The sequence below is a fragment of the Pseudomonas sp. URIL14HWK12:I12 genome, assembly GCF_003097135.1.
Taxonomy (GTDB): Bacteria; Pseudomonadota; Gammaproteobacteria; order Pseudomonadales; family Pseudomonadaceae; genus Aquipseudomonas.
In genome coordinates, this window is the sequence record NZ_QEQL01000001.1 from 514,637 (window position 1) to 1,418,606 (window position 903,970).

The window sequence follows — 903,970 nt, forward strand, 5'->3', positions numbered from 1 at the left end:
GTTTCGCGCTCGGCGAAAGCACAGCGCGCGCCGGCCAACTGGCGGTGCTCGACATCCTGCGCAATGCCTGCGAACTCTATCCTGCCCTGGCCGGGGCACAGGCGATCCGCACCTGGAGCGGTACGGAGGGCTACCTGCCTGACCGGGAGCCGGTGCTTGGGCCCAGCTCCACCACCCCTGGCCTGCTGCACGGCTTCGGCTTCGCAGGCGCGGGGTTTCAGATCGGGCCGGCGGCGGGCGAAGCGCTGGCCGAGTGCATCCTGCTGGGCGAGCCGCGCCACAGCCTGCAGGCTTTTTCCATCGAACGTTTTCAACACTCGACAAGGAGCAATGCCCCATGCGCATGACACTCAAGCTGCTGGCAGCCGCCCTGTGCCTGCCCTGCACCGCCGCCCTGGCTGAACCTACGCTGTACCTGGGCATGAACGGCGGGACCATGGAACGGCTGTATGCCGACAACATCCTGCCGGCCTTCGAAAAGGCACACCAGGTGAAGGTGGTGATCGTGCCGGGCACGTCAGCCGACATTCTCGCCAAGGTGCAGGCCAGCCCGGAGAAACCGCCGATACACGTGATGTTCCTGGACGACGGCGTGATGTACCGGGCCATCAGCATGGGGCTTTGCAGCCCCCTGGCCAAAAGCGCAACACTCGCCCAACTGCCCGCTAACGCAGTCATAAAGGGCCAGGCTGCGGCAGTCAGCCTGGGCGTAACGGGCCTGGCCTACAACAGCCGGCTGTTCAAGGAAAAAGGCTGGGCAGCGCCCACCTCTTGGGCAGACCTTGCAGACCCCCGCTTCAAAGACAAAGTGGTGTTCCAGTCGCTATCCTCGTCCACCTTCGGCCTGCATGGTTTCTTGATGTTCAACCGCTTGCAGGGCGGTGACGAGCAGAACGTCGATCCCGGTTTCAAAGCCTGGCCCCAAACGGTGGGGCGCAACGTGCTGGAATACATTCCAAGCTCGGCGAAACTTTCGGAGATGGTGCAGACCGACGAGGCCGCCCTGTTCCCGCTCACCCCTACCCAGGTCACCGCGCTCAAGCTCAAGGGCATTCCGGTGGAATACGCCCAGCCCAAGGAAGGTGCAGTGGTATTGAACGTGGCCGAATGTGCCGTGGCCAACAACGATCAGCCTGAGCTGGCGCAGCAACTGGCCGAGTTCCTGCTCAGCCCTGAGGCCCAGGCGCCGGCGTTGGAACTGGGCGACCAGATCCCTTCGAACCCTACCACGCCCACGACCGACAAGACCCGCGACCAGGTACAGGCCATGCAGGCCTACCTGAAGACAGCAGTGACCATCGACTGGGACCAGGTAAACAAGGTGCGCCCGCAATGGAATGCCCGCTGGAACCGCCAGATCGAGCGGTGAGCGGCCAGCCCAGGCTTGCCTGAGCGCGACGGGCTGTATATAGTCGCAGCCCTCAGCCGCGATAGTGCTTGATGTTCAAGGGCTTACGCGGCTCAGCGCTTTCAGCTGCCCGAATGGTGAAATGGTAGACACAAGGGACTTAAAATCCCTCGCGGGCAACCGCGTGCCGGTTCGAGTCCGGCTTCGGGCACCAGTTATCATGCGGGCTGTAGCTCATACGACCGTATGATTTCTAGGACTGCCGGTCCGCAAAAAACCTTCTGGTTCGCAATTCTCAGATATCCGCTGCATTCCCCCTCCTCACCCGACGCCAAGTGCGGCGTCACGCTCCCCGAAATCAGGAAATCGTCTTCGTCCCGGATGTACCGCTTCGGACACCGCGGGTTTTCCGAAAGCAGTATCCGGTTTCGTCATAGTGGATGCCGGCACTGATCATCCTGCCTCCCTCTACCCGCATCAGGTAGGTGGCTAGGCCCAAAGGCCAAAGAGCTCGTCGAGAAAGATGCCTTCGGTCGGGATATTCATGCTGGCTGACTTCATGGGCTGGCTTGTGGCGGATGAAACGAAGGCGCTCTGTGGGAAGCGATGGCCCTGCCATGAGTGGGTAAAGGTGAGCGCGCGAAGACGCATGGCATGCGCTGCTCTGGAGCCGTGCGCACCCCGACCTCGAAGGCTGGCGGCTGAGGCTGGGCTGGGTTCATGCCAGCGCCCGCCGCACACCCTCGGTGACGACCGAATCAGGGTATGGGTTGTACCCGTTCTCATGAACGATAATGCCCTCGACCAGGGTCCGCAGCGTTGCGGGCTGGCGCACATCGATCGCTGCCTTGGGGGGCACGCCCAAGCGCTTTGCAACATCGGCAACATAGGCGCCTGTGTCGTTCTCACCAGGTGGTGCCCAGCGGTGGATGGTTTCCCGTACCGTGTCGATGCCAGGCCCGCCTGCGCCGGGCTCGCCGTCCTTACTGCGATAGGCAAGCAGCAGCTTGCCCAAGGCACGGATGCCGTTTTCCGGGCTGTCGAACCGCGCAAAGCGAGGCTTGGGCACGCCCTCCTCCCGGCCCAGCTGGCCCTGCCACTGGTTACGGGTATTGAAGTCGATGTTGCCAGGGTTATTGTTGCGGATGCCGCGAGTGAGAATGCCCATGGTTTTCTCCAGGCAAAAAAAGCCCGCATAAGAGGGCTCAGCTTCAAACTTGTTCCAAGCATAGATAGCGCGTTGGGGCCTTACATTCCTGAAAGAAAGTTTTCAGCTGCAATGTTCTGTACGCGCGGGCCGCAGTTGTGCAAAGTTCTTAATAAGCCTGCCACAAGGCTACGATGAAATAATAACTGGCAGCCGCTATGACAGTGAGCGCCGCAAGCCCCAACAGAATTGGATTTTTCAGCAAAAGCAAAAATCCAACAACTTGATCATTGCGATAGCAAGGTCAGCGCACTAATGTGTTCGCGCAGAAGTTCAGGTACGAACCTCTGTCACCTCATCTTGGCCCGCAGACTGAGTCATTCTGGCGGATTGATATTCGGGACCGTTGTGAACGCAAGCTCGGACTTGTTCAGCGCTCGCTTACCCGTGCTTCCCGCCAGCGCTTTCTTGGTCATCGGCCTGGGTTTTCGACCACGGCCGGCGACCGTGGCAGCGCTTCCGATAGCGCGGCTCCTAAACTTTTAATTGCGGGGGTGCAAAAAACGAAGGGCGGGCGGTGCCCGCAGGCATAGGCCCAAGGGTTGGGCCCACCGCCAAACCACGGCGGTGCAGCAATGCTCGAGGCCTCTGAATATCACTTGCTTCGGGTACCATCTAGCCGCTCCCTGATGTCCGTAGAGAGTAAGCCGTACTGATGAAGACTTAAAAATGCCCCGTCTTTGAATTCAACATCGCGAAGAGTGCCCTCCCGTTGAAATCCAAACTTCCTAAGAAGAGCGCAACTGGACTCATTCTCCGGCTCAACCTCTGCATGGATGGGGTGCAAGCGCAGGGTGCTGAACCCGTAGTCAATCATTGACGGCAAAGCTTCGGACAAGAGACCTTGACGCCAGTACTCGGGCATCAGCCAATAGCCTATCTGTGCCTTCCGGTGCTCGTGGCACACATCGTTGAAGCCACAGGCCCCTATCAATGATTCGTGGTTGATGAATGATATCCCCCACCAGATACCTGACTTCTCGGCGACGATTCGTTCAAACCACCGCATTTGTTCTTCCGTCTCGGTGAGGCTCGAATATGAAACGCCATAGTGGGCGATTACCTTCGGGTTGGAAAGCGCCCTATACACATCAACCAGGTGGCTAGGAAGTATCTTTCTTAGTGTGATTCTTTTTAACAGAAACTCGGGATGGGCCGTAAGCATTGTGATAGGTCCCTACCTAAATATGCACCTAAATTAACACAGGCACTTCCGCCTTTTTACCATTTCACCCATGCCGCATCCGACCACAGAGGGCGGGGCAGGCAGGGAGAAAACTATGATCGGCACCACCTGCGAGTACGTTCAGAAGCATTATGGGGTCCCGGCATGTATAGGCCGCCGCGTCTTGGATTGCTGCGATTCAACTTTTTACCGCAATTACGCTACCCTTACGTCTTTGATCAGCCGAAAGTTAACGATTATCTGCCGCACCCTCCGCAGCGTCCTACCAATCGATCTACCGCCCTGGCCGATACCGTCCATCCTGCACTGCTCGACGTCGCCGCCCGAAATAAAATACTGTTCACCCATACAGCATTTCGGAGCTTTCCATGTCTTCCCGCCACATGCGCCGCCGCCCCTACTCCCCAGCTGGCAGGTATGAATTGTTTTGCCCCAGCCAAGCTGAGCCTGCGGTCACATCCTCAGCAACGTGTTCACCATAAATCCCCGTCTGACGCTGGGCGCGCTGTATGGCCTGGTGAGGGTTGACGACGAAGGCGCCTGGATACCGTGTTCGACTGCCGAGGCTCTACCCGAACCCATTGAGTGCCTGCGCCGGACCAGAGCCAATGAAGTGCTCAAGCTGCGGCCGAACCCTCTGGAAGGTCAAAGCCCCTACCTACGCCCGCACCTGGCCGATGCGCTGCGCATCGACGACTGCGCGCTGTGCCGTAGCGCCGGTTTCGTGTGGGAAGGCGTAATTCTGCCATGAGTGAGTATGGGTCAGAGCGCAAGGCCGCTTGGCAGGGGCTACTCGAAAGCGCGCAGGATTGCCCTGATCTGGAAGCCTGGCGCTTGCGCCTTCATGGCATTGCTGCCGGCATGCAAGCAGCCGGAGAGATCGATGCACTTGAGGCGTTCGACCTGCGCCAACTGGCTGATGCGGCCTTCAGCTTCTTTATGGAGCAGCGGCTTGATGCAAGGCGCTGAACAAGGCGGCGGTTTAGCGCGTCGCTGGTGGTGTGGGCCAGGCAAAAACAGTTTGAGCAAATCCCAATTGGGCAAAGGCGATGAAGACTGATCAAACGATCTCACTGGCTGGCGTTGGCGACACGGCCCGGCGGGAGAAAAATGGAGATCGTGGAAATAGGCCCAGCAACCGAATGATGGGCCAAAGGGTGAGTTAAAGCAGTGCAGTGGACAGCATACCCAAGGCGCCCAAAACGAAGCCGATGAGCGCGCCCCGTCTCGGTGTTTCGTGGAACAGCGACCACACAACTACAGGCTCAAGAAGCAACAAAGAGGTGACTGATACCACGGTGACGATCCAGATATCACCGACTGCAACGTATCCGAGCCAGTATGCCGCCAGTAGACAAACGCCCGCAAAACACATCAGTGCCAGGGGGAAGCTGAACGACCCCCACGATACGCTGCCTGTCTGGGCGAGTTTGGCGACGACCACCTCACTGTAGATTGCACAGAACTCACCGACCACCATCAAGCCTAGAGCAGAAACTCCGAGTAATTCTTTGGACATATCAAAAACTCCTTCGTATTCAGCGCAATGTTTTTCCGCTCCCAGCTGGCGATGCCGCTGACCAGAAGCGCGTTGCAGGAATACGAAGCTGCCTTGAATAGGCCTGAATGATCGAAATACTGTCCCATGCTCATGTCCTTCGAAAGAGGTGAGTCTTGGCGCCAACCCAAGACACCGTTCAGATAATACGGCCCTTGAGCCGCTCTGAACAACCAACGCCGCATCAGCCTGGCGTTAACTGCCCGGTGTCTTTCGCTGCATAGGTTCTGGTCACAAGCACGAAGGAAATACGTGGCCGGCGTCCGGGTCACTCGGTATCGCGGCACGTATGGCGGGCAGGCCGCCGGCGATCACTTCGCCATTGGGTGAGTGCTGGAAGTGCGGAGCAAGTTATACAAGCTTGCATCATAGGCGGGGGAGAGTCGATGCTCGAAATCACCGGCATGCTCGCTGGGGCGAAAGTTCAGCTCTACGCAGGAGCCACGAACAACAGATGCAGATCGGCAACGCCTGACGCTACCACCCGAAAGACCGCGCAGCCTCCTCTACCAGCACCGCACCCTGGCTATCGACAGAACGGGCAATACAGATTGTCCATGAAGTCATCACATGCAATGTCGCCATCGAGCACCTGCACCACAACCTCACCGTGTGTATCACACAGCAGTGATTGCCCGGCCCCCTGGTGGACAGGGGGATGATCGCCGAACTCGTCACAGCCGCACCATGGGCATTTCTGCACCACGGCGCCGCCCGGCCCAAGGATTGCCAAGGTCCAGTTGCAGCCATTGCAGCGAAAACGGGTGAGCGGACGTGCGCAGGTGAGGTTGGGCATGAGCCATTCCTTAGTTCAATTGAGCGCTGCCAGGGTATATGGACGGTTACAGGGTGGGTTAGGAAATAATTCGACGCCCCGGGCCGGCGCTGGGCCTGTTCGATGGCATCGTGAGGGTTGACGAAACGGTACCTTCCCATACCCTCCCACGCGGAACCCAATGGCCGCAACCAGGTAAAACGTGCGACTCAACGTTGGTGGCAAAGCGCCGGATGTTTTCTGGCTGCGTAGCCCCGAAACCGCCGTTACCCCCACCGCCAACCGCGAGCACCGGAAGTGTCAGCTTAGTTGATGCCAACTTCTCGTTTTGAGCAATCGATTGTGGCAGCGCGCGATAGTATTCAAACGCATGGTGGAAGACCTGGGGCTTAGCGTATGACCGCACGTAACGGTCTAAGCGTTCATCAGTGAACACCACTTCGTTGCTGGCATGGTGGCGAATGACTGGGCGATCAGCGATGCCCTTGAGCGCGACCACCCGGGGGGAAGGCATAGCGACGTGCTGCCAGGGCTATCACAAAGGCGAGCGATGCCAAGATGGCTACGGTGGGCGGTAGCATGGAAGTACCACCCTGGGTCAGTAGTGCTCCACCTATTGCGCCGCCGCCTGCAATGGCCAGATTCCAAGCGGTGGTCACCATTGCCTGGGCGAGGTCCACGCCATCGCCGGCGGCATCGGCTGACGCGGTTTGCATCATGGCGCCGGCTCCGCCAAAGCCAAGCCCCCAGACCACGGCGCCAAGATAGACCGCCACGCTTTGGTCTGCGGCAATACTCAGAACTATGGCCGTCAAAGCGAACGACCCGATTGCAATGAGCACCATCAACCGCAACAGTCGATCGACAAAGCGGCCAACCAACCAGATGCCAACCAGGGAACTGATCCCGAATGCCAGCAGGACGAGATCGACCCGCGATTGTGAGGTGGTCGAGAACGGCGCAATGTAGGTGTAAAGAATGTTGTGGGCAGTCATCCAGGCCAGGATCACGAGAAGGATCGGTACGATGCCTTTGGTTCGGAGTACACGAAGAAGGGAGAGTCGGCTTTCACCATTGCGGCCGGGAGCATCAGGCACTTTCACCACGATCCATCCGATCAACATCAGTGCAAGTGCCGACAGGATCAGAAATGATCCGCGCCACCCCACCAAGCTTCCTAAAAACGTCCCCATTGGAACGCCCAACGACAGCGCCAGGGGGACCCCCACCATCGCGACCGCCATTGCAGCCCCTGTCTGTTCGGGACGTACGATGCTCCGTGCGTAGCCTGCGAGTATTCCCCACGCCAACCCTGCTGCACAGCCTGCGATGAAGCGTGCGACCAGCACCACGCTTAGGGATTCAGCCATTGCCGTCAGTGTGTTTCCGATTACGAAACAAATGACGGTGCCAAGTAGCACGGGCCGTCGGCGCAAGCCTTGGGTCCAGCTTGTAAGCGGAATTGCCGCCAACAGTGACCCTAATGCATAGAGCGCCACCAGTTGGCCGGCCATAGCCTCCGAGATCTGCAGGCCAGCAGCGATGCTTGGCAACAAGCCAGCGGGCAATGTTTCAGTAACGATGCATAAAAAGCCGGCGGCTGCGAGGCCAGCCAGTGCTGCAATGGGCAGTCGGTTGCTGGGAGCAGAAGCCTCAGCTGCCAGGCTTGATGAGGGTGAGGGCTGCATGATCTTCCTTTCGATTGGCCTGAAGGCTGCCGTAAGAGGCCCTGCCTGGCGGCGTGGATATTTACGTTAATATCCACTATGTTATTCGCATGCCCCAAAGTAAACGGTTTCTGTAATGACCATTAACGTAAATAAGCGAGCCCGCGGGCGACCGCGTCAATTCATCCTTGAGGACGCCATTCAACTCGGGCAGCATCTGTTCCACGAGCATGGCTATGAGAACGTCAGCGTGGCCTCGCTGACAGAAGCGATTGGGATCACCGCCCCAAGCTTCTATACCGCCTTCGGCAGCAAGAATGCGTTTTTCAACGATGCCCTGAAGCGTTACTCCGCGACTGTCGTGCCCCTGGACACCTTCTTGATCCCGGGCCGATCACCGCTGGCAGCACTGCGGGACATGCTCAGGGCTGCGGCCCATGCCTACACCGCTCACCCGCACCGCCGCGGGTGTTTTATCCTGGAGCACGCGAAGGCTAGCAGCACCGAGGCTGGGCAAGCTGCCAAGCAAATCGCAGAGGAGAACCGTGCCAAGGTGATGGCGTTCCTCGAGGCATCAGGCGTCCGCACAGCCAGCCATGTCGTCGACTATGTTTCCATGACCATGCTCGGCCTGTCGGCTGCGGCGAAAGAGGGATGGGAGCTGGATAGGCTCATTGCCGTTGTAGAGACAGCCGCGGTAGGCCTAGGCAGTATCCTCGGCAAGGCCGGGGATATGCCCGAAGCATCTTCCTGAGACTCTTGAGCTCGATGTTGCAACGCCCAACCCAGCGAGGTGCAGCGATGTCACTCGCATCTGCATCCACGAGAAATGGCGTTGCCCAGCTGCCGCGCTCACGCTCTGCAAGCGCCAGGTGTTGAGCTGGGCGTTATCGCGCCGGCCAGTGCTGCCCTGCGGGTTAGAAGATGCATGGAACAAAGCGGGAGTGTCAAATGCGGGCTGTGCAGACCGAAGCCAGCAGGGGCCGAACATGGATTCACGTTCGGCTTCGGGCACCGGATGCCTATGAACCTGGCTGGCTCAGACCGTGAACTCACCCACCACCCGGCTCAAGCCTACCGCGAGGCGAGACACTTCAGCGCTCGCCGTTGCTGTCTGGCTGGCACCGGCCGCACTCTGGGTAGACAAATCGCGAATGCTGGTCAGGTTCCGATCGATCTCCCGGGCGACCTGCGCCTGTTCTTCGGACGCGGTGGCGATCAGCAGGTTGCGTTCGTTGATCACCGTAATAGCCTGAGCGATTTGCTCCAGCGAACTGTTGGCCTTCTGTGCCACGGCATTGGAATCATCGGCCATCTGCCGGCTGTCCTGCATGGCTCGGGCAGCGTGCACCGAATCATTCTGAATCGCACCGATCATCTGTTCGATTTCCTGAGTCGACTGCTGGGTGCGGTGCGCCAGTGCACGCACCTCGTCGGCTACCACCGCAAAACCCCGGCCCTGCTCCCCTGCCCTTGCCGCTTCGATCGCAGCATTAAGAGCCAACAGGTTGGTTTGCTCAGCGATCGCGCGGATCACCTCGACCACCTTGGTAATGTCCTGGGTGCGGGTGGACAAGGTCTGGACCTGGGTGGCGGTGCTGCCCACATTGGCCGAGAGCTTCTCGATCGCGACCAGCGTTTGCGCAACATTGTCGATGCCCATCCGCGCGAGGCCTTCGGTTTCCCGCGAGGCCTCGGCGGCGCCCGCAGCATTGCGCGCCACTTCGTCTACGGCAGCGCTCATTTCGGTCACCGCCGTAGCGGCCTGGTTGACCTCGTCGTTCTGCCGCACCATGCCACGGCTGGCTTCGTCGGTGACGGCCGACATCTCCTCCGAAGCAGAGGCCAGTTGCGCCGAGCTGTCGGAAAGGTGGCTTACCGTCTGCCGCAAATTACCCTGCATCTGCCCCAGCGCCACCAGCATGCGTGAAGCTTCGTCCTTGCCCTCTACCACGATGGTTTCAGTGAGGTCCTTCTTGGCGATGCGCTGAGCGATACTCAGCGCTGCACTGATAGGCGCCGTGATGCTGCGGATCAAAAGTGCCGCCAGGACGGCGGTTACGAGCAGTGTCGCAGCGATCAGCCCTCCAATCATCCACAGGCTGCTCATGTAGGTCGCTTGTGCGCTGATTCCCGCCTGGTTGGCACCCTCATCGTTGAAGTCGCGCAACGCGAGGATTTGAGCCTGCAGCTGATTAGTGAGCGGTCGTACGGTGCCATTGATGAACACAGCGGCTTGCTCGAGGGCGCCCGTGCGCAACATATTCTCAAGCTGATCAAGCTGCTTGGTGTAAGCCTCAGCGGTGGTAACGATCGCCTGATAATAACTGCGTTCCTGCTCATCGTTGATCAGTGCACCGTAATGCGCGACCGCATCGAGAAATTCCTTGCGGTAACCTGGCAGGTTCTGCAGCGTATCATCGCGCAATGCCTTGTCACTTGCCGTGCTCGCCCGCAGGCTTTCCAGCCGCAGCCTTAACGCTGTTGAGTTCATCGAACCAGACCACCGAACCCCCGCCATCCAGTTCGTTTCCACGTCCTGTTCAGCGGCGCGTAAATTCGACAGTTGCCCCACCGCCATCGCCCCTAACAGGGCGACGATCACCAGGATCACTGCAAAGAAAAGCGTGGCGCGTGGGCCGACATTCATATTGCGCAGTGCCATGGGTGTTCTCCGGTAGGGCTGCGAGTTTGCCTAATACCGCATATCGGCGCGGTTTTGGGAAACTTCAGCGCCTGATCGGTGGTTTTTGCAACCTCCGGCGACTGCGCGAACCCACACGGGGAAGTGCGGTGGCCGAGCGGTGAGACCTCGCCAAGTGGGCGAGGTCGCGTCACCGTCGAACGACTCAGCGGCCCAACATCACCGCCTGCACCTTCGCCTGAGCCTGTTGCGCCCCCTGAGCCTGGGCGGCCAGCTCTTGCAACAGCGTGTTGAGCTCCTTGAGAACTGCTGGGTCCTGGACTTTCGGCTGAGGGCCCTGCGTATCGATCTGTGCTTTGTGGGCTTGGACGTAGTCAGCCACTTTCAGGCTACTGGTAAGCGTCCCGTTGATCTGCGGCAGCACCTCCAGAAAGGTGTCGGCCGGCAAGGTGACGGTGCGCTCATAAGCTTTGTCATAGATCACCTTGAGATCATCGGGTTGCTTGACCTTAGCGTGCGCGCTGTCAGCAGTGGCCCGTTGGGTCTTGATCTGAGACGCCATGTCGTTAACCCCGGCCTGCACAGCCTTTAGGTCGTCGCGGCGGGCGACGACATCGCCGAGCGAACGTACGGCTCCTTTTTGCAGCAGGGTACCGAGCGGTTTTACGCTCTGGTCCATCGCGGTATTGAAATCGGTGATGATCGCGTAATCCGTCACGTAGGGGCCGAAGGCCTGGGACTCATCAGGGCTGGGTTTGGGTACGTGCACGCCTGGCTTGTCGATAATGCGGGTTTGCAGGAAGTGGATGAAGGCTGTGCGCTGTTCGGGCTCTTTATCGCCGCACGCGCTGAGCACCACCGGCAACGCCAAGGCAAGCAACCACTGGGTTTTAAAGCGGACATTCATGTCGTTGAAGCTCCAGAAGTAAATAGGCAATCTCGTCGCGCATCAAACGCTCCGGGACGCAAGTGTACTACTCAAACCTGCCGGCCCCTTCAGGGAACACCGAGCGATCACCGCTACTGCGCCGGACCGCTGTATTGACGAGGCGTTGCAGCTGCGGTATCGACCAGGGTTTGACCAGGTAGGTCGCGGTGTCTGGGTAGCGTTTGGCGGGGTTGCGTGGATAGCCGCTAAGCACGATGATTTTGAGCTCAGGCCGCGCCTGCGCCACCGCCCAGGCCAAGTCGTGGCCATTGCGCCTGCCCGGGGTCATGACATCGGTGACCACCAGATCCCAAGCACCGGGATCTTTTTCGAATTCGGCCAAGCCTTCGTCGGCGCTTTTGGTAATGACCGTTTCCACGCCCAGGTCCTCAAGAACCAGCGCCACCAGCTCGCGAACGATGTCTTCGTCTTCAACAACCAGCGCGCGTGGCAAGGTGCTTGGCGCATTAGTGGGTTGATCCATGGGGTAAACAACCTAGCTTCGGGGTCCGCTTTAGTAGTCCACCTACGGCAAGGAAGGTTCCTTCGGTCCTCCGACGGGCGGCCTGATATGGCCCTACCGCGACAGCCGGCGTTCAAGTACGGAGCAGGTAAGCCCGATAAACTGTGATCAGGTAGCAGAGGATCGCAAGTGCCCCTTCCCGCCAGGCTTACTCAGTATTTCGAGGTTCACTACGTTCTGCACGGAGTCAAGAAGGTCATTGTGGTGGAGAAGACCACTATGTCCGAGCTTGACGCCTGGATCTGCGCGATGCTCTTTGCCATAGGTGAACAGCCGCAAGACCTGGTTCGGGATAGCCGGGTCGAGCAAGTACGCGAAATAGCCAGCGCCCACGGCCTTCAGAAAGTGCGCTGGAACCGTGTTCAGAAGATGGGCAAGGCGCGGCCTAGCCTCTTTTTTTATGGTGACGTAATGGCCCAGGGCATATTCATGAAGGCCAAAGACAGCCAGACGTGATCCCGGCAAGGCCAAGCTACCGGGCCAAACGCCCGCTGCCTTCGCCTTTACGCTGCCATTTCGCAGCGGTTCCATAGCCGAGGCCCGCCTATGCGATATGAGCAAACAGCACCCCTTCTGCCTGAAGGATTGGCCTGGCGGCGTCCAGCGCATCGTCTACCAGGCGGTCGAGCGCCGCGTGGATCTTCCTGCGCCACTCTCGGCGAGTGGACTCTGGCCGAGGGGCCTGATCCCAGGTGCTAATGTCGTAAAAATCGGTAGGTAGCACGATCATGTCGGTGGAGCGCCGCCCCTGAGCCCCTTTGAGCTGGGGTATGGCCCAGGCGGTCACAGCTTTGTAACGAAACAGGCTGGGCGCTGGTGACGGGACCAAAGCAACCAGCTTGCCGATGGCGTGTACTTTCTTAGCCCTGTGCGTACTGTAGCGTGCCACCAATGCCTGCCAATGCACTGAGCTCAACTGGCTATACAAACGGGCATGCAACCAGCAGTTGGTCTCAACCCTCGCCACACCTGGGCGGGTGCCACCCAATAGGCACAGGTCGCCTCCCTGGTCGTGATCGGGGGTGTATAGCCTTTGCCAGGCCTGTTTGCTGGTGTTGTCGACCGTCTCGGCGGTCAGTGCGCCCACAACGGTGGCCAGTACGCTGGAATACATCATTGCCCTGCCCTTTAACGGTTGGTCGAATTTCAGATTAGCAAATGCTAAATATCGGCACAATAGCAATTTGTAATTTACTGATTGCTAATCCAGGGCGATGATTGCTGGATGGACATGACCAAACTGCGAGTCGAAGCGCTCAAAGCCTTGATGGCGGGTGCTTCGCAAAAAGATTTTGCCAATCGGCATGGGCTGGATGCGTCGTACCTGTCACAGCTGCTGACAGGCCATCGCAACCTGGGCGAAAAAGCTGCTGCCACATTGGAGCAGAAGATCGGCTTGGCGCCCGGCACGTTGGTCAACCCCTCCCCTGCGTTGGAGGCAGCTGAGGGTTCGTCGGCCGCTGAGCAACTCATGCACGCCTTGACGAAGGTCAAAGGCTTTTCGTCAGCGGCGCGTGAGCGCATCGCTGCCGCTGCCCGTGAAACCGCAGAGGGCGATGGCGCCGCGGTGCTGCCTGCGAACCTCTCGAGCCTGCGCCCGCGCAATGAAGAGATCCTGATCCCGCAGTACGACATTCGCGGTGCCATGGGGCATGGCCAGGTACCTGCTGATTACAACGAAGCGGTACGCAACATCGTGGTGCGCGAACAGACGCTGCGGGAAAAGGGTGTGAGTTATACCGCGGCCACCGCCCTGGCGATGATCACCGGATGGGGGCAGAGCATGGAGGGCACCATCAATGACCAAGACCTGGTGGTGGTCGATCGTGGCGTCAACGACTTCGTCGGCGAAGGGATCTACGTGGTCACCTGGCATCAGGAGCTGTACATAAAGCGCATCATGCGCCTGGACGAGGATCATTACCGGCTCATTTCCGACAACCCCCACTACGAGAATCAGACCGCTCGCATCGATGACGTCGCCTTTCATGCCAAGGTACTGTTGGTATGGAATGCCAGAAAGGTCTGACGGCGCTCGCTAGAACGGCGGCTCATCGATCAACTGCATTTCATCCATGTGCTCGGGCCGCCAGTCATGGTCCGATATCGCCTCCCAACTGATCGTGAATGAGTCCTCATCATGGACCGTCACAGCCACACCTTCGGATTGCGCAATCAGCTCTCGAATGGCGACCCAAGCCTGGCCCTCGTCCGTGTCGAGGCGGTGCACCGTCAGCCGCCGGTCGAGCTGCGCCTGGGGCGCCGTCAACATCGTGGAGATTCTGAGCCCCAGGCGATCCACTGCACCCAGCACCTGATGCTTGTCCTTTTGTACCACCATTTCACACTCCAATTACTGTATGTGCATCCAGTATCAGTGAAGCATAGCGTTACTCTGAAACAAAAGTAACCCCTGATTGCAGGTGGTAACAGGGTTTCCAAGACCACTTGACGCCAGCGGTAGCTTGGGGGCTGAAGATTCTCCGAACAAGGCCGATATCCGCTACAGACTGCTCACCTCAATTCCCTGCGGACACACAGCATGCGCCTGAGAAATATCAATCTAGCTCCACGAGCCGCTCTCTTTTTTGCCCTCATCATCGCGCTGGTATTCATTCTAGGTACATCCGCCGTGCTCCAGATGGGCAAGCTCAGGGATTCAGAAAAGGACGTCGAGCAAAACTGGATGGCGAGTATTCGGCAAACCGCGTCGATGAACGCCCTGGCACTTCGCTTGAGGCTGGAAACCCAACGAGGCTTAGCAGACCCTGCCTCTATCGAAAAAAACCTCGATAAATTCGCCGGCTATCGTAAAGCGTTCCTTGAAGCGGTAGCGGGTTACGAACCGCTCATCAGCAGTGAAGAAGAACGCGCGCTTTACATCACCGTGAGAAAGAGCGCTGAAGGATACTCCCAGCAAATCGATACCCTCCTGCCGCTGATGAAAACAGGAGACGTCGCGGCCGCGAAGACGCTGGTGAATGGCAGCATCCGCCCACTGACGGACGCCATGGAGCGACAAGTCAATGCCCTGACCGATTACAACAATCATGGCGCGATTCAAGCTGGGCAGAAGGCAACGGATGTCTACGACAATGGCATATGGATGGTGGTCGCGCTGATCAGCGCCGTTGTGGTCCTGACCGTCGTATTGGCCTTGTTGCTCACCCGAAGCATCACATTCCCCATCAAAGATGCGCTCTCTGTCGCTGAGCGCATTGCAGCCAGCGACCTTTCGAAAGAGGTGGTGGCAAGCGGTACAGATGAAGCGGGAAGGCTGCTCAGGGCGCTGGCACAAATGCAGGCCAACCTGCGCGCCACGATCATGGAGATTTCCGACTCTTCTACCCAGCTCGCCTCTGCCTCCGAAGAAATGACGGTGGTGACTGAAGAATCCAGCCGCGGCCTTGTCGCTCAGAACGACGAGGTCAATCAGGCGGCGACTGCCGTAACGCAGATGAGCGCTGCTGTGGATGAAGTAGCACGCAACGCTGAACTGGCTTCCAAAGAGTCGAGCCTGACCCAGGGCTATACAGACGAAGGGTTGGCCCGCGTGGCGCAGACCCTGCAATCTATTCAAAAACTCAATGGCAACGTCGAGAACACCAGCGAACAGATTCAAGGCCTATCGAACCGGGCCCAAAGCATTACCAAGGTCGTGGAAGTCATCAGGGCGATTGCAGAGCAGACCAACCTACTTGCGCTGAACGCCGCCATTGAGGCAGCCCGCGCCGGGGAACAAGGTCGAGGATTCGCGGTGGTAGCCGATGAGGTCAGGGCGCTGGCCCATCGCACACAGCTGTCGACTCAGGAGATCGAGCAAATGATTGCTGCTATCCAGGCTGATTCGGAGATGGCAGTGAAGGCCATGAGCCTTAGCAAAGACCTGGCCACTGAATCGCTGGGTGTGGCTCGAGAGGCCAGCAGCTCACTGGATCAGATCTCGACGGCGATCGTGCAGATCAACGAACGTAACCTGTTGATCGCCACGGCTTCCGAAGAACAATCTCAGGTAGCCAGGGAGGTCGATCAAAACCTGGTCAGTATCCGGGAGCTGGCGACCCAAAGCGCGGCCGGGGCTGCGCAGACCGCCAGCGCCTGCGGTGAAATGTCCAAACTGGCCGTGAACCTTAATCAACTGGTGAAAAGATTCAACGTTTGACGAGCCTGTTTACCGAGGAGAAAAATGGGGCCGTGCCCTAGGGCGATAACACAGCGCCCTGGAGCGGCCTCAGGCCTTGTGCAGTTCCGTAGCGAAATTCTCCACTGCCTTGAGCACTTTCTGCGCTCCATCCTGAATGTCCATGATGACGCTGCCGGCCTCTCGCGCCAGCTCAAGGCCTTCTTCTGCCTGGCTTCTACCGCTTTCGACCACCTGAACAGCCTTGGATGCCAACGTCTGGTTTTCCTGTACGACGCCGGCGATCTCTGCGGTCGCCTGCGTCGTCCTCGAGGCCAGTTGCCGAACCTCATCGGCGACCACCGCAAAGCCTCGGCCCTGCTCGCCTGCCCGAGCGGCTTCGATAGCGGCATTTAGCGCCAGTAGATTGGTTTGTTCAGCGATGCCGGTAATGGTTTTGATGATGGTGCTTATCACTTGGCTCTGCTGGTCCAATGCGGCGATCCCGGTGGTCGCTTCGTGCATTCTGTTGGCTATGCCGTCCATCACCCCGACTGTTCGCTGAACAACCCGAGCGCCCTGCTGGGCGGTCTGATCGGTTTGGATGGAGGTGCTGTAGGCAATGTTGGCGGCCTCGGAGATCGCCTGCTCGCGCTCGACTTGCTCGGTGATGACAGTCGCGAATTTCACCACCTTTGCCAACTTTCCGTAAGAGTCGATAACAGGATTATACGAGGCTTCCAACCAGACCGACCTACGACCGCTGTCTATGCGGTTGAACCGGCCCGCGACAAACTCCCCCTTTCGCAGCCTTTCCCAGAAAGCATGGTATGCCGGGGAGCCAGCCTCTTCTGCGGTACAGAACATTTTGTGGTGCTTACCGCGGATGTCCTCCAGCCGATAGCCCATGGCCGAAAGGAACCTATCGTTTGCCGTCAGCACTTTCCCATCCAGGGAAAACTCGATAACTGCACTCGAACGCAATAATGCCTGAATGAAGCTGTCTTGCTCGGAGGCCCGTTCGACGTGCTTGGTAACGTCTTGGAAGTATTGAATGAAGCCTTCCAACTTGCCCTCGTGATCACGCACAGGAATGGAAACGGTGTCCAGCCATGCTTCATACCCCGCTTTGGTTTTCAACCGCACCATACCCTCGAAGCGTTTGCCAGCCGCTAACGCTTCCCGAATTGGCTTATGGAAATCCTGCCCGACATGGTCCGGTACAAATTCACGCAGGTGATGCCCTATCAGCGCCTCTCGCTCATAACCCATACTCACAAGAAACCGCTCATTGACCTGAAGAACGTTTCCCGAAGGGTCGACGTTCACAACCATTCTGATGTCATCCAGGCCATCTAGCACTTGCTCGAGTGCACTGACTTTGGCCTTGAGCGTCATCAGTTCCTGCCGCATGGCGTTATGGAACATCGGCATTCTCCTATCGGGTGATGGGATCCAGAATAGATGACCAGGAAGAATGTGCAACGCCGACGCAACGGGCTCAAAATCAAGGTTCGAAGCCTTGGCTGAGCCCCCTCCGCTTGGGCCTTGGGCACCAGAATAAGACACCTAAAATGACCCTAACCTCCACTGATGGGGCGTCTCGCTGGTAAACTCTGCAGCTGCATTCAGCGCCGCCTAAAGCACGCCAACCGGCTGGGGGACCAGCGTCAGAGCGATGGCCAGCAGCATCGGGAGCGCCTGCCTGCCAAGTTTGCCCCCCATAAGGGTTCGGTGACACCACCTTGACGAGCCAAAATCGGACGGCAGCCACAAGGGCGTGACATTGGCCAAACCTTCGACCAGCCTTTCCAATTTCACCGTTGAACTGCGTCAGCAACTCCACTGGTAGGCATTCGATCTGCGGAAAACGAGGACTGTTTTGTCTCTAGCCCTATGCGAGATAACCCAGCAACAATCGCCGCACATTCTCCACTAACGCCGACTCCCCCTTACGGGGAGGCAGTAGCGAAAAGGTGGCTTGCGCCAATTCTGGCAGGCCAGCCTTATAGGGCGCCACGCCATGGGGTATTGCACTGGCGTTAAGGCACGCAATGCCAAGCCCAGCCCTTAATGCAGACTGCAACCCCGCTACCCCTGAAGTCGAATAAACGATCTCATATCCTACCTGGTTGCGTTCCAACACCTGGCGGCTGTATTCCGACAACCCACACCCGCTGATGGCAAGCAGGGGTAGTGGCTGGCCGAGCTCTGGCGTCCAGCCAGCCGCGGCGACCCATTGCAAGGGCTCCCGCCTCACCTCATAGGTATTGGAGGTGGCTACGCGCTCGTTGAAACGCATGGCCAAGCCTATGTCCAGATAGTCACCGGCCTGATCGATTTCCAGACTCTTTTTCATCGCCACGTGAAGTCGAAGCCGTGGATGCCATTCACGTAGTTTCTTCAGTAGCCCAGCAATGTCGTCGGGGCGGAAGTAATCGGTTATCGCAAGGCCGATCTCACCTTCGAATTGTTCGCCTCGAACATCGGACAGCGCCCGCTCGCCCAAGGTGAGGATCTGCCTTGCATGGTGCAAGAGTCGTTCACCCGCAGGAGTGGGGCGCACGCCCTGCTTGCCCCGTACAAGCAACTCGACGCCGACGGCATCCTCCAGTTTGCGCACCTGCTCGCTAATGGCGGAGGTTGATCGGCACAAGGCCGGGGCGGCTGCGGAGATACTGCCTGCCTCGCAGACCGCCAAATAGACATGCAGCTGGGCAAGGTCGAAGTGGTACATGCAGGTTCCGGCTAAACAGGAAGATGAGCGTTGATTTTCCCGCTTTTTAGGATGATGTACAAAGGCTAAATTGCAGGCACACCACCTCCGAGGAGTAATTCAATGCCTGGTATCACGCTGACCCTATCTGGCGCGCCAAATCCTGCCCTGGCGTCCCGACTCAGTAATGAGCTGACTCAACTCACTGCACGTGTTTTAGACAAACAACCCTCTCAAACCATGGTGATCGTTCAGTTCGTTGACCCTGGTTTGTGGTACATCGACAGCGAATCGCTTGAAAGCCTGGGGCTGAACAGCTTTCGACTGGAAGTTACAGTCACCGACGAGACGACCACATTGGCGCAAAAAAAGCGCTATCAGCGCGAGTCGTATGATCTGCTGTCTGAAAGCATTGGCAATATGCACCCTCACTCGAACGTCCACATCATAGACGTGCGCGCTGCGGCTTATGGCTATGGCGGTGTGCCGCAAGCAGAGCGGCTATGGGGGTAGAAGGTAAGCCAGTGCCCATGTCACGTAAGTAATCCACGCTGGCATCCATTGATGCGAGTAGGGCTTTGCGGCGCCCAGCACGACAACCCTGTGAGCCCAAGCCGGATGGGTGCCGGCACGCAAGCCCCGGTGGTGGGCCAAAAGGGGCGATGCACGTCATTACGCAAGGCTGCAGATAAATTTCGCCGCGGCCTTCTGGTCTCGAACAGGCCATTTGACAGTGATGATCCGATCATCCAGCGGCAACGTGACTGCTACAACTTCGCTACAAGGATGGACGGCGCGACGTTCGACCTCGCCTGCGTGGCCGGAATTACTTATGGCTGAGCGTCGCGATAGAGACGCCCGACCCAACGAAGGTCAGCCCGGCACCCACGTTCAAACCATTGACTAGCCGCGGCCGAGAACGCAAGAAATTCGACAGCGCGCCGGCGAACGTACCCATCAATGCGAACCCTACTGCGGTCAGCAGCGCGAACCATACCCCATACACCACCATTTGCATGGTCACCGACCCACGCTCCGGGTCAACGAACTGCGGAATGAAAGCCAGTACAAAAAAGCCAGGCTTAGGATTCAGCGCCGCCGATAGGAACCCCGTTATAAAGATGCTTCGCATTGACTGCCGGGTTGCTCTTTTGAAGCTGATCAGGCTGCGCGAACGCAACACCTTGATACCCAGCCATAACAAGTAGCCGGCGCCGATTAATTTTATGACCCAAAACGCTACCTCGGAGGTTTGCATCAGCAGCGTCAGCCCGAGAGAAGCAGCCGCAACGTGAAACAGAATACCTGCACCAGATGCTGTGCCTGACATGACAGCAGCCAGTTTGCCTTGGCTCAGGCCACGGCCAATAGCCAATAAGTTATCGGGGCCGGGTGCTAGCACCAGCAGCACGCATGCAGCGGAGTAGGCGAACCACACACTGACCGGGAACATATCAACTCCATGAAAATTGTAGGTCTGCGCAGAGATGGCGGTCTCAATCAATCACATTACTACCGTAATGCACAAGCGCGGCAGGCCGCCATGGCCATCCACCCCAGCATCGGCATAACCTGCATCGGCAAGCATGTGCGCCGCGCTTGCATCTTCCTACCCTTCAAAACCACGCCGACAATCAGCCAGCATGAGGGTCGCATGATCATGCGCCGCAGCGACTTCCAGGCGCCTAACCCCTTCCTCCTCTACAGCCTGTGGTGCCAGCAAACGAGGTCTTGCGACGTACAGGGAATCTCCCTGCACGCAATACGACCCCGGCGCCCACGGCTAGCCAGGCCATGGGACGCTTCGAAATTACCGATATCGCGAACTCAAGCTTGCTGCTGGGCCACTCGAAGGAGGAGATCACCAAGCGCGTTTATCGTCGGGTCGGGGCTGTCGCCACGCCTTCGAAGTGAAATAGTTTCGGAAGTCCGCCCGAAGCGCTGCTTTATCAGCGCCCAAAGAAAAACCCCGCAAGCGCTAGCCTGCGGGGTTCTATGGGGTGGAGGCCGAGGTCGGAATCGAACCGGCGTAGACGGATTTGCAATCCGATTACTGCCCCAGCAATTACTGGGTAAAAACTCTGAAAGCCCCGCGCTTCCTGGCCAAAAGCCTATAGTGCTGTATATCCATTCATGTCTGTTTGGGACATCTGGTGTCCCAGGAATGTCCCACGGCCTCACCTGGACCTCAACAGCGCTAGGCCGTCCATCTCCCATCGCTCGACTCTCGCTTGCTAAATAAAATACTGTTCGTACATACAGTACTTTTCGAGCTGATCCCATGCCTTCCACTTACATGCGCCGCTGCCCCTACTCGCCCGCAGGACGATACCAACTGTTCCGCCCCGGCCAAGCCGAACCCGCCGGCCACATTGGCAGCAACATGCTCACGATGAATCCCCGCATGGTACTTGGCTCGTACGATGGGGTGGTGAGAGTCGATGACGAAGGAGCCTGGATACTGCTTTCGATCGCCAAGGCTGTACCCGAGCGCATTGAGTGTCTGCGCTGGATCAGGGCCGATGAAGTGCTTGAACTGCGGCCGAACCCTGTAGGAGATCAAAGCCCCTACCTGCGCCCGCGACTGTCCGACGCCGATAGCTACGCGGCCGCGCTGGCGCTGCTGGACTACTGGGCCGAGGTCGGCGAGCAAGGCGAAAAGGTAGATGACCTGGCGCTACTGGTGGGCCTGGCGCCGTTCTACCAGTGCCCTGCCTGTGAGGCAAACCCGCTGCGCATTGATGATTGCACCCTCTGCGCCGGGGCCGGATTTGTGTGGGAAGGTGTTGCACCGCCATGAGTGGAGAACGGTCGGAGCGACAGGCAGCATGGCATGCGCTGCTTGAGAACCCGCGAAATTGCCCGGACCTCGAGGCCTGGCGCCTGCGGCTGCACGGCATGACCGCAGGTATGCAGGCAGCGGGCGAAATAGATGCCTTGGAAGCCTTCGATCTGCGCGAGCTCGCCGACGCGGCATACGGGTTCTTTCTGGAGCAGCGGATCGATGAGGAACTCCGCTACCCGGGACGGGCACGGATATGAAAAGTGATTTTCACCCCAATCGTGCATCGCTGCCCTACCCTTCATGTTTGGGCGCAGCGGGCAGGAATGATGATAGTTGGATTGAAAAGCTGGCGGGAATGCTGGGATATCAGCGAGGGATCGGTCGTCTGCCGGTGCTGTGAAGCAACGCAACGAGCCGCAGAGGCGCGGCGCCCTTTCGAGCACCGGGAGGGATGTGAGGCGGCCAGAGAAGTTGTTGAACTGCCATGGCTTGAGCTGACCGCGTTGCTTCGAGGGCATATAAAAACTTCCGTACGCCGTACTGCGCAACCGTGACCTGACGGTCAAACGCGATATTTATAGCCTAGCGGGCGCCAGAAGTTCGCCCGCCGTTATTAAAGCGTTTTTATGTCTGTTTTACCCGTTGCCGTACAGCGTCGGCTCAAACAGCTATTAGGCGTCACCAGGCCTGTACATTCTTGGTCTAGCCATGATGTAGGAATGGAACAACGAATCCTTAAATCGGTAAAATCGCTCACGAATTTTTTCTATTTCAGCACCATACTCGTCAGTCACCAACTGACCCACGTATTGGCTAGCATTGTCTACCCCCATGTCTAGCGCTGCTTTGTACGCATTTGTGGTGAAAATTTCGTTTGCTTCGTCTCTAGCCCCGGCCATTGCTTTGAGTACTGTTTCTCGCTGGGACGACGAGCCAACAGCACGCCGATATTTGCCTTCAAGAACAGGATCTACTTTTTTTTCAGCAATACCCGCAAGTGTAGCATTAATATCTTCGAGGGAAATCAGATATCTCTGGGCTTTATAGCTCTCTCTTAAAGCGAATTTACCGATCAAATGCACCATATAGGGATGACCTTGAGCCAAACCAATTATACGCTTGCGAGCTCCGAAATCGAACGCAATGTGATTTTGAATTGAAGCCTCTGCATTATCAATAATTTCCTGCAGTTCTTTTTCGTTCATTGGATCCAGACTAACTATACTGCCTGCAAACAACCTATCTGTCGATTCGTGCTCTCTCATTAGGGATTGAATGTCTTTGGCAACACCAACTATACAGAACTTGACCTGCGGACAGTTAGTTGCAAGGGCTTTTATAAAGGAGGCGAATCCATCTGGATTTGCAATCTGATCGAATTCATCGATCAGAATCAGGATACCATTCTTGGCCACACCGGCCTCTACAATGGCCCCGACCACATTCGAAAAAACGACGTCAACGCTATGGTTAGTGAGGGCCGGAGAGCTAGTATTTTCGTTTGCCTTGACTCCACCTAACTCACCACCGACCCCCAGGATTTTAGCACTAAACTTAGGAGAGTAGGATTCCATTACTTTCGAGGCCTGAGGGATGTCATAAATCCAACGACCTAGACAGCTCGCAGAAGTGAGCAAAGTCTCAAGCAGTTGATCGGTGCTTTTTATACTATTTCCACACGCAAAGTATATAGTTAAAAAATCCAACTTTTGATCATGTTTAACGCCTACCTTTTCAAGTATGGAATTATCCCCACTTCCGATAGCAACCACCTGACGGGCCAACGATGTCTTACCGATCCCGCGATTACCGACAATAGCTATATTAGAACCTTCAGCAAGCAACGCGTAGAACACGTCCTCTATCGCAGATTCTCGCCCGGCAAATTTAGCCGAATCACTGATTTCCTTTGCAGGAATAAACGCGTTTTCAATATCGGAAATACTTGGAGTAGGCATTTTTGAGTCCATTCGATTAGACGTTACGCTGAGGACGCGATAACGAAACACGAAATGTACAGACATTCATCGACTCAGCCAAGGGCATTTCCAGCGGCTCAGGCGCATCTTTGGGCGGTAGGAATATCGGTTAGCAGCTCCCACACACTGGACGGTGCGCCGTTCCGGCTTGGAGCTATACCTTCCTCACCCCGTACTGCCCGACCTTGACCTGAGAATCCAGAGCGATGCCCGTTGCCAGGTACAGCCCCATGCGGCTGGTGATGACAGTTTCGGTGCCGTCGTAGGTATAGCGCTGGGTTTCCAGGGCGCCCTTCCAGTTCGCGGGCATGGTGAACGGCTCTTGGTATTTGTCCATAGACCGGTAGTAGATGCTGGTCGACGTGCCGCTGACCGGCTTGATGATAATCAGCTCGGCCTCCCAGCCCAGAATACCGCGGCTGTTGCCGACGATCTCCGGCGCCGAAACCATCTCAATCACATCGCCGGCGGCCAGGTTGCCCAGCGTCAGGTTGGCCGCCTGCTGGACGTAAAGATACCCACCGGCCGCCGCCATGGTGCCGCCCAACTCAACGCACTGGTTTTCGCCCGCGGCTGTCTGCTCCTTGTACCAGCGCGTGCTGACACCGGTTAGGCCAGAGCCTGTGGCCTTGTAGCCGTCAGCGAGCACTGAACCGGCTACCGGGTTGACGCTAGCCGCAATGCTGCCACCGGTACCGGCCATAAGCGGATTGGCGTTCAGGCACCCGAACGGCCGAATGGCCGAGTAGAGGTCGGCGGCATCGGTAGGAAGTGGCACCCCGAAGAATTCGAAATTGGCCGTTACAATCGGGGCCAGTCGACCAGAGATGAAGTCGGCGCCCAGTATGTTGGGGTGCAGCCCCTCTACCGTCATGTCCTCGGTGAAGCCGTCCCAGATGTTCACCACCGGCACGTACTGGCTCACATAGCTCAGCACCCAGTCTTTGTAGGCGATCGCGTCAGCCAGAGCAGCGCCAGTCAGTGCTTTGCTGCCGAAGCGGGGCGTGCCGGTGCCAACGATCAGGTATTTGCCTGGCGTCAGCATGAATGACTGCACGATCTTCATCACATTGGCCTTGGAGTCGGCCAGGGTCATGCCCGCAGTGGTGCTGTCATTGGTGCGCGACAGCAACATCCAGAGATCGGCTGTAGCGGAAGCAAGGCAGTTTGGTAGCCGGACCATGAACTGGCCTGTGTTGTCGCCTACCTTGCCTTGATTGTCCTGCCAAGCCGGGAACAGGCCAGTCTTGGCCGCCAGCGCGCCGGCGTAACCGTAGTTTTCGGTACCGAAGGCAGTGGCCGCAATGGTGTGACAGTTGCCGCTGAAGCTGTCGCCCAGCAGGCCAAGGCCACGGCGGATACGACGGCGCGTGGGCTTCGCGCCCACTACAAGGCTCACTGCAGCACCTCGAAAGCCGCACCGGCATACGGCGTGATCCGCGTAGTGCTCTGGCCGAAATCCATCTGCCACGCGCCATCGGCTGCGAAGGTGTCAACCACCACCCAGCCACCCTCCACCATTTTTTCGACCGTCACGCTTCCACCATTCGCCTTCACCACAAGCGTTGCGCGCCCGATGTAGCTCTTCGTTACCTGCGCTGTTGCCATTCCAACCCCCGGCTCTTAGCCATGTTCATTGGCAGGCGCCGACGGCGGCCTGCAGTTCCTTCTCGTAGCCGATCCGCTGCCGGCGTTCGGCCAGCAGCGCCCGCACCTTCACTTCCAGGCTGTCACCCTTTTGCAGGCCGGCCGCTGCCCAGGCCGGTGCCGGCACGGCCGGCGCGCGACATGGCACTTGCACGGGCACCTCGACGCGCACGACGCGCGGTTCGGGCGCCGGAGCCTGCTGGCCCGCGCAGCCAACCAGCAACACGGCGAGCGCCGTGATCGGCCACTTCATAGCCCGAGCTCCTGATCGATGACGGCGGCCGCCGTTGCAGCAGGATCGCCACCGGTGCGCTCGCGCTGAATGCGGTTTGCTGCCTGGTAGTCGACTTCGGCGTCCTGGCGCGCCCGGGCGCCGGCTGCCTTGGCACTGGCCTCACGGTTCTGTGCCTCTGCTACAAGGCTCTGGATGGTGAGGTTCTGTTCGCCCACCTGCCCTTCCAGCGAGCCTGCAGTGATCTTGCAGCCGGCCAGGGCCTCGCCGGCCTGATTGGCCTGTTTCTGCGCCTCGGCTACCACCGGCCGGTAATGCCGCGCGGTCAGCCAGTAACCGGCAGAACCGCCCAAACCCAGAGCGATAAAGAACAGCGCCACCGCTGCGGCGGCCAGCAGCTTCAGCTGGGCCGGGTTCATGCCAGCGCCCGCCGCACACCCTCGGCGAGGACCGAATCCGGGTATGGGTTGTACCCGTTCTCATGAATGATGATGCCCTCGACCAGGGTGCGCAGCGTTGCGGGCTGGCGCACATCGATCGCTGCCTGGCCGGTCACGCCCAAGCGCTGGGCAATTGCCGCAACATAGGCGCCCGTGTCGTTCTCCCCAGGTGGTGCCCAGCGGTGGATGGTTTCCTGCACCGTGTCGATGCCTGGCCCGCCCACGCCGGGCTCACCGTCCTTACCGCGATAGGCAAGCAACAGCTTGCCCAGGGCGCGGATGCCGTTCTCGGGGCTGTCGAACCGGGCAAAGCGAGGCTTAGGAACCCCTTCCTCCAACCCTAGTTGGCCTTGCCATTGGTTGCGGGTGTTGAAGTCGATGTTGCCGGGGTTGTTGTTGCGGATGCCGCGAGTGGTGGTGCCCATGGTTTTCTCCAGGCAAAAAGAAACCCGCTCAAGGCGGGTGCAGGTGCAGCGGAAAAGTGCAGTTGGTGCAGGTCAGACAGCGCCGTAGTGCGGCGCTCCGCCCAGGCGCACGCCCAGCCAGAAAATCACCGCCCGCCAGTCGGCGGTGCCGTCGCCTCGGGTGAGCGCTCGGTAGAACAGCGCATCGCACTGCCGGCGCGGCAGCTGGCCCTGGCTGTAGAGCCAGTCGTGCAGGATGGCCGCGCGCATGCCATAACCGACCACTAGGCCATACAGCGCCAGGGCGCCCACGGAAATCAGCCACAGCAGCGGTGCCAGCCATGACCAGAACGTCAGCGCTATGCCGGCGAAGAGCGCGGTCAGGCCAGCCCAGCGGCAGACCTCTCGGAGGATGCGCACCGATGCCAGATCGCTGGTGAAGCCCGCAGGCACAACCTGCTGCCCGAGCTGTGGATCATTGAACATCAGCGGCTCCAGCAGCTGGAATTCCCAGCGACTGAGCTGGCGCGTGGCCGCTCCGGCGGCGAACTTGCCAATCGGTATCAGCATGGCCACCTCACTGAATGCCGGCGGCGGCGATGAATAGATCGTCGACTTGCTGATCGGTGAGGCCAACGGTCGATTGCAGGTGCAGCACCAGCGGCCAATCGCGGCGAACCTCCTGCGCGAACTGCCACTGGATCTGCGCGGCCTGGCCTTCGGTACCGGACATTGCGCCGATGGCGGCCTGCACCTGGTCGAGGATGCCAGCGTTCAGCATGGCCATGCGGGCCTGCATCATCGTGACGGACTCGGGCACCTTCACAGGCTCTGTCCATGCACGCACTTCCTCCCACGTGGGCTTAGGGCGTGGGTCCTGCCAGTCCAAGGCGTCATAAGCCTCTTCATCATCTGCGTCTAAAGTGCCGTAGTAGACGGCGCCAGGAACAAGCCCGTCCAAGGCAATAGCAGCGCTCGCCATGTCGTTACCTCAGTTGCGTGATTAAAACGTCAGTGTAAATTTCGTCAACTCCAAGCCCAGACGCTACACCCCCACCGTTGCCCGCTCGCGTGGTATTGACATACATGCGAACTTCCAGCGCAGAGGTGGCTGTCAATACGAAGCGCCCCCTTAGAGTGGAAGTGGTCTGAGCGTTGCCATTGGCGTTGTATTCGCTACTCCCAGTGATAAGAGTAAGTTGATCAGAAACACGGGTAAGAATTGCCTTGAACTGGTTAACGTAGTAGGCCGGAACGAACCCGAGTATCTCGTAAGTCCCAGCAGGCAGCGTGATCTGGTTGTTCGCCAGGCTAGCCCCCGATATATCGTTGGTCACGAGCACGTTGATAGTCCGGGTGCGCCAAGCGCCAGCTGTCAGATCTCCGCCCGCCACGGTAGAGTTCACACGGTGTTGGGCATGGAGTTTAGGTAGTCCAGCGTTAACGCTGGACTCCAGAGAAGACACCCTCGTAGACAGCGAGGCTACGTCCTGTCCTGCATTTGCGTTAGTTCGCGCGGTAGTCATGATTTTTCCTTATGCCCAGGCCCGGACGCGGACAGCCCATTGCGCCGTATTGAGTGTGGTCCAGGTGCCGCTATTCACGAGCACCAAGAGATTGGCGGCGGCGTACATGATCACGACGTTGGCCGTGCTCCATTTGAGCTGATAGCCGAAGTTGGCGCTGGTGCCCTGAGCATTCGGGAGCGGGATTACGTCCCCCACCGAGTATTCAGCGTTGGCGACCAGACAGATGAGCTCCAGCGAGGACATCTTCGGCACCACGTTCATCCCATGCGCAAGGGTGATGCGGCCATTGCTGGATATGGCTTGATTGGCGCTTGTCCACTCCTTGCTGAAAATGGACCCTGGTGGAAGGCTGGCGGTGTAGTCCAGCATTTCCCAATTGCCGCCGCCCAAGGAGCGAAACACTGCCATGTCCCCAGCATTGGTTTGGATGTTCACCCCACCCAGCAGCGCCAGCTTCGTCGCGTCATGATTGAGAAGGCGCGAGCCGGAGAACTTCACCCAACGGATAGCGCCGGCGGCTGTAACATCGAAAGCGGTGATTGTGGTGGTGCCCGCCAGAACCACGTTGTTTGAGCCAGACGCACCAATAGCAGGGGTGGCCGAGTCAGCGATGGTGATGGGAGCCTGGAAGTCCAGCGCACCCTGCATCTGACCACCCGACAGCGGCAGTTTGGTTGGGTCGCTTACCAGCGTGCCGGCCACATTGAACAGGGTCATGATCTCGCCGACAGACTTTGCCCCGACCTGTAGGACCACGTTGTTGCCATCGGTCGCCGTATAGTCCTGGCTATCGAGCAAAGTGCCCTGATACCAAATAGGCGAGCCCACCGTGTATCCGGTCGGGAAATTGAACGTAGTCTGACCCACAGCGGTGGAGGTGGCCTTGAGAATCTGTGCGTTCCCATCGCTAGACCCCTTGAGGGCTTTACCGTCCTTGCGCTGGTAGAAGGCCATGCGCCAACCATTGCTGCCGCGGGCTTCAAAGAGCGCGGTATCCCCGGCAGCGGTCATGAGGTCAGCGCCCCCCACTAGGTCCAGCTTGCCTGCTTCGTGCCTCAGCGTCCGAGAAGCATTGAACCGCACCAGTCTGACGCCGCTGGCGAGAGCATCGAAGCCCGTGACCGTGGTGGTGCCGATGAGGTTGACCGAGTTGGACGCCGCCGCGCCGATGGCCGGCGTTGCGGAATCCGCCACGTCGACCCTTGGCGCCCAGTTGAGAGGGCCGGCGATGGTATCCCCGGCCTTGTTCACCAGCTTGGAGGTATCAATGGAGGCCGCCGACTGCGCCGCCTGATCTCGGTATCCCTTGGCATCGCTCGCAGACTTACCTGCATTGGTTGCAGCGCTGTCAGCCGCCTGGCGATCGCCGGCCGCTGCCTGGGCCTGCTGGGTCGCCGTGCTGGCGGCCGAAGTTGCGACCTGGGCCTTCTCGGTAGCCGTGTCAGCAGCCCCAGCCGCCGCCCCCTGCGACTCTAGGGCCGCAGCGGCGGATTGCTCTGCCTTCGCTGCATTCTCGCTGGCGCTGGAGGTCCCTTCCGTGAACTCCTTGGTCGCCAGCCGCAGCGCGTCGGCCGAAGCCTTGTTGTAGCCCTGTATCGGAACGATGGCGTAGGTGCCGGCCGCAACAGTCGTGCCCTGGTACACCGGCTGAATGGCCAGTACGCCGTCGCTCGCAATGTTGGTCACTTCGTACCAGCGGCCGTCTGGGCCGAGAAAGGCATCGCCCACTCGGGAATTGCTGACGAAGGCGGTGCCGGCGCCGGTGACTGTCGGCGAATTTTGCGTGCACGAAACCGTGCCCTGTCGTTGCCAGGCCATGGGGTGTCCTTGGTGTGGTCAGATCTGGAAGGGAAACTGCAAGCCAGCTGTGCTGATGAACGTGGCTGCGGGGAGAATCCCCGGCACATTGGAAAACTGGGTGTAAACGACGTTGGACGCCACTTGGTTGTTTACGTAAGCGCCGGCAACACTGCGAAAAGCAAACCGCACGTTATTACCGTTGCCGTAGGCGAACTCACTCACAGAATGGGCATTGCGTGGGTCTACATCGGTCCCACCCCATACCTGTGCGGCGCGGGTGAACGCGATATTGGCTGCGACTTCACCTGTAAGGCCCGTAGGCATATCGATCCAAGTGATGGCATGAAATATCGGCGACTCCCACGTCACCATAGTTGAGCCACCAATGTAGGCCGCCAAAGCGCCCCTCGGATGCCCTTCGGGCGCCAGCCCTGGAACACCCGGCGCGGTGACGCTGCCTCTCACGTTGAGAGGCGCCTGCCGAGAATTGAAGGTCACTACGTTATCGGTATTGCGGAAGATCAGCGCCGGGCCAGTGCCCGCCTCTCGCATTTGATCAAACACGAATATCTTGACCCCAGAACCCGCGCCAGAAAACAGCCAGGTGAATCGTGAACCGCTGCGCTCGGTGCCTTCCAGGAACGCCTGGCCTACCACATAGATAATCGGTGCAATGCATTTCTCGGCGCTGAACTCATAGATGGCGTCGGCGTAGTAGGTAGTCGACTGCCAGCTGGATTCAAGATTGGGATCGGAGTTGATGTAGGGCTTGGTCTTCCCATACCAGGTCTCGCGATAAACGAGGTTTCCTGACGCGATAAGGCCATAGTTGATGTAATCGGTGTCGATGATGGTTTCATCGTCCTCAGTTTTGACCAGTAGACGAGCCATCAGCGCACCCCATAATAAATTCGGGCAGAAACGGGGTATTCGCCAAACCCGCTGCGGTAGCTGAACGCCCAGCTGATGGTGTCGCCGCTGAGTGACACTGCCGGCCCTTTGCCTTTGAGCCCCGTGGAGCCCAGCGGCACCCGGACAAACCAACGCGTGCCCGGCGGCCAGGAAAGTGTCCGGCTCCCCCCGCCGGTGCCCGTTTCAAAATTGCCGACTGAGCGTGATATCCGCGAGGTCATGTCCAGGGTCACCAGTGCCTCGGAGCTCTTAATGATCAGACCTGCCATATCAAAGCCCCAGATAGATGGCTTCCACCCCATTGGGATGGAAAACGCGCAACGCGGTGTTGGTAAGCTGTAGCCTCCCGCCGCCGGCCACGTTCCCGTTGATCTCGTACAGGCCATCCTTGGTCATGCGCCAGCCCGTCTGCCCGGCCACGAAGTTGGTGGACTGCAAGGCTTCGGCGATCTTGGCCATGGTCAGCGTGCCGTCGGCAATGAAGGCCTGGCTGATGAACACCTGGCCGTTCTGCACCACGAAAGGCGTGAAGCTGGTCCCGCCCTCCAGGGTGCTCACGACTGCGAAGCGGTCGGCCGACACCAGAAACTGGCTCTGCAATCCAGTCTCGGTGTTCTCGATGCCCAAGCCTATGCCGGCGGCGACATAACGCCCGTCCTGCGTCAGCTGCATCTTTACCGACCACATCGTCTGCAGCTTGCCGTCGGTACCGGCCTGAGCCTCACTGACCTGCTTGATCACCGCCTCGTTGTCGCCGGCGCGTGCTTCCAGCTGCTCGAAGTGCCGCGCGGTGGCGCCTTCGTTGGTGGCGATCGTCTCCTGAATGTCGGTGATCCGGGCATTCAGGTTGTCACCCACCTCAGCCTCGAGCTGCACCATGCGTTGCGCCAGCGCTTCGTCGGCGGTCGCGCGGGTCTTCGACTCCTCAGTGATCTTGGCCTGCGCTTGCCAGCCCTGCACGGCATCATCCATGTCGCCGTTGCCGTCGTCGTCCCGGTAGGCCGCTTGCAGGCCGCGTACCTGGGATGCGGTGGCGGTGATTTGCCCGTCGAGCTCCTCAATATCGGTACTGTTGCGATCGACCTGCTGCGCCAGGCCGTTGGCCGTTTCCAAAACCTCGCCCACGTCGCGCCAGTAGGCAGCGTTCGGCGGAGGGGTCTCCACCGGCACCGCCTGTGCAGCCTGGTAGATCCGGCCGCCGTCGATGACGATCTCGCCCTTGCCGTAGGTCTTTTCCGGGTTGTACGCCGACAGGCTGTCGAAGGCGTCGATCTGGTCCTGCAAGCCTTCGAGCATGTTGGCCAGGTCCTTGCCCAGCTCGGTTTCACCGATCTGGCCGGCTAGGTAGTCAAGGATAGGGCCAGCATCGGCGCCGGACATCCCCATCACTCCACCCCCAGTTGGGTACCAAGGGCCGACGTTGCCAGTGCGGTCGATCAAGCGCGCCCAGAAGAAGAAGCGCACGCCTGCCGACAGCCCTTGGAGCAGGTACTCGGCCTGAGGGTAAGCCAGGTCGCTGAGCTTTGTCGCGTCGTCCCGGCTGGTGGTGGTGCTGTACCAGATCTCGGTCCGCTGTGTGTCCTCTGCACCAGGCGGGAAAGTCCACTTCAGCTGGATACCGAAGACTTGGCCGAGCGCAGTCAGGCTGGCAACCGCCGGAGGCAGCCCCTCCTTTCCGTTCAGGCGGGTCAGTACCGACTCGCGCCACGTGGACGACACGTCGAAGGCGCTCACCGCGCGCACGCGCGCCAAGTAGGACCCGGCGTAAATGCCTGCGATATCGACGTTGGTAGTGCCGGTGCGCTGCACCTTGATCCAGTTGCCGCTGTCCTTGCGCCACTCCACGTCATAGCCCACTGCGCCATCCACTGCCGGCCAGGCGATCGTCATGGTGCTGACAGCCAGGCCTTGGTCGATAGCGTAGGTCGACGACAGCGTGATGCTGGCCGGCGCCGGCACCGTGGTGACGGGAATGGCGCTGATCGGCCGCTGCTCGAGCCTGGCACCGCTGTCGATGTGGTCGAATTTGCTGGGCTCATACTGCAGGGCGGTGATATCGACTTTGCCGTCGGCGTTGCGCTTTACGGTGAGCACCCGGTAGAGCGGGATTGCCAGGTCGTCGGCATCCAGCGCCCAGGCCAACTGCGCCGCCGGCGCCTCGCTGTAGGCAGTAGTTACTGTAATGACCCGCCCCGCCACGCTGCGCACAGTGCGCGCCTGCGCTTGGCCGCTAGGCAGGTTGATGATCAGCCGATCGCCGGCCTTGGCCAGGGTGCCGCGATCAAGTGTCACCGTGGTGGCTGTGGCCGCTGAGATCCGCCCGCCTACCTGCCGCCCCGCCAGCAGCGAGTCAGCAACTGGAATGATGAAGCCTGGCAGCGGAATGCTGCCCTCCATTCCGGTCGAGAACGCGACGGTACGGTCCTGGTTGTTGCTCATCACCACCCAATTACCGCGGCGCTGTGCCTCGGAAGCACGCGTGCACCCGATGGCGCTCAGCTCGGTGGGCTTGTCGCCGTAGCGGCGCTGCAATTCGGTGTCAGCGTAGACGGTTACGTCGGTGTCGTAATTGTTCTGGGGGTTGTCGTAGCTCACCAGCGCCCGGGTATAGCGGGTTTTCACCGAAGCGCTGCCGTAGCTGAACTTGCCGTCGACGACGTTGGCGCGGGTGAACACGTAGTCGATGTCTTGAGCGCGCGGCATGTCGGCCTGCATCACCAGCTGGCCCTGAGCCCAATACGTCATGCCACGGTAGATCGCCGAGATGTCACGCAGCAGCGACCAGGCATCAGCCTTGCCCTGCAGGTTCATGTCGCATAGAAAGCGCGGCTCCTGGCCGCCCAGGCCATCGGAAACCAACTGGTCGCAGTATTGCGCGATCCGGTACAGCTCCCACTTATCGACCATCCAGGCCTTGATGCGTTTGCCCAAGCCGAAACGGTCCTGAGTGCATATGCCAAAAGTGATCCAGGCCGGGTTGTTGGTCCAGGCCTCCTTCAAAGAACCATCCCAGATGCCGGTATAGGTGCGGCTGTCCGGGTCGTAGTTGCTCGGCACCTGCCACCGGCGGCCGCGGGCCCTCACCGTCACTGCGGGGATATTGGTGAACTGCTCCGCGTCGAACTCAATGTAGAGCAGCGCCGTATTGGGGTAACGCAGCTTGGCGTCGATCACTTCGGTGTAACCCGCCAGCAGCATGGTATCGGCGATGCGGTTGCTGTTCTGGTTGGCGGTGAGCCGGCGCACACGGATCTGCCAGCCGCTGGTGGCCTTAGGCAGGTCGATGCGGCGCGATCGCTCGTACCGAGTGGTGGTCTTGCCGTCTACCGCCTCGCTCAGCACCTGCTGGAATGCGCCACCGTCAGTGGCTACGTCGATGGCGTAGGCTATGCGGTAACCGCCCACGTTACCCTCGTTGTCCTGCTGCTGGAGCGCTGGCCAGGCCAAACGAACACGAACAGCGGAAAGCTGGCTGTTGGTCAGCGAGCGCACCCAGGCGCTTTCGCTGCGCAACTCGACGTTCACCGTAGTCTCGTTCTCAACCGAGGGGATACCCGGGATGTAGCTCTGCTCGACGCTGCCCGGGCGCCACTCCCACTTCACACCGGGGAAGTTCACGTTGCCACCGGCATCAGCGATCGGCGTGTTGTCCAGATAGATGTCCTGATTCGTCGGCGTGCCGTCGAATTCGCCCTCGCCCACAGCGATCAGGATCTTGGCCAGGTTGGTGGAGCGCAGGCTGTCGGAGGCCTCGTAGGGCTCCTTGGCCTTGCTGCTGCCGCCTTTGGCGCCGTGGATTTCAATGCGTTCGGCCGCGCCCATGCTTTTCTCCAGGCATAAAAAAACCGCCCGGAGGCGGTTGTGTGCGGATGTTCAGATCAGGTCTTGTCTTCGGCGTAAATCGACGCCGAGATAATCGCCCCACCCCACCGGCGCTCACCGATGCAGATGGGTACCGGGTTGCCGCTTGCGGTGGTGTTCTTGGCGCTGCCGAAGGCGTAGCTGGGCAGGTTTTCCGGTGAGGCGCTTTGTCTTAGCCCAGAGGCCTGGGGGCTGAGCATTTGGATCACGCCGCCGACCGCCAGCCCCGCTCCCAGCTGTACAGCCCAGGCCTGTCCGAAGTACGTGCCAGCCACGATCAGGACTGCGCCGATCACCGTTTGTAGGATGCCTGCGCGCTTGCTGCCAGCCAGAACTGGCACGATGCGCAGTTCTCGAGTACCTCCCAGGGCGAACGCATCATCGTTGACGTTGGCTCGGTTGCGGAAAATAGCAAACCGCATGCCGAGGCGGTCAAGGCGCCTGATTTCCGCCTCGAAGCCTGCAAGCGTTGCGTTAAGCGCCTTGAAGACTTCCCAAGATTGCCCTGAGTCCAGGTGCCGCTCATGGGTCCGGCCGAACTTTCGCGCCAGCGGGCCGGATAGCTTGATGCTGACAGTGCAAGACACGGTTGACTCCTGTTAAACGGAAGATATTTGCCGTAGCACTAGGCGCGTACGGTCGAACCAAGGCCCACCGTAGATAATGATCTCGCTGGGCCGCCCGTACAGGTGATGCAGCAGGAACGGACCAGCGCCGTGCACGGCAGAATCCTCGCCGGGAAGGCCAGGATCACTGCCTAGGTAGATTCCGGCATGGTTCGGGTGCACGGTGCGCCCGATCGTCATGACCACCAGGTCCCCGCGCTTAGGCTGATCAACCCGCACGAACCCGGCGTCTGCATAGCGATCTTCGTAGTGGCTCGGACCGTCCGCCCTTTCCCACCATCCATCCTCGCGATCGTAGGCGGGAAACTCCACGCCCATCTCGCGCTGATACCAGTCGGCACACACTTGCCAGCAGTCCCAGGCGCCGTGCACGAACGGGCGCCCCAGCAGCGGCGTGCTGCCGGCGGGCACAATCGTGCGCAAGTCACCCTCTGGCCAGGACAGAATGTGCCAGGGCAGGCCTGAGGCCTCGCACATCGCCAGGTCGCGCGGCGAAGGCCGGCTCGTAGCGTCGGGGTGGCTGTGCACCACCGCGATGATCTCGCCCTGGTCCTCGGCTGCCGCATAGGCCCCGGGCGCGATGCAGAACTCCTCGGTCGCCTGGGCGGCAGTGTTCTCGCACGGCAAGTACCGCTGTTTGCGTCCGATCTTCAGCACCAGGCCGCAGCACTCGCGCGGATACACCTCCGCTGCGTGGGCCTGGATGGCCTCCAGGAGTTGTTTCTGCATGGTCAGCTCCTGGCGATCAGGGATACGGCGGGAAAGCCGCCAAACGGCAGCTCGTTGCCCTCACCGAAGCGGGGGATACATCCTCGACCGAGCGTGGCATCGCACTGATCCTTCTCGGGGTCGTCGGTCAGCGCGCCATCCCTGTCGCGGTAGGGTCCGGTGTAGCCGCAGTTCGGGCCCCGGTAACCACCAGTCAGGCACCAGTGGCAGAGCGTCGTCATCTGTCTGCCGACTATCTCGTTGCCCACGTCGCCCGGGCTGGCCAGCTCCCAGGTGACCGATTCGCCGTCCTCGTTGGTCTTCTGGTCGATGTACCAGACCTCGATCGATTCCTGGGTCGGGTCTGCCTCCGGGTTGCCGTCCGGGAAATTCTCAGCGTCGAGGTAGGTGCCGAGCGTGTGCCGCATCGTTAGCTTGAACTCGAGCAGGTCCGAAAACGCCAGGCACAGGGCCGTGATGCGGCCATTGACGTTGCCGGCGGAGAAGGTCGGCCGCACGGCCGTGCCATTCCCGTTCGCCTCAACGCCATCCAGCTGCACCGGCCAGGCGGCGTACTCGTTGCCCTGCCACAAGACCGGCTTGGCCGGTAACTGATCGGCATCGGCGCCGGCGGCGAGCAGCTCCTCCGGCGTGTGCGGGATCGCATGGCCGTGGAAGCGCAGAACATCGGCGCCGTAGTCGCTACCGTCGAGCTCGAACAACAATACCTCGCTGCCAGGCTCAAGCGTCTGGATTTCTCGAATTAGTGTCATGGCTGCTCTAGGGGTGGAAGGCTTGCTTGAAGGTGGCGGTAAGCTTGAATACGCCGCCCCCCATGGGCGTGGGCTTGGGGTCCGTGCACCTGTACAGTCCCAATTCCCCCAAAGGGTTCGTCCAAAGGAAGGCTCTGGCGCCACCGTGCCGGTCAAGGAAATTCAGGATTTCCAGCATCTTGGCCTTCGGCGCAGTGTGGGTGATGGGAAAGGATTGCTCCTTGTTGTTCGGCCCATCCCCCGCCGTCTGGGTGTATCCATCGCCGAACTGGATAATGCGCACACGGTAGGTGATTTCTCCTGCGTCACCGGTTTGCACCGGCCAGGTGAACGTTTCAATCGCCATATCAGGCATTCCTCGTTTGGCGATAGCTGGTGCCGCCCGCGCGCCAGGAATCAGCGACTGCCTTCTCAGCTACGGCTTGCATCTGCTGTTGAAGGCTCTTCTGCAACTGCGCTTGGTCAATCTGGCCAACACCCTGTCCTTGATCGCCGACCGTCACCGGAGCGTAGACCGAGACGCTTAGGCCTCCCGACGCCTGCCTAGCGACCATAGGCGCCGTTGCCGAACCTACATACCCGCCATCGGCATAGCCTCGGGCGTTGATGCCCAGCAGGTAATCCTTCATGCCTGGCTGGCTCACCACCTCCTTGCGGATCACCACTTCGCCGCCGTGAACGATGCCCTTGGCCTCGTACTTGCCGCCGTCACCGGTGTAGCCGCCGGCGGAGTAAGCGGAACCCGCCCAGTTGGCATATGCGCTGCCGGTGTAGCCCGCAGCCGTACTGCCGGCCGACGCAGTCGCTCCGCCGCTAAATACGGAACCCAGCGCGCTACCGCCTATGGCGCTGAATACGCTTGATGCAGCTGCTTGGACTGCCATCTTTGCCAGCATCTTCGCGAAGCTGACAGCAACATCCCCAAAGCTCTCATCGGCCCCAAAAGCCCAATCGACCGTGGCATCCGTCAGCCCATCGAACAGGCTGGTGAACGCGGTTCTCATCTGTCCAGTGACGTTGAGCGCAGTGTCCCGGTAGTTCTGCCATGCCGCATTCGCACCTGTTAGCCACTCACTTTGCGCCGCAGTGATATCGCTGTAGTTTTTCTTGATCTGGGCGGTGGCCGCCTCGTTTTCCTCGGCCAACGCTTTCTCACGCGGACCGACCTCCTGGTCGATATCCGCCTGAGATTTGCCGCGCAACGCCGCATCGCTGCGCTGGTTTGCCAACTCGCGAGCCTGCTGAGCGTACCTGTCAGCCTGGGCATTGAGCTCCCTGGCCAGCGCGTTCTGCCGATCGCCCATGCCAAGGCCGATCACTGCGCGCTCGCCGGCCTTTCTCAGCGCTTCAGTTTGCAGGTTGAGAGCTGAAACATACGAGTTGAGGCTTGCGGCCTGGGTGGCAACCCGCGTCCGCTCGTTCTCCGCCAGCACCTGCATCTGCGAGTCGTAGGCCTTCGCCGCCTTGATCTGCTCAGCGCGCGCATCGTCGATCTTCTGGCCGATCTGGATACGCTGGGTTGCGGTGGTGCTGCTCTTGTCCTTGACGGCCTCGAGCGCCTTGATCTCGGCATCGTAAGCGTCGTTGACCTGCTCCTTCTCCGCACGCAAGAGAGTCGTGCGCTGGGCGTAGTAGTCCTGGGCGCTGACGATGCCAGCTTTCTGCTGCGCCTCCAGCTCGCGCTGGCTATTGGCGTAATCGGAAACTAGTGCCTTGAGGGCGTTCTGTGCCGAGTTGTAACCGGTTAGGTCCACGGCGCTCGCGGCCGTTTTAGGGTCCTTGAACTTGTCTGCCGCTTGCTTGCGCAGGTATTCAACGTCCTGATCGCTGACGTCGTAGCCCTGTGCCCGGGCTTTCGCCACCTTGCGACTTACCTCCTCGAGTGCAGTGGCAAGCTGCTGAGCCTTGGGCACCGCCGTTTTCAGCTCGGTCGTGATCCAGTCGAAAGCCGACGCACCCGCTTTGCTGTTCTGGGTGGCGAACATCTCCCGCCGCGCCTTCTCAGCGCGATCTACTTCCGCCTGAAGCCCTGCGGCCCACTCGGGGTCGCCGGCTGCTCTACCGCCGCCGAACTGGGCCAGGATGGGGTTTGTGTTGTTGATCCTGTTGGCCAACTTCTGCATTTTCTGCTCGAAGCTGTCCTCCCGGCCGATATCGAGGAAGGCATCCCAGGCACCCTTGGCCATATCGCCGGCGCCCTTCCAAGCCGTTTCGATGAGGCCAATATCTTCCTCGGCTTTATCGGCGCGTGTAGTCAGTGCTTCGGCATAGGCTTGCTCAGCAACGTTCGCCGCTCCGACCGTATCACCACGGTGCTGGAGAGCCTCGATCTGCTGGAATACCGATGCGGTGAGATACCCCATCGAATCGTTGAGCTGCAGGGAGGCTTTGACGGGGTCGTCTGCCAGCTTGGCGAACTCAGCAACCGTCTCGCTCACTGCCTTCCCGGTCGCCGACTGCATTTTGAGTGCCGCCTTAGCGATCAGCTCGAAGTTGTCAGCGGTGAGTTTTCCTGTGCTCGCCAGCTGCGTCAGCACGTCTGCTGCGGCGCCCACGGTACCCACAGACCGGGATACGGCCTGCGCCATGCCTGCCAACTGCGTGGAATTGGTACCGGCAGCGTTGCCGGTGAGCACAAGAGCCTTGCGAAACTCGTCTGCCTCGGCCGAGCCCTTGTAATAGGCCACGGCCAGAACGCCCACAGCGGCCGCCGCAACAGTGAACGGATTGACCAAGCCGGCGACATACCCGCCCAGGGCTTTGGCCGCCGGCCCGATGCCGCCGAACATGTCTTTGATCTGGCCGCCCTGCTGGAGCAGCACGGTCAGCGGTGCCTGGCCACCCTGGAGCGACACCACGATGTCAGTGAACTGCGCAGGCAGGCCGCGCAGCGCCGCTGCCGTCTGCTTGGCGCTGACGCCGGTCTTCTGCATTGTATCGCCGAGGCGGCCAGTAGATTCCCGGGCCTGGTCCAGCTTGGTTTTGTAGTCGGTGAACGTGTCGGCGTCGATCAGCCCCTTCGCTCGGTAGCTCTGAAGCTTGCGCTCCATCTCGTCCAGTCGGCCCAGTGCCGCGACCGTAGGGTCGATCTGGCCAAGCAGCTTGGCCAGCTCGTCCTTTTCGGTCTTGATGCCAGTGGCAGCCTTGGTGGACGACGCGGCGAGCTGCTGGTTCTGGGCCATGAAGCCCTGGAGCGATGCGGTGGCCGCCTGGAAGGCGTTGGCCGAGCTCAGCACTGCAGAACGCAGCCCTTCCATTTGCTGCGTGCTGGCGGCCTGCTGGCTGGTGAGCTGACGGAGCTCTGTCACAGCCTGGCCCGACGATGTGACCAAGTCATTCAGCGCCTGGGCGGAATAGGACTGCTTCAGGTTGAGGCTTTGCAGCTCTTGGGCAGCCTTCGCGGCGCTCTGCGCCATTTCGGTCATCGAGCGCGCTGCGTGCTGCTGCTTCAGGTTGAGCGCAGCCAGTTCCTGGTTGGTGCGGCTGCCGGATTGCACCAGCCGATCAAGCTGGTCGGAGGCGGTGCGCGCGCTGTCCGAGTTGATCTCGATCCCAAGCTGGGCGATGGAGCCAATAGTCATGGGGCTATTCCGGTTTGCTTTCTGCCATGCACGCCAACGCCTCGGCCTCCATCACACGGAGGTCTGAAAATACGCTGGGGCGATCTTTTTTGCGCACCTGGTGGAGCTTGAAGACCACGGGCAGCGCGGCGTAGTCCAGCCCGACAGCGCCGCCCATGCCTACCCGCCACTGGGTGGACATGGCATCGAGCACGCAGAAGGCTGGCCAGACATCCGGCCATATCTCTACCTCGTCGTCGAAGTCACCAGAGGTCAGGCCGAATTTAGCGAGCTGATCGGCAGTAGCCTTCGGCCCGTACAGCGCCCGCGCCGCCTCGCTCAGTTTCCCAGGCGAGCCTCGCGGTAAGCCTGGAAGTAGGCGCTCATCACCGCCTCGGGCGCGCCGGCGAAGGTGGTGGCCAGGGCGCGAAGCGAATCCTCACCCAGCGCGTCCTCGAAGTCCCACTGATCCACTACAGTGAGCATGTTTTTCACCTGCACATCGATCTCGGCCTGGGCCTGCTCGACGACGGTGCGCTTATCGACGCCCTCGACCAGAACCTGCGCGTCGGCCTGCTGCTGGTCGATGAAGGCGGCCAGGGCTAAGCGGTCGAGATACTTGAAGGTGAAGCCCACGGCGAGGGACTCGCCGCCCACCCGGGGGATCTGGACGGTAGCGCCGAAGGTTGGCGCAGGTGCAATCTTGATCTTGGCCATGGGTTACGCGCTCGCCGGAGTGTAACGGGTGGGTTCGGATTGGAGCGCGAGGCTCACGGTGCGCGCCAGCAGGTTGTTGCGCGAGACCGTGGGCTGCTTGGAAAAGGACGTATAGGCCCCGTAGAGCAGCTGATCATTGCCTGGGAGCACCAGCCGGCAAGCTTGGATAGACTTGGCGGCATCGGCCTTGCTCAGGACAGCGTTGAATGGCTTGGTCGGGTCATCCGCGATGGTTAGCGTCATGGTGCTGGCGGACTTATCGGTGGGAATCTGCTTGCCCTGGTCGTCCTCTAGGAACGCCACGTCCAGGTAGTTCTGATCGCCGCCGGAGAACGCTACATCGGTTACCTGAGGGACCTGTACCCAAGTCAACACCTTCTTCATGCTGCCGGTACCGGTACCTGCCGGAAAGACTACGGTGTCGCTGGTGTCGATGCCTTCCAGGGTGATAGCGGTCGCCGTGGCGGCTTTCACGCGCACCACCTTGTTGTCCAGCTTGCTCCAGCCGGAGCTGAGCAGGACGATATCGCCAGCGGAGAGCGTGCCGCCGCTGACGGTGGCCACTGCCTCGCTGGCATTGGAGATGGCGGTGAACGCCAGCACGGCATCATAGGTAGCAGCGTGCTGGAAGTAGCCGCCGTTGGGAATTTTGTAGCCCATGTCGAGTTTCCTCTGGTCGAAAAAAAAGCCCGCGCGAGGCGGGCAGAAGGTGCCCAACGGGCGTTATTCGGTATCGGCGCGGTAGCTGAAGCTGGCTGACACGGCCTGGGTGGTGTCGTTTGGCACGACGGGACCTTGGCTCACCGGCGTTAGCACCAACACCTCCAAGGCGCCACGGGCTAGGCGCAAAGTTACCGGAAAGAGGTCTGCCAGCTCGACGACAATGCTCTCGGCTGGACCTTCCCCGCTGCTAGTCGGCGTAATTACGTTCACCTGAAACGTGCCGGTGTACAGACGATGATCACCGCCCAGCGTGTTGCTGGCCGTAAGCGATGGAAGCAGATAGGCCTGCAGGTAGGTTTCACCATCGGCCGGCGAGAAGTCGACATTCTGATACGCGACCCGGAGCGCGGGGCTGCGAGCAGCCGCCCAGGCCGCCAGGCGGCTTTCCAGCAGCGAGCGGATAATCTTGTGGCTCATACCTGTCGCGCCCTTACCACGTCGTCCACGATCTGCTGGAAGCGGTCTAGGGTGACGCGCACCATGCCGGAGGGCGCCTTCTGGCTATGACCGTACTCCAGCGGGATCGCATAGATCAGTGTGTTCACGATGTACACCGACTCCCCGAGCGTCAGCGCCCCAGCGCCCGCGATGAGCTTGGCCAGGGCCTCCGTGCCTTCGGGGTCGGTGGTGATAAGGCTGTGATCCGCCGGCCCGCCTTGAGTCAGCTGCCAGTTACCCTTGAAGCGTCCGGTATCAACGGGGCTCAGGCTGATCAGGGACTGACCAATCTGGATCACCACGTCCTGCAGGGCCTGCTCGATCGCTTCCAATGCGTCCAGCTTGAACTGCTCCAGCGTTGCCGCGAAGGCTCCATTCTGCCCGCCGTAACGAGTGGTCATGTGGTTTGCCATCACGCCCTCGCCTGCACGTCAAAGCCGATGTCCACACCGGCATAGTTCCAGGGATCGACGGCCACCACCGTGTAGGTGGTCCCGTCGAAGTTGATTCGGTCCTGTTGCTGGGGCGCCGGCAGGTCCATGCCAGTTAGTTGCACAGGCGAGACGATCAGGCGCACGTCGCTCTGCCTGATCAGGGTGCCGTCCACCTCGCCCTTGGCGTATGCCTGGCGCAGCGCTGATCCCTGATAGGTCGTCTCGCTGGGCGAAACGGTTCCTTGCTCAGGGTCGTATTGGCCTGTACCGCGGTGCAACAAGGTCATTTCAAGGCCTTTGCCGCCTTTGGATCTTGGCGCGAGCATGCGGATCGCCAGTGCGCGGCCGCGATCGTAGATGTCGTTCATTTCCACCTCACCTTGTATTTCACCGTGCACCGGCAGTTGGCCAGGTCAGCCCAGCTGGCGCCGTGGGCGTCATCGCCTGGGAAATCCAGCTGCGCGCCGGTCGGGGACTGGAACGGCTGCTGAATTGGAACCTCGACGCCGCCGAGCTCAACGTGGGCGTGACGTACCCGCTTGTCGCCCTTGTTGTTCCAGCCCTTGGTGATGCTCACCGGCTTCACGTGCTGCTCCATGAGCTGGCGATGCAACCGGTTGAAGCCTGCGTTGTAGGCCTTGTGCGCCTGGCTGCGGGCGACCAGCTCAGCGTGGGCTTTCAGCTTGCGGTCGGCGTAGACGGTCTTGATGCGCTCGGCGTCCACCTTGGCAACAGGCTTCTCTGCCTCAATGGCGCGCTTCACGATGCCATCCAGGCGCTTGTCGCGATCTGCCCGCTTCAGGTACTGGCCCATCTGGTCGAGTTGGCCGCTTGTGAGCCAGCGTCCCGTATTGGCCACTGCCTCAGCCTCGGCGCCGGACAGGCCCAGCACGCCCCCTACCCGTTTGCCTGTCTGTGGACTGACTCGCCCGACGATGTCGAGCGCGATCTCGCGCGCGGTGCGGTCAGACTGGCGCCCAGCAGCCAGCATGACCTGGATCGCCTGCGCCTGCTCCTGAGCAATGGCCTGGGTCAGCTTCTGCGCGTTGCTGGTGACCCAGTCCTGAGCCGGCGCGCTGTGCTGATCGAACTGCACAGGCACGCCGCCCGGGCGCTTGATCACGATGGCGGTGCCGCCCTTGATGAAGGCTGCACGGACCCCCTCCAGCAGCGCAGCGAATGCTCCCGCCGCCAGCATCTGGACTACACCGGAATCGTCGCGCTCGGCGATCAGCCGTTCAACATCGGCTATCACCGCCGCGTCGACCATCGCCCGTACCTGGTCCAGGTAGGCGCGCTGCAGGGCGGGCGTGAGGCCGTCGATCGCCGCAAGTATTTCGGCCTCGGTCATAGCACAAACACCGCAGGTAGCGCGGCGCGCGAGACCAGCACCGGGGCGATCAACTCATCGATGACGGTGATGACCGGCCGTGTGGGCGCTTCACCGGCGCCGGCGTCTGGTACGGCGTAGGTAGTCTCCAGCGGCCCGACCTTCTCGCTTTTCACCAGCGTTGTAGCGACGAAGTCCGGGCTGAGGCTGCCGGGCGATACCAGCTCGCGCAGGGCAGCTTCGTACGTCGCCTGCTCGACCTCGAGGGGAACCAGGTCTTCGGGCAGCAGGTTGTCCTCGTAGTCGGCTGCGCCAGTTCGTGGCCACTCGCGGACCTGGGCCCGGCCTGTGGCCTTCTGGCCTGGAAACAGTGATTCCCAGCGGCCAGTCGGGAAACGCCTCCGGTACCGGCCGTCAATGTAGTCCGATGCACGCAGCAGGGCCGCCTGCTTCGCCGAATCATCCCCAGTCCAGGCGGCATTTCCCCGCGCAGCATGGTAGGCATCGGCGCCGGCGGCGGTCCCATAGTAGTCAGGCATCGGTCTATCTCGAATAGGTGGGCGGCGTACCGCCCGGGGTATTACTCGGCCGCTGGCAGCTTGGCCTTCAGCTCATCGGTGCTTTCGGTAGGCTCGAATGCAACGCCCTTCTCATTGAGCTGGGCGATTACCTCCTCGCGCTCCTTGGCGGTCGCCTGAGCCTCGACCAGCTTGGCCTGGAGGGTCGCGACCTTGCTGTTGCCGTTTGCATTGATGCCGAGTGCCTTCAGTTGCTCGAGCAAGTCTTGCTTGTCGAGCTCTTCAGGGGCGGTCTCATCTTCGCCGACCGACAAGATGCCCTGGTCGACGTAAAACGCCAGTGGCTTACGATCCTGGAAGGATGCCCACTCAGGGCAGCTGACCGTTTCGCCTGGGCCGATGACGGTCCCATTCGGCAGGCCGATAGGAGTGACACGGCCGTTATTCGTGACTTCTGGCATGGCGGTCTCCTTACAGGCCGTCGGTGTAGGACATTTCCTTGGGGCGGCGCACGTCGACGCCGCCCAAGCGGAAGATGCCCGGCACTTCCCAGCGGGTTGGGCCGGCCTGGTACACCGGCAGGAAGCGGTGAGGCATCGGGATGTGCATCTTCACCACGTTGGGGTCGCGACGATAGGCGACCATCCGAGCGGTGCTGCCTGCACCGGCCTTGTCCAAGCCGCGCATGGCGCGAATGGTCAGCGGGCGACCGGTCTGTGCGGTGTACACGTTCTTGGTCTGCAGCCACGACAGGATGGTGTCGGTCCCGTTATCGTTCAGCGGGGTGGTGCTGATCTTGAGGAACTTGCTGTAGGGCAGCAGCAGGGTGTCGGCTAGGCCGGTGTACAGGGTGCCCGCGTACTGGCCGGCCAGCGCAGCGTTCACGTCAGCCAGGATCTGAGCCGGGCTGGCAGTATCCCAGCTACCGGTCAAAGCCGACGCAGCAACAACGGCTGGTGCGTTGGTAAGGCCGTAGAAGTTCTTGGTGGTGTCACCATACAGCGCAACTCGCTCAACCATCTCTTCGTATGCACGGCGCGCGGCGGCGGCGTCAGCTGCGTCGAGGTTGATGCCCAGCATGGCGGCCTGGCTGATCTCCTCCAGACCGTAGCCATAGCCGATACCGGCCATATGCACGGAGGTTTCCTGTCTCGACAGCTCAGTGCCGGCCAGCGGGATATCGTCGGCGTTGCCGTTAATCCAGTCCGCACGGCCAAACTTGTCGGCGGTGAAGTAGGTGACGGTCTTGGCCCACGGGTTGGCGGAAGTGTCGACCGGCACCAGGGTGGGGTACTGGATGTCGGGATACACGGTTTCGTTGACCTGCGTTTCGATGTGCGCGGTCTGCGAGATCACGAAGCCCAGGGCGGCCTGGGCGTCGAGCATGAAGTTCGGACGCATTACTTCTCCTTAGCCCAGGCGGACTTGAGCGACTTGGTTTGCGGCGGTGGTGCTGGTGTCGAACACGGCGTTCGTGACCTGCACGTTGTTGGTGGCGACGTTGGTCCATACGCCAGTGGCCGGCACGAAATACACCGGATCGCCGGCGGCAACGGTGACCGAGGCTTGGACCCAGACGGCGCCTTTGGTCATGACCCGCGCCGAGTCGTACTGCTTGAAGCCATCGGCCTCAGCTTGCAGCGAGCGCTCGCGCACGGTGATGCCGATGACCTTGGCCGAGGTGTCGCCGGCGGCGGCTGGACGGCAGCCCTTGTCGTTGGCACCGCGAATAACGGGGACGCCGAAGCCCAGGCCGGCGGCCGCTTCAACGGTGCGCGACAGCAGGGTTTTCGGGATGGTGTCGACGATCTGACCCGGAACCGCGCGGCGCATGTTCTCGGTGTAGGTGGTTTGGACGGCTGGCATTATTTGGCCTCCCCTTTCCAGGCGTTGGACAGGCGCTGCTCGTAGGCCGACTGGCCGTGATCAGCGGTTTGCTGGCGTGGGTTGCTGTCCGTGGTGGACAGGTGGCGGCGCACCGGATCCTTGTGGGCCTCATCGCGCAGAATGTCGAAGCGCGCATCAATGTAGGCTTCGGTCTTGCCGGCGATTGCGGCGTCGCCCAGCTTGGCCACCACCACAGCCTTGCGGATCTCGGCATCACTCTTGCCGGAGTAGTCGGCATCGACGATGGCCTTGGCATCGGCGATCAGATCGCCGCGAGCCTTCACGCGGGCGTCCAGCTGGGCGTCGGTGAGCTGTTTGCCTTTGAGGTCATCGAGCGCAGCGTCTTTCTTCGCCAGCTCGGCGTCCTTGGCTGCGATGGCAGTGGCGTGGCCGGCTTCGGCGGCGGTGAGCTTCTGCCCGGCATCGGCCAGGCGCTGCTGCAGGGTCGCGATGACGATGGCGCCCTGGTCGGTTACTTCAACCGGGATGCCGTCGACGGTAACCGTCTTCAGGGTCATGGGTTTTTCCTCCGGGGTTTGTGAATCGGTGGGCCAGGCATCGCCGATACAGGCCCGGCTGCCGGCGCGGCCACGCTGGACGATGGCCACATGGTCGGCAGTGATGTTCGTTTGGCGGGCCTGGTATGGCGTGCCGTCCGGAGCGATACCATCGGCCCATTGCAGCTCGCAGCTGTAGCCCACGCTGAGCTCGCGCTTGCCGGCCTGGACTGCCTTCACCGCAGCCCCGTCGGTGATCTTCAGGCCGATCTTCAGGTACTCGCCGTCCCGCAGCACCTCATCGCCAGTGGTGCCCACCGCCACGTCCTTCCAATTGGCGGCAGTTACCGGCTTCGCCGGATGGTCGTTGGTGATCGGAATCTTCGAGAACGTGCTGAGCGAGGACTTGGCGAACACCTCGGCCTCATCGCGATAGACGTTCACGACCCGCAGGTCTGGGCGCCCTACTTCGCTGCCCAGGTACAGCTGGACACCAGTGCGGGCGGTCCTGGCCACGGTTTCGAGGTAGCCGGCATCGCTCAGCGCAATGTCGCCGAGGAGAACGGTGTCTGTGATTCGCATGGTTGCCTCAGGTGGCGGGCTTGTTGCCCTGCGGGTCATTCGGGTCGGGGTCGTCGTCCGGCAGCTCGCTACCGTACTTGTTGATGGCCGCCTCAAGGCCTGGCAGCACGCCGTTCTCCACCAAGGTGGTCACCGCCGCATGCGACAGCGCCTCTTCTGGGAACAAGGCTGTGTCCTTCAGCACCTTGATGGTGTCGGCCACGGTTTTGCCGTTGGCTGCCTGCTCGGTGGCTGTGAGCTGCCACAGCGGCTTCCACAGGTAGTGCACCTCGGCTGGCCGCGAGCCAAGCGCCGAGCGCACCAGGCACTCGTCCATCACGCTCATGGCCGGGCGCATGTCCAGCTCCTGGCCGGATTGGATGCGGTCGTAGTAATTGCGCAGGTCCGAATCGCCTGTGGCGTTCATACCGGCCGGCGACTGGCTGAGCAGGCGCGTGGCGGGGATATCGGCGGCGCCGGATACCACCTGTAGGAAGCGGTCGCTGATCTCGGGCAGGTTGCCGAATGAAGCCGACTTGGTTTCGTACTCCTCCTCCTTGTCCAGCATCAGTGAGCCGTTGATGCCCTTGGCCGTGGCTGCGAGCTGCAGGCGCTCCAGCAGCCTCCGCCGGTACTGCGGATCCTCCATGTTCTGCATCAGGTCCGGGATGCGGATCACGTCGACCTTCGCCTCGAACACCAGGCTGGCGATGTTCGCCATCGTGCCGTCGGCCTGCTTGATGGCCTCCATGACCGCTTCCAGCACCGAGTCGCCCCAGCCGAATTCCTTGCCCAGCGCCAGATCGGGGTCGGGCAGTTCGGCACCGGCGAAGATCACCAGCCGCGACGGGTGCACCTCGATTGCCGAGTCGGCCAGGCGGTAGGCCTTGGGCTTGCCGAACAGCTCGGACTGTGGGTCGCGCTCGATCTCGGTGGGCGTGAGCTGCCGACGACTCAACACGGTCAGGTACTTGGTGCCGCCCAGCCCCACGCTTTGTGGGTCAAGGGGCATCGCGGTATCCAGATCGCCGGTACCAATGAAGATGGCAGCCCCGCCGAACAGGCGAGCCCGGATCATGGCCGTCTTGACCTTGGCCTGCACACCCAGGCGCTTTTCCTCGGCCTCGATCTTCTCAATCTGCTCGTTGCTGGCCTGCCAGCCCCGCCAGCGCCGGCAGGAGTCGAGCGCCGGGATATCCACGATCTTGCGTGGCAGCCAGGCACCGCGGTAGGCCGCTAGCAGCTCTTGCTCGGTGCGCGGGATGAAGAGGTAACCGGTGGCTGCCGCCTTGTCGCGCTCCGTGCCCAGGCCGGCCACGAAGTTGACCAGCTTATCGCTGATGTAGTTGAGCATGCCCATTAGGAGACGCCTGCGAGGGAATACTTGGTGATCGGGTATTCCTTGTGAATGAAGTAGCCGCCGGCGTCTGGCCGGTGGTCGTTGCCCTGTTTCTTGTCAGGCTCGCCGTTCTCGCCCCATACCTGCTGCTCGAGGTCGTCGGCGTACGTCGGGCACTTGTCGGCGTTCACCCGATACCGGCGCTCGCCCGCTGCGTTGCAGAACATGGCGTTCATCGAGTTGATGCGGTCCTTGACCGGGGGGTTAGCTGCTGGAGCCACCACCATGAAGCCGGCCTGCTTGAGCAGGGAGATATCGGTGTCGCTGGCGCGCACGGACTTGCGCGAATCGCCGCTGGCGTCCGGGTAGATGCGAATTTGCCGGGTGTTGCGGTATTCGGTGCCGGTGTACAGCCAGTATCGCTCTTTGATCTGGCGGATCATGTCGGGCGTGTCGTAGCCGTTGATGATCTCGTCGACCGCATGCGGCGCACCCAGACGCTTCACATGGACGATGGCCGACATCTTCCCGACGTTGAAGTCCATGCCTATGAACAGCGGCTCGGCAGGCTGAATGGTTTCCTTACTGCCGTTGAGCTTCCGGTCGTAGGCGGTGTAGATCGTGCCGGCGGTCAGGTTCACGAACTGGCCATTGAGATAGGCCATGATCAACTGCTCGGGATACGACTCCTTCAGCGAAGGAATGTAATCGGGCGGTAGGTTCAGCTCGTTGTCGAACGTGCTGGCCTGCACCAGGCCGTACATGGCACGCAGGGCTGGCTTCTCGCGCAGCTGCTTCACAAACTGCTGGTAGACGAACTTGAACCCCTCGGGGGTGGTCGTCACGTCCACACCGTTCTTCAGGCCCGGCACGTTGTAGCGCATCCGGGCGATGATCTTGCGCCAGGCCTGCTGAGCCTTGGGCGCGGCCAGCACGTCGAGCTCATCGACTAGGGCGTGACCGATCTTGAAGCCCACGATGGTCTGGGGCTTCTCCATCGAGCGGCAGATGATCGTGCTGCGGTACTGGCCGCCGCTGTAGAACTCGACCTCCTTGTCGCTCTCCTTGGTGCGGACCTTCAGGCCCCAGTCGAAAGCCACCTCATCGATGGTCGGAAAGAAGATGTCGCGGATCTGCGGATAGGTTGGCGCGAAATAGCCTGCGTTGATCCTGGGCCACTCCCAGACGTGCTTACACAGCGCCGCGCAGCCTACCCAGGTCTTGCCAGAGCCAAACCCAGCGACGAAGCCTCGGAACTTGTGCTCAAGCCGCAGGAAGTTGGCCTGGGGGACGTTAAGCGTCGGCATCGGGCTTCCTCGCGTCCACCACGTCGACCTGCACCCTGGTAGGAGCTACGTCGCTGGGATTCGCCTCGGGCTTAGGCCGGTGATTCACGAATGCATCGCCGCATTCCTTGGCTGCCTGTTCGAGCGCCTGCATGGCCAACGCAATATTGCGCATGCCCTCGGCCTTCTCGACGAATCGTCCCAGCGCACGCAGTCGATACGCACGGTTGGCAATCGGGATCTCTGCTGTTTCGGTGCGGAAACGCTCGCGGGTGTCGTTGAACAGCACCACCCAGCGCTTGGCCAAGTCTCGCCCGGCGCGCTTGGTAGGGTCGTGGGCCTCGCACTTCTGCCGCGTCACCTCGATGCCGAACTCATCCCGGACGGCAGCAGCCACCTGAGACGGCGTATCGAAGCAAGCCAAGGCCTGAACGATGAAGGCTTTCACCTCGTTGCTCAGGGTCGCCATAGGCTCAAATCCGTCTCGGGTACGTCAGGGGTTCAGGCAGACTTGAGCAGACAGGTTCCGCAGGCCCTCGCGATGTTGATCTTCGCCACTTCGGGCGGGTTACTTGCAGCGTCGATGAGCTGCTGTACGTCTTCACTGGCACCGTAGCGCCGTACCACACCCACAAACTCCTCCACGTCATGGCCGCGAAGGGTAAGGCTGGGTGTGCCGTCCTGCTTGAATTTGGGCGCGCCGTACTGATCGAGCTTCTGAGCGATGTGGTACAGCTCATGCTCGACCAGGGCGCAGAACTCGGCGTCGGTGCACTGGGCACAGTAGTCGGCGGCCAGAGTGATGAGGAAGTCCGGCACTTCGCCGAACCAATCCCGCATCTGTTGCTCCTGCCGAGCCTTCTGCCAGCCCCCGGCGCGGAACATGACCGATTCGGCCTGGCCCAGCACAGTACGGCCGGCCTTCTCGAAACAGGAGGATGCCCAAAGCACGCGCACAGGTGCATCGATCAGGTGGGCATGCTCAGGGTTGTGCAAGTCACCCTCGGCGCTGAGGATCGTGGCCTGTATCCAGTCCCAAACCATTGGGCAAGGCTCGAGCCGAATGCCTGACATGGTCAGTTCGCTCAGTTCGAGCAGCGAGGCAGGCGGTATTGGCCTATCCATCATGGGAACCAAATCCAGTAGTGGGGCGCCCGACAGGCACTGGCCACAACGCGTCCAAGGCCGGAAAGCGCAGTCGACTGCCTTCCTGTCGAGAGCTTGATCATCAATCAGCGGATGGCGCCGTTGTATTTTAATGAACGCTCAGTAGTAATGTGCGTGAGGACTCAAACTTAAAAGGATTGGTTATGCGACGAATTTTAGAAGTTCGGAAAGTTCCGAAAGTTATTATCCAGGCCGCCCGATTCGGCGAGAAAATCCAACCTACCCCAGCCGCTGCGGAGTGGTACATGGTTTACGATGCCGAAACTGGCGAGCAACACGAAGGCTATGATGATGAGCAAGAGGCAATCGCCTATTGCGAGAAGTATTCGTCACCGGACTAACGCTATGGATACCCTTCAAGCGGTTCTCTATAGCCGCCCCACTGCTCAGGCAGCGTGCACCTGGTGACATCAAGGCCGTAGAGCTTGGAGGGAATCTCCTCGCCCTTGGCCTCATAGCCGGGGGCGGCAACGTAGATTCGGACACGATCACTGCGGCATTCGTAGGTTCGGCCAATGTACCCCAGGCCATTGCCGACTAGGAATATCACCGCACCACCCACAGCCCAGCGAGCTAGCAATTTGGCTCGGTTCATGGAGAAGATCTCCGAACGCGGCGATCGGCCGACTCATCCTCGGCACGCCGTTCTGTCTTGCGCCGCTCGCGTCCATCGATCAACGCTCCAATACGCCGGAAGAAGTACGCGGCGTTGAAGATGGTGAAGCCCACCAACATGGTGCTGGCCGGGCTGTTGGCGGTCAGCTTCCAGGGCTCGCAGAGCCATATGCTGACGAAGGCCATTACATAGCCCAGCGCGCCGGCCATGATGAAGCCAACCTCACAGTTATCTGCCTGGCGCCGATGCGTGGTCATCAACGCGAAGCGTATGCCGTTCACGAATACAGCCAGGAATGCAATCAGCGCCAGTATCGAGACAATGGCCATCAGGGCGGACCTCGAGGGTTATAATTCTCAACCCAGCCCTTCACCTTTACCTCAAGTACTGCCAGGACCGGATATGCGAAAAAGCCCAGCAGCATGATGTAGCCGGACTTGTAGGTGTCTGTGCTGGGGATGAACTCGCTAGAGACTTTTCCCACGAAGAAGGCCAGGACCAGCTTGGAAACGAACATGCGGACATCGAAGCGTGGCTCGGTGGACTTGCTGTAGAAGTAGCTGGCGACCCCGCCCACCACACCAAGCCAGCCATACTGGCTCCACCCCAGCCCCACCCATACCCAGTTTGGAATGTCAGGCATGGCGGATACCGTGGGCTGTGGTGCTCCAGAGTCGAGGAGACTATTGAGGCCCTCATGGACCGAATAAAAGGCCCTTGCGGGCAAGGCGAAGGAGCGAACGCCAGAAACGCAAAAGCCCGACTCAGTGGCCGGGCTTCATGCGGTCATTCCTCAACGTGCGCAGGAATGACAGGATGAGGAAATAATGTTGCTTTGTTGCACCGGTGTCAAGCAACTTCTGCTATCAAAACGCCCTCAGCCATCAGAATATGTTCAGAGGCCTTGAGCGCCTCGTCCACCATCTCTTCCAGCACCTCCTCAATGGCCTTTTTCCAGCGCCAGTAGGTGGTCCTGTTCAGGCCCTGGGCATCCCAGGTGTTGATGTCATAGAACTCCGCCGGCAGCACGATCATATCGGTGGAACGCTTGCCGTCCTTGTTGCCTTTGAGCGGTGGAATCGCCCAGGCAGTAACCGCCTTGTAGCGAAACAGACGCGGCGCCGCGCTCGCGATCAGCGGCACTAGCCGGCCAATGGATTCGACCTTTCGGCCTTTATGCGTGGTGTACTTGGCCATCAACACATCCCAGTGCCGAGGAATGAGCTGGCTGTGCAGCCGCGCGTGCACCCAGCAGTCGGCATCGGCGCGCGACAGATCTCCCGACCGCCTTCCGCCCAGCGCGCTGATATCTACCTTGCCTTCGTTGTGAGGGCTGTACAGCTTCTGCCAGGCCTGCTTGCTGGTGTTGTCGATCGCCTCGGCCGCTAGGGCGGAAACTACCGCGGCCAATACGCTGGTGTAAATCATGCTGCCCCCTTAAGGTCACGGGCCAGTGCCCGGTAATGCGCCTTGATGGCCTTCAGTTCTTCGATGGTGTAGCGCCGGGGCTCATGAGGCCCTTCGATCCATTCCACCCGGTCGGCGCCGATGCGCTTCACCAGGTGGATGCGGTAATTCACGATGTCGCCGGATTTGTGGTTGTTGCAGGGTGCGCACTGCTTGTGGACATTGAGCGGCTCGAAACGCAGCTCCGGCGCGGCAGCCGTGGTGCGGTAGTGCCCGGCGTGGTACTGCCCCTGGTGATGCCGGCCGCAGCTGATGCACGGCTGATCTGCGTCCCGCAGGCGCACCCAGGCGTTGAAGGCGGCCTGGGCCTCGCGGGTGTAGTCGCCCTTGGTCTTGATCCGCTCCCGGGCTGCGCGCAGTTCGGTGCGCTCGAACTGGTCAATGGCCTTCCGGGCCCTGGCCTGGTTCTCAGGCAGCTTGGCACTGGCGAGCATGCAGGCCATGGCAAAGCACACCTTCTGGCCCATGCGTGCCTGCTGGAACTGGGTGCCACAGTGGGCGCAGGCCTTGAGCTTGGGGGTGCGGGGCTTGATGCTGCTGGCCCTCCGCTGGATGGGGGTTCGCTTCACGCCGCCTCCCCGAACTCGATCCGCATCTTCATGTACTCGCTGTCCTCGGGGTGCGGCAGGTAGATGCCGTGTTCGTTGGCCCACATGTCCACGCAGGTCATGAAGGCGTGCATCTCGCCGCGGTCGAGCTCGCTGGTGTGCTTCAGCTCGTAGCGCTCGGTCACCTCACCGGTGCGCAGGTTGATGTCGCGGATCAACTCCTCGCCCAGGAAGGTCTGCTTCAGGTTGCGCTTCACATGCTCGGCATTCATTGCGGCGCCGGTGGCGAACGTCACCTTGCCCATGCGCACGAAGAACTGAGCGATCTCCTCGCACCACTTGTGGAACAGGGCATTTTGCGGAAGGCTGCGGCCGGCGCCGGTGATCGATACGTTGCAGGGGAAGCCCTTCTTGCGGATGGCGGCTTGCAGCGCGGCCAGGTCGTTGATCTGGGTCAGGCGGATCTTCTCGGCCATCACGCAGCCCTCCGGCGCTCATCGCCCTTCACGAACCACAGCCAAGCGGCACGGATGGCCGAGTCGCGGTACCCGCCCGTGGCGGCGCGCTCGAACCTCACCTGAAGCACATCGATGCCAGCGTGCTGGGCATAGGCGGCTTCGAATTCCTCGCGAAGGTCTTCACGCATCGCGCACCTCCGGTTTCAGCCCGCTACCGCCACACGCATGGCACTTGCCATCGTCGAAGCCGTCAGGTGTAAGCCAGCCCACCCGCCCTTCACCGTCGCATGACTCGCAAATGAGCGCAGTCCTGTCGTCGATAACCGCGATCCAAGCGGGCGATATGAAATCCGTGGTGAGGCAGTCGCAGTCTTTGTAAAAGGTTTTCAACGCCTGCGAAATATTGCGCATAGCGACGATCTGTCTGGTGGTAAGCGGCATCACACACCCTCCTTGCCGCGCTGGCTTTCCCACTCGAACGGGACCACGAAGCCGCCGTTCTCGCGCAGACGATCCATGCAGCGGTCGCCGATCGCCTTCGGTAGGTCGCTGGCGCCCAGATTGGAAATCACCACGGTGGGACGCATCTGCTCGTACCGACCGTTGATGATCGCGAACAGGGTGGTCATCTCGAAGTCGCTGGGCTGCTCCTTACTCACGCCCAGTTCATCCAGCACCAACAGGTCGGGGCTGATCAGGCTCCGCAGAATGTCGACCTCGGTCTGCTCCGCACCCTGACCGTAGCTCGAGCGGATAGCCTGGAGCACGGAGCCGAAGGTGCGGTAGACGGCGGTCTTCGAGGTGGTGTGCATCAGCTCATTGGCGATTCCAGCGCCCAGGTGGGTTTTCCCAGTGCCAGGCTTACCCAGCAGCAGCAGACAGCGGCCGGTGCGCTCGATCTCGTCGAAGGCAGCCACGTACCGAATGCAGGCTTGGTGTGCGAACGCCTGGGGCTTGGTGGTGGCGCGGTAGCTGGCCAACGTCTTGTCCGCAAATCGCTTGGGGATCAACGCCTCTCCCAACTTGCGCTCCATTGCCTCGCGCTCCCCCCGAGCCTTGGCGGCCTGCTCCCTTGCCTCGCCTTTGGCTTTCTCGGCGGCCGCACACTGCGGGCAGGCACCAGAGAATTCCTTGCCGAACATCATGGTTACCCGTTGCTCGAAATCCCCGTGGGTTTCACAGGTAGCCGGCTGGATGCGGTAACCCGCGGCGGCTTTCACATCGCCCATGGCAATCACCTTCTCAGAACGCATAAGTGCCATCCCCCTTCGGAGTGAGGCCCGCGGTGTAGCTGCGGTCCGCAAAGCCGTGGTGGCGGCTGTTGGCGGTACTGGGGGCAGCCTGGGCCTGCTCCGCGAGGCGCTTGGCGATCCAAGCGACCTTGAATCCCTGCCAGCCAGCGGATAGCGCTTCAGTCAAAGCGACGTCAGGAGCTATGCCTTGCTCTTGGCACTTGACCAGCTCGGCATTCAGCGAAGCCCAGACGGTGGCCGTCACCGCAGCACGCTTCTCCTTCCGCAGCGCCAGCCAGTCTTTGAGCAGCGTGTCGGTCAGACCATGGGGGTTGTCTGCCTGGAGCTGCTTCAGGCCAAACGGGGCTTTCCGCTGAGGCTTGGCCGGCTCATCTTCGGCAAGGGGGGAAGTAATCTCTTCCGAAGGAAGAGTTACTTGGGTTTCTTTCTTAGAATAAAGAAGGCAGTCAGCTGTTTTGGTCTGTTTCGCAGCAGAGCCGATTCGGACCACCTCAGCCGGATCAGACGGTTTGGTCTGTTTCGGCTCTACAACGAAAACCCACTCTTTCGGGTCGCACAAGCCAATATCACCTCGCGCACCGCCTTCACGGAATAGCACGCGGCGACGAAGCAGCCCTGAGATTGCCTTCGACACGGTGTCGGGGTGAATGTGGGTTGCCTTGGCGATATCAGTGGCAGGGATGCGCTGCGCACCCGCGCCGAAATTCAAAGTGGCTTTGGCCACGTACAGCACAATCTTCATCTCTCGCGCCGAGAGCTCGATGGCCATGAGGCCATCCATAAGCTGGTTGTCCATTCGGGTAAACCCCCTGGACTTGTCAATTGGGACGATGTTTGTCATGATTACTTCCACACATTGCGTCAACGAATGAACCGCCCGGCCAGGCGGTTTTTTTGTGCCCGCGATTCGGGCTTATCAGGGCCTATTCAGGCCTTGCGGCGAAACGCTGTTACTGGGCCCCGAGACGTTCGGGGCTTGGTGCGCTCTGCCAGGTCCTTTCGCATCAACTCGGCGGCGAGCTCTTCAGGGGTGATGCCCCGTCGCTCTGCTTCCCGCTCCAGCTGATCCATCAGTCGCTGGCCCAGCGCTACCTTTTCGATAGGCATGGGGCCTCCTCCGGGCCTTCAGGCCGCGTTGTGTTCGGCGCTATCCTCTGCGGCCAATGCAGCCAGTTGCGCTTCCAGCAGCTCCCGGCACAGCACAGCACGCTGAGTGCGGTGGAACTTTGCCAGCGCCTGGATTAGGTCGAATGTGTCTTCGTCCAGGCGGACCTTGATCTCTCGGTCGTGGAGGTGTTTGGGGTTGGCGTACATGTGAGCGATGCTCCTTATCGGGGGATTCAGTTAGGCGGCGTTCTTGCGCTTGGCGCGCTTACCGGCGGTTTTCAGTTCATCGTGCATCTCGTCGATAGCCTTCCCGGCGATGTAGCTCGGATTGGTTATCTGCCCAGAGCGAATTCGGAAGATCGTCGAGATGTCGCATTTGGCGCGCTCGGCGACGGCCTTGTAGGTCAGGCCAGAGCCAAGCAGGTCATCCAGCTTTTGGGGAAGATTGGTAGTGGCCATGGCCTGCTCCTTTGAGAATATGCACATTCTCTTGCACTGGTGCATAGCTGTCAATGCACCGCCCTATTGAGCTATGCACCAGGCCCGGACAACATTGCACATATGCATAAATCTATTGATAAGGTGCTTGAGTCGCTGATGGCGGATCAGGGCATCACCCAGGCGGATCTGGCTCGCAAAACAGGCGTGGGGCAACCCACCATTTCGCGCATCCTGAAACCGACGGGGCCGAAAGGGATCAAGCAGCCCGCCGATAAACAGGTACGCCCGATCGCTGATTTCTTTGGCATCACCACAGACCAGTTGCGGGGCTATGAGCCCCTGCCCAAAGCTCCCGCCGTCTCGGTTCCGCAACCATCCGCGCCTTCAGCCGCAGATGTGGTAATGAAAATGCTGGCCGAGCACGGCCGGGGTCTTACAGACGATGCGCGCAACAAAATTGCTGAGGCGGCAGCGGTGACTGCTGACATTGAGCGCGCGAACAATGTCATTACCGTCGATTTTTCACGGCCGGGTCAAATGGGCGATGAAGTACGGATCGCGCATTACGACGTCCGTGCTGCTATGGGCGCCGGGCAGATACCGCACGACTACCCGGAAATGCTCCAGGACGTACGGGTCAGCCCGAAACACCTTCGCGAAATGGGCATTACATTCGAACAGCACTATCACCTGAAGGTCATCACAGGCTGGGGCGAGTCAATGACCCCCACCATCAGGGACCGTGACCCGCTGTTGGTCGATATCACGATCCGCGAGTTCACTGGGGACGGAATCTATCTGTTCTCCCATGATGAGATGCTGTACGTGAAGCGGCTTCAGAAGAAAGGCAAGGATCGGTTCAGGATGATTTCAGACAACAAGCACCATGAGCCTGAGGATATCCGCGTGGACGACACCCACATCCTGGCGCGTGTGCTGTATGTGTGGAATGGGCATAAGGTCTGATGAGCAGCAGCTCGTCATCATCGGGAAGGTTTTCTGGTACTTGGTGCTGGTGACAGGCAAGACCAGATGTGCGGCAAGGCACGGACCTTGGGCAATCTGAAAAAATGTAGGGGCTTAGCTTCTAACGGGTTCCGGACAGGACGGCATACCCCAATCAAGGACGTGTATCTATACTCTAGCCATGAAAGATTTAACGCTCTACCTCGACGGAACCACCCCTGACAAGCTGTCAATGAAGCGCTTGGCGGAATACTTGCGCGAGCTTTCGTCATTCTACGGCTCGGAGGCTGCTGTTCACTTTGACTCCGTTCAGGAGGGTTCGGCCAAGCTCGTCTGCCGCGTAGAGGATGCCAGCTACCCGGTGGTGCTTAATCAAGTAAGGGAAGTGGCTGGCGGAGTTGGTGCAAAACGCCCGACCCGATCTTACAAAAAGCTCTCCGACCTAATGCTTGATGATCGAGTGGATGGATACCTGAAAGCGGATGGCGCCCAAATTATTCAGTTCCCCAAGGGGAAATTGGCTGAGCCCCCGTTGCGGATCGTGAAAAGCTCGACGGTCCAAGGACGCTTGTACAGCGTGGGCGGCAAGGACTCGACTGTTCCCGTTCGCTTGGAAGGGGCAGACGGCGAAACTCTGCATTGCGAGACGAATATGCAGATTGCCGAGCGGTTGGCGCAGCTGCTGTTCAAGCCGGTTCGTCTGTCTGGGGATGGCGAATGGGAGCGTCGACCTGACGGAAGCTGGAGGCTTCTGAAACTGGTTATCTCATCGCACCAAAAACTTGAAGATGTTGGATTTAAGGCTGCAATAGCCAAGCTTAAAGCAGCCGGGGGCGTCAAATGGGATGACTTGCCTAGCCCCCATTCGGAAATTTTGGAATCTAGGGGCTAGGGTGAAAATCGTAATTGACACCAATGTTCTCGTGCAGATCATGCAAAATGAGAGCTCTACTGACCTTCACCATCCTGAAACTGGCGAGGTAGTAGACCGCCTTTTTGAAAGGGCGGCTGCTCTGGTTGAGCATGTAGACACAGTTGGGGGCTTGGTTGTGCTTCCCGCGCCCGTACTGTCCGAATATCTTTTCGGAGTAGCAAGACAATCTTTTCAAAGTCACATTGACGTTATCAATTCGGTGAAATCCATCGAGGTAGCACCTTTCGATCAGCTCGCCGCGATTGAGTGCGCAATGCTTGTGTCGGATGCTGAACAAAAGGAAATGGATCCTGACGCGACGAAAGCCAAGCTTCGTGTAGACCGCCAAATTCTCGCGATTGCGGTAGCTGCTGGCGTGTCCGAAATCTGGACGCATGACAAGGGGTTGATGAAGAAAGCTAAATCAGTCGGTCTTTCGGTGAAGTGTTTGGCAGATATTGGACCTCCCCCGCTGCAATATCGGCTTGACCCCAAGATTTAGCCGCATTGGCTATATGACCTTGTTCTATGGCTTTTTGAGAACCCGCCCCGGCGGGTTTTCTTTTGCCTGCCGGATGGCTGGGATCCGGGATGGTAGAATGGTGGATAAACAACACGGAGGTAGAAGATGAAGCGATTTGCCCTGACAGCGGGTGTGTTCGCTGTCGCTGTACTGGGTGGCTGCGTGAGCCCTCCCCCACCTCAACCGCGGATTGCGTTCCCAGTTGCTGAGTACCAGTCGCTACCGAAGGCAGGCACAGGCATTGTCGAGGGACAGGTCTTCATGCGAACCATCGGGGGCGACGTGAAATATGGTGCTGGTTCTGAGGTTACCCTCAATCCGATGACCAGCTATTCACAGCAATGGTATCGCTACACCTATGAGCTTCGGCAGCCTCTACAGCCAGGCGACCCGCGCCAGGAAGCCTATGTCATCCGCACTCAAGCAGACGGCAACGGGAATTTTCGATTTACCGACGTTCCGCCTGGGCAGTACTACCTGACCTCCCGAGTAACCTGGCAGGCCCCAACCCAGTATGGACTTACCCCTCAAGGTGGATGGCTAACTAATCGGATAACAGTGAAGGATGGGCAATCAATCAGATCCATGCTCACCCAGTGAGAACCTAGCCATCCCAAGAGCCCGCCATTTGCGGGCTTCTTTCCGCCAGGTCAACCGACCCGCTCGATTTTATAGCCGTCCTCAGACGGGCTCAGGTCCGACCAATCCGGCACTTGCTCATCTTCCGGGGGCTCCCATTCGAGCGTAACCGTTCCGTCGTCATTGTGCGTTAGCCCTAGGCCATCCACCTCCCCTATCCCCTCTAGCATTGCCTGCCATACGTCGTCCGGGTCGTCGTGAAGCTGGTGGATCACCACCATACGCCGAGCCTGTGAAGCAGGGTGCCCCACCATATTCGATACCCGAATGCTGAGCCGCTCCGCTGGACTCAACACCCCGGCCTTTTGCTCCTCTGCCATCTCGCGCTCCTTCCACGCTAATACTGTATGGATAGACAGTATACAAATGGCCAGCTTCACGACAAGCGCTTCACGCGCAAAAATATATGCACTGGTGCATTGACACTTAAATTGCACTGGTGCATATTTTGCCCATGCCGCAGCAATACCACGGCCGGCCCTCAAAAGGCCCCGCTCTTTCACAACCTAGAACCCTCGCGGATCGATCCCGGAAACGGCACAGCGCGAGTAACAAGCTTCGATCCCCATGCAGGCTCTGGAACCTGCCGTGCTTCCACATGTAAGCACGCGAAGCTGCACAGCCACCCGATGCGACGCCAGTTGCGGCAGCGGGCAGAGAGAGGACTCCGGCGGACGTGCAGCTAGACAAACGATTTCACTGGCTGGCCTTGGCAACAGGGCCAGACGGGAAATTAACAGCCCTGGAGGACAAGACGATGCAGATCGAAATCGATCTTGAGGGTCGCACTACCCCTCACCCTGCAATCGCCCAATGGCTGAAAGTAGCCGAAGAAGCCGAGCGCGCGGGTGTTTCTGGCAACGCAGCCCGCAGAGCCGCTCGATCTATCGAGATCGAGCAGGAAACCGGCGTTGCAGTCTGCGCCTGCTGCTTCAAGCCCTTTGGCCGGGGCGCGCTGCATCACTGAACAACCAGCGCCACGTCAGCCTGACGTTAACTGCCCGATACCTGGCTCCGGCCAGGCTGCATCGGGGTGTGATCTGGTGTTTGGCTCGTTTGGTACAGGGCCGCCACACAAGGCTGGTGCAGTTGATGAAAGCGGCGCCGCTGGATTCAGCGTAAGTCTTTCGGGTTCGAATCCTGGCCAGATCACACCCCGATGCAGATGAATGCGCAGGCTGATGCGCTAAGGACCAGGCGGAATTCGGCAACTGCCGCCAATGCCGGAGATCAGCACCGGCCATCTGCATCACCCCTTCCCTTTTCGACCGCATCGGCAGGCGCCAGGCCAGCTATTCACGCTGGGTTTGGTCGCCCGCGCCTGGCGTCTGGCCAATGCGGTCTCTCAGCGCACACGGAGGCGCTCCATGATCTACGAAGTGATTCTCGACGAGTTCGATATTCGCTGCGAGGCGGAGATTATCGACCTAGACCCGCGCCCATCCACTTGGGGTAGCGACTGGGATTTCCACGGCTCGCAGGAGCTTGAGTTCCAGGTGGTCAGCGGTCGCCGCTGCTCGCTCGACGGCAAGTTCACCAACCTTTCCACTGAGTACCTGGAAGCGGTCGGCCTTCTCTATGAGGAGAAAATTGAGGCCGAAATCTGGCGACAGTACCGCGAGCAGCCGCAAGAGCTAGCAGCATGAGACGGCGTACCGACACCGCACGCCGCATGATCGAAAAGGCTCTTGCGGACTGCGTTACCCCAATTCTCCCGGCCTACGTCCACGGCTGGGCCGAGGCCTGTATCGAAATGGCCTACGCCCAAGGCGACGTGGATGAGTGGCATTACGACCACTACACCCGGCGCTTGAACGCAATGCGCCAAGGAGTTGCGGCATGACCACCAGCCCAGTGAAAACGCTCGCTGATGAGCAGCTCGAAGAAGTCGAGTTCGCCGGCAAGACCAAGGAAGCAGCACAGCGCCTGGCTCAGCGCCTTGGCTTTGAGGGCCAGCCATCCCGCTATGGCTGGGTAGCCCCCGGCATCTGGCTCCTGCGCTACCCAGCGCCCTCCCCGCTGCAACCCCAGTAATCCCAAACTTTGAATGAGGCGCCCGACACGGAGCGTCGAGGATTCGCTATGTCCGCACAAACTGAGCTGGCGGTCGTACCGCCGAAGGAAAGCGCCCTGCAGGTGTTCCAGGCCCCGAACGGCCTGGACCCCTACCTGAAGGTGGTCCGGGACAAGATCGACGCTTTCGTGCCCGACGTGTCCACTCGTAAAGGCCGTGATGCCATCGCATCCATTGCCTACCAGGTGGCGCGCTCCAAGACCGCGCTGGACAACCGGGGCAAAGAGCTGGTGGCCGAGCTGAAGGAAATCCCAAAGCTGATCGACGCCGAGCGCAAACGGGTTCGCGACACGCTGGATGCCTGGCAGGAGGAAGTTCGCCGCCCGCTCACCGAGTGGCAGAAGGCCGAGGATGCGCGGATCGACGGGCACACCGACCGCCTCGACCGGCTGAAGAACCTGGACGACAGCCTGGCAGAGCTCAACTCAGCCGATATCAGGGAGCGGATCGCCGAAGCGGAAAGCGTAGAGCTCGGGAAGCATTGGGACGAATTCGAAGCCGAAGCAGGCAGCGTGAAGGACAAGATGTTGACGACTCTGCGCGCCGGTCTGGCGAAGCGTGAGCAGTACGAAGCAGAGCAGGCTGAACTGGCCCGGCTGCGTGCTGAGGAAGAAGCACGTGAGCAGCGGGAGCGCGAGGAGCGTATCGCTCGGGAAGCAACGGAGCGGGCGCAGCGCGAGGCCGAGCAGAAGGCCCAGGCCGAACGTGAGGCCGGAGAGCGCCGCGAACGTGAGGCACGGGAAGCTGCGGAACGCCGGGAGCTGGAACTGAAGCTGCAGGCCGAGCAAGCCGAACGCTCCGCCGCTCAGGCTGAGGCAAACCGCGTTGCCGCCGAGCAGCGTGCCGAGCAGGAGCGCCAGAACGCAAACCGCCGCGCTGAGGAAGCCGCCGAGCAAGCAAGGATGGCCGAGCAACGCCGCCAGCAAGAGGCAGCCGACGCCATCCTCCGCGCACAGGAAGCCCGAGAGGCCGATGCGGCTCATCGCCGCAGCATCAACCGAGCGGCGCTGGATGCCTTCATTGCCGGTGGCATGCCGGAAGCCTGCGCAAAGCAAGCGGTCACCCTGATCGCCCAACGCAAGATCCCCAACATCGAAATTAAATACTGAGGTGCCCCATGGGTGAAATCATTATGCCGCCGGAACAGCGCCGGGGCACCGTGGCTGTATTGCCGCAAGACAACAGCATCATGGCTGTCATCAGCCGGGCAGCCGCCGATCCAAGCTGCGATATCGACAAGCTCGAGCGCCTGATGGCGATGCACGAGCGCATGCAGGCCCGCGACGCGGAGGCTGAGTTCAATGCGGCCATGGCTGCAATGCAGAGCGATATTCCAAGCATCGCCGAACGTGGTGCCATTGTGGTGAACGGCCAGAAGCGCAGCGAATATGCGACCTTCGAAGACATCAACGATGTGATCAAGCCAATCATGCAGGAGCACGGGTTTGCAATCACCTTCAAGGTCGAGAACGTCGCAGCAGGCCTGAGCGTTACCGGCATCCTGATGCATCGAGCGGGCCACCGTGAAAGCACCACAATGCTTCTACCCCTGGACACCAGCGGTACCAAGAACGCCGTCCAGGCAGTCGGCTCGTCGACCAGCTACGGCAAGCGCTATGTCATGAGCGCCCTGCTCAACCTGACCACGCGCGGCGAGGACGATGACGGGCATGCAGCTGTGCCAGTAGCCACGGTCACTGCCGCCCAGGCGCGGCAGCTCCAGGGCCTGCTCGATAAGTGCAGCGACCGCGCGAAGACAGCGTTCGCCAACATGCACGGTACGCCGGCTGAGGTTCAGAAAGCCGCCTTCGACCAGGTACTGGGGATGCTCGGGAAGTCTGCGAAACAGAACGAGGTAGCCACACAAGGGGGTCAAGATGCAGATCATCACTGATATCCAGCAGGGCACGCCTGAGTGGCTGAAGCTGCGCTTGGGCATCATCACCTGCTCCGAACTGGATTGCCTGCTGGTCAGCGGCAAGGGCGAGGCCGGCTTCGGCGTCGCCGCCTTCACTTACATGGACCAGCTCATCGGCGAGCGCATCACCGAGGAAGCGGCAGAAATTCCTTTCCAGACCAAGGCGACAACGCGCGGCCATGAGCTGGAAGGCGTAGCCAAGGGCCTATATGAGGCGCGCGAGGGCATCGGCACAGATTCCGTTGGCATCATCCTGAACCATGGCATTGGCTACTCCCCTGACGCTCTGGTCGCTGCCGATGGCCTGATCGAGATCAAGACCAAGCTGCCCAAGTTCCAGGTAGGCGTGCTGCTGGCCGGCGAGGTTCCTAAGGAACACGTCGCCCAGTGCCAGGGCGGTCTTTGGGTATCAGAGCGCGAGTGGATCGACTTCATCAGCTACTGGCCAGGCCTGCCCCTGTTCGTGAAGCGGGTGTACCGCGATGAGGCGATGATCCGCAAGTTGGTCGAGCGGGTGAAGACGTTCTACGAGATCCTGGACGACCGCATGGATCGCGTGATGGGAGCTGCAGCATGATCAGCAACGAGCTCAGCACTATCCGAGAGAAGGATGCCGATCGCGCCTGGCTGGCCAAGCTGGAGCAAGACTTTCACGCCAGGGGCAGGCGCATTGAGGTGGTTGATAGGGCGCCGAGCACTACGGCCTTTTGCCCCTACACCGCGACCAAGGCCCAAACCAAAGCGCGCGCGGTGAAGGCGATGCAGGTGCAGGCAGACGAGTTGGCCCTGGCAGCGCGAGTGCGGGAGCTGGCCAAGACGATGGCCGTCCGTGCGGTGTGCCTGGAGATGGGCCTGACTCGCACCACAGTGCGTGGTATCGCCGAGCGCCACCGGATCAGCTTCAAGTCAGGGAAGGAGGATGCGCGCAAGGCGAACCAGCAGCGCTACGCGAGCATTCAGGAAGATGCTCGGGACGCTGCCCGGCTCAGGGCCTATTCAGACCTGGGCGCTAGCTTCAACCACGCGGCCAACCATTCCGGAATTGGCCGCACACGCGCTGAGCGCTTGGCTCGGGAATTTGCGATCCCCTTCAAGAAGCGTGGAAAGACTGCGTGAAACCCAAACAGCGCGCGCAGCAGCGCCTGCGCCAGATACAGATCCACTTGCCGCCTAGCGGCCTGACCTTCCAAGGAATGGGCATAGAACCGGAGGCACAGAGTGGCAAACAGCAATTCTGCATTCTACGGCGTTGGCATAAACGACGTTAAGCACAGACCGAACATCTACACGATCAATCCCTCGGGGGAGAGAGTCGCATCACGCTGCCCCATTTACGAAGCATGGCTGGGTATGATCCGTCGATGCTACAGCGAAGCATTCCATGAGATGTACCCAGCTTACCGTGGCTGCTCCGTTGCTCAGGAGTGGTTCCTATTCTCCAATTTCAAAAATTGGATGTTGACGCAGGACTATGCTGGCAACGACTTGGACAAGGATCTTCTGCAGCCAGGTAACCAGCTTTATGGCCCGGATCGATGCGTCTTCATCTCACATGATCTGAACCAGTTCTTGAGCAGGGGCAAGTCGCGGACAAACGCTTTGCCCATTGGCGTCAGCAAGCGAAAGGACAGCCGCAAATTTACGGCGCAGTGCAAGAACCCATTCACCAGCAAGCACACCTGGCTTGGAAATTTTGAAACCCCCGAGCTGGCACACCAGGCGTGGCGAACTGAAAAGCATCGACTTGCACTGATCTATTCGGAACAGCAAAAAGACCCGCGAGTAGCGGCGGCGTTGAGGCTGCGCTACGCGCCAAACACAAAGGATCAAGGCTATGGCCATGACACAGGCCGAGAGGTCGGCAAAGGCCGCAGGGAAGCGCCAGGCGGCGCAGGAGGAGGAATTACGGCTGAGGGTTCGCCCTGGCACCAAGCAGGCCCTGGCCGACCTGATGGCCTGGGCAGAGCTCGAGGAACAGGGCGAGGCGCTGACGCTGATGATTCACCACCTGCAGGCACTGGGCCCGGCGGTGGCGGTTCGGTTCCTGACTCCGCCGCGCCACGAAATCACAGTGTCGGAAAACGTGGCGCAAAAGCTTGAAGCTGCCTGTCGCCGGCAGGGTACAAGGATAGGCTCGGATCTCATTCGAGACTTCGGAGATTCGCAAAACGCTTGAAAACTTCAGCGACGTCATACGCTAACTGGGTAGAAATATCGATTGGAAACCCATCCACGTATCCAACGAGGCCGGTTCCGGAAGCCGCATATCGATGGCCGCGGTACGAGTTCATCAGATCCTGAATTTCCTGAGTTATTTCAGAAGCATGCTTCCGGAAAAACTCGTCATTCACTTCAGGAAGACGGTAGTAATCCCACTCTACACGGACCTTTCCACGTCTCTCCTGCACAGTAACTGTTGACGTTTCGTAGCCACTGCTCCAGCGCCCTTTTGAGTAAAAGCCGACGGACATAGATTCTCCTTTCCCACCCGGCTCCATGCCGGCGTGTCAATCAAACACCATTCCCCACCCATTTACCACCACGCCCCTCCAGGCACAGGAGGATGGAGCGTGGATGGAGGAAAGCATGAAGCCCCGGATCGAAAAGAAGCTCAGCCATCGACTGGTGAGGATTTTCGAAGGCACCCGCGTGTTCGACTCCGTTTGGATCGACGACGAATACTACCGGCACCCACTTTTTAGCTGGGGCGAAGCGCTGACACCAAGCCAGATCCGCTTCAACAAAGAGTGCAATGTAAAGGTGAACCACGTGCCAAGCGTCGGCGGCGAGCCGGACTATTGGGGCGAAGGCACCGACCATTTCACGGTACTGAGCGCCTACCGTGACAGGGTTTGGTCTGAGATTCTCTACACGGATCGGCTCTGCAAGCTTGACTGCAAATGGCCCCGCCCCGAAGAAGGTACTGCCGAGTTTGAGGAGTGGCAGGCCGAGAAAAACGCTCTGCTTGACCAGGCCCGCCGTGCATATCGCCGGCAACGGCCAGGCAATCGCCTCATGGCTCACGCCCGAGGCGAAGCGGCATCTGTACGTGCCAGCGAAGCTGAAGAGGCGCGCAAACGTGCTGAACGGCGTGCCTCACGCTGAGATACCCATCACCCCTCACCCATCGCCACCACGCCCAGGCAGGCGGGCGGCTGTCTGGAGCACCACATGAACATTGAAGCGCCGGTGATCCGTTATCACGGCTCGAAATTCCGGCTGGCGCCTTGGGTCATCCAACACCTGCCGGCCCACACCTGCTACGTCGAGCCATTCGGCGGCGCCGCCGGCGTCCTGATGCAGAAGGCCAGGTCCTATGCCGAGGTCTACAACGACCTGGATGGCGATATCGTGAACCTGTTTCGAGTGCTGCAGGATCAGGTGGCCCGAGCTGCCCTGTTCGAGGCGGTGGTGCTCACGCCATATGCCCGGGCGGAATTCGAACGCGCATGGGAACCTGCCCAGTCCCCGATCGAGCGCGCGCGGCGGACGATCATCCGGGCTCAAATGGGATTCGGTTCCGCAGGTGCTACCAAAGGCGCCACGGGATTTCGTATCGACACGAAGCGCGACTACGGCACTGCTCAGTCGCTGTGGGCCCAATACCCAGCCTCGATCGCGGCCGTGGGGGAACGCCTCGCTGGCGTGCTCATTGAGAACCGGCCGGCGATCGAGGTGATGCGAGCGCACGATGCCCCGACAACGCTGCACTACGTCGACCCACCCTACGTGCACGACACGCGGTACCGCGGCGCCTCGAACGGCCGTTACTACCGCCATGAAATGGATGACGGCCAACACGCCGAGCTGCTGAATGCTTTGCTCGAGCTAGACGGAATGGTCGTGCTGTCCGGTTACCCATGCGAGCTGTACGACCAGGCCCTGGCAGGCTGGACGCGACACAGCACAAGCGCCCGCATCTCAGCCGGGCGCGGCACCACCACTCGCACTGAGTGCCTTTGGCTCAACCCCGCTTGTCATCGTCAGTCGACGCAGCTCGGCCTTTTCGGTTCCTGACCCCTCCCCCTTACACCACATCGCCAGCCCGGCAGGCCCAGGGCTGTCTGGAGCAGCTCATGTTCAAAAAAGTGTTTACCGGAATCCCGACCTTCGCTGCCTACCACCAAGCCCAAGCCTGGCTGAAGAGCCACGGTTACAGCTACGGGCCTTCATCGCATGATGGGCCGTGCGCAATCTTCAAGGGCGACTGCGTCATCAGCAAATGGCGGAATCTCAGCGCTAAAGAGCGAAAGGCAGTTGACGGCATTCTCGACGGCGATATCCGCAATGGCCCGGTCACGGTGCATCTGAAGGTAGCTCCGCAATCGGAGGCAGCATGATCCCCATCACCACGAACGAAGCCCGGGCCCTGGCCCAGGCAGAGCTGCGACGCATCGCCGAACTAGAAGCGGCCGGCCTGCTGAACCGCATCCACAACTACGGCGCGCTGGGCCCGGTCCGGCGTCTGGCCATTGCTCGAGGTACCGCACCATGCAAGTGAAGGAACGACCGATCCTGTTCAGCGCGCCGATGGTGCGCGCCATTCTGGAGGGGCGGAAGACGGTGACGCGGCGCCCGTGCAAGCCGCAGCCAAGCCCCCATGCGCACACGAAATCTGCGGACGGCAACGCAATGGGCTCGTGGTGGGAAACCGCGAAGCAGATCCAGCGATGCCCCTACGGCCAGCCTGGCGACCGGCTGTGGGTGCGCGAGAGCTTCTGGCAGGCCGGAGATTGGATATCGACTTACCCCGAAGACGACGAAGGTCATTGGTCTGGCTCTCGCCGTGTCCATTACCGGGTGGATGGCGAGCCGCCGAACGAGCCGAACCATCATTACCCTAACGGGCTGCGCAATGGCTCCTTCTCTGCTGCCGATCCGCACAAAATCTGGCGCGCGCGTCCCAGCATCCACATGCCCCGCTGGGCCAGCCGCATCCTGCTGGAGATCACCGAGGTGCGCGTCGAGCGCCTGCAGGATATCAGCGAGGAGCAAGCCGAAGCAGAGGGCGTTGACTTCCTAAGGTCTATTCCCGACTGCGATGAAACGCTCACAGCCAGGCAGTTGTTCGAGTGCCTGTGGGATTCCATCAACGGCGCCAGCGCCTGGGACGCCAACCCCTGGGTGTGGGCAGTTTCGTTTCGGAGAGTGGAGGCTTAACACATCGCAAATTGTCGGGAAACCGACACTCATTCTCGAAAACACTGGTGCCTCAACAAGATTGAGGCAAAACCCATGCTGCACACTTTCGCAAGAGCTATCGTCGATACCGCTCCCATCCATAGCCGTAAATCGCTGAATAGATTCCTCCGTCGAGTTGACCGCTGGAGCAATCGGCTTTATCGCAAGGGTCTGATCGACTTGGCAGCGCGCCAAGACATCCGCCGGCATATTGCTGGTGCGATCATGCATCCAACTACCTAACCCCTTCCCCACCTATTGAGCCTGCCGGCGCCCGGCGGGCGGAGCTATGTCATGGCTTTACCCTATGAAAACGCCACCAGTGGCGATAAGGCGTTCGCAGAAATCCAGAAGATCCTCGGCAAGTTCGGATGTGACAACTACGGGATCATGCACAAGGCACGCGAGCAGATCACGCTGGTGCAGTTCGAGCATCGCGGTCGCGTCGTCCAACTGCCCGGGCACTGGGGAGGCTATGCCACGGCATGGCTTCGCGAACACCCGCACACAAGCCGTATGCGCTCAACGCCGGCCGAGCACAAGCAAAAAGCTGCCGATGTCGCCCAAGTCGCGGTGTGCTCGCTGTTGCGCGATTGGGTGAAGGCCCAGGTCATCGCGGTCGAGTGCGAGCTGATGACCTTCGAAGAAGTGTTCATGCCCCACATGCTGCTACCGGACGGCAGACGCATGGTCGAGGCTGCTCAGAAATTGCTACCAACCCCCGAATAACCCCGACCGCCGCCCCGGGCGGCCTGGAGAAGAACATGGAACCCGAAATCATCCACATCCCTGAGCTGGCCAAGCTGCTTGGCCGTAGCGAATCTTCCATCCGAAGCGCGCGCCAGGCCGGCGCCGCTTGGCTGCCGCCCTACTTCAAACAAGGGGCGCGCATCTGCTGGCGGCTCGACACCGTGCGGCGCTTTCTAAAGGAATGCGAGGAAGGGAAGCACGTCCCGGCGCGGCCTGGCCGCAAACGCCAGGCGCCGCCCACGCTGTCCAGGGTGGGCTAGCCCAGCTTGTCGGCCAAGTTATCCGGGCATAGATGCGTGTAGCGCTTGAGCATCGAAAGCGTCTTGTGCCCGGTGATACTCCCCACCTCCATGATGGATAGACCCTTCTCAAACAGGCGCGACGTGCCCTCATGGCGCAGGTCGTGAAAGTGCAGGTCGGTGACCTTGGCGTCGCGGCAGGCACGCAGGAAATACTGGCTAACCGAATGCGGGGCCAGCGAGAACACATTCCCATCGATGCGCGCAGGCAGCGCATCCAGCAAGGCCCTGGCTCTGGTGGACAGAGGCACCGAGCGGCGCGTGCCGTTCTTAGTCTCCTCGAGCACGGCATACTTGCCCTTCACATTCTCCCGGCGAAGCGTCAGGAGCTCCCCCCGGCGCATAGCCGTTTCGACCGCTATCTCAATGATGGCCGGCATCTCAGCGTGGATATCTCCCGCTGCTTTCAAAACAGCCTTCAACTCAGCAGCGCTCGGGCGCCGATCGCGCTCTTTGCTGTTCTTGGGCATCCGTAGCTTCATGACCGGATTGCTCAGCCCTTCTATGCCCCAATCCTTGATGGCCACCGTATAAAGGTGGCTGATCAAGGCCAGCGCCAGTCGGACGGTATTGCTCGACGCACCCTCCTTCAGCCGGGCATCCCGGTATTCGGCCAGGTCGGAGGATTTAAGCTCAGCCAGTGACTTCGAACCATACTTGCTGGCCGACCAAGTCTTGATTCTCGCATGCTCCTGACGCGCGCCCTTCTTCGCAGCGGACACTTCACGCTCATACCGTTCGAACGCTTGCGCTACTGTGGTGGACTCAGCCTCGCGGGTATCCACGAATCGCTTGCGCGACATGTCGCCCTCGATCTCTGCAGACCAGCGCTGAGCTTCTGCCTTGGTATCGAAGGACGCAGATAGGGAGGGGTAACCTTTCTTGCGGATTTTCGCCCGCCATGTGCCATTGGCACGCTGTTCAATAGTCGCCATGCTGCGGATTTTGACGACGGGCTGCGGGACAGGCAAGAAAACTCAGTGTCCCAAAATTGTCCCAAATGATCGGGCTGGGACAATCCGCAAGCACAAAGAAAAACCCCGCAAGCGCTAGCCTGCGGGGTTCTATGGGGTGGAGGCCGAGGTCGGAATCGAACCGGCGTAGACGGATTTGCAATCCGCTGCATAACCACTTTGCTACTCGGCCCCAAATTGAAAACCAGGCTAATGCACCTGACATTCAAGAAAAGTACCTGAGACTGGCTCCAACCTTCACTCTAACTTCTTGATAAACAAGGGTTTTGTTGGCCTGCCTCAGCAATGGACGCAATTCTGGACTGCTTACCGTGTGTTGTCAACCGCTTGGGGAAGAAATATTGCCATGCACCGCGATCTGCAGTGCGTGCATTGCGCTCCCTCCTCCGCCCGGCTCCGTTCCAGTGGTAATGGCATTGAAGATAAACGTTTTACCACTCGTCAGCACGTCACAAATAAACAGGAATCCTTGATCCCGTCGCTCCCTCTCATTCAATGCATCGCCTAGCGGCAAGGCTCACCGATGATAGAGACGAGGAATCGACCATGAATCACTCGAATCGAAGCAGTTTTCTCAAGGCGCTTGAAAAAGCCTGCGCCGCAGATCGCAAAAGCTGGCGCAACTGAGACAAGCCAAGCCGCCGATCGAAGCGGCATCGCACGGCCCATCGCCAACCTTCTTTATCCCGCTTACATGCGAAACCGCGAACGCTCGGGGCGGCAACCCACCGCCGCGCCTGGTGTTACACCGGTTATCAAAGCTCAGGATGTCACGACAATGAAAGAATATCCCCGCCCCCCGTTCAAGGTTCAGCCGCAACGCACACCCGGTGACCAGTACAAGATGAACCCAGTACCCGACTGCGGTGAAGAAAGTTACCGCGGGCATGGTCGGCTCGATGGAAAAGTCGCCTTGATTACCGGTGCCGACAGCGGTATCGGCAGGGCCGTGGCAATCGCCTTTGCCCGGGAAGGCGCTGACATTGCCCTGGCGTATCTGGACGAACACGAGGACGCCCGCGACACCGCCGCCTGGGTCGAACGCGCGGGCCGCCAATGCCTGCTGCTGCCCGGTGACCTGCAGCAACTCGATCAGTGCAAAAGCGTTGTCGACCTCACCGTCCAGCGCTTCGGCCGAATCGACGTGCTGGTCAACAACGCCGCCTTCCAGATGACCCACCCCACGCTGGAGAGCATTCCGGACGAGGAATGGACCCGCACCTTCGATATCAACATCACCGCCATGTTTCGCATCTGCCAGGCTGCAGTGCCCCACATGCCAAGCGGCGGGTCGATCATCAATACCAGCTCTGTGAATTCGGACATGCCACGCCCTGATCTGCTGCCCTATGCAAGCACCAAAGGCGCAATTGCGAACTTCAGTGCAGGGCTGGCCCAGTTGCTCGGCAAACGCGGCATCCGCGTGAACAGCGTTGCCCCAGGCCCGATCTGGACCCCCCTGATCATCGCCACCATGCCCGCTGAATCGGTGGAGTCTTTCGGTGCCGAGACGCCGCTGGGCCGGCCAGGCCAGCCGGTCGAGCTGGCGCCGGTCTACGTGCTGCTCGCCTCTGACGAGGGCAGTTACCTCTCCGGTGAACGCTTCGGCGTCACAGGCGGCAGGCCGATTCTCTGATCTTGCTATTTCCCTCACATTTCAATGGAGCACCGCCATGAAAGCCATCGTCTATAACGGCCCAAAAGACGTCAGCGTACAGAATGTACCGGATGCCCGGATCGAAAAACCGACCGACGTGCTGGTCCGCATCACCACCACCAATATCTGCGGCTCTGACCTGCACATGTATGAGGGCCGCACCTCGTTCGAAACCGGCCGGGTATTCGGCCACGAGAACCTCGGTGAGGTGATCGAAGTGGGCAGCGCAGTGGACCGGGTCAAGGTTGGCGACCGGGTGTGCCTGCCCTTCAACATCGGCTGCGGCTTCTGCGAGAACTGCGAGCGCGGCCTTACTGGCTTCTGCCTTACGGCCAACCCCGGTAGCGCAGGCGCCGCCTATGGCTTCGCAGAGATGGGCCCCTACCAAGGCGGCCAGGCCGAGCTGCTGCGCGTGCCTTATGCCGACTTCAATTGCCTGGTGTTACCGGAAGACGCACAGGAGCGTGAAGACGATTACGTCATGCTCTCTGACATTTTCCCTACCGGTTGGCATGCCACCGAGCTCGCCGGCCTTTTACCGGGTGAAAGTATCGCCATCTACGGGGCCGGCCCGGTTGGCCTGATGGCAGCACACTCGGCAATGATCAAGGGCGCATCACAGGTATTTGTTGTGGACAGCCACCCTGACCGGCTGGCCTTGGCTGCGCGCATGGGCGCGACACCGATCAATGCAATGGAGCAGGAAGCGGTCGAGCAAATCATGAACCACACCAACGGCCGGGGCACCGATCGGGGCTGCGAATGCGTGGGCTATCAATGTTGCGACCGCCACGGCCATGAAGCCAATCACCTGACCATGAACAACCTGGTCGCCTCGACCAAGGCAACCGGTGGCATCGGTGTGGTCGGTGTGTTCGTGCCGCAAGACCCTGGTGCCAGTGACCCGTTGGCCAAAGAGGGCAAGATGGCCTTCGATTTCGGCTCGTTCTGGTTCAAAGGCCAGCAGATCAGAACCGGCCAGGCCAATGTGAAGGTCTATAATCGCAGGCTGGCTGAGTTGATTCACCACGGCCGCGCTCAACCGTCTCAGATCATCTCCCATCGCCTGAAACTCGACGAGGGCCCCGCGGCCTATCGCCATTTCGATGAGCGTGACCAAGGCTGGACCAAGGTAGTGCTCAAGCCAGCTGCCTGAGCACCTTACCGAGGTCGCCAGGGGCCTCAGGCCGGCTGATCGGCCTTGACCAGCACGACTTTGCCGATCATGTCGCCGGCCTCTACCAACGCATGCGCTGCGATGAGGTTGGCGGCATCGATACCGTCGATGCGGTGGGTAAGTGTATGGCGGATATCCCCTTTATCCACCAGCCCCGCCACGCGCCGCAACAGCGCATGCTGGCGGCTGATGGTCGCTGTGGTGTAGATGGGGCGGGTGTACATCAGCTCCCAATGAATCGAGATGGACTTGCCCTTGAACGGGGAGATGTCCAGCCCGACCGGGTCATCGATCAGTGCAAACTGGCCCTCCGGCCGCAGCACCTCAGCGATCTGTTTCACATAGCTGGCGCTGTTGTTCAGCCCCACCACATGTGTCGCGTAATCGAGCCCCAGCGCGGCAAGCTGCGGCATCCATGGCTGTGAATGGTCGATCACGTGATGAGCGCCGTGGTCCAGCACCCACTCCCTGCTTCGCTCACGCGAGGCTGTACCTACGATCGTAACGCCGGTCAGCCGGCGCGCCAGTTGAGTCAGGATCGAGCCCACCCCGCCTGCCGCGCCGATCACCAGCAGAACCTGATGCTCGGTGGGGTCGGCTTCGTGGATGCGCAGGCGGTCGAACAACAGCTCCCACGCGGTGATAGTGGTCAGCGGCAAAGAGGCCGCTTCGGCAAAGCCCAGTGAATCGGGCATCGGGCCAACGATGCGCTCGTCTACCGCATGCAGGTCGCTGTTGCACCCTGGGCGGGTGATATCACCGGCGTACCACACCCGGTCGCCCACCTTGAAGCGGCTTGCTGCCGAACCTGTGGCAACCACTACACCTGCTGCGTCCCAGCCCAGGATTCGAGGTGCGCCATCGGTGGGAACGTCGCCGCCCTTGCGGACCTTGGTGTCGACCGGGTTGACCGAAACCGCCCTGACCTCCACCAGCAGGTCGTGGTCACGCAATTCGGGCTCCGGCAACGTCACGGTTTGCAGGGCATCAGGATGATCGATGGGCAGGTTCTGGAAGAAGCCGAACGCTTTCATAAGGAATGTCCTTTGCGGATCAGTGGGTGCAGGCCCGCACGATAGCCGCTGCCAGGCTTCGTAAAAACCGCAGAATCAGCAAATACTTTCTGCGTTTTCCAGAAGATGACTATCGATCACTGGCCATGGCGGCCACCCTCTGCCTTCACGAACCCTAGCGCCAGTTGCTGGTACAGCTCCGGCCCCATGCGTGCGCTGATGGCGCTGGCGACCAGGGCGGTGGCCAACAGGCTGATGACCATGCCGTGGCTGTCGATCATTTCCATCACGATGATCGCCGAGGTGATCGGCGATTGCGTGACCGCTGCGAGAAAACCCACCATGCACAGCGCGACCACGGGCAGCGCGTCACTGCCCAGGTGCGCCCAGTGAGCGATGTCGGCCCCGACCGCAGCCCCGACCGCCAGCGCAGGCGCGAAGATGCCACCTGGGATGCCAGAGAAATAGGTCAGCACCGTGGCCAAGAATCGGGTGATAGCAGCGTGCCAGGGCAGGTCGACGCCGCTGTTGATGATTTGCGTGGTAATGCCATAGCCGCTGCCGAAAGACATTCCGCCGCTGAGCAGCCCCAGCAGCGCTACCAGCAGCCCGCACCCCCCTGCGAACCACACCGGGTGCGCCGCCCGCCACTGCCACAGCCGCCAATGGGCATGGCGCTGCGGCCACAGTAGTAGCCGGCTGAACAACCCGCCCAACAGCCCACAAGCGACGCCCGCGACCAGCACCGCCAGCGCAGTGCCCCACCCCGACTCCTGCGCGCTGAGCTTGCCGAAATAGTTGTAATTGCCCTGCACGCCGATGGCGACCATACCGGCAAGAATGATGGTCGACAGCAGCACACCACTGGTGCGCGTCTCCAGCTTGCGGCCCAGCTCCTCAACGGCGAAGGCGATGCCCGCAAGCGGTGTATTGAACGCGGCGGCAATACCGGCCGCGCCTCCTGCCAGGATCAGGTCTGGCATACGAATGACGCGTGCATGAGGCAGCCACCGGTGAAACAGGTGCATCACCGAGGCGGCGACCTGCACCGACGGCCCCTCCCGGCCCGCGGAGAAGCCGCCCAGCAAAGCGAGGCAGCCCAGGCCCACCTTGCCCACCGCGATGCGCAGGGACACCAGCCTCGTGACGGGTTTGTGCTGGCTGGCCAGGCGTGTTGCAGCGATCACCTGAGGAATGCCACTGCCCTGCGCGCCAGGAAAGAAACGGACCGTCAGCGCCACCACGAGCATGCCGATGACCGGGGTGATCAGTAACGAGAGCCACAAGCGCCCAGCCGTGAGCCAGGCAAAACCGATCAGGGCGCGCTCGGCTAGCCATGCAAAGCCGACCACCAGCAAGCCGGCGCTGATGGCTGCAGCCCACAGCGTCAAACGAGTGCGCCACCGTACCGAAGACAATCTGCGCCGCGTGACGAGGAAGGGATTCAAAGCCCATTTACCTGTAACAAGAAATGAAAGGTGACTGTAAGTGCGGCGCGGCCCGGGCGCAAACCCCTGCGACACCTAAGAGCGCTTCGGAGGGATTTTCTGAACCGGGGATGGTGTTTGATTGCCCATCCTGAATCTACCGAGTGTTTTCCAACCCAGAGGGCTGAAGCATGACCCATTCATTCAAGGCAGGCGATCACGTACGTTGGAACTCGGAGGCGGGCGAAATAGAAGGAAAGGTTGTCAAAGTTCACACCCAGGATCTGACGTTCATGGGCAAACACCGGCCTGCCTCGAAAGAAACGCCGCAATACGAAGTGAAAAGCGAAAAGACCGGCAAGCACGCACTGCACCATGGCGACGCGCTCAAGCACCTCAAGGGGTAAATGGAGTTTGCGCGAGCCCCCATCCTTTCAGCTGCCCGATGGGGCCTGCAGCCCGAAGAAATCGCAGGCCGCCACGGGCGCATCCAAAGCAGCCGTCTGCAGCCCCAGCCCCCGAGGCCCGCGGCCGTTGGGCCGAGGCAAGGCGTGCCCACCCCCACGAACTTCATACAGCTCCACCCGAGGCCCTGCTGAAACTGACCAGCGATGCCGTATGACTTGAGTGCTGTCCCCCTTGCCACTCATCGGCAGCGGCTCGCTGTCGTGGTTGGGGGCTTGGGCCAACGCCGCGAAATGTTCAGCCGTCGCCCTCGCGCTCAGCAATTCACCCCTGGGTGAAAAACCGAACAGGCTCTGGCTACCCCCGTTGAATGCCGTCAAGGGGTCGACCGTGCCGTTTACCATCAGCACCGGCACCATGCGCCGGCGATGGGTAGCCACATCGTTGCCCGGTGCGGGCAGGCAGGCGGCGGTCACCGCGACGCCCTGAACGGCGTCCGGGCGCTCCACCGCCAGGCGCAAGGCCATCTGCCCCCCCGAAGAGTGACCGAACACGAACACCCGCCGGGTATCCAGCCCATGCTCTGCCACCAGTGCCTGGGCAAGGCTGGCCAGATACGCCGAGTCATCGACGCCTTGCTGGCGTGCTGCAACCGGAAGCAATTTGCGGCTGTCGTTCCAGGCGCCTTCGAAAGGTTGCGGATAGGCCACGACGAAGCCACGCTCATCGGCCAGTTGCTCGAAGCGATAGCCGGTGCCGCGGCGTGCCTGTTCAGCGCGTGCGCCGCCGTGCAACACCAGTACGACCCCTGCGCCTGGCGCAAGTGTGGGCGGCACGTAGGCCAGGTAGCGACGCCCCTGGTGCTCCCGCTCGCTGAGCTGCCCGACCGTCTTCACTGCTGCCGGTGCGCGGCCCAGCATGAACCACCCCGCCGCCGCTGCGCACAACAGGCACAACGCCAGGATCACAAACAAAGGTATCAGCAAGAACATGAGCGAGCCCCGTGCCGCAAAAGGCGCGACTTTAACGGTGCTGGCCGGCGCCGTCAAAGAAGCGGCTCAAGCTTTGCCCGGCACGGGCGATAGGCTCTTATAGGCCCTGGCGCCTGCGGCCACGGCTCATTGCTCCAGACTTCTTCGACTACCGACGGTTTGGCCCAGCATGGCGCAAGCGCTTCCACTACAAACTGCCGCTCAACGTCGCACCCGCCTCCTGGCCCTGGTTCTGGTCAGCGTACTGGTATGTGCACTGTTGGGGCTGGACCTTTGGCACAGCTGGACAGCGCGCCGCCAGGCACTGGGCAACGCCCAGGACAATGCCCTCAACCTGGCTCGCTCACTGGCCGAGCATGCCGGCTCAAGTGTCGAGCAGGCCGATACAGTGCTTGCCGACCTGGTGGAGCGAGTACAGGCCGACGGCGCAGAGGGCCCCCAACGTGATCGCCTGCGCCGGCTTATGCAGGCGGCCACCGCAACGCATGCGGCGATCCACGGCTTGTTCATCTATGGCCCCGATGGCAGCTGGCGGGTGAGCTCCAACGATGTAGACCCACCTGCCGCCAATAACGCCGACCGCGAGTACTTCCTCTACCACCAGAGCCATACCGGTGTTGCTGCTCGATTGGGCAAGGTCATTGCCAGCCGCAGCGACGGCACATTGGTCATTCCCCTGTCGCGCCGCTTGAACGGGCCCAATGGCGAGTTCGCCGGTGTGGCGCTGGCGACACTTGAGGTTGCGTACTTCAACGATTTCTACAAGCGCTTCGATCTCGACCCCCTGGGCGTGATCAGCCTGACGCTGGACGACGGTACCCTGCTCGTGCGTAGGCCTTTCGAGCCAAGGCTGGTCAACACCAGCATTGGCAAAGGCCCAATCTTCACCAGCCTGCTGCCGGAAAGCGATAGCGGGGCCCAGATGTTTCCGTCGGTGGTCGATGGCGTTACCCGCATGTATGGCTATGAAAAGGTAAAGGCCTACCCGCTGGTCGTGATCTGTGGCCAATCCGAGCAGTCGGTACTGGCCGCCTGGTACGCCAACCTGTGGCGCACGGCTGGGTTCGTGGGCTTGTTGCTGATGGTCACGCTGCTCTTCGGAACACTGTTGCTACGGCAGTTGCGCCAGACGGCCCAGACCGAGGCGGACCTGCGAAATGCCCACGCAGCGCTGGAAAAACTCGCCATGCAGGACGGCCTCACCGGGCTTGGCAACCGCCGCCAGCTGGAGCTGGCACTGCCTCACGAAATGGGGCGAGCAAGGCGCAGCCAGCGACCGCTGGGGCTGATCATGCTCGATATCGACCACTTCAAGCGCTACAACGACCGTTATGGCCATCCAGCGGGCGACCAGTGCATTCGCAGCGTCGGCCAGGCAGTGCTGGGCTGCGTGAATCGTCCAGGCGATTTGGTAGTGCGCTATGGCGGCGAAGAGCTGCTGGTGCTGCTGCCAGAATCGGACCTTGCCGGCACTCGCCGGGTCGCCGAGCAGATCGTCGAGGGCGTGCGCGGGCTGGCTATCCCCCATCTAGACAACGAGCCGGTGGCCGTGGTGACGGTCAGCGCAGGCGTCGCCGTCTGGCTGGGTAGCGACACCGGGCGCCCGCAGGCAGTGGTGGAAGCTGCCGACAGCGCGTTGTACGAAGCCAAACGCGGTGGGCGCAATCGGATTGCGATTGCCCCCACCAGCGACGTCACGCCGCCACGAACCGCATCGTCGACAGCTCCACCAGCGTGAAATACCCCTCGCTCCAGCCAGCGGTGTCGATATGCCAGACGTTGCCCAGCCGCCTCGGCCGGCGCAGCGGCGTGTGGCCGACGATGACCGCCCGCACATCCCGTACGCCGGCTTCATTCTTGAGCTTGAGCCGTTCGCGCGACCACTGGAACACGTCTTCGATGGCAGGGTCCGGCGGCAGGCGGCCCTGCAGATAGGCCCGTAATGTGGCCCAACTGTCGAACGGGCAATTGGCATGCACCAGCCCGACCAGGCCGCGGCGGGTTTCCACCTCCAGCGCCACCGGCAACTTGCCGAGCCGTTCAGCGAACAACCGTTGGCGCTCCGGCGGGCTGTCGAGAAACCAACCACCACCGGTGATGCGGTAGTCGCGCACATTGAGCTGCGGGTCTTGCTCGACGAACTGGCGGGTCAGCACCTCATGGTTGCCTTGCACTGCGTGAAACCAAGGCTGGTCGAGCCAGGCCAGCGCCTGGTCGCTCTGCGGCCCGCGGTCTACCAGGTCTCCGACGCTGAACAGCCGGTCTTGGCGCGGATCAAAGCCGGCGCGGTCCAGGCTCTGGCTGAGCCGCTCGAAGTGCCCATGTATATCGCCGACGGCAAAATCACGACCCCGGCTGTTGAAACGATAATGTTTGAAACGTGCCACAGCATGCCTCCTTGCGGCGCTCAGGGCGGTGTGCCCAGTACCAGGCTGTTGCGAATGCCGTCGACCTCGGCCTGATGGGCAGCGTACCCGGCCACGGTGCCGGCATAGGACAACGACCACGCGGTGTCTTCACCGCTGGCCGCCACCAGTGTCTGGGTCATGACATGGCCCCCGTTGAGCACGATTTCGCAGGTGGTTTGCGCCGACGCCTGCCGGCCCAGTGTCCCAGCCTTCACCGGCGTGCATGCGCTTTGGTAGCCCTGGCGTTGCAAGTTGACCTGCGTAACCTTGCGCATCTGTAGCACGACCGCCTCCAGGTTGACTGCGTGCCCGGCCTCAAGGGGCGTTTGCGTCAGCTCCACGATCATCTCAGGGTCGCCGTTGGCGTCGGCGCGCACCGCGCGCTCCCGTGTGACGCCGGTGCCTTCGGGGCTAGGGAGGGCCTGCACGTCCCAGCCAGGCGGCCACGCCACTTGCATCTGGCCGGCAAAAGCGGGCAAGGCGCCAAGCAACAACAGCAACGAGGTGGCACGGGTGCGTTTCACAGAAGTGATAACCAGATGACATTGATTGTAACAGTCTGGCAGACGCGCGACCCTGGCAGCAACGCTGGGGGCACTCAATAGGGTCCGAGAGAAATATTCCATTGAGCGGCGATTTTGCAGAACAAATGCCCCAAACCTCGGCGGCGCGGCCCCAACAAAAGACAACTTCACCGCAAACGGCGGCCTAAACTCCAATTCAGATGCACCCTCCCAATAATCACAATACAGGGATGCCACCCGATGACACCTCATCAACCCCTGCGGCTGCATGTGCCCGAGCCTACCGGCCGGCCGGGTTGCAAGACCGATTTCAGCTACTTGCGGGCCACCCCTGCCGGCAGCGCCCCCAGGCCTTCAATAGACGTCGAACCCAAAGACACCGCCGACCTTGCCGTCGGCATGATCCGCGTGCTCGATGAGCATGGGCACGCCCAGGGCCCCTGGGCCGATCACGCCCCGCCGTTGGAAGCCCTGCTGCAGGGCCTGCGCGCCATGCTAAAGACACGCCTGTTCGATGCGCGCATGCTGATGGCCCAGCGGCAGAAGAAGATGTCGTTCTACATCCAGTGCCTGGGTGAGGAAGCGGTGGCGTGCGCTCACACGTTGGCGCTGGACGACAGCGACATGTGCTTCCCCACCTACCGCCAGCAAGGGATCCTCATCACCCGCCAGGTGCCCCTGTTCGAAATGATTTGCCAGCTGTTTTCCAATGAGTGCGACCCGCTCAAGGGGCGCCAGCTGCCGGTGATGTACTCAAACAAGGCCAAAGGCTTTTTCAGTATTTCAGGCAACTTGGGAACCCAATTCGTACAAGGGGTGGGCTGGGCCATGGCCTCGGCCATCCGCGGTGACACACGCATCGCCTCGGCGTGGATCGGTGACGGCGCCACGGCCGAGTCGGACTTCCATACCGCGCTGACCTTCGCCCACGTCTACCGGGCGCCGGTGATTCTCAACGTGGTGAACAACCAGTGGGCGATCTCCAGCTTCCAGCACATTGCAGGCGGCGAGGCAACTACCTTTGCAGGGCGTGGCGTAGGCAACGGCATCGCGTCGTTGCGGGTCGACGGCAACGACTTCCTTGCCGTCTATGCCGCTTCCCGGTGGGCAGCCGAACGAGCTCGAAACAACCACGGCCCCGCATTGATCGAATGGGTCACCTACCGTGCCGGCCCCCACTCCACCTCAGACGACCCCAGCCGCTACCGCCCGGCCGATGATTACGCACACTTCCCGCTGGGCGACCCGATCGAGCGGCTCAAGCAGCACCTGATCGCACGCGGCGCCTGGGACGAAGAACGCCATCAAGCACTGGCCAAGGAACTGGAGCAGGAAGTGATCGCCGCGACCAAGGCCGCCGAGCAGCACGGCACCCTGGGTGATGCCTACATCGCCAGCGCCGCGACCATTTTCGAAGACGTGTACAAAGACATGCCCGCGCATCTGCGCCGGCAACGCCAGCAGATGGGAGTATGAGGCCATGAACATGCCCCATGACATCGACCCGGCGCGGGCCGGCGAAGCGGCCGAACAGGCCACCCAGGTAATGACCATGGTCCAGGCGATTCGCAGCGCCATGGACGTGATGATGGAACGCGACGAGCGTGTCATCGCCTTCGGCGAGGACGTAGGTTATTTCGGCGGCGTGTTTCGCTGCACCGAAGGGTTGCAGGCCAAGTACGGCAAACAGCGCTGCTTCGACGCGCCGATCTCCGAAAGCGGAATCGTCGGCACCGCCATCGGCATGGGGGCCTACGGCCTGCACCCGGTGGTGGAGATCCAGTTCGCCGACTATGTATACCCTGCCTACGACCAGCTCGCCTCGGAGGCCGCGCGCCTGCGTCATCGTTCGGCGGGCGACTTCAGCTGCCCTATTACCGTACGCATGCCTTGCGGGGGCGGCATCTACGGCGGCCAGACCCACAGCCAAAGCCCCGAAGCGATTTTCACCCAGGTCTGTGGGCTGCGCACGGTAATGCCGTCCAACCCCTATGACGCCAAAGGCCTGCTCATCGCCAGCATCGAGTGCGAAGACCCCGTGATCTTCCTGGAGCCCAAGCGCCTCTACAACGGCCCCTTCGACGGCCACCACGACCGCCCGGTGACGCCCTGGGCACAGCATGCCCAGGCTGTGGTACCGCAGGGCTATTACCAGGTGCCGCTGGATAAGGCCGCGATCGCCAGGCCCGGCAACGACCTGACGGTGATCACCTACGGCACAACAGTGCATGTGGCGCTGTGCGCCGCGGCCGAAACCGGCATCGACGCCGAAGTGATCGACCTGCGCAGCCTCTGGCCCCTTGACCTCGACACCCTCGTGGAGTCGGTACGCAAGACCGGCCGCTGCGTGATCGTGCATGAGGCCACCCTCACCTGCGGGCTGGGCGCCGAGCTGCTCTCGTTGGTACAGGAGCACTGTTTCTATAGCCTCGAAGCACCCATCGAGCGGGTCGCCGGCTGGGACACGCCCTACCCTCACGCCCAGGAATGGGCCTATTTCCCCGGCCCGGCCCGGGTAAGCGCCGCGCTCAAGCGCGTGATGGAGGCCTGAATGGGAACCCATGTGATCAAGATGCCCGACATCGGGGAAGGTATCGCTCAGGTCGAGCTGGTGGAATGGCTGGTGGCTGTGGGCGAGACTGTCACTGAGGACCAGGCGCTGGCAGACGTGATGACCGACAAGGCCACGGTGCAGATCCCCAGCCCGGTCAGCGGCAAGGTGCTGGCCCTGGGTGCTGAGCCAGGAGCGGTAATGGCTGTGGGCAGCGAGCTGATCCGCCTGGAGGTAGAGGGCCGCGGCAACGCGGCCGAGCGGCCCGCCGCCCCAGCCTCGGCCTCGGCCTCGGCCGGGCAAGCGCCGGAGGCTATTCCGAGCTCAAGGCCTGAACCGGAGCCAGCACCCCTACAGGCCCCGACACCGCCTTCGAAAGTGCACGCCCAGCCGAGCAGCACCTCACGCCCGCTGGCCTCGCCCGCAGTGCGGCAGCGGGCCATGGAAGCCGGTATCGACCTGGCCAAGGTTCCCGGCACCGGCCCCGCAGGGCGCATCGAGCATGCCGACCTGGACGCAGCACTGGCCTCGAACCGGCCCAAAGCGGCACCTGCCGATGCGATCGAGCTGGTGCCGGTTATCGGCCTGCGGCGCAAGATTGCTGAGCGGATGCAACAGGCTACCCGCAATGCTGCACATTTTTCCTACGTCGAAGAGATCGATGTCACCGCGCTGGAAGCGACCCGAGCCCAGCTCAACACCCGTTATGGGGAAACCCGCGGCCATTTGACGGTGCTGCCGCTGCTTGCCCGCGCGCTGGTGATTGCACTGCGCGATTTCCCGCAGCTCAACGCGCGCTACGACGATCAAGCCCAGGTCGTGGAGCGCTACCGCGCCGTGCACCTGGGCATTGCGACCCAGGGCGATCAAGGCTTACTGGTGCCGGTGCTGCGCCACGCCGAGGCCGGTAGCTTGTGGGACAACGCCCGAGCAATCGCTGCCCTGGCAGACAGCGCACGCCACGGCCGGGCGCCCCGCGAGGCGCTGGGCGGCTCCACCATCACCCTGACCAGCCTGGGCGCTCTGGGCGGCATCGTATCGACCCCGGTGTTGAACCTGCCTGAGGTTGCCATCGTGGGCGTCAATCGAATCGTCGAGCGGCCTGTGGTGGTCGCCGGCCAAATCGTGGTGCGGCGGATGATGAACCTGTCCAGCTCGTTCGATCATCGCGTGGTGGACGGGATGGATGCGGCGCGCTTCATCCAGGCTGTTCGCCTGTTGCTGGAACAACCCGCCCTCTTGCTGGCTGAGTGAAGGAGCATTCCCATGCAAAGAATCGAAACCCAATTGCTGGTGCTCGGCGGTGGGCCGGGCGGCTACGTGGCAGCCATTCGCGCTGGCCAGCTGGGCATCGCCACCACATTGATAGAAAGCACCGCGCTGGGCGGCACTTGCCTGAATATCGGTTGCATACCGTCCAAAGCGCTGATTCATGTCGCCGAGCAGTTCCACCTGTTGCAAGGCGCGGCTGAATTGGGCATCGATACGCCCGGCGCACAGTTGGACATCGAACGGAGCGTGCAGTGGAAGAACGCATTGGTCGACCGCCTCACCAGCGGCGTGGCGGCGTTATTGAAGAAACACAAAGTGCAGGTGCTGCACGGCCACGGCGATATCATCGATGGCAAAACGGTTCAGGTGGGCCAGCTGCTAGTGCAGTGCGAGCACCTGCTGCTGGCCACCGGTTCACAGGCCCAGGCCCTGCCCGCCTTGCCCTTGGGCGGCCCGGTGATCAGCAGTAGCCAGGCCCTGTCTCCCCGTGCGATACCCCGGCACCTGTGTGTGGTGGGTGCCGGCTACATAGGCCTTGAGCTCGGCATTGCCTATCGCAAGCTGGGTGCCCAGGTCACGCTGATAGAGGCCCAGGGCCAGGTGCTACCGACCTACGACGCGCACCTCGTGCAGCCTGTGGTGCAGCGCCTGGAAGCCCTGGGTGTGGCGGTAAGGCTCGATGCGCGCGTCACAGGCTTTCACGATGGCCACCTGCAGCTCGAGCAAGGCCCGCCGCTGGCCTGCGACCAAGTGCTGGTGGCCGCCGGCCGAGTACCGTGCACGTCAGGCTTCGGGCTGGAAAGGCTGGATCTACGCATGGCAGGTCGGGCCGTGGCCATCGATGCACATTGCCGCACCAGCATGCGCAACGTGTGGGCAATCGGCGACCTGACAGGCGAACCCATGCTCGCGCATCGCGCGATGGCCCAGGGCGAAACGGTGGCCGAACAGATTGCCGGGCACAACCGCTGCTTCGAGCCACGGTGCATCGCTGCGGTGTGCTACACCGACCCGGAAATCGTAGTGGCCGGGCTCACGCCCGACGAGGCCGGGCCGGGGCACCGCCAGGCAAGCTTCCCTTTCGCAGCCAATGGTCGGGCGCTGACGCTGCAAGCCGCAAGCGGGTTCGTGCGCGTGGTGGCACGGGATGACGACCACTTGATCGTAGGCTGGCAGGCGGTGGGCACAGGGGTCTCGGAGCTCGCGAGCACCTTTGCCCAGAGCCTCGAAATGGGCGCCCGGCTTGAGGATGTGGCGGGCACCATTCATGCCCACCCTACCCTGGGCGAAGCGATACAGGAGGCGGCAGCGCGGGCCCTTGGCAAAGCGATCCATGCCTAGCCAGGCTCGTTGGAGTGAAGGGAACGTTAAAGCGCGCTATCGAAAAAAGTGATTGCCAACAGCATCGGCATCGATTTCACCTGCAACGGGGTGGCGAGGTTCAATAAGCCCATCGCACCAAACATCCCGTTACAGATGAAGGAGAAACCCATGAAAACCTCGATCGCTCTTGCCGCCCTGACTGCGCTGTTCGCCAGCGGTGCCTATGCTCAGGATGGCGCGGACCGTTCGCTGGCCAGCAACCTGCCTGTGGAGCAGTACCACTACGGCATGAATCTCGATGTTCAGAAGATCATCTCCAAAACCGACATCAGCGGCAAAACCGGTACCGTGCCTGTGACCATGGTTTATCAGGACAGCCAGGGCCAACTGCACAAGTTGCGCTACCTCGAAGTCGGCGGCCGCAACGACGACGCCAACGGTTGATCGACCGCAGCGGTATTCAAGCCAACCAGCGCAGAGCCCGCAGCTCTGCGCTGGTTTTTTGCGTTTAACTTGAAAACTGCGCCGTTCAGCGTAAAGCTTCCCCGCCTAGAGCCCCTCCCGAGCCTTTCTTTGCCTATGTCGCACTCCGCTATCGCAGCGCCCATGACCCGTGCCCGCATCGTGCTGTTCGCCTTTTGCTGCGGGGCCATCGTCGGCAACCTGTATTACGCACAACCAATCATCGACCTGATCGCCCCGGACGTAGGCTTGTCCAGTCGCGGCGCCAGCCTGGTGGTATCGCTCAGCCAGATCGGTTATGCCTTGGGTTTGTTCTTTCTGGTCCCGCTGGCTGACCTGCTGGAAAACCGCAAGTTGATGATAGCGACCGTCGTGTTGGCAGCCATCAGCCTGTTCGCGGCAGCCAGCGCCAATGAGCCAGGCCTCTTTCTGGCGTTGTCGCTGCTGATCGGCTTCAGCTCGGTGGCGGTACAGATCCTCATTCCGCTGGCCGCGCACATGGCACCGGAGGCCACCCGTGGGCGGGTGGTAGGAAGCGTGATGAGCGGCCTGGTTCTGGGCATCCTGCTGGCGCGGCCGCTGTCGAGCTTGGTGGCTGACCATTTCGGTTGGCGAGCCATGTATTTGGCGGCGGCCGCCGCGATGCTGGCGATCATCGGCCTGCTCGCACTTACCGTGCCGGCCTACAGGCCCGCCCACCGTGCCAGCTACGGGCAATTGCTCGCCTCGCTCTGGCATCTGTTTCGCCGCCATGCGCCATTACGCCAGCGGGCGTTGTATCAAGCCGCGATGTTCGGTTGCTTCAGCCTGTTCTGGACCGCCGCCCCCCTGGAGCTGGCCCAGGTATACGGCCTGAGCCAGACCCACATCGCGCTTTTCGCTCTGGTCGGCGCGGCCGGCGCGATTTCCGCTCCCCTGGCCGGGCGCTGGGCGGATGCAGGCCTGACTCGCCCGGCGACCACCGTTGCGCTGGCCCTGGCCGGCCTGTCATTCCTGATCGATGCCCTACCCGGGGCTGGGGTCATCGGCTTGGCGCTCACTGGCGTGGTGCTGGATTTCGCCGTGCAAATGAACATGGTCCTCGGCCAGCGGGTGATTTACAGCCTTGACCCCGCCAGCCGTGCCCGCCTTAACGGTTTATATGTCACCAGCCTGTTTCTGGGGGGCGCCGTAGGTTCGGCGGTCGCCAGCCCGCTGTACGCAAGCTATGGCTGGAACGGCGTTATGATCGTGGCCATCGGGGTGTCTGCCGCCGGCTCGGTCACCCACCAACTGCTGCAGTGTCGCTGACCGCTGCCTCGATTGCCCTCACCCCCCCACCGCATGGGAAGCCCACTTCGAAGCAATCCCGTACAAGCGAGGGTGGCAGGTAGCTGCCCGGATAGAGACGATTGAATCGGCGTTGGGCCTGAGACACTCGCCGGGCGATTGCTTCGACCGCTTCACCGGTAGCATCCATGACCGGGACAGCGCCCGTATCGCCCCAGCGAGGCAGCCCATCGTCAACTGCTTTTGCAGAAAAGAACACCGTTGCGTCGGTTTGGAAGCAAGCTCGCTGGAGATCCCAGATCAGCCGGCTGTGGGCGATGGGTGCGCAGCGGCCATCATCCAGCGGATAGCGCCAGGGCATCGCCACCACCGCTCCCGGTCGGATCCGCTCAATCAGCGCGCAAAGCCACTGAGCACTCCAAGGCACCTGGCAAGGGTCTAGCGAGCAGTAGGCAACGTCGGCACGTTGCTCCAGCGCCATGGCGAGCTCGATCAGTCTTTCCGAGGTGCAATCGCCCTCCAGCCGTAACAGGCCCCTGAATCGGCGCAGCGCAGTCCCGTGCTGACCGCTACCGGGCAGGTGCTTATCATCGAAGACCCGAACGAAGTGCTCCCCCCTGCGCAATTGCGGGAACCGCGGGTGTTGCTGAAGGCGGTCGGGGCGCAGCATCAGGTGCAATTGGCGACGCAGCGGCCCCGCCGCTTCAGGGCGGGTGCTGGCCTGCACTTCGATGAAAGCCGGGCAACCGCCGGCCGCCCATTGCCGGGCGTCAGGCAGCTCCACATCGATAGGCTGCAATGGCCCCGTTTCGCTGGAGAACCCGTAGAGCCGATAACCGCCACCTGGCTCCAAGTCACAAGCACTGACCATACAGCCGCGCACGAAGGTGTCATGTACCAGCGTCTCACGGCCGTGAGAGCGCAACTTGAACAGCTTCAGGTTCAAGGGGGCGCAGGGCCCAGGCGCCACGTAGAGGATATGAACTCGCCCGACCGCAGTTCGGCACCACCAGATACGCGTGTGATTCCGCACGATCGTTAACCTAATTACCTTGATTGAGCGATGGTATCTCCATCGAAAAAAAGGCATAACTGTCATATGTGACAGCACAACCGTCATTCTTAGCCGCAGCCTAATGCCTGTTGTAGATAGGTCACCAAGGCCTGCACCGCGATAGCACTTTGGCGATGGCGCGGGTACAGCGCAGATAGCCGCAACGGCGAAGGCCGCCAATCGTCCAGCACCCTGACCAGGCGACCATCGCTCAAGGCCGATGCAACGATGAACAAGGGCAGATGCGCGATACCCAGCCCGGCTGCGGCCGCTTCACGCAGAACTTCCCCATTATTGGCACGTAACCGGCCGGTAACTCGATGGTTCAGCACTTTGCCGCCACGCTCGAAGTGCCAGGTCTCGTCGCCCCCGTGCCCATAAGGCAGGCACCGATGGCGCTCAAGCTCAGCCGGGGTAGCCGGCAGCCCGTACTCGGCCAGATAGATTGGGCTGGCACACCAGACCCGCTCGATGTCGGCGATCCCCCTTGCCACCAGGCTGGAATCTTCCAGCGCGCCGATGCGCAGCGCTAAATCGAAACCTTCGGCCAGCAGATCGACGTTGCGGTCGCTCAATTCCAGCTCCACCGAAACCTGTGGGTACGCCTGCAGAAAGGCCGGCAACAGGGGGCTCAGGTGCTCGACGGCGAAAGATAACGGCGCACTGACCCGCAAGGTGCCCTGAACGGCACCCGCGGCCCCGGTGATGCTCTGCTCCACCTGCTCCAGATCTGCCAGCAGCCGCAGGGCCGCATCGTAATAAGCCTGGCCCAGCGGCGTCACCGCGAGCCGGCGCGTGGAGCGGTTGAGCAAGCGCACGCCAAGCCGGGCTTCCAGCGCCATGACCCGGCGGCTGACCCACTGCTTAGAGGCGCCCAACTGGTGCGCCGCGGCAGTGAAGCTCCCCGCGTCGAGCACTTGGGTGAACAAGCGCATGTCTTCATAAGGGTTCATGACCATCTCATTGTCCACTGGATAGCGACAGTATTACGCCGATCGGCAACTTAATGAATAGCGCTCACCACAGTAGACTAGGGTCATTCATTACTCGAAGGAGGTTCACATGTTGACCCTGCGCAAAAACACCGACCGTGGCCGTGCCGATCATGGGTGGCTCAAGTCCTGGCACACGTTTTCCTTCGCCGGCTACCGTGACCCCCGCCAGCAAGGTTTTTCCGACCTGCTGGTGATCAACGATGATCAGGTCGCTGCGGGCCAGGGGTTTGGTGAGCACCCGCACCGAGACATGGAGATTTTCTCCTACGTACTCGAAGGTGCGCTTGAGCACCGCGACAGCCTGGGTACCGGCTCGGTCATCCAGCCCGGCGACGTGCAGCTGATGAGCGCCGGCACCGGGGTTCGCCACAGCGAATACAACCCCAGCGCCGAACAGGGCGTTCACTTCCTGCAGATCTGGATCGTGCCCGCCGAGCAGGGCGCGCAGCCGCGCTATCAACAGAAGCATTTCAGCCCGGAGCAAAAGCGCGGGCAGCTGTGCCTGATCATCTCGCCAGACGCCGATCAAGGCGCCTTGCACGTTCGCCAGGATGCCCGTGTTTATGCCGGGCTTTTCGATGGGCAGGAGCAGGCACACCTGGCGCTGGGGCCCAATCGCTACGCCTACGTTCATTTGGCGCGTGGCGCGCTGAGCGTCAACGGCCAGACGTTGCAGGCCGGCGATGGGCTGCGGGTACGCGACGAGACCGTCTTGCACCTCAGCCAGGGCAACGATGCCGAGGTGCTGGTGTTCGACTTGCGCCCCAACGAATTGCCTGGCGGGTAAGCACGACGTCAACTGATACGCTTTTTTGATGAACATCTGCCGCTGTTACTCATTTCATCCCAGGGGCATGATGAGCCCATTCCAAACCCATACCTTTCTGGAGGTGCACCTTGGACGGTCTCATCATGGCAATCATCATTGCCGGCACACTCGGCTCCTTCGCGTACACCATGTACCTGATTCACAAGTCCAGCCAAGACGGCAAATAAGCTCGCTTCGAGGGTTTCCCAGCGACGGGGAACCCCCGCCCTTCCCGCACCCTGCTCCCCTCGCGGCTCCCTCGGTAGCCCTCGCCGATCGATCGCGCAGCCAGCACTCAACGCCTACGGCATCCTCATCAGGCAGTTGCGCTGCTACAGTAACCGCCAAGATGGCTGGGCCTGAAACCGGCCTTTATCCCGTCCTTTTCAAGCGGTGAAACTCGGAGCACTCAATGAACCGAACCCCTCTCATGGCAAGCCTGGCCCTGCTTGGCTGCCTTGCAAGCGCCCCGGCGCCGGCACAGCCCGTACTCATCGAGCGCAGCCCTCCGGTTCAGGTAGGCGACCAGGCCCCAGACAAATTCCTCAAGCCTGAAATGGCCGTGCGCGATTGGCAGCAGCGCAGTCTTCCTAACCCTGGTTTTGGTACGCAATGGGTACAGATCGACGACCAAGTCGTGCGTGTCGATCGCACCAGCGGGACCGTCGTAGAGGTGCGGGCGCAGGTCAACTGAGCCTTTCAGCGCTGTGCAAAAAAGTATCAGCGCTGGTGCGGCACCGGCGTTGTTCCCCGGCCCAAGCGGGGCTGTAATGGAAGGCAGGCGCTTGCCATGCACCCGGCAGGCGCGAACAACAATAATTCGGGAGAGCACGATGCGCATTCGAGCACACGCATGGTTGGCTGCGGCCTGCCTTGGCCTTGCCGGGCATGCCCAGGCGGACACCACACTGACCATCGCCACGGTCAACAACTCCGACATGATCCGCATGCAGAAGCTGTCGAAGGCTTTCGAGGATCAACACCCTGATATCAAACTGAACTGGGTGGTGCTGGAGGAAAACGTCCTCCGCCAACGCCTGACCACTGACATCGCCACCCAAGGTGGCCAGTTCGATGTGCTGACCATCGGCATGTACGAAGCTTCGCTCTGGGGTCAGAAGAACTGGCTGGTGCCGATGACCGACCTGCCGAAGGCGTACAACCTCGACGATGTCTTCCCCTCTGTACGCGAAGGGTTGTCAGTTGGCGGCAAGTTGTATGCGCTGCCCTTCTACGCCGAAAGCTCCATCACCTATTACCGCACCGATCTGTTCAAGCAAGCCGGCTTGACGATGCCGGAAAAACCCACCTGGGAGCAGATTGGCGAGTATGCCGAAAAGCTGACCGACAAGAGCAAGGACCAGTACGGCCTGTGCCTTCGCGGCAAGCCAGGATGGGGCGAGAATATGGCGTTGATCACCACGCTGGCCAACGGCTACGGCGGCAGCTGGTTCGATAAGAGCTGGAAGCCGCAATTTTCCACCGACTCGTGGAAAAAAGCGCTCACGTTCTACGTCGACAACATGAAGAAATCCGGCCCGCCCGGGGCCTCGAGCAACGGCTTCAACGAAAACCTGGCGCTGTTCAATAGCGGCAAGTGTGCCATCTGGGTCGATGCCTCGGTCGCAGGCTCCTTCGTGACCGACAAATCTCAAAGCAAGGTGGCCGACAGCGTAGGTTTCACCTTCGCCCCCCACCAAAGCACCGAAAACGGCACTTCTTGGCTGTACTCGTGGGCCCTTGCCATCCCCACCAGCTCCAAGAAACAGGAGGCCGCGAAAACCTTCGCTGCCTGGGCCACCTCCGAGGACTACGCCAAGCTGGTCGCGGATAAAGACGGCATCGCCAACGTTCCGCCAGGAACCCGTGCCTCAACCTACAGCGAGGCCTACATGAAGGCCGCGCCGTTCGCCAAGGTCACCCTCGAATCGCTCAAGGTCGCCAACCCGGCTGCCACCGACAGCAAGCCGTACGTGGGCATCCAGCTGGTCACCATTCCCGAGTTCCAGGCCATCGGCACCGCCGTAGGCAAGATCTTCTCGGGGGCGCTGACCGGGCAGATGGGCGTCGATCAAGCCCTGGCCGCCGCGCAGTCCAGCACCGAACGCGAAATGAAGCGCGCCGGCTATCCCAAATAAGCGACTGCTCCGTAGCCCCGCCGCCCCTCCCGGGGCGGCCTTCCCTTCGGCCCCGCACAGGTGCGCATGCCATGACTACCCCCATCGCCAAGGCGCCAGCGGCTCACGCTGTCGGCGCCGCGCGGCGCCGCACGAGCAACCCGGGCTGGTTCCTGGTCAGCCCGTCGGTCGCCCTGCTGCTGCTCTGGATGATCGTCCCGCTCGGGATGACGCTCTATTTCTCGCTGATTCGGTTCAATCTGCTCTACCCCGGCGAGAACGATTTCGTCGGCCTTGAAAACTTCAGCTTCTTTCTGACCGACTCAGGCTTTCTGCCAGGCGCGTGGAACACCGTGCTGCTGGTGGCCAGTGTATTGCTGATCAGCGTGATCGGCGGGGTGCTGATCGCCGCCTTGCTGGAAGCCAGCGAATTCTTTGGCCGCGGCATTGTGCGGGTGATGTTGATTTCCCCGTTCTTCATCATGCCGACCGTAGGCGCGCTGGTATTCAAGAACCTGATCTTCCATCCGGTATCCGGGATCCTTGCCGCCGTGTGGCGGTTGTTCGGCGCCCAACCGGTCGACTGGCTCGCCACCTACCCGCTGCTGTCGATCATCCTGATCGTCGCCTGGCAATGGCTGCCCTTTGCCATCCTGCTGTTGATGACGGCCATGCAGTCTCAGGACCTGGAGCAGAAGGAGGCGGCCCGCCTGGATGGCGCTGGCCCCCTGGCCATCTTCTGGCACTTGACCCTGCCGCATCTGGCACGCCCGATCGCCGTGGTGGTGATGATCGAAACGATCTTCCTGCTGTCGGTGTTCGCCGAGATCTTCACCACCACCAACGGCGGGCCGGGCTTTGCCTCGACCAACCTGGCCTACCTGATCTACAACCAGGCGTTGGTGCAGTTCGATGTGGGCATGGCCTCGGCCGGTGGCCTGATCGCCGTGGTGATTGCCAATATCGCTGCCATCGTGCTGGTTCGCATGATCGGCAAGAACCTGACCGACCAGGGCTGAGGGCGCTGCCATGATGACCTTGAAAACTTCCCGCCGCCTGCAGGCCATTGGCCTGGGTGGCCTGTCGTGGCTGATCGCGCTGCTGATCTTCTTCCCTATCCTGTGGATGGTGATGACCAGCTTCAAAACCGAGATCGATGCCTTCGCCACACCGCCGCTGTTTTTCTTCCATCCAACCCTGGAAAACTACATCCACATCCAGGAGCGCAGCGATTACCTGCATTTCGCCTGGAACTCGGTGGCCATTTCCTTCAGCGCTACGCTGTTGAGCCTGCTGATCGCCGTACCTGCGGCTTATTCGATGGCGTTCTACGAAACCAAACGCACCAAGCAGACGCTCCTCTGGATGCTGTCGACCAAGATGCTGCCACCGGTGGGCGTGCTGATGCCGATCTACCTGCTGGCCAAGGGTGCTGGCCTGCTGGACAGCAAGCTGGGGCTGATCATCATCTACACCCTGGTGAACCTGCCGATCGTGGTCTGGATGGTGTACACCTACTTCAAGGACATTCCCCGCGACATCCTGGAAGCGGCACGCCTGGACGGTGCCACGCTGCTACAGGAAATGCTTCGGGTACTGCTGCCGATCAGTAAAGGCGGCCTGGCCTCGACCGTGCTGCTGTCGCTGATCCTGTGCTGGAACGAGGCGTTCTGGTCCTTGAACCTGACCAGCTCGCAAGCCGCTCCGCTGACTGCATTGATCGCTTCCTACTCAAGCCCCGAAGGCCTGTTCTGGGCCAAGCTTTCCGCCGTTTCGACCCTGGCCTGCGCACCGATTCTGATCTTCGGCTGGATCAGCCAGAAGCAGCTGGTGCGCGGCCTGTCGTTCGGCGCGGTGAAGTGACCCCTACCCTTTGCGAGGAACGCTGCGATGGCAACGTTGAAACTGAAAAATTTGAAAAAAGGCTTCGAAGAGCTGCAGATCATCAAGGGCGTCGACCTGGAAGTACGCGACCGGGAATTCGTCGTGTTCGTCGGGCCTTCCGGGTGCGGCAAGTCCACTCTGCTGCGGTTGATCGCCGGCCTTGAAGAAGTCAGCAGTGGCCACATCGAACTCGATGGCCGCGACATCACCCAGACGCCACCGGCCAAACGCGACCTGGCCATGGTGTTCCAGACCTACGCCCTGTACCCGCACATGACCGTGCGCAAGAACATGAGCTTCGCGCTTGACCTGGCCGGGGTGCCCAAGGCCGAAGTGCAGCGCAAGGTCGATGACGCTGCCCGCATTCTGGAGCTGACCCACCTGCTCGAGCGCAAGCCCAAGCAGCTGTCAGGCGGCCAGCGCCAGCGGGTGGCCATTGGCCGGGCGATCGTGCGCCAGCCCAAGATATTCCTGTTCGATGAGCCGCTGTCGAACCTGGATGCCGCCTTGCGCGTGCAGATGCGCCTGGAACTTGCGCGCCTGCATCAAGAGTTGCAGGCGACCATGATCTACGTGACCCACGACCAAGTCGAAGCGATGACCCTGGCCGACAAGGTGGTGGTGCTCAATGGCGGCCGGATCGAGCAGGTCGGCTCGCCGCTGGAGCTCTATCACCACCCGGCAAACCTCTTCGTGGCGGGCTTTCTCGGCACACCCAAAATGGGCTTTCTCAAAGGCCATGTTCGCCACACCGGGGCCGAGGGCTGCGAGGTCGAACTCGATGCGGGGTTGATCCTCACCCTGCCGCGCACCGGTGCCACACTCCAGCCCGGCGACCCCATCACCCTGGGCATTCGCCCTGAGCATCTGGAGCTGGCGGCCCCTGGCCAGCCGGGGCTGGCCGTGACTGCAGACGTCAGCGAACGCCTGGGCAGCGACACCTTCTGCCACGTGCGCACCGACACCGGCGAGCCGCTGACTGTGCGGCTGCGCGGCGACCTCGACAACCCCTACGGCGGGCGCCTGGCCCTGCACCTGGCCCCCGAACACTGCCACCTGTTCGACGCAGAGGGCGTAGCGCTACCCAGCGCCTTGCGCGCCGCCGCCTGAATACAGCCCTGGAGTTCCCATGAGCGCACAACCTGTGAAACTGAATTTTGCCAATCTTGATGACCTCGCCCCCGAGGTGAAGCTGCCTGCCTACCAGAGCGACAAGATCAGCGACGGCATCCTGCACTTTGGCGTGGGCGGCTTTCACCGCGCCCACCAAGCGTTCTATACCGATGCATTGATGAATCAGGGCAAGGCACTGGATTGGGCCATCTGCGGCGCCGGCGTGCGGGCCGAAGATCGCAAGGCCCGCGACGACCTTGCGGCTCAGGACTACCTGTTCACCCTCTATGAGCTGGGCGACACGCCCGACACCGAGGTACGGGTGATCGGCGCAATGACCGGCATGTTGCTTGCGCAGGACAGCGCCGAGGCGTTGATCGCCAAGATGGCCGAGCCGAACATCCGCATCGTTTCGCTGACCATCACTGAGGGGGGTTACTGCATTGACGACAGCACCGGGCAGTTCATGGCACATCTGCCGCAGGTGCAGCAAGACCTCGCCACCCCTGGCGCGCCTACCACCGTCTTCGGTTTTATCTGCGCGGCATTGCAACGCCGGCGCGAGGCGGGCAGCGGGCCGTTCACGGTGATGAGTTGCGATAACCTGCCGCACAACGGCCAGGTCGCACGCAAGGCGCTGCTGGCCTTCGCCCGGCTGGCCGAGCACGCCTATGGCCAGGGCCTGGCCGAGTGGATAGAACAACACGTGAGTTTCCCCAACGCCATGGTCGACCGGATCACCCCCATGACCAGCGCAGCGCACCGCCAACAGTTGCTCGACAAACATGGCGTGGACGACCAGTGGCCGGTGGTGTGTGAACCCTTCGTGCAATGGGTTCTGGAAGACGACTTCTGCGCAGGCCGCCCGGCCTGGGAGGATGTCGGCGTGCAGTTCACCGCCGATGTAACACCCTATGAGGAAATGAAAATCAAGCTGCTCAACGGCAGCCACCTGGCCCTTACCTACCTGGGCACGCTCAAAGGCTACCGCTTCGTGCACGAGGCCATGAACGACCCCTTGATCGTCGAATACATCACCGCCTACATGGACCGCGACGTGACCCCGCAACTGGCACCGGTGCCCGGCATCGACCTGGCGGCCTATAAAGCCACGCTGATCGCACGGTTTTCCAACCAGGCCATCGCCGATCAGCTGGAGCGCGTGTGCTCCGACGGCTCGTCGAAGTTCCCCAAGTTCACTGTGCCCACGCTCAATCGCTTGGTGCAAGACGGCGCCGAACTCGACCGCGGAGCCTTGGTGGTGGCGGCCTGGGCGCTCTACCTCAAGGGCCAGGGCGATTACCGCATCGTCGACCCGCGTGCGGACTTTTGCCGCGACTTGGTGTCACAAGACGCGGGATTGACCGCGCGCCTGCTGGGGGTCGACGAAATATTCGGGCAAACGCTGCCTGAATCCCCGGCCTTCATCGCGGCCTTCGAGCGGCAATTGCACAACCTGCGCACCCTTGGTGTAGACGGGACACTCAACGCCCTGCTGGGCAAAGGCTGATCAGGAGCTGCCAGCATGTATCTGGGGATCGACTGCGGTACCCAAGGCACCAAGGCCCTGCTGCTTGATGCAGCAGGGGGCCGCGTGCTGGGTGTGGGCAGCGCCGCTCACGACATGATCAGCGGCCCGCACGGGCGCCGCGAACAAGACCCGGCGCAGTGGCGGCACGCGCTGGCAGAGGCGGTAGCGCAGGCGCTTAAGGCCGCCGGGGTCGACGGCCAGCATGTGCTGGGGCTAGGGGTTTCCGGCCAGCAGCATGGGCTGGTGATGCTCGATGCCCAGGGCCAGGTGCTGCGCCCGGCAAAACTATGGTGTGACACCGAGAGCGCGCCACAGAACGCAAGCCTTCTGGAGTGGCTTGGCGGCCCCCAAGGCTCGCTGGAGCGGCTTGGGCTGGTGATTGCCCCCGGCTATACCGTTTCCAAACTGCTGTGGAGCCGCGAGCATTTCCCGGAATTGTTCGCTCGCGCGCAGCACATTATGCTGCCCCACGACTACCTCAACTTCTGGCTGACCGGCGAACATTGCGCCGAATACGGCGATGCGTCCGGCACTGGCTATTTCAACATCCGCACCCGTCGCTGGGACCTGGACCTGCTGCGTCACATCAGCCCAGACGGGCGATTGGAGATGGCCCTGCCCCGGCTGGTAGAAGCAGACCAGGCCGTGGGCCGTTTGCGCCCACACGTTGCCCGCGAACTGGGCCTGAACCCGGCAGCCTGGGTCGCCAGCGGCGGTGGCGACAACATGATGGGCGCCATTGGCACCGGTAACATCCAACCTGGCCACATCACCATGAGCCTTGGATCGTCAGGCACGGTCTACGCCTACGCCGACCACCCGTTGGTCAGCGAGGAAGGTGCGGTTGCTGCGTTCTGCTCTTCGAGCGGCGGCTGGCTGCCGCTGATCTGCACCATGAACTTGACCAACGCCACAGGCCTGGTGCGTGAGCTGTTGCAACTGGACCAGCCCACCTTCGACCAACACCTGCGCAGCACGCCCATCGGTGCCGAAGGCGTGCTGATGTTGCCCTTTTTCAACGGCGAGCGCGTGCCAGCCCTGCCCGACGCCACCGCCAGCCTGCACGGCCTTACAAGCACCAACTTCACTGCCGCCAACCTCTGCCGCGCAGCGGTCGAAGGTACCACCTTCGGCCTGCGTTACGGCCTTGACCTGCTTCGTGCCAGCGGGTTGCCCAGCCACAGCATCCGCCTGACCGGTGGCGGCTCGAAAAACCCGCTGTGGCGCCAGATGGTTGCCGATATCATGGCCACCCCTGTGGTATGCACCGAAGAGCCTGAAGCGGCCGCGCTCGGCGCGGCCATACAGGCCGCCTGGTGTGCCGAGGGCGGTGGCCAGCAGCTGCTGGCGGCGCTGTGTGAGCGCTGCGTGCGGCTCGCCCCTTCCAGCCATCACCAACCTCAACCGGAAACCGTGGCCGCCTACGCCCCGGTGTATGACGCTTATCGCCAGCAGGTGCTGGCGTTGTAATTTCAAGGAGCAAGCATGTTCGTCGTGTGTGGAGAAGCCCTTTTCGACCTGTTCTGCGATGCCGATACCGGCAGCACCGCGAAGGTCGGCTACACCGCCGTCGCCGGCGGCTCACCTTTCAATGTGGCCATTGGGCTGGCACGTCTGGGCGGCCGCTCGGCGCTGCTGGGTGGGGTTTCGAATGATTTTCTCGGCCGGCGGCTGGCGCAACTGTTGGCCGAGGAGGGTGTAAGCGACCGTTACCTGCAGCGCTTCGATGCTCCGACCACGCTGGCGATGGTAGCGCTGAACGCTGACGGCAGCCCGCAGTACAGCTTCCGTGGCGAGGGGTGTGCCGACCGCCTGTTGGAGCCGGGTCATTTGCCGGCATTGGCCGACGACGTGCGCGCCTTGCACTTTGGGTCCTATTCGCTGGTTGTCGAGCCCATCGCCAGCACCCTGGCTGCACTGGCGGCACGTGAAAGCGAGCGCCGGCTGATCAGCCTGGACCCCAATGTACGGCTTAACCCGGCTCCGGACATCGAGCGCTGGCGCCAACGTGTAGAGGCCATGGCCGCCCACGCCCACCTGATCAAGGTCAGCGACGAAGACCTGGGCTTGCTCTACCCCGGCCAGGCGCATGAGGCCATTGCCCGCCGCTGGCTGGGCCAGCGCTGCGAGCTGGTGTTCGTGACCCAGGGTGGCGAAGGCGCCAAAGTGTTCAGCCGCCAGCACGCCATGGCCAGCGAACCGGCGCGGTCAATCCAGGTCGCCGACACCGTTGGGGCAGGCGATACGTTCCAGGCAGCGCTGCTGACTTGGCTGGCCGAACATGAGTTGGACACCCCTGCAGGGCTGGCACAACTGCAACCGGCGCAACTTCAGGCTTTGCTGCATTTTGCCGTGGGCGCCGCCGCCTTGACCTGTAAGCGGACGGGGCCTGATCTTCCGCGTCGTAACGAACTTTGACCAACTTTCACTGAAGGTTGGAAGCGAGGAAGTTGCCTGAGGGCAACTTCCTATATTGTCGCTGTGAAAAAAAACATCTATTCTACCGGCACATTCACTCTTTGCCGGAGCCCCCGCACATGTCCAGACTCGCCGAATTTCGCGCCGCCGAAAAAGCCCTTCAGGAAGAACTAGCCCGCCTCGAAAGCCTGAAGAACGACGCCGGCCTGAAAAAAGAAATCGAGTTTGAAGACAAACTCAAGCAACTGATGGCCGAATATGGCAAGAGCCTGCGCGATGTGATCGCTATTCTCGAGCCGTCGCGCCTGAATAGCAGCCGCGCTACCGCAGCCGCCCCGCAAAAGGCGGCCCGCCGCCCGCGCGTGGTCAAGGTCTATGAAAACCCGCACACCGGCGAGCTGATCGAAACCAAGGGCGGCAATCACCGCGGCCTTAAAGCCTGGAAAGCCGAATACGGCAGCGACACTGTCGAAAGCTGGGTGCGCGGCTGAGGCTGTGAAGGCCGGGCCAGGCAATAGCCCGAGGGCAGTTGCTACCTTTCACGGTATTTTCACGGCTGGGGGCGCAGGATGAAACCTGCTGATGGACCAGCGCCCCATATGCCCGCTTCGGCGGGCTTCTATTTTCTTCCCTTCTCGTTATTCCGACTGGAGTTCACATGAGCCTTCATGAACTGAACAGCCTGCCGGGCGTGACCGCTACTCCGGATTCCGCCACGCAACATTTTGTATTTAACCACACGATGCTCAGGGTCAAGGACATTACCCGGTCATTGGATTTCTATACTCGTGTACTGGGTTTCAGCCTGGTTGAAAAGCGCGACTTCCAAGAAGCCGAATTCAGCCTGTATTTTCTGGCGCTGGTGGATCGCGCGCAGATTCCTGCCGATGACGCGAAACGCACAGAATGGATGAAGTCGATTCCGGGCATCCTGGAACTGACCCATAACCACGGCACCGAGAAAGATGCCGAGTTCGCTTATCACAACGGAAACAGCGACCCGCGCGGTTTCGGGCACATTTGTGTATCGGTGCCTGACATTCATGCCGCCTGTGAACGTTTTGAAACGCTGGGCGTTGAATTCCAGAAGCGTTTGACCGATGGTCGTATGAAAAGCATTGCCTTCATCAAAGACCCTGACGGCTACTGGGTCGAGATCATCCAGCCAACCCCCGTCGCCTGACTGCTCACCCCGCAAGCCGCCCTCACTGGGTAACCCCAGCCGGAACCAAGACCTGGGGGCCGGCTTGCCGGGCATCACTACCGCGCGTGCAACGCGCCCATCAATACCTCAAACACCCGATCGTCTTCCATCTGCGCCACATTGAACCGCATGAAGCCTTGCTGCCTCTGCGACTGGCTGAAGACATTCCCCGGCGCCAATACCACTCCCTGCTTCAGGCACACCTGCGCCAGCTCGGCTGCATCGATGCCGCCCGGCAGCTTGCACCAGAGAAAGATGCCCGCCTGCGGCACGATCCAAGGCGTGATGCCCATGGGCGCCAGGCGGGCGGCAACGCGCAGGCGCTGGTCGGCCAGGCTCGACCTTACAGCCTCCATGTGCCGGCGATAGCCGCTGTCGGTCAGCACCCTTAGAATCAACTCCGCAGCCAACCGACCGCCACCGAAATTGGTGGCAATCTTCAAGTCGACCAGGCTGTCGATCCAATCCCCACGCGCGGCCACATAGCCACACCGCACCGAGGCCGAGACGGTCTTGGAGAAGCTGCCTATGTGAATCACCCTGGCCAGGCCGTCGAACGCGCAGAGCCGCGGCGCGGCGGTGACTTCGAAATCGGCGAAGATATCGTCTTCGACGATCACCAGTTCATGCGCTTCGGCCAACTTGAGCAAGCGATGAGCAATGACCGGCGAGAGCGCCGCGCCGGTTGGGTTGTGCACACCAGAATTGGTGATATAGAGCCGGGGCGCGTGGTCTCGCAGTGCGCTGGCAAACGCTTCGAGGTCAGGGCCTGAGGGTGTGTACGGCACTCCGATCACCGTCACTCGATGGGCTTTGAGCAGGGCATGGAAGTTGAAATAGCACGGGTCGTCCACCACTACCGTATCGCCTGGCTGCAGCAAAAAGCGGCAGATCAAGTCGATGGCCTGGGTGCCTGATTCGGCAAGCATGATCTGCTCCGGTGGCGCTTCCACACCAGCACCACTGAGGCGGCGGGAAAGAAACTGACGCAAGCCTGGGTGTCCCATAGGCGTCGCGTATTCAGCCAGCTCCAACGTATCGCTGCGGGCCACTGCCCGCAGTGCGCGGCGCACACCCGCTTCGTAAAGCCAACCCGGAGGCAGCCACCCGCAGCCCGGCTTCAGCAGGCCTGCGTCGGCTTCCAGAGCCTGCCGCGACACCCATAAGGGGTCGATCGCACGGTCAACCTTCGGCGCTACCGCGGCCAACGCCAACGGTGCGGCGGGCCCTGCCACGTAAAACCCCGAGCCAGGTCGCGAGATCAATACCCCCTCGGCACACAGCCGCTCATAGGCTTCCACCACCGTGGATACCGATACCTTCAGGCTACGCGCCTGGCTACGCACGGAGGGTAACCGCGCACCGGCGGGCCAGGTACGAGCCGCGATGCCGGTGTTCACATGCCTCATGACTGCCTCGATGCGCGTGCCGCTGCCGTTCATGCTTGGGCCCCAATGTGTACTGGTTTGTATGCCATAACAGTTATGGATAACTGTATTGGAGTGTAACTGGTTTACCCAGGAGGCCGCTGATCTACTAGCCCTATTGAACAGGAGCGCAGCATGCACATCACCACACGAGGCTGGATCAACGGTTTTATCGGCGTCGCCATCTTCGCAGGGTCGCTGCCCGCGACACGGCTGGCAGTGGCGGAATTCCCGGCGGCCTTCCTGACAGGCGCACGGGCCACGCTCGCTGCGCTGCTAGCCGGCCTGCTGCTGTGGTTGGCGCGCCAGCCGTGGCCGGCGCGGCGCACCTGGCTGCCGCTGGCGGTGACAGCGCTAGGCGTGGTGGTAGGGTTTCCCTTGCTTACCGCGCTGGCCTTGCAGCACGTCACCTCGGCGCACTCAATCGTTTTCGTCGGCCTTCTACCCTTGTGCACTGCGGCGTTCGCCGTGCTACGCGGCGGCGAGCGGCCCCGCTTGGGCTTCTGGCTGTTTTCGCTGGCAGGCGCCGCCTGCGTGGCCGGTTATTCGGCGTCGGCCAGCACGGGTGCATCGCTGCAAGGTGATGCCTTGATGGTCGCTGCCGTGATCCTCTGCGGGCTGGGTTACGCCGAAGGTGGGCGCCTTGCCCGGCAGCTGGGCGGTTGGCAGGTCATCAGTTGGGCACTGCTACTGGCGTTTCCGGTCATGCTGCCTATCGCTCTGCTCACTCAACCTGCGCATTTTGCTTCGGTTGGCCCTCAAGCCTGGGCGGGCCTGGCGTATGTTTCGCTGTTCAGCATGCTGATCGGGTTCGTGTTTTGGTACCGCGGGCTGGCCCAAGGTGGAATCGCTGCTGTAGGCCAGCTACAGCTGTTGCAACCGTTCATGGGGTTGGGGCTGGCGGCACTGCTGCTGCATGAGCCGGTCAGTGAAGGCATGCTAGGCGTAACACTGCTGGCGGTCGCCTGCGTTGCCGGTGCTCGACGCTGCGCACGCTGAAACATCTTGAATCAGCTGATTCAAGACAGGGCAGCGGCTTTTACCTTCTGTTCACACACTGTTGACTGCGTCGGCACCGCCGCGCGGCCAAGCTGTGCGCACCGTTGCAGAAGGACTAACGTGCATGAACAGCCCTATCGAGCTTCCTTTTTCCAATAAGTACGGCCCCGAGCACGCGCGTGAATATTTTCACAAGCATCAGGATGGCCTGGCTCGCCGCCTCTCCCATCAACGCGATGTTCAGATGGCTCGCAAGGCGCTGGCCCTGGCGGGTGACCCCGAGCTGGTCTTGGACCTGCCGTGTGGCGCAGGGCGTTTCTGGCCCATGCTGGCCGAGCGCCCAGGGCGCCGGATCATCGGGGCAGACAATTCCGCCGATATGATCGCAACCGCTCGTGCCTGCCAACCGCCGGAGGTTGTGAGCAAAGTGCGCACCCTCCAGACCAGCGCGTTCGCCATCGACTTGCCCGACCAGTCCGTGGACAGCGTTTTCTGCATGCGCCTGCTCCACCATATCGGCGAAAGCGAGCACCGCGCGGCGCTGCTCAAAGAGTTCCATAGGGTCAGCCGCGACTCGGTGATCGTATCGCTGTGGGTCGATGGCAACCTCAAAGCAGCCCGCCGCCGTCGCCAGGAAGCCCGCCGTGTGGCGCAGGGCAAAACCGGCGACTACCAGAACCGTTTCGTGCTGCCGCGCCAGGTGGTCGAGCAAGAGTTCAAGGACGCAGGTTTCATCGTTCAAAGGTCGCTCGACTTCATCCCCCTTTACGCCATGTGGCGGGTCTACGTATTGCGCAAGCGCTGAGACTTGCCGGGCAGCGCCCAGGCCGTGAATACTCGCCCTTCACGACTGCGGAGCTGCCCATGCCCACACCTCTCGATGCGCTGTACCGCAAGGTCACCTGGCGCCTGATCCCTTTCCTCTGCCTGTGCTACCTGGCTGCCTATCTGGACCGCATCAACGTCGGCTTCGCCAAATTGCAGATGCTCGGCCAGTTGCACCTGAGCGAGGCCGCCTACGGGCTGGGTGCCGGGTTGTTCTTCGTGGGCTATATCCTGTTCGAGGTGCCTAGCAACCTGGTGCTGGCCAAAGTCGGGGCGCGCCGTTGGATCGCCCGCATCATGATCAGTTGGGGCCTACTTTCGGGCCTGACGCTGCTGGTGCGCAGCGCAGAGAGTTTCTATCTGCTGAGGTTTCTGCTCGGGGTTGCCGAGGCAGGCTTTCTTCCAGGAGTGCTCTATTACCTGACCCAATGGTTCCCCTCTTGGCGTCGGGGCCGGATCATCGCGTTGTTCATGCTTGGCCTGCCGCTTTCCAACCTCTTTGGTGCGCCGCTATCTGGCTGGATCATGGCGCATTTCGACGGCCAGGCCGGGCTGGCCGGCTGGCAGTGGCTGTTTCTGCTCGAGGCAGTGCCCTCGGTGCTGCTGGGCGTGCTTTGCCTCAGGCTCCTGCCCGATGGCATTGCCCAGGCGCCATGGCTTTCGACAGCGGAAAAAGCGCAATTGGCGCAGGCCCTGGCCGCAGACGAGGCCGCCAACCCGGGCGGCAGCCGCTTCAGCGACGGCTTTTTTGATCGCAAGGTGTGGATGCTTGGCGGCATCGATTTTTCGATTCTCCTTTGCGCCTACGCCATGGGCTTCTGGCTTCCGACTTTCATCCGTGATGCCGGGGTCGCCGACCCTGCACATATCGGGTGGTTAGTGGCAATCCCAAGCCTGGCCGGGGTTATCGGCATGCTGGTGCTGGGCGCCAGCTCAGACCGCCGGCGTGAGCGCCGGTGGCACATCATTGGGCCGTTCATAGCAGGCGCTGCCAGCCTGTTCGCCAGCACCTTCGTTGGCGGCAATCTGGTCGCGATCATCGCGTTGTTCTCGCTGGCCACAGCAGCCATTCTCGGCGCCCTACCCGCCTTCTTCAGCCTCCCGGCGACCTTTCTCAAGGGCACCGCGTCGGCCACTGGCTTTGCGCTGGCCTGCTCGCTGGCCAACATCGCCGGGCTGGTGGGCAACACCTTGATGGGCGCAGTGATGCAACGCTTTCACAGCCCGCAGATCGCCCTGTGGCTGTTTGCCGCCAGCCTGCTGGCGAGCTGCGTGCTCGCCTGGGCGCTGCCGGCGCGGGTGGTCAACCGTTGAGTGCATGACGCCCTCGCAACGCTCTGCGACAATGCCACCTTCACAGCCCTACCGGAGCCTGCCCCATGCAGATCACCGCCGCCCTGCTCATGGGCAACCCTTGCGACGAAGAAGAAGACAACCTGGCGTTGCTGGCCTGCCAGGCCGCCGACGGGCGCATGTTCCTGATGTCGCGTTACCCCGGCGAAGACGAGGTGGATATCGCCTTCGACGAAGACGAGCCGGCAGGCGTCAAGGGGCTATCAGTAAGCTTGAGCGCGACATCGCTGGACATCGAAGTGCAGCCCGAAGACGCTGACCTGTTCGGGGGCGACCGGCACCTGCAGATCGCCCACACCAGCGATGCTGCGGACCTCGACGAACTCACCCAGGCGCTGGAGGTGATTTTGAAAGGTGTCGGCCAGCTCACCCGCCACTGAGCCGCCTACCCCATCGCCTCACGCAAGAACGCTGGGGCGATGTAGCGCTCGTAATGGGCTTCGGACAGCAAAAAGAATTCGCGGTCGATGGCATCGCGCAAGTCTGGCAGTGACCAATCGCGAAATTCAGGCAACAGCACGAAGCCGTAGAGCTCCACCTGGTTGATCATCCGCGCGCCACGGGCGATTAGCTGGTACGCCCAGGTATATTCAGACTGGCTGGCCACGAAACGGATCTGCCGCTGGGTCAACTGCTGGCGCAGCAGCCCTGGGTCGAACACTTCAAGCTTGGCCTGCATCACTTGCACCAGCAACCGCTCAAGGCGCAACCACACCGCGCGCTTCTGCGCCTCGTCATAGCCATTCCAGTTCACCACCTCGTGGTGAAAACGCTTGCAGCCCCGGCATACGGCGTCCCCATAGACGGTGGAGCACAGGCCCACGCAGGGCGTCTTGATCGACTGGTTGGGCATTGCGAACGCACTTGAGGAAACCGGACACAGGCGCATGTTAGCCCTATGTCTAACGAGTTTCACCCTCGGGCTTGTAGGGCCAAACTTACTTTCGGCGCAAAATTGCCGTAGAATCCTACCGCCCCAGGCATGCGGCATAGCGCCGCATCCTCGGGCGACTATATCCGTTGGAAGCTGTTTTCAAAGCGTCACGAGCACAGTCGATCCTCGCAACGGTGTGGCACCGGGGCCTTCCCCTAGTGCCAGCCCTCATCAGCTCAACCGTTGCGCGGCGTAAAACTTTGAAAGCAGCTTCTGTATGGAGTGCCGGAACCCTGGCCAAGCGGCTCATGAAGCCGTGGCGCGCACGGGAGCGGTATTTCACTGGATGAGCGTCCCGTGCCGGGACCACTGATGAGGGTATTACTGTGCTTGAAGCCTACCGCAAACACGTCGAAGAGCGGGCCGCGCAGGGGATCGTTCCCCAGCCGTTGAACGCCGAACAAACCGCAGGCCTGGTCGAGCTGCTGAAAAACCCGCCCGCTGGCGAAGAAGCCTTCCTCGTTGACCTGATCACGAACCGCGTACCCCCAGGGGTCGACGAAGCCGCCTACGTCAAGGCAGGCTTTCTCTCCGCGCTCGCCAAGGGCGAAGCCAAATCCCCGCTGATCGACGCCAAGCGCGCTACCGAACTGCTGGGCACCATGCAGGGCGGCTACAACATCGCGACCCTGGTCGAGCTGCTGGACGATGCCCAGCTGGCCAACGTTGCAGCCGAACAGCTCAAGCACACTCTGCTGATGTTCGATGCCTTCCACGACGTCGCTGAAAAAGCCAAGGCCGGCAATGCCGCCGCCAAGGCCGTGATCGAATCCTGGGCGGCCGGCGAGTGGTTCACCAAGCGCGCACCGATTGCCGAAAAGTACAGCCTGACCGTGTTCAAGGTCACCGGTGAGACCAACACCGACGATCTTTCCCCAGCACCCGACGCCTGGTCGCGCCCAGACATCCCGCTGCACGCCCTGGCCATGCTGAAAATGGCCCGCGACGGCATCGAGCCCGAGCAACAAGGCGCCATCGGCCCGCTGAAACAATACGAAGCGCTGCGCGCCAAGGGCTTCCCGGTAGCCTATGTAGGCGACGTGGTCGGCACTGGATCCTCGCGCAAGTCGGCCACCAACTCCGTGCTGTGGTTCTTCGGCGACGACATCCCGTATGTGCCTAACAAGCGCGCCGGTGGTTTCTGCTTCGGCAGCAAGATCGCTCCGATTTTCTACAACACCATGGAAGACGCCGGCGCCCTGCCGATCGAGTTCGACGTGTCGAACATCGAAATGGGCGACGTGATCGACGTTTATCCTTACGCCGGCAAAGTGTGCAAGCACGGCACCGACGAAGTGATCACCACCTTCGAACTCAAAACCAACGTGCTGCTGGACGAGGTGCGCGCCGGTGGCCGTATCCCGCTGATCGTCGGCCGTGGCCTGACCGAAAAAGCCCGTGCCGAACTCGGCCTGGGCGCTTCGGACCTGTTCAAGAAACCCGAGCAGCCCGTAGACACCGGCAAGGGCTACACCCTCGCCCAGAAAATGGTCGGCAAGGCCTGTGGCGTGGCAGGCGTGCGCCCTGGCACCTACTGCGAACCGAAGATGACCACCGTCGGTTCCCAGGACACCACCGGCCCAATGACCCGCGACGAGCTCAAAGACCTCGCCTGCCTGGGCTTTTCTGCCGACCTCGTGATGCAGTCTTTCTGCCACACCGCAGCCTATCCCAAGCCGATCGACGTCAAGACCCATCACACCCTGCCGGATTTCATCCGCACCCGTGGTGGCGTGTCGCTGCGTCCAGGCGACGGCATCATCCACAGCTGGCTGAACCGCATGCTGCTGCCTGATACCGTTGGTACCGGCGGCGACTCGCACACCCGCTTCCCGATCGGTATCTCCTTCCCCGCCGGCTCCGGCCTGGTTGCCTTTGCCGCAGCCACCGGCGTAATGCCGCTGGACATGCCCGAGTCGGTACTGGTGCGCTTCAAAGGCAAGCTGCAACCGGGCATCACCCTGCGTGACCTGGTCCATGCCATCCCCTACTTCGCCATCCAGAAGGGCCTGCTCACCGTCGAGAAGAAAGGCAAGAAGAACATCTTCTCCGGCCGCATCCTCGAGATCGAAGGCCTGGACGAGCTGACCGTCGAGCAAGCGTTCGAGCTTTCCGACGCCTCCGCAGAGCGCTCTGCCGCCGGCTGCACCATCAAGCTGCCCGAGAAGCCGATCGCCGAATACCTGCAGTCGAACATCACCCTGCTGCGCTGGATGATCAGCGAAGGCTATGGCGACGCCCGCACCCTGGAGCGCCGCGCCAAGGCCATGGAAGAGTGGATCGCCAACCCGCAGCTGATGAGCGCCGACCCCGACGCCGAATACGCCGAGATCATCGAGATCGATCTGGCCACGGTGACCGAGCCGGTACTGTGTGCACCGAACGACCCGGACGACGCACGCCTGCTCTCGAGCGTTCAGGGTGAGAAGATCGACGAAGTGTTCATCGGTTCGTGCATGACCAACATCGGCCACTTCCGCGCCGCCGGCAAGCTGCTGGAGAAGGTCAAAGGTTCGATTCCGACGCGCCTGTGGCTGTCGCCGCCAACCAAGATGGACCAGCACCAGCTGACCGAGGAAGGCTACTACGGCATCTACGGCAAGGCCGGTGCGCGCATGGAAATGCCGGGCTGCTCGCTGTGCATGGGTAACCAGGCACGGGTGGCCTCCAACTCCACGGTGGTGTCTACCTCCACTCGTAACTTCCCCAACCGCTTGGGCGACGGGGCCAACGTGTACCTCGCTTCGGCGGAGTTGGCGGCAGTCGCGTCGATCCTCGGCAAATTGCCGACGGTCGAGGAGTACATGACCTACGCGCAAAACATCGACTCCATGGCGGCCGATGTCTATCGCTACCTGTCGTTCGATCAGATGGCCAGCTTCCGCGAAGCAGCGGCCAACGCGAAGATCCCAGTGGTCGAAGCGTAAAAAAAAGAAACCCCGCCTCTGGCGGGGTTTCTTTTGTCTACACGCTACAAGCTTTTGCCTTCAAGCCCTGATGAGGTGGTCGAACGCGGCCAGCGATGCTTTGGCGCCCTCGCCCATGGCGATGATGATCTGCTTGTACGGCGCAGTGGTCACATCACCTGCAGCGAAGATGCCCGGCAGGTCGGTTTCACCGCGTGCATCGACCATCACTTCACCCCGCTGCGACAGCTCGATGGTGCCTTTGAGCCAATCACTGTTGGGCAGCAGCCCGATCTGCACGAAAATCCCTTCCAGCTCGACGTGACGGCTCTCGCCCGTCTGGCGATCCTTGTAGGTAAGGCCGTTGACCTTCTGACCATCGCCGGTCACTTCGGTGGTGAGGGCCTCGGTAATCACAGTCACGTTCGGCAGGCTGTTCAGCTTGCGCTGCAGCACCGCATCGGCTCTGAGTTTGCTGTCAAATTCGAGCAGGGTCACATGGCTGACGATACCGGCCAGGTCGATTGCAGCTTCGACCCCGGAGTTACCGCCACCCACTACCGCCACGCGCTTGCCTTTGAACAACGGGCCGTCGCAATGCGGGCAGTAGGCCACGCCACGATTGCGGTACTGCTGCTCACCGGGCACGTTCATTTCGCGCCAACGAGCACCCGTGGCGATGATCAGGGCCTTGGCCTTGAGCGACGCGCCGCCGGCGAAACGTACTTCGTGAGGCGCCCCGTCGCGACCCGGTATCAACTGCTCGGCACGCTGCAGGTTCATGATATCCACGTCGTATTGCTTGACGTGCTCTTCCAAGGCCATGGCGAGCTTCGGCCCTTCGGTTTCCTTGACCGAGATGAAGTTCTCGATGGCCAGGGTGTCGAGCACCTGCCCACCGAAGCGCTCGGCGGCGACCCCGGTGCGGATACCTTTACGTGCGGCATAAACGGCGGCAGCCGCACCGGCAGGGCCACCACCGATCACCAGAACGTCGAAAGCGGCCTTGGCGTTGAGCTTCTGCGCTTCACGAGCCGCCGCACCGGTATCGAGCTTGGCGACGATTTCCTCAAGCCCCATGCGGCCCTGGCCGAACGGCTCACCATTGAGGTACACACTGGGCACCGCCATCACCTGGCGCTGATCGACTTCGGCCTGGAACAACGCACCGTCAATGGCCACGTGGCGAACGCGCGGGTTGATCACCGCCATCAGGTTGAGCGCTTGCACTACGTCCGGGCAATTCTGGCAGGACAGCGAGAAATAGGTTTCAAACCGGTAGTCACCGTCCAGCGCGGCAACCTGTTCCAGCACATCCTGGCTGGCCTTGGACGGGTGGCCGCCGACTTGCAGCAGCGCCAGAACCAGCGAGGTGAATTCATGGCCCATCGGGATGCCGGCGAAACGCAGGCTAATGTCGCCCCCGGGGCGATTGATCGAAAAAGAGGGCTTGCGTGCATCCTGGCCGTCGTCGCGCACTGTGATCAGCTGCGAGAGCGCTTGGATATCATGCAGAAGCCCGAGCAGTTCCCGGGACTTGGCGCCGTCGTCGAGGCTGGCGACGATCTCGATCGGCTGGGTAACTCGCTCAAGGTAGGTCTTCAGTTGGGTTTTAAGCGTAGCGTCGAGCATGGCGGTGAGCCTTTCAGGAATGCGGAAACGAAAACGCCCAGGCGCAAGCGCCCGGGCGTCCAGATGGGCGAGGTACCGCTATAGCAGAAGGTCGATCTTCGCCCGGTATTGCATGGTCAGATCTTGCCGACCAGGTCCAGCGATGGGGCCAGGGTGGCCTCGCCTTCTTTCCACTTGGCCGGGCACACTTCGCCTGGGTGGGCGGCGACGTACTGGGCAGCCTTGACCTTGCGCAGCAGTTCAGAGGCGTCACGGCCAACGCCGCCGTCATTGATCTCGACGATCTTGATCTGGCCTTCGGGGTTGATCACGAAGGTGCCGCGGTCAGCCAGGCCTGCTTCTTCGATCAATACATCGAAATTGCGCGAAATCACCTGAGTGGGGTCGCCGATCAGGGGGTACTGAATCTTGGCGATGGTCTCGGAGGTGTCATGCCAGGCCTTGTGGGTGAAGTGGGTGTCAGTCGACACACCGTAGATTTCTACGCCCAGCGCTTGGAATTCTTCGTAACGATCGGCCAGATCACCCAGTTCAGTCGGGCAAACAAAGGTGAAATCGGCAGGGTAGAAGAACACGACCGACCATTTGCCTTTGAGGTCCGCATCGCTCACATCGACGAACTTGCCGTTGTGGTAGGCGGTCGCTTTGAAGGGTTTGACTTGGCTGTTGATCAGAGGCATCGGTGAGGCTCCTTTGAGGTTTGCAGTGTGATCTGCGATTCGATGGAAAGTATGCTAGCTATTGATTCGGCCTAAAGCTCATTGCCAATGCATATCCAACTAATTGGTTTTGGCTATCGGCCATTCCAGGGGCGTGTATGAACATTTTCAGGCCCGCAAGGCGCGCCAATCCCACATCGGCAAGCGCTACCCAGCTGATTTTTCTTACGTTTTATTCAGAGACCTCCTACCCCGCCGCGTCACTCAACACGATACGCTGCCTAGCCTGTCAGCTTTGACAGGTTCCCCTGCCAATAGCAGTCGCTATAACCGACGCACACGCTTAACCGATGCGAAGGGAAGACCATGGGACGCGCGAAGCCTGACAACATTCAGAACGCCGCTGGTGTGTTCGACGCACTCACCCCAAAGGAGCAGGAAGTACTGAACTGGTGTTGCCAAGGGAAAACCGCTGCCGATATCGCCATGCTCATGCACTGTTCGGTATCGACGATCAATTTCCACACACATAACCTGCACGTCAAGTTCGGGCTCAACTCCACGACCCATATCGCGGTGATTGTTGCCAGCCTGGGACTGGTGACTATCACGATACCGGCGCACCTGCGGTCGGTGACAGAGAGCTTCGACCATGACAATCCACATCCTTCTTGCCGACGACCACCCTGCTTCACTCGCTGGGGCCTCGGTAATTCTCAATAACGCTGCCAGGGGGCGCTTGCAGGTGGCGGCCTATGCCGACAGCACCGACGCAATGTTTCTGGCCCTGATGCAGCGCTCGTTCGACCTGCTGGTGACAGACTTCTTCATGCCGGGCGGCCACCAGCCCGACGGCCTACCAATGCTGGCCACTCTTCGAGAGCACTGGCCATCCCTACCGATCGTAGTCCTTACCTCGTTACGCGAGCCTTGCGCCCTGGGAAGCATTCTTGGGCTTGGGGTCAAGGGGCTGGTTAGCAAGCGGGCCGAGCCCGGCGAGCTCGCACGGGCAGCCAGCCAGGCAGCAGCAGGCCGCACCTGCCTGTGCAGCGACGTACAGCGCATCATGGAGCAGCGCTACACCCACAAAGGCGCATGGGCCCGTGAAGCAACCACGGCGCTAACCGAGCGGGAGCAACAGGTGCTGGAGGCTTCCCGAGGGGGGCTGAGCGCGCGCAAGATCGCCGAACAGATGCAGCGCAGCGAACGCAGTGTGCAACGTCAGCGCCGCCGGGCAATGGAAAAGCTCGGCTTGCAGGCTGATGCCGAGCTCTGCCACCGCCCCTGACCCCTCAGTCTCGTGTCTGGCTGCGCAACGTCACGAACTCTTCCGCGGAGCTGGGGTGCACGCCAATCGTTTCATCGAAGACCTGCTTGGTGGCCCCAGCCTTGATCGCCACGGCCAACCCCTGAATGATCTCGCCAGCTTCGGGGCCTACCATATGGCAACCGAGTACGCGATCGGTCTGCGCATCGACGACCAATTTCATCAAGATACGCTCGGGGTCATTGGTCAGCGTCAGCTTCATGGGCCGGAAGGTGGTTTCGAAGATCCTGAGCGAATGCCCCTGCTCACGCGCCTGCTCTTCGGTCAAGCCAACAGTGCCGATGGGTGGCTGGCTGAATACCGCGGTAGGGATATGCCGGTAATCCACGGGGCGGTATTCGTCGGGCTTGTACAACCGGCGAGCAACGGCCATGCCTTCGGCGGTGGCCACCGGTGTCAACTGCACGCGGCCGATCACATCGCCCAGGGCCAGGATCGACGGCTCACGCGTCTGGTAATCCTCGTTGACTTCGATATAGCCGCGTTCATCCAGGCTCACCTGGGTGTTTTCCAGCCCCAGCCCGTCTAGGCAGGGCTTGCGCCCGGTGGCGTAGAGCACGCAGTCGGCCACCAGCGTCTGCCCCCCCTTGCACGTCAGCAACAAGCTGCCATCAGCCTGCTTGTCGATGCGCTCCACGTCGGTATTGAAGCGCAAGCCCATACCCTTGTGCTTGAGCTGGTCACGCAGGTGCTCACGGACAGTGCCATCGAAGCCGCGTAGAAACAGATCCCCCCGGTAAATGAGTGTGGTTTCAGCGCCCATCCCCTGAAAGATCCCGGCGAACTCGACAGCGATATAGCCGCCGCCAACTACCACCACACGCTGGGGCAAGCGCTCCAGAAAAAACGCCTCATTGGAGGAGATTGCATGCTCACGCCCCGGGATATCCGGAATATGCGGCCAGCCCCCGGTTGCGATCAGGATGCGCTCGGCGCTGATCCGCTGGCCAGCGACCTCGACCTGATGGGCGTCGACCAGCCGTGCGTGGCCATGGTGGAGGGCCACGCCTGCCCCGGTCAGCAGCTTCTCGTAGATCCCGTTGAGGCGCTCGATTTCCCGGTTTTTGTTGGCAATCAGCGTTGCCCATTCGAACGACGGCTCGCCCACCGACCAGCCATAGGCACCTGCATGGGCCAGGTCTTCACCATAATGCGCGCCATACACCAGCAACTTCTTGGGCACGCAGCCCACATTCACGCACGTACCGCCAAGGTAGCGGCTTTCGGCAATCGCCACCCGCGCGCCGAACCCTGCAGCAAAACGCGCCGCTCGCACGCCGCCCGAGCCAGCACCTATCACAAACAGATCGACATCGTATGCCATGCATATTCCCCAAATGAAAACGCCGCTATCGGGTCACGATAGCGGCGTGGTCAGAAGGCAGCCCGGTGATCAGAGCTGGCCTTGCTTGTAAAAGTTTTCGAAGCAGTAGTTGGTCGCGTCGATATAGCCTTCAGCGCTACCGCAATCGAAACGCTGGCCTTTGAATTTGTAGGCAAGTACGCAACCGTCCTTGGCCTGTTTCATCAGCGCGTCGGTGATCTGGATTTCGCCGCCCTTACCTGGCTCGGTCTCTTCGATCAACTTGAAGATGTCCGGGGTAAGGATGTACCGGCCGATGATCGCCAAATTCGACGGCGCGTCTTCAGCCTTGGGCTTTTCGACCATGTTGTTCACACGGAAGATATCATCGCGAATGGTCTCACCGGCGATCACGCCGTACTTGTGAATTTCTTCCCGTGGTACTTCCTGAACCGCAACGATGGAGCACCGGAACTGGTTGTAGAGCTTGACCATCTGCTGCAACACGCTGTCGCCTTCGGGGTTGACGCACAGGTCATCAGCGAGGACTACAGCGAAGGGCTCGTCACCGATCAGGGGGCGGCCGCTCAGAATGGCATGCCCCAAGCCTTTCATTTCCACCTGGCGGGTGTAGGAGAAGGTGCACTCATCGATCAGCTTGCGAATCCCGACCAGGTACTTTTCCTTGTCGGTGTTACGGATCTGGGTTTCCAGCTCATAGCTGATGTCGAAGTGGTCTTCCAGGGCACGTTTACCGCGGCCGGTGACGATGGCGATGCCATTGAGGCCTGCTTGCAGAGCTTCCTCGACGCCGTACTGGATCAGCGGCTTGTTGACCACCGGCAGCATTTCCTTGGGCATGGCCTTGGTCGCTGGCAAAAAGCGGGTGCCGTAACCGGCTGCCGGGAACAAGCATTTCTTGATCATGAAGTGTCCTTAATTCAAGGGCGGGCCTACGTATTCGGCGCAGTCTAATCAGGCCCGATAAACGTTACAATGGGGCACGCGTGGCGCGCGCACTGCGACAATAGAAAAACCCTGCAACCATTTAGTTCCGCAGCAGCAAACCTTAACCGGAAATGCAGGCCGTGGCAGCGTTGCGAACGTCGTGAAAACGAACCGGCAGGTTCGAAAGCCGTTCATGCACTTTGATCGAACTGCCCCCGGAGCGGTCCTCGACCAGCACGACCGCCGCCGGGCCCGAGCCGAACTTCTGCGGCACGATCACACGGTAACCGCTCTTGTGCGGTTCGATGGTCAGCGGAGCGCGACTGCTCGAAAGCCGCTGCGCGAGGCAGGCCGAATAGTCCTTGGGGGTCTTGCCGGAGATCACGTCCATGGTCTCGTGGGTCTGCTCAAGGTCCGAAACACTGGCACAACCACCTAACATCAACGCCGCCAGGGCGAGCCATACAGCCTTCATCGACACCATGCCTCCACTCGGTCAAAAAGGCTTCGACCGGGCGGCCGGTCATTTGTTCAGGTTCTGTGGGGCAGCGCAGGGCTGGTAACGCTGTGATACAGTGCTTGCCTTGGCAATACTCCCGCCTTTTCGGAGCCTTCATGAAATTCGTACACCAGCGCGAGCACCTCAACGAAGACGACCTCGTCGTGATCGAATGCTCACAGCGCTGCAATATTCGCCTGATGAACGACGCCAACTTCCGCGCCTTTCGCAATGGCGGCCGCCACACCTACCACGGCGGCGCCTTCGACAAATTCCCCGCACGCATCACTGTGCCTAGCAGCGGCTTCTGGAACATCACCCTTGATACCTCGGGCCCGCGCGTCAAAGATCGCCCACTCAAGAACACGGCGTTCAAGCACAGCATCAAGATCGTGCGCCGCTCTCATTCCTCCTATAGCTGACAGGGCCATCTTGTGACCAAATACGTCATCCACTACACCCTGAAGGGTGAGCGCCGCTGGGATTTCGCCCACTTGCAAAGCGGGAGCCTGGGCGAGGCAGAGGCCGCGTTGATTGCCCTGCACGGAAAGGAAGAGCGCGCCAACATCGCCGATATCCGCGTGACCCGCGCCCTCTGAAGCGTCAAGCCCAAGGTCTACTGTCGTTGACCCGCATCAATAGGCCTCCCCTGAACAGGGGGGGGCTGAACGAAATAACACGTTTTTGCCCCCCGCAGCTGCTACCTTTTAAAGCCTGACGCAGGCTTTCCCCGCGAGGTGGCCACAATGAACAAAATGACCTTCCCCAATGCCTGCCAGGTCATGCGCTGGCATTTCCACCCGGTGGGCCTGGAGGCGACCATGGACGCCCCGGGAAGCTTGGTCGCCCGGCTGTTCGACCGCCAAACTGGGCAAACGCTATTGGCGATTGCCGGCATTCCCTGCGCTACGGTCATGAATGCCAGCGATGTGGAGCTGATCATAGAGGCCATCGAGGCTGAACTCGATGCCTTCGTGCCGCCGGAACGCCTACGCGCCTGTGGCTGAAGACTCCAGCCCCCGCGAATCAACGAACAGGCCTTTGCTTCCAGCTACTCGCGACGAAGCCTTGGCCAGCACCGCCTGCCCACCCGGCTCGATGAACCAATAGCAGTGCTGCCGAGCACGAGTAATCGCCACATACGCCAACCGGTAGGCCTCTTCGGCCTGGGCAGCGTCGTAGGGTTGCTCGGCGCCAGCCGGGCCGAAGCCCGCCAACCGATACACCGCATTGCGCCACTGCCCCCCGCCCTGATAGGTGCAATCGCCCATCAGGCATACTGCGTCGGCTTCCAGCCCCTTGGCGGCGTGGTAGGTCATCAATCGCAATCGCTCCGGTTTACCGCTGGCTTTGCACCGCTCCAGCACCGGCTTGAGCAGCTTTTCGAGTTCGGGTTTATCCATGGCTCGCCGGTATAACACCAGCACCGTTTCATCCGCCTCGATATGCGCCTGAACCTTGGCCAGCAGCGACGCATCGTCGCGAGCCAGCACCTGTACCGGCGCCACCGGCCGCTCACCCACGGCCCTGGCCTTCTTGCCTTTGAGGCTGGGCGTGGCCTTGACCACCCATTCTGCGGCATCGATCACGCCCTGCTGGCAACGATAGTTGTCGCGTAGCATCACTCGCGCGTGCGCACTGGCCTGAAACACCTGCTCGAAGTCCAGAAAAAAGCTCGGGCTGCTCCCACGCCAGCCATAGATCGATTGCCAGTCATCCCCTACGCATAGCAGTGAGCCGCGGGCCAGCCCACGCCGCTCACGCTCCGCCAGCACCGCTTTAAGCCAGGCCACGAGCAACGCGGAGACGTCCTGGAACTCATCCACCAGCAGGTGCCGGAACACGTCGATCGCCGGGTCCTCGATACCGTCGAAGCCCTGGGAAATGAAATGGCTGAAGATGTGGTTGTAAGGCATCACCGGGGGTGAAGCCTGCCGCCAGCGTGCGGTGCAAGCCGGCCAGAAACGCGCCAGTGCCTGAAAGAACGCTGCGTCTGCGCCCTGCTCTGCAAGCCCCGCCCGAGCGATTGCATCTGCCACGTCCAGGCCCAGGCTCTCGATGAAGCTGGCCACCTGATAGAACAGCTCGAGCAGTGGCTGGGCTCGGTGCTCGCCCACCAGCCGATATTCAAGCCCCGGCCCTCGCCCGGCATCGCCGGCCATGCGCTTGGCCAGGGCCTGGCCCTCACTGTAGCTACCGAGCCAGATCACCGGCTGGTCGCAAAACGCCTGAAACAAGGTGCGCTTGACCGCGACTTCCGCAGCCAGCGGCAACTCGCCCTGCGCCCGGCGAAGGTCGCGGCTTTCTCGAGGGTCTACGCCGAGCACCACCCAGGCTTGGGCGCCGGCGTGCCAGCCGTGCACATGAAAGGCATGGCCGCGCAGCTGCAGCGCCGAAGTGGCCGCCTCTACACCTGGCAATGGCCAGGCACCAGCAGCCTGCCACAGCGCCCGCACTTGTTCGGTCAACGCGCTGTCGCGCTGCGCGGCCAGGCCCATCACCGTCGCCCGGGTACGCACGTCCGGATGGTCGCGCCCAAGACGCTCCAGTTGCAGTGCCTGCCGCCGCAGCGTATCGATGCTTTCAGCAAAGTGCGCATCACCCTGGAGCAACGCGCTGTAGGCCTGCCCAAGCAGGTCTCGCTGCTGGTTGTTCAACGCGAGTGCGAACGGCGGTTGGTCAGGGTCGCCGGCGCCGCCCTGCCCCAGCGCCTCGAACGCCTTGAGGCCGGCCAGAGCCGGCTGGGCCTGCGCCCAACCCAAGGCCCGGGAGTGAAAGGTGCGAACTCGGTCACGCGCTTGGCGCTCGCTCAGGGTGCGGCCCCACAGTGCAAAGGTTTCTATCAGGCGAGCGATGAAATCCTTGCGCGATTCCCGGGTGAAGGTCACTACGCTGACCTGCTCCAGTGGCACGGCAAGGTACTCCACCAGCAACACCACGCGCAGCACCAGCGATGCCGACTTGCCTGCACCGGCACCTGCCACCACGCACGTAGCTGGGGCGTCGCTGAAAATCATCTTCCATTGCGCCGCATTAGGCTGGCGATGCTCACCCAACAAGCGCTGCACATCGGCCTTCATGCGCCGGCGCAAGGCAGCGTCAATGGGTAGAGCGCCTTCGGGTTGGTCCGTGGGAGCGGCCGCAGGTGAAGCCTTGCGTGGCTTGGCGGGCACAGGGGCCGGCCGGGCCGCCTTGGCGGTAGGCCGGGCCTGCTGTTTGATATTCGACGTTGGCGCAGCGGGCGCACCATCGTAAACGGACGTAAGCTCGCGCAGCTCGCGCACATAAGCCTTCAGGCGTTTAAGCCACGGCTGGCGCGCAGGCTCCTTGGAACGGGTTGGCACGCTACCTCCTGCCTCGGGGCGATGGGCAGGCATCTTCGCGTGATTTGTCGAGAAGGTCCAGCAAGCCCTTGATGCGCCGCGCGATGCGCGGCGCATCTCCAAGCTTAGGCGATAGCGCTGTTGACCAGTGCCTGGGCTTCCTGCACCAGGCGCTTGAGATGGTCCTCACCTTTGAAGCTTTCAGCGTAGATCTTGTAGATATCCTCGGTGCCCGATGGGCGGGCGGCGAACCAGCCATTGGCCGTGGTTACCTTCAGCCCACCAATGGCCTGATCGTTGCCCGGCGCGCGGCTCAGGACCGCCTCGATCGGCTCACCCGCCAGCTCCTTGGAACTGACCTGCTCCGGCGACAGCTTGGCGAGCGCGGCCTTCTGCTTCGCATCGGCCTTGGCATCGACCCGTGTGGCGAACGGCTCGCCCAGCTCGGCGGCCAGGCCTTGGTAGCGCTCGTAGGGGTTCTTGCCAGTCACTGCAGTCATCTCCGCGGCCAGCAACGACGGGATCAGCCCGTCCTTGTCGGTGCACCAGACGCTGCCGTCGCGGCGCAGGAAGGAAGCGCCCGCGCTCTCCTCGCCACCGAAGCCCAAGCTGCCGTCGTAAAGCCCTTGGGCAAAGTATTTAAAGCCCACCGGCACCTCGAACAGCGTGCGCCCCAGGCGCGCGGTGACGCGATCGATCAGCCCGCTGCTGACCACCGTCTTGCCTACCGCCGCGTTCGCGCGCCACTGCGGGCGATGGGTGTAGAGGTAGTCGATCATCACGGCCAGGTAATTGTTCGGCGCAAGCAAGCCCCCCGCGGCCGTCACGATGCCATGGCGGTCGTGGTCAGGGTCACAGGCAAAGGCCACGTCGAAGCGATCCTTGAGCGCCAACAGCCCTTGCATGGCATCGCGCGAGGAGGGGTCCATGCGAATTTGCCCGTCCCAGTCCAGGGTCATGAAACGGAAGGTGGGGTCGACGCTGCGGTTGACCACTTCAAGGTCAAGCTTGTAGTGCTCGGCAATGGCGGCCCAGTAGCGCACACCCGCGCCCCCGAGCGGGTCGACGCCCAGGCGCAGGCCGGCACTGCGGATGGCATCGATATCGACCACGTTGGCCAGGTCACGCACATAGTGGTTGAGGTAGTCGTGCCTGTGCGTGGTTTCGGCCTTCAGAGCCTGTTCCCACGGCATGCGTTTGACAGCCTTCAGCCCCCCTTCGAACAGCTCGTTGGCCTTGTTCTCTATCCATTTGGTGACGTCGCTGTCTGCAGGGCCGCCGTTGGTGGGGTTGTACTTGAAGCCGCCACTTTGAGGCGGGTTGTGCGACGGCGTGATCACTACGCCATCAGCCAGGTGCGCCTGGCGCCCGCGGTTGTAGCACAGGATCGCGTGGGACAACGCCGGGGTGGGCGTGTACTCGTCGTGCCCGGCGAGCATTACCTGCACGCCATTGGCGGCGAAGACCTCCAGCGCAGTGATGCCGGCGGGCGTAGACAGCGCGTGAGTATCGATGCCCAAAAACAGCGGGCCGTCGATGCCTTGGGCCTGGCGGTACAGGCAAATGGCCTGGCTGATCGCAAGCACCTGGGCTTCGTTGAAGCTGTTGTCGAACGAACTGCCACGGTGCCCGGAGGTGCCGAATGCCACACGATGGGCCGGGTTGGCCGGGTCGGGCCGGCCGCTGTAGTAGGCACTGACCAAACGGGGAATATCGACCAGCAGCTCGGCAGGGGCCGGCTGGCCGGCCAGGGAATTATGCGTCATGCAAACCTCGGGAGGCGGTGGGGCTGTGAAAGGGGCGCAGTGTAATGGCCCTTTGACCGGCTGACGATGCCCGTGGTTCAGCCCAGCAGCGGTAAGGTCTGCCCGTACTCCCCCGGTAGCGCCGGCGGGCAGGGCTCGGCCCGGGGCCACCAGCGTGGCAATAGCGCCTGCACCTGAGGTTGGGCGAAGCGATCGTCGATCAGCACCACCACGCCCTGATCGCCCTCGTCGCGGATCACTCGGCCAGCGGCCTGCACCACCTTGTGTAGGCCCGGGTACAGGTAGGCGTAGTCATAACCGGCCCCGTAGCGTTGTTGGAGGTGCTGGCGAAGCTGCTCGTTGACCGGGTTCAGCTGTGCAAGCCCCAGGGTCGCGATGAACGCGCCGATCAGGCGCCCACCGGGTAAATCGATACCTTCGCCGAAAGCACCGCCGAGCACGGCGAAACCTATGCCCTGCCCGCCTTCGACAAAGCGCCCGACAAACGCCTCCCGCTCAGGCTCGCCCATGCGAGGTGCCTGCGCCCACACCGGCACGCCAGGCGCTTCGGCACGCAACGCAACCAGTGCCTGCTCCAGGTACTGATAGCTGCTGAAAAACGCCAGGTAATTACCGGGCTGGCGCCGATACTGCCCGGCAAGCACCTGCGCCAGGGCCGCCATCGAGCCTTCCCGGTGCTGGTAGCGAGTGGACACGTGCCCGGCCAGGCGCACCTGCAGCTGGTGCGCGGCGAACGGGGATGGCACATCCAGCCAGGCGCAGTCGGCGGGCAGCCCCAGCAGGTCTAGAAAATAGCGCGCAGGGCTCAGGGTGGCGGAAAACAACACCGCGCTGTGCGCGGCCTGCAGGCGGGGGGCCAGTGCCTGCGCGGGTATCAGGTTACGCAGGCACAGCCGCGAGCGACGCTGGCGGCCGAGGCTGTAAAGGTGACTGTCGAAAATGTGGCCCTGGCCAAAGCGCTCGGCGATGCGCTGCACCTGTAGCGCATCGAAATAGAACTCGAGCCACGGCCCTTGCAACCCTTGGGGGTTTTCGTTGAGGCACGTATTGAGCGCGCCAATGCAGCCCTGCAGCGCAGCGAGCCACGCCGCGGGCGGTGTAGGCGAGGCCTGGTAAGGCGCGCTTTGCTCGGCGTTCAGTGCATTCCAGGCCCGCCACAGCCGCTGCAACGGGCCAGCCAGGCCCGGCAGGGGCGCCTTGCGCAGTGGCGCAAGGCGTTGCTGGTCGAGCTCAGCGCTATACATGCCGCGGGCGCGGTCCACCAAGTTGTGCGCCTCGTCCACCAGCAGCGTGGCACGCCAGCCCAATTGCAGGGCCAAACCGTGTAACCAGGCGCTGACGTCGAACCAGTAGTTGTAGTCGCCGACCAAGGCATCGGCCCAGCGGGCCATTTCTTGCGACAGGTAATAGGGGCACACCTGATGGCGCAGGGCAATTTCACGCAACGCCGGGCGATCGAGCCAGCCGGCCTCGGCAGCTTGGGCACGGGCCGCCGGCAAGCGGTCGTAGAAACCACGGGCCAGCGGGCAGGCCTCGCCATGGCAGGCAGTGCCCGGGTACTCGCAGGCCTTGTCGCGCGCTACCAGCTCCAGCACCCGCAGAGGGGCGGCCGGTGTGCGCAGGCGCGCCAGGGCATCGAGGGCCAGGCGCCGCCCTGGGGTCTTGGCCGTCAGAAACAGCAGCACATCCAACTGCTGCGCCGCCATGGCCTTGAGCGCCGGGAACACAGTGCCCAGGGTTTTGCCGATCCCAGTCGGCGCTTGCGCCAGCAGGCAACGGCCGGTGCTGGCGGCCTTGTACACCGTTTCGGCAAGCTCCCGTTGGCCGGGGCGCCACTTCGCGAGCGGAAACGCCAGGTGCTTCAACCCCCTGTCGCGTGCCTCGCGCCAGGCCTGCTCTTGCTCGGCCCATTGGATGTAACGCTGGCACAACTGCTCAAAGACCTGCTGCAGCGCAGGTGCCAGGTGGCGCTCCTCGAAACGCGTTTGCTTGCCGCTGTCGACGTCCAGATACACCAGCGCCACGGTCAGCTCGCTGAAGCCTCGCTGCTGACAGATCAGCCAGCCATAAACCTTCGCCTGGGCCCAATGCAATGCCCGCACGTTCGCCGCCTGGCGCGTGAGGTCGCCGCGATGGGTTTTGACTTCTTCCAGGCAATGGCGGGCGGCATCGAAACCATCGGCGCGGCCACGCACCAGCAGCTCGCCGTACTGCCCCTCCAGTGCCACTTCGCTTTCGTACTGCGCCCCCCTGCCCGCCGCCACCTGCTGATGCCCAACGATGCCCTCGAGCGCACTGGGCGCGGGGGTGAAGCGCAGGTCCAGGTCGCCGGCTCGCGCGCCAAACTCGCACAAGCCGCGCACCGCGACCCGGTAGCTCATGCTGCAGCCTCAGCCTGCCAGGTGACGTGGCACACCTGAAGCGGCATCCCTTGTTCGGCGCAAAACGCAGCCCAGCGCAGCTGGTTATCTTGCAAGCGATCACCCGGGCCCTTGACTTCCACCATCCGGTAGCGACGCTCGGCTGGCCAGAACTGAATCAGGTCTGGCATGCCGGTGCGGTTGGCGGCGATGTCCTGAAGCAGGCGCTCGAAACAGCAGCGCAAGTGCTGGGCCGGGATGCAAGCCAGGGCCAGCTCCAGCAGTGCCGGGCTCAACGCGCCCCAATACACGAACGGCGTCGACAGCCCGTATTTTTCCTCGAAGCGCGCCAGGATGGTTGCGCGATAACGGCCGTCATCGAGCTCAGCGAGGCAGGCATCGAACAGTGCCTGGCGACGGGCGTAGAAATCGGGCTGGTTCAGGTCGGCCGGGCCGTGCTGGAACCGATGGAAAAAAGCACCCGGTAATGGGGCGAAGATCGCCGGCCAGCACAACAGCCCGAACAAAGAATTGAACAGGGCGTTTTCCAGGTAGAGCACCGGGGCGTCGTCGGTCTCCAGGGCCTGGCCGACGGCCCTTTCGACACTGGCCGAGGGCGGCAAGGCCAAATGCAGTAATTCTGGCTTGGCCGGTGGCTTGCGGCGGGGGCCGGGCCGGCCCAAACCCCGCAGCAGCCGGGGCAGCATGCGTGGCAAGGCTTGGGCTTCGGCAGCGTTGCGCGGCGCTGCGTGCGCCTGTTCCCAGAGCGCCAGCGCTTCAACGAAGCGCCCTGCCACCTCCAAGACCCGCAACAGCCGCCAACGCGCCTGGGGCCAGTGGCACTGGCGGTATAGCCGCTCAGCCTGCTCGCTCAACCCCTGCCGCTCGGCCGCCTGGCCCATCAGGAACAGCAACTTCTGGCGGCGGCCATCGAGCCAGGCATTGCAGGTGCTCACCGCAGCCACCTCGGCCTCCAATGCATCAAGCGGCTCGCCGGCATCGAGCTGCTCACGCAGCGCATGCAACGCCAGGGCTACCTCGATATCTTCTCGGCACGCAAGCGCGCGCGATTCCGGCGCCAGCGCCACGGTTTCGAAGCGGTGCAGGCCCAGGTCTACCAGCACGAACTGCGACCAGTCCTGATGCAAGTTGCCAAAAAACATCAACCGCAGCCGCTCGCACAGGGCCTTCACGCGCAAGCTGTACAAGGGCCCGAGCGCCTGGCACCACTGCTCGAAGGGTTGCGCTTGCGGGTAGCGCGCTTGTAGCCAGGCCAGTTGCTCAGGCTTGCGCCAGGCTGCCTTGAGCCCCTCGGCCTGGAAGCGCTGGGCAAGCTCCGGCTTGGTCAGTTGCGTGCAGAGCTCGGCGGCGCTCAGTGGCTGGCGTGTGCACAGCCAGCCAAGCGCCAGTAGAGGCTGGGCGGCGCTCGCCGGGCAGCCGATTTCCGGGTAGGCCAGCCGGCTGTGGCGAAAATGCTCGCCCTTGCGCATCACCAGGCGTACCAGCAGCGCCTGAGAGGGCTGGGGCAGCGCGCCGAAAACCTCGATAAAGGCCTGTTCAGGGGCATCGAGCAGGTCGGCGTAGCGCTCGGCCAACCAGGCCAGCGCTGTACGGAAGTTGACCAGGTAATAGAAAGGGTCGTCGAGCGGGTTCACGTTGGGCATCCGGTTCACGCCGCTGTTTATACATACAGCTCATGCCTCGGGCAAGGCCGGGCTGACCGGTGGGCGGTTTGAGTGCGTGCCGCCTGGCTGCTACTCTCGGCGCCCTCTTTTGCCCCTTTTGGACCGCTGACCATGCTCGACGCGTTGCTGTTCGACCTTGATGGCACCCTTACCGACACCGACCATCTGCACTTGGTGGCCATCCAGCAATTATTGATGGAAGAGGACAACCGGCCCTTCAGCGAGCAAGAGTTCATGGCAAAGTGCAGCGGCAGGGCCAATGCGCAGCTGTGTGAACTGCTGTTTCCCGAGCGCAGCGTGGAGGAGCATCGGGCATTCGCCGATCGCAAAGAGGCCCGCTTTCGGGCATTGTCGACCCGGCTGGAGCCCATCCCCGGGTTATTGCGCCTGCTGGCATGGAGCGATGAGCGCCGCATCGGCCGGGCGGTGGTGACTAACGCTCCGCGCGCCAACGCCGATCACATGCTGGCGGCCATGGGCCTGGCCGAGCGTTTTGCCCATGTGGTGGTGGCCGAAGACCTTGCGCGAGCCAAGCCCGACCCACTGCCCTACCAGACCGGCTTGTTGAAGTTGAATGCGACTGCAGACCAGGGCATGGCGTTCGAGGACTCGATCCCGGGGTTGGCCGCAGCCAAGGGGGCAGGCCTTTACACCGTGGGCCTGGCCACCAGCCAGAGCGCGGAGTGCCTACTGGGCGCTGGCGCAGACCTGGCCATCGAGACGTTCGACGACCCGCGCCTGTGGGCCGAGCTGGAGCGCCGCGTTCAGGCCTGAGCGCTGCTCCAATCGACCCAGCCGAACACCCAAGTGGCCAGAATCAACGCGCCGAAGGCGATGCGGTACCAGGCGAACACCGCATAGCTGTGATTGGCGATGAACCGCAGCAGGCCACGCACGGCGATCATCGCAAAGATGAATGACACCACGAAACCCAGGGCGAAAACCGGCACGTCCGAGGCCTGGAACAGATGGCGGTATTTGAAACCGGAATAGAACGCGGCGCCGACCATGGTGGGCATGGCGAGGAAGAACGAGAACTCGGTGGCCGCTTGGCGCGAGAGCCCGAACAGCAGGCCACCGATGATGGTAGAGCCGGAGCGTGACGTGCCCGGGATCATCGCCAAACACTGGCAGCAGCCGATCTTCAGCGCGTCGGACCAGCGCATGGCGTCTACGTGCTCTACCCGCACCACGTGTTCGCGCTGCTCGGCCCAGAGCATGATCACGCCACCGATCACCAGCGCCAGCGCCACAGTGATCGGGTTGAACAGGTACTCTTGGATCTGGTCGGAAAACGCAACGCCCAGCACGACGGCGGGGAAGAACGCCAACATCAGGTTGAGGGTGAAGCGGCGCGCGCGCGGCTGGCTGGACAGCCCGCCGACAACGTCGAGGATCTTGCGGCGAAACTCCCAGACCACCGCCAGGATCGCGCCAAGCTGAATGATGATGTTGAACGCCTTGAAGCGTTCACCGCCGAAACTCAGCAGGTCGGCCACCACGATCTGGTGGCCGGTGCTGGAGATAGGCAGAAATTCGGTAAGCCCTTCGACGATGCCGAGAATGATCGATTGTGCTGCGGTCCAAACGTCCATCTTTCCCCCTGGTCAGCTTGCGCAGGCGCAAGCCTTGAATGGCGCACAATCTAAAGATGGCTGCCTGAAAAAAACGTGAAACTTTTCAACAGCTTCGTGGCGCAACCGATCACAGTGCTCGAACATTGCCGCGCGAGCATACCTGCCGTTGCGCAGTGTGTGGCGAAAATCATGTATCACGCCGGCATTGGCCATGCGCAGCTTCGGATATAGCGCACATGGGATTACAATTGCCCCTTTTCACTGCACGGAGTTGGCCCTGATGTCTGCCCTCGAATGGCTTGCGGTTGCGATCAGCGCGCTCTCGGTGTGGCTCACTGTGATCCGCACGCCTTGGTGCTGGCCTATTGGGCTGGTGGGGGTAGTGCTGTACGGGTGGCTGTTCTTTGGGGTGCGCCTGTATTCCGATGCCCTGCTCCAAGGCGTGTTCGCAGTACTGCAGCTCTATGGTTGGTGGCAGTGGACCCGTGGCGGGCAGCGCCACGACGGTCGGCAGGTCAGTTCATTGGGCCGGCATGGCCTACTGCTGGGGCTTGCTTGCGGCGCAGCAGGCGCGTTGGCCCTGGGCATGGTGATGGCCTCTTTCACCGATGCTGAGCAGCCCTGGCTCGATGCGGCTCTGGCAGCCTTCAGCCTGGTGGCTCAAGCCTGGATGGCACGCAAGTACCTGCAATGCTGGCCGCTCTGGCTTGCCATCGATGTGGTGTACGTCGGCCTGTATCTGGTCAAGGACCTGAACCTGACCGCCCTGCTCTACGCCGGTTTTGTCGTGCTGGCAGCCATGGGTTGGCGACAGTGGCGGGCCGACCCGGCGCTGGCACGATGAAAGTGGTTGTGCTCGCCGGGCCGGAATCGGCAGGCAAGAGCCGCCTGGCCGAAGCCCTGCACCGGCGCTTCGGCGGGGTGCGGGTGGACGAATACGTGCGCCGGTACTATGCACAGCTGGGCCGTGAAACGACCCTCGCCGACATCACGCCGATCGCCCAAGGCCAGTTGGCCGAGGAAGATGCAGCCCGAGCGCTGCACCCGCGCCTGTTGATCCTCGACACCCACCTGCTGAGCAACCGGCTATGGAGCCTGGTGTTGTTCGATCAGTGCCCGGCATGGATCGAACCTGCATTGCTGGCGCGCCATTACGACCTCACCTTGCTGCTGTCCCCCGAAGGCATGCCCTGGGTCGATGATGGCCAGCGCTGCCAGCCCGCGTTGGCAGACCGTGCAGCGTTCCACGCGGCAAGCCGACAATGGCTGGCCGAGCATCGGCAATGCTTTATCGAACTTGGCGGAAGCTGGCCGGAGCGCGAGGCTGCAGCGTTTGAATACGTGAGCAAGTCGCTGGGCGCCTGAAAGTTGCCGCTCATCTGCCCATTTGAATCTTTCCGTCATTCGGCCGTCACACCCGCCAAGCAGCCCAGCAAAAAACTTCATTATTTTTTGTTTGCACTGTGACTTGAGCGGGTAGTCCCGGCATCAACACCTTTAACAACCCGCCGGGTTGAAGACTAAAAACGCCACGGCCGCTGTTGCGGCGGCCAACAGAGAGCTGAACTCCATGAACGCTACGCTCCGTGTCAACGAAGCATTGCTGATCGCCAACCATGCTTTCCAACCCTTCCAGTGCGTCGCCTGGGCACCTGATACCAATGGCGAGCTGAGCCTTTCGGTCGTCGACCGCACCAGCACCCGCATTGGCCACGCCCGCATTCCCAACAGCACCTATACCAATCGCCGGGAATGGATGACCCTGATCGAGGAAGTGCGCGCCGAACTGTCTCACAGTGGCCATGCGCTGCAACCCTGGCAGAGGCCGCGCTGAACTAAACACGGGCCCATGCTGCCAATAAGAACGTGTTGTTCATTGAACTAACGGTGGTTCATGAGTGCGTTCGATTGGCATAGGCTATTGCTCGAAAAGACCACCCTCAACTTCTTGTGGGAAGTTGCAGCGCGTACGGCGCTGGCCTATGGGGTGGTCTTTGCATTTCTGAAGATTGCCGGGCGCCGAGGCGTGCGCCAGCTGTCGCTTTTCGAACTGGTGGTGATCCTCACGCTGGGTTCGGCAGCGGGGGACGTGACCTTCTACGAAGATGTACCCATTTTGCCAGTGGTGATGGTGTTCGTGACCATGACCCTGCTCTACCGCCTGACCACCTGGGCCACCGAGCGCAGCAGCCGCTTCGGCCAGTGGCTGCAGGGCAAGCCCATTCTGATCGTGCGTGACGGCCACTTCGATGCCGATTCCCTGGCGACGGGCAATGTGAGCCATGATGAGTTCCTCATGGAGCTACGCCTGCACGGCGCAGAGCACCTTGGCCAGATACGCCTGGCGTTTCTGGAGGTCAATGGCGACGTAAGCCTGTACTTCTATGAGCCTGAGCAGGTTCGCCCCGGGCTGTCCATTCTCCCCGCCGAGCACCGATCAATCGTCAGCCAGGCGCGTGAAACGGGCGTCTATGCCTGTGAGTGGTGCGGCGCGGTGCGACAGCTGCAGGCCTTGCAGCGGCACACCTGCGACGAATGTGGCCACAATCGCTGGAGTCAGGCGCTAGATCACCGCAAAGCCTAAAGCTGATCAATGTGCCAGCAAGTGGCGTCGAGCAGGCGAGCCAGCTGCTGCGCCCGGCCCAACCTGATGGATGTGCGCTCCAGATCGACCAACGCGGTATCGCAGCCCAAGGGGGCAACCCTGTCGAAATGCAAGCGGCCGTCGGTGAGCACCAGGCAATGCTGGCGCTCATGGGGGCGTTGCCGACGGCGCCTCGCCAGCCACGCCCGAGCGCTGGCCAGCGCTTCGACCAGCGGGCTGCCACCACCGGCGCCCAACTGGGCCAACCATGGCTGCAGCGCGAAGCTGGCCTTGAGCCCTTGCCTGGCCCACTGCGGGGCACGCCCGGCGGCTGTCATCACGGCAAGGTTCGCGCGCTGGCGGTACGCTTGGTCGAACACGGTCTGTAGCAAGCCCTTTGCGGCGCTCAAGGCGCCCTGCCGGCGTGTGGAGGCTGAGCTGTCGACAATGATCAGCCATAAGGCCGGGGGCGGCGCCAGCCGCTGCCGCCACTGCACCTGGTCAAGCTCCCTCGGCCGCCCCACGGCCAGGGTGGCCGGCCAATCGATGCGCTCGCCGCCGCCACGCGCCCCGGCCTGGCCGCGCGGGCCGGGGCTCAGGGCTTTTTTGGCCACCCCGGCAGGCTGCGACGCGGGCCGTTGGCTTCCGGCGTGGGCGGCAACTCCCCCCAGTCTCCGGACCGGCCCTGCGTCGATTCACTCCCTTGCGACTGTGGCGCCGGTGCAGGTGGCTGCTCTGCCGAGTTACGCCGATGCCGCAATGCAAACTCTGCGGTCGCGTCGATCGCGTGCTGGTCGATGGCCGGTTGGCTGCGCCAGGCGGCATGGGCACGCGCTGCACGCAGCCAGACCAGGTCAGCGCGCAAGCCATCGACCCCAGCGGCGTGGCAGCGCTCGTTGATCTGCGCCAGCGACGCATCATCCAGCGCGATGCCGGCCAGGCTCTGTCGAGCCCGAGCGCAGCGTTCACTCAACACCCGCTGCTCACTCGCCCAGTGTTCGATGAACGCTTGCGGGTGCTCGTCGAAGGCCAGGCGCCGACGCACGATCTCGCCCCGCTCAGCCGGCGCGGGTGAAACGTTCAACGCCACGCTCAAGCCGAAGCGGTCCAGCAACTGAGGGCGCAGCTCACCCTCCTCCGGGTTCATGGTGCCGATTAGCACGAACCGCGCCGGGTGCTGATGGGAGATGCCATCGCGCTCCACCCGGTTGACCCCGCTGGCGGCCACATCCAGCAGCAGGTCCACCAAGTGATCGGGCAGCAGGTTCACCTCGTCGACATAGAGCACACCGCCGTCGGCAGCCGCCAGCACCCCTGGCGAGAACCGGACCTGGCCCTCCCCGAGCGCCGCCTCCAGGTCGAGGCTGCCCAGCAGCCGCTCCTCCGTGGCGCCCAACGGCAGAGTGATGAACGCCCCCCCTTCGAGCAGGTCGGCCAGGCCGCGCGCCAGCGTGCTTTTGGCCATGCCTCGTGGCCCTTCGATCAGCACCCCGCCCAGCCGGGGATCGATCGCGGCCAGGCACAGTGCAAGTTTCAGGTCGTCGGCACCGACCACGGCGGCCAAGGGGTAATGCTGGGTCATGAGTCTTCTTCGCTGTCGATGAGCAGGTTTTCAAGCGCTGCCTGGTAGTCGCCGGGCGCTTGCCACAGGCCGCGTTGCTGAGCTTCGAGCAAGCGCTCGGTGATGTCGCGCAAGGCGGCGGGGTTGTTCGCCTGCAGGAAGCCACGAGTGTCGGGGTCGAGCAGATAGGCATCGGCCAGCTGAGCATACTGGTGATCGTCTACCAGCTCACTGGTGGCATCGAAGGCGAACAGGTTGTCGACCGTGGCCGCCAGCTCGAACGCCCCTTTATAACCGTGGCGCTTGGCGCCTTCGATCCATTTGGGGTTGGTAGCACGGCCGCGCACCACCCGCCCCAGCTCTTCTTTGAGTGTTCGAATGCGCGGCACATCGGCAACGCTGTGGTCACCGTGATAGCTGGCCGCCTCGCGCCCGCTCAAATGGCTTACCGCCGCCAGCATGCCGCCCTGGAACTGGTAGTAATCGTTGGAGTCGAGCAGGTCGTGTTCTCGGTTGTCCTGGTTGTGCAGCACCGCTTGCACCTGGCCCAGGCGTTCGGCGAAGGCTTCACGGGCCTCAGTGCCGTCCTCGCCGGTGGCGTAGGCATACCCCCCGTGGTTGAGATAGACCTCGGCCAGGTCTGCACGCTGCGCCCACTGCTGGCCTTCGATAGCGTTCTGCACGCCTGCGCCATAAGCACCCGGCTTGGCACCGAAGACCCGCCAGCTCGCCCGCCGCAGCGCCTGTTCGGGCGCCTGCCCCTCGGCCTGCAAGCGTGCCTGTTCCTGCCGCACGCGTGCTGCGAGCGGGTTCATGTCGCCCGGCTCATCCAGCGCAGCAACGGCCTGCACGGCGGCGTCAAACAGCCGAATCAGGTTGCCGAAGGCATCGCGGAAAAACCCGGATACGCGCAAGGTCACATCCACGCGCGGCCTGTCCAGCAGGCTCAGTGGCAGGATTTCGAAATCATCGACCCGCTGGCTGCCGGTCGCCCACACCGGGCGCACGCCCATCAGGGCCATCGCCTGAGCGATGTCGTCTCCACCGGTACGCATGGTCGCGGTGCCCCATACCGACAGGCCCAACTGCCGCAGGTAGTCGCCGTGGTCTTGCAGGTGCCGCTCAAGCAGCAGGTTGGCCGAGGCGAAGCCGATGCGCCAGGCGGTCACCGTTGGCAGGTTGCGCACATCCACCGAATAGAAATTGCGCCCCGTGGGCAGCACATCGAGCCGGCCGCGGCTGGGTGCGCCACTGGGGCCCGCCGGCACGAAACGCCCGGCCAGCGCAGCCAGCAACCCACCCATCTCGGCCTCGCCACAGCGGTCCAGGCAAGGAGCGACCTGCTCGTGCAGCCCGTTCAGCACCGAGCGCACCGGGGCGAAAGCGTCGTCGGCAGGCAGCGGCGCGCCGTCGATCAGCGCCAGCGCAAGGGCCTCCAGGCGCTCGCGCGTGTCGCCCTGAGTGCGCCACGGATCGCTGCTCAGCTGTTCAAGTATCGGGGGGCGGGGGCCGGCCCAAGGCTCGCCGAACAGGCAATCGAGCGGGTCGAAACCCAGGCCCAGCGCCTCGGCCAAGGCCCGCAGCAAGCTGGCATTGGCGCCCTTGCCGTCAGCGCGCGGTACCCGCAGCAACGCCGCCAGGGTATCGCTGCGCAGGCGCCCTGCCGGGGCTTGGCCGAACACGTGCAACCCATCGCGGATCTGCGATTCCTTGAGGTCGCACAGGTAGGTGTCCAGGGCCGGCAGCCAGGTGTCGGCAGCCTGGGCGGTATCCAATTGCAGCTCGCGGTCCAGCGCGGTTTCCCGCACCAAGGCCAGAATGTCCTTCTGCAGTTCCAGGGCACGGCGCGGGTCGAGCAACTGAGCCTCGTAGTATTCGTCGGCCAGCCGCTCCAGGTCGCGTAGCGGGCCGTAGGTTTCGGCGCGGGTCAACGGCGGCATCAGATGGTCGATGATCACCGCCTGGGTGCGGCGCTTGGCCTGCGCCCCTTCCCCGGGGTCGTTGACGATAAAGGGGTAAACGTTCGGCAATGGGCCGAGCACAGCGTCCGGCCAGCACTGGGCTGAAAGGCCCACACCTTTGCCCGGCAGCCACTCAAGGTTGCCGTGCTTGCCCACATGGACCACCGCATCGGCCTGCCAGGCATGGCGCAGCCAGAAGTAGAACGCCAGGTAGCCGTGAGGAGGCACCAGGTCTGGATCGTGATAGATGGCGCTGGGGTCTAGCTGGTAACCACGGGCAGGCTGGATGCCAACGAATACCTGGCCATAGCGCAGCCCCGCGACCATCATCCGGCCCTGGCGAAACATTGGGTCGCTGGCCGGGTGGCCCCAGCGTTCATTGACCGCTGCTTGCAAGCTCGGTGGCATGGCCTCGAACGCGGCGCGGTAGTCAGCCAGCGCCAGGCTTTGGGCACAGGGGCGCAGGTCGAGCTGCTCCAGATCATTGGTGACGCCGCCGAGCAGGGCGTGGATCAGCGCGGTACCGGATGCCGGCAGGTCGTCGACGCCATAGCCTTGCTCGCCCAGCGCACGCAGGATGTTCAGGGCCGCCGCGGGGGTGTCCAGGCCCACGCCATTACCAATGCGCCCGTCGCGGGTGGGGTAATTGGCCAGAATCAGTGCAACCCGTTTCTGGCCATTGGGGCGCGTGGCCAGCGCTGCCCAGCGTTTCGCCAACTGGGCAACGAACGCCATCCGCTCAGGGTGGGCCTGATAGCACACCACGTCGCTCTGGCTGCGGTCGCTGCGCCAGGCCAGGCTCTTGAAGCTGATTGGCCGGGCGATGATGCGGCCATCGAGCTCCGGCAGGGCGATATGCATGGCCAGGTCGCGCGGGCCCAACCCTTGGGTATTGGCCTCCCAGCCAGGCTGGTTGTCCTGCGCGCAGATCGCCTGGATCACCGGGATGTCGCGGCGCAGCGGGCGCAGGTTCGGCGACTCGGGGTTCGACAGCGCAAAGCCGGTGGTATTGAGCACCACCGCCGCGCCCGCTTCGTCCATCCAGGCCTGGGCCTGGGCGAGGCACGCCGGCTCCTTGAGGCTGGCCACCGCGATGGGCAGTGGGTTCAAGCCCTGCTCGACCAAGACGTGGCAGAACGTGTCGAGAAAACCGGTGTTTGCCGCCTGCAAGTGCGAACGATAGAACAGGATCGGCGCCACCGGCGCACCGGCCTTCCAATCACGCTGCCAGTCGGCCAGCGTCGGGGTTGCGACCTGCGGATGGTAGATCGCGCAGCGCGGCAACGCCTGCGCAGGCACCCAGGGCATAGGCCTGCCCAGATAACGGTCGGCGAGAAAGCCGAACAAAGACTGCGCATTACTCAGCCCGCCTTGGCGCAGGTACTGCCAGGCGTGCTCGGCATCAGCGGCCGGCACCGTGCACAGCTCTGCGAGCTGCGGGTCAGGCCGATCGTCACCGGGCACCATCAGCAGCTGCACCCCAGGCAAGGCGCGAAGCTGCTCTACGCCGTAGCGCCAGTAGCCCACCCCGCCGTGCAGCGACAGCAGGATCACTCGAGCGTGGCGCAGGACCTGATCGACGTAGAGGTCGACCGAAGCATGATTCTGCACCTGCATGGGGTTGGCCAGGCGCAGGCTGGGGTAGTCCTGCGGAAGGAGGCGTGCGGCCTCGGCCAGCAGCGCAAGGTGCGAATCACCGCTGCACAGGATCACCAGCTCCGCCGGGGTCTGGCCCAGGTCGGCAATGCTGTCGTCCGGCACGAAGCCACCGGGCTGTGTACGCAACAGATGCATGGGTCAGCCTTGCAGCGCGGCCAGCAGTTCGCCCTGCAGCGCCGCTGCGTCCAGTTCCTGGCCAATCAACACCATGCGCGTGACGCGCGCCTCGCCTGCCTTCCAGGGGCGGTCGAAGTGCTTGTCGAAGCGGCACCCTACCCCTTGTATGAGCAGCCGCAGGGGCTTGCCTGGCACGGCAGCGAAGCCCTTGACCCGCAGGATGCCGTGGCGCATTACCAGAGCGGTGAGTGCTGCCAGCAGTTTTTCTTCGTCAGCCTCGGGCAGGTCGAGGGAGATGGAATCGAATGCATCATGATCGTGGTCGTCCTCGCCGTCACCGTGGTGGCTGTCGTGGTGGCTGGGGCGGGTATCGATATGCGCTTCGGACTCACTGCCCAGCCCCAGCAGCACCTCCAGCGGCAGTTGGCCGTTGCTGGCCTCGATCACCTTCACCGCTGCGGGCAATTCTTCGCTGACCAGCTCGCGCACAGCCTTCAGGCCTTCGGCGCTGATCAGGTCGGCCTTGTTCAGCACCACCAGGTCGGCGCTGGCCAGCTGGTCTTCGAACAGCTCGTGCAGGGGCGACTCGTGATCGAGGTTGGGGTCGAGCTTGCGCTGCGCATCGACCTGCTCTGGGTAGGCGGCGAAGGTACCGGCGGCCACCGCCGGGGTGTCGACCACCGTGACCACCGCATCCACCGTGCAGGCGCTGCGGATTTCCGGCCACTGAAAGGCCTGCACCAACGGCTTGGGCAGGGCCAGGCCGCTGGTTTCGATCAGGATGTGGTCCAGCTCGCCTCGGCGTTGCACCAGCTCGCGCATCACCGGGAAGAACTCTTCCTGCACGGTGCAGCACAGGCAGCCATTGGCGAGCTCGTAAACCCGGCCGCTGGCCTCTTCCTCGGTACAGCCGATGCTGCATTGCTTGAGCAGGTCGCCGTCGATGCCCAGCTCGCCGAACTCATTGACGATCACGGCAATGCGCCGCCCCTGGGCGTTGTCGAGCAGGTGCCGCAACAACGTGGTTTTACCCGAGCCGAGGAAGCCGGTAACGATAGTGACGGGGGTTTTGGCCAGCGTCTTCATGCAAGTGCCCTATGGCTGCGGCGGGCACGGCGCCATGGCGTACGCAGGGCCAGGCCCGAACGCAGGCATTCGCCACCGGATCACCCCGCCCGGTTGAAATTGGAATTACGCTCGAGGCAGGTCTCCTGGCTCGGGCCGGGGCCGGCGCCTTCCCAGGCGGCGCGGCGTGCGGCCCAGTGGCGTTGCCGGCCCCCTGGGCCACTTACAGTTGCGGGGGCAGCCGCGGTGTCGCACCGCGTTCCCTATTAGCCTGCAAACGGTTGCAGGCACCTCGAACGCGCAAGGCTACGCGCTGCGCCAGCCCAGGGCAAGCGGGGGCGCCCGGCGGGTCAGGTTTGCTGCATGCCCGGCAGGTTACGTGCGTACCAGGGGCGCAATTTGGCCTGGTCGAGGTTGTCGCCCAGTTCACCACGCTCAAGCACCGTGACCCGCAGCGCCAGTTTCATGACGTCCAGGTCCTTCTCCACCGACTTGTCGATCCACATGCCGGGCCCTTCAGCGCAATCATGGCTCACCGGCCCCAGCCAGGGGTCGTCGATCTCCACCCACTTGCCCTTGGCGAACCAATGAACGCCGTTGAGCTCTGCGCGCTGCACCTCGCCGGGGTGGGCCATCTGGTGGGCGTCATACCAGTCGTCGATGCGCTCGTCGATCCAGCCGTGGAACCCCCAGAACACCGGGTTGACGTGGGAAGAGAATGGGTCGCCAAGGAAATCGTTCACCTGTGCGAACCAGCGCTCGGAAAAATCAGAGGGCGGCCGTGCCCAGGGTTGCGGCATCCCGTTGGCGGGGTCGCGCGGCACGCCGGCCCAACAGATGTGCAGCCAGTCATGCAAGGTCATTTCGATTGCCGAGCCGAACTGGCCCAAGGTCATGCTGGCCAGGTACTGCGGGTCGCGAAAGCGCGACTCCCACACCTGAAAGTTGCCGAAAAACGTATCGCGGCTTTTGATCCGCGCCACGCCAAGGCTATAGGCCTCGTCTTCGGGGGCCAGCCAGGTGGGCGGCGCACTGGTGCCATGGGCGTTTTCGAAATAGCGGATGAAGCCGACCCGGTCAGTTTCGGCCATCGGCACAGGCAGCGGAAAATGCTGCCAGGGCGGCGGGGCGTTCTTGGTACGGGCGATCCCCAGCATGTGCCGGTGCATGTACAGAAAGTCGATGCCTGAGCCGTTTTGGTCCTTGTACTTGCCGCGAGCGCCGCGTTCGTCGCCTTTGGGGCCTGGCTGCCAGCCCAGGGTGCGCAGGGCCACACGGCGGTCTTCACCGAGCAGGTGCCATTTGTCGCGCACGGTGTGCCATAGCTGATGCGCCACCCGGTGCTGCGGGGCGATCACCCAGGCGGCCAGCGCCGGGTCAAGCGGGGTGCGATCACGGGCCTCGACGAAGTCCTGCTTGCGCGCAATGAAGCGCTGTTCGAGCGGCTCGGCGGAGTCAGCCAGGTCGAGCCTGCGCAGGGTGCCGGAAAGCGTGTCTTGCTTGTCGACCCCGAAGCGCGCCCAGTCGTCGCTCAATTGCGCGACAAACTCATAAGCCGCCATTCGCCGCGGGCGTGTCAGGTCAAGCAGGCGCCAGCGCACCTCCCCCTCGCTGGCGCCGACCAAGTCGCCCAGTACCTGGTAATGGGGCGTGGTCTGGCTGTCGACCAGCTTGGCATAGTCATCCAGGTAACCGCGCAGGCCACGGCCGCGCTCACCGACGTCCAGCAGCAAGGTTGCCCCCTGCAAGGGGCTGCCCAACCCGGCAGGTGTGGCCAGCTCGATTGCCCACACCCCGCGCAGCAAGTTACCCAGCCGCTGCATAGGCACGTCGGCCACTTCCTGGCTGGCCTCATTGGGGGTGCCGCCTTCGGCCCACCACTTCTTGGCCGCGAAGGCACCTTTATAGGCCACTGGAGCCAAGGCACCCGCTGCTACCGCGCCCGCCATCAATGCGCGTCGTGAAAGTCTCATTCGATTACCCATCCCTTGGGCCTACCAGGCCAGACGTTCTTAAAACGAAAAACCGTTGTAGATCAGCATCTTGCAAACCGTAGGCAGGCATTCACGAGCACTTGACGGGTTGTTGACACAAAATGTAGCAGATTAGTGGCCCGGTTGGGAACTCGGGCCAGCGCGGTGAAACATGAAATTCACCCAGCCAGTTGTTGTACCAGCCAAGGCAAGGCTTGTTCACAAGGCTCGGCCGACTTCACCGCCCACAGCGGGTCGGCACGAGTACGCCCCAGGTTGATCGCCAGCAACGGTTTGCCTTGGCGCGACATCTCCTGGCAGAGGCGGAAGCTGGAATACGCCATCAACGAGCTGCCTACCACCAGTAGGCCGTCGGCCTCCTCCACGGCGGCCCAAGCCGCTTGGGCTGTCGCCTGGGCCACCCCATCACCGAAAAACACCACATCCGGCTTCAGGGCGTCGCTGCCACAGGCCGCACACAGGGGCATCTGGAAACGCTCAAGGAAGTGATTGGCCAGGTGCGCATCGCCGTCGGGTGCCAGCACCGCATGCACATCCTGAAGGCCAGGATTGAGCGCCTCGAGGTCCGCTTGCACTGACAAGCGCGAATGCACCTGCCCGCAGGTCAGGCAGCGAACCCGGTGCAGGTTGCCGTGCAACTCGATCACCGCCTCGCTGCCTGCTGCCTGATGCAGGCCATCGACGTTCTGCGTTACCAGCTCGCCCACCCAGCCGCCCGCCTGCAGGCGAGCCAGGGCCAGATGCGCAGCGTTCGGCCGGGCCTTGCCAACACCCTGCCAGCCGAACATAGCCCGAGCCCAGTAGCGCTTGCGCGCCTGCGCCGAGCTGACGAACTCCTGATGCATCATCGGCGCGTTGCCACGGCGCACGCCGTCGCTGTCCCGGTAGTCAGGAATGCCCGACGCAGTGCTGATGCCAGCGCCGGTCAGCACCATGAAGCGTCCGCGCGCCAAGTAGTGAGCCAAGGCGTGCAAGGTGTTGTAAGTGCGCACTTCGAGCATGTGAAAGCCTCCGGATGGTTTGCCAGATCCACGCCACAGCGTAATCCATAGCGCTTCGGCACAACGGCCCCTCTATCGGAAATCGGAGCTCTTGCCCACCCCCCTAGAGGGCAAGTTTCCTAGCCGGGTTTTTTGAGAGACACTGGCACCACGACATTAATCTATGGCGGATAGTGAAATCCCCAGATCGAGAGGCCCGATGACTGCACAGCCCACCGACTTGATGTACAAAGTGTTGGTGCAAGGCGTAGTGGACTACGCCATCTACTTGCTGACGCCCGAAGGCATCGTCGCCAACTGGAACGCTGGCGCCCAACGTGCCAAGGGCTACACCGCTGAAGAAATCGTCGGCCAGCATTTTTCGGTGTTCTACAGCGCAGCCGATCGCGCCGCGCGCCTGCCCGAAAAGGGGCTGGAAATCGCCCGTGAGCGCGGCCACTTCCAAGCCGAGGGTTGGCGCTACCGAAAAGATGGCTCGGCATTCTGGTCGATGGTGGTGATCGATGCCCTGCACGGCGACGACGGCACGTTGCTGGGTTTTGCCAAGGTGACCCGCGACATCACCGAGCGGCGCAAGGCCCAGGAACTCGTCGAGCAGCAGAAGGACGAGCTGGCTAGGCTGTCCTCGTTCCTGGAGGTAATCGTCGCCAATATTCCCTCCAGCGTGATCGTGGAGGATGCCGTCAGCCGATCGGTGCTGCTGGTCAATCGCCAGGCCGAACGCCTGTTCGGCATCGCCCCCCAACAGTGGCGAGGCCAGCAACTGCATCAGCACCTCGAGGCCCGTGTGGCCGACTACCTGGACCATGTGGTCGACGAAGCCATGCGCAGCGGCGCCCCCTTTCGCGACGAAGGGGTATTACCGACCGCGCTGGGGCCGCGCAGCTTGCGAACCACCGGGCAGGTCATCCTCGGCGCCGACCCGCGCAGCCGCTACGTGCTGCTGATCAACGACGACGTCACCGATGAACGCGCTGCCACTGCACAGATCCATCACATGGCGCACCATGACATCCTGACCGGGCTACCTAACCGCGCACTGTTTCGCCAGCGCCTGGACACGGCCCTCGCCAGCCCAGCGCCCAGCCGGCCGGTGACGGCAGTGCTGTGCCTTGACATGGACAACTTCAAACGGGTGAACGATGCCTTGGGGCACGGGGTCGGTGACGCGCTGCTGCGAGCACTGGCCAGCCGTCTGCGTCAGGAGCTGCGCGAGCATGACCTGCTGGCCCGCCTGGGCGGCGATGAATTCGCCGTGGTGTTGCCGGGCCTTGCCGGTGCCCCGGGCGCTGCAGTGAGCGCCCAGCGGTTGATAGACGCCGTTCGCGCACCGTTTCTGATCGACGGCCACACCGTCAGCGTGGGCCTGTCGATCGGCATTGCGCTGGCACCCGGGGATCATGACACCGGCGACCAACTGCTGCGCTGCGCCGACATGGCGCTGTATGAGGCCAAGCGCAACGGGCGCAACCGCTTCGAGTACTTTCGACTGGAGATGGACGAAGCCGCGCGCCGCCGCCGCGCTATCGAAATGGACCTTCGTGAGGCCATCGCCAAGCAGCAGCTAGAGCTGTATTACCAGCCCATCATCGATATGGGCCACAACACAGTGACTGGCTACGAGGCCTTGATCCGCTGGCCCCATCCGCAGCGCGGCTTGGTGATGCCGCTGGATTTCATTCCCATCGCCGAAGAAACCGGTTTGATCCACGACGTCGGAGCCCTGGCACTGCACTTGGCCTGCCGGGAGGCCGCCAGTTGGCAGAGCGACCAGACCGTGGCGGTGAACCTCTCGCCGATACAGTTCAAGAGCGGCCGGCTGCAGGCGCTGGTTGTCTCGGCGCTGGCAGAATCAGGGCTGGCGCCGCAACGTCTGGAGCTGGAAATAACCGAGTCGGTGCTGCTGGACGACAGCGAAGGCAATATCCAGACGCTGAAGGCACTCAAGGCCCTGGGCGTGCGCATTGCGCTGGATGACTTCGGCACCGGCTACTCGTCGTTGAGTTACCTGCGCTCGTTCCCGTTCGACAAGATCAAGATCGACAAGTCCTTCGTACATGACATGCACAACAGCCGTGAATCCCTGGCGATCATCCGCGCGATTACCGGGATGAGCCGCAGCCTGGAGATCCAGATCACCGCCGAGGGCGTGGAAACCCGTGAGCAATACGACCGGCTACGCGGCGAAGGCTGCTCTCACTTTCAAGGGTACCTGTTTGGTAGGCCGGTGCCGGCTGCGCAGCGGGTCAAGCAGCTCTGAGCGTCACGCTTCGAGTTCCAGACGCTGATGCCATTGAGCGATGGACTCCTGCGGGTATGCATCGAAACGCAGGTCTTGAGCACCACCCTGCACCTCCACCCACGGTGCTTTGGAGCCCAGCATCAAATGGGTGTGCTCCGGCGGCACCGGCAGCTCGGTATCGATGGCGCTGGCAAAAGGGTGCACCAGCTCTGGCCACTCCGGGCTGAACAACCACAACCCGCTGCCACACTGGCCACAGAAGTGCCGCTGGGCACTGCTCTGGCCGCCACCTTCCAGGCGTGCATGGTAGATGCGCACATGCCGCGTACCGTGAACCTTGAGGGTCTTGGCATCGCCGCTGAGGTTGATCGCGTAGCCGCCGCCTCCCTGGGTCTTGCGGCAGATCGAGCAGTAGCAGCGCTGGTAGGGATAGGGATGCGGGCTTTCAAGGCAGAAGCGCACGGCGCGGCAGTGACAGGATCCTTCGAGGTGCATGGTCAAGCTCCATGGGGAGGTAGCGGTCCTGCATGGACCACTACATGACCGTTGTGTTGCGCCAGGCCGTTAAAAAACTCAGCGGCCGGTCAAGGCCCTTAGAAATCGCGCGCTCGCTGCCACGAACGCCATCAGCAGTACCAGCGCTGCAAGCGCCCAGGAAAGGCCCACCAGGTGTGCCGCGAAACCGATCAACGCCGGGCCCAGCAGAATCCCGGCATAGCCCAGTGAAATCAGAGCAGGCACCGCCGTGCGCTGGGGCATGCTGGTCTGCTGGCCGACAGCGGTGAACAGCACTGGCACGACATTGGAGCAGCCCGCCCCGACCAACGCGTAGCCAACCAATGCTGCCGGCCAGCCAGGCAACAGAAGCGACAACGTCAGGCCTGCCGCCGCCAGCAGCCCACCGAACAGCACCACCTGCACGCCACCCAGGCGCGCCACGATGGCATCGCCGGTCAAGCGGCCGAGGGTCATGGTGGCGGCGAAGGCTGCATAGCCCAGCCCTGCCCAAGAGGGCTCCATGCCGCGCTCGCCGATCAAAAACAGGCCGCTCCAGTCCAGCATCGCTCCTTCGGTGAGAAAGACGATGAAGCACAGCAGGCCCAGAAACAGTACCGCCCCGCGGGGAACGGCGAAGGGTGGGCCCTCCCGTTCGCTGCCATAGGGCAGCAGGTGCGGCGCGGCGCGCCAGAGCAGCAGCAGGGTGAGGGCTATTACACACAAGACCGCCGGCAAGGCAGCCAGCCCCAGGCTTAGCAAGGCGGTCATGCCCGCTGCACCGGCGATACCCCCCACACTGAACAAGCCATGAAAGCCAGACATCAGCGGCCGTTCGCTCGCCTTGTCGACGATGACCGCCTGCACGTTCATCGCGCAGTCGAGCAAGCCCATGGCAGCGCCAAACGCCACGATGGCCAGGCCCAGCAGCCACGGTTGGCTGAAGGTGGCCAGGCCCGGCAAGGTCAGGCAGACCAGCAGCGCACCCAAAACCGTCACGAATCGGCAACCGCGCAGGCTGCACAAATGGCCCGCCAGGGGCATGGCTACGATCGAGCCTGCTCCCAGGCCAAGCAACATCAAGCCCAAGGTGCCGTCGCCCAGCTGCGCGCGGGCCTTGGCCAGCGGCACCAGCGGCGCCCAGGCCGACATGCACAATCCGGCGATGAAAAACGCGACACGGGTGGAAAACCGCTCGCCGGGGCCGGCAGCGTGGGAGGTCAAAGCAGAGTCGCCAGTCATGGAGCGTCCGTTCAGGCATGCAAAAGCCCCCACACTGGCCGCAGCCGGCGCCAATTGCAAGCTTGCACCGGGGCCGGCGCTGCCCTACCCTGCCCGCGCCTGAGTCGGGAAGCCGGTTCGAATCCGGCGCGGTCGCGCCACTGTATTCGGCCTTGCCGAAAGCCAGACCCCGCACAGGCCTATCTTTTTTTCGAGCATCGGGGCGCGAAACCCCCAGCGGAGCTATCGAACATGCGTACCGTCCTGCCGGCGCTGGCCTGCACCCTGGCCCTGAGCGGCCCGGCGCTTGCCGCCCAAGCCTATCCGATTACCCTGAGCAACTGTGGCCATACCCTCACCTTTGCGGCCGCGCCTGCGCGGGTGGTGAGCATCGGCCAGGCCAGCACCGAGATCCTGCTGAGCCTGGGGCTTGCGCCTAGAATAGTGGGTACCGCGCTGTGGTTCGGCCCGCTGCCGCCGCCCATCGAAGACGCCGCAAAGGGCATCCCGCGCCTGGCCGACAATGCCCCCAGCTTCGAGTCGGTGGTAGGCAAGGCACCTGAGCTGGTGACCGCCCAGTACACCTACAACATCGGCCCCAGCGGGGATGTTGCCACCTTCGAGCAGTTCCAGGGCCTTGGCATCCCCGCGTATGTGTCGCCCAGCGACTGCGACGGTAAAGCGGTGACCAGCACCTCCAATGGCGACGGCGCCCGCCAGGTTCCGTTCGACATGGCCTTGATCGACCGAGAAGTCACCGAGCTTGCACGCATCTTCAACGTGCCCGCCCAAGGCCAGGCTGTGCTCGACGCCCAACACCAGCGCCTCGCTCAGGCCGTGGCCCGCGCCCAGGCAGGCACCCAGCAGGCGTCGGTGGCGTTCTGGTTTTCCAGTGCACGCCTGGAAGGTGACGCCTGGGTCGCCGGCAACAGCGGTGTGCCGGGTTACATCGCCCGCACCCTGGGCCTGCGCAACGTGATCGACAGCGCCGATGAATGGCCCAATGTGAGCTGGGAGCAACTGGCCAAGCAAGACCCGGACTACCTGGTGATCACGCGCATGGACCGCCGCCGCTACCCGGCCGACGATGTCGAAAAGAAGCTCGCTTTCCTGCGCAGCGACCCGGTGGCCTCGCAGCTCAAAGCCGTGCGCAACCAGCACGTCATCGTGGTCGACGCTCAGTCGCTGAACCCCTCGCTGCGAGTGACGGCTGCCTTGGAGGCGGTAGCCCAGGGCGTGGGCACCCCATGAGGGTACCCGGCGTCGCCCTGATGCTGCTGGGCCTGGCAGCGCTACCGCTGAGCATGCTGCTGGCCGCCTCCATCGGCGAGCTGCCCGTGCCGCTGGTCACCACCGCCCAGGCGGTGCTCAACGGCCTGGGGCTGGGCCACTACGCGGTCACGCCTATCCAACAGGGAATCGTCTGGGACTACCGCGCCAGCCGCGCCGTGGTCGCCGCCTGCTGCGGGGCGGGCCTGGCGCTGTGCGGCACGTTGTTGCAGGCATTGCTGCGCAACGCGCTGGCCGAGCCCTACGTGCTGGGCATCAGCGCCGGCGCCTCCACGGGTGCCGTGCTGGTGATGCTGTTGGGCATCGGCGGTGGCGCACTGGGCTTGCCGCTGGGCGCCTTTCTCGGCGCCACCCTGGCGTTCGTGCTGGTACTGGCCCTGGCCGCGCGGCAGGGCAGCGGGCCCACTCGGATGATTCTCTCCGGGGTGGCCGGCGCACAATTGTTCAACGCGCTGACTGCCTACATCGTCTCCACCTCCGCCAACGCCGAACAGGCGCGCAGCGTGATGTTCTGGCTGCTCGGCAGCCTGAGCGGCGTGCGCTGGGGCGACGCCGGGCTGGCGTTGGCGGTGGTGGGCGTAGGCCTTGCGGTCAGCCTGCTGGCAGCGCGAGCCCTGGACGCCTTCACCTTCGGCGAAACCGCCGCAGCCAGCCTCGGCGTGCCGGTGCCGGCGGTGCGGCTGGTGCTGCTGGCGTGCACTGCACTGATTACCGCTGCCTTGGTGAGCATCGTCGGCGCGGTGGGCTTTGTCGGGCTGGTGATTCCACACGCTGCACGCTTGCTGGTAGGGCCGGGCCACACCCGGCTGGTACCGGCAGCGGCGCTGATCGGCGCGCATTTCGTGGTGCTGGCCGACATCGTCTCACGGGTGCTGATCCCTCAGCAGGTCCTGCCCATCGGCGTGGTCACTGCCCTGGTGGGGGCGCCGGCTTTCGCCTGGCTGCTGCAGCGCGAAGGGCGAAGCCGGTGAGCCTGCGCGCCGAAGCGCTGCATTGGCGCCTGGGCGGGCATGCCCTGCTGGCTGGCGTAAGCCTGCAGGTGCCCATCGGCGGTGTGCTGGGCCTGATCGGGCCCAATGGGTCGGGCAAGTCTTCCTTGCTGCGCCTGCTCGCTGGCCTGGCCAGGCCCGACGCGGGGCAAGTCTGGCTGGACGAGCGCAGCCTGGGGCAATGGCGCCGCCGGCCGCTGGCTCGGCGAATCGCCCTGGTCGAGCAGCACGCCAGCACCGAGGCGGATATCCGGGTGGAGGATGTTGTGCGCTTGGGCCGTACGCCCCATCGGGCACTGCTGGCCGGCGCATCGGCCGAAGACGAACAGGCCGTTTCGGCAGCGTTGGAACGGGTGGGGATGCAAAGCCGCCGCCTGCAAGCGTGGCACAGTTTGTCCGGTGGTGAACGCCAGCGGGTGCAGATCGCCCGGGCGCTGGCGCAACAGCCCAGTGAGCTGCTGTTGGACGAGCCCACCAACCACCTGGACATCCAGCACCAGCTCGAATTGCTGACGCTGGTGCGCCAGTTGCCATTGACGTGCGTGGTCGCGCTGCACGACCTGAACCTGGCAGCGCGCTTCTGCGACCAACTGGCACTGCTGCACCAGGGCACGCTGGTCGCTCAGGGCAGCCCGGCCGATGTGCTGACCCCCGAGCGGCTAAGGCGGGTGTATGGAGTACGGGCGCATGTCGAGACCTCAGCCGCCACAGGCCACCTGCGCATTGAATACCTGAGCGCCGATCAGAATCCCTGACTCACGCTCACCCCGTGGTTAAGCGAAAAACGCGGGTCGATCAGGCGCAGGCCTTTCTCGCCTTTGATCGTGGCAACCGTCACGTGATAGGTGTGGACTTTCTGCGTGAAGACGTCAGGGTCGCGGCTCAGCTGTTTGACCGAAGGGGCCTTGGCCCAGTCCGCTACCGGCTTCTGGCGAATGTCCAGGGTCACGTCCCAGGCTTGGTCCACCGCCGGCCCCTGCTGGCCCTTGGCCTCAGAAATATCCTTGATTTCAGCGATCTCGAAGCCGTCTGCGTAACAGAAGCCCTGCACCCCCACCTGATGGGCAGCGCGGCCAGCGTCGGTGAGGTCGTAGCTGGCGCCCGACTTCGTCAGCAGGCCTGCCGACACCAGGGCATCGAAGGCGGGGGCATTGCCGCTGGCAGGACCTGGGCCGGAGAAGCTTTCGCTGAGGGTCACCGGGAAGGTCTTGAACATCGGCGCGGTCACACAGGCAGCCCCATCGAGTTGAGAGGCCAACGCCGCTTGAATGTCGGCGTCGGAGGGTTTGTCGGTGCAGCCGGCGAGCGTGATGAGCGCGCCGCCCAGCACGGCCAGGCGGGCGAATACGGTAAAGCGCATGGGGTCTCCCTGAACAATGAAGTGAGCGGGCCTTGCGACCGCCCAGGCCACTGCAAAGTTCCCGGCCAACGCAGCGGGCCTGCGCTGGCCGGGCACGCTTCACCGGTGGGCTTGCTGGCTGTCGCCAGGGGCTTGTTGGCGATCGTTTCTGCCATAGGTGCGCAGCGCTTGGGCAATACAAAGCTGATAGTCGGCCAGCACCCGCCCACGGCCTGCCGATTGCGCGGCCCGATGTGCCTCCAGGTTGCGCCACTGCGCAACGGCTTCTTCATCTTCCCAGAAGGATAAAGACAGCACCTTGCCCGGGTCGGCCAGGCTCTGAAAACGCTCGATGGAGATGAACCCTTCGATGCCCGCCAGCAAAGGCCTGAGCTCAGCTGCCAGGTCGAGGTAACGGTCGTATTGGCCCTCAGCCGGCCACGCCTGGAAGATGACAGCGATCATGCCCGATCCCCCACGGCCTGCTGAAACCGCGGAATGCGGGCATTCAACGATGGCCAATAGTCCCAACCCAGTGACGGGGTCGTCGGCCCGCCCTGGTGCAGCCAGAGCGATACCGCCTGGGCCGAGATGAGCAAGGCCAGTGCCTGGCCGGGGCATTGGTGCCTCCCCCCACCGAAACTGAAGCTGCGCCGTTGCAGCCGGTGAAGCATGAATCGATCAGGGCTGATGTTCACGTTGGCATCCCGGTTGGCCGAGGCGAGCAGCAACACGATTGCATCGCCAGCCTCGAGCACCTGCCCGTGCACCGTGCAGCGCCTGGCGACGAACCGGCGGGTGTTCTGTACCGGCGCATCGTGGCGGGCGACCTCAGCCACCCAGTCGGCGATCAAGGCAGGGCTGCTGCGCAGCGAGTCGACGAGTTGCGGCGCCCGATGCAGCGCCACCAGCGCGTTGCCGATGAGCGCCGCGGTCGCCTCGCACGTTTGCGACATCAGGCCGATGAGGTTGGCGACCAAGGCCTGCTGGCCCTGGCGGCCCGCTTCATCGCAACCCTGGCGCACCAGATTCACCAATTCGCTGGCATAGCCCGCCTGGCCCCACAAGGCCCCCACTCTCTCGTTGAGCTCAGCTGCGGCCTGGTCAGCCAGGCACAGCGCGGTGGCATCGCTAAGCGGCGACAGGCAGGCGACGAACGCTCGCACCCGCCCCGCGATGTCTTGCAGCTCGTTATCGGGGAAGCCGATCAGCGCCGCCACTGTGCTCACTGGCAATGTGAACATCAGCGCATCCAGGTTCTGTGAAAGGTCGCCCAGCCCTTTCGCAGCCCGGGCCACCGCCTGGCTGACCGCTTCGGCAGGTATTGCCGCGAGCGCTGGCGCAATCGCCGCCCTGGGGCACGAGTGTGGCGGGCCTTCGTTCATGCGCATCAGGTGCCGGAAGATCTCGCCCGCCGGCCCCTGCCCCAGGGCGGCCGGCACCGGCTCGCCCAGCGGCCGCACCACGCACGCCGGGTGCTCCAGCACAGCCTGGATCGTTCGAGCATCGCTGGCGATCCAGGCGTTCACGTGGGCATCGAAATACAACCCAGGCCGAGCGCGCAGTTGGGCATAGAACGGATAAGGGTCCGCCTGGGTAACAGCTTGCAAAGGTGTCATGGCACGCGTCCTTTTGATCGAGAACGGCTACTATGGAACACCTGCCTTGCGCACGATTCGCTCTGGAACGAACCATGGATGCGTCACACCACGAAACCGCCCTGGCCCGCGTGGCCGGTGCCATCGCAGAACCCGCCAGAACCCGAATGCTGTGCTCGTTGATGGATGGCCATGCGCGAACCAGTACGGAATTGGCCGTTATCGCCGACGTGAGCGCCTCCACCGCCAGTGCGCATTTGGCCAGGTTGCACGAAGATCGGCTGGTCAAACGCCACACCCAAGGCCGCCACCGGTATTTCAGCCTTCAGAACCAGGAAGTGGCCCAGGCACTCGAAGCGCTCATGGTAGTGAGCGAGAGCACCCCGTTCGTATCGGCAACCCCGGCCCGGCTGCGCCTGGCCCGGACGTGCTACGACCACATGGCAGGTACCCTGGCCGTCGCGCTGCATGATCATTTTGTGGCGGCAGGCTGGTTGCAGCTATCAGCTGACGACGCTCGCATTTACCAATTAACTAGCGCTGGCGAGCTGGGCATGAAACGCCTGGGCGTTGATCTTGCGTGGGCGCATTCGCAGCGCCGAAGTTTCGCCTGCGCCTGCCTGGACTGGAGCATGCGCCGCCCCCACCTTGCCGGCGCATTGGGTGCGGCCCTGCTGCGGGCAGCGTTGGCTCAGCAGTGGGTCAGTCAAGACCTGGACAGCCGCGCGTTGGCACTGACACCCAAGGGGCGCAGCGCCCTGGAACTGCGATTAGGGTTGAAACTGCAGGAACCAACCGCCCCGCCTAGCTCGCCACGCCCAACTGCTGATCGAACCATGCCCGCATGAATCGCCGCGTGGCCACCCCCTGGCCACAGGCGCACGCCAAGTGATCGTCGGCCGTGCGCAAATGCGCCTGAAGGCGCTGGCGCACACCTTCGACCCCCAGCAGGGCCACCAGGGTCGACTTGCCCAGGTCTTGATGGGCGTCCTTGCCGTGGTCGGCGCTGCCGTCGGCCAGGTCATCGAGCAGTTGAAACGCATGGCCCAGTTCCGTGGCGAACCCTGCCAGTGACTGGCGCGTTGCAGCGCACGCATCGGACGCGATCGCTGCCAGCTGCAGCGTCGCGCTGAACAGCACACCGGTTTTCAATTCATTGGTGCGCGCGATGGCGTCTTCCCCGCGCGCCGCCGCCCCGCCGCGCAGGTCCTGGAACTGGCCCTGCACCAAGCCCTGCAAACCCACCGTGGCCGACAGCTGAGCTACAGCTTCGACCCGAGCACTGTCACTGAGCCCGGGCGCTGCTGCAATTACGCCAAATGCACGGCTCAACAAACCGATGGCGGCAAGGATGGCAACATCCTCCCCGAACTGCCGATGCAGGGTTGGGCGCCCGCGGCGCAGGCTGGCGTTATCCATGCACGGCAGGTCGTCCAGTGCCAGCGAGGCGGCGTGGACCATCTCGACGGCACAGGCCAGGTCCAGCACCGCAGGGTTGTCACACCCCAAGTCGCGTGCAATAAGCATCAGCAGTACAGGGCGGATCCGCTTGCCGGGCGCCAGTGCGCCTTCACGGCTGGCGGCAGTTACCAAGTCTCGCTCGCCACCTGCCGGGAGCAGTTGATCCAGGCGCGTTTGCACCGCCTCGCGTATCGCCAGCAGCTCGCTGGCCTGGCCCATTGCATTCATCGATCTTTCCCTGCTCGGTGGTGGCGGCTCTGCACGCATGAAAAAACACGCGAAGCGGCGGAACGCCTGCGTCGCGCGGTTGCCATAGGCTCATGCGCCTTATACGAAGCTTTAGTTCAAGCCTCGCGTTGTACAACTGACCACTGCTAAGCACGGAATACTCCCCGGAGCCTCGATGAAGGATGTCGACCTGGTTCACCGCAAGAACGATCACCTGGATGTGGTGCTAGACACCGCCAGTGCGAAGGCCCCGATTGGCAATGGTTTCGCACGCTGGCGCTTTGAGCACTGCGCATTGCCGGAGCTCGACCTCGACGCCATCGACCTTGACACCGCCTGGCTGGGCTACCGCCTGCGCGCGCCGCTATTGATCAGCTCCATGACGGGCGGGGCCAGCCGGGCCCGTGACATCAACCGCCACTTGGCAGAGGCGGCCGAGCATCTAGGCCTTGCCATGGGTGTGGGCTCGCAACGCGTGGCGCTGGAAGCCGGTATGGACTGGGGCCTGACCCGGGAGCTGCGCCAGCGCGCGCCGAGTGTGCCACTGCTGGCCAACCTGGGAGGCGCGCAGGTGCGGGGCGAGAAAGGGCTCGATTACGCCCGGCGGGCGGTGGACATGATCGCCGCCGACGCCTTGATCGTGCACCTCAATCCACTGCAAGAGGCGGTACAGACCGGTGGCGATCGTGACTGGCGTGGGGTGCTCGGCAGCATCGAACAGTTGGTCAAGGCCTTGCCAGTGCCCGTCGTGATCAAGGAGGTGGGCGCTGGCATCAGTGCCGCGGTGGCCCTGCGCCTGGCACAAGTGGGGGTGCAGATGATCGACGTGGCCGGGGCGGGAGGCACTTCCTGGGCGGCGGTGGAAGGCGCGCGTACGCCGCAGCGCCGGGCCCGCCAGTTGGCTCAGGCCTTCGCCGGCTGGGGCATCCCGACGGCCGAGGCGTTGGTACAGGTGCGCCAGGCTCTGCCGAACATGCCGCTGGTGGCGTCAGGTGGCATTCGCGACGGGCTGGAGGTGGCCAAAGCCTTGCGCCTGGGCGCCGACCTGGTCGGCCAGGCGGCCGCGGTGCTGGCCAGTGCGACGCAGTCCAGCGAGGCTGTGGTAGAACACTTCGAAGATGTGATCGCGCAGCTGAAGGTAGCCTGTTTCTGCACAGGTAGCGCCAACCTCGCCGACCTCAAGCGCGCCACCCTTCATTACGGCGAGCAGCCGGCATGAGCCACTTTGCCGTGATCGCACCGCCCTTGTTCAGCCATTTCCGGGCGCTGCAGGCATTGGCCGGCGCGCTGATCGATCGTGGCCACCGCGTCACCTTCGTGCATCAGTTCGAAGCGGCCAGCCTGCTCAATGATTCGCGCGTAGGCTTCCAGCCCGTCGGTATCCACACCCACCCGGCCGGCACCCTGGCGCGCAGCCTGCGCCATGCCGCCAACCCCGCAGGGCTGGCAATCCGCCGGGTCATCGCAGACCTGGCCCGCACTACCGACATGCTGTGCCGCGAACTGCCAGAAGCCCTTGATGCCCTCCAGGTCGACGCGCTGATCTGCGATCAGATGGAGGCCGCCGGCGGGCTGGTAGCCGAAGCGCTGGGCCTGCCGTTCGTGTCGGTCGCCTGTGCCTTGCCGGTGAACCGTGAGCCGGGCCTGCCACTGCCGGTGATGCCCTTCGCTTATGAGCACAACGACAGGGCTCGGCACATGTACGCCACCAGTGAGCGCGTCTACGACTGGCTGATGCGAGACCATGGCCGGGTGATCGCCAAACACGCCCGGGCCTTTGGCCTGCCGGGTCGAGACAGCCTGCACCAGTGCTTGTCGCCGCTGGCACAGATCAGCCAAACGCTGCCAGCATTGGATTTTCCACGCACCGCCCTGCCCGCCTGGTTCCACGCGGTCGGGCCGCTGCGCCCGCCGGCGGTCGCCCGGCCCAGCAGTGTGGCATGGCCGGTGGACCCCGCACGGCCCTTCGTGTTTGCCTCGCTGGGTACCTTGCAGGGGCAGCGCTATGGGTTGTTCCGCACCTTGGCCAAGGCCTGCAAAGCAGTGGATGCGCAACTGCTCGTGGCCCACTGCGGCGGCCTGGACCCTGCACAGTCGCAAGCGTTGCAGCGCCACGGGGCTACCTGGGTCACCGACTTCGCCGACCAGCCCCAGGCCCTTGCGCAGGCTCAGGCCGTGATCACTCACGGCGGCCTGAACACCGTGATGGACGCCATCGTGGCTGCCACCCCGATCCTGGCCGTGCCCATTGCATTCGACCAGCCGGGCGTGGCGGCAAGGGTGGCCTGGGCAGGCGTTGGCCGGCGTGCATCCCGGCACAGCCGCAGCGCGGTGATTGCCGGGCACCTGCGCGCCTTGCTCGAGTCGCCAGACTATGCCCAACGCCAGCGGGCCCTGGCCCCGGCGCTGCTGGCCGCCGGAGGCACGCAGCGCGCGGTGCATATCGTCGAGCAGGCGGTTCAAGCCAAACGCCCGGTGCTGGCGGCATGAGGCGCGACTGGGATCTGATACTGGTCGGTGCAGGCCTGGCCAATGGCCTGATCGCCTGGCACCTGCGCCATAGCCGGCCGGAGCTGGCCGTGCTGCTGATCGACCGCGACCGGCACTGCGGCGGCAACCACACCTGGTCATTCCACGCCAGTGACTTAAGCCCTGCGCAGCAGCAATGGCTCGCGCCGCTGATCGACCACCGCTGGCCCGGGTATCAGGTGCGGTTCCCTGCATTCAACCGCCGCCTTCAGGGCGAGTACTGCAGCATCACTTCGGCCAGCTTTGCAGTGCATCTGGCCCGGGCCCTGGGCGAGACGATACTGACCGGCACCGCCGTGTCGCGAATCACACCCGACACCGTGCAACTGCCCGATGGGCAGACATTGCACGCGCGCGCAGTGATCGACGGCCGCGGCGTGCAGCCCAGCCCGCACCTTGAGCTGGGCTATCAGGCGTTCATCGGCCAGGAGCTGCAGTTGCCCCGCCCCCATGGCCTGAGCGAGCCCATACTGATGGACGCCACGGTGGCGCAGGGTGAAGGCTACCGGTTCGTCTACACCCTGCCGCTCACAGCCGACCGGTTGCTGATAGAGGACACCCACTACATCGACCAGCAGCGCCTGGACCCCGACCACCTGCGCCAGGCCATTGGCCAATACGCGGCTGCACAAGGCTGGGCAGGTGGCGAACTGGTGCGGGAGGAAAGCGGTAGCCTGCCGATCATTCTGGACGGCAACTTCGAAGCCTTCTGGGCCCAGGCCAAAGGCATGCCCTGCAGCGGCCTGCGTGCCGGCCTGTTCCACCCCACCACCGGCTATTCGCTGCCCTGCGCGGCAAGTGTTGCCGAGCTGATCGCCGCGGCGCCAACGCTGGACCACCCCGCCTTGTTCAACAGCCTACGCGAACACGCCAGGCGTCAATGGGCCGAGCAACGCTTCTTCAGGCTGCTCAACCGCATGCTGTTTCTGGCGGGCAACCCTTCAGACCGCTGGCGCGTGATGCAGCGCTTCTACGGTCTGGGCGATGGCCTGATCCAGCGCTTCTACGCAGGCCGGATCACCCTGGCCGACAAGGCAAGGCTGGTCAGCGGTAAGCCGCCGGTGCCCCTGGGCGCGGCGCTGCGGGCAATGGCTTTTCCTGTTTTTCCTTCCCGAGAGCTGCCATGAATCGAACCGTCGTCATCGGTGCCGGCCTGGGCGGGCTGGCCCTGGCCATCCGCCTGCAAGCCTCCGGCGTGCCTACCCTGCTGCTCGAAGCCCGCGACAAGCCCGGCGGGCGCGCCTACGTTTACCACGACGAGGGTTTTACCTTCGACGCAGGCCCCACCGTCATCACCGACCCCACCGCCATCGAGGCGCTGTTCGCCCTGGCCGGCAAGCCGATGGCCGATTACCTGGAGCTGCTGCCGGTCAAGCCGTTCTATCGGTTGTGTTGGGAAGATGGCCGGGTGCTGGACTACGACAATGACCAGGAGGCCCTGGAACGTCAGATCCATGCGTTCAACCCGGCCGATGTGGAAGGTTACCGGCGCTTCCTGGCCTATTCGCAGGCGGTGTTCGAAGAGGGTTACCTGAAACTGGGCAGCGTGCCTTTTTTGAGTTTTCGCGACATGCTGCGCGCAGGCCCGCAACTGGCGCGCCTCAAGGCTTGGCGTACGGTGTATGGCACGGTCGCGCGCTTCGTCGAGAGCGACCACCTGCGCCAGGCGTTCTCCTTCCATTCGCTGCTGGTGGGAGGCAACCCGTTCGCCACCTCCTCGATCTACACGCTGATCCACGCGCTGGAGCGCCAATGGGGCGTGTGGTTCGCCAAGGGCGGCACCGGTGCCTTGGTACAAGCGCTGGTGAAATTGTTTCAGGATCTGGGCGGCCAGGTCGAGCTCAACGCCAAGGTCGAGCGCCTGGAGCTCGACGGCAACCGTATCAGCGCAGTGCGGCTGGCTGATGGGCGCTGCTTCGACACCCCGGCAGTGGCGTCCAATGCCGATGTGGTGCACACCTATGAAAAATTGCTCGGGCATTCACCACAAGGCCAGGCACGGGCCAAGGCCCTCAAAAGCAAGCGCTCGAGCAATTCGCTGTTTGTGCTGCACTTCGGCCTGAACAAGGTGCAGCCTCAACTGGCGCACCACACCGTATGCTTTGGCCCGCGCTACCGCGAGCTGATCGATGACATTTTCAACGGCCACGCCCTGACCGACGACTTCTCGTTGTACCTGCATGCGCCCTGCGTCACCGACCCGTCGCTGGCACCGCCCGGCTGTGGCACACATTATGTGCTGGCACCCGTGCCGCACCTGGGCCAGGCCCCGGTGGACTGGTCAGTGGAAGGCCCGCGCCTGCGCGAGCGCATCTTCGACTATCTGGAGCAGCGCTACATGCCGGGCCTGCGCGAGCAATTGGTGACGCACCGGATGTTCACCCCGGCTGATTTTCGCGATCAGCTGGGCGCCCATCTGGGCTCGGCCTTCTCCCTTGAGCCGATTCTCACCCAGAGTGCGTGGTTCCGCCCGCATAACCGCGACAGCCAGATCGGCAACCTCTACCTGGTGGGCGCCGGTACCCACCCCGGCGCTGGCGTGCCGGGGGTGATTGGCTCTGCCAAGGCGACGGCCGGGCTGATGCTGGAGGACCTTGCCCGATGAGCCAGGCTGCCTCCCGCCCCTTGTTTGAGCATGCACAACAGACCATCGCGGCAGGCTCCAAAAGTTTTGCCACCGCGGCCAGGCTGTTCGACCCGGCGACACGCCGCGATGCGCTGATGCTCTACACTTGGTGCCGCCATTGCGACGACGTGGTCGACGGCCAGGTGCTGGGCTTTGCTGCGCCGTCGCCGGCCAGCGACAGCCCGCAGGTGCGCCTGGTACAGCTGCGCGAGTACACCCGCCGGGCCCTGGCCGGCGAGCCGATGCAGGACCCGGCTTTCGCGGCGTTCCAGGAAGTTGCCCTGGCGCGGCAAATCCCCGAGGAGCAAGCGCTGGCGCACCTGGACGGCTTTGCCATGGACGTGGAACACCGCCATTACGAGCAGCTCGATGACACCCTGCAGTACTGCTACCACGTAGCTGGCGTGGTCGGGCTGATGATGGCGCGCGTGATGGGGGTGCAGGACGAAGCGGTGCTCGACCGCGCCTGTGATCTGGGCCTGGCCTTCCAGCTCACCAACATTGCTCGAGACATCGTCGAGGACGCAGCCCTGGGCCGCTGCTACGTGCCTGCCCAGTGGTTACACGAGGCAGGCATCGACCCCGAGCGCATTGCCGACCCTGCCAATCGCCCGGCGCTGGCTACGCTGGCTACGCGGCTGGTCGACACGGCGGAGCCTTACTATGAATCCGCACAGGCCGGCCTGCCCGCCCTGCCCTGGCGTTGCGCCTGGGCCATCGCCACGGCGCGGGGGGTTTACCGGGAGATCGGCATGAAGGTCAAGCAGGCCGGCCCGCGTGCCTGGGACCGACGCCAGGGGACCTCCAAACTTGAGAAGCTCGGCCTGCTTTGCCAGGGGCTGGGCCAGGCACTCAGCGCTCGTGTGGCCCGCCAGGCGGCGCCTCGCCCGCCGCAGCTTTGGCAGCGCCCGCATTGAGCGGCCCACCGTGCAAGGCGCGCAATCTCGCGCGCAGCCGGGGCAAGGGCGGTGCATAGAGGAAGCCGAAGGACACGCAATCCTCGCGCCCTTTTACGGCGTGGTGCAGGCGATGTGCCTGGTAGAGGCGCTTGAGGTAGCCGTTGCGCGGTACGTGGCGAAACGGCCAGCGCTGGTGAACCAGCCCGTCATGGGCTACGAAGTACAGCGCCCCGTAGGCGGTCATGCCTGCACCTATCCACTGCAGCGGCCAGGCGCCTGATGTACCCCAGGCGATCAGCACGATGGCGAGCGCGGCGAACACCACCGCGTACAGGTCATTTTTTTCGAACCAGCCCTGGCGGGGTTCATGGTGCGAACGATGCCAGCCCCAACCAGGGCCGTGCATCAGGTACTTGTGTGCCAGCACCGCGACCACTTCCATCGCAGCAATGGTCAACAGCACGATCAATGTATTGAACAGCACTAGCATGGCGATCTCCCCGGGGCGCTGTGTTGGAGTGCAAGCCGTGCCAACGGTTCCGGCTCGCCCGTTGATGGCAATTTGAGTTGAACCGGGTATAAGCGTTAGCATGCCGGTTTGATTCGGCAGCGAGCACTTCCATGTACAGCTCATTATTTGCAGTCATCATCGGCGGCTCGGCAGGTTGCGTGCTGCGGTGGGTCATGGGGCTGCGCTTCAATAGCCTGTTTCCGTACATGCCAATGGGCACTTTATTCGTGAACCTGATCGGTGGTTTCGTGATCGGGGGGGCGATGGCGTTCTTCAGCCGCTACCCCAATCTAGACCCCGCCTGGCGGGTGCTGATCACCACGGGTTTCTGCGGCGGGCTGACGACCTTTTCGACCTTTTCGGCCGAAGTGGTGACCATGCTGCAGCAAGGGCGCTACGGTTGGGCGCTTGCCACCGCGCTGGTGCATGTCATCGGTTCGCTGCTCATGACGATACTGGGCTTTGCGCTGGTGCAGCGGCTGGGCTAAGCCACCCTGCGCAGCCCACACCTTCACATCGATTGAACCCTTCACGCCTGCCACCTCTCCACAGCTAACCCTACTGATGGAGAAACACCGCAATGAGCAACCGACTGCAAGGTAAACGTGTACTGGTCATCACCACCAACACCGGTATCGAGCGTGACGAACTGGTCAAGCCGGTACAGGCGTTGCAGGCAATGGGGGCCGAAGTCGTACATGCCTCCAGCGAAGGGGGCACCACCCAGACCTTCGTTGGCGATACAGAAAAAGACATCACGGTGAAGTCAGCACAGACCCTTGGCGCAGCCAAGGCTGATGACTTTCACCTGCTGGTGATTCCAGGCGGCACCGTCAATGCCGACACGCTGCGCCAGGACAAGGATGCCCAGCGGCTGGTCAAGGCGTTTGCCGATGCCGGCAAAACTGTCGCTGCCATTTGCCATGGCCCCTGGTTGCTGATCGATGCCGGCGTGATCGAAGGCAAGACCCTGACGTCATACCCCAGCGTTAGCACCGACCTGAAGAATGCCGGGGCGGCCGGCTGGGTGGATCAAGAGGTCAAGGAATGTGGCGCCAACGGCTGGACGCTGATCACCTCACGTACCCCTGACGACCTGCCGGCTTTCAACGAAGCGATTGCCAAGGCTCTTGAAAACGCCTGATCAACGGGTTCGCCGGGCGGGCCTGGCCCGCTCGCCTGGCGCGCTCACGCGATCCTGAATCTCCTGCCGGTTCACCGTCACCTCTTTAGGCGCCACGATTCCTAGCCTTACCTGGTTGCCATTGAGCGCCACGACCGTAATGGTAGCGGTATCGTCACCGACCACGATCTGCTCTCCCACGAGCCGAGTCAAAATCAACATCCTGCACCTCCACTGAATGATCGCCGCATTGGGCGCGAGCTCAGGGTGATGAAAAGCACGATGCAGATTCAACTACAGCTGGGATAAAGGGAATTTTCCTGTACGAACGGGCGTATGGGCACCCTACCCGCCATTGAACCGTGGGCCCCAGAGAATGACGCTGGCACCTACGATGCACAGCACCGCGCCGGCCCAATCGGTGGCCAGCGGCCGGGATTTCTCGACCAACGCCAGCCAGGCCAGCGAACTGGCGATGTAGATACCCCCATAGGCCGCATAGGCACGGCCCGCGTAGGCTGCTTCCACCCGTGTCAGCACCAGGGCGAAACAGGCAAGGCTCAGCACCCCGAGCACCGCCCACCCAAGGCCCTTGCCTAACCGCAGCCAGGTATAGAAACCGTAACAACCCGCGATTTCGAAGCCCGCTGCAAGTAAGAACCACAGGTAATTCAACATTGGAGATGGCCTCTGGCGTAAAGCTGCCCAGCATAACCAGCGCGGTGAAAAAACCACATGCGCACTAATAAGTTTTTCAAACTTTTTCAGCGCGCCTTAGGTCGGAGTTTTTAAGCACGGTTGCATAACGTGCTAAAACACAGCCCTACAAGGAAAGCAACCATGGTCACAATCCTGGTCATTATCTTGATTCTCATGCTGATCGGCGGCCTGCCAGTGTTCCCGCACTCTCGCAGCTGGGGTTATGGCCCGTCCGGTATCGTCGGCGTGATTCTCGTCGTGCTGCTGGTGTTGCTGTTGCTGGGCAGGATTTAAGCCCTCGACTCATAAAAACGCCGGGCAGTTGCCCGGCGTTTTTTATTGCCTGACGTTTATCAATGTGACACTGCGCCACTGGCGCCCAAGCCGGTTTGCGAACGTACGAACTGTGACATGAACCGTGCACGCTCTTCGTCAGCTGCAGCCGACTTGTCGGTGATCGAGAAGAACCAGATCCCAACGAACGCCACCACCATCGAGAACAGCGCCGGGTACTCGTAAGGGTAGATCGGCTTTTCGTGGCCCATGATCTGCACCCAGATAGTCGGGCCGAGAATCATCAGCACCACCGCGGTGATCAGGCCCATCCAGCCCCCGATCATCGCGCCGCGAGTGGTCAGGCGCTTCCAGTACATCGAAAGCAGCAGCACCGGGAAGTTGCAGCTCGCTGCGATGGAGAACGCCAGGCCCACCATGAAGGCGATGTTCTGCTTCTCGAACAGAATGCCGAGCACGATGGCGACGACGCCCAGCGCGACGGTGGTCATCTTCGATACGCGGATCTCGTCCTTCTCGTTAGCCTTGCCCTTCTTGATCACGCTGGCGTAGAGGTCATGGGACACGGCCGAGGCACCGGCCAGCGTCAGGCCCGCCACCACTGCCAGGATGGTGGCGAACGCCACTGCCGAGATAAAGCCCAGGAACACGCTGCCACCCACCGCATTGGCCAGATGGATCGCCGCCATGTTGTTACCACCGACCAACGCGCCGGCTGCGTCCTTGAACGCTGGGTTGGTGCTGACCAACAGAATCGCGCCGAAGCCGATGATGAAGGTCAGGATGTAGAAGTAGCCGATGAAGCCTGTGGCGTAGAGCACGCTCTTGCGCGCTTCCTTGGCGTCGCTCACGGTGAAGAAGCGCATCAGGATGTGCGGCAGGCCTGCGGTGCCGAACATCAGCGCCAGGCCAAGGGAAAAGGCCGAGATCGGGTCTTTCACCAGCCCGCCCGGGCTCATGATTGCTTCACCTTTGGGGTGCACCTTGATGGCTTCGGAGAACAGCTGGTTGAAATCGAAGTTGACCGATTTCATCACCATCAGCGCCATGAACGAAGCGCCCGAGAGCAACAGCACCGCCTTGATGATCTGTACCCAGGTGGTGGCAAGCATGCCGCCGAACAGTACATACAGGCACATCAGGATACCCACCAGCACCACGGCCACGGCGTAGTCGAGGCCGAACAGCAGTTGGATCAGCTTGCCGGCACCGACCATCTGGGCAATCAGGTAGAAAGCCACCACCACCAGCGAGCCGCAGGCCGAAAGGGTACGGATTTCCTTCTGCTTGAGCCGGTAGGAAGCTACGTCGGCGAAGGTGTACTTGCCCAGGTTGCGCAGGCGCTCGGCAATCAGGAACAGGATGATCGGCCAACCCACCAGAAAGCCGATGGAGTAGATCAGCCCGTCGTAGCCGGAAGCGTATACCAGCGCGGAGATGCCGAGGAACGAGGCCGCCGACATGTAGTCACCGGCGATCGCCAGGCCGTTCTGGAAACCGGTGATACGCCCGCCAGCGGCGTAATAGTCCGATGCCGACCGGTTACGTTTGGAGGCCCAGTAGGTGATGCCGAGGGTAAACAGCACGAAGGCCACGAACATCATGATGGCGGCGACGTTCAAGGGCTGCTTCTGCACGTTGCCGGTTAGGGCATCGGCCGCCATTGCCAGGGGTGACGCGGCCGCCAGGGTGGCAGCGATGAGCAGGCGGCGCATCATGGTTGCACCTCCTTGAGGATGGCTTGGTTGAGCGCATCGAACTCACCGTTGGCACGCCGCACGTAGATGGCGGTGAGCACGAAGGCCGAGACGATCAACCCCACACCCAACGGTATCCCCCAGGTGATGGACGAGCCTGGGCTGAGCTTGGCGCCCAACACCTGCGGCCCATAGGCGATCAAAAGGATGAAGGCTGAATACAGCCCGAGCATGACCAGCGACAGAACCCAGGCAAAGCGCTCGCGCTTGGCCACCAGTTCCTTGAAGCGAGGGTTATCCTGGATGGCCAGGTAGATGCTGTCGTTCATTGTTTTTGTCTCCGCAGCACGGTTTGGTTGGACCTTGCTCCACTTTAGGCCCCGTACGGCGAAGCGACAGACGACCTTAGTCGAATACCGGCGGCACCCTCACCCAACCTTCCATCAGCACCCGCGCGCTGCGGCTCATGCTGGCCTCCAGCACTTGCCACTGGCCGCTTTCACAACGCGCCCGCGCGCCCACGCGCAGGGTGCCCGAAGGGTGGCCAAAACACACGGACGAGCGCTCGCCGCCGCCTGCAGCCAGGTTCACCAGCGTGCCGGGAATGGCCGCGGCCGTGCCGATGGCCACCGCGGCCGTCCCCATCATCGCGTGGTGCAGCTTGCCCATGGACATCGCCCGTACCACCAGGTCGATCCCTTCGGCGGGCACGGTTTTGCCGCTGCTCGCCACGTAAGTGGCCGGCGGCGCAACGAACGCGACCTTAGGCGTATGTTGGCGTTTGGCCGCATCTTCCAGACGCTCGATCAGCCCCATGCGCAACGCGCCGTGGGCGCGGATGCGCTCGAACAGCGCGAGTGCCTCGGGGTTATCGTTGATCGCGCCCTGCAACTCGGTGCCTTGGTAGCCCAGGGCCTGGGCTTCGATGAAAATGGTCGCAATGCCGGCATTGATCAGCGTGGCACGCAACGTGCCCAGGCCCGGGACTTCAAGGTCGTCAACGAGCTGCCCGGTCGGGAACATCGCCCCTGCCCCGCCCTGCTCCTCAGCCGCCGGGTCGACGAAAGTGAGTGGCACCTCGGCCGCTGGAAAGGTCACGCCGTCGAGCTCGAAATCCCCGGTTTCCTGAACCTGCCCGCCGCACATGGGCACCTGGGCCAGGATGGTCTTGCCGATGTTGGCTTGCCAGATGCGTACGGTGGCCACGCCATCGGTAGGTACGTTGCGCACCAGCCCCTGGGCGATGGCGAATGGGCCGACTGCAGCGGAGAGGTTGCCGCAGTTGCCCGACCAGTCGACGAACGCACTGTCGATGGCGACCTGGCCGAACAGGTAGTCCACATCGTGGCCTTCTTTGCTGCTGGGGCTGACGATCACCACCTTGCTGGTACTGGAAGTGGCCCCGCCCATGCCATCGGTGTGCTTGCCATAAGGGTCGGGGCTGCCGATCACCCGCAGCAGCAATGCGTCGCGCGCCGCGCCGGGGACCTGCGCAGCGCTGGGCAGGTGCTCATTGACGAAAAACACCCCCTTGCTGGTGCCGCCCCGCATGTAGGTGGCAGGGATCCGTATCTGTGGTGCGAATACCATGGCGATGCTCCTGTGGCTCAGGCCGGGGTGGCTTCGAGAAAATCTTGGGCGAAGCGCTGCAACACCCCGCCCGCTTCGTAGATCGACACCTCTTCGGCAGTGTCCAGCCGGCAGGTGACTGGCACCTCCAGCCGCTCGCCACTGCGCCGGTGAATCACCAACGTCAGGGTAGCGCGCGGGGTACGCTGGCCAACCACGTCGTACAGCTCGGTGCCGTCGATGCCCAGGGTGTGACGATCGGTTCCCGGCTGGAACTCAAGCGGCAACACGCCCATGCCAATCAGGTTGGTGCGGTGGATGCGCTCGAAACCCTCCGCGGCGATGGCCTGCACACCGGCCAGGCGCACGCCCTTGGCCGCCCAGTCGCGGGACGAGCCCTGGCCGTAGTCGGCCCCGGCGATGATGATCAATGGCTGTTGGCGCTGCATGTAGGTTTCGATGGCTTCCCACATGCGCATCACCTGCCCTTCAGGCTCTACACGCGCCAGCGAGCCTTGCTTGACCTTGCCATCCACCACCGCCATTTCGTTCACCAGCTTGGGGTTGGCGAATGTCGCGCGCTGGGCGGTCAGGTGGTCGCCGCGATGAGTGGCGTAGGAGTTGAAGTCTTCCTCGGGCAGGCCCATTTTCGCCAGGTATTCGCCGGCGGCGCTGCTGGCCAGGATGGCGTTGGACGGCGACAGGTGGTCGGTGGTGATGTTGTCGGGCAGCACGGCCAGTGGGCGCATGCCGGTCAAGGTGCGCTCGCCGGCCAGCGCGCCTTCCCAATAAGGTGGGCGGCGGATGTACGTGCTCTGGGGGCGCCACTGATACAGCGGCGGCACGGCCGGGCCGCGGTTTTCTTTCACCTCGAACATTGGGATGTACACCTGGCGAAACTGCTCGGGGCGCACCGCCGCTTGCACTACTGCATCGATCTCCTCATCGCTGGGCCACAGGTCGCGCAGGCGTATCTCACGGCCATCGGCCACGCCCAACACGTCCTTTTCGATGTCGAAACGGATGGTGCCGGCGATGGCGTAGGCCACGACCAATGGCGGTGAAGCCAGAAACGCCTGGCGCGCATAGGGGTGAATGCGCCCGTCGAAATTGCGGTTGCCAGAGAGCACCGCCGTGGCATAGAGATCCCGTTCGATGATCTCACGCTCGATGGCAGGCTCCAGCGCGCCGGACATCCCGTTGCAGGTAGTGCAGGCGAAGGCCACCACACCGAAACCGAGCTGCTCCAGTTCCGCCGTGAGGCCGGCTTCGTCCAAGTACAGCGCTACGGTCTTGGAACCGGGCGCCAGTGAGCTCTTGACCCACGGCTTGCGCGCCAGCCCCAGGCGATTGGCATTGCGCGCCAGCAGGCCAGCGGCGATCACGTTGCGCGGGTTGCTGGTGTTGGTGCAGCTGGTGATCGCAGCGATGATCACCGCCCCGTCGGGCAATTGCCCCGGCACCTGCTCCCAGGGCGCGGCGATACCCCGGGCCGCCAGGTCGCGGGTCGCCAGCCGCGCATGGGGGTTGGAGGGGCCGGCCATGTTGCGCTCCACGCTTGAGAGGTCGAAGGCCAGCACCCGCTCGTACTCCACCTGAGCCAGGTCATCGGCCCACAGCCCAGCCTGGCGAGCGTAGGTTTCCACCAGTTTCACCTGCTGTTCCTCGCGGCCGGTCAGCCTCAGGTAGGCCAGGGTCTGCTCGTCGATGGCGAACATTGCGGCGGTAGCGCCGTATTCCGGCGCCATGTTGGAAATGGTCGCACGGTCGCCCAGGGTGAGGCTGCGCGCGCCTTCACCGTAAAATTCCAGATAAGCCCCCACCACCTTCTGCTGGCGAAGGAACTCAGTCAGTGCCAGCACGATGTCGGTGGCCGTGATGCCCGGCTGGCGACGGCCGCTGAGGCATACCCCAACGATATCGGGCAGGCGCATCCATGAGGCGCGGCCCAGCATCACGTTTTCGGCCTCAAGCCCCCCGACGCCTACGGCCACTACCCCCAAGGCATCGACATGCGGGGTGTGGCTGTCAGTGCCCACGAGCGTGTCGGGGAAGGCCACACCTTGCTGCACCTGCACCACCGGCGACATCTTCTCGAGGTTGATCTGGTGCATGATGCCGTTGCCCGGCGGGATCACTTCAACGTTCTCGAAAGCCAGCTTGGTCCAGTCGATGAAGTGAAAACGGTCTTCGTTGCGGCGGTCTTCGATGGCGCGGTTCTTGGCGAAGGCGTCAGGGTCGTAGCCGCCGCACTCTACTGCCAGCGAGTGATCGACGATCAGTTGCACCGGCACCACCGGGTTGACCTTGGCCGGGTCGCCCCCTCGCTCGGCGATGGCGTCCCGTAGCCCGGCCAGGTCGACCAGCGCCGTCTGGCCAAGAATGTCGTGGCAGACGACCCGCGCCGGGTACCAGGGGAAATCCAGGTCGCGCTTACGCTCGATCAATTGCGAGAGCGAGGCCGCCAGGTGTTCTGGAGCACAGCGGCGGGCAAGGTTTTCGGCCAGCACGCGCGAGGTATAGGGCAGCCCAGCCCAGGCGCCGGGGGCGATCGCCTCGACCGCACTGCGGGCATCGAAGTAGTCCAGGTGGGTGCCTGGTAGGGGTTTGCGGTGGTCGGTGTTCATCGGCGGGGCTCACGGTGTGTTCGGGTTATGTGCGTCGCCCCGCCAGCCGGCCTTCCCCCTGGGCCAGGCCGTGAGCCTGCTGTTGTGGGAGGCCTGCTTGCCGGGCGACGGGACAGTCAACGCTGCTCGATCGGCCTGAACGGCCGCTCGGCTACGCCCACGTACTCGGCGCTGGGGCGGATGATCCGGTTGTTCGCCCGCTGCTCGAACACGTGGGCCGCCCAGCCAGTCAGGCGAGAGCAGACAAAGATCGGCGTGAACAGCTCGGTCGGGATGCCCATGAAGTGGTAAGCCGAGGCATGGTAGAAATCGGCATTGGGGAACAGTTTCTTCTGCTCCCACATCACTTTGTCGATGGCCTCTGATACGGCATAGAGCCGGGTATCGCCCACATCATCGGCCAAGGTCTTGGCCCAGCCTTTGATCACTTCGTTGCGGGGGTCGGAGTCTCGGTAGATCGCATGGCCGAAGCCCATGATCTTTTCCTTGCGCTCGAGCATACCCAGCGTGCCCCGCGTGGCCTCTTCGGCCGTGGCGAAACGCTCGATCATCGCCATCGCAGCTTCGTTGGCACCGCCATGCAATGGGCCGCGCAGCGACCCAATGGCCCCGGTGATGCAGGAGTACAGGTCCGACAAGGTGGAGGCGCACACCCGAGCGGTGAAGGTGGAGGCATTGAATTCGTGCTCGGCGTACAGAATCAGCGACACATCCATGACCTTGCGGTGCAGCTCGCTCGGGGCCTTGCCATGCAGAAGGTGCAGGAAGTGCCCCGCCACGCCGGGCTCGTCGCTCTGGGTGTCGATGCGCACGCCATGGTGGGCGAAACGATACCAGTAGCAAACGATGCCGGGGAAAAGCGCCAGCAGCCGGTCGGTGACATCCTGCTGACGATCGAAACTTCCTTCGGGCTCCAGCACCCCGAGGAACGAAGCGCCGGTGCGCATCACATCCATCGGATGAGCGTTGGCCGGGATCCGCTCGAGCACTTCTTTAAGCGGCTGCGGCACGCTGCGCAGTGCCTTGAGCTTGCCTTGGTATTCGGCCAACTGCGCCACACTGGGCAACTCGCCGTAGAGCAGCAGGTACGCCACCTCTTCGAACACCGCGTCAGCGGCCAGGGCGCGCACGTCATAGCCGCGGTAAGTGAGCCCTGCGCCGGCCAGACCCACAGTGGAAAGGGCCGTTTGCCCCGCGACCTGGCCACGCAGGCCGGCGCCGCTCAATGTTTTGGCATCTGCCATGAGACTTCTCCCGTTATTGGATTTGTAAGGGAAACGGCCTTCAGCTTTTGTCGCGCGCGAACAGCGCGTCCAGCTTCTGCTCGAAGGCGTGGTAACCGATGGCCTCGTACAGCTCCATGCGGGTTTGCATCGTATCGACCACTTGCTGTTGCGTGCCGTCGCGGCGGATGGCGGTGTAGACGTTTTCGGCCGCCTTGTTCATGGCGCGGAAGGCCGACAAGGGGTAAAGCACCATGGCCACGCCTGCGCCTGCCAGCTGCTCTGTGGTGAACAGGGGCGTGGCCCCGAATTCGGTGATATTGGCCAGGATCGGCACCTTGACCCGTTCGGCGAACAGGCGATACATGCCAAGCTCTGTGATCGCTTCGGGAAAGATCATGTCGGCGCCGGCTTCGATGCAGGCGGCCGCGCGGTCCAGGGCCGATTCGAGGCCCTCCACGGCAAGCGCATCGGTTCGCGCCATGATCACGAAGCTGTCGTCCAGCCGGGCATCGGCGGCCGCTTTGATGCGATCGACCATCTCCTGCTGGGTGACGATTTCTTTGCCGGGCCGGTGCCCGCAGCGCTTGGCGCCGACCTGGTCCTCGATATGAATGGCGGCAGCGCCGAACTTGCTCATCGCCCGAACGGTGCGCGCCACGTTGAAGGCCGAGGCACCGAAGCCTGTGTCCACGTCCACCAACAGGGGCAGGTCGCACACGTCGGTAATGCGGCGCACGTCGGTGAGTACGTCATCCAGGTTGCTGATGCCCAGATCCGGCAACCCCAACGAGCCGGCAGCTACCCCGCCGCCGGAGAGATAGATCGCCTTGAACCCGGCGCGTTGCGCCAGCAACGCATGATTGGCGTTGATGGCGCCGACGATCTGCAGCGGGTGTTCGCTGGCGACGGCGGCGCGGAAACGCTCGCCAGGGCGTTGGGCTTGGGTCATTGAAGCTCTCCTGTTTCGGAAGGGGCACCGGGCAACTGGCGCTCGATGTTGCGCCGCGAGGCGGCGATGTGCCGGCGCATCAACAGCTCGGCCAGCTCACCGTCACGCTCGGCGAGCGCGTCGAGAATACGGTGGTGTTCAGCGAAGGCTTGGCGAGGCCGGTTCGGGGTGGCGGAAAACTGGATGCGGTACATGCGCACACGCTGGTAAAGCTCGTTACACAAGAGGTGGGCAAGGGTCTGATTGCCGCTACCCTGGATGATCCGATAGTGAAAGTCGTGATCCCCTTCCTGCTGGTAATAACCGATGCCGGCCTGGAAGGCGGCATCGCGCTCGTGGGTGTCGAGCAGCTGGCGCAGCTCCTGGATTTGCGCCGTGCTCATGTGCTCAGCCGCGAGCCGGCAAGCCATGCCTTCGAGTGACTCGCGGATCTGGTAAAGCTCAATCAGCTCGGTGTGGCTCAGCGACACCACCCGTGCCCCCACGTGAGGTACTCGCAGTATCAGGCGCTGGCCTTCCAGGCGGTGGATTGCCTCGCGCAGCGGCCCCCGGCTCACGCCCCAGGTGCGAGCCAGTTCGGGTTCGGAGATCTTGCTGCCGGGGGCAATGTCGCCACGCACGATGGCCGCTTGCAGGCGGCGGAACAGCTGCTCGGCGAGGGTTTCGCTGTCGGCGGTGGGAAGCAGGCTCAGATCGCTCATGTGTCGACAATCTTATTGGTTTGAGCCGTAAACTTAGCGTCGAGACCAAATAAGGTCAACAGATTGTCGACAACAAAAGGTTTGCCCTCGCATTTTCATCATGGCCACGGGTGCCAGCATTGGCCCGGGCTTCACCTAGCCCCCCTGCCCTGTACCGCTAGCGCTGGCTGCCTGCAACGCCGAGCATTGATGCGCAATGCCCGACGCTTGCGGCTACGGCAATACGTTCGGCTTGCCGATTCATTCCAAGGTATACGCCACCACGTAATCACCGGTGGCAGTACCCAACCCCCCGTGTCCCCCGGCCGCAATCACTACGTACTGCTTGCCATCGACCGCATAGGACACAGGCGTCGCCTGCCCGCCCGCCGGTAGGCGGGCCTGCCACACCACCTCGCCGTTGCGCTCGTCGATGGCACGCAGGTAGTTATCGGCAGTAGCGCCCATGAAAATCAGGCCGCCACGGGTCACGATGTTGCCGCCGATATTGAAGATCCCGGTATTGAACGGCAGGTTGGTATGGGTACCGAACGGCCCGGTATCGCGAGTGGTGCCTATCGGGTGTTGCCAGGCGATGGTGCGCGTTTTCAGGTCAATGGCGGTCAAGGTGCCCCAGGGCGGCGAGTTGCACGGCACACCCAGTGGGTTCAGCCATGGGTGCACAGTGGCCACATAGGGCGTGCCGTATTGCGGGGTATAGGCTGAAGTGTTCGCCGGCTGGTCGCCCTTGCCGTCCCAGGCTGGCAGCTTGCCGCTCTGCTCGATGGGCCCTCGAGGGATCATCTGCACGATGAATGGAATGTAGTTGGCGTTGGCGATCACCAGCTTGTTGGCGGGGTCGATCGAGGCGCCCATCCAGTCGATCACCCCGTCGAAGGCAGGGTAGACGATGGTGGTTTTCAACCCCGGTGGGGTGAATTGACCTCGGTAGTTGAAGGATTTGAATTGAATGCGGCACGCCAACTGGTCGAACGGCGTCGCGCCCCAAAGGTGCGCCTCGCTCAGGTCCGCAGGGGTCACCGACGGCAGGCCGGTGGAAAATGGCTGGGTCGGTGAGGTGTAGTCCCCGGCGACCGCGCCCTGAGGTACGGGCTTCTCATCCACCTGGGCAATGGGCTGGCCGGTGCGGCGGTCGAGCATGAAGAACTCGCCGCGCTTGTTGGTCTGGATCAGCGCCGGCAGGTTCTGCCCAGGGTTCGCCGGGTCGGGCACGTCCACCAGCGAGGGGCCGATGGGCAGGTCCATGTCCCAGAGGTCGTGGTGGGTGGTCTGGAAATGCCAGCGCTCTTCACCGGTGGTGATGTCCAGTGCCACCACTGCACTGGAATACTCATCGTCGAACGGCCGGCGGTGGCCGCCAAAGTAGTCCGGCGTGGCATTACCCATGGGTAGGTAGACAAGGTTCAGAGCCGGGTCGGCCGTGTATACCCCCCACGCATTGGGGGTGCCGCGAGTGAGCTGATCACCGGGCCCTGGCTTGTAGTTGTGCGGGGTATGGCCCACATCCCAGGCCCATTCGATGGCACCGGTGAGGGGGTTGAAGGCGCGCACTGCCCCCGAAGGCTCATGCTCGGCCTGGTTATCCCAGACCCAACCGCCCAGGATCACCCGGTCATGCACCACCAGCGGCGGTGAGGTGACGAAATGAAAGCCCTTCTGCACATGGCCCAGGTACTGGGTCAGCGAGATGAAGCCGTGCTCACCGAAGTCTTCGCAGGGTTTGCCGGTGTCGGCGTTGATGGCCATGATCCGCGCATCCAGCACCGGGGCGATGATGCGTTTGGGACAGTCGGTGGCAGTGCCGGCCGGTGCTTCGTAATACGCCACACCGCGGCAGGCCAGGTACACGTCGGCATCGGTGTCGGCCTTGGGGTCGAACGTCCATTTCTTCTGCCCCGTCTTGGCATCGAACGCCACCACCCAACTGTGGCCGGTGCACACGTAGAGGGTGTTACCCACCTTGGTAGGGGTGTCTTCGAAATTGAATTCGTGCCCTGCGTCGGTACCGCCCTGATCCTCACCGGGGCGCATGGTGTCGCCGGTGCGAGCTTGCCAGGCGAGCTTGAGTTTTGAAACATTCTGCGGCGTGATCTGTGCCAACGGCGAATAACGCTCGCCCTGCGGGGTGCGGCCATAGTAGGTCCAGTCTTGCTCGGAGACCACCTCGTTAGGCGCGGCCGCAGGCGCAGCCAATGACGCGGTGCCTTGTACGCCTGGGCTATGCAGCAACGAAGCGCCACCGGTAGCGACTGCCAGCAGCACGGCGGCCAGCAGCGGTAACTGCGCACGCCCATAACCGGCAGGCTGCGGCCCAACGTTGCGCACCACCCACGGTAATAAGAGGTAAACCCCCAGGCAGGTCGGAATCAACAACCGCGGCTCCAATTCCCAACCGCTAAGGCCCACCTCGTAAAGTGCCCAGACCACGGTACCCGCCAGCACCAACGCATAGAGATGAAGCGCCCAGCGCAGGCCGCGGGCCAGCGCAACCCCCGCCACCAGCACTCCCGCCCCGGCCATTGCGTAGTAGGGGCTGCCCCCTAGGGCGAGCAACCAGATGCCACCAGCGGCCAGGCCGAGACCTGCCAGGGCAATGAGCGCGCCAGCCAGCAGAGGTGGTGAGGATGAGCGTGTCATGGATTTTCGCTCCTTAAGCGCGAAATCAACTGTTTTAATGTGACAAATTGTCACAATGCGAATCTGCCAGTTAGGGGTGCCCCCGGAACGTTTGGTTCGAAAAGTTTCCATGAAACCTGCGCCCCATCCGGCAGGCAGTGCTCTGGGCGTGATTCATCGCTAGAATGTGCCCCCTCCGTGATTTGCCTAGAACATAACGACCATGCCCTTGCCCAAGCACCACCTCGAACTGCTCAGCCCTGCCCGCGACGTGGCCATCGCTCGCGAAGCGATCCTGCATGGCGCCGACGCCGTGTACATCGGCGGCCCCAGCTTCGGCGCTCGCCACAATGCTTGCAACGAGGTGAGCGATATTGCAGGCCTGGTCGAGTTCGCCCATCGCTACCACGCCAGGGTGTTCACCACCATCAATACCATCCTGCACGACAACGAGCTGGAGCCGGCCCGCGCGCTGATCCACCAGTTGTACGACGCAGGCGTTGACGCGCTGATCATCCAGGACTTGGGCGTCATGGAGCTGGACATCCCGCCGATCGAGCTGCACGCCAGCACGCAGACCGACATCCGCACCCTGAGCCGGGCCAAGTTCCTCGACCAGGCCGGGTTCTCCCAACTGGTGCTGGCCCGTGAGCTGAACCTGCAAGAGATCCGCGCCATCGCCGATGAAACCGACGCGGCCATCGAGTTTTTCATCCACGGCGCGCTGTGCGTGGCGTTTTCCGGCCAGTGCAACATCTCCCACGCGCAGACCGGGCGCAGCGCCAACCGTGGCGACTGCTCCCAAGCCTGCCGCCTGCCCTACACCCTGAAGGATGATCAAGGCCGGGTCGTGGCGTTCGAAAAGCACCTGCTGTCGATGAAGGACAACAACCAGAGCGCCAACCTGAGCGATCTGGTCGATGCCGGCGTGCGTTCTTTCAAGATCGAGGGGCGCTACAAGGACATGGGCTATGTGAAGAACATCACTGCCTACTACCGCCAACAGCTAGATGCCATCCTCGAAGGCCGCCCCGACCTGGCACGGGCCTCCAGCGGCCGTACCGCACACTTCTTCGTACCCGACCCGGACAAGACCTTCCATCGCGGCAGCACTGATTACTTCGTCAGCGAGCGCAAGATCGACATCGGCGCATTCGATTCGCCGACCTTCACTGGCCTCGCGGTGGGCGTGGTGGAAAGGGTCAACAAGCACGACCTGCTGGTGGTCACTCACGAACCGCTGTCCAACGGCGACGGCCTCAATGTGCTGGTCAAGCGTGAAGTGGTGGGCTTTCGCGCCAACATCGCCGAGCCTCGCGGCGAATTCGAACAAGACGGCGAGAAACGCTACCGCTACCGCGTCGAGCCCAACGAGATGCCGGCCGGCCTGCACCGCCTGCGCCCCGAGCACCCGCTGAACCGCAACCTCGATCACAACTGGCAACAGGCCTTGCAGAAAACCAGCGCTGAGCGGCGCGTCGGCCTGGCCTGGCACGCAGTGCTGCTGGAAAGCGGCCTGACCCTCACCGCCACCAGCGAAGAAGGTGTGAGCGTGACCGTGGCGCTGGAGGGCCCGCTGGGCCTTGCCAACAAGCCCGAGCAGGCCTTGGAGCAACTGCGCGATGTACTTGGCCAGTTGGGGACCACCGAATACCACGCCACCGGCGTAGAGTTGGTCGCCGAGCAGGCTTGGTTCGTGCCCAACTCACAACTCAAGGCGCTGCGCCGGGAAGCGATCGACCGCCTGACCGAGGCCCGGGTGGAAGCTCACCCACGCGGGGCGCGCAAGCCGGAAACCAGCCCGCCACCGGTGTATCCGGAGGCGCATCTGTCTTTCCTGGCCAACGTGTATAACGAAAAAGCCCGCAGTTTCTATCATCGCCATGGCGTCAAGCTGATCGACGCGGCCTTCGAGGCCCACGAGGAAACCGGCGAAGTACCGGTGATGATCACCAAACACTGCCTGCGCTTCTCCTTCAACCTCTGCCCCAAGCAGGCCAAGGGCGTGACCGGCGTGCGCACCAAGGTGGCGCCGATGCAACTGGTGCATGGCGATGAGGTGCTGACACTGAAGTTCGACTGCAAACCGTGCGAGATGCACGTGATGGGCAAGATGAAACCGCACATTCTCGGCCTGCCGACGCCCGGCAGCGATGCCGTCAAGCAGGTGGTGGGGTTCATCTCGCCGGAAGACCTGCTCAAGACCATTCCACGGGCGGCGCAGGGCAAGGCCTGAGTTGCTCCGCAACGGCGCAGCCCGGTTAAGCTCGCCTCACAGCGGGCTGAACGCGCTGTCGGCTGAACAATAGCGGGCCTTCATTCGCTCGCTCCACGGTTGGCCGTCATCGCTGGCCCTGCTCGCCCAACTTCGGCACTGCTCGCGAAAGAACACTTTCGCGCCCTTGCGGCACTCGCGGTATTCAATGGAGCCTCGGCGATGGTTATCACACACCGAGGTGCCGTCGATCGAGTTGTCGCTGATCGACCAGTGCGCCAGGTAGCGCTGCCGATGGTCCCAGCTGTCGATCCATTGGCTGTCCTGTTCCTCGAAGGTATTGGCTTGCGCGCGCGGGCGCGCCCGTTCGGCACGAAAGCGTTCCAGGTAAGCCTGGGACACCAGGCCCTGAGGCGCAGGTTTCGGAGTTTGAACGTGCGGCGGGGGCGAAACCCGAGGCGCAGGGATGGTGCCTGCGACAGGCGCAGGCGCGAGCGAACGGGGAAGCGGTTCGGGCGGTGCAGGATCGTGCGCCGTCACGCTGGCCGCTGCTGGCGGCTTGTAATACCAACCCCGCCAGATGCAGCACCCCGCAACGGCTACCAGCAGCAAGATCAGGCAAGGGTAAGCCAAGTGACTGCTACGTGCAGCCCTAGCCCTCGCTCGAGCCCGCCCAGCTTGGAAACGCTCTTCACGCTCCCGTCGCATCCATTCGCGGTCGTCCATTGACATGTTACCGGCCCTGAGAAAACAGATGTCACAATGCCACTTTTCGATGCCACTGTGAACCGTGTGAACAGGCCGCTGCCTGTCAAAACACCCGCACCAGCAACTCTACGTCTTCAGCGAACGGCACAGACAGGCAGCCATTAGCTGGTTCCCTGATGTAAGCCAGCTAATCGGGGCTGTACTCGGTGTTGTCGGCCCCGACGAACGCGCCGGGGCGCGGACAGGCTTGATCGCCATCGCCCTGAGCGCGGCAGGCAAGCGGGTTTCCGGCGCACCGATGAGCGACAGCGAGCGCCAGGCCTGGGTGGCGGGCCTGCCCCCGGATGCTCTGGGCGGCCGCGGTAGGCGGCTAGTCGGGCTGAACCGGGGCGCAGGCGCTGTGCGGTTTGAGCGTGCGCTCGGTGGCCGGTGGAAAACGCTCGAGCTTGGCGGCAGGCCGCGTGGGCCGCAGCACCAGGTCGCCGCCACAATTAGGGCAGGCGCCGCCCAGTGGGCCTTGGGCGCAGTCGGCGCAGAAGGTGCACTCGAAGGTACAGATGCGCGCAGTCGGGTCGCCGTTGGGCAAGTCGCGGTTGCAGCATTCGCAGTTGGGTCGCAGCTCCAGCATCGCCTGACATTCCGTGTTCGCAAGGGCGGCCCAGCATAGCAGGGCTCAGTCACGATGGCTGATCCGCGTAGCAAATGCCGTTAAGCTGTTTGCCTGCCTTTAGCACTGCGAGCAACCGATGGCGAATCCGCTGCTGTATACGCTGCACATCCAGCTCGAGCCACTGCAGATCAACCCTCCGATCTGGCGCCGCCTTCGGGTGGCCGGGGATTGTTCCTTGCGCAAGCTGCACCATTACATTCAGGCCGCGTTCGGCTGGCACAGCGAGCACCTGCACGAGTTCGAACAGGACAACGCGCTCTATACCCGCCCCGAGTCGGAGCTTGCTCCTGTACCTTCCGGCACCCATGACGACCGTAAGGTCAAGCTGCGCCAGGTGCTGGCCGACACCGACCAGCGCCTGCGCTACCTCTATGATTTCGGTGACAGCTGGCAGCATGTGATCGCGGTGGAGCGCATCGAGCCGTTCGCATCCCGTGGCAGTTGGTGTGAAGTGATTGGCGGCGCGCGTGCCTGCCCGCCGGAGAATGTCGGCGGGGTGAAGGGGTATGCCGAGTTTTTGCAGGGGCTGGCCCTATCGGGCGCCGATAACGGTGACCTCGCCGGGCAATGGCCGGGCAACGGCTTCGACCCCGACCTGTTCGACCTGCGAGCCGCCCATGCGGCCGTACAGCGGCTCAGTAACAACTTTTGGGGCTAGAACCGAAGTTACCCCCCGAACATTGCCGTCCAGTAGATCCCCGCATCGCTTTTCGGGTCAGTTGCGTAGCCTGCGCCCAGCTCGCGGTATTGTGGGTTCATCAGGTTGGCGCAGTGCCCTGGGCTGGCGAGCCAGCCGGCCAGTACCTTGCCGGTGCTGTCTTGCCCGGCGGCAATGTTCTCACCGACACGCTGGCCGGTGTAGCCGCCGATTTCCGCGCGGTCACCGGGAGTGGCACCGCCCTTGTCCTGATGGTCGAAATAATTGTTGTTGGCCATGTCGCGGCTATGGCTTTCGGCAACGCTGCCCAGTACCTCGCTCCATGCCAGAGGCTGCGCCGCCGCATAAGGGGTGCCACCGCACTGGCGGGGCTGGGCGCGGGCGCTGTTGATCGCGGCAAGCAACGCCTGCCCCTCTTTCTGCCAAGGGCCCAGCTGGGCGCTGAGCAACGGCCGGCCCAGGACGATGCGCCAGTCGCGGCCGGCCTGGGTGACGCCAACGTCGACGAATTGGGGGTCAAGCACCACTTTGCAGTAACTGCCCTGCACCACCTGCAATGCCGCCCGCGCATCGCGCGGCCCAGAGAGGGTGATCGCCTGCACATTGGCCATCGGGTAGCCCTTGCCAGCGAGTGCCTGTTGCAGGTCGCCGGCGCCGTTGACCGGTAGCACTAAGCGTGGGTCGGCAGCCAAGGGCGGCAGTTGCTGGGACACCTGCTCCCCGCACTGCTGATACTGCCCGCGGTAAGCATTGAGGGCGTCGACCAGAGCGCCGGCTTCATCGGCATATGCCGTGCCAGCGGCCTGCCAGCACAGGAGTAAGCCGAACGCCGGGCGAAGCAATGAACGCATCGAAGTGGCTCCGTGGAAAAGGGAGCTCATCATGCCAGCGGGCACTGCAAGCCATCAAACCCCAGCGTCACGCTCACGCACCAGGCCCTCCAGCGCTGCGCGAACGTGCGCCAGCAATACCGCCCGCACCCTCGCCAGGCGGTCGGCGTCCACGCCATCCCAGCCCAGCGAGTCGAGCAAGCTCGGGCGCTGTACGCGAAACGCCACAACCTGGGCGAACAACGCAAAACTGTGCAGCACTGTGCGCTCGTCATCCTCGGCGTAGCCGGTGAGGCTCGATACCAAGCCACGGATGACCCGACTCATGCGCATTTTGAACCTTTCTTTCATCAGGGCATGGGCACTGGGCGGGCACTGGCCGGCTTGCTGGCGGGACATGAATTCGCGCCACTGCGGTGAATCCGGGCCGTCCAGGATCAGGCCGAGCATGCCCGAGAAGATTCCCAGCAGCGCTTCGATTCGCTCGGCGTCGCTGCCGGGCCTGACTTCCAGTACCGCCTCGGCCACGGCCACGGCGGGCCCAACCTGCTCCCAGAGCCGTTCGATCATGTGTTCGACACAGGCCAGGTACACCCCTTCCTTGTTGTCGAAGTAGTACTGCAGCGCCGGGGCGTTCAGCCCTGCGACGCTTGCGATCTCCCGCGTGGAGGCCGCGTCGTAGCCTTTTTCGCCGAACACCCGCACAGCTGCGTCGATCAACCGGGCGCGGGTCTCTTCGCCGCGTGGGTAGCCACCTTCGGCGGTGGGTTTGTGTCGTGCCATGGCCTCTTACCTGATGGGGATCCGGCCAGCGTATAGCTGTTGACAAAATATGTCTCGAAGAAGATTTTATTCCGACTGGAATAATTCTGGAGTACACCTGTGGCCACTGCCCCATCTTCTGATACACCCGACCCGCAGCGCGGCAATGCACGCCGTGCGCTGACCGGGCTTGCCTTGGTAGCGGCCTTGGCCGGCGGGGCGTGGGGCGGCTGGTGGTGGCTTCGCGGGCAGTATCTACAAAGCACCGACGACGCCTACCTGCAGGCAGACAGCCTGGCAGTAGCGCCAAAGATCAGCGGTTATGTGGCGCAGGTACTGGTGGGAGACAACCAGGCAGTGCACCAGGGCGACCTGCTGGTACGGCTGGATGCGCGAAAGTATCGCGCCGCGGCTGACGAAACCCGTGCCACCATCGCCGCCCGCGAGGCAGACCTTGCCCGCGCACGTGCCGAGCTCGCCCAGCAACAGGCAAGCATCGCCGAAGCCAGCGCGCAGGCGCAGGGGGCACAGGCCGACCTGGCCCACGCCCACGCTCAATACCAGCGTTATGCGCCGTTGGCGCGTTCAGGGGCCGAAACCCAGGAGCGCCTGGCCGAGCTTGCCAACCAGCAGGCCCAGGCCCGAAGCACGCTGGCCGCGCGCCAGGCGGCGCTGCGCTCGGCCCAGGCGCGGCTGGCGACACAGCAGGCGCAGGTGCAGCAGGCCCAGGCGCAACTGGGCGTGGCCCAAGCCAGTGATACCCAGGCCGCACTTGACTACGATGACGCGGAGATTCGTGCCCCTCTCGACGGCCGCGTGGGTGACCGTGGCGTGCGCTTGGGCCAGTTCGTGCAACCCGGCACGCGCCTGCTGACCGTGGTGCCGGTCCAGGGCCTTTACTTGACCGCCAACTTCAAGGAAACCCAGATCGGCGCCATGCGCACCGGCCAGCGGGTGAGCGTGAAGGTCGATGCCCTGCCCGGCCGAGAGTTGACCGGATGGATCGACAGCTTCGCCCCGGGTACGGGCGCGCAGTTCGCATTGTTGCCGCCGGCCAATGCCACCGGCAACTTCACCAAGATCGTTCAACGGGTACCGGTGCGTATCCGCCTGGACGTGCCGGGCGACCTGCAGGGCATACTGCTGCCAGGGCTGTCTGCCACGGTGGAGGTAGACACCCGTGGCGACCAGGCCCATGGCTGAGCCCTCCCCGCCCAACGCAAGCATCACCGACTGGATCGCCGTGATCGCCGGCGCCCTTGGCGCGCTGCTGGCAACCCTGGACATCTCCATCACCAATTCGGCCCTGCCGCAGATCCAGGGCCAGATCGGCGCCACCGGCACCGAAGGCACCTGGATCGCCACCGGGTACCTGATGTCGGAGATTGTGATGATTCCCTTGGCGGCCTGGTGCACACGGGTGATGGGGCTCAGGCGCTTTCTGATCGTCATGACGATCCTGTTCAGCCTGTTTTCCGTAGGGTGCGGGCTGTCTTCGAGCCTCACGGCGATGATCCTCTGCCGCATCGGCCAGGGCTTCACCGGTGGGGCGATGATCCCGACCGCGCAGACCATCGTGCGCACTCGCCTGCCGCCGCACCAGTTGCCGGTGGGCATCACCTTGTTCGGCATGACGGTGATCCTCGGCCCTTTGCTCGGCCCGGTGATCGGCGGGTGGCTCACGGAAAACTTCAGCTGGCGCTGGTGCTTTTTCCTTAACCTGCCAGTGACCGCCGCGCTGGTGACGCTGCTCTACACCGGCCTGCCACGGGAAAAAGCCAACCTGCAAGCGCTGTTCAATGCCGACTGGCTGGGCATCGTCGGCCTGGCGCTGGGGCTTTCGACACTGACCGTGGTGCTGGAGGAAGGCCAGCGTGAGCAGTGGTTCGATTCCAGCCTGATCTGCTGGCTGGCCTTGGCCTGCGCAGTGGGCTTCACCCTACTGGCCGCCGGCCAGGTCAGTGCGCGACAACCGATCTTGCGCCTGAGCCTGCTGGCCAACCCGCGCTTTGCAAGCGTGCTGCTGATTGGCACTTGTGTTGGCGCCGGGCTTTATGGCACCGCTTATTTGGTACCGCAGTTCGTGGGCACCCTCAGCGGCTACAACGCCGAACAGGCCGGTGCAGTGATGCTGCTCACCGGCCTGCCGGCATTTTTGATGATGCCGGTGCTGCCGCGCTTGCTGGGGCGGGTGGATTTGCGCCTTCTAGTGCTGCTCGGCCTGGTGTTGTATTGGGCCAGCTGTTTCGTTGACACCACCCTCACCGCCCAAAGTGTAGGCCACGACTTCACCGCCTCGCAGCTGTTGCGTGGGGTGGGCCAGATCCTGGTGATGATGCCGCTGAGCCAGTTGTCGATGCGCTCGGTCAGTACCCAGGACGCCGGCGACGCCGCCGGGCTGTACAACATGGCGCGCAATCTGGGTGGCACACTGGGCCTGGCCTTGCTGGGCGTGCTGATCGACCGGCGCCAGCATTTTCACGATGCAGCCCTGCGCGAAGGCATCAGCGCCAACTCGGCGCAGGCCCAAAGCCAGATGGCCGAGCGTAGCGCCAGTTTCTTCGCCCAACAGGGCGACCCGTCGACGGCCCCAATACAAGGTATCGCACAGTTGGCCAACGAGATTGCCCAGCAAGCGCTGGTGATGACCTACAACGACGCGTTCTTTGCCCTGGGGCTGGCCATGCTTGCCTGCCTGCCCTTGGCCTTTCTACTACGCCAAGCGAAGGCACCCTCACGATGAAACGCACCGTTGCCAGCCTGGCCCTGTTGACCCTCGCAGGCTGCACCATTGGCCCCGACTATCAAGGCGCGCCAGTGGTAGCACCCGCCACCTTGCAGGCTGCGCGCCTACCCCATGCGCCTGAGCAAGGCAGCCGTGCCCCGGCCGCAACACCTTGGTGGCAGGCGCTGGGTGATGCCCAACTGAACCAGCTGGTGGCCCAAGCCCTGGCGCACAGCCCTGACCTGGCCCAGGCCCGCGCGCGCTTGCGCCAGGCGCGGGCCAATCTAGCAGGCCAACAGGCAGGGCAAATGCCCACGCTGTCGGCCGACGCAATGATGCTGCGCACCCGTTCGCCTGACACCTCCGCCTTCGGCCTGGGCGGCGGCGGCCGTGGCCCGCTGAGCCTGTACCTGGCCGGTTTCGATGCGAGCTGGGAGGCAGACCTGTTCGGCGGCACCCGCCGCGCCGTGCAGGCCGCCGACGCCAATGCGCAGGCCAGCGCCGCGCAACTGGCAGACGCTCAGGTCCAGCTGGCCGCCGAGGTGGTGCAAGCCTATGTCGGGTTGCGGGATGAGCAAGCCCGGCTGGCGCTGGTGGATGCCACCGCGCAGGTACAGAACCAGGTGCTGGCGCTGACCCGCGAGCGCCTCGCCGGGGGCGTGGCCTCGCAGGTACAGCTTGAGCAAGTGTTGACGCAGGCACGTACCACTCAAGCGCAGCGCCTGCCGTTGCAGTCGCAGCTGGTGGACTCGCTCGACGAGTTGGCAGTGCTTTGCGGCCAGGAACCCGGCCAGCTCGATGCAACCCTGCAGCCCCCCGCGCCGCTGCCCCAGGTTCCGGCCAGGGTGCCGCTGGGTGACCCGGCCCAGTTACTCAAGGCCCGCCCTGACATCCGCGCCGCAGAACGCGGCCTTGCCATGCGCAGCGCCCAGATCGGCCAGCAGCAGGCGCAGTGGTTTCCCACGCTGAGCCTGACCGGCGATCTGTCGTTCAGCGCGGGCGACCCCGGCCACCTGCTGCGCAACAGCAACGGCACCTGGCTGGCATTGCCGCGGCTGAAATGGAGCCTGCTGGATTTCGGCCGCGTGCGCGCCCAGGTGGAGCAGGCCCAAGGGCAGCACGACGAGGCCCTGGCCAACTATCAAAGCGTGGTGCTCGCCGCACTAAAGGATGCTGACAGTGCACTGGCCCGCTACGGCCATCAGCGCCAGAACGTGGTGCTGTTGCAGGAGGTCGAGGCCAGCGCCGAGCGCGCCGCCGACCTCACTGGCCAGCGCTACCATGCGGGCACCGCCAGCACACTGGACTGGCTCGATGCCCAGCGCACCCTGTTCGATGCGCGGCAAAACCGCATTGCCGGCGATGCGCAACTGCTCAAAGACTTCACCGCCCTGCACAAGGCACTCGGCCTGGGCTGGGCGGAACCGATCAGCTCCAGTTGACGGCATTGCGCCGGGCGCAGCGCTCTTCGCGGCGATAGCCAAGCCAGAAGTACAGCGGTGCGGTCACCAGCAGCCCAACCACCCAGGAAAGGTCCGCCCCCGGCACCAGGTTGGCATAGGGGCCGGTGAACAAGGAGGTGTTGGCGAACGGCAGCTGCGCCACTACCCCGACGAACCAGGCCCCGATGGCGTGCCAGTCGAAGCGCCCGTAGCGGCCGCCATCGGCCTCGAACAGCGAAGGAATGTGGTAGTCGCCGCGCTTGATCAGGTAGAAATCCACCAGGTTGATCGACGCCCAGGGCACCAGTACCAACAACAACGCCAGGATCAGGCCGATGAAGCGGCTGATGAAATCGGCCGAGGCCCCCAGGGCCACCAGGCAGCAGCCGCACAGCACCAAACTCGACAGCACCACCTTCAGGCGCACCGACGGCACCCAGCGCGCCATGAAGGTTTGCAGCACGGTGATCAGCGAAAGCACTGCGCCGTAGAGGTTCAGCGCGTTGTGGCTGATGATGTTGAACAGAAACAACAGCATCAACACCGGCCCAAGCACACCGGTGCTCTGCTCGACAGCCGCCATGGCATCGGCATCGGGTGCCGAGGCCAGCGCCACCACGGCCCCGAAAGCGAACGACAGCACCGTGCCGCACACCGCACCCAGGTAGGTCGCCCAGAACGGCTTGCCGATGCCGACTTCACGGGGCAGGTAGCGCGAGTAGTCTGAGGTGTAAGGTGAGAAGCTGACCTGCCACACCACCCCCAGCGACACCGTTGCGATGAAACCGGCCAGGTTGAAACCGCCACGGCTAAAGAAATCGGCCGGCAGCGGCCCGCTGAGCACCATCGCGAAGCCTGCGAACAGCCCTGCGCCCATGACCCAGGTGCCGATGCGGTTGAGGATGTGAATGAAGCGATAGCCGATCACTCCGATAGCAGTGGCCGCCAGCGCCCCGAGCACGATGCCCGCCGACAATGGCACCGCCGGCACCAGATTGTGCACCGACTTGCCGGCCAGCACGCTGTTGGAAATGAAGAAGCCCAGATAGATCAAGGCCGTGATCAAGACGATGCCCAGCGCGCCGTAGCGGCCGAACTGGCCGCGGCCTTGCACCATCTGCGGTATGCCCAACCGCGGCCCCTGGGCCGATGAGAGCGCCAGTACCGTGCCGCCGAGCAAGTGGCCGAGCGCAATAGCCAGCAGGCCCGACCCGAGCCCGAGGCCGAAGGTCTGCACAACCATGGCCCCGCTGACGATAGGCAGGGGCGCGATGTTGGTACTGAACCAGAGGGTGAAGAGGTCGCGCGAACGGCCGTGGCGTTCGCGGTCCGGCACGTGATCGACCGTGTGGTTTTCGATCGCCAGGGCGTGGGAATGCTGTTCAGACATGCGCAGGGGGTCTCGTGTTTGTCTGTTCTTGTCGTTGTTTGAAGCCAAACCGATGGGCACGCCTGCCGGCTGTTGAAGGCTGGCAGACCCCACCGTCGAGGCCCACCATATTATGGTATGCCAAACAACTCAACGACTTTCCACGTCACTTTTGCGCATGGGCCCGGTAGGAAAATACTCGGGCCCAACTCCTCTTAGGTGCGGAAACGCTTCACCAAACCATTGAGCTCTTCGGACAAACGGGTCATGTGCCCCGCTTCGCCCTGAGTGCGCTCAGCCAGCTCTGCCACCTGTTGGGCATCGCCGTGGATCTGCCCAATGTTGCGATTGATGTCTTCGGCAACCTGGTGCTGTTCTTCAGCGGCAGTGGCGATCTGTACGTTCATGTCGCGGATCACGTCCACCGAATCGCGAATGCGTTCGAAGCTGCCCCGTGCGTCATTGATGGAGGTAACCGTGGCGCGCGACACCTCAAGGCTTGCGTCCATGCGCCCGCTCATCTGCTCGGTGCGCTTGGCCAGCGTGCTGAGCAGGCTGTCGATCTCGCCGGTGGAATCGGCCGTGCGACGGGCAAGCGCCCGCACTTCGTCAGCCACCACGGCAAAGCCTCGGCCCTGTTCACCCGCCCGGGCGGCTTCGATAGCAGCATTGAGGGCCAGCAGGTTGGTCTGCTCGGCAATGGCGTTGATGGTGCCCAGAATCGACTGGATATCGCTGCTGTCCTGCTGCAACTGGCGCATGGCCCCGGCCGCTTCCTCGATCTCCGCACTCAAGCGCCCGACCCGGTCAACGGCGGTCTGCACCTGCTGCTGGCCGTCGCGCACCTGACGCTGGCCGTCATCGGCCGACGCCGCAGCCTGGCTGCAGGAGCGCGCGACTTCGTTGGCGGTTGCGACCATTTCATGGAACGCCGTGGACACGGCGTCGACCGCGCTGCGCTGGCGCTCCGCGGTTTCGGCCAAGGCCTGGGCGGCCTGGGTCGAGTCGCTGGAGGAGCCTTGGATTTGCCCGGCCGCAGCGCCGATACGCTGGATGATCGCAGCGATGGCGCCGAGAAACTGGTTGAACCAGCCGGCCAGTTGCGCGGTTTCATCACGCCCCTTCACGGCCAGCCGCGCCGTGAGGTCGCCCTCGCCCTGGGCGATCCCTTCCAAGCCATTGGCCACAGCGTGAATCGGCCGAACCAGCACGCCTGCGAACACGCCACCGAGCACCGCAAAGCCCAACGCGAACACTGCCGCGATGGCGACGATGAGCCAGGTCAGCGATACGGTAGTGCTCATGACTTCAGCCTTGGGCACCAGGCCGATGAAGCGCCAGCCCAATGCGTCGGAGCGCCAGACGTTGGCCAGGTATTGCTGCTCGCCCAGTTTCACCGGTACCAGGCCTTTTTGCGCCTGCCCCAGCTCGGCATAGGCCGGGCCAAGGTCGGTCAGGCGCTTGAAGTTGTGCTCAGGCTGCGAGGGGTCGACCAGCACAGTGCCGTCGTCGGTGGCCAGCAGCACGTAGCCGCTGTCGCCCAGGCGAATCTGCTTGATCAGGTCGGTCAGCTGGCCGAGGGATACGTCGATGTTCACCACCGCCCCCGGCTGGCCGTTGGCGCCGGCCAGCGCGCGCACCGTACTGACCAGCGTGACTTTGTCGGCCGCCCAGTAGTAGGGCGCCGTGCGCACGGTCTTGCCCGGTTGCGCCATGGCCGCCTGGTACCAGGGCCGGGTGCGCGGGTCATAGTCACTGAGCGCCGAGCCTGGCCAGAACACATAGCCGCCATCGGCAGTGCCCATCGACACATAGGCATAGTTGGCGTGGCTTTTGGCAAGCTGCTCGAACAACGCAAACACCTGCGGGTCGAGGTCGCCGGCCACATTGCCGCCTTTGGGGTAGCGGGTCAGGTGGCCGTCTGCACCGGCCAGCAACGGCTGCGCGGCCAGAAACGCTACGTTCTGGTCGATGCCGTCGAAAAACAGCCGCATGGCGTTATCGACCTGGCGAATTTCCCGGCCGCTGGCGCTTTCGAAATTATCCAGCGCCTGCGTACGCAAGTTCCAGATCACCACCACCGCCACCAGCACCACAGGCACCGCAGCAATGCTGGCAAACGCCGCGATCAATTTTGTTTTTATCTTCATGCGTTCATCCATTCCCCGTCTGTGGCAAGGCCATCCGGCCTTGCAATACACCGTAATATGGTATACCAATAGTGCACGCGCTCTGAGCCCCAGTGCCGCGCAACCAGAACATCCGCCATGTTGCCGCTCAGTTAATCGGCCGCATCGCAAAAAACAAAAGGCAGGTTGTCATGAAATTTTCGCTTTTCGTTCACATGGAACGCTGGGACGACCAGGTCAGCCATCGGCAGTTGTTCGAAGACCTCACCGAACTCACCCTGATGGCTGAAGCCGGTGGGTTCAGCACCGTGTGGATCGGCGAACATCACGCGATGGAATACACCATCTCTCCCAGCCCCATGCCGCTGCTGGCGTACCTGGCAGCGCGCACTACGACCATTCGCCTGGGCGCTGGCACCATCATCGCGCCGTTCTGGCACCCCCTGCGCGTGGCAGGTGAATGCGCCCTGCTCGATGTGATCAGCAACGGCCGTATGGAAGTGGGCCTGGCCCGTGGCGCCTACCAGGTCGAGTTCGACCGCCTTGCCAACGGCATGCCAGCCACCGAAGGCGGCAAGGCCTTGCGTGAGATGGTGCCTGTGGTGCGCAAGCTGTGGGAAGGCGACTACGCCCACGACGGCGAGCTGTGGAAATTCCCTACCTCCACCAGCGTCCCCAAGCCCATCGCCACCCCGCCGATCTGGATCGCCGCACGTGACCCCGACTCGCACAACTTCGCCGTTGCCAACGGCTGCAACGTGATGGTTACCCCGTTGATGAAGGGCGACGAAGAAGTCGTCGATCTGCGTAACAAGTTCCAGAACGCCCTGGCCAACAACCCCGGCGTCCCCCGCCCGCAACTGATGGTGCTGCGCCACACCCACGTGCATGCCGACGATGACCCCGAAGGCTGGAAGGTCGGGGCTACGGCGATCAATCGCTTCTACCGCACCTTCGATGCCTGGTTCGGCAACAAGCAGGCCCCGGTCAACGGCTTCCTGGCGCCCAGCCCGGAGGAGAAATTCGCCGAGCGCCCGGAATTCGAGCTCGAGAACATCCGCAAGAACACTATGATCGGCACACCTGAGCAAATCATTGCGCGCATCCGCCACTATCAGGAACTGGGCGTGGATGAGTTCAGCTTCTGGTGTGACAACGGCCTGAGCCATGAAGAAAAACGCAAGTCGTTGAAGTTGTTCATTGACCAGGTGATCCCTGCCTTCCGGTGAAGTCACCGCTTCACGCTTCTGGCCGCACGAAAGAGCAAAGCGCGGTGGGGCAGGTTTGTCCGAATGCCTGCCCTACCACGCTTGCTTGCAGCTGATAGCTCACACGTTGCTACGGCGTTCAGTGGTTGTAGGCCCGCTCGTTGTGCTCGCCGAGGTCAAGCCCCATCTCTTCGACAGCCTCATGAGCCCGCAACCCGGTGATGAACTTCACCGCTTTCAAAATCACCCAACTGGCCACGAAGCAATAGCCGAAGGTGAACGCCACGCCCTTGACTTGGGCGAGCACCTGGCTCGCCATGCTCACACCGTCTACCAGGCCGCCCAGCTCGGGCACGCAAAACACCCCTGTCAGCACCGCGCCGATGATCCCGCCCACCCCGTGCAGGCCAAACACATCAAGGGTGTCGTCATACCCCAGCCGCTGCTTGAGCACGGTAACGGCCAGGTAGCAACCCACGCCGCACAGCCCACCGATGGCCAAGGCCCCGCCCACGCCAACGTAGGCGCAGGCCGGCGTAATACCCACCAGCCCCGCCAGGGCACCGCTGGCAAGGCCCAAGGCGCTCACGCGGCCGGCCTTGAACCATTCAGTGAACATCCAGCCCACGATGCCAGCGCATGCGCCCACCTGGGTATTGATCATCACCATGCCTGAGGCGCCCGATAGCCCACCGCCGGAGCCGATGTTGAAACCGAACCAGCCAACCCACAGCATCGCCGCGCCAACCATCGCCAGGCACAGGTTATGAGGCGGCATAGCGGTGTGCGGGTAGCCTTTGCGCTTGCCCAGCATCAGCGCTGCCACCAGGGCCGCGACGCCTGCGTTGATGTGCACCGCAGTGCCGCCGGCATAGTCGAGCACCCCCCAGTTGTGCATCAACGCCCCCGCCCCGCCCCAGACCATGTGGGCGATGGGGGCATACACCAGGGTGAACCACAACGCCATGAACAACAGTGCCGCCGAGAATTTCATGCGCTCGGCGAAGGCGCCTGCGATCAATGCCGGTGTAATGATCGCGAAGGTCATCTGAAAGGTGACGAACACGCCTTCCGGGATCGTGCCCACCAGGCTCTCCGGGGTCATGCCCACCAGAAATGCCCGGCTGAGCGACCCGATGAAACTGTTGAGCGTGACCTGCCCTTCGACCATGCCGGTGGTGTCGACCACCAGGCTGTAGCCGTAAAGCACCCAGAGCACGCCGATCAGGCCGGCGATACCGAAACATTGAGTGAACAGCGACAACAGGTTCTTTGCCCGTACCAGCCCGCCATAGAACAGCGCCAAGCCTGGCACACACATGAACAGCACCAGTGCCGTGGCGGTGATCATCCAGGCGCTGGAGCCGGTATCCAAGGCCGGGGTAGGGTCGGCGGCCTGGGCGAGGCGGGTTGACAACATCAGGGCGAGGCCGCCCGAGAGGGGTTTGATCATGGGTGTGCTCCTGCTGGGTCGTGGGTTGTCAGGCACCTATGGGAGGCCGGCCCGCCGGGCGACACGCTGCGTTAGCGCTAGGCACCTCGCCCAGCACCGCCGCCCTCCCACTCAGTGACCAGGTAGCGTTACTGCCCCGGGATCCACTGGGTACCGGCCAGCGGCACGCGGGCCATCGCGGCAGACTCCACCGTGAGTGCCACCAGGTCTTCCGGGTCAAGGTTGTGCAGGTGGCTTTTGCCACAGGCGCGGGCCATGGTCTGAGCTTCGAGCACCAGCACGCGCAGGTAATTGGCAAGGCGCCGGCCACCCTCGACCGGGTCCAGGCGCTTGGCCAGCTCCGGGTCCTGGGTGGTGATGCCCGCCGGGTCCCGGCCGTTCTGCCAGTCGTCATAAAACCCTGCAGCCGAGCCGATCTTGCGCAGCTCCTCATCCAGGCGTGGGTGGTTGTCGCCCAGCGCGATCAACGCGGCCGTGCCGATGGCCACCGCGTCGGCCCCCAGCGCCATGGCCTTGGCCACGTCTGCACCGTTGCGGATCCCTCCGGAAACGATCAGTTGCACCTTACGATGCATCCCCATTTCCTGAAGGGCCTGCACTGCCTGGGGAATGGCCGGCAGGATCGGGATGCCGACGTGCTCGATGAACACTTCCTGGGTGGCAGCGGTGCCGCCCTGCATGCCGTCCAGCACGATCACGTCGGCACCGGCCTTCACCGCCAGCTTCACATCGTAATAGGGCCGGCTGGCGCCGATCTTTACGTAAATGGGCTTTTCCCAATCGGTGATTTCACGCAACTCGGCGATCTTGATCGCCAGGTCATCCGGCCCCGTCCAGTCAGGGTGCCGGCAGGCTGAGCGTTGATCGACGCCGATCGGCAGCGTCCGCATACCTGCCACACGCTCGGTCACCTTCATCCCCAGCAGCATGCCGCCGCCCCCAGGCTTGGCGCCCTGGCCAAGCACCACTTCGATGGCGTCGGCCTTGCGCAGGTCATCAGGGTTCATGCCATAGCGCGACGGCAGGTACTGATACACCAGGTGCTGGGACTGGCCGCGTTCTTCCGGGGTCATGCCGCCGTCGCCGGTGGTGGTGCTGGTGCCGGCGATGGTGGCACCACGGCCCAGGGCCTCCTTGGCATTGGCCGACAGCGCGCCAAAGCTCATGCCGGCGATGGTCACCGGGATCTTCAGATGGATGGGTTTCTTGGCGAAGCGCGTACCGAGCACCACGTCAGTGCCGCATTTCTCACGGTAGCCCTCCAGCGGGTAGCGCGACACGCTGGCCCCCAGCAGCAGCAGGTCGTCGAAATGCGGCAGTTTGCGCTTGGTGCCACCGCCGCGAATGTCGTAGATGCCGGTTTCGGCAGCGCGCTGGATTTCCTGTATCGCCAGCCGGTCGAAGGTGGCCGATTCGCGCAACACCGAAGGTTGTTTGTCAGTCATGGGAAAGGCTCCTGATCAGTACGCGCTGGCGTTGTCGACTTTGAAGTTGTAAAGCTGGCGGGCCGAGCCGTAGCGCTTGAAATCGCTGGCCTTCTCGTTGAAACCGGCCTGATTGAGCAGCGCTTGCAGCTCTTCGATGTGCTCGGCGCGCATCTCTTTTTCGATGCAGTCCGAGCCCAGCGATGCGACCGTGCCTTTCACGAAGATCCGTGTCTCGTAGAGCGAATCGCCCAAGGCATCGCCGGCATCGCCGCACACCACCAACCGCCCGGCCTGGCCCATGAAGCAGCTCATGTGCCCGATGCTGCCGCCCACCACGATGTCCACGCCCTTCATGGAAATGCCGCAGCGGGCACCGGCATCACCTTCGATCACCAGCAGCCCGCCATGGGCGGTGGCACCGGCAGCCTGTGAAGCGCTGCCCTTGACGCGCACATAGCCACTCATCATGTTTTCGGCACAGCCTACGCCCACGTTGCCGTGCACCGTGATCGAGGCGTGCTGGTTCATCCCTGCGCAGTAGTAGCCGGCGTGGCCCTGGATATCCACCGACACGGCCTGGTTCACTCCCACGGCCAGGTTGTGCGCGCCATTGGGATGAGCGACCACGAACTCGCGGTCGTCGGCCGGCTGGTGCAGCGCCTGGTTGAGCTCGCGCACGCTGGCGCGGGTAAGGTCGTATGTATTCATGCGTGGTTCCTCAGGCGCGTTCCCAGATGTACATCGTGGCGGGGGCAGGTTCCCAGACCTTGGCGTTCTCGATACCGGGCAGGCTGGAAAGCGCCTGATATTCCGACGCCATGGCCACGTAGTCGTCAGTCTCGGCAAGGATTGCCGGCTTGCAGGCGATCGGGTCGCGGATCACGGCGAAGCCATTGCGGGTGCCGATGGCAAAGGTGAAGAAGCCATCGAGGTCTTCGAGCGATTTGTCCAGGGCCTGCTTGAGGGTATCGCCCTGCCGCAACCGCCAGGTCAGGTAACCGGCAGCCACCTCGGTGTCGTTCTCGGTTTCGAACACGATCCCCTCGCGGCGCAGGTTCTGCCGCAGGCGCGAGTGGTTCGAGAGCGAGCCGTTGTGCACCAGGCACAGGTCGGCGCCCGTGGAGAACGGATGGCTACCCTCGAGGGTGACTGCACTTTCGGTGGCCATGCGGGTATGGCCGATGATGTGACTGCCCTGCATCCCGGCCAGGCCGAAGCGCTCGGATATCGCCTTGGGCAAGCCCATGCCCTTGAGTATCTCGATACTCTGCCCTGCACTCATGATGCGCACGCTCGGCGCCAGCTCAGCGAGCGCAGCACGCACGCAGGCTTGCTCGGCACGCGCTTTCAGTACTACAGCACTGGCGTTCTGAAACCAGTCAAGCTCTGCGCCCAGCGCCTGCTTGAGCTGTTCGATCAGGCCTGCGAAATCGTAGCCCTCGCCCGTCGCTTGCAAGGTCAGCTTCACCCAGCCGTCACCGACTTCATCGCCATAGATGGCAAAGCCCGCGCTGTCTGGCCCGCGGTCGGTCATGGCCTCGAGCATCGGCTCGAACAATGCCCCCAACTGGCTCTCCAGCGCGGGGTTCTTCAGATACAGCCCCACAATTCCACACATAAGCGCCTCACTTCGGTTGGCAAGCCTCAAGCTCAAAGCTGCAAGCTGGCCCTGGATGGTTTGAAATTCGCTGTCTGCCACAACGGCAGCGTGAAGCCTCCAGCGGCTTCAGAAGAATTCGGTGTAACGCTGCACTTCCCAGTCGCTCACGTGCCGGCTGTATTCCACCCACTCCATGCGCTTGAGGCGGATGAACTCGCCAACGATCTGCGGCCCCATCACCTCGGCGAACAGGGGGTCGGCTTCCAGGGCGTCGCAGGCTTCCTTGAGCGACTGCGGCAGCGTCTTGATGCCACGCGCGGCAATCGCTTCCAGGCTCAACGAATAAAGGTTGTCGTTGCACACCTCAGGCACATCGAGCTGGCGGTCGATGCCATCGAGGCCGGCGGCGATGATCGCGGCGCTGACCAGGTAAGGGTTGCAACCGGCGTCAGGCAGGCGGAACTCGAGCCGCCCGTATGGCACGCGAACCATCGCCGAGCGGTTGTTGGCGCCGAATGCGATGAAGGCCGGCGCCCAGGTGGCCCCAGAAAGCGAGTTGCCTACCACAAGGCGTTTGTAGGAGTTGACGGTGGGAGCCGCAAAGGCGCACAGCGCCGGGCCATGAGCCAGTAAGCCGGCCGCGAAGTGATAAGCCAGTTTCGACAGCCCCATACCGCTGGGGTCGCTGGCGTCGTGGAACAGGTTTTTGCTGCTGGCGCTGCCGATCGAGAGGTGAAAGTGCATGCCATTGCCGGCGCGCTTGGGGTCGGGCTTGGGCATGAACGAGCAGATCATGCCCATCTCGTTGGCGATCTCGCCGGCCGCCATGCGGAAGAAGGTAAAGCGGTCGGCCGACTCCATCGCCTCCGAGAAGGTGTAATTGATCTCGAACTGGCCGTTGGCATCTTCATGGTCGATCTGATAGATGTCGAAGCCGACCGGCTGCAGGGCTTCGGTGAGGCGTTCCAGAAACTGGCGCGAGCGCGAAAGCCCTTTGTAGTCGTAGCAGGGTTTGTCGAGATTATCGGAGGCGTCCACCAGTTGCAGCTTGCCCCCCTCCCCGCGCTGAAACAGGTTGAATTCCGGCTCCAGCCCAGTGTTGAGGTACCAGCCGCGCTCGCTCAGGCGCGCAGTTTGCTGCTGCAATACGTAGCGGCTGTCGTAGGGCCAAGGCTCGCCGTCGACATGGCCGATGCACACCACCCGCCCATACCCGGGCTGCCAGGGCACCGGAATCAGCGAGCAAAGGTCGCCCTTGGCCATGAAATCAGGGCCATTGGGCTGCATGCCCATGCCGCTGATGGCGAACCCAGCGAACCCGGCACCGGCTTCGCTGACCGCTTCCAACCCGCTAACAGGTACCGATTTGGTCTTGGCCGAGCCATGGATATCGACGAACTGGGCCAGCACGTACTTGATGCCGTGCTGTTCGATGAGGCGTTGGGTCTCTGCGGGCAACATCGGATGCTCCTGGCGTTAAGCGAGCAGATACGCTCGCACTGGTTATATTCCAAATAGGAAATTTAATTTCCTTTTAGGAATGCACCTGTCGTGCCAATTTGCCCGGTTTAGGCTGCAGAGCGAGCCAATCAACGGGTTGTGTGAGAAACTCCGTTTCCTGGGAAGAAAAAACTACCAGCTCTCGCACATTCTTAGTGCGAAATAATTATTAACGAACAGAAACCGTGCGTATTTTATGACCACACCTCCCCCTCGCCTGAAACTGGAGCAGTACCTGGGCATGCAGGTGCGCCGCCAGCGCCAGGCCCAGGAATTGAAGCTTGCCGATGTCGCGCGCATTGCCGGCATCAGCCAAGGCATGCTCAGCAAGATTGAAAACGCCCAGGTGTCCACCAGCCTCGATGTGCTGAGCCGCTTGTGCGATGTACTCGGGATGCCCATGTCCAAGCTGTTCGCCCAGTACGATCAACAAGGCGGTAGCGCGCTGCTGGTGAAAAAAGACGAAGGGCTCGAGGTGGTACGCCGCGGTACCGAGAAAGGCCATACCTACCATCTGCTCAACCATACCCGCGGCCCCAAGAAGCCGTTCGAGGCCTACCTGGTGAGCATGGATGACGCCAGCGAGGAGTTCCCGACCTTCTCCCACCCCGGCACTGAGTTTCTGCACCTGCTGGAGGGCGAGCTGGTTTATCGCCACGGCGACCAGCTCTATCGAATGCAGGCAGGCGACAGCCTGACGTTCGAAGGGGATGTGCCGCATGGGCCAGAAGAGTTGGTGCAGGTGCCGATCAGGCTGCTGTCGGTGATGAACTACGGCGAAGAGGGCCACTGAGGCAGTGGCCTTGTTCGCCGGTCTGGGTTCAGGCCTTGCGCAACACCACGCAACCAATCGAATAGCCCGCCCCAAACGAGCTGAGCACGCCCAGCGCGCCGGCGGGTAGGTCTTCGTGGTTCAGGTGCAACGCAATGACCGAACCTGCGGAGCTGGTATTGGCGTAGCGGTCGAGGATCACCGGGGCCTCTTGCGGCTCGGCGTCTCGGCCCAGGAGTTTCTTGGCGATCAACTGGTTCATCGACAGGTTCGCCTGGTGCAACCAGAAGCGCTGTACCTGCTCTACCGGTACCTGGAGCTCGGCAAGGTGCTGAGCGATCAGGTCGGCTACCATTGGGCACACTTCGCGGAACACCTTGCGCCCTTCCTGCACGAAAAGCTTGTCTGGCTGGCCCTCGCCTTCCTCGGCTGCGCGGTTGAGGAAGCCGAAGTTGTTGCGGATGTTGTTGGAGAACTGGGTCAACAGCTTGGTGCCGAGAATCTCCAAACGGTGCTCACCGTGGGCAAGGCTGTCGCGCTCTACCAGCACGGCGGTGGCTGCATCGCCGAAGATGAAATGGCTGTCGCGGTCACGGAAGTTCAGGTGCCCGGTGCAGATTTCAGGGCTCACCACCAGCACCGCACGGGCCTGGCCGAGCTGCACGGCATTGGCTGCTGCCTGGATGCCAAAGGTGGCTGAAGAGCAGGCGACGTTCATGTCGAAGGCAAATCCCTGGATGCCAAGGGCCTGCTGCACTTCGATGGCAATGGCGGGGTACGGACGTTGCAGGTTGGAGCACGCCACGATCACCGCATCGACGTCACCGGGCTCGCGGCCAGCCCGTTGCAGCGCCTGGCGGGCGGCGTTCACGGCCATTTCGCAGAGGATCGACGGCTCGTCGTTGCTGCGCTCAGGCAAGCGCGGTTTCATGCGCGCAGGATCGAGGATGCCAGTTTTGTCCATCACATAGCGGCTCTGGATGCCGCTGGCCTTTTCGATGAACGCAGCGCTGGATTCGGCCAATGCCTGCATCTGGCCGGCCTCGATGGCGGCGGCGTGCTCGGCATTGTATTGGCCCACGTAGGCGTTGAAGGCAGCGACCAGTTCGTCGTTGCTGATGCTGTGGGGCGGTGTGTACAAACCGGTGCCACTGATAACAGCGTTATGCACGATCCATCCTCGAAGTTGTAGGGCGTGTTGCGGGCCGGCAATTTTGCCACAAGTGGCACCCGCGTTCCGTTTTTATCAGGGCTCCACTTGCGCCCATTGTTTGCCCAAGCGTTTGTCCGACACCGGCACCCGAGTACCCAACTGTTGTGCGAACAACGAAACCCGATACTCTTCCAGCCACCAGCGGTAGGTGAGCAGCGCTTCATCGCGCTTGCCTTCCTGCCCATGCTTGGCCAGGCGTGCCTGATATTGCGCCCAGTAGCCTGCCAGCTCGCCGCTCCAGACCCGGTCACGCTGCACCTGGCCGGGCAGTTTCTCCAGGCGCTGCTCGATAGCCTTCAAATAGCGCGGCAGCTCCTTGAGCCACTGCGCCGGGGTTTCGCGCACAAACCCAGCATAGATCAGCGCGCCAAGCTGCTGCTTGATATCGTTGAGTGCCACCGCTTGGGCCAGGTCGATCTTGCCCTTGAAGCGTTTTTGCAGGCCATGCCACAGCTTGAGCACCTCCAGCACCCGCCGGGCCAGCTGCTCGGCGTGCTCGGCCCAGCCCCCTCGCTTGCGTTCGGCCAGGCTTGCGAGCGCAGCGCCGTCACGCGGCAACGTAGCCTCGCCTTCGAGCACGCACGCATCCAGGCTGGCGAGCAAAATATCTTCGACCAGGGCCTCGACCCTGCCCAGCTCGCGATACAGCAGCCCCAGCTCGGTAAGCCCCGGCAGCTTGCCGCGCAAGAACTTGGCGGGCTCGGCCAACTGCTGCAACAGCAGGCGCTGCAAAGCGCGGCGGTGCTGCCAGGCCGCTTCGGCAGCGGTGGAAAAGCGCGCCTCGTGCACCTGCCCGCCCTCCTCGGCCAGGGCTGGGTACACGGTCATCTCAAGGCCGGCAAACTGCTGGCGCGCGGTTTCGGCTACATTGGCGAAAACCTTTGCCTGCACCGGCGCTGCCGCCTCGGCTTGGCGCGGCACACTCAGCGCGGCCTGGCTGGCCTCGGCAAAGCGCGCAGTGACCTCGGCCAAATCGCGACCTTCGCCAAGCAGGCGGCCTTTGCCGTCGACCACTTCGATGTTCATCTTCAGGTGCGGCTCGACCAGGCTCGCAGCCTCTGCCCACGCCTCATCGCTCACCCGCGCCCCGGTCATGCGCAGCAGTTGCGCGCCCAGCGCCTGGGGCAAGGCGCCCTCGGCGAATGTGATGCGCTCCAGCGACGCCTTGACGAAGTCCGGCACGGGCACGAAATTCTTGCGCAGTGCCTTGGGCAGGTTGCGCACCAGCGCCACGCACTTGGCCTCCAGCAGGCCCGGCACCAACCACTCCAGGCGCTCGCCAGGCAAGGCCGGCAGCAGCGGCGCCGGCACCCGCACGGTCACGCCATCGCGTGGGTGATTGGGCTCGAAGTGGTAGCTCAATGGCAGGCTGAGCTCGCCCAGTTGCAGCACATCGGGGTACTGCGCTGCAGTCACTTCATTGGCATCACGCGCCAGCACGTCCTCGGGGCGCATGATCAGCAGCTGCGGATCCTTCTGGCTTTGACCGCGGTACCAGGCATCGAAGGTCGCGGCCTGGTGGATGTCGGCCGGCAGGCGCGCTTCGTAGTAGGCGTAGAGGGTCTCTTCGTCGGCCAGGATATCGCGCCGGCGCGCCTTGGCTTCCAGCTCGTCGAGCTGCTCCAGCAGGGCGCGGTTGGCCGCCAGGCAACGCGCACGGGACTGGATGTCACCGCGCACCAGGCCTTCGCGGATGAAAAGCTCACGGGAGACGACCGGGTGGATCGGGCCGTAATGCACCGGGCGACGGCCGACGATGATCAGGCCATACAGCGTCACCTGCTCGAAGGCGACCACTTGGCCACGCTTTTTCTCCCAGTGCGGTTCGAAGTGGTTGGTCTTGACCAGGTGCGCAGCCAGCGGCTCCAACCACTGAGAGTCGATCTTGGCGACCATGCGCGCATAGAGCTTGGTGGTTTCTACCAGCTCGGCTGCCATGATCCACTGCGGGCGCTTGCGGCCGATGCCCGATGACGGATGCACCCAGAAGCGCCGCTGGCGCGCGCCGAGATAGTCGCCGTCTTCGGTCTTCTGGCCGATCTGGCTGAGCAGGCCCGCCAACACCGCCTTGTGCAGGCGCGGGTAATCGGCGGGTTCGGGGTTCACCTTCAATTGCAACTCGCGGCTGATCAATGCCAGCTGGCGATGCGCATCGCGCCATTCGCGCATGCGCAGGTAATTGAGAAAGTGCTTGCGGCACCAATTGCGCAGGGCATTGGAGCCCAGCGCCTGGCGCTGTTCCTCGAAACCATTCCAGAGGTTGACCAGCGCGGCGAAGTCCGAATCCTGATCCTTCCACTGCGCGTGGGCCTGGTCGGCGGCCTGCTGGCGCTCGGCCGGGCGCTCACGAGGGTCTTGCACCGACAGCGCACTGGCTACGATCAGCACCTCGGCCAGGCTGCCTTGCTTGGAGCCCTCCAGCAGCATTCGGCCCAGCCGTGGGTCGATGGGCAAGCGCGCCAGCTGGCGACCCAGCGGCGTGAGCTGCTGCTCGCGATTGACTGCGCACAGCTCTTGCAGCAGGTTGAAACCGTCATTGATGGCCTTGCCATCCGGCGGCTCGATGAATGGGAAAGCGTCGATCGCACCCAGGCGCAAATGCAGCATCTGCAGGATCACTGCCGCCAGGTTGGTGCGCAGTATCTCCGGGTCTGTAAAGGTTGGCCGGGCGTTGAAATCCTCTTCGCTGTACAGGCGGATGCAGACCCCGGGCTCTACCCGCCCACAACGGCCCTTGCGCTGGTTCGCACTGGCCTGGGAAACCGCCTCGATCGGCAGGCGCTGCACCTTGGCGCGGTAGCTGTAACGGCTGATGCGGGCGGTGCCGCTGTCGATGACGTAGCGAATGCCGGGCACGGTCAGCGAGGTTTCGGCCACGTTGGTCGCCAGTACCACCCGCCGCCCCGGGTGGCTTTGGAAGATGCGCTGTTGCTCGGCCGGTGACAGCCGCGCATACAACGGCAGAATTTCGGTATGGCGTAGCTGCGCCTTGCGCAGCATTTCGGCAGCGTCGCGGATCTCGCGCTCTCCCGGAAGGAATACCAGCACATCACCCGGCCCTTTACGCTCGGCCCGCTCATGTGCGGCAATTTCGTCGAGCGCAGCCAGAATGCCCTGATCCACCGAAAGGTCGTCTTCGACGGCGTTGCCGTCCTCGTCCTGTTCGCGTACCAGCGGGCGGTACCAGGTATCGACCGGGAAGGTACGGCCCGAAACCTCGATGATCGGCGCATCCCCGAAATGTTTGGAGAAACGCTCCAGGTCGATGGTGGCAGACGTGATGATGAGCTTGAGGTCAGGCCGGCGCGGCAGCAGGGTTTTGAGATAACCAAGGAGAAAGTCGATGTTCAGGCTGCGTTCGTGCGCCTCGTCGACGATGATGGTGTCGTAACGCTCCAGAAAACGGTCGTGCTGTGTCTCTGCCAGCAGGATACCGTCGGTCATCAGCTTGACCAGGCTCTGTGGGCCGGTCTGGTCCTCGAACCGCACCTGGTAGCCCACCAGTTGGCCCAAGGGCGAGCCTAGCTCCTCGGCCACTCGGGCTGCCACGCTGCGCGCCGCGATGCGCCGGGGCTGGGTATGGGCGATCAAACCAAACTGGCCGCGGCCCAGCTCAAGGCAGATCTTGGGCAACTGAGTGGTCTTGCCCGAGCCGGTTTCGCCGGCAATCACCACCACCTGATGCTCAGCCAGCACCTTTTTGATCTCGTCTCGCTTGGCGGCGATAGGGAGCTGATCATCGTAGCGAATGGCAGGCACGCTGGCGCGGCGTTGTTCGACCAGCGCGCAGGATGCCTGGAAGCGCTCCAGCCACTGAGCCAGGCGCTGTGGGTCGGGGCTCTTGCGCAGCTCATGCAGTTGCCGGCGCAAACGATGCCGATCAGCGTTCTGGGCCTGATCGAGGTTTTTTAGCAGGGTGTCGAGAGACGGGGCTTGGTCGGTCATCAGGGCGCGCAATGGCTTCACTACAAGACAAGCCGGCAATTGTCGCAGATTTGGCACGCCACGGCAGCACGGGGCTGCCATGGCATACCCCATCAGGCGGTTTTCTTGACGCCTAGCTTGCGCAGTTCGTCATCACGAAGCTCGCGACGAAGGATCTTTCCGACGTTGGTGGTAGGCAGCGACTCACGGAACTCGACCGCCTTGGGTACCTTGTACCCGGTGAGGTTGGCGCGCATATGGTCGATAACCTGCTCCTTGGTGAGCGAGGCCCCTGGGCGAATCACCACGAACACCTTGATCACTTCACCGCTTTTTTCATCAGGGATGCCGATCGCTGCGCATTGCATGACGCCAGGCAGCGTCACCAGCACCTCTTCGAGCTCGTTGGGGTACACGTTGAAGCCGCTGACCAGGATCATGTCTTTTTTGCGGTCGACAATGCGGATATAACCGTCGGGCTGGATGACGGCGATGTCGCCGGTCTTGAGCCAGCCTTCACTGTCGAGCATTTCCGCGGTCGCCTCTGCGCGCTGCCAGTAGCCCTTCATCACCTGGGGCCCCTTCACGCAAAGCTCCCCGGCTTCGTTGAAACCCAGCTCCTGGCCCTGCTCGCCGATCACCTTGCACTGGGTAGAAGGCACGGGAATGCCAATCGTGCCGATCTGGATATGCTCGCGCGGGTTCACGGTAGCCACCGGGCTGGTCTCGGTCATGCCGTAGCCTTCGCAGATGGCGCACCCCGTCACTTCGCGCCAGCGCTCGGCCACCGATTGCTGCAGGGCCATGCCACCAGAAAGGGTAACTTTCAGGCTTGAAAAGTCGAGCTTGCGGAAGTCGGCATTGTTGCACAGCGCGACGAACAGGGTATTGAGCCCTACGAAAGCGTTGAACTTCCAGCGTGCCAGCTCCTTGGTGGTCGCCGACAGGTCGCGCGGGTTGCTGATCAGCACGTTGTGGTTGCCCATCAGCATCATCGCCATGCAATGAAAGGTGAAGGCGTAAATGTGGTAAAGCGGAAGCGGCGTGATGATCACCTCGCTGCCTTCTTCGAGGTTGGCGCCCATCAGTGCCTTGCATTGCAGCATGTTGGCGACCAGATTGCGATGGGTGAGCATCGCCCCTTTGGCCACCCCTGTCGTACCGCCGGTATATTGCAATACGGCCACGTCGGAGCCTGCCGGCGCCGCTTCGTTGACGGAGCGGCCAGCGCCCTGGGCAAGCACGTCGTTGAGCCGCACTGCTCGAGGCAAGTGATACGCCGGCACCATCTTCTTCACGTAACGCACGACGGCGTTGACCAGCACGCGCTTGAACGGCGGCAGCAGGTCGCCCACTTCGGTGATGATCACGTGCCGGACCTGGGTTTTCGGTACCACGGCCTGCGCCAGGTGCGCCATGTTCGCCAGGCATACCAACGCTTTTGCGCCGGAATCGGTGAATTGGTGTTCCATCTCGCGAGCGGTGTAGAGCGGGTTGGTGTTGACGACGATCAACCCGGCGCGGATGGCGCCAAACACCACTACCGGATACTGCAGCAAATTGGGCAACTGCACGGCGATTCGATCACCGGGCTTGAGGTCGGTGTGCTGCTGGAGCCATGCGGCGAAAGCACCGGACAGCCGGTAGAGATCGGCGTAGGTCAGGGTTTTGCCCATGCTGCTGAAGGCCGGCTGCTGAGCGAATCGCTCGCAAGAAGCCCTGAGCACTGCCTGGACGTTGGGGTACTGGTCGGGGTCGATATGCGTGGGGACGCCGGCCGGGTACTTGTCCATCCAGAAATCTTCAACCATGGAAAACCTGCTCCTGTCCGCGCTTGCGCTGATATACCGCACTGGCTGCGGTTTTATTGATCTGGGAAAAGCGCGCCGAGATTAGCAGTTTTGCCTACCCCCGCCTAGATCCTAAAGCCTACATATCAGTCACGAGTGAAACCAGATGTTCTTGTTCAGTCACAATTAGTGTCTAGGCTCCAATTACGGAATAACCGCTCTGGGCCGGGCATATGCCTGGATGGCATCGACATAAACACCATCCGGTTTGACCTGCCAGTGTTTTCACCCGGCTTTGGCAATGAATCGGTACAATTACCCCTTCGATAACCAAGGATCAGCCCCGCGATGACCGAAGTCACCAACACGCCCTACGATGCGCTGGAAGTTGGCCAGACCGCTACCTACAGCAAAACCGTCGAGGAGCGTGACATTCAACTGTTTGCAGCCATGAGCGGCGACCACAACCCGGTGCACCTCGACGCCGAGTTTGCCGCCCGGACTCCTTTCCGCGAGCGCATCGCCCACGGCATGTTCAGTGGCGCGCTGATCAGCGCGGCGGTTGCATGCGAGCTGCCTGGCCCCGGCACCATCTATCTAGGGCAGCAGATGAGCTTCGAAAAACCGGTCAAGCTGGGGGACACTCTCACCGTGCGCCTGGAGATTCTGGAAAAGCTGCCCAAATTCAAGGTCCGCATCGCGACCCAGGTATACAACCAGCACAACGAGCGCGTCGTGGATGGGGTGGCCGAGATCCTGGCACCTCGTAAGCAGCAGACCGTACAGCTCGCCGAACTGCCAGAAGTCACCTTTGGTTGAAAAGCGCTTTTTATAACGAAACAATCTGAAATACATTGGCACCGTCACGTTTAAGGGCAGTGATCTCGGTAAATGGGAAACATCCTATATTCCGAAAAAGAATATAGTTTTTGTTTCCCCTTTCTCGCCGTGCCGTTAGGGTATGCCTCTTTTGCCCTCGCCCCAATGGAGGCCTCGCCGTGGCCCTACGCCATTCACTCTCACGTTTCTTTCAGATGGAAGCCGCCAGCGGCCTGATGCTTATCGCTGCCGCGGCCCTGGCACTGTGCATCAACAACTCGCCACTGGCAGGGTTCTATCAGAGTTTTCTTGAGGCGCCTGTGCAGTTACGCCTCGGTCCGCTGAACATCGACAAGCCCGCGCTGCTGTGGATCAACGACTTGCTGATGGCGTTGTTTTTTCTGCTGATCGGCCTTGAGATCAAGCGTGAGGTGCTGCAAGGCCAGTTGTCGAACGTGTCGCAAGTCGCATTGCCTGGCACCGCTGCCGTCGGTGGCATGTTGGTGCCGGCTTTGATCTACGTGGCATTGAATCGCGAAGACCCCGCTGCCCTGGCGGGCTGGGCCATTCCTACCGCAACTGACATCGCTTTCGCCCTTGGGGTGCTGGCATTGTTGGGCAAACGGGTGCCTGCATCGCTGAAACTGTTTCTAATGACGCTTGCGATCATCGATGACCTGGGTGCCATCGTGATCATCGCGTTGTTCTACACCAGCGAGCTGGCTGGCAGCGCCCTGGCGATGGCCGGCGGCTGCCTGGCACTGCTGTATGCAATGAACCGCCTGGGTGTAACGCGCCTTGCACCTTATCTGCTCGTGGGCGCAGTGCTTTGGGTATGTGTGCTCAAAAGCGGCGTGCATGCGACGCTAGCTGGCGTGGCACTGGCGTTTTTCATTCCTTTGCGAACACCTAATCAACCCCTGCTACATCTGGAGCATGCGCTTCACCCTTGGGTAGCGTATGGCATTTTGCCGCTCTTCGCCTTCGCCAACGCCGGCATCTCTCTCACTGGGATGAGTGCCGAAAGCTTTACCCATAGTGTGCCGTTCGGCATCGCGCTCGGCTTATTACTGGGCAAGACAGCAGGCGTTTTTGGCCTGACGTGGGCAGCGATCCGCCTGGGCCTGGCAAAACTGCCAGAGGGGGCAAATTGGGGGCAGTTACTGGGTGTCGCCATCCTGTGCGGCATCGGCTTCACCATGAGCATCTTCGTAGGCTCACTGGCGTTTGACCCGGCGACAAGCCCTTATGCCGGGGAAGACCGCATGGGTATCCTCACAGGGTCATGCCTGGCGGCAGTGCTTGGTTACGCGGTCTTCAGGCTGGCATCGCGCCGGGCCTGAGCAAGTAGCGGGCGCCGGCCTACGGCGCCCGCGGCGGTAATCAATGGCTGACGCGGCTGGTGCCGTCGACGGTCATGATGCGAACTCGCTCCCCGACACGGAAAATCTCATTAGGCTGCACCTGCTGAACGTAGGCACGCATGCTGCCGTCATCCTCACGCACAGTAATTTCAACGCCTTGGGTACGGGTGATCCCTTCTTCAGCCGCCGAACCTGCGAAGCCGCCCGCTACTGCGCCGATAACGGCAGCGACGATACTGCCACGCCCACCGCCCACCGCCGAGCCCGCTACCCCGCCGACGATAGCGCCAGCGCCAGTCCCGATCGGGCTCTTGGTGCCCTCGATACGAACGGGGCGCAGGGATTCAATGGTGCCCATGCGTACGGTCTGTACACGGCGAGCCTCATCTCGGGAATAGACATCACCTGACAGGTCGGAGGCGCAGCCACCGAGCAACAGTGAAAAGGCAGTGAAACTGGCGAGTAATACTGATTTACGCATGAAGCACTCTCCGTAGGACTGACAGCCATTAGACGCAATCAACTCAGGGGTGTCACGCAGCAATGTGTATTAATAATGATTTATTCAGGTTACAGACAGCTGGTTCAGGGCGCCAGCCGCTCACGGTGCCAGTGGCCATCGGCCAGGCGATAGTTCAGGCGATCATGCAGGCGGCTAGGCCGGCCTTGCCAGAATTCCATGCGGTCCGGCACGAGCCGGTAGCCACCCCAATGTTCGGGGCAATGCGGTGCGCTGTCTGAAAACCGTTCTTGTGTAGCCTTGAGCAGTTGTTCAAGGGTTTCACGGCCTTCGATCACCTGGCTCTGGGGAGACGCCCAGGCGCCCAGCCGGCTGCCGAGTGGCCGAACCTGGTAGTAGGCATCGGATTCAGCAGGCGTGACTTTGGCTGCCCTACCCTCGATGCGCACTTGGCGCTCCAGCGCAGGCCAGAAAAACGTCATCGCTGCGTAGCCGTTGGCCAGCAAATGCTGGCCTTTGGCGCTTTGGTAGTTGGTGAAAAACGTGAAGCCCTGGTCGTCCAACGCCTTGAGCAGCAGCACTCGGCAGTGCGGCCGCCCCTCAGCGTCGACGGTGGCCAAAGTCATCGCATTGGCCTCCACTGGTGGCTGCTCGGTCTTTACCGCGTCCTCGAACCACTGCCTGAACAGTGCGAAGGGCTCGGCAGGTGCCTGAGCTTCGCTCAAGCCATCACGGGTGTAATCACGGCGCATATCCGCGAGCGGCTGGCTCATGCTCAGGCTTCCCTACCTCAGTTGGACGCTTGCTGGTTAGCTGCTGGCTTTTTAGCCGCAGGCTTCTTGGCCGCGGAGCTGGCAGTCGATTTCTTGGCTGCTGCAACCTTGGCCGGCGCTTTCTTGGCTGGCGCCTTCTTGGCAGCAACGGCCGGCTTGGCCGGTGCTTCAGGCTCGGCCTTGACGTCTTGCATGGCGACCATCTGCGGCAATGAGGTCGGTGGCAGGTCGTAGCGAGCCATCAAGGCCAGCATAGTGTTCTGGGGGGTGACGATCATTTCGACACGGCGGTTCAGCGCACGGCCGGCCACGCTGTCATTGGCAGCGCGCGGCATCACCGAGCCCATGCCGCGCAGGCTCAGCCGGGTACGCTCCAGACCGCTCAAGCGGAAGATCGCCGCAACCGACTGGGCACGTTCCAGGCTCAGTTTCTTGTTGACATCGGCAGCGCCGGTGCTGTCGGCGTGGCCGAGAATCAGTACCGCGCCCTGTGGGTCAGGCTCGAGCAACTTGGCGACGTTGGTAATCGGGCCGAGGACGACCGGCATCAGCATCGATGGGCGATCGGGGTTGAAGGAGCTGTCGACCGGGGCGGTGACCACCAGCAGGTCGTCCCGGCGCTCGACCTGGAACTTGGTACCTTTGACCGCATCACGCACCTTGGGCTCGTACTTGTCGAGAAACGCCTTGGTGGCGGCTGGGTCGACCTTCGGTACTGCGGCGACCGCCGCTGGCTTGGCCTCTTCGGCCTTGGCGCTGTCACCAAACGGCCACCACCAGTGGCTTTCGCTGGTGGTCGCTGCTGGTGCGGCGGCCTTTACATCGGCCTTGGCCACGCGATCGTTCACGGCGGCCTGGACGTCCTTGCCAGCACCCTTGTCAGCAGCGGCGGTGCTTTCATTGCCACCGAAAGGCCACCAGCTGTGGCCAGCGCTTGCACTGCCGTTCTTGGCATCCGGGGTGTTGGCACAGCCGGTGATGGCCAGGCACAGGGCCAGGGCGAGAGATTTCTTGACGTGCATTGGGCAATCCAGGCGTTGATTGATAAAGCGGGTTAAGAAACCCGTATAACTAATTGATTGTGATGGTAGATCAATTTTTGTTCAATTGGTGACCGCTTGTCGAGAGTTTTACTTCAGACAATCGTTCAAAGCGCGCACCAGTGACTGCGCCCTCGGGTCCATGAGGATGTACGGGCCCAAGGTGTTGGTCACGAAACCGAACGCCACCCCCGAATCAGGGTCTGCGAAGCCGATGGAACCGCCCGCGCCTGGATGGCCGAAGGCACGCCGGCCCATGCCGAAGGTGGCGTTGGGCTGCTCGGGCTGGTCGAGCATCATGCCCAGGCCAAAACGCGTCGGCGTAAGCAAGGTGAGGTCGTCTCCCTGGCTGTGTGGTTCGAGCATTGCCTCCAGCGACTCGCTATCGAGCAATTGGCCGGTCAACAGGGCGCTGTAGAAACCCGCCAGGCTTCGCGCATTGCCATGGCCATTGGCTGCCGGTTGCTGCATACGCCGCCACTCGGGCTTGTTGGTGCTGGTCAGCACCGAGGGTGGGTTGGTGAAAGCACGGGTGCTCAGGGCCTCAGGTTCGCGCAGAGTGACCTGTAGCAGCCGCTGAGCCGCGGCGTCGCCGGCATTGCCTTTGGCGCGCGAGATGTGTGCTACGCGGTCGAATTCGCTATCAGCCAGGCCGATATGGAAATCCAGGCTCAGTGGCCGTGCAACGCGATCGACAATCACATCGCCCGGCTCACGGCCGGTGACTCGGCGAATCAATTCACCTGCCAGCCAGCCAAAGGTGATCGCCGCATAACCATGCGCCGCGCCTGGCTGCCACCAAGGGGCTTGCGCCTCCAGCGCATTGAGCATGGTTTGCCAGTCGTATAACGCCTCGGCAGGTAATGGCGCCGCAATCGCCGGCACCCCTGCCTGATGGCAAAGCACCTGCCGCACTGTGATATGTGCTTTGCCAGCAGCAGCGAACTCCGGCCAGTAGCGGGCCACGGGGGCATCCAGCGACAACTTGCCTTCGCTCGCCAGTTGCAACAACGTGACTGCAGTGAACGCCTTGGTGCAGGAGAACAGGTTCAGAATCGTGTCGCTGTGCCAAACGGCCTGGCCATCCTTATCGGCCGTTCCCGCCCACAGGTCGACGACGGTTTCGCCATCGACCTGAATGCACAAGGCCCCTCCGCGCTCCTGAGGGTCTTCGAACAGCGCGGCGAATGCATCACGCACTGCTTCGAACTCAAGCTGAAAATAGCCCTGAATCTGCACCCGCCCTTCCTCTTTGATCAGGCCTGAAATGGCACGCATTGTTTCAGCCCCGCATCGCTTTGGGAACGGGGGGTGCAAGATATATATTCAGCCGATTTCCTGACGAAACGGCGGCAGCGCGGCGAGGATCGCCTTGCCGTAGCGTTGGGTGACCACCCGGCGGTCGAGCAAGGTGATGGTCCCGCGGTCCTGCTCTGTGCGCAGCAGACGGCCGCATGCCTGAATCAGACGCAGCGAGGCGTCTGGCACGGCGATTTCCATGAACGGGTTGCCACCCCTGGCCTCGATCCATTCGGCCAGGGCCGCCTCGACGGGATCGTCCGGCACTGCGAACGGTATTTTGGCGATCACCACATGCTCGCAGTAGGCGCCCGGCAGGTCGACGCCCTCGGCGAAGCTCGCCAGGCCAAACAGAACGCTACTGTCGCCACCGTCCACCCGTGCCTTATGCTTGTTGAGGGTTTCCTGCTTGGAGAGGTTGCCCTGAATGAATACCTGCCGGCGAAACTCCCGATCCAGCCCGTCGAAGACGTCCTGCATCTGCTTGCGCGAGCTGAACAGCACCAGCGAACCACGAGAGCCCTCCACCAGCGCGGGCAGCTCGCGCACAATGGCGGCAGTGTGCTCAGCGGCATTGCGCGGGTCGGCGCGCAGGTCAGGCACCCGGAGCACGCCGGCATCGGCATGATGGAACGGGCTGGGCACGACGGTGGTGACCGCATCGCGGGGAATGCCCGAGCGCATGCGAAAGCGATCGAAACGGTTGAGTGCGGTCAACGTTGCCGAAGTGACCAGCACGCCGTAGGCCACGTTCCACAGGGTGCGGCGCAGCATGTCTGCGGCCAGTATCGGGCTGGCGTTGACCTCGATGTCGTGGCCGGCACCGGCCTCGACCAGGGTCATCCAGCGCGCCATGGGCGGGGTGTTTTCCGGGTCCTCGCCCGTGAAGGCCGCCCATAACTCCCAATTGCCCTGGGACCGCGCCAGCAGGCTGCCGAACAGCGGGTACCACTCTTCAGCCTGGTGGCTGGCGATGCCGATGTTCTTCTCGCCGTCCATGCCCTCTTTGAGCAGTTCGGCCAGGCGGGTGTAGAGGTCGGTGAGGCGGCCAAACCCTTTTTTCAGTTCCAGGCCCATCTCGCGCAAGTGCTCGGGAACCACGCCACCCTCGAAGCGGTGACGGGGGCGGTCACGGCCCTCCATGTCTTCACCGCCATGAAAGTCGGCGACCTGTTCACAGGCTCCGAACATGAACTGCTGTTGGCTCTTGAGCTCACGGGCCAGCTCCGGCACCTGCTCCACCAACCGGCCCAGGTCGCCCGGCAGCGGGTGTTGGGCAAGCAGCTTGGTGAGGTTGCGAGCTGTTTGCTCGAGCCAGTCTGCGGTAGAGCGCAGCCGAGTGTAATGCGCAAAATGGCCAATGGCCTTGTCTGGCAGGTGATGACCCTCGTCGAACACGTAAAGGGTGTCACGCGGGTCGGGCAGCACCGCCCCTCCGCCCAGGGCGAGGTCGGCCAGCACCATGTCGTGATTGGTCACGATCACATCGACCTTGCCCATACCTTCACGCGCCTTGAAGAAAACGCATTGCTGGAAGTTTGGGCAGTGGCGGTTGGTGCACTGGCTGTGATCGGTGGTCAAGCGCGACCAGTGTTTGTCGTCGAGCTCTTCAGGCCAGCTGTCGCGGTCGCCATCCCAACGGTTGCCGGCAAGCTTTTCGATCATGCTGTTGAACAGCTTCAAGCTGCTTTCATCGACATCGATGGCAAAGCCTTCGTCTTCGAACAGCTGTGCCGTGGCCGACTGGGCCTGCCCTTCTTGCAGCAGGGCGTCGAGCTTTGAGAGGCATAGATAACGGCCACGCCCCTTGGCCAGCGCATAGGTGAACCCGAGCCCGGCATTGCGTGCGATGTCGGGAAGGTCCTTGTGGACGATCTGCTCCTGCAACGCGACGGTGGCAGTGGCGATTACCAGCCGCTTGCCCGCTGCCTTGGCCGCAGGAATGGCTGCGAGGCTGTAGGCAACGGTTTTACCGGTACCCGTGCCGGCCTCGACCGCCACGACAGCTGGCTCGCCAAGGCGATGGCCTTCGTCGTCCTGCGGGATGGCACCCAGGACCTTCGCGACTTCGGCGATCATCAGGCGCTGGCCATAACGTGGCTTGAGCTGCTTGGCTTCGAGAAAACGCGAGTAAGCGCCCTGGATGGTGGACTTGAGTTCGTTGCTGAGCATGGGATCCGGGCCAGCGCTGGGGCTGGATAAATCTTCAGTGGTGCATGTGGCGGCTATCATACCCGCTTATGCCCACTGGGGCGCTCGGCATTGCAAACAAAGATTTACCGCCCCGGCAGCGGTGGCGGCAAGCTCTGAACGTGGAAGACGCCCAGCAGCAGGATCTGCATGCGATCTAGCCCGGGGTGGCTTCGGCTGCAAAGGCTCCGATTGAACGCCAACATTTCGACGAGATGCAGCCCAAGCATCGTGGCCCCTGCCAAGTTAACCCAGGCATGGAACGGCCAGACCAAAGGCATCAAGAGATTGGCCACCACCAGCCATCAGAAGAGCAGCATCAACAGTTTGAAAAAAACCAACATGCCGAGTGCTCTCCTGGTAGTGCGGTCAGCGGGTAATGTGCAACTCCACTCGGCGATTTTTCGCTCTGCCGGCGTCGGTGCTGTTATCTGCCACCGGGCGGCTTTCGCCAAAGCCTTCACTGCTCAACCGCGCCTGCGGCACGCCATGGCTCACCAGGTACGTAACCACGCTGGCAGCACGGCGCTCGGAGAGCCCCTGGTTGTAGGCGTCGGAGCCTTTGCTGTCGGTATGCCCTTCGACCTTGACGCTCACGACATCGGCTGCCTTGAGCTTATCAAGCTGAGCATCCAGCGCGGCGCGGGCCTGTGCGGTGAGGTCGGCCTTGTCAAACTCGAACAGCACATCCCCAGCGTCGCTCAGCGTGACCACTTCCTGCGCTGGCGCCACTGGCGGCTGCGGCGCAGGCGCTGGCGGAACAGGGGCTGGATAGGGCGGCAGCGGGCAGCCGTTGTGGCTCACCGGGGTGCCTTTTGGAGTGCCAGGGCAACGATCACGGCGGTCGAAAATACCGTCGCCGTCTTCATCCCCATCCTGGGCATAGCATACAAGGCCTGCCCCGACAGCGCCCAGCAGGCCACCCCCGGCGGCCCAGGCGCTGCTTTCCAACGCCCCCAACCCTGCACCGGCGGCACCGCCGAGCAGGCTGCAAATTGGCCAGTTCCTTTGGTTCAATGGCGCACTTCCATCACTGCGAGTGGCACATCCCGAGAGAACACTGCTGACCAGAAGTACGGGTAATAAAGCCTTCGTGTAGCGGCTCATCATCGAAGCTCCTGTGTCTCCGGCTGCTGCCGGTATTGGTAGTAAAGCCTAGCGGCACATCCCTGTAACCCACGGGTTGCCTGCTTTAGGACCACAGCGCTTCGCCAATGACTCCCAACCCGGTTAATCTTTGTTATCCAACGAGGATCAACAATGACCGATGCTGCTTCACCACGCACCCCGCAGCAGGCCCTGGCCGCCCTGCTCGCCCACCACGCCCCGCGTTCGCTGCTGGTGATAAGCGCCAGCCAGTTTCCAGCGCTAGAGGCCTTCACCCATGCGCACCCTGCCTGCGAAGTGGCGATCTCTGCGCCCGGTGCGCTGCCACCGGCGTTGGCAGCACGGCGTTTCGACCTGGCGGTGCTGATCGACTGCCTTGAGCACCTGCCCAAGCGCCAAGGGCTGGAATTGCTGGGTGGCATTCGCAACCTCAATGCCAGCCGCCTGGCATTGCTGGTCGACCTGCCGGCGGCTGGCTGGGCGGCCACTGACCTGTTTTCACTGGCACTGCAGGCCAGCGAACGTTTCGAGCGCGACGGGCAAGTGCTGTCGTTGTTCACCTATGATCTGAAGGACTACAAGCAGGTGCCTGACTGGTTGAATGCCAAGTTCTGGGCGAACCCGGAGAATTTCGGAAAGTATTGGTGGTGACCCTTATGACAGCATGCCCCTGCGGCAGCGGTAACTCCCTGGAAAACTGCTGCGACCGATTCCACCAGGGTCTTCCGGCCCCGGACGCCCAGGCGTTGATGCGCTCGCGCTACAGTGCCTATGTGCTGGGCCAGGTCGATTATCTGGTGGCTACTACGTTGCCAGCCCAGCAAGCCAGCATCGATCGCAGCGCGATTGCGCAATGGAGCGCCTCAGCCACCTGGCTGGGGCTCGATGTGCAAGGGTGCGAAACTCATGGCGGCCAGCCCGAGCATGCCTTCGTGACCTTCACCGCGCGATGGCACGATGAAGCCGGCGAACATGCCCACCGCGAGCGTTCAGCCTTCGTGCAACACGCCGGTCGCTGGTATTTCATCGACCCCTCTGCCTCGCTCAAAGCCGGGCGTAACGACCCTTGCCCCTGTAATAGCGGGCAGAAATTCAAGAAGTGCTGTGCGGGCTATCTCATTGGCTGAGCGTAAGGTGAGAGGTGTCCGGCGCCGCCGGAGCGGTGCTGGTCTTAGCTTGGCCCATGTCACTGCCCGCCGGCGCCAGGCTCAAAGCCGAGAGGTCAAGCGCCGGTGCCGTTCGCGGCGGCTGCGGTGGGGCCAGCGCAGCCCCCACTTCGGCAATGCCGTAATCAGGGGCATCGACCGCTGCGAAAGCAGCCATGTATTCATCACGGGGAGCTACCTCAAGCCGGCCCAGTGCCGGCTCGCGCTGAGCAGCCGCATCGGCCGGGGCCTGCGCTGCCAGCGCATTGACCTGAACCCTCGCGCCAGCGCGCTCCAGCACCTGACGGTATTTTTCGGCAGCCGAGGCATCCAGCCCGGTCTTGAGCACCAGCCGACGGCCGGAGAACAATTTGTCGAGCCGCGCCGTATCGGCCTGGAATACGCGCGCCAGGTTCTGGCGTACGGTCTCGGGGGCATGCCCCGGCAATACCTGGCCTTCGAATACGATTTCGTGCAGGCTCATTGCTGTTCTCCTGTGCCCATGACTGAGGCCCGGCCATGACAAGGTCACCCAGGCTGTTGCTGCTTATCTTAGCGCTGTGCCTGCCAGGCTGCTCGCTCTTGGGCTGGCAGCGCCCACTCGACGCACCCGATGTGCGCCTGATGAGCATTGAAAAGGTCAAAACACGCTGGCTTTCTCAACATTTCATCCTGCACATGCGCCTGGCCAACCCTAACGACCGAACCCTGCCGGTGCGCCAGGTGCGCTACAGCCTGCGCCTTGAGGACATCACCTTGGCCGAAGGAAGCGAGCGCACCTGGTTCAGCGTGCCGCCCCATGGCAGCCGCACCTATCAGGTAGAGGTACGCACCAGCCTGTGGCAGCACTTAAAGCCGCTGGCGCGGCTGCTGAAACAGCGCGGGGGGGCGCCGCTTGATTACACATTGACCGTGCATCTACGGACCGGATTTATCTTCGGCCAGCACCTTACAGCTCACCGAACTGATGCGATAATCGGCCGTCAGCTCAACCCGGAGTAAATTTGATGTCGCAGCAACCTCACGTGCATGGCCCCGACTGCAACCACGGCCACGATCACGATCACGGCCATGCCGGCCATGTACACGGCCCCCACTGTAACCATGGCCACCAAGAGCCGGTACGCAATGCGCTCAAGGATGTCGGCCGCAACGACCCCTGCCCTTGTGGCAGCGAGAAGAAGTTCAAGAAATGCCACGGTGCCTGAGCCGGTGACATTTCCAATGACGCCTGGGCCCGCAAGCATGCATCTCGTGTAGAGCCCAGGTGGCAGCCCCTGCGCCAAGGCAGAGGTTCGTTAAAACAAAAACGCCGGGCACTGCCCGGCGTTTTCGTATGCGCTGTATCACTCGCGCTTGCTGGGAACCGCACCTGCGGTATCGTCGAGCAAGGCACGGGTGGCCACTTGCAGGAAGCTTTCAAGCTGCTCGCGCCAGGCTGCCATGTCTGCATCCTGAATGCGCTCGCCTTGCGGGTTGCGCCCGAGGCTGAAGCGGTACATGCGGGGGTCCATGTCACGGTTTTCGATCAGCAGGCGGTCGCCGCGAATGATGCCCACAGTCTGCTCGCTGCCCGAAGGCTTGATGACGCCGAAGCCCGGATCGCCAGCCGGAAGATTGAGCAGGTCACGGCCCCAGCACTGATGCTGGGTAGTACCTCCCAGGCGGCCCATGATAGTCGGTACGATGTCGATCTGGGTGCCGACGGTGTGATCGACGGTGCCGAACTTCTCCTGGATGCCAGGGCCGATGATCAGCAAAGGCACATTGAAGCGGCCCAGGTCGAACTCGGTGATCTGCTGCTCGTTGCCGAAACCGTGGTCACCCACAACGATGAACAGGGTGTCTTTGTAGTAAGGCGACTTCTTGGCCTTCTCGAAGAACTGGCCCAACGCCCAGTCGGAGTAGCGCATCGCGGTCAGGTGCTCATCCAGGCTGCCCCGGCCGGTCACGCGTTCGACGGGCAATTGCGGCGGCAAGGCATAGGGCACGTGATTGGAAAGTGTCTGCAGCAAGGCATAGAAAGGCTTGCCGCTGGCGGCGAGCTTGTCGAGCTCTTCGTTGCCCCGGTTGAACATGTCCTGGTCCGATACGCCCCAGGTGGGGTCGGAGAACACCGGGTTGACGAAATCGTTGCGCCCGATAAATGTGGTCATGCCCTGATTGCTGAAGAAACCGGATTGGTTATCCCAGGCAAAATCCCCGTTATAGACGTAGACGTCCTTGAACTGGCGAGCGCTGAGAAGCTCCGGCAGGCCTGACAGTTTGTGGCTGCCCTCTGGGGTCTGCATCAGGTATTCGAAGCCCGGCAGGTTCGGAAAGCAACCCATGGTGGCGAACATGCCTTGGTGGGTATGGGTGCCGTTGGAGAAGAAGCGGTCGAACAGCAGCCCTTCCTTCGCCAGCTTGTCGAAATACGGGGTGATGTTGGCATCGCTACCCAGCGCACCTACCGAGTGCCCAGCGAAGCTTTCCATGAGGATCACTACGACGTTCTTCACCCCGGGCAAGGTGTTCTCAACCGGTGGGGTGAACAAGCGACGCACCGGTGCCGAATCGGCATCGACCAACTGGTCGTTGGCGGTCATCAGTAGCTTGCGCACAGTGGCTACGGCCTGATCCTGAGGCAAGGTAGCCTTCCAGATATTGTCGCGGTCGTCGGAAAGCTGGCTCTTGAAAGCCGTGATCAACGTTAAGGTGCCGTTGAGGCCCAGTTGGTTCGCGAAGTTGGAATCTGTGGTGTAGGCATCCCCCCAGCGCAGAGGCGGGCCCTGACGCAGGGTGCCGCGTGCAGCCACTACTGCCACGCAGAGCAGCACGAAGAACACCAGCACCCGCCCATACCAAGGTGCGACGCGCCGGGTCGAAGTGGCCTCGGCGGCCAGCGCGCCGCGAGGGCGGCTCAAACGATCAGCGGCTTTGAACAGCAGGCTGATCAGCCAAGTCACCAGCGCCCAGGCGAGCAGGTAGCGCACCACCGGGTAACCGTACCACAGCATGCTGAGCACGGTTTTCGGGTCTTCCTTCACGTACTGGAACACCAACCCATTAAGGCGCTGGTGGAACTCCTTGTAGAAGTCCAGTTCCATCACCCCCAGCAACACCATGACGCTGCTGGCCAGCGTGAGCCACAGGCGGAACAGCCCGCGCCAACGCATGGTCACGGCGAACAACGTGGCGAGGATCAAAGGCACCAGCAGGTACACCGCCAGGCGAATGTCGAACCGCAGGCCGTTGCCGAACGCTTCGATGAAGGCGTCGGCGCCGGTGGTGCCGATCTGCTCCCGGTTGTAGATCAGCAGTGCCAGGCGCAGGCCGCTTTGCAGCAGCATCAGGGCCAGGGTACAGAGCAGAAGATAAACGAGGTGTGACTTGACGGTGGGCTGGCGCCGCCGCGGCGGCTGGCGCTCCGGTTTCAGGGCATCCTGGATGGCCATGTCGTGTGCGTGTTCCGTAGGTTGATGACAGGCAACGCCCGCACGCGTAGCAGGGCGAAGCAAACGGCGAATTGTGGGTGAGTGAGGGTGAAAATTTTGTTGGACAGCAGCGGCTCGCACCACCCGCCGCGCAGTATACGGAGGTGGTGCGGCTGAGGGGGAAGGGTTTTACAAGCGAACGTTACCGCGAGGCCCGGCGATCGCCCAGATAATGAGCCCCAGCACCGGCAAAAGCGCAATGAGCAGAACCCACAGCACTTTCATGCCTACCTCGGCCTGGCTCCTGAGCACATGCAGGATGGCCCAGATATCCAAGGCCAGGATCACCAGGCCTAACAGGCTATTGAAAGTCGCCCCCATGCAAGTCTCCCTATGCGTTGGGGCGGCGCCCCGGATGCGGGTTTAGGCCACAGCCTCAGCCCGCGGTTCCCTCCCGCAGCCCTTGCAACGTGGGAACAGCATGAAAGCCGGCCTGAGCGCACAGCTCCAGCACTCGCGGCAAGTCCTGGCCATAGACCAGCACTGCCTGGAAGTCGAAATCCAGCCGCTTGCAGAAATCGAGGAGTACATAGCCGCCCTTGTCCTTGCTCAATGCTGCGAGCTGAGTCTGGATCCGGTTGACAGCAACCTCAGGTTCAGTGCGGGCCAGCTGCTTGGGCTTGATGTGAAACTCCACCGCCGGCCCGAAGGAGGCCATGATCTGTTCCAGCAATGCTACCCCGGTGTCTGCCTGAAACAGCACCGTTTCTGGCAGGCTGCCGAGCACCACCCATTGCCATAGAGGAATGGGAAAGCTGTCGTCGTAGTTGACGTCCGGATTGGCAGCCAGAAAGTCGGCCGGGGCGGCGTGAGCTTGCGCGGCTTCGCCTGCAACCGTATCGATGGCCTCATCGCTCATGCAGCCGGAGCTGATCAGTGTGACGAGTTCGGTGAGCAAGGCTTTCATGGGGCAGCTTCCAGAATCAAAAGGCCGCGCAGCATAGCAGAGCAGGTGTCAGCCGAGCAGTGCCTGCAGATGCTGGCGTGCCCGCTGGGCCCCCATGGCCGAAGCCGCACCGAGCGCATCGATGCCTTGGGCATCGCAGGTGTGCAAATTGGCACCCTGCTCCAGGAGGTAGTCGATCAACTCCACCCGGTCGAACATCGCGGCCATCATCAATGCAGTGCGGCCGTCGGCGCCGGTACCATCAACCGGCGCCCCACCTTCGACTAACGCACGCATCACAGCCAGGTCACCTTTGAATGCCGCGCCAGCGATGGGCAGTTGCCCCCGGTCGTTGGCCATCATCGGGTCTGCACCATAGCGCATGAGCACTTCGGTGGCCCGGGCGTGGCCGTGGTAGCTCGCGAGCATCAATAGCGAGTCACCCTTGTGATCTTTGAGGTTGGCCGGCAGGCCCTTATCAAGAAGCCTTTCAAGCATCTGGGCATCGCCGTGGCGGGCCACTTCCAATACTTGCTGGGCAAAGGCCACGGATTCATCTTCGGTCATCACGGTGGGCTGGTCGGTCATCAGGTGCGCTCCATGTCAGGGTTCGGTCGGTTCGAGTGTGCGCCGCTGCACACGATCAATACCAAGCAGGTATTTCTATGACCTCACCTAAAGGAATTAATCGCTGAGCAAACACTCTATGTTTCACCTACCTGCCGCGCTCCTCCCTCCCCTGTGCAAATTGCATCATGCAAAACACCCCGTCTTGCAATTTGCACGAAGACATTTACCACGCAAGCAAGCTAAGTGTCTGTTTTTAAAGGTTTTAATGAAATCACGAAAGCTGGCACACAGCCTGCAACCTCCTATGCAACCGAATACCGTGCATCGAGGAGCCACCATGCATTTCCTACAAGAGAAATTTGCCAGCCTGTTCAGCGAGTACGACGTAGTAGCTCAACCACGCCCCGATGGCGCCGTGTTGCTAACCCTGCGCGATAACGACGGTAAAACAACCCGCCGCTCGATTTCGTATGCACAGCTCAATACCCCTGAGCAACTGTCTTGGGTCATCAGCGCCATTCGTCGCGACCTGGCAGACGAGGCCAGCAAGCTGCCCGACATCCACCTGCTGCAAAGCCAGAACCGCTTCGCGCTGCCGACCTACCATTCGGTGTGAAGGTCAGAAGTACCGGGGCCTGATTTCGGAAAAACTGCCAACGCTCTCATGCCCCGGCATCTCACCGCCTTCCCTCGCCAAACCGCAAGTGGCCATGCCTGCCGACTTCGCAGCGTCGAGTTCCTGCGCCACATCCGACAGAAACAGCACCTGCGCCGGGGCCACGTTCATGGCCTGTGCAATGGCGGCATATGAGCGCGCTTCACGCTTAACGCCCACTGCGGTATCAAAATAGGCACTGAACAGCGAGGTCAAGTCGCCCTCTTGGCTGTGGCCGAACAGTAGCTTCTGTGCTTGTACCGACCCGGATGAATACACCGCCAACACCAGCCCCTGAGCATGCCATTGGCGAAGAGCATCCACAGCGTCGGGATAAACATGGCCGTGTAGCTGCCCTGCTTCGTAGCCTTGCTTCCACACCTGCCCTTGAATCGATTTGAGAGGTGTCGCCTTGCGATCCTCTGCCATCCAACCCCGCAAAATTTCGATCACACGCTCAGTGCCCGCCAGTGTTTCCTGGCTCAGCGAACGGACGGCTGCCAGTTCCGGCGCGTCTGGGTGCGCACGCACCCAGGCAGGCAAGTGGGCGGCGGCATAAGGAAACAGCACGTCATAAACGAAACTCACCGAGCTGGTGGTGCCCTCGATGTCGGTCAGCACGTGGGTGACAGCCACGGTTCAATCCTCCAGCAGCGGGAAGCGCCGCGCGATCGATTCGCCGGTCATCTGCGCCGACCAGCCTTCAGGGTCAGTGAAAAGGCGGATGGCGACGAAATGCGGATTTTCACCCATGTCGAACCAGTGCGGCGTGCCGGCCGGCACCGAAATCAGATCACCCTTCTCGCACAGCACCGCATAAACGTGATCCCCCAGGTGCAAGTTGAATAAACCACGCCCTGCAACGAAAAAGCGGACCTCGTCTTCGCTATGGCAATGCTCATCGAGAAACTTCTGGCGCAGCTCGGCCTTGTCGGGGTGGTCGCGGCTGACGCTAATGACATCCACTGCCTGATAGCCACATTCGCGCTTGAGCCGTTCAATAGGCTCCCGGTAAGCCTCGATCACTGCTTGCGGGCTAGCCCCTGGCACGATGGGGGCACTGGCCTGCCAGCGCTCGAAGCGCACACCATGCTCGCTGAGAGTGGCAGCGATGTCTTCCAGGTAGGTCAGGACTTTATTCGGCAGCTCGGGGCTGCTCTGGTGGTAAACGCTCAGGCAACTCATCGGGGACCTCTGCAAGCTCAGCGGCCAAGGGCACGCAGTTTCAGTTCGCATTCAAAGAGAAATTCGAAGGCCTCCACCTGGCGCAACGCATCGCCCAGGGTGGCGCCCCAGGTGTATAAGCCATGGCCACGGATCAGGTAGCCCACGCAGTCGGGATGGTCATCGAGCCAAGGTTGCACATGGCCTGCTAGCCGAGCGATGTCCTGATCATTATCGAAGATCGGCACCACTACCTGAGATTGGTGGGTGTGGATGCCGGAAAATGCTTTTTGCAGCTCATAATCCTCCAATACCAGGCGGTCGCCGGCAGTCACCCGCGAGAGCACAGTGGCATTGACCGAATGGGTGTGCAGCACCGCCTCAATGCGGGGGTCGAAGCGGTACAACTGGGTGTGCAGCAAGGTTTCGGCTGATGGCCGCTTGCCCGGTTCAAGGCTCAAGCCGGCCATATCGGTAGCCAATACGTCGCCCTCACCCAGCTCGCCTTTGTGTTTGCCCGAGGCCGTGAGCAGCACCTGCTCCGACGACAGCCGGGCGGAGTAATTGCTGCTGGTGGCCGGTGACCAACCGCGGGCGTGGAGCAAGCGCCCAGCATCGATGATTTGCCGGGTCAGGGTATCGCGGTCGAGGCTCATGCGCGCTCCTTGGGCATAAAGAGGTAGATCATAACCGCCGCCAACGCTGCCGCTACACTGGCGATGGTGAAGCTGGCCATCGCGCCAAGGCTGGCCCACGCGTAGCCGGAATACAACGCACCCAGCGCCCCGCCCACGCCAGAAAGCGCAGAATACAGCGCCTGCCCCTGCCCTTGATGGCGACCTCCGAAGCGTTGCTGTACGAACTGAATCGCGCTGGCGTGGTAGGCGCCGAACGTCACGGCGTGCATCAGTTGCACCAGGCACAGCAGCACCCAGCCGCCTTCGAGGTTGCCCAGCAACAGCCAGCGCAGGGCCGCTGTCGCCAGGCTCGCGCCCAGCACCTGGCGCACCGACCAACGGGCCAGAACGCGCGACATGGCCATGAACATCAGTACTTCGGCGACCACGCCCAGCGCCCAGAGCAGGCCGATGGCCACGCGGCTGTAGCCCAAGTGCTCCAGATGGATGGTGAAGAAGGTGTAATAAGGGCCGTAGCTCAGTTGCAGCAATGCCACTGCGCCGTAGAACGCCAGCACCGCCGGCGCACGCACCTTCGACCAGAAGCCCGCCGCCCCTTGCCCGCGCTCCGCAACCGGTTCCACAGGCGGCGCCGGCACCACAAGGCTGGCCAGCAAGATGCCCAACATTACAGCAATCACCGTCCAGGGATAGGCATCCAGGCCGGCCCATTCGAAGGCCCGGCCCAGCGCTACCACCGCCACGATGAAGCCGATTGAACCCCAAAGGCGCACCATGCCATAGCGGCCCGGCTGCTCGCGCAAGTGAGCCAGAGTAATGGCCTCGAACTGTGGCAGCACGGCATGCCAGAAGAAGGCATGCAACGCCATGACCGCCGCCAGCCAGGCATAGCTGTGGTCGATGAAAATCAGGCTGAAAGCAACCAGGGTGCAGGCGGCACCCAGGCGCACGATGGCCAGGCGTCGGCCGGTGCGATCAGCCAGCCAGCCCCACAGGTGGGGCGCCATGCAGCGCATGAGCATGGGAATGGCGACCAGCTCGCCGATGCGCGCGCTGGCAAAGCCCAGGTGCGCAAGCCACGCCGAGAGAAACGGCGCAGTCGCCCCCAGCAGGGCGAAATAGAAGAAGTAGAACCCCGACAGCCGCCAATAAGGCACGGCCGCAGAAGATGCGGCCGGTGTTAACGGTGCAGTCAAAGTTGGCCCAGGGCAGGTGTGGTGACGCGCACCTCGGCGTTCTGGCCGCGATGGCGCAAAAGGTGGTCCATCAACACAATGGCCATCATCGCCTCGGCAATGGGCGTTGCGCGGATCCCGACACAGGGGTCGTGGCGGCCTTTGGTGATCATCTCCACGGGGTTGCCGTGCACATCGATGCTCTTGCCGGGCACGGTAATGCTGGAGGTGGGTTTGAGCGCCAGGTGCGCCACGATAGGCTGGCCGGAGGAAATGCCGCCAAGCACGCCACCTGCATGGTTGCTGGTGAAACCTTCAGGGGTCATCTCGTCGCGCAGCTCGCTGCCACGCCGCGCGACACAGCCGAAGCCTGCACCGATCTCAACGCCCTTGACGGCGTTGATGCTCATCAGCGCATGGGCCAGCTCGGCGTCCAGGCGGTCGAAGATCGGCTCGCCCAGCCCGGGCATCACGCCTTCGGCCACCACGGTGATTTTCGCGCCAACCGAATCCTGATCGCGACGCAGCTGGTCCATATAAGCTTCCAGCTCCGCGACCTTGTCGGGGTCTGGGCTGAAGAACGCATTCTGCTCAACCGACTCCCAGCTTTTGAAAGGGATTTCGATCGGGCCGAGCTGGCTCATGTAACCGCGCACGCTGATGCCTTGGCTGGCAAGGTATTTCTTGGCAATGGCGCCAGCAGCCACGCGCATCGCGGTTTCCCGCGCCGAGCTGCGGCCACCGCCACGGTAGTCGCGCAGGCCGTACTTGTGATGATAGGCGTAGTCGGCATGCGCCGGGCGGAAGACGTCCTTGATCGCCGAGTAGTCTTTGGAGCGCTGGTCGGTATTGCGGATCAGCAAGCCGATGGAGGTGCCGGTGGTGCGGCCTTCGAATACGCCCGAAAGAATCTCCACCTCATCGCTTTCCTGGCGCTGTGTGGTGTGGCGGCTGGTGCCAGGCTTGCGCCGGTCCAGATCGCGCTGCAGGTCTTCGAGGGCCAGCTCCAGGCCCGGCGGGCAGCCGTCGACGATGGCGACCAGCGCCGGGCCATGGCTTTCGCCGGCGGTGGTGACAGTGAACAGCTTGCCAAAGGTATTGCCGGACATGCGAACGCTCCGCGAAAATCAGTCAGCCAGGTCGAACGGGCCGCCAGTATACAGATTGTTTCGCAACGGCGAACCTTCGCCACCGGCCACCAGTCCAACCGCCACCGCCTCGGATACCCCCAGATGCTACGCCTGCTCGCCTCGCTATTGCTGTGCCTGGCCTGCGCCGCCCACGCCGCGCCCGTTCCTGTGTTGCAGACCCCCATCGACCTCGCTCGCCCCGGCGGCGTGCTGCACGGCAGCCTGCTGTTGCCGCAGCCGGGGCACCCGGTGCCGGTGGTGCTGATCCTGGCAGGCTCCGGCCCCACCGATCGCGACGGCAACAACCCCGAAGGCGGGCGCAACGACAGCCTGAAAAAGCTGGCCTGGGGCCTGGCCAGAGCCGGTATTGCCAGCGTGCGCTACGACAAGCGCGGCGTGGCTGCCGGCCTTTCCCTGGCGCCGGATGAGCGCCAACTCAGCGTCCAGGCCTATGTCGAGGACGCCCTGGCATGGAGCCGCCAGCTGCATGCCGACCCCCGATTTGGCCCGCTGATTCTGCTCGGCCACAGTGAAGGGGCATTGATCGCTACCCTCGCCGCCCCGCAAAGCCCAGCCAAGGGCCTGATCTCTATCGGCGGCAGCGGCCGCCCGGTGGGCCAGTTGCTCGAAGAACAACTCAAGGCACGCCTGCCTGCAGAACTGGCGCAGCAGAGCCAGGTGCTGATCGAACATCTAGCCGCAGGCCAGCTGGACGACCAGGTACCGCCGCAGCTGAACGTGGTGTTTCGCCCCAGTGTGCAGCCCTACCTGATATCGCTGTTCCGCCAAGACCCGGCCAAGGCCATCGCAGCGGTGAAGGTGCCGGTGTTGATCGTCCAGGGCCGCCACGACATCCAGGTCAGCGAAGCCGATGCTCGTGCGCTGAAAGCCGCCCAGCCCAATGCGAAGCTGGCCTTGATCGACGGCATGAACCACGTGCTGCGCATCGTACCGATGGACATGAAGGCACAGCTGGGCTCCTACGCCAACCCGAACCTGCCTTTGGCCTGGAACCTGACCCCTGAGCTGGTGAAATTCATCGACAGCTTGCACTGACTTCAGCTTTTTTGGGCCTGGCCGATACAGGCTCCAGAGATTTCAGGAGCGCCACGATGACCGACACCCCCACCGAAGCCCCTGCTGCGCCCGACGCAGCCGAGGGCCAGGCCCCTTCCGTGGCGCAGAACCTGCCGTGGAGCGATGTGCAGCCTGAGTACTTCCAGTTGCTGCGTTTGCTGCCATTGCCCACCGACCGCAGCGTCGGCCCGCGGCCCTTGCGCTTTGTGCAATGGGGCAACGCGGAGCGGCACAACCGCCATCACAGCCTCTTACGCATGGACATCCAGCTCAACGGCCAGCGCGTGCGCAGCGATCAGAACCGCCTGGATGTGTGGGTCGATCACGAAAAGCACATTGCATGGTGCGAGCCACCGGTGCTGAACATGGAGCCGATCAACCGCGGCCTGGGGCGTTTCATGCTGGCCCAGGCCGCCGGCTGGTTACAAAAGCACTGGCCGAACTATCGCCTTCAGGGCCAAGCGCTACCGGTGCGCGACGGTTTGGTCGAAGACACCCGCAAACGCCGCGATCACGTGCTGCGCAGCCACGGCCTGGAGGTGGCCTACGCCGACCCGCAGTTCATGAAAGCCAGTTACCCCGAGGTGTCGGCCAGTGAGTTGGTGGCGCAGTGGAACCCTGAGAAAGTGCAAATGGTAAGCGTGCTCGATGCTGCCAACATGCTGCAATTGGCCGACCAGCAGATGCAGGAGCAGGAAGCCAAACTGCGCAACAGCCAGGAGCAGATTTCACAGTACCGGCGTGAAGATGGCAGTTTGCGCTTCACCATCGTTTGCCTGATCGCTTTCGCAGTATTCCAGGCCGGGTTGTTGATCTGGATTGCCACGCGGCACTGAAACATCGCCTCAGCGAAAATCCCGGCTCTGGGTGGCAAGGCCACCGAGCAACTTGCTCAGGTCCTGCAAGTTGCGGGCGATCACATGCAGCACCTCGCCGTTGCGCTCCACCCGGCCCTGGACCAGCATCAGCTGAGCCCCCACCAATACGCGCCGCTGGCGCTGTGCCAGGCTCAGCCATACCACCACGTTCACCATGCCGAACTCGTCTTCGAGGGTGACGAAGGTTACACCGCTGGCGGTGCCGGGGCGCTGGCGGCCGGTGACCAGCCCGCACAGGTTCACACTCTGCCCGTGCGCCAGTTGTGCAAGCTCGCGTGATGACCGGCAACGCCACGGCGCCAACGCCGGGCGCAGCAAGGCCAGGGGGTGAGGCCCCAGGGTGGTGCCGATGCTGGCGTAGTCAGCCAGCAGGTTCTCGCCAACCGTCGGCAATGGCAGCGCCACGTCAGTCTCGGCCTGGGCGGGTAGCTCGGCAAACAGCGGCAGTTGCGGCTCGGCCCGCGCCACTTCCCAATGGGCGCGAAAGCGGTGGCCGGCCAGGCCCTTGAGCGCGCCTGCGTCGGCCAGCTGCTCGCGAGCGCGTGCATCGAGCTGGGTGCGTTGCACCAGGTCGGCCACGTTTGCAAATGGCCGCTGCTGGCAAGCCTTGGCCACGGCTTGGCCGGCAGATTCAGCCAGGCCGCGCACCTGTCGCAGCCCGAGACGAATGGCAGGCTGCGCCTTGCCCATGGGCTCGAGCGAGCAATCCCAGCCACTGAAGCGTACATCCACCGGCAGCACCTGGATGCCATGGCGCCGCGCGTCCTGCAACACCTGGTCGGGGCTGTAGAAGCCCATCGGCCAGCTGTTGATCAATGCCACAGCGAACAGCGCCGGGTGATGGCATTTGAGCCAGGAGCTGGCATAGCACAGCAGGGCAAAGCTGGCCGCGTGCGACTCAGGGAAACCATAGCTGCCAAAACCCTTGATCTGCTCGAAGATACGCGCGGCAAAGGCTTCGCTGTAGCCATTGCGTTGCATGCCTTCTCGCAAGCGGATCTCGTGGGGCTCAAGCCCCCCCTTGCGCTTCCAGGCCGCCATACAGCGGCGCAACTGGTCAGCTTCGCCGGGGGTGTAGCCGGCGGCCACAATGGCCAGTTGCATCACTTGCTCCTGAAACAGCGGCACGCCCAGGGTGCGTTTGAACACCGCCTCGAGTGCTTCGCTGGGGTACACCACTTCCTCCTCGTTATGCCGGCGGCGCAGATAGGGGTGCACCATATCGCCCTGGATCGGCCCCGGCCGCACGATGGCCACCTGAATGACCAGGTCATAGAACTCCTTGGGCCGCAGCCGAGGGAGCATGGCCATCTGCGCCCGCGATTCGATCTGGAACACCCCCACAGTGTCGGCGCGGCACAACATGGCGTAGGTGGCCGGGCAATCCTGGGGAATGTCGGCCAGCCCCCAGCGCCGGCCATCGGAATCGGGGGGCAGCAGGTCGAAGCAGCGGCGCAGGCAACTGAGCATGCCGAGCGCGAGCACATCCACCTTGAGCAGGCCGACTTTGTCCAGGTCGTCTTTGTCCCACTGGATCACGGTGCGATCGGCCATTGCGGCGTTCTCCACCGGCACCAAGGTTTGCAGAGGCTGCTCGCTAATCACGAAACCTCCCGGGTGCTGCGACAGATGCCTTGGAAAACCCACCAGTTCACCGGCCAGCACCAGGATACGATGCAATTGCGGGCTGGTTGGGTCGAAACCGGCTTCGCGCAGGCGCTCGTGAGAAGGCAAGCCTTCATCGTGGCGGCTCACGCAACCCGCCAGCGCATTGACTTCGTCAGGCCCCATACCCAAGGCCTTGGCCACATCACGCACCGCGCCGGTGCCACGGTAACGGCTGGCCACGGCAGTGAGGGCGGCGCGGTGGCGGCCGTAACGCTGGAAGATGTACTGAATTACCTCTTCGCGGCGCTCATGCTCGAAATCCACGTCGATATCAGGGGGCTCGTTGCGCTCGCGGCTGATGAAACGCTCGAACAGCAGTGAGGTTTTGCTCGGGTCGATGGCTGTGATGCCCAACGCGTAGCACACGGCCGAATTGGCGGCCGAGCCACGGCCCTGGCAAAGAATATGGCGCTCGCGGGCGAAGCGCACGATGTCATGCACGGTGAGAAAGTAGGACTCGTAGGCCATCTCAGTGATGATGTCCAGCTCTTTGCCGAGCTGAAGCTGGGTGTCCGGCGGGGCGCCCTCGGGCCAGCGCCAGGCTGCCCCTTCGGCGGTGAGCTTGCGCAGCCAGCTCGCAGGGGTGTGCCCGGCCGGCACCAGCTCGTGAGGGTACTGGTACTTGAGCTCGGCCAAACTGAAGCGGCAGCGCGCGGCGATAACCAGGGTCTCGGCCATCAGCTCGGCACCATAAAGGCCAGCCAGCTCATCGCGGCGGCGCAGGTGGCGCTCCCCATTGGCGAACAGGCGTTGGCCGGCCTGGGCGACCGTGGTGTGGTGAGCGATGGCGGTGAGGGTGTCCTGCAGTGCGCGTCGGCCACGGCTGTGCATGTGCGCATCGCCACTGGCCACGCAGCGCAGGCCCAGCGTGGCCGCCGCTTGATGCCAGGCGGCAAGGTGCTGGGCATCGTCTGCGCCACGGTGCAGCTCCACGGCCAGCCACAAGCGCTCCCCGAACAGGCCCTTGAGCCAGTGACCATGGGCCAGGTTCGGCTCCCCGCCCGGCAGCCAGAGGGCGATCAGGCCCTCCACGCTGGTGAAGTCTTCACGCAGCAGCCGGTATTCGCCCTTGGCTGCCCGCCGCCGGGCCAGGGTGATCATCTGGCACAGGGCCTGGTAACCGGCCAGGTTCTCCACCAGCAATACACAGCGTGGCCCCTGATGCACTGCCATTTCACTGCCGATGATCAGCGCGACCTCGGCCTCTTCCGACGCTTCCCAGGCCCGTACGATGCCAGCCAGGGTGCATTCATCGGTGATCGCCAGCGCCTGGTAACCGCAGTGGGCCGCGCGCTGGAACAACTCCTGGGCACTGGAGGCACCCCGCTGAAAGCTGAACGCTGACAGGCAGTGCAGCTCGGCGTAGGCCGGGCTCACCCGAACAGCCCCTGCAGCCACCATGGGCTCGTTGTGCCCACCTCACGGTAGGCCCAACCTTCGCGACCATCGGGCAGCACCACCCGGTAGTAATCCCGGCGCACGTCAGCGCCATCCCACCAACCGCTCTCCAGCCGCTCCGGGCCGCTAGATGGCGATGCCTCGGGCAACTCGCAGGGCGCCGGCAGCAACCAGCCTGGCCGCAGGCCGCCTGGCAGGGCCAACACGCCGGGGCCGGGCTGCCAGGCGCGCTCAGGGCGGTGGTCGGCCACATACCCAAGGCCTTGAACGGCATCGTCGCCCAGCCTTGCGCGCAGCCGTTCGCGCAAGGGCCCCCAAGGCTCCAGCTGCTGGGCGCGGGGGCCGAACAGCTCGCTGTGAGCCGGCACGAAGGCTGGGAGCTCATCGGCATACAAGGCCAGGGCCTTCACCGGCCGAGCCACCTGCACCGGCTCAAGGCGGCCACGGGCCAGCTCTAGAAGGCGCAGCGGGGCGCGCTCAGGAGCCAGCAACCCAACCGGCACCTTGGTGGGGGCCCCCTCGGCGTGTTCGAGGCGCAGCACGAAGCGTTGCACGCCGCCGTCACGAGCGACCAGAAAGGCGCCCAGGTCATCGATCAGCCGGCGCAGCGGAAACACCAGGGATGCTGTGTTTTCAACGTCGAAATTGAACTCGATACGCCCCCGGAACCGCTCCGGTGGCTGATAGAACGCCAGCGGCAAGGGTGCAAGGCCCCGCAAACGGTCGAGTTGCAGCAGCAAGTCGCGAGGAAAGCGCCGCGCCAGGGCATCGCGTGGCAAGGCCAGCACCTGGCCCAGGCGGCGAAGGCCCATGCGCTGGCACAATTGGGCCTGCTCAGGGGCCAGGCCCACGCGATCCACCGCGAGAGGTTCGAGGTGATCGAGCAGCGCTGGTGCGCAGTGCACCGCTGCGCCGTCGCATGCTCCGGCCAGCACGCGGGCTGCCACCGGGTTGGGTGCCAGCGCAATCCGATGGCTGAACCCCAGCTCGTTCAGCCCTTCGCGCAACCGTGCCTCGAACACCGGCCAGGGCCCGAACAGGCCCAGGCTCGAGCCCACTTCCAGCAACAAGGCCCGTGGATAGTGCAAGCTGACTTGCCCGCTGTAACCATAGGCCCAGGCGGCCAGCAACTGCTCCCATTCGGCCAAGCGGGCGCTGGGGTAGTCAGCCGTCTCGAACCCCTGGGCCAGCGCCTGGGCGGTGCTCAGCGGCTGCCCGGCACGCAGGCCCAGGCCACGCGCTGCCCGGTTGGCCGCCTTGAGCACGCGCCGCTGGCTCGGCCCGCCTAGCAGCACCAGGGGTTGATCGGGTTCGGCATGGCCGCGCAGCACGCCATCGAGGGCGAGCTGCGGCAGCAAGATACAGGCCCAGAGCACGCCCTACCCTCGCCAGGCGATGGGTTGAGCCGGCACCTGGCCGCCTCGGCACTTGAGCACCCGCCAGCGCGGCGGCCGCAACTCGATGGCCAGGCGCAAGGCCGCCGGTGAAGGGTTATGTGCCGCCGACAACCCACGCAGGGCGAAGGCCAGGGCCTGGCCTGCCTCGGCAGCCACTTGCAGGCGGCGCAAGGTGCGATCATCGGCCTGGGTTGGCCAGCACAAGACGGCGCCGCAACTGCCCGAGCGCAAGCACTGCTCGGCCGCCCACAGCACTTGCGACGCCGGCGCCCGCACCCAGGCCAGCTGCTCCAGCACCACCCCTGCCGCCTGCCAGGCCTGTGGGTACGGCACCCAGGGCGGGGCTACCAACACTACCTTTTCGCCAGCCTGGGTAAGGCGCGCCAGGCTCGGCCAGAGCAGCTGCAGCTCGCCACAGCCAGGGGCTGGCAGTAGAATTTCCGACAGTGCCCCTGGTGGCCAGCCGCCGCTGGGCAGGCAGCTATCGAGCGCCACATGGCCAGTAGGCTGGCCTCCCTCCCGTGGCCCTGATGCCTGGCCGGCGCGCCATACGCGACGTTGGTCGAGCAGCCCGTCGAGGCTGACCACATTCAAGCTCATGCCAGCCCCCGGGCAGTGAAAGGATCGAAGCCGCCTTTTTAACCGATAGCTGTATGAATGACCAGTACTATTCGGCAAGCGGCATCGCCATTGCGTTTTGCGCCATCGGCCTGGCCGCCTATGGCTGCGCCCCATGCCCCGCCCCTAGAATGCCGCCAACTCCAGCCCTTCTTCGAGGCGCAGATTGGTCGAACGCAGGCAATTCAGCACCGGGATGCAAGGCAAGAACCTGCGCTACCTGGGCGAACAACAAAAACAGCCACCCAGCCAGGCCCGCGCGGGGTTCATTCTGCTTGAGCACTTTTCCTTGCCAGCCTTCACCCAGGCACTGGACACCCTGGTCACTGCCAACCTGCTCAAGGCCAAGGCTTTCAGCACCTGCACCTTCAGCCTCAGCGGCGAGGAAGTGGCCAGCGACCTGGGGCTGGTGATCCGCCCGGATGCAGCCTTGGCGGCGATGGACCTGGAGCAGCTCGACCTGTTGGTGGTGTGCGGGGGCCTGCGTACGCCGCTGCGCCCCAGCCAGGAGCTGGCGCACCTGCTGCAGGCCGCTGCTCGCCACGGGCTTGACCTGGCCGGCCTGTGGAACGGCGCCTGGTTCCTGGGCCAGGCCGGCTTGCTTGGCGGCTACCGCTGCACCGTACACCCCGAGCATCGCGCTGCCCTGGCGGAAATCGCCAAGGCCAGCAACGTAACCAGCGAAAGCTACGTGATCGACCGCGACCGCCTCACCGCCGCCAGCCCCAGCGGCGCGTTCTACCTCACCCTGGAATGGATCGGCCTGCTGCATGGGCGGGCCCTGGTCGAAGGCATCGAGGACATCCTGGCCTTCGAAGCTTCACGCTACCGGCGAGTCAACCCCACGCTCAACGTGAAAATGACCGCGCCGCTGCGCGAAGTGGTCAACCTGATGGACGCCAACCTCGAAGAGCCGCTGGAGCTGGACCAACTGGCCGACTATGTGGGCCGCTCACGCCGCCAGATCGAGCGCCTGTTCAAGGAGCAACTGGGCACTACACCCCAGCGGCACTACCTGGAGTTGCGAATCACCGAGGGTCGGCGACTGCTTCAGCATTCGGAGTTGTCGATTCTCGATGTGGCCATTGCCTGCGGGTTCGTCTCGGCGAGCCATTTCAGCAAGCGCTACACGGCCTATTTTGGCTATCCGCCGTCGAAAGAGGCGCGATTGGGCACTTGATGATCGCCCCAATGCCGCTGGGCAATGCGCAGGGTAGCTTTGGCCTGCCCAGTCATACAACGTCGATGGCGCTGTGCGTCCTTGAGCCACGCCATTCTTCGAAAGGATAGGGAATGGAGTTCCACAATACCGACACGGCATTGCGCCCTGCCAATCGAACCGTCTCCACGGGATGTCTGATTGCATTGGCAATCGTACCTGCGTGTTGATACATCATCAACGCACCCCGTATCGCTACTGATATCTTCATCAGGGCCGGCCCCACAGGGTGCCCGTAGGTATGCATCGCCCCCCCTACCGTCCCCGTCAGGGTGCTGAAATTGCCCAGGCGGTCCGTGAAGTGCCTGGGTTTCTTCAGAAGCTTGATGAACGTTGAAACGACGCGGAGCAGATGGGTTAACGAAAAGGTTCCATCAGGGTCGACACGGTTGATCGGATCCCCCAGGCACCAGGCATACGCATTGAGCCCTCCCCGTGCGAAAGGGCTGAGGGCATCAGACATCGCGAATCGTTGCAACATCCAGGAGCAATAAGCCCGACGCCCATTGCCTGGAAGGTAAAGGCCGGGGCTTTGCTCGCTGATCAATGACCCCCACACGCTGCGATATCGGGCCAGTGCCGGCGAGTAGCCGAAGCTGGCGTACGAAATCCGCTCCACTGTGTGGCGCTCAAGCCTTGCGCAACAGGACATCTGGCTGTCGGTTCCCAGTAGCACACTCATCGTGACCACCTGCGGCATTGCCGCCCGGATAATGAAGGTAGTGCTTAACCTAGGCTAGGCTAACGGCCGGCGGGGCTCTACTGGTAGCTTTGTCAGGTACCACCCTGCCCTGCCGGCCGGTACACCCCCTCCCCGAATCGCACCGCCATCGCAACGCATACCCCCAGCCCGGCGAACGCCAGCAGGCCGCCCACCAGGCCGATACTGGCCACGCCGACTTGCAGGCTGACCACGCTACCCAGCAGCGCCCCGCCGCCTATGCCCACGTTGTAGATCCCCGAATGCAGCGCCATGGCGACGTCCGTGGCATCGGGCGCCAAGGCCAGCACGCGGGCTTGCATCACCAGGCCAAAGCACATGATCGCCATACCCCACAGCACACACAGCGCACCCAGCCATCGTGCGCTGCCGGCCAGCGGCAACAGCAGCGCCAGGCACAGTGCCAGGGTGCCGATGGCGGCGATCAGCAGGCCCTGTGGGTATCGATCGTTGTAGCGGCTGAACACCAGCGACCCGATCAGCCCAGCGCCGCCGAACAACAACAGCAGTACGGTGGTAGTGCTGCCATCGAGGTGCGCGACGTTGGCAACGAACGGTTCTATATAGCTGTAGGCGGTGAACTGTGCAGTCACAACCAGCGCGGTAAGCCCATAGCTGATGGCCAGCGCCGGGCGCTTGAGAATCAACGGCAGGCTGCGCAGCGAACCGGAGTTCTGGCTGGGCAAGCGCGGCAGGCCCCAGCCCAGCCAGGCCATTACCAGCGCGGCAGCCACGGCGATGCTGAGAAATGTCATGCGCCACCCTAGCGCCTGGCCCACGATACGCCCCAGTGGGATGCCCAACACCATGGCCAGGGCCGTGCCGGTCGCCAGCAGGCCCAGTGCCTGCACCGATTTGCCTGGCGGGGCCATGCGCACGGCAAGCGACGCGGTGATCGACCAGAACACAGCATGCGCCAGTGCGATGCCCAGCCGGCTGAACAGCAGCACCGAAAAGCTCCAGGCAAGGGTCGAAAGCACATGGCTTACGATGAACAAAGCAAACACCCCCAGCAGCAAGCCGCGGCGCTCGATGTTGCGCGTCATCAGCATCAACGGCAGCGAGGCCAAGGTAACGATCCAGGCATACACCGTGAGCATCAAGCCCACTTGGGCCGGAGTCATGGCAAAGCTTGCGCCGATGCTGCTGAGCAGCCCGACCGGGACGAATTCGGTGGTGTTGAAGATGAACGCCGCCAGCGCAAGTGCGACGACACATAGCCAGCTGCCCGCAGGCGCTTGGGTGGAGGGTGTTTGCATGCAGGAGGGCTTCCTTCCAGACGGTGGCACGGCGCCCGAAAAGCCCCCAGCCGCCGCGCCCCAGGCCTGAGCCTGCGGTGAACGGCACGCGGGTTTTTATGGATGTTTTAAGTAAGGCTACGGCGTGAAGGAGCAATTTTACGCCCCTGCCACGCCCCTCACAAGCCGTGCACTCCCGCGCCTGGCACGCGGCTGACCGATGGCGGCTTAGCGCCCGCGCACCATTGAGCGCAGCACGCCATCACGGCGGATCAGCCCGTGGTAGAGCGCTGCGGCCAAGTGCACCAGCACCGTCAGAAACAGCAGATACGCCAAGTAGCCATGGGCAGTGCGCAACAGGGCAAAGGTTGGCGCATCGGCACCCAGAAGCGGCGGCAGTTGCACGCCCGGGGCGAGGGTGACTGGGTCGCCAGCGGCGCTGATCATCGCCCAGCCAATCAGCGGCAAGGCCACCATCAAGCCATAGAGCAGCAGGTGGGAGGCCTTGGCGGCCAGCGCCTGGGGCTTGGGCAGGTCAGCCGGCAATGGCGGTTGGCGCGTCCCCAGCCGTACCGCCACGCGCAGCACTGCCAAAGCCAGCAGTGCGATACCCAACGGCTTGTGCAAATGAATCAGCCACTGGTGGCGCTCGGAAACACTGGTCACCATGCCGGCGCCGATGAACAGCATCGCCAGCAACAATACGGCCATTACCCAGTGCAGCCAGCGCGCCAGGGGGGCGAAATGCTCGGGGGCCTGTTTCATGGCTGTTTCTCCTGCAGGGCAGCGGTTTCACCGGCGCGGCGGCGGTACGAAGCGGCATAGGCAGCCGAGCGAGCCGCCAGCAGCGGGTCGGCGGAGGCTTCGATGCCTTCGGGCAAGACAGTGGGGTCGTAGTTCACATCACGGCAGGGGCCGTCGTTCTGGTCCAGCGCACGGTCAAGCACAAGGGTGCCAGCGTCTACCGTGGGCCGATCTGCCGGCCATGGCTTGCTGGCATCGTCGATCACATCACCGGGGCCGGCGAAACTCATCTGCAAGGTCCAGCGCAGCGGGCCCTGGGCCAAGCGCTGTTTCAGGTCCGCGGCCAGGTAATCGGCGCCCTGCCCGGCTGGCTGGCCGGCATCGCTTGCCTGCGGCAGCACCCGCCAACGTACAGCCTGGCGCGTGCCTTGGGCATCGATCAGGTAGAAGGCATTCAAGCCCTCGTAGCGCTCGCTGGCATAGCTGGGGGAAGGCTTGGCGGTCTTGACCCAGGCCCGGAACGGCGCAGTCTCCGGGTGGTTGGCAAAAAAAGCCTGCAGCTTGGCGGGGTCGGGCTTGCCTGTATCGGGCAGCGGCGCACTGGCTTGCAGCATCTGCAAGAACGCCTCGGGCGTACCCACGGCGAACACCGGCATGCTGTTCATGCCGGTGCGCCATTGCTGGCCGTCAGGTTGAGTGAAGCGCAACGCCAGGCTACGGATCGGCACACTGCTGTCGGGGGCGTAAGGGTTGGGGCCGGGCAGCGCAAAACGGCCCACCACCGGCGTGCGCCCCGGTGCGAACAGTGCGGCGCGCGAGGCCTGCTGCAACTGCCCGTTGCTTTCGAACCAGCCGGTCACGCACACGCCTTTGGCATGATTGCGCCGGTAACCTGGGTGTGCTTTGCCACCTTCGAGGGTATCGACGAGGCGCGCAGGCGTCAGGCGGGTAGGATCGAACAGGTCACGGGCCCAGGCAAGGCCTGCGCCCAGCGCGATCACCGGCAAAGCGATCAGGCCCAGCCTGAAGGCTTTGGCCAGCGGGCTCAGGGCTACGGGTTCATCGGTCACGGCGTATTCCTCATCGATTGGCTGCGCATTTCTGGGAGGACGCACGGGCGCCGAGGTTTATTCCGCAGTGCAAATCAAATACCGGCCAAGGGAATAATCCCTCGGCTTGAACGTCTACCGCATCTGGACACCCAACAGGCCCCGGCCATGAACGATTTCGATGAGCAACTGCGTGACCTGTTGCCACGGCTGCGACGCTTTGCGCTGTCGCTGACCCGCGACCCCAGTGCCGCTGACGACCTGGTACAGGCGAGCCTGGAGCGCGCGCTCACTCATCTGGCCGGCAAGCGTGCCGATGGCGACCTGCGCGCCTGGCTGTTTTCCATCCTCTACCGTCGATTCGTCGACAACCACCGTAGCGCCCGGCGTTACGCACGCCTGCTGGAGCTGTTTGGCCGTGGCAGCGATGAAGAACGGGCGCCCTCCACCGAGCGCAGCGTGCTGGCCCAGCACAGCCTGGGTGCTTTCGAACAATTGCCAGCCGAACAGCGAGCTTTGCTGCTGGCGGTTTCGGTCGAGGGGCTGAGTTACAAAGAGGTCGCAGAAATGCTTCAAGTGCCCATGGGCACGGTGATGTCACGTTTATCAAGGGCCCGCCAGGCCCTGCGCCAGTTGAGTGAGGGCGAAATCAACGGGCCACGCCTGCGGAGGTTGAAATGATTACCCTGCCCCCTTCCGAACAAGCCCTGCATGCCTGGGTCGATGGCCGCTTGAGCGACGCCGACCGCCAGGCAATGGATGCCTGGTTGGCGCAGCATCCTGAGGTAGCCCGCCGCGTGCAGGCCTGGAGAGACGACGCCCAACATCTGCGGGCCAGCCTGGGTGGGGCTTTGGCGCTGCCGGCCAACCCGGCGCTGGACCCAGCCACACTGCGCCAGCGCATACGCCAACGCCGCCATCGCCACCTGGCGCGTGCGGCCAGCCTGGTACTGGCCTTGGGGATCGGCGCACTGGCAGGTTGGCATGGCCGGGCAATGCAAACGCCTACGCCCGCCCCCATGGGGGATGCGTTGGAAGCTTACCGGCTGTTTGCCCAGCAAGGCATGATGCCTGCCGACATGACGGCTGAAGACCGGCAAACCCTGCAGCAGTGGCTCGACCAGCGTTTCGCCCGTGCCCAGCGCCTGCCGAACCTGGACACCGCCGGCCTGCGCCCTGTCGCGGCGCGCCTGCTCAACACTGAACAAGGCGCCGCCGCGATGGTGCTGTATGAGGGCGCGGACGGCGAAAAAGTGAGTTTCTACATTCGCCCGCCCGGGCCCAAACACAAGATGCTCGGGCGTGGCAGCCGCCAGGACGGCGAGTTGCAGGCCGACTACTGGTCAGGGGCGGGTTTCAACTATGCCGTGGTCAGCCGGGCCGGCAGCATGGCCCCAGCCACCCTGGCGCGGCTGCAGGCAGACTGACCAGGCGGCTCAGGCATCCGGCCACGGCGTGAGCACTTCGAAGCCGTGGGCGGTGACCGCGACCATGTGTTCCCACTGCGCCGACAGCGAACGGTCCTGGGTGACCACGGTCCAGCCGTCGTCAAGGGTACGGGTGCCATGCTTGCCGGCATTGAGCATGGGCTCGATGGTGAAGATCATGCCTTCCTTCAGGCGCATGCCGAACCCGGCTTTGCCGAAATGCAGCACCTGGGGGTCGCCATGGTAGACCTGGCCAATGCCATGCCCGCAGTACTCACGCACAATGCTGAAACCGTCGCGCTGGGCCACGCTCTGGATGGCATGGCCAATGTCGCCGAGGGTGGCGCCGGGGCGTACCGCTTCGATGCCGGCCCACATCGCTTCGAAGGTGGTATCCACCAATTTACGCGCCTTCGCCGACGGGTTGCCCACCAGGTACATGCGGCTGGTGTCGCCGTACCAACCGTTGTGAATCAGCGCGACGTCGAGGTTGAGGATGTCGCCGTCTTCAAGCAGGCGCGGGCTCGGAATACCATGGCACACCACTTCGTTGACCGAAGCGCAGACGGTTTTCGGAAAGCCGTGGTAACCCACGTTGGCCGGTATGCACTTGAGTTTTTTGACGATGTATTCATTGCAGCGCTGGTCGAGCTCATCAAGGCTCACGCCCGGCTGCACGTGCTCCTGGATCATGGCCAATACCTCGGCCGTGCGCATGCCCGCTTCCTTGGCCGAAGCGATTTCTGCGGCCGAACGCAAGGGAATGTTTTTCATCGGGCCACCGCCTGGCGCGGCGACTGCCACTGGCCGACCAACTCGCTCAGCGCCAGCTCGCCTTTGGCTTCCAGGCTGATCAACAGGCGGCAGATGTCCTGGTGATTAAGGTCGGGGTATAGCTCCGAGAGCATCCCCACCCGTAGCCAGTGCTCGGTTTGGGCATTGATGGAGCGCGACAGCGCCGTGCTGGCGATGCGCAGGTTTTCGTGCAACGAATCAGAGATCTTGACGATGCCCATGGGCAGCCTCACCTTTTATACGAAACATATATGAAACGCATAATAGTAAGCCTGCCTTCGGCTGTCCAGTGCGATCGCTGTGTCGAAAATCCTACAGATCCGCTAAAGTGCGCCGCCCCCGGAATGGACCCGGGGCTTCACATGGAGTAGCAGTATCGTGACCCGTACCCTCAAAGCCGCCGCCGCAGCAGCACTGTTGGCCCTCGCAGGCTGCACCAGCACCCCGATGCAATCCCCTCACTACGACAGCAGCCAGTACACCGTGGTTGGCCACAGCGAAGCCAAGGCCACCGGCCTGCTGTTGTTCGGGGTGATCCCGATTCAACAGAACACCCGTTTCGTGCGTGCGCAGAGCGCGGCCATCCAGGCACGCGGCGGCGATGCCTTGATCAACACCCAGGTTCAGGAAAAATGGTTCTGGGCCTGGGTGCTGACCGGCTACACCACCACCGTTTCCGGTGACGTGATCAAACTCAAGCGCTAAGCGCGCTTTATTGCACAGTCTGGGTGGGCCGGATGACGATCTCGTTCAGGTCCACCCCCTCAGGCTGTTCGATAGCAAAACGCACTGCTCGGCCGATCGCGTCGGGTTGCAAGGCTACGGCACGGTAGCTTTGCATCGCTTCACGTGCGCTCGCATCGGTAATGCTGTCGGCCAGCTCGCTTTGCACCACACCCGGGTGCACGCAAGTTACACGTATGTCACGGTGTTCCTGGCGCAGGCCATCGGAGATCGCCCGCACTGCGTACTTGGTAGCGCAGTACACTGCAGCCGTGGGCACCACGCTGAGCGCACCTACCGAAGCGATGTTGATCACCTGGCCACTGCCCTGTTCGATGAAGCCTGGCAACGTGGCGGCGATGCCGTTGAGCACACCCTTGATGTTCACATCGATCATGCGCTCCCACTCGTCCGTCTTGAGCGAAGCCAGGGGCGAGAGCGGCATCACACCTGCATTGTTGACGATCACGTCCACACGCCCTGATTCCTGCCGAGCCTGCGCGGCGAACGCTTTTACAGCTTCGGCGTCGGTCACGTCCAGCTCCCGCCAGTGCACTTGCGCGCCCTCTCCCCTGAGCCGTTCAGCCAGGGCGCTGAGCCGGTCAGCACGGCGTGCACCTAGCCAGAGCGTAGCGCCGGCTGCGGCCAGCTCGCACGCAATACCCTCGCCGATACCGCTGGATGCGCCTGTAATCAAAACAACCTTTTTCATGGACTTGCTCCGGTTGGACAGGATTGGCGCCAGCCTAAGCCCGGAACATTGTCCAGATAAGCCCCTCAATACTTAACACCGCCGTTAGCCAGAGTTACCAATGCCTGCTGATTTCAATCTGTTGAGCGTATTCGAACGCGTGGCCCAACTTGGTAGCTTTCGAGCGGCTGCCGATCAACTGGGCGTCACCCGCTCGGCTGTAAGCCAGAGCGTGCGGCGGCTTGAAGACTCTCTGGGTGTGGCGCTACTGCTGCGCTCCACGCGCAACGTGCGGCCCAGCGAAGCGGGCGAGCGCCTGCTGCGTCAAATCCGCGAACCCCTGGCGGCCCTGGCCGGCGCCTTGGACGATGCTGCCGACCATGGCCCCCCGCAAGGCCTGCTGCGCCTGGCGGTCACTTCGATTGCCGAAGACTTCCTGGAGGGCCAACTTGTTGCCAGCTTCGCCGAGGCGTATCCGCGCATCACCTTGGACGTGACCGTGACCGATGAGGTATTCGACATCGTCGAGCGCGGCTTCGATGCCGGGGTGCGCCTGGGAGAGGTCATCGAACAGGACATGGTTGCGGTGCCGTTGACCGGGCCGCAGCGCGAGGCGGCGGTGGCGACGCCTGCCTATCTGGCCCGCCATGGGCGGCCCGGGCACCCACGCGAGCTGGTGAACCACCGCTGCATCGGTTGGCGCCCAAGCCCAGACACCGCCCCATGGCGATGGGAATTCAGCGAGCAAGGCCAGGCGTTCGCTGTCGCGGTAGAGCCGCAGATCACTACCAACGACATGTGGCTGATGCTGCGTACGGCGCTGGCTGGCGGCGGGATCACCTTTGGCATCGAGGCCACCTTCGCGCCCTGGCTGCGCAGCGGGGAGCTGGAGGCGGTATTGCAGGAGTATCTACCGCCGTTTCCCGGGTTTTACCTGTACTACCCCAGCCGCCACAATATGCCGGCCAAGCTGCGTGCGCTGATCGAACACGTGCGCAGGTTTCGAGAAACCCGAGATCTCGCCGGGCCAAGCCGTTCAAGGCTGTAACCTGCCGGCGCGCCACCTCAGTGATCGGCGGTATTCACACTCACCACCACCGACATCCCCGGGCGCAGGCGCTCAACCAGGCGCTGGTCAGGGTCGATGCTGATCCGCACCGGGATGCGCTGAGCGATCTTGACGAAATTGCCGGTGGCATTGTCAGACTGCAGCAATGCGAATTCAGAACCGGTGGCAGGTGAAACCTGCTCGACCTTGCCAGTCAGTGCCGCGTGGTCAAGGGCATCGACCGTGAAGCGCACCGGTTGGCCAATTCGCAGGTCGGCCATTTGGGTTTCCTTCATGTTGGCGATCACCCACAGAGTATTGGGTACCAGCGCCATCAACTGTGCGCCGGAATTGACCCATGCACCCAGCTTCACGCCGATCTGCCCCAGTTGCCCATCACGCGGCGCGGTGATGCGAGTGTTGGCCAGATCGATACGTGCCAGTTGCACTGCCGCCTCTGCATTGGCCACGGCCGCCTTCAATGACTGGCGGTTGACTACAACGCTGCGCAAATCCTGGCGTGCGATTTCCAACGCGGCCTTTGCCTGCTCTACCGCGGCCCGGGCTTGGGCATTGGCGGCCCGGGTCACGTCCAGGTCGCGCTGGGCGATAGAACCATCGGTGATCAGCGCCTGATTGCGGCGCAGGTCCGCAGCCGCCTTCTGCGCTTGCGCCTGGCTGTCGCCGATGCCGGCCTGGCGTTGGGCGATAGTGGCCTGGGCGCTGCGCTCCTGCTGCTGATTGTTCGCCAGCGCTGCCTGTTGGGTCGCCAGTTGAGCAAGGGCCTGCTCCAGCCGTTGCTGATAGATGCGGTCGTCCAGGCGCACCAGCAGCTCCCCCTGCCTGACGAACTGGAAATCATGCACCGCCACCTCGAACACGTAGCCCGATAGCTGCGGGCTTATCACCGTGACCTGGCCTTTGACCTGAGCGTTCTCGGTGCTTTCGATGGCACTGGTGAACGGCGGCAGTTGCCAGGCATAGAGCACGATCAACACGCCAGCCAACGCCACAGCACCGAACAGCACCGCCGACCACAGCCGCGCACGGCGAGACCGGGGCTGGGCAGCGGGTTGCTGCGGCGGGGTTTGCCCATCGGGAGTGGCCGCCACTGCTGTGGTGGTGGTGTTCTGCGGTTGGTCTGTCATGAGGGCGTGGAACCTGCGGCAGGCGTGCGGGTGGTGCTGCGCAGCCAGAGCACGCGTAGCGAGATCCAGATCAGGGTCAGCACGGCGATGATGGCAATCAGCATGAAGGTGTCGTTGTAGGCCAGGATGTTGGCTTCGCGGGTGGTAGCACTGGCCAGCGCGCGCAGGCCCTGAGCGTTGCGTTCGGCGCTGCCCGGCAGGGCACTGGCGTAGCTCGCCGCCCCGCTCTGCACCCGAGCGGCGACCAGCGGGTCATACAATGGCAGCCGATCGGTGAGCAGGCTGGAGTGATACTTTTCGCGCACGATCTGCCAGGTGCCCAGCAACGCCGCCCCCACCAGCCCGCCCAGGTTCTGGGCGATGCCGAACAACACCGAAAAACTGACCAGGTTACGCGGGTTGCTGATCACATTGCGCACCCCCAGCACCATGGTAGGCCCCAGGAAAAACGTAGAGCCGAACGCCAACAGGAATTGCGACAGGTACATCTGCGCCGGGCGCGTAAGGTTGCTGGAGAATGTGTCCATGGCCGCACCACAGGCCATCATCGCCAGGGAAATCAGCAGCGGCTTGAACAGGTGCTCAGGGTGAATCGTCAATGCGCTCAAAGCCAGCCCTGCCAGGCTGCCCACGAGCATCACCGCATACAGGCTGAACAGCTGTTCGCTGCCCAGGTTCAGGTATTGCAGAAAGCCCACGGCCCCGGTGGACTGCTCAGAGGTCACGATACGGATCAACACCACACACAGTCCCAGGCGCAGGATAGGCCCACTGCCCAGCCAGCGCGTCATCAACAGCGGGTTCATGCGGTTGTGCTCGATGCACAAGCCAGCCAGTATCAAGATGCAGCTGCCGGCCAGGGCGTAGCCGATCCACGGCGCCTCAAGCCACCAGTCGATGCGCCCCAGCGACAGCACCGCCACCAGCAGGCCGACCCCTGGGGCTAACAAGGCGAAGGTGAGGAAGTCCAGCGGCTCGAATGTATGGAAGCGGTCCCCCGGCGGGAGCTTGAGCCACAGTACCGCACCAAGCGCCACCAGGCACAGGCCAAGTTCGAACAGGTACAGCCCCCGCCACTCACCCATCTGCAACAGGTCTTCGGAAAACAGCCGAGCCAGCGGCAGCGCCAACTGCGCCGTGCCCAGCCCCAGCACCAGCGCCTTGAGCCGCCATTTGGTAGGGAACGCCTGGATCATGTAGTACAGGCCTAGCGAGCTGAGCGCCGCCCCCACCATGCCGTGGGCGGCACGCACCGCGATGGCCGAGCCCAGGTCGTTAACGAACAAATGAGCGAAAGTGACCAGGGCATACAACCCCAGGAACACTTCAGTGAATGCACGCAGGCCAAACTGCTGGCGAAACTTCACCAGCAGCAGGTTCATGGTCACGTTGGTCATCACATAGGCCGCCGGCAGCCAGGCCATCTCAGCGGTGGTGGCGCCCAATGCACCCTGCAGGTAAACAAGGTTTGCCGTGACCAGCGCATTGCCCAGCCCGCCCGTGATGCCCACCAGCAAACCGACGAGGCCAAAGGCCAGGCGCCTGCGTGGACGATGCAGCGGCGTTGAGGGCGAGCCGGGCAGTGTCGGCCGCTCGTGGGGTTCCCATTCGCGGGTGTGGTAACGGTCCATGGGGCGGCTTGGCGGCTGAAAATGATGTCAATTTAGTCGCAATCGCGAACCAAAAGTTTTCTTCATTATCGGAGAACTGTAAAGGGAGAGTAAATTCATACCAAAATCAGCCCGTTACTCTATAACGTTCAGAACATTCATGAGCAATCATTGCAGGAACCTACCATGCACAGACGTCAGATCCTGACCCTGCTCCTGGCAGGCATGACGCTACCGCTACCCGCCATCGCGCGCGCCGCCGGCCAGACAGTGCTGGCTGCCCGTGCCTGGGGCCACGGCGACACTTCGCGCCTGGTGCTGGACCTTTCCGGCCCGGTGAAATACCAGACCTTCGAGCTCGATGCCCCACCCCGGCTGATTCTCGACCTGCGCGGCACCCGGCTAGCGCCCGGCGCGACGCCCGCCAGCCTAAGCCAGGGCCCGATCAAGGCAGTGCGCAGCAGCCTGCGCCCCAATGGCGACACACGCCTGGTGTTCGAATTCGATCAGCCGGTGAAAACCACCGCGTTCACCCTGGGCCCCGGTGAAGGCAAGGGCGACCGCCTGGTGCTCGACCTGCAACGTGGCGGGCCGATCCTGGCCAGCAATAAGCCGGCCAAGGCCTTGGAGCCTGAACCCGCGCCAGCCCAGGCCATACAGGCCAAGGCCGCGCCAGCGCCACGCCCAGGCGGTGTACACCGTGACATCGTGGTGGTGGTGGATGCCGGCCACGGCGGCAAGGACCCGGGCGCCATCGGTGCGGGTGGGCAAAAGGAAAAACACGTTGCCCTGGCCATCGCCCAGATGCTTGCCAAAAAGATCAACCAGACCAAAGGCTATCAGGCGCGGCTGGTGCGTAACGACGATTTCTTCGTGCCTTTGCGCAAACGTGTGGAAGTCGCCCGCAAGTACAACGCCGACATGTTCGTCTCGGTGCACGCCGACGCCGCGCCCAATCGCACCGCCAAGGGCGCTTCGGTGTTTGCCCTCTCGGAGCATGGCGCCACCTCGACCCTGGCCCGCTGGATGGCCGATCAGGAAAACGCCTCCGACCTGTTGGGCGCTCGGCAGCTGCTCAACATCAGTGACAAAGACCCAATGCTGGCCAACGTGATTCTCGACATGTCGATGAATGCGACGATCTCCAGCAGCCTCAGCCTGGGCGGCAATGTGCTGGAAAACGTGGGTAACGTCAGTGGCGTGCACGGGGCCGGGCGTGTCGAGCAGGCGGCCTTCGCCGTGCTGAAGTCCCCCGACATCCCGTCGATCCTGGTCGAAACCGGGTTCATCTCCAATAGCCGCGACTGCATGCGGTTGATGGATACCCGGCACCGGCAGAAGGTGGCCACGGCGATCTTTGGCGGGATCAATGGGTACTTCAGCAACAACCCGCCGATGGGGACGTATCTGGCAGCGGTGAAGCAAGGCAGCCTTGCATAAGGCTGCCTGAAGGCTCAGCGGCGCACCAGCATCAACCGCACTCCCAAGCCGACGAACGCCGTGCCGATCAAGCCATCGATCCACTGCCGCACCCGCGGCCGGGCACTCACCGCACCGCGCGCCTGCGCCGCCAGCAAGGCCACCAGGGCATCGACCATCAGCCCACTGCTGACAAACACCAGCCCCAGCAGCAGGAAGGCGGACGTCTTGTGCAGGCTGGTGGCATCGACGAACTGAGGGAAAAACGCCACGTAAAACAGCAGCACCTTCGGGTTGGTCACGTTGGTGATGAAGCCGCGCAACAGCAGGGTTCGATGACTGAGCCGGGGCACCTCCACCCTGCCCTCGACCTGCGGCTTGCGCGCGGCCAGCAAGGTGCGCACGCCCAGGTAAACCAGGTAGAGCCCGCCCAGGGTCTTGATGATCATGAAGGCCGAGGGCGAGGCCGCCAGCAGCGCGGTCAGGCCCAGGGCACAGAACACTGTGTGGGTGCAACCGCCCAGCGACACGCCCAGCGCCGACATCAACCCGGCGCGGCGGCCGTGCATCACGCTCTGGCCAGCGACGTAGGCGATGTCGGGGCCGGGCGTCACGTTCAGAATGAACACAGCGAGCAGGAAGATCGGGAAATCGATGATGCCGAACATGGAACACGAGCCTTGTGGCAAGGGGCGGGAGTTCGCAGTTTCGAGCTTTACGCAAGAAGCTTCAAGGGGCTTGGCGGCGCGCGCACAATATCAGAGCCAAGCCCCCCAATACGGCCGTGGCACACAGCACCAATCGCAGGCTCAGGGCCTCCCCCAGAAACAGCACACCCGCCAGCGATGCCAGCACTGGCACGCTCAACTGCACGCTGGCGGCCTTGAAGGCCGGCAACCGCGGCAGCACGCTGTACCACAGCGCATAGCCCACGCCGGAAGCGAGCGCGCCGGAGAGTACGGCATACACGGCACCCCGGCCATCCCAGCGCAACGTCGCCAGCCATGGCAGGCACACCAGCAGCCCCATGGGCAAGGCGCGTAGAAAGTTGCCGGTGGTGGCTGCCAGCGGGTCCTGGGTGCCCTTGCCCAACAGGCTGTACACACCCCAGGCGACACCGGCCAGTGCCATCAGCGCACAGGCCAGCAGAGGGGGGGGCATCCGTTCCGGGCAGCAGCAAGGCAAGCAGGCCGGCGGTCGCCAACAGCAACCCGGCGCTGCTTTTCCCGCTCAAGCGCTCCCCTTTCGCCAGGCCGAACAGCAGCATCGTCAACTGCACCGCACCGAACAGTAGCAACGCGCCCGCGCCTGCTTCGACCTGCACATACGCCAGGGAAAAGCACAGCGCATACAGGAACAAGGCAACCGCCCCAGCCAGGCTCCCCGCCACCGGGGTTCGAGGCGCCCGCAAGCGCAACAGCAACACGAGCATGGCGGCGCCGCTCACCAAACGCAGGGCCGTAAAGCTCAACGGGTCAAGTGCGGTGGCCTTCAGGGCGAGCCGGCAGAGCAAGGAATTACCGGCGAACGCCAGCAAGGCCAACGAGGTCAAGGCCAACAGCCGGGCTTGCCGGGCCGCGGCCGTGGGTGCGGCGAAAGGGGAAGCGTCCAATGCCATGGCGAGGCTCTCGGATCAGTCGTTCTTATGTGACCCCATGTAAACCTGAGGCAGGCAGGGCGTCAATGCGACTTGTGGCCCCCCGGCACTCGCCCCATAGCTTCCGGTGACCTGTAGACCTTATCAGTTACTTTGCCAGACCAAACCCCTCATATTCGAATCACTACCCTCTATAGCTACCGGGTCAAACTGGGCTGGAGTCATCTATGAACTTGCCAACAAGCTCTACACTTTGCGCATGCGACGCTTTAAAGACTCGCCTCTTGGAAAACCCACCTGCCAGGTTCAACTACATGCCATTCGGCAATCTTGGTTGCACCCGGCCTAAAACCCTAGCTTTCGCCGAGATGGCACTTGAACGAGGGTTCGAAGGATACTTGGCAGGTAACGGCTACCGGGCGTACCTGCCCGGGCTGATGCGATGGGCAAACTCCGACGATCACAGCCCATTTGGCCCGGGTGGCGCAAACAGCTACGTATATTGTATGGCTGACCCGGTCAACCGCGCCGACATCGGGGGAGCCACCAGTCATTCCGTAGTCATGGCCATGGTGCGCAAGCTGGCACTGCATTGGAGAAAAAAAGCGCAAGCGCAAACATTGCGTAAAAGTAAGCTGCAAGTGAACAGAGTCGAGCCACACGTTCGCCAGAGGCCACCGGGCACTCCACCTACAGCTGCCCCCGCCGCCGCCGCCGCCGCCGCCCCCGCTCCCGCTCCCGCTCCCGCCCGTAGAGCCTCGACCAGCTCAACGGCCTCCTACGACTCAGACGACGCGCTATCCCCCCTAATGGAGGTACGTCATGATCTTATCCCCCCTCACGTACGCAGCACCTTGTATGGGAATTCATCATCAATCGCTGCCCCATTGAATGCGCAACACAGTTCCTTGAACCACCGGCGCCCTACGGGACCGGCTTTCTTAGCCCATGGGGTAAGTGAGGCCAACAATCCCAGTAGGTTTCAATGAAACGCCTCGGCAATCAGCACTGCCCCGATAAACGTACCAAGGTTGGCCAGAAACGATACCAGCACGATCCGCCAGCCCAACCGCCGGAACGCCGGCAGGTCCTTGGCCACCGAGAGCCCGGCGAAGGTCAGCATTGGGGTGATCACCGCCAGCAGGTTCACGCTGTTGGTCAAGGCTGTGACCTGCGCGGCCCAGGGGCTCAGTGGCGAGGTCATGAACATCGCTACTACCGACACGGTGCATACCGCAGGGATCTTCCGGCGTAGCGCGACGCACAGCAGCTCGCCGATGAACACGGCCAGGACCATGATCGCCATGCCCTCGAAGGCCGCAGCCGAGAGCGTCTTGTAGCCCACCCAGTTGGCCAGCAACGCCAGGACGCCAGCCGCCGCCCACGCGCAGGCCTTGCCGCCCCAGCCCAGCTCGCGGGTTTCCAGATCGACCTCATTGGCGCTCACGCTGGCAGAAGCCTGCGAAGCACGGGTGGTGCGGCCGATCAGCGGTTCCAGTACCCGATAGCCCCATACCGCCAACGGCAACGAGATGAACAGCGTGAAGTAGGTACCCAACGTGGTGGTGATCAGGTTCGACGCCGCAGCCAGAGCCATGACCTCCTTGGCCACCTCGGCGCTCTGCTGCGCAGCGATGGCGCCGGCTGCAGCTGCCATCATGCTCCCTGAGCCGATACCCGAGCCCATGGCCAGCGAGCGCGGATCGAAGATGCCCAGGCTGGTCACAAAGCCCGCCACGATCGCGATGAACAGCGCACCGAACAGTGTTCCGGTCAGGTATTCGGCCAGCACGCCGCGGCCTTCGGGGGAGTCCATGCCGTAGCGCTCGCCAATGATTGCAAGGCTGGGTTCGCGGCCTACCGAGAAGGTCGCGCCCACGGCTTCACGTTTGATGCCCAGCAGCAACGCAACCGGCAGCCCCAGCAACACCGTGCCGACAAAATGGCCGAACTCCTGAAATGCCAGTGCCCAGCCCGAAGCGAACACCAGAGGCAACGAGCCCCCCACCACCAGGCCGAGCTTGGCGACGAACACCAGCAGCGCCGGTTGCAGGATGGATGCCGAGCGCGCCTGCAGGGCTGGCGTTACCGCCAGGCTGCGTGGCAGGCGTGTGCTGGCCAGGCCGATCACGGCACCGAACAGCAACGCCCAGACCATCGGCAACAGCACCACTTTGCCCGGCCCCAGAGGCAGGCTGATAGCACCGATCCATTCGGCGAGGATAAGCACCAAGCCCGCCCAGAGGTACAGGCGGGCGGTGGCGGACACGGCTGGCTGGCCGCTCAGTGAAGCGCTGTGCGCGTGATGCATGACGATCCCCTCACCTGCTGGCCAGGCATAGCTGGCCAGAGATTGTTGTGGTTGTTCAGGGGGCGCGCGAGGCGCCCGGGGCAGTGTTCAAAGCAGTAGCGGTGCCGGCTTTATTGTCGAAGGGCCGGTCACTTCAATAGCGGCATTATGCCTTTGGGCTGCCAGCGCGCCGATATCAACGGCTTCACTTAACGTTGCGCTGGCCGCAACACCCCTCAGCCGTTCGGTAGCGCTTGCTCCACCAATGCGGTCCAGACTTTCACCCCGGCTTCGATCACTTGGTCGTTGAAGTCATACCAAGGGTTGTGCAGGGCCCGTGACGGTGTCTCGCCATCCACGCCGAGCCAGAAATAGGCGCCCGGGCACGCTTGAAGCATGAAGGCGAAGTCCTCGGAGGCCATCGACGGCGGGCAGCCCCAGCGTACATTGGCCTCACCCAAGGCAGCGACCGCCGCTCGAAACAGCCCCGCAGCCGCGTCAGGGTGATTTTCGGTGACCGGGTAGCCTACCTGGTAGGCCAGCTCCCCGCGCACGCCGAACGGCGCCGGCACCTGCTGGGCCAGTTCGCCGATCAGGTGCTGAACCCGCTCGCGCACGGGGGTTTGCAAACAGCGCACGGTGCCGCGCAACGTGGCTTTTTCCGGGATGACGTTGATCGCCTCGCCGGCGCTGAGCTGGGTGATGCTCACCACGGCCGAGTCCAGCGGTGACAGGCGCCTGGAAACGATACTCTGCAGCGCCGTGATCAACTGGGCGCCGGCCAGGATGGGGTCGGCACCACGCTCGGGCATGGCTGCATGGCAACCCTGGCCGGTCAGGGTGATCTCGAAGGTGTCCAGCGAAGCCATCATTGCACCGGGGTTGACGGCCACCTGCCCGGCCGGCAGCCCTGGCCAGTTGTGCAGGCCATACACTGCGTCCATCGGGAAGCGCTGGAACAAGCCGTCCTCGATCATCTTGCGCGCACCGCCGAGGTTCTCCTCCGCCGGCTGAAAGATGAAGTGCACGGTGCCGCGAAAGGTGTTCAGGCCACTTAGGTGCCGCGCCGCCGCCAGCAACATCGCCGTATGGCCATCGTGGCCGCAGGCATGCATTCGGCCCTCGTGGCGGGAGCGGTGGGCGCATTGGCCCAGCTCCTGGATCGGCAGCGCGTCCATGTCGGCGCGCAGGCCGATCACAGGGCCCGCGCCCCGCTTCAGCGTGCCCACCACCCCGGTGCCACCCAGGCCGCAGTGCACCTCCAGGCCGAAGCCCTGGAGCAGCTCAGCGACTCGGGCGCTAGTATTGTGCTCGGCGAAGCCAAGCTCGGGCTGGGCGTGAAAGCTCTGCCGCCACGCGCTGGCCTCGGCCAGCAAGTCAGGATCGATACGCATCAGGTTCACTCCAGGCTGGCGCCGTAGCCGAAGCTGGCGGCGGGGATGGCGGCGGTTTCGACCCAGACACTCTTGACCTCGCTGTATTCACGCAGCGCATCAAGGCCCGAGGAGCGGCCGTAACCGCTCTCGCCATAGCCGCCGAACGGGGAGCTGACATGAATGGTCTTGTAGCCGTTGACCCAGAAGGTGCCCGCTTTGACCTGGCGCGCCACACGATGGGCACGGCCGACGTCACGCGTCCACACCGCCCCGGCGAGGCCGAAACGGCTGTCGTTGGCAATGCGCACCGCATCGGCTTCGGTTTCGAAGGGGATTGCCACCACCACTGGGCCGAAGATCTCCTCCTGGGCACAGGCCATGGCGTTGTCGCCCGCCAGTACCGTGGGGTTTACGTAATAGCCGCTGCCTTCCGGCACCGGCACGGCGCCCTCGCCCACCAGCCGGGCACCGTCGTGCAGCGCGGCTTGCACCATGCCTTTGACATGGGCGAATTGCTTGGGGTTGTTGATCGGGCCGATCTGGGTGTGCTCGCTCAGTGGGTCGCCTACGCTGAACTGCTGCGCGGCCTGCGCCAGGGCCCGGGTGAAACGCTCGAAAATCGAAGCCTGCACCAGCAGGCGAGAGCCTGAAACGCAGCTTTGCCCTGCACCGGAGAAAATCGCCGCCTGAGCGCCACGCAGGGCCACATCGAGGTCAGCGTCTTCGAACACTATGTTGGCCGACTTGCCGCCCAGCTCCAGCACCGCCGGGATGCAGCGCTGAGCGGCCGCCGTAGCGATGTGGCGGCCGGTAGCTGGGGAGCCGACGAACACCACTTTGCGAATGTCGGCCTGGGCGATCAACGCCTGGCCGATGCTGTGGCCAAAGCCGGCGATCACGTTGACCAGGCCCTTGGGCGCGCCGGCCCGCTCCACCAGCACGCCGATCACCAGGGAGGTCAACGGAGTCAGCTCCGATGGTTTGAGAATCACCGCGTTGCCGGCAGCCAGGGCCGGGGCTACCTGCCAGCCAGCAGTGAAGATCGGTGCGTTCCACGGAGTGATCTGCAATACCGTCCCCAAGGGCTCATAGGTGACGTAGTTCAGGTGTGTAGTGGGCACGGGGATCACTTCGCCGTGCAGCTTGTCAGCCCAGCCGGCGTAGTACTCGAACATCTCCGCGACCTTCGCGACCTCCACCCGAGCATCGCGGATCGGCTTGTTCGCACCGATCGCTTCGATCTGCGACAAGGTGCCTGCGTGTGCGCGCAACTGAGCCCCGACCTGGTACAGGATCCGGCCCCGGGCCTGGCCGGTGAGCGCCCACCACTGGGCCTGCGCGGCACGCGCTGCAGCGTCGATACGGCTGACCTGCGCGGCGCTGGCGTCGGCATACTGCATCAGCAGGCTGCCGTCGTGAGCATTGCGCACTTGCACCGGCTCACCGTCGCCCTCTACCCATTCACCACCGATCAGGCTGGCTACTTGCGTACGTTCGCCCCAGAAGGGCTGCATCAGTTCGTTAAGGGTGTTCCAGCTCATGTCATTGGTCTCCAAACAGGGCGGCATCGGTGCGTTGGGCGATGCAGCAGAAGTCTTTGCCATCGGGCAGAGTCTGGGCGCTATCGCGCCACAGCTCGCCGACCAGGCGCGCCAGCGGCAGGTCGGCACCTAGCTCTTCGGCCAGCGCCTGGGCAAGGCCTACGTCCTTGCGCATCAGCGCCATGCTGAAACCGGAGTCGTAGGCCTTGTTGAGCACCCAGGTCGGAAACATCACCTGGCTCGCGGCACTGCGCCCGGAACCTGCATTGATACCTTCGAGCAGCCGCTCAGGCGGCACCCCAGCCTTGGCGGCCAGGCTCAAGGCTTCGGCAGTGGAGATCAGGTGTGCGGCGGCCAGTAGGTTGTTGGCGATCTTGGCGACGTTGCCGGCACCGGTATCCCCCACATGCACGCGCGTACCGCTCATGGCCTCGAGCACCGGTTGCGCCGTGGCCAGGTGCTCGGCGGTACCGCCGAGCACCATGCTCATGGTCCCGCTGGCCGCGCCCTTGGGCCCTCCAGACACCGGTGCGTCAAGAAAACCGATGCCGCGCCCGGCCAGCGCCTGGGCTACCTCACGGCTCATCGCTGCAGTGGAGGTGGTGGTGTCGACCACCACCAGGCCGGGCTGGCCAACGCTGAGCACGCCCTGCTCGCCAAGGCACACGGCCTGAACGTGCTCGGCCTTGGGAAGCGAGAGGATCAGCACCTGTGCCGCGCCGATCACCTGCGCACGGTCGGCACTGGTCTTCACGCCCTTGCTCGCTGCGGCCTCACGGGCGGCCGGCGCCGGGTCGAAGCCACGTACGTCAAACCCTTTGCTCGCAAGGGTGGCCGCCATGCCACCGCCCATGTTGCCCAACCCGATGATGCCTACCGTGATCGCCATGAACCGCCTGCCTGTGTGCTGTGGAATGCTGAAAGGAGTATGGACAGCACGCAGCCGTGCCAGCAATAATCACAAAATTCCAATTTTGTTGCTTTGAACGCAACACAGGTGGGTTATGAGCTTGGTTCAGGATCGCCATATTCATTATTTTTTCGAAGCAGTGCGGCTGGGCAGTGTACGCGCCGCTGCCGACGCCCTGGACGTCGCGCCTTCGGCCGTCAGCCGGCATATCGCTCAGTTGGAGCACGAGCTCAGTGCTGCGTTGCTTGAGCGCCACCGTCGGGGGGTAAAACCCACCGAAGCGGGAGAGCGCGTGCTCGACTACTACCGGCAACGCATGGCCCAGCAGGAGGTGCTGCTCGATTCGCTGCAGGCCCTGCGCGGTCTGCAGAGCGGCACCCTGGTGCTGGCGTCTGGTGAAGGTTTCATGGATGCTCTGGCTGGCACGCTGGCGCGCTTTTCCGAGCGCTACCCACGTATCGAGCTGCGCGTAAACATCGCCGGCAGCAATGAGGTGATCCGCCAGGTGGTCGAAGACGAAGCGCACCTGGGCCTGGTATTCAACCCTGCGAACGACCCGAAGATCCGTGCCCACGTGCGCCGCGCTCAGCCAGTGCGAGTGATCGTCGCCCCTGATCACCCGCTGGCGCGCGAGCCCGGCGCGATCAGCCTGCAGGGCCTGGACCGCCATAGCCTGGCATTGCCCGGGGCCGCCTACGGCATCCGCCAGATCCTCACTCACGCCGAGCATCAGCTGGGTGTGGCGCTTACTCCGACGCTCACCTGCAATACCTTGGCGATGCTCAAGCGCTATGCGGTCGAAGGCGGCGTGACATTGTTGCCGGCCTTCGTGGCCGAACAGGAGCTGGCGGCCGGCAGCCTGGTGGCGCTGCCGCTGCTGCACGAAGTGTTCGCCAGGCCTGAGGCGCAATTGATCACCCGCCTGGGCCGGCAGCTGAGCGTCGGAGCAAGCCGGCTGCTGGGCATGCTGGCGCAGGAAGTGGGCGCGTTCGGCGCTACGGCGCGCTGAGCCGTCCTACTTTGGTACGAGTTTTCCGCGTCGAAGGTGGGAGCGGGCCTATCATGAGCGCGCGTCCGCCAAGAACAATAAGGTGACCCACCGTGTACAACATCCTGATCGCCGACGACCATCCGCTGTTTCGTGATGCTATCCACAGCGTGCTGGCCTCGAGCTTCGAGCATTGCCAGGTCAGCCAGACCTGCGACCTGCCCGAAACCCTCACCCGTGCCCGCAGCGATGAAACCCTCGACCTGATTCTGCTCGACCTCAACATGCCCGGCATGCATGGCCTGGGCGGCCTGGTGAGCCTGCGCAACGAGGCGCCGACCGTACCGGTGGTGATCGTTTCGGCCGAGCAGGACAAGCACGTAGTGCTGCAGGCAATCACCTGCGGCGCGGTCGGGTTCATCAGTAAGTCGGCGCCCCGCCAGCAAATCACAGACGCGCTCGGCCAGGTACTGGGCGGCAACGTCTATCTGCCGCCTGAAATCATCCGCAGCAGCACCAGCACGCCCCCCAGCCATACCGTGGGCGCCAGCGCCAATGGCGTACCTGCCGAATTGCTGCGTGCCCTGACCCGCAAGCAGTTGCAGGTGCTCGAGCGCATGGCTCGGGGTGAGTCGAACAAGATGATCGCCTACAACCTGGCCATCGCCGAAACCACGGTCAAGGCGCACGTCTCGGCGATTTTGCGCAAGCTGAGGGTGCACAACCGTGTGCAGGCCATCCTCAGCGCCCGTGAAGTCGATTTCGCAACTTGGCTGCCTTCGTAAGCAGGCTCAGCTCCGCCTAGCCTGCCACTTGTGGGGTGAAACTTGTGGCTGCGCACAGGGGTCGTTAATCACTGACCCTGAAGTTTTGCGTGGTAGCCATGAATGAGTTGATTCCAGAGCGCTGGCTGGATGCGGTGCCCTTACCCTGGCTCAGCACCCTGATCGCGGCAGCGATCGCAGTGCTGGTGGTGCTGGTAGTGCGCTGGGCTGGCCTAATCGTGCTGCGCCGGGTGGCGCACAGTTTTTTGTTCGCCCAGCAACTGATCAAGTATTCCGAGAAACCCAGCCTGTGGCTGTTGCCGCTACTGGCGCTGCAGTCGGTTTGGACAGGCGCGCCGGATGACATCTACTTGATCAACAGTGTGCGGCACACCAATGGGTTGTTGGTGGTGGCGGCTTTCATCTGGCTGGCACTGCGCTGCGTGCGCGCAGTGGCCGAAACCGTGGCCCTGCGCAACCCGCTGGAGGTGGAGGACAACCTGGCCGCGCGGCGTATCCAGACCCAGGTGCGGGTGCTGGTGCGCTGCCTGAACGTGGTCGTCATCTTGTTCGGCACCGGGCTGATGCTGATGAGTTTTCCGGCGGTCAAACAGGTTGGCACCAGCCTGCTGGCCTCTGCGGGCCTTGCGGGGCTTGCGGCCGGCTTTGCGGCCAAGCCTGTGCTGGGCAACTTGATCGCTGGCCTGCAGATCGCGATTTCGCAACCTATTCGCCTGGACGATGTGGTGATCGTCGAAGGCGAATGGGGGCGAATCGAGGAAATCACCGGCAGCTACGTCGTGGTCAAGATCTGGGACGAGCGGCGCCTGGTGGTGCCGCTGACCTATTTCATCGAAAAGCCGTTCCAGAACTGGACCCGAAGCGCATCGATGCTGATCGGCTCGGTGTTTCTCTGGGTCGACTATTCCCTGCCCCTGGAGGCGCTGCGCGAAGAGGTCAAGCGCGTGTGCGACGAGATCCCTCACCTGTGGGACGGCCGAGTGAGCGTGCTGCAGGTCACCGACACCGGCGAAAAATCGATGCAGGTGCGCATTCTGCTCAGCTCGGCCGATTCGTCCAGGAATTGGGACGCACGCTGCCATATGCGCGAACGCCTGATCACCTGGATCAACCGGGAATACCCGCAGTGCCTGCCGCTGCTGCGCGCCGAAATGTCGACACGCAGCGACCGCCCAGACCTTCACGAACCCGTGAAACCCAAGGATGTAGAACGACAACCACCGGTATGAATCTTGTTTTTGGAGTGCCCGCTTGCAGCAAGCGGAAATGCAGCAGAGGTCTTGCGTCAGAGCATCTGGTCGTTGGTCATCATGGCCTGAACGACGATTGCTTTTTGTTGCTCGGTCAGTACGTCCCAGAGATGGGCCTTGGCGTAGTAGCCCAGGCCACCTGCGATGTAGAGCGACAGACCTACGATCATCAGCACGGACGCAAGCGACGTGCGTTGCGTTTCGTGCGCGTCATCCCGCGCCTGCGGGGTAAAACCTTCAACGATGCGTTTAACAGCGTGAGACAGGTACATCAGTACTTGGCGCCCCATGGCAACTCTTCGAACCTCGAGTGGAAGTGGACAGTGCGGCGCGCTGGCGCCGAATTGGCCCTCGAACAAAGCTCGGTGCCCGGCCGGCTTCTCGAACTCGAGCCGGTGCGATCACGAATGCCGGGCACGGAGGGGAGCCTTGCCCGTGGCGGTTGTATGATAACGCAGGTGATGGACGTGAAATAATTAGTTTGCTAAATATTTCCGACAAAAGGGCGCTCCGAGCGATCTTTCTCTCCCGCCGCCTCCACGTAACGCCAGGCTGATGCCTGCGCCACTAGCCACAAGGAAAACCAATGGAATACCGCGAACTGGGCCGCACAGGCCTGAAAGTCAGCGCCATCACCCTGGGCACCATGACCTGGGGCGAGCAGAACACTGAGGCTGAGGCCTTCGAGCAGATCCGCATGGCCAAAGATGCCCAGGTGAACGTGCTCGACACTGCCGAGATGTACCCAGTCCCCCCGGGCGGCGAAACCTACGCCACCACCGAGCGCATCATCGGTAACTACTTCAAGCGATACGGCGACCGCGCCGATTGGGTTTTGGCGAGTAAAGTGGTCGGCCCAGGCCGCATGGACCACATCCGGGACGGCAACCTTCGGCTGGACCGCAAGAACATTACCCAAGCGCTGGAGGCCAGCCTCAAGCGCCTGAACACCGATTACCTTGACCTCTACCAACTGCACTGGCCCGACCGCAAGGCCAATTACTTCGGCCAGCTGGGCTACACCCACGACCCTGCCGACCACTCCACGCCCATCGAAGAAACCCTGGAAGTGCTCGACGAGCTGGTCAAGGCCGGCAAGGTGCGCCACATCGGCCTGTCCAACGAAACCCCGTGGGGCACGATGCGCTTTGCGCACCTGGCCGAAAGCCGCGGATGGCCGCGCGTGGTGTCGATCCAGAACCCCTATAACCTGCTCAACCGCACCTTCGAGGTGGGCTTGGCGGAAATCGCCCTGCGCGAGCAGATCGGGCTGCTGGCCTATTCACCCTTGGCGTTCGGCGTGCTGGCAGGCAAGTACCTCAACGGCGCACGGCCGGCCAAGGCACGCCTGACATTGTTCGAGCGCTTCCAGCGTTACAACAACCCGCAAGCGGTTGCAGCGACACAAGCTTACGTGGAGCTGGCGAATCAGCACGGCCTGGATCCTGCGCAGATGGCATTGGCATTCGTGACGCAACAGCCGTTCGTGACCAGCAACATCATCGGCGCCACCTCGCTCGAACAACTGGCGAGCAACCTTGAAAGTGCAACGCTGGTGCTGCCGCCGCAGGTGCTGGAAGGGATCGAAGCCATTCACCAGCGCCACCCGAATCCTGCGCCCTGACGCGGGTTAACGCCTAGAAGCGCCAGGGCGGTTTGCCGGGCCACGTGCTCTATTGAGCGCCGTAGCGCCCGGCAAACGCCCTGCCAACGCTCCATCCCGGGCCGCGGCAACCACTGGAACCTGAACATCTTTTAATGTAATAGTATTACATCTCATTTGTTCAGATAGCCTACCCATGCCGCTCACCTATTCCCGCCTCCAGGCCATTGACGCACTGCGCGGCCTGGTCATCGTGCTGATGCTGCTCGACCATGTTCGCGAAACCTTTTTTCTGCATCGCCAGGTCGGCGACCCGATGGATGTGGCCAGCACAGAGCCTGCGCTGTTCCTCAGCCGGACTCTGGCGCACCTGTGTGCGCCAGTCTTCGTGTTTCTCACCGGCCTCTCAGCGTGGCTTTACGCCGAAAAGAATCCCTCGCCCGGCGCCGCAAGCCGATTTCTGCTCAAGCGGGGGCTGGTGCTGATACTGCTTGAGCTGACGTTGGTGAACTTCGCCTGGACCTTCAGCTTCCCGCCTCAGGTGATCTACCTGCAGGTGATCTGGGCCATCGGCCTTTGCATGCTCACTCTGGCGGCATTGCTGTGGCTGCCGCGCCCACTGCTGGCGCTGCTGGGGCTGGTATTGATCTGCGGCCATAACCTGCTCGACAGCACTCACTTCGCGGCCAGCCACTTCGCCCATGTGCCTTGGGCGATCCTGCATGACCGCGGCTGGCTTGAAGTGGCCGACAGCCTGCGTGTGCGCACCTCCTACCCGTTGTTGCCCTGGATCGGTGTGATCACCCTGGGCTACGCCACCGGGCCTTGGTTCAGCATCAAGGCCTCTGCCAGCCAGCGGCCGCGGCGGCTGTGGCTCGCAGGGCTGGGCGCACTGACGCTGTTCGCTGCGCTACGCGCAATCAACGGCTACGGCGAAAAGCCATGGCACGCCGGGGCCGACTTTACCCATACCCTGATGAGCCTGTTCAACGTCACCAAGTACCCGCCTTCGCTGGTGTTTCTGGCGCTGACGCTGGGCATTGGCCTGTGCCTGCTGGCCACGCTGGACCGCTGGCAAGGGGCGCGCCTGTGCCGATGGTTGGCGACCTTCGGCGCGGCACCGATGTTTTTTTACCTGCTTCACCTGTACGTGCTCAAGTTGCTGTACCTGGCCTGCCAGGCACAATGGGGCAACAACCAGGGCAGTTATTTCGGCTTTAGCCAGGTGTGGATGCTCTGGGTGGCAACACTGATGCTTGCGCTGCTGCTGTACCGGCCCGTTCAGGCCTTCGCCCAGCTCAAGGCGCGGCGGCGGGATATCACCTGGCTCAAATACTTCTGATAGAAAACGCCGCCGGTGCTGGCCGGGTTGAACGCCATGCTCGGGGGCATGCTTCTGGCTGCGTTATTTCTGAACCGCGCACGTTGCAATGCTTGGAGCCGGCCGCGCAAAGCTCTACCCTGTGGCCTTCTCTCGCCAAGGAGCGCCCATGCCCGCGCCTACCGATGGTTTGCCCCGTGACCGCTTGATCCCCGCAGTGATCGCCGTGTGCCTGGCCGTGGGTATGGCTACCCTCGACACCGCGATCGTCAACACCGCCCTGCCCACCCTGGCTCGCTCGCTCGATACCGATTCGGCGGCAGTGATCTGGGTGGTCAACGCTTATCAACTGGTGATGTTGGCAACGCTGTTGCCCTTTGCCTCGTTGGGCGAAGTGCTGGGGCACCGCCGGGTGTACCTTGGGGGCCTTGCCGTGTTCGTCACCGCCTCGCTGGTGTGCGGTTTGGCCTGGTCGCTGCCGTCGCTGGCTATCGCGCGGGTGTTTCAAGGGCTGGGGGCGGCTGCGCTGATGAGCGTGAATGCGGCGTTGCTGCGGTTTATCTACCCATCGAAGATGCTCGGCAAGGGCATGGGCATCAACTCGCTGGTGGTGGGCCTCTCGTTCACCTTGGGCCCGACCGTAGCCTCTGCGATTTTGAGCGTCGCTTCCTGGCATTGGCTGTTTCTGATCAACGTGCCCCTGGGCCTGGCGGCGGCGGTAATGGCGTTTCGAAACCTTCCGCGCACCGAGCCTTCGCCTCATCCCTACGACCGCACTGCCGCGATACTCTGCGCCGGCCTGTTCGCCAGCCTGACTTTGGCACTCACCAGCAGCGCTCAAGGCGGCGCGGGCAGCTGGGCCCTGCTGGAACTGGCGGTGGCAATAGCCTGCGGCATCACCCTGCTGCGCCGCCAGGCCCAGCACCCGGCACCGATCCTGGCACAGGACCTGTATCGCCGGCCGTTGTTCGCGCTGTCGTCGCTTACAGCGGTGTGTTCTTTCAGCACCCAGGGCCTGGCGTTCGTGGCGTTGCCATTTTTGCTGCAACACCAGCTTGGCCACAGCCAGGTAGCCACCGGCTACCTGATCACGCCTTGGCCAGCGGTGGTGGCGTTGATGGCGCTGGTGGCGGGCAGGTTGTCTGATCGCTACCCACCGGGAGCGTTGTGTGGCTTGGGGCTTTTGATGTTGAGTGCCGGCATGCTGGCGCTGGCCTTGCTCGGGCCAGGTGCGGCGCAATGGGACATCGCCTGGCGCATGGCGCTATGCGGCGCAGGGTTTGGTTTTTTCCAGTCGCCAAACCTCAAGGCCTTGATGACCAGTGCCCCTGCACATCGCAGCGGCGGCGCCAGTGGCGTGGTGGCCACCTCGAGGCTGTTAGGCCAAACCCTGGGGGCGGCGTTGGTGGCGCTGTGTTTTCACCTGAGCAGTGCGCAAGGCGCTTATGTCGCGCTGTGGCTGGGCTGTGCTTTCGCGTTGGTGGGTGCGCTTGCCAGTTTCATGCGCCTCACCCCGCTCGGCCGGGGCGCTCAAGGTTAAGGCGCGGGCCGGCTCAGAGCCTGACCAGGCCCTGGCGGGCGATACGTACCAGATGGCTGATGACCGCTTGGGCCTGGGCCGCGCTGGGTGACTCGACCACAGCCAGGTCGAAGTGATCGTCGGCAATGGTCGACAGGTCATGGCCGCGCTCGACGAAACGAATAGCCAACGCCGTGGCCTTCCCATTGCGCCGGGGCCAGCCGTCGAGGCATCTGAGCAGCGTGGGCTGGTGCTGGCCGCACAGCAAGATACGGGGGGAATGGCGAGCCGCAGGCAGCGGGGCCAGGCAGACGATGGGGCGTGGGCAACTCATTGGGGCTTTCTCCGCCTCGCAAACTTCGCCGGGCGGGGTGGGAGGCATCACCGAGCCAGCGTTTTAGCGGTATTTTGCCGGCCCATATCGCCTGGCTGCGCCCCGCAAGTAGCTGTCTAAATCGGCGCATGAGGCAGCGATCCTATGAAACGCTGCCGGGGATTGTCAAGGCGCGCTCAACGGCTGGCCACGCCGCGGTCACGCGGCTCCAGGCTTTCGCGCTCACGCGCAAAGGCAAGGTAGTACTTGTTCACCGCATTCACGAAACTCACCGGGGCCATGCCCGCCTGCTCCTGGGCGATACGCTCGACCTGGAAGAACCATTGGTTGGGGTTCAGCCCACGACGGCGCGCTTCGGCGCGCATCGCCTGCACCCGCTCAGGGCCCAGGTTCCAGGCTGCCAGGGTGAAGGCCATGCGCTCGCGCTCAGCCAGTTGCCGGCTGGCGAAAAAGCGCTGGCGAATCATCGACAGGTAACGCGCACCCGCCTTGACGTTGTTGTCCACCTCGCCAATGCCTTGCACGCCGACGCGTTGAGCGGCCTGCGGGGTGATCTGCAGCAGCCCGGTCGCGCCCTTGCCGCCGCGTGCGGCTGGGTCGAAAGCTGACTCTTTGAACGCCAGCGCGGCGAGGTCCAGCCAATCGAGGCCCGCTTGCGCAGCATTGTGCTGCAGCACAGGCCGCAGGGTTTCCAGGCGCTGGCGGTCTGCCCGCGCAAGAGGGTTGTGGATCTTGTAGAGCGGTGAGTAAGCCTTCGCCAGCGCCTGGTCCTGCTGGCTAGAGGCCTTGTACCCCTTGAGAAAGGCGTCGACCTGCTCGCGCAGCTGGGGCGCCTGGGCCCGTGTATACCAACGCATGCCAGCGGGCGCGGCCAACGCCACCTGGTGCTGCGGCGCGAGGCCAGGCATCACACGGGCCCACCGGGTGGCGATCGGCTGCTCGACGATCGTTAGCGGGTACACCTTCGCCTCGACCATCTCCAGCACGTCTTCCACTGCCAGGCTCGGGTCGGCCCATTCCACCTTCACCGGCGCGCGCTTGCGTGCCTGCAAGCGGGCATTGAGGGCCGCCAGGGGCTCGCCGGCGGCGCTGCCGCTGGGCAACACCAGGGTTTTGCCGGAGAGCTGGTCCAGTTGGGCGTAGCGCCGGCCGCCCTTGGGGCCCACCAACACCAACGACGACCCCGCAACGGTCGGCTGGCTGCCGGTCACGTTCTGCGCGTTGGCCAGGTCCATTGCCTCGCCCGGCGCGACCAAGTCCCCTTCCCCACGCGCCAGCGCCGCCAGCAGCTGCTCCTTGGCCCGGGGGATCAACTTGAAGGTCACTTTCTGGCCGCCGCCAGAGGCGCTTGCAAGAAATCGCTCGAACGCGTGCAGGCGCTGGTCTTCGATACCCACCACCTGCCCGCCGACACTACCCGAGCTGTTGCGGCTCTGGTTGACCAGCACACGCAATACGTGTGCCCGGCGAATCTCGGGCAGGTCACGCACCGCAGCAGCATGCGGCACTGCATCAGGCCCATGGCCCTTGGCCAAGGCACAGGCCGGCAACAGCAGGCTGGTGGCCAGCAGCAAAAAAGAACGTTTCAATGGCAATCCCCCGTCCACCCTCCGCGGGCGTTGCCCTCGGACTGCGCCAAGTCACTGAAGTTCTTGGCTTTTCTTGGTTTTATCCGGCTCTGGTATGCTGTTGCGTCTTGCCTGAAGGTAGCCACCATGCAATTGATCGACATCGGCGTCAACCTGACCGCCTCCCAGTTCGATGGCCAGCACCAGGCCCTGATCGAGCGCGCCGAAGCGGCGAACGTGGTGCAGATGGTACTCACCGGCACCAGCCTTGCCGGGAGCGAAGCGGCTCTGGAACTGGCACGTCGGCTCGACCCGGGGGGCCAGCGGCTGTTCTGCACGGCGGGGGTTCACCCTCATGATGCCAGCCACTGGAGCCCGGCGAGCGAGCGACCGCTGGCGGCCCTGCTCGACGAACGGCAGGTGGTGGCAGTGGGTGAATGCGGGCTGGATTTCAACCGCGACTTCTCACCTCGCCCGGCCCAGGAAGCCGCCTTTGAAGCGCAGCTGGCCATAGCTGCGCAAAAACGGTTACCGGTGTTCGTGCACGAGCGAGACGCCCACCCCCGCCTGCTGGCCATCCTCAAGGCATATCGCGATCATCTGCCGGCGGCCGTGGTGCATTGTTTCACCGGCGACCGCCAGGCGCTTTTCGCCTATCTGGATCTGGACCTGCATATCGGCATCACCGGCTGGATTTGCGACGAACGCCGCGGCAGCCACCTTCACCCTCTGGTGGCAAGCATCCCGTGCGGCCGGCTGATGCTGGAGACCGATGCGCCATGGCTGTTGCCTCGCACGCTGCGGCCCAAACCCAAAAGCGGCCGCAACGAGCCCGCCTACCTGCCCGAGGTGCTGCGCGAAGTGGCACGCCATCGAAGCGAGACCGAGGTAGAGCTGGCCGCGCACACCACCGCCTGTGCTCGTACCTTCTTCAACCTCCCGGATGTGGATTGATCTGGATCAACAAAAGCGTCATCTTGGCACGTGACAATACTGGCCCCGCGCCATTCATCGCCTGTCAGAGGACGCCTCATGCATTGGCTTCGCAACCTTTCGCTGAAATACAAGTTCTGGGCTGTGAACGCCGTAGCCTTCGTTACCACGGGCATGCTGGTGCTTTACGCCGTGGCGCTGGAGCAACAGTCGTTGGCCAAGATTGCTCAGCCTGCGCCCAGCTACTCGGACGTCTTCCTCAGCCACCTGGGCCAATACGCCGGGGCGGTGCTGGTGTTGATGCTGGTATTGCTGGCTGCCTCGCAGCTGCTCATCCGTTTTATCCTGAGCCAGCTCAACGCATTGCGCGATGTGATGGTGCACGTCGAGCGCAGCGGCGACCTCAGCGCCCGTGCCCAGGTGCAGGGCGAGGACGAGGTCGGGCAGATGGGCAACGCGTTCAACGCGCTGCAGGCTGGGTACGCACGGGTGGTGGGTACCGTTGCCCAGAGCGCCGGGCAACTGGACAGTGGCGCGGCCCACCTGGCTGAGCGGATGGCCAAGGTGCGCCAGGGCATGATCGGGCAACAGAGCGAGACCGATCAGGCCGCCACCGCCATCACTGAAATGACGGCAACCGTGCACCATATCGCTGAACATGCCAAAGCTACCCGCACGCTTTCCGAGCAGGCCGACCAGCTCACAGGCAACGGCCAACAAGCAGTGCGCCGAGTGAGTGAGTCGATCGCCGGGCTCAGCGGCGGCGTGCAGCAAACCGCCGAAATGATCCAGCAGTTGGCTCAGGACAGCGAGAAGATCACCGGTATGGTGAACGTGATTCACAGCATCGCAGAACAGACCAACCTGCTGGCGCTCAATGCCGCCATCGAGGCCGCCCGCGCCGGCGACATGGGCCGTGGCTTCGCGGTGGTGGCCGATGAGGTGCGCAACCTGGCCAAGCGGGTGCAGGGCAGCACCGACGAGATCACCACCATGATCAACGCCCTGCAGGCCGGCACACGCGACGCTGTGGACTTCATGCGCGACAGCTCGATCAAGGCAGATGCCTGTGTCGAACAGGCGGCCCAGGCCGCCGGCTCACTGAAGGAAATCACCGACGCCGTACGGCAGATGCGCGAGAGCAATACCCAGATTGCGGTCGCCGCCGAGCAGCAGAGCCAGGTGGCCGAAGACATGAGCCGGTCGGTAGTGAGCATTCGGGAAGTGACTGAGCATACGGTGCGCCAGACCACCGATTCAGCGGCCACCAGCGATGAGCTGGCGGTGCTGGCGACCGGCCTGACCAAGGCGATTGGCCAGTTGCGGCTATAACGCCCATAGCCAAGGTTGATTATCCCAAGCCCTGCGGCAGGGCTACTCTGTAATCAAGAATGATTTCGCAAACCTTCGTTTGCAGGAGTAGCCCCATGATCCGCCGCCTCGTTACCTCCGTTGGCCATTTCCCTGAAACCACTGCACGCTCACCGTTGGCCGTTCCCCTGCTGGTGGTCGGCGGCCTGCTGGTAGCGGCGGGCCTGGCGTGCTCGAGCCCAGTCGAGATGTTGATCGGCGCACTGTGCCTGGCCGCATCGATGGCCAAGCCCCAGGCTTAACCGAATACCGTCACCGTCTGCCGGCTGAGCGCCACCAACTCGCCGGTTTCCGTCCAGAGGGCGGCGGCTGCGTGGCCATAGCCGTCAGCGGCATGCTCAACCACTGCTTCGTACTGCAGCCACTGCCCTGCGCCGATCGCAGGCAGTGGCTGCCGGCACTCCAACGTCCAACTCAGCGTGCTGGCGGGCGCCGGCCCGTTCAGGTGCGGGAGCACGGCTGGCGGCCAGGCATCGGCGAGCACTATCAGCCGGGCCACATCCAGTGGCTGGTCGCTCTCCGTCTCGGGTAGCCTCATCCAGCCGCCAATGGCGGGGGAAGGCGTGCCACTGAACGGCATGCCGCCCAGCCCCCAGTACATTTCCAAATGTTCCAGATAGGCCGGCCATCCGCCCTGGGCGCGCACCTGTGCGCAGCGATCACGGGCAGGCAGGCCTGGCGCCGGGCGAGCAGTGACGGCGATAGCAGAGGCCCGTGGTGCCCCAAAGCAGGCCTGGGCCGTGGTCACAATTTCACCGTTCTGGCGCGCTATGCACAGCAGGCTGGTGACCGATTTGCCGCGCCGCAGCACCTGCGGCTCGAAATGAATCGGCGCGCCCACCTGCGCAGGGCCTACGAAGGTGACGGTGAGGCTGCGCAGCGGCGCATCGACCGGCGCATGGCAACCCATCGCCTCATACAGCAGGGCCGCCATCAACCCTCCGTAGGCCGCCCTGCCCTGGCTCCAGTGGCTGGGCACGCTGAGGGTGTGAGGCGGCTGGCGGGCAGCGTCGAAGAGCTCGTGAAGGGTCATGGTTGGGCGTCCTGGCGAGAGGGGCCCTACTTTTTCATGTAACGGGCCAGTTGTGACAGCGCCTTGTCCGATCTGCCCTCGGCTTCGTCCTGAGCGGCTTGCCATTGCGCTGCGAGCGGGGCGAGCTCGGGCTCTTCTTCGGCACGGCGCAGCCATTGCACATGGTCGTGCCAGTCGCCCAGCGCCTCTTGGGCCTTCTTCAACGCTTTGGCCATACCCTTGGGCAAGGGCTCGCGTTCGGGGTAGGCCTCGGCCGCATAGCGCACCCGCTTGATCAGCAGGCGCAGCCGATGCCGATCGTGGGCCGGGTCAGCCAGCGCCTTGCGCAACTGCCGGTGCTGCTTGGCCAGGCGTTTATCGACCATCCGGCCCAAGTGCTCGATCACTCCATTGCGCTGCGCGGTGCGCAGCAGCGGCACGATGGCACTGAGCAGATTGAGCAGCTGAGACAGTTGGCTGCAGCGAGCCACTTGGGTGAAGGCCGCTGCGGCGGCCTGCTGGCGAGGATAGGCCAGCTCAGGATAACCCTGCTCCAGTAGATGGGCAGCCAGCACCTCGCGGTCGCGCATCGGGGTGGTAAGCTGCCCAAGCGCACGAGCACCATCCTCCAGGCGGTCGATGCCAGGCAGCCCGCGCAAAGGCCTCAGCAGGCTGCGCAGGCGACGCACGGTCGTGCGTAAATCGTGCAGCGCCTCGCTGTCGGTATGTGCCGCCAGCCGTTCTCGGCAGGTGATCAGGCGAAGCTCAATGGCGATCAGGTGAGCGATCAGCGGATCCAGCGTCGAAGCCATCTTGCGGGTTCCTTCTTCAGGTGTGCTTGAGTTCACGACGAAGCGTTTTCAGTGCCATGGCCAACGCCTGCGGGGTCGCTGGCTGGCCTGCATAACGCTGGGCCAGCCAGGCGTTCATGAAGGCCTGTATCGCCCAACGGGCCGCCGGCAACGCCGCGCTGGCCCGGGTGGCGTAGTCACGCGGGCCCTCCCCCGGCAGGCGCAGCAAACCATGCGGTGCGAGCAGCCGTTCGAACCGCGCGAAACTCACCAGCAGCGGGTCCGGCCGCTGCCGCCAAGGCTGGAGCACGGCCAATGCGAGCCCCAGCAGAATCAACCCGCCGCCCACGGGCAGCACCCAAGGTGCCCAACCGCGAAACCAGCGCCAAAGCAGAGCGCCCTGCTCGGCCTGCTGATAGCCCAGCACCCATCGTTCCCAGCCGTAGTTGAGGTTATCCCAGCCAAGGCGCAGCGTGTTGAGCCAGGCCAGGTTGCGAAAGCGCAAAGCGTTGCTCTGAAGAAACGGCTCATCCTGGGCCAACGCTTCGGCCAAGCCCTGCTCGACCCGCTGCGGCGCGACCGCAAAAGTCGGGTCGACAGCCTGCCAACCTTGCCCGGCCTGCCAGTACTCAACCCAGGCGTGGGCGTCGTATTGGCGCACGCTGAGGTAATTACCACCGGGGTTGAGCTCGCCACCCTGATAGCCGACCACCATACGGGCGGGAATGCCAGCAGCGCGAAGCACAAAGGTCATGGCACCGGCATAGTGCCCACAGAAACCACGGCGGGTGTCGAACAAAAACTCATCGATGCTGTTCTGCCCGAGCGTGTCCGGGCGCAGGGTGTAGTGGTAGTCCTGATCGTGGAAACGCGCTAGCAGTGCCGCCACCAGCGCTGGCGGCTCGGGGTACTGCCGCGCCAACTCGGCCGCCCAGGCCCGGCTGCGCGGATCGCCCTGGGCCGGGAGTTGCAGGCTCTGCCGGCGCATGGGTTCGCTGAGGCTGGGGTCTCTGACAACCTGGGGCCAGGACTTCACGTCATAGCCGAAGGTTTGGTCAACCGGGCGGTTGCGTTGCAGGCGGTAATCCAATCGCTGGCTCACAGCGGCCAGCACCGTGCGGCCGGTATCGAGGGCAAACAGCCAGGGCCGGTCGTTGGGTTCCTGGATGATGCGGTAGCTCACCACCGGCCCTTGCTCCGGCCAGGGCTGGGCCTGGCTCGTACGTGAAAGCCCCTGCAGCCAGCGCCGGCCATCGAAACGCTCCAGCGTGAAAGCGCGCCAATACAGCAGTGTGCGTGGCGGCATGGCACCTTCGAAACTGGCGCGAAACACCAGCTCGGGCGACTGCGCCAGTTGCGCGATATCGGCCGGGCTAGCGTTGTCATCCAGGCCCGTGCGGCCTTGGTGATCGTTCAGCGGCAACGACCACAGCGGCGCCATGCGTGGAAAGCATAGAAACAACAACAGCGCCAAGGGTACGGCCTGCAGCAGAAGGCTACAGGCCAGGCGTGGCGCTTGCCGAGCGCCCTCGCCGCCCTGCAAACCGATCATCGCCGCCACCAGTGCGGCCAGCGGCAGCAGGCTGTACAGCGCCCACGGCAGGCTGGCGTCGAACAAAAACGCCACCACCTGGCAGAACAGCCCTAGCAGGATCAGCACCCAGGCATCGCGCGGGCCGTCGAGCTCGAGCAGCTTGAGGACGAAAGCAGCCACCAGCAGCGCCGCCATGATCTCCAGCCCAAACCCGCCGCCACCGCTTACGTAAACCGCTACGGCGGCCAGCACGGTGATGAGCCCGCGCAGCCCCCGGCTCGGGGGGCGCAAGCGTGAGCGGTACATCTGCACCCGCCACCCTGTACACAACAGCCACAACAACAACAGCCAGGGCGGTAGCTCGAACCACAGCGGCAGCAGCACCAGCGCCTGGCCCGCCAATAGCCAGGCAAGCCCCGCCCGGGGGATCGGCCGGCGGCTCACGCCCGCACTCCGAACAGCGCCAGTGCACGCAAGCAGACGCTGCGATGAGCCTCATCGCACGCCGGGCCCCAGTGCTGGCCAGGCAAGCGCAGGGTGAAGGGCCGCTGCTGTTCGCACAGGGCCAGCACCCAGAAACACAACAGGCCCAGGCGGCCCTCCTGTTCGCCGTCCAATGCGTCGAAATCCAGGGTCAGGTCCTGGCCGCTGGCCTGTCCAAAGGTTTTGACCAACAACGGGCCGCCCCGGGACCAGGCCTTCCAGTGAACCCGGCGCCAGAGGTCGCCCGGCTGGTATTCATTAAGCCCCTGAAAGTCATCAGCACCCGGGCCTGCGGTCATCAGGCCTTCAGCCTCCTGGGGCGAGGCTGCACCGAGCTGGCGTGGCAGCTCACCGGGCAATGGCTGGGGATACACCAGCGCCCGCTGCCCGCCGCGTACCCAGCTCCAGCAATGCAACAGGCCCAGCGGAAAGTCAGTGTGCAAGCGAACCCGGGGGGCATCGAGCCAACCTCGGCGCGCACTGGCCAGTGGCAACTGGAGCCGAGCCGCCTGGCCTTGGGCAACCGAAACCCGCTGGGCCGGTTGGCCGGCAAAGCCCACCCAGATCGCCTGGTGCGCCTTGCCTGTGCTTTCCAACAACACGCCAAACAACGCTTGCTCACAGGCGAACACAGGCGAAGGCGTCGCACTGGTGATCTCCAACCCACTGAGGTTGCGGAAGGTGTGCAACATCGCGGCCATGAAGAGCGAGCCCAATACGAACACCAGCGCATAGGCCAAACTGTTTTGGTAGTTGATGGCCGCCAGCAGAATAAACGACAGCGTGGCGCCATAGGCGCAGCCGACCCGGCTGGGCAGGATATACACCCGCTTGTGGTCTAGCCGCACCCGCGCCGATGCAGGGGCGCGGCGGTCTTGCCAACGCCGCAGGCGCAGCGCCAGCGCCGCCTTCACAATGCCGGGACCTCACGCAACAGCCATTGCACCAGCGCCCCGCCGCCCTGGCCGGTGGGGTCGGCGCGCTCGCGTAGGCGATGCCCTGCCACCGCGGGCAACACGGCCTGCACATCTTCGGGTATCACATAGTCGCGGCCACACAGCAGCGCCCAGGCCCGCGCCGCCGCCACCAGTGCCAGGCTGCCTCGCGGCGAAAGGCCCGAGGCGAATGGTGGTTGGGTCCGGGTCGCCTCAACCAGGCGCAATACGTAATCCACCAGGGGCTCACTGACCCTCACCTGCCGCGCGTCGGCCTGCAACCGCTGCAACTCTCCCTCGCCCAGCAGCGCTGGCAACTGCGGGAGCATCTCCCGCCGAGCCTGGCCGGTGAGCAAGGCGCGCTCGGCCGCTTGTGCCGGATAGCCCAGCGACAGCCGCATCAGAAAACGATCCAACTGCGACTCGGGCAAGGCAAAGGTGCCGCCCTGGTGGCTAGGGTTCTGCGTGGCGATCACGAAAAAGGGTGAAGGCAATGGGCGAGTGGCACCTTCGATGGTCACCTGGCCCTCCTCCATCGCCTCCAACAGGGCGCTCTGGCTTTTTGGCGTGGCGCGGTTGATCTCGTCCGCCAGGATAAGCCCGGCGAAGATCGGGCCTGGGTGGAACTGGAACTGGCCACTGCCCTTATCGAAGACAGAAGTGCCGAGAATATCGCTGGGCAACAGGTCGGAGGTGAACTGGATGCGTTGAAAGTCCAGGCCAAGCACTCTGGCCAGCGCCTGGCTTAGGGTAGTCTTGCCCATGCCGGGCAGGTCTTCGATCAGTAGATGCCCGCCGGCGAGCAGGCAGGCGAGCGCCAGGCGGACCTGATGATCCTTGCCCAGCACGATGGCGTTGATCGAATCGAGGCAAGCGGACAGCGAGGGGCGCATACCGGGGTGGCCTCCGATGGCAGGCGGCCAAGGCGATCGCCCTGGCCGGTCAGCACGGCTCAGCGGCCGGCGCGGGATTCACGGATGTAGAAGCGGGCTTTCTGTGCCTTCTCGAAACAGCCGTCGTATTTCTCGAACTGCTGTTGGGTCTTGGCAGCTGTTACCAGCGAGAGCGCCTTCGAATAGCTCACAGTGCCGGCGAAGCCTTCAGCCTTGGCAAGGTCCAGCTCATGCCAGGCGGCGTCCAGCTGAGTAGCGCAGCTTTCACGATGCTCGGTGCGAGCGGCACAACCTGACAGTACGGCGACGATCAAGGGCAGGCAGAACCAGGCTTTCATGGGAGGGTTACCTCAAGGGGGGTGGGACGTCGATTGTGCAGTATCTGACGGCCTGGCTGGAAAAAAGTGCCGCCTTGCCGATTGCCCCAGGCCACAGCCTTGAGGCATGGTAAGGGTGTTTTTTGTCAGGACATGTTTCCTATGCGCAAGCGCGTCGCACTGGTGCTGGGTTCCGGCGGGGCCCGCGGTTACGCCCATATCGGCGTGATCGATGAAATCGAACGCCGGGGCTATGAAATCGCCTGTGTCGCTGGCTGCTCTATGGGCGCGGTGGTGGGCGGTATCTACGCTGCAGGGCGCCTGGGCGAATACCGGCGCTGGATCGAGCAGCTGGACTACCTCGATGTGCTGCGCCTTCTGGATGTGAGTTTTCGCCTGGGCGCGATCCGCGGCGAAAAGGTCTTCGGGCAGATCCGCCGGCTAGTGGGCGAAATCAATATCGAGGACTTGCCCATTCCCTACACTGCCGTGGCTACCGACCTGACCAACCAGCAAGAGATCTGGTTTCAGGAAGGCTGCTTGCACCAGGCCATGCGCGCCTCGGCGGCCATCCCGAGCCTGTTCACGCCGGTTCAGCAGGGCCACCGCGTGCTGGTCGATGGCGGCCTGCTCAACCCGTTGCCGATCGTGCCGGTGGTCTCGAGCCACTGCGACCTGATCGTTGCAGTGAACCTGAACGCCACCAACCATCATCAATACCAGTTGCCCGTGATCGAACGGCCACCCACATTCAAGCATCGTTTCGATCGCCTGATCGGCGCGCTGGGCAACCGAATGCCCCTGCGCCGGCGCCCTGCTGAAGCGGTCCTGGCCATGGAGCACGATGCCATTACCCAACCGGCAGGTTGGGAAGGCGAAGCTCCGGCACTGCTGCTGGGCAGTGCTCCCCCGCCACGCCAGGATGAAGGCGCCCCCGCCTCGGCCAACCACTCCGTCATTCTCGACAACGTCGGGCCCGCTTCGCTGCTTGACTTGGTGAATCAGAGCTTTGAAGTCATGCAGACCTCGCTGTCGCAGTACAAGATTGCAGGCTATCCGCCCGATGTGCTGGTCAATGTGCCCAAACGGGTATGCCGATTCTTCGAGTTCTACCGAGCGCCGGAGCTGATCAAGTTGGGTGGCCAAATCGCCAAGGACGCCTTTGACGTTTACGAACGCGGGCGGCACTAGGTTACATGGCTGCGGCTGCAGGCCAGCCATCGGGTAAGCCCGCTTGGCGCCCGCGCTGGTCCAAGAACTAGGAACTATTGCGCTGCTACCAGGCGCCACACGCTACGGCCTTCGATCTGTACCTGGGGCAACTGCGCACCTTGCGCCAAGTCTATGGATACACGCTACTCGACGCGCGATGTAGAAACTCACTTCTCACAAGAGCTCATCAACAGGCGCCCATTGCCAACGGTCATTACCCGCCCGTGATCCAAAGATCGAGGCTGCCGCACTGGATCATGTTGCGAACATCATCGAAGCATGCACCGCTCCACCCGTGCGCGCTCCATCGCCCACTGCGATGGCAACATTCCCCGCCGCGATGGCCGCATCGCCGCAGGCAAATACGCCCGGCACCGAGGTCGCGCGCTGAGCGTCCACTTTGATGAACGGCCCCATCGGGCCTTCTTCGAACACACAACCCAGGCGCTCAGCCAGCGGACTGGCCATGCGGATGCGGGGTTGGGTAAACAAACCCTTGAGTTCCACCACCCGCCCGCTGGCCAGGGTAACGTCGGCGCCTTGGCCGCCGACCGCTGTGACACGCTCGCGCTCTAGCCGTACGCCGCGCGCCTTCAAGCTGGCCAGCTGATTGGCATCAGGCTCGAAAGCTGCGTTGAGAAACAGGATGGTAGCGCCCCAGTCGGGAAGCATCAGCGCGTGGTGCATGGCCAGCTCCGAGGTCGCCAGCACACCGATGGGGCCGCCGCCCAGCTCATAGCCATGGCAATACGGGCAATGGAATACGTTCACACCCCATTGTTGGGCCAGGCCATCGATGGCAGGAAGCTGGTCGACCACACCGGTCGCCAGTATCAACCGCTTGCCCAGGTATTGGCGGGCATCGCTGAGGGTGACCGCGAAGCCGTCCGCGCACGGGCTGGCATCAGTGGCTTCACCGTTTAACCAATCAACCGTGGGGTATCGGCGCAACTGCGTTTGAGCATCGTGCGCGATATCAGCCGGGTCGCGGCCATCCTGGCCCAGAAAACCGTGGGAGTGCCGAGCAAACCGATTGCGGCGCAGCCCTGCATCCACCACCAGCACCTTGCGCCGGGCACGCGCCAATTGCAGGCCTGCCGACACGCCGGCATAGCTGCCGCCCACGATCACTACGTCATAAAGCATGATCACCTCCATCCCAGCGCTGAATATTCAGGTAACACCGTAGGTTACTTGAGTGATCCGGTCAATGCTCTCGTAACTTCTGCCGTGTCGGGACATACTGGCCTGCCCTGTCTCGCTACGGCCCTAAGATGCGCAACGACACACGCCTTTCCCGAATGCTCCACGTGCTGATCCACATGGGCCGGCAGGAGGGGCCAACGACATCCGAGCGCCTGGCGCAAATGCTGCAAACCAACGCGGTGGTGGTGCGGCGGACGATGGCGCTGCTCAAAAAGCAGGGTTATGTGTGTTCGGAAAAAGGCCACCACGGCGGCTGGAAATTGGCCAAGCCGCTAGCGTCGATCTCATTGCTCAACATCCATGAAGCACTGGGCGCCAAGTCGATCTTCTCCATCGGGCTGGCGACAGAGCACCCGCAATGCCTGGTCGAGCAGGCGGTCAATACAGCGCTGGAGGGGGCTTTCGAGGCGGCACAGGCTATGCTGCTGGAGCGCTTGGCCGCCGTCACGCTTGGGGACCTGGCGGGGGAATTCGAACGCAGGTTCGAGGGTTGCGCTGGCCAGTAAGCGCCTGCAGCGCCCTCAACGGACGGCAAGGTCACGATTCGCCCTGCGCTGCCGTCATTTCAGTGCTCAATGCCTCTGTACAGGGCGCCGGTCACCGCCAGTGGCGAACCCCGACACTTTAGCTGCGCCTCAACGCCAAAGGAACTCTGCCACCTGCCTCGCCCTCCACTGCAAAATCCAACGAGGCTTGGTTCGATGCTCCCTCACAGCCAACAGGGCCATGGCCCGATCACCTTCGTTCTGATGCATTTCCTGGGCGGCTCGCACCGCACCTGGGGGCCGACGATCCCCTTCCTGGACCGCGAGCACCGATGCGTTGCCCTTAATACACCCGGCTTTGGCGATGCCCATTCAGTGCAAGGCTACTCGGTGGCTGAAATGGCCGATCAGGTCCACGCCACGGTGCTGGGCCTGAACCTGCAGCGTTGTGTGCTCGTGGGCCACTCGATGACCGGCAAGGTCGCCGTGGCGCTGGCAGCGAGGCGCCCCGAATACTTGGCGGGGCTGGTGCTGGTCGCGCCTTCGCCGCCCGGCCCCCAACCGATGAGCGAAGAGGACCGCGACCGCCAGCGTGCCTATGGCGCGACGCGCAGCGAAGCCGAGCAGTTCGTGGATGAGGCCAGCGGCCATCGGCTCCCCGATGCCCTGCGCGAGGTGGCCATCGCCGATGCCCAGGCGGTAAACCTCGAGGCCTGGCGCGCCTGGGTTGACCACGGCAGCCGTGAAGACTGGAGTGAGCGCATCGGCAGCCTGCCTTACCCGACCTTGTTGATTTGCGGCGCTGACGACGCGCAGGTGCCCGGGGCCGATGAGCAACGGCGCACGACGCTGTCGCACTTCCCCGACAGCCTCCTGCTAACGCTACCTGGCGCCGGGCACCTGATGCCGTTGCAAACACCCCTGGCGCTGGCCGACCCGATGCTGGCACTGGCGCACCGAATCGCCAATGCCTGAGCGGGCGGGGTCAGGCTTCTCCCTGGCCCCCTTGATGAACACCCACTACCTCGACCTCTGCGGGCTTGGCCGCGCTGGCAAAGATCACCCGGTCGTTGAGGTTACCCCCATCCCAGTTTTCAGTGAGGCTGATCTCGAAACGACGGCCCTGGTCATCGGTTTCGTAGCTCTTGAGGTACGACCGGCCGGTTTCCCTACTGTAGCCCTCTACCAGCGTGGTGCCGGTGCCATCACCGAACCCGGTAAAGCCCAGCGCCGAGACGTCGATCATGTCGTACCGGCCATCCATGTCGACGATCAGGTCTGAGAAGCTCTGGGTGTCGGTGCGGTAGCTGTCGGTCAATTGGGTATAGAGAAAGACATTATTGCCCTCCCCGCCGTGGAGAGTATCCCGCCCCGCGCCGCCCTCAAGGATGTCATTGCCGGCACCGCCGTAGAGCACATCGTTGCCCGCCTGGCCCTTGATCCACTCGTCGATGGCGGTTCCTTGAATTACGTCGGCATTGGCCGTGCCCTCTATCACCACAGGGCCGAACACGACGTTGGACGTAGTGAGTTGGCCTTGCCAATTGCCGTCGATGGCGAGCTCGAAACGATGGCCGTCGGCATCTGGCTCGAAGCTCTTGAGGTAGGTACGTGTGCCCTCGGCGTTCACCTGCACCGCCAGGGTGCCGCCCAACCCATTACCCAGCCCGGTGAAGCCCAGGCCGATCAGGTCAATGCGGTCCTCATCGGGGTTGAAGTCCTGGATGCGATCGCTGTGGCTGCTGTCGGGGGTGCGGTAGCTGTCGTCGATGGCCGTGAAACGAAAGATGTCGGCGCCCTCTCCACCGAACAACACATCCCGGCCCCCGCCACCCTGCAAGACGTCATCACCCGCCCCGCCTCGCATCACCTCGTCAGCTGCAACGCCGATCAGCGTGTCCGGGCCATTGTAGCCATCGACATGGTATTGGCCGTCCTGGCTGCCGAAGGTGGTATCGACACTGCCATCGGCATTGAGCCGCACTACGCCAAAATCGCCGCCTGCAATGGCGCCCGTTCCGGTCACCAGGATTTTGCCATCCTCCAGAACCGTGACCGCATTGACGCTGTGGCCGTAGTAGCCGGGCTGGCCAGGGCCAAGCAACGCGTAGCCGCCGTCACCGAAGGCTGTGTCCAGGGAGCCGTCGCTGTTCAAGCGCATCAGCGGGTAATCCCCGCTCCCGGTCACGAGTATCTTGCCGTCGGGCTGCGCAGTGAAGGTCGAATAGGCATTGAGGCCAAGGGCCTTGTCGAACACCAGCTTGCCGCCGTCTCCAAACCCTGTGTCGAGCGAGCCATCCGCCTTTACGTGGACCAGGCTGTACGCGTAACGGTCTTCTTCAGACCAGTCGCCGCCAAACAACACGCTGCCATCGGGCATCACCAGGCTGGTCGCATAGAGGCCCTCGAAATGGGTGGCACTGAATGCCCGCGTTCCCTGGTCGCCGTAGCGGGTATCCACTGAGCCATCCGGGTTGAGCTTGGTGACGGTGAGCGTGTCTGAGCCGGTCAGCGTGGTGACGTAAAGGCTGCCTTGCTCGCCGACCCTGATGGCCGCCGCGCCGTAGAACGACCCCGATTGATCGAGCATGATCTTGCCGGTTCCACCTCCGAAGCTGGTATCGAGGCTGCCGTCGGCATTCAAGCGCTGCACAAGGCCCGTGTCCAGGCTCGTGATGATCTTGCCGTCGGGCTGGACGGTGATGAAGTTGCCCGCATCATCATCCACCCGGGCACCGATCACCGCCACGCCGCCCTGGGCAAAGCTGCTATCGAGCGTGCCATCGGCGTTCAAGCGCATGAGCGCGTAATTGCTGAGGCTGTAGTTATCGTCCTGAGGCGAACCGATGTAGCCTCCGGCGACGTATTGGGCGTATCCGGCGACGAGAATCTTGCCGTCCTCCTGGACCGCAATGGTATGGGGCCGGTCAGTTCCGCCGGAAACGTCGATCAACGTGGCACCTGGCGAGGTACGGGCGATGTGAGTGCTGGGGGTCGCCATCTGGCTCGATCCTTTATCCGTGATGGGTGGTAGAACATCGACACCGCTTTAGGACAGCACAGCCCTGAAACTAGGCAACAGGAGCCGACCGGCGGCGTCGTGCCCTCGGCGACCGGTTTGCAACCACATGGCCTGTGCGACGGTCCATCCACCAATCGCCCTGGGATGAGCCGCGCCATGTTGACCCGCAAAACCGTTGGTGACACCGAACCGGAACTGGCCGCCATGCGCCGTTTGAACAAAGTGCTAGCCCGGCTGCCTCGCTTTCGCATCCGCCACCAGGCCACCCGCTTCGCTCTGCAGGGGCTGCTCAAACTCGGCCAGTTACGGGGTGACGCCATCCTCGCCCGGCATGGCCTGAAGGCTGAAGACAAAACCGTGACTGTCGAAGGGGCATCGGTGGCGCTGCGCATCATCCATGCCCGGCGCCCACCCAAGGCGGTGGTGCTCGACATCCATGGCGGCGCCTGGGTGATCGGCAATGCGCAGATGAACGATGCCCTGAACCTCGGGCTGATCCAGGCCTGTGATGTGACGGTGGTGTCGGTTGACTACCGACTCGCCCCCGCAACGACCGTCCAGGGGCAGATACGCGACTGCCTGGCAGCCGCGCGCTGGGTGCTGGGCCCCGCCAACCCAGCCTTTGCTGGCCTGCCGGTGGTCGTGGTAGGCGAATCTGCCGGTGCCCACTTGGCCACCGCCTGCCTGCTGGAGCTCAAGGCCCAGCCCGAGCTGCTGCAGAGAGTCTGTGGCGCCCTGCTCTACTACGGTGTGTACGACCTGACCGGCACCCCCAGCGTGCGCAATGCAGGCCCGGATACACTCGTGCTGGACGGGCCGGGGATCGTCGCTGCCCTGCGCCAGCTCACCCCTGGGCTGACCGACGATCAGCGCCGTGCACCGCCGCTCTCGCCGCTTCACGGCGACCTCCAGGGCTTGCCACCGGCGCTGTTCGTGGTCGGCGAGCGCGATGCGTTGATCGACGATACGCTGCTGATGGCGCAGCTCTGGGGCGAAGTGACGCAAGCCGAGGTGTGGGTGGTACGTGAGGCTGTGCACGGTTTCATTCACTTCGGGGTCGGCCAGCAGGTCGTCCAGAGCGCCTGGGCGTGGATCCGCCAGGCCACCCGGTAGCGCGGGCTCACACCGCCGGGAACGACAAGGTCGCCGCCAAGCCCCCACTCGCCCGGTTGCTCAGCCGCACCTGGCCGCCAAGCCGCTCGATGATGGTTGCCACGATCGAAAGCCCGAGCCCGGCGCCGTTGGGGTTGTTGCGGCTGTAGAAGCGTTCGAATACCCGGCTCAGCCGTGCCTCGTCGATGCCTGGGCCCTCGTCCTCGACCACCAGCTCGAAGCGCTCCCCCACCCGTTTGAGCGAGATCGTGATACGGCCCGCCGGTGGGGAATGCTCCACGGCATTGGAGACCAGATTCTGCAGGGCAATGCCCAATGCGCCCGCATCGATCGCCAGGTGATGGTCACCTTCGTCGATATCCAGCGATGGCTCCATGCCCCGGTCGAGTATCCACGGCGCCAGCTCGGCCAGGGTTTCGGTCACTACTTCGGCCAAGTCGACACGGGGGCTGGTGCGCTGCCCAAGCCGAGGTTCAACCCGGGCTAGCGTCAGCAGCTGGTGCACCACCCGAGTCAGCCGATCGACCCCGCCCATGAGAAAGCCCAGCGCCTTTTGCCGCTCCGCCTCGTTGCTGGCGGCCATGGCGTTCTGCGCATGCAGGCGAAGCACTGCCAGAGGCGTGCGCATCTCGTGCGCCGCGTCGGCGATGAACCGGTGCTCACGCCGCAGCAAGTCCTGGATCTGCGCCAGCAAACGGTTGATCGCTGCCTGCATCGGCTCCAGTTCCGAGGGCAGCGGCACCAACTGCAGCGGCTCGAGGGACTCGGCATGCCGGGCACGGATGACGTTAGCCATGTTCTGCAATGGCCTGAGCCCCCAGCCGATCACCGCCCAGATCACTGCCGCGAGGGCCAGGCTGCCAAGCAGAAAGGGAAACAAGGTGTGCCGCATGATGCGGTCGATCAGGTCGTAGCGCACGTCCTTGCGCTCGCCCACCCAGATCACGCCATGCCGCTCCGGCACGGGTAATACGAAGCCGCGCCACTGATCACCTTCATGGGTGAAATCATAGAACCCGGGCACGCTCGGGGGTGCACTCAGCGCCGGCGCACTGGGGGTGTAGACCAGCGGCGCGGCGGCGCCCTGCCCCCAGACCTGAAACGCCAGTTTGCGCTCGTAGGGGTGCCCAACCTGATGTGATCCTGCCTTGCTCAACGCCTCATTGAACGCCTGGTAAAGCGCACCGCGCGAGCCGTCGTCGACAGGCATGCTCATGATGCCTTGCAACAGACGGGCGTTCTGAGCCAGGTGCGCGTCATACACCTCATCGATCTCGTGGCGGCTGTCATGGAAGTTGTACAACGCCAACAGGGTGTTGCCGGCAAGCAGCAACAGCATCACCCGCCACAGCGTGCGTTGGCGCAGCGAGCTCATGCCTTGGCCTCCACCAGGTAGCCTATGCCCCGTACCGTGCGAATCAGGCCATTGAAGAGTTTCTTGCGCAGCTGATAGATGTTCACCTCCAGCGTATTGCTCTCGGGCTCTTCGTCCCAGCCATAGAGCAACTGAGTGAGGCGCTCGCGGGTAAAGACCTTGCCCGGCTGCGCCAGCAGCTCGTGCAGCAGCACGTACTCCTTGGGCGTAAGCACCACTTCGGCACCGGCGTAGCGTACTTGCTGGGTGGCAGGGTCCAGGCTCACTCCGGCATGCTCGATCAACACCTTGGCACGCCCTGCACTGCGCCTTAGCAGCGCGCGCAGGCGGGCCTTGAGTTCGTTGAGGTCGAACGGCTTGATCAGGTAATCGTCCGCACCTGCGTCCAGCCCGGCAATGCGGTCGTCCAAGGCATCGCGTGCGGTAAGGATCAGCACTGGCAGGGTGTCGCCTCCAGCCCGCACGCGCCGTAGCAGCTCGATGCCGCCCAGGCGCGGCAAGCCCAGATCGAGGATCACCAGGTCGAAGCTTTCATGCTGCAGTGCGTGCAGGCCGCTGGCGCCATCGCGTAACCAGTCAAGCGTGTAGCCCTCCTGGCGCAAGCCATCGCAAATGCCCTCGCCCAGTGCGACGTCGTCCTCGATCAGCAGCAGCCGCATAGTCAGTCCTGTTTGGCTTTTATTGTCTTGAGTAAAGCATCGATGTCGGCGCGCCGGCCTTGGTCGGCCAGCTCGCGGCCTGGCCGGGGCGGTGCCTGCAGGGCTTTGTTGAGGGCAGCGATCGCTTCAGGGTAGCGTTTTTGCCGGTACAGATGATCGGCCCAGAAATAGTTGCTGTCGATACCCGTGGGGTTGATCTCCAGCGCCTTGCGCAGCAGGGCATCGGCCTTGTCGGCGTCGCCGAAGCCGATCGGCCAGCCGGGGACCTGGTCGTAGAGCGTGCCCAGGCTGGTGTAGGCCGAGCCTTGCAGGGCATTGGGGTCCAGCTGCATTGCCTGCTCCAGGCTGGCCTTGGCCGCCTTCACCTTGCCCAGCGCCCCCAGGCCACCGGTAGCGCCAGCCCAGCTGCTTTCGATGATCCCCTCCCAGATCAGCGGCTCAGGCGAGCCAGGGTACTGGTGGGAAAACTCGGTAGCGTCGGCTGCCAGTTTTTCCAGGGCGTCGGCGCGTTGCGCCTTGGGCAGCTGGTACTGGATGGCGGCCCAGCGTTGTTGCAGGTCGCTCAGGCGCTGGGTGCCAGCTTGGTCCAGTGCCCAGGTCAGGGGCGAAACGGTGAGCAGGGTTGCGAGTAATAGGCGCTTCATTTGATCGATTCCCGAGTGTTGCTGATATGGCGGCGGATGACAGGCAGTTGTTTGCGCAGTGCGCGGTCGACGATCCCCGGCAGCATGCCGTTCAGGCGTACCAGAAGTTTTTCCGGCCAGCCCAGGTACAGTTCGCTGCGCTCTGCCTGCACGGCCTGCAGCACGGCGCGGGCGACATCGGCGGGGTCGTCCATGCCGACCTTCAGCGCCTGGTTAAGCGCGGTGGCTGCCTGGCCGTTCATACTGGTGCGGGTGGCTCGCGGTGCGGCATAGAGCACATTCACCGACGTGTCGGCGAGCTCGCGGCGCAGCGCTTCGGAGAACCCGCGCAAGGCGAATTTGCTCGCACAATACGTGGCGTAGCCGGGGTAACCGATCGAGCCAAAGGTCGAGCCTACATTGACCACCAGTGCCCTGGGCTGGGCCCGCAACAGCGGCAGGCAGGCGCGAGTCAGTTGCACCGGGGCCTTGAGGTTGATGTCCAGCAACTCATCCAGGGCCTGCTCGTCCAACTGGTCCAGCAGCGCGAAGCGGTTCACCCCAGCGGCATTGATCAGCACGTTGACGTTGCCCATTTCGCGGGCGCGTGCCACGACCTGCTCCCGCCCCTGCCGGGCCAGCAGGTCAGCGGCCTGCCAGTGCAAGCGCTGCGGGTATCGGTTCATCAACCCGGCCAGCTTGCCCATCTGCCGGCTGACCGCCAGCACCTGAGCACCGGCAGCGCACAGCTGCTCGGCCAGTTCCAGGCCAATGCCGCCACTGGCACCGGTCAGCACCACCACCGATTCAGACAACCGCATGGCGAGCCTCCTGCGTGGCAGCAAGCGGCAGGCCCTGGAACATTTCGGTGTAGAGCCGGTAGACCATCTGCGAAGCCCGAATCACGGCCTGCTGGTCTTCGGGATCATCCAGGCGGTCCATCAATTGCTTGTAGGTGACCATATGATCCTGGTCGAGCGCACCGTGCGAGCTCAGGTAGCTGAAGGCCGTGCCAGGCAGCGCCAGGCTGCTTTGCAGCGTACCTGCTGCCTGGGTGGCCAAGGCGATGCTGGTGCCTTCAAGCACATTGACCATGCCGAACAAGCCCACCGGGTTGCCGCGGGCGATCAGGTCGTAGAGGTAAGCCACCATCAGCTCGATCGATGGCGACGGCCGGCCATCGCGTACGCCCTCCCAGTCGCCGCCGCAGGCTTTGATGTCGTTGAGGATCCACTGCTCGTGGCCATATTCCTCCTCGATGTATTCGCATACCGCGCCCCGCAGCCATTCCAGGCGAGAGGGCAAACGTGCGCCACAAGCCATCATCAGCGGCACTGTATGGCGCACATGGTGGTAGGCCTGGGTGAGAAAGGCCACGTAGCTGGCCAGGCTGGCCTTACCGGAAAGCGCCTCGCGGATCACCGGCACGGCGAACAGCGCCTGGCGCTGCGAGGCGGTTTGTGTTTGCAACGTATCGAAAAAAGACATGGTGAGCCTCACAGGGGAATGTCGGACAAAAGGGTCTGGTAACGCTCAAGGATGGCCTCGCGGCGCGGGCGCCCGTTGGCCGTAAGGGTGCCCTCCGAGGTGTTCAGGGGTGCGGGCAACCGGCGCCAGGCATGCACCCGGGCGTAATCAGGAAGGTGCGCGTTGCACTGCTGCACAGCCTGCTCGATAGCCTCATCGTTGGTGTCAGGGCTCAAGGGCCAGAGCAAGGCGAGGTTGCCCGGCAAGCCTTCGCCGTGCACGAAGGCTTGCCCGATCGTGCCTCGCTGGGTGAGCTCGGCTTCAACCCAGTCCGGGTTCACGTTACGCCCGAAGCTGGTGATGAATTGGTGCTTCTTGCGCCCGTTCAGGTAGAGATAGCCGTCTTGGTCCAGGTAGCCCAGATCACCGGTTGCCCACCAGCGCTGGGTCATCGGCGCCTCTTCCAGGTAACCCAGCAAAGCGCTGCCCGCCACCAACACCTCGCCATCGTCGGCGATACGCACTTCGACATGGGGCAAGGGCTTGCCGACACTACCTGGGCGCGTTGCCCCGGGCCGGTTGAGGGCCACCACCGAGGCACATTCGGACAGCCCGTAACCCTCGAACACAGGAAGGCCTACCGCATCGGCCCGTGCCAGTAACGCCGGTGAAACCCGCGCGCCGCCCACCGCCACGAAACGCAGCGCACCTACGGGCATCAAACCCCGTTCGATGGCCGTTACCAGCCCCATCAGCAACTGCGGCACCAGGATCAAGCTCTGCGCGCCACTGAGGGCAATCGCCCCCAGCAAGCGCTTGAAGTCCACCTGGCTGGCACCGCCCATGCCCAGTTGCTGCTGAGGGTAGAGTTGCACGCAGGCGCCCGCCATCAGCGCGGCGTAAACCCCGAGGTTCTCCAACAGCACGCCCAGTGGCAGCACCGCCAGGTAGCGCTGTGGCGCGACCGGCCTGCTCGCCGCTTCCAACTCATGGGCCACACGCAACATGGCTTGCGCGCTCAAGCACACCCCTTTAGGGGCGGCGGTGCTGCCGGAGGTGTAGGTGACCTTGGCGGTGCCCGCCGGGAGCGCCGAAGCGGCCGTGGCTGCGGTTTCACGCCGCCAAAAGCCGTCGGCTGCCGGCGGCGTGAAACCCAGCTCAGCCAGCGGCCCGGCCCACTGCGCCTCACTCAGCACCACTGTCACGCCGCTCTGCCTCAGGCAATGCTGGAACTGCGTGGTGCTGAAAAACGGCGGCACGATTACACAGGGCCGCTCGGCCAGCAGCGCTGCCAGGTCCCAGAACAGCGCCTGCGGGCCGTTGTCCAGCGCCAGGGCAACGGTGCCCGCGGGCAAGGCGTGCAGATGGGCTACGCGGCTTTCGACCTCCTCGAGCAACTGCCCGTAGGTAAAACGCTGCGTGGCTCCCTGAACGGCCAGCGCCTCAGGCCGGGCCTGAGCATGCAGGCGCAGCAACGTATAAAAGGTGTTGGCCTCATGCGGCATGGCCTACCTCCTCAACCGTGTCGAGAAACCCCAGGCGTTGGAACACCCCCGCACGGGTCAGCGCATCGAAGCCATGGCCGATGTTGCCGGCGAACACCTGCGGGCGATGCTGGTAGTAGGTCCCCCACTGATCGACCTGGCCTTGAAGGCGATCTGGGTCGGCCACTGCAAGCACCGTAGGCATGAGCCCAAGGCGTTGAAAGCTGTTGATCAGCGTTGCTGCGCCGGTGAACGCCACCCATTTGAAACCTCGGTTGGCCAGCAACCAGGTTACGGCGATGATCATCAGCCGAGCGCTGCCGGCGCTGTGCGAGGCCAGGTTGCCCACCTCCACCATGGTCGACCGGTTCAACTCAATGCCTGCCACCTGCGAAACGGCAGCCTCCAGCGGGGCGTCCAGGTAACGCTCCAGAAACAGCGGGCCATCACTGGCGGGCCGCATGCCGGCAGCCGCGGTGAGGCGGCCACCGCTGTCATGAAGAGCCAGCAGCTCGGGCAGGTAGTGCTGCACGTCGGCCTGGTGGGCGCTGGCAAAACAGTGGTGGATGAAACGCTCCACCGCCTCTCGGCCCTCATCCCCTTCCAACTGCAGGGTCAATTGGGCGTGATGGCCGGCGTGAGAGCCGATGCGGATCGGCAACAATGTGCTCCAGAGGCGTTGAGTCATAGGTTAGGCCCGCGGTTAGGTTCGACGGGGGTGATGATGGGGCGCGAATCTGAAGGGAATCTGAAGTGGTACAGCGGCGCGGGTCAGCACCCAGGAAGGCCGAGCGCGAGACGGGACTGTCGCGTGCAGGCACACGCGGCAACCTGAGGGAAACAGCTTTTATGCAAAAGGGCATGCTGCCCTGGCCCCTCAGCAGCCAGGGCGCTGCGCCATCACACCGAGGCTAGGCCAGCATGGCTTTGCCCTAATACCTCCACCGCGACCTCATGATGCGGTTGGGCAAAGATGAAGCGCTGCTCGCTCAAGGCCGTTACCTGATCGCCGGCCAGCGTGACCTGGAACGAACGCCCTTGATCGTCGACAGTGAAGTCGCGCAGGTAAGTACGGTCCAGCGATGCGTTGTAGCTCACGTTCAAGGTGCCGCCGGTGCCGTCTCCCAGGCCGGTGTAACCCAAGCCTTTTACATCCAGAGTGTCCCAGGCCGCACTGAAGTCGGTGATCAGGTCAGCATGGCTGGCGGTGGCGGTGCGGTAGCTGTCCTCGAGGCGTTCGAAGATGAAAATGTCATCGCCGCTGCCACCTGTCAGGCGATCAGCGCCCAGGCCGCCGATTATCCGATCGGTATTGGCCCCGCCGTCAATGCGGTCGCTACCGGCCCCGCCGTAGAGAAAATCGCGGTTATGGGTGCCCACCAGCACATCGTTGCCCGTGGTGCCCTGCTGGGTCAGGGTATAGGGCGGCAGGCTGGTCACCACCTGGGCCGGTTCGCCCAGCACGAAATCGATGCCGCCTCGTTGCAGGCCGGCGAGGTGGTTTCCGGCCAGGGCAACTTCGAAATGGCTACCCTGGCCATCCTGCTCAGTGGAGTACAACCGCGTGAGGTCGGTGGTGCTGTCGTAACTGAGTTTCAGGGTAGTGCCGCGGCCATCGCCCAGCCCGGTGAAACCCAAAGCACTTACGTCGATACGATCAAAGGCGTTCTGGTCGAAATCGGTGATCAGTTCGCGGCCCTGGGCGCTGCCATTGGCGGTGACCACGCTGTCGCCCAGCGCACTGAAGATGAAGGTATCGGCACCTGAGCCACCGCTCAACCGGTCACCGCCGGCGCCCCCGTCGAGGCGGTCATCGCTGCCTAGCCCCGCCAGGCTATCGCGCCCCGCGCCGCCGATGAGTGTTTCTTCCCCGTGGGTGGTGCCCTTGAGTGAGTCCGCACTGTCAGTGCCTCGGACCAAGGCCTGGAAATTGGCCGCTGTGAGCAGGCCTCGGTAATCCCCCTGCAGGGCAATCTCGAACCGATGGCCTTGCGCGTCAGCATCGTAGCTTTTGAGGTACGTGACGCCTGTGGCGGCGTTGTATGCCAGGGCCAGGGTGCCGTCATGGCCGTCGCCCAGGCCGCTGAAACCGAGGCTCGCCACGTCGAACTTGTCTTTGGAAACATTGAAATCGACGATGCGGTCGGCGTGGCTGGTGGTAGCGTCACGGTAGCTGTCATCGACAGAGGTGTACCTGAACACCGTGCTCGAATGCTGGAAAAAGGGGCTGGTAGAGGTGCCTCCCAGGGTATCTACACCAGTGCCACCCACTACAACCGAATTGCCTACACCCGGATAGATCCTGTCGTTACCCTCACCGCCGTAGATCACCCGATCATTGAATTCCAGGCCGTAGCCAATGTAGTCATCGCCCGGGGTGCCCGTGGTGAAAATGGTTGATTCATTGGCCAGCAGCACACTGTCAGGGCCGTTCAGCAACGGCGGCGGCAGGCTGGCGCCGATGACGTTCGACTCCACCCGAGTGCCATTACTCGCACCGGTTTCGATCACCGTAGGGCCCAGCTCGCGGTTGTCACCCAGGCGCTGATCGTAAAAATGGTTGCCGCGGATCACGCTGTCGGTGCTGCCATGCAGCTCGATACTGGGCGTTCCGCCATCGTAGCCGGTTGCTTGGAAGGAGCTGTCGACCAATTCCGTACCTTGCGCGCCATCGGCTTTGAAGGCAGCTCCGCCGGCGTGATTGGAGAACGCGAATTGCTCCAGGTAAGCGTGGTCGGTGCCCTGCACCAGCACGCCGTTCTGGCGGTTCGAACTGACCTGGCCCGAAATGAGGCTGGCCGAGTGCCCGGCGGCGTCGCCCATGAGGACGATGCCATTGCCCAGGTTCGACGAGCTCACCATGTCCTGCACGGTCAGAGGCCCGATAACGGTCAAGCCGTTACCGCCATTGCCGTCGGTGAAAAAGTCGGCCATCCGGCTGTCCACCAGCCCCGAGGCGATGATTCCATCAAGGCCGTTATCGCTGATGAACGCACCACGCAAGCTCAGCTGGCTGCTGTCACCGCGCAGGTCGAGCCCATAGCCTGAGGCATTGCTGACGTTCACATGGTCCAGCACCACACCCGTGCTGTCGCCCAACACCCAGCCGCTGGTCTGCCCGGTGGTGTGGCTGCGGTTGCCATCGAGGTTGAGTGACCGAACGCCGGTGTTGTCGCCCACGCTGCGGATGAGCGCGTCGGTATCGGCTGAGCCGTTGGCCAGCTTGAGTGTGGCGGGCGAGTCGTAGCCTCCGGGCCCCTCAAGCACCACATTCGCCTTGAGCGATAGCGCCGCACCCCCGGCTTGGGCGGCGATAGTGTAGGTCCCGCCTTCCAGAGCGACGATCCCGCCCCCTGCCGCCGAAGCCGCGTCGATAGCCGCCTGGATCGCCTGGGTGTCATCGGTGGCCCCATCGCCGACCGCGCCATAGTCTTTCACATTGAAGGTGGTTGCCATCGAGGGGTCCTTTATCGAGGTGAGGTCAGGTACGTATCGATTGAATCGATCCAGAGACCGGCAATAGGTTCTGCCAGGGTTGCCGGCCCGCCGCCCAAACGCCTTTCACAAGCGATGGTCAGCATCTGAAAGTGATGAGGTGCCGCTCAAGCCATGCTTGCCCTCGCCGATAACCCCTTCCGTTCTACCCCGACTTCGCGCACGATTGCCCCCCGATTCAAGGAAGATGCCCATGCCCTGCCCCCTGCACCACGCCGCCGCTCAAATCCGCCTGGCCGTGCGCGCCGCCACCGAGGGCCTGGTAGGCCGCGAGCAACTGGCCGAACTGATCATGCTGGCGGCAGTTGCCCAGGAGCACATCCTGGTGGTTGGCCCGCCCGGCACAGCCAAAAGTGCCGTGGTGCGCCGAGTGGCGCAGTGCATGGGCGGGCGTTATTTCGAATACCTGCTGGGGCGGTTCACCGAGCCTTCTGAACTGTTCGGCACGGTCGACTTGAATAAACTCCGCGAGGGTACGGTGGAAACCGACACGCGCGGCATGTTGCCCGAAGCCGATATCGTGTTCCTCGACGAGGTGTTCCTCGGGTCCACGGCCATCCTCAATACGCTGCTGGGTGTGCTCAACGAACGGCGTTTTCGCCGCGGCCATACGCAGGTGCACTGCCCGCTGCGAGTGTGCGTAGGTGCAGCCAATGGCCTGCCAGAGGATGAATCGCTCGCCGCGTTTGGCGATCGTTTTCTGCTGCATCTTTTCGTCGACGCAGTGCCCGACAACCAGCTCGAAGCGATGCTCGCCGGCGGTTGGCAGTCCGAGCAGCGGCCGGTGCCACACCTGCTGGGCATGGCTGAGCTCGATACCCTCGGGCGAGCGCTCAAGGACGTCGACCTGGCGGGCGTACGCCCCGCCCTGGTCCAGGCGATCCGGCGTTTGCGCGAGGCCGGCATTCAGCTGTCGGACCGGCGCATCGTCAAGTCGCAGCGCCTGATCGCTGCCGCGGCGCTGCTGCGTGGGCAATTGCAGGCCAGCGAAGCTGATTTGTGGCCGCTGCTGTATGTGCTGCCCACGCGCGAGATCCAGCAGAACGGGCGCGAGCTGCTGCAGGCCCAGCTTGGCCAGTGCACCAACAGCCACCTGTTCAGCGCCGTCGAAGAGGCAACGCAGCAGCCGATGGCCCGCCTGCACCGCTTGCTCGAAACCGCCCAGGATTACCTCGACCGCAGCGAGCCGCCAGCCAGCGCCCAGCTGGAGGCATTGCTGCGCGAGATAGATGCCAACTTCAACAGCCAGACCCTACCCGCCCCGCTGCATGAAGTACGCGGGCGCGTCGCACAACTGCTGACGAGCCAGGCATGAATGCAGGGTTGGTGCAATGGCAGTGGCGCGCCCGGCAGGCCGCCAGTGCGCCGCAAGCCGCCGTCGCTTGGGGTGACGCTGCGAGGCGCCTGCATGCGCGGCTCAAGCGCATGGCCGAAGGTGAGCTGGCAGGGTTGGAGGCGACGGCCAATGGCGAGGTGCTGGTGATCACTGGCCGGCCTGATACCTTGCCTTGGGTGGAAGGCGTGCAATACGCCTGTGCCGAACCGGCCGCTCCGGGCCTGTGGCTGCCAACCAGCTGGGAACCGGACGCCCCCCTGGACCTGCTCGGGCAAGCATTGCTGGCACGCTTCCCCCGGGCGCCGTTGCTGCTTTGGCACGCACCGGCAGCGGTCGTGCCGCTGGACCGCTGCCTGCCGGTGACGGCTCAGCACCTGCAACGCATCGAGCACGAATGGGCGGCGCACTGATGCAATTACCGAAATCACTGCAACCTTGGCGCGAGTGGCTGCACGGGTTCAGGCCCGCCCAATTACCGTTGCTGGCCGACCTGCTCGGCCGCATCCACCCGATACTGGGCCCGTTGCGCGGCCTGCACCAGGGTGGCGTGCCGGAGCCGGATGGCCTGGGCGACCTGCAGCGCCGTGGCCCCTATGAGCGGCTGCTGGCCAGCGAATGGCTGCTGGCCGACGCGCTGCCAGAGGAGTTCATGCGCCGCGCCGTGACCGGCGAGCACCTGTTCCTCGCGCCTCACTATCGAGCACACCAGGCAAGCCGCTGGATCGTTGTGCTGTTCGATGCAGGCCCGCTGCAATGGGGTGCCCCCCGGCTGGTACAGGTGGCGCTGCTGATCCTGCTCGCCCGCCGGGCCCGGGAAGCCGGGGCCCAACTGCGCTGGGGCATCTTGCAAAGCGCACCGCACTTGCACGAGCTGCAAAGTGCATCCGAGCTCAAGCTGCTACTGGAGGCTCGGACCTACCAGCCGGTGAGCGAGGCGCACTGGCAGTGCTGGCACACCTGGTTGAGCGAGAAGGCTTATGACAGCGGCGAGCGCTGGGTGGTCGGCCAGCGGCTCCCAGCGTTGGGCCCCCGGGCCTGCACGCATCGGGTGCTTGTGCAGCCCAGCATCGATAGCCGGCGGCTGATCTTCGCACTGGAAGGTGCTACGCCGCGGCATTTGGAGCTGCCCGCTCCCAATGAGCGCCAGGCCTTGGAATTGATCAGAGGCGAGTTCGAGCAGGCAGCCCCCGCCAGGGTCAGTACACCCCGGGGCCAGATACCTCGGGTCGCGCTGACCCTGGCACCGATCATCGCCCCTAGCGGTTTGCACATCGCCCTGAAATTGCTCGACGAGCCCGGCCTGCTGGTGATCAAACTGCCGGCGCCTCGGCAGAAAAAGCCTCTGGACATCCGCCGGGTGCACTGGAGCGAACGAGGCACGCCCCTGGCCATCACCTTTCCTGGCCGCAGCCCCGGCGCGGTCATGAGCCTGGACGGGCTGCTCACCTTCTGGAACATGCCTCACCTCAAAGCCCTGCCCTTACCCGGCCGTGAGCAGCTGCAGATGCCGCCCGGCACCGCGGCGCTGCTGCCGGTGGTGTGGCTGCACAATGGCACCTATGGCCGGGTGTTCCTGCACGATACCCAGGGGCGCCTGGCGTTCTGGGTGATCGATAACGGTAAGTTACCCAACCCGCAGCGCGCCGGCGTCACCCACATGATGGCAGCCGACGTGGTGGGCATGGCGCAGGTGGAGCTGCATACCCTGGCCTATCTTCGCCACCATGGCGGCCGCTTGTACCTGTACCGGGTCACCCCATGGATCACCACCGCTGAGGGTGAAATGATCGGCACAGCGAAGTCCGTCGAGCAGGTGTTGTTCGCGGCCAGCGCGGGCTGGAACAAGGCCTTGCGCGGCTGTGCATGGATGCACAGCGTCGACGGCGCCCAGCACTGGCAGCTAATCGCGCCCAATCTGAAGGCCGAGCAGGTCGAGCTGGCGCCCCGCTGGCGCGCCATCGGTTTGCTGATCGATGAACAAGAATGCTTCACCCTGGTGTTGGTGAGCCCCGACCAGCAGACCGTGGCCCGCTACGATCACGGCGCGCAAGAGGTGCTCTTCACCACGCTGTCGCCCATCGCGCGCATCAGCTTCTGCCCGCTGAACGGGCTGATCTGTGCCCTGACCAAGACGCGGGAACTGATCGTGTACTCGATCAAGAATGATCGCCAGGTGCTGCAGGTGCTGTGCAACCACGTTCCACCGGCTTTGGAGGGCCCTGCCGATGCAACACGCTGACGCCTTGAAAGTCCGCCAGCCTACGCTCAGCGGTTCGCAGCCGGTCGAGGCGCTGTGGTTCCCGGCCGAGCGTTTCAGCGAACCTGAGCGGGCCGGGCTGATCCTGGCGCACTGGCAGGCCGGCGCCAGCGCCTGGCGCTTTGCCGAGGGCGACCTGTTGCGCTTGCCCACAGCACGCACGCAGCTGTGCGAGAGCCTGGCCGGCTGGCCGCTGGTGCGCCAGGGCCGTACCCTTTGCTCAGCCCCGCTGACGGCCGAAGAACGCAAGCGCGTGGAAGCGGCAGACATCTGCCTGGTGCGAGGCGGCAGGGCCGATGCCCTGTACCTGCGCGACGCCACGGCCCTGGCACCGAGCCAATGGATCGACATCGGCCAGTACGCGCTGCTCGACACCTACGATTGCCGCGACGTATTGCCCGAGGCGTTGATCGAGCCTGAAGCGGTGAAGGTCGATATCCGTGAGATCCTCGGCGATGCCATCGCCCCGGCCAACCCCGAGCGCGAACAGGTGATGCGCGCCTTGCTCGAGCGGCAGGCTATCGCTGATAAAGCCGAGGCGGCTGGCAGCGCTTCGCGCAATGGTTCATCTGCGCAAGGCGACGGCGCGTCGCGGTATAGCCTGCCGAACCTGATAGCGATTGGCCTGGCCATCGCATTCTATGCGCTGCACGAGTACCGCGCCGGCAGGCGGGCACCGGCCTCCTCCAGTGCCGCACCGTTATCGCCCTTGCACCCGGCATCGGCGGCGCCTACCCCGCTGGATGCGAGCAGCATGCTGGTATCGGCGTTGATCAGCGTGGTGGTGCTGACCGTGCTGTTGATGGGGCTGCGGGCCCTGCTGAACCGCCGGCCTGCAGCCAAGGGGGCCAAGCCGGGTGCCGGCCCCGCAGGCCGGGCTGCGCCCCATGTGCCCCCCCGCGCCAGTGACAGCCCTGCACCTTCGAGCCGGTGGCGGCGGTGGTTCGCCCGCTTGGCGGAGCGAACCCGCCTGTCGAGGCTTTACGGCAAGCGCCAGGCTGCGTACCTGCAGCACATGTTGAGGCTGTTCGAATCCGGCGACCTGCACGAGGCGCTGCGCCATGCCCTGCCGCTGGGCGATGATCAGCCGCCTCAGGGGCAAGCGTTCGGCACTCCCGGCCGGCGCGACGACCTGGCGCTGAGCCTCAGGCCAAGTTCAGGCCTGGGCATGGCGTTGGGGCCAGACCTGCAGGAGCACCTGAAGAAGGTGTACCGGCAGTCGTTCGAACGTCTCGACCGCGAAGGCCGCGTCGAGGAAGCGGTGTTCGTGCTCGCCGAGCTGCTCAAAGCCCGCCAGGAGGCGCTGGATTACCTTGAGAAGCACCAGCGCTTTCGGCAGGCCGCTGAACTCTCACTGGCCTGGGACATGCCGGCCGCAATGATCGTGCGGCTGCTGTGCCTGGCCGAAGATTGGCAGCGCGCGCTGCAAGTGGCCCGGCGTGACAACGCTTTTGCCGATGCCGTGCTGTTGCTCGAAAGCAAACAGCCTGATGCGGCCAGCCGGCTGCGGCTGGAGTGGGCGCAGGCGCTGACGGACAAAGGCCGGTGGTTGCAGGCGGTGGAAGTGATCTGGGCCCTGCCCGAGCAACGTGAGCGTGCCGTGCAATGGTTGCTGGCTGCCGAAGCCACGGGCGGGAGCCTGGCCATCGGCGCCCTGGTCAAGCGGGCGGCGCTGCTGCCCGACACCCTGAGCCGTTACGAGGCCTGGATCGACAAGCTGCGCAACGACCCTGAGCGCCACGCCGAACGTGCCACTCTCGCTCAGGAATTGCTCGCGCACAAAGCCAACCATAGCCCTGAGCTTGCATCGCTGGCCGCAGCGACCGTGCGGGCGATCGTCTGCGACCAGGTAAGCGCGCCCTCGCCCTTGTCGCTGAATCAGCTGCAGGCGCTGGTGAAGATGAGCCGCGACAAACTTCTGCAGGCCGACTTGCCCAGCAGCGCGCTGCCCCGCCATACGCCCAACTCAGCCCTGGAACACCGCCGCGATCCGCTGCCGCTAACGCCACCTGAGGCCGGCCACCGGCCGATCTTCGACGCAGTGCCGCTGGCCGATGGCCGCTATCTGCTGGCGCTGGGTGAAGCCGGTGCCGTGGTGATCGAAAGCACTGGCCAATCGGCGTTTCATTTCCCGGTGCCCACGCAGCGGATTGTGATCGGGCACAGCCGCCAGGTGGCACTGGCATTGGCCAACCGGGGTGAGGTGTGGCGCATTTGCAAACTCGACCTGGTCAACCGAAGCGCCAGCGACCTGGGCGTGCTCAGGCTCGACGCGTTCGCCAGCCTGTTCGATGGCAGCGCCTGGACCATCGCTCGGGGCCGAACGGTGCGCAGGGTGGACGTCGACCGGCGCTTCGAGACGCTCTGGCACGTCGACGACTTGCCGGGGCACGTCGCGCACCTCCACGACGACCTGCACAACGAAACCCTGGTGCTGCGCACCGGGCAGGAGACAGAACTCTGGCATTACCGCCTGCCCCAGCGCCGTTTGCTTGGCCGTGAACCAGCACCTGCCCGTGCGTTCCCGGACGGCTGGCAGGTGTTCAACGCCATCGGGCAAACCGTGGAGCTACGGCTCAGGCGAAGCGAGGGTGCCGAAACCCTGCTGGAGGTGGGCAAGGCGGGCGCGAGCAATGGCTATCGGTTGCCCGGCCTGGTTGAGGAGGGAGCCGGCCTGCCTAAGGTCCATTGCGACGGCGCCTGGCTGATAGCCAGTTACGCGGCCGGGAGCTCAACGGCTGGCTGGCAGTTCATTCACCGCGGCCGAAATCAGCTGTGCGCTACGTTGAGCTGGCCCTTTGAACAGGCTCAATTTCGCTGCGTGGATGACCAGTGGCTGGTATTCGACCATCAAGGCCGCTTGCTGCACATCAACCCGGCCACCTCCGAAGCCCATTCGGTGTCGGTTCGGTGATACCTGCATTGGCCCCGGAGCGCCGCCAATCCGGGGTTACCCAATACAGTACGGCTGCCCATTTGCACCTCAAATGCCCGCCCGCAAAAAGCCCAGCATCAAGCTGGGCTTTTTGCGGGCGCTTGCGCAGTCGTCAATCGGCACCGGGCCTTGCGGTGCCATTGTTCCTGTCCTCTAGGGCGTCCTGATCAGAGCCGGGGTTACCAGGAGGAGGTGTCCAATTCGCCGGGCGCTCATGGCCCTGCTGTGGCTCCGAGGGGGTTTGTTCCAACCCCGAGCCGTGGTCGGCGCCAGTGTCGATTTGCGCATCATGTTCGATCGTCATGAACGTCTCCAGATAACTCAGTGCTGGGTAGGCCGTTTGAGGTCGGGGTCTTCGCCACCCGCCGGCTCATCCGAGCCTGCAGGCCAATGGTCTTGAGAATCATCGCGGGGCGTGCCCGGGGCGGGGGTCAGGTCCGGCTCGATCTGCTCGACAGGCCGGCCCACGGGGGATGCAGGGTCAGTGGGCTTGATGTCCATGTTCACCTCGTTGGCAATGGTAAACAGTGGAGCACGGGGTACAGCGAAAAGTGCTATTGGATTGCGCTTAGAATTGATAGGCCGCACGTAGTGATAACGCATCCGATCGCGACTGCTCGCCCAACGCACGGGTGCCCTGATAGCCGATGCCCGTGCTGATGCCCGAGGCCCACAACAGGTCTGCACCCAGCGCGGCGGCCAGCGTGTCATCACCAAACCCGCGGGTGGTGACTGAATAGCTCGAATCATCGATATCGACATACCCCAATCGCGCCGTGGAATCAGCATTGAGGGTGTGGCTTAGCTCCAGCCGAGAGCGCAGTGTCAGGTGGGCCCAGCCCAACGGAATGCCATATTGCCCTCGCACGCCTGCGGTGCCTGACACCAGAGCCACCCGTTGCTGGGCGTAGGCGAGGTTGTATCCGTCTGCATTTGCTTCTTTATAGGCGTGTAGCCAGGTCGTCGAGGTGCTCAGGCGGCCGTAGGGGGATATCAACCAGCTCATCCCCTTGATCTCGTAGCCTGCGCTCAGGGCGCCGAACAACTGGTCGCCATCGCGCGTACCCTTGGCATCGGCATTGGCAGCAGGCACGTAACGCCGGGTGTCGAATTGCAAACGGCTGTAACCAAACAGTGCATCCAGAAATACCGCGCCGGGGTGGAAGCTACCGTACGCCGCGAGGCTGTACGCCTTGCCGCGGCTATAGCTGCCTGAGGAGCCGATGTCGCTATGGTCGTTGCCAAAGCCAATACCGGCGCCCAGCGTGAGTGCCGGGCTGAGGCTGAAGTCGATACCACTGCTCACGCCGAGCGTGCTGTTGCTGACTTTGCTACCGCCGCGCTGGGTGCTGCCAAAATCGACATAGCCGCCACTCCAGACCGATACCTCGCCGCCGGCGGGCGGTTGCCCAGTTGGGCGTTCGGCAGTGGCCTGCAAGGCGGGGCCTGGGTCGGTTGCCAGCAGCTGCGTGGTGCCGAATACACGGGGCTCGTACAGGCCGGGCCCTGCCTCGCCCTGCCCCTTCACGGCTTGAGCCTGCATCGGAGCAAATCGCAGGTTGAAGGCGCTGCGGTGGCCCTCGGGGCTGTGAAGCTGCTCCAGGCGGTCAGTGAAGTTGCTGACCTGTGCCCGCGCGAACTGCTGGGCACTCTGGGCCTGGGCGCTGAGCACCCCGATAACCTCGGGGTCACGGCTCGGGTCAGGCCGCGTGTTTATCTGTAGCGTCAAGGTTGCCGGCGCCGACGTACCTGCCGCATTGGCCAACGTGAAACGCAAGGTCGCCGTGCCACTGGCCTTCGGCGCTGCAGTAATGCTCAACACAGTGCCATTGAGGTGGGCAGTGCCCACCGAGCTGGCTAGCGTATCGAGCAGGCTTGCAGCGATGAAAGGCCCCCCGCTTGCGCCGGCACTCAGGTCAAGGCTCGCACTTTGGCCGCCCATGAGCGCCAGTGAGGCGTTGGCCGCTATCGCCGTAGCGGCGTTGATGTCCAGCGTGTAGTGGGCTGTAACCTGGGCTGAATGAGCGTCGCTTGCAGTGACGGAAAAAGAGCTGCTGCCGGCAAGCGTGGGTGTACCCGATAGGTTGCCGGAGGTTGGGTCCAGCGCCAGGCCCGCGGGTAGGGCCGCCGCAGTGAAAGTGTAAGGCCCGGTGCCACCGCTGGCGCTGAACGTTCCATGATAGGGGCTCCCCAGGGTTGCAGCCGGGAGCGGGCCGGCACCTGGTGATAGCGCGAGCGTGGCTGGGGTTACTGAAACAGTGACCGTAGCCGGCGAAGAAGTCCCTGAACCATTGGAGGCGGTGTAGCCAAAGCTATCACTGCCGGAATAGCCAGCGGCCGGTGTGTAGACGATGCCTGTTCCAGACGCCGTCGCCGTGCCATGGCTGGCCGGAGTGGAAACGGCCACTGAGGTGGCCGAACCGGTGATCAAGAGCGTAATCGGGTTGTTGGCGCTGTTGGCGGCAACGCTGGCAGTGGCATTGCCAGCCACTGGCGCAGGTTGTGCGCGGGTAACGGTGACGGTGTAGGTTTGCGAGGTCTGGCGGTCAGCCGCAACGACCACGATATTGAAGGTATTGTCACCCACCGCTAAAGGAATGGCCGCAGAGTCTGTGCCCGAGGCGACCGCAGCGCCGTTGACCATGATAGTGCCTCCCGCGTCAGCTGCAGTGGGCCTGGCCGTCAGTGCCGTCGTAGCATTGCTCACCGATACGCTGTAGCGAGTACCGCTACTGCTGAAGCCCGGCGCCAGGCTGCCCGCCGACAGTGACAGCGCCGACAGGCTCGCATCGGTGGAGGCCTGTGCGCTGCTGGTACAGGTAAACACCAGGTTGCTGATCTGGCCTTGAGTGGTTGAAGCGCGGATAGCGATACCATTGGTTTCCAAGCTCGGTGTAGGCACCGTCAAGGTCACTGTGTGCGGCGTATTGCTGTTGGAGTTGGCAGCATTGTAGGTGCTGAAGCCAGACAGGTTATAGCGCGAGAGCCCCACACTGTCGGCGGTCGTCGGGCTTGAGCCCTGCCCTGCCCCATTGTCCTGGAACGTCAGGGTCAGTGCGTCGCCGGGTAGAAAGTCGGCAGCCGGGTATCGATTCGTCGAAAAAGACAACGCCGTAGCGCCAGACAAGCCATTGAGCGTGGCGCAACCGTTCGACAGTGCGAAGGCATCTGGTATTGCGACCGCCATCAAGATGGCCGAAGCCATTGCAGCGAATAATCGCTGCCTGAACACTGCCCGCACGCCTTTCCCCATGGTCTAGTGACTGAGCGCTCGACACGTATCGCGGGCTACCCAAGTGATAGACGAAGTATCGGCAGCAAGCGGGGCAACTTGAAGCTGCGGGCGACGCGCGTGAGCGGTGCATCAGCGGGCTTATGCGTGGGGCCTGAAAACGCAAAACCCCGGCGCGCCGGGGTCATGCCAGGTGGAACAACCTGCGATCAGATCGCGTGGCTGTAAAACAGCGAGTACGACTCGATACCGTCGTTAGGCTGCTTGATACTGCCATTGGAGTAGTGGATCGCGCGGATACCCACTTTCTGGGTCTCCCCGAATTTCAGGCCGGCACCGATGCGATCTTCGAAGTTGAAGGCCGAGCCGAACTTCTGATCGCCGGCGCTGGTGCCCGAAAACAGCGAGACGCCGATGCCGGCCTCCAGGAACGGTTTGATGTTGCCTTGCCCGAACTCATAGACAAACACCGGAGCGAAGGAAATCGAATGCCGACCGCCCGCCTCCTTGCCGGCCTCCCAATAGGTGTAGCCCAGGTCCCAGTAGCCGGTGACTTTGCCGGTCGAACTCTCCAGCCACGACTTGTCCCAGTTGAACCCCAATGCTGCGCGGGCGGTATAGCCGCCCTGGCTGGTCGCCCCCACTGCGCCGGAAATATCGGCGGCAAAAGTAGGCGTTGCAATAGCACTTGCGATCAGCAACAGGGGGGCAATGCTTTTTCTCATTTTTAGTCCCATCAGCACGTTATTTAGGAATATTGCTGTATAGCAAAAAGGCATTATGGACTTACAAATCAGAAAAAGTCTTCATCGAGTAGAGCGAATGCTCCAATACGTGAATGGCGTCACTGCGCCTGCGCCGTCAACAGGCCGAACACTGTTTCGGCGGCAGGCAGCCCGGCAGACCGCCGGGCGTGATCGGCTATAACGCTGCAGATGGCGGGTCTTCGGGGGCCAGTGGATCATCACTGGGCAATGGGAGCTGCTGCTCAGGGCTCAGCGGTATCTCGCCGCCCTGGCCTGGCCTATCGGCGCCCCCAGGAAGGTCGGTTGGGTCGACGCTTGGTTGGGCCGGCGCCTGCGGGCCCTTCGATCCAGAACTGTTGCCGGCGGCGCCGGATGCTTCGAGAGTATGTTTCATATGCACCTCCATGGCCGGGACACAGCGCCCGGGCTTGAGAAATTGGAGGTTCCGCGCCGCTGAGGGTGCCGGGGACCGGCCGAACGGTCGGAGCAGTGCCAAAAAGGAGCGCCTGCTGACCGCAGCGAAGCTGGACAATTGAACCGCTCATGCGTGCCCCAGTACCTGGCACTCTGGCAAAGCTACGCTCGATGACTGGCGTTGCGCTTTATGAACCTGGCTTTTTACAGGCTTTGGAAAGATGATCGGAAATGCCACTTTAGAGGCAACCCCACAGATAGATCGACTTGCCACTATCCAGGGCGAGCTTGGCTAAGCGAGGCTTCACTGGTTTGGGCAAGCAGGTGTGTGAGTTCATCGGGAAAACGATTGAGCCAAGACTCGCCATCATCGCCAAGGAAAGTTTCCTCCGGCATATGCCGCTCCTCGTCCCATTCTTGCCCCTCCAAGATGGCCCAAAGCGTGCCGACCTCGAGATCGGAAAAGCCCTTGTAGCGAACGGGGGTTACCGGCGTCACACGTTGCGCATCGGGATCGACTGTTTCCATTCCAGCCGCGTAACTCAAGGCGTCCGCTTCACTGGATACAAAAAAATCTGCTACAACGCCCATGGCGCTTCTCCTTTCTGCCTGATTAACCTGCACTTGAAAACCTGTTCCAGTGAGACACCAAGAGGAATTATGCACGCAGTGCTTACAGCCTTCGCTGCTGTTGTGATGCCGATACTGACGATTGCGCTGGTGGTCCTGATAAATCGGCATACCCATAGAACCTGGCGTGCAAAAATCGATGCAGAGCTGCAGTCAGCGTTGAACGACCTTGGCGCGGGCGGCTACACCCTGGTAGTGGACAAACTCACCTCTCCTAGCACCGACAGAACGGCCAATGTCTATCGCATCCTCCATGATGAGCAAGATCACTACTTTCTCTTCATGAAGATTGGCGAGCACCCAGGTTTGCTCAAGCCATTGAGCAAGGAGAGAGCGTTACTCGCGGCAAAGATGAACGGGTGAGCCGGATCAGCCGCTAACATGCGAGTGACGCCTGCGTCAGGTGCCAGTTTTTGCCGGAGTGACCGCGGCCTTTTGATGTGTTCGCCTGTTCAGGCGCATACGTCTTGGCAGCCTAGGGCTTGCAAGTCACTTTGGGAGGCGCAGAAGGTGACAGCATCAGCGGAAGTACGAGTGGCGTTCCTGCCAAAGGGCTGATCTCAGCAACGGCCAATACGCAGGTAAGCGAGTAGCCGCCCTCGCCGTTCGGCCTGCTCCCAACCCCCACCAGGGCTTCGTAATCTTTGCCCGGCTCAAGCTTATAAACGGCCGCCTTTCCGGGGCACGACGAGTAGGAACTGCCATAGCTTCCGATAGTGGCCCCCAATGTCGCAATCTGGAACGGCAGATCGGCCCTGACGCGATATTCGGTGACCACTTCCTGATACTGGCCCTCAGCCATCCGGATGGCTGGAATGTACTCCACCAGCTTGGGTGCGGTCCGCTGCGGCATCCCAAGCTGCACCGGCGCGACCGGATATTGCGGATAACTGGTGTTCATCCAGCCGTCACGCCCAAACCGCCCGGCTTCGGCCATCTTGTGACGGGTAGCAGGAGCGCAGCTGCCAGCGATGCTGTCGCCTGATACATCCGAGTTGGTGATAACGCGAATACGTGCCACCTGCGCCGACTGAGCGGGCTCCTCATAAGGCACGGTGGGAATGCCGGAACACCCGGTGAGTGATGAGACGAAGATAACTACCCAGACGGTATTGCGCACGACATGTCCTTATGCAGTGGGAAGAGGAAAAAAGCCGATGTAGACGGTTGTGAGATTGCTTTTGAGCAATGATCGTTGACCAAACGGGCGGCTATGGGAAGAGCACGCACCCGAACGTCAAGCATGAAAAAGCCCGGTTCTTCCGAACCGGGCTAGATCACTGAAAATATGGTCGGGACGGAGTGATTCGAACACTCGACCCCTTGCACCCCATGCAAGTGCGCTACCGGGCTGCGCTACGCCCCGACTAGGCGTTTAAACCTGCTCCCGTTAGCAGCGGGAACGGGGAGAAAGATACTCTAACCCCCTGAATATAGAAAGCTTTTTTTTCACTTTTTTTGCGATAGCCTCGGGGCATCCGAAAATAGACTTTCAGCGCAGACACAGAACCGACCCAGCTGAGCCTATTGCAACCTCAGGGCCAATCATCGATGGGGTGGCCTAAAGCGCAGCGCGAGCCGCGCATCTCCAAGGCCATGCGCTCACTCAAGCAGGCATGAAAAAGCCCACACAAGGTGGGCTATTTCTTGAGAACGACTAGCACGTCTTCCAGTTCGCTGATCATCTGCTTGATCAGTTGGCGGTATTGCGTGGTGTCGTCCTTGGCTTCATCACCGGAAAGGCGCAAGCGCGCACCGCCGATAGTGAAGCCCTGGTCGTACAGCAGCGCCCGAATCTGGCGAATCATCAGCACGTCCTGGCGCTGATAATACCGGCGGTTACCGCGCCGTTTGACGGGGTTGAGCTGCGGAAACTCCTGTTCCCAGTATCGGAGCACGTGCGGCTTGACCGCGCACAAGTCGCTTACTTCACCAATGGTGAAGTAGCGCTTGCCGGGTATGGGCGGAAGCTCGTCGTTATGACTTGGTTCCAGCATAGGCTTCAACTCGGGCTTTCAATTTTTGCCCTGGACGAAAGGTGACGACGCGGCGCGCCGTAATTGGGATTTCTTCACCCGTTTTCGGGTTGCGGCCAGGCCGCTGCCGTTTATCTCGCAAGTCGAAATTGCCGAAACCGGACAATTTAACCTGCTCGTTGTCTTCGAGCGCGTGCCTGATCTCTTCGAAAAACAGCTCGACCAATTCCTTGGCCTCGCGTTTGTTCAAGCCCAGCTCTTCGTACAGACGTTCGGCCATCTCAGCTTTCGTCAGAGCCCCCATACGTCACTTCCTTAACGTGGCGTTCAACCTGTTTTCAAGCGAGGTGAGGATACTTTGGGTGGTGGCGTTCACCTCTTCGTCATTAAGAGTGCGCGAAGGATGCTGCCAGGTCAAGCCGACAGCCAGGCTTTTTCTATGCGGATCAATACCTTTACCTTGGTACACGTCGAACAGCTTGAGGTCTGTGAGCCACTCCCCGGCATTGCTGCGGATATCGCTGAGCACGGCCTCGGCCGCTACGCTTTGGTCGACTACCAGTGCCAAGTCACGGCGCACCTCCGGGAAGCGCGACAGCTCCTTGAACTTGGGCAGGCGGCCTTCGGCAACTTCGGCCAGCAGCAGCTCGAACACGTACAGGGTGCGGTCCAGCCCCAGTGCCTTGGTCAGCTCCGGGTGGAGTGCGCCGATGTAGCCCACTTCGCGACCCTCGCGCTCGATACGTGCGGCCTGGCCCGGGTGCAACGCGGGATGGCTGCCCGGCACGAAAGTGAAGCTGGCGAGCGCGCCGGCATGGCCCAGGATGGCCTCGACATCGGCCTTGACGTCGAAGAAATCGAGCTTGTCGTTGCCGTTGGCCCACGCCTCGGGCAAGCGGTTGCCACAGGCCACGCCCGCAAGCATTGGCTCTTGCTTGAGGTTCTCGAGCTGGCCGACGAAACGCAAGCCGCTTTCGAACAGGCGCACGCGGGTCTGCTGGCGATTGAGGTTGTGTTGCACGGCGCTGACCAGGCCAGGCCACAACGATACGCGCATGGCCGCCATGTCGGCGGAGATGGGGTTGGCAAGGGTCAGCGGCTGCACACCCGGGTTGAAGCGCTCGAACAGTTTCGGGTCGATGAAACTGTAGGTGATCGCTTCCTGATAGCCGCGGGCTACAAGCAGGCGACGCAAAGCTGGCAGCTCGGCCTTTTCTTCACTGCGTTGTTCAGGTGCCAGCCGTGCCTGCGGGTAGCGCACTGGCAGGCGGTTGTAGCCGTACAGGCGCGCCAGCTCTTCGATCAGGTCGACTTCCAAGCTGATGTCAAAGCGATGGCTGGGGATGCTGACGCTCCACTGCCCTGCTCCGTTGGCTTCCACGCCCAGGCCCAAGCCGCGCAGCAGTTGCTCGATTTCCCCTGCACCCAGGTCCAGGCCAAGCATCTGGCTGACACGCTCGGCACGCAAGGTAACCGGAGCGACCTTTGGCAAGTGCTCGGCACTGACCGCTTCGATCACTGGGCCCGGCTCGCCGCCTGTGATTTCAAGCAGCAACGCCGTGGCGCGCTCGATTGCTTCTCGGGCAAGGTTGAAGTCCACGCCCCGCTCGAAGCGGTGCGAGGCGTCGGTGTGCAGGCCGTAGGAGCGGGCCTTGCCAGCCACTGACACCGGCTCGAAAAAGGCACTTTCCAAGAACAGATCGCGAGTGCCCGCGGCCACACCGCTGTGCTCACCGCCCATCACCCCGGCGATAGCCAACGCACGTTCGTGGTCGGCGATCACCAGAGTGTCGCTCCGCAAGGTAACCTCCTGGCCGTCGAGCAACACCAGCTTCTCGCCCTCGTCGGCCATGCGCACACGCACGCCCCCGCGGATTTCCCCAAGGTCGAAGGCATGCATCGGCTGCCCAAGCTCGAGCATCACGTAGTTGGTGATGTCTACAGCGGCGTCGATGCTGCGGATTTCGCTGCGGCGCAGGCGCTCGACCATCCACAACGGAGTCGGGCGAGACAGGTCCACGTTCTTGATCACGCGGCCCAGGTAGCGAGGGCAGGCAGCAGGGGCCAGCAACTCGACCGGGCGTGTCTCTTGGTTCAGCGGCGCAACCGGCAGCACTTCAGGGCGAGTGACCGGGGTGTTGTACAATGCGCCCACTTCACGCGCGAGGCCCGCCAACGACAGGCAATCGCCACGATTGGGGGTGAGGCCAAGCTCGATGCTGGCATCGTCCAGGTCGAGGTACTCGCGAATGCTCAGGCCCACGGGGGCGTCGGCCGGCAACTCCATCAGGCCGTCGTTTTCTTCGCTGATCTGCAGCTCGGCTGCGGAGCAGAGCATGCCATTGGACTCGACACCGCGTAGCTTGGCCTTCTTGATCTTGAAGTCACCGGGCAGCTCGGCGCCAATTTGGGCGAAGGGAATTTTCAGGCCAGGGCGCACGTTCGGCGCGCCGCACACCACCTGGAAGGTCTCTTTGCCATCACTGACTTGGCATACTCGCAGTTTATCGGCGTCCGGATGCTGTTCGGTGGCCAACACCTCGCCTACCACGACGCCGGAGAATTGGCCTGCAGCGGGAATGACCGCATCGACCTCAAGGCCTGCCATGGACAGGCGCGCGACCAGTTCGTCGCGGTTCGCTTGCGGGCTAACCCAGCCACGCAGCCAGTTTTCACTGAATTTCATGCTGATCCGTTCTCCTGAAACCTGTTAGCGAAATTGCGCGAGGAAGCGCAAGTCGTTGTCGAAGAACAGGCGCAAGTCATTGACGCCATAACGCAGCATGGCCAGGCGCTCGGCCCCCATGCCGAAGGCGAAGCCAGAGTATTCTTCTGGGTCGATGCCGCTCATGCGCAGCACATTGGGGTGCACCATGCCGCAGCCCATCACTTCGAGCCAGCCCGTCTGCTTGCATACGCGGCAGCCCTTGGCGTTGCAGATCACGCAGCCGATGTCCACTTCTGCGGAAGGCTCGGTAAAGGGGAAAAACGACGGGCGGAAACGCACCGGCAGGTCTTTTTCAAAAAACACCCGCAGAAACTGCTCGATAGTCCCCTTGAGGTCGGCGAAGTTGATGTCTTTGTCGATCAGCAGGCCTTCGACCTGGTGAAACATCGGCGAGTGGGTCAGGTCGGAGTCGCAGCGGTACACGCGGCCGGGGCAAACAATCCGAATAGGCGGCTGCGTGCTTTCCATCGTACGAGCCTGAACAGGCGACGTATGGGTGCGCAACAACATGTTGGCGTTGAAATAGAAGGTGTCGTGCATCGCCCGAGCCGGATGGTGGCCGGGGATATTGAGCGCCTCGAAGTTATGATAGTCGTCTTCGACTTCCGGGCCTTCGGCGATGCCATAGCCGATGTGAGTGAAGAAGTTCTCGATGCGCTCAAGTGTGCGGGTAATCGGATGCAGGCCACCGGAGGTCTGACCACGGCCTGGCAGGGTGACGTCGATACGTTCGGCCGCCAGCTTCTGGTTCAGCTCCGCTTCTTCGAAGGCAGCTTTACGAGCGTTGAGCAGGACGGTCACACGTTCCTTGGCGGCATTGACCAATGCGCCAACCTTGGGGCGCTCTTCGGCGGGAATGTCGCCGAGGGTTTTCATCACCGATGTGAGTTCGCCTTTCTTGCCAAGGTAGTTGACCCGGATCTGCTCCAGGGCGGCGATGTCTTCAGCGCGCTCCACGGCCTCCAGGGCTTGGGAGACGAGCGCATCCAGGTTTTCCATGTAGAACTCCAAGGCACCAGATACGAAAAGGGGAAGAGCTCGAAGGCCCTTCCCCTATTCAAAGGTTCAACAACCGGCGCCACCGCGGGCGGCAGGCCGGTGATTGTCGGGGACTCAAGCCAGAGCGGCTTTCGCTTTCTCGACAATCGCAGCAAACGCTGCTTTTTCGGTCACAGCCAGGTCAGCCAGAACCTTGCGGTCGATTTCGATCGACGCTTTTTTCAGGCCTGCGATCAAACGGCTGTAGGACAGGCCGTTGGTGCGGGCACCGGCGTTGATACGAGCGATCCACAGAGCGCGGAACTGACGCTTCTTCTGACGACGGTCGCGGTAGGCGTATTGGCCAGCCTTGATGACGGCTTGCTTGGCAACACGGAACACGCGCGAGCGAGCACCGTAGTAGCCTTTGGCAAGTTTCAGAATTTTCTTGTGACGCTTACGGGCGATAACGCCACGCTTAACACGAGCCATGAGTAGTTTCCTCTAATCCGGGGGGGCAAGAATTAACGCAGGCGAAGCATGCGTTCGACTTTCTGCATGTCAGAGGCATGCAGCTGGGAAGCACCACGCAGTTGGCGCTTACGCTTGGTCGACATCTTGGTCAGGATGTGGCTCTTGAAAGCGTGCTTGTGCTTGATGCCGTTACCGGTAACCCGGAAACGCTTCGCAGCACCGCTTTTGGTTTTCATCTTTGGCATGTTCAAACTCCGCATTCATATGGATAAAGATAACCGCAAGGCCTGCCGTGCCCTGGAGGTTATTTCTTGCGTTTGGGTGCGATGACCATCAACAGTTGACGCCCTTCCATTTTGGGCTGCTGTTCAACGGCGCCGTATTCCACGAGGTCGGCTTCGACCCGCTTCAACAGCTCCATGCCCAGCTCCTGGTGAGCCATTTCGCGGCCACGGAATCTCAGAGAGATCTTGGCCTTGTCCCCTTCACTCAGGAAACGTACCAGGTTGCGCAGTTTTACCTGGTAATCCCCTTCTTCCGTCCCTGGACGAAACTTGATTTCTTTGATCTGGATCTGCTTCTGGTTCTTCTTCGCGGCGTTCTGCTGCTTCTTCTTCTCGAAGAGGTGCTTACCGTAGTCCATCACCCGGCAAACGGGCGGGACCGCTTCCGCGGTGATCTCTACCAGATCCAGCTTCGCTTCTTCAGCGACACGAAGCGCTTCATCAATAGAGACGATGCCGATCTGCTCGCCATCGACACCAATCAACCGCACCTCGCGGGCGGAGATGTTTTCGTTGATCGGTGCCTTGGGGGCAGTACGTTTGTCCTGTCTCATTTCACGCTTAATAATCGTTACTCCAAATCTTGGCGACCACGCCGGGAAACCGCCTGCGCAAGCATTTCCTGGAAGCGCGCGACCGGGACCGAACCCAGGTCAGCGCCTTCGCGAGTGCGCACGGCGACTGTTTGTGTCTCAACCTCCCGATCGCCGATCACCAGCAGATAGGGAACCTTGAGCAAAGTATGCTCACGGATTTTAAAGCCAATTTTCTCGTTTCTCAAGTCAGACTTGGCACGGAAGCCGCTTGCGTTGAGCGAAGCCTCGACTTCCCGGGCGAATGCTGCCTGATTATCGGTGATATTCATGATCACAGCTTGGGTCGGTGCCAGCCAGGCCGGGAACGCACCCTCGTAGTGTTCGATGAGAATGCCGATGAAACGTTCGAAGGAGCCGAGGATGGCCCGGTGCAGCATGACCGGGTGACGGCGGTCGTTATCTTCGGAAACGTATTCGGCACCCAGGCGAATCGGCAAGTTGAAGTCGAGCTGGAAGGTGCCGCACTGCCATACGCGGCCCAGGCAGTCCTTCAACGAGAACTCGATTTTCGGGCCGTAGAAAGCGCCTTCGCCCGGCTGCAGGTCGTACGCCAGGCCAGCACTCTCCAGCGAAGCCGCCAGTGCCGCCTCAGCCTTGTCCCACAGCTCGTCAGCACCCACGCGTTTTTCCGGGCGGGTGGACAGCTTCATCTGGATGTCTTCGAAACCGAAGTCCTTGTACACATCCAGCGTCAACTGAATGAACGCCTCGGCTTCGGCCTGCATCTGCTCTTCGGTGCAGAAGATATGACCGTCATCCTGAGTGAAACCACGCACGCGCATGATGCCGTGCAGCGCACCGGAAGGCTCGTTGCGATGGCATGCACCGAACTCGGCCAGGCGCAGCGGCAGCTCGCGGTAGCTCTTCAGGCCCTGATTGAAAACCTGCACGTGGCATGGGCAATTCATCGGCTTGATCGCGTAGTCGCGGCTTTCCGACTCAGTGGTGAACATGTTATCGGCGTAGTTGGCCCAATGGCCGGACTTCTCCCACAGGCTGCGGTCGACCACCTGGGGCGTCTTGATTTCGAGGTAGCCGTTGTCCCGCTGCAGCTTGCGCATGTACTGCTCGAGCACCTGATACACCGTCCAGCCATTGGGGTGCCAGAACACCATGCCCGGGGCTTCTTCCTGGGTATGGAACAGGCCCAGGCGCTTGCCCAGCTTGCGGTGGTCGCGCTTCTCGGCTTCCTCGATGCGCTGAATGTAGGCAGCCAGCTGCTTCTTGTCGGCCCATGCGGTGCCATAGATGCGCTGCAGTTGCTCGTTCTTGGAGTCGCCGCGCCAGTAGGCACCGGACAGCTTGGTCAGCTTGAACGCTTTGAGAAAGCGAGTATTGGGCACGTGCGGGCCACGGCACATGTCGACGTATTCTTCGTGGTAGTAAAGGCCCATCGCGGTTTCGTCGGGCATGTCCTCGACCAGGCGCAGCTTGTACGCCTCGCCCCGGGCTTCGAATACCTCGATGACTTCGGCACGCGGTGTCACCTTCTTGATGACGTCGTAGTCCTTGTCGATCAGCTCGCGCATGCGCGCTTCGATCGCGGCCAGGTCATCCGGGGTAAAGGGGCGCTCGTAGGCGATGTCGTAATAGAACCCTTCGTCGATCACCGGGCCAATGACCATTTTGGCCGTAGGATACAACTGCTTGACCGCGTGCCCTACCAGGTGCGCGCAGGAATGGCGGATGATTTCCAGGCCTTCGTCGTTCTTGGGGGTGATGATCTCGAGGCGGGCGTCGCTGCTGATCAGGTCACAAGCGTCGACCAGCTTGCCGTCGACCTTGCCGGCCACGGTGGCCTTGGCCAGGCCCGCGCCAATACTGGCAGCAACCTCGGCAACGCTGACGGGATGATCGAACGAACGGACGCTGCCGTCGGGAAGGGTAATATTGGGCATGGCGCTTCCTCTGCCTAGTGGTGACCCCTACCAAAGGTCACGTGGGTCGGGATGAGCCAGTACGCGATCCGGTGGGTCGCCTGCCTCACAGTGGCAGGAGCGGTTAGGCCAACCCGTAACAGACCGGTGAACTGGAACAAAACTCGAAAATAGCCGGCTTTTTTAGCCGGGCCGGGGATGCTAGCACAGTTATCAGCGTGCGGGCTGTGAACTTGAGCGGTGCGAGCCTTTCGAATGCAGCGTGCTTGTCATGACCCAGGAGACTTCTTATGCGCCTGCTCGCCTTGCTGCCCCTCACCGCCGCCCTGGCGGCCTTCGCCCCCATGGCTGCAAATGCCGCCTGGCCGCCAGGTGCCCAGCAGCAATATATGAACGACTGCGTGGCTACGGCCCAGCAGTCGGTAGACCTGGCCAAAGCCAAGGCCCATTGCGGCTGCGGTGCGCAAGTCATCGAAAAGCAGTTCACCACGGCCGAGATCACACAGTTGATGAGCACCAACCCACCGCCTACGCTCGAATTGCGTCAGCGGCTGGAAAAAGCGGTACAGGTGTGCAAAGCGTCGTAATCAGGCATTTTTTGCCTTGGCGCATGCTTTTTTCCGGCACGGCAGTTCCCAATGGCCGATTTCCGTCTATGATGGCCTGACGCACTCAGCGGAGCTGAGGCGGCACGATCGTTTTCATGTTTCTGGAGATACACCCCATGTCCAATCGCCAACAAGGCACCGTCAAATGGTTCAACGATGAGAAGGGCTACGGCTTCATCACCCCCGCTGGTGGTGGTGACGACCTGTTCGTGCACTTCAAAGCGATTGAATCCGACGGCTTCAAAAGCCTGAAAGAGGGCCAAACGGTCTCTTTCGTCGCTGAGAAAGGCCAGAAAGGCATGCAAGCCGCCCAGGTTCGCCCTGAGTAACACGCACGCTCGCTTCAAGAGAAACCCGCCTCACGGCGGGTTTTCTCTTTTCAGGGCCTCAACCCAGAAACAACCGATAAGCCGGGTTGTCGTTTTCATCCCACCATTGGCACCCGAGCCCGTCCAGCCAGCTCGGCACTTCGCCTCTCTGGGCCTCTGGCACCTGCAGCGCAGCGAACACCCGAGCCTGCGCCGAGCCATGGTTGCGATAGTGGAACATGCTGATGTTCCAGCGATGGCCCAGCCGCTCCAGAAAGCTCAACAGCCCACCCGGCCGCTCAGGGAACTCGAACCGCACGACAAACTCCTCTACCAGGCTGGCTGCATGGCCGCCCACCGTATGGCGCACGTGCAGTTTGGCCAGCTCGTTGTCGGTCAAGTCCAGGACGTCGAAGCCGCGCTGCGCCAGGTCTTGAAGCAGGGCGGCGCGTGGGTCGTTGTGGGGATGGGTTTGCACGCCTACGAACAGTCGGGCGTGATGTGGGTCGTTGTATCGGTAGTTGAATTCGGTGATCTGTCGGCGGCCCAGTGCCTGGCAGAACTGCTGAAAGCTGCCCGGCCGCTCGGGTACGGTCACTGCGATGATCGCTTCGCGCTGCTCACCCACCTCTGCTCGCTCGGCCACGTGGCGCAGCCGGTCAAAATTAACGTTGGCCCCGGAGTTGACCGCTACCAACGTCTGCCCGCCCACCCCTTCACGCATTACATACCGTTTGAGCCCGGCCACCGCCAGCGCGCCCGACGGCTCGCAGATAGCACGGGCATCGTCGTAGATATCTTTGATTGCGGCGCACAGCTCGTCACCAGTGACCGTGATTACCTCATCCACCGCTACCTGGCACACTTCGAAGCAGTGCTCCCCCACTCGCGCCACGGCAACGCCATCGGCGAAGGCACCGACCTGGCTCAGAGTGACCGGCTCGCCCGCCATCAACGCGGCTTGCAGGCAGTTGGAGTCTTCAGGCTCGACCCCGATCACCTTCACTTCGGGCCGCAGGTATTTGATGTAAGCCGCAACACCTGCCACAAGCCCGCCACCCCCGACCGGGACGAACACCGCGTCGAGCCTGCCGCCGTGCTGGCTGAGGATCTCCATAGCGACGGTGCCTTGGCCGGCGATCACGTCCGGGTCGTCGAAGGGCGGGACGAAAGTCAGGCCGTGCTCAGCCAAGCGTTGCGCTTCGGCCAACGCCTGGGGGAAGGCATCGCCGTGCAAGACGGCTTTACCGCCCTGCGCACGCACCCCGGCCACCTTGAGCTCCGGGGTTGTGGTCGGCATTACGATCGTAGCCTCAATACCCATGTGCTTGGCCGCCAGCGCTACACCTTGAGCATGGTTGCCCGCAGAGGCGGTTACCACCCCCCGCGCGCGCTGTTGCTCGGTCAACTGGGCAAGGCGGTTGCAAGCCCCGCGCACCTTGAAGGAAAAGGTCGGTTGCAGGTCTTCACGTTTGAGCAGTACCTGGTTGCCCAGCCGCGCCGAAAGTGCCGGCGCCACCTGCAGCGGCGTATGCACAGCCAGGTCGTACACGCGTGCAGCCAGGATCCGGCGCACATAGTGAGCCAATAGAGAGGTGGTGTAGAAGGCGGTGCGGGTTTCGACGACGGCGGCCATGCGTTCTCCGGTATTTTAAGAAGCCCCGGAAGCATGCTGCGTTGGGTGGTCAGACCCGCCTCCAGGGCGGGTCAGGTGCTAATGCGCTAGCCCGCCATGCTGATAATGGCGGTAATAATGCTGGGCTGGTGCATCGGCTGAAATACGGTCATGGGGCGAAGCTAACCTGCCATGCGCTGCGCCGTCAACCGTTCGTCGAGCTACAGGCACCGCCCCCTGGGCTTGTGGCCAAAGCTTAGGTACCCATCCTGAGAGTGGTCATCATGAAAATCACCTCCCTGGCCCTTGCGGCCACCCTTGGCCTGTTCAGTGCTGGCGCCATGGCCGACGCCAGCACAGGCACCACCCACCCCGCGCCCAAAGGCAGCGATCCCTCCTCGGTAGGCGTACCTTCAGGCTCCGGCAGCGCCATGCCCAACGGCAACACTGATGGCTCAGCTACACCTCGCGCGTCAGGTACGTCAGGTAGCGGCATGGACAAACCTCAGAATGGAGGCAACCCTGAAGGCAGCAGCATGGGCACCACTGAGCCACAAAACACCAGAGACGCCATCCAGAACGGTGGCACGGGTTCAGAGGGCGGCGCCGCTGGCGGTGCAAGCAAATAGAAAGGAGCCGAATATGGTTAGCAAAGCCCCCAACGACGATGCCAAAGGCAAGCCTGCGCCAGACAGTGGCCGGAACGATCCGGCCATCGACCCGGACGGCACCTCTTCTGAAGGCTCGACACGCCCCCAACCCGATGAGGGTGGCGACAGCAATACCGCACAGGGCAACAGTTACAGCCCTGACTTCGAGCCCGAGCGTAGGCCTGACCCGGTAACGAACGACAAACCGCGAGACGCCGATATCGATACTGACGGCGGCTGATGCGCATTTCATTCAATACGCAAGGCATCGCCAAGCTTCAACCTGCCCCTTGAACTCGCACAGTTTCAAGGGGCTTTATGCATCTGGACCTTTCAATGGCCGGCTTCGCGCTGGCAACTTCGATCACCCCTGGCCCTGTAAACCTGGTGGCGCTGGCAAGCGCTGGCCAGCATGGGCTACGACCTGCACTGCGCCATGTCACCGGCGCAACATTGGGCTTTATCGTATTGCTGGTGGCAAGTGGCGCTGGGTTACTGGCAGTGATGGGTACTCAGCAGGGAGTGGCTCAGGCGCTGCGCATCGGCGGCGTTGCCTACCTGCTATGGCTGGCCTGGGGGTTGGCGCGAGACCGCGGCGATATAGGTGAAGCCAAGGGTGGCCGGCCGAGTTACTGGCGCGGCGCGCTCATGCAATGGCTCAACCCCAAGGCATGGCTGGCCTGTGCAGCTGGGGTCGCGGCATTCGCAGACGGTGCTCAGGGCATTGCACGCTTCGCGGCGATCTATTTGGTAGTGTGCTGGCTGTCGCTGGCCTGCTGGGCCTGGGCGGGGGCCGTGCTGCAGCGGCGCCTGGGCGATGCACGGCGCTGGCGCCTGTTCAACCGCCTGATGGCCGCGCTGCTGGCAGCCAGTGCCGGCTACCTGTGGTGGGCGCGATAATGGCCGGGCGTGGCGGCCAAGTGGCGCTTGAAGGTGCGTTGCAGGTGCGCTTGATCGGCGAAACCTGCCAACTGCGCAGCTTCGGCGATACTGGCGCCGCCTCGCAAGTACGCCCGTGCTCTCTGCAGGCGGCGGTCCAGCACGAACGCATGAGGTGTGAAGCCATAGCGGCGCTTGAAACTGCGGATCAACTGCGAGGCAGAGAGGTCTGCCACAGCGCACAACTGCTCCAGTGTCAGTGGTTGTTCGCAATGCTCGCGTATGAACGCCTCAGCACGGCCCAGGCGGCGATCATCGTTTACCACCGGGCGGCGCAAGGGATGCAAATGTTCCACCAGTGCCATGCCCCACTGCACCAATGATTGCTGCCGCGCCAGCAGGTCAGGCTGGGACAAGCCCTGATACAACGCCAGCAGCCCGTCATAAAGGCATGCCGCACGGCTGTGAATGAGCGCGCAGGGCTGCCAGCCGCGCCCTCCTCCAAGCCCGGCCTGGCGCTGGCACTCGTGCAACCATGCCACGTCCACGTAAAACATCAGGTACGCCCACGGCTCGCCTGCTACTGGGTTGCAGGCGTGTAGGTCGCCGGGGTTGACCAACACCACACTGCCGGCGGCAACCTGCTGACGTTGGCGCAGATTCAGGTAGCCGCTGCGCCCGGCGGTAATCGCTCCGATCGAAAAGGTCTCATGACTATGAGCGGCGTGCCCGTGGCAGCGGCCATCGAGCACGTGGCGTGCTTCGATGGCAGGCAGCGCAGGGTCGCGCCAAAAGGTGGACGGTTCACTCATGCCAATGGCCTCCATGCACGGCCGATCAGCTTAGCCCCCTGCAGGGGCGCCGGGAAGCACCGGTGGCACCCATTCCAGCGTGGTGCCCAGCAACCAGAGTAACAACAGCACCAGCGGCGCATGTACAAGCAGCTGCACGAAGCAGAAACCGATCAGGTCCCTGGCGCGCAACCCCAGCACGCCGAGCAGCGGCAGCATATAGAAAGGGTTGATCAGGTTAGGCAGCGCCTCGGCAGCGTTGTAGATCTGCACGGCCCAACCCATGTGGTACTGCAGGTCCCGGGCCACCTGCATCACGTAGGGTGCCTCAATGATCCACTTGCCACCGCCAGAGGGGATGAAAAAACCCAGAACTGCCGAATACAAACCCATCAGCACGGCATAGGTGTCGTGGCTGGCGACCTGGGTGAACACCGTAGCGATGTGATGCGCCAGGGCCTGGCCATCGCTGCCCTTCACGGTGGTCAGGATCGCGGCGATCGAGCCATAGAGCGGGAACTGAATCAGCACACCGGTGGTGCTGGGCACCGCACGAGCGACTGCATCGAGAAAACTGCGCGGGCGCCAGTGCAGCAGAGCCCCAAGCATCAGAAACAGGAAGTTATAGGTATTGAGCCCGGAGATGGCGATGATCGCCGGCTTGCTGCTGAACTCGCGCAACAGCCAGCCGGCGGCCAGGGCCACCAACACCAGCGTCAGCAGCGGGCTGTGTTCCAGCCATTCACCGGGCCGGGTGCGCGCTGCCGGAGCAGGCGGCTCGAAACCGGGCGTTACGCCGCAGGCGCGGGCATCACGCGCGGCGTCAGGGCCTGGCGCCGTGGCCCATGCCAAAGCTACGGAAACCACCACCAGCACCAACAGCAACGCACCCGACTGCCACAAAAAAATGGTTTGCGTGAATGGAATGATGCCCGTGATACCAACGATGGACGCCGGTAGGCTACCGGGATTGGCCTGCAACTGCGCCGCCGACGACGATAGCCCCAAAGCCCACACCGCCCCCAGGCCCAGGTAGGCTGCCGCCCCTGCGGCGCGATAATCCATGCGCAGGTCTTCGCGCGCTGCCAGCGCCCTCACCAGCAAGCCGCCGAACACTAAAGACAGCCCCCAGTTCAGCAGCGAAGCGAGCATCGATACCAGCGCTACCCACGCGACCGCGCTGCGGCCACTGCGCGGCAGCCGGGCCAGCCGGGTAATGAGTGCAGCTGCCGGGGGCGAGCTGGCGACGACATAACCGCCAATGACCACGAAAGCCATCTGCAAGGTAAACGGGATCAGGCTCCAGAAGCCACCTCCGAATGCACCTGCCGTGGCGGCTGGCGAGCCGCCCATGGCCAGGGCCCCAAGCGCCACGACCAGCACGGCAAGCGCAGCAAATACCCAAGCGTCGGGAAACCAACGTTCAGCAAAATTGGAGCACATCAGGGCGAAGCGGGCCAAAGGCCGTTCTTGAGCGGTCGCGGGCATGGCGGTGAACCTTTTTGGAATTGTTGTGCACTGCATTAAAGCAGTTGGCGGGGCCGGCTTCAGAAAATGCACAACGGAGGTCACTTGTGCACCTTTGGTTCTTGGTATACCGTAATACCACACACCACCAACCAGAATTCCAATAAGGGGAACTCACGTGGGCTTTGAAATCCGCAAGATCGTCACCTACTCCGAACAGACCTTCATCGAAGCTGGCAAAGCCACCGATACGCCTGTAACCATGGTAGGCCTGGCCGCCGTGATCAAGAACCCGTGGGTCGGCCAGGGGTTCGTGGAAGACCTCAAGCCGGTCATCAAGGCCAACTGCTCCGAACTGGGCGCGCTGATGGTAGAGCGCTTGACTGCAGCGATCGGCGGCGCCGAGCGCATCCAGGCCTACGGTAAAGCGGCTGTAGTAGGCGCTGACGGCGAGATCGAGCATGCCTCAGCAGTGATCCATACCTTGCGCTTCGGTAATCATTACCGTGAAGCGGTACAGGCCAAGAGCTACCTGAGCTTTACCAACAAGCGAGGTGGCCCAGGCACGTCGATCCAGATCCCGATGATGCATAAGGATGACGAAGGCCTGCGCTCGCACTACATCACCCTGGAAATGCAGATCGAAGACTCGCCGCGTGCTGACGAGATCGTGATCGTGTTGGGTGCTGCCGACGGTGGCCGCCTGCACCCGCGCATCGGCAACCGTTACATCGATCTGGAAGAGCTGGCCGCGGAAAAGGCGCAGCAGTAATGAAGGCCGCCACCGCGCAATGCACGCCCGCCGGCACTGCTTATCAGGTGGCCGGCCAGGGCCCGGCCGTGGTGCTGATCCACGGCGTGGGCCTGAACCAGCACATGTGGGGCGGCCAGGTGGTAGGCCTGGCCGGCCAGTTCCAGGTGATCACCTACGACATGCTCGGCCATGGCGACAGCGCCCTGCCACCGCAGGATGCAGGCCTTGAAACGTACGCTGCCCAGCTTCAGGAGCTGCTTGACCATCTGGGCCTGGAGCGCGCAGCGGTAGTGGGGTTTTCGATGGGCGGCCTGGTTGCCCGTGCCTTCGCCCTGCAGTACCCCCAGCGGTTAGGGGCCATGGTGATCCTCAACAGCGTGTTCAATCGTACGCCCGAACAACGCGAAGGCGTGGTGGCACGCACCCGCCAAGTAGCTGAATTCGGCCCGGACGCCAACGTCGAGGCGGCCTTGGCGCGCTGGTTCAGCCTGGAGTATCAGGCTGCCAGCGCCGCGCAGATTCAAGCCATCCGCCAAGTGCTGTCTGGCAATCATCCACAGGGCTACCTGACCACCTACGCGCTGTTCGCCACCCAGGACATGTACCGTGCTGACGAGCTGGGCAGTATCGCCGCCCCGACCCTGGTCGCCACCGGCGAGCTGGACCCCGGCTCCACACCGGAAATGGCCCGCCAGCTGGCGGCCCGTATTCCGGGTGCGCAGGTACAGATCCTGGAAGAACAACGGCATATGATGCCGGTGGAATCGCCGCGCCTGGTCAACCAGATGCTGCTGCCTTTCCTCGTCAATGCAAACCGCCTGGAGCACCAGGCCAAGGGGAACGTTGCATGAGCCTCGCTCAGTTCAAGATGTGCATCGGCGGCCAATGGCAGAGCGCTGCCAGTGGCCGAACCTTCGAAAGCCTCGACCCGGCCACCGCCACGCCTTGGGCGTGCCTGCCTGACGCTGGCGAAGAGGACGTTGAGCGTGCAGTGCAAGCTGCTCAAAGCGCGTTCGAAAGCCCCGCCTGGCGCAAGCTCACGGCCACCGCCCGCGGCAAGCTGCTGCGCCGGCTCGGTGACCTGATCGCCGAAAACAAAGAGCACTTGGCCCAGCTTGAAAGCCGTGACAATGGCAAGCTGATTCGCGAAACCCGCGGCCAGGTGGGCTACCTTCCTGAGTTTTTCTATTACACCGCAGGCCTTGCCGACAAACTCGAAGGCGGCACCCTGCCGCTCGACAAGCCTGACCTGTTCGCCTACACCACCCACGAGCCGCTGGGCGTGGTGGCCGGTATCATTCCCTGGAACAGCCCGCTGTACCTTACCGCGATCAAGCTGGCCCCCGCCTTGGCCGCCGGCAACACTATCGTGCTCAAGCCCAGTGAACATGCTTCGGCCACGCTGCTGGAGCTGGCGCGCCTGGCACTGGAAGCGGGCATTGCGCCTGGCGTGGTTAACGTGGTAACCGGCTTCGGCCCCAGCACCGGTGCTGCGTTGGTGCGCCACCCGCTGGTGCGCAAGGTGGCATTCACCGGGGGGGCGGCAACTGCTCGCCATGTTGTGCGCGGCACCGCCGATAACTTTGCAAAGCTGTCGCTGGAACTGGGCGGCAAGTCGCCCAACATCATTTTCGAAGACGCAGACCTGGACAGCGCGATCAATGGTGTGGTCGCCGGCATCTATGCAGCCTCCGGGCAAAGCTGCGTGGCGGGTTCGCGCTTGCTGGTGCAGCGCTCGATCTATCAGGGCTTCATCGAAAAACTGATCGAGCGTGCCAAACGCATCCGCATCGGCAGCCCGCAGGCCGACGACAGCGAGATGGGCCCGATGGCCACCGCGCAGCAACTGGAGGTGGTCGAACGCCTGGTGGCCGCCGCGCTGGCCGAAGGCGCAACCCTGCGCTTGGGCGGCAAGCGCGCGCAAACCGGCAGCGACGGGTGGTTCTATGAACCTACCCTTTTCGAGTGCGATCGCCATTCGATGACCATCATGCAGGAAGAAGTCTTCGGCCCGGTCGCCTCGGTGATACCCTTCGACACCGAAGAAGAAGCCCTGGCCTTGGCCAACGACTCGCAATTCGGGCTGGCGGCAGGCATCTGGACACGCGACCTGGGCCGTGCTCACCGCCTGGCGCGCGACGTACGGTCCGGAATCATCTGGGTCAACACCTACCGCGCGGTGTCAGCCATGGCACCGATCGGCGGTTTCAAGAACAGCGGCTATGGCCGTGAGAGCGGCATTGAGTCAGTGCTGGCGTACACCGAGCAGAAGACCGTGTGGATCAACCTGTCCACCGCGCCCATGCCCGACCCGTTCGTCATGCGCTGAACCTGGAGTTAATGATCATGATCGACCCGAATACCTACAAAGAAGTGATGGCATCGTTCCCCTCGGGTGTGACCGTGGTCACTACCCTGGACGCAGACCAGCAGATCGTCGGCATCACCGCCAGCGCCTTCAGTGCGCTGTCGCTGGACCCTGCCCTGGTGCTGTTCTGCCCCAACTACACCAGCAACACCTACCCGTTGCTGGTCAAGAACAAACAATTCGCCATTCATCTGCTGGCCGGCGAGATGCAACCGCACGCTTTCGCGTTCGCCAGCAAGGATAAGGAAAAAGCCCGCCTGCACGAATGGGAGCTCAGCGCGCTGGGCAACCCCCTGCTCAAGGGCGCGACGGCGATCATCGAGTGCACCCTGTGGCGCGAGTACGAAGGCGGTGACCACGCGATCATCGTCGGCGAGGTGCAGAACCTGATTCTGCCGCAAGAGCCCGTGGTGCCGATGATCTACCACAAGGGCAAGATGGGGGCGCTGCCGGCGTTCTATTGACAACCCGCTGTTGAGCTTGGCGCGCAGCAATGGAAAGATACGCAGCATGTTTGGCTTGCCTGCGTGTTGGATGGGAGGGTGGACGAACAGCTGCGCTTATCGCTCCAACGCATGAGCGCCATGCGGCACAGCCGCTCTTCCACCGCCTCCCCATCGGATGCCCACCGCGCCAAGGTTTGCCAGTAAGCCCCTTATTCAAGAGCACTCGATGAAACGCCTGCCCCTCGACGACAGCTTCAAGGTCAACCGTACCCCCGTCACCCTGCGGGAAATCGTGCTCGACAAGCTTCGCAGCGCCATTCTCAACTTCCAGTTGCTGCCGGGCGACCGCCTGGTCGAACGCGACCTGTGCGACCGCCTCGGGGTAAGCCGCACCTCCGTGCGAGAAGCATTGCGCCACCTGGAGTCCGAAGGGCTGGTGGAATTCGCCGACGCCAAGGGCCCGCGTGTCGCGATCATCACCCTTGCAGACGCCTGCGACCTCTACGAGCTGCGAGCAGTGCTCGAAGGGCTGATCGTGCAATTGTTCACTTTGCGCGCGAAGGCCAAGGACATCCGTGCCTTGGAAAAAGCGCTGGAGGTCAACCGCCAGGCCCTGGAGCAAGCCGAGCTTCCTCAGGTACTGGATTCGGTGCAGGGTTTCTACGACGTCCTGCTCGAAGGTTGCGGCAACCTCGCCGCCGCCACTCAACTGCGCCAGTTGCAGGCACGCATCAGTTACCTGCGCGCCACCTCGGTGTCACAGAAGAACCGCCGCGGTGCCTCCAACGCGGAGATGGAACGCATCGTGGAAGCGATCAAGAGCGGCGATGCAATGGCCGCGCATCAGGCGTCGGTCGACCACGTACGAGCGGCGGCCAAGGTAGCGCTGGACTACCTGCGCCAGCAGCAGGAAGGCAGCGAAGTGCGGGAGCTGCTCTCGCCCATCGCTCTGGCCGAACCCGGCGTAGGCCGCTGAACATGCCCGCGCCGCGCTACTGCCCGCAGTGCGGCAACCCCCAACTGGCCGAGGGTATCCCCGCCGGCGACACCCATCGGCGGCTGCATTGCCCGGGGTGCGGCTACGTGCACTACCTCAACCCCAAGATCATTGCAGGCTGTATCGTCGAGCACGATGGCCGTTACCTGCTCTGCCAGCGTGCCATCGCTCCGCGCCCAGGCACTTGGACGTTGCCGGCCGGTTTCATGGAGGCCGGCGAAACCACCGAGCAGGCGGCCCTGCGTGAAACCTTCGAGGAAGCTGGAGTGCGCGCTCAATTGATCGCGCCTTACTCACTGTTCAGTGTGCCGCGCATCAGTGAGGTGTATATCCTGTTTCGTGCCACCTTGCTGAGCATGGACGAACACTGGGGGGAGGAATCGCTGGATCGGCGCTTCTTCGCGCCTGACGAGATCCCCTGGGGCAACATCTACTACCCGGCCATTCGGCAGATCCTTGAGCGCTACATCGAAGAGCGCCAGCGAGGGGTATTCGGGATCTATACCGGCAATGACGATGAAGGGACGGTACATTTCATGCGCTGAGCGGGTACGCCTCGGTAATCCGCAGGCATTCAACGTACTGGCGGTGTCGAAGCCACGGCGAGTGAAGGGGTGAACTGTATCGGCCGTGTGTAGGTTGCCTGAAGCGCCGCCGATCTTCGGATGAACGGTACAACACACGAGTTGCCCGCCAACGTCCTTTAGCGGCTAATAGTGGCAACTTGACATGGAGTCGGGCCCTTCTCCCCATCCGTGTCAAGGAACATCGTTATGTTACGTACCCTGCGCCTTAAAACTCGCGCTGCGTTGAGTTTCGGCCTGATCTGCCTGCTGCTGATCTTGCTGAGTGTGAACGCGCTATCAAAGATGAGCGACCTCAACCACGCCGCGAGCGAACTGGGCACCGACTGGTTGCCGAGCGTGCGCCAGGCCGATGTGATCGAAGCCGACACCCTGCGCTTGCGCCTGGCGCTGCTGCACTACGTTACCGAAGATGACAAGGCGACCTTGCGTAGCCAGCTCGGGGCAAGCCGCGACGCACTGCAAAAAAATCTGGCTGCGTACGAAGCCGATGTGTCCAGTGCAAACGAAGCGCAGCTGTACGAAAACCTGAAGCGCAGCACTGGCGCCTACCTGGACGCGCTCAAGGCGATCCTGGCCATGAACGTGCCGGCCGAGCAGTTGGTGGCCTACGTCAACAGCGTTACGGTACCGCTGGCCAGCGCCGCCCAAGCAGACGTGGAAGCCCTAGTGGCCCTGAATAACACCAGTGCACAAACGGCCTATACCAGCGCTCAGGAGCACTACCAGCAGGGGCTGGTAGCCACCTTTGCAATCATAGGCCTGGCCATTGCCATGACGTTGCTCGTAGCCATGCTGTTCACCCGCAGTGTTGTGCTGCCGGTGCAAAAGTTGATGGGTGTGACACGTGAAATCGCCCAAGGGCGGTTGGGGAGCAGCGTGGAGGTCAGCGGCGCGGATGAAATCACCGAGCTGCAAAGCGCGACCGAATCCATGCAGAACAACCTGCGCTCGACGCTGCAGTTGGTCACCGATTCGGCCGTTCAATTGGCCGCTGCCGCAGAAGAGCTGGCGCAGATTACCCAACAGGCGCGTCAGGGCATCGCCCGCCAAGGCCAGGAAACCGAATTGGCCGCGACTGCAGTGACGCAGATGACCACCGCGGTCGAGGAAGTGGCCCGCAACGCCACGTTCGCCGCCCAGGCTACCCAGGCGTCGCAACAATCCGCAGCCCAAGGCCGGGAGCGCGTGGTGCAGACCCTCTCTTCCATCACCCGGTTGTCAGACTCCGTGGCCAGCACCAGTGATCAGGTCAGCCAGCTTGCCAACCAGACCCAAAGCATCAGCCAGGTGCTGGAAGTGATCCGCGGGATCGCCGACCAGACCAACCTGCTGGCGCTCAACGCAGCTATCGAAGCAGCCCGCGCGGGCGAGCAGGGCCGGGGCTTCGCGGTGGTAGCCGACGAGGTGCGGGCCTTGGCCCATCGGACCCAGAGCTCGACCCAGGACATCGAAAAAATGATCGACGGCATCCGCTTGGGTTCGCAGCAGGCCGTTCAGGCGATGGCCCTGAGCAGCAGCGAAGCCGGGAAGACCCTCCGGGTAGCGGAGGAAGCCGGCGAAGCGATCCACCGCATTACCGACGCCATCGGCGAGATCAGCGAGAAGAACCTGGTGATCGCTTCGGCCTCCGAACAGCAGGCGCAGGTTGCCCGCTCGGTGGATCACAACCTTGTGAGCATCAAGGACTTGGCCGGGCACAGTGCTTCGGCGGCGACCCAGACGGCAGAAGCCAGTGCGGAGTTGTCGCGGCTGGCGGTGAATCTGAATGGAGTGGTGGCGCGGTTCAGTTTTTAAGTGGCCCAGCTTCTGGCGATCATCGCGATCGTGCTTGACGATCCCCCGGCCAAGCGTTGAGCTCGGAGTGTTCTAAGTAGCGCCCAATGGTTTATTTTGCGCAGCCAAATTTGACCGTTCCGTCAGCATTCACGTAGGGTGGGCGGTTTTTCTCGCCACACGAGCCGCCCGATGCCGCACCGCCCCACACTTCCACCCACGGTCTACCTGCTAAGCCTGACCATCTTTTCTCTGGTAACCGCCGAATTCATGGTCGCCGGCATGATGCCGGCGCTGGCCGAAGCTTTTTCGGTAAGCCTGGCGCAAGTGGGTAACCTGATCGCCTATTACGCGCTGGGCATGTGCCTGGGCGGCCCGCCCATGACAATAGCGTTGCTGGCGCTGCGAGTAGGCAACAAGACCGCGCTGGTCGGCTTGCTGGCGTTGTACGTTGCCGCCGGCGTGCTGGCTGCCGTCGCGCAGAGTTATGAGGTACTTGCGCTAGCGCGCATCGTGATGGGGATTGCCAGTGCCGCCTGCATCGGCCTGTGCATGACCATTTGCGCGGGCTTGGTGGCTTCGCAGGTGCGCGGCCAGGCGGTGGCTGTCGTGCTTGCCGGGCTGATGCTCTCTCCGGTGGCCGGCGTTCCATTGACCACCTGGGTGGAGCAACACCATGGCTGGCGCGCCAGTGCCTGGCTGGTGGTGGGCCTGGCCCTGCTGTGCACGGTGTTGGCTGCCTGGCGCCTGCCGGCGGAGCACAACGACGCCACACCTGACCTGCGCCGTGAATGGGCCAGCCTCCGTAATCGCCCGCTCTGGGGGGCGTACGTCACCAGCGGGCTCATCATCGGCGCAACCTTCGCCGCGTTCAGCTACTGCACCCCCATTCTGGTCCAGCTACTGCACGTGGCCCCCGCGCACGTTGCCCCCTTGCTGGCGCTGTATGGCGTCGCGAACGTCATTGGAAATACGCTCGTCGGGCGCATCGCCGATCGCCACACGCGCGCCGCGCAGGCCGGGGGGCTGGTAATGATGGTGGTGCTGCTTGCCGGCATTGCCCTAAGCTCGGGCGTGCCGGTGCTGGGGCTGGCCTGCTTCATCGGCCTAGGCCTGACCGGCGTTGCGCTGAACCCGGCCATGGTCGCACGGGTGATGCGCGCTGCCGAGCCGGGGGCGCTGGTCAACACCCTGCACAGCTCGGTCATCACCGCAGGGCTTGCATTCGGCAGCTGGGCGGGGGGCGAGGCCATTAACGCCGGGTTGGGCCTTCAAGGCCCTTTATGGGTGGGCGCCGCCATGGCAGCGCTGGGCCTGGCCAGCCTGTTGCCGCGGTCGGCCTGGCAGCCGGCCAATGCTTGCGCCACGACCTGACCGGCCCGCTGGCGGCCCCGCAAAACGGCGCGTAAGATAGCGATACGCCATTAATTGCGACACCGCGCCTATGCCCCTACGTTCCCCAGCCCGCGCAGCCGTACGCAGTCGCCAGCTGCTGCTGCGGTTGCTGCCGGCGATTGCCGCGCTGCTGGCGCTTATCGGGCTGGGTGGTTACCTGCTGGTGAGTAGCGCACTGCGCCAAGACGCCGATGTGCAGAGGCGTTCAGCGATTTACATCGACCGTACCCTGCACCAAGCCAGCTCGGAAATCAGCCGCAATATCGTCAACTACGCCAAATGGGGTGAAGCCTATCTTCACCTGCACGTGAACGTGGACCGGCATTGGGCAGACGACCAGCGCAACGTGGGCTCGGTGCCCTTCGAGCTGTACGGCTATGACGGTGTATTCGTCACCGACGCCCAAGACCAGACCGTCTACTCCGTGATCGAAGGGGTACCGGCGCAGGTGCAGGCGCAGCGATGGCTGCGGGGCGACCTTGCGCGCTTGCTCGCCGACGCTCGAGCCCACGACAGCAATGAGAGCGGCGTGGTCGGGGTGCTCAAGGTCGGGGGCATTCCTGCCCTGGTCGCTGCCGCAACCATCAGTACCGGGGCCACCGACGTTCCCAAAGTGCCCGGGCCGGATTCGATCCTGCTGTTCGTCAGCCTGCTCGACAGCCACAAGCTGCGCACCATGAGCCAGACCTACGGCCTGCCTGACATCACGCTAAGCGATCAACCCATGCCGGGCCTGCAGGCCATTCCCTTGCTCGGTTCGGCACAGTGGATCAACTGGAAGGCCCCGCAGCCGGGGCTAGACCTGCTGAACCAGACCTTACCGATGTTCATCGCCGGCGTGCTCGCGCTATTGGTCGTGCTGGGCGCATTGCTGCATTACGCGCTGGCGTCGGCTCGGGAGCTGGATGCGCAATTCAACGCGCTGCTGGTGAGCCAGGCCGACCTGAGCCACAGCGAACAGCGTTTTCGCGACATGGCCGAAGGCTCCTCCGACTGGTTGTGGGAAACTGACCAGCTCGGCCGTTTAACCTACCTTTCCGAACGTTTCACGCAGGTGACCGGCGCCGCTCCGCAGTACTGGTTAGGCCAGCCTCTGGCGCAGCTGCTGCAGCCGGAGGGCCAGCCGCTAGCCCCCTGGCTCGCCGCCAACCGGGGGGGTACGCTGGTGTGCAACTATCAGGACCAGCGCGGCCATGCCCGCGTGTGCCGGATCACCGCACGCGCCATCGAGGGAGACCAGGGCCACCGCGGCACTGCCACTGATATTACCGAGGAGGTGCAGGCCCAGGCCGAGGTTCGGCACCTGTCGCTGCACGACAGCCTTACTGGCCTGCCTAATCGCCATCACCTGCATCAACGCCTCGAGCAATGGCTACAAGGCCCACTGGCATTACTGAGCCTGGACCTGGACCGTTTCAAACCAGTGAACGATACCTACGGCCATGGCGTAGGCGACCAGGTGCTGCAAGCGATCGCACAGCGCCTGCCCCGGCAGCTGCGCGAACCTGACCTGGTAGCGCGCGTCGGGGGCGACGAATTCATCATCGCCCTGCCCGGCCTGAGTGACACCCGCGCCATCGAGGCGCTTTGCCAGCGGCTGGTGGAAGCGATCTGCCAACCGCTTCAGCTAGGCGAGCACACGGTGTTTCTGGGCACCAGCATCGGCGTTGCGCTCGCCCCGGCGAATGCCACGACCGCCGAAGAGCTGCTGCGGGTGGCCGACATTGCGCTGTACCAGGCCAAAGCAGCGGGCCGCAGCACCTGGCGATTCTATACCGAGGCCATGAATGGCCGCCTGCTCGCGCGCCAGAACCTCGAGCAGGCGTTGCGTCAGGCCATGGCCCAAAGCGAACTGCGCCTGCACTATCAGCCCCGTTATGCACTGGCCAGCGGCCGCCTCAGTGGCTTCGAGGCGTTGCTGCGCTGGCAGCATCCACAACGCGGATTGTTGCTACCTGAAGCCTTTCTCGACATTGCCGAGGACTGCGGCCTGATCCGCCCGCTCGGGCGCTGGGTGCTGGCGCAAAGCTGCATGCAGGCCACCTGCTGGCCGGCGGGCACGGTACTGGTAGTCAACCTGTCGCCAGGGCAGTTTGGCGAACCGGATCGTCTGCTCCAGGCGGTGAGCGATGCACTGGCTGGCAGTGGCCTGCCGCCGCAACGGCTGGTGCTGGAAATCGGTGAGCACGTATTGATGAGCGATGCGGTGCTGCCAACCCTGCATGAGCTCAAGGCGCTCGGCGTGTGCCTGAGCCTGGATGACTTTGGCAGTGGCGCGGCGGGCCTGGGCTGGCTGCGTGACGGTCTGTTCGAACGGCTGACCCTTGCGCGTCGTTTCATGCAGGCGATCCACACGCCCGGCGCCGACCAGGCCATCGTGCGCGCTACCGTTCAACTGGCCGGTGAGCTGAGCTTGAGTGTAACGGCCAAGGGTGTTGAAACCGCCGAGCAACAAGCCAGCCTGCAGCGCCTGGGGTGCGACGAAGCACAAGGGCACTATTTCAGCCCTGCACTGCCCGCCGAGCTATTGACCGGCGCCGGCCTCAACAGCGCAGCCGAACTGCTCCCTCCGGGCTGACGACCCAGCAGGGCTGGCCCGGCGCCAGCCGAACGCCACCGACCCAGCGCTCGGCCTGAACGTGGTCCAGCCAGTGAGCCTGGCCGGCCAATATGCGCTCTGCCAAAGGGGCCAGGCGCCACTGCCGCTGCGCCCAGACAGGGCCGGGCGTTTCCAGCAACAACGGCGTGGTGCCCCGGACCCACTGGCGCGAGAGGGCCTCGAACATCATGTCGCCCAGCCATGGCAACGGGTCGCCCTGCTCCATCAACCAGGCAAACACCTGCCCTGCCGCCATTGGCCCCCGGCGGGCCAGATACTGCAGGGTGAGCCGTTCGGTCAGGCTCAACCCGTCGGCTTCACCCGGCAGTTCCTGAAGCTGGCGAGCCATGGCCGGCCCCAACAACGGCAGTGCCGGTGTCGGCGACGCGGCCAGCCGCGCCCAAGCCTGCGGAGCCGGCGCACAGTAGGCAGCCCAGGCCTGCTTCGCCACCACCCGCGCAGGCTCGCCCAATGCGCGCCGTTGCGGCCAGAGCCAGGCAAGTACATCCGGAGCCAGCTGGCCAACCCCTATGAAGCGCTCGACGCCCGGCACGCTGGCGGCCTCGACCAATTCCAGCCTGCGCGGCAGCGTTCCCAGCCCCGCGAGCACGCGAATCAGGAACAGCTGATCATAGGCATCGGCTTCGCACCACAGCACCACCTCGCTGCTAGCGTCGATAGCCCAGAGCGCTCCATATTCGTGGGCGAGCCGAGCAGCGGCGTCAGCCGGCTGCAGGTTGAAAGCCCGCGTAATGAACTTGGCACGCTCCGCCAGCAAGGCCTCAGGCGCCAGCGCCGGCACAGGGCCCATGGCCAGCGGGTCGCTGAGCATCTGGAAACCTCCCTTGAAGCCGGCGACCTTGAGCGAATGCTGAATATCGTTGCCGCAGCGCCAGTGCGTGACCTGAGCGCTATCGCCCTCTCTGGCTTGGGGATTGCGCGCTGCAAAGTCCAGCGCATCGGCATGCGCCTTGAGCTTCGGCCAGCTGGAAAACCCCTGCTCTCGGGCGACCAGCCACTGGGTGTCGGCCAGTTGATAGGCGGGGCCGGCAATCCCAAGCTCGGCCAGCTGCAGGGCTACAGCCGGCGCCTGGCCAGAATGGAGTGCCTTGAGCAGGCGCTTGGCTTGTTTACGCAGAAACGCGATTTCAAGGCGGCCGTGATGGCGCGAAGAAGGGGATGTGGGCATGCCAACTCCTGAGATGGCTGGGCCCGCCACTAGCCGGGAGCTGGTGAGTGAAGAGTCGAAACACGCCTCGGGCAACCCTTTGCGCGGACCGCGGGCGTGGCGCACGCCCCGGCGCCACTCTAAGCGCCACCCAGGCGTTGGTCAACCGCGCAGCATGCGGCGAAGGGTGTTGTCGCGCACGATGTAATGGTGGAACAGCCCGGCCAGCGCATGCACACCGATCAGCCAATAGCCTGCATTGCCGATCCACTCGTGAACCGCCTTGATTCGCTTGGCCAGCCCTTCATCGATCGTCACTGGCAGAGGGATCTCAAAGCCCAGCCATGGAAAAGGCTTGCCGGCAATAGCCAGCATCAGCCACGCCAGAATAGGCGTTACGATCATCAGCAGATAAAGCAGGCTATGGGTGGCATGCGCCAGGCCCGTTTGCCAGCGGGGGGGCTGCGGCTCAATAGGTGGGGCCGGGTAACGCAGCCGCGCGATCAGGCGCAGTGCTACCAACAGCAAGATCGTTGTGCCGAGAATACCGTGCCCTCCTACCAGCGCAGCGCGCAACGGCTGGCCCTTGGGTACATAGCCTTTGAGCTCGATGCAGGCATAAACGCCGATGAACAGCAGCACTGTCAGCCAATGTAATGTTATGGAAAGCCTGTGGTAGCGGCGGGCAAGCGGAGCATGGGATAAAGGAGGAGTGGTCATGGTCAGGCTCACGGTCTTTAGTGTTATGGATAACCGGGTGCAAGCTTAACGCTGTACGCATAAAAAAACCCGCCGAAGCGGGTTCTGTGTCCAAGCCATGCAACTCCTGTCATCGGCCTCCCAGGCCCATGGTCGATCATCCTTGACCGTCGACGCCTGTTCCGTGGCGTCGTTGGATAGTTATAGACTAAGCCTCATCGAGCGGCCGCCCTAGAGGCGATCGCTGCGTCGTGCTGTAAGCCTTCGCCCATCAAGCGTGTGCGCTCGCGGGTTTTGGGCCCTTGGCGCTCATCTGAGCCCACGTTGGCAAAGCGAAATGAGGCGAACCGTAGCAGGAAAGAATCGTGATACGGGCCCTGGGGCCTGCGAAGGCACAGATTCCCTCCCCAGGGCTAAACAACCGCCTAGCGGGTACGCGAGTGGCGCTGCGATGGGTAGTTGGCTGCCTCAAGCATCAATTGACGGGGCGGGGCTACGGCGCAGGGCCTGGCTCATTTCGTCGAGCACCGCGTTGGCGTAAGCCTGCCAACAGCGCGCGATCATGCGCGTGCGGGGCATGTCGCTGGGTAACCAGCGGTGCGGTGGGCCGCCTGCGTGCAGGCCTACCTCTCGACCCACCCGGGGCAATAAGTCTTCGTACAGCGCTAGCATGCACAGCGGGTGCACGGGCTCATCGGGTTGGGCCAACGCCCGGTGCAGGTGTGAGCCGAAGGAGTCCTCGTGGCGGATACTCACGACCTCTCGGGCAAGCTCGCACATTCGCGGTGTCGCCACCGGATAGCTATCCTCGCGCAGCGCCTGCTTGAGGCTGTTGAGCAACTCGCTGAGGGAATGAGTGCTGGGCAGGTCTAGGGTCAGCCGCGTGGGCGGCGGGTGATCAGGCATTCAGGGCCTCCGTGGCAGATGGATCCCAACAGCGTAGTGGCTCTAGGCCATTCACGCCAGCGATGTAGGGCATGGCCTGGCACATTAGGACCGACGGCAGGCGTCGCCAGGGCCTCATGCTCAACGCGGCCTGCGCACCCACCCCAGCACGGCCACGAAAAATACCGGCACCAGCAGCACCCCTAGCAGGGTGGCACTGAGCATGCCGCCGATCACGCCGGTGCCGATCGCTCGTTGGCTGGCAGCCCCGGCCCCCGTGGCCATGACCAACGGCAACACACCCAGCATGAACGCCACGGACGTCATGACGATTGGCCTGAAGCGCAAACGTGCTGCCATCACTGCGGCGTCGCGAAGGCTGCGCCCCTCGGCGTGCAATGCCTTGGCGAACTCAACGATCAGGATCGCGTTCTTGGCCGCCAGGCCAATGATGGTGATCAGCCCGACTTTGAAGTACACATCGTTGGGCAAGCCGGCCACCGTAAGCGCCAGTACGGCACCCAGCGCGCCCACCGGCACGATCAGCATGACCGAGAGCGGCACCGCCCAACTTTCGTAAAGCGCCACCAGCAGCAAAAACACCACCAGGATAGCCAGGACGAACAATTGCGCAGCTTGGCCGCTGGCGATGCGCTCCTGATAGGAAAGGCCAGTCCATTCATAGCTGATGCCCGGCGGCAGGTGGGCGAGGATCTTCTCCATCTCCGCCATGGCGGCCCCGCTGCTTACGCCCGGTGCAGCGTCGCCGGTGATGCGGATACTGGGGTAGCCGTTGTAGCGCGCCACCTGCACCGGGCCGCTCTCCCAGTGCGTGTCGACGAACGCACGCAACGGCACCAGCTCGCCCTGCGTGTTGGGTACATACAGCGCCATTACGCTCTCGGGTGTCATTCGTGCATTCGGTGCAGCCTGCACCACCACTCGCTGTTGGCGCCCGCCATTGGTGTAGTCATTGACCACCGCTGAACCGAAGGCGGTAGACAGCGCGCTGCTCAAGGTATCGAAACCCACGCCCAGGGTGCGCGCTTTATCGCGGTCGATCACCAACCTCAATTGGGGTGCATCGGCCAGGCCTTCCATCATTGCGTAGAGGAATACCGGGTTACTGGCCACTGCCCCCAGCACTTGATCACGGGCTGCCAGCAAGGCCGCTCGGCCGAGACCTGCTCGGTCTTGCAGGCGCAGCGCGAAGCCACCGGAATTGCCGAGCCCATCGATCGGCGGCGGTGTCACGGCCGTCATGCTACCGTCGCCGTGGCCGGCAAAGTGCCCGTTTACCGCATCGCCCAGGGCCTGGGCGGATGAATCGGCGCCACGCTTGGACCAATCGGTGAGGGTTGGAAACCCCAGCGCAGCGTTCTCGCCCATGCCCGAGAAGCTGAACCCCAGGATCAGAAACGTGTTCTGCACGGCAGGCTGGTCAGCGAGGAACCCCTCGAGTTGCTCGCCGGTGGCCAGGGTTCGCTGCAACGTTGCATTCGGTGGCAGTTGCACGTCTACGATCAGGTAGCCCTGATCTTCAACGGGCACGAAGGATTCCGGCAAACGCAAGTACATAAACCCCAACAGCCCCAGCATTACGCCATACATCAGCATCAGGCGGCCCGTACGCCTTACCAGCGCATTGTTGAGCTGGCTATAACGTTCGGTCAGGCGAGCGAAGCCACGGTTGAACGCACCGAAAAAGCCGCGCTTTTGCCCATGCCCCTCGGCCACTGGCTTGAGCAGGGTGGCGCACAAGGCCGGCGTGAAAGTGAGTGCCAGAAAGCCTGAAAACAGGATCGAGACGGCAAGCGAGAGTGAGAACTGGCGGTAGATGACCCCCACTGAACCACTCATGAACGCCAGCGGCAGGAACACCGCCGCCAGCACCAGGGTGATACCGACGATCGCCCCGGACACCTGCGCCATCGCCTTGATCGTTGCCTGGGCGGGCGGCAACCCCTCTTCGGCCATCAGCCGCTCGACGTTTTCCACCACCACGATGGCGTCGTCTACCAGGATGCCGATCGCCAGTACCATGCCGAACATGGTCAGCATATTCACTGAGAATCCGAGCGTGTACATCACCCCAAGCGTGCCGAGCAGGCACACCGGCACCACGATGCTGGGGATCAATGTGTAGCGAATGTTCTGAAGAAACAGCAGCATGACCAGAAACACCAGCAGCATGGCTTCGGCCAGGGTTTGCAGCACCTTGCCAATGGCCACGTCGACGAACAGCGAGGTGTCGTAGGGCACCGACCATTCGATGTCGTTGGGGAAATTCACCGACAGTTCGTTGAAACGCTCGCGGACGGCTTCGGCGGTGGCCAGTGCGTTGGCGCCAGGGGCCAGCTGCACCGCAGCACCCACTGCCGGCTTGCCGTTGAGGCGGCTGGCAAAGTTGTAATCCTGGCTACCCAAGGCAATGCGCGCCACGTCGCTCAAGCGCACCACAGAGCCGTCGGGGTTGGCCCGCAAGAGTATCGCGCCGAACGCCTCTGGCGTCTGGAGCGTGCCCTGCACCGCCAGCGTGGCAGTCAGCTCCTGATTCCCGGCAGCAGGTGCGGAGCCAAAAGAGCCGGCCGGCACCTGGATATTCTGCGCGGCAATGGCAGCGCTCACATCGCCGATGGACAGCCCATAGCCGATCAATGCCTGGGGGTCGACCCATACGCGCATGGCCGCTTCGGCAGCGAAGAACTGCAGCTTGCCCACCCCTGGCAGGCGACGGATCTCGTTGTTGACGTTGCGGGCGGCATAGTCGGCCAATGGCACCGTGTCATCCCGAGTGGCGCCTTGCTTGTAGCTGAGGGCATAGATGAGCAGAAAACCCGCGCTCGTCTGCTCCACATCCACGCCTTGAGTGAGCACCGCCTGCGGCAGGCGTGCTTCTGCTTTTTTCAGGCGATTTTGCACGTCCACCTGGGCGAACTCCGGGCTCACGCCGGGCTGGAAGGTGACCACGATCTCGGCTATGCCATTGGCATTGCTGGTGGACTCGAAATACAACAGGCCTTGGGCGCCATTGAGTTCGTCTTCGATCACACTGGTGACGGTATCGGCCAGTACCTGCGCCGAGGCGCCCGGGTAGGTGGCGGTGATAGTGATCTGCGGTGGCGCCACATTGGGATACTGCGAGACCGGCATCAGAGGCATCGCCAACAGGCCAGCCAGGCAGATGAACAACGCTACGACCCAAGCCAGGTTGGGCCGCTCGATGAAGAACCGCGACATGTTCCAGGCCCCTTATGGTGCAGTGGCGGGTTCAACGGCCTCGTCGGCCGCCTGCGCGGGGTCACCTGGGCTCAGCCCGGCAGGGCCACCCACGATGACCTGCTCGCCTGGGGCCAAGCCCTGGGTGATCTGCCAACGGCCGTCACGCATCACGCCCGTACTGACTGGCCGGGCCTGCACTTCACCATTGACCAGCAGCAGCACCGTCGCCTGCCCCCCTTGGTCACGCTGCACCGCACGCTGGGGCACCAACACCGCTGCAGGCTCCAATCCTTGTGGGGCACGCACGCGTACATACATGCCTGGCAGCAGCCACTTGTCGGTGTTGGCGAAACGCCCGCGCAAGGCGAGCTGGCCGGTCTGGCGATCGACGCTCACATCGGTGAACAGCAAGGTACCCTCGGCGCGTCGGGCTACCCCGTCTACCTGAAGGCTCAGGGGCTGGCCGGCCGCGCTGCCGAGGCTGCCGTCTTCAAGGCCCTGGCGTAAACGCAACGCGTCGGCGGCCGGCTGGCTGAAATCAGCGTAGATGGGGTCCAACTGCTGGATGCGTGCCAGCAACGTCGCTTCGCCCTGCCCTACCAGTGCACCCTCGGTGACCAGCGCACGGCCGATGCGCCCGGCAATCGGCGCGCGTACCGAGGCATAGCCCAGGTTCAATCGAGCGGTCTGCACCTGCGCTTGAGCACTTTGAACATCAGCCTCAGCGCTGGCCAGGGTGGCACGGGCGGTGTCCAGATCCTGGCGGCTGATGGCCTCTACCTCGGCCAGGGCCCGATAGCGGCCAAGCCGAGCGCGGCCTTCGACGACCTGCGCCTGAGCCCGCGCCAGTGCGCCTTGAGCCTGAGCCAGCGCCGCACGCAAAGGTGCGGGGTCGATCTGAAACAGTGGGTCGCCGATGTTGACGTCGGCACCTTCTTTGAATTGCTGGCGCAGCACTACGCCGGCCACCCGTGCCCGCACTTGCGCGACTCGCACCGGCTCGATGCGGCCTGGCAATTCGGCAAACAGCTCAAGCGGTTCGGCCACGGTGGTGATCACCTGTACGGGTTTAGGGGCGGGAGGGGGCGCTTCAGGCGTGGAGGGCTTTTCACAACCCGCCACGGCGAGCAAAACCAGGGCCAGGGCGGTAACGCGCAGGCGCGGCATGAAGTGTTCCTTCGAGAGGTCCGAGAGGCGGCGATGATAAGCAAAAGGCTCCATTGAGACAAGTTCGTCTCAATTGAGCCTTTTGTAACTTTTTACTTTTCTGTTACACCGCGTTTTCGGCACAATGGCCGTCCCCTCACCACGCGCTACAGCAGGTTCGATTTCAATGCGCCGGGTCATTCTCAATGATGCCCTACTCAAAGCGTTGGCCGTCGCCATCGTCGACCAGCCGCGGGCGAGCCTCAAGGACCTGGCAGACAGCGTCGGCGTGAGCAAGGCAACGCTGCATCGTCTGTGTGGGACCCGCGAGCAATTGGTCGACCAGTTGATGAACCATACCTCCCAGGTCATGTTGGGGTTGCTCGAAAGTGTCGACATGGCCCGCGAAGGCCCGGCCGGGGCGCTACGCACGCTGATCGAGCAGCATTTGGCCCAGCGCGAGCTGATGCTGTTCCTGATCTTCCAGTACACCCCGGACGCCTTGCGCTGGACTGACCGCTACAGCCCCTGGAAAGCCTATGTGGAGGGGCTCGACAGTTTTTTTCTGGAGGGTCAGCGCCAAGGGTTGTTTCGTATCGACGTGCCCGCGCCGGTGCTTGCAGACCTGTTTGCATCACTACTGTGCGGGATGATCGATTCCGAGCGCCTGGGCCGGGCGGCGCCGGCCAGTTCAGCCAGCACGCTGGAGCGTTTTTTCCTCGAAGGCGCCAGCGCCTAGGCCAGCACCCGCGCCAGCACTGCCCGAGCCTGACCGATACCGGCCTGCAGTGCCTGCTCGATCTCCTCCATGGTGATCACCGCCTGAGCCTTGCCAGCGGCAGGGTTTACCACCAGGGCAAGGCTCGCGTAGTGCAGGTCCAGCTCGCGAGCAAGCGCTGCCTCTGGCATCCCCGTCATTCCGACGATGTCACAACCATCGCGCTCCAGGCGGGCGACTTCGGCTGCGGTTTCCAAGCGCGGGCCCTGCGTGCAACCGTAGGTGCCGAAGTCGCTGAAAGCCAGCCCCTCGGCCTTGAGCGCAGCCACCAGTTGCTGGCGCAGCGGCTCGTGATAGGGGTAGCTGAAGTCGATATGGGTAACCTGCTCCAGGTCATCAGCGAAATAGGTGTGCTCACGGCCGCTGGTGTAGTCGATCAACTGGTGCGGCACACAGAAGTGACCGGTGCCCATGGCCGAATGGATGCCGCCTACCGCGTTGACCGCAAGCACGGCCTGGGCCCCTGCCTGCTTGAGCGCCCAAAGGTTGGCGCGGTAGTTGACCCTGTGTGGCGCAAAGCGGTGCGGGTGGCCATGGCGGGCAAGGAACATCACCTCGCGCTCGGCATAATGGCCCAGGATAACCTCTGACGATGGGGCGCCCCAAGGTGTGTCCAACGCCAGCGTGCGCTCGATGTGAAGGCCTTCGAGTTGGGTGAGGCCGGTACCGCCGATGATTGCGTAGACCGTCATGGCAAGGCTCCGTGTCAGTCGATCAGGTGGGCGGCCCGCAGTGCGCCGAGCGCTTCGAGCCAGCGAGGCTGCTGCCGATAGTCGAGCCCGGCGGTGCCCTGCCCGGCCATGCGGGCAATTCGTGGCGCAGGGGTGACCTTCAACCGCTGCGCCGCACTCAAGGCCAGCTCGGCGGCAGCGCGATCATTGCACACCAGGCCCACGTCACAACCGGCATTGAACGCCGCTTCCACCCGTGCAGCGGCATCGCCCACCACATGAGCGCCAGCCATCGAGAGGTCGTCGCTGAAAATTACCCCGTCAAACCCCAGCTCGCCGCGCAGGATCTCCTGCAGCCAGCGCCGAGAAAACCCTGCCGGGCTCGCATCCACCCGGGGGTAGATCACATGCGCGGGCATCACGGCCGCCAATTGCCGGGAAAGCCGCTTGAACGGGATCAGGTCGTGCTGGCGCAGGGTGTCGAGTTCACGATCATCCACAGGTATAGCAACGTGGGAGTCGGCTTCGGCCCACCCATGGCCCGGGAAATGCTTGCCGCAGGCAGCCATGCCGGCCTGGTTCATGCCACGGATGAACGCCCCGGCCAGCTGGGCGGCGCGCTCCGGGTCGCTTTCAAAGGCGCGCTGGCCAATCACCGCACTGCGCGTGTGATCGAGGTCCAGGACCGGGGCGAAGGAGAGGTCAAGGCCCACCCCCAGTACCTCGGTTGCCATCAGCCAGCCACAGTGCTCGGCTAACACCTCGGCGTTGGGCACACCACCGATGGCCCGCATGGCCGGAAGCTTGACGAAGCCCTGGCGCAGGCGCTGCACGCGCCCGCCTTCCTGATCCACAGCCAGGATAAGGTCAGGGCGGATGGCACGGATTGCCTGGCACAGGTCACGCACCTGCCGCGGGTGCTCGATGTTACGCGCGAAAAGAATGAGGCCAGCCACTTCGGGCTGGCGCAACAGATGGCGGTCTTCGGCGGTCAGCCAGGTGCCGGCGATGTCGACCATCAGGGCGCCGTGGAGGCTGGAAGGCATGGGACGTCCTTGGGGTAGCTCAAAAGCCGCTACTGTAACCGATCGCAGCGGTCTTGGCTCAGCCCTTCGCGGCCGTGGCCGGCTTGCTGCGCGGGCGCAGCTGGGCGCCGAGCAGGCGCGGGTCGGTGACCTGACTCTCGGCGCGCATCCCGGCAGCCAGGAACGGCACCATCAGCCGCATCACTTGTTCAATGGACGTGTCGACACCGAAGTCATTCTCGGAAATGGCGCGCAGTGCCTTGATACCCGACATGCTGAACGCTGCGGCACCGAGCATGAAATGCACTCGCCAGAACAGCTCCAGGGGCGCCACGTTGGGGGCGGCCTGATGCACCAGCAACATGTAGCGCCGAAAGACCTTGCCGTACATGTCTTCAAGGTAGCGCCGCAGGTGGCCTTGGCTTTCACTGAAGGCAAGGCCCAGCAGGCGCATGAAAATGGAAAGGTCGTTGTGGCTGCGCGGCTCTACGGCCATCGCCTGATCTACCAGCATCTCCAGCAACTCTTCAAGGCTGGCGGCCGACTCGGGCTCGCAGGCACGCGCCTCGAGCTCGCGTTCCAGGCTTGCGCAGAACGGCCCGAGGAAACGTGAGAACACTGCCTGGATGAGCGCCTTCTTGGAGCCGAAGTGATAGTTGACCGCAGCGAGGTTGACTCCGGCCTTGGCGGTGATTACCCGCAGTGACGTCTCCGCGAAACCTTTATCGGCGAACAGCTGTTCAGCGGCATCGAGGATGCGTTCTACGGTCTCCGATTGAGCCATGGTTTCTCCGGCGGGGCAAACAAGTGTTTGAAACTTACGTTTGCGCGGGTTCGGTTGTCAAGGCGCAGGACAGGTTTCCGGGTTTCTAAGCCGGCATTTGCATCGCCGAGGTGCGAAAAGAACAGTTGCCAACATCGCTCTACTGTATATACTTCCAGTCACTGTATAAAAAGCCAGAGCAAATCATCATGCTGAAACTGACGCCCCGCCAGGCGGAGATCCTGGCCTTCATCCGGCGCTGCATCGACGAAAACGGCTTCCCGCCCACCCGTGCTGAAATTGCCCAGCAGTTGGGCTTCAAGTCGCCGAATGCCGCCGAAGAACACCTCAAGGCCCTGGCACGCAAAGGTGCGATCGAGATGACCCCCGGCGCGAGCCGCGGCATCCGCATTCCGGGCGCCAGCGAGGCCCGTAATGAAGACACCCTCCCGGTCATCGGGCGGGTCGCGGCAGGTGCCCCCATCCTGGCCCAGCAGCACATTGAGGAGTCCTGCAACATCAACCCTTCATTCTTTCACCCACGTGCCGATTACCTGTTGCGGGTGCACGGCATGAGCATGAAGGACGTCGGCATTTTCGATGGTGACCTGCTGGCAGTACACACCTGTCGAGAGGCGCGTAATGGTCAGATCGTGGTAGCCCGCATCGGCGAGGAAGTCACCGTCAAACGTTTTCAGCGCAGCGGCCACAAGGTTCGCCTGCTTGCAGAAAACTCTGAGTTTGCCCCTATCGAAGTCGATCTTCGAGAACAGGACCTCGTGATCGAAGGGCTGAGTGTCGGCGTTATCCGCCGCTAACCGGAGGCATCACATGCAGCATTGTATTCCCGCGGTAACTGGGCAAGGCCAACTTCCCCTGTTCGAAGCATTCATGGCGCCGACGGCCAAGCCGTTGTTCGAACCCGCCGAACCTGAGCACACCATGGAAGACGCATTCAGCGAATTGGCGTTGAAAGGGTCCGCGGGAAGCTGCATGAACCTGATGGCGCCCATTCTGAGTGCGCTGAGCCAGGCCGGTGAAAGCCGTTGGCTCGCGCTGGTAGCACCGCCCGCGGCACTAACCCACACATGGCTACGTGATGCGGGCCTGAACCGCGAACGCATCCTGTTGCTGCAGCCGCGGGCTGGCCAATCACCTCAAGCCCTGGCTTGTGATGTGCTGCGATTGGGCAAGAGCCACACGGTAGTGAGCTGGCTCAACCCCCTGAATGTGACTGCACGGCGGCAGCTCATGCGTGCCGCCGAACAGGGGCAGGCACAGAGCCTTAACATTCGCCTGGGGTAATCACTCTACCCCTTCTACGATGGTGATCTTCGCCGAGCTTGCACCTTCGCGGTGAGCCATCGCCTCCTGATACTCCGATGAGCGATAGCACGCCACAGCCTGCTCGTAGGAGTCGAACTCGATCACGACGTTGCGCGAAGCAGCCGGGCCATTTTCCAAAGCCTCGCTGCGCCCTCCCCTGGCCAAAAAACGGCCGCCATACTTGGTAAAAGCGGCAGGAGCACGGCTTGTGTACTCGCTGTATTGGTCAGGGTCATTCACCTCGACTTGCGCAATCCAATAGCCTTTCATGTTGCGTTTCTCCGTGCTGTTCGGGTTTTCGGTATTATGGTATACCACGGTTTCCAACTGCCAAGCACCGTGAGAATATGCCATGCCATTCGACCCTATAGAGGAAATCATCGAAGACTTTCGCCAAGGCAGGATGGTCTTGATGGTCGATGACGAAGACCGCGAGAACGAAGGTGACCTGCTGCTGGCGGCAGACCACTGCGATGCGGCCGCAATCAACTTCATGGCTCGCGAAGCGCGCGGCCTGATTTGCCTTACCCTTACCGACGAGCACTGCATCCGCTTGGGGCTGGAGCAGATGGTGCCCACCAACGGTAGCGGCTTCTCCACCGCATTCACCGTTTCGATCGAGGCAGCCACTGGCGTGACCACCGGCATATCTGCCGCAGACCGCGCCCGTACCGTAGCCGCGGCCGTGGCGCCAGGCGCGCGGGCCGAAGACATCGTGCAGCCCGGGCACATCTTTCCCGTGCGCGCCCGCGAAGGTGGCGTGCTCACCCGCGCCGGCCACACCGAAGCAGGCTGCGACCTGGCCCGCCTGGCCGGGCTGACACCTGCATCGGTGATCGTTGAGGTCATGAACGAAGACGGCAGCATGGCGCGGCGGCCCGAGCTTGAAACCTTTGCTCGCCAACATGGACTGCGCATCGGCAGCATTGCCGACTTGATTCAGTATCGCCTGGCCAATGAGCACACCGTGGCACGAATTGGCGAACGCGACCTGCCCACGGTACACGGTGAGTTCAGGCTGATCAGCTACGAAGACCGCCTAACAGGGGGCGTACACATGGCCATGGTGATGGGCCAGTTGCGCCACGACCACCCCACCCTGGTGCGCGTTCATGTGATCGACCCGCTGCGCGACCTGGTGGGCGCCGAATACACAGGGCCGGCGAACTGGACGCTATGGGCTGCGCTGGAAAAAGTAGCAGCAGAAGGCCATGGCGTTGTTGTGGTGCTGGCAAACCACGAATCTTCCCAAGCGCTGCTCGAGCGCGTGCCCCAACTTACCCAACCCCCGAAGCGTTTCACCCCAGGTGCTGTGCGCAGCTACTCGGAAGTGGGCACTGGCGCACAGATTTTGCAAGACCTGGGCGTCGGCAAGCTGCGCCACCTGGGCCCGCCTATCAAATACACAGGCCTTGCCGGCTATGACCTGGAGGTCGTGGAGAGCATTCCTTTCGCCAGTTGAGGGCTTGCACAAAGTTTGGAATACCATAATATGACATTCCAGACTGTGGACGATCAGGGCGCTGCCAGGAACGCACCAACAATAGCGCCCGATCCAGTCGATACTTGAGTCCCTTGGACCAACTGCTCCCGAAAGAACGCGGGCGCGCAGCCCGCATAAACACAACAAAGCGAGGGCGTACAACATGGTGTTCAACAAGTGGGCGATGTCCGCCCTGGCAGCCGGCGTGCTGGCGATGGGCGTGGGCGCGGCGCAAGCGGCTGACCAATCCCTGAATTTCGTAAGTTGGGGCGGGACCACTCAGGACGCGCAAAAAGACGCCTGGGCTACGCCTTTCACCAAAGCCACCGGCATCAAGGTGGTTCAGGATGGCCCAACCGACTATGGCAAGCTCAAGGCCATGGTCGAAAGCGGCAACGTGCAGTGGGATGTGGTCGACGTAGAAGCTGATTTCGCACTGCGCGCGGCCAGCGAAGGCCTGCTCGAGCCGCTTGACTTCAACACCATCGACCGTAGCAAGATCGACCCTCGCTTCGTTTCAGACCACGCTGTCGGTTCCTTCTACTTCTCCTTCGTGCTGGGCTACAACGAGTCCAAGCTAGGCGCTAGCAAACCGGAAGATTGGAGCGCCCTGTTCGACACCGCCAAGTACCCCGGCAAACGTGCACTGTACAAATGGGCAAGCCCGGGCGTGCTCGAGCTCGCGCTGCTCGCCGACGGTGTGCCGAAAGACAAGCTCTATCCATTGGACCTGGACCGCGCCTTCAAAAAGCTCGACACCATCAAGAAAGACATCGTTTGGTGGGGCGGCGGCGCACAGTCCCAGCAGTTACTGGCTTCCGGCGAAGCGAGCCTGGGCCAATTCTGGAATGGCCGCCTGTTCGCGCTGCAGCAGGACGGTGCGCCGGTAGGCGTGAGCTGGAAGCAAAACCTGATCATGGCCGACTTCCTCGTGGTGCCCAAAGGGGCCAAGAACAAAGACGCCGCCATGAAATTCCTCGCGACCGCCAGCGGTGCCAAGGGCCAGGCTGACTTTGCAAACGCCACGGCATATGCCCCGGTCAACGTCGACAGTACCGCGCGCCTGGATTCGACCCTGGCCAAAAGCCAGCCTTCTGCATACAAAGACGAGCAGATCACTCTGGACTACGCGTATTGGGCCAAGAACGGCCCTGAGATCGCGGCACGGTGGAACGAATGGCTGGTGAAGTGAAAGTGCAATCGCGCGCTCACGCACTGACCTCGGGGAGCGCCTCTGGCGCTGCCCTTGGGCAGAGCCATGCTCGCAGCCCTTGGCGTGGTGCTCGAATCCTGGTGCCGGCGCTGTTGTTTCTTGGCCTGTTCTTCTTCGCCCCGTTGATCGGCCTGCTGTTGCGCGGGGTCCTCGAACCAACCCCGGGGCTGCACAACTACGCCGAGCTGTTCGCCAACTCGGCTTACGCCCGCGTGCTGTTCAACACCTTCTCTGTGGCTGCCTTGGTGACGCTGTTCAGTGTGCTGCTGGGGTTCCCACTGGCCTGGGCAATCACCCTGGTGCCGCGCGGTTGGGGTCGCTGGCTGCTGAACATCGTGCTGCTGTCGATGTGGACCAGCTTGTTGGCGCGCAGCTACGCCTGGCTGGTGCTGCTGCAGGCGTCCGGGGTGGTGAACAAGGCACTGATGGGGTTGGGCATCATCAGCCAGCCGCTGGAACTGGTGCACAACCTCACCGGCGTGACCATCGGCATGACCTACATCATGATCCCCTTCATCGTGCTGCCCCTGCAGGCCACGATGCAGGCGATCGACCCGATGGTGCTGCAGGCCGGTGCCGTGTGCGGTGCCAACCCCTGGACCAACTTCTGGCGAGTGTTCATCCCGCTGTGCCGGCCAGGGTTGTTCTCCGGAGCCTTGATGGTGTTCGTAATGGCCTTGGGTTACTACATCACCCCTGCCTTGCTCGGTGGTGCGCAAAACATGATGTTGCCTGAATTCATCGTGCAGCAGGTGCAGTCATTCCTCAACTGGGGCCTGGCGAGCGCCGCCGCCGCCCTGTTGATCCTGATTACCCTGGTGCTGTTCTACTGCTACCTGAAGCTGCAACCGGAATCGCCGGTCGGCTCGACCCACGGGAGGTGACCCATGCTGTTGACCCCCAATGCATTGGGCCCGAAGTTGCGCCTGGGCCTGTACGGCTCCACCGCGATCATTGCGTTGTTCCTGCTGCTGCCGATCGTCTTCATCGTGCTGCTGTCGTTCGGTTCTTCGCAGTGGCTGGTGTTTCCTCCACCAGGCTGGACGCTGAAATGGTACGGGCAGTTCTTCGCCAACCCCGATTGGATGGACGCGGCGGTCTCGAGCCTGAAGGTAGCCGTGCTGACCACGGTGTTCGCCGTGGCCCTGGGCCTGCCCACTGCGTTTGCTTTGGTGCGCGGGCAGTTTCCAGGCCGCGACCTGCTCTACGGGCTGTTCACCCTGCCGATGATCGTGCCGCTGGTGATCATCGCGGTGGCGGTGTACGCGCTGTTCCTGAAGCTGGGCCTGACCGGCACGCTGTTCGCCTTCGTCGTGAGCCACGTAATCGTCGCCCTACCCTTCACGGTGATCTCGATCATCAATTCGCTCAAGCTGTTCGATCGCTCCATCGAGGACGCGGCAGTCATCTGCGGCTGCTCGCGCTGGCAGGCGGTACTGAAAGTGACCTTTCCCGCCATTCGACCAGGCATGGTGGCCGGCGCGCTGTTTGCCTTTCTGATCTCCTGGGATGAGGTAGTGCTGAGCGTGATGATGGCGAGCCCGAGCCTGCAAACCCTGCCTGTGAAAATGTGGACGACCTTGCGCCAGGACCTGACCCCCGTGATCGCCGTCGCATCGACGCTGCTGATCGGCTTGTCGGTGCTGGTGATGCTGATTGCCGCCGGCTTGCGCCGTCGCTCCGAAGCTCGACTTCAGGAAATGCCATGAACGCTATCTTCCAAGATTCCTCGCGCCAGCCCCTGGTGAGCCTGCGCAACCTGAACAAGCACTACGGTAATTTCGTGGCCGTGGACAACCTGTCGCTGGACATCCAGGAAGGCGAGTTTCTGACCTTCCTCGGCTCCAGCGGCTCGGGCAAGAGCACGACGCTGTCGATGCTTGCGGGCTTCGAAACGCCCAGCTCCGGGGCCATCGAAGTTGCCGGTAAAGACCTGGTCAACGTGCCGCCGCACAAACGTGGCATCGGCATGGTGTTCCAGCGCTACTCCCTGTTCCCGCACCTCTCGGTGCGTGACAACATTGCCTTTCCGCTTGCGATCCGCAAGCTCGATGCCGCCGAACGCGAACGCAAGGTGGACGCCATGCTCCGCCTCGTGCAGCTGGAGGCTTTTGCCAGCCGCCGGCCTTCCCAGCTTTCCGGTGGCCAGCAGCAACGGGTCGCGATTGCCCGAGCGCTGGTCTATGAGCCACGTATCTTGTTGATGGACGAACCACTGGGCGCGCTGGATAAAAAACTGCGCGAAGACCTGCAGGATGAACTGCGCCAGCTGCATCGCCGGCTGGGGCTGACCATCGTTTACGTGACCCACGACCAGGAAGAAGCGATGCGGCTGTCGCAGCGCATCGCTATCTTCAGCCATGGCAAAGTCGTAGGCCTGGGTACTGGCGTTTCGCTCTATCAGGACCCGCCCAACGCTTTCGTTGCCTCCTTCCTCGGCAACTCCAACTTCCTTGATGTGGTGGCCAGTGGGCAAGGGGCAGCCAGTTTCGAGGGCCAAGGCCTGGCCATTCGCCTGAGTAGCGAACACCGAGCTGGCCAAGCCCTGCGCCTGATGGTGCGGCCGGAGAAAGCGCTCGCGCTGAGCCAGGCTGATGCTGCCATCAACCCGCTGCCGGCCGGTTGGAATGAAGTGAGTGCTACGGTCAGCGAACTGCTTTTCCTGGGCGAAAGCCAGACCTGCTCGGTGGCCACTGCAGGCGGTACGCAGTTGACCGTGCGCGCCCTCTCGGCCACCGGGCTGCCCTTCAAACCCGGGGATGGCGTCAAAGTGCGCTGGGCCGCCGCAGACGCTTGCGTATACAGCGCCTGACGCCGCCTCGCCGTTAGGCTACAGTGCGCCACATTCCTACCCTGTGTGGCGCACTGCTTTGATGCCGAACCCTGCCCTGTTGACCCTGATCATTTCCCTGGCCAGCACCCTGCTCTTGCTGATGCGCCCCTGGCGCCTGCCCGAATTCATCTGGCCCGCTGCTGCGGCGCTGATCCTGCTGATTGCTGGCTTGCTGCCTTGGCAAGCCGCCTGGCACGCCGTGGGCGAAGGCCTGGACGTTTACCTTTTCTTGATCGGCATGATGCTGCTGGCGGAAGTCGCTCGCGAACAAGGCCTGTTCGACTGGCTAGCCACACTTGCGTTGCGCCAGGCCGGCGGCAGCGGCACACGGCTGTTCGATCTGCTCTATGTGGTGGCCGTGGTGGTCACAGTGTTTCTGTCCAACGACGCCACGGCAGTGGTGATGACCCCGGCGGTGTATGCCGCCGCGCGGCAGGCCGACGTCGAGCCGCTGCCCTATCTACTGATCTGCGCATTCGTGGCAAACGCCGCGAGTTTCGTCCTGCCGATATCCAACCCGGCGAACCTGGTGATCTTTGGCCATACCATGCCGCCGCTTACCAGTTGGCTGGCCCGCTTCGGCCTACCGTCGCTGGCGGCCATTGGCCTGACCTGGGCGGTGTTGCGGTTGATCCAGCGCAAGCATCTGCGCGCCCCGGTAGCGCCAGCACCGGCACAGCCCCCCTTGGCAGCACCTGCGAAGGTAGCGGCATGGGGCCTGAGCCTCACGGCCGTTGGCCTGGTGATCGTTTCACTGCAAGGCTGGGCGCTGGGCCTGCCCACCCTGCTCGCCGGGGCCGGTACTGCCATGGTGGTCGCTCTCGTGCAGCGACGCGCGCCGTGGGCAGAGCTGCGCGCAGTGAGTTGGAGCGTGCTGCCGCTGGTGGCCGCACTGTTCGTGCTGGTAGAGGCAGTACAGCGCGGCGGTTGGCTGGGCCTGCTCGCCCAGCAACTTCACGGTGTTGCTCAGCAGCACCCGGAGTGGGCGCCCTGGGTCGCCGGCGTCGGCGCAGCGCTGGCGAGTAACCTTGCCAACAACTTGCCCGTGGGGTTGGCGGCGGGTGCCTTGCCAAACCTTGCACCGCTGCCGGAAACCACCGTCGCTGGGCTGGCGATCGGCGTGGATCTGGGGCCGAACCTTTCGATCACCGGCTCGCTCGCCACACTGCTGTGGCTGTCGGCCCTACGCCGTGAAGGGCTGCACATGGGCGCCTGGCGCTTTCTCGGGATTGGCGCGTTAGTGATGCCGCCAGCACTGCTCGCGGCGCTCTGGATGGTGCGGTAGCTAATTAGCACATGCGATGGCGAGTGGCACGCCATGCTCTGGGCCTCTGTCCAAGGAGGTACCCGATATGCCTACCGCCCCCATCGCTGCAGTGGCCCCCGGCAACGATCCCTACGCCTGGCTGCGCCACGACCAGGACGCCGCCAAAGCGTACCTGGCCGAAGAAAATGCTTTTTACCAGGCCACCCTGGCCAGCACCGAGGCCTTGCAGGAGCAACTGCTGCGGGAGTTCGAACAACGCCAGCCGGCTCACGCTCAACCCGATCTGGGCCTGGTGGTTGGCCCATGGATCTATTACCAGCAACAGAACACCGACGAACCCTATCCCAAGCACTATCGCCGGCCCTCGACTGCCCCGCAGGCCACCGGGCAATTGCTGCTGGACGTCAATACACTCGCAGAGGGCGACCACGTCGATGTTCGGCAGGTACAGGCAAGCCCCGATCATCGTTATCTGGCTTACAGCCTCGCCAGCGACGGTAGCCAGCGCTATCGCATCCATATCAAAGACCTGAGCACCGGCCATTCCAGCGTCTTACCCGGCCCCGACAGCCTTGGCCTGTTCGCTTGGGGCGGCGACAGCCAGAGCATTCTCTACATCACGCTGGCCAACGACGGCTGGCGCCCGGCAGCCTTTTACCGTTTCACCCTAGGTGATGAGCAGCCAGTGAAGGTGCTCGACGAACACGACCAGGCCTATCTGGCCTGCGGTTGCCAGCGCAGCGCGTCCGGTAGCTACCTGATCATGGGCATCGAGAGCCCTTCCAGCAGCGAGGCCTGGGTCATCGATGCGTATGATCTGCAGGCGCCCCCTGTGAGAGTCCGGCCGCGAGCCGAAAACGCTCGCTACTACGTGGACCACGGTTGCCTGAACGGCGCGCCCTGCTGGTTCATGCGAGATCACGCTAGCGCTTTGGACGGCGAGGTGCGCTATCAATGGAGCTCTCCAGGCTGCCCGCCAGACCCGGCTCAGTGGAGCACACTGATTGCCGCTCGGCCCGGCGTGGTGCTCACCGAGCTCTACCCCAAACGCACCGCTCTCGTATTGAGCTTGCGCGAACAGGGCCTGACACAACTTGAAGTCCACAGATTCGAGCAGGCGCCCTGCCGCGTTACTCAAGCGCACGCCAGCTACAAGTTGCAGGTAACCGACACCCTTGACTTCGAGCAGCCCCGCCTGCGCATGACCTTGGAAAGCTTCACACTCGCTGAACAAACCTGGGAACTGGACCTGGATACGTTGCAGTGCCAACTGCTCCAGCAGGTGGCCATCGGGGGCAGTTTCGACAGCGGGCACTACCGCATTCAGCGGCTCTGGGCCGTCGCAAGTGATGGCACCGAGGTCCCCATCAGCCTGGCCTACCGCGTCGATGCTCAATTCCCGGCGCCCACGCTACTTTCCGGCTATGGTGCCTACAACATCAGCGAGGACCCCAGCTTTCAGATCCCCGAGCTGAGCCTGCTGGACCGCGGCTACGTACTGGCCATCGCCCATGTGCGCGGCGGCGGGATGCTCGGCCCGCACTGGCACCAGGCAGGGCGGCTTGGCAATAAGCCCAACACCTTCGCAGACTTTATCGCCTGCGCCGAACACTTGATCGCCCAAGGCTTTACCGAGCCCGCCCGCTTGGCCATTCAGGGTAAAAGCGCCGGGGGCCTGCTGGTCGGGGCGGTGCTCAACCAGCGACCGGACCTGTTCGCCGCGGCCATCGCTCAGGTGCCTTTCGTGGACGTGCTCAACAGCATGCTCGACGATAGCCTGCCACTCACCATTCCCGACTACGCCGAATGGGGTAATCCCCAAGAGCCGGATGCCCACACAGTGATCGCTTCCTACGCGCCCTATGAAAACGTTAGCGCCCAGGCCTATCCGGCGTTGATGGTCACCGCCGGTTTCAACGACCCGCTGGTGCCTTACTGGGAGCCTGCAAAATGGGTGGCCAAGTTGCGCGCGCTGAAGACGAACGACCGCTGGCTGGTGTTTCACACCGACATGGGGGGCGGCCATGCCGACAGCGCTGCGCAGGATAGCCAGCAACGGCTTGCAGCCCAACGGCTGGCGTTCCTGATGACGCAGCTCGATCGGGCCTGAACCTTCACAAACTGCGGCTATGCTTGTGGGTGACGGGCCGTGCCGTCATGCCAAGGATAATTCGTCGCCCGCGCGCCCTGTCGCTGCGGGCGACCTTCAAGAGGAATGCCCCCGATGTCGAGTACACCCAAGTGCCCCTTCCAACATGCTGCGGGCGGAGGCACCACTAACAAAGATTGGTGGCCCAAGCAGCTGAATCTGAAGATACTCCACCAGCACTCTGCGCTGAGTGATCCGATGGGCGAAACCTTCGACTACGCCAAGGCGTTCAAGAGCCTCGACGTTGAGGCCGTCAAACAGGACCTTCGCGCTTTGATGACGGATTCTCAGCCGTGGTGGCCTGCGGACTTCGGCCACTACGGCCCGTTGTTCGTGCGCATGGCCTGGCACAGTGCCGGTACCTATCGAGTGGGCGATGGCCGTGGCGGCGCCGGTGCTGGCCAGCAACGCTTCGCGCCGCTCAATAGCTGGCCCGACAACGTGAGCCTCGACAAGGCCCGGCGCTTGATCTGGCCGATCAAGCGCAAATACGGCAACAAGATTTCCTGGGCCGACCTGATCATTCTTACCGGCAACGTAGCGCTGGAAACCATGGGGCTCAAACCCTTCGGCTTTTCCGGCGGGCGCGCCGATGTGTGGGAGCCGGAAGAAGACGTGTACTGGGGCTCGGAAACCACTTGGCTGGGCGGCGACAGCCGCTACGCCAGCGCAGGCTCCGGCACCACCACTGCTGAAGCCGAGCTGCACGGCAGCGAGCAGAGCCGCACTGGCCCCGCCGGCCGCAACCTGGAAAACCCCCTGGCCGCCGTGCAGATGGGCCTGATCTACGTCAACCCGGAAGGCCCGGAGGGCAACCCCGACCCTGTAGCCTCGGCCAAGGACATCCGCGAAACCTTCGGCCGCATGGCCATGAACGACGAGGAAACCGTGGCACTGATCGCCGGCGGCCACGCGTTCGGCAAGACCCATGGCGCTGGCTCGGCAACCCATGTAGGGCCGGAACCTGAAGCCGCTCCGCTGGAGCAACAGGGCCTGGGCTGGAAAAGCAGCTTCAACAGCGGCGTGGGTAAGGATGCGATCACCAGCGGCCTGGAGGTCACTTGGACTTCCACACCGACAAAATGGAGCAACGAGTACCTGACCAACCTGTTTACCTTCGAGTGGGAACTGACCAAAAGCCCGGCCGGTGCCCATCAATGGCGACCCAAGAACAACGGTGGCGCCGGCACCGTGCCAGACGCCCACGATCCAGCCAAGCGCCACGCCCCGATGATGCTTACCTCCGACTTGGCACTGCGCTTCGACCCGGCCTACGAAAAGATCGCACGGCGGTTCATGGAGCATCCCGAAGAGCTGACAGAGGCCTTCTCCCGCGCGTGGTTCAAGCTGACCCACCGCGACATGGGCCCGCTGGCCCGCTATCTGGGGCCAGACACACCTGCCGAAGAACTGCTGTGGCAAGACCCGATCCCGCCGTGCAACCACCCCTTGGTGGACGGCGCCGATATTGATGCCCTAAAGGCCGAGCTGCTAGCCAGCGGCCTCAGTACTGCGCAGCTGGTGGCCACCGCCTGGGCGGCCGCGGCCAGCTTCCGGGGTTCGGACAAACGCGGTGGTGCCAACGGCGGTCGGCTGCGCCTGGCCCCCCAGAAGGACTGGGCGGTGAACCAGCCGGCGGAGTTGGCCAAGGTGCTGGCGGTGCTGGAGGGCATTCAGGCGCGCTTCAATCAGGGGGCCAGCGCCGGCAAGCAGGTCTCGCTGGCCGACCTGATCGTACTGGGAGGATGCGCGGCCGTGGAAAAGGCTGCCGGCCACAGGCTACCGGTGCCGTTCAACCCCGGCCGAATGGACGCCAGCCAGGCCCAGACCGACGTGGAGTCGTTCAGCGTAATGGAGCCGGCCGCCGATGGTTTCCGGAACTTCCAGAAAGGCGAGTATGGGCATCTAAGCGAAGCATTGCTGGTGGACCGGGCGCAGTTGCTGACCCTTACTGCACCTGAAATGACCGTGCTGGTCGGTGGGCTGCGGGTGTTGGGTGCAAATGCCGGGTTCAGCCAGCATGGCGTATTCACCCAGCGCCCCGGAACGCTGAGCAACGACTTCTTCGTCAACCTTTTGGACATGGCCATCGAGTGGAAAGCCGACAGCGACGCGTCGGAGACCTTTACCGGCTACGATCGCGCCACTGGCCAGCGCCGCTGGACCGCGACCCGTGTCGATCTGGTGTTCGGTGCCCATGCCCAACTGCGTGCGATCGCCGAGGTGTACGCCAGCGAAGATGGTCAGGAGAAATTCACCCGCGACTTCATCAAGGCCTGGGCCAAGGTGATGGATCTGGACCGCTTCGACTTGCGCGCGTAAGCGTTGGCTGCAGGCAAGCGCCCCCCCGGGGGGGCGCCTTGCCGTCAATGCAGGCGCTTGCGGCACATCAGTTGTTCCATCTTCGCGGCGTCCGGCCGCTCCACCACGCCCTTCTCGGTGACGATGGCATCGATCAAGTCTGCTGGCGTCACGTCGAAAACCGGGTTGAATGCGTGGACCTGGGCACCAACGCGCTGCCCGCCTACCTCCAATAGCTCACCCCCTTCGCGCTCCTCGATCGGGATCAGCTCGCCGCTCTCCATGCTCATGTCGATGGTCGAGCTGGGCGCTACCACCATGAAGCGCACGCCGTGATGCATCGCGTTGACCGCCAACTGGTAGGTCCCGATCTTATTGGCCACATCGCCATTGGCGGTGATGCGGTCGGCTCCGACGATCACCCAAGTGATCCCTTTGGTTTTCATGATATGCGCCGCTGCGCTGTCGGCATTGACACTGACCGGAATGCCCTCATTGGCCAGTTCCCAGGCCGTAAGCCGCGAGCCTTGCAGCCAGGGGCGCGTCTCGTCGGCGTAAACGTGCTCGACCATGCCTTCGAGAAACGCCCCGCGGATCACCCCCAGCGCCGTACCGAAGCCGCCTGTGGCCAGCGCGCCGGCATTGCAGTGGGTGAGCAAAGCCTGCTCGCTGCCTTGGTGCTTGCGAATGAGTTCGGTGCCCAACTGCGCCATGGTCAGGTTGGCTTCTCGGTCACTCTCGTGAATCATCCGGGCCTCGGCCTCCAGCACGCGAGCTGCATCATCGTGAGGCTGCAGCCGCTGCAGGCGTTCGCGCATGCGGTTGAGCGCCCAGAACAGGTTGACTGCGGTCGGGCGGGAGCCGGCCAGCAGAGCGATGTCGGCAGCGAGGGCCGCCGACCAGTCTCCGCCTTCGGCCAAGCGCTGGCGCGCACCCAGCACCACCGCCCAGGCTGCAGCGATGCCGATGGCCGGTGCGCCGCGCACCACCATGCAGGTGATCGCCTGGGCCACCGCCGCTGCATTGTCGTAGCGCAACCATTGCTCGGTCTGAGGCAATGCACGCTGGTCCAGCAGGTACAACGCCCCGTCACGCCAGTCGATGGCTTTTACCTTTTCCGCAGCCAACAAGCGCTCACGCATGGCACACTCCCGCATCCAACTGCCTCAAAAGCCTGTGATTATACGCCCCCGCTGCCATAGGCGCTCGGGTATACTTCCTGCTTGCCAAAACCTTCAGGACGGACCAGCCCGCCATGCCCGAGACCCTTCTGGACCTGCTGATCGTGCCGACTTGGCTGGTGCCGGTAGAGCCGGCCGGCGTGGTGTTGAGCGAGCATGCGCTAGGCGTGCGCGACGGCCTGATCGCCTGGCTCGGCCCGCGCCACCAGGCACCATCGGCCCACCAGGTGCAGGAGCTGCCCGGTTGCCTGCTGGCGCCTGGGCTGGTCAATGCCCACGGTCATGCGGCGATGACGCTGTTCCGGGGTATGGCCGACGACCTGCCGCTGATGACGTGGCTTGAAAAGCACATCTGGCCGGCCGAAGCTCGGTGGGTCGATCAAGCCTTCGTCGCCACCGGCACTCAACTGGCCATCGCCGAGCAGCTCAAAGGCGGCATCACTTGCTTCTCCGACATGTATTTTCACCCGCAGGTGGCCTGCGAGCAGGTCGAACGAAGCGGCATGCGTGCGCAGATTTGTGCGCCGATCCTCGATTTCCCCATACCCGGGGCAGCCACCCCTGAAGAGGCGTTGAGCCAGGCGGTAGCGCTGGTCGATTCACACCGCCAGCACTCACGCTTGAGCATCGCCTTCGGCCCGCACGCGCCTTACACCGTCAGCGACCCGCACCTGGAGCAGGTGCGCATGCTCGCCGAGCAGTTGCAGGTAGCGGTACAGATGCATGTGCACGAGACCGCATTCGAAGTGGAACAGGCCGTGGCCGCCACCGGCGAGCGCCCGCTAGCACGCCTGGCCAGGCTCGGCCTGCTCGGCCCACGCTTCCAGGCGGTGCACATGACCCAGGTCAGCGACGACGACCTGCAGCAATTGGTGGCCTACAACGCAAGCGTGGTGCACTGCCCCGAATCCAACCTCAAGCTCGCCAGCGGCTTCTGCCCGGTCGAAAGGCTCTGGCAGGCGGGCGTGAACGTAGCGATCGGCACTGACGGCGCGGCCAGCAACAACGACCTCGACCTGCTCGGCGAAACCCGCACTGCCGCGCTGTTGGCCAAGGCCGTGGCGGGCTCGGCAACAGCAATGGGTGCGCACCGGGCACTGCGCATGGCCACCCTAAACGGCGCCCGTGCGCTGGGCTCGGCGCCCTGCATCGGTTCGCTGGAAGTGGGCAAGGCTGCCGACATCACCGCTTTCGACCTTTCGGGCCTGGCACAACAGCCGGTCTACGACCCGGTCTCCCAATTGATCTACGCCAGCGGCCGCGACTGTGTGCGGCACGTCTGGGTTGCCGGCAAGGCGCTGCTGCGTGATGGCCAGCTCACCACCCTCGACGAGCCGGCCCTTGTGGCCAGTGCCCGGGCGTTCGGTGAGCGCATCGCCGCAGCACGCTAGCCCACCCCTTTACGCGAACTTCTGGAGAACATTTCAATGAGCAACGTCGACCACGCGGAAATCGCTAAATTCGAGGCCCTCGCCCACCGCTGGTGGGACCGCGAAAGCGAGTTCAAGCCGCTGCACGACATCAACCCGCTGCGGGTGACCTGGATAGACGAGCGCGTCTCTCTGGCCGGTAAAACAGTGCTGGATGTCGGTTGCGGCGGCGGCATTCTCAGCGAGGCGATGGCCCAGCGCGGCGCCACGGTCACTGGCATCGACATGGGCGAGGCGCCTTTGTCTGTGGCTCGCCTGCACCAGCTGGAGTCGGGGGTTCAGGTGACCTACCGGCAGATCACCGCAGAGGCCCTGGCGGCCGAAGCCCCCGGCCAGTTCGACGTCGTCACCTGCCTAGAAATGCTCGAACACGTCCCGGACCCAGCCTCGGTCATTCAGGCCTGCGCCACGCTGGTCAAGCCGGGCGGCCAGGTGTTCTTCTCTACCATCAACCGCAATCCCAAGGCTTACCTGTTCGCCATTCTCGGTGCCGAGTACGTCCTCAAGCTGCTGCCCCGCGGTACCCACGACTTCAAGAAATTCATCCGCCCTTCCGAGCTGGGCGCCTGGAGCCGCACCGCGAACCTTGCAGTCAAGGACGTCATCGGCCTGACCTACAACCTGTTGACCAAACACTACAAGCTCGCTCGCGACGTCGACGTGAACTACATGATCCAGACCGTACGGGAGGCCTGAGCATGCGTTTGCAGGCAGTTCTGTTCGACATGGATGGCACCCTGCTCGACACCGCGCCTGATTTCGTCGCGGTGTGCCAGGCCATGTGCCAGTCACGTGGGTTGCCGCCAGTCGCCGAGCAAGTGGTGCGTGATGTGGTGTCGGGAGGCGCCAAGGCTATGGTCAGTGCCACCTTCGGCCTGGCTCCGGAGAACGCTGAATTCGAAGCACTTCGCCTGGAGTTCCTGGAGCGCTATCAGGCCGACTGCGCCGTGCACACCCGCCTGTACGAGGGCATGGACAAAGTACTGGCCGATATCGAGCACGCTGGGCTTGCCTGGGGCGTGGTCACCAACAAGCCGGTACGCTTCGCCGAGCCGATCATGCAACGCCTGGGCCTTGCCGAGCGCTCCAGGGTGCTGGTGTGCCCCGATCACGTCACCCGCGCCAAACCCGACCCTGAGCCGTTGCAACTGGCCTGTACACAGCTGGGCATGGCCCCTGAGGCCGTGCTGTTCGTGGGTGACGACCTGCGCGACATCGAATCAGGCCGAGCCGCCGGAACGCGCACCGTCGCCGTTCGCTATGGCTACATTCACCCTGACGACAACCCCTCACACTGGGGGGCAGACGCGGTGATCGACCACCCGCTGGATCTACGCCGGGTGCTCGACCAGGCCGTGTGTGGCTGCTGATGATTACTTTCTTCAACTATCAGGCGCCGCCTGACCTGCTCAAAGGCCGGCGCATCCTGGTGACCGGGGCCGGGCGAGGGATCGGCGCGGCGGCCGCCCTGGCCTACGCCGCTCAGGGGGCAGAGGTACTGCTGCTGGGCAGGGCGCTGTCGAACCTGCAGAGCACCGCCGAGGCGGTCTCGGCCGCTGGCTACAGGCGCCCGCAATGCCTGGAGCATGACCTGCTAAGCGCAACGGCTGCCGATTGCCAGGCCCTGGCAGCGCGCATCGGTGGGCACCTCGATGGCGTGCTGCACAATGCCTCGTTGATCGGCCCGCGGCTGCCCATCGCTCAGTTGCCAGAGGCCGAATTCACCGAGGTGATGCAGGTCAACGTGAACGGCACCTTTTTGCTGACCCAGGCGCTGCTGCCGCTGCTTCACCGCGCACCGGCAGATGCCTCGTTGATTTTCACCTCAAGCAGCGTCGGCCGCCAGGGCCGGGCCGAATGGGGCGCCTACGCGGTGTCGAAGTTCGCGACCGAAGGCCTGATGCAGACGCTGGCCGACGAGCTGGTCGGCAGCCGCGTACGCGCCAATAGCATCAACCCGGGCGGCACCCGCACCGACATGCGCGCCAAGGCCTACCCGAACGAAGACCCGACCCGTAACCCAGAGCCCTGGCAGATCATGCCCGTGTATCTGTACCTGATGGGGCCGGACAGCGCAGCGCTCAATGGCCAGGCGTTGAACGCTCGCGCTTGAACGCGCTGGCATCGGCTGGCGCTGGCTCAGCCCACCCACTCGGCAGCGGGCGTGCGCTGCGTTTGCAAGTCCAGCGCCAGGCAGCGCTCCAGAAACAGGAACATGTAGTCGTAGCTTTTACAAATGGCCTGGCGTAGCTCGGCCTGCTGCATGCGCGAGGGTTGAGTGCCGGCCAGGGTGCAGATGATTTCCAGCGCCTCCCACGGATGAGCGTCGTCATATTCGGCGTGCAGCGCTAGCCAGCGCAATGCGCGCTTGCGGCCGGGGGCCGGAAAGGACTCGGTATAAGCCTGCCCGGAACACACCCTATGTGCCCACTCGCCGGTAGCGCCCTCAATGGCGTAGTTGGTCGCCGCCATGCCCACCATCAGGCTGTCCGAGGCACTGGTGTGCCAGCACCAATGAGCCAGCGCCGCCAGCTCCGGCGCTACGCGTTGCGCGTTGAGCTCCTCCAGGGTCACCCCGTGGGCCTCGGCCCAGTGCACCCAGTAATCGGCATGGTTGAGCTCTACGCGGATATTGCGCATCAGCCAGCGCCGCGCCATGTCTTCGCCTGGGCTGCGACCGTAGCGGGTCTTGGTCAGATTCTGCGCCATGTACAGCGAGAACTGTTCCACCACCGGCCACCCCCCGATCAGGTAGTGGCGCATTGCAACCTGGCTCAGCTTGTTATCACGCAAACGCTGGTAAAACTCATGCTCCACCACGCGACGCTTCGCTTCGCAGCAATCGGCAATCAGGTGCTGGGCCCAAGCGGGGTAGCTGCTGGCATCCATCAAGGGGCCGGTGCGGGTGAATGCGGTCGGGTCGATCATTGACAATGTCCTTATCGCTGGAGTGAAGGCTCAGACACCGGGCACCTCGAGTGATGGCTGGGGCAAAGGCAGGCGCCGCAGGCCTTCGCAGGTCAACGGCTGGGGCCGCTCGATGAGATAACCTTGGGCGTAGTCGACGCCGATTTCCCGGAGCGCTTGGTGGATCAACGGTGTCTCGACGAATTCGGCGATGGTCTTCTTACCCATCACATGGCCGATGTGGTTCATGACCTCGACCATGGCCCGGTTGACCGGGTCATCGAGCATGTCGCGCACGAAACTGCCATCAATCTTGAGGTAGTCGACCGGCAGGTGTTTGAGGTAACCGAACGACGACATGCCTGCGCAGAAGTCGTCGAGTGAAAACTCACAGCCGAGTGCCTTGAGCTCTTCAATGAAAGTAATGGCCTTGGGCAGGTGGGCGATCGCACTGGTTTCGGTGATTTCGAAGCACAGCTGGGCGGGCGGGATCCGGTAAAGCTGGATCTGCTGGCGAAGGTAGTCAAGGAAGCCCTCATCACCCAAGCTCAGGCCGGAGAGGTTGATCGCACAGACGGCCATAGGCACCTTGCCACCGTCGTCCAGGCACTGGCGCAACACCTTGAACACATTACGCACCACCCAGCGATCAAGCTCGGGCATCAGCCCGAAGCGTTCGGCAGCCGGGATGAACTGTGCCGGGAGAATCAGCCGCCCCTGTTCGTCGCTCAGGCGTAACAGGATCTCCACATGACCACGGGTTTCGCCTCCCGGGCCGATACGCTCAATGGCCTGTGCATAGAGGCGGAAGCGGTCTTCTTCCAACGCCTGGCGCAGCCGCTGCACCCACGCCATTTCACCATGGCGCAAGGACAGCTCCAAGTCATCTTCATGATAACGCTGGACCCGGTTACGGCCTTTCTCCTTCGCCATGTAGCAGGCCAGGTCAGCGGCACGTAGCGCCTCTTCCAGCGTCATGCCACCGTGGTTGAGTTGCACCATGCCTACGCTCAGGGTGGCCATGAACGGCCGGCCTCGCCAGACGAAATGCAGCCGCTGCACGCGCTCCCGCAACTGCTCGGCCACCTGTTCGGCGCGCTCGGGGCTGCAACGTTCGAGCAATACGCCGAATTCATCTCCGCCCAATCGCGCCAGGGTGTCACCTTCGCTCATCGCACCTTGCAACAAGGCACAGACATGTCGCAGCAACTCATCGCCAGCAGCATGCCCACAGGTGTCATTGACCAGTTTGAACTGATCCAGGTCCAGGAACAGTAAGCTGTGCTGCACCCCAGGCTCGCTCAGGCCATTGAGCGCTTGCTCCAGGCGGAACTCGAATTCCCGTCGGTTGGCCAGGCCGGTCAGTGCATCGTGAGTCGCCTGCCAGGCCAAGTTGGCGATGTATTGCCGCTCTTGAGTCATGTCGTGCAGAACCAGCACCGTACCCGCCGAGCGCCCTTTGCTTGCCAGCGGAGCACCGTTGAGGGCCACTACCACGGTGCTGCCGTCGAGCCGCTGAATCAGGCGCGCCGGTTCCGGCCCAGCGGGGAACTGGCCGGTACGGATTCGCTCGGCCAGGCAGGGTCCCTCATCACCCGTCTCTTCGAGCAGGTTGAACAGCGAGGCCAGCGGCAAGCCTGTAGCCTGATCGGCCTTCCACTGGGTCAGTTGCTCGGCGGCAGGGTTCATGTAGGTAATTGCCCCTTGCGCATCGGTGACCATGACGCCATCGCCAATCGACGCCAAGGTGACACGGGCACGGTCCTGTTCAGTTTGAAGGGCCTGAGCAATAGCATGGCGTTGGGCAAGCAGCCGCCGGGTAAGCCACAGCGCCAGCGCAATCAACATCAGTGCTGTGAAAACATTCACCGCGATCACCAACCGCAGCAGAAATCGTGCGCCCTCCCCCAACGCCAGGCTGAAGGCATTGGCGACCGGGGTGACGCCTTGGTTGATGAGGTAAATCTCGCGTTTCCAGCGCATCACCTCAGTCGCCGACGCCGTACCCGCCAAGATGCTCACATGCATCGCCCGAGCCAGGTCGTCGAGCCGGCTCAGCCAGGCATCGCCTACGGTCCACTGGTCGATCGCATGTGCGAAGTAGGAAAAATGCCGAAAGGTCTGGAAGAACCAGATCACACCGTCGAAGTCGTCTGGGTGATTGCCGCCTTGGGCCAGCCCTTGGCGAGCTGCGGTGATATCGGCCACCGGCCGATCCAGCGCCAGCCGCAAGGCATGCCCCCCTTCCGGCACCTGCAACGCCTGTCGATACTGGCGATAGAGCTGCTCATCCCGGTTATCGGCATACAGGCTCAGGTAATAGATAGCGTCCTTTTGCCCCTTGGACCAGAGGCTCTCGCCCGCAACATACGCCCGCATGGCCGACAGGGCCTGGAAGCTGAACAGCCCCAGTGCGGCAAGCAGCACTACCACGGTGATGAATGGCCACGCGATCGCCCACGAAGACGGCCGCTGCAGGGAGGGATTGGACGGGTTCATCAGGCCCCTTGCCGTAGAGAGTATGGCGCCCCTTCGGGACGCAACGGACAGCAGCAAACCCGCGCTCGGGACGCATTCTCAGTAGACTAGCAGAGAGCCAGTATCTGGTGAGGGATTTTTCAGGGAGTTGACCGCTGTCAGATATTGTGCGTTAGCCAGGCAGCAAGCAGCGGTTCCAACTTCTCCAAGGGCTGGTAACCGTTGGTCAGCAAGGCCATCGGTGAGCCATGCTGAGCCAACAGGGTGGGGAAGCCGGCGATGCCCAAGTCACGAGCCCAGGCCACGTCGGCAGCGGTCGCCGCCACTTGTACTTGGGCGTCGAAGGCGTCGGCGAACTCGATGCGCGGCACACCCACTTCTTCGGCAAGCGCTACGAGGGTCGATGCACGAGTGGTGTCCTGGCCTTCGGCATAGAACGCGCGCTGGATTCGTTCGGCCATCGGCCAAGCGAGGTCCTCCGCCAATGCGCGCACCGTTATCACCGCGCGGCAGGCTGGCTCGGTGTCGTAGATGAAACCCTCGGGCAGCGCGCCTTCGAATCGAAACGGCTGGCCGGTAGCTGCCTGCACGGCATGCCAATGCTCAAGGATATAAGCTCGAGTGGTGTCATCAAGCCCTGCCCCGCCGGACCGTAGCCCGCCCATCACCAATTGAACGGCTACGCCCGCCTGGCTGGCTTGCGCGAACAGCGCCCGGGCGACCGGGGCAAACCCCCAGCACCACGAGCACATAGGGTCCATTACATAGACCAGCCGGCGCATGCTTCAGGCCTCGGCCTTGCGGTAGTTGTAGCCAATGGGGTGCGGCTGATTACGCGCTTTGGCCAGGTCGATCTGCTTTTGCCGCTCTCGTGCGGCATGGCGGGTTTTTTCCGGCAGGCTGTCCCAGCAGTGAGGGCAGCTCACGCCGGGGGCGTAGTGCTCGGAAGCCCGGTCTTCGACACTCACCGGCGCACGGCAAGCATGGCATTGGTCGTACTCACCTTCAGACAAGTCATGGCGCACCGTCACGCGGTTGTCGAACACGAAGCAATCGCCCCGCCACAGGGTTTGCTCCTGCGGCACTTCTTCCAGATACTTGAGAATGCCGCCCTTGAGGTGGTAGACCTCCTCGAACCCTTCCCCAAGCATGTAACTGGAGGCCTTTTCGCAACGAATGCCGCCCGTGCAGAACATGGCGACTTTCTTGTGCCGGGCCGGGTCGAAGTTGGCCCGAATGTAGTCGGGGAATTCGCGGAAGGTCGTGGTCTTCGGGTCGACCGCGCCTTCGAAGGTGCCAATCGACACCTCGTAGTCGTTGCGAGTGTCGATCAGCAGCACTTCAGGGTCGCTGATGAGGGCGTTCCAGTCCTTGGGCTCGACGTAGGTGCCCACCTTCAGGTTGGGGTCTACGCCCGGAACGCCCAGTGTCACGATCTCCTTCTTGAGCTTGACCTTGGTGCGGTAGAACGGCTGCTCGTCGCAGTAGCTTTCCTTGTGGTCGACGTCGGCCAGGCGCGGATCCCGGCGCAACCAGTCGAGCAGGCCATCGATGCCTTCGCGGGTGGCCGACACAGTACCGTTGATACCTTCATGGGCGAGCAACAGGGTGCCCTTGACCCCATTGGCAAGCATCACGTCCAACAGTGGCTGGCGCAGCTCGTTGAAGTCTTCGAGGGTGACGAACTTGTACAACGCCGCCACAACGATCGGTTGGGACATCTTCTCTCTCCAGTGGCTGCCCTCGTAAGGGGCAAACCGGGGTGGGGTGGTTAGCCGCGCGCCGCGCGACCAACCCATTCAATACAAAAAACGGGCGCGCATTCTACCAGAATGCCCGCCCGCCCGTGCATTGCCCCAGATCAACGCTGTTTAAGGCGGTCAATGATAACGGCGAGCAACAAGATAGTTCCGCGAATCACGTACTGGTAGAACGTGTCGATGTTTTTCAGGTTCATCGCGTTCTCGATGATCGCCAGAATCAACACCCCCGCGATTACGTGGCGCATCATGCCGATGCCGCCGGCCAGCGAGACGCCACCCAGCACACAGGCGCTGATCACGGTCAACTCGAACCCCTGCCCTACCATTGGCTGGCCGCTGGTCATGCGCGAGGCCAGCACGACACCAGCCAACGCACCGATCAGCCCGTGCACCGCGAAAATCACGATCTTGGTGCGATCTACCCGGACCCCAGCCAACCGCGCCGCTTCCTGATTACCACCGATAGCCATCGTGTTGCGCCCGTAGGTGGTGTAGTTGAGCAGCCAGCCAAAGAAGGCAAAACACGCCACGGTGATCAGGATCGGTACCGGCACGCCACCCAGCTGGCCATTGCCGAATACGAAGAACCCTTCCTGGCCCACGCCCACGGCTTTGCCGTTTGAAAAGATATACGCCAGCCCCCGCACGATCTGCATGGTCGCCAGGGTGGTGATCAGCGCATTGATACGCAGTTTTGCAATGACGATGCCATTGATCAGCCCTACCAGCAGGCCCATGCCCAGCGCGGCGCACACACCCAGGCCCACGCTGCCGGTATCACGCATCACTACCGCCGCGATCACCCCGGCGCAGGCGATCACCGAACCGACCGAGAGGTCGAAATGCCCCGAAGCCAGGCAGAAAAGCATGGTACAGGCGGCAATGCCTACGGTAGAGATCGCCAGCCCCAACCCCCGCATGTTCAGCGGCGAAAGGAAGTTATCGATCAACAGTGCTGAAGCCGCGAACACCAGCACAGCCACCAGTAGCATGGCCCAGTCGTCGAGAAAGCGGCGCAGGTCGAAACGATGCCCGCCCAGGCCCAGGTTCTTTTGATGCGGTACGGTAGCCATGTTCACCTCGTTGTTCTTATTGGCGGGCTCGCGGCAGCGCCAGCTGCAGCAGGCGGGGTTCTTCGGCCTCGGCACGCATGACTTCGCCGGTGATGGCCCCTTCGCTCATTACCAGAATGCGGTCACTGATACCGATGACTTCCATCAAGTCGCTGGAGACCACGATCACCGCCACCCCGTCGGCCGCGAGGTTATGGATGATCTGGTAGATCTCTGACTTGGCGCCGATGTCGATGCCCCGGGTAGGTTCATCGAGCAGCAGCACTTTCATCGGCAACGACAGCCATCGCCCGAGAATGGCCTTTTGCTGGTTGCCGCCTGACAGGTAGAAGATGGCTTGGTCAGCCGAAGGTGTTTTCACGTTCAGCGCGCGAATTTGCTTTTCAGCATTGGCGCGCTCCCAAGGCTTGCGTAGCAGGCAGCCAAACCACGCGTGGGCTGGGCGGGCCCCGAGATTGATGTTTTCCGCCACCGACCCCAGCGGCACGATGCCCTCTTTCTTGCGGTCTTCAGGGCACAGCAAAATGCCTGCATCGATTGCATCGCGGGGGCTGCGAAGGTGCAGCGGTATGCCGTCGAGGCTGATATGCCCAGCACTGTGCCGCTCCAGGCCGCTGAGCAGCCTCAACAACTCAGTGCGACCGGCCCCAACCAGCCCGAAAAAACCCAAGACCTCGCCGTGGCGCACGCAGAAACTGGCAGGCGCCTTGACTCCCGGCCCCTTCAAGCCATCGACCGCAAGCGCCACCTCCCCGTGAGGGCGAGGGCGGTAGTCGTAGATATCTTCGATGTCGCGGCCGACCATACTGGTGACCAGCTCGTCTTGCGTCAGTTGGTTCATGTCCTCGAAAGTGCGCACGAAGCGCCCGTCCTTGAAAACGGTAACGGCATCACAGATGCGAAAGATCTCTTCCATGCGATGTGACACGTACAGCACCACCCTGCCTTCGTCGCGCAGGCGGGCGATGATCTCCATCAAGCGGTCGATCTCCCGTGCCGACAGGCTGCTGGTGGGCTCATCGAAGGCGAGCACCTGAGCATCGCGCGACAACGCCTTGGCAATTTCGACCAGTTGCCGCTGGCCCAGCGACAACGCGCCCAGGCGCGTGCCGGGGTCGATTTCTTCAGCCAGGCCCTTGAGCAGCTCGCTGGCGCGGCGGCGTAAGGCGCGGCGGTCTACCAGCCCGAAGCGGGCGGGCAAATGGCCAAGCAACAGGTTCTCGGCCACGGTCATTTCCGGAACCAGATGCAGCTCCTGATGGATCACCGCGATACCGCGGGCAATGCTGTCGGCAGCGTTTCTAAATGCCAGCGGCTGCTCGCCGAGCAACAGGCGGCCGTCGCTGGGCACGTAGGCACCGCCAAGAATCTTGAGCAACGTTGATTTGCCGGCGCCGTTCTCGCCCATCAGGGCGTGCACCTGGCCTGGGCGGGCTTCGAAGCTGATGCCCGAAAGGGCTCGCACGCCAGGGAACTGCTTGCAGATCCCGTCGAACCGCAGCGCCGCGCTGGATGATTGATGCATGGTGGGGCTCCCAAGCAGGGCCGCCACGCCCGGTGGTTGCCAGGCGAGCGGCGTGGGCGGTCAGTTCCAGAGGCCGATCTTTTCCAGTTCCTGCTTGAAGTTCTGCCGGGTAATCAGCGTCACTTCATCCATTGCAGTGTACTTAGGCGGCTCTTTCCCAGTGGTGACCCACTCGTACATCATTTCGGCGGTCTTGTAGCCTTCAATGTGCGGGCTGGGCAGCAGCGAGCCGTAGAAGCCGCTGTCGGCTTTTTTCAGCTCTTCCTTGGCATCGGTGCCGTTGATGCCAATGCCAATTACATCAGCAGCCTTGAAGCCCGCAGTTTCGGTGGCGCGAACGCCGCCAAGCACGGTGTTGTCGTTCATGCCACCAATGAGCAAGTGCTTGGCAGTGCCAGGCAGTTTGACCAGTGCGGCGTTGGCCGCGTCCATGCCCCCAGGCACGTCGAGCGTTTTCTGCGGGGCGAAGACAATGTGGTCAGCCGGCAGGCCTGCCTTCTTGAGCGCATCGACTGAACCATCGGTGCGTTTCTTGCCTGTGTCGAGCTCGTCGAACGTGTTGATCACCGCGTAGGTATCGGCCCACTGCCAGCCACGTTTTTTCGCCTCATCCGCCATGGCGGTGCCCTGCTTCTGGCCCACCTCGAACGCCGCCATGCCCAGATAGGGCACATCTTCCATGAACTTGCCATTGGCATCGACGAAGCGGTCATCGACTGCCATCACTTTCATGTCGGCCATTTTGGCCTTGGCCACGATGCTGGGGCCTAGGGAGACATCCGGCGGGCAGATAACGAAGCCCTTTGCACCGTTGGCTGCCAGGCTGTCGATGGCAGCGAGGGTTTTTTCGCCGTCAGGAACGGCAATCTTGAGCAAGGTGAAGTTCTTGTCTTTGGCAGCTTTTTCAGCAAAGGCCCATTCGGTCTGGAACCAGGGCTCCTCGGGTTGCTTGACCAAAAAACCGATCTTGACAGGGTCTGCGGCAAGCGCCAGGGACGACGCGCACAGGGTTGCAGCCGTGCAGGCGGCCGCGCACAGGGTACGAAACCCTCGGGTTGGAAACATGGCTCACTCCTTGTTTTTGTTAGAAGCCTGTTGTCGCGCACTGAGTGATAGCAGAGCGTAGCGCCACCGTAGGTAACGAATTGTCACCTGCCAGGGGGCAACTGCATCAAAGCTGCGCCACATGCAAAATCCATTAAATAGTATTACTGTTTAGACGGCAAGCAGGGAAAAAAGCCGTTCCAAATGGTTAAAAACAGATTCATGTATGACTATATGAACACTCTCTTTCCTGCACAGCCTCATTAAAACAACAATCAGGAGGTACCGGGATGCACCACATCTCTCGTTTGGGTGGGCTGTTGATGGCCACCGCACTCACCGGCCTGGCCGGCTCCGTCCATGCTGCCCTCAGCAGCCAGCACAGTGCATTCGGCACGCTCAAAGACGGCACTGCCGTTGAGCGCTATGACCTGCGCAACAGCCACGGCATGCAGGCCACCGTGATCACCTACGGTGCGGTGTTGCAAGCGCTCAAGGTCCCCGACCGCAACGGCCAGCTGGCCGATGTGGTCCTGGGCTTCGACGACGCGCGCAGCTACCAGGAAAATGGTGATGTGCATTTCGGCGCCACCATTGGCCGTTTCGGCAACCGCCTGGCAGGTGGCAAGTTCAGCCTCGACGGCAAGACCTATCAGGTGCCGCTCAACGATGGCCCCAATGCGCTGCACGGCGGGCCGATGGGCTTCGATCACCAACTCTGGACCGCCAAGCCCGCGCAGGGCCCCGGGTGGGTAGGAGTGACGCTGACCTACCGTTCAGTGGATGGCGAGATGGGTTTCCCCGGTAACATGGACGTCGAAGTCACCTACAGCCTCAACGAGCAAAACGAGCTGCGTATCCAGTACCAGGCGCGCACCGACAAGCCCACGGTGCTCAACCTCACCAACCACAGCTATTTCAACCTGGCCGGGGCCGGCAGCGGCGACGTGCTCAACCAGGTGGCGCAGTTGAACGCCCGCCGCTACACGCCAATCAATGCAACGCTCATCCCCACGGGGGAGCTTGCGAAGGTCGCGGGTACACCTATGGACTTCACCCACCCCACCGCCTTCGGCAAGCACATCCGGGACAACCACCCGCAGCTGAAATATGCCGAGCCCAAGCAAGGCGGGTTCGATTTCAACTGGGTACTGGATACCGCAGGCGACGTGCACAAGCTGGCAGCTGAGGTGACTGACCCTGCTTCGGGCCGGCGCTTGCAGCTCTATACCAGTGAACCAGGGGTGCAGCTGTACACGGGCAATTTCCTCACCGGCTCGATCAAGGGCAAGGGCGGGCAGGTGTACCCGCATTGGGGGGCGTTCACGCTAGAGACGCAGCATTATCCTGATTCACCGAATCAGAAGAACTTCCCAAGCACCCGCCTGGACCCCGGGCAGGTCTACACCCAGGATACGGTGTTCAAGTTCAGTGCGATGTAACTCGCCTCACGAGTGCCCGCCGCCACATACCGGCGACGCCGGTGCACTGCCCACCTGCGCCCACTCTTGAGGGGTGTAGGTGTGCAGTGCCAAGGCGTGGAACTCGCCCATCAGCTCGCCGAGCGTGCCATACACCAGCTGGTGACGCTTGACGCTGTTCAGCCCAGCGAAGCGCTCGCTGACCACCACCGCCTTGTAGTGCGTCTGTAGGCCACGGCTGTGCATGTGGCTTTCGTCGAGCACTTGCAAATGGGTGGGCTGGAGCAGGCCCAAGGTGTGTTCGATGCGGGTTTGCAGGGTCATGGGAAGATCTCGGCGCCTGGCACGTGGAAAATCGTCGCGCAGGGCAGCTGCACGCCACAGGATATCCCTAGGCGTGCAGCTACCCCGCACGACGCTCGATACTTCAGGTCAATAAGGCAGTGCCAAACTGCCCATCACTTCTTGGCGGGCGCCTTAGCGTCGGCAGGCGCTTTGGCTGGCGCGACCTCGTTGGTCATGTCAGCCAGCAACTTGTTGACTACCGGCACGGCCGGTTGGAGCTTCTGCTGGGTCAGCTCAGCCGACTGCTGAGTGACCTGCGGCATCTTCTGCAGCACTTTCTGGCCCAGTGGCGATTGGTAGAACTTGACCAGATCCTTGAGCTCGGCCTCGGTGAAGTTATCGGTGTAGAGCTTGACCATGTCGGGCTTGAGCTTGTTCCAACCGATGGCCGAGTCCAGTGCGGCATTGGCCTTGGCGGTGTAGCTGTCGAGCAGCGGGCGTTTGTCGGCGGGCGCCTGGGCCTGGGCGAAGCGCTGAGCGAACATCTCCTGCACCTGCATGTACACCGGCGTGCCCAGCTTGTCGGCATGGGCCATCAACAGGAATTTCTCGGCGGCGGCGTTGTGGCTGGCCTGGTCAGCGAGGGCCGAACCGCTGGCACACACCAGAACAGCAGCAGTGCAGAGGGCACGAAGACGAGTCATCAGGTTTCCTTAAACGTGGCAGGTGGGCGCAGGCCCCCAGGGAGGGGCATTTTGCGCCTGATGGCGAAGTGGCTCAAGCCCACGAAATCGATAACCGAACGCATCCGCTATCAGGAGTGAGCTCGCCGGTTGAACCCTGGCGGGCGTGGCGCGGCCTAAACTGGCTATGACGCTACGTTCACAGCAACGCGAGGAGGCATACCCCCTATGAGCCGCACCGAAACAGACAGCCTTGGGCCTATCGAAGTTCCTGAAAACGCCTATTGGGGCGCACAGACCCAACGCTCGCTGATCAATTTCGCCATCGGTGAGCAACGCATGCCCTTAGCCGTGGTGCACGCATTGGCGCTGGTCAAAAAGGCCGCCGCGCGGGTCAACGCCCGCAGCGGTGACCTGCCCGCCGACGTTGCGCGCCTGCTCGAACAAGCGGCAGACGAGGTGCTGGACGGCAAGCATGATGACCAGTTTCCCCTGGTGGTCTGGCAAACCGGTAGCGGCACGCAGAGCAACATGAATGTCAACGAAGTGATCGCCGGGCGCGCCAACGAACTGGCCGGCCAAGGGCGCGGCGGCAAGGCGCCGGTGCACCCCAACGACCACGTCAATCGTTCGCAAAGCTCCAACGACTGCTTCCCCACTGCGATGCACATCGCCACCGTGCAAGCGGTTCAGCATGACCTTCTGCCGGCGATCGCCGAGCTCTCCAATGGGCTGGCTGAACAATCTGCGCGCCATCAGGGCCTGGTCAAGACCGGCCGCACTCACATGATGGATGCCACGCCGATCACCTTCGGCCAAGAGTTGTCTGGCTTCGTCGCCCAACTGGAATATGCAGACCGCGCCATTCGCGCTGCGCTGCCAGCGGTGTGCGAGCTGGCCCAGGGCGGCACCGCCGTAGGTACCGGGCTCAACGCGCCGCAGGGTTTTGCAGAAGCCATTGCGGCAGAACTTGCCGCCCTCTCCGGCCTGCCCTTCGTGACGGCGCCAAACAAGTTCGCCGCGCTGGCGGGCCATGAACCTTTGACGCACTTGGCCGGAGCGTTGAAAACGCTGGCGGTCGCGCTCATGAAGATTGCCAATGACCTACGCTTATTGGGTTCAGGGCCCCGCGGCGGTCTGGCCGAGGTGCGCCTGCCAGCCAATGAGCCCGGCAGCTCGATCATGCCGGGGAAGGTCAACCCCACCCAGTGCGAGGCGCTGTCGATGCTGGCTTGCCAGGTATTGGGCAACGATGTCGCCATCGGCATGGCCGCCAGCCAAGGGCACCTGCAGCTGAATGTGTACAAACCGGTGATCATCCACAACGTGCTGCAGTCGATTCGGCTGCTGGCAGATGGCTGCCGCAACTTCAACACACACTGCGTTGCAGGCCTTGAGCCGGACGCCGCGAAAATGGCTGAGCATTTGGAGCGGGGGCTGATGTTGGTCACGGCACTCAACCCGCACATCGGTTATGACAAGGCCGCGCAGATTGCCAAGAAGGCCTATGCCGAGGGCAGCACGCTGCGTGAAGCGGCGCTTGAATTGGGCTATCTCACCGATGAGCAGTTCGACCAGTGGGTCCGGCCGGAAAACATGCTGCATGCAGGCGGCAAGGGCTGAGCCGATCCGCTTGCCTACAGAGACCTGAAGCGCTACAGGAGGCACCATGCTTGGAAAACGTGAACTGGACCCTGCCGAAGCCGTCCACTTCCGCGCAGACCGAATCTCCAACGTCAATGGAGCGTTTTACTTCAGCACCCGCGAGCATACGCTTGAAGGCCCCTTCCCTACCCGCGCTGCGGCTGAGTTGGAAAGCCAGGCTTACATCGCTCGCAGCCGGCGAGCTACTTCCGCTCGCTGAGGCCACCCTCTCGCCCCAAGGCCAAATGCAGGAAGTCACGAGCGAGCCACAGGCCGCCGCCAAAGTGCGCGGCGGCCTCCTCACGCAGGCTTTCAACCTGGGGCCCGCGCCCCGGGGCAGCCTGGTAGCGCGGGCTGAAGTGTGTCAGCACAAGATGAGGCAGCCCTACCGAGGCGGCGAAACGGGCGACACCCTCGGCACTGGAGTGCCCATACGCTTGCTTACCATCCAATAGCACGGCCTGGCTGTACGTCGCCTCGTGCACCAGCACATCGGCGCCCACGCAGGCGTGTTCCAACAATGCCGGGGTATCGTTGTCACCGCACACCACCACGCGACGAGGCGGCCGGCCGGCCAGCCGGTAATCGCCAGCGCGCAGCAAGCGGTCGCCGCACCATTGATCGCCCTGATGCATCAACGCGCCCCAGATCGGCCCTTTAGGGACGCCCTCGGCAATCAGGCGTTGCACATCCAGGCGGGGCTCGGGCCGGGTTTCGGTAAAGCCATAACCCCAACTGGGAACGCGGTGGGAAAGCGCCGTGCAATCGATGGCCACATTGGCAAACCGCCAAGGGCCACCTTCTTCAACCGGGTGAAAACGAAGCTCGAACGGCAGGTACGAAGCGCTCATGCGGAAGGTCTCTGCCAGCCACGGCTCGAGGGCCGCCGGCCCGATCAAGTCAAGCGCCTCTTGGCGGCCGGCCATGGCTGCACTGCTGAGCAGCCCCGGGAGCCCGTAGCAGTGATCACCGTGCACGTGGGTGATGCAAATGGCCCTGAGCGCGCTCAAGGCCAATGGCGCGCGCAGCAGTTGATGCTGCGTCGCCTCACCACAGTCGATCAGGTACCAGCCTTTGCCCTGGCCTTCGAGCAGCGCAGTGGCCGATACATTTCGCGACCGAGTGGGTACCCCGGCGCTGGTGCCAAGAAACAACAGTTCGAACATGGTCAGTGTTTATCACGTTTGAAGGCGGCTTCCAGGGCATCGCTGATGGTGCGCAGCACCTTCACTCGCGCCCAGTGCTTGTCATTGGCTTCCACTAATGTCCAGGGCGCAATCTCGGTGCTGGTGCGATCCACCATGTCGCCCACCGCATCACGGTACGCAGGCCATTTATCCCGGTTGCGCCAATCGTCGTCGGTAATCTTGTAGCGTTTGAACGGGATCTTCTCCCGCGCCTTGAACCGCTGCAACTGGGTTTTCTCGTCGATGGCGAGCCAGAACTTCACCACCACCACGCCGGCGTCGGTGAGTTGCTCTTCGAAATCGTTGATTTCTCCGTAAGCACGCATCCAGTCGCTCTGGCTGCAAAAGCCTTCCACACGCTCCACCAGCACGCGCCCATACCAGGTTCGGTCGAAGATGGTGAACTGGCCGCGCGCCGGAATCTTGCGCCAGAAACGCCAGAGATAGGGTTGAGCCAGCTCGTCCTGGGTAGGCGCGGCGATGGGCACGATATGGTACTGGCGCGGGTCGAGGGCTGCGGCTACACGGCGAATGGCCCCACCCTTGCCCGCTGCATCATTGCCTTCGAATGCCGCGACCAACGCGTGGCGGCGCATGCGTTTGTCTCGCAGCAGCATGGCCAGGCGCCCCTGTTCCTCAAGCAGTTGCTTGCGGTAGGCATCCTTCTCCAGCGCCAGGCGCATATCGAGTGAGTCGAGCAGGTTGCGCCGATCAAGGCTTGCACCCAGCGGCGCCATTGCCTGGTGCACGGTGGCAGCCGGCTTGGCCAGTGCGGCACGCAGCCCTTCGAGCAGCAGGTTGCCCACCGCCAGGCTACGGTAATTGGCGTCGCTGCCCTCGATCACATGCCAGGGGGCGTAATCGCGGCTGGTGCGGCGCAACACGCGCTCACCGAAGCGTACGAACCGGTCATAGGTTTTCGATTGCTGCCAGTCGAGCGGGCTGATGCGCCAGCGATGCACCGGGTCGTCTTCCAGCTCCTTGAGGCGTTGTTTCATCCGCCGCTTGGACAAATGAAACCAGAATTTGAAAATCAAAGCGCCTTCGTCACAGAGCATCTGTTCCAGGCGCTCGGCGTCGTTGATGGCCTGGTCGAGCTCGGCATCCTTGATCCGCTTGTGCACGCGGTTCTGGATCATCTGGCTATACCAGTTGCCGAAGAACACCCCCATTCGCCCTTTGCCGGGCAGTTGCCGCCAGTAACGCCAGGCCGGCGGATGGGCGAGGTCTTCGTCACTGGGGCGATCGAAGGTACGCACCTCGATCAGGCGGGGGTCCATCCACTCGTTGAGCAACTTGACCGTCTCACCTTTGCCAGCCCCTTCGACGCCATTGATCAACACGATCACCGGGCAGCGCGCCTGCTCCTTGAGTTCGTATTGCACCTCAAGCAGCGCTTCACGCAGGCCAGGCACTGCCTTTTCGTAGGTCTGGTCGTCAATGGCGTGGCCGATTTCGGCGGATTCGAACATGAGTTACTCCTTGTCGATCATTGCAGTATCTGGACCTGCATCTCTGGCAAAATACTGCGTCTCTAGCCCCTTGCCTCCGAGCTTTTCATGAACCACGCCCGCATCCACTGGGATGAAAACGGCCTGCCCCTGTCGCAGGCCTTCGATGATGTGTATTTCTCCAAGGAGTCTGGGCTTGAGGAGACCCTGCACAACTTCATCGGGCAGAACCGCCTGGTGCCGCGTTTCGAAGCGCTGGCAGGCGGTGAGTGCTTCGTGATCGGCGAGACCGGCTTTGGCACCGGCCTCAATTTTCTCTGCGCCTGGGAGCTGTTCGAGGCGCACGCGCCGCAGGATGCTCGGCTGCACTTCATCAGTGTGGAGAAGTTTCCGCTGAGCCGTGTTGACCTGGCGCGGGCCATCGCACTTTGGCCCACGTTGGCGCCCTGGGGGCAGGCACTGCTGGCACAGTACCGGGTGATCGAGCCGGGCTTTCAGCAACTGCGCCTGGCAGGTGGCCGAGTGACCCTGACCTTGCTGGTAGGGGATGTCCAAACGCAATTGCCGCTGCTCGATGCCCAGGTGCACGCCTGGTTTCTCGACGGCTTCGCCCCGGCGAAAAACCCGGATATGTGGACGCCCGCTCTGTTCGCAGAGCTTGCCAGGCTATCGGCCCCGGGTGCCACACTCGGTACATTCACTGCTGCAGGCGTCGTGCGCCGTGGGCTGATGGCCGAAGGTTTCGCCATGGTGCGTGTGCCGGGCTACGGCCGCAAGCGCGAGATCATGCGGGGGGTGTATGAGGGCGCGTCACCGCTTGAAAATGCACCGCCCCCTTGGTTCGACCGCCCCCCAGTGCATCAGGGCGAGCGCCATGCGCTGGTGGTAGGCGCAGGGCTTGCCGGTTGTGCCACTGCCGCCAGCCTTGCCGCGCGCGGCTGGCGGGTGACCCTGCTCGAACGGCAGGCGGCACTCGCCACTGCCGCCTCCGGCAACCCCCAGGGGGTGTTGTATCTGAAGCTTTCTGCGCACGGCACCGCCTTGTCGAAGCTGATCCTCAGCGGCTTCGGTTACACCCGGCGCTTGCTTGAAAACTTGCAGGCCGGCAGTGCCTGGCAACGTTGCGGCGTGCTGCAGCTGGCTTATGACGACGCCGAAGCCAAGCGTCAGGCGCGGCTGACCGACGTTTTCGACACCAGCCTGTTGCAGTCGCTCAGCCGTGACCAAGCAACTGAGGTGGCGGGCGTTGAGGTGCCACAGGGAGGGCTGTTCTACCCAGATGCAGGCTGGGTGCATCCGCCAGCCCTGTGCCAGTGGCTGGCGGCCCATCCTGGGATTACGCTTGCCCCCCACAATGACGTGCTACGCCTGGAGCGTGAACACGGGTTGTGGTGCGCTTTTGATAACGATAGGCGCCTGGCCCAGGCGCCGATTGCCGTGCTGGCCAATGCAGAAGACGCCGCACGGCTTACCGGCCTGCCGCTCAAACCCATCCGCGGGCAGATCACCCGCCTGCCGGTCAACGGTGCCAGCGCCTCGTTGCGTACCGTCGTGTGCGCCGATGGCTACCTGGCCCCGGGGCGTGACGGGGAGCACACCCTGGGCGCCAGCTTCGATTTCGAGCGCACCGACCTCACCCCCAGTGAGCAGGAGCACCAGGGCAACCTGCTACGCCTGCGCGAGCTTGCACCAGGCTTGGCTCAGCAGTGGCCGCAGGGCCCAGGCCAACTGGAAGGCCGGGTTGGGCTGCGCTGCACGACCCCGGACTATCTGCCGGTGGTCGGCCCCATCGCCAATCGGGAAGCTTTCGATGTGTGCTACGAGGGGCTAGCCCGCAACGCCCGGCTGCCCATGACTGCACCCTGCCCTTGGGCATCTGGGTTGTTCATCAATAGTGGGCACGGCTCGCGCGGGTTGATCACCGCGCCGCTCAGTGGTGAGCTGCTGGCTGCCTGGGTGTGCGGTGAACCCTTGCCGGTGCCGCGTGAGGTAGCTGAGGCATGCCACCCGCAGCGGTTTGCGCTCAGGGCGCTCAAGAAAGCTAGACCAGGCCCATGATACCGGCCTTGAAGGCCGCTACAGCGAGCGTGCGAGCGTCCATGCGCTCAAGGATCTGCTGCTGATGAAAGCGAATGGTGCGCAGTGTAACGCCTAGCTCACCGGCCGCTTGCTGAGGGCTCGCCCCCTGCACCAGCAACCGCAAGACATCCCTCTGCCGGCCAGTGAGCACTATCGATGGGGTCTCCAGAGGCGTTGCCGGCGACTCCTCGCACAAATGATGATGTAGCACGCCCGCAAGCCAGGCCAATTGGCCATGCTGCGAATCCATCAGTGCGTGATCATGCCCTACGCCAGTTCGTATGACGCTGAAGACACTGTAATGGTGCTCGCTGTCGACGAGGATAAGGCTAAGGCCGTCGAACGCCTCCTCACCCAAGTCGGTAACGGGCATGGTCGCCAGGCGTTCCAGGCTCGACCGATTCCAGAGTACCGGCGTCATGGGCTGCAAAGCCGCCCCACGAACTGGCGCATAGAGGTATTCTGCATGGGCACGCGCCCACGCATGCCACCGTTCCGGCAAACTACTGTGGTAGGCAGCGCCCGCCGCCGTGACTCGGTAGAAGCTCCAGTAGTGGTAGCCGGCGCCATCGCAGAACGCATCCAGATGCGGAATCAGAGATCGAGCCAATGCGGGCAAGCTGTTCACACATGGATCCTATATCTGATGAATGAAACCCGGATGCTAGCTGAATCGGCCACAAGAATGAGACAACGAATCAAAATTTTCACCAGCAATAAAAATAAAAAACCATGAAAGTCAGTAGGTTGCGTTGATTAAGGCAATTTAGACCTTTACGAATGGGAGCGCTATAGAACTTGTGTCCAATTTTTTAGCGATGACGGCCAGTGGACAACCTGCGGCTTATAACTTTTAGATATAAAACCATTAAAGCCTCACCCGGTCAGTTCCTTACACTCCCCAACGGCAACACCGGTAAGGAAATATGTGCGGAATTAGTGGTGAACTGACTTTCAACGATCAGCCTGCGAACCTAGCGGCTATCGAACGCATTACCCATCATCTGGCGCCTCGCGGCCCTGATGCGTGGGGATTTCACAGCCAAGGGCCGATCGCTCTGGGCCATCGCAGGCTCAAGATCATGGACCTTTCCGATGGCTCGGCACAGCCGATGACCGATGCCGACTTGGGCCTGGCCCTGGCCTTCAACGGCGCCATCTACAACTACCCCGAATTGCGCGCAGAGCTTGAAGCGCTGGGCTATCGATTTCACTCCGGCGGCGATACTGAAGTGCTGCTCAAGGGCTACCACGCCTGGGGCGAGGCATTGTTGCCAAAGCTCAATGGCATGTTTGCCTTTGCCGTCTGGGAGCGTGACAGCAAGCGGCTGTTCCTCGCCCGGGATCGGCTGGGCGTCAAGCCGCTGTATCTTTCACGCAATGGCCAGCGGCTGCGATTTGCTTCTGCCCTTCCGGCACTGCTCAAGGGCGGCGACATTGACCCGATGCTCGACCCCATTGCACTGAACCATTACTTGAACTTCCATGCCGTAGTGCCAGCGCCGCGGACCATCCTGGCCAACGTGCAGAAGCTGCCGCCGGCGACCTGGATGCGTATAGACGCCAATGGCAATACCGAAGAGAAAGTCTGGTGGACGCTGCCCTACGGCCCCGCCGAAGACGAACGCAACCTGAACCTGAACGACTGGATCGACCGAGTGCTCGAAGGCACTCGCGAGGCGGTTGCCATTCGCCAGCGTGCAGCGGTTGACGTGGGCGTGCTGCTCTCGGGGGGCGTGGACTCCAGCTTGTTAGTGGGCCTGCTGCGCGAGGCCGGAGTCGAGAACCTGTCGACGTTCTCCATCGGTTTCGAAGATGCCGGCGGCGAGCGCGGCGACGAGTTTCAGTATTCGGACCTGATCGCCAAGCACTACGGCACACACCATCACCAATTGCGTATTGGTGAGCATGAAGTGCTCGAACAGCTGCCAGCGGCCTTTCGCGCCATGAGCGAGCCGATGGTCAGCCACGATTGCATCGCCTTCTACTTGCTATCTAGAGAGGTCAGCAAGCATTGCAAGGTGGTACAGAGCGGCCAAGGCGCCGATGAGCTCTTCGCCGGCTATCACTGGTACCCGCAGGTCGACGGCGCGGCTGATCCTTACGCAGCCTACCGCGCGGCATTCTTCGACCGGGATTACGCCGAATACGCCGCCACCGTGCAGCCGAAATGGCGGGTGGCCGAGGACGCCGCAGGCGACTTCGTTCGGCAGCATTTCGCAATGCCGGGCGCAGAGGCAGCCGTTGACAAGGCGCTTCGCCTGGACAGCACGGTGATGTTGGTAGATGACCCAGTCAAACGCGTAGACAACATGACGATGGCCTGGGGCCTTGAAGCCCGCACGCCGTTTCTCGACTACCGCTTGGTCGAGCTTTCGGCACGCGTGCCGGCTCGCTTCAAATTGCCCGACGGCGGCAAGCAGGTCCTCAAGGAAGCGGCCCGCCGGGTTATCCCGAGCGAGGTCATCGATCGCAAGAAGGGCTATTTTCCCGTACCAGGGCTCAAGCACCTGGAAGGGGCAACGTTGGGCTGGGTACGCGACCTGCTGCTGGACAAAGGCCATGACCGCGGCCTGTTCGACTCCGCAATGCTCGACCGCTTGCTGAGCAATCCGCAGGATCAGATTACTCCGCTTCGCGGTTCGAAGTTGTGGCAGCTGGCCGCCTTGAACCTTTGGCTCAACGAGCAGGGGCTGTAATCGATGAAAGCCCAAACCAATGCCCTCAACCAGCGCCTGCTGCGCGGCCAGTCGCCTTCCTATGAACGGCTACAGGCACGCTTGGCCGAAGACGGCCAACCCGGCGACGACTGCGCGCGCCAGCCATTGCATTGCGGTTGGGGCCGGCTGCTGATCGGCCATACCTACCCTTCGGCGCAGGCACTGGCCGATGACTTGCTCAGTGAAACCGCTGGCGAGCGAGATATCGCGCTCTACGTCGCAGCGCCCCAGCAAGTGCTGGCCCATGCGCCGCAGCAGTTGTTTCTGGACCCCTCTGACACCTTGCGCCTGTGGTTCAGTGACTATCGCCCAGCGCAACGTGTGTTCCGCGGCTTTCGCATTCGCAGGGCGCACACTGAGGCTGATTGGGAAGCGATCAACCGCCTTTACCTGAAGCGGCGCATGTTGCCAGTCAACCCCAAGCGCCTGACGCCACGGCATCAGGGCGGCCCGGTTTACTGGCTGGCCGAGGACGAGGACAGCGGCGCCGTGATCGGCAGTGTAATGGGCCTGAACCACGCCAAGGCGTTCGACGATCCTGATCACGGCAGCAGCCTTTGGTGCCTGGCAGTGGACCCCCGCTGCACTCGCCCGGGCGTGGGCGAAGTATTGGTGCGCCACCTGGTCGAGCATTTCATGAGCCGAGGCCTGGCGTTTCTGGACCTGTCGGTGATGCATGACAACCGGCTGGCCAAGAACCTCTACGCCAAGCTGGGCTTCAGGAATCTGGCGACCTTTGCGGTCAAGTGCCGTAACGCGATCAACCAACGCCTGTTCATGGGCCCCGGCCCTGCCGGGGACTTCAACCCCTACGCACGGATCATCATCGACGAGGCTTATCGCCGCGGCATCGAGGTGCAGGAAATCGACGCCGAGGCCGGGCTGTTCAGCCTCAGCCACGGCGGCCGCCGCGTGCGCTGCCGCGAGTCGCTGTCTGATCTGACCAGTGCCATCAGCGTTGCGCTGTGCCAGGACAAGAGCCTGACCCACAAGGTGCTGGCCGCAGAAGGCGTGAGGCTGCCGGCGCAGCAATTGGCCGGCAGCGCCGACGACAACCAGGACTTTCTGGACGAACACCAGCGCGTAGTGGTCAAGCCGCTGGACGGCGAGCAAGGCAAAGGCGTGGCGGTGGACCTGCGCAATTTCGACGACATGCAGCACGCCGTTGAACAAGCGCGGCAGTTCGACAGCCGCGTGCTTCTTGAGAGTTTTCACGAAGGCCATGACCTGCGCGTCGTCGTCATCGGTTTCGAAGTGGTTGCCGCGGCGATCCGTAGGCCGGCACAGGTGGTCGGTGATGGGCAGCGAACGGTCATGGAGCTGATCGAAGCCCAGAGCCGCCGCCGCCAGGCCGCCACTTCAGGCGAGAGCCGCATTCCGCTGGACCGCGAGACCGAGCGCACCGTTCAGCTGGCGGGTTTCGACTATGACACCGTGCTACCCCGTGGTCAGGTCCTGCCGGTGCGCAAGACCGCGAACCTGCACACCGGGGGGCACCTTGAAGACGTCACGGCGGTGCTGCACCCGGTGCTGGCCGAGGCCGCCGTACGCGCGGCGCGGGCGCTCGACATTCCCGTGGTAGGCCTGGATTTTCTGGTGCCAGCCGCGGATCAACCTGACTACGTCTTCATCGAAGCCAACGAGCGCGTGGGCCTGGCCAACCATGAGCCGCAGCCCACCGCCGAGAAATTCATCGACTTGCTGTTCCCGCACATTCAACCGGTGCGGTGATCCGCTTGGGAGGCATCATGAGCCAAGCATTACCCCAACCCGATACCCAGTACCTGCAAAAGGTACTCCTGGAGATGCTCGCCATCCCCAGCCCTACCGGCTTCACCGACACCATCGTACGGTATGTGGCCGAGCGGCTGGACGAGCTGGGCATTCCGTTCGAGCTGACCCGCCGTGGCACTATCCGTGCCACGCTCAAGGGCCGCAAGAGTTCACCTGACAGGGCCGTCGCCACGCACCTGGACACCATCGGTGCCTCAGTGCGGGTGATTCAAGACAACGGCCGCCTGGGGCTGGCGCCAGTGGGCCATTGGTCCAGCCGCTTCGCCGAAGGCAGCCGGGTCAGCGTGTTCACCGACACCGGCGTGATTCGCGGCAGCGTGCTGCCGCTCATGGCCAGCGGGCACGCCTTCAATACTGCCATCGACCAGATGCCTGTGAGCTGGGATCACGTCGAACTGCGCTTGGATGCTTACTGCACAACGCGCGCCGATTGTGAGAGCCTGGGCGTCAATGTCGGTGACTTCGTGGCGTTCGACCCCCTGCCCGAATTCACCGAAAGTGGCCATATCAGTGCCCGCCACCTGGACGACAAGGCCGGCGTGGCGGCGCTGTTGGCGGCGCTCAAAGCGGTCGTCGAGAGCGGTCAGGAACCTGTGATCGACTGCCATCCGCTGTTCACCATCACCGAAGAAACCGGCTCGGGGGCTGCCTCGGCGCTGCCGTGGGATGTGAGCGAGTTCGTCGGGATCGACATTGCCCCGGTCGCACCAGGCCAGCATTCGAGCGAGCACGCGGTAAGCGTGGCCATGCAGGACTCCAGCGGCCCTTACGACTATCACCTGTCACGGCACCTGCTCAAACTTGGCCAGGCCCATGACTTGCCGCTGCGGCGTGACCTGTTCCGCTACTACTACAGTGATGCCCATTCAGCGGTGACCGCCGGGCACGATATCCGTACGGCACTGGTTGCTTTCGGCTGCGATGCCACCCATGGCTACGAGCGTACCCACATCGATAGCCTTAATGCATTGTCGCGGCTGCTGACCGCCTACCTGCTCAGCCCGCCGGTGTTCGACAGCGATGCACAGCCGGCCAATGCTTCGCTGAAGAACTTCAGCAAGCAGTTGGAGCATGATACGCAGATGGAAAGTGACACCCGGGTGCCGCCGGTGGATACCTTGATCAACAAGTGACGGTGATGGCATGGGCGCAGTACACTCGCGCCCATGATCATTCCATTCGATGCACTCGAACCTGATACGCTCACCCGCCTGATCGAAGACTTCGTCACCCGTGACGGAACCGACAACGGCGACGAGACACCCCTGCCCACCCGGGTGCTGCGCGTGCGCCAAGCGCTCGCCAAAGACCAGGCATTCATCGTCTTCGACCCTGAAAGCCAGCAATGTCAGCTGCTGGCACGGCACGATGTGCCAAAGGCGTTGATGGAGGGGCTATAGGCGCCCCGCCGGCGCCCGGTTCAGGCCAGTTCCTTGCGAATCACCCGCTGCAGTTCATCGAGGTCGAACGGCTTTGCCAGGATCGGCGCCCGATGCGCGATCGGGTGGTCGCAGTCGAGAATCTCGGCTGGGTAGCCGCTGATGAACACCACCTTCAAGTCAGGCCGCAGCTTGACAGCAGGCTCGGCGATGTCCACTCCGGAAATGCCGCCAGGCAAGCGAAAATCGGTGACCATCAGGTCCAGGTGCGGCTTGCTGGCGAGGATTTCGAACGCCTTAGTGCCGTTTTCGGCCTGAAGCACGTGGTAGCCCTCGCCCATCAGGTAGTCGGCCAGAACCCGCAGGATCACGGGTTCATCCTCCACTACCAGTACCACGTCTTGTGCATCTCCACTCATGGGGTGTTGCCTATGTCTGTCTACGGTGCTGCCCATGTGACCATGAGCGTTGTCAGAGGTTGCGCGTCAGCGGCAGCAGCACGCTGAACAGCGCGCCTTCCCCTGGCGCGCTCTTGACTTCGATACGCCCGCCATGGGCGCTGACGATCTGCTCGGAAATGAACAGGCCTAATCCCAGCCCTGCCACGCTGTGGCGTGATGATACCCGTTCGAACTGCTGAAAGATGCGTGCCTGATCAGCTTCGCTTATGCCGATGCCGTAATCGCGCACGTCCACTCGCGCCCATTCGCCGTCTTGGCGCACTGCGACCTCGATAGCGCCCTTGCCACCGTAACGCAGGGCGTTGGTCAGCAGGTTCGCCACCACTTGCTCGACGCGAAATTCGTCCCACTCGCCAACTAACGGTGCGCTGCACTCAAAGGTCACAGGGTTACCGTTGGCCTGTGCCTGTTGCATGAATCGCTCCACGGCATTACCCACCATCTGGCCCAGGTCGAACGGTGCGGGGCGAATCGTCAATTTGCCAGTGCGGATACGTGAGACATCCAGCATGTCCTCGATCAGGCGGATCAGGCTCTGGATCTGCCGCTCATCGCGCGCCACCATCGCCTGCATCTTGTCGAGCGTGAACGCTTCGGCATTGCCCTTGGCCAAGTGCAGCTTGCGCAACTGAGTTTCCAGGATCAAACCATTGAGTGGGGTGCGCACTTCATGTGAAACGATGGACATGAAGTCATCCCGCATGCGTATGGCGTGCTCAAGCTCGGCCTGAGCCACCTGCAAGCGGCGCACGAGAATTTCCTGCTCCTGACGGCTGCGCTCCAGTGCTTCGAGCTGCTCGTTGAGCGTCTTGCGCTGACGGTATAGGTCGACGAACACCGCCACTTTGCTCTTGACCGCCAAGGTGTCGAGCGGTTTTTGCAGAAAGTCCACGGCGCCGCTCTCATAGCCATGGAAGGCATAGTTGAGCTCGCGGCCGGCCGCGCTGACGAACACGATAGGGATATGCTTGGTCTTTTCCGTGCCGCGCATCAGCTCCGCCAGCTCGAAACCATTCATGCCGGGCATCTGCACGTCAAGAATGGCCAGTGCGAACTCGTGCTGCAACAGCAGCGAAAGCGCCTCGTCGGCGCAACGGGCCTGGAAGACCTGGCGATCGTCCTGGCGAATCAATGCCTCCAGCGCCAGCAGGTTTTCAGGCAGGTCGTCGACGATCAGCAGTTTGGCTTGGATTGCGCTTTGCATGTTCCCGGTCCCAGTTCGGCCAATACCTCAGCCAGGCCCACAATGGGCAAAAGATAATCAGGGCGAATCAACTTCAGCGCCGCTTCCGGCATCACCGAAACCCGCGCCTCGGCGGGGTCCTGCACCAGTGTCAGGCCACCGTTGCGGGCAATCTCGGCAAGCCCCCGGGCGCCGTCTTCATTGGCGCCGGTCAGCAGCACACCAGCCAGGGCAGCACCCCAGGCGTCGGCGGCTGACTCGAACAACACGTCGATCGAAGGGCGTGAATAGTGAACACGCTCCTCCTGGCTCAACGAAAATGTCTCATCCTGCTCCACCGAAAGGTGATAGCTAGGCCCTGCGAAATAGATCACGCCCGGTTCGACCTGTGCCTTGTCACAAGCCTCCTTGACCGGCCTGCACAGCCTTCGCTCGAACACTTCAGCCAAGTGGCTATGCCGAGCGTCTGGCAAATGCAGCACCGTGACGATCGGCAGCGCATAGTCGACCGGCAGCCGGCCAAAAAGTGCCAATAATGCCTCTACGCCACCTGCGGACGCCCCTACTACCACTGCCCGGTATCGGCTCATAGCTTGCGATAGATCCGCTCAGGCTTGGCCAGGGTTTCGAACCGCTCGCTGTAGGCCGACATGTCCAGGGTTTCGCGGCTGCCGAGCATCAAAAAGCCACGGCGGCAGAGCGACTCATGAAACAGGCCGAACGCCCGGTTCTGCAGAGGCTTGTTGAAGTAGATAAGGACGTTGCGGCAGCTGATCAACTGGGTTTCGGAGAACACGCTGTCGGTGGCCAGGCTGTGATCGGCGAAGGTCACATTGCTGCGTAACCGGCTGTCGATGATGGCGCGATCATAGGCGGCGGTATAGTAGTCGCTCAACTGGCCACGACCGCCAGCCCGTCGGTAGCTCTCTGCCCATTCCTCCATGTGCTTGAGCAGATAGATACCTTGCCGCGCCCGCTCCAGCGAGGTCGGGTTGATGTCGGTGGCGTAGATCAGGGTGCGGTCTAGCAGCCCCTCCTCGTGCAGCATGATGGCCATAGAGTAGACCTCCTCGCCGGTGCTGCACCCTGCCACCCACAGTTTGAGCGAGGGGTAAGTCTTGAGCAGTGGCACCACGTCACGGCGCAGCACCAGAAAATGCTCCGGGTCGCGGAACATCTCGCTGACTGGAATCGTCAGGTACTGCAGCAGCTCCAGGAACACCCCAGGCTCGTACAGCACCCGCTCCTGCAGGGCCGAGATACTGCGGCAATCGAACTGACGCAGCGCGTGAGCAACCCGGCGCTTGATCGATGCGCCGGAGTAATCGCGAAAATCGTAGCTGTACTTGAGGTAGATCGCCTCGATCAACAACCGGATTTCGATATCGCTGTTGCGTTCCGGTACAGGGGCCTGCTCGTTCGACAATCAGATACGCTCCATTTGTGGCAACCACACACGAATCAGCGAGAACAATCGGTCCAGCTCGATCGGTTTGGCAAGGTAATCATTGGCGCCGGCGTTGAGGCAGCGCTCCTGGTCATCCTTCATCGCCTTGGCGGTCACGGCGATGATCGGCAGTTTGCGGAACCGCGGATCTTTGCGGATCTCGCGAGTCGCCTCGAAACCATCCATCTCCGGCATCATTACGTCCATCAACACCAGGTCGATATCGCCCACCGCGTTGAGGCGGTCGATCGCTTCCAGGCCGTTGCGCCCGACCTCCACCACCGCGCCCTTGTGTTCCAGAGCGCTGGTGAGGGCGAAGATGTTGCGCACATCGTCGTCGACCACAAGGATCTTGCGGCCTTCGAACACCTTGTCGCGGCTGCGCGCTGTCTTGAGCATCTTCTGCCGGTCATCTGACAGCTGCGCTTCGACTTTGTGCAAAAACAGTGTCACCTCGTCGAGCAAGCGCTCGGGGGAACGGGCGCCCTTGATAATGATCGAGCGCGAGTACTTCAGAAGTTCGGCCTCTTCCTCGCGGGTCAGGTTGCGGCCGGTGTAGACGATCACTGGCGGAAAGGCACGGATGTCCTCGGTGCTCATGCGCTTGAGCAGCTCGCCACCGAGCATGTCAGGCAGCTTCAGGTCAATGATCATGCAGTCGTAGACGTTGGCTCGCAGCAGGTCCAGCGCTTCCTGCGCGAACCCGACAGCGGTGATCTCGACATCCTCGTCGCCGATCAGCAGGGCAATGCTGTCTCGCTGCAGGTCGTCATCCTCGACCAACAGAATGCGCTTGAGCTTTTGCGTCAGCTTGGCCTCCAGGCGCCCGAACACGCCCTTGAGCTCCTCGCGGGTAGTGGGCTTGACCGCATACCCGACCGCGCCCATGTGCATGGCAGCCTCGACACGATCTTCCACGGAAATCACATGGACCGGGATGTGACGGGTGTCAGCGTTCTCCTTGAGCCTTTGCAGCACAGTCAGGCCGGAATGGTCTGGCAGGCGCATGTCCAGCAGCACGGCGTCCGGGCGCTGCTGCACCGCCAGGTCGAAACCTTCGTCAGCTGCGTGGGCAACCAGGCAGCGGTAGCCCAGCTCGTGCGCCAGGTCATAGAGAATGCGGGCGAAGCTGGGCTCGTCCTCGACCACCAGGATGCAACGGCGTTCTTCAGCTGGCAGGTCACGGTCATCGGCGAAGCGTGGGATCGGCTCGGCCAGTGCGGCACGCGCGCCGGGTTCAGCTGCGCTGGGCTGAACCACCGGCGCAGGGGCCGGGTGCGCCTGGCCGGCGGCCGTTATTATCGGCGCCGGCAGTGCCTCGACATTGGCTTCGTAACGCTCCGGCAATACCAGCGTGAACACGCTGCCCTGCCCCAGCGTGCTGCTCACGCTGATATGGCCACCGAGCAAGGTGGCCAAATCGCGGGAAATCGACAGGCCCAGGCCCGTGCCACCATAGCGCCGGCTGGTGGTGCCATCGGCTTGGCGAAATGCTTCGAAGATCGCCTGCTGCTGATCGGCGGCAATGCCGATCCCCGAGTCGCGCACGGCAAAGGCAATGCAGTTCCCGACGTGGGCGCTGATCGATAGGCTCACCGTACCGGCATCGGTGAACTTGACCGCGTTGGACAGCAGGTTCTTGAGAATCTGCTCCACTCGCTGCCGGTCGCTGAACATCGTTGCTGGGGTCGACGCAGCGACCGTGATATCGAAGGTAAGGCCCTTGTCACCTGCCAACGGCTGGAAGGTCATGCGCAGGCTGTCGGCCAGGCGCATCACCGACAAGCTCTCAGGGCGCACATCCAGTTTGCCGGCCTCCACCTTGGAGATGTCGAGAATGTCGTTGATCAGGCTGAGCAGGTCGTTGCCTGAGGAATAGATCGACTCTGCGTATTTGACCTGGTCGGCGGTGAGGTTACCCAGCGGGTTGTCCGAGAGCAGCTTGGACAGTATCAGCGAGCTGTTGAGCGGGGTGCGCAGCTCATGGGACATGTTGGCCAGGAACTCGGATTTATAGCGGCTGGAACGCTGGAGCTCATCGGCGCGGTAGCCCAACTCTTGCTGAGCGGCGGCCAGCTCATCCCGCTGCCGGGAAAGCGCATCGGTACGCTCGGCCAGTTGCTCGTTGGTTTGTTCAAGCTCTGCCTGCTGGGTTTCGAGATACGCTTGGGATTCTTTGAGCACCCGCGACTGCTCCTCGAGTTCCTCGTTCGCGGTCTTGAGCTCTTCCTGTTGCACTTGCAGCTCTTCGTTGAGCTGCTGGGTTTCGGCCAACACTTCCTGCAATCGCTGGCGATAACGAGCCGCTTCGAGGGAGTTGCCGATGTTGTCGCTGACCCGGTCCAGAAACTCCATGTCGCGCTCGCTCAACGGGCGCAGGAAGCCCAGCTCGACTACGCCGTTGACCTGCCCGTCATTGCGTGCAGGCACGATCGCAACACTGTGGGGCAACCCTTCACCCAACGCTGAAGATATCTTGGTGAAATAGTCCTGCGGCAGGTTGTCCAGCCGCTGCACCTTGCCGGTGGCAGCCGCGAGCCCCGCCACGCCTTCGCCTGCGCGTATCAGTTGCTCCCGGTTAGCCTGCTCGGCCGAAAACCCCAGGTTCGCGACACGGCGCAGGTTTCCCTGATCGTCGCGCACGTACACTGCCGACACGGCGGCACCGAGAAACTGCCCGAAGAAATCCAGCACGTTGTTGCCCACCGCCTGCACGGTGAGCTGGCCCAACATTGCCTGCGCCAATTGGCTTTGGCCATTACGCAGCCAACCTTGATGCTCGAGACGCTCTGCACTGCGCACCTGCGCATCGAGGTTCTCCCCATACTGGTGAGAGAGGTTGACCAGGTCACGGCGGCCCAGGTAAGCCAGCAATGCACTGAGCCCGATGATGAAGAACAGATACAGCGTGACAGATATATAGGTGGTGCGAGTCACCTCTTCACTGCGCCCTACCCGCAGCTGCTGCTCCATGTTGATCAGGTTATCGAACTCATCGCGGATCGCATCGGTCAGGCGCTTGCCTCGCCCGGCACTCACCGGTTTGACATAGTCGCCCTGCTGGCGGCGCAGGGTGATGATCTCGTCGGCGATACGCATCCATTCTTCTTGCAGGGCGATGATTCGAGTCAGGCGGTCGACCTGCTCTCCATTGTCACCCACCATGTCCTTCAGGCTATGCAACTGTGCAATTACGCGAGGCTTGGCTACCGAATAGGGGTCTAGAAAACGCTCCTCTCCAGTCAACAGGAAACCTCGCATGCCGGTTTCCATGTCCACGGACAGGCGCATGGTTTCATTGGCGTTGTTGATCACCCGGTCGGTGTGGTCGACCCAGCCGATCACCGACAGCAGATAATGCAGCATCAGGCCGAACACAATCACACTCAGCAGCCCTACGCCCAACGGCAGGCTGACATTACGGGCGAGCAGTTTGCGAAAGCCTTGTTCATCGATGGAATGGGAACGGGGCATGTCCATAGCCTGTGTCAAAGACGAGAGCGCAGATTCTGCCGTAAATCTGACGACCAGGGAGGCATTTTCCTATATGAGCCGATGAAAAGTCCTATCCATCCCACTGATTTGACGTAGGATATCGCTTACAACTGCTATTTCACCGCGCGTCAATCGGACAATTCCGCAATAATTGTAGGAAATGCGGAACTTGCGTCACCGCTGCTGCACCAACTCGGCTGTATTTCATCTTCCTCACCTGGATCTATCACTCCATGCCCGACGTTGCAATTACCCCCACCCTGCTGTTGGTCGAAGATGACGCGATCGTGCGGATGTTGATGGTCGACGTGCTTGAGGAGCAAGGGTTCAAGATTGTGGAAGCCAAGGATTGGGAAGGCGCCATGGCTGTATTGCAGAATCTAGACCAAGCGCTGGCGTTGATGGTGACCGATGTGGGGCTGGGTGATGCCCAACAACGCGACGGCCTTGCGTTGGCAGGCCAGGCGCGCGCCTTGAGGCCGGGCCTACCGGTGCTGGTGGCAAGCGGGTACCCAGGGCTTGACGTTCCCGAGGGGGCCGAGCTGATCTGCAAACCTTTTTCCATCGACCAGTTACGTGATCGCGTGCACGCCATGCTCGCCTGACGGCGCAATTCAGCGCGCCTGAACAAAACGTCACAGATACGACCGTCAAAATCTTGAGGTTGGAACTGGTTGCAACTGCAACTACACTCCTGCGTGTGCAGCATAGCCATGCCATTTCGCATGACCTTATCGCAGGAGCGTTCGACTATGAAGGACACGGCGGGGATCCCCCTATTTGAAACACCCGTGATGCGCAAACTCACGGACACCCTCGAAACGCTCAAGCCCGCGCAGCGAAAAGTGGCAGATTTCATTCTGCGTAATCCGCTACGTGCCGCCATGTTGAGCATCAGTGAGATCGGGCGGGAAAGTGGAACATCGCCGGCAGCCGTCAACCGGCTGGGCAACAAGATGGGCATGAATGGCTTTACTGGCCTGCGCAATGCATTGATCAATCACCTGCTGGCGGTGATTTCACCTCAGGCACCTGCAGCCTCGCAGGCGCCGGAAGTCTTCTCCTTCGAGCACCAGCTCAACCTAGCCCACGGTGAGTTGGCGCTGATCCGTAGGCACAACTCCACACCGATGCTGGACGAAGTGCTCCACGCGCTGGCCGGGGCCCGGGAAGTGTATGTGGTAGGGGCGGCGCAGTGCTGTTCGCTGGTGCACCTCACGGCCGCACAGCTGGACACACTCAACCGCAGTTGCCAGACCGTGACGTTGGCATCAGGGCTGGAGCCGGCCGTCAGCCGTCTCTTGCATGCCGGCGAGCAGGATGTGGTGCTCATGTTCAGCCTGCCGCCGTATCACCCCGAGGTCGAAGCGCTGGCCACGCTGGTAGCGCGCCAGGGTGCGCAGGTGATCAGCATCACCGACTCCCCCGCAGCGCCCGTGGCTCGGGCCACGGGCAAAACCTTGTTCGCACCTGTAGGGCCCAAGGCCAAAGGCAGCGGCCTATGGTCGGCGTTCACCTTGGTCGATACGCTGATCGCCGGGCTGCGTCACCGGGACCAGGGCGTGGACACCCGCGCCAATGAACAGATGCGCGAGGCTGTCCGCCTGGTAGAGGACGCTCGCGACCACCTGCAGCAAAGTGCACAGGCCTACGCCTTCGGGCGTACAGCGCGCTAACCACACTTGATGAGGGCCACTGCGCGGGCTTGTGCAGCCGCGTGGCCCCCGCTTATGCTCAGGGCAGAACGCCGACAACAACAGGCACGCCATGAGTAGAAACTCACGCATCACAGAGCCTTCCTATGAGTTGATGGATGACCACGGGGGCATGTCCATCATTTATCGCCAACATGGTTTTCCGAGCCCCTTGGTGCGGTGGCACTTCCATAAGGAATACGAACTGCACCTGATCGTGGCCAGTGCTGGCAAAGTATTCATCGGCGATTACATCGGCAACTTCCACCCCGGCAGTCTCTTTCTTACCGGCCCCAACCTCCCGCACAACTGGATCAGCCAGCTGGCCGAGGGCGAACAGGTGTGCCGGCGCGACATGCTGGTCAACTTCACCGATGACCTGTTCGAACACGCCACCCAGGTATTCAGCGAATTGCGCACGCTCGCGCCAATGCTGGAGCGTGCGCGGTATGGCATCGAATTTCGCGACCCCGCGCTGATTACCGAAGCAACAGCATTGATGCACCGCATCGAGAACAGCGAGCGAAGCAGCCGCCTGGGCTGGTTCCTGATACTCATGGAGCTGCTGGCCGGCACTGAGGACTATCACCTGCTGTCGGCCACCAGCGCCTCGGCACTGGCTGACGACATCCACGTCGACCGGACCAATCGCGCGGTGGACTACATCTTCAGCCACTACGGTCGAGAATTGTCGCTCGAGGAAGTTGCAGGCCACTTGAACATGAAACCTACCTACTTCTCTCGGGTCTTCAAACAGGCAACCGGTCGCAGCTTCGTCGAGTTCGTCAACCGGCTGCGCATCAGCAAGTCCTGTGAGCTGCTGGTCGAAGGGGACAAGCCGGTGACCGACATCTGCTTTGCATCAGGTTTCAACAACCTGTCCAACTTCAACCGCCGGTTCCAGCAGCTCAAGGGCATGACGCCCACCGATTACCGCCGCCTCGCCGTCCAGCGCCTGACCGAACAGAATCTGCGGGCGTGATCTAGGCTTTGCTGTATGGCCTCTGGCGCCAGTGAAGGCCCATCGTGTTCGCGCCAGATGCACCGAGCGAGGGAGCTGATATGAAAAGCCTGCGTGAAATGCTGCATCTACCACCGCTGTTCAAAGGTTTTGGTGCGGTGTCTGAGACCTATGAAAAAGGCCGCCCTGGTTACCCCGACGCCGTCAACGAGTGGCTACGCCGCGACTTGCAGATCCGCCCAGGGGTGACGGTGCTCGATCTGGGTTCGGGTACCGGCAAGTTCACCCGCCGATTGCTGGAGGTGGGCGCCGATGTTATCGCCGTGGAGCCAGAGCCACGCATGCGCTATTCGTTCGCACGCCGCCACCCCGAAGTGCGCTTGCTCGAAGGCCAGGCCGAAGCCATTCCCCTGCCTGCGGGCAAGGTCGATGTGGTGCTGTGCGCTCAGGCCTTTCACCTTTTCGCCAACCCCGAGGCGCTGACCGAAATCCACCGGGTACTGAAACCGGGCGGTCGCCTGGGCATGGTTTGGAATTTGCGCGACACCCGGGTGCCTTGGGTAGAGCGGTTGGCGTCGATCGTCAATCGCCATGCCGGTGATTATCCGCGCTATTACAGCGGGCAGTGGCGCGAAGTGCTCAACCAGCATTTCGGTGGCAAGTATGCACCGCTGAGCGAGAAAGACTGGCAGCATAACCATACCGGCTCGCCGGAAGACGTGATCGTGCGGCGGATCGGGTCGATCAGTTTCATCGCCGCGTTGCCCGACGATCAACGCACCGCGTTGCTCGCAGAGGTGCGCCAGTTGATTGCTGAGGATCCTGAGCTGGCTGGCCGAGACATCGTCAGCGTGCCCTATCACACGGTAGCGGTGCACACGGTCAAGATACTGCCTTGATCAGAACAACCCCAGTTGGCCATCGATGAGCGCGTCGAAGCGCACCCCTACGAACGGTAGAATGGCCTCGGCAACGGGCCTTAGCTGGCGCTCCAGGTAATGGCCGTAGTCTAGGGGTGCGCGTCGGTCCTCCAGCGGCTCGGGGCCGGCCGTGGTGATGACGTAGTCGATCCAGCCGCCGCGCTGGTACTGAAGTGGGCGGCCCCGGCGTGCGTTAGCCTCGTCGGCCAGCCGCGCGGCGCGCACGTGAGGCGGCACATTGCGTTGATAGTCTGCCAGCGGGCGGCGCAGGCGTTTGCGCAGTACCAGCTTGTCATCCAACTCCCCAGCCAGCGTGCGCGCCACGTAATCCCGTACCCACTGCTCAAACGGCTCGCCCTTGAACACTCGGCCGTAGAGCGCCTGCTGGAATTCCCGCGCCAGCGGCGACCAGTCGCTGCGCACCGTTTCCAGCCCCTTGAACACCAGCTTGCTTTCAGTGCCACCGACAAGCCCGGCGTAGCGCTTCTTGCTGCCCTCCTCTGTGCCACGGATAGTCGGCATCAAAAATCGCTGGTAATGCGTCTCGAACTGCAGCTCAAGCGCGCTATCGAGCCCGAACTCGTCGGCCAGTTTCTGCTGCCAAAGGGTATTGATGTCACGAGCCAGCGCTTGGCCCGTGTCGCAGGCCTGTTGATGGGCCACCTCTGTTCCAAGCCAGACGAACGTGGAGTCGGTGTCGCCGTAGATCACTTCATACCCTTGGGCTTCGACCCACTGCCGGGTCTGGGCCATGATCCAGTGACCGCGCAAAGTGATGGAACTGGCCAAACGCGTATCGAAGAAACGGCAACCGCTGGAGCCGAGCACGCCATAGAACGCATTCATGATGATCTTCAGCGCCTGGGAGAGCGGCGCATTGCCTGCTTTCTTGGCCGCCTCGCGCCCTTGCCATACGCGCTCGACGATGGCCGGCAAGCAATGAGCAGTACGTGAAAACAACGCATCGCGAAAACCGGGCACGGCCTGCTCCGGCTCACGAAGGCCCTCGATCAGCCCCACCGGGTCGATTAAAAAGGTGCGGATGATCGACGGGTACAAGCTTTTGTAGTCCAGCACCAACACCGAGCTGTAGAGACCAGGGCGCGAATCCATCACAAAACCGCCCGGGCTGGCCTGGGGCATCTTTTCACCCTGATTCGGCGCCACGAACCCTTGCCTATGCATCGGCGGCAGGTACAGGTGCGTGAACGCTGCCACCGAGCCGCCGCTGCGATCCCCAGGCAGGCCAGTGACGCTCGCGCGTTCGAGCAGGAACGCCAACAGCTCGGTGCGCTCGAAGATCCGCGTGACCAACTCGCAGTCCTGCAGGTTGTAGCGGGCCAGGGCGGGCTGGTCCTCGGCGAACATACGGTTGATTTCATCCATGCGCTGGTACGGCGTGGAGATGGCCTTGCCATCACCCAGCAGTTCGCGCGCCACGTATTCCAGGCTGAACGAGGGGAAGCTCCAGGTAGCCGAACGCAGCGCTTCGATACCATCGATCAGCCAGCGCCCAGCCACCTCAGCGAACCCGTGGTTGCCATCGGGATGCTCGCGCCAGCGCAAGGGCTGCCCATCGCGGCCCATACGCAGGGGAACGCCTTCGCGACGGGCCTGCTCGTATAGCACCCGCACATCGAACTGCACCACATTCCAGCCGATGATCACGTCGGGGTCGTGCTCGGCGAGCCAGGCATTGAGTGCCTCGATCAACCCCGCGCGAGTGGGGCGCCAGGCCAGGTCGAACCCTAGCGCCTCGGGCTCGCGAACCGGCGCACCCAGCATGAACACCTGGCGTTGCCCGCAGCCCTGCAGGCCGATGCAATAGAGCTCGCCGCGCTCGCTGGTCTCGATGTCCAGCGATACCATGCGCAGCCGGGGCCGATAGCGGTCATGGGGGCGCAGGCGCACGCTGGCCAGGCGGCCGGCTCCCTCCACCTGCCCGGCTACGCGCACCGGCGCGGTAATGAAACGCTCCATCAGGTAGCGATCAGGCGGGCGGATATCGGCCTCGTAGAGGTCCACGGCGCTGGCGCGCAAGGTGGCCCGAGCAGCCAGCAGCTGCTGGTATTGCTCTGCGTAAAGGCCCACTACAGGGCGCTGGCGAAAGTCCTTCAGCGCCAGCGGTCGCCAGCTCAGGCCGGGCAATTCGGCCAGCAAAGCCTGCGCCCTGGCGTGTTGCACAGTGGGAACGAACGCCACTTGCTGCTGCGCCGCTGTTCGTACGCACAGCGGCCCCTGGTCAGTGGCCAACCAATACTCCAAGACGCAGCCCTGCGGAGTATCGTGCCAGTGGCGAGTGAGTATGAAGCCCGATAGCACAGCGCCACGCCTCGTTTTTAAAGGCCGCCAGTATAAGCGGGGCCCACTGCCGATTGAAGGCGGCGGCCAGGTTAAGGCGCCGAAGGTGCCTGCCACCCTCCTCCGAGTGCCACGATCAGGTTGACGCTGGCCACCAACTGGCTTTGGTCGAGCGCAAGCACGCTGCGCTCATTGGACAGCGCTGTGGCCTGGGTGGTGACCACGTCAAGGTAGCCGATCAGCCCGGCGCGGTATTGGTTGGTGGTCAGGCGCAGCGACTCGCGGGCCGCTTCCAGCGCCTGCCGACGCACCAAGGCCTCTTCTTGATAGGTTTTGAGTTGCGCCATGTAGTCTTCGACCTCGCGCAGCCCATCGAGCACTGCCTGGCGGTACTGGGCCACCGTCTGGTCGTAGACGGCGACGCTGCGGTCAACTTCAGCGCTACGCTGGCCGGCATCGAACAGCGTCAGCGCAAGGCTCGGGCCCACTGACCAGAATCGATTGGGCAGGCTAATCCAGTTGGAGAAACTGCTGGAGCTGTAGCCACCGCTGGCGCTCAGCGTGAGGTCGGGGTAATAGGCTGCCTTGGCCACGCCAATGCCCGCGTTGGCGCTCATCACCGCGCGCTCTGCCGCGGCGATGTCAGGGCGGCGCTGCAGTAGCTGTGAGGGCAAGCCCACCGGGATCACCGGCAAGGCAGGCACCTGCTCGGTTTCGGCCAGCGTGAAGTCGGCCGGAGCCTTGCCCATCAGTACGGCAATTGCGTTTTCATACTGCGCGCGCTGCCAGGTGAGGTCGATCAGGTCGGCTTGGGCGCTTTTGAGCTGGGTTCGCGCCTGGGCCACTGCATCGGGGCCTGAGATGCCTGCCTGGTACTGATTGGTGGTCAGTTCCAACGAGCGCTGATAGGTATCGACGGTCGACTGCAGCAGGCGTTTCTCGGCATCGAGCACGCGCAGTTGCAAGTAGTTCTGCACCAGCTGCGACTGCATCGACAGGCGAATGTTGGCCCAGTCGGCCAGGCTTGCCTGAGCGTTGCCCTCGTTGGCCTCCAGTGTTCGGCGCAGGCGGCCCCAGAGATCTGGCTCCCAGCTCACGCCCAGCTGGGCGTTGTAGGTAGTGCGAATGCCGGTGCTGGCATTGGACAAGCTCGACCCACTGCTGCCAGTGCCTTGGGCTGCGCGCGTTTTCCCGGCACTGGCGGAGACGCTGGGAAACAGCGCGCCACGGCTGCCGCGCACGGCTGCCTGGGCCTGGCGGTATTGCGCCTCGTACTGGGCAATGCTCTGGTTGCCACGGTTGAGTTCCTCCACCAGCGCGTTGAGCTGGGCATCGCCGTAGGCAGCCCACCAGTCGCCTTTGGCCTGATCGTCGGCCGGCGCCGCAGCGACCCAACCCTGCGCAGCCTTGAACTGCACAGGGGCGGCGGCGTCGGGGCGGCGGTAATCAGGCCCGACGGCGCAGGCGGTGAGCAGCGCCAACGCCAGCGCCGCAACCGGCAGGCGCAAAGAGAACGGTGCGTGAGACGTGGTCATAGCGATGTTTCCAGGGAAGCGTCGGTTCGGATGCCGCGCCAGCGATTGAAGCGATGGCGCAGGCGGTCCAGAGACAGGTAAACGACGGGCGTGGTGTACAGCGTGAGCACCTGGCTGAGCAGCAGCCCACCGATGATCGCAACGCCCAACGGCGTGCGCATTTCTGCGCCATCACCTCGGCTGAGCAACAACGGCAAGGCCCCGAGCACTGCGGCCAAGGTGGTCATCAGGATCGGCCGCAGGCGCAGCAGGCAGGCTTGGCGGATCGCCTCCAGCGGCGGCAGCGCCTGATCGCGCTCCAGCTGCAAGGCAAGGTCGATCATCATAATGGCGTTTTTCTTCACAACGCCGATCAGCAGAAACAGCCCCAGTAGGGAGATCAGGCTGAACTGCCCGCCGGTCATCCATATCGCCAGCAGTGCCCCTACCCCCGCCGACGGCAGTGTCGAAAGAATGGTCAGCGGGTGGATGTAACTTTCGTAAAGCACGCCGAGTACCAGATACACCACCACCAGCGCACCGAGGATCATGAACGGCTGCCCCTGCTGGGCCTTCATGAACGCATCGGCATTGCCAGCGACCTTGACGATCAACCCGTCGGGCAGGCCCAGGCCAGCCAGGGCGCGATCCACGGCAGCGGTGGCCTCCCCCAGCGTATGGCCGGGCGCGGCATCAAAAGAGATGTCTTCGGAGGCGAAACCTTCTTCATGGCTGACCCGGTCGTCCGCCAGGCTGTTCTCGTAGCTGGCGATGGTCGAGAGCGGCACCTGCGCGCCGCTGCTGGTGATCACCTTGATCTGCTCCAGCGTAACGGGGTCCCAGGCGTATTGAGGGTTGACCTCCATCACTACCTGGTACTGGTTGAGGCTGTCGTAGATGGTCGAGACCTGTCGCTGGCTGTAGGCATTGTTGAGCACAGTCATCACCGTGCTCATGTCGATGCCCAGCCGCTTGGCCTGGTCACGGTCGACCTTGAGTGTCACCTGAGCGGTGCCAGCCCCTTCCCGGGCATCGATGGCGGTAATCTCCGGCACCTTGTGCAGCGCCTGCACGATTTTCGGAAACCACTGGCGCAACTGGGCCAGGTCGTCGCTCTGCACCGTGTACTGATATTGGGAAGTAGTGTCGTCGCGAGCACCGCCGAACTGCAGGTCTTGGTCAGAATTCAGGAACAACCGTGCGCCAGCGATCTTCGGTGCGTTCTTGCGGATGCGTTCGATCACCTGCTTGGCCGACACCCCACGCTCCTTGAGCGGTTTGAGCCGGACCAGCACGGTCGCGTTGTTGGTGCCGTTATTGCCACCCAGGGTCGCCGCTACGCTCTCCACCGCCGGGTCGGCCAGGATGGCGTCGCGGTATTGGCGCATCTTGGGCTGCATCACACCGAAGGACAGCCCATCGTCGCCCCGGATGAAGCCCATCAGCTGGCCGGTGTCCTGCTCGGGCATGAGCGTCTTGGGCACCACCACGTAGAGCGCCACATTGACCACGATGGTCGCCAGCAGGCTCAGCAGGGTCAGGCGAGGATGCCGCAACACCCAGCCCAAGCTACGGTCGTAGAGCGCCACCAGGCGCGTGTTGGCTCGCTCGCTCCACTGCTGCAGCCGGCTGCGCTGGCTGCCGTGGGGTTTGAGCCAGCGCGCGCAGAGCATAGGTGTGAGCGTGAGCGACACCAGCAGCGAGACGACGATAGCGGCCGCCAGGGTGATGGAAAACTCACGGAACAAGCTGGAGACGAAGCCGCCCATGAACAGAATCGACAGGAACACCACTACCAGCGAGCTGTTCATCGCCAGCAGGGTGAAGCCGACTTCCCGCGCACCGCGGTAGGCGGCGTCCAGTGGCGGCACGCCGTCGTCGATGTGCCGGGCGATGTTCTCCAGCACCACGATTGCATCATCCACCACCAGCCCTGTGGCCAGGATCAGTGCCATCAGCGACAGGTTGTTCAGCGAGAAACCGTACAGGTACATCACCGCGAAGGTGCCGATCAACGAAACAGGCACTGCCAGGGTCGGGATCAGCGAGGCCCGGGCACTGGCCAGAAACAGGTAGACCACCAGCACCACCAGCACCACGGCGATCAGCAGGGTAACCTCCGCCTCGTGCAGGGTTGCCTTGATCACCGAGGTGCGGTCCATGGCCACGGTGAGGTTGGCGCTGGCCGGCATCACCGCCCTGAGGGCCGGCAGCTGATCCTTGATGTGCTGCACGGTTTCGATGATGTTGGCGCCCGCCTGGCGGTTGATTACCAGCAGCACAGCGTCCTGGCGGTTGAAGAAACCACTGTTGTAGCGGTCTTCCACCGCATCGCTGACCTTGGCCACATCCGACAGGCGCAACACCGCGCCATCACGGGCGCGAATGATCAGTGGCCGGTAGTCCTCAGCCTTCTCCAGTTGATCGCTGGCCTGCACCTGCCAGGCACGGTCGCCATCTTCGACGAAGCCCTTGGGCCGGCGAACGTTGGCGGTTGTGATGGCGCTGCGGACGTCGTCCAGGGCCACGCCGTACTGCTCCAGCAAACGGGGTTGCAGCTCGACCCGCACTGCCGGCAGAGAGCTGCCACCGATCTGCACCTCGCCTACCCCATTCACCTGCGACAGGCTCTGCGACAAGATGGTGGAAGCCAAGTCATACAACTGGCCCTTCTGCAACACATTGCTGGTCAGCGCCAACGCCATGATAGGCGCCTGTGAAGGGTTGATCTTCTTGTAGGTGGGCAGGCTCTTCATGCCACTGGGCATGAGCGAACGTGAGGCGTTGATCGCTGCCTGCACATCACGAGCCGCGCCGTCGATGTCGCGGCCCTGCTCGAAACTCATGATCACCCGGGTCGAGCCCTGGCTTGAACGGCTGAACAGGGTCTGCACGCCACTCAGGCTTGCCAGCGCACGCTCCAACGGCGTGGCGACGGTAGAGGCCATCACTTCGGGGCTAGCCCCAGGCAGGCTCGCGCTGACCACGATGACCGGGAAGTCCAGCTGAGGCAGCGGTGCCACCGGCAAAAGGCGAAAGCTCACCGCGCCCACCAGCATGATCGCCACACACAGCAGGAACGTGGCCACCGGCCGCCGGATGAACGGCCCCGACAGGTTCACGCGCTACGCTCCTGCCGGTGACGGCGCAAGCGCCTGGCCAAGCGGTCGAAGCCCAGGTAGATGACCGGGGTGGTGAACAGTGTCAGCACCTGGCTCACCGCCAGGCCGCCGACCATCACCAGGCCCAGCGGCTGGCGCAGCTCCGCCCCCGACCCTTGGGCGAACATCAGCGGCAGCGCGCCAAACAGCGCGGCAAGCGTGGTCATCAGGATCGGGCGAAAGCGCAGCAACGCCGCTTCGCGGATGGCCTCCAGCGGCGCCAGCCCCCGCTCGCGCTCGGCCTCCAGGGCGAAGTCGATCATCATGATGGCGTTTTTCTTGACGATGCCGATCAGCAGGATGATGCCGATGATCCCGATCATGCCCAAGTCGTTGCCTGACAGCAGCAGCGACAACAGCGCGCCCACCGCCGCCGAGGGCAAGGTGGAAAGAATGGTCACCGGGTGAATGAAACTCTCGTAGAGCACGCCCAATACGATGTACATCGTCACCACGGCCGCCAGGATCAACAGCAGAGTGCTCGACAGCGATGCCTGGAACGCCTCGGCGGCGCCCTGGAATTGCGTTTGCACCCCCGCTGGCATGCCGATGGCCTGCTGGGTACGCTCGATCACATCAACCGCCTCGCCCAGCGATACCCCCGGGGCCAGGTTGAACGACATCATCACTGCCGGAAACTGCCCGATGTGGGCGATGGCCAGCTGCGCCTGGCGCTGCTCGATGCGCGCCAGGCTCGACAGCCGCACCTGGCCGCCACCTTCGCTGCTGGTCACGCTGGTACCTGTGGTGCTGGCCTGGTTGGCGGTGTTGTTGGTGTTACCGGTGCCGGTGCTGTTGGTGCCCACCGAGCTGTCGCCAGACGCTTTCACATACAGCTGGTCGAGCGCGGCCGGGCCGATGCTGCCACCGTCGGCCGACTGCAGCACTACGCGGTACTGGCTGGCCTGGGTATAGATGGTAGAGATCTGCCGCTGGCCGAAGGCATCGTAAAGCGCGTTGGTGATGTCCGAAACGTTCACCCCAAGGCGCTTGGCGCTGTCGCGATCGATGTCCAGGTACACCTGCAGGCCACGATCCTGCAAGTCGCTGGCAACGTCACGCAGCTCCGGCTGCTGATGCAGCGCATCGGCCAGTTTGCCGCTCCACAGCGCCAGCTGGTCAGCATCGGGCGACGACAGGCTGAACTGATACTGGGTGCGGCTGACCCGGTCCTCAATGGTGAGGTCTTGTACCGGCTGCATGAACAACCGCACACCCGGGATACCATCGACCTGCGGTTGCAGGCGCCGGATCACTTCGCTGGCAGTGGCATCGCGTTCGCTGCGCGGCTTGAGGTTGATCTGCAGGCGCCCGCTGTTGAGGGTTGCGTTATCGCCGTCGACGCCGATGTAGGAGGACAGGCTCTGCACCGCCGGGTCTTGCAGGATGATGTCGGCCAGCGCCTGCTGGCGCACCGCCATGGCCTTGAACGAGATCGACTGCGGCGCCTCGGAGATTCCCTGGATGAACCCGGTGTCCTGTACCGGAAAGAAGCCCTTGGGCACCGCCAGGTAGAGCACTACCGTCAGGGCCAGAGTCGCCAGGGCCACCAACAGCGTAAGGGGCTGGTGCCGAAGCACCCAACCCAGCGCGCTGTCGTAGCGCGCCACCAGCCAATCGATCCAGGCGCCGCTGGCGCGGTAGAAGCGGCTCTGTTGCTCTGGCGCCGGCTCACGTTTGAGCAGCCGCGCGCACATCATCGGCGTAAGGGTCAGCGATACCACCAGCGAGATCATGATCGCCACCGCCAAAGTGATGGCGAACTCGCGAAACAACCGCCCTACCACATCGGCCATGAACAGCAACGGGATCAGCACCGCAATCAGCGAGAAAGTCAGCGATACCAACGTGAAACCGATCTGCTGCGCGCCCTTGAGCGCAGCATTGAGCGGTGTTTCGCCCTCTTCGATGTGGCGTGCGATGTTCTCGAGCATCACGATGGCGTCGTCGACCACGAAGCCGGTGGCCACCGTCAGCGCCATCAGCGTGAGGTTGTTGATGGAAAAGCCCGCCAGGTACATCACTGCGAAGGTGCCGACCAGCGACAAGGGCACCGCGATCGAGGGAATCAGCGTGGCGCTGGCGCGGCGCAGGAACAGGAAGGTCACCAGCACCACCAGCACGATGGCGAACAGCAACTCCTTCTGGACATCGTTGACCGAGGCGCGGATGGTCTGGGTGCGGTCGCTCAGGACGGTCACATCGACGCCGGCCGGCAGGTTTTCGGTGATCGAGGGCAGCACCTGGCGGATGCTGTCCACCACCTGAATGACGTTGGCGCCGGGCTGGCGCTGGATGTTCAGCAATACCGCCTGCTGGCGGTTGGCCCAGGCAGCGAGGCGCTCGTTCTCGGCCCCGTCGACGATGCTGGCCACATCCTTCAAACGCAGCGGCGCACCGTTGCGGTAGGCCAGGATCAGATCGGCGTACTCCTGCGGTGAACGCAGCTGGTCGTTGGCATCGAGCATCGACACCCTCGTGGGGCCATCGAAGTTGCCTTTGGGCTGGTTGACGTTGGACGCGCTGATCAAGGTGCGTACATCGGCCAGGTTCAAGCCATTGGCCGCCAGGGCCTGTGGGTTGACCTTGATACGAACCGCCTGGCGCTGGCCACCGGCCAGGGTAATCAGGCCGACGCCCGACACCTGCGAGAGTTTCTGCGCCATGCGTGTTTCGACCATGTCGTTCAGGCGCGGCAACGGCAGGGTCTTGGAGGTCACGGCAATGGTGAGCACCGGCGTGTCGGCCGGGTTGACCTTGTTGTACACAGGGGGCGCGGGCAGGTCGCTGGGCAGCAGGTTGTTGGCAGCGTTGATCGCCGCCTGCACCTCCTGCTCGGCAACGTCCATCGACAGCTCGAGGCTGAAGCGCAAGGTGATCACGGATGCACCGCCCGAGCTGGTCGAGGCCATCTGGTCGAGGCCGGGCATCTGCCCGAACTGGCGCTCCAGCGGTGCGGTCACCGCGCTGGTCATCACATCCGGGCTGGCACCAGGGTATAGCGTCATCACGCGAATGGTGGGGTAGTCGACCTGCGGCAGCGCCGAGACCGCCATCATCTTGTACCCCATCAGGCCGGCCAGGACGATGGCCAACATCGTCAGGGTGGTGGCTACCGGCCGCAGAATGAACAGGCGGGAGATATTCATGCGCCGGTTTTGCCCGCGCGGCCGGTTTTGCCAGCACTGCCCTGCCCTTGCAGGTGCTCGCCGGGGGAGCCGGGCAGTTCTTCGGCGGGGTCGGCCACCACCTCGACCTTGGAGCCGTCACGCAGGCGGTCGGTGCCCTCCAGCACCACTTGATCGCCAGCGGCCAGCCCTTCAAGAATCACGGTGGAGCTGCCGTCGCTCGGGCCGAGCTTGAGTTGGCGCACTTTCACCTTGTCGCCGTCCAAGGCGTACACGAAAGAGCCGTCGGCGCCGAATTGAATGGCCGCTGTGGGCGCCAGCACCACGTTTTTCAATGTATTGACCAGTACGCGAACATTGACGAACTGATTGGGGAACAGCGCTTGGTCTTTGTTCTCGAACGCAGCCTTGAACTTGAGGGTGCCGGTGGTGGTGTCGATCTGGTTGTCAGGGCTTTGCAGCACCCCGCTTGCCTGCAGCTTGCTGTCACCGCGGTCCCAGGCCTCAACAGTGAGATGGGCGCCGGCACGGTAGCGCTCCAGAACAGGGTCGAGCTGGGTTTCAGGCAATGTGAAGGTCACGCTGATCGGCTGCATCTGGGTAACGACGGCCACCGCCGTGCTGTCGTTGGCTGCCAGCAGGTTGCCCACGTCGAGTTGGCGCAGGCCCACCCGGCCATCGATGGGCGAACGGATCTGGGCGAAGTCCAGGTTCAGGCGAGCGTCGTTGACCGCCGCCTGGTTGGTTTTCACCGTGCCTTCATACTGGGCCACCAGTGACTGCTGAGTATCCAGGGTCTGGCGGGCGATGCTGTCCTGAGCGAACAGACCTTGGTAACGCTTGAGGTCGGTGCGAGCGTTATTGAGCAGCGCCTGGTTGGTGGCCAGGGTGCCTTCGGCCTGCTGAAGTGCGATCTGGTAGCTGCGAGGGTCGATCTGCGCCAGAAGATCACCCGCCTTCACCGCCTGCCCCTCGCGAAAAGCCACCTTGACCAGCTCGCCGGCCACCCGGGTGCGCACGTTCACCGTGTTGAGCGCTGTAACGGTACCCAGCGCCTTGTAATAGAGCGGGAAGTCTCCGGCAGTGATGCGCGCCACCCGCACCGGCGTGGGCCCTTCGCTGCCACCGAAACCTGCGCGAGCCGGGTTACCGCCGCCCCCCCTGCCGCCGTGGGCAGCCGGTTTAGCCGCGCCAGCAGAGTCTGCCACCGTGCGATGGCTCCAATACCACCAAGTGGCGACAGCGATCAGAACGAGCAGCAACAGGCCGAACAGCCGGCGACGGGAAAAGCGGGAACCAGACGATTGCATGGGGAGATAGGCCCTTGATGGCGACAAGCTTCCTTTCAGGAGGCAGAACGATAATCACCCAGGGCGGATAAGCAAAGCGGCTTTACCGCTCGTTTACGAAATTCTTGGTGTCGGTTTTGAAACACGCAGGTCGCCCGGCTGCCAACCTCCCGCAGGATGAACCCGCGACGATGCGGGAGGCTGGCTGGGATTACTTCAGAACAGCCAGTGCCGCGTCGTAGTCAGGCTCCTGCTTGATCTCAGGTACCAGCTCGCTGTGCAGCACGACGTCGTTCTCATCCAGTACCACAACCGCACGGGCGGTAAGGCCTGCTATCGGACCACTGGCGATGGCCACGCCGTACGCCTCATGAAAGCCGGGGTTGCGAAAGGTCGACAGGTTCACAACGTTTTCCAGCCCCTCAGCCCCGCAAAAGCGCTTCTGGGCGAACGGCAGGTCGGCCGAAACGCACAGTACAACGGTGTTGGCCACTGCGTTGGCTTGAGCGTTGAATTTGCGCACCGAAGTTGCGCAGGTGGGCGTGTCGACGCTTGGGAAAATGTTCAGCACTTTGCGCTTGCCGGCGAAATCGGACAGGGTCTTGTCGGCCAGGTCGCCTGCAGTCAGGGTGAACGCGGGGGCTTTGGCGCCTTTCTGCGGGAACGCGCCCTTGATGTCGATCGGGTTGCCGCCTTGGGTGACGTTAGCCATGAGGAGTCCTTGTGCACGAAACGTTAGGGAGCCGGAAGTTAAGCATGAAGCCTATCAACCGGCTAGCCCCAGGGTCATCGTGCCGCTTGTGCTAAAGCCATCCGCTTGGCGCCTATTGAGGCTTAAAAGCCCTGAAAAGGTGTGCGGCAGCTTGAGCGAAGTCTAAGAGTAGGCGCTTATCGTCGTCGTTGGATTTGCCATCACCGTTGGCATCGGTGTTGTTGGCCACAATGTCATAGATGCCGTCATTCTTGGAGGAGCGCACTAACACGGCATGCACTGTCTCCGTCGTCTTAGCGGCAGGCTTTTCAGGATCGGCGGTAGACTCTTCAGGATCGGCGGTAGGCTGTTCAGGATCCCGATACTCTATTAGCAGTTCCGGATGAGTGTCTGAATCGATATCTTCGAGCTGGACTAAAAGTTGATAGGTGCTAGTCATGGCATGCTCTCCTGTGAACCTGAGAAAGACGAAACCGGTGTGGGGCACCGTTACGCATGTTCACGATACTCAAGAGGCCAAAGCGGCATAACTGGTAGATCTATCGGTTAGTGACTGAAGCAAATAGCGCCGGGGGGCTAATCAGGGCGCGGGGGCCAAGAAGCGCTGCACCGCTTCAGCGAACACTTGCGGCTGGTCAGCCATGATGAAGTGGTAGCTGTTACGAACGCGCACCCTTTTCAAACCCACCAACCCTTGATATTGCGCGGCCCAGAGCGCATCCACTTCATCGGCCGGGCGCCCCGCATCGGCATAGAGCGCGGTCACCGGCAGCTGCATCGCGGCCAGGCCGGGTCGCACGTCGGTGAGCATGGTTTCCCTGAGCGCTGCGGCCAACGCGTGGCGGTCACTGGCCTGAGCCCAGCCAACGATCTGCGCCTGGGTAAAGGGTGACAGGCTCAGCCCTTGCGCAACCCGGGCCTGGCGCTGGCTGAAGGTGGCGTCATCGAGCGCCAGCATCTCCTGCCGGGCTCGCTCGGCAGCGGGGCGGGCGTCTTCTACGGTTTGCGCGCCGAACAGGGCGCTATAAAACGGTAACGTATCGACGGTCATCAAGCGGCCAACGTCATCAGGGTAGGCCTGGGCGAGCATCAACCCACACAGCCCACCCATCGAATGGCCGATGACCGCAGGGTGATTCAACCGCTCTTGGCGGATGTAACGCGCCAGGTCTTCGACAACCGGTTGCAGGAACGGGCCGTCACCGAAGGCCCAGGGTTCCCCGGCAAAACCTGCCAGCTGCACCCGATGCACCCGGTGATCGGCTTGCAGCTGAGCCGCGAGGCCATCCCACACCGCTCGGCCACTGCCAAGGCCCGGAATCAAGATCACATCCGGCCCCTGCCCGCTCACCTCCACGCTGAAGCGCGTCACAGGCTGCGCGGCCTGGGCCACGCTCCACCAGCACATCATGAAGGCGCCCAGCAGCGCCACCCACCGCTTTTTCATCGTTATACCGTTGATTTTCAAGGCTTGGCGCAGCATACCCGGCGCGGTGCGGGGCCGATAGAGGCGTTCGATAGGCTTATCGGAACAAGCGATTGGACGCTTCAACCTCACCCGCGTAGCCTGTGGTGATCAGGCCGCAGTGTTTGTCGTGGCCATCATCTGCAAGAGGCGCGCATGCCCCAGGCTACCCTGACCGACAGCTTCGCCCGCAAGGTCGACTACCTGCGTATTTCGGTCACCGATCGCTGCGATTTCCGCTGTGTGTACTGCATGGCTGAAACCATGCAGTTCCTGCCTCGCCAGCAGGTGTTGAGCCTGGAAGAAATCGAAGCGATGGCACGCGCGTTCGTGAACCTGGGTACGCGCAAGATCCGCCTCACTGGCGGCGAGCCACTGGTACGCCAGGGCGTGGTAGGGCTGTGCAGCCGTATCGCGGCCCTGCCCGGCCTACAGGAACTGTGCATGACCAGCAATGGCTCGCAGCTCGGCCGGCTCGCTTCACCGCTGTTCGACGCCGGCGTCAGCCGCCTGAACATCAGCCTCGACAGCCTGCACGCCGACCGCTTCAAGGCACTGACTCGTACCGGTGATCTGCAGCAAGTTCTGGCAGGTATCGATGCGGCCCGCGCAGCAGGCTTCAAGCACACCAAGCTCAATTGCGTGGTGATGAAAGGCCGCAATGACGACGAGATCCTCGACTTGGTCGACTTTGCGCTCGAACGCGAGCTCGACATCAGCTTCATCGAAGAAATGCCCCTCGGCCAGATCAGTGAACACAGCCGCGCCGAAGCGTTCTTCTCCAGCGAACAGGTGCGCGAGCGGATCGCCGAGCGCTACAGCCTGCTGCCTTCCGCTGACACCACGCAGGGCCCGTCTCGTTATTGGCGCCTGGCCGAAGCGCCCGGCAGCCGCATCGGCTTCATCTCACCGCACAGCCACAACTTCTGCGCCACCTGCAACCGCGTGCGCCTGACTGTCGAGGGCCGGTTACTGCTGTGCCTGGGCAATGAGCATTCGGCTGACCTGAAGGCGGTGCTGCGTGCCAACCCGGGCCAACCCGAGAAACTGGAAAACGCCATACTGGACGCAATCGGGCGCAAGCCCTGGCGGCATGACTTCAAGCTGGACGACCAGGTGCAGATCGTCCGCTTCATGAACATGACCGGCGGCTAGCTGGCCTACGGCGCTGGCTGGAAGGTGCACCTCACGCCCAAAGCCTCCAGCTCGCGCCAGTACTCTGGATACGTCTTGCCCACGCACAGCGGGTCTTCGATGGCGATACCTGCGATTTTCAAGCCGGCCAGGGCAAAGCACATGGCCATCCGGTGGTCGGAATGGGTATCGATGCGCGCCGTGACCTCAGTGCCGGCCAACGCCGAATCCGCCTCGACGATGAGGTCGTCCCCTTCCACACGGGCAAGGCCTGGGCGAATGGCATTGAGGCCGTGATGCAGCGCCTGTACCCGGTCGCACTCTTTGACTCGCAGGTTGGCCAGCTGCGTAAAGCGCACTGGCGTCTCGTTGAAGGCTGCCAGCACCGCCAGGGTCGGAATGGCGTCCTGCATTTGCGAACCGTCGATCACGGGGGCCATATGCGGGAATTGGGCGATGAATTGCTGGGCGCGGGCGTCAGGCTGGGTAAAGGCCTCGTTGGCAACCCCTAGGTCGATGCGTCCACCCGTGAGGGCTTGGGCAGCCCACAAATAGGTAGCGGCCGAGGCATCGGGTTCGATCTGGTAATCCGTGGCCTGATAGCCGGTGGGCTGCACGCGCCACGTGACTTCATCGATCATCTGCACCTGGGCACCGAAAGCCTGCATGGCCGCCACGGTCAGGTCAACGTAGCCACGGGCACCGATGTCTTTGCCGGTCAGGGCCACGTCGATAGGCGCCTGGCCGCAGGCTGCCAGCATCAGCAGGGCCGAGACGTACTGGCTGGACAACCCCCCGTCGATCTCGAAGCGTTCTACCGCCAACTGGCCATTGCCCCGAACTGTGACCGGCGGGCAGCCGGTGGCACTGCTGGCGTCTACCCCGCCGGCACGCAGGGCATCGAGCAAGGGGCCGATTGGGCGCTTTTGCATGTAATGGTCGCCGTCGAGCACCACCTCACCCGCCACCGTGGCCACTGCTGCCGTAAGAAAACGCACCGCAGTGCCGGCATTGCCAAGGAACAGAGGCTCAGCCGGCGCCAGCAGCCGCCCGCTGCTGCTGACCACGAAGGTCGTGGCGTCAGGCTCCTCTACGGTGACACCCATTTGCCTCAGGGCATTGGACATGTGCCGGGTATCGTCGCTCTTGAGCGCGCCGGTCAATCGGCTGGTGCCCTTGGCCAGGGCCGCAAGCAGCAATGCCCGGTTGGTGATCGATTTGGAACCTGGGGGCGCCACGCGGCCTTCCAATGCCCGGCCGGGCGGTGTGACGGTAACAGTGGCGGGCGCGGTCATGGCAATTCTCCGGAAAATCAGCGCGGGCAAAGGGCCGGTATCATGCCACGGCTCAGGTGGCCGGCACCACGCGTTGCGCCACGCGTGGGCCGAATACGTTCACCAGCAGGCCGAGCATCACCAGCGCACCGCCCCACCACTGCAGGCTCGACAGGCGCTCGCCCAGCAACAGCGCTGCACTGGCCAGGCCCACTACCGGCACCAGCAGCGAGAACGGCGCTACCCTGCCCGCCGGGTAGCGCGATAGCAACCGGCTCCACAGGCCATACCCGAGCATGGTAGCGATCACTGCCAGATACAGCAGCGCCAGAATCGAAGACCAGCCAATATTGAGCAGCGCGTGAGCAATGCGCTCCGGCCCGTCCAGGTACCAAGACAGTGCAAGAAACGGCAGCGGCGGCACCGCCGCCCCCCAGATCACCAGCCCCATCAGGTTGACCTGCCCAAAGCGCCGGGTGAGCACATTGCCCAAAGCCCAGGATGCGCCCCCGCAAAGGGTCAGCACCACCGCAATCAGGGGCGTAGCCTGGCCACCGTGCTGCAGCCCGATCAGCGCCAGGCCGCCGGCCGCAATCAACAGGCCCAGCCCGCTGGCCACGCGCAGCCGTTCGCCCAGAAAGGCTGCAGCGAAAATAAGGGTAAAGAACGCCTGCGACTGCAACACCAATGACGCAAGCCCCGGTGGCATTCCGTGCGCCATGGCTTCGAACAGGAAGGCGAACTGGCCTAGCGAAATCGTTGCGCCGTAGGCGATCAACCAGCGCCATGGCAGTTGCGGGCGACGCACGAAGAACATTGCCGGAAACGCGACAAGGGCGAAGCGCAAAGCGCCAAGCAGCATGGGCGGCAAGCCGTCCAGGCCCACCTTGATTACCACGAAGTTCACGCCCCAGGCGACGATCACCACCAATGCCCACATCAGGTCCCGCGGTGCCATGCCCTGCTCCTTGCCCATGTTCATCCCCAGCCAATGACAGTTGGTCGGCTCGCTGAAACCAGCCGGCGAGCGCCCGGGTCGACTGATTCAGCGTGGGCGCCAAAACAAATGTTACGGGGTATGGCCCGGTACTGCCACGTTTCACATAAGGTAATTCCCTGCGAGGAACGCACATGATCGGAATCGTGATACCTGCTCATAACGAAGAAGCCTGCCTCGACCGTTGCCTGCGCAGCGTACTGGCCGCAGCCGCCCATCCTTTATTGTTGGGCGAACCGGTGCAAGTGATGGTGGTACTGGACAACTGTACCGACGCCTCTCGCACGATCTGCGAACAGCACCCAGTGAAGATTCTGGAAGTCAGCGTGCGCAACGTGGGCTCTGCACGCGCTGCCGGGGCCCGCGCGTTGATCGACGCCGGCGCTCGCTGGCTGGCGTGCACCGACGCCGACAGCACGGTACCGCTTGACTGGTTGGCAGCCCAGCTTGCCCATGAAGCTGATGCAGTGTGCGGCGTGGTCGAGGTGGACGACTGGAGCCCGCATCACGCCCAGGTACGGGAACGCTATGAAGCGGCCTATCGCGACCTCGACGGCCACAGCCACATCCATGGCGCCAACCTAGGGGTAACCAGCGTGGCCTACCTGCAAGCGGGAGGTTTCCCTGCGCTGGCTTGCCATGAAGACGTTCACCTGGTGCGCGCCCTTGAAGCTCAAGGCGCACGCATCGCCTGGAGCCGTTCGGTACGGGTGCGCACCAGTGCCAGGCTGGACTTTCGTGCTCAAGGCGGCTTTGGCAGTTACCTGCAGGGCCTGAGCGAGGGCGCATGAACGTCATAACCCTGGCTCACGGCCGTGAGCAGGCATTGGCCCATCTGATCGAAGGCCTTGACCGCCAAACGCTGGCGCCTGGGGCGCTGTGGGTTGTGCATATGAATGAAGCCCCACGCGAGCATAAGGCCCGGCATTTTCCGATCTACACCCGACGTGTGGACAGCGCAGAGGGATTGCCCCTTGCGGCCGCACGCAACCAGGCGTTGGCCATCGACCCGGCCAGCGCCTGGGCGTTTCTGGATGTTGATTGCATCCCCTTGCAGGGGTGGTTGGCCGCCTATCGCCAGGGGCTACGCCAACGGCCCGACGCGTTGCAGCTGGGCCAAGTGCGTTACCTGCCGCGCCAGGCAGAGCTGGCGGCCTGGACAGGCGAAGCCCTCGAAAAGGAGGCAGTGGCGCATCCGCTCGCCGTGCACCGGCCGGCACCGGGTGGTGAAGTGCCGTATCCGTTGTTCTGGTCGCTGAACTTCGCAGTCATGGGCCCAGTGCTGGAACACATAGGCGGCTTTGACGAGGGTTACCAGGGTTACGGCGCAGAAGACACCGATTTCGCATTCAATGCTCGTGAGCGAGGCGTGCCGCTGTTGGCCTGCGAGGCCTTGGCGCTGCACCAATATCATGCTGTATGGCGCCCGCCTTTGAACCATTTTGCGGCCATCGTGGCCAATGCCCGGCGCTTCCGGCAGCGGTGGGGCCAGTGGCCAATGCAGGATTGGCTCGAAGCGTTCGCCGAACTTGAGCTGATCCGCATGGACAGCGAGACGCTTGAGATACTCCGCGCCCCGACGCCGGAGCAAGTGCTCGCAGCGCGGGACGACTCGGGGCGAGGGTTTTAGCCAGCCAAACCTACGTAGACGTTCTGCACGTCGTCGTGACCGTCAATGGCATCCAGAAATGCCTCGACTTCTGCAAGCTTTTCTTCGTCGCCCAGGGTGACGGGGTTTTTCGGCACGTAGCCGATCTTTGCCGAAATCACGGTGAAACCCTGCTCGGGAAGCGCTTTTTGCACGGCGTCCAGGTCAGTGGTATCGGTGATGAAGAGCGTTGCGCCCTCTTCGGCAGGCTCGAAATCCTGCGCACCTGCCTCGATCGCCGCCATTTCCGGGTCGGCATCGGCGGTGGCAGGCGTAGCTTCGATCAGCCCCACGTGGCTGAAGTCCCAGGACACCGAGCCCTCGGCACCTAGCTGGCCCTTGCGAAACAGCACGCGAATCTCAGCGACGGTGCGGTTGACGTTATCGGTCAGGCATTCGACGATCAGCGGCACCTGGTGCGGGGCAAAGCCCTCGTATTTGACCAGCGTGTACTGGACCGTCTCACCCGACAGGCCGGCGCCTTTCTTGATGGCGCGCTCCAGCGTATCGCGTGGCATCGAGGCCTTTTTGGCCTGCTCTACCACCAAGCGCAGGCGGGCATTCATTTCCGGGTCGGCCCCGCCACGTGCGGCGATCTGAAGTTCCTTGGCCAGCTTGCCGAAGATACGCCCCTTGGCGTTGGCTGCTGCCTCTCTGTGTTTAGCTTTCCATTGTGCGCCCATGGCTGTTTCTCTGATTTCACTGTACAAGAGCACCGGCACGAGCTGCCGGCGCAGGTGGCGAAAGTCTATACGGCCTTGGCGGCGCAATCGACCCCATCATCAGCACCCGGCCCGGCCAGCTCAAGGAAGGTGCGCACCAAGCGCAGCCCTCGGTAGCGATCCAGGCAGGCCAGCATGTGTGGGGCCAGGCGCGGCACACCTTCCAGCGCGACGGTCGAAAGCCGCGCATCCTGGCCGGTTTCGCCTGACAGCACCACGCCCAGCCCGAGCCCTGCCGCTACCGCTTCAGCCACCGCCTCCCGGCTACCCAGTTCCAACCCAGCGGGCAGTGCCAGGCCGGCATCGGCGCAAGCCTCCTCGAATGCCTGGCGAGTGACAGACCCTACTTCACGTAACAACAACGGCTGGCCCAACAGCGCCGCAAGCTCAACCGAGGCCAACGAGGCCCAGGGGTGCCCCGCCGGAAGCTGCAGCAGCAAGGCAGAGCAGCTCAAAGGCTGTAGATACAGACCGCTGCGGGGTGTCGCGGCAGTGGTCAGGGCGATATCGGCCTGCTCGCGCAGCACCGCGTCCAGTGCTTGCCGAGCGTTACCCAGCCTGAGGCGCAACACCACGCCAGGGTGGCGTTCACGCATGCGGGCCAGCAGCGGCATAGCCTGCTGCGGGCTGTCGGCGAATAAGGTGAGCTGCCCGGCCAATGCCTGGCGGCGCTCTTGCAGCCAGGTCTCAGCCTCGTCGGCCAGGCCAAACAAGGCGCGGGTGATACCCGCAAGATGTTCGCCCTCTTCGGTGAGGCTCACCCGCCCTGCTCCACGCCGCACCAGACGCACTTGGTAGTGCGACTCGAGCGCCTTGACATGGCCGGTGATGGCAGGTTGGGTGATGAACAGCTTTTCAGCGGCGCGGGTGAAACTGCCCTCGCGGGCCACGGCATCGAAGGCGCGCAGCTGGAACAGGTTCAGCATCGGTCAAGCCCTGTGCAGCTGCCGCGCGCTGGCCCCGTAGTAGAACGCGCAACCGAGCCCGACCAGCCCCATCAACGCGCAGTAGGCTACACACACCCAAGGCGAAGTGGGCGCCAGCGCCAGTAATGCCAATGGCGTGGCACTGGCCCAGAGTGCGTAGGCCAGATTGTAGGTCAGCGAGATGCCCGACACCCGCACCGGCGCCGGGAACAATCCGACCATCAGTGAAGGAACAACGCCCACCACCCCACAGCACAGCCCGGCTAGCGCATAAGCAAGGCCCGGCCAGCCCCAGCCACCAATCAAGTTGCCATAGAGCACGGCCATTCCCACTGGCAAGAGCAGGCTGTAGAGCGCCAATGCACGCCAGGGGCCGATGCGGTCCACGAGCAAACCGGCCAGTACGCAGCCCAGATTCAGAAAGACGATGCCCAAGCTGCTGAGTGCGAAGCTGTGCCCGGCCGGATAGCCAAAGCGCTGCTGCAGCAAGGTGGGCGTCAGCACCACCAGCACCACTACGGCGCTGGTCAGGACGCAGGTCAGCACAACTGCCGGCAACAGGGCCGACCTGTGCTCCCGCAGCACCTGCGCCAGGGGCAAGGGCGCTTGCCGCTGCTGGCGTTCGCGCAGGGCGATGAAGATCGGCGTTTCGGCCAGATACCGGCGCAACCATACGCCGAATAACCCGAACACCCCACCCAGCAGGAAGGGCAAGCGCCAGCCGTGCTCCAGCAACTGCTCCTGAGTCATGTTGCGCGCCACCGCCGTGGCGACCAGCGCACCGATCAGGTAGCCAAAGGTTAGCCCAGCCTGCAACATGCCCAAGGCGTAACCTCGCCGCTGAACCGGCACGTGCTCGGCCACGAAAACCCAGGCGCTGGGCACTTCACCGCCCACCGCCGCGCCCTGCAGCACCCGCAGGCCAAGTAACAGCAACGGCGCAGCGTAGCCAATCTGTGCATAGGTGGGCATCAGCCCAATGACCAGGCAGGGCAATGCCATCATCAGAATGCTCAGGCTGAACACCTTCTTGCGGCCCAGGCGGTCAGCAAAATGCGCCATTAGAATGCCGCCCAGCGGCCGGGCGAGGTAACCGGTCACGAAAATCCCGAAGCTTTGCAGCAGGCGCAACCACTCGGGCATGTGCGGCGGGAAGAAGAGCTGGCTCAGCGTGACGGCGAAAAATACGAAAATGATGAAGTCGTAGATTTCCAAGGCGCCGCCCAAGGCGGCCAGGCCCAGGGTCTTGTGGTCAGCGCGGCTCAACGTCAGGGGCAGCGTATTGGCAGGCATGGCTTGGCTCACAATGGCGCTCGCGGCGCGCCTTCGGCAAAGGGGCGCAGGATAACAGACTCCTCGGCTTCAGCCGAAAGGTGCCAAGGGGCATTCGACCAGTGCCGCCCATGGCCGGTGAGCAGCCGTGCGGGGGCTCACATTGCTAGCGAGACCACCTGCGAGATGATCACGAACCATCGCGGCATGTACGCCTTTCCCCCACTGCCCGAACCGTAGGGCGAGCGATCAGTCTCAACTGAAACCTCTGACCCCGGACATCTCGATGCGAACTCTGCTGGCAACCAGCCTCACCCTACTGCTCAGTGGCTGCGCACTGTTCAGCCCCAGTGACCCGGTCACCGTCAACGTGGTCGGCATCGATCCTTTACCTGGCCAGGATCTGGAGGCTCGCATGGCCGTGCACCTGCGCTTGCAAAACCCTAATGACAGGCCGATCGACTACGACGGCGTAGCCCTGAGCCTGGAGATCAATGGGCAGCCTCTGGCCAACGGCGTGAGTGACCAACATGGGCAGGTAGCACGCTATGGGGAGGCGATGCTGACCGTGCCGGTCAGCATTTCGGCGTTCTCGGTATTGCGCCAGGCAGTAGGTTTCGCCGCGGCGTCGCCTGCGGCACCGGTGCCGTACGTACTGCGGGGCAAGCTGTCGGGGGGCCTGTTGGGGACAGTACGGTTCAAAGACAGCGGTATGCTCGACAGCAGCGCCTGGAACGCAGCCTGGTAGCTTCCCTATCGGGCCGAGGCCATTAACTTGTTGACCTCGATGCGCACCATGTCGGCGTACTCCGGCGGCGACAACTGCTCCAGCTCCGCGCGCACCCACTCCGCCCATTTGCCTTTGCGGCGAGGTTTTTCACCGATGAGCCGGGCCGCCTCACCTTTTGCCTTGCCCAGGTTCGCCTTCCAGTTCTCGAAGGCGCGCGCCTTGGCTTGCTCGATCGTCTGGCGCTCTTCGAAGCTCAGATTGGCCAGGTTGAAACTCATTGCCTTGCACCTGTTCATGTTCGTGTTTCGGAGCCCGCCAGTGTAAAGGAATCTGCAACTTTCGAAAGCGGGCGAACTCCATTGCCCGAACACTGTATTTTTTGCCATCAAGGAGAACACCATGGCCCGCAAAGCATCCACGGCATCGGTTGAGGAACAGATCAAAGACCAAGCATTCAGCGAACTAGCCTCGTTGATCACCGAATCGGAAAAACTGCTCAAGGACAGCGCCGCGCTAGTGGGCGAAGAGGCCGAGACGCTGCGGGATCAGCTTTCTCAGAAGCTGCGCAAGGCCCGTGAATCGGTGGACGGCGTACGCCACAAGGCCCAGCCAGTGCTGGAAGCTACACAGGACTACATCGGTGGCCATCCGCTGCAAACCGTCGCCATGGCCGCAGGCTTCGGCCTGGTGATCGGCTTGTTGTTGGGCCGCCGCTGAAACGCGGCATCTTCGGGCGTTTGAACGCCCGAAGATGCCAGCCAACGAAGCTGACGAGATTTTTATCTGCAGACAATGCAGGTTTATACGCTCTCGTGCGTCCTTACCTGTAGAGGTGCCTCGACATCGAGGCCCTACAGCGCCCAAGGAGCAACAATGCACGACGCATTCCCCGAAGCCGCCCCCTCACATTGCAGCCTACCCCGCCCCGACCGTGAGCCTGCCTCGCTTTGCAATGAACAGATCAAAGCGATGTTACGCCATTTCGGGCTGCGCACTAGCCTGATCCGCCTCAAGGTGATCCATACCCTGCTTCAAGCTCACCTGGAGGGCGCACATATTGGTGTACGCGGGGTGCATGGCCGCCTGCAGGGCGAGCAATTGTCGCTGTCATTTGTGAGCGTGCGGGAGGTGCTCAAGCGGCTGACCCAGGAACGGTTGTTGACGCGCCACACCGACAATACCTTCAGCATGACCTGTGAGGTGCAGGATTACCTGGATGCCAAGCGCCTCAACGCTTGACACGCCGGCGCAGGACGGCGTTGGCGGCAACAGTCAGCAACGCAATGCCGATCGCCATGTACCTGAACACTTGCTCGCTGATCTGGTTGTGCGCCTGCAACCAGCCCAGGCCCATCATGGTCAGCAGAACCACCAGTGCGATCAGCAGGGAATAGATCAAGCGTTGTTTTTGAGTCATGGTTGAACGAAGCCTTGCGATGTGTCGGGTTTGTATCGCGCTGCCTACCAGGCCGTTACCTGATGACTGGGACAGCTCGATGGGAATCGGGTCAGATGGTACAGCGTTCTCTCACAATTGGGGGCTCGCGTTCACTTGATGAGGGCCTATGTATCATGTTGCGTCAAACCTCTTGGTTGATTCCTGTGTTGATGGTTTCGCTGTTGAGCGGCTGCTGGATGTTCATGCCACCCCCTGATGGCGGAAGGCATGGCGGCCCTGGCGGCGGGCATCCGTTCAGCGGTGCTGCGCGATGACCGGATAGCTTTCCGACTGTAGCGAGCATGGATGGGCTGGGATGATCGCTGCCCTTGAAGCTTGGAGCCTCTATCATGCTCGCCCACACCTTGCTATTTGCGCTGGCAGTTTCGACCAGCGCCACCGCTTTTTCCTCCAACCCGCAGAACACTCTTGATGCCGATATAACCACGTTGGCTCGCCAGACAGCCGACAATGCCAGCAGCTTTGAGTGGCAGCAGCTCTGGCAGCAGGCACGCAGCAGTGGCCGTTTCAGGGCATCAGGTGCACAGCCGCGCTTCACTGCGCCGCAGCGCCAGCTCCCTGCCCTGGCACGACAAGTACTGGCCGAGCCAGACCGGATCGTGCGCAGACATCCCGCAGGGGCCACTCTGCGACGTGACTTTTCACCGCTAGTGGTTGGCCTGGTAGGCGACCAATCAGCCACCGGGCTTTGCCTGACCCTGAGCTGGCGCCAGCCCGCGGCCGCCTCACTCTCACAAGGCCCCGAGCCCTTGCAGCAAGCCACTCTGTCGGGCATCGAGCCATGCTGAGGGCTGGATTTTTCATACACAACGGACTCCATTTTCCGCAGTGGAGCGCGCCGTTTGCGCCCTGAGCAGTCGCACCGCGAGCTTCCACAATTTGAGCCTGACTTCAGCCCGGAACAAGGAATCTCTCATGGACGTGAGCCAACTGGAACGGATCGATGTAACCCAACTGCCGCACTCTCTTCAGTTGCTGATCGACTGCGTAGGCGTTGAGCAGGCCTATCGGTTGACCTGCCTGTTCGGGGGGTGCCCGAAGTACATCCCCAAGCACCCAAGCCGCACGCAACTGGCCAAGCTCATCCCGGCCGAAACCCTCAAGGCCCTGATAAAGCGCTTTGCCGGTGCTGCGCTTGAGATTCCCAAACCGGACCACTTCTTTCGGCAACTGCGTAACCAGCAGATTCTTGCTGAAAGCGACGAGGGCCTATCTCGCACCGTGCTGGCGCACAAGTACGGCCTGAGCCTTCGCCAGATCGGAAACATTCGCCGGCTCGATGCGTGAACCGCCCTAAACACTGCCAGCCTTGGCACTTCAACCTCCTAAGGAAAAGGAAATTCCACCCATGATCGATAACTCCCTGATCGGCTCGGTGCTCAACTCACTGCCAATGGACCGCATTTTCAGCACGCCGCTGCATGCGATGATCCAGGCGCAAACCTCTGCCAGCAAGGCCTACGCCGACTTCCTGATGGGGGTCTGCATCCAGGATGGCAAGGCCGTTTCCATCGAATTCGAATACGACGAGGCCATTGTCGATGCCAACGGCGACTACCAGGGCATTGCAACTCGCAAGATGCGTATTCCGCTGCTGGCGGCCGTTTCCCACCCTAACATCGCCATCGAAGAAGGTACGATCGACTTCGAACTGACCATCGAACAATTTGCCGAAGACAAGTCCTCGACTCAAGGCGAAGGCTCTCTGGAAGCTTCGCTCGGATGGGGCCCGTTCAAGGTCAATGTCAAGGGCAGCGTCTCTCATGCCAAAGAGCAAGTTCGCCGTACTGACACCCGCGCACGCTACAAGGTCACGACCCAGGTCCGCCGCCAAGAGCCGCCAGAGGCGATCATGCGCGTGATCGACGCCTTGACCAACGCAGCGATCAAACCCATCAACACTGACCGCGACAAACAACTGACCAGCACCGACAAGCTGCCTACCGCCGGCGTACTTGGCGCCACTGCGGCGGTACCGACCAACCCTTGAGCCACTCTGAAATCAACCCCCTGCCCCGGCTTCGCCGAGGTGGGGGGCTTGTGGAGCTGCTACCTTGCCCCTGTTTTCGAAGAAAAAGCCCATGATGGCGGCAGACCTGCGCGCCATTACCCGAGGCCTGCATGAGGCAGCGACCTCCGCCAATCAAATGATCGCCCAGCAGTACATTCGCCTTTTCGACCAGTTTTTCGATTGCAACTCCGAAGCGCTCGGCACCCCCATGAAAGCTCGGATGGTGGAAGTGGAACTCGACCAAGGCCATCATATGAGAGTGCCATTGATCAGCCTGGTGACGCCCAGGGGGCTGGCGCTCGACACCATGCAGGTCGACCTCTCGGTCAAGATTGCTGCCACCGAACTGGACGACGCCCGCTGCGCTATGGAGACCGGCGAACTGAACAGCGAGCGATTCTTCGTCACCTTCTCCAGCCACAGCGACACCCTGGAGAAACGCCGCCCCGACGAAGTCCGTATCAGCCTGACTTTCAAGGCCTGCGAGCCGCCCGAAGGCGTACAACGGATCATCGAGGAGTACACCCGTACGATTGGCCCGACCCCCACAGAAGCCGATTAGAAATCGCGCTTGTAGAACAGATCCAGCGAGCTGGCCAACCCACTGGCCACCTCGATATACAAGCGCCGCGTCAGCGCGTAGCGCAAGGCGATGGTACTGGCCGGTTCGAACACGCCGACGCCGTAGCGCAAAGTCAACTTCTCTGACAGGTTGCCGCTGGCCACCACGTTGGTTTTGTTGCCGCTGCCTTCGGTATCGAGCTGAAAGTCCTGTACCCCGAGGCTGCTGGCCAACTCTCCCGCCTTACCTGACGTCCCCATCAATCCAAGCCCCAGTGCAGCCTGAGCGAGCATGTTGTTGTCTTCGCCAGAAGTGCTGAGAGGGCGCCCAAGCAACAGATAGGACAGTGCCTGTTCCTGGCTCATCGCCGGTTCCGAGAACACTTCGCTGACAGGCTGCTCGACACTGCCGGACAAGCGTATCCCGGCAATCACATTGTCAGCCTGGCGGATAGCCTCGACATCGAGATAAGGCTGGTCGATAGGCCCGGCGAAGAATACGCGCGCCCGGCGTAAGGCCAGGCGCTGGCCGTAGGCGCGGTAACGGCCATCGTTGAGCACCAGTTCGCCCCGTGTATCGAGGTTGTCGCCGATGTGCACATGGCCGGCCAGGTTGGCCTGCAGGCCGAAGCCTTCGAACGTGAGCTTGTCTCGCCCGACTTCAACATTGACGTCCATGGCGATCGCCATGGGGGCTGAGCGCTTGCCTGCCTCCTGCCCGATGATCACCGTGTCGTCCGATACTTTGACGGTCGAGGGTGGCAGTTGCCGAACTGTGATAGCGCCCCTGGGCACCTGCACCAGACCGCTGACGGCCAGGCGCTGGCCATCGAACGTAGCTCGCAGGTCAGGCGAGGCCTCAACGCGGGCATAAGGCTCAATCGTCAGCGGCAAGCGAGTACCGTTCAGGCGCAGATCCATGGCTAACGCGGGCGCCCAGCCCAGGGTGCCCTCAAGGTGCCCGGAGCCGCTCTCACCACTGCGCCAACTGCCCTGCAAGCGCGCCTGGTCGCCGTTTAGATCCATCGACACCGCCAGTTGATCAAGCGCAAGCGGCAGCTGTGGCCCCGCAACTTTGCCGCCTGCCAGGCGCAGCTGGCCCATCACCTGCGGTGCGGCCAGGGTACCCGCCAGGCGCCCTTCCCCAGAGACCGTGCCTGCCAATGACTGGGCCTGGGGCAAGAAAGCTTGGGCGACGGCAATGTTCAGGCCCTGGAGCGTGAAGGATCCCGAAAGCGCCTTGGCTTGCGACAACGGATCGATAGTGACCCGTGCCTGCAGCTCCCCCAGCGGCCCGCCCTCGAAACTGACCTGGCCATCGACCTGCCGGGGTGCCAGCCGGCTTTGCAGGCGCAACGCCTGATAGGGAAAGCTGCGCCATTGTTGCCCGTCGCGCAGCCGCAGGGTGCCACCGCTGGCATCGACGTCGATGTGCCCACTCGGGCCTTTGGCTGGCAGATCCAGTGCAACCGTGGCATTGAGCTCGCCCTCCCAGGCCAGCCCCTGGGGCAGCAACGGGGCCAGGCCCTCCAGTGCAAAATGCTGCAGCTGGTAACGGATGCGGGGCTCGGGAGCCGGGCGTTGGTTTTCTCCGCACAGGCTGGCCCGGCCCGACCGCCAGCAGTGAGCACCCAGGTCAATCTCACCCGAGGCCAGCCGCTGCAGAGGCGCCGGCGCCTCCAACTGCCAGCGCTGGTCCCCGCCGCGTAGCTGGCCGCTCGCCAGGCGGCCTTTCCAGACGCCCTGGTTCCAACGCCCATCGGCAGAGAGCGCCGCTGACAGTTGCGGGCCATCAAGCTTTACGGTGAGCTGATGCTGTTCGGCAGTGCCCTGGCCCTGAATTGCCAGCACGCCCAGCGCCGTATCGCCGTCGCGCAGCCCAGTGGCGGTGAGCGAAACGCTGGCGCGCTGGCGGGCATCAAGGGAGGCTTGAAGATCGAGCCGCTCGGCAGCCTGGCCGCCATAGCCCAACTGCTGGCCTTGCAACTTGAGCTGGCCAACGGGGGCGCTGGCGGTTCCGGCAACAACCAACGAACCCTGCGCCTGCCCGCGCAACCCAGGCCATAACTGGCCCAGCCTTGGCAGCGTAAGGTCGAGTTTGCCGGCCAGGCGCTCATTCAGGGCGGCTTGGCCCTGAATTCGGTTGGCCCCCAGTTGCACATCCAGCAAGGGCACGCTCCACTGCTGGCCTTGCCCTTGGCCCTTGACCGACAGGCGCGCGGGTTGCCCACGCAACTGGCCGGCGATGGCCATATCCGCCGAGAGCTTCAGTTCACCATCACGCCATTGCCCCTGGCTCCGCAATGGCCCTGCCAGCCGGCCGGGCAGTTCCGCTACCCAGTAAGCCGGGTTCAGGCGTGCAAACTCCATTGCCACATCCCACCCAACGCCTTCGGCGAAATCCAGCTTCACGCTGCCGCTGGCTTCGCCTTGCCCAGCCTTGACCACCAATTGCGGCAGGTACAGCGCCTGCAAATCGCCACTGAACGGGGTAACCACCGTGAACGGGCCCGCCGGCCCCTTGAAAGCGCCATCCAGGTTGCCCAGGTAATGCCCATCTCGATAGCTCACTTCAGCCTTGAGGCGCTCAACGCTCACTGGCGGCGGCTGAGTCTGGGGATAGAGACGGGCCCAGGGGAAGGCTCGCCAATCCAGGCTGGCTTGCGCCTGAAGGCCGGTAGACCAATCGACCTCTCCGGTGAGCGCCACGCGCTGTTCGGGGCCTGCCTCCAGCGAAAGCCCGGCGATACGCGCCCCGCTGGCCTCGGCGGCACCTTCGAGGCGCAGCGTGATCGGCCCTTCGGCGGCCGGCAGGGTGGCCTTGCCATCGACCTTGTAGCCCTGCGCGAGGTCCCCCTCTGCCGCCATGTGCAACTGATCGAAGGCCAACGTCGCTGGCAGGTTGCTGCTTGGCTCGAACCGCTCGGCGTCTATCGCAAGGCTCGCCGGAACGTGCTCGGCCAGGGGCTGCAACCGGCCGGCCAGCATTGCCTGCAGATAGCCTTCGCTGCGCCCTTGCAACGCAACCTCCCCCGCCAGCGGCCCCCGAACCTGCAATGACAACCACCAGGGCTTGCCGTCGACGTCGGGCAGTTGCAAGCGAGTGGCGGCAACCAGCGGCCAATCCCCCTCCGGTTGTAGATGGCCCGCGAGGATGACTTGCAGGGCTTCGCGGCGGGCCTGGAACGTACGCAGCTCGATACCCCCGTTCGTCCAGTTGGCGCTCAGGCTCAGGTCAGTCGCCTGCACGCTGCCAGCGTAGGCCAGGCTAGCCACGCGTAGGCTTTTGAGGTCAATCGCCAGAGGTAGCTGCAGATCCGGCAGCGGCGACGGGGCATCGGCAGGCTTATCACCCTGCGCAGGGAAATCCATCGCGAGGCGGCCCACCTCAAGCGAGTCGATGCACAGCGCCAGCCTTGCCAGGCACCGGGGCGACCACTGCAATGCCACATCTTGAGCCTCAACCCACTGCGCCCCTGCCTGCCAGCGCAAACGCTGGGCGTGCCACTGCCCAACCAGCGCGCCAGTGGCGCCATCAACCGCCAGGCCCGGCACCCGGCTCAGTGCCCAACGGCCACCACTGGCCGTGCCCAGCACCGCCCACAAGGCAACCAGCAATACCACCACCAGCCCCAGTAGCGCCCCCCCCGCCCAGCGCACAGCCCGTTTCATAGCTCAGGCCCCATGGAGAAATGCAGCCTTATACCGCCATCGTCGTCCAGTGCATGGGCCAGGTCGACGCGAATCGGCCCGACTGGCGAGACCCAGCGAATGCCCATACCGATGCCCGTCTTCACCGTAGGGCTGGCCAGCGAATTGAACGCATTGCCTTGGTCCACAAACGTCGCCCAGCGCCACTTCTCGGCGAACTGGTACTGGTACTCGAGGCTGCCGGCAATCAGGAAGCGGCCGCCAACATGATCGCCATCACTGTTCTCCGGCGAGAGCGTCTGGTAGTCATAACCCCTTACGCTCTGATCGCCGCCGGCAAAGAACCGCAAGGATGGCGGTATGCCTTTGTAGTCGTCGGTAAAGTTGCCGCCTACCTCCAACCGGCCGAGAAAACGGTGGTTGCTCCAAAGCGTCTTAAGGCCCTTGAGCTGCACATCGGTGCGTACCAGGTTAGCGTCGGAGAGCCAACCCTCGCGGGCGCCACGAGCGTCGAACTGCAAACGGTAGCCGTTGTGTGGGTCGACCTTGTTATCGCTTTTGAGGTAGCCATAGCTGATGCCGGGCATCACCAGGTTCGACAGGCCGCTGTCATCGCCCAGGCGATACTCTTCCCGTTCCCACTTCAGCGAAATCACTCGGGTCCAGCCATTGGGCAGCTTGCTGTGCCATTCAGGCCCCAGGGTCAGCAGCTTGCTGAGGCTGTCGGTGTTGGCCAGCTCCTCGTACTGGTAGCCGGCGGCGTAGCGCAGCTTGTCAGTCAGCGGTGGGTCCAGCGGAACGTCGTACCACAGCCCGACGTTCTGCCGCGGTGCAGAGAGTTCCATCTCTGCACCGTAGCTGTGGCCTTCAGGGTTTACCCAATGCCGCGTCCAGTTGGCTTTGCCGCGGGCCCCCACGTCCGTCGAAAAGCCTACACCCAGCCCGAGGGTCCGTGGCTTGCGGTTGTCGACCTGCACAGTGACCGGCACCACTTGGCTCGTGGCGGTACCGGGGTCGGCATTGACGCGGACATTGTCGAAATAGCCACTGCTTTGCAGGTCGCGATTGAGCTGAGCGATCAGCTCCGAATCGTAAGGCGTGCCCGCCTTGAAAGGCACCATGCGCTGCAACAACTCAGGGGCGATAATGCTGTCGCCAGTGAAAGCTACGGGCCCAAGCGTGTAGCGCGGGCCGCTGTCGTACACCAGCTCGATGTCGGCAACTCCGCCAACAGGGTCCACCACCAGGCGCTGGGCCGTGAAGTGCCCGGAGAAGTAGCCGAAGCGGGACGCCTGATTCTGAATCGAACGCTTGGCGTTTTCATAATTGCCGTGATTAAGCGGCTGCCCAGGCGCCAAGCCATTGCCAGAGGGCACCTTGAAGCCTGGCAGCTGAGCGGCCGGCCCTAACACCTGAATATGCACGGTGCGCAAGCGCACCGGGTCACCGGGCTGCACGTGCAGGGTCAGCCGCGGGCTGCCCTGGCCGCTGACCTCGCTGGTGATTCGCGCCCGATAAAAGCCGAGCGCCTGAGCCGCCTTGCTCGCCTGCTCTTCGGCCCCCGTGCTGAATTGGACCAGCGCCTCGGCATCCCGCTCACCGAGGTCGCCGATGTAGTTCTGAATATTAGCCTTGAGGGCGTCGTCTGGCGGCTGCACATCCCCGCGCAACTCACTTTGCGCCTGTGCCAGCCCCGCCAAGAGGGCCAGCAAGCCGCCTGGGAAAATTCGTCCTGAATACGTCATGGCCGCGATCCTAACATGCCACCGCTGCGCTTTGCCGCCCTGCGGGCTGGCCGGGCGGTAACAGCTTGGTTAGGATGGGCGTTTTAACCCGAGGCCGCCTGCCATGAAAATTGTTTCATTTAATATCAACGGCCTGCGCGCACGCCCTCATCAGTTAGCCGCCCTGATCGAAGCTCATCAGCCCGACGTGATCGGCCTGCAAGAAACGAAGGTCTCCGATGAGCAGTTCCCCTTGGCTGAAACCCAAGCCCTGGGATACCACGTTCACTTTCATGGGCAGAAAGGCCACTATGGCGTCGCCCTGCTCTCGCGCAAACCGCCACTGATGGTGCACAAGGGGTTCGCAAGCGATGACGAAGAGGCCCAGCGCCGCTTCATCTATGCCACGTTCGAAGACGAGCACGGCAAGCCGATCACGGTCATGAACGGCTACTTTCCGCAGGGCGAAAGCCGCGATCACCCCACCAAGTTCCCAGCCAAGCAGCGCTTCTATCAGGACCTGCAAACCCTGCTCGAAAGCCAATACCACCCCGAACAGCCGCTCGTAGTGATGGGCGATGTGAATATCTCACCCGAAGACTGCGACATCGGCATTGGCGCCGACAACGCCAAGCGATGGCTGAAAACCGGCAAATGCAGCTTCCTGCCCGAAGAGCGCGAGTGGATGGCACGCCTGAAAGGCTGGGGCCTGGTAGACACTTTCCGCCACCTGCACCCCCAGGTGAGCGACCGATTCAGCTGGTTCGACTACCGTAGCCGCGGTTTCGAAGACGCGCCCAAACGCGGCCTGCGCATTGACCTGATCATGGCCTCCACCGGGCTGTTGCCACGGGTGAAGGCCGCGGGGGTGGACTACGAACTTCGGGGGATGGAAAAGCCGTCGGACCATGCGCCGATTTGGGTGGAGCTAGGTTGAGGGTGGGATAGGTGGGGGCGCCGAGGCTGTGGCTTCGGCCTCAGCCGCTTGGACATTTTCGGCAGCTTTCGCAGCCGTCGCTATTCGCTTCATTTCTTCGAGTAGCTTGTTCATGAATTTCGACTCATCGGGTTCACGATCTTCAATGCCATACCCCTCCTTCCGAGCACGTCGACGCGCTTCTTCGGAGAGGTCTACCTGAACGGCCTGCTCACGGTCCTGGGCACTCACCGACTCCCTAGCGACCGTCTGCCCAGTCACCGGCGAAGCGTTGGCGATGGCTGCCATCAATTTAAAAGTGTTCAGCGCTCGATCGCGGGTTTCCGAAAGCATGGGATCGGCATAACTTGCCAATGCATCCTTTTGGTACTGCCACTGGTTGTATTTGGCATTGCCATTAACCTGATAGCCTCCAGTGTCATGTTCAGATGACCCCATGAAACTAGTAAGAATGTCATTTTCCGAGACTAACCCGGTCGCTGCCAACTTTCGGTAGACTTCCGACATCTCCTTATAGCTGGCGCTCTTCACATTGAGGTCTTTGACGACACTATTGAATGTCGTATAGTCCTTGTCACTGAGCACGCCGCTCAACACGCCTCCCGCCCCCGTTTTATCGCCAGTCTTGACCTGAAAAGATTCAAAATTTTCGGAGCGACAGACGCCCTTTAGATAACCAGCAGCCAAACTGTCGAGCATGGTCGACACTGCATTTACGGCCGGCATACAATCTTCCTCTTGTACTCAAATTTTCCACCGTAGTGAAGAAACCTAACCAACGATATCGTCGATGCCTTGGGCTCATCAAAGTGATCGACGCTCTACCTTGTTAGGTGCCGGGAATAGAATAGAGTGGCATACGCCCTTCCATACGCCAGTGGCTGACTTCAGTCGGCCCTGTATTGAAAATCTTATAGCGATACTGTCCCGTTTTGTCGGGAAAGAAGCTGCGATCCATGCTGGTAGAGCCTGTCGAAATCCTTTCGGAATACAGGCTCCATACGCCACCCGCACTATACTCAATCACATGTCTAAGCTTGTTCGAGCTCCCTGCAGTTCCTGAGAGATCTGAAAATTTCAAATCAACCATGGTCAAGCATGTGATGTTCATCGGCCCGTACACTATATGATCTGCCCCAGGCGGAATACTGTAGCCGCTGCGGGAGATATTCATGTTTGCGCACTTGCCGATGCAAACCCGCTTACGACAACCATTGAAGCCGTCGCTAGGTAGAGACACCATTTCATTCAAATTACCTCATGTAGTGCGGCACCATGGGAAGCTGCCGCAAATCGCTGGCGAAGCTAACGGCACTTGGCTGCTCGGCAGCGACAATGGGTTAAGTCAATTTTGATGAGGGCGGTACAATATCCCTTCGGGTTCGTTACTTTGATACACCGGCAATCGAGTGTGCTATTTGATTAGCTTTCTGCACCTTCGCCATCTGCTGCATCTGCTGCACCATTTTCTGCATGTCCATCCCCTCTGATTCCTCGCGCCCCTTCACTTGATCACCGCTGGACAAGCGACGCGACATCTCCGAAAGGTCAACTTTGTAACTCGGCTTGGGCGCTGAGGCGTTCGACGACACTTGCGCAGCCTCAGGTTTTCCCTTGTGCGCGATATTGCTCCTTACTGAACTTGGCGCACTCGAGGCTACAGGGCTTACCGAAGTCGTAGTGAAATTGACTGCAGTCATGAAGAAACTCCTTTTTACTTTTCTAGGAATAGCGGCCCCCGTGCGAGGCCCGCATGGGTGTTGCAACTTCAGAATTCAGGCCATGCGCAACGTTGAGCGCCAACAACGCAGGAAGCGTACAGCTATCGCACTGCACGGATGGGTTTTTGCCAAGAAGATGATGATGCTCGGATGGGCTGATGGATGACCAGGCACCCTAAAAGTCGGACATGCGAACGGCATGGCACGCTCCTTGTGAACAAGGGGCTAAAGTCCATTTCAGCCGTGAATAGAAAAGTGTTTTCGACCCTTGCAGGTCGGCGATGGCCGACCCGGCCTAGGCTCAGCCTGACGGCAGGCTATCGAAACACCAAGAGAGGGCAGCCCCATTGATGCGTATCAATGAGCGCAGTAAATCGAAGATGGGAAGAAGAGGCATGGACAACTCCTTGTCAACTATTGAACGGGCGCCGAAATCCTTTTCAGCGTGATTACGGATGTGGAAATCGCGTAAGCGTCATACCGTCGATAGCGGCAGAGGCCAGAATAACTTTAGGCTTTTTCCCGACTTTTTTTGAATACCTCCAACGCTGGATCGAACCGCTCTATCAAGCACCTGACCCGCTTGCAAACCGGCGCCACTGGTCGCCAGGGAGGCCGCAAGGCTGCTGCCTCACCGGTTTAGCGCCGGCCCGCGTGCGTGAACTCAATGACCGCTGCGCACCAACGTGGAACGGTGGAGCTTTCGCAGTAAAGCTGGCCGGACGAGGTTGCCTGCGCCCCGCCCCCATGCTAGAGCGCCCAGACAGGGAAACAGGTGTTACCGCGCAAGCATCCGGAACGGGTAACGCGGGAACACTCTGCGGCGTACGGTCGCACCCCCAGCGCTACAAAAAAATACAAGCCATTGAATTAAAAGGACTTTTAAAAGTTGGCACGCCATCTGCTTTATCTCTTGCACAACAAGAATAAGAAAAAGCACCACCTCTAATAAAAACAACATGAACGGCTCTGGCATAACAAGAACAACGACGGCAGAACCGAAGCCAACAGATTTTTTTGACGAATGCAGGCGTTTCTCGGGAGGTTTCCCGAGCCAAACCCAGAACAACAAAACTGCGTATCAGCAGCCCGGTTCGGTCACCTCGGTGTGAAACGGTTAAAGCGTTCAAAAAAATACGTTTGCTCTTGGCCCTGATTGGGGGCCGGCCGCAAGGCCACTGCGAAACAGGCAACAATAATCACAATAGCCCGATCGCCATAATAATAAGAGCACACGCAATACCTTTGAGGGGAGCCTAGGCTCCCCTCAGTGCATTCAGGGCGTTTCCCATATTCCCAGCGACCGCACGACCACCCCGCAGGGCGTGCAATCAGCCGCCGCTTGCTGAGTGGGCCAGGTAGGATTAAGGGGCCGAAGCCACGTGACCTCTCCTTCCTCTACCCATTGGCGCAACCTGGGCAGCCCGCCCGAGGCCTGCCGCACTACCGCCAGTTGCCCAGATTTCGGCGCCAAGCCTGTATCCACCAGGACCCAACTACCTACAGGAATGCACAACCCCGCAGGTGCAAGCATGGCCTCAGTCGTCACGCACACCCAGCAAGCCGCGCCTGTAGCATGGTAATCGCTGGCAAACCAGCTCGAGGCAGTGCATTGGCTGAAGTCAGGCTCGTTGAAAGCACTCCAGTCGAGGCAGGGATAGCGCCAGACGCCATCTTCCAGTGCCATGGCTTGCTGCACAGCGCTATCGTAGCCGGCGCGCTCATCAGCGACGCGCAGAACGGTTGCCACCTCCATCTCGGGGTGGCCGACCGCACGCAGAATGCGATTCATCATGGCCTGGCCGGGTTCGCGGCGCCCGGTTAGCCAATGATTGACCGCTGCCTGGGACGCACCCACTCGATCTGCCAGCCGCTCCTGTGTAAGGCGCTGCTCTCGCATGCCCAATTTGACCATCTTTATCCATTCATCCATGGCGCCACCTTAAACGCGACCGTCCTCGCAGCCGATTACAAATTGTAATATTACAGGCAAGGTAACAATTACAGAAAGCGATATGCTTTGGCTTTGCAGATTGGCGCAGGCAATACCATGACTCCCCATACGCTCACTGAACACGTCGCCTCACCACGGGCCTCTGCGCACCATGGCGAACTCAAACACGGCGCTTCAACCCTGCCCCTGCAGGCTCAGCCTGGGCTGAATTGCCTGGAGGCGCTGGGGCATGCAAGTGATCTGCTCAAGTGCGCATCGGCCACGGCATACGAATCAGCCGACCCTCTCCGGGGGGCGCCGAGGGACATGGCAATGGCCGTAGTGCATATGCTTGAGATGGCCAGAACGCTCCTCAGCAGTGCAATGGCCACTGAAGAAGAACGGCTGAGAAACGCGAAGGGAAAATAAAATCACGAGGACAACGAAATCACTTGACCTGCAAATGATAACGATTATTATTGCATTCAGCTGGTCGCGAGGTCAGCCGATAACCTGAAAACTCTTGGTCGTGTTTTCAGATTATCTCCTCATCAGGCTAATCACGGTTATTGACCCGGCTCTTTGGCCGGGTCTTTTTTTCGCTTCATCAGGCTAAATGAAGTCGTGAACGGTAGGCATGATATCAAAGCGTCATTTGCTCCTCCAGGCCTAATGAACTGTCGCAGCACCGTGCCAAGAATCTCCACTGACAAAAGAATCCTTCAGACGATACCGTTTCTCAAAAAACACCAGGCTTTCAGCAGGATTGGTTGCAGGAGCACCTTGATGGCCCATTCACTATCGCCACCGCCCGATTGGCTGCAGCCAGCTACTGGCGCTGCGCCTGGCAGCTGCCCTCTGTATCACGCCCTTGCAAGCCTGCCCCGCCGCCACCGCCAGGCACTTTTGCTGGCCAGAATCGATGAGCTGGGGTTTGCCGAGATTGCTCAGCACCTTGGTCTGTGCCCTGAGCGTATCGAAACCCACCTTACCTGTGCACTGAATACGCTCGGCCAACGCCTACGCACTGGCTCCGCGCAAGCCAGCGCTTGGTACACCCGCCTGCAGAACCCCGCTATTACCCCGAGCGAACGCATCGACTTCAGGCGCTGGCTGGATGCCTCGCCAAGCCACCTGCAGGCTTTTCATGAAACAGAGCTGCTTTGGCGCAGCCTGCTGGAGCCCTCCCAGGCCCTATTGGCTAACGGAGCCAAGCTTCAGGCTAGGCGTAAAGCCTCACTGGGAAGGTGGATCGCAGCGTTGACGATATTGATGCTTGTGAGCTGGCTGAGCCTCTGAGCGCTGTTGTACTTGCTGGCGTGTCATCAAGCTCTTATAAGAAGGTTTACGCCTTCAAGAGAGTTCCTCATGCCCATCAACGTAGATGCCCGCTTCGACAGCGGCAACATCGAAGTCCGTAACCTGTCAGACCCTTCGAACCTCCGCCTGGCGATCCGCCCCGACACCCACAGCGCTCACCTCCAATGGTTTCACTTCCGGGCTACCGGCATGGAGCCGGGTAAGCTCTACCGCTTCGTGCTCGAAAACGCAGGCCAGGCCACCTTTAACGACGGCTGGCCGGGCTACCGAGCGGTGGCGAGCGAGAACGGCAATGACTGGTCGCGCGTGCCCACGCACTACGACGGCCAAGCGTTGATCATAGAGGTCAGCCCCAGCAGTGATGCTCTTTCGCTAGCCTATTTCGAACCCTATACGCGCACCCGCCATAACGCGCTGGTCCAGCGAGCGCTGGCGGGAGGCATGACGCTCCACGCTCAGGGCAACAGCAGCCAAGGCCGCGCGATCGAGCTGCTACGCGCTGGCCACGGCCCGTTAGCGGTTTGGCTTATCGCTCAGCAACACCCCGGCGAGCACATGGCTGAGTGGTTCATGGAGGGGCTTATTGAGCAACTGCTAGACGGTAGCGCAGCAAGCGAAGCGCTTTTCGACAGAGCTACGTTCTACCTCATCCCGAATATGAACCCCGACGGTGCCTTCCTTGGCCACCTGCGCACCAACTTCCACGGTGTAGACCTGAACCGAGCCTGGCAGGCCCCAGATCCGGTGACGGCGCCGGAGGTGCATTTCGCGCATCAGCAGATGCAGCTCAGCGGGGTAGACCTGTTTATCGATGCTCACGGTGACGAAGCCATTCCTCATGTTTTCACCGCCGCCTGCGAGGGTAACCCAGGCTATACACCAAGGCTCGCTGGGCTTGAGTCGCGCTTTCGCGACCTACTCTGTGCGCGCACCGCTGACTTCCAACAAGTACATGGCTACCCACGCAGTGCACCGGGCCAAGCCAACCCCACCCTGGCGTGCCATGCCGTGGGAGAGCGTTTCGATTGCTTGGCGCTCACGTTGGAAATGCCCTTCAAAGATCACGACGATGCGCCCTCACCCCAGACGGGCTGGAACGGGGCACGTTCAGCCCGCCTCGGTGGCGATGTGTTGAGCGTCATTGGCCAAATGCTGGAGCACCTGCGCTGATCCTCCAGCACTGAACATAAACCACGCGGAATAAGCTAAGAACGCATGGTTATCACCTGCCCCCGGCAAAATTGCTATCCTGCGCCGCCGCCGCGCTAACGCGGCGTTGCATGGGCATTACGGATCAGATGATGGACACAGCGTTGCTCGGTTTCACCTTCGCAGGCCTGGTGGTCGGTTTCATCGTCGGCATGACCGGCGTGGGCGGAGGGTCGTTGATGACGCCCATCCTCCTTTGGTTTGGGATCAATCCCGCCACCGCGGTGGGTACCGACCTGCTCTATGCTGCGGTCACCAAGTGCAGTGGTGTGTGGGTGCACAGCCGCCACCGCAATATCGACTGGCGAATCACCGGCTGGTTGAGCCTGGGGAGCGTTCCGGCTGCCGCGCTTACGCTGTGGGCCCTACAGCACCTGCCAGGCGACGCCAAGGCGCTCAACAGCCTGATTAAACAAGCTCTAGCCGTAGTATTGCTGCTAACTGCAGTCGCCATTTTGCTCAAACCCTGGCTGCAACGCCTTGCCGCCCGGGGTGCAGGCGACCGCTATCAGTTTGCACCCGCTACGCTGAACGGGCTAACAGTGCTGACTGGCGTGTTGTTGGGCGTAATGGTTTCGCTCACCTCCATTGGCGCCGGCGTACTGGGCACCGTTGGGCTGTTCCTGCTTTACCCTTTTCTGCCTACCCGGCGCCTGGTAGGCACGGAGATTGCCCATGCCGTCCCGCTTACCCTGGTCGCGGGCCTGGGCCACGCCAGCATGGGCAATCTGGACTGGTCGCTGCTGGGCCACCTCTTGCTGGGCTCCCTACCCGGAATCTGGGTAGGTAGCCACATGGCCGGGAAGGTTCCCGATGCCTTTTTGCGCCCTTTCCTTGCGGTGATGCTAGCCCTGATCGGTGTGAAAATGATTGCCTGAGGCACCTTGGCCATGACAAGGGGTCCATTGAGCAAGCCCTTTTTCGGAGCTCTGCCATGCCTATGGTTCACGACGCAGCCCAGCGCGGCTTCACCGCACAGGCCCAACAATATGCCCGCTCGCGGCCCGAGTACCCCAAGGCGCTGGAACCTTGGCTGGCACAAGAACTCGGTATAGCCCCCTCAATGCGCGTGCTGGATGTCGGGGCCGGCACCGGGAAATTCACACGCCTGCTCTCGAGTATCGGGGCCGACGTAACAGCCTTGGAGCCGGTCGCAAAGATGCGCGAGGAGCTCTCGCTAGCGCTCCCGAAAGTCCCCGTGATGGATGGCACTGCCGAGCAACTGCCACTGGGTGACGCCACCGTGAACGTGGTGACCTGCGCGCAAGCGTTCCATTGGTTCGCAACCACTGCAGCGCTCGCTCAATTTCATCGTGTACTGGTGCCTGGCGGCCGGCTCGGCCTGGTGTGGAATGTGCGCGACGAGTCTGTCGATTGGGTAGCGCATATCACCCGCATCATCACGCCATACGAGGGGAATGCGCCGCGCTTCCATACTGGCCGCTGGCGTGAGGCCTTCGACGGCCGATACTTCGCCGATGAGCGTGTGGCCACCTTCGAACATCATCACACCGGCTCGCCCGACGATGTCATCCTGGGGCGCTTCCTGTCGGTAAGCTTCATTGCGGCGCTGCCCCAGGCCGAACAGGACGCTGTGGCTGCACAACTGCGGGACTTGATTGCCACACACCCTGCCCTGAAAGGCAAAGATCAGGTGTCGTTCCCCTACCAGACGCAGGCCTACGCCTGGTCACGGAGCTGAAGCCTCCACACCCCTAGGCAACAGAGGGTGCCCGGCACCAATGGCCGAAAACGACAAAGGCCACCCGAAGGTGGCCTTTGCTTGAGTCAGCAAGTTCGCGAAAAACTTACTTCTTCACTTCCCAACCGGTCAGCTCGGCCAGTGCCTTGCCAATGTCGGCCAGCGAACGAACGGTCTTGACGCCCGCGTCCTGCAGCGCAGCGAATTTCTCGTCAGCAGTGCCTTTACCGCCGGAGATGATCGCACCGGCGTGGCCCATGCGCTTGCCGGGTGGCGCAGTCACGCCAGCGATGTAGGAAACAACCGGCTTGGTCACGTTGGCCTTGATGAAAGCCGCAGCTTCTTCCTCTGCCGAACCACCGATTTCGCCGATCATTACGATCGCTTCGGTTTTCGGGTCATCCTGGAACAGTTTCAGGATGTCGATGAAGTTCGAGCCCGGGATCGGGTCGCCGCCAATGCCCACGCAAGTGGACTGACCGAAACCTGCATCGGTGGTCTGCTTGACCGCTTCGTAGGTCAGGGTGCCGGAGCGCGATACGATGCCGACCTTGCCTGGCAAGTGAATGTGACCAGGCATGATGCCGATCTTGCACTCACCGGGGGTGATGACGCCCGGGCAGTTAGGGCCGATCAGGCGTACACCCAGCTCGTCGCACTTGACCTTGGCGTCCAGCATGTCGAGGGTCGGGATGCCTTCGGTGATGCACACGATCAGCTTGATGCCACCGTTGGCAGCTTCGAGGATCGAGTCCTTGCAGAACGGAGCCGGGACGTAGATGACCGAAGCGTCGGCGCCAGTGGCTTCGACGGCTTCCTTGACGGTGTTGAATACCGGCAGGCCCAGGTGGGTGGTGCCGCCCTTGCCCGGAGTCACGCCGCCAACCATTTTGGTGCCATAGGCAATGGCTTGTTCAGAGTGGAAAGTCCCCTGCGAGCCGGTGAAGCCTTGGCAAATGACCTTGGTGTCTTTATTGATCAAAACGCTCATTACTTGCCCTCCGCGGCTTTGACGACTTGTTGCGCAGCGTCGGTCAGGCTGGTTGCCGCGATGATGTTCAGACCGCTTTCTGCCAGGACCTTGGCGCCCAGCTCGGCGTTGTTACCTTCCAGGCGCACGACTACAGGAACCTTCACGCCCACTTCTTTCACAGCGCCGATGATGCCTTCAGCGATCATGTCGCAGCGAACGATGCCGCCGAAAATGTTCACCAGAACGGCTTGCACGTTGCTGTCGGAGAGGATGATCTTGAACGCTTCGGTTACGCGCTCCTTGGTTGCGCCGCCACCCACGTCGAGGAAGTTGGCAGGCTTGCCGCCATGCAGGTTGACGATGTCCATGGTACCCATGGCCAGGCCAGCACCGTTGACCATGCAGCCGATGTTGCCTTCCAGTGCCACATAGTTCAGCTCGAACTTGGCAGCGTGAGCTTCACGGGCGTCGTCCTGCGACGGGTCATGGAATTCGCGCAGTTTCGGCTGGCGGAACATGGCGTTGGCGTCGATGTTGATCTTGGCATCCAGGCAGTGCAGGTTGCCGTCGGCCTTGATCACCAGCGGGTTGATTTCCAGCAGGGCCAGGTCGTAGTCCTTGAACAGCTTGGCCAGGCCTACGAAGATCTGGGTGAACTGCTTGATCTGGTTGCCTTCCAGGCCCAGCTTGAACGCCAGGTCACGGCCCTGATAAGGCTGCGCGCCTACCAGCGGATCGACCACTTCCTTCAGGATTTTTTCCGGAGTGTCGTGGGCGACTTTCTCGATTTCCACGCCACCTTCGGTGGAAGCCATGAAGACGATACGGCGGGTCGAACGGTCGACGACCGCGCCCAGGTACAGCTCCTTGGCGATGTCGGTGCAGGATTCGACCAGGATTTTCGAAACCGGCTGGCCGTTGGCATCAGTCTGGTAAGTCACCAGGCGCTTGCCCAGCCACTGGGCGGCGAATGCCTTGGCATCTTCCTTGCTCTTGACCAGTTTCACACCACCGGCCTTACCACGGCCACCTGCGTGAACCTGAGCCTTGACGACCCATTCGCTGCCACCGATCTTTTCGCACGCCTCAGCGGCGGCCTCGGGGGTGTCTACCGCGTAGCCTTTGGATACCGGCAGGCCGTATTCAGCGAACAGCTGCTTACCCTGATACTCGTGAAGATTCATGCTTTTTACCGTCTTCGTTAGGTACTGCGCTTTCGGCGCTGCGCCCCCCGTGGGGTGCCGCGCCACCTGTGACTTCCGTTAGCAGCTCAGGCCATCACCCTGGGATCTCGTGGTTCACCCAAAGCTGTACCCGTGCTGCAAGGTCGAGTCCGGCATCCGTTCCGCGGCTCGCCGCCAAAGCGGCGAACGACGGGCGAGGTACCGTTGTGGTTTCTTCTTGTTAACGCTTCTTGCGGTTGGCTACGTGAATGGCACCGCCATTCACGGCCAGGGCTGCTTCGTGCAGGGCCTCGGACAGCGTCGGGTGAGAGAACACCATCATACCCAGGTCCTCGGCGCTGGTGCCGAATTCCATGCCGATCGCACCCTGTTGCACCAGCTCGGCGGCGCTTGGGCCAATCACATGCACACCCAGTACACGGTCGGTCTTGGCATCGGCGATCACCTTGACGAAACCGCCGGTATCGTTGGCCGCCATGGCCCGGCCGCTCGCTGCGAAGGGGAAGGTACCAACATTGACTTCGACGCCTTCAGCCTTGAGCGCCTGCTCGGTTTTGCCGACCCACGCGATTTCCGGGTGAGTGTAGATCACCGAAGGGATCAGGTCGTAGTTCATGGTGGCCTTGTGGCCCTTGATGCGCTCGACAACCATGATGCCCTCTTCCGACGCCTTGTGCGCCAGCATCAGGCCGCGAACCACGTCACCGATGGCATAGACGCCCGGTACGCTGGTAGCGCAATAGTCGTCGACGTACACGAAACCACGCTCGTCGATATCAACGCCGCTGTCGGAAGCCAGCAGGTCGGTGGTAACCGGGCGACGACCGACCGCGACGATCAGCTTGTCGAACACGATCTTCTGCTCGCCATTGGCGTCAGTGTAAGTCACTTCGACTTCGTTGCCGTTGACCTTCGAACCGGTCACCCGCGCACCGAGTTTGATGTCCAGGCCTTGCTTGGTGAGGGTCTTGTAGGCCTCCTTGGACACCGCAGCATCGGCAGCCATGAGAAAGGTGTCCAATGCTTCGAGCACTGTCACCTGCGCGCCAAGGCGAGCCCATACCGAGCCAAGCTCCAGGCCGATCACGCCTGCACCGATCACGCCCAAGCGCTGCGGAACAGCTGCGAATTCCAGGGCACCGGTAGAGTCAACGATAACGTTTTGGTCAACCGGGGCTGGCGGGATGTCGATCGGGCGCGAGCCGGAGGCGAGAATGACGTTGTCGGCCTCGATCACTTCAGTGGTGCCGTCGGGTTTGGTGACCTCGACCTTCTTGCCGGCCAGCAGCTTGCCGTGGCCTTCAATGGAGGTCACGCCGTTGGCCTTGAACAAGGTCGCAACGCCGCCGGTGAGGTTTTTCACGATGTTGGCCTTGCGGCCGATCATCGCGCCGATGTCCATCTTTACCTCACCGGTGGAGATACCGTGAACATTGAAGCTTTCCTTGGCTTCCTTATATTTCCAGGAGCTATCGAGCAGCGCCTTGGAAGGGATGCAACCGACGTTCAGGCACGTGCCGCCCAGCGCCTGCTTGCCGTCTTTGTCCGTGTACTTCTCGATGCACGCGGTCTTCAGGCCCAACTGGGAAGCCTTGATCGCAGCGACGTAGCCACCAGGGCCGGCACCGATCACTACTACGTCAAATTTCTGAGTCATATTCGTTCCTTAATAGCTGCAAGCTTCAAGCCCCAAGCTGCAAGTCGTGGCCGAGCGCACAGCGTGGCGCCATCGGCTTGCAGCTTGTAGCTGATTTAAATGTCCAGCAGCAGGCGTGCCGGGTCTTCGAGCAGGTTCTTGATGGTGACCAGGAAGGTGACTGCTTCCTTGCCATCGATCAAGCGGTGGTCGTAAGACAGAGCAAGGTACATCATCGGGCGAATTTCCACCTGGCCTTTGACTGCCATCGGGCGTTGGATGATGTTGTGCATGCCCAGGATTGCGGCTTGCGGGGGGTTGACGATCGGCGTCGACATCATCGAGCCGAAAGTGCCGCCATTGGTGATGGTAAAGGTACCGCCAGTCATCTCTTCGATAGCGAGCTTACCGTCACGGGCCTTCTTGCCGAAAGTGGCGATGCCATTCTCGATCTCGGCCAGGCTCATCGACTCGGCATTGCGCAGTACCGGCACTACCAGGCCACGGTCGCTGGAAACGGCAACGCCGACGTCCGCGAAGCCGTGATAGACGATGTCATTGCCATCGATCGATGCGTTGACCGCCGGGAAGCGCTTGAGTGCCTCGGTAGCCGCCTTGACGAAGAAGGACATGAAGCCCAGGCGCACACCGTTATGGGACTTCTCGAAGAGGTCCTTGTATTTCGAGCGCAGAGCCATGACTTCGGTCATGTCCACTTCGTTGAACGTGGTCAGCATGGCCATGTTCGACTGCGCCTCGACCAGGCGCTCGGCGATCTTGGCGCGCAAGCGAGTCATCGGGACGCGCTTCTCGGTGCGGTCGCCGGCACCCTGAACCACAGGCGCAGCAGCAGCAGCAGCAGCGGCGGCAGGCTTGGCAGCGGCTTGCGGGGCGTTTTTCTTCGCTTCGATAGCAGCGACCACGTCTTCCTTGGTCACTCGGCCGTCTTTGCCAGTGCCCTTGATGCTCGCCAGCGCGATGCCGTTTTCTTCCGCCAGCTTGCGGGCGGCAGGCGCGCCGATAGCGTCTTCATCGGCCGCGGCAGGTGCAGCGGCAGGCGCAGCAGAAGCAGCCGGTGCAGCAGCCGGAGCTGCTGCAGCTGGCGCCGCAGCAGCGCCACCCGCTTCGATCGAGCCCAGTACTTCGTCGGAGAGCACGGTATCGCCCTCGTTCTTGACGATCGCGCCCAATACACCGTCAGCCGTAGCGAGTACTTCCAGTACGACCTTGTCGGTTTCGATGTCGACGATCAGTTCGTCGCGCTTGACCGCATCGCCCGGCTTCTTGTGCCAGGTCGCAACGGTGCCATCGGCAACCGATTCCGGGAAAGTAGGGGCTTTGATCTCGATAGCCATTGCAGGGATTCCTTAATTCGGGTTCGTTTGCTCGAAGGCGTTAGACAGTAAAGGCATCTTGCAGCAGTTTTTCCTGCTGCTCGGCATGCATCGATGCGTAACCGCAGGCTGGTGCAGCCGAAGCGTCACGGCCGGCGTATTCCAATACCAGCGCCTTGTTATGGCTGGCCAGGATACGGCGGAAGTGATGCTGGCTTTGATACCAGGCCCCCTGGTTCATCGGCTCTTCCTGGCACCACACCGCATGCTTGAGCTGCGTGTAAGGTGCGAGAATTTCGACCAAGTCGTCTTCAGGGAACGGATACAGCTGCTCGACACGCAGGATGGCGATGTCTTCGCGGCCTTCGGCACGGCGTTTTTCCAGCAGGTCGTAGTAGACCTTGCCGCTGCACAGCACCAGACGCTCGACCTTGGCTGGGTCCAGTGCATCGATCTCGGGGATGATGGTCTGGAACGAGCCTTCGGCCAGATCTTCCAAGGTCGACACCGCCAGCTTGTGGCGCAGCAGCGACTTGGGCGTGAGCACCACCAACGGCTTGCGCAGCGGGCGGATGACCTGGCGACGCAGCAGGTGGTAGATCTGAGCCGGAGTGGTCGGCACGCACACCTGGATGTTGTGCTCGGCGCACAGTTGCAGGTAGCGCTCAAGGCGTGCCGAGGAGTGCTCGGGGCCCTGGCCTTCGTAGCCATGCGGCAGCAGCATGGTCAGGCCGCACAGCCGGCCCCACTTGTGCTCGCCGCTGGTGATGAACTGGTCGATGACCACTTGCGCACCGTTGGCGAAGTCGCCGAACTGGGCTTCCCAGATCACCAGCGCGTTCGGCGTGGTGGTGGAGTAGCCGTATTCGAACGCCAGCACTGCCTCTTCCGACAGGAACGAGTCATACAGCTGGAACGATGGCTGGCCTTCGAACAGGTTCGTCATCGGCACGTAGCTGGTGGCGTCCTTCTGGTTATGCAGCACCGCGTGGCGGTGCGAGAAGGTGCCTCGGCCAACGTCCTGCCCGGTGATCCGGATCGGGTGGCCTTCGAAGATCAACGTGGCGTAGGCCATGGTTTCGGCATAGCCCCAGTTGATCGGCAAGCCGCCGGCCTGCATCTTCTGGCGGTCTTCAAGGATTTTCGCCACTTGGCGCTGTACCACGACGCCCTCAGGGATGGTCAGCAACTTGCTGGACAGCTCCTGAAGTGTCTTGAGGTTGAAGCGAGTGTCGTGGCGAGCGGTCCAGGTATGGCCCAGGTAGGGGCGCCAGTCGACGAACAGTTCCTTGTTCGGTTCCTTGACCAGGCTCTTGACCACGTGCAGGCCGTTGTCCAACGCGTTGCGGTATTCGTCGACCTGTGCCTGAACGGCCTCGGTGGTCAAGGCGCCACTGGTGATCAGGCGCTCGGCGAAGAGCTCGCGAGTGGTGCGCTGCTTGGCGATCTGCTGGTACATCAGCGGCTGGGTGCCGCTTGGCTCATCAGCCTCGTTGTGACCACGGCGGCGGTAGCACACCAGATCGATGACGATGTCACGCTTGAACTGCATGCGGTAGTCGACCGCCAGCTGGCTGACGAACAGCACCGCTTCGGGGTCGTCGCCATTGACGTGCAGGATCGGCGCCTGAATCATCTTGGCAACGTCGGTAGCGTACTCCGTGGAGCGAGCATCCAGCGGGTTGCTGATAGTGAAACCAACCTGGTTGTTGACGACGATGTGGATGGTGCCGCCCGTCTTGAAGCCGCGGGTCTGCGACATCTGGAAGGTTTCGAGCACCACACCCTGGCCAGCGAAGGCCGCATCACCATGAATGTTGATCGGCACGACCTTGTCGCCCGCCTTGTCATTGCGGCGATCCTGACGGGCACGTACCGAGCCCTCAACCACAGGCGACACGATTTCGAGGTGAGACGGGTTGAACGCCATCGCCAGGTGGACTTCGCCGCCAGTGGTCATGACGTTGGAAGAGAAGCCTTGGTGATACTTGACGTCACCGGACCCCAGCTCGACCTTCTTCTTGCCTTCGAACTCGTCGAACAGCTCGCGCGGGTTCTTGCCGAAGGTGTTGACCAGCACGTTCAGGCGACCCCGGTGGGCCATGCCGATGACCACTTCCTTGGTGCCGTAGGAGCCGGAGCGCTGGATGATCTCGTCGAGCAGGGGGATCAAGCTCTCGCCACCTTCCAGGCCGAAGCGCTTGGTGCCTGGATACTTGGTACCCAGATACTTTTCCAGTCCCTCAGCTGCGGTGACGCGCTCGAGCACATGGCCCTGCACGTCCGGCGAATAGACCGGGCGGCCGCGCACGCTTTCGAGGCGCTGCTGGAACCAGCTGCGCTGCTCGGAATCGACGATGTGGATGAACTCGGCGCCGATGGTGCGGCAATATGTCAACTGCAAGGCCTCGAGAATTTCGCGTAGGCTTGCTTCTTCCTTGCCGATGTACAGGTCACCGGTTCGGAAGGTCGTATCCAAATCGGCATTGGTCATGCCGTAATGGTTGATCGACAGGTCTGCCGGCGCGGGCCGTTGCCACAAGCCCAGCGGGTCCAGCTGGGCCGCCTGGTGGCCACGCAGCCGGAAGGCCTGGATCATCCGAAGTACTTCAACTTGCTTCTTCTCGTGCTCACTGCTCACGCTCCCGGCAGATACCGGTTGGGCGCGGCGCTGGTTCTTCGCCAGCAAAACGAAATGATCGCGAACGGTCGAGTGGGAAACGTCGGGGGCGGTGCTGCCGTCGGCGGGCAACTTCTGGAAGTAGGTGCGCCACTCTTCTGGCACAGCGTTAGGGTCGTGCAGGTAAAGCTCATAGAGCTCTTCCACATAGGCAGCGTTACCACCTGAAAGGTGGGCGCTGTTCCACATGCGCTGCATCACGCTTTCTTGCATGCTTGGTCACCCTCGGTTAGGGGCCATCACCCAGGTATGCCCTCGCCTGCCCGCTCACGCGAACCACGAAGATTCCCATAGATGTTCCGGGTACCAGCCCGGAAGCCCCTGCTGGTCTCATTTCTTCAAAGTAAAGGCAGCGGCCTTCTGAGCCTCTGCCCGATGTTGCCAGAGGCCGGGCTTTCGCCCGGCGTATGGCGGCTTACGGTGCAGCTTGGTAAATCAGGTACCGCTGGACAGGAGCATGTTGCGTACGTGGCCGATCGCCTTTGTCGGGTTCAGGCCCTTGGGGCAAACGTTTACGCAGTTCATGATCCCACGGCAACGGAACACCGAGAACGGATCGTCCATCGACGCCAGGCGCTCATTGGTGCGAGTGTCGCGGCTGTCGGCCAGGAACCGGTAGGCTTGCAGCAGCGCAGCGGGGCCCAGGAACTTGTCCGGGTTCCACCAGAACGACGGGCATGAGGTGGAGCAGCACGCACACAGAATGCACTCGTACAGCCCATCGAGCTTCTCCCGATCTTCCGGGGTCTGCAGGCGTTCGATGGCGGGTGCCGGCGTGTCGTTCTGCAGAAATGGCTTCACCTTCTCGTATTGCTTGTAGAAGATGCTCATGTCCACGACCAGGTCACGAATGACCGGCAACCCAGGCAATGGGCGCAACACCAACTTGCCACCCTTGACCACGGCCGACAGCGGCGTGATGCACGCCAGCCCGTTCTTGCCATTGATATTCATGCCGTCAGAGCCGCACACGCCTTCGCGGCACGAGCGACGGTACGAGAAACCCTCGTCCTGTTCCTTGATCAGGGCCAGCACGTCGAGAACCATGAGGTCCTTGCCGTCGGTATCGACCTGGAAATCCACCATTTTCGGTGCGGTGTCCTGGTCTGGGTTGTAACGATAGACGCTGACTTGCAACATGGTGTTCACCCTCAGTAAGTCCGGACTTTAGGTTCGAAGGCAGGAACTGTCTTCGGCGCGAAGTTGACGCCGCGCTTGGCTACGCGCTTCTCACCCGGGTAGTACAGGGTGTGGCACAGCCAGTTTTCGTCGTCACGGTCTTCGAAGTCTTCACGGGCGTGAGCGCCACGGGATTCTTCACGGGTATTGGCGGCGATCGCCGTGGCTTCGGCAACTTCCAGCAGGTTCTGCAGCTCCAGCGCCTCGATACGCGCGGTGTTGAAGGCCTGGCTTCTGTCATTGATCTTGACGTTGGCAATACGTTCACGCAGGCCAGCCAACTGGGCGATGCCCTTTTCCATGTATTCGCCGGTACGGAACACACCGAAGTAGTTCTGCATGCAGCTTTGCAGCTCGCGGCGCAGGGTTGCGACATCTTCGCCGCTATTGCGCTCGTTCAGCGACGCCAGACGCGACAGGGCCACGTCGATATCGGTATCGCTGGCATCGCGGTATTCGATGCCCTCGGACAGCGCTTTTTCCAGATGCAGGCCGGCAGCGCGACCGAATACCACCAGGTCGAGCAACGAGTTGCCACCCAGCCGGTTGGCACCGTGGACCGAGACGCAGGCCACTTCACCCACGGCGAACAGGCCCGGGATGACGTGATCGGTGCCGTCGGCGTCCATGGTGATTGCTTGGCCATGAATGTTGGTGGCAACGCCGCCCATCATGTAATGGCAGGTCGGGATGACTGGAATTGGCGCGACCACCGGGTCGACGTGTGCGAAGGTCTTGGACAGTTCGCAGATGCCTGGCAGGCGGCTGTGCAGTACTTCTTCGCCCAGGTGGTCGAGCTTGAGCAGTACGTGGTCCTTGTTGGGGCCCACGCCGTTGCCGGCCAACACTTCCTTGACCATCGAACGGGCAACCACATCGCGGCCGGCCAGGTCTTTGGCGTTGGGCGCATAACGCTCCATGAAACGTTCGCCATGGGCGTTGATCAGGTAACCCCCCTCACCACGGCAGCCTTCGGTGACCAGCACACCGGCGCCGGCGATGCCGGTGGGGTGGAACTGCCACATCTCGATATCCTGCACCGGCACACCAGCACGCAGCGCCATGCCGATACCGTCACCGGTATTGATAAGGGCGTTGGTAGTGGAGGCGTAGATACGACCTGCACCGCCGGTCGCCAGCACGGTGGCCTTGGAGCGGATATAGACGGTTTCGCCGGTCTCGATGCAGATGGCGATCACCCCGACGAAGGCGCCATCCTGATTCTTGACCAGGTCGACTGCGTACCATTCGTTGAGGAAGGTGGTGCCGTTTTTCAGGTTGGCCTGGTACAGGGTGTGCAGCAGGGCGTGACCGGTACGGTCGGCGGCTGCGCATGTACGGGCAGCCTGGCCGCCTTTGCCGAAGTCTTTGGACTGACCACCGAACGGGCGCTGGTAGATACGGCCGGTTTCGGTGCGTGAGAACGGCAGGCCCATGTGGTCAAGTTCGAAGACCGCTTGCGGGCCTACCTGGCACATGTATTCGATAGCGTCCTGGTCGCCGATGTAGTCCGACCCCTTGACGGTGTCGTACATATGCCAGCGCCAGTCGTCGTTCGGGTCGGCCGAAGCGATCGCACAGGTGATGCCACCTTGGGCCGATACGGTGTGCGAACGAGTCGGGAAGACCTTGGTGACCACGGCGGTCTTGTGGCCGCCCTGGGCGAGTTGCAGCGCAGCGCGCATGCCGGCGCCGCCGCCACCTACGATGATGGCGTCGTAATTGAGTGTACGAATGCTAGACATGAATCAAATACCCCAAAGAATCTGCACACCCCAGACGAAGTAGGCGAACATCACGACGCCGCATACCGCCTGGAACAGGAAACGCACGACAGTGGCCGACTTGCCCAGCGCCATGGGCGTGAGGTAGTCAGTGGAGATGGTCCACATGCCGACCCAGGCGTGGGCGCTCAGGGCGACCAGGGCCAGCAGGCTGAAGATACGCATCGCGTTGTGGGAGAACAGACCGTGCCATTGAGCGTAGTCGAGCCCCGGGTGAGCCACGAGGTAGCCGATCAGGAACAGAAAATAAGCCGCGAGAACGACCGCAGAAACCCGTTGGGCCATCCAGTCATAGAGGCCAGAACGAGAGAAGTTTGTGACGTTGGTTACCATACCCAGATCCCCGCCAGAACGATGAGCACCACCGAGACTACGATGACGATTTTCGAGCCCAGCTTCCCGCCTTCCAGCGTTTCGCCGACGCCCGCATCCATGACCAGGTGACGCACACCGGCCACCAAGTGGTACAACAGGGCAGAGAGCAGCCCCCAGATCACGAACTTGGCCAGCGGACTGGTCAGATACGCCTTCACGTCACCGAAGCCTTCTTCCGAGCCCAGCGACTTGCCCAGCGCGTAAAGCGCAATGGCAATGCCGACGAACAGGATGACGCCAGAAATACGGTGGAGAATGGACGTGTAAGCAGTGACGGGGAGTTTGATGGTCCTTAGGTCTAGGTTTACAGGTCGTTGGCTATTCACGGCTTTTTTCACACTGAAGAGCCCCCTTGCAAGCAGGGCAAGTTGTCGGGAAGTGTACTGGTCAGGTACCCACCACCCAGGGAGTGACGACGCCACTGGAACGGGCCAAAAAAGCCCAGGGCGGTCGGACGTCGAGTATAGACAGTTAGGCTACTAATGACAACGCGCAGAACCTCCCCTAACGGCGCATTGCAATAGCTGCCCAAAAGGCGTAAATGCCCCGGAACATGGCGGCAAAACCCCTCTGTCGTGCGGCTAAAGCCTAATCCTCAGCAAATTGACTTTGAGATTTATGGCTCTATAGTGGTGCGGGCCCTGCGTGGGGGGCTTTCAGATGATTTGAAGCATGAACAGGAGGCCACATGGCTGACAAAAAAGCGCAGTTGATCATCGAGGGCGCCGCCCCCGTCGAACTGCCGATTCTAACCGGCAGCGTTGGGCCTGATGTCGTCGACGTCCGTACTCTGACCGCCTCTGGCGTGTTCACCTTCGACCCGGGCTTCATGTCCACCGCATCCTGCGAGTCGAAGATCACCTACATCGATGGTGACCAAGGGGTTCTGCTCCACCGCGGCTACCCCATCGAGCAATTGGCGGAGAAATCCGACTACCTCGAAACGTGCTACCTGCTGCTCAACGGCGAGCTGCCCAACGCCGAGCAGAAGGCCAAGTTCGTGAGCACCGTGAAAAACCACACCATGGTTCACGAGCAGCTCAAGACTTTCTTCAACGGCTTTCGCCGTGACGCCCACCCCATGGCGGTCATGTGCGGCGTGGTCGGCGCCCTGTCGGCGTTCTATCACGACTCGCTCGACATCAATAATCCGCAGCACCGCGAGATCTCTGCGATTCGCCTGGTCGCGAAGATGCCGACGCTGGCCGCGATGGTCTACAAGTACTCCATCGGCCAGCCGATGATGTACCCGCGCAACGACCTGTCCTACGCCGAAAACTTCCTGCACATGATGTTCAACACCCCGTGCGAGATCAAACCGATCAGCCCGGTGCTGGCACGCGCGATGGATCGTATCTTCATACTCCACGCCGACCATGAGCAGAACGCCTCGACCTCCACCGTGCGCCTCGCTGGCTCCTCGGGCGCCAACCCGTTCGCCTGTATCGCCGCCGGTATCGCCGCCCTCTGGGGCCCGGCTCACGGCGGCGCCAACGAAGCCGTGCTGGCCATGCTGGACGAGATCGGTGACGTATCGAACATCGACAAGTACCTGGCCAAGGCCAAGGACAAGAACGATCCGTTCAAGCTGATGGGCTTCGGCCACCGGGTGTACAAGAACTTCGACCCGCGAGCCAAGGTGATGAAACAGACCTGCGACGAAGTGCTCGCAGAACTGGGCGTGAAGGACGACCCGCAGCTGCAGCTGGCAATGAAGCTGGATGAAATCGCTCGTAACGATCCTTACTTCAAGGAACGCAATCTGTACCCGAACGTCGACTTCTATTCGGGCATCATCCTGAAGGCGATCGGTATTCCGACCAGCATGTTTACCGTGATCTTCGCCCTGGCGCGCACCGTGGGCTGGATCTCCCATTGGAAAGAGATGCTGTCGAGCCCCTACAAGATCGGCCGCCCTCGCCAGCTCTACACCGGCGCCACCCAGCGGGACATGGTCGAGCTCGACCAGCGCAAGTAACACCCCGCCCCTACGCACAAGGCCGCCGAGAGGCGGCCTTGTCGTTTATCACTGCTCGGCGGCTGTTTTCAGGCCCTTTAGGGTATTGAAAGGCGCATCCACCACGAATTTGTTGGCTACCCAGGCAGGCACACTTCCACCCGGCTCCGTGTGCACTTGATAGGTGACCTCGGTGCTCTCTGGCCCTTTGGGCACCAGCTTCCAGAAGCCCTTGACCTCGGTTACCCGCACGTACCCCTTTTCTTCCGGGAGATAATTGGGCACACCTTCAAGGGTACGCGTGAGGCTCCCATCGCTGCCCTCCTGGGTAACCACATGAAGCACCGAATCGCGCGGCGTGACGGGCCAGGGCGTATTGAACTGCCCGTAGGTCCAGGCCTCGCTGCCCTGCTGCTTGAGTAGCTTCTGCATCTTGCACTCGTGAATCCACTTACAGGCGCCGGTCAGGTCTTCCTGCAAGGCTCGAATACGTGCAAGGCTTGCATGAATCACCGTGACGCCACGATACGCCTTGAAGGTGGAATTCGGCACTTCGGCTAGCGACACTTTAATGCCTTCAGCGTCTTTGGCCACCTGCCAATCCTCTGCATGAGCCAACGGAGCGGTAAGCAATACCAGGACAGCAATGGAGCGAATCGATCTCATGGGTTTTCCTTTTTATTGAAGATCAAAAAGCCCTGCCTTCATGCCGCCGCCGTAGCCGCCTCAAGCCAGCCAATGAGGCGAATGGCCGACTCTCGGCTTTCACCGCATACCTCAGCCTGAGGCCGGAAGCCGGCACACACGGCGGGGCGCTCGGGTCTGCCGAAAATGGCGCAGCGGTAGTCTTCCAGCAGTTGCACGCATGCAACGCCCGCTGGTTTGCCATCAGGCATGCCAGGAATAGGTGAACTGATGGAGGGCGCGGTGCAACAAGCCCCGCACGATGGACGGCATTGCATGATGGTCAGAGGGCCTCGCATGTCACAATCACGACCCAGTGATAGTAGCGCCTCAAACAGGTGTTTGAAACCACCCCTCACAGCCTTTCATTGACGAAACTTGAAATCCAGGGCCGCGCCCTCGACATCCCTGCGTGCCTCATTACGCAAATTCAGGTCCATTTCGTTGCTGATCAGCCTGCCATTGAGCTCGAAGTCCTCCTGCCCCGCCGGCTTGGTATTGAACATCGCCGGCAGGCGGTTAGGCGCCTTGACGACAGTGGCAGGCCCTTTCGGCTCGGGCTTAAGCGCGTCGACCATGTCTTTGGGCAGGCTCAGGTCCAGCTTGGGCTTGGGCAGCTCATTGGCTACGGTATCGGCCTTCTTGCGAGATGAAGTCTTGCTGGCCACCTTCTTCACGTTCGGCGCGGCGGGCTTGCTCTTCGGCGCAGCAACAGCAGCCTTGGTTTGAGCAGGCGCCTGCATGCCGGGAACAGCGCTCGCGCCCAGGCCTGAAAGGGTGGACAGCAGCGAGGCGGTAGCCTGGGAGAATGACGTGGCCCCGGCCAGCGGTGCCGAGAGCATAAGAAGGAGCGAAAGCGCTATACGTGTTTTCATGAAACCACGACCACCAATGACTGGTCTGCCCATGCTCTCTCGTCGCAGCGACACTGGCAAGCTGGGGTGAATGACAAATCGACTCAAGGGTAAGCAGGAATGTTCCCACTTTCGTCGCACAGCTGGGTGGCGAGCACGCCCAGCGTCATCACTGCCTGCTCGGTCTCGGCGTTCCATGGAATGCCGCAGTTAAGCCGAATGCAGTGGTTGAACTGTTCGGTATTGCTGAAGATCAGCCCGGGCGCGATAGACAGCCCATGCTCGAGTGCGCGCACGTGCAGCTCTTGGGCATCTACCCTTCCCGGCAAGCTCACCCACAATACGAACCCACCCACCGGCCGGCTCATCTGGGTGCCGGCGGGGAAATGCTGCTGCACCGCGAGCTGATACACACTCAGGTTCTTGCGAAACTCCTGGCGCATGTAACGCAAATGGCGGTCGTGCCCACCATGCTCAAGATAAGCCGACACCGCAACCTGCGTGACGCTGCAGGCCGAGTGGGTGCTGAAGGTCTGCAACCGCTGAACCTCGGGTTGGTATCTGCCGGCCAGCATCCAGCCGATCCGAACACCCGGGGCGAGCGTCTTCGAAAAGCTCGAGCAATAGATGACCTGCCCAGCCTTGTCAAAAGCCTTCAGCGCCTTGTGCCGGCCCGGGTCGAAGACCAGTTCGCCAGATACGTCATCCTCGATCACCTGGATGTCGAACTCCCCTGCCAGCCGCAACAGCTGCTTTTGCCGCTCCTCGGGCATGGTGCTGCCCAGGGGGTTACTCAACCGAGCCGAAAGTACCAAGGCTTTGATCGACCATTGATTGGCAGCCAGTTGCAGCGCCTCGACACTGATGCCCAGTGCCGGGTCGCTCGGGATTTCGATGACCTTGAGCCCCAGCAGATCGGCCATTTGCAACAAGCCATAATAGGTCGGCGACTCGGCAGCGATAAGGTCACCTGGGCGAGTGAGCACCCGCAGCGCCATCTGCAGAGCGTCTACCGCGCCATGGGTGATCACTACCTCACCCGGGTCGACGACCACGCCAGAATCCCGCATGCGGATCGCGATCTGCCTGCGCAGGGGCTCATAGCCAGGGCTGTACATATAGCTGAAGGCCCGCTGGCTCTGAAAGCGGGTTACACGCGCCATCTGCTGATGCAACGCACGCACCGGCAGGTAAGAGGGGTGTGCGACGGCCGAGCCGAGCGGAAACACGCCATCTCGGCGTGACTCATCGAGCACCTGCTGGATGATGCTGCTGCGCGTCACCAAACCGGGCCGCTCGACCTTGGCGATGTCAGGGGTGGGCGCAGTCAAAGCCGGTGTCTGGTGAACGTAGTAACCTGACTGCGGCCGTGCGCGTATCAGGCCCTGATCTTCAAGGCTGGCGTAGGCCTGGAGCACCGTGGCATGGCTTACGTTGAGCTGCACGCTCATCTTGCGCACCGAAGGCACTTTTTCCCCTGGGCGGTAGACCCCGAGCCGAATGTCGTCAGCCAGTTGTTGAGCGATACGCTGGTACAGCAGCAGTTGCGTCATCCACCACGCCTTGCCGGATAAGGGTCATGTAACGGCCAAACTGTAACGCATCCATCGGGCAAATAGCAGCGCGCGCCATGGCTGTGTCGTTTTCAAGTATGCACACGCGCTGCCCGTGAGCGCCGAACGGGCTTACTCCCGCTCGGGACCGAGTGCGCCCTTGCGATCGGAGATGACGACCTCCACCCTCCGGTTCAGTGCCCTGCCCCGCTCAGTGGCATTGGCTTCCAGAGGAAATTGGCCGCCGTAGCCACGCACTGTCATCCGCTCAGGCGCCACCCCAAGGCTGCCCAGCAGCTCAACTACCGCCTGAGCCCGCGATTGGGACAACGCCAGGTTATCGCCGGCACTGCCGGTGCTGTCGGTGTAGCCTTCCACGCGCACAACCCGGCGAGGGTTGAGTTGAAGAAACTGCGCCAGTTGCAGCAGTACGCGATTGGCAGACGGCTTGAGCTGCGCGTCGCCGGCATCGAACAGATCTTCACCCAGGTTGATGACCAAACCCCGGTCATCGCCGGGCGCGGCGAGCGCCAACAGCTGTTGCTCAACCCATTGGCTCTGGCGCTGCACGCTGTTCAGGCGCGATTCGCGAAGCGCTACCTGAAGGCGTTGGCGGTCGGCATCCAGCCGTCTGGCTTGCTCGTCGGCCAGCGCAGCACTGGCGTGCGCCCGCGCTATCTGGGCGTACCGCAGGCTCAACTGGGCATAGTGATCCGCATCGTTGTCGCCACCCCAATACTGCGCAAGCCGCTCAGCACGCTGCAGCGACTCTTCGGCCCGGGTCACGTCCAGCGGCGCCAGGCGCAGGGCATCGGCATCCCCTTGCAGCGCAGCCACATCAGCCGTTGCACGTTGCAGCGCCTCTGGCGCACTGCCGCTGCGCGCACATGCGGCACACGCCAGGGCTGCCACGATGATCATCCAATGCCTATTCATTGCCCCTCCAATTGCTCGCGTAGCCGCTTGATACGCACCTGCAGTTGCGCCGTGCGGGCCTGCTGTTGCGCTTGCAGCACCAATGCCTCAGCGAGCCGGGCATCGAGTTCCGCTTGCTCGGCAGCCTGGCGGGCGGGCTTGTTGCGCCCGCTGGCCAGCTCTGCGCGCGCCTGTGCGGCATGTTCGCGTGCCTGGGCGAGCTCGGGCTGGTCCTGCGCCCCGCTGGCCGTGGCCTGGGCAATCGCCTCGTCGGTGACGCGCAGTTGTTCAGTGGGCACTGGATCACTGGAACAGCCTGCAAGGGCCATCAGCAATAGCAAAGTGGAGCGTTTTGAATTCACACGCATTACCTGGAAGAAGATTGTGACGCTTTCTGCTGTGCAGCCCAGCGCTGTACGTTGCTTTGAAGTATGCCCGGCAGGCGGCCGGAAGCGGTCAGCTCCGCCATTTTCTTTGCAAGCTGGCCCCGGAGCCAGGCGTCGTTGCAGCTCGAATCATGCCCCAATGCAAGGTGCAGCCCGGGGCGGTCGACCACAAGCGGGCGCGCTTGGACGCCAGCTTCCAGACCTCGCGCATTGACGACCGCCTGCCCGGCATAACGCGGTGCGAGAATATACTCCACCTGCCCTGATGCCAGGCGCTCGAAGGTGCGGGTGAGGTTCTGAGGGCGCTCCAGCGAAAGGCTGGCTTGAGCGAATGCAAGAAACTCGGGAGTCATCCGTGCGCGCGCCGACAGCGCGCCAGGCTTGCCGGTAAGGTCGGCCAGGCGCTCGAGCGGTTCGACGCTGCCCGCTTTCGCCCAGACCAGATAGTCGTTCTGCGCAAGCGCCGGGTAAACGTAATCGAGGTGCTCCAACTCGGCGTCCATCAAAGGCTGGTCGGCCAACAGGTCCATCCGGCCGCTGCGCACCTGCGCAAGCGCCTCGCCGCGGCGCCCCCCGTAGCGCATGTCGATACGCACCCCTATCTGGCTCCCGATCTCTGCCAGCACGTCTGCGCTGGCTCCGATCAGGCGCTCAGAGTCATTAGGGTCGCGCCACAGAAACGGGGGAGCATCAGGGCTGCCGGTGGCCACCAGGCGCGTACAGTGCTCTGCCGCTTGGGCGTTGCTGGCCAACAAGGCGAGGGCCAGAAAGCCAACAATGGGTTTCATCAGTGCATGTCCTTGTGCGCAAATGAAGAACCCGGGCAAGCCCGGGTTCGTCTGGCACGGCAGTTTATCAGACCAGCTTTTCGAGCTCCGGCACAGCCTCGAACAGGTCGGCTACCAAACCGTAATCGGCAACCTGGAAGATAGGCGCCTCTTCATCCTTGTTGATCGCAACGATCACCTTGGAGTCTTTCATGCCAGCCAGGTGCTGAATGGCACCGGAGATACCTACGGCGATGTAGAGCTGCGGCGCGACGATCTTGCCGGTCTGGCCGACCTGCATGTCATTGGGCACGAAGCCTGCATCCACTGCCGCACGGGACGCACCCACGGCAGCGCCGAGCTTGTCGGCCAGTGAATAAAGGTGCTTGAAGTTGTCGCCGTTCTGCATGCCGCGGCCACCGGACACCACTACCTTGGCAGCGGTCAGTTCGGGGCGGTCGGATTTGGCCAGCTCTTCGCCAACGAAGGTCGCCAGGCCCGAATCATGTGCACTGGTAACTGCCTCGATTGCTGCGGAGCCACCTTCGGCCGCTACGGCATCGAAACCGGTGGTGCGCACGCTGATCACCTTGACCGAAGCGCTGGATTGAACCGTGGCGATCGCGTTGCCTGCGTAGATCGGCCGCTTGAAGGTATCGGCCGATTCGACGGCGATGATCTCGGAGATCTGGTCGACGTCCAGCAGCGCAGCCACACGAGGCAGGTAGTTCTTGCCGTTGGTGGTGGCCGGGGCCAGCACGTGGCTGTAACTGCTAGCCAGCTCTGCCACCAGCGGGGCGATGTTTTCCGGCAGCAGGTGGTCGTAGGCGGCATTGTCGGCCTTGAGCACCTTGGCGACACCGGCAACCTGAGCGGCAGCCTGGGCCGCAGCGTCGATGCCTGCACCGGCCACCAGCACATGAATATCACCACCGATCTTCTGCGCTGCGGCAACGGTATTCAGGGTGGCAGCGCCCAGTGCGCCGTTTTCGTGTTCAGCGATTACCAGGATAGCCATCAGATCACCTTTGCCTCGTTCTTGAGTTTTTCCACCAGCTCGGCAACCGAGCCTACCTTGATGCCCGCGCCACGTGCAGCGGGCGCTTCGACCTTGACGATGGTATTGGTCGAAGCGGTGGAGACGCCGAGATCAGCCGGTGCCAGGGTTTCAAGCGGCTTCTTCTTGGCCTTCATGATATTGGGCAGCGTCGCGTAGCGCGGCTCGTTCAGGCGCAGGTCAGTAGTGACGATCGCCGGGAGCTTGAGAGAAACGGTTTGCAGGCCGCCATCGATTTCCCGGGTGACACGCGCCTTGTCACCATCGATTTCGACTTTGGAAGCGAAGGTGCCCTGGGCGTAGCCGGTGAGCGCAGCGAGCATCTGGCCGGTCTGGTTGTTGTCGCTGTCGATGGCCTGCTTGCCCAGGATCACCAGCTGCGGCTGCTCCTTGTCGACCACAGCCTTGAGGGCCTTGGCGATGGCCAGCGAACTGAGCTCTTCGTCGGTCGCTACCAGCACCGCCCGGTCGGCGCCCAGCGCCAGTGCAGTACGCAGTTGCTCTTGAGCAGTGGTAGGCCCCACGGACACCGCGATCACCTCGGTGGCGATGCCTTTTTCCTTCAGGCGTACAGCTTCCTCGACGGCGATTTCGCAGAAGGGGTTCATCGACATCTTGACGTTTGCAAGATCGACGCCGGAGTTGTCCGCCTTGACGCGAACCTTGACGTTATAGTCGACCACTCGTTTGACAGCTACAAGAACCTTCATGGATTCCTCGTTACTCTCCGGTAAAAGGGTATCGCCTGGCTGAGCCCTGCGAGTGCTGCGGCGCGGCCCTGAAACGAGCGGCCACGCCTGGCATCAATGAAACGACGCACTGCCCTGCCCATGCACGGCCTGCGACGGCGGCCAGATGCCGCAACGGCAAACCCTGGCCAACCGGTGTAAACTGCCCGGCTGCACGGCAAACGCCATTGACCAACCGGCCTTGCGCGGCTGCGTGGGGAGGTGAAACACCTGCTCCGACGGCACCCTTAAGCGCGAACCGCTCGTATCTTGACCGCATAGCCACCCCCGGTCAATACGCGGAACTGGCCGGTCACACCGGTTGAACCCCGCGATTTTACAGGCTTGCGGCAAATTCAAACAAACGTTTGATCTGGACCGGTGGTCTGGTGTAGATATAATGCCCAGCCAGTGTCAGCGGCCCTTGTAGCGTTTTACTTTTCCGCTACGCGCCGCCCGTGCAGCCCATTAGAAAAAAACGAGCCTTGTGTAGGAGATAACCTGTGGAACGCGAATACATGGAATTCGACGTCGTCATCGTCGGAGCAGGCCCCTCGGGCCTGTCCGCGGCCTGCCGCCTGAAACAGCAGGCCGCCGACGCGGGCCAGGAGATCAGCGTCTGCGTGGTCGAAAAAGGCTCGGAGGTCGGTGCTCATATACTTTCTGGCGCAGTGTTCGAACCGCGCGCACTCAGCGAGCTGTTCCCCGATTGGCAAGCCTTGGGCGCGCCGCTGAACACGCCCGTCACCCGTGACGACATCTATTTCCTCAAGAGTGCGACCGCAGCCACGAAGGTCCCCGACACCTTCGTGCCCAAGACCATGCACAATCAGGGCAACTACATCATCTCCCTGGGCAACCTGTGCCGTTGGCTGGCCCAGCAGGCCGAGAACCTGGGTGTTGAGGTCTACCCCGGCTTCGCTGCCCAGGAGGTGCTGTTCGACGAGCATGGCACCGTGCGCGGCATCATCACCGGCGACATGGGCGTAAACCGTGAAGGGCAGCCCAAGGAGGGCATGTACACCCCGGGCATGGAGCTGCGTGGCAAATACACGCTGTTCGCCGAAGGCTGCCGAGGCCATCTGGGCAAGCAATTGATCGAGCGTTTTGCCCTCGCTCAAGATGCCGACGCCCAGCATTACGGCATCGGCATCAAGGAAATCTGGGACGTGGCTCCGGAGAAACATCAGCCCGGCCTGGTGGTGCACACCGCCGGCTGGCCTATGGACAACCAGAACATGGGCGGCTCGTTCCTCTATCACCTGGAGAACAACCAGGTGGTGGTCGGCCTGATCGTCGACCTGTCTTACACCAACCCCTACTTGTCGCCGTTCGACGAGTTCCAGCGCTACAAGCACCACCCGGTAGTGGCTCAGTACCTCGAGGGCGGGAAGCGCGTGGCCTACGGCGCGCGAGCCATCTGTAAGGGCGGCCTCAATTCGCTGCCCAAGATGATCTTCCCGGGCGGGGCGCTGATCGGCTGCGACCTGGGCACCTTGAACTTCGCCAAAATCAAGGGCAGCCACACTGCCATGAAATCCGGAATGCTGGCTGCCGAAGCGATTGCAGCCAAACTGCTGGCCGGTGCCGAGGGTGGCGACCTACTGGAGGCTTATCCGCAGGCCTTCCGCGACAGCTGGCTGTATGACGAGCTGTTCCGCAGCCGTAATTTCGGCCCCGCGCTGCACAAATACGGCGCCGTTCTAGGTGGCGCATTCAACTATATCGAGCAGAACTGGTTCGGCGGCAAGCTGCCTTTCACCCTGCACGATAACCAGCCTGATCACGCCTGCCTCAAGCCTGCCGCTCAGGCCACACGGATCGAGTACCCCAAGCCAGACGGCAAGCTCAGCTTCGACAAGCTCAGCTCCGTGTTCCTCTCCAGCACCAACCATGAGGAAGACCAGCCCTGCCACTTACACTTGGCCGATCCGTCGATCCCGCTGGCTAAAAACCTGCCGCTGTTCGATGAGCCTGCACAGCGCTATTGCCCTGCAGGCGTGTATGAGGTGGTGAGCGAAGCCGACGGCACCAAGCGCTTCCAGATCAATGCGCAGAACTGCGTGCACTGCAAAACCTGCGACATCAAGGACCCTGCGCAAAACATCACCTGGGTTGCGCCAGAAGGCTCGGGCGGCCCTAACTACCCCAACATGTAACAGGCCCGGCTATCAGCGCGCGCCCAGCTCCGCGCTGATAGCCTTCGCCGCTTCGCACACCACCGGCAACAAATCAGCCATGCGCGCATCGGGCATGTAAGGCGAGGTGCTGGCAACACTGATCGCCGCGACGATCCTGCGGCTGGCATCGCGTACGGGCGCCGCCACACAGCGAATCGAGGGTTCGTTGTCTTCCAGGTCGAACGCATACTGCCCTGCTACATACGCCTGCATGCGCGTGCGTAGCGCCTGCCAGTCGGCACCGGGCAATGGGCAAGCTTCGAACAGCCGCAGCCATTCAGCCTCCTCCGCTTCGAGTAACAACGCCTTGCCGATACCGGTGCGCATCAACGGCATCCGGTGGCCCACGCGTGAACGCATCTCCGGGCCATTGCGGCCGGGCGTTTTATGCAGGTACAGCACCTCGTCGCCATCACGCACCGCCAAGTGAATGGTATCGCCGGTACTGGCAGAAAGGCGCGCCAGCCAAGGTTCGGCCAGCACTACCAGCGGTACCTCCTCGCGCGCCTGAAACCCCAGCTCGATCAAGCGTGCGCCGAGCCGGTAGCCACCCTGCGGCAACAGGCGCAGGTAACGCTCCTCGACCAGTGCACTGACCAGCCGGTGCGTGGTGCTGCGAGTGGTGCCGACGCGCTCGCCGATACTCTTGAGATCGCAGGCGCCCCTGGCCACTGCATCGATGACCGCGAGGCCGCGAAGCAGGGTCTGGGTGCCGGTGGGTGCTGCACCGGAAGGTACCTCGGACATGAATGAGCCTTGTGAATAAAGGGGGCCATTATGCGCAGCCCCTTTGGCGCTGGGAACCCGGGCCGGGCACCGCTATCCTACAGAACACGTTTACCTGACCCCGAGGCCCCATGCCATCGATCGACCTTCTGATCTGCGACTGCGACGGCGTACTGATCGACAGCGAAATCATCGCCGAGCGCAGCCTGCACCAGGCGCTCGCCCAACTGTATCCAGCCCAGGCACTGCGGGAACTGCTCGCTGGCACATTCGGCCTGCAGACCCGAGACATCTTCAAGCGCGTTGAAGAGCATTTCCGCCAACCACTGCCCGAAGGTTTCGTCGATCACCTGCATGCCCACACCGAGGCGCTGATCCGCGACGAGGTACAAGCCATTGCTGGCGTACGTGACGCATTACTGGCCATCGAGCTACCGCTGGCAGTGGCCAGCAACAGCCGTTTCGAAGCCGTGCAGTTCGCACTGGCACGTGCGGCCCTGGCTGAGCGAGTGAACGCCGGCGTGTTCAGCGCGGACCGCGTCGCCCGGCCCAAGCCGGCACCGGATGTGTACCTTGCCGCTGCCCAGGCCAATAGCGTGGCGCCGGGGCGCTGCCTCGTGGTCGAAGACAGCACCACCGGCGCCACCGCAGCCCTGGCTGCCGGCATGCGCGTACTGGGTTTCACTGGCGCCAGCCACATCCCCGCCGGGCATGCCGACCAGCTGCTGGCACTCGGCGTCGAAGCGACCTTCTCCGACATGCGCCAGTTACCAGGGCTGGTCGCTGAGCGCGCCTAGTCGATGCGGATCCGCTCGACCTTCCCGACCAGCACGATGTACGACAGCGCACCGAGCAAGGCCGTCGTAGCAATGTAGGCGATGGGCAGGGCGAACGAGTCGCCAGTGGCCAGAAAGCCGATGACCGTCGGCGTGACGATCGCCGCCAGGTTACCGATGAAGTTGAACATCCCGCCGGTCAACCCGAGCAGGCGCGCAGGTGCCAGGGTCGACACCAGCGACCAGGTGATCGAGGCCAGGCCGTTGCCGAAGAACGCCAGGGCCAGGCAGGCGATCACCAGCGGCGTGGAATCCAGGTAGTTGGCGCCCAGGATGCAGGTGGAGATCAGCAAGCCAGAGATGATCGGTAGTTTGCGCGCCAGGCCCAGGCTCGCACCACGTCGGATCAACCAGTCAGAGAAGAACCCCGAACATAGCACGCCCACGAAGGCTGCCAGGAACGGCAGCGAAGCGAGCAGGCCCGACTTGATGAAGTCCATGTGGCGGTAATTGACCAGATAAGTAGGGAACCAGGTGAGGAAGAACCACAGGGTCGAGTTCAAGCAGAATTGCCCCAGGTAGATACCCCACAATTTGCGCTGGCTGAGCACGATGCCCAGATCTGCCCAGCGAAACGGCTCGCGTGCTTTGGTGGCGATATCCACCAGCCCGCCGCCCTGCTCGATCAGCGCCACTTCGGCTTCGTTCGCCCCTGGAAACTGCCGAGGTTCTCGATACAGGGCGTACCAGGCAATCGCCCAAAGGATGCCCACCGCACCCGTGACCACAAACACCATGTGCCAGCCAAAGCTGACCTGCAGCCAGGCAAGCACCGGCGTTAGAAACGCCAGCCCGACGAACTGCCCACTGGTGTAGAAGCCAATGGCAGTGGCACGCTCGCGCTCGGGAAACCAGGTAGTGACCACCCTGCTGTTGATCGGGTAGGCCGGCGCCTCCAGTGCACCTACCGCCAAGCGCAGCACGAAGAGCGCGATGAAGCTGCCCGCCAAGCCCAGGAACACCGTAGCCAGGGACCACAGGGCCAGCGCGACGGTATACAGCACCCGCGGCGGCACCCGGTCGACCAGCCAGCCGCCCGGGATCTGCATGGCAGCGTAGGTCCAGCCAAACGCCGAGAAGATCAACCCGGCATGCACCGGGTCGATGCCCAGTTCCCGAGTGAGTGTGGGTGCAGCGATCGACAGGTTGCTGCGATCCAGGTAATTGATGACCACAGTGATGAACAACAACACCATGATGAAAAACCGCTTGCGGCTGGGCGTAGCGGTGGCGGCCGCCGCAGGGGTTGCGGCGGCCACTGTGGGGGCGCGACTGGCCATGACCTCACCTCTTTTTATTGCTTTTGAAGGGTGTGCATTAAGGGAGCGTTTTGCCCATCACCACTCGGCGAAGCTGCCGTCGGCGTGGCGCCACACCGGGTTGCGCCAGCGGTGGCCGACCTCGGCGCGCTCGCGTACGTAAGCTTCGTTGATCTCGATGCCAAGGCCTGGGCCGGTCGGGATCTTCACGTAGCCGTTCTCGTAGGCGAACACCTCAGGGTTAGCGATGTAGTCGAGCAAATCGTTGCTCTCGTTGTAGTGGATGCCCAGGCTCTGCTCCTGGATGAACGCGTTGTAGCAATTGGCGTCCAGCTGAAGGCAAGCGGCCAGGGCGATGGGGCCCAGCGGGCAATGCAGGGCCAGCGCCACGTCGTAGGCTTCGGCCATGGCGGCGATCTTGCGTGTCTCGGTGATGCCGCCGGCGTGTGAGGCGTCGGGTTGGATGATATCGACATACCCCTCGGCCAAGATGCGCTTGAAGTCCCAGCGCGAATACAGCCGCTCGCCCAAGGCGATCGGCGTACTGGACAGCGGCGCCAGCTCCTTGAGCGCCTCGGCATTTTCACTGAGCACCGGTTCTTCGATGAACATCAGGTTGTAGGCGGCCAGCTCCTTGATCAGCACTTTGGCCATCGGCTTGTGCACGCGCCCATGAAAGTCCACGCCGATGCCTACGTTCGGGCCGACGGCGTCGCGCACGGCGGCTACGTTCTGAAGGCACAGGTCGACCTTGTCGAAACTGTCGACGAATTGCAGCTCCTCGGTACCGTTCATTTTTACTGCGGTGAAGCCGCGCTGGACTGCGTCCTTGGCCATGCGCGCGGTGTCGGCCGGCCGGTCGCCGCCGATCCAGCTATAGACACGGATACGGTCCCGCACCTGGCCGCCGAGCAGGTCGCTCACCGGCACGCCGAGGGCCTTGCCCTTGATGTCCCACAGCGCCTGGTCGATCCCGGCCAGGGCGCTCATGTGCACCGCACCGCCGCGGTAAAAGCCACCGCGGTAGAGCACCGTCCAGATGTCTTCGATGTTGCGCGGGTCCTTGCCGATCAGGTAATCGCCCAGCTCATCCACTGCCGCCGCGACCGTGTGAGCACGGCCCTCCACGACAGGCTCGCCCCAGCCGGTGACGCCTTCGTCGGTTTCGACCTTCAGAAAGCACCAGCGCGGCGGCACTATGAAGGTCGTCAGTCGAGTGATTTTCATCGGTTTGTCTCTCTTGTCGATGTCGTTGGGTCAAGCGGCAACGGCGTGCCAGGCAGCCATATAGGCCTGGGCGCGGCTGCGAATGTCGTTAGGGCTCAATGCAGGCGTGAACAGGCCTGAGCCCAGGCCAAAGGCGCGGGCGCCGGCGTCGAACCACGGCTTGAGCGTGTCAGGGCTGATGCCGCCCACAGGTGCCAATCGCGTCCCAGCCGGCAATACCGCGAGCAGCGCCTTTGCCACCGCCGGCGACAAAGCTTCAGCAGGGAACAGCTTGAGCAGGTCAGCGCCTTGCTCTAGCGCACTGAATGCTTCGGTCGGCGTGGCGATGCCCGGCGCCAGGTAAAGCCCTTCTGCCTTGGCCGCCTTCAGCACCCGGGCATCGCAGTGCGGCATCACGATCAGTTGCCCGCCCGCTGCCTTGACCTGCCGGACCTGCTCCGGCGTCATCACCGTGCCCGCGCCGATCAGGCAATCAGCCGGCAGGCGCTCGCGCAGAAGGCGGATGCTGTCCAGCGGTTGGGGCGAATTGAGCGGCACTTCGATCACGCGAAAGCCTTCTTCGTAGAGCACATCGCCCACCGCCGCGGCCTGCTCAGGCCGCAGCCCACGCAGAATGGCGATCAGCCCGTTTTTGGCAAGGGTTGCATCAAGCATGGGGAAACTCCTGGGTAGTACCTTTCACCAACCCGGCCGCTTCGGCCACGGCCCAAAGGCCGCGCTCGGTTGCCTGGGTAGCGGTGGCAGGGTTGGGGAAACCGGCAAGGCTCAGCGCCCGGGTATAGCGGTCACACAGCGCCTGGCTGCCGATCAGCAGCACAGCAGGCACTGCGCCTGAAGATTGCCGCAGCGCCTGTACCTCATGGCCGATCCAAAGCCCGGAGAGGTAGTCGGCTTGTTCGGCCCCATCAAGCACGCCGGTAAGGCCCAAGGTACGGGCGCTGAAAGCTGTGGACAGCGGACCCAACGCACCGCTTTCAGAGAGCGCGGTGCGCACGCCGCGATCGAAGGCCTGCTCCTGAAAGCTCGCATCGCGCGCTTGAGTGCGGCCGAGTATCGAATGAGCACTGGCGACGGCGTACAGCTCGCCGGTCATAAAGGTATCGAAATGGGTAATGCAGCCCCCCTCTACCCGCACCCACTTGCTGTGGCTGCCCGGTAAGCCAACCAACAGGCAACCCTGACGGCGCTGCTCATCCAGGCCAAGCAGCAAGCCCAGCACCTGGGTTTCCTCACCCCGCATCACATTGGGCAACGCACCGTGCTCGATCACCCCAGGCACGATGTGCAAGCGGTGGCCACTGGCGGTGTCGAGTGTTTGCAGGTGAGTGCTCAGGTCCTGGGCCCGCGCGGGGGTGGGGCAATAGGGCGCCTCGCGCCAGCCTTGGGCACTGCCGACCATGCCGCAGGCGATCACGGGCAAGCGCTGCTCGGCCAGCCAATCGCCACAGGCCGCTTCAAAGGCGGCATCGAACCCGCCCGGAGCCGGGAGGTGCATGATCCCATGGGCCGAAGCGCGGGAGTCCAGAACCTTCCCGCCGGCGCCTAGGCGGTAGGCGCGCAAGGTGGAGGTGCCCCAGTCGAGGGCAATCAGTTGGGCCTGCATCACGTCACCTGTGCGTTGTTTTTGGGGTGGTGTGTGCGGCCACTATAAATTCAAGTGGCGGAATATCTCAATATGTAATTGTTGATCTCATATTGTGGGATGGCCTACTCACCTCAAAGTGCGGTTATGCTTGCCGGTATCTTTCCCCTGCAGGAATCTTGGGTATGTCAGTAACTCCCCGTATTGCCGTGGTTACCGGTGCTGGCAGTGGTATTGGCCGTGCTTGCGCCTTGGGCTTGCTGGAAGATGGGTTCACTGTGGTATTGGCCGGGCGACGGCCAGAGCCGTTGCACGCATTGGCGCAGGAGGCCCAGGCCAAAGGCCTGCAGGCTTTGGCACTGCCCACCGATGTACGCGACCCTGACAGCGTCGAAGCATTGTTCGCGCAGGTCGAGCGCCGCTTCGGCAGGCTGGACTTCTTGTTCAACAATGCGGGGGTGGGCGCACCTGCCGTACCCGTAGATGAGCTCGACCTGACGCATTGGCACCAGGTAATCGATACCAACATCACTGGCGTCTTTCTCTGTGCTCGCGCAGCGTTCGGGCTGATGCGCCGGCAACAACCACAGGGCGGGCGGATTCTCAACAACGGTTCGATTTCGGCGCACACGCCCAGGCCGTTTTCTTCACCCTACACGGTGAGCAAGCACGCGGTGCTTGGGTTGACCAAGACGCTTGCATTGGATGGGCGTGAATGGAGCATCGCCGTCAGCCAGATCGACATTGGCAACGCCTTGACCGAGTTATCAGAGCGAATGACCCGAGGCGTGCGCCAGGCCAATGGCGGCACTGCAGTGGAGCCGATGTGCGACGTCAGCCATGTGGCTGATGCAGTGAGATATATCGCGGGCTTGCCGCTGTCGACCAATGTGCTGAACATGACGGTGATGGCCACCAACATGCCGTTCGTGGGGCGAGGCTGAAACCCGCCGCTGCCCTGGCGCCCTTTGCGCTTGCAAGGCCCACTGCCTGGAACTGCGCAGCGGTGCCTTGCGCACTTGCTCCGTCAGTCGTCCAGGCCTGCTGGCGCAGCGGCCTTGCCACCCTTGCCTTTGGCAGGCTTGGCGCCTTCGGCAGCGGGCTCGGCCGCCGGCGCTGCAGCAGGCGCAGGGGCTGCGTCTTTTTCCTGGCCGGGAAGCTTGTCGACGGCGTCGAAGAGCTCCTTGACGGTCACCGGGCCGTCCTTCTCGAAGTGCCGTTCACCGTCTTTGCCGATCAGCAGGGTCTTGGTCTGCGGTGAGGCACCGAGGTTGAGCTCGCGAATCAATGCCATCGTGGCCTGAGCGTCGATATTCTGCCCATTGCGCTTGCCGATCATGTCGGCCACGGTGTAGAGCACCATGTTGCGCTGGGTAAAGCCCTGCTGAGTGGTCGGGTCTTTGAGTGCATTCTGCAGGTTGGTCAGGTCAGGGTCGACCGAACTGCGGGTCAGCACCACCACCGCTCGGTTGTGGCCACGGTCCTTGGCCAGCGGCGAGTCGCTGTCCGCGGCCAGCAGCGAGGTGGAAACGGCGCACAGCGCGGCCAGGGCCAGCGAGCGGATGAGCATGGGTACCTCCAGTACAAGTCTTTGCAACAATATTCGCTCATTGAGCCGAAATGGCCAGCCTATGAGCCTGATTCCCTGACATTTTTTTAAACGGTTTGTTCGCCACTCACGGCGAATATCGCCTCCAGGCCCCCGCCCTCACGGTTGCGCAACACCAGCCGCCCGCCATGTGCCTTGGCCACTGCATCGGCAATCGACAGGCCCAACCCATAGCCTTCGCCCTGGCGCGAAGCATCCAGGCGAAGAAAGGGCTCAGTGACCCGCGCCAATTGCTCCTCAGGTATACCGGGGCCACGGTCGGCGACGCTGACCTCCCAGCCCTGGGCCGTGCTGTTGACTGTCACTTCAGCGCCACCACCATAGCGCACCGCGTTCTCGATCAGGTTATGCAGCCCCCGGCGCAAACTGCGCGCATAGCCACGCACTGGCCCTGTGGCGCGGCCACGCACCGCCACGGGGTGGCCCTGATCGGTAAAGTCCACCTCGATGCTCAGCAGCAGGGCATTGAGGTCCACCAATTGCTGCGGTTCCCGGGTCTCGCCGCTGCTGATGTAGGCCAGGGTGGCATCGACCATCTGCCGCATGCCTTCGAGGTCCTGCTGCAGCAGCCCACGCAAGCTGGGGTCATCGATACGCTCGGTGCGCAGGCGCATGCGCGTCAGTGGGGAGCGCAGGTCATGCGACACCGCTGCCAGGAACCGCGTGCGTTGGCTCAAATGGGCCGCCAGTTGCCGCTGCATGGCGTTGAACGCGGCACTGGCTTCGCGCACCTCGCTAGGTCCCTCTTCGGGTAAGGGCGGTTGGCGCAGGTTGTGGCCCAGCGCCCGCGCTGCGTCGGCCAGGCGTTTGAGGGGCGCGATCAGCAGCCGCACCGCCACCAGGGTGAGCAGCAGCACCAGCAAAACACGCACCAGATAGATCCTCACGACATAGTCCAGCACCAGCTCCCACGTGGCCCGCGGGCTCCAGCCCTGCGCCTCGATGGCATCGACCAGCAACCAGCGGCCGTCGGGCAGGCGCAGGTCCACCAGAAACCGCCCCAGGGTCGGCCGCGCCGAGAGCAGCACCGGCAAACCGGCCTTGTGGTCGTTCTGGTCGAGCAGCTCCAGGCGCAGCAACTGGAAGGTCTGGGCCTTGCCGGTCTTTTCCATGAGCACCGTGCGCAGCAGGTCTTCGGCGGCCTGGGAGTCGACGTCCAGGGGTACGTCCGGGTGCGTTGCACTGGCATTGACGCGGACCTCGAAGCCGGGTGCGCGCAGCAGCTCGGCGAGGTGATCGACCTGGTCCGGTTCCTGCTCGGCTACCCGCACCAGGTCGGCCAGGTGCGTGGCGACGAGCCGCGCGGGGATTTCCAGTGACTGAGCGTGGCGCACGTCGTACCACACGGTGCTGGTGATGGTTTGCGCAACCACCGTGCCCATGACCATCACCAAAACCATGCGGCCGTAGAGCGAACGCGGCAGGCAGCGTGACAACCAGCGCCTCACGGGCTGCGCACATCGGTCGCGGTGAGCATGTAGCCTTCGTTGCGCACGGTCTTGATCAACGGGTTGCCCAGCTGCTGGCGCAGCCGGCTAACGCATACGTCCACGGCCCGATCGAACGGCTGGCTGTCTTTATCGAACGCGTGGTTGCGCAGAAACTCCCGGCTCAGCGGCCGGTTGGGGTGTTGCAGCAACAGCCGCAGTACACGAAAGTCCGAATTGCCCAGGTGCGCCACCACCCCCTCCGGCGAGAGCAAATGGCGCGCGCGAGTATCGAGCTGCCAGCCGGCAAAGCTGATGCTGCCCACCTCATCGATTCGGGCACGCTGGGGAAAGCTCAATGCCCGGCGCAACACGGTCTGGATCCGCAACAGCAGCTCACGCGGGTCGAAGGGCTTTGCCAGGTAATCGTCGGCGCCCTCCTCCAGCCCGGCGATGCGATCATCCAGCGTGCCGCGTGCGGTGAGCATCACCACAGGCACATTGCTGACCTCGCGCAGTTGCCGGCACAGCGCCAGGCCATCGACGCCGGGCAGCATCAGGTCCAGCACCACCAGGTCGATCACGTGCAGGTCGAGCTTGCGCCGCATGTCGCGCCCGTCGGCGGCAGTGCTGATGCGGTAACCGGCCTGGGTGAGGTAATCGCTGAGCAGCGAACGGATGTCGGGGTCGTCATCGACGATCAGCAGGTGCTGTGTATCAGGCATGGGGGGTCTGCATAGTCATGAATGCGCACACGCTAAGGCAAAGCGAGGGGTAAAAGCCACCGCGTGCAGCTGCATTACAAATTAGCGAAGCGGCTGTCGGCACCGGTTTGTGTGAAGCCTGTCACACAAATGCGCACTCTTGCGCTCCCTTGCCGTTACCAGTGCCTGCTGGGGCGGCCTACATGGACGAGGAATGTTATGGCAACTGCAACAGCTGCAAACCGCATCGAGGGTACTGACGGCAAAGACGTATTGGTCGGCACCAGTGGCAATGACCTGATCATCGGCGGCGCCAGCGCCGACAAGCTCACCGGCGGTGCCGGTGCTGATACCTTCCGCTTCACCGACATCAGCGATAGCTACCGCACAGCCACCAAGAGCTTCGCCGACCTGATCACCGATTTCGACCCTGGCCAAGACACGGTAGACATCGCCGACCTGGGCTTCAAGGGCTTGGGCAACGGCCTGGACGGCACACTGGCCGTACGCTACAACGCCGAAACCGACCGTACCTACCTGAAAAGCTTCGAAGCCGACGCCGACGGTAACCGCTTCGAAATCGGCTTCGAGGGCAACCTGCTGGGCGCATTGAACGAAAGCAATGTGCTGTTCGAGCGCCTGATCCTGGGTACCGATGGCAACGACCGCCTGACCGGTACCGATGCCAACGAAACCTTCGTCGGCGGCCTGGGCCGTGACGTGCTGACCGGCAACGGCGGCGCCAACGTATTCCGCTACGACGACCTGCTCGACAGCTACCGCAACTACAGCCAGGCCGACGGCAACCACGGCGATCGCATCAAGGACTTCAACGTCAGCGCCGACCGTATCGACGTTTCTGCACTGGGTTTCACCGGCCTGGGCAGCGGCCACGACAACACCCTGGACATCGTCCTGAACGAAAGCGGCACCCGCACCTACGTCAAATCCCGCGACCTGGACGCCGACGGTAACCGTTTCGAAATCGCCCTGCACGGTGACTTCATCGGCCAACTGAGCGCCAACAACTTCGTGTTCGCTTCCACCAGCAGCACCCAGTCCGAAGCCGGCAATGCCGCCACCGCACAGGCGGCTGTGGTGGCACCGGAAATCGAAGTGGTTGGCCTGGCGCATCACGAGGCAATCGCCTGACGTTCTGGGCGCCCGCTGCCAATTGGCTTCGACCCGCCCATGGCTCGGGCAGCCCACTGGCCCGGTAGACCACGGCCTGCCAACTCGCACGGCGTAGCACCGTGCGAGCTTACGCAGCGTCGATCTTCAGCCTTGGGTTGCGGCCATCGCACCCAAGGCTGATCCGATGGCTCAGCGTTCGATGGCCAGCGCTACGCCCTGCCCCCCACCGATGCACAGTGTCGCCAGGCCTTTATGGGCATCACGGCGAACCAGCTCGTGCAGCAGCGTCACCAGCACCCGGCAACCCGATGCACCGATGGGATGGCCCAGCGCGATCGCGCCACCATTGACGTTCACCTTGGCCAAATCCCAGCCCAACTCAGCGGCCACGCTCAGGCTCTGGGCTGCGAAAGCCTCGTTGGCCTCGATCAGGTCCAGGTCACCCAACGCCCAACCCGCCTTTTCAAGGCAGCGTCGCGTCGCCGGCACCGGCCCAATGCCCATCACGGCGGGGTCAACACCGCTGCTGGCATAACCGGCCACCTGCGCCAGGATCGGCACACCCAGCGCCTCGGCCCGTTCCCGGCTCATCAGCAGTACCGCAGCGGCGCCGTCATTGAGGCTGGAGGCGTTGCCAGCGGTGACGCTGCCGTCTTTCTTGAACGCCGCGCGCAACTTGGCCAGGCTCTCTGCATCCGTACCTGGACGCGGCTGCTCGTCGGTGTCAAACACCAAGGCGTCGCCTTTTTTCTGCGGCAGGCTGATAGGGGTGATCTCCGCTTTGAAGCGACCGGCCTGCACAGCGGCCTGCGCCTTTTGCTGCGACTGCGCGGCGAAGGCATCCTGCTGCTCGCGGCTGATGCCATAGCGCTCGGCCAGGTTCTCGGCGGTCACGCCCATGTGGTAGTCGTTGAAGGCGTCCCACAGCCCATCGGTGATCATGCTGTCGACCATTTGCGCATGGCCCATGCGCAAACCGGTGCGGGCGCCGGGCATCAGATAAGGTGCAAGGCTCATGTTCTCCTGGCCGCCGGCAATCACCACCTCGGCGTCGCCACAGCGAATGGCCTGCACCGCCAGATGCACTGCCTTGAGCCCCGAACCACAGACCTTGTTCAGCGTCATCGCCGGCACGCTGTGCGGCAGGCCGGCCAACAACGCCGCCTGGCGCGCCGGGTTCTGGCCGGCACCTGCAGTGAGCACCTGGCCAAGGATCACCTCGTCGACCTGCTCAGGCGCTACGCCGCTGCTGGCGAGCAGCTGGCGAATCACCGCAGCCCCCAGTTGCGGCGCCGGGACATTGGCCAGCGCTCCTTGAAAGGCGCCAATGGCGGTGCGAGTGGCGGCGACGATCACGACAGGCTGCATGGCAGGCTCCTGGGTTGGGTAGGCCTCAGATCATGCGGGCTGGCGCTGGATTTGGGAATTTTGGATTGCTTATCGGTTGATTTGGGCAAGCGATGTAATCGCCTCAGGCCGCCACCGGCACCCCGCTGTGAAAGCGGAACACTTCATCGGGCGCCTGAATCAGCTCTGCCTCTGCCACGCGCACTTTTTCAACGGTGCGGGCGATGTCCGCCGCATCGCCATATTGATGCGCCAACTTCAGATAGCCCTGGTAATGGCGCGCCTCACTCTTGAGCAGCCCATGGTAGAAAGTGCCCAGGTCGTCGTCCAGGTGCGGCACCAATGCCTCGAACCGCTCGCAGCTGCGGGCCTCGATGAAGGCGCCCACCACCAGCGTATCGACCAGCTTCACCGGCTCATGATTGCGCACCAGCGCGCGCAGCCCCGACGCGTAGCGGCCGGCAGACAGCGGCAGCACCTCGACCTTGCGCCGCTTCATGATGCGCAGCACCTGTTCGTGGTGAACCAACTCCTCCCGGGCCAGGCGCGACATGAAATTCACCAGGTCCAGGTGGGCGTTGTATTTGGCGATCAGGCTCATGGCCGTCGCGGCGGCCTTGAACTCGCAATTCTTGTGATCGATCAGCATCGTCGCCGGGTTCGCCAACGCCGCCTGAACCCAGGCCTCTGGCGTACGGCAACCGAGAAAGTCATGGATTTCAGCAAGCATGGCGGGCCTTGGTATCGAGAAAAACCGCGGAGTATACCGACGCGGAGGCTACGCTCATAGCATGAGCAAACCGAGGGCTTGACCATGTACGACATTGGCCGCCTGCTGGTGGTGCTGGGTGCCGAGCACCCTCCGCTGGCCCTGAACCGCGCCCGCCTGATCGCCCAGGCCACCGGGGCGCACCTGCACCTGCTGGTATGCGACCGCCACCATGACCGCAGCGCGCTGCTGGCGGGGCTCAAGGCCGGGCTCGCCGACGAGGGCTATAGCGTCAGCGGCGAGCAGGCCTGGGACCAGACCCTGCAACGTACGGTGATCCTGGTACAGCAGGCCGAAGGCTGCGACCTGGTCATCAAGCAGCATGTGCCCGACGGCGCCTTGAACGTGCTCACGCCCCCCGACTGGCAACTGCTACGCCAGTGCCCGGCCCCGGTATTGATGGTGCGCCATGCGCGGCGTTGGCGTGAAGGGCGGGTGCTGGCGGCGGTGGATGTCGGCAATGCCGACGGCCAGCACCGAGAGTTGCAGGACCAGATCATCGACCAGGCGTTTCAGATCGCCGAGCTGGCCCAGGCCGAACTGCACCTGGTCAGCGCCCACCCTTTACCCGCGCTGTCAGCGCCTGCACCCCAGTTCCAGCGTCGGGACCAGCTGCTGGAGCCCTACAAGGCGCACTACCAGAGCCTGCAGGATCATTTCGACATCCCTGACGAGCGCCTGCATATCGCAGACGGGCCGGCGGATGTGATCATTCCCCTGGTAGCCAGCCAGCTGGGCGCAGCGGTGACCGTCATTGGCACCGTGGCCCGCACCGGCATCGCCGGCGCGGTGATTGGCAACACCGCCGAGGCAGTGCTGGACCGCCTGGAAAGTGATGTGCTGGTGCTCAAGACGGCGCAGATCAGCGAGCATCTGATCGCCGCCTTGCGCTGAAGATCCTGTATGGATATTTAGCGCCGCGCAGCCAACGACACCTGCCCTGACGATGCAGTACAATGGCGCCTCGCCACCTCCCGGCAGCCCGTGCTCGGCACTCGGCGCCCCTTAGGAACCCTCCCCCCATGGAACACCGTGAAGCGCTGATCGCGCTGCGCAATTTTCTGGCCACCCAGATCCTGGGCCAGGACAAGCTCATCGACCGCCTGCTGATGGTGCTGCTCGCCGATGGCCATATGCTGGTGGAGGGGGCGCCGGGGCTGGCCAAGACCCGCGCAATCAAAGAGCTGGCCGAGGGCATCGAGGCGCAGTTCCACCGCATCCAGTTCACCCCCGACCTGCTGCCGGCAGACATCACCGGCACCGAGATCTACCGCCCGGAAACCGGCAGCTTCGTGTTCCAGCAAGGGCCGATCTTCCATAACCTGGTGCTGGCCGACGAAATCAACCGTGCCCCGGCCAAGGTCCAGTCGGCACTGTTGGAAGCCATGGCCGAGCGCCAGGTGAGCGTGGGGCGCAGCACCTATGATCTCTCGCCGCTGTTCCTGGTGATGGCCACCCAGAACCCGATCGAGCAGGAAGGCACCTACCCGCTGCCCGAAGCTCAGCTCGACCGTTTCCTGATGCACGTCAAGATCGGCTTTCCGGAAGCGAGTGTTGAGCGCAAGATCCTTCAGCAAGCCCGCGGCGAAGCCCTAGGCGGCGAGGCCAAGCCGGAGCGGCGAGTCACCCAGCAGGCGATATTTGCCGCACGCCGCGAGATCCTGGGCCTGTACATGGCCGATGCGGTGGAGGAATACCTCGTGCAGCTGGTGATGGCTACCCGTACCCCTGGCCGCTACGACCCGGAGCTGGCCGAATGGCTGGCCTATGGTGCCAGCCCACGAGGCTCGATCGCCCTGGACCGCTGCGCCCGGGCACATGCGTGGCTCGCCGGGCGTGACTTCGTCAGCCCCGAAGACATCCAGGCCGTGGTCTTCGATGTGCTGCGCCACCGTTTGATTCTCTCCTTCGAAGCCGAGGCCGCCGGGGTCGACCAGGACCGTGTGATCCAGCGCATCCTCGACGTCGTCGCGGTGGCCTGAGGCCCGCCATGCCCAACACTGCGCCCGCCCCGGCACGAATCAAGGTGGCCCTGGCCGACCTGATCGAAATGCGCCACCGCGTTCGTGAAGTGCAGTTGTTCGCCCGGCCCGGGCAACGCGGGCCACTGGTGGGCCTGCACCATTCCAGGCTGCGGGGGCGCGGCGTCGACTTCGACCAAGTGCGCGTCTACCAGGCTGGCGACGACGTGCGAAACATCGACTGGCGCGTCACCGCGCGCACCCAGGAGCCGCACACCAAGCTGTTTCACGAGGAGCGAGAGCGCCCGGTGTTTCTGCTGGTCGAGCAAAGCCGGCGGTTGTTTTTCGGCAGCACCGGGGCGTTCAAGTCGGTGGTGGCCGCCCGGGTGGCAGCCTTGATGGGTTGGGCGACGCTGGAGCACAACGACCGGGTCGGCGGGCTGGTGTTCGGCGACGCTGAGCATTATGAAATCAAACCGCGGCGCAGCAAGCAGAGCCTGTTGCAACTGCTGGCGCGCCTGGCCCAGCTCAATCAGGGCCTCAGCGCCGAGGGCAGCCCGGAGCCCGGCAACTTTGGCGCGGCGCTGCGCCGTGCCCGCGAGGTGCTGCGCCCGGGCAGCCTGGCCATTGTGCTGTGCGACACCCGCGCCCTGGAGCCTACTGCCGAGCAACAGCTGAGCTTGCTGGCACGCCATTGCGACGTGCTGCTGCTGCCGGTCAGCGACCCACTCGACCACGCCCTGCCCGCCGCCGGCCTGCTGCGGTTTGCCCAAGGCGAGCAGCGGCTGGAAGTCGATACCCAACGCGCGCCGTTGCGCCAGGCTTACGCCGAACAAGCCAACGAACGCAGCGCCCACTGGGAACGCCTGGCTGGGCAAACCGGGATACTGCTGTTGCCGCTGAGCACCGAGCGCGACCCGGTGGAGCAGCTGCGTGACTACCTCAACCCTCCGCGGGCGAAGGCTACGCGATGACCAGCCTACTGCAGCTCGAACCGCTGATTCCCCCGCCAGAGGTCAGCGCTTGGCCCTTGGCGCCAGGCTGGTGGGCGTTGCCGGTGCTGCTGCTGGCATTGGCAAGCCTGGCTTGGCGCTACCGCCGCTGGCGCCCGCGCCCTGCACCGGTGGCCGAGGAGCCCGTCGAAGAGCCAGCCGGCGAACAGGACCCCTTGCGCACCGAGGCGCTGATCGAACTGGCCATGCTGACCCGCCCCTACGGCAGCGCGCCGGCCGGGGCCTGGCTACAGCAACTCAATGGCCTGCTCAAACGGCTGTGCCGTATTCATTACCCTGGCAGCCATAGCCACACCCTCAATGGCCGCCAATGGCTGGCCTTTCTGGACAACCGCTGCCCAGCCGCAGGGCTGACCCGCTGGATGGTATTGGTCGAAGGCGTGTACAAACCCGAATGCCGGCTGGATGACAAGGCCATCGACGGGCTCAACCAGGCCGTAGCCGTGTGGATTCGCAAGCATGTTTGAACTCGCCTGGCCGTGGATCTTCGCCCTGCTGCCGTTGCCCTGGCTGCTGCGTCGCGTGCTGCCGGTTGCCGCCAGCGGCGAGCCGGCCCTGAAGGTGGCATTCCTCGATGACCTGGAGCGCCTGGCCCAGCGCCGGGCGCGGCTGAACTTGCCGCCCTGGCGCCGGCAACTGCCGTTCGCGCTTGTGTGGCTGCTGTTGCTGCTTGCCGCTGCCCGCCCGCAATGGCTGGGTACCCCGCTGCCGGTGCCGGCAAGTGGCCGCGACCTGCTGGTGGCCGTGGATGTCTCTGGGTCCATGGACTACCCCGACATGCAATGGCAAGGCGAACCGGTGAGCCGGCTAAGCCTGGTCAAGCACCTGCTGGGCGACTTCCTTGAAGCACGCGAAGGTGACCGCCTGGGGCTGATCCTGTTTGGCAGCCGGGCTTATCTGCAAGCACCGCTGACCTTCGACCGCCACACCGTGCGCACTTGGCTGGACGAAGCGCAAGTCGGCATTGCCGGGCAGAACACCGCCATCGGCGATGCCATAGGGCTGGGCTTGAAACGCTTACGCGAACGGCCTGCGCAAAGCCGGGTGATGATCCTGATCACCGATGGCGCCAACAACGGCGGGCAGGTGCCACCGCTGGTGGCCGCACGGTTGGCCGCGCAGAGCCAGGTCAAGCTCTATACCATCGGCATCGGCGCTGACCCCGGCAGCGACGGGCAACTGGGGCTTAATCCCAACCTGGACCTGGATGAGCCAACCTTGCGGCAACTGGCGCACTTGACCGGCGGGCAGTATTTCCGTGCCCGAAACGGCGCCGAGCTGCAAGGCATCGGCACTTCGCTCGACCGGCTGGAGCCGGTCAGCCAGTCGCCGACCCGTGCGCGGCCGGTACGTGAGCTCTACCCCTGGCCACTGGCAACGGCGCTGTTGCTGAGCGCCGCACTCAGCCTGGGGGTACCAGCGGCCTGGCAGCGCTGGGCAAACCGCGCCGCCGAACGTTTGCCGCAAGCGCCGCAGTGGCGCGAGCACCTGCGCTGGCGTAGACGCCGATGAGCGACCTCTGGCCTCACTGGGCGCGCCTGGGCTGGTTGCTCACGGTGCCGGTGCTAATGTGGCTGCTCGCGCGGCATTGGCGTCGCCAGCAGCGAACCGGGCGCTGGCATCAGCTGTTGCCGCAGGCCTTTCACCAGGCGCTGCTCTCGGCAGGGCGCGGTCGCGGTGCGCGCTGGCACCTGATGCTGCTGGGGCTGGGCTGGGCATTGGCACTGTTGGCGCTGATGGGCCCGGGCTGGCAGCGCCTGGAGCAGGTGGAGCAAAAGCCGGGCGACCCATTGGTGGTGATGCTGCAACTGACGCCGGAGATACTCGCCACCGACGTGGCCCCCAACCGCCTGGCCCAGGCCCGGCGCAAATTGCTCGACCTGCTCAGGAACCGCGCCGATGCACAGACAGCCATCGTCGTGTACGCCGGCAGCGCCCACGTGCTAGTACCGTTGTCCAATGACCTGGCCACCGCCAGCAACTTGCTCGATGCCCTCAAGCCTTCGCTCATGCCCGCCCCGGGGCAGCGTGCGGACCTGGCCGTGGCCCAGGCACAGGGCTTGCTCGCACAGGCCGGCCAGGGCCAGGGCCGTTTGCTGTTGGTCACCTCTGCGCTCAGCGATCAGGAACGTGCCGGCATCGACCATCTGCTGGGCCGGCAGAGCCCACCGTTGCTGATCTTGGGAATTGGCACACCCGATGGCGCACCGGTCAAGCTGGAAGACGGCCAGTTATTGAAAGATTCCCAGGGTGCGATCGCTTTGCCCCGCCTCGACGCAGGTGAGCTTGCACGCTTCGCCGAACACCAGCGCGGGTATTATCAGAGCGCGCGGGTCGACGATCATGACCTGCGCGCGCTGGGCCTGTTCGACAACACGTATGCGCCCCACTCCGCCAGCACCAGCCAACGCCTGGAAGCATGGGCCGACCAGGGTTACTGGCTGCTACTGCCCTTGCTGCTGATCGCCGCCCTCGGCGCGCGCCGCGGCTGGCTGCTGTGCCTGCTGCCCCTGTTGCTGGCCGCCCCCCACCCTGCCATGGCCCAAGGCTGGGGCGACCTGTGGCTGCGCCCCGACCAGCAGGGCCAGCGCCTGCTCGAAGCCAACCGCCCCGCAGAGGCCGCCAGGCGCTTTACCGACCACCGCTGGCAAGGCATGGCGCTGTTCGAAGCCGGCGATTACGCAAGTGCCGCGCAGCAGTTCGCCCGTGGCGACACAGCAGCTGATCACTACAACCGGGGCACCGCGCTGGCCCGTGCCGGCCAGCTGGAAGCGGCCCTGGATGCCTACGACCAGGCCTTGGAACGCCAGCCCGACCTTGCGCAAGCGTTGAAGAACCGTGCGATTGTTCAACAGCTGCTGGATGAGCGCCACGCTCAACAGGCCGCTGGAGGGCCGCCAGCCGAGGAGCCGACTTCAACCGGCCACGAAGCAGCCAATGCCGGTGCATCCGGCATGCCGCCTGGCCCCAACGGCCAGCCTGCCGATGCGCAGCCCGGCGAAGCCGCCAGCCAGGTGGACGCTGCATCCTCTGAAGGCGGCGGCCAAGCAGCCGGCGACGCCCTGGCCGCCCTGCAGCGAGGCGATGACCAAGCTCTCCCGGAAACCGCAAGCCCTGCTGTCGAAAGCGAACGGCAGCAGTCGCTGGAGCAATGGTTGAGACAGATCCCCGACGATCCGTCAGAATTGCTGCGCCGAAAATTCTGGTACGAACAGCAACAACAGCAGGACACCCCCCCATGACCCGGCTGCGCGCCTTCCTTCTCAGCACCCTGCTGGCCTGCCTGGCCCTGCCGGCGCATGCCTCTGTGCTGCTGGCCAGTGTTGATCGCACGCGGGTCACCGAAGGCGAATCCTTCGAGCTGATACTGGAAAGCAACGACGTCACGCTTTTCGGCAAGCCAGACCTGGCGCCCCTGGACGACAGTTTCCAGGTACGCGACACCCGGCAGATCAACCGCCCAGCGAATCTGGCCGACGACAGCCGCGGCAGCACCCGCTGGATCATCACCCTGGTGCCGCGCAGCCGCGGTACGGTGACGATTCCGGCCCTTAGCTTGGGTGAGCTGCACAGCCAACCGATCGTGATTCAGGTGCTGGCCGAGACTGAACCGGCGAGCACCGACAGCCTTGCACCGGTGTTCATCGATGCCAGCCTGGACCAGGACAGCGTCTATGTGCAGGCCCAGGTGATCCTGACACTGCGTATCTACCATTCGGTGCCGCTGTACGACGACAGCAGCCTTTCGGCATTGCAAGTGGCCGAGGCCAGGGTCGAGCAGCTCGGCCCGCCGCGCACCTATGAAAAACTCATCAACGGCGTGCGCCATGGGGTGATCGAAACCCGTTTCGCCATTTACCCCCAGCGCAGCGGCGACCTGCTGATCCCGGCCCTGGTGTTCAGTGCAACGCCGGTCATCAAAGGCGATGACGGCACCACGCACCCTGGTACCTTGACGCGTGTGACCTCGGCCCAGATGCCGCTGAGCGTTCGGCCAAAACCTGCCCAGTACCCTGAAGGTGCCCCGTGGCTGCCAGCACGCAGCCTGAGCATCAGCGAAGCCTGGAACCCCGAAGGCGACCAGGCGCAGGTGGGTGACTCAGTGACCCGTACCCTCACCATCAAAGCCGAGGGCCTCTCGAGCGGCCAACTGCCGCCTTTGCCGGTGAGCGACATCAAGGGCCTGCGCCAGTACCCGGACCAACCGCAGTTGAGTAACCAGGTCAGCGAGCGCGGCGTGGCAGGCAGCCGCCAGGAGCGGCTGGCCTTGGTGCCTAGCCGCGCCGGCAATCTTGAGCTGCCGCCCCTCGAGGTGGTGTGGTGGAACACCCGCGAGGATCACCTGGAGCGCACTCGAATCGCCGGGCATACGCTGCAGGTCGCCGACGCCCCGGGCGCTGCTGCGCTGGAGCCTGCGGCCAAGCCCGCGCAAGCGCAGGCGCCCGCCCCCCTGCTGTGGCCTTGGCAACTGGCGACGTTTTTCTGGTTCTGCCTGGCGATGATCGGTTTTGGCCTGTGGTGGCGTGGCCGGCGCTTGCCCGCGGTGGCGCGCACCGTACCGGCAGGCCCAAACCCTAGAGCGCTGCTTGATGAACTCAAGCGCGCGTGCCTGGCCAACGAGCCACAGGCCACGCGCCAGGCGCTGGACGCCTGGGCTCGCCAGCAATCTGAAACCTTGGCTGACCTCGCCGCACGCTACGCGCCGTTGTCGGAAGCCTTGGACAAACTCAACGGCGCGCTCTACAGCGAAGCCGGCCGCTATTGGCAAGGCGCCGAGCTGTGGCGCGCCATCGGCACCCTGCCCGCCAGTGCGCGGGCCAGTACGCGAGGCGGTGACAGCCTGCCGCCGCTCTACCCTCAATAGATTCCGGATTGCCCATGCGTTTGCTGCACACCTCCGACTGGCACCTGGGCCAGTCGCTGCACGGCCAGGACCGTGACTACGAGCACACCTGCTTTCTCAAATGGCTGCTCGGGCGCATCGTCGAACTGCGCCCCGATGCCCTGCTGGTGGCCGGCGACATCTTCGATACGGTCAACCCGCCGCTGCGGGCGCAAGAGCGTCTGTACGAATTCATTGTCAGTGCCCACGAGCAATTGCCGTCGCTGACCATCATCATGATCGCGGGCAACCACGACTCCGGTTCGCGTATTGAACTGCCTGCTCCGCTGATGCGCCGCCTCCGTGCCCACGCCCTGGGCCGTGTGCAATGGCTGGACGACGGCACGCTCGACAGCGAGCGGTTGCTGATCCCCCTGACCGGCAAGCGTGGCAAGCCGCTGGGCTGGTGCCTTGCCCTGCCGTTCCTGCGCCCGGCGGAGGTGACCGGCGGCGAACGTGGCGATGATTACCTGGCCGGCATCGCCCGGGTGCACCAGGAGCTGATCGCTGCCGCCAACGCCAAGCGCAAGCGGGGCCAGGCGCTGGTTGCCATCAGCCACGCACACCTTGCTGGTGGCAGCGTGTCGCTGGACTCCGAGCGCAGCCTCATCATCGGCAGTGCCGAAGCCCTGCCGGCCAGCCTGTTCGATCAGAGCATCGACTACGTGGCACTGGGGCACTTGCACAAGCCCCAGCGAGTCAATGCCGACTTCCGCCTGCGCTATAGCGGATCGCCGATCCCGCTGTCGTTCTCGGAAGTCGACTACCCCCACCAGGTGCTTCAGGTGGACTTCGACGACAAGGGCAAGTTGGTGGACGTACACGCCTTGCGCGTGCCCCGCGCCGTAGACCTCAAGCGCGTCGGCCCGGCGCCACTGGACGAAGTGATCGAGCAGCTTCAGGCCCTGCCAGTGCCGGGCTTGCTCGAAGAGGAAGTGCATCTGCCGTGGCTTGAAGTGCGCATTGTGCTTGACCAGCCCCAACCAGACCTGCGCCAACGCATCGAAGCGGCCCTGCAGGGCAAGGCCGCACGCTTGGTGCGGATCGCCGCCCAGTACCAAGGTGGGTTGGTGGCTCAGGAAGCTGCCGGGCATGTGCCGGAGCTTGAGCAGATGCAACCCCACGTATTGTTCGCCCGCGCCTGGCAAGACCAGTACGGCAGCGAGCCGGATGACCAAACGCTGGAGGATTTCGCTCTTTTGGTGCAGGAAGTGCAACTGGAGGGTGATCAGCCATGAAGATACTGGCCATCCGCCTGAAAAACCTGGCTTCCATCGCCGGGCCCGTGACTCTGGATTTCACTTGCGAACCACTGGCCAGTGCCGGCCTGTTTGCCATCACCGGCCCCACTGGCGCAGGCAAAAGCACGATTCTCGACGCCTTGTGCCTGGCACTGTTCGGCGCCGTACCGCGGCTGGGCAATGTAAGCGCCAGCACCAAGGTGCCCGATGCAGACGGCGAGATCACGACCGCCGACCCTCGAACCTTGCTGCGGCGCGGCACCGGCTCAGGTTTTGCGGAGGTGGACTTCGTCGGCATAGACCGCCGCCGTTACCGCGCCCGCTGGGAAGCCAACCGTGCCCGCGAGCGCGCTGACGGCAAACTGCAGGCCAGCCGCCAAAGCCTGACCGACCTGGATGCCAACCAGTTGCTTGCCAGCCAGAAAGGCGAATACCGCGAGCGCCTGGAGGCTTGCCTGGGGCTGAACTTCGCCCAGTTTACCCGTGCGGTGATGCTGGCTCAGAGCGACTTCAGCGCCTTTCTCAAGGCCGACGACAACGAGCGCAGCGAGCTGCTGGAAAAGCTCACTGACACCGCACTCTACAGCCGCCTTGGCCAGCGCGCCTACGAGAAGGCCAAAGCGGCCCAGCAGGCCGTTGAGGCGTTGCGAAGCCAAGCCGGGGCCGTCGCCCCACTGGGCGAGGAAGATCGCGCTTCGCTTGACCAGCAGGTGAATGCCGCCGCATCCGCGCTCAAGGCCGACCAGGCCAGCCTGCGCCTGGCTGAACAAGTGCGGCAGTGGTACGCCGAGGGCGACCAACTCGCCGAACAGCACCAGGCCGCCCTCACCCAGCACACCGAAACCCAGGCAGCGCTTTCGGGCCTGGAGGGGGAGCGCGAACGGCTGCACTGGCTGGAGCAACTGGCGCCGCAACGCCATCGCTTCAGCCAGCAGGCAGCCGCTCGCCAAGCTGTAGCCCAGCTCACCGAACAGCTTGCCGAGCAGGAGCAGGCGCTACAGGCCCGGCGTGAAGCCCAGGCGCAGCTACAGGCCGCGCACGACCTTGCGCGGCAAGGCCACGAAGACGCTCAAGCGGCACGCCAGGCCAGCGCCACGAACCTGCGCCAGGCTTTCGACCTGGCCCATGGCCTGGCTGCACTGGCACACGACCGCAAACCCTTGGCCGACGCAGTCGCGCAGGCCCAGGCCGAGCGCGACCAAGGCGCCGCCCAGCATCGCGCGGGCCTTGAACGGCAAGCCGCAGCAGACGCAGCGCTGGCCGCCATCGCGCAAGGGCTGGAAAGTAGCAGCGCCCTGGCCGCACTGGCCGATGCCTGGCCAGTGCACCGCCCGCGCCTGCAGAAACTGCTCGAAGCCAGCGCCCGCCTGAGGCAGGGAGAAAAAGAACTGCCAGGCCTGGAAGCGGCTGCCCAGCAGGCACGTGAAGGCCTGGAAGGCGCACGTCAGGCTTTGCATGCCCTGCAGCAAGAAGCAGACAGCAATGGCGAGGACCTCGCCGAGCGATCCCAGGTGCTCAGCCGCCTGCTCGCCGACAATCGCCAGCAGCTCAAGGAAACCGAAACACTTGAGCGCGCCTGGCAGCGCGTTGCCGACTTCGACGAGCGCCTCGCGCAACTGGCCGCTCAGCAACAGCGTCTGGTCGAGCAGCGGGAGGCCCGCACCCGCGAAGGCCTGGCAGTCAGGCAGCAGCATGAACAGGCTACCGCCGCGCTGGCAACTACGCTGCAGGTGCTGGAGCGCCAACGCCTGGCCCGCGACAGCAGCGTCGAAGCCCTCCGCCAGCAACTGCGGCCCGGCGAGCCCTGCAACGTGTGCGGAAGCCTCGAGCATCCTTGGCACCACCCCGAGCCGCTGGCCGAAGCAATGGCCGGCCATGACGCCGGTGAAGAGCTGCGCGCTCGCCAAACGGTAGAGCAGCACGCCGCGCGGCTGGCAGAGCTGCGCGCCGAAGTCGGCGCGCTGATCGAGCAGCTCAAACAGGTGCGTGAACAGGAAGAGCCGTTGCAGCACCAACGCCAGCAGTGCCTGGAGGCGCTCCAGCAACTGCCGCTGTATGCTCGCCTGGCCGAGCTGCCGGTGGCCGAGCAGGGCCAGCGCCTGGTGCAGCGCCGTGAGCGCCTCGCCCAGCAGTTGGCCAACGACGAACAACAGCAACAACGCCTGTTCCAGTGGCAGCAAGACGCGACCCGGCTGCAACAGCAGTGCCACAGCGCCGAGCAAGCCGCCCAGGCCAGTGCACAGGCGCTGAGCAGCCAGCAGAAATCCCTCGACGACGATCGCCAGCGGCTGGCAGATGAACTGCAAGGTTTTGAGGCACTGCTGCCGGTTGAGCATCGTCAAGCGTTGCTGGCGCAGCCGACCGAAGCGTTCATGGCACTGGATCAACAGGTCGCCACGCGCCGCGAACAACTGGAGCGCCAGCGCGAAGAGCAACAGGCTCGCGACGAACGAGCGCAGCAACTGGCCCTGCTGGCCACCCAGGTGCAGCACAGCGAAAAATCATTGGCTGAGCACCAGCAGCGCTTGGCTCACGTCGATCAACGCCTCCAGGCAGAACACCAGCAATTGGCCAGTCTACTGGGCGAGCACGCCTCGGCCGACGCCTGGCAAACCCAGCTCGATCTGGGCGTCAGTACCGCCAGTCAGGCCATCTCGCAGTTGGCCGAGCAGTTGCAACAGGTTGGCACCGAGGTGGTGCGCCTTGAGAGCGAGCACACCAGCCTTGGCCATCGGTTGGCACAGGAAGCCTCCAACGGGCAGGCCGTCGACCAGGCATTGCAGGCCTGGCGCGCCAGCCTGCCGGCGCTTGATGACTCAACCCTCGACGCCCTGCTTGCACTGGACGAAGGCCAGGCGCAGGAAATGCGCGAGCGGCTAAGTACCGCCCAGACCGCGCTGGCCCAGGCTCAGGTGCTGGTCAGCGAACGCGCTAGCCGCCAGCAGGCTCACCAGGCGCTGCGTAGTGATGCACCCGCGCGTGAGGCGCTGGAAGCCCAACTGGCGGAGCTGGCGCAACGCTGTGAGCAGCTGGAGCGCGAGCATGGCGAGCTTCGGGCCCGCCAGCTCGATGACCAGCGCCGCCAGCAGGAACAGCAGCAACTGCTCATACGCATGGAAGCAGCCCAGGCAACGGCCATGCGCGCCAGCCGCCTGTCGGCACTGATCGGTTCGGCCGAAGGCGACCGCTTCCGCCGTATCGCCCAAGCCTACAACCTTGATCGGCTGGTGCAGCACGCCAACGTTCAGTTACGCCAACTGGTACGGCGCTACCGGCTGAAACGGGGTGGAAGCCTGCTGGGCTTGCTGGTGGTCGACACCGAGATGGGCGACGAAACCCGGTCTGTGCATTCGCTTTCTGGCGGCGAGACGTTCCTGGTCTCGCTGGCCCTCGCACTGGGCCTGGCTTCGATGGCGTCGAGCACGTTGAAGATCGAGTCGCTGTTCATCGATGAGGGCTTTGGCAGCCTGGACCCTGAGTCGCTGCAGCTGGCCATGGACGCATTGGACAGCTTGCAGGCCCAAGGGCGAAAAGTCGCGGTGATCTCCCATGTACAAGAGATGCATGAGCGCATTCCGGTACAAATCCGCGTGCGCCGGCAGGGCAACGGCTTGAGTGTGGTTGAAACGCCCTGAAGCTGAAGGGGCAACCCTACGTTGCCCCCTGCAATCAGCGCAGCGCCTCCAGGCGCTGGCGCTGGCGGCCTTGCTCGTCGAAGTTCTCTGGGGCCAACCAGGCTTGGAAGCTGGCCCTCACCCTTGGCCATTCCTGTGCAAGCAGTGAGAACCACGCCGTATCGCGGCTGCGCCCTTTGTAGATCACCGCCTGGCGGAACACCCCTTCGAAGGTGAAGCCCAGCCGCTGCGCTGCGCGCCGTGAGGGCTCGTTGAGGCTGTCGCATTTCCACTCATAGCGCCGATAGCCGAGGGTGTCGAACACATAGTGCATCAACAGGTATTGCGCCTCTGTCGAGAGCACCGACTGCTTGAGCAGCGGCGAGAACGTAACGTTCCCAACTTCGATCACACCGTGAACAGGGTCGATGCGCATCAACGAAATCGTGCCCACCGGTTCGCCGCTGCTTTGATCGATGATTGCGTAGTGCCGAGGGTCGGTGCTGCGTGCGATCGCGGTGGCGTATTCGCGGTACTGCTCAGCGCTGTCGAAAGGGCCGACGAACAGGTAGGTCCAGTCGCGGCCATCCGCCGCCTGGCTGTAGGCGGCGTACAGCGCATCGGCATGTCGCGCGGCGTCAAGCGGCTCGAGCCGGCAGTGCCGCCCGGTGAGCGTGATGGCTTCAGGCTGAGGGCGGGCTTCCCAATCACAGACTGGGTCGCCAATAGGTTGTTCGTAGGCATTCAAAGATGGCATGAGGCGAAGATCCGAGCGGTGGGGTCGCCTAACTGTAAATCCAAATTGGCCCGAGGAAAGATCCAAACGGTCACGTTTCAAGGGGGCCATTATCCTCTACCAACAATTTCTCCAGTTACCACCGTTGCCCGCTAACGCCAATCTCCAGGTTTCATTGACCGGAAATCCCCCGATGAAATGGTTGCTTGGTACGGAAATAACGCAGCCCCCCTGCGTCAGCAAAGGCCCCAGCTGCACCGCCATTCACAGCTTTCAGCCCTTCGGCTGGGCACCTCGCAAGCCAGGCATGGCCTCCAGCTACAGTGGCTACACGTTGGAATACGGGCAAATTTACCTACCGGGGGATGGGAATCGTGCCCTGAACCCGGCGATGTTGCGTTTCATGCAACCCGACCGCCTGGGCCCCTTCGGCAGAGGTGGGCTGAACGTCTATGCGCACTGCAATGCCGACCCTGTGAACTGTGTGGATCGAGATGGCTACATGCCTCTTCGCGCTTGGTTGAGGGGTATGGTCGTCACAGGCCTGGCTGAAACCATTACGGGGCTGGGAATGATTCACTGGGGATCGCGTTTGATAGGCGATGTTGGGACAGGTATTGCAATCCAGGGCGTTGCCACCACCGCCACCGCCCTCGCAGCGTTGACCTCGAAGAGGGTTTTTCAGGGGATCGAGCGCTCGGTCAGGCAAATATCCAATGCCTTACCAGATTGGCTTGTAGATACGCCCCCCCGACGGGTCGGCATAGAGCTACAGCAGCTGGCGTAGGCCCCAGTTTTTCCCCGATTTACGTTATCTTCAGCGCACTGACCCCCCGCGGGGAGGTCAATCCATAGCAAGCCCGTTCACTCTCCCGAGGCCCCTATGACCGACAATTACACTCCACCCGCTGTCTGGACCCCACCCCAGGCCCAGGAAGGCCGTTTCGCGAGCGTCAACCGCCCCGTGGCCGGCGCCACCCATGAAAAGCCCCTGCCAGTGGGTGAGCACCCGTTCCAGTTGTATTCCCTGGCCACGCCCAACGGTATCAAGGTCACCATCATGCTCGAGGAGCTGCTCGAACGCGGCCATGCCGGTGCGGAGTACGATGCCTGGTTGATTCGCATCAACGAGGGCGATCAGTTCGGCAGTGGTTTCGTCGAAATCAATCCCAACTCTAAGATCCCGGCACTGGTCGACCGCCGCGGCTCGGAGCCGGTGCGAGTGTTCGAGTCAGGAGCCATCCTGCTGTACTTGGCAGAGGCCTTCGGCGACCTGTTGCCGCAAGATCCGCTGTTGCGTACTGAGGCACTGAACTGGCTGTTCTGGCAGATGGGCGCGGCGCCCTTCCTGGGCGGTGGCTTCGGGCATTTCTATGCCTATGCCCCTGAGAAGATCAAATACGCCATCGACCGCTACGCAATGGAAGCCAAGCGCCAACTCGATGTGCTGGATCGCCACCTGGCAGAGCGGCCTTACATGGTGGGCGCCGAATACAGCATCGCCGACATCGCGATCTGGTCCTGGTACGGCAAGTTGGTGCGCGGCGACCTGTACAACGCAGCCGAATTTCTCTCGGTTCAGGACTATACCCACGTCAAGCGCTGGGCAGACCTGATTGCACAGCGCCCGGCCGTGCAGCGAGGCCAGCGGGTCAACCGCTCATGGGGCGATGAAGCGACGCAGGTGCTGGAGCGGCACTCGGCCAAGGATTTCGGCTGATCGCTTCCCGGAGGCGGCCACCGCCGCTTCCACGCTTAATGCAGGACGCGTGGGCCGTCGTCGGCGTGTTCGAGCTCACCGTCCACCAGCTTGCCCGCCATCTGTACGCCCACGCTGAGCATGGCCTTGGCCACTTCCACGTGCTGGCCCTGGAGAAATGCCTTGGCGTCCTCGGAGAAATCCAGAGTCACCAACGACCCTTCATCTTCAGCGCGGCGCAGTTCGATACGGCCGTCCGGCAGTTCGACGATTTCAAGAAAGGACGTAGACATACAGGTGGGGATCTCCGGGAAAGGCGGAACATTGTAACAGTGCTTTGGCCTGTCAGCACTCACTGAGGCCATCGCGCAAGCGAAGAGCCAGTTGCTTGAGGTGCTGGCGCCACGCTTCGAGGGTGGCACCGTCAAGCTCCGGCTCAGCCTGCGGCGCATCCAGGTTGACCGCAGCGATCAGCGGGGTGGTGACGTCGTGCTTGGCCTCACGCGGCGCGCGAGGCGGCTCATACAGGGCGTTATAGGCCGCCAGCAGCCGCGCCAGCCACGAATCACGGCTCTGCCGCAACTCGACCAGCTCGGCCAGCTCCGGGTTGGCGGCCTGCGCCAACACCTGCTCATTGAGGTAAGCCTCGGCACGCGGTGCTCGCGTTTCTGGCAGGTGGTAGAACCCGGCGATCTCGTGACACAGACCAAGCAGCGCCCCATACAGGTGGAACAGCACAGCTTCGCGGCCCGCCTGTTGCAAGGCTGCAGCGTTCATGGCCCCGCCTTGCCCTGCCTGAGCCAATTGCTCCAACGCAAGGCCTGCGAAATAAATCTTCTGATTGGTACGGGTGTAGAGCTCGTGCGCCATGGCACACCTCCTTGAACACATGAAAACGGGGCCCAGGGCCCCGTGGTGACTCAGCGCTTGTCTTCGACCTTCCATGCCTTGCCGTCGAAGAAGGCACGCCAGCCAGTGGGCTTGCCCTCGACCTCGGATTGCACATATTGCTCCTTGGTCTTGCGGCTGTAACGAATCACTGCCGGCCGGCCGTCGGGATCCTTGATGGGGGCGTCGAACAGGAAAGCGTACTTCGGATCGATCTCGCCCTTGTGCGGCAGCAACTCCAGCACCAATGGCGCACGCGTCTCACGGTTTTTCGGGAACTGGCTGGCAGCCAGAAACAGGCCCGACGCCCCATCACGCAGTACGTAGGTGTCATCGACCTTCTCGCACTTGAGCTCGGGCATCTTCACCGCGTCCATCTTCGGCGGCGCCGCCTCGCCGTTGCGCAGCAACTTGCGAGTGTTCTTGCAGGCAGGGTTGGTGCAGCCGAAGAACTTGCCGAAGCGGCCCGTCTTGAGCTGCATCTCGCTGCCGCACTTGTCGCACTCAAGGCTCGGCCCTTCGTAACCCTTGATTCGGTAGGTGCCCTGCTCTACCTCATAACCCGGGCAATCAGGGTTGTTGCCGCAGATGTGCAGCTTGCGCTTCTCATCGACCAGGTAGGCATCCATGGCAGTGCTGCAAATCGGGCAGCGATGCTTGTTCAGCAGCAGGCGCGACTCGGACTCGCCCTCGTCGTCCTCGGCGATCTCATTGCCTGGCACCAGGTTGATGGTCGCCTTGCAACGCTCCTTGGGCGCAAGGCTGTAGCCCGAGCAGCCGAGGAACACACCGGTGGAAGCGGTGCGGATCATCATGTGGCGGCCGCATTCCGGGCACGGGATGTCCGTAGGAGTCGGCTGGTTGGCGCGCATGCCATGTTCGGCGTTTTCAGCGCTCTCCAGCTTGAAGCGGAAGTCGCCGTAGAACTCGTCGAGCACGTTTTTCCAGTCGCGTTCGCCGTGGGCGATGTCGTCGAGGTTTTCTTCCATGCCGGCGGTAAAGCCGTAGTCCATCAGGTTGGCGAAGCTCTCAGAGAGCCGCTCGGTAACGATGTCGCCCATTTTTTCCGAATGGAAGCGACGGTTCTGCAGGGTGACATAGCCGCGGTCCTGGATGGTGGAGATGATCGCAGCATAGGTGGACGGCCGGCCGATCCCGCGTTTTTCCATTTCCTTGACCAGGCTTGCTTCGGAGAAGCGCGCCGGTGGTTTGGTGAAATGCTGGGTAGGGTCGAGCTTGAGCAGTTTCAGCGCCTCGCCCTGCTCCATCTCGGGCAGAACATTGTCTTCGCCTGGCTTACTCTGCTGCGGCAGCACGCGGGTGTAACCGTCGAAACGCAGGATGCGGCCCTTGGCGCGCAGTTCGAAGTCGCCGGCCGCCACCGTGATGGTGGTGGACAGATACTGCGCCGGGGTCATCTGGCAGGCCAGGAACTGGCGCCAGATCAGCTCGTACAAACGCTCGGCGTCACGCTCCATGCCCGACAACTGAGTAGGTGCCACGTTGACATCGGAGGGGCGGATCGCTTCGTGCGCTTCCTGCGCACCCTCTTTGCTGCCATAGACATTAGGCTGTGCCGGCAGGTACGCGGCGCCGAATTCCCTGTCAATGTAGCCACGCGCCATCTCCAGGGCATCCTGGGACAGGTTGGTGGAGTCGGTACGCATGTAGGTGATGTAGCCCGCTTCATACAAGCGCTGGGCCATCATCATGGTTTTCTTCACACCGAAGCCCAGCCGGTTGCTGGCCGCCTGCTGCAATGTGGAAGTGATGAACGGCGCCGACGGTTTGCTGCTGGTGGGCTTGTCTTCGCGCTTGGCCACGCTGAAGCTCGACGCCTTGAGCGCCTCCACTGCGGCCATGGCTTGCGCTTCGTTCACCGGCTTGAACGCTTCGCCCTTTTCACGGGCGACTTCGAAGCGCACCTGGGCGTTGCCCTTGCCGCCGAGGTCGGCGTGCAGCTCCCAGTACTCTTGCGGAATGAACGCGCGGATTTCTCGCTCACGCTCAACCACCAGCTTCACCGCCACAGACTGAACGCGACCAGCGGACAAACCGCGAGCGATCTTCTGCCACAGCAACGGCGAGACCATGTAACCGACCACTCGGTCGAGAAAACGCCGTGCCTGCTGTGCGTTGACGCGGTCGATATCCAGATCGCCCGGCTGGGAGAATGCTTCCTGGATGGCTTTCTTGGTGATCTCGTTGAACACCACGCGCTTGTAACGAGAGTCGTCGCCACCGATGGCTTCGCGCAGGTGCCAGGCGATGGCTTCCCCTTCGCGGTCCAAGTCCGTTGCCAGATAGATGGTGTCAGCATCCTTAGCGAGCCGGCGCAATTCTTCGATCACCTTCTCCTTGCCAGGAAGTATTTCATACTGCGCCTTCCAGCCGTGCTCCGGGTCGACACCCATGCGCGTGACCAGCTGCTTGCGCGCTTTTTCGCGAGCTGTGAGGACCGGGGCCTCCGAAGCCGTCTTGGCCTTCTTGGCACCCGCCTTCGCTGGCTCCTTGGCAGCGCTGGCCGAACCACTGGTGGGAAGGTCGCGGATATGGCCGATACTCGACTTCACCACGTACTGGTTGCCCAGGTACTTGTTGATGGTCTTGGCCTTGGCCGGGGATTCCACGATGACCAGCGATTTGCCCATGGATTGGAAATGTCCTGAATGGCTGAAAAAAGAAAACGGTAAGAACCTTGAAGGCACCGCTATATATAGTGGTGAAAAGGTGAGGTCAAGTTTCCTCCCTAAACCTGATCACCCGAAGGCAGCTCGAAACGGCCCGCCTCGGCGTGCTCCAGAGCAAAGCGCGGGACCTGTTCACCGTCAACCGAAACAGACTCCAAAAACATCGCCAACGGCCGCACCCAGAGGCCGTAATCGCCATAAAGTGACTGGTACACCACCACCCACTCCTCAGTTTCCGAATGGCGTGCAGCACCGAACACCCGATATTGCGGCCCTTTGTAGTGGCGATAGATGCCGGGCTGAATCTGCATGAAAAACCTCGCGAAAATTGAGTTTCAGGATTTTTAAGCGCAAACGAACGCCGGGGCACAAGGCCCCGGCGCTGTCATCGCAAGCCGTTCGTCAGAGCCGCTCGAACACCGTAGTGATGCCCTGGCCCAGCCCAATACACATAGTGGCAATGCCAAGGTTGGCATCTTTTTGCTTCATCACGTTCAACAGGGTGCCGGAAATACGTGCCCCGGAGCAACCAAAGGGATGGCCCAAGGCGATAGCCCCGCCGTGCAGGTTGACCTTCTCGTCCATCTTGTCGAGCACTTTGAGGTCCTTGAGCACCGGCAGTGCCTGCGCTGCGAACGCTTCGTTGAGCTCGATGCAATCGATGTCAGCGATCGTCAGGCCTGCACGCTTGAGCGCCTTTTGCGTTGCCGGCACCGGGCCGTAGCCCATGATCGAAGGGTCGCAGCCGGCCACGGCCATGGAGCGGATTCTGGCGAGAGGCGCCAGGCCCAGATCCTGGGCGCGCTGGGCCGACATGACGATCATGCATGAGGCGCCGTCGGTGATCTGCGAGCTGGTGCCGGCAGTCACGGTGCCGCCCTTGGGGTTGAACGCAGGCTTGAGTGCTGCCAGGCCTTCGAGGGTCGTGTCGGCGCGAATGGTCTCGTCGTAGTCGAACACTTTGAGACGGCCATCTTCGTCGTAGCCTTCCATCGGGATGATTTCATCCTTGAACAGCCCTTCGACGGTGGCTTTGTGGGCCAGCTGGTGAGAGCGCACTGCGAAAGCGTCCTGCTGCTCGCGGCCGATACCGTGCATCTTGCCCAGCAGCTCAGCGGTCAAACCCATCATGCCCGAGGCCTTGGCTGCGTGCAGCGAAAGCTGCGGGTTAGGGTCCACGCCGTGCATCATGCCGACATGGCCCATGTGCTCGACACCGCCGATCACATAAACGTCGCCATGGCCAGTCATGATGCCTTGAGCCGCGGTGTGCAGTGCGCTCATCGACGAGCCGCACAGCCGGCTGACGGTCTGGGCACCGGCACTATGGGGAATACGCGTCATCAGCGAGGCCATCCGCGCGATGTTCCAGCCTTGCTCCAGGGTCTGGTTCACGCAGCCCCAAATCACGTCCTCGATTTCGCTAGGGTCCACATTCGGGTTGCGCGCCAGCAACTGGTCGATCAGGTGCGCCGACATGTTCTCGGCACGGGTATTGCGATGCATGCCGCCCTTGGAGCGGCCCATGGGTGTGCGACCGAAGTCGACGATCACCACATCTCTTGGATTCAGGCTCATAACAGATCTCGCTCAGTAGTCGGGCGGCTCAGCCGAAAAAACGTTCGCCGTTGGCGGCCATTTCACGCAAGCGGGCCGTGGGTTGATACAACGGGCCCAGCTCGGCGTAACGGTCGGCCAAGGCAACGAACTCGGCTACCCCGATCGAATCGATATAGCGCAACGCGCCGCCGCGGAAGGGAGGGAAGCCGATGCCGTACACCAGGCCCATGTCGGCCTCGGCCGCACTCTCAACGATGCCGTCTTCCAGGCAGCGCACGGTCTCAAGGCACAGCGGGATCATCATCCAGTTGAGCACGTCTTCATCGCTGAGCTCGCGCTGCTCGTAAACCACAGGCTTGAGGACTTCGAGCACCGATGGGTCGGTGACCTTCTTGGGCTTGCCCTTCTTGTCGACTTCGTAGGCGTAGAAGCCCTTGCCGTTCTTCTGCCCCAGGCGGCCGGCGTCATACAACGCATCGATCGCCGACCGGCGGTCGTCCTTCATACGGTCCGGGAAGCCTTCGGCCATCACGTCACGGCCATGGTGGCCGGTGTCGATACCTACCACATCCATCAAATACGCAGGGCCCATGGGCCAGCCGAACTTCTCCATGATCTTGTCGACCCGAACGAAGTCGACCCCGGCACTGACCAGCCGGGCGAAGCCGCCGAAATAGGGGAACAGCACGCGGTTGACGAGAAAGCCTGGGCAGTCGTTGACCACAATGGGGTTCTTACCCATTTTCTTGGCATAAGCCACGGTGGTGGCGACCGCCTCGTCGCTGGAGTGCTTGCCACGGATCACTTCCACCAGCGGCATCATATGCACCGGGTTGAAGAAGTGCATGCCCACGAAGTTCTCGGGGTGCTTCAGAGCCCCGGCCAACAGGCTGATGGAGATGGTGGACGTATTGGACGCCAGCACCGTGCCCGGCTGAACCTGTGCTTCGACCTCGGCCAGCACTGCCTGCTTGACCTTGGGGTTCTCGACGACCGCCTCGACCACGATATCCACACCGCCGAAATCGCCATAGGACATTGTCGGGCGAATAGCGCTCAGGCCTTCTGCCATCTGGGCGGGTGTCAGCCGGCCCTTTTCCACCAACTTGCCAAACAGCTTGGAAGCCTCGCTCAAGCCCTGAGCGATGCCTTTTTCGTTGATGTCCTTCATCAGGATCGGCGTACCTTTGGACGCCGACTGATAGGCGATGCCGCCGCCCATGATGCCTGCCCCCAGCACTGCAGCCTGGTTGACCGGCTTGGCCAGCTTGTCCCAGGCCTTGGCCTTGCGCTTGAGTTCCTGGTCATTGAGAAACAGCCCGATGAGGCTCTCGGCGGCGGAGGTCTTGGCCATTTTCACGAAGCCCGCAGCCTCGACTTCCAGGGCCTTGTCGCGGCCAAAGTTGGCCGCTTTCTGAATGGTCTTGATCGCCTCGACCGGAGCGGGGTAATTCGGCCCTGCCTGGCCAGCGACGAAGCCCTTGGCAGTTTCGAAGGCCATCATCTGTTCGATGGCATTGAGCTTGAGCTTCTCCAGCTTCGGCTGGCGGCGCGCGAGGTGGTCGAGTTCACCTGAAATTGCCCGGCGCAGCAGGTCGATCGCTGCGTCTTCGAGCAGTTGGGGAGCGACAACGGCATCCACCGCCCGCACTTTCAGGGCGTCCTCGGCACGCTGCTCCTTACCTGCGGCGATCCACTCGATGGCGTTATCGGCGCCGATCACTCGCGGCAGACGCACGGTGCCGCCGAAGCCAGGGTAGATACCCAGTTTCACTTCCGGCAGGCCTATCTTGGCGCTGCTCGCCATGACTCGGAAGTCGGCCGCCAGGCACATTTCGAGGCCGCCACCCAGCGCAATGCCATTGATTGCAGCGACGGTGGGTACTGGCAGGTCTTCGAAATCACTGAAGATGCGATTCACTTCCAGATTGCCAGCCAGCAGCTCAGCCTCTGGGAGGCGGAAGTTGGCAACGAACTCGGTGATGTCTGCGCCGACGATGAACACGTCCTTGCCGCTGGTGACCAGCACACCGGCAAGGCCCGCATGGCCTTTGAGGATGTCGACGGCCTGGCGCAGTTCTTCGAGGGTCAAGCGGTTGAACTTGTTGACGGACTCGCCTTCGAGGTCGAAACGCAGCTCGACGATACCGCCGTCGTGCGCCTTGAGTGTGATGGCTTTACCTTCGTAAATCATCAACGGATCTCCAGATGGAAACGTATGTTTGGAGCCCCGGCCAGGCCACAGGGCCTGCCCGCCGGAGCGAAGCGAGCGCAAGAAGGGCCAAACAGGCGATTCATACGCCCGTTTGATCGGGCTGCGCACACCTTCGGCCAAAGCAGGCGGATTGTCAATCAGGCACAACCGCCGCCACAGACGGCATTTTTACGCTCGTGCAAGCATAGACAGCCCGCACCGCCAAGGCATGGTGATACGACGTGCCCGTCGGCACGTATATTCCAAAATGATGAGCAAAATTGTCTGAAGCCGGCGTATGATCGGGCAAGCTGATTTCCGGCCTGCCTGGCCTACCCCGCCCGATCCTTGCGATCGGGCTTTTTAATGGCGTCAGGCCAAGGCCTTGATGATTTGGTCTACCACGGCGACATCCCCCCGCTCGCCCCACCACAAAGCCAGCATTCGCGCGTCAGCCTGAACTTTCCACACATCAGCTGGCAGTTGGCTCAACTGTGCCTGGAGACGCTCATCTTCGCAGGGCTCTTGCCATTGGTTTACCCAGCGACCAGGTGAGGGCTGCCAGTAGCACCAACAGGCCGCCGAAGCCGAGGTGCGCGGGCGGGAATATTGCGGGCAGGTGTCTGGGGCCTGCCCGCCCATCCAATGGGGCCAGCTTTCAGGCGCCAGTTGCATTCCCAGCCCGAGCCGCCGGGCCTGCATGCGCGCAGCCATACGCCCGCTCTGGCGGCGTGAAGGCTTGAGCCAGGCGATGGGGCTCAGCAGCACCAGAATGATTGACAGCACTATCCATACCGTCATATCAAGTGCCCCGGATAACAACGAGTCGCCCTGACCGGTGTCAGAACATCCACATAGAAAGCGACCATACTCATCTTCATGCCATTGTTGGGAGTCATTGCCATGCCCTATCAACATATTCTGGTCGCGGTCGACCTGACCGATGAATGCGACCCGGTGGTCAAGCGGGCCGCGAGCCTAGCCGAGGCCAGCAGCACCAAACTGTCACTGGTCCATATCGTCGAGCCCATGGCCATGGCCTTTGGCGGCGACGTGCCGATGGACCTGTCGCAACTGCAGCAGCAGCAATTCGATCAAGCCAAGGAGCGCCTGGAAAAACTGCTGTCCAAGTTCCCTAACATCCCACGCGGCGATGCGCACATTACCTACGGCCAGCCACGCCAGGAAATCCATGAGCTGGCCAAGAAAAATGGAATCGACCTGATCGTGGTAGGCAGCCATGGGCGCCACGGCCTGAAGTTGCTGTTGGGCTCCACCTCCAGCGACGTGCTGCACGGCGCGCCCTGCGATGTCCTGGCCGTGCGCCTCAAGCCGGCGGCAGCAGCGGGTGAAACGCACACCCCGGAAGGAAGCGAGCCACCCACCACACCGGTGCTCTAACGCCGCTCAGCCGTCGAGCTCGGCCCAACGCTCCACCAGGGTATCGAGCTCGGCCTGCAGTTGCTCGAGCTGTGCCAGCACCGCCGTGGTTTCAGCAGCGGGCCGCTGGTAGAAGGTTGGCGCCGAGACCTGTTGCTGAAGGGCCTCAAGCTTCTGCTCCTGGGCTTCGATCTGCCCCGGAAGCGCATCGAGTTCCCGCTGCAATTTGTAGCTGAGCTTCTTCTTGTTGACGCTTTCTGCGGCAGCAGCCACCGCAGGCTCTGACGGCGCGCTGACCACCGCGCTATTGAGCTCCGGTTTGCCGCTCTTGTTCTCCTTTACCCCAAGCAAGCGCGGGGAGCCGCCCTGGCGCAGCCAATCCTGGTAACCGCCCACGTACTCGCGCACGACGCCATCGCCTTCGAACACCAGGGTGCTGGTGACCACATTGTCGAGAAATGCCCGGTCGTGGCTGACCATCAACACGGTGCCCTTGAAGCCTGCCAGCACTTCTTCGAGCAGCTCCAGCGTCTCGACGTCCAGATCGTTGGTCGGCTCGTCGAGCACCAGCAGGTTCGCAGGCTTGCTGAAGAGTTTGGCGAGCAGCAACCGTGCACGTTCGCCCCCGGAAAGCGCCTTGACCGGGGTTCGCGCCCGTTGTGGGCTGAACAGGAAATCACCGAGGTAGCTCAATACATGCCGGTTCTGGCCGTCGATCTCGATGAAGTCGCGACCTTCGGCCAGGTTGTCGATAACGGTTTTTTCCAGGTCCAGTTGCATGCGCAGCTGGTCGAAATAAGCCACCTCGAGCTTAGTGCCTGCCTTGACGGTTCCGCTGACCGGCTGCAACTCACCGAGCATCAATTTCAGCAGGGTGGTCTTGCCGGTGCCGTTGGCGCCGAGCAGGCCAATGCGATCTTCGCGCTGCAGTACCAGGGAAAAGTCCTTCACCAGCGTAGGGCCGCCGGCGTGGGCGTAGCTGACGTTTTCCAAGGCCAGCACCTGCTTGCCCGACTTGTCGCCTACCTCCAGCTGGATATTGGCCTTGCCTTGGCGCTCGCGGCGCTCTCCGCGCTCTACGCGCAACGCCTTGAGTGCGCGCACTCGGCCTTCGTTACGAGTACGGCGGGCCTTGATGCCTTGACGGATCCACACCTCTTCCTGGGCCAGGCGCTTGTCGAACAGCGCGTTGGCGACCTCCTCGGCCGCCAGCTCGGCTTCCTTGTGCACGAGGAAGCTGGCGTAGTCGCCATTCCAGTCGATCAGATGCCCGCGATCAAGTTCAAGGATGCGTGTGGCCAGCCCCTGCAAGAAGGCACGGTCGTGAGTGATGAACAGCACGGCACCGCCGAAGCCTGTGAGCGCTTCTTCAAGCCAGGCGATGGCGCCGATGTCGAGGTGGTTGGTTGGCTCGTCGAGCAGCAGCAGGTCGGGCTCACTCACCATCGCCTGAGCGAGCAGCACCCGGCGGCGCCAGCCACCGGACAGCTCGGCGAGTGTTTTTTCAGCGGGCAACTGAAGGCGGCTGAGGGTGCTTTCAACCAGTTGCTGCAGCCGCCAGCCGTCCCGGGCTTCCAGCTCCTGCTGCACATGCATCAGTGCCTGGAGGTCTTCATCGGTGACGATGTGCTGGCTCAGGTGGTGATAACGGGCAAGCAACTCGCCGACCCCGGCCAGGCCCTCGGCGACCACATCGAACACCGTCCGCTCGTCGGCCCGCGGCAGCTCCTGCGGCAACTCGCCGATCTTCAGCCCCGGTGCCCGCCAAATATCCCCGTCATCGGGCTTCTGGTCGCCGCGTACCAGGCGCAGCATGCTGGACTTGCCAGTGCCGTTACGGCCAATGATGCATACACGCTCGCCGCGCGCGATCTGCCAAGACACCTTGTCGAGCAAGGGCATGGCGCCATAAGCGAGCGAAACGTCGCTTAGTTTGAGCAGGGTCATGGGTCTCTCCGTTAACCGGGCACGCATTCTACCCGGTTTGAACAGGCGCTGGGCGACACATCCTCTTACCACACTCATTCACGGCAGCGCCCTTACCGGCTAAGCTAGCCAACATCGTACGGCCTTGGGCCGTCTTCACCGCTTTTGCCCCGGAAGTCTCATGCGCAGTCGACTGTCCCGCGTCTTTTCCTGTGTGCTGCTGTTCTCTGCGGTCACCTCAAGTTCCCTCCACGCCGCTGACCTGGCCACCCAGCGCCAGCTCTACGATCAGGCCAAGGCGGCACTGGCCAAGGGCAACAGCGCACCTTACCTGCAATCGAAGGTAGCGCTGGCCGATTACCCTCTGGAGCCCTACCTGGCATTCGATGAGCTCAGCGCGCGACTACCTTCGGCGAGCAACGAGGAAGTGGAGCGTTTCCTGGCCGAGCATGGCGACCTGCCGCAGGCCAACTGGATGAAACTGCGCTGGCTGCGGCAATTGAGCGACCGTGGCGACTGGGCTACCTTCGAACGGTACTACAGCCCGAAGCTTAACTTCGCCGAGCTCGATTGCCTGCACGCTCAATATCAGCTAACGCAACCGAACCTGCGTGCCGAAGGCTACGCCCTTACCGATCAGTTGTGGCTCAGCGGCAAAGACCGCCCGGCCAGTTGCGAAGCGCTGTTCACCCGCTGGGCCGGTGAAGGTCAACTGACCGAGCAGAAACGCTGGGCACGGCTCAAGCTGGCGGTGAAGGCTCGTAATTTTTCGCTGGCCAACAACCTCGCCAGTGGCTTGGTGACCTTGAGCAACCAAGGTAAGTTGCTGCTCAACGTTGCGCAAAAGCCCGAGCTGCTCGAGCAACCGCAATTGTTCCAGCCAGCCGACGAAGCCATGGGCGACATCGTTGGCTACGGCTTGCGCCGGCTGGCCAAGCAGGACCCCGATCAGGCCATGGGCCTGCTCGATGGCTACGCCGCCACCATGCATTTTTCCGCCGCCGAGAAGGTCGCCATCGCCAACGAGATCGGCTTGACACTCGCCCGCCGCTACGACCCGCGGGCACTCGACCTGATGACCCGTTACGACCCCGACCTCAAGGACGACACCGTCAGTGAATGGCGCCTGCGCCTGCTGCTTCGCCTGGGCCGCTGGCAGGAGGCCTACGACCTGACCAAGCGCCTGCCGGCGTCTCTGTCGAGCACCAATCGCTGGCGCTACTGGCAAGCCCGTAGCCTTGAGCTAGCGCAGCCGAACAACCCCTTGGGCATGCAGCTGTATCGAGCACTGGCCAAAGAGCGGGATTTCTACGGTTTCCTCGCCGCCGACCGCGCGCAGGAGCCCTATCAACTGCTGAACCGCCCGCTGGCGCTATCGGCTGCCACCGTCAACAAAGTGCGCCGCGCCCCCGGCATCCGCCGCGCGCTGGAGCTCTATGAGCGCGGTGAGATCGTGCCGGGGCGCCGCGAGTGGTACCACGTCACCCGGCTATTCAGCCGCGACGAAATGGTTGCGCAAGCCCGGCTGGCTTACGACCTGGGCTGGTATTTCCCGGCCATCCGCACGATCAGCCAGGCGCAATACTGGGACGATCTGGACATCCGCTTTCCTATGGCCCACCGCGACGCACTGGTGCGCGAGTCACGCCTGCGCGGGCTTCACGCCAGCTGGGCATTCGCCATTACCCGGCAAGAAAGCGCCTTCATGGACGACGCCCGCTCGGGCGCCGGGGCCATGGGCCTGATGCAGCTGATGCCCGGCACTGCCAAGGAAACTGCCCGCAAGTTCAGCATTCCGTTGGCGAGCCCGGCGCAGGTAATCGACCCAGACAAGAACGTGCAACTCGGCGCGGCCTATCTGAGCCAGGTTCAAGGCCAGTTCAACGGCAACCGCGTACTGGCTACCGCCGCCTACAACGCAGGCCCCGGGCGGGTACGGCAATGGCTACGCGGCGCCAATCACCTGAGCTTCGACGTCTGGGTGGAGTCCATTCCCTTCGATGAAACCCGGCAGTACGTTCAGAACGTGTTGTCTTACGCGGTGATCTATGGGGAAAAACTCAATACGCCACAGCCCATTGTCGAGTGGAACGAGCGGTTCTTCGACGATCAGTAACAAAAAAGGCCCCAGAGGGGCCTTTTTTAATGGCAAACCGAAAAGCGCTCCCGGCCGGCGGGGTCAACCAATCTGCTCCAGGCGCTGGCGCACAACTTCAACCAACCGGTCAGGCTGGAACTTCGACAGGAAGTTGTCACAGCCCACTTTCTTGACCATCGACTCGTTGAAGCTGCCTGACAGCGAGGTGTGCAGCACCACATAAAGGCCTGCAAGGCGCGGGTCCTGTCGGATCTCGGTGGTCAGCCGGTAGCCGTCCATTTCAGGCATTTCGGCGTCGGTAAACATCATCAGCAGTTTGTCAGTCACCACCTCACCTGCGTCTGCCCAAGCCTTGAGCATTTGCAAGCCCTTCAGGCCGTTGCTGGCGGTATGTAACTTGATACCCAGCTGCGATAGCGTGTCGCGAAGCTGAGCCAACGCCACGGTGGAGTCGTCCACCAGCAACACTTCGCGGCCACGTGCACGGGCGAGGATCGGGTCTGCCAGGCGATCTTGGGAAACCTTGGCGTTGTATGGCACGATTTCAGCCAGCACCTTCTCGACGTCGATCACTTCCACCAACTGATCATCCACCTTGGTGATGGCTGTCAGATAATGCTGGCGCCCGGCGCTGGTCGGAGGCGGCATGATGGCATCCCAGTTCATGTTGATGATGCGATCTACCCCACCGACCAGGAATGCCTGCACCGAGCGATTGTACTCGGTGACGATAATGGTGCTGTTGGGGCCAGGGGCGATAGGTTTCATACCGATAGCCTGGGAGAGGTCGATCACCGGGAGGGTCTGCCCACGCAGGTTGACCACACCACACACGAACGAGTGGCGCTGCGGCATCAAAGTGAGCTTGGGCAGTTGGAGAACCTCCTGCACCTTGAACACGTTGATGGCGAATAGCTGCCGCCCCGCCAGGCGGAACATCAGAATTTCCAGGCGGTTTTCACCGACCAGTTGCGTGCGCTGATCGACGGTATCGAGAATGCCAGCCATGGATGAAGCCCCCAGGGAAAAGTAACAGTGGTCTGAAGCGGGCTATCGGCCAACGGCGGGCAAACTTGAAGCCGCATGGCGATATCACTTTAATATCAGACCACTGTATTCCCACAAAGGCCAGCGCCGCTAGCCGGTAGGTTCAGGCGTTGCCTAGGCGGGAAGGCCCAAGCAGGGGGCAATCGGCAGGCAGGTGCACGCGCAACGCCCCTGGGCGTGCGGCAAAGCGCAAGTCATTGCTTTGCAGCGGCTCGCCATCGAGGTTGATGTCCAGCCCTTGCGCACTCTGGATGCTTACCCAGGGCAGGCGTGCGCGCACGAACAGGTTGTCCAACGCGAGACCGCCTGCCAGCAAGCCCTTGAGTGCGCCGATCATGTCCGAAGGCGCTGGCAGAATACTGATGTCGAGCAACCCATCATCGGCCATGGCCTCAGGGCACAACGCGTGACCGCCGCCGGCTTGCCGGCCGTTGCCGATGCCCAGCGCCAGCAGCTCGCCTTCCCAATGAAAATCCGGGCCTTCAAGGCGGCCATGAGCAGCCTTGAGTTCACTGAAACGACCGAGGCCGGTAAACAGGTAGGCAGCCCCACCGAGTACCTTTTTCAGGTCTTCCGAGGTATTGGCAGTGACCTGGCTGCCAAAGCCGCCAGTGGCCATATTGAGGAACACCTCACCGCCTGCTTCGCCAAGGTCAACTGCCCGGGCTGGAACATCGAGCAACGCGAGCGCATCGGCGGGCTCGGCAGGCACCTGAGCGGCACGCGCAAAATCATTGGCGGTACCTAGTGGCAACAATACCAATGAGGCTTGGCCAGGCGCATCGGCCAGGGCCTGGGCGACATCGCGCAAGGTGCCGTCGCCGCCGCCGGCAATCATGATGGTATACCCGGCCTCAAGGCCTTCGTGCACCAGGCGCTGGGCATCGCCGGCTTCCCAGGTCAAGCGCACCGCGATCTCCCAACCCGCCTCGCGCCGCGCGATCACGGCTTGGCGAACCTCATCGTTGAGGGCCTGCTTGCCATGCAGAATCATCCAGGCTTTGCGGTGTTCCATACTACACACTCCGTATGCGCAATCGAGAATGGCCAATAGACCACGGGTAAGCCTCAATAGCTCTAAGCATGATGTGACAATTTTTCGACACTAAATAAAAAATCCATTGAAAATGTCAACCCATTGACTATCATGCACGCATTCTCGCTATTTTCCTGTTCGCTGCCCCTCCACGGGCGGCGGTAGCCTGCCCGCAGCCTTTCCCCATCGCCCCCATCTGCGCTCGCGCGCACCTTCTGAGGTTTTCAGGATGAGCACCCTCGTTCCCTGCATCATCGCCGGCGGCGCCGGCACTCGTTTGTGGCCAGTTTCGCGTGAGGGCATGCCAAAGCCTTTCATGCGCTTGCCTGATGGCGAAAGCTTGCTGCAAAAAACCTTTACACGCGCTGCAGCGCTGCCGGGTGTGGAGCGAATCGTCACGGTTACCCAGCGCGAGCAATACTTCCGCACCCAAGACGACTACCGCCGGTACAACCTGCGCAAGCTGGCGGTGGATTTTCTTCTAGAGCCCGAGGGGCGCGATACCGCCGCAGCGGTGGCCGTCGCCGCACTTCACGTGGCCCATGCCTACGGCGAGGACGCTCAGATACTGGTATTGCCCGCTGACCACCTGATTCAGGATCAGGCAGCCTTCACCGAGGCGGTGGCGGCTGCCCAGGCCGTGGCCACCGAGGGCGCCTTGGTCACCTTTGGGCTGGTGCCGACCCGCGTGGAAACGGGCTTTGGGTATATCGAGCTGGGTTCAGCATTGACCCACGGCGCTTTCGAAGTTGCACGCTTTCTCGAAAAACCGGACCAAGCGACCGCTGAAGACTTCGTGGCAGGCGGCAACCACTTGTGGAATGCAGGGATGTTCTGCATGCGGGTTGACGCAATTCTTCGGGAACTGGGCCTATACGCGCCCGCGATCCTGGAGGCCGCCCAAAGCTGCCTGGCTGCAAGCCCCCGCAAGCAGGGCCAGAGTGAAACCCAGGTAGAGCTGGCCGCCGAGGCCTTCAAGCAAGCACCCTCGCTGTCGATCGACTACGCAGTGATGGAACAATCGCGCAATGTCGCGGTGCTGCCTTGTCAATTGGGCTGGAGCGATATCGGCTCATGGCAGGCGATCCGGGAATTGGCACCGGCCGATGCACAGGGTAACCAATGCAACGGGGAGGCAGTGCTGCACGATACGCACAACTGCTATATCGACTCACCTCGCCGTGTGGTGGGTTGCGTTGGGGTCAAAGACCTGGTGATCGTCGACACACCCGATGCGTTGCTGATTGCCGACACCCACCGCAGCCAAGAGGTTCGGGTGATCGCCAAGGCGTTGAAAGACCGGGGCCATGAGGCCTATCGCCTGCACCGCACCGTCACCCGCCCATGGGGCACCTACACCGTGCTCGAGGAAGGCAAGCGCTTCAAGATCAAGCGCATTGTGGTCAAGCCGCAGGCGCAGCTGTCGCTGCAGATGCATCACCATCGCAGCGAGCACTGGATCATCGTCAGCGGCATGGCCAGGGTAACCAACGGCGAGGAGGAGTTCCTGCTCGACACCAATGAATCGACCTTCATCAAGCCTGGCCGGGTGCACCGGCTGGTGAACCCGGGGGTGGTCGACCTGGTGATGATCGAGGTGCAGAGCGGCGAGTACCTCGGTGAAGACGACATCGTGCGCTTCACCGATGTGTACGGCAGGGTCAGTTGAACAGTTCGCTCAACGCGATGAACGCGACCGGCGCGCCCGGGCTGAACGTTTCGCCTTCGGGAATTTCCACAAGCCCCTGTGCCCATGCTGCACTGCGCAGCACACCTGAGCTCTGATTGGGGTAGAGAACGGCACGGCCTCCTTCGAGCCTGGCACGCAGGAATTCGCGACGCCCGCCTGCCTTCGGCCAATCGAAACCTGCCGGGACGCTCACCCTCAGTGGCTCGACCGCCTGGCAACCGAGCCGGCGCAGCAGGTAGGGCCGCGCCAATAGCCCGAAGGTGACCAGGGTCGAGGCAGGGTTACCCGGCAGGCCCAGCACCGGTATGCCCTGGTAGTGGCCGAAGGTGAGCGGTTTGCCGGGCTTTATCGCCAGCTTCCAGAGGGCCAAGGTACCGCCCTCCCGTAGCGCCTGGCCGAGGAAGTCAGCCTCCCCCACCGACACCCCACCTGTGCTGAGGATAAGGTCCGCACGCTGGTAGGCGGCCAGGCGCTCACGCGTCAGGGCCAGGTCATCGGGCAGAATACCGGCGTCCACCACCTCGCAACCCAACCGCTCCAGCCAACTGCACAGCAGCCGGCGGTTGCTGTTGTAGATTTGCCCCGGCCCCAAGGGCTGCCCTGGCTCGACCAGTTCATCCCCGGTCGAAAGCACTGCCACCACCGGCTTGCGCACGACCGGTAATCGATCCAGGCCCACAGTGGCAGCCAGCCCCAGCTCAGCCGGCCCCAGCCGCGCGCCTCGTTCAAGTACGGTCTCACCGCGCACGGTTTCCTGACCTTTGGGGCGGATGTTTTGGCCTGGCCGTAGGGCGTGCAACAATTGCACACGACCGTCGCTCAGCAGCTCGGTGTTTTCCTGCATTTCGACGCAATCGGCACCCTCGGGCACCGGGGCGCCAGTGAAGATCCGCGCGCAGGTACCCGGCTGCAGGCGCTGCGGCGCAGCGCCTGCCAGAATCTTCTGGCTCACAGGCAGCGGCTGCCCCCCTGCATCGGCAAGCCTGAGCGCGTAGCCATCCATCGCACTGTTGGGCCAAGGCGGCACATCGAACGCAGCGGTAATGTCCTGGGCCAGTATGCGCCGGTCAGCCTCGGCCAGCGGTACTTGCTCTACTTGCTGGATCGGGGCGGCATAGGCCGCCTCCAGTAACAACGCCAGCGCTTGCTCCAGCGACAGCAGGGGTGAACGCTCAGCCACGGCTTTCACACGGCGCAGCTTGCTTGAGGTGCGGCACGAAATTGCACGGTCGAAAGCGCGCATCCAGCTGCTCTGCCAAAATGCCATCCCACGCAGTGCGGCAAGCATTGGTCGACCCAGGCAAGCAGCAGACCAAAGTGCCGTTGGCAAGGCCGGCGAGCGCTCTGGACTGCACGGTGGAGGTGCCAATGTCTGCGACCGATATCTGCCGGAACAACTCGCCGAAGCCGTCGATGCGCTTGTCGAGCAAGCACGCGACCGCCTCGGGCGTGCTGTCGCGGCCAGTGAAACCGGTGCCGCCAGTCACCAGCACCACTTGCACCACCTCTTCAGCGATCCAGTGAGCGACCTGCGCCCGGATGCGGTACAGGTCATCTTTGAGCAGCACGCGCTCAGCCAGGCGATGGCCGGCGGCGGTGAGGCGATCAACGAACAGTTGGCCAGAGGTATCATTTTCGAAGCTGCGGGTGTCACTGACGGTGAGCACCGCAATGTTGAGCGGCACGAAGGGCGTGTCGGCCTTGGCTTTCATGGCAGGTTCCGATTGTTTGCGGCGGTGGGCGGTGTTATATCACAGCGACCTGATACCTGCGCAGCGAGCCTGCCATGCCCGCCCATGAGCTGTCGTTATCCGTTTTGCTGTTGGCCGGTGGCCAGGGCCTTCGCGTGGGCGGCCAAGACAAAGGCCTGCTGACCTGGCGGGGTGAACCCCTGATTGCCCACCTGCACCGGCAGGTTCGTGAGCTGACCGACGATCTGATCATCTCCTGCAACCGAAATCCCGATCACTATCAGCCTTGGGCAGACCGCCTGGTCACTGACTCGGAACCCGATTATCCCGGCCCGATGGCCGGCTTGCGTGCGGGCTTGGCGCTCGCACGCCACCCTCTTGTGCTGGTACTGCCTTGCGATACTCCAGGCATCGATCAGACATTGCTCGCCCCCTGGCTCGCACTGGCGAGGCAGGCACCTGGGGTGCCCACATTGATTCGCCAGGGTGGTCAGTGGGAACCCCTCATGGCAGTGCTGCCCCGAACGTTGGGGGCTGTTTTCGAACGTGCCTGGGCCGCTGGCGAGCGCAGCCCACGACGGGTTATGCTCGCCGGCGAGGTGCAGGCCTATGACTGCCCGGCACATGACCCGCGCCTTGCCAACCTCAATACCTTGGCATTACTTGATACCTATCAAGGAACCTGATCCTTGGGCCCGCGCAAGGAACTTAACCCCCTGCACGTGCGTCCCACAATGCGATAAACCCTGTTTTCATTTCGGAGAGTTCTGTAATGACCACCCGCATCGTTCCTGCCGTCCTGCTCGCTGTCGGCCTGGCTGCCCTGGCAGGTTGTTCGACGCCCAACGTGATCACCCTCAACGACGGGCGCGAGATCCAGACCGTCGATACACCTAAGTACGATGACGACACTGGCTTCTATGAATTCAAGCAGTTGGATGGCAAGGTCACTCGCATCAACAAGGATCAGGTTCGGACCGTAAAAGAACTGTGATTCGGGCCCGTGCGAGCTGATTAATCCTCTTGCTATCAAGGGCTTGCACAAGCCAGCCCGCAGCAGTATGCTTTTGGCCATCGGAGTGTAGCGCAGCCAGGTAGCGCGTCTCGTTCGGGACGAGAAGGCCGCAGGTTCGAATCCTGTCTCTCCGACCAACTCATGAAAAAACCCGCCTATCGGCGGGTTTTTTCATTTTTGCGCCCCCACCCTGTTCAAGGCCAGCCCAGCTCAAGCCGGCTGGTGAAGTGGCGTGGTTCTCTGGTAATCGGGTCGTCAAAAGCAACCGACTGGGCAAGGAGCTTCAGCGGCTTGTCAAAATCATCCTGTTGGCCCTCCGGGGCCACCGCAGGGTAGAAGGGGTCATTGCACAACGCAGCCCCAAGGCCTGCCATATGCACCCGCAGTTGATGGGTTTTGCCGGTGACCGGCCACAATTCGTATCGCCACCAGTGCTCTCGCCGCTCCAGGACATGAATGTGAGTTTCACTGTTGGGCTCACCAGGGACTTCACACATCCGGAAAAACGGCTCCCCTTTCACCATGCGGCTCGCATGGCGGTGCGGAAAGCTCAGCGTCGGCAGGCCCGGCGCAATAGCTTGATAAACCTTATGGATTCGCCGCTCGGCGAACAGCGCCTGATAGGCCCCACGCGAAGCCGGTTGAGCGGAGAACATTACCAAGCCTGCCGTGTGCCGATCGATGCGATGCAGCGGCACCAAGTCGGCATTGCCCAGCGTACGGATCAAGCGGCGCAGCAAGGTTTGCTCCACATACTTCCCTGCGGGCGTAACGGGGAGAAAATGCGGCTTGTCGGCGATCACCAGATGCTCATCCTGGTACAGCACATGCTCCTGCACATCGATCAGCGGCTCGCCCGGCACCTCACGAAAGTAATGCACTCGCATGCCCTGACGATAGGGCGTGGTGCGTGCCAGCGGCTCGCCGGCGGCATCCAGCACGCGCCGACGGGCAAAGCGCTCTTCCCACTGCTCGGCAGGTACTTTGGCAAAATGCGCGCAGAGGCAATCGAAGACCGTGGCCCAGGGCCCAGCTGGCAGCACAAGCGTGCTGGCCTGGCGGGCGGCTGGATCGAAGCAGGAAGCTGACATGCTGGAGCTCGTTGAGACAGTAGAGCGCGTATTATCCGCTATTACACCGCCACAGGTACCGACGGCGCCTCGCACAGGCTGCGCAATTTGCGAAGCACTTGCACGGGCTCCCAACGAGAAGGGTCGTACAGTGCGTAGGCCGTGCCCTCATAGCCCACTACGTCGAGCCCGCGGTGGTAACCGGCGCGCTGGAACAAGGCTTCGATTTCCGCGAAGCAGGCATTGAAATGAACCTTGCCAAAAGGCGTGTCGTGGTCGAGCACCAGGCCTTCGAGCCTCAAGGCAAGTGCCGCTTCCAGCACCGCCTCTGGCGGCATGCGGTTTACGCTGTATTTGAGTTGCTCGATGTTCACCTGGCCGCGCCCCTGCTTTACTGTATGCATATACAGACTACTCATCCCTGAATGGTTCAGCAAGGTGCGAGTGTGCCGCTTGTCGCCGCGCGGCGCTCGCCAGGTTCATTGCAGAAAATGAACGAGCGCTTCGGTATCGAACGGCCATTGCAGCTCTGCGCCGGTGTCGACACGGCGGAGCAAGGGTACACGATCGGCCAGGTCCGGTTGCCCAGCCACGTCTACCAGCTCAACTTGCAGGCCATGCTCGACCAGCGGCATAAGAGCGTCTTCAGCCTGTTCGCAGGCTGGGTGGTGGAAGACGATCAATAGCTGGCATACAGGCAGCATTTGCGCGGCTCCAAAGGCATGGCGGGCCAGGAACTGCACCGCCGACCCTGCCATTGTAGCTACCGCTGGAAACACCAGCGCGCCCGTCAGTCGGTGCTGACCGCGCCGATCTTGTGCAAAGTAATGTCGGCCCCGTAGTACTCCTGCTCCTGGCTAAGGCGCAACCCCACCAGCCTGCGCAGCAGGCCGTAGACCACAAACCCGCCGAGCAAGGCAATCACTACACCCAGCAGCGTACCGACCACCTGGCTGGCCAGGCTCACCCCACCCATTCCACCCAGAGCGCTCTGGCCGAACACGCCACAGGCAAGCCCGCCCCATACTCCGCATAGCCCATGTAGCGGCCAGACCCCAAGCACATCGTCGAGCTTCCATTTGCCTTGCGCAACGGTGAAGCACCACACGAACAAGGCTCCGGCCACCGCGCCAGTTATCAGTGCAGCCACTGGGTGCATGAGATCGGAGCCGGCACACACCGCCACCAACCCCGCCAGCGGGCCGTTGTGCAGGAAGCCTGGGTCGTTACGCCCGGCTATCAATGCCGAGACCGTGCCGCCCACCATTGCCATCAGAGAATTGGCGGCCACCAGGCCACTGGCGTTTTGAAGCGACTGGGCGCTCATCACGTTGAAACCGAACCAGCCAACGATCAGTATCCAGGAGCCCAACGCCAGGAAGGGGATGTTCGAAGGCGCGAACGCAACCAGGCGGCCTTCACGAAAGCGCCCTTGCCGCGGCCCGAGCAGCAGGACTGCCGCCAACGCGAGCCAGCCACCCATGGCGTGCACCACCACAGAACCTGCGAAATCGTGAAAGGGGGCCCCAAAACGCCCCGCCAGCCAAGCTTGCACACCCCAATTGCCGTTCCACATCATCCCTTCGAAAGACGGGTAGATGAAGGCCACGATCAACGCCGTGGCGCAGAGCTGCGGAACGAACCTCGCCCGCTCGGCGATGCCACCTGAGATGATGGCAGGGATCGCTGCGGCAAAGGTCAGCAGGAAGAAGAATTTCACCAATGCATAGCCGTGGTCCAATGCAAGCACAGGCGCGGGCTGCAAAAAGCTGACGCCATAGGCGATCCAATAGCCGATGAAGAAGTAGACAAGGGTCGAAATTGCGAAATCGCTCAGAATCTTCGACAGCGCATTGACCTGGTTTTTCTGGCGAACCGTTCCCACCTCCAGAAATGCGAAGCCGGCGTGCATGGCCAGGACCATCACCGCACCGCACAGGAGGAACAGCGTATTGGTGCCATGGACTAGAGTGTCTACGGCAGTTTGCAGGTTTTCCATCGTTGGCAGGCCTGAAGTGGCGCACCGGCCTCGCCCCCAATGCACCGTTTCAGCACACCTTGTGGATTGGCGAACCACAAAGGTGCACTTAAAGCGCCGGAAGGCAAAGACCAGATGCATATTGCTAGAATTTTTTTATCAAAAACGGTGCGCGCGCCTGGAGCAAAGCATCTTCGCCCCACGTTTGTGCGCCACAGCACCTTCGCGCACCACCCGGCAGCAAAAAATGTACCATCGCTTTACTGAACCTCGGCCTAGCCGAGGGCGTCGAAACGCATACGGACCGTTAACAGGAGGCATCATGGCCAGCACCACGGCAAAAGCAGCACAAGAAGTGCTTGCAGCAGATTTCCAGGCATTGGTTGAAGATGCTGAAAAGCTCCTCGAACACAGCGCCACCCTGGCAGGTGACCAGGCAGATATCCTGCGCGCCCAGGTTCGTGAGAGCCTCGCCCGTGCCCGCGCTTCATTGCACGAAACCGAACAGGCACTACTCGAGCGCGGTCGCGAAGCAGTCGACGCTACCGAAGTATGGGTTCAAACCAAGCCCATGCAGGCAGTAGGCATTGCTGCGGGCCTGGGCTTTCTGATCGGCCTTCTGGCCACAAGGCGTTGAGCATGGACCAGCGCACGGAGATACCGCAACGGCCGCAGGGGTCGCCCTCGCGCGGCCTGCTGGCGGCTTTTCTGGGGTTGGTCCACAGCCACCTTGAGTTGCTCGGCATCGAGCTGCAGGAGCAAAAGGCTCGGACCCTGAGCCTGCTGTTGTTCGCAGGGCTTGCACTGGTATTTGCCTTGCTCGCACTGGTGGCGCTCTCGGGGTTGATCCTCATCCTTCTGTGGGATAACTACCGGATTCCGGGAATGATCGGCCTCTGCGTGTTCTACCTGCTTGCGGGGCTGTTCTGTGCCATGCGGCTGAAGGCGGCGATCTTCGATGAATCCTCTCCCTTCCATGCCACGCTCGAAGAGCTGGCCAACGACCGCGAGCGACTGATGCCATGAGCCGATCCTCAACGCCTTCCGTGGTAGGAGCTTCGCGGCGCGAGATGCGCAAGGCGATCATCCGGCTGCGCATGGAAATGCACCGCCAGGAAATCCGCCAACATGCGCGCGAGGTGGTCAACCCGCTGTCGCGGCTTCGAGGGTTCGGCAGCCACGTGCAGGAAAACCTGGGCATCAAGCATGGCCCACTGTGGGGCGTCGGCTTGGTGGCACTGTTGGGGTTCTTCTCAGGCAAGGGCGCGCGCTCGGGTAAGCTAGGCGCAGTGGGCCGGTTCGCCAAGCTCGCCGCGAGCCTGGCGCCCTTGGTACGCTTACTGCAACGCGCCAGCCGCCGCTGACCTGCCCTAACGAGCGCTTTCGGGCGCTTGATGTGTACGCTCAAGCGCGGCAAGCTGGGCCACGCCCTGATGGAGACTTGCCTTGGACTGGCACACCCTGCTTACCCGCGAACGCCTTGGCAAAACTGTTCACAGCGCCGAAGAACTAGGCCGTAGCCCGTTCCATAAGGACCACGACCGCATCATCTTCTCTGGCGCTTTCCGCCGCCTGGGTCGCAAGACTCAGGTGCACCCGGTTTCAAGCAACGATCATATTCACACCCGCCTGACCCACTCGCTCGAGGTCAGTTGTGTGGGGCGTTCACTCGGCATGCGCGTCGGTGAAACCCTGCGTGATGCCCTGCCCGACTGGTGCGCCCCGGCAGACCTGGGCATGGTGGTGCAGTCCGCGTGCCTGGCGCATGACATCGGCAACCCGCCCTTCGGCCATTCGGGTGAGGACGCGATTCGCCACTGGTTCCAGCAGGCCGCAGGTCGGGGTTGGCTGGATGACATGAGCGATGCAGAACGCCAGGACTTCCTGAGCTTCGAAGGGAACGCCCAGGGGTTTCGCCTGTTGACCCAGCTGGAATACCACCAGGCCGAAGGGGGCATGCGCCTGACCTACGCTACCCTTGGCGCCTATCTTAAATACCCTTGGAGCGCCCGCCACGCAGACGCAGCGGGCTACAAGAAACACAAATTCGGCTGCTATCAAAGTGAGCTGCCTATCCTGGAGCAGGTCACTGCAAAGCTAGGCATTGCACAACTGGCACCGCAGCGCTGGGCTCGTCACCCCTTGGTCTACCTGATGGAGGCAGCCGACGACATCTGCTATGCCTTGATCGACCTGGAAGACGGTGTAGAGATGGAACTGCTCGACTATGCCGAAGTGGAAGCCCTGCTGTTGGGCCTGGTGGGCGATGACCTGCCGGAAACCTATCGCCAGCTGGGGCCGGCCGATTCGCGGCGTCGCAAGTTGGCGATCCTGCGCGGCAAGGCCATCGAACACCTGACCAACGCCGCGGCCCGGGCTTTCGTCGAGCAGCAGCCTGCACTGCTGGCCGGCACCCTCGAGGGCGACTTGGTCGAGCACATGCAAGGCCCTGCCAAGCGCTGCGTGCAAAGCGCAAAGGACATCGCGCGCCAGCGGATCTTTCACGACAAGCGCAAGACCCTGCATGAAATCGGCGCCTACACCACGCTTGAGGTGCTGCTCAACGCCTTCTGCGGGGCGGCGCTGGAGCAACATGGCGGGCGTACGCCGTCGTTCAAGCACCGGCGCATTCTCGATCTGCTGGGGGCGAGCGCACCGCGCCCAGACAGCACGTTGCACGCGGCCTTTCTGCGCATGGTGGATTTCATCGCGGGCATGACTGACAACTACGCCAGCGAGATGGCCATGGAGATGACCGGAGGGGCGCGGCCTGCCTGACGCCACTCCCGCGGAGACCGATCTGAATCTGTTGTAGGAAACTTCCTATTTAGTGCCCTCCCCCCTGTCACTGCGTGTTGCCTGCTCGGCAAATGCGTTACGGTCGCCCCGATACGCATGGCAGGGAAGTTTTCATGAAGAGCATTTTTATCCTCGACGACCACCCAGTGGTTCGCCTGGCAGTGCGCATGCTGCTGGAGGGCGAAGGCTATGGCGTGGTCGGCGAGTGCGACAACGGGGTCGACGGAATGCAGATGATCCGCGATACACAGCCGCAGCTGTTGATCCTGGATATCAGCCTGCCGCGCTTGGACGGCCTAGAATTGTTATCACGCTACCACGCCATGGGGTCGCCGCTGCGCACGCTGGTGCTGACTGCGCAGTCCCCGGCGTTGTTCGCCATTCGCTGTATGCAGGCAGGGGCGTGCGGCTACGTCCGCAAGCAAGAGGAGCTGTCGGAGCTGCTTAGCGCAGTGCGCGCGGTCATGGCAGGCTACAACTATTTCCCGAGCCAGGCGCTGCGCCCCGGGCCGGTGCCACCGTGGCAGCAAGCCGAGCTAGCACTGTTCGAACGGGTCAACGACCGCGAGCTGATGGTGCTGCAAATGTTTTCACAAGGCCGCAGCAACAAGGAAATCGCCGCGAGCATGTTCATTTCGGGCAAAACCGTCAGCACCTATAAAAAACGCCTGATGCATAAGTTGCGTGCCGGCTCGCTGGTCGAGCTGATCGATATCGCCAAGCGGAATGAACTGGTATGACCGTGTGGCTGCCCTGGGCCATTGCGTGCCTGGCGTTGTGCCTGGCCACAGGGCTGTGCTTGTACGCCAGGCGCATGGCCTTGCGTGAGCGCAGGCTCAGGCAATTGCTCGATGCCACCCCTCATCCGATGTACCTGCGCGACCCCCAAGGCCGCCTGCTGAGCAGTAATCAAAATTACCAGCAAAACCTTGTGGTGGCGCAAGACCCGGCGATAGAAGCGCGCCATGCACAAGCGCTGCGTTGTGGCCAAGCAACTGTCGGTGATCGCATCGTACACACAGGCGGCCGGCCCATCACGCTTCACCACTGGGCCCTGCCCGTGCGCGATGACGCCGGCGAGGTAGCAGCCCTCGCCTGCGGCTGGGTCGATATCAGTGAGCGCAGCGCCCGAGAGGCGCAACTGGACCGCGCCAACGTGGCTAAAACACGCTTTTTGGCCACCCTCAGCCATGAGATCCGAAACCCACTCAATGCACTTACCGGGCTGCTGGAGCTGGCCGCCCAAGACCCGGCCGCCCGTGATGCTGCAACTTTGCAACACGCGCACAGTGCTGGTTTGGCGGTGCTGGCGCTGGTCGACGACGCCCTCGACACCGCCTGCGCCGAAGCGGGGCACGTGCGGGTATCTCCCCGGGCGACGGTATTGAGCGAGCTGCTGCACGCCACGTGCGGCCTTTTCGCCCACCCCGCGCGGCAAAAGGGTCTCGAATTGAGCCTGCACATCGCCCCGGCGGCAAGTGGCTGCTTCACTGTCGACCCCGATCGCCTGCGCCAAGTGCTCTCCAACCTTCTTTGCAACGCCATCAAATACACCGAGCGCGGCCAGGTTCAGGTGCGGCTCAAAGGGCTGGGCGCCCGCCCCGGCCAGGTAGCGAACCTTTGGCTGAGCATCAGTGATACAGGCACCGGCATCTGCGCAGCGGATCAACAACGAGCATTCGCGCCTTTTACCCAAGTGGGCAACCCTAGCCAGCGATCGCAGGGCGGCCTGGGCCTGGGCCTTTCAATCTGCAAGCAAATCGCCCCGCTACTGGGGGCGCGCCTACTGTTGCGCAGCCGCTCAGGCCAGGGCACCTGCGTGGCACTGCGATTGCGCCTGCCGGCAACCGAACCAACAGTTGCAGTGCAGCCCTCCGCGCTCACCGCCCACCCACGCGGTACCCGCGGCAAAGCCCTGATAATCGACGACCATCCCGCCAACCGGCTGCTGCTCACACGCCAGTTAACGCAGCTGGGTTTCGCGCCGATCGCAGTCGCAAGCACGCTCGCCGGCCTACGTGCCTGCCGTCGGGAGCGCTACGTCCTGGTCATCACCGACTGCAGCCTGTCAGGGCATGATGGCTTTACCTTCGCACGTGCCCTTCGCAGGCTTGAACAACGCCAGCAGCGCAAGCCAAGCACAGTCGTCGGCTACACCGCACACACCGGGGCTGCCGTGCGCGAACGCTGCCTGGCTGCCGGTATGGACGGCTGCCTGCACAAGCCCGTCGACATCGCCACGTTGCGTAGCTGCCTGGCGGCCTACTTCGGTGTGAGCAATGGCATTGATCTGAGAGCGCTCGACCATGGCCGCACGCTCCAGCAAGCCATACGCGCGGCCTGCGCCGAAGATCGCCAACGCTTGGCCGGCGTTCTGCCCAGAAATGCCTTGGTAGAACTGGCGCACCGAGTCAAAGGCATGGCCATGATGATAAATGCCTGCGACCTGGCCGCCGCAGCCGCTGCCCTGGAGCAGGCCTGCGCAACCGGTGAGCGGCTCGATCAGGCCCGCCAAGCGCTGGCCGAAGCACTGCTCGAACAGGAGCTCGGCTGCGTTCCGAGCAGGGAGAGGCCTCAGCTTGCCGGTGCAGTGTCAAACTGACGCTACGCGCACGCAACAGCTGCGACGCACATGGCCGCGCGATCAGAAGGCCGCGATGCTTACTGGCCCGATGAGGCTTCTGAGCCCCGCCGCCCTTCCCGGATCCTGACCGGTAGGCAGGCAGCGCTCTCGCCAAGCTGATAGACTTCGCCGCGTCATTACCTGTAAGGATCCGTTTCATGGCTACCAACCGTTCCCGCCGCCTGCGCAAAAAGCTCTGTGTGGATGAATTCCAAGAACTGGGCTTCGAGCTGAACGTGGAGTTCAAGCAAGACCTCTCCGAACAAGCCATTGATGCGTTCCTCGACGACTTCCTCGCCAACGCCATCGATGCCAACGGCCTGGACTACGTCGGCGGCGAAGATTTCGGCATGGTCTGCCTGGCCCAGCGTGGCTCGGTGAGCGAAGAGCAACGTGCTGCGGTCGAAGCTTGGCTCAAAGGCCGCAACGAGCTCACGAAGGTGGAAGTCAGCCCGCTGGTGGATGCCTGGTACCCTGGCAATCCGATCAACGCCAGCGCCTGACCGCTTGCTCAAGGCCACCCCTGCCGGGTGGCCTTTTTTATTTGGAGGCATGCTCGACTGTTACGCTTGGTGCATGTCACAGGCAACGGCCGCCCGTTCCGGCTTGAAGCCCTGGGGCCGGCACGCCCATAATCTATCGCCCTCGCCGTTCAACTCCTTGCCTCAAGGGCCCTGCGATCCATGACAAAACACCTGCGTCCGCTGTTCCTCGCAAGCCTGCTGCCACTGGCGATGTCGATACCCGCCGTGGCTGCGCCGCAAAGCCCCGGTGTGCTCTCGGCCAAGGTCGACCAGGCGCTCAAGACCAACAAACTCCCGGCAGACGCCTTGTCGCTGGCCCTGGTGCCACTCGACGGCCCGGGCGCACCGACTCTCTATAACGCTGATGTGTCGGTTAACCCCGCCTCCACAATGAAGCTGGTGACCACCTTCGCCGCGCTCGAACTGCTGGGCCCCACCTACCAGTGGAAAACCGAGTTCTACACCGACGGCAATCTCAGCGGCGGCATTCTCAACGGCAACCTGTACCTCAAGGGTGGCGGCGACCCCAAGCTGAACATGGAAAAGCTCTGGCTGCTGATGCGAGACCTGCGCGCCAATGGCGTGCAGCAGATCACAGGTGACCTGGTGCTCGACCGCAGCTACTTCAAGATGCCGACCAGCCTGCCGGCGTTCGACGACGACGGCGGTGATGAGAATGCGCCCTTTCTGGTCAGCCCCGATTCGCTGCTGGTCAACCTCAAGGCTTTGCGGTTCATTGCCCGCAACGACAGCGGCCGCCTTGTGGTATCAGCCGAGCCTCCCATCGCCAGCATCCGTATCGACAACCAGCTAAAGGCCTTGCCCGGCGACAAATGCGGCGGTGATGTGCGCTACAACCCAGTCACCCAGGCCGACGGCACGATGAGCGTGGTGGTCAGCGGCGGCCTGGCCAGTGGCTGCAGCTCGCAAACCTACCTTTCGCTGCTGGACCACCCCACCTACACCGCCGGCGCCGTGCGGGCGATCTGGAGCGAGCTGGGCGGCAGCATTCAGGGCAGAGACCGCCAGGCGCCCGTTCCTGGCAATGCCAAGCTACTGGCCCGTGCTTACTCGCCGGACCTGGCCGAGATCATTCGCGACATCAACAAGTACAGCAACAACACCATGGCGCAGCAGCTGTTCCTGAGTATTGGCGCGCAATTCCGTACCGACGCCGATGCCGACGACGGCAAGGCTGCGCAGCGAGTCGTGCGTCAATGGCTGGCACGCAAAGGCCTTGTCTCGCCCCATTTGGTGATGGAAAACGGCTCAGGCCTGTCGCGCGCCGAACGAGTCAGCGCTCGCGAGATGGCAGCACTGCTTCAGGCGGCCTGGCGCAGCCCTTACGCGGCCGAGTACATGAGTTCACTGCCTTTGGTGGGCATGGACGGCACCATGCGCAAACGCCTCAAACGTACGGCAATGGTCGGTGAGGGGCACATCAAGACCGGCACCCTGAATACCGTACGCGCTATTGCGGGCTTCACACGTGACCAGGAAGGCCATACCTACGCTGTAGTGGCGGTCGTCAACGACCCACGCCCTTGGGGCGCCCGGCAGGTGCTCGATCAGATTCTGCTCGACACCTGGAACTGAGCCGCCGGCCGATGTTGCCCGGGGTGAGTTTCCGCCAGCTACAGGTTTACGTACAGGCTGCGCGCTTGGGCGGCATCGGCCAGGCAGCACGGCACCTGAGCCTCTCTCAGTCTGCCACCAGCCAATCGCTCACCGAGCTTGAGCGCCACCTGGGGGTGGCGTTGTTCGAGCGCAGCGGCAGGCGGTTGCTGCTCAACGATGCAGGCCGGCGCCTGCTGCCGCTGGCCGAGCAATTGCTGGATGGGCTTGAGCGTTTCATCGAGCAAGCCCGCGAGCCAGATGGAGGCCTCAACGGCAGTTTGGTGATCAGTGCCAGCGCAACGGTTGGCACCTGGCTGATGCCCCGGCTGATGGGGCGCTTCAGTGAGCTTCACCCGCAGGTAGACATCCAGCTGCGCCTTCGTAACACCGAGGATGTGATACGTGACGTGCTACGGCTGGAGGCCGACATTGGCATACTGGAAGGCCGCATACACGAACCACGGCTTATTGCTGAACGGTGGCGCGAAGACGAACTGGTGGTGATCTGCGCCCCGGGGCACGCCCTGGCGCAGCGCGGCGCCATCGATGAGCAGACGCTGGCGAAAGAGCCGTGGATCCTTCGCGAAGCGGGCTCCGGAACCCGCGGGGTGCTGGAAAGCGCCTTGAGCCCGAATACGCAGCTGAAAGTGCGGATGGAGCTGAGCCAGCCAGAGGCGATCAAGGAGGCCGTGAAGGCTGGCTACGGCCTAGCGTGCTTGTCTCGCCTTGCGGTTGCGGCCGAATTGCAACGGGGAGAGCTGGTCGCTTTGCGGTCTGCGCTGGCTCTGCACCGAACGTTCACCCAGGTATGGCACCCGGCCCGCTACCGCAGCCCGTTGTGGCAGGCATTCAAGGTATTTATGGCCGAAACTTAGCCAGCCTTGGCCTTGCGAACCTCGTCCACGCCACGGTTGGCAAGCGCATCGGCCCGTTCATTGCCATGATGGCCGTTGTGCCCACGCACCCATTGCCAAGTTACCTGATGCCGGTTGACCTGCTCGTCAAGCTGCTGCCAGAGGTCGGCGTTCTTCACCGGTTGCTTGGCAGCGGTTTGCCAGTTGCGCTTCTTCCAGTTGGGCAGCCATTCGCGGATGCCCTTCATCACGTACTCCGAATCGGTGACCAGCGTCACCTGGCAGCTGCGCTTGAGTGCGGCCAGCGCGCGGATCGCAGCAGTAAGCTCCATACGGTTATTGGTAGTGGCCCCTTCGCCCCCCCAGAGCTCTTTTTCAACACCTTTGAACACCATCAGCGCCCCCCAGCCGCCTGGGCCAGGGTTGCCCTTGCAGGCGCCATCGGTATAGATCTCGACTGTATCGCTCATTTCGCTCCGCCCTTGGGGCTTTCGTCCATCTTGGCCACGTTGCGGTTGACCTTTGCCAGCGGCATTGGCAGCAACTTGCCCATAGGTTCGCGGCGTGCCGGGCGCAATGGGCGCAGGCCCACCACAAGCTTGCGCGCTACCAGTATATAGAAGCCGCCGCCCGGCCCCTGCCAGCCGCCAGCCAGGCGCTCCCAACCGGCCATGCGCGCCTGCCAGCGAGCCGAGGCAAGCGGCGGACAATAGCAGCCGAACCGTTTTTTCTCCAGCGCAAAGCCCAGCAGCGCCAGCCAGTCGGTAACACGCGAGGCGGAGAAACAACGCGCTTTGTGCAAGGCATCCCGAGTGAACAGGTGGCGCATTCCCCAAGTGCTCCAAGGGTTGACCCCCACTACCACCAGGTGGCCGCCGGGGCGCACCGCCCTTGCTGCCTCGCGCAACAGCCCGTGGGGCGAGAGGCTGAAATCCAGACCATGCTGGAGCACCACCAGGTCAGCGGCGTGCTCGCTCACTGGCCAGGCCTGCTCCTCACAGGCGATCTCGACGCCGGGTAATGGCGCGCCAAGGCGAACGGTTCGCTGCACCTGTTCTGCCACCGGAGGGGCATCGGCTTGTGGGCCGTAATGCACCAGGTACCCCCCAAAGAACTTGCGCAGTTCTTGGGCCAGGGCTTCTTGTTCCTGGCGCAGCAGCAACTGGCCAACGGGGCTGGCGAACCACTCGCGAGCTTGGCCGATCAGTTCGAGCCATTGTGCATCGGCCTGCGCGAAGGGACGTTCGGACATCGCATTCTCCCCAGATGCCCGTTCAGGGCATAAGATGGTCGCCATACCGAAGATTGGCGGAAGGCCCCATGATACAGATCCAGCCCCTGCGCGCATTCAACGATAATTACATCTGGCTGTTACAAGATACCGCCCAGCGTCGCTGTGCGGTGGTCGACCCAGGCGACTCGGGTCCGGTACAAACGTGGCTCGAAGAACACCGTGACTGGGTGCTGGCCGACATCCTGATCACCCATCATCACCGCGATCACGTCGGCGGTGTCGAGGCGCTGAAGGCTCTGACCGGCGCACGCGTCACCGGCCCTGCCGATGAACAGATCCCCGCACGCGACGTGGCGGTAACCCAGGGGAGCACGGTCGAGGCGCTTGGGTTGGCGTTTGAGGTGCTGCACGTACCCGGCCACACCCTGGGCCATATCATGTATTACTGCGCCGACCATGACGCACCGTTGCTGTTCAGCGGCGACACGCTGTTCGCCGCAGGTTGCGGGCGGCTGTTCGAAGGCACGCCGGCAATGATGCACGATTCGCTGGGCAAAACTGCGACCATGCCCGACAGTACGCAGGTTTACTGCGCCCACGAATACACGCTGAGCAATCTTCGCTTCGCGGCGGCCGTCGAGCCGGCCAATGCCAGTATCGGCCAGCGGCTCGCGCAGGTCATTGCGTTGCGTGAACAAGACGGTTGCAGCCTGCCCTCGACGCTGGCCGTCGAGCGCCAGACCAACCCCTTTCTCCGCACCGCTGAAACATCCGTTAAACAAAAGGCCGACGAACGTAACGGAACTCCTTGCTCCTCTGCAGCTGAGGTTTTCAGGGTGCTTCGGGCTTGGAAGGACGAGTTCTAAGCCTGCTGCCGTTATGCTGATAGGTCATGAGAGGTTGACCCACCGGGGTGCACTTTCTAGAATCGCCGCACTTTTCAGCCCGGAAATGCCAGCCCTCCAATGTCTTCTGCCTCCCGAACCACCCCTACCGCCAGCCCGTTGACCCGGCTGGCCCAAGCGATCGCGGTGGCGTGCTCCATGGTACTGGTGGGCTGCCAAAGCAGCGCCCAGTTGCCGCAAGAGGCAGTGCAGACCCCGGTGCCCAAGCTGGCGCATCGGGTCAAGCCAAAGCCGGTTTTCCTGGATTCACAGCGGGAACAGGCCCCGCGAGACGTGTGGGACCGGATGAGGCTGGGCTTTCAATTGCAGGACGGCCTCGATGTAAACCCACGCGTCGAACAGCAGCGCCTCTGGTTCGTGAGCAATCCCTCCTTCCTCACTGGCGCTGCCGACCGCGGCAGCCTCTATGTGCATTACATCGTCGAGCGCCTCGAAGAACGCAACATGCCACTGGAGCTGGCCTTGCTGCCGGTGATCGAAAGTGCTTACAACCCTATGGCATTGTCTCGCGCCCAGGCGGTGGGCTTGTGGCAGTTCATCCCCTCCACGGGGCGCTACTTCAACCTGCGGCAAACCAACCTTTATGACGGGCGCCGCGACGTCACCGCCTCCACCACCGCAGCGCTGGACTACCTCACCAAACTGCACGATATGTTCGGTGGCGACTGGCTATTGGCCCTGGCCGCCTACAACGCTGGCGAAGGCACTGTGAGCAAGGCCATCGAACGCAATCAGCGCCTGGGCCTGCCCACCGACTACTGGAACCTTTCGCTGCCCCAGGAAACCATGGACTACGTGCCCAAGCTGCTGGCATTGTCGGAAGTGGTTTCCTCGCCTGCCGCTTATGGCATGGAGCTGGAGCCGATTACCAATGAGCCCTATTTCCAGGTGGTGGACGTCGACCAGCGCCTTGACCTGTCGCGGGTCGCGGCGGTAGCTGATATCGATGAAGACGAGCTTTACCAGCTCAACCCGGCGCTGAAAAAACGCGAAACCCTCAACCGCCCCTTACACCTGCTTGTACCGACCGCCAAGGCTCAGTTGGTCAAGGCCACCCTGGCCGACCCCAAGCAACTCGTCGCGCTGCGCCCAATGCGCCCGGCCGTGGAGCGCATCGCCTCAGCTACCCCCGCACGCGCCACTTCCTATACCGTCCGCCGAGGCGACAACCTGGGCTCCATCGCCCGTGCCAACAAAGTTTCGGTACGTGACCTGCAACGCTGGAACAAGATCTCTGGGCACACCCTGAAGGTCGGGCAAACCCTTGTCATGCGCGACATCCGCGCCACCGGTGGGCGCAAGCTGGCGGCGAACAAGCCTGCCAAGCAACGCACCACCCAGTACCGCGTGCGCAAGGGCGATTCCCTCTATCAGGTGGCCAAGCGCTTCAATGTAGAGACGCGCCACCTCAAACGTTGGAACCCCAATGCCAGCAAGGCGCTCAAGCCAGGGCAAATGCTTACTGTCTACCTTGACCGCTGAGCCCTAAGAACACTTTGAAACCTTGCCAAATCGCTCAGCAGCAAGGTATCTGATACTGTACCGGGCAGTTTTGTCGTACAACTGCCTGGACGCCCCTTCGCCTCGATGCGCTTGCCCCTCTTGTTTACCCTTGGCCTTGCCTGTTGCAGCGGTGCTCACGCGGAGCTCACCGTCAGCCATGGCTACGCACAGTTCGGCACGCTCAAGTATCCGGCCAGTTTCCAGCACTTCGACTGGGCGAACCCCGAGGCGCCAAAGGGCGGCACATTAAGGCTGATGGCACTGGGTAGCTTCGATACGCTCAACCCCTATACCTTCAAAGGCACTAGCCCCACTGCAACGGCCAACTTTCTTCAATACGGCGTCAGCGAGCTCAATGAGCCGCTGATGGTCGGCACAGGGGCATACGACCCCTCCGGCGACGAAGAGGCTTCCAGCTATGGCCTGATCGCCAGCTCGGTCGAATACGCCGATGATCGCAGCTGGGTGGTCTTCAACCTGCGGCCAGAAGCGCGTTTCAACGACGGCGTGCGCATCACCTCCGCCGACGTAGCCTTTTCCTATCGCACATTGCTCACACAGGGGCACCCGCTCTATCGCACCGCCTTGCAGGAGGTGGAGCGCGTGGACGTGCTGGGCAGGCACCGCATTCGCTTCGTGTTGCGCCGTGCGGGTAACCCTTTGCTGATCCTGCGCCTGGGGGAGATGCCCGTGCTGCCCAGGCACTATTGGAAAGGCCGGGATTTCGAAGCCACCACCTTTACGCCGCCGGTCACCAGTGGGCCTTATCGCATCACCGAAGTCGTGCCCGGGCGGCGGCTGGTGTTCGAGCGCGTGCGCAACTGGTGGGGCAGGAACCTGCCGGTCAATCGTGGCAAATACAATTTCGACCGGGTGGAAGTTGAGTTCTATCGAGACAAGGAAGTCGCGTTCGAAGCCTTCAAAGCCGGTGAGTTCGACCTGTACATCGAAAGCCAGGCCAAGAACTGGCTCGGCAGCTATGACTACCCAGCGGTCCGGCGTGGCGATGTGATCAAGGCGCAAATCCCCCATCAGATTCCCAGCCAGACCCAAGGGCTGTTTTTCAACACCCGCCGCCCAGCCTTCAGCGACGTGCGAACCCGTGAAGCACTGGGTATGCTTTTCGATTTCGAATGGGCGAACCGTACGCTGTTCAGCGGTGCCTATCACCGCGCTACCACCTGGTACCCCAACAGTGAGTTCGCCGCCACCGCCCTGCCCAGTGGCCAGGAATGGCTGCTGCTGTCGGCGTTGCGTGAGCACCTGCCGGCGAGGCTGTTCACCGAGCCCTTCAACGTGCCTCGCACCGAGGGCAATGGTGTGCCGCGGGAAACCCTGCGCGGCGCGCTCGGTCTACTGACCGATGCCGGCTGGCGTTATCGCGGCGATCAGCTGGTCGACGTAAAAGGCCAGCCGTTGCGGTTGGAGATCCTGTTGGTCAACCCAAGCCTTGAGCGGATCCTGCTGCCGTATGTGGAAAACCTGCGACGAATCGGCGTGCAGGCCGGCCTGCGCACGGTAGACCGCGCGCAGTACAAACAGCGCCTGGACCAGTACGACTTCGACATGATCCTGATGACCCTGAACCAGACCTTGAGCCCTGGCCTTGAGCAGTGGCAATACTTCCACTCAAGCCAAGTGGCGGTCAGGGGCGGCAAAAACTACGCCGGCATCCAAGACCCCGCTGTGGACCAGCTGCTCGACGCACTGCTCGGCGCTCACACCCGTGACCAGCAAGTGGCCGCCGCCCGTGCCTTGGACCGTACACTGCTGTGGAAGCACTACATGATTCCCAATTGGTACATCGACTACCACCGGCTGGCCTACCGCAACCGCTTTGCCTTCCTCCCCACGCCCCCCTACACCCTGGGGCTGAACAGCTGGTGGCTCAAAGCTTCGGAGAACACCCCATGATTCCAGCGCGTGCCACGCTCCTGCGCGGCTGCATTTTCTGGCTGGCGGCCTGCGCCGGCACCGCTCAAGCTGCCGGGCAGTACGCTATGACGCTGTACGACGAGCCGGCGAAGTACCCGGCCGATTTTCAACACTTCGACTACGTAAACCCGGACGCGCCCAAGGGTGGCACGCTGCACTTGGCCGACGTAGGCGGTTTCGACAGCCTCAACCCCTGGCTTGATAAAGGGGTGCCAGCGGCCGAGGTGATGTACGTCTACGACACCCTGATGTACTCCAGCCTCGACGAACCGCTGACCGAATACGGCCTGGTGGCCGAGCGGGCCGAAAAGGCCCCTGACAACACCTGGGTCCGCTTTTATCTCCGGCCGCAGGCGCGATTCCATGACGGCCACCCCCTGCGGGCCGAAGACGTTGCCTTCACCTTTGAAACCCTGATGCAGAAGGGCTCGCCGTTCTGGCGCAACTACTGGGCAGACGTCAAAGACGTGCAGGTAGAAAACCCGCTCCAGGTGATTTTCCACTTCAAGACCGGAAGCAACCGCGAGTTGCCGCTGATCGTCGGGCAGCTGCCGGTGCTGCCCAAGCACTTCTGGGCCAGCCGTGATTTTGCCAAGGGGGGGCTTGAGATCCCCCTCGGCAGCGGGCCGTACAAAATCGCCAGTGTGCAGCCCGGCCGCTCGTTGCGCCTGGAGCGGGTGAAGGACTACTGGGCCAAGGACCTGCCCGTGACCCGCGGCATGTACAACTTTGATGCCATCACTGCGGATGTCTACCGCGACAGTGGCGTGGAGCTTGAAGCGCTCAAGGCCGGCGCCATCGATTGGCGACAGGAGATCAGCGCCAAGAACTGGGCCACGGCCTACGATGTGCCAGCCGTGCAACAGGGCAAGCTGATCAAAGACAACATCCCCAACGGCTCCCCCGGTGGCATGCAGGGCTTCGCCTTCAATTTGCGCCGGCCATTGTTCCAGGACGTGCGGGTGCGCCAGGCATTGAACCTGATGTTCGACTTCGAATGGACCAATCGCCAGTTGTTCAACGGTGCCTACCGCCGCACGGGCAGCTTCTTCAGCAACTCGGAGCTGGCGGCCAGCGGCCTGCCCTCTGCCGATGAGCTCAAATTGCTGGAGCCGCTGCGCGGGAAGATTCCCGACCAGGTGTTCACGACGCCCTACAAAAACCCGGTGAGCGATGGCAGCGGGATTATCCGAGACCAGCAACGCCAGGCGTACCAGCTACTGCAGAGTGCAGGCTGGAAGGTGGTCGACGACCGCATGACCGACGCCAGCGGCCAACCGGTAACCATCGAGTTTCTACTCGCCCAGCCTGAGTTCGAGCGTATCCTGCTGCCGTACAAGCGAAACCTCAAAGACCTGGGCATCGACCTGGTGATCCGCCGGGTAGACCCTGCGCAATACGTCAACCGCCGCCGTTCGCGCGATTTCGACATGACCGTGGTATCGCTGCCTCAGTCTTCGTCCCCCGGCAACGAGCAGCGCGGCTTCTGGACCAGCGAGGCGGCCGACCGCCCTGGTACCTTCAACATCATGGGCCTGAAAGACCCTGCCGTGGACACGCTGGTCGACGGCTTGATCAACGCAAGCTCGCGACAAAACCTGGTGACCTACGCCCACGCCCTGGACAGGGTACTGCTGTGGAACTACATCGTGGTGCCCAACTGGACCGTGACCGATTGGCGCGTGGCCTACTGGAACAAGTTGCAGCACCCCAAGGTAATGCCCAGCAACGATATCGGCCTGATGACCTGGTGGATCCGCCCGGGCGCGGCCGAGCCAGAACACCAGCCGCTGCCGGCAGAGAAGGAGGCCCCCTAGATGCTTGCCTATATCCTGCGCCGGCTGCTGTTGATCATCCCTACCTTGTTCGGCATCCTGATCATCAACTTCATCATCGTGCAGGCTGCCCCGGGCGGGCCGGTCGAACAGATGATCGCCAAGCTAGAAGGCTTCGAAGGCGCTACCGCCCGCATCGGCGGCGGCGGCTCGGAGGTGTCGGTAGCCGGCTCCAGCTATCGGGGTGCCCAGGGCCTGGACCCAGCCCTGATCAAGGAGATCGAACGCCAGTACGGTTTCGACAAATCCGCACCTGAACGGCTGTGGATCATGATCAAGAACTACGCTCGCTTCGATTTCGGCGAGAGCTTCTTCCGCAATGCCAGCGTCACCGGGTTGATCCTTGAAAAGATGCCGGTCTCGATCAGCCTCGGGCTGTGGAGCACATTGATCATGTATCTGGTGTCCATTCCGCTGGGTATCGCCAAGGCCATGCGCCACGGCAGCGCTTTCGACGTGTGGACCAGTTCGGCTATCGTCGTCGGCTATGCCGTGCCAGCGTTTCTGTTCGCCATTTTACTGATCGTGCTATTCGCCGGCGGCAGCTATCTCGACTGGTTCCCGCTACGCGGGCTCACCTCCAACAATTTTGCCGAGCTGAGCCTGGCCGGCAAGGTGGCCGACTACTTCTGGCACCTTGCGTTGCCGGTCACGGCGCTGGTGATCGGTAACTTCGCAACCCTCACCCTGCTGACCAAGAACAGCTTTCTCGACGAGATCGGCAAGCAATACGTGATTACCGCCAAGGCCAAGGGGCTCAGCCCGAGGCGGGTGCTCTACGGGCATGTGTTTCGCAATGCGATGCTGCTGGTAGTGGCCGGTTTTCCGGCTGCGTTCATCGGCATCTTCTTCACAGGGTCTTTGCTGGTGGAGGTGATCTTCTCCCTTGATGGCCTGGGCCTGATGAGCTTCGAGGCCGCCATCAACCGCGACTACCCAGTGGTCTTCGGCACCTTGTTCATCTTCACCCTGGTGGGCCTGGTGGTGAAACTGATCGGCGACCTGACCTACACCCTGGTCGACCCGCGCATCGATTTCGAGAGCAGGAAACACTGATGACGCTATCCCCTCTCAACCGCCGGCGCCTGGAGCGCTTCAAGGCCAACAAACGCGGCTGGTGGTCGCTGTGGCTGTTCAGCGTGCTGTTCGTGATAAGCCTGGGCGCCGAGTTGCTGGCCAACGACAAACCCTTGTTGGTCCATTACGACAGCCACTGGTTCTTCCCCGCCTTCGAACGGTACCCCGAGACCGACTTCGGCGGCGAGTTCCCCCTGGAGCCGAACTACAAAAGCCCGTACATGCGCGAGCTGCTGGCCAGCCATGGCGCCACGGTGATCTGGGCACCCATCCCGTTCAGCTACCAGAGCATCAACTACGACCTGAGCGTACCGGCCCCGGCACCGCCATCGGCGCAGAACTGGCTAGGTACCGACGACCAGGGCCGCGACGTGCTCGCCAGGGTCATCTACGGCTTTCGTATTTCGGTGCTGTTCGCCCTGGTGCTGACGATCGCCAGTTCTATCGTCGGGGTCATCGCCGGTGCCCTGCAGGGGTTCTATGGGGGTTGGGTCGACCTGGCCGGCCAGCGCTTTCTAGAAATCTGGTCAGGGCTGCCGGTGCTGTACCTGCTGATCATCCTGGCCAGCTTCGTGCAGCCCAACTTCTGGTGGCTGCTGGGGATCATGCTGCTGTTTTCCTGGATGAGCCTGGTCGATGTGGTGCGCGCCGAGTTCCTGCGCGGGCGCAACCTGGAGTACGTGCGCGCTGCAAAGGCCCTGGGCATGCGTGACGGGCCCATCATGTTCCACCACATCCTGCCCAATGCCATGGTGTCGACCATGACGTTCATGCCGTTCATTCTCACCGGTGCCATCGGCACCCTCACTGCGCTGGACTTTCTCGGCTTCGGCCTGCCGGCGGGCGCGCCGTCGCTCGGCGAACTGGTCGGCCAGGCCAAGTCGAACCTGCAGGCGCCCTGGCTGGGCATCAGCGCTTTCAGCGTGCTAGCCCTGATGCTAAGCCTGCTGGTGTTCATCGGCGAATCGGCGCGTGACGCCTTCGACCCAAGGAAATGACATGAACGACACCCTGATCGACATTCGCGACCTGTCGGTGGCGTTCGACAACGGCCAACAGCGGACCTTGGCAGTTCAGGAAGTGAACCTGCAGATCGGCCGCGGGGAAACGCTGGCGCTGGTGGGTGAGAGCGGCTCGGGCAAGTCGGTCACGGCGCACTCGATCCTGCGCCTGCTCCCCTACCCTCAGGCCAGCCACCCCAGCGGCAGCATCACCTACGCTGGGCAAAACCTGCTCGCGTTGGGCGAACGGCCGCTACGCAAGATCCGCGGCAACCGCATCGCGATGATCTTCCAAGAGCCAATGACCTCACTCAACCCGCTGCACAACGTCGAAAAACAGATCGGCGAGGTGCTCGGCCTGCACAAAGGCCTGACAGGCAAGGCAGCACGGGCACGCACCCTTGAGCTGCTGGCGCTGGTGGGCATCCCGCAACCGGAAAAGCGCCTTCGTGCCCTGCCCCACGAGCTTTCCGGCGGCCAACGGCAGCGGGTGATGATCGCCATGGCGCTGGCGTGTGAACCGGAGCTACTGATCGCCGATGAGCCCACAACCGCGCTGGATGTGACAGTGCAGCTGAAGATCCTGGAGCTGCTCAAGTCATTGCAGGCCCGCCTTGGCATGGCGCTGCTGCTGATCACCCATGACCTCAACCTGGTACGCCGCGTCGCCCAGCGTGTGTGTGTGATGCAGCGCGGGCGCATCGTTGAGCAAGGCGACTGCCGATCGCTGTTCAGCAACCCACAGCACCCCTACACCCGCGAGCTGCTCGGCGCTGAACCCAGCGGGGCCCCGGCGGCGAACCCGCCCGGGCCAGTGCTGCTGGGGGTGCGCGACCTCAAGGTATGGTTCCCGATCCGCAAGGGCCTGCTGCGCCGCACCGTCGACCACGTCAAAGCGGTTGACGGCATCAGTTTCGAGTTGCCGCGCGGGCAAACGCTCGGCATCGTGGGCGAAAGCGGTTCAGGCAAATCTACCCTGGGCCTGGCCCTGTTGCGGCTGCTGGCCAGCGAGGGCAGCATCGTGCTCGAGGGCAAGGCGCTGCAAGGCATGAGCCCTGCCCAGGTGCGGCCGTTGCGTCGGCAAATGCAGGTGGTATTCCAGGACCCATTCGGCAGCCTCAGCCCGCGCATGAGCGTGGGCCAGATCGTCGGCGAGGGTTTGCGCATCCATGGAATTGGCAGCGCCGAAGAACAGGAGCAGGCGATCATCCAGGTACTGGAAGAAGTCGGCCTGGACCCAGCCACTCGACACCGCTACCCCCATGAGTTCTCTGGCGGCCAGCGCCAGCGCATCGCCATTGCGCGTGCGCTGGTGCTCAAGCCCGAATTGATCCTGCTCGACGAACCCACCTCGGCGCTGGACCGCACCGTTCAACGCCAGGTGGTGGAACTGCTGCGCAGCCTGCAGATCAAGCACAACCTGACCTACCTGTTCATCAGCCACGACCTGGCGGTGGTCAAGGCGCTTAGCCACCAGCTGATGGTGGTGCACCATGGCAAGGTTGTGGAGCAAGGGCCGGCCCGGCAGATCTTCGAGGCACCCCAGGCTGCCTATACCAAGCAACTGTTGGAAGCTGCGTTCATTCAGCCCTGAGAGGCCAGGCCCCGATCAGCGACCTTCGCCAACCACCTGCCAGGCTCCGGGCTGGCCTTGCAGCGTGAACGAAGCACTGAAGAAACGCCCGCTGCCGATACCGTTACCGGCCTGGGCATCGGGCACCGCGACCGTCACTGCGAGGTTGTAGCGGTGCCCCGCCTCGAAGCCGTAGCCCAGAAGTGGCAAACACTGCCCCGCCGCTGCCGGCTGATATTGACCGGGCTGCCAAGGATACCCGAGCACACGCCCCTGCCGCGGCGTGGTCGCGTCCTCGATATTAAGCGAACGCAGGTACTCACCGGGTCGCGTATCGGGCAGGGTGACGCACAGCTGGCCGTTTTCGGCCGCTACCTGCGCCCGGTACGCCTGTGGCGCATGGGCGCCACCATGGCAGCCGCCAACGAGTATCACGGCTGCCAATACGAGGGGTTTGTTCATCATGCGGCACTCCTGGAGGCCATGAATTCCGACAGCACCGAGGCAAATTCGCCTCGGATGAAGGCTTCGTCCGCTGCCCCTTGATAATTGACGACGTTACCCACCTCGCTGGCCCAGGTAGCGAAGCCGGCTTTCTCCAGCAGGAACCAGTCCGAGACGATCGATGCTTGCTGCTCCATGCTGTATTGGCGCAGCACTTTGCCTTGGCCGAAACTGTAGCGATAGTTGGCGGCCCAGCTGAACAACCCGCGGGTACGCACCCACATGCCTTGTTGATGCTGCCAGGCATGGGTCAGTTCGTGAATGAAAAAGTGCTGGTTGTAGACGTGAGAGGCGCTGAAGTCCGGCAAATAAGTTTCTTCGCGGAAATACAGCTCGCCGTTGGGCGTCATGCCCGTGTTTTTGTCTTGCAGGCCGAAGGGCAGGTAGCTGCCACAGTGCACCCACACCTTGTTGTAATGCAGCGCCTGGCCGAACACGGTTCGTGCCATGGTGATTTCGCCCGGCGTCATCAATCGCTGTGTGCCTTCCTTGCTTGCCGACATGGCAATCTTCGCTCCTTTTCCTGTAACGGCCGCACCCTAGCAGGCCTGGGCCAGGCCTTCCAAGAGGGCAAAATAGTGGCACTGCCTCTGCGTACCACTTCTGGCCAACAGGCCCCAACCATCCAGGCAAGGACGGCGTTTACGGACACCGGTGCGTCGCGTGCAGGCCTAAGGCCCGGGCCAGAGCGGGGGATCATCCCCGCATACCCTTGGACGCCTTGTGGGCTCTACTCGTGCCGCCCACGCCTTGAGGCATAACAACAAGAAGACAGGAGACTCGCATGGCGGGGCAAACCCTCAAGATCGATGACTTACCGGTGGGCCGGTTCCACATCAAAATCGCCGCGCTCACCTTCGGCGCTCACTTCACAGATGGCTACATCCTCGGCCTGGTCGGCATCGCACTGACCCTCATCACCCCGCAAATGGACCTCTCCCCAGCCTGGCAAGGCCTGGTGGCCGCCTCGGCCCTGTTCGGGCTGTTCGTCGGCAGCCTGTTTTTCGGTTGGCTCTCCGATCGCATGGGCCGGCAAAAGATTTTCCTGGTCAGCTTCGCGCTGATTACCCTGGCCTCGGCGCTTCAGTTTTTTGCCGATACCCCCATGCAGTTGTTTATTTGCAGGCTTTTATTGGGCATCGCTTTGGGGGGCGATTTCTGCGTAGGCCACGCGATGCTTGCCGAGTTCTCGCCCAAACGCCACCGTGGCACGTTGCTGGGCTCGTTCAGCGTGATCTGGACCTTCGGCTATGTTGCCGCTACCGTCGTGGGCACACTGATGCTCAGCTGGGGGCCAGATGCCTGGCGCTGGATGCTGGCCTCCTCTGCCGTGCCGGCATTCCTGGTGCTGGTGTTTCGCATCGGAACACCCGAATCGCCCCGGTGGCTGGTGCACCAAGGCCGCATCGAGGAAGCGCGGGCCATCGTGCACAAACACCTGGGGCCGCACGTCGAGCTGGACGATGAGATCGGCGAGCCAGAGCATGCCGGTTTCGGCCAGTTGTTCAGCCGCCGGTACCTGACCCGCACCGTCTTCAACTGCCTCTTCTTCGTGTGCATCGTGATGCCGTATTTCGCGATCTACACCTTCCTGCCGGTCATTCTCAAGACCATGAACCTCTCAGAAGGCCTCGGCACCGAGATCCTGCTCAATGCGCTGCTGGTGGTCGGTGCACTGATCGGCATCGGCTGCACGATCAAATTCAGCAGGCGGGGCTTCCTGATCAATTCGTTTCTAATCCTGGCCGCCTCCTTGTTTCTGCTGGCGATCATGCCAGGCAACCTGGCCTGGTTGATGGTGGGGCTGTTCGGGGTATTCACTCTGGTGTTGTCGGCGGTGAGCAACCTGGTGGGTGTGTACCCGGCCGAAAGTTTCCCCACCGAACTGCGGGCCAGCGGCATCGGCTTGGCCACGGCCTGCAGCCGTTTGAGCTCGGGGTTGAGCACGTTTTTGTTGCCGGTGAGCGTGGCCGGGCTTGGCCTGATGCCCACTATGGGTATGCTGGCCGCCATCCTGCTGCTGGGCGCGATCATTTCGATCGCCTGGGCACCTGAAACAAAAGCCTTGTCGCTCACTGCCGCAGGCCGTGCGATCATCCCCGACCCTGATCGCCGGAGAAAGCCACATGGCACTGACATGGACCTGCCTGCACCACAGCGCGCTCGATAAGGCGCAACTGCATTGCCTGCTCAAGCTGCGCTGCGAAGTGTTCGTGGTCGAGCAGCAATGCGCTTACCCGGACATCGATGGCCTGGACCTGGCAGGTGATACCCACCACCTGCTGGGCGAACAAGGCGAGCAATTGCTCGCTTACCTGCGCCTGCTGCCCCGTGACACGGGCGAAGTCGCCATCGGCCGCGTCATCATTGCGCCGGCAGCGCGTGGCCAGGGCCTGGGGCACCAGTTGATGGCCCAGGCCCTGGAGCAGGCGGCGTTGCGCTGGCCCGGCCAAGGGCTCTACCTGTCGGCCCAGGCGCACCTGACCGACTACTACAAAGGCTACGGTTTCAGCCCCGAAGGCGAGCCCTACCTTGAAGACGGCATCCCCCATATCGATATGCGCAAGCCGGCCTGAAGGCGCAAGCACTGGCTGCGCCGCTGCCGGGCATGCTCGGGTCGCCGCTGGACGCTTGCCTATGGCGGCAGCCCCCTAAGGTGCAAGGCTTTGGCCTACCCAAGGAGCGATCATGTCCGATTTCATCACCGTACTGCGCAACACCTGCCCAACCCCTGTGGTTGATGCCACCAAATGGAAACGCATCGGCGGCGACCCTCATACGGTCAACCTCAATGCTTACCTGTCGAAGGACGGCAGCAAGATCATGGGGACCTGGATCTGCACACCAGGCAAGTTCGAGGTCAACTACGAAAAGTGGGAGTACTGCCACTTCCTGGATGGCTACTGCATCATCACCCCCGAGGGCGAGCAGCCCGTGCACCTGAAGGCCGGTGACGTGTTCGTCATCGAGCCAGGCATGAAAGGCACCTGGGAAGTGGTCGAGACCGTGCGCAAGTATTTCGTTTTCGCCTGACTGCCCTGGCGCGCGCCCAATCGGGAACGTGCCAGTCAGCTACGGTGTCAGGGCTGTGCCAGGTAACCAGGCAACGCCTTGACCCGCTCAACCCAATCCCCTACGTGCCCGTAGCCCTCCAGTGCCACGCCACCTTCCGGCGCCAGCACCACATAAGGGTATACCGCGCAGTCTGCGATGGTCGGCCGGCCCATGGCGAGCCAGGTATGCTCGGCCAAGTGCTGGTCCAGTACCTCGAGAGCTGAAGCCGCCTTGGCCAGCGCTCCGGGTTTGTCCAGGGCCATGCCGAACTTATCAACCAGGCGTGCTGCACATAACCCATGCTGCACTTCGTTGCTGGCAAACGACAGCCATTGCATTATCTCGGCCTGCCCGTGCGGCTGGGCAGGCCACCATGCAAGCCCGCCCAGCCGGCCGGCCAGGTACACCAGAATAGCCTGGGCATCGCGCACAACGGTGTCACCGTCCACCAGCACCGGTACCTGGCCCAGCGGGTTGAGCGCCAGGAACTCGGGCTGCTTGTGAGCCCCACCGGGCAGGTCGACCGGGATCAATTCCATATCGATACCGGCAAGCGCGGCGAACAGGCGCACCTTGTAGCAATTACCCGAGAGCGGGGTTTCGTAGAGTTTCATTGAGCGTAACCCTCTGTGAGTTCATTGAATTCCAGGACGTTGCCATCTGGGTCACGGATGAACAGCGCAACCCGGCGCGGGCCGATGGGGTGCGGCCCTTCGGTGATGGCGATGCCCTGCGCGCCGAGCCAGGTCACCAGCGCGGCCAGGTCGTCGACCACGAACGCAGGGTGAGTGACGCCCGGCAGCTTTACCGGGGCGTCCAACAAAGCGTTGTGAGCACCGAGCAGGCGTGCACCGTTGAAGATCAGGTTGATGCGCACGCCATCGGCGCTGGTCATTTCGTTGGCCTCGTGCCTGGGGAAATTGGCAGTTTCGATGAAGCCCAGCGCCTGATAAAACGCCAGGGCGCGCGATCTGTCGCTGACCCGAATACCGACATGGTCATAGGCCAGCAAGCGGGTGGGGTTGGCGATGTGGGCCATGGGTAGGCTCCGTTGAGTGAAGACGCCTCAGTGTGCAGTGCAACTGCCGCTTCACCTATGGGTTGAACCTGACAATACTTGTGCGCTTTACGCACAGATCTTCGAGCATACATGGACAAATTCAGGGCAATGGCCTATTTCGTGCAAATCGTTGAGCATGGCAGCCTGAGCGCCGCGGCTGAGGCCGGCGGGCAATCGGTGGCCTCGCTGGTGCGTTCGTTGGCGGCGCTGGAGCGCCAGTTGGGGGTGCGCCTGCTCAATCGGAGCACGCGGCGCATGGCGCTGACAGACGAAGGCCAGCGTTACCTTGCCTTCAGCAAACGCATGCTCGCCGAGTGCGACGCCATGGAGCGTGAGCTGGAGGGGCGTGACGGCCAAGTGCGGGGCACATTGCGCATCACAGCGCCCGTGGAGTTTGGCCAACTCTACCTGGCCCCCTTGGTGAACAGCTTTCTTATCGAGCACCCACAAGCACGGGCCGAGTTAATCCTCAATGATCAGATCGTACCGCTGCTGGACGAGCGCCTAGACCTGGCACTACGCATTGGCCAGTTGCCCGACTCCGGCCTGATGGCACGGCCGCTTGGGGCATCGCGCTTGATTACCTGTGCAAGCCCGGCCTACCTGAACGAGCAGCCGCCCTTGCGGGCGCCTGGCGAGCTGGCGCGGCATGCCTGCATTGCCTTTGCCGGCCACGGTAGCCAGTGGTATTACCGCCAAGGCGGCAAAAGCCTGGCGGTGAGTGTGGAGCCTCGGCTGTGGTGCAACCAGATCAGGGCCGTTCGGCTGGCCTGTGTGCAAGGGCTGGGAGTGGCAAGGCTGCTGCACTACCAGGCCGCTGAGGCCTTGGCTAGCGGCACATTGGTGCGAGTGCTGGAACCTTTTGAGCCCCCGGACCTGCCGGTACAGCTGGTTTACCCGCATGGCCTGGCCCTGGCACCACGGGTCAAGGCCTTTGTGGAATGGGCCGCGCCGCGCCTGAAGGCTGCCCTGCCCTCGCCCGCCTGACGCCGGTTCAGTCCTCGAAATGCCCGGCGCCGGCGAAGTTGCCACCGTGAAAACGCGCCGCGGGCTCATCATGGCGCAGCGGCGGGTGCTCTGCCTCCACCTGTTCGCGGTAAGCATCTGCGCTGTCTTTGGCCACAAACCCCAGGGAACGCGCCTGGTGGTTGTCCCACAGCGTTTCTCGGTTGTTCGACATGCCATAGACGACCATGTGCGCCACTCGAGGGGCCAGCAGCGCGCGTTCGACGAGCTGGGCGAAATCACCAAACGATAGCCAGGTCGCCAACATGCGCCGGTCGAGGGGCCGCTCGAACGACGAGCCAATACGAATGTTCACTGACTCGATGCCGAACTTGTCCCAGTAATAGCGCCCGAGGTCTTCGCCGAAACACTTGGTCAGGCCATAGAGGGTGTCTGGCCGGTGGGGCACGCTGGCATCAAGCACCTCGCTGCGGTCATAAAAGCCGATCACATGGTTGGTGCTGGTGTAGATCACACGCTTCACACCCTGCCGTCGCGCGGCTTCATAGATGTTGTAGGTGCCGACGATGTTGCCGTTGAGCAACTTTGCAAAGGTGTCTTCCAGCGGGACGCCACCGGCGTGCACCACTGTGTCGACACCTTCGAGCAGCGGCAAGACTGCCTCATAGTCGGCAAGGTCGCACTGGTGCCCTTCTTCGTGAGCGGCCAGCGGGCCGAGGCTTGCGATATCGGTCAGGCGCAGCACATCAGCCTGGGTGGCTAGGGCCTGGCGCAACACGCCACCGAGGCGGCCGGCAGCGCCGGTGATCAGAATACGTTTGAAAGGTTTGGCCATCTGACAAGCTCCATAGGGCGGGTGGGCTACTGTTTGACCCGTTAGCGTAGCCCTTGGTCGCCCTTGAGGCTTAGAATTGCCGCCGATGAATAACGACGGCACTCACCGATATTGCACTATCGTTAAATAGCCGAGACCGGTGGATGAACCCTGCTCCGATCAGCAGGTCCATATGCCACTACTGTAATACCCTGCCGGAGACCCATCTTGAACCGACACAGCCCCACTCTCGCCGCCTGGAGCGCCCACGCCTTCACTGCGACCGGCGTGTTCACGGCGCTGCTGGCGACCCTGTCCCTGTTCGAAGACAAACCTCAGGCATGCCTGCTGTGGTTGGGCGTTGCCTTGCTCGTCGACGGTGTAGACGGCAGCCTCGCCCGCCGGGTGAACGTTCGCGAGGTGCTGCCGCACTTCGACGGCAGCGTTCTGGACCTGGTGATCGACTTTCTGACCTACGTCTTCATCCCTGCCTTGTTCATCTACAAATATATTCCGCTGCCGCAATACACCCTGCTGTTCACCACCACGGTGATCCTGATTTCCTCGCTGTTCTGTTTCTGTAACGTGAACATGAAGAGCAGTGACAACTATTTCGTCGGCTTTCCTGCTGCCTGGAACGTCGTTGCGCTGTGCCTTTACATCCTCACCCCGCCGGCATGGCTGACGCTGGTGACGGTGTTGGGCCTGGCCGTGCTGACAGTGAGCCCAATGAAGTTCCTGCACCCGTTCCGCGTGCGCCGGTTCATGCCTGTCAATATCGCAGTGACCTTCGGCTGGCTGCTGACCAGCCTGTGGCTGATCGTGATACGCCCGGAACTGGGGGCAGTCCCATTGACCCTCTGGCTGGCTTGCTCGGCGTATTTCGTAGGTGTGTGCGTGTGGCGCACGGCGCTTGAATGGAAAGGCCGCCTGGGTGTTTCCAGGCGCTTCTGACACTGGCACCGAGGCTATCAGGGGCGGCGCGTCGAAAGACGCAGCCGCCCTTTTTGCTTTACCGGCTCATTGCTGCTCGCGGTTGGCCAAGGCGCGACGGGCCATGCCCGCATTGAGGTACTGAACGATCAGCTCGGCCAGTGCCGGCACCTTGACCACCTGCCCATCACGGCAAAACCTCACCATCTGCAAGCTCAGCAACCTGCGCTTGCGGTCCAGCCGGGTAGGCGTGAGCCAACGCCGCCGAGGCAATTCCGGCAGGGGCGCTTCGGGGTTCAGCAGGAATTCCAGGCGCACCCCGTGAACCAGGTTGAGGCGGAAGTTCTCGATGTCACTGATCGGTACCGGCGCTTTGACGTTCAAAAAGCGAAAATCCTCATCCCCCAACACCAACGCCGGCAACCGAGAGCGGCGGATTGCCGGTATGCCGAACAACAGGCAACAGCCCGCGAAAAACGCAATGGCGAACGCGACCCAGCCCAACACCGCAAGGCGCGAGTGTGTGGCCCCGGCCACTGCAAGCACTATGGCCAGCCCCCCCAGCACAACGCTCAACCCGACGCTCACCCAGCCGCGCACATGAGCGTTCTCACACAGCACCACTTCCCCGTTCACCTGGCCCGCCATCTCTTGCAACTGGGCCACTGCCTCGGCGTCTTCGTTGACATGATGGCTCAGGTAGTCGGCGGTCAACCGCTGCCGCAAGGCCTGGGGCTCGCTGAAGTAGCTGTCCATCCGTGCCAGCGCTTGGGCAGCCTGAACCGGGCGAGTAGCCTGGCCGATGACTGATTCAGCCGTAACGCCCAGCGCTGCCAGCCGATCGCCATTGGAAGGATGGGTGTCACTGGGGTGCGGCTGCTCTACCGCCATCTGCTCATCGCTTACCGCCAGCGCCTGTGTACTGAGAGCGGCAATGAGCTCGGCTGGAAGGTCTTGCGTCGTTGCAACGCCTTGTTTGAGCGTGCCTTGGACCTGTTCAAGCAACGCCTGAAACAGTAGCGGATCAAGCAGGGTTATACGCAGCAGCGCCGACGCGGCCACCGGTGCACCGGTAAGCTGCGCACCGGTGGCGTCGGCAGCCAACTCGCGCACGCGGCTCCAATGGTGCACCGCGTGATCGAAGCGCTCGATGAACAGCTCGCCCAGCATCAGTGCCGGGCGCAGCAGCAAGCGTTGAAGCTTGCTGCTCTCGGCAATGTGCAGGCCGATCAGGTCCAGGCTGCGGCCGATGCCATCATATATGGGCATGAAGCGCCGGCTGTACTCGGTGTCGGCCCCCACAAAATGCCCCAGCTCGTGGCCAACCACCGCCGTGGCTTCTTCGTGGTCGAGCAACCCGAGGTAGTTGAGCGGAACGTGCAACGTGCAGCCTCGCAGGGTTTCGCCAGCCGGTTGCAGCGCGATGTCGCTGGACGTGACATAGAAGCCTTGTTCCAGGCCGACCAGAATGTGGTCCGGCACTGGCGCACCCACGCGCTGCGCCAGATCGCGCACCCATGCCCACAAGGCCGGCGCCTGCGCCTCGCCGACCCGCTCGGCTACGACATCCATCGGCATCGGCTCGAACAGCGCCAGCATCAGCTTGAACTGCGTGCCGATGCGCCACATCGAGTACACACACCCAGCAGCCATGGCCAGCAACAGCCCCATCCCCTTGAACTCACCGGACAACATTCGCCCTTCGTGCCAAATGCCCAGCCCTTCGAAGCTGATACCCGCAGCCACCGACAACGTCATGCCCAGCATGTGCCCCACCAGCAGCCAGGGCAGCCAGGCCCGCACGCGTTCGAAACTGCGCAACAGCCGCTCGCGCGAGTGCATCGCCTGCCGACGCGCCCGGGCCAGGCCGAGCAACCCAAGAACGCCCACCGCTGCGGCGAACAGCCCCAATCCGATCTGGGCGGTGGCCAGCGCTGTCATTGCGACACCGATGCGCTGCAGTGCGGTCAGGTCGTCGAGTACGGCATTGACCTTGCCCAAGGCAACCTGAGCGGTTTCACGCTGGCCGTCGATCTCGACGTACTGCAGGCCGGGTTGGGCCGCCAGGCTTTGGAGTTCCGGCGCTACGCCCTGCAGGTACGTGGCCAGCTCAGCACGCTCTTGCCCATGCTCATGGGCGCGCTGCAACTGCCAACTGCCGTAACCTGCCAGGGCGAGCGGCAGCACGATCGAAATGACGAACAGTTTGAACAGTTTCATGAGCATCCTTCCTGGAAAACGCTATCAAATCCCCAGCATGGAGCGCCCGACCGCCTCGGCCACGCGAATGCCGTCCACCCCTGCCGACAGGATGCCGCCGGCATATCCTGCGCCTTCTCCGGCCGGGTAGAGCCCTTTGAGGCGCAGGCTTTGGAAGTCATCACCGCGGGTGATGCGCACAGGCGAGGAGGTGCGGGTCTCCAGGCCGGTGAGTACCGCATCGTGCATCGAATAGCCTCGCAGTTGGCGCTCGAAGGCCGGCAGGGCTTCTCGGATTGCATCGATGGCGAAGGCCGGCAGGGCCTGGGCGAGGTCGACCAGCGTCACGCCAGGTTTGTAGGAGGGCTGTACCGAGCCCAGCGCCTGGCTGGGCTTGCCTGCGATGAAATCCCCCACCAGTTGCGCCGGAGCCTGGTAATTGCGCCCACCCAGTTCGTAGGCGAGGGTTTCCAGGCGTTCCTGCAACTCGATACCCGCCAGCGGGTGGCCAGGGTAATCGCGCTCAGGGTCGATGCCCACCACCAGGCCAGAGTTGGCATTGCGTTCGTTGCGCGAATACTGGCTCATGCCGTTGGTGACCACTCGGCCCGGCTCGCTGGTGGCAGCAACCACCGTGCCGCCTGGGCACATGCAGAAGCTGTAGACCGAGCGGCCGTTGCTGGCGTGATAGACCAGCTTGTAGTCGGCAGCACCCAGTTTGGGGTGGCCCGCGTATTTGCCCAGTCGCGCCTTGTCGATCACCGATTGTGGGTGCTCGATGCGAAAGCCCACCGAGAACGGCTTGGCCTCCATGTAGATGCCGCGCCGATCGAGCATGCGGAAGGTGTCTCGTGCACTGTGCCCCAAGGCCAGCACCACGTGGCGAGAGTACAGCTGCTCGCCGTTTTCCAGTACCACGCCTTGAAGCTGTTCGCCCTCAAGCAGCAGGTCGCTGACCTTGTGCTCGAAACGGATCTCACCGCCCAGGGCGACGATATCGGCGCGCATGTTTTCGACCATGCTGGTCAGGCGGAAGGTGCCGATGTGCGGCTTGCTGACATAGAGAATTTCTTCGGGCGCCCCGGCCTTGACGAACTCCTCCAGAACCTTGCGCCCATGGTGCTGTGGGTCGCGGATCTGGCTGTAAAGCTTGCCGTCGGAGAAGGTGCCGGCACCGCCTTCGCCGAACTGTACGTTCGACTCGGGGTTGAGCACGCTCTTGCGCCACAGGCCCCAGGTATCCTGGGTGCGCTGGCGCACTTCCTTGCCGCGTTCCAGTACGATCGGGCGCAGGCCCATCTGTGCCAGGATCAGGGCGGCGAAGATGCCGCAAGGGCCGAAGCCGACCACCAGTGGCCGCTCGCTCATGGGCGCGTTCGCGTGCCCGACGAACTGGTAGGTGGTATCGGGCGCCGGGCCCAGCTTCGGATCATCGGCCAGCCGCGCGAGCAGCGCGGCCTCATCGCGCACTGTGAAGTCTAGGGTATAGATGAACAGCATTTCGCTGTTCTTCTTGCGCGCGTCATAGCTGCGCTTGAACACGGTGAAGTGGGTGAGCTCGCTGTCGGCGATGCCCAAACGTGCCACAAGAGCGGCGCGCAGCGCGTCATCGGGGTGGTCAAGGGGCAGCTTGAGTTCGGTGATTCGTAGCATGGTGATCCAGGAAAGCCTGCGCAAAAACAAGGGCGCGAGTATACGCGCCCCAGCGCATTACTGCTCGCGCGCACCACCCAGGTAGGCGCAGCCGCGCAGCACCTGCTCACCCACGCGCAGCTCGGCCGCCAAGGCTGTTACCCGAGCGCCCGCCTCGCAACGCTGCGGCGCCAGCCATAGCTGGATGTGCTGGCCATTGGCGTCGCTGGTGAGGTTGACCGCCCCATCGAGCCCCTGCTCCTCGACGAACGGCACTGCAAATGGCGCCTGCCCCTCACGCTCCACCAACAGCCCCTGAGCATTGGCCCGGGCTTGCCACCCCTGCCCGTCTGCCTGGAACTGCATCAGCTTGAAGTTCTTGTCCTGGCAGGCGCTGGCCGAGCTCTCGATGCGATAAAGCTTCTGCAGGTTGAGCTGGCCGGGTTGGCCCTGCACCTTGTTACCGTCGAAGCGGCCGCGCACGTCGGCATAGAGCGGCTTGTTCAGGCTCGCCAGGGTTGCCGCTTCCTGAGTGATGCCCGTGTCGCCGTTGTCGGTGACGATGAAGGTGCGGGGCGAGTCGCAGGGAGTGAACAACAGGTGGCCGCCCTCGGCACTGAGGTTGCCCTGCATGCGGCTCTGGCCGCTCAGGGCCTCAGGCGCGGTGGCAGAGGGTGTGAGGTCGAGCAATTGGCAGCCGGCGAACAGCGGCAGCGCCGCAGCCAGCAGCCATGAGCGGGGTTGAAGCATGATCGAGGGGCTCCCGGAAAACGAGCCGGCACGGTAGCACAGGCGGGGGTGAAGGCTATGTGAATTCAAACCAAAGCGATGCCTGTGCGGTCTGCTTGTTATTGCACTGAAACCCAGGAGCCACTGCCATGACCGATGCCCTCACCCTTGCACGCAACGCCATCGACCGGGTCGATACCGAGTCGTTTCACCTCGACGCTGCGCATCAGCTGTTCTGGTGCGCGCAAGGTTACCTCGGGGCCTTGCGCGATATTGGCCAGTTGGATGAGCCAGGCTATGCAACGCTCATAAATCAGCTCAAAGCGCGGTACGCCTTGGCGCTCAAGAAGTTCGAGCAGTAGCGCGCAGCCTATCACCTGGGCCTGGCGTGCCCTCGTCGAGGGTCGAACCGTCGAGCAAGTACCTTCTGATAACCGATACCACTTCGTCACCGCGTTCCAGGTAGGCCACGTGCCCGGCCCCCTCGACGAGGTGGCCCGTGGCGCTCGGTAGCAGGCGGATCGTTTCTGCAAGTGCCGAGGGCTGGAACACTTGGTCGCAGCTTCCCCAGATGACCTGGACATGACAACTTACGCCCGGTAGCTGGCTAGCCAACTGCCCTAGACCTTCGCGCTTGAAGTCATCGACCACTCGTTGAACCTGGCCGTAGCGGCGAGCACCGGAGGCTGCCAGGGCGCGAGCGATGCGGGGGCCGACCCTCGGCGGTTGCTCAAACACCAGCCGCCAGAAGCGCGCCATTTCAGCTTCAGTGCGATAGCCAAAGCATGCGTCGCCGTTGCGCAGGCCCAGAGCCAGCGCTGGGCCCAGCGTTGCCTCGCCCAGACCGGCCGGTGCCAGCAATACCAACCCTGTGAAATGTTGCCGCTGGCGCGCCGCAAGCAAGGCTGCAACGCAACCTCCCAGGGAGCTGCCAATCAACACCAAGGCCCGATCCCCAAGGCTCACCAATAATGGCTCCAGCTCTGCAACCATGGCCTGAGGGCCATAACCGGCCGTACAGTCGTAGAGCGACTCACCGTGGCCTGGCAGGTCGATGAACAAACAGTGGTACTGCCGCGCCAGGCCAAACATCGCAGGCCCCCATTGATCCTTGCTGGCCCCTAACCCGTGAAGCCAGACCAGCGTCGGCCCGTCGCGCCGCGGGCTTTCCAGGTACGCAATGCGCCCATGGCGGCGAAGCTTCAAGGCAAAGCGCAAGCGGTTGGCCCAGCGCAGGCCAGCAAGCACCCAGCGATCAGCGGCGCTCATTGGCAGCCTCCGCACCCATTTTGCCCAGGCGGGCCCACCCTTTGATCTGCGGCAGGCGTAGTTGGCACAAAGCAACGCCTAAAAGCGTAAGCGTACCGCCCAACAGCAGACGGGGAGTAAAGCCGTCGCCCAACAACACCTGGCTCACGCCGATTGCAAACAGCGGCACTGACAACAGGTAGGGGCTCAATTGCTGAATGCTGTTACGGCTCAGCAACCAGAACCACAAGCCAAAACCAAGCAGCCCCCCGCTGATTGCGGTGTAGATCATTGCCCACCAGGCCTGGCTGCTGGCCACCAGCACGCTTCTCCACTGCGCTCCCTCCTGCACGTACGACCACAAGAGCAACTGCGGCGCAGCGACAACTGCTGTCCATGCGGTCAATGCCAACGGGTCCAGAGGGCCTAACCGCTTGGTGAGCACCGAGCCTGCGGCAAACGCCAGAGCCGCCAGCGCGACCAGCAACATGCCTGAGAGGCTGTCGAGGGCTGCAGAGTTGAGCAGCAGTACCAGCACACCGGCAAACGCCAGTGAGATGCCTGCCACCACCCTGAGCCTGAGCACTTCGCCGAGGGCCAGGCAAGCCAGGATCAAGGTGAAGGGTGTCGCCAACTGGTAGATGATCGCCGACGTCGACGCATTTACTCTGGCAATCCCGCAATACAGCAACCCGAAATGCAGCGTACCGGTCACCGAGGCAATCAGGGTCATGGTGCCTAGGTGTTCACGCCTGCATCGGCGCAGCAATGGCAACAGCGCGACGGCCATGATCGCATAACGCATCGCGACCATCAGAATCGGGGGCAGCTCGGCACCGCCGATTTTCACTGCACTGACCTGCGCGCCCCAGAGGAACGCGACCAGCAAGGCTAACATTGAATCTTTGAATGGCATGGCTAACGGCTTCCCTTGAGCACATGAATCGGGCGTACAGGCCGAGCCGGGGGCTCTACCTGAGCCCAGGTGGGGTGCAGCCTGTGGTGATGTTCGGTCAGCCGATCAAGGGTTTCGCGCAGTGCCTGCTCAGCCTCTGGGTCATGCGCAAGCTGCGTTTGAAAGCAAGGCGGGAACCCCGAGCCTACCAGGATCATCTTGTTCAGCAGCACGTTGAGCGCGACTTGGGAAAACACGGCGGTATGCCCATAACGCCGGCCCACCACGGCGATCGCTGCCAGCTTGTCGCGTAGCGGTCGCTGCCGAGGGCGCATGAAGCCGTAACCCACTCGCTCCAGAAATGCCTGGAAACGGCTGTTCAGGCCATAGGCATGCATCACCGGCAGGTACAGCACAGCGTCCGCCGAAGCAATGCGCGCCACCAGTTGCTCGACATCATCTTGCACAGCGCAGTCCTGAGCGGCACAGGCGTTGTCGGCGTCGCAGTACTCGATTCGGTGATCCTTGAGCCAGATCTCCTCGACCTGTGCCTGCAGGCCCAAGTGGCGGCGCACCAGCGCCACCACTCGAGCGCTGACGCCGCACGGCCGGCTCGAGCCGACAATGACGGTCAGTTTCATGGCTCAGCAGGCCTCTCGCAGGCCATCTTCAGCCGCCAGGTGAGCACGCAACGCTTCTTCCATCAATTGGCCGGTCAGCCACAGCGTTACTCGGGCCACCTCTTTGATCTGCTGGCGGTCTTCCTCGGTCTTGACGGCCCGCTGCATGGCAAGGCGCACCTCTTCGGAGTGCTTCTCATCAATGCTCGAATGCGCGACGAAGAACGTCATTTGTTCATCTTTGAGGTTCAGGTCGCGACGGAAGCGATCCAGAATAGGCTGGATATGGTCATACACCTCCTCGGCCCAGTAGCTGTAACCCAGGCGTGCGATCGGGCCCTTACGAATGGCCACATCGTTTAGAAATGCGATCAAGGCCTGAGTCGGCGGCAGCGGCGCAGGCATCTGTTGTGGCAGCAGGCCGACCGATTCCAAATCACGCAGCACCATGCGTTCATGGCCCAGCTCTTCAAGCGCATGCTTGTAGACGAAGCGCAGCAGTGTGGTCTGTTCAGGATCGGCGCTGAACGCACAGGCGGCCTGATTGACGGAGTTGTAGCGGGTGTAGTGGTACACCTGCAGCATGATCTGCTGGTAAAGCGACGGCGAAGTCGGGTTGGCCAGGCTGTATTTCCAATAGCTGCCCTGCTTGATCTGCGCCCAACCGGCCTCGACGATGGCGTCGAGCTCTTTGAAAAATGCGTCCATATCAATTGTCTCCTTTGACTGTTTGGTAAACATGTTCGAGTTCCAGGTAAACGAGGCTATAGCGCCGTTCGTTCAGCACCCCGCTCCAGGCCAAGTCTTCCACCAACACGCGCCCACCGATGCCCACGTAAAGCGCTGCCAATTGGCCGCGGCATAAGGCGGAGATGAAACGCAGATGGGTGTTGGCCTTGAGCCAGATTGCGGCCTGTAGCAAAAACGCACGCAGGTGCCGGCCGCCGCGGTAACGCTCGTCCATCACCAACCGATTGGCATCGAATGCATCGGTGGGCGTGGAAAAATGCGCGGGTACGTTCACTGCCCGCTCGACGAAGCTCAGGCCATGCCCCAAGGGCGTGGCGCGCATCGTGCCCACCACAGTCCCCTGATCCAGATAGACCAAGTGGTACGACAAGGCATCGCGCGTTCGTTCGCGGCGCTCAAAGTCCTCTTCTTGGGCGGGGTTTTCCCCCAAATAGCGGTTGCGCAATGCCAGGACCGCATTGAAAAGCTCACTGCTGGTGTCGATCACACGCACAGAAAAGCCCATGGCCAGTCAACCAGCCTGGCGCTGATCAACGATGCGCGCCTCTTTCCAGCTGAACCAGCTGCCCAGGTTGACGTGGTCAGCCAGGTCTTCCACTACCATCACGGTGGCTTCGACGCCAAGGCGCTCGCGCAGGCGCTCTTTGATCAGCAGCACCAGCCGGGCACGATCGCCTTCAAAGAAGCGCGACATCTCCAATTTGGCGATTACCGTGTCGCAGGTATTGGCGTTGCTCAGAATGATCTGGTAACCCAGGCACTGCTCGACGCCCTCCAGCAATGCCTGCTCGATCTGTGCGGCAGAAAACGGGCGGCCATTGAGGTGCACGGCATCCTTGACGCGACCGACGACCTTGATGGTCTGGCGCATCGATTGTGGGTAGCCGGGCCGCGATTGAATCGAGACCAGATCACCGGTGCGGTAGCGAATCAGTGGCTTGCTGCCAGGGATGAGCATGGTTACGCATAACTCGCCGTCACCGGTGCTGCCCAAGCTTTGTCCGGTGTAAGGGTCGATCACTTCGACCAGGTAGTTGAGGCGGTGAGGCATCAGCTGATCATTGGCATTGCATGCCGCGATGATCATCGCCTCTTGAGAGCCGTAAAGGCTGTTGTAGGCCTCGGCGCCCCAAAGGCTGAACAGGTTGTTCTTGAGCGCAGGCGTACACAGCTCGCCGCTCATCATGAAGGCTCGCAGATTAAAATCTTTGCGCGGGTCGAGGCCCTGACGCTCCGCTTCCTTTGCCATTGCCAGCAGTAGCCCGGGGGCCGAGGCAAGTACGCCGATGCGCAGGTCCTTGAGCAATTGCAGCGCCTTGGGCCACCCGATCACGGGTGAGTGGGGCCACAATTTGGCGTTGCATATTCCAAGCTGCTTGCAGACGTCACCCAGGGTATCGCCGAAAGAATGCACCTCGGTCGGCCCCATAATGCCCACCACAGTTTTGTCCCCGAGAAAGTGCTTCTCGATTACAGCCTGATAGGCCATCGCCAATTGTTGGTTACTGGCGTGGCTTTCCTTGGCATCACGTGGGCAGGGCGTAGCCGGGCCCGTAGTACCGGTGGTCTCGTAGTAAAAAATGGCGTCTTCAAGAGGGCCGGACAAAATATCGAAGCCCGCCTCCCGCAGGTCGTCCTTGGTGGTGAACGGCAATTGGCTGAGATCGTCCAGCGTCAGGGCACGCGCGTCGACTTGCGCCAAGTGCTTGCCATAAAAGGGCGAGGTGCGCTTGACGTGATCGACCACATCGCGCAATTGCTGTTGCTGCCATTGCGCCAGCGCTGAATCAGTGAGTACATCCGTCCAATAATCACGGTGAACGGGGTCGTAGCGTTTTTTAAAGCTGTCTAGTTGCTCTTTCATATCAGGCACTCCGGTAGGGGCTGCAATTACGCGGTGGCCAAGTTAATGGCCAAAGTTGGCAGCGCCCAGTTGCGGAATCCCTCAGTTGCGGGGCTAGCGAAAAGATGCTAACGCGATAAAAGTTATGCGCCCTGGCGCACCGACCTCCAGCGGCTCCACTCGTCCCTTCCATAAAAAGGGCGGTTGACACTGTGTAGGTGCGCTGGTAGTTTCGGCGGCCTGAGGCCTTTAAGGCCCAGTGTTTCATCAAGACCGGGATGTCTCGAAATGTACTATCACCTTTCTGCAATCCGCTCCTCGCACAGCTCACCTGACAGCTGCTCTCGGGCCGTTCTGGCCATCTTCAAAAGCAACACCTGGCGTCGCTAATCAGCGAGGGCCAGCGTCCGTTCGCCGCTTACCGGCAACTTCTCTGATCCATCTTACCTGGCGCTAACGCGCAGGATGTCGAACGCTGTTCGTCCGCCCCACCGTGGGCCGGAAGTTCATATGCATTCGGCCGTGCCTGGCAATTGCTCGGGGTAACTCCAACTTTTCCATTAAAGCGCGCCTGCGCTTTATATTCCTGGGCACTTGTTTTTCAAGTGCCTGTCACTGTGCACCCTGAACAATGGTAATGCCGATGAAAAACAATAGTCTGTGCGTGGATGTTCTTCGCCTGGAGGAACGCCGCTCCCCCGATGCGTTGGGGATTTATGCTCGCGCCTGCGAACAACTGGGTCACGAGGCCGTGTTCATTCTGGAATCGCTGTCCGGCCCCAGCCGCGACCGCCGCGCCACCATCATAGGGCTCGAGCCTCTGTTCGACGTTCGCATCGACGAAGGGCAGGCCCAACTGCGCGGCCATGCCGCGCTTTGCGAACACTTGAGCGGCGTGTTACGCCAACAAGGTGTGGCTGTAGGTGCAGACTTCACGGTCGCGTTGCCTGACAGCGAGGCGGCCTGGGCGCTGCTACGACAGCTCCAGGCTGCGTTCCAAGTGCCGCCCGACGCACCGGCGAGCCTGGCCTTTTTCGGCTATTTCTCCTACGACTGCGTGCGCCTGATAGAGCGCCTCCCGACGCTGACCGAGCAAAACCACAGCTACCCACTGATCGCATTGTCGGTCTACCAGACGCTGGTGTACTTCCATAACAACGGCACGGTCGAAACGCTGATCAACAACAGCCCCCTGTGGGGCGCCCGCACCCCAGAGCACTATCCGTTCCTGGTGCAAGCCTGCGCCGATGAGCAAACAGCGCCTGTTTATCCGCAGGTATTCGAGGAAACCCGCACGGTGACGCCGGAGCAGTTCAAGGCGCGTGTCGAAACGGCCATGGAGCACATCCGTGCCGGGGACGTGTATCAGATCCAATTGGGCCACGAGATCTGCATTCGCTCTGAGGTAGCGCCTTTCGAGGTCTATAAAAGCCTGCGCCAGCGAAACCCCTCGCCCTACATGTACCTGGCCCACGTCGGCGGCATCGACCTGATCGGCGCGAGCCCCGAGCTGTTCGTGCGAATCAAGGACAACCTGATTGAGATGCGCCCGATTGCCGGTACCGTGGGCAAGAAACCTGGCGTAGATCCCGCAGAGCTTGTGCTTGAGCTGACCCGCTCCGAAAAGGAGCGCGCCGAACACCTGATGCTGATCGACCTCTGCCGCAACGACATCGGCCGCGTGTGCCAGGCCGGCTCCCTGGAGGTCGACGAATTCATGCTGGTGGAAGAGTACTCGCACCTTTACCACATGGTTTCCAATGTACGTGGCTTGCTGCGGCCAGGGCTGGATGCCTATGACGTGATCAAAGCCTCGTTTCCGGCAGGGACCATGTCGGGGGCGCCCAAAGTCAGGGCCATGGAACTGATCGAAAGCATGGAGAACACGCGCCGTGGGATCTATGCAGGGGCACTGGGCCTGATCGGCTTCGATGGCAGCGTCAATACCGCCCTGTGCATACGTTCGACCGTTCACGACCACGGCACCTACCACTTGCGCGCCTCGGCAGGAGTGGTCGCCGATTCGATAGCAGAACTTGAGTGGAAGGAAACCCTTTACAAGATGGGCTCGGTCTACCGCGCCGTCACCGGCCAGGAGATCGCACTGTGAAAGTTTTTTTGATCGATGCCTACGACAGCTTCGTTTTCATCATCAGCCAGTACCTTGAGCAACTGGGCCTGGAAACTCGGGTCGAGCGCCACGATGTGCCCGACCTGATCAACCGTATCGAGGCGTTCGCACCGGATTTCTGTGTACTTGGCCCCGGGCCTGGGCACCCTGCCGACGTGGGCTATATCGAGCTGATCCGGCATTTCGAAGGGCGCTTGCCGATACTGGGTGTGTGCCTGGGGCACCAGGCGTTGGGTTTGGCCTATGGCGCGCAGGTATGCCGGGCGCCTCACGTGATGCACGGCAAAGTGAGCGAGGTCACTAACGATGGCCGCGGCGTTTATGCCCACACAGGTGGGCGCAGCATACGTGCAACCCGCTATCACTCGCTGATGATCAGCGACCAGGCGTTACCTGGCTGCTTGGAAGTCACCTCCCGCTCAGCCGGCGATGACTACATCATGGGCGTGCGCCACCGTGAGCTACCGGTAGAAGGGGTGCAGTTTCACCCTGAGAGCATCCTGACCGAGAACGGCCTCGACCTGTTCCGCAGCTTCATAAGGCAGTACGTGCAATAGCCTTTACCAGAGGGGCGCAAGCCCCTCTTTCGCAACGAACAGGAGCGACATCACGGTTATGGATACGTACGACTCGATGAGCCGCTCAGCCAGGCGCACTAAGCCGGCGGCACCCCTGCGAGCGTTCAATGAGCTTGCCCGGGAGCACAACCCCTGTGACTGGGAACGCCACCTGCGCAAGGTATTGCGGCAATTAGGCTTCAATCACTACCTGCTCAGCCTGAGCCCCACACGGCCGGGGCTGGGCAACCCCCTGGCAGGCGTGATCACCACGTTCCCACGCGCCTGGCTGGACTGCTATTGCGGCGACGGGTTGCTGGAGATCGACCCGATTCTCAAGCACTGCCGGCAAGAGCTGGTACCGATGTTCTGGGCCCAGGAAGGTCGACGCGCCCGTGGGCGTACACGGCACTTCTGGCAGCGGCGAGAGGAACATGGCCTGCGCCACGGTTTGAGCATCCCGCTGCGTTATGAACAGTTGCGGGGAACGCTAAGCGTGGCGTTTGATGGCACCGATATTCAAGAGGACGACGGGTTCGCAAACCCGGCTGCTGCAAGGTTGTTCATGCTAGTGCCCTACGTGGTGTCGGGCCTGGGCCGGCGCCTGCAGGCGGCCCACCCAAGCAGCCAAGACCTGACCCCTCGCGAGCTGGAATGCCTTTATTGGGCCAGTGCCGGTAAAACCTCATGGGAGATCAGCCACATCCTCACTCGCTCAGAGCGCACCGTCGATTTCCATCTACTCAACGCCCGGCGCAAACTTGGCTCAGTCAGCCGCCAGCAGGCGGTCGGGGCTGCGGCAGCACGAGGGCTGCTAACGGGTGGGTTGGCCTACTAAATAGCCAATAACGCTGCGCCCGCCCCAACGAAAGGATGGGGACGGAGAACGTTGCAAGGGTCGCTTTCGAATAACCGCTGCAACCTGAATCGCCACGCCAATGCTGCCGTCGCTTCCTGGTTTGGCCTGGATTGCTCTCCGACTATGATAGGCGCTCCAAGCGAAAACGCGGGCGCCTGCTTGCCCAGCTTGAACATCCCCCACAACCGCTATTTGAAACGCTGTTGCTCATGGCGCCCCCTACGAAGCCATTCGAAGAGGATACCGCTCGCCTGTTTGTAGGAAGTGGGCGACTATGGATTCCTTACAAAAGCTGGATGATACTGCCACCGGCGAACCTATCGTTGGCGCCAGGTGAGTTGTCCCTGCGCATTCGAAAAGAAACACTGGGTCCTCATCCAGAGTTAATGAAATGCTTTCTGTGATGATTCTGCGGCGTTCGCCCTTGCAAAGCTTTAATAGAAACAGGGCGCTTATTTGATTGAAACCCATCCATCCAGCTGGGATTTTTCTGCAACTCCCAGGAAAGCTTGATTATTATTAACTGATGTATTAAGCACGCCACAGATGCACTTTAATAAGTTATATTTCGGATTGAAAAATGATGCAGATCAATATAGCCACATCAATGCCACGGCTACACTTAAACCGCTGATCGAAAACATTGATACTGCGGCATGCACTTTAACAACACCACCTGCTCTATGGGTTTTCAATCTGCGGCCACGTCTAGATAAACATCTATACCTCATAAAGATAGAGCTAGAGATCACAGTCGTTGCGTGGCCGTAAACCTGGAACTCGAAGCGGCGCCCTTCTATCGTGCTTTCTGCCTGCTTCAAGCAAGCAATGTAAGTATGACCTCTATTTAGGTAACACTAAGCAAAGCGTGGGAGCTGTTGTTGAGCAGCGTACGTCGGCCGCCTGTCAAGCACTGCCGGGGCGGACGATTGGATATCACCAGAAGGCTCCTTATGAAGATCAAAAAAAACCTGCTACCCGTTGCGTTGGCCGCGACTACGCTGTGCGCGGCAACTGCTGCATTCGCTGGCCCGCCCGTACGGGTAACTTTTAAAAATCTCGGCAGACACGTCGCTACCTATAAGGTGGTCACCCCAAATGAGGCCCTCACCCATGCACATGCAACGGACAAGCCGGACGCTGTCGTAGCGGCAGGAGGGAGCGATACCTACTTAGTACAGATCCCCATCAGCCCTGATGCCAACGCGGCCAATGTACGATACACCATGGGGACAAAGACCTGTGAATTCATGACCACCTTCATAAATCAGATCGCGGCAGGCGGTCTGTTTCCAGGCGGCCCTACCAAAGTACCAAAATGGAATAAAAATTCCACTTCCAGCGGCGGCGCAATCTGTAACGCCACCCTCAAATCACAAAATTTCTCTGACTTCTCTTGGGCTGTTGAATTCACAATGAAATAACGATAGGCAAATGCCTTTCGCCATTCAGGAAAGGCATTGTCGGCTTGTCAAACAGAAGACCTATTCGCGACGGATCAACCCATGACCGGTATTAAAAATTTTCTCCCATCAACTGCGCGGTGGCATCCGCTTGGCGGGCAAGGCGAAATCCGTGATTGCCCCTCAACCGATCATGCACTCGCACTGGCTACTGCCGAGCCCCCACTGACGCTGCAAGCCAGGTTTCTGCGGTCTACCAAGCCTCGGGAGATCCGGCGACTTCAGCGAACGAAAGAGCCGTCACTCACTCAACTTGTTTTCGACCTGATAATGAAAGGCCCAGGTGAGCATACGAAAGAACATATCCCACTCAGAACACCCCGCGTTCACCCGTGCCACCGAGTGTGAACAACGACAGCCTACGCGATGATCGGGTGCCCTTTCCAGACTGCCAATGTATTCTCATTCCGGAGCGAACCATGAGCGGCATCAACTCTCTTTCGCCTTCAACTGCAGGGCAGTTCCAAATCAGGGACCAAAGCGAAATCAATAAATTCACTTCATTAGACAGCGCACTCAAAGGCGCTGCTATCCAATCATCTGCTGATGCTGACGCTGGAAGCCAGATATCGTCGTTCTCCCAAGCACTGAGTGACGTGGCAATTCGTGCTGCTGAACGAGATGCCAGCTTAAGCCGCTATGAACTTTCCAAAATTGTCCACAGCACCGTCGAGAAACTGTTTGGCGAACGCTATCAGATGAACAAAACCCGTGATGATGCTGAAGTACCCAGCTCAAGCGACCCTCAACGTCTGGCCCAAGCTCGGCAAGCAACTGACTACCTTCACAATAGGGGAACCAACCCCTTCAAAGGTATGCCCAGCGATCAATTAGCCTTGATTATTTACGACGAAAGCGCAACCTTCACTCCGAATGAACGACGCGCCGCCTACGATGAGTCGAGCTCACAGCATCAAGCATGGAAAGTCGCGGTGGCAGCAAAGGCAATGGATGATTACGGCCGGTCTGGAAAGATATCTTCAGCCTGCTACCAGCTTGTATTAGACCATTATAAATCTCTTCCCCCCATAGAAGCCTCTCAGTTCCCGGACGAATACGAGACGGAGTTACAGAACCGCATAGATCATAACGGCCCTGACCTCCCGCAGAACAATAACAGGCTGGAGTCCTTTTTTGACCTACTGATAAAACGCTTGAATGACCATCAACCAAGCAGTGCGCACCTTTAAAACCGCCTGCCCTCTTAACAGCACTCATACCCCAAAGGCATTTCTTCCGGGGAGCGACTCAATGGCCAAGGGTGCGGGGGCAGTACCCAAAAATGACGGCCCAGCTCTATACGAAGTCACCTGACATTAATAGTGATCTCGCGCTAAACAACAGAGCGCACGCCAGCGCCCGCTGGGCCTAGCTGATTGAGAAGCGCAAATAGGCTCAGCAACCCGTTATCAAGCGGATGCTCTCAGCTAGGCCAAGCTCATGCCAGGCTTCCTATAAGCATGTGACGCGACGGCTCACCGCGTAAGTGAACAACTGTTGGTTTCACATAGCGCGTTGCAAAGGCAGCTGTAGAAAGCCGGCCATTGGCTCTAAGACGAGGATCGTAGCGAAGATGCGTGAAAGCTCTGGACCATAGCTCGGAGAAATGGCCAGGATCAATTTATGAAACAATTCAACTATACATACAGGAATTACAGTTCGGAGCCCGCCAATCTGAAATACAACTCATCTAAAAAACTAAGAATTTTCTGCAATTCTCAGAACAACTTGAAAGTATTTTCTTATTGCATTAGGCACACACAAAAACTATAAAGCCGTGCACACTTGCTCTTAAATCATGACTCAGATCAACATCTAAGAGCCGACACGTTCATTACACTCAATCAGTCGGCGCAACGAGCAGCGACGGCAGAGATTTTCTGGCGAATGATACCCGTCACGCCAAAGTTTACAACGTCGCTCCGCTACATAGAAAAACCACCTTGCAACGAAAGAAAACAGGGACCCAACACCCACCGCAGTAAATTATTAAATAATTATCGCCAATATGCAGGCTTATCAAATCTGCTAAGACGCGCATCGCCACTATTTCGTCCAATGTGGATAATGGAAGACCGTCATCGATGAAGATCATATAGATCAGTGTGAAAAGCTTCAGGAAACCTATCAATCCTGCCAAGTTGCTTTATAACCATTAAAAATAAGGTTCCATGTGGAAATCCAGAAAAATCTGCTATCGACTGCTCTGGCCATCACTACGATGTGCGCTACGGGTGCTGTACTTGCTGGGCCGCCTGTGGAAGTAACTTTCAAAAATCTTGGCACGCAAGTGGCTACGTATAAAGTTATCACTCAAAACGAGGCTCTGACCTATGCTCATTCAACGGGCAGACCGGATGCCAACGTAGCGGCAGGGGATACCAATACGTATAATGTACAGATCCCTCTTAACCCTGATGCCAATGCTGCAAACGTACGCTACACCATAGGCAACAAGACCTGCGTATTCACCACCACGTTCATTAACCAAGTTGCGCCGGGCGGCCTATTTCCCGGCGCGGGTGCAAAAATACCAAGATGGAATAAAACCGCAGACTCAAGCGGCGGGGCTCTCTGCAGCGCGACTATCAAATCGCAGAATTTTTCAGACTTCTCATGGACTGTCGAGTTCACAATGAAATAATGGCAGCCGAATGCCTTCTGCACTTTTCGAACGGCATTCGGCTCATAAAATACCAGACAGCCATCCATAAGGGGTCAATTTATGAGCGGCATTAACTATTTCCTTCCGCCCACTGCACAACAGCCACCCGTCAATAACCAAAGCCAGATCCACAAAACTTCGTCATCAGATCGCACACTGAAGACGGCCACCACCGAAGCGGCGACTGTCGTCGAAAGCCAAATTTCTTCCTTCTCCCAAGCATTGAGTGATGTAGCAACCCGAGCAGCCGAGAGGGATGCGACCTCTACCCGCGATGAGCTTTCGAAGATTGCCTATGCCACTATCACTAAGCTATCTGGCGATAGCTACCAACAAAACAAAACCGCTTATGATGTCGAGCTCCCCAACCCCGATGATCCTCAACGTCTGGCTCAAGCTCAACAGGCAACCAATTACACGAATGGAAAAGGTAACAACCCGTTCGAAGGCATGCCCCCCGACCAACTTTCGTTGATTATCTATGATGAGAGTGGAACTTTTACCACCAATGAACGGCGCGCAGCCAGTAGGGAGTCGTACTCACAACATCTGGCGTGGCAAATCGCTATATCCGCAAAAATAATGGATGACTGGAGTCGCAACAGAACCATCTCCTCGGGCCTTTATCAAGAGGCATTAGACTATTACAAAGCGCTCCCCCCCATAGAAGAATCGCAGCTACTAGAGGGCTACGAAGCCGATTTTCAGGCTTTGATAAATCAAAGTGCCCCTGACCTCCCCCAGAACAATAACAGGCTGGAGTCCTTTTTTGACCTACTGATAAAACGCTTGAATGACCATCAACCAGGCAGTGCGCACCTTTAAAACCGCCTGCGCTCTTCACAGCACTCACGCCCCAAAGGCACCTCTTGCGGAGAGCGGATGCACACGCCTCACGACACCGACTTCATTTGCCTCGAACATATCAACCACGCCTACGCAATGGGCGCATCTCGCCAGGCCGTGCTGCATGACGTGTCATTGTCCATCCCCGCAGGCCAGAGCTGCGCCATCGTCGGGGCCTCGGGCTCCGGCAAAAGCACGTTGCTCAATCTTATCGGGCTGTTGGATGAACCCACGTCAGGTCGTGTTGTGCTTGAAGGCCAGGACATGACACGCGCAAATGCCGAATCTCGGGCCATTGCGCGCAATCGGATCGTCGGTTTCGTCTTCCAGAGTTTCAATCTGCTGCCTCGGCTCACTGCCCTGGACAACGTGGCGTTGCCTCTTCTGTATCGCGGCATTGCGCAGCAGCAAGCCCGGCAGGCGGCACGCCTGCAACTTGAGCGAGTGGGCCTTGCCGAACGCGGCCATCATTGCCCTGCCGACCTATCCGGTGGGCAGCGCCAGCGCGTTGCAATTGCCCGGGCACTGGTGGGCGCTCCGTCGCTGTTGCTGGCGGATGAACCGACCGGCAACCTGGACAGCAAGACTGCACAGGGCATCATCACCCTGCTCCTTTCGCTCAACCGTAAGTGCGGCGCCACCTTGGTGGTGGTCACCCACGATGGCGGCATTGCCGGTCGCATGGCGCGCTGCATTCAGGTCATCGACGGTCGCGTGGTGGACACTCGGCATGGTTGAACACGTTCTGGATTGCCCGAACCCTGCATGGGCGCCGCAGGGCTACGGCCCTTCCTGGCTGCAGCAGATACGCGAGCCGGTGGCCAATCTTCGCCAATTGGGCCGCCGTGCGGCCTTGGCGCTGCTGGGCATCGCCGTGGGCTGCATGGCTGTGGTTGCGCTGCTGACCATCGGCCACAACGCCCAACAGCAAGCCATGAGCGTTTTTCAAGGCATGGGCAGTGACCTGCTCGTGGCTAACCTGCAACCGCCTGACGACGGCCGCAACACCGCAGGCTCGGCTATCACGGCCTTGCAGGCTGACGCACTGCGTGCGGCCATCCCGGGTATTGCCGCTGCAGCGCCCCTGATCATCGCCAGTGCCGATGCTCGGCTCAAAGGCCATGCGCTGAGTACGACGCTATTGGGCAGTAACGCTGAGCTGCACCGGGTGCTGGATCTACAACTGGCTGAGGGGCGATCGCTGAGCCGATTCGACGCCAGGAACACCCATGCCGTGCTGGGTGCCAACGTAGCCGCCGCGTGGGAACGCCTTGGTCTCGCTGCCAAGCCGGGGGATCGCGTTCAAATCGGCGGCTATCTGTTTCAGGTCATCGGCACCCTGCGGCCCGCCGGCCAGAACCCATTGCTTCCTGTACCGATGGACGACGCTATCTTGCTATCCATTGGCAGCATGCGGCGCATCATCCCCGCCCCGCAGATCACCAGCGTGCTGGCGCGCAGCCCGAACAGTGCATCACTGGCACGGCTCGCACCGGCCTTGCAGCAATGGCTGGCCACTCAAGTGCCGGGCTACGGGGTCGATGTGCAGATTCCCCGGCAGCTGCTTGAAGGCATGGCCAAACAATCACGGCTTTTCTCCTGGCTGCTCGCCGGCCTGGGCAGTATCGCGCTGCTGGTCGGCGGCATCGGCGTCATGAACGTTATGGTGATGAACGTCGCTGAGCGGCGCCGGGAAATCGGTGTACGCATGGCGCTGGGCGCTCGCCCCAAAGACATTGCCCTGTTGTTTCTACTCGAGGCGGTGGTTCTGGCAGCCAGCGGCGCATGCCTGGGTACCGTGGCAGGCCTGATCGCAGCGTGGGTTTTCGTTCACTTTTCAGGGGGGCTACCGTTCGCATGGTCGCCCACTGCGGTGCCGCTGGGTGTCGGCAGCGCCCTCGCGGCCGGGCTGTTCTTCGGCTTATCACCGGCGATGGCGGCCGCACGCCTTGCCCCGGTACAGGCGCTGCGGGATGCCTAGAACGCCCATGCTGCTCGCGCTCACCCTGGCGGTGCCTATGGGAGCACTGGCTGGCACCGCAACGCTGTTGCAGCCGTCCCAGGCCACTCGGCCAGGTGCGCCCCCGCCGGCGGTGTCTGTTTCACTCAACGACCAAGCCATTGCGATGTCGCTCAGCGACGCCATCTACCTGGCACTGCGCGACAACCGTGTGATCCGCAGCGCTTACCTGAACCGAATCGCGCAGAAATTCGACCTGCGCGTTGCCGAAGATCGATTCACGCCCAAACTGGTGCTCAGCGGCAGCTACTTGGCCGACCGGAGCACGCAGGACCAATATCGGCAAGGCACGGTCAACCCACAAGCACTCTGGCTGACGCCCTACGGCACCCGTGTGAGCCTGGGCTGGGCATATCGTCATACACAAGCAGGCCAGGCCGGGCCCTCCTGGCATGATGGGGCAGATATCTCGCTCATCCAACCGCTGATGCGAGGCGCAGGTGAGGACATGGCGACCGCGCCGGTACGCCTGGCGCGCCTGTTGGAGCAAGCCAACCGGCTCACGCTCAAAGCGACGGTGTCCCAGACCATCACCCAGGTGATCACCTCTTATCGGGCGCTGCTACAAGCCCAGGAGCAGTTGAGAATCGCTCGGGAGTCGTTGGAGCGCGCACGCCAACTGATGGAGGTCAACCACGCCATGATCAAGGCAGGGCGCATGGCCGAGTTCGAAATCGTGCAAACCCAGGCCGATGTCGCCACCCAAGAGCTGGCCTATGAAGAGTCGCGCAATCAGCTCGATACGGCGCGGCTGGCGCTGTTGCAGTTGCTTGCCCTTGATCTTCATACACCCCTCGTAGCGACCGAGGCCCTTAAGGCCCAGCGGGTGAATGTGGATGCCGAGCAGGCCCTGGCTCAGGCCCAAGCGTCTCAACCGGCCTACCTGGCACAACTGATCGCCAGCGAACAGGCCGACATCACTATGAAAGTGGCAAGCAATGACCGCCTATGGGATGTATCGCTGATTGCCGGTGCGAGCCAGATCCGCGATCGCAACGCCTATGCGGGCTCGGCACGCGCCTGGGAAAACTATGCCGGGGTGCAAGTGGAAATCCCCCTCGGCGACCTAGGCGCACGGCAGGCTCAAGTGCAGGCCGAGGTCAATCTGCGTATCCAGGCAATCCAACTGGCGCAGGCCCGCCAGCAGCTGAAGCAGGATGTAACGAACGCTGTGCGGGCTATCGACAGCCGCTGGCGGCAGTACGAAATCGCTCAGCGTGCACGTGACCTTTCCCGCCGCAAGCTGAGCCTTGAGCGTGAAAAACTAACCGTGGGGCGCTCCAGCAACTTCCAGGTCCTGAGCTTCGAGAACGATCTGCGCAATGTCGAGAATGCGCGCATCAATGCCTTGATCAGCTACCTCAATGCACAGGCGGAGCTGGACCAGACCTTGGGCACCACCTTGCAAAGCTGGGACATAACGCTCAATGGCTAGACATCCCCTGCCAGGCCACCTGCTGGCTTACGCCCGCCGCCACCGGTGGGCTCTGGGCATACCGCTGGGTGCCGTGGCCGTGTTTTGGGCATTCGGCCTTGCCGGGGCCTCAGCGCCGTCACCGGCCGAACACGCGCGCTGGGTGCGGCTTCAACCCCAGCGGATCGAGCAGCAGCTGGGGCTTGTAGGGCGCATCCAGGCCGCGCACCAGCAAACGCTCTCAGCCCCGTTCGAGGGCGTGATTCGCGACGTGCTGGTGCAAGAAGGCCAGGCCGTAGCTGCTGGTCAACCGCTGTTGCGCCTTGATCCGGCGCAGATCCAGATCCAGCTACGCCAGGCGCAGGCCGAGCTGCTCAGAGCTCAACGAGAAGCCCATCAGCTCCGCCACTGGGACAACAGCCCGGAGGTCGCCCGCTCACGGCGCGCCGTGCACGCAGCCGATTCGGCATTGCAGGGGGCCCAGGCCAACCTGCGTGATACGCAAGCGCTGTTCGAGCGCGGCATCGTCGCGCGCATGGAAGTCGATACCCTCGCCCAGCAGGTCCAAACGCTACAGCAGGCGCTGATCAGCGCTCAGCAGGAGTTAAGCACCCTTGCCGCCCGTGGCACCGGCGAGGAGCGGCACATTGCCGAGATGGAGCTGGCCAACGCACAGGCACGCCATGAGGCGCTGAGGCGGCAGAGCGAACGGCAAGTACTCAACGCCCCCTTTGCAGGCGTTGTCATTCGGCCGGCGGTGCAAGACGCCAGCAAGGCCACCTTCGCCCAGCCGGGTTTGCAGGTGGCCCAAGGCACACCCTTGGTGTCGGTGATCGGGTTGAGTCGCATGCAGGTACTGACCCAAGTTGAAGAAGCTGACCTGCACCAGTTGCATGAACAGATGCAGGTGCACATCACCGGTGAGGGTTTTGCCGGGCAAACCCTGACGGGGCGGATCACCAGGATCGCCGTGCAGGGTAACGCCAGCGATGCGCCGGGCGCCGCTGCGCACTATGACGTGGTGGTCTCGGTCGATGCGCTGCCCGCAGCGGCGGCCCGGCAGGTCAGGCTGGGCATGAGCGCCCGGCTGGCCGTGATCCTGTATCAGAAAGATCATGGCATCGTGGTGCCGCCTGAGGCGTTGGAAACCGGCGATGAAGGCGCCACCTACATCCTGTATCGCAAAACCCTTGGCGCTGCGCCCGTGAAAAGGCGCGTCGAAACCGGCCGGGCGATCGCCCAAGGGGTGGAAATACTGGGCGTGCAAGCGGGTTATATGCGGGTGCCTGACTAGCTGATGGCGTGGCCAGAGGCACTGCCTCCGGCCCCCTTTTGTATTGTGCGCCGCTCACAAACGCTATACTTGCGCCCCGCCCTTTCGCAATGATGGCCGTAGACCCGTGACCCTTACCGCATCACCCTCGGCAGGCCCCAGCCGACGCTTTTCCGTTGCCCCCATGATGGACTGGACAGACCGCCACTGCCGTCACTTCCATCGCATCCTGAGCCGCAATGCCCTGCTCTACACCGAGATGGTCACCACCGGTGCGCTGCTGCATGGCGAGGCTGCCCGGCACCTGCGCTATAACGAAAGCGAGCACCCTTTGGCACTTCAACTGGGCGGCAGTGATCCGCAGGCGCTTGCAGCCTGCGCGCGGATGGCCGAGCAGGCGGGTTACGATGAGGTGAACCTGAACGTCGGTTGCCCCAGCGACCGGGTGCAGAACAACATGATCGGCGCCTGCTTAATGGCCCACCCTGCGTTGGTGGCCGATTGCGTAAAAGCCATGCTCGACGCGGTGCAAGTGCCGGTGACGGTCAAGCACCGCATCGGCATCAATGGGCGCGACAGCTATGCAGCGTTATGCGATTTTGTCGGCCAGGTGCGTGAAGCAGGCTGCCGCAGTTTCACGGTGCATGCACGCATTGCCATTCTCGAAGGCTTGTCGCCGAAGGAGAACCGTGAGGTGCCGCCGCTGCGTTACGAGGTGGTGGCTCAGCTGAAACAGGATTTCCCGGAGCTTGAGATCGTACTCAACGGCGGCATCAAGACCCTGGCCGAATGCACCAACCACCTGGCCACCTTCGATGGCGTGATGCTAGGCCGTGAGGCCTACCAGAACCCCTACCTGCTGGCACAGGTGGATGCAGCCTTGTTCGCTCACGAGGGGCCTGCGATCACCCGCGCCGAAGCGATGGCGCAGATGCGCCCCTACATCCAGGCTCACATTGCCGAAGGCGGGGTGATGCACCATGTCACCCGCCATATGCTGGGCCTGGCCCAGAGTTTTCCCGGGGCACGGCGGTTTCGCCAGTTGCTCTCGGTAGATGTGCACAAGGCTGCCGACCCATTGGAGGTCTACGACCAGGCTGCGCAACTGCTGGACGGCCGTTGAACATCTGCACTGCCAGGGCACTCCAACGGCTTATCTTCAAGGTAGCGCTGCCCGGGTCATTGAGGCCCTGTGCGGCGCTGGGTTAATGTCGCAATTCCCAAAGGATCGAGAACGCTCATGACTTCCAAGCTGGAACAACTCAAGGCCTTCACCACGGTAGTCGCCGACACCGGTGACCTGGACGCAATCAAGCGCCTCAAGCCGCAGGACGCTACCACCAACCCATCACTGCTGCTCAAGGCCGCCTCGCTGCCAGGCTATGCCGAGCTGCTCAAGCGAGTCATCGACGGTTCCAAGGGTGATGTGCAACTGGCCAGCGACCACTTGGCGGTCGCCGTGGGCGGCGAGATCCTCAAGGCGATTCCCGGCCGAATCTCCACGGAAGTGGACGCCCGCCTGTCGTTCGACAGCCAGGCGATGCTGCGCAAAGCCAACACGCTGATCGATCTGTACGAGAAAAATGGCGTGAGCAAGGATCGCGTACTGATCAAGCTGGCCTCGACCTGGGAAGGTATCCGCACCGCTGAGCAGCTGGAAAAGGACGGCATCCAGTGCAACCTGACCCTGCTGTTCTCTTTCGCCCAAGCCGCCGCCTGTGCCGACGCCGGCGTGTTCCTCATCTCGCCATTCGTGGGGCGCATCTACGACTGGTACAAAAAAGCCAACAACACCGATTACACCGGTGTTGAAGACCCAGGCGTGCAGTCGGTTACCCGTATCTACGACTATTACAAGACTCACGACTACAAAACCGTGGTAATGGGTGCGAGCTTTCGCAACACCAGCCAGATCGAACACCTGGCCGGTTGCGACCGCCTGACCATCAGCCCTGACCTGCTCGACAAGCTCGCTGCCGACGAAGGCAAGCTGGAGCGGGCGCTGTCGCCTAACCACAACGGCGAGCCGAAGTTGGCTATGGACGAGCCCACCTTCCGTTGGCTGAACAACGAAGACGCCATGGCAACCGAGAAGCTGGCCGAGGGCATTCGCCAATTTGCTCGTGATCAGGAAAAGCTTGAGAAATTGATCAGCGAATACAAAGGCTGAACAAAACGCGACGAAAAAAGGGCGGCCTGTCAAGGCCGCCCTTTTTTATGCCCGGTTCACTCAACTACGCTCTAGCGCATTGACCAGATCGTGGAAAGCCTCACGGTTGGACTCATTCAGGCCCATGAGGATCTTGTGCGCCTCCAGCACCTTGGATTTGACAACGTCTTCGTCCTGATCTTGGGACGGCAGGTCAGTCAGGCAGTCTGGGCACGGAATCGGCGTTTCGACGATGTTGAACACCTGGTCGAAACCCATGGACTGCAACAAGCGGGTGATGTCTTCGTGAGTAGTCACCACGGTTGGCAAAAGCCCAACCTTCTGCCGCGACAGAATCGATAGCTTGGCCAGCAGGCCCAAGGTGGTGCTGTCGACACTGCGCGTTTCCGTCAGGTCGATGACGATGGCCGTGAAGTCCAACGCGGTGAAGATCTTTTCGATCGTTGCATCCAGCGCCGAACACAACGTCAGCCGCACTTCGCCAATGAACTTCAGAACGAAAGTGCCACTTTGCTCGGCGAACTGGATTCTACCGGTACTCATTCAAAATTCCTGCTCAGCACCATGAGCGCGATATCATCCGGCATCTCGCCCAAGGTGGCCAATCCAAACTTTCGGCGTAAGCCATCCAGGCTGCCACCAGCGGCCGAGACGATCTCCGGCAGCGCTGCTTCTTTGTCTTTGAGCGTATCCCCTGGCAAAAGATCCAGGATGCCATCAGAGAACATCGTCAGGCTGAAACGCTCGGGAATATCCATCATCAGGTCGGTGTAGCTGGCCTCTTCGAACAAGCCCACAGGCAAGCCACGGCCTTGAAGATACTGCGCCTGCCCTTCAGTGTAGAGCACCGGCAGCGGCAGGTGGCCACCAATGCTGTAAGTCAAGGTGCCGGCCTGTTGATCGATCACACCGCCAACCATGGTCACATGCTTGCCGAGCTTGCAGTTAAGCAGCCCGCGATTGATATGCGAGAGCACTTGCGAGGGCTTGAAGTCGGGCAGTACCCCGCCTCGCCTGGATTCGAACATCAACCGTGTGGTCATGAACTTGAGCAGCACCGTCACGAACGCCGACGATGCGCCGTGGCCGGACACGTCGGCCAGGTAAAACGCCAGGCGGTGCTCGTCGACCCTGAAGCAATCGACGAAATCGCCTGAGAGGTAAAGCGACGGAATGATCTGGTGCTCGAAACGATAGCCATCGGAAACCCAAGGGTTGACCGGCAACATGTTCATTTGCACTTGGCGCCCGGCATTCTGGTCTTCCTGCAGCAGGTGCAGGCTCGCTTCCAGTTCACGATTGGCGGTTTCGAGCTTTTCCCGGTAGCGCATGTTTTCACGCACCAGGCGGGAGCGATCGAGCGCGCGTGCGACGGAGTGCTCCAGCACTGCCAGGTCTTCAAGCGGCTTGATGAGGTAATCTGCCGCACCCAACCGCAGCGCCTCTACCGCATCGCTCATCACGCCGGCGCCGGAAAGTACGATGACAGGGGTCTCCTGCGACTGTTCGTTGACCTTGCGAATCAGCTCCAGCCCGCCCATTTGCGGCATGCGCAAATCGCAGATGATCAGGTCTGGGCGGCTGGCTTCGAACACGTCGAGCCCCTGCAGGCCATTGTTGGCTTGCAGCACACTAAAACCGCTGTCTTCGAGGTAGGCAGCAAGGCTTGCGCGCACGACCTCGTCGTCGTCAATCAGAAGCAGCGTTGCACTGGTGTTGGGCATGTGGGCAAACGGCGCCGGAGCAATAGGGTTGGCTGAAGAAAGGTGGGCCTGGGCAAAACTCGCCGAGTGGTTTGGCGCCAGGATTCCCGAACGGGTCCGGGCTACCCTTCAAGGCGCTGACGGTACTCCCATCCGAGGGCCGTTTCAAGCATGCGCCGATGGTCGCCGGCCGACTTTACAGCCCAAATGACGCAGAGTTATAAGAGCCCAGTGGCAAAAACCCATTTTCAGGACGACCGTATGAGCCGATTAGATTTTTCCGAAAAACGCGACTTCATCCGCATGGCCATGGACGCCGAAGTCACTTTGAGTGCCTTGGGTGGCAAGCACACCGGGATCTGCCGCGACCTGTCGAGTAACGGCATGCAGGTCGAAACCCGCTGCCATGTGCCAGTTGGCGAGATGCTGGAAGTGCTGGTGCCTTCCCGCCACCCCGAGCTTGCCGACCTCAATGCCCTGTGCGAGGTGATCCGGGCCGATCAGTCCCAGCAACCCGGCCAATGGCTGCTCGGGCTGCGTATCCGCGAGATGGACGGCATCAAGATCGCCTGACCCCGCCCTGCCGCCAGCCTCCTTTGGGTTTGCGGCAGGGCCACCGGTCAGAAGTCGTCTTCGACCTGGCCGTCCTTGACCTTGAACTCCCGGTTCTGCAAGTAGGCATTGCGCAGGAAGGTGTACTTGTCGCCGCTGATCAGCTTTTCGGCCGGAAGCAGGCTGGCGCGGGTGTCGACCATGCCTATACCGAAAATCGTGTTGCGGGTGGGCACGTGATCGATGTAGCGGTAGGGATAGGTGTAGGTGTCGGGGTATTTGCCGAACGCATCACGCACGGTGCTGGGCCCCAGCAGCGGGAGCATTACGTAAGGGCCCGACGGAACACCCCAATAACCCAGGGTCTGCCCGAAATCCTCGTCGCTGCGCTGCAGCCCCATCTTCGTACCTACATCGAAAAAGCCCGCGAGCCCGAAAGTGGTATTGAAGATCAACCGGGCGACGTCCTTGCCGGCAGCGGCAGGCTTGGCCTGCAGCAGGTTGTTGGCCAGGTTGGTGACGTCGCCGACGTTGCTGAACATGTTGTGCACGCCATCCTGCAGAAACTGCGGGGTGACGTACTGGTAGCCCTTGGCGAGCGGCTTGAGGGTCCAGGCGTCGACCGTGTCGTTGAAACGGAACACGGCGCGGTTCACGCCTTCCCAGGGGTCGCTATCGGCGGCCTGGGCAGCCAGCGGTGCCAGGGCAAGGCCCATGGCCAGGCATGCACAGCCCCAATGGGCGAAGTGGCGCGCGCGGTCGTTGCGCATGAACTCTCTCCTCGAAGCGGCCCAAGGCCGGGTGGCGGCGTAAAAACCGGCCTAGTATAGGGGTTGAGCCGCGGCACTTGCCAGAACCTTTCGGGCAGCGGCGCGGTCCATGGATGTGCCTGCTTTTGAAGGAGAAAACGTTATGCCTGTGCGCGAACTGCAAGCCCAACTGACGGCCTTGCGCGATGAACTGGAACAGCACCCGCCGCTGTCGCTGGAGGAGCGTGAGCACCTTCACGAACTGATGGCGCAGGTCGAAGCCCGTATCGAGTTGGAAAACGCCACCCAGCAACCCGACAGCCTAACCGACGGGCTGAACCTGGCGGTTGAGCGGCTGGAAGTGGAGTACCCCAGGGTTGCCGGGGTGCTGCGCAATATCGTGCAACACCTTGGCAACATTGGCGTATAACCCTGCTACTGCCGCGCTAGCCGCGCGTTGGTCACCTGCAACGCGTGGGTGCTGCGGTAGGGGTTGATGTCCAGCCCGCCGCGGCGTACGTAGCGTGCGTAAACCGTTAGCCGTTCAGGCGCCAGCAGCTTGGCCAGGTCAACGAAGACCCGCTCCACGCATTGCTCATGGAAATCCGAGTGCTGGCGAAAGCTCACCAGGTAGCGCAGCAGGCTGGCAGGCTCGAGGGTTTTACCCTTGTAGTCGACCACCACCGAACCCCAATCCGGCTGGCCAGTTACCGGGCAGTTGGATTTGAGCAAGTGGCTGTGCAGGATGGTTTCACTCTGCCCCGCCCCAGCCTCCAACAAGCCCATGCCAGGCTCGGCGTAGCGGTCGATCTGCACATCGAGGTCATCGATGCACTGGCCGGGCAGTTGCATTACCCCTTCAGCCTGGGCCTGCGCCAGTGTTTTCAGGCGAACCTGCACGGGCGCACCGGCAGCCGCGGACAAATCCCGCTCCAGGCACTGCTGCACGGCAGCCCAATCGTTGAAGGGGGTTTGATTCAGGGAGTTCAGATACAGCTTGAATGACTTGGATTCGATGATATTCGGGGAGTCGGCCGGAATCGCGAACTCACCGACGGCTACCACCGGCTTGCCTGAAGGCAGCAGCCAAGAGAGCTCGTAACAGTTCCAGTAATCCACGCCCTGATACGGCAAGGTGCTGGCAGTCAGGCCCAGCTCGGCCCATTTGCCCGCGCGAGGGATGGGGAAAAGCAGGCTGGGGGTATAGACCGCGATGTATTCGCTGGCCTTGCCCAGCGGGGAGTGTTCGGCGTGCATGAGAAAACCTGATTGAAAAAACCCGGCTATTGTACCGCCCCGGCGTAGGTAGAATAGGCCCGCGTGACCCAACGGACATCCCCATGAAACTGCTGCTCGTCGAAGACCAGGCCCGCACCGGCCATTACCTGCGCCAGGGCTTGTCCGAGGCCGGCTTCACCGTGGAATGGGCCAACGAAGGCCTGGGGGGCGAGCAGCTGGCGCTGTCGGGTGAGCATGCGCTGCTGATCCTGGATGTGATGCTGCCTGGCCGAAGCGGTTGGGACATCGTCAAAAGCGTACGCGCCGCAGGCCTGGCCACGCCTGTGCTGTTCCTCACCGCCCGCGATGCCGTCGCCGACCGCGTGCAGGGTTTGGAGCTGGGCGCCGACGACTACCTGGTCAAGCCCTTTGCGTTTTCCGAGCTGCTGGCACGGGTGCGCACCCTCCTGCGCCGGGGCGCTGCACCCGCGCAAGAGACCCTGCTGGCAGCAGCCGACCTTCGCCTGGACCGCCTGCGCCGCCGTGCCGAGCGCGCCGGCCAACGGCTGGACCTCACCGCCCGCGAGTTCGCGCTGCTGGAATTACTGCTGCGTCGCCAGGGTGAGGTGCTGCCCAAATCGCTGATCGCTTCACAGGTCTGGGACATGAATTTCGACAGCGACAGCAACGTGATCGAGGTCGCCATCCGCCGCTTGCGCGCCAAAGTCGACGACGCCTTTCCCGAACGGCTTATCCACACCGTTCGGGGCATGGGTTATGTACTCGAAGCCCGAGGCCAGTGATGCGCCAGCCCCTGAGCAACCGGTTGGGATTGCTGTTTGCGGCCTGTACGGCATCGGTGTCGTTGCTGGCCGGCGTGTTGTTCACCCGGGCCAGCGAAACGCACTTTCTCGAACTGGACGAGCAACTGCTCAGCAGCCGGCTCCAAGCACTTGAACCGGTGCTGTCGGGCACGCATTCAGGCACGCTGGTGCAATCCCGCTCGCGCCTGCAAGCCGCGTTGGGCCATCAGGGCGACCTCAGCCTGCGAGTTCTAGGCCCCAGCGGCGAGCATTGGTTCGATGACCGGCCCGACCTTCCCGAGGCTGCGCCCTCGATCAGGTTGCAGCGGGTGCAGAGCGACGGCGTCGACTATCGGGTGCTGCAGCAGCCCGTGGGCACTGACGGCGCCACAGCCCAGTTGTGGCTCGACATCACCCACCACCAACACTTCTTGGCACGGGTACAGCAATTGATCTGGTTGACCATGGCGCTCTCCGCGCTGGCGACCGCCCTGCTCGGCGCGTGGGCCGCACGGCGGGGGCTGCGCCCGCTGCGGCGCATGGGCGAAGTGGCGGCTGGGGTTTCAGCGCAGTCGCTGACCACGCGCCTGCCCGAGCACGCCTTGCCGGCAGAGCTCGCCGAAGTCGCCAGTGCCTTCAACGCCATGCTGGGGCGCCTGGAAGGCGCCTTCGAGCGGCTGTCGGGCTTCAGTGCCGACATCGCCCATGAGCTGCGCACGCCCCTATCCAACCTGCTTACCCACACCCAGGTGACCCTTAGCCAGCCAAGGGCGCTGGCCGAGTACCGTGAGGCGCTGCATGGCAACCTCGAGGAGTTGCAGCACCTGGCGCAACTGGTCAACGACATGCTGTTGCTGGCCAAGGCAGACAACGGCTTGTTGCCCACTCAAGCCGAGCCGCTGGCCCTGGAAGCGGAAGCCGATGCCTTGGTCGAGTATTACGCGCTGCTGGCTGAGGACGCCGGTGTGCAACTGCGCCGAACGGGCCATGGCCAAGCGCGGGCGGACCGCATGCTGTTGCGCCGCGCATTGTCGAACCTGCTGGACAATGCCCTGCGTTTCACCCCTGAAGGCGGAAGCATCGTAGTGGATGTGGCAGACGGGCGGATGAGCGTGAGTAACAGCGGCGCGCCGATCTCACCTGAGCACTGCCACCGGGTGTTCGACCGGTTTTACCGTGCCGACACCGCCCGCAACGAGGGCGGCGCCGAGCATGCGGGCCTGGGGTTGGCGATCGCACGCTCGATTCTGCGTGCTCACGGTGGCGAGCTCGAGTGCGTGCCCTGGGCAGGCGGCGCCCGCTTCGAGCTCCGCTTGCCGCCTCACTCGTAACGCAGCGCCTGGGCAGGCTCTACCTGTGCGGCACGCCAGGCCGGGTACAAGGTTGCCAGAAAGCTCATCACCAGCCCCGCAAAGCAGATCATGCCCACATCGCTCCATTGCAGCTCGGAAGGCAAGTTGCTGATGAAATACACGTCGGAGGTAAAGATGTGCTGCCCGCTCACCCGCTCGAGCCAGCCGACGATCTGGCTGACATTGAGCGCGGCAACCACTCCGAGCACACCGCCGACCAGCGTGCCGACAACTCCGATCAGAGAGCCCTGCACCACGAAGATCCCCAGGATCTGCCGGGGCGTGGCGCCGATAGTGCGCAGGATGGCGATGTCAGTGCCTTTGTCGTTCACCACCATCACCAGCGTGGCGATGATGTTGAACGCCGCCACTGCGACGATCATCAGCAACAGCAGGCCGATCATGGTCTTTTCCATCTTCATGGCGGCGAACAGGCTGCCTTGGGTGTGCGTCCAGTCGTCTGGGCGGTATTGGGGGCCCAGCCCTTGGGCCACTTGTTTGGCCACCTCCGGCGCCATCCACAGGTCGCGCACTTTGAGCCGTACGCTCTGCACCTGGTTCGGCGCCCAGTGCTGAAGGCTGGCGGCATCCTGCACGTTGATCAGGGCCAGGGTGCTGTCTAGCTCGGCGCCCACCCGGAAGATGCCTACCACGGTCAGGCGCTGCAGCCGCGGGGTGATGCCACCGGGCGCACTGCTGACCTCTGGCACGATCAGGGTGATGTTGTCGCCCGGTGCCAGGCGAAAGCGCCGGGCGGTGATGTCACCGATGACCACGCCGAACTCGCCCGGCTTGAGCGCTTGCAGATCGCCGGCGACGATGTGCGACGCGGCGATCGATACCTTGCTCTCCTCACCGGGCTCGATGCCGCTGACCTGGATCGGCTGCATCGCGCCTTTGTAGGAAAACATGCCGTCGAGCTGGGTGAATGGCACCGCTGCCTGCACTTCAGGGTTCTTCAACGCGGCGGCGGCCACCGGTTTCCAGTCGTCGAGCGGCGTGGTCGCCCCCACCGTGGCGTGAGGCACCATGCCGAGGATGCGTGAACTCATTTCGCGCTGAAAGCCGTTCATGACCGACAGCACCACGATCATCGCGAGCACGCCCAGCGCCAAGCCGATCATCGAAGTCATGGAAATGAACGAGATGAAGTGGTTGCGCCGCTTGGCGCGGGTATAGCGAGCGCCGATGAAGAAGATCAAGGGTCTGAACATGAATGCCTCGGGATCAGAGCGGGACCAGGTGGCCGTCGTCAAGCTTGAGCGTGCGGTCCATTTGCCCCGCCAGCGCCGGATCGTGGGTAACGACCAGGAAGGCGGTTTGCAGCGACTGGCTCAGTTCCAGCATCAACTCCTGGATACCTTGGGCAGTGTGCTGGTCGAGGTTCCCGGTGGGCTCATCGAGCATCACCAGCCCAGGGCGGTTCACCAAGGCGCGGGCGATCGCCACACGCTGGCGCTCGCCGCCGGAAAGCTCCGCCGGCTTGTGCGCCAGGCGATGGCCCAGGCCTACTCGCTCCAGCAGCGCCGTGGCGCGCTGGCGGGCTTCGGGAATGGCCACCTTGCCGATCAAAAGCGGCATGCAGACGTTTTCCAGCGCGGTGAATTCGGGCAACAGATGATGAAACTGGTACACGAAGCCCAAGGCGCGGTTACGCAGCAGGCCACGGTCGCGCTCGTTCAGTGCCGAGAGCTCCTCGCCCGCCAGCCAGACGCTCCCGCGGGTGGGGGTATCGAGGCCGCCCAGCAGGTTCAGCAAGGTACTTTTGCCCGAGCCGGAGCTGCCGACGATGGCCACTCGCTCGCCGGCACGCAGCTCCAGTTGCAGGTTGTGCAGCACCGTCACCGACGCCGGGCCCTCGTCGTAGGATTTGCCCAGGTTGCGGCAACTCAGCACGGCTTTATCGTTCATGCGTGGCTCACTCATAGCGAAGCGCCTCTGCCGGTTGCGTGCGCGCTGCGCGCCAGGCCGGGTAGAGGGTGGCGAAGAAACTCAGCACCAACGCCGCGCCACAGACCAGGTAGACATCCTGGGCCATGACTTGCGAAGGGATGTAGTCGATGAAGTAGACGTCCGGGTTGAGGAATTTATGCCCGATCAGGTGCTCGAGGCCGGCAATGGCGCTGCTGACGTTGAGCGCGGCGAGAATGCCCAGCACGGCCCCTGCAGCCACGCCCACCACGCCGATCACCGTGCCCTGCACCATGAACACGCCCATTATCTGCCGGGGCGTCATGCCCAGTGTGCGCAGGATGGCAATGTCGCCGCGCTTGTCGTTGACCACCATCACCAGGGTCGAAATGATGTTGAACGCCGCCACCGCCACGATCAGCAGCAACAGCAGGCCGATCATGTTCTTCTCCATGCGGATGGCCTGGTAGAGGTTGCCGTGGGTGCGGGTCCAGTCGCGGGCGTAGTAGTCGCCCTGCAGCTGCGAGGCCAGCTTCGACGCCAGCCTGGGGGCCTGGAACAGGTCGTCGAACTTCAGGCGGATACCCTGCACCTGGCCAGGCTTCCAGCGATGGAGGCGGCCCAGGTCTTCGAGGTTGGTGACGCCCAGGTAGCCGTCGATCTCGCCGGCCCCGACGTGGAAGATGCCGGTGACGGTAAAGCGTTTCATGCGCGGGAACACACCGGCTGGGGTGATCGCCACCTCCGGAGCGACGAAGGTGACCTTGTCACCCACCTTGACCCCCAGCTTGCTGGCGGCCTTGTCACCGATCATGATGCCGAACTCCCCTGGGGCCAGATCGCTCAGCTTACCCTCGCGAATAAAGGCATCGATGATCGAAACCTTATCTTCCAGGCCAGGCTCTATACCGTTGAGCAGCACTTTCTGTACCTGCCCGTCGTGGGTGAGCAGGCCCTGCATCTGGGTGAAGGGCGCCACCGCAGCCACCTGCGGATTGGCCTGCACCTTGTTCGCCAGGGCCTGCCAGTCGTCGATGGGCGTAGGAGATTCGATGGTGGCGTGCGGGACCATGCCAAGCACGCGGGTACGCATTTCGCGATCGAAGCCGTTCATCACCGACAGCACGACGATCATGACCACCACGCCCAGGGCGAGGCCGATCATGGAAGTCAGGGAAATGAACGACACGAAGTGGTTGCGACGCTTGGCGCGGGTGTAGCGAGCGCCGATGTAAACGAAAAGAGGTCTGAACATGTAAGGGCTTGTTCGCAGTGGTAGAGGTCGCCCGTGTGGCGTGGCTGCCCGCGCGATCTTACACTCGGACCATCACTGCCAGATTGGGTTCGCCATGCAGACGACAGACGACGCGGAACGCCGCGAATACTACCGCATCAGTGACCGGGTCGCACTGGAAATCACCCCCCATGAAACAGGTTTAACTCCTTCGGCCGAAGAGGCTTCGCGCCAGGCGCCGCTGTTCGCCATGCTGTGCGAGCTGCACCTGTCGGACTTCGAATCGCAACACCTGCTGCGCCAGGTCGGCGAAGGCAACCGTGCGCTGGCCGCCTTCCTGCGCGCGCAGAACAAACGTATCGACCTGCTCACCCAAGTGATGGCGCAATCGATACTGGGCAGCATCGGCGAACCTCAACCGGTAGTGCTGTCGGAAGCGGGCCTGGAATTCAGCTACCCGCGGCCCTTGGCCGAAGCCAGCACGCTGGATGTCAGGATGGCGTTGATGCCCCAGGCACTGGGGGTCATGTTGCGCGCCCGCGTGGTGCGCTGCGACGCCAATGCCGCAGGAAGCTTCGATGTGGGCGTCGAGTTCGAGAACTCTACCGATGCACAGCGCCAATTACTGGCGCGCTATGTCTTGCAGCATCAGGCCGCCGAGCGTAGAAAGCTCAACGAGACCCAGGCGCTTCAGGCCACCTCTTGAGCGCTGCCCTTCCCTCCCGCGACAAGGACTGATCGTGACCCTTCTCTACGGCCACCGGGGCGCCAAAGGCGAAGCCCCTGAGAATACCCTCGCCAGCTTCCAGCAGTGCCTGAGCCACGGCGTAACGCGCTGCGAGCTCGACCTGCATCTGTCGCGCGACGGCGAACTGATGGTAATCCACGACCCGACGCTGCAGCGCACCACAGAACGCCGCGGCAAAGTGGCCGCCTACACCGCCGCCGAGCTGAACACGATGGACGCACGCAAAGGCGGGCCAGGCTGGCGCAGCCCCTGCCCGATCCCGACGCTTGAGCAGCTGTTCGAGGCCTGCCCATTCGAGCATTGGCAGTTGGAAGTCAAAAGTGCGTCTCGGGTGCGGGCTACCACCACCGTGCTGGCGATTCGCGAAATGGCCCAGCGCCACGGCCTGCTGGGCAAAGTGACCATCACCTCAAGCTCGCGTGTGGTCTTGCGCGCGGCCCAGGAGCTGGTGCCGGACATCAGCCGCGGCCTGGTCGCCGAATACGCGTGGCTCGACCCTTTGAAAGTCGCCCAAAGCTACGGCTGCGAGCTGTTGGCATTGAACTGGACGCTGTGCACGCCAGAGCGCCTGCACAAGGCCCAGCGCCAGGGGCTGCATGTGTCGGTGTGGACCGTGAACGAGCCAGCGCTGATGCGCCGGCTCGCCGATTTCGGCGCAGACAGCCTGATCACAGACTTTCCCGGTTTGGCCAGCGCCACCCTCGGGAATCGCTGAGGGGCCCCTCTCCGGCTGGCTCAGGCCGCCAGCCGGAGCCGCTCAAAAAAGCCGGTTGAGCCCGTCGTATGCGGCCACCCGATAGGCTTCGGCCATGGTCGGGTAGTTGAAGGTCGTGTTGACGAAGTACTTGAGCGTGTTCTGCTCACCCGGCTGGTTCATGATCGCCTGGCCGATGTGCACGATCTCCGATGCCTGGTCGCCGAAGCAGTGCACGCCAAGCACCTCCAGGGTTTCGCGGTGGAAGAGGATCTTCAGCATGCCCACCGGCTCATCGGAGATCTGCGCGCGCGCCATACCCTTGAAGAACGCCTTGCCCACTTCGTAGGGCACTTTGGCCTGGGTCAGCTCACTCTCGTTCTTGCCCAGCGAACTGATCTCCGGGATGGTGTAGATGCCGGTCGGCACATCGTTGACGAAACGCCAGCTGCCGTTCTCTACAATGCTACCCGAGGCCGAGCGGCCCTGGTCGTACGCCGCACTGGCCAGGCTCGGCCAGCCGATCACATCGCCAGCCCCGTAAATGTTCGGGACACTGGTGCGGTAAGCCTCGTCGACGTCGATCTGGCCGCGGCTGTTGGTCTTCACGCCGATGTTCTCAAGGCCGAGGCGGTCGGTATTGCCGGTGCGGCCGTTACACCAGAGCAAGGCATCGCCCTTGATCTTCTTGCCGGATTTCAGGTGCAGCACCACGCCGTGCTCCATGCCCTCGACCCGCTCGTACTCCTCGGTGTGGCGCACCATCACGTTGTTGTTGCTGAAGTGGTAGCTCAGGGCCTGGGAGATTTCCGAATCCAGGAAGCTGAGCAACTGGTCACGGGTGTCGACCAGCTCCACCAGCACGCCAAGGCCGCTGAAGATCGAGGCGTATTCGCAGCCGATCACCCCGGCGCCATAGATGATGATCTTGCGTGGAGTGTGAGTCAGGCCAAGGATGGTATCGCTGTCGTAGATGCGGTCGTGTGTGAAGTCGATATCGACGGGGCGATAAGGGCGCGAGCCGGTGGCGATGACGATCTGGTTGGCAACCAGGCGCTCCTGCGCGCCGTTGGCGCAGACCACGCTGACGGTCTGCTCGTCCTCGAAGCTGCCGGTGCCGAAGAACACATCGACCCGGTTGCGCGCATAGTAGCTGGTACGCGAGGCCACCTGCTTGGCGATCACCCGCTCGGCGCTGCGCAGCACATCGGGAAACGAGAACCAGCGAGGCTCGCCGATGGCGCGGAACATCGGGTTGGTGTTGAACTGGATGATCTGCTTGACCGAATGGCGCAACGCCTTGGACGGAATGGTACCCAGGTGGGTGCAGTTGCCGCCGACCTGGCGGCGGCTGTCGACCATGGCGACCTTGCGCCCGGCCTTGGCGGCGTTCATGGCCGCGCCCTCACCTGCCGGGCCTGAACCCAGCACCACTACGTCGTAGTTATAGACAGCCATGCGTACTCCTCAGAACAGGCCCTGGCGCGCGGTTTGCGCCGGGCTTCACATGCCACGGGCGGCATTCAATTAAAGCTGGCTTGTGCATTTTAATGAACAGCGATTGACGCGCACATTAACCCTTGGTCGACAGAAATGCCATTTCTACCTGCGACAACACGCCACGGGATTGTGCTTCAGGCCTCATGGCAGAGCACCGCCGAACGGATTGCGCTTGCTCGTCGAGCGCTATACACATATCGTTACAATTACCGTCGATCAGCGTTGTCGCAAACGCGCCGTCGCAAACGCGCGTAAACGCGCACCGGCCTATCGGGCCGTCTGGTTCAGGGATCCGAGCCTGCCAAATAACTACAAACAAGGTGCATTCATGGCCTCTACCACCGGCAAGGGCAAAGCGATCTTTCGCGTTGTCAGCGGCAACTTCCTCGAAATGTTCGACTTCATGGTGTATGGCTACTACGCCACCGCCATTGCCAAGGCGTTCTTCCCCTCCGACGATGCATTCGCCTCGCTGATGCTTTCACTGGCCACCTTCGGGGCTGGCTTTCTCATGCGCCCGCTGGGTGCGATCTTTCTCGGGGCCTACATCGACAAGCATGGCCGCCGCCAAGGCCTGATCGTGACACTGGCGATGATGGCTGCCGGTACGTTGCTGATCGCGCTGGTACCCGGGTATGCGACCTTGGGCGTCGCTGCACCGCTGTTGGTGCTGTTTGGCCGCTTGCTCCAGGGCTTCTCCGCGGGCGTAGAGCTGGGCGGTGTGTCGGTTTACCTCTCGGAGATCGCCACGCCGGGCCGCAAAGGTTTCTTCGTCAGCTGGCAGTCGGCCAGCCAACAAGTGGCCGTGGTGTTCGCCGGCCTGCTGGGCGTGGCGCTGAATCACTGGCTCACCCCCGAAGACATGACCCATTGGGGCTGGCGTGTACCGTTTTTGGTCGGCTGCGCCATCGTCCCGGCGATTTTCATCATTCGCCGTTCGCTGGAAGAAACGCCAGAGTTCGAAGCGCGTACCCATCGCCCAAGCTTCTCGCAAGTGATGCGGTCGATCGGCCAGAACTTCGGCCTGGTGATCGCCGGGATGGCCATGGTCGTGATGACCACCGTGTCGTTCTACCTGATCACTGCCTATACCCCGACCTTCGGCAAGACCGTGCTCCACCTGACCGACCTGGACGCGCTGCTGGTGACCGTGTGCGTGGGTATCTCCAACTTCATCTGGCTGCCTGTGATGGGTGCGGTGTCCGACCGCATCGGCCGCAAGCCGCTGCTGTTGACCACTACCATCCTGGCGATCCTGACCGCCTACCCGCTGTTGTCCTGGCTGACCAGCTCGCCGAGCTTCGGCCACTTGTTGATGGTCGAGCTGTGGCTGTCGTTCCTCTATGGTTCCTACAACGGCGCGATGGTAGTAGCACTGACCGAGGTGATGCCGCGTGACGTGCGCACCACCGGCTTCTCGCTGGCCTACAGCCTGGCGACGGCAACCTTCGGTGGGTTCACCCCAGCGGCCTGCACCTGGCTGATCCACACCCTGGCCAACGATGCAGCACCGGGCCTGTGGCTCAGCGGTGCCGCGGTGATGGGGTTGATCGCGACCCTGGTGCTGTTCCGCGGCAACCGCCACCAGCTGCGCATGAGCGACCCTGCCAACGCATAAGCCTCACAAGCGGCCGATAACACCACTGCCAGTCAGCTTCGCTGCCTGGCAGTGGTGCTTTTGCGGGCCGCAACATCTACCGGCCAGCGCCGGCCACACAACTCCCTTGCCAATGCAATGAAATTGCGCAGCGGCGGCAACTGGTTGAAGCCACGGCACACCAGCGTGATTGGAGCCTGCAGCCGTGGCCGTGCATCGGCAATGGGGCAGTACACGACGCTGCCTTTGTGCACATCCCGCATCGAGGCGGGCACGATGGACACCCCCGCCCCCGCCGCGACCAGGCTGACGTTGGTCAGCATGCGCTCCACCTCGAAGGCGATCCGCGGGTTGAAGCCAGCGTGCTGGCATGCCTTGATCAAATTGGCGTACATACCCGGCGCACCGGGCCTGCGCACCAGAATGAAATCCTCCTCGGCCAGGGCCTTCAGCGAAATCGCCGGAGCGTCTTCACCGGGCGCGTACCCGTCGATCAACCGGTGGCCCAGCGGCAGGGTCAGCAGCATTTCTTCATTGAGCAAACGGTGGAACTCGATGCCAGGGTGTTGGCTCACCGGGGCCCGCAGGATGCCCACCTCCACCGTGCCCTCAATGGCAGCGTCGGTGAGCGCTTGCGCGCTGCCTTCCCTGAGCGAGACCGCCACCCCCGCAAAGCGCTCACGGTACGCACGGATGATTCGCGGGATCAACGGGTGGGCCGCTGCAGAGCTGGTCAACCCCACGGCCAACTGGCCTTCGATGCCTTGGGCGGCGCGCGCCGCCTTCCGCGCGCCCTCTTCCACACGGGCGAGGATCCCGCGCGCCTCATTGAGGAACACCTCACCGCCCGCCGTCAGGTCCACGCCCTTGGGGTGGCGCTTGAACAGCTTGAAGCCCAGTTCGTCTTCCAGCGCGCGGATCTGCTGGCTCAAGGGCGGCTGCTGGATATTGAGCCGTGCAGCAGCCCGGGTGAAATGCCGCTCCTCGGCCACCATCACGAAATAACGCAGATGACGCAGCTCCATGGTGAACAATCCTGCAACAAGGTTTTAAGATGGCCGCACAATAACCACAACATCAGCGGAACGTCGATGCTCGCACGGCTTTCAGGCAGCCCCACCTTGCAGTTGCTCTTGGCCACCCTGTGCGGGGCGCTGCTAGGCGTGCTCGATCCGGCGCTTGCGGTGAACATGAAGCCACTGTCGGATGCTTTCATCCGCCTGATCGGCTGGCTGATGCCGTTGATGATGTTCCTGCTGACCGCCGCTGGCATGGCCGGCTTGGCACTGCGCCAGCGCGGCCTGGCCGGCAAGGTGCTGGTGTGCTTTCAAGGCCTGGCGGTGCTCTCGCTGGGCCTGGGTTGCGTGGTCGCGGAGTTGGCTCAGCCCGGTGCAGGTACTGTGGCTTTGGCGCAGCCGAGCCTGGCACTGAAGCCGGCCGGTTTCACTTGGTCAGGCACCACCGTGCTGCTGAGCCAGGCACTGCTTCACAATCCCATCCTGCAGATCATGCTGGCAGGCTTGGCCACCGGTGCGCTGATCAACCTCACCTGTGCGCGGCGCCTGCACGCGCTGCTGGAGCGCGCCACAGCACTGACGTTTCGCGGTTTGCGCATGTTGTTGCGCCTGACGCCGCTAGCCGCCTTCGGTGCCATGGCGTACACCCTCGGCAAATTCGGCCCTACCTCGATGCTGCCGCTGCTCGAATTCCTTGGGGTGATGTATTTGGCCTGCGCCGCCTTCATCCTGCTGATCCTCGCTCCGGCCGCCCAGGCCTCAGGCACCTCTTTGTGGGCGCTGATCAGGCACGTGAAAGCGGAACTGGCGCTGGTGACCTTCACTGGCTCATCGGTCGCCGCACTTGCGGGCCTGGTCGAAAAGCTCCAGGCGCTGGGTTGCGACCGGGCGGTAGTCAGGCTGGTGCTGACCACCGGCTACAGCTTCAACCTCTGCGGCTCCAACCTTTACCTGATCATCGCCGTGCTGTTTCTGGCACAAATGGCAGGTATCGAGCTTACGGCCACCGACCTGCTCACGTTGCTGGTCGTGGCGTTGATGACTTCGCTGGGGTCTACCAGCATGGCGGGTTCGGCTTTCTTCACCCTGCTGGTCACGCTGAACCTGCTGCACATCGTTCCGGCAGACAACGCCGCCTTGCTGCTGGGCGTGGAACGCCTGATGAAGTGCCGGGTGCTCACCAACGTGCTGGGCAACTGCGTGGCCTGCCTGGCCATCGCGCGCTGGCAGCACGCCGCACAGCCGGCGACCCGCCGCGACGAATCAGTACCGTCGTGAACGCATCGCCCGTGGGCGATGCGCTCCTGCCCGCTAGCCCTTGGTCGGTAGCAGCTTACCGAACGCTTGGTCCAGCTTGCCTTCAGCCTGGGCCAGCTTCTGGCGGCGCTCGCGCAGCCAGCTCTGGTCGGCTTCAAGGTGCTGGTGTGCCTCGGCCAGCATGCGCTTGACCTCCTCAGGTTGTGGCCCACCCGTGCCTTTGCGGGTCTTGACCATGTTCTCCGGCGACAGCGAGGCGCGGAAAGCCGCTTCGTCCAACGGCAAGCTGTTGGGCTTCCACTGGTACTTGTCGGCCGCTTGGGTGTAGAGCTTCTGGGCATCGGCGTAGGGGAACGTCTTGGGTGTCAGGCCTTGGTCACGCGCCTGCTCGACGATCAACGAGGCGAAGCTGTGGCCAATGCGAAACGGCACTTTGTGTGTGCGCTCAAGCGTATCGGCCAGTTCCATGGAGGTGGTCCATTCGTTCTCCAGCTCTTCGCGGGCCCGTTGCGGGTTGATCTGGAGTGCATCGAATACCGCATCGGTCGCAGCGAACATGTCCTTGGCGGAATCGAACACCCCGAGCGAATCGAACGCGAACTTGTAGTCAGTCATGCCGGTGGTCACGTTGTGCGCACGCACGGTCACTGCCTGGGCCAACCCCACCACGTCGGACGCTTTTTCACGGGCCCGCATCAACAGGCCGGGGTTGCGCTTCTGGGGCATGGCGCTGCTTGTGTAGGTCTTTTCTTCGTCGAGCAGCAGCCAGGGGCGAATCTGGTGGTATTGCGTATGGATATCGCCGATCAGTGCGCCCACCCGGATGGCCGAAGACGACGCAATATCTGCGGCCTCGATGGGAATGTCGTAAGTCGATACCTGGCTTGAATCCAGGGAGTTCTCCCGCACGCCATCGAAACCCAGCAACTCAGCCATACGCTCCCGGTTCAGCGGGTAGGCCGAGTTGGCCAGTACCGCGGTGCCCATCGGGCTCTGGTTAAGCCGCTGGTACAGCTCGCGAATGCGCTGCCCGTCACGGTCGAAAGAAGCCTCGAAGGCCAGCAGGTAGTGGGCGTAGGTGATCGGCATGGCCTGCACGCCGTTGGTGTAGGCCGGCACCAGGGTATCGATATTTTTGTCGGCCATTGCCAGCAAGCGTTCGCGGGTTGCATTCAGCGCCTGGGCATAGGCCAGTACATCGGAGCGCAACGTCGCCAGGCGGTAGGTGGCGAGCATGTCCTGGCGGCTGCGGCCAGAGTGAATAAGCGAAGCTTCGGGGCCGATCTTCTCGATCATGATTTCTTCGAGCTGCAACACGTCACTGGGCCGCTTGCCGTTGGGCTGGTCACCTTGTTCGATGGCATAACGCACCCCCGTGGCGATCTTCTGGCCCATCTCGGGTTTGACGATGCCCTCTTCAGTGAGCATGACGATCGAAGCCTTGTTGATTCGATTCAACCAGGCGAACTGGCTGTCGGCCGCGTTGCCCTTGGCCTTGGGCTTGTCGACGGTGGCACCGATCTTCGCCGCTTGGGCAGCGCACTGCTCGGTGGTCTTGCACGGCAGGTCTGCGGTATTGGCCGCCAGGGCAAGGTGGCTGTGGAACAGGGCGCACACCACGGCCAGGTGGATCAGGTTCTTTTTGACAGGCATTTCAGGCTCCGGGCGGCGCTTGCCGCAAGTTGAGCGGGTGGGAAGTTGCCGGCGCAGGTGCATCTCACAGCAACGGCAGCGTGTAGCTGACGATCACGCGGTTCTGGTCGATGTTGTTACCGCCGTTGCTGCGGTAGGTGCCGTTACGCCATTTGAGCTCGAGGTTCTTCAATGGGCCGCTTTGGAACACATAGGCAAGGTCTGTATTGCGCTCCCACTCCGTGCCCTCTTTGTTGCCCCGCGCAAAATGGTCGCCTTGCAGGTAGCGGGTCATGAAGCTGAGCCCAGGCACGCCCAGGGCGGCGAAGTCATAGTCGTAGCGGGCCTGCCAGGAGCGCTCCTGCGGGTTGGCGAAGTCCGGCGAAATCATCACGTAGTTGACGAGAAAGGAGTCGGTACCGGCCAAATGCGCAAAGCCTGTTACACCCTTCATTTTCTGATAGGCCACACCAAAGCTGTGGCTTTGGAGGGTGTAGGTGAAGCGCGCGCCGATCGCCGTGTTGTCGATATTGGTGTTGCCGTCCTTGAGCGAGCGGGCATAACGCAGGTCGCTCTTGAGCGACTGCCCTGGCGCCAGTGTGACGTTGTGCAGCAGCGTGACGATATGCTGCTGGTAATTGTTCTCCAGGGCACCGTAGTGGTAGGCGGTGGTAAGCCCTTTGGTCCAGTTGTAGCTGGCGCTGGCAAAATCGAAGCGGTCGCTGGCCTGGCCGCCACGGATGCCCTTGCCCTCCACCTCGATGAGCTCGTGGCCGCTGTCGTTGCGCTCGGTATTACGGGTCAGCCGCCCCAGATTGAGCGTCAGGTCGGTGATGTCTTTGGAGGTAAGCTGCGCCCCACGGAAGGTCTGCGGCAGCAACCGGCCGTCATTGGGCAGCACGGTCGGCAGCTTGGGCATCAAGGTGCCGGCCCGCAGCACGCTCTTGGCCACGCGCGCCTTGGCAGCCACCCCGGCACGGCCGTAATTGCCAGGCGCCTTTTCATCGCCCACCGGCAGCAGCCCGGAGTTGCGCCGCTCAGGGCCCGAATCCAGCTTCAAGCCGAACAGCCCGATGGCATCGACACCAAAACCCACCGGGCCGTCGGTGAAACCGGACTCGTAGGTGAGCAGCAAGCCTTGGGCCCATTCGTCACGCTTGGACTGGGCGGCGCCTGCCTGGCGATAGTCGCTGTTGAAGTAGAAATTGCGAAATTCGAGTTCGGCCTTGCTGTCTTCGAGCAGGTCCGCTTCGGCAAAGCCTGGAAAGGCAAGGCTCAGGCCGAGCGCGGCCGCCGACGTGAAGCCGAGAGAGGCGGGGCTTTTGTACATTGTTTTATCCCGTGGCATCGCTTGTTGTTATTGGAGGCGTGCAGGTGCGGCTCGTATGGCCACGGGAGGAAGCGTACCGAGCAAAGCTCGACATTAAAAATATATAAAAAATAGTACCTAGATACTTTGTGCGTATGAGTTATCTAGCCGACAGCCATTGACGGCTTCCCGGTACCCGCTACCTTCATCGGCATTCAACCACCGGCAGCCAAAACGAAAACGCCCCGGTCATCGACCGGGGCGTTTCTTTGCATCAACCGTGTATCAATGCGGGAAGGCTGGCGGGTTGACCTTGGCCATGTCTTCGAGCACGCGGACTACCTGGCAGCTGTAGCCGAATTCGTTGTCATACCACACGTAGAGGTTGACGCGGTTGTCGTTGACGATGGTGGCCTGGGCATCGACCACACCCGCGTAACGCGAGCCGACAAAGTCGGTGGACACGACTTCGCTGGAGTCGACATAGTCGATCTGCTTGGACAGCTCCGAGTGCAGCGATACGTCGCGCAGGTACTCGTTGATCTCTTCACGAGTAGTGGCTTTCTCCAGGTTCAAACTGAGGATGGCCATCGACACGTTCGGCGTCGGTACACGAATGGCGTTGCCGGTCAGCTTGCCCGCCAGCTCTGGAAGCGCCTTGGCGGCCGCGGTGGCGGCGCCGGTTTCGGTGATCACCATGTTCAGCGCAGCGCTACGGCCACGGCGCGAACCTTTGTGGAAGTTGTCGATCAGGTTCTGGTCGTTGGTGTAGGAGTGAACGGTTTCGACGTGGCCGTTGACGATGCCGTACTGGTCATTCACGGCCTTGAGCACCGGTACGATGGCGTTGGTGGTGCACGAGGCGGCCGAGATGATCTGGTCGCTGTCTTCGATGATGCCGTGGTTGATGCCATGCACGATGTTCTTGAGCTTGCCCTTGCCCGGTGCGGTCAGCACCACGCGCGCGGCACCCGGGCAGGCCAGGTGCTGGGCCAGGCCGTCGGCATCACGCCATACGCCGGTGTTGTCGACGATCAGCGCGTTCTCGATACCGTACTGGGTGTAGTCGACCTCGGCCGGGCTCTTGGCGTAGATCACCTGAATCAGGTTGCCGTTGACGTTGAGCGTGTTGTGCTCTTCGTCTACCTGTATGGTGCCTTCGAAGGTGCCGTGGACCGAATCGCGGCGCAGCAGGCTGGCACGCTTGGCCAGGTCGTCTTTAGAACCCTGGCGGACCACGATGGCGCGAACGCGCAGGCCATCGCCACCACCGGTTTTTTCGATCAGGATGCGCGCCAGCAGGCGGCCGATGCGGCCAAAACCGTAGAGCACGACGTCCTGGCCCTTGCGCACGCCCAGGGTGGTGGTCTGCTTGCCAACCACCTCGGCCAGCTCTTCACGCACGAACTGGTCGGCGCTGCGGCCGTTGCCTTCGGCCTTGAACTTCTCGGCCAGCTTGCCCAGGTCGACCGAGGCCGCACCCAGCTTCAGCTCGCTCATGGCCTTGAGCAGCGGGAAGGTTTCGTGCACCGACAGCTCGTGCTCATCGGCCTGGCGGTGACGAGCGAAGCGGTGGGCCTTGAGGATCTGGATCACGGAGCGGTTGATCAGGCTGCGGCCGAAGATCGAACTCACCACGTTGTTGTTGCGGTAGAGCTGGCCGATCAGAGGGATCATCGCCTCCGCCAGCGCTTCACGATCGATCCATTCACCAAGGCACTGGTCGGGCTTCTGAGTCACGGGGAACCTTCCACATGTAGGGGATGAAAAACGGGGCTACATTATGAACGCGCCCCTTCTCGAATAGCAACGTACCGCTTTACGACGGCTGCATAGACCGCGCCAGGGCCCTGGAAGTTCGCAGGCACCGTGCAGGCCTGACAGCTGGCACTCCTGGCCGGTATAGTGGTCGATCTTTGTTTGAAGCCCGTTCGTTCGCCAGGAGTGCACCCCGACCGTGCCTGTATTGCGCCTTCCGCCACTGCCCACCGCGGCCGCCGCCGCGTCCACCGGCAAACAGACCTGGAGCGGCCTGCACGGCGCCGCCCTGCCCCTGGCCATTGCCGAAGCGGCCAGCGGTGCGCAGCGTTTCACCCTGCTGCTGACCACCGACAGCCAGAGCGCCGACCGCCTGGAACAGGAGTTGCGCTTCTTCGCTCCGCACCTGCCGGTGCTGCATTTCCCCGACTGGGAAACCCTGCCTTACGACCTGTTCTCACCGCACCAGGACATCGTTTCGCAGCGCATCGCCAGCCTTTACCGGCTGCCGGAGCTGGCCCATGGGGTGCTTGTAGTGCCGATCACCACCGCACTCCACCGCCTGGCCCCCACGCAGTTCCTGCTGGGCAGCAGCCTGGTGCTGGACGTGGGCCAGAAACTCGATGTCGAGCAGACCCGCGCACGCCTGGAAGCGGCCGGTTATCGGTACGTCGACACGGTCTACGAGCACGGCGAATTCACCGTGCGCGGCGCGCTGATCGACCTGTTCCCGATGGGCAGCCGCCTGCCCTACCGCATCGACCTGTTCGACGACGAGATAGAAACCCTGCGCACCTTCGACCCCGAGACCCAGCGCTCGGTCGACAAAGTCGAGTCGGTGCGGCTGCTGCCAGCCCGGGAATTCCCGCTGCAAAAAGACGCCGTAACCCGTTTCAAGGCGCGGTTTCGCGAGCGCTTCGACGTCGACTTCCGTAAAAGCCCCATCTTCCAGGACCTCAACAGCGGCATCACGCCGGCCGGCATCGAGTATTACCTGCCACTGTTCTTCGAAAACACCGCCACCCTGTTCGACTATCTGCCCGAAGGCACCCAGGTCATCTCCCTGCCGGGCATCGAGCAGGCAGCCGAGCAGTTCTGGAGCGATGTGCGCGGCCGCTTCGAGGAGCGCCGCATCGACCCTATGCGCCCTTTATTGCCGCCGGCTGAATTGTTTCTGCCGGTCGAAGACTGCTTCGCTCGCCTGAAAGCCTGGCCACGCGTGGTCGCCGGGCGCGAAGTCGAAGGCGCCAAGGCCTGCGTGCCCTGCGAGCCGCTGCCAGACCTCGCCATCGAGGCCAAGGCCAGCCAGCCGATGAGTGCCTTGGCAAATTTTCTCGACCAGTTCCCCGGCCGCGTGCTGTTTACCGCCGAGTCGGCGGGCCGGCGCGAAGTGTTGCTGGAGCTGCTCGAGCGGCTGAAGCTGCGCCCCAAGGGCGTAGACAGCTGGGCAGAGTTCGCAGGCGGCGAAGACCGCCTTGCCATTACCCTAGCCCCCCTGGAAGAAGGCCTGTGCCTGCGCGACCCGGCCCTTGCACTGGTGCCGGAAAGCCCTCTGTTCGGCCAGCGGGTGATGCAGCGCAGGCGCCGCGACAAGCGCAACGATGCCAGCAACGACGCGGTGATCAAGAACCTCACCGAACTGCGCGAAGGCGCCCCGGTGGTGCACATCGACCACGGTGTGGGCCGCTACCTGGGCCTGGCCACCCTCGAGATCGACAACCAGGCCGCCGAGTTCCTCACCCTGGCCTATGCCGACGACGCCAAGCTCTACGTGCCCGTGGCCAATTTGCACCTGATCGCGCGCTACACCGGCAGCGACGATGCCCTGGCGCCGTTGCACAAGCTGGGCTCCGAAGCCTGGCAGAAGGCCAAGCGCAAAGCGGCCGAACAGGTACGCGACGTGGCCGCCGAGCTGCTGGATATCTACGCTCGCCGTGCCGCGCGCAAAGGCCATGCATTCGCCGACCCCGCGCTGGACTACCAGACCTTCAGCGCAGGCTTCGCCTTCGAGGAAACCCCTGACCAATACAGCGCCATCGAGGCAGTGCGCGCCGACATGCTCGCGCCCAAGCCCATGGATCGCCTGGTGTGCGGCGATGTGGGCTTCGGCAAGACCGAAGTGGCCATGCGCGCCGCCTTCATCGCCGTGCACAGCGGCCGCCAGGTAGCCGTGCTGGTGCCCACCACCCTGTTGGCCCAGCAACACTACAACAGCTTTCGCGACCGCTTCGCCGACTGGCCGGTGCGGGTAGAGGTGATGAGCCGCTTCAAGTCGGCCAAGGAAGTCGACGCGGCGGTGGCAGAGCTGGCCGAAGGCAAGATCGACATCGTCATCGGCACCCACAAGCTGCTGTCCGAAGATGTGAAGTTCAAGCAACTGGGCCTGGCCATCATCGACGAGGAGCACCGTTTCGGCGTGCGCCAGAAGGAGCAGCTCAAGGCGCTGCGCAGCGAGGTGGACATCCTTACCCTGACCGCCACGCCAATCCCGCGCACCCTGAACATGGCGATGTCGGGCATGCGCGATCTCTCGATCATCGCAACGCCGCCGGCGCGGCGGCTGTCGGTACGCACCTTCGTGATGGAGCAGAACAAGAGCACCATCAAGGAGGCGCTGCTGCGTGAGCTGCTACGCGGCGGCCAGGTGTACTTCCTGCACAACGATGTGAAGACCATCGAAAAATGCGCGGCAGACCTCGCCGAACTGGTCCCTGAAGCACGCATCGGCATCGGCCACGGGCAGATGCGCGAGCGTGAACTCGAACAGGTGATGAGCGATTTCTACCACAAGCGCTTCAATGTGCTGGTGGCCTCCACCATCATCGAAACCGGCATCGACGTGCCCAGCGCCAACACCATCATCATCGAACGCGCCGACAAGTTCGGCCTGGCCCAGCTGCACCAACTGCGCGGGCGCGTGGGCCGCAGCCACCACCAGGCTTACGCCTACCTGCTGACCCCGCCGCGCCAGGCCATCACCCCGGACGCCGAAAAACGCCTGGAAGCGATCGCCAACACCCAGGACCTTGGCGCAGGCTTCGTGCTGGCCACCAATGACCTGGAAATCCGCGGCGCCGGCGAGCTGCTCGGCGATGGCCAGAGCGGCCAGATCCAGGCGGTGGGCTTTACGCTCTACATGGAAATGCTCGAGCGCGCGGTCAAGGCCATCCAGAAGGGCGAGCAGCCCAACCTGGAGCAACCGCTGGGCGGCGGGCCGGACATCAACCTGCGCCTGCCGGCGCTGATCCCCGACGATTACCTGCCCGATGTGCATGCACGGCTGATCCTTTACAAGCGCATCGCCTCGGCCGCCGACGAAGAGGGCCTGAAAGACCTGCAGGTGGAGATGATCGACCGCTTCGGCCTGCTGCCCGACCCGACCAAGAACCTGATGCGCCTGACGTTACTCAAGCTCAGGGCCGAGCAGTTGGGCATCGTGAAGATCGACGCAGGCCCTCAAGGCGGGCGCATCGAGTTCGGCGCCCAGACACCTGTCGACCCCTTGGTGCTGATCAAGCTGATCCAGGGCCAGCCGAACCGCTACAAGTTCGAAGGTGCAACGTTGTTCCGTTTCAGCGTGCCGATGGAGCGCGCAGACGAACGCTTCAACACCCTCGAGGCGCTGCTAGAGCGCCTGGCCCCCAAGGCCGGCTAAGCGCCCATGGACGAGCCTCTCAACGCGGCCCGCCCTGCCCCCCAGCCACGACTGTGGTTGGGCAGCGTCGAGTTCAGCGCCTTCGAGCCGCGTAACGGCCGCATGCAGCGCCAGGTGCAGCACCGCGCAGCGTTGGCGTTCGGCTATGAGGGCCAGTACGTCAGCGGCAGTATCACCCCGCGTGGTTCACAGGTTTACAGGCAACCAGCACGTGAACGCCAGCTGCGTGAGGTGCTGCAGCACTGCGGTTTCAAGTTGGCCACCCGGCAAAGCAAGGCACTGCCCGAAAGTGCCGGCGAGCTCTACGAGCTGGCCGGAGACGCGGCTTGGCTGCGCTTCATGCAGAGCGAGCTGCCACGCCTGCGCGCACAGGGTTGGCAGATCGAATACGCAGAGAACTTCGCGTTCGACCTGTTGCCGGTGCAGCACTGGTACGCCACGGTGGAGAACGCCCCTGAACGCGACTGGTTCGAGCTGGAACTGGGCATTGAAGTCGATGGCCAGCGCCTGAGCCTGCTGCCGATCCTGCTCAACCTGTTGCGGCTGAACCCTGAGCTGCTGCGCCCGGCTAGCCTGGCGCGGCGGCGAGAAGACGAACAGTTGCTCGTTCCATTGCCCGGTAATAGCGCAGCGGGGGGCCGGGTACGCCAGGTCGCCCTGCCCTGGGGCCGGCTCAAGCCAGTGGTGGCGGCCTTGGGCGACCTCTACCGGCTTGAAGGCCATGAACAGAAGCTGCGCCTGGCCACCCCCGATGCAGCTCAACTGAGCGCTTTGGAGGGGGTGCCGCTGCAATGGCAAGGCGGCGAACAGCTGCGCGACCTCGCCGAGCGCCTGCGCACCCCGCCGTGCGACATCCAGGCGCCCCCCGAGGGCTTGCAAGCGACCCTGCGGCCCTACCAGCTTCAAGGCCTGGCCTGGATGCAGAACCTGCGGGCACTGGGTGTGGGTGGCGTGCTGGCCGACGACATGGGCCTGGGGAAAACGCTGCAAACGCTGGCCCACCTGCTGTGCGAGAAGCAAGCCGGCCGCCTCGACCGCCCCGCCATGGTGGTGATGCCCACCAGCCTGGTGCCTAACTGGCTCGATGAAGCCGCCCGCTTCGCGCCCTCGCTTAAGGTGCTGGCGCTGCAAGGCGTAGGCCGCAAGCAGCATTTCGCCGACCTGCACCGCTATGACCTTCTGCTGACAACCTATGCCCTGCTGCCCAAGGACATCGAGCAGATCGCCGGTTTGCAACTGCACCTGCTGGTCCTCGACGAAGCGCAGTACATCAAAACGGCCAATACCAAGGCGGCCCAGGCCGCGCGGCGCTTTCAGGCACGCCAGCGGCTATGCCTGAGCGGCACGCCGCTGGAAAACCACCTGGGCGAGCTGTGGTCGCTGTTCCACTTTCTCATGCCCGGCTGGCTGGGCGATGCCAAGGCGTTCACCGCCACCTACCGGGTACCTATCGAACGCCACGGCGACGATCAGCGCCTGGCCGACCTTAACCGCCGCATCGGCCCCTTCCTGCTGCGCCGCACCAAAGACCAGGTGGCCACCGAGTTGCCGCCTAAAACCGAAATCGTGCACTGGGTCGAGCTCAACGACGCCCAGCGCGATGTTTACGAAACCGTGCGCCTGGCACTGGATCACAAGGTCCGCGAGGAAATTCGCAGCAAGGGCATGGCGCGCAGCCAGATCGTCATTCTCGAAGCGCTGCTCAAGCTGCGCCAGGTGTGCTGCGACCTGCGCCTGGCGGGCCAGGCTCCGGCAGAGGGCAGCCCCTCCGGCAAGCTCGACAGCCTCATGGAAATGCTGGAGCGCCTGCTCGGCGAAGGCCGGCGCGCTCTGCTGTTCTCCCAGTTCACTTCGATGCTGGAGTTGATCGAGCGCGAGCTGCAGGCGCGCCAGGTTCGCTACGCCCTGCTGACCGGCGCCACTCGCGACCGCAGCGCCCCCGTCAAAGCCTTCCAGAAGGGCGAGCTGCCGGTGTTTCTCATCAGCCTCAAGGCCGGCGGGGTCGGCCTGAACCTCACAGCGGCCGATACGGTGATCCACTACGACCCGTGGTGGAACCCGGCGGCCGAGCAACAGGCCACCGACCGCGCCTACCGCATCGGCCAGAACAAGCCCGTCTTCGTCTACAAGCTCATCACCCGTGGCACGGTGGAAGAGAAGATCGCCCAACTGCAACGGGAAAAAGCGGCCTTGGCCGCCGGCGTGCTCGAAGGTGGCCAGGCAGGCGAATGGCGCTGGCAGGCCGAAGACATCGAGGCGTTGTTCGGGGTGTAAGCCGCTCAGCGGCACGCTATGCTCCAGCGCATTCAGCCCATACTCTGGGCGCATGCCCACAGCGACCGCTCTGGATGAACGACGACCATGGCCAGCCCCTCTGCCCCCACCCCTCTGATCATTCTTGACGTTCAGCAAGCCATCGACCAGCCGCAGTGGAGCGGTAAAAGCCACCCAGGCTACCTGTCGGCGATTGTGCGCCTGCTTGCCCACTGGCGAGCCAATGGGTGGCCGGTTATCCATGTCAAGCACGACGAGCCGAACCCCGCATCCACCTACCACACCCATGGCCCGTGGAACGGCATCAAGAAGGAAGTGGCACCCGTGGCCGGTGAAATCGTCGTCACCAAGCACGAAAACTGTGCGTTCGTCGCGACGCGGCTGGATGAGGTCTTGAAGCAGCTGCAAGCCGTGCAATTGGTGCTGACCGGCGTGGTGATTCACAACAGCATGGACGCGACCGTCCGTGCCGGCAAAGCCCTGGGTTACAGCATCATCCTGCCCGCCGATGCCACCACTGCAGTGCCGGTGAAGGGGCCTGACGGCAAGCAGTGGGATGCCCAAACGGTCTACGAACTCACGTTGGCCATACTCGGCGGCGAATATGCTCGCATCGTCGATTCGGGCGCATTGATCGCCCAAGGTTGTGCGGCGCCTGCCCCTTCAGAAATTTCCTAGCAGGCCGATACTCACTGTGCCGCCATCTGGCGCCGACCACCGGGACCTCAGCCATGCTAAAAACAATACAGGCCCGCTACACCGCCACGTTCGTGGGCGCTGTAGCACTCATTGCGATTTTGACCGCCGCCGGCATCGAGCTATGGGTAACGCCCAGCCTCACCGCTACCGATGAACGCTCCCTCACAGGAGCCGCTGCGCGGATTGGCGATGTCATCAAGACCGAGCTTGCCCGTGTACAGGCGCAGCAGAGGGTCATCACCGAAACCGTGCCGCAGCTGGAGAGCGCCGACATCGACCGCTTGCTGCCTTCGATGGTGAACCAGTACGGCGAGTTGAAAGTCTTCGGCGGAGGCATCTGGCCCCTGCCCAACAAACGCGAACCCGGTCGCGCCAAATTCAGCACGTTCTATCACCGCGATGCCAGCGGCAAGCTCATCGTCAATACGCACTGGAACTCGCCAGAATCGAAAAACTACTTCGAGCAGTCCTGGTACCTCGGTGGCCTTAAGGCGCCGGCCGGGCAATGCAATTGGGCGAACGCCTACCAGGACGATGCCAGCCCCGAGCCGCGGACCAACTGCGCCATGGCCATCAGCAAGAACGGTGAGCCTTACGGGGTGGCTACCATCGACGTTACCCTGGGCTTCTTCAACGACCTGGTGGCCAAGAAAGAGGCCGAGCTGCACGCGCGGCTACTGATCGTGGAAAGCGACGGTACGGTGCTGAGCAACGAGCCGGAAATGGCCGGCAACAACGTGCTGAAAAACCTGTCGAGCCTGGCCGGCCAGTATCCCTTCGCGGCGGCGGTGCAGAGCGCGCTCAAGGGGGGCCTGTCGCGCGACCACTTCACCGGTGTCGACGGCAGCGACTACACCCTCTTCATACAACCGATCGAAGGCACGCCCTGGCAATTGGTGGTGGCGCAGCAGACCCACTTGCTGACCCAGCAGAGCAGCAAGGTGCTGAGCACCCTGGCGGCGCTGCAACTGCCCCTGGTGTTGGTGCTGCTGGCACTGATGGTGCTGGCGCTGCGCTCGCTGATCAAACGCTTGCGGGTTCTCAAGCAAAACATCGATACGCTCTCGGCCGGCGATGCCGACCTGACCCGCCGCATCGCGATCCGCGCCGACGACGAGCTCGGTGCGGTGGGCGAGTCGGTCAACCGCTTCATCGGCTATCTGCAGAACATGATGAAAGAGGTGGCGCAAAGTTCGGTGTTGATTGGCCAGGGCATCGACCAATTGCGCCAGCAGGCCAAAGGCACCAACCAGATCCTGACCCGCCATGCCAACGAAACCGACCAGGCGGTGACCGCTATCACCGAAATGACGTCCACCGCCGAGGACGTGGCACGCAACGCCGCTCAAACCGCCACCATGACCCGGACTGCCGATGAAAATGCGCGGCAGTCCAAACGGGTAGTGGACGACGCCTCATCCAGCGTGCAGGCCTTGATCGGCGAAGTGGACGCCGCCACGGCCAAGGTACGCTCGATGGAAGAAGACGCCCAGCGCATCAACGCTGTGCTGGGCGTGATCGGCGAAATCGCTGGGCAGACCAACCTGCTGGCGCTCAACGCCGCCATTGAAGCGGCGCGAGCCGGTGAGCAGGGCCGGGGCTTCGCCGTGGTGGCAGACGAGGTGCGGGCACTGGCCGGGCGCACACAAACCAGCACGTCGGAAATCAACGACATGCTCAGCCGCCTGCAACAGGGCGTGGAGGCGGCAGTGGTGGCGATGGAGAGCACCAAGCAAAGCTGCCAGGCCACTGTAGACAAGACAGCCCGTGTCAATCAGGGCCTCGATGGCATGGCCGAGTCGGTGGTGCAGATCAACGACCTGAGCTCGCAGATCGCTACCGCCGCCGAAGAGCAGAGCGCGGTAAGCGAAGAGATCAACCGCAACATGGTCGCAGTGCGGCATATGGTGGAAGAGCTGGTCGCCGGCGGCGCCCAGGGCGAGCAAAGCACCGCTGCACTGGCCGCTTCCAATGAGCGCCTGATCGCAGTGGTCCAGCGGTTCAAGCTGGGCTGAACTGCCCGCTCTGCGTTCGGGGCGGCCGGCCTCGAACGCAGGCTCCTTTACCAGCCAGGGCCTTGCGCCTGGCCAAAAGCGGCCTCAGGCGCGGGCCCCGGGCTATTCGGCCAACGCGAGCAGTGCGTCCCCCGCCAACCGATACTTGACCCACTCATCCTGAGCCCGAGCGCCGATGCTTTCGTAAAACTTGATCGCCGGCTCGTTCCAGTCCAGCACGCTCCACTCCAACCGCCCGCAGCCCCGCTCGACCGCGATGCGCGCCAGGTGCCGCAGCAGCGCCTTGCCGGCGCCAACACCCCGCTGCTCGGTGGAGACGTAAAGGTCCTCCAGGTACATGCACTGATGGCCGAGCCAGGTGGAGTAGCTGAAGAAATACAGCGCATAGCCGATCGGCTCGCCATCAAGGGTGCAGATCAAAGCGTTGGCTGCTGATTGGGGGTCGGCCAGATCACGCTCAATGTCCGCAACGGTGGCCTTGACCTCGTGCTCAGCTTTCTCGTAACGAGCAAGCTCAGTGATCAAATGCAGGATGGTGGTTGCGTCGGCGGGTGTGGCGGGGCGGATGTGAAGCGTCATGGTGCAAGTCTCGTTTGTGTAGGCGCTCGCCAGCGAAACACCCTGGCCGCGCAGCGTCAACCGCTAAACCCACCACGCAAAAAAAAAGCGGCCCATGTAGGGCCGCGCTGGAGTTTGCATCGATCAGAGCTTGAAGCGCCCCACCATGGCGCCGAACGATATGGCCAGCCGTGACAACTCCTGGCTCGATGCGTTGGTCTGGTTGGCGCCAGCAGCGGTCTGGGTCGAGAGGTCCTGGATATTGACCAGGTTCTGATCCACCTCGCGGGCCACCTGGGCCTGTTCCTCGGCCGCCGTGGCGATGACCAGGTTGCGCTCGTTGATCTGCCCGACACCTTCGCTGATACGCTCCAGCGCCCTGCCCGCCTCTGCTGCCAAGGCCTGGGTCGACTGCGCCGTACTGCGGCTGCTGGCCATGGCCTGCACCACGCCATCGGCGCTGCTCTGCACCGAGTTGATCATGCTTTCGATCTCGCCGGTCGAAGACTGGGTGCGGTGCGCCAGCGCCCGGACCTCATCGGCCACCACCGCAAAGCCACGGCCCTGCTCCCCCGCACGGGCAGCTTCGATGGCGGCATTGAGCGCCAGCAGGTTGGTCTGCTCGGCAATGCCGCGGATCACATCCAGGACCTTGCTGATACCGCGGATCTGCCCGGCCAGCGACTCGATCTGCTGGGTCGAGTCGTTGATGCCCTGGGTCATGCCATCGATGGCGCTGACGGCCTCACGCACCTGCCGTTGGCCCTGCACCGCATCCTCGGCGGTCTGGGTCGACACCTGCGAGGCGCTCGCGGCATTGCGTGCGACTTCCTCGACGGCGGCGGTCATTTCATTGACGGCCGTGGCGGCCTGCTGAATCTCGTCGTTCTGGCGTACCAGGCCGCGGCTGCTGTCGTCGGTGACTACGGTGAGCTCTTCGGCGGCCGAAGCCAGCTGGTCGGACGCATCGGCTATCTGCCGTACCGTGCTCTTGAGATTGCCCTGCATGTCCGTGAGGGCGCGCAGCAGCATGCCAATCTCATCTTGCCCACCTGCCGGGATCGCCTGGGTGAGGTCACCCTTGGCTACATGGCTAGCGCTTTCGACGGATTGATACAGCGGGCGGGTGATCGCGCGGGTGATCAGCAACCCCAGCGCCATGCCCAGCAGCACCGCCAGGGCACTGCCGATCACCAGCGAACGGGTCACGCTTTCGCTGGTCTGGTCGGCGGTGGTCGCGACCTCCCCGGCCTGCCGCGCGTTGGATTCGGTCATCACCTTCACTTCGGCGATGACGGTCTTGTACGCAGGCGTCACGGCGGTCATCAACAGGTCGGTGGCGCGTGGCATGTCGCCCGCTTGCAAAGCCTGGAACACCTTCTCGGTCTGGGCCACGTAGGTGGGCCAGTCGTTTTCGAACGCATCGCCAGCCGCGCGCTCGTCCGGTGCCAGTGGCGTAGCGCGATAGACCTTGAAGTTGCTCAGCGCTTCGGCCTGGTTGTCCTTGAACGAAGCAATGGCCGCGTCGATGTCTTTGGGGTCGGCCTTGACGGCAGCCAGCGCAACGGCCTTGAACATGTCGCGGTTAGTGGCGATGACATTGGCCTTGACCAGGTCGGTTTTCTGGATCGAAAACAGGTTATTGCTGACGATGTCCTGCAACTGGCTGTAAAGGGTGGAGATGCCCGAGCCACCCAGGCTGGCAACACCCAGGGTAATCAAGGCGCAGAGCCCGAAGGCAGACAGCAGTTTGGGTTTTAGCTTGAGGTTCTGGAACCAGCTCATGATGGGCGACCCGGCAAGTGATAGGCCACGCTGATTCGTGGCCCTGCAGAAGCGATATCGGCAGAGGCCCTAGGAGCTTTATACCCCGGGCGCCGACAGAGCTGCTTAACTGGGCAGGGCACTCCTGCAAAACGATAAGGACGTTCCAATGCCCCGTACGCTGCTCGCTACCCTCATTGGCTGCTGCATCGCCTTGCCTTCCTACGCCGCGCTCGACGAGCGCATCAAGGCTGCCGCCGACCAGGCACAGGCCCCCTCGATGGCCCTGCTGGAGCAATTGGTGAACATTGATTCGGGCTCCGGTTATGCCCCAGGCATCGGCCAGGTCAGCGCACTGGTAAAAGCAGAGCTGGAAAAGCTCGGCGCCACGGTACAAGAGGTGCCCAACAGTGCACCCGACCAGAGCAAGCACTTGGTGGCCACCCTCAAGGGCACCGGCAAAGCGCGCATCCTGTTGCTGGCGCACATGGATACAGTGTTCAAGGAGGGCACGGTGAAGCAGCGGCCGTTTCGAGTCGACGGCAACCGCGCCTATGGGCCGGGCGTTGCAGACGACAAAGGCGGCATCGTGGTTGCCCTGGCTGCGCTGAACATCATGAAAACCCTGGACCTCAAGGGCTACGGGCAGATCACCCTGCTGCTCGACGCCAGCGAAGAAACCGGCTCCCAAGCGGCCACCGAGCTGATCGCCAGCACCGCCAGGCAGCATGACGTGGCGCTGAACCTGGAGCCAGGGCGGCCTGGCGATGGACTGGTGATCTGGCGCAAGGGCAGCGCCGACGCCGTGGTGGAAGTCAAAGGCAAGGCTTCGCACGCAGGTGTTGCACCGGAGCTTGGGCGCAACGCGGCCACCGAAATCGCGCACCAGGTGTTGCAACTGGGCAAGCTGGGCGACGAGCAGAAGAAAACCACCGTCAACTTCACCCGCATCGAGGCCGGTGACCGCATCAACGTGATCCCCGACCACGCCGTGGCCAAAGCGGACGTACGGGCGGCGACCCCGGAAGAGTTCGACCGCGTCGAGGCCGATCTGAAGCGAATATCAGCCAACACCCTGGTACCTGGCATCGAGGTCAGCACCCGGCTGGAACGGGGCCTGCCACCCATGCCCCAGACCGCCGCCACCGACAAACTGGTGGCGCAAGCCCAGGGTATCTATGGCGAGCTGGGGCGCAAGCTGGAGCTGATCGGGACAGGCGGTGCGGCAGACATCAGCATCGCGGCGGGCGAAGGTGTGCCCGCGCTGGATGGCTTCGGCCTGGTCGGTGGCAATACGCACACGCCGGAAGAGTATGCCGAGGTCGACAGCCTTTCGCCCAGGGCTTACCTGCTGACCCGCATGCTCGTGGAGCTGGGCAAATCGCAGTAGCTGGCCCCGCGGCGCGCTAGGGGAACAACACCCTGCCCGCGTCGCGCATGAAGATCTCGACCGTCTTGGGCCCTACCCCTTCGAAAGCCAGCAGGCGCTTCTCGAAAGCGTTGCGGCCCTCGCCGCCATCAACCATGGCACTGACCTTGCCTTGATACTGCTCATCGAGGGCCCGTGCCAGCGAGCGCAGGCGATCGGCACTGGATTCGTCATAGCGGGTGTAATGGCCCTCTCCCAGCATCCTTACCAACGCGCGATGGCTTTGCGCAGCCAGCTTGGCGGGTGTATCAAGGCCATGTTTCTCCACCAGCACCCGATAGGTGTTGGCGGCGATATCGCCCTGAATGCGCTTGCCCATCAGCCAACTGGCCAGCAGCCATTTGAACAAGGCACGTTCTGTATCGTGGGCCAGGTCGATGCCCAGCTCAGCAGCGCCGATAGTCGTGGTCATGAGCCATCCGAAATCAGAGGGGTGCGGTCGGTAGATAGCGAATCGGCCATGGGAATTCCCGCTAACCGATAAGGCGCATGCCTCAGAACAAATGCAGTGGGGCGGTGCTAGCTGTCGCATCAGAGAAAGATTATCATCCGCCACAGTTTCCCATTCACACCAAGGCTCTCCATGAATCCTTACGCCACCCGCGCAGCGACGCTCTGTGCGGTTCTGCTCACCCCTGCCCTTGCACTGGCCGACGACGCGCTCACCTTGCCCACTACTCAGGTCGATGGCCAGGGCGAAACCAGTGCACAGGAAAGCTTCGCCCCCACCCACGCCCAGGTCGGCAAAAGCGACTTGCCGTTGGCCGAAACACCGCGCAGCGTGCAGGTGGTGTCGCGAGCGGTGCTCGACAGCACCCAGGCCCAGAGCCTGACCGACGCGCTGAACAACGTGCCAGGGGTGACTGCCGGGCAATACGGCCGGCGCGGGTGGGACGACCTGATCATCCGCGGGCAGGTGGCGTCCGACTCGCTGTTTCTCGATGGCCTGCGCACGGCGAGCTCCAACCGCGTGGCCGAGCAGGTGTTCGGCTTGGAACAAGTGGAAGTGCTCAAGGGCCCGGCATCGATGGAATATGGCCTGGTGCTGCCGGGCGGTGTGGTGAACATGGTCAGCAAGCGCCCGCAGGCTGAGGCCTTCGCTCGCCTGGGCGTGACCTACGGTAGCCACGACCTGCGCCAGAGCACCTTCGACGTGGGCACGCCGCTGTCGGCCAACGGCAAAGCCGCACTACGGGTCAACGGGTTGCTGTCCGACTCCAATGACGCCACCGACCACGTGTGGTTCAAGAACAATTACATCGCCCCGTCGCTGTCGCTGGACCTGGGCGAGGATACCGACTTCACCCTCCTGACCAGCCACCAGGACCGCTCCTACATCCGCCAGCAAGGCCTGCCGCTGTCTGGCTCGATCAACCCGAACCCCAACGGCAGCCTGCCGCGCTCGCGCTTTACCGGCGAGCCTGGCCAAAGCCCCTACCATGGCGTGGAAAACCGCGTCGGCTACAGCCTGGCGCATCGCTTCGGTGAAGGCTGGACCTTCACTCAGAACCTGCGCTGGCAGGATTTCCGGCTGGATGGGCAGTTGGTGAGCAACAGCACCTTTGCAGCAAACAACACCTTGAGGCGTAGCGCCCAGACCCAACATTGGGATGGCGATACCCTTAGCCTGGACAACAACCTTCAAAAGCTTTTCGACACCGCCCTCGGCACCCACGATATAACCGCAGGCGTGGATTACCTGCGCCTGCGCGAAAGCACCGTCAGCTACACCTGCACCGTTGGCAACCTCAATGCCTATAACCCCGTCTACGGCCAGCAGATCGACTGCCCTAGTACACCTCGCACCTGGACTGACATCACCACCCGCATGACCGGCGCCTACGTGCGCGACAACTGGAAAATCAACGATCGCTGGCTGGTGACCGCAGGCCTGCGCCGCGACATGACCGATACCTACGGCGTGAACCATTTGTCGCAGCCCCGCCGCATCGCCACCGAAGCCAACGCCACCACCGGCGCCGTGGCCGTGATGTACGAAGTGGTGCCGAACGTGCGCCCTTATCTGAGCTACGCCACCTCGTTCTTCCCCAACACAGGCACCGACGTCAACGGCAATACGTTCAAACCCGAGGAAGGCGAGCAGTGGGAAGCCGGTATCAAGTTCGACCTGGTACCGGGCCGCACCCTGCTGACCGTGGCCACTTACGACCTGCGGCGCAAGAATGTACTACAGGCCGACCCGGTCCATACCGGCTCCAGCATCGCCGTGGGCGAGCAACGCAGCCAGGGCCTGGAGGTCGAGCTCAACAGCGACGTCACCGACAAGCTGAGCCTGATCGCCGGCTACGCCTACACCTGGGCAACCGTCACCGACGATGGCGGCCAGACCCAGGCCAAGGCCATCACCGAAGGTGATCGCCTCAACAACGTGCCCCGCCACACCGCCAACCTGTTCGCCCGCTACCGCTTCAACGGCACCCCGCTGGGCTGGGAAGTCAACGGCGGCTTCAACGCCGCCAGCGAGCGCTACACCAACGGCTACTACCTGCCCGGTTATGCCGTGGCCAACGTCGGCGTAGCCTACGCCACCCCGCACTGGCGCACGGCGCTGAACGTGCGCAACCTGTTCGACCAGCACTACTACGCCGGCGGCCTGGCCAGCGCAGTCGCGCTGGGCGACGACCGCACGGCGCTGATGTCCGTCACCTACAGCTACTGAGCACTGCAAGGCAACCGAGCGCGCATGGCCTCAAAAGAGGAACGTCTGCCCAAGTGAGGTTTCTCACTTGGGTACGTTTCACATTTTCCTGCCACTGCCCAACGGAGATCGGCTTCGATGAATGTTCTGATGATCCTCACCTCGCACGACCAACTCGGCAACACCGGCAAGAAAACCGGCTTCTGGCTGGAAGAGTTCGCAGCACCCTATTACGTGTTCGTCGACGCAGGCGCCAAGGTGACCCTGGCCTCGCCCAAAGGTGGCCAACCACCGCTGGACCCTAAAAGCGATGAGCCCGACGCTCAAACCGACGCCACCCGCCGTTTCGCCCAGGACACTCAGGCCAAGACCGCACTGGCCTCAACCCTGCCGCTGGGCGAGATCGACCCTTACGATTTCGACGCGGTGTTCTACCCCGGCGGCCACGGCCCGCTGTGGGACCTGGCCGAGAGCACCGATAGCAAAACCGTGATCGAAGCCTTCTACGCCGCCAACAAACCCCTGGCCGCGGTGTGCCATGCGCCCGGGGTGTTCAAGCACGCCAAGGCGCCAGATGGCCATGCCATCGTCAAAGGCAAGAAGGTCACCGGTTTCAGTAACACCGAGGAAGAGGCCGTGGGCCTGACCGAGGTGGTGCCGTTTCTGGTTGAAGACGCCCTCAAGGCGCAGGGCGGCCTCTACAGCAAGGGCGATGACTGGGCCAGTTACGTGCTGGAAGACGGGCATCTGATCACCGGCCAGAACCCAGCCTCCTCCGAAGCGGCCGCCAAGGCGGTGGTGGCCCGCCTGAAGCGCGAGACCGCCAGCTGAACCCGGCAACCGGCCAGGCGCTCGCCAAGGGCGCCAGGCCGGCCACCTTCAAGTGCGGCTCAATATGCCCGCCTCTTTCAATCGATCGATCTGCTGCTCGCCGTAACCCAACTCGGCAAGCACAGCCTCGTTGTGCTCGCCCAATGCCGGTGCCAATGGCGGCGTGGCCATGGCATGGCCTGAAAACCTGAACGGCAGGTTGGGCAGGCGCACGATGCCCAAGGTCGGGTGCTGCTGTTCGAGCATCATGTCGCGCGCCAGCACTTGAGGGTCGTTGATCACTTCGTCGATACGCTGTACCGGCGCACAAGGCACGCCGGCCGCTTCCAGTTGTTCGATGCACGCCGCTACCGAGGCCTGGCTCTGGGTCCAGGCCGTCACGTATTCCAGCGCAGCGGGGCGGTTGGCATTGCGCGCAGCGGCGCCATGGAAACGAGTGTCACCGGCCAGGGCCTCGCCGCCCACCAGGCGCGCCAGCTTCAGCCAGATAGCATCGACCTGTGCGGCCAGCACCAGGTAGCCATCGCGGGCGGGAAATACCCCATAGAGGGTTGCGTCAGGCAGGTCGTGGCCTACCTGCTGGGGTATGACTTGCCCGCCGCTGAAGGTGTAGGCCTGGATCGCGAAGTCGTGCATCGACACCATGCAGTCATACAACGCCAGGTCGATATGCTGCCCGGCACCATCACGTTCACGGCCCACGATAGCCGCACAGATCGCCGCCACGCCGTGGATACCGGTGTACATGTCGGCGATCGGCATGCGCAGCAGCGGCGGCGCCTCGCCCGGGTTGCCCATCTGCGCCATCGCCCCGCTACGGGCTTCGGCGATCAGGCCGAAGCCCGGTTGGCTGGCCATCGGGCCGGTGTGCCCATAGGCCGAGACCGAGCAGTAGATCAACCTGGGGTTGATCGCCGCCAGGGCATCGAAGCCCAGGCCCAGTTTGGCCAAGGCCCCAGGGCGGTAGTTCTCGACGAACACATCGGCACTGCGCACCAGCGCCTGCACGACCTCCAGCCCCTCGGGCTGGCGCGCGTCCACGCAAATGCCGCGTTTGCCCATGTTCTGTTGCAGGAAGTAGCCGCTGACATCGCCCAGTTGGTACGCATGCACCCGGCCCGGGTCGCCGCCCCCCGGGCGCTCGACCTTGATCACATCGGCGCCCAATGCCGCGAGACAGCGAGACATGTAGGGCCCGGCGAGAAAATGGCTGTAGTCGACGACACGGATTCCAGACAGCGGTAGGCTCATGGGGGCGGCGCTCTTATCGTTATGAAGTGCCTACCACCCTAGCCAGTGTGCGGCGCAGCTGGCTATGCGCCCCGTTCAATGGCCGTATTGCCCGAGACAATAACAACATGAAGCAACCGGACGCCTCGCTGATCGACCTCAAGCTGCTGCGCCTGTTCGACACCCTCTACGAATGCCGCAGTGTCAGCCGCTGCGCCCAGCAACTCGAGCAAAGCCAGCCCACCATCAGCATCTGGTTGGCGCGGCTGCGCGAACAACTGGGCGATGCCTTGTTCGTGCGCACCCACACCGGCATGCAACCCACGCCTCGCGCCGATGAATTGATCGGCACCTGCCGGGATGCGCTGGCCCTGATTCGCCAGATGGCGACCACCGAAGCCGCCTTCGACCCGTCACGTGCGGTGCGCACCTTCCGCATCTGCATGACCGACGCCAGCCATGCCACCCTGCTGCCCGCGCTGTTCGCCCAGGTCAGCGCAGCCGCGCCCCACGTTAACCTCGAAGCGATCCGCATCGATCACTTGACCTTCGATAAGCTGCAGTCGGGCGAGGCCGACCTGGCCCTGGGCTACCTGCCGGAGCTGGAAAGCGGCTTCTACCAGCAAACCCTCTACCAGCAGAACTGGCTGTGCCTGGTGCGGCAGGGCCACCCCCAGTGGCAGGGCGCCCTGAGCGCCGAGCAATACGCTCAGGCCCAGCATGTGGTCACCGCCCCGGGCCAAGGCCACCAGCGCCTGGAGCATGCCCTGCGCGAGCAGGGTATCGAGCGTACGGTGCGGGTACGCCTGCCGGGGTTTCTGGGCTTGCCTGCGCTGCTACTGGCCAGCGACCTGATCGCCACGGTGCCCGAACTGATCGGCCGTACCCTGGCGCGCTCGGTCGGCCTCCAGGCCTTGCCCTGCCCTATCGACCTGCCACGCTTTCCGGTCAAGCAGCACTGGCATACCCGCTACCACCAGGATGCCGGCAACCGCTGGCTGCGCAACCTCTGTGCCCAGTTGTTCCAGCACCAGGGCGGCATTATTGAATAGGCCAATAGCGCTATAACGCGAGCTGCATGGACGGTGCTCTGCCGGCACTTCTAAGGTGGCGCCAGGCACAACAACAAGAGCCCTGCGCCATGCCACCCCGCTATCGCTATTGCCGTTACGAAACCCACGGCCCGCTGCTGCTGCTCACCCTCGACCGGCCTAAAGTCCTCAATGCCCTGCACCCGGCTGCCCACCAAGAGCTGGCCGATGCCCTGGACCGCTACGCCAGTGACGAGCACCTGCGCGTCGCCATCATCACCGGTAGCGGCGAGCGGGCCTTTTGCGTGGGCACCGACCTCAAGGCGTTGGCCAGCAGTGGTGACCACACCAAGCCGGCCACCGGCTTTGCCGGCATCACGCACCGCTTCGACCTGTGGAAGCCGGTGATCGCTGCCGTGAACGGGGCATGCCTGGGCGGCGGCATGGAGATCCTGGCCGCCTGCGACATGGCTGTGGCCAGCCACCACGCCCGCTTCGGCCTCCCCGAGCCAAGAGTAGGCCTGGCCGCGCTGGGCGGCGGCCTGTTACAGCGCCTGCCCCGGCAGATCGGCATGAAGCACGCCATGGAGTTGATTCTCACCGGGCGCACCATCGACGCTCAGCGAGCCCTGAGCATGGGCCTGATCAACCAGATAGTCGCCCCTGAACAGCTGCTGGAAGCCGCGCACGCACTGGCCGCCGACATCCTCCAGTGCGCCCCGCTGGCGGTGCAAGCGTCCAAGCAGGTGGTGCTGCAAAGCCTGCGCCAGGCCGACCTCAACAGCACGATGCATCAGGACTACCCCATGGCGGCGCGCATGCTGGCCAGCCAGGACGCCGTGGAGGGCCCTGCGGCGTTCGCGGAAAAACGCCAGGCGCAGTGGCAGGGCCGTTAAATCCCCTTCTCACAATTACAACAGGGATTCGCCGATGACCGTCTCATCCCCTACTGGCTCGCCCATGGCCACCCGTGCCGCGCTGAGCAGCGTTGCAGGTTCGGCCCTGGAATGGCTCGACTTTGCGGCGTACGGCGCCATTGCAGCCACCGTACTGCCACGTCTGTTCTTTCCTGCTGCCGACCCGACCTCGGCGACGCTGGCAGCCTTTGCGACCTTTTCCGTGGGCTTCATCGCCCGCCCGCTGGGCGGGCTGGTGTGCGGCTATCTGGGCGACCGCCTCGGCCGGCGTCGCATGCTGGTCTTCACGTTCATCCTGATGGGTGTGTGCTCTTTTCTGATCGGCGTACTGCCAACCTACGCCAGCGTCGGCGCCTGGGCGCCTCTTGCACTGGTGAGCTTGCGCTTCGCTCAGGGCTTCGCGCTCGGGGGTGAGGTGACCGGCAGCCAATTGCTGACCATGGAACACGCCCCACCCGAACGCCGCGGTTTCTACAGTTCGTTCATCGCCATGGGCTCGCCCCTGGCCCAGGTGCTGGCCAATGCCCTGCTGTTCGGTGTCGCCGCGCTGATGAGCAGCGAGCAATTCGACGCCATCGGCTGGCGCGTGCCGTTTCTGTTCAGTTTCGTGCTGGTCGCGCTGGGGCTCTACATTCGGATGAAGGTCAGTGAAACACCTGCGTTCGAACAGCGCCAGCAGGCACCGGCACAGGTCGCGGCCCATATTCCGACCATGCTACGCCTGGCGCTGGTATGGGTGGCGCCTTCGGTGGGCTACTTCATCGCCGCGGTCTATAGCCTCAACTACGCCGTGACCCAATTGGGTCTGAACAAGCAAACGGCATTCGGCATTCTCATCGTCGCGCACCTGTGCTCGATGCTGGCCATGGCCGCTGGCGGCCTGCTGGCCGATCGCCGAGGGCGGCGGCGCAGCCTGTTGCTCGCCTCTTCGCTGATGCTAGTGGCGATGGCATCGTTCTTTCCGCTGGTCGCCACCGGCCATCCGTTGCCGGTGGCCTTGGGCACGGTCGCGCTGTTGTGCGCGGTGCAGCTGCATGCCGGTATCCAGCCGGCCTATTTTGCCGAAGCCTTCCCGGCCGCCGTGCGCTATCGCGGCTCGGCAGTGGGCTACAACCTGGCCAACCTGCTCGGCAGTTGTGCACCGCTGCTTGCCACCTGGCTGAACGCTGAGTTCGCCGGTGCCTGGTGGCCGATGCTTGCAGTGGGCATCGCCCTGAATCTGCTCTCGCTGGCGGCCATCTATCGCGGCCCCGAAGCCTGGCAGCCGCCCCTCGGCACGCCAGCGGCTGAACCTGCATTGGCCTGCGGCCGCTGACTTATACCCACAACAAGAGTCGACATCATGACCGAACGCTCCTTCCCCTCCAGCCCAGCGCTGGCAGCGGCCGCCCAGGCGCAGGCACGCCCGACCCGTGTGCGCCAGTTCATTCTGCTGTTGTTGTTCATCGGCGTTTCAATCAACTACCTCGACCGCACCATCGTGTCGGTCGCTGCGCCACTGATCCAGCAAGAGCTCAATATCGACCCGGCCTGGATGGGGGTGATCTTCTCCGCCTTTGGCTGGAGCTACATGGCGATGCAGTTGCCGTCGGGCATCTTGATCGACCGCTACGGTGCCAAGCGCACCTTCACCTGGTCGCTGACGCTGTGGTCGCTGTGCACGATGCTGTTCGGGGCCGCGGGCAACGCCCTGCAGCTGATGCTGCTGCGGGTGGGCCTTGGCGCTACCGAGGCGCCCTGCTTCCCCTCGGCGCAGCGAGTGGTTGCTTCATGGTTTCCGAAAAAGGAGCGCGGCCGCGCGGTGAGTCGATACGTCAGCGGCCAGTTCATTGGCCTGGCCTTCTTCGCACCCCTGCTGGCCTGGGCAGTGACCACCGTGGGCTGGAAGCTGGTATTCGTTGCCTGTGGTGCCCTGGGCCTGCTGTTCGCACTGGTGTGGCGCAGGCATTACCGCGAGCCGGACCAATGCACCCGGGCCAACGACGCCGAGCGGGCGCTGATCCTGGACACCGATGCGCTGCCTGGCAGCCAGCAACCACCGTTTCGCTGGGCCACGGTGGGGGCCTTGGTGGCCAAGCGTGAGCTGTGGGGGGTGTATATCGCCAAGTTTTCGCTGACCTCGACGCTGTTTTTCTTCTTCACCTGGTTTCCCAATTACCTGGTGCACGAAAAAGGCATGGACCTGATCAAGGCAGGCCTCTGGGCCAGCGTGCCGTTCATTGCCGCCATGGCCGGCATGCTGGTGGGCGGCCACTGGTCCGACGCCATGTCACGCCGGGGCATCAGCCATACCTGGGCGCGCAAGCTGCCAGTGATGCTGGGCATGCTGCTGTGTTCCTCGCTGTTCATCGCCAACTACCTGGCGATGCCGCTGGCGGTGATCGCGGTGTTGAGCGTGGCGTTCTTTGGCCAAGGGATGGCCGGCGGCCTGGATGCAATCGTGGTGGACATGGTCCCCAGCCAAGGCACTGCCACTGCCGTGGGCTTGTGCCAGTTGTGTGCCAACGTCGGGGGTGCGGTCACGCCACTGGTGATTGGGCTGATCATCCAGGCCACCGGTTCCTACATCGGTGGCCTGGTGTATGTGTCGATCATGGCCTTGCTGGGAGTGTTCGCGGTAGCGGTGATGATCCGCCGTGTCGACCGCGTGCAGGTCTAGCGCCTTGACGCTTGGGAATGGGCGCGGCTGAACAACTGGTGCATCACCCCGCGCAACCAGCGGTTGCCGCTGTCCTGGTGGTGCCGGGCGTGCCAGTGCTGCTTGACCTCGAACCCCTCCACCGGCACGGGGCACTCCAGCGGGCGCAGCCCGTAGGTGCCGGCCAGGGTTTCACCGATGTGCCGCGGCAGCGTCACAATCAAGTCGGTCTGCTGGATAACGGCCCCCAAGCCAAGGAAGCCGGGTAGTTCCAGCACGACCCGGCGGCTGATGCCGGCGCTGGCCAACCCATACTCCAGCAGCTTCTGGCCGGTGCCGGCGGCCACCTGCACGTGGCCCTCGCTGCAGTACGCCTCAAGGCTCAGCCCATCGCCGGTTCGGGGGTGGGTGGCGCTGCTCAGGCATACCCAATCCTGCGAAAACAACGCCTGCTGATAGATGCCGCCCTGAAGCCAGGGAATCAGGCCGATGGCCAAGTCCACCTCGCCGCTTTCCAGCGAACGTTCGGTATTGCCGTCGATGCGCGCCACCTCCAGCCGCACCGCCGGTGCGTGGCTACGCACGTATTCGAGAATGCGAGGCAGCAGGGTGATGTGGCTGGCGTCGCTCATACACAGGCGAAAACGCCGCCCGCTGGTGGACGGCTCGAACTGGCATTCCCAGGCCACCAGCCGCCGCAGGTCTTCGAGCAACTGGCGGCAGGGCTGGATCAACGCCTCGGCCTGGGCGGTCGGCGCCATGCCGGTGGGGGTGCGAACGAACAGAGGGTCACGCAATTGCTCGCGCAGCTTGCCCAGCCACAGGCTGATGGTCGGCTGGCTCTGGCCCAATTGCTCGGCTGCACGGGTCACGCTGCCGGTGGTGTAGAGCACATCGAACAGCATCAACAGCTTGGGTTCGGGCAAGGTTTCAGGCACAGCCATTATCAGAAATCCCAATAGGCGTATTGGGGCCATTGTATGGCCTGAATCAGGTGGCGTCGCTAAGGTGAGCCAAAAAAGGAGCGGCCTGGATCGTGAACATCTGCATACTTGGCGCCGGCGCACTGGGCAGCACCTTCGCTGCCTGGCTGAGCGAAGCGGGCCACACCACCTGGTTGCTCAACCGCCCCAACGCGCACATCGAGGCGGTGGGCCGGCAAGGCCTGCACGTAGAGGATGGCAACGGCAGCCGCGTCGTTCAGGTGCTGGCTGCGACCGACGCGCAGGCGATCGGTGAGGTAGACCTGGTCATCGTGCTGGTCAAATCCTTCGCCACCCTTGAAGCCATCGAAAGTGCGCTGGCGCTCATCGGCCCGCAGACCGTGGTGATGTCGTTGCAGAACGGCCTGGGGCACGAAGACCTGCTCGCCGACGTGGTGGGCCGCGATAAAGTGCTGGCCGGCAAAACCTACGTGGGCGGTGTGCTGTTGGCACCCGGTTCGATACGCAGTGGCGTGCCCGGCAAACAAACCCTGATCGGCGAGCTGGACGGCCGCATCACCCCGCGGGCGCAGGCGATCGCCGAGGCCTTCAATGCTGCGGGCCTGGCCACGACGGTCAGCGACAACATTCTGGGCGTGATGTGGGACAAGCTGCTGGTGAACGTTGCCACCGGTGCACTCACCGGGATCACCATGCTCACCTACGGCCAGCTCTACGACGAACCGGTGCTGCGCGACACTGCCCTGCAGGCGGTGGGTGAAGCCATCGGCGTTGCCCGCGCGGCCGGGGTGCGCCTGAGCCTGAAGCACCCGGAGTCGGCCTGGAACCTGGCCGGCGAGGGGCTGCCACCCTCCTTCAAGACATCCATGCTCCAGAGCCTGCAAAAAGGCTCGATCACCGAAATCGACTTCATCAACGGCGCCGTGGTGCGCCTGGGCCAGCGCCACGGCATCCCGACCCCTGTCAATGCCACCCTGGTGGCGTGCATCAAGGGCATCGAGCGCGCCATGGGCGACCAACAACAAGAGGAAGCCAAGCTGTGAGCATCCCCAAAGCGTATCTGGAACACGTGGCTATCTGGGTCAAGGACATCCACTGGCACATCCGCTTCTTTCGCGAAGTGTTCGGCATGGAAATGCGCGAAGTACAGGGCACGGCCGAGGAGCCTCTCCAGTACTGGACGCTGGGCGGCATGCAGTTCATGAGCAAACCGGATTTCGAAGGCCCTGAAGGCCGCCTGGGCCATCTGGGCGTGATGTGCGAAGACCTCGACGCCGCACTGGCTGCCGCCCGCCGTTTCGAGGTGGAGCAAATGCCTCAGGGGTTCAACTGGCTGAGCCTGCCTGACGGGCTGGCAGTGGAATTCATCCAGGCCTGCCCTGCCTCGGCCGTGCGCGAGCTGCTGGCCGTCAATGCCCGCGCCCCTGAATAAGAGAGCTGCCATGACCGTACAAGAAAAATATTTCGAAGACGCCCGCGAAGGCGACGAAGCGCTGACCCCTACCTACACCGTGACCAAAGAGCGCATCCTGGCCTACGCCGACCTCACCGGCGACCACACCCCGGTGCATGTGGACGAAGCCTACGCCAACGCCAGCCACTTCGGCGGCCTGGTCGCCCATGGGCTGATGGGGTTGTCGATCGCCGATGGTTTGAAAACCCAGTGCGATTACCGCTTCTTGCCAGGTATGTCATTGGGCTGGACCTGGGATTTCCTGCTGCCGATCCGTGTGGGCGATGTGCTGCAGGTGAAGATGCGCGTTGGGGCCATGCGCCCGAGCAAAAGCAAGCCGGGCTGGGGCATCGTGGTGCTGCCCTCGGAGTTGATCAACCAGAAAGGCGAAGTGGTGCAGCGCGGTGAACATCGCTTGATGGTGCCTCGCCGGGAGGGTGCGGTATGAGCCAGCCACTGCCGCTCAAAGGCATTCGTGTCATCGACTACAGCCATTTTCTTGCCGGGCCGTATGTGGGCCGCTGCCTGGCTGCGCTGGGCGCCGAGGTCATCAAGGTCGAGCGCCCCGGCAGCGGTGACGCTGGCCGCCAGCACGCCCATGTGCTCGACGATGCGCAGAGTGGTTACTTCCTGCAATTGAACATGGGCAAGCAGGGCGTGAGCGTGAACATGAAGGACCCGCGTGGCAAAGCCTTCATGCAGCAACTGTGCGACAGCGCCGACGTGTTCATCGAAAACTACCGCCCCGGCGCCCTGGACAAACTCGGCCTGGGCTACGCAGAGCTTCAGGCGCGCAACCCGCGGCTGGTCTACTGCTCGATTTCCGCTTACGGCCACACCGGCCCCGACGCCCATCGCGCCGGCTTCGGGCTGATTGCCGAGGCCAAGAGCGGCATCATGCAGATGGTCGGCAACCCCGGCGAGGCACCCCCATTGCTGCGCATCTCACTGGGTGACATGTACACCGGCATTCACGCCGTGGCCGCGATCAACGCCGCCTTGCTGGGCCGCGTGACCAGCGGCCAGGGCCAGCACATCGACATGGCGCTGTACGACACGCTGGTCTCGATGCACGAGTACGCGGTGCAGTGCTACACCCTGTCGGGCGGCGAAATTCTGCCCCAACAGACGGGCCACGACATGCCCACGTCCACGCTGTACGGGGTATTTCGTGCCGCCGATGGCGACCTGGTGATCGCCGCCCAGGTGGATGAATCCTGGAAGCGCTTCGCGGCACTGGTGGAGAAGGACGCCAGCCTGCCGGGTTTTGGCAGCGACAGCCGCTTTCACAGCCTCACTGGCCGTAATGCACACCGGGAAGAGATCCTCGCCAAGGTCAAGGCCTGGGTGTCGGCCAACCCGGTGGCGCGCCTGCTCAGCCTGCTCGATGAGGTGGACGTGCCCTGCGCCAAGGTGCAGCGCATCGACGAGGTGATCGCCGACCCGCAGATCCAGGCGCGCGGCATGATTCTGGAGCAGGAGCATCCGCGCTACGGCACGCTGCGCCTGCCGAACCTGCCGTTTCGGTTCTCGGGCTGCGACACCACCGAGCACCGGCCGGCGCCCGACCTGGGCCAGCACAATGCCGAAGTGGCCGCCAGCCTGGGCTTTTCGGCTGACGAGATTGCGCGCCTGGAAGCAGACGGCGTGCTATACACACAAAAGGTGACCGCATGACTGACCAATACGCTGTCATCGGCCGCCCGATCAACCACACCAAAAGCCCGCTGATCCATGGCCTGTTCGCCGATGCAACAGGCCAGGCGCTGAGCTACGGTGCGATCGAAGGCTCGCTGGACGATTTCGCCGGGGACGTGGCCCGCTTTCGCGACGGGGGCGGCCGGGGCATGAACGTGACCGCCCCGTTCAAGCTGCAAGCCTACAAACTGGCGACCCAGCCCAGCAAGCGGGCCCGGCTGGCCAAGGCTGCCAACGCGCTGAAGTTCGAAGGTGAACAGGTACTGGCGGAAAACTTCGACGGCATCGGCCTGCTGCGCGACCTGCAGCACAACCTCGGCCACCCGTTCAAAGGCAAGCGGGTGCTGTTGCTCGGTGCCGGCGGTGCCGTGCGCGGCGCGCTGTTGCCCTTCCTGGAGGCCGAGCCCGAGCAACTGGTGATCGCCAACCGCGACGTGCGCAAGGCTCAGGTATTGGCCTGGGAGCTGCACCACCGGCGGCTGTCGGCGGTGAGCTACGAAAGCCTGGCCGGTGAAACCTTCGACTTGGTGATCAACGCCACCTCCGCCAGCCTCAGCAATGAGCTGCCGCCGGTGCCTGAAGGGGTGTTCGAGCACGCTGCACTGGCCTACGAGCTTGCCTACGGCAAGGGCCTGACGCCCTTCCTGCGCCTGGCCCAAAGCCAGGGTGTGAAGCAGCTGGCCGACGGCGTCGGCATGCTCGTTGAGCAGGCTGCCGAAGCCTTCCAATGGTGGCGCGGCGTTCGCCCCGAGACGCGCCCGGTCATCGACCGCCTGACCATTGCCTTGGTGTGAGCGCTGCCATGAAAATCCTGATGTTGCACGGCATCAACCACAACATGTTCGGCAAACGCGACCCGGTGCAGTACGGCACCATCACCCTCGAGCAGATCGACGCCCGCCTGCGCGCGCTGGGGGAGGAGCTGGGCGTGGAGGTCGAAACCTTCCAGAGCAACTGCGAAGGCCGAATGGTCGAGCGCATTCACCAAGGCTATGAAGACGGGGTAAGCGCGGTGTTGATCAACGCCGGCGCCTGGACCCACTACAGCTATGGCATTCGTGATGCGCTGGCGATCCTGACCGTGCCGGTGGTGGAACTGCACATGTCCAACATCCACGCCCGAGAGCCTTTCCGCCACCACTCGGTGTTCGCCGAGATCGTGCTGGGGCAGATTTCAGGGTTCGGGGTGGACAGCTACCTGATCGGGCTGCGGGCGGCAGTGAGTGCGGCGCGAAGGTGAGCCTGCGGGCAGCGCCGCCGTGCCCTCCCCCCAACAACCTGCCGCCAGAGCGCTCAATCCAGCACCGAAGGGTCTTGCTCGATCATCATCTGCTTCATCTCCTCGAAATGCCGCTGCGAGAAGTCGGCGATCTTGCACCAGTCTCGCGCGGTCTTCTCCGCCACGTCATCGGCCAGCACCTTCAACGGCTGGCCGGTCGACCAGGCAGTAACCAGGATCTGGGAGGCCCGCTCCAGGGTCCAGATGTCATCGAACGCCTCTCCCACGGTAGGTGCGGTGACCATCACACCATGGTTGCCCATCAACAAGCGGCTCTTGTCGCCCAGCAACCCGGCCAGCCGTGCGCCCTCGGCAACGGTGTCGGCCATGCCGCCATACAGTTCGTCCACCGCCACGCGGTTGAAGTAGCGGGCGGTGTTCTGGTCGATCGGCGGGATGTGCGGGTTGGCCAGGCAAGCCACCGCCGTGGTGTAGACCGGGTGCAGGTGCAGCACCACCTTGACCTGCGGCAGGCGCTGGTGGATCTGCCCGTGGATCGACCAGGCGGTGCTGTCGACATCGTTGCGCTCGGCGCAGCTTGAGTCATCGGCATCGAGCAGCAACAGGTCGCTGGCGCGAATGCGGGAAAAGTGCTTCCACTTGGGGTTGAGCAGAAATCGTTTACCGTCGGCGGATACGGCGGCACTGAAATGGTTGGCCACCGCTTCGTGCAGGTTCAAGTGGGCAATGATGCGAAAGCAGGCGGCCAGGTCGACGCGGGTTTGTTCTTCGAAGGACAGCGGCATGGGGTACTCCGGCAATGGCCTTTCAGAAAGGCGTAGACGGGTGGGAGGGCGGCTTGCCGCCCTCCCACCGCATAAACCTGCTACCTGAAACAAACGCCTCAGGGTTTAGGCATCATCTGGGCGATATCGGCCTCGGTGGGCGCCTGGAAGTTGTACTTCTTCAGCAGCGCGGCGTATTCCGGGGTCTTGCTGTAGCTGGCCAGGGCCTGCTCCAGCGCCGTCTTCACCTCATCGTTGCCCTTCTTCACGCCAAAGCCATTGAGCACTGGGTAGATCAGCGTATCTGACGAGACCTGCACCTTGCCGCCAAGCTTGTCGATCACCCCGCGCGCCACGGCGGCATCGGTGATCTGCGCCTCGACGGCATGAGCCAGCAGCGCCTGGGTGGTCTGTGGGTCGGTGGCGAACTCGCTCACCTCGATAGCGCCTTTGCCGTTCTTGACGCAGTACTCGTCCGACAGCTTGCGAACCTGCGCCAACCAGGAGGTGGCCCCCATCGACCCGATCTTGTGCCCGCAGAAGTCCTCCGGCACCTTGGGTTGATAGGCTGCGCCCTTGAGCGAGAGGATCGAGTCGCCGCTTTTGAGATACGGCACCATGTCGATCACCTTCAGGCGTTCGGCGGTGATATACATCGACGAGTTGATGATGTCGAAGCGGTTGCCTTGCAGGCCGGTGATCAGGTTCGGGAAGCGCGTGTCGATGTTTTGCGCGGTGCGCCCCATGCTTTTGGCCAGGCCATCGAGCAGCTCGACGTCGAAGCCGGCCGGGGTGTCCTTGTCCATGTACTCATAGGGGAAAAAGGTCAGGTCGGAGCCGGCGACGATCTTGCCGGGTTGCTGGAATGCCTGCGAAGCCTGGGCCGCGAGGGCCAGGGCAGCGCCCATGGCGCCCAGAGCCAGTGGGCGAGCGATACGTTTGATGCTGTTCATGCCGATTCCCCGCTAAACGATCAGTGATTGGTGTCAGGCCGTGGCCAGGTCTTGCCCGGCTTGTTGCACGAAGAACGAGGCGCCGCGTGGTTTCTGCGGCAGGCGAATCTGGTTGGCGGTGCTGCGTACCAAGCCACTTTCCTGGCCCGCAACCATCACCCCTGCGTGCTCGCTGGGCAGAGGGTTTTCACCGAAGGGCAAGGCGTCTTCGGCGGCATACACGCTGATGAACAGCGTGCGCGGGTGTTCGGTTTCGTTGGGCGCCGACGCATGCAGCAGGCGCGTGTGCATGTAGCACACCGAGCCTTTGGGGCCGAAGCAGGCAACCGGCGCCTGGCAATGGGCCTGCTCCACCGCCGCTTCAACCGCGCCGGTAAAACGCCCGTCTTGCCAGTGCGACCACAGCGGGCCTTGGTGGCTACCGGGGATCACCTGCAGCGGGCCGTTTTCTGGGGTGACGTCACTGACCATCAGCAGCGCCGTCACGATGTCGTCGTTGCTGTGCGGGGTGAAGAGAAAGTCCTGGTGCCATTTCACCTGGGTTGCGGTGTGTGGCAGCTTGGAGTTGATCTTGCTGTGGTGAAACCGCGTACCCGTGCCGCCGATCAGTTGCGCGGCCACGGCGGCCATACGCGAATGCAGCCCGGCGTGGGCATAGGCGGGGGAGATTTCGGTGGGCGAGGCCACCCTGCGCAGCGAAGGGTGGTCGGCGCGGTGGTCGCTCTCTACGTCGAAGCGCGGGCGCCCGTCCTGGGTCTGGCCCCAGGCGGCGGTCTGGCTACGGCTGTCTTGCACCCAACGGTCGAAATCCCCCTGCAGCTCGGTGATTTCGGCGGCGCTGAGCACACCTTCCACTACCAGAAAACCTTGCTCGTGAAACTGATCGATCTGCGCTTGGGTAATCATGTGAGTTCCTGTGGGCAACCTTGAAGATAGAAGGGTCAGGCCAGGGACACGTCCTTGAGAAAATCCTGCACCCGCGCATGCTGGCCGGCACGCAGTGCAGCGGGGGCGTCATCGCACACCACCCGGCCTTTTTCCATGAACACGATGCGGTCGGACACCTTGAAAGCGAAGTTCATCTCGTGGGTCACGATCACCATGGTGATGCCCTCCTGCGCCAGGGTTTCCATCACCTGCAGCACCTCGTTGACCTTCTCTGGGTCCAGCGCCGAGGTCGGCTCGTCGAACAGCATGATCTGAGGGCGCATCATCAATGCGCGGGCGATCGCCACGCGCTGCTGCTGGCCGCCAGACAGTTGCTGGGGGTACTTGTAGGCGTGCTCGAGCATGCCCACCTTGTGCAGCAGCGCGAAGGCCTGCTGGCGCAACTCGGCGGCCGGAGCCAGGCGGTGGTACCGCGGGGCCAGCAGCAGGTTGTCGAGCACGGTCAGGTGGGGGAACAGGTTGAAGCTCTGGAACACCATGCCGATGTTCAGGCGGTGCTCGCTGTGTTCGATCAGTTGCGGCTTCTGCGCGCCGCGCCGGGCCAGGTGGATGAACGGCTGGCCGTTGACCTGGATCTCGCCGTTGTCGATGCGCTCCAGGCCATTGAGCAGGCGGATCAGCGTGGTTTTGCCCGACCCCGAGGGGCCGATCACCGAGACCACTTCCCCGGGCTGGATCGCCAGGCTGACCGCGCCGAGGACCTCGACATTGTTGTAGGCCTTGTGCAGCCGAGTGGCTTGCAGTGCAGGGCCGCTGCCGGCCGGCAACGGGCGCGGCCGGGGCGCCGCGCTGCCGTCGAGCACTTCGACGCCGGGGGCCTTGCGCGGCTTGCGCTGGGCGACGTCGAGGAACACTTCCAGGCGCTTGAGCAAGAAATCGAACAAGGTGACGATCAGCACGTAGTAGAACGCCACAGCCGTCATGGTTTCCATCACCAGGAAGTTCTGCGAATACAGGCGCTGGCCGACCATCAGGATTTCGGTGAGGGAAATCACCGAGACCAGCGAGCTGAGCTTGACGATCGAGATGAATTCATTGGTCAGCGATGGCAGTGCCACCCGCAGCGCCTGGGGGATCACAACGCGCCATTGAGTGCCGAGAAAGCGCAGGCCCAGTGCGCGGGCCGCTTCGCCCTGCCCCTTGGGAATCGACAGCAAGCCACCGCGATGGATTTCCGCGACGTAGGCGGTTTCGCAGATCACCATGCCGATCAGCCCCGCCCAGAACGGGTCACTGAGCAGTGCCGAAGTGGCCGGAACCGCCTGCGGCAAGTTGTAAGTGAAGATCAGCAACACCAGCAAGGGCACACTGCGGAAAAACCAGATGTAACTGCGGGCAGGCGCACTTAGATACACCCGTGGCGATTGTTTGGCCAATGCCAGTGCAAAGCCCAGCACAATACTGATCAGCCAGGTGAGCACACTCAGTTTGATGACCGTCCAAGTCGCCAGCCAGAACGCTTCATAGCTGAGCAGACCCATCAGGTAATTCCAATCGAAGGTCATAATCGCATCGCTCGGCAAGGTGATCGGGTAGGCAACGTGGCGGCTTTCAGGGTGCGCCGTTTCACGGGTTGAAAACAGAATGGGAGTTGAGGGATATAAGCGTCAATTAGTAAATTTTCGAGTTTTGAATAGGAAAAGCCTAAGCAGACGGGCGGCGCACGGTTTTGGGGCAGCCCGGGTAAGTAGGCTGTTTGATGGTGCATTTATGATAGCTATCAATAAGCCCAAAAAAATCATAACTGCTTGATTTTAAAATGCTTATCAAACTGGCACGTTACTCGCTTGCATACACATACGCTATTCAGAGCCTTTTTCTGGAAAGGCTTTTTTTATCAGCAGAGCAGCCGATGCATTTCACGTTGAAGCAACTGAAGTATTTCGTGAGCGTGGTGGAAGAAGACAGCATCGTCGAGGCTGCACGTAAACTGCATGTATCACAGCCGTCCATTTCTGTGGGTATCAAAAACCTAGAAGAGGCGCTCGACCAGCAACTTCTGATTCGCCACCATGCCCAGGGCGTATCGCTGACGCCCAGTGGCCGGCGCATGTATGAAAAAGCCCGGGAGTTACTCAGGCTTTCCGAAGAGCTCGAACAAAATTCGCGCACCGAGAATGAATTGGTGTCAGGCACCATTGCCATTGGCTGTTTCGAATCGGCCGCGCCGTTGTACATGCCGAAGTTGGTGGCCGGCTTCAAGAAACAGTACCCGGACATCACCTTACAGTTGTATGACGGCGAGCAGCATGAATTGATGCTGGGGCTGCACCGCGGCCGCTTCGACCTGGCGTTCATGTATGACCTGGAGCTGGGCAACTCCATCGTCAAGGAAGCGCTGAATGCCCCGCACAGGCCCTATGCACTGTTGCCGGCCAGCCACCCACTGGCGCAGCAGCCCAGCGTTACCCTGAAGGCGTTGAGCCAGGAACCGATGATCCTGCTGGATGTGGTGCCTAGCCGTAACTACTTCATCGATATCTTTCGCGAAAACGGCTACTACCCCAAGGTGGCCTACAGCTCGCCTTCGATCGAGATGGTGCGTTGCATGGTTGGCCGCGAGCTGGGCTTTTCGGTACTGGTCACCCGCCCGCGCACCGACGTGACCTACGATGGCACCCACCTGGCGCAGGTGGACATCGAAGACCAGATGCCTGCCTCCACGTTGGTGATGGTCTACTTGCGCAACACCGAGCCCACCCGTGCCACGCGGTTGTTCATTGAATACTGCCGGCAGGCAGACCTCTCCGCGCAATAGATTGCGGCCTCACCCACTGCCTGAGCGACGCGAAGCCCAGGGGCGAATGTAGAGCTGTCATGGCGCCGCAACAATTTGAAACAAGCGCAGCGGCCAAAGGTCAACCGCTCACAGTTCACAAGGCCACGTCATGAAGACACCCCGCCCCGACCAACGCCTCGCCCCCCTGACCCACCTGCGCAACCTCAAAATGGCCCGTTCGGCACATGCCTATGTGCGAGGCAGCACCGTGCAGTTCTATGAATGGCTGCACAGCCAGCCTGGCCGGCGCCTGCCACAGGGGCCGGCGGTGTGGATCTGCGGCGACTGTCACGCCGGGAACCTGGGGCCGACCGGCGACTTGAAAGGCAAAATCGACATCCACATCCGTGACCTGGACCAGACCGTGATCGGCAACCCCGCACACGACCTGGTGCGCCTGGCGTTATCGCTAGCGACCGCCGCGCGCGGCTCGGACCTGCCCGGTGTGATCACGGCGCTGATGCTTGAAGAAATGATGCGCGGCTACGAATTGGCGTTCGAGCACAACGTTGAGCAAGAGCCCGAGCGCCCCGCCCAGGTCAAGGCCGGCATGCGCAGCGCGGTGCGCCGTACGTGGAAGCACCTGGCCAAGGAGCGGCTCGAAGGGGGCAAGCCAACCATCGAGCTGGGCAAACACTTCTGGGCGCTGGCCAAGGATGAGCGCAGTGCGATCAAGGCCCTGTGCAAGACCCCTGAAATCCACGCGCTGGTGACATCGCTCAAAGGTCGCTCACCGGACGACGAAGTCGAGCTGCTGGACTCGGCTTACTGGGTAAAAGGCTGCAGCTCCCTGGGCCTGCGCCGCTACGCTGTGCTGCTGGGCGTAGGCGACGAACGCGACCAGGATTACTGCCTGCTCGACGTCAAGCAGGCGATCGCAGCCGCGGCGCCCCGGGTGCCGCGGGCACGCATGCCGCGCGACAACGGCCAGCGTGTGGTCGAAGGCGCGCGGCAGCTGTCGCCGGGGCTGGGCAATCGAATGGTCGCCACCCGGCTGCTGGAGAACTCTTTCTTCGTGCGTGAGCTGCTGCCTCAGGACATGAAGCTGGAGCTGGACGAACTGACCCAGCACGAAGCCGTCGCGGCCGCCGGCTACCTTGCCGAGGTGGTGGGCCAGGCCCATGCGCGGCAGATGGACATGGCCACCCGGGTGGCCTGGATGAAAGAGCTGCAGGGCAATCGCACGCGCACGCTCGACGCCCCATCGTGGCTGTGGACCAGCGTGGTACAGCTGGTGGGCGACCATGAGCGTGCCTACCTCAACCACTGCCGGCGCTTTGCATTGGCAGACGCCAAGGAGTGACTCGGGTTTGCCTGTGATGAGCCTCAACCGGTAACCTCAGCCTCGTTGCGCCGCAGGGCCGCACCGGCACCTGAAGCAGGTGCCGGCTCGCCGGGCGATGCGATGAACGAGCGCCGCAGGTGTCACGCGGCATGCTGCCCGCCCACCGGGCCCACCTTCAGCAGCCGAGGCTTTGCGTGGCCGCCTACAACCTTCGCCAGCTCAGGTACTTCACCGCCGTGGTCGAATGCGGCAGCGTCGCTGAGGCATCGCGAAAGCTATACATCGCCCAGCCGTCGGTCTCCACGGCCATCCGCCAGCTTGAAGAAAGCTTCAACGTGCAGCTGTTCATTCGCCAGCACACCAATGGCATGGCACTGACGCCGGCCGGTGCACGTTTCTACCGCAAGGCCCAGGCGCTGCTGCGCATGGCGCATGAGTTCGAGCAGAACGCACTGGCCGACAACGACGTAGTGGCCGGGCAGATCGACGTGGGCTGCTATGAAACGGTCGCCCCGCTCTACCTGCCGATGCTGATCGCAGGCTTTCGAGCCCGCTGGCCGGGGGTAGAGGTTCGCATCCGCGACGGCGACCAGCAGGAGCTGATCCAGGCCCTCACCGGCGGCAGCATCGACCTGGCCATGCTTTTCGAACACGACCTCGACCCGAGCATCGAGACCACCCCGTTGATGCCGCCGCAGCAACCCTACGCGTTGCTGCCAGCCGGCCACCGCTTCGCCGGCCAGGCGCAGGTGTCGCTGCAAGACCTGGTGCTGGAACCGATGATCCTGCTCGACACCCTGCCCAGCCGCACCTACTTCATGAGCATCTTCACCGAGCGCGGGCTGACGCCACACATCACCTTCAGCTCGCCTTCGATCGAGATGGTGCGCGGCATGGTTGCACAGGGCTTTGGGTTCTCGATCCTGGTGACCCGGCCCTTCGCCGACTACAGCTATGACGGCCGCGAGGTCGCCTGTGTACCGCTGGCCGAAACCGTCACCGGTTCAGGCCTGGCGGCGGCATGGCTGCGCCGGGCGCAGCTGACCCGCCCAGCGCAGCTGTTCGTGGAGCATTGCGTGAGTGAGTTCAGCCGGCTCAAACGCTAGGCTGGCAGGCGAACGCCAGCACCCGCGCCAGCATCGCGTCGCAGGCGTCGAGCTGGGCCAGGCTGACGAACTCGTCGGGTTTGTGCCCTTGGGCCATGCTGCCGGGCCCGCACACCACCGTCGGCACGCCCGCTTCATCGAACAGCCCGCCTTCGGTGCCGAAGGCCACCGTGCCGAATTCCCGCGAGCCACAGAACTGCGCCAGCCACTGTGCAGCCTGGCTTTGCGCATCAGTGGCAAGGCCTGGGTAGCTGGACAGCTCGCTAAAACGGATATCACTCTGCCCGCCGACCGCGCGCATCGCCGGCAGCAGGGCTTGCTCGGCGTAGGCCCGTAACTGCTCAGCCACCTGCCAGGGATCAGTGCCTGGCAGTGAACGCACCTCGAAATCGAAACGGCAATCCTGCGGCACGATGTTCAGCGCCTTGCCGCCGCTGACCATCCCGGTTTGCACGGTAGAGTAAGGCGGATCGAAACGCGCATCGTGCAGGGCCGGCACTTTGAGCGCCTCGCCCAACCGGCTCAGCTCGGCGATCAGCCGCGCGGCGTACTCGATGGCGTTCACCCCCTGCGGGGCATAGGCCGAATGGCACGCCAAGCCCTGCACGTCGCAGCGCATCGCCAGCTTGCCTTTGTGGCCCAGCACCGGCTTGAGCTCTGTCGGCTCGCCGATCACACACAGCAGCGGGCGCACCGGTTTGTCGCGCAGCACCGCGAGCAACGAGCGAACCCCCAGGCAGCCGACTTCCTCGTCGAATGACAGCGCGATGTGAACCGGGCGCTGCAAGTGTGCAGCGGCCAGCGCCGGTACGAGCGCCAGCACGCAGGCGATGTAGCCTTTCATGTCCGCGGTGCCGCGCCCGTAGAGCCGGCCTTGCGCTTCGGTCAGGCTGAAGGGCGGGTACGTCCAGGCCTGGCCGTCCACCGGCACCGTGTCGGTGTGGCCGCTGAGCACGATACCAGGCACCTCGGCAGGGCCTACGGTGGCGAACAGGTTGGCCTTGCTGCCACTGTCGTTGTGCACCAGCTCACTGGCCACGCCAAAGCCTGCCAGGTAATCGCGCACGAAGTGAATCAGTGCCAGGTTCGATTCGCGACTGGTGGTATCGAACGCCACCAGCTCGGCCAGCAACTGGCGGGCGCTGCTCATCGATCGTCCCCCGGCACGCCGTAACCGGGGGCCTGGGCCGGGTTCAGTGCGCGGTCGATGTAGTCCTGCATCTGCGGCTGGTAGGCACGCCAGAGCTTGCCCAGCTCACCGATCGGGTCGTGCTCGGCCCAGTCGACTCGCAAGTTGACGATCGGCCAGGTCAGCTCGCCCACCACCACCAGGGCCGCTGAATGCACCGGCCCCGCCTCGCCGCCTGCGGCGCTGCCGGCCTGCATTGCCGCCAGCAAGCGTTCGGCCAAGTGGCCCTGGGCGTTTTCGAACCCCTGCACCATGGCCGGCACCACGTCGGCGCTGGCCAGCATGTTGCCTGCGGCCACGCACTGCTCGCCGCTCAGGGCATTGTGGGTGCCCAAGGTATTGGCCCCGCTGAAGTGCGCAGTGCGGCCCAGGTGGTCGATGGCGGTAATTTGCCGGTATTGGCCAAAGCCATTGCGCTCCAGCGCCTTGCTCAGTGCCTCGGCCGGGGCCAGGCCTTGTTCGAGCCAGTCCAGGGCTTCAGGGCCCAACGCCGGCAGGGTGATGTTCTGCGATGACACCGCGCCCACACCGGGGCGCAGCCAAGGGCAGCGAGCGCCCACGGCGATGCTCGAAGAGCTGATGGCGATGCCCAACTGGCCGGTGTGGTCGCATCGGGCGGCGATGGAAAAGGTCATGGCAAGGCTCCAGGGGCGGCTCAGTCAGGGATTACGGCGATCACGTCGATTTCCATCAACCACTGCGGTTGGCCCAAGGCCGAGACCACCAGGCCGGTGGAGATCGGGAACACCCCCTTGAGCCACTGGCCGACCACACGGTACACCGGCTCCCGATAGCGCGGGTCGATGAGGTAGGTGGTGGTCTTGACGATGTGAGACAGGTCGCTGCCGGCCTCTTCAAGCAGTTGCTTGACGTTCTTCATGGCCTGCTCGGCCTGTGCCGCCGGGTCGCCCAGGCCCACCAGGTTGCCATCGAAATCGGTGCCCACCTGGCCCCGTACGTACACGGTGTTGCCCGCACGCACGGCCTGGCAGAGATCGTTGTCCAGGCTCTGGTTGGGGTAGGTGTCCTTGGTGTTGAACATGCGAATGCGAGTATGGGTGGGGCTGGCCATGGTTGGCGCTCCTGATCGAAAACAATGAAAGTCAGCGGCTGGCCGCTTCGTCTGCAGCGCGGTAATGCTGGTACTGGCGTTGGGTGGCGATGTGCCCGGCCACGTGCTTGGCGTCGTGCCACACGCCCCAGATGAATGCCGAGCCGCGCCGCGACAACCACGGCAGGCCAACGAAGTAGATCCCCGGCTCCCGCCCTACCCCACGTTGATGGCTGGGCTTGCCGTTGTCCTTGAACGTGTCGACCTGCAGCCAGCTGTAGTCAGTGGCGTAACCGGTGGCCCAGATGATGGTGCTGACGCCGGCCGCTGCCAGGTCCAGCTCGTGCAAGGGGGCAGTGATGCAGGCGGCGTCGGCCACGCGCTCGCGGGCCTGCGGCTCAAGCGGCAGGTCCATGCCGTTGCGTTCGATCCAGGCATCCGCCGCATCGAGCACCGCAAGGTAGTTGGCATCACCCCGGTCGAGGTTCTCGTTGAGGTCTGGAGCAAAGCGCACGGTATGGCCGTCGAAGGCCTGGGTCAGGCCGGTCAGCACCATGCCCTCCAGCGCCAGGCGGCGAAAGTCCACGGTGTGGCCGCCACGCGCACCGCTTACGGCGATGGTCACGTGTTCACGGCCGGGTTGCAGGGTTTCGGTGTCCCAGAGGCCGAGCACCCCCAGCCACCAGCAGAAGTCACGGTTGCGATAGGCACGTGGCGGGCGGTCATGGGCCCCTACCGACAGGTACACCTGGCGCCCGGCGCGCATCAGCTCTTCGGCGATCTGCACGCCAGAGGAGCCGGCGCCCACTACCAACACTGCACCCTCCGGCAGCTGCTGGGGGTTGAAGTACTGCGCTGAATGGATCTGGTACAGGTTCGGCAGCGCAGGCGCGATGGGGGGGATTACCGGCTTCTGGAAGGGCCCGGTAGCTGCCACGACGCGGCGTGCTTGCAGCGTGCCTTCAGACGTTTCTACGGTAAAACCCGGCCGGCCGGTATTGCGGGTGACCCGCTTGACCTCCACCCCGGTATGGATGGGCGCGTCGATCTGCGCGGCATAGGCTTCGAAATAGTCGGCCACCTGCTCCTTGCCGGCAAAGCCGTCCGGCGCGATGTCGAAATCGCGGCCAGGGAAGCGGTCGTGCCAGGCCGGGCCGTTGGCCACCAGCGAATCCCAGCGGCCACTGCGCCAGGCTTCAGCCACGCGGCTGCGCTCCAGCACCAGATGCGGCACGCCATGGTTTTTCAGGTGCTCGCTCATGGCGATGCCAGCCTGGCCGGCGCCGACCACCAGGGTATCGATTTCAGTGTCGTGCAGGGGCATCGAAAGCCCTCCTTCGAAAGAACGTGCTCAATGGCGCCGATCTTGGCCGAAGCTGCGCGAGGGGCGGAAGCAGCAAATATGTGGTGGGGTTATAGGAAAAACATCGCGAGCGGGGAACATAGCGCCAGCAGCGCAATGTCCGACGGCACACTGCGCCCCTGCACGCTCTACCAGGCGGCGAACCGCAACGCCACCAGCGCCTTCGTGTTCGACGCACTCTGGATAGTTGTGGAGGGCCGCCTGCGCCTGGGCGATATGTTCGCCAAAACGATCGTTGTGCAGACCGGCAAGCTCAGCTACAAGGTGCGCAGCTTTAGCGACGTTTATCAGAGAACGGAACGATGACAACCTCCCCTACCGGGCGCCCGCCCGCCGTGACCTTAGACCGGGCAGTGCCCGTGCTGCGCTCGTTCGACGAAGCCAAGGCGCGCGAGTTCTACCTGGATTTTCTCGGCTTCGGCATCGAATTCGAACACCGCTACGAACCCACCCTGCCCCTGTACCTTGGCATCCGCCGAGGGCCTCTGGTGCTGCACCTTTCCGAGCACCACGGCGATGCCTGCCCTGGGGCGACCGTGCTGATCCCGGTAAAAGGGTTGGAAGCCCTGCGTGATGAACTGCAGGCCAAGCAATACGGCTATGCGCGGCCGGAGATCGTTGACCAGGGGTGGGGGCGCACGCTGGAAGTGGCGGACCCGTTCGGTAACCGGCTGCGGTTTTATGAGGATTGATTAAGGTGAGCCTTTGAGATGGCAAGAAATGGTGGGAGGGGCGTGTTGTGGTTGGTGAGGTTTGGCCGATAGCGGACGCTCACAGGATACTGCTATCGGCCAGGAGCAGACTTTGGCTATTCATCTCGGAACGGCGCGGTCACCCACTAGTTGTTCGGAATTCCAACCACCGCCCAACGCCTTGAAGACTGCAATGGCGGCTCTTGCAGATTCGGTTTGGGCTTGCGCTCTGGCGTCGGAGGTGCGCAGCAAAGTTTGGTCGGCGTTAAGCACGTCGATCAGGCTAGCGGCACCGTTCTGATAAGCAGTGAACGAAGACTGCCTGGCGCTTGCTAGAGATGTTTCGGCTGCCACCAGTTCTGCCGCTTGGGTGTCGCGATTGACCAACGCGGAGAAGGCGTTTTCCGCGTCCTCACAGGCACGAAGTATCGACTGGCGATAGGCCGCGACGGCTTCGGCTTCCTGGCCCTTGGCCCCGTCGATCTGGGCGTCGATACGCCCAAAATCGAACAGCCGCCAGCGCAGGCCCAACACGCCGGCCGATTGCGCGGCGCCGGCGCTGAACAGGTTGCCGCTTTGGGTGGTGGCACTGCCCAGCAGCGCACTGAGCGAGAGTTTCGGGTAGTACTCGCTGATCGCCTCGCCGATGCGCGCATTGGCAGCGACCAATCGGCGCTCTGCGGCGATCAGGTCAGGCCGGCGACGTAGCAGGTCGGCGGGCGTGCCCATCGCCGCTAGCTGTGGCGCGCGTGGAATGGCACCTGCGTCAGCGAGTTTGGGGCGGTGGGCCCCCGGCGCGCTGCCAAGCATCACGTCCATCGAGTTCATAGCCGCATCCAGGCCTGTCTGTAAGACTGGCACGTTGGCCCTGACTTGCGAGAGTTCGCCTTCAGTCTGTTGCACCTGATAGTTGGCGGCGAGGCCGCGCGCGTGCAGCAGGCGTACCTTCTCCAGCAATGCTTGCTGGGCCGCGACCTGTCGCTCGGCAATCACCAGGCGTGCCTGCAGGCCACGGATGCTGTTGTAAATGTCGGCGGTTTGCGCGGCGATCGCCAGCCGCGTGGCGACGACGCCGGCTTCGGATGCCTGATAGTCCGCTAGGGCGGCTTCCTTGCCTCGGCGCAGGCCGCCAAAAATATCCAGCTCCCAGCTCGCTTCGAGGTTGGCCTCGTAGCTATTACCATAGCGGTCGTATCCGGGCGTGGCGTCCAGCACCCGACCTAGGGGCGTTTCTAGCGATTGATACGCACGTGCGGCCTGGCCGTTGACCGTCGCCGAAGGCCGCAGCGCCGCGTTGGCGGCGCCAAGGCCAGCCCGGGCTTGCTGGACGCGGGCCCGGGCCTGGGCAATGTCCAGGTTCTGCGCCAGGGCTTCGTCGATTAATGAATTCAGCTGGGCGTCGCCGAAACCCTGCCACCAGCGGGAGAAACTGGCGGGTGCCGGGGCGGCTCGCCGCTCCACGGCGGCCTGCCCGAGGTAATGGTTGGCCAGTGGGGCATCCGGGCGATGGTAATCGGGGCCGACTGCGCACCCCGCCGCCAGGCTGGTGCTGATCACGATTGCAAAGGTACGCAGGGCAGGCATGGGTATTCTCATAGGTGAAAATAAGCTGTGACTATATTATAGATTGGTCACTAACTGTCAATCAGCCCCTCGCGGAGTTAAGCTCTAAGCATGAACGACGACATGAACACCTCAACCACCCGCGGGCCGCAGGATCACGAGATCCGCGACCAGATTATCAACGCTGCGACTCAGCATTTCGGCCATTACGGCTATGAGAAAACTACAGTTTCGGACCTTGCCAAGGCGATTGGCTTTTCCAAGGCTTATATCTATAAATTCTTCGACTCCAAGCAGGCGATCGGTGGGGTGATCTGCACCAATCGCTTGGCGATGATCATGGGCATCGTCGAAGCGGCACTGGCCGATGCGCCGAGTGCCTCGGAGAAGCTGAGACGCCTTTTTCGAGCAATTTCAGAGGCTGGCAGCGATCTCTTCTTCCATGATCGCAAACTCTACGACATTGCTGCGGTGGCCTCGCGCGACCAGTGGCCGTCGGTCAAGGCGCACGAGCTGCGCATACGTGAGCTGATTCAGCAGATCCTCCTCGAGGGCCGCGAAAGGGGGGAATTCGAGCGCAAGACACCTCTGGATGAAACCACCAACGCCATCTTTCTGATCCTGCGGCCTTACGTCAATTCGGCCCAGCTGCAGTACAACCTAGACAACGCTGAAGATGCTGCGGCGCATCTGCCGGCGCTGATATTACGCAGTCTAGCTCCCTAGCTTCGCCACTGTGACCATTGACAATATTGGTCACTGGTTTAAAAATGCGGTTCCTGAAATGCTCTTGAGTGATGGAACCCATGCGCCTCGTGCCCACTATTCTTGCCGTTTGCCTGCTGCCGCTGGTCCTTGCGGCGTGCGGCGATTCGTCTGTCCAGAAAGACCCCCGCAACAAGCCGCCACTGGTTCGGGTAGCTGCAGTCGAGCGGGCATCCGGGGCCGCTCGTTCCTTCACAGGTGTGGTGGTCGCGCGTACCCAGAGCGACCTCGGCTTTCGCGTGCCGGGCAAGGTGCTGGAGCGCCTGGTGGACACCGGTGAAACGGTCAGGCGCGGGCAGCTGTTGATGCGCCTTGACCCCGTCGACCTGCAGCTGCAGGCGCGGGCGCAGCAAGAGGCCGTCGCATCGGCTCGGGCGCGGGCCCGGCAGACGGCTGACGACGAAGCCCGTTACCGAGGGCTGATCGCTGCCGGGGCGATATCGGCCTCGACCTACGATCAGATAAAGGCTGCTGCCGATTCCGCCCGGGCGCAGCTCAGTGCTGCGCAGGCTCAAGCCGATGTCGCGCGCAACGCCACCGGTTACGCCGCATTGCTGGCCGATGCCGACGGTGTGGTGATGGATACCCTGGCAGAGCCTGGCCAGGTGGTCAGTGCCGGGCAGGCAGTGGTCCGGCTGGCCCGTGCAGGGCAGCGTGAAGCCATCGTGCACCTGCCCGAAACCCTGCGACCGGCGCAGGGCTCGACCGCTCAGGCCGCCCGTTATGGCAGCACCAGCGCCTCGGTTGCGGCCAGGCTGCGCCTGCTTTCGGAGGCTGCCGATGCCACCACGCGTACTTTCGAGGCTCGTTACGTGCTCGGCGGCGCGCTGGCCAATGCTCCCCTAGGCGCTACCATCACTCTCGATATTGCGGTGGCGACCGATGCAGCCCAGGCGCTGCAGGTGCCTGCCGCCGCGCTGTACGATCCGGGCAATGGTCCCGGTGTCTGGGTGGTCGCTGGCGAGCCAACGAAAGTAACTTGGCGCCCGGTGCGGGTTGTTGGGGTCGGCGGACAGGCCGCGCGAGTCGAGGGCCAACTGAGCGCAGGCGAGCAGGTGGTGGCGCTGGGCGTGCACTTGTTGCATGACAATCAGAAAGTGCACGTTGCGCAGGTGCCTGTAGTCGCCGGGAGCCAGCCATGAGCCAAGGCCGTTTCAACCTGTCGGCACTGGCGGTTCGCGAGCGGGCCATCACCTTGTTTCTCATTCTGCTGATCGCCCTGGCTGGCACGCTGGCTTTCTTCCAGTTGGGGCGCGCCGAAGATCCGCCCTTCACCGTCAAGCAGATGACCATCATCACCGCCTGGCCAGGCGCCACTGCAACGGAAATGCAGGATCAGGTCGCCGAACCGCTGGAGAAGCGCATGCAGGAGCTGCGCTGGTACGACCGCAGCGAAACCTACACCCGCGCGGGCCTGGCGTTTACCCTGGTGTCGTTGCTCGACAGCACACCGCCTTCGCAGGTGCAGGAGGAGTTCTACCAGGCCCGCAAAAAGCTCGGGGACGAAGCCAGGAACCTGCCGGCTGGCGTCATCGGGCCGATGATCAACGATGAGTTCTCGGATGTGACCTTTGCGGTGTATGCCCTGAAGGCCAAGGGCGAACCGCAGCGCCAACTGGTACGCGAGGCTGAGTCGTTGCGTCAGCGCCTGCTGCATGTGCCGGGGGTGAAGAAGGTCAACATCATCGGCGAACAGGCCGAGCGCATTTTTGTGTCCTTCTCCCATGATCGGCTGGCGACGCTGGGCGTGACTGCACAAGACATCTTCGCTGCACTCAACAACCAGAACGCCCTGACGCCAGCTGGCTCGGTGGAAACCTCCGGCCCGCAAGTGGTGATGCGCCTGGATGGCGCGTTCGACACGTTGGCGAAGATCCGTGATACACCGATCGCCGTGCCGGGCCGGGCCCTGAAACTGGCTGATGTGGCAACTGTGGAGCGTGGCTACGAGGACCCCGCCACCTTCATGGTGCGCAATGGTGGCGAACCTGCGCTGCTGCTTGGCGTGGTGATGCGCGAGGGCTGGAACGGCCTCGATCTTGGCGCGGCGCTGGATGCGGAAACGGCGAAGATCAATGACGCCATGCCGCTGGGCATGACGCTGGACAAGGTCACCGACCAGGCGGTCAACATCCGCTCGTCCGTGGATGAGTTCATGGTCAAGTTCTTCGTCGCCCTGCTGGTCGTGATGCTGGTCTGTTTCTTCAGCATGGGCTGGCGCGTGGGCGTGGTAGTAGCTGCCGCCGTGCCACTGACTTTGGCCATCGTTTTCGTAGTAATGGCTGCCACCGGTAAGAACTTCGATCGCATCACCCTGGGTTCGCTGATCCTCGCCCTTGGCCTGCTGGTGGACGACGCCATCATCGCCATCGAAATGATGGTGGTGAAAATGCAGGAAGGCTACGACCGCATCAGGGCATCGGCCTACGCCTGGAGCCACACCGCGGCGCCGATGCTTTCCGGTACGTTGGTCACCGCCACCGGCTTCATGCCCAACGGCTTCGCGCAGTCCACTGCCGGTGAGTACACCAGCAACATGTTCTGGATCGTCGGTATCGCGCTGATCGCCTCTTGGGTGGTGGCCGTGGCGTTCACGCCCTATCTGGGCGTGAAACTGCTGCCCGACCTTAAGCAGGTCGAGGGCGGCCATGCGGCCATCTACGACACACGTCATTACAACCGCTTTCGCAAGCTGCTGGGGCACGTCATCGCGCACAAATGGGTGGTGGCTGGGGTGGTGATTGCCGCGTTCGTGGTGGCAATACTGGGGATGGGGCTGGTGAAGAAGCAGTTCTTCCCCACCTCCGACCGCCCAGAAGTGCTGGTCGAGTTGCAGATGCCCTATGGCACGTCCATCGAGCAGACCAACGCCACGGCCGTGAAGGTCGAATCGTGGCTGCGCGAGCAGGAGGAAGCCAGGATCGTCACGAGCTATATCGGCCAAGGCCCGCCGCGCTTCTTCCTGGCCATGGCGCCGGAGCTGCCCGACCCTTCGTTTGCCAAGATCGTGGTGCTGACCGACAGCCAGCAAGCCCGCGAAGCGCTGAAACTGCGCATCCGCGAGGCAGCCTCCGCAGGGCTGGCGCCCGAGGCCAGGGTACGCGTCACCCAACTGGTGTTCGGTCCCTACTCACCGTACCCGGTGGCTTACCGGGTAATGGGCCCCGACGCCATGCAGCTGCGCGAAATCGCCGACCGCGTGCAGGCCGTGTTGCAGAGCAGCCCGATGATGCGCACGGTGAACGCCGATTGGGGCCCGCGGGTGCCAACGCTGCACTTTTCTCTGGACCAGGATCGTCTGCAGGCCGTTGGCTTGAGCTCCAATGCCGTGGCGCAGCAGCTGCAGTTCCTGCTCAGCGGCGTGCCGATCACCTCGGTGCGCGAGGACATCCGTTCGGTGGAGGTGGTCGGTCGCGCGGCAGGAGACATTCGCCTCGACCCGGCGAAGATCGAAGGTTTCACGCTCGTTGGCTCAGCGGGCCAGCGCATTCCGCTGTCCCAGGTCGGCGAGGTGAGTGTACGCATGGAGGACCCCATCCTGCGCCGCCGTGATCGCACGCCGACCATCACCGTGCGCGGCGACATTGCCGAGGGGCTGCAGCCGCCGGACGTGTCCACGGCCGTTTGGAAAGACCTGCAACCGATCATCGAGACGTTGCCGGCCGGCTATCGCATCGAGATGGCTGGCGCCATCGAGGAGTCCGGCAAGGCCAGTAAGGCGATCGCGCCGTTGCTGCCGATCATGATCGCACTGACGCTGCTGACCATCATCCTGCAGGTGCGCTCGCTCTCGGCCATGGTCATGGTGTTTCTCACTTCACCGCTCGGCCTGATAGGCGTGGTGCCCGTGTTGCTGCTGTTCCAGCAGCCGTTCGGCATCAACGCCTTGGTCGGCTTGATCGCGCTGTCAGGGATCCTGATGCGCAACACACTGATCCTGATCGGGCAGATCCACCACAACGAGCGCGAGGGGCTCGATCCGTTCCAGGCAGTCGTCGAGGCCGCCGTGCATCGCGCCCGCCCGGTGCTGTTGACGGCACTGGCGGCGATCCTCGCCTTCATTCCGCTCACGCACTCGGTGTTCTGGGGCACCCTGGCCTACACCCTGATTGGCGGCACTTTCGTCGGCACCATCATGACGCTGGTGTTCCTGCCGGCAATGTACGCCATCTGGTTCAGGATCCGCCCGAGCAACCAGATGCACCAAGCACATGCTTGATTCAATGCGAGCAGTGCTCAACTGCCCGCCGCCAACCTGAGAGGCTGCAATGATCCATTCTCAAAACCACAAGCGCATCGTAGTAACCGGTGTCGGTATCGTCGGTCCGCTGGGCTGCGGGACCGAAACGGTGTGGCAACGTTTGCTTGCAGGGCATTCGGGCATTCGTACGCTGCCGTTGGCCATCACTGAAGGCACAGGGGTGACGGCCGGCGGCCAAGTGCCCACGCAGGAGGAGGACGCGATCGCTGGCTACCAACCCGATCTTGTCATCGCAGCCAAGGAACGCAAGAAGATGGACCGCTTCATCGAGTTCGCACTGTTGGCCGCGCACGAGGCTTTGCACCAAGCGGGTTGGCAGCCAAACACCGAAGAAGCGCGGGAGCGTACGGCGACGATCATTGCATCGGGGGTCGGCGGCTTCGGCGCTATGGCCGAGGCCGTGCGCATCACCGATACGCGTGGGCCACGCCGGCTGTCGCCATTCACCGCGCCCTCGTTTCTCGCCAACATGGCATCGGGGCACGTATCGATCAGCCATGGTTTCAAGGGCCCGCTCGGTGCACCGGTTACCGCCTGCGCGGCCGGCATACAAGCCATTGGCGATGCGGCTCGGCTGATCAGAAGTGGCGAAGCCGATATCGCCGTGTGTGGCGGCACGGAGGCGGTGATCGACCGCGTTACCCTGGGCTGCTTCGCGGCTGCTCGGGCTTTGTCGACCGGGTTTTCCGAACGGCCGCAAGAGGCGTCGCGTCCCTTCGACCGTGACCGCGATGGGTTCGTCATGGCCGAAGGCGCCGGGCTACTGGTGATCGAGTCCCTTGAACACGCGCTGCTGCGCGGTGCTACGCCGCTGGCCGAGCTGGTGGGTTACGGCACCAGCGCCGATGCCTATCACCTTACCGCCGGCCCCGAGGATGGCGGTGGCGCGCGCCGCGCTATGCAACAGGCGCTGCAGCAGGCAGGCGTGAAGCCTGAGCAGGTGCAGCACATCAACGCTCACGCCACTTCCACACAGGTAGGTGACAAGGGTGAGCTTGCGGCTATTCAGGCGCTGTTCGGTGCCAATGCCGGCGTGGCGATCAGCTCGACCAAGTCCGCCACCGGCCATTTGCTGGGGGCCGCCGGCGGGATCGAAGCGATCTTTACCGTGCTTGCGTTGCGTGACCAGATCGCACCGCCAACCCTCAATCTCCACAGCCCGGACGCCGCCGCCGCGGGGCTCGATCTGGTCGCGCTGAACGCCCGGGCGATGTCGATCACCCATGCGCTCTCCAATGGCTTCGGCTTCGGTGGGGTGAATGCCAGCGTGCTGTTTCGTCGCTGGGAGGGCGCATGACGAGACTGGCTGTGTCCGCACGCGAGCGCGGGCTGACGCTCTCCTGATCTCGTGAACGACAGAAAGGCTGCGTTGGTACCCGAGCAACCTTGGTCACAGGTCCAGGTTCATCCAATTTATAAGATGCGATTGCAGCCCAAGTCGGTTGCAGCCAGTAGCAACAAAGCGCTTTCGGCCAGCCTGGGGCTCATACATTCATCGATTTGATCCAGAAATTGCCTCTTTGCTGATTAGTGTCTGCGCCCGTGCATAGTGCCCGGGCGTCACACCCGTTATCCGGCGGAACATTGCAATGAAAGCGCTGATGTTTTCGTAGCCAAGCTCAATCGCGGTTGTCGTCACTGACCTCCCCTCGACCAGTAATTGAATAGCGCGCAACGTGCGTGCACGTTGTCGCCATTCAGAAAAACAAAAACCGGTTTCAGCAACCAGGCGCCGGGCAAGTGTTCTAGGCGCCATACCTGATCCAGCAGCCCAATCCTCAAGTGATCTGTTGTCATCGAGCTGGGCAAGTATGGCATCGGTGATACGCCTCAAGCGCGGGTCATCAGGATGCGTCAGGCCGATGGGTTCAGGGGGGGAGGTCGCGATTTCATCCACGATGACAGCGGCAACCCGCAATTCCATTTCACTGCGAGGCGGTTGTCCCCAGGACGCAGCGCGGCTTGCCGCTTCGCGCAGCAAACTGCTGACCCTGAATGTGCATGGCATTCGATGCAGGTTCGCGCACTCTTGCTCCGCGATATACACCATCGCTCCTGCAAATGCGCCATGTGACTTCATCGCGTGCGCAACACGGGGCGGTATCCAAATGGCATGGCTAGCAGGCACTACCCATGAGCCGCCATCAGTGCTGACGGAGAGCAGGCCGGCAAGGCTTGCGATTAGTTGGCCTGCCGCATGAGTGTGAGGCGCCGTTTCGCGGGTCGCCGGGTCGCGTTGCTCTATCGCCAACAGCGGCATAAATGCCCGGTTCATGGCTGGCTTACGTTATCCAATGTCATATTCGAGGTAGTCTTATCATGATTACCCAATGGAGAATAAGACCGGCCATAGGAGTATTCAATGTCTAAAAACTGCCACGGTCGCCCTTCTTGGATTCGCCTGATTACGTGTACCTCTCACGCATTTACTTTCGGTATTTTGGCCGTGACAGCGGGATGCGCAAGCTCACCCCCCTATTCGGCCCGTCACCCCTTAAAGGATGATCTGATGAACTCTAACCAGATGGTGCAGGCCGTCGATCATATTGGCTTCGCAGTCAGTTCATTGGAAGAAGCCATTCGCTTCTGGACGATTGGACTTGGGTTCACTCTCGAACGTCAGTCGGAAATGGGCGGGGCCTTCATTTTTGAAGTAACCGGCACCGCCGATCCGAAGGTGCGGACGGCGATAGTGAAAGGTCCGGATGGCAGCCGGGTAGAGCTGCTGGAATATTCGCAGGGTGACCGCCACGGTGTCACCCCGCCGACGGCATCTGCGATTGGCTCAGCGCATCTGGCATTGAGGGTGCAAGACATGCACGCCGTACTCGGACGCATTGAGCAAGCGGGCTGGAAAGCAAGAGGCACGCCTCAACCGATTCCCGCAGGCCCACGCAAGGGAACGCTGGTTGTGTATGTGACCGGGCCAGACAATATTACTCTGGAACTGATGCAGGCTAATGAGTAGCTCCCGCTACCCGCCCAATCACATTGAATCGCCCCTAAGTTTGTAGAGTGTTGAATGGCTGATCTTGGCCGATTGCTGCAAGCCATGCGGTGTTGGGTGCTAAAGCCTCTAAGATGCCGATTGCGCCCAAGCTAAAAAGCGAAAATCGCGCTATAACAGCTCTTTCGTTATCTCCCGTCCAAGCTGGACTGTGGAGAACTAACCCTTTCTGCTGGGAGATCCATTTGCTAACTGGTTCCGTGGATCTGATTGATGAGAGCCGCCTATCCCAAGTGCTGAAGGCCAGCGAGCGATTTTCGGCGGCAACGTCGGAGGAGGAGATCGTCGCTGTATTACGTGATACGGCGCGAGCCATCGTCGACGCACAGGGGGTGGCCGTTGTCATCCAAGATGAGGGTCGCTGCTCTTATGTTGCCGAAGACGCGGTTGTTCTTCTTTGGCAAGGGCAAAGCTTTCCAGCCGATGGCTGCATTTCAGGTTGGGCGATGCGTCACAACCAATCGGTTGCGATCCGTGACGTTATGCTCGACCCGCGAATCCCGCAGCAAACTTACGCGCAGACTTTCGTGCGTAGCCTCGTAATGGTGCCCATCGGCCGGCCCGAACCCGTTGCGGCGCTTGGCGCTTATTGGTCGCAGGTTCGCGACCACGATGCCGATACGGTGATACGTCTAGAAAGTCTTGCCCGATTGGCTACGGTTGCTATCGAGAACGTGCGCCTCACGCAGGCACGCAATCGCGGGGCAGCGCTAGGGGCCGCGCAAAACCGTATTCTTGAGCTGGCAGTAACAAAAGCTGGCTTGGACGGAGCGCTTGATGCAATGGTCCGAGAGGTCGAAACGTTATCCTCATCAGGCTTTCTCGGCACTATCATGCTTCTGGATGAGGGCGGGAAAAGTCTCGAATGCTGCGCAAGCCCTAGCCTGCCCGGCGCCTTCAATGAGGCCCTAAAAAACGCCGTCGTTGGCGCGCAAGTAGGTTGTCGGAATGCTGCCGACGCAGCCGCCAACTTCATGAGCGATCCTTGCTGGCAGGAAGTCCACGCGCTGGCTGCTCGGCAGTCTTTACACGTCTGTTGGTCAGTGCCCATTCGTACGGTGCAGGGTGCCGAACTCGGTGCATTCGTTTTATACCACTCTCGAATGCGCGAGCCGCTATCGACGGATCTTGAGATCATCAACTTCGTGGTGCACACCGTAGGTCTGCTGGTTGACCGTGCCCGAGCGGATTCGGCGATACGAGTGAGTGAAGAGAGATTACGCCTTGCCGTCGATCACGCAGATGTAGGATTTTGGGACGTTGATTTCGTACACAACACGCTGATCTGGCCGTCACAGACCAAAGCGATGTTCGGTATTTCTGCTGGCATGCCGGTGACCCTGCAAGATTTTTTTGATGGATTGCATCCCGAGGATCGTGAAATCACCATGGCAGCTTTCGAAGCGGCTGCTGACCCTGTTCGCCGGGCGCTTTACGAAGTGGACTATCGCACAGTGGGTAGAGAAGACGGGATCATCCGCTGGGTAGCGGCGAAGGGCCGGGGCGTTTTCGATACAGCCGGCCGTTGCCTGCGCGTCACCGGTACCGCGATAGATATCACTGAGCGTAAAGTTGCCGAGGAGCAACTTCGAGAGTTGAATTTCACGCTTGAAGGCAGGATTGCTCAAGCGGTCGCCGAACGCGAAGAGGTTCAAAAAGCGTTGCGTCAGAGTCAAAAGATGGAGGCCATGGGCCAACTCACTGGCGGGGTAGCCCACGACTTCAACAATCTGCTTACCCCAATTGTCGGCACCCTCGACTTGCTTCAGCGCCGTGGCATTGGCGGCGAACGTGAGAAGAGGCTTATCTCGGGCGCCATGCAATCGGCAGAGCGTGCCACAACTCTGGTGCAAAGATTGCTCGCCTTTGCCCGGCGTCAACCTCTACAAACCGCGCCTGTGGATGTTGAGCGGCTTGTACGTGACATGGGCGATCTTGTATCCAGCACTATCGGCCCGCAAATCAAGGTGGTCGTCGAGGCGCCCGAAGATCTGCCTGCTGCTATCGCAGACCAAAACCAATTGGAAATGGCACTGCTGAATCTTTCCGTGAATGCACGTGACGCGATGCTGGAGGGCGGGACGATGCGCTTATCCGCCAGCAAAGCGCTGATCAGTGAAGGGCATCGCTCGAAACTACCATCAGGCGAATATCTGTGTCTGTCGGTCGCAGACACCGGTGTGGGTATGGATGCCACAACGCTTGCCCGCGCAGTCGAGCCATTCTTTTCCACCAAAGGCATAGGCAAAGGGACTGGTCTTGGTCTCTCGATGGCCCACGGGCTCGCCTCACAACTGAACGGCGCGCTTACTATTCAGAGTGCGCCAGGCCTCGGAACGAATGTTGAGCTGTGGCTGCCGAGCAGCTTGGCTCAGCCCAAGGCGTCAATATCTCTTGTCGGAACCACGGAGCAGCGCTTGATACGCGGAACTGCATTGCTGGTGGACGATGAAGAGCTTGTGCGCGCCAGCACGTCATACATGCTTGTTGAACTAGGCTACCGCGTGATCGAGGCGACCTCCGGCGAAGATGCGGTGGCGCTGCTGAACGACGGAGAGCTTTTTGATTTACTCATCACAGACCATCTGATGCCTGGCATCAACGGAACCGATTTGGCAAGGTTAGTTCGCGCATCCAGGCCCGGCACCCCCGTCCTGATTGTCTCAGGTTATGCGGAACGAGAGGGACTTGACCCTAACATTCTCCGGCTCACCAAGCCCTTTCGTAAGGATGAATTGGCGGCGAGTCTTTCCTCACTTCGCGATGAATTCAATAGCAACCCTCCTGGTTAGGTCGCGCGAAGGCACGTGACTGCTTGGCCATAATGGATAGGCTTGGGTTTGATCGAGGGGCTGTCCCGGATCGAGGGTCTGTCCCGGGCTGAGTGGGCACTGACTCAAGGTGGACAATGCCCACCGCAAGGAGTGTTCATGACCAAGACCAGACGAGGTTTTTCCCAGATTCCTTCAAACGCGAAGCGGTCGAACGTACCGAAAAAAATCGAACGCCTAAAGGCTCTGGGCCTACTGGCGCCGAGCCTGCTGCGCAAAGTCGTCGATATGCGAAATATTCTTGAGCATGAGTACTCAACGCCTGAACTTGAAAAAGTTGAAGATGCATTGGATATCGCAAGTCTTTTCGTGATGTCCGCTTCCGCAATATTTATTCCATTGATGACGTCCTAGAGTTTTCACATCCTGACCCAGTTCCAGCTCAGGGTTCTGCCACGCACGTCATTGCGGGATTGAATCGAGATGCTGGGAGGGTGTTTTACACTGTTTACGCGTGTGAGCCTGGCGAATATGGGGCGGTGTGTTGGCCCATGTGAGATCGAATCAGGGCATGTCTTGTTTGAAGCGATGGTGAGGCTTTCTGCATCGCTGATGCTGCGATACAAGGTAGCCCAAGCGCTCAGTATTTTTGAGACCGCTTTCGCCAAGCCATGAGGTGCGTTAGCTCGGGCAGTAGGCTGCAAGGGTAAAAATCGACCCTTTGCGGTGATTCGAGGTGTCTACCCAACCAAGGGTGGTTCAGGAACCACCTTCGGACTTGGACGATTCCGATTGCTCTTGACCCGCCGTCGGCCCCCCTAGAATTAAGATCCCAAATTAAGGAACGACTTCATGATCACCTGCCATGTCCGGTAGGTCATTGATCCCTATCAAATTGATGCGTTCGAACGCTATTCTCGCTCTTGGGTTCCAGTAGTAACCCGAATGGGTGGCCAGCATCACGGCTACTTCCTGCCGGCTGAAGGAGCAAATAATATCGCGTATTGCCTCTTTAGCTTCTCCAGCCTTGCCGAATACGAACGGTATCGACAGGAGGCCGCAGTGGATCCTGAATGTGTGCGTTTGGTTGAGGAAGCGGCAAAGTTGAAGTTTATCGTGAGCTACGATAGAAGCTTCCTTCGCCCTTTGCTTACGTAAATGCTTAGGTCGATTGCGGTCAGTGGCGACCGGCTGCTTTCGACCCAGAGTGTGTAAAAACGCGAGCGGGTGCTGTCGGCGCGTAGCGCCGTCGGTGGTGGGCGGAGTAGTTGCTCGCAGTAAGCCTTGCGGGTCGTCACTATGCTCTTGGAGGTCTCAGCGAGGCTTAGGCATCCAATCCGACCGTTTCAGGCCGACAACGCCTTTATCAAACTGCTGGTGCCGAGGATTTTCATCACCCGCTTCATGTTGTAGGCGAGTACGTTCAAGCTCATTTCTGTACTGACGCCCTCCAGCCTTCGCGTCAAAAAATGCGTAGCGCCCATCCACTGTTTGAGCGTCCCGAAGGGATGCTCAACTGTGCGCTTTCGAACTCGCATCATTTCCGGCGCATTGCTCAGCCGAACCTGCATCTCTTCCAATATCGCCTCATGCTCCCAGCGTCGGATTCGTCGTTCCGTACCCGGTGTGCACCACAATTTGAGCGTACAGCTTTGGCATTTCGAACTCCAATAACGATGCAGCTTCATGCCTTTCTCGACGCTAGAGAACCGCCATATCAAAGTCTCTCCAGCTGGACATACGTACTGATTTTTGGCCTCGTCATAGATAAAGACGTCGTTGTTAAAACGCCCATCAGCTTTGGCTGCTGATGTCATTGGCTTGGGTACATACGCGGTTATATCCGCGTTATGACAGGCCAGTATTTCCTCACCTTTAAAGTAGCCTCGGTCAGCCACCACCGAAAGCGAATCCGATGCCATGGCCTCGCGCGCCTGCTTGGCCATTGAGCTGAGCTGATCACGGTCGGAGCCGACATTGGTCACCTCATGGGCAACAATCAAATGGTGCTGAACATCGACCGCTGTTTGCACGTTGTAGCCAACGATCCCTGTACCACGCGTCATCATCGAACGCGCGTCTGGATCGGTCAGTGAGACCTGTTTATCCGGTGAGTCGTTGAGGCGTATTTCAATCGCCTGGAGCTCCTTCATTTGCACTTTCAGCTTGGCGATTTTCTCCTCCAGTCGCACCGTCTTGACTTCAAAGGATGTGCGCTCTTGCCGATCCGCAGTATCAAGTGCCGTCAGGTAACGGTTGATGCTCGATTCGATTTCTTCCATGCGGCGTTTCAGTTTGGCGCTGGTGAAGTTACGGTCGCGGTTGTTGACGGCTTTGAATTTGCTGCCATCGACGGCGACAAGATTTTCACCGAACAATCCCAGCTGCTGACACAGCACTACGAACTGACGACAGACGCCGCGGATGGCATTGCTGTTATTTTTTCGGAAGTTGGCGATGGTCTTAAAATCCGGCATTAAACGCCCCGTCAACCACATCAGCTCAACGTTGCGTTGAGCTTCTCGCTCCAGGCGGCGGCTTGACTGGATGCGGTTGAGATAGCCATAGATATAGATCTTCAGCAAGACTTCAGGGTGGTAAGCAGGCCGTCCAGTTTCAGCAGGAATAGCACTGTCGAACCCCAAATTGACCAGGTCGAGGTCGTCGACGAAGACGTCGACTACGCGTACCGGGTTGGTATCACTGACGTAGTCGTCGAGGCTTTCGGGGAGCAGCGTGCCTTGGCTCCGATGTTCACCTTGTATGAAGCGCTTCATGGGCGATCCTTACGATGAAATCCTCAGAAATCATAGCAAGGGTTTGCGAAGGCGTTTTTACACACTCTGGGCCAAAAGCAGCCGCTCAGAGCGGAGTTTTTCGACCCGCAGCTGCCGAATGCGGCATCAGAGAATCTATGGCTGGTGTCGGATGTGGAGCTGCTGTTTCATGGCGGCTGATCACCATTAAGTCGTCGGCCTCTAGATAGCCAACATCGACTTTGATCATGGCGGCAATGCGATTAGCCGCGGTCACTCAATCTACGAGCCAGCCTAACAATGTCCTTCGCCTCAACAACAACGCGCCCTCCACGCTGGCGTGCCGCATTGAGCATGGCCTGACCGATGTCGTCGGTCGTAACGATCATGCCAGGGCACGCTCGGCGAATCAGCGACAGAAATGGATTGGCAAGACGGTAGAGGTACCGGTAGGCCGGGGTTTTGGACTGGATGCCGTGCAAGGGCTGAATGATGCTGGGACGGAACAGGTAGACGCTGCGAAACGGCAGCTTCTGCAAGTCGTTCTCGGTCTTGCCCTTGACCCGTGCCCACATGCTGCGCCCCTCCTCGCTACTGTCAGTGCCGGCACCCGAAACATAGACGAAGGTCATTTCCGGATTCAGCTTGGCCAGCAGGCTAGCGACTTTCAGGGTGAGTTCATGGGTGAGTTGCCGATAAGCCTCTTCGCTCATTCCGGAAGACGAAACACCGAGGCAAAAGAAGCAGGCGTCAAAGCCCTGCAGCTCGCCTTCAACCGCCTCAAGCGCCATCAGATCAGACTGCACCAACTGTTGCAGCCTGGGATGGGTTTGCTCGAGCGGAGTGCGCCCCACTGTGGTGACCTGGCTGACGTCAGGGGCAGCCAGACATTCGTGCAGCACGCCCTGGCCGACCATACCGCTCGCGCCAAAGATCAGGATCTTCATGGAGCCTTCTTTCCGAGGGCTGCGCTCCGCCATGCCGCCGGGGTCAGTTCTTCCCATTGCCGGAAAGCGCGGAAGAAGGAGTTCTGGTCTTCGTAGCCGAGCATGTAGGCCACTTCAATCAGCGCCAGCGTCGGATCGGCCAGATACTCCAGTGCCAGCTGATGGCGCGTTTCGCTGAGCAGGCTCTGGAAGGTCAGGCCTTCATCGGTCAGTTTGCGCTGCAAGGAGCGCTCACTCATCGCCAATTCGGTGGCGACGGAGCGGATGTCCGGACGACCAGCCGTGAGTCGCCGCCGCAAGACCCAGCGAATTTGATCGGCAAGCGTGGCGCTGTGGCTCTGTTGTTCCAGTCGCCGATCCAGCTCCGGAATCAGGATGTCCAGCAGTTCGGCGTTGTAGCTCACGAAGGGTTTGTCGAGGTCGGTACCACGAAGCGTCAGGCAATCACGTCCAGCGCCAAAACACACCCGACAGCCGAAGTAACGCTCGTAGTCGGCTTTGTTTTTCTCGGGTCGCGCCAGTTCGACGTACAGCGCTGACAGCGGCGTGGCAGTACCTCGGCGCCCCAACTCCATAAGTGAAGCCAGCGTCGCATCAACCAGGGCTGGAGAGGAAGCCTGTTCTTCAGCATGCAGCCAGGCAACGACGATTTCAGAACGATCCTCACGCTCCTCGATGCGCACCTCCTCCGGCGCACACAGGCGCTTAAAGCGCGCCACGCGCTGCAAGGCATCACGGAAATCGCGGGCGTGGTAGGCCGCCATGAAGGAGGGCGGCATCACGGCGCTCTCCAGTCCGGTGGCGATACGCAGACCAATCATGGGGTCCCCACTGAGTTCGACCAGCACTTGCCACAGTGCGAAGAACTGTGCCGTGGACAGCGCCGCCTGATCGCGAATGACGGCGAGGGGAACCCGCGCCTCGCGCACCACGTCGGCCCGCGCCAGCCCCACGCGCCTGATGCCTTCCCAGAACGCATCGGGAAGCCTGATCCTGTCTGCCACCGGAGTTTTCATGGTCTTGCCTGGCTTACTCAATGTGTTCAGGAAATTGACTTGTATTCCATGTACGAATGGATGCCATACACGCCATTCTCCCGACCGAGGCCCGATTGCTTGAAACCGCCAAAGGGAGCTGCGGGATTGTTGTTAAATGCGTTGATCGACACTGTTCCGGCCTCGATCTGGTCGGCGATCCGTTTGGCGTGATCGTAATCGGAACCGCTCACATAACCGGCGAGCCCGTAGGGCGTGTCGTTGGCGATGGCGATCGCCTCCTGCTCAACCTTGTAAGTGATGAGGCACAACACGGGACCAAAGATCTCTTCGCGGGCAACCGTCATGTCGTTGGTCACGTTTGCGAATAAAGTCGGCTTGACGAAATTACCGCTTTCCAGTCCGGCGGGATGGCCAGGGCCGCCTACCAATACTTCAGCGCCTTCCGCGATCCCCTTGTTGATATAGCTTTGAACGCGTTCGTACTGGCTCTTCGACACCATCGGCCCGATGGCTGTGCTCGCATCTTGCGGAAGCCCGACTTTGAGATGCTGTTCGACCGCCTGCTTCAAGGCCGCCTTGATTTCACCGGCACGGCTTTCCGGCACCAGCACGCGAGTTCCCGCGATGCAAGCCTGCCCACTGTTCATGAATCCGCTGGACAGAACGAATGGGATCACCTGTTCGAGATTGGCATCTTCAAGAATGATGTGGGGAGATTTGCCACCCAGCTCCAGAGTCACCCGCTTGAGCGTCGCCGCGCCGTCACGAGCGATCGTTTTGCCTACGGCCGTCGAGCCGGTGAAGGAAATCTTGGCGACATCGGGGTTGCGGGTGATCTCGGCACCCACCACGTCGCCACGACCATTGACGATGTTGATCAGTCCGGCCGGAATTTTCGCCTCATGCACACACTCCATAATCAATTGCGTCTGCAACGCACTCATTTCACTGGGCTTGGTGACGACCGTGCATCCGGCCGCCAAGGCGGCCGAAGCCTTGTTGAAGAAATACAGGATGTTCGCGTTCCAAGGCGTGATGTGCCCGGCAACGCCTACGGGCTGCAATGACACTTCCGTGTGGCCAACCATCTTCTTGAACTCTACTTCGTTCAAGGCCTTCTTGGCACTCAAGATGGCTCCAGCCGCCACCTGTATTAGGAAGTGCGCCATCTGCGACGGCCCGCCGTATTCCTGGATCAGCGCCTGGGCATGCTCACCGGCACGCGCCACAAGCGCATCGTGCAGGCGCTGGAGATATTCTGCGCGTTCCTCGGGGGCAGACTTCGAATAAGCCTTGAAGGCCTCCTTGGCAGCGGCAATGGCACGCCGGGTATCTTCCTCGTCGCCGAGCGTAACGCGTCCGATCAGCTCCTGCGTGGAGGGATTGATCAGATCGAAGGTTTCCCTGCCGTGCGACTCAACAAATTCGCCATTGATGTAGTGCCTGGTGATGAGTTTCATACTCTCTCCTTCCGTCCCATTGATGGTCACGTGAATGAACGCCATGCCCTTCGCTCCCAGCGATAAGGGGCGGGCGGCACGCTCACTGGGTATTCGTGAGCATGGGAGAAGTCTGGGGAACTCACTCTAATGACGATATGCAGAGTGCGCCAGATGGGTTGCAAAATACGCCATTAGGTTTCTGGCGTAGATATCTTTTGAGGGCTGCTGGTGAACAGGGAACTGCCATTGGTGATTGATTTGGAGGACATCTGCTCACGCCGACGACCTGAAGTAACTTATCAGGCAGGTTTCGGAGCGGAACCGCCACTTGGATGAACGCTGTCGAGAGAAGCTGACCGGTCGGTTGTGGCCGGGACAGACCAGACCGACAGCGGCCGCTCGCAAAGGTCTGCTTTTGGCCGATAGCCGCCACTCAGTGAAGTGGAAAATCCGCAAAATCAAACGTGACGCTTTATCCCCGTCCGCCTCATAAAGGCCTGCCCCAGTCGCTGATGCTTTAAGCTTCCTTGATCCCCAAGCCAAACGAACGCCTCATAAGCGGCGCGCTCGATCTGCAAAGAGGATTCATCTTCCATATCGGGCTCCTATCATTAGCGGGGCTCAAACGTACGAGCTGCCTATCAGCCCTTCCGGCTCGGCCTTGCCAATCAGAAGGCCCGCACCCGGCCAGTAGCCGCATCGGTCTCGACCAATAGCAGCGCCTCCCCTGCCCCAAGGGCCTCAGCAATGCAGCGCCCTTCAGCGTCCCACACCGCGCTGCGCCCCGCGCATTGCCAGCCGCCGCTTGCACCACCGTGGTTCGCCAGCAGCACAGGCATGCGGTGGCGGCGGGCGTAGCCGGCCAGCAATTCGCTGTCATGCCCGTAACCGCCTTCACTGATCAACGCGCTTACCGCGTATAGGCCCGCGCCCGCTGCGGCGGCGTTGGCCGGGTGGCTGGCCTGAGAGAAGTCTGCGCACACCGCTACCGCCACGGGCAGCCCGCCAACGGTGAACCCGGCACCGCCCTGCCCGGCAATGAAGAACCGCTCCTCACCTGGGTGCAGGTGTTGCTTGGCATATACCTGCGGGCCGCTTGGCAGGCCGAATACCCAGGCTGCGATCATCGGTTTTTCAGCGCCTGGCGTGCGCAGTGGCGCACCCACGATGCACACCATTTCGCAGCGTTCGGCCACATCCCGTAGCGGCCGCAGGGCCTCAGCTTCCTGGTGCAAGGCCAGTGCAGCAGCAGCCTCAGGCTCGTAGCCGGTCAGCGACAGCTCTGGGAATACCAGCAAGCGAACGCCCAAGGCATGGGCCTTGTGCATCAAGCGCAGGTGAGCCTCAAGGTTGGCGGGCAGGTCGCAGGCGATGGCGCACGTCTGGGCAGCGGCGATGAGCATCGTGGCACTCTTGGGCGAGAAAGCTCGCATCATGCCCCAGCCTCGGCAGGCAGGCCAGCGGCTGCGCACTGCCGGCCTAAGCATATGCCCGCGGGCTATTGGGCATCCCGGCCTGCGGCAGGTTAGGCTTTGCGCACCGGGCCACCGGACTTCGCCGCTTTCATCAACAGCCGGCCAAGCCCGTTTCCGGGCCGCGCCTTCGCGAGCCCGACCATGCCCCAGCGTAAACAGATCCTGCTCAACGCCTTCAACATGAACTGCGTGGGCCACATCAACCACGGCCTGTGGGCACACCCACGAGACCGCTCCAGCGACTATCACACCCTCAGCTATTGGACCGACCTGGCCAAACTGCTGGAAAAAGGCCTGTTCGACGGGTTGTTTCTGGCTGACATCGTTGGGGTGTACGACACCTGGCAGGGCAACGTCGACCTGACCCTGCGCGAAAGCATCCAACTGCCGGTCAATGACCCGCTGATGCTGGTATCAGCGATGGCCGCGGTGACTTCACACCTGGGCTTTGGCTTGACCGCCAACCTCTCCTATGAACTTCCCTACCTGCTGGCGCGACGGTTTTCGACCCTGGATCACCTGACCGAAGGGCGGGTGGGCTGGAACATCGTCACCGGCTACCTGGAGAGCGCTGCGCGCGCCATGGGCCGGCCCGCACAGGTGGCCCACGACCGCCGCTACGACCAGGCCGATGAGTACCTGCAGGTGCTCTACAAGCTCTGGGAACACAGCTGGGAAGACGATGCAGTGCTGGCTGACCGCGCGGGCCGCCGTTATGCCGACCCTGCGAAGGTGCACCCGATCGACCACCGCGGGGAGTTCTATCAGGTGCAGGGGTATCACCTGAGCGAGCCGTCGCCGCAGCGCACACCGGTGCTGTTCCAGGCCGGCTCCTCGGCGCGCGGGTTGCGTTTTGCCGGGCAGCATGCCGAATGCGTGTTCATATCAGGCCAAACGCGGCCCGCCACCGCCGAGCAGGTGGGCAAGGTGCGCGCTGCCGCGCAGGCTGCCGGCCGTACGCCGGAGGCCATCAAGGTGTTCATGGGTATCAGCGTGGTGGTCGCCGGCAGTGAAGCCGAAGCCCGTGACAAGCATGGTGAATACCTGCGCTACGCCAGCCCCGAGGCCGGCGTGGCGCACTACTCGGCCTCTACCGGCATCGACCTGGCCCGCTACGGGCTGGACGAGCCGATTCGCGACGAGCAGACCAACGCCATCGAGTCGGCACGGCAGGCCCTTACCAACGGCCAATGGACCGTGCGCCGCCTGCTCGATCAGACCGCCTTGGGCGGCCGCTACCCGGCGCTGGTAGGCAGCGCCGTACAGGTGGCCGACGGGTTGCAAGCCTGGGTGGAAGAAACCGGCATCGACGGCTTCAACCTGGCGCGCACCGTCACACCGGAAAGCTATGCCGATTTCATCGAGCATGTGGTGCCGGAGTTGCAGAACCGGGGGTTGTTCAAAACCGAATATGCCCAAGGGAGCCTGCGGCACAAGCTGTTCGGGGCCGGCCCGAGGCTGCCGGCGGGGCATGTGGGCAGGTACGGTGAGTAGAGGCGCGGCTGCGCCGCTCTCCTGCCATGCCGGGCGTGTGCCTAATGAGGTTTGACGCTCAGAATGTATACCCTTCACACCGTTGGGAAATATCATCCGGGCCGGCCAGCCAGGTGGCTGCCCCACAGGTGATGCCATCTGCGCGTTGCGAACTGAGCCGTCGTGAAACCTACGCTCAAAGCTATAAGCTTCCATTCCCGCCACCCCACCCCACCCGTACTCGGCATTTCAACTGACGTGGTCTTGATCAGCCATAAATAGAACCAGGGTTGGCCATTGTTTTCTTCCTGGATGTCTCAGGTTCTCGATTTACACCGACAGCAGGCATTAAAGGTGTGGCGGATTGTTGCCGAAATACGGGACACCTTCCTGACGTTTCGCAGCCTTCAATAGGGTGCACATGCCAAACCATGCTGATCTGTGTTTCCCTCATGCACGACGCTCGATCAAGCGGCCGGGCGCGCTCAGCTTATTAGCGGCGTCGATAGTCGCTGGGGCTGCGCCTCTATCGGATGCCCTGGCCAGCGAGCTGATCGACTTCTACTCGTCCACTGGGCCGTACCTAGCTCCTGTCTTTCTCAGCGCAAATGGAGAAACGGCGGTAGGTGGGTTGGCCAACAACACAGGGCCGGCGCAGGTGGGGCGGCTAGGTGGTCGCACTTTTGAAAACATCGGTAGCCTTAACGGCGGCGCTACCTACGCGCGTGGGCTGAGTGACGATGGCTCGACCATTGTCGGGGTGTCAGAGATAAGCCCTGGCGGGAACAACCACGCGTTCCGCTGGAAAAATGGCGTTATGACGGACCTTGGCACATTCGGTGGCAACTACGCCGACGCCACAGCCGTGAGCGCCGATGGCAGTGTGGTAGTGGGGCAGGCAGGATTGGCCTCCGGTAGCATGGCATTCAGATGGGAGAGTGGCACACTTCAAGCGCTGGGTACCTTAGGCGGCTCAGATTCCTTTGCGCGTGCGGTCAGCGCCGATGGCACTTCAGTGGTGGGCGTGTCGTCACTCCCCAACCGGAATTTACACGCATTTCTCTGGCAAGCCGGGGCAATCACCGACCTGGGTACCTTAGGCGGGGATCATTCCACCGCAACGGCGATCAACGCCAATGGCCAAGTGGTAGTCGGCGCGTCTTTCCTGGCAGGCAGCAGCGCTCCGCATGCCTTCCGCTGGTCGGCCGGTACGATGCAAGACCTGGGCACGCTAGGCGGATATTATTCCGATGCCCAGTTCATCAGTGCCGACGGCAGCGTGGTAGTGGGAAACTCCATTTTGGCCGACAACCTGAACAATCGCCTCTTCCGCTGGGAGGCGGGGGCAATGGTTGACCTAGGCTCGCTGGGGGGCAGCGCGGTCCAAGCCAGCGACATGAACCCTGCCGGCACCGTAGTGGTGGGCGCCGCGTCAAACACCCAGAACCAGAATCAGGCTTTCCGTTGGTCGTTAGCTGGTGGCCTGCAAACGGTAGACGCCTGGTTGGCCGACAACGGCGTTCCGATAAGCAGTGTCGGACAACGCGCCGTTACTGCCGCGGCCGTAAGCGATGACGGCAATGTGATCATCGGGCAACTGAACAATGGCCACCAGTATTTGGCAAGGATCGTTGCGCCAGCAGCACCCCCTGTAGTAAGCCCACCGCCAACCGTTACTCCCACGCTTCCACCGCCTTCTGCGCCAGGCTCAGGGCTGATTGACGTAGACGACTTCATGGCGGGGCTTTCGGCGGTGCGGATGCAGGCCTCTACGATCACTCTCAATACCAGCGACCTTATCCTGAACGGTCTTCATGGTAACCCCATGCGGGGCCTGCTGCCGGCGGGCAATCAAAGCATATGGGTTTCAGGCGACATCGGCCGTAACCGTCAGGAGGCTGCAGACGGTAACACTGGCCTGGGCGAGATAGGCTACGGTGTAAACCTCACCCAAGGGTGGCAAGTAAACTTGGCTTTGGGTCGTACGGCTGACGTACAGCACGGGCCAGTAGGCAGCCATACACGCGTAGAAAGTACTTACGTTGTGCCAGAGCTGACCGTGCAACTGCCGAACACTTCGGCCTATACCACCTTTAGCCTGCTTTATAGCCGAGGCACCAGTGACATTGATCGGGGCTACCTCAACGCAGGCCTGCAACGCACCTCTCAGGGTGATTCGTCGGTTACCAGCTGGGGCGGCCGAGTGCGGCTTGATTTGCTGAACGCTTTCTCACTGGCCGGCGCGGGCTTCACGCCCTATGTCAGCCATACGCTCCTGCGCACTCGCCTGGATGGCTATACAGAGACCAGTGGTGGTTTCCCGGTTGCGTGGTCCCCCAGCACTGCGCGTAGCCAAATTTCTCGACTGGGTGTAGACGCTGTAAAGCCCCTCGGCCCGAGCGTGACCTTGTTAGGGCGAGTGGAGGGCGCACACCGCTTTGAAGGCCAAAGCCCTCGCGCCGAAGGGGACTTACTCGGTACGGGCGGTGGCCGGTTCAGCCTTCCAGGGGCCGATTACACCCAAAGCTGGTTGCGCGTGGGCACAGGCGCCGAAGTGAAACTCGGAGCGGGCATGACGAGCCTTATGCTCAACGTTACGACTGAAGGTGAAGCCCCGAACTATTGGGCCACTGTGGGTTATCAATTGAAGTTCTAGATGCCGGGAGGCTCGTAAGGACCGCGAAAGGGATAGGGCCCGCTGACTGGCGTATATCGACACTGCTGCCCGGATCTAGGAGAGGCAGCCTTACCCCAGATGTCGCAGCTCAGCAATAGCCGGATTCCTGGCCCCAAAGCATTCGAAATGCATAGGTTGTTGGAGCATAACGTCGCTCCTGAGAATCCTTGTCGAGCGGTGGTTCAAATGACCTCGTATTCAGGTTTACTCGCCCTGCCGTCTATGCAGGCTTACCAAGCACCACGCACGGGCGCCGGCGTTAGCGGCTAGGCTGACGAAGCTTCTGAACGAGGACTGCCCAAAAGGCTCCTCGCCGTTCAGCTTTACGGGGCACTACCGGTGGTTGCTCCGCAGGCAACTGTTTAGGGTTGAATAGTGTAGAGCCGAGAATGCTTTGGGGCACGGCGCAGCTGCGTCAGCGGGAAGTCGAAGCCGCTGCTGGCACGATTCGACTGCAAGGATGCCGGTACAGCTGCACACCGGCTGTACCCTGACCGACCCGCCCCCTAGCGCAGGTCCCCGCGCAGCGCCATCACTCGCTCGCGCATCACCCGCGGTGTGGCCTGCTCACTGGCAAGCGGCGCCCCGGCCACCACCGCGACTCTCGACCAGAAACGCTTGAACAACCCCTTGCCCGGCGCACGGCTGAAGAAGCTGCCCCACAGGCCCTGCAAGGCAAGCGGCACCACTGGCACCGGGTTGGCCTTGAGAATGGTGTTCACACCGCCTTTGAAGGCGTCCACTTCGCCATCCCCCGTCAGTTTGCCCTCGGGGAAGATGCACACCAGCTCGCCGGCGGCCAGATACGCCGCAATGCGCGCAAACGCGGCTTCGTACACGGCCAGGTCTTCGCCGCGCCCGGCGATAGGCACGGCACCGACAGTGCGGAACACAAAGTTGAGCACCGGCAGGTTGTAGATCTTGTAATACATCACGAAGCGTATCGGCCGGCGTATTGCACCGGCGAGCAGCAAGGCATCGACGAACGAAACATGGTTGCACACCAGCAGCGCTGCGCCTTCTTCGGGAATGTTGCCCAGCCCCCGGTGGCTAACGCGATACATCGAATGGCTGAGCAGCCAAATGAGAAAGCGCGCGGTGAATTCCGGCACGATGCTGAAGATGTAAAGGTTGATGGCGATGTTGAGCAGCGACACCACCAGAAACAGATGCGGGATCGATAGCTTGAGCACCGACAGCAGCACGATCGCAACGATGGCCGACACCACCATGAACAACGCATTGAGAATATTGTTGGCAGCAATCACCCGGGCGCGCTCGTGCTCGGCCGAGCGGGACTGAATCAGCGCGTACAGCGGCACGATGTAGAAGCCGCCGAACACCCCCAGCCCCAGAATGCTGAACAAGGCCCACCACGCCGACCCCTGCCCTATCACCTGCAACCAGCTATATGGCGCAGCGCCTTCGGGCACATGGCCCGAAGCAAGCCACCAGGCCAGCCCGAACAACGTGATACCGAACGAGCCGAAGGGCACCAGGCCGATCTCGACCTTGCTTCCAGAGAGCCGCTCACACAGCAACGAGCCCAAGGCGATACCCACCGAAAACACAGTGAGAATCAAGGTGACCACAGTCTCATCGCCGTGCAGCCAATCTTTTGCGTAGCCTGGAATCTGCGTGAGGTAGATGGCGCCGACGAACCAGAACCAGGAGTTGCCCAGGATCGAGCGCGACACCGCTTCGGTCTGGTGAAAGCCCAGTTTGAGGGTCAGCCAGGTTTGCCGGGCGATGTTCCAGTCCAGTGCCAGATCGGGGGAGCTGGCCGGGGCTGGCGGGATGAAGCGGCTGGCAGCGTAGCCTGCCACCGCCACGCCGACGATGCCGGCCGAGACGGCCCAGGCGTAGTGCTCGCCGCTGACCAGCACACCGGCGCCGATCGTGCCGGCCAGGATCGCCAGGAAAGTGCCCATCTCCACCAAGCCGTTGCCGCCAATCAGCTCGTGTGGGTGCAGCGCCTGCGGCAGGATCGAGTACTTCACCGGCCCGAACAAGGCCGAATGCATGCCCATGGCGAACAGCGCTACCAACATCAGGCTCAGGTGGCCCAGCACGAACCCGCAGGCCCCGGTGGCCATGATGGCGATCTCCGCCAGCTTGATCGCGTGAATCAACCGGTGTTTGGCGAACTTCTCCCCTATCTGCCCTGCCAGGGCAGAAAACAGGAAGAACGGGAGAATGAACAGCATGGCGCAGAGGTTGACCCACACCGTGCGGTCGCCCTCAAGCGCGAGCTTGTAGAGAATCGCCAGAATCAGCGACTGCTTGAACAGGTTATCGTTGAATGCGCCCAGCGACTGGGTCACGAAAAAGGGCAAGAACCTGCGCGTGCGCAGCAGGCCGGTTTGTGCACTCATGTAAGGGCCTTCTAAGCGTGGGTGCGTGCGTCCTGCGGCGTCCTCCGCATCGCTAGCCCGGAGAGGATACACAGCAACAGCAGGGTTGTGGCATAGGCATCTGCAGTGGCCACCAGGCCAAGCGCCTTGACCAGCAGCCCCGCGACCAGCGCTGGCACGCAGAACGCCAGATAGCTCAGCACATAGAACGCGGCCATCAGGGCCGCTCGTTCATGGGCATGGGCCAGTGGTATCACGCTTCGCACGGCGCCAAGAAAGCCCGACCCGAACCCTGCCCCTGCAACCAAGGTGGCGAAGAAGAACAGCGCGGCCATGCCGGAGTGCACAGCGAGCAGCAATAGCACCAAGCCGCTGGCCAGCAGGCCAGTGCCCAGGCGCAACACGCCAGTGGCGGGCCGGTTACGCAGCGTGTAGATGGCTGCCGCCCCTGCCAGGGTCAGGGTGGCCACCAGGGCGCCCGGCAACAACGGGCTGTGCAGCCCGGTGGTACCGCGAACCAGCAGCGGCGCCAACGACAGGAAAAACCCGCCCAGGGCCCAGCAGGCCACGTCTACCGGCAAGGCCCGCCACAGGGCAGCGCGAGCCTGAACCGGGACCTGCACGGCCGGCTTGAGCGACGCCAGCGCACCAGGCGCCCGGCTTACGCTTTCCGGCAACCAGGCCAGCAACAGCACCTGCAGAAAAAAGATGCTGCCCAGCACTGCATACACCAACCGCAGCGGCCAGGGGCCGTATTCCACCAGCAGGCTGCACCCCAGCGCCCCGGCGGCCATGCCGAACATCGGCGTCAGGCTGTTGAGCAGAGGCCCGGCGGCGGCGTCGCGATCTACCAGCGCCGCACCCAACACACTGGTCGCCATGCCTGTGGCAAAGCCCTGGAGCACTCGTGCGGCGATCAGCCAGGGCACGTTCGGGGCCTCGAGAAACACGCCCATGGCCAGCAGCTCCAGCATCAACGCTACCGCAATCACCGGGCGCCGCCCAAGGTGGTCAGACAGCTTGCCGACCGTGAGCAATGCCAGCAGCAGGCTGAAGGCGTAGACGGCGAACACCAGGGTGAGCACCGCCGGTGAGAACCCCCAGGCCTGCTGGTAGAGCGGATACAAGGGCGTGGGGGCGCTGGAAGCGGCCAGAAAACACAGCAACACCGACCCCAAGTAGGCCATCGACAGGCGATAAGACACACGCACCTCCGTTAAAGCAATGAATTAGCCTTAGTGAGTGTGCTCGCCTTGGCTGCTTAACGCAATTTTTTTGTGTTAAGGTATTTCCATGGCTATTCGAGAACCTGTCCGCAGCGGCGGGCGCAGTGCCCGTGTGCAGCAGTCGGTGCACGCTGCCGTGCGCGAGCTACTCGCTGAACGCCCGCGCGAAGCACTGACCTTACCCATCATCGCGGCACGTGCCGGGGTAACGCCGTCCACGCTGTATCGACGCTGGGGCGACTTACCCAGCCTGTTGGCCGATGCCAGCCTTGAACGCCTGCGCCCCGATGCCCCGCCCGTGGACACGGGCAGCCTGCACGGCGACCTCCTGGCCTGGGTAGAGCAGTATGTGGATGAGCTCGGTTCAGAGCCCGGGCGGGCGATGATTCGCGATTTTGTCGCCAGTGGCACGGCGTGCCAGTGCGCAGGGGTATTGCGAGGGCAACTTCAGCAGATCGTGGATCGCGCACAATCGCGTGGCGAGGTGTCGCCCAGTGCCGACACGTTGCTCGATCGCCTGGCGGCGCCGACGGTGTACCGGGTGATGTTCAGCGAGGTGCTGCCCGATGCCGCGCGGCAAGCTCAGTGGGTCGAGCACGCGTTGCTGGGTGAGTAACGCTTCAAGGCAGTGTGGGGGGGCTTCTGAACGCAGATGGCCTGCGCTGCTTTCACAACCTTCGCGTCGCGCGGCACGGCCGCCCTCCTACCGGGTCATCGCCAGGTAGGAGTACGGCCTGCCGCGTTACCTGCTGACCTACCCGCTGGGCAGGCCAGAGCTTGAGCTAGCCCAGCTTATTTGCCGGCCCACTCGCTGACGCGCTCGGGGTTGGCCGCTACCCATTTCTTGGCCGCTTCTTCAGGCTTGGCGCCGTTCTGGATTTCCAGCATCACTGCGCCAATCTCGTTGGCGTCTTTCCACTGGAATTTCTTCAGGAACGCAACCACGTCAGGTGCCTTTTTCTCCAGGTCCTTGCTGCCGATGCTGTCGACGTGCTCGGCACCGCCGTAGACGTTCTTCGGATCTTCAAGGAAGCGCAGTTTGTTCTCGCCGGTGTACTTGGCGAACATCCAGTGCGGTACCCAGCCGGTCACGGCGATTTCCTGTTTGCGCGACACAGCACGGTCCAGCTGCGAGGTCATGCCGGCGCCGGAGCTGGCGACCAGGGTGAAGCCCTTGAGGTCGTAATCCTTGATGGCCTGTTCGGTTTTGGTCATCACGCCGGCGCCTGCATCGATGCCGGTGATCTTGGTGCCGAAATCCTTGTCGGTCTTGAGGTCTTCGATGCTCTTGGCCTTAACGTAGTCGGGCACGATGAGCCCGATCTTGGCGTCGTTGAAGTTGGCGCCGTAGTCCACTACTTCATCGCCATACTTCTTGATGTATTCGCCGTGAGTGCCTGGCAGCCAGGCAGAAAGCATCATGTCGAGCTTGCCGGTCGCCACGCCCTGCCACATGATCCCGGCGCCCAGCGCGGTGGGTTTAACGTCGTAGCCCAGCTTCTGCTTGATGATCTCGGCGGCGACGAAGGTGGTCGCCACGCTGTCGGACCAGCCGTCGACATAGCCGATGCTGAGGGTGTCCTTGGCCTGCGCGAAGGTGGCGCTCATGGCCACGACCAAAGCGGCGCTTGCGCCCAGAATGCGTCTGAATTTCATGCTTGACTCCCCGAAAAGGCTTGCCCGGCCGAGGCCGAGTGAATGGTTTTGTTTTCTTGGTTGTCTGCGAGTCAGCCTGGCTGACCATCAAAATGATCATCGCATAAGGCCAGCTGCCCTGCTCCATGGGCGACGCTCAGGCACTTAGTGGCGACATCGCAACCCCTGCGCGCGACATGGCCCGGAACCGAAAACGACTTGCGCACCGTTATTGCGCGGCGCAGGGCCGGTGCCAGAGGGCTGCGCACCGTTTTGTAACCTTCCGGTCGTCCGCCCGGGTGCAAAAGCCAAACGAGACGCTATTTGCCGGCATTGGATTCGGTGTATCGTTCCTGCCGCAACCCACGGCGCACGTAAAAATTTCGTCAAGGGAGAAGGCAACTTGCCACTAGAGGCGTTGTCTAGTCAGCTGCATTGGCCTCAGGAACTTCATTCATGCTTCGATCCTTGCGCTTGGCCGCCCTTCTGGGTGGGCTTCTTGTAAGTGCGTTCGCCCAGGCCCGGGATATCGACCCGGGCACCTACGGCTTCCCGCTGACCAACCCCTTCGAGGCGACCATCGCCACCACCCCACCGGACTTGCGCCCCAAGCTGCCGCTGGACGAAGACATCAACCAGGCCGATTACACGCTCAATATCCGCCCGGAGCGCGAGTTCATCCTGCCCGACAACTTCTGGGCGGTTAAAAAGCTGCACTACCGCCTGGCCGAACAGAAACACGCCGCCCCCCTGGTATTTCTGATCGCCGGCACCGGCGCTGCCTACAACAGCGCCATCAATGAATACCTGAAAAAGCTGTTCTGGCAAGCCGGCTACCACGTGGTGCAGCTCTCCTCGCCCACCAGCTTCGACTTCATCAGTGCGGCCTCCCGCTTCGCCACCCCTGGCGTGACCAGCGAAGATGCCGAAGACCTGTACCGGGTGATGCAAGCTGTTCGGGCACAGCATCCGAAACTGCCGGTCACCGACTTCTACCTCTCCGGCTACAGCCTGGGCGCCCTGGACGCGGCGTTCGTCAGCAAGCTTGACGAGACTCGCCGCAGCTTCAACTTCAAGAAGGTGCTGCTGCTCAACCCGCCGGTGAACCTCTACACCTCGATCAACAACCTCGACAAACTGGTGCAAACCCAGGTCAAGGGCATCAACAACTCCACCACCTTCTATGAGCTGGTACTGAGCAAACTCACCCGCTACTTTCAGCAGAAGGGCTACATCGACCTGAACGAGGCACTGCTGTACGACTTCCAGCAGTCCAAGCAGCACCTGTCGAACGAGCAGATGGCGATGTTGATTGGCGTGTCGTTCCGCTTCTCCGCCGCAGACATCGCCTTTACCTCCGACTTGATCAACCGCCGCGGCCTGATCACCCCGATAGATTACCCGATCCGCGAAGGCACCAGCCTCACGCCCTTCATGCGCCGGGCGATGCAGTGCGACTTCGACTGCTACATGACCGAGCAAGTGATCCCGATGTGGCGCGCCCGCACCGATGGGGGCAGCGTGCTGCAACTGATCGACCAGGCCAGCCTGTATGCGCTCAAAGACTACCTGCACAGCTCCAGCAAGATCGCTGTGATGCACAACGCCGACGACGTGATCCTCGGCCCCGGCGACCTGGGTTTTCTGCGCAAGACCTTCGGCGATCGCCTGACCGTCTATCCCTATGGTGGCCATTGCGGCAACCTCAACTACCGCGTCAACGCAGACGCCATGCTGGAGTGGTTCCGTGGCTAAGAAATTCCTCCTGCTCGCCAGCCTGTTGTTCGCCGGCGCGGTCCAGGCCGCGCAACCTGCTGCCGCTACCACGCCGGATGCCGACGGCTTCAAGGAGCCGCTCAAGCAATTGACCTTCAACCCCGGGCTGGACCAGCGCGAGTTCGAGCGCTCCACCCTGAGTGCGCTGGAAGTGTATGACCCGCTGGAATCGTGGAACCGCCGGGTGTACCACTTCAACTACCGATTCGACGAATGGGTGTTCCTGCCGGTGGTGCATGGCTATGAGTTCATCACTCCGCGCTTCGTGCGCACCGGGGTGAGCAACTTCTTCGGCAACCTGGGCGACATCAGCAACCTGTTCAACTCGGCGCTGCAGTTCAAGGGCAAGCGTTCGCTGCAAGTCGCCGGGCGCCTGGCACTGAACACCACGGTCGGCATCGCTGGCCTCTGGGACCCTGCCACCAAGCTGGGCCTGCCCAAGCAGACCGAAGACTTCGGCCAGACCCTGGGCTTCTACGGCGTGCACGATGGCCCCTACCTCGTGCTGCCCTTCCTCGGCCCTTCCAACCTGCGTGACACCACAGGCCTTGTGGCTGACTTCAGCGTTGAGTCGGCGGTCAACTTCCTGAACGTCAGCCAGGAAAGCAGCCGCCACCCCGAGATCTACGCCCTTCGGGTGGTCGACAAACGCTACGTCAACAGCTTCCGCTACGGCCAGCTGAACTCACCGTTCGAATACGAAAAGGTGCGTTACGTCTACACCGAGTCGCGCAAGCTGCAGATCGCCGAGTAACCACCTACCCATCGAGCCATTCGATGGGTGCCCGGCAAATAACTCACCCATCGGGGCGAAACTCCGGTTTAGCATGGCGCCATTGCCTTGTTGACCGGAGTTTTTTCATGCCTACCCGCCACGTTCTGGACGTCCACACCGGCCACCCCACCTCCGACGGTGCCGGCGTGCGCCTGACCCGAGTGATCGGCGGCCCCGGGCTCGAGCGCTTCGATCCCTTCCTGATGCTCGATGAGTTCGGCTCGGAGAACCCGGACGAATACATTGCCGGTTTCCCTCCTCACCCTCATCGGGGCTTCGAAACCGTGACCTACATGCTCGAAGGCCGCATGCGCCATGAAGACCATATGGGCAACGTTGGCTTGCTGGCCAGCGGCGGCGTGCAGTGGATGACCGCTGCGCGTGGCGTGATCCACAGCGAAATGCCCGAGCAGGAAGAAGGCCTGATGCGTGGTTTTCAGCTGTGGCTGAACTTGCCGGGCAAGGCCAAGCTGGGGGCGGCCGGTTATCGGGATATCCCACCCGCTGAAATTCCGCAGACGCAGCTACCCGGCGGAGTAACCGCTGTGGTCATCGCCGGCACCCTCAAGGCGGCCGGGCAATCGCTAGACGGCGCGGTTCAACGGCCCGATACCGAGCCGCAGTATTACGACCTGCATCTGCCGGCTGGCGGCCAAGTGGCGCCTCACGTCGCTGACGGGCACCGGGTGTTGTTGTATGTGTATGAAGGCGCCCTGCAACTCGAGGGCTTTGCCGAAACAGCGCACCAAGGCCAATTGCTGCGCCTGAGTGAGGCCGGCGAGGTCCAATTGAGCAGTGTGTCGGGGGCCAGGGTGTTATTGATCGCCGGCCGGCCGTTGAACGAACCGATCGTGCAATACGGGCCGTTCGTCATGAACAGCGCTGCCGAGATCGAGCAGGCCGTGCGGGATTACCAGGCCGGGGTGCTGACCGACTAGATCGGCTATTCCCCGCCCTCGGGCTTGCCTGCCTCGTCCCGCTTCAGATCATCCGGCACGGGTACGTGCTTCGGCGGCTCTGGCCGCTTGCCCTGCCCGGCACGGTACTGGCGGATCTGATACACGTAGGCCAGTACCTGCGCCACGGCCAGGTAAAGGCCGGCGGGAATCTGCTGGTCGGCTTCGGTGGAATAGTAGATCGCCCGTGCCAGCTCTGGTGACTCCATCACCTGGATACGATGCTCGTTGGCGATTTCGCGGATCTTCAAGGCGCTCATGTCGGTGCCCTTGGCCAACAGCACCGGCGCACTCCCCTGCTCGGCATCGTACTTGAGCGCCACGGCGAAGTGAGTCGGGTTGGTGATCACCACGTCGGCATTCGGCACGTTCGCCATCATCCGCCGCTGCGCGACTTCGCGCTGCATCTGGCGAATACGGCCCTTCACTTCAGGCTTGCCTTCGGTGGCCTTGTACTCGTCTTTGATCTCCTGCTTGCTCATCATCAGCTTCTTGCGACCCTGATAGATCTGCAAGGGCACATCCACCGCGACGATGATGAGCAGCCCCAGGGTCATGTAGAACGCACTCCAGCCGATCACCTGGATGCTGTGCAGCATGGCCCGCTCCAGCGGTTCATGGGCGATGGCCAGCAGATCGTTGCGGTCCTTTTGCAGCACATGCAGCGCTACTGCCAGGGTCACGCCGAATTTGGCCAGCGATTTGATCAGCTCGACGGCGGAATTGATTGTGAACATCCGCTTCAGGCCCGACAGCGGGTTCATGCGACTGAACTTGGGCGCCATCGACTTGGCTGAAAACAGCCAACCGCCGAGGCTCACTGGGCCAATCAACGCCGCCAGCAACATGATGACCAACACCGGGCCGGTCGCCTTGACCGCGTCTCGCGCGGCGCTCAGCGCATAGATGCCCATCTGGTTGGTGTCCATGATGGCTTCGCGGGGCACACTCAGGCTGTGCTTCATCACGGCCATCATCATGCCGGCGATGCCCCCCCCGAACATCAGGAGCGCGCACACGCCTGCCATCATCACGATGAAGGTGTTCAGGTCCCTGGAGCGCGGGATCTGGCCCTGCTCCCTGGCCTCTCGTTTGTGTTTCTCTGTGGGGTCTTCTGTTTTGTCTTCACCGCTTTCGCCCTCGGACATCACCTCACCTCGCGCGGATCAAGTCGCGCAACCACTGCAAGGCGTCAGTGGCCAACACCTGATACTGGTTGAGCAGATCAGCCATGCTGATCCAGAGAATGACCATGCCGGCCACGATCGTGATCGGCATCCCTACGGAGAAAATGTTGAGCTGGGGCGCAGCGCGCGTCATCACGCCCAGTGCAATGTTGACCACCAGCAGCGAAGTGATCGCCGGCAGCACCAGCAGCACCGCTGCCCCCAGCACCCAACTCAGCCGGTTGGCCAGGTCCCAGAACTGCCCGGTCATCAACCCGTCGCCCACCGGCAAGGTATTGAAGCTTTCCACCAGTACTTCGAACACTACCAAGTGGCCGTTCATGGAGAGAAACAGCAGCGCCACCAGCAGGTTGAAGAACTGGCTAAGGGTCGCCACGTTCACGCCGTTGACCGGGTCGATCATCGAGGCGAACGACATGCCCATCTGAGTGGCGATCATTTGCCCGGCGATCACGAACACCTGGAACAGCATGTGGATCGAAAGCCCCATCAGCGCGCCGATCACGATCTGCTCGGCGCACAGCAACAAGGCATGCAGGTCCAGTGCATTGACCGGCGGCATCGGCGGAAGGGCCGGGGCGATCACCACGGTAATGGCGAAGGAGAAATACAGGCGAATCCGACGCGGGATCATGGTGCTGCCGAACAGCGGCATGGCGGTGAGCAGCGCTGCGACCCGGAACATCGGCAGCACGAAGCTGGCCACCCACGAGCCGATCTGAACGTCGGTGAGCTCCAGCACGTCAGCCGATCAACTGCGGGATGCTGTGGTAAAGCTCAAGGATGTAATCCATGAGCTCCCGAACCATCCACGGCCCCATTACGATCAAGGTCACCAGCATCACGATCATGCGCGGCAAAAAGCTCAGCGTCTGTTCGTTGATCTGCGTCGCGGCCTGGAAGATCGCCACGGTCAGGCCCACCAGCAACGAGGGCAGCACCATGATCGCCACCATCAGGGTGGTCAGCCACAGCGCACTGCGAAAGATGTCGGTTGCCACTTCAGGTGTCATGGGCTTGCCTCCGCTAAACGCCGCCGAAGCTGCTGGCCAGGGTGCCGATGATCAGCGCCCAGCCGTCGACCAGCACGAACAGCATGATCTTGAACGGCAGTGAAATGATCTGCGGCGAGAGCATCATCATCCCCATCGCCTGCAGGACGCTGGCGATCACCAGGTCGATGATCAAAAACGGGATGAAGATCATGAAGCCGATCTGCAGCGCCGTCTTCAGCTCGGAGGTGACGTAAGCCGGCACCACGGTGAGCAAGGGCGTCTGGTCTGCGCTGGGGATGTCTGTGCGTTTGGACAACCGCACGAACAGGTCCAGGTCGCTCTGGCGGGTCTGGGTGAGCATGAATGTCTTGACCGGCACCTCGGCCTTGGCCAACGCCTCGGTAGAGGTCAGCTGATTGGCCAGGTAGGGCTGCAGCGCCTCGGTGTTCACCCGATCGAACACCGGCGCCATGATGAACATGGTCAGGAACAGCGCCATGCCGGTCAGCAGTTGGTTCGAAGGTGTCTGTTGCAGGCCCAGGGCCTGGCGCACGATGGAAAATACGATGATGATGCGCGTGAAGCAGGTCATCAGCAGCACGAACGCCGGAATGAAGCTCAGCGCCGTCATGATCAGCAGAATCTGCAGGCTGACCGAATATTCCTGCTGGCCATTGGCCCCAGTGGTCATGGTGATCGCCGGCAACTGCAGCGGGTCGGCCGCCATCGCCAGCGGCGCGGCCATCGCCAACGCCAACAACAACACAATGCGCAGCGCGCCCATCAGTTCTTGTCCTTTTGATCCTTGCCAAGCAGTTCCATCAGCCGCTGGGCGAACTCGGGCGTGGCCGCTTCGCCTTTTTCAGGCAGCGATACCGGTTGCTTAAGCACGTGCAGGGGCGTGATGCGCCCTGGCGTGAGGCCCAGAAGGATTTGCTCCTGCCCCACCTGGACCAGCAGCAGCCGCTCACGAGGCCCGAGCGCGCGTGAGCCGACCAGCTCGATCACCTGCTGCCGGCCGCCGCGCACGTGCGTGCCCTGGCTGCGCCGCAGCAACCAGGTGAGGCCGAAGATGACCGCCATCACCACCAGCAGGCCCAGCACCGTCTGCGCCAGTTGCCCGCCGACCCCACCGAGCAGGGACGGTGCCGCTGCGGCCGCGGGTGCCACCGCTGGCTCTGCAGCAAAGGCGCCCAGCGGCAGCACCAGTAGCGCCATCAACAGGCGAGCCATCAGCGCAGCTTCTTGATGCGTTCGGTGGGGCTGATCACGTCGGTCAGGCGGATGCCGAACTTCTCGTTCACCACCACCACTTCGCCGTGAGCTACAAGGGTGCCGTTGACCAGCACATCGAGCGGCTCGCCAGCAAGCCGGTCGAGCTCGATCACCGAGCCCTGGTTGAGCTGCAGCAGGTTGCGAATGTTGATCTCGGTGCTGCCCACTTCCATGGAAATCATCACCGGGATGTCCAGGATCACATCCAGATTGGGGCCTTCGAGCCCGGCGATTTCCGCAGCCTTGGGCGGCGTGCCGAACTCCTCCATCGGCAGGCGCGTGCCCTTGGGCTCGTCGGCCGCCAGCAACGCGTCAATGTCGTTCTGCCCGCCTTCGCCGGCTTCGTTCAGTGCAGCCGCCCACTCATCGGCCAGTGCCTGATCGTCGGCGGATACGTTGTCTTTTTCGTCAGCCATCTGAAACCCTCGAAAATCCGGTTGTCGATTGCGTCGGCGCCGTCAGCGGCGCTCGATCGGAGAAGTGATCTGCAGAGCAAGGTTGCCCTTGTGCGAACCCAGCCGAGCCTTGAACGACGGCACACCATTGGCGCGCATCACCAGCTCATCGGGCAGCTCCACGGGAATCACATCGCCCGGTTGCATGTGCAGGATGTCGCGCAGTTTGAGCGTGCGCCGCGCGACCGTGGCCGACAGCGGCACGGACACATCCAGAACATCTTCGCGCAGCGCCTTGACCCAGCGCTCGTCCTGGTCGTCCAGGTCAGACTGAAAGCCCGCGTCGAGCATTTCACGCACCGGCTCGACCATCGAGTAAGGCATGGTCACGTGGAAATCCCCGCCTCCGCCGTCGAGCTCGATGTGGAAAGTCGACACCACGATCGCCTCGCTGGGCCCGACGATGTTGGCCATGGCCGGGTTGACCTCGGAGCTGATGTACTCGAAGTTCACCTCCATGATCGCCTGCCAGGCTTCCTTGAGGTCGATGAATGCCTGGTCGATCACCATGCGCACCACCCGCAACTCGGTTGGGGTGAATTCGCGGCCTTCGATCTTCGCGTGGCGCCCATCCCCGCCGAAAAAGTTATCGACCAGCTTGAACACCAGCTTCGCGTCGAGGATGAACAACGCAGTGCCACGCAATGGCTTGAACTTGACCAGGTTGAGGCTGGTGGGCACGTACAGCGAGTGGATGTACTCACCGAACTTCATCACCTGCACACCGCCCACCGCGACATCGGCTGAGCGGCGAAGCAGGTTGAACATGCTGACTCGGGTGTAGCGGGCGAAACGTTCGTTGATCATCTCCAGGGTGGGCATGCGCCCCCGCACGATACGGTCCTGGCTGGTCAGGTCATAGGATTTGACGCTACCGGGCTCAATAGGGCTCTCGGTCTGCACCAGGCCGTCGTCGACCCCGTGCAGCAACGCATCGATTTCGTCCTGGGAGAGCAGGTCCTGAACGGCCATGGTGCTTTCCTATTGCAATACGAAATTGGTGAACAGCAGCTGATCGACCACCAGCTTGCCGAGTTCTTTCTGGGTAACTTCCTGCACGCTGGCGGTGGCTTTCTGACGCAGCATCTCTTCGCCCACCGGCGTGGCCAACTGGTTGAAATCCTGGCCCGAAAGCAACAGAACGAGATTGTTACGGATCACCGGCATGTGTTCCTTGAGCGCAGCCATGCCAGCAGCATCGTGGCTCATCAAGGTAATACTGACCTGCAGGTAACGCTGGCGACCGTTCTGATTGAGGTTGACCACGAACGCCGGCAACAGTGCCTCATAAATGGCGGCTGGTTTGGCATTGGCGGCAGCTGCGGCGTCTTGCGCCGGTTTTTCGTCTTTGCTTTGGGCCTTGTGCAGGAAGAACCAGGTAGCGCCGACTGAGCCGCCAATGGCGATGAGCAGCACCAAGACGATGAGAATGATGAACTTTAGCTTGCCTTTCTTGGCGGGAGCGGCCGCATCCGCCGCAGGTGCTTCTTTCTTTGCCATGCCAATATTCCGTCGCAGTTCGAGGCCACAGCCCTGGGATGCGAGGGATAGAGCAAAGCTTGTGCCAGTTCCGAGGAGGCTTCAGGCCGGGCCGCGGCCTGAAGCTCTGTACCAGCGATGAGGCTTCAGTTGACCGCCAGCCGGTCACGATTGCGATCCAGCAAGGCTTTGCCAATACCCCTGACCTCCAGCAGCTCGTCGACCGACGTAAAGGCGCCATTGGCCTGGCGATGGGCGATGATTGCCTCGGCCTTGGCCTGGCCAATGCCCACGAGGCCTTGGCGAAGCATGTCGGCATCGGCGGTATTGAGGTTAAGTGCCTGCACCTGGGTGGCCGGCGCCATGGCGGGCTGGCTATTGGCCCAGGCCAGGGGGGCAGTGGCGCTCAGGGCCAGGGCAAGAACGGGGGCGATCAGAAATTTGCGCATGAGGTGACATCCTGTTCAGGTTGGCTCAACGGCCCATCCGTTGGCCGTGCCTGAACCCTAGCGCACACGGGAAACCTTGCCAGCTCAGGTTGTAAACAGGGATTACGGCTGTAGGCAAAACCGCGCGCGGCCGCCTTGTTTGGCGCGATACAGCTGCGCGTCGGCAGCCTCGATCAATTGTTGGGGGCCGCTTCCAGTGGTCGGCACTTGGGCAGCCACCCCCTGAGACACAGTGATGTGGCTGGCCAGCGGTGATGCTTCATGGGGCAAGGCCAGCCCCTCGATCAGCTGCTGCAACTGCTCGGCAACATGCTGCGCGCCGCTTGCCGAAGTGTGGGGCAGCAGGCAGGCGAACTCCTCGCCGCCGTAGCGGGCGGCCAGGTCATAAGGGCGTTGCATGCCCTGCCCTAGCGTCAGGGCAACGGTACGCAGGCAGGCGTCACCGGCGGGGTGCCCGTAATGGTCGTTGTAGCGCTTGAAGTGGTCGACATCCACCAGAATCAGCGCCAGGGGCGTCTGGTCGCGCTGGCACTGGCGCCAGTGGAGCATCAGTTGTTCATCGAAATGCCTCCGGTTGGCAAGCCCGGTAAGGCTGTCGGTCAGGGCTGCGCGGCGCAGCAGGTCGCCCTGCAATTTGAGCTTGAGGTGGGTTTCGACCCGCGCGCGTACGATGACCGGGTTGACCGGCTTGCTGATGAAGTCCACTGCGCCCAGCTGGAAGCCCCGAACCTCGTCAGCCTCGCTGCGGTGTGAGGTCAGGAAGATGATCGGGATGTCCTCGGTCAAGGCGCACGCCTTCAGGCGCTGGCACACCTCGTGGCCACCCATGTGATCCATCATCACATCCAGCAGGATCAAATCGGGCCGTGCCTGCTCTGCCTGGCGCAGAGCCTGTTCGCCATCGGTGGCCATGAACACTTCGCACCCGGCTCGGAACAGCTGGTTGAGCGCCAGTATGTTCGCCGGCTGATCATCGACCAGCAGCAACCGTGGCGGCCGGCCGATGTGCAGCGCCCAATGCTCCATGAAAGCGATCATAGGGGTAGCTCCTGCAGGGTCTTGACGGTCGCCAGCGCCGCGTTGAAATCCAGGGCATTGACCTGGCCGACCAAGCGCGGCCACCAGGGGCTGGCCACCGGTGGGGCAGCGTAGCCGAGGCGCTGGACCATCTCCAGGGCCTGAAGGTTGCCACTGCGCAGGCTGGCCTCCAGCATCGCCAAGCCATCAGCCCAATTAGGCATGGCCGGAGCCGGAGGCGGGGCCGCCGGGGGCGCTCCGAGGCGCTCGCGCAGCGCGGCTTCACTGGCCTGGAGCAACTCGGCCAGCGCCTGGATCCCCGTGCCCGCCATCAATTCGACCAGTGCGTCCGGATCGTCTCGGCTCATGCCTTGCTCCAATGCCCCAGCCCGCTCGGAAAGTGCACGTGCCCCCATGGTTGCGGCGCTGCCCTTAATGGCATGAAACAATGCGCGGGCCGCCTGCGGGTCGGGTTCGGCCATCAGCTCACGTAGCCGCTGGATGAGCTGGCCACAATCACTGACGAACACTGCCAGCACCTCGCGCAGCAAGGCCTGGTCATCGTCGAAACGCGCAAGAATCACTCCCCATGGGTCGAGCAGGCTATCGGCGGGGGCCTGCTCGCTGGCCTTGGCGCCGGCGGGCAGCTCGTCGCGCCCGGTCCAGTGGCGTATCACATCAACCAGCCGGCCCAGGTCGATAGGCTTGCCCAGGTGATCGTTCATTCCCGCCTGCAAGCAGGCCGCGCGGTCTTCGGCCCCGGCGTTGGCAGTCATCGCGATGATCGGCAGGCGCAGGAAGCGGTGATCGCTGCGGATCACGCGGGTTGCCTCCAAGCCGTCCACCTCGGGCATCTGCACGTCCATCAGTACCACGTCGAAAGGCTCGGCGCTGGTGCGCACGGCATCAATGCCCTCCTTGCCGTTTTCGGCCAGGTGCACCCGTGCCCCTTCGGCATGCAGCAGGCCGCTGGCAACCTGGCGGTTGAGCGCGTTGTCCTCGACCACCAACACATAAAGCCCGGCCAACCGACGCTGGCGCTCTACCGGGGCCGGCACAACCGTCACCGGCGCGCCGCCCATGGCGTCGTAAACGGTGTCGCGCAGCTGCAGCGGGGTTACCGGTTTGGTCATCATCGCGGTGAAGGTATCGCGCAGCGCTTCAGCGGCCGTGCTGTGCAACTCATCGGAGTAGGCAGTCACCATGATCATCCGCGGGGCGTTATCGCCCAGGCGGTGGCGGATCTGCCGGGCTGCGCCCAGCCCGTCAAGGTCTGGCATGCGCCAGTCCATCAGCAACAGGTCGAAGGCTTCGGCCTCTGCATGGGCCTGGCAAGCGCGCGTAACCGCTCGTTGGCCACTGTCGACGGCTTCGGCGTACCACCCCTGAGCCTTGACCATGCGTACCAGCACGTCGGCACTGGTGGCATTGTCGTCGGCCACCAACAGCCGCAACCCGGGGCGGGTCATCTCCGGGGCATGCTCCCCCAGGGTGGCGCGGTCGGCCTCAAGTACCACGTCGAACCAGAATCGGCTGCCCTGGCCCGGCACGCTTTCCAGGCACAGCGTGCCGCCCATCAGCGCAACCAGGCGGTTGCTGATCACCAGGCCCAGGCCGGTCCCGCCGAAACGCCGGGTGGTCGAGGCTTCGGCCTGGCTGAAACCCTCGAATATCCGCTCGCGCTGCTCGGCGGTAATGCCGATGCCGGTGTCCTGCACCGCCACCCGCACACCCACCCCACGGCCCAGCCGGTGCAGCAGGCTCAAGCGCACCACCACCTCGCCTTCTGCAGTGAACTTGAGCGCGTTGCCGGCCAGGTTCACCAGAATCTGCTTGAGCCGCAGTGCATCGCCCACCAGCCGGGAGGGGATGCGTGGGTCGATGTCGAACACCGCCTCGACATCCTTGTTGCCCTGGTTCCCGGCCATGATCACCGCCAGTTCCTGCAGCAGCGCCTCAAGCTCGAAGGGATGGGGGTCGAGCACCAGCTTGCCGGCTTCGATCTTGGAATAATCGAGCACGTCGTTGAGCAGGTCGAGCAGCGAGGTAGCGGCCTGGCGCGCCTTGGACAGGTAGTCCAACTGCTGGCTGTCGAGGTTGGTGCGCTGCACCAGTTGCAGCATGCCCAGCACGGCGTTCATGGGCGTGCGAATTTCGTGGCTCATGTTGGCCAGGAACGCCGATTTGGCTGCGCTGCCCTCGTCGGCCTGAGCCTTGGCCTGGCGCAGCCGCGTTTCGAGTTCACGCGAGGCTGTCACGTCGAGATTGATCCCGGTAACGCGCAGCGCCTGGCCGTTGAGACCCCGCTCGACCCGGCCGCCGGCCTGGACATAGCGCAATTGGCCGTCAGGCAGCATCACACGGAACACAGGGTCGAACGGGGTATCGTGCTCGACCAACGCCTGCAGCCCCGCCTCGACCCCAGGCCGGTCAGCCGGGTGCAGGCGCCACAACCACTGCTGGAAGATTTTCTCGCCACTTTCGAGGTTGTTGGGCAGCCCGTAGAGCTCAAACATCCGCGGGTTCCACTGGATCTCACCGCTGCTCGGGTCCCATGACCAGATCCCCAGCTGGGCGGCCTCCGCAGCAAGCAGCAGGTGGTCGCGCGCGGCCATCAACTCACTGCGTTGGCGCCGCTGCTGGGTGATGTCGCTGACCACGCACACGAATACCCGCTCACCTGTGCCCGCCTTGACACCCACCGACACCCTGGCGGGGAAAATCGACCCGTCCTGGCGCTGGCCGCTGATTTCAAGGCGCCGCTGCTGGCCGCCCGGCTGGCGCCTGCGGCTGCCACGGCTGATCAGCCGGTCGACCAGGCGCCAGTAGCCCCGCGGAATGAGCTTCTTGACGTTCTGGCCAACCAAGGTGTCGGGGGTGTAGCCAAATACCCGCGTGCCGGCCGGGTTGAAGCTCAGCACCGTGCCATGGGCATCGACGGTCAGTACCGGGTCGATCATCGCTTCGAGGATGGCGCGGTTGGTCGCCATGCTGTCGCTGACTTGCGCACGCAACCGAGCATTGAGCTCCAGAATGCGCGCAGCCTGGGCCTTCTGCAGAGAGATATCGCGGACCGTGACCGAAGCGGCCGCTACCTTGCCACGGGTGTCGAATACAGGGGACGGGCTCAGTGATACATCGATAGGCTCACCCTGCGCATTGAGCCGCTGGGTGTCGAAATGCCCTACTGTTTCCCCTGCCGCGATGCGCTCGAGCATCTGCCGTTCTTCATCCTGCCGATCGACCGGCACAATCAGCTCCGCCACGGTGCGCCCTATGGCCTGCTCGGCGGGGAAACCGAACAGCAATTCGGCGCCCCGGTTCCAACTGGTGATCCTGCCTTCCAGAGAAGTACCAATAATCGCATCGCTGGCACTTTCCACGATCGCACCCAGCTCCATGCGCGCGTCGGCGATTTGCCGCCGCTGGCGTACCCCGATGGCCACCGCCCCGGCCAGGCATGCCAGCAACAGGCTGGCGCAAGCTCCGGCAAGCAACACCCACCCTGGTGATGGCAGGCGCAACGCGTCGACGAACGCCCGGCCGACGCTGAAGTCCAGTTGCCAGCGCCGGCCAAGCAACTCAAGGGGCAAGTGCTGCGGATACAGTTCGCTGTCGGCTAGGGGTGGGCTGCTGTAGAAGGGCTTGGGCTGGTCGGGCTGGGTGATGTCGATGAGGTCGACCTGCTGGGTAGCGGTGTCGAGCTTCAACTCCGCCAATACATCGCGCATCAGCAGCGGGGCAAAGGTCAGGCCGATGGCCTGAGCCTCGCGCTCGGCAACCCGGGCAGGCGTAACGATGGTGCGGTACACCGGCATCAGGATCAGAAACGACTGCGCCGTCTGGCCAGTGGCCTGTACCAATGTGATCGGCCCGGTCAGGCGTGGCTCGCCACTGCGGATGGCGTCCAGGGCCGCCGTTCGGCGGGTGACCTCCGAAGCGATGTCCAGGCCGATGGCCGCCTCATTGCCCTGCTCCGGCTCCAGATACTGCACCACCAAGCGGTCGCCGGATTGCGGCGTCAACTGGCGCACATCGAAAGTGGGCGCACCGTCGGCACGGGCCTGGGCGATAAACGCTTGCTGCTGCGCCGGGCTGACTCGACGCACGAAGCCATAGCCGCGTGCCCCCGGGAATTCGGTGGCCAGATCACGCGTCATGGCGTAGCGATGAAACATTGCGCGGTTGAGGTGTTCATCGCCCATGACGGTCACGGCGCCACGAGCGCCGCGCAAGCCGTACTGGTAGAGCTGGATACGCCGGTATACTGCGTCCACGGTATGCCGGGCAGCCTCTGCTGAAGCGGCATGGGCGCGATCATCGTTGCTGCGCACTACCCACAGGCTGCAGGCAACAGCGACCGAAAGGCCCAAGGCGAAGGTCACGGCGGCCGTGGGTAAAAACGCCGAGGCTGTCCTGATCATCGCGGTCCTTAGTTACCAATACGGCTAAGGGTATGACAACGCGATGCCCCAGGACAGTTCACCTGCTCAGGATTTCGTTTGCCATACCTCGATCCACAGCGCCCCTTTGCCCGAGGCCGCCTCGCTGACACGTTGCAGCGACCCTTTCGGCCCTATCGCGTAGCTGCCGACGGTCGCACTCTTTTCGCCGGTGACCAACAACCAACGGCCATTAGGCGCAAAAGCGATGTTGCGAGGCTGTTTTTCCTCTACCGGGTAATTGCCCACGAACGTCGGCTCACCGGTGCTGCCACCAAGGGTAAACGCCGAGACGCTGCTTGAGGTGCGCTCGGTCATGTATAGCAGCTTTCCGTCAGGAGACAGGCGCAAGTCGGCCGCCCAGATACGCGGCGTTGGGTCGCCTTCAAGGTTGTTGTTGCTGGCATCGCGTGCCTCACCGTGCACCAGCCCGAGGCTGGCCGGGATGCCATTGGCGCTGCCAATGGCCTTGAGCGCGCCCGTCTGGGGGTCGATGGCGTACCCGGTGACGGTGCCGCTCATTTCCCCGACCACATAGACGAAGCGGCCATCAGTGGAGAACGCAATGTGGCGCGGGCCGGTTTTGTCAGGCAGGGTCACAAAGCCCGTGCCGACAGGCATCAATGAACCGGTGGCAGCATCGAAGCGGTATTGCAAAAGGTGATCGTTGCCCAGGTTGCCTGCGTAGGCGAAATGATTGGAAGGGTCTGTGCGCACCGAATGGGCATGGGGGCCGGTCTTGAAGGTCTGCCAAGTGCTGGCGGGCCGGTAGCCTTCGCCGATGGCCTGGGTGGTGAGCAGGTCGGCGCCGTAGGAGGCTCCCAGCAGCCAGCGCCCGCTGCGATCGGTAGCCAGATACGCCAGGCTCTCGGCCAGTGGCGCCTGCCCGTTTTCTTCCAGGTGGCCACTGCCCGGGGCGATGCGGTAGCTCTTGACCGTGTAGGGCTTGGCTCGCAGGGCAGCGTAGAGGGCCTTGCCGTCTGGGCTCAAGGCCATCGGGTTGACTTGATCACCCGCGTGGGTCTGTTCGACGAGGCTCAGAGCACCGGTGTCATCGTCCAGATGATATTGCGAGATCAATCCGTCCAGAGGGCTGGAGATATAGGCATAGGTCATGGCATGGGCCTGAAGGCTGAAGGAAGCAACGGCAGCGGCAAGCAACAGCGGGGTACGCATGGCGAGATCCTTTGTTCTTGTTGTGGTCAGTCATCCTATAAGCTTTAAGCGTTAGGCGGCAAGGCAGCGGCCCACCGCTGAATAAGGGCGCGGGCGGGTAAGGCCTGCGCCAAGGGGGCGCCTTGGCCTGCCCATTGGGCGGCATAGGCTGTGCTCGGAGATGCCAGGGCGTTGAGCTGTTTGGAGAGGTCATACGCCAGGGGGAATGGGGCGGGCTGTGGGTAAGGGTCGGCTTGCTGTTCCAGGTAAAGTGCATTGGGCAAGCCGCGGGCCGGGCGCCCAGACACGCAAGTGGTGATGCGCGTGTGGTAGGCCTGTGGGCTGCCAAGCGCTGCGCGGTGGGCAGCGCTGGTGGAGGCTTCGGGGCATAACAGGAAGGCGGTGCCCATCTGCACGGCACTGGCACCCGCAGCGAGGGCTGCCTGAATGCCGGCGGCGTCCATGATGCCGCCGGCGGCGATCACGGGCGCCCGAACCTCCCCGGCCAATTGGCGCAGCAGGGTCTGCAGGCCCAATTGATCATCCTGGGCAGGGTCGAACACACCCCGGTGCCCGCCGGCCTCGATGCCCTGGGCCACCACCGCGTCGATACCGCCCTGCTCTACCGCCCGGGCCTCGGCCAGCGTGGTGGCGCAGCCCAGGGTGACGATACCGCGCGCCTTGAGCGCCTTGATCCAGCCGGTTGGTGGAACGCCAAAATGAAAGCTCACCACCGCCGGCTGCTCGGCCAGCAGCATCTCCAGCATCGGTTCGTTGGTCAGAAAGCTCTGGTACAGCGGGTTGAGCCGAGCCGGCACGGGCGCCCCCAAGCGTTCAAAATGCGGGGCCCAATGGGCGATCCATGCCGCATCTCGGGCTGCGTCAATGCCATTGGGCGCATGGCAGAACAGGTTGACATTGAACGGCAGCGCCGTCAGCGCGCGGGTCTGCGCGATCAGCCCCCGGGCCTGCTCGACGCTGCTGCCTCCAAGACCCAACGAGCCCAATGCCCCGGCTTCGCTGACCGCCGCGGCAAGTGCAGGGGTGGATACCCCGACCATCGGTGCCTGAATGATTGGGTAGCGAACGCCCAGCAGGCGAGTTACGGTCTCAACGCTCATCAACAGGTGCTCCGGTGGGTTCAGAAAAGCTGCGCAAGGGCTCGGCGAGCAGCGCCGCTAGCCACAATGCCGAGGCCGCCAGCACCAATGACAGCGCGAAAGAGTGGCTGCGGGCATAGAGCCAGCCGGCCAAGAGCGGCCCGGCGATTTGGCCTACACCGTAGGCGGCCGTCATGACCGCCATCATGTTGAGCCTGGAGCTGCCAGCAACCAGGCGCGCAGCAGGCAAAGCGATGGTCACGGTACCCATGAACGTGGCGCCCACCATCAAGGCGCTGGCCAGGTAAACCAGCGGTGCCTGGCCCAGGGCCGGCAGCAGCACCCCCACCCCTTGTACGGTAAGGTTCAGGGCCAGGGCACGGCGTGTGCCCAGCCGTTCATGCAGCCGGTGCCACAGCAGGCAGGATGGCGCAGCACCCAGGCCGAAGACAGTCCAGGCATGCACCGGATTGGCGGTACCCAGCGCGCCCTCGATCAACAGCGGCAGGTAGGTGGCGGTGACGATATAGCCCAGGCCCGCCAGGCCATACAGGCCGATCAGTCGCCAGGCCACCAACGGCACCGGCGCGCCTGGCCTGGCCGGGGCGGCAACGGGTTCGACAGGCGAGGCGTGCAGCCAGGGCAGGCTCGCCAGGCTGAGCACCATTGCCGCCCCGGCCAGCAGCCACCACAGGCCGAACGGGCCCAGCCTCGCCCATTCCCCCAGTGCCAGCAACTCCGCCGACAGGGCAACTCCGAAGCCGACACCGGCATACAGCACCGGCGCCCCCTGCGCGTGGCCGCGATGCTGCAGCAGCCACAGGGAAGCGGCGATCATCCCCAGCGCGCTGAAAGCACCGGCGACGCCCCGCACGGCGATCACCAACCAGGGCGTGCCTGCCACTGCCAGCGCTGCCAGGCCCAATACCGTCGCTGCCAACCCCGCCAGCACCCAGCCGTGGGCGCGGGCAGCGCTCAATCGGGCGGCGACCAGCGCGCCCAACAGGTAGCCGAGGTAATTCGCAGATGCAGCGAGGCTACCGTCGCTCACCGAAATCACCCCTTCGCGCACCATGACCGGGTACAACCCGGTAAACGCAAAGCGGCCAAACCCCATGGCCACCGCCATCACCAGCGCGGCGGCGATGGCAGAGCGCAAGTCGCGGCTCACGCTGAAAACGCCTCACGCAGCGCCGCCAAGCCAGCCGTGGCATAGCCGGCTCGCCAGGCCAGCCAGGTGTGCACCGTACCGAGCGTGGCCTGCACCCGCACTGGCAGATCAGGCTGCAATGCCAGGAGGCTGCGCGGCACGATGCAGGCGCTGTGGCCGGCGGCCACGCACGCAAGCATGTTGTGGTAAGACCCCACCTCTTGCACCCGCACGCTACCTTCCCGCTCCAGCCAGCGCTGGCCCAGGCCGCGATAGGTACACCCCTTGGCGAAGCCAGCCAGACGCAGGCCTTGGGTGCTTGGGGCGGTGTGCCCTTGCGGCACCAGCACAAGCATCTCCTCGGCGATCAGCGCTTCACCCCGCAGGCCTCGCTCAGCCAGTTGCGCCAAAGGCGCCTGCTCTTGCTCTTCGACAAGCGCGACCAGCGCGCAGTCCAGCTCGCCGTCGGCCAGTTGCCGCAGCAGGCCCTGCGAGGTACCAGTGGTGAGGTTCAGCTCCAGCTCGGGCCAGGTGCCGTGCAGCCGTGCCAACACGTTGGGCAAGCGCGCGGCCGCTGTGCTCTCCATACTGCCCAGGCGCAACGTACCTGCCGGCACTTGCGGGTGCAGTGCTTGCCGAGCCTCATCGGCCAAGGCGCGCAGGCGCCGGCTGTAACCCAGGAAAGTTGTGCCTTGCTCAGTCAGTGACAAGCGCTTGCCCTCGCGCAGAAACAAGGCAACGCCCAGTTGCTGCTCCAGGGCCTGCAAACGTGTAGTGACATTCGATTGAGCGCGCCCCAGTGCGTGGGCAGCACGGGTGACATTGAGCTCGGCGGCGACGGCTTCGAAAATGTCCAGCGAGGTCAGGTCCATTTAAATCTCTAATAAAGATCATTTGAAATAAGATAATCTTTATTTGAGATTAATCAAGCCTACCCTGCGTTCACTGTCCAAGCGACTAACCGGGCCACGATCGGCCGCACAATCAGCACGCAGCAAAATGCCGCAGGCATTGCAATGCGATAAGCACTCAACACATTTTCCAAATAGTCATGGGTCAGCCCAAATTCGGCCCAGGTGATGACCAGGCACATCAAGAAGGCCATGATGCAGGCCATGTACAAGGCGAAAACGTAAGGTGCAGCGCGGGAATGCAGTTTCAATCTCGGCATTTCAAATGTCCTGGTAATGTCGGCAAGGCAATACGCTAATGGCAGTGCCCGCCTACCGGTAGGCGGCCACTACTTGTTTAACACTTAAATAAAACTAACGAATGCAGGGGTGAACATGGACATGCTGAACGTGATCAACACGTTCATCCGCGTCGTTGAGGCAGGCAGCATTGCCGCCGCGGCACGTGCGCTGGGCGTGAGCCCGGCAGCAGTGAGCCAGAATGTGGCCAAACTGGAAGCGCACCTGGGTGTGCGCCTGCTCTCGCGCACCACCCGGCACATCGCATTGACCGAGAGCGGCGCGCGCTACTACGATCAGGCACAGCACATTCCCCAGGCAGTCACGCTCGCCGCCCAGGCAGCCAACGCGCACAGCCAGCCCCAGGGCCGCCTGTGCGTGGCCAGCACCGCAGCGTTCGGCCGCCACGTGCTGGCGCCGCTGATGCCAGCATTCGCCCAACGCTACCCAGGCATCGCAGTCGAACTGATCGGTACTGACCGGCGCGTTGACCATCGCGTAGAGGGCGTTGACCTGAGCCTGCGCATCGGCGCGCAGCTGAGCGACCCGCTGATCGCCCTCCCCCTGGTGAGCCGGCCGTTCGTCTTCTGCGCAGCCCCGGCCTACCTGGCGCGCGCCGGCACCCCCCGCACCTTCAACGACCTTCAGGAACATGCCTGCCTGGCGTTCCGCTACCCTACCGACGGCCGCTTCCTGCCGTGGGGTTTTGTGCACGAGGGCAAGCGCGTCGAGGCCAAGATCAACCCGGCTTTCATCTGCGACGACGTGGACATGATCGCGCAGATCGCTGCCAACGGCGGTGGGATCGCCCGGCTCGCCAGTTTCGTGGCCGAACCCTACCTACGCCGCGGCGAGCTGCTGACCGTGTTCGACGGCACCCAGCAACCTGAGCCTATGCAGATCTACGCATGCGTGAGCGACCGAAGTGCCCTCAATGCGCGCGTGCGGGCGTTTATAGACTTTCTTCAGGAGCAGCTAGAGGCAGGCCAGCCGGCGTAATACCTCTATCTCGCTTGCCGGCCCCTATTCACGACTCAAGCGTAATTGCCGGGTATGGAAGTCGTACTCGTACAGCTCGGCGTACCGGCCCCACTCGATCGCCACCTTCAGCACGCGCTCGGCCTCGTCACTGTCCATCACCTCTTCCAACCGGGCCAGTACGTTCGCTTCGGGTACAGCGCCGTCGGGCGCAACGTGCAGGGCGTCGAGGACGTAATTGATCACTGGCACCCGGCCACGGCATTGGCGAGCGAAGAGGTCCTGCCGGCGGGCCTGGCGGGCCTTGACGTAATGCTGCCCCTGGCGGTCGAGGCGCAGCTCACCGTCCACCAGGTGCGCAAGGCCAAGAATACCCAAGGCCTCACAGATCGGCAGGAAGGCTTCATCGGCCAGCTCGGTTTCCTCTGCCAGTTGCGCCAGGCGGGCCTTACCATTGAAAGGCGCAGCCGCCAGCAGGTCCAGCACCCCCTCCATGCGCTCGACGTCTGCATCGGGCAGGCGGTAGGCCGGTGCCGGCGCTGCCAAAGGCGTAGCCCCCGAGGGTTGGGTCATCATCCCATACACCTGCGCCACCAATGCTCTGACGGCTTCGGAGTCGGCGTTGCGCGGGCGCGGCAGGTCGATGCGCAATTGGGCCCGCACCCGGCCCGGGTCGCTGGACAGGATCACGATGCGATCAGCCATCATCACCGTCTCCTCGATGTTGTGCGACACCACCAGAATGCTGCGGGTGTCGATGCGCTGCTCGTCCCACAGCTCCAGCATGTCGTCGCGCAGGGTCTGGCCGGTGAGCACGTCCAACGCGGAGAAGGCCTCGTCCATCAGCAGCACTTCGGGGTTGGTCACCAGTGCCCGGGCAATGCCAACCCGCTGGCGCATGCCGCCGGAGAGCTCGCGCGGCAGCGCCCCGCCGAAGCCGGAGAGGCCGATCAGCTCAAGGGCCTCGCCGGCCTTGCGCGCGCGCTCGGCCGCCGGCACCCCCTGCGCCTCCAAGCCCAGCTCGACGTTCTGCTGCACCGTGAGCCATGGAAACAAGGCGAACGACTGGAACACCATGGCTACCCCCGCCACCGGCCCATGCACCGGCCGGCCGCGGTAACTCACCTTTCCATTATCGGCGGCCACCAGGCCTGCAATGATGCGCAGCAACGTCGACTTGCCCGAGCCGGAACGCCCGAGCAACGCCACGATCTCGCGATCATGCAAGCGCAGCTCCACTTGCTCGAGCACCGTGCGCAGGGTTCCGTCGCTGGCCTTGAAGCCTTTGTCGACAGCGTTCAGTTCGATCAGCGTTTCTACAGCCATGGCAGCGCCCCTTAACGGCGGGATTCGGCGCGCAGGTACAGCCGGCGCCAGAAAAAGCGATTGAGCAGCATCACATAGATACACATCACCCCGATGCCCAGCGCAATGCGGTGAAAGTCACCGGCATCGGTCATTTGCTTGATGTAGCTGCCAAGGCCGGTGGCCTGGAGGGTGGTGTCGCCCCAAGTGACGTATTCAGCCACGATGCTGGCATTCCACGAGCCACCGCTTGCAGTAATGGCGCCGGTCACGAAGCTGGGAAACACCGCGGGCAGGTAGACCCGCTTCCATTTGAGCCAGCCGCGCAGCCCAAGGTTGTCTGCCGCCAATCGCAGCTCGAAGGGGATGGTGGCGGCGCCCGCCACCACGTTGAACAGGATGTACCACTGGGTGCCGAACACCATCAACGGGCTCAGCCACAGGTTCGGCGAAAGGTCGAAATGCACCAGGCCCACCACCACCAGCGGGAACAGCAGGTTCACCGGGAACGCTGCCAGAAACTGCGCCAGCGCCTGCACTTTCTGCGAGTAGCGCGGGCGCAGGCCGATCCAGATCGACAGCGGCACCCACACCAGTGACGCCAGCGCGATCAGCACCATCACCCGCGCCAGAGTGACCAGCCCGAGGCCCATCACATGCACCGCCTCGGCCCAGCCGACGGTTTGGTGAATGAACAGCCCCAGCTCGACGAAGATCGCCAGGCACAGCATCAATAGCAGCCCATCCCAGGCCCGCGGCCACCACTGCGGCAGCTGCCACTGCCGGCGCGGCACGTGCAGGCCGTCGTGGCGCGCGGGGAAGGCGCCCATGGCGCGCTGGGCCCCGGCCGAGAGCCAGGCGCTCGCGGCGCTCAGCCAGCGGCTGCGACGGCCCCACTCCAGCAGCCAGGAGCGCTGGGCGGTTTCACCCTGGGCATCTTCGAAACGAAAACGGTCGGCCCAGGCCAGCAGCGGGCGGAAGAACAGCTGGTCGTAGATCAGGATGCCCGCCAGCATCGCAGCGATGGCCCAGCCAATGGCGCCCAGGGCGCGTTGGTCGATGGCCACGGCAATGTAGGAGCCGATACCGGGCAGCTTGATGTCCTGCCCGGCGACACTGATGGCTTCGGCAGCGACCAAAAAAAACCACCCGCCGGACATCGACATCATCATGTTCCACAGCAGCCCCGGCATCGCGAAGGGCAGCTCGAGGCGCCAGAAACGCTGCCAGCCGGACAGCCGGAACACCCGCGCAGCCTCCGACAGCTCCGCCGGCACGGTGCGAAACGACTGGTAAAGGCTCAGCGCCATGTTCCACGCCTGGGAGGTGAAGATGGCGAATACCGCCGCGCACTCAACACCCAGCAGGTTGCCCGGGAACAGGGCAATGAACGGTGCGATGGCGATGGCCTGAAAGCCCAGGATCGGCACCGACTGCAGCACGTCCAACAGGGGAATCAGGGCCTTTTCTGCCGCCCGATACTTAGCGGCCAACGCCGCAAAGGCGAAGGCGAACAGCAGCGACACGCCCAGTGCGGTGAACATCCGCAGCATGGTGCGCAGCAGGTAGTAAGGCAATTGCCAGGGGTCGAGGGAGATGGGCAACGGCTCGCCGACCACGAAGGGCCGGCTCATCTGCGCCGCGCCGTAGGCGGCGAGCACCAGCAGGCCGAGCACCAGCGGCAGCAGGAACCAGTCCCAGCGGTTAGGGGCGGTGCCTCGGGGGCGTTGTGAAAAACTGAAAAACGGTGCCATTGGGCGCTACCTCGGCCCGGCGAACCGGAACGGCGAGCGCCGCCCAGGCATCAACCCGGCATGCGGTGCGGCCGACCGGCCCGTGCAGGGCGCTGTCGTTCGTGGCTGTCGTTCCGGCAACCCGCCTCAACGGAGGCGAGTTGCCGGCTACCGGGAATACTGTCCATGGCGCTCGTCGTAAGAATAGGTGTGCCTCACAAGGAGGCGAGCGCTTTATACGCCCGGCCTTCAGGTGGGTCAATCCGTGCAACTTGGCAAAAAACTCAGAGGATGAAAATCGCCTTCATCAGAGCCTGAAGTGCTGCGTCAAAGCCTGCTCCAGTTGCGCCACAGGCGCCCCGCGCTGGCTGGCCAGCAACACGATCTCGTGGTCGGGCACAGCCGGCAGGCCGTTCAGAATACGCATCCTCGCGCTGGCCCTGGCACGGTCCAGCAGCGTGACTGCCAAGCCCGCTTCCACGCAGGTTTTGACCACCTGGCTGGAGGCGCTTTCGAGCACCACGCGCCAGGGCCGGCCGCTGTTTTCCAAGGCTTCGAACATAGCCTGGCGGTAAGGGCAGTGGCGGCCGTAAAGCGCCAATGGCAGCGGGTCGGCATCGGCGCCAGGGCCGTTCAGCGCACCGACCCACACCGGTGTGGTGCTGGCCAGCAGGCCTTGGTGCCTGCCCGCATCGCCCTTGGCCTGGGCCACCACGGCGAGGTCCAGCGCACCCCGCGCCAGGCGCTCACGCAGCGCCAGGCTCGGCGCGGTCTGAACCTCCAGCACCAGGTTCGGGCGCTGGGCTGTGAAGGCGGGAAGGATGTCGCGGATCACATGCTCGGCATATTCGTCCGGGATACCCAGGCGCAGGTGCCCGGCCAGGTCTTCGCCGTGAAGGTCGGCAAGCACCCGGTCGTGGTTGCGCAACAGGTCGGTGGTCGCTGCCAGCAGGCGCGAGCCCAATGGCGTGAGGGCAACGCTCTGGTTGCTGCGCTCGAGCAGCCGCCCCCCGGCCACCGCCTCCAGGCGCTGAACCTGCACGCTGATTGCCGCCGGGCTTTTATGCAACTGTTCCGCTGCCGATTTGAAGCGGCCACTGCGGGCAATGGTGTGGAAGGTGCGTAACAGGTCGATATCAAGAATGGCGCCCATGATTCAATGATCCAGAATCAGTTGTGTTGGTAATTTTGATTTTTAAGATCGCCAGGGGTTCGTAGCCTGAGGCTCTATTTTCGATGAGCCGCTGCCCATGAACCTGCGCAATCTTCCGCTGCCCCTGCTCGAAGCAGGCTTGATCGTTGCCTGGAGCTCGGGCTTCATCGGCGCGCGCTTCTCGATCGACCAGGCGCCGGCGATGCTGGTGGTGTTCTGGCGCTGCCTGCTGGTGGCGTTGGTGCTGCTGCCGTGGGCCTGGCGGCCACTACGGCAGGCTTCGCCGCAGGCGTGGCTGCACACCGCCGGCAGCGGGCTGCTGGCCATGGGCGGCTATCTCGCCGGTGTGGTGCAGGGCATTGCGCTGGGCGTGCCGGCCGGCCTGGCAGCACTGGTAGCCGACCTGCTGCCCCTGGGCGTTGCGCTGCTATCGGCCACTGCGCTGGCCCAACGGCTCGGCTGGCGGGCTTGGGGCGGCCTGCTAGTGGGCCTGGCCGGTGTGCTGATCGTCACTGCCAACGCCCTGAGCCTTGGCAATGCACCCGGTTACGCCTATGCCCTGCCGCTGCTCGGCATGTTGTCGCTGGCGGTGGCCACGCTCTGGCAAAAGCACTCGGCTGCGGCCTCTGCGATGCCTTTGGTGGCCACCCTCTGGTTGCACTGCGCCGGGTCGTGCGTGGTGTTCGCGGTTTTGGCCAGCCTGGAAGGCAGCCTTGCGCCGATACGCTCGGCGGGCTTCGCCGCCAGCGTGCTGTGGACTGCCCTGCCGGCCAGCCTGGGCGGCTACGGGCTTTACTGGCTATGCCTGCGCCGCAGCTCGCCCACCCGGGTAGCCAGCGTGCTGTACCTGAGCCCGGCGGTGACGCTGCTGTGGGCATGGGCGATGTTCGGCGAACCGCTGTCCTGGCTGATAGCACTGGGCGCAGGCCTCTGCCTGCTGGGGGTGCTGGTGGTGGTCAGGGCTGAGCAACCGCGCGGCGCACCGCGGCCTCGTCGATCAACGACTGCACCTGCACGATCTTGCCCTGCTCGAAGCGATAGAACACCTGCTCGCTGAACGTGATGCGCTCGCCATGGGTTTCGAGGCCCAGAAACGACCCTCGAGGCGAGCAATCGAACACCAACCGGCAAGCTATCCAGGGCGGTTCGGCCAGCAGCAGGTCGCTGACGAACCGCAGGTCGGGGATGGTCTGGTAGTCACGCTCGAGCATGGCGCGGTAACCCGCCAGCCCAATGCATTCACCGTTGTACACCACCGCCTGCGCGACGAAATCTCCCAACCGCTCCCAGGCCTGGGCGTTGAGGCAATCGAGGTACTGCTGGTAACGCACCTTCAGCGCACTGTTTGGCATCACACGCTCCGATATCGAAACGGCACAGTGTAGCCAAGCCTGCGCCGTACACCTTCCCACCGGCCCGAAATCGCAAGACTTCACCCCAAAAACCCGGATAATGGCGGCCCTTCACAGTGCCAGCTCTTGGGTAATGCCTCATGGAAATCAAAGTCAATTTTCTCGACAACCTGCGCCTTGAGGCCAAGTTCGACGACTTCACCGTGGTGGCCGACCAACCGATCCGCTACAAGGGCGACGGCTCGGCGCCGGGGCCGTTCGACTATTTCCTGGCGTCCTCGGCGCTGTGTGCGGCCTATTTCGTCAAGCTCTATTGCCAGACCCGCAACATTGCTACCGACAACATTCGCTTGTCGCAGAACAACATCGTCGACCCGGAAAACCGCTACCAGCAGATCTTCAAGATCCAGGTCGAGTTGCCCGCCGATATTTCCGAGAAAGACCGCCAGGGCATCCTGCGCTCGATCGACCGCTGCACAGTGAAGAAGGTGGTGCAAGCCGGCCCCGAGTTCATCATCGAAGAGGTCGAGAACCTCGATGCCGATGCCCAGGCATTGCTGATGCCCAGCACCGCCGCAGGCGCAGCGACGCGCATTCTGGGCAAGGACCTGCCGCTGGAGCAAACCATCGCCAACATGTCCGGTATCCTCGCCGGGCTGGGCATGAAGATCGAAATCGCCTCCTGGCGCAACATCGTGCCCAATGTCTGGTCGCTGCACATTCGCGACGCGCAATCGCCGATGTGCTTCACCAATGGCAAGGGCGCTACCAAGGAAAGTGCACTGGCCTCGGCATTGGGCGAGTTCATCGAGCGGCTGAACTGCAACTTCTTCTACAACGACCAGTTCTGGGGGCAGGAACTGGCCAACGCCGAGTTCGTGCATTACCCCAACGAACGCTGGTTCCAGCCCGGGCCCAATGATGAGCTGCCGGCCGAGATCCTCGACGCGCACTGCCTGGCCATCTACAACCCCGACGGTGAGCTGCGTGGCTCGCACCTGTTCGACACCAACTCGGGCAACGAAGCGCGCGGCATCTGCTCGCTGCCCTACGTGCGCCAGCGTGACGGCGAGGTGGTGTATTTCCCCTCGAACCTGATCGAAAACCTGTTCCTGAGCAACGGCATGAGCGCCGGCAACACCCTGGCCGAAGCGCAGGTGCAGTGCCTGTCGGAGATTTTCGAGCGCGCGGTCAAGCGAGAGATCATCGAGGGCGAGATCGCCCTGCCGGACGTGCCACAGCAGGTGCTGGCCAAATACCCCAGCATCGTGGCCGGCATCGAAGGGCTCGAGGCCCAGGGCTTCCCGGTGCTGGTCAAGGATGCCTCCCTCGGTGGCCAGTTCCCGGTGATGTGCGTGACCTTGATGAACCCGCGCACCGGTGGGGTATTCGCCTCCTTCGGCGCCCACCCTCGCCTTGAAGTGGCGCTGGAGCGCAGCCTCACCGAGCTGTTGCAGGGCCGCAGCTTCGAGGGGTTGAACGACCTGCCGCAGCCGACCTTCGACTACCACGCCGTGACCGAGCCGAACAACTTCGTCGAGCACTTCATCGACTCCAGCGGCGTGGTGTCGTGGCGCTTTTTCAGTGCCAAGGCCGACCATGCGTTCGTGGAGTGGGATTTCTCCAGCGAAGGCGAAAACGCCAGCGCCGAGGAAGCCGCGACGCTGTTCGGCTTGCTCGACGACCTGGGCAAGGAGGTGTACATGGCCACCTACGATCAGCTCGGTGCTCACGCCTGCCGCATCCTGGTGCCGGGCTATTCGGAAATCTACCCGGTCGAGGACCTGATCTGGGACAACACCAACAAGGCGCTTTTCTTTCGTGAAGACATCCTCAACCTGCACCGCTTGAGCGACAAGGCGCTGGCGGCCCTGGCCAAGCGCCTGGAGGAGAGCGAGCTGGATGAATACACCGACATCTCAACGTTGATCGGCATCGAGTTCGACGACAACACCGTATGGGGCCAGCTGACGATTCTGGAGTTGAAGCTGTTGATCAACCTGGCGCTGCGCAACCATGACGAGGCCAAGGAGCAGGTGGAGATGTTCCTTCAATTCAATGACAACACCGTCGAGCGCGGGCTGTTTTACCAGGCAGTGAACGTCGTGCTGGAGGTCGAGCTCGATAGCGATCTGGACCTGGCCGATTACGAAGGCAATTTCGGCCGGATGTTCGGCCAGGCGCGAATGGAAGCGGCGATCGGTTCGGTGCGGGGCGAGGTGCGGTTCTTCGGCCTTACGCCCACCAGCCTGAACCTGGAAGGGCTCGAGCGGCACCAGCGGCTGGTGGAAAGCTACAAGAAACTGCACCAGGCGAGGGCTCAGGCGGCTCGCTGAGCCCTCGCCTGGCCCGATTCAACCAGCGTTTGCCGGGGCTGTTTCCGGCATCCGCCAGGCATACAGCAACCCGCCCACCACCGCCACCGCAGCCAGTGCCAGGAACGCCGCCTCGTACCCCACGCCTACGATGATCAGGCCCGCCAAACTGGCGCTGAGCGCCGCGCCCAGGCCCTGGGCGGTAGCGATCGCGCCTTGGCTGACGTTGAAACGGCCGCTGCCGTGGGTCAGGTCGGAGATCACCACCGGCATCAGCGCGCCATAGATGCCGGCACCCACACCGTCCAGGCATTGCACCGCGACCAGGTACCACGGGTTAGGCGACAGTGTGTAAAGCCCGCCGCGCAAGGCCAGGATGGCGAAGGCCAGCAGGAAGATCGGCTTGCGCCCCACCCGGTCGGCGCAACGGCCCACCGCAATGGCCACCGGTACCATCACGCACTGCGCTGCCACGATGCACAGGGCGATCAGTGACGTGGCGCTGGATTTCCCGACAATATGCGTCAGTTGCTGGCCCACCGAAGTGAGCATGGCGGCATTGGCCAGGTGAAACAGCGCGGCGAGCACGGCCAGCAGCATCAATTTGCGGTTGGACAGCAAGGCCTGCCAGGCAGAAACCGGCGCGTGATCCTGCTGCTCAGCGGCTATGCCCCGGGCCAGGTCATCATCGATTTCGTCCGCCGGCAGGCGCCAGATTGCCAGCACCGAGGCCACGGCCAGCCCTGCCATCAACCAGAACACCACCGACGGGCCGAACAGGTAGGCAAGCCCTGCTGCCAACGCGGCAGAAAACGCGTTGCCGGCGTGGTTGAAACCCTCGTTGCGGCCAATATGGCCGGTGAAGTGCTTGGCCCCGACGATCCCCAGGGTGATGGCCGCCAACGCAGGCGCGAAGACCGCACCTGCAATCTGGGCCAGGGACTGGGTGGTGGCCACCACCCAGAAATCGCTCACCCACGGGAGGGTCACGCAACACAGCGTAACTACCAGCGTCGCCGCCAGCAGCAGGCCGCGCTTGCCACGGGTGCGGTCGATCAGCGCCCCGGCCGGGGTCTGGGCCACCAGGCCGGCGATGCCAGCCAAGGTCATCACCAGCCCGGCCGTGGCTTCGTTCCAGCCCTCCTGGGGCCCGCGCACGGCAATCAGATAGATCGCCAAGTAAGGCCCGAGGCCGTCACGCACATCGGCCAGGGTGAAGTTCAGGGCATCGAGCGCGTGACGTGCGCGAGCGGAAGGCGAGTGGGCAGGCATGGGAGTGTCCGTCTTCTGGGGCCGCCGGCGGCGGGCTGCCGGGCGCTGGAGCTTGGACCGGCGGCACCCGGCTCGGTGCCGTTGCGCTGTAGGCATTCGCCATTATTTTTACAAAATATTGCAAAAGCCCTACCGGGACCGGCAAAGCCCCTTCAGGCCGGTAGCACAGGCTGGGGGTGCAGCGGCAGGTGAAGCGTGATGCGGGTACCTATGCCCTGCTCGCCTTCGGCCACGCTCACCCGCCCGCCATGGGCCCCCACCATCGCCTGGCAGATCGACAAGCCCAGCCCGGTGCCCTGCCCCCCACGGTCGCCGCGGGCGGCGGTGTAGAACATGTCGAAAATCTTGTCTCTTTCGTCAGCCGGGATGCCGGGGCCTTCGTCACTCACGGCCAAACACAGCTCACCCTGGCCCTCGAACGCCGAGACTCGAAGGCAGCCACCGGGGGGCGAAAAGCGCGCTGCGTTCTCCAGCACGTTCACCAGCGCCTGCTCGATCAATGCAGGGTGGGCCCACAGCAGTGGCAGGCCCTGGCCCGCCTCCACGTGCACGCGTAGCCCGGCCAGCACGGCACGCAAGCGCTGCAACGCAGAGCCGACGATGTCAGCCGGCGCGACCCAGTCGCGCGCCAGGCTCAGGGTGCCGTGGCCCATGCGGGTCATGTCGAGCAGGTTCTGGATGTAGCGGTCCAGCCGTTCGCATTCCAGGCGCGTCCCTTCGAGCAACTCGGCCTGGTCGGCGGGGCTGAGGGCATCGCCGAGCGCCTGCAGGCTTTCGATGCTACCGCGCATGGCTGTGAGGGGCGTACGCAGGTCGTGAGAGACCGACGCCAGCAAGGCGCTGCGCAGCTCTTCGGTTTCACCGCGCAAGCGCACGGCTTCAAGCTCCTGCGCCAGCCGTGCCCGGGCCAGGGCCTGGCTCAAGGGCTGCGCCAGCGCCATCACCAGGCGCCGGCGCGCGCCCAGGGTCGGGGCTTCGCCGGAGGGCCACAGCGCCACCAGGCCCAACGTGCCCTGTTCACCCACCAGCGGCCACCACCAGGCCTGGCTGGCCGGCAGGGTACCGGTGCCAACGCCTGCTGGCTGGCCGTGCTGCCAGGCCCACTCGGCCGCAGCGCGCTCCATTTCGCCGGCACCGGCCGGCAGGCTCAGGCGCCCTTCGGCATCACGTTCATGCACCGACGCCGGAATATCGCCCCAGCTTTCGAAATGACGGCGGGCGGCGTCGAGCACCGCCTCGTGATCGCTGGCCGCCGCCAGGCGCTGGGACAGGCCCAGCAATTCGGCGGTCTGGGCCTGGGTGTCACGCAACGCATGCAAATGGCGACGCTGCGCCGTGGCCAGGTTGCCGGTCAGCACCGCCATGAACAGAAAGAACAGCAACGTCAGGAGGTCTTCGCGCAGGTCGATGCTCAGGGAAAAAAGCGGCTCGATGAACAGGAAGTCATAGAGCACGAACGACAGCCCCGCGCTCACCAACGCCGGGCCGAGCCCGCCGCGCACCGCCACCACTAGCACGCCAGCCAGCAGCACCAACGAGATATTGGGCAATACCAGCCAGTGCGACACACCCCAAGACAGGGCTGCCATCAGTGCCGGCACCCCTACCGCCAGCAAGTAGTGCCACGGCTGGCTGGCCAGGCGCAGCCGCCGCCGGGCGGTATCGCCGGCACCGTCGCGGGCCAACACCGACACCTCAACGCCGGGTAACTTGCCCAACAGGCGGTGAGCGACACCGGGCCGCCACCGCCGTGCCCGGCTGGCCGAAAGCAGCAACACACTGGCGCGGCGTTGCGCGGCGTGCCAGCGCAACGTGCCGGCCACATCGGTGGAGCGCAGCACCACCACCTCACCGCCCAGGCGCTCGGCCAGTTGTTGAGCAGCCTGCAAGCGTTGGCGGGCGAGCTCGTCCTGCAGGGCGCCGGTGTCGACATGCACCACCGACCACGGCAGGTGGCGCCGCTCCGCTACCCGGCAGGCATGGCGCACCAGCCGCTCGGCCTGGTCATCGCCCTGCACCGCAACCAACAGCCGGCCGCGCAACGCCGGCATCGCCAGGCCTTGCTCGCGGTAGTCCTGGGCCAGGTCACCTTCGACCTGCGCGGCGGCCGTCTGCATGGCCAGCTCACGCAAGGCTGCCAGGTGCGTGGGCACGAAGAACGCTTCGATCGCCGCGCGCGCCTGCTCGGGCATGTACACCTTGCCCTCGCGCAAGCGTTCGAGCAGATCACGCGGTGGCAAGTCGATCAGCACCAGCTCATGGGCTTCCAACACGACCCAGTCCGGCACGGTTTCGCGCACCCGCACGCCGGTGATGCCGTGCACTTGGTCGTTGAGGCTTTCCAGGTGCTGCACGTTGACCGTGGTGTGCACGTCGATGCCTGCTGCGAGCAGCTCCTGCACGTCCTGCCAGCGCTTGGCATGGCGGCTGCCGGGTGCGTTGCTGTGGGCCAGCTCGTCAACCAGTGCCACCGCCGGGCGCGCCGCCAGCACGGCGTCCAAGTCCATGGCCTCGAGCACCTGGCCACGATAGGCCAGGCGCGCCAAGGGCTGGCGAGGTAACCCGACCAGCAGGGCTTCGGTGTCGGCACGGCCATGGGTGTGCACCACCGCTGCCAGCAGCTTGACCCCTTGGCGCTGCAAGGCCTGGGCACCGCGCAACATGGCGCAGGTCTTGCCCACCCCGGCGCAGGCCCCCAGATACACTTTCAACCGCCCACGCCCGTCAGGCAGGGCAGCCAGCAAGGCATCGGCGCGGGCGGCATCACTCATGGATCATCCTCTCAGGCACCGGCTACGGTGCGGCTTGCAATTGCTCAAGGCCCCGGTTCAAGGCCAGCACATTGACCGTCGGCGGCCCGATCAGCGGGGCATGAACCTGGCTCTGGACCAGGTCGCTGACTCGCGCCGGGTCGAGGCCGCGCGCGGCGGCGACGCGCTTAACCTGCCACAGCGCAGCGTCCGGCGGTAGGTCTGGGTCAAGGCCGCTGCCCGAGGTGGTCAGCAAGGCCAGCGGCACCGGCCCCTGGCCCTGCCCACTCAACCTTGCGGCATCGGCCTCGATGCGCTTGGCCAGGGCGGGGTTGGTGGGCGCCAGGTTGCTCGCCGAGCTGGCTACGGTGGCGAACGCTCCGGCCGAAGGGCGTGGCTGGAACCAGCGGTCGCCCTCGAAGGGCTGGGCGATCAGGGCAGAGCCTTGCACCTGCCCACTGGCATCGCGCACCAGGCTGCCGCCGGCCTGGGCCGGGAAGGCCACCTTGGCCACGGCGGTCACCGCCAGCGGGTAGGCCACCCCAGTGACCAGGGTGAGTGCGGCGAGCAAGGTAAGCGCAGGGCGGATAATCGTGTTCATGGGCAATTCCTCAAACCAGGTGCAAGGCAGTGAGCAGCATGTCGATGGCCTTGATGCCAATGAACGGCACCACCACCCCACCCAGGCCGTAGATCAACAGGTTGCGGCGCAGCAGGCTGGCCGCATCTCGGGCTTGCACGCGCACGCCGCGCAGGGCCAGCGGGATCAGCGCGATGATGATCAGCGCATTGAAGACGATGGCCGAGACGATCGCACTCTGCGGGCTTTGCAGGTGCATGATGTTGAGCAGCCCCAGTTGCGGGTAGATGCTGGCGAACAGCGCCGGCAGGATAGCGAAGTACTTGGCCACATCGTTGGCCACGGAAAAGGTGGTGAGCGCGCCCCGGGTGACCAGCAGCTCCTTGCCGATGCGCACCACATCCAGCAGCTTGGTCGGGTCGCTGTCGAGGTCGACCATGTTGGCCGCCTCGCGCGCAGCCTGGGTGCCTTCGTTCATTGCCACACCCACATCCGCCTGGGCCAGCGCCGGCGCATCGTTGGCACCATCGCCGCACATGGCCACCAGCCGCCCTTGCGCCTGTTCCTGGCGAATGCGCTCGAGTTTCTTTTGTGGCGTGGCCTCGGCGATCACGTCATCCACCCCCGCCTGGGCGGCGATGGCTGCGGCGGTCAGCGGGTTGTCCCCGGTGACCATCACGGTACGGATGCCCATCTTGCGCAGCTCATCGAAGCGCTCGCGAATGCCTGGCTTGACCACATCGGTCAGCTCGATGGCGCCGATCAAACGATCATCGCAGGCCACCAGCAGCGGCGTGCCACCGCCTTGGGCAATGCGTTCGAGTTCGCGGGCCAAGGCCGGCGGCAGGTCGGCACGGGTGCGGCCGATGAAGCCGAGCAAGGCGTCTACCGCGCCCTTGCGGTAGTGCCGGCCCTGGTAGTCGAGCCCGGACAGGCGGGTCTCGGCGCTGAACGGCACCGCTTGCGCGTCAGCAAGCACCGGCTTGCTCATGCCGCCCAGGCGCTGCACGTAGTCGACCACCGACTTGCCCTCGGCGGTGTCATCGGCCAGGGACGCCAACAAAGCAGCGTCGGCGGTCTCGGCCTTGGTCACGCCTGGGGCTGCAAGCAATGCCGTGCAGCGGCGGTTGCCGAAGGTGATAGTGCCGGTTTTGTCCAGCAGCAGCACATGCACGTCGCCCGCCGCTTCCACTGCACGCCCGGACTTGGCGATCACGTTCAACCGCACCAGGCGGTCCATGCCGGCGATACCGATGGCCGACAGCAGCCCGCCGATGGTGGTGGGAATCAGCGTGACCAACAGCGCCACCAGAAACACCACCGGCAGGTTGCCCCCTGCAAAGGCTGCGAACGGCTGCAGTGTGACCACCACCAGCAGGAAGATCAGGGTCATGCCGATCAGCAGGATATCCAGCGCGATTTCGTTGGGCGTCTTTTGCCGGCGCGCACCTTCGACCAGAGCGATCATGCGGTCCAGGGTCGAATCGCCCGGGTTGGCGCTGATGCGCACCAGCAGCCAGTCCGACACCAGGCGGGTATTGCCGGTGACCGCAGAGCGGTCGCCGCCGGATTCGCGAATCACCGGCGCCGACTCGCCCGTGATGGCCGCTTCATCGACTGCCGCGATGCCTTCGAGCACCTCGCCGTCGCCCGGAATCATCTCCCCGGCTTCCACGCGTACCACATCGCCCAGCCTCAAGCTGCTGGCCGGCACCTCCTTAAAACGGCCATCGGGTTCGCGGCGGCGCGCCACAAGGTCCACACTGCCGGCCCGCAGGCTGTCGGCGCGGGCCTTGCCCCGGCCCTCGGCGAGGGCCTCGGCGAAGTTGGCAAACAGCACGGTGAACCACAGCCACAGCGCAATCTGCAGGCCCGTGGCCAGGGGCACCTCGGCATTGGGCAGCAAGCACAGCACGGTGGTGAGCACCGCGGTGAGCGCCACCACCAGCATCACCGGCGAGCGCTTGAGCTGGCGCGGGTCGAGCTTGACGAAGGCTTGCACCAGGGCCGGGCGCCACAGCGCCAGCAAGCTGGTAGGCGCAGCGGCGGCGTGCGCCACTGCAGGGGACTCTTTGACAGGCATGTTCATGATCGGTCCTCAGAACCCGCTGCTCAGTTGATCGGCGATCGGGCCCAGCGCAAGGGTGGGCAGGAAGGTCAAGCCGCCCACTACCAGCACGGTGGCCGTCAGCAGCACGACGAACAGCAGGCCATGGGTGGGAAAACTGTTGGGGCCTACCGGCAGGGCCTTTTTCGCCGCCATGCTGCCGGCCAGCGCCAGCACCGGCAGGATGTAGCCGAAGCGACCCAGCAGCATGCCCAGCCCCAGCATGACGTTATGGAAATCGGTGTTGGCACTGAAGCCGCCAAACGCCGAGCCGTTGTTGGCACTGGCCGAGGTGTAGGCATACAACAGCTCGCTGAAGCCGTGCGCGCCAGGGTTGCCCAGCGCTTGAGCCGTGCTCGGCAGGCACGCGGCGATCGCACTGAGCACCAGCACGCCCACCGGCATCACCAGCAAGGTGGCTACCAACAGTTTGACGTCGTGGGCAACCAGCTTCTTGCCCAGGTACTCCGGGGTGCGGCCGATCATCAGGCCCGCCAGGAAGACCGCGATCAGCACAAACAGCAACATGCCGTACAGGCCCGAGCCGACGCCGCCGAAGATCACCTCGCCGAGCATCATGTTCACCATCGCGACCATGCCGGTGAGGGGGTTGAGGCTGTCGTGCATGCCATTGACCGAGCCGTTGGAGGCTGCTGTGGTGACCACCGCCCACAGCGTGGTGGCCGTGGTGCCGAAGCGCGTTTCCTTGCCTTCGAGGGGCGCCGCCTGGGCCAGCGCGCCCGGCAGGCTGGCCATCGGCTGATACTCGGCCCATAGCGCCAGCGCACCGCCGAACAGCAGCACCACCAGCATCGAGGCGAAAATCGCGCGGCTCTGGCGCAGGTCCTTCACGTAATGCCCGTAGGTGAACACCAAGGCCGCCGGGATGCTGAGAATCGCCACCAGCTCCAGCAGGTTGCTCCAGGCGGTAGGGTTCTCGAACGGGTGCGCCGAGTTCACGCCGAAGAAGCCACCGCCATTGGTGCCCAGTTGTTTGATCGCCACCTGGCTCGCCACCGGCCCCAACGGCAAGCTTTGGTCGGCGCCCTGCAGCGTGTGTGCATCAACGTAGGCAGCGAAGGTTTGCGGCACGCCCTGCCACACCAGCACCAGGGCCAGCACCAAGCACAAGGGCAACAAGCCGTAGAGGGTGGCGCGAGTGACATCGGCCCAGAAGTTGCCGACCGTGCTCGCCGAGCGCCGCGCGATCCCGCGGCTCAGCGCCACCAACACGGCAATGCCGGTGGCGGCGCTGACGAAGTTCTGCACGGTGAGGCCGACCATCTGGCTGAAGTAACTCAGCGTCGCCTCACCGCTGTAAGCCTGCCAGTTGGTGTTGGTGACGAAACTCACTGCCGTGTTGAACGCCAGCGATGCATTGAGCCCCGGCAGGCCCTGAGGGTTCAGCGGCAAAGCGCCCTGCCCGATCAGGATCGCGAACAGCACCACGAACCCTGCGAAGTTGAAGGCCAGCAGCGCCAGCGCGTAATGCTTCCAGCCCTGCTCCTGGTGGGGGTCGACCCCCGCCAGGCGATAGCACCCCCGCTCCACGCCGCCCAGCAGCGGGTGCAGCCAGGTTCGCTCACCTTCCATTACGCGGTAATAAAAACGGCCCAACAGCGGTGCAGGAAGCACCACCAGGGCCAAAAACAACACAATCAACCAGACGTCATGGCTGTACATGGTCGCTCCTATCCCCGGTCGGCGCGCAGCAGCGCGACCAGCAGGTAAGCGAACAGGCCCACAGCCAGCAGCAGTGAAACCCCTTGGGTGATGCTCATTGCGATAACTCCTCAGTACCGGAACGGTTAATGAGGAAAGCTTCAGGCAAGGGCGCGTAAAGGAGCGATGCCGAGAAAGGGCCTACGCGTAAAGTTTTCATAAAAAACGAGCCGCCGCAGGCCGGGCAACGGCGCCGCATACCGTGTTGGCCACGCAGGGCGCCCTAGGCCCATCATGAGTTTTTCTCTTGTTTATATAAAATAAAATGAATTTGTTTCAATTAACAAAGCCCTGGAGAATGCCGCCTATGCAACCCGTATCCGGAGACATTTCAAATGGCATTGGCACACAACCTGGGCTTTCCGCGCATCGGCCGCGACCGCGAACTGAAAAAAGCTCAGGAAGCCTTCTGGAAAGGCGAGTTGGACGAAGCCGGCCTGCGCGCGGTAGGCCGGGGGCTGCGCGCTGCGCACTGGCAGGCCCAGAAGCAAGCCGGTATCGAACTGCTGCCGGTGGGCGACTTCGCGTGGTATGACCAAGTGCTCACCCATTCGCTGACCTTCGGCGTGGTCCCCGAGCGCTTTACCCCGAAAGGCGGCGCCAAGCCAAGCCTGCATACCTTGTTTGCGATGGCGCGGGGTGCGGGCGACGGTTGCTGCGGCGGTGCCCGTGCCCAGGAGATGACCAAGTGGTTCGACACCAACTACCACTACCTGGTACCCGAATTCAGCCACGACCAGGTATTCACCCTTAGCTGGGAACAGTTGTTCGAGGAGGTCGCCGAAGCGAAAGCGTTGGGCCACGCCGTGAAACCCGTGGTGATCGGCCCGTTGACCTACCTGTGGTTGGGCAAGGCCAAAGGCAGCGACTTCGACAAGCTGGAGTTGGCCGACCGCCTGCTGCCGCTGTATGACCAGATCTTCAATCGCCTGGCCAGCCAGGGTGTGGAGTGGGTGCAGATCGACGAGCCGATCCTGGCCCTTGACCTGCCCCAGGCCTGGAAGAGCGCCTACGAACGCGTCTACAACATTCTCCAGCGTTCGCCCCTGAAGAAACTGGTGGCCACCTACTTCGGCGGGCTGGAAGACAATCTGGGCCTGGCTGCCGGGTTGCCGGTGGACGGCCTGCACATCGACCTGGTGCGCGCCCCGGAGCAATACCCGACCATTCTCGACCGGCTGCCGGCCTACAAGGTGTTGTCGCTGGGTGTGGTGGACGGGCGTAACGTCTGGCGCTGCGACCTGGAAAAAGCCTTTGATGTGCTGCGCCATGCCGCCGAACGGCTCGGTGAACGGCTGTGGGTCGCACCGAGCTGCTCGCTGCTGCACAGCCCGGTGGACCTGGCCCGGGAAGACCAGCTCGACCCCGAGCTCAAAAGCTGGCTGGCCTTTGCCGTGCAGAAGTGCGAGGAAGTGGCGGTGCTGGCTCAAGCGCTGCGTGATCCAGAAGCCCCGAAGGCCCGCGCAGCCTTGGCCGAAAGCCGCGCCGTACAGGCAACCCGCGCGGCGTCGCCGCGCATCCACAAGCCTGCGGTGCAACGGCGGCTGAACAGCGTTGTGCCCACCGACAGCTTGCGCGCGTCGAGCTTCGACCAACGCATCGCCGTGCAGCGGGCCAAGCTCGCACTGCCCGCCTACCCCACCACCACCATCGGCTCGTTCCCGCAAACCCCGGCCATCCGCGCGGCGCGGCACGCCTTCAGGCAAGGCACGCTGAGCCAGGCTGCCTATACCCAGGCCATGCAGGATGAAATCCGGCATGCGGTGCGGGTGCAGGAGAACCTGGGGCTGGATGTGTTGGTGCATGGCGAAGCCGAGCGCAACGACATGGTCGAATATTTCGCCGAGCAGCTCGACGGCTACCTGCTCACTCGATTCGGCTGGGTGCAAAGCTATGGCTCGCGCTGCGTGAAGCCTGCGGTGATCTACGGCGACATCAGCCGGCCCCGGTCCATGACAGTGGCGTGGAGCACCTATGCGCAAAGCCTCACGCACAAGGTCATCAAGGGCATGCTGACCGGCCCGGTCACCCTGCTGATGTGGTCGTTCCCACGGGAAGACATCGACCGCGAAACGCAAGCGCGACAGCTGGCGCTGGCCATCCGTGACGAGGTGTTGGACCTTGAGCAGGCCGGGATCAAGATCGTGCAGATCGACGAAGCCGCCTTCCGCGAGGGCCTGCCGCTGCGGCGCAGCGCATGGCCACGCTACCTGGAATGGGCCACCGAAGCCTTCCGCCTATGCGCCTCGGGCGTGCGTGACGAAACGCAAATCCACACCCATATGTGCTACAGCGAATTCAACGATGTGATCGAGTCGATCGCCGCCATGGATGCCGACGTGATCACGATCGAAACCTCACGTTCGGATATGGCGCTGCTCGAGGCCTTCGAGCGCTTCGACTACCCCAACGAGATTGGCCCTGGGGTATACGACATCCACTCACCGCGCGTGCCCAGCACCGAGGAAATGGCCAACCTGCTGCGCAAGGCGGCGCAACGCATCGCACCAGAACGGCTGTGGGTAAACCCCGACTGCGGCCTGAAAACCCGGGATTGGCCTGAAACCGAGGCAGCACTGGTGAACATGGTGGCGGCGGCCCGGCAATTGCGCCACGCTGGCGCCTGAGCACCGCGCTGGCGGATAATGCTCCGAATTTTCTGGCCGCAGGCACTGGCCTGCGAGCCCCTAGGAGCGATGGATGGTAAAAATAAAACCCCGCCCCGCCGTGAGTGGGGTGGCCTCTGCCGACCGGGTGCTGACCGTGCTCAGCGCCTTTCGCATCGGCGACACTGCCCTGAGCCTGGTCGACCTCACCGAGCGCACCGGGTTGATCAAAAGCACCATCATGCGCCTGGTGGTGTCTTTGGAAACCGCAGGCTTCGTCAACCGCCTGGCCGATGGTCGATACATGCTGGCCAGCGAAGTCATGCGCCTGAATGCGGTCTACCAGGAGTCGCTCGACCTGGAGCGGCACGTGCTGCCGCTGCTGCATCGGCTGACCGACGAAACCGGTGAAACTGCTTCCTTTTATGTACGCCACGGCGCCTACCGGCTGTGCCAATACCGGGTGAACTCGCCACACCGCTTGCGCCTGCACCTGCAGCCAGGCGATATCCGCCCAATGGATGGCGCCGCCAGTGCCCAGGCACTGCGCTGCACCTATGAGCGCGCCCTCGAGCACCCGGCACCGTTCTATTCATGCGGGGCGACCGACCCGCATTCGGCGTCGATGTCGTTGCCAATCTTCGGCGCCCTGAACGAACTGGTCGGTGCCCTGGTGGTGTCAGGCCCGGCTGGGCGGCTGACCGAAGAGCGCGCCAGTTCGTTCAACGAACTGTTCATGCAGATCGCCCGTGACCTGGCCCGCAGCCTGGGCGGCAAGGCCGAGGCGGGTCAGAACCCGTAGAGGCTGACGGGGTTGTCGCGCAGGATGGCGTTACGGTCTTTTTCGTTCGGCGCCCATTGCGTCATCAGGTCGAGAATATGCGCATCGTCCGGTTTGTTCTCCAGCGCAACGGTCGGGTGCGGCCAGTCGCTGCCCCAAAGCAGGCGATCGGGCCGCACCTTGACCAGCGCCTTGGCCACGGTGCCGACGTCCGGGTAGTCCGGCGCGCCCTGCTTGGAGCGGATATAGGGCCCTGAGAGCTTGACCCAGGTGCGGTCGCCTGCCAGCAGCCGGTTTATCGTGGCGAAGGCTGGGGCATCGATGCCCTGGGGCTGTGGAATGTGGCCCATGTGGTCGATCACCAGCCGCGCTGGAAGCTTGGCCAGCCGCGGCTCGAGATCCAGCAATTGAGTGCCGGGGGCAACCACCTGAACGTGCCAGCCCAATTCGTTGACCCGGTGAGCCAAAAGCTCCAGGTCATCCAGGCTCGCCCCGCCATAGCTGAGGTTGAAGCGAATCCCGCGCACACCTGCCTTGTTCATCTGCTCGAGTTCGGCGTCGCTGATGCCGGCCGCGATGACCGCCACACCCCGGGCATTGCCGTTGCTTTGGTGCAGGCCGTCGAGCAGGCAGCGGTTGTCGGTGCCATAGGTTGAGGGGGTGACGATCACGAACCGCTGAAGATGCAGGCGTTTTTGTACCTGGGCATAGTCATCGAGCGTGGCGTTGGGCGGCAGCAAGGTGGCGCCGGGGGCCGCAGGGTAGCGGTCGTTGTACAGGTGCATATGACAGTCGACACTGCCCGCCGGCGGAATGAAGCGCGCGGTTTCGTCACCGCTGGAATAACGCGCCCCAGCCAGGGCCGGGAACGACGCCAACGCACCAGCCGCGGCGGTGGCTTGCAGGAACAAACGACGGGTAAGGTCCATGAACTGATCTCTTGTTGTTGTAAGGGCACTGCGCCGCCTGGCGGCGGCGCAGCGATGCAGCGGCGGCGTTCAGGTCAGCGCGCGTTGGCGACGCTGGCGGCATGCTCGTTTTCGCGCATGCGCTTGCGGCCCATGATCAGCACCATCGAGCCAGCGGCGATGTTGAGCAGCGCCAGAGGCAACAGCGCCAGGGCGTAACTGCCGGTGGCGCCGTGCACGGCCCCGTAGATGTTGACCATCATGCCGCCGCCAAACAGGTTGGCCCAGGCGCCGATGGCCGCCAGGCCCGCGGCGGCGGTGCTCGAGGACATCCAGCCGGAAGCCAGTGCCCAGAACGGCCCTTTCATCGAGTACGCGCCGATCAGCACCATCGACAGCAGCACCACGGTGCCCACCAGAGAGCCGGTAACCAACGTCAGCAACAGGCCGGCGGCGATCAGGTAAAGGGTGGTAGCGGTGTGCCAACGGCGCTCGTTGCGCTTGTCGGAGCTACGGCCCCAGGCAATCATTGCGATCGAAGCCAGGCCGTAGGGGATAGCATTGACCAGCCCGATCTGCAGCGGGTCGAGGTGGAACGTCTTGAGCAGTTGAGGCGCCCACACGCTCATGGTGCTGCCGGCGGCCGAGGCGCCGGTGTAGATCAGGATCATCGCCCAGATGTCTTTGTGCTTGAGCAGGCGCCACAGCGAAATATGCCCGATCTGGGTTTTCTGTAGGCGCTCGGCATTCAAGCGCTCGGTCAGCCAGTTGCGCTGCTCGTCGGTGAGCCATTTGGCCTGCTCGGGGCGGTCGGTGAGCACGAAAAGGCAGGCGATGCCCAGCAGCACCGCCGGGATGCCTTCAAGAATGAACAACCAGTGCCAGCCGCGCATGCCCATCATGCCGTCGAGTGTCAGCAAAAAGCCCGACAGCGGCGAGCCGAGGAAGTTGGCGCCAGGAATGGCGACCATGAAGATTGCGACCATCCGCGCCCGGTAGGCCGAAGGCAGCCAGTAGGTGAGGTACAGCAACACGCCGGGGAAGAACCCTGCCTCGGCTGCGCCCAGCAGAAAGCGCATCACATAAAGCGAGTTGGCCCCTTGCACAAAGGCGGTGCCGGCAGAGACCAGGCCCCAGGTGATCATGATGCGGGCGATCCACATGCGCGCACCGAACTTCTGCAACGCCAGGTTGCTGGGCACTTCGACCAAGAAATAGGCAACGAAAAACAAGCTGCTGGCGAAACCGAAGATCGCCGGTGACAAGCCCAGGTCCTGGTTCATCTGTAGCGACGCCATGCCGATGTTGCCACGGTCGATGATCGCGATCAGGTAACACAAAATCAGAAACGGCAGCAGCCGCCACGCAACACGGTGCATGGTGGCGCGTTCGAGCTCGCTGATGCTGGAGGCGGAAACCATGATGCTCTCCTGTACTTTATTGTTGTTGAGTCAGGCTATCGGAAAGGGCCGCCGCAAGGCGGCATGGGCTCAGCTGCCGAGTAGTTGGCGATTGGCGACACAGCGCGGGTCGAGGGCTTTACCCGCCCAAACGTCGAGGATCTGCTGGACGGCTACCATGCCCACCCGGTCACGGGATTCGGTGGTGTTGGCACCCACATGCGGGGTGCCTACCAGGTTGGGCAGTTTCCACAGCGGGCTGTCGGCCGAGGGCGGCTCGGGGTTGAAGGTATCCAGCCCTGCCCCGCCGATCTGCCCGGTCTTGAGCGCCTCCACCAAGGCCGCAGTGTCGATCAGCTCGCCGCGGGCGGTGTTGATCAACAAGCTGCCAGGGCGCATCCGCTTGAATTGCTCGGCCCCGAACAGATGGCGGTTGGCGTCGGTGAGCGGGCAATGCAGGCTGATGATGTCGCAATGCTCTAGCAGGCGATCGAAGTCGGTTTCACGGGAAACGTTGCTGCGCTCGGGTAGCTGCTTGAGGTAGGGGTCGTAGACCTTCACGGCCATGCGCAGGGGAGCGACCAGGTCCATCAGGATGCCACCGATGGCGCCAAGCCCTACCAGGCCCAGGGTCTTGCCGAACAGCTCGGTGCCGTTAGCCGTGGCTTTGTCCCAATGCCCTGCGCGTACGCGAGCATCGAGCCAGGCAGTCTGGCGGGCCACGCTGAACATCAGCGCGAAGGCGTGTTCAGCCACCGATTGGGCATTGGCCCCCACCGCAATGGTGACTGGGATGCCACGCTCGGCGGCGGCCTTGATGTCGATGGTGTCAAAGCCCACCCCGTGCTTGGCGATGACCTTGAGGTTCGCCGAGGCTTCGATCATCTGGCGGGTGAGCTTGCCGGTGCGGACCACGATCGCGTCAGGTTGCTCGGCCTCGATCAAGGCGACCATCTCTTCAGCGGGCATGTAAGGCGTGGTGGGTAATACCTCGACGCCTTGGGATGCGGCGTAGGCCATGGCTTCAGGGGCCAGCGCCAGGCCCGTGAGGAGAATTTTGCGTTTCATCTGCACACCTTGTTCTTATCGTTAAGGCCTGTTCAGGCTTTGCGCAACCCTATCATAACGAAATGGCGTTGCAACATAGATTTTAGAATGCGAGTTGCCCCCCGATGAATCGCGGGTAAATGTACATTGAATTGGAAATGACGAAATGCCATTCTAAAAAACACCGGCGTGGCTGCCGGTCACGCCTCCCATAATTTCAAGAGAGAACGCCAAGATGACGATCGGATTCAGAGTGTTGAAGGCAGCCCGCAAGGTCAGCTCGGAGTGGGCCGAACGCTATCGCCATGTGCCTGTGGCCAATGTCAGCGATTCCATGAACCGCATGACCGCCGGCGGCGCGCGCCTGCGCCCGATGCACCGCGAAGGGGTGCTGGCCGGCCCGGCGCTGACGGTCAAGGCCCGCCCGGGCGACAACCTGATGCTGCACTATGCAATCGATATCGCCCAGCCGGGTGACGTGATCGTGGTCGATGCTGGCGGCGACCTGACCAATGCCCTGATCGGCGAGATGATGGTGGCATACGCGGTCAAACGCGGCGTGGCCGGTATCGTCATCCATGGCGCGATCCGCGATGCCGCCAGCATCGGCGCCGGGGACTTCCCGCTGTTTGCTGCCGGCGTTTCGCACCGAGGCCCCTACAAGGATGGCCCGGGGGAAATCAACGTACCCATCGCCATCGACGGCATGGTGATCGAGCCAGGCGACCTGGTCATCGGTGATGACGACGGCCTGCTGTGCGTACCATACGACCAGGTGCCGGAGGTGTTCGACCGTGCCACCGCCAAGCACGCGGCCGAAACCAAGCAGCTTGAGCAGATCGCCAAAGGTGAGAACGATCGAAGCTGGGTATTGAAGTCGCTGCAGCAAAAAGGCTGTGCGCTTCCCGACTGAGCCGGCGTATCGTGCGCCATCGCTGGCGCTTGACGATGAGACCACTGCCTTGACCGAGCACGCCCCCAAACCCCGCTGGCCCGCCCCCGTGCGGGCATTGGCCCACCGCGACTTCCAGATCTACTTCGTGGGCCAGGGGGTTTCCACGCTCGGCAAGTGGGTGCAACAGGTGGCGCTCTCATGGTTGGCCTACCACCTCACCGCCTCCGCGACCTTGCTGGGGGTCATCACCTTTTTGAGCTTGGCGCCGCAGTTGCTGGTGGGGCCAGTGGCAGGTGCGTGGATCGACCGGCGCGACAAGCGCCGCTGCCTGATCGTGGCGCAATCGCTCCTTGCGCTGCAGTCGCTGCTGATGGCTGGCCTTACCTGGCAAGGCTGGGTTGGCGCAAATGTGCTGGTGGGCATGGCGTTGTTGCTGGGCCTGCTCAACGCCGTTGAAACACCACTGCGTCAGGCGCTGATCGGCAGCTTCGTCGGCGACCCGGCCGACCTGCCCAACGCTCTGGCACTCAATGCGATGCTGATCAACGCTGCACGCTTTCTCGGCCCGCCGTTGGCCGGCGCGCTGATTGCCGCCAGTGGCGAGGCGGTGTGCTTCCTGATCACGGCCTTCGCCTTCGCGCTGTTGCTGCTGGGGCTGGCCAAGGTACAGGGCAGCCCCACGACCAAAGCGACCGGCTCCACCGCACAGATGTTTCGCGAAGGCCTGGCGTACGTCTGGCAAACGGTGTCGGTCCGCCGGTTGATGGTGGGGGTGATCATGGTCAACCTGCTGGCTTCGAACTACACCGTATTGCTGCCGGTGCTGGCCAAAACCCTCTATCTGGGCGATGCGCGCATGCTGGGTTGGCTGTGGGGCGCGGCCGGGGCCGGGGCCTTCGTCGCGACCATCGCGCTGGCGCTGGGCGGTGCCCTGCACCGGCTGGAGCGCGTGATCACGTGCGCCGCGCTGGCTTGCGCGCTTGCGCTGATCCTCATGGCCTTCAAGGTGCCTTTACCCGCGGCCTTGGTGCTGCTGGCGGTGCTGGGCTGCGGCATCACCGCCAACAATGTGAGCACCAACATGCTGCTGCAAAGCGGTGCGCCCGAGCACCTGCGAGGCCGGGTTGTGGCGCTTTACATTGCCCTGCGCTTTGGGTTCGAAGCGGTCGGCGGCCTGCTCGCCGGGTTGCTGGCCAGCCTGGCAGGCGCACCGGTTGCCATGGGCGCTGCGGGGTTGGTGCTGGTGAGTTTTCTCGCGCTTGAAAGCCGCTTCAGCCAGTCACCTAAATAGAAATATCATTTTATAAAAATAACCACTTATCTTCCGAGAATCACCTTTTTCATGCGCTAAATCGCTTCAGTCAAAGAAGCGATTGACGGGCGCTGCTGCTTCTGACTAGCCTTTAAGAAACGCCATTTCAAAAATAACAAAAGTGGAGTTTCATCCTTCATGACGCGCATCCCACGATTGAAAGCCCGTTTCCATGCCCTGGCCCTGGGCACGCTGCTCGCCTGCGCCTTCACCCCGACCGCTCATGCCGAACAAGCCAAGGTGACCATCGCCATCCAGTACGGCTATGCCTACCTGCCGGTCACGGTCGCAGAGAAACAAGGCCTGTTCCGAAAGCACGCCAGCGCACTTGGCGAGCCCGATGCAGCCTTCGAAATCAAGCGCATCAGCGGCGCTGCCGCGATCAACGATGCCTTGATCAGTGCCAATGTCGACATCGGCGGCTACGGCCTGTACGGCACCCTCACCGCTTGGCAGAAAACCCGCAACAACCTCGATATCCGTGCGCTCTGCGCGCTGGTCGCCGGTGATAACGGCTTTTACGTCAACGACCCGTCGATCAAGTCCATCGCCGACTTCAAGCCCGGCGACAAGATCGCCGTGACCGCCCCCAATGGCCAGCAGGCGGTGCTGTTGCAAATGCTTGCCGAGCAGCAGTTCGGCGAGGGTAACGCCCACCGCATGGACAACCTGATGGTCGCCCTGCCCCATCCCGATGCCCTCGCAAGCCTGGTGAACAAAGCCGGCATCAAGGGCTACATCGGCCCGAACCCCTACAGCTACATCCTTGACCACGACCCGTCGGTGACCAAGCTGTTCGACTTCTCCAAAGCATTGAACATGCGCATGACCAGCGGCGTGCTCGCCACCACCGGTAAGTTCGTCAAGAGCAACCCGCACTTGGCCAAAGCAGTGGTCGACGCGATCGCCGAGGCCGATGAGTTCATCCGCAGCAACCCTCGGCAGGCCGCGCAGCTGTACCTCGACAGCGAGCCGTCAAAGCTCACCCTGGACCAGACCCAAGACATGCTGAGCCAGGTCACCGCCGAATGGGGCGTGCAGCCGCAGGGCGTGATGCACCTGGCTGAATTCATGACCCGCACCGGCGCCCTGAAAGAGCCGCTGGCCAACTGGCAGCAGGTGTTCTTCGACCCGGTGGCTCAAGGCGAGGGCAACTGACATGAGCGCAATGCCCAGCATGGCGCCGGTGCCGGCCGGCCTGGATACCCGCGCACAGCTTTCGGTCGACAACGTCACCCTGCAATACAAGACCCGCGAGCAACTGATCACCGCCACCCACGGCGTGTCTTTTGCCGTGCACCAGCATGACCGTTTCATCCTGCTGGGGCCTTCGGGCTGTGGCAAGTCGAGCCTGCTCAAGAGCGTGGCGGGCTTTCTGGCGCCGGCTGCCGGCGAGATCTACCTGGACGGCCGCGCCGTGCGCGAGCCAGGCCCGGACCGGATGATGGTGTTTCAGGAATTCGACCAGCTCATGCCGTGGAAGACGGTGCTGGGCAACATCATGTTCCCGATGCAGATGACTCGCCGCTTCCCGGCCAGCGAAGTGCGCGACCGCGCCGTGCGAGTAGCGGCAAAGGTCGGGCTTGAGCGCTTCAAGGACGCCTACCCGCACCAGCTGTCCGGCGGGATGAAGCAGCGGGTGGCGATCGCCCGCGCCTTGGCGATGGAGCCAGCGATCCTGCTGATGGACGAGCCTTTCGCTGCCCTGGATGCGCTCACTCGCCGCCGCATGCAGGAAGAACTGCTGCAACTCTGGGAACAGGCACCTTTCACGTTGATGTTCGTCACCCATTCGATCGACGAAGCGATTCTGCTCGGTTCGCGCATCCTGGTGCTCACCCCCCACCCCGGGCAGGTGCGCGCCGAGCTGGACGCCAGCGCATTCGGCTTCGCCGAGCAGGGCAGCGAGGGCTTTGCGGCACTGCACAAACGCATCAATCACATGCTCTTCGGCCATCAGGAGACCGCACATGAATAAGCCCATGGTGCGACCGCGCCCTGATGTCGAATACGCCCCGGCACCGGCTGGCAAGATCGGCGACATCGCGCGCAAGCTGGGCCCTGCCGAACGGCTTATGGCCCATGCCGGGGTGCGCCGCACCCTGGTGCTGGTTGCTCTGGCGATCGTCTGGGAGCTGTACGCTCGCTGGCTGGGCAACCCGCTGATGTTCCCGCCGTTCAGCGAAACCGCCCAAGCGTTGAGCCACGACCTGTTCAACGGCGTGCTGCCGCTGGCCGTGGTCAGCTCGCTGAAAGTGCTGCTGATGAGCTATGGCCTGGCGATCCTGCTGGCCGCGATCCTGACCACGCTGGCGGTGTCCACACGCATCGGCACCGATGTGCTGGCCACGCTGACGGCGATGTTCAACCCGCTGCCGGCCATTGCCATTCTGCCGCTGGCTATGCTGTGGTTCGGCCTGGGCGTGCAGAGCCTGATGCTGGTGATCATCCATTCGGTGCTGTGGGCCGTGTCGCTTAACACCTACTCGGGCTTTCAGTCGGTCAGCCAGACTCAACGCATGGCTGGGCGCAATTACGGCCTTCGCGGGATGCGCCTGGTGCTGCGCATTCTGATCCCGGCGGCGGTGCCGTCCATCCTGGCCGGGCTGAAGATCGGCTGGGCCTTCGCCTGGCGTACGCTGATCGCCGCAGAGCTGGTGTTCGGGGTGTCGGGCAACTCAGGTGGGCTGGGCTGGTACATCTTCCAGAACCGTAATGCGTTGGAAACCCCCAATGTGTTTGCCGGCCTGCTGATGGTGATCATCATCGGCCTGGTGGTCGAGGGCCTGGTGTTTCGCAGCATCGAGGTGCTGACGGTACGCCGCTGGGGCATGCAGCAATGAATACGGCAGCATCCCCCGCCTCGCCCCATGCTCCGGTGCGCCAGGCGTGGCTTTCCCAGGTGAGCGAACCGGCGCTGGACCCACAGCGCCCTATCGTCGATGCGCACCACCACTTGTGGGACCGGCCCGGCCAGCGCTACCTGGCCGAGCAACTGCTGGCCGACACCTGCAGCGGCCACAACATCGTCGCCACGGTGTACCTGCAATGCCGGTCCTTCTATGCCCGCGACCTGCCCGAACCCCTGCAGCCAGTGGGCGAGGTCGAATTCGCCGCCCAGGTCGCGCACCAGTCGCCACCACAGACTCAGCTGTGCGCAGCGATCATCGCCGGCGCCGACCTGCGTTTGGGCGATGCCGTGGCCCCGGTGCTGGAGGCGATGCTCGAAGCCGGCAAGGGGCGCCTGCGCGGGGTTCGCAATGCAACGGCCTGGCATGCCGACCCCCGGCTGGTGTCCAACCCGATACCCCCGCCGGCAGGCGTGCTGGCCGAGCCTGGGTTTCGCCGTGGCGCTGCGCAACTGGCGCGCTTTGGCCTGGGCCTGGACATCTGGGCCTACCACACGCAATTGCCGGAAGTTCTCGCCCTGGCCCACGCCCTGCCCGACCAGCCCATCGTGCTCAACCACCTGGGCGGGCCGCTGGGCGCTGGCCCTTATGCGGGCAAGCAAGATGAGGTATTCGCAGCCTGGTCGGCAGGCCTCAAAGCCCTGGCGCAGTGCCCGAACGTATGGCTCAAGCTGGGGGGGTTGGCGATGCGCGTGGGCGGCTTTGCACTCGATGAACGCGAGAAGCCGGCCGGTTCGGTCGAGTTGGCCCAGCTATGGGCGCCCTACATGCTGACGGCGATCGAGTTATTCGGCAGCCAACGTTGCCTGTTCGAGAGCAACTTTCCGGTCGATAAGGGCATGGTGGGCTACGCCGTGCTGTGGAACGCGTTCAAACGCATTACCGCAGGCTTCAGCGAAGCGGAGAAAGACGATCTGTTCAGCGGCAGCGCCAGCCGCTGCTATCGGCTGACGCTACAGGGGCAACCAGGCGTATCGCCCTGATTGCTGCACCGATGAAGCTGACCACCCCGGCCACCGCCTAAGCGGCAGCTTCTTCAGCGCCGTTCGCCTTTCAAACCGTGAACGTGGCCACCCGCCCCGACAACGTCGCGCCAAGAGATTGCAGGGCCTGGCTGGCGGCGGCAGTCTGATCGGCCTGCGTGGTGCTGACGGCGGAAAGGTCACGAATGTTGATCAGGTTGCGGTCCACCTCCCGCGCAACCTGCGCCTGCTCCTCTGCAGCGCTGGCGATGATCAGGTTCTGCTCGTTGATATTGGCAATGTGGGTAATGATCGCCTGGAGGGCCTGTTGGGCCTGCTGAGCCACCGCTAGGGTTGCTGCGGAACGCTCGCGGGTGAGATTCATGGCGCCGACGGCATGGTCGGAGCCCTCGCGGATCGACTGGACCATCTCCTCGATCTCCAGCGTGGACTGCTGCGTGCGGTGCGCAAGGGCCCTGACCTCGTCGGCCACCACGGCGAAACCACGCCCCGCCTCGCCTGCCCGCGCCGCTTCGATGGCGGCATTGAGCGCCAGCAGGTTGGTTTGCTCGGCGATCCCGCGGATCACATCCAGCACCTTGGCGATGTCGCGCACTTGGCTGGCCAGCCCGCCCACACCATCGGCACTCTGCTCGATATCGGCCCCCATACGCTCGATCGCTTGCAGCGTCTCACTCACCCGTGCCTGGCCAGACTCGCCGGCGTTGCGGCATTCGCCGGATGCCTGGGAGGTCAGCACCGCCGTGCGGGCGACCTCCTCGACTGCCGCGGTCATTTCAGTGACGGCAGCAGCGGCCTGCTCAATCTCGTCATTTTGGCGCTGCAATGTATGGCGCGAGCCCTCCGTGACGCCGGTGAGCTCCACGGATGAGGCAGAAATGACCTGGGAGGAATCGAGGATCTGCTCGATGGTTGCCTTGAGGTTGCGCTGCATGGCGGCCAGCGCCACGTACAGGCGTGTGACCTCGTCCCGGCCGTCCGGCGTGATGGCGCGGGTCAGGTCACCTTTGGCAATCGCCTCGGCCAGGCCGACCGCGCTGCCGATGGGCCCTACCATGCTGCGGCTGACACGCCAGGCGATCAGCCCGGTAAGAACCGCCGCCAGCCCGATCAGCAGCAGGATGTTGGTGCGTGAGCTGCTGAAGACCTCAGCCACCTCCACGAAGGAGTCATCCATATTCTGGCGGTTCACGTCCCCGAGCTTGAACAACAGCGGGAAGGCTTTTTCAGAATTGTCACGCAGTGAGCCGTTGAGCAATTCGACCATTTCCCCGTCGCGCCCTGCCTGGCTCAATTCGATCAATTGCCGAACGCCGCTGGCCGTCTGATCGAGGAGAGGCTTGATGGCTGCGAACAGCTCGCGTTCCTCGTCGTTATCGACGGCTGCCTCATAGGCCGCCCGGCTTTGGGCCATTTTATCCAGCTGGACTTCCAGGTGCCGGCTGCTGTCTTCGCGCGCCTGTGGGGAGGGGTACAGCGCTACTTTGAGCGAGTTGACGCGCACGCCCAGCACCGCTTCACGCATATTGCCCAGCGCAGCAGAGGTCGGGCTGTCGTGGGTGCGGACGTTTTCGGTGAGGTCGGCGATGCGCTGCATCTGGAACAGACCAAAAAACCCGACGATGATGACGACCAACGCAATCAGTGAGAAGCCGAGCGTGCACCGGGTGGAGATCGAGAGCTGCCTGAGCATGAGTGCCTACCTTGAGGGTCCATTCGGGGGCTAGCGCAGCAGTTGAGCACACGCTTAGGTGGCCTTTTGCCGCACGATCCCCACGCCATCGGCAGCGTTACGGATAAGTTTAAATTTTTCGGAACGGCATTTTTATTTTATGGACGATGGCTGCTCGTTTCGAGGCCAGGTGACTGCCCGGGCGTTGCAACCTTTTTGGATGGGTCACCCAGCCAGACCATCAGCAGTGTACCTATCGCCAGGATCGCCGCCACGCAGAAGAATGGCCCCGTGAAGCTCTGCGTCATGTCCTTGATCAGCCCGATCAGGAACGGCCCGGCGAAACCACCCAGGTTGCCGATCGATACGATCAGCGCCAGCCCGCCGGCAGCTGCGCGGCCAGTCAGGAAGGTCGAGGGAATGGCCCAGAAGGTAGCCTGGAACGCGAGAATGCTGGCCACTGCCAAGCCCAGCGCGGTGATCTTGAGCACCGGGTCGCTCAGCAGTGCACTGGCAACCAACGCGAGCGCTGCCAGCGTGAGCGCACTGACCACATAGCGCAAGCGATGCCGGGCGCGGTTGGCAAGCCGCGCCCACAGGGTCATGGCTACCGCACCGAACAGGTAAGGCAGGGCTGCCACCAGGCCGACCATGCTGTTGGCCCAGCCCATGCTTTTGATGATCTGCGGCATCCACAGCCCGATGCCCACCGAGCCTACGATGCAACAGAAGTTGATCGCCGCCAGAATGAACACCTTGGGGTTGGTCAGGGCGCCGCGCAAAGTATTGCCGTGTGATGCACTGATGCTCTGCTGCTCGCGGGCCAGCCGTTCGGCCAGCCAAGCCTTCTCGCGCTCGGACAACCAGCGCGCCTTGGCGGGCGTGTCGACCAGTACGAACAGGCAGACGATGCCCAGCAGCACGGCTGGCAAGGCTTCGAGGATCAACAGCAGCTGCCAGCTCTGAAGCCCCATGACGCCGTGCACGTCCAACAGCCAGCCCGACACCGGTGAGCCGATAATGTTGGCAACCGGAATGCCCAGCAGAAACGCCGCCGTGGCCTTGGCGCGCCACTTGCCCGGGAACCAGTAGGTGAAATACAGGTACACCCCCGGGGTGAAACCGGCCTCGGCCAGCCCCAGCAGGAACCGCGCGATGCTGAAGCTGACCGGCCCGGTCACGAACGCCGTGGCCATCGAGACCAGGCCCCAGGTAATCATGATCCGGGCGATCCAGATGCGCGCACCGAAGCGCTGCATCAGCAGGTTGCTGGGGATTTCGAAAATGAAATAGCCAAAGAAGAACAGCCCCGCCGCCCAGCCGAACATCGTGGCGGTCAGGCCCAGGTCCTTGTTCATGCCAATGGCGGCGAAGCCTACGTTGGTGCGGTCCAGGTAGCTGATCACATAGCAGAGGAAGATGAACGGTACGATGCGCATCAGCACCCTGCGCAGCAGTTTTTCGCCTTCGGCATCGGTCAGCGGCGCGGTGGCCGCAAGGGGTTGTGGGGTCATGGAAAGCTCGGTGTTGTGATTGTTATCGAGGCGCCTGGCAGGTCAGCCAGCTTAGCTGTGCGAATACATCGGCAGCCCGGGCGCCAGCCCCCGGGCCTGCATGATCGTGCCGGTCTCCGACTCGACGATGTAGAGGGTTTGGCCGTCGGCACCGCCGAAGGCCAGGTTGGTGTTGCTGATACCGCAACACGACTTGATACGCAGTAGCGGCTCGCCCACCTTCGACAGGCACCACACAGAACCGAAGCCGGTGTGGGCGATGTAGAGGTTGCTCTGATTATCCAGCGCCAGGCCGTCCGGGCCGCCGAGGCCACCGTGAAGCTGGGAAAACACCCCGACCTTGCTGATGATCGAGCTGTTGCCCAACGGGATGCGCCAGATCTGCTGGGCACGGGTAACAGCGATCAGCAAGTGATTCAGGTGCGGATCGTAGACGATGCCGTTGGGGCTGGGGACGGTGTTGATCAGGCAAGTGAGTTGACCGTCGGCGCTGAGTTTGTATACCCGGCCGGTGGCGTCCTGCTGGCCCGTCTGGCCTTGATCGGTGAAATACATGTCGCCATTGGGCGCGAACACCAGGTCGTTGACGCCCTTGAAGCCTTCAGAGCCCGCCGATTCCAGATAAGGCTCGGTACGCCCGGTTTCCGGATCAAGGAGCACGATGCCGCGCTTGTAGTCGGTGATGAAGATGCGACCGTCCTGATGAATCTTCAGGCCGTTGGGCCAGCCATCATACTGGCACACCAGCTCCCACTGGCCGTCGGCAGAGATACGAAAGATGCGCCCATAGGGGATGTCGGTGACGTACAGCCGCCCTTGCCGATCGAACGATGGGCCTTCGAGGAAAGAGTCGATGGGCCGCCCTTGGCGATTGGCATCGCCCCAGGCATTGCGGCGAGGCGTGCGGAACGCGTCGGGCAGGCGGGTAAAGACGGTAGCCTCGACCGTAGGGGGCGCTGCGAAAAAGCTCATGAGGAGTTTCCTTGAGGGCGCATTGTTCTTTTAGCTGAAGCTACCATAATCGAAATGCCATAGCAAAATTTCGCATTTATCGTCGCATATATCTCTCTTAAGGCCGATTGAAGGCTTATCAGGCCACTACATGAGAACGTCGTTCTATTAATAACGAAAGCTTTGCGCTGTTTTTCTTTCCTATCGGCACCAGGAAAAGGAATAAGCCTCCTCGGGGTGCGTCCTGCTTGCGAAGGCCCTACGGAGAACGCCATGAAACGCCCCCGCACCCGTGCCTGGTGCCTGCTAGCCGGCCTGGCTGTGCTCGCCGGCCCGCTGTTGGCGCATGAAGAAGACGCCCATCCCAGTGCGCCGGAAGGCCAAGCGTCGGCCGAGGAGCAATACCTGCAAAAAAACGACCAGGCCATGGCCGCCATGATGCAGGGCATGCGCGCAGAACCCTCCGGCAGCATCGATGCAGACTTTCGCAAAATGATGACAGCGCACCATCAGGGCGCCATCGAAATGGCCAGGCTCCAGCTGCAATACGGCAGCAACGACAAGCTCAAGCGCATCGCTCAGGAAATCATCATCGAGCAGCAGCAAGAGATCGCCGCCATGCAACTGGTTCAGCCCTGACACGCCCCGCCCTTCCCGCCCATTACAGAGGTAGAAGATGATGCAGCACGCGAAATCGAAATATGCCGCCAGCGCACTGGCCCTGGTGTGGGATGTTCTGCCTGGGCCGGCCAAGCGCCGTACAGCAGCCAGGCACCTGACATCCCGATTTCCCATCAGGACCGTGTCTATGCCGCTGAACAATTCTCCAACACCGTCTCGGTCACGGACCCAGCGGACAACCGCGTGCTGGGCGTTATAGCGTTGGGCGACCCGCAACCGATGAACCTGAGCCCGCTGTACAAGGGCGAAGTGCTGGTGCATGGCATGGGGTTCTCCCCAGATCACAAAACCCTGGCTGTGGTCTCGATCGGCACCAATTCGGTGTCGTTCATCGATACCGAAACCAATACCGTCAAGCACAAGACCTATGTGGGCCGCTCGCCCCACGAGGCTTTCTATACCCCGGACGGGCGCGAAGTGTGGGTGACTGTGCGCGGCGAAAACTATGTGGCCGTGCTTGACGCCGCTACATACGCAGAAAAAAGGCGAATCATCACACCGGCAGGCCCGGGCATGCAGATCTTCTCCCCCGATGGCCAGTACGGTTACATCTGTTCCTCGTTCAACCCCGAGACCGTGATCGTTTCGACCTCTACGCACGAACAGGTCGGCAAAGTCACCCAGGCCAGCCCGTTCTGCCCCAACATCGCTGCCTCGCCGGACGGCCAGCAGGTCTGGTTCACGCTCAAGGACACGGGCAAAGCACAGGTGTTCAATGCGCGGCCGCCCTTCCAACTGCTCAAGACAGTGGAGATCGGGCCTATCGCCAACCATGTGAACTTCGCCCGCACTGCCAAGGGGCAGTTTGCCTACGTCACCGTAGGTGGCCTTAACCAGGTGCAGGTTTACGACACCAAAAGCTTCGACAAGGTAGCAACCGTCGATGTCGGCAAACTCCCCCACGGTGTGTGGCCCTCGGGCGACGGCACGAGGATATACGTCGGTCTTGAAAACGACGACGCTTTGGCAGTGATCGATACGACGAGCAACACCCTGATTGCCACGATTCCCATAGGCCAGGCGCCACAAGCCATCGCCTATGTGGCCCATGCAGTGGAGAAAGGCCCGGGTACGGAAAACCTCAAACCCTTGGGCGAGGCCGCTCAGGCAGCGCACATTCGGCTGAAGTCGACCCGCACCCACGAGCTGGTCACCAGCGTAACCTTGTTCAGCCAGGGCCTTACCCAAGTGCTGCAAGCTGCTGCTACCGGCCTGGAGCCCGGCAAGCCCTACACGCTGGCCCTGGCCGAACACAGCGATGGCACTGGCACAGTGCAACCGCTGGCCGCATTCATGGCCAACCCCGCCGGCGCTGCGATCGTCAATGCCGTAGGGCCAATAAGGCAGATCGTTCAGGCCGATCAGCCCGCAACACGGCGATACCTGGCTATCATCCCCGGCGCACCCGGCAGCCAGAACGCGCCCGTACAGACCCAAGCAGACTGAGGACAGCACCTTCCATGAAGCCCGTACCCGACACCGGCCCGATCGATGACAGCGCAGCTGTGTATTCGCCCCTGACCCTCGCCCTGTATGACGCGTGGGTGCTGCAGATCTCCAATCGATTCGCCTGGCGCTGCCCGACTCGCACCGCGCTGCTGCCTTTCTACGAGCGCCATCTGGGGCGCAAGCACCTGGATGTCGGGGTCGGGACCGGCTACTACCTCGCCCATTGCAAGGGCGCGAATCGATCATCCATCACGCTGATGGACATCAATGTGGCCAGCCTGCAGGCGGCAAGCCGGCGCATAAGGGCGCTCAAGCCGCAGACAATCGTCCACAACGTGTTCACGCCCTGGGAAACCACAGAGCGGTATGACTCGATATCGCTGTTCTACCTGATGCATTGCCTGAGCGGTTCGGTGGACGAAAAAGCGCAGGTGTTCAGCCACCTCAAAGCCTGCCTGGCACCGGGGGGAACGCTCTACGGGGCGACCATCCTGGGCCAGGGTGTGGCGCATAACCGGTTTGGCCGCAAGCTGATGGACGTCTACAACGCCAAGGGCATTTTTGGCAACCGAAACGACTCTGCAGAGGCTTTTATCCGGGTTCTGAACGGGCTGTTCGGCTCGGTTCAGGCGCACATGGTGGGCTGTGTATTGTTGTTTGCAGCGCAAGATGCGCCACGCCCCTGTGCCAATGCGTCAGAAAGTAGCGCAGGCGTGTAGGCATGTAACAACACGGTGCAAAAAGCCACACAATGATGAACGCATTGTTCAACAATGCAGCACCGATCAACCGGCCTATCGTGGGTGATTTCTAACTTTTGGCATCGAATTTGCTCTCGTTCACCACCGTTAGAACGCAGAGCGACCGGCTCACGCATTCAAGCCGCCGTGATCCGCGCCTACCTCATCTGAACAGGAGGCCTACCATGACCGCACTTCAACTCGCCCGCGAAGCAGCGGCCGCCGCCCGTGGCCGCTACCGAAACGGCCTGGTGGCCCCTACCGCTGGCATCGCGCCTGGCCTCACGCAGGCCAACCTGATTTCGCTGCCCCGGGAATGGGCCTATGACTTCCTGCTGTTCGCCCAGCGCAACTCCCAAGCCTGTCCGGTACTGGATGTGACCGAACCAGGCAGCTATCGCACCCTGCTGGCCGAGGGCGCCGACCTGCGCACCGACCTGCCCCGCTACCGCATTTGGCGAGAAGGCCAACTGGCCGAGGAAGTCAGCGATGCCAGCCAGCATTGGGCCGAGCACGGCGACTTGGTGAGCTTCCTCATCGGCTGCAGTTTCAGCTTCGAAACCGACCTGCTCAATGCAGGCATCGATGTGCGGCATATCAGCCAAGGGTGCAACGTACCGATGTACCGCACCAACCGGGCCTGCCGCCCCGCCGGGCGCTTGCAGGGCAACATGGTGGTCTCGATGCGCCCTATCGCGGCTGACCAGGTCGCGAATGCGGCCAAGATTACTGCCCGTTACCCAGGGGTGCATGGGGCGCCGGTGCATGTCGGCGAACCGGGGTTGCTCGGCATCGAGGATGTGTCACGCCCTGACTTTGGCGATGCTGTAAGCATCCAGCCCGGTGAGATCCCGGTGTTCTGGGCATGCGGGGTGACGCCCCAGGCGGTGGTAATGGCTTCGCGAGTGCCATTTGCGATTTCCCACGCGCCGGGGCATATGTTCATTACGGATGTGGCCGATAGCGTGTATCGGGTGTAGGAACCGAGCGCTCTGCGCGGCGCCCCTGCTCACCCTGGCGATTCAGAAACCGCTCGCAGGGCGCCAGGAGAGTGAACAGCCCGCCTCAATGGGGCTGGGCCAAGGCATCAGGGCTGGGCTTGCGCGGGCGCAGGATCCACAGCATCAGCAGCCCCGCACAGGCAATCATCGCTGCCGCCACCTGCAGCCCCGTGCCCAGGTCACCGGTCAGGGATGTCACATAACCCAGCATTGCCGGCCCCACTGCCCCACCCAGGGCGCCAATGCTGCTGATGACAGCGATCCCGGCCGCTGCTGCCTGGGGCGGCAAGAGCGTGGGCGGGACCGACCAGAACACCGATAAACTGGCGAAATGCCCAGCCGTGGCCACGCTCAACAGTGCCACCGCCCACAACGGGTGCAGTTGCACCATCTTCATCGCCGCCAGGCTGGCGGCCGCGGCAAACAGGGGTAACGCATAATGCCAGCGCCGCTCGGCGTGCCGGTCTGAATGGCGGCCCCAATACAGCATCGCAACGATCCCGACGGCAGACGGGACTGCACTGAGCAGCCCCACCTGCAGCACATTACTGACCCCGGCGTTGTGGATGATCGTCGGTGAATAGAACGCGATGGTATTGGCCAGGACATAGCTGCCAAAGGAGATCATGCCCAGCAACAGAAGCCGGGGTTCCCGGAACGCAAGGCGCAGGGAGCCGTGTGCCGTGCGCTCGGTGCCGGGGGCCTGAGCGAGGTCCCTGGCAACTTGAGCACGCTCCTCGGCAGTCAGCCAGCGCGCCTGTTGCGGGCCGTCGTCCAGGCAGCGAAAAGCCACCACCCCCAGCACCATGGCTGGCAAGCCCTCGAGCAAGAACATCCATTGCCAGCCCTTCAGCCCGGCGATGCCGTCCATGCCATGCATGATCCATCCCGACAGCGGCGAGCCGACCAGCCCGGCAACCGGAACCGCCACGAAAAACAGTGCTGTGATGCGAGCCCTGCGCGCTGCCGGGAACCAGTAGGACAGGTACAGGATGATCCCCGGAAAGAAACCTGCCTCGGCAGCACCCAGCAGTACCCGCAGGGTGTAAAACTGCCACGGCGTGCGCACGAACATGGTCAGCACGGTGACCAGGCCCCACAGCAGCATGATGCGCAGCAGCGTCTTGCGTGCGCCAATGCGTGCAAGCAGCAGGTTGCTGGGCACCTCCAACAACAGAAAGCCGATGAAGAACAAACCAGCACCCAGGCCGAACACCCGGGCGTCAAAACCCAACTGATCGCTGAATTGCAGTTTGGCAATACCGATATTGACCCGGTCAATGTAATTGACGACGTAGCAGAGCAACAGCAAAGGCATCAAGCGCCAGGCGATTCGGGTGTACAGCTGCCCGGCGCCGGCGGCTTCATCAGAGGTGTTCATGGCACGACCTTCTTGTTGTTAGGGGAACGTAGGTGCTCGCGCGGCAGTGGGCTTATCGTGGATGACGCGGGAGCTACAGCGCAGCACCTAGTTGACAACATCAACTATGTAATTGACAGTGTCAACATAAATCACTGCACTAGGGGCTGCCCAACCCATGGCCGTCAACACCCGCCTCACCCGCTTGCTTGGCATTGAGCACCCGATCATTCAGGCCGGCATGAGCTGGGCGTCAAGCAACGCTGCATTGCCGGCGGCGGTGTCCAATGCCGGCGGCCTTGGGGTCATTGCTGCAGGGCCGATGCGCCTGGCAGACCTGGCCCGCACCCTGGAAGAAATCCGCGAGCTGACACCCTACCCGTTCGCCGTGAACGTTCCGCTGTATCGCGCCGGGGCTGCCGAGGTGCTGGACCTGCTCGAGCATGCCCGAGTGCCAGTGATCATTGCCAGCCAGGGCTCGCCCAAACCTCACCTGGCGCGCTTCAAAGCGGTGGGCAGCCTGTGGCTGCACGTGGTGGCGTTCACCGAGCATGCACACAAGGCCGCCGCTGCTGGCGTCGATGGCCTGGTGGTAGTGGGCTGTGAAGCAGGCGGCCACCCGCCGGCCAATGAAGTGAGCACGCTTGTAAATGTGCGCAAGGTACTGCGCGAGCTCAATTGCCCTGTGGTTGCCGGTGGTGGGGTCGCGGACGGCCATGGTATCGCTGCCCTGTTGGCGCTTGGCGCCGATGCCGTGCAACTGGGCACACGGTTTCTGCTCAGCGACGAAGCGCGCCTGCACCCTGAATACAAACGCCTGGTGCTCCAGGCCGGGATTGCCGACACCGTGCTCATCGGCCGCCACACGCTACCGGTGCGCAGCGTGCGCAACCCTTTCACCGAGCAGGTGCTCGCTGCCGAGCGCCAAGGGCTACCCGCCACCGACCCGGCCGCCTACGAGGCGCTGCTGGCCAGCGCAACGCTGAAGCTGGCGGCCTTCGATGGTGATGTGGCCGGGGGCAAGGTCGAGGCCGGCCAGTGCGCCGGGCTGATCGAACACATCCAACCTGCCGCCCAGATCATGGCCGAGCTCACAAAAGAGCTGGGCCAAGCCCTTGAACGCCTGCGTAACCTGCAACGCTGAGGAACACACCGTGACTGATTCCGTCCTGCTTACCCGCGTCGAGAACGGCGTGCAACTGATCACTTTGAACCGCCCCGACAAGCTCAATGCGCTGAATTTCGCACTGACATCCGCGCTAGTGGATACCCTGAAGGCCGCCGACAGGGACGATGGCGTACGCGCCATCGTGATCACCGGCGCTGGGCGAGGCTTTTGCGCTGGGGCCGATACCCGGGAGTTTGCCGAGTTGACGCCGGCCAACCAGGGGCTGGTAGAGCAGCGCGCTGCACTGACCACGGAGCTGCAGGGGTTGGGCAAGCGGTTGCGCAAGCCGCTCATCGCCGCGGTCAACGGCTATGCCATGGGCGGCGGGGCTGGCCTGGCGTTGTCGTGCGACCTGGTATTGGCCAGCCCGGCAGCGCGGTTCGCCTATCCAGAGGTGAAGCACGGCATTGTCGCTGCCATCGTCATGGCCGGGCTGGTCGAGCATCTGGGGCGCAAAATCGCCTTCGAGCTGGTAGCCACCGGGCGCACTGTCGAAGCCGACGAAGCGCTGAGGCTGGGCATGGCCAACCGGATCGTCGAGGCCGAAACAGTGGTACCCGAGGCGCTGGCGCTGGCACAGGCATTGGCCGCGCATCCGGTGAAAGCGATGCAGGCGACCAAGGCCATCTTCCATGAGGTCGCCGAGCTGCCCTTCAGCGAAGGGCTCAAGCGTGGCCAGGCGCTCAACGCCCGCATGCGCGCCTTTGCCACGGAGCAAACGGCATGAAGCCCCTCGAAGGTGTCACCGTGGTGGAAATGGCGCGCGTACTGGCATGCCCGCTTGCGGGCATGATCCTGGCCGAGCTTGGCGCCCGTGTGATCAAGATCGAGCAGCCCGGCGCAGGCGACGAAACCCGGGGCTATGAGCCGTTTGTGGGTGAGCAGGCCGAGCCAGGCCACGAACGCAGCGCCTATTACTACGCGTTCAACCGCAGCAAGCAGTCGATCACGCTCGACCTTCGCAGCGCGCCGGGCCAGGAGGCGGTGCGCCGGTTGGTGGCCGAGGCCGATGTGGTGCTCGAGAATTTCCCGACCGGCACCCTGGCCCGGTACGGCCTGGCATGGGCAGACCTGCGCGCCGTCAACCCGGCGCTGGTGTACGTGTCCTGCACAGGCTTCGGGCAGACGGGCCCGTATGCCAAGCGCAAAGGTTACGACACGGTGTTCCAAGCCATGAGCGGCCTGATGAGCCTGACCGGCGAACACGGCGGCGGGCCGGTCAAGCCCGGCGCGCCCGTTGCAGATATGACCTCCGGGTTATGGATCGCCCTGGGTGTGCTGGCGATGTTGCAAGGGGCGAAGGCGCAAGGCAAAGGGGCCTATCTGGATTTCTCCATGCTCGATGCACAAATACCGCTTCTGTCACTGGCTGCTGCGCGGTTTTTCGCCCTCGACGAGGTGCCGGAACGCATGGGCACCGAACACCCGGGGCGCGTGCCGTCGGCGAGTTTTCGCTGCGCTGACGGCAACTACGTGCACATCACCGGGGCCGATCAACATTGGCAACCGCTGTGCAAGCTGCTGGGGCTCGACGCCTTGGGCCAGGACCCTCGGCTGCAAGCCAACAGCGGCCGGGTGCGCCACCGCGAGGAAGTCATGGCGGCGCTGGCCGGCGCCTGCGTGCAGATGACCCGCGAGCAATTGTGCCAGGCCTGCGACGCCATGGGCGTGCCTGCCGGGCCGCTGAAGAACCTCGACGAAGTCATGGCCGACCCGCACCTGCAAGCGCGCGGGGTGATCAGCCACTTCGAGCACCCGCACGCAGGGCGTTTCCCGGCCATTCGCCTGCCCTATCGCTTCGACGGCTTCGACGATCCGCAGCCGGGGCGCCCACCGTTGCTGGGTGAGCACACCGAGCGCATTCTCCAGCAGCTGGGCCTTGCCAGCGGGCAACCACAACAACAAGACGCCTGAGGGCCTGCCATGAACCTCACCACCGCAGCATTGCAGATCGACCCTTCACGGCCGATCGCCCGCCTCACGCTCAATCGGCCGCAAGCCCGCAACGCACTGAACACGGCCCTGTGCCACGACCTGCACCAAGCAGTGCTGGCGGTGGCAGAGAACCCGGCCATTCACGTATTGATCATCGATGCCAACGGCCCGGTGTTCTGCGCAGGTGCCGATCTCAAAGAACGCCAAGGCATGGACGACGATCAGATTCGCGCCCGCCGGCTGCGTGCCTTTGCGCTGTATGCGGCGATCGAAGCGCTGCCGATTCCAGTGTTCGCGGTGCTCGACGGGCCAGCGGTGGGCTCAGGCTGCGAAATTGCCTGTGCCTGTGATTTTGTCATCGCCTCCAGCCACGCCAGCTTGCGCTACCCCGAGGCGCGCTGGGGTACCGTAGGTGCGACCCAGCGCCTGCCGCGCATCGTCGGCCGGCGGATGGCCAAGGAGTTGATGTTCAGCGGCCGTGCCGTCGAGGCGCAGGAGGCATTGCGCATTGGCTTGGTCAACCGCGTGGTTGCGCGTGAAGCGCTGGCCGCCTGCGTGGACGAGCTGGCGGCCACCATCGCCGATGGGCCAAGCCATGCACTGCGCAGTGCCAAGCGGCTGATCGACAGCGGCCTCGATGACAGCCGCCATGGCGCCCTGGCGCGGGAAATTCTGGCGATCGAAGAGAACCTTAACGCTGGTGTGTGGAAGGCCGGCATGAGCACTTTCAGCGGAGGCACTGGCCGTGATTGATTCGATTTCTCCTGTTCGCCAATCGCTATGGGCCGTGCTGGCCGAAGTGGCCGGCAAGTACCCCGAGGCCGAAGCGTTGGTGGATGAAACGCGCCGCCTGACCTACCGGCAGCTGATCGCCGAGGCCGACCAGGTGGCCAAGGCGCTGCTGGCACTGGGCCTGGAACACGGTGACCACGTGGGGCTGCTGCGCGGCAACTCGGTGACCTGGGCCGTGCATTGGTATGCCGCAGCATCCATTGGGTTGGTCAGCGTACCCATGAACACCCGCTTTCGCGTCGAGGAGCTTAGCTACGGCCTGGCTCACGAAGAGGTGCGCACGCTGCTGTGCGTCGATCGCTTCCTGGACAAGATCGACTTCATTGGCATGCTGCGTGAGGTCGAGCCGGGGCTGGATAGCCAACTGCCGGGTAGCCGGCTGCCCTTGCTGCATACCTTGGTCGTGGAGGGTGAACAGGTACCCCGCGGTGCGCTGGCATACCCGGCGTTCCTCGCCGCTGGCGAGCGTATCAGCGACGCAGCCCTGGCCACTGCACGGGCTGCGGTGCACCCCGATGACACCCTCTTGATCCAGCTGACCTCCGGTACCACCTCGCATCCCAAAGGGGTAATGCTCAGCCATGCCTCGATGCTGGGGGTGGCCCAGTCGGTCGCCGAACGTATTGGGGTGCTCCCCAGTGACCGCTACTACAGCCCACGGCCGTTCTATCACGTTTCAGGTAGCACGATGTCGCTGTTGGTGGCGTTGGTCAAAGGTGCCTGCCTGGTCACCGCCCGCACCTTCGACCCGGCCCTGGCGCTGCAGGCCATGGCCGAGGAACGCTGCACCCTCACCTCTGGCAACGACACGATGTTCCTGATGATGCTGGCCGAGCCGAGCTTCGACCCGGCAAGGCTGTGCCTGCGCGGCGGTTGGGCGGCAGCCAGCCCGCAGATCCTGCAACAAGTGGTCGAGCGCATGGGCGCCGTGGGTATCTGCAATGCCTACGGGTTGTCGGAAGCGGCACCGAACCTGGTGATATCTGCTGCCGATGAGCCGCTGGCACTGCGCATTGACGGTTACATGCTGCCGCATGCAGGTATCAGCATCGAAATTCGCGACCCCGCCACCGGCCAGGCATTGCCCGCCGGCGAGGTTGGGGAAATCTGCGCCAGTGGCTGGAGCCTGATGAAGGGCTACTACAAGCTTGCGGACAAAACCGCCGAGGCGTTGCGTGAGGGGTGGTTGCATACTGGTGACCTGGGCCAGCTCGATGCGCGCGGGCGCCTGCGCTTCGTGGGCCGGCTCAAAGACATGTTCCGCGTAGGTGGCGAAAACGTATCTCCGCTGGAGGTGGAGCAAGTGCTGCTCAAACACCCGGCCGTCGAGCTGGCCCAGGTAGTGGGTGTGCCAGACCCGCGCCTGGGCGAAGTGCCGGCGGCGTACGTGACGTTGCGCGAAGGCCAGCAAGCAGAGCCCGAGGCGATCATCGCCTTCTGCAAAGACCGCAGCGCCAATTTCAAGGTGCCGCGCTACCTCAAGGTGGTAGAGGATTTCGACAGTATCGGCATGACCGGCTCAAGCAAGGTGCAGAAGAACAAGTTGCGCGAGCACGCCATCGCCGCCTTCGGGTTGTAGCGGCCGCGGGCAAGGCCGTTGCGCAATACTGCAGCGCTGGAATCACGCCTGCTGGGCGTCTTCGCGTTCACGATCCAGCATGGCCCGCGCCTGGTGCGTGAGCTTTTCAAGCGCTTGCAACAAGACCTCCCGTTCCTTGCGCGTGAGCACCGACTGCAACTGGCGATTCAGCTCCACCGCCTCCGGGAACACTTCGGCCACCAGCGACTGCCCTTGGGCGGTCAGTGACAGGGCCACGCCACGGGCGTCTTCCGGGTCTACGGCGCGCTGCACCAGGCCTCGCTCGGTGAGCTTGAGGACGATGCGGCTGGTCAGCCCTTTGTCGAACTGAGCCTGGGCAGCCAGGCGGTTCAGTGACAGCGAGCCCGCAGTGCTGAGCAATGCGATCAGCCGCCACTCGTTCATCGTCAGGCCGAACTTGCGTTGGTACACGCTGGCTGTGTTCTTGGTGTAGAGGTTGCTCAGCTGGCGCAGCTGAAAAGACACCAGATCACGCAGGTCATGCGGCTCAGGCGACGCTTGCCCGGAAGCGTTACGGGATGCAGGCACGGGGCATTTACCTCACAGTCTCAAAAATATGATTGACATTATCAACTAAAAAACCAGAAGCTTGGGTTCAGCAAACAGCGCCAGGGTCTGGTTTACCGGCTGAGCGCCAAGGCCATCGCATTGTATGCGGCCCCACAACTTGTGGCGATATCAATCATCTGTAGCGGAGTAGCCAGCCATGGCCGACGTGACTTTGTGCGAATGCTTTGCCCGCGATGGCTTGCAACACGAGCCTGAATTCCTTGCCACTGAACGTAAGATTGCGCTGATAGACCGCTTCGCAGCATTGGGTTTCAGCCGCATCGAAGCCACCTCCTACTCCAACCCAAGCGTGGTGCCACAATTCGCCGACGCCAGTGAGTTGCTGGCGCAACTGCCGAGGCGCCAGGGGGCTTTCTACAAGGCCACCTGCGCCAATGTGCGGGCGGTGGAGCGTGCGCTGGCAGATCAGGCAGCCGGCCATGGCGCCAATGAGATCAGCTTGCTGGTTTCAGCCTCAGAGAGCCATTCGCAAAAAAACCTCAAGCGCAGCCGTGAAGATCAGTGGGCCAACATTGCCGCGATGGCAGGCGCCGCACAGGGGCGCTTTCGGTTGATCGGCACGATTTCGGTTGCATTCGGCTGCCCGTTCGAGGGGCGAGTGGCTCAAGAGCAGGTTCTGGCCGACGTCGAGCGCTTCGCGCGGCTCGGGGTGACCCACGTCACACTGGGCGACACCACCGGTGTTGCCACCCCCGCCAGCGTGCGCCGGCTCTGCACGGCCATGACGCAAGCAGCACCGGAGGTCACCCCTATCGCACACTTTCACGACACCCGGGCCACTGGCCTTGCCAATTACGTCGCAGCACTGGACGCGGGGGTAAGTTGGTTCGATTGTGCCTTTGGCGGCGTGGGCGGCCACCCCGCCAAAGTCACCTATGGTGGGGGGCACACCGGCAATGTCAGCACAGAGGATTGGGTGAACCTGCTCGAGGCGATGGGAGTACACACCGGCATCGACCTTCAAGGCCTGCTCAGCGTAGCGGCCGAGTGCGAGGGTGCGCTGGGCCGCGAGCTTCACAGCCGCGTCATACGCAGCGGCTTGAGCCCGCTGCTATGATCGGTGCCCAAGGCTCAAACAGCCGGCACTGCACCCACCTCGTCGCCATCGCCCACGGGCAACGCGATATCGGGCGAACCCGGCGTCAGGATGACCTTGCGGCAGTCTTCCTGTTTCTTGTCGAAGATCTCATAGCCAGTGGCGGCCTGCTCCAACGACAACCGGTGGGTGATGATCGCATCAGGCTGCAACGCCCCGCGCTCGATCTGCTCGAGCAGCTCAGGCAAGAAACGGTGCACATGGGTCTGGCCCATGCGGAAGGTCAAGCCTTTATCGAAGGCATCACCAAACATGAACCCGTGAATGAACCCGGCGTAAACGCCAGGCACACTGACTACGCCACCGCGCCGGACGGCTGCAATGCACTGCCGCAGTGCTTTACCGCTGCTGCCTTCGAGCTTGAGGGTAGCCAGTATCGTCTCGGTCGTGCTGCCTTTGGCTTCGAACCCGACCGCGTCGATCGCGCCGTCGACGCCGCGCTGGCCTGCCGTCTGTTCGATGATGCTGGCGGCGGGATCATCGTCTTCATCGAAGTTGATCGGTATGACCCCATAGGTCTTTTGCGCATAGGCAAGCCGGTAGGCATGGTGGTCGACCATGAACAACTGCTCGACGCCGATCATTCGCGCCACTGCCGCGCACAGCAACCCCACAGGCCCAGCCCCATAGATGACCAGGCTGCCACCCTTCACCACTTCGCTGTTGAGAACCGCTTGATAGGCCGTCGGCAGGATGTCCGAGAGGAACAGCACTTTCTCATCGGCCAACGTGCCAGGCACCTTGAAAGGGCCTGTGTTCGCCTTGGGCACCCGCACGAATTCGGCTTGGCCTCCAGGGATACCGCCGTATAGATGGCTGAAACCAAACAGCGCCGCGCCAGGCGGGATCGCCTTCTTGTTGAGAATCGCACCCCGGCCAGTGTTGGTCGTTTCACAGGCTGCGAACAGGTCGTGGTTGCAGAAAAAGCAGCTGCCGCAGGCAATCACGAATGGGATAACCACCCTGTCACCGGGCTGGACCGCGGTCACGGCAGAGCCGGCCTCTTCGACCACTCCCATGAACTCGTGGCCAAAAATATCGCCATGTTCTGTTTTGGGGATCTTGCCACGATACAAATGCAGGTCCGAGCCACAGATTGCTGTGGACGTTACCCTGAGAATGATGTCGTCATCGGCTTCGAGAACGGGTTCGGGAACGTTATCCACCTGAACCTTGTGGGGGCCGTGATAGGTCAGTGCGCGCATGGTGATTCCTCCTGATGTATAAGTGGGAGGAATCACACGCCTGCGTAGTTCATAAGTTGTGCGCAGCCGGCAGACGGAGGGTCAGTTGGCCAATGCCAAGCCGCTCGCCACGCTCTGCCGCAAGGTTTGTGAGCGCAACCACATCCTCCTGAAGCAGGCGCTTTGATCAGAAACGAACCGAGGTGTCATTGCGCAGCACCTACCTTTCGTGGCGACACGCCGAGCACCCGTTTGAACGCCGCTCCGAAGGCACTATCGGACGCATAACCGAGCGACGTCGCAACCCGGCTGATGGTGGCCCCTTTGACGGCCAGGCGTTCGCAGGCCAGCAACATTCGCCACCGGGTGACGTAAGCCATGGGCGCCTCGCCCACCGTCTCGGCAAAGTGCGCGGCAAACGCTGAACGCGACATGCCCGCCGCGCTTGCAAGCAAGGCAACGGTCCAGGGGTGCCCTGGGTTGGCATGAATAGCGCTGAGCGCTGCGCTCAGCTTGGTGTCGTGCAGCGCATACAGCCAGTTTCCGCGGCCTGAAACTGCCGCGTCGAGGTGATGACGCAGGGCTTCGATGAGGAGCACCTGAGCGAAATGGCTGGCCATCAACTCCCCCCCTGGCCGGGGGCTGCGCAGCTCTTCCATCAGCCGCGAAATCGAGACCCGCAAGGCCTGCCCGGTGGCAGAGCCGACGTGCAATACCGCTGGCAACAAGTTGAGCAATAGGCGGGCATGGGTCTGGTCGAAGCCAAGGTAACCACCCAGCCCGGCGCAGTCGATGCCTGCCCCGATTTGCGCCACATTGCCCGGCCCCACCACCGTCAGTGCCTCAGCGACATCGACCGGCTGAGTTTCGACGTCGCTGCACAAACGCAAGGCGCTGCTGCCCGACACTATCACCACGTCCCCTTGCAGCAATCTGCGTTGGCCAACGGGTGCATCGCCATACAACCAGCAACTGCCCAGGGTAACGGCGAAGCATTTCAGCGAGCCGTCGGCGGGATAATGCAAAGACCAGCGTCCACCGGCTTCCAGGCCGCGGAAGGCATAGTGAGCCGGACGCAACATCGACAGCACTTCTGACAGCGGATCCATCAATCATCCCCCACGCGAGCATTCGCGCCGAACATCATCTGCATGGGCGATAGAGCCTGCCGGCTGCAGCCAACGGGCCAGGCGCACCCGGCTCACCGGTGCTCTTTGGACGAATGCGACGACATCTGCGATGTTTGCGCATTTTTCATTCATGCTGCCCTCCCTAAGATGAGCGCTCAACGTCTGGGAGCGCATCATGCAGGATACCGTCAACAACGCCTTGTGGCTCGCCGCCAAGCAGGCGGCTTTCCGCCCGGGGCCAGCGCCCTATACCGCGCCACGCGGCAACGAAGTGGTGGTGCGCACGCGCGCCGTCGCGCTCAATCCATTCGATCGGCATCTGCAGACCATCGGCTCGCTTGCTTGTCCGTGGCTGAAATATCCCATGGTCGTTGGGCATGATCTGGCAGGCGATGTCGTCGAAACCGGTGAGGCCGTTACCCGCTTTCGGCCGGGAGATCGGGTGCTGGGCCTTGCCGGCGGTGCCGATAAGCAACGCAATCGGGCGGCTGAAGGTGCGTTTCAAGACTACGTCGTGCTGCTCGAACACATGATCACGCCCTTGCCCGCCCAGATGAGTTACACCCAAGCCTGTGTGCTGCCGCTAGGGGTGGCGACCGCAGCCTGCGCCTTGTTTCAGGACAGGTTCCTGGCCCTCGCCCCGCCCCAGGCGCAGCCGCAGCGCCGTAATGAAACCCTTATCGTTTGGGGCGGCTCGACCAGCGTCGGTGCCAATGCGATCCAGCTGGCTGTAGCGGCCGGCTACGATGTGCTGACCACTTGCTCACCCGGGAATTTTGGGTTCGTACAGGCGTTGGGCGCACGCCAGGCCTTTGACTACCGCAGCGCCACCGTGGCCGCCGACCTGTTGGGCGCGCTGGGCCAGGCATGCTGCGTGGGCGCGGTGGCGATCGGGCCGGGTGCCGCAGCGGCCTGCCTGGACTTGGTCGTGGCCGCAGGCGGCGTACTCACTGTGGCCGTGGTCACGCCGCCTGCCACCTTCGACGGCATCCCCGCCGGCCGCGGGCGCTTGCGCAAGCTATTACCTACGCTGGCCCATAACGCAACCGGCCTGCTGAAATTGGCATGGCGTGCCAAACGGCGCGGTGTGGCGGTGCCGTTTGTATGGGGCACAGCCCTTATTCACAATGAGGTGGGCCCGATGATCTTCCAGGATTACCTGCCCGAGGCCCTGGCCCGCGGCCAGTTCATCCCCAGCCCGCCCTGTCAGGTTGCAGGCCACGGCCTGGAAGCGATACCCGCAGCAATGGCATTGCACCAAGCAGGTGTATCGGCCACGAAGCTGGTTGTGACGCTCTGACCCATGCGCGCGAAAAACCTATGCCGCAGCATACTTGGCCTGCCACTGATTGCCGGCTGCACGTTCAGCAGCGTTCACCCCAGCGTGTCGCCTTATGCAAACTCCCCCCAATATGCCGGCGGTGTGTTCCATAACCAGGGCGCCTTGCCCGCAGACGCAGGCGCCGGCAATTGGCGAGCGGGGTTGCGCACCCTGTTCCGTCGCAAGGTAGGCACCGTGCCGCAGGCCGCCATCCCAGTGCAGCCTCTCTCCGGGCAGATGCTCGAAGGCCTGGACAACAACGCCAACCACCTGATCCGTCTCGGCCATTCCTCGCTACTGCTGAAACTACAGGGCAAGTACTGGCTCGTCGACCCCATGCTGAGCCTGCGCGCATCACCCTTTAGCTTCGTAGGCCCGCGCCGGTACAGTGAGCCACCGCTGCGGCTGGAGATCTTGCCTGACGTCGAGGGCGTGGTCATCTCGCACGACCATTACGATCATCTTGATGCGCCGACGATCGCCCTGCTTTCCACCCGCGCCCGCCACTACTTGGTGCCACTAGGCCTGAAGGCCCGCCTGACAGGCATGGGCGTGCCGGCCGAGCGTATCACCGAGCTCGACTGGTGGCAGTCTGCGACAGTCGAGGGGCTGGTGGTCACAGCCACCCCAGCTCAGCATTTCTCCGGCCGTGGGCCGTGGGATACCAACCAAACCCTATGGGCCTCGTGGGTGTTCGAGTCGGCCGGGCAGCGGCTGTTTTTCAGCGGCGACTCAGGCTACTTTCAAGGTTTCCGGGAGATCGGCGAGCGCTTTGGTGGCTTCGACGCTGCCTGTATCGAAAACGGTGCCTATGACCCTGCGTGGCCCAGCGTTCACATGCGCCCGGAAGAAACCATGCAAGCGTTTCTGGACTTGCAGGCCAAGCTGCTGGTGCCCATCCACAACAGTACCTTCGACCTTGCCTTCCATGGGTGGAGCGAGCCGCTGAAGGCCATTGCCCACTTGGCCGACACCCATGGCGTTGCGCTGGCAACCCCCGAGCTGGGTGAGCCCATGACCCTTGGGCGAGCCAGGGTCAATGTGCGTTGGTGGGAGGGAATGCCATGAACAAGCCCCTACATGTATCACGCTGAAACCGGGCGCAAGGCTGTCGGAAGCGACGTGACATGCAGGGGACTTCGGGCGCTCGTTCTGGGTACCAAACAGGGCCATCGCCGAGGTATACGGCTGCGGAATCAGTGGGCCGTGCGGATGATCACTTTCCCGCAGGCGTGCCCGGTGGCGACCTTCTCCAGCGCAGCGCGAGCCTCATCCAGAGTAAAGATCGCGTCAGTCACCACCTGCAACTGCCCAGCACTGAAGCCCCGAACAGCCTTTTGCAGAAATGGCGTGGCGCTGGCAAAGAACACAGCGTCCCCGGCGTGACCGTCACGGGGTTCAATGTCGAACTCCACAAGGGTCGCAATACGGCCGCCCACGCCCAATGTTGGCCACGAACTCTCCAGGGTCGGGCCGCCTATGGTATCTATCACCAGGTCGATATCTCGCAGGCTGGTGAAATCCTGATTGCGGTAATCGATCACCTCGTCTGCGCCCAGGCTTGTCAGCAGCGCAATATTGCGCGCGGAGGCCGTGCCGATCACGTAGGCACCGGCCATATGCGCCAACTGCACCGCCATGCTGCCCACGCCGCCCGCCGCCCCATGTATCAAAACCCGCTGGCCGCCGGCCAATTGGCCCACGTCGAACAACGCCTGCCAGGCAGTACCAAAGGCTGTCGGCAACGCCGCCGCCTGCTCGAAGCTCATGGAGGCAGGGATCACGCACAGGTCGGTCGCAGCGATCGTCAGTTGCTGGGCGAAAGCGCCACCGGCGGTGGGCGCGCTGCGACCAAACACGCGATCGCCGGGCTTCAGGTGCTTCACGTGCTCACCCACGCTGTGGACGACCCCGCTGAAATCAGTACCTGGAATGTACGGCAACGCTATGGGAAAGACCGGCTGCATGTACCCGGCAATGATCTTCAGATCCAGCGGGTTGACACTGGCTGCCTCGATGCGCACGAGGGCTTCGTCCCCCGCCGGCTGGCACGGGCTGGCAGTGTTCAGCATGACGACTTCTGGGCCGCCGAATGCAGAAATAGAGGCTGTTTTCATGATGGGTTTCTCGGGGTCGCTCAGGCTTTAGGGAATTGACCAAGTTGCAGGAACAGGCCGAACCAGTCCTCCATGTGCCAGGTGGTCACGACACGGCCTTCTTCCAACGCGTGAAACTCGTGCAAGCGCAAGCTCACTTTTTTCCCCGTGGCCGCGATACCAAACAATTCGCCCAGATGAGTCCCGGTGATTTCCGCGCGCACAGCCACTCGCCCGGGGGCCTGCATCATGTCATGGATGACGACGCGTACATCGGGAAAGGCCTCGGCAAGGCTGCGGATAATCGGTTTGATGCCCTCAGGGCCCGGGCCTTGGCCTGGTGCTAGTGGAATGTCGTCCCAGTGTGGGGCGAGCACGCTGTCGACGAGGTCGGGATCGTTATCACTGAAGGCACGATAGAGGGTTTCAATGGCAAGGCGTTCGGTGTGAAGCCGGGATGCAAGCGCTGGGGTGCTCATCGTTCTGCACTCGGGTGGTGGGTATGGCGGGAGTATGAGCGCAGGGCTAACATCCGAATAACAAATGAACGGTATATAGGATTATTTGATTCATGGATTATCACGGGATCGACCTAAACTTGCTGGCGGCCTTCAACGCCTTGATGAACGAACGCAACGTTACCCGCGCAGCGACTCAAGTCGGCGTGAGCCAACCCGCCATGAGTGCAGCCCTTTCACGTTTGCGTAAGCTCTTGGGTGACCCGCTGTTCTTGCGCAGCCCCGAGGGCTTGCTCCCTACGCCACGGGCCCGTGAACTGGCCGAGCCTATTGCCCAGGCATTGAATCAGATCAAAACCGCGTTGGTAAAAGCACCCGCCTTTATCCCGGCGGACGCAGTGTTCACGGTGAACCTTGGCTTATCGGATTATCCCGCCTTCGTTCTGCTGCCCCGGTTGCTGCAAACGTTGAGCGACCATGCGCCGAACCTGTCGGTCAACGTCCACGCCTTCAACGACCGCGACCATGCCGTGGACATGCTGGACGCCGGGGTGATCGATGCGGCGGTCGGCGTATTGCCAAGCCATCAAGACGGTCGCATTCTCACCCGCCCCATTCTGCGTGATGCGTTCGTCACGCTTATCGCCCATAGCCATCCGGCAGCACGCCGCGCAATGGACATCGACACTTACCTCTCGCTCACCCATGTGCTGGCCTCTCCTGAGGGCGAGCGACATGGGTTGGTGGATCAGGCACTGGCCCAGTTGGGGAAACAACGGAAGTTAGCAGTGACCCTGCCTCAGATGTTTGCGGTGCCTGCGATCATCGCCTCTTCTGGCATGACCGCCACCGTCCTCAAGCGCATTGCGCTGAGCTCGCCCACCGGTGGGAAGCTGGCACTGTTCCCGCCCCCGGTCGCACTACCGGAGATTACCTTTCATCTCATCTGGCACCGTCGCGCAGACGGCAACCCTGCCCAGGAGTGGTTCAGGGCAATGATTGAATCGGTGGCCAGCGAGCTTCGATAGACCGGGTTGTGCCTATACCGGCGTGGCAGGCCAGTGGCACTGCTCAACGCCTGCCTCGCCACCGAGTATCCGCTACTGCGTCTTCGGCAGCGTTGCACTTTTTTAACGATTGGCTGCGGGAACAACACAGCCTTCGAATCGCCCCCACTCGCGAGCAAAACTGACCCTCCGATGCCAGGCCTTCGAACATCCTTCTGATGCGCTATCCCTAGTAATCCAGCCGCCCGAATAGCGCTTCAAAAGGCACCATGACATGTTGGCGGTAAGGTTCGCGCCTTTGAAGCCTTTGATACCAGGCTTCAACGTGAGGCAGGCTCGGCCGGGGAATATCCAGAGAAAAGTATCGGTACAGGTGGGTGCCCACTGGTATGTCCGCCAATGTCAGGTGGTCGCCACCTAGAAACGGTTGCCCGCGTAAAACTTCATCAAGCAACCCGAAATAGTGGGCACACAAACTGATGTTTTTCTCAATGGCCTGGGCATCTCTCTGAGCTTCGGGGGTTCTATAAAGTCCCCAGAAGACGCCGGTCAAAAAAGCGGGCTGCAAGCTGGTTTGAGACCAATCCATCCACCGATCAGCTTGAGAGCGCTGAGCAGGATCGTCACTCCAAAAACCGGGGTGCCGATGGCGCGCCGAGAGATACCTGAGAATACTGTGCGACTCCCAGACCACGGTTCCATCATCATCTTTAATGACGGGCACTCGGCCATGGGGGTTCATCGCCAGAAACTCCGGAGAATCCTTGATACCGTATTGGCCGCCTGCTGAAATATGTTGGTGAGCCAAGCCTAACTCACCCACCAGCCACATGACCTTCTGAACATTGAACGATGAGCGACGCCCCCACACTTGAAGCATGCAACCTCCTGATTGACCGCCCCGGCGACAGCAACTATGCGACGGTGAATAGCAATAGGCGGTGCTGCGATGGCGCCTCGCAATCCTATCCGAATCACCCAGGATGAGGCGATACCAGATAAGGGGGCCACAACGCGTGCTGGGCGGTCGCTTGATCTCCACAGACCGCTATGGGCGCAGCCCTATGCCCGAGCAAGCTCGACACAACGCTGCGCAAGGATCGTGGTGGGGTCGACCAAAGCGACCGTATGCCGTTCGATTTCATAGGCTTGAGCATGAGCCAACACCAAAGGCAGTTCTGTGCACCCCAGAATGATGACCTCTGCGCCAGCCTCGCACAGGTGCTGGGCAGCCACCACTAGCTGCTCTTTACACACGCCGGTGGTAAACCCCGCCTTGATCCCTCTGGGGCCATAAATAGCCTCCATGACCAGTGACTGATACTCGATGCCGGGGGAGATTATCTGCAAGCCGGAATACCGAGCGGCCTCATGGTAAACCCGGCTTTGAAGCGTACCGGAGGTTGCCAGCAGCCCTACGATCTTCCCGGCCCCATACCTCTCGACGATCCAATCGATGGTTTCGCCGAGCATGTTCACGATAGGTACTCTCAGGTGGGGCTGAATACGTTCGACGAACGCGTGGGCGGTGTTGCACGGTATCGCAATGGCCTGAGCACCGCTGCTCTCCAGCCTTTTGCACGTTGCGTACATCGCCATCGTCGGGTCCGCCTCCTGCCGTAGCAGGTTGGCGGTACGGTCCGGGATCTGCGGGTTTTGCTCCACCACCATCTTGATATGGTCCTGGTCCTTTCCCGCAGGGGTATTAGCGACCACCTTGGCCATGAAATCTACAGTGGCTGCAGGCCCCACGCCGCCGACTATGCCTAGCTTGAAAGGAGGGGGTACAGGTTCGGCACTCTGGCGGGTCGCGAAAGCTGCATAGATCTCGTTGATATCCAGCACCCTGATACCCCGGCGCTGAAGATCTGTAGCGACAAGGGAAAGCTCTGTCATGCCCGGCACAATGACAGTGGCGCCTTTATCCTGAAGTGACAGGCAAGCGTGATAGACCCTTTCCAGGGCCACGCCTTCCAGGTGGCCATCTTTAATGCCATTCAAACCGTACATCGCTTCCATCAGCGCAGCCTGAGCCTCGGCCTCAAGGTAGACCACTGGGTAGTCCCCTTTGAAATAACGTTCAAACAGCCCAGAGCTGCGAACGTAGTCCGACGCGATTACACCCAGCGAAGTGCCCGGCTCGACCGTGTACTGCACATGCTCAACCAGCGCCTGCATCATATCCAGAACAGGGATCTGCACCTGCTCCTGAATCTCATCCCTGAACGTATGGCTTGCAAAGCAAGGCAGCAAGATGGCGTCCACACCGCTGTGCTCAAAGGAGCTGCACACCTCATAGACGTAGAACTTTCGTGAAGTCATGCTGGCTCCCGCATCCAGTGGGAGCAATACATCTTTGAAAGGATGTTGCTCGAACAAAAAGTGGTACCGACCTTGGTCCTCCAGCACAGCCCTGGATTTGATCAACTTGTAAAACAAGTCCCCACCGGCCAGGGCGCCCAAGCCCCCTACGATGCCCAGCTTTTGTACGCAAGGCGCCACAGCCTTCGTGCCACTTGTGCTGTTCAACTTCATGCCCCCTGAACGGTCGGTTCAGCCTGCGTGGCGGCATGCGTGCCCACTGAAGCGCTGCGCGCCGGATGAGCCTCCCCACCTTCTTCGGGCTCCGATCTGGAGACCACCGCGGTAGCGATGCTGTTGCCCACAACGTTGGTGGCAGTACGCGCCATGTCCAGGAACTGATCGATACCGATGATCAGAAGCAGCCCTGCCTCAGGCAGATTGAACATCGGAAGCGTGGCGGCAACAACGACGACCGAAGCCCGTGCAACCCCGGCCATTCCCTTACTGGTGATCATCAATGTGAGGAGGATCAACAGCTGCTGAGTGAAGCTCAGGTCGATATTGTAGGCCTGAGCGATGAAGATGATGGCAAACGCCTGATACATCATCGACCCATCGAGGTTGAATGAATAACCCAGGGGGAGTACGAAGCTCGACACTTTTTTCGGCGAACCAAACTGCTCCAGTGCCTCCATTGTTTTGGGATAGGCCGACTCACTACTGGCCGTCGAGAATGCCAACAACACCGGCTCGCGAATGAGCTTGCCCAGGGTAAAGACCGAACGCCCCAAAAAGCCATAACCGACCGCGAACAGCACGCCCCACAGTAGCAGGATGCCGATGTAGAACTCGCCCACCAACTTCCCGTAATCCACCAGAAGGCCCAGGCCCTGCGTAGTGATCGCCGACGCCATGGCGGCGAACACACCCAGGGGTGCAAAGGCCATGACGTAATCGGTAATTCGGAACATGACCTTGGCCAATTCGTCGACGGTCTCAGTGATCCGGGTAAAGCCAGCACGCTTCACGGCGGCGAGTGCAAACCCGAAGAACAACGAGAAGACCACGATTTGCAGAATTTCGTTATTGGCCATCGCCTCCGCAATGCTGCGTGGAAAGACGTGGCTAATGAATGCCTTCACGGTGAAGCCGCCGGTGTCTACGGCCGCTGTGGCAGCGTGCGGAGCAGCCACCAGATTCAGGCCCGCCCCGGGTTGAAACAGATTAACCAGGCCCATCCCGATAAGAAGTGAAACCACCGAGGCGGTGACGAACCAAAGCATCGCCCTGGCGCCTATCCGGCCGACCGACTTGGAGCTGCCCATGCTTGCGATGCCACCCACTAAAGTTGCAAACACCAGCGGCGCAATGATCATTTTGATCATCCGCAGAAAAATGTCGGTGATCATCGAAAAGTAAGAGGCTATTTCCTTCGCGTTCTGCTCGCTCCCTGCGAAATGGTGGCACGCCCAACCGACCAGCACGCCCAGAGCGATGCCCGCGGCAATACGACGGGGAAGGTGACTCTTTTTCACATGAATATCCTCAGTGGTTTTTATCGTTGTGGCAGGCACTTTCACCGCGTCCGATAGTGAGCCCGGCGCTGGTTCTGAAGGAATAATACGGGCGGGGCCCTGCTAGGATGATGAGTAATCCGGCTGAGGTTATGCGCTTTTGGAATAGTTTTTGGAGCGCCTCTATGCCGTGTTAAAAGATAGATAGCATTTAGCCTTATGGCCTTGGAGGCTGCGCTATGCAAATCAAATGGTTAGACGATCTACAAGCCATAGCAGAACTGAAAAACTTCTCTCGGGCGGCCGAGGCGCGCTGCATTACTCAATCTGCACTTTCGCGAAGAATCAGATCGTTGGAGGAATGGGTAGGGGTAGAGCTGGTCAATAGAGGTACCTACCCCGTCCAGCTCACGGCCGCCGGCCGGGCGTTTTTCGACGAAAGCCGGGAATTGATGACGGGTTTGCTCAAGCTGAGGGCGACGCTACGGGCGGGTGACAGAATGCCTGGCCAGTCTATCCAGGTCACCGCCGCGCACAGCCTGTCCATGACGTTCCTGCCAAAATGGCTGTCTCAATTTCATGCTCATGACGAAGGCTTCAATGCCCGGGTGGTAGCGGCCAATATCCACGATGCCGTTATCGCTTTGGAGGAAGGAAGCTGCGACTTGATGATCGTTTACCATCATCCCCTGGCGCCCATCGTGCTAGATCCGTCGCGGTTCGGCAGCCTCACCCTGGGCCATGATGCGTTCATCCCGCTTTGCGCGCCCGGCAAAAATGCCCGCCCCCGATACTCACTGCCTGGAACGCCAGGCGGCTCGCTCCCCTACCTGGCCTATACCGCGACGACCTTCCTCGGCCGAGTGGCCGACCTGGCCATCCGAAAAAGTGGTGTGCGAGCGCACTTGGAACGTTGCTACGAAGCCGATATGGCGATGCTGCTCATGCGCATGGCGGTCGAGGGGCACGGCATCGCATGGCTTCCGGAAAGCGCAGCGGCGGAAGAATTGAGCCGCGGGTCGCTGGTGAGAGCCGGGGGGGAGGAATGGGCGGCCAATCTTGAAATCCGTTCCTATTGCGCTCATGCCAACCAAAACCCAACCATGCGCAGGCTTTGGAAAACGCTTGAACAGAGTGCTGTTCTGCAGCCTGCCATCGAGTAGCCACCGCCTCGGTTTGCAGTGGCCCACCGTTGCTGACCCCCACATCGCATATTCACCCAGCGCCCGCCAGCAGTAGCCCCTTGGCCGATTGTTGCGTTAAGCCATGTCCAGATGTTCAACAAGATGATCGATCAACACCCGCAGCGATGGGGGCATGCGCAGGCGAGAGAGGTACATGGCGAACACACCCAATTTCTGTGCCTCGAAACCGGGCAACACGTCCACAAGCACTCCAGCCTTCAGCTCTTCGGAAACCGCAAATCTTGGCAGCATCGCCACGCCAGCGCCTTGTACCGTCGCCCGCTTCAACACCAGTGCCTCATTGGTGCTGAGGCTTCCCCGCACTGCTACCTCGTCAGTGCCCTGAGCCGAGGTGAATCGCCAGACATTGTTACCAAAATGAGCGTAAGTGAGGCAGTTGTGTGCGGCCAGGTCCCGGACATGCGCTGGGGCGCCCCGGCTGCCCAGATAGCGAGGGCTGGCGCAGATAACCGATGCGCATTCCCCTAGCTTCCTGGCAATGAGTTGCGGGTCGGGCGTGTTGGTAATGCGGATGGCAAGGTCGATGCCATCTTCTGCCAGGTTGACCGTTCGATCTGCCACTTGAAGGTCGACCGCCATCGCCGGGTACTTCGCCAAAAAATCAACGATGGCATCGGTGAGACGGTATTCGGACAGAATCGAAGTGGCGGCCACCCTCAACAATCCCTTGGGGCTGCCGTCGAGCAATGACCCGGTGAGCTCCATGTCCAGGGCCAAGGCGAGCAATTCCTTGCAAACTGGAACGATCTGCTCCCCTGCTGCGGTCAGGCTGAGCTTTCGAGTCGTGCGATGCAGCAGCCTTGTGCCGGCCCATTCTTCGACGGTGGCGATATACCGAGAAGCCATCGCGCGGGAAATGCCAAGGTGATCCGCCGCAGCCGACATGCTACCGCGTGCAACGGTTTCGATGAAAACCTGAGCCGCCGTGATCCGATCCATTGCTTCGTTCCATGCAACAAAGCGTCAATTTTAGACGCCTATTACTTCACGAGCCTATCTAATAATCTTGCGTCATCGATGTTGCACGGAGCCGAGATAAATGGCCGATTTGAAATTGGACTACCTGTTCGACCCATTGTGTGGTTGGTGCTACGCCAGCGCAGGGGCATTGAGCACCTTGGCAGAGCGTTACCCTGACAAACTTGAAATGCGCCCTACCGGGCTGTTTGCCGGCGCGGGTGCCAGGCGCATCACACCTGAATTTGCTCAGCACGCCCGCTCCAACGACCTGCGCATCGCTTCCCTGACGGGGCAACCGTTCACACCTGCCTACTTCGAGCGCATTCTGGGGCACGGCTCCCTACGCTTCGACTCGACGCCAATGAGCCGAGCACTGACGACAGTTCGAAACCTCGACAAAACGCTCGAGCCCAGGCTATACGGCAAGTTCCAATCGGCGCGCTACGTTGACGGGCTCGATACCTCCTCTGCCGAGGTCGTGACCACATTGACCGCCGACTTTCTGGCCCATGAGCATCACCCGGTGAGCGCAGGAGACCTTCATGCGCTTATCACAGGCCAAGAGCAGGTGGCCCAGGATACGGCCTCTCGAATCGAACAAGCCCAGGCGCTTATGCAAAAGGTAGGTGCAAGTGGCGTACCGCTGCTTCTGGTCGAGATCGACGAGAAGGTGCATCCCATCAGTGGCATGGATCTCTACGGTGACCCAAGCCGTTTGATCGCGCTGATCGAACAGCTTCAGCAATCGGCAGCCTGACCCGACCGGCCCCAGCACTACTGCATACACTCCCGCAAGCAGGCAGAGGCCACGCCATGATCACAGTAGCTATCGGCTATTTCATTGGCTACGGCCAGACCGCCAAGCAAGCTGGAGCCGTACAGCGCGGGGCAGCCTCGGTGGCAGGGGCTCACGTCACTATGCTGCGCATCGATGAGCACGGTGATCTTCCCGAGGGCAGCTTCGAGGTGCTGGCCCAGCAGAATGCCATTATCTATGGCTCGCCTACCTACATGGGCGGCTCTGCATATGCCCTCTCAGGGAGTGTGGAGCGCGCGGCGCTATCCCAGCGAATGTAAGAACGCCACCAGCGCCGGCTCCTGCCCGTGACACACGTTCAGCCGGAACCAAGGCGTTTCCGGCATTCCGCTGCGAAACACCTTACCCGGTGCGAGGACCAGGCCGGCTGCGGCGGCGCGGCGCCAGATTTCATCGGAGCTGGCGTAGGCTGGATGACGGGCCCAAACGAATTTGCCGCCCAGCGGCCTGCAGAACAATTCAAAGCCCATACCTTCCAATAACGCCTCGGTGGTTGCCATCCGCTCTGCCAGGCGCGTGCGCAGCCGCTCGATCGCACGCCGGTAATGCCCTTCGGTGAGTGCGTGAAAAACAAGGCGTTCGTTGAGCTGGCTGCTGGTAATACCGGTGATCATTTTGAGGCTGCAAAGGTCGCGAATGACGTCGTCCGCCGCGGCGACGAAGCCTACACGGGCGGCGGCCGACAAGGTCTTGGAAAAACTCCCGAGATAGATGACCCGCTGCAGTTGGTCCAGGGTGGCGATGCGGGTGGCCGGTACATCGAGGAAGTCGGCGTAGGTGTCGTTTTCGACTATCCGAAACTCGTACTTCTCTGCAAGGCGCAGCAGGCGGTGGGCATGGCCAGGGGCAAGGGTCGAGCCGGTGGGCGTGTGGAGCACCGATTGAGTGAACATCACCGTAGGGCGGTGCGCCCGGGCCAGTGCTTCGACCTGCGACAGGTCCGGGCCATCGGGCGTGCGGGCGACAGGCAGTGCCTCTATCCCCTGCAGTTGCAGGTTGCTGAACAGGTTGAAATAGCCGGGATCATCCACCAGCACCGCCTCGCCCGGCCTCACCAGATAGCGCAGGATCAAGTCCACGGCCTGGGTAGCGCCATCGGTCAGTAACAACTGGCCTGGCGGGGTATGTATGCCCAGGTCACTCAGCCGCGCCTGCAACAGGTTGCGCAACGGCAGATAGCCATAGGGATCCCCGTATTGCATCAGGTCCGAATCCAGCCGGCTGGCGGCTGATTTGAGGCTGACTCGAAGGATTTCACTGTCCAGCCATTGCGCGGGCAAACGGCCGGAACTGACGTTTAGCAAGCCGTCGTCATTGGCCAGGTGCGCTCGCAACTGCCACAGGTGATCGAATGCCTTGGCAAACGAATGCTGTGACGGCTCGCAGAGCGCCGTACGGCGCGGGCGCTTGATGAAGAAACCACTGCGCGGGCGCGACTCCAGGTGCCCCAATGCTACCAGCCGTTCGAATGCTTCAGTGACGGTATGGGCGCTGACCTGATGCTGGCGGGCGAACATCCGAATCGAGGTCATGCGAGTACCCGGGCGCAGAGTGCCTTGGTCGATCAGCCGCGAAATCCCTTCGGTGATCTGCTCCACCAAAGAAACCTTCAAACCGCTGGACAACCGAATCAACGCCATTGGATCCCCTCATCTGTACTGGTTACCCACCAATACAGCGACAGTGAACATCGAGATATCTGTACCTCGCGGCACGCGCGGTGCCCAGCCTAGCATGGTTCGGCCAACACAGCGGCCCGCCAGGCAGTTACCGGTACAGATCCGGCAGCGTCGCGCTGACGGGCGGTTTTATTTCTGCCACTTGCGGAATCGCCCATGCAACAGACATCGCAACACCCCACCGAGCAAACGCTGAAGCTGCTCAGGCAACTGATAGCGTTCAACACCGTGAGCCGGGATTCGAACCTCGGCCTGATCGAATGGACCCGCGACTACCTGCAGCAGCTGGGCGCACAGGTGCGCCTGACCTACGACGCTACGCGTAACAAAGCCAACCTGTTCGCCACCTATGGGGAGGCGCCTGGCTTTGGAACGGTATTTTCCGGGCACACCGATGTTGTGCCGGTCGACGGCCAGGCGTGGCAGACCGATCCATTCGTCGCAACCCTTCGAGAGGGCCGCCTTTATGGCCGTGGCACTTGTGACATGAAAGGCTTCATCGCCGTGTGCTTGTCGCGCTTGCCGCACTTCGCCAATGCCGATCTGAAACGACCGGTGCATCTAGCGCTGTCCTATGACGAAGAGCTCGGCTGCCTTGGCGTGGGAGGGCTGCTGGACGACCTCAAGGCTCATGGTATAGCGCCCGTTGCCTGCATCGTGGGAGAGCCCACGTCGATGCAGCCGGTGATGGCGCATAAGGGTAAGCGCGCTTACCGATGCTGTGTGCAAGGCCTTTCAGCGCACTCCTCTTCCCCTTCGCGAGGGATCAACGCGGTGGACTTCGCTGCCGAGTTGATCGTCAAGATACGTGAGATCGCCGCCGGGCTTCGCACCGGCAATGCATGGGACACAGCCTACGACGTGCCCTATTCAACGCTGACGACCACGACGATCAAGGGAGGAATAGCGGTAAACACCGTGCCGGAACACTGCGAGTTCGTGTTCGAGCACCGCTTTCTGCCGGGCGACCCACCGCAACGGGTGATCGAGGAGCTCAATGGCTATGTCAAGCGCGTGCTCCTCCCTCAGATGCAGGCCGAAGGTGCGCGCGGACAAATCCGTTTCGAGCCGCTGGCTTCCTACCCAGGCTTGAACGGAACGCTCGACGACGAGCCGGTTGCCAGAGCGATGCGCATCCTCGGGGCAGAGGGCGCACGTAAGGTGGGCTTCGGCACCGAGGCAGGGCTGTTCGCCGCGGCAGGCATACCCGCCGTCATCTGCGGGCCGGGGGATATCGCCCAGGCTCACAAACCGGACGAATTCATCACGCTCGACCAATTGGCGCGTTGCGAGTCTTTCTTCGACCGGTATGTGACTGCATCCAGCGTGGAGGCCACGGCATGTCCTTGAATCTACAACTGGCGCAGTGGTGCGCCGACCGGACATTGACGTTCCCTGATTCGGCAGTGCGTGCAGCGCAGACGGCGATCACCGACGTCGTGGGCTGCCTGCTTGGCGGCCGCCGGGACGCCGCAGTGGTCAACGCCAGCCAGGCGTTTCCCTTCGAAGGCGGCAGCGCCAGTGCGGTAACCCATGCCGCGCCAATAGGCGCGACATGGGCCGCGCTGATCAACGGTTGCGCCGCCCATGCACTGGACTTCGACGACAACTTCTTTCCGGCGGTGACGCACGCCAGCGCCTCGCTGGTGCCTGCCCTGCTGGCGTTGGGCGAGGAAATCGAGGCGACGCCAGCTGATGTGGTACGCGCTTACATCGTGGGGCTGGAGGTGGAGGCGCAGATCGGCAAGCAAGTCAATCCCTCTCACTACGCCGCAGGCTGGCACGCCACATCGACTATCGGGACCATTGGGGTAGCCGCCGCTTGCGCAGTGTTGATGCAGCTAGACACCGACGGTATTGGGCAGGCGCTGAGCGTGGCCACGAGCCTGGCCGGGGGTAGCAAATGCCAGTTCGGTTCGATGGTCAAGCCACTACACGCCGGTTTTGCGGCCATGCACGGAATCATGGCGGCACGGCTAGCGGCCGCCGGCATCACTGGCGCGCAGGACACGCTGCTGGGCACCTGGTCGTTCGCCGAATTGTTTGCTGGCCAGGGCCAGGCTGGCTCGCCCCTGCCACAGCTCTTTCCAGAGGTGCCCCTGGCCATCGAAACGTATGGGCTGGTGGCCAAGCTTTACCCCTCGTGCATGTCCAGCCATCTGGGTATCGACGCCTTGCTCGAACTGCGCCGCCGTGGCGGTTTCGAGGTGGCACGGATTGAACGGGTGGACGTGCACCTACCCGCGTTCATGGTGGCGAACCTGCGCTACCCGTGCCCGCAGACCCCCAGCGAGGCCCGTTTCAGCATGAATTATTGCGCGGCGGTCACCCTACTCGAGGGCGCGCCGCAGATGGCGCATTTCTCAGCACAGGCCCTGGCACGCCAGGACATCCAGCACCTGATGCCGCGCGTTCACCGCCACGTGCGTGCGACGACACCGGAAGTGGCGGCATTGCCCTGGGGGGGCGACTGCATGGCAAGGATCACCCTCGACGATGAACGGGTGCTGGATACGTGCTGGACCTACCCCAAGGGCTGCTCACGCAACCCGCTCACCGCCGAGGAACAGTGGCGCAAATTCAACGACTGCGCCACCGGCAACCTTGACGATCAGGCCATACGCCCATTGTTCGAGGCGCTCAGCGGTTTCTCTGGCCTCCCTACCCTGAGCCCGATCACCACCCGCCTGCGCCTGCAGCCTTGAGCCATCCAACGGATATCGACATGACCACGACCAAGGAAAACAACCCTACGTCATCCCTACCTCCCGCTGCGTCAGCCTACGGCCGAGGCCACAAGGTTTTCGTACTGATCACTTTGCTGGTGTCCTGGATACTGGCCAATGCTGACCGCATGGCGATGAGCGTGGCAATCATCCCCATCACTCAGGAATTCGATCTGGACGCAAAGGCCGCAGGCTTGGTGCTGGGGTCTTTTTACATCAGTTATGCAGCGATGCAACTGGCGGCCGGTTGGCTGGCCGACCGTTTCGGCTCGCGCGCGGTGCTGGTGTTCTGTGTCGGGTGCTGGTCAGTGTTCACCAGCCTCACCGGCATGGCCGGATCATTGTTCGCGCTGATCGCCATACGCCTGTTGTTCGGGCTCGGCGAGGGCGGTTTTGCCCCCGCCAGTACCGTTACCATCGCCGAGGCCTTCCCACGCGCCCAGCGGGCCCGTGCCAAATCGTTGATCATCGGTGCATCGTTCATTGGAAGCGCGGTAGGCACCGGCGCGATTGCCGCCTTGATGCACGCGCATGGCTGGCGCTTCGCCTACCATGTGTTCGGGGGCATCGGCGTGGTAGTGGCCTTGGCGTTGTGGTTCGCCGTAAAACCCTCTGCCCCGCGCAAGGGCACTGACCGGCCCCGAGGGTTGTTCACCCGATTATTTCGCCACGCCCTTCTGCGCAAAACCACGCTGATTTTCTTCTTCAGCAATATCGTTTACATCGGGCTGATCTCATGGATGCCCACCTTTCTCATGAAGACGCGTGACATTGATATCTTGCACGTTGGGGTGGCGTCGTCGATCCCATACCTGGTCGCCTTCGCTGCACTCAATGGCGTGGGGTGGCTGCTCGACAAGGTCGGCGACGGCCGAGAGCGCCTGTTCATGAGCCTCGGCGCGGCCACGGTCATTCTGTTTCTTGGCTTGATGATGTTCGTCGATTCCCTGCCCTGGCTCCTGACCTGCTGGACACTGAGCCTGGTCGGCTATACCGCGATCTACGGTACCGTGTTCGCCATTCCACTCAAGCACCTGCCGGACGATTCGGTGGGCACCGCGTCGGGCATCATCAATTTCGGTGGCCAGGTGGCTGCGGGCATTGGCCCCATGGTGATTGGCGGGCTGGTAAGCATAGGCCAAGGCTCGTTTGGCCTGGCTTTCGGTTTCCTGGTGTTGTCTGGAGCCTGCGCGCTGCTGACAGCGTTCTTCTGGCGGGCAGCCCCGGCGGGGGTTCATTGAACCTGGCACCGAGCCAACAGTTCGCCTGGCCACGGCGGGGGTATCCGTAGCGCCATGGCCGATAGCAAAAGCTTCGGCTCTGGTACTGGCAACTCGGGCCACCGTCAAATCACACCTCCTCGCCCGCCTGTCGCTTACGGGCGATACACAGCGCCGCTGGCTCGGCAGCGGTCTTTTTGCGCCTATTGCGTGCCGATGATTCATACAGGCGCCGAGCGAGGTATGATCGGCAAAGCCTTACCAGGATGAGCCGGCGCCGATGTGGGTGGGCCCCTGCGGGAATACAGGTTTCGTTAGCCCACTCCGAGGCCAGGCTCTTTTTAGCATCCAGCTTGTCTTTTCAGAGAACACTATGACCGATGAAAAGAACGATGATCGCCGTATTCACCAGGCAGCTTGCCACTGTGGAACGGTGCGCTTTTCCGTGTGCCTGGCCGATGGCTTGCGTACGGCGCGTAGGTGCAACTGTTCGCTCTGCCGCATGCGGGGCGCCGTGGCGGTGTCAGCCAACCTGAGCGACATCACGATCACCCAGGGGGCAGAGGCGCTCACCCTCTATCAATTCAACACACACGAAGCTAAACACTATTTCTGCTCGAAATGTGGCATCTACACCTTCCACCAGCGCCGCTCCACCCCGACCCAATATGGGGTCAACGTCGCCTGTATCGAAGGGATGAGCCCATTCGACTTTCCTGAGTTGCCCGTCTACGAAGGCCGAAGCCATCCCAAAGATCGCGTTGGCGGCGGTGTAACGCTCGCAGGTTGGCTGCGATACGAAATGAGCTCATAGCCGGCTACATCATTGCATGGCGGGTAGAGACTCGCCCCTGTGTGCGGGCTGGCTAATCACTACAACGCGCGCTCCTGGCATAGGGCGATGCACCGGCCGCTCAGGGTTGTGCCGCCCTGCATCACCCTATCAGTGACAGTCGATCAACCTATCCAGAAAGGCGCGCACCGCAGGGCGCGTATGACGACCCTCCGGCCAGAGGGCAGTGATGTTTTGCCTCTGTACCGCGAACTCCGAGAGAACCGGAACCAGCGCTTGCCGCTTCACCCACGGAGCAGCCATGAAACTCGCCGCCATGCCTATACCTGCCCCCGCTGCCACGGCCGCCAACACTGCCTCGCTCGCATCAACCACCACGGGTGACGGCGGCACTATCTCGATCTCCTTGTTGCCAATACGAAACGGCCAACGCAAGGTCTGGCCGGTACTTTGATAACGCAGGTTTACCGTTTCGTGCGCCACTAATTCATCAGGGTGGCAAGGCGTGCCACATCTCTCCAGGTAGGCTGGGGAGGCGTAGCAACACAGCGTATACGGCGGGAGCCGGCGGGATAAGAGGGATGAGTCTGGAAGCTCGCCGATCCTGATCGCAAGATCGATGCCTTCGCCGGCCAAGTCTACGATCGTGTCGCTTATTCGAAGGTCGATCAGCACCTTCGGGTGACGCATACGAAAGTCGGCGATGGCGGGTGCGATCATATGCAAGCCGATAGGCAGTGACGCCGCAATTCGTAAAATTCCGGCGGGCTCGGCCCGTGCCGATCTTGCTACCTGCTCGATCTCTTCTGCCTGAATCAACAGCTGTAATACGCGCGCATGAATCTCACGGCCTTCGAGTGTGAGGGTCAAAGAGCGCGTGGTACGGGTGAACAGCGACACGCCGAAATGGCGCTCCAGGCGTTGAATGCTTTTGCTGATTGCCGAGGGCGAAATGGACAACGAACGCGCCGCCGCCCGGTAGCTCCCCAGGGAGCCCGCCCGGGCAAACGCGATCATGCCGCTCAGCCGCTCGAAGCCGATTGGTTCCTTCATGGCATCATTTAAACGACTTCAGGCAGCATTATCAATCTGGCGGCTGCTGATTAACCTCAATCATCCCTGTCGAGATGAACGAGGCTGCAATGACTGACTCAATGAAAGCGGTACGAATCCACGAATTTGGCGGGCCGGAGGCGCTCTGTTATGAGGATGCACCCAGACCTGTCGCTCAGGCTGGCGAAGTGCTGATCCGCGTCCATGCGGCCAGCCTTAACCCACACGACCTTTATCTGCGAGATGGCTACCGGGCATGATCCGTATGCTTACTTGAAGGACGTGCTCACGCGCCTGCCGACGCAGCGGGCGAGTGAAATCGATCAGTTGCTGCCGCATAAGTGGCACCCGGTTTAATTAAGCAAGATATGATGTTCCGTTGGATAGGAACGTCCTGGATCAGCTTGAATACGGCTCTCTCAGGATTCTCTAGCTCTGGCTTAAAGGATAAATGACAGTGGAACTTCACGATCTTCTAGATCAGGTCAATGACGATCAAACCTTCTTACGTTTTGCCCGTGCACTGATGGCAAACAGGGCTGCAACCTCTCCAAACGGCATGGATTGGCAGAACAATACAATAGAGGGGTTCTTGGAAAGCGCCATTGCTTGGGCGGAAGATAGTGAGTTCGGTATCAGCCAAGGGCTTCAGCCATCTAATTCCTGGCAACAGTTTGCGGCTTTTCTGTACTGCGGCAAGATCTATGAATGAACGTAACCGTCCGCACAGCACACAATCTGGATACCGTCGCTTGTGGCGATAGTGCCCGCCTACGCGGACTCAAATACCCTTATCGACCAGGCTCGGAAGGCGTGTTCGCCGGCCCCTTACGATGCGCCTTTAAGCATTGAGAAAGGTGCTGACACGTCGAACCGGCTGCCAATGATGGCAGTATGATGATACTGCTACTCCCTCCCCCAAGCAATGGAATGCCGCCCTTGAGTGAGTCTAAAACTCTGAATACACAGGTTCCGACATCAGAACACCTTGAGAGCGTCGAGTATTTGTGCTCCATAGAGCTACGTGATGAGGTTGATGATCAAGCAGAGGCCAATTACTGCACGGTGGCCTTCGACGCCATCCCCACGCAAATTTTGCCTTTCCTGCATCACGCCAGATCCAGGGAGATTCTAAGTGAGCCGAACTATGCATTGAGCTTCCTGCTGATGGAAGCAGAAATCCCCAAGCCATACTTTGAACGTGTAATTAGAGGCCGTGGGTGGTGCTCTATTACTGTCGCAGAAAGTTCAAATGCTGGAGAAGGTTTTTTTAAAGCTACAGCACTTGAATTTTATCAAGACGAGACAGAGTTCGCTCCTACTACCCTCTATGTGAAAATTAACTCATGGCAACCTGACACAAGTGATTTGAAAGCACTAAAGCGTGTTACCGAATGCCGCCATTACCCGAGCAAAGCAGTAGAGAGCTTGGCAGCTCAAAAAGCTGATGTGAACGATGTATTCGTAGCCGTATACGATGTTGGTCAGGCCAACATGTGTGCCATTATCGATGATAACTGTAACCCCAAAGCTTTCTTCGATTTCGGATGGCCGATCAGCGCTAAGAGAAAATCAGCACCGATTTGCCGGGATTTCGACCCATTGGACGGGGACGATCCATATAACCCATCCCCTGTATTCCTTTCGCATCTGGACTGGGACCATTGGGGTTATGCTTATGCCTCAGGTCGCCCTACCAGGGATACACGAGGCTTCTGGAGGACTGAAGTAACCTACCGCGACCACGTGCTAGAGCGCCCATGGATCATGCGTCGACCGTCACAGGCGATGCAGCTGGGCATCAGCCACGCACACCTTCTATATCAGTTGCAGAAGACGATTTTGCGCGATGGCAGTCCTGCATTGAATTTCTGGCCCTCGACCAGAACACAGGCTAATTGGGGTGCTTGCGTTTTATTCACCTGCAATCCAGCACCCGGCACGCACGACTCGAAATACCTGCGCAACAACTCGGCTTTGGGCATGTTGGTTGAAAACCCCCAAAGCCCCTACTACCAACGCGTGCTGCTTTGTGGGGATGCGGACTACACGTCTATCGGCTCGCGGTACAAACGCAACCTTGGAGGGATTGTGGCACCTCACCACGGTGGCCGAGTGACACCTAACTCGATCCCGGCGCCGGGCGCTCACAATGATACTTATCGATATATGGTGTTCTCAACTCATCAAGGCAGCTATTCGCAAATTCCGTCGGCCGACACCATCGAGGAAGCTGAAGAACTAGGCTGGACAATTTCCCGAACTGACGCTCGAAAGGAATGCTGGTGTGGGCACGGCGAGAGGCGGAACAGATGGTTCTCCCTTTCCATAACCCCAGCTCCCACATGCTTCCGCCACTGCACATGCTGCTGCACTTAAGTCGAGGCTAGGTGTGCTAGGCCATGCGGCATTGAATGTCCCACTAGAACCCCATTTTTTGAAAGTCGCCTCCCCTCACTAGGGTGCAAATTACAAAGCAGCAGCTTCGCTGAAAATCCCGCGGGTTTCGAGAGTCAATTCGCCTGCACTAATCTTGCAGGCGTTCGAACCGAATAGACTCTCGACGGGTCAGGCGCAAGCAGAATCATAAGCGTGTTTGCTGGAGCTGAATGCAAGGCCCTCCAGACATCGCATGAACTACCTAGCAGCGCCTGTGAGGCCACATACGCCTAACCCGCCCCCAAACCCAGCCCCACTTGGGGAATTCTCGCGCAGCGAGCTGTATGGATACGATGCAGGCTTACCCCCTACCCATGCCAACGATCATTCGTTTGAAATGCCCGTGAGGCATACACGAAAGCTTGGCTAGCGCCGCTCTCGGGCAGAAAATTTGGCGGTAGAATCCGATGCTACTGGCCGATGATCTCGAATGCGATTACACAGCTCTATAATGGCTGGAGAAAGTCACAGTTCAGTACCAAAGTGACGCTCGACTTCAGCTGCCTTGAGTAAAGAACCCTACCCTCACCTACCTATGGCCAAGGATGTCCTGCATGTACAATCTGTTGATGACAGCCGGCTAAAATGACTGGAACAATCCTACCTGGACAATTGAAAGGAGCCGGTTTCTCGAACACACCGTGCCAGCGATTAGAGAAACGTATCAAACCCTCAGTCCAGACACCCTTCAGTATCTCAGACAAATACCTGCACTTTTTGCTTACGAAGAGTTCCGCCGCCAGCCAGCACGGGTTGGCCGCGTAACCGAAATTCAGCAATTGCAGAATGCGCTCAGAATCACCCTGGCGATAGATCCGCATATTCCGCCGATTCCGCACGACGTACTCACTACGATCTACGGGAACCTAGATATTAATACGCGTAATCTCGAGCATTGCCGCACGCATTGGGCCCTCAAGGATGTGGACCTCCCCACCGTTCTAGCAGAGCACAACCTCTCAGGGAATGCTCGACTCCTACCCCAGCCAAGGCCGCCAAAGGTTTTCGTTTCTTACTCTTGGGATTCACCTGAGCATCGTCAATGGGTTGCTCATCTGGCAGCAACACTGCGCTCGAATGGGATAGACGCCATCCTTGATCAATGGCACGTTCGAGGGGGAGAAGATCTTGCAGCGTTCATGGATCGCTCTCTTAGAGAAGCGGATAGGGTGCTGGTCATCTGCACCGAGGGGTACTACCAACGCGCCGTCGCAAGACAAGGCGGAGTAGGATATGAGCACACTATGGTCACTGGGGAACTGATGAGAGATGTTGGCTCTAACAAATTCATCCCGATAGTACGCCAATCAGGATATCAGACGCAGGTGCCTCCTGAGCTAAGCGGTCGTCTTCGTTATGATCTAGCTCCTGGCCCAAACTACGCAGCTCAGCTCGAAACGCTCATACGAGACCTACACAATGTTCCGACCCCTATTCCACCGTTAGGCCTGAATCCCTATCTGTAATTTTTTTGACATAGCCGTCCGACTGACGCCCCCTCCAGAATGAGGATGACCGCCATGTTAGGGAGAGGCTGACGAGGGCTGCGGGCGGTGAACCAGTTCAAGTCGATTAGGATGCCTACCAAGCTCCGGCCTAGACATCCGCAGGGGCAGTAGCCCACAGGCCACGGATGATCTCTAAGACGCGTTTCACTTAGCGTCAAAATCTACCAAACACGAAAAAGCCCAGCTCTATGGCTGGGCTTTTTTTGAGGGATCATAGAGGGATCAACACACTTTCCCGCTTTTTACACCCAAGGATTTATTTTCTATAAACCCTTGATTTATATGGCGGAGAGATAGGGATTTGAACCCTAGGTACTGTTGCCAGTACAACGGATTTCGAATCCGTCCCGTTCGACCACTCCGGCATCTCTCCAATGGCGCGCATCATACCAGCACATTGCCCAACCACCAAACCCTTTTTTCAAAAAAACCCGAAAGGGATCAGGTGGTTGCGTGTGGTCCAGCTGTAGACAATGACGCAGGAGCGCTGTGCCCCCGCGCGGCGGGGTGTCAAAGACCGCCCGTCGCGCAGCGAGCGGTCTTCCCGTTGCAGCGGCCCAGTGAAGCGGCTTTAGATCAGAGCGGCACGCCCAGGCGCGCAGCCACTTCTTCGTAGGCCTCGATCACATCGCCCAGGCCCTGGCGGAAGCGGTCCTTGTCCATCTTCTTGCGTGTTTCTTTGTCCCACAGGCGGCAGCCGTCGGGGCTGAATTCGTCGCCCAGCACGATCTGGCCGTGGAACAGGCCGAATTCGAGCTTGAAGTCCACCAGCAGCAGGCCTGCGTCGTCGAACAGCTTGCTCAGCACTTCATTGACCTTCAGCGACAGGGCTTTCATGGTCGCAAGGTTTTCGGCGCTCGCCCACCCAAAGGCAATGACGTGGGATTCGTTGATGAAAGGGTCGCCCTTGGCGTCATCTTTCAGGAACAACTCGAAGGTGGACGGCGAGAGCTGCAAGCCCTCCTCCACACCCAGGCGCTTGACCAGGCTGCCGGCGGCGTAGTTGCGTACTACGCATTCGACCGGGATCATCTCGAGCTTTTTCACCAACGCTTCGTTGTCGCCCAGCAGCCGGTCGAACTGGGTCGGTACGCCAGCTTCTTCGAGCTTTTGCATGATGAAGGCATTGAACTTGTTGTTCACCATGCCCTTTCGATCGAGCTGCTCGATGCGTTTGCCGTCGAACGCCGAAGTGTCGTTGCGAAACAGCAGGATCAGGCGGTCGGCATCGTCGGTCTTGTAAACCGACTTGGCCTTGCCGCGGTAGAGTTCTTCGCGTTTTTCCATGATGGCTCCGCTCAAGGATGTGGGGGCTCAGGCGATCTCGCGCCAGTCTAGCCCAAAAGCTTGGTCAGCCACCTGTGGCCAGGCCGGGTCGCACCCCAAGGTGCTGGTGAACCGGTCGAGGGCCAGCCGGGGCTGGTTGTTCTTGCTGCTCAGGTGGGCCAGCACCAGATGTTGCAGGCCTTGCCAACCGAGCTCGGCCACCAGGCCGGCGGCCTGGTGGTTGTTCAAATGGCCTCTGTCGCCACCCACGCGCTGTTTGAGGAACCAGGGATATGGCCCGGCCGCTAGCAGGTCGCGACAGTGATTGGCCTCGATCATCAATGCGTCGAGGCCTTCGTAATGCTTGAGCACCCGGCTGCAATAGGAGCCGAGGTCGGTCAACAGGCCGAAGCGGCGCTGCCCGTTGCTGAACACGTACTGGGTGGGCTCGCGGGCGTCATGGGCCACACCCACCACGCCCACCCGCAGCTCGCCGATATCGAAGTGGTCGCCACAGCGCACATGGCGCGTGGCAGGCACCGGTTTGCGCAGCCCACTCGCCGTGCCCTCACTCAGGTACACCGGCACGCCGTAACGCTTGGCCAGTAGCGCTACGCCATGCACATGATCGGCGTGCTCGTGGGTCAGCAGCACCGCACTCAGCTGCCGGGCATGCACGCCCAGCAGGGCCAGGCGGCGCTCGGTTTCCTTCAGCGAAAAGCCACAGTCGACCAGCACCAGGGTGTTGCCCTGAGCGACCAGCGTGCCATTTCCCTGGCTCCCGCTTCCAAGAACAGCGAAGCGCACTTAGCCCAGGTTGTCCTGAATCACACTCAACACACGGCGTGCGACGTCTGCCGGAGCGACGGTGTTGATGTTTTTCTCGACCGTGACCTCGACGCCGTCGCCTACCTTGCTCAAGCGCACCTGATAGCGCTCTGCGCGGGCTTCGAGCTCTTCCTTGCTCGGCGTGTGGCCGAACAGGCGCCCGAAGAAGCCAGGCTTGTTGTCTTCAGGGTTGCCCGGTTTTTCCGCCAGGTTGATGTAGTACAGGCCCAGGCTGCGGTTGACGTCCTCGACGCGCCACTGGCCGTGGTCGAGCGCGCGGCCCACGCTGCTCCAGGCGCGATCGAGGTCGGCGCCGACGGTGAGCACCGGGTTGCCGCTGCCGTCTTCGCTCAGGCTCACACGGCTGGGGGCGTCGTAGTCGCGCGCGGCCACCAGCGAGACCGACCCGCCCTTCTCGGCGTCGCGGGTGAGGCTGGCGAGCATTTGGTCGACCAGCGCTGCGTCCATGCCATTGGCCGCGGGGCGCGACGGGAAGGCCACGTCGGCGCTGCTGCCCGCTGGGCGCTCAACGCTGGAGAGGTAGATTTCGCTGCTGTTGCGTGCCACACCTGGCTCGATGCGCACATGCACCCGCACTTCGTCGGATGGGTTCTGTGCCGAGCCTTTCAAGCGCTCGGCCAGTGCCCCGGCCAATTGATCGAGCGGCTGCCAGGCGGTGGAGAATTCACCGGTGGTCGGGCGGTCGTCAACGATCCGGAAACCATTGTTTTCGAAGAACTGATGCGCCACTGGCCAGGCTTCGGCCGGCGGGGTCTGGGCCAGGATCCAGCTGGAGCCAGCACTGCGCTGCAGGGTGTAGGTGCTGCTGTCGGCGACGGCTTCGAGGCGCTGCGGGCGCGGCACCGAGAAGCTTTTGTCGGCGTTGCTGTCGGCAACGTTGCGCGGGATCGGCAGCAGTGGGTCCAGGCGCTTGGTCGCCTGGATGTCCGCAGGGACCTCCATCGGCGCGGTCTGGCGCGCATCCAGGTAATCGTTGCCGCGGTCACGGAAGTAACCGTGTTCGCCCCACAGCCAGCCACAGCCACTGGTGCTGGAAATGATGACCGCCAGGGCGGAGAGACCTGCCAAACGCTTCATGCGGTGTACTTCCTCGATCAGACCAAAACGCCGGACTGGCGCATGGCCTGCCGCAGCGGTTCTTGACAGGCATCGCTCAACCAGGTGAGCGGCAGACGAATACCTTCGGGCATCAGGCCCAGTTGGTTCATCGCGAACTTCACCGGAATGGGATTCGCTTCGATGAACAGGTTCTTGTGCAGCGGCATCAGGTGCTCGTTGATGGCGCGGGCCTTGGCGGCATCCCCGGCCAGCGCGGCGGCGCACAGGTCGGCGACCTGGCGCGGGGCGACGTTGGCGGTGACCGAAATGTTGCCCTTGCCGCCGAGCAGCATCAGCTCGACAGCCGTGATGTCGTCGCCGGAGAACAGCAGGAAGTCACCATCGGTGCGATCCAGGATCTGCTGGGCACGCGCCATGTCGCCGGTGGCTTCCTTGATACCGATGATGTTCGGCACCTTCGACAGCCGGGCGACGGTGTCGGCCAGCATGTCGCACGCAGTGCGGCCTGGCACGTTGTAGAGAATCTGAGGAATGGCGACGGCTTCGGCGATGTGCTTGAAGTGCTGGAACAGCCCTTCCTGGGTAGGCCGGTTGTAGTAAGGGGTTACTAGCAGGCAGGCGTCGGCGCCGGCAGACTTGGCGTTGCGGGTAAGCTCGACCGCCTCGCGGGTGGAGTTGGCACCGGTGCCGGCGATCACGGGGATGCGTTTGTTGACCTGCTGCACGACACGTTTGATGACATCGATGTGCTCGTTCACGTCGAGGGTAGCCGACTCACCGGTGGTACCGACCGCGACGATCGCATCGGTGCCGTTTTCGAGGTGGAAGTCGACCAGCTTCTCGAGGCTGGCCCAGTCCAGATCGCCTTGCGCGTTCATTGGAGTGACCAAAGCCACCATGCTGCCCGTGTACATGCAACCGCTCCTGCCAGAAAAAGTCGGGTAATGGTACTGGCGCGCCGGGCCTTTCACAAGCGACCGCCAGTACGGCGAGCATTCCCTGTACCGGGGAATTTCGGTACCCTTCCTTCTTTGGCCGGGCCGGGACTGCCCGCGGGCCGTTGCGCTGCCCCTGGTGCCAACGCCCAACCCTCCGGCCGCTCATCGCTTTAGGAAGGCTGCATGTCCACCCCACCCGTTCGCGAACAGTTCCTCGTCATCACCGCCCTTGGCCGCAACCCCATGGAGCTGACCAGCGTGCTCAGCCGCGCAGCCCACGAAAACCGCTGCGCGGTGATCACCTCGCGGCTCACTCGCCACGGCGAGTTCAGCGCACTGGTGCTGCAGGTCGGTGGCAACTGGGACGCCCTGGCCCGCCTGGAGGCCGGCGTGCCTGCCCTGGCCAAGCGCCATGAGCTGACCATCAACGTGGTGCGCAGCGCCAACCTGGAGGCGCGCCCGCTGGCCCTGCCCTACGTCGCCTACGTAAGCTCCGTGTATCGCCCCGACATCGTCAGCGAGCTCTGCCAGTTCTTCACCGACCACAACGTCGACCTGGAAAACCTCACGCTCGATACCTGGGAAGCGCCACAGACCGGCGGCATGATGCTCAACGCCACCTTCACCGTCACCCTGCCGGCAGGTGTGCAGATCAGCTGGCTGCGCGATCACTTCCTTGATTTCGCCGACGCACTGAACCTGGACGCGCTGATCGAACCCTGGCGCCCGCAAAACCCTGTCTGAGGAAACCCGCATGGCCGTTGCCGTCGACCAACCCGTTCCCGAATTCAGCGCCCTGGCCACCGGGGGCCAAGAGGTATCGCTCAGCGCCCTCAAGGGCCGCAAGGTGGTGCTGTACTTCTACCCCAAAGACAGCACCCCGGGGTGCACTACCCAGGGCCAGGGCTTCCGTGATGCGCTGGGCGCATTCAAGGCCGCCGGCGCCGAGGTGTTCGGCGTCTCCCGCGACGGCATCAAGAGCCATGAGAACTTCAAGGCCAAGCAGGGTTTCACCTTCGAGCTGATCAGCGACAAGGACGAGACGCTGTGCCAGTTGTTCGATGTGATCAAGCTCAAGAAACTCTACGGCAAGGAATACCTTGGCGTGGATCGCAGCACCTTCCTGATCGACGCCAACGGCGTGCTGCGCCGTGAGTGGCGCGGGGTGAAAGTACCTGGGCACGTCGACGAAGTGCTCGCTGCCACCCAGCCGTTGTAAGCCGCCAGCCGTTTGCCGGTGGCGCCGCGCAGGCTCGCGCAGCGTCAGACCAGCGGCGCCACCGGCGGCTCGTCATTCTTCGGCCAGGCATCGAGCACCGCCTTGACCAGGGTTGCCAGCGGAATGGCGAAGAACACCCCCCAGAAGCCCCACAGGCCACCAAACAGCAGCACCGCGCAGATGATCGCAACCGGGTGCAGGTTCACCGCCTCGGCAAACAGCAACGGCACCAGCACGTTGCCATCGAGTGCCTGGATCACCCCGTAGACCACCATCAGGTAGATGAACTGGTCGCTCCAGCCCCACTGGAACAGCCCGATGATCGCCACCGGAACGGTCACCAGCACCGTACCCACATACGGCACCACCACCGAAACGCCCACCAACAAGGCCAGCAGCGCGGCGTAGTTCAAGCCCATCACCAGAAAGCCGATGTAGGTCGCCACGCCGCAGATGAATATCTCGATCACCTTGCCACGGATGTAATTGGCGATCTGCCGGTTCATCTCCTGGGCCACACGGGTGAGCAGGTCGCGCTGGCGTGGCAGATAGCCGCGCACCCAACGGCCGATCATCTCCCGGTCCTTGAGGAAGAAAAACACCAGGATCGGCACCAGCACGCAGTAGATCATGGCGTTGACCAGCAAACGCAGGCTCGACAGCGACACCGTGAGGGCCCACTGGCCGAATTTGCCGATTTCGCCGCGCGCGGTTTCGATCGCCGCCAGCACCTGCTCGTCGGTGACCAGATGTGGGTAGCGCTCCGGCAGCAGCAACAGCAGCGACTGGCCCTTGCCGAGCATGCCGGGCATCTCGTTCACCAGCGTGATGAACTGATGCCACAGCAGCGGCACCAGCACCACCACGAAGACCACCACGCCGACCATGAACAGCCCGAACACCAGCGCGACCGCCAGCGCTGAGGGCACCTTGAAGCGCTCCAGGCGCGCCACAAGCCCGTGCATCAGAAACGACAGCACCATCCCGGCCAGCACTGGCGCGAGCATGCCGCCGACCGTCAGCACCACGGTGAACGCCAGCACCAGCAGCACCACCAGGGCTACGGCTTCTTCGTCGGAGAAATAACGCTGGGTCCAGTCTTGCAGCAGTTTGAACATCGCAGGTTCCGTTAGCGCGGTCAGGCCTTCCTGAGCCAATAGATGAAGCGTTCGCCTTCGACCGTTTCGTGCAGCAAAGCGTGCCCGGCCAATTGGGCGAAGGCACGAAAATCCCGCTGCGACCCGGCGTCGGTAGCGATGACCTTGAGCACTTCACCGCGGGCCAGCCCGTTGAGGGCCAGCTTGGCCTTGAGCAAAGGCAGTGGACAATTCAGACCGCTCGCATCGAGCTCCGCGTCACATTGGGTTACATCATTCATGGGAAATTCTGACCGATAGCAAAGCCTGGACGTTACAGGCTTGCGCCCTCGTGCCGCAAGCGAGCCACAGGCCCGTGCCGCAGGCTTGCAGCGGGGCACTCCCGCCCCGTACAGTCTGCTTTTTGCTGCCCGAGCCCCACGGATGACCTTCCTGCGCCCTGCCCTGCTCACGCTCGCTTGCCTGCTGGCCCTGCCCAGCCACGCTGATGACCTGCCATCGCTGGGCGACTCGACTTCCTCGATCGTGTCGCCCCAACAGGAGCACGACCTGGGCCGCGCCTGGCTGAGCATGCTGCGAGGCCAGGTGGGGCAACTTTCCGACCCGCAGCTCAAGGATTACGTCGAGAACAGCGTGTATCGGCTCGCCGAAAGCAGTGAGGTTCAGGACCGGCGGCTGGAATTCATCCTGGTCGACAGCAAGGAGCTCAACGCCTTCGCCGCGCCCGGCGGAATCATCGGCGTGAATGGCGGGCTGTTCCTGGGCGCCGAAACCGAAGGCCAGTACGCCGCGGTGCTGGCGCACGAGCTGGGGCACCTTTCGCAGCGGCACTTCGCCCGTGGCGTCGAAGCGCAGCAGCACATGCAGATTCCTTTGATGGCCGGTTTGCTGGCCGGGGTGGTGATGGCGGCCGCCGGTGCCGGTGACGCCGGCATGGCGACCATCTTCGGCACCCAGGCGGCGGCCATCCAGAACCAACTGGGCTTCTCTCGACAGAACGAGGCCGAAGCTGACCGCGCCGGCATCCTGACCCTGGAGCGCGCCGGCTACGACCCGCGCAACATGCCCAACATGTTCGAGCGCCTGGCCAAGCAGTACCAATACGGCGGCCGGCCGCCTGAATTCCTGCTCACCCACCCGGTCACCGAGTCGCGCATCGCCGACACCCGCAACCGCGCCGAACAGGCCAAGCCCGGCGGCAAGGAAGACAGCCAGGTGTATCAGTACATGCGCGCTCGCGCGCAGCTGATCTACGAAGACTCCCCCGGCATGGCCACCAAGCGCTTTCGCGCGCGGCTCGACGAGAACCCCAAGGACAACGGCGCCCGCTATGGCCTGGCGCTCTCGCTGACCAAGGCCGGCCAGCTCAACGAAGCGCGCGAAACCCTGCGCCCGTTGCTGGCGGCCAACCCCAACGACCTCACGCTGAACCTGGCCGAGGTAGAGCTCGATATCACCAACAACCGCCTGCCCGATGCGCAGAAGCGCGTCGACACGATGCTGGCGCAGTACCCCGACAGCTACCCGCTGAACCAGATGCGCATCAACCTGCTGCTCAAGCAGAACCGCAACGCCGAGGCGGAAAAAGGCCTGAACCAGTTGCTCGACAGCCGCCCCCATGACCCGGATGTCTGGAGCCTGGTGGCCGACGCCCGCGGGCTCAACGGCAACATCATCGGCTCCTACCAGGCACGCGCCGAATACCTGGCCCTCACCGGCGACTACAAAGGCGCCGAGCAGCAGCTGGAATTCGCCAAGCGCCGCGCCGCAGACAACTTCCCACTGGCCTCGCGAATCGACGCCCGGGAAAAGGAGATCCGCGAACAGGCGCGGATGGCCAAAGACATGATGCGCTGAATCACCCCGCGCCGCCCGGCAAGCCGGCCTCCCACACCGCTCGGCATCTTAGCCCGAGGAGTCAGCCCGGCCGGTAACCGCGAGAAGCCCGCCGGCTGATCCACACCGAACCGGCGATCACCGCGCCTCCCAGCGCCAGGCGCCCCAGCGGCTCGCTGTGGTTCCAGATGAGCAGGTTCAGCACCAGCCCCACCGGCACATGCAGGTTGTTCATTACCGCCAGCGTCGCCCCGCTGACCAGGCAGGCGCCGCGGTTCCAGGCGTACATCCCCAGCGCCGTCGCCACCCAGCCCAGAAACACCAGCACGCCCCATTGCAGCGGCGTGTCGGGCAACCGGCTGAAATTGCCGAACGCCAGGTAAGCCGGCAGGGCCACCAGCAACGCGCCAGCGAAGAAGTACCCAAAATGCCGATACTGGGGCCCTTCGATCCCCTCGCGCGCCATCAGGTGCTTGTACAGCACCTGCCCGGCGGCATAGGTGAAGTTGGCCAGCTGCAGCAGCAAAAAGCCCCCCAGGAAATCGCCATCGAGGTGATCGAACCGAATGACCGCCGCACCTGCCACCGCCACGAGCGCTGCCATCAGCGCCCAACCGTTGAAGCGGCGGTTCAGTGCATCCTCGATCAGCGTCACGTGCACTGGCGTCAGGATGGTGAACAGCAGCACCTCAGGCACCGTCAACACGCGAAAGCTCAGGTACAGGCACACGTAGGTCACGCCAAACTGCAGCGCACCGATCGCCAGCATCCCGCGGCGTAGCCGGGCAGGCACCTGCCGCCAGTGGGTCAGCGGCAGAAACACCAGCCCGGCCAGCACCACCCTCGCCAGCACGGCGAAGTAGCTGTCCACATGGCCGGCCAGGTAAACCCCGATCAGATTGAAGGAAAACGCCTGGATCAGCGTGACAAGCAACAGGTACGGCATGGTGGCCCTCGCATTCAGAGGCGCCGACCATAGCCGCTGGGCCAGGCCTTGCCAATGCGCCTTATAAAATCCTCATGCAATCGATCGAAAATTTTGCTTTATTGGCACGGTCTTCTTTCGGTTTCAAGGATTTGCAATGAAAGCCCCGCGCGTGACCCTTGATCAATGGCGCACCCTCCAGGCAGTGGTGGACCACGGCGGTTTCGCACAGGCTGCCGAGGCGCTGCATCGTTCGCAGTCGTCAGTAAGCTATACGGTGGGCCGCATGCAGGAGCAGCTGGGCGTGCCCTTGCTGCGCATCGACGGGCGCAAGGCGGTGCTGACCGAAGCCGGCGAAGTGCTGCTGCGACGCTCGCGGCAGCTGGTCAAGCAGGCCAGCCAGCTCGAAGACCTCGCCCTGCACATGGAGCAAGGGTGGGAAGCCGAGGTACGCCTGGTGGTCGACGCCGCCTACCCCAGCGCCCGGCTGGTGCAGGCACTGACCGCGTTCATGCCGCAGAGCCGGGGCTGCCGGGTGCGCCTGCGTGAAGAGGTGCTGTCGGGGGTCGAGGAAGTGCTCAAGGAAGGCACCGACTTGGCGATTTGCGGTTACAGCATTCCTGGCTACCTGGGTACCGAGCTCAACCCGGTGGAGTTCGTGGCCGTCGCCCACCCCGACCACCCTTTGCACCAGCTCAACCGCCAACTCACCTTTCAAGACCTGGAGAGCCAGCTGCAGGTGGTGATCCGCGATTCGGGCCGCCATCAGCCGCGCGACGTTGGCTGGCTCGGCGCCGAGCAACGCTGGACGGTAGGCAGCCTGGCTACGGCCGCCACGTTCGTCGGCAGCGGGCTGGGGTTTGCGTGGCTGCCCCGCCACCTGATCGAACGCCAACTGCGCGAAGGCATCCTGAAGCCGCTGGTGCTTGAACAGGGCAGCACACGCAACCCGGTGTTTTACCTGTACGCCAGCAAAGACAAGCCTCTGGGCCCTGCCACCCAGATCCTCACCGACCTGCTGTGCCGTTTCGATGATCAGGAGCGCGCTGGCTTGGCACCGAGCTGACCTGACCTACCAAGCCTGCAATGGGCTTGAACGGATCCCGCGCAAGGGCTGTCCCAGCCTTAACGACCATGCCGGCCGGGGTTGAGCCCCCAAGCGCGTGCCTGGCCACTGGAAGTGAGCGGCAATTCCCGTCACCCTGTGCGCCTGAACACGCCGAACGGTTCAGTCCCCTGCTGCGGCACTCGGTTGCTGCGGTTGATTCCACGTACAAGGATCCGTGAATCCATGCTCAAGAAATTCTGCATCGCTGCCTGCGCAATGGCGCTCTCCACCGCTGCCCTGGCTGACGACAAGCACCCGCACGTGCAATTAGCTACTGATTTTGGCCAGGTCACCCTGGAGCTGGACGCCGAGAAAGCGCCGATCAGCACCGCCAACTTCCTGAAGTACGTCGATTCCGGGTTCTACAACAACACCATTTTCCACCGCGTGATCCCAGGCTTCATGGTCCAGGGCGGCGGTTTCACCCGCGACATGGCTGAAAAACCCACCCAGGCTCCGATCAAGAACGAAGCCGACAATGGCTTGCGCAACGTGCGTGGCACCGTGGCCATGGCCCGCACCTCGGTCGTCGACTCGGCGACGGCGCAGTTCTTCATCAACGTCAAGGACAACGACTTCCTCGACCACGGCGGCCGCGACTTCGGCTATGCCGTGTTCGGTAAGGTCACCCAGGGCATGGATGTCGTCGATCAGATCGTCAACGCGCCCACCACCACGCAACGCGGCATGCAGAACGTGCCGTCCAACCCGATCATGATCAAGAGCGCCAAGCGCATCGACTGATCGGCTGCTGCCAGAACAGGAGAGCCCGCCATGCTGTCTGCGCTTCACCGCCGCTTCGAACAGTGGATCAATGTGTTCCGCGACGCACCAACCGATGCGCCGCCCGGCAAGGTGTGGCCCTTCTACCTGTATTACATCCGCCAGGTGTGGCCCAGCTTCGTTGCTTTGCTGGCGGTAGGGCTGATTGCAGCGCTGATCGAGGTGGCGCTGTTCAGCTACCTCTCTGAAATCATCGACATGACCAACACCACCTCGGCCAAGGACTTCTTTAGCGAGCACTGGGGGCAATTGGTGTGGATGGTCATCGTGGCGCTGGTGCTGCGCCCGGTTTTCGTAGGGCTGCACGACCTGCTGGTGCATCAGTCGATCACCCCAGGCATGACCAGCATGATCCGCTGGCAGAACCACAACTACGTGCTCCGCCAGAGCATGACCTTCTTTCAGAATGACTTCGCCGGGCGCATCGCCCAGCGCATCATGCAGACCGGCAACTCGTTGCGGGACTCGGCCGTGCAGGCCATGGACGCCCTCTGGCACGTGACCATCTATGCCGTCAGCTCCCTGGTGCTGTTCGCCGAGGCCGACTGGCGCATGATGGTACCCCTGGTGATCTGGATCTTCGCCTTCGCCATTGCGCTGTGGTACTTCGTGCCAAGAGTACAGGCGCGTTCGGTGATCTCTTCCGACGCTCGCTCCAAGCTGATGGGCCGCATCGTCGACGGCTACAGCAACATCACCACCTTGAAGCTGTTCGCCCACACCAACCTTGAGCAACAGTACGCCCGCGAAGCCATCAGCGAGCAGACCGAAAAAACCCAGTACGCCAACCGGGTGATTACCGAGATGGATGTGACCATCACCATCCTCAACGGCCTGCTCATCGTATGCACCACTGGCCTTGCCCTGTGGTTGTGGACCCACGGCCTGCTCAGCGTCGGCGTGATCGCGCTGGCCACAGGCTTGGTGATCCGTATCGTCAACATGTCTGGCTGGATCATGTGGGTGGTCAATGGCATTTTCGAAAACATCGGCATGGTGCAAGACGGCCTGCAAACCATCGCCCAGCCCATTGCCGTTGCCGACAAACCGCAGGCCCTGCCGCTGAAGATCAGCGAAGGCCGCATCGATTTCGAGAACATCACGTTCCATTACGGCAAGGCACGCCCTGTCATCCCGGGGCTGACACTGAACATCCGCCCCGGCGAGAAAATCGGCCTGCTCGGCCCTTCCGGGGCAGGCAAGTCCACATTGGTCAACCTGTTGCTGCGCCTGTATGAGCTCGACGAGGGTCGCATCCTCATCGATGGCCAGGACATTGCCGAGGTGCAACAAGACAGCCTGCGCTCGCAGATCGGCCTGATCACCCAGGACACCTCGCTGCTGCACCGCTCGATCCGCGAGAACCTCATGTATGGCCGGCCCTACGCCACCGAAGAAGAAGTGCTGCGCGCCATTCACGATGCCAAGGCCGACGAGTTCATCCCGTTGCTTTCCGATGCCCAGGGCCGCGTAGGCCTGGATTCGCACGTCGGCGAGCGTGGCGTGAAGCTGTCCGGCGGCCAGCGCCAGCGCATCGCCATCGCCCGTGTGCTGCTCAAGAACGCCCCCATCCTGGTGCTGGATGAAGCGACTTCAGCGCTGGATTCGGAAGTCGAGGCGGCGATTCAGGAGAGCCTTGAGAGTTTGATGGAAGGCAAAACCGTGATCGCCATCGCTCACCGCCTTTCGACCATTGCCAAAATGGACCGCCTGGTGGTGATGGAAAAAGGCCAGATTGTCGAGTTGGGCAGCCATGAAGAGCTCTTGGCGCAGAAAGGCTTGTATGCGCGGTTGTGGAGGCACCAGACCGGCGGGTTCGTCGGGCTGGACTGAAAGGGCTGCCTCGGGCGGCTGGCCAGGCGACACACAGCACACAGGAGCACCGGATGGACCTGATCATCGCCCGCCCCGAAGGCCTCTACTGCGCCGCCGGCGACTTCTACATCGACCCCTGGCGCCCAGTGGAGCGAGCGGTGATCACCCACGGCCACGGCGACCATGCCCGCACGGGCAGCCAGCACTACCTCAGCGCCACCCCCGGCGCAGGCATCCTGCGCGCCCGCCTGGGCGAAACCATCAACCTGCAGACCTTGGCTTATGGCGAGCGCATCGATCATCACGGCGTGACGTTGAGCTTTCACCCCGCTGGGCACGTCTTGGGATCGGCGCAGGTGCGCGTTGAGCATCAGGGTGAAGTGTGGGTGGCTTCGGGTGACTACAAGGTCGAGGCCGACGGTACCTGTGAGCCGTTCGAGCCAGTGCGCTGCCACTGCTTCATCACCGAATCCACCTTCGGCCTGCCGATCTACCGCTGGCAACCCCAGCGTGAGGTGTTCGACGAGATCAACCAATGGTGGCGGGCCAATGCCCAGGCCGAGCGCCCGAGCGTGCTGTTCGCCTATTCCTTCGGCAAAGCCCAGCGCATCCTGCACGGTATCGATGCCAGCATCGGCCCGATCCTGGCCCACGGGTCGGTAGAGCCGCTGAACCGCGTTTACCGGGAAGGTGGCATCTATTTGCCCGAGACGCTCTATGCCACTGATTTCAAGAAAACCGACCCATTGCTGCGCCAGGCGCTGATCGTGGCGCCGCCCTCGGCGGCCGGCAGCACCTGGATGCGCCGCTTTGGTGACTACAGCGACGGCTTCGCCAGCGGCTGGATGCGCTTGCGCGGGGCACGTCGCCGCCGGGGGGTGGATCGAGGCTTCGTACTCTCCGACCACGCTGACTGGCCAGGCCTGCTCTGGGCCATCGAGCAGACCGGCGCCGAACGGGTGATGGTGACTCACGGCTCCACCTCCGTGCTGGCACGCTACCTCTGCGAGCAGGGGCTCGATGGCCGGGAGATGAAGATAGAAGCCTACGGTGACCCGGAAGAAGCCGCCTGACAGGAGCCACCCATGCAGGCCTTTGCACAACTTTATGCCCGCCTCGACGCCACGACCTCCAGCAACGCTCGGCTGGCCGCCCTGCAAGCGTATTTCGCCGACGCGCCCGCCGAAGACGCCGCCTGGGCAGTGTACTTTCTTGCCGGCGGCCGCCCGCGGCAACTGGTGCCCAGCCGCGTGCTGAGAGAGGTGGCCCAGGCCATGGCCGGCCTGCCGCAATGGCTGTTCGAAGAGAGCTACCACAGTGTGGGCGACCTGGCCGAAACCGTATCGCTGGTGCTGCCCGATCAACCCAGCCAGAGCCGCGAAGGCCTGGCCTGGTGGGTCGAGCAGGCGCTGCTGCCATTGCGCGGCCTGCCCCCGGAAACCCTGCACCAGAAGCTGCCCGAGCTGTGGTCGCAGCTCGACCGGGCAGAGTTGATGCTGTGCATCAAGCTGATCACGGGCAGTTTCCGGGTGGGCGTGTCCAAATTGCTGGTCACCCGCGCACTGGCAAGCCTGGCCGAGCTCGATCCTAAACAGGTCGCGCAACGTTTGGTGGGCTACACCGACCTCTCCCACCGCCCCAGTGCCGCGGCCTACCTGGCGTTGATCGCCCCGCCCAGCGAAGACGAACACGCCCTGCGCGGGGGCCAGCCTTACCCCTTCTTTCTTGCCCACCCCTTGCAGGTGCCCGTGGCGCAATTCGACGAACGCCTCGGGCCGATCGAGCACTGGCAAGCCGAATGGAAGTGGGACGGGATCCGCGCGCAGCTGGTCAAGCGCGATGGCCAACTGTGGGTGTGGTCTCGTGGCGAGGAACTGGTAACCGAGCGGTTCCCCGAATTCCAGGCTCTGCTCGATCACCTACCCGATGGCACCGTGCTCGACGGCGAAATCGTCGTGTGGCACGAGGGCACCGGCGTTCAACCGTTCGCCCTGCTGCAAACCCGCCTGGGCCGCAAGACGCTGGGCAAAAAACTGCTGCAAGAGGCGCCGGTGGTGCTGCTGGCTTACGACCTGCTGCAATGGCAGGGCGATGATTGGCGCAGCCGCCCTCAAAGCGAGCGCCGCGCCCAGCTGGATCAACTGCTCAAGCACATCCCCCTGCCCTTGCTGCAACCGTCCCCGGTGATCCAGGCCGACAGCTGGGAAGCGCTGGCGCAGGTGCGCGAAGAATCCCGTAGCCGCGGCGTCGAGGGCATGATGCTCAAAGCCTGTGATGCGCAGTACGGTGTGGGCCGCACTAAAGACGTCGGCACCTGGTGGAAGTGGAAAGTCGACCCCTTCACCGTGGACGCGGTGCTGATCTATGCCCAGGCCGGCCACGGCCGGCGCGCCAATCTCTACACCGACTATACCTTCGCGGTGTGGGACGGCCCGCCTGAGGCCAGCGAGCGCCAACTGGTGCCCTTCGCCAAGGCGTACTCCGGGCTCACCGACGAAGAAATGCGCCAGGTGGACGCACTGGTACGGCGCACCACCCTCGAAAAGTTCGGGCCGGTGCGCAGTGTTACCCCCACTCAGGTATTCGAGCTGGCTTTTGAGGGCATTGCCTTGTCGAAACGGCACAAAAGCGGCATCGCCGTGCGCTTTCCCCGCTTGCTTCGCTGGCGCCATGACAAGCCTGTCGAACAAGCCGATACCCTGGCAGTGTTACACGAGCTGTTGAGTTGAGTCGAAACGCGCACCACAATGGCGCGGGCAACACCGCCTGCTCTGATTTGGCGCATGCCCCATGGCTCAACGGCGGCCTTGCGGGCCATTTCTTTCAGAACTGCGACGGAAAGGGATTGCCAGGCGCCCCGGCTCTGGCAAAGCCTGCACGATGGTGCGAAATTTGCTATCACGATGGCACCTGGCCTCTGCCGGTAACGCTTCCCGTGAACCACGCCTTTCAGGTTTTTTAAGGACTGCACAATGAAAAAAGCATGGCTGACCCTTTCTGCCCTGGCGCTCTGCCTGTCCGCCGGCGCTGCCGTGGCCAAGGACTACAAAGAGCTGCGCTTTGGCGTCGACCCGTCCTACGCACCGTTCGAGTCCAAGGCCGCCGACGGCAGCCTGGTGGGTTTTGACATCGACCTGGGCAATGCCATCTGCAAGGAACTGAAAGTCACCTGCAAATGGGTCGAGAACGATTTCGACGGCATGATTCCGGGCCTGAAGGCCAATAAGTTCGACGGCGTGATCTCTTCGCTCACCGTCACCCCGGCGCGTGAAAAGGCCATCGACTTCTCCGATGAGCTGTTCTCTGGCCCCACCGCACTGGTGTTCAAAAAGGGCGCAGGTTTCACTCAAGACAACGCCACCCTCAAAGGCAAGACCGTCGGCTACGAGCAAGGCACCATCCAGGAAGCCTATGCCAAGGGCGTGCTGGAGAAGAACGGCGTGAAAACCCAGGCTTACCAGAACCAGGACCAAGTCTACGCCGACCTGGTGTCTGGCCGCCTGGACGCCTCGCTGCAAGACATGCTGCAAGCCGAGCTGGGCTTCTTGAAGTCGCCGCAAGGTGCTGACTACGAAGTCTCCAAGCCTTTTGAAAGCGAGCTGCTGCCGGCCAAGACCGCCATCGGCATCAAGAAAGGCAACAAGGACCTGCAAGCCCTGCTCAACAAGGGCATCAAGGCCCTGCACGATGACGGCACGTACGCCGAAATCCAGAAAAAGCACTTCGGTGACCTGAACCTGTACAGCGGCAAGTAAGCTGCCCCCGAGCGCCCGCGCCCCACAAGGGTGCGGGCGCTTTTATTGACCGCATAAGGGTTGATACATGCTCGATCACCTGTTGCAGAGCCTAGGGCTCTCTGCATTGAGCCTGAAGGGCTTTGGGCCTTTGCTGCTGCAAGGCACCTGGATGACCGTCAAGCTTTCCCTGCTGTCGCTGGCCGTGAGCGTCGTGCTCGGGCTCATCGGCGCCAGCGCCAAACTTTCCCGCGTGGCCATGTTTCGCTGGGCCGCGCAGCTCTACACCACACTCATTCGCGGCGTGCCCGACCTGGTGCTGATGCTGTTGATCTTCTACAGCCTGCAGATCTGGCTCAACAGCCTCACCGATGCGCTGGAGTGGGACTACTTCGAGATCGACCCGTTCATTGCCGGTGTCATCACCCTGGGCTTCATCTACGGCGCCTATTTCACCGAAACCTTTCGCGGCGCCATTCTCGCCGTGCCGCGCGGGCAGGTCGAAGCGGCCACCGCCTATGGCATGAGCCGTGGCCAGCGCTTTCGCCATGTGGTGTTCCCGCAGATGATGCGCTACGCCCTGCCGGGGCTGGGCAACAACTGGATGGTGATCCTCAAGGCCACCGCACTGGTCTCGATCATTGGCCTGGCCGATGTGGTCAAGGCCGCGCAGGACGCCGGCAAGAGCACCTACCAGTTGTTCTACTTTCTGGTGCTCGCGGGCCTGATCTACCTGGCCATCACCAGCGCCTCCAACTTCGTCATGCGCCGCCTGGAGCGGCGCTTCAATGTCGGCAGCCGGGAGGCCACGCGATGATCGAACTGCTTCAGGAATACTGGCAGGCGTTCCTCTGGACCGACGGCAACAACATCACCGGCCTTGCCATGACCCTCTGGTTGCTGATCGCCTCGGTCGGCATCGGCTTCGTGGTCTCGATCCCACTGGCGGTAGCGCGCTGCTCGCCCAGGCTTTGGCTGCGCTGGCCCGTGCAGTTCTACACCTACGTGTTCCGCGGCACGCCGCTTTACATCCAGCTGCTGATCTTCTACACCGGCATCTACAGCCTGGAAGGGGTACGCGACCAGCCGATGCTCAATGCGTTTTTCCGCGACGCGATGAACTGCACCATCCTGGCCTTCGCCCTCAACACCTGCGCCTACACCACCGAGATCTTCGCTGGGGCGATTCGCAGCATGGCCCATGGCGAGATCGAAGCCGCCAAGGCATACGGGCTGTCGGGTTTCAAGCTGTATGCGCACGTGATCCTGCCCTCGGCACTGCGCCGCGCGCTGCCTTACTACAGCAACGAAGTGATCCTGATGCTGCACGCCACTACCGTCGCCTTCACCGCCACGGTGCCGGACATCCTCAAGGTGGCGCGCGACGCGAACTCGGCAACCTACATGACGTTCCAGTCCTTCGGCATCGCCGCGGTGCTGTACCTGGCCATCACCTTCACCCTGGTGGGGCTGTTCCGCCTGGCCGAACGCCGCTGGCTGGCCTTCCTCGGCCCGGCTCATTGAGGGATCGCCCATGCAACACCGTTCACACCCTCTGCAAAGCCCGGTACCCGGCACCGCGCGGCACATCGAGAGCTTCCACTACGGCCCGGCCGATGCGCCGGGCAAGGTGTACATCCAGGCCTCGCTACATGCCGACGAACTGCCCGGCATGCTGGTGGCCTGGCACCTGAAGCAACGCCTGGCGGAGCTGGAAAACGCCGGCCGCCTGCGCCACCAGATCGTGTTGGTGCCGCTGGCCAACCCCATCGGCCTGGAACAGGTACTGATGGACACCCCGCTGGGCCGCTACCAGCTCGAAAGCGGCGAGAACTTCAACCGCCATTTCGTTGACCTTGCCACTGAAGTGGGCGACGCGGTGCACGCACAGCTCACCCTCGACCCGCAGCACAACCTGGCAGTCATCCGCCAGGCGCTGCGCCAGGCCCTGGCCGCCGAGCGCCCCGCCACGCAGCTACAGGCCTTGCGCCTGACGCTGCAGCAACTGGCCTGTGACGCCGACATGGTGCTCGACCTGCACTGCGACTTCGAAGCGGTAGAGCACCTGTACACCACCCCCGAAGCCTGGCCAAAGGTAGAGCCGCTGGCACGCTACCTCGGCTCCCAGGCGAATCTGCTGGCGACCGATTCCGGCGGGCAGTCGTTCGACGAATGCTTCAGCCTGCTGTGGTGGCAGCTCAAGCAGCGCTTCGACAACCAGTTCCCGATCCCGGATGGCAGCTTCAGCGTCACGCTGGAGCTGCGTGGCCAAGGCGATGTGAATCACGCCCTGGCCAGCCGCGACTGCCAGGCCCTGATCAACTACCTGACTCACCACGGCGCCATCGGCGGCACCCCAGACCCCCAGCCGGAGCTGCTCTACCCCGCCACACCGCTTGCGGCCGTCGAGCCGGTGGCCACGCCCGACGGCGGCGTGCTGGTGTTCTGCGCCCAGCCCGGGGAATACCTGGAAGCCGGGCAACTGATCGCTGAAGTGATCGACCCCATAACAGACCGTGTCACCGCCGTGCACAACCGCAATGCCGGGCTGCTCTACGCCCGTTCCCTGCGGCGCATGGCCACCGCCGGCATGGTCATCGCACACGTCGCCGGAACCGAGGCGTTCCGCAGTGGCTATCTACTTTCTCCGTGAGGCGCCTTGCGCATGTACAAACTGACCATCGACGGCCTGCATAAAAGCTATGGCGACAACGAAGTGCTCAAAGGGGTGTCGCTGAAGGCCAAAAGTGGCGATGTGATCTGCCTGATCGGCGCCAGTGGCTCTGGCAAGAGCACCTTCTTGCGCTGCATCAATTTTCTGGAAACGCCCAACGATGGCGCCATGACACTCGACGGCCAGCCGATTCGCATGGTCAGCGGGCGCGAAGGCCTGCAAGTGGCCGACCCCTCCGAGCTGCAGCGCTTGCGCACACGGCTGGCGATGGTGTTCCAGCATTTCAACCTGTGGAGCCACCTGAGTGTGCTCGACAACATCACCCTGGCACCGCGCAAGGTGCTGGGCCTGGGCAAACAGGAAGCCGAGGAGCGCGCCCGCCGTTACCTGGAGAAGGTCGGCCTGCCCGAACGCGTGGCCGGCCAGTACCCTGCGTTTCTCTCCGGCGGCCAGCAACAGCGCGTGGCCATCGCCCGGGCACTGGCGATGGAACCTGAGGTGATGCTGTTCGACGAGCCTACGTCGGCCCTCGACCCTGAGCTGGTGGGCGAAGTGCTCAAGGTGATCCAAGGGCTAGCCGAGGAAGGCCGCACCATGATCATGGTCACGCACGAGATGGCCTTTGCCCGCCAGGTGGCAAGCCAAGTGGTGTTTCTCCACAAGGGCCTGATCGAGGAACAGGGCGAGCCCGAGCAGGTGCTGGGCAATCCCACCAGCGAGCGGCTGCGCCAGTTCCTGAGCGGCAACCTCAAGTAAGCCAAGCGAACCGGCACCGGCGCGCTGTTGTCTGCCGAACAACGACAGCACACGCAGGCCGCCGATGCCCGACTACGCCAGACAGTGGTTCAACAGCCGTGGCTGGAAGCCGTTCCCCTTCCAGCGCGCGGCCTGGAAAGCCATGGGCGCGGGGCATTCAGGGTTGCTGCACGCCAGCACCGGTGCAGGCAAAACCTATGCCCTGTGGTTCGGCGCCCTTAACACCTGGGGCAGCCCTGCCCCAGCTGCCAAAACCCGCCGCGCCGCTGGCGCACCGCTCACTGTGCTGTGGATCACACCCATGCGCGCGCTGGCCAGCGACACGCTGCGCGCCTTGCAGGTGCCGGTGCAAGAGCTGGGCATCGGCTGGTCACTGGGCCTGCGCAGCGGCGACACCTGCGCCAGTGAACGCGCTCGCCAGAGCCGCCGCTTGCCCACCGTTCTGGTGACCACGCCCGAAAGCCTGAGCCTGATGCTGGCCCGGGAGAACGCCCGCAGCGAGCTGGCCAGCCTGCGCCTGGTGGTGGTCGACGAGTGGCACGAGCTGCTGGGCAACAAACGGGGCGTGCAGGTGCAACTGGCCTTGGCGCGGCTGCGCCAATGGAACCCTGCGCTACAGACCTGGGGCCTGTCGGCCACCCTTGGCAACCTCGAGCATGCCCAGCAGGTGCTGCTGGGCGAGGCCGGTGTGCGCATCGAAGGCGATGCGCGCAAAGCGATCGAAGTCGATACCCTGCTGCCTGCTTCGGTGGAGCGCTTTCCGTGGGCTGGCCATTTGGGCCTGCGCATGCTTGACCAAGTGGTGGCCGAGCTCGACAGCAGCGCCAGCAGCCTGGTGTTCACCAATACCCGGGCGCAGAGCGAGATCTGGTACCAGGCGATCCTCGATGCTCGGCCCGACTGGGCTGGCCTGATCGCGCTGCACCACGGCTCGCTGGCCCGCGAGGTGCGCCAGTGGGTCGAGCAGGCGCTCAAGGCCGGGCAGCTCAAGGCGGTGGTGTGTACTTCAAGCCTGGACCTTGGGGTTGACTTCGCACCGGTAGAGCGAGTGCTGCAGGTGGGCTCGGCCAAGGGTGTGGCGCGCTTGATCCAACGCGCCGGGCGCTCCGGGCACGGGCCAGGGCGCGCATCGCGAGTCACCTTGGTGCCTACGCATAGCCTGGAGCTGGTGGAAGCCGCAGCGGCTGAAAAAGCGGTGCGCGAGCGCCGGTTGGAACCCCGGCTTTCACCGGAGCAGCCGCTGGATGTGCTGGTGCAGCACTTGGTGACGGTGGCGCTGGGCGGGGGGTTCGAACCTGATGCGTTGCTGGCTGAAGTGCGCACCGCCTGGGCCTATCGCAACCTGAGTGACGCGGCCTGGCAGTGGGCGTTGGCCTTCGTGCGCCATGGCGGGTTGTCGCTCACCGCCTACCCTGACTATCGCCGTGTGGAACCGGCCGAGGATGGCCTGTGGCGAGTGCCTGACGCGCGCTTGGCCAGGCGCCACCGCATGAGCATCGGTACCATCGTCAGCGACGCTTCGCTGAACCTTAAATACTGGAGCAAAGGCGGCGGCGGCAAATCCATAGGCACGGTGGAAGAAGGTTTTATCGCCCGCCTGCGCCCGGGCGACCTGATGCTGTTCGGGGGGCGCACGCTTGAGCTGGTGCGGGTCGAGGGCATGACGGCCTACGTCAAGCGCGCGGCCGGTGCCAAGCCTGCCGTGCCTCGCTGGAATGGCGGGCGCATGCCGCTGTCCAGCGAACTGGCCGATGCCCTGATGGAGCAGTTCGATGCCGCCAGTGCAGGGAGCTTCGCCAGCGCACCCCTGCGTGCCGTGCGTGGCCTGCTGGAACTCCAGCAGGCCTGGTCAGGCCTGCCAGGCCGCCAGCGCCTGTTGATCGAACAGCTGAAAACCCGTGAGGGCTGGCACCTGTTCATCTACCCCTTCGCCGGGCGCCTGGTGCATCTGGGCATGGCCAGCCTATTGGCCTGGCGGCTGGGCCAGCGCGAGCCGGCCAGCTTCTCGCTGGCGGTCAACGACTATGGCCTGGAGCTGCTCAGCCCTACGCCAGTTGACTGGGCGCAGGCCCTGGCAGAAGGGCTGCTCAGCCCGGAGAACCTTTTCGAGGACGTGCTCGCCAGCCTCAATGCAGGCGAGCTTGCGCAGCGCCGTTTCCGCGAAATCGCCCACATCGCCGGCCTGGTGTTCGGCGGTTACCCCGGTGCACAGAAGAGCACGCGCCAAGTGCAAGCCTCCAGCCAGCTGTTTTTCGATGTGTTCCGCCAGTATGACGCGCAAAACCTGCTGCTGGCCCAGGCCGAGCAGGAAGTGCTCGGCCAGGAGCTGGACATCGCGCGCCTGCGTGCAAGCCTGGAGCATCTGCAGGGTTGTACGCTGGACCTGCGGCAGATCGACCGGCCCACACCCTTGGCCTTCCCGTTGCTGGTGGAGCGGCTGCGCGAGCGGCTGAGCTCGGAGAAACTCAACGACCGGATCGCGCGGATGCTGCGAGACCTGGAAAAAGCGGCGGGAGGTGCCCCCTGAACCCCTGGTTGGTGACGAACGTAGCCGGCGCCGAATTATGGCTTTTGGCCGAAAAGGCCGTTTACTGGCCGGCAGAGCAGGCCCTGCTGGTGGCCGATGCGCACTTTGGCAAAGCCGCGGTGTACCGGGCCTTGGGCCAGCCAGTGCCCCATGGCACCACGGCTGCGAACCTGGCCCTGCTCGACCGGCTGCTGGCACGGCATGACTGCCGCGAGCTGATTTTTCTAGGAGACTTCCTCCACGGGCCTGCCGCTCAGGGCAGTGCGACGCTGGAGGCCTTGGCAGCCTGGCGGGCCAGCCATCCTGGCCTGCGCATCATCCTGATCCGTGGCAACCACGACCATCACGCCGGCGACCCGCCAGCCGCCCTGGAAATGGAAGTGGCCAATGAGCCTCTGCTGCGCGGGCCCCTCGCCCTGCGCCATGAGCCGGCCCCTCACCCCACCCATCACGTGCTGGCTGGCCACATTCACCCGGTCTACCTGCTGACCGGCCGCGGCCGCCAGCGCCTGCGCCTGCCGTGTTATTGCCTGGGAGAACAGGTGACCCTGCTGCCGGCCTTCGGGGCATTTACCGGGGGCTTTGCAGTGCAGCGCAAACCGGGGATGCAACTGGTGCTGGCTGCCCCGGAAGGCGTGTTCGCGTTGCCCTGAGGGCAGGTGAAGCCGCTGGTGCCACGCCCTGGAGCTACTTGTGAATCACCTCTTCGCGCTGCGGCGCCAGCCTGGCGATCAGCCGGTTCTGCACCGGCACAGGTACGCCCTGGCTGTCCATGGCCTTGAGTAGATCTTCAACCAAGGCATTGAACTCGGCCTTGCTGATGTTCTGCCCCTTGTGCGCCTCGGCCATGCTGTCGCCGCTGTATACACAGGGCCCGCCCGTTTCGACACAGAACTTCTCGACCAGCTTGTCACGCAGCCGCACCGGGTCGACGTTCTTGAAGTGGCTGACGATCCGCGGGTCCTGGGCCACATTGATCAGCATCGCCTCCACCAGGCGAGTGATACCGGGCTTGCCGCCCAGCGCTTGGTAAAGGCTCGGGTCGGCCGGCGGTTGCCGCGGGCTCTGGGCGCAGGCAGCAAGCAACAGGCTGGCGAATATCAGTGCTGACAAGCGCATGTTCAGAAGCTCCCGGTCAGCGAAAGATAGGTGCCATTCTGGTCCTGGAGCGTGGCGATCTCGCCCAGGCGTGCATAGGCCAGCACCACAGACACATGCTTGGTGGGAAACCAGCCTACGAATACGTCCGCCCAATCGCTTTCGCCGGCAAACGAAAGGTTGTCGGGCTTCTCGCGATACTCCATGCCCACTGCCCAGTGCGGGTTGAGCAGCACCGCCATCGAGCCCTCCTTGAGCCAGCTGCGCCGGTCTCGGCGGTCACCGCCGAAGCCCAGCAGGCCCATCTCGTTCGCCCGGCTATAGCGCAGGTCGCCATTGAGCAGCAGGTTGTAACCAAAGAAGCCACCGAGGATCACCCGGCTGGCGGCGATGTAGCCCTCCACATCGTGATCCCGCCGCGCGCCCACCAGTTGGGGGATGAGAAAGTCGCGCTGGTGCTTGTATTCAAGCCCCAGCGACACCTGCGGAATGTCGCCGTAGATCAGGTCGCCGAACAGCTTCAGCTTGGCGCCGAGCACGTCCTGGCTGAGGCTGTTCTCCGGCAGGGAGGCCTTGTGCACCAGGCTGCCCAAATCGAAGCGCTGCCGCGCATAGGAGAACTCCACACGGTTGCCGTAGGCTGCCGACACCCCGGCCACATCCAATCGATAATCAGGCAGCCACACCCGCGTGGCGAACGCGTTGGCCCCCCACTGCCCTTCCTCGGCGTAGCTGCCGATCACTGCCCACGGGGTTATGCCGCCACCGGCAGTACCTTCCAGGTTGGTAGCGCCGCCGGTAGCCCAGAGCTTGCCGCCCTCTGCCAGCACCGGGGCGATACCGAAATCGGCACCGACACCGGCAGCGGCAAGCCACAACAGCGGGGCGAGAATGCGTGTGTTCACAATGCGGGCTCCACAACGGTGGGAAAGTAGATCGACTCGCGCAACCAGGCCTCGAATGCCGCGGCGGTCAACGGCCGGCTGATCAGGTAACCCTGGGCAGTGTCGCACTGCCACCGCTCGAGCAAGCGAAGGGTGTGTTCGTACTCCACGCCCTCGGCCACCACCTTCAGGCCCAGGTTGTGGCTCATCTCGATGGTAGAGCGCACGATGACCGCGTCGTCACTGGTCTCATCCAGGTTGCGCACGAACGACTGGTCGATCTTCAGCTCTTGCACCGGCATACGCTTGAGGTGCGCCAGCGACGAGTAACCGGTGCCGAAGTCGTCGATCGACAGGCTCACGCCCACCTCGCGCAGGCGTTCGAGCACCCTTAACGCCGCCTCTGGCTCGCGCATCACAGCGCTTTCGGTGATCTCGAAAATAAGCTGGTCGGCCCCCACACCATGTTTGAGCAGTAACGCCGGAACACGCTCGGCCAGTGCGTCGCTGGCCAGGTCATCGGCAGAGATATTCAGCGATAACTGCACCTGCAAATCCCGGTCACGCCACTCGCCCAGTTGGCGTATGCCCTCCTCCAGCACCCAACCGGTGAGCGACTGGATACTACCGGTGCGCTCGGCCAGGGGAATGAACTCGCCGGGTGAAATCAACCCGAACTGCGGGTGCTGCCAGCGCAGCAGTGCCTCGGCCTGACGCACCTGGGCTTCGCCGATGTCGAGCTTGGGTTGGTAGGTGAGGAACAGCTCGGCGTTGCCGGCGGCACGGCGCAGATCGCGGATCAGCCGGATTTGCCGCTGGTGCGCGAGGTCGCGGCCATGCTGGTACACCTGCAAGCGATCCGGTATGTCCTGGGCGTCCTGCATGGCGATGGCCGCGCGGCCCAACAGCGCCTCGGCGTCATCGCCGTCGGCGGGGTAAGCTGCAATGCCGATACGCGCATCGAGGCTGACATCGTGCAAGCCCACTCGCCGGGGCCGGATCATCGCCTGCTGCGCCTGGTCGGCCACCGCCACTGCCCGGTCGCTGTCGAATTGGTCAAGCAGCAAGAGAAATTCGCCGCCGATCAGGTAAGCCAGGGTATCGCCGGGGCTGAGCAGTTTCTCCAACGCGCGGCTGGCATCGCCCAGCAATTGCTCGGTATAAGCCGGCCCGCCGCTTTCGCCCAAGGCGCGCAGGTTGTCGAGGCTGATGTAGAGCACCGCCATTGGCCGCCCGGCAGCGATTGCGCTGCCCAGGCGTTCGGTAGCCAGCGCGCGGTTGGGCAGGCCTGTCACGGGGTCGTGAAGGGCGTTGTGCGCCAGGCGCAATTCGCGTTCGGCTATACCGTCCTGCATCAGGTTAATGGCACCGGCCAGTGTGCCTAGCTCATCCTCACGGCTCAGGTGCACGGGGGTGTGATAGTCCCCCTGGCCAATCCGCTCGGCGGCGGCGGCCAGAATACGTACAGGGCGCGTCAGGCTACGCGCCAGCAGCAGCGAGGCCAACAGCGATACCACCAGCGCAGCGCCCGCGATCAGTGCCAGGTTGTGGTCAAGCGGGGCGAAGGCATGAAAGGCGTCATCGAGCGGGCTTTGCAGCAGGGCCAGTACCTTGGCGCCGGAAGCAGGGTCTGCCGCCAGTACCAGGCTCTGATTCAGAAACCGTTGCCCCTGAACATCGTTGAGTTGCACGTGCCGGCCTTCGGAATGAGCCTGCAGCCATTGCACGATGCCATCGCGCAGTTGCGCCGGCTGAGTGCTCACCAGTGGGCCAGGCTGGCCGTTGTCCAAGGTCATGATCGACACTTGCAGGTTGCTCAGCGCGTGCAGCTCCCGGGCGAAGTCGGCATCCATGGTAAAACCCATCACTACCCGCGCCACCGGCAGGGGCGCCATGATCTGCGCTTCCACCAACAGGTGAGGTTGGCCAGCGATCGGCACAATCACACTCGACTGGCTGCGCCGATGGGCCTCGCGCAACGCCTGGTCGTACAGAAAAGCCTGACCGACCGGCACGCTGTCGACCGTGCTGGCCATGACCGTGCCGTCCATGCCCAGCAAGAATGCGTCGCTGGCGCCGATGCGGTTACCGTGGTTGGCCAGCGCCGAGCGAACCGTGGCCGAGTCATCGCTGGCGACGGCATCGCGAAAGCCGAAATCCGCGGCCAACAGCTGTACGCCGTCGCGCAGGCGGCGGCCATTGAAGTCCAGAAGCCGCTCGAACACGCGCGTACCCACTTCCAGCTGGTCACTGGCCTGGGCGCGCACGGCCTCGGCCGTGGCGACTTTCACCGCCAGGGTGATCACCGCGATCACCACCAGCAGCAACAGCACCAGCAATGCGGTGATACGGGCCTGAAAACTACTTCGTGGTTTCACGTGTGGTCTCTTGCACGGCGTTGCCAAAGGCCTGGCCGAAGGCGCTCGGGGCCGGTGCCTGCGGGGTATCGGCCGGCAACGGTGTGATGGCCAGCGTGTAAGTGCGGTGGCTGGTAGAGGCGTCTATCTGAAGCTCGCCCTGGGGCTGGGGCTGCTGCTCGGCGCTTTGCGGGTGCCAGGCCGTGAGCTGATAGGCCCCGGCTGGCAAATCGCTGAACCGGGCGTTGCCTTCGGCGTCGGTTACCGCGAACCAAGGGTCGTCGGTCACGTAAATGTAGCCCAACATCCAGTCATGGATATTGCAGCCCAGCACCACGACGCCTGGCTTGTCGAACACCACCGGCGAGGTGGGTGTGCCTTCGTACAGGCGCAGCTCGAACCGTTTGGCAGGTGAAAACGAATACACCTGGTGGCGGATGTTGTCGCTGTTGGGGAAACTCACCGCCGTGCCGGTGCGCACCGCCAGCACATGCGGCAGATAAGCCTTGGCGCGCTGGTCCATCACCGCCTGCGCCGCGCCGGGCGCCCTGCCTGCGGGGCCTGCAAGGGTAATCACGGCATCTGCCACAGGCTTGCCGTCGGCCTCTTGAACATGGGCCTGGAAGGTCGCGGCACTGGCGGCCATGCCGAGCATCAGGGCACTGGCACCGGCGGCCAGCCGTAGAAAGAGGTTGAACATGTCGGGCACCTGGGCAGGGGGCATCGACCCGCCGTTGACGGGTGGGTACAAGGCTATCGGCAACGCTAGCTGAAGCTGGAGCGCCAGCCATTGAAACCCGCTCGATGGTTCCCCATCTAAGGCTGCATACTTCCTTGACCAGGTGCCCCATGAGCGACCGGTACGACGACAACGACGCCGCTGACCAAGACCACATCGAACACGCCATCGACACCAGCACAGAGCTGGCCCTGCCTGGCCAGAGCTTGCCGGACAAGGTCTATGTGATCCCCATTCACAACCGCCCCTTCTTTCCCGCGCAAGTGCTGCCGGTGATCGTCAACGAAGAGCCCTGGGCCGAAACCCTCGACCTGGTGGCCAAGACTCCCCACCACAGCCTGGCGCTGTTCTTCATGGAAACCCCAGCCGAAGACCACCGCCATTTCGACACCTCCGCCCTGCCCCTGTACGGCACGCTGGTGAAGGTGCACCACGCCAGCCGTGAAGACGGCAAACTGCAGTTCGTCGCTCAGGGCCTGACCCGCGTGCGCATCCGCACCTGGCTCAAGCACCATCGCCCGCCGTACCTGGTGGAGGTGGAGTACCCCCTGCAACCGGCCGAGCCCACCGATGAGGTCAAGGCCTACGGCATGGCATTGATCAACGCGATCAAGGAGCTGCTGCCGCTCAACCCGCTCTACAGCGAAGAGCTGAAGAATTACTTAAACCGCTTCAGCCCCAATGACCCCTCCCCGCTCACCGATTTTGCCGCGGCGCTGACCTCGGCGACCGGCGCGGAGCTGCAGCAGGTGCTCGACTGCGTTCCGATGCTCAAGCGTATGGAACGGGTGCTGCCGATGCTGCGCAAGGAAGTGGAAGTGGCGAGGTTGCAGAAAGAGATTTCTGCCGAGGTCAATCGCCAGATCGGCGAGCATCAGCGCGAATTCTTCCTCAAGGAGCAGCTCAAGGTGATCCAGCAGGAGCTGGGGCTGACCAAGGACGACCGCAGCGCAGACCTTGAACAGTTCAAGCAGCGCCTTGAAGGCAAGACCCTTCCGGAACCGGCTCGCAAGCGAATCGATGAGGAAATGCACAAGCTCGGCATTCTCGAAACCGGCTCCCCCGAATACGCCGTGACCCGCAACTATCTGGAATGGGCAACCGCCCTGCCCTGGGGTGTTTACGGCAAAGACAAGCTCGACCTGGGCCACGCCCGCAAGGTGCTCGACCAGCACCATGCGGGGCTGGACGACATCAAGCAACGGATTGTCGAATTCCTTGCCGTCGGCGCCTACAAAGGCGAGATCAGTGGCTCGATCGTGCTGCTGGTGGGCCCCCCGGGCGTGGGCAAAACCAGCATCGGCAAATCCATCGCCGAATCCCTGGGCCGGCCGTTCTTCCGCTTCAGTGTGGGCGGTATGCGCGACGAGGCCGAGATCAAGGGCCATCGCCGCACCTACATCGGCGCCCAACCGGGCAAGCTGGTGCAGGCGTTGAAAGACGTGGAAGTGATGAACCCGGTGATCATGCTCGACGAGATCGACAAGATGGGCCAGAGCTACCAGGGCGACCCAGCCTCGGCGCTGCTGGAAACCCTCGACCCGGAGCAGAACGTCGACTTCCTCGACCACTACCTGGACCTGCGCCTGGACCTGTCCAAGGTGCTGTTCGTGTGCACGGCCAACACGCTGGACTCGATCCCCGGCCCGCTGCTCGACCGCATGGAAGTGATCCGGCTTTCCGGTTACATCACCGAAGAGAAGCTCGCAATCGCCAAACGCCACTTGTGGCCACGCCAGCTGGAGCGCGCGGGGGTCAAGAAAGGCAAGCTGAGCATCAGCGACGCCGCCCTGCGTGCAGTCATCGACGGTTACGCCCGGGAAGCCGGGGTGCGCCAGCTCGAGAAGCTGCTGGGCAAGCTGGTGCGCAAGGCGGTCGTGCGGCTGATCGACGAGCCGGAGGCGGTGATCAAGCTTGGGCCCAAAGACCTCGAGGCGTCCCTGGGCATGCCGGTGTTCCGGTCGGAGCAGGTGCTGGCGGGCAAAGGGGTGATCACGGGCCTGGCCTGGACCAGCATGGGCGGTGCGACCTTGCCCATCGAAGCGACCCACATCCACAGCCTGAACCGGGGCTTCAAGCTCACTGGGCAATTGGGCGACGTGATGAAGGAGTCGGCCGAAATCGCCTACAGCTACATCAGCAGCCATCTGAAGACGTATGGCGCCAATCCCAAATTCTTCGACGAAGCCTTCGTGCACCTGCACGTGCCGGAAGGGGCTACCCCTAAAGACGGCCCCAGCGCCGGCGTCACCATGGCCAGTGCGCTTCTTTCGCTGGCTCGCGATCAGGCGCCGAAGAAAGGCATCGCCATGACCGGCGAGCTGACCCTGACCGGGCATGTGTTGCCTATTGGCGGGGTGCGCGAGAAAGTCATCGCCGCGCGCCGGCAGAAGATTTTCGAGCTGATCCTGCCAGAGGCCAACCGGGGGCATTACGCCGAGCTGCCCGACTACCTCAAGGAAGGCTTGACGGTGCATTTCGCCAGGCGCTTCGGGGACGTGGCCAAGGTGCTGTTCGGTTGAAGGCCTGCCGGCACATTCATTGGATGAAGGGGAAGACGTATGAACACGCTGTTGAGCCGTTGCGGGCTGGGGTTGGGAATAGTGGCGCTGGCCGCCTGTACCGGCCATGGGCCTGGGCCGCAACGTACCGTGAGCCTGAGCAAGCAGAGCCAGTGCCCGTTGCCGCTGGTGGTTGGGCAGCACGTTGACCTGAAGTTGCCGAGCCTGCCCACCAGCGGGTTTCGCTGGAAGGTGGTCGACGCAGCCCCTGGGGTGCTGCAGAGCCTTGGCCCAGAGGTGTACACCGACCCCGAAGACGCGGGGCTGGTGGGCGGCAATGGCCAGTCGCTGTGGCGTTTCAAAGCCATTGCCGCCGGGCAGGCGCACCTGAAGCTGGTGTCGCAGCAGCCTTGGGCGCCTGAAGTCAAACCGGTGGACACCTTCGACTGCGCAGTGGTGGTCAAGTAACGCTTAGAGTTTGAAGCGCCCCACCAGGGTGTTGAACGACAGCGCCAGGTCGGCAAGCCGCTGGCTCGAAGTGTTGGTCTGGTCGGCGCCGGCAGCGGTTCGTTCGGCCAGCCCCTGGATATTCACAAGGTTGCGGTCCACCTCGCGGGCCACCTGCGCCTGCTCCTCGGCAGCGGTAGCGATCACCAGGTTGCGCTCATTGATCTGGCCCACGCCGGCACTGATGCGCTCCAACGCCTGGCCCGCTTCGCTGGCAAGCGTCTGGGTCCGAGTGGCGACATTCTGGCTCTTGACCATTGCCAGCACCGCCTCATCGGCGCTGGCCTGCACCTGGGCGATCATCGCTTCGATCTCGCCGGTCGAAGCCTGGGTACGGTGGGCCAGGGCCCTCACCTCGTCGGCTACTACGGCAAACCCCCTCCCTTGCTCTCCAGCACGGGCCGCTTCGATGGCAGCGTTGAGCGCCAGCAGGTTGGTCTGCTCGGCAATGCCGCGGATCACGTCCAGCACCGTGGTGATACCGCGCACCTGCTCAGCGAGGGTTTCGATCTGTTGGGTCGATTCACGGATGGTCTGGGTCATCTGATCCATTGCCTGGCTGGCGGCCTGAACTTGCTGCTGGCCTTGCAGCGCGTGCTCGGCGGTCTGGTGGGAAACCTGCGACGTGCCCGCAGCCTGCTGGGCCACCTCATCGATGGCTGCACTCATCTGCGTTACCGCAGTGGCCGCCAGCTGGATCTCGTCGTTCTGCCGGGCCAGCTCCTGGCTGCCATTCTCGGTCACTTCGCTCAGCTCACCAGCCGACCCCGCCAGGTGCCGCGCGGCCTCGGCCAATTGCCCGGCCATCTCGCGCAGGTTGTGCTGCATGCGTGAAAGCGCTTGCAGCAACTGCCCGGTTTCGTCATCACCCTCGGCTTGGATGGGGTGGGTCAGGTCCCCTTCTGCCACGCGGCTGGCGCTTTGTACCGACCGGCCCAGTGGGCCGGTGATCATGCGTGTGATCAGCAGGCCCAGCCCGGCAGCGCACAAGGCGGCGAGCAGCGCACCGAAGCTCAGTTGCCAAGTGGCGCGCTGGTAGGTCTGGGCGCCCACATCTTCCAATGCATCGACTTGGCGAGCATTGGAGTCGAGTATCACCTTCAGGTCCGCCAGCACTGCGCGGTAGGCCGGGTGCGCAACGTTATTGAGCTGTTGGCTGGCGCCACTGAAGTTCTCGCGCGCCAACAGCTCGAACACGCGTTCAGCGGCGCTTACATATTCAGGCCACTGCTGCTTGAACGCCTCGCTGGCCTGGCGCTCGTCATCCAGCAGGGGGGTGGCCTGGTAGGCCTGGAAATTGGCCAAGGCTTCGGCCTGGTTCTGCCTGAACCGGCCATGCACCTCTTCGATGGCCTGGCGCTCCGCGCCTTGGGCCGACAGCGCGACGGCATGGAAAAGGTCGCGGTTGGTGGCGATCACATTGGCCTTGACCAAGTTGACCTTGCTGATGGACTCAAGGTTGTTGCTCACGATCGTTTCCAGCCCGGCGTGCACATGGGCGATGCCCGCGTTGCCGAGCAAGGCCACGGCGCCGGTAATGCCTGCACACATCGCGAACGCCAGCAACAGCTTGGGCCTGAGCTTGAGATTACGGAATTGGAGCATGCTGAACATCCTTATGAGTGGACGGAGTGCCTAGGCTCACCCAAGCACGCGGTGCCATCACCTAATGGCGCATTTTTAGGAATTTTCCCAACCTCCCCTGCCGCTGGCCGTTGCACGCTTGTGGCTGAAGCCGTCGGCCTTTAAAATCCGCCGTTTTTCCCAGCCTGCGTGCCTGCCTGTGTCCGATTCCGACCGCCTCTTCGCCCAGCCCCTGGCCCAGGTGCCCGACTTCGTGTTCAACGAAGACGTCGTGCGGGTATTCCCCGACATGATCAAGCGCTCGGTACCCGGCTACCCTGCCATTGTCGAGAACCTCGGCGTGCTGGCGGGGCAGTTCGCCCAGCCGCACACGGCGCTCTATGACCTGGGCGCTTCGCTCGGGGCGGTCACCCAGGCGCTGCGCCGACATGTCAGCACCGAAGGTTGCCGAGTCATCGCGGTCGATAACTCCGCCGCCATGGCCAGCCGCTGCACCGAGTACCTCAAGGCGCAAGATTCGATGTTTCAGGAGTTACTGCCCGTGCAGGTGATCGAAGCGGACATCCTGCAGCTGAAGTGGCAGCCGGCCTCGGTGGTAGCGCTGAACTTCACGCTGCAATTCATCGCACCCGATCAACGCCTTGGGCTGCTCAGGGCGATCCGCGAGGCGCTGGTACCCGGCGGGGCACTGCTGCTGTCGGAGAAGCTGCGCTTTGCAGATGATGCAGACCAGGCCCTGCTCACGCAGCTGCACCTGGCGTTCAAGCGCGCCAATGGCTACAGCGAGCTGGAAATCGCGCAGAAGCGCAGTGCCATTGAACACGTGATGAAGCCCGACAGCGTCGAAGAGCACCGCGAGCGCTTGCTGGCCGCCGGGTTCAGCCGGGTAGTGCCATGGTTTCAGTGCATCAACTTCGCCTCTTTCATCGTCCTGCCATGATCGACCTCAGCCCCCTGGTCAGCCGCCTCGCCGGCTCCCCCCTGCACACGTGGGCCCAAGGCCTGCAAGCCGACCTCGACGCGCGCCTGGCCAAGGGCCATGGTGATCTTGAGCGTTGGCAGAATGCGCTGCGCTCGCTGCCAGACATCAACGTGGGGGCAGCCGAGCTGTGCGACAGCCTTACCCTGGCAGGCGACTGCGACGAGAGCACCCGAGCGCAGTTGCGTGACGCCCTGATGGGGCTTTCACCCTGGCGCAAGGGGCCTTTCGATTTGTTCGGCGTGCATGTCGATACCGAATGGCGCTCGGACTGGAAATGGCAGCGCGTAGCGCCCCACCTGAACCTGGCCGGCAAGCGCGTGCTCGACGTGGGTTGCGGCAACGGCTACTACCAGTGGCGCATGCTCGGCGCAGGGGCAGAGTCGGTGATCGGCATCGACCCCAACTGGTTATTCTTCTGCCAGTTCCAGGCGGTGGCCCGATACCTGCCTGGCCGCCCTGCGTGGCACCTGCCGTTGGCGCTCGAAGACCTGCCGCCAAACCTGCAAGGCTTCGACACGGTGTTCTCGATGGGCGTGCTCTACCATCGCCGCTCGCCCATCGACCACTTGCTGGCCTTGAAAGACTGCCTGGTCAAAGGCGGTGAGCTGGTGCTGGAGACGCTGGTGGTGCCGGGCGAAGCCAACACGGTGCTGGTGCCTGAAGACCGCTACGCGCAGATGCGCAACGTGTGGTTCCTGCCCTCGGTGGCGGCGCTGGAGCTATGGGTACGCCGCGCCGGGTTCAGCGAGGTGCGCTGCGTGGACGTGAGCCACACTAGCGTTGCCGAGCAACGCAGCACCGACTGGATGCGCTACCAGTCGCTGGAAAGCTTCCTTGACCCAGATGACCACGGCAAGACGATCGAGGGCCTGCCGGCGCCGATGCGCGCGGTGATCACTGCCCGCAAATAGGGCTGGCTTGCTGGGCGACGTGCAACGGGCGGCAACGCCGGTCACACCCCCACCACCAATCCATCGATCATCACCTGCGCATGCCCCTGCGAGCAGCGCTCGACGCGGCCACGTACGCCGTAGACCTGCGCCAGACTCTGGGCGGTAATCACCTCTGCTGGCGCACCATTGGCCACCAACGCGCCGTTTTTGAGCATCAGCACCCGGTCGGTGTGGCGCAGGCTGATATTGATATCGTGCAGCACAATGAGGGTAATCATGCCGCGCTCTCGAGTTTCCTCGGCGATCAGCGCCATGACGTGGAATTGATAGTTCAAATCGAGCGCCGACAGCGGCTCATCCAGCAACAGCACGCGGGGTTGGCGGATCAACGCCTGGGCCAGCCCCACCAGCTGCTTTTGCCCGCCAGAGAGTTCATCGAGAAAGCGCATGCCCAAGTGCTCGATGCCCAACCGCTGCAGCAGGCGCCAGGCGTTGCCCTCCTCATCGGCTTGGCGCCCACCAGAGGCACGGCGAGCCACCAGCAGCGACTCGAACACCCGCAGGTGCACACTGGCCGGCAGGCTTTGCGGCAGGTACACCACCTGCTCGGCACGCTCGGCGAAACTGGCCTTGAGCAGGTCGCGGCCGCCCAGCAGCACCTGGCCGCCAGCCCTGGCAAGGCCTGCGAGCGCCTTGAGCAAGGTTGATTTGCCGCTGCCGTTGGGCCCCAGCAACGCGGTAACCTGCCCCGCCTCGATAGCAGCCACGCTCAGGCACTCGATCACTGCCCGCTTGCCATAGCGCACGCTCAAGCCTTCGACTGCCAAGGCCATCATTGCACCCCCTTGCGCCGCAGCACGATGAACAGGAAGAACGGCACGCCGACCAGAGAAGTGACGATACCCACCGGCACCAGCACACCGTGGAGGATGTTTTTCGACACCACCGAGGCCAGCGACAAGATCAATGCACCGGCCAGGGCGCTGCCTGGCAGGTAGAAGCGGTGGTCTTCACCGAACAGCATGCGGGCGATGTGGGGCCCGACCAGGCCGATGAAACCAATGGTGCCCACGAACGATACCGCCAGCGCCGAGAGCACACTCACCCGTAACAGGGTGCCCATGCGCAGCTGCTTCACGTCGATGCCGAAGCTTGCGGCGCGGTCTTCACCCAGGCGCAGCGCCGTGAGCTGCCAGGCACGCCGCAGCGCCAGCGGCAGGCACACCAGCAGCGCCGCGGCCAATAGCCCGACTTTGAACCAGTCAGCCCGCGCCAGGCTGCCCAACGTCCAGAACACCAGCGCTTGCAAGGCGTCTTCGCTGGCCACGAACTGCACCAGCGACACCAGCGCACCGAAGGTGAAACCCAGGGCAATGCCGAACAGCACCACCACATTGGTATCGGCCTTGCGCAGCCGTGCCAGCACATCCAGCGCCAGGGTGCACAGCAGCGCGAACACGAAGGCATCGGCCGCTACCAGCCATTGGTCTGGCACACCGGGAATGCCCCAGCCCAGAACGATCGCCAGCGCCGCACCGAAGGCGGCGGCATGTGAGACCCCAAGGGTAAAGGGGCTGGCCAGTGGGTTGTTGAGGATGGTCTGCATTTCTGCGCCTGCCAAACCCAATGCTGCACCCACCAGCACCGCCATCAGTGCCTGCGGCAAGCGGATGCCCCACACGATCACCTGTTGCCCCGGGCTGACGCTGGCCTTGTGCACTAGCGCCTGCCACAGCTCGCCCAGGCTCATGCCCGACGGCCCCAGGGTGAAATCCAGCAGTAGCGAGGCACAGATCGCCACAGCAAAGGCCGCCAGCAGCAACAGCCTGCGGCGCACCACGCGGCGGTAATCCTCCTGCACCGGCGCTTGCACCGCGCCGGGCTCGAACGGCAAGGTCACGGCTTCAGGTCCACCCAATAAGTGCCTTGAGGCTGCACGGGCAAGAACTGCCCCAGCTCCTGGAGGCTCTTGGCCGGGTCTACGTCTTTCATTTGCTCGGGGTAGAACCACTTGGCCATGGCTTCGACCGCCAGCACGTTGTACGGCGAGTTGTAGTAGTTGTGCCAAAGCCCATGCACCCGGCCTTCCCGCACCGCCGTGAGGCTGCTGATACCGGGCCGCTCGACCAGGGTTTGCAGGCTGGCGCGTGAAGCGTTCTCGCTCACACCTTGCCCGGCCTTCAGGCCGGCATCGGTGCTGGCTTCGTCACGCGTGCCGCTGGCGAGATAGAACCGCGGGTCGGCTGTGATCAGCTTCTCCAGGTTGATGTCCCCGATCGGGCCTGGGATCAGCGGCGCGGCGATGTTGTTACCGCCGGCAGCCTCGATGAATTCACCCATGTTGCCTTTGCCGGCGCTGTGGCAGCAGGCGACGCCGCCTTTGCCGTAACCGGCCAGCAATTCGATGAACACCGACGGGCGCTTGGCCGGGGGCACCTGGCTGACCACGCTTTCGACCTTCGCCAGGTGGCGTTGGTACCAGTCGATGTAGGCTTGGGCTTCTTTCTCGCGCTGCAGCGCCTGGCCGAGCAGCTTCATGCTTGGCACGGTGTTCTGCATCGGATGCTCGCGAAAGTCGATGAACAGCACCGGCACACCGGCCTGCTGCAGTTGCTCGACCACAGGGTTCTTGATGCCAGGGCCATGGCCGGCGATGCCGAAGATCGCGATGTCGGGGTGCAGGTCCAGCACCCGCTCAGGGTTGACGCTGGCTTCGGAGGTCTGGCCGATGGTGGGGATGTTGTCGATCTGCGGGAACTTGGCCTTGTACGCGGCATAGCCAGGCGCATCCACTTCCTTGAGCTCGCCCTGCCAACCGACCACCCGTTGGAACGGGTTGGCCCTGTCGAGCGCCGCTACGGCATAGATCATCCGCCCCTCGCCCAGCAACACATGGTCGACTTTGTCTGGAATCTGCACTTGGCGGCCAGCGATATCGGTAACGGTAGTGGCGGCCATCGCGCCATGGGACAACAGTGCAAGGGCCAAGGCGCCGAACAGGCGGCGTGAAGCGCAACGGGGCATGCAGACCTCAGGAACGGAGTGGGTAAATAGCAGCTATTTTTACATAGGAAGCGTTCTCGTTAACATGAAATCTCTTACATTCGGTAATGCATTGTGTTGAAAGGGCCTTCAGCTACGCCACCGCTGCACCCAGGTGAACGCAGCCATGCCGGCCAACATCGCAGCTACAAACACCAGCACTTGCCAACGGCCACCGGCCAGCAGCACCAGCGCCGGCCCTGGGCAGACACCCGCAATACCCCAGCCAACGCCGAACGTCAGGCTGCCGACCACCAGCGGCGCATCCAATGGCCGCTGGGCAGGCAGCTGCATCGGCTGCGCCAACAGCGAGCGTGACCGGCGCCGTGCCCAGGCCATCGGGCCCAGGGCGGTGCCTATGGCGCCGGCCATCACCAACGCCAGTGAAGGGTCCCACGGCCCTGCGATGTCCAGAAACCTCAGCACCTTGAGCGGGTCAGCCATACCGGCCAGCAACAGGCCCAGGCCGAACAATAGGCCAGCCGACAAAGCCGTAACGTAGCGCATGCTCAACCTCCCCACACGTGGCGCATCAGCCACACGGTGATCACCGCGCTGGCCATGAAGCAGGCTGTGGCGACCAGCGAGCGCCGCGACAGCCGCGCCAGGCCGCATACCCCATGGCCGCTGGTGCAGCCAGAGCCGTAACGGGTGCCGAAACCCACCAACACACCGGCCAGGACCAACCCGGCAGCACCGGCCGAAAAAACCGGCTCAACAGGCGCAGCCACCCATGCCCACGCCAGCGGTGCGGCCAGCAACCCCACGAGGAACAGTGTTTTTTCCAGCCTGCCATCGGAGCCTGGCTGCAACAGGCTGCCCAACAGCCCGCTGATGCCCGCGACCCGGCCGTTGGCCAGAGCGAAGAGGCTGGCCGCCAGGCCAATCAGCACACCGCCGGCGAGCGCCGGCCAGGGTGTGAAATGCAACCAATCGATCGTCACCTGTGTTGGCCCCCATGCCCTGAATGAATGATCACCGCAGCCCCTTGATGAACAACCCCACTGCCACCAATACGCACACCAGCGCAAAGCCCCGCTGCAGGTAGGGCCCGGCGAGCCGTGCTGCCAACTGCCGGCCAAGGAGCATTCCGGCAAGGGCGCCTGCGCAAAAGGGCACGGCAATGGCCCACTGCACGTGCCCGGCCAGCGAGCTGGTGGCCACGCCGGCCAGTGACACCAGGGCGATCACCGCCAGCGAAGTGGCCAGCACCGACTGCGCGTTCAAATTGCTGTAGCGCTGCAGCGCCGGCACCATGACAAAGCCCCCACCCACCCCAAGCAAACCGGACAACCCGCCGGCCAACAGCCCCGCCAGCGCAAGGGCCCACGCGCAGGGCCCGGTCCAGTTCAGCTTGCCGCGCCTGGCGTCAAGCACGCAAGGCGGCGGCTTCAGGCAGGCTGCGGGCTGCGCCGGCAGCGTGCGCCGCCATACCCGATAGGCCACATACAACAGCACCAGCGCAAACAGCAGCGTCAACGGCCGGTCGGGCAAACGGTGCGCCAGCCACAGCCCAAGCGGCGAGCAGGCGACCCCGGCCGCTGCCATCAACAGTGCAGCCTTGTAGCGCACGATACCGGTTCGCAGCCCCATCCCCGCGCCGGCAGCCGCTGCCATGCCTACCGCCAGCAGGCCGACCGGCCCGGCCTCGGCAACGCCGATCCCGAGCCCGAAGAGCAACAGCGGCACAGCGAGGATGCCACCGCCCGCGCCGGTCAGCGCCAGGACCACCCCAACGATCAGGCCCAGCAGTGCAGTCAAGGGCATGGACGCCTCCCGGCAGATCGAGGCCGGCTCATGCACCCGCCAGCTCGGGGCGGGCCAGCCACTCGCGGCCTCTGAGCATGCCCCGCCAGTACAACGGTGGCAGGACGCGCTCCTTGAGCAGCCACGCCAGCCGGGACGGCCGTGTGCCGTCGATCAGCCAGGCGGGGAAACTGGGCTTGAGCTGGCCGCCGTAAGTGAATTCGGCCAGCACGATCTTGCCCCGCTCCACCGTGAGCGGGCACGAACCATAGCCGTCGTACAGCGCCTGGCCTTGAAGCTTGCCCAGTGCGGCCAGCACATTGTGCGCAACCACTGGCGCCTGCTTGCGCGCCGCGGCGGCAGTCTTGGCATTAGTGGTGTTGGCCACGTCACCCAATGCATGGATGTTCGGCCAGTGGGGGTGGCATAGCGTGGCAGGGTCGACCTGCACCCAGCCTGCCGCATCGGCCAGGGGGCTGGCGCGAACGAAATCGGGCGCCACTTGCGGCGGCACCGCGTGCAACAGATCGAATTCACGGGTGATGAGCGCGCTGCTGCCATCGGCCTGTGTGCAGTGAAAGGTCGCCGTGCGTGCCGGGCCGTCGACGCCGACCAGGGCATGGCCGAAATCCAGCTGTATGCCATAGGCACGCACGTAGTCCATCAGCGCCGGTACGTAGGCGCTCACCCCGAACAGCACCGCTGCAGCGCTCTGGAACTCGATCTGGATGTCGCCCAGCACGCTGGCCCGCCGCCAATGGTCGGCGGCAAGGTACATTGCCTTCTGCGGCGCCCCGGCGCATTTGATCGGCATCGGCGGCTGGGTGAAGATCGCCCGCCCGCTGCGCAGCTTCTGCACCAATTCCCAGGTGTACGGCGCCAGGTCGTAGCGGTAGTTGGACGTCACCCCGTTGCGCCCCAGCGCTTCGGGCAAGCCCTCGACGGCCTGCCAGTCAAGCTTCAGGCCCGGGCAAACCACCAATTGCTGGTACGTCACCACACGGTTGCCTTCGAGGATCACGGCATTGCGCTCGGGCTCGAAGGCTGCAACCGCTGCGCCGATCCAATGCACGCCTGCCGGCAATGCTTCGCGCATTGGCCGTGCAGTGCTGGCAGCGTTGAACACCCCGGCACCCACCAGTGTCCAGCCCGGCTGGTAATAGTGCGTGTGGGCCGGGTCGATGAGGGCGATGTTCAGCCCCGGTTCGCGTGCCAGCAGGCTGGCAGCGGTGGCGATGCCTGCTGCGCCAGCACCGACGATCACGACGGTGTGGGCCGATTCGGCGACGCGGATCGGCGCAGTGCCGTGGGGGTGGCCTGCGGCAATAGGTTGATCGTTCATGGGGAAACTCCTGCAGCAATAGGGGCCGCGATCACGCGACGTTGAGCGGAATCTTCAGGTAGCGGGTGCCGTTGGCTTCGGGCTCGGGCAACTGCCCTGCGCGCATATTGACCTGCACCGAAGGCAGCAGCAGCGCAGGCATGCCCAGGGTTGCATCGCGCTGTTTACGCATCGCCACGAAGGCCTGCTCGCTCACCCCGCCGCGCAAATGCACGTTGCTTTGCCGCTGCTCGGCGACCGTGCTGGCAAAACGCACCGCTCGGCCACCGGGCTGATAGTCGTGGCAGGTGTACAAGCAAGTGTCGGCGGGCAGGCTCAGCACTTTGTTGATCGAGCGGAACAACGTGCTGGCGTCGCCGCCGGGGAAATCGCAGCGGGCCGTGCCGTAGTCAGGCATGAACAGCGTGTCGCCAACGAAGGCGACGGTCCGCGCGCCGGCCTGGACCACGTAGGTCATGCAGGCCGGGGTGTGGCCGGGGGTGTGCAGCGCCCTGCAACGCAGGGTGCCGATGCTGAAGGGCTCTTGGTCGGTGAACAGGTGGTCGAACTGGCTACCGTCACGGGCCATGCCCTCGCCTGCATTGAACAGGTCACCGAACACTTGCTGAACCGTCGAAATGCACTGGCCAATGCCGGTACGGCCGCCCAGTTGTGCCTTCAGGTAAGGCGCGGCGCTGAGATGGTCGGCGTGCACATGGGTTTCCAGCAGCCACTGCACGTTGGCCTTGAGCTCACGCACCCGCGCGATCAGGCGGTCTGCCGAGGCGGTCGAGGTGCGGCCGGCGCTGGGGTCGTAGTCGAGCACCGAGTCGATCAAGGCGCACTGGCCTGTGGTGGTGTCCAGCACCAGGTAACTGACGTTATGGGTGGCAGGGTCGAAAAAACCTTCGACGTGCAGAGTTGCGTTCATCGCGTGTCTCCAAAGGGCTTTGCTCAAGCTGCAAGCATCTTTGACGTAACGCAATAAACCGGCCAGCCCAAGCGCTGCCAATTTAAAAGAGGCAAACCTCTGATTTAACTGGGCTTTTCATAGGCCCTACCGTGAGAAGTCCGGCGGCATGGCAGTCTTTTCTGCCACTTCCACTGCCATTTGACAGTACTGGCAGCCAGCACCCAGACTGCGCCGAGGCCCCCTCGCCCTGGACACCCTGCCATGCCAGCCCAACCCCCATTGCCGGCCACCGACACCGTTCGTTCGCTGGTGTCATTTCTGGAACACGAACCGCAGCCGATGATCGTGCTCGACCCCGACTACAACATCCTGGCCGCCAACACCGCCTATCGCCGCCAGTTCGGCAGCGACGGCAAGCCGTTTCTGGGGCACAAGTGCTATCGCATTTCTCACCATTACGACGTGCCATGCGATCAGGCTGGCGAGCATTGCCCGATGAAAAAGGCCCGCGAGCTGCGCGCGCCCGACCGGGTGCTGCACATTCACCATACCCCGCGCGGCCCGGAGCACGTGGATGTGGAGCTTCGCCCGGTATTGGGTGAGCACGGCGAAATCACCGCGTATGTCGAGCGCCTGACCCAAGTGCGCAGCGCCTCGCCCCGCCCTACCGGCCAAGGGCTGGTGGGCCGTTCGCCGGCCTTCAACCAGGCCCTGGCCGACCTGCAACGCGTGGCCCCCACGCGGCTGCCGGTGTTGCTGCTGGGCGAGTCGGGCACCGGCAAGGAGCTATTCGCCCGCGCCGTGCACGAGACCAGCGACCGGGCCACCGCGCCCTTTGTGATCGTCGACTGCTCGGGGCTTGCCGAAACACTCTTTGAAAGCGAGCTGTTCGGGCACGAAAAAGGTGCCTTCACCGGCGCCATCAGCCGCAAGCCCGGCTTGGTAGAAACCGCCCAAGGCGGCACCCTGTTTCTCGATGAAATCGGCGATGTGCCGCTGGCCATGCAGGTGAAGCTGCTGCGCCTGATCGAAAATGGCACCTACCGGCGCGTGGGCGGTGTCGAAACCCGCCATGCGAACTTTCGGCTGATCGCTGCCACCCACAAACCGCTGGACGCGATGATGGCCAGCGGTGAATTCCGCCAAGACCTCTACTACCGCATCAGCGCCTTCCCCATTACCCTGCCGCCGCTGCGCCAGCGCAGCGAAGACATCGGCCTGCTGGTGAACTCGCTGCTGCAGCGCGGCGACATCGGCCAGCGCCGGTTGGCGGTCAGCCCCCAGGCACTGGCGCAGCTGCAGCGTTACCCCTGGCCGGGCAACATTCGAGAGCTTCGCAATGTGCTGGAACGCGCCAGCCTGTTCGCCGATGACGGCGTGATCCGCAGTGTGCAATTGCCCCAGGTGGCGGCCCCCGCGGCCGTGCTTGGCCAGCCGCCGGCGCAGCCGCTAGAGGGGTTTGCCGGGTCACGGGCGGAGTTGGCGCGCCAGCTCGGGATCAGTGAGCGGACGCTGTATCGGCGGCTTAAAAAGGGTGGGCTGAAGTAGGTGGTCGGCTTCATGGGTTCGGCCCCTTGCTGGCCACCGCATGTCACCCGGCAGGCCAGCCTGCCGGGCGACATGCAACGCTTTGAGCCTCACCTCACCGGCGGCGGGCTGAACTGCCCCTGCTGCAACGAGCGCACATCATTGCCCATCGAATCACGGGCATCCATGTCGGCTCCCTTGGCCTCCAGCGCGTCGAGAATGTCCTTGCGCTGAAACAGCGCCGCATACATCGCTGCCGTCTGGCCCGCATTGTTGCGTTCATCCGGCGCGCAGTCTGCGTTCAACAAGCGGCGAGCGATGCTCAGCTCACCCTTGAAAATAGCCCCCATCAGGGCCGTGTTGCCGCGTTTGTCTTTGCTGCACGGGTTTGCACCCGCCTGCAGCAGTTGCTCAACCGCCGCCTGTTGCCCGTGATAAGCGGCCAGAATCAATGCCGTGTAGCCATTCTCGTCACGGGTATCGAGGTTGTAATGGGCGTCGATAAAGGCCCTCAGCTTCTCGGTGCTGCCCTGGCGAGCGGCATCGAAGTAGATCGCCTGAAGTTGCTGCTGGGTATCAGTAGCGGGCGGTTGATCGGCGATCGCTGCGGTAGCCAGCAGCGCCGCCAATAGCGCTGAAATGATCGTTCGCATCAGCTGTTCCCTCCTGAAGGCCCACCGGCCGCTACAGCATGGCCGGTGAGCGGGCGCGTCAGTCTTCCAGGCTCGCGGCCAGTTGCTTGACCTTGGCCAAGTCACCTTTGGCCACCTTGGTCACGCCCGTGCCATAGGCGGGGTCTGCCTTGTACAGGTACGAAAGCATGATGTTCTTGCTCTCGGTGTCGGTGCTGGCCAACGATTCGCCGAAGCTGTTGATCAGGTCCTGCTGCTCTTTCGGGGAGTAGGAGCGGTACAGGTCACCGGCCTGCTTGAAGTTCTGCTCACGCTGGATCTTCGCCTGCTGCGTATTGCCGCTCAGGGCCATCTGGCTGTAGCGGGCGCTTTCGTCAGCCGGGCGCGGGTTTAGCCGGCTAGGCTCGTAATTCACGCCCGTGTTGGTGTGGCCGAAGTTCAGCGCGCCATCCTGGTTGCCGTTGTTCACCGCCACCCGCGGGCGGTTGATCGGCAGGCTCATGCCATTGGCGCCCAAGCGGTACATCTGCGTATCGGCGTAGGAGAACACGCGGCCCTGCAACAGCCGGTCTTCTGAGGGCTCGATACCCGGCACTACGTTGGCCGGGGCCATCGCCACCTGCTCGGTTTCCTGGAAGTAGTTGTCGACATTCTTGTTCAACACCATCTGGCCGATCTTCTGCTCGGGCACATCTGGCCAGATCTTGGTAGCGTCCAGCGGGTCGAAGTCGAACTTGGCGAGGTCTTCAGGCTTGAGCACCTGGATGTACAGGTCCCATTTGGGAAAGTCGCCCTGGTTGATGGCGTTCACCAGGTCGTGGGTCATGTGTGCGTAGTCCTTGCCCTGGGTTTGCACCACCTGCGCGGGGTCCAGGTTCTTCAGGCCTTGCAGGCTCTTCCAGTGAAACTTCACGTAATGCACTTCGCCCTTGGCATTGACCAGCTTGTAAGCGTGCACGCCATTGCCGTCCATGAACCGGTAACCTGCCGGGGTACCTTCGTTGGAATAGAGCAAAGTAAGCGTGCGGGTGGCTTCCGGCACATGGGAGAAGAAGTCGAACCGGCGCGAGTCGTTGTCCAGGTTGGTGCGCGGGTCTGGCTTGAACGCGTGAACCATGTCCGGAAACTTGATGGCATCGCGAATGAAGAATGTCGGGAAGTTGTTGCCCACCAGGTCCCAGTTGCCGTCGGCGGTATAGAACTTGGTCGCGAAGCCGCGCGGGTCTCGCAAGGTCTCGGGCGAATGGTTGCCGTGCACCACCGAAGAAAACCGCACGAAAACCGGCGTGTGGGTGCCAGGCACGAACGCCTTGGCCTTACTCAGCTCGCTGATGTTGCTCGAAGCGACGAACTCGCCATGCACACCGGTGCCGCGCGCGTGCACGACCCGCTCAGGGATACGCTCACGGTCGAAACGCTGCAGCTTCTGCAGCAATTGCACGTCCTGCAACAGCGTTGGGCCGTTGGGGCCGGCGGTTTGCGAATTCTGATTGTCGCCAACGGGGGCGCCATTATCGCGGGTCAGGGTATCGGCGACAGCATGCGTCAACGACATGCTCACGGTGAGCGCAGCGAGCGCATACCTCGATAAGGTTCTGATTTTCATAGTGAATCCCTCACGGTTTTTATGTTTTACACAGCACCATGAGGGTAGCGAGGTAGAGCGGGAGTACTAAATTGGAAGAGGCTATGGCGGCGATTGAGAAATATAGGTAGCCCCCTGCCCCGGCTGTATGACCGGGCCGGATGGGGCATCGGTGGCGAAAGCGTTTGGAGGTGTGGCCAGCGCGTGGCCTCGCCAAGGTGGAGCCCTCAATGCTTGATCCAGTACCCGTAGCCATACCCCCACTCGAAACCCAACTTTCGATAGAGCGCCAGCGCTGGTTGGTTTTCCGCCGCCACCTGCAGAAACACGCGCCGCGCACCGTGCGCCCATCCCCAAGCCAACAGCGCCCAGCACAGTTGCTCGGCCAGCCCGCGCCGTTGGAAGGCCTCGCCCGTCACAATATCGAACAGCCCCAGTTGCTCGCCCACCAACACGCCAAGCCCACAGCAGCCAGGCACGCCACGCTCTTCCCACATTGCCCACGCAGCAGGGTGCGCAATGCGTTGAAGGATCGCCAGATGCGCTTGAGCCTGCTCGTCGCCCTGCCCGCTCAATTGCGCAAACGCCGGCATCCACTGCGCTGCGCTGGTCAGAAAATGGGCCGAAGGCGAGCGCTCGCCGCTGGGTGCTTCCAACGCGCGGCACAGCACATGCGATGCGTCGCTGTGTCGGTAGCCGCGTTCGATCAACAGAGGTTCCAGGGTGGGCAAATTCAGCAGCGATGTCAGCCGGATCACCGGCCTGAGCCCCCTCGCCGCGAATTGCTGCTCGATGGCCTCAAGCTGGAGGTGAGTCAAGGGTTGCGAGCGGTCGGTGAGGTTCAGGGAGTTGGCGCGCTTGGTGTAGCCGGAATCCAGGCGCAGGTGCCAGCCGTGCACATCGGCCTCGTAGCGAGCAGGCCAGGCAGCAAAGGCGGCGTTTTCCAGGGTTTGCATGGGCGGGGTGCTCAAGGTGAGGTGCTGCGATTGTAGCGGTGCGCGCCGGGTCAGCTAAGCTATCTCGCTTTGGCAGGCCGCTGCGCTGAAATTTCGCCACCCCGCAGGTGTGTCATCGAGCTCGTGAGCGCAAAGCGGGCGGTCGATCGGGAGATCGAGGCCAAACGCGACGCCTTGGGTATCGCATTGCTCGATGGGGCGTTTGAAGGATGAGCAACACCGCGTGAACCACCCTTATCGACAAAGGGCCTATGCCCTGTCAAAAGCGTCGATCCCGGTGAGCCGAGCAGACAACGCCCATAGGCGTTCGGCGCGCTCGGGGTCGGCGGCATAGGGCCGGACGCCGACAAAAGAGGGGGGCTCACCGGCGTCCACCGAGGCGATATCGCAGTCTTCACAATACACACCGCCCAGGCCGGCCAACTGCGCGGAGGTGGCCGCCCACACTTGCGTTGCCGCGCCTTGCTCGGGTGTCTTGAAGGTCGGGTCGGCCAGGTTGCCGTCAGCGTCCAGCCAGCCGGCAGCGATCATTTCGTCACGCGGCAGATGGCGCTGGAGCGGGGTGAGAATCTTGCCGGGGTGAAGTGAGAAGGCACGCACCCCCTCCGCCTGGCCAACCCGATCAAGGTGCACAGCAAACAATGCATTGGCAGTTTTCGACTGCCCATAGGCCAGCCATTTGTCGTAGCCCTTCGTGAACTGCACGTCGCCCCAGCGGATATCCGACTGGTGATGGCCCGCCGATGAAACCATGACCACCCGCGCCCCGCCTGTGAGCACAGGCCACAAACCATTGACCAAGGCATAGTGGCCCAGATGGTTGGTGGCGAACTGTGCTTCCCAGCCCGCCCCCACACGGCCCTCCGGGCACGCCATGATGCCCGCACTGCCGATCAGGATATCGACGTGCCGGTCGCGGGCCAGCAAACGCTGGGTAAAGCCGTGCACGCTGGCTAGATCAGAGAGGTCGAGCTGCTCGATGTGGACATTCGAAATGCCGCCGATGTTTGCCCGAGCGGCTTGAACGTCCCGCGCGCCAACGATGACATGTGCGCCCGCCGCGGCCAGAGCCCGGGTTGTTTCAAGGCCCAGGCCGGAGTGCCCGCCGGTCACGACGGCGGTGGTGTTCAGGAGATCGCCCTCCTTGAGCAACTCGGCCGCGGTGGTTGCTGCTCCATACCCGGAGTGAAGGGGAAACTGCTTGCAGATCATGGTGTGGCCCTCGACGATGAAAAAGGAATCAGGGGAAATCTCACGCTGGCCATTCTCCGAATTAGACTTCGGTGCGTGAATGCAACAAACTCCCTTTTTCTGTCGAGATCGTCCTATATCTATGGACCCGCTCTCTGAAGCGCTCTCAGTGTTAAATACCCATAGCGCTGTTTTCGCAGGCCTGAAAGCAGGTGGCGACTGGGCTATCGACTTTCCCCCGCCCGATGGCGTGAAGTTCAACGCGATCATCGAAGGGGCGTGTTGGCTAAGGGTGGAAGGCGTTGAGCAGCCTATCCAATTGGCGGCTGGGGATTGTTTCCTGTTGCCGGGCAGGCGTGCGTTTTCCCTTCTGGGCGACTTGTCTTGCCCGGCCGTTCCTTCCGATAGCGTCTATTGCAATGCCGTCAACGGTGTCGCCCGTTGCGGCACAGCCGATGCCTTTTTCCTGATCGGCGGCCGGTTTGATTTTGGTGAAGAGACCAGCCTTTTATTCGCAGGGTTGCCAGCAGTCGCCGTCATCCGAGCGGGGTCGGACCAAGCCGACGTGCTGAATTGGGCGTTGCAACGCATGGCACATGAGCTGACCCATCCGTCGCTGGGCCATTCGATCGTGGCACAACACCTGGGCCATATCATGCTGGTGCAGGTGCTACGGCTGTATTCGTTTCAGGAAGGAAACAGCGCACAGAGCTGGTTGCTCGCGGTGTCCGATCCGCGCCTTGGGGCCGCGATTCACGCTATTCACGCCGACCCGGCGCGGGCCTGGACAGTCCAGGCCCTGGCCAATGTTGCCGGGATGTCTCGCTCGACCTTTGCCTTGCGATTCAAGCAGAAATCCGGTGTTGCCCCTTTGGACTATGCCTTGCGCTGGCGCATGCAGTTGGCGGCGAGAAGGCTGCGAGCGAACCGCCACACCACCGTTTCTGCGGTTGCACAACAGCTGGGCTATGACTCCGACAGTGCATTCAGCCACGCTTTCAAACGCGTGATGAAGTGCTCACCGCGTGACTACAGAGACAGCGCCGCCTCCTCTGCCGGCGTAGCAGGTGATCGAGAGAGGCCGGCAAAACACAGGCCATGAAGCGGTGGGCAAGTAGGCACACCGGCAGCCACGCTGCTAGCCCCAGTAATGACTCCCACAGCCCCTGGGTGGGTTGTGGAAGTCTGAGCGCAAGCATCAACAGGCACTGATCGACCCGCGTTGATCAAGCGAGCCCCTCTGCCACCAACGCTTGCGCAATCGATGGCTCGCCTTTCATCCTGGCCCGGTAGTCACTGAGCGATGACGGTACGGCCACGCCCATCATGGCTGCCCAAGACAACATGACGAACAAGTAGCAGTCAGCGATGGTCAGCCGCTCGCCGACCAGGTACTGCTTATCGCCCAGCTGGGTGGCTAGCGTTTCGAATAGCGTGAAAAGCGTTTGCGCGGCCGAGTCTTTTTCCTGCGCCGTACCATTGCGAAAATACGGCGTGAAGCCCCGATGAATTTCGCTGGTCATGAACGCAGTGGCTTCCAGCGCCCGCCACCGTTCAAGGCCACTGGGTGCCAGCAACATGCCCGATTGCTCTGCGATATAGATCAGGATAGCCAGGCTTTCGGTCAGGACAGTGCCGTCGCCAAGATCAAGCGCGGGGGTGTACCCCTTGGGGTTGATAAGGTTGAAATCAGAGCCCTCTTCGGTGCGTTTGTCTCGGCCGACCTTGATCAGGCGGTGAGGCAACGCGGCTGCGATAAGGGCAATGTGAGAGGCTTGGCTGCATGCGCCAGGAGCATAATAGAGAATCATAATTTCCTTCATATCAGGTCAGGTTGGCCGGCTGATAGGATTATGTTCCAGCGCATTTTTCGGCGAAAACGCATATTTTTGGAACCAAGTCATATGAATATGCCTACCTCCCCCGATACCCGCTCCTGCAGCAAGGTCAGTGAAGTCTTCAGCAGGGTGGGCGATAAATGGAGCATGCAGGTGGTCGTGGTACTGCAAAGCCAGCCGCAACGTTTCAACGATCTCAGGCGCCAGGTGAACGGCGTGTCGCAACAGATGCTGACGCGCACACTGAGATTTCTTGAACGCGACGGTTTGGTCGAGCGTACTGTGCTAGGCACCTCGCCGCCTCAGGTCAGCTACGCACTGACGCCGCTGGGCCGCTCGCTGGCCGAGCCGGTGCGGGCGTTGGCGGCCTGGGCACTGGGCAATCTGGAAACCCTTCAAGACAATCGCCGCCATTATGACGCAGCGCATGAAGAGGGGGCCAAGTAGCGCAAGGAGCGACCTTCAGAGGCAGCACTGTCCATCCTGAACCACACTGTGCGGCCTGGCCCTCACCTAGGTGCCGGCGATATCGTTTCGCCCTATCCCTGCGCCGTTCATGGACGGCCCATGCTCTTGCCAACCTCGCTTCCTGTGATTTTACTGTGGGCACTGCTGGCCAGGGGTTGCGCTGGGCCGGCCAACATCCATCAAAGACTTCCTGACCATGTCCGAACTTCAAGATCGCCCCCCTAGCGAAACACTGCAACCCCAGCAAAAGCGACCCGCCCTCTCCCGCCTCCTCGCAATCGACATGACGGTGACCATCGCCGTTATCGGCGGGCTTCTGACTCTGAACGGCTATGCGTATCTGGAAAGGTTTTACAACACGCTCGATATCCCCGTCGCCCGTCTGAACCTGAGTGGCCAAGTATTGCTTGCCTATGGCGGTGTCGGGATAGGGTCCGCATTGTTGGCGTGGCTTACGGTGTTCTGTGCGTCTGCATTCATCACGATCTCACTGGCGCTTCTCGAAAAGCCCGGCAGAACGATTTCGCCTAACCAACCGAAGGGGTTCCCAGCGCGTATCATCGCGCGGGCGAGAGAAATCATCTTGCCGCTCAAGTGGGTCTCGAGAGTGGTTGTAATCGTGGTGGTTGCTAACATCGTCTGGAAGTTTGCCCTGCAAGATCCGTTGGAGTCTGGCCGCCGCGCTGCCATCAACGTGATCAAGAAATGCACCGAGCAAACGCTGTTTTATCAAAGCGAAACCCGCACAGGCTGCGTCATCACCGAATCCGACGACATGTTCTACTTGATCAAACGCCTCGACGTCAGCGAAACCACCGTCAGCTTCAAAGCGTCCCGCCTTCCCAAAGCAGGCTTTCTGAAAAGCCTGGGCGCGCCGCAAACGCTGAACGTGAAGGCCGACTGAACCGGCCAGCCCAAAGCGGCGTTTGCACTTGGAACTTTTCTCCTTGCCGCACTCCATATCCCAGCGACCCTCCCGCTGTCGTCGTCTTTAGAGGGGAACTGTCGCCATGCCAGCATCGGCCCCGGCCAGTGCTGGCACGCACTCTCTGTTCCCACCTACTGGAAGCCACCCATGGCACAGATATTCAACGTTAAGGACTACGGCGCGGCAGGCGATTGGGCCACCGACGATACCCAGGCCATCCAGGCTGCCATCGACGCAGCGGCGGCTGCGGGGGGCGGTACGGTGTACGTGCCCACGGGCGACTACGTGCTGAGCAAGCAGGGCGGTGGCGTGGTGCTGGATGTAAAGGCCAACGTCACCCTGGCCGGCCAGGACCCCTACCAGACGCGCTTGTGGCTGGACACCGAGCATTCCACCGGCGACATCGACGCTATCGTACGCCTGAGCGGCGACAACACGTCGGCGTTCAACCTCGGGATCGACGCCGGCCTGCCTACGGGTGTGGTCAATGGCTGGGCGGTGGGCGATGGGGTAAAGGCCACGCTGCATAACGTGAGCATCGCCAATACCACTGGCATCGGCTTCGACCTGCGCGCGCAGGGCAGCGAGGTCACGTTGAGCAATGCCGACTCTTTGGGCAGCCAGCGCGGTGGCGTGATCGCCGAAGGGCTGGTGAACAGCCGCATCAGTGACAGCAGTTTCAGCGACAACGGCGGCGATGGCGTGCGGGTAACCGGCCCCGTCGAGCTTGCCGGCATCGTGAGCCTGTCCAACTTCGGCAACGGCTTTGTGCTGCGCGGCGATGCGCAGGGCAACGCGCCGACGCTGGTCGCCAGCAGCGCTTCGGGTAACTTTCAGGACGGCGTGCGGGTCGAAAATGCCACCGGCGTGGTGCTCGACCACCTGCTCGCTGAGGATAACGACCGGGCCGGTGTGAGCCTGCAAAACGCAGAAGGCACCCAGATCACCGCCAGCTCCATCAGCGGCAACGCGCAGTCCACCGCCTCGGCCGAGCTGGTGCTGGCCGACAGCCACGGCACCCGTATCGAGGGCAACCGCTTCGGCGGGCAAACCGACGGCGCCAACGGGGCGACCAAGGGCCAGGCCGTGGAGGAACGCGGCGGCAGCGACGCCAACATCGTCGGTGGCAACCTCATCAGCAGCACTTATGAAACGGGCACGCAGCTGCTAGGCGGCACCAGCGCAGCCTTCGACAACACTCACACACAGGTGAGCTATGGCTCGACCGGCGATGACAGGATCAGCACGGGTGAAGGCGCCTACAACCATGAGGTCTACGGCGGTGCCGGCAACGACACGCTGTACGGTGGCGCGCTCGATGACACCCTGGTCGGCGGCGCAGGGGCCGACCAGCTGATTAGCGGCAAGGGCGACGACACCTTCCGTTTCACCTCCATCGGCGACAGCTATCGCAGTGCCAGCGGCCAATGGGCCGACACCCTCGGCGACTTCGACGTGCGCCACGACAGCCTCGACCTCACGTCACTCGGGCTCACCGGGCTGGGTGATGGCCACCAGGGCACTGTGGCGCTGCGCTACGACGCCAGCCAGAACCTGACGTACCTGGAGAACTTCGACGCCAATGCCCAGGGCCAGCATTTCGCGCTGATGCTCAAGGGCGATTACCGCAGCACCCTGACCGATGCCAACTTTCTGCCGATCGTGCAGGGCACGGCGGGTGACGACACTCTGCACGGCACCACCCAAGGCCGCGACACTCTGCTGGGCGGGGATGGCGACGACGCCCTCTACGGCCGTGGCAGCGACGACCGCCTCGAAGGCGGCAAGGGTGCAGACCGCTTGGTGGGCGATGCCGGCGCAGATACCTTCGTGTACAGCCGGCTAAGCGACAGCCAGGTCGACGCCGCGGGCAAGAGCATCGGCCGGGATCTGATCGTGGATTTCAACGCCGCCGACGGCGACCTGATCGATGTGAGCGCGCTGGGTTTCACCGGCCTTGGCGACGGCCGAGGGGCAACCCTTGCGGTCAGCTACGACAGCCGCCATGACGTAACCCGCCTGAGCGCCTGGGAGCAGGACGAAGCCGGCAACCATTTCCAGGTCGCGCTCAAGGGCAACCACCTGCTGGACCTGAGCCCGAACAGCATTCGTTTCGGCGCGCCGGCCACTGACCATGTGACCACCCCCTACAGCAACGAGCCGGTGTATATCACCGGCACCGACCGCAGCGACACGATCATCGGCTCCAACGCCTGGCAGTACATCGACGCAGGCGCCGGCAACGACGTGGTAGTAGGGGGCGCTAACGGTGACTACATCACCGGCGGGCTCGGCGCCGACCGCCTGACCGGGGGGACTGGCCGCGATACCTTCGTTTACCACAGCGTGGAAGACAGCTACCGCACTGCCGACAAGAGCCATTCGGACCTGATCACCGACTTCGACACCGGCACCGACAGCCTGCAGGTGCGTGACCTGGGCTACACCGGCATCGGCAATGGTTTCAATGGCACCTTGAAGATCGACTACAACGCCGCGCTGGACCGCACCTACGTGCGTGACCTGGAGGGTGATGGCCAGGGCCGGTTCTTCCAGATCGCGCTGTCGGGCGACCAGACGAGCAACTTGTCGGAGGCCAACATAGGCTTCGCCCGAACGGCGGTGGCCGATGATGCAATAGAGGTGTTGGGTGTGGCGACGGCCACTGTGGCTGACCACGCGGTTTGATCCACCGAACAGGGCAGCCTGGCAGCGGGCTGCCCTGTTCATCCAGCAATACGCTAAAAAGCACGGTAACCTCAGAAAGATAACCCAAACAATACTAATTTGCATTTTCACCTGATAGCCTAGCCAGCCATTCACTGCCCCTCCACCGCTATCAGGTGCATTCATTCATGGCTCGCGCATTCCCATCCCGCCCCACAGCCCTGGCACTGTGCTGTTCCTTCTCGCTCATGGCCCACGCTGCCGAACCGGTGATCGAGCTCGGCGCCACCGACATCAGCGGCACGGCGCTCAGGCCCGCGGCCAACCCGATGCCCGAGACCTATGGTGGCGGCCAGGTCGCGCGGGGCGGGCAGATGGGCGTATTGGGCAATCAGGACGTGCACGACGTGCCCTTCACCCTGAACAGCTACACCGCCAAGCTGATCGAAGACCAACAGGCCGAGGACGTGGGCGATGTGCTGGCCAACGACCCGTCGGTGCGCCAAGCGTTCGGCTATGGCAACCAATCGCAGCTTTTCGTCATCCGTGGCCTGCCGCTGGCCGGTGACGACATCGCCTACAACGGGCTGTACGGTGTGCTGCCGCGGCAGATTCTTTCCACCGATGCCATCGAGCGGGTGGAGGTCTTCAAAGGCCCCAGCGCCTTCCTCAACGGCGCCTCCCCCACTGGCACCGGCCTGGGCGGCAACGTGAACCTGCAGCCCAAGCGCGCCGGTGACACCCCTACCCGCCGCTACACCCAGGACATCAGCACCGATGGTCGCATCGGCGAGCACCTGGACCTGGGCCAGCGCTTCGGCGAAGACAACCGCTTCGGTGCTCGGCTGAACCTGTCGCAGCGAGAGGGGGAAACGGCCATCGACGATCAGGACCAGCGCACCAAGCTGTTCGTGGCGGGGCTGGATTACCGGGGCGACGGCGTGCGGCTTTCGACCGATTTCGGGTATCAGAAGCAGCGGATCAATCATTTGCGCAACAGTGTGCGGCTGGGCACTGCAACGGGGATCCCGACAGCGCCGGATGCTGATCATAACTATGGCCAGCCGTGGACATACGCCGAGACCGAAGACACCTTCGGCATGCTGCGCGGCGAGTGGGACCTCAGCGAGAACTGGACGGCGTATGTGGCCGGCGGCGCCAAGCACACGCGGGAAACCGGCTTCTACGGCACGCCGGTGCTGGTAGGCAACAGCGGTGCTGCGACCATCACGGGTTCCGAAATTCCACACAACGAAGACAACACCAGCTTCGCCGCCGGCCTCAATGGCCGGCTACAGACCGGGCCGGTGAGCCACCAGATCGCGCTGGGCGCCACTGCACTCTGGGCGCAGCAGGAAAACGCCTACACCTTCTACCGCTCCACGGCAGGCAATACCAACCTCTACGGCACGCCCGTGCTGGCCAAGCCCACTGAAGTCTCGTCGCAAGGCGGTGACATGGGCGACCCTGGCGTTACCGGTAAAACCCTCAACCGAGGCCTGGCGCTCTCCGACACCCTTGGCCTGTTCGACGATCGCCTGCTGCTTACCTACGGCCTGCGCCGCCAGCAACTGCGCGTCCAGAGCTACAGCTACGACGGCCCCGTTACCGATGGCAGCCGCACAGCGCTTTACGACAAAGCAATCACTACGCCGGTATATGGCATCGTCTACAAGGCCACCGACACGCTGTCGCTGTACGCCAACCGCATCGAAGGTTTGGCCAAGGGCTCAACGGCGTCGGGCGCTGGTATCACCAATCCGGGCGAAACCTTTCCGCCGGGCCGCACCAAGCAGATGGAGGCCGGCATCAAGCTGGACATGGGCAATTACGGTGCGGACCTGAGTGCTTTCCGTATCGAACGGCCCACCGATGGCTACCTGGAGGGCAATACCTTCGTGCAGAACGGTATGCAGGTGAACAAGGGCATCGAGCTCAGCCTGTTCGGCGAACCCATCGAAGGCTTGCGGGTGATCGCCGGTGGCACTCGCATGACCTCGGAGGTCGAGGACACTCAAGGCGGCCGTTACGACGGCAATGAGGCAATCGGCGTACCCACCTTCCAGCTCAACGCCAGCGTTGACTGGGACGTACCCGGCCTGCCCGGCGTAGCCCTCAGCGCCCGCGCCTTGCGCACCGGCACCCAGTACGCCGACCAGGCCAACACCCTTAAGCTGCCCGCCTGGAACCGCTTCGACGCCGGCGCCCGCTACCGCTTCAAGGTGTCGCACAAGGATGTGACTCTGCGCATGAACGTGGAGAACCTCACCAACAAGAACTACTGGGCATCGGCCAATGGCGGCTACCTGACCCAAGGCGAGCCGCGGCTGGTGAAGTTCTCCGGCACCGTGGATTTCTGACCCGGCGCCGGCTTACCTGCTCCACCGCGGGTGGATGAGCCGGCCCAGGCTTTCAAGCCAACACGCTGCGATCGAACAAGAACACCTCATTGTTGGCCCGCTCCAGCACCTGCTGCGGCCGGCCCATTTTCGGGTAGCGCTTCTCGCCCGTCTCGCGCACCCAACCTTCCTGTTTCATCCGCTCCAGGCGCTTGCGCAGGCTGGTGTGCTGCACCGCAGAACCCAGCACCGCCTCGAACCCAGCCAATGCCTCGGTGACGGTAAAACAGGGCGCCAGCAGCAGCAGCGGCAAGGAACTGTAAACGGCCTTGCTGCTCAAACGCTCCCGCGCACGCAGCACCAATTCATCGTGATCGAAAGGCAGCACAGGCAAAGCGCTGAGTGGAAAGAACGCCAGGTCCTGCCCTTGCACTTGGGCATCGGGCGTGAGCAGTGCCAGGTACACGCTGCTCATCGTCCAGCCGCGCGGGTCGCGTTCACCGTTGCCGACCGTGGCCACCTGTTCCAGGTACTGCGGCTGCACCCGCGCTTTCTCCTCAAGGGCGCGAGCCGCGGCGGCTTCCAGGCTGGGGTCGGCGCACCGGCCATTGACCAGTACGCCAGGCAAGGCCCATTGCCCGGCGAAGGGGGCATGGGCACGGCGGATCAACAGCAGCTCCAGCCCAGTAGGCGACAGGCGCAGGGCTACGATGTCGACCCCTGCCAGTATCAGTGCATCGCTCATCGCGACCTCGTTTCAGAAATAACTTGACTACATATTACATCAGGTGAAATATGTGTCTACCCCATTCACAGCGGAGAGCTCCCATGACCATCGCCAGTTTCGACGTCGACGCGCAAAAAGGCTTCACGCCCCTATGCCCCGCTGAGCTGCCGGTGCCGGAGGGCCACTTGATCGGCGCTGAACTCAACCTGCTCGCAAGCCGCGCGCAGTTGCGCCTGGGCAGTAAAGATGCCCACTCGCCGACCGCCCCCTGGGTGGTCGGCTCTCACGCCGAAATGCTGCAGCCTCTGGCGCTGCCTGATGCTGACCTCACCTGGGTGAGCCACTGCGTGCCGGGCACTTCTGGCTTCGAGCTGCTCGATGAGCTGCCCGAGCCGCTGGCCTACGACTACTTCGTGTGGAAAGGCGTAGAGCCTGGCCTGCACCCCTACGGCGCCTGTTATCACGACCTGGCCGAGCATCGCAGCACCGGCGCCATCGAGTACCTTCGGGCCCAGGGCGTGAGCACTGTACTGGTGGGCGGGCTGGCGCTGGACTACTGCGTGAAAACGACCGCCTTGCAACTGCGCCGCGCAGGCTTTGAGGTGCTGGTGTACCTGCCCGCCTGCCGCGCCATCGCCCAAGACACCGCCGATGCAGCCTGCACCCAGATGCGTGCCGCCGGCATCACCCTCTGTGCCAGCGCCCAGGAACTGGACGCAACCCTTGACCGCAAGGAGCAATGAACATGTCCGAGAGCGTATTCGCCGACCGCATCGTGCAAAACCTGCTCGATACCGACTTCTACAAGCTCACCATGATGCAGGCCGTGCTGCACAACTACCCCAACGCCGAGGTGGAGTGGGAGTTTCGTTGCCGGAATGCCGAGGACCTCACGCCTTACCTGGCCGAGATCCGTTACCAGATCGAGCGGCTGGCCGAGCTCAGTGTCACTCCAGACCAATTGGCCTGGCTGGAGAAAATCCCGTTCGTAAAACCGGACTTCATCCGCTTCCTCAGCCTGTTCCGCTTCAACCTGCGCTACGTGCACACCAGCGTCGAGGACGGCCAGCTCTGCGTGCGCCTGCGTGGGCCCTGGCTGCACGTCATTCTCTATGAAGTGCCGTTGCTGGCGATCATCAGCGAGGTGCGCAACCGCTACGTGCACCGGGAGGTGGTGATCGAACAGGTACGCGAGCGCCTGTACAGCAAGCTCGACTGGCTGCGCGGCGAGGCGAGCGAAGCGGAGCTGGCGGGCTTTCAGGTGGCCGATTTCGGGACCCGCCGGCGCTTCTCGTACCGGGTGCAGGAAGAGATGGTCAATGTGCTCAAGCACGACTTCCCCGGCCGCTTCGTCGGCACCAGCAACGTGCACCTGGCCCGCGAGCTGGACGTCCGGCCGCTCGGCACCATGGCCCACGAATGGCTGATGGCCCACCAGCAATTAGGCCCGCGGCTGATCGACAGCCAGAACGCCGCCCTGGACTGCTGGGTGCGTGAATACCGTGGGTTGCTCGGTATCGCCTTGACCGACTGCATCACCATGGATGCCTTCTTGAACGACTTCGACCTGTTCTTCGCCAAGCTTTTCGACGGCCTGCGCCATGACTCCGGAGACCCGCTGCAGTGGGCAGAAAAAGCCATTGCCCACTATGAAAAGCTGGGCATCGACCCGCTGAGCAAAACACTGGTGTTCTCCGACGGGCTGAACCTTGAGAAGGCGCTGGGGCTCTATCGCGCACTGCATCAGCGGATCAATGTAAGCTTCGGGATCGGCACCAACCTGACCTGCGACATTCCGGGGGTGAAGCCTTTGAACATCGTGATCAAGATGACGGCCTGCAACGGCCAACCGGTGGCGAAGATTTCCGACAGCCCCGGCAAGACTCAATGCCGCGACGAAAACTTCGTTGCCTACCTCAAACACGTTTTCCGCGTCTGACCTTCAAGGAGACCGACATGAGCAACCGCCAAGCCGAAATCGCCGCCGCACTGGATGTCATCCCGCCGTTCAAAGACCAGGCTGCCCTGGCCGCCGAAGTGGACCGGCGCAAGGCCTTCATCAAGAACACCCTCAAGGCCTCCGGGCTCAAAGTACTGGTGCTGGGCATCAGCGGAGGTGTTGACTCCTCTACCGCCGGGCGCCTGGCGCAGCTGAGCGTCGAGGAACTACGCAAGGAGACCGGTGACAACGCCTACCGTTTCGTCGCTGTGCGCCTGCCTCATGGCGTGCAGCACGACGAAGCAGATGCTGCTGCCGCCATGCGCTTCGTGGCGGCCGACGAAGAAGCGACGGTGAACATCGCAGGCGCCGTCAAAGGCCTGGCCGATACCGTGAGCCCTCTCGAGGGCCTGACCCCAGCCCGGCGTGATTTCGTAATGGGCAATACCAAGGCGCGCATCCGCATGGTCGCCCAGTACACCATCGCCAACGCCTACGACGGCCTGGTGATCGGCACTGACCACGCGGCCGAGGCAGTGATGGGCTTTTTCACCAAGTTCGGCGACGGGGCCTGTGACCTGGCACCGCTCAGCGGGCTGGTGAAGCACCAGGTACGGGCGATCGCGCAGTTCCTTGGCGGGCCGGAAAGCCTGGTGATGAAGGTGCCTACCGCTGACCTGGAGGAGCTCAACCCCGGCAAGCCGGATGAGCACGCCCACGGTGTGAGCTACGCGCAGATCGATGCCTTCCTGCAGGGTAAGGCGGTGAGCCAGGAAGCGTATGACATCATCGTGCGCACGTATGACAAGACCCAGCACAAGCGGGTATTGCCGTTTGCCCCGTGAGTGATCCAGAGCTGCAAAGCCTGGGTAGGCGCCCGGCAGAGTCGGGCGCCTCGGGCACCTAGAACACCGCAGCTCAGCCCAGGGCCGCGGGGGATGTCGATATCATTGCCCAGGCCGGTCGTTTCGAGGCGCGACTTCAAACCGCCGGCCCTGACTGCGCCCTGCGGGCGGGCTTGCCCAGCCGGGTGATTCGCCCGTCGCTGCGCCCAGCGAGCACGCCACACGCAGAAGCGCCTTCACGGTACTGCCGAAAACCTATTCCCGAAATCGATCAATCCATTCCTTTTTGCAAATAGACCGAATCGTTTCACCCTCGGATAATTGCTCCCAAGCCTGGCCCCCTGACCTTACCCACGCTCGGAGACGCCCTTGCCCCCCGCCGTATCGCTTTCCCTTGGTACCTGGCCCAGCAGCTTGCGCTGGTTCGCCCTCATCGTGCTGGCCGCAAGTGCTGGTCAACTGCTCAACCACCTTAACCTCCCTGCTGGGCAATTCGTCGGCCCCATGCTGGTGGCGATTGCCTTTGGTGTCGGCGGCATCGACCTGCGCCTACCGCGCCAGGCATTTCGCCTGAGCCAAGGGTGTGTGGGCTTGCTCGTAGCCCACTCGATGACCTGGGCCGTGCTTGGCGCGGTGGCCGATGTGTGGCCGGCCATGCTCGCGGCCACCGTCGTAACGACCGTGCTCAGCGTGGTGGTGGCGCTGGGCATGGTGCGCCTGGGCGGGATCCCGGGTAGCACGGCGGCATGGGGTACCTCCCCAGGGGCGGCTTCGGCGATGGTTGCCATGGCCGAGGACCACGGCGCCGACCCGCGCGTGGTCGCCACCATGCAATACGTGCGGGTGGTGTGCGTGGTGATGGCCGGCGCGCTGATCAGCCACTGGCTCGGCGTGAACGGCGGCGGCAGTGAAAGCCACAGTGCAGCGATGGCGGTAGCCGCCCCGCATATAGGGGTATTGCTGGCTAACCTGGCCGTGCTGGGGGTGGGTGTCGCGTTGGGCAACTGGGTGCCGGCCGGCGCATTGCTGGTGCCGATGGTGATCGGCGGCGGCCTGCAACTGGCCGGCGTACTGCCGGTGAGCCTGCCGGGCTGGTTGCTGTCGCTGGCCTACGGCGTCATTGGCTGCTACATCGGCCTGCGTTTCGACCGCGCCACGGTGGCTTATGTATGGCGCCGGCTGCCGGCCATGCTCGCTGGCTCCATGGCGCTGGTGCTGCTGTGCGCGGCGCTGGCTTGGGTGCTGGCGTACTGGATGGGCACGGACTTTCTCTCCATGTACCTGGCCACCAGCCCTGGCGGGCTGGATTCGATGGCGATCATCGCGGTAGACGTGCACGCCGATGTCGGGTTGGTGCTTGCCATGCAGACGTTGCGTTTGTTCGCGGTCATTCTCACTGGCGCGTTCGTCGCCCGGCAGATTATTCGCATCACACGCTGAGCGGTCTGCCAATGGCGGCGAAATATGTAAAAATGCGCGCCGTTTCAATGCCTTGGAGATTCACGGTTTGGTCATCCACTACTCAACCAACGGCCAGGACAGCGCTTGCGGGCGCAGCAGCGCCACCCTGAGCGCCAGCGCCAGTGCCACCGACGTGTCTTGCAAGAGCTGCCAACGCTCGCTGAGCAAGCCGCAAGATGCAGCACCTGCAAAGAAAGCCACGCCGTCGCTGGCCGACTTGCGCAAACCTAAGGCCGCTCCTGTAGCTGCACCTGCACCTGCGCCCGCTGCGGTGCGCCCAGCCCGCAACGGTGGCTTCAGTGTGGCCGCGGCCTGGGGCGAACGCCTGGGCGGCACCGGGAGCCGCCTGCCCCGCGGCAAGGCCGGCCAACGTTTCGTCTGAGCCGCGCTGTTCTCGCACACGGCCGCCGCAAGGCGGCCGTCGTCTATGTGCATTACGGCAACCCGGCCAGGATGCATTCGCGCAGCCAGCGATGAGCACCATCTCGATGTAGCCGCTCGGGCCACAGCATCACCATCTCGTAACCTGGCACTGGCAAAGGTGGCTCGGCCAGTGCCAGGCCTGGCTCGCCCTGCACCAGGCGCAATGGCACCATGGCCACCAAGTCGGTGTGCATCAGCGCGGCGCGCAGAAACAGAAAATGCGGCACCGACAACACGACCCGGCGTTGCAAGCCATGGCTGGCCAGCACTTCGTCAGTCACCCCGGCAAAGCCACCCCCATCGGGCGAGACGATCGCCTGTTCCAGCTCAGCGAACCCTTGCAAGGTCAGGCCGCCGGCCAGGGCCGGGTGGCCTGCGCGGCCAGCCAGCACATAGCGCTCGTGAAACAGCGAGCGGCAATGCAAGCCGGGGGGCGAACCTTCGCGGGTATGAAAGGCCAGGTCCAGCAGGCCCTGCTCGGCCGCCTGAGCCAGGCGCGGTGGGTTGAGCTCCAGCACTGCCAGGCGCGTGCCAGGCGCCTGCTGACGCAACCGGGCAAGGGCAGGCAGCACGAGGCAGGTTTCGCCATAGTCGGTCGCGGCCACCTTCCAGGTCAGCGTCGCACTGGCCGGGTCGAACGGCGCACTGGGCGCCACTGCCTGGCCCAACGCCTCCAGTGCTGCGCGTAAGGGCTCGGCCAAAGCCAATGCGCGAGCCGTTGGGCGAACGCCACGAGGCCCGGGCAGCAGCAAGGGGTCGCCAAAATATTCGCGAAGCCGGGCCAATTGCACGCTCACCGCCGGCTGCGACAGGTTCAGGCGCTCGGCGGCGCGGGTGACGTTCAAGGTCTCGAGCAGCACATCGAGGGTAAGCAGCAGGTTGAGGTCAAGCCGCGCGAGATCAGCCATGTTTATGCCTGGAATTTCCGCCATTCATTTCCGCTATATAAGCATGCTTGGCACCCTGTGCGGGATCTTTGCCAAGGGAGTTTGCCTGATGAATGTTTTGATCGTTTTCGCCCACCCCGAACCTCAGTCGCTCAATGGCGCCTTGCTGCGCTGCGCCGTGCGGCAGTTGGAAGCGGCCGGCCACAGCGTGCAGGTCAGTGACCTCTACGCGATGGGCTTCAAAGCCACCCTCGATGCCGAGGACTTCCCGCCTGGCGATGGCCCCTTCGACCCCTCGCTTGCGTCTCTCGAAGGCCTTAAAAGCGGCGAGCAGCATTCACAGATCACCGCCGAACAGGCCAAGCTCGACTGGGCCGACGCGCTTATCCTTCAATTTCCTTTGTGGTGGTTCAGCCTGCCAGCGATTCTCAAAGGCTGGGTTGAGCGGGTCTACGCCTATGGTTTTGCCTACGGCGTGGGGGAGCATTCAGACCAGCATTGGGGCGACCGTTATGGCGAAGGTCGGATGGCCGGCAAGCGCGCCATGCTGATGGTCACCACCGGCGGTTGGGAGAGCCATTACAGCCCGCGCGGCATCAACGGGCCGATCGATGAGTTGCTGTTCCCGATCCACCACGGCGTTTTGCACTACCCAGGCTTCGAGGTGCTGCCACCGTTTCTGGTGCACCGCACCAGCCGCGTGGATGAGGCTCGCTTCGCGCAGATCGAGGCGCAACTGGCTGAGCGCATGGCCGGCCTGTTCAGTAGCCCACCCATTCCCTACCGCCGGCAGAACGGCGGCGACTACGCCATTCCCGCCCTTGAACTCAAGCCCGAGCACAAGCCGGGGGCAGGCGGCTTCGGCATACACCTGGCTGATTGAGGACCTTGCCTGGGCTGCGGTTTCTGACGTACAGTCCCGGCACATCACTTTTCTCCGGAAACCCTTCTCAATGCCTGCCAACGCCCAGCCGATCGTGGTCGTTCAGTGCGCTGTTGTGGCCGTAGCCGCAGTAGCGCCGCCCGTTTCGGGCCGCTGACCCTTTCTTCGTTCCCGCGCGCCTGCCTCTGAACCGGGGCGGTTCGACCGCGCGCGGGTGTCGCTGGACGATTTCAAAGCAGGTATCACATGCGTTCCTATTTCCACACCTGGGGCCCTACCGCCCTGTTCGTGCTGCTGTGGGGCAGCGCGGCAATCTTCTCGCGTTGGGGCCTGGACCACAGCTCAGCGTTTGCCATCCTCACCTTCCGCTTCACCGCCGCCCTGCTGGGCCTGGCGCTGCTTGCGCTGTTCTATCGCACCGGGTTTCCGCCCAAAGGCCAACGCTGGCAGGTGGCGCGCACGGGCGCCTTGCTGATCGGCGGCTATTCGCTGTGCTACTTCCTGGCGCTGGAGCACGGTATCACCCCTGGGGTGCTGGCCACGGTGTTGGGCGTGCAGCCGATGCTTACGCTGTTGCTGATGGAGCGGCGCGCCTCAGGCCTGCGTTGGCTGGGGCTGTCGCTCGCGCTGGCAGGCCTGGCCTTGGTGGTGCTGCAAGGGCTGCTCAAGGCGCAGCTGTCGCTGCCGGGCGTGGCTTTCGCCTTGCTGGCGCTGGCCTGCATGACCGGCGGCGCGATCCTGCAAAAGCGCCAGGCACTGCCCCCCACCCAGGTGCTGCCGCTGCAATACGCCGTCAGCCTGGTGATGTGCCTGGCCTGCGTGCCGTTCAAACCCTTCCACGTTGAATGGGTAGCCGGCTTCATCGTTCCGATGCTGTGGCTGGGCCTGGCCATTTCGGTGGGCGCGCAGCTGCTGCTCTACCGCATGATCGGCAGTGGCAACCTGGTCAACGTGACCAGCCTGTTCTATCTCGTGCCCGTGGTCACGGCTCTGCTGGACTGGCTGGTGCTGGGCAATGCCCTAGGCGGGCTGGCGCTACTGGGCATGGCCGGCGTGCTGGGCGGCCTGGCCCTGGTGTTCAAGGGCTGAGCAAGGCGACCAGCGCATTGAGCGCCGGGGTCTGCAGGCCCCGGCGCCATACCAGGCAGATGGGAATACCGCAGAAGGCGCCGCCCACATCATGCACTTGCACCGAGGCCTGAGCAGGTAGCGTCTCCAGCAGGCTGCGCGGCACCAGCGCAAGGCCGGAGCCGGCCGATACGCAGGCGACCATGCCGTGGTAGCTCTCCATCTCGAAGATCCGACCAGGGGTGGCCTGGTCGCGCATGAACCATTCCTCGAACAGCCGCCGGTACGAGCAGTTGGCTCGAAAGGCGTAGATGTTGCGGCCATTCACCTCGCTGGCGCGGCGAATCGGCGGGTGCTCCAGTGCCGAGATCAACACCAGGTTCTCCTCGAACACTGCGCAGCCTTCCAGCGCCGGGTGATGCACCGGGCCGTCGACGAAAGCACCGGCCATGCGCCCTGCAATCACTGCGTCGAGCAACTCGCCGGAAGGGCCGGTAGAGAGGTCCAGCTCAACCTTGGGGTGGCGCTGGTGAAAGGTGGCCAGCACCGGGGGCATGCGCACTGCGGCAATGCTCTCCAGCGCACCAAGGGCTAGCACGCCCATGGGCTCTTGCCCGTTCACCGATAGCCGCGCTTCTTCCACCAGCGCCAGGATGCGCCGGGTGTAATCAAGAAAGCCCGCACCTGCTGGCGACAAGCGCAAGCGCATTTTCTCGCGGATGAACAGGTCATTGCCCAATTCAGCTTCCAGCTGCTTGAGCCGCGTCGTCACGTTCGATGGCACGCGGTGCAGGCGCTCGGCCGCGCCGTTGACGCTGCCGCTGTCGGCAACCGCCTGAAAGATTTCGAGCTGCGAAAGGTCCACGGCCAGAGATTCTCCCTGAAAGAATATTTCGCTCAGTATTATTCAGTAACACTGACACCTCAAGGGGTCGTAGCCTTGTTTCATTGCCACAGAGGAGGCTCGCCATGACTGCCCACGCTATCTCCCGCAACCCCCACAGCGGTGAGGAACTTGCTCGTTATCCGTTCGAAAGCGACGCCCAGCTAGACACCGCCCTGGCCGGCACCGCAGCAGCCCAACGCCAGTGGGCGCGCACCCCGCTCGCCCAGCGCGTTCAGGTATTGCAGCAACTGGCCCAGGCCCTGCTTGCACGGCTGGAGCCGCTGGCGCAGATGATCACCGCTGAAATGGGCAAACCCATCGCCCAGGCCCGCGCCGAGGTGCAGAAGTGCGCGGCCATGAGCCAGTGGTACGCCGAGCACGGCCCAGCCTTTCTCGCCCCGCAACCGGCACCGGTGGCGGGCCAGCGCGCCTGGTTGGAGTTTCGCCCGCTGGGCACCGTGCTGGCCGTGATGCCGTGGAACTTCCCCCTGTGGCAAGTGCTGCGCGGGGCAGTGCCGATGCTGCTGGCCGGCAACGCCTATATGCTCAAACACGCGCCCAATGTGATGGGCAGCGCCTACCTGCTGAGGGAAGTGTTTGAGCACACCGACCTACCCGCTGGTGCCTTCGAAGTGATCAACGTGGAGCCGGCCGGGGTCTCCCGCGCCATTGCCGACCCGCGTATCGCGGCGGTGGCGGTCACCGGCAGCGGCCGGGCCGGGGCAGCCATTGCCGCGCAGGCCGGCGCTGTGTTGAAAAAATGCATTCTCGAACTCGGCGGCAGCGACCCGTTCATCGTGCTCGAAGGCTGCGACCTGGACGCTGCCGTGCAATCGGCTGTGGTCGGCCGCTACCAGAACACCGGCCAAGTGTGCATGGCGGCCAAGCGCTTGATCGTCGAGCAGAACATCGCCGAGGCCTTCCAGGCCAAATTCCTGGAAGCGGTGCGGGCACTCAAGGTCGGTGACCCGACTGCCGAAGAACACTACATCGGCCCCATGGCGCGCTACGACCTCCGTGACGAGCTGCATGGCCAGGTCAGTGCCTCGCTGGAACAGGGCGCCAGCCTCTTGCTGGGCGGCGAGCCGTTGCCGGGTGTGGGCAACTACTACGCCCCGACGGTGCTGGGCAATGTGCAGCCGCACATGGTCGCCTTCCGCCAGGAACTGTTCGGCCCGGTAGCGGCATTGATCAGCGCCCGTGATGCCGAGCATGCGCTGGAGCTGGCCAACGACAGCGACTTCGGCCTATGCGCCACGGTCTGGGGGCCGGCCGAACCGGCTACCGAGGCATTGGCCGCGCGCCTGGAGACCGGTGGGGTATTCATCAACGGCAACGCCGCCTCCGACCCGCGCATTGTGGTCGGTGGGGTGAAGCAAAGCGGCTATGGGCGCGAGCTCTCCAGCTACGGCGTTCATGAATTTTGCAACGTGCAAACCGTGTGGGTGGGGCGCCGGTAACGCAAACGTCACATTACGCTCCTAGGTTTAGAGCCGGCGGCTATATTTCAACTAGATGTCCGCCGGTTCACGACCTTTCACCAGGAGCAACGAATGAATAAGCGCTTGTTGGCTGCACTGTTCGGTTCCACCCTCGCACTTTCTCCACTGGCCATGGCCGCTGACCTCTCGGCGCTGGAGAGCGATGCGAAAAAAGAAGGCCAGGTCAACAGCGTAGGCATGCCCGACAGCTGGGCCAACTGGAAAGGCACCTGGGACGACCTGGCGCGTCTATACGGCCTCAAGCACGTCGACACCGACATGAGCTCGGCACAGGAGATCGCCAAGTTCGACGCCGAGAAAGACAACGCCAGCGCCGACATCGGCGACGTAGGCGCCGCCTTCGGCCCGATCGCCAAGGCCAAGGGCGTGACCCAACCCTACATCCCCAGCACCTTCGACCAGGTGCCGGCATGGGCCAAGGACAAGGACGGCCACTGGATGCTGGCCTACACCGGCACCATCGCCTTCATCATCAACAAAGACCTCGTCAAGGATGCCGACACCCCGAAGAGCTGGCACGACCTGGAAAAGGGCACCTACAAGGTCGCCATCGGTGACGTCAGCACCGCTGCCCAGGCGGCCAACGGTGTGCTCGCCGCCGCCATGGCCTATAACGGCGACGAGAGCAACCTGGCGCCGGGCCTGGCGCTGTTCACAAAACTGGCCCAGCAAGGGCGGCTATCGCTGGCCAACCCGACCATACAGACCCTGGAAAAAGGCGAGGTGGAAGTGGGCGTAGTCTGGGACTTCAACGGCCTAAGCTACCGCGAGCAGATCGACCCCAAGCGCTTTGAAGTGCTGATCCCCTCCGACGGCTCGGTGATTTCCGGCTACACCACACTGATCAACAAGTACGCCAAGCACCCCAATGCGGCGAAACTTGCCCGTGAATATATCTTCAGCGACGCTGGCCAGATCAACCTCGCCCGCGGCCATGCCCGGCCGATCCGAGCCGAACACCTGAAGTTGCCCGAGGATGTACAGGCCAAGTTGCTGCCCAACGAGCAGTACAAGAACGTGAAGCCGATCGAGAATGCCGAAGCTTGGGAGAAAAGCTCGAAGGCCTTGCCGCAGCAGTGGAATGAGCAGGTCATCGTCGAGATGAAGTGAGTTGAGATAAGCCCGTCGCCCGCTACAGCCGGCCTTTACCGCAATCAGGATGAGCGCGTGGAGGCCCGCGTGTGCCGGGTGGCGCGCCGTTCCAGAACCCGCCGGAGCCCACCTCATTTTGAACACCAAGACCCGCACCAAGGGCTGGGCACTGCTGTGCCTGCTGCCCTTCGCCCTGTTCTTCAGCGTTTTTCAGCTCGCCCCACTGGCCTGGGTAGCGATGCACAGCGTGCAAGTAGACGACGCCTGGAGCCTGGCAAACTTCACCCGTGCCTTTGGCTCGAAATTCTATCGCCAGGCCATGCAGTTCAGCCTGGAGATCAGCGTCTGGTCGAGCCTGCTGGGGCTGGCCATCGCGTTGCTCGGGAGCGTATCGCTGGCGCGGGTCGATTCTCGCCTGCGCCGCTTCGTCACCGCATTTGCCAACATGACCAGCAACTTCGCCGGCGTGCCGTTGGCCTTCGCGTTCATCATCCTGTTGGGCTTCAATGGCGCGATCACCTTGGTGCTCAAGCAAAGCGGGCTACTTGGGGATTTCAACCTCTACTCCAAAAGCGGGCTGATCCTGGTGTACACCTACTTCCAGATCCCATTGGGGGTGATGCTGCTCTACCCCGCTCTCGACGGCCTGCGCGCCGACTGGCGCGAAGCCGCCGCGCTGCTGGGAGCCAACGGCTGGCGCTACTGGTGGCACATCGGTTTGCCAGTGCTGGCCCCGGCATTGCTGGGTACTTTCGTCATTCTGCTGGCCAATGCGCTGGGAGCCTATGCCACCGTGTACGCCCTCACTACCGGCAACTTCAACGTGCTGCCGATCCGTATCGCGGCGATGGTGGCCGGTGACATTTCGCTGGACCCGAACATGGCAAGCGCCCTGGCCATCATCCTGGTAGGGATGATGGCGCTGGTGACGCTGGTGCATCAGTGGATGCTGCGCAGGAGCTACCATGGGAAACGCTGAAAGCCGCACTGCCAGGCTGTACCACCGCGCCGTGGTGTGGCTGCTGTTTTTGATTCTGCTGCTGCCCTTGGCCGGCACCCTGCTCTATTCGCTGGCCACCAGTTGGTCTGCCACCGTGTTACCCAGCGGGTTGACCCTGAAGTGGTACCTGGCGCTGTGGAGCGACACACGGTTCCTGACAGCCTTTGGCCATTCTGTACTGGTGTGCGTGGGGTCGCTGGTGCTGGCCACGCTGTTGATCCTGCCGTTGCTGTTCGCCGTTCATTATCACTTCCCCCGCCTGGACGGGCTGATGAACGTGCTGATCCTGCTGCCCTTCGCGGTGCCGCCAGTGGTCTCGGCGGTAGGGCTGCTGCAGTTGTATGGCTCCGGCCCGCTGGCCATGACCGGTACGCCGTGGATTCTGATCGGCTGCTACTTCACCGTCGCCCTGCCGTTCATGTACCGAGCCATCTCCAACAACCTGCAGGCGATCAACCTGCGCGACCTGATGGACGCCGCGCAATTGCTGGGCGCCAGCCCCCTTAAAGCAGCGCTGCTGGTGGTGCTGCCGAACCTGCGCAAAGGCCTGATGGTTGCGCTGCTGCTGTCGTTTTCGTTCCTGTTTGGCGAGTTCGTGTTCGCCAACCTGCTGGTGGGCACACAGTACGAAACCCTTCAGGTGTACCTGAACAACATGCGCAACAGCACTGGGCACATCAACAGCGCGCTGGTGATCTCCTACTTCTTCTTCGTGCTGGTGGTGACCTGGCTCGCCACTTTCCTCAACCGCGATCAGGGCAGCCACTGACATGAGCTTCATGAGCGTCGACAACCTGCACAAACGCTACGGCGGCACCAGCGTCTTCACCGACATCAACCTCAGCGTGGCCCAGGGCGAATTCGTTACATTGCTCGGCCCCTCCGGCTGCGGTAAATCCACCCTGTTGCGCTGCATCGCCGGGCTCACGGCAGTAGACAGCGGGAGCATTCTTCTGGCCGGCCAGAACATCACCGCCCAAAGCCCCCAGCAACGGGGGATTGGCATGGTCTTCCAGAGCTATGCGCTGTTTCCCAACATGACCGTGGAGCAGAACGCCGCGTTCGGCCTGCGTATGCAGAAGGTGAACAGCACCGAGCGCCGCCAGCGCGTGGCCGAGGTACTGAAGCTTGTAGAGCTGGACAGCTTCGCCGGGCGTTACCCGCACCAGCTTTCCGGGGGCCAGAGCCAACGCGTGGCCCTGGCCCGCTCGCTGGTCACTCGGCCGCGCCTGCTGTTGCTCGACGAGCCGCTGTCAGCGCTGGATGCGCGTATTCGCCGGCACCTGCGCGAGCAGATCCGCGCGATCCAGCAGGAGTTGGGGTTGACCACGCTGTTTGTGACGCACGATCAGGAAGAAGCCCTGACGCTGTCGGACCGTATCGTGCTGATGAACAAGGGCCAGATCGTTCAGAGCGGGGACGCCCAAAGCCTGTACACCGCGCCGGTGGATGCCTTCGCCGCAGGCTTCATTGGCAACTACAACCTGCTCGACGCCGCCAGCGCCAGCCGCTTGCTCGGCCGCCCCGCCAGCGGCCAATTGGCTATCCGCCCCGAGGCCATCGGGCTGGTGCCGGACGCCGAAGGCCAGGCGCAAATTCTTGGCCATAGCCTGCTCGGCAATGTGATTCGCTACCGGGTAGAAGCCCAAGGGGTGACGCTGCGGGTAGATGTGCTCAACCGCGCAGCGTCAGACCTGTATGCTGATGGCACCCGCGTACGCCTGCTGATCGATCCGGCAGCGCTGCGCGAAGTGGCCTGACTTTCAGCATGAAGGAGCTTTGATTCTATGCCTTTGGCGATTTTCGACCTGGACGATACCCTGATCGACGGTGACAGCTCGGCGCTGTGGAACGAGCAGATGGCGCGGCTGGGCTGGGTGGACCCGACCGCCTTCGTCGAGCAAAGCGAAGCGCTGATGCGTGCCTATCACGCAGGCGAACTGTCGATGGAGCAGTTCATGGCCTTTGCCCTGGAGCCGATGATCGGCCGCAGCGAAGAGGAGATCGCGCACTTGGTGGAGCCGTGGGTCGAAGAGGTGATCGAGCCATTGATCCACAGCGACGCCACCCGGGTGATCGCCCACCACCGTAGCCTGGGCAACCGCATTGTGGTGATCTCGGCCACTGCGCGCTTCCTGGTGGCCCCGATCGCCGCACGCATCGGTATCGACGACGTGCTGGCGATCGACTGTGAAATCGCCCACGGCGTTTACAGCGGCCGCACCCAAGGCATCCTCACCTACCGCGAAGGCAAGGTGGCGCGGCTGGAACAATGGCTGGCAGACGAAGGCGAAACGCTCGAAGGCGCGAGCTTTTTCTCGGATTCACGCAACGACCTGCCCCTGCTGCAAGCCGTGGCCCACCCCCAGGCAGTGAACCCTGACCCCACCTTGCGCGCCCACGCAGAACAGGCCGGCTGGCCCATCCATCACTGGCGCTGATGATTGCGCGCGTAGGTCTCGGCACCCATGGCGCGGATCTGCCCTTCGATCAGGGCATCGAAGGGCTTGAGCAAGTCGGTGAACTGCGCAGGCGCTTCCAGTTGCTCCAACGCCTGCACGATGGCCTCGACCGTTGCCAGGGCGCCGGGCCCGGGCGCCTTGCGCAAGCGGTAATTGGAAGGGCCGGTGGCACTGAGGCTGACCCTGGGCAACGCCGCCAGTGTTGGGTTCAGGTGCAGCAGCAGACGTGCCTTGCGCCACGTGCCATCGGGCACGATGAGCAGCCGCGGGCTGTCATCAGGCTCGGTGCTGGGTTCTGGCTCGCCAGGGAAGAGCAGGCACGGCCGATAGCCCGGCCGCTGCCACAGTGATGCGTCGAAACGCTCCCCTACCACCAACTCGGCATTGGCAAGGCCCAGCACTGCCAGGCGCGCCGTATTGAGCGCATGCCCCGCCTCGCTGGGGTGCTGAAGCACCAGCACCCGGGTGCGGCTCTGAAGGTTCGGAATCAGCCCGCACAAGCAGTGCCCCTGGGGCCGGCCGCACCGGTCACAACACACCCGCGGCATCACCCCTCCTGTCATCACGCCAAGGCTTCAACGGCTGAAGCGCTCAGCCAGGCCATGCAGGTAACCGGCCATGCGCTCCAGCTCTTCGCTGATACGTGCGCCGTCACGGGCCTGGTTGGCGCTGTCATCGCACAATTGCGCGATGCGGGTGATCTGCTGGTTGATGTCCTCGGCCACGTGGCTCTGTTGCTCGGAGGCCGTTGCCATCTGCAGGCTCATGGCGGTGATACGAGCGATGGCTTCGGTGATGCCGTCCAGTGCGCGCTTGACCGCCTCGACGCTGTGCATGCTCTGGCTGGAGATCTGCTCGCCGCGCCCGGCCGTGGCCACCGCGCGGTCGGCGCCTTCACGCAGGCTGGCGATGATCTGGTGGATCTGCTCGGTCGAGGTACGCGTGCGCAGCGCCAGCTGGCGCACTTCGTCGGCCACTACCGCAAAGCCCCGGCCTTGCTCGCCGGCCCGGGCAGCCTCGATGGCGGCGTTGAGGGCCAGCAGGTTGGTCTGCTCGGCGATGCCGGTAATCACGTCGGCCACACTGCCAATGCTCTGGGTTTGTTCAGCCAGGGCGTTGACTGCCTGGCCGATGTCACTCACCGCTTCAGCCATTTGCTGCATCGCGCCGAGGCTGCCACTGGCCAGGCCGCTGCCATCACGGGCCAGGCGATCGGCTTCGGTGGCCGCCGAGGCGGTGGCTTGCACGTTCTGCGCAACCTCCTGGATGGTTGCGGCCATCTCGGCTATAGCAGTGGCCGACTGGTCGGTTTCGCTGCGCTGGCGCTCCAATGCCTGGGCCTGGCTGCCGGAAAGCTTTGACGACTCCGCCGCGCGCTGGCGCACGTTCTCGCCGGCGTCCACCAGGCGTGTCAGTGCTGTCTGCAGCCGGGCCTCTTCACTGAACAGGGCCAGGTCGAGCTGCGCCTGGGCGCCGGGCTGGTCGCTGTAGGTCAGCGCCACCAGCGGGCTGGTGAAGGCCTTGGGGTGGTCAGCCAGGCTGCGGCGCACGGCCCGCCCCGGGGCCATGAAGTGCAGCGTCGCGCAAACGGCAACGCCTAGCAAGGTCAGCCCGAGCGTGGCCGCGGGCGGCAGCCAGGCATAGCCGGCCAGCGCCGCGGCCGCGGTGGCGAGGTAAGGTGCGCAGGCGGCCAGCCCGTGGCCCAGCCTGGCGCTGGCCGCCTGCGCACTTTTGCCGGCCCGCAGCCGCGCATACAGCGCGCTGGCGCGGCGTACCTGATCGCGGCTGGGCAGTGTGCGCACTGACTCGAAGCCTGCGATGCGGCCATGCTCGTAGATGGCGGTGACGTAGGCGCTCACCCAGTAGTAATCGCCGTTCTTGGCCCGGTTCTTCACCACGCCCATCCAGGGCTTGCCTTGCTTGAGGGTATCCCACATGTGTTCGAACACCGAGGCCGGCATGTCAGGGTGGCGCACGATGTTGTGAGGTTGGCCGAGCAGCTCTTCGTAGGTGAAGCCGCTCAGGGTCACGAAGGCGTCGTTACAGTAGGTGATGCGGCTGTCGAGATCAGTGGTGGAGATCAGCCGCTGCTCGGCGGGGAAGGTACGCTCCTGATCGGTCACGGGCAGGTTGGTACGCATGGTCGTGCTTCCTTGCAGTAGAGGCTTTCAGAAAATGCCGGCGAACCGGAAAAGTCTGTATTTTAGCTGAGCATGGCGATTTTAACTTCTGCCGTTTCGCTAGAAACTGTCGCGGATTGCCTTCAACAGCAGGCCCATGGCCGGGTTGTCGTTGTCCTCGCGCCAAATCAGGTGCAGCTCGCTGCAAACCCAAGGCTCCAGCACGATATCGCGGAATACCACGTCCCGGAACGCGACGTTCGCCGCACAGCGGGGTACCAGGGCCAAGCCAAGGCCCGCGTTGACCAACGCCAGCATCGTGAGCGACGAGCCCAGCCATTGCACATAGGCCGGCGTGACCCCGGCGGAGCGGAACATGCCGGTGAGCAGCTCGTTGAAGGGTGCGTAGGCATCGTGGGAGTACATCAGAAACGCCTGCCCTTCCAGTGCCTGCACCGTGACCACACCGGCCTGGGCCAGCGGGTGCGTACGCGGCAACGCCAGCACGAAAGGCTCGCGCACCAGGCGCTCGCTGCACACGCCAGGCGCCTGCATGGCCGAGCGCACGATGCCCAGATCGACGCGCCCGGCGCGCAGCGCCTCTTGTTGCTGAGCGGTATTCATTTCCAGCAGTGCGATGTGTACGTTCGGCTGCCGCTCGCGCGCGTGCGCCACCACCTTGGGTAAAAACTCGTACACGGCACTGCCGACGAAGCTGATGGTGACCGAGCCGATGTCGCCCTGAGCGAAGCGCCGCGCCGACTGCGCAGCCATCTGCGCCTGTGCCAGCAGGTTCTGCGCCTCCAGGAAGAACGCCCTTCCGGCCGCCGTCAACCGCACGCTGCGTGTGTTTCGAGTGAACAGGGCGGCGCCGAGCTGGTGTTCAAGCAACTGGATTTGCCGGGTCAAGGGCGGCTGGGTCATGTTCAGCCGCTCGGCCGCACGGCGGAAATTGAGCTCGGTGGCGACTGTGGTGAAGCAACGCAGTTGGGAAAGCTCGAACACTGATTCAATCCAGGTATCAATTGCATGCCTAACTAAAATAGACGCGATCAATCCCGGCGTCCATGCTCGGCCCAGAGAACAAAAACACTCGGAGCCGGCCATGAAGATCACCCGCGTCACCGTCACCCCTATCGCCTTTCGCGATGCCCCGCTGCTCAATGCCAGCGGCATCCACGAACCCTACGCCTTGCGCTCGATCATCGAGATCGAGAGCGACACTGGCTACATCGGCCTGGGCGAGAGTTATGGTGATGCGCCCGCGCTGGCGATGCAGAACGCTGTGAAGGATCAGCTCATCGGGCTGGACCCCTTCAACCTCAATCAACTGCGCAAGGTGGTGCAGGCCACGGTTACCCAGCACAAGCCGCAGAGCGTGGCCGGCGCCGAGCTCGCCCCCGGCTCGCACGCCAGCAAGGCAGTGAGCAATGCCTATGCGGCTTTCGAAGTGGCGTTTCTCGACCTGCAGGCCCATGCGCTGAACGTGCCTCTGGTGGACCTGCTCGGTGGCAAGGCGCGTGACGAAGTGCCGTTCTCGGCGTACTTGTTCTTCAAGTATGCCCAGCACATCGACGCCCCCTACCCCGCTGACCGCTGGGGTGAAGCACTCAACGAAGCGCAGATCGTCGACCAGGCCCGGCGCATGATCGACCAGTACGGGTTCAAGAGCATCAAGCTCAAGGCAGGCGCACTCGACCCCGAACATGAGGTCAACTGCATCAAGGCGCTGCACGAGGCCTTCCCGGATACCCCACTGCGCATCGACCCCAACGGCAATTGGTCGCTGGAAACCTCGGTGCGCATGGCCGAGCTGCTCGGCGATGCGCTGCAATATTACGAAGACCCCTGCCCGGGCCTGGAGGGCATGGCCGAGCTGCACAAGCGCACCGGCCTGCCGCTGGCTACCAACATGGTGGTCACCGACTTCGATGAGTTCCGCCGCAGCGTCGAACTCAACAGCGTGCAGATCGTGCTCGCGGACCACCACTATTGGGGCGGCCTGCGCGCGACACAGGTACTGGCGCACATGTGCCATACCTGGGGCCTGGGGGTGTCGATGCACTCCAATTCACATTTGGGCATCAGCCTGATGGCCATGGCTCACGTGGCGGCGGCCTCGCCGAACCTGGACTACGCCTGCGACACCCACTACCCCTGGCAGGAGCCGGACGAAGAGGTGATCAAGGGCGGCAAACTGCCGATCGTAGGCGGCGCGGTGAAGATCAACAGCACCCCGGGCCTTGGGCTGGAACTGGACCATGAACAGCTGGCCAAGCTGCATGAGCAGTACCTGCGCTGCGGCATCACCTCGCGCGACGATGTGCGGCAGATGCGCAAGTACAAGCCCGATTGGGTGCAGGTCAAGCCAAGGTATTGACTGGGCAGTGCCTCAGCCCGGTTGAATTCGCTGACGTGAAGGTCTGCGCGTCGCGTATGGCCTAAGCTCTGCAGCTGCCAACCTCGAAACGGCCACCCACTTCATGAAAACCCTTCTGCTCATCGGCATCGGTGCCGGCGCACCCGAGCACCTCACCCTTCAGGCCGTGGAGGCACTGCGGCGGGCCGATGTGTTTCTGCTCCTGGACAAAGGCCCGGCCAAGGCGCAGCTGCTCGCCAGCCGCCAGGCGCTGCTGGCCGCGCATGTGCCGCCGGGCACCTACCGGCTGGCCGAGGCGCTGCATCCGCAGCGGGAACCGAAGGCGGATTACCGGGCCTCGGTAGCCGAATTGAACGCCGGCAAACAGGCGCTACTGGAACAGCTGCTGCGCGAACAAGTGAACGAGGGCGAAACCGCCGCTTTGCTTGTATGGGGCGACCCGGCCCTGTACGACAGCAGCCTGCGCATCGCCCAATGCATCGCCGAGGCGGGGCGTGTCGCGCTGGATTACCAAGTGATACCTGGCATCACCAGCGTACAGGCGCTGGCTGCCGCGCACAGGGTCGCCCTGAACGAGATCGCTGGCAGCGTGGTGTTGACCACCGGCCGCCGCCTGGCACTGGGCCTGCCCGCAGACGCTGAAAGCATCGTGGTTTTGCTGGATGCCCATAACAGCTTCCTGAGTTTGAACACGCCAGGCCTTCACATCTTCTGGGGGGCCTACCTTGGTTTGCCACAGCAGGCACTGATAGCCGGGCCGCTCGCCGACGTGGGGCCGCGCATTGCAAGGGAGCGCCGCGCCCTGCGCGAGCGGCACGGCTGGATCATGGACACCTACCTGCTGCGTCGGGTACGTGCCTGATCAGTTGTGCGGCAGCGCCACGGTGCGAAACCCCTTGAGCAGCGCCTGGAACGCCTGCACGTCCTCCTGCTGATGCTCAGGCGTGGTGTGCAGCAACGCGCTGTAGATCACGCCGCTATCATCGCCGTCCGGGCGATAACGCACCAGCAACAGAGCAAGGTCGTCGCCGTCGCGCCATTGTGCCTGCTCGGCCTTCTCACCGCCCAAGGTGGCGGGCTCACGCCGTGCATCGTTGGCGTGGGTGCCATAGGCCAGTTCGGTGGTCATCGCTTCGCGAGTCGAGGTGTCGTCGACGGCGTAGGCTGCGGTGAAGGTCAGGGTGCGTTTATCGCCCAGCAGTACCAGCACGCCGTCGTCGGTGCCGTTGCCTTGGTACACCGGCCCCGGCAGGGTGGCCAGGGTAAAGCCCAGGTCTTCGTTGGCGTAAGGCTGAGAAGGGTCAAGGGCGTCCATGCCATCGACCCGCTGAGCTTGCCAGGGCGTCAAGGGCGCAGGTGTGAACGCGAGCGCAGCACCGCTCAATGCCAGGCAGGCCAGGCCCAGGAATAACCGTCGCATCGTGCGCTCCTCAGCCTGCAAACCGGACTTTGCCGTAACTGTCGCGGTCCATGTCGGCGATTTCGGCGCCCAGTTGCACGTCCAGCCCTGCCGGCCATGGGCCGGCTTCGCGCAACACATCCATGATGCTGTCGGACAGCCGCTTCTTGGTTTCGGCCGAGCGCCCGGCCAGAATCGCCAGGCGTACGAACACAAACCCGCGTTCGGCAAGCGCGGTACCGACCCGGAAGGTTTCCAGGCGCGTAGCGCGCGCCTTGATATCCACTTCGTGGGCGAACTCACCGCTGGCCATCAGCGCATGGTTCAGGCGCAGCAGCAGTTTGTCCGGGGCGATGTCGGGCAGGTTTGCGGTGTATTCCAGATGCACATGCGGCATGCAGGGCTCCTTGGTCGGGCGAGGTCGGGCGGCGGCGTGGGGCTACCGGCGGTCAAGCATACACAATAGCGCGGGAACGAACCCGCCGGGGTGCGCGGTCGAACCCAGTAATCAGGGCTATCCTGAGATTTTCCACGAGCCAAAGAGGTGACGACATGCCCGTCAAGCACGATCTGTTCGAAGACCTGGGAGTGAGCAAAGAAAGCGTATTGCAGCGCAGCGGCGACGACCCGAAGCTGGCCAAGCTGCTCAGTGATTACCAGGACATCGACAGCCAGGTGGTGGAGGCCGAACAGCAGGCTGCCGCCGATGACGTGGTCCGCAAGCTCAAGGAAAAACGCCTGCTGGTCAAAGACCGTATCACCCAGCAGTTGGACTACCCCAACAGCCGCGGCGCCGCCAGCCAGTTCTGACCCCTCGCGCCGGAGCTCCCAGCCCCGGCGCCTCCCCCCTCAGCTCTCTCCTTCCGCAATCAGAGCCCATCTGGGTGCGCCTTTCGTCCGGTTGCTTTCCTGACAGGAATTTTTATTTCAAAAGGCGTAGACAGCGCCCCTGCTGCTCCCCTATAAAAGCACCCACAGGAATAAATTATTCTTCCAAAGATTTTTATTGTTTCCTGACCGTTCATTTCACCCCCTGAAGACGCCCCGGTGATGACCTGCCCGTCGCCGACCGAGGAGCCCCCATGCCACAGCCGCACCCCGAGTACATTCTCAAGATCAGCTGCCCTGCCACCTCTGGCATCGTCGCCGCCGTCACCTCCTACCTCGCCAACGCCGGTTGCTATATCGGTGAAATGGCGCAGTTCGACGATGAAGCCCATGGCACTTTCTTCATGCGCGCGGTGTTCCGCTTCAACGATGGCACCCAAGGCGATCTGAGTGCGCTCAAGGCAGGCTTCTGCGATGTCGCGGCGCACTTCGGCATGCACTGGGAGCTGTTCGACTCAAGCCAGCCGATGCGCGTGATGCTGATGGTGAGCAAGTTCGACCATTGCCTGCGTGACCTGCTGTACCGGCACGGCAAGGGTGAGATGGCCATGGTCATCACCGCGATCGTCTCCAACCATCTGGACCTGCGACCGATGGCCGAGCGTGAAGGCATCCGTTTCGTCTACCTACCGGTGAACAAAGACAATAAGCCCGCCCAGGAAGCGGCGCTGGTGCAGCTGGTTGAGGAAACCGGTTCCGAGCTGGTTGTGCTGGCGCGCTACATGCAGATCCTCTCCGACGACCTGTGCCGTCACCTGGCTGGCCGTGCGATCAACATCCATCACTCGTTTCTGCCGGGGTTCAAAGGCGCCAAGCCTTACCACCAGGCCTGGGAGCGGGGCGTGAAGCTGATCGGTGCCACGGCGCACTACGTCACCTGCGACCTGGATGAGGGGCCGATCATCGAGCAGGAAGTGCAGCGCGTGGACCACAGCTCCCAACCCGACGAGTTGGTCGCCATCGGCCGCGATACCGAAACCATCGCGTTGTCGCGCGCGGTGAAATTCCACCTGCAACACCGCGTGTTTCTCAACCACGACCGCACGGTGGTGTTCAAATGAGCGCGGCAGTCATAGACGGCAAGGCCGCTGCCGCGCGGGTGCTCGAACAGGTGAGCGCCGAGGTGGTGCAGTTGAATCAGGCCGGCGTGCAGCCCACGCTGGCGGTGGTCCTGGTGGGCGACGACCCGGCCAGCGAAGTGTACGTGCGCAACAAGGTGCTGCGCGCGGGCGAATGCGGCATCCGCTCGCTGGAGCACCGGCTGCCCGCCAGCACGGCCGAATCGACGTTACTCGGGCTGATCCACAGCCTCAACCAGGCTGCGGACGTACACGGCATCCTCCTGCAACTGCCGCTGCCGGCGCACATAGAGCAAGCCCGCGCGCTGCAAGCCATTGCCCCGGCCAAGGACGTGGACGGCTTTCATGCCGAGAACGTCGGCGGCCTGCACCAAGGCCGCGATGTGCTCACCCCCTGCACCCCCACCGGTTGCCTGCACCTGCTGACCGAAGCACTGGGCGAGCTGCGTGGCAAACATGCGGTGGTGATCGGCCGTTCCAATATCGTTGGCAAGCCGATGGCGGCGCTGCTGCTGCAAGCCGATTGCAGCGTGACCGTACTGCACAGCCATAGCCAGGGCGCCGCCCAGTTATGCCGCCAGGCCGACATCGTCGTCGCGGCGGTAGGCCGCCCGCGCATGATCGATGCCAACTGGCTCAAGCCAGGCGCGGTGGTGATAGACGTTGGCATCAACCGCATCGACTGCCAGGGCCGCTCGCGCCTGGTGGGCGATGTGGATTTCGCTTCGGCCAGTGGCGTGGCCAGCGCCATCACCCCGGTGCCCGGTGGCGTCGGCCCCATGACCATCGCCTTTCTGATGCACAACACCGTTTGCGCCGCGCGCCAGCAAAGCCGCGCCCCGAAGGAGGCCGCATGCCTTTCAATCTCCTGAAATACGGCTTCTCCAACGACTACCCTGGCCCGGTCGACCTGCCGCCACCCAAGGCGCTCAAGCCCAGCTACGACGTGGTGATCATCGGCGCCGGCGGCCATGGCTTGGGCATCGCCTATTACCTGGCCAAATACCACGGCATCACCAATGTGGCCGTGCTGGAAAAAGCCTACATCGGTGGCGGCAATACCGCCCGCAATACGGCGGTGATTCGCTCCAACTACCTCACCAGCGAAGGGGTGAAGTTCTACATCGAGTCAGTGAAGCTGTTCGAAAACCTCTCGAACGAGTTCGACTTCAACGTCATGTATTCCGAGCGCGGCCAGCTCACCCTTGCCCATACCGATGCTACCGTGCGTGCCTTCCGCCAGCGGGCCGAGGTGAACAAACACTTTGGTGGCCGCACCGAGATGATCGACCGGCAGCAAATCCGTGAACTGGTGCCCACCCTGAACCTGGACCCAGGCCACCTGCCGGTGCTGGCTGGGCTCTGGCACATGAGCGGCGGCACCGCCCGCCACGATGCCGTGGCCTGGGGCTATGCCAAGGAAGCGGCCAAGCGTGGGGTGGAGATCCATTCGCTCACCGAAGTGCAGGACCTGGTGATCGAGAACGGTGCCATTACCGCGATCAAGACCAACCGTGGCACCGTGCGCTGCGGCTGCGCCGTGCAGGCAGTGGCCGGCACCAGCTCGCTGCTGCTGAAGAAAGCCGGCATCCGCGCACCGATCCATACCTACCCGTTACAGGCGATGGTGACCCAGCCGTTCAAGCCGTTCCTCGACCCGCTGGTGAGTTCTTCGGCGCTGCATTGCTACGTGCAGCAGACCAGCCGTGGCGAAGTGGTGTTCGGCGGCGGCTCCGACCCCTACCCGCTGTACAACACACGCTCCACTCTTGACTTGAAAGAAAGCCTGCTGGCCCACGCCATCGAGATGTTCCCGTTCCTGGCCAACGCCAGGCTTATGCGCCAGTGGGCGGGGATCACCGACATGACGCCGGACTACAGCCCGATCATGGGCCTGTCGCCGGTGAAGAACTACTACCTGGACGCCGGCTGGGGCACCTGGGGCTTCAAAGCCACGCCCATCGTCGGCAAAACCATGGCCGAGATGGTCGCCACCGGCAAAACCCCCGAACTGATCGCCCCCTTCGCCCTGGAGCGCTTCTCGCGCTTCGTGCAGGTGAACGAGATGGGCGCCACAGCCGCTAGCCACTGACGCGGAGCACAGCATGAAGATTCTGACCTGCCCGCTGAACGGGCCACGCAATATCAGTGAATTCACCTACGGCGGAGAGTTCAGGCACATGCCCGACCCCGCCACCTGCAGCGATGCCGAGTGGGCCGACTACGTGTTCAATACTGCCAACGAGGCGGGGATCGTCACCGAATGGTGGATGCACACCCCCTCGAGCTACTGGTTCCTGGCTGAGCGCCATACCGTGACCGACGAGGTGATTCGCACCTTCGACCCGCGCGAGGTGTTTCAGGCGCGCATCAGCTTCGCCCCTCGTGCGGAGGCCGCCCAATGAGCCGCCTGCCTGCACCGATGGGATTGTTGATCGACCGTACGCAAACCCTGGGTTTCACCTTCGAGGGCGTCACCTACCAAGGCCTGCAGGGCGACACTCTGGCCAGCGCGTTGTATGCCGCTGGCCAGCCGCTGCTGTCGCGCTCGTTCAAATACCACCGCCCCCGGGGCGTGCTCACCCTGGCCGGGCAAGACGCCAACAGCCTGGTGCAACTGCCCCGGGAGCCGAACGTGCTGGCCGACACCTTGCCCGTGAGCGAAGGCCTGAGCGCCAGCGCGCAGAACTGCAACGGGACGCTGGCGTACGACAAAGACGCCTACCTCGGCAAATTCTCTCGGTTCATGCCTGTGGGCTTCTATTATCGCGCCTTCTACAAGCCGCAGGGTGCATGGAAGCGCTGGGAGCCGTTGATTCGCAAGAAGGCCGGCCTGGGCGTGCTCGACCTGAGCTTCACACCCGAGTACTACGACAAGGCCTACCTGTTCGCCGACCTGCTGGTCATCGGTGCCGGCCCTGCTGGCCTGCAGGCGGCGCTGACGGCGGCCGATGCTGGCGCGCAGGTGCTGCTGGTGGACGAGAATCGGCTGCTGGGCGGCGCGCTCACCTACGCGCGCTTCGACCTTCAAGGGCAACGTGCCCAGGCCCTGCGCACGCAACTGATCACGCAGGTGCAGGCCCACGCCAACATCCGCGTGCTCAGCGAAGCCACTGCCAATGGCTGGTTCGCCGATAACTATGTGCCGGTGATCCAGCACAAACGCATGTACAAAGTGCGCGCACGCCAGTGCATTGCCGCCTGCGGCGCCTTCGATCAGCCTGTGGTGTTTCGCAACAATGACCTCCCGGGGGTGATGCTCACCAGCGCCGCGCAACGCCTGATGCGCCTGTATGCCGTCAAGCCGGGCGAGCGCGCGGTGGTGCTCACTGGCAACGATGACGGCTACCTGGCCGCCCTGGACCTTCACGAACAAGGCGTGCAGGTCGCTGCGCTGGTGGACATGCGGCCACAGGCCGACGACCCAGCCTTGGCCGCAGCGGCAAGCCGTGCGGGTATCGACATCAAGCTCAACAGCACTGTGTACGAAGCGCTGCACGGCAAAGGGGGCAAACGGGTTACAGGTGTGGACATCCGGCGCATCGAAGGCCAGGGCCAGGTGGCCGGCGCCGGTGAAACTATCGGCTGCGACCTGCTGTGCATGTCGGCTGGCTACATGCCGGTGTATCAGTTGCTGTGCCAGGCCGGCGGCAAGCTGGCCTATGACGATGCCAGCGCAGGGTTTACCGTCAGCGGCCTGCCGCCGGTCCTGCGCATCGCAGGCTCGACCAGAGGCGTGCAGCAGCTCGACAACGTACTGGCCGACGGCCTTAATGCGGCATTGCAGGCGCTGCAGGCACTTGAGCTGCCCTGTTCGCTAAGGCCGGCGAGCTTGGCCCGCGAGCCGGGTTGCAACTTCCCGTGGCCGATCTTCCCGCACCCCAAGGGCAAGGATTTCGTCGACTTCGACGAAGACCTTCAGGTGCGCGATATTGTCAACGCGACGCGCAGCGGCTACCGCGACGTGCAGCTGGTCAAACGCTTCTCTACCGTGGGCATGGGCCCCTCGCAGGGCCGCCATTCGGCGTTGCCTACCGCGCGCCTGGTGGCCTGGGCCACCCAACGCAGCGTCAGCGAAACCGGCGTGACCACCGCCCGCCCGCCGTTCGCGCCCGAAAAGCTCGCCCATGTGGCCGGCCGGGCCTTCGACCCCTACCGCCATACCGCCCTGCATAGCCGCCATGTCGCTCTGGGGGCGAAGATGATGCCGGCCGGTGCCTGGCAGCGCCCGGCCTATTACGGCAAGGCCGGCGAGCGGGACGCCTGCATGCAGGCTGAGGCCCAGGCGGTGCGCCAGCAGGTCGGCCTGATCGACGTGTCGACCCTCGGCGGCCTGGACGTGCGCGGCCCGGATGCCGCCGAACTGCTGGAGCGCCTCTACACCTTCAATTTCGCCAAGCAGCCCGTGGGCCGCTCGCGCTACGCGCTGATGACCAACGAGCACGGTGTGGTGATCGACGATGGTGTGTGCGCGCGCTTCGCCGACCACCACTTTTACGTCACCGCTACCACCGGCGGCGTGGACCGCATCTACCAACAGATGCTCAAGTGGAACGCGCAGTGGCGGCTTGACGTGGACATCGCCAACGTCACCGCCGCCCTGGCAGCGGTGAACCTGGCAGGGCCTCAGGCGCGCAAAGTGCTGGCCAAGCTGTGCAGCGACCTGGACCTTAGTGCCGATGGCTTTCCCTACCTGGCCGTGCGCCAGGGCACCGTGGCCGGGGTGAAGGCGCGCCTGCTACGTGTGGGTTTTGTCGGCGAACTCGGCTACGAGCTGCATGTGCCGGCGCGGCATGCCGGTGTGCTATGGGACGCATTGATGGATGCCGGGGCCGAGTTCGGCATTCGGCCCTTCGGCGTGGAAACCCAGCGGTTACTGCGCCTCGAAAAAGGCCACGTGATCATCAGCCAGGACACCGACGGCATGACCCACCCTGGCGAGATCGACATGCAATGGGCAATCGGCCGCAAGAAACCCTTCTTCGTCGGCAAGCGCTCGGTGGAAATCCTCGAGCGCCAACCGCTCAAGCGCAAGCTGGTGGGTTTCACCTTGCCCCTTGGCAGCGAACGACCGTTGGAGGGCCACCTGGTGCTCGAGGGTGCCGACATCAGCGGTAACGTCACGTCGTGCGAGTACTCGCCTCAGCTCGGCCAGATCATCGGGCTGGCCTACGCCAGCGCGGCCCAGGCAACCCCCGGGGGGCAGATCCCAATCCGCGTGGAAGGGGGGCGGATGGTGCAGGCCCGCGTAGTGAAACTGCCGTTTTTCGACCCCGACAATCAGCGCCAGGAGCTCTGAGCATGACCCGCCTGACTGCAGAGCACTTCGTGCTCGACTTGACCGACCGCCCACGCGTGGGCTTTCGCGGCGCAGCAAGTGCCGACCACTTGCGCGCCCGTGGCTTCGAATTACCGGGCAGCCCCAACCAGGCGCTGCGCCAGGCCGACGGCAGCCTGGTCGCGCGGCTCTCACAGGCTGAATACTTCCTGCTGGGCAGCGCCGCCGACGACGGCCAGCGCCTTGCCGATGAAGAGGCCCGTTGGGAGCTGGACCACCAGCCCAACTACCTGCTGCCCCGCCACGACAGCCACGCCTGGCTGCAATTGCACGGCCCGCGCATCAGCGAAGTAATGGCAAAGCTGTGCGGCGTCGATCTGCGCGCCCAGGCATTCCCTCCAGGGCAGGTTGCGCAGACCCAAGTGGCACGGCTCAGCGCCATCGTAATCAACACCGGCAGCGCCAGTGCGCCCTGTTTCGAGCTTTTATTCGACCGCTGTTCGCATGCGTATTTTCTAGGGGTGGTGCTCGATGCGCTCGGCGAATTCGGCGGAGTGCTGGCGCCGCTGGCCTGAGGGGACGGCCGCTGGCCTTCACTCGGCCGGCGGCCAGTTCGGAACCTGCGCAGCTGGGGTGGGTCGCACAGCAAGTACGTAAGCCGATTTGCAGCGAAGACTGCCCGCAGGAAGATGACGCAGTGTATGTGCGCACGCTACCGCTTCTGTGCGCAAATACTTGACTGAGTGATGGCAGAAATCACGCAAAAATTGACAGCTTGCTCAGCATGCTTATAGCCTCGGCAGACGTCAGTGCATTGGCGCCATTATTCATTTGCCCAGGCAAATGTGCGGTCACTCCTGGAAACTTCTTATGTCTGTTGCGCGCAAGCGGTTGGTCACCACGGCCCTGGACCTGTTCCTGCATCACGGCCTTCAGTCGGTGGGTATTGACTGGATCCTGCGGGAAGCCAGCGTGAGCAAAATGACCCTCTACAAGTACTTCCCCTCCAAGGAAGACTTGATCGAAGCGGTGCTACGCGAATATCACGAGAATATCTTCAACGAGCTGCGCGCAGGCGCAGGCCAGAGGCCTGGCGACGTGAACGCGCACCTCGAACAGCTGCTGGCCTGGTACAGCCAGAACTTCGTCGAGGCGCCGGTGCGGGGCTGCCTGTTCGGCACGGCTGCACTGGTGTACATCGACAAGCAGCATCCTATCCACATCGCCGCCTACGAACATAAGCAAGCGTTGCTGGGCCTGCTCGCCCAGTTGTTGGATGGCTACGGCTTCAGGGACCCTCAGCCGCTGGCGCTGCAATGCCTGATGGTGATCGAAGGGGCGCGCAACCTGTTCGACATCGGCGTGCAAGGCCAGCCCCTGGAACAAGCCCTGATGGCTATCAGGGCCCTGCTCGCGACCGCCCCGTCGGCCGTTACCGCGCCTTGAGGCGGCCTACCCAGCGGTCGCCCAGGGCCTGGATTGCACAGACCAGCACGACCAGGATGGCGATGACACTGAACATGACCGCGGTGTCATAACGCTGGTAGCCGTAGCGGATCGCCAGGTCGCCCAAACCGCCAGCGCCAATGGCACCCGCCATGGCCGAGGCGCCGATCATCGCCACCAGGGTGAGGGTGAAACCGCCGATGATCCCGGGCAGTGCCTCGGGCAAAAGCACCCGAAACAGGATATGCCGGCGCTCGCAGCCCAGCGCCTGCGCTGCCTCGATCACACCTGGGTTGACCTCTCGCAGGCTCACCTCGGCAACCCGCGCGAAGAACGGGGTGGCGCTGAGCGTGATCGGTACCACCGCTGCCCACACACCGATGGTGGTGCCGACCAGCAGGCGGGTGAGCGGAATCAGTGCCACCAGCAGGATGATGAACGGCGTGGCGCGAAAACCATTGATGATTGCGCCCAGCACTCGGTTCAAGGTGGGCGCGCTGAAGATGGCGCCCCGGGCGGTAGTCACCAGCACCATGCCCAGCGCAATGCCCGCGAACCAGACGATCACCGCCGAAAGGCTGACCATGGTCAGGGTATCGAGAAAGGCCTTGTACAGCGCCTTGAGCATGAACTCAGACATGGCCGGCCACCCGTGCCTGGCTGAACAGCCCTTGCTGCCTGAGAAACGTCTCCAGCCGCCCCGGCGCCGGCGATGCCGCCAGCAACAGCCGGCCCTGGGCACGGCCCTGAATGCGTTCGATACCGCCGTGTAACAGCGACACCGGACCGCCCAGGTGCTGGGCGATGGCCGCGAGGTCCGGTTCACGGGCCGACTGGCCATCGAAAGTCAGCTCGATCAGCGCACGCTGGCCGTTGTCACTGGCCAGGCGCTGGGCAATGTCAGGCGGCACCTGGGTCGCCAGCGGCGCGAGCAAGGCGCGGGTGGTCTGGCTCGCGGGCTGGCCGAATATCTGCCATACCGGCCCCTGCTCCACGACCTGGCCCTGCTCCAGCACCGCCACGCGATCGCACACCTGGCGTATGACCGCCATCTCGTGGGTGATCAGCACGATGGTCAGGCCCAGCGCACCGTTGATGTGCTTGAGCAGCGCAAGAATCGACTGGGTGGTTTCCGGGTCGAGCGCGCTGGTGGCTTCATCGCACAGCAGAAGGCTTGGTTCGAGCATCAACGCACGGGCGATGCCCACGCGCTGTTTTTGCCCACCAGACAAACGCGAGGGGTAGGCGTGTTCTTTACCTTCCAGCCCCACCAGTTTGAGCAACTCGCGAGCCCGCTGCTCGATCACCGCCCGGCCCACGCCGGCCGCCTTGAGCGGCAGTGCGAGGTTCTCAAGCACCGTTTGCGAAGCCAGCAGGTTGAAATGCTGGAAGATCATGCCGATGCGCCGCCGCAACTGAACCAGCTGTGCGGTGCTGAGTGCGCCGATGTCCTGGCCATCGATCAGCACTTGGCCGGCGCTCACCTCTTCAAGGCGGTTGAGGGTGCGGATCAGGCTCGACTTACCTGCGCCGCTGCGCCCGATGATGCCGAAGATCTCGCCCTTGCCGATGCTCAGATCGATGCCGCGCAGCGCCTCGACAGGGCCTGTGGCGGTGCCATAGGCCTTGCGTACGCCCTGCAAGCGAATGTGTTCGGCGCGGGGTGGCACGGCAGGGGGCTCAGCGGCAGGCGCCGGCGCCGGGTATAGAGAAATGACCTGGCTCATCGCGCGGCCTCCTTCTGCGTAGGCAACCAGCCGAGTGCATAGAGGTTGGGGCTGCCGTAAGCCTTGGCGATGGCGTCGCGCACATCGGGGTCATTCTGGAAGATGGCGATAAAGCGTTGCAGCGCAGGCTCGTTGGCTTTGTCCGGCGTGGTCACGAAACGCAGCGCGTAGAGGTGGCCGTTGGCGTCATCCTGGCTAAACAGCAGCGCCTTGTTAGGGTCGTAGCTGCCGGCGGCGAGCAGGTGCGAGGGATAGCTCTGCACCAGGTCGACATCGTCCAGCACCCTCGCCAACTGCGGGCCGGGCAGCTCGATGAATTTCAGGTGGCGCGGGTTGGCGGTGATGTCCTGAAGGCTCGCCTTGGGCTCGGCGCCTTCGCGCAGGGTAATCAGCCCGGCCCGTTGGTAGAGTGCAAGCCCACGGCCCTGGTTGACCGGGTCGTCGGCCACCGCCACGGTGGCGCCGTCTTTGAGTTGGTCGAATGCGGTGATTTTCTTCGAATACAGCCCCACTTTGTTCTCGACCCCAACGCCGATGGGCACCAACTTGAAACCGTTCTGGGCAATGGCATTTTCCAGGAAAGGCTGGTGCTGGAAGTAGTTCAGGTCAAGGTCACCGTTGTTCAGCGCAAGGTTGGGGGTGTTCCAATCGGAGAACGAAATCAGCTCTACATCGATGCCCTGCGCCCGAGCCTTGCTGGCAGCCACTTCCAACGCGGCATTTTGCGGGCTGTCGTTGATGCCGATGCGAATAGTTGCGGCCGCAGGTGCGGCTGCAAGCGCGGCTGCATGCGCTTGGCCGAGCAGGCCGGCCAGCACGAGCGCGCTCAACGAACGTAGTAGTTTGAAACCCATGGTATGCACTCCGGAAAGGTTTAAGTCTGCAAGCCTCTCCGGGTGCCCGGTCGAAGAATGAACCCACCCTATCGGAATAACGAAAAATAAATAAATATGATTTTTTTATAACTATATGGTTGCTTTGCGCACCCGTGAACTGGCGCCCTGCCCCGCCAAAGTACCGCCTGCCTCAGCCCGAAAGTACGATGTTATTCCCTGCGTTCTGCTCGCACCATCTGGCGATACCTCAAGTGAGTCACCCTGCCTTGGCCTGAACTGGCCAACTAAAAATAACAAGAGGAACCCCAACCATGAGCAGCACCTTTTTCATTCCTTCCGTGAACATGATGGGCACCGGCAGCCTGGACGAAGCCGTGGTCGCCATCCGCAAGTACGGTTTGCGCCACGCCTTGATCGTGACCGACGCGGGCCTTGCCAAGGCGGGGGTGGCGGCCAAGGTCGCAGGCCTGCTGACCCAGCAGGACATCAACGCCACCCTGTTCGACGGCGCCAAGCCCAACCCGACCGTGGCCAACGTCGAAGCGGGCCTGGCCAAACTGCGGGAATGCAAGGCTGACTTCATCATTTCGCTCGGCGGCGGCTCGCCCCATGACTGCGCCAAGGGCATCGCCCTGTGCGCAGCCAACGGTGGGCACATTAGCGACTACGAAGGCGTGGACCGCTCGGCCAAGGCGCAAATGCCGCTGATCGCGATCAACACCACTGCCGGCACCGCCAGCGAAATGACCCGCTTCTGCATCATCACCGATGAAGCCCGGCACGTGAAAATGGCCATCGTCGACCGCAACGTTACCCCGCTGCTTTCGGTCAACGACCCTTCGCTGATGGCCGCCATGCCCAAGGGGCTGACGGCGGCCACGGGTATGGACGCATTGACTCACGCCGTCGAGGCATATGTCTCCACAGCGGCTACGCCGATCACCGACGCCTGCGCACTGAAGGCTGTGTCACTGATTTCGGCGAACCTGCGCACCGCCGTGGCTCAGGGCCAGGACATGCCTGCCCGTGAGAACATGGCCTACGCACAGTTTCTTGCCGGCATGGCCTTCAACAATGCCTCCCTGGGCTATGTACACGCCATGGCCCACCAACTGGGCGGCTTCTATGACCTGCCGCACGGGGTGTGCAACGCGGTGCTGCTGCCCCACGTCGAGGCCTTCAATGCCAACGTCGCGGCCAGCCGCCTGAAGGACGTCGCCACCGCCATGGGCGTAAATACCAGCGGCATGAGCGACGCCCAGGGCGCCGAGGCCGCCATCGCCGCTATCCGCACGTTGTCCAAGGACATCGGCATCCCGGCCGGCCTGGAGGAGCTGGGCACCAAGGCCGATGACATCCCAACCCTGGCCGCCAACGCGATGAAGGACGCCTGCGGCTTCACCAACCCGCGCCAGGCCACCCAGGCAGAAATCGAGGAGATTTTCCGCGCAGCGATGTGACCTGAGGTGCAAGCTGCAAGCCGTCGATTTGTGGCTTGGAGCTTGCAGCTTGCAGCTTTATAGTCACCGGCCTATCCATTTCGAGGACTAGCCGGTGTTCGGTATATTCGCAAAGCTGCGCGCTCGCGCCGATCGCAAGCGCATCCGCGCCCTGCCCAAAATCGAGCGGGCGACACAGCGCTTGCGTGACACCTACCCCTCTTATAGCTTCGGCACGGGGACCTACGGCAACCCCACGGTGCATGACTGGCATGAAGGCGCCACACTCAAGGTCGGGGCCTACACCTCCATTGCAGGGGGCGTTCAGATCTACCTGGGCGGCCACCACCGTACCGATTGGATCAGCTGCTACCCCTTCCCGGCCAAGATGGACGAAATGGCGCATATCACCGACTTCGGCGGCACGCATGGGGATGTGACGATCGGCAACGATTGCTGGATTTGCAGCAACGTCTCGATTCTCTCGGGCGTTACCGTAGGCGATGGCGCAGTCATCGCAGCGGGCGCGGTCGTCAGCCGAGACGTTGCCCCCTACGAAATCGTCGGCGGCGTACCCGCCCGGCATATTCGCTGGCGCTTTGAGCAGGATCAGCGTGAGTTGCTCCAGACTGCACAGTGGTGGCAGTGGCCTCTGGACGAGATACGCACTGTCGCCCCACTGCTGTGCTCGAATGATTTCGAAGGCTTCGCCCGCTATCTGGCCGAGCGCCCAATGGGTTCAACTACGCAACCTTAAGCGCCCCTGCCCAGCCACGGCACGCAGTGGCTGCCGGCTCAGTCGCCTGGCAGCGGCGAAGGTTCTGCTCACTGCAGGTGCCGGCCCCTGAACAGCCAAGTCATCGCTGACAATCGGCGGTATCCCAGTTCCACGTAGAGGGTGCGCTCTGGCGCCGACGCTTGGGCGCAGCGCCGGCTGCTTCCGGCTTAATAGATCGCGCCCCTGGTTTTTCCTTCGTGGCGGCTGGCTTTTCTATCTATACTTGTATATACATGATCTGTCATACAAACCACCGCCCGCAGGATTCGCCATGACCGACGCCACTCGCCATCGCTCCATTACCATCCGCTCGCCACGCGGCACGCAGCTCAACGCCAGAAGCTGGCTCACAGAAGCGCCTTTGCGGATGCTGATGAACAACCTCGACCCTGAGGTTGCGGAAAACCCCGAAGCGCTAGTGGTGTATGGCGGTATTGGCCGGGCGGCGCGCAATTGGGAGTGCTATGACGCCATCGTTGCCAGCCTCAAGGCATTGGGCGATGACGAAACCCTACTGGTGCAATCAGGCAAACCGGTGGGGGTTTTCAAAACCCACAGCAATGCCCCCCGCGTACTGATTGCCAACTCCAACCTGGTGCCACACTGGGCCACCTGGGAACACTTCAACGAGCTGGACGCCAAAGGCTTGGCCATGTACGGCCAGATGACGGCAGGCAGCTGGATCTACATCGGCAGCCAGGGCATTGTGCAGGGCACGTACGAAACCTTCGTCGAGGCAGGCCGCCAGCACTATGAAGGCAACCTGCGCGGGCGTTGGGTGCTAACTGCGGGGCTGGGCGGCATGGGCGGGGCGCAGCCACTGGCGGCCACCCTGGCTGGCGCCTGTTCGCTGAACATCGAATGCCAGCAGAGCCGCATCGATTTCCGCCTGAAAACCCGCTATGTCGACGAGCAGGCCAAAGACCTGGACGACGCCTTGGCGCGCCTGGATAAGTACACCGCCGAAGGCCGTGCGGTGTCCATCGCGCTGTTGGGCAACGCCGCACAGGTGCTGCCTGAGCTGGTGCGCCGTGGCGTGCGCCCGGACATGGTCACCGACCAGACCAGCGCCCACGACCCGCTCAACGGCTACCTGCCCGCCGGCTGGAGTTGGGAAGAGTACCGCGCCCGTGCCCTGAGCGAGCCCGCAGCGGTGGTGAAGGCGGCCAAGGCCTCGATGGCCGAGCACGTGCGCGCCATGCTCGACTTCCAGCGCCAGGGCGTGCCCACCTTTGATTACGGCAATAACATTCGCCAAATGGCCAAGGACGAAGGCGTTACCGATGCCTTCAACTTCCCTGGCTTCGTGCCCGCCTACATTCGACCGTTGTTCTGCCGAGGCATCGGGCCCTTCCGCTGGGCCGCCCTTTCCGGCGAGGCCGAAGATATCTACCGCACCGACGCCAAGGTCAAGGAGCTGATCCCCGACGATGCGCACCTGCACAACTGGCTGGACATGGCCCGTGAGCGCATCGCCTTCCAGGGCCTGCCGGCGCGTATCTGCTGGGTGGGCCTGGGCCTGCGTGCCAAGCTGGGCCTGGCCTTCAACGAGATGGTGCGCACCGGCGAGCTGAGCGCACCTATCGTGATCGGCCGTGACCACCTGGACTCCGGTTCGGTAGCGAGCCCCAACCGCGAGACCGAAGCCATGCGCGACGGCTCCGATGCCGTTTCCGATTGGCCGCTGCTCAATGCCTTGCTCAATACCGCCAGCGGTGCGACCTGGGTGTCGCTGCACCACGGCGGCGGCGTTGGCATGGGTTTCTCGCAGCATTCGGGCATGGTGATCGTGTGCGATGGGACCGACGAGGCTGCCGAACGCATCGCCCGCGTGTTGACCAACGACCCCGCCACCGGGGTGATGCGCCATGCCGACGCCGGCTACGACATCGCCATCGAGTGTGCCCGCGAGCAGGGCCTGAACCTGCCGATGATTACCGGCCGTTGAGCCCAATGCCTTACGCGCGGCGGTGTTTCGCCTGACGGCGCCTGCTGCGTTTGCCGGCCCTCCCCCCGTGATCGACCAAGCGCGGGGGTTCGCCCTGGTGCAGGTGACCTATGTCCGACTCCCCCGCTTCGCCCCGCTCCCTCCTGATCGAGCAGCGCTCGATCGATTACATTCCCCAGGCCGAGCGCCATGGGCGGCTGTATAGCCAGTTTACGCTGTGGCTCGGCGCCAACCTGCAGATCACCGCCATTGTCACCGGTGCCCTCGCCGTGGTGCTGGGCGGGGATGTCTACTGGTCGCTCTGGGGCCTGCTGCTGGGGCAACTGCTGGGCGGCGCGGTGATGGCGTTGCATGCTGCGCAAGGGCCACAGCTGGGCCTGCCACAGATGATCTCCAGCCGCGTGCAGTTCGGTGTGCAGGGCGCGGCCATACCCCTGGTGCTGGTATGCCTGATGTACCTGGGTTTCACGGCCACCGGCACAGTGCTGTCCGGGCAGGCGCTGGGGCAGTTGTTCGGGGTGAGCCACAGCGCCGGCATCCTGCTGTTCGCTGCCGTCATCGTAGGCGTGACCGTGCTGGGGTATCGAGCCATTCACCTGCTGGGGCGGGTCGCTAGCGTGCTCGGAGTCATCGCTTTCTGTTATCTGTTCAGCCGCGTATTGAGCACTGGGGATGTACCGGCACTGTTGCAGATTCGCCACTTCAGCTGGAGCGGCTTCCTGTTGGCCGTATCGCTGGCCGCCTCCTGGCAGATCGCCTACGGCCCCTACGTTGCGGACTACTCGCGCTACCTGCCCGCCGGCACTTCATCGATCAAGACGTTCCTGGCAGTGGGCGCTGGGTCAGTGCTGGGTGCGCAGGCGGCGATGATTCTCGGGGTATTCGCCGCGGCCATGGCCGGTGGGCAATTCATGGGCCACGAGGTGGCCTTCATTGTCGGCTTGGGGGGCACTGGCGCGGCCGCAGCGCTGCTGTATTTCTCCATCGCCTTCGGCAAGGTGACCATCTCTACGCTCAATTCCTACGGCAGCTTCATGTGCATCGCGACCCTGATCAGCGGCTTTGGCGGCGAGCTCAGGGTCAGCCCGCGGCAGCGGCTGCTGTTCGTGCTCGGCATCGTCGGCACCGCTACGCTGATCGCACTGCTGGGGCAAGGCGCGTTCCTGCTTGCGTTCAAGTCGTTCATTCTTTTCCTGCTGACCTTTTTCACGCCGTGGAGCGCGATCAACCTGGTCCATTACTACGGCATCTCCCATGATCGCTGCGACCTCCAGGCGCTGGCCGACCCCAATGGCCGCTACGGCCGCTGGAACCGAACCGGGCTGGCCGTCTATGCATTCGGTGTGCTGGTGCAGCTGCCGTTCCTGTCGACCAAGCTTTTCACCGGGCCACTGGTGGCCGTGCTGGGCGGCGTCGACATCTCCTGGATCATCGGACTGGTGCTGCCGGCGCTGCTTTACTGGCTGCTCGCCAGGCGCCGCGTGGCGCAGCCGATTCACTACCCTGACGAGGGCACTCAATGAAACTCTGGTACAACTGCCACGCCGCCACGATGGCTGGCGGTGCCTACAGCATCGTCGAGAATGCTGCGTTACTGGTCGACGGCGAACGCCTGCACTGGGTCGGCCCCCTGGCCGAGTTGCCAAGCACCCCCATCAGCGAGCGGCATGATCTGGCCGGGGCCTGGGTGACGCCCGGCCTGATCGACTGCCACACTCATCTGGTTTTCGGGGGTGATCGCAGCGGCGAGTTCGAACAGCGCCTGCAAGGTGTGAGCTACGCGCAGATCGCCGCCGCCGGTGGCGGTATCGCCAGCAGCGTGCGTGCGACGCGGGCCGCGAGCGAGGCTGAGCTGCTCGAAAGCGCCTTGCGCCGGGCGAGGCCGCTATTGGCCGAGGGCGTCACCGTGCTGGAGGTGAAATCCGGCTACGGCCTGGACCTGGCCAGCGAACGCAAGATGTTGCGGGTAGCCCGGCGCCTGGGCGAAGTGTTGCCGGTCACGGTACGCACCACTTGCCTGGCAGCGCATGCCCTGCCCCCGGAGTTCGCCGGGCGGCCGGATGATTACATCGCCGCAATCTGCGAAGACTGGCTGCCGCAATTGGCCACCGAGGGGTTGGTCGACGCCGTTGATGCCTTCTGCGAACACCTGGCGTTTTCACCCGCGCAGGTGGAACGAATCTTCCAAGCCGCGACCCGCCTTGGCCTGCCGGTGAAGCTGCATGCCGAGCAGTTGTCGGTGCAGCACGGTGCGGCCCTCGCAGCCCGGTATGGCGCGCTGTCGGCTGACCATCTGGAATACCTGGTCGAGGAAGATGTAGAAGCCATGGCAGAAGCAGGCACGGTTGCCGTGCTGCTGCCGGGGGCCTTCTTGACCTTGCGGGAGACGAAGCTGCCGCCGGTGGCCTCCTTGCGTGCCCGCGGCGTGCCCATCGCGTTGGCGACCGATGCCAACCCCGGCACCTCGCCCGTGCTGTCGCTGCGGCTGATGCTGAACCTGGGCTGCACCCTGTTCGGCCTTACACCCCAGGAGGCGCTTGCTGGCGCCACTCTCCATGCCGCACGGGCGCTCGGCCTGGCCGACCACTACGGCAGCCTGGAGGCAGGCAAGTACGCCGACTTCGTGGCTTGGGACATCAACCGCCCAGCCGAGCTCGCCTATTGGCTCGGCGGGCAACTTCATACCCGCATTTTCCGCCATGGCAAGGAGCTCGCCCATGTCTGATGCCCTGCGTTTCACCAAAGGCCGCGTGCCGCTTCTGATCAGCATGCCGCACCCCGGCACGCGCCTGACCCCGGCGGTCGAGCGCGGCCTGGTTGCTGCTGGCCACGCCCTGCCAGACACCGACTGGCACATTCCGCAGCTGTACGGCATGGCCACCGAGCTGGGCGCCAGTTGCCTGGAAGCCACCTATTCTCGCTATGTGGTGGACCTGAACCGGCCAGCCGATGATGTGCCGCTCTACAGTGGCGCTACCACGGGGCTGTTCACCGAGGTGCTGTTCGACGGCAGCCCGCTGTTTCAGAAAGGCAAGGCGCCGGGGGCCGAGGCCCGCCAGCAGGCATTGTCAGAGATCTGGCAGCCTTACCACCACGCCCTGGTGCAAGAGCTGAAGCGCCTGCGCGAGACGTTCGGTTACGCCTTGCTGTGGGATGCTCACTCGATTTGCTCGCGGGTGCCGCGGCTGTTCGAAGGGCAACTGCCGGACTTGAATTTCGGCACGTTCGAAGGCGCCAGCTGCGATCCGGAACTGGCCGGCCGGCTCAAGGCCGTGGCGGCCGACCAACAGGGGCTGACCTACGTGTTCAACGGCCGTTTCAAAGGGGGTTACATTACCCGCCAGTACGGCGTACCAGGCGAACACGTTCATGCCGTGCAACTGGAGCTGGCGCAGCGCACCTACATGGACGAAGCGCCACCGTTCAGCTACCGCAAGGACTTGGCCGCGCCGACCCAGGCCGTGCTGCGACGATTACTGGAAACCACCCTGGCGTGGGGCCGGGAGCGTTACGGGCGGTGATCACGCCACTGCCCCGGCATGTGCCAGGGCAGCCGCATCAGGCCAGCAGGGTTTTCAGGACACGGCTGAAGTCCGCCGCACTGGCGGCTTCATCGCGGTGGTGGCCGTCCCGCACTACCCAGCGGCCCCCAACCATCACATCACGCACTTGGTGGTCGCCCCCGGCGAACAGCCAGCGATTGAGCACTGACTCGGCCGGCGCGGTGTGCAGATAGGGGTCGGCACCGTCGAGTACCAGCCAGTCGGCGCGTTGACCGACACTCAATGCACCCACCGCCTGGCCCAGTGCCGCGGCACCGCCGCGCAGGGCCTGCTCGTAGAGGTGCTGGCCTACATTGCGCTGGTGCGCAGTTACCAAGCGGTTGCGCTGCTGGTCACGCAGCCGCTGGCCGTACTCCAGCCAGCGCAGCTCTTCGGCCGGGCTGACGCTGACGTGGCTGTCCGACCCGATGCCGAAGCGCCCGCCGGCGGCCAGGAAATCCGTTGCCGGAAACAACCCATCGCCCAGGTTAGCCTCGGTGGTCAGGCAAAGGCCCGCCACCGCCTGGCTGCGCGCCATCAACGCTACCTCATGGGGCTGGGCATGGGTGGCATGCACCAGGCACCAGCGCTGATCCACCGGCACGTGCTCGTAAAGCCACTCGATCGGCCGCCGGCCACTCCAGGCCAGGCAGTCATCGACCTCCTTCTGCTGCTCTGCGATGTGGATATGCACCGGCCACTGCGTATCGGTAGCACCCAGCACCGTGGTGAGCTGCTCGGCACTGACGGCCCGAAGGGAGTGAAAGCACAAGCCAAGGCGCTGGCTGGGGTCGAGCGTGGCCGCCAGCTCTGGCAGCAGCGACAGGTAGCTGTCGGTGCTGTTGATGAAGCGGCGTTGGCCCTCGTTGGGTAGGGCGGCGCCGAAGCCGCTGTAGCTGTAGAGCACAGGAAGCAGCGTCAGGCCGATGCCGGCGCTGCGGGCGGCCTCGGCGATGCGGCCGCCCAACTCGGCCGGGGCCGCATAGGGCCGGCCATCACGATCGTTGTGCACGTAGTGGAATTCGGCCACGGAGGTATAGCCGGCCTTGAGCATCTCGATGTAGAGCTGCCGGGCAACTGCCTGAAGCTGCTCCGGCTCCAGCCTGCCGACCATGCGGTACATCAGGTCGCGCCACGTCCAGAAACTGTCCTGGGTTGGGCCAGCCACCTCGGCGAGGCCGGCCATCACACGCTGGAACGCATGGGAGTGCAGGTTGGGCATCCCGGGCAGCACAGGCCCTTGCAGACGTTCGGCCCCAGCCGGCGTGCCGCCGGGCTGTACGCTGCTCAGATATCCGCGCTCATCGAGCTCGAATCGAACATTTTCGGCCCACCCTTGGGGCAGTAGCGCCCGTGCAGCGAAGAAAATCGGCATAATCCCAACCATGCAGGTCCCGTTGATATGTATATACATATACAGACGTAGCTGGGTGCCGTAAACTGAATTCAGTCTTCCGAGAGGCTTTCCATGCCATCATCGCCAATCAGCTCTCCACCGCCCAATGGCGCGCCAGCGCCGTTCTACGAGCAGGTGAAGCAGCTCATCCTCAGCCAGATCCACTCTGGCGCCTGGCCACCCCATCAGAAGATACCGTCCGAAGCCGAGCTGGTGGCTCAGCTGGGCTTCAGCCGCATGACCGTGCACCGCGCGCTGCGTGAGCTCACCAGCGATGGCTTGCTGGTACGAATGCAGGGCGTGGGCACCTTCGTCGCTGAGCCCAAAGGGCAGGCCGCCCTGTTCGAGGTGCATAACATTGCCGACGAGATCGCCTCGCGTGGCCATGAGCACCGCCTCGAAGTCATCTGGCTGAAAAATGAAACAGCCAATGGGGAACAATCGGTCGCGTTGGGCGTGCGCGAAGGGCAACCGGTGTTTCACTCGCTGATCGTACATTTCGAAAATGACGTGCCCGTGCAGATCGAGGACCGCTACGTCAACCCCGCCGTCGCGCCCCATTACCTCGAGCAGGATTTCACGCTCGAAACCCCCTACCTCTACCTGAACCGGCTCGCCCCCTTGACCGAAGGCGAGCATGTGGTCGAGGCGGTGCTGCCCACGCGCGAGGAACAGCAGTTGCTCGACATCCCCGCTCAGGAACCCTGCCTGATGATTCGCCGCCGTACCTGGTCGGGCCGCCGCGCGGTGACCAGCGCCCGCTTACTATACCCCGGTAGCCGCTACCGGCTAGAAGGCCATTTCGGCTCATGAGCACCTTTACGCGGTTACCGGCTTCGCTGCACCGGCGCATGCCCTGGCGTAATGGCCTGGGCACCACACTCGAAATCGCGCGGGATACCGCCGCCGACGACTGGGGCTGGCGGGTATCGCTGGCCGACGTTGCGCAATCGGGGGCGTTCTCTCCTTTCGCTGGCATGACACGCATCATCAGCGTGATCCAAGGCCCCGGTATGCGATTGGACGTGGGCGGCGTTTTGAGCCCTGCGTTGCATCGCTGGGAGGCGTTCACCTTCTCCGGCGATGCGCAGGTGCACTGCCAGTTGATCGGCGGGCCGATCCGCGATTTCAACCTGATCTACCGCGCCGACCGTTATCGGGCAAGCCTGGACTGGTTGCAGGTTAAAGGCCAGTTACAGCTGAAGGACTCACAGGCCACGATGCTGTTCTGCGCCGATGGGGCGCTGAGCCTGGAGGGTGATCGGCAGAACATGGCTGTAGGCACTTTGGACGCAGTGCTCATCCAGGGCAGCAATGGCCCGGTCAGTTTTTGCCTGGAGGGGAACGCCCAGGTTTGCCTCATCTCGCTTCAGCCAATCAGGGCAACCTGAAAGCGGTTACCAAACGTTACCAATGTAGCCAGATGCTGGGGCCCCACCCGCCCCACACCGCACCAGCCCGGTGCACATGTGCGTGACGGCGCCTCGGCGTGAGGCAAAAATCTTTAAAAACAGCGTCTTGTTCTGCTTCAGGCCACGTAATCCCGTGTTAAACCGAAGTGGCCTTATATTTGCTTAAGCTTGTACATACATGTGTGTGTAACCAAGAGCACTGGCATTTCTAAACGCACCGAGGAGCAACGATGGGACAGACGCGACGTTTGAGTGCATTGGCAGCCGGCCTTGCCCTGCTGTTGTCGGGTGGCATAGTGCAGGCCAAGGAATGGACCAGTGTGAAGATCGCCACCGAAGGCGCCTATGAACCCTGGAACCTCACCTTGCCAGGCGGCAAGCTGGGCGGCTTCGAGCCGGAGCTGATGGACATTCTCTGCCAGAGGATGCAGCTCAAGTGCACCTATGCCGTACAGAACTGGGACGGCATGATTGCCAGCCTCAACGCTGGCAAGGTGGACGTGCTGATGGACGCCATCGTCATCACTGACGAACGCAAGCAAGCCGTGGCGTTTTCCGTTCCCTACGCACGCACCCCGGCCAGCTTCGCTGCCTTGAAAGCCGACCTGCTGCCGGGCGAAACCGGGCCCAAAGGCGTCAGAACCCTGAGCACCCAAGCCAGTGACATCGCCGCTGGCGTCGCCGATCTGCAAAAAGCGCTGGCAGGCAAAACCATCGGTATTGCCTCCGGCACCGTCTACACAGGCTTCATCGACACCTATTTCGGCAAGGTCGCTACCGTCCGGGAATACACGACGTCTGCCGAAGCGGTACTGGACCTGACGGCCGGGCGCATCGATGCGGTGTTCGATGATGTGACGTTCCTGAACTCCATCATGACCCAACCAGGCAACCAGCAAGTAGCCTTCACCGGCCCTGAGCTGGCCGGGCCCATCTGGGGGGAAGGCGAGGCCCTGGCCTTCCGCCAGCGTGATCCGGAGCTCAAGGCCAAGTTCGACGAGGCGCTCAAGGCAGCCATCGCCGACGGTACGGTCAAGAAGCTCAGCGAAAAATGGTTCAAGGTCGACCTCACCCCCTGAACCGAGCCGGGGCGGCTACGGCCGCCTCGCCCTTTACCGCCTGTGGATCGCCTGATGAATGTTTTGACCCTACTGAGTTTCGGTGAGCATGGCTGGGGCCTGTCTCTGGTTGTCGCCATGGGTACCACCTTGCTCGTCACGCTCACCGCGCTGCTGATCGGCGCGCTGTTCGGCGGCCTCGTCGCCAGCGCCAAGCTATCGTCCCGCCGCTGGTTGCGGCTGTTGGGTGAAAGCTATTCGATCCTGTTTCGGGGGGTGCCCGAGCTGTTGATCATCTACCTGTTCTTCTTCGGCGGCGCCACCCTGTTCACTGCGATCGGCTATTGGTTCGGGGCCGGCGGCTACATTGACCTGCCACCGTTCTGGGTGGGCGCGCTCACCGTGGGCCTGATCTCCGGCTCCTACCAGGCCGAGGTGTACCGCGGCGCTTACCTGGCGATCGCCCCAGGCGAGATTGAAGCCGGCCAGGCCATCGGCATGAGGCGGTCACTGCTGCTGCGGCGCGTGGTGATCCCGCTGGTGTGGCGCTTCGCACTGCCGGGCCTGGGCAACGTCTGGCAGATGAGCCTGAAAGACTCGGCGCTGGTATCGGTCATCGGCCTGGTGGAGCTGATGCGCGCCAGCCAGGTGGCCGCTGGCTCGACCCGCCAATACTTCACCTTCTACATCGTTGCCGGGCTGGGCTACCTGCTGCTGACGGGTATTTCGAGCCGCCTGTTCCAGATCGCCGAAGCCCGCGTGCAACGCACCCGGTTGCCCCTGCAGCACGGAGCCTGACCCATGCCCGATCTTGCCTTTCTTGCCGACGTCATGATGCGGCTGCTGGCGGCGCTGCCCACCACGCTTGCCTTGTTCGGCCTGTCACTGCTGTTTGGCATTCTGCTGGCGCTGCTGGTCGTCACGCTCAGGGTCAGCCAGCGGCCATGGCTAAGCCTGCCGGCGCGGGGCTATATCGCCCTGTTTCGTGGCACGCCGCTGTTGGTGCAGATGTTTTTGATCTACTACGGGCTGGGCCAGCTGCCAGCGGTGCGCGAAAGCTTTGCCTGGCCGCTATTGCGCTCGCCATTCGGTTGCGCAGTGTTGTCGTTGGCGCTGTGCACCGCCGCCTATACCGCCGAGATCATCCGTGGCGGCCTGCTCGCAGTGCCCCGCGGCCAGGTCGAGGCTGCGCTGGCGGTGGGCATGACACGCTGGCAGGTGCTGCGCAGCGTGATCGCCCCGGTCACGCTGCGCCAGGCCCTGCCGGCCTACTCCACCGAGGCGATCCTGCTGGTCAAGTCCACCGCCCTGGCCAGCCTGGTAACCGTCTGGGATGTCACCGGGGTTGCCCAGCAGATCATCCAGCGCACCTACCGGACCATGGAGGTGTTCGCCTGCGCTGCGGCCATCTACCTGGTGCTCAATTTCCTGCTGGTGCGCGCCGTGGCCTGGCTCGAACGCAAGCTGGCGCCGCCCCTTCGCGTGCCGCCGGCTGCGCAGGCCAGCAGCACCACTGCCCAACCTTCCGCCGATCTGTGATGCCTTGGAGCCTTTATGAGTCAGCAAGCCGCCGCGACGCTCGCCGTCAACGACATCCGCAAGGCCTTCGGCAGCCTGGAGGTGCTCAAGGGCCTCTCGCTCGAAGCGCATTCGGGCGACGTTATTTCAATCCTCGGCGCCAGTGGTTCGGGCAAGAGCACCTTTTTGCGCTGCACCAACCTGCTGGAGATGCCCGATCAGGGCAGCATCCGCCTGGAAGGCCAGGCCATCGGCCTGCAACGTGGCCGTGACGGTACGCTCAAAGCCAGCGACCAGCGGCAGGTGGAATGGCTGCGCACTCGCTTGGGCATGGTGTTTCAAAGCTTCAACCTGTGGTCGCACCGCAGCGTGCTGCAAAACGTCATGGAGGGGCCCCTGCGAGTGCTCAAGCGTTCGCCGGCCGAAAGCCGTGAGCAGGCTGAGCGCCTGTTGCAGCGAGTGGGGCTGTATGAGCGGCGCGACTATTACCCTGCACATCTGTCGGGCGGCCAGCAGCAGCGCGTTGCGATCGCGCGCGCGCTGGCCATGGAGCCCGGCGCGCTGTTGTTCGATGAGCCCACCTCGGCGCTCGACCCTGAGCTGGTCGGCGAGGTGCTCAAGGTGATGCGCTCGCTGGCCGATGAAGGGATGACCATGCTGGTAGTGACTCACGAAATGGGCTTCGCCCGGCACGTCTCCAACCGAGTGGTGTTCATGCACCAAGGGCAGATCGACGCCCAAGGCACGCCGGACGAACTCTTCGAGGGCCTGCCCACTGAACGATTTCGCCAATTCGTCTCCAGCCACCAACTGCGGAGCGGTGAGTGATGCCCATGACCCAAGCCTCCCCACCCCTGCTGTCGGCCGCCACTGTCGTGCGGGGCGATGTGTCCCTGAACTGGCGCGAGGTTGTCCTGGTGGCTCGCGACGGCGCAACGCTCGAACTGAGCGAGCAGACCTGGCAGCGTATCGAGAACGCACGGGCGATCGTCGATGGCCTGGTGGCTCGGGGCGAACGCGCCTACGGCATCAGCACGGGCCTGGGCGCCTTGTGCGACGTGCTGCTTGAAGGCCCGCAACTGGCTTCGCTGTCGCGCAATACCCTGCTCAGCCACGCCTGCGGCGTCGGCGAACCGCTCAGCGATGAGCAGACCCGAGCGATCATTTGCGTGGCGATCAACAACTACGCCCACGGTTTCTCGGGCATCAGCCCCGGGGTGGTTCGCGCATTGCTGGCGTTGCTCAACCTGGGCATCACCCCCCTGGTGCCACGCGACGGCTCGGTTGGCTACCTCACCCACATGGCACACGTGGGCGTTGCGCTGCTGGGGCTGGGCGAAGTGCGCTGGGGCGGGCGCATCCTCAGCGCCAGTGATGCGCTGCAGACCGCGCAGCTACCGCCCCTCGTGCTGGGCGCCAAGGACGGGCTCAGCCTGGTCAACGGCACCCCATGCATGACCGGGCTGACCTGCCTGGCCCTGGCCGACGCCTGCAACCTCGTGGAATGGGCCGATTGCATTGGCGCGATGAGCTTCGAGGCACTCGGCGGCCAGATCGACGCCTTCGACGCGCAGGTGCTGGCGCTCAAGCCGCACCCGGGCATGCAGAAGGTGGGCGACAACCTGCGCGCGCTGCTGGCCAACAGCGAAGTGGTGGCCGGCTTCAAAGGCATACGCACTCAGGATGCCCTCAGCATCCGCTCCATTCCCCAAGTGCACGGCGCTTGCCGCGACCAGCTCGAGCATGCCTGGCGACAGGTCGATCTGGAGCTGGGGAGCGCAACCGACAACCCGCTGGTGCTGAGTACGCCGGAGGGCTACCGGGTGGTGTCCCAGGCCAACCCCCACGGCGAATCGGTGGCCATGGCCGCCGATCTGCTGGCCATCGCCATGGTAGAGCTCGGTGGCATTGCCGAGCGCCGGCTGGACCGCCTGGTCAACCCCCTCGTTAGCGGCTTGCCGCCTTTTCTGGTGGCGCACCCTGGGGTGAACTCCGGGATGATGATCGCGCAGTACGTGGCCGCTTCCCATGCTGGGCAGAATCGCCAGCTCGCACAGCCAGCGGTGGTCGACAACTTCGTTACTTCTGCCCTGCAGGAAGACCACCTGAGCATGGGCACGGGCGCTGCGCTCAAACTGATGCAGGTGATCGAAAACACCACCCGCATTCTGGCCATCGAGTACCTGCTGGCGGCGCAAGCATTCGAATTTCTGAAGGCACGCCGGTTTGGCGACGGCACAGCGCAGGCGTGGCAGCGCTTGCGGGCGGTGGTGCCGCCTTATGAACAGGACCGCTGGCTGGCACCGGACATCTCCATGGCGGTGGAGGTGCTACGCGGGCGGGCGTAGCTTGCTTCGGCTACCGCTTGGTTATCTTTCCGAGCCGGCAGCACTGAGGCTGCCGCGGGCATAGTAATTATCAAACTCGCCACTTTCGACCAAGACGAACCCATGGCGAAGGTAGAACCGGTTCGAGGCGCTTTCTTTGAGAGCGCCAACCCTGAGCATGCGTGCGGCCCGATCCGCCTCCTTGAAAATCGTCATGAGCACGGCGGTGCCTATCCCCGCGCCCTGAGCGCTGGGTATCACGTACAGGTGATCGAGCAACAAGTGTGTTTGCACGTCCTTCACTACCACGAAACCCACCCACTCGCCTGATACCTCTATCCGGCGTGTACATCGGGCGTCAAAGCCGCTGACGAACCGTTCGCGGGCCCGATCAGGATCAAACCGCCCCACCCGCTCCAGGCTCTCGCGCATGGCCTGGATTCTGATAGCGACCAGCGCCTCCAGGTCCAGATCAGAGGCCGGGCGCAAAACGACGACAGGCGTTTGGTCAAGGGACGTTGGCACAACGAGCACTCCAGCGATGGCGGATGTTTTCAGTCAATGACGTGAGCAGCCTGAACGGCTTCAGCGCCGTGGTCAAAAAAAGCATTCGCCATTGGTCGGCCACTTCTGTAAAGCCGCAGCCGCTCTTCCAGAGAATTTCGAACCTGCCGATAACATCCAAAACGCTCAACGAGCGCCCAGATGTAATCGTCGGAGCTTCACCATGAACCTGCGTTCACTCAATATCGCGCCACGCGCTGCCTTGTGTTTCGGCTTGATCACGATGCTGGTGATCGCCCTGGGCGGCTTCGCCTATGTCCAGCTGGGCAAGCTTCGCACCACTGAACAAGACATCGAAAAAAATTGGCTGGTGAGCGTGCAGACCGCCGATGACATCCAGATCGCGCTGCTCAGCGCCCGCTTGGAAAGCATTCGGCTGTTGGCGACCTCAAACCCTGAAGAGCAGGCAGTCGCTTTGAAGCAACTGGACACAGCCAAGCAGGCACTCAACGAACGTACCGATTTCTACCGCAAAAATCTGATTTCAGACCCTCAAGAGGGCGCCCAATTCGAGGCTGCGGCCACCTTGATGGACAGCTATCTGCAGGGGCTGCAAAAAATCGTCGAGCTCAATGCCACTCAACATGAGCAGGCCGTGACCTTTGCCAACACCGAACAGCGTGATCGAGCTGCCAACTACCAGGTCAAGCTGACCGCACTGCGCCAGCACAATACAGACGGCGCCGCCGCCGCAGGCATTACTGCAACTGAAGTGTATGCCCACAGCATCACGATCGTTGACGGGGTGGTTTTCATCGCGCTGGCGCTGACATTGTTGCTGGCCACCCTGCTGACCCGCAGCATCGTTCAGCCGATCGGCGCATCGTTGAAAATGGCCGAGGAAATCGCGGCCGGCGACTTGCGCTTGAGCCTGCAGGTCAAGGGCAACGATGAGTCGGCCCGCCTGATGCGCGCCCTCAATACCATGCAAGGCAACTTGCGCAGCACCATCGGGCAGATCTCCGACGCCTCCGCGCAGCTCAGTTCCGCTGCTGTGGAGATGACGACTATCACCGAAAGCGCCAACCGCACCTTGCAGCAGCAGAACAGCGAGATCGAGCAGGCGGCCACGGCCGTCAACCAGATGAGCGCGGCTGTCGACGAAGTGGCGCGCAACGCCACTTCTACCTCCGAAGCCGCCAAGGACTCGACCCGCGCCGCGACCACTGGCAATCAGAAGGTCGGCGAAACCCTGCACGCGATGCGCAGCCTTACCGACCGGGTGGAAGTGACCTCCGAACAGGTTCAGGGGTTGGCCGACCAGGTCCAGGACATCAGCAAGGTGCTGGGGGTTATCCGCACCATTGCAGAACAGACCAACCTGCTGGCCCTGAACGCTGCGATCGAAGCGGCTCGCGCCGGCGAGCAGGGCCGCGGCTTTGCGGTGGTGGCCGACGAAGTACGTGCACTGGCCCATCGCACGCAGATTTCTACCCAAGAGATCGACAAAATGATATCCAACATCCAGGCGGGCACGTCGCAGGTGGTGGACTCGATGAAGAGCAGCACCGCTGAGGTGCACAACACCCAGCGCACGGCCGATGAGGCCGGGGCGTCGCTTCAGGCGATCGCTGACTCGGTGCAACTGATCGATGACCGCAACCACCAGATCGCTACTGCTTCGGAAGAGCAGGCGCATGTTGCCCGGGAAGTGGATCGTGCGCTGGTGAGCATTCGCAACCTGGCCCTGCAGAGCAGCGAAGGTACTCAACAAACGCTGGTGGCCAGCAACGAGCTGTCGCAGCTGGCGGTAAACCTCAACCAGATGGTGACCCGCTTCAAGACCTGACGGCTCAGCGTGCCAGGTGGCGCTGTACGGCTTTGAGGTCTTTGGCGAGCTGAATGCGCATGGTGGCCATCAACTTGCGCGCGTTGTCTGCAAGTGGCCGCCCAGGGCGGAACAGCATCAGGCTGGTGAAGTTTACCGGCAGCTCGAAAGGCCGAACCACCAGGCCGCGGTCGATGAAGTCGACCACGGCAAGCGGGTTGACGAAGCCCACGCCGATGCCGCGCAACGCCATCTCGCAAAGGGTGTGGGCGTAAGCGGTTTCCACCCGGGTGTTGAGCCTGACACCCCGCGCCTCCAGGGCCATTTCAAGGCGCCTTCGGCTGCTGTCTTCGGGGTTGAGCGCTAGAAAATCGAACTCACTCAGCGCCTGCGCAGTAATCACCTTGTGCTGGGCCAGCGGGTGCAAGGCCGGCATGGCGATCACCCCAGGCATGTCGAGAAAGGGCGAGTGCTCAAGCCCCATTACCGGCATCTCATCGGCCATCAGGCCGAAATCGCAGTGCCCGGCTGATACCTCTTGATGCACTTCGCGCGAGCTCAACACCCGCAATGAGATTCGGACATCGCGCTGCGCCAGGTCGAAGGCGGCCAGTGCCCGTGGCATGAACGCGTTACCAATTGCTGGATGGGCGGCGATCGCCAAGCTCCCCGTACCGAACTGCTTCAGGCTCTTGATGCGATGTTCAATGGCGTCCATGCCCACGAAATGCTTGTCTACATCGACCATCAGGGCATGGGCCTCCTGGGTCGGCACCAAGCGCCCGCGAACGCGCAGGAACAACGCCAAACCAGCGCTGGTTTCAAGTTTTCGGATTGCCTGGCTTACCGCCGGCTGGGAGATACCCAGCACGTTGGCAGCCTTACTGGTGCTGCCCGCGTTCATGACCACCCGAAACACTTCGATATCACGCATGCCCATCGCAGACCTATAACCTCTACTTATCGAGTTAATAATCCTAAAGCTAGCCAGGGTTCTGTGGCCACACAACAATGAGGCCATCGATATGCACAGGACCAAGGCCCCTTCATGAAAATCACAGACCCTGCCGGCAACCCCTATGCGAGCTTATCTACGTCGGTGTGGCGCGGTTCCACGGTGGTGTTCGACAGTTTCGAAGACTTCGTGGGCCGCAAGAGCCGGCAACCCGATGGGTACAGCTATGGCCTGACCGGCACACCCACTGCGCGCGGCCTCGAGGGCCACATTGCCGCCCTTGAAGGTGCCCGACATTGCGTGGTGATGCCGTCTGGGGCCAGCGCACTGATTACTACGGTACTGGCGTTCGTACGCGGCGGTGACCACCTGCTGATCTCCGAATCCTGCTATGGCTCGCTGAAAACCTTCGGCCGCCAGTGGCTGGCGAACATGGGGGTGGACGTGGAGTTCTACCCGCCCACCATCGACGCCGGCATCGACGCATTGATTCGCCCCAACACCAAAATGATCTGCATGGAAGCACCCGGTACGGTGACCATGGAAATGCAAGACATCGACGCTATCACCGCCATCGCCAGGCGCCGCAGAGTGCTGACAATGATGGACAACACCTGGGCCAGCCCACTGTTCTTCAAAGCGCTCGATCACGGCGTGGATTTCGTGGTACAGGCGGCCACCAAGTACTTCGGCGGCCATTCCGACTTGCTGATGGGCTGCGTCAGCCTCAATGATTTCGAGCACTACAGCGTGCTGCGTGAAACCCAAAGCATTTTTGGCCAGGCCACCAGCCCTGAAGACTGCTTCCTGGTCGAGCGTGGCCTGCAAACCTACGAGCTGCGCCTGCGCGAGCAGAGCCGCAAGGCGCTGAACGTGGCCCGCTGGCTAGAGCAACAGCCGCAGGTCGCCCAGGTGATGTTTCCGGCCCTGGAGAGCGACCCCGGCCACCGCCTCTGGCGTGAGCAGTTCCAGGGCAGCGGGTGCCTGCTTTCGATCGTTCTGCAAACGCCACCGCATGAGGCCAGCTTCAGCGCCTTCTTCAATACGCTGCAGCACTTCCCCATCGGCGCCAGCTGGGGCGGCACCCACAGCCTGATTGCCTACTACCCGGCCGAACAACAGACCGCGCGGCTGTATTCGCCCACTGATCAGCCCGTCGTACGGCTGTCCATCGGCCTGGAGAACGAAAGCCTGCTTATCCAGGACCTTTCCAACGCCCTTCAGGCCTTCGGCCGCACCTTGTAAAACTTTCAGGAAGCGCCGCACACAGACGGCGCCACCTTGCGCTTCAGTTCTGCCGTTCATCACGCAGGCTCGCGACGCGAGCCGCACATCGACTAGAGGATGGATAACAATGAAAGCCAACGGCATCCGTACAGCACTGGCGTTTTTCACCGCTTTCGGCCTGGCCGCTTCAGCCATGGCCCAGGACAGCTTGCAGGCGTTGCGCGAGCGCGGAGTGATCCGCATCGCCAATACCCAATCCAGCCCGCCCTGGAGCTACCTGGGCGAGGACAACCAGCCCGCCGGCTACGACGTCGCAGTGGCCAAGGAGGTGGCCAGACGCATCGGGGTGGCCAAGGTCGAGTTCATCGCCGACAACTTTAAGAACTTCGTCGAAGGCCTGAAGGCCGAAAAGTACGATCTGGTGATGAACGACCTCACCCCCACCGCGGAACGCGAGAAGCAAGTGGACTTCGCCAGCGCCTATGGCGTGGAAGAGTTCTTCATCTTCGTGCGCGAAGACAACAACGCCATTAGCAGCATCAAAGACATGCCAGGGCGGTCCATCGGTGTGACCGCCGGTACCAGCAATGAATCCTGGGCTCGAAAGCACATGACCACATCTGATATCCGCAGCTATGAAAACGGCGGCCTGGTGTTCAACGACCTGGGCATTGGGCGGGTCGATGCGGTGCTGTCGTCATTGTTCGGCGGGGAAAAATACAAGAAGGTGCAAAACCTCCCGATCAAGGCGGTGGGCGAGCCTTTGACCTATCAGCTGTCTGCACCCGCCATGGCCAAAGGGCAAGATGCACTTCGAGACGCCGTCAGCCAGGCGGTCGACGGGATGATCATGGACGGCACAGTGGATGCGCTGGCCAAGCAATGGATCGGGCCCAACTACCCAATGACCAAAGGCATCGCTGCGGCCAAAGCCGAAGCAGCCGGGGAGTAAAAGCATGTGGGAGTTGTTCTTGCGCGCCTTGCCAATGCTTCAGCAGGCGATTGTGATCACGCTGGGGCTGGGCTTGAGCGCATTTATCCTGGGCAGCGTTCTGGGTATGGGGATTGCCTTGCTGCGCAACGCCAAGGTGCGCGCCCTGAAGGCCATCGCCTTTGCTTATGTGTCGATCTTCCGTGGCACACCGTTGCTGGTGCAGATTCTGCTGATCTACTTCGGGCTTCCACACTACGGCATCGTGCTGACGCCCATCCCCTCGGCGCTGCTGGCGCTGACGTTGTTCTCGGCGGCTTACCTGAGTGAAATCTTTCGCGCCGGGATCAACTCGGTAGACCCCGGCCAATGGGAAGCGGCGCAGTCGATGAGCATGGGCTACTGGACATGCCTGCGCAGGATCATCCTGCCCCAGGCGCTGCGCATCGCACTGCCGCCCATGGGCAGCCGGTTGATCGCCCTGATCAAAGACACCTCGCTGGCTTCAACCATCACGGTCATGGAAATGACCCGTGTGGCCGAGCAGGTCGGCGCCGCCACCTTCCGCTACATGGAAATGTTCCTGATGATCGGTGCCCTCTACTGGGTCATCAATCAGGTGCTGACTATCCTGCAAACCTGGCTCGAGGGCCGCTGGACGAGGCATATGCGATGAATACGGCACAAGTGCAGGTGCAGGGGCTGAGCAAATCATTCGGTGAGCTTGCGGTGCTCAAGCACATCGACCTCAGCGTCAACGCTGGCGAGGTGGTGGTGATTCTCGGCCCGTCAGGCTCGGGCAAAACCACATTGCTGCGCTCGCTCAACCTGCTGGAGCAACCTGACAGCGGCGTGCTCCAAGTGTGCGGGCACCGGGTCGAGATTGCCCCGGGCCGCCAGCTCGATCGAGCGTCGCGCCAGCAGGTTGCGTTACTCCGGCAAAAAACCGCCATGGTGTTCCAGGCGTTCAACCTGTTCCCGCACATGACGGCGTTGGAGAACGTGATCGAGGGCTTGGTTAGCGTCAAGAAGGTGCCGAAGGCTATCGCCCTGGAAAAAGGCCGGCAGCTGCTCGCCCGGGTGGGGCTTGAAGAAAAAGCGGGAGCCTACCCTGCAAAACTTTCAGGCGGCCAGAAACAGCGGGTGGCGATCGCCCGCGGCTTGGCGATGGAACCTGAAGTGATTTTCTTCGACGAACCTACCTCCGCACTGGACCCGGAACTGCGCGACGAGGTGCTGAGCGTGATGCGCCAGCTGGCCAGCACGGGCATGACGATGCTGGTGGTGACCCATGAGCTGCGATTTGCCCGCGAAGCGGCCGACCGCGTGGTGTTCATGGAGCATGGGGTGGTGGTCAAAGACTGCCCCAAGGCTGAGTTTTTTGGCCAAGCCAGCGGCGAGCGGATCCAGCAGTTTCTGCGCCGTTACTGAGGCTAACGGCCTGCCCGGCCGCCCATAGCAATGGGTAGCGTTCGCCCCCGCAGCCTTCGCCGACGGCCAGGCGGACAGATCGAAACTGCTGTGCCCGATTGGGCGCATCGGCAAAAGCCGCCTGGCAAAAAAACACGCTAGGGTGCGCCGATGGTCCGACAGCGGCATCATGCTTATCTTGTACTTGCGCACCCCGGAGGCCCTGATGACAGATGCCAATACCCTCAGCCCGCCCATAGGCGTGCAGTTGCCAGCGCGCCTGGTCCCGTTTCCCACCTCCATCAGCGAAGCCGCAAGGGCCGCGCTGCAACGCTGGGTTACTTCAGAAGGTACGCCAGCGAACGCCCTGCAGCAGTGGCCACCGGCCAACGATAGAGGCGCCTGGCAGGCGCTAAAGAATCGGGTCAACAACCAATACGCCACTGCAGTGCTAGGCTTGGCCAAGCAGCTTTACGCCCAGGTCGAGACCTTGAGTGTCGGTGATGCCACACTTCACCTCGCCACGCCTGATGGCCAAGCAGGAACCCGGCGCGCCTGTATCGACCTGCACGGCGGGGCCCTCGTCTTCGGCGGCGGCGAGGCCTGCCGCGTTAGCGCGCAACAACAGGCAGACCGATTCGGCGCCTGTTGCTATGGCGTGGACTACCGCCTGCCACCTGAACACCCCTACCCCGCCGGGCTGGATGATTGCCTGAGGGCCTATCGACATGTGCTGGCCCTGCATTCACCCGGCGACATTGTTCTGATCGGGCGTTCGGCGGGGGGCAACCTGGCGTTGGCCATGTTGCTACGCGCACGCGATGAAGGCTTACCGATGCCGGCCGGGCTGGTGCTGCTCTCGCCTGAAGCCGACCTGACCGAATCCGGAGACAGCTTTCAGACCAATCGCCATGTGGATGTGATGCTCCCCCTGCCCTTGATGCCGGTCAATCGGCTATACGCCGGCGGGGCGGATCTTGCTCACCCCTACCTCTCCCCGTTGTTCGGCCAGTTTGACGGCCTGCCCCCTACCTTTTTGCAAAGCGGTACGCGCGATCTCTTCCTGTCCAATGCAGCGCGGCTGCATCGCGGCCTGCGCCGAGCGAAAGTACCGGTGGAGTTCTATCTGGGGGAAGGCATGCCCCACGGCGGCTTCATGGGTGCAACGGCCGAGGATGAGGAGCTCGAGCAGGCGATCCGCGAATTCGTCGACCTGTGCTGGCGACCTTAGGCGCCAGGCTGTGCGGCCGATCGCGGGCACTTGGCATGCCCTGCCCGCTGGCCTCGGCGGTTGCATTTCATGGGTCGGAAACCCATTCTCCTGCCATGGTTTGTCTTTCGGCTACCGAAGCATTTGCCCTTTTCCAGAGAATGATCGGATGCATCACTTATCAGGCGGCCTCTCCCGCCGGCACTTTTTAATAGCGACCACTGCCGCTGCATTGGTTCGCCCAGGTTGGGCCAGCGGATGGGACGACGATTTCGCCAAGGTCGAGCGCGAAAGCGGCGGCAAATTGGGCGTATACGTTCTCGACACTGGATCGAACGCACACTTTGGGTGGCGCGAAGACAGCCGCTTTCCTTTTTGCTCAAGCTTCAAAGCGCCGCTCGCTGCGTTCGTTCTGTGGCTCTCGGATCAAGGGCGGCTGGCGCTTGATCAGGTTGTTAGATATGGCGAGCCTGACCTTCTGCCCTATGCACCCACGACAAGGGCTAATGTCAAAAATGGCGGAATGACCATTGATGCACTGTGTGCGGCGGCTGTATTGCTGAGCGATAACACTGCTGCAAACCTGTTGCTCCGTGAAACCGGAGGTCCCCAGGCGCTCACTGAGTGGATGCGATGGCAGGGGGACAGCGATTTCCAGCTCTCCGATAACGAACCCAAACTGAATCTCTCACGGTTCGCAGACGCGGCTAATACCACGACCGCCAAGGCGATGGCGGGAAGCTTCAGTAGGTTTCTCTCCGGCCCTTTGTTGACACCCGCGTCGCAGGCTCGATTCAAAGACTGGATTCTGGCCAACCAGACCGGAGCCAAACGCCTGCGCGCAGGGCTGCCTGCCGCTTGGCAAGTGGGTGATAAAACCGGCACCTTCAACGAAGGTTTCTATTCGACGGTCGACATTGCAGCGGCGTGGCCCGGGGCAAGAAAGCCGATCATCATTTCAGCCTTTTCCACCGACACGCCGGATACCCAAAGCGGTGAACGGGCGCTGGCGGCCATCGCGCGCCTGGCCGCTTCATGGGTGCAAAAACAATGACGTTGATGATCGACACTGCCGCGGCTGCGGCGCGCGGCTATATTGCTCTGCTCGGTGATGGTCGGCCGGCCCCCAATTGGGAGGAGCACTGTGATGAGCCGTGAAGATCTCGATAACTTCAGGGCATTGGATGACAGCCGAAAAATTGAGTTCCTGGCCCATGTCGATGAATTTCTGGAACTCGATTTTGCGACGTTTTTGGCCTGGCTTGCGTGCGATCCCGAGCAAGACGACCTCTTGAGGATCGAGGCGATCAAAGTGATCGGGTTATACAAGGGGAACTATGACGGTCACCTGATACAGCAGAAGATACTCTCCCTTGCGCTGGAGCAAGATGAGGATGACGAGATCAGGGTGTACGCCTTCAATGCAGTATCCCACCTTGAAGTGAGTAACGCTGAAATCGATGCCTCAGCCCAGACTGTATTGAGCGATGAATATATTTTGATCAAAGCGGCTGCCTTTTCATTGATCGCCCAGCATAAGCATCTGCTGGTTGCGCAAGCGGCGCTGCGAGCGATTCAGGGCGATGAAGAGTTCGGCAAGGCCGCGAGAAGAGAGTTGGGCACGCTGAGCTGAGGCACTCGAAATGCTCTACCCGAGCCGCTAGGGTATTCACGGATCGAAGAGTACAAAAATCAGATTGGAGGTGTACGGATGAGCAGTAACGAGCAGCAGGTTGACTTGTTGATATCACACAGTCAGATCCTGGTGCGGGGGCGAGAGTACAGTGAACAAGACAGCCAGTGGGGGCCATCAATATCCAGCAAGGCGCCATTGTTCATGCTGACTACGTGATTTTCGATCCCTTGCCTGATGATACGTTTGGCGCACAGGTGCAATTGGCGGTGCGCGACAGCTTCGTATTGGACAGCACGGCTCAACGTTGTATGGTTGTTCCTTTTTCGGTTAGCGACCGGGCGCGTGTGGAAGTGGCCTCCGCCACGGAGGCCCAGAGCGTCGATATCGGTTTGAAAGAAGTGCAATACGCGTTGTATTTTGAAGTGTGCGAGGGGAGCGAAGTTTTTTACAAGTTTACATTCGTACCCAGTGATGCACCGCTGGAACCTCGCTATATCATCAGCGACCCGTGGGGTGGAACCGAAGGGGCTGCCTTGGTCAAGGGCGTAGCCTGACGTACCAGCCCCACCGCATAACAGCCTGCTGCCCAGCGCGGTTGTTCACAGGTTCGACGCCCAGTCACGAGCAAGAAAGACAGGTTCCCCATGCTCATCGATCAAAAAGACATTGGGCGGCGCATCACGCAGAAGCGGTGAGATCTCTTGCTCGCTGAACCCCGCCAGGCCGCAACCGATCTTCGACAATAGAAATCGGTTGTTGGAATGCGACCTGGCGTACTCGATGAAGTCTGCTACATAGGCACTGACCTGCTCGAGCGGTAGCGTACGGCGTGGCGTGCTCTTGGTAGGGATCGCGTAGGCCCGGCCTTGTATACCAACGCCAACACCCTTGGTGGCGCCCCATTTCTTCACGGCGCACAGCGCAGCACCCTTACCGTGAATGCCCTGCTCGTTCGAGCCAAAAACGAAAATATCCAAGGTGCTCATATTCAACTCTCCATCCACACCTGCGACGAGCCCAGCGCAAAAGTAGAAACTTAATGCAACAGGCCAGCCCGACTTATTATCAAACACTGTGGCGCCAGTGATGGAAAAGCTTTTTTCGTTTTTTCTTTCGTATGCGCAGGAAACTTTTGTATCGTATTCAACGGTGATGTAGTTAGGCCCTACGCACCGAACAAGCCTTCTGATGACCCCGTCCTGTAGTTGCCTCAGATAATGGCCATGTTAACTAGGCATCTTTTCCAGCACCCGGGTAAACAATTGCGCCGCCGCCTTGAGCATGCTGAATCAGCTTCTGAAGAAGATCAATCAACAGGCGCCTACATCGGTATCACCTGCGTCGAAGCCTGGCTTACCGATGTCGATTTACGCCTCACAGATCTTGCAGCCCTGGTCTAAATAGGCACGTGCAATTCGGTTCGCGCCCCGTGGGGCTGTGGCGCGAACCGGTTGGCTGGGTTAAACCTTGAACCGCGCAACCATGCTCTGCAGCGTGCTGCCCAGTTGGGCCAACTCCACCGTCGAAGCTGCGCCCTGCTCGGTCGCTGCGGCGGATTGATCAGCCACGTCGCGCACATTTATCACGCTGCGGTTGATCTCCTCCGTAACCGCACTCTGTTGCTCAGCTGCGGTGGAAATCTGCTGACTCATTTGCTCGATGGTACTGATGGCCCGGGTAATCTCCAGCAGTGCCTGCTCCGCTTGATTGGCCAGCTTCACCGTGCCTTCTGTGCGCTGCCGGCTGGCGTCCATCATGCTCGACGCGGCACCAGTGCCTTGTTGCAACGTCTTGATGAGGTCCTCGATTTCCATGGTGGAGTTCTGGGTGCGCTGGGCCAGTGAACGCACTTCATCAGCAACTACCGCAAAGCCGCGGCCCTGCTCGCCCGCCCGCGCAGCCTCGATGGCGGCGTTGAGGGCAAGCAGGTTGGTTTGCTCGGCGACCGCCTTGATCACGTCGACGACGCTGCCGATCTTGTCACTGTCGTGGGTAAGGCGCTGCATGGCAACGCCCAGCTGCTCCACCTCACCGGCCAACTGGCCAATTTCACGGGTGGCAGACTGCACAACACTGCTGCCGTGCGCTGCGCGCTCACTGGCTTGTTTGGCGGCTTGTGAAGCGTCTTCGGTGTTGCGCGCCACCTCGTGCACTGTGGAGGCCATTTCATTCATGGCAGTGGCAACCTGATCGACCTCAACTTTCTGCTGAGTGACGCCCGCGCGGGTCTGTTCGCTCATGGCTGAGAGTTCTTCGGCGGCCGTCGCTATTTGCGTGACGCCACTACTGATGCCGCCGATCACGCCCCGCAACGAGACAGTCATGTGCTGCATCGTATTTAGCAGCAGGCCAAGCTCGTCCTGCCGGGGGGTACCGATGTCATGGGTCAAGTCGCCCTCAGCGATGCGCCGCGCCGCCAGCACACTGGCACTGAGCGGGCGTGTGATTTGCCGGGTGATCAACACCGCGGCAAAAATGCCAATGAGTAGAACGACGGCTGCCACGCTAAGCAACTGGATGATCGCACTGCGTTTTTCGTTATTAGCGGAAACGACCTGCATCGCCATGATCTCTTCTGCACTTTTGACTGCATCGGCAGCTTTGTGCTGCAGGCTGTCGCGCAGTTGATCGTTGAGTTGCAGCAGTTGGGAGATATTTGCCATCAACTCCCGATACTGGCGCAGCGCCGCAAGGGCAGTTTCCACAGCGGGCCCTGCCTGGCTTGGCAGGGCGCCACGGGCAGCGGTGACTTGCGCGATCAAAGCATCGGCGCTGTCAAACGTCGCCTGGCGGCCTTCGGCAGTTGGAGTGCTCAGGTAACGACGGAAAACCAGGCGGAAGTTGGTCATGCCGTTGCGCAGGTCACCTGCGATTTTCACTTGGTCGATTCCGGTTTGATCGGGCGAACGCCTAGTGTCATCGAGGGTTTTTTCGAGCAGACTTTCGAAGGTTGCGCTCACCTCATCGGACACTTTGATCAGCGGCTTGAGCTGCGCATCCACCTTCTGGTTGTTGTCAACCAATTGGTCGAAAGTCTGCTTGAGACCGGTTGCCTGATCACGCATACCGCTGAGCATTTTGACGTTTGCCGGCACGGTGAGCATCTGCAAACCGCTTGCAATCGTGTTGTTCAGCGAGGCCAACGCCAGCTCGTAACCCCGAGCGGTGTCGGCGCTGGGTTTTGCCGTATAGCTCAACGTGGCAACCTTCACACCCAGTACATCCGCTTTAACCTCCGCGACCTTGCCTGCCTTTCCCAAGCGCTCGATCAGCAGATCAACGCTGGAGAACCCAATCGCAGTGACGGTGAGCACACCGAGGAGAATCGCCCCAAAGCCTATACACAGCTTCTTGCTGACCTTCAAATTATCCAAACCTGTGAATCTCATTGCTTCAAACCCTCTGTTTTCATCGTTTCGTTATCGGCCCAGGGGGAAATAAGTTAATGAACCGCTTCAGTACTATTAACGATGATACCGATCAGGTTTTTCTATCAATAAAAAACAGCTAGGCGATTTTATTGGATCCTTTGTATAAATCTGGTTACGTGCTGGCCTAGGGGAATTCCCTGCTCTGGCCGCGTCCCCTACTGTGTCATCCTTCTACAGCCGGCGACCGCCAGGTTCTGTTTGGCCATGTTGTGAGTGGCCTTCGTCACCTCAGAGGTGCCTCCGTGAATGAGAGCAACCGCGGCTTTCAGCACGGCAGCTAACGCGCGCTCGTTGGCCACAACACAACCGAGCTGCCGACCGTCGACCTGATCATGCCCAACGCAGGGGTAGCCTGAAGCGCGGTTCGCCCTCGTCGAAGATGTAACAGGGGCCTATCCATCGGGGGGCACCAACGCCTGGCCTAACGATCACCGAGCCACACCCAGTGCAGCCGTTCGGCAGCAGCTGAGGCATGGGGCAAAATCGAGCTCGGAGCTTGAAGCAGGCAGGGGCAAAATCATCATGACGGAGCGCCCGCACGACCTGCCGGCCTCACGCCTGGGCTAAGCCATAACCGGGCTAAGATCTGACAGTGAAGGCTCTAGAACGGCCTTGGCGTCGCATTGCCCCGCCCTAAGAGATGCTTGGCCAATTGGTTGCCTGCCCGAAGCCCGGGAATACATCCAGTTACAGATATGCCCTCTGATGTACCAAAAGATAACACCCCTGCAATTATTGAAAATAGAGTACCAACACTACATAATTAAGCGGTTGTGCTGGCAAGAGGTATCGCGGGTGAAATTTATAAGAAAGTTCCTGGGTCGCCGGGCAAGAAATCGCATTCGCGAGCTGCCAAAGATCCAACGTGGCGCAGAAAAACTGCGCGAGCTCTATCCCTCCTACACCTTTGGCGATGGAACCTATGGAGGCTTGGAGGTTCACGACTGGGATCAGGGGGCCACGCTGAAAGTCGGCGCTTACACGTCTATCGCGGGTGGTGTCAAAGTTCTGCTGGGGGGCCATCACCGGACTGACTGGATAAGCTCGTATCCTTTCCCCATGCAGCTCAAACACTTGGGGCATATCAAGGATTACAGCGGCACCCACGGTGACGTTATTATCGGCAACGACTGCTGGATCTGCTCTGACGTTATGATTTTGTCTGGCGTATCCATTGGAGATGGCGCGGTAGTTGCCGCGGGTGCCGTTGTTACAAGAGATGTAGCCCCCTACTCTATAGTGGGAGGAAATCCAGCACGTCACATTCGATGGCGTTTTCCGGAAGAACACCAGGCAATACTTTTGAAATCCCAATGGTGGTCGTGGCCAGAAGAGGAAATTATCGCTTGCGCAGAACTTCTGTGCTCGGACGACTTCGAACGCTTCGCTCAATACGTGGAGAGCCGCAGCTGATGCGGTTCAGCTCGACAACCCAAATACCTGCCAGGCACTACTGCTATGGCAAAGCGACGGATCGCGCCTCTACGGGAAGGTCATGATACAAGTTCGACTCTTGGAACAGGGAACCTCTACAGCTGCTTAAGCCCCGTCTGAAGCAACTGCTCAAGTTGAGCTTCAACCTTGGATACTCCCCTGCAGCGAGTAAACTTTTATTTCATCAAAAGCTCCCCGTGAATCGTCCCTGATTTCCTCGGCGCTCTCCAGACTCAGGCAATAGCCGATTAATCGCTCGCAAACGTCCGAAAATTTCACTTCTTAGCCCCCATCAAAGTCATGAGCGCATTGGTAATGGAAGCACCGACGGCTTCCACCACCACGGTGATGGCAAGCGGGGGTGCAGCCCATGACCTCGTCATGTTCAGAGCGGAGCCAATCTAAAGTTTGGTTCGTTTTCGTCGATGACGTAATAGGCCCCTGCCCAGCAGGGCGTCATCAGGGGGTACCGCCCTTCAACTGGCCTGAGGGTCACCCACCCAAACCAGATGCCGCCGTTCGGCTGCTGGCAACCGGGCGGCACGCAACAACAGGGCACAAACGAGTCATCACCTGCTCGCCACGGTAATGGTTCATGTATTCAAGAGACTGAGCGTGAACTGCGCGTTACCGGCAGCTTCCATACAAACTGAGGCAAGCTGAAAACAAAGCAGGTTAGGGGGCGATGGTTTTCCGGATAAGGACATAAAGCCGCCGCGCAATTCAGCGCGCCTGCCTGGCGCACTGAATTGAGAGATACAACACCGATAAGAGTTTACTCAGGGATTACTGAGCACCGCCACGCCTTAAAGAGCCCATTGCGCATGAAAGCTAGTTCTTCGGGAAACACGATCCTCTGGATGGCCGTGATACTGATCACCGGAATCGTGGCCAGTTGGGTGGCTGCACGCGAGCAGAGCGACGCCATTGATCGGCATGTCGAGCAGGCACTCAAGGAGGCCAGCCGCAAGATCGAAGGCGACCTTCTCGCGCGGCTGCGCGTCTACGAATATCGTTTGCGGGGCATGCGTGGCGCCGTGCACATGCTCGACATAGACAATGTAAGCACCACGCTGATGCGACGCTATAGCCGCGCCCGCAACTTGGCCAAGGAATACCCGGGTGCGCGAGGTTTCGGCTTCATAAGACGTGTTCCCGTCTCAGAGCAAGCCAAGTTCGTCTCACAGATTCGAGAAGGTGGCCAAGAGAAATTCAGCGTTACGCAGTTTGAGAAGCACGATGGAGAGCGCTTCATCATCCAGTTCATAGACCCCGCCGAGCGCAATGCTCAGGCAATCGGGCTGGATATAGCTTCGGAGGCGACACGTCGCACCGCCGCCATCGGCTCGATGCGAAGCGGGGAGGCCACGCTGACCGCACCTATAACATTACTTCAGGATTCGGGGCAGAAGCTCAGCTCGTTCCTGTTTCTTCTGCCGGTCTACAGCACGCCAGAGATGCCCTCGCCCGATCACCGTGAGGCCGCGACCATTGGGTGGACCTACGCCCCTCTGACGATGCGCGAAGTCATGGGCAATTTGAACCTTGAGGATCACCGCCTGCACTTGAAACTTTACGATGTGAACACCGACAGTGGGCAGCTCATATTTGAAAGTGAAGAAAGCGGGCCAGATTCGACCGTAGTGCATTCCTACACTTTCGACCGCGAGGTCTACGGGCGCACATGGCGTTTCGAAGTGGGAGTACACCCACTGTTCGTCACGTCGGTGGACCCCACGCCTCCGGGGCGTTACTTTTTGATCGGCTTGGTCGCAAGCATCCTACTGACCGGCCTGGTAGGCACACTACTGGTCGCCCGGCAGCGCAAGCAGCAGGTCGCCGCCGGCCAGGCTCGATTGGCGACCATCGTCGAAAACTCCAGTGATGCCATCATTGGCGAAGCGCTTGATGGCCGGATAATCACTTGGAACCGTGCGGCCCAGACAATGTTCGGCTATACCGAAGCCGAGGTGCTGGGCCAACCACTGGCTCCCTTGCTGGTGCCAGCTTCGCGATTTTCCGAAGATCAGGAGCTGCTCGAACGCATCAGCCGTGGTGAACGCGGCTCCGCACTGGAAACCCAGCGCTTGCACAAGGACGGGCACCTGATCGACGTAACAATCACGTGCAGCTTCATTCGAGAAGCAGACGGCACCATCCTCGGGGCCGCCAAGATGATGCACGATATCAGCGACAGCAAACGCGTACAGCGCTATCTGATGGAGTTCAACGCCGAGCTCGAACAACAGGTCAGCGAGCGGACGGCCGAGCTTTCGCGCGTGGCTAGCCTGTTACAGGCCGTGCTGGACGCATCCTCCGAAGTTTCGATCATTGCCACTGACAATCAGGGCAAAGTGATCGTGTTCAACCGGGGCGCAGCCTTGCTGCTCGGCTTCAGCGCAGAAGAGACCATCGGTCAGAGATACGCTGTCGACTTTCATCTGCGCGATGAGGTCGAAGCCCGTGGCCACGAGCTGACTCGCGAATATGGTTATCCCATCCAAGGCCTGGATGTGTTTCGGCACAAGGCCTATCTGGAGGGCTCGGAAACCCGGGAGTGGGTCTATCTCCGCAAGGACGGCTCTCATGTTCCGGTGTCCATGATCGTTACGCCCATCCGCACCGAAAACGGGCTAATCAACGGTTACCTCGGGATTGCGCAAGACATCACTGAACGGCTGCGAAACAGTCAGGAACTACAGAGAGCAAAAGCCCAAGCGGAATCGGCTAATGCTGCCAAGAGCTTGTTCCTGGCCAATATGAGCCATGAGATCCGTACGCCCATGAACGCGGTGATCGGTGTGGCCCATCTTCTGCAGAACACGCACTTGGATGATCAACAGCGCTCACTGCTCACCAAGCTGCAGATCGCGGGGCGCTCGCTGCTCGGGATCATCAACGACATCCTCGATATCGCCAAGATCGAAGCAGGTGGAATGAAGCTGGAAAACGCGCCTTTCAGCCCGACCCAGCAAATTGAAGAGCTGGTCGAATTGTTCAAGCCACAAGCTGAAGCCAAAGGCCTGCAGTTCAATGTCGAGATACAAAGCGTATTGCCCAACAGGGTCATGGGCGACGCTCTGCGCGTTAACCAGATCCTCATGAATCTACTCGGCAATGCCCTGAAGTTTACGACCTCCGGCAGTGTCACCATCACAGTACGGTATGAGCCGGAAGCACACTATAAATGCTGGCTGCGCGTAGTGGTCGCGGATACGGGCTGCGGCATTGCGGCCGATGTGACCGAACACTTGTTTTCCCCCTTCACCCAGGCGGATACCTCCATTACTCGCCGCTTTGGTGGAACGGGCCTTGGCCTGTCGGTAGTGCGTGGTCTCGCTGAACAGATGGGTGGCAGCGTCGGGGTGACCAGCCAATTAGGTATCGGTAGTCAGTTCAGGGTCGACCTGCCTTTACAACTGGCCAACGAGGGCGCTGAACAGTTGAGGTCGGATCAAGCGCTGTACGTGCTGTTGCTCAATGAACAAGCCGAAGAACACCAGCCATTAACCCAGGCATGTCACGCGTTGGGTTGGCAGCTCACTGTTGTACAGACGCCGACGGCGCTGATGACGCACCTGCAAGAGCGTCAGAGACCGGATCTACTGCTCATCTCCTGGCCTGAAGCCCAGGCGCTTGGCCCGGTCCTGCAGCGTTGCGGGGATTGGCACTTGCCCGTGGTGCTGATCTGCTCCCCAGCAACACCTTCAAGCATTGCGTGCGCTGGGCTCGAACACTCCATGAAACACCTCTTGAAGAGACCATTTGATGCTAGCGCGCTCTTCAATGCCGTTAATGAAGCACTCGCAGAACAGCCAGGCGGTGCTGAGCGGGTCAATCTATCCAGCCGCCTCGACACTTCTGTGGCGCGCTGGCTTGAGGGCTTGAACGTCCTGCTGGTCGACGACAGTGACATCAACCTTGAAGTAGCCAGCCTATTACTGATGCAGCAGGGCGCTACGGTTCAAACGTGCAGCAATGGCCTTCAGGCCCTTGAATGCCTGAGGCTGCATCCGGCCACTTTCGATGCGGTGTTGATGGACGTGCAGATGCCGGAAATGGACGGCTACGAAGCGACACAGCGGCTGCGCGAGGAACTGGGCCTGCGAGACCTGCCTGTAATAGCTGTGACAGCAGGGGCCATGGCGGAGGAACGTCACCTGGCCCAAGCGTCGGGTATGGACGATTTTCTGACCAAACCGCTGGAGCCGTCGATCATGATACGTGCATTGCGCCGAGCCGTAGAAGGCCGCCGCGGCGCACCCTTACGCAGCGTACCGATCTTGAAGACAGGGCCCGGCGATGAAAGCTGGCCAAGTATCCTTGGGCTTGATAGTGCCGAAGCCTCTAAGAGGCTGGGCCATGACAGCTCACTGTTGCGATCCTCGCTGAAACGTCTGTTTGAGGATTTTGTGGAATTCAGTGACGATCGGCTGCTCAAGTGGCCCACTTCGCTGAGCGGCGCAGACCTGCAAGCTCGCCTGCACAAACTCCGAGGAACAGCGGCGCTACTGGGCGCGAAGGCGCTCGCCAAGTTAGCGCAAGAGGCTGAGGAGCTACTGCGCCATGGCGCTCAACAGGCCCATCTTTCAACTGCGCTTGAGCCACTGCTGGCCGCTTACGCAGCGCTGGACAGGCAAACACTCGAGTTTCGGGAAAGCGTGCTTGCCCTGCCTAAGGGCAATGGCGATAACGGCGCTGCTCGCCAGGCCTTGCTGACGCTTCATGACCAGCTGCGCAATCAGGACATGGCGGCGTCGGACACTTTTGCCATTGCCATCGATGCCCTGCGTGAGGTTGCGGATGAGGCGTTGCTGACTCTCCTGTGGCAGGCGATCGACAACCTGGATTACGCACGCGCACAGGCACTTCTCGAACAAGCCACCGCCACGCTTGAGGAAGACTGAAACCATGGAACGCTCCCCTACTCTGCTCATCGTTGACGATGACGTATCCTGCATTCGCACCCTCAGCAAGGCCCTCGCAGGGCTCGGCCAGATTATCTTCGCAACCAATGGCCAGGCCGCCGTCAGCCTGGCGCTGCAGCGGCAACCAGATGTGATACTGCTGGACGCGGAAATGCCCACCATGAGCGGCTTCGAGGTTTGCCAAGCCCTCAAGGCGGACCCTCTGCTACGCGAGACGCCCATCATCTTCATTACCAGCCACACTGAATCGACCACGGAAGAAGCAGGGCTCGCGCTGGGCGCGGTGGACTTCATCGGCAAACCGATACGCCCATCCATTGTCGCGGCCCGAGTGAAAACTCATCTGCGGCTCAAGCTCGCCATCGATCAGCTCAACCTTCAGGCGCAGACGGACAGCCTCACGGGGCTCAGGAACCGCCGAGCGCTGGACGAAAGAATCGAGCACGAGTGGCAGTCGGTGCTGCGCCATCAACGCCCGTTCTCGCTATTGTTGCTCGATATCGATTTTTTCAAACGCTACAACGATCACTACGGCCACCTGGCCGGCGATGAATGCCTGACCGCAGTGGCCAAGGCTCTCGACACTTGTATAGAACGCACAACCGATCTTGTGGCCCGCTACGGCGGTGAGGAGTTCGCGGTGATCCTCCCGGAAACCGCAGCTGACGGAGCACGCCTGTTGGCCAAGAAGATAGTGGACAGCATCCGGAGCTTGAACCTACCGCATGCGGCCAGTGACTTGGGCTGGGTCACAGTGTCGGTCGGCGCGGCGAGTTTCGATTCACATAGCGCGGGCTGGGATCTTCTGGGTAAACCCTCGAGACATCCAGGTTTCAAGCTCAGCGTGAGCGACCTCCTCGGCGTGGCGGACAAGGCGCTTTACGCTGCCAAGCATGCCGGGCGCAATTGCAGCTATTTCGAAACGATCGATGGGCAAGTGCCCACCTTGGATGACTGAGAGCGCACGGCTCACCTTCAAACCGGTGCCGACGGGTGGCTCAGCCCGAGGCATGCTGCGACTGGCAAATCAAGAAGCTACGGTTAGCTCGTTCGGAGCGGGCAAGTGTTGGGGTGATGTGCGGCCAGCATCTGGTGCTGCCCGCCTCATGATCGATAGAAGAGAGCCTGGCGTACGGCCTGCTGGTTCGGTAACGCCAGCCTGCCCTGATCACAAATAAAGGCCCGGCCCGCGTATCAGCCTGATCGATGCGTATAAGCCTGGTTTCCGCCTGAACGGCTCCGCTGAGGCCTAGAACAGCAAAAGATACCCTCCCTATACCTAACGGCATATGGACCCTCATGCCTGCCCTCGTTAATTTCTGGTCCATCGTGCTTACGTTGGATACTGAGGAAATGACCATGGGGCGGCTTGCGGGAAAAGTGGCACTGATCACGGGCGGCGCAGGGGGGTGTGGGCTGGCAGCTTCTGAACTGTTTGCCCGTGAAGGGGCTAAAGTTGCCATTCTAGACCTGCCTACCAGTGACGGTGCGAACGTGGCCGAGCGTATCGAGCAGGCAGGCGGCAGTGCCTGCTTCATCGCTACCGACGTGTCGGACGCCACACAAGTGCAACGTGGGGTGCAAGAGGCCGAGCGACGCTTTGGGGCGGTGACCGTGCTGATGAATCATGCCGGGACCATCGAGGTAGGGCCTTTCCTCGACACTTGCGAAGATGACTGGGACCGCTTGATGGCTGTCAACGTCAAAAGCATGTTTCTGGTCACCCGTGCCGTGTTGCCAGGCATGATCGCTGCCGGAGGTGGCAGTGTCATCTGCACCTCTTCAATCTCCGGCGTGGTCGGCACTCCGATGGAGGTCTTGTACTGCACGACCAAGGGCGCCTGCCATATGTTTTCGCGTGCGATCGCCGTGGAGTTCCGCCAGCAGAACATTCGCAGCAATGCCATTTGCCCAGGCTTTATAGGCACCGCTCATGGGCGCCGTGAACTCGAGTTGCTGCGCGAGCACGGCACCGTGATTTCCGATGACATGCTCCAGAACATGCAGGGCCGCCTGTGCGATCCGATCGAAGTGGCGCGCACCGCATTGTTCCTGGCCAGCGATGACGCCAGCTTCGTCAACGGTGCGCACTTGTTCGTCGATAACGGCTATACCGCTGCCTGACCTCCTGAAGCCCGCGCGCCTTCATAACAAAGCGCGGCTCCTCAATACCTCTACTGCCCTAACAATACGTACAACACGTCGGCAAGAAGGAATATCGTATGGAGATCGAAAGTAGAAGCGTCGAATTCATTCCTGAGAATGAACGCTATGGCTCGCCCAAACGGCTCTTCACCATCTGGTGCAGTGCCAATATGCAAGTGACTACCATGGTCATCGGTGCACTGGGCGTAGTGGCCGGGCTGAACCTCGGCTGGACGTTCATCGGTCTGATTATGGGCAACTTGATCGGCTCGATTTTCATGGCCGCCCACTCGGCCCAAGGCCCACATCTGGGCATTCCGCAGATGATCCAGAGCCGCGCGCAGTTCGGTGTGGTCGGTGCGGGGCTACCGCTGGCCATTGTGGTACTGGCCTACATCCTGTTCACAGCAGCGAACGGTGTGGTCATGCGTGATTCGATCAAGGCCGTCGTGCCGGTCTCGGACAACGATGCCATTATCCTGTTTGGCGTGCTCACGTTATTGGTGGGTTACGTCGGGTACGAACTGATCCATCGTATCGGCGTGTGGATGAGCGCCCTGTCGGGCATCATTTTCGCACTGGCTGCCTATGCCGTTCTCAAGAATGGCCTCCCTACCGGTGCGTGGGACGTATCGGGAACCACGTTCAAGTTCGCGACCTTCTGCCTGGTGGTCACCCAGGCCGCCTCGTGGACACTGGGCGCCGGCCCTTATGTGGCCGACTACTCTCGCTATCTGCCCACCAGTACCTCGACCCGCTCTACATTCTGGTATAGCTACTTAGGCATCGTGGTGGGCTCCTCGGTAGTCATGTTGCTAGGGGCGATCATGGCGGGCGCGGCGATGGACGTCATCTCCGACCCTGGCAGCGCCATCGCCAAACTGTTTCCCGGCTACGGCCAACTGGCGTATTTCATCATCATCATTGGAGTTCTGGAATGGAACGTGATGAATCTGTACAGCTCGTACATGTCCACCACCACCATCTTCACAGGCTTCAACGGCACGGTACGAATCGGCAGGCTGGCTAAGTTCATCATCATGACCATCGTCGCCGTGATCGTGACCTGGATCGCCATTGCGGCGCAGTACAACTTCGGCGCGTACTTCAGCGATATCCTGATCGGGCAGGTCTACGTACTGGTGCCTTGGAGCGCCATCAACCTGGCTGACTACTACTGGGTTCGCAAAGGTCGATACAGTGTGGCTGCGATGTACGATGTCAATGGCATCTATGGGAAGGTCAACTGGAACACCTTGCTGATCTACGCGGTCGCGGTGCTGATACAGATTCCGTTCATGGAGCTTTCATTCTATAAAGGCGCCATCGCGCACATGGTCGGCACCGATATCTCGTGGCTGCCTGGCCTGGTCGTGCCTGGAGTGCTGTATTACTGGGTCAACCGCAATAAGCGGCTGCACTTGACCCCGTTCGAAAATCCCGAACCTTCAGCCACCGCTGCTGCATCAGCCAGGGCAATTTGAGTTCCTGAGAAATGGCACCCGCTTGCCGCCGGCCCAACGCTGTTGGGCCGGCGGTTTTCTGCTATGTTCCGTAGCCGAACGCACCCGCGATCGGGCCGCAAGGGCAGCATCGGCGGCTACCACGCATCGAGCTATCGAGGCTCCATATACAGGAAAACCGAGATGGATAGCCAGGGCGTCTACGTCATGGCCAAGTTGATCACGGCAATAGGCCACCCAACGCTTGGGCAGAAATTATGCGACCTCTTGCTGGGCCGGGTAAGTTTCGACATGAGTTGCCTGTACCTATTCCGTTTCGATCAGCCTGCAGAACTGCTGCACGACGGTTACAACGGCCTGGTATCAGCGCGTACGCTGGAGTCTTACCGCCAGGGTGGTTACCTTCTTGACCCCTTCTACGTCGCCAGCACTCATCGGCACCCCGGTGGCTTGTGGCGTATGAGCGAGCTGGCGCCCGACAGCTTCTTCTCGTCCGGCTTCGCGATTTCGCCCGATCTGCACCCGTGTGTTTCCTCGACTCACGGCTCAAAGATCGACGAGATCGGTTTTATCGTGCACCTGCAGGCTCGAGCCGCGCTGGTCTTCACGCTTATGAAGGCACACAGGCACGGGGCGTTCAGCGACGATGAGGTAGCTTATCTTCGCCACGTGGCACCTGTGGTGCGCGCGGCGCTAGAGCAACATGGCCGCCATCTGCCCTACGCGCTCGACAACAGCGAGGTCGACAGCCGCCTGGAAGGTGCATTCGTTGGCGCGCTCGGCCAGCTTACCGATGCTCAACGCCATATCGCCAGGTTGCTGCTCCAAGGCCACAGCAATGCCTCGATCGCCCGGCAGTTGGCGATATCCGAAGGCACGGTGAAAGTGCACAAGCACAACATCTACCAGCGGCTGGAAATCACCAGCCACGCAGAGTTGTTTCGCTTGTTCATTGGTTATTTGGCGCAGACTGCGCGGTGACCGGCGTTGGGCCCCGGCAGCTGCTCAAGCTGCAAGATAACCTTCCAGAAACGACGAAGCCCTCCAAAAGGAGGGCTTCGGTACATATATGGTGGGTCGTGTAGGATTCGAACCTACGACCAATTGGTTAAAAGCCAACTGCTCTACCAACTGAGCTAACGACCCTCTTGGTGGCGTGCATGATACTGATTTTTAAGCAGTATTCAATACCTCACCTTCAAAAAATTCAAAAATAGCGGGTTGGGTCAGGCAAGCCCGCAACGGCGAAGCCTTCTGCGCGAAGCCGGCAGCTATCGCATTTGCCGCAGGCGCGGCCTTCGTCGTCGGCCAGGTAACACGAGACCGTCAGGCTGTAATCCACGCCATGGCCGGTGCCTGTGCGCACGATATCCGCCTTGCTCATCATCTGCAGCGGCGCCTGGATGCGAAAGCCATTACCTTCGACGCCGGCCTTGGTTGCCAGGTTCGCCAGGCGCTCGAACGCTTCGACGAACTCCGGGCGGCAATCTGGGTAGCCTGAGTAGTCCACGGCGTTCACGCCGATGAAGATATCCTGGGCCCCAAGCACTTCCGCCCACCCCAATGCCAAAGACAGAAATACCGTATTGCGCGCTGGCACATAGGTAACCGGAATACCCTCAGTCGGGCTCTGGGGCACGTCGATGCTGCTATCGGTCAGCGCCGAGCCGCCGATGCCGTTCAGGTTCAGGCCAATGACTTTATGCTCTTTGGCGCCCAGGTCTTTCGCCACCCGGCTGGCCGCATTCAACTCAGCGCGGTGGCGCTGGCCGTAGTCGAAGCTCATGGTGTAGCAGTCATAGCCTTGGGCTTTGGCCATGGCCACCACCGTGGCCGAGTCCAGGCCACCAGACAGCAGAATCACCGCTTTTTTCGCATTCATGGCAAGGCCCTCCTCAACGGCCAGGTTCATCGTTCCACAAGATCTTGTGCAATTGGAGTTGCATGCGCACCGGCAGGTTGTCGCTCACCAGCCAGTCGGCCAGGTCACGGCCCTTGAGCTGGGTGGCGCTGGGCGAGAACAACACCTCGCCTGCCCGCTGCTCCAGGCGGTATTCGATCAGTTTGCTCACCGCCCAGTCGTAATCACCCCGTGAACACAGCACGAACTTCACTTGATCATTCGGTGTGAGCAGGGCCAGGTTTTCATAGAGGTTACGATGCGACTCTTTCGAGTCCGGGGTTTTGAGGTCCACAACGCGGCTCACGCGTGGATCCACTGCGCTGATGTCTAGCGCACCGCTGGTTTCCAGCGACACTTCGTAACCCGCGTCGCACAGTCGCTCGAGTAAGGGATGCACGTTAGGTTGCGCCAATGGCTCGCCGCCGGTCACGCACACATAACGGGGCCGGTAACTGGCCACTTGCTCGAGGATGGCCTCAAGCGTGAGCAATTGGCCACCGCTAAAGGCATAGGCGCTGTCGCAATACTGGCACCGCAGGGGGCAACCGGTCAGGCGAACGAACACAGTGGGCAAGCCACTGGTCCGTGCCTCCCCCTGCAATGAGAAGAAGACTTCGGTGATGCGTAATGTTTTATGCATGCTCGCCACGGGCGTGACAGCGAAACAGGCCATCCGCCTCCGTTAGCACCCGCGGCGAACCCGCTAACGCGTGACTCTCCGGGGCTGGATAAAAGGGGCGCTGATTCTAACGAAAAAACCCGCGGCAGGCGCGGGTTTCTTCGTGAAAGGTCACTGGGGTTCACATACGTTGGATATCTCGCTGCGCCAATTGCGCAGCGGAAGTACCCGGGTACTGGCTGATGACCTGCTGAAGGATCGGCTTGACCCGATCGGTGTGGCCAAGGCGACGCTCAACGTCTGCGAGCTTGTAGAGCGAATCCGGCACTTTCGGGTGCTTGGGGTACAACTGGCTGACCTTGGCGAAGGCCTGCCCTGCCCCTTGCAGATCGCCTTTGGCTAGGTTGACTTCACCCAGCCAGTATTGGGCGTTGCCGGCATACTGGCTCTGTGGGTAGCGGCGCAGGAAAGCGGTGAACGCTTGGCTGGCCTTGTCGAAATCCTTGGCCTTGATCAGATCGAAGGCGGCATCGTAGTAAAGCTTTTCCTTCGCAGGGTCACCGGGCTCGGTACCTGCGGCGGGTTGCTGTGAGGCGGTATCGCCTGCAGCGGCGCCACCGGCGCTGGATGCACCGTTGGCGGAAGAATTGTCGGCTGGGGCGGCCTGCTGCGCAGGTGCACCGGAGCCAATACGGCTGTCCAGGTCTTTGTAGCGATCCAGGGCATCCTGCTTCATTTGCTGGATCTGGTTCTGCTGAACTTCAACCTGACCGCGCAAACGCGCGATGTCTTCCTGCATTTGCTGCAACTGCATGAACAACTCGCCCTGCGCGGAGACAGGGGCCTGTTGGGCCCCTGTTCCGGCATAAGCGCCGCTCGTGCCGTAACCGGAAGGTGGTGTGTTGCTGCCATAGTTATTGGCACCATCAACCACGGGAACCGCTGCCATTGCCGAAAACGGCAAGGACAACGCCAAAGCAGTTACAACAGAGCGGCACTTTCGCATGACGAATTACTTACGCAGTTCGACGCGACGGTTTTGAGCCCAGGACTGCTCGTCGTGGCCGGTGGCAACCGGACGCTCTTCACCGTAGGAAACCAGTTCCAGCTGAGCAGGGGAAACGCCCTGCAGAACCAAGTAACGCTGAACGGCCTTGGCGCGACGCTCACCCAGAGCCATGTTGTACTCGCGGGTACCACGCTCGTCGGTGTTGCCTTCCAGAACGACGTGGGCGCCGTTAGCTTTCAGGTCCTTGGCGTGTACGTCCAGAGCGCGCATGGCTTCTGGCTTCAGGTCGGAGCTGTCGTACTCGAAGTAGAAGGTGGTGATAGCACGCAGAGCGGCTTCTTCGCTCATGCTGCCGTCGACGGCACCGGTGTTTGCACCGTAGCCAGCGTTCGGATCAACAGCGCCACCGGCGCCAGCGCCAGCGTCATCACCGCCCTTGGAGGAGCAACCTACAGCTACGGCCATGGCCAGTGCCAGAGCAGCGAACTTACCAAACTTCAGCATTTCCATTGTGAAACTCCTAATGAACCCCAGTGTGTTAAGTAAAACGTCTTGCGCCGCGTCAGTTCAGGAAAGGGGACCAGGAAGGTTCTCTTACTTCGCCTTGCGCGGTTGGAAGTGGAATCCTGACGCGTCCGTTCAAGGACACAAGCATCAAGACGCCCCGGCCCTGAGAACGGGTGGCGTAGATTACCATGGTGCCATTGGGCGCAACAGTAGGCGACTCATCAAGACTTGAATCAGTGAGAATCTTGACATTCCCACGCTCCAGATCCTGCGAAGCGACCTTGAAGTTGGTAAAGCCGTCTTGGCGATGGATCATTACCAGAGTCTTTTCGTCGGCCGAAAGTTTCGGCGCAGCGTTGTAGTTACCGACGAACGTGACACGCTCAGCATTGCCCGAACCTACGGTAGTTTTGTAGATCTGCGGCTTGCCACCCCGGTCAGAGGTGAAATAGATGGTACGGCCGTCTTTACCCCAGGTCGGCTCAGTGTCGATAGCCGGGCTGTTGGTGACACGAGTGATGTTGCGGCTGGCAAGATCCATCACGTAGATCTCCGGGTTGCCATCCTTGGAGAGCACGAACGCCAGCCGGGTGCCGTCAGGCGAAAACGCCGGCGCACCGTTGAGGCCTTCGAAGTTGGTCAGCATTTCACGGCGGCCGGTGTCGACGTATTGAATGAAGATGCGCGGTTTGCGCTGTTCGAACGATACATAGGCGATACGCTTGCCATCAGCGGCATACCGAGGCGAGAGGATAGGCTCGCGCGACTGCAGCAGGGTAACCGCACGGGCCCCGTCATAGTCGGAACGCTGCAGGGTATAGCGGGTGTTGCCGGGGGAGAATTGCTCCGCAGTCACATAGAGGATACGCGTGGAAAACGCGCCCTTGATGCCGGTGAGCTTTTCGAACGACTGGTCGGCAATGTAGTGCGCCATATCCCGCAGTTGATCGGTGCCGCCGGACACGCTCCCCGTCAATACCTGCTGCTGCGAAGTGGTGTCGTAGAGGCCATAGGTGACCTGCAGGCGGCCGCCGTTCGGAACGATACTGCCGATCATCACGTAGCGGGCACCGAGTGCCTGCCAGTCACGGTAGATGATGTCTGCCGGCTGGGTAGGCTGGCTGATCATGTTCTGCCGAGGAATCGGCGCATAGTAACCGGAGTTGCGCAGGTCATTGCCGATGATGTCTGCCATGTCTTCAGGCAGCACCGCCCCGCCCTGCATGCCGAACGGCACAACGGCGATGGGGGTGGCGCGGTCGGTACCGCTGCTGACCACGATGTTCTTTTCATCTGCCGTGGCCAGGCCCGCGGTGAAGCAGAGCATGACGAGCAGGCCTCGTAGAAGAGTTCTCACAGCGCTAGGTCCTCGGGTGTGAAGGTCATAAGGAAGTTACGATAGGGAGCGAAGTCCTGCGGGCTCAGCCCCTGCATTTCAGTCAGCTTGCCGATGTTCTTCACCGCAGCCACGGCCGAAGCATCATAGGAAGCGTCGCCGCTGGATTTTGCCACCTGAACATTGCTGATGGTGCCATCCGGCAACATGTTGATTCGTATCTGCACTGCCATGCCCTTTCGAGCAGAAGGCGGCCTGTTCCAGTTATCCGCAGCGCGCGAGCGAATGAGATCGTCGAAGTTGCCAGCCACGCTGTCGTCGCTATGCTCATCGGCCAGTGTCTGCTGGCGCTCGGTCTTGTCGGACAGAAGATCAGCCAGGGCCTGGGCCTTCTTGTCTTCCTGAGCCTTGCGAGCTTTTTCCTGGGCCTTTTTCGCAGCGTCGGCAGCGGCAGCCTTTTTGGCATCATCAGCGGCTTTCTTCTTCGCGTCTTCGGCTGCCTTTTTCTTGGCGTCCTCCGCCGCTTTTTTCTTCGCATCCTCGGCAGCCTGCTTCTTGGCTTCCTCGGCGGCTTTCTTGGCGTCTTCCTCGGCTTGCTTCTTAGCCTCGTCGTCGGCCTTCTTCTTGATCGCGGCTTCTTCTACCTTCTTGGCCTCAGCAGCCTTGGCGGCGTCGGCAGCAGCCTTGGCATCGGCGGCCTTCTTCGCATCGGCAGCCGCAGCAGCCGCCTTCTTGGCTTCATCGGCCTGGCGAGCTTGTTCGGCCTTTTGAGCCGCATCGGCTTTCTTTTGTTCCGCTTCAGCCTGCTGCTCCTGTTCGACCTTTTTCTGTTCCATCTGGTCGATTTCAGTCTGCTTGGCCGCCGTACGCTTGGACTCGCCCGCAATCTTCTGGTTGGTCTGGGTAGTGGCCGAACTCTTGGACTTGAGCTGGTAAAGAGTCGCCTGCACCACCGGCTTGCTCGGGGGCAGCTCGGGCGTGAAAGCAAAGCTCACGAACAGAGCGCCGAAGAGAATGACGTGCAGCACAATGGCCCAGAAACTGGGCCAGAAGTAGCTTTCCGACCTGGAGGCCTCACGCTCTTGCATCACGGCGCCTCGGTGATCAGGCCGACGTTGTCGATACCGGCCTTCTGCAGCCCGCCCATGGCGCCCATGACCGAGCCGTAGTCGACGGCCTTGTCGGCGCGGATGAACACCTGGGTCTTCTTGCCGTTCTGAGTGCCTTGGCGAATGATCGCACCTGCAGCCTGGGCCATCTGGTCCAGGGTCTGGGCACGGTCGGCCTGGGTCTTGGTGTCGACTTCGGTGCCCACGTTCCAATAGTAGGTCTTGTCGGCCTTGATCGAGATGGTCAGGATCTGGACGTTGTTATCCTGGGGCAGCGCCTGGTTTGAAACCTTGGGCAGGTCAACCTTCACGCCCTGTTGGATCATCGGTGCGGTAACCATGAAAATGACCAGGAGCACCAGCATCACGTCGATGTAGGGCACCACGTTCATTTCCGCTACCGGCTTGCGTTTTTGCCGGACTCGAGCCATTGATAATTACCTGCTCATTCTTCGCTGGTGTGCACCTTGCGGTGCAGGATGGCCTGGAATTCGTCCGCAAAGGTGTAATAGCGGCCGATCAGGGTTTCGCTGCGAGCGGAGAAACGGTTGTAGGCGATCACCGCCGGGATGGCCGCGAACAGGCCGATGGCGGTGGCAACCAATGCCTCTGCGATGCCGGGGGCAACGGTAGCCAACGTTGCCTGCTGCACGCTGGCCAGGCCGCGGAAGGAGTTCATGATCCCCCACACGGTACCGAACAGGCCGATATAAGGGCTGGTAGAGCCGACGGTGGCCAGGAACGGCAGGGTTTGCTCGAGTTTCTCTTCCTCACGGGAGATGGCCACGCGCATGGCACGCCCCACGCCTTCCATGACCGCGTCAGGGTCGACGCCCGGCTGCTGACGCAGGCGGGAGAATTCCTTGAAGCCTGCACGGAAGATCTGCTCGACGCCGGAATCGGGGTCAGGGTTGCTGCCGGCCTGGCGATAGAGTTTCGACAGGTCGATGCCCGACCAGAAACGCTCTTCGAAGCTTTCCAGCGCGCGGCGCCCGGCACGGATCATGTTGCTGCGTTGGAAGATGATGATCCACGAAGTGACCGAGGCGGCCACCAGGATCAGCATCACCAATTGCACGACGAGACTGGCATTGCTGACCAGGCTCCACATGGAGGTATGGTCGACGGCGTTCGCTTCCACGCGAGTTCTCCTGCTGTTTTACTGTAAGCCCGGACCATCGGCGGCGAACGCGGTTCGCAACGCGACAGGCATGGCCTGGGGTTTGAAAGTGTCCGCGCGCACACAGGCAACGACGACATGCCCTTCGAACAATAGCGCGCCATCGGCGACCCGCAGCACTTGCTGGCGGAAACGCACGCTGGCACGGCCAAGCTCGACCACCTCGGCACTCACGTTGAGTTCGTCATCCAGACGCGCTGGCACCAGATAGCGTGCTTCGCTGCTATGGACCACGAACAGCAGGTTCTGCCCAGCCAACGTCGACTGGACGAACCCGAGCGCACGCAACCGTTCGGTTCGCGCCCGCTCCATGAATTTGAGGTAATTGACGTAATAGACGACGCCGCCGGCATCGGTGTCTTCGTAGTAAACCCGACAGCGAATAGCGAACGGCCCTGCCCTATCTTGCGCGCGCATACTCTAGTGGTTACTCCTCGGGTTGCCAATCCAGCCAGGCAACTGTTTTTGCTTAAACCTCACGCGAAAGCCGCGTTGTGCACCTAGGACCGTAAAAAGGCTGAATAAATCATTGTGTAGCATGATTTTTCGTTCATTCATCAGCTGCTGGCGATTCGCCAAGGCTGGCGGGGGTATTGAGGCCGAAGTGCAGATAGGCATGCCGTGTGACGACGCGACCGCGCGGCGTGCGCATGATATAGCCCTGTTGGATCAGATAGGGCTCGAGCACATCCTCGATGGTGTGGCGCTCCTCACCAATGGCAGCAGACAGATTGTCCAGGCCGACAGGGCCGCCATCGAACTTCTCGATCATCGTCAGCAGCAGCCGCCGATCCTGATGATCGAAGCCGCGCTCATCGACGTCTAGCAGGTTCAATGCAAGGTCTGCTACAGGTTTGTCGATGTGCCCCCTGCCCCTTACCTGTGCGTAATCGCGAACCCGGCGCAGCAGGCGGTTGGCAATCCGTGGCGTGCCGCGGGCCCGGCGGGCGATCTCGAACGCACCGCCCTGGTCGATTTCAAGGCCAAGGATGCCGCCGGAACGGGACACGATGGTCGATAGGTCGGCGTTGTTGTAGAACTCAAGCCGCTGGACGATCCCGAAGCGGTCGCGCAGCGGGTTGGTCAGCATACCTGCGCGCGTGGTCGCCCCAACTAGGGTAAACGGTGGCAAGTCGAGCTTGATCGACCGGGCGGCGGGGCCTTCGCCGATCATGATGTCGAGTTGAAAGTCCTCCATGGCGGGGTACAGCACCTCCTCGACGATCGGCGATAACCTGTGGATCTCGTCGATGAACAAGACATCGTGCGGTTCCAGGTTGGTCAGCATGGCGGCAAGGTCGCCGGGGCGCTCCAGCACCGGGCCCGAGGTGCTCTTGATCGAAACGCCCATTTCTTCGGCGATGATGTTGGCCAAGGTCGTCTTGCCCAGCCCCGGTGGCCCGAAGATGAGCGTGTGGTCCAGTGACTCGCCGCGCGAACGTGCCGCCTCGATAAACAGCTCCATCTGGTCGCGTACCACAGGCTGCCCAATGTACTCGGCCAGGCGCAATGGTCGGATGGCACGGTCGTGCTGCTCCTCGCGGTCGCGCCCGCCAACAGGGGCGGCAGAAATGAGGCGGTCGGCTTCGATCACTAGATCATCCCCTTGAGCGCGCGGCGGATCAGCTCTTCACTGGCAAGGCCCTTCTCTTTTATGCCGTTGATCGCCTTGCTCGCCTCCTGCGGCCGATAGCCCAACGAAATCAGCGCACTGACCGCATCCGCCTCGGCCGATGCCTGCGGTGCCCCGGCCGGGGCAGCCTCTTCGAAAGGAACCAGCTCAAACATCGCCGGGGTGGTCTGCCAGGCCTTGAAGCGGTCTTTTAACTCTACCAGCAGCCGCTCGGCAGTCTTTTTGCCCACCCCCGGCACCTTCACCAGCGCCGAGCTGTCTTGAGCCTGGACCACCCGCACCAATTCATCGGCTTCGAAACCCGACATCAGCGTCAGGGCGAGCTTCGGCCCCACGCCATTGAGCCGGATCAGCTCACGAAACAGCTCACGCTCACGCTTTTCGAAAAAACCATAAAGCAGATGGGCATCTTCGCGCACGACCAGATGAGTATGCAGAGTTACTGGTTGCCCGACCGCGGGCAGCCGATACAGGGTGGTCATCGGCACTTCAAGCTCGTAACCCAACCCGGCGATATCGATGATCAGGTGCGGCGGTTGTTTTTCCGCCAGAGTGCCACGCAAGCGTCCTATCACAAGAAGTTCCTGCCAGGCAGGGCCATGGCCCTGCCATTGAATGATTGATCGTTACAAGCGCAGGCGGCCGCCTCGCCGCCGCGCGCTGCCCAGGCCATGAGGCACCAGGCTCGAGCGGGTGTGAGCATGACACAATGCGATGGCCAAGGCATCGGATGCGTCGATCTGCGGTTTTTGCGTCAGCCCAAGCAGGTGCATGACCATCATTTGCACTTGCTCCTTGTTGGCCCCCCCTGTGCCGGTTACCGCCTGCTTGACCTGGGTGGCCGAATACTCGGCCACCTCCAGGCCTGCCTCGGCCGCCGCCACGATCGCGGCGCCCCGCGCCTGCCCCAGCTTGAGTGCAGAGTCGGCATTACGCGCCATGAACACCCGCTCAATGCCCATGGTTACCGGCCCATGGAGGCGGATGACCTCGCCCACACTGCGAAAAACCACTTGCAAGCGCTCCGGTAGCTCGCCGCCACCGGTTCGAATGCAGCCAGAGGCGACGTAGGCGCAACCCCGCCCGGGGCCAAGATCGCGCACCACGCCGTAGCCTGTGATACGCGAGCCAGGGTCGATGCCAAGTATGAGGGTCATGCATCAGTCCTGAAAGGCAAAAGGGCCGGCCACCACGTCGCGGTGACCGGCCCCAGCCGCGAAAAGCACCGGCTCAGCCGAGCTTTTCCATGATCTCGTCGGAAATGGAGGCGTTGGAATACACGTTCTGCACGTCGTCCAGATCCTCGAGCATATCGATCAGTTTCACGACCTTCTCAGCGGTTTCTTCATCGAGCTCGGCACTGGTGCTGGGCTGCATGATGATTTCCGCGTCGGCTGCCTTGTAACCAGCAGCTTCCAAGGCAGTGCGCACGGCGTAGAAATCGGCGAAGGATGTAAACACATCGGCCGAACCGTCATCGTTGCTGACCACATCGTCAGCCCCGGCCTCCAACGCAGCTTCCATCAGCGCGTCTTCGTCGATACCTGGGGCAAAGCTGAGTTGGCCTTTGCGCTCGAACAGGTATGCCACCGAACCGTCGGTGCCCAGGTTGCCGCCACACTTGCTGAACGCGTGGCGAACGGCTGCGGCGGTGCGGTTACGGTTGTCGGTCATGGCCTCGACCATGATCGCCACCCCGCCAGCCCCATAGCCTTCATAACTGAGCTCTTCGACGTTTTCGCTATCGTTGGTGCCGGCACCGCGAGCGACGGCCCGGTCGATGATGTCGCGGCTCATGTTGGCACCGAGTGCCTTGTCGAGCGCCAGGCGCAGGCGTGGGTTGGAAGAGGGGTCCCCTCCTCCTTGCTTGGCGGCAACCGTCAGTTCACGGATCCACTTGGTGAAGATCTTCCCGCGCTTGGCGTCTTGCCGCTCCTTGCGGTGCTTGATGTTGGCCCATTTGGAATGCCCGGCCATATCGACTCCGAATCGGTTGCTTGTAGATGGCAAGGCGCGGCAGGCATCAGCCCGCCACGCCCTCTGGCCTCACTCGGCCTTGGCTTGCTCGCGCAGGCGAATGTGCAATTCACGCAGCGCCTTGGCATCGACCGCACCTGGAGCTTGCGTCATCACATCGGCAGCGCTCTGGGTTTTCGGGAAAGCGATGACCTCGCGGATCGACTGAGCGCCAGTCATCAGCATCACCAGGCGATCCAGGCCGAAGGCCAGGCCGCCGTGGGGCGGTGCGCCGAACTTCAGCGCGTCGAGCAGGAAACCGAACTTCTCTTCCTGCTCTGCGGCCTCGATGCCGAGAATGCGGAACACTGCCTGCTGCATTTCCTTGCGGTGGATACGAATCGAGCCACCACCCAACTCGGTGCCGTTGAGCACCATGTCGTAGGCGCGCGACAGCGCCGTGCCCGGGCTGGCCTCAAGCTCGGCCGGAGAGCATTTCGGCGCGGTGAAGGGATGGTGCAATGCAGCGAAGTGGCCTTCGTCATCCTCTTCGAACATCGGGAAGTCAACGACCCACATCGGCGCCCATTGCTGGGTCAGCAACTCGAAATCGTGGCCCAGGCGAATCCGCAGCGCGCCCAGGGCTTCGCTGACGACCTTGGCCTTGTCGGCACCGAAGAACACGATGTCACCATCGACCGCGCCTACGCGATCCAGGATGGTGTTGAGGTTGGCTTCGGGAATGTTCTTGACGATCGGCGATTGCAGGCCCTCGACACCCTTGGCGCGCTCGTTGACCTTGATGTAGGCCAGGCCCTTGGCACCATAAATGCCGACGAACTTGGTGTAGTCGTCGATCTTGCTGCGCGGCATGCTTGCCCCGCCTGGCAGGCGCAGGGCCGCCACACGGCATTTAGGGTCGTTGGCCGGCCCACTGAACACCTTGAAGTCGACGGCCTTGAGCTGATCCTCGACGTCTACCAGCTCCAGCGGAATGCGCAGGTCTGGCTTGTCCGAGCCATAGCGACGCATCGCCTCGGCATACGTCATGTGCGGGAACTCACCGAATTCCACATCCAGCACTTCCTTGAACAACTTGCGAATCATGCCTTCGGTCAGGCCCATGATGTCGCTTTCTTCGAGGAAGCTGGTTTCGATGTCGATCTGGGTGAATTCAGGCTGGCGATCAGCGCGCAGGTCTTCGTCGCGGAAGCACTTGGCGATCTGGTAGTAACGGTCGAAGCCGGCCACCATCAGCAGTTGCTTGAACAGTTGCGGCGACTGCGGCAAGGCGAAGAAACTGCCGGGGTGCGTGCGGCTTGGCACCAGGTAATCGCGTGCGCCCTCAGGCGTTGCACGGGTCAGGATGGGTGTTTCCACATCCAGGAAGCCGTTCTCGTCGAGGTAGCGGCGGATGCTGCTGGTAATGCGCGAGCGCAGACGCAGCTTGTCGGCCATCTCCGGGCGACGCAGGTCGATGAAGCGATAGCGCAGGCGGGTTTCCTCGCCTACATCGGAGTATTCGTTCAGCGGGAACGGCGGGGTTTCGGCCTCGTTGAGCACGGTCAGCTCATAGCCCAGCACCTCGATGGCGCCGGAGGCCATGTTCGGGTTGACCGCGCCGGCCGGGCGCGGGCGTACCTTGCCGGTGACCTTGACCACGTATTCGCTGCGCACGCGGTCTGCAGTGGCGAAGGTGTCGGCGCGGTCCGGGTCGAACACCACTTGAGCCATGCCTTCACGGTCGCGGATGTCGAGGAAGATCACCCCGCCGTGGTCACGACGACGGTGAACCCAACCGCAAAGGGTGATTTCCTGGCCGTCCAGGCTTTCGTTCAGTTGGCCGCAATAATGGCTGCGCATCATGATGGTCTATTCACTTCCAGTCATTCGGTGTTCGGGCATGCCCGCCTGCGGGCAGTGTGGCGGGCCTGGTAGGCCCGGGCAAATCAATCGGCCTTGTCGCCGGCCAGGTTCTTCTTCGACCCGGTCTTGAAATCGGTTTCATACCAGCCGCTGCCACTCAGGCGGAAGCCGGCATTGGCCACTTGCTTGCGCAGGCTGGGCGCCTTGCAGGCGGGGCAGTCGGCCAATGCCGGCTCGCTGATCTTCTGAAGAGCTTCCAAATGATGGCCACAGCCATCGCATTGATAGTTGTAGAGCGGCATTTCCTGGTGTCTCGGCTCGGTACGGTGCGCCTGCGCGCAGGGGTGGCAAAGGGCGAGAGTATATCCGGTAAATGGCCGCTGTGCAGCCCGCTCAGCCACCATGCCGGGCTTGGTAGGCCACGCACACCACCCGCACCAGGCCGCTGAAATTCTTCACGCCGCCGTAGCGAAGGTGCACTTCGCGGTCCAGATACGACAGGATGCTGCTTACCGAACAGGCGTTGTCGCCGGCGATGCGTTCGAGAATCTTCCAGTAGACCCGCTCCAGGCGCAGGCACGTCGCGAAGCCATTGAGGCGAACCGAGCGCGACTGGGGTATCGCCAGGTCCATGTCGAATTGCGAGATGAATGGATCGCGTGAGTAAGCCCGGCGGCGGTGGCGCTCCTGCGCCGATTGCGATTGCTGTGACATCGAATCACCTTCCCTGGTCCATTGGCCAATGCCACGGCAAATCCGCCGCAGCCCCTGGCTATGGAAGCGCCTGTGCGGCCCTGCCAGAGATGGCCGAGAAGGAACAGCGAGTGTAGGAAGGGTCGTGCAAACATGCAGGAAAACGGCCACTCCGAGGAGACGGTGCGGCCGAAGACATTCAGCCTTCCAGCAATGCGCGGAGCATCCAGGCGGTTTTTTCGTGCGTTTGCATGCGCTGAGTCAACAGATCGGCGGTCGGTTCGTCACTGGCTTTTTCCACTACCGGGAAAATGCTGCGTGCGGTGCGTACGACGGCCTCCTGCCCTTCCACCAGTTGACGGATCATGTCACCGGCGGCGGGCACGCCCTCTTCGTCCTTGATGGTCGACAGGCGGGCGTACGTAGCGTAGTTGCCCGGTGCCGGGTGGCCCAGGGCGCGGATACGCTCGGCGATGGAGTCAACGGCCAGCGCCAGTTCGTTATACTGCTCCTCGAACATCAAGTGCAGGGTGCGGAACATCGGCCCGCTGACATTCCAATGGAAGTTGTGGGTTTTCAGGTACAGCACATAGGTGTCCGACAACAGGCGAGACAGCCCGTCGACAATGTCCTTACGATCCTGCTCGCTGATACCGATATCGATAGCCATGAATGCTTCCCTCATTACAGTAAGTGACACACTCGCATACTGTAACAAGTGCTACTGCTCTTGGCAGCCAGGTTGTGTCTATCGCTGCCATTAGCTCTTGGGGTAACAGCCTGAAATTCTTCTGAATTCGAGAGCCCGCCCAGCGGGTTTGAGTGCACGCGGGCTTTGCGGTTAAATAACGCCCGCGCGTGCCTGCCCGGTCTTTTTACCAGGCGGCGGCCACGCGGGCCCCTCCAGGTATCTTCCGAGTCATCCCTCTACTGACCGCCCTGCCGGTGCCCGTTCTTCTTTCGTGATCCTGAAAATGAGTCCAACACCATGTTGAAAATCGTCCACATCCTGGCTGGTGCCGCAGCGCTCGTGCTGTCGTGCCTCCCCAGCCTTCGCTCGCAAACACTGCCTTGGCTTGCGCAACCCGATGCGCTTTACCTGGCATTCATCGGTTTGGCCAACCTGCTGATCGCACCGATCGTGCCTGTCTGGAAGAAAACCCCGCGCCAGCACCTGCAGGCGTTCGTCAGCGCGCTGCTCGTGGCCGCAGCTGTGCTGCAGGCCCTGGTACTGCTCGCGCCCCTCCCCCTGGTTGCTGGCCAGCCGGCTGTGTTGCTGAGCCTGGCGGCGACCGCCGGCGCCGTCATCCTGCAAGGGCTGGCCAGCCTGCCGAAAAAACCGCAGGCCGCAGCGGCGCCCGCCAACTACGACCCGGCACGGCGAGATACCGGCACCGTGAAGTGGTTCAATACCTCGAAAGGGTTCGGGTTCATCTCACGCGACTCGGGCGACGATATCTTCGTGCATTTCCGGGCAATCCGAGGCGAGGGTCATCGCGTACTGGTAGAAGGCCAGCGCGTGGAGTTCTCGGTCATGACTCGCGACAAGGGCCTGCAAGCCGAAGATGTAGTTCCTTCTCTGGCGCCCCGCCGCTAAGCCCTTCTACCCGCCGCCTCAATAATGAGGCGGCGGTGCATCCTCTCCAGGCGCACCCGGCATCTGCCCGGCCACGTCATCCAAACGCTTGATCAACTCGGCCATCTGACGACGAAGGTGATCTACCACCCGGCTCTGGTCGACCAGCACCTCATTGAGCTCGGCCAGCGTGTCGTCCTGAAAGGCTACCCGGGTTTCCAGCTCCGTTACCCGCGCCTCCAGTTCAGCACTCATGCCTGCACCCACTCGATACGACCATCGGTATGCGCTTTCAGCCGCTGCAACAGGTGCTCGACCTCCTCACCGCTGTAGGGCCTGGCCGGCAGTTTGCCCCATACCGGGCCTGGCCACGCCGGGTCCTCGGCGAACCGCGCGATGACGTGCATATGCAGTTGCCCTACGACATTGCCAAGATTGGCGATATTGACCTTGCGGGCGTCGAAGGCCCGCTTTACGGCCTCACCGAGCCAGCTGCTTTCAGCCCATAATGCCTGCTGATCGGCGGGGGCAAGGTCGAAGACCTCACTCGCCCCGGCCACTCGCGGCACCAGAATGAACCACGGGTATTGGCTGTCATTACTAAGCAGTAGCCGACACAGCGGCAGGTCACCCAAATGAAAGGTGTCGCCCTGCAGGCGGGGGTCGAGTGAAAACACGGGTTTTTACCTTCTATACATTCAAGCAGCAAAGAATAGCGCGCGATCGCCCGCTACCCAACCCTGCCCCGCCAGAACCCGCGCACCGCTTTGGCACTTGCCAAGGTGCAGACCTGAGCTAGCCTCTGAGCCAGTGCTACTTTTCGCACCATTTCAGTTCACCCAGTACGGTTTGGTGCACACCTTGCGCCCAAAAGGGAACGCACCGACCGAATAACGGTAACGTTTCGGCGATTCCCTTGTGGCAGGCACACATCAGGGTGGCCCGGCAAGTTTTTTTCACCTGTTCCGTCAAAGCCCCGTGCCATCAGGGGTTTGACGTGACCGCGAAAAAAAAGTGAAAAAAGCGTGATGCGGTGGCACAGTTGTGCACGCTTGTTGCTAAAGGTTCTATCAGCGCTCGCGGCTAGCACTGCGCGGCAAGTGTTTGGAGATACAACGGTACCGGGCCGACAACGGAATCAAGAAGCCGACCAGAGCTTCCCCGGCCATCGCAAGCAAAAGAGGTACATGGCACACGCCTGTACACCAGAAAAAGAAGAGCCGGCCAGCAAAAAAACCAATGGCCGGCGGCAATCTTCCGGAAAACCAAAGGAGCAAGTCACGATGAGAGTGATGAAGTGGAGCGCAATCGCAGTAGCTGTTACCGCTGCAACCTCGCAACTGGCAATCGCCGCGCCGTTCGTTACCAGCCAGGCCGACTCGAAAGGCTTCGTTGAAGACAGCAGCCTCAACGTGCTGCTGCGCAACTACTACTGGAACCGCGACGGCAAGAACGGCGGCGGTGACACCCGCGACTGGACCCAAGGCGTCCAGGGCAACTTCAGCTCCGGCTTCACCCAGGGCACCGTCGGCGTGGGCGTGGATGCATTCGCCTATGGCGGCCTGAGGCTGTGGGGCCCGGACAAATACGCAGGTTCGGGTAACCTGACCCTGGATCGCGGCTCCAACGGCGAAGCCGACAACAACACCGCCTATGGCAAAGCCGGGGCAGCGCTGAAACTGCGCGTATCCAACACCATGCTCAAGATCGGCGATCAATCGCCGAGCACCAGCCCCGTATTCGCCGTAGGCGGCAGCCGCCTGCTGCCGCAGACCGCGAGCGGCTTCAGCCTGATGAGCAGCGAGCTGAAGGGCCTGGACCTGGAAGCCGGCCACTTCTACTCCGGCACCAGCTACAACACCACCGCCCGTGATGGCGAGCTGTACGCCACCTATGCAGGCGTTACCGCCAATTCGATCGACTACCTCGGCGGCCGCTACGCGATCAACGATCAACTGACCGTTGGCCTGTACGCCTCCAAGCTCGAAGACATCTGGAACCAGTACTACGGCAACGTGAACTATGTGCTGCCGCTGGCCAGCGACCAGTCCCTGGCCTTCGACTTCAACTACTACCGCACCACCGACGAAGGCAGCGCCAAAGCCGGCTCGATCGACAACAACACGTTCTCGCTGGCAGCGGCTTATTCCTTCCTGACCGCGCACACCGTGACCCTGGCCTTCCAGAAGGTCAACGGCGACACGCCATTCGACTACATCGGTGTTGGCGGCAAACCGGGCAGCCTGGGCTCGAACAAAGGCGGCGACTCGATCTTCCTGGCCAACTCGGTTCAGTACTCCGACTTCAACGGCCCGGGCGAAAAGTCCTGGAAGCTGCAATATGAGCTGAACATGGCCACCTTCGGCGTACCCGGCCTGAGCTTCATGACTCGCTACCTGCGTGGCGACGGCATCGACGGCACCAAAATGGCTGCTGACAGCCCGTACCGCGGCTATGGCTACGGCGACGGCGGCAAGCACCACGAAACCGACCTGGAAGCCAAATACGTCGTCCAGAGCGGCGCGGCCAAGGACCTGTCCTTCCGCATTCGCCAGGCCTGGCACCGCGGCAACACCGCCGAGGCCGATGGCGATATCAACGAGTTCCGCCTGATCGTCGATTACCCGATCTCGATCCTGTAATCGCGACGCGACCCGTTGCAACGAAAGCCCGGCCCTGCGCCGGGCTTTTCTTTGGGTGTACGTCACCGCCCCTGCGCCGTACAATGCCCACTTCCGACAAAATCCAGCAAAGACACTGGCTTATCATGCGCACTAGTCAATACCTGCTCGCCACGCTCAAAGAAACCCCGTCCGATGCGGTGGTCATCAGCCACCAGCTGATGCTGCGCGCCGGCATGATCCGCAAGCTTGCCTCAGGCCTGTATACCTGGTTGCCCATGGGCCTGCGTGTGATGCGCAAGGTGGAGGCGATCGTGCGCGAAGAGATGAACGCAGCCGGTGCTCTGGAAGTTCTGATGCCCGCCATTCAGCCCGCCGAGCTGTGGCAGGAATCCGGCCGCTGGGAGCAATATGGCCCTGAGCTGCTGCGGGTTCGAGACCGTCATGACCGCGAATTCTGCGTGGGCCCCACCCATGAAGAAGTGATCACCGACCTCGCGCGCAACGAGCTGGCCAGCTACAAGCAACTGCCGCTGAATCTGTACCAAATCCAAACCAAATTCCGTGACGAGATTCGCCCGCGCTTCGGTCTGATGCGTGGCCGTGAGTTCGTCATGAAAGACGCCTACTCCTTCCACGCCGACCAGGCGTCGTTGCAGCAGACCTACGATCGCATGCATCAGGCCTACTGCAACGTGTTCACCCGCCTGGGCCTGGACTTCCGCCCGGTCGAGGCCGACAACGGTTCGATCGGCGGGGCCGGCTCCCATGAGTTCCACGTGCTGGCGAGCTCTGGCGAAGACGACGTCATCTTCAGTGACACGTCCGACTACGCCGCCAACATCGAGAAAGCCGAGGCCGTCCCGCGGGAAACCAGCCGCGCCGAAGCCCGCGAGCAGATGCGCCTGGTCGACACCCCGGACACCAAAACCATTGCTGCGCTGGTGGAAAACCATGGCCTGCCGATCGAGCGCACCGTCAAGACGCTGATCGTGCGCGGCGCCGAAGAGGGCACGCTGGTGGTGCTGGTGGTCCGCGGAGATCACGAACTCAATGAAATAAAAGCAACCAAACTGCCGCAGGTAGCCGAGCCTCTGGTGATGGCAACCGAAGCGGAAATTCGCGCCATCGTCGGCGCAGGCCCCGGTTCGCTTGGCCCGTTGAACATGCCGCTGCCGGTGGTCATCGACCGCTCCGTTGCCATGATGAGTGATTTCGCCGTGGGCGCGAACATAGACGACAAGCACTACTTTGGCGTGAACTGGGAACGCGACTTGCCGTTGCCGGAAGTCGCCGACCTGCGCAACGTGGTCGAAGGCGACCCAAGCCCGGATGGCAAAGGCACGCTGGTGATCAAGCGTGGTATCGAAGTTGGCCATATCTTCCAGCTTGGCACCAAGTACAGTGAGGCACTCAAGTGCCAGGTGCTGGGCGAGAACGGCAAGCCTGTCACTCTGGCGATGGGCTGCTACGGCATCGGCGTGTCACGCGTAGTTGCCGCCGCGATCGAGCAGAGCCACGATGACAATGGCATCATCTGGAACGACATCCTGGCCCCCTTCCAGATTGCCTTGGTGCCACTGCGCTATGAAACCGAGCAAGTTCGCGAAGCCACCGACAAGCTCTATGCAGAGTTGACCGCCGCCGGTTTCGATGTGTTGCTCGACGACCGCGACAAGAAGACCAGCCCGGGCATCAAGTTCGCCGACATGGAACTGATCGGAATCCCGCATCGGATCGTGGTGAGTGACCGTGGCTTGGCAGAGGGCAAGCTCGAATACAAGCACCGCACCCACAGCGAAGCCCAGAGCATCGACGCAAACGACGTCTTGGCTTTCGTCAAGGCGCAGGTCAAGCACTGATCATTCGGTTGCCATGACTTCTCTCCTCCTCCGCTATGGCGCAACCCTCGGTTGCGCCATAGCGCTCGCTGGCTGCGCCAATCATCTGCCCCAACGCAGTGATCAGGAAGCGCGCGTTGAGCGCACACTGCTCGCGCATGACCTGCGCATCGATGTTGGCGAGCCTGGCAATCTTGATCAGCCACGGCGCCGTGTTCATGTGAGCGAAATTCATCGTTACCAGGTCACCGATTGGCTGGTCACTCGCCGCTACGACCGCTATACGCCCTATCAGGCATGGCGTGAGGCCTATGAAATCCCCCTTGGCGCGGTTGCACTGGTAGCAGGGGTAGGTGCCAACGTAGCCAATGTATTTGCATTGGGGCACTTGCCCGGCAGCATGACCCACGGCTGGATCAGCTACGGGGTCGCTGGAATCAACCCGTTCATGAATGCTCCGGCCAACGGCCGCGCCGAACAGAACCTCGCCAGCGTAGAGCGCACCCAAACTGGTCAGCGCGAGGAGACGGTGAACGTACCCTGGGCAAACCGTACCGTTGAAGTCACAGCCGGGCCGAAGCGCTACCCGCTGGATACCGATGCCAAGGGTTATTTGCGCATCGACCTGCTTGAAAGCCCCTTCGCCGATCAGGACCTGAACCAGGTCACCCGCCTGGGCTTCTTCGCCAAAGATGAAGACGATCAAAGCCAGGCAGATGCCTGGCTGCCGCTGGCACCAGGGCTGCGTGGGCGGCTGGCGCAGGCCCGCGCACTGATCTACGACGACCTCGAAGATGACAGCGTGGCGCAGTGGGTACAGCGCAGCAAGCGTTTGCGCCAACTGGGGTTACCCCAGGAGGCCGAGGAGCTGGAGCAGAGCCTGATCGAACTGACACACAACGACCCTGAACTGCAGCGGGATTATCTCGAAGCGCTGCGGCGTCAGCGCTGAAACAACTCCAATTGCTCGTGACGGCCGCGCATGTCGTCCAGGCGCGCCCCTATCCCTAACAGGCGTACCGGCTTGCCCCCTCTTGCAAATGCCTGGGCCAGCAGCTGTTGGTAGCTGGCCAGGTCCCTGGCGGCGCCCGCTTGCTCCAGCGTGGTTTGGGTAAAGTCATGAAACTTCACCTTCACGAAAGGCTTTGCCGGTCGATAGCTGCTGTCGAGGCGCTGCAAGCGCTCCTCAAGCGTTACCATGAGCGCGGGTAACTGGGCCAGGCAATCTTCCAGCCGCTGCAAGTCCTGGTCGTAAGTATGCTCGACACTCACTGACTGGCGACGGCTGTCGTTTTGCACGGGGCGCTCGTCCATTCCTTGGGCGAGATTGTAAAGCCGCTCACCGAAGCTGCCGAACTCCCGCACCAGCGCTAGCCGCTTCCATTGGCGTAGCTGCCAACAGAACTCTACACCGAGCCGTTCAAGCTTTTGTGCCGTGACCTTGCCGACACCGTGGAGCCGCGCCACCGGCAACTGCGCAACGAAGGCATCGACCTGATCCGGGGTGACGACGAACAGCCCGTCAGGCTTTCGCCAGTCGCTGGCAATCTTGGCAAGGAACTTGTTGGGTGCTACCCCCGCCGACACGGTAATCCCCACTGCCTGCGCCACCTTGCGACGGATGTCCTGTGCGATGCGTGTAGCGCTGCCCGCAAACTGATCGCACAAGGAAACATCCAGATAGGCCTCATCAAGCGAAAGCGGCTCGATAAGGTCAGTGTAGTGGCGAAAGATCTGATGAATGCTGGCTGAGGCCTCTCGATACGCCTCGAAGCGCGGTTTGACGATGACGAGGTCCGGGCACAGTTTCAGGGCATGAGCTGAAGCCATGGCCGAGCGCACACCGAAGGCCCGCGCCTCGTAATTACAGGTGGCGATCACTCCTCGTCGCTCGGCAGAGCCACCCACCGCCATGGGCTTGCCGCGCAGCGTCGGGTCATCACGCATTTCGATGGCTGCGTAGAAACAGTCACAGTCGATGTGAATGATTTTGCGTTGCGGCATGGCCGGTGCTCGTCGTAACCAGTGAACAAATATACAGTAACAAGCCCCGCCGTACAGCGGGCACGCCCCGGATCCCGGGTCGTATGGGCAGTAAATATTTGAATGAATTGCGTTTTTTCTTGATCCGCCCTTGACAGGTAGCGGGCAGGCTGTAGAATGCGCCCCACAGACGCGGGATGGAGCAGTCTGGTAGCTCGTCGGGCTCATAACCCGAAGGTCGTCGGTTCAAATCCGGCTCCCGCAACCAAATACGAAAACGCCACCTTTATGGGTGGCATTTTTCATTGAAGCCTTAGATAAGCTTTTGAAATAAAAGGCTTGACGCTTTCAGCGCAGTCTGTAAAATGCGCACCACATGACGCGGGATGGAGCAGTCTGGTAGCTCGTCGGGCTCATAACCCGAAGGTCGTCGGTTCAAATCCGGCTCCCGCAACCATCTTAAAAAGGCCACGCACTGCGTGGCCTTTTTTTATGCGTAAAAAAAACCGTTGTATCAATGGCATAGGCGCTGAAGCGGGATTTTGCGCAGCGGTTCACATGGCGCCAGGATGAAACTTGCCCTATAGCTGAGGGTCAGGTCGCAGTGTAACGGCCAACGGGGTAATATCCCGGCACATTTGTTATCAAAGGGATTGGTCACTTGGCTGGATACACACATCCTGTCGCGCACAATCCGCGAGGTTATTGATGCGCCCTGAAACGCCTGAAGTAAACGAAGACGTCGTCATTGCCCCCGCCCCTGCACCCGTGCCGCGCCATCGCGCGCTCCTGTGGCTGAGCCGTAACCGCCAACAGGTCGGCCTGGGCGTGACGTTGCTGATGTTCGTGATGGCTTTGCTCGCCTGCCGGCACATTCTGGCAGAAGTAGATTTCTACGCTCTGCACGATGCGGTAGTGAGCACTCCCAGCCATGCGCTCATCGGCGCTTTCGCCGCTACGGTAGCCGGTTTCGTGATTCTGCTGGGTTACGAGTGGTCAGCGGCCCGCTACGCCAATGCTTCGTTGCCACCGCGCGCCCTGGCGTTGGGGGGCTTCACGGCCTTCGCGATCGGCAACGCGGTGGGCTTGGCATTGCTGTCTGGCGGCTCGGTGCGCTACCGGCTGTACTCGCGCCTCGGGGTCGGCGCTGCCGAGGTCGCGCGCATGTCCTTGTTTGCAGCCCTGTCCCTGGGTTGTGCCCTGCCGCCGTTAGCGGCATTGGCCACCTTGAGCGACCTGAACGCTGCCTCGACCGCGTTGCGCCTGCCGGCGCCTCTATTAGCCCTGGTTTCGGTCGCCATCCTGGGCCTTGCCGTCGCGTTGGCCGTAGGCGTTTACCGCAGGCGCTTGGATGAGCAGCCCTTGCCGCACAACCTGATCGTGCGCGTCGGGAGCAAGACCCTGCGTTTGCCATCGGTGCGCTTGACGTTGCTGCAACTGGTAATCACTGCACTGGACGTCGCCGCTGCTGCCACCGTGCTCTATTGCCTGCTGCCGGAGGCCCCACCTTTCGGCGCGTTCGTGCTGGTCTACCTACTGGCATTGGCCGCCGGGGTGCTCAGCCACGTGCCCGGTGGCGTGGGCGTATTCGAAGCGGTACTGCTGGCTGCGTTTTCCAACGAACTGGGCGCAGCCCCGTTGGCTGCCGCCCTGCTGCTGTACCGGCTGATCTACGTGATGCTGCCGTTTCTGGTGGCCAGCCTCACATTGCTGGTCAACGAGGGCAAACGGCTACTGTTCGCCCGTCAGGCCATTCGGGTGGCGTCCGGCCTGGCAGCGCCGATCCTGGCCGTGCTGGTGTTTCTTTCCGGCGTCGTCTTGCTGTTTTCGGGCACCACGCCCGAGATTGATACCCGGCTGGAGCACATGGGCTTCCTGCTACCCCACCGGCTGATCGACGCGTCCCACTTCATTGCCAGCCTGATCGGCGTGCTCTGCCTGCTGCTGGCTCAGGGCTTGCGCCGGCGCCTTTCGGCTGCGTGGATGCTGACCATGACCCTGCTGCTGACCGGCGCCCTGATGTCGCTGCTCAAAGGCTTCGACTGGGAAGAGGCAAGCATCCTGATCATCACCGCATCGCTGCTGGCGGTGTTCCGTCGTTCGTTCTATCGCCCCAGCCGCCTGATGGAACTGCCGCTGTCGCCTATGTTTCTGATCGCGGCAGCCTGTGTGGTGGGCGCATCGATATGGCTGCTGTTCTTCGCCTACCAGGACGTGCCTTACAGCAACAAGCTCTGGTGGCAATTTGCACTGGATGGTGACGCACCACGCGGCATGCGCTCGGCACTGGGCAGCGCCGTGCTGCTGGTGATCGTGGCCCTGACCTGGCTGCTGCGCACTGCCCGGCCGGTCATCCACCTCCCCAACCAGGAAGAGTTGGAGCGCGCTGCCCGAATTCTCAAGCACTCGCATCAACCCGACGGTGGGCTTGCACTGACCGGCGATAAAGCGTTGCTGTTCCATCCCGAGGATAAGGCCTTCATCATGTACGCTCGCCGCGGCCGTAGCCTCGTCGCGCTGTATGACCCGATCGGCCCTACCCAGCCGCGCGCCGAGATGATCTGGCAGTTCCGTGACCTGTGCGATTTTCACCATGCCCGCCCGGTCTTCTACCAAGTACGGGCCGAGAACCTGCCCTACTACATGGACATCGGCCTGACCGCACTGAAGCTGGGCGAGGAGGCGCGCGTCAACCTGCTGGCCTTCGACATCGATGCCAAAGGCAAAGAGATGAAGGACCTGCGCTATACCTGGAACCGCGGCAGCCGTGACGGCTTGTCGATGGAGGTTTACGAGGCCGGCACGGCGCCGCTGGATGAACTTAAAATCATCTCGGACGCGTGGCTTTCGGGTAAGAATGTGCGCGAGAAAGGCTTCTCGCTCGGGCGCTTCAGCCCTGACTACCTCAAGCATTTCCGCATCGTGATCATCCACTTCCAAGGCCGCCCGGTGGCCTTTGCCAACCTGCTGGAAACCGACAGCAAGCACCTGGCCAGCCTTGACTTGATGCGCTCGCACCCCGAAGCGCCGAAACTGACCATGGAGTTCATGATGGTCGGCCTGATCCAGTACTACAAAGCGCAAGGCTACGAGCGCTTCAGCCTGGGCATGGTGCCGCTTTCCGGCCTGCAGCCGCGCAAGGGTGCCCCGCTTACCCAGCGATTGGGCTCGATGGTGTTCAACCGCGGCGAGCACCTGTACAACTTCCAGGGGCTGCGCCGTTTCAAGGACAAGTTCCAGCCTGACTGGGAACCTCGTTACATGGCCGTACCGGCGGGCCTCGATCCGCTGGTAGCCCTGGCCGATACCGCCGCCCTGATCGCGGGCGGCCTGACTGGACTGGTGAAACGCTGATGATTCGACGTTACTGGCGCGCTGTACTGATTACGCTGGTCGTTCTGCTGGCCGCTGCAGCAACCGCCTACTGGTGGTGGAGCCGGCCGGTACCCTCCCCGACCCTGCAAGCCCTCACCCTGAGCGACGGAAGCAGCGCCACGTTGGCCATCCCAGGCCAACGGCAGCGCAATGTCGTGTTGGTCGCGGTGCCTGCTGATGAGGCCATGAATGAAAAGCAGCTCAGCGACCTGAGCCGCCAGGCAGCGGCCAAGATTCTCCAGGTGGTGCTGCCCAAGGCTGATTGCAACGTACAGCAGGCCACATTCGATGCTGGCCTCAAGCAGCTTGGTGACACCCCCAATGTCGTAGGCGGCATCAACCTCGGCGCCAGCCAGGCGTGGGCGTGGCTGGCCGGCCAGGCCAACGACAAGGCCAAGGCCGTGTCGGTGGGCTTTGCCCTGGAAACACCGGACTGCAAGATCGCCTGGCCCAAGAAGGCCGAGCATGGCCACTGGTACGCTGCCTGGAACGACTGGCCTGACGACACTGCTGCGGCCTTCGTGCGCGGGCAGGCCAACGCCGAGAACAGCATCTCCGATTACGACGTGAAGCTGCCGCAGCTGCTCAAAGCTCAGCTGACCGAAGCTTTGCTGGGTGAAGAGAGTGCCACCCTCAAGATGCCCGTGGTGGAAGTGCCTGCCAGCGGCAACAACGACACGGTGACCCTGTTCCTTTCCGGTGACGGTGGCTGGCGCGACCTGGACAAGGACACTGCCGGTTATATGGCACAGATGGGCTACCCGGTGGTGGGCATCGACACCTTGCGCTACTACTGGCAACACCACGCTCCGGCTGAAAGCGCCGAGGACCTGGCTGAAGTGATGGAGTATTACCAGCACAAATGGGGCGCCAAGCATTTCGTGCTGGCCGGCTACTCGTTCGGCGCCGACGTGCTACCAGCCATCTACAACCAACTGCCGGAAAGCGAGCAGAACAAGGTTGACGGGATGATTCTGCTGGCCTTTGCCCGCAGCGGCAGTTTCGAGATCGAAGTCGAAGGCTGGCTTGGGCAGGAAGGCAAGGAAGCCCCTACCGGGCCTGAAATGGCCAAGCTGCCCCCATCCAAGGTGTTGTGCGTCTACGGCACCGAGGAAGCGGCCGAAAGCGGCTGCACCGACACCACAGCCGTCGGTGAGAAGATGCCCCTGCCAGGCGGCCACCACTTCGATGAGAACTACCCCTCCCTGGCCAAGAAGCTGGTCGCCGTGTTGGAGAAATGGAAAGCCGCTCGGCCACAGTGAAAGGCCAGTGACAAGCTAAAGGTGAAGATAAAAAAAGCGGGGCCCGCCGAATAGGCGGGCCCCGCTTTTTTTCTTTCAGCCTGAAGGTCCAGGTGCCGCGCTTATATCTCGACCTGCGTACCCAGCTCGATCACCCGGTTCAACGGCAAGCGGAAGAAGCGCAAGTTGCCGTTGGCGTTTTTGAGCATGAAGGCGAACAGCCCTTCACGCCAGCGCGCCATGCCGGCAAGCTTCGAGGAGATCACGGTTTCCCGGCTCAGGAAGTAGGTGGTGCGCATGGGGCTGAAGTCGAGCCCTTCCAGATGGCACAGCGACAAGGCTGCGGGCACGTCTGGCTCATCCATGAAGCCATAGTGCAATACCACCCGGAAGAAACCCTCGCCGTAGTTTTCGACCTCGAAGCGCTGGTCACGCGGCACACGCGGGGCGTCTTCGTTGACCACGGTCAGCAATACCACCTGCTCGTGAAGCACTTGGTTGTGCAGCATGTTGTGAAGCAGGGCATGGGGCACGGCGTCTTGGCGAGCCGTCAGGAATACCGCTGTGCCCTGCACCCTGTGGGGCGGCTGCACACGGATGCTGCCGATGAAGATCGGCAGTGGCAGGCTGCCCTCATCGATGCGGTCCACCAGCAGCTGCTTGCCGCGCTTCCAGGTGGTCATCAGCACGAACAACACCAGGCCTGCCACCACCGGGAAGGCGCCGCCCTGCACGATCTTGGGCACGTTGGCGCTGAAGAACAGCAGGTCTACGGCCAGGAAGCCCATCAGCACCGGCACGCTAAGCAACGGCGGCCATTTCCACAGCAGAAGGATGACCACGGAGATCATCACAGTGGTGCACAGCATCGTGCCCGTTACCGCCACCCCGTAGGCCGACGCCAGCGCACCGGACGACTCAAAGCCCAGCACCAGCAGGATCACACCAACCATCAGGGTCCAGTTCACCGCGCTGATGTAGATCTGGCCCTGCTCGCTGCTGGAGGTGTGCTGGATGTGCATGCGCGGGATATAGCCCAGCTGGATCGCCTGGTGGGTCAGGGAGAACGCCCCAGAAATCACCGCTTGGGAAGCGATGACCGTGGCCACTGTCGACAGCACGATCATCGGCACCAGGGCCCAGCCCGGCGCCAGCAGGAAGAACGGGTTACGTACCGCCTCGGCATCGCCCAGCAGCAACGCGCCCTGGCCGAAATAATTGAGCACCAACCCTGGCAACACCAGGCCGAACCACGCGCGCGCAATCGGCTTGCGCCCAAAGTGCCCCATGTCGGCGTAGAGGGCCTCGGCACCGGTAAGGGCCAGCACCACTGCGCCCAAGGCGGCGATGCTGATGCCCGGATGCACTTCAAAGAAATTAAGTGCCCAATAAGGGTTCAGCGCCTTGAGCACCTCACGGTGTTGCTCGATGCCATAAATACCCAATGCACCCAGCACCACGAACCAGCACACCATCACCGGCCCGAACAGCTTTCCTATTTGGGCGGTGCCATGCTTTTGCAGCACGAACAAGCCGATCAGGATCACCAGCGCAATGGGCACGACCCAATGCTCGATGCCATCGACCGCCAGCTCCAGCCCTTCCACCGCCGACAGCACAGACACCGCCGGGGTAATCATGCTATCGCCATAAAAAAGTGCGGTACCGCACAGGCCGAAGACCACCAGCACCGCACTCAGGCGCGGGTGGCCTTGTGCGGCGCGCCGGGCCAGGGCAAGCAACGCCATCGTACCGCCCTCGCCTTGGTTGTCGGCGCGCAGCACGAAGAGCACGTACTTGATCGACACTACCCAGATCAGCGCCCAGAAAATCAGCGACAGAATCCCCAATACCGCATCGTGGCTGACGCTCAGGCCATAGCCCCCAGTGAACACTTCCTTGAGGGTGTACAACGGGCTGGTCCCGATATCGCCATACACCACACCCACCGCTGCCACCAGAATGCTCAGAGGCCGTGCGGCACCATGGCCGCCCTGCTCCTCACTGCGTGCATGACCCATCCACTTCTCCTGCAGCTTGTGGTTTGCCGCTTGTCGGCGGCGTGTTTTGAATTGATGCGCAGGCACCCCCGCGCGGCGCCGCCAAGCTTAGCGCAGCGCGCGGCGCATTTCTTCTGCCAGACGCTGGTCAAGTGGCCCGAGCATCGCTAGAATTGCGCACTTTTTGATCAGAGGCGCTTGCAGCGCCCCGCGCGGCCATGCCCGCGCCATCCGCCGAAACCGAGGTTGCCATGTCCACCACTACGCCATCCACCACGCCCAAGGTGGGTTTTGTCTCGCTGGGGTGCCCCAAAGCCCTGGTCGATTCCGAACGAATCCTGACCCAGCTGCGCATGGAAGGCTATGAAGTGGTGCCCACCTATCAGGGGGCAGACGTAGTAGTGGTCAACACCTGCGGCTTCATCGACAGCGCCAAGGCCGAATCGCTGGACGCCATTGGCGAGGCGCTGGCCGAGAACGGCCGGGTCATCGTCACCGGCTGCATGGGCGTTGAAGAAAACACCATCCGCGACGTGCACCCCAGCGTGCTGGCCGTCACCGGCCCGCAGCAGTACGAGCAGGTAGTCAATGCGGTGCATGAAGTCGTGCCCCCGAAACTCGACCACAACCCGCTGATCGACCTGGTGCCACCCCAAGGCGTCAAGCTCACCCCGCGCCATTACGCCTACCTGAAGATTTCCGAAGGCTGCAACCACAGTTGCAGCTTTTGCATCATCCCGTCCATGCGTGGCAAGCTGGTGAGCCGCCCGGTGGGCGAGGTGCTCGACGAAGCGCAGCGCCTGGTCAAGGCCGGGGTCAAAGAGCTGCTGGTGATATCGCAAGACACCAGCGCCTACGGCGTGGACGTGAAATACCGCACCGGGTTCTGGAATGGCCAGCCGGTAAAAACCCGCATGACCGAGCTGTGCGAAGCACTGGGAAGCCTGGGCGTATGGGTCCGCTTGCACTACGTCTACCCCTATCCGCACGTCGATGAAATCATTCCGCTGATGGCGGCCGGCAAGGTGCTGCCCTACCTGGATATTCCCTTCCAGCACGCAAGCCCCAAGGTTCTCAAGGCCATGAAACGCCCGGCCTTCGAAGATCGCACCCTGGCGCGCATCAAGGCCTGGCGTGAACAGTGCCCAGACCTGGTGATCCGCTCGACCTTCATCGTTGGCTTCCCAGGTGAAACCGAAGACGATTTCCAGTACCTGCTCGACTGGCTGAGCGAAGCCCAGCTCGACCGCGTCGGCTGCTTCCAATACTCGCCTGTGGAAGGCGCGCCGGCCAATGACTTGGCCGACCCTGTGCCTGACGACGTGAAGCAGGAGCGCTGGGAACGCTTCATGGCCCACCAGCAGGCCATCAGCGCTGCGCGCCTGCAACAGCGAGTGGGCCGCGAGATCGAGGTACTGATCGACGAAGTGGACGACCAAGGCGCCATCGGCCGCAGCTTCTTCGACGCACCGGAAATCGACGGCAACGTCTACGTCGACAGCGACCAACCGCTCAAGCCTGGCGACAAGGTTCGCTGCCGCATTACCGAGGCCGACGAATACGACCTCTGGGCACAGGCGCTGTAAAGCCGCCCGCGCCTCCTGGCCCCAGTAGCGGGCCTGGAGGCTTCGCCCGGCACTGCAAGCCGGTATCCCCGCAGTGCATGCGCTACAATGCACGCCCTACCCTCCGGCATACGACGTTCTCGATGATCCACAACGATGTACTGCGCAGCTTGCGCTACCTGCTCAATATAAGCGACGGCAAGCTGGCCGATATCATTCGGCTCAGCGGCGGCCAGGTCACGGTGGCCGAGCTGGGCCATTACCTCAAAAAAGAGGAAGAAGCAGGCTACCAGCGCTGCCCAGACGCGCTGATGGCGCATTTTCTCGATGGCCTGGTGATCCACAAGCGCGGGAAGGACGAGAGCCGCCCGGCACAGCCAATCGTGGTGCCGGTAACCAACAACGATGTGCTCAAAAAACTGCGCGTAGCGTTCGAGCTCAAGGAAGACGATATTCGCGAAATCCTGAACGCTGCCGGTTTTGCCGTCTCACGGCCCGAGCTGAGCGCGCTGTTCCGCAAGGCAGGGCACGAAAACTTCCGCCCTTGCGGTGATCAGTTGCTACGTAACTTCCTCAAGGGCCTGACCCAGCGCGTGCGCGGCTGAGCATGAGCTACCAGGTCGAGCCGGTTGGTTTCATCCGCTCCTGCTTCAAGGAAAAGTTCGCCATCCCTCGCCAGCCTTCGTTGGCGCCTGCCGCGCGCGGCACGCTTGAACTGGTCGCGCCGTACGACAACGGCGACGCGGTGCAGGGGCTGGAGCAGGTGAGCCACGTGTGGTTGCTGTTCATGTTCCATCAGGCGCTCGACAGCAGCCCACGCCTGAAAGTGCGCCCGCCGCGGCTGGGCGGCAACCGAAGCATGGGTGTATTCGCGACGCGAGCGACCCACCGACCCAACGGCATCGGCCAATCGGTGGTGCGCCTGGAGGGGGTGGAGCCGGGGAGGCTCCGGTTGAGCGGTATCGACCTGCTCGACGGCACCCCGGTACTCGACATCAAACCCTACGTTCCCTACGCCGACCAGGTGCCCCACGCGGTCAATCGCATGGCCGACGCGCCGCCTGCACTGATTCCCGTGCAATGGGAAGACGCGGCGATCGCGGCAGCCCATGTGCACGGCGAACGCCTGGGCGAGCCATTGGTGGCGTTGGTCGAGCAGTGCCTGGCACAGGACCCACGGCCGGCTTACCAGGTGCCGGCACCGGAACGGCGCTACGGTGCACGCCTATGGGATTTGGACGTGCATTGGCACTATCCCGAGCCTGGTACGATCCGGGTGCTGGCAATCACCTTGGCGGTCGCCAGCGCCTGAAACGACATCGCCCGGCATAGCCGGGCGATGTACCTGAAGCGGCCGTTACTTCTCGACGAAGGCACGCTCGATCAGGTAGTCCCCTGGCTCGCGCATGCGCGGGGAAATTTTCAGGCCGAAACTGTCGAGCACTTCACTGGTTTCGTCGAGCATGGCCGGGCTGCCGCAGATCATGGCACGGTCATCACGCGGGTTGATTGGCGGCAGGCCAATATCGTCGAACAGCTTGCCGTTGCGCATCAGGTCTGTCAGCCGGCCCTCGTTTCGGAAAGGCTCACGGGTCACGGTGGGGTAATAGATCAACTTCTCCTTCACCGCCTCGCCCAGATATTCGTGCTCGGGCAGGATCTGGGTGATGAATTCTTCGTACGCTACTTCGTTGACGTAACGTACCCCGTGCACGAGGATCACCTTCTCGAAACGCTCATAGGTTTCAGGGTCTTGAATGACGCTCATGAACGGCGCCAGGCCTGTACCGGTGCTGAGCAGGTACAGGTGCTTGCCCGGGGTCAGGTCGTCCAGCACCAGCGTGCCGGTAGGCTTCTTGCTGATCAGTACCTCATCGCCTTCCTTCAGGTGCTGCAACTGCGAGGTCAGCGGGCCATCTGGGACCTTGATGCTGAAGAATTCCAGATGCTCTTCCCAGTTGGGGCTGGCGACGGAGTAGGCGCGCATGAGCGGGCGGCCGTTGGGCTGCTGTAGCCCGATCATCACGAACTGGCCGTTCTCGAAGCGCAGGCCCGGGTCGCGGGTGCACTTGAAGCTGAACAGGGTGTCGTTCCAGTGATGAACACTCAGAACGCGTTCGTGGTTGAAGTTGCTCATTGACGAAAACTCCGAAGAAAAGGCATGTGCCTGGGGCAGGCACGATTGCGCGGTATTCTAGTGGTGGCGACAATATCTGTTAAATGAATTATCAAGATATAGGTAATCGGTTATATAGATATGCGATTTACGCTCAGGCAACTCCAAGTCTTTGTTGCAGTGGCTCAGCACGAAAGCGTCTCGCGTGCCGCCTCCCAGCTTGCACTGTCGCAATCGGCAGCCAGCACCTCCATCACCGAGCTGGAGCGCCAGTCCAGCTGCCAACTGTTCGACCGCGCCGGTAAACGGTTGAGCCTCAATGCTCTGGGCCACCAGTTGCTGCCGCAAGCCGTAGCACTGCTGGACCAAGCCAAGGAAATAGAAGACCTGCTTGGCGGCAAGGCAGGCTTCGGCGCACTGGCGGTAGGCGCGACGCTGACCATAGGTAACTACCTGGCCACGCTGCTGATCGGCAGCTACATGCAGGTGCACCCTGAAAGCCAGGTGAAGCTGCATGTGCAGAACACCGCACACGTGGTGCAGCAGGTGGCGCATTACGAGCTGGACCTGGGGCTGATCGAAGGAGACTGCAACCACCCTGACCTCGAAGTGCAGCCCTGGGTGGCCGACGAGTTGGCCGTGTTCTGCTCACCGGCCCATCCGCTGGCACAGCCACGCCAGGCCAGTGTCGAAACCCTTACCGAACAGGCGTGGATTCTTCGCGAGCAGGGTTCCGGCACCCGGCTGACCTTCGACCAGGCCATGCGGCACCATCGATCAGCGCTGAACATCCGCCTGGAGCTGGAGCACACTGAGGCGATCAAGCGGGCTGTAGAGTCTGGGCTAGGCATCGGTTGTATATCACGCCTGGCACTGCGCGATGCCTTCCGCCGCGGTAGCCTGGTGGAAATCGCCACGCCGGAGCTGGACCTGACGCGGCAGTTCTATTTCATCTGGCACAAGCGCAAGTACCAGACTTCGGCAATGCGTGAGTTTCTAGAGCTATGCCGCACCTTCACCGCAGGCGCCCAGCGCAGCGACGAAATCGTGTTACCGACCGTTCCCTGAGCCTCAGAGCAGAATGGCAGCCCAGACAATTGCGATCAGGCACAGCGCAACGAGCTGGGCTGCGCTGCCCATGTCCTTGGCATTTTTCGAAAGAGGGTGGCGTTCGAGCGAGATACGGTCGATGGCCGCTTCAATGGCAGAGTTGATCAGTTCGACGATCAGCGCCAGCAGGCAGGCCATGATCAGCACCGCACGCTCGACGCGGCTCACCGGCAGAGCGAAGCTCAGGGGCACCAGTACGGCATTGAGCAGTACCAACTGTCGAAAGGCAGCCTCACCCGTAAATGCGGCGCGCAAGCCGTCCAATGAATAACCGGCTGCATTGAAGATACGCTTGAGGCCTTTGTGGCCCTTGTAGGGTGACATGTGACGGGAGGCTCTGCAGGTCAGGGAAACGGCGCGCAGGCTACCCGACGCGCGGTCAAAAAACAGTGAAACGGTACTCAGGCCGGGCTGACCGACTCCAATTGCTGAAGCAACAGTGCTGCCTGAGTGCGTGTACGCACATTGAGCTTGCGAAAAATCGCCGTCACGTGAGCCTTGATGGTGGCCTCCGACACACTCAACTCGTAGGCGATCTGCTTGTTAAGCAGGCCCTCGCACACCATCGTCAGCACGCGAAACTGCTGAGGCGTCAGGCTGGCCAGGCCTTCACTGGCCGCACGGGCTTCATCTGAGACCGCCACTGCTTCGAATGCCTGCGGCGGCCACCATTCATCGCCGTCGAGCACATGGCGGACGGCGCTTTGGATAGTTTCCAGAGGGCTGGACTTGGGGATGAACCCGCTCGCATTGAACTCGCGCGCCCTTACCACGACGCTTGCATCCTCCTGGGCCGATACCATTACCACCGGCACCTGCGGGTATTGACCACGTAGCAGCACGAGCCCCGAGAAGCCGTAGGCACCCGGCATGTTCAAATCCAGCAGCACCAGATCCCAATCGGCCTTTTGCGCCAGGCAGGCTTCCAGCTCGGCAATGCTTGCAGCCTCCACCAGGCTTGCCTCGCTGCCCAGGCCCAGGCTAAGTGCCTGGCGCAATGCGCTGCGAAATAAAGGGTGGTCATCGGCAATCAGGATATCGTAGGTGGCCATCGGGCAGAGGGTCCTGTACTGGGCGGGGCCAAGCATGCCGGGGCCTGCAGGGGTGGTCAAGGTGAACAGGCTCGGGCACAGTGTGCGCCACCATTGTGCCCTAAACCCGACTCGAGTACTCACCTGGCATGCACCGCTCTACTCTGCGCACCGATGCACTGATGTTGCTGACAGCCCTGATCTGGGGCTCGGCTTTCGTCATGCAGCAGCAGGCCATGGAACACATTGGCCCTTTTCTCTATTCCGGCCTGCGCTTCATCCTGGGCGCGCTGTGCCTTTTACCCTTGGTGCTGCGGGCAAGGCCTTCGCTCTCACACCCGACCGCTAGTAGCCGCTGGCCCCTGCGCGGCGGCGCGACCATGGGCTTGGTACTGGCGTGCGGTATCAACCTGCAGCAGGTCGGGCTGTTATTCACGACAGTAACCAACTCTGGGTTCATCACCGGGCTGTACGTGATCATTGTGCCACTGGTGGGCCTTGCGTTCGGGCAAAGGGCCCATTCCGGGACCTGGCTGGGCGCCGCCGCAGCGGTTCTCGGCATGGCGTTGCTCAGCGTTGGCGATGGCCTGAGTGTAGCCTGGGGCGATTTACTGCAATTGGCAGGTGCTTTCGCTTGGGCAGGGCATGTACTGCTCGTTGGAGCGTTGGCCAATCGTCATGACCCGCTGCGCCTGGCCTTCGTTCAGTTCGTGGTCTGCGGGCTGGTCAGCCTTCTGCTCGCCCTGCTGCTCGAACCTTGGAACGGTGCGAGCATCGCAGCCGCTATTCCCGCCCTGCTCTACGGCGGCGTAGTAGCCGTTGCACTGGGCTTTACCTTGCAAGTGATCAGCCAGAAAGGTGCTCTGCCTTCACACGCAGCGGTGATCTTCTCACTCGAGGCGGTCTTCGCCGCCATTGCCGGGGCGATCTTTCTCGGTGAAAGCCTCAGCGTAAGAGGCTATTTGGGCTGCGGGTTGATGCTGGCGGGGATGCTCCTCGCTCAGCTTTGGCCCAAGCGCCCTTCTGCCGCCTGATCACTCGCCAAATGCTGGTGCAGGGCATCCTGGGGGTCGATCGCGCGCTGGTACTTGGCGGCCAAGTAGTGCTGGCTGAAAGCGTCCAGCCACTGATCCAGGCGGTCAGCCGTGTGGATCTCCCCGGCCAGCCCTAGGCACAATGCCGCCACTTCGGCCGTGCAGAAATGGTCCTCACGCTTTGAGCGGCGCAGGCGGTAGCGCGACAGCTGATCAGGCGCAAGGCTCAGGACCGGAAAGCGATCGAGCCAAGGGCTTTTCCGAAACATCTTGCGCGCCTCGGGCCACGTAGCATCCAGCAACACGAACAAAGGCCGCTTGCCGGCAGGCGGCGCCACCTGTTCAGTGACGCGCTCTGCCGCCACGAATTCGCCAGGGAAGACGATGTAAGGTTGCCATTGGGGATCGGCCAGCAACTCCAGCAACCCCGGGGCCACTTCGGTCCGTGACCATGTGAAGGCGTGCGTGTCCTTTACCACATCGGCAATCAGCCAGCCGGTGTTGCTGGGTTTGAGGGCCTCGATGTCATGCATCACCAGGCACATACCCGCCTGCCCACCGGGCACCGGCAACCACGGGCACAGGCAATGGCTGCGCACCACCCGGCAGCGGGAGCAGCGCGGGGCCTTAGAGCCCCGTGCGACAAAGGGCTTGGAACTGAGGGCCAGGCGCTCATCGCGCAGGCGGGAAACGGCATGAGGCATGGTCGGTCACGGCGGGTGGCAGCGGGCGCGAAGCATAGCGCCCGCCAGGGCACTTGCCCACCTCCCCTGTGCCGGGCGGCACAATGCTTGTACTCTGGGGGCACGTTGAACATCATGCTTGCGGATGGGTCCAACCCATCCGCGTTCGCTTCACCTTAGGAGAGTTTCATGCTGCGTGTCACCCTGCCCTTCGCCGCGTTGCTGCTTGCCACACCCTGGGTCGCCTTTGGCGCATCCGCAGCCGATTACAACCTCAACCAGATGCTGCAGAAGGTGGCCAAGGACAGCAGTATCGGCACACCACGGGCGATCAACGAAGACATCCTGGACCTGGGCTTCACAGTGCAGGGCAAGGAGCTCATCGATCACCTGGCGGTTCAGCCCAGCCACGCAGCGCAGATGCGCGCCAATCCTCAAACCGTGTACCTGCAACTGGGCGCCAGCGTATGCCGCGACCCCAGTTTCCGGAAGCTGATGGCGCAAGGTGCCGTGATGCGTTACGACTTCTCCGAGTACAAGACCAAGAAGCCTGTGGCCACGCACCGATACACCGCCCAAGACTGCGGCATGTAATACGGTATGACCGGCGGCACCGTGAACCTATAGTTAAAGCCTAGGCCCCGCAGCCAATGCAAGCGGCTAGGGGCCGGCCGAGTACTCTGGAGGTTCACATGCCGTATCATCCTGATGACCATCTCGCAGAGCATTTCATCGCCCAAGGGCAAGAGATCGCCCAGCAGGTCGACGCTCAGCTCCAGCAAGTAGCGCCCGGCAGCCCCAATCGGGCGTTGTACCGCGACATGGTGCTCACCATCCTGCGCATGGCCCAGGACGATCACAATCGCTGGAATGCCAAGATCACACTGCAAACCCTGCGCGAACTGGAACATGCATTTCGGGTATTAGAGCGCTTCCGCCCACGCCGCAAGGTCACTGTTTTCGGCTCGGCACGAATCGCGGCCGACCATGCCCTGTATGAGCAAGCCCGTGAACTGGGCCGCGCCCTGGCAGCGGCAGACCTTATGGTGATCACTGGCGCTGGCGGGGGCATCATGGCCGCTGCTCACGAAGGCGCTGGGCCTGCTCACAGCCTGGGGTTCAACATCGCACTGCCTTTCGAACAGCGGGCCAATGCAACGCTGGCAGGCAGCGAGCAGTTGCTGCCCTTTCATTTCTTCTTCATTCGAAAGCTGTTCTTCGTGAAGGAGGCAGACGCACTGGTACTTTGCCCAGGCGGTTTTGGTACGCTGGACGAGGCCTTGGAAGTGCTGACTCTGGTACAAACAGGGAAGAGCCCATTGGTACCTGTCCTGCTGCTCGACGAGCCTGGGGGCACTTACTGGGAGGGGCTTGAGGGGTTCATGCGTGATGAGCTTGAGGCCAAGCGATACATTTTGCCCACCGACATGAAATTGATTCGGCGGGTAAGCGACCCACACGCGGCGGTAGAGGAAATCGAACGTTTTTACGCCAATTACCATTCAAGCCGTTGGCTTGGCCGGCTATTCGTTATGCGGCTGCGCCACCCCCTGAATGCAACGGCATTGGCAGCCCTCGCTGACGACTTTAGCGACCTGCTCATCGATGGCGCCTTCGAACAACACGATCGTGCCGGTTCGCCAATACCCGATGGGCCGGAGTTTAGCCATTTGACCAAGATGGCATTTCACTTCGCGGGGCGTGCCTACGGAAGGCTGCGCGAGCTGATCGATTTCGTCAACCACCCCGAGCATTGGGCCTAGTCGTCGATAGATCGGCCACTGAGCAAACGGCCGATCATGTCCAGGGAAAACCCCCGGTAGGCTAGAAAGCGGGTTTGCCTGGCCCGCTCTTTTGGGTCGGCAGGGCGCACACCTGCAAATTTGCGCTGCCACAGTGCCTGCAAGAGCTCAGCCCAGTCGATGCCCGAATGCGCCAGGGCTTCGTTCACCGAAGCCTTTGCAAGGCCTCGCTGAAGCAGCTCTTCACGTATCCTTGCAGGGCCATGGCCGGCTGCACTGCGAAAGCGGATGTAGGCTTCAAGGTAACGCGCTTCGCTGAGCAGGCCTTCCTCGCTCAAACGATCAAGCGCGGCGGCCAGTAACTCATCTGGCGCGCCGCGCTTGCGTAGCTTTCGTTCCAGCTCCACCCGGCCATGCTCTCGGCGAGCGAGAAGGTCCATGGCCGCCCGCCGCACAGCAAGAGGGGTGTCTAACACAGTATCCGGCACGGCTTAGAAATCGTTTTCAAGGCCGGCCATGTCGTCTTCCTGCTGAGCTGCCGCAGCTGCCTTCTTGTCAACAGGCGTAGCGGTGTTCAGCAGCTTGTCGCGGATCTGCTTCTCGATCTCGGCCTTCACCTCAGGGTTCTCCTCGAGGTATTTGGCGGCGTTCGCCTTGCCCTGGCCGATCTTGTTGCCCTTATAGGCATACCATGCGCCAGATTTGTCTACCAGGCCGTTGGCGACACCCAGGTCGATGATTTCGCCATTGAGATAGATGCCCTTGCCGTAGAGGATCTGGAACTCGGCTTGGCGGAAAGGCGGCGACACCTTGTTCTTGACGATCTTGACGCGGGTCTCGCTGCCCACCACGTCGTCGCCTTCCTTGACAGAGCCAGTGCGGCGAATATCCAGACGCACGGACGCGTAGAACTTCAAGGCGTTACCACCGGTGGTGGTTTCAGGGCTGCCGAACATCACACCGATTTTCATACGAATCTGGTTGATGAAAATGACCAGGCAGTTCGCGTTCTTGATGTTGCCGGTGATCTTGCGCAGCGCCTGGGACATCAGGCGGGCCTGCAGGCCTACGTGCATGTCGCCCATTTCGCCTTCGATTTCTGCCTTGGGCACGAGCGCCGCGACGGAGTCGACGATGATCACGTCGACCGCGTTCGAGCGGACCAGCATGTCGGTGATTTCCAGCGCCTGCTCACCCGTATCGGGCTGCGACACCAGCAGGTCGTCGACATTGACCCCCAGCTTGCCCGCGTACTCAGGGTCAAGGGCATGCTCGGCATCGACGAAGGCGCAAGTAGCACCCAGCTTTTGCGCCTGAGCGATTACCGAGAGCGTAAGCGTCGTTTTACCCGACGATTCTGGGCCGTAGATTTCAACGATACGACCGCGCGGCAGGCCGCCAATACCCAGTGCGATGTCCAGGCCCAGCGAACCTGTTGAAATGGCTGGAATGGACTGACGCTCATGGTCGCCCATACGCATGACCGCGCCTTTGCCGAATTGACGCTCGATTTGACCCAGCGCCGCAGCCAAGGCACGCTTTTTGTTGTCGTCCATTAGACCCCTCTCGAATTCGATGACGGGGCGCGGCCCCGATAACTGTATAAGTAGCCAGTATTATACACAGTACTCACGCCTCGCCTACCCCTGTGCCGGATTTTCTCCCACCGCCAATCGGGACAGGCCCTCGAGCGCGTGGACCACCGCCTGCCGGCGAACGGACTCGCGGTCACCGTCGAAATGGCAGTACTGTGCTACACAGCCCTCAGGCCAGGCCCACGCCAGCCAGACGGTTCCCACAGGCTTGGCATCGGAGCCGCCCGTGGGCCCGGCCACACCACTGACCGCAACGGAAAACCGCGCTTGCGCACGCTCTCGTGCCCCTTGCGCCATAGCTTCGACAACCTCGCGGCTGACCGCACCCACCTGGGCGAAGAGCCCCTCGGGAACCCCGAGCTGCGCGGTTTTCTGCCGGTTCGAATAGGTAACATAGCCCGCCTCGAACCACGCCGAGCTGCCCGCGGTGCGTGTGATGGCCTCAGCGATACCCCCACCGGTGCAGGATTCGGCGGTGGCCACGCTGGCCTGGCAGGCAAGCAGTTGCTCACCGAGGCGAGCCGAGAGTGTTGAAATGACATCCATGCAGGTTCTCCTGGAAATGCTAGGCCGGGAAACGGCGTTAACGACTGTCGCTGCCCGGCATCGGCTTGTCCACGCCCGATACGCAACAGGCCTTTGCGGAAATTTGCTGTAGTATGACCGGCTCATTGACTGCCCACCCGCCGTACACGCGAGCCAAGTTACTGAAATGTCTGACTTTTCCGCACACACCCCGATGATGCAACAGTACTGGAAGCTCAAGCAGCAGCATCAGGATCTGTTGATGTTCTACCGCATGGGCGACTTTTACGAAATCTTCTACGAAGATGCGAAAAAGGCCGCCAAGCTGCTCGATATCACCCTGACCGCGCGGGGGCAGTCGGCAGGGCAGTCGATCCCGATGTGCGGTATTCCGTTCCATTCGGTGGAAACATACCTGGCCAAACTGGTGAAGCTGGGCGAGTCAGTGGTGATCTGCGAGCAGATCGGCGACCCTGCCACCAGCAAGGGGCCTGTGGAGCGCCAGGTGGTGCGCATCATTACCCCGGGCACCATCAGCGATGAAGCCTTGCTCGACGAGCGCCGCGATAATCTGATCGCCGCGCTGCTGGGTGATGAGCGCCTGTTTGGGCTGGCCGTGCTGGACATCACCAGCGGCCACTTCACCGTACAGGAACTCAAAGGTTGGGAAACACTGCTCGCCGAACTGGAGCGCATCAACCCGGTGGAATTGCTGTTTCCCGACGACTGGCCCCAGGGCCTGCCGGCAGAAAAGCGCCGGGGTTCACGGCGTCGCGCGCCATGGGATTTCGACCGAGACTCTGCGCGCAAGAGCCTGTGCCAGCAGTTCGGCACGCAAGACCTGAAGGGTTTTGGTTGCGACGGCCTGACGCTGGCGATCGGCGCCGCTGGGTGCTTGCTCGCCTACGCCAAGGAAACCCAGCGTACTGCCCTGCCTCACCTGCGGGGGCTGCGCCACGAGCGCCTGGACGACACAGTAGTCCTCGACGGAGCGACCCGGCGCAATCTTGAGCTGGATGTGAACCTGGCAGGCGGGCGCGACAACACGCTGCAGTCGGTGGTCGACCGATGCCAAACTGCTATGGGTAGCCGGCTGATCAGCCGCTGGCTGAATCGCCCGCTGCGTGATCTCAAGGTCCTTCAGGCCCGTCAGGGCTCAATCGCCTGCCTGCTCGACCAATATCGCTTCGAAAGCTTGCAACCCCACTTGAAAGACATCGGCGATATCGAGCGTATCCTGGCGCGCATCGGCTTGCGAAACGCCCGGCCGAGAGACTTGGCGCGACTTCGCGATGCCCTGGCAGCGCTGCCAGACCTGCAAAACGCGATGGCTGACCTGGAGGCCCCTCATCTGGCGCAGCTGGCGGCCATCGTGGGCACCTACCCAGACCTTACCCAGTTGCTACAAAAAGCAATCATCGACAACCCGCCAGCGGTCATCCGCGACGGCGGCGTGTTGAAGACCGGTTACGATGCCGAACTCGACGAACTGCTCGCCATGAGTGAAAACGCCGGCCAGTTTCTGATCGATCTCGAAGCGCGTGAGAAGGCCCGGACAGGCCTGGCCAACCTCAAGGTTGGGTATAACCGGGTTCATGGCTACTTCATCGAGTTGCCTACTAAGCAAGCAGAGGGCGCGCCCGCTGACTATATTCGCCGGCAGACGCTCAAAGGCGCCGAGCGCTTCATCACGCCCGAGCTCAAGGCCTTCGAAGACAAGGCGCTTTCTGCCAAGAGCCGCGCGCTGGCCAGAGAGAAGATGCTCTACGAAGCCCTGCTCGAGGCGCTGATTGGCCATCTTGCACCGCTGCAAGACACCGCAGCTGCTCTTGCCGAGCTCGATGTGCTGGCCAACCTGGCCGAGCGTGCGCTCCAGCTCGACCTGAACCGGCCCGAGTTCATCGAAGAGCCCGGCATCCATATCGACCAGGGCCGGCACCCTGTGGTGGAGCAGGTGCTTACAACCCCATTCGTGGCCAATGATCTGGCGCTTGACGAGGAAACTCGCATGCTGGTGATCACAGGGCCCAACATGGGTGGTAAATCCACCTATATGCGGCAAACGGCGCTGATTGTATTGCTGGCTCACATTGGCAGCTATGTGCCTGCCGCAGGCTGCCGGCTTTCATTGGTTGACCGTATTTTCACCCGTATCGGTTCCAGCGATGACCTCGCGGGGGGGCGCTCGACTTTCATGGTCGAAATGAGCGAAACCGCTAACATTTTGCACCATGCCACCGACCGCAGCCTGGTACTGATGGACGAAGTAGGCCGCGGCACGAGCACTTTCGATGGCCTGTCGCTGGCCTGGGCTGCGGCCGAGCGCCTGGCCACGCTGCGAGCCTTCACCCTCTTCGCTACCCATTATTTCGAATTGACGGTGCTGCCCGACAGCGAGCCATTGGTGGCTAACGTGCATCTCAACGCTACCGAGCACAACGATCGGATCGTGTTTCTCCATCATGTTCTGCCCGGCCCTGCCAGCCAGAGCTATGGGCTGGCCGTTGCGCAACTGGCGGGCGTGCCCGGAGGCGTCATTGCGCGAGCCCGCGAACATCTGAGCCGGCTCGAAACCTCCAGCCTTCCCAAGGAAAACACGGCGGCGCCGCCCAAGCCCGGCAAGCCCGCAGCGCCCTTTCAAAGCGACTTGTTCGCAAGCTTGCCGCACCCCGTCATCGATGAGCTGGGCCGCCTCGACATTGATTCACTATCGCCACGCCAAGCGATGGAATTGCTATATGCATGGAAGGCAAAGGTCTAACGTGCAGCCGTATTAACTGCTAGAATCCCGCGCGGCCTGGCGGCCATGAGCTATTAACCGGGCTCAGTGATCACGCCAGGCCGCGCGATCCCAGCCACACGGGCATCGCGTTTGCCGCCTGAGGAGAGAACTAGAATGACCTTCGTCGTCACCGACAACTGCATCAAGTGCAAGTACACCGACTGCGTAGAAGTGTGTCCGGTGGACTGCTTTTACGAAGGCCCGAATTTTTTGGTCATTCATCCCGATGAATGCATCGATTGCGCACTGTGTGAGCCGGAGTGCCCGGCGCAAGCCATCTTCTCTGAAGATGAAATTCCAGATGATATGCAAGAGTTCATCGAACTGAATAAAGAACTTGCGGAAGTATGGCCTAACATCACAGAGCGTAAAGATCCATTACCCGACGCCGAAGAGCACGATGGCGTTAAGGGCAAAATCAAAGACCTGGCTCGCTGAGCGCCCGGGCTGCGGGCTGTAAGCTTTAGCCAACTTTTTGAAAAGGGGGAGTGAGCATGGCTCACCCCCCTTTTTCTCTTTCACGTCCTTGTTGATCGTCCTGATCATTCGCATCATGCGAAGTCCTGATGCACTCATCCTTGAGTGCCCGTGCTCGTCCGTAAGCACTGGGTGGATAATACGGCATCGAGTCGCTCGCACAAGCAAGTGAGTCTTTCAAAACGCAACATGACGAAAAGATGACAACACATTTGCTGACCTTTCCAAATATATAGCTAAAAAAACCCAGCCTTGTTTGACTGGGTTTTATCAAGCGCAGATAGTTGCTTAACGGAACAAAGACTCACTGGACAATCCGTTCTTTTCAAGAATCTCGCGCAGGCGCTTAAGTCCTTCTACTTGAATCTGCCGCACGCGTTCGCGCGTTAAGCCGATCTCCAGCCCTACGTCTTCCAGTGTGCTGCTTTCGTGACCGCGCAAACCGAAGCGGCGCACCACCACCTCGCGTTGCTTGTCGGTAAGCTCAGACAGCCACTGGTCTATGCTTTGGGACAGGTCGTCATCCTGCAACAGCTCAAATGGGTCGGTCGGGCGGTCGTCGGTCAGGGTATCAAGCAAGGTCTTGTCCGAATCCGGCCCTAAAGATACATCGACCGAAGAAACCCGCTCGTTCAAACCCAGCATGCGCTTAACTTCGCCTACGGGTTTTTCGAGCAGATTGGCAATCTCTTCAGGGGACGGTTCGTGATCAAGCTTCTGGGTGAGCTCACGGGCCGCACGCAGGTAAACGTTCAGCTCTTTCACCACATGAATCGGCAGCCGGATAGTGCGGGTCTGGTTCATGATGGCCCGTTCGATCGTCTGGCGAATCCACCACGTTGCGTAGGTCGAGAATCGGAAGCCCCGTTCAGGGTCGAATTTTTCCACTGCACGAATGAGCCCCAGGTTGCCCTCCTCGATCAGGTCGAGCAGAGAAAGGCCTCGATTAACGTATCGGCGCGCAATCTTCACAACCAGGCGCAAGTTACTTTCGATCATCCGCTTGCGCCCAGCGGGGTCGCCCTTCTGGGAGAGGCGCGCAAAATGCACTTCCTCCTCCGGAGAGAGCAAAGGCGAGAAGCCGATTTCGTTGAGATACAGCTGTGTGGCGTCCAACGCCCGGCTGTAGTCGATGTACTTATGCTGCTTGAGCGCACCGGCTTGCCTGTTCTTGGCACGGGCAGGCGCCGCAGGTTCATCCTCCGACATCGCCTCCAGATCGATTTCGGCCTCCATTACGAGTACCTCATCGTCGATGTCAAACTCCGGCGCTTCTTTGTTGAGAGCCATTGTTGTAATCCCTTGCTGAGTCCGACCTCAAGCCATGCATCGCGCGATATCCATGCGCAATACAGTGCCTGTCCCGATTACGTGGGTACAGGCAGGGATCACAGAGTCAGCGGCGGGGAAGGAATTGCAGGGGGTCCACAGGCTTGCCCTGGCGGCGGATCTCGAAGTGCAGCTTGACGCGATCCGTTCCGGTGGAACCCATCTCGGCGATTGTCTGCCCGGCTTTGACCTGCTGCCCCTCCTGGACTAACAGCCTGCGGTTATGACCGTAGGCACTCACGTAGGTATCGCTGTGTTTGATGATCACAAGCTCGCCGTACCCCCGAAGGCCACTACCGGCATAGACAACTGAACCATCAGACGCTGCAAAAACAGGCTGTCCCAAATTTCCGGCGATATCAATGCCTTTATTCAAACTACCGTTTGAGGCAAATTTGCCGATGAGTGTGCCGTTGGACGGCCACGTCCAGCCTGCGGCATTACGTTCCCCAGCAGGGACGGGCACAGGTACGGGAGTGCTGGCCACTGGCTGCGATACGGTTGGCGCAGGGGCAGCGGAGCCACCATTCGTCGGTGTATTCGAGTTAGGTTTACGGATGATGGTGGTTTTGAAACCGCCGGCCGCCGACGGGGCGCTCTGGCTGGTGACCGTTGCCGGCGCTGTCGAGGCGACCACCGCCGGAGGCGCGCTGGCGGCACCATCGAAACGCAGGGATTGGCCAGGGTGGATGGTATAGGGCTGGGGAATGTTATTTCGGGCAGCCAGGGCCTTGTAGTCCCAGCCATAGCGAAAGGCAATGGAATATAAAGTGTCACCGCGTTTTACAGTGTATTGCCCGGTGGTGACCTGTGGGTTCGGATTCCGAGGCGCAGCACCCCGGTCGATCACACGAACCCCACTACTGGGAGAGCTTGAGCAACCGCCTAGAAGGCTGGCCATCGCCATCGCGGCCGCCAGGAGCTTTACTGCGTGAAAACCGGCTGGCTGCCGTAGGAATGTCGGGCTCACCCACTGCTCCCTTTGGTGGTGTCGAAAAAAGTGCCGGCATTATAACCGAGCGGTGTGATGCTACGGGCAGCGTCGTGTAATAACTTCACAGCAAAGTGAGGCTAGGCGACCTTGCGCGCCAGTTCTGACCGGTTCATGCGACGGGAATTCCCCTAGGCGAGCGGGCCATTGAGCAAGGGCACGAAGCGCACGGCACCCAACGGATGCCGAGTGAAGCTGCCGTCTTCTTCCCGGATAATCAACAACAGCTGCTGCAATTCACCAGCACCCACCGGGATGACCATACGCCCACCGGGGGCAAGCTGGTCGAGCAGGGCCTGAGGAACGTCAGCAGCGACGGCCGTGACAATGATGCCGTTGTAGGGTGCCAATGCCTGCCACCCCTCCCAGCCATCGCCCCAGCGGAACACTACGTTTCGCAGGTTCAGCGCCTGCAGGCGTTCCTTGGCCCGATCCTGTAATACCTTGATGCGCTCGACCGAAAATACTCGCTCTACCAGTTGTGCCAGCACCGCCGTTTGATAGCCCGAACCGGTACCGATCTCCAGCACCTTGTCTAACGGGCCTGCCGCCAGTAACAGCTCGCTCATGCGTGCCACCATCCAGGGTTGCGAGATGGTCTGGTTATTGCCAATCGGAAGCGCCGTATTCTCGTAGGCGCGATGCGCCAAGGCCTCATCGACGAACAGATGCCGCGGGATACGCCGGATGACATCCAGTACTCGTCCGTCGGAGATCCCTTCCTCGTGCAGGCGCTGGATCAGCCGCTCACGAGTCCGTTGCGAGGTCATGCCGATTCCATGGTGCATCTCGTCGCGCCCTCGCATCAGTCAAGCGCCTCCAGCCACCCGGCCATGGCTTCGAAAGCCGGGTTGAAGGTGCGATCGAGCTGCATGGGCGTGACCGACACATACCCTTGCATCACTGCATGGAAATCGGTGCCCTCACCAGCGTCTTCGGCGTCGCCGGCTGCAGCGATCCAGTAGCCTCCCTTGCCCCTCGGATCGACCACGTAAGTGGGCGGCGCAGCCTTGTTGCGGTGGCCCAGGCGCGTCAGGCGCACACCGCGGATGCGGTCGATCGGCAGGTTGGGAATGTTGACGTTGATCACCGTACGTGGCGGCAGCGAAAGGGACGCGTGTGCCTTAAGCAAACGGCGCGCATACCAAGCGGCGCTTGCCAGGTGTTCCGACTGGCGCGAGACCAGCGAGAAGGCCCAGGACACGCCACCCAGGAAACGGCCTTCCAGGGCGGCGGCGACGGTGCCGGAATAGATCACGTCGTCACCCAGGTTCGCCCCCAGATTGATTCCCGAGACCACCACTTCAGGGGTTGGCTCCAGCAAACCGTTGATACCCAGATGGACGCAGTCGGTCGGCGTGCCATCAAGGCTGATGAAGCCGTTTTCCAGCGTGCGGGGGTGCAGTGGCCGGTCGATGGTCAGGGCGCTCCCACAGCCGCTCCTGTCCTGGTCGGGCGCAATCACCGAGCACTGGGCGAAATCCGCCAGCGCGCCATGAAGCGCGGCGATGCCGGGGGCGATTACCCCGTCGTCGTTGGAAATCAGAATACGCATGGGCTGTCCGTCTGCCCCGCTTCCGTCTCGAACAGTTCGCGCACCACGGCGGTGGCGAAACACCCGGAAGGCAGGACGAAATCCAGTTGCAGAATGTCAGGCACGGGATAATGCCACGACAGGCGGCCAATGGGCAGCCGCAGAATGCGACGTTCGTGTGCCAGGCCCGCCTGTGCAAGCCACTGACACAGCAAAGGCTGCTGCGCACCCACTGCTGCCTCAAGCGAATCGGCGTGGCCAGCGACCGGGCTTGGCCCCTCCCCCCAGAGAGGCCCTGTAGGGTGCAGGTCAAGTTGGGCGAGGCGCGGGTCGGAACATTCGGCAAGCCCAGCGGGGAAAAAGCTTCGGCTGTCGGTAAAAGCCAGCAGGTCGCCTTCATGTGCTTGTTGCCAGGAGCCATCGGCAACGCGCGCCGCCAGCACCTGATTGAACAGCCACGAGCGCGCCGTCGAGAGCAGGCGCGAACGTACATTACGTTGCTCGGGCAACTTGCCACCGGCGGCATAATGGAGGGCCTGCTCCACGTTGCCTCCTTGATGGCCAAAGCGTTGCAGGCCGAAATAATTAGGCACGCCCTGCTCACGCAATTGGCAAAGCCTAGCCTCCACCTGCTCCGAAGGGGCACTGATATCACGCAGCCGCAAGCGAAAACCGTTCGCTGAATGGGCGCCGCGCTGAAGTTTGCGGCGATGGCGCTTGCACTCCAGAACCCGCAGTGCGTCGCTTTGCGCGCCAGCCAGGTCAGGGTCGGCTTTACCAGGCAGATGCAGGCTGAACCACTGGCGCGTCAGCGCCTGGCGATCCTTGAGCCCGGCGTAACTGACCAGTTTGAGCGGCACACCAGCCGCCCGCGCCAGCCGCCTGGCCGCCTCTTCGGTGTTGAGCTCACGTTTTTCGACCCACAGCCACAGGTGCTCACCCTCTCCATCGAGTGGGATATCGAGCACTTCATCGACCTGAAAATCCTCGGCAGTCGCCTTGAGTGTCGCACGCCCCAGCACATCGCCGTGTGCTCGCGCCCCGAGCAGGAGATCGTTATCGATCATGCCGGTTGCAACAGCGCTACGGCATGCACCGCGATGCCTTCCTCACGGCCGGTAAAGCCGAGCTTTTCGGTGGTGGTGGCTTTGACGTTCACCTGGTCGAGCGTCACGCCCAGGTCTTGGGCGATGCGCTCGCGCATCAGCTCGATGTGAGGGGCCATTTTGGGCGCCTGGGCAATGATCGTGGCATCGACATTACCGACTTGCCAGCCCTTGCTGCGCACCAGCGCCATCACGTGGCGAAGCAACGCGCGGCTGTCGGCACCCTTGAATTGCGGATCGGTGTCGGGAAAGTGGCGGCCAATATCGCCCAGCGCCACGGCGCCCAACAACGCATCGCTCAGCGCGTGCAATAGCACATCCCCGTCGGAATGGGCGACCAGCCCGCGAGTGTAGGGAACCTGCACCCCACCCAAGGTGACGAAGTCGCCCTCGCCAAACCGGTGCACATCGTAGCCATGGCCTATACGCATGAAAGAAAACGCCCTGATGAAGACAGGGCGTGGATTCTACCTGCTTTGCTCAAGACGTGCTCAGCGCAAGGCCTGCGCATGGTGGCGCAGGTGATCATCGATGAAGCTTGCGATGAAGTAATAGCTGTGGTCATACCCTGGCTGCAAACGCAGCGTCAGCGGATGGCCCACAGCTTTGGCCGCCTGCGCCAGCGCCTCGGGCTTGAGCTGTTTCTCCAGAAAATCATCGCGATCGCCTTGATCAACCAGCAAAGGCAGGCGCTCTTGTGCGTTTTCCAGCAACACGCAAGCATCCCATTCACGCCATTTGGCGCGCTCTTCGCCCAGGTAGCGGCTGAAGGCCTTTTCACCCCAGGGGCATTCCATCGGGTGGGTAATCGGTGAAAACGCCGACACTGACCGATAGCGCCCCGGGTTGCGCAGTGCGCACACCAGAGCGCCATGCCCGCCCATCGAATGGCCGCTGATACTGCGCGCGTCCGACGCCGGAAAGTGCGCTTCGACCAACGCAGGCAGCTCATGAACCACGTAGTCGTGCATGCGATAGTGCTGGCTCCACGGGGCCTGGGTAGCGTTCAGGTAGAAACCTGCGCCCAGGCCGAAATCCCAGGCGCCGTCTGGGTCGTCCGGGACATCAGCGCCGCGGGGGCTGGTGTCCGGCGCAACGATGATCAGACCCAGCTCGGCGGCCAACCGCTGGGCGCCGGCCTTCTGCATGAAGTTTTCATCGGTGCAGGTCAGGCCCGAGAGCCAGTACAGGACCGGCAGCTTGCCGCCCTGCTCGGCCTGCGGTGGAAGGTACACCGCGAAGACCATGTCGCAACCGAGCGTTTCGGAGCGGTGCTTGTAACGTTTGTGCCAGCCACCGAAGCTTTTCTGGCACGACAGGTTTTCAAGGCTCATGGCACCCCCTATCAAAAGTGGATCACGCTGCGGATGCTCTTGCCTTCATGCATCAGGTCAAAGGCCTTGTTGATGTCTTCCAGGCCCATGGTGTGGGTGATGAAGGTATCCAGCGGGATCTCGCCCTTGTCGGCCATTTCCACATAGCTGGGCAACTCGGTACGGCCACGCACGCCGCCAAAGGCGGTACCGCGCCAGACGCGGCCAGTCACCAACTGGAACGGGCGCGTGGAGATTTCCTGGCCGGCACCGGCCACGCCGATGATCACCGACTCCCCCCAGCCCTTGTGGCAGCACTCCAGCGCCGCACGCATCAATGCAGGCACACCTACGCACTCGAAGGAGAAGTCCACGCCGCCATCGGTCAGGTCGACGATCACTTCCTGGATGGGGCGATCGTAGTCCTTGGGGTTCACGCAGTCGGTGGCGCCCAGTTGGCGGGCGATTTCGAACTTGGCCGGGTTGATGTCCACCGCAATGATACGGCTGGCTTTGGCCTTGACCGCGCCGATGATGGCCGATAGGCCAATGCCGCCCAGACCGAATACTGCCACGGTATCACCGGGCTTGACCTTGGCCGTGTTGAGCACCGCACCAATACCGGTAGTCACGCCGCAGCCCAGCAGGCAGACCTTTTCCAGAGGGGCTTCTTTCTGAATGCGCGCCACGGAAATTTCGGGCAGCACCGTGTATTCGGAAAAGGTCGAGGTTCCCATGTAGTGGAACAGGGTCTGGCCTTTGTAGGAAAAGCGCGACGTGCCGTCTGGCATCAGGCCTTTGCCTTGGGTGGCACGGATGGCCTGGCAAAGGTTGGTTTTGCCCGAGAGGCAGAATTTGCATTGGCGGCATTCGGGGGTATAGAGCGGGATGACGTGATCACCCACGGCAACGGAGGTCACACCCTCACCGACTGCCTCGACGATCGCGCCGCCCTCGTGGCCCAGGATCGATGGGAAGATGCCCTCAGGATCAGCACCGGACAATGTATAGGCATCGGTATGGCACACGCCGCTGGCGACCACCCGTAGCAGCACCTCGCCAGCCTTGGGCATTGCCACGTCCACTTCAACGATTTCCAGAGGCTTTTTCGCTTCGAACGCGACGGCGGCACGAGACTTGATCATCTAGAGAGGCTCCCTATTCACTGTAAAGATAGGGCCCGAGTGTAATTCAGCCAGTTTTGATGAATAATCCGACGCACGACAAAACATTATTGCCATGCAGGGATAATCACGTGCCAACACATCGGTGGGATGGTATCGACGAATTCGTCGCGGTAGCCGAAGCCAGCCAGTTCACCGCCGCCGCCGACCGCCTGGGGGTGTCGTCTTCGCACATCAGCCGGCAGGTGGCACAGCTCGAAGAACGGCTGCAGACCCGCCTGTTCTACCGCAGCACCCGGCGGGTGACGCTGACCGAGGCCGGGATGGCGTTTCTGCACCATTGCCAACGCCTGCAGGATGGCCGCGATGAAGCACTCAGGGCGATCCACGACCTAGGCAGCGAGCCGAAGGGGCTGCTGCGCCTGACCTGCGCCGTGGCATACGGGGAGCGCTTCATCGTACCGCTGCTCAATGACTTCATGGCGCGCTATCCGCAGATCCGCCTCGATGTAGAGCTGAGTAATCGCACCCTGGACATCGTGCACGAGGGCCTGGACCTGGCCATCCGCCTGGGCCGCCTGAGCGAGTCAAGGCTGGTCGCTGCACGGCTGGCGCCCCGCCGGATGTATGTGTGCGCCTCGCCTGAATACCTGAGCCATTATGGCCGCCCCCACAGCGTATCGGAGTTGGCCCGGCACAATTGCCTGATCGGCAGCACCGACCAATGGCCACTGTTCGTGGAGGGGCGGGAATTCAACCAGCGCGTTCAAGGTAACTGGCGCTGCAACAGCGGCCAGGCAGTGCTCGACGCGGCGCTCAAGGGCATGGGCCTGTGCCAGCTACCTGACTATTACGTCTTGGAACACCTGCACAGTGGTGCGCTGATCTCTCTTCTGGAGAGCTATCAGCCGCCAAACACGGCAGTGTGGGCGCTCTACCCTCAACAACGCCACCTGTCGCCAAAAGTGCGAGGGCTGGTCGATCACCTGCGCGCTGGCCTGGCCAACCGCCCGGAATACCGCGCTATCGCTTGAGCTGGGCCAGCCAGGCTAGGTCTTCGGGGCGAGTAACCTTGATATTGTCGGCGCGGCCCTCGACTAGGCGCGGGAACTGCCCAGCCCACTCCATGGCCGAGGCGTCATCAGTCACGGCAACGCCTGCGACCATGGCATCGGCCAGCGCCCGCTGAAGTGGGCCGAGCCGAAACATCTGCGGGGTATAGGCCTGCCACACCACACTGCGGTCGATGGTCTGTTGTGCGCGCCCATCGGCGTCGGCACGCTTGAGCGTGTCACGGGCGGGCACGGCGAGCAGCCCACCCACCGCATCGTCTGCAAGCGCTGTTAGCAGGTGGTCAAGATCGCTGCGTGCCAGGTTCGGCCGCGCGGCATCATGCACCAATACCCAGTCTTGATCGCCTGCACCCTGAGCACTGAGTTGTAACAGTGCACTGAGTACCGAGTCGGCCCGCTCTGCACCGCCCGGGGCACGTTGCACGCGTGGATCGTGCGCACAAGGCAGCGCCGGCCAGAAGGGGTCGTCCTCGGCGAGGCTCACGACAACACCCTTCAAGGCAGGGTGATCGAGAAAACAGGCCAGCGTATGTTCGATCAGGGTGCGCCCTGCCAACGGCAGGTATTGCTTGGGCCGGTCGGCGGCCATGCGCGCGCCCACCCCGGCAGCGGGAATCACTGCCCAGAATTCGGGATAAGGTGTCATTGGGTGATTTGGTAGAGGGTCTCGCCGTTCTTGACCATGCCCAGTTCGTGACGGGCGCGCTCTTCGACGGTTTCAGTACCTTTTTTCAACTCGACGACTTCGGCGTCCAGCACACGGTTACGCTCCAGCAAACGTTCGTTTTCCGCTTGCTGGTCGGCGATCTGCTGCTTCAGCTCGGCGGCCTGCTTGAAGCTGCCATTGCCAAGCCACAGGCGATGTTGCAACCCAGCCAGCGCCGCGATCAAGATCAGAAACAACCAGTAGTGACTGCGCATCGAAAATGTCCAGTGTTGAGGCGACCGACTCCAGATAGCATCGAGCCTGGCACGGGGCCAGGCTCGGGGAGCCGGGGCAGCCGACCTTCATCGGTAACCCTGGCGCCTTTTTACCATCTTCGGATCAGCCGCGAAACTCGGCCCGACCACGGTACTGCGCCTTGCCGCCCAACTGCTCTTCGATACGCAACAGTTGGTTGTACTTGGAGACGCGATCGGAACGGCACAGCGAACCGGTCTTGATCTGGCCAGCGGCAGTCCCTACAGCAAGGTCTGCGATGGTGGAGTCTTCGGTTTCACCGGAGCGGTGCGAGATCACAGCAGTGTAACCTGCTGCCTTGGCCATCTGGATGGCCTCCAGGGTCTCGGTCAGGCTGCCGATTTGGTTGAACTTGATCAGGATCGAGTTGGCGATCTTCTTGTCGATGCCCTCTTTCAGGATCTTGGTGTTGGTCACGAACAGGTCGTCACCGACCAGCTGCACCTTGCTGCCGATCTTGTCGGTCAGCACCTTCCAGCCCGCCCAGTCCGATTCGTCCATGCCATCTTCGATGGAGATGATGGGGAACTGCTCGGTCAGGCCGGCCAGGTAGGTGGCGAAACCTTCGGCGTCGAACGCTTTGCCTTCGCCGGCCAGGTCGTATTTACCGCCTTTGTAGAACTCGCTCGAAGCGCAGTCCAAGGCCAGGGTCACGTCGTCGCCCAAGGTGTAGCCGGCATTGGCCACGGCTTCAGCGATAGCCGACAGCGCTTCGGCATTGGAGCCAAGGTTCGGAGCGAAGCCGCCTTCATCACCCACCGAAGTGCTCAGGCCCTTGGCCTTGAGCACGGCCTTGAGGTGGTGGAAGATTTCGGCGCCCATGCGCAGCGCGTCGGCGAAGGTTTTCGCACCGACCGGCTGCACCATGAACTCCTGGATATCGACGTTGTTGTCGGCGTGCTCGCCGCCGTTGATGATGTTCATCATCGGAACGGGCATCGAGTACTGGCCTGGGGTACCGTTGAGGTTGGCGATGTGCGCGTACAGT

General features: G+C 62.7%; 859 protein-coding genes, 8 tRNA genes, 15 pseudogenes and 2 riboswitches (2 of these 884 cut by a window edge). Of the genes and pseudogenes, 413 read left to right on the forward strand and 469 right to left on the reverse strand.

Translation table 11 applies throughout. The features are described 5' to 3' along the window. The 3 genes from F474_RS02315 to F474_RS02325 form a co-directional block, all read left to right on the forward strand. Positions 1 to 347 carry the final stretch of an FAD-binding oxidoreductase gene (locus tag F474_RS02315; protein WP_097084141.1) on the forward strand. Its footprint begins 790 nt before the window's first position, so only the last 347 of its 1,137 coding nucleotides appear in the window; its start codon lies beyond the left edge, outside the window; its stop codon occupies positions 345 to 347. Continuing rightward, positions 338 to 1,369 (forward strand): ABC transporter substrate-binding protein, encoded by a 1,032-nt coding sequence (locus tag F474_RS02320; protein WP_097084140.1) that lies wholly within the window; start codon positions 338 to 340, stop codon positions 1,367 to 1,369. The genes F474_RS02315 and F474_RS02320 overlap by 10 nt, the downstream gene beginning before the upstream one ends. A gap of 107 nt (positions 1,370 to 1,476) precedes the next feature. Beyond that, positions 1,477 to 1,562, forward strand: a tRNA-Leu gene (locus F474_RS02325). Positions 1,563 to 2,066: 504 nt separating this feature from the next. Here the strand turns inward: F474_RS02325 and F474_RS02330 are convergent. Both F474_RS02330 and F474_RS02335 read right to left on the reverse strand, forming a co-directional pair. Continuing rightward, the gene (locus tag F474_RS02330; protein WP_097084139.1) at positions 2,067 to 2,516 is read right to left on the reverse strand and encodes a structural protein P5; all 450 of its coding nucleotides are present in this window, start codon (positions 2,514 to 2,516) and stop codon (positions 2,067 to 2,069) included. 634 nt (positions 2,517 to 3,150) lie between these two features. Continuing rightward, entirely contained in the window at positions 3,151 to 3,720 is a 570-nt protein-coding gene (locus F474_RS02335; RefSeq protein WP_097084138.1) for a GNAT family N-acetyltransferase, read from the reverse strand. Positions 3,721 to 4,210: 490 nt separating this feature from the next. On the opposite strand from F474_RS02335, the gene F474_RS22515 reads away from it, so the two are divergent. Both F474_RS22515 and F474_RS02340 read left to right on the forward strand, forming a co-directional pair. After that, positions 4,211 to 4,492, forward strand: coding sequence for a hypothetical protein (locus F474_RS22515; protein ID WP_125483359.1), 282 nt, complete (start codon positions 4,211 to 4,213; stop codon positions 4,490 to 4,492). Beyond that, the gene (locus F474_RS02340; RefSeq protein ID WP_097084137.1) at positions 4,489 to 4,710 is read left to right on the forward strand and encodes a hypothetical protein; all 222 of its coding nucleotides are present in this window, start codon (positions 4,489 to 4,491) and stop codon (positions 4,708 to 4,710) included. Before F474_RS22515 ends, F474_RS02340 begins: the two co-directional genes overlap by 4 nt. Before the next feature lie 193 nt (positions 4,711 to 4,903). Here F474_RS02340 and F474_RS02345 read toward each other — a convergent pair whose 3' ends face one another. The 3 genes from F474_RS02345 to F474_RS02355 all read right to left on the reverse strand — a co-directional run bounded on the left by F474_RS02345 (position 4,904) and on the right by F474_RS02355 (position 7,762). After that, a complete protein-coding gene (locus tag F474_RS02345; protein WP_097084136.1) occupies positions 4,904 to 5,260 on the reverse strand; it encodes a hypothetical protein in 357 nt (118 codons plus the stop codon). Positions 5,261 to 5,825: 565 nt separating this feature from the next. Next, positions 5,826 to 6,095, reverse strand: a complete 270-nt coding sequence (locus F474_RS02350) for a hypothetical protein (protein WP_097084135.1) — start codon at positions 6,093 to 6,095, stop codon at positions 5,826 to 5,828. Between the two features lie 452 nt (positions 6,096 to 6,547). Continuing rightward, positions 6,548 to 7,762 (reverse strand): MFS transporter, encoded by a 1,215-nt coding sequence (locus F474_RS02355; protein ID WP_097084134.1) that lies wholly within the window; start codon positions 7,760 to 7,762, stop codon positions 6,548 to 6,550. Positions 7,763 to 7,877: 115 nt separating this feature from the next. On the opposite strand from F474_RS02355, the gene F474_RS02360 reads away from it, so the two are divergent. Then, a complete protein-coding gene (locus F474_RS02360) occupies positions 7,878 to 8,495 on the forward strand; it encodes a TetR/AcrR family transcriptional regulator (protein ID WP_097084133.1) in 618 nt (205 codons plus the stop codon). Positions 8,496 to 8,780: 285 nt separating this feature from the next. Here the strand turns inward: F474_RS02360 and F474_RS23135 are convergent, their stop codons facing one another. From F474_RS23135 to F474_RS02375, 4 genes and pseudogenes are all read right to left on the reverse strand, one after another. Continuing rightward, complete coding sequence (locus tag F474_RS23135; protein ID WP_371919422.1) at positions 8,781 to 9,644, reverse strand: methyl-accepting chemotaxis protein; 864 nt, start codon at positions 9,642 to 9,644, stop codon at positions 8,781 to 8,783. Beyond that, positions 9,636 to 10,406: pseudogene (locus F474_RS23140) on the reverse strand (MCP four helix bundle domain-containing protein); the annotation flags it as partial. The gene F474_RS23135 and the pseudogene F474_RS23140, both read right to left, overlap by 9 nt. A 184-nt stretch (positions 10,407 to 10,590) precedes the next feature. Continuing rightward, on the reverse strand, positions 10,591 to 11,292 hold the full coding sequence (locus F474_RS02370) for a DUF3053 domain-containing protein (protein WP_097084131.1): 702 nt from the start codon (positions 11,290 to 11,292) through the stop codon (positions 10,591 to 10,593). Positions 11,293 to 11,359: 67 nt separating this feature from the next. Then, entirely contained in the window at positions 11,360 to 11,797 is a 438-nt protein-coding gene (locus F474_RS02375) for a response regulator (protein ID WP_097084130.1), read from the reverse strand. Between the two features lie 168 nt (positions 11,798 to 11,965). On the opposite strand from F474_RS02375, the gene F474_RS02380 reads away from it, so the two are divergent. Further along, a complete protein-coding gene (locus F474_RS02380; protein ID WP_097084129.1) occupies positions 11,966 to 12,292 on the forward strand; it encodes a DUF6555 family protein in 327 nt (108 codons plus the stop codon). Between the two features lie 88 nt (positions 12,293 to 12,380). Here F474_RS02380 and F474_RS02385 read toward each other — a convergent pair whose 3' ends face one another. After that, a complete protein-coding gene (locus F474_RS02385; protein ID WP_097084128.1) occupies positions 12,381 to 12,953 on the reverse strand; it encodes a hypothetical protein in 573 nt (190 codons plus the stop codon). A gap of 114 nt (positions 12,954 to 13,067) precedes the next feature. Here F474_RS02385 and F474_RS02390 point away from each other — a divergent pair, with 114 nt between their 5' ends. Continuing rightward, positions 13,068 to 13,865 carry a helix-turn-helix transcriptional regulator gene (locus F474_RS02390; RefSeq protein ID WP_371916113.1) on the forward strand — a complete coding sequence of 266 codons (798 nt, stop codon included), beginning with the start codon at positions 13,068 to 13,070 and terminating at the stop codon, positions 13,863 to 13,865. A 9-nt stretch (positions 13,866 to 13,874) separates the two neighbouring features. Here the strand turns inward: F474_RS02390 and F474_RS02395 are convergent, their stop codons facing one another. Continuing rightward, positions 13,875 to 14,177 carry a DUF1654 domain-containing protein gene (locus F474_RS02395; RefSeq protein ID WP_097084126.1) on the reverse strand — a complete coding sequence of 101 codons (303 nt, stop codon included), beginning with the start codon at positions 14,175 to 14,177 and terminating at the stop codon, positions 13,875 to 13,877. A gap of 201 nt (positions 14,178 to 14,378) precedes the next feature. On the opposite strand from F474_RS02395, the gene F474_RS02400 reads away from it, so the two are divergent. Beyond that, entirely contained in the window at positions 14,379 to 15,998 is a 1,620-nt protein-coding gene (locus tag F474_RS02400) for a methyl-accepting chemotaxis protein (protein ID WP_097084125.1), read from the forward strand. Positions 15,999 to 16,067: 69 nt separating this feature from the next. Here F474_RS02400 and F474_RS23145 read toward each other — a convergent pair whose 3' ends face one another. The 3 genes and pseudogenes from F474_RS23145 to F474_RS02410 form a co-directional block, all read right to left on the reverse strand. Further along, positions 16,068 to 16,502 carry a methyl-accepting chemotaxis protein gene (locus F474_RS23145; RefSeq protein ID WP_371919423.1) on the reverse strand — a complete coding sequence of 145 codons (435 nt, stop codon included), beginning with the start codon at positions 16,500 to 16,502 and terminating at the stop codon, positions 16,068 to 16,070. A gap of 108 nt (positions 16,503 to 16,610) precedes the next feature. Then, positions 16,611 to 17,390, reverse strand: a pseudogene (locus F474_RS23150) (PAS domain-containing protein); the annotation flags it as partial. Between the two features lie 460 nt (positions 17,391 to 17,850). After that, complete coding sequence (locus F474_RS02410) at positions 17,851 to 18,693, reverse strand: LysR family transcriptional regulator (protein WP_097084123.1); 843 nt, start codon at positions 18,691 to 18,693, stop codon at positions 17,851 to 17,853. A 102-nt stretch (positions 18,694 to 18,795) separates the two neighbouring features. Here F474_RS02410 and F474_RS02415 point away from each other — a divergent pair, with 102 nt between their 5' ends. Next, positions 18,796 to 19,185: a tautomerase family protein gene (locus F474_RS02415; RefSeq protein ID WP_097084122.1), complete on the forward strand. Its 390-nt coding sequence runs from the start codon at positions 18,796 to 18,798 to the stop codon at positions 19,183 to 19,185. 313 nt (positions 19,186 to 19,498) lie between these two features. Here the strand turns inward: F474_RS02415 and F474_RS02420 are convergent, their stop codons facing one another. Further along, a complete protein-coding gene (locus F474_RS02420) occupies positions 19,499 to 20,125 on the reverse strand; it encodes a LysE family translocator (RefSeq protein WP_097084121.1) in 627 nt (208 codons plus the stop codon). 353 nt (positions 20,126 to 20,478) lie between these two features. Between F474_RS02420 and F474_RS22875 the strand changes: the two are divergent. The 3 genes and pseudogenes from F474_RS22875 to F474_RS02435 all read left to right on the forward strand — a co-directional run. Further along, positions 20,479 to 20,586: pseudogene (locus F474_RS22875) on the forward strand (integrase); the annotation flags it as partial. A gap of 367 nt (positions 20,587 to 20,953) precedes the next feature. After that, a complete protein-coding gene (locus F474_RS02430; protein ID WP_133246611.1) occupies positions 20,954 to 21,472 on the forward strand; it encodes a hypothetical protein in 519 nt (172 codons plus the stop codon). Beyond that, entirely contained in the window at positions 21,469 to 21,714 is a 246-nt protein-coding gene (locus F474_RS02435; protein WP_097084119.1) for a hypothetical protein, read from the forward strand. The genes F474_RS02430 and F474_RS02435 overlap by 4 nt, the downstream gene beginning before the upstream one ends. Before the next feature lie 414 nt (positions 21,715 to 22,128). Here the strand turns inward: F474_RS02435 and F474_RS02440 are convergent, their stop codons facing one another. The 33 genes from F474_RS02440 to F474_RS02605 form a co-directional block, all read right to left on the reverse strand. Then, positions 22,129 to 23,481, reverse strand: a complete 1,353-nt coding sequence (locus tag F474_RS02440; protein ID WP_125483360.1) for an ATP-binding protein — start codon at positions 23,479 to 23,481, stop codon at positions 22,129 to 22,131. A 109-nt stretch (positions 23,482 to 23,590) separates the two neighbouring features. Continuing rightward, on the reverse strand, positions 23,591 to 24,835 hold the full coding sequence (locus F474_RS02445; RefSeq protein WP_097084117.1) for an SGNH/GDSL hydrolase family protein: 1,245 nt from the start codon (positions 24,833 to 24,835) through the stop codon (positions 23,591 to 23,593). After that, positions 24,832 to 25,044 carry a hypothetical protein gene (locus F474_RS02450; protein ID WP_097084116.1) on the reverse strand — a complete coding sequence of 71 codons (213 nt, stop codon included), beginning with the start codon at positions 25,042 to 25,044 and terminating at the stop codon, positions 24,832 to 24,834. The genes F474_RS02445 and F474_RS02450 overlap by 4 nt, the downstream gene beginning before the upstream one ends. A 25-nt stretch (positions 25,045 to 25,069) precedes the next feature. Then, a complete protein-coding gene (locus F474_RS02455; protein WP_097084115.1) occupies positions 25,070 to 25,336 on the reverse strand; it encodes a hypothetical protein in 267 nt (88 codons plus the stop codon). Continuing rightward, the gene (locus tag F474_RS02460; RefSeq protein WP_097084114.1) at positions 25,333 to 25,734 is read right to left on the reverse strand and encodes a hypothetical protein; all 402 of its coding nucleotides are present in this window, start codon (positions 25,732 to 25,734) and stop codon (positions 25,333 to 25,335) included. Before F474_RS02460 ends, F474_RS02455 begins: the two co-directional genes overlap by 4 nt. Next, the gene (locus tag F474_RS02465; RefSeq protein ID WP_097084113.1) at positions 25,731 to 26,180 is read right to left on the reverse strand and encodes a structural protein P5; all 450 of its coding nucleotides are present in this window, start codon (positions 26,178 to 26,180) and stop codon (positions 25,731 to 25,733) included. Before F474_RS02465 ends, F474_RS02460 begins: the two co-directional genes overlap by 4 nt. A gap of 72 nt (positions 26,181 to 26,252) precedes the next feature. Beyond that, entirely contained in the window at positions 26,253 to 26,729 is a 477-nt protein-coding gene (locus tag F474_RS02470) for a DUF1353 domain-containing protein (protein ID WP_097084112.1), read from the reverse strand. A gap of 7 nt (positions 26,730 to 26,736) precedes the next feature. Then, a complete protein-coding gene (locus F474_RS02475; protein WP_097084111.1) occupies positions 26,737 to 27,141 on the reverse strand; it encodes a hypothetical protein in 405 nt (134 codons plus the stop codon). Between the two features lie 553 nt (positions 27,142 to 27,694). Continuing rightward, positions 27,695 to 29,506 carry a hypothetical protein gene (locus tag F474_RS02485; RefSeq protein ID WP_097084109.1) on the reverse strand — a complete coding sequence of 604 codons (1,812 nt, stop codon included), beginning with the start codon at positions 29,504 to 29,506 and terminating at the stop codon, positions 27,695 to 27,697. Positions 29,507 to 29,524: 18 nt separating this feature from the next. After that, positions 29,525 to 30,379 (reverse strand): hypothetical protein, encoded by an 855-nt coding sequence (locus F474_RS02490; protein ID WP_097084108.1) that lies wholly within the window; start codon positions 30,377 to 30,379, stop codon positions 29,525 to 29,527. Beyond that, the gene (locus F474_RS02495) at positions 30,379 to 30,669 is read right to left on the reverse strand and encodes a hypothetical protein (RefSeq protein WP_097084107.1); all 291 of its coding nucleotides are present in this window, start codon (positions 30,667 to 30,669) and stop codon (positions 30,379 to 30,381) included. The genes F474_RS02490 and F474_RS02495 overlap by 1 nt, the downstream gene beginning before the upstream one ends. 1 nt (position 30,670) lies before the next feature. Further along, positions 30,671 to 34,222, reverse strand: a complete 3,552-nt coding sequence (locus F474_RS02500) for a phage tail protein (protein ID WP_097084106.1) — start codon at positions 34,220 to 34,222, stop codon at positions 30,671 to 30,673. 56 nt (positions 34,223 to 34,278) lie between these two features. Further along, positions 34,279 to 34,848, reverse strand: a complete 570-nt coding sequence (locus tag F474_RS02505; protein ID WP_097084105.1) for a tail assembly protein — start codon at positions 34,846 to 34,848, stop codon at positions 34,279 to 34,281. 12 nt (positions 34,849 to 34,860) lie between these two features. Further along, on the reverse strand, positions 34,861 to 35,616 hold the full coding sequence (locus F474_RS02510; protein WP_097084104.1) for a C40 family peptidase: 756 nt from the start codon (positions 35,614 to 35,616) through the stop codon (positions 34,861 to 34,863). Positions 35,617 to 35,618: 2 nt separating this feature from the next. After that, a complete protein-coding gene (locus tag F474_RS02515) occupies positions 35,619 to 36,368 on the reverse strand; it encodes a phage minor tail protein L (protein WP_097084103.1) in 750 nt (249 codons plus the stop codon). A 7-nt stretch (positions 36,369 to 36,375) separates the two neighbouring features. Beyond that, positions 36,376 to 36,714 (reverse strand): phage tail protein, encoded by a 339-nt coding sequence (locus F474_RS02520; RefSeq protein ID WP_097084102.1) that lies wholly within the window; start codon positions 36,712 to 36,714, stop codon positions 36,376 to 36,378. A 1-nt stretch (position 36,715) separates the two neighbouring features. Beyond that, positions 36,716 to 39,949, reverse strand: coding sequence for a phage tail tape measure protein (locus F474_RS02525; RefSeq protein WP_097084101.1), 3,234 nt, complete (start codon positions 39,947 to 39,949; stop codon positions 36,716 to 36,718). A 4-nt stretch (positions 39,950 to 39,953) separates the two neighbouring features. After that, complete coding sequence (locus F474_RS02530) at positions 39,954 to 40,271, reverse strand: DUF1799 domain-containing protein (RefSeq protein WP_097084100.1); 318 nt, start codon at positions 40,269 to 40,271, stop codon at positions 39,954 to 39,956. Then, positions 40,268 to 40,645 carry a phage tail assembly chaperone gene (locus tag F474_RS02535; protein WP_097084099.1) on the reverse strand — a complete coding sequence of 126 codons (378 nt, stop codon included), beginning with the start codon at positions 40,643 to 40,645 and terminating at the stop codon, positions 40,268 to 40,270. The genes F474_RS02530 and F474_RS02535 overlap by 4 nt, the downstream gene beginning before the upstream one ends. Before the next feature lie 3 nt (positions 40,646 to 40,648). Further along, entirely contained in the window at positions 40,649 to 41,305 is a 657-nt protein-coding gene (locus tag F474_RS02540) for a phage tail protein (RefSeq protein ID WP_097084098.1), read from the reverse strand. A gap of 63 nt (positions 41,306 to 41,368) precedes the next feature. After that, positions 41,369 to 41,785, reverse strand: a complete 417-nt coding sequence (locus F474_RS02545; protein ID WP_097084097.1) for a phage tail terminator-like protein — start codon at positions 41,783 to 41,785, stop codon at positions 41,369 to 41,371. Continuing rightward, the gene (locus tag F474_RS02550; RefSeq protein WP_256577679.1) at positions 41,782 to 42,207 is read right to left on the reverse strand and encodes an HK97 gp10 family phage protein; all 426 of its coding nucleotides are present in this window, start codon (positions 42,205 to 42,207) and stop codon (positions 41,782 to 41,784) included. The genes F474_RS02545 and F474_RS02550 overlap by 4 nt, the downstream gene beginning before the upstream one ends. 11 nt (positions 42,208 to 42,218) lie before the next feature. Then, entirely contained in the window at positions 42,219 to 42,608 is a 390-nt protein-coding gene (locus tag F474_RS02555; RefSeq protein ID WP_097084095.1) for a hypothetical protein, read from the reverse strand. Then, positions 42,605 to 43,591: a phage minor head protein gene (locus F474_RS02560; protein ID WP_097084094.1), complete on the reverse strand. Its 987-nt coding sequence runs from the start codon at positions 43,589 to 43,591 to the stop codon at positions 42,605 to 42,607. The genes F474_RS02555 and F474_RS02560 overlap by 4 nt, the downstream gene beginning before the upstream one ends. Further along, positions 43,588 to 44,109 carry a DnaT-like ssDNA-binding protein gene (locus F474_RS02565; protein ID WP_097084093.1) on the reverse strand — a complete coding sequence of 174 codons (522 nt, stop codon included), beginning with the start codon at positions 44,107 to 44,109 and terminating at the stop codon, positions 43,588 to 43,590. The genes F474_RS02560 and F474_RS02565 overlap by 4 nt, the downstream gene beginning before the upstream one ends. Before the next feature lie 41 nt (positions 44,110 to 44,150). Then, positions 44,151 to 44,549 carry a hypothetical protein gene (locus F474_RS02570; RefSeq protein WP_097084092.1) on the reverse strand — a complete coding sequence of 133 codons (399 nt, stop codon included), beginning with the start codon at positions 44,547 to 44,549 and terminating at the stop codon, positions 44,151 to 44,153. 10 nt (positions 44,550 to 44,559) lie between these two features. Next, positions 44,560 to 45,489 (reverse strand): DUF2184 domain-containing protein, encoded by a 930-nt coding sequence (locus tag F474_RS02575; RefSeq protein WP_097084091.1) that lies wholly within the window; start codon positions 45,487 to 45,489, stop codon positions 44,560 to 44,562. A gap of 9 nt (positions 45,490 to 45,498) precedes the next feature. Further along, positions 45,499 to 45,954 carry a DUF2190 family protein gene (locus tag F474_RS02580; protein ID WP_097084090.1) on the reverse strand — a complete coding sequence of 152 codons (456 nt, stop codon included), beginning with the start codon at positions 45,952 to 45,954 and terminating at the stop codon, positions 45,499 to 45,501. Beyond that, complete coding sequence (locus F474_RS02585; protein WP_097084089.1) at positions 45,954 to 47,054, reverse strand: DUF2213 domain-containing protein; 1,101 nt, start codon at positions 47,052 to 47,054, stop codon at positions 45,954 to 45,956. Before F474_RS02585 ends, F474_RS02580 begins: the two co-directional genes overlap by 1 nt. A gap of 7 nt (positions 47,055 to 47,061) precedes the next feature. Then, a complete protein-coding gene (locus F474_RS02590) occupies positions 47,062 to 48,393 on the reverse strand; it encodes a DUF1073 domain-containing protein (RefSeq protein ID WP_097084088.1) in 1,332 nt (443 codons plus the stop codon). Continuing rightward, complete coding sequence (locus tag F474_RS02595; protein WP_097084087.1) at positions 48,393 to 49,679, reverse strand: terminase large subunit domain-containing protein; 1,287 nt, start codon at positions 49,677 to 49,679, stop codon at positions 48,393 to 48,395. The genes F474_RS02590 and F474_RS02595 overlap by 1 nt, the downstream gene beginning before the upstream one ends. Beyond that, positions 49,666 to 50,127 carry a DUF2280 domain-containing protein gene (locus F474_RS02600; RefSeq protein WP_097084086.1) on the reverse strand — a complete coding sequence of 154 codons (462 nt, stop codon included), beginning with the start codon at positions 50,125 to 50,127 and terminating at the stop codon, positions 49,666 to 49,668. Before F474_RS02600 ends, F474_RS02595 begins: the two co-directional genes overlap by 14 nt. A gap of 32 nt (positions 50,128 to 50,159) precedes the next feature. Next, entirely contained in the window at positions 50,160 to 50,783 is a 624-nt protein-coding gene (locus F474_RS02605) for a putative metallopeptidase (RefSeq protein WP_097084299.1), read from the reverse strand. Positions 50,784 to 50,968: 185 nt separating this feature from the next. Here F474_RS02605 and F474_RS02610 point away from each other — a divergent pair, with 185 nt between their 5' ends. Beyond that, a complete protein-coding gene (locus F474_RS02610; RefSeq protein ID WP_097084085.1) occupies positions 50,969 to 51,166 on the forward strand; it encodes a hypothetical protein in 198 nt (65 codons plus the stop codon). A 2-nt stretch (positions 51,167 to 51,168) separates the two neighbouring features. Here F474_RS02610 and F474_RS02615 read toward each other — a convergent pair whose 3' ends face one another. From F474_RS02615 to F474_RS02670, 13 genes are all read right to left on the reverse strand, one after another. Beyond that, on the reverse strand, positions 51,169 to 51,420 hold the full coding sequence (locus F474_RS02615) for a hypothetical protein (RefSeq protein ID WP_097084084.1): 252 nt from the start codon (positions 51,418 to 51,420) through the stop codon (positions 51,169 to 51,171). Continuing rightward, complete coding sequence (locus F474_RS02620; RefSeq protein ID WP_097084083.1) at positions 51,417 to 51,770, reverse strand: hypothetical protein; 354 nt, start codon at positions 51,768 to 51,770, stop codon at positions 51,417 to 51,419. Before F474_RS02620 ends, F474_RS02615 begins: the two co-directional genes overlap by 4 nt. After that, positions 51,770 to 52,084, reverse strand: coding sequence for a hypothetical protein (locus F474_RS02625; RefSeq protein WP_097084082.1), 315 nt, complete (start codon positions 52,082 to 52,084; stop codon positions 51,770 to 51,772). Before F474_RS02625 ends, F474_RS02620 begins: the two co-directional genes overlap by 1 nt. A gap of 206 nt (positions 52,085 to 52,290) precedes the next feature. Further along, positions 52,291 to 52,869: a hypothetical protein gene (locus tag F474_RS02630; protein ID WP_097084081.1), complete on the reverse strand. Its 579-nt coding sequence runs from the start codon at positions 52,867 to 52,869 to the stop codon at positions 52,291 to 52,293. Further along, the gene (locus F474_RS02635; RefSeq protein WP_097084298.1) at positions 52,866 to 53,441 is read right to left on the reverse strand and encodes a recombination protein NinG; all 576 of its coding nucleotides are present in this window, start codon (positions 53,439 to 53,441) and stop codon (positions 52,866 to 52,868) included. Before F474_RS02635 ends, F474_RS02630 begins: the two co-directional genes overlap by 4 nt. Positions 53,442 to 53,473: 32 nt before the next feature. Beyond that, positions 53,474 to 53,932: a recombination protein NinB gene (locus F474_RS02640; protein ID WP_097084080.1), complete on the reverse strand. Its 459-nt coding sequence runs from the start codon at positions 53,930 to 53,932 to the stop codon at positions 53,474 to 53,476. After that, positions 53,932 to 54,102 carry a hypothetical protein gene (locus tag F474_RS22610; protein WP_165830254.1) on the reverse strand — a complete coding sequence of 57 codons (171 nt, stop codon included), beginning with the start codon at positions 54,100 to 54,102 and terminating at the stop codon, positions 53,932 to 53,934. Before F474_RS22610 ends, F474_RS02640 begins: the two co-directional genes overlap by 1 nt. Continuing rightward, a complete protein-coding gene (locus F474_RS02645; RefSeq protein ID WP_097084079.1) occupies positions 54,095 to 54,355 on the reverse strand; it encodes a hypothetical protein in 261 nt (86 codons plus the stop codon). Before F474_RS02645 ends, F474_RS22610 begins: the two co-directional genes overlap by 8 nt. Beyond that, positions 54,355 to 55,167 (reverse strand): ATP-binding protein, encoded by an 813-nt coding sequence (locus F474_RS02650; RefSeq protein ID WP_097084078.1) that lies wholly within the window; start codon positions 55,165 to 55,167, stop codon positions 54,355 to 54,357. The genes F474_RS02645 and F474_RS02650 overlap by 1 nt, the downstream gene beginning before the upstream one ends. Further along, positions 55,157 to 56,008: a replication protein gene (locus F474_RS02655; protein ID WP_097084077.1), complete on the reverse strand. Its 852-nt coding sequence runs from the start codon at positions 56,006 to 56,008 to the stop codon at positions 55,157 to 55,159. Before F474_RS02655 ends, F474_RS02650 begins: the two co-directional genes overlap by 11 nt. Before the next feature lie 86 nt (positions 56,009 to 56,094). Continuing rightward, complete coding sequence (locus F474_RS02660; RefSeq protein ID WP_097084076.1) at positions 56,095 to 56,274, reverse strand: hypothetical protein; 180 nt, start codon at positions 56,272 to 56,274, stop codon at positions 56,095 to 56,097. A gap of 18 nt (positions 56,275 to 56,292) precedes the next feature. Then, complete coding sequence (locus tag F474_RS02665; protein WP_097084075.1) at positions 56,293 to 56,481, reverse strand: hypothetical protein; 189 nt, start codon at positions 56,479 to 56,481, stop codon at positions 56,293 to 56,295. Positions 56,482 to 56,511: 30 nt separating this feature from the next. Then, the gene (locus F474_RS02670) at positions 56,512 to 56,733 is read right to left on the reverse strand and encodes a helix-turn-helix domain-containing protein (RefSeq protein WP_097084074.1); all 222 of its coding nucleotides are present in this window, start codon (positions 56,731 to 56,733) and stop codon (positions 56,512 to 56,514) included. 102 nt (positions 56,734 to 56,835) lie between these two features. On the opposite strand from F474_RS02670, the gene F474_RS02675 reads away from it, so the two are divergent. The 4 genes from F474_RS02675 to F474_RS02690 all read left to right on the forward strand — a co-directional run bounded on the left by F474_RS02675 (position 56,836) and on the right by F474_RS02690 (position 59,717). Then, a complete protein-coding gene (locus tag F474_RS02675; RefSeq protein WP_097084073.1) occupies positions 56,836 to 57,681 on the forward strand; it encodes a LexA family transcriptional regulator in 846 nt (281 codons plus the stop codon). Between the two features lie 181 nt (positions 57,682 to 57,862). Then, positions 57,863 to 58,573 carry a hypothetical protein gene (locus tag F474_RS02680; protein WP_097084072.1) on the forward strand — a complete coding sequence of 237 codons (711 nt, stop codon included), beginning with the start codon at positions 57,863 to 57,865 and terminating at the stop codon, positions 58,571 to 58,573. A 1-nt stretch (position 58,574) separates the two neighbouring features. After that, entirely contained in the window at positions 58,575 to 59,096 is a 522-nt protein-coding gene (locus tag F474_RS02685) for a type II toxin-antitoxin system VapC family toxin (RefSeq protein ID WP_097084071.1), read from the forward strand. Positions 59,097 to 59,222: 126 nt separating this feature from the next. Next, the gene (locus F474_RS02690) at positions 59,223 to 59,717 is read left to right on the forward strand and encodes a hypothetical protein (protein WP_097084070.1); all 495 of its coding nucleotides are present in this window, start codon (positions 59,223 to 59,225) and stop codon (positions 59,715 to 59,717) included. A 50-nt stretch (positions 59,718 to 59,767) separates the two neighbouring features. Here F474_RS02690 and F474_RS02695 read toward each other — a convergent pair whose 3' ends face one another. Then, positions 59,768 to 60,052, reverse strand: coding sequence for a DUF1654 domain-containing protein (locus F474_RS02695; RefSeq protein WP_165830255.1), 285 nt, complete (start codon positions 60,050 to 60,052; stop codon positions 59,768 to 59,770). Positions 60,053 to 60,513: 461 nt separating this feature from the next. Here F474_RS02695 and F474_RS02700 point away from each other — a divergent pair, with 461 nt between their 5' ends. From F474_RS02700 to F474_RS02745, 9 genes are all read left to right on the forward strand, one after another. After that, positions 60,514 to 60,723, forward strand: a complete 210-nt coding sequence (locus F474_RS02700) for a hypothetical protein (protein WP_097084068.1) — start codon at positions 60,514 to 60,516, stop codon at positions 60,721 to 60,723. Between the two features lie 400 nt (positions 60,724 to 61,123). Continuing rightward, complete coding sequence (locus tag F474_RS02710; RefSeq protein ID WP_097084067.1) at positions 61,124 to 61,402, forward strand: hypothetical protein; 279 nt, start codon at positions 61,124 to 61,126, stop codon at positions 61,400 to 61,402. After that, positions 61,399 to 61,599 (forward strand): hypothetical protein, encoded by a 201-nt coding sequence (locus F474_RS02715; RefSeq protein WP_097084066.1) that lies wholly within the window; start codon positions 61,399 to 61,401, stop codon positions 61,597 to 61,599. The genes F474_RS02710 and F474_RS02715 overlap by 4 nt, the downstream gene beginning before the upstream one ends. Then, entirely contained in the window at positions 61,596 to 61,790 is a 195-nt protein-coding gene (locus F474_RS02720; protein WP_097084065.1) for a hypothetical protein, read from the forward strand. Before F474_RS02715 ends, F474_RS02720 begins: the two co-directional genes overlap by 4 nt. Before the next feature lie 48 nt (positions 61,791 to 61,838). Next, complete coding sequence (locus F474_RS02725) at positions 61,839 to 62,939, forward strand: hypothetical protein (protein ID WP_097084064.1); 1,101 nt, start codon at positions 61,839 to 61,841, stop codon at positions 62,937 to 62,939. An 8-nt stretch (positions 62,940 to 62,947) separates the two neighbouring features. Then, positions 62,948 to 63,724, forward strand: coding sequence for an ERF family protein (locus F474_RS02730; RefSeq protein WP_097084063.1), 777 nt, complete (start codon positions 62,948 to 62,950; stop codon positions 63,722 to 63,724). Beyond that, on the forward strand, positions 63,708 to 64,325 hold the full coding sequence (locus tag F474_RS02735; protein ID WP_097084062.1) for a lambda exonuclease family protein: 618 nt from the start codon (positions 63,708 to 63,710) through the stop codon (positions 64,323 to 64,325). Before F474_RS02730 ends, F474_RS02735 begins: the two co-directional genes overlap by 17 nt. Then, entirely contained in the window at positions 64,322 to 64,864 is a 543-nt protein-coding gene (locus tag F474_RS02740) for a hypothetical protein (RefSeq protein WP_097084061.1), read from the forward strand. The genes F474_RS02735 and F474_RS02740 overlap by 4 nt, the downstream gene beginning before the upstream one ends. 718 nt (positions 64,865 to 65,582) lie before the next feature. Continuing rightward, the gene (locus F474_RS02745; RefSeq protein WP_097084060.1) at positions 65,583 to 65,924 is read left to right on the forward strand and encodes a hypothetical protein; all 342 of its coding nucleotides are present in this window, start codon (positions 65,583 to 65,585) and stop codon (positions 65,922 to 65,924) included. On the opposite strand, the gene F474_RS22520 is transcribed toward F474_RS02745, so the two are convergent. Beyond that, positions 65,890 to 66,219, reverse strand: a complete 330-nt coding sequence (locus tag F474_RS22520) for a hypothetical protein (RefSeq protein WP_125483362.1) — start codon at positions 66,217 to 66,219, stop codon at positions 65,890 to 65,892. The two genes, F474_RS02745 and F474_RS22520, sit on opposite strands and share 35 nt — an antisense overlap. A gap of 103 nt (positions 66,220 to 66,322) precedes the next feature. Between F474_RS22520 and F474_RS02750 the strand changes: the two genes are divergently transcribed. From F474_RS02750 to F474_RS02775, 7 genes are all read left to right on the forward strand, one after another. After that, positions 66,323 to 66,853 (forward strand): hypothetical protein, encoded by a 531-nt coding sequence (locus tag F474_RS02750; RefSeq protein WP_097084059.1) that lies wholly within the window; start codon positions 66,323 to 66,325, stop codon positions 66,851 to 66,853. 66 nt (positions 66,854 to 66,919) lie between these two features. Continuing rightward, entirely contained in the window at positions 66,920 to 67,765 is an 846-nt protein-coding gene (locus F474_RS02755) for a DNA adenine methylase (protein WP_097084058.1), read from the forward strand. Positions 67,766 to 67,824: 59 nt separating this feature from the next. Continuing rightward, complete coding sequence (locus tag F474_RS02760) at positions 67,825 to 68,088, forward strand: hypothetical protein (RefSeq protein WP_097084057.1); 264 nt, start codon at positions 67,825 to 67,827, stop codon at positions 68,086 to 68,088. After that, complete coding sequence (locus F474_RS22615) at positions 68,085 to 68,249, forward strand: hypothetical protein (RefSeq protein WP_165830256.1); 165 nt, start codon at positions 68,085 to 68,087, stop codon at positions 68,247 to 68,249. Before F474_RS02760 ends, F474_RS22615 begins: the two co-directional genes overlap by 4 nt. Then, complete coding sequence (locus F474_RS02765) at positions 68,240 to 68,908, forward strand: hypothetical protein (RefSeq protein ID WP_097084056.1); 669 nt, start codon at positions 68,240 to 68,242, stop codon at positions 68,906 to 68,908. The genes F474_RS22615 and F474_RS02765 overlap by 10 nt, the downstream gene beginning before the upstream one ends. Before the next feature lie 315 nt (positions 68,909 to 69,223). Further along, a complete protein-coding gene (locus tag F474_RS02770; protein ID WP_097084055.1) occupies positions 69,224 to 69,658 on the forward strand; it encodes a hypothetical protein in 435 nt (144 codons plus the stop codon). Between the two features lie 35 nt (positions 69,659 to 69,693). Then, positions 69,694 to 69,939 carry an AlpA family transcriptional regulator gene (locus tag F474_RS02775; RefSeq protein WP_097084054.1) on the forward strand — a complete coding sequence of 82 codons (246 nt, stop codon included), beginning with the start codon at positions 69,694 to 69,696 and terminating at the stop codon, positions 69,937 to 69,939. Here the strand turns inward: F474_RS02775 and F474_RS02780 are convergent. Together F474_RS02780 and F474_RS02785 are read right to left on the reverse strand one after the other, a co-directional pair. Further along, positions 69,936 to 70,913 carry a site-specific integrase gene (locus tag F474_RS02780; RefSeq protein WP_097084297.1) on the reverse strand — a complete coding sequence of 326 codons (978 nt, stop codon included), beginning with the start codon at positions 70,911 to 70,913 and terminating at the stop codon, positions 69,936 to 69,938. The genes F474_RS02775 and F474_RS02780 overlap by 4 nt on opposite strands. Before the next feature lie 137 nt (positions 70,914 to 71,050). Further along, positions 71,051 to 71,124, reverse strand: a tRNA-Cys gene (locus F474_RS02785). A 606-nt stretch (positions 71,125 to 71,730) separates the two neighbouring features. Here F474_RS02785 and F474_RS02790 point away from each other — a divergent pair. Together F474_RS02790 and F474_RS02795 are read left to right on the forward strand one after the other, a co-directional pair. After that, positions 71,731 to 72,588 (forward strand): SDR family oxidoreductase, encoded by an 858-nt coding sequence (locus F474_RS02790; protein WP_097084053.1) that lies wholly within the window; start codon positions 71,731 to 71,733, stop codon positions 72,586 to 72,588. 37 nt (positions 72,589 to 72,625) lie between these two features. After that, on the forward strand, positions 72,626 to 73,765 hold the full coding sequence (locus F474_RS02795; RefSeq protein WP_097084052.1) for a glutathione-independent formaldehyde dehydrogenase: 1,140 nt from the start codon (positions 72,626 to 72,628) through the stop codon (positions 73,763 to 73,765). A 26-nt stretch (positions 73,766 to 73,791) separates the two neighbouring features. On the opposite strand, the gene F474_RS02800 is transcribed toward F474_RS02795, so the two are convergent. Then, positions 73,792 to 74,820, reverse strand: a complete 1,029-nt coding sequence (locus tag F474_RS02800; RefSeq protein WP_097084051.1) for a zinc-binding alcohol dehydrogenase family protein — start codon at positions 74,818 to 74,820, stop codon at positions 73,792 to 73,794. Positions 74,821 to 74,936: 116 nt separating this feature from the next. Beyond that, the gene (locus F474_RS02805) at positions 74,937 to 76,190 is read right to left on the reverse strand and encodes a chloride channel protein (protein ID WP_097084050.1); all 1,254 of its coding nucleotides are present in this window, start codon (positions 76,188 to 76,190) and stop codon (positions 74,937 to 74,939) included. Between the two features lie 227 nt (positions 76,191 to 76,417). On the opposite strand from F474_RS02805, the gene F474_RS02810 reads away from it, so the two are divergent. Next, positions 76,418 to 76,633, forward strand: a complete 216-nt coding sequence (locus tag F474_RS02810; RefSeq protein ID WP_097084049.1) for a DUF2945 domain-containing protein — start codon at positions 76,418 to 76,420, stop codon at positions 76,631 to 76,633. Between the two features lie 27 nt (positions 76,634 to 76,660). Here F474_RS02810 and F474_RS02815 read toward each other — a convergent pair whose 3' ends face one another. Then, a complete protein-coding gene (locus F474_RS02815; protein WP_097084048.1) occupies positions 76,661 to 77,623 on the reverse strand; it encodes a PHB depolymerase family esterase in 963 nt (320 codons plus the stop codon). 169 nt (positions 77,624 to 77,792) lie between these two features. On the opposite strand from F474_RS02815, the gene F474_RS02820 reads away from it, so the two are divergent. Next, positions 77,793 to 79,361: a sensor domain-containing diguanylate cyclase gene (locus F474_RS02820; protein ID WP_097084047.1), complete on the forward strand. Its 1,569-nt coding sequence runs from the start codon at positions 77,793 to 77,795 to the stop codon at positions 79,359 to 79,361. On the opposite strand, the gene F474_RS02825 is transcribed toward F474_RS02820, so the two are convergent. Beyond that, complete coding sequence (locus F474_RS02825; protein WP_097084046.1) at positions 79,318 to 80,010, reverse strand: metallophosphoesterase; 693 nt, start codon at positions 80,008 to 80,010, stop codon at positions 79,318 to 79,320. The genes F474_RS02820 and F474_RS02825 overlap by 44 nt on opposite strands. Positions 80,011 to 80,030: 20 nt before the next feature. Then, positions 80,031 to 80,555 carry a DUF4946 domain-containing protein gene (locus tag F474_RS02830; RefSeq protein WP_256577677.1) on the reverse strand — a complete coding sequence of 175 codons (525 nt, stop codon included), beginning with the start codon at positions 80,553 to 80,555 and terminating at the stop codon, positions 80,031 to 80,033. A 240-nt stretch (positions 80,556 to 80,795) separates the two neighbouring features. Between F474_RS02830 and F474_RS02835 the strand changes: the two genes are divergently transcribed. From F474_RS02835 to F474_RS02860, 6 genes are all read left to right on the forward strand, one after another. Further along, complete coding sequence (locus F474_RS02835; RefSeq protein ID WP_097084044.1) at positions 80,796 to 82,031, forward strand: 3-methyl-2-oxobutanoate dehydrogenase (2-methylpropanoyl-transferring) subunit alpha; 1,236 nt, start codon at positions 80,796 to 80,798, stop codon at positions 82,029 to 82,031. 10 nt (positions 82,032 to 82,041) lie between these two features. Further along, complete coding sequence (locus F474_RS02840; protein ID WP_371916125.1) at positions 82,042 to 83,106, forward strand: alpha-ketoacid dehydrogenase subunit beta; 1,065 nt, start codon at positions 82,042 to 82,044, stop codon at positions 83,104 to 83,106. Next, entirely contained in the window at positions 83,107 to 84,360 is a 1,254-nt protein-coding gene (locus F474_RS02845; RefSeq protein WP_097084043.1) for a dihydrolipoamide acetyltransferase family protein, read from the forward strand. A 12-nt stretch (positions 84,361 to 84,372) separates the two neighbouring features. Beyond that, positions 84,373 to 85,719, forward strand: coding sequence for a dihydrolipoyl dehydrogenase (gene lpdA / locus F474_RS02850; protein ID WP_097084042.1), 1,347 nt, complete (start codon positions 84,373 to 84,375; stop codon positions 85,717 to 85,719). Positions 85,720 to 85,869: 150 nt separating this feature from the next. Beyond that, complete coding sequence (locus F474_RS02855; RefSeq protein WP_097084041.1) at positions 85,870 to 86,145, forward strand: DUF2790 domain-containing protein; 276 nt, start codon at positions 85,870 to 85,872, stop codon at positions 86,143 to 86,145. Between the two features lie 162 nt (positions 86,146 to 86,307). Continuing rightward, on the forward strand, positions 86,308 to 87,453 hold the full coding sequence (locus F474_RS02860; protein ID WP_165830257.1) for an MFS transporter: 1,146 nt from the start codon (positions 86,308 to 86,310) through the stop codon (positions 87,451 to 87,453). On the opposite strand, the gene F474_RS02865 is transcribed toward F474_RS02860, so the two are convergent. Next, complete coding sequence (locus F474_RS02865; protein ID WP_097084039.1) at positions 87,425 to 88,378, reverse strand: hypothetical protein; 954 nt, start codon at positions 88,376 to 88,378, stop codon at positions 87,425 to 87,427. The genes F474_RS02860 and F474_RS02865 overlap by 29 nt on opposite strands. A 176-nt stretch (positions 88,379 to 88,554) precedes the next feature. Then, a complete protein-coding gene (locus tag F474_RS02870) occupies positions 88,555 to 89,439 on the reverse strand; it encodes a LysR family transcriptional regulator (RefSeq protein WP_097084038.1) in 885 nt (294 codons plus the stop codon). Between the two features lie 109 nt (positions 89,440 to 89,548). Here F474_RS02870 and F474_RS02875 point away from each other — a divergent pair, with 109 nt between their 5' ends. The 11 genes from F474_RS02875 (at position 89,549) to gloA (ending at position 100,535) form a co-directional block, all read left to right on the forward strand. After that, the gene (locus F474_RS02875) at positions 89,549 to 90,268 is read left to right on the forward strand and encodes a pirin family protein (RefSeq protein ID WP_097084037.1); all 720 of its coding nucleotides are present in this window, start codon (positions 89,549 to 89,551) and stop codon (positions 90,266 to 90,268) included. A 433-nt stretch (positions 90,269 to 90,701) separates the two neighbouring features. Continuing rightward, positions 90,702 to 90,983: an RcnB family protein gene (locus F474_RS02880; RefSeq protein ID WP_097084036.1), complete on the forward strand. Its 282-nt coding sequence runs from the start codon at positions 90,702 to 90,704 to the stop codon at positions 90,981 to 90,983. A 139-nt stretch (positions 90,984 to 91,122) separates the two neighbouring features. Next, entirely contained in the window at positions 91,123 to 92,427 is a 1,305-nt protein-coding gene (locus tag F474_RS02885) for a sugar ABC transporter substrate-binding protein (RefSeq protein WP_097084035.1), read from the forward strand. A 71-nt stretch (positions 92,428 to 92,498) separates the two neighbouring features. Continuing rightward, on the forward strand, positions 92,499 to 93,425 hold the full coding sequence (locus F474_RS02890) for a carbohydrate ABC transporter permease (protein WP_097084034.1): 927 nt from the start codon (positions 92,499 to 92,501) through the stop codon (positions 93,423 to 93,425). 10 nt (positions 93,426 to 93,435) lie between these two features. After that, entirely contained in the window at positions 93,436 to 94,269 is an 834-nt protein-coding gene (locus tag F474_RS02895) for a carbohydrate ABC transporter permease (protein WP_097084033.1), read from the forward strand. A gap of 27 nt (positions 94,270 to 94,296) precedes the next feature. Continuing rightward, complete coding sequence (locus F474_RS02900) at positions 94,297 to 95,400, forward strand: ABC transporter ATP-binding protein (RefSeq protein WP_097084032.1); 1,104 nt, start codon at positions 94,297 to 94,299, stop codon at positions 95,398 to 95,400. A gap of 34 nt (positions 95,401 to 95,434) precedes the next feature. Then, on the forward strand, positions 95,435 to 96,913 hold the full coding sequence (locus F474_RS02905) for a mannitol dehydrogenase family protein (protein ID WP_097084295.1): 1,479 nt from the start codon (positions 95,435 to 95,437) through the stop codon (positions 96,911 to 96,913). Between the two features lie 15 nt (positions 96,914 to 96,928). Continuing rightward, positions 96,929 to 98,404: a xylulokinase gene (xylB, locus tag F474_RS02910; protein ID WP_097084031.1), complete on the forward strand. Its 1,476-nt coding sequence runs from the start codon at positions 96,929 to 96,931 to the stop codon at positions 98,402 to 98,404. Positions 98,405 to 98,419: 15 nt separating this feature from the next. Continuing rightward, positions 98,420 to 99,352: a carbohydrate kinase gene (locus F474_RS02915; RefSeq protein ID WP_097084030.1), complete on the forward strand. Its 933-nt coding sequence runs from the start codon at positions 98,420 to 98,422 to the stop codon at positions 99,350 to 99,352. Between the two features lie 119 nt (positions 99,353 to 99,471). Then, positions 99,472 to 99,843 carry a histone-like nucleoid-structuring protein, MvaT/MvaU family gene (locus F474_RS02920; RefSeq protein WP_097084029.1) on the forward strand — a complete coding sequence of 124 codons (372 nt, stop codon included), beginning with the start codon at positions 99,472 to 99,474 and terminating at the stop codon, positions 99,841 to 99,843. A gap of 167 nt (positions 99,844 to 100,010) precedes the next feature. Then, the gene (gene gloA, locus F474_RS02925; protein WP_097084028.1) at positions 100,011 to 100,535 is read left to right on the forward strand and encodes a lactoylglutathione lyase; all 525 of its coding nucleotides are present in this window, start codon (positions 100,011 to 100,013) and stop codon (positions 100,533 to 100,535) included. A 77-nt stretch (positions 100,536 to 100,612) separates the two neighbouring features. Here gloA and F474_RS02930 read toward each other — a convergent pair whose 3' ends face one another. Continuing rightward, positions 100,613 to 101,998 carry a PLP-dependent aminotransferase family protein gene (locus F474_RS02930; protein WP_097084027.1) on the reverse strand — a complete coding sequence of 462 codons (1,386 nt, stop codon included), beginning with the start codon at positions 101,996 to 101,998 and terminating at the stop codon, positions 100,613 to 100,615. A gap of 120 nt (positions 101,999 to 102,118) precedes the next feature. Between F474_RS02930 and F474_RS02935 the strand changes: the two genes are divergently transcribed. From F474_RS02935 to F474_RS02950, 4 genes are all read left to right on the forward strand, one after another. Then, positions 102,119 to 102,982 (forward strand): DMT family transporter, encoded by an 864-nt coding sequence (locus tag F474_RS02935; protein ID WP_097084026.1) that lies wholly within the window; start codon positions 102,119 to 102,121, stop codon positions 102,980 to 102,982. A 124-nt stretch (positions 102,983 to 103,106) separates the two neighbouring features. Further along, the gene (locus tag F474_RS02940) at positions 103,107 to 103,787 is read left to right on the forward strand and encodes a class I SAM-dependent methyltransferase (RefSeq protein ID WP_097084025.1); all 681 of its coding nucleotides are present in this window, start codon (positions 103,107 to 103,109) and stop codon (positions 103,785 to 103,787) included. A gap of 59 nt (positions 103,788 to 103,846) precedes the next feature. Then, on the forward strand, positions 103,847 to 105,121 hold the full coding sequence (locus tag F474_RS02945; RefSeq protein WP_097084024.1) for an MFS transporter: 1,275 nt from the start codon (positions 103,847 to 103,849) through the stop codon (positions 105,119 to 105,121). A gap of 65 nt (positions 105,122 to 105,186) precedes the next feature. Beyond that, on the forward strand, positions 105,187 to 105,540 hold the full coding sequence (locus F474_RS02950) for a hypothetical protein (RefSeq protein WP_097084023.1): 354 nt from the start codon (positions 105,187 to 105,189) through the stop codon (positions 105,538 to 105,540). Positions 105,541 to 105,545: 5 nt separating this feature from the next. On the opposite strand, the gene F474_RS02955 is transcribed toward F474_RS02950, so the two are convergent. Beyond that, positions 105,546 to 106,013 (reverse strand): DUF1289 domain-containing protein, encoded by a 468-nt coding sequence (locus F474_RS02955; RefSeq protein ID WP_097084022.1) that lies wholly within the window; start codon positions 106,011 to 106,013, stop codon positions 105,546 to 105,548. A gap of 407 nt (positions 106,014 to 106,420) precedes the next feature. Between F474_RS02955 and acnB the strand changes: the two genes are divergently transcribed. After that, positions 106,421 to 109,021, forward strand: a complete 2,601-nt coding sequence (gene acnB / locus F474_RS02960) for a bifunctional aconitate hydratase 2/2-methylisocitrate dehydratase (protein WP_097084021.1) — start codon at positions 106,421 to 106,423, stop codon at positions 109,019 to 109,021. 60 nt (positions 109,022 to 109,081) lie between these two features. On the opposite strand, the gene ahpF is transcribed toward acnB, so the two are convergent. Both ahpF and ahpC read right to left on the reverse strand, forming a co-directional pair. Further along, positions 109,082 to 110,632 carry an alkyl hydroperoxide reductase subunit F gene (ahpF, locus tag F474_RS02965; RefSeq protein WP_097084020.1) on the reverse strand — a complete coding sequence of 517 codons (1,551 nt, stop codon included), beginning with the start codon at positions 110,630 to 110,632 and terminating at the stop codon, positions 109,082 to 109,084. Between the two features lie 116 nt (positions 110,633 to 110,748). Further along, positions 110,749 to 111,312 (reverse strand): alkyl hydroperoxide reductase subunit C, encoded by a 564-nt coding sequence (ahpC, locus tag F474_RS02970; RefSeq protein ID WP_097084019.1) that lies wholly within the window; start codon positions 111,310 to 111,312, stop codon positions 110,749 to 110,751. 345 nt (positions 111,313 to 111,657) lie between these two features. Here ahpC and F474_RS02975 point away from each other — a divergent pair, with 345 nt between their 5' ends. Continuing rightward, on the forward strand, positions 111,658 to 112,014 hold the full coding sequence (locus tag F474_RS02975) for a helix-turn-helix domain-containing protein (RefSeq protein WP_097084018.1): 357 nt from the start codon (positions 111,658 to 111,660) through the stop codon (positions 112,012 to 112,014). Continuing rightward, positions 111,944 to 112,579, forward strand: a complete 636-nt coding sequence (locus tag F474_RS02980; RefSeq protein ID WP_097084017.1) for a response regulator transcription factor — start codon at positions 111,944 to 111,946, stop codon at positions 112,577 to 112,579. The genes F474_RS02975 and F474_RS02980 overlap by 71 nt, the downstream gene beginning before the upstream one ends. Positions 112,580 to 112,583: 4 nt before the next feature. Here the strand turns inward: F474_RS02980 and gorA are convergent, their stop codons facing one another. The 3 genes from gorA to F474_RS02995 form a co-directional block, all read right to left on the reverse strand. Next, entirely contained in the window at positions 112,584 to 113,942 is a 1,359-nt protein-coding gene (gorA, locus tag F474_RS02985) for a glutathione-disulfide reductase (RefSeq protein ID WP_097084016.1), read from the reverse strand. 69 nt (positions 113,943 to 114,011) lie between these two features. Next, complete coding sequence (gene galU / locus F474_RS02990) at positions 114,012 to 114,848, reverse strand: UTP--glucose-1-phosphate uridylyltransferase GalU (protein ID WP_097084015.1); 837 nt, start codon at positions 114,846 to 114,848, stop codon at positions 114,012 to 114,014. Positions 114,849 to 114,990: 142 nt separating this feature from the next. Further along, positions 114,991 to 115,344 (reverse strand): hypothetical protein, encoded by a 354-nt coding sequence (locus F474_RS02995; protein ID WP_097084294.1) that lies wholly within the window; start codon positions 115,342 to 115,344, stop codon positions 114,991 to 114,993. Positions 115,345 to 115,484: 140 nt separating this feature from the next. Here F474_RS02995 and F474_RS03000 point away from each other — a divergent pair, with 140 nt between their 5' ends. The 3 genes from F474_RS03000 to F474_RS03005 all read left to right on the forward strand — a co-directional run bounded on the left by F474_RS03000 (position 115,485) and on the right by F474_RS03005 (position 116,375). Next, on the forward strand, positions 115,485 to 115,790 hold the full coding sequence (locus F474_RS03000; protein WP_097084014.1) for a DUF1883 domain-containing protein: 306 nt from the start codon (positions 115,485 to 115,487) through the stop codon (positions 115,788 to 115,790). Between the two features lie 12 nt (positions 115,791 to 115,802). Then, positions 115,803 to 115,967 (forward strand): hypothetical protein, encoded by a 165-nt coding sequence (locus tag F474_RS22620; protein WP_097084013.1) that lies wholly within the window; start codon positions 115,803 to 115,805, stop codon positions 115,965 to 115,967. Between the two features lie 147 nt (positions 115,968 to 116,114). Then, positions 116,115 to 116,375 (forward strand): DUF1652 domain-containing protein, encoded by a 261-nt coding sequence (locus F474_RS03005; protein ID WP_097084012.1) that lies wholly within the window; start codon positions 116,115 to 116,117, stop codon positions 116,373 to 116,375. Here the strand turns inward: F474_RS03005 and F474_RS03010 are convergent. From F474_RS03010 to F474_RS03025, 4 genes are all read right to left on the reverse strand, one after another. Then, a complete protein-coding gene (locus F474_RS03010; RefSeq protein ID WP_165830258.1) occupies positions 116,358 to 118,712 on the reverse strand; it encodes a UvrD-helicase domain-containing protein in 2,355 nt (784 codons plus the stop codon). The genes F474_RS03005 and F474_RS03010 overlap by 18 nt on opposite strands. 104 nt (positions 118,713 to 118,816) lie before the next feature. Continuing rightward, positions 118,817 to 120,457, reverse strand: coding sequence for a phosphoglucomutase (alpha-D-glucose-1,6-bisphosphate-dependent) (pgm, locus tag F474_RS03015; RefSeq protein ID WP_097084010.1), 1,641 nt, complete (start codon positions 120,455 to 120,457; stop codon positions 118,817 to 118,819). A gap of 77 nt (positions 120,458 to 120,534) precedes the next feature. Then, the gene (locus F474_RS03020; RefSeq protein ID WP_097084009.1) at positions 120,535 to 122,838 is read right to left on the reverse strand and encodes an ATP-dependent DNA helicase; all 2,304 of its coding nucleotides are present in this window, start codon (positions 122,836 to 122,838) and stop codon (positions 120,535 to 120,537) included. Next, the gene (locus F474_RS03025) at positions 122,835 to 124,481 is read right to left on the reverse strand and encodes a VRR-NUC domain-containing protein (RefSeq protein ID WP_097084008.1); all 1,647 of its coding nucleotides are present in this window, start codon (positions 124,479 to 124,481) and stop codon (positions 122,835 to 122,837) included. Before F474_RS03025 ends, F474_RS03020 begins: the two co-directional genes overlap by 4 nt. Before the next feature lie 132 nt (positions 124,482 to 124,613). Here F474_RS03025 and F474_RS03030 point away from each other — a divergent pair, with 132 nt between their 5' ends. Then, positions 124,614 to 125,276 (forward strand): HAD family phosphatase, encoded by a 663-nt coding sequence (locus F474_RS03030; protein WP_097084007.1) that lies wholly within the window; start codon positions 124,614 to 124,616, stop codon positions 125,274 to 125,276. On the opposite strand, the gene F474_RS03035 is transcribed toward F474_RS03030, so the two are convergent. Then, complete coding sequence (locus F474_RS03035) at positions 125,267 to 126,097, reverse strand: undecaprenyl-diphosphate phosphatase (RefSeq protein WP_097084006.1); 831 nt, start codon at positions 126,095 to 126,097, stop codon at positions 125,267 to 125,269. The two genes, F474_RS03030 and F474_RS03035, sit on opposite strands and share 10 nt — an antisense overlap. A gap of 262 nt (positions 126,098 to 126,359) precedes the next feature. Between F474_RS03035 and pnuC the strand changes: the two genes are divergently transcribed. From pnuC to F474_RS03055, 4 genes are all read left to right on the forward strand, one after another. Continuing rightward, positions 126,360 to 126,923, forward strand: a complete 564-nt coding sequence (gene pnuC, locus F474_RS03040; protein ID WP_097084005.1) for a nicotinamide riboside transporter PnuC — start codon at positions 126,360 to 126,362, stop codon at positions 126,921 to 126,923. Beyond that, positions 126,920 to 127,444: an AAA family ATPase gene (locus F474_RS03045; protein ID WP_097084004.1), complete on the forward strand. Its 525-nt coding sequence runs from the start codon at positions 126,920 to 126,922 to the stop codon at positions 127,442 to 127,444. Before pnuC ends, F474_RS03045 begins: the two co-directional genes overlap by 4 nt. 205 nt (positions 127,445 to 127,649) lie before the next feature. Next, positions 127,650 to 127,913 (forward strand): hypothetical protein, encoded by a 264-nt coding sequence (locus F474_RS03050; RefSeq protein ID WP_097084003.1) that lies wholly within the window; start codon positions 127,650 to 127,652, stop codon positions 127,911 to 127,913. 60 nt (positions 127,914 to 127,973) lie between these two features. Beyond that, complete coding sequence (locus tag F474_RS03055; protein WP_097084002.1) at positions 127,974 to 128,663, forward strand: DUF421 domain-containing protein; 690 nt, start codon at positions 127,974 to 127,976, stop codon at positions 128,661 to 128,663. Here F474_RS03055 and F474_RS03060 read toward each other — a convergent pair. The 6 genes from F474_RS03060 to F474_RS03085 all read right to left on the reverse strand — a co-directional run bounded on the left by F474_RS03060 (position 128,660) and on the right by F474_RS03085 (position 138,021). Beyond that, positions 128,660 to 129,211: a VWA domain-containing protein gene (locus F474_RS03060; RefSeq protein ID WP_097084293.1), complete on the reverse strand. Its 552-nt coding sequence runs from the start codon at positions 129,209 to 129,211 to the stop codon at positions 128,660 to 128,662. The two genes, F474_RS03055 and F474_RS03060, sit on opposite strands and share 4 nt — an antisense overlap. Positions 129,212 to 129,258: 47 nt before the next feature. Further along, complete coding sequence (locus tag F474_RS03065; protein WP_097084001.1) at positions 129,259 to 130,245, reverse strand: ATP-binding protein; 987 nt, start codon at positions 130,243 to 130,245, stop codon at positions 129,259 to 129,261. Continuing rightward, positions 130,242 to 133,979, reverse strand: a complete 3,738-nt coding sequence (gene cobN, locus F474_RS03070; RefSeq protein WP_097084000.1) for a cobaltochelatase subunit CobN — start codon at positions 133,977 to 133,979, stop codon at positions 130,242 to 130,244. The genes F474_RS03065 and cobN overlap by 4 nt, the downstream gene beginning before the upstream one ends. Before the next feature lie 3 nt (positions 133,980 to 133,982). Further along, the gene (gene cobW / locus F474_RS03075; protein ID WP_097083999.1) at positions 133,983 to 135,047 is read right to left on the reverse strand and encodes a cobalamin biosynthesis protein CobW; all 1,065 of its coding nucleotides are present in this window, start codon (positions 135,045 to 135,047) and stop codon (positions 133,983 to 133,985) included. A gap of 97 nt (positions 135,048 to 135,144) precedes the next feature. After that, positions 135,145 to 135,336: riboswitch (cobalamin riboswitch) on the reverse strand. Positions 135,337 to 135,376: 40 nt separating this feature from the next. Next, positions 135,377 to 136,999 carry a PvdJ/PvdD/PvdP-like protein gene (locus tag F474_RS03080; protein WP_097083998.1) on the reverse strand — a complete coding sequence of 541 codons (1,623 nt, stop codon included), beginning with the start codon at positions 136,997 to 136,999 and terminating at the stop codon, positions 135,377 to 135,379. A 179-nt stretch (positions 137,000 to 137,178) separates the two neighbouring features. After that, entirely contained in the window at positions 137,179 to 138,021 is an 843-nt protein-coding gene (locus F474_RS03085) for an NAD-dependent protein deacetylase (protein WP_097083997.1), read from the reverse strand. Positions 138,022 to 138,220: 199 nt separating this feature from the next. Between F474_RS03085 and F474_RS03090 the strand changes: the two genes are divergently transcribed. Continuing rightward, a complete protein-coding gene (locus tag F474_RS03090; protein ID WP_256577675.1) occupies positions 138,221 to 140,281 on the forward strand; it encodes a bifunctional diguanylate cyclase/phosphodiesterase in 2,061 nt (686 codons plus the stop codon). Between the two features lie 3 nt (positions 140,282 to 140,284). Here the strand turns inward: F474_RS03090 and F474_RS03095 are convergent, their stop codons facing one another. Next, positions 140,285 to 140,758 carry a GFA family protein gene (locus F474_RS03095; protein ID WP_097083996.1) on the reverse strand — a complete coding sequence of 158 codons (474 nt, stop codon included), beginning with the start codon at positions 140,756 to 140,758 and terminating at the stop codon, positions 140,285 to 140,287. A gap of 78 nt (positions 140,759 to 140,836) precedes the next feature. Then, a complete protein-coding gene (locus F474_RS03100; RefSeq protein WP_097083995.1) occupies positions 140,837 to 142,000 on the reverse strand; it encodes an MFS transporter in 1,164 nt (387 codons plus the stop codon). Between the two features lie 53 nt (positions 142,001 to 142,053). Further along, a riboswitch (cobalamin riboswitch) is annotated at positions 142,054 to 142,192 on the forward strand. A gap of 39 nt (positions 142,193 to 142,231) precedes the next feature. Here F474_RS03100 and F474_RS03105 point away from each other — a divergent pair. From F474_RS03105 to F474_RS03115, 3 genes are read left to right on the forward strand one after another with little or no spacing between them, the layout of a single operon-like run. Next, positions 142,232 to 143,230, forward strand: coding sequence for an ABC transporter substrate-binding protein (locus tag F474_RS03105; RefSeq protein ID WP_097083994.1), 999 nt, complete (start codon positions 142,232 to 142,234; stop codon positions 143,228 to 143,230). Continuing rightward, positions 143,227 to 144,240: an iron ABC transporter permease gene (locus F474_RS03110; RefSeq protein ID WP_165830259.1), complete on the forward strand. Its 1,014-nt coding sequence runs from the start codon at positions 143,227 to 143,229 to the stop codon at positions 144,238 to 144,240. Before F474_RS03105 ends, F474_RS03110 begins: the two co-directional genes overlap by 4 nt. Next, on the forward strand, positions 144,237 to 145,013 hold the full coding sequence (locus F474_RS03115; protein WP_097083992.1) for an ABC transporter ATP-binding protein: 777 nt from the start codon (positions 144,237 to 144,239) through the stop codon (positions 145,011 to 145,013). Before F474_RS03110 ends, F474_RS03115 begins: the two co-directional genes overlap by 4 nt. On the opposite strand, the gene F474_RS03120 is transcribed toward F474_RS03115, so the two are convergent. The 3 genes from F474_RS03120 to F474_RS03130 all read right to left on the reverse strand — a co-directional run bounded on the left by F474_RS03120 (position 145,001) and on the right by F474_RS03130 (position 147,216). Continuing rightward, positions 145,001 to 145,618, reverse strand: a complete 618-nt coding sequence (locus F474_RS03120) for a hypothetical protein (RefSeq protein WP_097083991.1) — start codon at positions 145,616 to 145,618, stop codon at positions 145,001 to 145,003. The two genes, F474_RS03115 and F474_RS03120, sit on opposite strands and share 13 nt — an antisense overlap. Positions 145,619 to 145,717: 99 nt before the next feature. Beyond that, positions 145,718 to 146,062, reverse strand: coding sequence for an antibiotic biosynthesis monooxygenase (locus tag F474_RS03125; RefSeq protein ID WP_097083990.1), 345 nt, complete (start codon positions 146,060 to 146,062; stop codon positions 145,718 to 145,720). After that, positions 146,059 to 147,216 (reverse strand): cytochrome P450, encoded by a 1,158-nt coding sequence (locus F474_RS03130; protein ID WP_097083989.1) that lies wholly within the window; start codon positions 147,214 to 147,216, stop codon positions 146,059 to 146,061. Before F474_RS03130 ends, F474_RS03125 begins: the two co-directional genes overlap by 4 nt. A gap of 74 nt (positions 147,217 to 147,290) precedes the next feature. Between F474_RS03130 and F474_RS03135 the strand changes: the two genes are divergently transcribed. Then, entirely contained in the window at positions 147,291 to 148,043 is a 753-nt protein-coding gene (locus F474_RS03135) for a helix-turn-helix transcriptional regulator (protein WP_097083988.1), read from the forward strand. Here F474_RS03135 and F474_RS03140 read toward each other — a convergent pair. Continuing rightward, positions 148,000 to 148,884: a polyprenyl synthetase family protein gene (locus F474_RS03140; RefSeq protein WP_097083987.1), complete on the reverse strand. Its 885-nt coding sequence runs from the start codon at positions 148,882 to 148,884 to the stop codon at positions 148,000 to 148,002. The two genes, F474_RS03135 and F474_RS03140, sit on opposite strands and share 44 nt — an antisense overlap. A gap of 175 nt (positions 148,885 to 149,059) precedes the next feature. On the opposite strand from F474_RS03140, the gene fni reads away from it, so the two are divergent. The 5 genes from fni to crtB are packed head-to-tail and all read left to right on the forward strand — an operon-like array spanning position 149,060 to position 154,956. Next, entirely contained in the window at positions 149,060 to 150,103 is a 1,044-nt protein-coding gene (gene fni, locus F474_RS03145; protein ID WP_097083986.1) for a type 2 isopentenyl-diphosphate Delta-isomerase, read from the forward strand. Further along, positions 150,100 to 151,374, forward strand: a complete 1,275-nt coding sequence (locus tag F474_RS03150) for a glycosyltransferase (protein WP_097083985.1) — start codon at positions 150,100 to 150,102, stop codon at positions 151,372 to 151,374. Before fni ends, F474_RS03150 begins: the two co-directional genes overlap by 4 nt. Beyond that, a complete protein-coding gene (crtY, locus tag F474_RS03155) occupies positions 151,371 to 152,540 on the forward strand; it encodes a lycopene beta-cyclase CrtY (protein ID WP_097083984.1) in 1,170 nt (389 codons plus the stop codon). Before F474_RS03150 ends, crtY begins: the two co-directional genes overlap by 4 nt. After that, positions 152,537 to 154,018, forward strand: a complete 1,482-nt coding sequence (locus tag F474_RS03160; RefSeq protein ID WP_097083983.1) for a phytoene desaturase — start codon at positions 152,537 to 152,539, stop codon at positions 154,016 to 154,018. The genes crtY and F474_RS03160 overlap by 4 nt, the downstream gene beginning before the upstream one ends. After that, positions 154,015 to 154,956, forward strand: a complete 942-nt coding sequence (gene crtB / locus F474_RS03165; protein ID WP_097083982.1) for a 15-cis-phytoene synthase CrtB — start codon at positions 154,015 to 154,017, stop codon at positions 154,954 to 154,956. The genes F474_RS03160 and crtB overlap by 4 nt, the downstream gene beginning before the upstream one ends. On the opposite strand, the gene F474_RS03170 is transcribed toward crtB, so the two are convergent. Then, positions 154,892 to 155,428, reverse strand: coding sequence for a sterol desaturase family protein (locus tag F474_RS03170; protein WP_097083981.1), 537 nt, complete (start codon positions 155,426 to 155,428; stop codon positions 154,892 to 154,894). The genes crtB and F474_RS03170 overlap by 65 nt on opposite strands. Before the next feature lie 131 nt (positions 155,429 to 155,559). Between F474_RS03170 and crcB the strand changes: the two genes are divergently transcribed. Continuing rightward, positions 155,560 to 155,937 carry a fluoride efflux transporter CrcB gene (crcB, locus tag F474_RS03175; protein ID WP_097083980.1) on the forward strand — a complete coding sequence of 126 codons (378 nt, stop codon included), beginning with the start codon at positions 155,560 to 155,562 and terminating at the stop codon, positions 155,935 to 155,937. Between the two features lie 92 nt (positions 155,938 to 156,029). Continuing rightward, positions 156,030 to 156,593, forward strand: coding sequence for a type 1 glutamine amidotransferase domain-containing protein (locus tag F474_RS03180; protein WP_097083979.1), 564 nt, complete (start codon positions 156,030 to 156,032; stop codon positions 156,591 to 156,593). On the opposite strand, the gene F474_RS03185 is transcribed toward F474_RS03180, so the two are convergent. Both F474_RS03185 and F474_RS03190 read right to left on the reverse strand, forming a co-directional pair. Then, positions 156,594 to 156,794, reverse strand: coding sequence for a carbon storage regulator (locus tag F474_RS03185; RefSeq protein ID WP_097083978.1), 201 nt, complete (start codon positions 156,792 to 156,794; stop codon positions 156,594 to 156,596). Between the two features lie 123 nt (positions 156,795 to 156,917). After that, positions 156,918 to 157,250: a YnfA family protein gene (locus F474_RS03190; RefSeq protein ID WP_097083977.1), complete on the reverse strand. Its 333-nt coding sequence runs from the start codon at positions 157,248 to 157,250 to the stop codon at positions 156,918 to 156,920. A 162-nt stretch (positions 157,251 to 157,412) separates the two neighbouring features. Between F474_RS03190 and F474_RS03195 the strand changes: the two genes are divergently transcribed. Further along, on the forward strand, positions 157,413 to 157,565 hold the full coding sequence (locus tag F474_RS03195; RefSeq protein ID WP_097083976.1) for a DUF3309 family protein: 153 nt from the start codon (positions 157,413 to 157,415) through the stop codon (positions 157,563 to 157,565). 59 nt (positions 157,566 to 157,624) lie between these two features. Here F474_RS03195 and F474_RS03200 read toward each other — a convergent pair whose 3' ends face one another. The 8 genes from F474_RS03200 to F474_RS03235 all read right to left on the reverse strand — a co-directional run bounded on the left by F474_RS03200 (position 157,625) and on the right by F474_RS03235 (position 168,971). After that, entirely contained in the window at positions 157,625 to 159,283 is a 1,659-nt protein-coding gene (locus tag F474_RS03200; protein ID WP_097083975.1) for a cation acetate symporter, read from the reverse strand. Then, positions 159,280 to 159,591, reverse strand: coding sequence for a DUF485 domain-containing protein (locus F474_RS03205; protein WP_097083974.1), 312 nt, complete (start codon positions 159,589 to 159,591; stop codon positions 159,280 to 159,282). Before F474_RS03205 ends, F474_RS03200 begins: the two co-directional genes overlap by 4 nt. A gap of 76 nt (positions 159,592 to 159,667) precedes the next feature. Then, positions 159,668 to 160,852, reverse strand: a complete 1,185-nt coding sequence (gene prpF, locus F474_RS03210; RefSeq protein ID WP_097083973.1) for a 2-methylaconitate cis-trans isomerase PrpF — start codon at positions 160,850 to 160,852, stop codon at positions 159,668 to 159,670. Positions 160,853 to 160,869: 17 nt separating this feature from the next. Next, positions 160,870 to 163,458, reverse strand: coding sequence for a Fe/S-dependent 2-methylisocitrate dehydratase AcnD (gene acnD, locus F474_RS03215; protein WP_097083972.1), 2,589 nt, complete (start codon positions 163,456 to 163,458; stop codon positions 160,870 to 160,872). A gap of 116 nt (positions 163,459 to 163,574) precedes the next feature. Then, positions 163,575 to 164,702, reverse strand: coding sequence for a 2-methylcitrate synthase (gene prpC, locus F474_RS03220; RefSeq protein ID WP_097083971.1), 1,128 nt, complete (start codon positions 164,700 to 164,702; stop codon positions 163,575 to 163,577). A gap of 40 nt (positions 164,703 to 164,742) precedes the next feature. After that, complete coding sequence (gene prpB / locus F474_RS03225; protein WP_097083970.1) at positions 164,743 to 165,633, reverse strand: methylisocitrate lyase; 891 nt, start codon at positions 165,631 to 165,633, stop codon at positions 164,743 to 164,745. After that, positions 165,630 to 166,334 (reverse strand): GntR family transcriptional regulator, encoded by a 705-nt coding sequence (locus F474_RS03230; protein ID WP_165830260.1) that lies wholly within the window; start codon positions 166,332 to 166,334, stop codon positions 165,630 to 165,632. The genes prpB and F474_RS03230 overlap by 4 nt, the downstream gene beginning before the upstream one ends. A 240-nt stretch (positions 166,335 to 166,574) precedes the next feature. Further along, positions 166,575 to 168,971, reverse strand: coding sequence for a membrane-bound PQQ-dependent dehydrogenase, glucose/quinate/shikimate family (locus F474_RS03235; protein ID WP_097083969.1), 2,397 nt, complete (start codon positions 168,969 to 168,971; stop codon positions 166,575 to 166,577). Between the two features lie 202 nt (positions 168,972 to 169,173). Between F474_RS03235 and F474_RS03240 the strand changes: the two genes are divergently transcribed. Further along, positions 169,174 to 171,186 (forward strand): U32 family peptidase, encoded by a 2,013-nt coding sequence (locus F474_RS03240; protein WP_097083968.1) that lies wholly within the window; start codon positions 169,174 to 169,176, stop codon positions 171,184 to 171,186. A gap of 36 nt (positions 171,187 to 171,222) precedes the next feature. Here F474_RS03240 and F474_RS22525 read toward each other — a convergent pair whose 3' ends face one another. Both F474_RS22525 and F474_RS03250 read right to left on the reverse strand, forming a co-directional pair. Next, positions 171,223 to 171,567 (reverse strand): hypothetical protein, encoded by a 345-nt coding sequence (locus F474_RS22525; protein WP_125483363.1) that lies wholly within the window; start codon positions 171,565 to 171,567, stop codon positions 171,223 to 171,225. A 676-nt stretch (positions 171,568 to 172,243) separates the two neighbouring features. Continuing rightward, a complete protein-coding gene (locus F474_RS03250; protein WP_097083966.1) occupies positions 172,244 to 172,501 on the reverse strand; it encodes a DUF1272 domain-containing protein in 258 nt (85 codons plus the stop codon). 118 nt (positions 172,502 to 172,619) lie between these two features. Here F474_RS03250 and F474_RS03255 point away from each other — a divergent pair, with 118 nt between their 5' ends. Next, on the forward strand, positions 172,620 to 173,201 hold the full coding sequence (locus F474_RS03255) for a plasmid pRiA4b ORF-3 family protein (protein ID WP_097083965.1): 582 nt from the start codon (positions 172,620 to 172,622) through the stop codon (positions 173,199 to 173,201). Positions 173,202 to 173,209: 8 nt separating this feature from the next. Here the strand turns inward: F474_RS03255 and F474_RS03260 are convergent, their stop codons facing one another. Together F474_RS03260 and F474_RS03265 are read right to left on the reverse strand one after the other, a co-directional pair. Then, positions 173,210 to 174,052, reverse strand: a complete 843-nt coding sequence (locus tag F474_RS03260) for a CAP domain-containing protein (RefSeq protein WP_097083964.1) — start codon at positions 174,050 to 174,052, stop codon at positions 173,210 to 173,212. A gap of 54 nt (positions 174,053 to 174,106) precedes the next feature. Then, complete coding sequence (locus F474_RS03265; RefSeq protein ID WP_097083963.1) at positions 174,107 to 174,814, reverse strand: CerR family C-terminal domain-containing protein; 708 nt, start codon at positions 174,812 to 174,814, stop codon at positions 174,107 to 174,109. Positions 174,815 to 174,913: 99 nt separating this feature from the next. Here F474_RS03265 and F474_RS03270 point away from each other — a divergent pair, with 99 nt between their 5' ends. Genes F474_RS03270 through F474_RS03280 form a run of 3 tightly spaced genes read left to right on the forward strand, consistent with a single transcriptional unit; the run spans position 174,914 to position 178,960 of the window. After that, positions 174,914 to 175,996 (forward strand): HlyD family secretion protein, encoded by a 1,083-nt coding sequence (locus F474_RS03270; RefSeq protein ID WP_097083962.1) that lies wholly within the window; start codon positions 174,914 to 174,916, stop codon positions 175,994 to 175,996. Beyond that, positions 175,989 to 177,536 (forward strand): DHA2 family efflux MFS transporter permease subunit, encoded by a 1,548-nt coding sequence (locus F474_RS03275; RefSeq protein WP_097083961.1) that lies wholly within the window; start codon positions 175,989 to 175,991, stop codon positions 177,534 to 177,536. Before F474_RS03270 ends, F474_RS03275 begins: the two co-directional genes overlap by 8 nt. Beyond that, positions 177,533 to 178,960, forward strand: coding sequence for an efflux transporter outer membrane subunit (locus F474_RS03280; protein ID WP_097083960.1), 1,428 nt, complete (start codon positions 177,533 to 177,535; stop codon positions 178,958 to 178,960). The genes F474_RS03275 and F474_RS03280 overlap by 4 nt, the downstream gene beginning before the upstream one ends. Here the strand turns inward: F474_RS03280 and F474_RS03285 are convergent. From F474_RS03285 to F474_RS23160, 3 genes and pseudogenes are all read right to left on the reverse strand, one after another. Next, on the reverse strand, positions 178,947 to 180,350 hold the full coding sequence (locus F474_RS03285; RefSeq protein WP_097083959.1) for a cytosine permease: 1,404 nt from the start codon (positions 180,348 to 180,350) through the stop codon (positions 178,947 to 178,949). The two genes, F474_RS03280 and F474_RS03285, sit on opposite strands and share 14 nt — an antisense overlap. A gap of 194 nt (positions 180,351 to 180,544) precedes the next feature. Then, the gene (locus F474_RS23155) at positions 180,545 to 181,090 is read right to left on the reverse strand and encodes a methyl-accepting chemotaxis protein (RefSeq protein ID WP_371919424.1); all 546 of its coding nucleotides are present in this window, start codon (positions 181,088 to 181,090) and stop codon (positions 180,545 to 180,547) included. Between the two features lie 315 nt (positions 181,091 to 181,405). Continuing rightward, positions 181,406 to 182,491, reverse strand: a pseudogene (locus tag F474_RS23160) (cache domain-containing protein); the annotation flags it as partial. A gap of 158 nt (positions 182,492 to 182,649) precedes the next feature. Here F474_RS23160 and F474_RS03295 point away from each other — a divergent pair. Beyond that, on the forward strand, positions 182,650 to 183,687 hold the full coding sequence (locus F474_RS03295; protein WP_097083957.1) for an LLM class flavin-dependent oxidoreductase: 1,038 nt from the start codon (positions 182,650 to 182,652) through the stop codon (positions 183,685 to 183,687). A gap of 118 nt (positions 183,688 to 183,805) precedes the next feature. Here the strand turns inward: F474_RS03295 and F474_RS03300 are convergent, their stop codons facing one another. The 5 genes from F474_RS03300 to glnT all read right to left on the reverse strand — a co-directional run bounded on the left by F474_RS03300 (position 183,806) and on the right by glnT (position 189,607). Beyond that, entirely contained in the window at positions 183,806 to 185,119 is a 1,314-nt protein-coding gene (locus F474_RS03300; protein ID WP_097083956.1) for an ammonium transporter, read from the reverse strand. Positions 185,120 to 185,247: 128 nt separating this feature from the next. Then, positions 185,248 to 186,564, reverse strand: a complete 1,317-nt coding sequence (locus tag F474_RS03305; RefSeq protein WP_097083955.1) for an FMN-binding glutamate synthase family protein — start codon at positions 186,562 to 186,564, stop codon at positions 185,248 to 185,250. Positions 186,565 to 186,579: 15 nt separating this feature from the next. Further along, positions 186,580 to 187,254: a protein glxC gene (locus F474_RS03310; protein WP_097083954.1), complete on the reverse strand. Its 675-nt coding sequence runs from the start codon at positions 187,252 to 187,254 to the stop codon at positions 186,580 to 186,582. Positions 187,255 to 187,264: 10 nt separating this feature from the next. Further along, a complete protein-coding gene (locus F474_RS03315; RefSeq protein WP_097084290.1) occupies positions 187,265 to 188,164 on the reverse strand; it encodes a glutamine amidotransferase family protein in 900 nt (299 codons plus the stop codon). A gap of 108 nt (positions 188,165 to 188,272) precedes the next feature. Beyond that, positions 188,273 to 189,607 (reverse strand): type III glutamate--ammonia ligase, encoded by a 1,335-nt coding sequence (gene glnT, locus F474_RS03320; protein ID WP_097083953.1) that lies wholly within the window; start codon positions 189,605 to 189,607, stop codon positions 188,273 to 188,275. Positions 189,608 to 189,842: 235 nt separating this feature from the next. Here glnT and F474_RS03325 point away from each other — a divergent pair, with 235 nt between their 5' ends. Continuing rightward, positions 189,843 to 190,439, forward strand: coding sequence for a cupin domain-containing protein (locus F474_RS03325; protein WP_097083952.1), 597 nt, complete (start codon positions 189,843 to 189,845; stop codon positions 190,437 to 190,439). 28 nt (positions 190,440 to 190,467) lie between these two features. On the opposite strand, the gene F474_RS03330 is transcribed toward F474_RS03325, so the two are convergent. The 3 genes from F474_RS03330 to fadD1 form a co-directional block, all read right to left on the reverse strand. Further along, positions 190,468 to 191,589, reverse strand: a complete 1,122-nt coding sequence (locus F474_RS03330) for a beta-ketoacyl-ACP synthase III (protein WP_097083951.1) — start codon at positions 191,587 to 191,589, stop codon at positions 190,468 to 190,470. 75 nt (positions 191,590 to 191,664) lie between these two features. Next, a complete protein-coding gene (hrpA, locus tag F474_RS03335; protein ID WP_097083950.1) occupies positions 191,665 to 195,576 on the reverse strand; it encodes an ATP-dependent RNA helicase HrpA in 3,912 nt (1,303 codons plus the stop codon). 92 nt (positions 195,577 to 195,668) lie between these two features. Next, positions 195,669 to 197,366: a long-chain-fatty-acid--CoA ligase FadD1 gene (fadD1, locus tag F474_RS03340; RefSeq protein ID WP_097083949.1), complete on the reverse strand. Its 1,698-nt coding sequence runs from the start codon at positions 197,364 to 197,366 to the stop codon at positions 195,669 to 195,671. A 327-nt stretch (positions 197,367 to 197,693) separates the two neighbouring features. On the opposite strand from fadD1, the gene F474_RS03345 reads away from it, so the two are divergent. Beyond that, positions 197,694 to 198,164 carry a MaoC family dehydratase gene (locus F474_RS03345; RefSeq protein ID WP_097083948.1) on the forward strand — a complete coding sequence of 157 codons (471 nt, stop codon included), beginning with the start codon at positions 197,694 to 197,696 and terminating at the stop codon, positions 198,162 to 198,164. A gap of 179 nt (positions 198,165 to 198,343) precedes the next feature. Next, on the forward strand, positions 198,344 to 199,507 hold the full coding sequence (nhaA, locus tag F474_RS03350) for a Na+/H+ antiporter NhaA (RefSeq protein WP_097083947.1): 1,164 nt from the start codon (positions 198,344 to 198,346) through the stop codon (positions 199,505 to 199,507). 40 nt (positions 199,508 to 199,547) lie between these two features. Here the strand turns inward: nhaA and F474_RS03355 are convergent, their stop codons facing one another. From F474_RS03355 to F474_RS03385, 7 genes are all read right to left on the reverse strand, one after another. Continuing rightward, on the reverse strand, positions 199,548 to 200,009 hold the full coding sequence (locus tag F474_RS03355) for a glycine zipper 2TM domain-containing protein (protein ID WP_097083946.1): 462 nt from the start codon (positions 200,007 to 200,009) through the stop codon (positions 199,548 to 199,550). A gap of 104 nt (positions 200,010 to 200,113) precedes the next feature. Next, positions 200,114 to 200,761 carry a pyridoxamine 5'-phosphate oxidase gene (gene pdxH / locus F474_RS03360; RefSeq protein WP_097083945.1) on the reverse strand — a complete coding sequence of 216 codons (648 nt, stop codon included), beginning with the start codon at positions 200,759 to 200,761 and terminating at the stop codon, positions 200,114 to 200,116. A 17-nt stretch (positions 200,762 to 200,778) separates the two neighbouring features. After that, positions 200,779 to 201,783, reverse strand: coding sequence for an OmpA family protein (locus F474_RS03365; protein WP_097083944.1), 1,005 nt, complete (start codon positions 201,781 to 201,783; stop codon positions 200,779 to 200,781). A 108-nt stretch (positions 201,784 to 201,891) separates the two neighbouring features. Then, positions 201,892 to 203,040 carry a serine hydrolase domain-containing protein gene (locus F474_RS03370; RefSeq protein WP_097084289.1) on the reverse strand — a complete coding sequence of 383 codons (1,149 nt, stop codon included), beginning with the start codon at positions 203,038 to 203,040 and terminating at the stop codon, positions 201,892 to 201,894. Positions 203,041 to 203,127: 87 nt separating this feature from the next. After that, positions 203,128 to 205,272 (reverse strand): ATP-dependent DNA helicase DinG, encoded by a 2,145-nt coding sequence (gene dinG / locus F474_RS03375; RefSeq protein WP_097083943.1) that lies wholly within the window; start codon positions 205,270 to 205,272, stop codon positions 203,128 to 203,130. A 104-nt stretch (positions 205,273 to 205,376) separates the two neighbouring features. Further along, complete coding sequence (locus tag F474_RS03380) at positions 205,377 to 205,589, reverse strand: DUF1145 domain-containing protein (RefSeq protein WP_371919421.1); 213 nt, start codon at positions 205,587 to 205,589, stop codon at positions 205,377 to 205,379. Positions 205,590 to 205,659: 70 nt separating this feature from the next. Next, positions 205,660 to 206,397, reverse strand: coding sequence for an OmpA family protein (locus tag F474_RS03385; RefSeq protein WP_097084288.1), 738 nt, complete (start codon positions 206,395 to 206,397; stop codon positions 205,660 to 205,662). 153 nt (positions 206,398 to 206,550) lie between these two features. On the opposite strand from F474_RS03385, the gene F474_RS03390 reads away from it, so the two are divergent. Both F474_RS03390 and F474_RS03395 read left to right on the forward strand, forming a co-directional pair. Further along, complete coding sequence (locus F474_RS03390) at positions 206,551 to 207,048, forward strand: DUF6231 family protein (protein ID WP_097083942.1); 498 nt, start codon at positions 206,551 to 206,553, stop codon at positions 207,046 to 207,048. Between the two features lie 5 nt (positions 207,049 to 207,053). Beyond that, positions 207,054 to 207,524 (forward strand): YchJ family protein, encoded by a 471-nt coding sequence (locus tag F474_RS03395; RefSeq protein WP_097083941.1) that lies wholly within the window; start codon positions 207,054 to 207,056, stop codon positions 207,522 to 207,524. Here F474_RS03395 and F474_RS03400 read toward each other — a convergent pair. After that, entirely contained in the window at positions 207,514 to 208,026 is a 513-nt protein-coding gene (locus tag F474_RS03400) for a hypothetical protein (RefSeq protein WP_097083940.1), read from the reverse strand. The genes F474_RS03395 and F474_RS03400 overlap by 11 nt on opposite strands. 56 nt (positions 208,027 to 208,082) lie before the next feature. On the opposite strand from F474_RS03400, the gene F474_RS03405 reads away from it, so the two are divergent. Together F474_RS03405 and F474_RS03410 are read left to right on the forward strand one after the other, a co-directional pair. Next, positions 208,083 to 208,544, forward strand: a complete 462-nt coding sequence (locus tag F474_RS03405) for an LEA type 2 family protein (protein ID WP_165830261.1) — start codon at positions 208,083 to 208,085, stop codon at positions 208,542 to 208,544. 5 nt (positions 208,545 to 208,549) lie between these two features. Beyond that, the gene (locus F474_RS03410; RefSeq protein WP_097083938.1) at positions 208,550 to 208,750 is read left to right on the forward strand and encodes an SEC-C metal-binding domain-containing protein; all 201 of its coding nucleotides are present in this window, start codon (positions 208,550 to 208,552) and stop codon (positions 208,748 to 208,750) included. A 138-nt stretch (positions 208,751 to 208,888) separates the two neighbouring features. Here the strand turns inward: F474_RS03410 and F474_RS03415 are convergent, their stop codons facing one another. The 4 genes from F474_RS03415 to F474_RS03430 form a co-directional block, all read right to left on the reverse strand. After that, entirely contained in the window at positions 208,889 to 210,979 is a 2,091-nt protein-coding gene (locus F474_RS03415) for an LTA synthase family protein (protein WP_097083937.1), read from the reverse strand. A 168-nt stretch (positions 210,980 to 211,147) separates the two neighbouring features. Beyond that, positions 211,148 to 211,339: a PLD nuclease N-terminal domain-containing protein gene (locus F474_RS03420; RefSeq protein WP_097083936.1), complete on the reverse strand. Its 192-nt coding sequence runs from the start codon at positions 211,337 to 211,339 to the stop codon at positions 211,148 to 211,150. Positions 211,340 to 211,394: 55 nt separating this feature from the next. Continuing rightward, positions 211,395 to 211,925, reverse strand: coding sequence for a hypothetical protein (locus F474_RS03425; RefSeq protein WP_097083935.1), 531 nt, complete (start codon positions 211,923 to 211,925; stop codon positions 211,395 to 211,397). A 48-nt stretch (positions 211,926 to 211,973) separates the two neighbouring features. Further along, entirely contained in the window at positions 211,974 to 212,492 is a 519-nt protein-coding gene (locus tag F474_RS03430) for an ankyrin repeat domain-containing protein (RefSeq protein WP_097083934.1), read from the reverse strand. 319 nt (positions 212,493 to 212,811) lie between these two features. Between F474_RS03430 and F474_RS03435 the strand changes: the two genes are divergently transcribed. Then, positions 212,812 to 213,090, forward strand: coding sequence for a DUF3509 domain-containing protein (locus F474_RS03435; RefSeq protein WP_097083933.1), 279 nt, complete (start codon positions 212,812 to 212,814; stop codon positions 213,088 to 213,090). Positions 213,091 to 213,093: 3 nt separating this feature from the next. Here the strand turns inward: F474_RS03435 and mtnC are convergent, their stop codons facing one another. From mtnC to aroC, 5 genes are read right to left on the reverse strand one after another with little or no spacing between them, the layout of a single operon-like run. After that, positions 213,094 to 213,765, reverse strand: coding sequence for an acireductone synthase (mtnC, locus tag F474_RS03440; protein ID WP_097083932.1), 672 nt, complete (start codon positions 213,763 to 213,765; stop codon positions 213,094 to 213,096). Positions 213,766 to 213,768: 3 nt separating this feature from the next. Beyond that, positions 213,769 to 214,314: an acireductone dioxygenase gene (locus F474_RS03445; protein WP_097083931.1), complete on the reverse strand. Its 546-nt coding sequence runs from the start codon at positions 214,312 to 214,314 to the stop codon at positions 213,769 to 213,771. A 17-nt stretch (positions 214,315 to 214,331) separates the two neighbouring features. Beyond that, complete coding sequence (locus F474_RS03450; protein WP_097083930.1) at positions 214,332 to 214,949, reverse strand: methylthioribulose 1-phosphate dehydratase; 618 nt, start codon at positions 214,947 to 214,949, stop codon at positions 214,332 to 214,334. Beyond that, positions 214,946 to 216,127: an MFS transporter gene (locus tag F474_RS03455; protein ID WP_097083929.1), complete on the reverse strand. Its 1,182-nt coding sequence runs from the start codon at positions 216,125 to 216,127 to the stop codon at positions 214,946 to 214,948. The genes F474_RS03450 and F474_RS03455 overlap by 4 nt, the downstream gene beginning before the upstream one ends. After that, positions 216,124 to 217,215, reverse strand: a complete 1,092-nt coding sequence (gene aroC / locus F474_RS03460) for a chorismate synthase (RefSeq protein ID WP_097083928.1) — start codon at positions 217,213 to 217,215, stop codon at positions 216,124 to 216,126. The genes F474_RS03455 and aroC overlap by 4 nt, the downstream gene beginning before the upstream one ends. Before the next feature lie 123 nt (positions 217,216 to 217,338). On the opposite strand from aroC, the gene F474_RS03465 reads away from it, so the two are divergent. Both F474_RS03465 and F474_RS03470 read left to right on the forward strand, forming a co-directional pair. Beyond that, complete coding sequence (locus tag F474_RS03465; protein ID WP_097083927.1) at positions 217,339 to 218,292, forward strand: alpha/beta hydrolase; 954 nt, start codon at positions 217,339 to 217,341, stop codon at positions 218,290 to 218,292. 56 nt (positions 218,293 to 218,348) lie between these two features. Further along, positions 218,349 to 219,149 carry a hypothetical protein gene (locus F474_RS03470; protein WP_097083926.1) on the forward strand — a complete coding sequence of 267 codons (801 nt, stop codon included), beginning with the start codon at positions 218,349 to 218,351 and terminating at the stop codon, positions 219,147 to 219,149. A 9-nt stretch (positions 219,150 to 219,158) separates the two neighbouring features. Here F474_RS03470 and F474_RS03475 read toward each other — a convergent pair whose 3' ends face one another. From F474_RS03475 to imuA, 3 genes are read right to left on the reverse strand one after another with little or no spacing between them, the layout of a single operon-like run. Beyond that, positions 219,159 to 222,260: an error-prone DNA polymerase gene (locus F474_RS03475; protein ID WP_097083925.1), complete on the reverse strand. Its 3,102-nt coding sequence runs from the start codon at positions 222,258 to 222,260 to the stop codon at positions 219,159 to 219,161. Then, the gene (locus F474_RS03480) at positions 222,233 to 223,633 is read right to left on the reverse strand and encodes a DNA polymerase Y family protein (protein ID WP_097083924.1); all 1,401 of its coding nucleotides are present in this window, start codon (positions 223,631 to 223,633) and stop codon (positions 222,233 to 222,235) included. The genes F474_RS03475 and F474_RS03480 overlap by 28 nt, the downstream gene beginning before the upstream one ends. 3 nt (positions 223,634 to 223,636) lie before the next feature. Next, on the reverse strand, positions 223,637 to 224,254 hold the full coding sequence (gene imuA / locus F474_RS03485) for a translesion DNA synthesis-associated protein ImuA (RefSeq protein ID WP_097083923.1): 618 nt from the start codon (positions 224,252 to 224,254) through the stop codon (positions 223,637 to 223,639). A 214-nt stretch (positions 224,255 to 224,468) separates the two neighbouring features. Here imuA and F474_RS03490 point away from each other — a divergent pair, with 214 nt between their 5' ends. After that, on the forward strand, positions 224,469 to 225,452 hold the full coding sequence (locus F474_RS03490; RefSeq protein WP_176510718.1) for a GlxA family transcriptional regulator: 984 nt from the start codon (positions 224,469 to 224,471) through the stop codon (positions 225,450 to 225,452). 52 nt (positions 225,453 to 225,504) lie between these two features. On the opposite strand, the gene F474_RS03495 is transcribed toward F474_RS03490, so the two are convergent. The 4 genes from F474_RS03495 to F474_RS03510 form a co-directional block, all read right to left on the reverse strand. Beyond that, entirely contained in the window at positions 225,505 to 226,173 is a 669-nt protein-coding gene (locus tag F474_RS03495) for an RHS repeat-associated core domain-containing protein (protein ID WP_097083921.1), read from the reverse strand. A gap of 92 nt (positions 226,174 to 226,265) precedes the next feature. Beyond that, positions 226,266 to 227,471 (reverse strand): sugar transporter, encoded by a 1,206-nt coding sequence (locus F474_RS03500; RefSeq protein WP_097083920.1) that lies wholly within the window; start codon positions 227,469 to 227,471, stop codon positions 226,266 to 226,268. 207 nt (positions 227,472 to 227,678) lie between these two features. Then, positions 227,679 to 228,215: a cytochrome b gene (locus F474_RS03505; protein ID WP_097083919.1), complete on the reverse strand. Its 537-nt coding sequence runs from the start codon at positions 228,213 to 228,215 to the stop codon at positions 227,679 to 227,681. Continuing rightward, positions 228,212 to 229,264 carry a catalase family peroxidase gene (locus F474_RS03510; RefSeq protein WP_305881860.1) on the reverse strand — a complete coding sequence of 351 codons (1,053 nt, stop codon included), beginning with the start codon at positions 229,262 to 229,264 and terminating at the stop codon, positions 228,212 to 228,214. Before F474_RS03510 ends, F474_RS03505 begins: the two co-directional genes overlap by 4 nt. 147 nt (positions 229,265 to 229,411) lie before the next feature. On the opposite strand from F474_RS03510, the gene F474_RS03515 reads away from it, so the two are divergent. Both F474_RS03515 and F474_RS03520 read left to right on the forward strand, forming a co-directional pair. Then, positions 229,412 to 229,924 carry a sigma-70 family RNA polymerase sigma factor gene (locus tag F474_RS03515; RefSeq protein WP_097083918.1) on the forward strand — a complete coding sequence of 171 codons (513 nt, stop codon included), beginning with the start codon at positions 229,412 to 229,414 and terminating at the stop codon, positions 229,922 to 229,924. Continuing rightward, positions 229,921 to 230,670, forward strand: coding sequence for an anti-sigma factor (locus F474_RS03520; RefSeq protein WP_097083917.1), 750 nt, complete (start codon positions 229,921 to 229,923; stop codon positions 230,668 to 230,670). The genes F474_RS03515 and F474_RS03520 overlap by 4 nt, the downstream gene beginning before the upstream one ends. A gap of 9 nt (positions 230,671 to 230,679) precedes the next feature. Here F474_RS03520 and map read toward each other — a convergent pair whose 3' ends face one another. Together map and F474_RS03530 are read right to left on the reverse strand one after the other, a co-directional pair. After that, a complete protein-coding gene (gene map, locus F474_RS03525; protein WP_097083916.1) occupies positions 230,680 to 231,444 on the reverse strand; it encodes a type I methionyl aminopeptidase in 765 nt (254 codons plus the stop codon). Continuing rightward, the gene (locus F474_RS03530) at positions 231,441 to 231,686 is read right to left on the reverse strand and encodes a ParD-like family protein (protein WP_097083915.1); all 246 of its coding nucleotides are present in this window, start codon (positions 231,684 to 231,686) and stop codon (positions 231,441 to 231,443) included. Before F474_RS03530 ends, map begins: the two co-directional genes overlap by 4 nt. A 157-nt stretch (positions 231,687 to 231,843) precedes the next feature. Between F474_RS03530 and F474_RS03535 the strand changes: the two genes are divergently transcribed. Then, complete coding sequence (locus tag F474_RS03535) at positions 231,844 to 232,170, forward strand: hypothetical protein (RefSeq protein WP_371916111.1); 327 nt, start codon at positions 231,844 to 231,846, stop codon at positions 232,168 to 232,170. A 7-nt stretch (positions 232,171 to 232,177) separates the two neighbouring features. On the opposite strand, the gene F474_RS03540 is transcribed toward F474_RS03535, so the two are convergent. After that, positions 232,178 to 232,900 (reverse strand): SDR family oxidoreductase, encoded by a 723-nt coding sequence (locus F474_RS03540; RefSeq protein ID WP_097083913.1) that lies wholly within the window; start codon positions 232,898 to 232,900, stop codon positions 232,178 to 232,180. A gap of 100 nt (positions 232,901 to 233,000) precedes the next feature. Here F474_RS03540 and F474_RS03545 point away from each other — a divergent pair, with 100 nt between their 5' ends. After that, positions 233,001 to 233,927, forward strand: coding sequence for a LysR family transcriptional regulator (locus F474_RS03545; RefSeq protein ID WP_097083912.1), 927 nt, complete (start codon positions 233,001 to 233,003; stop codon positions 233,925 to 233,927). A gap of 17 nt (positions 233,928 to 233,944) precedes the next feature. Here F474_RS03545 and F474_RS03550 read toward each other — a convergent pair whose 3' ends face one another. Then, positions 233,945 to 235,075: an HlyD family secretion protein gene (locus tag F474_RS03550; RefSeq protein ID WP_097083911.1), complete on the reverse strand. Its 1,131-nt coding sequence runs from the start codon at positions 235,073 to 235,075 to the stop codon at positions 233,945 to 233,947. Continuing rightward, positions 235,072 to 236,706 carry an MFS transporter gene (locus F474_RS03555; protein ID WP_097083910.1) on the reverse strand — a complete coding sequence of 545 codons (1,635 nt, stop codon included), beginning with the start codon at positions 236,704 to 236,706 and terminating at the stop codon, positions 235,072 to 235,074. Before F474_RS03555 ends, F474_RS03550 begins: the two co-directional genes overlap by 4 nt. Before the next feature lie 165 nt (positions 236,707 to 236,871). Here F474_RS03555 and F474_RS03560 point away from each other — a divergent pair, with 165 nt between their 5' ends. Continuing rightward, a complete protein-coding gene (locus F474_RS03560) occupies positions 236,872 to 238,125 on the forward strand; it encodes an N-acetylmuramoyl-L-alanine amidase (protein WP_097083909.1) in 1,254 nt (417 codons plus the stop codon). Positions 238,126 to 238,139: 14 nt separating this feature from the next. Here the strand turns inward: F474_RS03560 and F474_RS03565 are convergent, their stop codons facing one another. Both F474_RS03565 and F474_RS03570 read right to left on the reverse strand, forming a co-directional pair. Then, positions 238,140 to 238,772 (reverse strand): LysE family translocator, encoded by a 633-nt coding sequence (locus F474_RS03565; RefSeq protein ID WP_097083908.1) that lies wholly within the window; start codon positions 238,770 to 238,772, stop codon positions 238,140 to 238,142. A gap of 61 nt (positions 238,773 to 238,833) precedes the next feature. Then, positions 238,834 to 239,722: pseudogene (locus F474_RS03570) on the reverse strand (DMT family transporter). 293 nt (positions 239,723 to 240,015) lie between these two features. On the opposite strand from F474_RS03570, the gene F474_RS23165 reads away from it, so the two are divergent. After that, a complete protein-coding gene (locus F474_RS23165; RefSeq protein WP_371919425.1) occupies positions 240,016 to 240,690 on the forward strand; it encodes an RHS repeat-associated core domain-containing protein in 675 nt (224 codons plus the stop codon). Here the strand turns inward: F474_RS23165 and F474_RS03580 are convergent. From F474_RS03580 to F474_RS03595, 4 genes are all read right to left on the reverse strand, one after another. Next, a complete protein-coding gene (locus F474_RS03580) occupies positions 240,684 to 242,012 on the reverse strand; it encodes a DUF3100 domain-containing protein (RefSeq protein ID WP_097083907.1) in 1,329 nt (442 codons plus the stop codon). The two genes, F474_RS23165 and F474_RS03580, sit on opposite strands and share 7 nt — an antisense overlap. Before the next feature lie 215 nt (positions 242,013 to 242,227). Further along, the gene (locus tag F474_RS03585; RefSeq protein WP_097083906.1) at positions 242,228 to 243,385 is read right to left on the reverse strand and encodes a M20 aminoacylase family protein; all 1,158 of its coding nucleotides are present in this window, start codon (positions 243,383 to 243,385) and stop codon (positions 242,228 to 242,230) included. Between the two features lie 5 nt (positions 243,386 to 243,390). Next, positions 243,391 to 244,908 carry an aldehyde dehydrogenase family protein gene (locus tag F474_RS03590; protein WP_097083905.1) on the reverse strand — a complete coding sequence of 506 codons (1,518 nt, stop codon included), beginning with the start codon at positions 244,906 to 244,908 and terminating at the stop codon, positions 243,391 to 243,393. 1 nt (position 244,909) lies between these two features. Next, a complete protein-coding gene (locus F474_RS03595; RefSeq protein WP_097083904.1) occupies positions 244,910 to 245,797 on the reverse strand; it encodes an NAD(P)-dependent oxidoreductase in 888 nt (295 codons plus the stop codon). Between the two features lie 115 nt (positions 245,798 to 245,912). Between F474_RS03595 and F474_RS03600 the strand changes: the two genes are divergently transcribed. From F474_RS03600 to F474_RS03610, 3 genes are all read left to right on the forward strand, one after another. Further along, positions 245,913 to 246,827 (forward strand): LysR family transcriptional regulator, encoded by a 915-nt coding sequence (locus F474_RS03600; protein ID WP_097083903.1) that lies wholly within the window; start codon positions 245,913 to 245,915, stop codon positions 246,825 to 246,827. Between the two features lie 92 nt (positions 246,828 to 246,919). Then, on the forward strand, positions 246,920 to 247,591 hold the full coding sequence (locus F474_RS03605) for a response regulator transcription factor (protein WP_097083902.1): 672 nt from the start codon (positions 246,920 to 246,922) through the stop codon (positions 247,589 to 247,591). 98 nt (positions 247,592 to 247,689) lie between these two features. Then, positions 247,690 to 248,820: a mechanosensitive ion channel family protein gene (locus tag F474_RS03610; RefSeq protein ID WP_097083901.1), complete on the forward strand. Its 1,131-nt coding sequence runs from the start codon at positions 247,690 to 247,692 to the stop codon at positions 248,818 to 248,820. Between the two features lie 56 nt (positions 248,821 to 248,876). On the opposite strand, the gene F474_RS03615 is transcribed toward F474_RS03610, so the two are convergent. Next, positions 248,877 to 249,131, reverse strand: coding sequence for a hypothetical protein (locus tag F474_RS03615; RefSeq protein WP_097083900.1), 255 nt, complete (start codon positions 249,129 to 249,131; stop codon positions 248,877 to 248,879). A 296-nt stretch (positions 249,132 to 249,427) separates the two neighbouring features. Here F474_RS03615 and F474_RS03620 point away from each other — a divergent pair, with 296 nt between their 5' ends. From F474_RS03620 to F474_RS03630, 3 genes are all read left to right on the forward strand, one after another. Then, positions 249,428 to 250,465, forward strand: a complete 1,038-nt coding sequence (locus F474_RS03620) for an NADP(H)-dependent aldo-keto reductase (protein WP_097083899.1) — start codon at positions 249,428 to 249,430, stop codon at positions 250,463 to 250,465. Between the two features lie 175 nt (positions 250,466 to 250,640). After that, complete coding sequence (locus tag F474_RS03625) at positions 250,641 to 251,786, forward strand: DUF1624 domain-containing protein (protein ID WP_097083898.1); 1,146 nt, start codon at positions 250,641 to 250,643, stop codon at positions 251,784 to 251,786. A gap of 148 nt (positions 251,787 to 251,934) precedes the next feature. Further along, on the forward strand, positions 251,935 to 253,305 hold the full coding sequence (locus F474_RS03630) for an MFS transporter (RefSeq protein ID WP_097083897.1): 1,371 nt from the start codon (positions 251,935 to 251,937) through the stop codon (positions 253,303 to 253,305). A 13-nt stretch (positions 253,306 to 253,318) separates the two neighbouring features. Here F474_RS03630 and F474_RS03635 read toward each other — a convergent pair whose 3' ends face one another. Both F474_RS03635 and F474_RS03640 read right to left on the reverse strand, forming a co-directional pair. Beyond that, positions 253,319 to 253,618, reverse strand: a complete 300-nt coding sequence (locus tag F474_RS03635) for a hypothetical protein (RefSeq protein ID WP_097083896.1) — start codon at positions 253,616 to 253,618, stop codon at positions 253,319 to 253,321. 176 nt (positions 253,619 to 253,794) lie between these two features. Next, positions 253,795 to 255,207: a transglycosylase SLT domain-containing protein gene (locus F474_RS03640; RefSeq protein ID WP_097083895.1), complete on the reverse strand. Its 1,413-nt coding sequence runs from the start codon at positions 255,205 to 255,207 to the stop codon at positions 253,795 to 253,797. A 126-nt stretch (positions 255,208 to 255,333) separates the two neighbouring features. On the opposite strand from F474_RS03640, the gene F474_RS03645 reads away from it, so the two are divergent. The 3 genes from F474_RS03645 to F474_RS03655 all read left to right on the forward strand — a co-directional run bounded on the left by F474_RS03645 (position 255,334) and on the right by F474_RS03655 (position 257,732). Continuing rightward, a complete protein-coding gene (locus F474_RS03645; protein WP_097083894.1) occupies positions 255,334 to 256,140 on the forward strand; it encodes a TatD family hydrolase in 807 nt (268 codons plus the stop codon). Positions 256,141 to 256,218: 78 nt separating this feature from the next. Next, entirely contained in the window at positions 256,219 to 257,451 is a 1,233-nt protein-coding gene (locus tag F474_RS03650) for a methyl-accepting chemotaxis protein (RefSeq protein ID WP_097083893.1), read from the forward strand. A gap of 95 nt (positions 257,452 to 257,546) precedes the next feature. Further along, complete coding sequence (locus tag F474_RS03655; RefSeq protein ID WP_097083892.1) at positions 257,547 to 257,732, forward strand: hypothetical protein; 186 nt, start codon at positions 257,547 to 257,549, stop codon at positions 257,730 to 257,732. Here F474_RS03655 and F474_RS03660 read toward each other — a convergent pair. From F474_RS03660 to F474_RS03685, 6 genes are read right to left on the reverse strand one after another with little or no spacing between them, the layout of a single operon-like run. Further along, positions 257,729 to 258,523, reverse strand: coding sequence for an acyl-CoA thioesterase II (locus F474_RS03660; RefSeq protein WP_097083891.1), 795 nt, complete (start codon positions 258,521 to 258,523; stop codon positions 257,729 to 257,731). The genes F474_RS03655 and F474_RS03660 overlap by 4 nt on opposite strands. Before the next feature lie 26 nt (positions 258,524 to 258,549). Then, positions 258,550 to 259,314, reverse strand: a complete 765-nt coding sequence (locus F474_RS03665) for a CHAD domain-containing protein (RefSeq protein ID WP_097083890.1) — start codon at positions 259,312 to 259,314, stop codon at positions 258,550 to 258,552. Between the two features lie 16 nt (positions 259,315 to 259,330). Further along, a complete protein-coding gene (locus F474_RS03670; RefSeq protein ID WP_371916123.1) occupies positions 259,331 to 261,307 on the reverse strand; it encodes a DUF3488 and DUF4129 domain-containing transglutaminase family protein in 1,977 nt (658 codons plus the stop codon). Next, positions 261,268 to 262,224, reverse strand: a complete 957-nt coding sequence (locus F474_RS03675) for a DUF58 domain-containing protein (RefSeq protein ID WP_176510713.1) — start codon at positions 262,222 to 262,224, stop codon at positions 261,268 to 261,270. The genes F474_RS03670 and F474_RS03675 overlap by 40 nt, the downstream gene beginning before the upstream one ends. Further along, entirely contained in the window at positions 262,221 to 263,138 is a 918-nt protein-coding gene (locus F474_RS03680) for a MoxR family ATPase (RefSeq protein ID WP_097083888.1), read from the reverse strand. Before F474_RS03680 ends, F474_RS03675 begins: the two co-directional genes overlap by 4 nt. Before the next feature lie 59 nt (positions 263,139 to 263,197). Beyond that, a complete protein-coding gene (locus tag F474_RS03685; RefSeq protein ID WP_097083887.1) occupies positions 263,198 to 263,476 on the reverse strand; it encodes a hypothetical protein in 279 nt (92 codons plus the stop codon). A 141-nt stretch (positions 263,477 to 263,617) separates the two neighbouring features. Here F474_RS03685 and F474_RS03690 point away from each other — a divergent pair, with 141 nt between their 5' ends. Then, positions 263,618 to 264,646, forward strand: coding sequence for a patatin-like phospholipase family protein (locus F474_RS03690; RefSeq protein WP_097083886.1), 1,029 nt, complete (start codon positions 263,618 to 263,620; stop codon positions 264,644 to 264,646). Positions 264,647 to 264,922: 276 nt separating this feature from the next. Here the strand turns inward: F474_RS03690 and F474_RS03695 are convergent, their stop codons facing one another. Further along, entirely contained in the window at positions 264,923 to 265,813 is an 891-nt protein-coding gene (locus F474_RS03695; protein WP_097084285.1) for an NAD(P)/FAD-dependent oxidoreductase, read from the reverse strand. 128 nt (positions 265,814 to 265,941) lie between these two features. Between F474_RS03695 and F474_RS03700 the strand changes: the two genes are divergently transcribed. Together F474_RS03700 and F474_RS03705 are read left to right on the forward strand one after the other, a co-directional pair. After that, entirely contained in the window at positions 265,942 to 266,379 is a 438-nt protein-coding gene (locus tag F474_RS03700) for an Rrf2 family transcriptional regulator (protein WP_097083885.1), read from the forward strand. Between the two features lie 195 nt (positions 266,380 to 266,574). Beyond that, positions 266,575 to 267,333, forward strand: coding sequence for an alpha/beta fold hydrolase (locus tag F474_RS03705; protein ID WP_097083884.1), 759 nt, complete (start codon positions 266,575 to 266,577; stop codon positions 267,331 to 267,333). Between the two features lie 10 nt (positions 267,334 to 267,343). Here F474_RS03705 and F474_RS03710 read toward each other — a convergent pair whose 3' ends face one another. Then, positions 267,344 to 269,359 (reverse strand): M10 family metallopeptidase C-terminal domain-containing protein, encoded by a 2,016-nt coding sequence (locus tag F474_RS03710; RefSeq protein WP_097083883.1) that lies wholly within the window; start codon positions 269,357 to 269,359, stop codon positions 267,344 to 267,346. Between the two features lie 177 nt (positions 269,360 to 269,536). Between F474_RS03710 and F474_RS03715 the strand changes: the two genes are divergently transcribed. Further along, positions 269,537 to 270,493: an alpha/beta hydrolase fold domain-containing protein gene (locus tag F474_RS03715; protein WP_256577668.1), complete on the forward strand. Its 957-nt coding sequence runs from the start codon at positions 269,537 to 269,539 to the stop codon at positions 270,491 to 270,493. A gap of 7 nt (positions 270,494 to 270,500) precedes the next feature. Here the strand turns inward: F474_RS03715 and F474_RS03720 are convergent, their stop codons facing one another. From F474_RS03720 to F474_RS03755, 8 genes are all read right to left on the reverse strand, one after another. Then, entirely contained in the window at positions 270,501 to 271,868 is a 1,368-nt protein-coding gene (locus F474_RS03720) for an ATP-binding protein (RefSeq protein WP_097083882.1), read from the reverse strand. Continuing rightward, complete coding sequence (locus F474_RS03725; RefSeq protein ID WP_097083881.1) at positions 271,865 to 272,527, reverse strand: response regulator; 663 nt, start codon at positions 272,525 to 272,527, stop codon at positions 271,865 to 271,867. Before F474_RS03725 ends, F474_RS03720 begins: the two co-directional genes overlap by 4 nt. Positions 272,528 to 272,529: 2 nt before the next feature. After that, on the reverse strand, positions 272,530 to 273,171 hold the full coding sequence (locus tag F474_RS03730; RefSeq protein WP_097083880.1) for a tetratricopeptide repeat protein: 642 nt from the start codon (positions 273,169 to 273,171) through the stop codon (positions 272,530 to 272,532). Beyond that, positions 273,168 to 273,971, reverse strand: a complete 804-nt coding sequence (locus tag F474_RS03735; RefSeq protein ID WP_097083879.1) for an SDR family oxidoreductase — start codon at positions 273,969 to 273,971, stop codon at positions 273,168 to 273,170. Before F474_RS03735 ends, F474_RS03730 begins: the two co-directional genes overlap by 4 nt. Then, positions 273,958 to 274,638: a TenA family transcriptional regulator gene (locus tag F474_RS03740; RefSeq protein WP_097083878.1), complete on the reverse strand. Its 681-nt coding sequence runs from the start codon at positions 274,636 to 274,638 to the stop codon at positions 273,958 to 273,960. Before F474_RS03740 ends, F474_RS03735 begins: the two co-directional genes overlap by 14 nt. An 8-nt stretch (positions 274,639 to 274,646) precedes the next feature. Then, the gene (locus F474_RS03745) at positions 274,647 to 276,122 is read right to left on the reverse strand and encodes an AMP-binding protein (RefSeq protein WP_097083877.1); all 1,476 of its coding nucleotides are present in this window, start codon (positions 276,120 to 276,122) and stop codon (positions 274,647 to 274,649) included. Further along, positions 276,112 to 276,789: a thermostable hemolysin gene (locus tag F474_RS03750; RefSeq protein ID WP_097083876.1), complete on the reverse strand. Its 678-nt coding sequence runs from the start codon at positions 276,787 to 276,789 to the stop codon at positions 276,112 to 276,114. Before F474_RS03750 ends, F474_RS03745 begins: the two co-directional genes overlap by 11 nt. A 212-nt stretch (positions 276,790 to 277,001) precedes the next feature. After that, complete coding sequence (locus F474_RS03755; protein WP_097083875.1) at positions 277,002 to 279,557, reverse strand: M10 family metallopeptidase C-terminal domain-containing protein; 2,556 nt, start codon at positions 279,555 to 279,557, stop codon at positions 277,002 to 277,004. A gap of 232 nt (positions 279,558 to 279,789) precedes the next feature. Between F474_RS03755 and F474_RS03760 the strand changes: the two genes are divergently transcribed. Genes F474_RS03760 through F474_RS03775 form a run of 4 tightly spaced genes read left to right on the forward strand, consistent with a single transcriptional unit; the run spans position 279,790 to position 286,103 of the window. After that, entirely contained in the window at positions 279,790 to 280,911 is a 1,122-nt protein-coding gene (locus F474_RS03760; RefSeq protein ID WP_097083874.1) for an AAA family ATPase, read from the forward strand. Beyond that, the gene (locus F474_RS03765; protein WP_097083873.1) at positions 280,908 to 281,342 is read left to right on the forward strand and encodes a hypothetical protein; all 435 of its coding nucleotides are present in this window, start codon (positions 280,908 to 280,910) and stop codon (positions 281,340 to 281,342) included. Before F474_RS03760 ends, F474_RS03765 begins: the two co-directional genes overlap by 4 nt. Continuing rightward, positions 281,342 to 283,171 (forward strand): hypothetical protein, encoded by a 1,830-nt coding sequence (locus F474_RS03770; protein ID WP_097084283.1) that lies wholly within the window; start codon positions 281,342 to 281,344, stop codon positions 283,169 to 283,171. Before F474_RS03765 ends, F474_RS03770 begins: the two co-directional genes overlap by 1 nt. Further along, positions 283,158 to 286,103, forward strand: coding sequence for a bpX6 domain-containing protein (locus F474_RS03775; RefSeq protein ID WP_097083872.1), 2,946 nt, complete (start codon positions 283,158 to 283,160; stop codon positions 286,101 to 286,103). The genes F474_RS03770 and F474_RS03775 overlap by 14 nt, the downstream gene beginning before the upstream one ends. 133 nt (positions 286,104 to 286,236) lie before the next feature. Here the strand turns inward: F474_RS03775 and F474_RS03780 are convergent, their stop codons facing one another. The 5 genes from F474_RS03780 to F474_RS03800 form a co-directional block, all read right to left on the reverse strand. Then, a complete protein-coding gene (locus F474_RS03780) occupies positions 286,237 to 286,428 on the reverse strand; it encodes a hypothetical protein (RefSeq protein ID WP_097083871.1) in 192 nt (63 codons plus the stop codon). 17 nt (positions 286,429 to 286,445) lie between these two features. Next, a complete protein-coding gene (locus F474_RS03785; RefSeq protein ID WP_097083870.1) occupies positions 286,446 to 286,625 on the reverse strand; it encodes a hypothetical protein in 180 nt (59 codons plus the stop codon). A 67-nt stretch (positions 286,626 to 286,692) separates the two neighbouring features. Further along, a complete protein-coding gene (locus tag F474_RS03790) occupies positions 286,693 to 289,329 on the reverse strand; it encodes an autotransporter domain-containing protein (RefSeq protein ID WP_165830262.1) in 2,637 nt (878 codons plus the stop codon). 236 nt (positions 289,330 to 289,565) lie between these two features. Continuing rightward, positions 289,566 to 290,081, reverse strand: coding sequence for an acyloxyacyl hydrolase (locus tag F474_RS03795; RefSeq protein WP_097083868.1), 516 nt, complete (start codon positions 290,079 to 290,081; stop codon positions 289,566 to 289,568). Between the two features lie 708 nt (positions 290,082 to 290,789). Continuing rightward, positions 290,790 to 291,107 carry a hypothetical protein gene (locus tag F474_RS03800; RefSeq protein WP_097083867.1) on the reverse strand — a complete coding sequence of 106 codons (318 nt, stop codon included), beginning with the start codon at positions 291,105 to 291,107 and terminating at the stop codon, positions 290,790 to 290,792. Between the two features lie 69 nt (positions 291,108 to 291,176). Between F474_RS03800 and F474_RS03805 the strand changes: the two genes are divergently transcribed. Then, positions 291,177 to 291,509 carry a hypothetical protein gene (locus F474_RS03805; protein WP_097083866.1) on the forward strand — a complete coding sequence of 111 codons (333 nt, stop codon included), beginning with the start codon at positions 291,177 to 291,179 and terminating at the stop codon, positions 291,507 to 291,509. A 112-nt stretch (positions 291,510 to 291,621) separates the two neighbouring features. On the opposite strand, the gene F474_RS03810 is transcribed toward F474_RS03805, so the two are convergent. From F474_RS03810 to thrS, 10 genes are all read right to left on the reverse strand, one after another. Continuing rightward, entirely contained in the window at positions 291,622 to 292,266 is a 645-nt protein-coding gene (locus F474_RS03810) for a hypothetical protein (RefSeq protein ID WP_097083865.1), read from the reverse strand. A gap of 169 nt (positions 292,267 to 292,435) precedes the next feature. Further along, positions 292,436 to 292,512, reverse strand: a tRNA-Pro gene (locus F474_RS03815). A gap of 274 nt (positions 292,513 to 292,786) precedes the next feature. Beyond that, positions 292,787 to 293,143, reverse strand: a complete 357-nt coding sequence (locus tag F474_RS03820; RefSeq protein ID WP_097083864.1) for a MerR family transcriptional regulator — start codon at positions 293,141 to 293,143, stop codon at positions 292,787 to 292,789. Next, positions 293,124 to 293,426: an integration host factor subunit alpha gene (ihfA, locus tag F474_RS03825; RefSeq protein ID WP_002553164.1), complete on the reverse strand. Its 303-nt coding sequence runs from the start codon at positions 293,424 to 293,426 to the stop codon at positions 293,124 to 293,126. The genes F474_RS03820 and ihfA overlap by 20 nt, the downstream gene beginning before the upstream one ends. Positions 293,427 to 293,429: 3 nt before the next feature. Continuing rightward, positions 293,430 to 295,808, reverse strand: a complete 2,379-nt coding sequence (gene pheT, locus F474_RS03830; protein ID WP_097083863.1) for a phenylalanine--tRNA ligase subunit beta — start codon at positions 295,806 to 295,808, stop codon at positions 293,430 to 293,432. Positions 295,809 to 295,832: 24 nt separating this feature from the next. Then, complete coding sequence (pheS, locus tag F474_RS03835) at positions 295,833 to 296,849, reverse strand: phenylalanine--tRNA ligase subunit alpha (protein ID WP_097083862.1); 1,017 nt, start codon at positions 296,847 to 296,849, stop codon at positions 295,833 to 295,835. Between the two features lie 114 nt (positions 296,850 to 296,963). Further along, positions 296,964 to 297,320, reverse strand: coding sequence for a 50S ribosomal protein L20 (rplT, locus tag F474_RS03840; RefSeq protein ID WP_097083861.1), 357 nt, complete (start codon positions 297,318 to 297,320; stop codon positions 296,964 to 296,966). A 32-nt stretch (positions 297,321 to 297,352) separates the two neighbouring features. Continuing rightward, positions 297,353 to 297,547 (reverse strand): 50S ribosomal protein L35, encoded by a 195-nt coding sequence (gene rpmI, locus F474_RS03845; protein WP_097083860.1) that lies wholly within the window; start codon positions 297,545 to 297,547, stop codon positions 297,353 to 297,355. Between the two features lie 59 nt (positions 297,548 to 297,606). Continuing rightward, on the reverse strand, positions 297,607 to 298,140 hold the full coding sequence (gene infC, locus F474_RS03850) for a translation initiation factor IF-3 (RefSeq protein ID WP_097083859.1): 534 nt from the start codon (positions 298,138 to 298,140) through the stop codon (positions 297,607 to 297,609). Positions 298,141 to 298,157: 17 nt separating this feature from the next. After that, positions 298,158 to 300,080 (reverse strand): threonine--tRNA ligase, encoded by a 1,923-nt coding sequence (gene thrS / locus F474_RS03855; protein WP_097083858.1) that lies wholly within the window; start codon positions 300,078 to 300,080, stop codon positions 298,158 to 298,160. 269 nt (positions 300,081 to 300,349) lie between these two features. On the opposite strand from thrS, the gene F474_RS03860 reads away from it, so the two are divergent. Both F474_RS03860 and F474_RS03865 read left to right on the forward strand, forming a co-directional pair. After that, positions 300,350 to 300,646 carry a hypothetical protein gene (locus F474_RS03860; protein ID WP_097083857.1) on the forward strand — a complete coding sequence of 99 codons (297 nt, stop codon included), beginning with the start codon at positions 300,350 to 300,352 and terminating at the stop codon, positions 300,644 to 300,646. A gap of 137 nt (positions 300,647 to 300,783) precedes the next feature. Next, positions 300,784 to 300,996: a cold-shock protein gene (locus F474_RS03865; protein WP_012313861.1), complete on the forward strand. Its 213-nt coding sequence runs from the start codon at positions 300,784 to 300,786 to the stop codon at positions 300,994 to 300,996. A gap of 58 nt (positions 300,997 to 301,054) precedes the next feature. Here the strand turns inward: F474_RS03865 and ilvA are convergent, their stop codons facing one another. Next, positions 301,055 to 302,611 carry a threonine ammonia-lyase, biosynthetic gene (ilvA, locus tag F474_RS03870; RefSeq protein WP_097083856.1) on the reverse strand — a complete coding sequence of 519 codons (1,557 nt, stop codon included), beginning with the start codon at positions 302,609 to 302,611 and terminating at the stop codon, positions 301,055 to 301,057. A 263-nt stretch (positions 302,612 to 302,874) separates the two neighbouring features. Here ilvA and F474_RS03875 point away from each other — a divergent pair, with 263 nt between their 5' ends. The 3 genes from F474_RS03875 (at position 302,875) to F474_RS03885 (ending at position 304,140) form a co-directional block, all read left to right on the forward strand. Beyond that, the gene (locus F474_RS03875) at positions 302,875 to 303,219 is read left to right on the forward strand and encodes a hypothetical protein (protein ID WP_097083855.1); all 345 of its coding nucleotides are present in this window, start codon (positions 302,875 to 302,877) and stop codon (positions 303,217 to 303,219) included. A 13-nt stretch (positions 303,220 to 303,232) separates the two neighbouring features. After that, positions 303,233 to 303,481 carry a hypothetical protein gene (locus tag F474_RS03880; protein WP_097083854.1) on the forward strand — a complete coding sequence of 83 codons (249 nt, stop codon included), beginning with the start codon at positions 303,233 to 303,235 and terminating at the stop codon, positions 303,479 to 303,481. Between the two features lie 77 nt (positions 303,482 to 303,558). Beyond that, complete coding sequence (locus tag F474_RS03885) at positions 303,559 to 304,140, forward strand: LysE family translocator (protein ID WP_097083853.1); 582 nt, start codon at positions 303,559 to 303,561, stop codon at positions 304,138 to 304,140. On the opposite strand, the gene F474_RS03890 is transcribed toward F474_RS03885, so the two are convergent. Together F474_RS03890 and F474_RS03895 are read right to left on the reverse strand one after the other, a co-directional pair. Further along, the gene (locus tag F474_RS03890) at positions 304,119 to 304,931 is read right to left on the reverse strand and encodes an AraC family transcriptional regulator (protein WP_256577667.1); all 813 of its coding nucleotides are present in this window, start codon (positions 304,929 to 304,931) and stop codon (positions 304,119 to 304,121) included. The genes F474_RS03885 and F474_RS03890 overlap by 22 nt on opposite strands. A gap of 30 nt (positions 304,932 to 304,961) precedes the next feature. After that, positions 304,962 to 306,398 (reverse strand): short-chain fatty acid transporter, encoded by a 1,437-nt coding sequence (locus F474_RS03895; protein ID WP_097083851.1) that lies wholly within the window; start codon positions 306,396 to 306,398, stop codon positions 304,962 to 304,964. Between the two features lie 157 nt (positions 306,399 to 306,555). On the opposite strand from F474_RS03895, the gene F474_RS03900 reads away from it, so the two are divergent. The 10 genes and pseudogenes from F474_RS03900 (at position 306,556) to F474_RS03940 (ending at position 317,275) form a co-directional block, all read left to right on the forward strand. Further along, on the forward strand, positions 306,556 to 307,149 hold the full coding sequence (locus tag F474_RS03900) for an amino acid synthesis family protein (protein WP_097083850.1): 594 nt from the start codon (positions 306,556 to 306,558) through the stop codon (positions 307,147 to 307,149). After that, complete coding sequence (locus F474_RS03905) at positions 307,149 to 307,982, forward strand: alpha/beta fold hydrolase (RefSeq protein ID WP_097083849.1); 834 nt, start codon at positions 307,149 to 307,151, stop codon at positions 307,980 to 307,982. The genes F474_RS03900 and F474_RS03905 overlap by 1 nt, the downstream gene beginning before the upstream one ends. Next, positions 307,979 to 309,460: an aldehyde dehydrogenase gene (locus F474_RS03910; RefSeq protein WP_097083848.1), complete on the forward strand. Its 1,482-nt coding sequence runs from the start codon at positions 307,979 to 307,981 to the stop codon at positions 309,458 to 309,460. Before F474_RS03905 ends, F474_RS03910 begins: the two co-directional genes overlap by 4 nt. A 17-nt stretch (positions 309,461 to 309,477) precedes the next feature. Then, positions 309,478 to 309,963 carry a flavin reductase family protein gene (locus tag F474_RS03915; protein WP_097084282.1) on the forward strand — a complete coding sequence of 162 codons (486 nt, stop codon included), beginning with the start codon at positions 309,478 to 309,480 and terminating at the stop codon, positions 309,961 to 309,963. Between the two features lie 208 nt (positions 309,964 to 310,171). After that, positions 310,172 to 310,921: a GntR family transcriptional regulator gene (locus F474_RS03920; protein WP_097083847.1), complete on the forward strand. Its 750-nt coding sequence runs from the start codon at positions 310,172 to 310,174 to the stop codon at positions 310,919 to 310,921. A gap of 2 nt (positions 310,922 to 310,923) precedes the next feature. Continuing rightward, positions 310,924 to 311,487 (forward strand): NUDIX hydrolase, encoded by a 564-nt coding sequence (locus F474_RS03925; protein WP_097083846.1) that lies wholly within the window; start codon positions 310,924 to 310,926, stop codon positions 311,485 to 311,487. Between the two features lie 228 nt (positions 311,488 to 311,715). Then, positions 311,716 to 312,465 (forward strand): annotated as a pseudogene (locus F474_RS23170) (MCP four helix bundle domain-containing protein); the annotation flags it as partial. After that, positions 312,460 to 313,323, forward strand: a complete 864-nt coding sequence (locus tag F474_RS23175) for a methyl-accepting chemotaxis protein (RefSeq protein WP_371916122.1) — start codon at positions 312,460 to 312,462, stop codon at positions 313,321 to 313,323. The pseudogene F474_RS23170 and the gene F474_RS23175, both read left to right, overlap by 6 nt. Positions 313,324 to 313,494: 171 nt before the next feature. Continuing rightward, on the forward strand, positions 313,495 to 314,676 hold the full coding sequence (locus F474_RS03935; RefSeq protein ID WP_097083844.1) for an MFS transporter: 1,182 nt from the start codon (positions 313,495 to 313,497) through the stop codon (positions 314,674 to 314,676). Positions 314,677 to 314,746: 70 nt separating this feature from the next. Next, positions 314,747 to 317,275 (forward strand): EAL domain-containing protein, encoded by a 2,529-nt coding sequence (locus F474_RS03940; RefSeq protein ID WP_097083843.1) that lies wholly within the window; start codon positions 314,747 to 314,749, stop codon positions 317,273 to 317,275. On the opposite strand, the gene F474_RS03945 is transcribed toward F474_RS03940, so the two are convergent. The 5 genes from F474_RS03945 to F474_RS03965 all read right to left on the reverse strand — a co-directional run bounded on the left by F474_RS03945 (position 317,241) and on the right by F474_RS03965 (position 324,437). After that, positions 317,241 to 318,485 (reverse strand): DUF1835 domain-containing protein, encoded by a 1,245-nt coding sequence (locus F474_RS03945; protein WP_097083842.1) that lies wholly within the window; start codon positions 318,483 to 318,485, stop codon positions 317,241 to 317,243. The genes F474_RS03940 and F474_RS03945 overlap by 35 nt on opposite strands. 141 nt (positions 318,486 to 318,626) lie before the next feature. After that, positions 318,627 to 319,184, reverse strand: a complete 558-nt coding sequence (locus F474_RS03950; RefSeq protein ID WP_097083841.1) for a cytochrome b — start codon at positions 319,182 to 319,184, stop codon at positions 318,627 to 318,629. 447 nt (positions 319,185 to 319,631) lie between these two features. Next, complete coding sequence (locus tag F474_RS03955; protein ID WP_097083840.1) at positions 319,632 to 320,069, reverse strand: hypothetical protein; 438 nt, start codon at positions 320,067 to 320,069, stop codon at positions 319,632 to 319,634. A 120-nt stretch (positions 320,070 to 320,189) separates the two neighbouring features. After that, a complete protein-coding gene (locus F474_RS03960; protein ID WP_097083839.1) occupies positions 320,190 to 323,288 on the reverse strand; it encodes a multidrug efflux RND transporter permease subunit in 3,099 nt (1,032 codons plus the stop codon). 12 nt (positions 323,289 to 323,300) lie between these two features. After that, entirely contained in the window at positions 323,301 to 324,437 is a 1,137-nt protein-coding gene (locus F474_RS03965) for an efflux RND transporter periplasmic adaptor subunit (protein ID WP_097083838.1), read from the reverse strand. A gap of 166 nt (positions 324,438 to 324,603) precedes the next feature. On the opposite strand from F474_RS03965, the gene F474_RS03970 reads away from it, so the two are divergent. Further along, positions 324,604 to 325,155, forward strand: a complete 552-nt coding sequence (locus tag F474_RS03970) for a TetR/AcrR family transcriptional regulator (protein WP_097083837.1) — start codon at positions 324,604 to 324,606, stop codon at positions 325,153 to 325,155. Here the strand turns inward: F474_RS03970 and F474_RS03975 are convergent. The 3 genes from F474_RS03975 to F474_RS03985 are packed head-to-tail and all read right to left on the reverse strand — an operon-like array spanning position 325,152 to position 327,674. Continuing rightward, complete coding sequence (locus tag F474_RS03975) at positions 325,152 to 325,886, reverse strand: S-methyl-5'-thioinosine phosphorylase (protein WP_097083836.1); 735 nt, start codon at positions 325,884 to 325,886, stop codon at positions 325,152 to 325,154. The two genes, F474_RS03970 and F474_RS03975, sit on opposite strands and share 4 nt — an antisense overlap. A 14-nt stretch (positions 325,887 to 325,900) precedes the next feature. After that, positions 325,901 to 326,911: a beta-N-acetylhexosaminidase gene (gene nagZ / locus F474_RS03980; RefSeq protein ID WP_097083835.1), complete on the reverse strand. Its 1,011-nt coding sequence runs from the start codon at positions 326,909 to 326,911 to the stop codon at positions 325,901 to 325,903. A gap of 58 nt (positions 326,912 to 326,969) precedes the next feature. Beyond that, on the reverse strand, positions 326,970 to 327,674 hold the full coding sequence (locus F474_RS03985) for a TetR/AcrR family transcriptional regulator (RefSeq protein ID WP_097083834.1): 705 nt from the start codon (positions 327,672 to 327,674) through the stop codon (positions 326,970 to 326,972). Positions 327,675 to 327,862: 188 nt separating this feature from the next. On the opposite strand from F474_RS03985, the gene lexA reads away from it, so the two are divergent. Both lexA and sulA read left to right on the forward strand, forming a co-directional pair. Then, on the forward strand, positions 327,863 to 328,471 hold the full coding sequence (gene lexA, locus F474_RS03990; RefSeq protein WP_097083833.1) for a transcriptional repressor LexA: 609 nt from the start codon (positions 327,863 to 327,865) through the stop codon (positions 328,469 to 328,471). A gap of 13 nt (positions 328,472 to 328,484) precedes the next feature. Beyond that, entirely contained in the window at positions 328,485 to 328,958 is a 474-nt protein-coding gene (gene sulA / locus F474_RS03995; protein ID WP_097083832.1) for an SOS-induced cell division inhibitor SulA, read from the forward strand. Here the strand turns inward: sulA and F474_RS04000 are convergent, their stop codons facing one another. After that, positions 328,959 to 329,249, reverse strand: coding sequence for a DUF1330 domain-containing protein (locus tag F474_RS04000; RefSeq protein ID WP_097084281.1), 291 nt, complete (start codon positions 329,247 to 329,249; stop codon positions 328,959 to 328,961). It abuts the gene before it with no gap. Between the two features lie 82 nt (positions 329,250 to 329,331). Between F474_RS04000 and ribBA the strand changes: the two genes are divergently transcribed. The 8 genes from ribBA (at position 329,332) to katG (ending at position 340,246) form a co-directional block, all read left to right on the forward strand. Next, positions 329,332 to 330,441 (forward strand): bifunctional 3,4-dihydroxy-2-butanone-4-phosphate synthase/GTP cyclohydrolase II, encoded by a 1,110-nt coding sequence (gene ribBA / locus F474_RS04005; RefSeq protein ID WP_097083831.1) that lies wholly within the window; start codon positions 329,332 to 329,334, stop codon positions 330,439 to 330,441. 184 nt (positions 330,442 to 330,625) lie between these two features. Continuing rightward, on the forward strand, positions 330,626 to 331,654 hold the full coding sequence (locus F474_RS04010) for a polyamine ABC transporter substrate-binding protein (RefSeq protein ID WP_097083830.1): 1,029 nt from the start codon (positions 330,626 to 330,628) through the stop codon (positions 331,652 to 331,654). Next, positions 331,639 to 332,559, forward strand: a complete 921-nt coding sequence (locus tag F474_RS04015; protein ID WP_097083829.1) for an ABC transporter permease — start codon at positions 331,639 to 331,641, stop codon at positions 332,557 to 332,559. The genes F474_RS04010 and F474_RS04015 overlap by 16 nt, the downstream gene beginning before the upstream one ends. A 3-nt stretch (positions 332,560 to 332,562) precedes the next feature. Continuing rightward, on the forward strand, positions 332,563 to 333,384 hold the full coding sequence (locus F474_RS04020) for an ABC transporter permease (RefSeq protein WP_097083828.1): 822 nt from the start codon (positions 332,563 to 332,565) through the stop codon (positions 333,382 to 333,384). Further along, positions 333,381 to 334,487, forward strand: coding sequence for an ABC transporter ATP-binding protein (locus F474_RS04025; protein ID WP_097083827.1), 1,107 nt, complete (start codon positions 333,381 to 333,383; stop codon positions 334,485 to 334,487). The genes F474_RS04020 and F474_RS04025 overlap by 4 nt, the downstream gene beginning before the upstream one ends. Positions 334,488 to 334,548: 61 nt before the next feature. Continuing rightward, positions 334,549 to 335,793, forward strand: a complete 1,245-nt coding sequence (locus F474_RS04030; protein WP_097083826.1) for an arsenic transporter — start codon at positions 334,549 to 334,551, stop codon at positions 335,791 to 335,793. 67 nt (positions 335,794 to 335,860) lie between these two features. After that, positions 335,861 to 337,885, forward strand: a complete 2,025-nt coding sequence (locus F474_RS04035) for a prolyl oligopeptidase family serine peptidase (protein ID WP_165830263.1) — start codon at positions 335,861 to 335,863, stop codon at positions 337,883 to 337,885. Between the two features lie 114 nt (positions 337,886 to 337,999). Beyond that, on the forward strand, positions 338,000 to 340,246 hold the full coding sequence (gene katG, locus F474_RS04040) for a catalase/peroxidase HPI (protein WP_097083824.1): 2,247 nt from the start codon (positions 338,000 to 338,002) through the stop codon (positions 340,244 to 340,246). A 44-nt stretch (positions 340,247 to 340,290) separates the two neighbouring features. Here the strand turns inward: katG and mtnA are convergent, their stop codons facing one another. Then, positions 340,291 to 341,367, reverse strand: a complete 1,077-nt coding sequence (gene mtnA, locus F474_RS04045; RefSeq protein ID WP_097083823.1) for an S-methyl-5-thioribose-1-phosphate isomerase — start codon at positions 341,365 to 341,367, stop codon at positions 340,291 to 340,293. 113 nt (positions 341,368 to 341,480) lie between these two features. On the opposite strand from mtnA, the gene F474_RS04050 reads away from it, so the two are divergent. Genes F474_RS04050 through F474_RS04065 form a run of 4 tightly spaced genes read left to right on the forward strand, consistent with a single transcriptional unit; the run spans position 341,481 to position 344,949 of the window. Then, the gene (locus F474_RS04050) at positions 341,481 to 342,797 is read left to right on the forward strand and encodes a TRZ/ATZ family hydrolase (RefSeq protein WP_097083822.1); all 1,317 of its coding nucleotides are present in this window, start codon (positions 341,481 to 341,483) and stop codon (positions 342,795 to 342,797) included. 36 nt (positions 342,798 to 342,833) lie between these two features. Then, entirely contained in the window at positions 342,834 to 343,532 is a 699-nt protein-coding gene (gene ubiG / locus F474_RS04055) for a bifunctional 2-polyprenyl-6-hydroxyphenol methylase/3-demethylubiquinol 3-O-methyltransferase UbiG (protein ID WP_097083821.1), read from the forward strand. Between the two features lie 2 nt (positions 343,533 to 343,534). Next, complete coding sequence (mupP, locus tag F474_RS04060) at positions 343,535 to 344,206, forward strand: N-acetylmuramic acid 6-phosphate phosphatase MupP (protein WP_097083820.1); 672 nt, start codon at positions 343,535 to 343,537, stop codon at positions 344,204 to 344,206. Further along, positions 344,206 to 344,949 carry a YciK family oxidoreductase gene (locus tag F474_RS04065; RefSeq protein WP_097084280.1) on the forward strand — a complete coding sequence of 248 codons (744 nt, stop codon included), beginning with the start codon at positions 344,206 to 344,208 and terminating at the stop codon, positions 344,947 to 344,949. The genes mupP and F474_RS04065 overlap by 1 nt, the downstream gene beginning before the upstream one ends. 26 nt (positions 344,950 to 344,975) lie before the next feature. Here the strand turns inward: F474_RS04065 and F474_RS04070 are convergent, their stop codons facing one another. The 7 genes from F474_RS04070 to F474_RS04100 form a co-directional block, all read right to left on the reverse strand. Further along, positions 344,976 to 345,764 (reverse strand): TenA family transcriptional regulator, encoded by a 789-nt coding sequence (locus tag F474_RS04070; protein ID WP_097083819.1) that lies wholly within the window; start codon positions 345,762 to 345,764, stop codon positions 344,976 to 344,978. Between the two features lie 30 nt (positions 345,765 to 345,794). After that, positions 345,795 to 348,242 carry an EAL domain-containing protein gene (locus tag F474_RS04075; RefSeq protein ID WP_097083818.1) on the reverse strand — a complete coding sequence of 816 codons (2,448 nt, stop codon included), beginning with the start codon at positions 348,240 to 348,242 and terminating at the stop codon, positions 345,795 to 345,797. A gap of 137 nt (positions 348,243 to 348,379) precedes the next feature. Beyond that, positions 348,380 to 349,003, reverse strand: a complete 624-nt coding sequence (locus F474_RS04080) for a DsbA family protein (RefSeq protein WP_097083817.1) — start codon at positions 349,001 to 349,003, stop codon at positions 348,380 to 348,382. A 3-nt stretch (positions 349,004 to 349,006) separates the two neighbouring features. After that, positions 349,007 to 349,942 (reverse strand): rhodanese-related sulfurtransferase, encoded by a 936-nt coding sequence (locus tag F474_RS04085; protein WP_097083816.1) that lies wholly within the window; start codon positions 349,940 to 349,942, stop codon positions 349,007 to 349,009. A gap of 140 nt (positions 349,943 to 350,082) precedes the next feature. Further along, complete coding sequence (gene araH / locus F474_RS04090; protein WP_097083815.1) at positions 350,083 to 351,057, reverse strand: L-arabinose ABC transporter permease AraH; 975 nt, start codon at positions 351,055 to 351,057, stop codon at positions 350,083 to 350,085. A 16-nt stretch (positions 351,058 to 351,073) separates the two neighbouring features. Next, entirely contained in the window at positions 351,074 to 352,582 is a 1,509-nt protein-coding gene (gene araG, locus F474_RS04095) for an L-arabinose ABC transporter ATP-binding protein AraG (protein WP_097083814.1), read from the reverse strand. 60 nt (positions 352,583 to 352,642) lie between these two features. Next, positions 352,643 to 353,647, reverse strand: coding sequence for a substrate-binding domain-containing protein (locus F474_RS04100; RefSeq protein ID WP_097083813.1), 1,005 nt, complete (start codon positions 353,645 to 353,647; stop codon positions 352,643 to 352,645). Positions 353,648 to 353,916: 269 nt separating this feature from the next. On the opposite strand from F474_RS04100, the gene F474_RS04105 reads away from it, so the two are divergent. After that, on the forward strand, positions 353,917 to 355,068 hold the full coding sequence (locus F474_RS04105; protein WP_097083812.1) for an aldose epimerase family protein: 1,152 nt from the start codon (positions 353,917 to 353,919) through the stop codon (positions 355,066 to 355,068). Positions 355,069 to 355,074: 6 nt separating this feature from the next. On the opposite strand, the gene F474_RS04110 is transcribed toward F474_RS04105, so the two are convergent. Next, positions 355,075 to 355,371, reverse strand: a complete 297-nt coding sequence (locus tag F474_RS04110; protein ID WP_097083811.1) for a BolA family transcriptional regulator — start codon at positions 355,369 to 355,371, stop codon at positions 355,075 to 355,077. Positions 355,372 to 355,505: 134 nt separating this feature from the next. Further along, positions 355,506 to 356,036: a DUF2059 domain-containing protein gene (locus F474_RS04115; protein WP_097083810.1), complete on the reverse strand. Its 531-nt coding sequence runs from the start codon at positions 356,034 to 356,036 to the stop codon at positions 355,506 to 355,508. Between the two features lie 207 nt (positions 356,037 to 356,243). On the opposite strand from F474_RS04115, the gene F474_RS04120 reads away from it, so the two are divergent. Both F474_RS04120 and F474_RS04125 read left to right on the forward strand, forming a co-directional pair. Next, on the forward strand, positions 356,244 to 357,638 hold the full coding sequence (locus F474_RS04120) for a class II fumarate hydratase (protein ID WP_097083809.1): 1,395 nt from the start codon (positions 356,244 to 356,246) through the stop codon (positions 357,636 to 357,638). Between the two features lie 46 nt (positions 357,639 to 357,684). Further along, a complete protein-coding gene (locus F474_RS04125; protein WP_097083808.1) occupies positions 357,685 to 357,879 on the forward strand; it encodes a DUF6316 family protein in 195 nt (64 codons plus the stop codon). On the opposite strand, the gene F474_RS04130 is transcribed toward F474_RS04125, so the two are convergent. Both F474_RS04130 and pap read right to left on the reverse strand, forming a co-directional pair. Then, positions 357,863 to 358,825 carry a ribonuclease Z gene (locus F474_RS04130; RefSeq protein WP_097083807.1) on the reverse strand — a complete coding sequence of 321 codons (963 nt, stop codon included), beginning with the start codon at positions 358,823 to 358,825 and terminating at the stop codon, positions 357,863 to 357,865. The two genes, F474_RS04125 and F474_RS04130, sit on opposite strands and share 17 nt — an antisense overlap. Positions 358,826 to 358,827: 2 nt before the next feature. Beyond that, a complete protein-coding gene (gene pap, locus F474_RS04135; protein WP_097083806.1) occupies positions 358,828 to 360,318 on the reverse strand; it encodes a polyphosphate:AMP phosphotransferase in 1,491 nt (496 codons plus the stop codon). A gap of 87 nt (positions 360,319 to 360,405) precedes the next feature. Between pap and mnmC the strand changes: the two genes are divergently transcribed. Beyond that, positions 360,406 to 362,355, forward strand: a complete 1,950-nt coding sequence (mnmC, locus tag F474_RS04140) for a bifunctional tRNA (5-methylaminomethyl-2-thiouridine)(34)-methyltransferase MnmD/FAD-dependent 5-carboxymethylaminomethyl-2-thiouridine(34) oxidoreductase MnmC (RefSeq protein WP_097083805.1) — start codon at positions 360,406 to 360,408, stop codon at positions 362,353 to 362,355. Here mnmC and F474_RS04145 read toward each other — a convergent pair. Continuing rightward, the gene (locus F474_RS04145) at positions 362,339 to 363,004 is read right to left on the reverse strand and encodes a LuxR C-terminal-related transcriptional regulator (RefSeq protein WP_097083804.1); all 666 of its coding nucleotides are present in this window, start codon (positions 363,002 to 363,004) and stop codon (positions 362,339 to 362,341) included. The two genes, mnmC and F474_RS04145, sit on opposite strands and share 17 nt — an antisense overlap. Positions 363,005 to 363,302: 298 nt before the next feature. Between F474_RS04145 and F474_RS04150 the strand changes: the two genes are divergently transcribed. The 4 genes from F474_RS04150 to F474_RS04165 are packed head-to-tail and all read left to right on the forward strand — an operon-like array spanning position 363,303 to position 368,290. Further along, on the forward strand, positions 363,303 to 365,075 hold the full coding sequence (locus F474_RS04150; protein WP_097083803.1) for an N-acetylglutaminylglutamine amidotransferase: 1,773 nt from the start codon (positions 363,303 to 363,305) through the stop codon (positions 365,073 to 365,075). A 3-nt stretch (positions 365,076 to 365,078) separates the two neighbouring features. Then, positions 365,079 to 366,827, forward strand: coding sequence for an N-acetylglutaminylglutamine synthetase (gene ngg, locus F474_RS04155; protein WP_097083802.1), 1,749 nt, complete (start codon positions 365,079 to 365,081; stop codon positions 366,825 to 366,827). Between the two features lie 17 nt (positions 366,828 to 366,844). Further along, entirely contained in the window at positions 366,845 to 368,023 is a 1,179-nt protein-coding gene (locus F474_RS04160) for an osmoprotectant NAGGN system M42 family peptidase (RefSeq protein WP_097083801.1), read from the forward strand. Positions 368,024 to 368,056: 33 nt separating this feature from the next. Continuing rightward, positions 368,057 to 368,290 carry a YheU family protein gene (locus F474_RS04165; protein ID WP_097083800.1) on the forward strand — a complete coding sequence of 78 codons (234 nt, stop codon included), beginning with the start codon at positions 368,057 to 368,059 and terminating at the stop codon, positions 368,288 to 368,290. A 20-nt stretch (positions 368,291 to 368,310) separates the two neighbouring features. Here the strand turns inward: F474_RS04165 and F474_RS04170 are convergent, their stop codons facing one another. The 5 genes from F474_RS04170 to F474_RS04190 are packed head-to-tail and all read right to left on the reverse strand — an operon-like array spanning position 368,311 to position 374,834. Continuing rightward, entirely contained in the window at positions 368,311 to 368,688 is a 378-nt protein-coding gene (locus tag F474_RS04170) for a response regulator (RefSeq protein ID WP_097083799.1), read from the reverse strand. 52 nt (positions 368,689 to 368,740) lie between these two features. Then, on the reverse strand, positions 368,741 to 369,934 hold the full coding sequence (locus tag F474_RS04175) for a hybrid sensor histidine kinase/response regulator (RefSeq protein ID WP_097083798.1): 1,194 nt from the start codon (positions 369,932 to 369,934) through the stop codon (positions 368,741 to 368,743). After that, positions 369,904 to 370,503 (reverse strand): chemotaxis protein CheB, encoded by a 600-nt coding sequence (locus F474_RS04180; RefSeq protein WP_097083797.1) that lies wholly within the window; start codon positions 370,501 to 370,503, stop codon positions 369,904 to 369,906. Before F474_RS04180 ends, F474_RS04175 begins: the two co-directional genes overlap by 31 nt. Further along, complete coding sequence (locus tag F474_RS04185) at positions 370,500 to 371,339, reverse strand: protein-glutamate O-methyltransferase CheR (protein ID WP_097083796.1); 840 nt, start codon at positions 371,337 to 371,339, stop codon at positions 370,500 to 370,502. Before F474_RS04185 ends, F474_RS04180 begins: the two co-directional genes overlap by 4 nt. Further along, the gene (locus tag F474_RS04190) at positions 371,340 to 374,834 is read right to left on the reverse strand and encodes a response regulator (protein ID WP_097083795.1); all 3,495 of its coding nucleotides are present in this window, start codon (positions 374,832 to 374,834) and stop codon (positions 371,340 to 371,342) included. Positions 374,835 to 375,088: 254 nt separating this feature from the next. On the opposite strand from F474_RS04190, the gene F474_RS04195 reads away from it, so the two are divergent. The 4 genes from F474_RS04195 to F474_RS04210 all read left to right on the forward strand — a co-directional run bounded on the left by F474_RS04195 (position 375,089) and on the right by F474_RS04210 (position 378,409). Beyond that, complete coding sequence (locus tag F474_RS04195; RefSeq protein ID WP_097083794.1) at positions 375,089 to 375,460, forward strand: response regulator; 372 nt, start codon at positions 375,089 to 375,091, stop codon at positions 375,458 to 375,460. Between the two features lie 189 nt (positions 375,461 to 375,649). Next, positions 375,650 to 376,531 (forward strand): MurR/RpiR family transcriptional regulator, encoded by an 882-nt coding sequence (locus tag F474_RS04200; RefSeq protein WP_165830264.1) that lies wholly within the window; start codon positions 375,650 to 375,652, stop codon positions 376,529 to 376,531. Positions 376,532 to 376,622: 91 nt separating this feature from the next. Next, positions 376,623 to 377,531: an AraC family transcriptional regulator gene (locus F474_RS04205; RefSeq protein WP_097083792.1), complete on the forward strand. Its 909-nt coding sequence runs from the start codon at positions 376,623 to 376,625 to the stop codon at positions 377,529 to 377,531. 80 nt (positions 377,532 to 377,611) lie between these two features. Beyond that, positions 377,612 to 378,409, forward strand: coding sequence for a class I SAM-dependent methyltransferase (locus tag F474_RS04210; protein ID WP_256577666.1), 798 nt, complete (start codon positions 377,612 to 377,614; stop codon positions 378,407 to 378,409). On the opposite strand, the gene F474_RS04215 is transcribed toward F474_RS04210, so the two are convergent. The 8 genes from F474_RS04215 to F474_RS04250 all read right to left on the reverse strand — a co-directional run bounded on the left by F474_RS04215 (position 378,410) and on the right by F474_RS04250 (position 391,982). After that, positions 378,410 to 380,752 carry a DNA polymerase II gene (locus tag F474_RS04215; RefSeq protein ID WP_097083791.1) on the reverse strand — a complete coding sequence of 781 codons (2,343 nt, stop codon included), beginning with the start codon at positions 380,750 to 380,752 and terminating at the stop codon, positions 378,410 to 378,412. Between the two features lie 71 nt (positions 380,753 to 380,823). Further along, on the reverse strand, positions 380,824 to 382,266 hold the full coding sequence (locus F474_RS04220; RefSeq protein ID WP_097083790.1) for an efflux transporter outer membrane subunit: 1,443 nt from the start codon (positions 382,264 to 382,266) through the stop codon (positions 380,824 to 380,826). Beyond that, entirely contained in the window at positions 382,263 to 385,367 is a 3,105-nt protein-coding gene (locus tag F474_RS04225) for an efflux RND transporter permease subunit (protein WP_097083789.1), read from the reverse strand. The genes F474_RS04220 and F474_RS04225 overlap by 4 nt, the downstream gene beginning before the upstream one ends. Beyond that, complete coding sequence (locus tag F474_RS04230) at positions 385,364 to 388,555, reverse strand: efflux RND transporter permease subunit (RefSeq protein WP_097083788.1); 3,192 nt, start codon at positions 388,553 to 388,555, stop codon at positions 385,364 to 385,366. The genes F474_RS04225 and F474_RS04230 overlap by 4 nt, the downstream gene beginning before the upstream one ends. Then, positions 388,552 to 389,844: an MdtA/MuxA family multidrug efflux RND transporter periplasmic adaptor subunit gene (locus F474_RS04235; RefSeq protein WP_097083787.1), complete on the reverse strand. Its 1,293-nt coding sequence runs from the start codon at positions 389,842 to 389,844 to the stop codon at positions 388,552 to 388,554. Before F474_RS04235 ends, F474_RS04230 begins: the two co-directional genes overlap by 4 nt. Before the next feature lie 190 nt (positions 389,845 to 390,034). Beyond that, entirely contained in the window at positions 390,035 to 390,535 is a 501-nt protein-coding gene (gene tpx / locus F474_RS04240; protein ID WP_097083786.1) for a thiol peroxidase, read from the reverse strand. Positions 390,536 to 390,647: 112 nt separating this feature from the next. Beyond that, positions 390,648 to 390,974, reverse strand: a complete 327-nt coding sequence (locus tag F474_RS04245; RefSeq protein ID WP_097083785.1) for a hypothetical protein — start codon at positions 390,972 to 390,974, stop codon at positions 390,648 to 390,650. A gap of 141 nt (positions 390,975 to 391,115) precedes the next feature. Then, on the reverse strand, positions 391,116 to 391,982 hold the full coding sequence (locus F474_RS04250; protein WP_218191646.1) for an alpha/beta fold hydrolase: 867 nt from the start codon (positions 391,980 to 391,982) through the stop codon (positions 391,116 to 391,118). Between the two features lie 174 nt (positions 391,983 to 392,156). Here F474_RS04250 and moaA point away from each other — a divergent pair, with 174 nt between their 5' ends. Continuing rightward, a complete protein-coding gene (moaA, locus tag F474_RS04255) occupies positions 392,157 to 393,155 on the forward strand; it encodes a GTP 3',8-cyclase MoaA (RefSeq protein WP_097083783.1) in 999 nt (332 codons plus the stop codon). Positions 393,156 to 393,160: 5 nt separating this feature from the next. On the opposite strand, the gene F474_RS04260 is transcribed toward moaA, so the two are convergent. Beyond that, the gene (locus F474_RS04260) at positions 393,161 to 394,429 is read right to left on the reverse strand and encodes a 3-phosphoshikimate 1-carboxyvinyltransferase (protein ID WP_097083782.1); all 1,269 of its coding nucleotides are present in this window, start codon (positions 394,427 to 394,429) and stop codon (positions 393,161 to 393,163) included. A gap of 52 nt (positions 394,430 to 394,481) precedes the next feature. Further along, positions 394,482 to 395,366: an EamA family transporter gene (locus F474_RS04265; protein ID WP_097083781.1), complete on the reverse strand. Its 885-nt coding sequence runs from the start codon at positions 395,364 to 395,366 to the stop codon at positions 394,482 to 394,484. Between the two features lie 173 nt (positions 395,367 to 395,539). Between F474_RS04265 and F474_RS04270 the strand changes: the two genes are divergently transcribed. Further along, positions 395,540 to 396,196, forward strand: a complete 657-nt coding sequence (locus F474_RS04270; RefSeq protein WP_097083780.1) for a glycosyltransferase family 2 protein — start codon at positions 395,540 to 395,542, stop codon at positions 396,194 to 396,196. Continuing rightward, a complete protein-coding gene (locus F474_RS04275; protein WP_097083779.1) occupies positions 396,193 to 397,035 on the forward strand; it encodes a glycosyltransferase family 2 protein in 843 nt (280 codons plus the stop codon). The genes F474_RS04270 and F474_RS04275 overlap by 4 nt, the downstream gene beginning before the upstream one ends. Here F474_RS04275 and F474_RS04280 read toward each other — a convergent pair. The 3 genes from F474_RS04280 to F474_RS04290 form a co-directional block, all read right to left on the reverse strand. Next, positions 397,032 to 397,736: a YebC/PmpR family DNA-binding transcriptional regulator gene (locus F474_RS04280; RefSeq protein WP_097084278.1), complete on the reverse strand. Its 705-nt coding sequence runs from the start codon at positions 397,734 to 397,736 to the stop codon at positions 397,032 to 397,034. The two genes, F474_RS04275 and F474_RS04280, sit on opposite strands and share 4 nt — an antisense overlap. A gap of 65 nt (positions 397,737 to 397,801) precedes the next feature. Continuing rightward, complete coding sequence (locus F474_RS04285; RefSeq protein WP_097084277.1) at positions 397,802 to 398,698, reverse strand: LysR substrate-binding domain-containing protein; 897 nt, start codon at positions 398,696 to 398,698, stop codon at positions 397,802 to 397,804. Between the two features lie 6 nt (positions 398,699 to 398,704). Next, entirely contained in the window at positions 398,705 to 399,994 is a 1,290-nt protein-coding gene (locus tag F474_RS04290) for an MFS transporter (RefSeq protein WP_097083778.1), read from the reverse strand. A gap of 265 nt (positions 399,995 to 400,259) precedes the next feature. On the opposite strand from F474_RS04290, the gene F474_RS04295 reads away from it, so the two are divergent. Beyond that, positions 400,260 to 400,721 carry an LEA type 2 family protein gene (locus F474_RS04295; RefSeq protein ID WP_097083777.1) on the forward strand — a complete coding sequence of 154 codons (462 nt, stop codon included), beginning with the start codon at positions 400,260 to 400,262 and terminating at the stop codon, positions 400,719 to 400,721. Between the two features lie 5 nt (positions 400,722 to 400,726). On the opposite strand, the gene F474_RS04300 is transcribed toward F474_RS04295, so the two are convergent. Then, on the reverse strand, positions 400,727 to 400,981 hold the full coding sequence (locus F474_RS04300) for a hypothetical protein (protein ID WP_097083776.1): 255 nt from the start codon (positions 400,979 to 400,981) through the stop codon (positions 400,727 to 400,729). A 121-nt stretch (positions 400,982 to 401,102) separates the two neighbouring features. Between F474_RS04300 and F474_RS04305 the strand changes: the two genes are divergently transcribed. Both F474_RS04305 and F474_RS04310 read left to right on the forward strand, forming a co-directional pair. After that, a complete protein-coding gene (locus tag F474_RS04305; protein WP_097083775.1) occupies positions 401,103 to 401,420 on the forward strand; it encodes a YqjD family protein in 318 nt (105 codons plus the stop codon). Positions 401,421 to 401,576: 156 nt separating this feature from the next. Continuing rightward, positions 401,577 to 401,942 (forward strand): fe2+ zn2+ uptake regulation protein, encoded by a 366-nt coding sequence (locus F474_RS04310; RefSeq protein WP_097083774.1) that lies wholly within the window; start codon positions 401,577 to 401,579, stop codon positions 401,940 to 401,942. Here the strand turns inward: F474_RS04310 and F474_RS04315 are convergent. Beyond that, complete coding sequence (locus F474_RS04315) at positions 401,932 to 402,120, reverse strand: hypothetical protein (protein WP_097083773.1); 189 nt, start codon at positions 402,118 to 402,120, stop codon at positions 401,932 to 401,934. The genes F474_RS04310 and F474_RS04315 overlap by 11 nt on opposite strands. Positions 402,121 to 402,491: 371 nt before the next feature. Here F474_RS04315 and F474_RS04320 point away from each other — a divergent pair, with 371 nt between their 5' ends. The 4 genes from F474_RS04320 to F474_RS04335 all read left to right on the forward strand — a co-directional run bounded on the left by F474_RS04320 (position 402,492) and on the right by F474_RS04335 (position 404,735). Next, entirely contained in the window at positions 402,492 to 402,950 is a 459-nt protein-coding gene (locus F474_RS04320) for a hypothetical protein (RefSeq protein WP_097083772.1), read from the forward strand. 127 nt (positions 402,951 to 403,077) lie between these two features. Continuing rightward, on the forward strand, positions 403,078 to 403,449 hold the full coding sequence (locus F474_RS04325; protein WP_097083771.1) for a Mor transcription activator family protein: 372 nt from the start codon (positions 403,078 to 403,080) through the stop codon (positions 403,447 to 403,449). Between the two features lie 61 nt (positions 403,450 to 403,510). Then, positions 403,511 to 404,152: a DUF2589 domain-containing protein gene (locus tag F474_RS04330; protein ID WP_097083770.1), complete on the forward strand. Its 642-nt coding sequence runs from the start codon at positions 403,511 to 403,513 to the stop codon at positions 404,150 to 404,152. Between the two features lie 64 nt (positions 404,153 to 404,216). Continuing rightward, on the forward strand, positions 404,217 to 404,735 hold the full coding sequence (locus tag F474_RS04335) for a DUF2589 domain-containing protein (RefSeq protein WP_256577665.1): 519 nt from the start codon (positions 404,217 to 404,219) through the stop codon (positions 404,733 to 404,735). On the opposite strand, the gene F474_RS04340 is transcribed toward F474_RS04335, so the two are convergent. After that, positions 404,732 to 408,406 carry a translocation/assembly module TamB domain-containing protein gene (locus F474_RS04340; protein ID WP_097083768.1) on the reverse strand — a complete coding sequence of 1,225 codons (3,675 nt, stop codon included), beginning with the start codon at positions 408,404 to 408,406 and terminating at the stop codon, positions 404,732 to 404,734. The genes F474_RS04335 and F474_RS04340 overlap by 4 nt on opposite strands. Continuing rightward, entirely contained in the window at positions 408,403 to 410,130 is a 1,728-nt protein-coding gene (locus F474_RS04345; protein WP_097083767.1) for an autotransporter assembly complex family protein, read from the reverse strand. The genes F474_RS04340 and F474_RS04345 overlap by 4 nt, the downstream gene beginning before the upstream one ends. Before the next feature lie 103 nt (positions 410,131 to 410,233). Here F474_RS04345 and xthA point away from each other — a divergent pair, with 103 nt between their 5' ends. Continuing rightward, on the forward strand, positions 410,234 to 411,046 hold the full coding sequence (gene xthA, locus F474_RS04350) for an exodeoxyribonuclease III (protein WP_097083766.1): 813 nt from the start codon (positions 410,234 to 410,236) through the stop codon (positions 411,044 to 411,046). On the opposite strand, the gene F474_RS04355 is transcribed toward xthA, so the two are convergent. The 4 genes from F474_RS04355 to F474_RS04370 form a co-directional block, all read right to left on the reverse strand. Then, complete coding sequence (locus F474_RS04355; RefSeq protein WP_097083765.1) at positions 411,038 to 411,772, reverse strand: hypothetical protein; 735 nt, start codon at positions 411,770 to 411,772, stop codon at positions 411,038 to 411,040. The genes xthA and F474_RS04355 overlap by 9 nt on opposite strands. A 103-nt stretch (positions 411,773 to 411,875) precedes the next feature. Next, positions 411,876 to 412,220, reverse strand: coding sequence for a hypothetical protein (locus F474_RS22530; protein WP_125483364.1), 345 nt, complete (start codon positions 412,218 to 412,220; stop codon positions 411,876 to 411,878). Positions 412,221 to 412,431: 211 nt separating this feature from the next. Then, positions 412,432 to 412,746, reverse strand: coding sequence for a hypothetical protein (locus tag F474_RS04360; RefSeq protein ID WP_097083764.1), 315 nt, complete (start codon positions 412,744 to 412,746; stop codon positions 412,432 to 412,434). A gap of 1,297 nt (positions 412,747 to 414,043) precedes the next feature. Then, positions 414,044 to 414,700 carry a LexA family transcriptional regulator gene (locus F474_RS04370; RefSeq protein WP_097083763.1) on the reverse strand — a complete coding sequence of 219 codons (657 nt, stop codon included), beginning with the start codon at positions 414,698 to 414,700 and terminating at the stop codon, positions 414,044 to 414,046. Positions 414,701 to 414,817: 117 nt separating this feature from the next. Between F474_RS04370 and F474_RS04375 the strand changes: the two genes are divergently transcribed. The 5 genes from F474_RS04375 to F474_RS04395 all read left to right on the forward strand — a co-directional run bounded on the left by F474_RS04375 (position 414,818) and on the right by F474_RS04395 (position 418,931). Next, the gene (locus F474_RS04375) at positions 414,818 to 415,129 is read left to right on the forward strand and encodes a DUF6124 family protein (RefSeq protein ID WP_097083762.1); all 312 of its coding nucleotides are present in this window, start codon (positions 414,818 to 414,820) and stop codon (positions 415,127 to 415,129) included. A 357-nt stretch (positions 415,130 to 415,486) separates the two neighbouring features. After that, a complete protein-coding gene (locus tag F474_RS04380; protein ID WP_165830265.1) occupies positions 415,487 to 415,999 on the forward strand; it encodes a DUF4880 domain-containing protein in 513 nt (170 codons plus the stop codon). A 69-nt stretch (positions 416,000 to 416,068) separates the two neighbouring features. Continuing rightward, the gene (locus tag F474_RS04385) at positions 416,069 to 417,190 is read left to right on the forward strand and encodes a M14-type cytosolic carboxypeptidase (protein WP_097083760.1); all 1,122 of its coding nucleotides are present in this window, start codon (positions 416,069 to 416,071) and stop codon (positions 417,188 to 417,190) included. Between the two features lie 131 nt (positions 417,191 to 417,321). Next, entirely contained in the window at positions 417,322 to 418,107 is a 786-nt protein-coding gene (locus tag F474_RS04390) for a sulfite exporter TauE/SafE family protein (RefSeq protein WP_097084276.1), read from the forward strand. Positions 418,108 to 418,163: 56 nt separating this feature from the next. Next, positions 418,164 to 418,931, forward strand: a complete 768-nt coding sequence (locus F474_RS04395; RefSeq protein ID WP_097083759.1) for a class I SAM-dependent methyltransferase — start codon at positions 418,164 to 418,166, stop codon at positions 418,929 to 418,931. Positions 418,932 to 419,037: 106 nt separating this feature from the next. Here F474_RS04395 and sucD read toward each other — a convergent pair whose 3' ends face one another. From sucD to sdhC, 9 genes are all read right to left on the reverse strand, one after another. After that, positions 419,038 to 419,922, reverse strand: a complete 885-nt coding sequence (gene sucD / locus F474_RS04400) for a succinate--CoA ligase subunit alpha (protein WP_097083758.1) — start codon at positions 419,920 to 419,922, stop codon at positions 419,038 to 419,040. Continuing rightward, the gene (gene sucC / locus F474_RS04405) at positions 419,922 to 421,088 is read right to left on the reverse strand and encodes an ADP-forming succinate--CoA ligase subunit beta (protein WP_097083757.1); all 1,167 of its coding nucleotides are present in this window, start codon (positions 421,086 to 421,088) and stop codon (positions 419,922 to 419,924) included. Before sucC ends, sucD begins: the two co-directional genes overlap by 1 nt. 220 nt (positions 421,089 to 421,308) lie before the next feature. Beyond that, a complete protein-coding gene (gene lpdA, locus F474_RS04410) occupies positions 421,309 to 422,745 on the reverse strand; it encodes a dihydrolipoyl dehydrogenase (protein ID WP_097083756.1) in 1,437 nt (478 codons plus the stop codon). 95 nt (positions 422,746 to 422,840) lie between these two features. Next, entirely contained in the window at positions 422,841 to 424,079 is a 1,239-nt protein-coding gene (odhB, locus tag F474_RS04415) for a 2-oxoglutarate dehydrogenase complex dihydrolipoyllysine-residue succinyltransferase (RefSeq protein WP_097083755.1), read from the reverse strand. A gap of 40 nt (positions 424,080 to 424,119) precedes the next feature. Continuing rightward, a complete protein-coding gene (locus tag F474_RS04420) occupies positions 424,120 to 426,951 on the reverse strand; it encodes a 2-oxoglutarate dehydrogenase E1 component (RefSeq protein WP_097083754.1) in 2,832 nt (943 codons plus the stop codon). A gap of 222 nt (positions 426,952 to 427,173) precedes the next feature. Beyond that, positions 427,174 to 427,878, reverse strand: coding sequence for a succinate dehydrogenase iron-sulfur subunit (locus F474_RS04425; protein ID WP_097083753.1), 705 nt, complete (start codon positions 427,876 to 427,878; stop codon positions 427,174 to 427,176). A gap of 11 nt (positions 427,879 to 427,889) precedes the next feature. After that, positions 427,890 to 429,662 (reverse strand): succinate dehydrogenase flavoprotein subunit, encoded by a 1,773-nt coding sequence (sdhA, locus tag F474_RS04430; RefSeq protein ID WP_097083752.1) that lies wholly within the window; start codon positions 429,660 to 429,662, stop codon positions 427,890 to 427,892. Positions 429,663 to 429,665: 3 nt separating this feature from the next. Further along, positions 429,666 to 430,034 carry a succinate dehydrogenase, hydrophobic membrane anchor protein gene (sdhD, locus tag F474_RS04435; RefSeq protein ID WP_097083751.1) on the reverse strand — a complete coding sequence of 123 codons (369 nt, stop codon included), beginning with the start codon at positions 430,032 to 430,034 and terminating at the stop codon, positions 429,666 to 429,668. Beyond that, a complete protein-coding gene (sdhC, locus tag F474_RS04440; protein ID WP_176510712.1) occupies positions 430,028 to 430,414 on the reverse strand; it encodes a succinate dehydrogenase, cytochrome b556 subunit in 387 nt (128 codons plus the stop codon). Before sdhC ends, sdhD begins: the two co-directional genes overlap by 7 nt. A 350-nt stretch (positions 430,415 to 430,764) precedes the next feature. On the opposite strand from sdhC, the gene gltA reads away from it, so the two are divergent. Further along, the gene (gene gltA, locus F474_RS04445) at positions 430,765 to 432,054 is read left to right on the forward strand and encodes a citrate synthase (RefSeq protein WP_097083750.1); all 1,290 of its coding nucleotides are present in this window, start codon (positions 430,765 to 430,767) and stop codon (positions 432,052 to 432,054) included. Between the two features lie 48 nt (positions 432,055 to 432,102). On the opposite strand, the gene F474_RS04450 is transcribed toward gltA, so the two are convergent. The 9 genes from F474_RS04450 to F474_RS04490 form a co-directional block, all read right to left on the reverse strand. Beyond that, positions 432,103 to 432,699 (reverse strand): START domain-containing protein, encoded by a 597-nt coding sequence (locus F474_RS04450; RefSeq protein ID WP_097083749.1) that lies wholly within the window; start codon positions 432,697 to 432,699, stop codon positions 432,103 to 432,105. Positions 432,700 to 432,737: 38 nt separating this feature from the next. Beyond that, positions 432,738 to 432,995 carry a YkgJ family cysteine cluster protein gene (locus tag F474_RS04455; RefSeq protein ID WP_097084274.1) on the reverse strand — a complete coding sequence of 86 codons (258 nt, stop codon included), beginning with the start codon at positions 432,993 to 432,995 and terminating at the stop codon, positions 432,738 to 432,740. Positions 432,996 to 433,082: 87 nt separating this feature from the next. Beyond that, complete coding sequence (locus F474_RS04460) at positions 433,083 to 433,592, reverse strand: hypothetical protein (protein WP_256577664.1); 510 nt, start codon at positions 433,590 to 433,592, stop codon at positions 433,083 to 433,085. 83 nt (positions 433,593 to 433,675) lie between these two features. After that, positions 433,676 to 435,124, reverse strand: a complete 1,449-nt coding sequence (locus F474_RS04465) for a PLP-dependent aminotransferase family protein (RefSeq protein WP_097083748.1) — start codon at positions 435,122 to 435,124, stop codon at positions 433,676 to 433,678. A 132-nt stretch (positions 435,125 to 435,256) separates the two neighbouring features. Continuing rightward, a complete protein-coding gene (locus F474_RS04470; RefSeq protein ID WP_097083747.1) occupies positions 435,257 to 436,060 on the reverse strand; it encodes an OmpA family protein in 804 nt (267 codons plus the stop codon). Further along, positions 436,057 to 436,407: a DUF4398 domain-containing protein gene (locus tag F474_RS04475; protein WP_097083746.1), complete on the reverse strand. Its 351-nt coding sequence runs from the start codon at positions 436,405 to 436,407 to the stop codon at positions 436,057 to 436,059. Before F474_RS04475 ends, F474_RS04470 begins: the two co-directional genes overlap by 4 nt. Beyond that, positions 436,407 to 437,213: an ABC transporter substrate-binding protein gene (locus F474_RS04480; protein ID WP_097083745.1), complete on the reverse strand. Its 807-nt coding sequence runs from the start codon at positions 437,211 to 437,213 to the stop codon at positions 436,407 to 436,409. The genes F474_RS04475 and F474_RS04480 overlap by 1 nt, the downstream gene beginning before the upstream one ends. A 67-nt stretch (positions 437,214 to 437,280) precedes the next feature. Continuing rightward, positions 437,281 to 438,210, reverse strand: coding sequence for an electron transfer flavoprotein subunit alpha/FixB family protein (locus F474_RS04485; RefSeq protein WP_097083744.1), 930 nt, complete (start codon positions 438,208 to 438,210; stop codon positions 437,281 to 437,283). Beyond that, positions 438,210 to 438,959, reverse strand: coding sequence for an electron transfer flavoprotein subunit beta/FixA family protein (locus F474_RS04490; RefSeq protein WP_097083743.1), 750 nt, complete (start codon positions 438,957 to 438,959; stop codon positions 438,210 to 438,212). The genes F474_RS04485 and F474_RS04490 overlap by 1 nt, the downstream gene beginning before the upstream one ends. 521 nt (positions 438,960 to 439,480) lie before the next feature. On the opposite strand from F474_RS04490, the gene F474_RS04495 reads away from it, so the two are divergent. Continuing rightward, entirely contained in the window at positions 439,481 to 441,136 is a 1,656-nt protein-coding gene (locus F474_RS04495) for an electron transfer flavoprotein-ubiquinone oxidoreductase (protein ID WP_097083742.1), read from the forward strand. Positions 441,137 to 441,148: 12 nt separating this feature from the next. On the opposite strand, the gene F474_RS04500 is transcribed toward F474_RS04495, so the two are convergent. Next, positions 441,149 to 441,904: an IclR family transcriptional regulator gene (locus F474_RS04500; protein WP_097083741.1), complete on the reverse strand. Its 756-nt coding sequence runs from the start codon at positions 441,902 to 441,904 to the stop codon at positions 441,149 to 441,151. A gap of 110 nt (positions 441,905 to 442,014) precedes the next feature. Between F474_RS04500 and F474_RS04505 the strand changes: the two genes are divergently transcribed. After that, entirely contained in the window at positions 442,015 to 442,680 is a 666-nt protein-coding gene (locus F474_RS04505; RefSeq protein ID WP_097083740.1) for an HAD-IA family hydrolase, read from the forward strand. On the opposite strand, the gene F474_RS04510 is transcribed toward F474_RS04505, so the two are convergent. The 4 genes from F474_RS04510 to F474_RS04525 are packed head-to-tail and all read right to left on the reverse strand — an operon-like array spanning position 442,677 to position 446,808. Then, positions 442,677 to 443,999, reverse strand: a complete 1,323-nt coding sequence (locus F474_RS04510) for an MFS transporter (protein WP_097083739.1) — start codon at positions 443,997 to 443,999, stop codon at positions 442,677 to 442,679. The genes F474_RS04505 and F474_RS04510 overlap by 4 nt on opposite strands. A 57-nt stretch (positions 444,000 to 444,056) precedes the next feature. Beyond that, on the reverse strand, positions 444,057 to 445,205 hold the full coding sequence (dgoD, locus tag F474_RS04515; RefSeq protein WP_097083738.1) for a galactonate dehydratase: 1,149 nt from the start codon (positions 445,203 to 445,205) through the stop codon (positions 444,057 to 444,059). Between the two features lie 30 nt (positions 445,206 to 445,235). Continuing rightward, complete coding sequence (locus tag F474_RS04520) at positions 445,236 to 445,859, reverse strand: 2-dehydro-3-deoxy-6-phosphogalactonate aldolase (protein WP_097083737.1); 624 nt, start codon at positions 445,857 to 445,859, stop codon at positions 445,236 to 445,238. Continuing rightward, entirely contained in the window at positions 445,852 to 446,808 is a 957-nt protein-coding gene (locus F474_RS04525; protein ID WP_097083736.1) for a 2-dehydro-3-deoxygalactonokinase, read from the reverse strand. The genes F474_RS04520 and F474_RS04525 overlap by 8 nt, the downstream gene beginning before the upstream one ends. A gap of 164 nt (positions 446,809 to 446,972) precedes the next feature. Between F474_RS04525 and F474_RS04530 the strand changes: the two genes are divergently transcribed. Next, positions 446,973 to 447,731: an SDR family oxidoreductase gene (locus F474_RS04530; protein WP_097083735.1), complete on the forward strand. Its 759-nt coding sequence runs from the start codon at positions 446,973 to 446,975 to the stop codon at positions 447,729 to 447,731. A gap of 83 nt (positions 447,732 to 447,814) precedes the next feature. On the opposite strand, the gene F474_RS04535 is transcribed toward F474_RS04530, so the two are convergent. The 3 genes from F474_RS04535 to F474_RS04545 form a co-directional block, all read right to left on the reverse strand. Further along, positions 447,815 to 448,357, reverse strand: coding sequence for a DUF4174 domain-containing protein (locus tag F474_RS04535; protein WP_097083734.1), 543 nt, complete (start codon positions 448,355 to 448,357; stop codon positions 447,815 to 447,817). An 86-nt stretch (positions 448,358 to 448,443) separates the two neighbouring features. Beyond that, positions 448,444 to 449,844, reverse strand: coding sequence for an ATP-binding protein (locus tag F474_RS04540; RefSeq protein WP_371916110.1), 1,401 nt, complete (start codon positions 449,842 to 449,844; stop codon positions 448,444 to 448,446). Further along, the gene (locus tag F474_RS04545) at positions 449,841 to 450,548 is read right to left on the reverse strand and encodes a response regulator (protein WP_097083733.1); all 708 of its coding nucleotides are present in this window, start codon (positions 450,546 to 450,548) and stop codon (positions 449,841 to 449,843) included. Before F474_RS04545 ends, F474_RS04540 begins: the two co-directional genes overlap by 4 nt. A gap of 198 nt (positions 450,549 to 450,746) precedes the next feature. Here F474_RS04545 and F474_RS04550 point away from each other — a divergent pair, with 198 nt between their 5' ends. Continuing rightward, positions 450,747 to 451,679, forward strand: a complete 933-nt coding sequence (locus F474_RS04550) for a M10 family metallopeptidase C-terminal domain-containing protein (RefSeq protein WP_165830266.1) — start codon at positions 450,747 to 450,749, stop codon at positions 451,677 to 451,679. Positions 451,680 to 451,850: 171 nt separating this feature from the next. On the opposite strand, the gene F474_RS04555 is transcribed toward F474_RS04550, so the two are convergent. Then, the gene (locus F474_RS04555; protein ID WP_097083731.1) at positions 451,851 to 453,029 is read right to left on the reverse strand and encodes an acetyl-CoA C-acetyltransferase; all 1,179 of its coding nucleotides are present in this window, start codon (positions 453,027 to 453,029) and stop codon (positions 451,851 to 451,853) included. A gap of 103 nt (positions 453,030 to 453,132) precedes the next feature. After that, on the reverse strand, positions 453,133 to 453,738 hold the full coding sequence (locus F474_RS04560) for a tRNA-(ms[2]io[6]A)-hydroxylase (RefSeq protein ID WP_097083730.1): 606 nt from the start codon (positions 453,736 to 453,738) through the stop codon (positions 453,133 to 453,135). Between the two features lie 84 nt (positions 453,739 to 453,822). On the opposite strand from F474_RS04560, the gene F474_RS04565 reads away from it, so the two are divergent. The 9 genes from F474_RS04565 (at position 453,823) to F474_RS04605 (ending at position 466,509) form a co-directional block, all read left to right on the forward strand. After that, positions 453,823 to 454,671, forward strand: a complete 849-nt coding sequence (locus F474_RS04565; protein WP_097083729.1) for a universal stress protein — start codon at positions 453,823 to 453,825, stop codon at positions 454,669 to 454,671. 128 nt (positions 454,672 to 454,799) lie between these two features. Continuing rightward, positions 454,800 to 455,759 (forward strand): MoxR family ATPase, encoded by a 960-nt coding sequence (locus F474_RS04570; protein ID WP_097083728.1) that lies wholly within the window; start codon positions 454,800 to 454,802, stop codon positions 455,757 to 455,759. Between the two features lie 8 nt (positions 455,760 to 455,767). Further along, entirely contained in the window at positions 455,768 to 456,712 is a 945-nt protein-coding gene (locus F474_RS04575) for a DUF58 domain-containing protein (protein WP_097083727.1), read from the forward strand. Further along, entirely contained in the window at positions 456,709 to 457,218 is a 510-nt protein-coding gene (locus F474_RS04580) for a DUF4381 domain-containing protein (RefSeq protein ID WP_097083726.1), read from the forward strand. Before F474_RS04575 ends, F474_RS04580 begins: the two co-directional genes overlap by 4 nt. Next, positions 457,211 to 458,263: a VWA domain-containing protein gene (locus tag F474_RS04585; protein ID WP_097083725.1), complete on the forward strand. Its 1,053-nt coding sequence runs from the start codon at positions 457,211 to 457,213 to the stop codon at positions 458,261 to 458,263. Before F474_RS04580 ends, F474_RS04585 begins: the two co-directional genes overlap by 8 nt. Further along, complete coding sequence (locus F474_RS04590) at positions 458,260 to 459,993, forward strand: VWA domain-containing protein (protein WP_097083724.1); 1,734 nt, start codon at positions 458,260 to 458,262, stop codon at positions 459,991 to 459,993. The genes F474_RS04585 and F474_RS04590 overlap by 4 nt, the downstream gene beginning before the upstream one ends. After that, positions 459,990 to 461,615 carry a BatD family protein gene (locus F474_RS04595; RefSeq protein WP_097083723.1) on the forward strand — a complete coding sequence of 542 codons (1,626 nt, stop codon included), beginning with the start codon at positions 459,990 to 459,992 and terminating at the stop codon, positions 461,613 to 461,615. Before F474_RS04590 ends, F474_RS04595 begins: the two co-directional genes overlap by 4 nt. Positions 461,616 to 461,629: 14 nt before the next feature. Then, positions 461,630 to 462,871 (forward strand): exonuclease SbcCD subunit D C-terminal domain-containing protein, encoded by a 1,242-nt coding sequence (locus tag F474_RS04600; protein WP_097083722.1) that lies wholly within the window; start codon positions 461,630 to 461,632, stop codon positions 462,869 to 462,871. Then, positions 462,868 to 466,509 carry an AAA family ATPase gene (locus F474_RS04605; RefSeq protein ID WP_097083721.1) on the forward strand — a complete coding sequence of 1,214 codons (3,642 nt, stop codon included), beginning with the start codon at positions 462,868 to 462,870 and terminating at the stop codon, positions 466,507 to 466,509. Before F474_RS04600 ends, F474_RS04605 begins: the two co-directional genes overlap by 4 nt. A 34-nt stretch (positions 466,510 to 466,543) precedes the next feature. Here the strand turns inward: F474_RS04605 and F474_RS04610 are convergent, their stop codons facing one another. Continuing rightward, the gene (locus F474_RS04610; RefSeq protein WP_097083720.1) at positions 466,544 to 467,245 is read right to left on the reverse strand and encodes a GNAT family N-acetyltransferase; all 702 of its coding nucleotides are present in this window, start codon (positions 467,243 to 467,245) and stop codon (positions 466,544 to 466,546) included. Positions 467,246 to 467,417: 172 nt separating this feature from the next. Between F474_RS04610 and F474_RS04615 the strand changes: the two genes are divergently transcribed. Together F474_RS04615 and yghU are read left to right on the forward strand one after the other, a co-directional pair. Next, complete coding sequence (locus tag F474_RS04615; RefSeq protein ID WP_177429509.1) at positions 467,418 to 468,011, forward strand: RHS repeat-associated core domain-containing protein; 594 nt, start codon at positions 467,418 to 467,420, stop codon at positions 468,009 to 468,011. Between the two features lie 96 nt (positions 468,012 to 468,107). Further along, positions 468,108 to 468,944 (forward strand): glutathione-dependent disulfide-bond oxidoreductase, encoded by an 837-nt coding sequence (gene yghU, locus F474_RS04620; protein WP_097083718.1) that lies wholly within the window; start codon positions 468,108 to 468,110, stop codon positions 468,942 to 468,944. 35 nt (positions 468,945 to 468,979) lie between these two features. On the opposite strand, the gene F474_RS04625 is transcribed toward yghU, so the two are convergent. The 7 genes from F474_RS04625 to F474_RS04655 form a co-directional block, all read right to left on the reverse strand. Beyond that, entirely contained in the window at positions 468,980 to 469,216 is a 237-nt protein-coding gene (locus F474_RS04625; protein WP_097083717.1) for a hypothetical protein, read from the reverse strand. A gap of 52 nt (positions 469,217 to 469,268) precedes the next feature. Beyond that, a complete protein-coding gene (locus F474_RS04630; RefSeq protein WP_097083716.1) occupies positions 469,269 to 469,793 on the reverse strand; it encodes a DUF6586 family protein in 525 nt (174 codons plus the stop codon). Positions 469,794 to 469,843: 50 nt separating this feature from the next. Then, positions 469,844 to 472,462 carry a type I DNA topoisomerase gene (gene topA, locus F474_RS04635; protein ID WP_097083715.1) on the reverse strand — a complete coding sequence of 873 codons (2,619 nt, stop codon included), beginning with the start codon at positions 472,460 to 472,462 and terminating at the stop codon, positions 469,844 to 469,846. A 98-nt stretch (positions 472,463 to 472,560) separates the two neighbouring features. Beyond that, positions 472,561 to 472,812, reverse strand: coding sequence for a DUF1653 domain-containing protein (locus tag F474_RS04640; RefSeq protein ID WP_097083714.1), 252 nt, complete (start codon positions 472,810 to 472,812; stop codon positions 472,561 to 472,563). Positions 472,813 to 472,903: 91 nt separating this feature from the next. Then, positions 472,904 to 474,079 (reverse strand): acetyl-CoA C-acyltransferase FadA, encoded by a 1,176-nt coding sequence (fadA, locus tag F474_RS04645; RefSeq protein WP_097083713.1) that lies wholly within the window; start codon positions 474,077 to 474,079, stop codon positions 472,904 to 472,906. A gap of 28 nt (positions 474,080 to 474,107) precedes the next feature. Then, entirely contained in the window at positions 474,108 to 476,255 is a 2,148-nt protein-coding gene (gene fadB, locus F474_RS04650) for a fatty acid oxidation complex subunit alpha FadB (RefSeq protein ID WP_097083712.1), read from the reverse strand. A 372-nt stretch (positions 476,256 to 476,627) separates the two neighbouring features. Further along, positions 476,628 to 477,056: a hypothetical protein gene (locus tag F474_RS04655; protein WP_097083711.1), complete on the reverse strand. Its 429-nt coding sequence runs from the start codon at positions 477,054 to 477,056 to the stop codon at positions 476,628 to 476,630. Between the two features lie 102 nt (positions 477,057 to 477,158). On the opposite strand from F474_RS04655, the gene F474_RS04660 reads away from it, so the two are divergent. Then, positions 477,159 to 477,656, forward strand: a complete 498-nt coding sequence (locus tag F474_RS04660; protein ID WP_097083710.1) for a universal stress protein — start codon at positions 477,159 to 477,161, stop codon at positions 477,654 to 477,656. Positions 477,657 to 477,662: 6 nt separating this feature from the next. On the opposite strand, the gene F474_RS04665 is transcribed toward F474_RS04660, so the two are convergent. Then, on the reverse strand, positions 477,663 to 479,582 hold the full coding sequence (locus F474_RS04665; RefSeq protein ID WP_097083709.1) for an ATP-binding cassette domain-containing protein: 1,920 nt from the start codon (positions 479,580 to 479,582) through the stop codon (positions 477,663 to 477,665). A 160-nt stretch (positions 479,583 to 479,742) separates the two neighbouring features. Here F474_RS04665 and F474_RS04670 point away from each other — a divergent pair, with 160 nt between their 5' ends. Then, positions 479,743 to 481,677 (forward strand): transglycosylase SLT domain-containing protein, encoded by a 1,935-nt coding sequence (locus tag F474_RS04670; protein WP_097083708.1) that lies wholly within the window; start codon positions 479,743 to 479,745, stop codon positions 481,675 to 481,677. A gap of 63 nt (positions 481,678 to 481,740) precedes the next feature. On the opposite strand, the gene F474_RS04675 is transcribed toward F474_RS04670, so the two are convergent. Further along, positions 481,741 to 482,667, reverse strand: a complete 927-nt coding sequence (locus tag F474_RS04675; protein ID WP_097083707.1) for a chemotaxis protein CheV — start codon at positions 482,665 to 482,667, stop codon at positions 481,741 to 481,743. Between the two features lie 142 nt (positions 482,668 to 482,809). Further along, positions 482,810 to 483,721, reverse strand: coding sequence for a lipid kinase YegS (gene yegS, locus F474_RS04680; protein WP_097083706.1), 912 nt, complete (start codon positions 483,719 to 483,721; stop codon positions 482,810 to 482,812). A 250-nt stretch (positions 483,722 to 483,971) separates the two neighbouring features. On the opposite strand from yegS, the gene F474_RS04685 reads away from it, so the two are divergent. Then, positions 483,972 to 485,411, forward strand: a complete 1,440-nt coding sequence (locus tag F474_RS04685) for a mannose-1-phosphate guanylyltransferase/mannose-6-phosphate isomerase (protein ID WP_097083705.1) — start codon at positions 483,972 to 483,974, stop codon at positions 485,409 to 485,411. Here the strand turns inward: F474_RS04685 and glp are convergent. Both glp and moaB read right to left on the reverse strand, forming a co-directional pair. Further along, positions 485,404 to 486,630 (reverse strand): gephyrin-like molybdotransferase Glp, encoded by a 1,227-nt coding sequence (gene glp / locus F474_RS04690; RefSeq protein ID WP_371916121.1) that lies wholly within the window; start codon positions 486,628 to 486,630, stop codon positions 485,404 to 485,406. The genes F474_RS04685 and glp overlap by 8 nt on opposite strands. Then, entirely contained in the window at positions 486,605 to 487,144 is a 540-nt protein-coding gene (gene moaB, locus F474_RS04695; protein WP_097083704.1) for a molybdenum cofactor biosynthesis protein B, read from the reverse strand. Before moaB ends, glp begins: the two co-directional genes overlap by 26 nt. Positions 487,145 to 487,218: 74 nt before the next feature. Between moaB and mobA the strand changes: the two genes are divergently transcribed. The 3 genes from mobA to F474_RS04710 all read left to right on the forward strand — a co-directional run bounded on the left by mobA (position 487,219) and on the right by F474_RS04710 (position 488,275). Beyond that, positions 487,219 to 487,809 carry a molybdenum cofactor guanylyltransferase MobA gene (gene mobA / locus F474_RS04700; protein WP_097083703.1) on the forward strand — a complete coding sequence of 197 codons (591 nt, stop codon included), beginning with the start codon at positions 487,219 to 487,221 and terminating at the stop codon, positions 487,807 to 487,809. 86 nt (positions 487,810 to 487,895) lie between these two features. Then, complete coding sequence (locus F474_RS04705; protein ID WP_097083702.1) at positions 487,896 to 488,117, forward strand: YgdI/YgdR family lipoprotein; 222 nt, start codon at positions 487,896 to 487,898, stop codon at positions 488,115 to 488,117. 81 nt (positions 488,118 to 488,198) lie between these two features. Continuing rightward, positions 488,199 to 488,275 (forward strand) — tRNA-Pro (locus tag F474_RS04710). Between the two features lie 57 nt (positions 488,276 to 488,332). Here the strand turns inward: F474_RS04710 and F474_RS04715 are convergent. From F474_RS04715 to F474_RS04730, 4 genes are all read right to left on the reverse strand, one after another. Next, entirely contained in the window at positions 488,333 to 489,229 is an 897-nt protein-coding gene (locus tag F474_RS04715) for a pseudouridine synthase (protein ID WP_097083701.1), read from the reverse strand. 41 nt (positions 489,230 to 489,270) lie between these two features. Next, on the reverse strand, positions 489,271 to 489,612 hold the full coding sequence (locus F474_RS04720) for a transcriptional regulator (RefSeq protein ID WP_097083700.1): 342 nt from the start codon (positions 489,610 to 489,612) through the stop codon (positions 489,271 to 489,273). Positions 489,613 to 489,687: 75 nt separating this feature from the next. After that, on the reverse strand, positions 489,688 to 489,912 hold the full coding sequence (locus F474_RS04725) for a glutaredoxin family protein (RefSeq protein ID WP_097084270.1): 225 nt from the start codon (positions 489,910 to 489,912) through the stop codon (positions 489,688 to 489,690). Between the two features lie 86 nt (positions 489,913 to 489,998). After that, positions 489,999 to 491,207 carry an ammonium transporter gene (locus tag F474_RS04730; protein ID WP_097083699.1) on the reverse strand — a complete coding sequence of 403 codons (1,209 nt, stop codon included), beginning with the start codon at positions 491,205 to 491,207 and terminating at the stop codon, positions 489,999 to 490,001. A gap of 301 nt (positions 491,208 to 491,508) precedes the next feature. Between F474_RS04730 and F474_RS04735 the strand changes: the two genes are divergently transcribed. The 9 genes from F474_RS04735 to F474_RS04775 all read left to right on the forward strand — a co-directional run bounded on the left by F474_RS04735 (position 491,509) and on the right by F474_RS04775 (position 499,624). Next, positions 491,509 to 491,823: a YqjD family protein gene (locus F474_RS04735; RefSeq protein ID WP_097083698.1), complete on the forward strand. Its 315-nt coding sequence runs from the start codon at positions 491,509 to 491,511 to the stop codon at positions 491,821 to 491,823. Positions 491,824 to 491,825: 2 nt separating this feature from the next. Continuing rightward, positions 491,826 to 492,212 (forward strand): phage holin family protein, encoded by a 387-nt coding sequence (locus F474_RS04740; protein ID WP_097083697.1) that lies wholly within the window; start codon positions 491,826 to 491,828, stop codon positions 492,210 to 492,212. After that, positions 492,209 to 492,550, forward strand: a complete 342-nt coding sequence (locus F474_RS04745; RefSeq protein ID WP_097083696.1) for a hypothetical protein — start codon at positions 492,209 to 492,211, stop codon at positions 492,548 to 492,550. The genes F474_RS04740 and F474_RS04745 overlap by 4 nt, the downstream gene beginning before the upstream one ends. Before the next feature lie 82 nt (positions 492,551 to 492,632). Beyond that, on the forward strand, positions 492,633 to 493,964 hold the full coding sequence (locus tag F474_RS04750) for a deoxyguanosinetriphosphate triphosphohydrolase (RefSeq protein WP_097083695.1): 1,332 nt from the start codon (positions 492,633 to 492,635) through the stop codon (positions 493,962 to 493,964). Positions 493,965 to 494,098: 134 nt separating this feature from the next. Beyond that, positions 494,099 to 494,725 carry a response regulator transcription factor gene (locus F474_RS04755; RefSeq protein ID WP_097083694.1) on the forward strand — a complete coding sequence of 209 codons (627 nt, stop codon included), beginning with the start codon at positions 494,099 to 494,101 and terminating at the stop codon, positions 494,723 to 494,725. Further along, on the forward strand, positions 494,722 to 496,587 hold the full coding sequence (locus tag F474_RS04760) for a hybrid sensor histidine kinase/response regulator (protein WP_097083693.1): 1,866 nt from the start codon (positions 494,722 to 494,724) through the stop codon (positions 496,585 to 496,587). The genes F474_RS04755 and F474_RS04760 overlap by 4 nt, the downstream gene beginning before the upstream one ends. Positions 496,588 to 496,766: 179 nt before the next feature. Next, a complete protein-coding gene (locus F474_RS04765) occupies positions 496,767 to 497,111 on the forward strand; it encodes a YggL family protein (RefSeq protein WP_097083692.1) in 345 nt (114 codons plus the stop codon). A gap of 180 nt (positions 497,112 to 497,291) precedes the next feature. Continuing rightward, a complete protein-coding gene (gene dacB, locus F474_RS04770; protein ID WP_097083691.1) occupies positions 497,292 to 498,728 on the forward strand; it encodes a D-alanyl-D-alanine carboxypeptidase/D-alanyl-D-alanine-endopeptidase in 1,437 nt (478 codons plus the stop codon). Positions 498,729 to 498,739: 11 nt separating this feature from the next. Continuing rightward, positions 498,740 to 499,624: a LysR substrate-binding domain-containing protein gene (locus tag F474_RS04775; protein ID WP_097083690.1), complete on the forward strand. Its 885-nt coding sequence runs from the start codon at positions 498,740 to 498,742 to the stop codon at positions 499,622 to 499,624. Here the strand turns inward: F474_RS04775 and rnhA are convergent. Then, positions 499,621 to 500,073, reverse strand: a complete 453-nt coding sequence (gene rnhA / locus F474_RS04780; RefSeq protein ID WP_097083689.1) for a ribonuclease HI — start codon at positions 500,071 to 500,073, stop codon at positions 499,621 to 499,623. The genes F474_RS04775 and rnhA overlap by 4 nt on opposite strands. Beyond that, positions 500,070 to 500,855, reverse strand: coding sequence for a methyltransferase domain-containing protein (locus F474_RS04785; protein ID WP_097083688.1), 786 nt, complete (start codon positions 500,853 to 500,855; stop codon positions 500,070 to 500,072). Before F474_RS04785 ends, rnhA begins: the two co-directional genes overlap by 4 nt. A 68-nt stretch (positions 500,856 to 500,923) precedes the next feature. On the opposite strand from F474_RS04785, the gene gloB reads away from it, so the two are divergent. The 7 genes from gloB to F474_RS04820 all read left to right on the forward strand — a co-directional run bounded on the left by gloB (position 500,924) and on the right by F474_RS04820 (position 510,687). Next, entirely contained in the window at positions 500,924 to 501,703 is a 780-nt protein-coding gene (gloB, locus tag F474_RS04790) for a hydroxyacylglutathione hydrolase (RefSeq protein WP_097083687.1), read from the forward strand. A gap of 99 nt (positions 501,704 to 501,802) precedes the next feature. Further along, complete coding sequence (locus tag F474_RS04795; RefSeq protein WP_097083686.1) at positions 501,803 to 503,224, forward strand: transglycosylase SLT domain-containing protein; 1,422 nt, start codon at positions 501,803 to 501,805, stop codon at positions 503,222 to 503,224. Between the two features lie 105 nt (positions 503,225 to 503,329). Then, a complete protein-coding gene (locus F474_RS04800; RefSeq protein WP_097083685.1) occupies positions 503,330 to 505,159 on the forward strand; it encodes an extracellular solute-binding protein in 1,830 nt (609 codons plus the stop codon). Further along, positions 505,156 to 506,997 (forward strand): extracellular solute-binding protein, encoded by a 1,842-nt coding sequence (locus F474_RS04805; RefSeq protein WP_097083684.1) that lies wholly within the window; start codon positions 505,156 to 505,158, stop codon positions 506,995 to 506,997. Before F474_RS04800 ends, F474_RS04805 begins: the two co-directional genes overlap by 4 nt. Then, the gene (locus F474_RS04810) at positions 506,998 to 508,071 is read left to right on the forward strand and encodes a microcin C ABC transporter permease YejB (protein ID WP_097083683.1); all 1,074 of its coding nucleotides are present in this window, start codon (positions 506,998 to 507,000) and stop codon (positions 508,069 to 508,071) included. After that, complete coding sequence (locus tag F474_RS04815) at positions 508,071 to 509,090, forward strand: ABC transporter permease (protein ID WP_097083682.1); 1,020 nt, start codon at positions 508,071 to 508,073, stop codon at positions 509,088 to 509,090. Before F474_RS04810 ends, F474_RS04815 begins: the two co-directional genes overlap by 1 nt. 1 nt (position 509,091) lies before the next feature. Next, positions 509,092 to 510,687: an ABC transporter ATP-binding protein gene (locus F474_RS04820; protein WP_097083681.1), complete on the forward strand. Its 1,596-nt coding sequence runs from the start codon at positions 509,092 to 509,094 to the stop codon at positions 510,685 to 510,687. 15 nt (positions 510,688 to 510,702) lie between these two features. On the opposite strand, the gene F474_RS04825 is transcribed toward F474_RS04820, so the two are convergent. Then, a complete protein-coding gene (locus F474_RS04825; RefSeq protein ID WP_125483366.1) occupies positions 510,703 to 511,128 on the reverse strand; it encodes a putative T6SS immunity periplasmic lipoprotein in 426 nt (141 codons plus the stop codon). Beyond that, a complete protein-coding gene (locus tag F474_RS04830; protein ID WP_097083679.1) occupies positions 511,128 to 511,673 on the reverse strand; it encodes a type IV secretion protein Rhs in 546 nt (181 codons plus the stop codon). The genes F474_RS04825 and F474_RS04830 overlap by 1 nt, the downstream gene beginning before the upstream one ends. A gap of 281 nt (positions 511,674 to 511,954) precedes the next feature. Between F474_RS04830 and F474_RS04835 the strand changes: the two genes are divergently transcribed. The 3 genes from F474_RS04835 to F474_RS04845 all read left to right on the forward strand — a co-directional run bounded on the left by F474_RS04835 (position 511,955) and on the right by F474_RS04845 (position 514,203). Continuing rightward, entirely contained in the window at positions 511,955 to 513,340 is a 1,386-nt protein-coding gene (locus tag F474_RS04835; RefSeq protein WP_097083678.1) for an MFS transporter, read from the forward strand. Further along, positions 513,297 to 513,746: a GNAT family N-acetyltransferase gene (locus F474_RS04840; protein ID WP_097083677.1), complete on the forward strand. Its 450-nt coding sequence runs from the start codon at positions 513,297 to 513,299 to the stop codon at positions 513,744 to 513,746. Before F474_RS04835 ends, F474_RS04840 begins: the two co-directional genes overlap by 44 nt. Before the next feature lie 112 nt (positions 513,747 to 513,858). After that, a complete protein-coding gene (locus tag F474_RS04845; protein ID WP_097083676.1) occupies positions 513,859 to 514,203 on the forward strand; it encodes a cupin domain-containing protein in 345 nt (114 codons plus the stop codon). Between the two features lie 47 nt (positions 514,204 to 514,250). On the opposite strand, the gene F474_RS04850 is transcribed toward F474_RS04845, so the two are convergent. After that, positions 514,251 to 514,838 carry a glutathione S-transferase family protein gene (locus F474_RS04850; RefSeq protein ID WP_097083675.1) on the reverse strand — a complete coding sequence of 196 codons (588 nt, stop codon included), beginning with the start codon at positions 514,836 to 514,838 and terminating at the stop codon, positions 514,251 to 514,253. Then, positions 514,835 to 515,263: a VOC family protein gene (locus F474_RS04855; protein WP_097083674.1), complete on the reverse strand. Its 429-nt coding sequence runs from the start codon at positions 515,261 to 515,263 to the stop codon at positions 514,835 to 514,837. The genes F474_RS04850 and F474_RS04855 overlap by 4 nt, the downstream gene beginning before the upstream one ends. A 111-nt stretch (positions 515,264 to 515,374) precedes the next feature. Here F474_RS04855 and F474_RS04860 point away from each other — a divergent pair, with 111 nt between their 5' ends. Then, positions 515,375 to 516,271: a LysR family transcriptional regulator gene (locus F474_RS04860; protein WP_097083673.1), complete on the forward strand. Its 897-nt coding sequence runs from the start codon at positions 515,375 to 515,377 to the stop codon at positions 516,269 to 516,271. A 7-nt stretch (positions 516,272 to 516,278) separates the two neighbouring features. Here F474_RS04860 and F474_RS04865 read toward each other — a convergent pair whose 3' ends face one another. Next, complete coding sequence (locus F474_RS04865) at positions 516,279 to 517,085, reverse strand: NAD(P)-dependent oxidoreductase (RefSeq protein ID WP_097083672.1); 807 nt, start codon at positions 517,083 to 517,085, stop codon at positions 516,279 to 516,281. 204 nt (positions 517,086 to 517,289) lie between these two features. Between F474_RS04865 and pcsA the strand changes: the two genes are divergently transcribed. After that, the gene (gene pcsA / locus F474_RS04870; RefSeq protein WP_097083671.1) at positions 517,290 to 518,018 is read left to right on the forward strand and encodes a phosphatidylcholine synthase; all 729 of its coding nucleotides are present in this window, start codon (positions 517,290 to 517,292) and stop codon (positions 518,016 to 518,018) included. A 66-nt stretch (positions 518,019 to 518,084) separates the two neighbouring features. Here the strand turns inward: pcsA and F474_RS04875 are convergent, their stop codons facing one another. Genes F474_RS04875 through F474_RS04885 form a run of 3 tightly spaced genes read right to left on the reverse strand, consistent with a single transcriptional unit; the run spans position 518,085 to position 522,578 of the window. Continuing rightward, on the reverse strand, positions 518,085 to 520,217 hold the full coding sequence (locus tag F474_RS04875) for a M48 family metallopeptidase (RefSeq protein ID WP_097083670.1): 2,133 nt from the start codon (positions 520,215 to 520,217) through the stop codon (positions 518,085 to 518,087). Positions 520,218 to 520,241: 24 nt separating this feature from the next. Further along, entirely contained in the window at positions 520,242 to 521,849 is a 1,608-nt protein-coding gene (locus tag F474_RS04880; RefSeq protein ID WP_097083669.1) for an NAD(P)/FAD-dependent oxidoreductase, read from the reverse strand. Positions 521,850 to 521,906: 57 nt separating this feature from the next. Next, on the reverse strand, positions 521,907 to 522,578 hold the full coding sequence (locus F474_RS04885; RefSeq protein ID WP_256577663.1) for a hypothetical protein: 672 nt from the start codon (positions 522,576 to 522,578) through the stop codon (positions 521,907 to 521,909). A 128-nt stretch (positions 522,579 to 522,706) separates the two neighbouring features. Here F474_RS04885 and F474_RS04890 point away from each other — a divergent pair, with 128 nt between their 5' ends. Further along, positions 522,707 to 522,919 (forward strand): hypothetical protein, encoded by a 213-nt coding sequence (locus F474_RS04890; protein WP_097083668.1) that lies wholly within the window; start codon positions 522,707 to 522,709, stop codon positions 522,917 to 522,919. On the opposite strand, the gene F474_RS04895 is transcribed toward F474_RS04890, so the two are convergent. Genes F474_RS04895 through F474_RS04920 form a run of 6 tightly spaced genes read right to left on the reverse strand, consistent with a single transcriptional unit; the run spans position 522,900 to position 527,934 of the window. Further along, entirely contained in the window at positions 522,900 to 523,826 is a 927-nt protein-coding gene (locus F474_RS04895) for an alpha/beta fold hydrolase (RefSeq protein WP_097083667.1), read from the reverse strand. The two genes, F474_RS04890 and F474_RS04895, sit on opposite strands and share 20 nt — an antisense overlap. Then, a complete protein-coding gene (locus tag F474_RS04900) occupies positions 523,813 to 524,721 on the reverse strand; it encodes a DMT family transporter (RefSeq protein WP_097083666.1) in 909 nt (302 codons plus the stop codon). Before F474_RS04900 ends, F474_RS04895 begins: the two co-directional genes overlap by 14 nt. A 2-nt stretch (positions 524,722 to 524,723) precedes the next feature. After that, the gene (locus F474_RS04905; protein ID WP_097083665.1) at positions 524,724 to 525,341 is read right to left on the reverse strand and encodes a flavodoxin family protein; all 618 of its coding nucleotides are present in this window, start codon (positions 525,339 to 525,341) and stop codon (positions 524,724 to 524,726) included. Positions 525,342 to 525,344: 3 nt separating this feature from the next. Next, on the reverse strand, positions 525,345 to 526,028 hold the full coding sequence (locus F474_RS04910) for an iron-containing redox enzyme family protein (protein ID WP_097083664.1): 684 nt from the start codon (positions 526,026 to 526,028) through the stop codon (positions 525,345 to 525,347). A gap of 1 nt (position 526,029) precedes the next feature. After that, a complete protein-coding gene (locus F474_RS04915) occupies positions 526,030 to 526,575 on the reverse strand; it encodes an acetyltransferase (protein WP_097083663.1) in 546 nt (181 codons plus the stop codon). Between the two features lie 6 nt (positions 526,576 to 526,581). Continuing rightward, complete coding sequence (locus F474_RS04920) at positions 526,582 to 527,934, reverse strand: phenylacetate--CoA ligase family protein (RefSeq protein ID WP_097083662.1); 1,353 nt, start codon at positions 527,932 to 527,934, stop codon at positions 526,582 to 526,584. A gap of 622 nt (positions 527,935 to 528,556) precedes the next feature. Between F474_RS04920 and F474_RS04925 the strand changes: the two genes are divergently transcribed. From F474_RS04925 to tal, 13 genes are all read left to right on the forward strand, one after another. Then, positions 528,557 to 530,023 (forward strand): anthranilate synthase component I family protein, encoded by a 1,467-nt coding sequence (locus F474_RS04925; RefSeq protein WP_097084268.1) that lies wholly within the window; start codon positions 528,557 to 528,559, stop codon positions 530,021 to 530,023. Continuing rightward, on the forward strand, positions 530,020 to 530,601 hold the full coding sequence (locus F474_RS04930; protein WP_097083661.1) for an aminodeoxychorismate/anthranilate synthase component II: 582 nt from the start codon (positions 530,020 to 530,022) through the stop codon (positions 530,599 to 530,601). Before F474_RS04925 ends, F474_RS04930 begins: the two co-directional genes overlap by 4 nt. Positions 530,602 to 530,659: 58 nt before the next feature. Further along, a complete protein-coding gene (locus F474_RS04935) occupies positions 530,660 to 531,439 on the forward strand; it encodes a LuxR family transcriptional regulator (RefSeq protein WP_097083660.1) in 780 nt (259 codons plus the stop codon). Positions 531,440 to 532,413: 974 nt separating this feature from the next. Then, the gene (locus tag F474_RS04940) at positions 532,414 to 532,884 is read left to right on the forward strand and encodes a hypothetical protein (protein ID WP_097083658.1); all 471 of its coding nucleotides are present in this window, start codon (positions 532,414 to 532,416) and stop codon (positions 532,882 to 532,884) included. 458 nt (positions 532,885 to 533,342) lie between these two features. Then, positions 533,343 to 534,113 (forward strand): hypothetical protein, encoded by a 771-nt coding sequence (locus F474_RS04945; protein ID WP_097083657.1) that lies wholly within the window; start codon positions 533,343 to 533,345, stop codon positions 534,111 to 534,113. A 1,031-nt stretch (positions 534,114 to 535,144) separates the two neighbouring features. Continuing rightward, complete coding sequence (locus F474_RS04950) at positions 535,145 to 535,567, forward strand: hypothetical protein (protein WP_165830281.1); 423 nt, start codon at positions 535,145 to 535,147, stop codon at positions 535,565 to 535,567. Positions 535,568 to 535,648: 81 nt separating this feature from the next. After that, positions 535,649 to 536,413, forward strand: a complete 765-nt coding sequence (locus F474_RS04955) for a hypothetical protein (RefSeq protein WP_097083655.1) — start codon at positions 535,649 to 535,651, stop codon at positions 536,411 to 536,413. Positions 536,414 to 536,470: 57 nt separating this feature from the next. Then, a complete protein-coding gene (locus F474_RS04960; protein ID WP_097083654.1) occupies positions 536,471 to 537,172 on the forward strand; it encodes an ABC transporter ATP-binding protein in 702 nt (233 codons plus the stop codon). Beyond that, complete coding sequence (locus tag F474_RS04965) at positions 537,165 to 538,415, forward strand: ABC transporter permease (protein ID WP_097083653.1); 1,251 nt, start codon at positions 537,165 to 537,167, stop codon at positions 538,413 to 538,415. The genes F474_RS04960 and F474_RS04965 overlap by 8 nt, the downstream gene beginning before the upstream one ends. Continuing rightward, a complete protein-coding gene (locus tag F474_RS04970; protein WP_097083652.1) occupies positions 538,408 to 539,889 on the forward strand; it encodes a TolC family protein in 1,482 nt (493 codons plus the stop codon). Before F474_RS04965 ends, F474_RS04970 begins: the two co-directional genes overlap by 8 nt. Beyond that, complete coding sequence (locus tag F474_RS04975; protein ID WP_097083651.1) at positions 539,882 to 541,162, forward strand: efflux RND transporter periplasmic adaptor subunit; 1,281 nt, start codon at positions 539,882 to 539,884, stop codon at positions 541,160 to 541,162. The genes F474_RS04970 and F474_RS04975 overlap by 8 nt, the downstream gene beginning before the upstream one ends. Before the next feature lie 106 nt (positions 541,163 to 541,268). Then, positions 541,269 to 542,264 (forward strand): tRNA dihydrouridine(20/20a) synthase DusA, encoded by a 996-nt coding sequence (dusA, locus tag F474_RS04980; RefSeq protein WP_256577660.1) that lies wholly within the window; start codon positions 541,269 to 541,271, stop codon positions 542,262 to 542,264. Between the two features lie 117 nt (positions 542,265 to 542,381). Next, entirely contained in the window at positions 542,382 to 543,311 is a 930-nt protein-coding gene (tal, locus tag F474_RS04985) for a transaldolase (RefSeq protein WP_097083649.1), read from the forward strand. A gap of 60 nt (positions 543,312 to 543,371) precedes the next feature. Here tal and rssC read toward each other — a convergent pair whose 3' ends face one another. Both rssC and rssB read right to left on the reverse strand, forming a co-directional pair. Further along, positions 543,372 to 543,854, reverse strand: coding sequence for an anti-sigma factor antagonist RssC (rssC, locus tag F474_RS04990; RefSeq protein ID WP_097083648.1), 483 nt, complete (start codon positions 543,852 to 543,854; stop codon positions 543,372 to 543,374). Beyond that, a complete protein-coding gene (rssB, locus tag F474_RS04995) occupies positions 543,851 to 545,035 on the reverse strand; it encodes a two-component system response regulator RssB (RefSeq protein ID WP_097083647.1) in 1,185 nt (394 codons plus the stop codon). The genes rssC and rssB overlap by 4 nt, the downstream gene beginning before the upstream one ends. Positions 545,036 to 545,275: 240 nt before the next feature. On the opposite strand from rssB, the gene F474_RS05000 reads away from it, so the two are divergent. Beyond that, positions 545,276 to 545,587 (forward strand): PilZ domain-containing protein, encoded by a 312-nt coding sequence (locus F474_RS05000; protein ID WP_097083646.1) that lies wholly within the window; start codon positions 545,276 to 545,278, stop codon positions 545,585 to 545,587. A 47-nt stretch (positions 545,588 to 545,634) separates the two neighbouring features. Here the strand turns inward: F474_RS05000 and F474_RS05005 are convergent, their stop codons facing one another. Then, positions 545,635 to 546,282, reverse strand: a complete 648-nt coding sequence (locus F474_RS05005; RefSeq protein WP_256577690.1) for a VacJ family lipoprotein — start codon at positions 546,280 to 546,282, stop codon at positions 545,635 to 545,637. A gap of 196 nt (positions 546,283 to 546,478) precedes the next feature. On the opposite strand from F474_RS05005, the gene F474_RS05010 reads away from it, so the two are divergent. Then, positions 546,479 to 546,745, forward strand: a complete 267-nt coding sequence (locus F474_RS05010; RefSeq protein WP_097083644.1) for a DUF4404 family protein — start codon at positions 546,479 to 546,481, stop codon at positions 546,743 to 546,745. A gap of 5 nt (positions 546,746 to 546,750) precedes the next feature. Here F474_RS05010 and queF read toward each other — a convergent pair whose 3' ends face one another. After that, positions 546,751 to 547,572 carry an NADPH-dependent 7-cyano-7-deazaguanine reductase QueF gene (gene queF / locus F474_RS05015; protein WP_097083643.1) on the reverse strand — a complete coding sequence of 274 codons (822 nt, stop codon included), beginning with the start codon at positions 547,570 to 547,572 and terminating at the stop codon, positions 546,751 to 546,753. Between the two features lie 83 nt (positions 547,573 to 547,655). On the opposite strand from queF, the gene F474_RS05020 reads away from it, so the two are divergent. Both F474_RS05020 and F474_RS05025 read left to right on the forward strand, forming a co-directional pair. After that, positions 547,656 to 548,336: a heavy metal response regulator transcription factor gene (locus F474_RS05020; protein WP_097083642.1), complete on the forward strand. Its 681-nt coding sequence runs from the start codon at positions 547,656 to 547,658 to the stop codon at positions 548,334 to 548,336. Then, on the forward strand, positions 548,336 to 549,667 hold the full coding sequence (locus F474_RS05025; protein ID WP_097083641.1) for a heavy metal sensor histidine kinase: 1,332 nt from the start codon (positions 548,336 to 548,338) through the stop codon (positions 549,665 to 549,667). Before F474_RS05020 ends, F474_RS05025 begins: the two co-directional genes overlap by 1 nt. Here F474_RS05025 and F474_RS05030 read toward each other — a convergent pair. From F474_RS05030 to F474_RS05040, 3 genes are read right to left on the reverse strand one after another with little or no spacing between them, the layout of a single operon-like run. Then, the gene (locus F474_RS05030; protein WP_097083640.1) at positions 549,658 to 550,902 is read right to left on the reverse strand and encodes a lipoprotein-releasing ABC transporter permease subunit; all 1,245 of its coding nucleotides are present in this window, start codon (positions 550,900 to 550,902) and stop codon (positions 549,658 to 549,660) included. The genes F474_RS05025 and F474_RS05030 overlap by 10 nt on opposite strands. 13 nt (positions 550,903 to 550,915) lie before the next feature. Further along, positions 550,916 to 551,599 carry a lipoprotein-releasing ABC transporter ATP-binding protein LolD gene (lolD, locus tag F474_RS05035; protein WP_176510711.1) on the reverse strand — a complete coding sequence of 228 codons (684 nt, stop codon included), beginning with the start codon at positions 551,597 to 551,599 and terminating at the stop codon, positions 550,916 to 550,918. Between the two features lie 7 nt (positions 551,600 to 551,606). After that, a complete protein-coding gene (locus tag F474_RS05040) occupies positions 551,607 to 552,854 on the reverse strand; it encodes a lipoprotein-releasing ABC transporter permease subunit (RefSeq protein ID WP_097083638.1) in 1,248 nt (415 codons plus the stop codon). A 94-nt stretch (positions 552,855 to 552,948) separates the two neighbouring features. Here F474_RS05040 and F474_RS05045 point away from each other — a divergent pair, with 94 nt between their 5' ends. Both F474_RS05045 and F474_RS05050 read left to right on the forward strand, forming a co-directional pair. Beyond that, positions 552,949 to 553,539 carry a PilZ domain-containing protein gene (locus F474_RS05045; RefSeq protein ID WP_097083637.1) on the forward strand — a complete coding sequence of 197 codons (591 nt, stop codon included), beginning with the start codon at positions 552,949 to 552,951 and terminating at the stop codon, positions 553,537 to 553,539. 34 nt (positions 553,540 to 553,573) lie between these two features. Continuing rightward, positions 553,574 to 554,296, forward strand: a complete 723-nt coding sequence (locus F474_RS05050; protein ID WP_097083636.1) for a glycerophosphodiester phosphodiesterase — start codon at positions 553,574 to 553,576, stop codon at positions 554,294 to 554,296. Between the two features lie 42 nt (positions 554,297 to 554,338). On the opposite strand, the gene sthA is transcribed toward F474_RS05050, so the two are convergent. Continuing rightward, positions 554,339 to 555,733: a Si-specific NAD(P)(+) transhydrogenase gene (sthA, locus tag F474_RS05055; protein ID WP_097083635.1), complete on the reverse strand. Its 1,395-nt coding sequence runs from the start codon at positions 555,731 to 555,733 to the stop codon at positions 554,339 to 554,341. A gap of 370 nt (positions 555,734 to 556,103) precedes the next feature. On the opposite strand from sthA, the gene F474_RS05060 reads away from it, so the two are divergent. Next, entirely contained in the window at positions 556,104 to 557,393 is a 1,290-nt protein-coding gene (locus tag F474_RS05060; RefSeq protein WP_097083634.1) for an MFS transporter, read from the forward strand. Between the two features lie 32 nt (positions 557,394 to 557,425). Here the strand turns inward: F474_RS05060 and F474_RS05065 are convergent, their stop codons facing one another. Further along, the gene (locus F474_RS05065; protein ID WP_097083633.1) at positions 557,426 to 558,397 is read right to left on the reverse strand and encodes a LysR family transcriptional regulator; all 972 of its coding nucleotides are present in this window, start codon (positions 558,395 to 558,397) and stop codon (positions 557,426 to 557,428) included. 66 nt (positions 558,398 to 558,463) lie between these two features. Here F474_RS05065 and F474_RS05070 point away from each other — a divergent pair, with 66 nt between their 5' ends. Then, a complete protein-coding gene (locus F474_RS05070; RefSeq protein ID WP_097083632.1) occupies positions 558,464 to 559,666 on the forward strand; it encodes a cation:dicarboxylate symporter family transporter in 1,203 nt (400 codons plus the stop codon). Positions 559,667 to 559,699: 33 nt separating this feature from the next. Here the strand turns inward: F474_RS05070 and F474_RS05075 are convergent, their stop codons facing one another. From F474_RS05075 to F474_RS05085, 3 genes are all read right to left on the reverse strand, one after another. After that, positions 559,700 to 561,298 carry an argininosuccinate lyase gene (locus F474_RS05075; protein ID WP_097083631.1) on the reverse strand — a complete coding sequence of 533 codons (1,599 nt, stop codon included), beginning with the start codon at positions 561,296 to 561,298 and terminating at the stop codon, positions 559,700 to 559,702. A gap of 64 nt (positions 561,299 to 561,362) precedes the next feature. Then, positions 561,363 to 562,607, reverse strand: coding sequence for an OprD family porin (locus F474_RS05080; RefSeq protein ID WP_097083630.1), 1,245 nt, complete (start codon positions 562,605 to 562,607; stop codon positions 561,363 to 561,365). Positions 562,608 to 562,871: 264 nt separating this feature from the next. After that, a complete protein-coding gene (locus tag F474_RS05085; RefSeq protein ID WP_097083629.1) occupies positions 562,872 to 564,326 on the reverse strand; it encodes a glyceraldehyde-3-phosphate dehydrogenase in 1,455 nt (484 codons plus the stop codon). A gap of 217 nt (positions 564,327 to 564,543) precedes the next feature. Between F474_RS05085 and mfd the strand changes: the two genes are divergently transcribed. The 4 genes from mfd to F474_RS05105 all read left to right on the forward strand — a co-directional run bounded on the left by mfd (position 564,544) and on the right by F474_RS05105 (position 572,987). After that, positions 564,544 to 567,999, forward strand: a complete 3,456-nt coding sequence (gene mfd, locus F474_RS05090) for a transcription-repair coupling factor (protein ID WP_097083628.1) — start codon at positions 564,544 to 564,546, stop codon at positions 567,997 to 567,999. A gap of 6 nt (positions 568,000 to 568,005) precedes the next feature. Beyond that, complete coding sequence (locus F474_RS05095) at positions 568,006 to 570,273, forward strand: DEAD/DEAH box helicase (protein ID WP_097083627.1); 2,268 nt, start codon at positions 568,006 to 568,008, stop codon at positions 570,271 to 570,273. Between the two features lie 87 nt (positions 570,274 to 570,360). After that, complete coding sequence (locus tag F474_RS05100; protein WP_097083626.1) at positions 570,361 to 570,951, forward strand: isochorismatase family protein; 591 nt, start codon at positions 570,361 to 570,363, stop codon at positions 570,949 to 570,951. 53 nt (positions 570,952 to 571,004) lie between these two features. Beyond that, positions 571,005 to 572,987, forward strand: coding sequence for a methyl-accepting chemotaxis protein (locus F474_RS05105; RefSeq protein ID WP_097083625.1), 1,983 nt, complete (start codon positions 571,005 to 571,007; stop codon positions 572,985 to 572,987). A 102-nt stretch (positions 572,988 to 573,089) separates the two neighbouring features. Here F474_RS05105 and F474_RS05110 read toward each other — a convergent pair whose 3' ends face one another. The 3 genes and pseudogenes from F474_RS05110 to F474_RS23185 form a co-directional block, all read right to left on the reverse strand. Next, complete coding sequence (locus tag F474_RS05110; protein ID WP_097083624.1) at positions 573,090 to 573,566, reverse strand: GNAT family N-acetyltransferase; 477 nt, start codon at positions 573,564 to 573,566, stop codon at positions 573,090 to 573,092. A gap of 123 nt (positions 573,567 to 573,689) precedes the next feature. Beyond that, positions 573,690 to 574,553, reverse strand: a complete 864-nt coding sequence (locus F474_RS23180) for a methyl-accepting chemotaxis protein (protein WP_371916120.1) — start codon at positions 574,551 to 574,553, stop codon at positions 573,690 to 573,692. Next, a pseudogene (locus tag F474_RS23185) lies at positions 574,548 to 575,330 on the reverse strand (MCP four helix bundle domain-containing protein); the annotation flags it as partial. The gene F474_RS23180 and the pseudogene F474_RS23185, both read right to left, overlap by 6 nt. 148 nt (positions 575,331 to 575,478) lie before the next feature. Between F474_RS23185 and F474_RS05120 the strand changes: the two are divergent. After that, positions 575,479 to 576,699 (forward strand): glutamate carboxypeptidase, encoded by a 1,221-nt coding sequence (locus F474_RS05120; RefSeq protein WP_097083622.1) that lies wholly within the window; start codon positions 575,479 to 575,481, stop codon positions 576,697 to 576,699. A 16-nt stretch (positions 576,700 to 576,715) separates the two neighbouring features. On the opposite strand, the gene F474_RS05125 is transcribed toward F474_RS05120, so the two are convergent. Next, a complete protein-coding gene (locus F474_RS05125; protein ID WP_097083621.1) occupies positions 576,716 to 577,150 on the reverse strand; it encodes a DNA methylase in 435 nt (144 codons plus the stop codon). A 171-nt stretch (positions 577,151 to 577,321) separates the two neighbouring features. Between F474_RS05125 and F474_RS05130 the strand changes: the two genes are divergently transcribed. Together F474_RS05130 and F474_RS05135 are read left to right on the forward strand one after the other, a co-directional pair. Further along, positions 577,322 to 579,418, forward strand: a complete 2,097-nt coding sequence (locus tag F474_RS05130; RefSeq protein ID WP_097083620.1) for a TonB-dependent siderophore receptor — start codon at positions 577,322 to 577,324, stop codon at positions 579,416 to 579,418. A gap of 117 nt (positions 579,419 to 579,535) precedes the next feature. Then, on the forward strand, positions 579,536 to 580,228 hold the full coding sequence (locus tag F474_RS05135; RefSeq protein WP_097083619.1) for a type 1 glutamine amidotransferase domain-containing protein: 693 nt from the start codon (positions 579,536 to 579,538) through the stop codon (positions 580,226 to 580,228). Between the two features lie 48 nt (positions 580,229 to 580,276). Here F474_RS05135 and F474_RS05140 read toward each other — a convergent pair whose 3' ends face one another. Further along, complete coding sequence (locus tag F474_RS05140; RefSeq protein WP_097083618.1) at positions 580,277 to 581,479, reverse strand: CaiB/BaiF CoA-transferase family protein; 1,203 nt, start codon at positions 581,477 to 581,479, stop codon at positions 580,277 to 580,279. 107 nt (positions 581,480 to 581,586) lie between these two features. Here F474_RS05140 and F474_RS05145 point away from each other — a divergent pair, with 107 nt between their 5' ends. The 4 genes from F474_RS05145 (at position 581,587) to F474_RS05160 (ending at position 586,065) form a co-directional block, all read left to right on the forward strand. After that, positions 581,587 to 582,510 (forward strand): LysR family transcriptional regulator, encoded by a 924-nt coding sequence (locus tag F474_RS05145; protein ID WP_097083617.1) that lies wholly within the window; start codon positions 581,587 to 581,589, stop codon positions 582,508 to 582,510. A gap of 89 nt (positions 582,511 to 582,599) precedes the next feature. After that, positions 582,600 to 583,385 (forward strand): enoyl-CoA hydratase-related protein, encoded by a 786-nt coding sequence (locus F474_RS05150; protein ID WP_097083616.1) that lies wholly within the window; start codon positions 582,600 to 582,602, stop codon positions 583,383 to 583,385. Positions 583,386 to 583,419: 34 nt separating this feature from the next. Further along, a complete protein-coding gene (locus tag F474_RS05155; protein WP_097083615.1) occupies positions 583,420 to 584,721 on the forward strand; it encodes an MFS transporter in 1,302 nt (433 codons plus the stop codon). A gap of 27 nt (positions 584,722 to 584,748) precedes the next feature. Further along, positions 584,749 to 586,065: an MFS transporter gene (locus F474_RS05160; protein WP_097083614.1), complete on the forward strand. Its 1,317-nt coding sequence runs from the start codon at positions 584,749 to 584,751 to the stop codon at positions 586,063 to 586,065. Here F474_RS05160 and F474_RS05165 read toward each other — a convergent pair. Then, positions 586,062 to 586,988: a LysR family transcriptional regulator gene (locus F474_RS05165; RefSeq protein ID WP_097083613.1), complete on the reverse strand. Its 927-nt coding sequence runs from the start codon at positions 586,986 to 586,988 to the stop codon at positions 586,062 to 586,064. The genes F474_RS05160 and F474_RS05165 overlap by 4 nt on opposite strands. A 92-nt stretch (positions 586,989 to 587,080) precedes the next feature. On the opposite strand from F474_RS05165, the gene F474_RS05170 reads away from it, so the two are divergent. Genes F474_RS05170 through aroQ form a run of 6 tightly spaced genes read left to right on the forward strand, consistent with a single transcriptional unit; the run spans position 587,081 to position 591,379 of the window. Then, complete coding sequence (locus tag F474_RS05170) at positions 587,081 to 588,031, forward strand: ketopantoate reductase family protein (RefSeq protein WP_097083612.1); 951 nt, start codon at positions 587,081 to 587,083, stop codon at positions 588,029 to 588,031. Then, the gene (locus F474_RS05175; RefSeq protein ID WP_097083611.1) at positions 588,028 to 588,420 is read left to right on the forward strand and encodes a VOC family protein; all 393 of its coding nucleotides are present in this window, start codon (positions 588,028 to 588,030) and stop codon (positions 588,418 to 588,420) included. Before F474_RS05170 ends, F474_RS05175 begins: the two co-directional genes overlap by 4 nt. 10 nt (positions 588,421 to 588,430) lie before the next feature. Then, on the forward strand, positions 588,431 to 588,889 hold the full coding sequence (locus F474_RS05180) for a MaoC family dehydratase (protein ID WP_097083610.1): 459 nt from the start codon (positions 588,431 to 588,433) through the stop codon (positions 588,887 to 588,889). Continuing rightward, positions 588,886 to 590,118, forward strand: coding sequence for a CaiB/BaiF CoA-transferase family protein (locus tag F474_RS05185; protein ID WP_097083609.1), 1,233 nt, complete (start codon positions 588,886 to 588,888; stop codon positions 590,116 to 590,118). The genes F474_RS05180 and F474_RS05185 overlap by 4 nt, the downstream gene beginning before the upstream one ends. Then, positions 590,115 to 590,933 carry a shikimate dehydrogenase gene (aroE, locus tag F474_RS05190; protein WP_097083608.1) on the forward strand — a complete coding sequence of 273 codons (819 nt, stop codon included), beginning with the start codon at positions 590,115 to 590,117 and terminating at the stop codon, positions 590,931 to 590,933. The genes F474_RS05185 and aroE overlap by 4 nt, the downstream gene beginning before the upstream one ends. An 8-nt stretch (positions 590,934 to 590,941) precedes the next feature. Next, positions 590,942 to 591,379, forward strand: coding sequence for a type II 3-dehydroquinate dehydratase (aroQ, locus tag F474_RS05195; protein ID WP_097083607.1), 438 nt, complete (start codon positions 590,942 to 590,944; stop codon positions 591,377 to 591,379). Between the two features lie 53 nt (positions 591,380 to 591,432). Here the strand turns inward: aroQ and F474_RS05200 are convergent, their stop codons facing one another. The 4 genes from F474_RS05200 to F474_RS05215 form a co-directional block, all read right to left on the reverse strand. Then, positions 591,433 to 592,164 carry a class II aldolase and adducin N-terminal domain-containing protein gene (locus F474_RS05200; protein WP_097083606.1) on the reverse strand — a complete coding sequence of 244 codons (732 nt, stop codon included), beginning with the start codon at positions 592,162 to 592,164 and terminating at the stop codon, positions 591,433 to 591,435. Between the two features lie 98 nt (positions 592,165 to 592,262). Continuing rightward, entirely contained in the window at positions 592,263 to 593,096 is an 834-nt protein-coding gene (locus tag F474_RS05205; RefSeq protein ID WP_097083605.1) for an ABC transporter substrate-binding protein, read from the reverse strand. Between the two features lie 33 nt (positions 593,097 to 593,129). Further along, positions 593,130 to 594,002 carry a phytanoyl-CoA dioxygenase family protein gene (locus tag F474_RS05210; RefSeq protein ID WP_097083604.1) on the reverse strand — a complete coding sequence of 291 codons (873 nt, stop codon included), beginning with the start codon at positions 594,000 to 594,002 and terminating at the stop codon, positions 593,130 to 593,132. Positions 594,003 to 594,037: 35 nt separating this feature from the next. After that, entirely contained in the window at positions 594,038 to 595,549 is a 1,512-nt protein-coding gene (locus tag F474_RS05215) for an amino acid ABC transporter permease/ATP-binding protein (protein WP_097083603.1), read from the reverse strand. 347 nt (positions 595,550 to 595,896) lie between these two features. On the opposite strand from F474_RS05215, the gene F474_RS05220 reads away from it, so the two are divergent. From F474_RS05220 to F474_RS05230, 3 genes are all read left to right on the forward strand, one after another. Continuing rightward, positions 595,897 to 596,802, forward strand: a complete 906-nt coding sequence (locus F474_RS05220) for a LysR family transcriptional regulator (protein ID WP_097084267.1) — start codon at positions 595,897 to 595,899, stop codon at positions 596,800 to 596,802. Positions 596,803 to 596,932: 130 nt separating this feature from the next. Then, complete coding sequence (locus tag F474_RS05225; protein WP_097083602.1) at positions 596,933 to 598,126, forward strand: DUF2252 family protein; 1,194 nt, start codon at positions 596,933 to 596,935, stop codon at positions 598,124 to 598,126. A 176-nt stretch (positions 598,127 to 598,302) separates the two neighbouring features. Beyond that, positions 598,303 to 599,214: a LysR family transcriptional regulator gene (locus tag F474_RS05230; protein WP_097084266.1), complete on the forward strand. Its 912-nt coding sequence runs from the start codon at positions 598,303 to 598,305 to the stop codon at positions 599,212 to 599,214. Here the strand turns inward: F474_RS05230 and argE (F474_RS05235) are convergent. The 4 genes from argE (F474_RS05235) to F474_RS05250 are packed head-to-tail and all read right to left on the reverse strand — an operon-like array spanning position 599,204 to position 602,778. Continuing rightward, entirely contained in the window at positions 599,204 to 600,364 is a 1,161-nt protein-coding gene (gene argE / locus F474_RS05235) for an acetylornithine deacetylase (protein ID WP_097083601.1), read from the reverse strand. The genes F474_RS05230 and argE (F474_RS05235) overlap by 11 nt on opposite strands. After that, the gene (locus F474_RS05240; protein WP_097083600.1) at positions 600,361 to 601,038 is read right to left on the reverse strand and encodes a DUF1028 domain-containing protein; all 678 of its coding nucleotides are present in this window, start codon (positions 601,036 to 601,038) and stop codon (positions 600,361 to 600,363) included. The genes argE (F474_RS05235) and F474_RS05240 overlap by 4 nt, the downstream gene beginning before the upstream one ends. Positions 601,039 to 601,058: 20 nt before the next feature. Next, entirely contained in the window at positions 601,059 to 601,475 is a 417-nt protein-coding gene (locus F474_RS05245; RefSeq protein ID WP_097083599.1) for a RidA family protein, read from the reverse strand. 31 nt (positions 601,476 to 601,506) lie between these two features. After that, positions 601,507 to 602,778, reverse strand: a complete 1,272-nt coding sequence (locus F474_RS05250) for an NAD(P)/FAD-dependent oxidoreductase (protein ID WP_097083598.1) — start codon at positions 602,776 to 602,778, stop codon at positions 601,507 to 601,509. A 30-nt stretch (positions 602,779 to 602,808) separates the two neighbouring features. On the opposite strand from F474_RS05250, the gene F474_RS05255 reads away from it, so the two are divergent. Then, complete coding sequence (locus F474_RS05255) at positions 602,809 to 603,123, forward strand: hypothetical protein (RefSeq protein WP_097083597.1); 315 nt, start codon at positions 602,809 to 602,811, stop codon at positions 603,121 to 603,123. Next, the gene (locus tag F474_RS05260; RefSeq protein WP_097083596.1) at positions 603,120 to 603,509 is read left to right on the forward strand and encodes a glyoxalase superfamily protein; all 390 of its coding nucleotides are present in this window, start codon (positions 603,120 to 603,122) and stop codon (positions 603,507 to 603,509) included. Before F474_RS05255 ends, F474_RS05260 begins: the two co-directional genes overlap by 4 nt. Positions 603,510 to 603,629: 120 nt before the next feature. Here F474_RS05260 and F474_RS05265 read toward each other — a convergent pair whose 3' ends face one another. Beyond that, on the reverse strand, positions 603,630 to 605,093 hold the full coding sequence (locus tag F474_RS05265) for an efflux transporter outer membrane subunit (RefSeq protein WP_097083595.1): 1,464 nt from the start codon (positions 605,091 to 605,093) through the stop codon (positions 603,630 to 603,632). Positions 605,094 to 605,183: 90 nt separating this feature from the next. On the opposite strand from F474_RS05265, the gene F474_RS05270 reads away from it, so the two are divergent. The 4 genes from F474_RS05270 (at position 605,184) to fabF (ending at position 611,395) form a co-directional block, all read left to right on the forward strand. After that, on the forward strand, positions 605,184 to 605,798 hold the full coding sequence (locus F474_RS05270; RefSeq protein WP_097083594.1) for a TetR/AcrR family transcriptional regulator: 615 nt from the start codon (positions 605,184 to 605,186) through the stop codon (positions 605,796 to 605,798). A gap of 80 nt (positions 605,799 to 605,878) precedes the next feature. Beyond that, on the forward strand, positions 605,879 to 606,979 hold the full coding sequence (locus F474_RS05275; RefSeq protein ID WP_371916109.1) for an efflux RND transporter periplasmic adaptor subunit: 1,101 nt from the start codon (positions 605,879 to 605,881) through the stop codon (positions 606,977 to 606,979). Next, the gene (locus F474_RS05280; protein WP_097083592.1) at positions 606,976 to 610,056 is read left to right on the forward strand and encodes an efflux RND transporter permease subunit; all 3,081 of its coding nucleotides are present in this window, start codon (positions 606,976 to 606,978) and stop codon (positions 610,054 to 610,056) included. Before F474_RS05275 ends, F474_RS05280 begins: the two co-directional genes overlap by 4 nt. 49 nt (positions 610,057 to 610,105) lie before the next feature. After that, positions 610,106 to 611,395 (forward strand): beta-ketoacyl-ACP synthase II, encoded by a 1,290-nt coding sequence (gene fabF / locus F474_RS05285; protein WP_097083591.1) that lies wholly within the window; start codon positions 610,106 to 610,108, stop codon positions 611,393 to 611,395. 195 nt (positions 611,396 to 611,590) lie between these two features. Here the strand turns inward: fabF and F474_RS05290 are convergent, their stop codons facing one another. Then, positions 611,591 to 612,373, reverse strand: a complete 783-nt coding sequence (locus F474_RS05290) for a helix-turn-helix domain-containing protein (RefSeq protein ID WP_256577658.1) — start codon at positions 612,371 to 612,373, stop codon at positions 611,591 to 611,593. A gap of 234 nt (positions 612,374 to 612,607) precedes the next feature. Between F474_RS05290 and F474_RS05295 the strand changes: the two genes are divergently transcribed. The 4 genes from F474_RS05295 (at position 612,608) to F474_RS05310 (ending at position 617,034) form a co-directional block, all read left to right on the forward strand. Next, positions 612,608 to 613,066 (forward strand): VOC family protein, encoded by a 459-nt coding sequence (locus F474_RS05295; RefSeq protein WP_097083589.1) that lies wholly within the window; start codon positions 612,608 to 612,610, stop codon positions 613,064 to 613,066. Positions 613,067 to 613,290: 224 nt separating this feature from the next. Next, positions 613,291 to 615,897 (forward strand): GAF domain-containing protein, encoded by a 2,607-nt coding sequence (locus F474_RS05300; RefSeq protein ID WP_256577657.1) that lies wholly within the window; start codon positions 613,291 to 613,293, stop codon positions 615,895 to 615,897. Between the two features lie 138 nt (positions 615,898 to 616,035). After that, positions 616,036 to 616,290, forward strand: coding sequence for a hypothetical protein (locus F474_RS22895; RefSeq protein ID WP_256577656.1), 255 nt, complete (start codon positions 616,036 to 616,038; stop codon positions 616,288 to 616,290). Between the two features lie 465 nt (positions 616,291 to 616,755). Next, positions 616,756 to 617,034: an NIPSNAP family protein gene (locus tag F474_RS05310; protein ID WP_256577689.1), complete on the forward strand. Its 279-nt coding sequence runs from the start codon at positions 616,756 to 616,758 to the stop codon at positions 617,032 to 617,034. A gap of 188 nt (positions 617,035 to 617,222) precedes the next feature. Here F474_RS05310 and F474_RS05315 read toward each other — a convergent pair whose 3' ends face one another. From F474_RS05315 to F474_RS05335, 5 genes are all read right to left on the reverse strand, one after another. Next, positions 617,223 to 618,653, reverse strand: coding sequence for an IS1182 family transposase (locus F474_RS05315; protein ID WP_097083587.1), 1,431 nt, complete (start codon positions 618,651 to 618,653; stop codon positions 617,223 to 617,225). Between the two features lie 242 nt (positions 618,654 to 618,895). After that, positions 618,896 to 619,579, reverse strand: coding sequence for an NAD-dependent epimerase/dehydratase family protein (locus F474_RS05320; protein ID WP_097083586.1), 684 nt, complete (start codon positions 619,577 to 619,579; stop codon positions 618,896 to 618,898). After that, positions 619,576 to 620,595, reverse strand: coding sequence for an AraC family transcriptional regulator (locus tag F474_RS05325; protein WP_097083585.1), 1,020 nt, complete (start codon positions 620,593 to 620,595; stop codon positions 619,576 to 619,578). The genes F474_RS05320 and F474_RS05325 overlap by 4 nt, the downstream gene beginning before the upstream one ends. Before the next feature lie 26 nt (positions 620,596 to 620,621). Then, complete coding sequence (locus F474_RS05330) at positions 620,622 to 622,037, reverse strand: aldehyde dehydrogenase family protein (protein WP_097083584.1); 1,416 nt, start codon at positions 622,035 to 622,037, stop codon at positions 620,622 to 620,624. A gap of 650 nt (positions 622,038 to 622,687) precedes the next feature. After that, positions 622,688 to 623,422, reverse strand: coding sequence for a carbon-nitrogen hydrolase family protein (locus tag F474_RS05335; RefSeq protein ID WP_097083583.1), 735 nt, complete (start codon positions 623,420 to 623,422; stop codon positions 622,688 to 622,690). A gap of 213 nt (positions 623,423 to 623,635) precedes the next feature. Here F474_RS05335 and F474_RS05340 point away from each other — a divergent pair, with 213 nt between their 5' ends. Together F474_RS05340 and F474_RS05345 are read left to right on the forward strand one after the other, a co-directional pair. Continuing rightward, complete coding sequence (locus F474_RS05340) at positions 623,636 to 624,988, forward strand: LLM class flavin-dependent oxidoreductase (protein WP_097084265.1); 1,353 nt, start codon at positions 623,636 to 623,638, stop codon at positions 624,986 to 624,988. Between the two features lie 400 nt (positions 624,989 to 625,388). Then, positions 625,389 to 627,623 carry an autotransporter domain-containing protein gene (locus F474_RS05345; protein WP_097083582.1) on the forward strand — a complete coding sequence of 745 codons (2,235 nt, stop codon included), beginning with the start codon at positions 625,389 to 625,391 and terminating at the stop codon, positions 627,621 to 627,623. Between the two features lie 527 nt (positions 627,624 to 628,150). Here the strand turns inward: F474_RS05345 and F474_RS05350 are convergent. Next, positions 628,151 to 630,019 (reverse strand): MFS transporter, encoded by a 1,869-nt coding sequence (locus F474_RS05350; RefSeq protein WP_097083581.1) that lies wholly within the window; start codon positions 630,017 to 630,019, stop codon positions 628,151 to 628,153. Positions 630,020 to 630,030: 11 nt separating this feature from the next. Beyond that, positions 630,031 to 631,185 carry an MFS transporter gene (locus F474_RS05355; protein WP_097084264.1) on the reverse strand — a complete coding sequence of 385 codons (1,155 nt, stop codon included), beginning with the start codon at positions 631,183 to 631,185 and terminating at the stop codon, positions 630,031 to 630,033. Between the two features lie 106 nt (positions 631,186 to 631,291). On the opposite strand from F474_RS05355, the gene F474_RS05360 reads away from it, so the two are divergent. Next, positions 631,292 to 631,840, forward strand: coding sequence for a TetR/AcrR family transcriptional regulator (locus F474_RS05360; protein WP_097083580.1), 549 nt, complete (start codon positions 631,292 to 631,294; stop codon positions 631,838 to 631,840). A gap of 176 nt (positions 631,841 to 632,016) precedes the next feature. Here F474_RS05360 and F474_RS05365 read toward each other — a convergent pair whose 3' ends face one another. Next, positions 632,017 to 632,880: a glycine betaine ABC transporter substrate-binding protein gene (locus F474_RS05365; RefSeq protein ID WP_097083579.1), complete on the reverse strand. Its 864-nt coding sequence runs from the start codon at positions 632,878 to 632,880 to the stop codon at positions 632,017 to 632,019. 435 nt (positions 632,881 to 633,315) lie between these two features. Here F474_RS05365 and F474_RS05370 point away from each other — a divergent pair, with 435 nt between their 5' ends. From F474_RS05370 to F474_RS05380, 3 genes are all read left to right on the forward strand, one after another. Continuing rightward, a complete protein-coding gene (locus tag F474_RS05370) occupies positions 633,316 to 634,614 on the forward strand; it encodes a serine/threonine protein kinase (protein ID WP_097083578.1) in 1,299 nt (432 codons plus the stop codon). After that, the gene (locus tag F474_RS05375) at positions 634,607 to 635,389 is read left to right on the forward strand and encodes a VacJ family lipoprotein (protein ID WP_097083577.1); all 783 of its coding nucleotides are present in this window, start codon (positions 634,607 to 634,609) and stop codon (positions 635,387 to 635,389) included. The genes F474_RS05370 and F474_RS05375 overlap by 8 nt, the downstream gene beginning before the upstream one ends. A gap of 107 nt (positions 635,390 to 635,496) precedes the next feature. Beyond that, positions 635,497 to 636,348 (forward strand): pirin family protein, encoded by an 852-nt coding sequence (locus F474_RS05380; protein WP_097083576.1) that lies wholly within the window; start codon positions 635,497 to 635,499, stop codon positions 636,346 to 636,348. Positions 636,349 to 636,353: 5 nt separating this feature from the next. On the opposite strand, the gene flhB is transcribed toward F474_RS05380, so the two are convergent. The 16 genes from flhB to F474_RS05460 all read right to left on the reverse strand — a co-directional run bounded on the left by flhB (position 636,354) and on the right by F474_RS05460 (position 652,241). Then, complete coding sequence (gene flhB, locus F474_RS05385; RefSeq protein ID WP_097083575.1) at positions 636,354 to 637,514, reverse strand: flagellar biosynthesis protein FlhB; 1,161 nt, start codon at positions 637,512 to 637,514, stop codon at positions 636,354 to 636,356. Positions 637,515 to 637,518: 4 nt separating this feature from the next. Continuing rightward, the gene (gene fliR, locus F474_RS05390) at positions 637,519 to 638,295 is read right to left on the reverse strand and encodes a flagellar biosynthetic protein FliR (protein ID WP_097083574.1); all 777 of its coding nucleotides are present in this window, start codon (positions 638,293 to 638,295) and stop codon (positions 637,519 to 637,521) included. A 1-nt stretch (position 638,296) separates the two neighbouring features. Further along, positions 638,297 to 638,566: a flagellar biosynthesis protein FliQ gene (fliQ, locus tag F474_RS05395; protein ID WP_097083573.1), complete on the reverse strand. Its 270-nt coding sequence runs from the start codon at positions 638,564 to 638,566 to the stop codon at positions 638,297 to 638,299. Between the two features lie 13 nt (positions 638,567 to 638,579). Beyond that, positions 638,580 to 639,332: a flagellar type III secretion system pore protein FliP gene (gene fliP, locus F474_RS05400; RefSeq protein ID WP_097083572.1), complete on the reverse strand. Its 753-nt coding sequence runs from the start codon at positions 639,330 to 639,332 to the stop codon at positions 638,580 to 638,582. Then, positions 639,332 to 639,781 (reverse strand): flagellar biosynthetic protein FliO, encoded by a 450-nt coding sequence (gene fliO, locus F474_RS05405; protein WP_097083571.1) that lies wholly within the window; start codon positions 639,779 to 639,781, stop codon positions 639,332 to 639,334. Before fliO ends, fliP begins: the two co-directional genes overlap by 1 nt. Next, positions 639,781 to 640,239 (reverse strand): flagellar motor switch protein FliN, encoded by a 459-nt coding sequence (fliN, locus tag F474_RS05410; RefSeq protein WP_097083570.1) that lies wholly within the window; start codon positions 640,237 to 640,239, stop codon positions 639,781 to 639,783. Before fliN ends, fliO begins: the two co-directional genes overlap by 1 nt. Positions 640,240 to 640,281: 42 nt before the next feature. Next, positions 640,282 to 641,250 (reverse strand): flagellar motor switch protein FliM, encoded by a 969-nt coding sequence (fliM, locus tag F474_RS05415; protein WP_097083569.1) that lies wholly within the window; start codon positions 641,248 to 641,250, stop codon positions 640,282 to 640,284. A 9-nt stretch (positions 641,251 to 641,259) separates the two neighbouring features. Further along, complete coding sequence (gene fliL, locus F474_RS05420) at positions 641,260 to 641,778, reverse strand: flagellar basal body-associated protein FliL (RefSeq protein ID WP_097083568.1); 519 nt, start codon at positions 641,776 to 641,778, stop codon at positions 641,260 to 641,262. A 125-nt stretch (positions 641,779 to 641,903) separates the two neighbouring features. Beyond that, positions 641,904 to 642,206, reverse strand: a complete 303-nt coding sequence (locus F474_RS05425; RefSeq protein ID WP_097083567.1) for a ComEA family DNA-binding protein — start codon at positions 642,204 to 642,206, stop codon at positions 641,904 to 641,906. A gap of 102 nt (positions 642,207 to 642,308) precedes the next feature. Continuing rightward, positions 642,309 to 643,244: a diguanylate cyclase domain-containing protein gene (locus tag F474_RS05430; protein ID WP_097083566.1), complete on the reverse strand. Its 936-nt coding sequence runs from the start codon at positions 643,242 to 643,244 to the stop codon at positions 642,309 to 642,311. Continuing rightward, a complete protein-coding gene (locus F474_RS05435; RefSeq protein ID WP_097083565.1) occupies positions 643,241 to 647,647 on the reverse strand; it encodes a CHASE domain-containing protein in 4,407 nt (1,468 codons plus the stop codon). Before F474_RS05435 ends, F474_RS05430 begins: the two co-directional genes overlap by 4 nt. Positions 647,648 to 647,713: 66 nt before the next feature. Next, positions 647,714 to 648,841, reverse strand: coding sequence for a lactonase family protein (locus tag F474_RS05440; RefSeq protein ID WP_097083564.1), 1,128 nt, complete (start codon positions 648,839 to 648,841; stop codon positions 647,714 to 647,716). 44 nt (positions 648,842 to 648,885) lie between these two features. Next, on the reverse strand, positions 648,886 to 649,941 hold the full coding sequence (locus F474_RS05445) for a nitronate monooxygenase family protein (RefSeq protein ID WP_097083563.1): 1,056 nt from the start codon (positions 649,939 to 649,941) through the stop codon (positions 648,886 to 648,888). Then, on the reverse strand, positions 649,931 to 651,091 hold the full coding sequence (locus F474_RS05450) for a YbfB/YjiJ family MFS transporter (protein ID WP_256577655.1): 1,161 nt from the start codon (positions 651,089 to 651,091) through the stop codon (positions 649,931 to 649,933). Before F474_RS05450 ends, F474_RS05445 begins: the two co-directional genes overlap by 11 nt. Then, a complete protein-coding gene (locus F474_RS05455) occupies positions 651,088 to 651,942 on the reverse strand; it encodes a LysR substrate-binding domain-containing protein (protein WP_097083562.1) in 855 nt (284 codons plus the stop codon). The genes F474_RS05450 and F474_RS05455 overlap by 4 nt, the downstream gene beginning before the upstream one ends. A gap of 59 nt (positions 651,943 to 652,001) precedes the next feature. Further along, a complete protein-coding gene (locus F474_RS05460; RefSeq protein WP_097083561.1) occupies positions 652,002 to 652,241 on the reverse strand; it encodes a DUF2798 domain-containing protein in 240 nt (79 codons plus the stop codon). Between the two features lie 115 nt (positions 652,242 to 652,356). On the opposite strand from F474_RS05460, the gene F474_RS05465 reads away from it, so the two are divergent. Further along, positions 652,357 to 653,259 (forward strand): LysR family transcriptional regulator, encoded by a 903-nt coding sequence (locus tag F474_RS05465; protein WP_097083560.1) that lies wholly within the window; start codon positions 652,357 to 652,359, stop codon positions 653,257 to 653,259. 24 nt (positions 653,260 to 653,283) lie between these two features. Here the strand turns inward: F474_RS05465 and F474_RS05470 are convergent, their stop codons facing one another. The 3 genes from F474_RS05470 to F474_RS05480 form a co-directional block, all read right to left on the reverse strand. Continuing rightward, positions 653,284 to 654,564, reverse strand: coding sequence for a nitrate/sulfonate/bicarbonate ABC transporter ATP-binding protein (locus F474_RS05470; protein ID WP_097083559.1), 1,281 nt, complete (start codon positions 654,562 to 654,564; stop codon positions 653,284 to 653,286). Between the two features lie 11 nt (positions 654,565 to 654,575). Beyond that, positions 654,576 to 656,297, reverse strand: coding sequence for an ABC transporter permease subunit (locus F474_RS05475; protein ID WP_097083558.1), 1,722 nt, complete (start codon positions 656,295 to 656,297; stop codon positions 654,576 to 654,578). A 286-nt stretch (positions 656,298 to 656,583) separates the two neighbouring features. Next, positions 656,584 to 657,429: a LysR substrate-binding domain-containing protein gene (locus tag F474_RS05480; RefSeq protein ID WP_097083557.1), complete on the reverse strand. Its 846-nt coding sequence runs from the start codon at positions 657,427 to 657,429 to the stop codon at positions 656,584 to 656,586. A gap of 97 nt (positions 657,430 to 657,526) precedes the next feature. On the opposite strand from F474_RS05480, the gene F474_RS05485 reads away from it, so the two are divergent. Beyond that, positions 657,527 to 658,486: a DMT family transporter gene (locus F474_RS05485; RefSeq protein WP_097083556.1), complete on the forward strand. Its 960-nt coding sequence runs from the start codon at positions 657,527 to 657,529 to the stop codon at positions 658,484 to 658,486. Here F474_RS05485 and F474_RS05490 read toward each other — a convergent pair. Further along, on the reverse strand, positions 658,386 to 658,781 hold the full coding sequence (locus tag F474_RS05490; RefSeq protein WP_097083555.1) for an ester cyclase: 396 nt from the start codon (positions 658,779 to 658,781) through the stop codon (positions 658,386 to 658,388). The two genes, F474_RS05485 and F474_RS05490, sit on opposite strands and share 101 nt — an antisense overlap. Before the next feature lie 140 nt (positions 658,782 to 658,921). On the opposite strand from F474_RS05490, the gene F474_RS05495 reads away from it, so the two are divergent. Continuing rightward, on the forward strand, positions 658,922 to 661,117 hold the full coding sequence (locus F474_RS05495) for an OsmC domain/YcaO domain-containing protein (RefSeq protein ID WP_097083554.1): 2,196 nt from the start codon (positions 658,922 to 658,924) through the stop codon (positions 661,115 to 661,117). 18 nt (positions 661,118 to 661,135) lie between these two features. Here F474_RS05495 and F474_RS05500 read toward each other — a convergent pair whose 3' ends face one another. The 6 genes from F474_RS05500 to kdpF all read right to left on the reverse strand — a co-directional run bounded on the left by F474_RS05500 (position 661,136) and on the right by kdpF (position 669,586). Beyond that, positions 661,136 to 662,368: an MFS transporter gene (locus F474_RS05500; RefSeq protein WP_097083553.1), complete on the reverse strand. Its 1,233-nt coding sequence runs from the start codon at positions 662,366 to 662,368 to the stop codon at positions 661,136 to 661,138. Positions 662,369 to 662,520: 152 nt separating this feature from the next. Beyond that, positions 662,521 to 665,139, reverse strand: coding sequence for a sensor histidine kinase KdpD (locus F474_RS05505; RefSeq protein ID WP_097083552.1), 2,619 nt, complete (start codon positions 665,137 to 665,139; stop codon positions 662,521 to 662,523). Between the two features lie 22 nt (positions 665,140 to 665,161). Next, on the reverse strand, positions 665,162 to 665,719 hold the full coding sequence (kdpC, locus tag F474_RS05510) for a potassium-transporting ATPase subunit KdpC (protein ID WP_097083551.1): 558 nt from the start codon (positions 665,717 to 665,719) through the stop codon (positions 665,162 to 665,164). Between the two features lie 10 nt (positions 665,720 to 665,729). Further along, positions 665,730 to 667,787 (reverse strand): potassium-transporting ATPase subunit KdpB, encoded by a 2,058-nt coding sequence (gene kdpB, locus F474_RS05515; RefSeq protein WP_097083550.1) that lies wholly within the window; start codon positions 667,785 to 667,787, stop codon positions 665,730 to 665,732. A gap of 9 nt (positions 667,788 to 667,796) precedes the next feature. Continuing rightward, the gene (kdpA, locus tag F474_RS05520; RefSeq protein ID WP_097083549.1) at positions 667,797 to 669,488 is read right to left on the reverse strand and encodes a potassium-transporting ATPase subunit KdpA; all 1,692 of its coding nucleotides are present in this window, start codon (positions 669,486 to 669,488) and stop codon (positions 667,797 to 667,799) included. An 8-nt stretch (positions 669,489 to 669,496) separates the two neighbouring features. Then, entirely contained in the window at positions 669,497 to 669,586 is a 90-nt protein-coding gene (gene kdpF / locus F474_RS05525) for a K(+)-transporting ATPase subunit F (RefSeq protein ID WP_097083548.1), read from the reverse strand. 276 nt (positions 669,587 to 669,862) lie between these two features. On the opposite strand from kdpF, the gene metE reads away from it, so the two are divergent. Together metE and F474_RS05535 are read left to right on the forward strand one after the other, a co-directional pair. Then, complete coding sequence (gene metE, locus F474_RS05530; protein WP_097083547.1) at positions 669,863 to 672,154, forward strand: 5-methyltetrahydropteroyltriglutamate--homocysteine S-methyltransferase; 2,292 nt, start codon at positions 669,863 to 669,865, stop codon at positions 672,152 to 672,154. Positions 672,155 to 672,227: 73 nt separating this feature from the next. Beyond that, positions 672,228 to 672,935 carry an IclR family transcriptional regulator gene (locus F474_RS05535; RefSeq protein ID WP_097083546.1) on the forward strand — a complete coding sequence of 236 codons (708 nt, stop codon included), beginning with the start codon at positions 672,228 to 672,230 and terminating at the stop codon, positions 672,933 to 672,935. Here the strand turns inward: F474_RS05535 and F474_RS05540 are convergent. From F474_RS05540 to F474_RS05550, 3 genes are all read right to left on the reverse strand, one after another. Next, complete coding sequence (locus F474_RS05540; RefSeq protein WP_097083545.1) at positions 672,923 to 673,843, reverse strand: amidohydrolase family protein; 921 nt, start codon at positions 673,841 to 673,843, stop codon at positions 672,923 to 672,925. The two genes, F474_RS05535 and F474_RS05540, sit on opposite strands and share 13 nt — an antisense overlap. A gap of 74 nt (positions 673,844 to 673,917) precedes the next feature. Further along, positions 673,918 to 675,243 (reverse strand): MFS transporter, encoded by a 1,326-nt coding sequence (locus tag F474_RS05545; protein WP_097083544.1) that lies wholly within the window; start codon positions 675,241 to 675,243, stop codon positions 673,918 to 673,920. Positions 675,244 to 675,312: 69 nt separating this feature from the next. Further along, complete coding sequence (locus F474_RS05550; protein WP_097083543.1) at positions 675,313 to 676,290, reverse strand: hydroxyacid dehydrogenase; 978 nt, start codon at positions 676,288 to 676,290, stop codon at positions 675,313 to 675,315. Between the two features lie 214 nt (positions 676,291 to 676,504). Here F474_RS05550 and F474_RS05555 point away from each other — a divergent pair, with 214 nt between their 5' ends. The 6 genes from F474_RS05555 to F474_RS05580 all read left to right on the forward strand — a co-directional run bounded on the left by F474_RS05555 (position 676,505) and on the right by F474_RS05580 (position 682,368). Beyond that, the gene (locus F474_RS05555) at positions 676,505 to 677,182 is read left to right on the forward strand and encodes an RraA family protein (RefSeq protein ID WP_097083542.1); all 678 of its coding nucleotides are present in this window, start codon (positions 676,505 to 676,507) and stop codon (positions 677,180 to 677,182) included. Between the two features lie 88 nt (positions 677,183 to 677,270). Continuing rightward, complete coding sequence (locus F474_RS05560; RefSeq protein ID WP_097084262.1) at positions 677,271 to 678,455, forward strand: MFS transporter; 1,185 nt, start codon at positions 677,271 to 677,273, stop codon at positions 678,453 to 678,455. Positions 678,456 to 678,614: 159 nt separating this feature from the next. Next, positions 678,615 to 679,634: an ABC transporter substrate-binding protein gene (locus F474_RS05565; protein WP_097083541.1), complete on the forward strand. Its 1,020-nt coding sequence runs from the start codon at positions 678,615 to 678,617 to the stop codon at positions 679,632 to 679,634. Positions 679,635 to 679,644: 10 nt separating this feature from the next. Beyond that, on the forward strand, positions 679,645 to 680,454 hold the full coding sequence (locus F474_RS05570) for an ABC transporter ATP-binding protein (RefSeq protein WP_218191651.1): 810 nt from the start codon (positions 679,645 to 679,647) through the stop codon (positions 680,452 to 680,454). A gap of 4 nt (positions 680,455 to 680,458) precedes the next feature. Beyond that, the gene (locus F474_RS05575) at positions 680,459 to 681,319 is read left to right on the forward strand and encodes an ABC transporter permease (protein ID WP_256577688.1); all 861 of its coding nucleotides are present in this window, start codon (positions 680,459 to 680,461) and stop codon (positions 681,317 to 681,319) included. Continuing rightward, positions 681,316 to 682,368 carry an amidohydrolase gene (locus F474_RS05580; RefSeq protein WP_097083538.1) on the forward strand — a complete coding sequence of 351 codons (1,053 nt, stop codon included), beginning with the start codon at positions 681,316 to 681,318 and terminating at the stop codon, positions 682,366 to 682,368. Before F474_RS05575 ends, F474_RS05580 begins: the two co-directional genes overlap by 4 nt. Before the next feature lie 70 nt (positions 682,369 to 682,438). Here the strand turns inward: F474_RS05580 and F474_RS23190 are convergent. The 4 genes and pseudogenes from F474_RS23190 to F474_RS05595 form a co-directional block, all read right to left on the reverse strand. Further along, a pseudogene (locus F474_RS23190) lies at positions 682,439 to 683,125 on the reverse strand (methyl-accepting chemotaxis protein); the annotation flags it as partial. Between the two features lie 171 nt (positions 683,126 to 683,296). After that, positions 683,297 to 684,061, reverse strand: a pseudogene (locus F474_RS23195) (MCP four helix bundle domain-containing protein); the annotation flags it as partial. A gap of 137 nt (positions 684,062 to 684,198) precedes the next feature. Beyond that, a complete protein-coding gene (locus tag F474_RS05590; protein ID WP_097083536.1) occupies positions 684,199 to 685,554 on the reverse strand; it encodes an MFS transporter in 1,356 nt (451 codons plus the stop codon). Positions 685,555 to 685,605: 51 nt separating this feature from the next. Further along, the gene (locus F474_RS05595; RefSeq protein WP_097083535.1) at positions 685,606 to 686,526 is read right to left on the reverse strand and encodes an SMP-30/gluconolactonase/LRE family protein; all 921 of its coding nucleotides are present in this window, start codon (positions 686,524 to 686,526) and stop codon (positions 685,606 to 685,608) included. A gap of 252 nt (positions 686,527 to 686,778) precedes the next feature. On the opposite strand from F474_RS05595, the gene F474_RS05600 reads away from it, so the two are divergent. The 4 genes from F474_RS05600 (at position 686,779) to F474_RS05615 (ending at position 690,355) form a co-directional block, all read left to right on the forward strand. Continuing rightward, the gene (locus F474_RS05600) at positions 686,779 to 687,144 is read left to right on the forward strand and encodes a DUF305 domain-containing protein (protein ID WP_097083534.1); all 366 of its coding nucleotides are present in this window, start codon (positions 686,779 to 686,781) and stop codon (positions 687,142 to 687,144) included. Positions 687,145 to 687,231: 87 nt separating this feature from the next. Further along, complete coding sequence (locus tag F474_RS05605; protein ID WP_256577654.1) at positions 687,232 to 688,632, forward strand: YncE family protein; 1,401 nt, start codon at positions 687,232 to 687,234, stop codon at positions 688,630 to 688,632. Positions 688,633 to 688,646: 14 nt separating this feature from the next. Next, complete coding sequence (locus tag F474_RS05610; RefSeq protein ID WP_097083532.1) at positions 688,647 to 689,354, forward strand: class I SAM-dependent methyltransferase; 708 nt, start codon at positions 688,647 to 688,649, stop codon at positions 689,352 to 689,354. A gap of 206 nt (positions 689,355 to 689,560) precedes the next feature. Continuing rightward, complete coding sequence (locus tag F474_RS05615) at positions 689,561 to 690,355, forward strand: putative hydro-lyase (protein ID WP_097083531.1); 795 nt, start codon at positions 689,561 to 689,563, stop codon at positions 690,353 to 690,355. A gap of 85 nt (positions 690,356 to 690,440) precedes the next feature. On the opposite strand, the gene F474_RS05620 is transcribed toward F474_RS05615, so the two are convergent. Further along, entirely contained in the window at positions 690,441 to 691,757 is a 1,317-nt protein-coding gene (locus tag F474_RS05620; protein ID WP_097083530.1) for an MFS transporter, read from the reverse strand. A 157-nt stretch (positions 691,758 to 691,914) separates the two neighbouring features. On the opposite strand from F474_RS05620, the gene F474_RS05625 reads away from it, so the two are divergent. The 5 genes from F474_RS05625 to F474_RS05645 are packed head-to-tail and all read left to right on the forward strand — an operon-like array spanning position 691,915 to position 697,210. Next, complete coding sequence (locus F474_RS05625) at positions 691,915 to 692,880, forward strand: nitronate monooxygenase family protein (protein WP_097083529.1); 966 nt, start codon at positions 691,915 to 691,917, stop codon at positions 692,878 to 692,880. Between the two features lie 10 nt (positions 692,881 to 692,890). Then, positions 692,891 to 693,631 carry an enoyl-CoA hydratase/isomerase family protein gene (locus F474_RS05630; protein ID WP_097083528.1) on the forward strand — a complete coding sequence of 247 codons (741 nt, stop codon included), beginning with the start codon at positions 692,891 to 692,893 and terminating at the stop codon, positions 693,629 to 693,631. Next, positions 693,628 to 694,818, forward strand: coding sequence for a CaiB/BaiF CoA-transferase family protein (locus tag F474_RS05635; protein WP_097083527.1), 1,191 nt, complete (start codon positions 693,628 to 693,630; stop codon positions 694,816 to 694,818). The genes F474_RS05630 and F474_RS05635 overlap by 4 nt, the downstream gene beginning before the upstream one ends. Before the next feature lie 9 nt (positions 694,819 to 694,827). Next, positions 694,828 to 695,592 (forward strand): enoyl-CoA hydratase/isomerase family protein, encoded by a 765-nt coding sequence (locus F474_RS05640; protein ID WP_097083526.1) that lies wholly within the window; start codon positions 694,828 to 694,830, stop codon positions 695,590 to 695,592. Further along, complete coding sequence (locus tag F474_RS05645; protein ID WP_097083525.1) at positions 695,585 to 697,210, forward strand: AMP-binding protein; 1,626 nt, start codon at positions 695,585 to 695,587, stop codon at positions 697,208 to 697,210. The genes F474_RS05640 and F474_RS05645 overlap by 8 nt, the downstream gene beginning before the upstream one ends. Positions 697,211 to 697,252: 42 nt before the next feature. On the opposite strand, the gene F474_RS05650 is transcribed toward F474_RS05645, so the two are convergent. Next, a complete protein-coding gene (locus tag F474_RS05650) occupies positions 697,253 to 697,759 on the reverse strand; it encodes a MarR family winged helix-turn-helix transcriptional regulator (protein WP_097083524.1) in 507 nt (168 codons plus the stop codon). A 178-nt stretch (positions 697,760 to 697,937) separates the two neighbouring features. Between F474_RS05650 and F474_RS05655 the strand changes: the two genes are divergently transcribed. Beyond that, positions 697,938 to 698,858, forward strand: a complete 921-nt coding sequence (locus F474_RS05655; RefSeq protein ID WP_097083523.1) for a hydroxymethylglutaryl-CoA lyase — start codon at positions 697,938 to 697,940, stop codon at positions 698,856 to 698,858. Between the two features lie 14 nt (positions 698,859 to 698,872). Here F474_RS05655 and F474_RS05660 read toward each other — a convergent pair whose 3' ends face one another. Next, positions 698,873 to 700,102: a zinc-dependent alcohol dehydrogenase gene (locus tag F474_RS05660; RefSeq protein WP_097083522.1), complete on the reverse strand. Its 1,230-nt coding sequence runs from the start codon at positions 700,100 to 700,102 to the stop codon at positions 698,873 to 698,875. A 185-nt stretch (positions 700,103 to 700,287) separates the two neighbouring features. Further along, positions 700,288 to 701,190: an AraC family transcriptional regulator gene (locus F474_RS05665; protein ID WP_097083521.1), complete on the reverse strand. Its 903-nt coding sequence runs from the start codon at positions 701,188 to 701,190 to the stop codon at positions 700,288 to 700,290. A gap of 196 nt (positions 701,191 to 701,386) precedes the next feature. Here F474_RS05665 and F474_RS05670 point away from each other — a divergent pair, with 196 nt between their 5' ends. Together F474_RS05670 and F474_RS05675 are read left to right on the forward strand one after the other, a co-directional pair. After that, positions 701,387 to 702,511, forward strand: coding sequence for a zinc-binding alcohol dehydrogenase family protein (locus F474_RS05670; protein WP_097083520.1), 1,125 nt, complete (start codon positions 701,387 to 701,389; stop codon positions 702,509 to 702,511). Positions 702,512 to 702,514: 3 nt separating this feature from the next. Beyond that, entirely contained in the window at positions 702,515 to 703,600 is a 1,086-nt protein-coding gene (locus F474_RS05675) for an MBL fold metallo-hydrolase (RefSeq protein WP_097083519.1), read from the forward strand. Between the two features lie 128 nt (positions 703,601 to 703,728). On the opposite strand, the gene F474_RS05680 is transcribed toward F474_RS05675, so the two are convergent. After that, positions 703,729 to 704,604, reverse strand: a complete 876-nt coding sequence (locus F474_RS05680; protein WP_218191644.1) for an NADP-dependent oxidoreductase — start codon at positions 704,602 to 704,604, stop codon at positions 703,729 to 703,731. 65 nt (positions 704,605 to 704,669) lie between these two features. After that, positions 704,670 to 705,107 carry an ester cyclase gene (locus F474_RS05685; RefSeq protein ID WP_097083517.1) on the reverse strand — a complete coding sequence of 146 codons (438 nt, stop codon included), beginning with the start codon at positions 705,105 to 705,107 and terminating at the stop codon, positions 704,670 to 704,672. A 92-nt stretch (positions 705,108 to 705,199) separates the two neighbouring features. Between F474_RS05685 and F474_RS05690 the strand changes: the two genes are divergently transcribed. Then, positions 705,200 to 706,114, forward strand: a complete 915-nt coding sequence (locus tag F474_RS05690) for a LysR family transcriptional regulator (RefSeq protein WP_097083516.1) — start codon at positions 705,200 to 705,202, stop codon at positions 706,112 to 706,114. A gap of 208 nt (positions 706,115 to 706,322) precedes the next feature. Here the strand turns inward: F474_RS05690 and F474_RS05695 are convergent, their stop codons facing one another. From F474_RS05695 to F474_RS05705, 3 genes are all read right to left on the reverse strand, one after another. Continuing rightward, positions 706,323 to 706,973: a glutathione S-transferase family protein gene (locus tag F474_RS05695; protein WP_097083515.1), complete on the reverse strand. Its 651-nt coding sequence runs from the start codon at positions 706,971 to 706,973 to the stop codon at positions 706,323 to 706,325. A gap of 182 nt (positions 706,974 to 707,155) precedes the next feature. Continuing rightward, complete coding sequence (locus F474_RS05700) at positions 707,156 to 708,628, reverse strand: aspartate/glutamate racemase family protein (protein WP_097083514.1); 1,473 nt, start codon at positions 708,626 to 708,628, stop codon at positions 707,156 to 707,158. Continuing rightward, the gene (locus F474_RS05705; protein ID WP_097083513.1) at positions 708,625 to 709,932 is read right to left on the reverse strand and encodes a dicarboxylate/amino acid:cation symporter; all 1,308 of its coding nucleotides are present in this window, start codon (positions 709,930 to 709,932) and stop codon (positions 708,625 to 708,627) included. The genes F474_RS05700 and F474_RS05705 overlap by 4 nt, the downstream gene beginning before the upstream one ends. A 218-nt stretch (positions 709,933 to 710,150) precedes the next feature. Between F474_RS05705 and F474_RS05710 the strand changes: the two genes are divergently transcribed. Next, the gene (locus F474_RS05710; protein ID WP_097083512.1) at positions 710,151 to 711,074 is read left to right on the forward strand and encodes a LysR substrate-binding domain-containing protein; all 924 of its coding nucleotides are present in this window, start codon (positions 710,151 to 710,153) and stop codon (positions 711,072 to 711,074) included. A gap of 96 nt (positions 711,075 to 711,170) precedes the next feature. Here F474_RS05710 and F474_RS05715 read toward each other — a convergent pair whose 3' ends face one another. Beyond that, on the reverse strand, positions 711,171 to 712,055 hold the full coding sequence (locus tag F474_RS05715; RefSeq protein ID WP_097083511.1) for a LysR family transcriptional regulator: 885 nt from the start codon (positions 712,053 to 712,055) through the stop codon (positions 711,171 to 711,173). Positions 712,056 to 712,155: 100 nt separating this feature from the next. Here F474_RS05715 and F474_RS05720 point away from each other — a divergent pair, with 100 nt between their 5' ends. Together F474_RS05720 and F474_RS05725 are read left to right on the forward strand one after the other, a co-directional pair. Next, the gene (locus F474_RS05720) at positions 712,156 to 712,833 is read left to right on the forward strand and encodes a DsbA family protein (RefSeq protein WP_097083510.1); all 678 of its coding nucleotides are present in this window, start codon (positions 712,156 to 712,158) and stop codon (positions 712,831 to 712,833) included. 56 nt (positions 712,834 to 712,889) lie between these two features. Next, positions 712,890 to 713,153 (forward strand): hypothetical protein, encoded by a 264-nt coding sequence (locus F474_RS05725; RefSeq protein ID WP_097083509.1) that lies wholly within the window; start codon positions 712,890 to 712,892, stop codon positions 713,151 to 713,153. On the opposite strand, the gene F474_RS05730 is transcribed toward F474_RS05725, so the two are convergent. Next, positions 713,136 to 714,533, reverse strand: coding sequence for a PLP-dependent aminotransferase family protein (locus F474_RS05730; protein ID WP_097083508.1), 1,398 nt, complete (start codon positions 714,531 to 714,533; stop codon positions 713,136 to 713,138). The two genes, F474_RS05725 and F474_RS05730, sit on opposite strands and share 18 nt — an antisense overlap. A 195-nt stretch (positions 714,534 to 714,728) precedes the next feature. On the opposite strand from F474_RS05730, the gene argE (F474_RS05735) reads away from it, so the two are divergent. From argE (F474_RS05735) to F474_RS05750, 4 genes are all read left to right on the forward strand, one after another. Then, entirely contained in the window at positions 714,729 to 715,922 is a 1,194-nt protein-coding gene (argE, locus tag F474_RS05735) for an acetylornithine deacetylase (RefSeq protein ID WP_097083507.1), read from the forward strand. After that, entirely contained in the window at positions 715,913 to 717,277 is a 1,365-nt protein-coding gene (locus F474_RS05740; RefSeq protein WP_097083506.1) for an MmgE/PrpD family protein, read from the forward strand. The genes argE (F474_RS05735) and F474_RS05740 overlap by 10 nt, the downstream gene beginning before the upstream one ends. 20 nt (positions 717,278 to 717,297) lie before the next feature. Then, the gene (locus tag F474_RS05745; RefSeq protein ID WP_097083505.1) at positions 717,298 to 718,539 is read left to right on the forward strand and encodes an MFS transporter; all 1,242 of its coding nucleotides are present in this window, start codon (positions 717,298 to 717,300) and stop codon (positions 718,537 to 718,539) included. 352 nt (positions 718,540 to 718,891) lie between these two features. Further along, positions 718,892 to 719,332, forward strand: coding sequence for a GFA family protein (locus F474_RS05750; protein ID WP_097083504.1), 441 nt, complete (start codon positions 718,892 to 718,894; stop codon positions 719,330 to 719,332). 129 nt (positions 719,333 to 719,461) lie between these two features. Here F474_RS05750 and F474_RS05755 read toward each other — a convergent pair whose 3' ends face one another. Beyond that, positions 719,462 to 720,364, reverse strand: a complete 903-nt coding sequence (locus F474_RS05755) for a LysR family transcriptional regulator (RefSeq protein ID WP_097083503.1) — start codon at positions 720,362 to 720,364, stop codon at positions 719,462 to 719,464. A gap of 252 nt (positions 720,365 to 720,616) precedes the next feature. Here F474_RS05755 and F474_RS05765 point away from each other — a divergent pair. The 4 genes and pseudogenes from F474_RS05765 to F474_RS23200 form a co-directional block, all read left to right on the forward strand. Continuing rightward, positions 720,617 to 720,721, forward strand: a pseudogene (locus F474_RS05765) (transposase domain-containing protein); the annotation flags it as partial. A gap of 94 nt (positions 720,722 to 720,815) precedes the next feature. Then, positions 720,816 to 721,076, forward strand: a complete 261-nt coding sequence (locus F474_RS05770) for a hypothetical protein (protein ID WP_176510710.1) — start codon at positions 720,816 to 720,818, stop codon at positions 721,074 to 721,076. A gap of 227 nt (positions 721,077 to 721,303) precedes the next feature. Further along, complete coding sequence (locus tag F474_RS22535; protein WP_125483367.1) at positions 721,304 to 722,743, forward strand: hypothetical protein; 1,440 nt, start codon at positions 721,304 to 721,306, stop codon at positions 722,741 to 722,743. Positions 722,744 to 723,726: 983 nt separating this feature from the next. Next, on the forward strand, positions 723,727 to 724,269 hold the full coding sequence (locus F474_RS23200) for a toll/interleukin-1 receptor domain-containing protein (RefSeq protein WP_371919426.1): 543 nt from the start codon (positions 723,727 to 723,729) through the stop codon (positions 724,267 to 724,269). Positions 724,270 to 724,594: 325 nt separating this feature from the next. Here F474_RS23200 and F474_RS05780 read toward each other — a convergent pair. The 5 genes from F474_RS05780 to dapA all read right to left on the reverse strand — a co-directional run bounded on the left by F474_RS05780 (position 724,595) and on the right by dapA (position 728,399). Next, positions 724,595 to 724,684: transfer RNA gene (locus F474_RS05780), tRNA-Ser, on the reverse strand. Positions 724,685 to 724,887: 203 nt separating this feature from the next. Beyond that, a complete protein-coding gene (gene purC, locus F474_RS05785) occupies positions 724,888 to 725,598 on the reverse strand; it encodes a phosphoribosylaminoimidazolesuccinocarboxamide synthase (RefSeq protein ID WP_097083501.1) in 711 nt (236 codons plus the stop codon). Between the two features lie 27 nt (positions 725,599 to 725,625). Beyond that, positions 725,626 to 726,384, reverse strand: coding sequence for an MBL fold metallo-hydrolase (locus F474_RS05790; protein WP_097083500.1), 759 nt, complete (start codon positions 726,382 to 726,384; stop codon positions 725,626 to 725,628). Beyond that, the gene (gene bamC, locus F474_RS05795) at positions 726,385 to 727,503 is read right to left on the reverse strand and encodes an outer membrane protein assembly factor BamC (RefSeq protein WP_097083499.1); all 1,119 of its coding nucleotides are present in this window, start codon (positions 727,501 to 727,503) and stop codon (positions 726,385 to 726,387) included. A gap of 17 nt (positions 727,504 to 727,520) precedes the next feature. Continuing rightward, positions 727,521 to 728,399 (reverse strand): 4-hydroxy-tetrahydrodipicolinate synthase, encoded by an 879-nt coding sequence (dapA, locus tag F474_RS05800; protein ID WP_097083498.1) that lies wholly within the window; start codon positions 728,397 to 728,399, stop codon positions 727,521 to 727,523. Positions 728,400 to 728,606: 207 nt separating this feature from the next. Between dapA and F474_RS05805 the strand changes: the two genes are divergently transcribed. Next, positions 728,607 to 729,167 carry a glycine cleavage system protein R gene (locus tag F474_RS05805; protein ID WP_097083497.1) on the forward strand — a complete coding sequence of 187 codons (561 nt, stop codon included), beginning with the start codon at positions 728,607 to 728,609 and terminating at the stop codon, positions 729,165 to 729,167. A 10-nt stretch (positions 729,168 to 729,177) separates the two neighbouring features. After that, a complete protein-coding gene (locus F474_RS05810) occupies positions 729,178 to 729,642 on the forward strand; it encodes a peroxiredoxin (protein ID WP_097083496.1) in 465 nt (154 codons plus the stop codon). A gap of 44 nt (positions 729,643 to 729,686) precedes the next feature. On the opposite strand, the gene F474_RS05815 is transcribed toward F474_RS05810, so the two are convergent. After that, positions 729,687 to 730,760, reverse strand: coding sequence for an AI-2E family transporter (locus tag F474_RS05815; protein WP_097083495.1), 1,074 nt, complete (start codon positions 730,758 to 730,760; stop codon positions 729,687 to 729,689). A 20-nt stretch (positions 730,761 to 730,780) separates the two neighbouring features. Beyond that, the gene (locus tag F474_RS05820; RefSeq protein WP_097083494.1) at positions 730,781 to 731,020 is read right to left on the reverse strand and encodes a sulfurtransferase TusA family protein; all 240 of its coding nucleotides are present in this window, start codon (positions 731,018 to 731,020) and stop codon (positions 730,781 to 730,783) included. A 142-nt stretch (positions 731,021 to 731,162) separates the two neighbouring features. On the opposite strand from F474_RS05820, the gene F474_RS05825 reads away from it, so the two are divergent. Next, a complete protein-coding gene (locus F474_RS05825; protein WP_097083493.1) occupies positions 731,163 to 732,596 on the forward strand; it encodes a M48 family metalloprotease in 1,434 nt (477 codons plus the stop codon). A gap of 61 nt (positions 732,597 to 732,657) precedes the next feature. Here F474_RS05825 and F474_RS05830 read toward each other — a convergent pair whose 3' ends face one another. Next, positions 732,658 to 733,521, reverse strand: coding sequence for an EamA family transporter (locus F474_RS05830; RefSeq protein WP_097083492.1), 864 nt, complete (start codon positions 733,519 to 733,521; stop codon positions 732,658 to 732,660). 136 nt (positions 733,522 to 733,657) lie between these two features. Here F474_RS05830 and F474_RS05835 point away from each other — a divergent pair, with 136 nt between their 5' ends. The 12 genes from F474_RS05835 (at position 733,658) to pdeM (ending at position 747,550) form a co-directional block, all read left to right on the forward strand. Then, the gene (locus tag F474_RS05835; RefSeq protein WP_097083491.1) at positions 733,658 to 734,566 is read left to right on the forward strand and encodes a LysR family transcriptional regulator; all 909 of its coding nucleotides are present in this window, start codon (positions 733,658 to 733,660) and stop codon (positions 734,564 to 734,566) included. Between the two features lie 225 nt (positions 734,567 to 734,791). Next, a complete protein-coding gene (locus F474_RS05840) occupies positions 734,792 to 735,352 on the forward strand; it encodes a peptidylprolyl isomerase (protein ID WP_097083490.1) in 561 nt (186 codons plus the stop codon). A gap of 30 nt (positions 735,353 to 735,382) precedes the next feature. Then, positions 735,383 to 737,224, forward strand: coding sequence for an ABC transporter ATP-binding protein (locus tag F474_RS05845; RefSeq protein WP_097083489.1), 1,842 nt, complete (start codon positions 735,383 to 735,385; stop codon positions 737,222 to 737,224). A gap of 53 nt (positions 737,225 to 737,277) precedes the next feature. Then, positions 737,278 to 738,279: a ligase-associated DNA damage response exonuclease gene (locus tag F474_RS05850; RefSeq protein ID WP_097083488.1), complete on the forward strand. Its 1,002-nt coding sequence runs from the start codon at positions 737,278 to 737,280 to the stop codon at positions 738,277 to 738,279. A gap of 12 nt (positions 738,280 to 738,291) precedes the next feature. Further along, complete coding sequence (locus F474_RS05855; RefSeq protein WP_097083487.1) at positions 738,292 to 739,935, forward strand: ATP-dependent DNA ligase; 1,644 nt, start codon at positions 738,292 to 738,294, stop codon at positions 739,933 to 739,935. 243 nt (positions 739,936 to 740,178) lie between these two features. Next, a complete protein-coding gene (locus F474_RS05860; protein ID WP_097083486.1) occupies positions 740,179 to 740,961 on the forward strand; it encodes a transporter substrate-binding domain-containing protein in 783 nt (260 codons plus the stop codon). Positions 740,962 to 741,028: 67 nt separating this feature from the next. Continuing rightward, positions 741,029 to 741,757 (forward strand): ABC transporter permease, encoded by a 729-nt coding sequence (locus F474_RS05865; RefSeq protein WP_097083485.1) that lies wholly within the window; start codon positions 741,029 to 741,031, stop codon positions 741,755 to 741,757. After that, positions 741,754 to 742,464: an ABC transporter permease gene (locus F474_RS05870; RefSeq protein ID WP_097083484.1), complete on the forward strand. Its 711-nt coding sequence runs from the start codon at positions 741,754 to 741,756 to the stop codon at positions 742,462 to 742,464. The genes F474_RS05865 and F474_RS05870 overlap by 4 nt, the downstream gene beginning before the upstream one ends. Before the next feature lie 10 nt (positions 742,465 to 742,474). After that, positions 742,475 to 743,593, forward strand: a complete 1,119-nt coding sequence (locus F474_RS05875) for a succinylglutamate desuccinylase/aspartoacylase family protein (RefSeq protein WP_097083483.1) — start codon at positions 742,475 to 742,477, stop codon at positions 743,591 to 743,593. 12 nt (positions 743,594 to 743,605) lie between these two features. Continuing rightward, positions 743,606 to 744,370, forward strand: coding sequence for an ABC transporter ATP-binding protein (locus F474_RS05880; protein WP_097083482.1), 765 nt, complete (start codon positions 743,606 to 743,608; stop codon positions 744,368 to 744,370). Positions 744,371 to 744,434: 64 nt separating this feature from the next. Then, positions 744,435 to 746,897: a ligase-associated DNA damage response DEXH box helicase gene (locus tag F474_RS05885; RefSeq protein ID WP_097083481.1), complete on the forward strand. Its 2,463-nt coding sequence runs from the start codon at positions 744,435 to 744,437 to the stop codon at positions 746,895 to 746,897. Between the two features lie 11 nt (positions 746,898 to 746,908). Continuing rightward, a complete protein-coding gene (gene pdeM / locus F474_RS05890) occupies positions 746,909 to 747,550 on the forward strand; it encodes a ligase-associated DNA damage response endonuclease PdeM (RefSeq protein WP_256577653.1) in 642 nt (213 codons plus the stop codon). Positions 747,551 to 747,584: 34 nt separating this feature from the next. Here pdeM and F474_RS05895 read toward each other — a convergent pair whose 3' ends face one another. The 4 genes from F474_RS05895 to F474_RS05910 form a co-directional block, all read right to left on the reverse strand. Beyond that, the gene (locus F474_RS05895; RefSeq protein ID WP_097083480.1) at positions 747,585 to 748,016 is read right to left on the reverse strand and encodes a group 1 truncated hemoglobin; all 432 of its coding nucleotides are present in this window, start codon (positions 748,014 to 748,016) and stop codon (positions 747,585 to 747,587) included. 2 nt (positions 748,017 to 748,018) lie between these two features. Continuing rightward, positions 748,019 to 748,834, reverse strand: a complete 816-nt coding sequence (locus F474_RS05900; protein ID WP_371916119.1) for a DUF3034 family protein — start codon at positions 748,832 to 748,834, stop codon at positions 748,019 to 748,021. Between the two features lie 62 nt (positions 748,835 to 748,896). Next, complete coding sequence (locus F474_RS05905) at positions 748,897 to 751,257, reverse strand: bifunctional diguanylate cyclase/phosphodiesterase (RefSeq protein WP_097083479.1); 2,361 nt, start codon at positions 751,255 to 751,257, stop codon at positions 748,897 to 748,899. Beyond that, the gene (locus F474_RS05910) at positions 751,241 to 751,936 is read right to left on the reverse strand and encodes a methylamine utilization protein (RefSeq protein WP_097084258.1); all 696 of its coding nucleotides are present in this window, start codon (positions 751,934 to 751,936) and stop codon (positions 751,241 to 751,243) included. Before F474_RS05910 ends, F474_RS05905 begins: the two co-directional genes overlap by 17 nt. Positions 751,937 to 752,085: 149 nt before the next feature. Here F474_RS05910 and lon point away from each other — a divergent pair, with 149 nt between their 5' ends. After that, the gene (gene lon, locus F474_RS05915; protein ID WP_097083478.1) at positions 752,086 to 754,497 is read left to right on the forward strand and encodes an endopeptidase La; all 2,412 of its coding nucleotides are present in this window, start codon (positions 752,086 to 752,088) and stop codon (positions 754,495 to 754,497) included. A gap of 39 nt (positions 754,498 to 754,536) precedes the next feature. Then, on the forward strand, positions 754,537 to 754,944 hold the full coding sequence (locus tag F474_RS05920) for a protease inhibitor I42 family protein (RefSeq protein WP_097083477.1): 408 nt from the start codon (positions 754,537 to 754,539) through the stop codon (positions 754,942 to 754,944). A 3-nt stretch (positions 754,945 to 754,947) separates the two neighbouring features. Here the strand turns inward: F474_RS05920 and F474_RS23205 are convergent. Together F474_RS23205 and F474_RS23210 are read right to left on the reverse strand one after the other, a co-directional pair. After that, positions 754,948 to 755,952 (reverse strand): annotated as a pseudogene (locus F474_RS23205) (methyl-accepting chemotaxis protein); the annotation flags it as partial. A 96-nt stretch (positions 755,953 to 756,048) separates the two neighbouring features. Continuing rightward, a pseudogene (locus F474_RS23210) lies at positions 756,049 to 756,597 on the reverse strand (MCP four helix bundle domain-containing protein); the annotation flags it as partial. Between the two features lie 169 nt (positions 756,598 to 756,766). On the opposite strand from F474_RS23210, the gene cmoA reads away from it, so the two are divergent. Both cmoA and cmoB read left to right on the forward strand, forming a co-directional pair. Then, positions 756,767 to 757,507 (forward strand): carboxy-S-adenosyl-L-methionine synthase CmoA, encoded by a 741-nt coding sequence (gene cmoA / locus F474_RS05930; protein WP_097084257.1) that lies wholly within the window; start codon positions 756,767 to 756,769, stop codon positions 757,505 to 757,507. Continuing rightward, entirely contained in the window at positions 757,504 to 758,460 is a 957-nt protein-coding gene (cmoB, locus tag F474_RS05935) for a tRNA 5-methoxyuridine(34)/uridine 5-oxyacetic acid(34) synthase CmoB (protein ID WP_097083475.1), read from the forward strand. The genes cmoA and cmoB overlap by 4 nt, the downstream gene beginning before the upstream one ends. A 41-nt stretch (positions 758,461 to 758,501) precedes the next feature. On the opposite strand, the gene F474_RS05940 is transcribed toward cmoB, so the two are convergent. The 8 genes from F474_RS05940 to F474_RS05975 form a co-directional block, all read right to left on the reverse strand. Beyond that, positions 758,502 to 759,278: an ABC transporter ATP-binding protein gene (locus F474_RS05940; RefSeq protein WP_097083474.1), complete on the reverse strand. Its 777-nt coding sequence runs from the start codon at positions 759,276 to 759,278 to the stop codon at positions 758,502 to 758,504. Then, positions 759,275 to 760,342 (reverse strand): iron ABC transporter permease, encoded by a 1,068-nt coding sequence (locus tag F474_RS05945; RefSeq protein ID WP_097083473.1) that lies wholly within the window; start codon positions 760,340 to 760,342, stop codon positions 759,275 to 759,277. The genes F474_RS05940 and F474_RS05945 overlap by 4 nt, the downstream gene beginning before the upstream one ends. Then, positions 760,339 to 761,466 (reverse strand): ABC transporter substrate-binding protein, encoded by a 1,128-nt coding sequence (locus F474_RS05950; protein ID WP_097083472.1) that lies wholly within the window; start codon positions 761,464 to 761,466, stop codon positions 760,339 to 760,341. The genes F474_RS05945 and F474_RS05950 overlap by 4 nt, the downstream gene beginning before the upstream one ends. A 108-nt stretch (positions 761,467 to 761,574) precedes the next feature. Further along, the gene (locus F474_RS05955; RefSeq protein ID WP_097083471.1) at positions 761,575 to 761,991 is read right to left on the reverse strand and encodes a DUF6691 family protein; all 417 of its coding nucleotides are present in this window, start codon (positions 761,989 to 761,991) and stop codon (positions 761,575 to 761,577) included. Between the two features lie 2 nt (positions 761,992 to 761,993). Further along, positions 761,994 to 762,428 carry a YeeE/YedE family protein gene (locus F474_RS05960; protein ID WP_097083470.1) on the reverse strand — a complete coding sequence of 145 codons (435 nt, stop codon included), beginning with the start codon at positions 762,426 to 762,428 and terminating at the stop codon, positions 761,994 to 761,996. Between the two features lie 31 nt (positions 762,429 to 762,459). Next, positions 762,460 to 763,251: a sulfite exporter TauE/SafE family protein gene (locus tag F474_RS05965; protein WP_097083469.1), complete on the reverse strand. Its 792-nt coding sequence runs from the start codon at positions 763,249 to 763,251 to the stop codon at positions 762,460 to 762,462. 28 nt (positions 763,252 to 763,279) lie between these two features. Then, positions 763,280 to 764,572 carry an FAD/NAD(P)-binding oxidoreductase gene (locus F474_RS05970; RefSeq protein WP_097083468.1) on the reverse strand — a complete coding sequence of 431 codons (1,293 nt, stop codon included), beginning with the start codon at positions 764,570 to 764,572 and terminating at the stop codon, positions 763,280 to 763,282. Positions 764,573 to 764,603: 31 nt separating this feature from the next. Beyond that, the gene (locus F474_RS05975) at positions 764,604 to 765,482 is read right to left on the reverse strand and encodes an MBL fold metallo-hydrolase (protein WP_097083467.1); all 879 of its coding nucleotides are present in this window, start codon (positions 765,480 to 765,482) and stop codon (positions 764,604 to 764,606) included. A gap of 243 nt (positions 765,483 to 765,725) precedes the next feature. On the opposite strand from F474_RS05975, the gene F474_RS05980 reads away from it, so the two are divergent. Beyond that, a complete protein-coding gene (locus F474_RS05980) occupies positions 765,726 to 767,012 on the forward strand; it encodes a sigma-54-dependent Fis family transcriptional regulator (RefSeq protein WP_097083466.1) in 1,287 nt (428 codons plus the stop codon). 89 nt (positions 767,013 to 767,101) lie between these two features. Here the strand turns inward: F474_RS05980 and F474_RS05985 are convergent, their stop codons facing one another. The 4 genes from F474_RS05985 to F474_RS06000 form a co-directional block, all read right to left on the reverse strand. Then, positions 767,102 to 767,647, reverse strand: coding sequence for an ankyrin repeat domain-containing protein (locus F474_RS05985; protein WP_371916117.1), 546 nt, complete (start codon positions 767,645 to 767,647; stop codon positions 767,102 to 767,104). Between the two features lie 55 nt (positions 767,648 to 767,702). After that, the gene (gene katB, locus F474_RS05990; RefSeq protein ID WP_256577686.1) at positions 767,703 to 769,178 is read right to left on the reverse strand and encodes a catalase KatB; all 1,476 of its coding nucleotides are present in this window, start codon (positions 769,176 to 769,178) and stop codon (positions 767,703 to 767,705) included. A 257-nt stretch (positions 769,179 to 769,435) separates the two neighbouring features. Continuing rightward, a complete protein-coding gene (locus F474_RS05995) occupies positions 769,436 to 770,164 on the reverse strand; it encodes an N-acetyltransferase (RefSeq protein WP_097083463.1) in 729 nt (242 codons plus the stop codon). A 249-nt stretch (positions 770,165 to 770,413) separates the two neighbouring features. Continuing rightward, on the reverse strand, positions 770,414 to 771,376 hold the full coding sequence (locus tag F474_RS06000; protein WP_097083462.1) for an SDR family NAD(P)-dependent oxidoreductase: 963 nt from the start codon (positions 771,374 to 771,376) through the stop codon (positions 770,414 to 770,416). A gap of 79 nt (positions 771,377 to 771,455) precedes the next feature. Between F474_RS06000 and F474_RS06005 the strand changes: the two genes are divergently transcribed. Continuing rightward, the gene (locus F474_RS06005; RefSeq protein ID WP_256577652.1) at positions 771,456 to 772,457 is read left to right on the forward strand and encodes an AraC family transcriptional regulator; all 1,002 of its coding nucleotides are present in this window, start codon (positions 771,456 to 771,458) and stop codon (positions 772,455 to 772,457) included. Between the two features lie 124 nt (positions 772,458 to 772,581). On the opposite strand, the gene F474_RS06010 is transcribed toward F474_RS06005, so the two are convergent. Beyond that, positions 772,582 to 773,166: a glutathione binding-like protein gene (locus F474_RS06010; protein WP_097084256.1), complete on the reverse strand. Its 585-nt coding sequence runs from the start codon at positions 773,164 to 773,166 to the stop codon at positions 772,582 to 772,584. Between the two features lie 93 nt (positions 773,167 to 773,259). On the opposite strand from F474_RS06010, the gene F474_RS06015 reads away from it, so the two are divergent. The 4 genes from F474_RS06015 (at position 773,260) to F474_RS06030 (ending at position 779,616) form a co-directional block, all read left to right on the forward strand. After that, the gene (locus F474_RS06015; RefSeq protein ID WP_097083460.1) at positions 773,260 to 773,640 is read left to right on the forward strand and encodes a helix-turn-helix domain-containing protein; all 381 of its coding nucleotides are present in this window, start codon (positions 773,260 to 773,262) and stop codon (positions 773,638 to 773,640) included. Positions 773,641 to 773,857: 217 nt separating this feature from the next. Then, the gene (locus tag F474_RS06020) at positions 773,858 to 774,565 is read left to right on the forward strand and encodes a hypothetical protein (RefSeq protein WP_125483368.1); all 708 of its coding nucleotides are present in this window, start codon (positions 773,858 to 773,860) and stop codon (positions 774,563 to 774,565) included. Between the two features lie 171 nt (positions 774,566 to 774,736). Continuing rightward, on the forward strand, positions 774,737 to 777,277 hold the full coding sequence (locus F474_RS06025; RefSeq protein ID WP_097083458.1) for a M10 family metallopeptidase C-terminal domain-containing protein: 2,541 nt from the start codon (positions 774,737 to 774,739) through the stop codon (positions 777,275 to 777,277). 167 nt (positions 777,278 to 777,444) lie between these two features. Next, positions 777,445 to 779,616, forward strand: coding sequence for a TonB-dependent siderophore receptor (locus F474_RS06030; protein ID WP_256577650.1), 2,172 nt, complete (start codon positions 777,445 to 777,447; stop codon positions 779,614 to 779,616). 52 nt (positions 779,617 to 779,668) lie between these two features. Here the strand turns inward: F474_RS06030 and F474_RS06035 are convergent, their stop codons facing one another. Beyond that, a complete protein-coding gene (locus F474_RS06035; RefSeq protein ID WP_097083456.1) occupies positions 779,669 to 780,340 on the reverse strand; it encodes an NUDIX domain-containing protein in 672 nt (223 codons plus the stop codon). A 50-nt stretch (positions 780,341 to 780,390) separates the two neighbouring features. Between F474_RS06035 and F474_RS06040 the strand changes: the two genes are divergently transcribed. From F474_RS06040 to F474_RS06060, 5 genes are all read left to right on the forward strand, one after another. Beyond that, complete coding sequence (locus tag F474_RS06040; RefSeq protein WP_371916108.1) at positions 780,391 to 781,065, forward strand: nicotinamidase; 675 nt, start codon at positions 780,391 to 780,393, stop codon at positions 781,063 to 781,065. Positions 781,066 to 781,067: 2 nt separating this feature from the next. Then, positions 781,068 to 782,261: a nicotinate phosphoribosyltransferase gene (gene pncB / locus F474_RS06045; RefSeq protein WP_097083454.1), complete on the forward strand. Its 1,194-nt coding sequence runs from the start codon at positions 781,068 to 781,070 to the stop codon at positions 782,259 to 782,261. A 17-nt stretch (positions 782,262 to 782,278) separates the two neighbouring features. After that, positions 782,279 to 783,106, forward strand: coding sequence for an ammonia-dependent NAD(+) synthetase (gene nadE / locus F474_RS06050; RefSeq protein ID WP_097083453.1), 828 nt, complete (start codon positions 782,279 to 782,281; stop codon positions 783,104 to 783,106). Positions 783,107 to 783,475: 369 nt separating this feature from the next. Beyond that, entirely contained in the window at positions 783,476 to 784,546 is a 1,071-nt protein-coding gene (locus tag F474_RS06055) for an AbrB family transcriptional regulator (protein ID WP_097083452.1), read from the forward strand. 67 nt (positions 784,547 to 784,613) lie between these two features. Further along, positions 784,614 to 784,949, forward strand: a complete 336-nt coding sequence (locus F474_RS06060; RefSeq protein WP_097084255.1) for a hypothetical protein — start codon at positions 784,614 to 784,616, stop codon at positions 784,947 to 784,949. Positions 784,950 to 785,001: 52 nt separating this feature from the next. On the opposite strand, the gene F474_RS06065 is transcribed toward F474_RS06060, so the two are convergent. Next, complete coding sequence (locus F474_RS06065; protein ID WP_097083451.1) at positions 785,002 to 785,898, reverse strand: LysR family transcriptional regulator; 897 nt, start codon at positions 785,896 to 785,898, stop codon at positions 785,002 to 785,004. A gap of 88 nt (positions 785,899 to 785,986) precedes the next feature. Between F474_RS06065 and F474_RS06070 the strand changes: the two genes are divergently transcribed. Both F474_RS06070 and F474_RS06075 read left to right on the forward strand, forming a co-directional pair. Beyond that, complete coding sequence (locus F474_RS06070; RefSeq protein WP_097084254.1) at positions 785,987 to 786,760, forward strand: NAD(P)H-dependent oxidoreductase; 774 nt, start codon at positions 785,987 to 785,989, stop codon at positions 786,758 to 786,760. A gap of 246 nt (positions 786,761 to 787,006) precedes the next feature. Beyond that, positions 787,007 to 787,849 (forward strand): DMT family transporter, encoded by an 843-nt coding sequence (locus F474_RS06075; RefSeq protein WP_097083450.1) that lies wholly within the window; start codon positions 787,007 to 787,009, stop codon positions 787,847 to 787,849. Here F474_RS06075 and F474_RS06080 read toward each other — a convergent pair. Then, complete coding sequence (locus tag F474_RS06080; protein WP_097083449.1) at positions 787,839 to 788,693, reverse strand: LysR family transcriptional regulator; 855 nt, start codon at positions 788,691 to 788,693, stop codon at positions 787,839 to 787,841. The genes F474_RS06075 and F474_RS06080 overlap by 11 nt on opposite strands. A 104-nt stretch (positions 788,694 to 788,797) precedes the next feature. Here F474_RS06080 and F474_RS06085 point away from each other — a divergent pair, with 104 nt between their 5' ends. The 6 genes from F474_RS06085 to F474_RS06110 all read left to right on the forward strand — a co-directional run bounded on the left by F474_RS06085 (position 788,798) and on the right by F474_RS06110 (position 794,749). Further along, on the forward strand, positions 788,798 to 790,174 hold the full coding sequence (locus tag F474_RS06085) for an aldehyde dehydrogenase family protein (RefSeq protein ID WP_097083448.1): 1,377 nt from the start codon (positions 788,798 to 788,800) through the stop codon (positions 790,172 to 790,174). Between the two features lie 93 nt (positions 790,175 to 790,267). Continuing rightward, on the forward strand, positions 790,268 to 791,326 hold the full coding sequence (locus tag F474_RS06090) for an ABC transporter substrate-binding protein (protein ID WP_097083447.1): 1,059 nt from the start codon (positions 790,268 to 790,270) through the stop codon (positions 791,324 to 791,326). Between the two features lie 118 nt (positions 791,327 to 791,444). Beyond that, positions 791,445 to 792,287: an ABC transporter permease subunit gene (locus F474_RS06095; RefSeq protein WP_256577649.1), complete on the forward strand. Its 843-nt coding sequence runs from the start codon at positions 791,445 to 791,447 to the stop codon at positions 792,285 to 792,287. Then, complete coding sequence (locus F474_RS06100; RefSeq protein ID WP_097083445.1) at positions 792,274 to 793,077, forward strand: ABC transporter permease; 804 nt, start codon at positions 792,274 to 792,276, stop codon at positions 793,075 to 793,077. Before F474_RS06095 ends, F474_RS06100 begins: the two co-directional genes overlap by 14 nt. A gap of 1 nt (position 793,078) precedes the next feature. Then, a complete protein-coding gene (locus tag F474_RS06105; RefSeq protein ID WP_097083444.1) occupies positions 793,079 to 794,068 on the forward strand; it encodes an ABC transporter ATP-binding protein in 990 nt (329 codons plus the stop codon). A 27-nt stretch (positions 794,069 to 794,095) separates the two neighbouring features. Then, a complete protein-coding gene (locus tag F474_RS06110; RefSeq protein WP_097083443.1) occupies positions 794,096 to 794,749 on the forward strand; it encodes an HAD family phosphatase in 654 nt (217 codons plus the stop codon). Here F474_RS06110 and F474_RS06115 read toward each other — a convergent pair. From F474_RS06115 to F474_RS06125, 4 genes and pseudogenes are all read right to left on the reverse strand, one after another. Next, positions 794,737 to 795,318, reverse strand: a complete 582-nt coding sequence (locus F474_RS06115) for a tRNA-uridine aminocarboxypropyltransferase (protein ID WP_097083442.1) — start codon at positions 795,316 to 795,318, stop codon at positions 794,737 to 794,739. The genes F474_RS06110 and F474_RS06115 overlap by 13 nt on opposite strands. A gap of 27 nt (positions 795,319 to 795,345) precedes the next feature. Continuing rightward, positions 795,346 to 796,374, reverse strand: a complete 1,029-nt coding sequence (locus F474_RS06120) for a methyl-accepting chemotaxis protein (RefSeq protein WP_371916116.1) — start codon at positions 796,372 to 796,374, stop codon at positions 795,346 to 795,348. A gap of 255 nt (positions 796,375 to 796,629) precedes the next feature. After that, positions 796,630 to 796,911: pseudogene (locus F474_RS23215) on the reverse strand (PAS domain-containing protein); the annotation flags it as partial. A gap of 99 nt (positions 796,912 to 797,010) precedes the next feature. Further along, positions 797,011 to 797,895 (reverse strand): LysR family transcriptional regulator, encoded by an 885-nt coding sequence (locus F474_RS06125; RefSeq protein ID WP_097083440.1) that lies wholly within the window; start codon positions 797,893 to 797,895, stop codon positions 797,011 to 797,013. A gap of 100 nt (positions 797,896 to 797,995) precedes the next feature. Here F474_RS06125 and F474_RS06130 point away from each other — a divergent pair, with 100 nt between their 5' ends. Together F474_RS06130 and cobF are read left to right on the forward strand one after the other, a co-directional pair. Beyond that, positions 797,996 to 799,270, forward strand: coding sequence for a glucarate dehydratase family protein (locus F474_RS06130; protein ID WP_097083439.1), 1,275 nt, complete (start codon positions 797,996 to 797,998; stop codon positions 799,268 to 799,270). Between the two features lie 103 nt (positions 799,271 to 799,373). Continuing rightward, positions 799,374 to 800,132 (forward strand): precorrin-6A synthase (deacetylating), encoded by a 759-nt coding sequence (gene cobF, locus F474_RS06135; RefSeq protein ID WP_097083438.1) that lies wholly within the window; start codon positions 799,374 to 799,376, stop codon positions 800,130 to 800,132. On the opposite strand, the gene F474_RS06140 is transcribed toward cobF, so the two are convergent. Both F474_RS06140 and F474_RS06145 read right to left on the reverse strand, forming a co-directional pair. Then, entirely contained in the window at positions 800,133 to 800,690 is a 558-nt protein-coding gene (locus tag F474_RS06140; protein WP_097083437.1) for a hypothetical protein, read from the reverse strand. A gap of 10 nt (positions 800,691 to 800,700) precedes the next feature. Then, entirely contained in the window at positions 800,701 to 801,066 is a 366-nt protein-coding gene (locus F474_RS06145) for a 5-carboxymethyl-2-hydroxymuconate Delta-isomerase (protein WP_097083436.1), read from the reverse strand. Between the two features lie 155 nt (positions 801,067 to 801,221). Between F474_RS06145 and F474_RS06150 the strand changes: the two genes are divergently transcribed. From F474_RS06150 to F474_RS06185, 8 genes are all read left to right on the forward strand, one after another. After that, entirely contained in the window at positions 801,222 to 801,479 is a 258-nt protein-coding gene (locus F474_RS06150) for a DUF465 domain-containing protein (RefSeq protein WP_097083435.1), read from the forward strand. 272 nt (positions 801,480 to 801,751) lie between these two features. After that, positions 801,752 to 802,618 carry a formyltetrahydrofolate deformylase gene (gene purU / locus F474_RS06155; protein ID WP_097083434.1) on the forward strand — a complete coding sequence of 289 codons (867 nt, stop codon included), beginning with the start codon at positions 801,752 to 801,754 and terminating at the stop codon, positions 802,616 to 802,618. After that, positions 802,615 to 803,508: a bifunctional methylenetetrahydrofolate dehydrogenase/methenyltetrahydrofolate cyclohydrolase FolD gene (gene folD, locus F474_RS06160; RefSeq protein ID WP_097083433.1), complete on the forward strand. Its 894-nt coding sequence runs from the start codon at positions 802,615 to 802,617 to the stop codon at positions 803,506 to 803,508. Before purU ends, folD begins: the two co-directional genes overlap by 4 nt. After that, complete coding sequence (locus F474_RS06165; RefSeq protein ID WP_097083432.1) at positions 803,490 to 804,728, forward strand: FAD-dependent oxidoreductase; 1,239 nt, start codon at positions 803,490 to 803,492, stop codon at positions 804,726 to 804,728. Before folD ends, F474_RS06165 begins: the two co-directional genes overlap by 19 nt. A 13-nt stretch (positions 804,729 to 804,741) precedes the next feature. Continuing rightward, positions 804,742 to 805,041 (forward strand): sarcosine oxidase subunit delta, encoded by a 300-nt coding sequence (locus F474_RS06170; RefSeq protein WP_097083431.1) that lies wholly within the window; start codon positions 804,742 to 804,744, stop codon positions 805,039 to 805,041. Further along, positions 805,038 to 807,935 (forward strand): 2Fe-2S iron-sulfur cluster-binding protein, encoded by a 2,898-nt coding sequence (locus tag F474_RS06175; RefSeq protein WP_097083430.1) that lies wholly within the window; start codon positions 805,038 to 805,040, stop codon positions 807,933 to 807,935. The genes F474_RS06170 and F474_RS06175 overlap by 4 nt, the downstream gene beginning before the upstream one ends. A gap of 2 nt (positions 807,936 to 807,937) precedes the next feature. After that, a complete protein-coding gene (locus tag F474_RS06180) occupies positions 807,938 to 808,489 on the forward strand; it encodes a sarcosine oxidase (protein WP_097083429.1) in 552 nt (183 codons plus the stop codon). A 295-nt stretch (positions 808,490 to 808,784) separates the two neighbouring features. Next, on the forward strand, positions 808,785 to 809,360 hold the full coding sequence (locus F474_RS06185; protein WP_165830269.1) for a TetR/AcrR family transcriptional regulator: 576 nt from the start codon (positions 808,785 to 808,787) through the stop codon (positions 809,358 to 809,360). Here the strand turns inward: F474_RS06185 and F474_RS06190 are convergent. From F474_RS06190 to F474_RS06200, 3 genes are read right to left on the reverse strand one after another with little or no spacing between them, the layout of a single operon-like run. Next, positions 809,347 to 810,000, reverse strand: a complete 654-nt coding sequence (locus tag F474_RS06190; protein ID WP_097083427.1) for a methionine ABC transporter permease — start codon at positions 809,998 to 810,000, stop codon at positions 809,347 to 809,349. The genes F474_RS06185 and F474_RS06190 overlap by 14 nt on opposite strands. Continuing rightward, complete coding sequence (locus tag F474_RS06195) at positions 809,993 to 811,087, reverse strand: methionine ABC transporter ATP-binding protein (RefSeq protein WP_097083426.1); 1,095 nt, start codon at positions 811,085 to 811,087, stop codon at positions 809,993 to 809,995. Before F474_RS06195 ends, F474_RS06190 begins: the two co-directional genes overlap by 8 nt. Continuing rightward, entirely contained in the window at positions 811,084 to 811,941 is an 858-nt protein-coding gene (locus F474_RS06200) for a MetQ/NlpA family ABC transporter substrate-binding protein (RefSeq protein ID WP_097083425.1), read from the reverse strand. Before F474_RS06200 ends, F474_RS06195 begins: the two co-directional genes overlap by 4 nt. Before the next feature lie 293 nt (positions 811,942 to 812,234). Here F474_RS06200 and yiaY point away from each other — a divergent pair, with 293 nt between their 5' ends. The 6 genes from yiaY (at position 812,235) to hutG (ending at position 819,609) form a co-directional block, all read left to right on the forward strand. Continuing rightward, positions 812,235 to 813,383: an L-threonine dehydrogenase gene (gene yiaY / locus F474_RS06205; protein WP_097083424.1), complete on the forward strand. Its 1,149-nt coding sequence runs from the start codon at positions 812,235 to 812,237 to the stop codon at positions 813,381 to 813,383. Positions 813,384 to 813,477: 94 nt separating this feature from the next. Then, entirely contained in the window at positions 813,478 to 814,119 is a 642-nt protein-coding gene (locus tag F474_RS22905) for a CatB-related O-acetyltransferase (RefSeq protein WP_305881859.1), read from the forward strand. Positions 814,120 to 814,411: 292 nt separating this feature from the next. Then, positions 814,412 to 816,088, forward strand: a complete 1,677-nt coding sequence (gene hutU, locus F474_RS06215) for a urocanate hydratase (protein WP_097083423.1) — start codon at positions 814,412 to 814,414, stop codon at positions 816,086 to 816,088. 110 nt (positions 816,089 to 816,198) lie between these two features. Continuing rightward, a complete protein-coding gene (locus F474_RS06220) occupies positions 816,199 to 817,611 on the forward strand; it encodes a cytosine permease (protein WP_097083422.1) in 1,413 nt (470 codons plus the stop codon). Next, entirely contained in the window at positions 817,608 to 818,813 is a 1,206-nt protein-coding gene (gene hutI / locus F474_RS06225) for an imidazolonepropionase (RefSeq protein ID WP_097083421.1), read from the forward strand. The genes F474_RS06220 and hutI overlap by 4 nt, the downstream gene beginning before the upstream one ends. Continuing rightward, complete coding sequence (gene hutG / locus F474_RS06230) at positions 818,806 to 819,609, forward strand: N-formylglutamate deformylase (RefSeq protein ID WP_097083420.1); 804 nt, start codon at positions 818,806 to 818,808, stop codon at positions 819,607 to 819,609. Before hutI ends, hutG begins: the two co-directional genes overlap by 8 nt. Before the next feature lie 37 nt (positions 819,610 to 819,646). On the opposite strand, the gene F474_RS06235 is transcribed toward hutG, so the two are convergent. Next, positions 819,647 to 821,005, reverse strand: a complete 1,359-nt coding sequence (locus tag F474_RS06235; protein WP_097083419.1) for a formimidoylglutamate deiminase — start codon at positions 821,003 to 821,005, stop codon at positions 819,647 to 819,649. Between the two features lie 93 nt (positions 821,006 to 821,098). Between F474_RS06235 and hutC the strand changes: the two genes are divergently transcribed. The 7 genes from hutC (at position 821,099) to hutH (ending at position 827,362) form a co-directional block, all read left to right on the forward strand. Further along, positions 821,099 to 821,839 (forward strand): histidine utilization repressor, encoded by a 741-nt coding sequence (gene hutC / locus F474_RS06240; RefSeq protein ID WP_097083418.1) that lies wholly within the window; start codon positions 821,099 to 821,101, stop codon positions 821,837 to 821,839. Then, the gene (locus tag F474_RS06245; protein ID WP_097083417.1) at positions 821,836 to 822,417 is read left to right on the forward strand and encodes a HutD family protein; all 582 of its coding nucleotides are present in this window, start codon (positions 821,836 to 821,838) and stop codon (positions 822,415 to 822,417) included. The genes hutC and F474_RS06245 overlap by 4 nt, the downstream gene beginning before the upstream one ends. 251 nt (positions 822,418 to 822,668) lie before the next feature. Further along, on the forward strand, positions 822,669 to 823,517 hold the full coding sequence (locus tag F474_RS06250; RefSeq protein ID WP_097083416.1) for a transporter substrate-binding domain-containing protein: 849 nt from the start codon (positions 822,669 to 822,671) through the stop codon (positions 823,515 to 823,517). 54 nt (positions 823,518 to 823,571) lie between these two features. Continuing rightward, a complete protein-coding gene (locus F474_RS06255; protein WP_097083415.1) occupies positions 823,572 to 824,294 on the forward strand; it encodes an ABC transporter permease in 723 nt (240 codons plus the stop codon). A 3-nt stretch (positions 824,295 to 824,297) separates the two neighbouring features. After that, the gene (locus F474_RS06260; protein WP_097083414.1) at positions 824,298 to 825,035 is read left to right on the forward strand and encodes an ABC transporter permease; all 738 of its coding nucleotides are present in this window, start codon (positions 824,298 to 824,300) and stop codon (positions 825,033 to 825,035) included. 15 nt (positions 825,036 to 825,050) lie between these two features. After that, complete coding sequence (locus tag F474_RS06265) at positions 825,051 to 825,842, forward strand: ABC transporter ATP-binding protein (RefSeq protein WP_097083413.1); 792 nt, start codon at positions 825,051 to 825,053, stop codon at positions 825,840 to 825,842. A 5-nt stretch (positions 825,843 to 825,847) separates the two neighbouring features. Then, complete coding sequence (hutH, locus tag F474_RS06270) at positions 825,848 to 827,362, forward strand: histidine ammonia-lyase (RefSeq protein ID WP_097084252.1); 1,515 nt, start codon at positions 825,848 to 825,850, stop codon at positions 827,360 to 827,362. Positions 827,363 to 827,383: 21 nt separating this feature from the next. Here hutH and F474_RS06275 read toward each other — a convergent pair whose 3' ends face one another. After that, on the reverse strand, positions 827,384 to 827,866 hold the full coding sequence (locus tag F474_RS06275) for a GNAT family N-acetyltransferase (RefSeq protein WP_176510709.1): 483 nt from the start codon (positions 827,864 to 827,866) through the stop codon (positions 827,384 to 827,386). Positions 827,867 to 828,068: 202 nt separating this feature from the next. Between F474_RS06275 and F474_RS06280 the strand changes: the two genes are divergently transcribed. Continuing rightward, positions 828,069 to 829,694: a methyl-accepting chemotaxis protein gene (locus tag F474_RS06280; RefSeq protein WP_097083412.1), complete on the forward strand. Its 1,626-nt coding sequence runs from the start codon at positions 828,069 to 828,071 to the stop codon at positions 829,692 to 829,694. Between the two features lie 4 nt (positions 829,695 to 829,698). On the opposite strand, the gene F474_RS06285 is transcribed toward F474_RS06280, so the two are convergent. Next, a complete protein-coding gene (locus F474_RS06285; RefSeq protein ID WP_218191643.1) occupies positions 829,699 to 830,607 on the reverse strand; it encodes a LysR substrate-binding domain-containing protein in 909 nt (302 codons plus the stop codon). Between the two features lie 114 nt (positions 830,608 to 830,721). Between F474_RS06285 and F474_RS06290 the strand changes: the two genes are divergently transcribed. From F474_RS06290 to comJ, 8 genes are all read left to right on the forward strand, one after another. Continuing rightward, positions 830,722 to 831,873: a PLP-dependent aspartate aminotransferase family protein gene (locus tag F474_RS06290; protein WP_097083410.1), complete on the forward strand. Its 1,152-nt coding sequence runs from the start codon at positions 830,722 to 830,724 to the stop codon at positions 831,871 to 831,873. Positions 831,874 to 831,982: 109 nt separating this feature from the next. After that, the gene (locus F474_RS06295) at positions 831,983 to 832,807 is read left to right on the forward strand and encodes a transporter substrate-binding domain-containing protein (RefSeq protein WP_097083409.1); all 825 of its coding nucleotides are present in this window, start codon (positions 831,983 to 831,985) and stop codon (positions 832,805 to 832,807) included. Positions 832,808 to 832,811: 4 nt separating this feature from the next. After that, positions 832,812 to 833,462 (forward strand): amino acid ABC transporter permease, encoded by a 651-nt coding sequence (locus F474_RS06300; RefSeq protein WP_097083408.1) that lies wholly within the window; start codon positions 832,812 to 832,814, stop codon positions 833,460 to 833,462. Then, positions 833,459 to 834,217 (forward strand): amino acid ABC transporter ATP-binding protein, encoded by a 759-nt coding sequence (locus F474_RS06305; protein WP_097083407.1) that lies wholly within the window; start codon positions 833,459 to 833,461, stop codon positions 834,215 to 834,217. Before F474_RS06300 ends, F474_RS06305 begins: the two co-directional genes overlap by 4 nt. A gap of 205 nt (positions 834,218 to 834,422) precedes the next feature. Then, entirely contained in the window at positions 834,423 to 835,427 is a 1,005-nt protein-coding gene (locus tag F474_RS06310; RefSeq protein ID WP_097084250.1) for an alpha/beta hydrolase, read from the forward strand. Positions 835,428 to 835,575: 148 nt separating this feature from the next. Beyond that, positions 835,576 to 836,460, forward strand: coding sequence for a class A beta-lactamase (bla, locus tag F474_RS06315; RefSeq protein ID WP_165830270.1), 885 nt, complete (start codon positions 835,576 to 835,578; stop codon positions 836,458 to 836,460). A gap of 93 nt (positions 836,461 to 836,553) precedes the next feature. Beyond that, positions 836,554 to 837,039, forward strand: a complete 486-nt coding sequence (locus tag F474_RS06320) for a hypothetical protein (protein ID WP_097083405.1) — start codon at positions 836,554 to 836,556, stop codon at positions 837,037 to 837,039. 167 nt (positions 837,040 to 837,206) lie between these two features. Next, positions 837,207 to 837,596: a competence protein ComJ gene (gene comJ / locus F474_RS06325; protein WP_256577648.1), complete on the forward strand. Its 390-nt coding sequence runs from the start codon at positions 837,207 to 837,209 to the stop codon at positions 837,594 to 837,596. Positions 837,597 to 837,641: 45 nt separating this feature from the next. On the opposite strand, the gene F474_RS06330 is transcribed toward comJ, so the two are convergent. The 3 genes and pseudogenes from F474_RS06330 to F474_RS23225 form a co-directional block, all read right to left on the reverse strand. Further along, the gene (locus F474_RS06330; RefSeq protein WP_097083404.1) at positions 837,642 to 838,028 is read right to left on the reverse strand and encodes a hypothetical protein; all 387 of its coding nucleotides are present in this window, start codon (positions 838,026 to 838,028) and stop codon (positions 837,642 to 837,644) included. A gap of 474 nt (positions 838,029 to 838,502) precedes the next feature. Further along, entirely contained in the window at positions 838,503 to 839,375 is an 873-nt protein-coding gene (locus tag F474_RS23220; protein ID WP_371919427.1) for a methyl-accepting chemotaxis protein, read from the reverse strand. Next, a pseudogene (locus F474_RS23225) lies at positions 839,361 to 840,431 on the reverse strand (methyl-accepting chemotaxis protein); the annotation flags it as partial. The pseudogene F474_RS23225 and the gene F474_RS23220, both read right to left, overlap by 15 nt. 837 nt (positions 840,432 to 841,268) lie before the next feature. Here F474_RS23225 and F474_RS06340 point away from each other — a divergent pair. From F474_RS06340 to F474_RS06365, 6 genes are all read left to right on the forward strand, one after another. Then, positions 841,269 to 841,886, forward strand: a complete 618-nt coding sequence (locus tag F474_RS06340; RefSeq protein WP_097084249.1) for a CatB-related O-acetyltransferase — start codon at positions 841,269 to 841,271, stop codon at positions 841,884 to 841,886. A gap of 845 nt (positions 841,887 to 842,731) precedes the next feature. After that, the gene (locus F474_RS06345; RefSeq protein ID WP_097083402.1) at positions 842,732 to 846,814 is read left to right on the forward strand and encodes a CHASE domain-containing protein; all 4,083 of its coding nucleotides are present in this window, start codon (positions 842,732 to 842,734) and stop codon (positions 846,812 to 846,814) included. Positions 846,815 to 846,818: 4 nt separating this feature from the next. Then, entirely contained in the window at positions 846,819 to 847,793 is a 975-nt protein-coding gene (locus F474_RS06350; RefSeq protein ID WP_097083401.1) for a diguanylate cyclase domain-containing protein, read from the forward strand. Between the two features lie 401 nt (positions 847,794 to 848,194). Then, complete coding sequence (locus F474_RS06355) at positions 848,195 to 848,959, forward strand: SDR family NAD(P)-dependent oxidoreductase (protein WP_097083400.1); 765 nt, start codon at positions 848,195 to 848,197, stop codon at positions 848,957 to 848,959. Positions 848,960 to 849,057: 98 nt separating this feature from the next. After that, on the forward strand, positions 849,058 to 850,464 hold the full coding sequence (locus F474_RS06360; RefSeq protein ID WP_097083399.1) for a cytosine permease: 1,407 nt from the start codon (positions 849,058 to 849,060) through the stop codon (positions 850,462 to 850,464). 162 nt (positions 850,465 to 850,626) lie between these two features. Further along, on the forward strand, positions 850,627 to 851,424 hold the full coding sequence (locus F474_RS06365; RefSeq protein ID WP_097083398.1) for a helix-turn-helix transcriptional regulator: 798 nt from the start codon (positions 850,627 to 850,629) through the stop codon (positions 851,422 to 851,424). Positions 851,425 to 851,513: 89 nt separating this feature from the next. On the opposite strand, the gene F474_RS06370 is transcribed toward F474_RS06365, so the two are convergent. The 18 genes from F474_RS06370 to F474_RS06455 form a co-directional block, all read right to left on the reverse strand. Continuing rightward, positions 851,514 to 851,589 (reverse strand) — tRNA-Lys (locus F474_RS06370). A 61-nt stretch (positions 851,590 to 851,650) separates the two neighbouring features. Further along, on the reverse strand, positions 851,651 to 852,325 hold the full coding sequence (gene queC / locus F474_RS06375) for a 7-cyano-7-deazaguanine synthase QueC (RefSeq protein WP_256577647.1): 675 nt from the start codon (positions 852,323 to 852,325) through the stop codon (positions 851,651 to 851,653). A 13-nt stretch (positions 852,326 to 852,338) separates the two neighbouring features. Further along, entirely contained in the window at positions 852,339 to 852,986 is a 648-nt protein-coding gene (queE, locus tag F474_RS06380; protein WP_097084248.1) for a 7-carboxy-7-deazaguanine synthase QueE, read from the reverse strand. Between the two features lie 160 nt (positions 852,987 to 853,146). Beyond that, positions 853,147 to 853,971 carry a tol-pal system protein YbgF gene (gene ybgF / locus F474_RS06385; RefSeq protein ID WP_097083396.1) on the reverse strand — a complete coding sequence of 275 codons (825 nt, stop codon included), beginning with the start codon at positions 853,969 to 853,971 and terminating at the stop codon, positions 853,147 to 853,149. 6 nt (positions 853,972 to 853,977) lie between these two features. Continuing rightward, positions 853,978 to 854,484 (reverse strand): peptidoglycan-associated lipoprotein Pal, encoded by a 507-nt coding sequence (gene pal / locus F474_RS06390; RefSeq protein WP_097083395.1) that lies wholly within the window; start codon positions 854,482 to 854,484, stop codon positions 853,978 to 853,980. A gap of 52 nt (positions 854,485 to 854,536) precedes the next feature. Beyond that, positions 854,537 to 855,838, reverse strand: coding sequence for a Tol-Pal system beta propeller repeat protein TolB (gene tolB / locus F474_RS06395; protein WP_097083394.1), 1,302 nt, complete (start codon positions 855,836 to 855,838; stop codon positions 854,537 to 854,539). Continuing rightward, on the reverse strand, positions 855,835 to 856,905 hold the full coding sequence (gene tolA, locus F474_RS06400) for a cell envelope integrity protein TolA (protein ID WP_097083393.1): 1,071 nt from the start codon (positions 856,903 to 856,905) through the stop codon (positions 855,835 to 855,837). The genes tolB and tolA overlap by 4 nt, the downstream gene beginning before the upstream one ends. Further along, a complete protein-coding gene (gene tolR / locus F474_RS06405; protein WP_097083392.1) occupies positions 856,905 to 857,357 on the reverse strand; it encodes a protein TolR in 453 nt (150 codons plus the stop codon). The genes tolA and tolR overlap by 1 nt, the downstream gene beginning before the upstream one ends. A gap of 14 nt (positions 857,358 to 857,371) precedes the next feature. Next, positions 857,372 to 858,067: a protein TolQ gene (gene tolQ / locus F474_RS06410; protein WP_097083391.1), complete on the reverse strand. Its 696-nt coding sequence runs from the start codon at positions 858,065 to 858,067 to the stop codon at positions 857,372 to 857,374. An 18-nt stretch (positions 858,068 to 858,085) separates the two neighbouring features. Next, positions 858,086 to 858,523 carry a tol-pal system-associated acyl-CoA thioesterase gene (gene ybgC / locus F474_RS06415; protein WP_097083390.1) on the reverse strand — a complete coding sequence of 146 codons (438 nt, stop codon included), beginning with the start codon at positions 858,521 to 858,523 and terminating at the stop codon, positions 858,086 to 858,088. A gap of 133 nt (positions 858,524 to 858,656) precedes the next feature. Then, the gene (gene ruvB, locus F474_RS06420) at positions 858,657 to 859,700 is read right to left on the reverse strand and encodes a Holliday junction branch migration DNA helicase RuvB (protein ID WP_097083389.1); all 1,044 of its coding nucleotides are present in this window, start codon (positions 859,698 to 859,700) and stop codon (positions 858,657 to 858,659) included. Beyond that, positions 859,700 to 860,314 carry a Holliday junction branch migration protein RuvA gene (gene ruvA / locus F474_RS06425; RefSeq protein WP_097083388.1) on the reverse strand — a complete coding sequence of 205 codons (615 nt, stop codon included), beginning with the start codon at positions 860,312 to 860,314 and terminating at the stop codon, positions 859,700 to 859,702. Before ruvA ends, ruvB begins: the two co-directional genes overlap by 1 nt. 51 nt (positions 860,315 to 860,365) lie before the next feature. Then, positions 860,366 to 860,896: a crossover junction endodeoxyribonuclease RuvC gene (gene ruvC / locus F474_RS06430; RefSeq protein WP_097083387.1), complete on the reverse strand. Its 531-nt coding sequence runs from the start codon at positions 860,894 to 860,896 to the stop codon at positions 860,366 to 860,368. Between the two features lie 73 nt (positions 860,897 to 860,969). After that, the gene (locus F474_RS06435) at positions 860,970 to 861,716 is read right to left on the reverse strand and encodes a YebC/PmpR family DNA-binding transcriptional regulator (protein ID WP_097083386.1); all 747 of its coding nucleotides are present in this window, start codon (positions 861,714 to 861,716) and stop codon (positions 860,970 to 860,972) included. 69 nt (positions 861,717 to 861,785) lie between these two features. Then, on the reverse strand, positions 861,786 to 863,561 hold the full coding sequence (aspS, locus tag F474_RS06440) for an aspartate--tRNA ligase (protein ID WP_097083385.1): 1,776 nt from the start codon (positions 863,559 to 863,561) through the stop codon (positions 861,786 to 861,788). A gap of 83 nt (positions 863,562 to 863,644) precedes the next feature. Continuing rightward, positions 863,645 to 863,863: an FmdB family zinc ribbon protein gene (locus tag F474_RS06445; RefSeq protein ID WP_097083384.1), complete on the reverse strand. Its 219-nt coding sequence runs from the start codon at positions 863,861 to 863,863 to the stop codon at positions 863,645 to 863,647. A gap of 91 nt (positions 863,864 to 863,954) precedes the next feature. Further along, positions 863,955 to 864,275 carry a ribbon-helix-helix domain-containing protein gene (locus F474_RS06450; protein ID WP_097083383.1) on the reverse strand — a complete coding sequence of 107 codons (321 nt, stop codon included), beginning with the start codon at positions 864,273 to 864,275 and terminating at the stop codon, positions 863,955 to 863,957. Between the two features lie 178 nt (positions 864,276 to 864,453). Next, positions 864,454 to 864,924, reverse strand: coding sequence for a Dps family protein (locus tag F474_RS06455; RefSeq protein WP_097083382.1), 471 nt, complete (start codon positions 864,922 to 864,924; stop codon positions 864,454 to 864,456). Between the two features lie 318 nt (positions 864,925 to 865,242). Between F474_RS06455 and F474_RS23075 the strand changes: the two are divergent. Further along, positions 865,243 to 865,557, forward strand: a pseudogene (locus tag F474_RS23075) (cold shock domain-containing protein membrane protein); the annotation flags it as partial. 24 nt (positions 865,558 to 865,581) lie between these two features. Then, entirely contained in the window at positions 865,582 to 865,851 is a 270-nt protein-coding gene (locus tag F474_RS22910) for a cold-shock protein (RefSeq protein WP_371916114.1), read from the forward strand. Positions 865,852 to 865,869: 18 nt separating this feature from the next. On the opposite strand, the gene F474_RS06465 is transcribed toward F474_RS22910, so the two are convergent. Together F474_RS06465 and F474_RS06470 are read right to left on the reverse strand one after the other, a co-directional pair. Further along, positions 865,870 to 866,085, reverse strand: coding sequence for a SlyX family protein (locus F474_RS06465; protein ID WP_097083380.1), 216 nt, complete (start codon positions 866,083 to 866,085; stop codon positions 865,870 to 865,872). Then, positions 866,082 to 866,507, reverse strand: coding sequence for an HIT domain-containing protein (locus tag F474_RS06470; RefSeq protein WP_097083379.1), 426 nt, complete (start codon positions 866,505 to 866,507; stop codon positions 866,082 to 866,084). The genes F474_RS06465 and F474_RS06470 overlap by 4 nt, the downstream gene beginning before the upstream one ends. 606 nt (positions 866,508 to 867,113) lie before the next feature. Here F474_RS06470 and F474_RS06475 point away from each other — a divergent pair. From F474_RS06475 to F474_RS06485, 3 genes are all read left to right on the forward strand, one after another. Continuing rightward, a complete protein-coding gene (locus tag F474_RS06475; RefSeq protein WP_097083378.1) occupies positions 867,114 to 868,472 on the forward strand; it encodes an OprD family porin in 1,359 nt (452 codons plus the stop codon). A 125-nt stretch (positions 868,473 to 868,597) separates the two neighbouring features. Continuing rightward, complete coding sequence (locus tag F474_RS06480) at positions 868,598 to 870,313, forward strand: proline--tRNA ligase (RefSeq protein ID WP_097083377.1); 1,716 nt, start codon at positions 868,598 to 868,600, stop codon at positions 870,311 to 870,313. A gap of 13 nt (positions 870,314 to 870,326) precedes the next feature. Beyond that, complete coding sequence (locus tag F474_RS06485) at positions 870,327 to 871,244, forward strand: hypothetical protein (protein ID WP_097083376.1); 918 nt, start codon at positions 870,327 to 870,329, stop codon at positions 871,242 to 871,244. Here the strand turns inward: F474_RS06485 and dinB are convergent. Then, a complete protein-coding gene (gene dinB / locus F474_RS06490) occupies positions 871,235 to 872,296 on the reverse strand; it encodes a DNA polymerase IV (RefSeq protein WP_097083375.1) in 1,062 nt (353 codons plus the stop codon). The two genes, F474_RS06485 and dinB, sit on opposite strands and share 10 nt — an antisense overlap. Before the next feature lie 170 nt (positions 872,297 to 872,466). Here dinB and F474_RS06495 point away from each other — a divergent pair. From F474_RS06495 to F474_RS06510, 4 genes are all read left to right on the forward strand, one after another. Beyond that, positions 872,467 to 872,543 (forward strand) — tRNA-Met (locus tag F474_RS06495). Between the two features lie 112 nt (positions 872,544 to 872,655). Next, positions 872,656 to 872,732, forward strand: a tRNA-Met gene (locus F474_RS06500). A gap of 251 nt (positions 872,733 to 872,983) precedes the next feature. Further along, the gene (gene mprF, locus F474_RS06505) at positions 872,984 to 875,629 is read left to right on the forward strand and encodes a bifunctional lysylphosphatidylglycerol flippase/synthetase MprF (protein ID WP_097083374.1); all 2,646 of its coding nucleotides are present in this window, start codon (positions 872,984 to 872,986) and stop codon (positions 875,627 to 875,629) included. Next, positions 875,629 to 876,912, forward strand: a complete 1,284-nt coding sequence (locus tag F474_RS06510) for a virulence factor family protein (RefSeq protein ID WP_097083373.1) — start codon at positions 875,629 to 875,631, stop codon at positions 876,910 to 876,912. Before mprF ends, F474_RS06510 begins: the two co-directional genes overlap by 1 nt. Before the next feature lie 101 nt (positions 876,913 to 877,013). Here F474_RS06510 and F474_RS06515 read toward each other — a convergent pair whose 3' ends face one another. Further along, positions 877,014 to 878,912: a potassium transporter Kup gene (locus F474_RS06515; RefSeq protein ID WP_097083372.1), complete on the reverse strand. Its 1,899-nt coding sequence runs from the start codon at positions 878,910 to 878,912 to the stop codon at positions 877,014 to 877,016. 230 nt (positions 878,913 to 879,142) lie between these two features. Here F474_RS06515 and rimO point away from each other — a divergent pair, with 230 nt between their 5' ends. The 3 genes from rimO to tsaA all read left to right on the forward strand — a co-directional run bounded on the left by rimO (position 879,143) and on the right by tsaA (position 881,768). Further along, positions 879,143 to 880,477 carry a 30S ribosomal protein S12 methylthiotransferase RimO gene (rimO, locus tag F474_RS06520; RefSeq protein WP_097083371.1) on the forward strand — a complete coding sequence of 445 codons (1,335 nt, stop codon included), beginning with the start codon at positions 879,143 to 879,145 and terminating at the stop codon, positions 880,475 to 880,477. A gap of 122 nt (positions 880,478 to 880,599) precedes the next feature. Further along, the gene (locus tag F474_RS06525; RefSeq protein ID WP_097083370.1) at positions 880,600 to 881,061 is read left to right on the forward strand and encodes a DUF1456 family protein; all 462 of its coding nucleotides are present in this window, start codon (positions 880,600 to 880,602) and stop codon (positions 881,059 to 881,061) included. Positions 881,062 to 881,063: 2 nt separating this feature from the next. Continuing rightward, positions 881,064 to 881,768 carry a tRNA (N6-threonylcarbamoyladenosine(37)-N6)-methyltransferase TrmO gene (gene tsaA / locus F474_RS06530; protein ID WP_097083369.1) on the forward strand — a complete coding sequence of 235 codons (705 nt, stop codon included), beginning with the start codon at positions 881,064 to 881,066 and terminating at the stop codon, positions 881,766 to 881,768. A gap of 45 nt (positions 881,769 to 881,813) precedes the next feature. On the opposite strand, the gene fpr is transcribed toward tsaA, so the two are convergent. Beyond that, positions 881,814 to 882,593 (reverse strand): ferredoxin-NADP reductase, encoded by a 780-nt coding sequence (fpr, locus tag F474_RS06535; protein WP_097083368.1) that lies wholly within the window; start codon positions 882,591 to 882,593, stop codon positions 881,814 to 881,816. Between the two features lie 120 nt (positions 882,594 to 882,713). On the opposite strand from fpr, the gene F474_RS06540 reads away from it, so the two are divergent. After that, a complete protein-coding gene (locus F474_RS06540; protein WP_097083367.1) occupies positions 882,714 to 883,640 on the forward strand; it encodes a LysR family transcriptional regulator in 927 nt (308 codons plus the stop codon). A 3-nt stretch (positions 883,641 to 883,643) separates the two neighbouring features. Here F474_RS06540 and F474_RS06545 read toward each other — a convergent pair whose 3' ends face one another. After that, entirely contained in the window at positions 883,644 to 884,006 is a 363-nt protein-coding gene (locus F474_RS06545; RefSeq protein ID WP_097083366.1) for a diacylglycerol kinase, read from the reverse strand. Between the two features lie 77 nt (positions 884,007 to 884,083). Next, positions 884,084 to 884,734, reverse strand: coding sequence for a response regulator transcription factor ErdR (gene erdR, locus F474_RS06550; RefSeq protein ID WP_097083365.1), 651 nt, complete (start codon positions 884,732 to 884,734; stop codon positions 884,084 to 884,086). Positions 884,735 to 884,862: 128 nt separating this feature from the next. Here erdR and F474_RS06555 point away from each other — a divergent pair, with 128 nt between their 5' ends. After that, on the forward strand, positions 884,863 to 885,747 hold the full coding sequence (locus F474_RS06555) for a DMT family transporter (protein ID WP_097083364.1): 885 nt from the start codon (positions 884,863 to 884,865) through the stop codon (positions 885,745 to 885,747). Here F474_RS06555 and F474_RS06560 read toward each other — a convergent pair. Next, a complete protein-coding gene (locus tag F474_RS06560) occupies positions 885,714 to 886,451 on the reverse strand; it encodes a tRNA-uridine aminocarboxypropyltransferase (RefSeq protein ID WP_097083363.1) in 738 nt (245 codons plus the stop codon). The two genes, F474_RS06555 and F474_RS06560, sit on opposite strands and share 34 nt — an antisense overlap. 168 nt (positions 886,452 to 886,619) lie before the next feature. On the opposite strand from F474_RS06560, the gene F474_RS06565 reads away from it, so the two are divergent. Together F474_RS06565 and F474_RS06570 are read left to right on the forward strand one after the other, a co-directional pair. Further along, the gene (locus tag F474_RS06565; protein ID WP_097083362.1) at positions 886,620 to 887,024 is read left to right on the forward strand and encodes a quorum-sensing-regulated virulence factor family protein; all 405 of its coding nucleotides are present in this window, start codon (positions 886,620 to 886,622) and stop codon (positions 887,022 to 887,024) included. 98 nt (positions 887,025 to 887,122) lie between these two features. Beyond that, positions 887,123 to 888,193, forward strand: coding sequence for a TIGR00730 family Rossman fold protein (locus F474_RS06570; protein ID WP_097083361.1), 1,071 nt, complete (start codon positions 887,123 to 887,125; stop codon positions 888,191 to 888,193). Here F474_RS06570 and recX read toward each other — a convergent pair. From recX to F474_RS06585, 3 genes are all read right to left on the reverse strand, one after another. Then, positions 888,190 to 888,648 carry a recombination regulator RecX gene (gene recX, locus F474_RS06575; RefSeq protein ID WP_097084247.1) on the reverse strand — a complete coding sequence of 153 codons (459 nt, stop codon included), beginning with the start codon at positions 888,646 to 888,648 and terminating at the stop codon, positions 888,190 to 888,192. The two genes, F474_RS06570 and recX, sit on opposite strands and share 4 nt — an antisense overlap. A 15-nt stretch (positions 888,649 to 888,663) precedes the next feature. After that, a complete protein-coding gene (gene recA, locus F474_RS06580; protein WP_097083360.1) occupies positions 888,664 to 889,728 on the reverse strand; it encodes a recombinase RecA in 1,065 nt (354 codons plus the stop codon). A gap of 84 nt (positions 889,729 to 889,812) precedes the next feature. Next, the gene (locus F474_RS06585) at positions 889,813 to 890,313 is read right to left on the reverse strand and encodes a CinA family protein (RefSeq protein ID WP_097083359.1); all 501 of its coding nucleotides are present in this window, start codon (positions 890,311 to 890,313) and stop codon (positions 889,813 to 889,815) included. 166 nt (positions 890,314 to 890,479) lie between these two features. On the opposite strand from F474_RS06585, the gene mutS reads away from it, so the two are divergent. Both mutS and fdxA read left to right on the forward strand, forming a co-directional pair. Beyond that, positions 890,480 to 893,053, forward strand: a complete 2,574-nt coding sequence (gene mutS / locus F474_RS06590; RefSeq protein ID WP_097083358.1) for a DNA mismatch repair protein MutS — start codon at positions 890,480 to 890,482, stop codon at positions 893,051 to 893,053. A gap of 135 nt (positions 893,054 to 893,188) precedes the next feature. Beyond that, positions 893,189 to 893,512 carry a ferredoxin FdxA gene (fdxA, locus tag F474_RS06595; RefSeq protein ID WP_097083357.1) on the forward strand — a complete coding sequence of 108 codons (324 nt, stop codon included), beginning with the start codon at positions 893,189 to 893,191 and terminating at the stop codon, positions 893,510 to 893,512. Between the two features lie 327 nt (positions 893,513 to 893,839). Here the strand turns inward: fdxA and rpoS are convergent, their stop codons facing one another. From rpoS to F474_RS06635, 8 genes are all read right to left on the reverse strand, one after another. Then, positions 893,840 to 894,841, reverse strand: a complete 1,002-nt coding sequence (gene rpoS / locus F474_RS06600) for an RNA polymerase sigma factor RpoS (protein ID WP_097083356.1) — start codon at positions 894,839 to 894,841, stop codon at positions 893,840 to 893,842. Positions 894,842 to 894,947: 106 nt separating this feature from the next. Next, the gene (locus tag F474_RS06605; RefSeq protein WP_371916107.1) at positions 894,948 to 895,850 is read right to left on the reverse strand and encodes a peptidoglycan DD-metalloendopeptidase family protein; all 903 of its coding nucleotides are present in this window, start codon (positions 895,848 to 895,850) and stop codon (positions 894,948 to 894,950) included. A 152-nt stretch (positions 895,851 to 896,002) separates the two neighbouring features. Then, positions 896,003 to 896,641, reverse strand: coding sequence for a protein-L-isoaspartate(D-aspartate) O-methyltransferase (locus tag F474_RS06610; RefSeq protein WP_165830272.1), 639 nt, complete (start codon positions 896,639 to 896,641; stop codon positions 896,003 to 896,005). 35 nt (positions 896,642 to 896,676) lie between these two features. Next, entirely contained in the window at positions 896,677 to 897,426 is a 750-nt protein-coding gene (gene surE / locus F474_RS06615) for a 5'/3'-nucleotidase SurE (RefSeq protein WP_097083353.1), read from the reverse strand. Further along, entirely contained in the window at positions 897,414 to 898,472 is a 1,059-nt protein-coding gene (truD, locus tag F474_RS06620; protein ID WP_097083352.1) for a tRNA pseudouridine(13) synthase TruD, read from the reverse strand. The genes surE and truD overlap by 13 nt, the downstream gene beginning before the upstream one ends. Beyond that, positions 898,469 to 898,942 carry a 2-C-methyl-D-erythritol 2,4-cyclodiphosphate synthase gene (ispF, locus tag F474_RS06625; protein WP_097083351.1) on the reverse strand — a complete coding sequence of 158 codons (474 nt, stop codon included), beginning with the start codon at positions 898,940 to 898,942 and terminating at the stop codon, positions 898,469 to 898,471. The genes truD and ispF overlap by 4 nt, the downstream gene beginning before the upstream one ends. A 60-nt stretch (positions 898,943 to 899,002) precedes the next feature. Continuing rightward, on the reverse strand, positions 899,003 to 899,845 hold the full coding sequence (gene fghA / locus F474_RS06630) for an S-formylglutathione hydrolase (protein ID WP_097083350.1): 843 nt from the start codon (positions 899,843 to 899,845) through the stop codon (positions 899,003 to 899,005). 11 nt (positions 899,846 to 899,856) lie between these two features. Further along, positions 899,857 to 900,969 carry an S-(hydroxymethyl)glutathione dehydrogenase/class III alcohol dehydrogenase gene (locus tag F474_RS06635; protein WP_097083349.1) on the reverse strand — a complete coding sequence of 371 codons (1,113 nt, stop codon included), beginning with the start codon at positions 900,967 to 900,969 and terminating at the stop codon, positions 899,857 to 899,859. A gap of 110 nt (positions 900,970 to 901,079) precedes the next feature. Between F474_RS06635 and F474_RS06640 the strand changes: the two genes are divergently transcribed. Beyond that, on the forward strand, positions 901,080 to 901,982 hold the full coding sequence (locus F474_RS06640) for a LysR substrate-binding domain-containing protein (protein ID WP_097083348.1): 903 nt from the start codon (positions 901,080 to 901,082) through the stop codon (positions 901,980 to 901,982). Here the strand turns inward: F474_RS06640 and ispD are convergent. The 3 genes from ispD to eno all read right to left on the reverse strand — a co-directional run. Further along, positions 901,972 to 902,667, reverse strand: a complete 696-nt coding sequence (gene ispD / locus F474_RS06645; protein WP_097083347.1) for a 2-C-methyl-D-erythritol 4-phosphate cytidylyltransferase — start codon at positions 902,665 to 902,667, stop codon at positions 901,972 to 901,974. The two genes, F474_RS06640 and ispD, sit on opposite strands and share 11 nt — an antisense overlap. After that, positions 902,664 to 902,942 carry a cell division protein FtsB gene (ftsB, locus tag F474_RS06650; RefSeq protein WP_097083346.1) on the reverse strand — a complete coding sequence of 93 codons (279 nt, stop codon included), beginning with the start codon at positions 902,940 to 902,942 and terminating at the stop codon, positions 902,664 to 902,666. The genes ispD and ftsB overlap by 4 nt, the downstream gene beginning before the upstream one ends. A 124-nt stretch (positions 902,943 to 903,066) precedes the next feature. After that, positions 903,067 to 903,970, reverse strand: the 3' portion of a protein-coding gene (gene eno, locus F474_RS06655) for a phosphopyruvate hydratase (protein WP_097083345.1). 386 nt of this gene lie beyond the right edge of the window; the window shows 904 of its 1,290 coding nt (coding positions 387-1,290); its start codon lies beyond the right edge, outside the window — the gene reads right to left on this strand; the stop codon is at positions 903,067 to 903,069.

Excerpts from the sequence above, each read along its gene's own strand:
- F474_RS02320 (WP_097084140.1), top strand. The coding sequence starts at position 338 with ATGCGCATGACACTCAAGCTGCTGGCAGCCGCCCTGTGCCTGCCCTGC.
- F474_RS02330 (WP_097084139.1), bottom strand. The coding sequence starts at position 2,516 with ATGGGCATTCTCACTCGCGGCATCCGCAACAATAACCCTGGCAACATC.
- F474_RS02335 (WP_097084138.1), bottom strand. The coding sequence starts at position 3,720 with ATGCTTACGGCCCATCCCGAGTTTCTGTTAAAAAGAATCACACTAAGA.
- F474_RS02340 (WP_097084137.1), top strand. The coding sequence starts at position 4,489 with ATGAGTGAGTATGGGTCAGAGCGCAAGGCCGCTTGGCAGGGGCTACTC.
- F474_RS02345 (WP_097084136.1), bottom strand. The coding sequence starts at position 5,260 with ATGTCCAAAGAATTACTCGGAGTTTCTGCTCTAGGCTTGATGGTGGTC.
- F474_RS02350 (WP_097084135.1), bottom strand. The coding sequence starts at position 6,095 with ATGCCCAACCTCACCTGCGCACGTCCGCTCACCCGTTTTCGCTGCAAT.
- F474_RS02355 (WP_097084134.1), bottom strand. The coding sequence starts at position 7,762 with ATGCAGCCCTCACCCTCATCAAGCCTGGCAGCTGAGGCTTCTGCTCCC.
- F474_RS02360 (WP_097084133.1), top strand. The coding sequence starts at position 7,878 with ATGACCATTAACGTAAATAAGCGAGCCCGCGGGCGACCGCGTCAATTC.
- F474_RS23135 (WP_371919422.1), bottom strand. The coding sequence starts at position 9,644 with ATGCAGGGTAATTTGCGGCAGACGGTAAGCCACCTTTCCGACAGCTCG.
- F474_RS02370 (WP_097084131.1), bottom strand. The coding sequence starts at position 11,292 with ATGAATGTCCGCTTTAAAACCCAGTGGTTGCTTGCCTTGGCGTTGCCG.
- F474_RS02375 (WP_097084130.1), bottom strand. The coding sequence starts at position 11,797 with ATGGATCAACCCACTAATGCGCCAAGCACCTTGCCACGCGCGCTGGTT.
- F474_RS02385 (WP_097084128.1), bottom strand. The coding sequence starts at position 12,953 with ATGATGTATTCCAGCGTACTGGCCACCGTTGTGGGCGCACTGACCGCC.
- F474_RS02390 (WP_371916113.1), top strand. The coding sequence starts at position 13,068 with ATGACCAAACTGCGAGTCGAAGCGCTCAAAGCCTTGATGGCGGGTGCT.
- F474_RS02395 (WP_097084126.1), bottom strand. The coding sequence starts at position 14,177 with ATGGTGGTACAAAAGGACAAGCATCAGGTGCTGGGTGCAGTGGATCGC.
- F474_RS02400 (WP_097084125.1), top strand. The coding sequence starts at position 14,379 with ATGCGCCTGAGAAATATCAATCTAGCTCCACGAGCCGCTCTCTTTTTT.
- F474_RS23145 (WP_371919423.1), bottom strand. The coding sequence starts at position 16,502 with ATGGACGGCATAGCCAACAGAATGCACGAAGCGACCACCGGGATCGCC.
- F474_RS02410 (WP_097084123.1), bottom strand. The coding sequence starts at position 18,693 with ATGTACCACTTCGACCTTGCCCAGCTGCATGTCTATTTGGCGGTCTGC.
- F474_RS02415 (WP_097084122.1), top strand. The coding sequence starts at position 18,796 with ATGCCTGGTATCACGCTGACCCTATCTGGCGCGCCAAATCCTGCCCTG.
- F474_RS02420 (WP_097084121.1), bottom strand. The coding sequence starts at position 20,125 with ATGTTCCCGGTCAGTGTGTGGTTCGCCTACTCCGCTGCATGCGTGCTG.
- F474_RS02430 (WP_133246611.1), top strand. The coding sequence starts at position 20,954 with ATGCCTTCCACTTACATGCGCCGCTGCCCCTACTCGCCCGCAGGACGA.
- F474_RS02435 (WP_097084119.1), top strand. The coding sequence starts at position 21,469 with ATGAGTGGAGAACGGTCGGAGCGACAGGCAGCATGGCATGCGCTGCTT.
- F474_RS02440 (WP_125483360.1), bottom strand. The coding sequence starts at position 23,481 with ATGTCTGTACATTTCGTGTTTCGTTATCGCGTCCTCAGCGTAACGTCT.
- F474_RS02450 (WP_097084116.1), bottom strand. The coding sequence starts at position 25,044 with ATGGCAACAGCGCAGGTAACGAAGAGCTACATCGGGCGCGCAACGCTT.
- F474_RS02455 (WP_097084115.1), bottom strand. The coding sequence starts at position 25,336 with ATGAAGTGGCCGATCACGGCGCTCGCCGTGTTGCTGGTTGGCTGCGCG.
- F474_RS02460 (WP_097084114.1), bottom strand. The coding sequence starts at position 25,734 with ATGAACCCGGCCCAGCTGAAGCTGCTGGCCGCCGCAGCGGTGGCGCTG.
- F474_RS02465 (WP_097084113.1), bottom strand. The coding sequence starts at position 26,180 with ATGGGCACCACCACTCGCGGCATCCGCAACAACAACCCCGGCAACATC.
- F474_RS02470 (WP_097084112.1), bottom strand. The coding sequence starts at position 26,729 with ATGCTGATACCGATTGGCAAGTTCGCCGCCGGAGCGGCCACGCGCCAG.
- F474_RS02475 (WP_097084111.1), bottom strand. The coding sequence starts at position 27,141 with ATGGCGAGCGCTGCTATTGCCTTGGACGGGCTTGTTCCTGGCGCCGTC.
- F474_RS02485 (WP_097084109.1), bottom strand. The coding sequence starts at position 29,506 with ATGGCCTGGCAACGACAGGGCACGGTTTCGTGCACGCAAAATTCGCCG.
- F474_RS02490 (WP_097084108.1), bottom strand. The coding sequence starts at position 30,379 with ATGGCTCGTCTACTGGTCAAAACTGAGGACGATGAAACCATCATCGAC.
- F474_RS02495 (WP_097084107.1), bottom strand. The coding sequence starts at position 30,669 with ATGGCAGGTCTGATCATTAAGAGCTCCGAGGCACTGGTGACCCTGGAC.
- F474_RS02500 (WP_097084106.1), bottom strand. The coding sequence starts at position 34,222 with ATGGGCGCGGCCGAACGCATTGAAATCCACGGCGCCAAAGGCGGCAGC.
- F474_RS02510 (WP_097084104.1), bottom strand. The coding sequence starts at position 35,616 with ATGCAGAAACAACTCCTGGAGGCCATCCAGGCCCACGCAGCGGAGGTG.
- F474_RS02515 (WP_097084103.1), bottom strand. The coding sequence starts at position 36,368 with ATGACACTAATTCGAGAAATCCAGACGCTTGAGCCTGGCAGCGAGGTA.
- F474_RS02520 (WP_097084102.1), bottom strand. The coding sequence starts at position 36,714 with ATGGCGATTGAAACGTTCACCTGGCCGGTGCAAACCGGTGACGCAGGA.
- F474_RS02525 (WP_097084101.1), bottom strand. The coding sequence starts at position 39,949 with ATGACTATTGGCTCCATCGCCCAGCTTGGGATCGAGATCAACTCGGAC.
- F474_RS02535 (WP_097084099.1), bottom strand. The coding sequence starts at position 40,645 with ATGGCCAAGATCAAGATTGCACCTGCGCCAACCTTCGGCGCTACCGTC.
- F474_RS02540 (WP_097084098.1), bottom strand. The coding sequence starts at position 41,305 with ATGGGCTACAAAATTCCCAACGGCGGCTACTTCCAGCACGCTGCTACC.
- F474_RS02545 (WP_097084097.1), bottom strand. The coding sequence starts at position 41,785 with ATGAGCCACAAGATTATCCGCTCGCTGCTGGAAAGCCGCCTGGCGGCC.
- F474_RS02550 (WP_256577679.1), bottom strand. The coding sequence starts at position 42,207 with ATGACCACTCGTTACGGCGGGCAGAATGGAGCCTTCGCGGCAACGCTG.
- F474_RS02555 (WP_097084095.1), bottom strand. The coding sequence starts at position 42,608 with ATGAACGACATCTACGATCGCGGCCGCGCACTGGCGATCCGCATGCTC.
- F474_RS02560 (WP_097084094.1), bottom strand. The coding sequence starts at position 43,591 with ATGACCGAGGCCGAAATACTTGCGGCGATCGACGGCCTCACGCCCGCC.
- F474_RS02565 (WP_097084093.1), bottom strand. The coding sequence starts at position 44,109 with ATGCCTGACTACTATGGGACCGCCGCCGGCGCCGATGCCTACCATGCT.
- F474_RS02570 (WP_097084092.1), bottom strand. The coding sequence starts at position 44,549 with ATGCCAGAAGTCACGAATAACGGCCGTGTCACTCCTATCGGCCTGCCG.
- F474_RS02575 (WP_097084091.1), bottom strand. The coding sequence starts at position 45,489 with ATGCGTCCGAACTTCATGCTCGACGCCCAGGCCGCCCTGGGCTTCGTG.
- F474_RS02580 (WP_097084090.1), bottom strand. The coding sequence starts at position 45,954 with ATGCCAGCCGTCCAAACCACCTACACCGAGAACATGCGCCGCGCGGTT.
- F474_RS02585 (WP_097084089.1), bottom strand. The coding sequence starts at position 47,054 with ATGCGAATCACAGACACCGTTCTCCTCGGCGACATTGCGCTGAGCGAT.
- F474_RS02590 (WP_097084088.1), bottom strand. The coding sequence starts at position 48,393 with ATGGGCATGCTCAACTACATCAGCGATAAGCTGGTCAACTTCGTGGCC.
- F474_RS02595 (WP_097084087.1), bottom strand. The coding sequence starts at position 49,679 with ATGCCGACGCTTAACGTCCCCCAGGCCAACTTCCTGCGGCTTGAGCAC.
- F474_RS02600 (WP_097084086.1), bottom strand. The coding sequence starts at position 50,127 with ATGGCGACCCTGAGCAACGAGGTGAAAGCCTTCATCGTTCAGGCCTTG.
- F474_RS02605 (WP_097084299.1), bottom strand. The coding sequence starts at position 50,783 with ATGGATAGGCCAATACCGCCTGCCTCGCTGCTCGAACTGAGCGAACTG.
- F474_RS02610 (WP_097084085.1), top strand. The coding sequence starts at position 50,969 with ATGCGACGAATTTTAGAAGTTCGGAAAGTTCCGAAAGTTATTATCCAG.
- F474_RS02615 (WP_097084084.1), bottom strand. The coding sequence starts at position 51,420 with ATGAACCGAGCCAAATTGCTAGCTCGCTGGGCTGTGGGTGGTGCGGTG.
- F474_RS02620 (WP_097084083.1), bottom strand. The coding sequence starts at position 51,770 with ATGGCCATTGTCTCGATACTGGCGCTGATTGCATTCCTGGCTGTATTC.
- F474_RS02625 (WP_097084082.1), bottom strand. The coding sequence starts at position 52,084 with ATGCCTGACATTCCAAACTGGGTATGGGTGGGGCTGGGGTGGAGCCAG.
- F474_RS02630 (WP_097084081.1), bottom strand. The coding sequence starts at position 52,869 with ATGATTTACACCAGCGTATTGGCCGCGGTAGTTTCCGCCCTAGCGGCC.
- F474_RS02640 (WP_097084080.1), bottom strand. The coding sequence starts at position 53,932 with ATGGCCGAGAAGATCCGCCTGACCCAGATCAACGACCTGGCCGCGCTG.
- F474_RS22610 (WP_165830254.1), bottom strand. The coding sequence starts at position 54,102 with ATGCGTGAAGACCTTCGCGAGGAATTCGAAGCCGCCTATGCCCAGCAC.
- F474_RS02645 (WP_097084079.1), bottom strand. The coding sequence starts at position 54,355 with ATGCCGCTTACCACCAGACAGATCGTCGCTATGCGCAATATTTCGCAG.
- F474_RS02650 (WP_097084078.1), bottom strand. The coding sequence starts at position 55,167 with ATGCGTTCTGAGAAGGTGATTGCCATGGGCGATGTGAAAGCCGCCGCG.
- F474_RS02655 (WP_097084077.1), bottom strand. The coding sequence starts at position 56,008 with ATGACAAACATCGTCCCAATTGACAAGTCCAGGGGGTTTACCCGAATG.
- F474_RS02660 (WP_097084076.1), bottom strand. The coding sequence starts at position 56,274 with ATGCCTATCGAAAAGGTAGCGCTGGGCCAGCGACTGATGGATCAGCTG.
- F474_RS02665 (WP_097084075.1), bottom strand. The coding sequence starts at position 56,481 with ATGTACGCCAACCCCAAACACCTCCACGACCGAGAGATCAAGGTCCGC.
- F474_RS02670 (WP_097084074.1), bottom strand. The coding sequence starts at position 56,733 with ATGGCCACTACCAATCTTCCCCAAAAGCTGGATGACCTGCTTGGCTCT.
- F474_RS02675 (WP_097084073.1), top strand. The coding sequence starts at position 56,836 with ATGCATAAATCTATTGATAAGGTGCTTGAGTCGCTGATGGCGGATCAG.
- F474_RS02680 (WP_097084072.1), top strand. The coding sequence starts at position 57,863 with ATGAAAGATTTAACGCTCTACCTCGACGGAACCACCCCTGACAAGCTG.
- F474_RS02690 (WP_097084070.1), top strand. The coding sequence starts at position 59,223 with ATGAAGCGATTTGCCCTGACAGCGGGTGTGTTCGCTGTCGCTGTACTG.
- F474_RS02700 (WP_097084068.1), top strand. The coding sequence starts at position 60,514 with ATGCAGATCGAAATCGATCTTGAGGGTCGCACTACCCCTCACCCTGCA.
- F474_RS02710 (WP_097084067.1), top strand. The coding sequence starts at position 61,124 with ATGATCTACGAAGTGATTCTCGACGAGTTCGATATTCGCTGCGAGGCG.
- F474_RS02715 (WP_097084066.1), top strand. The coding sequence starts at position 61,399 with ATGAGACGGCGTACCGACACCGCACGCCGCATGATCGAAAAGGCTCTT.
- F474_RS02720 (WP_097084065.1), top strand. The coding sequence starts at position 61,596 with ATGACCACCAGCCCAGTGAAAACGCTCGCTGATGAGCAGCTCGAAGAA.
- F474_RS02725 (WP_097084064.1), top strand. The coding sequence starts at position 61,839 with ATGTCCGCACAAACTGAGCTGGCGGTCGTACCGCCGAAGGAAAGCGCC.
- F474_RS02730 (WP_097084063.1), top strand. The coding sequence starts at position 62,948 with ATGGGTGAAATCATTATGCCGCCGGAACAGCGCCGGGGCACCGTGGCT.
- F474_RS02735 (WP_097084062.1), top strand. The coding sequence starts at position 63,708 with ATGCAGATCATCACTGATATCCAGCAGGGCACGCCTGAGTGGCTGAAG.
- F474_RS02740 (WP_097084061.1), top strand. The coding sequence starts at position 64,322 with ATGATCAGCAACGAGCTCAGCACTATCCGAGAGAAGGATGCCGATCGC.
- F474_RS02745 (WP_097084060.1), top strand. The coding sequence starts at position 65,583 with ATGGCCATGACACAGGCCGAGAGGTCGGCAAAGGCCGCAGGGAAGCGC.
- F474_RS22520 (WP_125483362.1), bottom strand. The coding sequence starts at position 66,219 with ATGTCCGTCGGCTTTTACTCAAAAGGGCGCTGGAGCAGTGGCTACGAA.
- F474_RS02750 (WP_097084059.1), top strand. The coding sequence starts at position 66,323 with ATGGAGGAAAGCATGAAGCCCCGGATCGAAAAGAAGCTCAGCCATCGA.
- F474_RS02755 (WP_097084058.1), top strand. The coding sequence starts at position 66,920 with ATGAACATTGAAGCGCCGGTGATCCGTTATCACGGCTCGAAATTCCGG.
- F474_RS02760 (WP_097084057.1), top strand. The coding sequence starts at position 67,825 with ATGTTCAAAAAAGTGTTTACCGGAATCCCGACCTTCGCTGCCTACCAC.
- F474_RS22615 (WP_165830256.1), top strand. The coding sequence starts at position 68,085 with ATGATCCCCATCACCACGAACGAAGCCCGGGCCCTGGCCCAGGCAGAG.
- F474_RS02765 (WP_097084056.1), top strand. The coding sequence starts at position 68,240 with ATGCAAGTGAAGGAACGACCGATCCTGTTCAGCGCGCCGATGGTGCGC.
- F474_RS02770 (WP_097084055.1), top strand. The coding sequence starts at position 69,224 with ATGGCTTTACCCTATGAAAACGCCACCAGTGGCGATAAGGCGTTCGCA.
- F474_RS02775 (WP_097084054.1), top strand. The coding sequence starts at position 69,694 with ATGGAACCCGAAATCATCCACATCCCTGAGCTGGCCAAGCTGCTTGGC.
- F474_RS02780 (WP_097084297.1), bottom strand. The coding sequence starts at position 70,913 with ATGGCGACTATTGAACAGCGTGCCAATGGCACATGGCGGGCGAAAATC.
- F474_RS02790 (WP_097084053.1), top strand. The coding sequence starts at position 71,731 with ATGAAAGAATATCCCCGCCCCCCGTTCAAGGTTCAGCCGCAACGCACA.
- F474_RS02795 (WP_097084052.1), top strand. The coding sequence starts at position 72,626 with ATGAAAGCCATCGTCTATAACGGCCCAAAAGACGTCAGCGTACAGAAT.
- F474_RS02800 (WP_097084051.1), bottom strand. The coding sequence starts at position 74,820 with ATGAAAGCGTTCGGCTTCTTCCAGAACCTGCCCATCGATCATCCTGAT.
- F474_RS02810 (WP_097084049.1), top strand. The coding sequence starts at position 76,418 with ATGACCCATTCATTCAAGGCAGGCGATCACGTACGTTGGAACTCGGAG.
- F474_RS02815 (WP_097084048.1), bottom strand. The coding sequence starts at position 77,623 with ATGTTCTTGCTGATACCTTTGTTTGTGATCCTGGCGTTGTGCCTGTTG.
- F474_RS02820 (WP_097084047.1), top strand. The coding sequence starts at position 77,793 with ATGGCGCAAGCGCTTCCACTACAAACTGCCGCTCAACGTCGCACCCGC.
- F474_RS02835 (WP_097084044.1), top strand. The coding sequence starts at position 80,796 with ATGACACCTCATCAACCCCTGCGGCTGCATGTGCCCGAGCCTACCGGC.
- F474_RS02840 (WP_371916125.1), top strand. The coding sequence starts at position 82,042 with ATGCCCCATGACATCGACCCGGCGCGGGCCGGCGAAGCGGCCGAACAG.
- F474_RS02845 (WP_097084043.1), top strand. The coding sequence starts at position 83,107 with ATGGGAACCCATGTGATCAAGATGCCCGACATCGGGGAAGGTATCGCT.
- lpdA (WP_097084042.1), top strand. The coding sequence starts at position 84,373 with ATGCAAAGAATCGAAACCCAATTGCTGGTGCTCGGCGGTGGGCCGGGC.
- F474_RS02855 (WP_097084041.1), top strand. The coding sequence starts at position 85,870 with ATGAAAACCTCGATCGCTCTTGCCGCCCTGACTGCGCTGTTCGCCAGC.
- F474_RS02860 (WP_165830257.1), top strand. The coding sequence starts at position 86,308 with ATGACCCGTGCCCGCATCGTGCTGTTCGCCTTTTGCTGCGGGGCCATC.
- F474_RS02870 (WP_097084038.1), bottom strand. The coding sequence starts at position 89,439 with ATGAACCCTTATGAAGACATGCGCTTGTTCACCCAAGTGCTCGACGCG.
- F474_RS02875 (WP_097084037.1), top strand. The coding sequence starts at position 89,549 with ATGTTGACCCTGCGCAAAAACACCGACCGTGGCCGTGCCGATCATGGG.
- F474_RS02880 (WP_097084036.1), top strand. The coding sequence starts at position 90,702 with ATGAACCGAACCCCTCTCATGGCAAGCCTGGCCCTGCTTGGCTGCCTT.
- F474_RS02885 (WP_097084035.1), top strand. The coding sequence starts at position 91,123 with ATGCGCATTCGAGCACACGCATGGTTGGCTGCGGCCTGCCTTGGCCTT.
- F474_RS02890 (WP_097084034.1), top strand. The coding sequence starts at position 92,499 with ATGACTACCCCCATCGCCAAGGCGCCAGCGGCTCACGCTGTCGGCGCC.
- F474_RS02895 (WP_097084033.1), top strand. The coding sequence starts at position 93,436 with ATGATGACCTTGAAAACTTCCCGCCGCCTGCAGGCCATTGGCCTGGGT.
- F474_RS02900 (WP_097084032.1), top strand. The coding sequence starts at position 94,297 with ATGGCAACGTTGAAACTGAAAAATTTGAAAAAAGGCTTCGAAGAGCTG.
- xylB (WP_097084031.1), top strand. The coding sequence starts at position 96,929 with ATGTATCTGGGGATCGACTGCGGTACCCAAGGCACCAAGGCCCTGCTG.
- F474_RS02915 (WP_097084030.1), top strand. The coding sequence starts at position 98,420 with ATGTTCGTCGTGTGTGGAGAAGCCCTTTTCGACCTGTTCTGCGATGCC.
- F474_RS02920 (WP_097084029.1), top strand. The coding sequence starts at position 99,472 with ATGTCCAGACTCGCCGAATTTCGCGCCGCCGAAAAAGCCCTTCAGGAA.
- gloA (WP_097084028.1), top strand. The coding sequence starts at position 100,011 with ATGAGCCTTCATGAACTGAACAGCCTGCCGGGCGTGACCGCTACTCCG.
- F474_RS02930 (WP_097084027.1), bottom strand. The coding sequence starts at position 101,998 with ATGAACGGCAGCGGCACGCGCATCGAGGCAGTCATGAGGCATGTGAAC.
- F474_RS02935 (WP_097084026.1), top strand. The coding sequence starts at position 102,119 with ATGCACATCACCACACGAGGCTGGATCAACGGTTTTATCGGCGTCGCC.
- F474_RS02940 (WP_097084025.1), top strand. The coding sequence starts at position 103,107 with ATGAACAGCCCTATCGAGCTTCCTTTTTCCAATAAGTACGGCCCCGAG.
- F474_RS02945 (WP_097084024.1), top strand. The coding sequence starts at position 103,847 with ATGCCCACACCTCTCGATGCGCTGTACCGCAAGGTCACCTGGCGCCTG.
- F474_RS02950 (WP_097084023.1), top strand. The coding sequence starts at position 105,187 with ATGCAGATCACCGCCGCCCTGCTCATGGGCAACCCTTGCGACGAAGAA.
- F474_RS02955 (WP_097084022.1), bottom strand. The coding sequence starts at position 106,013 with ATGCCCAACCAGTCGATCAAGACGCCCTGCGTGGGCCTGTGCTCCACC.
- ahpF (WP_097084020.1), bottom strand. The coding sequence starts at position 110,632 with ATGCTCGACGCTACGCTTAAAACCCAACTGAAGACCTACCTTGAGCGA.
- ahpC (WP_097084019.1), bottom strand. The coding sequence starts at position 111,312 with ATGCCTCTGATCAACAGCCAAGTCAAACCCTTCAAAGCGACCGCCTAC.
- F474_RS02975 (WP_097084018.1), top strand. The coding sequence starts at position 111,658 with ATGGGACGCGCGAAGCCTGACAACATTCAGAACGCCGCTGGTGTGTTC.
- F474_RS02980 (WP_097084017.1), top strand. The coding sequence starts at position 111,944 with ATGACAATCCACATCCTTCTTGCCGACGACCACCCTGCTTCACTCGCT.
- gorA (WP_097084016.1), bottom strand. The coding sequence starts at position 113,942 with ATGGCATACGATGTCGATCTGTTTGTGATAGGTGCTGGCTCGGGCGGC.
- galU (WP_097084015.1), bottom strand. The coding sequence starts at position 114,848 with ATGATCAAGAAATGCTTGTTCCCGGCAGCCGGTTACGGCACCCGCTTT.
- F474_RS02995 (WP_097084294.1), bottom strand. The coding sequence starts at position 115,344 with ATGAAGGCTGTATGGCTCGCCCTGGCGGCGTTGATGTTAGGTGGTTGT.
- F474_RS03000 (WP_097084014.1), top strand. The coding sequence starts at position 115,485 with ATGAAATTCGTACACCAGCGCGAGCACCTCAACGAAGACGACCTCGTC.
- F474_RS03005 (WP_097084012.1), top strand. The coding sequence starts at position 116,115 with ATGAACAAAATGACCTTCCCCAATGCCTGCCAGGTCATGCGCTGGCAT.
- pgm (WP_097084010.1), bottom strand. The coding sequence starts at position 120,457 with ATGACGCATAATTCCCTGGCCGGCCAGCCGGCCCCTGCCGAGCTGCTG.
- F474_RS03020 (WP_097084009.1), bottom strand. The coding sequence starts at position 122,838 with ATGAGCTACCGGGTCGCGGTGCGCGGCTTGTGCGAGTTTGGCGCGCGA.
- F474_RS03025 (WP_097084008.1), bottom strand. The coding sequence starts at position 124,481 with ATGCCCAACGTGAACCCGCTCGACGACCCTTTCTATTACCTGGTCAAC.
- F474_RS03030 (WP_097084007.1), top strand. The coding sequence starts at position 124,614 with ATGCTCGACGCGTTGCTGTTCGACCTTGATGGCACCCTTACCGACACC.
- F474_RS03035 (WP_097084006.1), bottom strand. The coding sequence starts at position 126,097 with ATGGACGTTTGGACCGCAGCACAATCGATCATTCTCGGCATCGTCGAA.
- pnuC (WP_097084005.1), top strand. The coding sequence starts at position 126,360 with ATGTCTGCCCTCGAATGGCTTGCGGTTGCGATCAGCGCGCTCTCGGTG.
- F474_RS03045 (WP_097084004.1), top strand. The coding sequence starts at position 126,920 with ATGAAAGTGGTTGTGCTCGCCGGGCCGGAATCGGCAGGCAAGAGCCGC.
- F474_RS03050 (WP_097084003.1), top strand. The coding sequence starts at position 127,650 with ATGAACGCTACGCTCCGTGTCAACGAAGCATTGCTGATCGCCAACCAT.
- F474_RS03055 (WP_097084002.1), top strand. The coding sequence starts at position 127,974 with ATGAGTGCGTTCGATTGGCATAGGCTATTGCTCGAAAAGACCACCCTC.
- F474_RS03065 (WP_097084001.1), bottom strand. The coding sequence starts at position 130,245 with ATGACCCAGCATTACCCCTTGGCCGCCGTGGTCGGTGCCGACGACCTG.
- cobN (WP_097084000.1), bottom strand. The coding sequence starts at position 133,979 with ATGCATCTGTTGCGTACACAGCCCGGTGGCTTCGTGCCGGACGACAGC.
- cobW (WP_097083999.1), bottom strand. The coding sequence starts at position 135,047 with ATGAAGACGCTGGCCAAAACCCCCGTCACTATCGTTACCGGCTTCCTC.
- F474_RS03080 (WP_097083998.1), bottom strand. The coding sequence starts at position 136,999 with ATGAGACTTTCACGACGCGCATTGATGGCGGGCGCGGTAGCAGCGGGT.
- F474_RS03085 (WP_097083997.1), bottom strand. The coding sequence starts at position 138,021 with ATGCTCGAAGTGCGCACTTACAACACCTTGCACGCCTTGGCTCACTAC.
- F474_RS03090 (WP_256577675.1), top strand. The coding sequence starts at position 138,221 with ATGACTGCACAGCCCACCGACTTGATGTACAAAGTGTTGGTGCAAGGC.
- F474_RS03095 (WP_097083996.1), bottom strand. The coding sequence starts at position 140,758 with ATGCACCTCGAAGGATCCTGTCACTGCCGCGCCGTGCGCTTCTGCCTT.
- F474_RS03100 (WP_097083995.1), bottom strand. The coding sequence starts at position 142,000 with ATGACTGGCGACTCTGCTTTGACCTCCCACGCTGCCGGCCCCGGCGAG.
- F474_RS03105 (WP_097083994.1), top strand. The coding sequence starts at position 142,232 with ATGCGTACCGTCCTGCCGGCGCTGGCCTGCACCCTGGCCCTGAGCGGC.
- F474_RS03110 (WP_165830259.1), top strand. The coding sequence starts at position 143,227 with ATGAGGGTACCCGGCGTCGCCCTGATGCTGCTGGGCCTGGCAGCGCTA.
- F474_RS03120 (WP_097083991.1), bottom strand. The coding sequence starts at position 145,618 with ATGCGCTTTACCGTATTCGCCCGCCTGGCCGTGCTGGGCGGCGCGCTC.
- F474_RS03125 (WP_097083990.1), bottom strand. The coding sequence starts at position 146,062 with ATGATCGCTGTCATCTTCCAGGCGTGGCCGGCTGAGGGCCAATACGAC.
- F474_RS03130 (WP_097083989.1), bottom strand. The coding sequence starts at position 147,216 with ATGACACCTTTGCAAGCTGTTACCCAGGCGGACCCTTATCCGTTCTAT.
- F474_RS03135 (WP_097083988.1), top strand. The coding sequence starts at position 147,291 with ATGGATGCGTCACACCACGAAACCGCCCTGGCCCGCGTGGCCGGTGCC.
- F474_RS03140 (WP_097083987.1), bottom strand. The coding sequence starts at position 148,884 with ATGAATGCAATGGGCCAGGCCAGCGAGCTGCTGGCGATACGCGAGGCG.
- fni (WP_097083986.1), top strand. The coding sequence starts at position 149,060 with ATGAAGGATGTCGACCTGGTTCACCGCAAGAACGATCACCTGGATGTG.
- F474_RS03150 (WP_097083985.1), top strand. The coding sequence starts at position 150,100 with ATGAGCCACTTTGCCGTGATCGCACCGCCCTTGTTCAGCCATTTCCGG.
- crtY (WP_097083984.1), top strand. The coding sequence starts at position 151,371 with ATGAGGCGCGACTGGGATCTGATACTGGTCGGTGCAGGCCTGGCCAAT.
- F474_RS03160 (WP_097083983.1), top strand. The coding sequence starts at position 152,537 with ATGAATCGAACCGTCGTCATCGGTGCCGGCCTGGGCGGGCTGGCCCTG.
- crtB (WP_097083982.1), top strand. The coding sequence starts at position 154,015 with ATGAGCCAGGCTGCCTCCCGCCCCTTGTTTGAGCATGCACAACAGACC.
- F474_RS03170 (WP_097083981.1), bottom strand. The coding sequence starts at position 155,428 with ATGCTAGTGCTGTTCAATACATTGATCGTGCTGTTGACCATTGCTGCG.
- crcB (WP_097083980.1), top strand. The coding sequence starts at position 155,560 with ATGTACAGCTCATTATTTGCAGTCATCATCGGCGGCTCGGCAGGTTGC.
- F474_RS03180 (WP_097083979.1), top strand. The coding sequence starts at position 156,030 with ATGAGCAACCGACTGCAAGGTAAACGTGTACTGGTCATCACCACCAAC.
- F474_RS03185 (WP_097083978.1), bottom strand. The coding sequence starts at position 156,794 with ATGTTGATTTTGACTCGGCTCGTGGGAGAGCAGATCGTGGTCGGTGAC.
- F474_RS03190 (WP_097083977.1), bottom strand. The coding sequence starts at position 157,250 with ATGTTGAATTACCTGTGGTTCTTACTTGCAGCGGGCTTCGAAATCGCG.
- F474_RS03195 (WP_097083976.1), top strand. The coding sequence starts at position 157,413 with ATGGTCACAATCCTGGTCATTATCTTGATTCTCATGCTGATCGGCGGC.
- F474_RS03200 (WP_097083975.1), bottom strand. The coding sequence starts at position 159,283 with ATGATGCGCCGCCTGCTCATCGCTGCCACCCTGGCGGCCGCGTCACCC.
- F474_RS03205 (WP_097083974.1), bottom strand. The coding sequence starts at position 159,591 with ATGAACGACAGCATCTACCTGGCCATCCAGGATAACCCTCGCTTCAAG.
- prpF (WP_097083973.1), bottom strand. The coding sequence starts at position 160,852 with ATGGTATTCGCACCACAGATACGGATCCCTGCCACCTACATGCGGGGC.
- acnD (WP_097083972.1), bottom strand. The coding sequence starts at position 163,458 with ATGAACACCGACCACCGCAAACCCCTACCAGGCACCCACCTGGACTAC.
- prpC (WP_097083971.1), bottom strand. The coding sequence starts at position 164,702 with ATGGCAGATGCCAAAACATTGAGCGGCGCCGGCCTGCGTGGCCAGGTC.
- prpB (WP_097083970.1), bottom strand. The coding sequence starts at position 165,633 with ATGACCCAAGCCCAACGCCCTGGCGAGCGTTTCCGCGCCGCCGTCGCC.
- F474_RS03230 (WP_165830260.1), bottom strand. The coding sequence starts at position 166,334 with ATGAGCGATCTGAGCCTGCTTCCCACCGCCGACAGCGAAACCCTCGCC.
- F474_RS03235 (WP_097083969.1), bottom strand. The coding sequence starts at position 168,971 with ATGACACGCTCATCCTCACCACCTCTGCTGGCTGGCGCGCTCATTGCC.
- F474_RS03240 (WP_097083968.1), top strand. The coding sequence starts at position 169,174 with ATGCCCTTGCCCAAGCACCACCTCGAACTGCTCAGCCCTGCCCGCGAC.
- F474_RS03250 (WP_097083966.1), bottom strand. The coding sequence starts at position 172,501 with ATGCTGGAGCTGCGACCCAACTGCGAATGCTGCAACCGCGACTTGCCC.
- F474_RS03255 (WP_097083965.1), top strand. The coding sequence starts at position 172,620 with ATGGCGAATCCGCTGCTGTATACGCTGCACATCCAGCTCGAGCCACTG.
- F474_RS03260 (WP_097083964.1), bottom strand. The coding sequence starts at position 174,052 with ATGCGTTCATTGCTTCGCCCGGCGTTCGGCTTACTCCTGTGCTGGCAG.
- F474_RS03265 (WP_097083963.1), bottom strand. The coding sequence starts at position 174,814 with ATGGCACGACACAAACCCACCGCCGAAGGTGGCTACCCACGCGGCGAA.
- F474_RS03275 (WP_097083961.1), top strand. The coding sequence starts at position 175,989 with ATGGCTGAGCCCTCCCCGCCCAACGCAAGCATCACCGACTGGATCGCC.
- F474_RS03280 (WP_097083960.1), top strand. The coding sequence starts at position 177,533 with ATGAAACGCACCGTTGCCAGCCTGGCCCTGTTGACCCTCGCAGGCTGC.
- F474_RS03285 (WP_097083959.1), bottom strand. The coding sequence starts at position 180,350 with ATGTCTGAACAGCATTCCCACGCCCTGGCGATCGAAAACCACACGGTC.
- F474_RS23155 (WP_371919424.1), bottom strand. The coding sequence starts at position 181,090 with ATGCGCCAGTTGCAGCAGGACAGCAGCGATATCCAGTCGATTCTGGGC.
- F474_RS03295 (WP_097083957.1), top strand. The coding sequence starts at position 182,650 with ATGAAATTTTCGCTTTTCGTTCACATGGAACGCTGGGACGACCAGGTC.
- F474_RS03300 (WP_097083956.1), bottom strand. The coding sequence starts at position 185,119 with ATGATCAAACCCCTCTCGGGCGGCCTCGCCCTGATGTTGTCAACCCGC.
- F474_RS03305 (WP_097083955.1), bottom strand. The coding sequence starts at position 186,564 with ATGACTGACAAACAACCTTCGGTGTTGCGCGAATCGGCCACCTTCGAC.
- F474_RS03310 (WP_097083954.1), bottom strand. The coding sequence starts at position 187,254 with ATGAATACATACGACCTTACCCGCGCCAGCGTGCGCGAGCTCAACCAG.
- F474_RS03315 (WP_097084290.1), bottom strand. The coding sequence starts at position 188,164 with ATGTGTGGAATTGTGGGGCTGTATCTGAAGAACCCCGCGCTGGAGAGC.
- glnT (WP_097083953.1), bottom strand. The coding sequence starts at position 189,607 with ATGTTGCCCGCAGAGACCCAACGCCTCATCGAACAGCACGGCATCAAG.
- F474_RS03325 (WP_097083952.1), top strand. The coding sequence starts at position 189,843 with ATGACCACACCTCCCCCTCGCCTGAAACTGGAGCAGTACCTGGGCATG.
- hrpA (WP_097083950.1), bottom strand. The coding sequence starts at position 195,576 with ATGACCGACCAAGCCCCGTCTCTCGACACCCTGCTAAAAAACCTCGAT.
- fadD1 (WP_097083949.1), bottom strand. The coding sequence starts at position 197,366 with ATGGTTGAAGATTTCTGGATGGACAAGTACCCGGCCGGCGTCCCCACG.
- F474_RS03345 (WP_097083948.1), top strand. The coding sequence starts at position 197,694 with ATGACCGAAGTCACCAACACGCCCTACGATGCGCTGGAAGTTGGCCAG.
- F474_RS03355 (WP_097083946.1), bottom strand. The coding sequence starts at position 200,009 with ATGCGTAAATCAGTATTACTCGCCAGTTTCACTGCCTTTTCACTGTTG.
- pdxH (WP_097083945.1), bottom strand. The coding sequence starts at position 200,761 with ATGAGCCAGCCGCTCGCGGATATGCGCCGTGATTACACCCGTGATGGC.
- F474_RS03365 (WP_097083944.1), bottom strand. The coding sequence starts at position 201,783 with ATGCACGTCAAGAAATCTCTCGCCCTGGCCCTGTGCCTGGCCATCACC.
- dinG (WP_097083943.1), bottom strand. The coding sequence starts at position 205,272 with ATGCTCAGCAACGAACTCAAGTCCACCATCCAGGGCGCTTACTCGCGT.
- F474_RS03385 (WP_097084288.1), bottom strand. The coding sequence starts at position 206,397 with ATGAGCCGCTACACGAAGGCTTTATTACCCGTACTTCTGGTCAGCAGT.
- F474_RS03390 (WP_097083942.1), top strand. The coding sequence starts at position 206,551 with ATGACCGATGCTGCTTCACCACGCACCCCGCAGCAGGCCCTGGCCGCC.
- F474_RS03395 (WP_097083941.1), top strand. The coding sequence starts at position 207,054 with ATGACAGCATGCCCCTGCGGCAGCGGTAACTCCCTGGAAAACTGCTGC.
- F474_RS03400 (WP_097083940.1), bottom strand. The coding sequence starts at position 208,026 with ATGAGCCTGCACGAAATCGTATTCGAAGGCCAGGTATTGCCGGGGCAT.
- F474_RS03410 (WP_097083938.1), top strand. The coding sequence starts at position 208,550 with ATGTCGCAGCAACCTCACGTGCATGGCCCCGACTGCAACCACGGCCAC.
- F474_RS03415 (WP_097083937.1), bottom strand. The coding sequence starts at position 210,979 with ATGGCCATCCAGGATGCCCTGAAACCGGAGCGCCAGCCGCCGCGGCGG.
- F474_RS03420 (WP_097083936.1), bottom strand. The coding sequence starts at position 211,339 with ATGGGGGCGACTTTCAATAGCCTGTTAGGCCTGGTGATCCTGGCCTTG.
- F474_RS03425 (WP_097083935.1), bottom strand. The coding sequence starts at position 211,925 with ATGAAAGCCTTGCTCACCGAACTCGTCACACTGATCAGCTCCGGCTGC.
- F474_RS03430 (WP_097083934.1), bottom strand. The coding sequence starts at position 212,492 with ATGACCGACCAGCCCACCGTGATGACCGAAGATGAATCCGTGGCCTTT.
- F474_RS03435 (WP_097083933.1), top strand. The coding sequence starts at position 212,812 with ATGCATTTCCTACAAGAGAAATTTGCCAGCCTGTTCAGCGAGTACGAC.
- F474_RS03445 (WP_097083931.1), bottom strand. The coding sequence starts at position 214,314 with ATGAGTTGCCTGAGCGTTTACCACCAGAGCAGCCCCGAGCTGCCGAAT.
- F474_RS03450 (WP_097083930.1), bottom strand. The coding sequence starts at position 214,949 with ATGAGCCTCGACCGCGATACCCTGACCCGGCAAATCATCGATGCTGGG.
- aroC (WP_097083928.1), bottom strand. The coding sequence starts at position 217,215 with ATGTCCGGCAATACCTTTGGCAAGCTGTTCACTGTCACCACCGCCGGC.
- F474_RS03465 (WP_097083927.1), top strand. The coding sequence starts at position 217,339 with ATGCTACGCCTGCTCGCCTCGCTATTGCTGTGCCTGGCCTGCGCCGCC.
- F474_RS03470 (WP_097083926.1), top strand. The coding sequence starts at position 218,349 with ATGACCGACACCCCCACCGAAGCCCCTGCTGCGCCCGACGCAGCCGAG.
- F474_RS03475 (WP_097083925.1), bottom strand. The coding sequence starts at position 222,260 with ATGGTGGCTGCAGGGGCTGTTCGGGTGAGCCCGGCCTACGCCGAGCTG.
- imuA (WP_097083923.1), bottom strand. The coding sequence starts at position 224,254 with ATGAGCTTGAATGTGGTCAGCCTCGACGGGCTGCTCGACCAACGTCGC.
- F474_RS03490 (WP_176510718.1), top strand. The coding sequence starts at position 224,469 with ATGCAAGGCAAGAACCTGCGCTACCTGGGCGAACAACAAAAACAGCCA.
- F474_RS03495 (WP_097083921.1), bottom strand. The coding sequence starts at position 226,173 with ATGAGTGTGCTACTGGGAACCGACAGCCAGATGTCCTGTTGCGCAAGG.
- F474_RS03500 (WP_097083920.1), bottom strand. The coding sequence starts at position 227,471 with ATGCAAACACCCTCCACCCAAGCGCCTGCGGGCAGCTGGCTATGTGTC.
- F474_RS03505 (WP_097083919.1), bottom strand. The coding sequence starts at position 228,215 with ATGAAACAGGCCCCCGAGCATTTCGCCCCCCTGGCGCGCTGGCTGCAC.
- F474_RS03515 (WP_097083918.1), top strand. The coding sequence starts at position 229,412 with ATGAACGATTTCGATGAGCAACTGCGTGACCTGTTGCCACGGCTGCGA.
- F474_RS03520 (WP_097083917.1), top strand. The coding sequence starts at position 229,921 with ATGATTACCCTGCCCCCTTCCGAACAAGCCCTGCATGCCTGGGTCGAT.
- map (WP_097083916.1), bottom strand. The coding sequence starts at position 231,444 with ATGAAAAACATTCCCTTGCGTTCGGCCGCAGAAATCGCTTCGGCCAAG.
- F474_RS03530 (WP_097083915.1), bottom strand. The coding sequence starts at position 231,686 with ATGGGCATCGTCAAGATCTCTGATTCGTTGCACGAAAACCTGCGCATC.
- F474_RS03540 (WP_097083913.1), bottom strand. The coding sequence starts at position 232,900 with ATGAAAAAGGTTGTTTTGATTACAGGCGCATCCAGCGGTATCGGCGAG.
- F474_RS03545 (WP_097083912.1), top strand. The coding sequence starts at position 233,001 with ATGCCTGCTGATTTCAATCTGTTGAGCGTATTCGAACGCGTGGCCCAA.
- F474_RS03550 (WP_097083911.1), bottom strand. The coding sequence starts at position 235,075 with ATGACAGACCAACCGCAGAACACCACCACCACAGCAGTGGCGGCCACT.
- F474_RS03555 (WP_097083910.1), bottom strand. The coding sequence starts at position 236,706 with ATGGACCGTTACCACACCCGCGAATGGGAACCCCACGAGCGGCCGACA.
- F474_RS03560 (WP_097083909.1), top strand. The coding sequence starts at position 236,872 with ATGCACAGACGTCAGATCCTGACCCTGCTCCTGGCAGGCATGACGCTA.
- F474_RS03565 (WP_097083908.1), bottom strand. The coding sequence starts at position 238,772 with ATGTTCGGCATCATCGATTTCCCGATCTTCCTGCTCGCTGTGTTCATT.
- F474_RS23165 (WP_371919425.1), top strand. The coding sequence starts at position 240,016 with ATGCCATTCGGCAATCTTGGTTGCACCCGGCCTAAAACCCTAGCTTTC.
- F474_RS03580 (WP_097083907.1), bottom strand. The coding sequence starts at position 242,012 with ATGCATCACGCGCACAGCGCTTCACTGAGCGGCCAGCCAGCCGTGTCC.
- F474_RS03585 (WP_097083906.1), bottom strand. The coding sequence starts at position 243,385 with ATGCGTATCGATCCTGACTTGCTGGCCGAGGCCAGCGCGTGGCGGCAG.
- F474_RS03590 (WP_097083905.1), bottom strand. The coding sequence starts at position 244,908 with ATGAGCTGGAACACCCTTAACGAACTGATGCAGCCCTTCTGGGGCGAA.
- F474_RS03595 (WP_097083904.1), bottom strand. The coding sequence starts at position 245,797 with ATGGCGATCACGGTAGGCATCATCGGGTTGGGCAACATGGGCGGTGGC.
- F474_RS03600 (WP_097083903.1), top strand. The coding sequence starts at position 245,913 with ATGAGCTTGGTTCAGGATCGCCATATTCATTATTTTTTCGAAGCAGTG.
- F474_RS03610 (WP_097083901.1), top strand. The coding sequence starts at position 247,690 with ATGAATGAGTTGATTCCAGAGCGCTGGCTGGATGCGGTGCCCTTACCC.
- F474_RS03615 (WP_097083900.1), bottom strand. The coding sequence starts at position 249,131 with ATGGGGCGCCAAGTACTGATGTACCTGTCTCACGCTGTTAAACGCATC.
- F474_RS03620 (WP_097083899.1), top strand. The coding sequence starts at position 249,428 with ATGGAATACCGCGAACTGGGCCGCACAGGCCTGAAAGTCAGCGCCATC.
- F474_RS03625 (WP_097083898.1), top strand. The coding sequence starts at position 250,641 with ATGCCGCTCACCTATTCCCGCCTCCAGGCCATTGACGCACTGCGCGGC.
- F474_RS03630 (WP_097083897.1), top strand. The coding sequence starts at position 251,935 with ATGCCCGCGCCTACCGATGGTTTGCCCCGTGACCGCTTGATCCCCGCA.
- F474_RS03635 (WP_097083896.1), bottom strand. The coding sequence starts at position 253,618 with ATGAGTTGCCCACGCCCCATCGTCTGCCTGGCCCCGCTGCCTGCGGCT.
- F474_RS03645 (WP_097083894.1), top strand. The coding sequence starts at position 255,334 with ATGCAATTGATCGACATCGGCGTCAACCTGACCGCCTCCCAGTTCGAT.
- F474_RS03650 (WP_097083893.1), top strand. The coding sequence starts at position 256,219 with ATGCATTGGCTTCGCAACCTTTCGCTGAAATACAAGTTCTGGGCTGTG.
- F474_RS03655 (WP_097083892.1), top strand. The coding sequence starts at position 257,547 with ATGATCCGCCGCCTCGTTACCTCCGTTGGCCATTTCCCTGAAACCACT.
- F474_RS03660 (WP_097083891.1), bottom strand. The coding sequence starts at position 258,523 with ATGACCCTTCACGAGCTCTTCGACGCTGCCCGCCAGCCGCCTCACACC.
- F474_RS03665 (WP_097083890.1), bottom strand. The coding sequence starts at position 259,314 with ATGGCTTCGACGCTGGATCCGCTGATCGCTCACCTGATCGCCATTGAG.
- F474_RS03680 (WP_097083888.1), bottom strand. The coding sequence starts at position 263,138 with ATGCGCCCCTCGCTGTCCGCTTGCCTCGATTCGATCAACGCCATCGTG.
- F474_RS03685 (WP_097083887.1), bottom strand. The coding sequence starts at position 263,476 with ATGAAAGCCTGGTTCTGCCTGCCCTTGATCGTCGCCGTACTGTCAGGT.
- F474_RS03690 (WP_097083886.1), top strand. The coding sequence starts at position 263,618 with ATGCGCAAGCGCGTCGCACTGGTGCTGGGTTCCGGCGGGGCCCGCGGT.
- F474_RS03695 (WP_097084285.1), bottom strand. The coding sequence starts at position 265,813 with ATGCTTTATGACGTAGTGATCGTGGGCGGCAGCTATGCCGGCGTGTCG.
- F474_RS03700 (WP_097083885.1), top strand. The coding sequence starts at position 265,942 with ATGCGCAACGACACACGCCTTTCCCGAATGCTCCACGTGCTGATCCAC.
- F474_RS03705 (WP_097083884.1), top strand. The coding sequence starts at position 266,575 with ATGCTCCCTCACAGCCAACAGGGCCATGGCCCGATCACCTTCGTTCTG.
- F474_RS03710 (WP_097083883.1), bottom strand. The coding sequence starts at position 269,359 with ATGGCGACCCCCAGCACTCACATCGCCCGTACCTCGCCAGGTGCCACG.
- F474_RS03715 (WP_256577668.1), top strand. The coding sequence starts at position 269,537 with ATGTTGACCCGCAAAACCGTTGGTGACACCGAACCGGAACTGGCCGCC.
- F474_RS03720 (WP_097083882.1), bottom strand. The coding sequence starts at position 271,868 with ATGAGCTCGCTGCGCCAACGCACGCTGTGGCGGGTGATGCTGTTGCTG.
- F474_RS03725 (WP_097083881.1), bottom strand. The coding sequence starts at position 272,527 with ATGCGGCTGCTGCTGATCGAGGACGACGTCGCACTGGGCGAGGGCATT.
- F474_RS03730 (WP_097083880.1), bottom strand. The coding sequence starts at position 273,171 with ATGAAGCGCCTATTACTCGCAACCCTGCTCACCGTTTCGCCCCTGACC.
- F474_RS03735 (WP_097083879.1), bottom strand. The coding sequence starts at position 273,971 with ATGCGGTTGTCTGAATCGGTGGTGGTGCTGACCGGTGCCAGTGGCGGC.
- F474_RS03740 (WP_097083878.1), bottom strand. The coding sequence starts at position 274,638 with ATGTCTTTTTTCGATACGTTGCAAACACAAACCGCCTCGCAGCGCCAG.
- F474_RS03745 (WP_097083877.1), bottom strand. The coding sequence starts at position 276,122 with ATGCCGCATGAGGCCAACACCTTTTATACGTTGCTGCGCCTGCATGCT.
- F474_RS03750 (WP_097083876.1), bottom strand. The coding sequence starts at position 276,789 with ATGACTCAACGCCTCTGGAGCACATTGTTGCCGATCCGCATCGGCTCT.
- F474_RS03755 (WP_097083875.1), bottom strand. The coding sequence starts at position 279,557 with ATGGCAACCACCTTCAATGTGAAAGACTATGGCGCGGTCGGCGATGGG.
- F474_RS03760 (WP_097083874.1), top strand. The coding sequence starts at position 279,790 with ATGCCCTGCCCCCTGCACCACGCCGCCGCTCAAATCCGCCTGGCCGTG.
- F474_RS03765 (WP_097083873.1), top strand. The coding sequence starts at position 280,908 with ATGAATGCAGGGTTGGTGCAATGGCAGTGGCGCGCCCGGCAGGCCGCC.
- F474_RS03770 (WP_097084283.1), top strand. The coding sequence starts at position 281,342 with ATGCAATTACCGAAATCACTGCAACCTTGGCGCGAGTGGCTGCACGGG.
- F474_RS03775 (WP_097083872.1), top strand. The coding sequence starts at position 283,158 with ATGCAACACGCTGACGCCTTGAAAGTCCGCCAGCCTACGCTCAGCGGT.
- F474_RS03780 (WP_097083871.1), bottom strand. The coding sequence starts at position 286,428 with ATGACGATCGAACATGATGCGCAAATCGACACTGGCGCCGACCACGGC.
- F474_RS03785 (WP_097083870.1), bottom strand. The coding sequence starts at position 286,625 with ATGGACATCAAGCCCACTGACCCTGCATCCCCCGTGGGCCGGCCTGTC.
- F474_RS03790 (WP_165830262.1), bottom strand. The coding sequence starts at position 289,329 with ATGGCTTCGGCCATCTTGATGGCGGTCGCAATACCAGATGCCTTCGCA.
- F474_RS03795 (WP_097083868.1), bottom strand. The coding sequence starts at position 290,081 with ATGAGAAAAAGCATTGCCCCCCTGTTGCTGATCGCAAGTGCTATTGCA.
- F474_RS03800 (WP_097083867.1), bottom strand. The coding sequence starts at position 291,107 with ATGGGCGTTGTAGCAGATTTTTTTGTATCCAGTGAAGCGGACGCCTTG.
- F474_RS03805 (WP_097083866.1), top strand. The coding sequence starts at position 291,177 with ATGCACGCAGTGCTTACAGCCTTCGCTGCTGTTGTGATGCCGATACTG.
- F474_RS03820 (WP_097083864.1), bottom strand. The coding sequence starts at position 293,143 with ATGCTGGAACCAAGTCATAACGACGAGCTTCCGCCCATACCCGGCAAG.
- ihfA (WP_002553164.1), bottom strand. The coding sequence starts at position 293,426 with ATGGGGGCTCTGACGAAAGCTGAGATGGCCGAACGTCTGTACGAAGAG.
- pheT (WP_097083863.1), bottom strand. The coding sequence starts at position 295,808 with ATGAAATTCAGTGAAAACTGGCTGCGTGGCTGGGTTAGCCCGCAAGCG.
- pheS (WP_097083862.1), bottom strand. The coding sequence starts at position 296,849 with ATGGAAAACCTGGATGCGCTCGTCTCCCAAGCCCTGGAGGCCGTGGAG.
- rplT (WP_097083861.1), bottom strand. The coding sequence starts at position 297,320 with ATGGCTCGTGTTAAGCGTGGCGTTATCGCCCGTAAGCGTCACAAGAAA.
- rpmI (WP_097083860.1), bottom strand. The coding sequence starts at position 297,547 with ATGCCAAAGATGAAAACCAAAAGCGGTGCTGCGAAGCGTTTCCGGGTT.
- infC (WP_097083859.1), bottom strand. The coding sequence starts at position 298,140 with ATGAGACAGGACAAACGTACTGCCCCCAAGGCACCGATCAACGAAAAC.
- thrS (WP_097083858.1), bottom strand. The coding sequence starts at position 300,080 with ATGCCCAATATTACCCTTCCCGACGGCAGCGTCCGTTCGTTCGATCAT.
- F474_RS03860 (WP_097083857.1), top strand. The coding sequence starts at position 300,350 with ATGCGCCTGCTCGCCTTGCTGCCCCTCACCGCCGCCCTGGCGGCCTTC.
- F474_RS03865 (WP_012313861.1), top strand. The coding sequence starts at position 300,784 with ATGTCCAATCGCCAACAAGGCACCGTCAAATGGTTCAACGATGAGAAG.
- ilvA (WP_097083856.1), bottom strand. The coding sequence starts at position 302,611 with ATGGCCGCCGTCGTCGAAACCCGCACCGCCTTCTACACCACCTCTCTA.
- F474_RS03875 (WP_097083855.1), top strand. The coding sequence starts at position 302,875 with ATGAAAATCACCTCCCTGGCCCTTGCGGCCACCCTTGGCCTGTTCAGT.
- F474_RS03880 (WP_097083854.1), top strand. The coding sequence starts at position 303,233 with ATGGTTAGCAAAGCCCCCAACGACGATGCCAAAGGCAAGCCTGCGCCA.
- F474_RS03885 (WP_097083853.1), top strand. The coding sequence starts at position 303,559 with ATGCATCTGGACCTTTCAATGGCCGGCTTCGCGCTGGCAACTTCGATC.
- F474_RS03890 (WP_256577667.1), bottom strand. The coding sequence starts at position 304,931 with ATGAGTGAACCGTCCACCTTTTGGCGCGACCCTGCGCTGCCTGCCATC.
- F474_RS03895 (WP_097083851.1), bottom strand. The coding sequence starts at position 306,398 with ATGCCCGCGACCGCTCAAGAACGGCCTTTGGCCCGCTTCGCCCTGATG.
- F474_RS03905 (WP_097083849.1), top strand. The coding sequence starts at position 307,149 with ATGAAGGCCGCCACCGCGCAATGCACGCCCGCCGGCACTGCTTATCAG.
- F474_RS03910 (WP_097083848.1), top strand. The coding sequence starts at position 307,979 with ATGAGCCTCGCTCAGTTCAAGATGTGCATCGGCGGCCAATGGCAGAGC.
- F474_RS03915 (WP_097084282.1), top strand. The coding sequence starts at position 309,478 with ATGATCGACCCGAATACCTACAAAGAAGTGATGGCATCGTTCCCCTCG.
- F474_RS03920 (WP_097083847.1), top strand. The coding sequence starts at position 310,172 with ATGAAACGCCTGCCCCTCGACGACAGCTTCAAGGTCAACCGTACCCCC.
- F474_RS03925 (WP_097083846.1), top strand. The coding sequence starts at position 310,924 with ATGCCCGCGCCGCGCTACTGCCCGCAGTGCGGCAACCCCCAACTGGCC.
- F474_RS23175 (WP_371916122.1), top strand. The coding sequence starts at position 312,460 with ATGCAGAACAACCTGCGCTCGACGCTGCAGTTGGTCACCGATTCGGCC.
- F474_RS03935 (WP_097083844.1), top strand. The coding sequence starts at position 313,495 with ATGCCGCACCGCCCCACACTTCCACCCACGGTCTACCTGCTAAGCCTG.
- F474_RS03940 (WP_097083843.1), top strand. The coding sequence starts at position 314,747 with ATGCCCCTACGTTCCCCAGCCCGCGCAGCCGTACGCAGTCGCCAGCTG.
- F474_RS03945 (WP_097083842.1), bottom strand. The coding sequence starts at position 318,485 with ATGCCCACATCCCCTTCTTCGCGCCATCACGGCCGCCTTGAAATCGCG.
- F474_RS03950 (WP_097083841.1), bottom strand. The coding sequence starts at position 319,184 with ATGACCACTCCTCCTTTATCCCATGCTCCGCTTGCCCGCCGCTACCAC.
- F474_RS03955 (WP_097083840.1), bottom strand. The coding sequence starts at position 320,069 with ATGCCTGATCACCCGCCGCCCACGCGGCTGACCCTAGACCTGCCCAGC.
- F474_RS03960 (WP_097083839.1), bottom strand. The coding sequence starts at position 323,288 with ATGTCGCGGTTCTTCATCGAGCGGCCCAACCTGGCTTGGGTCGTAGCG.
- F474_RS03965 (WP_097083838.1), bottom strand. The coding sequence starts at position 324,437 with ATGCCGCGCCTGCGCGTTACCGCCCTGGCCCTGGTTTTGCTCGCCGTG.
- F474_RS03970 (WP_097083837.1), top strand. The coding sequence starts at position 324,604 with ATGCGCCGGGTCATTCTCAATGATGCCCTACTCAAAGCGTTGGCCGTC.
- F474_RS03975 (WP_097083836.1), bottom strand. The coding sequence starts at position 325,886 with ATGACGGTCTACGCAATCATCGGCGGTACCGGCCTCACCCAACTCGAA.
- nagZ (WP_097083835.1), bottom strand. The coding sequence starts at position 326,911 with ATGCCTTCCAGCCTCCACGGCGCCCTGATGGTCGACATCGCCGGCACC.
- F474_RS03985 (WP_097083834.1), bottom strand. The coding sequence starts at position 327,674 with ATGGCTCAATCGGAGACCGTAGAACGCATCCTCGATGCCGCTGAACAG.
- lexA (WP_097083833.1), top strand. The coding sequence starts at position 327,863 with ATGCTGAAACTGACGCCCCGCCAGGCGGAGATCCTGGCCTTCATCCGG.
- sulA (WP_097083832.1), top strand. The coding sequence starts at position 328,485 with ATGCAGCATTGTATTCCCGCGGTAACTGGGCAAGGCCAACTTCCCCTG.
- F474_RS04000 (WP_097084281.1), bottom strand. The coding sequence starts at position 329,249 with ATGAAAGGCTATTGGATTGCGCAAGTCGAGGTGAATGACCCTGACCAA.
- ribBA (WP_097083831.1), top strand. The coding sequence starts at position 329,332 with ATGCCATTCGACCCTATAGAGGAAATCATCGAAGACTTTCGCCAAGGC.
- F474_RS04010 (WP_097083830.1), top strand. The coding sequence starts at position 330,626 with ATGGTGTTCAACAAGTGGGCGATGTCCGCCCTGGCAGCCGGCGTGCTG.
- F474_RS04015 (WP_097083829.1), top strand. The coding sequence starts at position 331,639 with ATGGCTGGTGAAGTGAAAGTGCAATCGCGCGCTCACGCACTGACCTCG.
- F474_RS04020 (WP_097083828.1), top strand. The coding sequence starts at position 332,563 with ATGCTGTTGACCCCCAATGCATTGGGCCCGAAGTTGCGCCTGGGCCTG.
- F474_RS04025 (WP_097083827.1), top strand. The coding sequence starts at position 333,381 with ATGAACGCTATCTTCCAAGATTCCTCGCGCCAGCCCCTGGTGAGCCTG.
- F474_RS04030 (WP_097083826.1), top strand. The coding sequence starts at position 334,549 with ATGCCGAACCCTGCCCTGTTGACCCTGATCATTTCCCTGGCCAGCACC.
- F474_RS04035 (WP_165830263.1), top strand. The coding sequence starts at position 335,861 with ATGCCTACCGCCCCCATCGCTGCAGTGGCCCCCGGCAACGATCCCTAC.
- katG (WP_097083824.1), top strand. The coding sequence starts at position 338,000 with ATGTCGAGTACACCCAAGTGCCCCTTCCAACATGCTGCGGGCGGAGGC.
- mtnA (WP_097083823.1), bottom strand. The coding sequence starts at position 341,367 with ATGCGTGAGCGCTTGTTGGCTGCGGAAAAGGTAAAAGCCATCGACTGG.
- F474_RS04050 (WP_097083822.1), top strand. The coding sequence starts at position 341,481 with ATGCCCGAGACCCTTCTGGACCTGCTGATCGTGCCGACTTGGCTGGTG.
- ubiG (WP_097083821.1), top strand. The coding sequence starts at position 342,834 with ATGAGCAACGTCGACCACGCGGAAATCGCTAAATTCGAGGCCCTCGCC.
- mupP (WP_097083820.1), top strand. The coding sequence starts at position 343,535 with ATGCGTTTGCAGGCAGTTCTGTTCGACATGGATGGCACCCTGCTCGAC.
- F474_RS04065 (WP_097084280.1), top strand. The coding sequence starts at position 344,206 with ATGATTACTTTCTTCAACTATCAGGCGCCGCCTGACCTGCTCAAAGGC.
- F474_RS04070 (WP_097083819.1), bottom strand. The coding sequence starts at position 345,764 with ATGATCGACCCGACCGCATTCACCCGCACCGGCCCCTTGATGGATGCC.
- F474_RS04075 (WP_097083818.1), bottom strand. The coding sequence starts at position 348,242 with ATGAACCCGTCCAATCCCTCCCTGCAGCGGCCGTCTTCGTGGGCGATC.
- F474_RS04080 (WP_097083817.1), bottom strand. The coding sequence starts at position 349,003 with ATGCGCCGGCTGGTCTATGTAATGGACCCTATGTGCTCGTGGTGCTGG.
- F474_RS04085 (WP_097083816.1), bottom strand. The coding sequence starts at position 349,942 with ATGTCCCAACCGATCGTTGTGGCGGCGTTGTACAAGTTCGTCACCCTC.
- araH (WP_097083815.1), bottom strand. The coding sequence starts at position 351,057 with ATGGCTACCGTACCGCATCAAAAGAACCTGGGCCTGGGCGGGCATCGT.
- araG (WP_097083814.1), bottom strand. The coding sequence starts at position 352,582 with ATGCATCAATCATCCAGCGCGGCGCTGCGGTTCGACGGGATCTGCAAG.
- F474_RS04100 (WP_097083813.1), bottom strand. The coding sequence starts at position 353,647 with ATGTTTCCAACCCGAGGGTTTCGTACCCTGTGCGCGGCCGCCTGCACG.
- F474_RS04105 (WP_097083812.1), top strand. The coding sequence starts at position 353,917 with ATGCACCACATCTCTCGTTTGGGTGGGCTGTTGATGGCCACCGCACTC.
- F474_RS04110 (WP_097083811.1), bottom strand. The coding sequence starts at position 355,371 with ATGACCCTGCAAACCCGCATCGAACACACCTTGGGCCTGCTCCAGCCC.
- F474_RS04115 (WP_097083810.1), bottom strand. The coding sequence starts at position 356,036 with ATGACTCGTCTTCGTGCCCTCTGCACTGCTGCTGTTCTGGTGTGTGCC.
- F474_RS04120 (WP_097083809.1), top strand. The coding sequence starts at position 356,244 with ATGAGCCGCACCGAAACAGACAGCCTTGGGCCTATCGAAGTTCCTGAA.
- F474_RS04125 (WP_097083808.1), top strand. The coding sequence starts at position 357,685 with ATGCTTGGAAAACGTGAACTGGACCCTGCCGAAGCCGTCCACTTCCGC.
- F474_RS04130 (WP_097083807.1), bottom strand. The coding sequence starts at position 358,825 with ATGTTCGAACTGTTGTTTCTTGGCACCAGCGCCGGGGTACCCACTCGG.
- pap (WP_097083806.1), bottom strand. The coding sequence starts at position 360,318 with ATGTTCGAATCCGCCGAAATCGGCCACGCCATTGACGACCAGACCTAC.
- mnmC (WP_097083805.1), top strand. The coding sequence starts at position 360,406 with ATGAACCACGCCCGCATCCACTGGGATGAAAACGGCCTGCCCCTGTCG.
- F474_RS04150 (WP_097083803.1), top strand. The coding sequence starts at position 363,303 with ATGTGCGGAATTAGTGGTGAACTGACTTTCAACGATCAGCCTGCGAAC.
- ngg (WP_097083802.1), top strand. The coding sequence starts at position 365,079 with ATGAAAGCCCAAACCAATGCCCTCAACCAGCGCCTGCTGCGCGGCCAG.
- F474_RS04160 (WP_097083801.1), top strand. The coding sequence starts at position 366,845 with ATGAGCCAAGCATTACCCCAACCCGATACCCAGTACCTGCAAAAGGTA.
- F474_RS04165 (WP_097083800.1), top strand. The coding sequence starts at position 368,057 with ATGATCATTCCATTCGATGCACTCGAACCTGATACGCTCACCCGCCTG.
- F474_RS04170 (WP_097083799.1), bottom strand. The coding sequence starts at position 368,688 with ATGAGTGGAGATGCACAAGACGTGGTACTGGTAGTGGAGGATGAACCC.
- F474_RS04175 (WP_097083798.1), bottom strand. The coding sequence starts at position 369,934 with ATGCAAAGCGCAATCCAAGCCAAACTGCTGATCGTCGACGACCTGCCT.
- F474_RS04180 (WP_097083797.1), bottom strand. The coding sequence starts at position 370,503 with ATGAGCCGATACCGGGCAGTGGTAGTAGGGGCGTCCGCAGGTGGCGTA.
- F474_RS04190 (WP_097083795.1), bottom strand. The coding sequence starts at position 374,834 with ATGCCCCGTTCCCATTCCATCGATGAACAAGGCTTTCGCAAACTGCTC.
- F474_RS04195 (WP_097083794.1), top strand. The coding sequence starts at position 375,089 with ATGCCCGACGTTGCAATTACCCCCACCCTGCTGTTGGTCGAAGATGAC.
- F474_RS04200 (WP_165830264.1), top strand. The coding sequence starts at position 375,650 with ATGCGCAAACTCACGGACACCCTCGAAACGCTCAAGCCCGCGCAGCGA.
- F474_RS04205 (WP_097083792.1), top strand. The coding sequence starts at position 376,623 with ATGAGTAGAAACTCACGCATCACAGAGCCTTCCTATGAGTTGATGGAT.
- F474_RS04210 (WP_256577666.1), top strand. The coding sequence starts at position 377,612 with ATGAAAAGCCTGCGTGAAATGCTGCATCTACCACCGCTGTTCAAAGGT.
- F474_RS04220 (WP_097083790.1), bottom strand. The coding sequence starts at position 382,266 with ATGACCACGTCTCACGCACCGTTCTCTTTGCGCCTGCCGGTTGCGGCG.
- F474_RS04230 (WP_097083788.1), bottom strand. The coding sequence starts at position 388,555 with ATGAATATCTCCCGCCTGTTCATTCTGCGGCCGGTAGCCACCACCCTG.
- F474_RS04235 (WP_097083787.1), bottom strand. The coding sequence starts at position 389,844 with ATGCAATCGTCTGGTTCCCGCTTTTCCCGTCGCCGGCTGTTCGGCCTG.
- tpx (WP_097083786.1), bottom strand. The coding sequence starts at position 390,535 with ATGGCTAACGTCACCCAAGGCGGCAACCCGATCGACATCAAGGGCGCG.
- F474_RS04245 (WP_097083785.1), bottom strand. The coding sequence starts at position 390,974 with ATGACTAGCACCTATCAACTTTTAGTCCAGCTCGAAGATATCGATTCA.
- F474_RS04250 (WP_218191646.1), bottom strand. The coding sequence starts at position 391,982 with ATGAAAAAGCGGTGGGTGGCGCTGCTGGGCGCCTTCATGATGTGCTGG.
- moaA (WP_097083783.1), top strand. The coding sequence starts at position 392,157 with ATGCCCCAGGCTACCCTGACCGACAGCTTCGCCCGCAAGGTCGACTAC.
- F474_RS04260 (WP_097083782.1), bottom strand. The coding sequence starts at position 394,429 with ATGACCGCGCCCGCCACTGTTACCGTCACACCGCCCGGCCGGGCATTG.
- F474_RS04265 (WP_097083781.1), bottom strand. The coding sequence starts at position 395,366 with ATGGCACCGCGGGACCTGATGTGGGCATTGGTGGTGATCGTCGCCTGG.
- F474_RS04270 (WP_097083780.1), top strand. The coding sequence starts at position 395,540 with ATGATCGGAATCGTGATACCTGCTCATAACGAAGAAGCCTGCCTCGAC.
- F474_RS04275 (WP_097083779.1), top strand. The coding sequence starts at position 396,193 with ATGAACGTCATAACCCTGGCTCACGGCCGTGAGCAGGCATTGGCCCAT.
- F474_RS04280 (WP_097084278.1), bottom strand. The coding sequence starts at position 397,736 with ATGGGCGCACAATGGAAAGCTAAACACAGAGAGGCAGCAGCCAACGCC.
- F474_RS04290 (WP_097083778.1), bottom strand. The coding sequence starts at position 399,994 with ATGCCTGCCAATACGCTGCCCCTGACGTTGAGCCGCGCTGACCACAAG.
- F474_RS04295 (WP_097083777.1), top strand. The coding sequence starts at position 400,260 with ATGCGAACTCTGCTGGCAACCAGCCTCACCCTACTGCTCAGTGGCTGC.
- F474_RS04300 (WP_097083776.1), bottom strand. The coding sequence starts at position 400,981 with ATGAGTTTCAACCTGGCCAATCTGAGCTTCGAAGAGCGCCAGACGATC.
- F474_RS04305 (WP_097083775.1), top strand. The coding sequence starts at position 401,103 with ATGGCCCGCAAAGCATCCACGGCATCGGTTGAGGAACAGATCAAAGAC.
- F474_RS04310 (WP_097083774.1), top strand. The coding sequence starts at position 401,577 with ATGCACGACGCATTCCCCGAAGCCGCCCCCTCACATTGCAGCCTACCC.
- F474_RS04315 (WP_097083773.1), bottom strand. The coding sequence starts at position 402,120 with ATGACTCAAAAACAACGCTTGATCTATTCCCTGCTGATCGCACTGGTG.
- F474_RS04320 (WP_097083772.1), top strand. The coding sequence starts at position 402,492 with ATGCTCGCCCACACCTTGCTATTTGCGCTGGCAGTTTCGACCAGCGCC.
- F474_RS04325 (WP_097083771.1), top strand. The coding sequence starts at position 403,078 with ATGGACGTGAGCCAACTGGAACGGATCGATGTAACCCAACTGCCGCAC.
- F474_RS04330 (WP_097083770.1), top strand. The coding sequence starts at position 403,511 with ATGATCGATAACTCCCTGATCGGCTCGGTGCTCAACTCACTGCCAATG.
- F474_RS04340 (WP_097083768.1), bottom strand. The coding sequence starts at position 408,406 with ATGAAACGGGCTGTGCGCTGGGCGGGGGGGGCGCTACTGGGGCTGGTG.
- F474_RS04345 (WP_097083767.1), bottom strand. The coding sequence starts at position 410,130 with ATGACGTATTCAGGACGAATTTTCCCAGGCGGCTTGCTGGCCCTCTTG.
- xthA (WP_097083766.1), top strand. The coding sequence starts at position 410,234 with ATGAAAATTGTTTCATTTAATATCAACGGCCTGCGCGCACGCCCTCAT.
- F474_RS04355 (WP_097083765.1), bottom strand. The coding sequence starts at position 411,772 with ATGCCGGCCGTAAATGCAGTGTCGACCATGCTCGACAGTTTGGCTGCT.
- F474_RS22530 (WP_125483364.1), bottom strand. The coding sequence starts at position 412,220 with ATGAATATCTCCCGCAGCGGCTACAGTATTCCGCCTGGGGCAGATCAT.
- F474_RS04360 (WP_097083764.1), bottom strand. The coding sequence starts at position 412,746 with ATGACTGCAGTCAATTTCACTACGACTTCGGTAAGCCCTGTAGCCTCG.
- F474_RS04370 (WP_097083763.1), bottom strand. The coding sequence starts at position 414,700 with ATGGATGAATGGATAAAGATGGTCAAATTGGGCATGCGAGAGCAGCGC.
- F474_RS04375 (WP_097083762.1), top strand. The coding sequence starts at position 414,818 with ATGACTCCCCATACGCTCACTGAACACGTCGCCTCACCACGGGCCTCT.
- F474_RS04380 (WP_165830265.1), top strand. The coding sequence starts at position 415,487 with ATGGCCCATTCACTATCGCCACCGCCCGATTGGCTGCAGCCAGCTACT.
- F474_RS04385 (WP_097083760.1), top strand. The coding sequence starts at position 416,069 with ATGCCCATCAACGTAGATGCCCGCTTCGACAGCGGCAACATCGAAGTC.
- F474_RS04390 (WP_097084276.1), top strand. The coding sequence starts at position 417,322 with ATGGACACAGCGTTGCTCGGTTTCACCTTCGCAGGCCTGGTGGTCGGT.
- F474_RS04395 (WP_097083759.1), top strand. The coding sequence starts at position 418,164 with ATGCCTATGGTTCACGACGCAGCCCAGCGCGGCTTCACCGCACAGGCC.
- sucD (WP_097083758.1), bottom strand. The coding sequence starts at position 419,922 with ATGAGCGTTTTGATCAATAAAGACACCAAGGTCATTTGCCAAGGCTTC.
- sucC (WP_097083757.1), bottom strand. The coding sequence starts at position 421,088 with ATGAATCTTCACGAGTATCAGGGTAAGCAGCTGTTCGCTGAATACGGC.
- lpdA (WP_097083756.1), bottom strand. The coding sequence starts at position 422,745 with ATGACTCAGAAATTTGACGTAGTAGTGATCGGTGCCGGCCCTGGTGGC.
- odhB (WP_097083755.1), bottom strand. The coding sequence starts at position 424,079 with ATGGCTATCGAGATCAAAGCCCCTACTTTCCCGGAATCGGTTGCCGAT.
- F474_RS04420 (WP_097083754.1), bottom strand. The coding sequence starts at position 426,951 with ATGCAAGAAAGCGTGATGCAGCGCATGTGGAACAGCGCCCACCTTTCA.
- F474_RS04425 (WP_097083753.1), bottom strand. The coding sequence starts at position 427,878 with ATGTTGCAAGTCAGCGTCTATCGTTACAACCCAGACCAGGACACCGCA.
- sdhA (WP_097083752.1), bottom strand. The coding sequence starts at position 429,662 with ATGTCTAGCATTCGTACACTCAATTACGACGCCATCATCGTAGGTGGC.
- sdhD (WP_097083751.1), bottom strand. The coding sequence starts at position 430,034 with ATGGTAACCAACGTCACAAACTTCTCTCGTTCTGGCCTCTATGACTGG.
- gltA (WP_097083750.1), top strand. The coding sequence starts at position 430,765 with ATGGCTGACAAAAAAGCGCAGTTGATCATCGAGGGCGCCGCCCCCGTC.
- F474_RS04450 (WP_097083749.1), bottom strand. The coding sequence starts at position 432,699 with ATGAGATCGATTCGCTCCATTGCTGTCCTGGTATTGCTTACCGCTCCG.
- F474_RS04455 (WP_097084274.1), bottom strand. The coding sequence starts at position 432,995 with ATGCAATGCCGTCCATCGTGCGGGGCTTGTTGCACCGCGCCCTCCATC.
- F474_RS04460 (WP_256577664.1), bottom strand. The coding sequence starts at position 433,592 with ATGAAAACACGTATAGCGCTTTCGCTCCTTCTTATGCTCTCGGCACCG.
- F474_RS04465 (WP_097083748.1), bottom strand. The coding sequence starts at position 435,124 with ATGACGCAACTGCTGCTGTACCAGCGTATCGCTCAACAACTGGCTGAC.
- F474_RS04470 (WP_097083747.1), bottom strand. The coding sequence starts at position 436,060 with ATGAATAGGCATTGGATGATCATCGTGGCAGCCCTGGCGTGTGCCGCA.
- F474_RS04475 (WP_097083746.1), bottom strand. The coding sequence starts at position 436,407 with ATGCGTGTGAATTCAAAACGCTCCACTTTGCTATTGCTGATGGCCCTT.
- F474_RS04480 (WP_097083745.1), bottom strand. The coding sequence starts at position 437,213 with ATGAAACCCATTGTTGGCTTTCTGGCCCTCGCCTTGTTGGCCAGCAAC.
- F474_RS04485 (WP_097083744.1), bottom strand. The coding sequence starts at position 438,210 with ATGGCTATCCTGGTAATCGCTGAACACGAAAACGGCGCACTGGGCGCT.
- F474_RS04490 (WP_097083743.1), bottom strand. The coding sequence starts at position 438,959 with ATGAAGGTTCTTGTAGCTGTCAAACGAGTGGTCGACTATAACGTCAAG.
- F474_RS04500 (WP_097083741.1), bottom strand. The coding sequence starts at position 441,904 with ATGTCCGAGGTACCTTCCGGTGCAGCACCCACCGGCACCCAGACCCTG.
- F474_RS04505 (WP_097083740.1), top strand. The coding sequence starts at position 442,015 with ATGCCATCGATCGACCTTCTGATCTGCGACTGCGACGGCGTACTGATC.
- F474_RS04510 (WP_097083739.1), bottom strand. The coding sequence starts at position 443,999 with ATGGCCAGTCGCGCCCCCACAGTGGCCGCCGCAACCCCTGCGGCGGCC.
- dgoD (WP_097083738.1), bottom strand. The coding sequence starts at position 445,205 with ATGAAAATCACTCGACTGACGACCTTCATAGTGCCGCCGCGCTGGTGC.
- F474_RS04520 (WP_097083737.1), bottom strand. The coding sequence starts at position 445,859 with ATGCTTGATGCAACCCTTGCCAAAAACGGGCTGATCGCCATTCTGCGT.
- F474_RS04525 (WP_097083736.1), bottom strand. The coding sequence starts at position 446,808 with ATGCAGGCCCAACTGATTGCCCTCGACTGGGGCACCTCCACCTTGCGC.
- F474_RS04530 (WP_097083735.1), top strand. The coding sequence starts at position 446,973 with ATGTCAGTAACTCCCCGTATTGCCGTGGTTACCGGTGCTGGCAGTGGT.
- F474_RS04535 (WP_097083734.1), bottom strand. The coding sequence starts at position 448,357 with ATGCTCATCCGCTCGCTGGCCCTGGCCGCGCTGTGCGCCGTTTCCACC.
- F474_RS04545 (WP_097083733.1), bottom strand. The coding sequence starts at position 450,548 with ATGCCTGATACACAGCACCTGCTGATCGTCGATGACGACCCCGACATC.
- F474_RS04550 (WP_165830266.1), top strand. The coding sequence starts at position 450,747 with ATGGCAACTGCAACAGCTGCAAACCGCATCGAGGGTACTGACGGCAAA.
- F474_RS04555 (WP_097083731.1), bottom strand. The coding sequence starts at position 453,029 with ATGCAGCCTGTCGTGATCGTCGCCGCCACTCGCACCGCCATTGGCGCC.
- F474_RS04560 (WP_097083730.1), bottom strand. The coding sequence starts at position 453,738 with ATGCTTGCTGAAATCCATGACTTTCTCGGTTGCCGTACGCCAGAGGCC.
- F474_RS04565 (WP_097083729.1), top strand. The coding sequence starts at position 453,823 with ATGTACGACATTGGCCGCCTGCTGGTGGTGCTGGGTGCCGAGCACCCT.
- F474_RS04570 (WP_097083728.1), top strand. The coding sequence starts at position 454,800 with ATGGAACACCGTGAAGCGCTGATCGCGCTGCGCAATTTTCTGGCCACC.
- F474_RS04575 (WP_097083727.1), top strand. The coding sequence starts at position 455,768 with ATGCCCAACACTGCGCCCGCCCCGGCACGAATCAAGGTGGCCCTGGCC.
- F474_RS04580 (WP_097083726.1), top strand. The coding sequence starts at position 456,709 with ATGACCAGCCTACTGCAGCTCGAACCGCTGATTCCCCCGCCAGAGGTC.
- F474_RS04585 (WP_097083725.1), top strand. The coding sequence starts at position 457,211 with ATGTTTGAACTCGCCTGGCCGTGGATCTTCGCCCTGCTGCCGTTGCCC.
- F474_RS04590 (WP_097083724.1), top strand. The coding sequence starts at position 458,260 with ATGAGCGACCTCTGGCCTCACTGGGCGCGCCTGGGCTGGTTGCTCACG.
- F474_RS04595 (WP_097083723.1), top strand. The coding sequence starts at position 459,990 with ATGACCCGGCTGCGCGCCTTCCTTCTCAGCACCCTGCTGGCCTGCCTG.
- F474_RS04600 (WP_097083722.1), top strand. The coding sequence starts at position 461,630 with ATGCGTTTGCTGCACACCTCCGACTGGCACCTGGGCCAGTCGCTGCAC.
- F474_RS04605 (WP_097083721.1), top strand. The coding sequence starts at position 462,868 with ATGAAGATACTGGCCATCCGCCTGAAAAACCTGGCTTCCATCGCCGGG.
- F474_RS04610 (WP_097083720.1), bottom strand. The coding sequence starts at position 467,245 with ATGCCATCTTTGAATGCCTACGAACAACCTATTGGCGACCCAGTCTGT.
- F474_RS04615 (WP_177429509.1), top strand. The coding sequence starts at position 467,418 with ATGAAATGGTTGCTTGGTACGGAAATAACGCAGCCCCCCTGCGTCAGC.
- yghU (WP_097083718.1), top strand. The coding sequence starts at position 468,108 with ATGACCGACAATTACACTCCACCCGCTGTCTGGACCCCACCCCAGGCC.
- F474_RS04625 (WP_097083717.1), bottom strand. The coding sequence starts at position 469,216 with ATGTCTACGTCCTTTCTTGAAATCGTCGAACTGCCGGACGGCCGTATC.
- F474_RS04630 (WP_097083716.1), bottom strand. The coding sequence starts at position 469,793 with ATGGCGCACGAGCTCTACACCCGTACCAATCAGAAGATTTATTTCGCA.
- topA (WP_097083715.1), bottom strand. The coding sequence starts at position 472,462 with ATGGGCAAATCGCTGGTCATCGTGGAATCCCCGGCCAAGGCCAAGACC.
- F474_RS04640 (WP_097083714.1), bottom strand. The coding sequence starts at position 472,812 with ATGCAGATTCAGCCCGGCATCTATCGCCACTACAAAGGGCCGCAATAT.
- fadA (WP_097083713.1), bottom strand. The coding sequence starts at position 474,079 with ATGAGCCTGAATCCAAGAGATGTGGTGATCGTCGACTTCGGTCGCACA.
- fadB (WP_097083712.1), bottom strand. The coding sequence starts at position 476,255 with ATGATTTACGAAGGTAAAGCCATCACACTCAAGGCGCACGACGGCGGT.
- F474_RS04655 (WP_097083711.1), bottom strand. The coding sequence starts at position 477,056 with ATGACGGTATGGATAGTGCTGTCAATCATTCTGGTGCTGCTGAGCCCC.
- F474_RS04660 (WP_097083710.1), top strand. The coding sequence starts at position 477,159 with ATGCCCTATCAACATATTCTGGTCGCGGTCGACCTGACCGATGAATGC.
- F474_RS04665 (WP_097083709.1), bottom strand. The coding sequence starts at position 479,582 with ATGACCCTGCTCAAACTAAGCGACGTTTCGCTCGCTTATGGCGCCATG.
- F474_RS04670 (WP_097083708.1), top strand. The coding sequence starts at position 479,743 with ATGCGCAGTCGACTGTCCCGCGTCTTTTCCTGTGTGCTGCTGTTCTCT.
- F474_RS04675 (WP_097083707.1), bottom strand. The coding sequence starts at position 482,667 with ATGGCTGGCATTCTCGATACCGTCGATCAGCGCACGCAACTGGTCGGT.
- yegS (WP_097083706.1), bottom strand. The coding sequence starts at position 483,721 with ATGGAACACCGCAAAGCCTGGATGATTCTGCATGGCAAGCAGGCCCTC.
- F474_RS04685 (WP_097083705.1), top strand. The coding sequence starts at position 483,972 with ATGAGCACCCTCGTTCCCTGCATCATCGCCGGCGGCGCCGGCACTCGT.
- moaB (WP_097083704.1), bottom strand. The coding sequence starts at position 487,144 with ATGAAAGCCAAGGCCGACACGCCCTTCGTGCCGCTCAACATTGCGGTG.
- mobA (WP_097083703.1), top strand. The coding sequence starts at position 487,219 with ATGCCCGCCCATGAGCTGTCGTTATCCGTTTTGCTGTTGGCCGGTGGC.
- F474_RS04705 (WP_097083702.1), top strand. The coding sequence starts at position 487,896 with ATGACCACCCGCATCGTTCCTGCCGTCCTGCTCGCTGTCGGCCTGGCT.
- F474_RS04715 (WP_097083701.1), bottom strand. The coding sequence starts at position 489,229 with ATGTCAGCTTCCTGCTTCGATCCAGCCGCCCGCCAGGCCAGCACGCTT.
- F474_RS04720 (WP_097083700.1), bottom strand. The coding sequence starts at position 489,612 with ATGCATACAGTAAAGCAGGGGCGCGGCCAGGTGAACATCGAGCAACTC.
- F474_RS04725 (WP_097084270.1), bottom strand. The coding sequence starts at position 489,912 with ATGCTGCCTGTATGCCAGCTATTGATCGTCTTCCACCACCCAGCCTGC.
- F474_RS04730 (WP_097083699.1), bottom strand. The coding sequence starts at position 491,207 with ATGGAAAACCTGCAAACTGCCGTAGACACTCTAGTCCATGGCACCAAT.
- F474_RS04735 (WP_097083698.1), top strand. The coding sequence starts at position 491,509 with ATGGCCAGCACCACGGCAAAAGCAGCACAAGAAGTGCTTGCAGCAGAT.
- F474_RS04740 (WP_097083697.1), top strand. The coding sequence starts at position 491,826 with ATGGACCAGCGCACGGAGATACCGCAACGGCCGCAGGGGTCGCCCTCG.
- F474_RS04745 (WP_097083696.1), top strand. The coding sequence starts at position 492,209 with ATGAGCCGATCCTCAACGCCTTCCGTGGTAGGAGCTTCGCGGCGCGAG.
- F474_RS04755 (WP_097083694.1), top strand. The coding sequence starts at position 494,099 with ATGAAGAGCATTTTTATCCTCGACGACCACCCAGTGGTTCGCCTGGCA.
- F474_RS04760 (WP_097083693.1), top strand. The coding sequence starts at position 494,722 with ATGACCGTGTGGCTGCCCTGGGCCATTGCGTGCCTGGCGTTGTGCCTG.
- F474_RS04765 (WP_097083692.1), top strand. The coding sequence starts at position 496,767 with ATGGCTACCAACCGTTCCCGCCGCCTGCGCAAAAAGCTCTGTGTGGAT.
- dacB (WP_097083691.1), top strand. The coding sequence starts at position 497,292 with ATGACAAAACACCTGCGTCCGCTGTTCCTCGCAAGCCTGCTGCCACTG.
- F474_RS04775 (WP_097083690.1), top strand. The coding sequence starts at position 498,740 with ATGTTGCCCGGGGTGAGTTTCCGCCAGCTACAGGTTTACGTACAGGCT.
- rnhA (WP_097083689.1), bottom strand. The coding sequence starts at position 500,073 with ATGAGCGATACAGTCGAGATCTATACCGATGGCGCCTGCAAGGGCAAC.
- F474_RS04785 (WP_097083688.1), bottom strand. The coding sequence starts at position 500,855 with ATGTCCGAACGTCCCTTCGCGCAGGCCGATGCACAATGGCTCGAACTG.
- gloB (WP_097083687.1), top strand. The coding sequence starts at position 500,924 with ATGATACAGATCCAGCCCCTGCGCGCATTCAACGATAATTACATCTGG.
- F474_RS04795 (WP_097083686.1), top strand. The coding sequence starts at position 501,803 with ATGTCTTCTGCCTCCCGAACCACCCCTACCGCCAGCCCGTTGACCCGG.
- F474_RS04800 (WP_097083685.1), top strand. The coding sequence starts at position 503,330 with ATGCGCTTGCCCCTCTTGTTTACCCTTGGCCTTGCCTGTTGCAGCGGT.
- F474_RS04805 (WP_097083684.1), top strand. The coding sequence starts at position 505,156 with ATGATTCCAGCGCGTGCCACGCTCCTGCGCGGCTGCATTTTCTGGCTG.
- F474_RS04810 (WP_097083683.1), top strand. The coding sequence starts at position 506,998 with ATGCTTGCCTATATCCTGCGCCGGCTGCTGTTGATCATCCCTACCTTG.
- F474_RS04815 (WP_097083682.1), top strand. The coding sequence starts at position 508,071 with ATGACGCTATCCCCTCTCAACCGCCGGCGCCTGGAGCGCTTCAAGGCC.
- F474_RS04820 (WP_097083681.1), top strand. The coding sequence starts at position 509,092 with ATGAACGACACCCTGATCGACATTCGCGACCTGTCGGTGGCGTTCGAC.
- F474_RS04825 (WP_125483366.1), bottom strand. The coding sequence starts at position 511,128 with ATGAACAAACCCCTCGTATTGGCAGCCGTGATACTCGTTGGCGGCTGC.
- F474_RS04830 (WP_097083679.1), bottom strand. The coding sequence starts at position 511,673 with ATGTCGGCAAGCAAGGAAGGCACACAGCGATTGATGACGCCGGGCGAA.
- F474_RS04835 (WP_097083678.1), top strand. The coding sequence starts at position 511,955 with ATGGCGGGGCAAACCCTCAAGATCGATGACTTACCGGTGGGCCGGTTC.
- F474_RS04840 (WP_097083677.1), top strand. The coding sequence starts at position 513,297 with ATGGCACTGACATGGACCTGCCTGCACCACAGCGCGCTCGATAAGGCG.
- F474_RS04845 (WP_097083676.1), top strand. The coding sequence starts at position 513,859 with ATGTCCGATTTCATCACCGTACTGCGCAACACCTGCCCAACCCCTGTG.
- F474_RS04850 (WP_097083675.1), bottom strand. The coding sequence starts at position 514,838 with ATGAAACTCTACGAAACCCCGCTCTCGGGTAATTGCTACAAGGTGCGC.
- F474_RS04855 (WP_097083674.1), bottom strand. The coding sequence starts at position 515,263 with ATGGCCCACATCGCCAACCCCACCCGCTTGCTGGCCTATGACCATGTC.
- F474_RS04860 (WP_097083673.1), top strand. The coding sequence starts at position 515,375 with ATGGACAAATTCAGGGCAATGGCCTATTTCGTGCAAATCGTTGAGCAT.
- F474_RS04865 (WP_097083672.1), bottom strand. The coding sequence starts at position 517,085 with ATGGCCAAACCTTTCAAACGTATTCTGATCACCGGCGCTGCCGGCCGC.
- F474_RS04875 (WP_097083670.1), bottom strand. The coding sequence starts at position 520,217 with ATGAAACTGTTCAAACTGTTCGTCATTTCGATCGTGCTGCCGCTCGCC.
- F474_RS04880 (WP_097083669.1), bottom strand. The coding sequence starts at position 521,849 with ATGCTACGAATCACCGAACTCAAGCTGCCCCTTGACCACCCCGATGAC.
- F474_RS04885 (WP_256577663.1), bottom strand. The coding sequence starts at position 522,578 with ATGCTTCAACCCCGCTCATGGCTGCTGGCTGCGGCGCTGCCGCTGTTC.
- F474_RS04890 (WP_097083668.1), top strand. The coding sequence starts at position 522,707 with ATGACCGATGCCCTCACCCTTGCACGCAACGCCATCGACCGGGTCGAT.
- F474_RS04895 (WP_097083667.1), bottom strand. The coding sequence starts at position 523,826 with ATGAGCGCCGCTGATCGCTGGGTGCTTGCTGGCCTGCGCTGGGCCAAC.
- F474_RS04900 (WP_097083666.1), bottom strand. The coding sequence starts at position 524,721 with ATGCCATTCAAAGATTCAATGTTAGCCTTGCTGGTCGCGTTCCTCTGG.
- F474_RS04905 (WP_097083665.1), bottom strand. The coding sequence starts at position 525,341 with ATGAAACTGACCGTCATTGTCGGCTCGAGCCGGCCGTGCGGCGTCAGC.
- F474_RS04910 (WP_097083664.1), bottom strand. The coding sequence starts at position 526,028 with ATGGACGCATTTTTCAAAGAGCTCGACGCCATCGTCGAGGCCGGTTGG.
- F474_RS04915 (WP_097083663.1), bottom strand. The coding sequence starts at position 526,575 with ATGGGCTTTTCTGTGCGTGTGATCGACACCAGCAGTGAGCTTTTCAAT.
- F474_RS04920 (WP_097083662.1), bottom strand. The coding sequence starts at position 527,934 with ATGAAAGAGCAACTAGACAGCTTTAAAAAACGCTACGACCCCGTTCAC.
- F474_RS04925 (WP_097084268.1), top strand. The coding sequence starts at position 528,557 with ATGAAAAACAATAGTCTGTGCGTGGATGTTCTTCGCCTGGAGGAACGC.
- F474_RS04935 (WP_097083660.1), top strand. The coding sequence starts at position 530,660 with ATGGATACGTACGACTCGATGAGCCGCTCAGCCAGGCGCACTAAGCCG.
- F474_RS04940 (WP_097083658.1), top strand. The coding sequence starts at position 532,414 with ATGAAGATCAAAAAAAACCTGCTACCCGTTGCGTTGGCCGCGACTACG.
- F474_RS04945 (WP_097083657.1), top strand. The coding sequence starts at position 533,343 with ATGAGCGGCATCAACTCTCTTTCGCCTTCAACTGCAGGGCAGTTCCAA.
- F474_RS04950 (WP_165830281.1), top strand. The coding sequence starts at position 535,145 with ATGTGCGCTACGGGTGCTGTACTTGCTGGGCCGCCTGTGGAAGTAACT.
- F474_RS04955 (WP_097083655.1), top strand. The coding sequence starts at position 535,649 with ATGAGCGGCATTAACTATTTCCTTCCGCCCACTGCACAACAGCCACCC.
- F474_RS04960 (WP_097083654.1), top strand. The coding sequence starts at position 536,471 with ATGCACACGCCTCACGACACCGACTTCATTTGCCTCGAACATATCAAC.
- F474_RS04965 (WP_097083653.1), top strand. The coding sequence starts at position 537,165 with ATGGTTGAACACGTTCTGGATTGCCCGAACCCTGCATGGGCGCCGCAG.
- F474_RS04970 (WP_097083652.1), top strand. The coding sequence starts at position 538,408 with ATGCCTAGAACGCCCATGCTGCTCGCGCTCACCCTGGCGGTGCCTATG.
- F474_RS04975 (WP_097083651.1), top strand. The coding sequence starts at position 539,882 with ATGGCTAGACATCCCCTGCCAGGCCACCTGCTGGCTTACGCCCGCCGC.
- tal (WP_097083649.1), top strand. The coding sequence starts at position 542,382 with ATGACTTCCAAGCTGGAACAACTCAAGGCCTTCACCACGGTAGTCGCC.
- rssC (WP_097083648.1), bottom strand. The coding sequence starts at position 543,854 with ATGAGTACCGGTAGAATCCAGTTCGCCGAGCAAAGTGGCACTTTCGTT.
- rssB (WP_097083647.1), bottom strand. The coding sequence starts at position 545,035 with ATGCCCAACACCAGTGCAACGCTGCTTCTGATTGACGACGACGAGGTC.
- F474_RS05000 (WP_097083646.1), top strand. The coding sequence starts at position 545,276 with ATGAGCCGATTAGATTTTTCCGAAAAACGCGACTTCATCCGCATGGCC.
- F474_RS05005 (WP_256577690.1), bottom strand. The coding sequence starts at position 546,282 with ATGGGCCTTGCCCTGGCACCGCTGGCTGCCCAGGCCGCCGATAGCGAC.
- F474_RS05010 (WP_097083644.1), top strand. The coding sequence starts at position 546,479 with ATGCCTGTGCGCGAACTGCAAGCCCAACTGACGGCCTTGCGCGATGAA.
- queF (WP_097083643.1), bottom strand. The coding sequence starts at position 547,572 with ATGCACGCCGAACACTCCCCGCTGGGCAAGGCCAGCGAATACATCGCG.
- F474_RS05020 (WP_097083642.1), top strand. The coding sequence starts at position 547,656 with ATGAAACTGCTGCTCGTCGAAGACCAGGCCCGCACCGGCCATTACCTG.
- F474_RS05025 (WP_097083641.1), top strand. The coding sequence starts at position 548,336 with ATGCGCCAGCCCCTGAGCAACCGGTTGGGATTGCTGTTTGCGGCCTGT.
- F474_RS05030 (WP_097083640.1), bottom strand. The coding sequence starts at position 550,902 with ATGTTCAGACCCTTGATCTTCTTCATCGGCGCTCGCTATACCCGCGCC.
- lolD (WP_176510711.1), bottom strand. The coding sequence starts at position 551,599 with ATGAACGATAAAGCCGTGCTGAGTTGCCGCAACCTGGGCAAATCCTAC.
- F474_RS05040 (WP_097083638.1), bottom strand. The coding sequence starts at position 552,854 with ATGTTCAGACCTCTTTTCGTTTACATCGGCGCTCGCTACACCCGCGCC.
- F474_RS05045 (WP_097083637.1), top strand. The coding sequence starts at position 552,949 with ATGCAGACGACAGACGACGCGGAACGCCGCGAATACTACCGCATCAGT.
- sthA (WP_097083635.1), bottom strand. The coding sequence starts at position 555,733 with ATGGCTGTCTATAACTACGACGTAGTGGTGCTGGGTTCAGGCCCGGCA.
- F474_RS05060 (WP_097083634.1), top strand. The coding sequence starts at position 556,104 with ATGGCCTCTACCACCGGCAAGGGCAAAGCGATCTTTCGCGTTGTCAGC.
- F474_RS05065 (WP_097083633.1), bottom strand. The coding sequence starts at position 558,397 with ATGGAGCTGCGTCATCTGCGTTATTTCGTGATGGTGGCCGAGGAGCGG.
- F474_RS05070 (WP_097083632.1), top strand. The coding sequence starts at position 558,464 with ATGCTCGCACGGCTTTCAGGCAGCCCCACCTTGCAGTTGCTCTTGGCC.
- F474_RS05075 (WP_097083631.1), bottom strand. The coding sequence starts at position 561,298 with ATGCCTGTCAAAAAGAACCTGATCCACCTGGCCGTGGTGTGCGCCCTG.
- F474_RS05080 (WP_097083630.1), bottom strand. The coding sequence starts at position 562,607 with ATGTACAAAAGCCCCGCCTCTCTCGGCTTCACGTCGGCGGCCGCGCTC.
- F474_RS05095 (WP_097083627.1), top strand. The coding sequence starts at position 568,006 with ATGGACGAGCCTCTCAACGCGGCCCGCCCTGCCCCCCAGCCACGACTG.
- F474_RS05100 (WP_097083626.1), top strand. The coding sequence starts at position 570,361 with ATGGCCAGCCCCTCTGCCCCCACCCCTCTGATCATTCTTGACGTTCAG.
- F474_RS05105 (WP_097083625.1), top strand. The coding sequence starts at position 571,005 with ATGCTAAAAACAATACAGGCCCGCTACACCGCCACGTTCGTGGGCGCT.
- F474_RS05110 (WP_097083624.1), bottom strand. The coding sequence starts at position 573,566 with ATGACGCTTCACATCCGCCCCGCCACACCCGCCGACGCAACCACCATC.
- F474_RS23180 (WP_371916120.1), bottom strand. The coding sequence starts at position 574,553 with ATGCAGGGCAATCTCAAGAGCACGGTACGGCAGATAGCCGATGCGTCC.
- F474_RS05120 (WP_097083622.1), top strand. The coding sequence starts at position 575,479 with ATGCCCCGTACGCTGCTCGCTACCCTCATTGGCTGCTGCATCGCCTTG.
- F474_RS05125 (WP_097083621.1), bottom strand. The coding sequence starts at position 577,150 with ATGACCACGACTATCGGCGCTGCTGAGCTGGGCATCGACCTGGCCCAC.
- F474_RS05130 (WP_097083620.1), top strand. The coding sequence starts at position 577,322 with ATGAATCCTTACGCCACCCGCGCAGCGACGCTCTGTGCGGTTCTGCTC.
- F474_RS05135 (WP_097083619.1), top strand. The coding sequence starts at position 579,536 with ATGAATGTTCTGATGATCCTCACCTCGCACGACCAACTCGGCAACACC.
- F474_RS05140 (WP_097083618.1), bottom strand. The coding sequence starts at position 581,479 with ATGAGCCTACCGCTGTCTGGAATCCGTGTCGTCGACTACAGCCATTTT.
- F474_RS05145 (WP_097083617.1), top strand. The coding sequence starts at position 581,587 with ATGAAGCAACCGGACGCCTCGCTGATCGACCTCAAGCTGCTGCGCCTG.
- F474_RS05150 (WP_097083616.1), top strand. The coding sequence starts at position 582,600 with ATGCCACCCCGCTATCGCTATTGCCGTTACGAAACCCACGGCCCGCTG.
- F474_RS05155 (WP_097083615.1), top strand. The coding sequence starts at position 583,420 with ATGACCGTCTCATCCCCTACTGGCTCGCCCATGGCCACCCGTGCCGCG.
- F474_RS05160 (WP_097083614.1), top strand. The coding sequence starts at position 584,749 with ATGACCGAACGCTCCTTCCCCTCCAGCCCAGCGCTGGCAGCGGCCGCC.
- F474_RS05165 (WP_097083613.1), bottom strand. The coding sequence starts at position 586,988 with ATGGCTGTGCCTGAAACCTTGCCCGAACCCAAGCTGTTGATGCTGTTC.
- F474_RS05180 (WP_097083610.1), top strand. The coding sequence starts at position 588,431 with ATGACCGTACAAGAAAAATATTTCGAAGACGCCCGCGAAGGCGACGAA.
- F474_RS05185 (WP_097083609.1), top strand. The coding sequence starts at position 588,886 with ATGAGCCAGCCACTGCCGCTCAAAGGCATTCGTGTCATCGACTACAGC.
- aroE (WP_097083608.1), top strand. The coding sequence starts at position 590,115 with ATGACTGACCAATACGCTGTCATCGGCCGCCCGATCAACCACACCAAA.
- aroQ (WP_097083607.1), top strand. The coding sequence starts at position 590,942 with ATGAAAATCCTGATGTTGCACGGCATCAACCACAACATGTTCGGCAAA.
- F474_RS05200 (WP_097083606.1), bottom strand. The coding sequence starts at position 592,164 with ATGCCGCTGTCCTTCGAAGAACAAACCCGCGTCGACCTGGCCGCCTGC.
- F474_RS05205 (WP_097083605.1), bottom strand. The coding sequence starts at position 593,096 with ATGAACAGCATCAAACGTATCGCTCGCCCACTGGCTCTGGGCGCCATG.
- F474_RS05210 (WP_097083604.1), bottom strand. The coding sequence starts at position 594,002 with ATGATTACCCAAGCGCAGATCGATCAGTTTCACGAGCAAGGTTTTCTG.
- F474_RS05215 (WP_097083603.1), bottom strand. The coding sequence starts at position 595,549 with ATGACCTTCGATTGGAATTACCTGATGGGTCTGCTCAGCTATGAAGCG.
- F474_RS05220 (WP_097084267.1), top strand. The coding sequence starts at position 595,897 with ATGCATTTCACGTTGAAGCAACTGAAGTATTTCGTGAGCGTGGTGGAA.
- F474_RS05225 (WP_097083602.1), top strand. The coding sequence starts at position 596,933 with ATGAAGACACCCCGCCCCGACCAACGCCTCGCCCCCCTGACCCACCTG.
- argE (WP_097083601.1), bottom strand. The coding sequence starts at position 600,364 with ATGAGCAGCGCCCGCCAGTTGCTGGCCGAGCTGGTGGCGTTCGATACC.
- F474_RS05240 (WP_097083600.1), bottom strand. The coding sequence starts at position 601,038 with ATGACCTTTTCCATCGCCGCCCGATGCGACCACACCGGCCAGTTGGGC.
- F474_RS05245 (WP_097083599.1), bottom strand. The coding sequence starts at position 601,475 with ATGGCCAGCCCCACCCATACTCGCATTCGCATGTTCAACACCAAGGAC.
- F474_RS05250 (WP_097083598.1), bottom strand. The coding sequence starts at position 602,778 with ATGCCCCTGCACGACACTGAAATCGATACCCTGGTGGTCGGCGCCGGC.
- F474_RS05255 (WP_097083597.1), top strand. The coding sequence starts at position 602,809 with ATGGCGCCGATCTTGGCCGAAGCTGCGCGAGGGGCGGAAGCAGCAAAT.
- F474_RS05260 (WP_097083596.1), top strand. The coding sequence starts at position 603,120 with ATGACAACCTCCCCTACCGGGCGCCCGCCCGCCGTGACCTTAGACCGG.
- F474_RS05265 (WP_097083595.1), bottom strand. The coding sequence starts at position 605,093 with ATGCCTGCCCTGCGTACCTTTGCAATCGTGATCAGCACCAGCCTGGCG.
- F474_RS05270 (WP_097083594.1), top strand. The coding sequence starts at position 605,184 with ATGAACGACGACATGAACACCTCAACCACCCGCGGGCCGCAGGATCAC.
- F474_RS05275 (WP_371916109.1), top strand. The coding sequence starts at position 605,879 with ATGCGCCTCGTGCCCACTATTCTTGCCGTTTGCCTGCTGCCGCTGGTC.
- F474_RS05280 (WP_097083592.1), top strand. The coding sequence starts at position 606,976 with ATGAGCCAAGGCCGTTTCAACCTGTCGGCACTGGCGGTTCGCGAGCGG.
- fabF (WP_097083591.1), top strand. The coding sequence starts at position 610,106 with ATGATCCATTCTCAAAACCACAAGCGCATCGTAGTAACCGGTGTCGGT.
- F474_RS05290 (WP_256577658.1), bottom strand. The coding sequence starts at position 612,373 with ATGAACCGGGCATTTATGCCGCTGTTGGCGATAGAGCAACGCGACCCG.
- F474_RS05295 (WP_097083589.1), top strand. The coding sequence starts at position 612,608 with ATGAACTCTAACCAGATGGTGCAGGCCGTCGATCATATTGGCTTCGCA.
- F474_RS22895 (WP_256577656.1), top strand. The coding sequence starts at position 616,036 with ATGACCAAGACCAGACGAGGTTTTTCCCAGATTCCTTCAAACGCGAAG.
- F474_RS05315 (WP_097083587.1), bottom strand. The coding sequence starts at position 618,653 with ATGAAGCGCTTCATACAAGGTGAACATCGGAGCCAAGGCACGCTGCTC.
- F474_RS05320 (WP_097083586.1), bottom strand. The coding sequence starts at position 619,579 with ATGAAGATCCTGATCTTTGGCGCGAGCGGTATGGTCGGCCAGGGCGTG.
- F474_RS05325 (WP_097083585.1), bottom strand. The coding sequence starts at position 620,595 with ATGAAAACTCCGGTGGCAGACAGGATCAGGCTTCCCGATGCGTTCTGG.
- F474_RS05330 (WP_097083584.1), bottom strand. The coding sequence starts at position 622,037 with ATGAAACTCATCACCAGGCACTACATCAATGGCGAATTTGTTGAGTCG.
- F474_RS05335 (WP_097083583.1), bottom strand. The coding sequence starts at position 623,422 with ATGCTCATCGCCGCTGCCCAGACGTGCGCCATCGCCTGCGACCTGCCC.
- F474_RS05340 (WP_097084265.1), top strand. The coding sequence starts at position 623,636 with ATGCCCCAGCGTAAACAGATCCTGCTCAACGCCTTCAACATGAACTGC.
- F474_RS05345 (WP_097083582.1), top strand. The coding sequence starts at position 625,389 with ATGCCAAACCATGCTGATCTGTGTTTCCCTCATGCACGACGCTCGATC.
- F474_RS05350 (WP_097083581.1), bottom strand. The coding sequence starts at position 630,019 with ATGAGTGCACAAACCGGCCTGCTGCGCACGCGCAGGTTCTTGCCCTTT.
- F474_RS05355 (WP_097084264.1), bottom strand. The coding sequence starts at position 631,185 with ATGGCCTACTTGGGGTCGGTGTTGCTGTGTTTTCTGGCCGCTTCCAGC.
- F474_RS05360 (WP_097083580.1), top strand. The coding sequence starts at position 631,292 with ATGGCTATTCGAGAACCTGTCCGCAGCGGCGGGCGCAGTGCCCGTGTG.
- F474_RS05365 (WP_097083579.1), bottom strand. The coding sequence starts at position 632,880 with ATGAAATTCAGACGCATTCTGGGCGCAAGCGCCGCTTTGGTCGTGGCC.
- F474_RS05370 (WP_097083578.1), top strand. The coding sequence starts at position 633,316 with ATGCTTCGATCCTTGCGCTTGGCCGCCCTTCTGGGTGGGCTTCTTGTA.
- F474_RS05380 (WP_097083576.1), top strand. The coding sequence starts at position 635,497 with ATGCCTACCCGCCACGTTCTGGACGTCCACACCGGCCACCCCACCTCC.
- flhB (WP_097083575.1), bottom strand. The coding sequence starts at position 637,514 with ATGTCCGAGGGCGAAAGCGGTGAAGACAAAACAGAAGACCCCACAGAG.
- fliQ (WP_097083573.1), bottom strand. The coding sequence starts at position 638,566 with ATGACACCTGAAGTGGCAACCGACATCTTTCGCAGTGCGCTGTGGCTG.
- fliP (WP_097083572.1), bottom strand. The coding sequence starts at position 639,332 with ATGGGCGCGCTGCGCATTGTGTTGTTGTTGGCGTTGGCGATGGCCGCG.
- fliO (WP_097083571.1), bottom strand. The coding sequence starts at position 639,781 with ATGGCTCGCCTGTTGATGGCGCTACTGGTGCTGCCGCTGGGCGCCTTT.
- fliN (WP_097083570.1), bottom strand. The coding sequence starts at position 640,239 with ATGGCTGACGAAAAAGACAACGTATCCGCCGACGATCAGGCACTGGCC.
- fliM (WP_097083569.1), bottom strand. The coding sequence starts at position 641,250 with ATGGCCGTTCAGGACCTGCTCTCCCAGGACGAAATCGATGCGTTGCTG.
- fliL (WP_097083568.1), bottom strand. The coding sequence starts at position 641,778 with ATGGCAAAGAAAGAAGCACCTGCGGCGGATGCGGCCGCTCCCGCCAAG.
- F474_RS05425 (WP_097083567.1), bottom strand. The coding sequence starts at position 642,206 with ATGCGCAAATTTCTGATCGCCCCCGTTCTTGCCCTGGCCCTGAGCGCC.
- F474_RS05430 (WP_097083566.1), bottom strand. The coding sequence starts at position 643,244 with ATGATCGCTTTCATGGAGCATTGGGCGCTGCACATCGGCCGGCCGCCA.
- F474_RS05435 (WP_097083565.1), bottom strand. The coding sequence starts at position 647,647 with ATGATCAGGACAGCCTCGGCGTTTTTACCCACGGCCGCCGTGACCTTC.
- F474_RS05440 (WP_097083564.1), bottom strand. The coding sequence starts at position 648,841 with ATGCGTACCCCGCTGTTGCTTGCCGCTGCCGTTGCTTCCTTCAGCCTT.
- F474_RS05445 (WP_097083563.1), bottom strand. The coding sequence starts at position 649,941 with ATGAGCGTTGAGACCGTAACTCGCCTGCTGGGCGTTCGCTACCCAATC.
- F474_RS05455 (WP_097083562.1), bottom strand. The coding sequence starts at position 651,942 with ATGGACCTGACCTCGCTGGACATTTTCGAAGCCGTCGCCGCCGAGCTC.
- F474_RS05460 (WP_097083561.1), bottom strand. The coding sequence starts at position 652,241 with ATGCCGAGATTGAAACTGCATTCCCGCGCTGCACCTTACGTTTTCGCC.
- F474_RS05465 (WP_097083560.1), top strand. The coding sequence starts at position 652,357 with ATGGACATGCTGAACGTGATCAACACGTTCATCCGCGTCGTTGAGGCA.
- F474_RS05470 (WP_097083559.1), bottom strand. The coding sequence starts at position 654,564 with ATGGCTGTAGAAACGCTGATCGAACTGAACGCTGTCGACAAAGGCTTC.
- F474_RS05475 (WP_097083558.1), bottom strand. The coding sequence starts at position 656,297 with ATGGCACCGTTTTTCAGTTTTTCACAACGCCCCCGAGGCACCGCCCCT.
- F474_RS05480 (WP_097083557.1), bottom strand. The coding sequence starts at position 657,429 with ATGGGCGCCATTCTTGATATCGACCTGTTACGCACCTTCCACACCATT.
- F474_RS05485 (WP_097083556.1), top strand. The coding sequence starts at position 657,527 with ATGAACCTGCGCAATCTTCCGCTGCCCCTGCTCGAAGCAGGCTTGATC.
- F474_RS05490 (WP_097083555.1), bottom strand. The coding sequence starts at position 658,781 with ATGCCAAACAGTGCGCTGAAGGTGCGTTACCAGCAGTACCTCGATTGC.
- F474_RS05495 (WP_097083554.1), top strand. The coding sequence starts at position 658,922 with ATGGAAATCAAAGTCAATTTTCTCGACAACCTGCGCCTTGAGGCCAAG.
- F474_RS05500 (WP_097083553.1), bottom strand. The coding sequence starts at position 662,368 with ATGCCTGCCCACTCGCCTTCCGCTCGCGCACGTCACGCGCTCGATGCC.
- F474_RS05505 (WP_097083552.1), bottom strand. The coding sequence starts at position 665,139 with ATGAGTGATGCCGCCCGCGCCGATGCCTTGCTGGCTGCCCTGCCTGAC.
- kdpC (WP_097083551.1), bottom strand. The coding sequence starts at position 665,719 with ATGAACACGATTATCCGCCCTGCGCTTACCTTGCTCGCCGCACTCACC.
- kdpB (WP_097083550.1), bottom strand. The coding sequence starts at position 667,787 with ATGAACATGCCTGTCAAAGAGTCCCCTGCAGTGGCGCACGCCGCCGCT.
- kdpA (WP_097083549.1), bottom strand. The coding sequence starts at position 669,488 with ATGTACAGCCATGACGTCTGGTTGATTGTGTTGTTTTTGGCCCTGGTG.
- kdpF (WP_097083548.1), bottom strand. The coding sequence starts at position 669,586 with ATGAGCATCACCCAAGGGGTTTCACTGCTGCTGGCTGTGGGCCTGTTC.
- metE (WP_097083547.1), top strand. The coding sequence starts at position 669,863 with ATGGCATTGGCACACAACCTGGGCTTTCCGCGCATCGGCCGCGACCGC.
- F474_RS05535 (WP_097083546.1), top strand. The coding sequence starts at position 672,228 with ATGGTAAAAATAAAACCCCGCCCCGCCGTGAGTGGGGTGGCCTCTGCC.
- F474_RS05540 (WP_097083545.1), bottom strand. The coding sequence starts at position 673,843 with ATGGACCTTACCCGTCGTTTGTTCCTGCAAGCCACCGCCGCGGCTGGT.
- F474_RS05545 (WP_097083544.1), bottom strand. The coding sequence starts at position 675,243 with ATGGTTTCCGCCTCCAGCATCAGCGAGCTCGAACGCGCCACCATGCAC.
- F474_RS05550 (WP_097083543.1), bottom strand. The coding sequence starts at position 676,290 with ATGAAACGCAAAATTCTCCTCACGGGCCTGGCGCTGGCCCCTGAAGCC.
- F474_RS05555 (WP_097083542.1), top strand. The coding sequence starts at position 676,505 with ATGACGATCGGATTCAGAGTGTTGAAGGCAGCCCGCAAGGTCAGCTCG.
- F474_RS05565 (WP_097083541.1), top strand. The coding sequence starts at position 678,615 with ATGACGCGCATCCCACGATTGAAAGCCCGTTTCCATGCCCTGGCCCTG.
- F474_RS05570 (WP_218191651.1), top strand. The coding sequence starts at position 679,645 with ATGCCCAGCATGGCGCCGGTGCCGGCCGGCCTGGATACCCGCGCACAG.
- F474_RS05575 (WP_256577688.1), top strand. The coding sequence starts at position 680,459 with ATGGTGCGACCGCGCCCTGATGTCGAATACGCCCCGGCACCGGCTGGC.
- F474_RS05580 (WP_097083538.1), top strand. The coding sequence starts at position 681,316 with ATGAATACGGCAGCATCCCCCGCCTCGCCCCATGCTCCGGTGCGCCAG.
- F474_RS05590 (WP_097083536.1), bottom strand. The coding sequence starts at position 685,554 with ATGACCCCACAACCCCTTGCGGCCACCGCGCCGCTGACCGATGCCGAA.
- F474_RS05595 (WP_097083535.1), bottom strand. The coding sequence starts at position 686,526 with ATGAGCTTTTTCGCAGCGCCCCCTACGGTCGAGGCTACCGTCTTTACC.
- F474_RS05600 (WP_097083534.1), top strand. The coding sequence starts at position 686,779 with ATGAAACGCCCCCGCACCCGTGCCTGGTGCCTGCTAGCCGGCCTGGCT.
- F474_RS05610 (WP_097083532.1), top strand. The coding sequence starts at position 688,647 with ATGAAGCCCGTACCCGACACCGGCCCGATCGATGACAGCGCAGCTGTG.
- F474_RS05615 (WP_097083531.1), top strand. The coding sequence starts at position 689,561 with ATGACCGCACTTCAACTCGCCCGCGAAGCAGCGGCCGCCGCCCGTGGC.
- F474_RS05620 (WP_097083530.1), bottom strand. The coding sequence starts at position 691,757 with ATGAACACCTCTGATGAAGCCGCCGGCGCCGGGCAGCTGTACACCCGA.
- F474_RS05625 (WP_097083529.1), top strand. The coding sequence starts at position 691,915 with ATGGCCGTCAACACCCGCCTCACCCGCTTGCTTGGCATTGAGCACCCG.
- F474_RS05635 (WP_097083527.1), top strand. The coding sequence starts at position 693,628 with ATGAAGCCCCTCGAAGGTGTCACCGTGGTGGAAATGGCGCGCGTACTG.
- F474_RS05640 (WP_097083526.1), top strand. The coding sequence starts at position 694,828 with ATGAACCTCACCACCGCAGCATTGCAGATCGACCCTTCACGGCCGATC.
- F474_RS05655 (WP_097083523.1), top strand. The coding sequence starts at position 697,938 with ATGGCCGACGTGACTTTGTGCGAATGCTTTGCCCGCGATGGCTTGCAA.
- F474_RS05660 (WP_097083522.1), bottom strand. The coding sequence starts at position 700,102 with ATGCGCGCACTGACCTATCACGGCCCCCACAAGGTTCAGGTGGATAAC.
- F474_RS05665 (WP_097083521.1), bottom strand. The coding sequence starts at position 701,190 with ATGGATCCGCTGTCAGAAGTGCTGTCGATGTTGCGTCCGGCTCACTAT.
- F474_RS05670 (WP_097083520.1), top strand. The coding sequence starts at position 701,387 with ATGCAGGATACCGTCAACAACGCCTTGTGGCTCGCCGCCAAGCAGGCG.
- F474_RS05675 (WP_097083519.1), top strand. The coding sequence starts at position 702,515 with ATGCGCGCGAAAAACCTATGCCGCAGCATACTTGGCCTGCCACTGATT.
- F474_RS05680 (WP_218191644.1), bottom strand. The coding sequence starts at position 704,604 with ATGCTGAACACTGCCAGCCCGTGCCAGCCGGCGGGGGACGAAGCCCTC.
- F474_RS05685 (WP_097083517.1), bottom strand. The coding sequence starts at position 705,107 with ATGAGCACCCCAGCGCTTGCATCCCGGCTTCACACCGAACGCCTTGCC.
- F474_RS05690 (WP_097083516.1), top strand. The coding sequence starts at position 705,200 with ATGGATTATCACGGGATCGACCTAAACTTGCTGGCGGCCTTCAACGCC.
- F474_RS05695 (WP_097083515.1), bottom strand. The coding sequence starts at position 706,973 with ATGCTTCAAGTGTGGGGGCGTCGCTCATCGTTCAATGTTCAGAAGGTC.
- F474_RS05700 (WP_097083514.1), bottom strand. The coding sequence starts at position 708,628 with ATGAAGTTGAACAGCACAAGTGGCACGAAGGCTGTGGCGCCTTGCGTA.
- F474_RS05710 (WP_097083512.1), top strand. The coding sequence starts at position 710,151 with ATGCAAATCAAATGGTTAGACGATCTACAAGCCATAGCAGAACTGAAA.
- F474_RS05715 (WP_097083511.1), bottom strand. The coding sequence starts at position 712,055 with ATGGATCGGATCACGGCGGCTCAGGTTTTCATCGAAACCGTTGCACGC.
- F474_RS05720 (WP_097083510.1), top strand. The coding sequence starts at position 712,156 with ATGGCCGATTTGAAATTGGACTACCTGTTCGACCCATTGTGTGGTTGG.
- F474_RS05725 (WP_097083509.1), top strand. The coding sequence starts at position 712,890 with ATGATCACAGTAGCTATCGGCTATTTCATTGGCTACGGCCAGACCGCC.
- F474_RS05730 (WP_097083508.1), bottom strand. The coding sequence starts at position 714,533 with ATGGCGTTGATTCGGTTGTCCAGCGGTTTGAAGGTTTCTTTGGTGGAG.
- argE (WP_097083507.1), top strand. The coding sequence starts at position 714,729 with ATGCAACAGACATCGCAACACCCCACCGAGCAAACGCTGAAGCTGCTC.
- F474_RS05740 (WP_097083506.1), top strand. The coding sequence starts at position 715,913 with ATGTCCTTGAATCTACAACTGGCGCAGTGGTGCGCCGACCGGACATTG.
- F474_RS05745 (WP_097083505.1), top strand. The coding sequence starts at position 717,298 with ATGACCACGACCAAGGAAAACAACCCTACGTCATCCCTACCTCCCGCT.
- F474_RS05750 (WP_097083504.1), top strand. The coding sequence starts at position 718,892 with ATGACCGATGAAAAGAACGATGATCGCCGTATTCACCAGGCAGCTTGC.
- F474_RS05755 (WP_097083503.1), bottom strand. The coding sequence starts at position 720,364 with ATGAAGGAACCAATCGGCTTCGAGCGGCTGAGCGGCATGATCGCGTTT.
- F474_RS05770 (WP_176510710.1), top strand. The coding sequence starts at position 720,816 with ATGACAGTGGAACTTCACGATCTTCTAGATCAGGTCAATGACGATCAA.
- purC (WP_097083501.1), bottom strand. The coding sequence starts at position 725,598 with ATGGAAAAACGCGAAGAACTCTACCGCGGCAAGGCCAAGTCGGTTTAC.
- bamC (WP_097083499.1), bottom strand. The coding sequence starts at position 727,503 with ATGAAGCGTTTGGCAGGTCTCTCCGCCCTGGCGGTCATCATTTCCAGC.
- dapA (WP_097083498.1), bottom strand. The coding sequence starts at position 728,399 with ATGTACACGGGCAGCATGGTGGCTTTGGTCACTCCAATGAACGCGCAA.
- F474_RS05805 (WP_097083497.1), top strand. The coding sequence starts at position 728,607 with ATGTCCACCCCACCCGTTCGCGAACAGTTCCTCGTCATCACCGCCCTT.
- F474_RS05810 (WP_097083496.1), top strand. The coding sequence starts at position 729,178 with ATGGCCGTTGCCGTCGACCAACCCGTTCCCGAATTCAGCGCCCTGGCC.
- F474_RS05815 (WP_097083495.1), bottom strand. The coding sequence starts at position 730,760 with ATGTTCAAACTGCTGCAAGACTGGACCCAGCGTTATTTCTCCGACGAA.
- F474_RS05820 (WP_097083494.1), bottom strand. The coding sequence starts at position 731,020 with ATGAATGATGTAACCCAATGTGACGCGGAGCTCGATGCGAGCGGTCTG.
- F474_RS05825 (WP_097083493.1), top strand. The coding sequence starts at position 731,163 with ATGACCTTCCTGCGCCCTGCCCTGCTCACGCTCGCTTGCCTGCTGGCC.
- F474_RS05830 (WP_097083492.1), bottom strand. The coding sequence starts at position 733,521 with ATGCCGTACCTGTTGCTTGTCACGCTGATCCAGGCGTTTTCCTTCAAT.
- F474_RS05835 (WP_097083491.1), top strand. The coding sequence starts at position 733,658 with ATGAAAGCCCCGCGCGTGACCCTTGATCAATGGCGCACCCTCCAGGCA.
- F474_RS05840 (WP_097083490.1), top strand. The coding sequence starts at position 734,792 with ATGCTCAAGAAATTCTGCATCGCTGCCTGCGCAATGGCGCTCTCCACC.
- F474_RS05845 (WP_097083489.1), top strand. The coding sequence starts at position 735,383 with ATGCTGTCTGCGCTTCACCGCCGCTTCGAACAGTGGATCAATGTGTTC.
- F474_RS05850 (WP_097083488.1), top strand. The coding sequence starts at position 737,278 with ATGGACCTGATCATCGCCCGCCCCGAAGGCCTCTACTGCGCCGCCGGC.
- F474_RS05855 (WP_097083487.1), top strand. The coding sequence starts at position 738,292 with ATGCAGGCCTTTGCACAACTTTATGCCCGCCTCGACGCCACGACCTCC.
- F474_RS05860 (WP_097083486.1), top strand. The coding sequence starts at position 740,179 with ATGAAAAAAGCATGGCTGACCCTTTCTGCCCTGGCGCTCTGCCTGTCC.
- F474_RS05865 (WP_097083485.1), top strand. The coding sequence starts at position 741,029 with ATGCTCGATCACCTGTTGCAGAGCCTAGGGCTCTCTGCATTGAGCCTG.
- F474_RS05870 (WP_097083484.1), top strand. The coding sequence starts at position 741,754 with ATGATCGAACTGCTTCAGGAATACTGGCAGGCGTTCCTCTGGACCGAC.
- F474_RS05875 (WP_097083483.1), top strand. The coding sequence starts at position 742,475 with ATGCAACACCGTTCACACCCTCTGCAAAGCCCGGTACCCGGCACCGCG.
- F474_RS05880 (WP_097083482.1), top strand. The coding sequence starts at position 743,606 with ATGTACAAACTGACCATCGACGGCCTGCATAAAAGCTATGGCGACAAC.
- F474_RS05885 (WP_097083481.1), top strand. The coding sequence starts at position 744,435 with ATGCCCGACTACGCCAGACAGTGGTTCAACAGCCGTGGCTGGAAGCCG.
- F474_RS05895 (WP_097083480.1), bottom strand. The coding sequence starts at position 748,016 with ATGCGCTTGTCAGCACTGATATTCGCCAGCCTGTTGCTTGCTGCCTGC.
- F474_RS05910 (WP_097084258.1), bottom strand. The coding sequence starts at position 751,936 with ATGTTCAACCTCTTTCTACGGCTGGCCGCCGGTGCCAGTGCCCTGATG.
- lon (WP_097083478.1), top strand. The coding sequence starts at position 752,086 with ATGAGCGACCGGTACGACGACAACGACGCCGCTGACCAAGACCACATC.
- F474_RS05920 (WP_097083477.1), top strand. The coding sequence starts at position 754,537 with ATGAACACGCTGTTGAGCCGTTGCGGGCTGGGGTTGGGAATAGTGGCG.
- cmoB (WP_097083475.1), top strand. The coding sequence starts at position 757,504 with ATGATCGACCTCAGCCCCCTGGTCAGCCGCCTCGCCGGCTCCCCCCTG.
- F474_RS05940 (WP_097083474.1), bottom strand. The coding sequence starts at position 759,278 with ATGATGGCCTTGGCAGTCGAAGGCTTGAGCGTGCGCTATGGCAAGCGG.
- F474_RS05950 (WP_097083472.1), bottom strand. The coding sequence starts at position 761,466 with ATGCCCCGTTGCGCTTCACGCCGCCTGTTCGGCGCCTTGGCCCTTGCA.
- F474_RS05955 (WP_097083471.1), bottom strand. The coding sequence starts at position 761,991 with ATGCGCTACGTTACGGCTTTGTCGGCTGGCCTATTGTTCGGCCTGGGC.
- F474_RS05965 (WP_097083469.1), bottom strand. The coding sequence starts at position 763,251 with ATGCCCTTGACTGCACTGCTGGGCCTGATCGTTGGGGTGGTCCTGGCG.
- F474_RS05970 (WP_097083468.1), bottom strand. The coding sequence starts at position 764,572 with ATGAACGATCAACCTATTGCCGCAGGCCACCCCCACGGCACTGCGCCG.
- F474_RS05975 (WP_097083467.1), bottom strand. The coding sequence starts at position 765,482 with ATGAACGCAACTCTGCACGTCGAAGGTTTTTTCGACCCTGCCACCCAT.
- F474_RS05980 (WP_097083466.1), top strand. The coding sequence starts at position 765,726 with ATGCCAGCCCAACCCCCATTGCCGGCCACCGACACCGTTCGTTCGCTG.
- katB (WP_256577686.1), bottom strand. The coding sequence starts at position 769,178 with ATGTCGTTGACGCATGCTGTCGCCGATACCCTGACCCGCGATAATGGC.
- F474_RS05995 (WP_097083463.1), bottom strand. The coding sequence starts at position 770,164 with ATGCAAACCCTGGAAAACGCCGCCTTTGCTGCCTGGCCTGCTCGCTAC.
- F474_RS06000 (WP_097083462.1), bottom strand. The coding sequence starts at position 771,376 with ATGATCTGCAAGCAGTTTCCCCTTCACTCCGGGTATGGAGCAGCAACC.
- F474_RS06005 (WP_256577652.1), top strand. The coding sequence starts at position 771,456 with ATGCAACAAACTCCCTTTTTCTGTCGAGATCGTCCTATATCTATGGAC.
- F474_RS06010 (WP_097084256.1), bottom strand. The coding sequence starts at position 773,166 with ATGATTCTCTATTATGCTCCTGGCGCATGCAGCCAAGCCTCTCACATT.
- F474_RS06015 (WP_097083460.1), top strand. The coding sequence starts at position 773,260 with ATGAATATGCCTACCTCCCCCGATACCCGCTCCTGCAGCAAGGTCAGT.
- F474_RS06020 (WP_125483368.1), top strand. The coding sequence starts at position 773,858 with ATGTCCGAACTTCAAGATCGCCCCCCTAGCGAAACACTGCAACCCCAG.
- F474_RS06025 (WP_097083458.1), top strand. The coding sequence starts at position 774,737 with ATGGCACAGATATTCAACGTTAAGGACTACGGCGCGGCAGGCGATTGG.
- F474_RS06030 (WP_256577650.1), top strand. The coding sequence starts at position 777,445 with ATGGCTCGCGCATTCCCATCCCGCCCCACAGCCCTGGCACTGTGCTGT.
- F474_RS06035 (WP_097083456.1), bottom strand. The coding sequence starts at position 780,340 with ATGAGCGATGCACTGATACTGGCAGGGGTCGACATCGTAGCCCTGCGC.
- F474_RS06040 (WP_371916108.1), top strand. The coding sequence starts at position 780,391 with ATGTGTCTACCCCATTCACAGCGGAGAGCTCCCATGACCATCGCCAGT.
- pncB (WP_097083454.1), top strand. The coding sequence starts at position 781,068 with ATGTCCGAGAGCGTATTCGCCGACCGCATCGTGCAAAACCTGCTCGAT.
- nadE (WP_097083453.1), top strand. The coding sequence starts at position 782,279 with ATGAGCAACCGCCAAGCCGAAATCGCCGCCGCACTGGATGTCATCCCG.
- F474_RS06065 (WP_097083451.1), bottom strand. The coding sequence starts at position 785,898 with ATGGCTGATCTCGCGCGGCTTGACCTCAACCTGCTGCTTACCCTCGAT.
- F474_RS06070 (WP_097084254.1), top strand. The coding sequence starts at position 785,987 with ATGAATGTTTTGATCGTTTTCGCCCACCCCGAACCTCAGTCGCTCAAT.
- F474_RS06075 (WP_097083450.1), top strand. The coding sequence starts at position 787,007 with ATGCGTTCCTATTTCCACACCTGGGGCCCTACCGCCCTGTTCGTGCTG.
- F474_RS06085 (WP_097083448.1), top strand. The coding sequence starts at position 788,798 with ATGACTGCCCACGCTATCTCCCGCAACCCCCACAGCGGTGAGGAACTT.
- F474_RS06090 (WP_097083447.1), top strand. The coding sequence starts at position 790,268 with ATGAATAAGCGCTTGTTGGCTGCACTGTTCGGTTCCACCCTCGCACTT.
- F474_RS06100 (WP_097083445.1), top strand. The coding sequence starts at position 792,274 with ATGGGAAACGCTGAAAGCCGCACTGCCAGGCTGTACCACCGCGCCGTG.
- F474_RS06105 (WP_097083444.1), top strand. The coding sequence starts at position 793,079 with ATGAGCTTCATGAGCGTCGACAACCTGCACAAACGCTACGGCGGCACC.
- F474_RS06110 (WP_097083443.1), top strand. The coding sequence starts at position 794,096 with ATGCCTTTGGCGATTTTCGACCTGGACGATACCCTGATCGACGGTGAC.
- F474_RS06115 (WP_097083442.1), bottom strand. The coding sequence starts at position 795,318 with ATGCCGCGGGTGTGTTGTGACCGGTGCGGCCGGCCCCAGGGGCACTGC.
- F474_RS06130 (WP_097083439.1), top strand. The coding sequence starts at position 797,996 with ATGAAGATCACCCGCGTCACCGTCACCCCTATCGCCTTTCGCGATGCC.
- cobF (WP_097083438.1), top strand. The coding sequence starts at position 799,374 with ATGAAAACCCTTCTGCTCATCGGCATCGGTGCCGGCGCACCCGAGCAC.
- F474_RS06140 (WP_097083437.1), bottom strand. The coding sequence starts at position 800,690 with ATGCGACGGTTATTCCTGGGCCTGGCCTGCCTGGCATTGAGCGGTGCT.
- F474_RS06145 (WP_097083436.1), bottom strand. The coding sequence starts at position 801,066 with ATGCCGCATGTGCATCTGGAATACACCGCAAACCTGCCCGACATCGCC.
- F474_RS06150 (WP_097083435.1), top strand. The coding sequence starts at position 801,222 with ATGCCCGTCAAGCACGATCTGTTCGAAGACCTGGGAGTGAGCAAAGAA.
- purU (WP_097083434.1), top strand. The coding sequence starts at position 801,752 with ATGCCACAGCCGCACCCCGAGTACATTCTCAAGATCAGCTGCCCTGCC.
- folD (WP_097083433.1), top strand. The coding sequence starts at position 802,615 with ATGAGCGCGGCAGTCATAGACGGCAAGGCCGCTGCCGCGCGGGTGCTC.
- F474_RS06165 (WP_097083432.1), top strand. The coding sequence starts at position 803,490 with ATGCCTTTCAATCTCCTGAAATACGGCTTCTCCAACGACTACCCTGGC.
- F474_RS06170 (WP_097083431.1), top strand. The coding sequence starts at position 804,742 with ATGAAGATTCTGACCTGCCCGCTGAACGGGCCACGCAATATCAGTGAA.
- F474_RS06175 (WP_097083430.1), top strand. The coding sequence starts at position 805,038 with ATGAGCCGCCTGCCTGCACCGATGGGATTGTTGATCGACCGTACGCAA.
- F474_RS06180 (WP_097083429.1), top strand. The coding sequence starts at position 807,938 with ATGACCCGCCTGACTGCAGAGCACTTCGTGCTCGACTTGACCGACCGC.
- F474_RS06185 (WP_165830269.1), top strand. The coding sequence starts at position 808,785 with ATGTCTGTTGCGCGCAAGCGGTTGGTCACCACGGCCCTGGACCTGTTC.
- F474_RS06190 (WP_097083427.1), bottom strand. The coding sequence starts at position 810,000 with ATGTCTGAGTTCATGCTCAAGGCGCTGTACAAGGCCTTTCTCGATACC.
- F474_RS06195 (WP_097083426.1), bottom strand. The coding sequence starts at position 811,087 with ATGAGCCAGGTCATTTCTCTATACCCGGCGCCGGCGCCTGCCGCTGAG.
- F474_RS06200 (WP_097083425.1), bottom strand. The coding sequence starts at position 811,941 with ATGGGTTTCAAACTACTACGTTCGTTGAGCGCGCTCGTGCTGGCCGGC.
- yiaY (WP_097083424.1), top strand. The coding sequence starts at position 812,235 with ATGAGCAGCACCTTTTTCATTCCTTCCGTGAACATGATGGGCACCGGC.
- hutU (WP_097083423.1), top strand. The coding sequence starts at position 814,412 with ATGACCGACGCCACTCGCCATCGCTCCATTACCATCCGCTCGCCACGC.
- F474_RS06220 (WP_097083422.1), top strand. The coding sequence starts at position 816,199 with ATGTCCGACTCCCCCGCTTCGCCCCGCTCCCTCCTGATCGAGCAGCGC.
- hutI (WP_097083421.1), top strand. The coding sequence starts at position 817,608 with ATGAAACTCTGGTACAACTGCCACGCCGCCACGATGGCTGGCGGTGCC.
- hutG (WP_097083420.1), top strand. The coding sequence starts at position 818,806 with ATGTCTGATGCCCTGCGTTTCACCAAAGGCCGCGTGCCGCTTCTGATC.
- F474_RS06235 (WP_097083419.1), bottom strand. The coding sequence starts at position 821,005 with ATGCCGATTTTCTTCGCTGCACGGGCGCTACTGCCCCAAGGGTGGGCC.
- hutC (WP_097083418.1), top strand. The coding sequence starts at position 821,099 with ATGCCATCATCGCCAATCAGCTCTCCACCGCCCAATGGCGCGCCAGCG.
- F474_RS06245 (WP_097083417.1), top strand. The coding sequence starts at position 821,836 with ATGAGCACCTTTACGCGGTTACCGGCTTCGCTGCACCGGCGCATGCCC.
- F474_RS06250 (WP_097083416.1), top strand. The coding sequence starts at position 822,669 with ATGGGACAGACGCGACGTTTGAGTGCATTGGCAGCCGGCCTTGCCCTG.
- F474_RS06255 (WP_097083415.1), top strand. The coding sequence starts at position 823,572 with ATGAATGTTTTGACCCTACTGAGTTTCGGTGAGCATGGCTGGGGCCTG.
- F474_RS06260 (WP_097083414.1), top strand. The coding sequence starts at position 824,298 with ATGCCCGATCTTGCCTTTCTTGCCGACGTCATGATGCGGCTGCTGGCG.
- F474_RS06265 (WP_097083413.1), top strand. The coding sequence starts at position 825,051 with ATGAGTCAGCAAGCCGCCGCGACGCTCGCCGTCAACGACATCCGCAAG.
- hutH (WP_097084252.1), top strand. The coding sequence starts at position 825,848 with ATGACCCAAGCCTCCCCACCCCTGCTGTCGGCCGCCACTGTCGTGCGG.
- F474_RS06280 (WP_097083412.1), top strand. The coding sequence starts at position 828,069 with ATGAACCTGCGTTCACTCAATATCGCGCCACGCGCTGCCTTGTGTTTC.
- F474_RS06285 (WP_218191643.1), bottom strand. The coding sequence starts at position 830,607 with ATGCGTGATATCGAAGTGTTTCGGGTGGTCATGAACGCGGGCAGCACC.
- F474_RS06290 (WP_097083410.1), top strand. The coding sequence starts at position 830,722 with ATGAAAATCACAGACCCTGCCGGCAACCCCTATGCGAGCTTATCTACG.
- F474_RS06295 (WP_097083409.1), top strand. The coding sequence starts at position 831,983 with ATGAAAGCCAACGGCATCCGTACAGCACTGGCGTTTTTCACCGCTTTC.
- F474_RS06300 (WP_097083408.1), top strand. The coding sequence starts at position 832,812 with ATGTGGGAGTTGTTCTTGCGCGCCTTGCCAATGCTTCAGCAGGCGATT.
- F474_RS06305 (WP_097083407.1), top strand. The coding sequence starts at position 833,459 with ATGAATACGGCACAAGTGCAGGTGCAGGGGCTGAGCAAATCATTCGGT.
- F474_RS06310 (WP_097084250.1), top strand. The coding sequence starts at position 834,423 with ATGACAGATGCCAATACCCTCAGCCCGCCCATAGGCGTGCAGTTGCCA.
- bla (WP_165830270.1), top strand. The coding sequence starts at position 835,576 with ATGCATCACTTATCAGGCGGCCTCTCCCGCCGGCACTTTTTAATAGCG.
- F474_RS06320 (WP_097083405.1), top strand. The coding sequence starts at position 836,554 with ATGAGCCGTGAAGATCTCGATAACTTCAGGGCATTGGATGACAGCCGA.
- F474_RS06330 (WP_097083404.1), bottom strand. The coding sequence starts at position 838,028 with ATGAGCACCTTGGATATTTTCGTTTTTGGCTCGAACGAGCAGGGCATT.
- F474_RS23220 (WP_371919427.1), bottom strand. The coding sequence starts at position 839,375 with ATGCAGCACATGACTGTCTCGTTGCGGGGCGTGATCGGCGGCATCAGT.
- F474_RS06345 (WP_097083402.1), top strand. The coding sequence starts at position 842,732 with ATGAAAGCTAGTTCTTCGGGAAACACGATCCTCTGGATGGCCGTGATA.
- F474_RS06350 (WP_097083401.1), top strand. The coding sequence starts at position 846,819 with ATGGAACGCTCCCCTACTCTGCTCATCGTTGACGATGACGTATCCTGC.
- F474_RS06355 (WP_097083400.1), top strand. The coding sequence starts at position 848,195 with ATGGGGCGGCTTGCGGGAAAAGTGGCACTGATCACGGGCGGCGCAGGG.
- F474_RS06360 (WP_097083399.1), top strand. The coding sequence starts at position 849,058 with ATGGAGATCGAAAGTAGAAGCGTCGAATTCATTCCTGAGAATGAACGC.
- F474_RS06365 (WP_097083398.1), top strand. The coding sequence starts at position 850,627 with ATGGATAGCCAGGGCGTCTACGTCATGGCCAAGTTGATCACGGCAATA.
- queC (WP_256577647.1), bottom strand. The coding sequence starts at position 852,325 with ATGAATGCGAAAAAAGCGGTGATTCTGCTGTCTGGTGGCCTGGACTCG.
- queE (WP_097084248.1), bottom strand. The coding sequence starts at position 852,986 with ATGCATAAAACATTACGCATCACCGAAGTCTTCTTCTCATTGCAGGGG.
- ybgF (WP_097083396.1), bottom strand. The coding sequence starts at position 853,971 with ATGCGAAAGTGCCGCTCTGTTGTAACTGCTTTGGCGTTGTCCTTGCCG.
- pal (WP_097083395.1), bottom strand. The coding sequence starts at position 854,484 with ATGGAAATGCTGAAGTTTGGTAAGTTCGCTGCTCTGGCACTGGCCATG.
- tolA (WP_097083393.1), bottom strand. The coding sequence starts at position 856,905 with ATGCAAGAGCGTGAGGCCTCCAGGTCGGAAAGCTACTTCTGGCCCAGT.
- tolR (WP_097083392.1), bottom strand. The coding sequence starts at position 857,357 with ATGGCTCGAGTCCGGCAAAAACGCAAGCCGGTAGCGGAAATGAACGTG.
- ybgC (WP_097083390.1), bottom strand. The coding sequence starts at position 858,523 with ATGCGCGCGCAAGATAGGGCAGGGCCGTTCGCTATTCGCTGTCGGGTT.
- ruvC (WP_097083387.1), bottom strand. The coding sequence starts at position 860,896 with ATGACCCTCATACTTGGCATCGACCCTGGCTCGCGTATCACAGGCTAC.
- F474_RS06435 (WP_097083386.1), bottom strand. The coding sequence starts at position 861,716 with ATGGCCGGGCATTCCAAATGGGCCAACATCAAGCACCGCAAGGAGCGG.
- aspS (WP_097083385.1), bottom strand. The coding sequence starts at position 863,561 with ATGATGCGCAGCCATTATTGCGGCCAACTGAACGAAAGCCTGGACGGC.
- F474_RS06445 (WP_097083384.1), bottom strand. The coding sequence starts at position 863,863 with ATGCCGCTCTACAACTATCAATGCGATGGCTGTGGCCATCATTTGGAA.
- F474_RS06450 (WP_097083383.1), bottom strand. The coding sequence starts at position 864,275 with ATGTCACAGCAATCGCAATCGGCGCAGGAGCGCCACCGCCGCCGGGCT.
- F474_RS06455 (WP_097083382.1), bottom strand. The coding sequence starts at position 864,924 with ATGGCTATCGATATCGGTATCAGCGAGCAGGATCGTAAGGACATTGTC.
- F474_RS06465 (WP_097083380.1), bottom strand. The coding sequence starts at position 866,085 with ATGAGTGCTGAACTGGAGGCGCGGGTAACGGAGCTGGAAACCCGGGTA.
- F474_RS06475 (WP_097083378.1), top strand. The coding sequence starts at position 867,114 with ATGAGAGTGATGAAGTGGAGCGCAATCGCAGTAGCTGTTACCGCTGCA.
- F474_RS06480 (WP_097083377.1), top strand. The coding sequence starts at position 868,598 with ATGCGCACTAGTCAATACCTGCTCGCCACGCTCAAAGAAACCCCGTCC.
- F474_RS06485 (WP_097083376.1), top strand. The coding sequence starts at position 870,327 with ATGACTTCTCTCCTCCTCCGCTATGGCGCAACCCTCGGTTGCGCCATA.
- dinB (WP_097083375.1), bottom strand. The coding sequence starts at position 872,296 with ATGCCGCAACGCAAAATCATTCACATCGACTGTGACTGTTTCTACGCA.
- mprF (WP_097083374.1), top strand. The coding sequence starts at position 872,984 with ATGCGCCCTGAAACGCCTGAAGTAAACGAAGACGTCGTCATTGCCCCC.
- F474_RS06510 (WP_097083373.1), top strand. The coding sequence starts at position 875,629 with ATGATTCGACGTTACTGGCGCGCTGTACTGATTACGCTGGTCGTTCTG.
- F474_RS06515 (WP_097083372.1), bottom strand. The coding sequence starts at position 878,912 with ATGGGTCATGCACGCAGTGAGGAGCAGGGCGGCCATGGTGCCGCACGG.
- rimO (WP_097083371.1), top strand. The coding sequence starts at position 879,143 with ATGTCCACCACTACGCCATCCACCACGCCCAAGGTGGGTTTTGTCTCG.
- F474_RS06525 (WP_097083370.1), top strand. The coding sequence starts at position 880,600 with ATGATCCACAACGATGTACTGCGCAGCTTGCGCTACCTGCTCAATATA.
- tsaA (WP_097083369.1), top strand. The coding sequence starts at position 881,064 with ATGAGCTACCAGGTCGAGCCGGTTGGTTTCATCCGCTCCTGCTTCAAG.
- fpr (WP_097083368.1), bottom strand. The coding sequence starts at position 882,593 with ATGAGCAACTTCAACCACGAACGCGTTCTGAGTGTTCATCACTGGAAC.
- F474_RS06540 (WP_097083367.1), top strand. The coding sequence starts at position 882,714 with ATGCGATTTACGCTCAGGCAACTCCAAGTCTTTGTTGCAGTGGCTCAG.
- F474_RS06545 (WP_097083366.1), bottom strand. The coding sequence starts at position 884,006 with ATGTCACCCTACAAGGGCCACAAAGGCCTCAAGCGTATCTTCAATGCA.
- erdR (WP_097083365.1), bottom strand. The coding sequence starts at position 884,734 with ATGGCCACCTACGATATCCTGATTGCCGATGACCACCCTTTATTTCGC.
- F474_RS06555 (WP_097083364.1), top strand. The coding sequence starts at position 884,863 with ATGCACCGCTCTACTCTGCGCACCGATGCACTGATGTTGCTGACAGCC.
- F474_RS06560 (WP_097083363.1), bottom strand. The coding sequence starts at position 886,451 with ATGCCTCATGCCGTTTCCCGCCTGCGCGATGAGCGCCTGGCCCTCAGT.
- F474_RS06565 (WP_097083362.1), top strand. The coding sequence starts at position 886,620 with ATGCTGCGTGTCACCCTGCCCTTCGCCGCGTTGCTGCTTGCCACACCC.
- F474_RS06570 (WP_097083361.1), top strand. The coding sequence starts at position 887,123 with ATGCCGTATCATCCTGATGACCATCTCGCAGAGCATTTCATCGCCCAA.
- recA (WP_097083360.1), bottom strand. The coding sequence starts at position 889,728 with ATGGACGACAACAAAAAGCGTGCCTTGGCTGCGGCGCTGGGTCAAATC.
- F474_RS06585 (WP_097083359.1), bottom strand. The coding sequence starts at position 890,313 with ATGGATGTCATTTCAACACTCTCGGCTCGCCTCGGTGAGCAACTGCTT.
- mutS (WP_097083358.1), top strand. The coding sequence starts at position 890,480 with ATGTCTGACTTTTCCGCACACACCCCGATGATGCAACAGTACTGGAAG.
- fdxA (WP_097083357.1), top strand. The coding sequence starts at position 893,189 with ATGACCTTCGTCGTCACCGACAACTGCATCAAGTGCAAGTACACCGAC.
- rpoS (WP_097083356.1), bottom strand. The coding sequence starts at position 894,841 with ATGGCTCTCAACAAAGAAGCGCCGGAGTTTGACATCGACGATGAGGTA.
- F474_RS06610 (WP_165830272.1), bottom strand. The coding sequence starts at position 896,641 with ATGACCTCGCAACGGACTCGTGAGCGGCTGATCCAGCGCCTGCACGAG.
- surE (WP_097083353.1), bottom strand. The coding sequence starts at position 897,426 with ATGCGTATTCTGATTTCCAACGACGACGGGGTAATCGCCCCCGGCATC.
- truD (WP_097083352.1), bottom strand. The coding sequence starts at position 898,472 with ATGATCGATAACGATCTCCTGCTCGGGGCGCGAGCACACGGCGATGTG.
- ispF (WP_097083351.1), bottom strand. The coding sequence starts at position 898,942 with ATGCGTATAGGCCATGGCTACGATGTGCACCGGTTTGGCGAGGGCGAC.
- fghA (WP_097083350.1), bottom strand. The coding sequence starts at position 899,845 with ATGAGCCTTGAAAACCTGTCGTGCCAGAAAAGCTTCGGTGGCTGGCAC.
- F474_RS06635 (WP_097083349.1), bottom strand. The coding sequence starts at position 900,969 with ATGATCAAGTCTCGTGCCGCCGTCGCGTTCGAAGCGAAAAAGCCTCTG.
- ispD (WP_097083347.1), bottom strand. The coding sequence starts at position 902,667 with ATGACACCTTATCCCGAATTCTGGGCAGTGATTCCCGCTGCCGGGGTG.
- ftsB (WP_097083346.1), bottom strand. The coding sequence starts at position 902,942 with ATGCGCAGTCACTACTGGTTGTTTCTGATCTTGATCGCGGCGCTGGCT.